General features: G+C 60.7%; 867 protein-coding genes, 16 tRNA genes, 2 other RNA genes, 6 pseudogenes and 2 riboswitches (2 of these 893 cut by a window edge). Of the genes and pseudogenes, 513 read left to right on the top strand and 378 right to left on the bottom strand.

All coding sequences use genetic code 11. From position 1 onward, the window contains the following. The 4 genes in view from OZ428_RS25760 to OZ428_RS25745 are tightly spaced (at most 46 nt apart) and all read left to right on the top strand, a layout consistent with a single transcriptional unit that may run on beyond the window. Positions 1-129, top strand: partial view of a substrate-binding domain-containing protein gene (locus OZ428_RS25760; RefSeq protein ID WP_033901250.1) — the 3' portion only. 852 nt of this gene lie to the left of the window's left edge; the window shows 129 of its 981 coding nt (coding positions 853-981); its start codon lies off the left edge, out of view; it ends in the stop codon at positions 127-129. After that, on the top strand, positions 126-1625 hold the full coding sequence (gene araG, locus OZ428_RS25755; RefSeq protein WP_269131744.1) for an L-arabinose ABC transporter ATP-binding protein AraG: 1500 nt from the start codon (positions 126-128) through the stop codon (positions 1623-1625). Before OZ428_RS25760 ends, araG begins: the two co-directional genes overlap by 4 nt. Positions 1626-1642: 17 nt before the next feature. Continuing rightward, entirely contained in the window at positions 1643-2608 is a 966-nt protein-coding gene (gene araH, locus OZ428_RS25750; protein WP_038850349.1) for an L-arabinose ABC transporter permease AraH, read from the top strand. A 46-nt stretch (positions 2609-2654) separates the two neighbouring features. Then, a complete protein-coding gene (locus tag OZ428_RS25745) occupies positions 2655-3458 on the top strand; it encodes an IclR family transcriptional regulator (protein WP_269131743.1) in 804 nt (267 codons plus the stop codon). Here the strand turns inward: OZ428_RS25745 and OZ428_RS25740 are convergent, their stop codons facing one another. After that, positions 3459-4511, bottom strand: a complete 1053-nt coding sequence (locus tag OZ428_RS25740; RefSeq protein WP_269131742.1) for an NAD(P)-dependent alcohol dehydrogenase — start codon at positions 4509-4511, stop codon at positions 3459-3461. It abuts the gene before it with no gap. Positions 4512-4693: 182 nt separating this feature from the next. On the opposite strand from OZ428_RS25740, the gene OZ428_RS25735 reads away from it, so the two are divergent. Then, the gene (locus tag OZ428_RS25735) at positions 4694-5587 is read left to right on the top strand and encodes an AraC family transcriptional regulator (protein ID WP_177112191.1); all 894 of its coding nucleotides are present in this window, start codon (positions 4694-4696) and stop codon (positions 5585-5587) included. Positions 5588-5629: 42 nt separating this feature from the next. Here OZ428_RS25735 and OZ428_RS25730 read toward each other — a convergent pair whose 3' ends face one another. Next, positions 5630-7294: an electron transfer flavoprotein-ubiquinone oxidoreductase gene (locus OZ428_RS25730; protein ID WP_269131741.1), complete on the bottom strand. Its 1665-nt coding sequence runs from the start codon at positions 7292-7294 to the stop codon at positions 5630-5632. Between the two features lie 506 nt (positions 7295-7800). Between OZ428_RS25730 and OZ428_RS25725 the strand changes: the two genes are divergently transcribed. The 14 genes from OZ428_RS25725 to OZ428_RS25660 all read left to right on the top strand — a co-directional run bounded on the left by OZ428_RS25725 (position 7801) and on the right by OZ428_RS25660 (position 19311). After that, positions 7801-8550 (top strand): electron transfer flavoprotein subunit beta/FixA family protein, encoded by a 750-nt coding sequence (locus OZ428_RS25725; RefSeq protein ID WP_017138339.1) that lies wholly within the window; start codon positions 7801-7803, stop codon positions 8548-8550. Positions 8551-8552: 2 nt separating this feature from the next. Then, positions 8553-9482 carry an electron transfer flavoprotein subunit alpha/FixB family protein gene (locus OZ428_RS25720; RefSeq protein WP_269131740.1) on the top strand — a complete coding sequence of 310 codons (930 nt, stop codon included), beginning with the start codon at positions 8553-8555 and terminating at the stop codon, positions 9480-9482. A gap of 70 nt (positions 9483-9552) precedes the next feature. After that, positions 9553-10368, top strand: a complete 816-nt coding sequence (locus OZ428_RS25715) for a substrate-binding periplasmic protein (RefSeq protein ID WP_033901245.1) — start codon at positions 9553-9555, stop codon at positions 10366-10368. A gap of 9 nt (positions 10369-10377) precedes the next feature. Continuing rightward, the gene (locus OZ428_RS25710) at positions 10378-10740 is read left to right on the top strand and encodes a DUF4398 domain-containing protein (RefSeq protein WP_233891970.1); all 363 of its coding nucleotides are present in this window, start codon (positions 10378-10380) and stop codon (positions 10738-10740) included. Beyond that, a complete protein-coding gene (locus OZ428_RS25705) occupies positions 10737-11552 on the top strand; it encodes an OmpA family protein (protein WP_269131739.1) in 816 nt (271 codons plus the stop codon). The genes OZ428_RS25710 and OZ428_RS25705 overlap by 4 nt, the downstream gene beginning before the upstream one ends. 192 nt (positions 11553-11744) lie before the next feature. Continuing rightward, on the top strand, positions 11745-13184 hold the full coding sequence (locus OZ428_RS25700) for an aminotransferase-like domain-containing protein (protein WP_015885400.1): 1440 nt from the start codon (positions 11745-11747) through the stop codon (positions 13182-13184). Positions 13185-13288: 104 nt separating this feature from the next. Next, positions 13289-13774, top strand: coding sequence for a translation initiation factor 2 (locus tag OZ428_RS25695; RefSeq protein ID WP_269131738.1), 486 nt, complete (start codon positions 13289-13291; stop codon positions 13772-13774). A 162-nt stretch (positions 13775-13936) separates the two neighbouring features. After that, on the top strand, positions 13937-14191 hold the full coding sequence (locus tag OZ428_RS25690; protein ID WP_016979374.1) for a YkgJ family cysteine cluster protein: 255 nt from the start codon (positions 13937-13939) through the stop codon (positions 14189-14191). A gap of 54 nt (positions 14192-14245) precedes the next feature. Further along, positions 14246-14851, top strand: coding sequence for an START domain-containing protein (locus tag OZ428_RS25685; RefSeq protein ID WP_033901241.1), 606 nt, complete (start codon positions 14246-14248; stop codon positions 14849-14851). Between the two features lie 103 nt (positions 14852-14954). Beyond that, the gene (locus tag OZ428_RS25680; RefSeq protein WP_025999984.1) at positions 14955-15191 is read left to right on the top strand and encodes a hypothetical protein; all 237 of its coding nucleotides are present in this window, start codon (positions 14955-14957) and stop codon (positions 15189-15191) included. Between the two features lie 212 nt (positions 15192-15403). Further along, positions 15404-15745 carry a ribonuclease E inhibitor RraB gene (locus OZ428_RS25675; RefSeq protein WP_010208429.1) on the top strand — a complete coding sequence of 114 codons (342 nt, stop codon included), beginning with the start codon at positions 15404-15406 and terminating at the stop codon, positions 15743-15745. A gap of 401 nt (positions 15746-16146) precedes the next feature. Continuing rightward, positions 16147-17556 carry a circularly permuted type 2 ATP-grasp protein gene (locus OZ428_RS25670; protein ID WP_177074068.1) on the top strand — a complete coding sequence of 470 codons (1410 nt, stop codon included), beginning with the start codon at positions 16147-16149 and terminating at the stop codon, positions 17554-17556. A gap of 4 nt (positions 17557-17560) precedes the next feature. After that, positions 17561-18511, top strand: a complete 951-nt coding sequence (locus tag OZ428_RS25665) for an alpha-E domain-containing protein (protein WP_016979378.1) — start codon at positions 17561-17563, stop codon at positions 18509-18511. After that, positions 18508-19311, top strand: a complete 804-nt coding sequence (locus OZ428_RS25660) for a transglutaminase family protein (RefSeq protein WP_177112198.1) — start codon at positions 18508-18510, stop codon at positions 19309-19311. The genes OZ428_RS25665 and OZ428_RS25660 overlap by 4 nt, the downstream gene beginning before the upstream one ends. 44 nt (positions 19312-19355) lie before the next feature. Here the strand turns inward: OZ428_RS25660 and OZ428_RS25655 are convergent, their stop codons facing one another. Continuing rightward, the gene (locus OZ428_RS25655) at positions 19356-20162 is read right to left on the bottom strand and encodes a c-type cytochrome (protein WP_269131737.1); all 807 of its coding nucleotides are present in this window, start codon (positions 20160-20162) and stop codon (positions 19356-19358) included. A gap of 647 nt (positions 20163-20809) precedes the next feature. On the opposite strand from OZ428_RS25655, the gene OZ428_RS25650 reads away from it, so the two are divergent. The 3 genes from OZ428_RS25650 to OZ428_RS25640 all read left to right on the top strand — a co-directional run bounded on the left by OZ428_RS25650 (position 20810) and on the right by OZ428_RS25640 (position 24988). Then, entirely contained in the window at positions 20810-22015 is a 1206-nt protein-coding gene (locus OZ428_RS25650) for an acetyl-CoA C-acetyltransferase (protein ID WP_269131736.1), read from the top strand. Positions 22016-22031: 16 nt separating this feature from the next. After that, positions 22032-24179: a 3-hydroxyacyl-CoA dehydrogenase NAD-binding domain-containing protein gene (locus OZ428_RS25645; RefSeq protein ID WP_269131735.1), complete on the top strand. Its 2148-nt coding sequence runs from the start codon at positions 22032-22034 to the stop codon at positions 24177-24179. 83 nt (positions 24180-24262) lie between these two features. After that, on the top strand, positions 24263-24988 hold the full coding sequence (locus OZ428_RS25640; RefSeq protein WP_177112202.1) for an amidotransferase: 726 nt from the start codon (positions 24263-24265) through the stop codon (positions 24986-24988). Here the strand turns inward: OZ428_RS25640 and OZ428_RS25635 are convergent. The 3 genes from OZ428_RS25635 to OZ428_RS25625 all read right to left on the bottom strand — a co-directional run bounded on the left by OZ428_RS25635 (position 24985) and on the right by OZ428_RS25625 (position 27717). Further along, on the bottom strand, positions 24985-25956 hold the full coding sequence (locus OZ428_RS25635; RefSeq protein ID WP_016979227.1) for a magnesium and cobalt transport protein CorA: 972 nt from the start codon (positions 25954-25956) through the stop codon (positions 24985-24987). The two genes, OZ428_RS25640 and OZ428_RS25635, sit on opposite strands and share 4 nt — an antisense overlap. A 133-nt stretch (positions 25957-26089) precedes the next feature. Continuing rightward, positions 26090-26812, bottom strand: coding sequence for a 1-acylglycerol-3-phosphate O-acyltransferase (locus OZ428_RS25630; RefSeq protein ID WP_269134224.1), 723 nt, complete (start codon positions 26810-26812; stop codon positions 26090-26092). Positions 26813-27024: 212 nt separating this feature from the next. Next, positions 27025-27717: a crotonase/enoyl-CoA hydratase family protein gene (locus tag OZ428_RS25625; protein WP_015885385.1), complete on the bottom strand. Its 693-nt coding sequence runs from the start codon at positions 27715-27717 to the stop codon at positions 27025-27027. Between the two features lie 336 nt (positions 27718-28053). Between OZ428_RS25625 and OZ428_RS25620 the strand changes: the two genes are divergently transcribed. Beyond that, positions 28054-28143: transfer RNA gene (locus OZ428_RS25620), tRNA-Ser, on the top strand. 133 nt (positions 28144-28276) lie between these two features. Here the strand turns inward: OZ428_RS25620 and OZ428_RS25615 are convergent. The 15 genes from OZ428_RS25615 to OZ428_RS25545 form a co-directional block, all read right to left on the bottom strand. Further along, positions 28277-29470 carry an Arm DNA-binding domain-containing protein gene (locus OZ428_RS25615; protein ID WP_269131734.1) on the bottom strand — a complete coding sequence of 398 codons (1194 nt, stop codon included), beginning with the start codon at positions 29468-29470 and terminating at the stop codon, positions 28277-28279. A 94-nt stretch (positions 29471-29564) separates the two neighbouring features. After that, positions 29565-29774 (bottom strand): hypothetical protein, encoded by a 210-nt coding sequence (locus OZ428_RS25610; RefSeq protein WP_269131733.1) that lies wholly within the window; start codon positions 29772-29774, stop codon positions 29565-29567. Next, a complete protein-coding gene (locus OZ428_RS25605; protein ID WP_269131732.1) occupies positions 29771-30175 on the bottom strand; it encodes a hypothetical protein in 405 nt (134 codons plus the stop codon). The genes OZ428_RS25610 and OZ428_RS25605 overlap by 4 nt, the downstream gene beginning before the upstream one ends. Before the next feature lie 260 nt (positions 30176-30435). Then, complete coding sequence (locus tag OZ428_RS25600) at positions 30436-31062, bottom strand: hypothetical protein (protein ID WP_269131731.1); 627 nt, start codon at positions 31060-31062, stop codon at positions 30436-30438. Further along, the gene (locus OZ428_RS25595) at positions 31055-33049 is read right to left on the bottom strand and encodes a DNA cytosine methyltransferase (protein ID WP_269131730.1); all 1995 of its coding nucleotides are present in this window, start codon (positions 33047-33049) and stop codon (positions 31055-31057) included. The genes OZ428_RS25600 and OZ428_RS25595 overlap by 8 nt, the downstream gene beginning before the upstream one ends. After that, positions 33042-33509: a DUF2528 family protein gene (locus OZ428_RS25590; protein WP_269131729.1), complete on the bottom strand. Its 468-nt coding sequence runs from the start codon at positions 33507-33509 to the stop codon at positions 33042-33044. The genes OZ428_RS25595 and OZ428_RS25590 overlap by 8 nt, the downstream gene beginning before the upstream one ends. Positions 33510-33567: 58 nt before the next feature. Then, the gene (locus tag OZ428_RS25585; protein ID WP_105227888.1) at positions 33568-33774 is read right to left on the bottom strand and encodes a hypothetical protein; all 207 of its coding nucleotides are present in this window, start codon (positions 33772-33774) and stop codon (positions 33568-33570) included. Then, positions 33771-34118 carry a DUF7673 family protein gene (locus OZ428_RS25580; protein WP_269131728.1) on the bottom strand — a complete coding sequence of 116 codons (348 nt, stop codon included), beginning with the start codon at positions 34116-34118 and terminating at the stop codon, positions 33771-33773. The genes OZ428_RS25585 and OZ428_RS25580 overlap by 4 nt, the downstream gene beginning before the upstream one ends. Before the next feature lie 25 nt (positions 34119-34143). Beyond that, positions 34144-34968: a hypothetical protein gene (locus tag OZ428_RS25575; protein WP_269131727.1), complete on the bottom strand. Its 825-nt coding sequence runs from the start codon at positions 34966-34968 to the stop codon at positions 34144-34146. 24 nt (positions 34969-34992) lie between these two features. Next, complete coding sequence (locus tag OZ428_RS25570) at positions 34993-37710, bottom strand: toprim domain-containing protein (RefSeq protein ID WP_269131726.1); 2718 nt, start codon at positions 37708-37710, stop codon at positions 34993-34995. Positions 37711-37722: 12 nt separating this feature from the next. After that, positions 37723-37956, bottom strand: a complete 234-nt coding sequence (locus OZ428_RS25565) for a hypothetical protein (protein WP_269131725.1) — start codon at positions 37954-37956, stop codon at positions 37723-37725. A 75-nt stretch (positions 37957-38031) separates the two neighbouring features. Beyond that, entirely contained in the window at positions 38032-38403 is a 372-nt protein-coding gene (locus OZ428_RS25560) for a hypothetical protein (RefSeq protein WP_269131724.1), read from the bottom strand. Beyond that, on the bottom strand, positions 38403-38690 hold the full coding sequence (locus OZ428_RS25555) for an ogr/Delta-like zinc finger family protein (protein ID WP_269131723.1): 288 nt from the start codon (positions 38688-38690) through the stop codon (positions 38403-38405). The genes OZ428_RS25560 and OZ428_RS25555 overlap by 1 nt, the downstream gene beginning before the upstream one ends. Beyond that, positions 38690-39160: a YmfL family putative regulatory protein gene (locus tag OZ428_RS25550; RefSeq protein ID WP_269131722.1), complete on the bottom strand. Its 471-nt coding sequence runs from the start codon at positions 39158-39160 to the stop codon at positions 38690-38692. The genes OZ428_RS25555 and OZ428_RS25550 overlap by 1 nt, the downstream gene beginning before the upstream one ends. Before the next feature lie 29 nt (positions 39161-39189). After that, on the bottom strand, positions 39190-39390 hold the full coding sequence (locus tag OZ428_RS25545; protein WP_017477234.1) for a DNA-binding protein: 201 nt from the start codon (positions 39388-39390) through the stop codon (positions 39190-39192). Between the two features lie 21 nt (positions 39391-39411). On the opposite strand from OZ428_RS25545, the gene OZ428_RS25540 reads away from it, so the two are divergent. The 3 genes from OZ428_RS25540 (at position 39412) to OZ428_RS25530 (ending at position 40453) form a co-directional block, all read left to right on the top strand. Further along, the gene (locus OZ428_RS25540) at positions 39412-39822 is read left to right on the top strand and encodes an XRE family transcriptional regulator (protein WP_442964808.1); all 411 of its coding nucleotides are present in this window, start codon (positions 39412-39414) and stop codon (positions 39820-39822) included. A gap of 21 nt (positions 39823-39843) precedes the next feature. After that, positions 39844-40179, top strand: a complete 336-nt coding sequence (locus OZ428_RS25535) for a DUF2511 domain-containing protein (RefSeq protein ID WP_269131721.1) — start codon at positions 39844-39846, stop codon at positions 40177-40179. 109 nt (positions 40180-40288) lie between these two features. Further along, a complete protein-coding gene (locus OZ428_RS25530; RefSeq protein ID WP_269131720.1) occupies positions 40289-40453 on the top strand; it encodes a hypothetical protein in 165 nt (54 codons plus the stop codon). A 43-nt stretch (positions 40454-40496) separates the two neighbouring features. On the opposite strand, the gene OZ428_RS25525 is transcribed toward OZ428_RS25530, so the two are convergent. The 29 genes and pseudogenes from OZ428_RS25525 to OZ428_RS25385 form a co-directional block, all read right to left on the bottom strand. After that, positions 40497-41762, bottom strand: coding sequence for a phage late control D family protein (locus OZ428_RS25525; protein WP_269131719.1), 1266 nt, complete (start codon positions 41760-41762; stop codon positions 40497-40499). Next, complete coding sequence (locus OZ428_RS25520; protein ID WP_213552085.1) at positions 41759-42199, bottom strand: phage tail protein; 441 nt, start codon at positions 42197-42199, stop codon at positions 41759-41761. The genes OZ428_RS25525 and OZ428_RS25520 overlap by 4 nt, the downstream gene beginning before the upstream one ends. Positions 42200-42204: 5 nt before the next feature. Continuing rightward, complete coding sequence (locus OZ428_RS25515; RefSeq protein ID WP_269131718.1) at positions 42205-44880, bottom strand: phage tail tape measure protein; 2676 nt, start codon at positions 44878-44880, stop codon at positions 42205-42207. Next, positions 44870-44989 carry a GpE family phage tail protein gene (locus OZ428_RS25510; protein WP_083207100.1) on the bottom strand — a complete coding sequence of 40 codons (120 nt, stop codon included), beginning with the start codon at positions 44987-44989 and terminating at the stop codon, positions 44870-44872. Before OZ428_RS25510 ends, OZ428_RS25515 begins: the two co-directional genes overlap by 11 nt. A gap of 8 nt (positions 44990-44997) precedes the next feature. After that, entirely contained in the window at positions 44998-45333 is a 336-nt protein-coding gene (locus OZ428_RS25505) for a phage tail assembly protein (protein WP_269131717.1), read from the bottom strand. A gap of 50 nt (positions 45334-45383) precedes the next feature. After that, positions 45384-45899: a phage major tail tube protein gene (locus tag OZ428_RS25500; protein WP_105522424.1), complete on the bottom strand. Its 516-nt coding sequence runs from the start codon at positions 45897-45899 to the stop codon at positions 45384-45386. 57 nt (positions 45900-45956) lie between these two features. After that, positions 45957-47132: a phage tail sheath protein gene (locus tag OZ428_RS25495; RefSeq protein WP_154845359.1), complete on the bottom strand. Its 1176-nt coding sequence runs from the start codon at positions 47130-47132 to the stop codon at positions 45957-45959. A 108-nt stretch (positions 47133-47240) separates the two neighbouring features. Further along, positions 47241-47618, bottom strand: coding sequence for a DUF1353 domain-containing protein (locus OZ428_RS25490; RefSeq protein ID WP_269131716.1), 378 nt, complete (start codon positions 47616-47618; stop codon positions 47241-47243). Beyond that, the gene (locus OZ428_RS25485; RefSeq protein ID WP_269131715.1) at positions 47615-48172 is read right to left on the bottom strand and encodes a DUF4376 domain-containing protein; all 558 of its coding nucleotides are present in this window, start codon (positions 48170-48172) and stop codon (positions 47615-47617) included. The genes OZ428_RS25490 and OZ428_RS25485 overlap by 4 nt, the downstream gene beginning before the upstream one ends. Positions 48173-48184: 12 nt before the next feature. Further along, positions 48185-49762 carry a phage tail protein gene (locus OZ428_RS25480; RefSeq protein ID WP_269131714.1) on the bottom strand — a complete coding sequence of 526 codons (1578 nt, stop codon included), beginning with the start codon at positions 49760-49762 and terminating at the stop codon, positions 48185-48187. Further along, the gene (locus OZ428_RS25475; RefSeq protein WP_269131713.1) at positions 49759-50376 is read right to left on the bottom strand and encodes a phage tail protein I; all 618 of its coding nucleotides are present in this window, start codon (positions 50374-50376) and stop codon (positions 49759-49761) included. Before OZ428_RS25475 ends, OZ428_RS25480 begins: the two co-directional genes overlap by 4 nt. Continuing rightward, entirely contained in the window at positions 50376-51287 is a 912-nt protein-coding gene (locus OZ428_RS25470) for a baseplate J/gp47 family protein (protein ID WP_269131712.1), read from the bottom strand. Before OZ428_RS25470 ends, OZ428_RS25475 begins: the two co-directional genes overlap by 1 nt. Next, positions 51284-51628 carry a GPW/gp25 family protein gene (locus OZ428_RS25465; protein ID WP_154845354.1) on the bottom strand — a complete coding sequence of 115 codons (345 nt, stop codon included), beginning with the start codon at positions 51626-51628 and terminating at the stop codon, positions 51284-51286. Before OZ428_RS25465 ends, OZ428_RS25470 begins: the two co-directional genes overlap by 4 nt. Continuing rightward, on the bottom strand, positions 51625-52197 hold the full coding sequence (locus OZ428_RS25460; RefSeq protein WP_269134222.1) for a phage baseplate assembly protein V: 573 nt from the start codon (positions 52195-52197) through the stop codon (positions 51625-51627). Before OZ428_RS25460 ends, OZ428_RS25465 begins: the two co-directional genes overlap by 4 nt. 61 nt (positions 52198-52258) lie before the next feature. Continuing rightward, positions 52259-52717, bottom strand: a complete 459-nt coding sequence (locus OZ428_RS25455) for a phage virion morphogenesis protein (RefSeq protein WP_269131711.1) — start codon at positions 52715-52717, stop codon at positions 52259-52261. Further along, the gene (locus OZ428_RS25450; protein WP_269131710.1) at positions 52707-53189 is read right to left on the bottom strand and encodes a phage tail protein; all 483 of its coding nucleotides are present in this window, start codon (positions 53187-53189) and stop codon (positions 52707-52709) included. The genes OZ428_RS25455 and OZ428_RS25450 overlap by 11 nt, the downstream gene beginning before the upstream one ends. Beyond that, positions 53186-53398, bottom strand: a complete 213-nt coding sequence (gene lysC, locus OZ428_RS25445) for an Rz1-like lysis system protein LysC (RefSeq protein WP_240040482.1) — start codon at positions 53396-53398, stop codon at positions 53186-53188. The genes OZ428_RS25450 and lysC overlap by 4 nt, the downstream gene beginning before the upstream one ends. Then, positions 53364-53678 (bottom strand): annotated as a pseudogene (locus OZ428_RS25440) (Rz-like lysis system protein LysB); the annotation flags it as partial. The pseudogene OZ428_RS25440 and the gene lysC, both read right to left, overlap by 35 nt. Positions 53679-53725: 47 nt before the next feature. Further along, positions 53726-53929 (bottom strand): hypothetical protein, encoded by a 204-nt coding sequence (locus tag OZ428_RS25435; RefSeq protein ID WP_269131709.1) that lies wholly within the window; start codon positions 53927-53929, stop codon positions 53726-53728. Beyond that, positions 53926-54771, bottom strand: coding sequence for an N-acetylmuramidase family protein (locus OZ428_RS25430; RefSeq protein WP_269131708.1), 846 nt, complete (start codon positions 54769-54771; stop codon positions 53926-53928). Before OZ428_RS25430 ends, OZ428_RS25435 begins: the two co-directional genes overlap by 4 nt. Continuing rightward, on the bottom strand, positions 54768-55046 hold the full coding sequence (locus OZ428_RS25425; RefSeq protein ID WP_046035110.1) for a phage holin family protein: 279 nt from the start codon (positions 55044-55046) through the stop codon (positions 54768-54770). Before OZ428_RS25425 ends, OZ428_RS25430 begins: the two co-directional genes overlap by 4 nt. A 1-nt stretch (position 55047) precedes the next feature. Continuing rightward, positions 55048-55401 (bottom strand): putative holin, encoded by a 354-nt coding sequence (locus OZ428_RS25420; protein WP_122748500.1) that lies wholly within the window; start codon positions 55399-55401, stop codon positions 55048-55050. Between the two features lie 27 nt (positions 55402-55428). Then, positions 55429-55641, bottom strand: coding sequence for a tail protein X (locus OZ428_RS25415; protein WP_269131707.1), 213 nt, complete (start codon positions 55639-55641; stop codon positions 55429-55431). Further along, positions 55641-55844 (bottom strand): DUF7415 domain-containing protein, encoded by a 204-nt coding sequence (locus OZ428_RS25410; RefSeq protein ID WP_269131706.1) that lies wholly within the window; start codon positions 55842-55844, stop codon positions 55641-55643. The genes OZ428_RS25415 and OZ428_RS25410 overlap by 1 nt, the downstream gene beginning before the upstream one ends. Next, complete coding sequence (locus OZ428_RS25405) at positions 55844-56305, bottom strand: head completion/stabilization protein (protein ID WP_269131705.1); 462 nt, start codon at positions 56303-56305, stop codon at positions 55844-55846. The genes OZ428_RS25410 and OZ428_RS25405 overlap by 1 nt, the downstream gene beginning before the upstream one ends. Further along, positions 56302-56598, bottom strand: coding sequence for a hypothetical protein (locus OZ428_RS25400; RefSeq protein WP_269131704.1), 297 nt, complete (start codon positions 56596-56598; stop codon positions 56302-56304). Before OZ428_RS25400 ends, OZ428_RS25405 begins: the two co-directional genes overlap by 4 nt. Before the next feature lie 98 nt (positions 56599-56696). Beyond that, positions 56697-57404, bottom strand: coding sequence for a phage terminase small subunit (gene gpM, locus OZ428_RS25395; protein ID WP_269131702.1), 708 nt, complete (start codon positions 57402-57404; stop codon positions 56697-56699). A gap of 10 nt (positions 57405-57414) precedes the next feature. Then, the gene (locus tag OZ428_RS25390) at positions 57415-58467 is read right to left on the bottom strand and encodes a phage major capsid protein, P2 family (RefSeq protein WP_269131700.1); all 1053 of its coding nucleotides are present in this window, start codon (positions 58465-58467) and stop codon (positions 57415-57417) included. A gap of 46 nt (positions 58468-58513) precedes the next feature. After that, positions 58514-59359, bottom strand: a complete 846-nt coding sequence (locus OZ428_RS25385) for a GPO family capsid scaffolding protein (RefSeq protein ID WP_269131699.1) — start codon at positions 59357-59359, stop codon at positions 58514-58516. Between the two features lie 153 nt (positions 59360-59512). Between OZ428_RS25385 and OZ428_RS25380 the strand changes: the two genes are divergently transcribed. The 3 genes from OZ428_RS25380 to OZ428_RS25370 all read left to right on the top strand — a co-directional run bounded on the left by OZ428_RS25380 (position 59513) and on the right by OZ428_RS25370 (position 63246). Beyond that, complete coding sequence (locus tag OZ428_RS25380; protein WP_269131698.1) at positions 59513-61273, top strand: terminase ATPase subunit family protein; 1761 nt, start codon at positions 59513-59515, stop codon at positions 61271-61273. Further along, the gene (locus OZ428_RS25375) at positions 61273-62295 is read left to right on the top strand and encodes a phage portal protein (RefSeq protein WP_269131697.1); all 1023 of its coding nucleotides are present in this window, start codon (positions 61273-61275) and stop codon (positions 62293-62295) included. Before OZ428_RS25380 ends, OZ428_RS25375 begins: the two co-directional genes overlap by 1 nt. Positions 62296-62451: 156 nt before the next feature. Continuing rightward, entirely contained in the window at positions 62452-63246 is a 795-nt protein-coding gene (locus OZ428_RS25370) for a DNA adenine methylase (protein ID WP_269131696.1), read from the top strand. On the opposite strand, the gene OZ428_RS25365 is transcribed toward OZ428_RS25370, so the two are convergent. From OZ428_RS25365 to OZ428_RS25355, 3 genes are all read right to left on the bottom strand, one after another. After that, positions 63243-63923, bottom strand: a complete 681-nt coding sequence (locus OZ428_RS25365) for an SOS response-associated peptidase family protein (RefSeq protein WP_269131695.1) — start codon at positions 63921-63923, stop codon at positions 63243-63245. The two genes, OZ428_RS25370 and OZ428_RS25365, sit on opposite strands and share 4 nt — an antisense overlap. Positions 63924-63947: 24 nt before the next feature. Next, positions 63948-64286, bottom strand: a complete 339-nt coding sequence (locus OZ428_RS25360) for a hypothetical protein (protein WP_269131694.1) — start codon at positions 64284-64286, stop codon at positions 63948-63950. Between the two features lie 1126 nt (positions 64287-65412). Then, positions 65413-65682, bottom strand: coding sequence for a short-chain dehydrogenase (locus OZ428_RS25355; protein ID WP_269131693.1), 270 nt, complete (start codon positions 65680-65682; stop codon positions 65413-65415). Between the two features lie 568 nt (positions 65683-66250). Between OZ428_RS25355 and OZ428_RS25350 the strand changes: the two genes are divergently transcribed. Together OZ428_RS25350 and OZ428_RS25345 are read left to right on the top strand one after the other, a co-directional pair. Then, a complete protein-coding gene (locus OZ428_RS25350) occupies positions 66251-67225 on the top strand; it encodes a hypothetical protein (protein WP_269131692.1) in 975 nt (324 codons plus the stop codon). Continuing rightward, on the top strand, positions 67226-67594 hold the full coding sequence (locus OZ428_RS25345) for a hypothetical protein (RefSeq protein WP_269131691.1): 369 nt from the start codon (positions 67226-67228) through the stop codon (positions 67592-67594). It begins immediately after the preceding gene. 38 nt (positions 67595-67632) lie between these two features. On the opposite strand, the gene OZ428_RS25340 is transcribed toward OZ428_RS25345, so the two are convergent. Further along, positions 67633-67986: a gamma-glutamylcyclotransferase family protein gene (locus tag OZ428_RS25340; RefSeq protein WP_269131690.1), complete on the bottom strand. Its 354-nt coding sequence runs from the start codon at positions 67984-67986 to the stop codon at positions 67633-67635. A 9-nt stretch (positions 67987-67995) separates the two neighbouring features. Beyond that, complete coding sequence (locus tag OZ428_RS25335) at positions 67996-68655, bottom strand: M24 family metallopeptidase (protein ID WP_269131689.1); 660 nt, start codon at positions 68653-68655, stop codon at positions 67996-67998. A 149-nt stretch (positions 68656-68804) separates the two neighbouring features. Here OZ428_RS25335 and OZ428_RS25330 point away from each other — a divergent pair, with 149 nt between their 5' ends. Continuing rightward, positions 68805-69173 carry a hypothetical protein gene (locus OZ428_RS25330; RefSeq protein ID WP_033901230.1) on the top strand — a complete coding sequence of 123 codons (369 nt, stop codon included), beginning with the start codon at positions 68805-68807 and terminating at the stop codon, positions 69171-69173. Between the two features lie 63 nt (positions 69174-69236). Here the strand turns inward: OZ428_RS25330 and OZ428_RS25325 are convergent, their stop codons facing one another. Next, positions 69237-69815, bottom strand: a complete 579-nt coding sequence (locus OZ428_RS25325) for a DUF4337 domain-containing protein (protein ID WP_269131688.1) — start codon at positions 69813-69815, stop codon at positions 69237-69239. Positions 69816-69999: 184 nt separating this feature from the next. On the opposite strand from OZ428_RS25325, the gene OZ428_RS25320 reads away from it, so the two are divergent. Beyond that, positions 70000-70848 carry an oxidoreductase gene (locus OZ428_RS25320; protein ID WP_033901228.1) on the top strand — a complete coding sequence of 283 codons (849 nt, stop codon included), beginning with the start codon at positions 70000-70002 and terminating at the stop codon, positions 70846-70848. 134 nt (positions 70849-70982) lie between these two features. Here the strand turns inward: OZ428_RS25320 and OZ428_RS25315 are convergent, their stop codons facing one another. The 4 genes from OZ428_RS25315 to OZ428_RS25300 all read right to left on the bottom strand — a co-directional run bounded on the left by OZ428_RS25315 (position 70983) and on the right by OZ428_RS25300 (position 76146). Beyond that, positions 70983-71777, bottom strand: coding sequence for an energy transducer TonB (locus OZ428_RS25315; RefSeq protein ID WP_269131687.1), 795 nt, complete (start codon positions 71775-71777; stop codon positions 70983-70985). A gap of 74 nt (positions 71778-71851) precedes the next feature. After that, on the bottom strand, positions 71852-74590 hold the full coding sequence (locus tag OZ428_RS25310; RefSeq protein ID WP_269131686.1) for a TonB-dependent receptor: 2739 nt from the start codon (positions 74588-74590) through the stop codon (positions 71852-71854). Positions 74591-74684: 94 nt separating this feature from the next. Next, complete coding sequence (locus OZ428_RS25305; RefSeq protein WP_269131685.1) at positions 74685-75626, bottom strand: FecR family protein; 942 nt, start codon at positions 75624-75626, stop codon at positions 74685-74687. Further along, a complete protein-coding gene (locus OZ428_RS25300; protein WP_269131684.1) occupies positions 75619-76146 on the bottom strand; it encodes a sigma-70 family RNA polymerase sigma factor in 528 nt (175 codons plus the stop codon). The genes OZ428_RS25305 and OZ428_RS25300 overlap by 8 nt, the downstream gene beginning before the upstream one ends. A gap of 154 nt (positions 76147-76300) precedes the next feature. Between OZ428_RS25300 and OZ428_RS25295 the strand changes: the two genes are divergently transcribed. Then, positions 76301-76987, top strand: coding sequence for an HAD-IA family hydrolase (locus OZ428_RS25295; RefSeq protein WP_016979237.1), 687 nt, complete (start codon positions 76301-76303; stop codon positions 76985-76987). A gap of 90 nt (positions 76988-77077) precedes the next feature. On the opposite strand, the gene OZ428_RS25290 is transcribed toward OZ428_RS25295, so the two are convergent. Beyond that, complete coding sequence (locus tag OZ428_RS25290) at positions 77078-77824, bottom strand: 3-oxoacyl-ACP reductase family protein (RefSeq protein ID WP_269131683.1); 747 nt, start codon at positions 77822-77824, stop codon at positions 77078-77080. Between the two features lie 126 nt (positions 77825-77950). Here OZ428_RS25290 and OZ428_RS25285 point away from each other — a divergent pair, with 126 nt between their 5' ends. Then, positions 77951-78880, top strand: a complete 930-nt coding sequence (locus tag OZ428_RS25285; protein ID WP_269131682.1) for a LysR family transcriptional regulator — start codon at positions 77951-77953, stop codon at positions 78878-78880. Here the strand turns inward: OZ428_RS25285 and OZ428_RS25280 are convergent. The 3 genes from OZ428_RS25280 to OZ428_RS25270 form a co-directional block, all read right to left on the bottom strand. After that, positions 78861-79577 (bottom strand): aspartate/glutamate racemase family protein, encoded by a 717-nt coding sequence (locus OZ428_RS25280; protein WP_269131681.1) that lies wholly within the window; start codon positions 79575-79577, stop codon positions 78861-78863. The genes OZ428_RS25285 and OZ428_RS25280 overlap by 20 nt on opposite strands. Before the next feature lie 13 nt (positions 79578-79590). Then, positions 79591-81117 carry an NCS1 family nucleobase:cation symporter-1 gene (locus OZ428_RS25275; RefSeq protein ID WP_269131680.1) on the bottom strand — a complete coding sequence of 509 codons (1527 nt, stop codon included), beginning with the start codon at positions 81115-81117 and terminating at the stop codon, positions 79591-79593. A gap of 344 nt (positions 81118-81461) precedes the next feature. Next, positions 81462-82196 (bottom strand): phosphoadenylyl-sulfate reductase, encoded by a 735-nt coding sequence (locus OZ428_RS25270; RefSeq protein WP_003214958.1) that lies wholly within the window; start codon positions 82194-82196, stop codon positions 81462-81464. 151 nt (positions 82197-82347) lie between these two features. Here OZ428_RS25270 and thrH point away from each other — a divergent pair, with 151 nt between their 5' ends. Then, positions 82348-82965: a bifunctional phosphoserine phosphatase/homoserine phosphotransferase ThrH gene (gene thrH / locus OZ428_RS25265; protein ID WP_095017258.1), complete on the top strand. Its 618-nt coding sequence runs from the start codon at positions 82348-82350 to the stop codon at positions 82963-82965. Positions 82966-82977: 12 nt separating this feature from the next. Here the strand turns inward: thrH and OZ428_RS25260 are convergent, their stop codons facing one another. The 6 genes from OZ428_RS25260 to rloA all read right to left on the bottom strand — a co-directional run bounded on the left by OZ428_RS25260 (position 82978) and on the right by rloA (position 88372). Beyond that, positions 82978-83334, bottom strand: a complete 357-nt coding sequence (locus OZ428_RS25260; protein WP_177112708.1) for a helix-turn-helix domain-containing protein — start codon at positions 83332-83334, stop codon at positions 82978-82980. Then, positions 83334-83636: a type II toxin-antitoxin system HigB family toxin gene (locus tag OZ428_RS25255; RefSeq protein ID WP_269134221.1), complete on the bottom strand. Its 303-nt coding sequence runs from the start codon at positions 83634-83636 to the stop codon at positions 83334-83336. The genes OZ428_RS25260 and OZ428_RS25255 overlap by 1 nt, the downstream gene beginning before the upstream one ends. A gap of 229 nt (positions 83637-83865) precedes the next feature. Then, on the bottom strand, positions 83866-85209 hold the full coding sequence (pabB, locus tag OZ428_RS25250; RefSeq protein ID WP_269131678.1) for an aminodeoxychorismate synthase component I: 1344 nt from the start codon (positions 85207-85209) through the stop codon (positions 83866-83868). A gap of 99 nt (positions 85210-85308) precedes the next feature. Further along, positions 85309-86295 (bottom strand): alpha-L-glutamate ligase-like protein, encoded by a 987-nt coding sequence (locus OZ428_RS25245; RefSeq protein ID WP_033901220.1) that lies wholly within the window; start codon positions 86293-86295, stop codon positions 85309-85311. Beyond that, positions 86295-87830, bottom strand: a complete 1536-nt coding sequence (rloB, locus tag OZ428_RS25240) for an osmotic stress tolerance membrane protein RloB (protein WP_033901219.1) — start codon at positions 87828-87830, stop codon at positions 86295-86297. The genes OZ428_RS25245 and rloB overlap by 1 nt, the downstream gene beginning before the upstream one ends. Before the next feature lie 5 nt (positions 87831-87835). After that, positions 87836-88372 carry a retropepsin-like aspartic peptidase RloA gene (gene rloA, locus OZ428_RS25235; protein WP_016979246.1) on the bottom strand — a complete coding sequence of 179 codons (537 nt, stop codon included), beginning with the start codon at positions 88370-88372 and terminating at the stop codon, positions 87836-87838. 272 nt (positions 88373-88644) lie between these two features. Here rloA and OZ428_RS25230 point away from each other — a divergent pair, with 272 nt between their 5' ends. From OZ428_RS25230 to prpD, 6 genes are all read left to right on the top strand, one after another. Further along, on the top strand, positions 88645-89355 hold the full coding sequence (locus OZ428_RS25230) for a GntR family transcriptional regulator (RefSeq protein WP_016979247.1): 711 nt from the start codon (positions 88645-88647) through the stop codon (positions 89353-89355). Further along, positions 89355-90248 carry a methylisocitrate lyase gene (gene prpB, locus OZ428_RS25225; protein WP_016979248.1) on the top strand — a complete coding sequence of 298 codons (894 nt, stop codon included), beginning with the start codon at positions 89355-89357 and terminating at the stop codon, positions 90246-90248. The genes OZ428_RS25230 and prpB overlap by 1 nt, the downstream gene beginning before the upstream one ends. A 40-nt stretch (positions 90249-90288) precedes the next feature. Beyond that, positions 90289-91416 (top strand): bifunctional 2-methylcitrate synthase/citrate synthase, encoded by a 1128-nt coding sequence (gene prpC, locus OZ428_RS25220; protein WP_269131675.1) that lies wholly within the window; start codon positions 90289-90291, stop codon positions 91414-91416. A 207-nt stretch (positions 91417-91623) separates the two neighbouring features. Continuing rightward, positions 91624-94218: a Fe/S-dependent 2-methylisocitrate dehydratase AcnD gene (gene acnD / locus OZ428_RS25215; protein WP_177112702.1), complete on the top strand. Its 2595-nt coding sequence runs from the start codon at positions 91624-91626 to the stop codon at positions 94216-94218. A gap of 9 nt (positions 94219-94227) precedes the next feature. Next, entirely contained in the window at positions 94228-95418 is a 1191-nt protein-coding gene (gene prpF / locus OZ428_RS25210; RefSeq protein WP_269131674.1) for a 2-methylaconitate cis-trans isomerase PrpF, read from the top strand. Between the two features lie 74 nt (positions 95419-95492). Then, positions 95493-96977, top strand: coding sequence for a 2-methylcitrate dehydratase (prpD, locus tag OZ428_RS25205; RefSeq protein ID WP_269131673.1), 1485 nt, complete (start codon positions 95493-95495; stop codon positions 96975-96977). 47 nt (positions 96978-97024) lie between these two features. Here the strand turns inward: prpD and OZ428_RS25200 are convergent, their stop codons facing one another. Genes OZ428_RS25200 through OZ428_RS25180 form a run of 5 tightly spaced genes read right to left on the bottom strand, consistent with a single transcriptional unit; the run spans position 97025 to position 102513 of the window. Continuing rightward, complete coding sequence (locus tag OZ428_RS25200; RefSeq protein ID WP_038851169.1) at positions 97025-97753, bottom strand: alanyl-tRNA editing protein; 729 nt, start codon at positions 97751-97753, stop codon at positions 97025-97027. A gap of 2 nt (positions 97754-97755) precedes the next feature. Further along, positions 97756-98748 (bottom strand): serine O-acetyltransferase, encoded by a 993-nt coding sequence (locus tag OZ428_RS25195; RefSeq protein ID WP_033901211.1) that lies wholly within the window; start codon positions 98746-98748, stop codon positions 97756-97758. Positions 98749-98785: 37 nt separating this feature from the next. After that, complete coding sequence (locus OZ428_RS25190; RefSeq protein ID WP_025999978.1) at positions 98786-99700, bottom strand: PLP-dependent cysteine synthase family protein; 915 nt, start codon at positions 99698-99700, stop codon at positions 98786-98788. Between the two features lie 15 nt (positions 99701-99715). Further along, positions 99716-101578, bottom strand: a complete 1863-nt coding sequence (moeB, locus tag OZ428_RS25185) for a molybdopterin-synthase adenylyltransferase MoeB (RefSeq protein ID WP_269131670.1) — start codon at positions 101576-101578, stop codon at positions 99716-99718. 41 nt (positions 101579-101619) lie between these two features. After that, the gene (locus OZ428_RS25180) at positions 101620-102513 is read right to left on the bottom strand and encodes a DMT family transporter (protein ID WP_162240124.1); all 894 of its coding nucleotides are present in this window, start codon (positions 102511-102513) and stop codon (positions 101620-101622) included. 160 nt (positions 102514-102673) lie between these two features. Here OZ428_RS25180 and OZ428_RS25175 point away from each other — a divergent pair, with 160 nt between their 5' ends. Beyond that, a complete protein-coding gene (locus OZ428_RS25175) occupies positions 102674-104098 on the top strand; it encodes an aminotransferase-like domain-containing protein (protein ID WP_033901208.1) in 1425 nt (474 codons plus the stop codon). Between the two features lie 77 nt (positions 104099-104175). On the opposite strand, the gene ppsR is transcribed toward OZ428_RS25175, so the two are convergent. Further along, positions 104176-104994, bottom strand: coding sequence for a posphoenolpyruvate synthetase regulatory kinase/phosphorylase PpsR (ppsR, locus tag OZ428_RS25170; RefSeq protein ID WP_003193298.1), 819 nt, complete (start codon positions 104992-104994; stop codon positions 104176-104178). A 178-nt stretch (positions 104995-105172) separates the two neighbouring features. On the opposite strand from ppsR, the gene ppsA reads away from it, so the two are divergent. The 8 genes from ppsA (at position 105173) to OZ428_RS25130 (ending at position 113258) form a co-directional block, all read left to right on the top strand. Next, the gene (gene ppsA / locus OZ428_RS25165) at positions 105173-107548 is read left to right on the top strand and encodes a phosphoenolpyruvate synthase (RefSeq protein WP_028617515.1); all 2376 of its coding nucleotides are present in this window, start codon (positions 105173-105175) and stop codon (positions 107546-107548) included. 106 nt (positions 107549-107654) lie between these two features. Beyond that, positions 107655-108644, top strand: coding sequence for an alpha/beta fold hydrolase (locus OZ428_RS25160; protein WP_269131669.1), 990 nt, complete (start codon positions 107655-107657; stop codon positions 108642-108644). 188 nt (positions 108645-108832) lie between these two features. Then, on the top strand, positions 108833-109324 hold the full coding sequence (rraA, locus tag OZ428_RS25155) for a ribonuclease E activity regulator RraA (protein ID WP_269131668.1): 492 nt from the start codon (positions 108833-108835) through the stop codon (positions 109322-109324). Positions 109325-109337: 13 nt separating this feature from the next. Further along, on the top strand, positions 109338-110333 hold the full coding sequence (locus OZ428_RS25150) for a zinc transporter ZntB (protein ID WP_269131667.1): 996 nt from the start codon (positions 109338-109340) through the stop codon (positions 110331-110333). 86 nt (positions 110334-110419) lie between these two features. Continuing rightward, positions 110420-110665 carry a hypothetical protein gene (locus OZ428_RS25145; protein WP_005790375.1) on the top strand — a complete coding sequence of 82 codons (246 nt, stop codon included), beginning with the start codon at positions 110420-110422 and terminating at the stop codon, positions 110663-110665. Between the two features lie 2 nt (positions 110666-110667). Beyond that, complete coding sequence (locus OZ428_RS25140) at positions 110668-111492, top strand: mechanosensitive ion channel family protein (RefSeq protein ID WP_003175519.1); 825 nt, start codon at positions 110668-110670, stop codon at positions 111490-111492. Positions 111493-111579: 87 nt separating this feature from the next. Then, positions 111580-112170, top strand: a complete 591-nt coding sequence (sigX, locus tag OZ428_RS25135) for an RNA polymerase sigma factor SigX (protein WP_010208495.1) — start codon at positions 111580-111582, stop codon at positions 112168-112170. Between the two features lie 107 nt (positions 112171-112277). Beyond that, on the top strand, positions 112278-113258 hold the full coding sequence (locus OZ428_RS25130) for an OmpA family protein (RefSeq protein WP_015885346.1): 981 nt from the start codon (positions 112278-112280) through the stop codon (positions 113256-113258). Between the two features lie 60 nt (positions 113259-113318). Here OZ428_RS25130 and cobA read toward each other — a convergent pair whose 3' ends face one another. The 5 genes from cobA to OZ428_RS25105 form a co-directional block, all read right to left on the bottom strand. Further along, positions 113319-114062, bottom strand: coding sequence for a uroporphyrinogen-III C-methyltransferase (gene cobA, locus OZ428_RS25125; protein ID WP_061449257.1), 744 nt, complete (start codon positions 114060-114062; stop codon positions 113319-113321). Between the two features lie 26 nt (positions 114063-114088). Continuing rightward, on the bottom strand, positions 114089-115759 hold the full coding sequence (locus OZ428_RS25120) for a bifunctional protein-serine/threonine kinase/phosphatase (protein WP_269131666.1): 1671 nt from the start codon (positions 115757-115759) through the stop codon (positions 114089-114091). Further along, positions 115759-116970, bottom strand: a complete 1212-nt coding sequence (locus OZ428_RS25115; RefSeq protein ID WP_016979267.1) for a nitrate/nitrite transporter — start codon at positions 116968-116970, stop codon at positions 115759-115761. Before OZ428_RS25115 ends, OZ428_RS25120 begins: the two co-directional genes overlap by 1 nt. Positions 116971-117127: 157 nt before the next feature. Further along, positions 117128-117703: an ANTAR domain-containing response regulator gene (locus tag OZ428_RS25110; protein ID WP_010208501.1), complete on the bottom strand. Its 576-nt coding sequence runs from the start codon at positions 117701-117703 to the stop codon at positions 117128-117130. Between the two features lie 13 nt (positions 117704-117716). Next, on the bottom strand, positions 117717-118943 hold the full coding sequence (locus OZ428_RS25105) for a CmpA/NrtA family ABC transporter substrate-binding protein (protein ID WP_269131665.1): 1227 nt from the start codon (positions 118941-118943) through the stop codon (positions 117717-117719). Positions 118944-119215: 272 nt separating this feature from the next. Between OZ428_RS25105 and sctC the strand changes: the two genes are divergently transcribed. The 5 genes from sctC to OZ428_RS25080 all read left to right on the top strand — a co-directional run bounded on the left by sctC (position 119216) and on the right by OZ428_RS25080 (position 122999). Further along, complete coding sequence (gene sctC, locus OZ428_RS25100) at positions 119216-120643, top strand: type III secretion system outer membrane ring subunit SctC (protein ID WP_269131664.1); 1428 nt, start codon at positions 119216-119218, stop codon at positions 120641-120643. Between the two features lie 15 nt (positions 120644-120658). Then, positions 120659-120883, top strand: a complete 225-nt coding sequence (locus OZ428_RS25095) for a FliM/FliN family flagellar motor switch protein (protein ID WP_033900531.1) — start codon at positions 120659-120661, stop codon at positions 120881-120883. Positions 120884-121038: 155 nt separating this feature from the next. Continuing rightward, positions 121039-121434, top strand: coding sequence for a winged helix-turn-helix domain-containing protein (locus OZ428_RS25090; RefSeq protein WP_269131663.1), 396 nt, complete (start codon positions 121039-121041; stop codon positions 121432-121434). After that, positions 121427-121888: a transglycosylase SLT domain-containing protein gene (locus OZ428_RS25085; protein WP_038847164.1), complete on the top strand. Its 462-nt coding sequence runs from the start codon at positions 121427-121429 to the stop codon at positions 121886-121888. Before OZ428_RS25090 ends, OZ428_RS25085 begins: the two co-directional genes overlap by 8 nt. A gap of 85 nt (positions 121889-121973) precedes the next feature. Next, positions 121974-122999: a quinone-dependent dihydroorotate dehydrogenase gene (locus tag OZ428_RS25080; RefSeq protein ID WP_033900535.1), complete on the top strand. Its 1026-nt coding sequence runs from the start codon at positions 121974-121976 to the stop codon at positions 122997-122999. Between the two features lie 122 nt (positions 123000-123121). Here the strand turns inward: OZ428_RS25080 and rmf are convergent, their stop codons facing one another. After that, entirely contained in the window at positions 123122-123337 is a 216-nt protein-coding gene (gene rmf, locus OZ428_RS25075; protein ID WP_002553055.1) for a ribosome modulation factor, read from the bottom strand. Between the two features lie 532 nt (positions 123338-123869). Here rmf and rlmKL point away from each other — a divergent pair. Both rlmKL and OZ428_RS25065 read left to right on the top strand, forming a co-directional pair. Then, complete coding sequence (rlmKL, locus tag OZ428_RS25070) at positions 123870-126134, top strand: bifunctional 23S rRNA (guanine(2069)-N(7))-methyltransferase RlmK/23S rRNA (guanine(2445)-N(2))-methyltransferase RlmL (protein WP_016979274.1); 2265 nt, start codon at positions 123870-123872, stop codon at positions 126132-126134. 140 nt (positions 126135-126274) lie between these two features. Next, a complete protein-coding gene (locus OZ428_RS25065) occupies positions 126275-128707 on the top strand; it encodes a sensor domain-containing diguanylate cyclase (protein ID WP_269131662.1) in 2433 nt (810 codons plus the stop codon). A 1-nt stretch (position 128708) separates the two neighbouring features. Here OZ428_RS25065 and dacB read toward each other — a convergent pair whose 3' ends face one another. Continuing rightward, positions 128709-130169: a D-alanyl-D-alanine carboxypeptidase/D-alanyl-D-alanine endopeptidase gene (gene dacB, locus OZ428_RS25060; RefSeq protein WP_038847815.1), complete on the bottom strand. Its 1461-nt coding sequence runs from the start codon at positions 130167-130169 to the stop codon at positions 128709-128711. A 238-nt stretch (positions 130170-130407) separates the two neighbouring features. On the opposite strand from dacB, the gene OZ428_RS25055 reads away from it, so the two are divergent. Beyond that, the gene (locus OZ428_RS25055) at positions 130408-130752 is read left to right on the top strand and encodes a YggL family protein (protein WP_033900540.1); all 345 of its coding nucleotides are present in this window, start codon (positions 130408-130410) and stop codon (positions 130750-130752) included. 37 nt (positions 130753-130789) lie between these two features. On the opposite strand, the gene OZ428_RS25050 is transcribed toward OZ428_RS25055, so the two are convergent. Further along, on the bottom strand, positions 130790-131980 hold the full coding sequence (locus OZ428_RS25050; RefSeq protein WP_269131661.1) for a benzoate/H(+) symporter BenE family transporter: 1191 nt from the start codon (positions 131978-131980) through the stop codon (positions 130790-130792). Between the two features lie 226 nt (positions 131981-132206). Here OZ428_RS25050 and OZ428_RS25045 point away from each other — a divergent pair, with 226 nt between their 5' ends. Continuing rightward, positions 132207-132971 carry a GntR family transcriptional regulator gene (locus OZ428_RS25045; protein ID WP_015885332.1) on the top strand — a complete coding sequence of 255 codons (765 nt, stop codon included), beginning with the start codon at positions 132207-132209 and terminating at the stop codon, positions 132969-132971. Positions 132972-133186: 215 nt separating this feature from the next. Here the strand turns inward: OZ428_RS25045 and guaD are convergent, their stop codons facing one another. The 4 genes from guaD to xdhA all read right to left on the bottom strand — a co-directional run bounded on the left by guaD (position 133187) and on the right by xdhA (position 139301). Continuing rightward, entirely contained in the window at positions 133187-134491 is a 1305-nt protein-coding gene (guaD, locus tag OZ428_RS25040) for a guanine deaminase (RefSeq protein WP_269131660.1), read from the bottom strand. A gap of 12 nt (positions 134492-134503) precedes the next feature. Further along, positions 134504-135343, bottom strand: coding sequence for a xanthine dehydrogenase accessory protein XdhC (xdhC, locus tag OZ428_RS25035; protein WP_269131659.1), 840 nt, complete (start codon positions 135341-135343; stop codon positions 134504-134506). Between the two features lie 117 nt (positions 135344-135460). Beyond that, positions 135461-137860 carry a xanthine dehydrogenase molybdopterin binding subunit gene (xdhB, locus tag OZ428_RS25030; protein WP_269131658.1) on the bottom strand — a complete coding sequence of 800 codons (2400 nt, stop codon included), beginning with the start codon at positions 137858-137860 and terminating at the stop codon, positions 135461-135463. After that, positions 137853-139301 (bottom strand): xanthine dehydrogenase small subunit, encoded by a 1449-nt coding sequence (gene xdhA, locus OZ428_RS25025; protein ID WP_269131657.1) that lies wholly within the window; start codon positions 139299-139301, stop codon positions 137853-137855. The genes xdhB and xdhA overlap by 8 nt, the downstream gene beginning before the upstream one ends. Before the next feature lie 280 nt (positions 139302-139581). Here xdhA and OZ428_RS25020 point away from each other — a divergent pair, with 280 nt between their 5' ends. The 9 genes from OZ428_RS25020 to OZ428_RS24980 all read left to right on the top strand — a co-directional run bounded on the left by OZ428_RS25020 (position 139582) and on the right by OZ428_RS24980 (position 151878). Beyond that, positions 139582-140241 (top strand): GntR family transcriptional regulator, encoded by a 660-nt coding sequence (locus OZ428_RS25020; RefSeq protein WP_269131656.1) that lies wholly within the window; start codon positions 139582-139584, stop codon positions 140239-140241. 2 nt (positions 140242-140243) lie between these two features. Then, on the top strand, positions 140244-143732 hold the full coding sequence (gene smc / locus OZ428_RS25015; RefSeq protein ID WP_269131655.1) for a chromosome segregation protein SMC: 3489 nt from the start codon (positions 140244-140246) through the stop codon (positions 143730-143732). Positions 143733-143991: 259 nt separating this feature from the next. Beyond that, the gene (gene zipA, locus OZ428_RS25010; RefSeq protein WP_016979286.1) at positions 143992-144855 is read left to right on the top strand and encodes a cell division protein ZipA; all 864 of its coding nucleotides are present in this window, start codon (positions 143992-143994) and stop codon (positions 144853-144855) included. A gap of 88 nt (positions 144856-144943) precedes the next feature. Then, on the top strand, positions 144944-147301 hold the full coding sequence (gene ligA / locus OZ428_RS25005; protein ID WP_033900547.1) for an NAD-dependent DNA ligase LigA: 2358 nt from the start codon (positions 144944-144946) through the stop codon (positions 147299-147301). A gap of 205 nt (positions 147302-147506) precedes the next feature. Next, positions 147507-148670, top strand: coding sequence for a zinc-binding metallopeptidase family protein (locus OZ428_RS25000; RefSeq protein ID WP_269131654.1), 1164 nt, complete (start codon positions 147507-147509; stop codon positions 148668-148670). Between the two features lie 116 nt (positions 148671-148786). Continuing rightward, positions 148787-148883, top strand: an RNA gene (ffs, locus tag OZ428_RS24995) — signal recognition particle sRNA small type. 488 nt (positions 148884-149371) lie between these two features. Next, positions 149372-149563, top strand: a complete 192-nt coding sequence (locus OZ428_RS24990) for a plasmid-related protein (RefSeq protein ID WP_269131653.1) — start codon at positions 149372-149374, stop codon at positions 149561-149563. 91 nt (positions 149564-149654) lie between these two features. After that, positions 149655-150992: a DNA cytosine methyltransferase gene (locus OZ428_RS24985; protein ID WP_269131652.1), complete on the top strand. Its 1338-nt coding sequence runs from the start codon at positions 149655-149657 to the stop codon at positions 150990-150992. Then, on the top strand, positions 150985-151878 hold the full coding sequence (locus tag OZ428_RS24980; RefSeq protein ID WP_269131651.1) for a NotI family restriction endonuclease: 894 nt from the start codon (positions 150985-150987) through the stop codon (positions 151876-151878). The genes OZ428_RS24985 and OZ428_RS24980 overlap by 8 nt, the downstream gene beginning before the upstream one ends. Positions 151879-152035: 157 nt before the next feature. On the opposite strand, the gene OZ428_RS24975 is transcribed toward OZ428_RS24980, so the two are convergent. Continuing rightward, the gene (locus tag OZ428_RS24975) at positions 152036-152605 is read right to left on the bottom strand and encodes a recombinase family protein (RefSeq protein ID WP_269131650.1); all 570 of its coding nucleotides are present in this window, start codon (positions 152603-152605) and stop codon (positions 152036-152038) included. Between the two features lie 817 nt (positions 152606-153422). Between OZ428_RS24975 and OZ428_RS24970 the strand changes: the two genes are divergently transcribed. Further along, the gene (locus tag OZ428_RS24970; protein WP_269131649.1) at positions 153423-154985 is read left to right on the top strand and encodes a TIGR04141 family sporadically distributed protein; all 1563 of its coding nucleotides are present in this window, start codon (positions 153423-153425) and stop codon (positions 154983-154985) included. A gap of 22 nt (positions 154986-155007) precedes the next feature. Here OZ428_RS24970 and OZ428_RS24965 read toward each other — a convergent pair whose 3' ends face one another. Continuing rightward, positions 155008-155262: a helix-turn-helix domain-containing protein gene (locus OZ428_RS24965; RefSeq protein ID WP_269131648.1), complete on the bottom strand. Its 255-nt coding sequence runs from the start codon at positions 155260-155262 to the stop codon at positions 155008-155010. Positions 155263-155377: 115 nt separating this feature from the next. On the opposite strand from OZ428_RS24965, the gene OZ428_RS24960 reads away from it, so the two are divergent. Together OZ428_RS24960 and OZ428_RS24955 are read left to right on the top strand one after the other, a co-directional pair. Then, positions 155378-155599, top strand: a complete 222-nt coding sequence (locus OZ428_RS24960) for a hypothetical protein (RefSeq protein ID WP_269131647.1) — start codon at positions 155378-155380, stop codon at positions 155597-155599. An 842-nt stretch (positions 155600-156441) separates the two neighbouring features. Next, positions 156442-156723, top strand: a pseudogene (locus tag OZ428_RS24955) (TonB family protein); the annotation flags it as partial. Between the two features lie 753 nt (positions 156724-157476). Here the strand turns inward: OZ428_RS24955 and OZ428_RS24950 are convergent. Both OZ428_RS24950 and OZ428_RS24945 read right to left on the bottom strand, forming a co-directional pair. Beyond that, positions 157477-159009 (bottom strand): DEAD/DEAH box helicase, encoded by a 1533-nt coding sequence (locus OZ428_RS24950; protein ID WP_269131646.1) that lies wholly within the window; start codon positions 159007-159009, stop codon positions 157477-157479. Between the two features lie 405 nt (positions 159010-159414). Then, positions 159415-160707, bottom strand: coding sequence for a site-specific integrase (locus tag OZ428_RS24945; protein ID WP_269131645.1), 1293 nt, complete (start codon positions 160705-160707; stop codon positions 159415-159417). A gap of 123 nt (positions 160708-160830) precedes the next feature. Between OZ428_RS24945 and ffs (OZ428_RS24940) the strand changes: the two genes are divergently transcribed. The 5 genes from ffs (OZ428_RS24940) to OZ428_RS24920 all read left to right on the top strand — a co-directional run bounded on the left by ffs (OZ428_RS24940) (position 160831) and on the right by OZ428_RS24920 (position 165262). Then, positions 160831-160927, top strand: an RNA gene (ffs, locus tag OZ428_RS24940) — signal recognition particle sRNA small type. Positions 160928-161053: 126 nt separating this feature from the next. Then, positions 161054-161485, top strand: a complete 432-nt coding sequence (locus tag OZ428_RS24935) for a hypothetical protein (RefSeq protein WP_269131644.1) — start codon at positions 161054-161056, stop codon at positions 161483-161485. A 20-nt stretch (positions 161486-161505) separates the two neighbouring features. Continuing rightward, complete coding sequence (locus OZ428_RS24930) at positions 161506-163467, top strand: AAA family ATPase (protein WP_269131643.1); 1962 nt, start codon at positions 161506-161508, stop codon at positions 163465-163467. 156 nt (positions 163468-163623) lie between these two features. Beyond that, positions 163624-164670, top strand: a complete 1047-nt coding sequence (locus OZ428_RS24925) for an N-acetylmuramidase family protein (protein WP_269131642.1) — start codon at positions 163624-163626, stop codon at positions 164668-164670. Position 164671: 1 nt separating this feature from the next. Beyond that, positions 164672-165262: a hypothetical protein gene (locus OZ428_RS24920; protein ID WP_269131641.1), complete on the top strand. Its 591-nt coding sequence runs from the start codon at positions 164672-164674 to the stop codon at positions 165260-165262. Here OZ428_RS24920 and OZ428_RS24915 read toward each other — a convergent pair whose 3' ends face one another. Beyond that, a complete protein-coding gene (locus tag OZ428_RS24915; RefSeq protein WP_178951814.1) occupies positions 165263-166126 on the bottom strand; it encodes a LysR family transcriptional regulator in 864 nt (287 codons plus the stop codon). Between the two features lie 102 nt (positions 166127-166228). Here OZ428_RS24915 and OZ428_RS24910 point away from each other — a divergent pair, with 102 nt between their 5' ends. Then, on the top strand, positions 166229-167188 hold the full coding sequence (locus tag OZ428_RS24910; protein ID WP_269131640.1) for a DMT family transporter: 960 nt from the start codon (positions 166229-166231) through the stop codon (positions 167186-167188). On the opposite strand, the gene OZ428_RS24905 is transcribed toward OZ428_RS24910, so the two are convergent. Both OZ428_RS24905 and OZ428_RS24900 read right to left on the bottom strand, forming a co-directional pair. Next, on the bottom strand, positions 167102-167473 hold the full coding sequence (locus OZ428_RS24905) for a VOC family protein (RefSeq protein ID WP_061449232.1): 372 nt from the start codon (positions 167471-167473) through the stop codon (positions 167102-167104). The genes OZ428_RS24910 and OZ428_RS24905 overlap by 87 nt on opposite strands. A gap of 55 nt (positions 167474-167528) precedes the next feature. Then, a complete protein-coding gene (locus OZ428_RS24900) occupies positions 167529-168278 on the bottom strand; it encodes a substrate-binding periplasmic protein (RefSeq protein ID WP_269131639.1) in 750 nt (249 codons plus the stop codon). A 133-nt stretch (positions 168279-168411) separates the two neighbouring features. Here OZ428_RS24900 and dnaX point away from each other — a divergent pair, with 133 nt between their 5' ends. The 5 genes from dnaX to OZ428_RS24875 all read left to right on the top strand — a co-directional run bounded on the left by dnaX (position 168412) and on the right by OZ428_RS24875 (position 173881). Continuing rightward, positions 168412-170466, top strand: a complete 2055-nt coding sequence (gene dnaX, locus OZ428_RS24895; RefSeq protein ID WP_269131638.1) for a DNA polymerase III subunit gamma/tau — start codon at positions 168412-168414, stop codon at positions 170464-170466. A 42-nt stretch (positions 170467-170508) separates the two neighbouring features. After that, positions 170509-170847 (top strand): YbaB/EbfC family nucleoid-associated protein, encoded by a 339-nt coding sequence (locus OZ428_RS24890; protein ID WP_003175481.1) that lies wholly within the window; start codon positions 170509-170511, stop codon positions 170845-170847. 134 nt (positions 170848-170981) lie between these two features. Continuing rightward, positions 170982-172007 carry an NADP-dependent oxidoreductase gene (locus OZ428_RS24885; protein WP_269131637.1) on the top strand — a complete coding sequence of 342 codons (1026 nt, stop codon included), beginning with the start codon at positions 170982-170984 and terminating at the stop codon, positions 172005-172007. A 58-nt stretch (positions 172008-172065) separates the two neighbouring features. After that, on the top strand, positions 172066-172668 hold the full coding sequence (recR, locus tag OZ428_RS24880; protein ID WP_028617479.1) for a recombination mediator RecR: 603 nt from the start codon (positions 172066-172068) through the stop codon (positions 172666-172668). A gap of 64 nt (positions 172669-172732) precedes the next feature. After that, on the top strand, positions 172733-173881 hold the full coding sequence (locus OZ428_RS24875; protein WP_269131636.1) for an acyl-CoA dehydrogenase family protein: 1149 nt from the start codon (positions 172733-172735) through the stop codon (positions 173879-173881). Here the strand turns inward: OZ428_RS24875 and OZ428_RS24870 are convergent, their stop codons facing one another. Further along, a complete protein-coding gene (locus tag OZ428_RS24870) occupies positions 173882-174430 on the bottom strand; it encodes an adenine phosphoribosyltransferase (RefSeq protein ID WP_016979301.1) in 549 nt (182 codons plus the stop codon). It abuts the gene before it with no gap. 80 nt (positions 174431-174510) lie between these two features. Beyond that, entirely contained in the window at positions 174511-175245 is a 735-nt protein-coding gene (gene fnr, locus OZ428_RS24865) for a fumarate/nitrate reduction transcriptional regulator Fnr (protein ID WP_033900561.1), read from the bottom strand. Positions 175246-175397: 152 nt separating this feature from the next. On the opposite strand from fnr, the gene OZ428_RS24860 reads away from it, so the two are divergent. Then, positions 175398-175856, top strand: coding sequence for a hypothetical protein (locus OZ428_RS24860; RefSeq protein ID WP_269131635.1), 459 nt, complete (start codon positions 175398-175400; stop codon positions 175854-175856). A 7-nt stretch (positions 175857-175863) separates the two neighbouring features. Here the strand turns inward: OZ428_RS24860 and hemN are convergent, their stop codons facing one another. From hemN to ccoN (OZ428_RS24780), 16 genes are all read right to left on the bottom strand, one after another. Continuing rightward, positions 175864-177246, bottom strand: coding sequence for an oxygen-independent coproporphyrinogen III oxidase (gene hemN / locus OZ428_RS24855; RefSeq protein WP_269131634.1), 1383 nt, complete (start codon positions 177244-177246; stop codon positions 175864-175866). Between the two features lie 103 nt (positions 177247-177349). After that, a complete protein-coding gene (locus OZ428_RS24850) occupies positions 177350-178033 on the bottom strand; it encodes a sulfite exporter TauE/SafE family protein (RefSeq protein WP_033900566.1) in 684 nt (227 codons plus the stop codon). Further along, positions 178026-178238 carry a cbb3-type cytochrome oxidase assembly protein CcoS gene (gene ccoS / locus OZ428_RS24845; RefSeq protein ID WP_269131633.1) on the bottom strand — a complete coding sequence of 71 codons (213 nt, stop codon included), beginning with the start codon at positions 178236-178238 and terminating at the stop codon, positions 178026-178028. The genes OZ428_RS24850 and ccoS overlap by 8 nt, the downstream gene beginning before the upstream one ends. Positions 178239-178260: 22 nt before the next feature. Next, the gene (locus tag OZ428_RS24840; RefSeq protein WP_269131632.1) at positions 178261-180711 is read right to left on the bottom strand and encodes a heavy metal translocating P-type ATPase; all 2451 of its coding nucleotides are present in this window, start codon (positions 180709-180711) and stop codon (positions 178261-178263) included. Positions 180712-180718: 7 nt separating this feature from the next. Next, on the bottom strand, positions 180719-181258 hold the full coding sequence (locus OZ428_RS24835; RefSeq protein WP_015885303.1) for a FixH family protein: 540 nt from the start codon (positions 181256-181258) through the stop codon (positions 180719-180721). A gap of 14 nt (positions 181259-181272) precedes the next feature. After that, positions 181273-182676: a cytochrome c oxidase accessory protein CcoG gene (gene ccoG / locus OZ428_RS24830; RefSeq protein WP_269131631.1), complete on the bottom strand. Its 1404-nt coding sequence runs from the start codon at positions 182674-182676 to the stop codon at positions 181273-181275. A gap of 207 nt (positions 182677-182883) precedes the next feature. Next, complete coding sequence (locus tag OZ428_RS24825) at positions 182884-183294, bottom strand: type II toxin-antitoxin system VapC family toxin (protein WP_269131630.1); 411 nt, start codon at positions 183292-183294, stop codon at positions 182884-182886. Then, the gene (locus OZ428_RS24820; RefSeq protein WP_038847979.1) at positions 183294-183548 is read right to left on the bottom strand and encodes a type II toxin-antitoxin system Phd/YefM family antitoxin; all 255 of its coding nucleotides are present in this window, start codon (positions 183546-183548) and stop codon (positions 183294-183296) included. Before OZ428_RS24820 ends, OZ428_RS24825 begins: the two co-directional genes overlap by 1 nt. A 171-nt stretch (positions 183549-183719) precedes the next feature. Next, positions 183720-184697 carry a cytochrome-c oxidase, cbb3-type subunit III gene (ccoP, locus tag OZ428_RS24815; protein WP_269131629.1) on the bottom strand — a complete coding sequence of 326 codons (978 nt, stop codon included), beginning with the start codon at positions 184695-184697 and terminating at the stop codon, positions 183720-183722. Further along, the gene (locus OZ428_RS24810; RefSeq protein WP_269131628.1) at positions 184694-184879 is read right to left on the bottom strand and encodes a cbb3-type cytochrome oxidase subunit 3; all 186 of its coding nucleotides are present in this window, start codon (positions 184877-184879) and stop codon (positions 184694-184696) included. Before OZ428_RS24810 ends, ccoP (OZ428_RS24815) begins: the two co-directional genes overlap by 4 nt. Before the next feature lie 6 nt (positions 184880-184885). Next, on the bottom strand, positions 184886-185494 hold the full coding sequence (gene ccoO, locus OZ428_RS24805) for a cytochrome-c oxidase, cbb3-type subunit II (protein WP_003193167.1): 609 nt from the start codon (positions 185492-185494) through the stop codon (positions 184886-184888). Next, the gene (ccoN, locus tag OZ428_RS24800) at positions 185494-186936 is read right to left on the bottom strand and encodes a cytochrome-c oxidase, cbb3-type subunit I (RefSeq protein ID WP_233891890.1); all 1443 of its coding nucleotides are present in this window, start codon (positions 186934-186936) and stop codon (positions 185494-185496) included. Before ccoN (OZ428_RS24800) ends, ccoO (OZ428_RS24805) begins: the two co-directional genes overlap by 1 nt. Positions 186937-187285: 349 nt before the next feature. Beyond that, complete coding sequence (gene ccoP, locus OZ428_RS24795) at positions 187286-188233, bottom strand: cytochrome-c oxidase, cbb3-type subunit III (protein WP_269131626.1); 948 nt, start codon at positions 188231-188233, stop codon at positions 187286-187288. Beyond that, complete coding sequence (locus OZ428_RS24790; RefSeq protein ID WP_269131625.1) at positions 188230-188430, bottom strand: cbb3-type cytochrome oxidase subunit 3; 201 nt, start codon at positions 188428-188430, stop codon at positions 188230-188232. Before OZ428_RS24790 ends, ccoP (OZ428_RS24795) begins: the two co-directional genes overlap by 4 nt. A gap of 3 nt (positions 188431-188433) precedes the next feature. Beyond that, complete coding sequence (ccoO, locus tag OZ428_RS24785) at positions 188434-189042, bottom strand: cytochrome-c oxidase, cbb3-type subunit II (RefSeq protein WP_017735321.1); 609 nt, start codon at positions 189040-189042, stop codon at positions 188434-188436. A 10-nt stretch (positions 189043-189052) separates the two neighbouring features. Beyond that, positions 189053-190477, bottom strand: a complete 1425-nt coding sequence (gene ccoN, locus OZ428_RS24780; protein ID WP_016979314.1) for a cytochrome-c oxidase, cbb3-type subunit I — start codon at positions 190475-190477, stop codon at positions 189053-189055. A gap of 79 nt (positions 190478-190556) precedes the next feature. Here ccoN (OZ428_RS24780) and OZ428_RS24775 point away from each other — a divergent pair, with 79 nt between their 5' ends. Then, the gene (locus OZ428_RS24775; protein ID WP_269131624.1) at positions 190557-191249 is read left to right on the top strand and encodes an alpha/beta family hydrolase; all 693 of its coding nucleotides are present in this window, start codon (positions 190557-190559) and stop codon (positions 191247-191249) included. A 199-nt stretch (positions 191250-191448) separates the two neighbouring features. On the opposite strand, the gene OZ428_RS24770 is transcribed toward OZ428_RS24775, so the two are convergent. The 3 genes from OZ428_RS24770 to OZ428_RS24760 form a co-directional block, all read right to left on the bottom strand. Beyond that, positions 191449-192399 (bottom strand): transposase, encoded by a 951-nt coding sequence (locus OZ428_RS24770; RefSeq protein ID WP_269131116.1) that lies wholly within the window; start codon positions 192397-192399, stop codon positions 191449-191451. A 237-nt stretch (positions 192400-192636) separates the two neighbouring features. Next, positions 192637-194202, bottom strand: coding sequence for a methyl-accepting chemotaxis protein (locus OZ428_RS24765; protein ID WP_033900592.1), 1566 nt, complete (start codon positions 194200-194202; stop codon positions 192637-192639). Between the two features lie 73 nt (positions 194203-194275). Then, positions 194276-195067: a CPBP family intramembrane glutamic endopeptidase gene (locus tag OZ428_RS24760; RefSeq protein ID WP_061449223.1), complete on the bottom strand. Its 792-nt coding sequence runs from the start codon at positions 195065-195067 to the stop codon at positions 194276-194278. Positions 195068-195475: 408 nt separating this feature from the next. Here OZ428_RS24760 and OZ428_RS24755 point away from each other — a divergent pair, with 408 nt between their 5' ends. After that, positions 195476-196336 carry a DMT family transporter gene (locus OZ428_RS24755; protein ID WP_269131623.1) on the top strand — a complete coding sequence of 287 codons (861 nt, stop codon included), beginning with the start codon at positions 195476-195478 and terminating at the stop codon, positions 196334-196336. Between the two features lie 33 nt (positions 196337-196369). On the opposite strand, the gene OZ428_RS24750 is transcribed toward OZ428_RS24755, so the two are convergent. Further along, positions 196370-197257 (bottom strand): DMT family transporter, encoded by an 888-nt coding sequence (locus OZ428_RS24750; protein WP_269131622.1) that lies wholly within the window; start codon positions 197255-197257, stop codon positions 196370-196372. A 52-nt stretch (positions 197258-197309) separates the two neighbouring features. Further along, a complete protein-coding gene (locus OZ428_RS24745; protein WP_420492081.1) occupies positions 197310-198920 on the bottom strand; it encodes a methyl-accepting chemotaxis protein in 1611 nt (536 codons plus the stop codon). Positions 198921-199324: 404 nt separating this feature from the next. Between OZ428_RS24745 and aceK the strand changes: the two genes are divergently transcribed. From aceK to OZ428_RS24720, 5 genes are all read left to right on the top strand, one after another. Continuing rightward, a complete protein-coding gene (aceK, locus tag OZ428_RS24740; RefSeq protein WP_269131621.1) occupies positions 199325-201040 on the top strand; it encodes a bifunctional isocitrate dehydrogenase kinase/phosphatase in 1716 nt (571 codons plus the stop codon). A 71-nt stretch (positions 201041-201111) separates the two neighbouring features. Next, positions 201112-205023, top strand: coding sequence for an ATP-dependent RNA helicase HrpA (gene hrpA / locus OZ428_RS24735; protein ID WP_269131620.1), 3912 nt, complete (start codon positions 201112-201114; stop codon positions 205021-205023). A gap of 398 nt (positions 205024-205421) precedes the next feature. Beyond that, positions 205422-206543 carry a beta-ketoacyl-ACP synthase III gene (locus OZ428_RS24730; protein WP_269131619.1) on the top strand — a complete coding sequence of 374 codons (1122 nt, stop codon included), beginning with the start codon at positions 205422-205424 and terminating at the stop codon, positions 206541-206543. A gap of 17 nt (positions 206544-206560) precedes the next feature. Beyond that, on the top strand, positions 206561-207175 hold the full coding sequence (locus OZ428_RS24725) for an RNA polymerase sigma factor (RefSeq protein ID WP_016979344.1): 615 nt from the start codon (positions 206561-206563) through the stop codon (positions 207173-207175). Then, a complete protein-coding gene (locus OZ428_RS24720; protein WP_177074120.1) occupies positions 207169-207414 on the top strand; it encodes an anti-sigma factor family protein in 246 nt (81 codons plus the stop codon). The genes OZ428_RS24725 and OZ428_RS24720 overlap by 7 nt, the downstream gene beginning before the upstream one ends. Positions 207415-207521: 107 nt before the next feature. Here the strand turns inward: OZ428_RS24720 and OZ428_RS24715 are convergent, their stop codons facing one another. Then, positions 207522-208868 carry a putative porin gene (locus OZ428_RS24715; RefSeq protein ID WP_033900606.1) on the bottom strand — a complete coding sequence of 449 codons (1347 nt, stop codon included), beginning with the start codon at positions 208866-208868 and terminating at the stop codon, positions 207522-207524. A 283-nt stretch (positions 208869-209151) separates the two neighbouring features. On the opposite strand from OZ428_RS24715, the gene OZ428_RS24710 reads away from it, so the two are divergent. From OZ428_RS24710 to OZ428_RS24700, 3 genes are all read left to right on the top strand, one after another. Continuing rightward, on the top strand, positions 209152-210276 hold the full coding sequence (locus OZ428_RS24710) for a GNAT family N-acetyltransferase (RefSeq protein ID WP_269131618.1): 1125 nt from the start codon (positions 209152-209154) through the stop codon (positions 210274-210276). A gap of 77 nt (positions 210277-210353) precedes the next feature. Continuing rightward, the gene (locus tag OZ428_RS24705) at positions 210354-210632 is read left to right on the top strand and encodes a BrnT family toxin (RefSeq protein WP_033900609.1); all 279 of its coding nucleotides are present in this window, start codon (positions 210354-210356) and stop codon (positions 210630-210632) included. Next, complete coding sequence (locus OZ428_RS24700) at positions 210610-210858, top strand: BrnA antitoxin family protein (RefSeq protein ID WP_016979349.1); 249 nt, start codon at positions 210610-210612, stop codon at positions 210856-210858. The genes OZ428_RS24705 and OZ428_RS24700 overlap by 23 nt, the downstream gene beginning before the upstream one ends. Positions 210859-210915: 57 nt before the next feature. On the opposite strand, the gene aqpZ is transcribed toward OZ428_RS24700, so the two are convergent. The 5 genes from aqpZ to OZ428_RS24675 form a co-directional block, all read right to left on the bottom strand. After that, the gene (aqpZ, locus tag OZ428_RS24695) at positions 210916-211617 is read right to left on the bottom strand and encodes an aquaporin Z (RefSeq protein ID WP_269131617.1); all 702 of its coding nucleotides are present in this window, start codon (positions 211615-211617) and stop codon (positions 210916-210918) included. A 131-nt stretch (positions 211618-211748) separates the two neighbouring features. Then, positions 211749-213581: an ABC transporter ATP-binding protein gene (locus OZ428_RS24690; protein ID WP_269131616.1), complete on the bottom strand. Its 1833-nt coding sequence runs from the start codon at positions 213579-213581 to the stop codon at positions 211749-211751. Positions 213582-213674: 93 nt separating this feature from the next. Continuing rightward, positions 213675-214238 carry a peptidylprolyl isomerase gene (locus tag OZ428_RS24685; protein ID WP_033900612.1) on the bottom strand — a complete coding sequence of 188 codons (564 nt, stop codon included), beginning with the start codon at positions 214236-214238 and terminating at the stop codon, positions 213675-213677. A gap of 3 nt (positions 214239-214241) precedes the next feature. Continuing rightward, the gene (locus OZ428_RS24680; RefSeq protein WP_269131615.1) at positions 214242-215045 is read right to left on the bottom strand and encodes an alpha/beta fold hydrolase; all 804 of its coding nucleotides are present in this window, start codon (positions 215043-215045) and stop codon (positions 214242-214244) included. A 14-nt stretch (positions 215046-215059) separates the two neighbouring features. Continuing rightward, positions 215060-215983: a LysR family transcriptional regulator gene (locus OZ428_RS24675; RefSeq protein ID WP_016979354.1), complete on the bottom strand. Its 924-nt coding sequence runs from the start codon at positions 215981-215983 to the stop codon at positions 215060-215062. Between the two features lie 49 nt (positions 215984-216032). Here OZ428_RS24675 and OZ428_RS24670 point away from each other — a divergent pair, with 49 nt between their 5' ends. The 4 genes from OZ428_RS24670 (at position 216033) to OZ428_RS24655 (ending at position 219132) form a co-directional block, all read left to right on the top strand. Continuing rightward, positions 216033-216347 (top strand): 3-phosphoglycerate kinase, encoded by a 315-nt coding sequence (locus OZ428_RS24670; RefSeq protein WP_269131614.1) that lies wholly within the window; start codon positions 216033-216035, stop codon positions 216345-216347. Between the two features lie 139 nt (positions 216348-216486). Beyond that, the gene (locus OZ428_RS24665) at positions 216487-217086 is read left to right on the top strand and encodes an FMN-dependent NADH-azoreductase (protein ID WP_269131613.1); all 600 of its coding nucleotides are present in this window, start codon (positions 216487-216489) and stop codon (positions 217084-217086) included. A gap of 202 nt (positions 217087-217288) precedes the next feature. Further along, positions 217289-218167 carry a carboxylate/amino acid/amine transporter gene (locus tag OZ428_RS24660; protein WP_269131612.1) on the top strand — a complete coding sequence of 293 codons (879 nt, stop codon included), beginning with the start codon at positions 217289-217291 and terminating at the stop codon, positions 218165-218167. A 272-nt stretch (positions 218168-218439) separates the two neighbouring features. Then, positions 218440-219132 (top strand): hypothetical protein, encoded by a 693-nt coding sequence (locus OZ428_RS24655; protein ID WP_269131611.1) that lies wholly within the window; start codon positions 218440-218442, stop codon positions 219130-219132. A gap of 2 nt (positions 219133-219134) precedes the next feature. Here OZ428_RS24655 and OZ428_RS24650 read toward each other — a convergent pair whose 3' ends face one another. After that, positions 219135-220433 carry a mechanosensitive ion channel family protein gene (locus tag OZ428_RS24650; protein WP_269131610.1) on the bottom strand — a complete coding sequence of 433 codons (1299 nt, stop codon included), beginning with the start codon at positions 220431-220433 and terminating at the stop codon, positions 219135-219137. 193 nt (positions 220434-220626) lie between these two features. On the opposite strand from OZ428_RS24650, the gene OZ428_RS24645 reads away from it, so the two are divergent. Beyond that, on the top strand, positions 220627-221973 hold the full coding sequence (locus OZ428_RS24645) for a DEAD/DEAH box helicase (RefSeq protein WP_269131609.1): 1347 nt from the start codon (positions 220627-220629) through the stop codon (positions 221971-221973). A 50-nt stretch (positions 221974-222023) separates the two neighbouring features. Here the strand turns inward: OZ428_RS24645 and OZ428_RS24640 are convergent, their stop codons facing one another. Continuing rightward, the gene (locus OZ428_RS24640; RefSeq protein WP_269131608.1) at positions 222024-222299 is read right to left on the bottom strand and encodes a hypothetical protein; all 276 of its coding nucleotides are present in this window, start codon (positions 222297-222299) and stop codon (positions 222024-222026) included. A gap of 153 nt (positions 222300-222452) precedes the next feature. Here OZ428_RS24640 and OZ428_RS24635 point away from each other — a divergent pair, with 153 nt between their 5' ends. The 5 genes from OZ428_RS24635 (at position 222453) to copD (ending at position 226778) form a co-directional block, all read left to right on the top strand. Beyond that, the gene (locus tag OZ428_RS24635; RefSeq protein WP_010208626.1) at positions 222453-222842 is read left to right on the top strand and encodes a hypothetical protein; all 390 of its coding nucleotides are present in this window, start codon (positions 222453-222455) and stop codon (positions 222840-222842) included. A 127-nt stretch (positions 222843-222969) separates the two neighbouring features. Further along, positions 222970-224676 carry a copper resistance system multicopper oxidase gene (locus OZ428_RS24630; protein WP_269131607.1) on the top strand — a complete coding sequence of 569 codons (1707 nt, stop codon included), beginning with the start codon at positions 222970-222972 and terminating at the stop codon, positions 224674-224676. Positions 224677-224686: 10 nt separating this feature from the next. After that, a complete protein-coding gene (locus tag OZ428_RS24625; protein WP_269131606.1) occupies positions 224687-225502 on the top strand; it encodes a copper resistance protein B in 816 nt (271 codons plus the stop codon). A gap of 50 nt (positions 225503-225552) precedes the next feature. Beyond that, on the top strand, positions 225553-225927 hold the full coding sequence (copC, locus tag OZ428_RS24620) for a copper homeostasis periplasmic binding protein CopC (protein WP_269131605.1): 375 nt from the start codon (positions 225553-225555) through the stop codon (positions 225925-225927). Then, on the top strand, positions 225924-226778 hold the full coding sequence (gene copD, locus OZ428_RS24615; RefSeq protein ID WP_269131604.1) for a copper homeostasis membrane protein CopD: 855 nt from the start codon (positions 225924-225926) through the stop codon (positions 226776-226778). The genes copC and copD overlap by 4 nt, the downstream gene beginning before the upstream one ends. On the opposite strand, the gene OZ428_RS24610 is transcribed toward copD, so the two are convergent. The 3 genes from OZ428_RS24610 to OZ428_RS24600 all read right to left on the bottom strand — a co-directional run bounded on the left by OZ428_RS24610 (position 226775) and on the right by OZ428_RS24600 (position 228816). Next, on the bottom strand, positions 226775-227641 hold the full coding sequence (locus OZ428_RS24610; RefSeq protein WP_269131603.1) for a DUF6279 family lipoprotein: 867 nt from the start codon (positions 227639-227641) through the stop codon (positions 226775-226777). The two genes, copD and OZ428_RS24610, sit on opposite strands and share 4 nt — an antisense overlap. Before the next feature lie 65 nt (positions 227642-227706). After that, a complete protein-coding gene (locus tag OZ428_RS24605; protein WP_269131602.1) occupies positions 227707-228429 on the bottom strand; it encodes a TorF family putative porin in 723 nt (240 codons plus the stop codon). A gap of 207 nt (positions 228430-228636) precedes the next feature. Beyond that, positions 228637-228816, bottom strand: a complete 180-nt coding sequence (locus tag OZ428_RS24600) for a hypothetical protein (RefSeq protein ID WP_003193095.1) — start codon at positions 228814-228816, stop codon at positions 228637-228639. A gap of 312 nt (positions 228817-229128) precedes the next feature. Here OZ428_RS24600 and OZ428_RS24595 point away from each other — a divergent pair, with 312 nt between their 5' ends. The 3 genes from OZ428_RS24595 to OZ428_RS24585 all read left to right on the top strand — a co-directional run bounded on the left by OZ428_RS24595 (position 229129) and on the right by OZ428_RS24585 (position 232058). After that, positions 229129-229965 (top strand): CvfB family protein, encoded by an 837-nt coding sequence (locus OZ428_RS24595; RefSeq protein WP_269131601.1) that lies wholly within the window; start codon positions 229129-229131, stop codon positions 229963-229965. Between the two features lie 52 nt (positions 229966-230017). Continuing rightward, the gene (locus OZ428_RS24590; protein ID WP_269131600.1) at positions 230018-230416 is read left to right on the top strand and encodes a DUF2177 family protein; all 399 of its coding nucleotides are present in this window, start codon (positions 230018-230020) and stop codon (positions 230414-230416) included. Positions 230417-230615: 199 nt separating this feature from the next. After that, positions 230616-232058, top strand: a complete 1443-nt coding sequence (locus OZ428_RS24585) for an NCS1 family nucleobase:cation symporter-1 (protein ID WP_269131599.1) — start codon at positions 230616-230618, stop codon at positions 232056-232058. On the opposite strand, the gene OZ428_RS24580 is transcribed toward OZ428_RS24585, so the two are convergent. After that, a complete protein-coding gene (locus OZ428_RS24580; RefSeq protein ID WP_269131598.1) occupies positions 231970-233178 on the bottom strand; it encodes an MFS transporter in 1209 nt (402 codons plus the stop codon). The genes OZ428_RS24585 and OZ428_RS24580 overlap by 89 nt on opposite strands. Before the next feature lie 103 nt (positions 233179-233281). Here OZ428_RS24580 and ptrR (OZ428_RS24575) point away from each other — a divergent pair, with 103 nt between their 5' ends. The 4 genes from ptrR (OZ428_RS24575) (at position 233282) to OZ428_RS24560 (ending at position 235658) form a co-directional block, all read left to right on the top strand. Beyond that, entirely contained in the window at positions 233282-234175 is an 894-nt protein-coding gene (gene ptrR / locus OZ428_RS24575; RefSeq protein ID WP_269131597.1) for a putrescine utilization regulator PtrR, read from the top strand. 142 nt (positions 234176-234317) lie between these two features. Continuing rightward, the gene (locus OZ428_RS24570) at positions 234318-234440 is read left to right on the top strand and encodes a PA1414 family protein (RefSeq protein WP_003193089.1); all 123 of its coding nucleotides are present in this window, start codon (positions 234318-234320) and stop codon (positions 234438-234440) included. Between the two features lie 235 nt (positions 234441-234675). Then, positions 234676-235278, top strand: a complete 603-nt coding sequence (locus OZ428_RS24565) for a peptidoglycan recognition protein family protein (protein ID WP_269131596.1) — start codon at positions 234676-234678, stop codon at positions 235276-235278. Continuing rightward, a complete protein-coding gene (locus OZ428_RS24560; RefSeq protein ID WP_269131595.1) occupies positions 235275-235658 on the top strand; it encodes a hypothetical protein in 384 nt (127 codons plus the stop codon). Before OZ428_RS24565 ends, OZ428_RS24560 begins: the two co-directional genes overlap by 4 nt. A 63-nt stretch (positions 235659-235721) precedes the next feature. Here OZ428_RS24560 and OZ428_RS24555 read toward each other — a convergent pair whose 3' ends face one another. From OZ428_RS24555 to speB, 4 genes are read right to left on the bottom strand one after another with little or no spacing between them, the layout of a single operon-like run. After that, entirely contained in the window at positions 235722-237104 is a 1383-nt protein-coding gene (locus OZ428_RS24555) for a sodium:solute symporter (protein WP_269131594.1), read from the bottom strand. Between the two features lie 24 nt (positions 237105-237128). Then, complete coding sequence (locus OZ428_RS24550) at positions 237129-238643, bottom strand: purine-cytosine permease family protein (protein WP_016976503.1); 1515 nt, start codon at positions 238641-238643, stop codon at positions 237129-237131. Positions 238644-238664: 21 nt separating this feature from the next. Then, on the bottom strand, positions 238665-239087 hold the full coding sequence (locus OZ428_RS24545; RefSeq protein WP_269131593.1) for a YybH family protein: 423 nt from the start codon (positions 239085-239087) through the stop codon (positions 238665-238667). Continuing rightward, positions 239087-240037: an agmatinase gene (speB, locus tag OZ428_RS24540; protein ID WP_033900672.1), complete on the bottom strand. Its 951-nt coding sequence runs from the start codon at positions 240035-240037 to the stop codon at positions 239087-239089. The genes OZ428_RS24545 and speB overlap by 1 nt, the downstream gene beginning before the upstream one ends. A 317-nt stretch (positions 240038-240354) precedes the next feature. On the opposite strand from speB, the gene OZ428_RS24535 reads away from it, so the two are divergent. From OZ428_RS24535 to OZ428_RS24505, 7 genes are all read left to right on the top strand, one after another. Continuing rightward, the gene (locus OZ428_RS24535) at positions 240355-241248 is read left to right on the top strand and encodes a LysR family transcriptional regulator (RefSeq protein WP_028617381.1); all 894 of its coding nucleotides are present in this window, start codon (positions 240355-240357) and stop codon (positions 241246-241248) included. A gap of 6 nt (positions 241249-241254) precedes the next feature. Then, positions 241255-241851 (top strand): tRNA-uridine aminocarboxypropyltransferase, encoded by a 597-nt coding sequence (locus OZ428_RS24530; protein ID WP_269131592.1) that lies wholly within the window; start codon positions 241255-241257, stop codon positions 241849-241851. Between the two features lie 111 nt (positions 241852-241962). After that, the gene (gene cysM / locus OZ428_RS24525) at positions 241963-242865 is read left to right on the top strand and encodes a cysteine synthase CysM (protein WP_033900675.1); all 903 of its coding nucleotides are present in this window, start codon (positions 241963-241965) and stop codon (positions 242863-242865) included. Beyond that, positions 242865-244217 (top strand): 23S rRNA (uracil(1939)-C(5))-methyltransferase RlmD, encoded by a 1353-nt coding sequence (rlmD, locus tag OZ428_RS24520; protein ID WP_269131591.1) that lies wholly within the window; start codon positions 242865-242867, stop codon positions 244215-244217. The genes cysM and rlmD overlap by 1 nt, the downstream gene beginning before the upstream one ends. 119 nt (positions 244218-244336) lie before the next feature. Then, the gene (gene relA, locus OZ428_RS24515; RefSeq protein WP_033900680.1) at positions 244337-246580 is read left to right on the top strand and encodes a GTP diphosphokinase; all 2244 of its coding nucleotides are present in this window, start codon (positions 244337-244339) and stop codon (positions 246578-246580) included. Further along, positions 246580-247413, top strand: a complete 834-nt coding sequence (mazG, locus tag OZ428_RS24510; protein WP_269134220.1) for a nucleoside triphosphate pyrophosphohydrolase — start codon at positions 246580-246582, stop codon at positions 247411-247413. Before relA ends, mazG begins: the two co-directional genes overlap by 1 nt. A gap of 25 nt (positions 247414-247438) precedes the next feature. Continuing rightward, complete coding sequence (locus tag OZ428_RS24505; protein WP_016976511.1) at positions 247439-247984, top strand: DUF2058 domain-containing protein; 546 nt, start codon at positions 247439-247441, stop codon at positions 247982-247984. A 98-nt stretch (positions 247985-248082) separates the two neighbouring features. Here OZ428_RS24505 and OZ428_RS24500 read toward each other — a convergent pair whose 3' ends face one another. The 4 genes from OZ428_RS24500 to purM form a co-directional block, all read right to left on the bottom strand. Next, positions 248083-248271 carry a hypothetical protein gene (locus OZ428_RS24500; RefSeq protein WP_010208657.1) on the bottom strand — a complete coding sequence of 63 codons (189 nt, stop codon included), beginning with the start codon at positions 248269-248271 and terminating at the stop codon, positions 248083-248085. A gap of 263 nt (positions 248272-248534) precedes the next feature. Next, positions 248535-249248, bottom strand: coding sequence for a DUF3108 domain-containing protein (locus tag OZ428_RS24495; protein WP_033900686.1), 714 nt, complete (start codon positions 249246-249248; stop codon positions 248535-248537). 8 nt (positions 249249-249256) lie between these two features. Beyond that, positions 249257-249907 carry a phosphoribosylglycinamide formyltransferase gene (gene purN / locus OZ428_RS24490; RefSeq protein ID WP_038847697.1) on the bottom strand — a complete coding sequence of 217 codons (651 nt, stop codon included), beginning with the start codon at positions 249905-249907 and terminating at the stop codon, positions 249257-249259. Next, positions 249907-250965: a phosphoribosylformylglycinamidine cyclo-ligase gene (purM, locus tag OZ428_RS24485; RefSeq protein ID WP_016976515.1), complete on the bottom strand. Its 1059-nt coding sequence runs from the start codon at positions 250963-250965 to the stop codon at positions 249907-249909. The genes purN and purM overlap by 1 nt, the downstream gene beginning before the upstream one ends. A gap of 342 nt (positions 250966-251307) precedes the next feature. On the opposite strand from purM, the gene OZ428_RS24480 reads away from it, so the two are divergent. From OZ428_RS24480 to OZ428_RS24395, 18 genes are all read left to right on the top strand, one after another. Beyond that, complete coding sequence (locus OZ428_RS24480; RefSeq protein WP_269131590.1) at positions 251308-252348, top strand: DUF2066 domain-containing protein; 1041 nt, start codon at positions 251308-251310, stop codon at positions 252346-252348. Positions 252349-252380: 32 nt separating this feature from the next. After that, on the top strand, positions 252381-253454 hold the full coding sequence (locus OZ428_RS24475) for an AI-2E family transporter (protein WP_269131589.1): 1074 nt from the start codon (positions 252381-252383) through the stop codon (positions 253452-253454). A 203-nt stretch (positions 253455-253657) separates the two neighbouring features. After that, entirely contained in the window at positions 253658-254362 is a 705-nt protein-coding gene (hda, locus tag OZ428_RS24470) for a DnaA regulatory inactivator Hda (RefSeq protein WP_010208669.1), read from the top strand. Between the two features lie 213 nt (positions 254363-254575). Then, entirely contained in the window at positions 254576-255205 is a 630-nt protein-coding gene (locus tag OZ428_RS24465) for a C40 family peptidase (RefSeq protein ID WP_033900694.1), read from the top strand. Positions 255206-255349: 144 nt separating this feature from the next. Continuing rightward, complete coding sequence (locus tag OZ428_RS24460) at positions 255350-255886, top strand: C40 family peptidase (RefSeq protein WP_028617370.1); 537 nt, start codon at positions 255350-255352, stop codon at positions 255884-255886. A gap of 96 nt (positions 255887-255982) precedes the next feature. Further along, positions 255983-256233, top strand: a riboswitch (cobalamin riboswitch). A 79-nt stretch (positions 256234-256312) separates the two neighbouring features. Next, the gene (cobO, locus tag OZ428_RS24455; RefSeq protein WP_010208674.1) at positions 256313-256924 is read left to right on the top strand and encodes a cob(I)yrinic acid a,c-diamide adenosyltransferase; all 612 of its coding nucleotides are present in this window, start codon (positions 256313-256315) and stop codon (positions 256922-256924) included. Next, positions 256921-258228 carry a cobyrinate a,c-diamide synthase gene (locus tag OZ428_RS24450; RefSeq protein ID WP_269131588.1) on the top strand — a complete coding sequence of 436 codons (1308 nt, stop codon included), beginning with the start codon at positions 256921-256923 and terminating at the stop codon, positions 258226-258228. Before cobO ends, OZ428_RS24450 begins: the two co-directional genes overlap by 4 nt. Further along, positions 258225-258875 (top strand): 5,6-dimethylbenzimidazole synthase, encoded by a 651-nt coding sequence (gene bluB, locus OZ428_RS24445; protein ID WP_269131587.1) that lies wholly within the window; start codon positions 258225-258227, stop codon positions 258873-258875. The genes OZ428_RS24450 and bluB overlap by 4 nt, the downstream gene beginning before the upstream one ends. After that, positions 258872-259780 carry an adenosylcobinamide-phosphate synthase CbiB gene (cbiB, locus tag OZ428_RS24440; RefSeq protein WP_033900697.1) on the top strand — a complete coding sequence of 303 codons (909 nt, stop codon included), beginning with the start codon at positions 258872-258874 and terminating at the stop codon, positions 259778-259780. Before bluB ends, cbiB begins: the two co-directional genes overlap by 4 nt. Beyond that, positions 259773-260762, top strand: a complete 990-nt coding sequence (cobD, locus tag OZ428_RS24435) for a threonine-phosphate decarboxylase CobD (protein WP_269131586.1) — start codon at positions 259773-259775, stop codon at positions 260760-260762. The genes cbiB and cobD overlap by 8 nt, the downstream gene beginning before the upstream one ends. Continuing rightward, positions 260759-262210, top strand: a complete 1452-nt coding sequence (locus OZ428_RS24430; RefSeq protein ID WP_269131585.1) for a cobyric acid synthase — start codon at positions 260759-260761, stop codon at positions 262208-262210. The genes cobD and OZ428_RS24430 overlap by 4 nt, the downstream gene beginning before the upstream one ends. 91 nt (positions 262211-262301) lie before the next feature. Next, entirely contained in the window at positions 262302-262823 is a 522-nt protein-coding gene (gene cobU, locus OZ428_RS24425) for a bifunctional adenosylcobinamide kinase/adenosylcobinamide-phosphate guanylyltransferase (RefSeq protein ID WP_269131584.1), read from the top strand. Next, positions 262820-263875, top strand: coding sequence for a nicotinate-nucleotide--dimethylbenzimidazole phosphoribosyltransferase (cobT, locus tag OZ428_RS24420; RefSeq protein ID WP_269131583.1), 1056 nt, complete (start codon positions 262820-262822; stop codon positions 263873-263875). Before cobU ends, cobT begins: the two co-directional genes overlap by 4 nt. Further along, entirely contained in the window at positions 263872-264447 is a 576-nt protein-coding gene (cobC, locus tag OZ428_RS24415) for an alpha-ribazole phosphatase family protein (protein WP_269131582.1), read from the top strand. Before cobT ends, cobC begins: the two co-directional genes overlap by 4 nt. A gap of 2 nt (positions 264448-264449) precedes the next feature. After that, complete coding sequence (locus OZ428_RS24410; protein ID WP_269131581.1) at positions 264450-265178, top strand: adenosylcobinamide-GDP ribazoletransferase; 729 nt, start codon at positions 264450-264452, stop codon at positions 265176-265178. A 42-nt stretch (positions 265179-265220) separates the two neighbouring features. Next, on the top strand, positions 265221-265625 hold the full coding sequence (locus OZ428_RS24405; RefSeq protein WP_038847945.1) for a MarR family winged helix-turn-helix transcriptional regulator: 405 nt from the start codon (positions 265221-265223) through the stop codon (positions 265623-265625). Positions 265626-265688: 63 nt separating this feature from the next. Beyond that, the gene (locus tag OZ428_RS24400; protein ID WP_161630248.1) at positions 265689-266888 is read left to right on the top strand and encodes an MFS transporter; all 1200 of its coding nucleotides are present in this window, start codon (positions 265689-265691) and stop codon (positions 266886-266888) included. 150 nt (positions 266889-267038) lie between these two features. Further along, complete coding sequence (locus OZ428_RS24395; protein ID WP_177112142.1) at positions 267039-267590, top strand: glutathione peroxidase; 552 nt, start codon at positions 267039-267041, stop codon at positions 267588-267590. Positions 267591-267655: 65 nt separating this feature from the next. Here OZ428_RS24395 and OZ428_RS24390 read toward each other — a convergent pair whose 3' ends face one another. The 4 genes from OZ428_RS24390 to OZ428_RS24375 form a co-directional block, all read right to left on the bottom strand. After that, positions 267656-268939, bottom strand: a complete 1284-nt coding sequence (locus OZ428_RS24390; protein WP_269131580.1) for an OmpP1/FadL family transporter — start codon at positions 268937-268939, stop codon at positions 267656-267658. A gap of 146 nt (positions 268940-269085) precedes the next feature. Beyond that, entirely contained in the window at positions 269086-269568 is a 483-nt protein-coding gene (locus OZ428_RS24385) for a hypothetical protein (protein WP_269131579.1), read from the bottom strand. Between the two features lie 280 nt (positions 269569-269848). Then, the gene (locus OZ428_RS24380; RefSeq protein ID WP_005790139.1) at positions 269849-270073 is read right to left on the bottom strand and encodes a hypothetical protein; all 225 of its coding nucleotides are present in this window, start codon (positions 270071-270073) and stop codon (positions 269849-269851) included. Positions 270074-270517: 444 nt separating this feature from the next. Continuing rightward, complete coding sequence (locus OZ428_RS24375) at positions 270518-270823, bottom strand: hypothetical protein (protein WP_028617356.1); 306 nt, start codon at positions 270821-270823, stop codon at positions 270518-270520. Positions 270824-271280: 457 nt separating this feature from the next. Between OZ428_RS24375 and OZ428_RS24370 the strand changes: the two genes are divergently transcribed. Then, a complete protein-coding gene (locus tag OZ428_RS24370; protein WP_101272361.1) occupies positions 271281-271604 on the top strand; it encodes a sel1 repeat family protein in 324 nt (107 codons plus the stop codon). A gap of 175 nt (positions 271605-271779) precedes the next feature. Beyond that, positions 271780-273144 carry a DNA recombination protein RmuC gene (gene rmuC / locus OZ428_RS24365; RefSeq protein WP_177112173.1) on the top strand — a complete coding sequence of 455 codons (1365 nt, stop codon included), beginning with the start codon at positions 271780-271782 and terminating at the stop codon, positions 273142-273144. Between the two features lie 5 nt (positions 273145-273149). On the opposite strand, the gene OZ428_RS24360 is transcribed toward rmuC, so the two are convergent. From OZ428_RS24360 to OZ428_RS24350, 3 genes are all read right to left on the bottom strand, one after another. Continuing rightward, the gene (locus OZ428_RS24360; RefSeq protein WP_269131578.1) at positions 273150-276620 is read right to left on the bottom strand and encodes a hybrid sensor histidine kinase/response regulator; all 3471 of its coding nucleotides are present in this window, start codon (positions 276618-276620) and stop codon (positions 273150-273152) included. A 114-nt stretch (positions 276621-276734) separates the two neighbouring features. Next, complete coding sequence (locus OZ428_RS24355) at positions 276735-277118, bottom strand: YbaN family protein (protein WP_033900724.1); 384 nt, start codon at positions 277116-277118, stop codon at positions 276735-276737. A 20-nt stretch (positions 277119-277138) separates the two neighbouring features. Continuing rightward, positions 277139-277726, bottom strand: a complete 588-nt coding sequence (locus OZ428_RS24350; RefSeq protein ID WP_016976541.1) for a UPF0149 family protein — start codon at positions 277724-277726, stop codon at positions 277139-277141. A gap of 276 nt (positions 277727-278002) precedes the next feature. On the opposite strand from OZ428_RS24350, the gene recQ reads away from it, so the two are divergent. Both recQ and OZ428_RS24340 read left to right on the top strand, forming a co-directional pair. After that, positions 278003-280129 (top strand): DNA helicase RecQ, encoded by a 2127-nt coding sequence (gene recQ / locus OZ428_RS24345; RefSeq protein ID WP_269131577.1) that lies wholly within the window; start codon positions 278003-278005, stop codon positions 280127-280129. A gap of 121 nt (positions 280130-280250) precedes the next feature. Beyond that, complete coding sequence (locus OZ428_RS24340; RefSeq protein ID WP_269131576.1) at positions 280251-280685, top strand: MarR family transcriptional regulator; 435 nt, start codon at positions 280251-280253, stop codon at positions 280683-280685. 226 nt (positions 280686-280911) lie between these two features. Here OZ428_RS24340 and OZ428_RS24335 read toward each other — a convergent pair whose 3' ends face one another. Next, complete coding sequence (locus OZ428_RS24335; protein ID WP_033900726.1) at positions 280912-283101, bottom strand: patatin-like phospholipase family protein; 2190 nt, start codon at positions 283099-283101, stop codon at positions 280912-280914. A gap of 84 nt (positions 283102-283185) precedes the next feature. On the opposite strand from OZ428_RS24335, the gene OZ428_RS24330 reads away from it, so the two are divergent. After that, complete coding sequence (locus tag OZ428_RS24330) at positions 283186-283473, top strand: SelT/SelW/SelH family protein (RefSeq protein ID WP_033900727.1); 288 nt, start codon at positions 283186-283188, stop codon at positions 283471-283473. Between the two features lie 41 nt (positions 283474-283514). Here OZ428_RS24330 and OZ428_RS24325 read toward each other — a convergent pair whose 3' ends face one another. From OZ428_RS24325 to OZ428_RS24315, 3 genes are all read right to left on the bottom strand, one after another. Then, entirely contained in the window at positions 283515-283796 is a 282-nt protein-coding gene (locus OZ428_RS24325; RefSeq protein ID WP_269131575.1) for a hypothetical protein, read from the bottom strand. A gap of 131 nt (positions 283797-283927) precedes the next feature. Further along, complete coding sequence (locus OZ428_RS24320; RefSeq protein WP_033900729.1) at positions 283928-284812, bottom strand: DMT family transporter; 885 nt, start codon at positions 284810-284812, stop codon at positions 283928-283930. 98 nt (positions 284813-284910) lie between these two features. Next, positions 284911-285660 (bottom strand): AraC family transcriptional regulator, encoded by a 750-nt coding sequence (locus OZ428_RS24315; RefSeq protein WP_033900730.1) that lies wholly within the window; start codon positions 285658-285660, stop codon positions 284911-284913. Between the two features lie 137 nt (positions 285661-285797). Here OZ428_RS24315 and OZ428_RS24310 point away from each other — a divergent pair, with 137 nt between their 5' ends. Further along, positions 285798-286607, top strand: coding sequence for a UDP-2,3-diacylglucosamine diphosphatase (locus OZ428_RS24310; RefSeq protein WP_177112133.1), 810 nt, complete (start codon positions 285798-285800; stop codon positions 286605-286607). Positions 286608-286673: 66 nt separating this feature from the next. Here OZ428_RS24310 and OZ428_RS24305 read toward each other — a convergent pair whose 3' ends face one another. From OZ428_RS24305 to phhA, 3 genes are all read right to left on the bottom strand, one after another. Beyond that, entirely contained in the window at positions 286674-287867 is a 1194-nt protein-coding gene (locus tag OZ428_RS24305) for an amino acid aminotransferase (protein ID WP_269131574.1), read from the bottom strand. Continuing rightward, positions 287867-288223, bottom strand: a complete 357-nt coding sequence (locus OZ428_RS24300) for a 4a-hydroxytetrahydrobiopterin dehydratase (RefSeq protein WP_016976549.1) — start codon at positions 288221-288223, stop codon at positions 287867-287869. The genes OZ428_RS24305 and OZ428_RS24300 overlap by 1 nt, the downstream gene beginning before the upstream one ends. A gap of 97 nt (positions 288224-288320) precedes the next feature. Then, positions 288321-289112, bottom strand: a complete 792-nt coding sequence (phhA, locus tag OZ428_RS24295) for a phenylalanine 4-monooxygenase (RefSeq protein WP_269131573.1) — start codon at positions 289110-289112, stop codon at positions 288321-288323. Positions 289113-289369: 257 nt separating this feature from the next. On the opposite strand from phhA, the gene OZ428_RS24290 reads away from it, so the two are divergent. The 51 genes from OZ428_RS24290 (at position 289370) to yegS (ending at position 342204) form a co-directional block, all read left to right on the top strand. Further along, the gene (locus tag OZ428_RS24290; RefSeq protein WP_033900735.1) at positions 289370-290932 is read left to right on the top strand and encodes a sigma-54-dependent phenylalanine hydroxylase transcriptional regulator PhhR; all 1563 of its coding nucleotides are present in this window, start codon (positions 289370-289372) and stop codon (positions 290930-290932) included. A 191-nt stretch (positions 290933-291123) separates the two neighbouring features. Next, positions 291124-291864, top strand: a complete 741-nt coding sequence (locus OZ428_RS24285; protein WP_015885209.1) for a flagellar basal body rod protein FlgF — start codon at positions 291124-291126, stop codon at positions 291862-291864. Between the two features lie 62 nt (positions 291865-291926). Further along, positions 291927-292712: a flagellar basal-body rod protein FlgG gene (flgG, locus tag OZ428_RS24280; RefSeq protein WP_005790105.1), complete on the top strand. Its 786-nt coding sequence runs from the start codon at positions 291927-291929 to the stop codon at positions 292710-292712. Positions 292713-292765: 53 nt separating this feature from the next. After that, complete coding sequence (gene flgH, locus OZ428_RS24275) at positions 292766-293461, top strand: flagellar basal body L-ring protein FlgH (RefSeq protein WP_269131572.1); 696 nt, start codon at positions 292766-292768, stop codon at positions 293459-293461. A gap of 27 nt (positions 293462-293488) precedes the next feature. Continuing rightward, positions 293489-294577: a flagellar basal body P-ring protein FlgI gene (locus OZ428_RS24270; RefSeq protein ID WP_176996377.1), complete on the top strand. Its 1089-nt coding sequence runs from the start codon at positions 293489-293491 to the stop codon at positions 294575-294577. 4 nt (positions 294578-294581) lie between these two features. Continuing rightward, a complete protein-coding gene (flgJ, locus tag OZ428_RS24265) occupies positions 294582-295853 on the top strand; it encodes a flagellar assembly peptidoglycan hydrolase FlgJ (protein WP_269131571.1) in 1272 nt (423 codons plus the stop codon). A 10-nt stretch (positions 295854-295863) separates the two neighbouring features. Next, positions 295864-297912: a flagellar hook-associated protein FlgK gene (gene flgK, locus OZ428_RS24260; RefSeq protein ID WP_269131570.1), complete on the top strand. Its 2049-nt coding sequence runs from the start codon at positions 295864-295866 to the stop codon at positions 297910-297912. A gap of 14 nt (positions 297913-297926) precedes the next feature. Continuing rightward, entirely contained in the window at positions 297927-299549 is a 1623-nt protein-coding gene (locus OZ428_RS24255) for a flagellar hook-associated protein 3 (protein ID WP_269131569.1), read from the top strand. 275 nt (positions 299550-299824) lie between these two features. Further along, on the top strand, positions 299825-300754 hold the full coding sequence (locus tag OZ428_RS24250) for a ketoacyl-ACP synthase III (protein ID WP_269131568.1): 930 nt from the start codon (positions 299825-299827) through the stop codon (positions 300752-300754). A 263-nt stretch (positions 300755-301017) separates the two neighbouring features. Further along, complete coding sequence (locus tag OZ428_RS24245; protein ID WP_269134219.1) at positions 301018-302511, top strand: flagellin N-terminal helical domain-containing protein; 1494 nt, start codon at positions 301018-301020, stop codon at positions 302509-302511. A 74-nt stretch (positions 302512-302585) separates the two neighbouring features. Next, complete coding sequence (locus OZ428_RS24240; RefSeq protein ID WP_269131567.1) at positions 302586-302936, top strand: flagellar protein FlaG; 351 nt, start codon at positions 302586-302588, stop codon at positions 302934-302936. Between the two features lie 81 nt (positions 302937-303017). Continuing rightward, positions 303018-304421, top strand: a complete 1404-nt coding sequence (gene fliD, locus OZ428_RS24235) for a flagellar filament capping protein FliD (RefSeq protein ID WP_269131566.1) — start codon at positions 303018-303020, stop codon at positions 304419-304421. A gap of 139 nt (positions 304422-304560) precedes the next feature. Further along, positions 304561-304962: a flagellar export chaperone FliS gene (gene fliS, locus OZ428_RS24230; protein WP_269131565.1), complete on the top strand. Its 402-nt coding sequence runs from the start codon at positions 304561-304563 to the stop codon at positions 304960-304962. A 41-nt stretch (positions 304963-305003) separates the two neighbouring features. Continuing rightward, positions 305004-305300, top strand: a complete 297-nt coding sequence (gene fliT, locus OZ428_RS24225; protein ID WP_028617332.1) for a flagellar protein FliT — start codon at positions 305004-305006, stop codon at positions 305298-305300. A gap of 168 nt (positions 305301-305468) precedes the next feature. Next, positions 305469-306944 carry a sigma-54 dependent transcriptional regulator gene (locus tag OZ428_RS24220; RefSeq protein ID WP_269131564.1) on the top strand — a complete coding sequence of 492 codons (1476 nt, stop codon included), beginning with the start codon at positions 305469-305471 and terminating at the stop codon, positions 306942-306944. Positions 306945-307054: 110 nt separating this feature from the next. After that, positions 307055-308266 (top strand): sensor histidine kinase, encoded by a 1212-nt coding sequence (locus tag OZ428_RS24215; RefSeq protein ID WP_061449498.1) that lies wholly within the window; start codon positions 307055-307057, stop codon positions 308264-308266. A gap of 2 nt (positions 308267-308268) precedes the next feature. Then, positions 308269-309645, top strand: coding sequence for a sigma-54-dependent transcriptional regulator (locus OZ428_RS24210; protein ID WP_269131563.1), 1377 nt, complete (start codon positions 308269-308271; stop codon positions 309643-309645). A gap of 132 nt (positions 309646-309777) precedes the next feature. Beyond that, on the top strand, positions 309778-310107 hold the full coding sequence (gene fliE / locus OZ428_RS24205; protein ID WP_015885194.1) for a flagellar hook-basal body complex protein FliE: 330 nt from the start codon (positions 309778-309780) through the stop codon (positions 310105-310107). A 16-nt stretch (positions 310108-310123) separates the two neighbouring features. After that, on the top strand, positions 310124-311902 hold the full coding sequence (gene fliF / locus OZ428_RS24200) for a flagellar basal-body MS-ring/collar protein FliF (RefSeq protein WP_033900752.1): 1779 nt from the start codon (positions 310124-310126) through the stop codon (positions 311900-311902). Next, on the top strand, positions 311895-312914 hold the full coding sequence (gene fliG / locus OZ428_RS24195; RefSeq protein WP_010563975.1) for a flagellar motor switch protein FliG: 1020 nt from the start codon (positions 311895-311897) through the stop codon (positions 312912-312914). Before fliF ends, fliG begins: the two co-directional genes overlap by 8 nt. Before the next feature lie 10 nt (positions 312915-312924). Next, positions 312925-313689, top strand: coding sequence for a flagellar assembly protein FliH (fliH, locus tag OZ428_RS24190; protein ID WP_269131562.1), 765 nt, complete (start codon positions 312925-312927; stop codon positions 313687-313689). Continuing rightward, positions 313679-315037 (top strand): flagellar protein export ATPase FliI, encoded by a 1359-nt coding sequence (fliI, locus tag OZ428_RS24185; protein WP_010208746.1) that lies wholly within the window; start codon positions 313679-313681, stop codon positions 315035-315037. Before fliH ends, fliI begins: the two co-directional genes overlap by 11 nt. Before the next feature lie 3 nt (positions 315038-315040). After that, positions 315041-315490, top strand: a complete 450-nt coding sequence (gene fliJ, locus OZ428_RS24180; RefSeq protein ID WP_016975640.1) for a flagellar export protein FliJ — start codon at positions 315041-315043, stop codon at positions 315488-315490. A gap of 65 nt (positions 315491-315555) precedes the next feature. Beyond that, on the top strand, positions 315556-315861 hold the full coding sequence (locus OZ428_RS24175) for an STAS domain-containing protein (protein WP_033900756.1): 306 nt from the start codon (positions 315556-315558) through the stop codon (positions 315859-315861). Then, positions 315858-317576, top strand: a complete 1719-nt coding sequence (locus tag OZ428_RS24170; RefSeq protein ID WP_269131561.1) for an ATP-binding SpoIIE family protein phosphatase — start codon at positions 315858-315860, stop codon at positions 317574-317576. The genes OZ428_RS24175 and OZ428_RS24170 overlap by 4 nt, the downstream gene beginning before the upstream one ends. A gap of 30 nt (positions 317577-317606) precedes the next feature. Further along, a complete protein-coding gene (locus tag OZ428_RS24165; RefSeq protein ID WP_269131560.1) occupies positions 317607-317954 on the top strand; it encodes an Hpt domain-containing protein in 348 nt (115 codons plus the stop codon). Between the two features lie 747 nt (positions 317955-318701). Continuing rightward, entirely contained in the window at positions 318702-320042 is a 1341-nt protein-coding gene (locus OZ428_RS24160; RefSeq protein WP_269131559.1) for a flagellar hook-length control protein FliK, read from the top strand. A 173-nt stretch (positions 320043-320215) separates the two neighbouring features. After that, entirely contained in the window at positions 320216-320716 is a 501-nt protein-coding gene (gene fliL / locus OZ428_RS24155) for a flagellar basal body-associated protein FliL (RefSeq protein WP_033900763.1), read from the top strand. Positions 320717-320725: 9 nt separating this feature from the next. Beyond that, the gene (gene fliM, locus OZ428_RS24150; protein ID WP_027603859.1) at positions 320726-321694 is read left to right on the top strand and encodes a flagellar motor switch protein FliM; all 969 of its coding nucleotides are present in this window, start codon (positions 320726-320728) and stop codon (positions 321692-321694) included. A 34-nt stretch (positions 321695-321728) separates the two neighbouring features. Then, on the top strand, positions 321729-322196 hold the full coding sequence (gene fliN / locus OZ428_RS24145; protein ID WP_033900765.1) for a flagellar motor switch protein FliN: 468 nt from the start codon (positions 321729-321731) through the stop codon (positions 322194-322196). Position 322197: 1 nt separating this feature from the next. Continuing rightward, entirely contained in the window at positions 322198-322641 is a 444-nt protein-coding gene (gene fliO / locus OZ428_RS24140) for a flagellar biosynthetic protein FliO (protein WP_269131558.1), read from the top strand. Further along, positions 322641-323384 carry a flagellar type III secretion system pore protein FliP gene (gene fliP, locus OZ428_RS24135; RefSeq protein ID WP_016976565.1) on the top strand — a complete coding sequence of 248 codons (744 nt, stop codon included), beginning with the start codon at positions 322641-322643 and terminating at the stop codon, positions 323382-323384. Before fliO ends, fliP begins: the two co-directional genes overlap by 1 nt. Before the next feature lie 4 nt (positions 323385-323388). Beyond that, on the top strand, positions 323389-323658 hold the full coding sequence (gene fliQ / locus OZ428_RS24130; protein ID WP_010208761.1) for a flagellar biosynthesis protein FliQ: 270 nt from the start codon (positions 323389-323391) through the stop codon (positions 323656-323658). A 4-nt stretch (positions 323659-323662) separates the two neighbouring features. After that, the gene (gene fliR / locus OZ428_RS24125; RefSeq protein WP_016976564.1) at positions 323663-324448 is read left to right on the top strand and encodes a flagellar biosynthetic protein FliR; all 786 of its coding nucleotides are present in this window, start codon (positions 323663-323665) and stop codon (positions 324446-324448) included. A 3-nt stretch (positions 324449-324451) separates the two neighbouring features. Then, positions 324452-325588, top strand: coding sequence for a flagellar biosynthesis protein FlhB (flhB, locus tag OZ428_RS24120; protein WP_033900771.1), 1137 nt, complete (start codon positions 324452-324454; stop codon positions 325586-325588). Positions 325589-325941: 353 nt separating this feature from the next. After that, positions 325942-326145 carry a cold-shock protein gene (locus tag OZ428_RS24115; RefSeq protein ID WP_269131557.1) on the top strand — a complete coding sequence of 68 codons (204 nt, stop codon included), beginning with the start codon at positions 325942-325944 and terminating at the stop codon, positions 326143-326145. A gap of 159 nt (positions 326146-326304) precedes the next feature. Continuing rightward, positions 326305-328419 carry a flagellar biosynthesis protein FlhA gene (flhA, locus tag OZ428_RS24110; RefSeq protein ID WP_442964850.1) on the top strand — a complete coding sequence of 705 codons (2115 nt, stop codon included), beginning with the start codon at positions 326305-326307 and terminating at the stop codon, positions 328417-328419. Positions 328420-328431: 12 nt separating this feature from the next. After that, positions 328432-329748, top strand: coding sequence for a flagellar biosynthesis protein FlhF (flhF, locus tag OZ428_RS24105; protein ID WP_033900777.1), 1317 nt, complete (start codon positions 328432-328434; stop codon positions 329746-329748). Positions 329749-329853: 105 nt separating this feature from the next. Further along, positions 329854-330687 (top strand): flagellar synthesis regulator FleN, encoded by an 834-nt coding sequence (gene fleN, locus OZ428_RS24100; RefSeq protein ID WP_003192912.1) that lies wholly within the window; start codon positions 329854-329856, stop codon positions 330685-330687. Then, positions 330684-331424 (top strand): RNA polymerase sigma factor FliA, encoded by a 741-nt coding sequence (gene fliA / locus OZ428_RS24095; RefSeq protein WP_016976604.1) that lies wholly within the window; start codon positions 330684-330686, stop codon positions 331422-331424. Before fleN ends, fliA begins: the two co-directional genes overlap by 4 nt. Before the next feature lie 167 nt (positions 331425-331591). Then, on the top strand, positions 331592-331966 hold the full coding sequence (locus OZ428_RS24090) for a chemotaxis response regulator CheY (protein WP_015885173.1): 375 nt from the start codon (positions 331592-331594) through the stop codon (positions 331964-331966). 18 nt (positions 331967-331984) lie between these two features. Continuing rightward, the gene (locus tag OZ428_RS24085; protein ID WP_033900779.1) at positions 331985-332773 is read left to right on the top strand and encodes a protein phosphatase CheZ; all 789 of its coding nucleotides are present in this window, start codon (positions 331985-331987) and stop codon (positions 332771-332773) included. 11 nt (positions 332774-332784) lie between these two features. Next, positions 332785-334980 (top strand): chemotaxis protein CheA, encoded by a 2196-nt coding sequence (locus tag OZ428_RS24080; protein WP_269131555.1) that lies wholly within the window; start codon positions 332785-332787, stop codon positions 334978-334980. A 48-nt stretch (positions 334981-335028) separates the two neighbouring features. Continuing rightward, positions 335029-336159: a protein-glutamate methylesterase/protein-glutamine glutaminase gene (locus OZ428_RS24075; protein ID WP_269131554.1), complete on the top strand. Its 1131-nt coding sequence runs from the start codon at positions 335029-335031 to the stop codon at positions 336157-336159. Continuing rightward, a complete protein-coding gene (locus OZ428_RS24070; RefSeq protein ID WP_033900785.1) occupies positions 336159-336899 on the top strand; it encodes a flagellar motor protein in 741 nt (246 codons plus the stop codon). The genes OZ428_RS24075 and OZ428_RS24070 overlap by 1 nt, the downstream gene beginning before the upstream one ends. 15 nt (positions 336900-336914) lie before the next feature. Continuing rightward, complete coding sequence (motD, locus tag OZ428_RS24065) at positions 336915-337802, top strand: flagellar motor protein MotD (RefSeq protein WP_269131553.1); 888 nt, start codon at positions 336915-336917, stop codon at positions 337800-337802. Between the two features lie 51 nt (positions 337803-337853). Beyond that, positions 337854-338642 (top strand): ParA family protein, encoded by a 789-nt coding sequence (locus OZ428_RS24060; protein ID WP_028617310.1) that lies wholly within the window; start codon positions 337854-337856, stop codon positions 338640-338642. Then, positions 338642-339439, top strand: a complete 798-nt coding sequence (locus tag OZ428_RS24055; protein ID WP_177112070.1) for a CheW domain-containing protein — start codon at positions 338642-338644, stop codon at positions 339437-339439. Before OZ428_RS24060 ends, OZ428_RS24055 begins: the two co-directional genes overlap by 1 nt. 80 nt (positions 339440-339519) lie before the next feature. Continuing rightward, complete coding sequence (locus tag OZ428_RS24050; RefSeq protein WP_010564003.1) at positions 339520-340002, top strand: chemotaxis protein CheW; 483 nt, start codon at positions 339520-339522, stop codon at positions 340000-340002. Then, a complete protein-coding gene (locus OZ428_RS24045) occupies positions 340003-340395 on the top strand; it encodes a DUF2802 domain-containing protein (protein WP_269131552.1) in 393 nt (130 codons plus the stop codon). An 888-nt stretch (positions 340396-341283) separates the two neighbouring features. Beyond that, the gene (gene yegS, locus OZ428_RS24040; protein WP_269131551.1) at positions 341284-342204 is read left to right on the top strand and encodes a lipid kinase YegS; all 921 of its coding nucleotides are present in this window, start codon (positions 341284-341286) and stop codon (positions 342202-342204) included. On the opposite strand, the gene OZ428_RS24035 is transcribed toward yegS, so the two are convergent. The 3 genes from OZ428_RS24035 to OZ428_RS24025 all read right to left on the bottom strand — a co-directional run bounded on the left by OZ428_RS24035 (position 342163) and on the right by OZ428_RS24025 (position 344529). Then, the gene (locus OZ428_RS24035) at positions 342163-342822 is read right to left on the bottom strand and encodes a response regulator transcription factor (RefSeq protein WP_061449176.1); all 660 of its coding nucleotides are present in this window, start codon (positions 342820-342822) and stop codon (positions 342163-342165) included. The two genes, yegS and OZ428_RS24035, sit on opposite strands and share 42 nt — an antisense overlap. Continuing rightward, complete coding sequence (locus OZ428_RS24030; RefSeq protein WP_033900800.1) at positions 342819-343709, bottom strand: sensor histidine kinase; 891 nt, start codon at positions 343707-343709, stop codon at positions 342819-342821. Before OZ428_RS24030 ends, OZ428_RS24035 begins: the two co-directional genes overlap by 4 nt. A 370-nt stretch (positions 343710-344079) precedes the next feature. Further along, a complete protein-coding gene (locus tag OZ428_RS24025) occupies positions 344080-344529 on the bottom strand; it encodes a hypothetical protein (protein ID WP_269131550.1) in 450 nt (149 codons plus the stop codon). Positions 344530-345069: 540 nt separating this feature from the next. On the opposite strand from OZ428_RS24025, the gene OZ428_RS24020 reads away from it, so the two are divergent. After that, a complete protein-coding gene (locus OZ428_RS24020) occupies positions 345070-346005 on the top strand; it encodes a chemotaxis protein CheV (RefSeq protein WP_010208794.1) in 936 nt (311 codons plus the stop codon). A gap of 39 nt (positions 346006-346044) precedes the next feature. Further along, the gene (locus OZ428_RS24015) at positions 346045-346851 is read left to right on the top strand and encodes an MOSC domain-containing protein (protein WP_269131549.1); all 807 of its coding nucleotides are present in this window, start codon (positions 346045-346047) and stop codon (positions 346849-346851) included. A gap of 66 nt (positions 346852-346917) precedes the next feature. Here the strand turns inward: OZ428_RS24015 and ppnP are convergent, their stop codons facing one another. The 8 genes from ppnP to OZ428_RS23975 form a co-directional block, all read right to left on the bottom strand. Further along, a complete protein-coding gene (ppnP, locus tag OZ428_RS24010) occupies positions 346918-347202 on the bottom strand; it encodes a pyrimidine/purine nucleoside phosphorylase (RefSeq protein ID WP_010208796.1) in 285 nt (94 codons plus the stop codon). A gap of 63 nt (positions 347203-347265) precedes the next feature. Further along, entirely contained in the window at positions 347266-347808 is a 543-nt protein-coding gene (locus OZ428_RS24005) for an exonuclease domain-containing protein (protein ID WP_033900803.1), read from the bottom strand. Between the two features lie 73 nt (positions 347809-347881). Continuing rightward, complete coding sequence (locus OZ428_RS24000; RefSeq protein WP_269131548.1) at positions 347882-349765, bottom strand: acetyl-CoA carboxylase biotin carboxylase subunit; 1884 nt, start codon at positions 349763-349765, stop codon at positions 347882-347884. A 373-nt stretch (positions 349766-350138) separates the two neighbouring features. Continuing rightward, complete coding sequence (locus tag OZ428_RS23995) at positions 350139-350900, bottom strand: enoyl-CoA hydratase/isomerase family protein (protein ID WP_269131547.1); 762 nt, start codon at positions 350898-350900, stop codon at positions 350139-350141. Further along, complete coding sequence (gene atuD, locus OZ428_RS23990; RefSeq protein WP_177110493.1) at positions 350897-352054, bottom strand: citronellyl-CoA dehydrogenase; 1158 nt, start codon at positions 352052-352054, stop codon at positions 350897-350899. The genes OZ428_RS23995 and atuD overlap by 4 nt, the downstream gene beginning before the upstream one ends. 13 nt (positions 352055-352067) lie before the next feature. Next, positions 352068-353684, bottom strand: coding sequence for a geranyl-CoA carboxylase subunit beta (gene atuC / locus OZ428_RS23985; RefSeq protein ID WP_269131546.1), 1617 nt, complete (start codon positions 353682-353684; stop codon positions 352068-352070). Positions 353685-353687: 3 nt separating this feature from the next. Then, the gene (locus tag OZ428_RS23980) at positions 353688-354560 is read right to left on the bottom strand and encodes an SDR family oxidoreductase (protein ID WP_269131545.1); all 873 of its coding nucleotides are present in this window, start codon (positions 354558-354560) and stop codon (positions 353688-353690) included. A gap of 13 nt (positions 354561-354573) precedes the next feature. Further along, a complete protein-coding gene (locus OZ428_RS23975; RefSeq protein WP_269131544.1) occupies positions 354574-356352 on the bottom strand; it encodes an acyclic terpene utilization AtuA family protein in 1779 nt (592 codons plus the stop codon). A gap of 153 nt (positions 356353-356505) precedes the next feature. On the opposite strand from OZ428_RS23975, the gene OZ428_RS23970 reads away from it, so the two are divergent. The 3 genes from OZ428_RS23970 (at position 356506) to OZ428_RS23960 (ending at position 358705) form a co-directional block, all read left to right on the top strand. Continuing rightward, the gene (locus tag OZ428_RS23970) at positions 356506-357129 is read left to right on the top strand and encodes a TetR/AcrR family transcriptional regulator (protein ID WP_269131543.1); all 624 of its coding nucleotides are present in this window, start codon (positions 356506-356508) and stop codon (positions 357127-357129) included. Between the two features lie 94 nt (positions 357130-357223). After that, complete coding sequence (locus tag OZ428_RS23965; protein WP_269131542.1) at positions 357224-358012, top strand: substrate-binding periplasmic protein; 789 nt, start codon at positions 357224-357226, stop codon at positions 358010-358012. Positions 358013-358219: 207 nt separating this feature from the next. Beyond that, a complete protein-coding gene (locus tag OZ428_RS23960; RefSeq protein WP_269131541.1) occupies positions 358220-358705 on the top strand; it encodes a hypothetical protein in 486 nt (161 codons plus the stop codon). A 127-nt stretch (positions 358706-358832) separates the two neighbouring features. Here OZ428_RS23960 and OZ428_RS23955 read toward each other — a convergent pair whose 3' ends face one another. Continuing rightward, a complete protein-coding gene (locus OZ428_RS23955) occupies positions 358833-359384 on the bottom strand; it encodes an RNA polymerase factor sigma-70 (RefSeq protein WP_005789991.1) in 552 nt (183 codons plus the stop codon). A 302-nt stretch (positions 359385-359686) separates the two neighbouring features. On the opposite strand from OZ428_RS23955, the gene OZ428_RS23950 reads away from it, so the two are divergent. The 3 genes from OZ428_RS23950 to OZ428_RS23940 all read left to right on the top strand — a co-directional run bounded on the left by OZ428_RS23950 (position 359687) and on the right by OZ428_RS23940 (position 376225). Further along, positions 359687-360439, top strand: coding sequence for a thioesterase II family protein (locus OZ428_RS23950; RefSeq protein WP_269131540.1), 753 nt, complete (start codon positions 359687-359689; stop codon positions 360437-360439). Positions 360440-360493: 54 nt separating this feature from the next. Next, positions 360494-373384 carry a non-ribosomal peptide synthetase gene (locus tag OZ428_RS23945; protein WP_269131539.1) on the top strand — a complete coding sequence of 4297 codons (12891 nt, stop codon included), beginning with the start codon at positions 360494-360496 and terminating at the stop codon, positions 373382-373384. Positions 373385-373513: 129 nt separating this feature from the next. After that, positions 373514-376225: a hypothetical protein gene (locus OZ428_RS23940; protein WP_269131538.1), complete on the top strand. Its 2712-nt coding sequence runs from the start codon at positions 373514-373516 to the stop codon at positions 376223-376225. 75 nt (positions 376226-376300) lie between these two features. Here OZ428_RS23940 and dsbG read toward each other — a convergent pair whose 3' ends face one another. The 3 genes from dsbG to dsbD are packed head-to-tail and all read right to left on the bottom strand — an operon-like array spanning position 376301 to position 379611. Continuing rightward, positions 376301-377062, bottom strand: coding sequence for a thiol:disulfide interchange protein DsbG (gene dsbG / locus OZ428_RS23935; RefSeq protein ID WP_269131537.1), 762 nt, complete (start codon positions 377060-377062; stop codon positions 376301-376303). Beyond that, the gene (locus tag OZ428_RS23930) at positions 377038-377883 is read right to left on the bottom strand and encodes a TlpA disulfide reductase family protein (protein WP_269131536.1); all 846 of its coding nucleotides are present in this window, start codon (positions 377881-377883) and stop codon (positions 377038-377040) included. The genes dsbG and OZ428_RS23930 overlap by 25 nt, the downstream gene beginning before the upstream one ends. Further along, positions 377884-379611 (bottom strand): protein-disulfide reductase DsbD, encoded by a 1728-nt coding sequence (gene dsbD, locus OZ428_RS23925; RefSeq protein ID WP_269131535.1) that lies wholly within the window; start codon positions 379609-379611, stop codon positions 377884-377886. It lies immediately after the preceding gene. 161 nt (positions 379612-379772) lie between these two features. Here dsbD and OZ428_RS23920 point away from each other — a divergent pair, with 161 nt between their 5' ends. From OZ428_RS23920 to OZ428_RS23900, 5 genes are all read left to right on the top strand, one after another. Next, complete coding sequence (locus tag OZ428_RS23920; RefSeq protein ID WP_177002962.1) at positions 379773-380453, top strand: response regulator; 681 nt, start codon at positions 379773-379775, stop codon at positions 380451-380453. Next, positions 380450-381772 (top strand): ATP-binding protein, encoded by a 1323-nt coding sequence (locus OZ428_RS23915; RefSeq protein ID WP_269131534.1) that lies wholly within the window; start codon positions 380450-380452, stop codon positions 381770-381772. The genes OZ428_RS23920 and OZ428_RS23915 overlap by 4 nt, the downstream gene beginning before the upstream one ends. 124 nt (positions 381773-381896) lie before the next feature. Beyond that, positions 381897-382670 carry an N-acetylmuramoyl-L-alanine amidase gene (locus tag OZ428_RS23910; RefSeq protein WP_269131533.1) on the top strand — a complete coding sequence of 258 codons (774 nt, stop codon included), beginning with the start codon at positions 381897-381899 and terminating at the stop codon, positions 382668-382670. A gap of 141 nt (positions 382671-382811) precedes the next feature. Further along, positions 382812-384206, top strand: coding sequence for an aspartate aminotransferase family protein (locus tag OZ428_RS23905; RefSeq protein WP_269131532.1), 1395 nt, complete (start codon positions 382812-382814; stop codon positions 384204-384206). A gap of 82 nt (positions 384207-384288) precedes the next feature. After that, a complete protein-coding gene (locus OZ428_RS23900) occupies positions 384289-384513 on the top strand; it encodes an MbtH family protein (protein WP_038841721.1) in 225 nt (74 codons plus the stop codon). Positions 384514-384696: 183 nt separating this feature from the next. Here OZ428_RS23900 and OZ428_RS23895 read toward each other — a convergent pair whose 3' ends face one another. The 8 genes from OZ428_RS23895 to minC all read right to left on the bottom strand — a co-directional run bounded on the left by OZ428_RS23895 (position 384697) and on the right by minC (position 392588). Continuing rightward, positions 384697-386034, bottom strand: a complete 1338-nt coding sequence (locus tag OZ428_RS23895; protein ID WP_269131531.1) for an amidohydrolase — start codon at positions 386032-386034, stop codon at positions 384697-384699. 17 nt (positions 386035-386051) lie between these two features. Next, positions 386052-388217 (bottom strand): mechanosensitive ion channel family protein, encoded by a 2166-nt coding sequence (locus OZ428_RS23890; protein ID WP_033900837.1) that lies wholly within the window; start codon positions 388215-388217, stop codon positions 386052-386054. A gap of 52 nt (positions 388218-388269) precedes the next feature. Beyond that, complete coding sequence (locus tag OZ428_RS23885) at positions 388270-388446, bottom strand: hypothetical protein (RefSeq protein ID WP_010208820.1); 177 nt, start codon at positions 388444-388446, stop codon at positions 388270-388272. A gap of 100 nt (positions 388447-388546) precedes the next feature. Beyond that, positions 388547-389836 carry a M18 family aminopeptidase gene (locus OZ428_RS23880; RefSeq protein WP_025854984.1) on the bottom strand — a complete coding sequence of 430 codons (1290 nt, stop codon included), beginning with the start codon at positions 389834-389836 and terminating at the stop codon, positions 388547-388549. Between the two features lie 45 nt (positions 389837-389881). Further along, on the bottom strand, positions 389882-390517 hold the full coding sequence (locus OZ428_RS23875; protein ID WP_269131530.1) for an RluA family pseudouridine synthase: 636 nt from the start codon (positions 390515-390517) through the stop codon (positions 389882-389884). Positions 390518-390613: 96 nt separating this feature from the next. Further along, positions 390614-390868 (bottom strand): cell division topological specificity factor MinE, encoded by a 255-nt coding sequence (gene minE, locus OZ428_RS23870; RefSeq protein WP_003175252.1) that lies wholly within the window; start codon positions 390866-390868, stop codon positions 390614-390616. A 3-nt stretch (positions 390869-390871) separates the two neighbouring features. After that, positions 390872-391684 (bottom strand): septum site-determining protein MinD, encoded by an 813-nt coding sequence (gene minD, locus OZ428_RS23865; protein ID WP_269131529.1) that lies wholly within the window; start codon positions 391682-391684, stop codon positions 390872-390874. 166 nt (positions 391685-391850) lie between these two features. Continuing rightward, entirely contained in the window at positions 391851-392588 is a 738-nt protein-coding gene (minC, locus tag OZ428_RS23860) for a septum site-determining protein MinC (RefSeq protein ID WP_033900844.1), read from the bottom strand. Positions 392589-392707: 119 nt separating this feature from the next. Between minC and OZ428_RS23855 the strand changes: the two genes are divergently transcribed. Together OZ428_RS23855 and OZ428_RS23850 are read left to right on the top strand one after the other, a co-directional pair. Continuing rightward, entirely contained in the window at positions 392708-393643 is a 936-nt protein-coding gene (locus tag OZ428_RS23855; protein ID WP_269131528.1) for a lipid A biosynthesis lauroyl acyltransferase, read from the top strand. A 30-nt stretch (positions 393644-393673) separates the two neighbouring features. Continuing rightward, positions 393674-394798 carry a patatin-like phospholipase family protein gene (locus tag OZ428_RS23850; protein WP_178954289.1) on the top strand — a complete coding sequence of 375 codons (1125 nt, stop codon included), beginning with the start codon at positions 393674-393676 and terminating at the stop codon, positions 394796-394798. A gap of 3 nt (positions 394799-394801) precedes the next feature. Here the strand turns inward: OZ428_RS23850 and OZ428_RS23845 are convergent, their stop codons facing one another. The 8 genes from OZ428_RS23845 to puuE all read right to left on the bottom strand — a co-directional run bounded on the left by OZ428_RS23845 (position 394802) and on the right by puuE (position 402044). Next, on the bottom strand, positions 394802-395587 hold the full coding sequence (locus OZ428_RS23845) for an outer membrane protein OmpK (RefSeq protein ID WP_028617274.1): 786 nt from the start codon (positions 395585-395587) through the stop codon (positions 394802-394804). Between the two features lie 23 nt (positions 395588-395610). After that, positions 395611-395979 carry a hypothetical protein gene (locus tag OZ428_RS23840; protein WP_156717500.1) on the bottom strand — a complete coding sequence of 123 codons (369 nt, stop codon included), beginning with the start codon at positions 395977-395979 and terminating at the stop codon, positions 395611-395613. A gap of 44 nt (positions 395980-396023) precedes the next feature. Further along, positions 396024-397370, bottom strand: a complete 1347-nt coding sequence (locus OZ428_RS23835; protein WP_177078355.1) for a nucleobase:cation symporter-2 family protein — start codon at positions 397368-397370, stop codon at positions 396024-396026. A 214-nt stretch (positions 397371-397584) separates the two neighbouring features. Beyond that, positions 397585-398886 carry a urate hydroxylase PuuD gene (locus OZ428_RS23830; protein WP_269131527.1) on the bottom strand — a complete coding sequence of 434 codons (1302 nt, stop codon included), beginning with the start codon at positions 398884-398886 and terminating at the stop codon, positions 397585-397587. Positions 398887-398937: 51 nt separating this feature from the next. Continuing rightward, entirely contained in the window at positions 398938-399441 is a 504-nt protein-coding gene (locus OZ428_RS23825; protein ID WP_016976354.1) for an ureidoglycolate lyase, read from the bottom strand. Positions 399442-399568: 127 nt separating this feature from the next. Continuing rightward, positions 399569-400564, bottom strand: coding sequence for an allantoicase (alc, locus tag OZ428_RS23820; protein ID WP_269131526.1), 996 nt, complete (start codon positions 400562-400564; stop codon positions 399569-399571). Between the two features lie 41 nt (positions 400565-400605). Beyond that, positions 400606-401121 carry a 2-oxo-4-hydroxy-4-carboxy-5-ureidoimidazoline decarboxylase gene (gene uraD, locus OZ428_RS23815; protein WP_269131525.1) on the bottom strand — a complete coding sequence of 172 codons (516 nt, stop codon included), beginning with the start codon at positions 401119-401121 and terminating at the stop codon, positions 400606-400608. Then, complete coding sequence (gene puuE, locus OZ428_RS23810; RefSeq protein WP_269131524.1) at positions 401118-402044, bottom strand: allantoinase PuuE; 927 nt, start codon at positions 402042-402044, stop codon at positions 401118-401120. Before puuE ends, uraD begins: the two co-directional genes overlap by 4 nt. Positions 402045-402389: 345 nt before the next feature. Here puuE and uraH point away from each other — a divergent pair, with 345 nt between their 5' ends. Further along, positions 402390-402743 carry a hydroxyisourate hydrolase gene (gene uraH, locus OZ428_RS23805; protein ID WP_269131523.1) on the top strand — a complete coding sequence of 118 codons (354 nt, stop codon included), beginning with the start codon at positions 402390-402392 and terminating at the stop codon, positions 402741-402743. 147 nt (positions 402744-402890) lie between these two features. After that, positions 402891-408050: a dermonecrotic toxin domain-containing protein gene (locus tag OZ428_RS23800; RefSeq protein ID WP_269131522.1), complete on the top strand. Its 5160-nt coding sequence runs from the start codon at positions 402891-402893 to the stop codon at positions 408048-408050. On the opposite strand, the gene OZ428_RS23795 is transcribed toward OZ428_RS23800, so the two are convergent. From OZ428_RS23795 to OZ428_RS23785, 3 genes are all read right to left on the bottom strand, one after another. Beyond that, complete coding sequence (locus OZ428_RS23795) at positions 408034-408672, bottom strand: LysE family translocator (protein WP_269131521.1); 639 nt, start codon at positions 408670-408672, stop codon at positions 408034-408036. The two genes, OZ428_RS23800 and OZ428_RS23795, sit on opposite strands and share 17 nt — an antisense overlap. Positions 408673-408682: 10 nt before the next feature. Beyond that, a complete protein-coding gene (locus tag OZ428_RS23790; protein WP_269131520.1) occupies positions 408683-410029 on the bottom strand; it encodes an NCS2 family permease in 1347 nt (448 codons plus the stop codon). A 177-nt stretch (positions 410030-410206) separates the two neighbouring features. Continuing rightward, positions 410207-410638 carry a MarR family winged helix-turn-helix transcriptional regulator gene (locus OZ428_RS23785; protein ID WP_269131519.1) on the bottom strand — a complete coding sequence of 144 codons (432 nt, stop codon included), beginning with the start codon at positions 410636-410638 and terminating at the stop codon, positions 410207-410209. Between the two features lie 81 nt (positions 410639-410719). On the opposite strand from OZ428_RS23785, the gene OZ428_RS23780 reads away from it, so the two are divergent. Both OZ428_RS23780 and OZ428_RS23775 read left to right on the top strand, forming a co-directional pair. Next, entirely contained in the window at positions 410720-411886 is a 1167-nt protein-coding gene (locus OZ428_RS23780) for an aminotransferase-like domain-containing protein (RefSeq protein ID WP_269131518.1), read from the top strand. Positions 411887-411896: 10 nt separating this feature from the next. Next, the gene (locus tag OZ428_RS23775) at positions 411897-412499 is read left to right on the top strand and encodes a glutathione S-transferase family protein (RefSeq protein WP_016976364.1); all 603 of its coding nucleotides are present in this window, start codon (positions 411897-411899) and stop codon (positions 412497-412499) included. Here OZ428_RS23775 and OZ428_RS23770 read toward each other — a convergent pair whose 3' ends face one another. After that, entirely contained in the window at positions 412500-413384 is an 885-nt protein-coding gene (locus OZ428_RS23770; protein ID WP_033900868.1) for a LysR family transcriptional regulator, read from the bottom strand. A gap of 111 nt (positions 413385-413495) precedes the next feature. Here OZ428_RS23770 and OZ428_RS23765 point away from each other — a divergent pair, with 111 nt between their 5' ends. From OZ428_RS23765 to OZ428_RS23755, 3 genes are read left to right on the top strand one after another with little or no spacing between them, the layout of a single operon-like run. Next, the gene (locus OZ428_RS23765) at positions 413496-414788 is read left to right on the top strand and encodes a CitMHS family transporter (RefSeq protein ID WP_033900869.1); all 1293 of its coding nucleotides are present in this window, start codon (positions 413496-413498) and stop codon (positions 414786-414788) included. A gap of 1 nt (position 414789) precedes the next feature. Further along, positions 414790-416115 carry an acyclic terpene utilization AtuA family protein gene (locus OZ428_RS23760; RefSeq protein ID WP_269131517.1) on the top strand — a complete coding sequence of 442 codons (1326 nt, stop codon included), beginning with the start codon at positions 414790-414792 and terminating at the stop codon, positions 416113-416115. After that, complete coding sequence (locus OZ428_RS23755) at positions 416112-416426, top strand: AtuA-related protein (protein WP_269131516.1); 315 nt, start codon at positions 416112-416114, stop codon at positions 416424-416426. Before OZ428_RS23760 ends, OZ428_RS23755 begins: the two co-directional genes overlap by 4 nt. 4 nt (positions 416427-416430) lie before the next feature. On the opposite strand, the gene OZ428_RS23750 is transcribed toward OZ428_RS23755, so the two are convergent. From OZ428_RS23750 to OZ428_RS23730, 5 genes are all read right to left on the bottom strand, one after another. Then, the gene (locus OZ428_RS23750; RefSeq protein WP_269131515.1) at positions 416431-416802 is read right to left on the bottom strand and encodes a glutathione S-transferase N-terminal domain-containing protein; all 372 of its coding nucleotides are present in this window, start codon (positions 416800-416802) and stop codon (positions 416431-416433) included. 101 nt (positions 416803-416903) lie between these two features. Further along, positions 416904-417449: a GTP cyclohydrolase I FolE gene (gene folE / locus OZ428_RS23745; protein WP_003442011.1), complete on the bottom strand. Its 546-nt coding sequence runs from the start codon at positions 417447-417449 to the stop codon at positions 416904-416906. A 78-nt stretch (positions 417450-417527) separates the two neighbouring features. After that, positions 417528-418085, bottom strand: coding sequence for a Smr/MutS family protein (locus tag OZ428_RS23740; protein WP_016976371.1), 558 nt, complete (start codon positions 418083-418085; stop codon positions 417528-417530). Between the two features lie 75 nt (positions 418086-418160). Next, positions 418161-418481 carry a hypothetical protein gene (locus tag OZ428_RS23735; RefSeq protein WP_033900878.1) on the bottom strand — a complete coding sequence of 107 codons (321 nt, stop codon included), beginning with the start codon at positions 418479-418481 and terminating at the stop codon, positions 418161-418163. Positions 418482-418622: 141 nt separating this feature from the next. After that, the gene (locus tag OZ428_RS23730; protein ID WP_010208860.1) at positions 418623-419213 is read right to left on the bottom strand and encodes a cysteine hydrolase family protein; all 591 of its coding nucleotides are present in this window, start codon (positions 419211-419213) and stop codon (positions 418623-418625) included. Positions 419214-419452: 239 nt separating this feature from the next. Here OZ428_RS23730 and prmB point away from each other — a divergent pair, with 239 nt between their 5' ends. Beyond that, positions 419453-420361, top strand: a complete 909-nt coding sequence (gene prmB, locus OZ428_RS23725; protein WP_016976374.1) for a 50S ribosomal protein L3 N(5)-glutamine methyltransferase — start codon at positions 419453-419455, stop codon at positions 420359-420361. Between the two features lie 34 nt (positions 420362-420395). On the opposite strand, the gene OZ428_RS23720 is transcribed toward prmB, so the two are convergent. Both OZ428_RS23720 and OZ428_RS23715 read right to left on the bottom strand, forming a co-directional pair. Beyond that, on the bottom strand, positions 420396-421202 hold the full coding sequence (locus OZ428_RS23720; protein WP_269131514.1) for a hypothetical protein: 807 nt from the start codon (positions 421200-421202) through the stop codon (positions 420396-420398). Positions 421203-421301: 99 nt separating this feature from the next. Continuing rightward, the gene (locus OZ428_RS23715; RefSeq protein WP_016976376.1) at positions 421302-422264 is read right to left on the bottom strand and encodes an alpha/beta hydrolase; all 963 of its coding nucleotides are present in this window, start codon (positions 422262-422264) and stop codon (positions 421302-421304) included. A 143-nt stretch (positions 422265-422407) separates the two neighbouring features. Between OZ428_RS23715 and aroC the strand changes: the two genes are divergently transcribed. From aroC to OZ428_RS23695, 4 genes are all read left to right on the top strand, one after another. Continuing rightward, a complete protein-coding gene (gene aroC / locus OZ428_RS23710) occupies positions 422408-423499 on the top strand; it encodes a chorismate synthase (RefSeq protein WP_016976377.1) in 1092 nt (363 codons plus the stop codon). Between the two features lie 10 nt (positions 423500-423509). Then, positions 423510-424670 (top strand): MFS transporter, encoded by a 1161-nt coding sequence (locus OZ428_RS23705; protein ID WP_269131513.1) that lies wholly within the window; start codon positions 423510-423512, stop codon positions 424668-424670. Next, positions 424667-425197, top strand: a complete 531-nt coding sequence (locus OZ428_RS23700) for a 1,2-dihydroxy-3-keto-5-methylthiopentene dioxygenase (protein ID WP_269131512.1) — start codon at positions 424667-424669, stop codon at positions 425195-425197. The genes OZ428_RS23705 and OZ428_RS23700 overlap by 4 nt, the downstream gene beginning before the upstream one ends. 212 nt (positions 425198-425409) lie before the next feature. After that, positions 425410-425679, top strand: a complete 270-nt coding sequence (locus tag OZ428_RS23695; RefSeq protein WP_033900889.1) for a response regulator transcription factor — start codon at positions 425410-425412, stop codon at positions 425677-425679. Between the two features lie 60 nt (positions 425680-425739). Here OZ428_RS23695 and OZ428_RS23690 read toward each other — a convergent pair whose 3' ends face one another. Next, positions 425740-426018, bottom strand: a complete 279-nt coding sequence (locus tag OZ428_RS23690) for a DUF3509 domain-containing protein (protein WP_010208870.1) — start codon at positions 426016-426018, stop codon at positions 425740-425742. 352 nt (positions 426019-426370) lie between these two features. On the opposite strand from OZ428_RS23690, the gene OZ428_RS23685 reads away from it, so the two are divergent. Further along, the gene (locus tag OZ428_RS23685) at positions 426371-428197 is read left to right on the top strand and encodes a long-chain-acyl-CoA synthetase (protein ID WP_269131511.1); all 1827 of its coding nucleotides are present in this window, start codon (positions 426371-426373) and stop codon (positions 428195-428197) included. Between the two features lie 109 nt (positions 428198-428306). Then, positions 428307-428822, top strand: coding sequence for an ankyrin repeat domain-containing protein (locus OZ428_RS23680; RefSeq protein ID WP_269131510.1), 516 nt, complete (start codon positions 428307-428309; stop codon positions 428820-428822). A gap of 22 nt (positions 428823-428844) precedes the next feature. Here the strand turns inward: OZ428_RS23680 and OZ428_RS23675 are convergent, their stop codons facing one another. Both OZ428_RS23675 and OZ428_RS23670 read right to left on the bottom strand, forming a co-directional pair. Continuing rightward, positions 428845-429210 (bottom strand): hypothetical protein, encoded by a 366-nt coding sequence (locus tag OZ428_RS23675; protein ID WP_177110458.1) that lies wholly within the window; start codon positions 429208-429210, stop codon positions 428845-428847. An 18-nt stretch (positions 429211-429228) separates the two neighbouring features. Then, a complete protein-coding gene (locus tag OZ428_RS23670; RefSeq protein ID WP_330911110.1) occupies positions 429229-430167 on the bottom strand; it encodes a hypothetical protein in 939 nt (312 codons plus the stop codon). A 193-nt stretch (positions 430168-430360) separates the two neighbouring features. Here OZ428_RS23670 and OZ428_RS23665 point away from each other — a divergent pair, with 193 nt between their 5' ends. The 3 genes from OZ428_RS23665 (at position 430361) to OZ428_RS23655 (ending at position 433567) form a co-directional block, all read left to right on the top strand. Beyond that, on the top strand, positions 430361-430891 hold the full coding sequence (locus tag OZ428_RS23665; RefSeq protein WP_269131509.1) for a hypothetical protein: 531 nt from the start codon (positions 430361-430363) through the stop codon (positions 430889-430891). 68 nt (positions 430892-430959) lie between these two features. Then, positions 430960-431151 (top strand): PLDc N-terminal domain-containing protein, encoded by a 192-nt coding sequence (locus OZ428_RS23660; protein WP_003172956.1) that lies wholly within the window; start codon positions 430960-430962, stop codon positions 431149-431151. Between the two features lie 328 nt (positions 431152-431479). Then, a complete protein-coding gene (locus OZ428_RS23655; RefSeq protein ID WP_269131508.1) occupies positions 431480-433567 on the top strand; it encodes an LTA synthase family protein in 2088 nt (695 codons plus the stop codon). 52 nt (positions 433568-433619) lie between these two features. Here the strand turns inward: OZ428_RS23655 and OZ428_RS23650 are convergent, their stop codons facing one another. After that, the gene (locus OZ428_RS23650; RefSeq protein ID WP_015885095.1) at positions 433620-433772 is read right to left on the bottom strand and encodes a DUF3309 family protein; all 153 of its coding nucleotides are present in this window, start codon (positions 433770-433772) and stop codon (positions 433620-433622) included. Positions 433773-434100: 328 nt separating this feature from the next. On the opposite strand from OZ428_RS23650, the gene OZ428_RS23645 reads away from it, so the two are divergent. Beyond that, a complete protein-coding gene (locus OZ428_RS23645; RefSeq protein ID WP_269131507.1) occupies positions 434101-434916 on the top strand; it encodes an SDR family oxidoreductase in 816 nt (271 codons plus the stop codon). A 129-nt stretch (positions 434917-435045) separates the two neighbouring features. Next, positions 435046-435249 carry a carbon storage regulator CsrA gene (gene csrA / locus OZ428_RS23640; RefSeq protein WP_269131506.1) on the top strand — a complete coding sequence of 68 codons (204 nt, stop codon included), beginning with the start codon at positions 435046-435048 and terminating at the stop codon, positions 435247-435249. Positions 435250-435257: 8 nt separating this feature from the next. Here csrA (OZ428_RS23640) and OZ428_RS23635 read toward each other — a convergent pair whose 3' ends face one another. Genes OZ428_RS23635 through OZ428_RS23620 form a run of 4 tightly spaced genes read right to left on the bottom strand, consistent with a single transcriptional unit; the run spans position 435258 to position 440263 of the window. Further along, entirely contained in the window at positions 435258-435485 is a 228-nt protein-coding gene (locus OZ428_RS23635; RefSeq protein WP_269131505.1) for a YheU family protein, read from the bottom strand. A gap of 59 nt (positions 435486-435544) precedes the next feature. After that, complete coding sequence (locus tag OZ428_RS23630) at positions 435545-436729, bottom strand: osmoprotectant NAGGN system M42 family peptidase (RefSeq protein WP_010208883.1); 1185 nt, start codon at positions 436727-436729, stop codon at positions 435545-435547. A 24-nt stretch (positions 436730-436753) separates the two neighbouring features. Beyond that, on the bottom strand, positions 436754-438487 hold the full coding sequence (ngg, locus tag OZ428_RS23625; RefSeq protein ID WP_269131504.1) for an N-acetylglutaminylglutamine synthetase: 1734 nt from the start codon (positions 438485-438487) through the stop codon (positions 436754-436756). Positions 438488-438490: 3 nt separating this feature from the next. Further along, entirely contained in the window at positions 438491-440263 is a 1773-nt protein-coding gene (locus tag OZ428_RS23620; RefSeq protein WP_178950762.1) for an N-acetylglutaminylglutamine amidotransferase, read from the bottom strand. 309 nt (positions 440264-440572) lie between these two features. Here OZ428_RS23620 and OZ428_RS23615 point away from each other — a divergent pair, with 309 nt between their 5' ends. Continuing rightward, positions 440573-445423, top strand: a complete 4851-nt coding sequence (locus tag OZ428_RS23615) for an NEL-type E3 ubiquitin ligase domain-containing protein (RefSeq protein WP_269131503.1) — start codon at positions 440573-440575, stop codon at positions 445421-445423. Here the strand turns inward: OZ428_RS23615 and mnmC are convergent, their stop codons facing one another. The 3 genes from mnmC to OZ428_RS23600 form a co-directional block, all read right to left on the bottom strand. Further along, positions 445424-447412 carry a bifunctional tRNA (5-methylaminomethyl-2-thiouridine)(34)-methyltransferase MnmD/FAD-dependent 5-carboxymethylaminomethyl-2-thiouridine(34) oxidoreductase MnmC gene (gene mnmC, locus OZ428_RS23610; RefSeq protein ID WP_269131502.1) on the bottom strand — a complete coding sequence of 663 codons (1989 nt, stop codon included), beginning with the start codon at positions 447410-447412 and terminating at the stop codon, positions 445424-445426. Positions 447413-447499: 87 nt separating this feature from the next. Beyond that, positions 447500-448711, bottom strand: coding sequence for a hypothetical protein (locus OZ428_RS23605; protein ID WP_269131501.1), 1212 nt, complete (start codon positions 448709-448711; stop codon positions 447500-447502). 32 nt (positions 448712-448743) lie between these two features. Next, positions 448744-451500, bottom strand: coding sequence for a hypothetical protein (locus OZ428_RS23600; RefSeq protein ID WP_269131500.1), 2757 nt, complete (start codon positions 451498-451500; stop codon positions 448744-448746). A gap of 215 nt (positions 451501-451715) precedes the next feature. On the opposite strand from OZ428_RS23600, the gene pap reads away from it, so the two are divergent. From pap to OZ428_RS23585, 3 genes are all read left to right on the top strand, one after another. Further along, positions 451716-453230, top strand: a complete 1515-nt coding sequence (pap, locus tag OZ428_RS23595) for a polyphosphate:AMP phosphotransferase (protein WP_177110449.1) — start codon at positions 451716-451718, stop codon at positions 453228-453230. Between the two features lie 264 nt (positions 453231-453494). Next, positions 453495-454679: a thiolase family protein gene (locus OZ428_RS23590; RefSeq protein WP_061449148.1), complete on the top strand. Its 1185-nt coding sequence runs from the start codon at positions 453495-453497 to the stop codon at positions 454677-454679. 70 nt (positions 454680-454749) lie between these two features. Beyond that, entirely contained in the window at positions 454750-455706 is a 957-nt protein-coding gene (locus OZ428_RS23585; RefSeq protein WP_061449147.1) for a DMT family transporter, read from the top strand. Here OZ428_RS23585 and OZ428_RS23580 read toward each other — a convergent pair. Beyond that, positions 455703-457085 (bottom strand): class II fumarate hydratase, encoded by a 1383-nt coding sequence (locus OZ428_RS23580; RefSeq protein WP_269131499.1) that lies wholly within the window; start codon positions 457083-457085, stop codon positions 455703-455705. The genes OZ428_RS23585 and OZ428_RS23580 overlap by 4 nt on opposite strands. Positions 457086-457278: 193 nt before the next feature. On the opposite strand from OZ428_RS23580, the gene OZ428_RS23575 reads away from it, so the two are divergent. From OZ428_RS23575 to OZ428_RS23545, 7 genes are all read left to right on the top strand, one after another. Next, the gene (locus OZ428_RS23575; RefSeq protein ID WP_010567461.1) at positions 457279-457797 is read left to right on the top strand and encodes a DUF2059 domain-containing protein; all 519 of its coding nucleotides are present in this window, start codon (positions 457279-457281) and stop codon (positions 457795-457797) included. A 6-nt stretch (positions 457798-457803) separates the two neighbouring features. Beyond that, positions 457804-458100, top strand: coding sequence for a BolA family protein (locus tag OZ428_RS23570; protein WP_038847405.1), 297 nt, complete (start codon positions 457804-457806; stop codon positions 458098-458100). Positions 458101-458218: 118 nt separating this feature from the next. Continuing rightward, positions 458219-459160, top strand: coding sequence for an oxygen-dependent tRNA uridine(34) hydroxylase TrhO (trhO, locus tag OZ428_RS23565; RefSeq protein ID WP_033900937.1), 942 nt, complete (start codon positions 458219-458221; stop codon positions 459158-459160). 36 nt (positions 459161-459196) lie between these two features. Continuing rightward, positions 459197-459799, top strand: a complete 603-nt coding sequence (locus OZ428_RS23560) for a DsbA family protein (RefSeq protein ID WP_174890965.1) — start codon at positions 459197-459199, stop codon at positions 459797-459799. Next, the gene (locus OZ428_RS23555; protein WP_061449146.1) at positions 459792-461594 is read left to right on the top strand and encodes an ABC transporter ATP-binding protein; all 1803 of its coding nucleotides are present in this window, start codon (positions 459792-459794) and stop codon (positions 461592-461594) included. The genes OZ428_RS23560 and OZ428_RS23555 overlap by 8 nt, the downstream gene beginning before the upstream one ends. A 71-nt stretch (positions 461595-461665) precedes the next feature. Then, the gene (locus tag OZ428_RS23550; RefSeq protein WP_269131498.1) at positions 461666-464128 is read left to right on the top strand and encodes an EAL domain-containing protein; all 2463 of its coding nucleotides are present in this window, start codon (positions 461666-461668) and stop codon (positions 464126-464128) included. A 79-nt stretch (positions 464129-464207) separates the two neighbouring features. Continuing rightward, positions 464208-464975: a TenA family transcriptional regulator gene (locus OZ428_RS23545; RefSeq protein ID WP_426216384.1), complete on the top strand. Its 768-nt coding sequence runs from the start codon at positions 464208-464210 to the stop codon at positions 464973-464975. A gap of 21 nt (positions 464976-464996) precedes the next feature. On the opposite strand, the gene OZ428_RS23540 is transcribed toward OZ428_RS23545, so the two are convergent. The 4 genes from OZ428_RS23540 to OZ428_RS23525 form a co-directional block, all read right to left on the bottom strand. Further along, positions 464997-465923 carry a GGDEF domain-containing protein gene (locus OZ428_RS23540; protein ID WP_016976404.1) on the bottom strand — a complete coding sequence of 309 codons (927 nt, stop codon included), beginning with the start codon at positions 465921-465923 and terminating at the stop codon, positions 464997-464999. A gap of 307 nt (positions 465924-466230) precedes the next feature. Next, positions 466231-467505, bottom strand: coding sequence for an MFS transporter (locus tag OZ428_RS23535; RefSeq protein WP_033900945.1), 1275 nt, complete (start codon positions 467503-467505; stop codon positions 466231-466233). A 54-nt stretch (positions 467506-467559) separates the two neighbouring features. Then, the gene (locus tag OZ428_RS23530; protein WP_269131496.1) at positions 467560-468714 is read right to left on the bottom strand and encodes an acyl-CoA dehydrogenase family protein; all 1155 of its coding nucleotides are present in this window, start codon (positions 468712-468714) and stop codon (positions 467560-467562) included. 69 nt (positions 468715-468783) lie between these two features. Continuing rightward, on the bottom strand, positions 468784-469629 hold the full coding sequence (locus OZ428_RS23525; protein WP_156487837.1) for an IclR family transcriptional regulator: 846 nt from the start codon (positions 469627-469629) through the stop codon (positions 468784-468786). Positions 469630-469891: 262 nt separating this feature from the next. Between OZ428_RS23525 and OZ428_RS23520 the strand changes: the two genes are divergently transcribed. From OZ428_RS23520 to OZ428_RS23510, 3 genes are read left to right on the top strand one after another with little or no spacing between them, the layout of a single operon-like run. Continuing rightward, positions 469892-470677, top strand: a complete 786-nt coding sequence (locus OZ428_RS23520; protein ID WP_033900950.1) for an enoyl-CoA hydratase — start codon at positions 469892-469894, stop codon at positions 470675-470677. A 2-nt stretch (positions 470678-470679) separates the two neighbouring features. Beyond that, positions 470680-472209, top strand: a complete 1530-nt coding sequence (locus OZ428_RS23515; RefSeq protein WP_269131495.1) for a 3-hydroxyacyl-CoA dehydrogenase — start codon at positions 470680-470682, stop codon at positions 472207-472209. Between the two features lie 26 nt (positions 472210-472235). Next, complete coding sequence (locus OZ428_RS23510) at positions 472236-473468, top strand: CaiB/BaiF CoA transferase family protein (RefSeq protein WP_033900954.1); 1233 nt, start codon at positions 472236-472238, stop codon at positions 473466-473468. Here OZ428_RS23510 and lldD read toward each other — a convergent pair. Then, positions 473465-474595 carry an FMN-dependent L-lactate dehydrogenase LldD gene (gene lldD, locus OZ428_RS23505; protein ID WP_269131494.1) on the bottom strand — a complete coding sequence of 377 codons (1131 nt, stop codon included), beginning with the start codon at positions 474593-474595 and terminating at the stop codon, positions 473465-473467. The two genes, OZ428_RS23510 and lldD, sit on opposite strands and share 4 nt — an antisense overlap. 101 nt (positions 474596-474696) lie before the next feature. On the opposite strand from lldD, the gene OZ428_RS23500 reads away from it, so the two are divergent. The 5 genes and pseudogenes from OZ428_RS23500 (at position 474697) to OZ428_RS23480 (ending at position 477169) form a co-directional block, all read left to right on the top strand. Next, on the top strand, positions 474697-475593 hold the full coding sequence (locus tag OZ428_RS23500) for a LysR family transcriptional regulator (protein WP_269131493.1): 897 nt from the start codon (positions 474697-474699) through the stop codon (positions 475591-475593). A gap of 60 nt (positions 475594-475653) precedes the next feature. Then, a tRNA-Asn gene (locus tag OZ428_RS23495) sits at positions 475654-475729 on the top strand. 121 nt (positions 475730-475850) lie between these two features. Next, a pseudogene (locus tag OZ428_RS23490) lies at positions 475851-476111 on the top strand (DUF637 domain-containing protein); the annotation flags it as partial. A 32-nt stretch (positions 476112-476143) separates the two neighbouring features. After that, positions 476144-476476, top strand: a complete 333-nt coding sequence (locus tag OZ428_RS23485) for a hypothetical protein (protein ID WP_269131492.1) — start codon at positions 476144-476146, stop codon at positions 476474-476476. Between the two features lie 153 nt (positions 476477-476629). Beyond that, positions 476630-477169: a hypothetical protein gene (locus tag OZ428_RS23480; protein WP_269131491.1), complete on the top strand. Its 540-nt coding sequence runs from the start codon at positions 476630-476632 to the stop codon at positions 477167-477169. Positions 477170-477283: 114 nt separating this feature from the next. On the opposite strand, the gene OZ428_RS23475 is transcribed toward OZ428_RS23480, so the two are convergent. The 7 genes from OZ428_RS23475 to OZ428_RS23445 form a co-directional block, all read right to left on the bottom strand. Further along, the gene (locus OZ428_RS23475) at positions 477284-477796 is read right to left on the bottom strand and encodes a flavin reductase family protein (protein ID WP_269131490.1); all 513 of its coding nucleotides are present in this window, start codon (positions 477794-477796) and stop codon (positions 477284-477286) included. Positions 477797-477896: 100 nt separating this feature from the next. After that, positions 477897-478925: a methionine synthase gene (locus OZ428_RS23470; protein WP_269131489.1), complete on the bottom strand. Its 1029-nt coding sequence runs from the start codon at positions 478923-478925 to the stop codon at positions 477897-477899. A 27-nt stretch (positions 478926-478952) separates the two neighbouring features. Next, on the bottom strand, positions 478953-479936 hold the full coding sequence (locus OZ428_RS23465; RefSeq protein WP_269131488.1) for a DUF1852 domain-containing protein: 984 nt from the start codon (positions 479934-479936) through the stop codon (positions 478953-478955). Positions 479937-480153: 217 nt separating this feature from the next. After that, on the bottom strand, positions 480154-480450 hold the full coding sequence (locus OZ428_RS23460) for an antibiotic biosynthesis monooxygenase family protein (RefSeq protein WP_269131487.1): 297 nt from the start codon (positions 480448-480450) through the stop codon (positions 480154-480156). Beyond that, positions 480447-481427, bottom strand: coding sequence for a zinc-dependent alcohol dehydrogenase family protein (locus tag OZ428_RS23455; protein WP_269131486.1), 981 nt, complete (start codon positions 481425-481427; stop codon positions 480447-480449). The genes OZ428_RS23460 and OZ428_RS23455 overlap by 4 nt, the downstream gene beginning before the upstream one ends. Before the next feature lie 61 nt (positions 481428-481488). Next, positions 481489-481791: an ArsR/SmtB family transcription factor gene (locus OZ428_RS23450; RefSeq protein ID WP_033900970.1), complete on the bottom strand. Its 303-nt coding sequence runs from the start codon at positions 481789-481791 to the stop codon at positions 481489-481491. A gap of 38 nt (positions 481792-481829) precedes the next feature. Beyond that, complete coding sequence (locus OZ428_RS23445; protein WP_269131485.1) at positions 481830-482054, bottom strand: hypothetical protein; 225 nt, start codon at positions 482052-482054, stop codon at positions 481830-481832. Between the two features lie 55 nt (positions 482055-482109). On the opposite strand from OZ428_RS23445, the gene wecB reads away from it, so the two are divergent. Genes wecB through OZ428_RS23425 form a run of 4 tightly spaced genes read left to right on the top strand, consistent with a single transcriptional unit; the run spans position 482110 to position 486067 of the window. Then, positions 482110-483213 carry a non-hydrolyzing UDP-N-acetylglucosamine 2-epimerase gene (wecB, locus tag OZ428_RS23440; RefSeq protein WP_269131484.1) on the top strand — a complete coding sequence of 368 codons (1104 nt, stop codon included), beginning with the start codon at positions 482110-482112 and terminating at the stop codon, positions 483211-483213. Next, positions 483210-484316 carry a glycosyl transferase gene (locus OZ428_RS23435; protein ID WP_269131483.1) on the top strand — a complete coding sequence of 369 codons (1107 nt, stop codon included), beginning with the start codon at positions 483210-483212 and terminating at the stop codon, positions 484314-484316. The genes wecB and OZ428_RS23435 overlap by 4 nt, the downstream gene beginning before the upstream one ends. Further along, positions 484294-485205, top strand: a complete 912-nt coding sequence (locus OZ428_RS23430) for a glycosyltransferase family 2 protein (RefSeq protein ID WP_269131482.1) — start codon at positions 484294-484296, stop codon at positions 485203-485205. Before OZ428_RS23435 ends, OZ428_RS23430 begins: the two co-directional genes overlap by 23 nt. Beyond that, positions 485198-486067: an NAD-dependent epimerase/dehydratase family protein gene (locus tag OZ428_RS23425; RefSeq protein ID WP_269131481.1), complete on the top strand. Its 870-nt coding sequence runs from the start codon at positions 485198-485200 to the stop codon at positions 486065-486067. The genes OZ428_RS23430 and OZ428_RS23425 overlap by 8 nt, the downstream gene beginning before the upstream one ends. On the opposite strand, the gene OZ428_RS23420 is transcribed toward OZ428_RS23425, so the two are convergent. From OZ428_RS23420 to OZ428_RS23385, 8 genes are all read right to left on the bottom strand, one after another. After that, the gene (locus OZ428_RS23420) at positions 486064-487917 is read right to left on the bottom strand and encodes a glycosyltransferase (RefSeq protein WP_269131480.1); all 1854 of its coding nucleotides are present in this window, start codon (positions 487915-487917) and stop codon (positions 486064-486066) included. The genes OZ428_RS23425 and OZ428_RS23420 overlap by 4 nt on opposite strands. 217 nt (positions 487918-488134) lie before the next feature. Beyond that, the gene (locus tag OZ428_RS23415; RefSeq protein ID WP_269131479.1) at positions 488135-489112 is read right to left on the bottom strand and encodes a class I SAM-dependent methyltransferase; all 978 of its coding nucleotides are present in this window, start codon (positions 489110-489112) and stop codon (positions 488135-488137) included. A 19-nt stretch (positions 489113-489131) separates the two neighbouring features. Then, positions 489132-491294, bottom strand: a complete 2163-nt coding sequence (locus OZ428_RS23410) for a glycosyltransferase (RefSeq protein WP_269131478.1) — start codon at positions 491292-491294, stop codon at positions 489132-489134. Continuing rightward, positions 491291-491995, bottom strand: a complete 705-nt coding sequence (locus OZ428_RS23405) for a 2OG-Fe(II) oxygenase (RefSeq protein ID WP_269131477.1) — start codon at positions 491993-491995, stop codon at positions 491291-491293. Before OZ428_RS23405 ends, OZ428_RS23410 begins: the two co-directional genes overlap by 4 nt. After that, positions 491988-493310 carry a polysaccharide pyruvyl transferase family protein gene (locus OZ428_RS23400; RefSeq protein ID WP_269131476.1) on the bottom strand — a complete coding sequence of 441 codons (1323 nt, stop codon included), beginning with the start codon at positions 493308-493310 and terminating at the stop codon, positions 491988-491990. The genes OZ428_RS23405 and OZ428_RS23400 overlap by 8 nt, the downstream gene beginning before the upstream one ends. Continuing rightward, the gene (locus OZ428_RS23395) at positions 493307-494566 is read right to left on the bottom strand and encodes an ABC transporter ATP-binding protein (RefSeq protein WP_269131475.1); all 1260 of its coding nucleotides are present in this window, start codon (positions 494564-494566) and stop codon (positions 493307-493309) included. Before OZ428_RS23395 ends, OZ428_RS23400 begins: the two co-directional genes overlap by 4 nt. Next, positions 494556-495371 (bottom strand): ABC transporter permease, encoded by an 816-nt coding sequence (locus OZ428_RS23390; protein WP_269131474.1) that lies wholly within the window; start codon positions 495369-495371, stop codon positions 494556-494558. Before OZ428_RS23390 ends, OZ428_RS23395 begins: the two co-directional genes overlap by 11 nt. A gap of 66 nt (positions 495372-495437) precedes the next feature. Next, positions 495438-496373 (bottom strand): LysR substrate-binding domain-containing protein, encoded by a 936-nt coding sequence (locus OZ428_RS23385; RefSeq protein WP_269131473.1) that lies wholly within the window; start codon positions 496371-496373, stop codon positions 495438-495440. A gap of 173 nt (positions 496374-496546) precedes the next feature. On the opposite strand from OZ428_RS23385, the gene OZ428_RS23380 reads away from it, so the two are divergent. Then, positions 496547-497809, top strand: coding sequence for a dicarboxylate/amino acid:cation symporter (locus OZ428_RS23380; RefSeq protein ID WP_269131472.1), 1263 nt, complete (start codon positions 496547-496549; stop codon positions 497807-497809). Further along, positions 497806-499257: an aspartate/glutamate racemase family protein gene (locus tag OZ428_RS23375; RefSeq protein ID WP_269131471.1), complete on the top strand. Its 1452-nt coding sequence runs from the start codon at positions 497806-497808 to the stop codon at positions 499255-499257. The genes OZ428_RS23380 and OZ428_RS23375 overlap by 4 nt, the downstream gene beginning before the upstream one ends. Positions 499258-499642: 385 nt before the next feature. Here the strand turns inward: OZ428_RS23375 and OZ428_RS23370 are convergent, their stop codons facing one another. Further along, a complete protein-coding gene (locus tag OZ428_RS23370) occupies positions 499643-500284 on the bottom strand; it encodes a 4-carboxy-4-hydroxy-2-oxoadipate aldolase/oxaloacetate decarboxylase (protein ID WP_269131470.1) in 642 nt (213 codons plus the stop codon). Positions 500285-500312: 28 nt separating this feature from the next. After that, positions 500313-501182 carry an NAD(P)-binding domain-containing protein gene (locus tag OZ428_RS23365; protein ID WP_269131469.1) on the bottom strand — a complete coding sequence of 290 codons (870 nt, stop codon included), beginning with the start codon at positions 501180-501182 and terminating at the stop codon, positions 500313-500315. A gap of 172 nt (positions 501183-501354) precedes the next feature. On the opposite strand from OZ428_RS23365, the gene OZ428_RS23360 reads away from it, so the two are divergent. The 7 genes from OZ428_RS23360 to OZ428_RS23330 all read left to right on the top strand — a co-directional run bounded on the left by OZ428_RS23360 (position 501355) and on the right by OZ428_RS23330 (position 513430). Next, a complete protein-coding gene (locus OZ428_RS23360) occupies positions 501355-502008 on the top strand; it encodes a GntR family transcriptional regulator (protein ID WP_033900982.1) in 654 nt (217 codons plus the stop codon). A 187-nt stretch (positions 502009-502195) separates the two neighbouring features. Further along, complete coding sequence (locus OZ428_RS23355; protein WP_038844317.1) at positions 502196-503521, top strand: MFS transporter; 1326 nt, start codon at positions 502196-502198, stop codon at positions 503519-503521. A 99-nt stretch (positions 503522-503620) separates the two neighbouring features. Beyond that, on the top strand, positions 503621-504673 hold the full coding sequence (locus OZ428_RS23350) for a hypothetical protein (RefSeq protein WP_269131468.1): 1053 nt from the start codon (positions 503621-503623) through the stop codon (positions 504671-504673). A gap of 45 nt (positions 504674-504718) precedes the next feature. Then, positions 504719-507748 carry a porin gene (locus OZ428_RS23345; protein WP_269131467.1) on the top strand — a complete coding sequence of 1010 codons (3030 nt, stop codon included), beginning with the start codon at positions 504719-504721 and terminating at the stop codon, positions 507746-507748. A 10-nt stretch (positions 507749-507758) separates the two neighbouring features. Next, positions 507759-510632, top strand: a complete 2874-nt coding sequence (locus OZ428_RS23340; protein WP_269131466.1) for a beta strand repeat-containing protein — start codon at positions 507759-507761, stop codon at positions 510630-510632. After that, positions 510629-512470, top strand: coding sequence for a peptide transporter (locus tag OZ428_RS23335; protein ID WP_269131465.1), 1842 nt, complete (start codon positions 510629-510631; stop codon positions 512468-512470). Before OZ428_RS23340 ends, OZ428_RS23335 begins: the two co-directional genes overlap by 4 nt. A gap of 36 nt (positions 512471-512506) precedes the next feature. After that, positions 512507-513430, top strand: a complete 924-nt coding sequence (locus OZ428_RS23330) for a LysR family transcriptional regulator (protein WP_269131464.1) — start codon at positions 512507-512509, stop codon at positions 513428-513430. Here the strand turns inward: OZ428_RS23330 and OZ428_RS23325 are convergent. Then, positions 513375-514037, bottom strand: a complete 663-nt coding sequence (locus OZ428_RS23325) for a TetR/AcrR family transcriptional regulator (protein WP_269131463.1) — start codon at positions 514035-514037, stop codon at positions 513375-513377. The two genes, OZ428_RS23330 and OZ428_RS23325, sit on opposite strands and share 56 nt — an antisense overlap. A gap of 121 nt (positions 514038-514158) precedes the next feature. Between OZ428_RS23325 and OZ428_RS23320 the strand changes: the two genes are divergently transcribed. The 3 genes from OZ428_RS23320 (at position 514159) to OZ428_RS23310 (ending at position 517549) form a co-directional block, all read left to right on the top strand. Next, positions 514159-515376: an MFS transporter gene (locus OZ428_RS23320; RefSeq protein WP_038844306.1), complete on the top strand. Its 1218-nt coding sequence runs from the start codon at positions 514159-514161 to the stop codon at positions 515374-515376. A gap of 94 nt (positions 515377-515470) precedes the next feature. Beyond that, a complete protein-coding gene (locus OZ428_RS23315; protein WP_269131462.1) occupies positions 515471-516265 on the top strand; it encodes a DNA/RNA non-specific endonuclease in 795 nt (264 codons plus the stop codon). Positions 516266-516337: 72 nt separating this feature from the next. After that, positions 516338-517549, top strand: coding sequence for a YeeE/YedE family protein (locus OZ428_RS23310; protein WP_269131461.1), 1212 nt, complete (start codon positions 516338-516340; stop codon positions 517547-517549). Position 517550: 1 nt separating this feature from the next. Here OZ428_RS23310 and OZ428_RS23305 read toward each other — a convergent pair whose 3' ends face one another. The 3 genes from OZ428_RS23305 to OZ428_RS23295 all read right to left on the bottom strand — a co-directional run bounded on the left by OZ428_RS23305 (position 517551) and on the right by OZ428_RS23295 (position 519385). Beyond that, positions 517551-517712 carry a DUF2986 domain-containing protein gene (locus OZ428_RS23305; RefSeq protein ID WP_080642368.1) on the bottom strand — a complete coding sequence of 54 codons (162 nt, stop codon included), beginning with the start codon at positions 517710-517712 and terminating at the stop codon, positions 517551-517553. 86 nt (positions 517713-517798) lie between these two features. Next, complete coding sequence (locus OZ428_RS23300; RefSeq protein ID WP_269131460.1) at positions 517799-518317, bottom strand: DUF2569 domain-containing protein; 519 nt, start codon at positions 518315-518317, stop codon at positions 517799-517801. A gap of 27 nt (positions 518318-518344) precedes the next feature. Beyond that, the gene (locus tag OZ428_RS23295; RefSeq protein WP_269131459.1) at positions 518345-519385 is read right to left on the bottom strand and encodes an alpha/beta hydrolase family protein; all 1041 of its coding nucleotides are present in this window, start codon (positions 519383-519385) and stop codon (positions 518345-518347) included. A 132-nt stretch (positions 519386-519517) separates the two neighbouring features. Between OZ428_RS23295 and msrA the strand changes: the two genes are divergently transcribed. Then, a complete protein-coding gene (gene msrA / locus OZ428_RS23290) occupies positions 519518-520024 on the top strand; it encodes a peptide-methionine (S)-S-oxide reductase MsrA (protein WP_269131458.1) in 507 nt (168 codons plus the stop codon). Between the two features lie 54 nt (positions 520025-520078). On the opposite strand, the gene OZ428_RS23285 is transcribed toward msrA, so the two are convergent. From OZ428_RS23285 to OZ428_RS23265, 5 genes are all read right to left on the bottom strand, one after another. Then, positions 520079-520525 (bottom strand): hypothetical protein, encoded by a 447-nt coding sequence (locus tag OZ428_RS23285; protein ID WP_269131457.1) that lies wholly within the window; start codon positions 520523-520525, stop codon positions 520079-520081. Between the two features lie 24 nt (positions 520526-520549). Then, complete coding sequence (locus OZ428_RS23280) at positions 520550-521065, bottom strand: hypothetical protein (protein ID WP_156717502.1); 516 nt, start codon at positions 521063-521065, stop codon at positions 520550-520552. A gap of 144 nt (positions 521066-521209) precedes the next feature. Continuing rightward, positions 521210-522460, bottom strand: a complete 1251-nt coding sequence (locus tag OZ428_RS23275) for a flavin-containing monooxygenase (protein ID WP_269131456.1) — start codon at positions 522458-522460, stop codon at positions 521210-521212. 183 nt (positions 522461-522643) lie between these two features. Next, entirely contained in the window at positions 522644-523084 is a 441-nt protein-coding gene (locus OZ428_RS23270) for a type II 3-dehydroquinate dehydratase (protein WP_269131455.1), read from the bottom strand. Between the two features lie 17 nt (positions 523085-523101). Further along, a complete protein-coding gene (locus OZ428_RS23265) occupies positions 523102-523524 on the bottom strand; it encodes a RidA family protein (RefSeq protein WP_016969985.1) in 423 nt (140 codons plus the stop codon). A 183-nt stretch (positions 523525-523707) separates the two neighbouring features. On the opposite strand from OZ428_RS23265, the gene OZ428_RS23260 reads away from it, so the two are divergent. From OZ428_RS23260 to OZ428_RS23225, 8 genes are all read left to right on the top strand, one after another. Then, the gene (locus OZ428_RS23260; RefSeq protein ID WP_269131454.1) at positions 523708-524682 is read left to right on the top strand and encodes a LysR family transcriptional regulator; all 975 of its coding nucleotides are present in this window, start codon (positions 523708-523710) and stop codon (positions 524680-524682) included. Positions 524683-525007: 325 nt separating this feature from the next. Beyond that, positions 525008-526525 carry an amino acid ABC transporter permease/ATP-binding protein gene (locus OZ428_RS23255; RefSeq protein WP_269131453.1) on the top strand — a complete coding sequence of 506 codons (1518 nt, stop codon included), beginning with the start codon at positions 525008-525010 and terminating at the stop codon, positions 526523-526525. A 26-nt stretch (positions 526526-526551) separates the two neighbouring features. Beyond that, positions 526552-527424: a phytanoyl-CoA dioxygenase family protein gene (locus tag OZ428_RS23250; protein WP_269131452.1), complete on the top strand. Its 873-nt coding sequence runs from the start codon at positions 526552-526554 to the stop codon at positions 527422-527424. A 27-nt stretch (positions 527425-527451) separates the two neighbouring features. After that, positions 527452-528282 (top strand): ABC transporter substrate-binding protein, encoded by an 831-nt coding sequence (locus tag OZ428_RS23245; protein ID WP_269131451.1) that lies wholly within the window; start codon positions 527452-527454, stop codon positions 528280-528282. A 54-nt stretch (positions 528283-528336) separates the two neighbouring features. Next, positions 528337-529068, top strand: coding sequence for a class II aldolase and adducin N-terminal domain-containing protein (locus OZ428_RS23240; RefSeq protein ID WP_269131450.1), 732 nt, complete (start codon positions 528337-528339; stop codon positions 529066-529068). 9 nt (positions 529069-529077) lie between these two features. Further along, complete coding sequence (locus OZ428_RS23235; protein WP_269131449.1) at positions 529078-529752, top strand: DUF1028 domain-containing protein; 675 nt, start codon at positions 529078-529080, stop codon at positions 529750-529752. Further along, positions 529749-530906, top strand: a complete 1158-nt coding sequence (argE, locus tag OZ428_RS23230; protein ID WP_269131448.1) for an acetylornithine deacetylase — start codon at positions 529749-529751, stop codon at positions 530904-530906. The genes OZ428_RS23235 and argE overlap by 4 nt, the downstream gene beginning before the upstream one ends. A gap of 102 nt (positions 530907-531008) precedes the next feature. Then, positions 531009-531908 (top strand): MBL fold metallo-hydrolase, encoded by a 900-nt coding sequence (locus OZ428_RS23225; RefSeq protein ID WP_269131447.1) that lies wholly within the window; start codon positions 531009-531011, stop codon positions 531906-531908. A 213-nt stretch (positions 531909-532121) separates the two neighbouring features. Here the strand turns inward: OZ428_RS23225 and OZ428_RS23220 are convergent, their stop codons facing one another. Continuing rightward, positions 532122-533363 (bottom strand): acyl-CoA dehydrogenase family protein, encoded by a 1242-nt coding sequence (locus OZ428_RS23220; protein WP_269131446.1) that lies wholly within the window; start codon positions 533361-533363, stop codon positions 532122-532124. 241 nt (positions 533364-533604) lie between these two features. Between OZ428_RS23220 and OZ428_RS23215 the strand changes: the two genes are divergently transcribed. The 3 genes from OZ428_RS23215 (at position 533605) to OZ428_RS23205 (ending at position 535337) form a co-directional block, all read left to right on the top strand. After that, positions 533605-534528, top strand: a complete 924-nt coding sequence (locus OZ428_RS23215; RefSeq protein ID WP_177095492.1) for an ABC transporter substrate-binding protein — start codon at positions 533605-533607, stop codon at positions 534526-534528. A gap of 139 nt (positions 534529-534667) precedes the next feature. After that, positions 534668-534970, top strand: a complete 303-nt coding sequence (locus OZ428_RS23210) for a type II toxin-antitoxin system RelE/ParE family toxin (protein WP_033901037.1) — start codon at positions 534668-534670, stop codon at positions 534968-534970. 1 nt (position 534971) lies between these two features. Beyond that, complete coding sequence (locus OZ428_RS23205; protein ID WP_269131445.1) at positions 534972-535337, top strand: addiction module antidote protein; 366 nt, start codon at positions 534972-534974, stop codon at positions 535335-535337. Position 535338: 1 nt separating this feature from the next. On the opposite strand, the gene gudD is transcribed toward OZ428_RS23205, so the two are convergent. Continuing rightward, complete coding sequence (gudD, locus tag OZ428_RS23200) at positions 535339-536664, bottom strand: glucarate dehydratase (protein WP_269131444.1); 1326 nt, start codon at positions 536662-536664, stop codon at positions 535339-535341. A 19-nt stretch (positions 536665-536683) separates the two neighbouring features. After that, positions 536684-538045, bottom strand: a complete 1362-nt coding sequence (locus OZ428_RS23195) for an MFS transporter (protein WP_269131443.1) — start codon at positions 538043-538045, stop codon at positions 536684-536686. A 339-nt stretch (positions 538046-538384) separates the two neighbouring features. Here OZ428_RS23195 and OZ428_RS23190 point away from each other — a divergent pair, with 339 nt between their 5' ends. Continuing rightward, positions 538385-539104, top strand: coding sequence for a FadR/GntR family transcriptional regulator (locus OZ428_RS23190; protein WP_269131442.1), 720 nt, complete (start codon positions 538385-538387; stop codon positions 539102-539104). After that, positions 539101-539796 carry a tRNA (adenine(22)-N(1))-methyltransferase gene (locus OZ428_RS23185; protein WP_269131441.1) on the top strand — a complete coding sequence of 232 codons (696 nt, stop codon included), beginning with the start codon at positions 539101-539103 and terminating at the stop codon, positions 539794-539796. Before OZ428_RS23190 ends, OZ428_RS23185 begins: the two co-directional genes overlap by 4 nt. On the opposite strand, the gene OZ428_RS23180 is transcribed toward OZ428_RS23185, so the two are convergent. Beyond that, positions 539781-540692: an AraC family transcriptional regulator gene (locus OZ428_RS23180; protein WP_269131440.1), complete on the bottom strand. Its 912-nt coding sequence runs from the start codon at positions 540690-540692 to the stop codon at positions 539781-539783. The genes OZ428_RS23185 and OZ428_RS23180 overlap by 16 nt on opposite strands. Before the next feature lie 141 nt (positions 540693-540833). Here OZ428_RS23180 and OZ428_RS23175 point away from each other — a divergent pair, with 141 nt between their 5' ends. From OZ428_RS23175 to OZ428_RS23160, 4 genes are all read left to right on the top strand, one after another. Then, the gene (locus OZ428_RS23175; RefSeq protein ID WP_269131439.1) at positions 540834-541919 is read left to right on the top strand and encodes an aldo/keto reductase; all 1086 of its coding nucleotides are present in this window, start codon (positions 540834-540836) and stop codon (positions 541917-541919) included. A 100-nt stretch (positions 541920-542019) separates the two neighbouring features. Then, a complete protein-coding gene (locus OZ428_RS23170; protein ID WP_269131438.1) occupies positions 542020-542310 on the top strand; it encodes a DUF3144 domain-containing protein in 291 nt (96 codons plus the stop codon). A gap of 220 nt (positions 542311-542530) precedes the next feature. Beyond that, positions 542531-544588, top strand: a complete 2058-nt coding sequence (locus OZ428_RS23165; RefSeq protein ID WP_269131437.1) for a methyl-accepting chemotaxis protein — start codon at positions 542531-542533, stop codon at positions 544586-544588. Between the two features lie 319 nt (positions 544589-544907). Then, the gene (locus OZ428_RS23160; protein WP_269131436.1) at positions 544908-546644 is read left to right on the top strand and encodes an OPT family oligopeptide transporter; all 1737 of its coding nucleotides are present in this window, start codon (positions 544908-544910) and stop codon (positions 546642-546644) included. A 38-nt stretch (positions 546645-546682) separates the two neighbouring features. Here OZ428_RS23160 and OZ428_RS23155 read toward each other — a convergent pair whose 3' ends face one another. Continuing rightward, positions 546683-547123 carry a hotdog fold domain-containing protein gene (locus OZ428_RS23155; protein WP_061449112.1) on the bottom strand — a complete coding sequence of 147 codons (441 nt, stop codon included), beginning with the start codon at positions 547121-547123 and terminating at the stop codon, positions 546683-546685. Positions 547124-547259: 136 nt separating this feature from the next. Between OZ428_RS23155 and OZ428_RS23150 the strand changes: the two genes are divergently transcribed. Beyond that, positions 547260-547886 (top strand): TetR/AcrR family transcriptional regulator, encoded by a 627-nt coding sequence (locus OZ428_RS23150; protein ID WP_033901054.1) that lies wholly within the window; start codon positions 547260-547262, stop codon positions 547884-547886. Here the strand turns inward: OZ428_RS23150 and OZ428_RS23145 are convergent. After that, a complete protein-coding gene (locus OZ428_RS23145) occupies positions 547864-548319 on the bottom strand; it encodes a VOC family protein (RefSeq protein ID WP_033901055.1) in 456 nt (151 codons plus the stop codon). The two genes, OZ428_RS23150 and OZ428_RS23145, sit on opposite strands and share 23 nt — an antisense overlap. Positions 548320-548449: 130 nt before the next feature. Between OZ428_RS23145 and OZ428_RS23140 the strand changes: the two genes are divergently transcribed. Further along, entirely contained in the window at positions 548450-549076 is a 627-nt protein-coding gene (locus tag OZ428_RS23140; protein WP_269131435.1) for a glutathione S-transferase family protein, read from the top strand. Here OZ428_RS23140 and OZ428_RS23135 read toward each other — a convergent pair whose 3' ends face one another. Continuing rightward, positions 549077-549703, bottom strand: a complete 627-nt coding sequence (locus OZ428_RS23135) for a LysE family translocator (RefSeq protein ID WP_269131434.1) — start codon at positions 549701-549703, stop codon at positions 549077-549079. 304 nt (positions 549704-550007) lie between these two features. Between OZ428_RS23135 and OZ428_RS23130 the strand changes: the two genes are divergently transcribed. Continuing rightward, the gene (locus OZ428_RS23130) at positions 550008-550730 is read left to right on the top strand and encodes a BPL-N domain-containing protein (RefSeq protein ID WP_177076357.1); all 723 of its coding nucleotides are present in this window, start codon (positions 550008-550010) and stop codon (positions 550728-550730) included. Positions 550731-550742: 12 nt separating this feature from the next. Here the strand turns inward: OZ428_RS23130 and solA are convergent, their stop codons facing one another. Continuing rightward, positions 550743-551918, bottom strand: a complete 1176-nt coding sequence (gene solA / locus OZ428_RS23125; RefSeq protein WP_269131433.1) for an N-methyl-L-tryptophan oxidase — start codon at positions 551916-551918, stop codon at positions 550743-550745. A 67-nt stretch (positions 551919-551985) separates the two neighbouring features. Then, the gene (locus OZ428_RS23120) at positions 551986-553224 is read right to left on the bottom strand and encodes an epoxide hydrolase family protein (protein WP_269131432.1); all 1239 of its coding nucleotides are present in this window, start codon (positions 553222-553224) and stop codon (positions 551986-551988) included. A 108-nt stretch (positions 553225-553332) separates the two neighbouring features. Between OZ428_RS23120 and OZ428_RS23115 the strand changes: the two genes are divergently transcribed. Then, positions 553333-553920, top strand: a complete 588-nt coding sequence (locus tag OZ428_RS23115) for a TetR/AcrR family transcriptional regulator (protein ID WP_269131431.1) — start codon at positions 553333-553335, stop codon at positions 553918-553920. Here the strand turns inward: OZ428_RS23115 and OZ428_RS23110 are convergent, their stop codons facing one another. From OZ428_RS23110 to OZ428_RS23100, 3 genes are all read right to left on the bottom strand, one after another. Beyond that, positions 553921-555168: a hypothetical protein gene (locus OZ428_RS23110; RefSeq protein WP_269131430.1), complete on the bottom strand. Its 1248-nt coding sequence runs from the start codon at positions 555166-555168 to the stop codon at positions 553921-553923. A 70-nt stretch (positions 555169-555238) separates the two neighbouring features. Continuing rightward, positions 555239-555601, bottom strand: coding sequence for a hypothetical protein (locus OZ428_RS23105; protein ID WP_269131429.1), 363 nt, complete (start codon positions 555599-555601; stop codon positions 555239-555241). A gap of 25 nt (positions 555602-555626) precedes the next feature. Further along, positions 555627-555926: a hypothetical protein gene (locus tag OZ428_RS23100; RefSeq protein WP_269131428.1), complete on the bottom strand. Its 300-nt coding sequence runs from the start codon at positions 555924-555926 to the stop codon at positions 555627-555629. A gap of 215 nt (positions 555927-556141) precedes the next feature. Between OZ428_RS23100 and OZ428_RS23095 the strand changes: the two genes are divergently transcribed. The 4 genes from OZ428_RS23095 to OZ428_RS23080 all read left to right on the top strand — a co-directional run bounded on the left by OZ428_RS23095 (position 556142) and on the right by OZ428_RS23080 (position 562496). Then, entirely contained in the window at positions 556142-557053 is a 912-nt protein-coding gene (locus OZ428_RS23095) for a tetratricopeptide repeat protein (RefSeq protein ID WP_269131427.1), read from the top strand. Positions 557054-557189: 136 nt separating this feature from the next. After that, positions 557190-559028: an ATP-binding protein gene (locus OZ428_RS23090; protein ID WP_269131426.1), complete on the top strand. Its 1839-nt coding sequence runs from the start codon at positions 557190-557192 to the stop codon at positions 559026-559028. Between the two features lie 277 nt (positions 559029-559305). Further along, positions 559306-561135: a hypothetical protein gene (locus OZ428_RS23085; protein WP_269131425.1), complete on the top strand. Its 1830-nt coding sequence runs from the start codon at positions 559306-559308 to the stop codon at positions 561133-561135. A gap of 185 nt (positions 561136-561320) precedes the next feature. Next, the gene (locus OZ428_RS23080; protein WP_269131424.1) at positions 561321-562496 is read left to right on the top strand and encodes a hypothetical protein; all 1176 of its coding nucleotides are present in this window, start codon (positions 561321-561323) and stop codon (positions 562494-562496) included. 164 nt (positions 562497-562660) lie between these two features. Here OZ428_RS23080 and OZ428_RS23075 read toward each other — a convergent pair whose 3' ends face one another. Beyond that, positions 562661-562900 carry a DUF6124 family protein gene (locus tag OZ428_RS23075; RefSeq protein WP_269131423.1) on the bottom strand — a complete coding sequence of 80 codons (240 nt, stop codon included), beginning with the start codon at positions 562898-562900 and terminating at the stop codon, positions 562661-562663. A gap of 341 nt (positions 562901-563241) precedes the next feature. Further along, positions 563242-564231, bottom strand: coding sequence for a zinc-dependent alcohol dehydrogenase family protein (locus OZ428_RS23070; protein WP_269131422.1), 990 nt, complete (start codon positions 564229-564231; stop codon positions 563242-563244). Positions 564232-564334: 103 nt separating this feature from the next. Here OZ428_RS23070 and OZ428_RS23065 point away from each other — a divergent pair, with 103 nt between their 5' ends. Next, a complete protein-coding gene (locus tag OZ428_RS23065; RefSeq protein WP_269131421.1) occupies positions 564335-565219 on the top strand; it encodes a LysR family transcriptional regulator in 885 nt (294 codons plus the stop codon). A 44-nt stretch (positions 565220-565263) separates the two neighbouring features. On the opposite strand, the gene OZ428_RS23060 is transcribed toward OZ428_RS23065, so the two are convergent. The 4 genes from OZ428_RS23060 to OZ428_RS23045 form a co-directional block, all read right to left on the bottom strand. Next, positions 565264-566496 (bottom strand): serine hydrolase domain-containing protein, encoded by a 1233-nt coding sequence (locus OZ428_RS23060; protein WP_269131420.1) that lies wholly within the window; start codon positions 566494-566496, stop codon positions 565264-565266. A gap of 266 nt (positions 566497-566762) precedes the next feature. Next, entirely contained in the window at positions 566763-567953 is a 1191-nt protein-coding gene (locus OZ428_RS23055; protein WP_269131419.1) for a hypothetical protein, read from the bottom strand. Then, positions 567950-568939: a S1 family serine peptidase gene (locus OZ428_RS23050; RefSeq protein ID WP_269131418.1), complete on the bottom strand. Its 990-nt coding sequence runs from the start codon at positions 568937-568939 to the stop codon at positions 567950-567952. Before OZ428_RS23050 ends, OZ428_RS23055 begins: the two co-directional genes overlap by 4 nt. Next, complete coding sequence (locus OZ428_RS23045; RefSeq protein ID WP_269131417.1) at positions 568936-570486, bottom strand: caspase family protein; 1551 nt, start codon at positions 570484-570486, stop codon at positions 568936-568938. Before OZ428_RS23045 ends, OZ428_RS23050 begins: the two co-directional genes overlap by 4 nt. A 550-nt stretch (positions 570487-571036) precedes the next feature. Here OZ428_RS23045 and OZ428_RS23040 point away from each other — a divergent pair. Continuing rightward, a complete protein-coding gene (locus tag OZ428_RS23040) occupies positions 571037-571270 on the top strand; it encodes a hypothetical protein (protein WP_269131416.1) in 234 nt (77 codons plus the stop codon). Between the two features lie 3 nt (positions 571271-571273). On the opposite strand, the gene OZ428_RS23035 is transcribed toward OZ428_RS23040, so the two are convergent. Continuing rightward, entirely contained in the window at positions 571274-571738 is a 465-nt protein-coding gene (locus tag OZ428_RS23035) for a putative adhesin (protein WP_061449098.1), read from the bottom strand. Between the two features lie 179 nt (positions 571739-571917). Here OZ428_RS23035 and OZ428_RS23030 point away from each other — a divergent pair, with 179 nt between their 5' ends. From OZ428_RS23030 to OZ428_RS22935, 20 genes and pseudogenes are all read left to right on the top strand, one after another. Then, a complete protein-coding gene (locus OZ428_RS23030; RefSeq protein ID WP_269131415.1) occupies positions 571918-572478 on the top strand; it encodes a nucleotidyltransferase family protein in 561 nt (186 codons plus the stop codon). Positions 572479-572543: 65 nt separating this feature from the next. Next, positions 572544-572984 (top strand): tryptophan-rich sensory protein TspO, encoded by a 441-nt coding sequence (gene tspO / locus OZ428_RS23025; RefSeq protein ID WP_033897135.1) that lies wholly within the window; start codon positions 572544-572546, stop codon positions 572982-572984. Then, on the top strand, positions 572984-573928 hold the full coding sequence (locus OZ428_RS23020; protein WP_269131414.1) for an alpha/beta hydrolase fold domain-containing protein: 945 nt from the start codon (positions 572984-572986) through the stop codon (positions 573926-573928). The genes tspO and OZ428_RS23020 overlap by 1 nt, the downstream gene beginning before the upstream one ends. 35 nt (positions 573929-573963) lie before the next feature. Next, positions 573964-574503 carry a hypothetical protein gene (locus OZ428_RS23015; RefSeq protein ID WP_269131413.1) on the top strand — a complete coding sequence of 180 codons (540 nt, stop codon included), beginning with the start codon at positions 573964-573966 and terminating at the stop codon, positions 574501-574503. A gap of 165 nt (positions 574504-574668) precedes the next feature. Then, positions 574669-575346, top strand: a complete 678-nt coding sequence (locus OZ428_RS23010; protein ID WP_269131412.1) for a hypothetical protein — start codon at positions 574669-574671, stop codon at positions 575344-575346. A gap of 39 nt (positions 575347-575385) precedes the next feature. Continuing rightward, a pseudogene (locus OZ428_RS23005) lies at positions 575386-575895 on the top strand (GNAT family N-acetyltransferase). A 133-nt stretch (positions 575896-576028) separates the two neighbouring features. Continuing rightward, positions 576029-576655, top strand: a complete 627-nt coding sequence (locus tag OZ428_RS23000; protein WP_269131411.1) for a response regulator transcription factor — start codon at positions 576029-576031, stop codon at positions 576653-576655. 157 nt (positions 576656-576812) lie between these two features. Beyond that, complete coding sequence (locus OZ428_RS22995) at positions 576813-577877, top strand: fimbrial protein (RefSeq protein WP_269131410.1); 1065 nt, start codon at positions 576813-576815, stop codon at positions 577875-577877. A gap of 254 nt (positions 577878-578131) precedes the next feature. Further along, positions 578132-578680 (top strand): fimbrial protein, encoded by a 549-nt coding sequence (locus OZ428_RS22990; protein WP_033897130.1) that lies wholly within the window; start codon positions 578132-578134, stop codon positions 578678-578680. 54 nt (positions 578681-578734) lie between these two features. After that, positions 578735-579478 carry a fimbrial biogenesis chaperone gene (locus OZ428_RS22985; RefSeq protein ID WP_269131409.1) on the top strand — a complete coding sequence of 248 codons (744 nt, stop codon included), beginning with the start codon at positions 578735-578737 and terminating at the stop codon, positions 579476-579478. 75 nt (positions 579479-579553) lie between these two features. Then, the gene (locus tag OZ428_RS22980; RefSeq protein WP_269131408.1) at positions 579554-582055 is read left to right on the top strand and encodes a fimbria/pilus outer membrane usher protein; all 2502 of its coding nucleotides are present in this window, start codon (positions 579554-579556) and stop codon (positions 582053-582055) included. 300 nt (positions 582056-582355) lie between these two features. Next, complete coding sequence (locus OZ428_RS22975; RefSeq protein WP_033897128.1) at positions 582356-582889, top strand: fimbrial protein; 534 nt, start codon at positions 582356-582358, stop codon at positions 582887-582889. Positions 582890-582972: 83 nt separating this feature from the next. Then, positions 582973-585414, top strand: coding sequence for a fimbria/pilus outer membrane usher protein (locus tag OZ428_RS22970; protein ID WP_330911109.1), 2442 nt, complete (start codon positions 582973-582975; stop codon positions 585412-585414). Positions 585415-585447: 33 nt separating this feature from the next. Continuing rightward, a complete protein-coding gene (locus tag OZ428_RS22965) occupies positions 585448-586173 on the top strand; it encodes a fimbrial biogenesis chaperone (protein ID WP_269131406.1) in 726 nt (241 codons plus the stop codon). Then, positions 586170-587186 carry a fimbrial protein gene (locus tag OZ428_RS22960; RefSeq protein ID WP_269131405.1) on the top strand — a complete coding sequence of 339 codons (1017 nt, stop codon included), beginning with the start codon at positions 586170-586172 and terminating at the stop codon, positions 587184-587186. The genes OZ428_RS22965 and OZ428_RS22960 overlap by 4 nt, the downstream gene beginning before the upstream one ends. A 110-nt stretch (positions 587187-587296) precedes the next feature. Continuing rightward, a complete protein-coding gene (locus OZ428_RS22955; protein ID WP_051421946.1) occupies positions 587297-588118 on the top strand; it encodes an EAL domain-containing protein in 822 nt (273 codons plus the stop codon). Between the two features lie 150 nt (positions 588119-588268). After that, a pseudogene (locus tag OZ428_RS22950) lies at positions 588269-588894 on the top strand (response regulator). After that, positions 588895-592185 carry a transporter substrate-binding domain-containing protein gene (locus OZ428_RS22945; protein WP_269131404.1) on the top strand — a complete coding sequence of 1097 codons (3291 nt, stop codon included), beginning with the start codon at positions 588895-588897 and terminating at the stop codon, positions 592183-592185. A 110-nt stretch (positions 592186-592295) separates the two neighbouring features. Next, the gene (locus OZ428_RS22940) at positions 592296-593504 is read left to right on the top strand and encodes an EAL domain-containing response regulator (RefSeq protein ID WP_269131403.1); all 1209 of its coding nucleotides are present in this window, start codon (positions 592296-592298) and stop codon (positions 593502-593504) included. Beyond that, positions 593501-593821 (top strand): response regulator, encoded by a 321-nt coding sequence (locus tag OZ428_RS22935; protein ID WP_269131402.1) that lies wholly within the window; start codon positions 593501-593503, stop codon positions 593819-593821. Before OZ428_RS22940 ends, OZ428_RS22935 begins: the two co-directional genes overlap by 4 nt. On the opposite strand, the gene OZ428_RS22930 is transcribed toward OZ428_RS22935, so the two are convergent. The 3 genes from OZ428_RS22930 to OZ428_RS22920 are packed head-to-tail and all read right to left on the bottom strand — an operon-like array spanning position 593818 to position 596590. Continuing rightward, a complete protein-coding gene (locus OZ428_RS22930) occupies positions 593818-594582 on the bottom strand; it encodes an ABC transporter ATP-binding protein (RefSeq protein ID WP_033901825.1) in 765 nt (254 codons plus the stop codon). The genes OZ428_RS22935 and OZ428_RS22930 overlap by 4 nt on opposite strands. After that, a complete protein-coding gene (locus tag OZ428_RS22925; protein ID WP_269131401.1) occupies positions 594579-595583 on the bottom strand; it encodes a FecCD family ABC transporter permease in 1005 nt (334 codons plus the stop codon). Before OZ428_RS22925 ends, OZ428_RS22930 begins: the two co-directional genes overlap by 4 nt. After that, entirely contained in the window at positions 595580-596590 is a 1011-nt protein-coding gene (locus OZ428_RS22920; protein WP_269131400.1) for an ABC transporter substrate-binding protein, read from the bottom strand. The genes OZ428_RS22925 and OZ428_RS22920 overlap by 4 nt, the downstream gene beginning before the upstream one ends. A gap of 107 nt (positions 596591-596697) precedes the next feature. Continuing rightward, positions 596698-596892: riboswitch (cobalamin riboswitch) on the bottom strand. A 103-nt stretch (positions 596893-596995) separates the two neighbouring features. Between OZ428_RS22920 and OZ428_RS22915 the strand changes: the two genes are divergently transcribed. Next, positions 596996-597439: a hypothetical protein gene (locus OZ428_RS22915; RefSeq protein WP_269131399.1), complete on the top strand. Its 444-nt coding sequence runs from the start codon at positions 596996-596998 to the stop codon at positions 597437-597439. 295 nt (positions 597440-597734) lie between these two features. Here OZ428_RS22915 and OZ428_RS22910 read toward each other — a convergent pair whose 3' ends face one another. Next, the gene (locus tag OZ428_RS22910; RefSeq protein ID WP_269131398.1) at positions 597735-598928 is read right to left on the bottom strand and encodes an MFS transporter; all 1194 of its coding nucleotides are present in this window, start codon (positions 598926-598928) and stop codon (positions 597735-597737) included. 108 nt (positions 598929-599036) lie between these two features. Here OZ428_RS22910 and OZ428_RS22905 point away from each other — a divergent pair, with 108 nt between their 5' ends. Next, a complete protein-coding gene (locus tag OZ428_RS22905; RefSeq protein WP_269131397.1) occupies positions 599037-599945 on the top strand; it encodes a LysR family transcriptional regulator in 909 nt (302 codons plus the stop codon). 31 nt (positions 599946-599976) lie between these two features. Here the strand turns inward: OZ428_RS22905 and OZ428_RS22900 are convergent, their stop codons facing one another. Further along, entirely contained in the window at positions 599977-601359 is a 1383-nt protein-coding gene (locus tag OZ428_RS22900; RefSeq protein ID WP_269131396.1) for an aldehyde dehydrogenase family protein, read from the bottom strand. 103 nt (positions 601360-601462) lie between these two features. Between OZ428_RS22900 and ptrR (OZ428_RS22895) the strand changes: the two genes are divergently transcribed. Beyond that, entirely contained in the window at positions 601463-602338 is an 876-nt protein-coding gene (ptrR, locus tag OZ428_RS22895; protein ID WP_269131395.1) for a putrescine utilization regulator PtrR, read from the top strand. Here ptrR (OZ428_RS22895) and OZ428_RS22890 read toward each other — a convergent pair. Together OZ428_RS22890 and OZ428_RS22885 are read right to left on the bottom strand one after the other, a co-directional pair. Further along, positions 602335-602544, bottom strand: coding sequence for a hypothetical protein (locus tag OZ428_RS22890; protein ID WP_269131394.1), 210 nt, complete (start codon positions 602542-602544; stop codon positions 602335-602337). The two genes, ptrR (OZ428_RS22895) and OZ428_RS22890, sit on opposite strands and share 4 nt — an antisense overlap. A 100-nt stretch (positions 602545-602644) precedes the next feature. Then, positions 602645-603841: an amino acid aminotransferase gene (locus OZ428_RS22885; RefSeq protein WP_016979489.1), complete on the bottom strand. Its 1197-nt coding sequence runs from the start codon at positions 603839-603841 to the stop codon at positions 602645-602647. 343 nt (positions 603842-604184) lie between these two features. Between OZ428_RS22885 and uvrB the strand changes: the two genes are divergently transcribed. From uvrB to OZ428_RS22820, 13 genes are all read left to right on the top strand, one after another. After that, positions 604185-606200 carry an excinuclease ABC subunit UvrB gene (gene uvrB / locus OZ428_RS22880; protein ID WP_038845574.1) on the top strand — a complete coding sequence of 672 codons (2016 nt, stop codon included), beginning with the start codon at positions 604185-604187 and terminating at the stop codon, positions 606198-606200. Positions 606201-606281: 81 nt separating this feature from the next. Next, entirely contained in the window at positions 606282-607763 is a 1482-nt protein-coding gene (gltX, locus tag OZ428_RS22875) for a glutamate--tRNA ligase (RefSeq protein WP_015884987.1), read from the top strand. A gap of 147 nt (positions 607764-607910) precedes the next feature. Then, positions 607911-607986: transfer RNA gene (locus OZ428_RS22870), tRNA-Ala, on the top strand. 78 nt (positions 607987-608064) lie between these two features. Next, positions 608065-608140 (top strand) — tRNA-Glu (locus tag OZ428_RS22865). Positions 608141-608190: 50 nt separating this feature from the next. Next, a tRNA-Ala gene (locus OZ428_RS22860) sits at positions 608191-608266 on the top strand. A 77-nt stretch (positions 608267-608343) separates the two neighbouring features. Continuing rightward, positions 608344-608419: transfer RNA gene (locus tag OZ428_RS22855), tRNA-Glu, on the top strand. A gap of 182 nt (positions 608420-608601) precedes the next feature. Then, the gene (locus OZ428_RS22850; RefSeq protein WP_010209050.1) at positions 608602-609141 is read left to right on the top strand and encodes a TetR/AcrR family transcriptional regulator; all 540 of its coding nucleotides are present in this window, start codon (positions 608602-608604) and stop codon (positions 609139-609141) included. A gap of 15 nt (positions 609142-609156) precedes the next feature. Then, positions 609157-609990, top strand: coding sequence for an alpha/beta hydrolase (locus tag OZ428_RS22845; protein ID WP_025999754.1), 834 nt, complete (start codon positions 609157-609159; stop codon positions 609988-609990). A gap of 39 nt (positions 609991-610029) precedes the next feature. Continuing rightward, positions 610030-610464 (top strand): acyl-CoA thioesterase, encoded by a 435-nt coding sequence (locus OZ428_RS22840; protein ID WP_269131393.1) that lies wholly within the window; start codon positions 610030-610032, stop codon positions 610462-610464. Between the two features lie 55 nt (positions 610465-610519). Next, entirely contained in the window at positions 610520-611497 is a 978-nt protein-coding gene (locus OZ428_RS22835; RefSeq protein WP_038845577.1) for a tRNA dihydrouridine synthase, read from the top strand. A gap of 563 nt (positions 611498-612060) precedes the next feature. Continuing rightward, positions 612061-613239 carry a hypothetical protein gene (locus OZ428_RS22830; RefSeq protein WP_269131392.1) on the top strand — a complete coding sequence of 393 codons (1179 nt, stop codon included), beginning with the start codon at positions 612061-612063 and terminating at the stop codon, positions 613237-613239. A 295-nt stretch (positions 613240-613534) separates the two neighbouring features. Next, entirely contained in the window at positions 613535-614284 is a 750-nt protein-coding gene (locus OZ428_RS22825; protein ID WP_330911108.1) for a hypothetical protein, read from the top strand. Between the two features lie 65 nt (positions 614285-614349). Then, positions 614350-616269: a hypothetical protein gene (locus OZ428_RS22820; RefSeq protein ID WP_269131391.1), complete on the top strand. Its 1920-nt coding sequence runs from the start codon at positions 614350-614352 to the stop codon at positions 616267-616269. Here the strand turns inward: OZ428_RS22820 and OZ428_RS22815 are convergent. After that, entirely contained in the window at positions 616266-619562 is a 3297-nt protein-coding gene (locus OZ428_RS22815; protein ID WP_269131390.1) for an EAL domain-containing protein, read from the bottom strand. The genes OZ428_RS22820 and OZ428_RS22815 overlap by 4 nt on opposite strands. Positions 619563-619628: 66 nt before the next feature. Continuing rightward, on the bottom strand, positions 619629-620519 hold the full coding sequence (locus OZ428_RS22810) for a LysR family transcriptional regulator (protein ID WP_038845586.1): 891 nt from the start codon (positions 620517-620519) through the stop codon (positions 619629-619631). A 140-nt stretch (positions 620520-620659) separates the two neighbouring features. Here OZ428_RS22810 and leuC point away from each other — a divergent pair, with 140 nt between their 5' ends. From leuC to OZ428_RS22715, 19 genes are all read left to right on the top strand, one after another. After that, entirely contained in the window at positions 620660-622078 is a 1419-nt protein-coding gene (leuC, locus tag OZ428_RS22805) for a 3-isopropylmalate dehydratase large subunit (RefSeq protein WP_028617121.1), read from the top strand. A gap of 10 nt (positions 622079-622088) precedes the next feature. Then, positions 622089-622733 (top strand): 3-isopropylmalate dehydratase small subunit, encoded by a 645-nt coding sequence (leuD, locus tag OZ428_RS22800; protein ID WP_033901804.1) that lies wholly within the window; start codon positions 622089-622091, stop codon positions 622731-622733. Positions 622734-622878: 145 nt separating this feature from the next. Beyond that, a complete protein-coding gene (locus OZ428_RS22795; RefSeq protein ID WP_269131389.1) occupies positions 622879-623643 on the top strand; it encodes a class I SAM-dependent methyltransferase in 765 nt (254 codons plus the stop codon). Between the two features lie 53 nt (positions 623644-623696). Next, positions 623697-624779 carry a 3-isopropylmalate dehydrogenase gene (gene leuB, locus OZ428_RS22790; RefSeq protein ID WP_033901802.1) on the top strand — a complete coding sequence of 361 codons (1083 nt, stop codon included), beginning with the start codon at positions 623697-623699 and terminating at the stop codon, positions 624777-624779. A gap of 64 nt (positions 624780-624843) precedes the next feature. Further along, entirely contained in the window at positions 624844-625956 is a 1113-nt protein-coding gene (gene asd / locus OZ428_RS22785; RefSeq protein WP_033901801.1) for an aspartate-semialdehyde dehydrogenase, read from the top strand. 116 nt (positions 625957-626072) lie between these two features. Further along, entirely contained in the window at positions 626073-627083 is a 1011-nt protein-coding gene (locus OZ428_RS22780) for an aspartate-semialdehyde dehydrogenase (RefSeq protein ID WP_033901800.1), read from the top strand. 162 nt (positions 627084-627245) lie between these two features. After that, positions 627246-629807: a FimV/HubP family polar landmark protein gene (locus OZ428_RS22775; protein ID WP_269131388.1), complete on the top strand. Its 2562-nt coding sequence runs from the start codon at positions 627246-627248 to the stop codon at positions 629805-629807. Positions 629808-629948: 141 nt separating this feature from the next. Further along, positions 629949-630773 carry a tRNA pseudouridine(38-40) synthase TruA gene (truA, locus tag OZ428_RS22770; RefSeq protein ID WP_177076726.1) on the top strand — a complete coding sequence of 275 codons (825 nt, stop codon included), beginning with the start codon at positions 629949-629951 and terminating at the stop codon, positions 630771-630773. Between the two features lie 64 nt (positions 630774-630837). Further along, on the top strand, positions 630838-631458 hold the full coding sequence (locus OZ428_RS22765) for a phosphoribosylanthranilate isomerase (protein ID WP_033901797.1): 621 nt from the start codon (positions 630838-630840) through the stop codon (positions 631456-631458). Positions 631459-631702: 244 nt separating this feature from the next. After that, positions 631703-632623 carry an acetyl-CoA carboxylase, carboxyltransferase subunit beta gene (gene accD, locus OZ428_RS22760; RefSeq protein ID WP_016976632.1) on the top strand — a complete coding sequence of 307 codons (921 nt, stop codon included), beginning with the start codon at positions 631703-631705 and terminating at the stop codon, positions 632621-632623. After that, positions 632620-633927, top strand: a complete 1308-nt coding sequence (folC, locus tag OZ428_RS22755) for a bifunctional tetrahydrofolate synthase/dihydrofolate synthase (RefSeq protein WP_269131387.1) — start codon at positions 632620-632622, stop codon at positions 633925-633927. The genes accD and folC overlap by 4 nt, the downstream gene beginning before the upstream one ends. Then, a complete protein-coding gene (locus OZ428_RS22750) occupies positions 633911-634570 on the top strand; it encodes an SPOR domain-containing protein (RefSeq protein ID WP_269131386.1) in 660 nt (219 codons plus the stop codon). Before folC ends, OZ428_RS22750 begins: the two co-directional genes overlap by 17 nt. 159 nt (positions 634571-634729) lie before the next feature. Continuing rightward, positions 634730-635287: a CvpA family protein gene (locus OZ428_RS22745; protein ID WP_003192538.1), complete on the top strand. Its 558-nt coding sequence runs from the start codon at positions 634730-634732 to the stop codon at positions 635285-635287. Between the two features lie 41 nt (positions 635288-635328). Beyond that, complete coding sequence (gene purF / locus OZ428_RS22740) at positions 635329-636834, top strand: amidophosphoribosyltransferase (protein WP_015884965.1); 1506 nt, start codon at positions 635329-635331, stop codon at positions 636832-636834. 65 nt (positions 636835-636899) lie between these two features. Further along, on the top strand, positions 636900-638111 hold the full coding sequence (locus OZ428_RS22735; RefSeq protein WP_033901792.1) for an O-succinylhomoserine sulfhydrylase: 1212 nt from the start codon (positions 636900-636902) through the stop codon (positions 638109-638111). 11 nt (positions 638112-638122) lie between these two features. After that, positions 638123-638887 carry an SDR family oxidoreductase gene (locus tag OZ428_RS22730; protein WP_033901791.1) on the top strand — a complete coding sequence of 255 codons (765 nt, stop codon included), beginning with the start codon at positions 638123-638125 and terminating at the stop codon, positions 638885-638887. Positions 638888-638994: 107 nt separating this feature from the next. Beyond that, positions 638995-639070, top strand: a tRNA-Val gene (locus OZ428_RS22725). Positions 639071-639125: 55 nt separating this feature from the next. Further along, positions 639126-639202: transfer RNA gene (locus OZ428_RS22720), tRNA-Asp, on the top strand. Between the two features lie 106 nt (positions 639203-639308). Then, positions 639309-639385, top strand: a tRNA-Asp gene (locus OZ428_RS22715). A 157-nt stretch (positions 639386-639542) separates the two neighbouring features. Here OZ428_RS22715 and OZ428_RS22710 read toward each other — a convergent pair. Beyond that, complete coding sequence (locus OZ428_RS22710; protein ID WP_033901790.1) at positions 639543-640826, bottom strand: NAD(P)/FAD-dependent oxidoreductase; 1284 nt, start codon at positions 640824-640826, stop codon at positions 639543-639545. 184 nt (positions 640827-641010) lie between these two features. Between OZ428_RS22710 and OZ428_RS22705 the strand changes: the two genes are divergently transcribed. Next, positions 641011-641087 (top strand) — tRNA-Val (locus tag OZ428_RS22705). 113 nt (positions 641088-641200) lie between these two features. On the opposite strand, the gene OZ428_RS22700 is transcribed toward OZ428_RS22705, so the two are convergent. The 9 genes from OZ428_RS22700 to OZ428_RS22660 form a co-directional block, all read right to left on the bottom strand. After that, positions 641201-642340: a tyrosine-type recombinase/integrase gene (locus OZ428_RS22700; RefSeq protein ID WP_269131385.1), complete on the bottom strand. Its 1140-nt coding sequence runs from the start codon at positions 642338-642340 to the stop codon at positions 641201-641203. Beyond that, complete coding sequence (locus OZ428_RS22695; RefSeq protein WP_033901788.1) at positions 642340-642573, bottom strand: hypothetical protein; 234 nt, start codon at positions 642571-642573, stop codon at positions 642340-642342. Before OZ428_RS22695 ends, OZ428_RS22700 begins: the two co-directional genes overlap by 1 nt. 293 nt (positions 642574-642866) lie before the next feature. After that, the gene (locus OZ428_RS22690; RefSeq protein ID WP_269131384.1) at positions 642867-643325 is read right to left on the bottom strand and encodes a hypothetical protein; all 459 of its coding nucleotides are present in this window, start codon (positions 643323-643325) and stop codon (positions 642867-642869) included. After that, complete coding sequence (locus OZ428_RS22685; RefSeq protein WP_269131383.1) at positions 643318-643656, bottom strand: hypothetical protein; 339 nt, start codon at positions 643654-643656, stop codon at positions 643318-643320. The genes OZ428_RS22690 and OZ428_RS22685 overlap by 8 nt, the downstream gene beginning before the upstream one ends. A 49-nt stretch (positions 643657-643705) precedes the next feature. Next, a complete protein-coding gene (locus tag OZ428_RS22680; protein WP_269131382.1) occupies positions 643706-644149 on the bottom strand; it encodes a hypothetical protein in 444 nt (147 codons plus the stop codon). Beyond that, positions 644146-644475 carry a hypothetical protein gene (locus OZ428_RS22675; RefSeq protein ID WP_220074338.1) on the bottom strand — a complete coding sequence of 110 codons (330 nt, stop codon included), beginning with the start codon at positions 644473-644475 and terminating at the stop codon, positions 644146-644148. Before OZ428_RS22675 ends, OZ428_RS22680 begins: the two co-directional genes overlap by 4 nt. Positions 644476-644555: 80 nt before the next feature. After that, a complete protein-coding gene (locus OZ428_RS22670; RefSeq protein WP_269131381.1) occupies positions 644556-645191 on the bottom strand; it encodes a hypothetical protein in 636 nt (211 codons plus the stop codon). Continuing rightward, the gene (locus tag OZ428_RS22665; RefSeq protein WP_269131380.1) at positions 645188-645376 is read right to left on the bottom strand and encodes a hypothetical protein; all 189 of its coding nucleotides are present in this window, start codon (positions 645374-645376) and stop codon (positions 645188-645190) included. The genes OZ428_RS22670 and OZ428_RS22665 overlap by 4 nt, the downstream gene beginning before the upstream one ends. Then, complete coding sequence (locus tag OZ428_RS22660; RefSeq protein ID WP_269131379.1) at positions 645369-645917, bottom strand: DUF4406 domain-containing protein; 549 nt, start codon at positions 645915-645917, stop codon at positions 645369-645371. Before OZ428_RS22660 ends, OZ428_RS22665 begins: the two co-directional genes overlap by 8 nt. Before the next feature lie 93 nt (positions 645918-646010). On the opposite strand from OZ428_RS22660, the gene OZ428_RS22655 reads away from it, so the two are divergent. Continuing rightward, entirely contained in the window at positions 646011-646280 is a 270-nt protein-coding gene (locus OZ428_RS22655) for a hypothetical protein (protein WP_122426065.1), read from the top strand. Positions 646281-646290: 10 nt separating this feature from the next. Here OZ428_RS22655 and OZ428_RS22650 read toward each other — a convergent pair whose 3' ends face one another. From OZ428_RS22650 to OZ428_RS22600, 11 genes are all read right to left on the bottom strand, one after another. Beyond that, the gene (locus OZ428_RS22650; RefSeq protein ID WP_269131378.1) at positions 646291-647448 is read right to left on the bottom strand and encodes an RNA-directed DNA polymerase; all 1158 of its coding nucleotides are present in this window, start codon (positions 647446-647448) and stop codon (positions 646291-646293) included. A 212-nt stretch (positions 647449-647660) separates the two neighbouring features. Continuing rightward, positions 647661-648014 carry a four helix bundle protein gene (locus OZ428_RS22645; RefSeq protein ID WP_269131377.1) on the bottom strand — a complete coding sequence of 118 codons (354 nt, stop codon included), beginning with the start codon at positions 648012-648014 and terminating at the stop codon, positions 647661-647663. 57 nt (positions 648015-648071) lie between these two features. Continuing rightward, positions 648072-648665 carry a DUF1566 domain-containing protein gene (locus tag OZ428_RS22640; RefSeq protein WP_269131376.1) on the bottom strand — a complete coding sequence of 198 codons (594 nt, stop codon included), beginning with the start codon at positions 648663-648665 and terminating at the stop codon, positions 648072-648074. Between the two features lie 119 nt (positions 648666-648784). Then, entirely contained in the window at positions 648785-649264 is a 480-nt protein-coding gene (locus tag OZ428_RS22635; RefSeq protein ID WP_269131375.1) for a hypothetical protein, read from the bottom strand. 57 nt (positions 649265-649321) lie between these two features. Continuing rightward, on the bottom strand, positions 649322-649633 hold the full coding sequence (locus OZ428_RS22630) for a hypothetical protein (RefSeq protein WP_269131374.1): 312 nt from the start codon (positions 649631-649633) through the stop codon (positions 649322-649324). Between the two features lie 81 nt (positions 649634-649714). Beyond that, positions 649715-650029, bottom strand: coding sequence for a hypothetical protein (locus tag OZ428_RS22625; RefSeq protein WP_269131373.1), 315 nt, complete (start codon positions 650027-650029; stop codon positions 649715-649717). After that, a complete protein-coding gene (locus OZ428_RS22620; RefSeq protein WP_269131372.1) occupies positions 650026-650388 on the bottom strand; it encodes a hypothetical protein in 363 nt (120 codons plus the stop codon). The genes OZ428_RS22625 and OZ428_RS22620 overlap by 4 nt, the downstream gene beginning before the upstream one ends. Positions 650389-650992: 604 nt before the next feature. After that, a complete protein-coding gene (locus OZ428_RS22615) occupies positions 650993-651376 on the bottom strand; it encodes a helix-turn-helix domain-containing protein (RefSeq protein WP_269131371.1) in 384 nt (127 codons plus the stop codon). Further along, on the bottom strand, positions 651376-651600 hold the full coding sequence (locus OZ428_RS22610) for a hypothetical protein (RefSeq protein ID WP_269131370.1): 225 nt from the start codon (positions 651598-651600) through the stop codon (positions 651376-651378). The genes OZ428_RS22615 and OZ428_RS22610 overlap by 1 nt, the downstream gene beginning before the upstream one ends. A 187-nt stretch (positions 651601-651787) precedes the next feature. Continuing rightward, positions 651788-652333 carry a hypothetical protein gene (locus OZ428_RS22605; protein ID WP_269131369.1) on the bottom strand — a complete coding sequence of 182 codons (546 nt, stop codon included), beginning with the start codon at positions 652331-652333 and terminating at the stop codon, positions 651788-651790. A 48-nt stretch (positions 652334-652381) separates the two neighbouring features. Beyond that, positions 652382-653116 carry an XRE family transcriptional regulator gene (locus OZ428_RS22600; RefSeq protein ID WP_269131368.1) on the bottom strand — a complete coding sequence of 245 codons (735 nt, stop codon included), beginning with the start codon at positions 653114-653116 and terminating at the stop codon, positions 652382-652384. Positions 653117-653191: 75 nt separating this feature from the next. On the opposite strand from OZ428_RS22600, the gene OZ428_RS22595 reads away from it, so the two are divergent. From OZ428_RS22595 to OZ428_RS22405, 39 genes are all read left to right on the top strand, one after another. Then, positions 653192-653416, top strand: coding sequence for a transcriptional regulator (locus OZ428_RS22595; protein WP_330911107.1), 225 nt, complete (start codon positions 653192-653194; stop codon positions 653414-653416). Positions 653417-653563: 147 nt separating this feature from the next. Beyond that, positions 653564-654307 (top strand): phage regulatory protein/antirepressor Ant, encoded by a 744-nt coding sequence (locus OZ428_RS22590; protein WP_269131367.1) that lies wholly within the window; start codon positions 653564-653566, stop codon positions 654305-654307. 11 nt (positions 654308-654318) lie between these two features. Then, entirely contained in the window at positions 654319-655095 is a 777-nt protein-coding gene (locus OZ428_RS22585; RefSeq protein ID WP_269134216.1) for a helix-turn-helix domain-containing protein, read from the top strand. Beyond that, entirely contained in the window at positions 655095-655859 is a 765-nt protein-coding gene (locus tag OZ428_RS22580; RefSeq protein ID WP_269131366.1) for a replication protein P, read from the top strand. The genes OZ428_RS22585 and OZ428_RS22580 overlap by 1 nt, the downstream gene beginning before the upstream one ends. Then, positions 655852-656061, top strand: a complete 210-nt coding sequence (locus OZ428_RS22575; RefSeq protein WP_269131365.1) for a hypothetical protein — start codon at positions 655852-655854, stop codon at positions 656059-656061. Before OZ428_RS22580 ends, OZ428_RS22575 begins: the two co-directional genes overlap by 8 nt. Next, positions 656052-656354, top strand: coding sequence for a nuclease domain-containing protein (locus OZ428_RS22570; protein ID WP_269131364.1), 303 nt, complete (start codon positions 656052-656054; stop codon positions 656352-656354). Before OZ428_RS22575 ends, OZ428_RS22570 begins: the two co-directional genes overlap by 10 nt. Next, positions 656351-656722, top strand: a complete 372-nt coding sequence (locus tag OZ428_RS22565; RefSeq protein ID WP_269131363.1) for an endodeoxyribonuclease RusA — start codon at positions 656351-656353, stop codon at positions 656720-656722. The genes OZ428_RS22570 and OZ428_RS22565 overlap by 4 nt, the downstream gene beginning before the upstream one ends. Further along, positions 656719-657999, top strand: coding sequence for a tyrosine-type recombinase/integrase (locus OZ428_RS22560; RefSeq protein ID WP_269131362.1), 1281 nt, complete (start codon positions 656719-656721; stop codon positions 657997-657999). The genes OZ428_RS22565 and OZ428_RS22560 overlap by 4 nt, the downstream gene beginning before the upstream one ends. Positions 658000-658015: 16 nt before the next feature. Next, positions 658016-658246 (top strand): hypothetical protein, encoded by a 231-nt coding sequence (locus OZ428_RS22555; RefSeq protein ID WP_269131361.1) that lies wholly within the window; start codon positions 658016-658018, stop codon positions 658244-658246. Continuing rightward, positions 658243-658563 carry a hypothetical protein gene (locus OZ428_RS22550; protein ID WP_269131360.1) on the top strand — a complete coding sequence of 107 codons (321 nt, stop codon included), beginning with the start codon at positions 658243-658245 and terminating at the stop codon, positions 658561-658563. The genes OZ428_RS22555 and OZ428_RS22550 overlap by 4 nt, the downstream gene beginning before the upstream one ends. A gap of 2 nt (positions 658564-658565) precedes the next feature. Beyond that, a complete protein-coding gene (locus OZ428_RS22545; RefSeq protein WP_269131359.1) occupies positions 658566-658778 on the top strand; it encodes a hypothetical protein in 213 nt (70 codons plus the stop codon). Positions 658779-658781: 3 nt separating this feature from the next. Further along, positions 658782-659345: a hypothetical protein gene (locus tag OZ428_RS22540; protein WP_269131358.1), complete on the top strand. Its 564-nt coding sequence runs from the start codon at positions 658782-658784 to the stop codon at positions 659343-659345. Between the two features lie 227 nt (positions 659346-659572). After that, on the top strand, positions 659573-659896 hold the full coding sequence (locus tag OZ428_RS22535; protein WP_269131357.1) for a phage holin, lambda family: 324 nt from the start codon (positions 659573-659575) through the stop codon (positions 659894-659896). Then, the gene (locus tag OZ428_RS22530) at positions 659893-660279 is read left to right on the top strand and encodes a hypothetical protein (protein WP_269131356.1); all 387 of its coding nucleotides are present in this window, start codon (positions 659893-659895) and stop codon (positions 660277-660279) included. Before OZ428_RS22535 ends, OZ428_RS22530 begins: the two co-directional genes overlap by 4 nt. Continuing rightward, complete coding sequence (locus tag OZ428_RS22525; RefSeq protein ID WP_213553197.1) at positions 660242-660427, top strand: hypothetical protein; 186 nt, start codon at positions 660242-660244, stop codon at positions 660425-660427. The genes OZ428_RS22530 and OZ428_RS22525 overlap by 38 nt, the downstream gene beginning before the upstream one ends. A gap of 56 nt (positions 660428-660483) precedes the next feature. Then, on the top strand, positions 660484-660714 hold the full coding sequence (locus OZ428_RS22520) for an Acb2/Tad1 domain-containing protein (RefSeq protein ID WP_033901764.1): 231 nt from the start codon (positions 660484-660486) through the stop codon (positions 660712-660714). A 17-nt stretch (positions 660715-660731) separates the two neighbouring features. Next, complete coding sequence (locus OZ428_RS22515) at positions 660732-661472, top strand: hypothetical protein (protein WP_269131355.1); 741 nt, start codon at positions 660732-660734, stop codon at positions 661470-661472. Between the two features lie 151 nt (positions 661473-661623). Next, a complete protein-coding gene (locus tag OZ428_RS22510; protein ID WP_033901762.1) occupies positions 661624-662169 on the top strand; it encodes a terminase small subunit in 546 nt (181 codons plus the stop codon). Next, positions 662141-664087: a phage terminase large subunit family protein gene (locus OZ428_RS22505; protein ID WP_269131354.1), complete on the top strand. Its 1947-nt coding sequence runs from the start codon at positions 662141-662143 to the stop codon at positions 664085-664087. Before OZ428_RS22510 ends, OZ428_RS22505 begins: the two co-directional genes overlap by 29 nt. Next, a complete protein-coding gene (locus OZ428_RS22500) occupies positions 664087-664296 on the top strand; it encodes a phage head-tail joining protein (RefSeq protein WP_269131353.1) in 210 nt (69 codons plus the stop codon). The genes OZ428_RS22505 and OZ428_RS22500 overlap by 1 nt, the downstream gene beginning before the upstream one ends. Continuing rightward, positions 664293-665813 (top strand): phage portal protein, encoded by a 1521-nt coding sequence (locus OZ428_RS22495; protein ID WP_269131352.1) that lies wholly within the window; start codon positions 664293-664295, stop codon positions 665811-665813. Before OZ428_RS22500 ends, OZ428_RS22495 begins: the two co-directional genes overlap by 4 nt. Next, a complete protein-coding gene (locus OZ428_RS22490; RefSeq protein ID WP_269131351.1) occupies positions 665794-667803 on the top strand; it encodes a prohead protease/major capsid protein fusion protein in 2010 nt (669 codons plus the stop codon). Before OZ428_RS22495 ends, OZ428_RS22490 begins: the two co-directional genes overlap by 20 nt. Positions 667804-667886: 83 nt before the next feature. Continuing rightward, the gene (locus tag OZ428_RS22485; RefSeq protein ID WP_122711681.1) at positions 667887-668240 is read left to right on the top strand and encodes a DUF2190 family protein; all 354 of its coding nucleotides are present in this window, start codon (positions 667887-667889) and stop codon (positions 668238-668240) included. Beyond that, the gene (locus OZ428_RS22480) at positions 668241-668588 is read left to right on the top strand and encodes a head-tail joining protein (protein ID WP_184743389.1); all 348 of its coding nucleotides are present in this window, start codon (positions 668241-668243) and stop codon (positions 668586-668588) included. It abuts the gene before it with no gap. 2 nt (positions 668589-668590) lie between these two features. Further along, a complete protein-coding gene (locus tag OZ428_RS22475; protein ID WP_269131350.1) occupies positions 668591-669145 on the top strand; it encodes a hypothetical protein in 555 nt (184 codons plus the stop codon). Next, positions 669142-669330: a DUF2635 domain-containing protein gene (locus OZ428_RS22470; RefSeq protein WP_025858885.1), complete on the top strand. Its 189-nt coding sequence runs from the start codon at positions 669142-669144 to the stop codon at positions 669328-669330. The genes OZ428_RS22475 and OZ428_RS22470 overlap by 4 nt, the downstream gene beginning before the upstream one ends. 8 nt (positions 669331-669338) lie before the next feature. Next, entirely contained in the window at positions 669339-670799 is a 1461-nt protein-coding gene (locus tag OZ428_RS22465) for a phage tail sheath subtilisin-like domain-containing protein (RefSeq protein ID WP_269131349.1), read from the top strand. A gap of 23 nt (positions 670800-670822) precedes the next feature. Then, positions 670823-671191 (top strand): phage tail tube protein, encoded by a 369-nt coding sequence (locus tag OZ428_RS22460; protein WP_033901755.1) that lies wholly within the window; start codon positions 670823-670825, stop codon positions 671189-671191. After that, positions 671191-671493, top strand: coding sequence for a hypothetical protein (locus OZ428_RS22455; protein WP_025858882.1), 303 nt, complete (start codon positions 671191-671193; stop codon positions 671491-671493). Before OZ428_RS22460 ends, OZ428_RS22455 begins: the two co-directional genes overlap by 1 nt. 100 nt (positions 671494-671593) lie before the next feature. Then, positions 671594-673279 carry a hypothetical protein gene (locus tag OZ428_RS22450; RefSeq protein ID WP_269131348.1) on the top strand — a complete coding sequence of 562 codons (1686 nt, stop codon included), beginning with the start codon at positions 671594-671596 and terminating at the stop codon, positions 673277-673279. Positions 673280-673291: 12 nt separating this feature from the next. Beyond that, complete coding sequence (locus tag OZ428_RS22445) at positions 673292-674542, top strand: DNA circularization protein (RefSeq protein WP_269131347.1); 1251 nt, start codon at positions 673292-673294, stop codon at positions 674540-674542. Then, on the top strand, positions 674535-675653 hold the full coding sequence (locus OZ428_RS22440; protein ID WP_269131346.1) for a phage baseplate assembly protein: 1119 nt from the start codon (positions 674535-674537) through the stop codon (positions 675651-675653). Before OZ428_RS22445 ends, OZ428_RS22440 begins: the two co-directional genes overlap by 8 nt. Continuing rightward, entirely contained in the window at positions 675646-676179 is a 534-nt protein-coding gene (locus OZ428_RS22435; protein WP_269131345.1) for a phage baseplate assembly protein V, read from the top strand. The genes OZ428_RS22440 and OZ428_RS22435 overlap by 8 nt, the downstream gene beginning before the upstream one ends. Beyond that, positions 676179-676646 (top strand): phage GP46 family protein, encoded by a 468-nt coding sequence (locus OZ428_RS22430; RefSeq protein WP_269131344.1) that lies wholly within the window; start codon positions 676179-676181, stop codon positions 676644-676646. The genes OZ428_RS22435 and OZ428_RS22430 overlap by 1 nt, the downstream gene beginning before the upstream one ends. Before the next feature lie 20 nt (positions 676647-676666). Next, positions 676667-677704, top strand: a complete 1038-nt coding sequence (locus OZ428_RS22425) for a baseplate J/gp47 family protein (RefSeq protein ID WP_269131343.1) — start codon at positions 676667-676669, stop codon at positions 677702-677704. Positions 677705-677713: 9 nt separating this feature from the next. After that, positions 677714-678304, top strand: coding sequence for a YmfQ family protein (locus OZ428_RS22420; protein WP_269131342.1), 591 nt, complete (start codon positions 677714-677716; stop codon positions 678302-678304). Between the two features lie 3 nt (positions 678305-678307). Then, positions 678308-679573: a hypothetical protein gene (locus tag OZ428_RS22415; RefSeq protein ID WP_269131341.1), complete on the top strand. Its 1266-nt coding sequence runs from the start codon at positions 678308-678310 to the stop codon at positions 679571-679573. A 2-nt stretch (positions 679574-679575) separates the two neighbouring features. After that, entirely contained in the window at positions 679576-679965 is a 390-nt protein-coding gene (locus tag OZ428_RS22410) for a tail fiber assembly protein (protein WP_269131340.1), read from the top strand. Between the two features lie 57 nt (positions 679966-680022). Further along, entirely contained in the window at positions 680023-680556 is a 534-nt protein-coding gene (locus OZ428_RS22405; protein ID WP_269131339.1) for a glycoside hydrolase family 19 protein, read from the top strand. A gap of 114 nt (positions 680557-680670) precedes the next feature. Here the strand turns inward: OZ428_RS22405 and OZ428_RS22400 are convergent, their stop codons facing one another. Together OZ428_RS22400 and OZ428_RS22395 are read right to left on the bottom strand one after the other, a co-directional pair. Further along, positions 680671-680886, bottom strand: a complete 216-nt coding sequence (locus tag OZ428_RS22400) for a hypothetical protein (RefSeq protein WP_269131338.1) — start codon at positions 680884-680886, stop codon at positions 680671-680673. Between the two features lie 159 nt (positions 680887-681045). Then, positions 681046-681456 (bottom strand): hypothetical protein, encoded by a 411-nt coding sequence (locus tag OZ428_RS22395; RefSeq protein ID WP_269131337.1) that lies wholly within the window; start codon positions 681454-681456, stop codon positions 681046-681048. Positions 681457-681587: 131 nt separating this feature from the next. Between OZ428_RS22395 and OZ428_RS22390 the strand changes: the two genes are divergently transcribed. From OZ428_RS22390 to pcp, 4 genes are all read left to right on the top strand, one after another. After that, a tRNA-Ser gene (locus OZ428_RS22390) sits at positions 681588-681716 on the top strand. A gap of 302 nt (positions 681717-682018) precedes the next feature. Then, the gene (locus OZ428_RS22385) at positions 682019-682735 is read left to right on the top strand and encodes a DUF969 domain-containing protein (RefSeq protein WP_061449066.1); all 717 of its coding nucleotides are present in this window, start codon (positions 682019-682021) and stop codon (positions 682733-682735) included. Beyond that, complete coding sequence (locus OZ428_RS22380; protein WP_269131336.1) at positions 682732-683682, top strand: DUF979 domain-containing protein; 951 nt, start codon at positions 682732-682734, stop codon at positions 683680-683682. The genes OZ428_RS22385 and OZ428_RS22380 overlap by 4 nt, the downstream gene beginning before the upstream one ends. Before the next feature lie 7 nt (positions 683683-683689). Continuing rightward, positions 683690-684331: a pyroglutamyl-peptidase I gene (gene pcp, locus OZ428_RS22375; protein ID WP_269131335.1), complete on the top strand. Its 642-nt coding sequence runs from the start codon at positions 683690-683692 to the stop codon at positions 684329-684331. Between the two features lie 15 nt (positions 684332-684346). On the opposite strand, the gene OZ428_RS22370 is transcribed toward pcp, so the two are convergent. From OZ428_RS22370 to OZ428_RS22350, 5 genes are all read right to left on the bottom strand, one after another. Further along, positions 684347-684571 carry a hypothetical protein gene (locus tag OZ428_RS22370; protein ID WP_033901738.1) on the bottom strand — a complete coding sequence of 75 codons (225 nt, stop codon included), beginning with the start codon at positions 684569-684571 and terminating at the stop codon, positions 684347-684349. Between the two features lie 124 nt (positions 684572-684695). Continuing rightward, positions 684696-686096 (bottom strand): heavy metal sensor histidine kinase, encoded by a 1401-nt coding sequence (locus tag OZ428_RS22365; RefSeq protein WP_269131334.1) that lies wholly within the window; start codon positions 686094-686096, stop codon positions 684696-684698. Continuing rightward, positions 686093-686764 (bottom strand): heavy metal response regulator transcription factor, encoded by a 672-nt coding sequence (locus tag OZ428_RS22360; RefSeq protein WP_033901736.1) that lies wholly within the window; start codon positions 686762-686764, stop codon positions 686093-686095. The genes OZ428_RS22365 and OZ428_RS22360 overlap by 4 nt, the downstream gene beginning before the upstream one ends. Positions 686765-686806: 42 nt before the next feature. Further along, positions 686807-687052, bottom strand: a complete 246-nt coding sequence (locus OZ428_RS22355; RefSeq protein WP_033901735.1) for a DUF2790 domain-containing protein — start codon at positions 687050-687052, stop codon at positions 686807-686809. 111 nt (positions 687053-687163) lie between these two features. Beyond that, positions 687164-687934 carry an alpha/beta fold hydrolase gene (locus OZ428_RS22350; RefSeq protein WP_269131333.1) on the bottom strand — a complete coding sequence of 257 codons (771 nt, stop codon included), beginning with the start codon at positions 687932-687934 and terminating at the stop codon, positions 687164-687166. Between the two features lie 207 nt (positions 687935-688141). Here OZ428_RS22350 and OZ428_RS22345 point away from each other — a divergent pair, with 207 nt between their 5' ends. Beyond that, the gene (locus OZ428_RS22345; protein WP_269131332.1) at positions 688142-688819 is read left to right on the top strand and encodes an HAD family hydrolase; all 678 of its coding nucleotides are present in this window, start codon (positions 688142-688144) and stop codon (positions 688817-688819) included. A gap of 88 nt (positions 688820-688907) precedes the next feature. On the opposite strand, the gene OZ428_RS22340 is transcribed toward OZ428_RS22345, so the two are convergent. Then, positions 688908-689147 (bottom strand): hypothetical protein, encoded by a 240-nt coding sequence (locus OZ428_RS22340; protein ID WP_033901731.1) that lies wholly within the window; start codon positions 689145-689147, stop codon positions 688908-688910. 211 nt (positions 689148-689358) lie between these two features. Next, positions 689359-689553: a carbon storage regulator CsrA gene (gene csrA / locus OZ428_RS22335; protein WP_003192511.1), complete on the bottom strand. Its 195-nt coding sequence runs from the start codon at positions 689551-689553 to the stop codon at positions 689359-689361. A 262-nt stretch (positions 689554-689815) separates the two neighbouring features. On the opposite strand from csrA (OZ428_RS22335), the gene OZ428_RS22330 reads away from it, so the two are divergent. Continuing rightward, positions 689816-690181, top strand: coding sequence for an SPOR domain-containing protein (locus OZ428_RS22330; protein ID WP_269134215.1), 366 nt, complete (start codon positions 689816-689818; stop codon positions 690179-690181). Between the two features lie 30 nt (positions 690182-690211). Here the strand turns inward: OZ428_RS22330 and OZ428_RS22325 are convergent, their stop codons facing one another. The 3 genes from OZ428_RS22325 to OZ428_RS22315 form a co-directional block, all read right to left on the bottom strand. Further along, positions 690212-690901: an endonuclease I family protein gene (locus tag OZ428_RS22325; protein ID WP_269131331.1), complete on the bottom strand. Its 690-nt coding sequence runs from the start codon at positions 690899-690901 to the stop codon at positions 690212-690214. Between the two features lie 4 nt (positions 690902-690905). Next, positions 690906-691157 (bottom strand): DUF1654 domain-containing protein, encoded by a 252-nt coding sequence (locus OZ428_RS22320; RefSeq protein ID WP_269131330.1) that lies wholly within the window; start codon positions 691155-691157, stop codon positions 690906-690908. A 180-nt stretch (positions 691158-691337) separates the two neighbouring features. Further along, a complete protein-coding gene (locus OZ428_RS22315; protein ID WP_016978158.1) occupies positions 691338-692426 on the bottom strand; it encodes an asparaginase in 1089 nt (362 codons plus the stop codon). 553 nt (positions 692427-692979) lie between these two features. Between OZ428_RS22315 and OZ428_RS22310 the strand changes: the two genes are divergently transcribed. From OZ428_RS22310 to OZ428_RS22280, 7 genes are read left to right on the top strand one after another with little or no spacing between them, the layout of a single operon-like run. After that, on the top strand, positions 692980-693936 hold the full coding sequence (locus tag OZ428_RS22310; RefSeq protein ID WP_010209103.1) for a sugar ABC transporter substrate-binding protein: 957 nt from the start codon (positions 692980-692982) through the stop codon (positions 693934-693936). 57 nt (positions 693937-693993) lie between these two features. Continuing rightward, on the top strand, positions 693994-695547 hold the full coding sequence (locus tag OZ428_RS22305) for a sugar ABC transporter ATP-binding protein (RefSeq protein ID WP_016978156.1): 1554 nt from the start codon (positions 693994-693996) through the stop codon (positions 695545-695547). Further along, positions 695544-696521, top strand: coding sequence for an ABC transporter permease (locus tag OZ428_RS22300; RefSeq protein WP_010209107.1), 978 nt, complete (start codon positions 695544-695546; stop codon positions 696519-696521). The genes OZ428_RS22305 and OZ428_RS22300 overlap by 4 nt, the downstream gene beginning before the upstream one ends. Before the next feature lie 3 nt (positions 696522-696524). After that, positions 696525-697547, top strand: coding sequence for a LacI family DNA-binding transcriptional regulator (locus OZ428_RS22295; RefSeq protein WP_016978154.1), 1023 nt, complete (start codon positions 696525-696527; stop codon positions 697545-697547). 23 nt (positions 697548-697570) lie between these two features. Then, positions 697571-698488, top strand: coding sequence for a ribokinase (rbsK, locus tag OZ428_RS22290; RefSeq protein ID WP_269131329.1), 918 nt, complete (start codon positions 697571-697573; stop codon positions 698486-698488). Further along, positions 698485-698889 carry a D-ribose pyranase gene (gene rbsD, locus OZ428_RS22285; RefSeq protein ID WP_016978152.1) on the top strand — a complete coding sequence of 135 codons (405 nt, stop codon included), beginning with the start codon at positions 698485-698487 and terminating at the stop codon, positions 698887-698889. The genes rbsK and rbsD overlap by 4 nt, the downstream gene beginning before the upstream one ends. A 25-nt stretch (positions 698890-698914) precedes the next feature. Beyond that, positions 698915-699943, top strand: coding sequence for a nucleoside hydrolase (locus tag OZ428_RS22280; RefSeq protein WP_033901722.1), 1029 nt, complete (start codon positions 698915-698917; stop codon positions 699941-699943). A 33-nt stretch (positions 699944-699976) separates the two neighbouring features. Here OZ428_RS22280 and OZ428_RS22275 read toward each other — a convergent pair whose 3' ends face one another. Next, positions 699977-700189, bottom strand: a complete 213-nt coding sequence (locus tag OZ428_RS22275; RefSeq protein WP_010209115.1) for a hypothetical protein — start codon at positions 700187-700189, stop codon at positions 699977-699979. Between the two features lie 170 nt (positions 700190-700359). On the opposite strand from OZ428_RS22275, the gene OZ428_RS22270 reads away from it, so the two are divergent. Both OZ428_RS22270 and OZ428_RS22265 read left to right on the top strand, forming a co-directional pair. Further along, positions 700360-700668, top strand: a complete 309-nt coding sequence (locus tag OZ428_RS22270; protein WP_269131328.1) for a hypothetical protein — start codon at positions 700360-700362, stop codon at positions 700666-700668. Positions 700669-700812: 144 nt separating this feature from the next. Continuing rightward, complete coding sequence (locus tag OZ428_RS22265) at positions 700813-701133, top strand: I78 family peptidase inhibitor (protein ID WP_025857833.1); 321 nt, start codon at positions 700813-700815, stop codon at positions 701131-701133. Positions 701134-701206: 73 nt separating this feature from the next. Here the strand turns inward: OZ428_RS22265 and OZ428_RS22260 are convergent, their stop codons facing one another. Both OZ428_RS22260 and OZ428_RS22255 read right to left on the bottom strand, forming a co-directional pair. Next, on the bottom strand, positions 701207-701419 hold the full coding sequence (locus OZ428_RS22260) for a cold-shock protein (protein ID WP_003234260.1): 213 nt from the start codon (positions 701417-701419) through the stop codon (positions 701207-701209). Positions 701420-701708: 289 nt separating this feature from the next. Continuing rightward, positions 701709-702023, bottom strand: coding sequence for a hypothetical protein (locus OZ428_RS22255; protein WP_016978147.1), 315 nt, complete (start codon positions 702021-702023; stop codon positions 701709-701711). Positions 702024-702390: 367 nt separating this feature from the next. Between OZ428_RS22255 and thrS the strand changes: the two genes are divergently transcribed. From thrS to OZ428_RS22205, 10 genes are all read left to right on the top strand, one after another. Continuing rightward, positions 702391-704313 (top strand): threonine--tRNA ligase, encoded by a 1923-nt coding sequence (thrS, locus tag OZ428_RS22250; RefSeq protein ID WP_269131327.1) that lies wholly within the window; start codon positions 702391-702393, stop codon positions 704311-704313. Continuing rightward, complete coding sequence (gene infC / locus OZ428_RS22245; protein ID WP_169850653.1) at positions 704313-704864, top strand: translation initiation factor IF-3; 552 nt, start codon at positions 704313-704315, stop codon at positions 704862-704864. The genes thrS and infC overlap by 1 nt, the downstream gene beginning before the upstream one ends. Before the next feature lie 60 nt (positions 704865-704924). Continuing rightward, positions 704925-705119: a 50S ribosomal protein L35 gene (rpmI, locus tag OZ428_RS22240; RefSeq protein WP_002553160.1), complete on the top strand. Its 195-nt coding sequence runs from the start codon at positions 704925-704927 to the stop codon at positions 705117-705119. A gap of 30 nt (positions 705120-705149) precedes the next feature. Further along, positions 705150-705506 carry a 50S ribosomal protein L20 gene (gene rplT / locus OZ428_RS22235; protein WP_003174975.1) on the top strand — a complete coding sequence of 119 codons (357 nt, stop codon included), beginning with the start codon at positions 705150-705152 and terminating at the stop codon, positions 705504-705506. A 109-nt stretch (positions 705507-705615) separates the two neighbouring features. Next, complete coding sequence (pheS, locus tag OZ428_RS22230; RefSeq protein ID WP_269131326.1) at positions 705616-706632, top strand: phenylalanine--tRNA ligase subunit alpha; 1017 nt, start codon at positions 705616-705618, stop codon at positions 706630-706632. A 26-nt stretch (positions 706633-706658) separates the two neighbouring features. Further along, complete coding sequence (gene pheT, locus OZ428_RS22225) at positions 706659-709037, top strand: phenylalanine--tRNA ligase subunit beta (RefSeq protein ID WP_269131325.1); 2379 nt, start codon at positions 706659-706661, stop codon at positions 709035-709037. Positions 709038-709040: 3 nt separating this feature from the next. Then, positions 709041-709343, top strand: coding sequence for an integration host factor subunit alpha (gene ihfA / locus OZ428_RS22220; RefSeq protein ID WP_002553164.1), 303 nt, complete (start codon positions 709041-709043; stop codon positions 709341-709343). Next, entirely contained in the window at positions 709324-709680 is a 357-nt protein-coding gene (locus tag OZ428_RS22215; protein ID WP_010209127.1) for a MerR family transcriptional regulator, read from the top strand. The genes ihfA and OZ428_RS22215 overlap by 20 nt, the downstream gene beginning before the upstream one ends. Positions 709681-709770: 90 nt before the next feature. Beyond that, a tRNA-Pro gene (locus OZ428_RS22210) sits at positions 709771-709847 on the top strand. 231 nt (positions 709848-710078) lie between these two features. Beyond that, entirely contained in the window at positions 710079-710510 is a 432-nt protein-coding gene (locus OZ428_RS22205; protein WP_269131324.1) for a hypothetical protein, read from the top strand. 143 nt (positions 710511-710653) lie between these two features. Here the strand turns inward: OZ428_RS22205 and OZ428_RS22200 are convergent, their stop codons facing one another. After that, positions 710654-711505 (bottom strand): lipopolysaccharide biosynthesis protein, encoded by an 852-nt coding sequence (locus tag OZ428_RS22200; RefSeq protein WP_269131323.1) that lies wholly within the window; start codon positions 711503-711505, stop codon positions 710654-710656. A gap of 55 nt (positions 711506-711560) precedes the next feature. On the opposite strand from OZ428_RS22200, the gene OZ428_RS22195 reads away from it, so the two are divergent. The 12 genes from OZ428_RS22195 to fecE all read left to right on the top strand — a co-directional run bounded on the left by OZ428_RS22195 (position 711561) and on the right by fecE (position 724234). Further along, positions 711561-711893 carry a hypothetical protein gene (locus OZ428_RS22195; RefSeq protein ID WP_269131322.1) on the top strand — a complete coding sequence of 111 codons (333 nt, stop codon included), beginning with the start codon at positions 711561-711563 and terminating at the stop codon, positions 711891-711893. Beyond that, on the top strand, positions 711868-712536 hold the full coding sequence (locus tag OZ428_RS22190) for a GntR family transcriptional regulator (protein ID WP_269131321.1): 669 nt from the start codon (positions 711868-711870) through the stop codon (positions 712534-712536). The genes OZ428_RS22195 and OZ428_RS22190 overlap by 26 nt, the downstream gene beginning before the upstream one ends. A 65-nt stretch (positions 712537-712601) precedes the next feature. Next, positions 712602-713408 carry an ABC transporter substrate-binding protein gene (locus OZ428_RS22185; RefSeq protein WP_033901715.1) on the top strand — a complete coding sequence of 269 codons (807 nt, stop codon included), beginning with the start codon at positions 712602-712604 and terminating at the stop codon, positions 713406-713408. 11 nt (positions 713409-713419) lie between these two features. Next, positions 713420-714196 (top strand): amino acid ABC transporter permease, encoded by a 777-nt coding sequence (locus OZ428_RS22180; RefSeq protein ID WP_269131319.1) that lies wholly within the window; start codon positions 713420-713422, stop codon positions 714194-714196. Between the two features lie 2 nt (positions 714197-714198). Next, positions 714199-714978: an amino acid ABC transporter ATP-binding protein gene (locus OZ428_RS22175; RefSeq protein WP_269131318.1), complete on the top strand. Its 780-nt coding sequence runs from the start codon at positions 714199-714201 to the stop codon at positions 714976-714978. A 20-nt stretch (positions 714979-714998) separates the two neighbouring features. Beyond that, positions 714999-716090: a polyamine ABC transporter substrate-binding protein gene (locus OZ428_RS22170; protein WP_330911105.1), complete on the top strand. Its 1092-nt coding sequence runs from the start codon at positions 714999-715001 to the stop codon at positions 716088-716090. 17 nt (positions 716091-716107) lie between these two features. Beyond that, entirely contained in the window at positions 716108-717718 is a 1611-nt protein-coding gene (locus OZ428_RS22165; RefSeq protein ID WP_269131317.1) for a gamma-glutamyltransferase family protein, read from the top strand. A gap of 84 nt (positions 717719-717802) precedes the next feature. After that, the gene (locus OZ428_RS22160) at positions 717803-720193 is read left to right on the top strand and encodes a TonB-dependent receptor (RefSeq protein ID WP_269131316.1); all 2391 of its coding nucleotides are present in this window, start codon (positions 717803-717805) and stop codon (positions 720191-720193) included. Positions 720194-720566: 373 nt separating this feature from the next. Further along, entirely contained in the window at positions 720567-721481 is a 915-nt protein-coding gene (locus tag OZ428_RS22155; protein WP_442964849.1) for a Fe(3+) dicitrate ABC transporter substrate-binding protein, read from the top strand. 2 nt (positions 721482-721483) lie between these two features. Beyond that, entirely contained in the window at positions 721484-722473 is a 990-nt protein-coding gene (gene fecC, locus OZ428_RS22150; RefSeq protein ID WP_269131314.1) for an iron-dicitrate ABC transporter permease FecC, read from the top strand. Then, positions 722470-723438 (top strand): iron chelate uptake ABC transporter family permease subunit, encoded by a 969-nt coding sequence (locus OZ428_RS22145; RefSeq protein ID WP_269131313.1) that lies wholly within the window; start codon positions 722470-722472, stop codon positions 723436-723438. The genes fecC and OZ428_RS22145 overlap by 4 nt, the downstream gene beginning before the upstream one ends. Positions 723439-723442: 4 nt before the next feature. Then, on the top strand, positions 723443-724234 hold the full coding sequence (gene fecE, locus OZ428_RS22140; RefSeq protein ID WP_269131312.1) for a Fe(3+) dicitrate ABC transporter ATP-binding protein FecE: 792 nt from the start codon (positions 723443-723445) through the stop codon (positions 724232-724234). Positions 724235-724254: 20 nt separating this feature from the next. Here the strand turns inward: fecE and OZ428_RS22135 are convergent, their stop codons facing one another. Genes OZ428_RS22135 through OZ428_RS22125 form a run of 3 tightly spaced genes read right to left on the bottom strand, consistent with a single transcriptional unit; the run spans position 724255 to position 728698 of the window. After that, entirely contained in the window at positions 724255-725178 is a 924-nt protein-coding gene (locus OZ428_RS22135; protein WP_269131311.1) for a sulfonate ABC transporter substrate-binding protein, read from the bottom strand. Beyond that, a complete protein-coding gene (locus tag OZ428_RS22130; RefSeq protein ID WP_269131310.1) occupies positions 725175-726506 on the bottom strand; it encodes an LLM class flavin-dependent oxidoreductase in 1332 nt (443 codons plus the stop codon). Before OZ428_RS22130 ends, OZ428_RS22135 begins: the two co-directional genes overlap by 4 nt. Positions 726507-726508: 2 nt before the next feature. Next, positions 726509-728698: a TonB-dependent receptor gene (locus OZ428_RS22125; protein ID WP_269131309.1), complete on the bottom strand. Its 2190-nt coding sequence runs from the start codon at positions 728696-728698 to the stop codon at positions 726509-726511. Between the two features lie 208 nt (positions 728699-728906). Here OZ428_RS22125 and OZ428_RS22120 point away from each other — a divergent pair, with 208 nt between their 5' ends. The 21 genes from OZ428_RS22120 (at position 728907) to OZ428_RS22020 (ending at position 750748) form a co-directional block, all read left to right on the top strand. Beyond that, positions 728907-729947 (top strand): LacI family DNA-binding transcriptional regulator, encoded by a 1041-nt coding sequence (locus OZ428_RS22120; protein WP_269131308.1) that lies wholly within the window; start codon positions 728907-728909, stop codon positions 729945-729947. 252 nt (positions 729948-730199) lie between these two features. Continuing rightward, positions 730200-731861, top strand: a complete 1662-nt coding sequence (gspE, locus tag OZ428_RS22115; protein ID WP_442964848.1) for a type II secretion system ATPase GspE — start codon at positions 730200-730202, stop codon at positions 731859-731861. Next, a complete protein-coding gene (gspF, locus tag OZ428_RS22110) occupies positions 731858-733054 on the top strand; it encodes a type II secretion system inner membrane protein GspF (protein ID WP_269131306.1) in 1197 nt (398 codons plus the stop codon). Before gspE ends, gspF begins: the two co-directional genes overlap by 4 nt. A 13-nt stretch (positions 733055-733067) precedes the next feature. Further along, positions 733068-733457 carry a type II secretion system protein GspG gene (locus OZ428_RS22105; protein ID WP_016978124.1) on the top strand — a complete coding sequence of 130 codons (390 nt, stop codon included), beginning with the start codon at positions 733068-733070 and terminating at the stop codon, positions 733455-733457. Between the two features lie 7 nt (positions 733458-733464). Next, the gene (locus OZ428_RS22100) at positions 733465-733890 is read left to right on the top strand and encodes a GspH/FimT family pseudopilin (protein ID WP_269131305.1); all 426 of its coding nucleotides are present in this window, start codon (positions 733465-733467) and stop codon (positions 733888-733890) included. Continuing rightward, a complete protein-coding gene (locus OZ428_RS22095) occupies positions 733887-734219 on the top strand; it encodes a type II secretion system protein (protein ID WP_061449051.1) in 333 nt (110 codons plus the stop codon). The genes OZ428_RS22100 and OZ428_RS22095 overlap by 4 nt, the downstream gene beginning before the upstream one ends. Then, positions 734216-734785 carry a prepilin-type N-terminal cleavage/methylation domain-containing protein gene (locus OZ428_RS22090; protein ID WP_269131304.1) on the top strand — a complete coding sequence of 190 codons (570 nt, stop codon included), beginning with the start codon at positions 734216-734218 and terminating at the stop codon, positions 734783-734785. The genes OZ428_RS22095 and OZ428_RS22090 overlap by 4 nt, the downstream gene beginning before the upstream one ends. Continuing rightward, positions 734782-735483 (top strand): general secretion pathway protein GspK, encoded by a 702-nt coding sequence (locus tag OZ428_RS22085; protein ID WP_269131303.1) that lies wholly within the window; start codon positions 734782-734784, stop codon positions 735481-735483. The genes OZ428_RS22090 and OZ428_RS22085 overlap by 4 nt, the downstream gene beginning before the upstream one ends. Then, complete coding sequence (locus OZ428_RS22080; RefSeq protein WP_269131302.1) at positions 735480-736472, top strand: PilN domain-containing protein; 993 nt, start codon at positions 735480-735482, stop codon at positions 736470-736472. Before OZ428_RS22085 ends, OZ428_RS22080 begins: the two co-directional genes overlap by 4 nt. Beyond that, positions 736447-737049 carry a type II secretion system protein GspM gene (gspM, locus tag OZ428_RS22075; protein WP_269131301.1) on the top strand — a complete coding sequence of 201 codons (603 nt, stop codon included), beginning with the start codon at positions 736447-736449 and terminating at the stop codon, positions 737047-737049. Before OZ428_RS22080 ends, gspM begins: the two co-directional genes overlap by 26 nt. Next, positions 737046-737564: a general secretion pathway protein GspN gene (locus OZ428_RS22070; protein ID WP_269131300.1), complete on the top strand. Its 519-nt coding sequence runs from the start codon at positions 737046-737048 to the stop codon at positions 737562-737564. Before gspM ends, OZ428_RS22070 begins: the two co-directional genes overlap by 4 nt. Before the next feature lie 5 nt (positions 737565-737569). Beyond that, complete coding sequence (gspD, locus tag OZ428_RS22065) at positions 737570-739681, top strand: type II secretion system secretin GspD (protein ID WP_269131299.1); 2112 nt, start codon at positions 737570-737572, stop codon at positions 739679-739681. A gap of 1112 nt (positions 739682-740793) precedes the next feature. After that, positions 740794-743187 carry a TonB-dependent receptor plug domain-containing protein gene (locus OZ428_RS22060; RefSeq protein WP_269131298.1) on the top strand — a complete coding sequence of 798 codons (2394 nt, stop codon included), beginning with the start codon at positions 740794-740796 and terminating at the stop codon, positions 743185-743187. 16 nt (positions 743188-743203) lie between these two features. Then, positions 743204-744169 (top strand): amino acid ABC transporter permease, encoded by a 966-nt coding sequence (locus tag OZ428_RS22055; protein WP_269131296.1) that lies wholly within the window; start codon positions 743204-743206, stop codon positions 744167-744169. Then, entirely contained in the window at positions 744162-744935 is a 774-nt protein-coding gene (locus OZ428_RS22050) for an amino acid ABC transporter ATP-binding protein (protein WP_033900057.1), read from the top strand. Before OZ428_RS22055 ends, OZ428_RS22050 begins: the two co-directional genes overlap by 8 nt. A gap of 18 nt (positions 744936-744953) precedes the next feature. Then, positions 744954-745877, top strand: a complete 924-nt coding sequence (locus OZ428_RS22045; RefSeq protein ID WP_269131295.1) for an ABC transporter substrate-binding protein — start codon at positions 744954-744956, stop codon at positions 745875-745877. A 12-nt stretch (positions 745878-745889) separates the two neighbouring features. Beyond that, positions 745890-747473 (top strand): flavin monoamine oxidase family protein, encoded by a 1584-nt coding sequence (locus tag OZ428_RS22040; protein WP_269131294.1) that lies wholly within the window; start codon positions 745890-745892, stop codon positions 747471-747473. Positions 747474-747484: 11 nt separating this feature from the next. Then, the gene (locus tag OZ428_RS22035; RefSeq protein ID WP_269131293.1) at positions 747485-747919 is read left to right on the top strand and encodes a RidA family protein; all 435 of its coding nucleotides are present in this window, start codon (positions 747485-747487) and stop codon (positions 747917-747919) included. 163 nt (positions 747920-748082) lie between these two features. Further along, positions 748083-748475, top strand: coding sequence for a DUF4398 domain-containing protein (locus OZ428_RS22030; RefSeq protein WP_033900064.1), 393 nt, complete (start codon positions 748083-748085; stop codon positions 748473-748475). 10 nt (positions 748476-748485) lie between these two features. Next, complete coding sequence (locus tag OZ428_RS22025) at positions 748486-749259, top strand: OmpA family protein (protein WP_038846319.1); 774 nt, start codon at positions 748486-748488, stop codon at positions 749257-749259. Between the two features lie 160 nt (positions 749260-749419). Next, positions 749420-750748, top strand: coding sequence for an LLM class flavin-dependent oxidoreductase (locus OZ428_RS22020; protein WP_269131292.1), 1329 nt, complete (start codon positions 749420-749422; stop codon positions 750746-750748). 481 nt (positions 750749-751229) lie between these two features. Here the strand turns inward: OZ428_RS22020 and OZ428_RS22015 are convergent, their stop codons facing one another. The 9 genes from OZ428_RS22015 to OZ428_RS21975 form a co-directional block, all read right to left on the bottom strand. After that, positions 751230-753740 carry a fimbria/pilus outer membrane usher protein gene (locus OZ428_RS22015; protein WP_269131291.1) on the bottom strand — a complete coding sequence of 837 codons (2511 nt, stop codon included), beginning with the start codon at positions 753738-753740 and terminating at the stop codon, positions 751230-751232. Positions 753741-753790: 50 nt separating this feature from the next. Beyond that, positions 753791-754522, bottom strand: a complete 732-nt coding sequence (locus tag OZ428_RS22010; protein ID WP_269131290.1) for a fimbrial biogenesis chaperone — start codon at positions 754520-754522, stop codon at positions 753791-753793. A gap of 77 nt (positions 754523-754599) precedes the next feature. Next, positions 754600-755205, bottom strand: a complete 606-nt coding sequence (locus OZ428_RS22005) for a fimbrial protein (protein WP_269131289.1) — start codon at positions 755203-755205, stop codon at positions 754600-754602. Between the two features lie 193 nt (positions 755206-755398). Continuing rightward, the gene (locus OZ428_RS22000; protein WP_025854954.1) at positions 755399-756046 is read right to left on the bottom strand and encodes a response regulator; all 648 of its coding nucleotides are present in this window, start codon (positions 756044-756046) and stop codon (positions 755399-755401) included. A gap of 23 nt (positions 756047-756069) precedes the next feature. Further along, positions 756070-759201, bottom strand: a complete 3132-nt coding sequence (locus OZ428_RS21995; protein ID WP_269131288.1) for a hybrid sensor histidine kinase/response regulator — start codon at positions 759199-759201, stop codon at positions 756070-756072. An 82-nt stretch (positions 759202-759283) separates the two neighbouring features. Next, a complete protein-coding gene (locus OZ428_RS21990; RefSeq protein ID WP_061449028.1) occupies positions 759284-760477 on the bottom strand; it encodes an EAL domain-containing response regulator in 1194 nt (397 codons plus the stop codon). Then, positions 760464-763268 carry an ATP-binding protein gene (locus OZ428_RS21985; RefSeq protein WP_061449027.1) on the bottom strand — a complete coding sequence of 935 codons (2805 nt, stop codon included), beginning with the start codon at positions 763266-763268 and terminating at the stop codon, positions 760464-760466. The genes OZ428_RS21990 and OZ428_RS21985 overlap by 14 nt, the downstream gene beginning before the upstream one ends. A gap of 57 nt (positions 763269-763325) precedes the next feature. Further along, positions 763326-764306, bottom strand: a complete 981-nt coding sequence (locus OZ428_RS21980) for a fimbrial protein (protein ID WP_038849123.1) — start codon at positions 764304-764306, stop codon at positions 763326-763328. Between the two features lie 23 nt (positions 764307-764329). Next, on the bottom strand, positions 764330-765010 hold the full coding sequence (locus OZ428_RS21975; protein WP_269134213.1) for a fimbrial biogenesis chaperone: 681 nt from the start codon (positions 765008-765010) through the stop codon (positions 764330-764332). 206 nt (positions 765011-765216) lie between these two features. Between OZ428_RS21975 and OZ428_RS21970 the strand changes: the two genes are divergently transcribed. Then, positions 765217-765753, top strand: coding sequence for a chemotaxis protein CheY (locus OZ428_RS21970; RefSeq protein ID WP_269131287.1), 537 nt, complete (start codon positions 765217-765219; stop codon positions 765751-765753). Between the two features lie 4 nt (positions 765754-765757). On the opposite strand, the gene OZ428_RS21965 is transcribed toward OZ428_RS21970, so the two are convergent. The 4 genes from OZ428_RS21965 to OZ428_RS21950 form a co-directional block, all read right to left on the bottom strand. Then, positions 765758-766954, bottom strand: coding sequence for a DUF1835 domain-containing protein (locus OZ428_RS21965; protein ID WP_269131286.1), 1197 nt, complete (start codon positions 766952-766954; stop codon positions 765758-765760). Between the two features lie 158 nt (positions 766955-767112). Next, positions 767113-767349 (bottom strand): hypothetical protein, encoded by a 237-nt coding sequence (locus OZ428_RS21960; protein ID WP_269131285.1) that lies wholly within the window; start codon positions 767347-767349, stop codon positions 767113-767115. Positions 767350-767379: 30 nt separating this feature from the next. Next, entirely contained in the window at positions 767380-767826 is a 447-nt protein-coding gene (locus OZ428_RS21955; protein ID WP_269131283.1) for a hypothetical protein, read from the bottom strand. Between the two features lie 113 nt (positions 767827-767939). Beyond that, positions 767940-769016 carry an aldo/keto reductase gene (locus OZ428_RS21950; protein ID WP_061449022.1) on the bottom strand — a complete coding sequence of 359 codons (1077 nt, stop codon included), beginning with the start codon at positions 769014-769016 and terminating at the stop codon, positions 767940-767942. Positions 769017-769147: 131 nt separating this feature from the next. Between OZ428_RS21950 and OZ428_RS21945 the strand changes: the two genes are divergently transcribed. The 7 genes from OZ428_RS21945 (at position 769148) to OZ428_RS21915 (ending at position 774767) form a co-directional block, all read left to right on the top strand. Continuing rightward, positions 769148-769825: an ABC transporter ATP-binding protein gene (locus OZ428_RS21945; RefSeq protein ID WP_269131282.1), complete on the top strand. Its 678-nt coding sequence runs from the start codon at positions 769148-769150 to the stop codon at positions 769823-769825. Further along, positions 769822-770613: an ABC transporter permease gene (locus OZ428_RS21940; protein ID WP_038849110.1), complete on the top strand. Its 792-nt coding sequence runs from the start codon at positions 769822-769824 to the stop codon at positions 770611-770613. Before OZ428_RS21945 ends, OZ428_RS21940 begins: the two co-directional genes overlap by 4 nt. A gap of 86 nt (positions 770614-770699) precedes the next feature. Next, positions 770700-771041, top strand: coding sequence for a hypothetical protein (locus tag OZ428_RS21935; RefSeq protein ID WP_061449020.1), 342 nt, complete (start codon positions 770700-770702; stop codon positions 771039-771041). Between the two features lie 111 nt (positions 771042-771152). Continuing rightward, on the top strand, positions 771153-771788 hold the full coding sequence (locus tag OZ428_RS21930) for a glutathione S-transferase family protein (RefSeq protein ID WP_269131280.1): 636 nt from the start codon (positions 771153-771155) through the stop codon (positions 771786-771788). Between the two features lie 162 nt (positions 771789-771950). Next, a complete protein-coding gene (locus OZ428_RS21925; RefSeq protein ID WP_269131279.1) occupies positions 771951-772871 on the top strand; it encodes a LysR family transcriptional regulator in 921 nt (306 codons plus the stop codon). Continuing rightward, on the top strand, positions 772871-773755 hold the full coding sequence (locus tag OZ428_RS21920; protein WP_269131278.1) for a LysR family transcriptional regulator: 885 nt from the start codon (positions 772871-772873) through the stop codon (positions 773753-773755). Before OZ428_RS21925 ends, OZ428_RS21920 begins: the two co-directional genes overlap by 1 nt. A 79-nt stretch (positions 773756-773834) precedes the next feature. Continuing rightward, on the top strand, positions 773835-774767 hold the full coding sequence (locus tag OZ428_RS21915; protein WP_269131277.1) for a pyridoxamine 5'-phosphate oxidase family protein: 933 nt from the start codon (positions 773835-773837) through the stop codon (positions 774765-774767). Here the strand turns inward: OZ428_RS21915 and OZ428_RS21910 are convergent. Next, positions 774742-775191, bottom strand: coding sequence for an Sbal_3080 family lipoprotein (locus tag OZ428_RS21910; RefSeq protein ID WP_269131276.1), 450 nt, complete (start codon positions 775189-775191; stop codon positions 774742-774744). The genes OZ428_RS21915 and OZ428_RS21910 overlap by 26 nt on opposite strands. A 545-nt stretch (positions 775192-775736) precedes the next feature. Here OZ428_RS21910 and OZ428_RS21905 point away from each other — a divergent pair. Both OZ428_RS21905 and OZ428_RS21900 read left to right on the top strand, forming a co-directional pair. Next, the gene (locus OZ428_RS21905) at positions 775737-777077 is read left to right on the top strand and encodes a PQQ-dependent sugar dehydrogenase (protein WP_269131275.1); all 1341 of its coding nucleotides are present in this window, start codon (positions 775737-775739) and stop codon (positions 777075-777077) included. A gap of 87 nt (positions 777078-777164) precedes the next feature. Then, positions 777165-777569: a RidA family protein gene (locus OZ428_RS21900; protein ID WP_269131274.1), complete on the top strand. Its 405-nt coding sequence runs from the start codon at positions 777165-777167 to the stop codon at positions 777567-777569. Positions 777570-777817: 248 nt separating this feature from the next. Here the strand turns inward: OZ428_RS21900 and OZ428_RS21895 are convergent, their stop codons facing one another. Further along, entirely contained in the window at positions 777818-779305 is a 1488-nt protein-coding gene (locus tag OZ428_RS21895; RefSeq protein ID WP_269131273.1) for an aldehyde dehydrogenase family protein, read from the bottom strand. A gap of 236 nt (positions 779306-779541) precedes the next feature. On the opposite strand from OZ428_RS21895, the gene OZ428_RS21890 reads away from it, so the two are divergent. Next, positions 779542-780711 (top strand): p-hydroxyphenylacetate 3-hydroxylase oxygenase component, encoded by a 1170-nt coding sequence (locus OZ428_RS21890; protein WP_269131272.1) that lies wholly within the window; start codon positions 779542-779544, stop codon positions 780709-780711. A gap of 58 nt (positions 780712-780769) precedes the next feature. Further along, a pseudogene (locus tag OZ428_RS21885) lies at positions 780770-781249 on the top strand (flavin reductase family protein); the annotation flags it as partial. A 32-nt stretch (positions 781250-781281) separates the two neighbouring features. On the opposite strand, the gene OZ428_RS21880 reads toward OZ428_RS21885, so the two are convergent. Next, entirely contained in the window at positions 781282-782604 is a 1323-nt protein-coding gene (locus tag OZ428_RS21880; protein ID WP_269131271.1) for a hypothetical protein, read from the bottom strand. Positions 782605-782821: 217 nt separating this feature from the next. Here OZ428_RS21880 and OZ428_RS21875 point away from each other — a divergent pair, with 217 nt between their 5' ends. The 3 genes from OZ428_RS21875 (at position 782822) to feaR (ending at position 785905) form a co-directional block, all read left to right on the top strand. Continuing rightward, complete coding sequence (locus OZ428_RS21875) at positions 782822-784321, top strand: APC family permease (RefSeq protein ID WP_269131270.1); 1500 nt, start codon at positions 782822-782824, stop codon at positions 784319-784321. Next, on the top strand, positions 784284-784850 hold the full coding sequence (locus tag OZ428_RS21870; RefSeq protein WP_269131269.1) for a DUF3156 family protein: 567 nt from the start codon (positions 784284-784286) through the stop codon (positions 784848-784850). Before OZ428_RS21875 ends, OZ428_RS21870 begins: the two co-directional genes overlap by 38 nt. Before the next feature lie 113 nt (positions 784851-784963). Further along, positions 784964-785905: a transcriptional regulator FeaR gene (feaR, locus tag OZ428_RS21865; protein WP_269131268.1), complete on the top strand. Its 942-nt coding sequence runs from the start codon at positions 784964-784966 to the stop codon at positions 785903-785905. Between the two features lie 5 nt (positions 785906-785910). On the opposite strand, the gene OZ428_RS21860 is transcribed toward feaR, so the two are convergent. From OZ428_RS21860 to OZ428_RS21840, 5 genes are read right to left on the bottom strand one after another with little or no spacing between them, the layout of a single operon-like run. Next, the gene (locus tag OZ428_RS21860) at positions 785911-786663 is read right to left on the bottom strand and encodes an SDR family oxidoreductase (protein WP_442964807.1); all 753 of its coding nucleotides are present in this window, start codon (positions 786661-786663) and stop codon (positions 785911-785913) included. Further along, complete coding sequence (locus OZ428_RS21855) at positions 786656-787456, bottom strand: SDR family NAD(P)-dependent oxidoreductase (protein ID WP_269131266.1); 801 nt, start codon at positions 787454-787456, stop codon at positions 786656-786658. The genes OZ428_RS21860 and OZ428_RS21855 overlap by 8 nt, the downstream gene beginning before the upstream one ends. Beyond that, complete coding sequence (locus tag OZ428_RS21850; RefSeq protein ID WP_269131265.1) at positions 787449-788270, bottom strand: molybdenum cofactor biosynthesis F family protein; 822 nt, start codon at positions 788268-788270, stop codon at positions 787449-787451. The genes OZ428_RS21855 and OZ428_RS21850 overlap by 8 nt, the downstream gene beginning before the upstream one ends. A 13-nt stretch (positions 788271-788283) precedes the next feature. Continuing rightward, positions 788284-788649, bottom strand: coding sequence for a cupin domain-containing protein (locus tag OZ428_RS21845; RefSeq protein ID WP_269131264.1), 366 nt, complete (start codon positions 788647-788649; stop codon positions 788284-788286). Positions 788650-788680: 31 nt separating this feature from the next. After that, entirely contained in the window at positions 788681-789979 is a 1299-nt protein-coding gene (locus OZ428_RS21840; RefSeq protein WP_269131263.1) for an NAD(P)/FAD-dependent oxidoreductase, read from the bottom strand. Positions 789980-790185: 206 nt separating this feature from the next. On the opposite strand from OZ428_RS21840, the gene hpaR reads away from it, so the two are divergent. Next, entirely contained in the window at positions 790186-790614 is a 429-nt protein-coding gene (gene hpaR, locus OZ428_RS21835; protein WP_061449003.1) for a homoprotocatechuate degradation operon regulator HpaR, read from the top strand. 6 nt (positions 790615-790620) lie between these two features. Here hpaR and hpaI read toward each other — a convergent pair whose 3' ends face one another. The 8 genes from hpaI to OZ428_RS21795 all read right to left on the bottom strand — a co-directional run bounded on the left by hpaI (position 790621) and on the right by OZ428_RS21795 (position 797920). After that, positions 790621-791421 (bottom strand): 4-hydroxy-2-oxoheptanedioate aldolase, encoded by an 801-nt coding sequence (hpaI, locus tag OZ428_RS21830; protein WP_269131262.1) that lies wholly within the window; start codon positions 791419-791421, stop codon positions 790621-790623. A gap of 16 nt (positions 791422-791437) precedes the next feature. Beyond that, on the bottom strand, positions 791438-792241 hold the full coding sequence (hpaH, locus tag OZ428_RS21825; RefSeq protein WP_269131261.1) for a 2-oxo-hept-4-ene-1,7-dioate hydratase: 804 nt from the start codon (positions 792239-792241) through the stop codon (positions 791438-791440). Positions 792242-792252: 11 nt separating this feature from the next. After that, positions 792253-793557 carry an MFS transporter gene (locus OZ428_RS21820; RefSeq protein ID WP_269131260.1) on the bottom strand — a complete coding sequence of 435 codons (1305 nt, stop codon included), beginning with the start codon at positions 793555-793557 and terminating at the stop codon, positions 792253-792255. Between the two features lie 46 nt (positions 793558-793603). Beyond that, the gene (locus tag OZ428_RS21815; protein WP_177076751.1) at positions 793604-793996 is read right to left on the bottom strand and encodes a 5-carboxymethyl-2-hydroxymuconate Delta-isomerase; all 393 of its coding nucleotides are present in this window, start codon (positions 793994-793996) and stop codon (positions 793604-793606) included. Positions 793997-794011: 15 nt separating this feature from the next. After that, complete coding sequence (hpaD, locus tag OZ428_RS21810) at positions 794012-794869, bottom strand: 3,4-dihydroxyphenylacetate 2,3-dioxygenase (RefSeq protein ID WP_269131259.1); 858 nt, start codon at positions 794867-794869, stop codon at positions 794012-794014. Between the two features lie 152 nt (positions 794870-795021). Then, on the bottom strand, positions 795022-796482 hold the full coding sequence (gene hpaE / locus OZ428_RS21805) for a 5-carboxymethyl-2-hydroxymuconate semialdehyde dehydrogenase (protein WP_269131258.1): 1461 nt from the start codon (positions 796480-796482) through the stop codon (positions 795022-795024). A 5-nt stretch (positions 796483-796487) separates the two neighbouring features. Beyond that, positions 796488-797258, bottom strand: a complete 771-nt coding sequence (locus OZ428_RS21800; RefSeq protein ID WP_269131257.1) for a fumarylacetoacetate hydrolase family protein — start codon at positions 797256-797258, stop codon at positions 796488-796490. Beyond that, positions 797255-797920: a fumarylacetoacetate hydrolase family protein gene (locus tag OZ428_RS21795; protein ID WP_269131256.1), complete on the bottom strand. Its 666-nt coding sequence runs from the start codon at positions 797918-797920 to the stop codon at positions 797255-797257. Before OZ428_RS21795 ends, OZ428_RS21800 begins: the two co-directional genes overlap by 4 nt. Before the next feature lie 128 nt (positions 797921-798048). Here OZ428_RS21795 and hpaA point away from each other — a divergent pair, with 128 nt between their 5' ends. Beyond that, positions 798049-798909 (top strand): 4-hydroxyphenylacetate catabolism regulatory protein HpaA, encoded by an 861-nt coding sequence (hpaA, locus tag OZ428_RS21790; protein ID WP_269131255.1) that lies wholly within the window; start codon positions 798049-798051, stop codon positions 798907-798909. On the opposite strand, the gene OZ428_RS21785 is transcribed toward hpaA, so the two are convergent. Further along, positions 798836-800287: an efflux transporter outer membrane subunit gene (locus OZ428_RS21785; protein WP_269131254.1), complete on the bottom strand. Its 1452-nt coding sequence runs from the start codon at positions 800285-800287 to the stop codon at positions 798836-798838. The two genes, hpaA and OZ428_RS21785, sit on opposite strands and share 74 nt — an antisense overlap. Beyond that, on the bottom strand, positions 800287-801078 hold the full coding sequence (locus tag OZ428_RS21780) for a helix-turn-helix transcriptional regulator (RefSeq protein ID WP_061448993.1): 792 nt from the start codon (positions 801076-801078) through the stop codon (positions 800287-800289). Before OZ428_RS21780 ends, OZ428_RS21785 begins: the two co-directional genes overlap by 1 nt. Before the next feature lie 489 nt (positions 801079-801567). On the opposite strand from OZ428_RS21780, the gene OZ428_RS21775 reads away from it, so the two are divergent. The 4 genes from OZ428_RS21775 (at position 801568) to OZ428_RS21760 (ending at position 811245) form a co-directional block, all read left to right on the top strand. Further along, entirely contained in the window at positions 801568-807777 is a 6210-nt protein-coding gene (locus OZ428_RS21775; protein WP_269131253.1) for a non-ribosomal peptide synthetase, read from the top strand. 754 nt (positions 807778-808531) lie between these two features. Beyond that, a complete protein-coding gene (locus OZ428_RS21770) occupies positions 808532-809461 on the top strand; it encodes an ATP-binding cassette domain-containing protein (protein WP_269131252.1) in 930 nt (309 codons plus the stop codon). A gap of 324 nt (positions 809462-809785) precedes the next feature. After that, on the top strand, positions 809786-810532 hold the full coding sequence (locus OZ428_RS21765; RefSeq protein ID WP_269131251.1) for an ABC transporter permease: 747 nt from the start codon (positions 809786-809788) through the stop codon (positions 810530-810532). Further along, positions 810532-811245, top strand: a complete 714-nt coding sequence (locus OZ428_RS21760) for an AAA family ATPase (protein ID WP_033903312.1) — start codon at positions 810532-810534, stop codon at positions 811243-811245. Before OZ428_RS21765 ends, OZ428_RS21760 begins: the two co-directional genes overlap by 1 nt. 9 nt (positions 811246-811254) lie before the next feature. On the opposite strand, the gene OZ428_RS21755 is transcribed toward OZ428_RS21760, so the two are convergent. The 3 genes from OZ428_RS21755 to OZ428_RS21745 form a co-directional block, all read right to left on the bottom strand. Further along, on the bottom strand, positions 811255-812775 hold the full coding sequence (locus OZ428_RS21755) for an ArnT family glycosyltransferase (RefSeq protein WP_269131250.1): 1521 nt from the start codon (positions 812773-812775) through the stop codon (positions 811255-811257). Beyond that, on the bottom strand, positions 812775-814430 hold the full coding sequence (gene arnT, locus OZ428_RS21750; RefSeq protein WP_269131249.1) for a lipid IV(A) 4-amino-4-deoxy-L-arabinosyltransferase: 1656 nt from the start codon (positions 814428-814430) through the stop codon (positions 812775-812777). Before arnT ends, OZ428_RS21755 begins: the two co-directional genes overlap by 1 nt. Positions 814431-814607: 177 nt before the next feature. Continuing rightward, positions 814608-815282, bottom strand: a complete 675-nt coding sequence (locus OZ428_RS21745) for a histidine phosphatase family protein (RefSeq protein WP_033903309.1) — start codon at positions 815280-815282, stop codon at positions 814608-814610. Positions 815283-815557: 275 nt separating this feature from the next. Between OZ428_RS21745 and OZ428_RS21740 the strand changes: the two genes are divergently transcribed. The 6 genes from OZ428_RS21740 to OZ428_RS21715 all read left to right on the top strand — a co-directional run bounded on the left by OZ428_RS21740 (position 815558) and on the right by OZ428_RS21715 (position 822883). After that, entirely contained in the window at positions 815558-816226 is a 669-nt protein-coding gene (locus tag OZ428_RS21740; RefSeq protein ID WP_269131248.1) for an ABC transporter ATP-binding protein, read from the top strand. 1 nt (position 816227) lies between these two features. Then, on the top strand, positions 816228-818690 hold the full coding sequence (locus tag OZ428_RS21735) for an ABC transporter permease (RefSeq protein ID WP_269131247.1): 2463 nt from the start codon (positions 816228-816230) through the stop codon (positions 818688-818690). Further along, a complete protein-coding gene (locus OZ428_RS21730; protein ID WP_269131246.1) occupies positions 818680-819741 on the top strand; it encodes a lipocalin-like domain-containing protein in 1062 nt (353 codons plus the stop codon). The genes OZ428_RS21735 and OZ428_RS21730 overlap by 11 nt, the downstream gene beginning before the upstream one ends. Positions 819742-819878: 137 nt before the next feature. Further along, positions 819879-820874 carry a hypothetical protein gene (locus tag OZ428_RS21725; RefSeq protein WP_269131245.1) on the top strand — a complete coding sequence of 332 codons (996 nt, stop codon included), beginning with the start codon at positions 819879-819881 and terminating at the stop codon, positions 820872-820874. Positions 820875-820876: 2 nt separating this feature from the next. After that, complete coding sequence (locus OZ428_RS21720) at positions 820877-821257, top strand: hypothetical protein (protein ID WP_269131244.1); 381 nt, start codon at positions 820877-820879, stop codon at positions 821255-821257. Positions 821258-821371: 114 nt separating this feature from the next. Beyond that, entirely contained in the window at positions 821372-822883 is a 1512-nt protein-coding gene (locus OZ428_RS21715; RefSeq protein WP_269131243.1) for a hypothetical protein, read from the top strand. A gap of 60 nt (positions 822884-822943) precedes the next feature. Here the strand turns inward: OZ428_RS21715 and OZ428_RS21710 are convergent, their stop codons facing one another. Next, a complete protein-coding gene (locus tag OZ428_RS21710; RefSeq protein WP_269131242.1) occupies positions 822944-824041 on the bottom strand; it encodes an SMP-30/gluconolactonase/LRE family protein in 1098 nt (365 codons plus the stop codon). After that, a complete protein-coding gene (locus tag OZ428_RS21705) occupies positions 824038-824715 on the bottom strand; it encodes a sterol desaturase family protein (protein ID WP_269131241.1) in 678 nt (225 codons plus the stop codon). Before OZ428_RS21705 ends, OZ428_RS21710 begins: the two co-directional genes overlap by 4 nt. 193 nt (positions 824716-824908) lie before the next feature. Here OZ428_RS21705 and OZ428_RS21700 point away from each other — a divergent pair, with 193 nt between their 5' ends. The 6 genes from OZ428_RS21700 (at position 824909) to OZ428_RS21675 (ending at position 831731) form a co-directional block, all read left to right on the top strand. Continuing rightward, complete coding sequence (locus OZ428_RS21700) at positions 824909-825832, top strand: substrate-binding domain-containing protein (protein WP_038849054.1); 924 nt, start codon at positions 824909-824911, stop codon at positions 825830-825832. 63 nt (positions 825833-825895) lie between these two features. Then, positions 825896-827404 carry a sugar ABC transporter ATP-binding protein gene (locus OZ428_RS21695; RefSeq protein ID WP_269131240.1) on the top strand — a complete coding sequence of 503 codons (1509 nt, stop codon included), beginning with the start codon at positions 825896-825898 and terminating at the stop codon, positions 827402-827404. Further along, the gene (locus tag OZ428_RS21690) at positions 827370-828362 is read left to right on the top strand and encodes an ABC transporter permease (protein WP_033903298.1); all 993 of its coding nucleotides are present in this window, start codon (positions 827370-827372) and stop codon (positions 828360-828362) included. Before OZ428_RS21695 ends, OZ428_RS21690 begins: the two co-directional genes overlap by 35 nt. Before the next feature lie 28 nt (positions 828363-828390). Continuing rightward, a complete protein-coding gene (locus OZ428_RS21685) occupies positions 828391-829470 on the top strand; it encodes an alcohol dehydrogenase catalytic domain-containing protein (protein ID WP_269131239.1) in 1080 nt (359 codons plus the stop codon). Between the two features lie 2 nt (positions 829471-829472). Beyond that, positions 829473-831005, top strand: a complete 1533-nt coding sequence (locus tag OZ428_RS21680; RefSeq protein ID WP_269131238.1) for an FGGY-family carbohydrate kinase — start codon at positions 829473-829475, stop codon at positions 831003-831005. Further along, complete coding sequence (locus tag OZ428_RS21675) at positions 831006-831731, top strand: SDR family oxidoreductase (protein WP_269131237.1); 726 nt, start codon at positions 831006-831008, stop codon at positions 831729-831731. Here OZ428_RS21675 and OZ428_RS21670 read toward each other — a convergent pair. From OZ428_RS21670 to OZ428_RS21605, 14 genes are all read right to left on the bottom strand, one after another. Continuing rightward, positions 831728-832732, bottom strand: a complete 1005-nt coding sequence (locus OZ428_RS21670; RefSeq protein WP_269131236.1) for a LacI family DNA-binding transcriptional regulator — start codon at positions 832730-832732, stop codon at positions 831728-831730. The genes OZ428_RS21675 and OZ428_RS21670 overlap by 4 nt on opposite strands. A gap of 58 nt (positions 832733-832790) precedes the next feature. Continuing rightward, positions 832791-833654, bottom strand: coding sequence for a LysR family transcriptional regulator (locus OZ428_RS21665; protein ID WP_016974860.1), 864 nt, complete (start codon positions 833652-833654; stop codon positions 832791-832793). A 169-nt stretch (positions 833655-833823) separates the two neighbouring features. Next, positions 833824-835230 carry an amidase gene (locus tag OZ428_RS21660; protein WP_269131235.1) on the bottom strand — a complete coding sequence of 469 codons (1407 nt, stop codon included), beginning with the start codon at positions 835228-835230 and terminating at the stop codon, positions 833824-833826. Further along, on the bottom strand, positions 835227-836495 hold the full coding sequence (locus tag OZ428_RS21655) for a Zn-dependent hydrolase (protein ID WP_269131234.1): 1269 nt from the start codon (positions 836493-836495) through the stop codon (positions 835227-835229). Before OZ428_RS21655 ends, OZ428_RS21660 begins: the two co-directional genes overlap by 4 nt. A gap of 13 nt (positions 836496-836508) precedes the next feature. Beyond that, on the bottom strand, positions 836509-837204 hold the full coding sequence (locus OZ428_RS21650; RefSeq protein ID WP_028617000.1) for an ABC transporter ATP-binding protein: 696 nt from the start codon (positions 837202-837204) through the stop codon (positions 836509-836511). Further along, positions 837204-837953, bottom strand: coding sequence for an ABC transporter ATP-binding protein (locus OZ428_RS21645; RefSeq protein WP_269131233.1), 750 nt, complete (start codon positions 837951-837953; stop codon positions 837204-837206). Before OZ428_RS21645 ends, OZ428_RS21650 begins: the two co-directional genes overlap by 1 nt. Beyond that, positions 837950-838960, bottom strand: coding sequence for a branched-chain amino acid ABC transporter permease (locus tag OZ428_RS21640; protein ID WP_269131232.1), 1011 nt, complete (start codon positions 838958-838960; stop codon positions 837950-837952). The genes OZ428_RS21645 and OZ428_RS21640 overlap by 4 nt, the downstream gene beginning before the upstream one ends. 1 nt (position 838961) lies before the next feature. Beyond that, positions 838962-839822 (bottom strand): branched-chain amino acid ABC transporter permease, encoded by an 861-nt coding sequence (locus OZ428_RS21635; RefSeq protein WP_016974865.1) that lies wholly within the window; start codon positions 839820-839822, stop codon positions 838962-838964. Between the two features lie 58 nt (positions 839823-839880). Further along, positions 839881-841083: an ABC transporter substrate-binding protein gene (locus OZ428_RS21630; RefSeq protein ID WP_033903285.1), complete on the bottom strand. Its 1203-nt coding sequence runs from the start codon at positions 841081-841083 to the stop codon at positions 839881-839883. 95 nt (positions 841084-841178) lie between these two features. Then, positions 841179-841949 carry a FadR/GntR family transcriptional regulator gene (locus OZ428_RS21625; protein WP_269131231.1) on the bottom strand — a complete coding sequence of 257 codons (771 nt, stop codon included), beginning with the start codon at positions 841947-841949 and terminating at the stop codon, positions 841179-841181. A gap of 107 nt (positions 841950-842056) precedes the next feature. Then, on the bottom strand, positions 842057-842800 hold the full coding sequence (locus OZ428_RS21620) for an alpha/beta fold hydrolase (protein ID WP_269131230.1): 744 nt from the start codon (positions 842798-842800) through the stop codon (positions 842057-842059). Between the two features lie 104 nt (positions 842801-842904). Next, entirely contained in the window at positions 842905-844308 is a 1404-nt protein-coding gene (locus OZ428_RS21615) for an efflux transporter outer membrane subunit (protein WP_177110582.1), read from the bottom strand. Beyond that, complete coding sequence (locus OZ428_RS21610) at positions 844301-846271, bottom strand: MacB family efflux pump subunit (RefSeq protein ID WP_269131229.1); 1971 nt, start codon at positions 846269-846271, stop codon at positions 844301-844303. Before OZ428_RS21610 ends, OZ428_RS21615 begins: the two co-directional genes overlap by 8 nt. A 1-nt stretch (position 846272) precedes the next feature. Further along, on the bottom strand, positions 846273-847442 hold the full coding sequence (locus tag OZ428_RS21605; RefSeq protein ID WP_269131228.1) for an efflux RND transporter periplasmic adaptor subunit: 1170 nt from the start codon (positions 847440-847442) through the stop codon (positions 846273-846275). 255 nt (positions 847443-847697) lie between these two features. On the opposite strand from OZ428_RS21605, the gene OZ428_RS21600 reads away from it, so the two are divergent. The 4 genes from OZ428_RS21600 (at position 847698) to OZ428_RS21585 (ending at position 851760) form a co-directional block, all read left to right on the top strand. Continuing rightward, a complete protein-coding gene (locus tag OZ428_RS21600) occupies positions 847698-848180 on the top strand; it encodes a sigma-70 family RNA polymerase sigma factor (RefSeq protein WP_033903279.1) in 483 nt (160 codons plus the stop codon). A 119-nt stretch (positions 848181-848299) separates the two neighbouring features. Further along, positions 848300-849637, top strand: a complete 1338-nt coding sequence (locus tag OZ428_RS21595) for a lysine N(6)-hydroxylase/L-ornithine N(5)-oxygenase family protein (RefSeq protein WP_016974872.1) — start codon at positions 848300-848302, stop codon at positions 849635-849637. 66 nt (positions 849638-849703) lie between these two features. Then, positions 849704-850924: a putative DNA modification/repair radical SAM protein gene (locus tag OZ428_RS21590; RefSeq protein WP_038847671.1), complete on the top strand. Its 1221-nt coding sequence runs from the start codon at positions 849704-849706 to the stop codon at positions 850922-850924. Next, entirely contained in the window at positions 850921-851760 is an 840-nt protein-coding gene (locus OZ428_RS21585) for a TIGR03915 family putative DNA repair protein (RefSeq protein ID WP_269131227.1), read from the top strand. The genes OZ428_RS21590 and OZ428_RS21585 overlap by 4 nt, the downstream gene beginning before the upstream one ends. Here the strand turns inward: OZ428_RS21585 and OZ428_RS21580 are convergent. From OZ428_RS21580 to OZ428_RS21570, 3 genes are read right to left on the bottom strand one after another with little or no spacing between them, the layout of a single operon-like run. Next, positions 851663-853141 carry an efflux transporter outer membrane subunit gene (locus OZ428_RS21580; protein WP_269131226.1) on the bottom strand — a complete coding sequence of 493 codons (1479 nt, stop codon included), beginning with the start codon at positions 853139-853141 and terminating at the stop codon, positions 851663-851665. The genes OZ428_RS21585 and OZ428_RS21580 overlap by 98 nt on opposite strands. After that, positions 853125-854291 (bottom strand): efflux RND transporter periplasmic adaptor subunit, encoded by a 1167-nt coding sequence (locus OZ428_RS21575; RefSeq protein ID WP_269131225.1) that lies wholly within the window; start codon positions 854289-854291, stop codon positions 853125-853127. The genes OZ428_RS21580 and OZ428_RS21575 overlap by 17 nt, the downstream gene beginning before the upstream one ends. After that, positions 854281-857502 (bottom strand): efflux RND transporter permease subunit, encoded by a 3222-nt coding sequence (locus OZ428_RS21570; RefSeq protein ID WP_269131224.1) that lies wholly within the window; start codon positions 857500-857502, stop codon positions 854281-854283. Before OZ428_RS21570 ends, OZ428_RS21575 begins: the two co-directional genes overlap by 11 nt. A 201-nt stretch (positions 857503-857703) precedes the next feature. Here OZ428_RS21570 and OZ428_RS21565 point away from each other — a divergent pair, with 201 nt between their 5' ends. Further along, positions 857704-858114 (top strand): PA0061/PA0062 family lipoprotein, encoded by a 411-nt coding sequence (locus OZ428_RS21565; RefSeq protein WP_016978010.1) that lies wholly within the window; start codon positions 857704-857706, stop codon positions 858112-858114. Here OZ428_RS21565 and OZ428_RS21560 read toward each other — a convergent pair. Continuing rightward, entirely contained in the window at positions 858111-858272 is a 162-nt protein-coding gene (locus OZ428_RS21560) for a hypothetical protein (protein WP_269131223.1), read from the bottom strand. The genes OZ428_RS21565 and OZ428_RS21560 overlap by 4 nt on opposite strands. Before the next feature lie 210 nt (positions 858273-858482). Between OZ428_RS21560 and OZ428_RS21555 the strand changes: the two genes are divergently transcribed. After that, complete coding sequence (locus OZ428_RS21555) at positions 858483-859145, top strand: C39 family peptidase (protein ID WP_033903273.1); 663 nt, start codon at positions 858483-858485, stop codon at positions 859143-859145. A 37-nt stretch (positions 859146-859182) separates the two neighbouring features. On the opposite strand, the gene pbpG is transcribed toward OZ428_RS21555, so the two are convergent. Both pbpG and folD read right to left on the bottom strand, forming a co-directional pair. Then, entirely contained in the window at positions 859183-860106 is a 924-nt protein-coding gene (pbpG, locus tag OZ428_RS21550) for a D-alanyl-D-alanine endopeptidase (protein ID WP_269131222.1), read from the bottom strand. 206 nt (positions 860107-860312) lie between these two features. Beyond that, entirely contained in the window at positions 860313-861167 is an 855-nt protein-coding gene (folD, locus tag OZ428_RS21545; RefSeq protein WP_061448970.1) for a bifunctional methylenetetrahydrofolate dehydrogenase/methenyltetrahydrofolate cyclohydrolase FolD, read from the bottom strand. A 279-nt stretch (positions 861168-861446) separates the two neighbouring features. Here folD and OZ428_RS21540 point away from each other — a divergent pair. From OZ428_RS21540 to OZ428_RS21490, 11 genes are all read left to right on the top strand, one after another. Continuing rightward, positions 861447-861523, top strand: a tRNA-Arg gene (locus OZ428_RS21540). A gap of 32 nt (positions 861524-861555) precedes the next feature. Further along, positions 861556-861631 (top strand) — tRNA-His (locus tag OZ428_RS21535). A gap of 56 nt (positions 861632-861687) precedes the next feature. Further along, positions 861688-861772, top strand: a tRNA-Leu gene (locus OZ428_RS21530). 77 nt (positions 861773-861849) lie between these two features. Then, a tRNA-His gene (locus OZ428_RS21525) sits at positions 861850-861925 on the top strand. Between the two features lie 401 nt (positions 861926-862326). Next, on the top strand, positions 862327-863637 hold the full coding sequence (gene tig, locus OZ428_RS21520; protein ID WP_177110590.1) for a trigger factor: 1311 nt from the start codon (positions 862327-862329) through the stop codon (positions 863635-863637). A 91-nt stretch (positions 863638-863728) separates the two neighbouring features. Then, entirely contained in the window at positions 863729-864364 is a 636-nt protein-coding gene (clpP, locus tag OZ428_RS21515; RefSeq protein ID WP_033903269.1) for an ATP-dependent Clp endopeptidase proteolytic subunit ClpP, read from the top strand. Positions 864365-864476: 112 nt separating this feature from the next. Continuing rightward, a complete protein-coding gene (gene clpX / locus OZ428_RS21510) occupies positions 864477-865760 on the top strand; it encodes an ATP-dependent Clp protease ATP-binding subunit ClpX (protein ID WP_010209414.1) in 1284 nt (427 codons plus the stop codon). A 174-nt stretch (positions 865761-865934) separates the two neighbouring features. Continuing rightward, a complete protein-coding gene (lon, locus tag OZ428_RS21505) occupies positions 865935-868331 on the top strand; it encodes an endopeptidase La (protein WP_033903268.1) in 2397 nt (798 codons plus the stop codon). A 149-nt stretch (positions 868332-868480) separates the two neighbouring features. Then, positions 868481-868753, top strand: a complete 273-nt coding sequence (locus OZ428_RS21500; RefSeq protein WP_003174819.1) for an HU family DNA-binding protein — start codon at positions 868481-868483, stop codon at positions 868751-868753. A gap of 230 nt (positions 868754-868983) precedes the next feature. Beyond that, positions 868984-870858 carry a SurA N-terminal domain-containing protein gene (locus OZ428_RS21495; RefSeq protein ID WP_269131221.1) on the top strand — a complete coding sequence of 625 codons (1875 nt, stop codon included), beginning with the start codon at positions 868984-868986 and terminating at the stop codon, positions 870856-870858. A gap of 99 nt (positions 870859-870957) precedes the next feature. Then, positions 870958-871482 carry a GNAT family N-acetyltransferase gene (locus OZ428_RS21490; protein WP_269131220.1) on the top strand — a complete coding sequence of 175 codons (525 nt, stop codon included), beginning with the start codon at positions 870958-870960 and terminating at the stop codon, positions 871480-871482. Here OZ428_RS21490 and OZ428_RS21485 read toward each other — a convergent pair. Further along, the gene (locus OZ428_RS21485) at positions 871429-872634 is read right to left on the bottom strand and encodes an MFS transporter (protein ID WP_269131219.1); all 1206 of its coding nucleotides are present in this window, start codon (positions 872632-872634) and stop codon (positions 871429-871431) included. The two genes, OZ428_RS21490 and OZ428_RS21485, sit on opposite strands and share 54 nt — an antisense overlap. 119 nt (positions 872635-872753) lie before the next feature. Between OZ428_RS21485 and OZ428_RS21480 the strand changes: the two genes are divergently transcribed. Together OZ428_RS21480 and OZ428_RS21475 are read left to right on the top strand one after the other, a co-directional pair. Beyond that, positions 872754-873653, top strand: coding sequence for a LysR substrate-binding domain-containing protein (locus OZ428_RS21480; RefSeq protein ID WP_269131218.1), 900 nt, complete (start codon positions 872754-872756; stop codon positions 873651-873653). 89 nt (positions 873654-873742) lie between these two features. Beyond that, positions 873743-874516, top strand: coding sequence for a DUF2242 domain-containing protein (locus tag OZ428_RS21475; protein ID WP_038844054.1), 774 nt, complete (start codon positions 873743-873745; stop codon positions 874514-874516). Positions 874517-874763: 247 nt separating this feature from the next. Here OZ428_RS21475 and OZ428_RS21470 read toward each other — a convergent pair whose 3' ends face one another. Together OZ428_RS21470 and OZ428_RS21465 are read right to left on the bottom strand one after the other, a co-directional pair. After that, positions 874764-875792, bottom strand: a complete 1029-nt coding sequence (locus OZ428_RS21470) for an AraC family transcriptional regulator (RefSeq protein WP_269131217.1) — start codon at positions 875790-875792, stop codon at positions 874764-874766. Next, positions 875789-876919: a carbon-nitrogen hydrolase family protein gene (locus tag OZ428_RS21465; protein WP_269131216.1), complete on the bottom strand. Its 1131-nt coding sequence runs from the start codon at positions 876917-876919 to the stop codon at positions 875789-875791. The genes OZ428_RS21470 and OZ428_RS21465 overlap by 4 nt, the downstream gene beginning before the upstream one ends. A 211-nt stretch (positions 876920-877130) precedes the next feature. On the opposite strand from OZ428_RS21465, the gene OZ428_RS21460 reads away from it, so the two are divergent. Together OZ428_RS21460 and OZ428_RS21455 are read left to right on the top strand one after the other, a co-directional pair. Next, positions 877131-879170 (top strand): NADPH-dependent 2,4-dienoyl-CoA reductase, encoded by a 2040-nt coding sequence (locus OZ428_RS21460; protein ID WP_269131215.1) that lies wholly within the window; start codon positions 877131-877133, stop codon positions 879168-879170. Positions 879171-879227: 57 nt separating this feature from the next. Then, positions 879228-880112, top strand: a complete 885-nt coding sequence (locus tag OZ428_RS21455) for a 1-aminocyclopropane-1-carboxylate deaminase/D-cysteine desulfhydrase (RefSeq protein ID WP_269131214.1) — start codon at positions 879228-879230, stop codon at positions 880110-880112. On the opposite strand, the gene OZ428_RS21450 is transcribed toward OZ428_RS21455, so the two are convergent. The 3 genes from OZ428_RS21450 to OZ428_RS21440 form a co-directional block, all read right to left on the bottom strand. Continuing rightward, positions 880102-880659 (bottom strand): cytochrome b, encoded by a 558-nt coding sequence (locus OZ428_RS21450; protein WP_016976132.1) that lies wholly within the window; start codon positions 880657-880659, stop codon positions 880102-880104. The two genes, OZ428_RS21455 and OZ428_RS21450, sit on opposite strands and share 11 nt — an antisense overlap. A gap of 114 nt (positions 880660-880773) precedes the next feature. Continuing rightward, entirely contained in the window at positions 880774-881601 is an 828-nt protein-coding gene (phnX, locus tag OZ428_RS21445) for a phosphonoacetaldehyde hydrolase (RefSeq protein WP_269131213.1), read from the bottom strand. Then, a complete protein-coding gene (locus OZ428_RS21440; protein ID WP_269131212.1) occupies positions 881598-882719 on the bottom strand; it encodes a 2-aminoethylphosphonate--pyruvate transaminase in 1122 nt (373 codons plus the stop codon). The genes phnX and OZ428_RS21440 overlap by 4 nt, the downstream gene beginning before the upstream one ends. A gap of 110 nt (positions 882720-882829) precedes the next feature. Between OZ428_RS21440 and OZ428_RS21435 the strand changes: the two genes are divergently transcribed. Continuing rightward, complete coding sequence (locus tag OZ428_RS21435; protein WP_269131211.1) at positions 882830-883687, top strand: LysR substrate-binding domain-containing protein; 858 nt, start codon at positions 882830-882832, stop codon at positions 883685-883687. Between the two features lie 99 nt (positions 883688-883786). Beyond that, positions 883787-884494, top strand: a complete 708-nt coding sequence (locus OZ428_RS21430; RefSeq protein ID WP_016976136.1) for a YebC/PmpR family DNA-binding transcriptional regulator — start codon at positions 883787-883789, stop codon at positions 884492-884494. 33 nt (positions 884495-884527) lie between these two features. On the opposite strand, the gene OZ428_RS21425 is transcribed toward OZ428_RS21430, so the two are convergent. Continuing rightward, a complete protein-coding gene (locus OZ428_RS21425) occupies positions 884528-885811 on the bottom strand; it encodes a protein kinase (protein WP_269131210.1) in 1284 nt (427 codons plus the stop codon). A 39-nt stretch (positions 885812-885850) separates the two neighbouring features. Next, complete coding sequence (zapE, locus tag OZ428_RS21420) at positions 885851-886945, bottom strand: cell division protein ZapE (protein WP_269131209.1); 1095 nt, start codon at positions 886943-886945, stop codon at positions 885851-885853. A gap of 215 nt (positions 886946-887160) precedes the next feature. Here zapE and OZ428_RS21415 point away from each other — a divergent pair, with 215 nt between their 5' ends. The 7 genes from OZ428_RS21415 (at position 887161) to OZ428_RS21385 (ending at position 893465) form a co-directional block, all read left to right on the top strand. Next, the gene (locus OZ428_RS21415) at positions 887161-887658 is read left to right on the top strand and encodes a Csu type fimbrial protein (protein WP_426160617.1); all 498 of its coding nucleotides are present in this window, start codon (positions 887161-887163) and stop codon (positions 887656-887658) included. After that, positions 887652-888194, top strand: coding sequence for a Csu type fimbrial protein (locus tag OZ428_RS21410; protein WP_038844070.1), 543 nt, complete (start codon positions 887652-887654; stop codon positions 888192-888194). Before OZ428_RS21415 ends, OZ428_RS21410 begins: the two co-directional genes overlap by 7 nt. An 18-nt stretch (positions 888195-888212) precedes the next feature. Then, positions 888213-888755 (top strand): Csu type fimbrial protein, encoded by a 543-nt coding sequence (locus OZ428_RS21405; protein WP_025999725.1) that lies wholly within the window; start codon positions 888213-888215, stop codon positions 888753-888755. 2 nt (positions 888756-888757) lie between these two features. Next, complete coding sequence (locus OZ428_RS21400) at positions 888758-889246, top strand: Csu type fimbrial protein (RefSeq protein ID WP_038844073.1); 489 nt, start codon at positions 888758-888760, stop codon at positions 889244-889246. 25 nt (positions 889247-889271) lie between these two features. Continuing rightward, positions 889272-890060, top strand: a complete 789-nt coding sequence (locus OZ428_RS21395; protein ID WP_269131208.1) for a fimbrial biogenesis chaperone — start codon at positions 889272-889274, stop codon at positions 890058-890060. 139 nt (positions 890061-890199) lie between these two features. Next, entirely contained in the window at positions 890200-892494 is a 2295-nt protein-coding gene (locus tag OZ428_RS21390; RefSeq protein ID WP_269131207.1) for a fimbria/pilus outer membrane usher protein, read from the top strand. Between the two features lie 5 nt (positions 892495-892499). Continuing rightward, positions 892500-893465, top strand: a complete 966-nt coding sequence (locus OZ428_RS21385) for a Csu type fimbrial protein (protein WP_269134212.1) — start codon at positions 892500-892502, stop codon at positions 893463-893465. On the opposite strand, the gene OZ428_RS21380 is transcribed toward OZ428_RS21385, so the two are convergent. Beyond that, positions 893462-894199, bottom strand: coding sequence for an anti-sigma factor family protein (locus OZ428_RS21380; RefSeq protein ID WP_269131206.1), 738 nt, complete (start codon positions 894197-894199; stop codon positions 893462-893464). The genes OZ428_RS21385 and OZ428_RS21380 overlap by 4 nt on opposite strands. After that, positions 894196-894702 carry an RNA polymerase sigma factor gene (locus OZ428_RS21375; RefSeq protein WP_269131205.1) on the bottom strand — a complete coding sequence of 169 codons (507 nt, stop codon included), beginning with the start codon at positions 894700-894702 and terminating at the stop codon, positions 894196-894198. The genes OZ428_RS21380 and OZ428_RS21375 overlap by 4 nt, the downstream gene beginning before the upstream one ends. Positions 894703-894870: 168 nt before the next feature. On the opposite strand from OZ428_RS21375, the gene OZ428_RS21370 reads away from it, so the two are divergent. Then, positions 894871-895953, top strand: a complete 1083-nt coding sequence (locus tag OZ428_RS21370; RefSeq protein WP_269131204.1) for a catalase family peroxidase — start codon at positions 894871-894873, stop codon at positions 895951-895953. Continuing rightward, the gene (locus OZ428_RS21365) at positions 895950-896489 is read left to right on the top strand and encodes a cytochrome b (protein ID WP_038844085.1); all 540 of its coding nucleotides are present in this window, start codon (positions 895950-895952) and stop codon (positions 896487-896489) included. Before OZ428_RS21370 ends, OZ428_RS21365 begins: the two co-directional genes overlap by 4 nt. Here OZ428_RS21365 and OZ428_RS21360 read toward each other — a convergent pair. After that, the gene (locus tag OZ428_RS21360; RefSeq protein WP_269131203.1) at positions 896391-897662 is read right to left on the bottom strand and encodes an MFS transporter; all 1272 of its coding nucleotides are present in this window, start codon (positions 897660-897662) and stop codon (positions 896391-896393) included. The genes OZ428_RS21365 and OZ428_RS21360 overlap by 99 nt on opposite strands. A 98-nt stretch (positions 897663-897760) precedes the next feature. Between OZ428_RS21360 and OZ428_RS21355 the strand changes: the two genes are divergently transcribed. After that, positions 897761-898213 (top strand): winged helix-turn-helix transcriptional regulator, encoded by a 453-nt coding sequence (locus OZ428_RS21355; protein ID WP_269131202.1) that lies wholly within the window; start codon positions 897761-897763, stop codon positions 898211-898213. Here OZ428_RS21355 and OZ428_RS21350 read toward each other — a convergent pair. Both OZ428_RS21350 and OZ428_RS21345 read right to left on the bottom strand, forming a co-directional pair. Then, positions 898210-899361, bottom strand: coding sequence for a M14 family metallopeptidase (locus tag OZ428_RS21350; protein ID WP_269131201.1), 1152 nt, complete (start codon positions 899359-899361; stop codon positions 898210-898212). The genes OZ428_RS21355 and OZ428_RS21350 overlap by 4 nt on opposite strands. 465 nt (positions 899362-899826) lie before the next feature. Continuing rightward, positions 899827-900177, bottom strand: coding sequence for a DUF6124 family protein (locus OZ428_RS21345; protein WP_269131200.1), 351 nt, complete (start codon positions 900175-900177; stop codon positions 899827-899829). 132 nt (positions 900178-900309) lie between these two features. Here OZ428_RS21345 and OZ428_RS21340 point away from each other — a divergent pair, with 132 nt between their 5' ends. Beyond that, positions 900310-900942, top strand: a complete 633-nt coding sequence (locus tag OZ428_RS21340) for a LexA family protein (RefSeq protein ID WP_033903234.1) — start codon at positions 900310-900312, stop codon at positions 900940-900942. On the opposite strand, the gene OZ428_RS21335 is transcribed toward OZ428_RS21340, so the two are convergent. The 4 genes from OZ428_RS21335 to OZ428_RS21320 are packed head-to-tail and all read right to left on the bottom strand — an operon-like array spanning position 900939 to position 906465. Beyond that, complete coding sequence (locus tag OZ428_RS21335) at positions 900939-902864, bottom strand: acetyl/propionyl/methylcrotonyl-CoA carboxylase subunit alpha (RefSeq protein WP_269131199.1); 1926 nt, start codon at positions 902862-902864, stop codon at positions 900939-900941. The two genes, OZ428_RS21340 and OZ428_RS21335, sit on opposite strands and share 4 nt — an antisense overlap. After that, complete coding sequence (locus tag OZ428_RS21330; RefSeq protein ID WP_028616898.1) at positions 902861-903667, bottom strand: gamma-carboxygeranoyl-CoA hydratase; 807 nt, start codon at positions 903665-903667, stop codon at positions 902861-902863. Before OZ428_RS21330 ends, OZ428_RS21335 begins: the two co-directional genes overlap by 4 nt. 15 nt (positions 903668-903682) lie before the next feature. After that, a complete protein-coding gene (locus OZ428_RS21325) occupies positions 903683-905290 on the bottom strand; it encodes a carboxyl transferase domain-containing protein (protein WP_269131198.1) in 1608 nt (535 codons plus the stop codon). 11 nt (positions 905291-905301) lie between these two features. Then, a complete protein-coding gene (locus OZ428_RS21320; RefSeq protein ID WP_269131197.1) occupies positions 905302-906465 on the bottom strand; it encodes an isovaleryl-CoA dehydrogenase in 1164 nt (387 codons plus the stop codon). A 150-nt stretch (positions 906466-906615) separates the two neighbouring features. Here OZ428_RS21320 and OZ428_RS21315 point away from each other — a divergent pair, with 150 nt between their 5' ends. Next, entirely contained in the window at positions 906616-908250 is a 1635-nt protein-coding gene (locus OZ428_RS21315; protein ID WP_269131196.1) for an AMP-binding protein, read from the top strand. A gap of 81 nt (positions 908251-908331) precedes the next feature. Further along, positions 908332-912580, top strand: partial view of an NEL-type E3 ubiquitin ligase domain-containing protein gene (locus tag OZ428_RS21310; protein ID WP_269131195.1) — the 5' portion only. 908 nt of this gene lie beyond the right edge of the window; only the first 4249 of its 5157 coding nucleotides appear in the window; its start codon is at positions 908332-908334; the stop codon falls past the right edge of the window.

Raw genomic sequence — 912580 nt, 5'->3', positions numbered from 1 at the left:
GCCAGCGCCATGTTCGAGTGGGTCACCAAGGGCACCGAGCCTGCCAAGTTCACCGCGTTGGACAATGTGACCCTGATCACTCGCGCCAACTTCAAGGAAGAGTTGAGCAAAATCGGGCTGTGGAAATGACCGGCGCGGCCCTGCGCTTCAACGGCATCGGCAAGGAATTTCCCGGTGTGAAAGCCCTGGCGCAGATCAGCTTTGAAGCGCGGCCGCGCGAGGTGCATGCGCTGATGGGCGAGAACGGCGCGGGCAAGTCGACGCTGCTGAAGATCCTCGGTGGTGCTTACTTGCCGAGCAGTGGTTCGCTGCAGATCGGCGAGCAGACCATGGACTTCAAGTCCGCCGCCGACAGCATTGCCAGCGGCGTGGCAGTCATCCACCAGGAGCTGCACCTGGTGCCGGAAATGACCGTGGCCGAGAACCTGTTCCTTGGGCATTTGCCGACGCGCTTCGGGGTGGTCAACCGCAGCCAGTTGCGCAAGCAAGCGTTGGCCTGCCTCAAAGGCCTGGCGGATGAAATCGACCCGGACGAAAAGCTCGGTCGCCTGTCCCTCGGTCAGCGCCAGCTGGTGGAAATCGCCAAGGCGTTATCCCGTGGCGCCCATGTGATTGCCTTCGACGAACCCACCAGCAGCTTGTCGGCGCGGGAGATCGACCGCTTGATGGCGATCATCACGCGCCTGCGCGATGAGGGCAAAGTCGTGCTCTATGTGTCGCACCGTATGGAAGAAGTGTTCCGCATCTGCAACGCGGTGACGGTGTTCAAGGACGGCCGTTATGTGCGCACTTTCGATGACATGAATGCGCTGACTCACGACCAGTTGGTGACCTGCATGGTCGGTCGCGATATCCAGGACATCTACGATTACCGGCCACGGGAACAGGGCGAAGTGGCGCTGAAAGTCGAGGGTTTGCTCGGCCCTGGCCTGCGTGAACCGGTCAGCCTGAGCGTCCACAAAGGCGAGATTCTTGGCCTGTTCGGATTGGTCGGGGCAGGGCGCACGGAGCTGTTTCGGCTGCTCAGCGGGTTGACCCGCAGCACCGCCGGCAGCCTCGAACTCTGCGGGCAAACATTGCAATTGCGTTCACCCCGCGACGCCATCGCCGCCGGTGTGCTGCTGTGCCCGGAAGACCGCAAGAAGGAGGGCATCATTCCGCTGTCCAGCGTCGCCGAGAACATCAACATCAGCGCGCGTGGTGCCCATTCCACCTTCGGTTGGCTGCTGCGCGACGGCTGGGAAACGGCCAATGCCGACCGGCAGATCAAGGCGATGAAGGTCAAGACGCCCAACGCCGAACAGAAAATCATGTACCTCTCCGGCGGCAACCAGCAGAAGGCCATTCTCGGTCGCTGGCTGTCGATGCCGATGAAGGTGCTGCTGTTGGACGAGCCGACCCGTGGCATCGACATCGGCGCCAAGTCGGAGATCTACCAGATCATCCACAACCTGGCCGCCAGCGGCATTGCAGTGATCGTGGTGTCCAGCGACTTGATGGAAGTGATGGGTATCAGCGACCGCATCCTGGTGATGAGCGAAGGCGCCCTGACCGGCGAACTGACTCGCGACCAAGCGGACGAGGCTCGGCTGTTGCAACTGGCTCTCCCGCGTTCGCGGGCTTGAAGAATTCGAGGTGAATGATGTCTGAGGTAAAAACTGCAAAGGGCTTCTGGCCGGGTTTCAACCAGCGCAAGTTCCTCGATGACTGGGTGATGCTGCTCGCCGCTCTGGGCATCTTTGTGCTCAGTGCGTTGTTTATCGATAACTTCCTTTCGCCGCTGAACATGCGCGGGTTGGGCCTGGCGATTTCCACCGTGGGCATTGCGGCGTGCACCATGCTGTTCTGCCTGGCGTCGGGGCACTTCGACTTGTCGGTGGGCTCGGTGATCGCCTGTGCTGGCGTGGTCGCGGGCATTGTGATCCGCGACACCGACAGCGTGGTGCTCGGCGTGTCCGCCGCGTTGGCCATGGGCCTGGTGGTGGGGCTGATCAACGGCATTGTCATCGCCAAGCTGCGCATCAACGCGTTGATTGCGACCTTGGCGACCATGCAGATCGTACGCGGCCTGGCGTACATCTTCTCCAATGGCAAGGCCGTCGGCGTGATGGACGAAGGTTTCTTCGTGTTCGGCAATGGCCAACTGATGGGCGTGCCGGTGCCGATCATCATCACTGTGCTGTGCTTTGTGTTCTTTGGCTGGTTGCTCAACTACACCACCTACGGGCGCAACACCATGGCCATCGGCGGTAACCAGGAAGCGGCGTTGCTGGCGGGCGTAAATGTTGATCGCACCAAGATCATCATCTTTGCCGTGCACGGCTTGATCGGTGCGTTGGCTGGGGTGATCCTCGCCTCGCGCATGACCTCGGGCCAGCCGATGATTGGCCAGGGCTTTGAGCTGACCGTGATCTCGGCGTGCGTCTTGGGCGGCGTGTCGCTGAGCGGCGGCATCGGCATGATCCGTCATGTGATTGCCGGGGTGCTGATTTTGGCGATCATCGAGAATGCGATGAACCTGAAGAACATCGACACCTTTTACCAGTATGTGATCCGGGGTTCGATCCTGTTGCTGGCCGTCATCATCGACCGCATGAAGCAGCGCTGATTGGGTCATAATGCTCGCCGTTTTCGTACCACCACATAGGCCCGATATGCAGGAAAACGCCCACACCCCCGTCAAAGACGCCGCCCCCACCGGCACCCAGACCCTGCTGCGTGGCCTGGGCGTTGTGCAAGCGGTGGCGGCCGGTGCGCGGGATCTGAAAGAGATCGCCAAGCGCATCGGCACCACCCGCAGCACCACCCACCGCCTGGCCAGTTGCCTGGTGGAAGAGCGTTACCTGCGGGTGGTGCCACAGGTCGGTTACCTGCTGGGGCCGAAGTTGATCGAGCTGGGTTTCCAGGCGCGGGAAGAGCTGCCGCTGGTGACTCTGGCGATCCCCTATCTGGATGAATTGTCGGCGCTGACCGGCGACACCATCCACCTGGCCATCCGTGAATACGACGACGTGTTGTACTTGCACAAGAACCCCGGCCGTAATGGTCCGGAAATGCGCTCACGGGTCGGCCATCGCATGCCGCTGGCACGCACCGGGATCGGCAAGGCCTTGCTGCTGGATGACACGGTCGCAGAGTGGCAGCGCCTGTACGAAGTCAGCCTGCCGGCGGGTGGGAAAAGCCTGCAATGGCCGCAGCACCCGGAGCAGTCCTGGGCACAGTTCGAGCAGCGCATGCATGAATACGTGGTGGGCGGTTATGCGTTCGACCTAGAAGACAACGAACCGTCGATCCGTTGCGTGGCCGCTCCGGTGCGCGATGCCAGCCGGCGCATTGTCGCCGGCATCAGCATCGCCAGTACCGTGCCCTACATGCCGCTGGAGAAAATGGCCGAGCTGATTCCTGTGCTCAAACAGGTCGCAGCCCGGCTGTCAGCGGAGTTGGGCGCGAAGGCCTGATCAGGCCTTCAACGTCGCCATGTCGATGACAAAGCGGTACTTCACATCGCCGGCGATCATGCGGCTGTAGGCTTCGTTGATGTGGCGGATGTCGAGCATTTCGATGTCGCAGGTGATGCCGTGCTCGGCGCAGAAATCCAGGACTTCCTGGGTTTCGGCAATACCACCGATCAACGAACCGGCCAGCACTTTGCGGCCCAGCACCAGCTTGGCGGCGTTGACGGGCGGGTCCACCGGCTCGATCAGGCCGACCAGGATATGCACGCCGTCAAAGCGCAGCACGTCGAGGTAGGGGTTCAGGTCGTGCTGCACCGGGATGGTGTCCAGCAGGAAGTCGAAGCTACCGGCGGCGGCTTTCATCTGGGCTTCATCGGTCGACACGATCACATGATCGGCGCCCTGGCGACGACCTTCTTCGGCCTTGCTTGCCGAGCGGGTGAACAAGGTCACTTCCGCGCCCATGGCCTTGGCAAACTTGATGCCCATATGGCCCAAGCCGCCCATGCCCAGCACGCCGACTTTATCGCCGGCCTTCACGCCGTAGTGCTTGAGCGGCGAGTAGGTGGTGATGCCTGCGCAGAGGATCGGCGCGGCGCTGGCCAGGTCAAGCTTGGCCGGGATCTTCACCACGAAATGTTCGCTGACCACGATGCTGTCGGAGTAGCCGCCCATGGTGTTGCTGCCGTCGACGCGGTCTGGGGTGGCGTAGGTCATGGTCGGGCCTTCGAGGCAGTATTGCTCCAGGTCCGCTTGGCACGCGTCGCAGTGACGGCACGAATCGACCATGCAGCCCACGCCCACCAGGTCACCGACTTTGTGCGCGGTGACGTTGGCGCCAATGGCGGTGACCTTGCCGACGATCTCGTGGCCGGGCATCAGTGGGTACACGGCGATGCCCCACTCGTTACGCGCCTGGTGGATGTCGGAGTGGCAGACGCCGCAGTACAGGATCTCGATGGCCACGTCATCGGCGCGCGGGCTGCGGCGCTGGAACGACATGGGGGCGAGGGGAGTGGTGGCCGACTGGGCGGCATAACCGATGGCGGTGTACATGAGGGAAACCTCGCTAAAACAATCACTGGGGAGGCGGCGCATTCTCCGCGCCGGGCCGGGAAGCGGCCATGGCGATTGCTCCGAGTCTCATGCCTATTCGTCCGGGAGTGCCCCGTGTTTGGATCCTTGTGACGTCAGACCTGCGATGATGTTCTCATCCCCTTTTTGCGAAGTTTTTTGCCATGCTGCTCACCCGCCATCTCGACGCCAACGCCACACTGGTGGCCTTGATTGAGGGGCTTACGCCCTGCGACGGTTTTTCCCCGACCAACCTGCCTGGCGTGCAAGTGCTGCGCGCCAGTTGCGACGTGGCGCGTGGGCCGCAGATCTACGAACCCAGCCTGATGTTCGTGGCCCAGGGCAGCAAAGTCGCCTACCTGGGCCCGCGTACGCTGGAGTATGGCGCCGGGCATTACCTGATCCAGGCGATGCCGGTGCCGTTCGAATGCGAGACATTTGCCATGGCGTCCGACGCGCCGTTGTACGGCGTCACAGTGGGCATTGACCGTGTGGTGCTGGGGGAGCTGGTCATGGCCATGGGCATTCAGGCCGGGCCGCCACCGACGGCGCAGACGCTGGAGTCGATGAGTTCGGTAATGCTCGATGACGCGATGCGCGGCGCCGTCGAACGTTTACTGCAATGCCTGCACGATCCGCTGGAAAGCCGGATCATGGGCCCGGCGCGGGTCAGGGAAGTGTTGTTCACCGCATTGCGCGGGCCGCAGGCGGATGTGTTGCGGGCGTTGGTGGAACAGCAGGGGCAGTTTTCGCGGATCGCCACGTCGTTGAATCACTTGCATGCCCATTACGCCGAGCCGCTGAATATCGAGACGCTGGCGGGGTACGCGCACATGAGTGCGTCGACGTTTCATGAGCATTTCAAGCGCTGTACGTTGTTGTCGCCGGTGCAGTACCTGAAACGTCTGCGCCTCCTCAAGGCTCAGCAACTGCTGCTGGTGGATGGCATGGGTGTGGCGCAGGCGGCGCATAGCGTGGGGTATCAGAGTACGTCGCAGTTCAGCCGGGAATATAAACGCTACTTCCTGCGCAATCCCGGCGAAGAGCGCGCCGCATAAAAAAGGCCCCCATTCGGGAGCCTTTTTGTTCAAGCAGCGGGCTTACATGTTCGGGTAAGTCGGCCCACCCGCGCCTTCCGGCGTGACCCAGGTGATGTTCTGCGAAGGGTCCTTGATGTCACAGGTCTTGCAGTGCACGCAGTTCTGAGCGTTGATCTGGAAGCGTTTCTCGCCGTCTTCCTTGGTGATCACTTCATACACGCCAGCCGGGCAGTAGCGCTGCGCCGGTTCATCGTAGAGCGGCAGGTTGGTGCCGATCGGGATGCTCGGGTCTTTCAGCTTCAGGTGGCACGGTTGCTCTTCTTCATGGTTGGTGCTGGAGAGGAACACCGAACTCAGCTTGTCGAAGCTCAGCTTGCCGTCGGGTTTCGGGTAGTCGATCTTCTTGCTGTCCTTGGCCAGCTTGAGGCAGGCGTAGTCCGGCTTGGTGTCGTGCAGGGTGAACGGCATCTTGCCGCCCAGGATGTTCTGGTCGAACCAGTTGAAGCCAGCGCCGATGATCGGGCCGAACTTGTGCATTGCCGGGCCGAAGTTGCGGCTGGCGAACAGTTCTTCGTAGAGCCAGCTGGATTTGAAGCTGTCGACGTAAGCGGTCAGTTCATCACCGCCTTCGGAGTCGGCGAACAGGCGGTCGGCCACGGCGTCGGCGGCGAGCATGCCAGACTTCATCGCGGTGTGGCTGCCCTTGATCTTGGCGAAGTTCAGGGTGCCGAGGTCGCAACCGATCAATGCGCCACCTTTGAAGACCATCTTCGGCAGCGAGTTCAGGCCGCCTTTGCAGATGGCGCGGGCGCCATAGCTGATGCGCTTGCCGCCTTCCAGGTACTGGGCCAGCACCGGGTGGTGCTTGAGGCGCTGGAACTCATCGAACGGCGACAGGAAGGTGTTGCTGTAGGACAGGTCGACGATCAGTCCAACGACCACCTGGTTGTTTTCCAGGTGATAAAGGAACGAGCCGCCGGTGTTTTCGGCGCTCATGATGTCGAGCGGCCAACCGGCGGTGTGCACCACCAGGCCAGGTTGGTGCTTGGCGGGGTCGATTTCCCAGATTTCCTTCAGACCGATGCCGTAGTGCTGGGCGTCGGCGTCGCTGTCCAGGTTGAAGCGCTGGATCAGTTGCTTGCCGATGTGGCCACGGCAACCTTCGGCGAACAGCGTGTACTTGCCGCGCAGTTCCATTCCGGGGGTGTAGACGCCTTCTTTCGGGTTGCCTTCACGGTCGACGCCGAGGTCGCCGGTGATGATCCCGCGCACTACGCCGTTTTCGTCGAACAGCGCTTCCTGGGCGGCGAAGCCTGGGTAGACTTCCACGCCCAGGTTCTCGGCCTGCTGGGCCAGCCAGCGGCACAGGTTGCCCAGAGAGATGATGTAATTGCCTTCGTTGTGCATGGTCTTGGGCACAAAGAAGTCAGGCACCTTGGTGGAGGCTTCGGGGCTGCGCAGTACATAGATGTCGTCGCGCACCACCGGGGTGTTGAGCGGGGCGCCGAGTGCTTTCCAGTCCGGGAACAGTTCGTTCAGGGCGCGGGGTTCGAACACGGCACCGGAGAGGATATGCGCGCCGACTTCGGAGCCTTTCTCGACCACGCAGACGCTGATTTCCTTACCGGCTTCGGCGGCCTTCTGCTTCAGTCGGCAGGCGGCAGACAGTCCCGCCGGGCCAGCGCCGACGATGACCACGTCGAATTCCATGTATTCGCGTTCCACAGGCTATCTCCTACTCAAGGCTCAACAGGCTTTTTTTTCTAATGGGTGGAGGTTCGGTGTCGTCTTGCGGCAACGGCAAGACCCACCTTTCTCTCTAGGTGGCGCATTATATCTACACCACTGCCAGCGTCCAATACAAACGTTTGTTTGAATTGCCCGCAGGCTAGGTAAATCAAAGTGGTGCGGCTTATGACTGGCTATTTTGCCGTATTGACCAGAATAGGTGTTCCGGTCAATATACGGTCGGTTTTGCGCTAACCGTAGGCAGACTGCAGGTTTCAAGAGCACGTCCAAAAGCAAGACAGGTGGCGCGCGTCCAGACACTGGCGCGCAGTTTACACGCTGCGATAAAGAATGACCTCTCAGTCACCACTGACGAACGGTCATCATTTCCCGTGAGCAAGGTCACCGCCTGCGTTTTTGGAGGTGCCCTTGTGTGCCGATGAGCATCAACCGCCAGGTTCGCCTAGGCGACTTTCTTTTCACCGGAGAGTAACGAGGAATCCATGAAGGTTCTTGTAGCTGTCAAACGCGTTGTCGATTACAACGTGAAAGTTCGCGTCAAGGCGGACAATTCCGGCGTCGACCTTGCTAACGTCAAGATGTCGATGAACCCTTTCTGCGAAATCGCTGTGGAAGAAGCCGTCCGCCTGAAAGAGAAAGGCGTGGCGACTGAAATCGTCGTGGTTTCCATCGGCCCTACCACTGCTCAAGAGCAGCTGCGTACCGCCCTGGCACTGGGTGCCGACCGCGCTATCCTGGTCGAGTCCGCTGAAGACCTGACCTCCCTGGCCGTGGCCAAGCTGCTCAAAGCCGTTGTCGACAAGGAACAGCCTCAGCTGGTGATCCTCGGCAAACAGGCCATCGACAGCGACAACAACCAGACTGGCCAGATGCTGGCTGCGCTGACCGGTTACGGCCAGGGCACCTTCGCCTCCAAAGTCGAAGTGAGCGGCGACAGCGTGGCTGTGACCCGTGAAATCGACGGCGGCGCGCAGACCGTTTCCCTGAAACTGCCGGCCATCGTCACCACCGACCTGCGTTTGAACGAGCCGCGCTACGCGTCCCTGCCAAACATCATGAAAGCCAAGAAGAAGCCGCTTGAGTCGGTCACTCCTGAAGCTTTGGGCGTTTCCACCGCCTCCACCAACAAGACCGTCAAGGTTGAAGCACCGGCTGCACGCAGCGCGGGCATCAAGGTCAAGTCGGTGGCCGAACTGGTCGAGAAACTGAAAAACGAAGCGAAGGTGATCTGATCATGGCTATCCTCGTAATCGCCGAGCACGACAACAAGGTTGTGGCCCCGGCCACCCTGAACACCGTGGCTGCTGCCGCTAAAATCGGTGGCGATATTCACGTACTGGTAGCAGGCCAAGGCGCTGGCGCCGTGGCTGAAGCCGCAGCGAAAATCGCTGGCGTGAGCAAAGTCCTGCTGGCCGACAACGCCGCGTACGCTCACCAACTGCCGGAAAACGTTGCTCCGCTCGTTGCTGAGCTGGGCGCTGGCTACAGCCACATCCTGGCTGCCGCTACGTCCAACGGCAAAAACATCCTGCCACGCGTTGCCGCGCAGTTGGACGTTGACCAGATCTCCGAGATCATCTCGGTTGAAAGCGCCGACACGTTCAAGCGCCCGATCTACGCCGGTAACGCCATCGCTACCGTACAGTCCAACGCTTCGGTCAAAGTCATCACCGTGCGTGCCACCGGTTTCGACCCGGTTGCCGCCGAAGGGGGTTCGGCTGCCGTTGAAGCCGTCGCGGCTGCCCACGACGCTGGCACTTCCAGCTTTGTTGGCGAAGAGCTGGCCAAGTCGGATCGTCCTGAGCTGACCGCTGCCAAGATCGTCGTCTCGGGCGGCCGTGGCATGCAGAACGGTGACAACTTCAAGCACCTGTACGCCCTGGCCGACAAGCTGGGCGCTGCGGTCGGCGCTTCCCGCGCGGCCGTCGACGCAGGTTTCGTACCCAACGATATGCAGGTCGGCCAGACCGGCAAGATCGTTGCGCCACAGCTGTACATCGCCGTCGGTATCTCCGGCGCGATCCAGCACTTGGCCGGTATGAAAGACTCCAAAGTGATCGTTGCGATCAACAAGGACGAAGAAGCACCGATCTTCCAGGTGGCTGATTATGGCCTGGTGGCGGACTTGTTCGAAGCTGTACCTGAGCTGGAGAAGCTGGTCTAAACCAGCGGCTTCACTTATAAAGAGCCCGGTCCTTGTGACCGGGCTTTTTTTTGACTTGGAGACACACGCCATGGAATTGCGCCCTTGGGCGGTACTGCTGGGCCTCACATTGCTGCCGACGCTATCGCTGGCCGCCGGCAAATGCGATCGCCTGGTGATCACCGGCAGCCCGGATGCGCCGCCGTTGCTCTGGCGCGACCCGCAAGACCCCACGCACCTGATCGGCGCCACCGCCGATGTGTTGCAACAAGTGGGCAAGGACCTCGGCTTGAAAATCGACCTGCTCTACGGTGGCAAGCGCTCCCTGGCCCTGGAGGAAGTGCGCAGCGGGCGCATGGACATCCTCGCCGACGCACCGCTGAACCTGGGTGAGCTGGAAACCCTCGATTACATCCACCCAGCCTTGGTGCAACTCGACTACCTGGTGTGGACGCGCAAGGACTCGGCGCTGGCCTATGCCACGGCCGCCGACCTGCACGGGCACAAAGGCGCGGTGTCGGAACGTGCGCGTTTGAGCGCGGCCTTCGAAACCTTCGCCGGTGAGCAACTGAGCCTGCAACGCCTGCCGTCGCTGACGCCGGCGTTCCAGAAGCTGCTGCTGGGTGAAGTCGACTACGTGCTGGCCGGGCGTTATTCCGGCATGGCCATGGCGCAGACCCTGGGCATGAGCAACGACCTGATGGCCCGCGATATCCCCATCGACCAGCCGGGCCTGTACCTGGCGATTTCCCACAACTCGGCCTGCAATGATCCGTGGCTACGCGGACAGCTGGCCAAAAAGATGACAGAATTGCCCGCGTCCGGTGTGGCGCAAGCTGCGTTGCAGAGCAATCTGGAGCGCTGGAAAGCGCAATTGCAGCAACCCGTCGGCACCCCAACAAAGTAGGGATTTTCAGTGACTCTTCGACCTCTTTTCGCGGCCCTCGCCGTTGTCGCTCTGGCGGGATGTGCAGCCGATCCTGCGCCGAATGAACAAATGCGCCTCACCCAGCAAGCCCTGGAGCAAGCCAGTGCCGTGGGGGCCAACGCGGATGAATCGCCGGAATTGAAACTGGCCGAAGCCAAGTTCGCCCGGGCCAAGTCGAGCATGGCCGACCAATCCTACAAAAACGCCCGTATGCGTTTCGAGCAAGCCGAACTGGATGCACGCCTGGCCGAAGCCAAGGTGCTGACGCGCAAGAGCCAGGAACAACTGAACGTGCTCAACACCCGTATTACCCGCCTGCGCAAGCAATTGCAGTTGGGGGAAGCCCAATGAGCCCGATGATCCGTAGTTTGAGCTGTGCGGTGGTGTTGGGCACCGCCGTGTTGGGCGGTTGCGCCAGCCATCCCGACAGCGAGCAGGCCTTGCAACAGGCGGGCAACGACTTCCAGCAGGTCAAGGAAGACGCCAATGTGCTGCGCTTTGCGCCCAAGGACGTGATCCGCGCCGGTGAATCCCTGGCCCGTGCCGACCGTTTGTCCAGCTACTGGGGCAGCGGCGCCGACGTGGTGCATTACGCCTACCTGAGCCAGCGCTACAGCGCGATTGCTCGCGAACACAGCGAGCAGGGGCTCAATGAAGAACGCCGCGTCAAGCTCGAACTGGAGCGCCAGCGCCTGCAATTGGCCCTGCGTGAAAACAAGCTGATCAGCGTGCAGCAGCAGGGCAAGTGGCTGGAAGAGCAGATCGCCAGCCTGGCCACTACCCAGACCGATCGCGGCCTGGTGATGACCTTGGGCGATGTGCTGTTCGATACCGGTGAAGCAGAGCTGAAAAACTCGGCCAACCGCACGGTGCTGAAAATCGTACAGTTCCTGCAACTCAACCCCAAGCGCGTAGTGCGCATCGAGGGTTATGCCGACAACACCGGCGGCGAGCGCGAAAACCTCAAACTGTCCCGTGACCGCGCGCAGTCGGTGGCGGATGTGCTGGTCGACCTGGGGATCGACGAAAAACGCATCCAGGTCGAAGGCTACGGCGACCAGTATCCTGTCGAAGCCAACGCCTCCGAGCGGGGCCGGGCGCAGAACCGTCGGGTGGAAATTGTGTTCTCGGATGAGAAAGGTCAATTGGGCGCCGCTCGATAAACCTGCCTTCTCCCATCAGCCCGGGTTTATCCCGGGTTTTTGTTGCCTGTAACTCCATGACCCAACCCTTACAGTTTTTGCTGTCACTCCAACGCGTGCTCGACTATTGTGGCAACTGTCCCCGTACACTTCTAAACTGTGCCGGTATGTTTCACACAAAAATAAAATACCCGTGAAATCGAGTGCTGCGTCATGACCAATCTGTTGCTTTACCAACGTATCGCCCAGCAACTGGCTGAGGATATCCGGCGCGGTGTCTATCAACCGGGCGAACGTGTGCCTTCGGTGCGCAAGATGAGCTCGCAGTTGAACGTGAGCCACGCCACGGTGTTGCAGGCCTACGCCAACCTGGAAGACCAGGGGCTGATCCGGGCGCGGCCGCAGTCCGGCTATTACGTGCACCAGACGCCAGCACTCACCGCGCCGACGCCGGACATCGCCCGGGTCGAACGCCCGGGCTTGGTCACCCGCAGCAGCATCATCCAGCAGGTATTGGGCGAGTCGCGCCGCGAAGGCGTGTTCCCGCTGGGGGCCGCCGTGCCGAGCGTGGATTACTTGCCGGTGCGCGCGCTGCACCAGCAACTGGCCAAGGTCACGCGCTTCCAGAGCCCACGGGCATTCAGCTATATGTTCAGCCCCGGTTTCGAACCGCTGCGCCGTCAGGTGGCGATCCGCATGCGCGATGCGGGCGTGGTGGTGGACCCTTCCGAAGTGGTGATCACCCACGGTTGCGTCGATGCGTTGCAGATGTCGCTGCGCGTGCTGACGCGGCCGGGCGACCTGATTGCCGCAGAGTCACCGACCTATTACGGCTTGCTGCAACTGGCCGACCTGTTGGGCCTTAAAGTCATCGAGATCCCCAGCGACCCGTCCACCGGCATGAGCCTGGAAGCCCTGCAACTGGCGGCCAACCAATGGTCGATCAAGGCGTTGGTGTTGACCACGCGCCTGAGTAACCCGCTGGGCGGCACCATGCCCGAAGAGCGGCAGAAACAGTTGCTGCGTCTGGCGTCGGACTTCGACATCCAGATTGTCGAGGACGATATCTACGGCGAGCTGATGTTCGAACTGGGCCGCACCAAGGCCCTGAAGGCCTATGACCGCCTGGATCGGGTGATCTATTGCTCCAGTTTTTCCAAGACGCTGTCCCCCGGCGTGCGCATCGGCTGGATGATCGCCGGCAAGTACCAGCAGGAAATCCAGCGCTTGCAGATGTTCAGCACCCACTCCGCGTGCAGCGTCACGCAGATGGGCGTCGCCGCGTACCTGGAGAATGGTGGCTACGATCGGCACCTGCGTTACATCCGTCAGGAGTACCGCAAGAACCTCAGCGCCTTCCAGCTGGCGGTGCAGCAATATTTTCCGGAAGGCACACAGATGACGCGTCCGACCGGCGGCTTCATCCTGTGGGTCAGTTTGCCCGGACGGGTCAATACCCAGGAACTGCACGTGCGCGCACTGCAACAGGGCATCAGCATCGCGCCGGGGCTGATTTTCAGTAATACCGAACAGTTCAACCACTGTATTCGCCTCAACTGCGGTACGCCGTGGAACCGCGAGGCAGAGCGTGCGCTGATGACCTTGGGGATGCTGGCGAGTCAGTTGTGCCAGGAGACGGCAGCCGGACTGTGACGCTCAGAAAGGGGACAAATCCTATAGCACGCTAATCACCGCGCTTGTCATGCCGCGCACAACAAGCGAGCATATGGCCCTCTGCCGTTAATGCTGTAGGCAATATGACTTCGATTGTTCGCGCGGTTTTGGTGATTGGCTTGTTAAGCCTGTGCAACGTCGGCACAGTGCTGGCGGCAGCCCCTGTGAGCGAAACGAAGCCCGCCGCCAGTACCGAGCAGAAGACCCCCGCGAAAAAACCCGCCCCCGTTAAACAAGCGCCAGCGGTGAAAAAAACCACCGCCGCCGCCAAAAAACGTGCGGCCAGTAAGTCCAAGGCGTCCCGCGAAGTGACGCAGACGCAATTGCCACCGGCACAGTTGGACCTGTCGCTGCCGTCGGACATGGTCAGGCACTTGCAGCCTATCGGCACCATGCCCAAACCCAAAAGTGTGCCCCTGCTGCCACCGATGTTCGGCGAGAAGCCCACCGACAACAGCGCGTTCCAGATCAACGGCCGCTTGCTCAGCAATGAAATGAAGCTGCAGTTGCGCAACGAAGAACGGCGCGAAGTGGAGGGTGCAGCGTTGGAATTCGAATTCAAACAGTAAACTTTCCCTACAAAGGTGACGTCGACCGCCGACCATGTGTCGGAGACTGGTCAGTCACTTTTGTTTTCTGCGAAAAACCCCTGTTAGACCATTTTAAAACGGCTGTTTTAGGGCGTACTCTAGCCCGGCCATCCACATTGAGTCGTCGAGGACCTGCTGGTCATGAATTGCCGTGAAGGCTGTGGCGCATGCTGCATCGCCCCCTCCATCAGTTCGCCATTACCCGGAATGCCACAGGGCAAACCGGCAGGCGTTCGCTGTGTGCACCTGTCGGTCGAACTGCTATGCCAGATTTTCGGCCAACCGGAGCGACCGGCGGTGTGCAGTGATTTCAAGGCGGATCTCGAGGTCTGCGGCACCGACCAGGCCGATGCGATCCGCTTGATCGGCTGGTGGGAGCAGATGACGGCGGCTTGATGGGCTTTACTATCGGAACTTTTTTTCGGAACTTCGACAATAAGGAATACAACAATGGGTTCGCTGAAACGAATGGCTGTGGTGTGCGGGTTTACGGTGTTGTTTGCTGCCACTGCCCAGGCTGAGGATTGGCAAGTCGCCAAGGACGAAGACGGTATCAAGGTGTCCCTGAGCGAAATTGCCGGCTCCAAATACAAGGCGTATCGCGGTGTGACCGTGATCAAGGCGCCAGTAGCCAAAATCGTCGCACTCCAGGAAGACGTAGCCGGTGCCTGTGCCTGGATCCACGAGTGCAAATCCCAGAAGCTGGTCGACAAAAAAGGCGACGAGAGCTGGACCTACACCCAATTCAAAGCCCCGTTCCCTGTGACGGATCGTGATTCCTACCTGCACATCACTACTACCAAGGCGGCCGACGGCACGTTGACCCGTAAGCTGGAAGGCGTGCCGACCTACAAGCCTGAAGAAAAAGGCTACGTACGTGTCGCCCAAGTGGACGGTTTCTGGAAACTGGTGCCCAAAGGCGACAACCAGACCGAAGTCACCTACCAGGTTCACACCGAACCAGGCGGCAGCGTGCCCTCTTGGCTGGCCAACAAGTTCGTGGTGGACGCGCCGTTCAACACCTTGAAAGCCTTGAAAGAACACGCTGAGAAGTAAACGCAGCTGATCAGGTGTCTCCTACCTTGGGTGGAACGTTTGCGGAGCCCCCAAGGTCCAGATAGAGGTAAGCCCACACATGGGTTTTATCGAGGAGGCACCGATGCAAAAGTGGCAGATTACCTTCGTTGATGATCACGGCGTGAAGTCCGTCGAGCAGTTCACCTGCGAGCAGAAGCCCAGCCTCGAAGATGCGGCACACATGATCCGCAACAAGCTGGTGCCCGTTGCCGCCGAACTGGACCTCAATGATCTTGAGGGCCGCAAGCCCGAGCCTACGGTCAAGATCCTCAAAGACCAGAACAGTATCCAGATCCTCGACATCTCTCCCGCCGCCTGAACATTCCCTGTCCACCCTTCAAGCACCTCTGGTGGAGGTGATAGCTTCGCGCTACTCTGCAAGTGAGATCAGCGAATGAATCGCTAGTTCTGGTCTTGTCAGCTACATGCTTGTTTTCCAGCGGTGATGTTGTTGCCGTAGTTCCCACGCCAGTAAGGCGTGGGCTTCGGGAAGCACGGAAAGTCTATCCATCAATTCGAGGAGCACTTTTCATGAGCACAGCCTATCAAGAAGACATCAGCACCAACGTTCTGCGCCGCATGAAAGAAGGCGGTTTCGACTTCTCGCGTTTCCACCCCATCGAGTTCTACGCCATTTTCCCGGATGAGGAACGGGCGCGCCGGGCTGCGGGTGAGTTTCGTGGGGAATCCCTGAATGCCCAGGTCAGTGCGCGCGACGATGGCGCCTGGTACCTGGAGCTGAGCAAGATCATGTCCGCTACCTACGACGGCATAGGCGACTTCGAACAAGACTTTGGGGCGGTGGTCGAGCCGCTGGGCGGGATCATCGAGGGATGGGGCGTGAAGCAGGAGGTGCGTGGGTTACCCATGTAGCAGCTTGAAGTATGAGAAACACAGCGTATCGGCTGACCTTTGGGTCGGCCGATTTTGTTTGTGCCGTGGGAAAATATTCGGAACTTGCGCGCTATTTTTGCGCACCAAAAAAAAGGCCACCCGAGAGGGTGGCTTAAAGGGAAGAGCGGTTCGCTGAAGGCAGTTCAGCAGATGGGGCGATTATCCGCAGCCTGGGCCGGGCAGTGAAATCAACTCTGACTATGCTGTTGATAGTCAAAGCCCGCATTGCGATGAAGCGTCGGGCCACGCACCGGGCATTCTGCGCACCAGGACGGTGCGACTGGATTCTGGTTTTAATTCAACTCACTGATTTTTAAGTGTTTATGCCGCTGGCACGGGCCTTGCGATGGTTCTAGCGCCCGGGTGACAAGGAGTTCGGCATGATCCGCACTTATTACGATGAAATGTACGATGGGGCAGGCCAGGTCCGGCCTCATTACCGCGAGTTCGCCCGTTGGTTGGCCGAAACCCCTGCTGAATTGCTGGCCCAGCGCCGGCGTGAAGCCGATTTGCTGTTTCACCGCGCCGGGATCACCTTCACGCTCTACGGTGACGAGCAGGGTACGGAACGGTTGATTCCCTTCGATACCATCCCGCGAAGCATTCCTGCCAGCGAATGGCGGATTGTCGAGCGCGGCTGTATCCAGCGGGTCAAGGCGCTGAACATGTTTCTCGCCGACCTGTATCACGAACAGCGCATCATCAAGGCCGGGATCATCCCCGCTGAACAGGTGCTGGCCAACGAGCAATACCAGTTGGCGATGCAGGGGCTGGACCTGCACCGCGACCTCTATTCCCACATCTCCGGCGTCGACCTTGTACGCGACGGTGACGGCACGTACTACGTGCTGGAAGACAACCTGCGTACGCCGAGCGGCGTCAGCTACATGCTCGAAGACCGCAAGATGATGATGCGCCTGTTCCCCGAGCTGTTCGCTGCCCAGCGAATCGCGCCCATCGATCACTACCCCAACTTGCTGCTCGACACCTTGAAAAGCTCCAGCCCCCTGGATAACCCCAGCGTGGTTGTATTGACGCCAGGTCGCTTCAACAGTGCGTTCTTCGAGCATGCGTTCCTGGCCCGTGAAATGGGCGTGGAACTGGTGGAGGGCGCCGACCTGTTCGTGCGTGATGACCGCGTCTTCATGCGCACCACTGACGGGCCCAAGGCCGTGGATGTGATCTACCGTCGTCTGGATGACGCGTTCCTCGACCCGTTGGCCTTCAACCCCGAATCCATGCTCGGCGTGCCGGGACTGCTCGCGGCTTATCGCTCTGGCAATGTGGTATTGGCCAATGCCATCGGCACCGGCGTGGCGGATGACAAGTCGGTGTACCCCTTCGTCACCGAGATGATCCGTTTTTACCTGGACGAAGAGCCGATCCTGAAGAATGTTCCGACCTTCCAGTGCCGTAAGCCCGACGAATTGTCCCACGTGCTGGCCAACCTGCCCGACCTGGTGGTGAAGGAAACCCAGGGCTCCGGCGGCTACGGCATGCTGGTGGGCCCAGCGTCCACTGCGGCAGAAATCGAGGCCTTCCGTGCCCGTATCAAGGCCAAGCCCCATGCCTATATCGCCCAGCCGACCCTGTGTTTATCCACCTGCCCGACCTTTGTCGAAAACGGCATAGCGCCGCGTCATATCGACCTGCGCCCGTTCGTGCTGTCCGGCAAGGAAACCCGTGTGGTCCCCGGCGGCTTGACCCGCGTGGCGTTGCGTGAGGGCTCGCTGGTGGTCAATTCGTCCCAGGGTGGCGGCACCAAAGACACCTGGGTGGTGGAGGACTGATGCCATGTTGAGTCGAACTGCTTCGGATCTGTACTGGATGTCGCGCTACCTGGAACGTGCGGAAAACCTCGCACGCATGCTCGATGTCAGCTATTCGCTGTCGCTGATGCCCCAGGACGGGCGCGGCGATGGCCTGCACGAACTGGCCATGCCGCTGTTGATCACCGGCACCCTGGAGGATTACCACGAACGCCACGGCGAACTGCACGCAGAACGTCTGTTGCACTTCTTTGCACTGGATGCCGCCAATCCGGCCAGCATCTACAGTTGTCTCGGCGCTGCGCGGGCCAGCGCCCATGCGGTGCGTGGGCGAATTACCGCCGACATGTGGGAAAACATCAACGCCACCTGGCTGGATATTCGCGATATCGCCCAGCAGGGCTTGAGCCGCTATGGCATGAGCCGGTTCTGCGAGTGGGTCAAAGAGCGTTCCCATCTGTTTCGCGGCGCCACCTACGGCACCATCATGCGTAACGATGCGTTCCGCTTTATTCGCCTGGGCACTTTTATCGAGCGTGCCGACAACACACTGCGCCTGCTGGACGCCCGCTATGAGATGGCCGGCGATCGCGCCGAAGCGGTCACCGATGGCACCGCCCACGCCTACTATCAGTGGAGCGCCTTGTTGCGTGCGTTGTCGTCGTTCGAAGCCTACACCGAGATTTACCGCGATGCCCCTGGCGCTCGGCAGGTGGCGGAGTTGCTGCTGTTGCGCGCCGATGTGCCGCGCTCACTGCGTGCCTGCAGCGAAGAGATCGACCAGATTCTCGCCAGCCTGCCGGGCCTCAACGGTCGACCGGCCCAGCGCCTGGCCGCCGAGATGGACGCGCGACTGCGCTTCACCGCCATCGATGAAATCCTCGAGGAAGGCCTGCACGCCTGGCTGACCGACTTTATCCCCTTGGTCCGCCAGTTGGGCGACGCCATCTACAGTTCCTACCTGGAGGCGGCATGAGACTCTCCATCAGCCACGAAACCACCTACCACTACGAAGACCAGGTACGCGCCAGCATCCAGTACCTGCGCCTGACGCCCCACGATAGCGAACGCCAGCACGTACTCAGCTGGCAACTCGACCTGCCGCGTCCGGTTCGCGCCCAAGTGGACCCCTTCGGCAACATCCTGCATGTGCTGACCCTGGATGAACCCCACGACGCCATCATCATCGGCGCCCGTGGCCAGGTGGACATTGACGAGTTGCGCGAGGCCGAACACGAGAGCCAATCGGCGTTCCCGTTCCTGCGGTGCACCCGCCTGACCGAACCTGACGAAGCCTTGCGCGGGTTTGCCGACCAGCAGTGCCACCAACGTCGTGACCGCACCGCGTTAATCGACCTGATGCACGCGCTCAACCAGGCGATGGTCTACACACCCGGCGCCACCGAAGTCGACACCTGCGCCGCCCAGGCCTTCGCCGGCCGTGCGGGCGTGTGCCAGGACCACACCCACGCGTTCCTGGCCTGCGCGCGCAGCCTGGGGATTCCTGCGCGGTATGTGTCGGGGTATTTGTACTCGGAGGACAGCACGCACCTGGCCAGCCACGCCTGGGCTGAAGCCTGGCTGGATGACGCGTGGTACAGCTTTGATGTGACCAACCAGCTTGCGCGGCCGGAGCGGCATTTGAAGCTGGCGGTGGGGTTGGATTACCTGGATGCCTGTCCGGTGCGTGGGATGCGTCGGGGCGGTGGACATGAGCAGATGCATGCCAAGGTGTTTGTGGCGCCGACGCCGGTGATCTCCGTCCAGCAGCAATGACCTTGTGGCGAGCCCGCTCGCCACAAGGGTTCCTCACCCGATGTTTAAGGTTGCTGCTTACGCCCCGCCATATGCTTCAAATACCCCACCAACAAATCCAGCTCGCCGTCCGGCAACACACTGGCAGCAAACGCCGGCATCTTCGCCTGCGGCCAATGCCGCAAGCTCTGCGGGTCACGGATATAGCGCTTGAGGAAATCACCACCGAAATACTCGGTGGGGTTATACGGAATGTTCAAGTCCGGCCCTACCTGCGCATCGCCGGCCCCGTTCAGCCGATGGCAAGCCAGGCAATTTTTCTGGAACAGCGCAAAGCCTTGGTTGATCGGGTCATTGGCTGCCAGCTTTGGGTCCGGCAACAGTGCGGGAAAGCGCTCGACAACCGTCTTTAACTGTTTGATCCCGGAGATCTGGAACGGCCACTGCTCAGGGCTGATGTGCCCGGCTTGCGGGTCGGTCCACACCAGGTAGAAGGGCCCTGCACTCGGTTTGCCTTGCGCCAGTGCAGGCCATGGCTGGGCAGGATCTTCCACCGCCAGCCAGGCGCGTGATCCATGGGTTTCCAGCAGCGGCGCAGCGGTGAGTTCGGCAGCGAAACCATCCAGGGCAACGGCCTGCAAGTGGCTTTCAGCTTTCAGTCCCGGTAGGAGCGCGGCCAAGGGCACTGCGCGATAACTCATGGTGCGCTTGTAGGAAACGTCATCGACAATCTGCACCGTTTGCGCCTGCGGGTGCTTGAGCAGATCAGCGGTCTGCCACGTCTTGTGTGTATGGTCGAGTTCGATGGTCAATTGTGCTGCCGAAGCGGGAAGCGCGATCAGCAAGGCGAGGAGGGCGAAGATCGATTTCAAGAGGCAGGCCCGGTGTAAGGTGGCGATGGCGCTCACGATACCGGAAATCGGCGCGCAAAAAGAAAGCCCCTGCAGGACCGCTATGCGCAATGTCCCGGCAGGTGCTGCCAAAAGCTGCAAACCCGGTGCTGTGAAGGCACGGAATGTGGGCGTTGAGGGGTCACCCAATGACCTTGGTCAAGTTGGGCAAGATCAGAATCAGTGTGGTGGCGAACAGAATGAGTCCCGCCTGACGTACTTTCGAATGTTTGAACATGGCTGACTGCCTTTTGTTGTTATTCCTGAGCGTCAAATGCGTGCCGGTTTTATTTCAGTATGGCGAGATGACGTGTCGCTTTTCTTACAGCCGCTCCAGCAAAACCCGGCAGTGGCTTCCTACTGATTCAACCTTAGAGCCCTCGTTCTTCGTGGCTTAGACTCATTTCATATCAGCTCATGAATATTTCAGCTTAAAAAGGCATGAGGCATATCGCCATCTTGGCGCCAATGCCTTGGCTAGACAGCTAAAACGATTAACCCGGCGATTAGCTTAGGAGACTACCGTTCGTCCGAGCGAGGGGGTCAAAAGCAATGAGCGCATCCGTCATTGAAACCGTGTCAATCGGGCCTAAGGTAGAGGCACACATGCACAGCGGTTCGAGGACGTCATGACCCAAGCTTTGATCTTTGATGCGATACGCACGCCCCGTGGCAAAGGCAAGGCCGACGGTGCCTTGCACAGCGTCAAGCCGGTGAACCTGGTGGCCGGCCTGCTCACGGCGCTGGCCCGGCGCAGCGACCTCGACACCCACCACGTAGACGACATCGTGCTCGGCTGCGTAACGCCGATAGGCGACCAGGGCGCCGACATCGCCAAGACCGCTGCTTTGGTGGCGGACTGGGACATCAGCGTCGCCGGTGTGCAGATCAACCGTTTCTGCGCGTCGGGCCTGGAAGCCGTCAATTTGGGTGCGATGAAAGTGCGTTCCGGCTTCGAAGACCTGGTGGTGGTCGGTGGCGTTGAGTCCATGTCCCGCGTGCCCATGGGCAGTGACGGTGGCGCCTGGGTACTCGATCCGCAGACCAATATGCACAGCCACTTCACCCCACAGGGTATCGGCGCGGACCTGATTGCCACCTTGGAAGGTTTTACCCGTGAGGACGTCGACACTTTCGCCCTACATTCCCAACAGAAAGCGGCGAGGGCGCGGGCGGATGGGTCTTTCAATAAATCGCTGATCGCGGTGCACGACCAGAACGGCATCGTGCTGCTGGACCATGACGAATTTATTCGCGGCGACTCGACGCTCGAAGGCCTGGGCAAACTCAAGCCCAGCTTCGAAATGATGGGGCACATGGGCTTCGACGCCACAGCATTGCGGGTCTACAGCCATGTGGAGCGCATTCAGCATGTGCACACACCGGGCAACAGCTCTGGCATCGTCGATGGTGCCGCGTTGATGTTGATCGGCTCTGAGGCCAAGGGCCGCGAGCTGGGCCTGCAACCCCGTGCGCGTATCGTCGCCACGGCGGTCACCAGCACCGACCCGACCATCATGCTCACCGGCCCCGCGCCCGCCACGCGCAAGGCCCTGGCCAAGGCCGGGTTGCGCGTCGAAGACATCGACCTGTTCGAAGTCAACGAAGCCTTTGCCTCAGTGGTGCTCAAGTTCATCAAGGACATGGGCATCGACGCGGCGCGGGTCAACGTGAATGGCGGCTCCATCGCCATGGGCCACCCGTTGGGCGCCACCGGTTGCGCCATCCTCGGCACCTTGCTCGACGAACTGGAAGTGCGCCAGCAGCGCTACGGCCTGGCCACCCTGTGTGTCGGCGGTGGCATGGGCATCGCCACCATTATCGAACGCCTCTGAGCCCAAGGAATCAGTCATGACCCAAGCCATTCGTTACGAAAAAGGCCAGGACGGCATCGTAGTGCTGACCCTCGACATGCCCGGCCAGAGCGCCAACACTATGAACGGCGCGTACCGCGAGGCCATGGCGGCCACGGTGCAGCGCCTGGAGGCGGAAAAGGATGACCTTGCCGGCGTAGTGATCACCTCGGCCAAGAAGACATTTTTCGCCGGCGGCAACCTCAATGAATTGATCAAGGTCGACAAGGCCCACGCCAAGGATTTCTACGACGGCGTGCTGGTGCTGAAAGCGCAACTGCGCCGCCTGGAAACCCTCGGCAAACCCGTGGTCGCCGCGATCAATGGCGCGGCGCTGGGGGGCGGTTGGGAGATTTGCCTGGCATGCCATTATCGCGTGGCGCTGGACGACAAATCGGTGCAGCTGGGCCTGCCGGAAGTCACCTTGGGCTTACTGCCGGGTGGTGGCGGGGTGGTGCGCATGGTGCGCATGCTGGGGTTGGAAAAGGCCTTGCCGTATCTGCTCGAAGGCAAGAAGGTACGGCCGCAACAGGCTTTGCAAGCCGGGCTGGTGAATGAGCTGGCGGCGGATCGCGATGAACTGCTGGCCAAGTCCTGCGCCTGGATCCTGGCTAATCCGGATGCCAAGCAACCGTGGGACCACAAGGCCTACCAGATCCCCGGCGGTACACCGTCAAGTCCAAAAGTTGCGCAGATGCTGGCGATTGCGCCTTCGATTTTGCGCAGTAAGACCCAGGGCTGTTTCCCCGCGCCGGAGAAAATTCTCTGCGCGGCCGTCGAAGGCGCCCAAGTGAATTTCGACACCGCGCACCTGATCGAAACCCGTTATTTCACCGAACTGGTGACGGGGCAGGTGGCGAAGAACATGATCGGCACCTTCTGGTTCCAGCTCAATGAGATCAACGCAGGCCGTTCGCGGCCGCAAGGTTACGCACCCTATGTCACGCGCAAGGTCGGCGTGCTCGGTGCAGGCATGATGGGCGCAGGCATCGCTTACGTCAGCGCCAGCGCCGGTATCGACGTGGTACTCAAGGACATCAACCTGGCGGCCGCCGAGAAGGGCAAGGCGCATTCGGCGGCGTTGCTGGACAAGAAAGTCAGCCGTGGGCAATTGACCGCCGAACAGCGGGAAACCACCTTGGCGCGAATTCTTCCTACGGCCAGCGATGATGACCTGGCCGGTTGCGACCTGATCATCGAAGCGGTGTTCGAAGACCGCGCGCTCAAGGCCAACGTCTCCGCCGCCGCGCAAAACGTGGTCGGCGCCGACGCTGTGATTGCCTCCAACACTTCCACCTTGCCCATCAGCGGCCTGGCCACGGCGGTGCCGGATCAAGCCAAGTTCATCGGCCTGCACTTCTTCAGCCCGGTGGACAAGATGCCCCTGGTGGAAATCATCAAGGGTTCCCACACCAGCGACGAAACCCTGGCCCGAGGTTTCGATTTCGTTCTGCAAATCAAGAAAACCCCGATTGTGGTCAACGACAGCCGTGGCTTCTTCACTTCGCGAGTGTTTGGCACCTTTACCAACGAAGGCATCGCCATGCTGGGGGAGGGCGTGGCCGCGCCGATGATCGAGACCGAAGCGCGCAAAGCCGGCATGCCGGTGGGGCCGCTGGCGGTGTCGGATGAAGTGTCCCTCAGCCTGATGAGCCATATCAGGCAGCAGACGGCCAAGGATCTGCAGGCGGAAGGCAAGGCTGTGCCGACACACCCGGCGACGGCGGTCATCGATCTGTTGGTCAACGAATACAAACGCGTGGGCAAGGCGGCGGGAGGCGGTTTCTATGAATATCCCAATGGCGGGCAGAAATACCTGTGGCCAGAGCTGAAAAGCCGCTTTGAACGGCCCGACCAACGTATCTCTCCCCAAGATGTGCGCGACCGCCTGCTGTTTATCCAGGCCATCGAGACCGTGCGTTGTGTGGAGGAGGGCGTGTTGATGTCCACGGCGGACGCGAACGTGGGGTCGATCTTCGGCATTGGTTTTGCGGCCTGGAGCGGCGGCGCGTTGCAGTTCATCAACCAATATGGGCTGAACGACTTCATTGCCCGCGCTCGCTACTTGGCCGAGCAATATGGCGAACGCTTCACGCCACCGGCGTTACTGCTCGAAAAAGCGGCGCAAGGTGACACGTTCAGGTGATTAAAGGGGGCTTGCCTTGAAGGGGTATTTCAAGGCAGGCTCTGGGGTGTGCAATATTCCCATCACCGTGTCAGGTATTTTTTATGTCGCTACGCGTCTGTATCCTGGAAACCGATATCCTGCGTCCAGGCTTGATCGATCAATACCAAGGGTACGGGCAGATGTTCAAGCGCCTGTTCGCCAAGCAGCCGATTCCCGCCGAGTTTGTCGTGTACAACGTGGTGAACGGCGAATACCCGCCGGACGATGAAGTGTTCGACGCCTACCTGGTGACCGGCAGCAAGGCCGACTCCTTTGGCACCGACCCGTGGATCCAGACCCTCAAGACCTACCTGCTCGAACGTTACGAGCGCGGCGACAAGCTGCTCGGCATCTGCTTCGGTCATCAACTGCTGGCGCTGTTGCTCGGCGGCAAGACCGAACGCGCCGGCCAGGGCTGGGGCATGGGCATCCACGACTACAAGCTCGATGCCAAGACGCCGTGGATGAGCCCGGAAGTGGAAGAACTGACGCTACTGATCAGCCACCAGGATCAGGTGACCACACTGCCGGAGAATGCCACCGTCATCGCCTCCAGCGCCTTTTGCCCGTTCGCCGCGTACCACATCGGCGACCAGGTCCTGTGCTTCCAGGGGCACCCGGAATTTGTAAGCGACTATTCCCGCGAGTTGCTGGAAATTCTTCAGACGACGTTGGGCGAAAAGGTCTACACGAACGGCGTGGCCAGCCTTGAGCGCGACCACCACGGCGCAACCGTGGCGGAATGGATGATGCGTTTCGTCGCGCACAAGCCCGAGGCCCAGGTTTAAAGCCAGCCCGAACGCTTGAAACTCGCCCACAGGCTGGTGCAACCCACCGCGATAAACCCGAGCACCGCAAAATAGCCGTAGTGCCATTGCAGCTCGGGCATGTTCTGGAAGTTCATCCCGTAAATCCCCGCGACTGCGGTGGGGAACGCGAGGATCGCCGCCCATGCGGCGAACTTGCGCTGCACCACGCTCTGGCGCGACGCCTCCAGCAGCACACCGATCTCGATGGTCTGGCTGGCGATATCGCGCAGGGTGGTCAGGTCTTCCATCTGCCGCGTCACGTGGATCTGCACATCACGGAAGTACGGGCGCATGTTCTTGTCGATAAACGGAAAGCTGAGCTTCTGCAGCTCCTGGCTGATCTCCACCATCGGCGCCACATAACGCTTGAGCCGCAACACGTCGCGACGCAGGCCGTGAATCTTCTGGATATCCCGCTCGCTCAACGAGCTGCACAGCACATTACGCTCCAGCTCATCGATCTCGGCATGGATCGCTTCGCTCACCGGCTGGTAGTTCTCGGTGACGAAATCCAGCAGCGCATAGAGTACGAAATCTTCCCCATGCTCCAGCAACAGTGGCCGCGCCTCACAGCGCTGGCGCACAAAGCCGTAGGACGCTGAGTGACCGTTGCGTGCAGTAATGATGTAGCCGTTGCCGGCGAAGATATGCGTCTCGATAAACTCCAGCTTGCCGTTCTCGCGCACCGGTGAGTAGGTGACGATAAACAGCGCATCGCCGAAGGTTTCCAGCTTGGGGCGGCTGTGTTTTTCCAGGGCGTCTTCGATGGCCAATTCATGCAGGTTGAACTGGCGTTGCAGGTTGGCCAGCTCCTGGGCGTCGGGCTCTTCCAGGCCGATCCACACAAAGTGGTCGGGTTTGGCGGCCCAGGCCGCGCCCTCGTCGAGGGTGATATCCGTGACTTTCTTACCGGCGCTATAAACGGCGGCCGCAACAACTCTACCCATGGTGCTGATCGCTTCTTATTGGGAGGACAGGTGTTGGGCAGCTTAGCCTGAATGGCGTTCCGTCGTAGCGGCAAGCTTTTTGGTGGTGAGCGAGCTTGCTCGCGCTGGGGGGCGAAGCGCCCCCCGACAATCTTCAGACAGCCCGCAACTCGCGGTCCATCTGCGCGATGCATTCATCCATCTGCGCATGACACGCCTGCATCAATGCCGGGATGTCATCCGCAGTCATCCCAGTGGTAGGAATCGGCGGCAACGACCGTATGAGCACATCCCCACTGTTCCAGCGATTGAGCTGCATGTGAGTGACGTAATTGCTCACACACACCTGCACAATCGGCACACCGGCCGCAATCGCCATGTGGAACGCGCCTTTCTTGAACGGCAGCAAACCCTTGCCCAGATTGCGCGTGCCCTCGGGGAACACCCAGATCGACGTGTCTTCGTGCTGCAAAGTGTGCGTCGTGGTGAGCATCGCGCGGCGCGCCTTGTGCGCATTGCCTCGGTCGATCAGCACGTTGCCCGCCAGCCAGAACAACTGGCCGAACAGCGGCACCCATTTCAGGCTTTTCTTGGCGATACACACGGTGCGGTAAGGCACCACGTTGCCGAACACAAACAGGTCATAGTTGGACTGGTGATTGGCGATGATCACGCAGGTGCCAGGCTTGTTGCGCAGCGAGTCCACATCCGCCTTCACGTTCAGCCGCAGAATCCACATGGCTGGGAGCGCGTAAAGGCGAGCACACAGGCGACTGTTGTCCGGATTGAATGGCCGACACAGACCGACCAGCACGCCCAGTACACCGGCGAGCATAAAGTGCAGGCCCATCAACAACATACGCAGCAAAAAAAGCATCGACACGGCCTATCCGGACAAAAGGTGGCGCAGTGTACGGATGTGCACTGTATTCGGCAATTACCCCTGTAGAGGTAGGAGATAGCCGATGTTTAAGCGCATGTTTCGATATCTACCGGCACGGGCAGGCTAGAGCGGCTAAGGATGATTCGGATTTATTTGTAAGAAAAAGCCCGACTCAAGGTCGGGCTCTGGTGTATCAAGCGTAGGGCTTAGCTCAGGATATGTCCCTGGTCCTGAATGATTGCATCGTCCAGGGCTTCCAGCAGCTCTTTACGCACCTTCAACTTGGTGTGCTTGTGGGCATTCATGTTCAGCTTCTTCAACTGACGCGCCGCCTCCAGCGCCGCCGCATGCAATTCCTCCGGCGCTACCACCTTGTCGAGGAAGCCGGCTTGCAACGCGCCCTGCGGGTCAAACATCTCGGCATTGATCACCGAACGATGGAAGGCCGATTTACGCAAGCGATCCCGCGCCAGCTCGATCCCAGCGTGATGCATGGTCATGCCAATCGCCACCTCGTTCAGGCCAATGCTGAACGGGCCTTCCACACCAATCCGATAATCCGCCGACAACAGCAGGAACGCACCCTTGGCCACCGCATGCCCAGGGCACGCCACAATCACCGGGAACGGGTGCGACAACAGACGACGCGCCAAGGTCGAACCGGACGTCACCAGACCGATCGCCTCTTTAGGGCCGGCGGTCATCACCTTCAAATCATAACCCCCCGACAAAATCCCCGGCGTGCCGGTGATCACCACCACCGCGCGGTCCTTCTCAGCCTGATCCAACGCTTCATTAAACGCACTGACCACCGCCGGAGAAATGGCATTCACCTTGCCGTTGCTCAAGGTCAGGGTCGCGATACCGTCTTCGAGGTGGTAGGCAATCAACTCACTCATGACGCGGTTCCTTGTAGGATTTGTTATAGAAGGCTTATTAATAGCAGTGCATGCGCAGACGTTACCCACCACGCCCGCCCCGGTAAAGCGCCGTGACTGACTACCCAGTCAGACTTTTCCCGCACACAGGCGTTTGATGAGCCTAGGGTAGGGCGCAATCGCCGCCCCAGACGCACACCGCCGATGCCTGAGAATGGCACAATCACCGCCCCTTGCCGGGCGCGGATCGGCATAACCGGCTAACCGCATGAAAATTCTGAAAAAAACCTTTGCCATCAGAAAGGCTTTCGACTACATTAGCGCGCCTCGACAGACTGAACTGGTTTGACGAGATACGGTGAAGTGTCCGAGTGGCTTAAGGAGCACGCCTGGAAAGTGTGTATACAAGAAATTGTATCGAGAGTTCGAATCTCTCCTTCACCGCCAAATTTGAAACGACTAAACCCCTGAAAACGTTAAAGTTTTCAGGGGTTTTGTGTTTTCAGAGGGTCAAAAAAGGCCCATATGGGAACATCCATGGGAACACAGGCTGCTGGATTGCCTACGTTCGAACCCCGGTTTATGGGGCTTTGTCACCACCTGGTGGCTGGATGCCCAGGGCGTGCTGCAGCATGCCGATGACGTCCGGGCCGTCCTCGTTGATCCACATGCCGTAGTGCTGTCGGATCATATTTGCGCTGGTGTGGCCCATCTGCTCCGCGATCCAGTCAACCGAAGCTACGCCGGTGGTGAGCAGCTGGCTGGCGTAGGTGTGTCGGCACTGGCCAGGACCGCGATAACGAACCCCAGCAGCTTTCAAGTGCGCTTTGAAGAACCTATCCCTCACCACAAAGTCGCTCACGTGCGGCAGGCCGCTCTTGGTGTTCAGAAATACAAAGTGCAGCTTGTGTTTGCGGATGGTCTTATTGTCCCGCTCGACGACGTCGACTGTGTCCACTGTCTTGAGCTGGTTGATCGCGTCCAGTTTGCGCAGGGCATCCCATGCTGGCTCCAGCAGGCGCACTTTGCGCGTAGAGCGCCGGGTTTTCGTCACGCGATAGGCTCCACGTACCTTGGAGCGTCGGAAGGTCACCGTCCCTTGTTTCAAATCAACGTCCTCCCAGGCCAATGCGATGGTCTCCGACACCCGTGGCCCAGCCCATATCATGAACTGCACCATCAGCAGCTCCTGGGTGCGGCTGGTGTGCGTATTGAGGATCTGCTTGATTTCCGCTCTGGTGAATGGGTCCGGCGCTTCAGGATCGGGTAGTCGGACAAATAACCCCTCGGTTGGGTCGTGCGCGACCTTCTTCCGGGTGCGGTACAACCGGAACACCTGGCGCACATTGCTGATGATGTCGCGGATGGTCTTGTTCTTCAGCCGCTTCGACAGCGGCCCCTGGATCCATTCCTGCAGGTCCAGGTGGTCAATCTGATCGATCTGTACGTCACCCCAGCGCGGCCGCACATGGACCTCGGCCTTGTTTTTATAGCCACGGAAAGAGGTAGCGGCCACGCTGTTGCTCTTGATCGTGAGCCAAAGGTCCAGGTAATTCCCGAAAGTGTTCTCGGCCAGCTTGGTCGATTCTGGAAAGTGCCGGCGGTAATCGAAGGTGCCGGCCTGTATCTCGTACTCGATCACCGTTACCAGACGCTTTGCATGCTCCCTGTTTTCCGGTGTGTTGCCACCGGGCACCAGCTCCCGACACAGCTCGCCATTGAAACGGAAATAGACTCGTACCGAATTGCCACGGGCCTCTACGCCATCTGCCATATGCGTCCCCACGCGATGTATTGAAAGATTCTGCCGACAGGCAGAAAAAAGGCCCGTCGCCGGGCCTGATGTATTGCGGTTTTAGTGTTGCCGATCACTGCTGGCGAAGTAACCAGAACAGGCTGGCACTTTTTCTAGGTGCCGGTGTGACGCCGGCTTGAGACTCCTCGGCCCGACGCTTGGCGTTGGCAGCCTGGCGCGCTTTGCTGCACTTCTGGTGGTTGCCGTGAGCACGGGATCTACCGCACTGGTCACAGACTCCGGTGAGGTCGAGGTTCCAGGGGAAGGATTTACCGTTGTTCAAGGGGCTACCTCGCTTTTGGTCCATTGGACGATGTCCGCTCCAAAATCCACGGCAACGAATTCCAGCGTGCTAAATGTCCAAGCGTACTTGTCGCCAAAACGCTCCAGTCGTTTCAGTACGCTTCCGCAAGAGAGCCTTACGTCAATGAATGCTGGGGCATCCGGGAAGTCATCAGGGTCTGCGTCGCACCAGCTAACGGTCAGTTTCTCAACGGCCGTTATCACATCCGCAATCTCGAACTCACGGCCTTTGGGACCCACCAAGCTGCGAATTTGGTGAACGGCTGTTTGCCAGCGATCCTTGCGTACAACTGCGCCGTCCTCACGAAACTCGTAGTCGATAGGGTCAGCATTGGCGAACTCTGGTTTTCTGAAGTCTCGCTCAGTGACAATTCTGGTCATGAGTTCTCTCCGTTACATCCGAAATGATTGATGAGCAAAGCCCGGCGGAGCTTTGTGTTCTGCGGGTTTTGCGGTGTGGCCTTGGACCTCACATACAAACCGATGCCGCTTTTGGTTGGGCGCCGTCAACGCCTCTGTCAGCCCAGGTACGACGTCGGTGCATTGCTCGTAGGCGCTAGGGCCACTCCAGCTATCAGCCCTAACCACCTGGCAATCCGTTCGGGTCGCATCCGCGCACAGGTAAAGCAAAAGGAAAACGGTCATGGTGCGTTCCCCGCGCCGCAGTTCGGGCAGTCGTCGAAGCGCTGGCGCTCGCTGAGAAAACGCCCGCAGCCTTCGCAGTTGATCCGGTCGCGATAGATACGGTTGCGCGGGCGCTTGAGCTTGGGCAGCTTGAGGCCGACTGAGCGAAGTGCCTGCCTGTGGTCGAGCTGCGCGACCTGGGCCACTGGCCGGGAACGCTCGACGATGTACCCGCACGGCCAAAGCTCCAAGCCTTGGGCCAGGTACCCAGCGGCGTCTGCCGCTCCCGGGTGGATGGCGTCATCCAGATTGGCGGTTGGGCCTGTGCCGCCGCGCCACACCAGATCATTGCCGTCCCACTCGCGTGCGTAGGCCACATATACGCGGCCGTCTTCGTTGCGGTAGGCCTCGGCCTCTGACCTGCTGAGGTACTGGCAGTCAACGCCGACCTCTGCGCGAGTGCTGACGTACTCCACTGGCCAGGGCAAATCGGTTTCCCTGCACTCGTATTGCTTCAATGCGTGTTCCCACGAGAACTGTTCTGCCTCGTCGAGATTCGAGGTGTAGCCGCCGCCGTTACGCCAAAACATCGCCCGGCTACCGACGTTACTGCGGCTGTCCTGCAAGAAGAAGAGGTCAGACATGACCAACCTCCTGCTGAGCCACGCTTAGCGCAATCGCCACCGGCTGCACCCAAATCGACACGTTGCTGAGCATGAACGTCTCACCCGCCTCGGAAAGCAGCAGCGTCATGCCGAACACGTCGGCCATCGCCCTTGCCGCCGCGCGCGGCACCGCGTTGCCAATCCGCTCCCGGTGGAGGCCGTCGTTGATGCCATCCAGCCGGAAGACTCCCGCCTGTTCTATCTTGCGAACGCGCTGCATCCGCTCGATTTCATGTGCGGTCTGCGGATCTGCTGACCAGTGGTCTTCTGGATCAAACAGCGATTGCAGCGCGGCCAGTTCCAGGGTGGTGAACGGGCGGTGCCATGTGCCGTCGAGGCTGGTGATCATGCAGGTCAACCGGTCATTGGGCGCCGGCATGCGCTGATCGGCAACCGACCACCGGCCGTTGTCATGGCAGGCGCTGGCGGACACGGCACCGGCCGGCGCGTTGTACTCGACCACGCCATAATGTCCGCCCGTCAGGTACGCATCGCCCTTGGTGCGCGACATGCCTGGGCGCGGGTCTGCGATCGATAAAGCCCCGCTGGCAACCTGTTGTGAGCCGGTCACGGTCTTGGCGTTCTCGCACCAGGGCGTTATCCGCAGCTTTTGGGTGCTGGCATTCGGGTGCCAGTTTTTGTAGGCAGGATCTGCCACAGCGAAAGCGCCTTGCCCGGTGGTGCTGCCGGCAATGACGGTACCGGCCGGCTTGCTGTAGTCGGTGACCAGGTACTTGCCGAAGCCCTTGGACGGTTGTCGCGGGTCGGCCACAGCCTGCCCGCCGGAGCTTGGCCCGTGCCCTGCGGTGACCGTGCCAGCTGCTTGGTCGTTGCGAACTACCCTGAATACGTTGTTATGCCGCTCGCCGCCCATACGTGGGTCAGCAACGCTGAATGTCCCTTGCCCTGGACTGCGTTGGCCGGTGACCACGCCGCAGTGGCGGTTGTAGGGCAGCACACCGTACTGGGTGTATTCGAATTTGCTAGTCGGACGAGGATCCGCCACGGAAAACTTTCCGTTCATGGGGCGGCTCGCACCTGCAACCACGCCGGCTGTATCGTCCCAATCGACAACCCCGAGCACGCCGTTGTGATATTCCGGCACGATCACAAAGTCACGTAGATGACCGTCTTCGATCGCAAACCGACTCAGGCTGCGCCAATCCTTCCCGGCCTCTACCAGGGCCAGGCGTACCCACGTTTTCCACTGCAACGCCGGCACCCGGTGCATCGGACCCGCCTGATCGATGTCGCCGGCCAACGGCATGCGGCTCAGCACGTCACCGACAGCGCGCAGACTGCGCTTTTCAGGTTCGTACAAGAATGCCGGAACCTGCTCGACGTGCCTGGCCACCAGCAAGAACCGCTTGCGACTCTGTGCCAGTCCGCCGATTTCGCCACAGTCGTGGGTGGTTTCCGCTACTGCGTAGCCGTAATGGCGGAGGAGCTTGGTGATCTGGTCCAGCAGGTAGCGGCCACGGGTTGCCAGTCGCGGCACGTTTTCGAACACGATCAACTTCACCGGATTGTGCTTCCAGGCTTCACACATCAGCCACACGCAGCGCAACGTCAGCTCGTTGAGTGCCCGGTATTTGGGCGTCTGGCTCATTGTCTCGGACAGCAAGCCAGAAGCGCCCTTGCAGGGGCTACTGATGAACACCGCGTCCGGGTCCTCGTTGCCGGCGGCGCGGCGCAAGTCTTCGGCGGTGGCTTCTTTCCAGCCGGCTGGTGGCTGCTGGCCGTGGAACGCGGTGAACTGCTCGCGGGTGAACAGGTCCATCAGCGTGCCAGGCACACCAGTCATCATTTGGAAGTCACGCAAGCCTGCCGGGTCTACATCGACGCCGCCTAGGCAGCGCCACTCAGCCTGCACGGGGCCCAGGACTGGTTTGGAGTCGCTAAAACCAGCGGCGCCGCTACCTAGGCCGCAGCAGAGGTGGAAGTGGGTGAGGGTGCGCTTAAGCATTGGACACCTCCACCAGCTCGACGTCATCGTAACTAGGCGTATCGACATCAGCTGCGATGACGCGAATACCGCAAAATCCGTAAGGCCCAGGTTCATTGCCACCCCAGCCTTCTTCGTTGTGAAGGTCTTCGGTCCAAAAAGGCCCAGGGTTGTCACCTGTCATAAGGTTTTTGGTGGTGATGCTGAAGCTTGCGCCGCCTTCGCTCAGCATCCGGTAGATCATCGTTTGACCAAACAAGCGGATAACGGTCCGAACGACGTCTCCATTTTCAGCAGAAAGCCGGTCATCGGCGTTCGACCAAAAACCATTGATTAGTGAGGCAGTTTTCTCAGTCAGTACGTCGTGATTTACCTCAAGAGTGACCTGGTATTCCTTCCAGGTTTCCTTGACCAGGTATCGCTTGATGTTCGGTGGGGTGCTAGCCTCTACGGCGCTGCTGCTTGGGTTCTGTGCTTGCATGGTGCTGCTCCTTTGTAGTGGTAGGTGTCGGGGAGTTGGCGCTCCTCGACACCATCTTTCAGGCCGGTTTGGCCTGGTCTTGCTCAATGATCGTTATGACTTCGTCCCGGTCTTTTGCATAAGCGAAGGGCAGTTCGCCCCCTGGGCGAGTGATGGGGTAGCGCGACTCTGGCAACCGGCACAGCGCGACGGTGTAGCCGTTGTCGGTAACCCAGCAGTTCTGCTGGACTTGCCCGTCTCTATTGCGTTTCGGCGCCCATTTCATGCCCAGGTACCTATCAGTTCTTCCCAGATCGCATCGCCGTCGGGGAGGTACGTATGCACCTCTTGTTCTGGCGAGTAGTCCAACTGCAGCACCGCCAGGCAGTCGTCGAACAGTGCAGTGTCGAGACCGCGCAGGCTGGTCAGCACGAAGGGGTAGTCGCGGCCGTTGTAGAGCCCGAGCAGAAAGCGGCCGATCACCGCGCTTTGGCCTGTATCGCGCTGGGCGACAGGGACCAGGCGGGTCAGTGCCTCGATACCGGCCTTGCGGATGGTGGGGCGCTTTGCTTCGAACTCTTGCAACTGCAGAAACCAGTTGGGCTGCTGTTCTAGTGCAGGCGTATTCATGCGGGTTCTCCTTTCGAAGGCCGAATCAATAGGGAAGGGTGTCGGTGAAGGCGATGTCGTGGACCAGCTTTCTGGCTTCAAGCTGAAGGTCTTGCGAGATCGAAAGCAGGCTGCAAAGCAGGTCGATCAGGCATATCAGCTGTGCGCAATTAAGGGCGGTGCGAGCGTTCAGGCCGGCCCCGTATTTGCGCGTTAGCTGGCCCTGATAGCAGGGTAAAAACGTTTGGATGGTGCTGATGATCCAGTCTTCGGACTCGGCTACCTTGCTGGTGAACTCACTTGCCTCGTTTGCCTTGAAGTCGGCTATGACTTCCGGCCGGACCCTGGGCCTATGGGCGCCGTCAGTTGAAAGGTTGACGGTAACCATGCGGCTGCTGACAGCATCGCTGCACTCCACTCGATGGTTCGCGGTTATCACCAGTGCGCCATGAAACGTCATGTCCTCATGTTGGTTGTCCGCTGAGCGGATGGTGACTTTGCCTGAGTTATAGAGCGGTTTCAGTTCGTCCCAGTCAAAGGACCGCTCTGACTCACACAAAACCTCGCAAATGACGATCCGCTGCCGAGCGGCAGCTAATGCGCGTGCGCGTGCAGCAGGGGTCGCGTGGTCCAGTGGAAGGGTGGGGGACTGAGGCGTTTCCCCGTTCAACTTTTGCAAGTAGTCCATAAGCAGGGTCTTGCCGCTGCCGGCGGCACCGAGGATCTGCAGAAAGGGGAAGCTGTTCTGTTCCTGGCGAATGCGGTCGGCGTGCGCGGCCCCGATCCACCAGGCCAATGCGACCACGCCTGGCGCGCCGAAGTAGGCGACAAAGTCATTGAAGCGGATGGCTGATTTGAGTTGGTTTTGCATGGTGCTGCTCCTTTATTGCTGTGGTTACGCGCCCTGGAATACCCAGCAGCGGATGGTTTTCGGTTTGTCGAAGGCGTCGACCTGGCGCGACGAGTTGACGGGCTTGTTCGATTCCAGAAACTTGGGTGACTTGCTGGTCTTTAGCAGGCGTTTCAGGTCGCTCAGCGGCGGCACTTGCTGGCGTTTATTGGCAGCCATTTCCACAAACTCGTTGAGGTTCACGGCGATCAGCCCATCGCGGCGCGCATGGTTCAGTGCGGCTTTCTCGTCCATGCCGTTGAGGAATTCGTACAGGTCCCAAAACTCGCGCACGGTCGGGTGGTCGGCGTTGATTGCCTGCTGCCGCTCCAGGGCCATGCGGCTGATTTCGGCGTGTGCGAGGGCCTTGCGGCGATCGCCGAGCGGCACGACCCCGGCCAACGCATCCACCAGGCTGCGCAGCTGGGCGTGGTTCTTAGCGATACGCACGGTGCGCACGCCAGGCAGGGCCAGCAGCTCCTGTTCGTAGCCGGAGGTGTTTTCCTCCAACAGCCGCATGGTTTCGGCCTCGCGTTGCAGCGCCTTGACCAGGAAGCCGCTGATGCTGTCCATCGGCATGCGCTCCAGCTGCTCGGCGTACTGCTTGGTTTCCGGCGTGTGGTGCTCACGTGTCAGGTGGACGTGGCAAATACGCTGCAGGATTGGCTCTGATGCGTTCACCGGGTTGTTTTGCGCAATCAGCAAGGCGGCGCGGAATGGCGGTTCGTGGGTGTCGTTTCCGTTGTTTTTCACGCCGGTGGAGCGAACGCTGCGGCCGTTGTAGGCGGTTTTCAGTTCATCCCAGTCGAAGTGTTTAACCGGCTGGCCTTCCTTTTGTTCACGCTCGGATTCGATCAGCACTACCGGCAAGTTGCTGACCTGCGAGAAGTTACGCGCACGGCTCGCGGCGGTCGCTTTGGACGGGTCGAAGCCTTCGTAATCAGTGCGCCCGACCGACTTCCACAGCAGCTCAACCAGGGTGGTCTTACCAGAGCCGGCTTCGCCCACCAGTTCCAGGAACATCAGCGACTTGTGGATCTGGCGGATCTGCTCGGCGTGCAACGCACCCAGCCACCAGGCCAGCACCACCAGCCCCTGTACGCCAAAGCAGCGCCAGTAGATGTCGAACCACCCTTCGTTGTAGGCATTGAGGTCGGTGTTGATATGCAGCACCGGCGACTGGCTCTGTGATTTTATGCTCAGTTTGCCGAGGTCAAAAAAGTCCTCCTTGTTGCGCACCTGCACCTTGCCGCCGTGAAAGGCCAAGTCGTTAAAGACATAGGCGCCATGGTCGCGGCTGTAGCCGATCCATTCGATGGTGTTGACGGTTTTCAGGCAGTCCAGCTGTGGGGCCAGGATCCGTTTCAGTTGCTGCGCGCTGCCCTCGAACATCGCGCCGTTGGAGACGTTGAGCAGGCGATTCGCGAACTCAGGCGCCGACGTGAGCTGCTTGGCCGTGAACGTGCTTTTAATGGCCGGTCCCTGCGGGCGCTCGATGCGAAAGTAGTACCAGGCCTCATCGGTCAGGTCGTTGCGCATGTAATACAGCGCCTGGAAATTGCAGTTGGCGATGCTGGTCACCGAGCCAGATTGACGCAGTGCCTTGTAGCGTCGCTGTTCTTCCGTGAGCAACTGGTCTTCGTGGCGTTCCGAGCTTTCCAGATCGGTCATCGCACGGTCGTACTTTTCGAGGTCCAGCCGAAACCAGTACAAGCGTTTGCGGAACGTGAAGTGAAATTCTTTGCGCTCGTTGCGCACGTAGATCAGGAACGCCTTTTCTTCAGCCGAGTCAGCCAGCAGCAAATCGCCTTGGTGGCGCGCTTCGCTAAGGTCCTGCTCAATGCGTTCGGCGCGTTTGTCGTCGCCCTCGATCGACTTCCACCGCAGATGCAGGTCGTTCCAATCGACCTTTTTCCCGTTGGGCTGCGGGATTACGGCTGCTGTGCAGGTGAAGCCCAGGTCGCGCGCTTCCTTCGCCCAGCGGCGCATGTTGGCCTTGGCGATTGGCTCGTTATCCAGTGCCCACACCAGGCGCGGCAGACGTTTGTCAGCGTCCTGCCGTAACTTGACCAGGGCCTTGAGTGAGTCGGTGGGGCAGGGAGCGCTGGACATCATCGACACGGCCGGCACTTCGTTGTGCAGCAGAGCGATTGAGTCGAATATTCCCTCGACGATGAATAGTTCGTCGACTTCCAGCAGGTCCACACTCGGCGGGCACCACCAGACTCCTTTGTAACCGGCCAAGCCTTCGCCGGTGGGGCGGAAGCGCGCTTTCATTTTGCCGAATCGATCCGGCCGATCTATCAGGCGCTCCCAATAGCCACCTTTCTCCAAGGCGAAACGTACCGTGGCGCTACCGATGTTCAGCCGTCCATCCCAGTAGTTTTCCTGAGTGAACAAGCCGGCGATCAGCTCAAATTTGAAACCCCGCGCAAACTCAAGGTAGGCGCGGGCTGTGGCCTGAGGGTTGTCCGCTGTCGACGGCGCGGTCTTGCTCCAGTCGTTGAACAGATCGTCGTAGACGTCTTTTACGTAGACGCGGTGGTCACATTTTTCCGGCCGTCCGCAGATCAACGTCCAGGGCGAGTCGTAGAAGGTGTAAAGGGTTTTCTGGCGGCAGGCTGGACACACGCCCTTGCGCATGTAATTGGTGTTGGCCATGTGCTTGAGCTGGTAGTCCCGCTCAATGCGTTGGATGACGTCGGCTCGCAGCCTTTGTTCCATTTCCATCGTGGCTTACTTCGCTTCGTCGAGACTGTGTTTAAGGGCGCCAATCAGGCTTTTTCGTGCGGCCATCGCGGGGAAGGCCACGAGCAACGAGCCGTGCCGCAAACCCTCGGGGATCCGGCGAAAGCGGTCGTCATACCAATGCTCGTTGAGCAGCACCGCGTACTGCGCACGGAGCTCTATGAGCAGTGCCTCAGCGTGGTCGCGGGGCAGTTTTGCGGTGATGGCGATGTCGATTTCCATGGTCCACCTCGGATTGCGGGCAAAGCTCACCCAAACCCATTGGGAACGGGGCAGGGCGGGGGTTAAAAGGGAGCGTTACTGAGGGTGTAGCTTGTGTACGGTGCTGCGCTGATCGAGAAGTTTCTGTGGCAGAAACCGAGCCGACATTGGGAAGGTTTTGCCGGCGAGAACGTCAACCAAGAGGACACGGGTGCTGTCTGAACCACTGGCCCAGTCAATGCCAATCCAGCGGCGTTTCTTGATGACCTGCAGTTCAGTCCATGCGTTGTGTACCAGCTTGGGCGCCATGAACACGGGCACTTCCAATGCAAGGGTCAGGTGGCGAATGCAGCGATCGAACAACAGATCGGAATCCACCAGGTGTTCTGCCTCATGTCGTTGCAGGTAAGCGAAAGCAGCTTGTTGCATGCTGCTGCGGTAGTCATGAGTCTGTTGATCGAGGTTCATCACACGCGCTCCATTTCCAGTTGGTCCAGCAGATCGGGTTGATCGTTGGCGGTTTTCATTGTCTGGCGGCGAATGACCACGTCCGCCACCGGCAGCTGTACAGCAGGGTTCGGCATGCCGCTGGGGCTCAGTTCGTGGGTCATTTGGAACTCGGCACGCGCCACGAAACCGCAGGCTTCGTTGGTGCACTGCAAATAGGCGATGCGCAGGAAGATGTGCTGGCCTTCGCTGGTGCGAATGCGCATGCGGCCGTGGCAATGGGGGCAGACCAGTTTGTAGGTACTCACTAGACAGCTCCCTGGCTGTAGAGCTGGATAGTCGCAAACACCTCGGCGTAACGGGCCGACATGTAAGTAACCAGCGCGGCGATGATTGCGTCGGCCTCACGCTTTTCAATGACCCCATCGTCCAGAGCCGCAGACATGATCTGATCGACCCGACCGCGTTTGGCCGAGGCCTTGAGCGAGCGGCTATACAACTCCACGTTGTCCAGGTTCTCTGTGAGGCTCAGCGGTACGAACATGCCGCCGTACATTGAGGCGATGTAATCGGCCAGGAATGTGGTGCCGGCGACCTGCTCCAGACGGTGGATGTGTTCGTCGGTCAGCGGGCGACTGCCGGCGTTCTCGTAAGCCTGGTTGTCGAACTTCTTAAGCGGCATACCGAGGTCAGCTGCGGCATACAACCGACCGCGAGGGTAGGCGCCAATGACGGCCATGACGACGCTCTTTCTGCTGTCTAGAACTGGGCGTTTCATCTTCTGGTTTCCCCTTGGAGCCAGAGGCCCTAATTTGTGATCTGGCCGTCTTTGATCCCGAGCAGCACAGCTGCTCGATGCGCTTCTCCCCGACGGCCCTTCTTACGGCCGTTCAGCAGGTCGCTGACCAGATTTTTGTTCAAGCCATGTTGGCGGCTAAATTCGGCAATGCTTTTACCCTCGCGATCAAGAACCGCGCGGGCTTGCTCGGGGGTCTGTAGGGCATGCATAGTGTTCGTCCGTGTTTAATCGTGTTCGACGAAAAGGATTCTTGGGCAGATTTCTGTTCAAGTCAACTTATATTGATCAAAAAAATGCTCATTTCTTCAGGGGTCGGTGAACGCCTGCGGGAAGAACGCGAGCGGCTGGGTAAAAACCAGACCGACTTTGGCGTAACCGCAGGGGTAAGCCGTGGGACTCAAAAGGCCTACGAGCTTGGGTCCAGCTCCCCCGACGTGCGCTATCTCTCAGGGCTCCAAGAGCTGGGAGTTGACGTGCATTACGTGCTTACCGGCTCCCGCGTAGATACAGACGTCAACAACATGAGCGACACAGAGCTGACGGTGTTGGGACACATGCGGGAGATGTCAGATGCCGACCGTGCGACTCTTGCGCACTTGGCGTTTGCGATGGCGCAGGTGTCTAAGCCGGAACCCAAATGAATCAATTCCAAGGAGGAAGCGATGCGTGGTGTGATGATTCCAATTTTGCTGGCGCTGGCTGGCTGCGGTGGCGAAAAGACCGAGACAGTCAGTCAAGCCGAGTACGGTGTGAAATGGCCGTTCACCGTAGAGAAGGTCGATTTGCTTTGCCACGACGGGCCACCGTCGGCATTGGTGAGAACAGAAGACGGGAAGCTTTACGCGCTGAATGGCAGCGCGCGATCCAGGGCATCAAAGAATGGCTGGCTCGATGGGCGGTCGATTACCAAGCCAAACGCAGGCTTGCCTGGTACCACAATGGATTACAGCGAGATCACCGCTCGCGCCATGAAACTCTGCCCCTCTTACGCTGGATAGAGCCTCCCGCGAGACTCGCGTTGGTCGAAGGTTGCATTTTCCAATCTGTCCGTAAGGTCTTTTTATGCATGAGCACATGCATATTACGGACGACAGGAGTAATAGCGACATGTTGGATCAACAGGGGGAAATGGGATCGCAATCGGAGCAGGAAGACGGAGTGCTCAATCTGAAGGAACAGATGCTGCTGGTATTGTTCCGGCGTCTCTCTGGCGCCAATCAGGACCGTGTTCTACGCTGCGCCGAGGTGCTTTCCCAAGTCCCGGATGAGTAAAAAATCCCCCGGCAAAACCGGGGGATTTTTGTTTCTGCTGTGCTTAAGCGGTGGCCTGCATCTTCTTCCATTCCCGGTCGACGGCCCGCTTAGCCGTCTTCTCACTGGCATACAACCAACGTAGCCGTCTCGGCTTCGCCTGATCCCCCGCCGTAATCGTCTTTTCCTTCCCGCTTTTCTGGTCGCGGTAGTACGCGATGATCCCTGTGTAATCGCCTCTATTCTCTTCTGCCAGGTCTTCAACATTGTCCTCTGGCAGCTTGCTCTCCAGCTCCAGGCTCACCGTATAGCCACCGCTGTCAGTAAGGCTGTGCTGCACGTTGCCGCCGTACCAGATGATCTCGTCGATCTCCGCCTTCACGCCCTGGAGCGTGTACGTCAGTTCGGGGATCAAATCCGGCCGGCCCATGGCCAGGGTGTAACTCAGCGTGGCGCTGCCACGTTGCAGGCGCCGGAACTCCGCCCGGGCAGCGCGCAGTGCGGATTGCTGGTCGCTGTAGGTGTGTCGCAGATCTTTGAGATTGTCGCCGCCGCCGGCGATTGCCTCCTGTTTCTTGGCGCTGTTCACGTCGTAGTAATAGGCGCGCACGCCGTCGTAGCTGTCGCGGTCGGCTTGCAGGTAGCGGTGCTGGTCGCCGTCGGCGCGGGTGAGGGTGATGTGGGGTAGGTCCATTCCACTGGCCGTCTTGCCGCCACCCGCCGGCAGGCACAGCAGGCAGCCGGCTTTGACGCTGGCCACCGCGTCGAACTCTTCGCCCAGGCGGCTGATCAGGTTTGCGTCGGACTCGTTCGCCTGGTCGAGCTGCAGGATGGGCATGCCGTCGAGCGCGCCGGAAATGGTGGCGGTGAGTCCGTTGCCGATGGCGATATCGCCCAGGACGTCGCCGAGCGTGGTATTGCTCCAGCTGCGCTCGCGCTTGGTTTTCAGGCCCTTGCGCAGATCTGCTGATCGAGCGCGGATGCTGAGCACGTCGGGCGCACCGCTATGTTCGGTCTCGTCGACGGTGTAGGTGCCTTTGTCCACCAGGCCGGTGTCGCTCCAGCCCAGCCACAATCGGACCACTGCACCCTTGGGCGGAATCGTCAGCAAGCCGTCATGGTCGCTGAGGGTGATGCTGAGTTGGTCGGCCTCGACGCCGCGATTGTCGGTCAGCTCCAGGCTCATCAACCGCGGGCTGATGATTTGGGCGATGTCCAGGCCATCGACGGCGAGCCGGAAGGCCGGCACCGGGTAGGCGGCGTCCCGGACGAAGCGTTCTGCGGTGTTCCGCAGGTAACCGGTGACCTTGGCAATGATGGGCTCGATCACAGTAGGCCCCGCAGGATGTTGACGCCGATGCTGGTGCCGGCGCCGAGAAGGTCGATACGGTCATCGTCGGTACGCTTCAGGCTCAGGGTGAACTCAATGCGCCGTGCCGTGCCATCGGGGAAAAATATAGTCCTGGTTTCGCTGAGGCTTTCGATTACCCATAGGCCGTAGATCCGCCCGGTGCCCTCGACCATGGGCCAGGCCTTGCCAGTGTTTGCCATCAGGCGTAGTGAGTCGAGGCTGAGAGCCGTGCCGGCCAGTTCGGGGAAGAGGATGCCGGGGAGGGTGATGGCGTCTTCGCCCCTGCCAACGAATTGCCGCGCGGGCGCTGCACCAATGCGGCTGTTGCTGGCATGGCGCCAATCGGTTTGGCGTTGCAACTCCTGGTAGGCGGCGGTGTGGAGGCTGAACACGAACATGCCGAGAGCCATCATCATGGTGGTTATTCCAGGTCGGAGAGTTTGCTGCGCTGACGCGCTTTCTTTTCGTTTTCGATGCGGGCCAGAATTGTGCGCAGGCTTTTTTCCAAGCTTTGCATGTCGGTACCAGGCCCTGCGGTGATAGTGATTTGGTAGGTGTCGTGGCTGTCGTAAACGGCTGCTGCAGACGATCCGCTGATCGGGGGCGCGTTATCCACGGCAAACGCTGGCATGGCGGTTGCACCGAGGGCCAACGTGCCTGCGGCAGTCATCTGCTTGCTCATGCTGGTCAGGGCGTTCAACGGTCCTTTCTGCCCTCCTTCAAGGCCCTGCGTAAGCCCAGCCATGGTGAATCCGCCCAGCTCCGCAAACACCCGTGAAGGGCTGTGGATGCCGAGTTTCTCCTTGAACCAACCAATGCTGGCGTCTCCGATCGAGCCGATGGCGTCTTTTACGGCGCCGATTCCGGCCGTCAGCCCATTGATCAGGCCGTTGACGATCATGCCGCCGAATTCGGTGAAGCGGCCGGGTAGTTCGATGCCCAGGTAACTCATCACACCGGCGAACGCCTGGTACACCAAGCCGAGTGGGCTGAAGTTGACCAGGGTGGTGATGATGCCGCCGATCCCACCATCGAAACCCGCTTTGATCTCGGTCCATGCATTGGCGAAGTAGTTCTTCACCGCATCCCAGTTTTTGTAGATCAGGTAGGCGCCGCCGGCGAGCGCGGCGACAACGGCGGCGATGATCAGAACGATTGGGTTCGCTGCCAGCCCCCACAGAGCCACGCCTACGGTGCGCAGGGCGGTCAGCAGGGCGCCGCCCATTGTTGAGGCGACCATACGAACACCCTGGGCAAACATCGGGAACGCATTGCGGGCCAGCCCGGTCAGCGTGGGCATCAACCGGCCGAGCATTTTGGTGATGCCGCCACCCTGGAGACCGAACATGGTCATGCCGTAACGCAGCACTGCGAACGGCCCCAGCATGCTTGCCATAGTCAGCGCCAAACCGCCGAAAACGAATGCCATTGCGGCAATTGCAGCCACGACCTTGACCAGGCCCCCAGCAAGTTTGGGATTCTCCCTTGCCCAAGTGCCGATGCTATTGGCGATTGCGCCCAAGGTGTTGATCAGATCCTTCAGGTCCGGGGCTACCGCTGCACCGAATTCCGCCATGGCATTGGTGAAGCTGCCCTCGGCGGCTTCCATAACATTGGACAGGGTGTTGAGCTGCTCGTTGACGCGTGTGCGCAGATCCGCCTGGGTTTGCAGTTTTTGCTGGACCTCCTGATACCCGGCAAGGCCCTTGTTCATCATGGTGTTGAGGGTTGTCAGCGTTTCAGCGTCATCCCCGAATAGCTTTTTGATGATGGCGTTGCGATCGACGTCGTTGAACGCCTTGAGCTTTTCCACCTGGGCGTACAGGTTCTCCAGGCCAGCAAAGTTTCCCTTGTCGTCGGTGAATTTGAACGACACGCCAGTCTTCCCGCCGGCCGCGATCTTGTTGGCGCTGTTGACGTGGTCTTCGTCGAGACCGGCCTGGAAGATTTTGCGAAAGGCGTTGCCGGCGGAACTACCTTCCATACCGGCCTGGTCCATCATGATCAGCAGCGGCGCCAGTTCCTTGGCCGCATCAATCCCCGACTTCTTGATCACGTCCATCACCGGGGCGATCTTGCTGAAGCCCTGGAGCATGTTGCCGGGGTCCACACCGGCATAGAAGCCACGCTGGATGGTGTCCATCAGGCCCATCATGTCTTTTTCAGTGGTCCGCGTGGCGTCCTGCATTTTTGCCGCGAACTCCGCCGCCTCTGTGGCTTCCATCTTCAACTGGACGCCCAGGTATGCTGCCGCCTCACCGGTCCCGCCGAGAATGCTCTGCGCACTCAGGCCCTGGCGACGGAGCATGGTCATCATGTTTTGGAAGTCGGCGGTGGTGCCTGGCAACCGGTCACCTAGTTTGGTGGCCAGGTCGGTGATTTTTTGGAAGTCCTCCGATACCTTGCCGGTGTCGTCCATCATCGACACTTTGAGCTGTGTGGCGGAATCCTCATTGGGCGCAAAGGCTTTCACTGCAGCGGCGATGGGGCGGCTGGCTGCGTAGCCAACACCCAAGCCGGCGGCGCCGTTCACGGCAAGGTTACCGGCGGCGCGCTGGGACTTCTCCATCTGGCTGCGAGCAGCCGCCGCACGCTTATGCTGGGCACTCAGCTCGGCCATGCGCTTGGATTGCGTACTGATGCTGGCGTTGGTGGAGTTGATTTGCTCGCGAAGCTGGCGCTCGTGGGTACCGAGATTTTTAGTGCTGATGCCGGCGTCGTAGAGCTTCGATCGGAGCCCTTGCAACTGCACGTTCTGTTGCTGGTGCTGCTGCTTGAGCCGGGTGGCCTCGCGCACCGCTGCCTGGAAGCTGCGGGTCATTGCCCTGGTCGGCGCGTCGGTCGCGGCGAGTTCCTGGCTGAGGGATTTGACTCGATCGCGTGCAGCAGTGAGCGAAGCACCGGTTTGCTCGGCAGCTGCTCGCTGAGCCCGCCAGGCGCTGACGTCTTTCTGCTGGGAGGTGAGTTCTTTCAGGCGGTCGCGAGCAGCCTTGAGGGCACGCGCTGTCTCGATGCCCCCTTCGCTGATGTGCTTCAGCGGGCGGGTAGCCTTGTCGATGGTACTGAGCAGCACCTGAAGTCTCAGATCATTTGCCATCGGTGGAGCTCCGCACCCTGGCGCGCTCGCGCCAGTCCATCAGTTCCTTCAGGCCCAACTGATCCATATCAGCCGGTGCCCAGTGAAAAACCACGGCCAGGTCGGCCATGGCGTCCTCTACGCAACGAGGGATGCGTCCGTCTTCATCGATTTCTGTAACAAAAAACCGCACACCTTGGTGCCGAGCGCGAACAGATCGGCAGGGTCCATCGACGTGACTTCAATGGCAGTGAGGGTTGGACTGCTGATACGCGGCACCACCTTGACCAGGCTGTTGACGTCCATCTGCAACAGTTCGGACAGGCTCACGCCACGCAGTTCGCCCGAGTTGGGCTTGCGCAGGGTGATGCTGTCGATGCTGGTGGTGCCACGGCGGATCGGCGTGTCGAGGATGACGGTGTTGTCGTCGGCCAGGGGTTGTACGTCTGGTTGTTCGGTAGCTGCGGGTTTCATGGGAAAGCTCCTGTGGATGTGGGTATGCGATTAGCGATCGATGCCGCCGATCAAAGGCCGATGGCGCTGCGCTGTTTCTCCAGCATGTCGACGCCGCCGACCTTTTCGATGAAGTTCAGCAGGTCGATTTCGATGATGTCTTCGTTGTCGACGGTCAGCTTGTAGTAGGTGCAAGTGGTGGTGACGGAGTGCTCGGTGTCTTCACCTGGTGTGGCGTCACCCATTTCAATGGTTTCGTGACGGCCGCGAACGGTCACCTCTACGGCGCTGATTTCACCGGTGTCGTCCTGCTGGAAGGCACCGGCGAAACGCAGCGGAATACCCGCTGCGTTGACCGCGCCGAACTGCTTGAGCACGATCAGGTCCAGGCCGCCCAGCTTCCATTCCAGCTGGATGCCGTCGTCGGACATGCCCAGGTCAGCCTTGACCGGGCCATTCATGCCGGCGGCGCGCCAGGCCTCCATCTTGCGGCCCAAGGCGGGCAGGGTGACGGTCTTGACCTTGCCTGCGTAGCTGCCGCCATCGTTGAACAGGTTCATGTTTTTCAGTTTGTGAGGCATGGCCATGGCGGGGATCTCCGGGGTTATGGCACGGGGTTAACTCCCCTCGCGGGGAGGCCCGGTTTAAGCAGCGATTGCGGCGGCGAACTGCATCAGGTAGCGGTCGGTGATGCGCTGACGCAAGGTGAGGTCTTCCAGGGGCGGCACGGGGGTGTAGTCGTAGTCGAGGGTCAGCTTGCCGGCCTTGAGGGTGTCCTTATCGTTGATGTCTTCCGGGTACCAGCACTGCCCGCCGATCAGGTAGCCCTGGGCGATCAGCTCGCGGAACTTGGCGTTGATCCCGTTGATGATGTCTTTGACCAGGGACGCGTGCATTGGCTTGTCCATAGCCCACATGTGTGCCTCGGCCATGGTGTCGGCGATGATCTGCGCAGTACGGGTGTAGTTTTCGAACGCGAACAGCGGGTCGTCGCTGCACGTGCGGCTGCCCCAGAAGCGGAAGCCACCCTCGTTGATCAGGGTGGTGACCTCGTTGCTGTTGAGGTAGTTGGCGTCGGTGGCCGGGTTTTGCAGGTCCCAGAACACGTCGGCGCTGATTCCGGTCACGCCGTTGACCGCGACGTTGGAGAGTGTCTTGTGCCAGCCGGTTTCCTTGTCGATCTTTGCGCGCAGGCCCAAGGCGCGGGCCACCGCCGACGCGGTGACTGTCGCGCTGGTGACCGTGTCCCAGTTCTGGAATTCTGGCCAGATCACCATGACCTCACGGGCGCCGAAGTTTTCGCGGTAGGCGACCACCTCTTCCTTGGTTTTGCAGTCCCACGCGCTGACATAGGCGAAGGCGCGCAGGTCCTGGGCAATCGATACCAGGGCGGTGGCCACCGGCTGACTGTCGAGGCCTGGCACGCCGAGAATGCGTGGCGTCATGCCCACTCGGGCCTTGGCGGCGAGCAAGGCTTTCATGCCGGTGTATTTGCCGTCGGCGGTTGTGGTGCCGATCAGGGCGGTGGTGGTAGCAGCTGCGTCTGCGCCTTCCTTCACCCGCACCACGATTGTGTAGGGCTTGGTCTGGTCGGCGATGGCCTGCAGGCTCTTCGCCAGGGTACCTTTGACGCCGGCTTTGGCGATGGCAGTTTGCACATTGGTCAGCAGGACAGGGGTGTCCAGCGGGAAAGCGAGCGGATCTGCATCTTCAGCCGTACATACCAGGCCGATGACTGCGGTTGCGATGGTGCGAATGGGGCGGGTGCCGTCGTTGAGTTCGAGAACCCGCACGCCGTGGAGATAGTCTGAACCGGCCATGGGTGGTTGCCTGCGCTGTGATGGAATGACAGTGCACAGGCTGCCGCGCGCGCGCCGGATGGGCGAGCGTGCGGACTTGTAGGAAAGGGGGTTACAGGTGGCGGACGATCAGGCGGGAGTGATCTTGTAGCGCTTAGCGCCGCCAATGCGTACACCGGCCCAGAACAGCCAGGCCCGCCAGCGTGCGATCCCTTCGGCGCGCAAGCCACGGTACAACACAGCGTCAGCCTGTTTGCGCGTGAGGGGGCCGGTGGTGTAGAGCCAGTCGTGCACGGTGGCGGCGTAGTTACCGTAGCCGGCGAGCAGCGCGTACAGCACGAACAGGAATATGTTGTGCAAGAAACGGATGCTGGCGAAGTCGGTCCTGAAGCCCGACGGTACCGTGATCAGGCCGTGCTCGTCATCCTGCAGCGACAGCTCGTCCAGCAGCGTGCGTTCCCACTTGCCGTCCTGTTCGGTTTTGAGGGTGTTCAGGAACTTGCTCACGCCGGCCACCACACGTCGTCGGTGAAGTTCTCAGGAATCTCCGGCAGATCCTTCAATGCGCGACCGGCGTAGATCAGTTCCGACTTCCGCAGGGCGGCGGCTCGCCCGAACTCCACAACGGTCTGTGCGTCCATCGGTACCAGGGTGTTTTCGGCGCAGATCCAGGCGAAGTCTTGGTCGGGGTTTGACCAGCGCAGGTTCCCAGGCTGAACACCTCCCACTACCGCCATGAATGCCATCTGTGCTGCCCCGGCGATATTTTCCCGGTCAGTTGTTTTCGACTGATAGAGCACGCCACCGAACATCACACCAGCATCGATCCGGCGGTCACGCTCCGCATCGATCTGGCTACCTGTCACCACTATCGGCGATACCGGCGCGTCGATTAGATAGGGAAGCCCGTTATCGTCATGAGCTCGAACCTTACCCGGGGCGGGATCGCCGATAACGGACATGTATAACTGCTCGGTTATCTCAACCGCATCCTTAGGTATTTGCGCATGAACAGCTTCCAGGTAGCAGGTTCCTGTTGTCTGGCTATATAAACGTTTCACTAATAACCCCCTTCAATAACCCAAAGCAAACCAACGAAGCCCGTAGGTGTGCGTGATGGAAATGTTACTACTCCCAAAAAACTGAGCCGTTGTAGTAGTTATCGATTTGAGCGAGGCCCAACTATCACAGGATCCAGCCGTACCGCTCAGGGCAGTGACCTGACCAACAGCAAAAAGAGGCGCAGTTGGGAACGCAAGCTGCAATGAAACCAACGCAAAGTCGGCTTCAGAAGCCTTTGTAGTTTCGGGAATCACTCCCCATTGAAAGATAAATCCACCAAGCCATGTCGGAAGACATAGGTAGCCATTTACAGCGGCGCTATATGCGACGCCCCAACGCAGCTTTTTGGGCGTGACGAACGTTGTGTCGTCTAGTCCCGAGTTGGTTTGGGTCTGAGTGGCGACCTTGGCAATGCCGGAAATAAGCTCTGTCGCTTGAACAATTAATGCCGCGAGGGCAGTCGAGAACTTCTTCGGAGTGATAAAGGCTGTGTCATCACTGCCGCTATTGGTTTGGGTTTGCGTGGCGACCTTGGCCCACCCAAACGCCGTTTCAGTCGCCTGAGTGACTCGGGCAACAATCGCCTGCCAAACCCGCAACGCTGTCATTGGCTTGGTGTTGTCCTGTGCTGCTTGGGCTTCAGCCTCCTCTTTTGTGGCAACATCAATGCCGTACGCAGACAGGCTGTTGGGTGTGGTACCCGCGATAACACGGCCGTACTTGTCGACGGTTACGCTTCGGAAAGTGCCGGCTGTAACACCGGTACGGCCAGCAACCATTTCAAACGCTAGGTCAGTGGTGCCCAGGACGATGGGGGCATCAGTTACCAGCTGCCAAACGCTGTCGCCGCTGACAGTCCCTTTTTCTACGCTGACTAACAGCCCCGGCGTCACCTCGCCGCTGGTGTCTGCATCCAGCGAGCGCTTCCAGGCACCCGCCGCTGGAATGACATAGATCCCGTTGTCTTTGGCTTCGGCTTGATCCTTCACCAGCACCCGTGCACCAACCGGCAGCAACACCCCGTCGACAGTCTGAATGCCGCTCAGCACGATGTTGGCGGTAGTTGCCACCAACACGGAATGCTTGAAGTCCATCTTCGCGATGGCTTCGCTGACCGAAGTGTCGACGTACTCGCGAGTCGCCAGTACCACGCTCGGGTCAATCTTCAACTCAATGTTCGCGGTGCTGCTGACAATCAGGTTGATCCGAATCACCTGTGTCCGACCGGACCCTTGGGAGAGTAACGGCTTGTAGGTCGGGGCGCAGTTGGCCACGGCCACCATGTCGCCATCCGCGTCGTACAGGGCAATCTCACGCACCCACCAACCACCTACGCTCTCCGGGATGATCTGTTCAGCAATGATCACACTGGCGTTGGTCGGGTCGACCTTCACCTGATTAAGCGGCGCACGCCGCAGCTCGTTGATTAGTTTGGTTTGGGTGCGGCTGGGGATAGGGTCGGTGCCATTGGCATCCCCCACAGCCATCTGCGCAAAGGTCCAGGCCGTGCCGAGTGCGGCGGCGTTCGCCTGTTTGGCCTCGCCGACAGCAGTGAGGATCGCGAAGAACTTGGTGTTTAGGTCAGTCATGGGTAAATGTCCATCGTGTCGATATGGTGTTCGCGGCCACTGATGCGGTACACGCCGCTGACGTCGATATCGCTCTGGGTCGGTGGGTAAACGCTGAGTTCGTCGCCTTCGTAAACGCAGGCCCCGATGTACACGGAGCCGGTGCTTTCCAGGCTGATGGCCAGGCCGGTCAGTGGCCGGGTGAGCGGTTTGGCGTCATCGATCAGCCAGGTCAGCTCCTGATACATTTCTTCGGTGATGCCGGTGTCCAGCACACCGACCTTCAACGCAAAGGTGCCGGGCACGCCTTCCGGTACGGTCTGCCACCACTCCATCACCTCGATCAGGTAGCCCAAGGGCTCGACCACGCGGCGCAGTGCGCCGATGGTGCCTTTGTGCGCGTGGATGTAGCGGGATGAACGGATGGCCGCGCGCTTGGTGGCTTCGCTCCAGTTGCTGTCCCAGCGATCGACGGAGAAAGCCCATGCCAGGTAGGGCAGAACCGTCACCGGGCAGGTGTTCGGGTTGCACAGCTGTCGCAGAGGGATCGGTACGCGCTGGATTTGCGCGAGGGCCTGCGCAGCCAGGCTCTCAAGCGATGTGGAGTTTTTCGGTAGTAGCTGCTGGGCGCCCATTACTCGGCACCCCGCGTGATGGTGACGCTGTCGCAGTAGGGCGCCTGGGCTTTGGTGGCGACGATATCGACCCAGTTTTCCAGCTCTACCTTGCGCACACCTTCGACGAACAGCGCGGCGTGCAGGGCGGATTCCGACACTTCCATTGCCAGACGCCGGCGTTGGTGGACGTAGGCCAGCAAGCGTTGTTCAGCCGCAGCCAGGATCGGTTCCGACTCGGGGCCACTGGTCAACAGGTACAGCTTGGCGTTGACCTGGTAACGGATGATCTCTGCGCCCTGCACGGTCAGGCGGTCGGCGACGGGGCGGCGGTCATCGTCGCTCAGGTACTCTTGGACAGCGGTGACCAGATCGGCAGGCGCGCCGCCGTCGCCAAGCAAGGCCTGCACGGTAACCACCGCCACGGCAGGTGATGGGCTCTCGGCGGTGGCGTCGGCAACCCGGCCGTCTGCCCCTCGGGCGTGGAATATGTAGCTCTGGCGCGGGCCGGCGGTGCTCAGGCCCTCCCAGGCCATTTGCGCCCGTTCACGCAAGCTGTCGTCGCTTTCCATAATCCGCGCGAGAGGCGGGACCGCCATGGGCTTGGCTTCCTGAACCACCAGGCGCTGGACGTTAAAGTTACCCGCCAACTGGTCCAGATCGGGGCCTTTGGCAAAGGCCAGCAGGTTCGCCATGGACGCCTCATTCACCCTCTGACGCCAGATGGTTTCGCGGTAGGCGTTCTCCTGCAGCAGCTTTGCCAGAGGTTCCGATTCCATGTCGAGGCGCGCTGCAATCTGCTCCTGTTCCTCGATCGGCCACAGGCTGATCATGTAGGCCTTGCGCTCGGCCAGGATCAATTCGAAGTCGATCTGCTCGACGATCTGCGGCGCCGGGAGCTGGCTGAGGTCAATCGCGGCAAAGGAATTCATACGCTTCCCCCCAGTTGCAGTGGCAGGCTCAGGCTAAAGGGTTCATTGGTGTCGACGACGGAGCCCTCCAGATCAAGCACGGACTGCCCTTGCAGGTTCGCGCCGAGGAACTGCACGCGACTGAGGCTGATACGGGTCTCCCAACGCATTAACGCCATGACTGAGCCCGCGTAAACGCGTAGGCGCGTAGCGTCATTGAAGGGATGGTCGACCAGCTCGGGCAGCAGGCTGCCGTATTCGCGGCGCATCACGCGCGTGCCGATGCGGGTGGTGAGAATGTCCGTGATGCTCTGGCCGATGTGGTCCAGGTCGCTGATGGTTGCGCCGGTTTCGCGGTTCATTCTGGTTTCCCCGTCTTCGCGCTGCCCACCAGCACCCCGCCGTGCAGGTGCTTGACCAGGCTGATGGTGGCCGCGACCACGTCTTCGGAGACGGTCACCAGGCCGACCACGTTCTGGTTGCCGGTTTGGTTGTAATCGCCCTGGTGATTGATGGGGCCGATGATGTTGATCCCGCCCTTGCTCACCAGGCTGGTGGTGCCGCTGTCGGGTAGGGTGGCATTCAGGTGATGGGCGACGCTGTCGTACTCGATCACCGCGCCGTCGGCATAGGTGCGACGGTGCAGGCCGGCGCGGTTACCATTTGCGGGAATGTGGTCACTGAACAGGCCGGTTACTACGATGCCGTTGGCGAGCTGCCCGGATGGGCTCAAAAGAATCACCTGTTCGCCTTCGGTGGGTGGATCCCACTCTTGATCAGCACCGGCGCGCAGGGCGAGCCAAGGCAGCCAGGTGGTGGTCAGCTTTCCGGTTTTTACCTGCACGCGCGGGGGCTCCATCTGCACGGCGGCGATTACGCCGAAGCGGATGAGGTTTTCGAGCATGCGGGAGAGGGCGGCGAAGTCGTTCATGGCGCCGATGGTGGCGCCACGCGCGTGCGAGCGCAGCTTCATCACCTTGTAGGGAGGGGAATTACAGTGTCAGGTGCGCAAGCAAACCATCACGGATCAAATCAAGGTCGGCATCTGTAAAGCCAAGCACCTCACGTTGTTCATATCGCACATCTGGAGCTCCGCGCTCTGCACGATCTTTCAAACCGAACTGGTGAACCCTGGCAATCCGGGCGATACGCCCGGTGAAACCAACGGTAATGGCGTTACTGTCACCACGAACCTTCAGGTATGACGCAGTCCGCAGTTTTTTGAACATCGCCAGCTTGCGCCGAACGCGACCTTGTTTCCCACGAAGGTTTCGCTGTTTGCGTGGCGCAAACTTGGTCCCGTCAGGGTTTTCCTGTGCCATCACGCGCTTCTGCTGACTGCGGCGCAGCTCCTGGCCAATGTTCCGAGCCAGTTTGCCGCGCTCGGCCGGTTCCAGCCGATCCAGCAGCACCGCCGCCCATGTCTCCAGTGCTTCCAGGTTATTCGCCACCAGGCACCCTCCACTCACTGGTATTGCCCTGGGCACCCGGTTTCCAGTTCGGATCTAGGTAGCCAGCCACGTACTGCGGTTCGTTCGGATGCTTCACGGTGGTTTTGCCCTGGCCATCCTCCCCCACGACAACCCGCTCTGTCAGTTGCAGGGTAATGCTGAGGTCCACCTTGTTCTTGTCCAGGATGTCGGCTTCGAACTGTATGCCGTCCTTGGCCTTGTCGAGGTTTTCCAGCAGCTCGGACTGATTCACGCTCAGCCAACCCAGGATCGGCAGGATCACGCTGTCGGGGTGTCCGGCGAACTCGGTGAGGATAATCTGCAGGTCAAAGCTGTATTCAAACGACAGGGTGTGTGCGGCGGTGCAACGGACCTTGCCGTTGTCGATGAATATCAGCAGACGGTCGGGGTTGTGCTTGAACTCGGCGACGGTGGCCAGCAGGTGGGCGCGTAGGCTTTCCGGCTTATTCATGGGTTGGCCTGCTGGTGTTTGTAGACCATGTCGACCTGCGCCGCGCAGTCAGCCCAGGCAGCTTCGGCGCGGTCTTCGTCGGTCAATAGGTCACCGTTGTTGAGGGGGCTTGTCGCCGGCAGGTGGCACGGCACCACGGCCGGACAGCCAGTCACGATAAGCGGCGGCGCCGGTGAGGGCGGGGCGCTCGCGCAGCCGGCGAGCAGCATCAGGCAAAAGCTGAGTAGCCCAGTCGCGTAGTTCGTCGTTTTCACGTTTCAGCTCCTCTATTGTTCGCTCGCGTTTGGCCAGGCTCTGGCGCAGCTGGTCCTGCTGGCCGCGCAGGGTGCTCTGTGCGTCGCGTTCCTGTTTCAGGGTATCGGCGAGGGCATTGGCGGTTTTCAGGTTGCGGTCGGCGTCGTCGCGGGCGGACTTGGCCGCATCTTGTGCCCGTTCGGTTTTGCCTTCAGCGACGTCGATGCGTGTTTCTTGGACCCAGATCAGCAGCACCAGAGCGCCGAGCAGGGCGAGGCCATATAGGGCCTGGCGCAGCGTGCTCACGCGCGGTACCAGCCGAGCTTGTTCATGTCGGCGGTATCGAGTTGTTTGATCGGGCCGCGCACGATTACGGCCCGTGCGCCGTTCATGATCTGGATGGCTTCGGCCAACAACTCCATATCGCTTTGTTCGGTCGACTCCGGTACCACCAGCAGGTCACCGTCCCTTACCCGCAGCTTTTGCAGCGCTTTGAAGTCGATCATGCCGCCACTCCTTTGCCACACTCGCAGGCGGCGTGCCGCTCGTAGGCGCGCTGGAGCTTGGTGTCGTAGAGGTTCCGCAAGTAATCTGGCCCGTTGTAGAGCCTTGCGAACTCGGCCCATTTGCGGCCCTTCAGCGCCTTGTGCAGCACCGGGTCGGTTTCGATGAAGCGGGTGAAGGCGTCGAGCTGCTGCGATTCGCCGGCAGTCATTGCCGCGACGAAGGCCTGCACGCTGGCGTAGCCGAGGCGCCTCCAATGAAAGCCCATGATCTGGAACGCTCCCCAGGAAGCCGACTCCAGTGCGGCTGTGTCGTCGATCAGGCGGGCCATGGCCAGGCGCTGGTGTTCGGAGGTACCGCCGATGTATCCGCCGGGCTTCGGGTTGACCAGGGCAGGGTTGGCGGTGGCGAGCTGGTCCGCGTGACGCTTGAGTTCGGCCGCGTCATCGCCGGCATGTCGTGCCGTGGCGAGCTGGCGGTACATGATGTGCCGTTCGAACAGGATCACCGGCTTGCCGTTGTCGAGAAAGCCCTTGCCCTTCGATTCCACTTCATTGACCGCATAGATGCTCGCCAACGGAACGTCGAGGCGTTCGGCAGCGGCCACCAGGTCATTGTTGCGCAGCAGCTGCGTGCAGTCGCCACCGGCCAGGCTGGTTTGGGTCTTTTCGCCGGCGGCGCCATCGACGACCAGGCCGACTTTCAGCTGGTAAGCGCGAACAGCCGATTCAGTGTCGTCGCCGAACACACCATCAGGGTAGAGGTTGGCACCGTGCTTGTTGAGGTTCTTTTGCAGCATCAGCACTGCTTGCGAGCGGTCGCCGTGGCGAAGGGTGGTTGTCATGCGCTGGGCCTCAACAGGGCGGCGACGTTGCCGCGTGAACGGAAAATCAGGATGCAGAGCAACACGATGGCAGCGGCCTGCCCGAGGCTGGTGGGCTGGCGCTCCAGCAGAATCTCCAGACCGCAGATGCACAACGTGGCGCCAAACAGGCTTGCCAGCAGTGAGATGCTGCGCCGGTACCGCGCATCGCCTCTGGTGTAGCAGGCCAGGCGCAGGGCACTCAGCAGATAGGCAATCGCCGCGATCAACTGCACGGCCAATTCGATGTTTGGCATGTCAGGTGCCCCCTCTGATTCGACGCCAGATGTCCCAGATGTCCGCTTTTTCCACCCACACCATCAGCTTGATGCTGATCGGGATGACCACCAGGGCACAGAGAAATGCACTGCCGCCGCTGGTGATAAACGGAATTGCCTGTAAGGCCATGGGCGCAAACAGGTAACCCACGCCGGCCGACAGGAACAGTGAGCCCAGCCGCTGCCAGACTTTGAGGTCGCGCTTGGTACTGGTAACCAGCCAGGCGCCGAGGATGGCGCCGAATAGCGCCCCGTCGTCGATAACGGGCGTTACGGTGGACAGGCCCAAACCAATGAGCAGGCCAGTCACAACGCTGGAAGTCGGATCAGCCATGGTGTGGTTTTCCTTGGATGCAGGGGGTCAGTTCCATAGCTGCACCATCTGCCGCTGGGGCGCGCTGGTTTGGGCTTCGGGCATATTGACGACAAGGCCTTGCGGCAGGATCGGGCCGTGGTCAGCCAGGCCGGGGTTGGCTTCCAGCACGGCCTCGGTGACGCCGGCAGTTCGGCCATAGAACCGCCAGCAGAGTGCGTCGACGGTGTCGTTTTGAATGGTGCGGAGGGCGACTGTCATCACTCTGCCTCAGGCTCTACAGGCGTTATCGGTGTCGCGTACTCGAAAGCACCGTCAGGTGACACGTAGGCGCCTGGGGACTGTCCTGTTTCAACCACTCTGAAAATCGCCAGGCCGAGCGGGTGCATGATTTCGCGGTTGATACGCTCATGTAGCCCAAGGCGGCTGATTTCGTTCCAGTCGATGACTTTCATATCGCTCATCAGATCAACTCCACGGTAGTGCGGCTGATACCGAGAAAATCACGGACGGCCCAGCGCAGATCGCGGCGGTAGTCGTCGATGGTTGGGGCGGTTTCTTCGGATTTGTCACTGCCGGCATTGGTCGCGCTGTAGTCGCGGTACCGCTCGCAGATTTCGGCGCCGGTTCCGGCCTCGATCGCCCGGCGGTACAGGTGGGCCTGGACCGACACGTCGTTGATTTTGGTGTCGGGTACGTCGGCCAGGGTGGCGTAGCCGGCGGCCTGTTGCTTAGCCTTCCACAACCTCAGCTCGCGGTTGAGATTGATAGCTGCGGCGATTACGGCAGTTTCCAGGCGAGCTGGGGTAACGCTGTTGTCGATGCGTAGAGTGCCGCGCAACTGCTCAAGGTCGATTGAGGGCCAGAACGGATCGGTATTGATATGGCCGCCGGTGACTGGGCCGCTGGCTACAAATGCGCTCAAAGGGAAGGGCCTCGGATGTCTGCGCGGGAAACTTCGCGCAGGATCTGCTGCCGGGTGAATTCGGGGTGTTGTGTACAGAGACGGTCCATCGCTCGCATGGCGTTGCGGTTCGCCAGCCCACGTTCGTGCGAGTTGGTCGGCATGATGGAGCCTTTCAAAATGGGGCCGGTGCAGACAGTGCGGTCGTAAGCCTCTGTTTCCGCGATGTACTGTTCAGCCGCAGCGGACAGACGCCTTTCGGATTCCGTAAGACTGAAATCACCCTGGTAGAGGTTGGCAAAGGCGGTGTTCATGACTGCTCCGATAGATCGCCGGTGGTCGGGGCTTCACGTTCAGGAGGAGCGGCCTGGCCGATCCGCCCCGAGCCGGCGGGGTGCGTGGGGACGCTCGGTTAGCTGCTGGGAGCAGCGTATTTCTTGAGGAGGCGCTCAACGCGCTCCAGATCCTTTTTGCCACCGCAGTTGCTGTGCAGGTCGATGGCTTTGCTCAGGTGAGCCTTTGCCACCACCAGAAAACCAACATCGGTTGTTGTGAGGTCTTCATTCGGGGCTTTGGCAGCGTTTTCCTTACCGATTGCCAGGTGCAGCTTGGCGCGGGCTTGGTCGGGCATGTCCTGTTCAGCGGTAATGCGTGCTGCCTGCTCCAGAATCAACAACGGGAAGCCTTCGCCCGCCTTCTGCGCTTTGAGGGCGGCTTCGGCGATTTCCTCGGCGATCAAGGTGCCGGTGGTGCGCTCGAAGCGATCCGGCATTTTCAGGCCGTGTTTAATGACGTATTCGGCGATCTGCAGCGCTCCGGGGTAGCCGCCAGCATCAATGCACCAGAGCATGATGGTGGTGAGCACCTCGTCCTGAGCACCGTTGCCGGCGTCCAACACACCCTGCACGTAGGGTTCGTACTCAGGGATCAGCAGCGCCTTGAGTTCAGCTTTGCCCTGGTTGGACTGCACCTGCTTCAGACGCGCGCGGTGCTGAGCCAGCTGGGCAAGTTGGTGCTCGTAGGCGGTTGCGCCTTCCATTGAAGTGGCCGGCGCAGTTGCAGCGGACTCAATGGCTGCGCGTTTGCGCAGCTGGTTGCGTTGGGCAGGTGTCTGGTGCATGGCGCGCCTCTTAGGCCTCGGTCGGTGCTGGGTAGTTGACGGCCGTGATGTCTTCGACGAGGGCGACCAGGCCGAAGTCTTCGATCACATAGGCTTCGTTCGAAGACTGATAGTCAGCGATTCGATCCAGCTCAGGTTCGTCTTTCAGGTGACGGCGGCGGGCGCCGTTCTGGTAGTAAATCGAAAGGTTGCTGAGGGTGGTGACCAGCACGGTGTTATCCGGGAAAAACGGGGCGTCGACGACCGGCAGGCCACCCAAGCGGGCGCGGCTGACAATCTCTTGAGCGGCATTTTCTTCCTGGTTGGAGTCGGCCCCCTTTTCCACGGCTGCCAGCAGTTTGCTGTGCATCAGGTTGCGGGAAACCAAGACGCGCAGATCCGGGCGGGTGCGATGCCATGGGTCGAGCATCTGGATCGCGTCGAACACCAGGCCGTCGAGGTTGGCGTAATCACCCTCGAATACAGTGTCTACTCCCGCAACCTTGATGATTTTGCGGGGGCCAATGGTGGCAGCGTCCAAAACGCGGTCGTCGGCGCTGAGGCGAATTTTTTGCAGCCAGCCGATGTTGACGTCTTGCAACAAAGGGTTGGCGGCACGGTTGGTGGTTGCTGCTGCGCTGGTGCCGTTGAAGCCGATCATGATGCGGTCCAGGGCCTGGCGCAGGATGATCGCGTTGCTCAGCTTGACTTGGAAGTCGGGGAACTTGGCCCAGGCATCCAGCAGGGCATAGGGGAACGCGCTGTCGAAGTTCGTTTGCTTGCAGACGTAGCTGTCTTTGCTCAGCGTGCTACGGCTCAACGGGCTGCGACGGGTGCCGCCGGAGGTATCAGTGCGGCTTGCAACCGGGCCATTTACGCCCAGCAGCAGGGCCTCGCCGGACTGCTCGTCGACGCCAATGATGTTGATCTGTTTCAGGAAACCATCGGATTCCTGCACCGCGACTTCCAGTTTTTGCTGGATGCTGGGGTCGACGCTGAATTTTTCGTGGGCACTGGCTACGCCATTGAGCAGGGCGATCTGCACGGCCAGGGCGGCGAAGGCGAAGCGTGTTTCTTTACGCATGGGGGTGTTCTCCGGTGAAAAGGCTTGTCGGTGTTTGGCCGTGGGTTCAGTAAGCAGTCAGGACGGTCCCAGGACCGCCAGTGCTTGGCGGACGCTGTTGCTGGCTGAGGTCAGCGGTTTGGCCGAGCTTGGTCTTGAGCTCTTTCAGCTCGGTATCCAGGCTGGTGAACTGCTTTTTCAGATCGACCAAGGCCTTGCTTGAAGCGTCGGCTTGCTCAGCCTGCTGGGTGGCGAGGGTTACCAGGCTTTCCAGCGCTTCACCGATGTCGGAGAAAGTGTTGGCGTCCTTGCCATCCTTGTCCTTGCTCAGTTTGATGAACTCACCGAGCTTGGCCTTGATTGCTGCAAAAGCACTCGGCTGGTCGGTGACTTCTTCGAATTCGAGTAAGGCTTCCTCGGCAGCGCTGAACAGGTTGTCTTTGTCCTGTTTGCGTCCGGCCAAGGTGCCATGTGTAGCGCTGAAGCTCAGGGCTTCGGTGCCCAGGCTGGCTGGGGTGTCAGTGATGGCGAGGCCGACCAGGTAGGCCTTGCCGCTATCTGCAAACTTGGGTTGGATCTCGACCGAGGTGTAGACCTTCTGACCGGCCTTGTTCAAGGCCAGCAATGCGTCGTTGGGTTCGAGCTGGGCGAACAACGCCAATTTCTTGATTCCGGCAATCTCGACTTCTTCAGCCTTGAGCGCCACTACGTCGCCATAAGCGCCGAACTCGCCGCCGGGCCAGTAACCCTTGATGTGTTCGCAGTTGATGCGAGCACCATAGGTGTTCTGGCTGTACTGCGAGGCCATGTCGTCAATCCAGCTCCGCTCGATGATGCGGCCATCGGTGGTCGCGCCTTCTACGGCAATGCGGGTCCACTTGGAGCGGAATTTCTGTTTGGTGCTGCTGGCCATGGGGAGTCCTCAGTGCGGTGGCGGCGAACTGCCGTTGCGATGTGGGCATGGTCGGTAGCTGCGGCCTCGCGGGCAACGAGCCGCACTTGTAGAGCAAGGCTTTACAGGGGGCGGGGCGGGTGTACCACGCGCGCGGGAGGCAGCATCTGCGCCATGAATGCTCTCGCTGAAATTCCCGTCCGTGATAACCGTCGCCAGGCCAAATTTTTGTACTGGACGGGTTGGCGCATCACCGAAATTGCCGAGTACCTGGACGAAAAAGAGAAGACCGTCCACAGCTGGAAAACCCGTGACGAATGGGACCGGGCGGATAACGTCGAGCGCATCGGCGGGGCGCTGGAGGCCCGACTGGTGCAGTTAATCCTGAAGGAAGGCAAGACCGGCGGCGACTTTAAGGAAATTGATCTGCTCCACCGGCAGTTGGAGCGCCAGGCCCGTATTCAGCGGTTCCAGGGCGGCGGCACCGAGTCTGAGCTAAACCCGAAGCTGAATGACCGCAACAGCGGGCCAAAGAAAAAACCGAGCCGCAATGAGTTCAGCGAAGAGCATATCGAGCTGCTCACCCAGGCTTTTGTCGATGGGTGCTTCGGTTATCAGCTGGATTGGTACAAAGCTGGCAATCAGCGCACCAGGGCCATCCTGAAAAGCCGGCAGATCGGCGCGACTTTCTACTTCGCTCGGGAGGCGTTGATTGATGCCCTGACCACCGGCCGTAACCAGATTTTCCTGTCGGCGTCGAAGAATCAGGCTCACATTTTCAAGTCGTATATTCAGTCCTTTGCCAGGGAAGTCGTCGGCGTTGAGCTGACTGGCGATCCCATTACGCTGGCGAACGGCGCAGAGCTGCACTTCCTGGGCACCAACGCCCGAACCGCCCAGGGCTACCACGGCAACTTCTACTTCGATGAATTCTTCTGGACGTTCAAGTTCAAGGAACTGAACAAGGTCGCCTCGGGCATGGCGATGCAGAAACAGTACCGCCGCACTTACTTCAGCACCCCGTCGAGCATGGCCCACGAGGCCTACACGTTCTGGACGGGGGAGCGCTTCAACAAGGGCAAGCCTGCCGCCAACCGTATTTCCGTGGATGTGTCCCACGATGCCCTGCAACAGGGGCGGTTGTGCGAGGACAAGGTGTGGCGGCAGATCGTCACGATTCTGGACGCCGAGCAGCGCGGCTGTGACTTGTTCGACCTTGAAGAGCTGCGCCAGGAGTACGACGCCGAGGCCTTCCAGAACCTGCTGATGTGCCAGTTTGTGGACGACGGGGCGAGTATCTTTCCGCTGGCAATGTTGCAGTCGTGCATGGTGGACAGTTGGGTCAACTGGGCCGAGGACTACAAACCATTGGCGCCGCGCCCGTTGGCTGACCGCCAAGTGTGGTTGGGCTATGACCCGGCCGAAACGGGCGACAGCTCTGGTCTGGTGGTCGTAGCTCCGCCGATGGTGCCGGGCGGTAAGTTCCGGGTGATTGAGCGCCACCAGTTCCGTGGCATGGACTTCGCGGCGCAGGCCGAATCCATCCGCATGGTGACCCAGCGATATTGGGTGACCTATATCGGCATCGACGTCACAGGTATGGGGTCGGGCGTGGCGCAGCTGGTGCGGCAGTTCTTCCCCGGACTGACAACCTTCAGCTATTCGCCAGAGGTGAAGTCGCGCTTGGTCATGAAGGCCTATGACGTGATCAACAAGGGCCGACTGGAGTTCGACGCCGGCTGGACGGACTTCGCGCAATCACTGATGGCTATCCGCAAAACCATCACCGCCAGCGGCCGGCAGTTCACCTATACGGCTGGGCGTAGCGAATCAACCGGCCATGCCGACCTGGCCTGGGCTCTTTTCCATGCACTACACCACGAACCGCTCGAAGGGCAGACGGCTGCCAATACCGGGCGGATGGAGCTTTTTTGATGAGTACAGATAATGAGGTGGCGGTTGCCACTGAGCAGGCGGTGAGTGATCACAAGTCGGTGGCATTCACGTTCGGTGAGCCGGAGTCGGTGTTGTCGGCCAGGGAGATATTCGATTCGTTGGAGTGCTGGTTTAACGGGCGCTGGTATGAGCCGCCATTGTCACTGGACGGACTTGCCCGGTCGGTTAAAGCGAGCGTTCACCTCGACTCTGGGCTGCGCTTCAAGCGTAACCAACTGACCCGAACGTTCATCCCGCACAAGCTGCTGACCCGCGAGGCGTTTGACCAATACGCTCAGGACTACCTGGCATTGGGCAATGCGTACGTGGAGGCGCGACGGTCACTGCTGGGCTCGACTGTGGCGCTAAAGCCGCCGTTGGCGAAGTACATGCGAGTGGGGAAGGACGAACGCTTTTTCCAGGTGCAGGGCTGGAAGAATGAGCATGAATTTGACCAGGGCAGCGTCTTTCACTTACGTGAGCTGGATCTGCATCAGGAAATTTACGGGTTGCCGGAGTGGCTCTGTGCTCTGCAATCGGCGCTGTTGAATCAATCGGCGACGTTGTTTCGCCGCAAGTACTACGAGAACGGCAGTCATGCGGGTTTCATCCTGTACATGACGGACGCGGCGCAGAACGAATCCGACATCGATGACTTGCGCACAGCTTTGAAAAATTCCAAGGGGCCGGGCAACTTCCGCAACCTGTTTGTGTACGCGCCGAACGGGAAGAAAGAAGGCATACAGCTGATACCGGTCAGCGAGGTTTCGGCCAAGGACGAATTCAACTCGATCAAGGACCAGACTCAGGGCGATGTGCTCGCGGCTTTGCGGGTTTATCCCCAACTGATGGGCATCGTGCCGAAAAACGCCGGGGGCTTTGGCTCCCCGAAGGAGGCAGGGGAGGTATGGGCCACCCTGGAGCTTGAGCCGATTCAGGCACGCCTGGCCCTTCTCAATGATTGGGTCGGCGAGGAAGTCGTGCGCTTCAAGGCGTTTGAACTTGGAGCGGGGGAGAAATAGTACCCCCGCGCAGTAAACGAGGCGACGAGCAGGTGCGCTAACACCCACTCGACGCTGAATCACTCGAACACGCCGAGTGCTCCAACCAAGGCCTCGCCCCACTGCGCAGGGGGTGCGAAGCCTAAGCGAATCCAATTGTCGAAACAAGGATCACTTATGAGCACACCGATAATCCCGTGGATGGGCGGCAAGCGTCGCCTGGCAGATCGTCTAATTCCGCTGTTCCCACCCCATGAATGCTACGTCGAAGTTTTTGCCGGCGGCGCCGCGCTTTACTTCATGCGGCCCCAGGCCGCGCCGGTTGAAGTCCTCAATGACATCAACGGCGACCTGGTGACTCTGTATCGTGTGGTGCAGAACCACTTGGAAGAGTTCGTGCGGCAGTTTAAGTGGGCGCTCAGTTCTCGCCAGGTGTTCGAATGGCAGAAGATGACCAGGCCGGAAACACTCACCGACATCCAGAGGGCCGCGCGGTTTTTCTACCTGCAGCACCATGCCTTCGCCGGCAAGGTCAGCGGGCAGACCTTCGGTACAGCCACCACCGGCCCTGCCATCAACCTGCTGCGGATCGAGGAGAACCTGTCTGCTGCCTGGCAACGGCTGTCGGGTACCTACGTCGAGAACCTGGGCTGGCTGGAATGCGCGGAGCGATACGACCGGCCGCATACCTTCCACTACATGGACCCGCCTTACTGGCAGACCGCAGGCTATGGCGTGGACTTTCCTTTTGAAAACTACGAGCGAATGGCCGACTTTATGCGCCGCTGCAAGGGCAAGGTGATGGTCAGCATTAACGACCACCCCGATATTCGGCGTGTGTTTGATGGATTCCACTTCGAAACGGTGGACATCCGATACAGCACCGCTAATCAGCGTCAGGGGAAAGCCGAGGTCAGCGGGGAGCTGATCATCATGAATTGGGAGCCCGATGCCTTCGGCGGGCTGTTCTAAGGAACGGGTTCAATCAAGCTGGCGTCCTTATTTCTCACGTTGCCCACGGCGGTGCTGACCTTGAACCATTCAAAGGTTTCGGACGGCTCGCCCTGGTGCAACACCATCTGCTCGGCACGTTCCTTCGGCGTTGCCGGATCCAGCCATTCGCGGGCAAGGTCGGGTGTAAGTACCACGGGCCTTCTGTCGTGGATGTCCACCATGCCACCAGCGCTATCGGCGGTAATGATCACAAAACCGTCATGCTCGGCGGGGCCTTCATCAGCGTCTGGTAGCTGGCCAATGGCTGCGCACAAGATTGGTGCTCCGTCCCGCCTGCGGATCAGATAAGGCTGTTTCTTCGGTCCGCCTTCATCCACCCACTCGAACCAGTTGTCGATAGGCGTGATCGCACGGTGTGGCCAGATCGCCCTAAAGAACGGGCCGTGTGCAACCTTTTCGACACGTGCATTGATGGGCGCGGCCCGGTCTTTCGCCCAATGCGGGCGCCACCCCCATCGCACAGGATCGGCGTGTAGCAACTCGCCCTGCAGGTGTAGTAACGCCACGTGGGTCGTTGGGGCGACGTTGTATCGCTCGATCGGCTGATCACCCACCGAGTTTGCAAGGGCATTGGGCATGCTCAGTGCCGCAACAAAGTCGTGGATTCCCCGGTACTGCGACAGTCTTCCGCACATGGCAAACCCTCTTTCCGTTTGACCTTAGACAATCGTGGTCGGCCGAGGTCTCATTTCATTGACGATGCGCCGCAGCTCGTCCGCCTCCCGCCTGCTCGCATTGGACAATGTGGTCAGGTCGGCGATTTGCTTACGCATTGCTGCTGCTTCGGCCCCACGTTCCCGCAGATACCCCGCAAACTCAGTGTTCTTCGCCTGGGTTTCGAGAAGCATTTGACTGATACCGAAAACGTCTGCCCGCGCTTTGCGTAATTGCAGATTGAGTTCCTGGATCTCGTTCTCCAGCAGACGGCAATGCTGTCGGTACATCTGCAGTGGGGTGGGGAGACCAAGCCATCCGAGGGTGTCTTCATCACTGTTCATGGGTACGAATCCAATACTGTATACGCATACAGTAAATGACGTTTGGTCATGACGCGATTTGAGGCGACGAGCTGTAGGGGGGAGGCGGAGATTGGGCCGGAAAAGTCAGCTGGGATAGATGAAAGTTTGCCCTTCCGCAGCGTGAAAAAACCCATCTCAACATAGCAATTTATAGGTGTCACGGCAAGCGTAAGGGGATGCGTGGACCAATAAAAACGGGGCTTTCAGCATGTTTGCGCCTACCGATCAGTCGCGGCCAGGACAGGCCCAGGCTCACCGCTGCCAGGCCGGGGAGTTGGCGTGCCACATGTGAGTCACTGACGTGCCACAAGTGGGGCAGTGGCGTGCTTCAGCACTCGGCGCGCGCCGTCGTCCTCCCACCTCGCCTGCGGGCTAAATGGGTCGTTATTTCTGCGCCCCTGCGGACCACTCCCGGCGGCTCAGGCTGGGCGCTTGCTTGGCGTTGTGGGGAGGTTGAAAGCCTGCGGAACCCTGCACCGAGGGGGTATTTCTTCGAAAGGTCTGGAGGCGTTGCTGTGCAGGTAGAGGGGGGGCATTTCAAAAAGAGTAATTTCAGTAACCACATTTGGGTAATGGGCTGGAGGCCACGTATTCCGTGGGGTTCGGTATTACAAAAAGGAGTAACAGAGAAGTAATTGAAAAGGTAATTTTTTGCCAACGTGTTGTTTTTAAAGGATTTTTATAAGCATGAGAATTACATTTATAAAGAGTAATCAGATTACTTCAATATTACTTAAAGATTACCTTTTGGTCGGAATACAAAACCCTTAAATTTCAATGGTTTGAGCATGAAAAACGGTCAAGATTACTTATGTTACTCTTTTTTTTGCCCCCCTCTAGATTTCGAATCTAAGACCCCTACACGTGTGATGCGCACGCGTAACGCGGTGCAATCTGAGGTCCGTGGGAATGGCGTGGGAACGCTTTCGCGCAACCTGCACTGCTGGAGCCCTTGTATTCCGGGGCCTCGGCTGAGGGATTGGGGGTGCGGGTACTTTCGAATCTCTCCTTCACCGCCACATTCGATGTAAACAAAACCCCTGGTTTCGAGAGAAACCAGGGGTTTTGTAGTTTCTGGGATTCGAAAATCTTACCTTCTATCGAATCAAGCGCTTGGCATATCCATGCGTCGCCCTATGACATCCAGCAAATCACACCCATCGCGCAGCGGGATTGAGCACAGCAAGGCAAAATCATTGAGTACAACCGCATCACTACTTATCTCACCACGTAGTGCAAGGTTCTCAAGCATCTGTGTCACGGCACGGAGTCGATAGGTCGCGGCGTCGAGGAGGATTTCAAGCGGGACGGTTGTGTCGACAAAAAGAGCAGGGGTCGCGCTGTCGTTGCTGGTGAGGGCCATGAATTGGTTCATGTGTGACTCCATTGGACAATTGTAGGAAACAACGACGTTTGAAAATTACGTCGTTCGCGCTCCGTCTTGACTGTCATCGAGTCGCCAAACCCGGTCACCATGTGGGCAACGGGGCGACTGTAGTCTCGAGCCTTTTGAAATGGGAGGGCGCTCATTCCGGATTGCTTGTAGGACGTTGCCCTAACGAGAAACGTTAGAAATGAGGGACTCTCTGTTCGGCGACAAGATGGTCGCTGGGGTAATTGATGCGAGAGGTATATTTGCAACTCGGGGTCGTGGGTGGAGCCCTACGCCAACGGAGAAAATCAAGCTCAATCAGGCAGTGTTTGGCGAAGTGAAAGTACCTCGACTGCCAAAGCTAGCACTGTGTGCAAGTGATGCACGCATCTGGCAGGCAACATAAATCGGGTGGCGGGAATGTTGGTTGAATGGAGCTTGTAAATGTAGGCATGCCTTCTGATTAAAGTAGTCCATTTCCCAAACGCTAAAAACACCCCAGTACGCGTCTTACCTCACCTGTAACGCCTTCCTATAGTCGTGCACCTCACTCACTGGGAGGTGTCACGCGATGCAGGGACCCTACGCATTTATCAATGAGCGGCCACAGCCTTACCCACTGCTCAAGCTCAGTCTTTCTCTCAATCCTCATACTCAAACAAAGTTTGACACCCTCAACCATCACATCCGTAACACCGTGGTATTGCCGGGGCAGCTAGTGATCATCGGGGATAGTCGCACGGCGTCGTGTACCGCCGAAGAAGCGCAGTTGATGCGCTCGGCGCAAAACATAAACCATGACTTGCTGGCGCATTCCTCCATTGATGGTTTTTTGATCAAAAACTACGATCAGTTGCAGGCCCTTATGTCCCATGCTTCTCTCGGCATCGGCAGTGCCAGCAATGCATGGAGCAAGCATCTGGCGCAAATCGAGCAGACCCTCATGGAAGTCGAGCAGTTGCATAAGGAGTACATGAGGAAGGGCAGCATGGGGGCGCGGGGGGAGTTTTTAATTAAACGCAGAGCGCTTTTTACACGATTGGAAACACAGCTCTCGGGGATGGCGCGTTTTGGCTCGGGTTTGAAAAACGAAACATCGATAAAAAAGATGCTGGGTATTTCCAGCAAGAGTTACTGGCACCACGGAGAAATTCGTGGGTATGAGGAGAGGGTCAAACGAGTCGCCAAGGCTTCACAGATTTTGAAGAAGGGTACCTATATTGGTATTGCACTGGATGTTGGGGCGGCGGCGCTGGAGATTACAGAGGCGTGCACCATAGAGCGGGAGCAGGAGTGCACACGAGCGCAATATGTTGAAGGGGGCAAGCTCCTGCTCGGCGCTGGTGGTGCATACGCAGGTGGTTCAACAGGTGCCACTCTCGGCATAGGCGCTTGTGCGATTGTTTTTGGCATACCTACCGCGGGGGCCGGGGCCTTGGCCTGTGCAATTGTAGGCGGCGCTGCGGGCGCCTTAGCTTTAGGTTCAGCCGGGAGTGTTATGGGCGAAGTCGGCGGTACATTTATCTATAAAACCTGGAAAGAATAAATGGCCCTTTTATATCTCGGTCTCTTCTCATCAGTTCTTATGCTACTCAGCATCCCGCTAACATTCTTCGCCATGTTCAAAAGACTCGACGCTGCGGAAAGCTATGTGGAGCACACCGACTATGTCATCGGACACAAGAAAACCCTTCGTTTCGCTCCATTCGAAGGACGGGCCTCACGCGTCGTTGCCATGGCTATCATCATTCTAATTCCCAAAGTACTGCAGTGGAGACGTTTGGTACGTGTTGAGGACGTTCAAAAAATCCCAAAGCATCTCAAGTTCTGGATGGTCTTTCCGACAACAGTTGCGCTCATATCGAGTATCGGCATGGTTATCAGCTGGCTTTTTTTAGATCCTGAATTGCTTTAGACAAGGGCGACGTTCTGTCGCCCATTCCGTCAACCGCCTCAAGCCCGCACATACACCCAAGCCCTCAACCCCGAAGCCAACCCCACCTCCACCCGCTTGTAATCCGCTACTTCATACGCATCCGCCGCCGCCAGTTCCTGCTCGGTAATCTGAAACACCATCCCCTCAACCCTGGCGTCTGCCTGCGTACTCGGCGCCACAATCGGATGATGCGTCTTGCCACTGCTCGCCAGCACGTCCGGGTCAGTGATCTCTACCCAGCTCTGCGAGTAACCCAGCATCGCATCCTGCTGGCCGGTCAGTTCGCGGCCGAAGTTGGCCAGTTGTACGGATTTGTCTTGCAGGGTTCCGTAGGAAAACAACAGCACGGGGTGTTCGGTGGAGCGGTTCATTGCAGTTCCTTAAGCGAGGAGGTCTTCGTAGAAAGCGCCGTAGGGTTTGCTCGGATGGGCGATCTGGATTTCGAGGATCCACAACCCGGCATTCGGGCAGTGTTCGAAATCCCCCAGGTCGCCGCCACGGTGGATGGCGTGGGGGAAGTCGCTGACGCGGTGGCCCTTGATGTCGAGGTTGAGGTGCCAGCCCATGGCCTGGGCTTGTGCTTCGGCGTAGCGGTAAAGCTCCAGGCCCACGACCTGGTCGTTTTTCCAGCGGGCTTGTACGCGGTCGAACAGCGCTTTGGCGGCGCTGGCGCAGGCGAGCATGTCTGGGTCGTTGCCGATGGCGAAGGTGGCGCCGGCATCGCCTTCGTGGCCTTGCCAGACGGCGCCCATGTCGATGAAGAAGATGTCGTTGTCGCCCAGCACCGGGTCGCCGTCGGAGCGTTGTTTGAAGGTCTTGAGGGTGTTGGCGCCAAAGCGCACCAGCAGTGGGTGCCAGATGCGCTGCATGTCGAGGTCGGTAAGGACTTGCTTGCCCAGGTCGCGGGCTTCGGATTCGCGCATGCCGGGGCGGACACGTTGGGCGAGTTGTTCGATGGCTTGCCAGGTCATGGCCTGGGCGTAGCGCATGGAGTCGATGCTGTAGGCGGCGCCCACGGCTTCTTTGGGTTGTGCGGACACCGGCTTTTCCTCGGCTTGAAGTGGGTTTATCGCTATTCCTTTTACTATACAGCGGTGTAATGGCAAAGGGCTTATGGAAACGCTGGAGAAGCTTTCCAAGCTTTGTTAAGGTCGCCGCCTTTCCAATACAGCCATTCAGAGGGATCTAAATGCACCCGGTACTTCGCAAGACATTCGGCGGGCTTTCTGCCCAGTACTACATCCGCAACTTCCTGTTCGGGCTGATTTTTCCCGTGCTGATCTATACCGCGCTGACCCATTCGAAAACCGGTGTGTTCACACTGGGCGCGCTGTTCTATTGCGTGGTCAACAGCCTGCTTTATCCCTACGCGCGCTTCGTTTACGAAAGCATCATGGATTACATTTTTGGCAACAACGTGTTCTTTGTGAATGCCATTCTGATGCTGACCGTCAAGGTGTTCACCATGGCGATCTGCTGGACCATGGCGGTTTTCATTGCGCCTATTGGGCTGGCGTATCTGTACTTCCACCATAGCCGTGCGGCGAATCGAGCCTGATTCGATGTTGCGAAGTGCATAGACTGTGGCGAGGGAGCAAGCTCCCTCGCCACAGGTACGGTGTCAGATATGCAGCCAGGCAAGGCTCCCCAGTATGACTGCTGCGCCGCCTGCGGTGTACGACATCCGCTTCAACCACTCCCGCCGAGTCAGCAAGGTAATCGCCGCCAACGAAATCGCGATCTGGATCGCGGTCATCGCCTGGGCCCAGCGATGATGCTGGTGCAGCGCCTGCTCTGATTTTTCATCCCACTGCTTTGACGTGGCTTCAAGCTTCTCGGCCTGTTTGCGCACGTCCTCCTTCTGGCTCTTGTAGCGCTCGATTTCTTCCTTGTAATGCACCGCGTCCACACCGGGAATGTGGGTGGCCAGTTCCGCGAGGTTTTGCCGGCTGGATTTGGCCTGGTAGTAATTCCACTGGTTGGCGGCTTCGGTCTTGAAGATGGCGGCGTTGTTCTTGTCCATCGCCGCTTCGCTTTCGGTGGAGCCGGCCTGGTAGCTGAGCATGGCGCCGAGGGTGGCCATGAGGGCGGTCATCACGGCGATGCGGCTGGCGAAATTGTCGCCACGGCCGTGGGCGTGTTCGGTGGTGTGTTCGATGTGTTTTTCGTGAGGGCTGGGGACTTCGAAGGCTTCGGACATGGGGGCGTCTGTGAAGGGAATGAGGGAATCTGATTCTTCACCAGTGAAGCTGTCTCAAGCCTGTACGTAACGCTTGCGGGCATTGTGAAGTTTGGCTCGAAGGGGCATGCAGATTCGGCCTCTACTGGGAGAATGAGGCGGCGCTGATACTGGGGTGGTTCGTTCATTCAGAGGATTGGCTTTCATGACTTCATCCAATGCAAAACCTGTCTGGTTTATCACCGGCTGCTCCACCGGTTTCGGTCGCTACCTGGCGTTGCACACCCTCAGCCTCGGCTACCCGACCGTCGTCACCGCCCGCGACCCGCAACAGGTGCAGGACATCGTTGCCGATTACGCCGACCACGCGCTGGTGCTGGCGTTGGACGTGACCGACCCGGCCCAGGTTCGTGAGGCGGTGAAAGCTGCCGAAGATCACTTCGGGCATATCGATGTGCTGGTCAACAATGCTGGCATCGGTTACTTCGGTTCGTTCGAAGAGAGCGAGTTGGACGAAGTGCGCCGCATGTTCGAGATCAACGTCTGGGGCCTCAGCGATGTCACCCGCGCCGCGTTGCCGGGCATGCGTGCGCGGCGTTCCGGTACCGTGGTGAATGTGTCGTCTGTGGGCGGGATCATGGCCTACCCGACACTGAGCTTCTACAACGCCAGCAAGTTTGCGGTGGAGGCGATTTCCGAGTCGTTGTCCCAGGAGGTCGCGCCGCTGGGCATCAAGGTGCTGTTGGTGGAACCGAGCGGTTTCCGCACCGACTGGGCTGGGCGTTCCGCCAACGAAGCGCCTCACGCGATTGCTGATTACCACGCCACCGCTGGCGCGCGCACGGCGTTGTTGCGCAGCATCGACGGCAAACAAGCGGGTGACCCGATGCGTGCGGCGATTGCCATCGTCAATGCCGTGGAGGCCGACCAACCGCCACTGCGTTTGCTGCTGGGCAAGGCAGCGCTGGCCAATGCGCGGACCAAGGTGGAAGCCTTGAGCAAGGACTTTAATGCGTGGGCTTCAGTGACTGAAGGGGCGGATTTTCCAGAGTAGCGCTCTATAGCTCCAATTGACTGGCGTTGATGCCAAACGCCCTGGCAACTTCTTCCTGTGTCAGGTTCAGGTGTTCGTGCCAGGCGCGGATAGGCGTCGCGCCACCTAGCAGACGGTTGCGTGTTATGAAGCCCTCACTTCGCAAACACCACCGGCACGGTAAACCGCGTCTTGCTGCCCTCCGGCGGGCGTGGCACCGGGGAGGCGCGGTCGATCATGTCCAGCGTTGCGGTGTCCAGCTCGGTAAAACCGGCGGAGCGTACGATGCTGGCGCTGAGTACCTTGCCGTTGCTGTCGATTTCAAAGCGCAGATACGCCACGCCCCGGTCGCCTCGATCGCGGGCGTTTTGCGGGTAGCGTTTGTAGCGTTCCAGGTGGGCCAGCAGCTCGGCTTCCCATTGCACCTTTTGTGCGGGGTCGGCGGAGCCTCGTGAGGATCGATTTGCGGCGGTGGTGTCGGCCGGGTGTGTATCCAGCTTGGGCGGTGCCGTGGTGGCTGAAGGTGCCGGTTGTTCATCCTGCTTTCTCGGTGCCGTCTCGAACTCGGCGGCGTGTTCCGGCGCGGACGAATAGGTGCCCTGGGCGGTGTCCTTGAGCGGCGATGTTGCGGTTTTTGCGACACTCGGCCGGGTTGCCGCCACCACCTTCCTGGGTACTTCCCTTGGCGGTTTTTCCGACGGCGTATTCAGCTGTTTCTGTACAACTTTGTCCGGTGCCACTTGCAGGTCTTCTTCCACCGCCTGGGCGACTGGGGCGGCCGCCAATTCGATCATCATCGCCGCTGGAGCAGCTTCGGCTACCGTTACGCTGGGCGTATGCAACCACCAGGCGATAAGGCCGGCGTAGACGCTCAGGGTGATCAGCGTGGCAATGCTCCACAAGGCTTTGCGTGGCGGGTTGAGGTAGTCGGGAGCAGTCTTGGCAATCATGGGGTCATCAATAGGGATCAACGTAAAACGGGATGCCGAACAAGGGCATCCCGCAATTCAATACAACGGTCAGGTCAGAACTTGACGGTCAGCCCCGTACGCAACGTTCGCCCCGGCGCGGGCATGAAGCTTTGGGCCAGCGGGTCCAGGTAATAGACGTTGGTGAGGTTCTGTACCGAGAAATCCAGCTGGGTGCCTTTGACGATTTCGAAACTGGCAAACAGGTCGTAGATCGCTGACTTGCGGTAGTACATCTGGTTCGTGGTGATGCCGTTGTTCCAGGACTTGTCCAGTTTGGCGGTGGGCGCGCTGTTGTAGACCATGCGTCCGCCGAGGACGAGGCGGTTGTCGAACCAGCGGCTGCCCAACGTGGTGTTCACTGAATACTTGGGCGGGTTCTGGGTGTTGGTATAGGAACCGGGGAAGCCGCCGTCCACGCAATTGGGGGTGGAGGGGTTGTCTTCTTCGCGCAGTTTCTTCGCGATGTCCGGCGCGCAGGTTTTGGCATTCAGGTAGTAGGTGGCGGAGATGTCAGTGAACACCCGGCCCATGTCGTAGCTGGTTTGCAACTCGATGCCCTTGACCGTGAAACTGTCGACGTTCTGCAGGTTGCCGGCAAAGATGTCGGTGTAGTCTCGGGTGATGTAGTTTTCGATCTCGTTGTTGAAGTACGCGAGTTTGGCCGCGGCGGTATCGCCGTCAATCAGTACGCTGTTTTGCAACGTACTGGCGCCGAATTCCCAATTCTTGCTGCGCTCGGGCTTGATGCCATCGGTCGGCACGGCGGCCGTGAACAGGCCCAGGGTCGACTCGAACAGGCTCGGCATGCGCACACCTTCGTTGTAGTTGAGGTAGACGAAGCTGTTCTCGGTCAGGTTCAGCTTTGCGCCGAAGGACGGTGCGAACGCCTGGTCCTGCCGTTCAATGGGCGGCGCGAAGGTGTAGCTGGTCGGTTTGCGGTCCGGGCCGAACGTGGCCGGGCTGGCCTTGCGGTTGTGGTCCTTGCTGCTGAACTCGCTGTAACGACCGCCTGCGGTCAAGGTCAGTCGCTTGATCGGTGACCATTCAAGCGATGTCACCAGGCTGCTTTCCTCACGTTCGCCGCTGCGGATGAATCGGTTCTTTTGCAGGTCCGACAGCAGCACCGGCGAGTTGTCATCGGGGCCCAGGTCTTCGGTCTGGTAGGAACCGCCGTAGGTCCAGGCGAACTTGCCTGCGCGGGTGTCGAAACGCGAGGTGTTGCTCAGGTCCACGCCCCAGCGCTTGTCTTTGGTGCGGTTGCGCAGGGCGTCCTTGTAGGTATCGCCGAGCGGGTCGGCATCGTCTTCATGGCCGTAGAGCGGCGTCACCGTGACCAGGCCATTGAAGGCTTCGCTCTGGGCTTTGGTGGCCCAGACGTTTGCACTCAAATCCACCAACGGATTGTCTTCGGGCTTGTAGGTGTAGCGCGCGGTGTAGGCGTTGATGCGCATGCTGCCCGGGTCCCATTGCGGCACGCTGCCGCTGGTATTGCGGATGACCTGCGACGGCATCAATTCGCCGTAATGGCCATCGGTGTAGCGGTAGGTCAGCTCCAGTTTCTGGTCCGTCGCTGGCTTGATGATGGCTTTGAGCAGCACCGACTCGGTGTCGGTCGAGGTGTTGAAGACTTCGCTGTCGGGCTTGAAGAACTTGGCTGCGCTGTTGGCCTCCTGGGTGACGTAGATGTACTTCCGGGTCTTGGGGTCGTATTTGCGCACCTGCTGAAACACTTGGTACTTCTTGAAGCCCTTTTTACCAGCGTAGTAGTTGCCGCTCTGGCGCTGGGAATAGGCCGCGACGAAATCCACCGTCTCGCTGCTGCTGGCGAATGCCACGCTGCCGGAGTGGGCCGGGGAACCGTCCAGGCCGTTGCTGCCATGGTGCGGCGTGGCCTTGTAGGTGCCGGGCGCATCTACGCTGTTGCTCGACAGGTCACCCTTGAGGCGCACGCCGTAGGTTTCGCCGTCCTTGAGGATGTCCTTGGGTTGCAGGGTTTTCATTTTGACCATGCCGCCAATGGCGCCCGCCGCGTCGGCGCCAAGGCTGGGGCCCTTGTCTACGCTGATTTCACTGATCAGGTCAGGGTCGATATAGCTGCGCTGTTGCATGCCGCTGTAGCCACGGTAGGCATCGATGGCTTGTTGGCTGCCGTCGATGGTCACCGGCACCCGGCTCTGGCCTTGGATACCGCGGATGTTCACGTCCAATGCGCCGCCATTGCGCGCATCGCCGGTCTGTACGCCGGGCACGCCCTTGAGGATGTCGGCGGGGGAGGAGCCACGGAAACGGTTGATGGTCTCGCCGGAGATAAACACGCTGGAACCGGCTTTGGTGTAGACCTGCGCGGCGGCACCGGTCAGGCGGCTGGTTTCGCCGCCCTTGATGGTCACAGGGCCAAGCAGTTCCGCATCGTCAAAGTCATTGACGCCTGCGTTGGCGGCATCACGACGGCTGAGAATAAGGCTGCGTTGGCCGTCGATTTTCCAGTTTACCGGTGCGTTTCCGAGCAAGCGTTGCAGGGCTTGCTCCTGGGTGAAGTTGCCGCGTAAGGTCGGGGCTTGCATACCATCCACCAGCCCGGCTTCCAAGCCCAGTTGCAGGTTGGCCTGTCGAGCGAAGGCGCTCAATGCGGTGGTGAGCGGTTGGGCAGGAATGTCGAAGAACCGTGTCGCCTGATCACTCGGCGTGCCGGTAGCCTCTGCGGCCAATGCCTGGGACGGCTGGAAAATCGTGCTGTGGATAGCAGCACAGAGGATGGCCAGTGCCAACGGTGCAGGTGATCGGTGACCCATGTTTCGTCGCCTTAGTGTTCGGTATTACGATTCATTCGCAATACTGGGAGCTACAAAGACGAACACCTGCGCGGTTTTTTTCAGGGCAATGTATTTATTTTTCTACATTCGATTTTTTGTGGCCGATGACCATGAGCAGCGGCGAGTACTCGCGAACCTCGCCGCCAATCGGCGCGACCAACGCCTGTAGCGCACGCCGGGTATCGCGTAGGTCGTAGAGGCCGGTGACGCGCTTGCTGGCCAGGGCCGGGTCGTTGATCACAATCCAGCCCCGCTGGTAGCGCTCCAGTTGCTCGACGACCTGGGCGACGCTGACGTTCTCGAAGAATTGCGTGCCATTGATCCAGCCCGCCACTTCTGTGGGCGCCACCGACGACTGCGTTGCCGTGCCTTGTTGTCGGTCGATCCACAGCCGTTCTCCGGCGCTGAGTCGATACTGCTTGTTCACGCCCACGCTGCCGTCGCGCACTTCCACGGCCAGGCCGTTGTGGCTGCGGGCTACGTCGAAAGCGGTGCCCAATACGCGCACCACGTCATCGTCGCTGCGCACTTCGAAGGGTTTTTGCGCGTCATGGACGACGTCAAAAAACACCTCTCCTTGAATCAACGTGACCTGGCGCTGCGCACCGTCAATGGTCACGTTCACCGAGCTTTGCGGTGCCAGCGTCAGGCGGCTGCCGTCGCCCAGGACGACCTCTCGGGTTTCGGCGGTGGCGGTGCTGTAGTCCGCGCGCCAAGCGGGGTTGAAGACCAGCGCCGCGCCGACCGCCAATACGCTGATACACGCAGCGGCCAACCACGGCAGGCGAGCGCGCGTTGGGCGCGGCCAGTGTTCATGGGTGGTGGGCGCCTGCTGATCGAGCGCATCCATGGCGCGATTGACCTGGGCCCAGGCCTCGAAATGCGCCTCGTCACTGTGCAGCCAACGGTCGAATTCCTCGAAACGTTCGGGGTGGGCTTGCAGGTCCAGCAACCACTGGCCGGCGTCTTCGAGGCTGCGTGCCGAGACATTCCTGGGCGGGTGGGCATCATGCATAGGGGCGTTCCTTACTGTGCGCGCCCTGGATGGCGACGCTCGAAGCCAGGTGAACGATGGCGTCCTTGACCAGGCGATGGGCGGTGGAAAGCGAAATATTGAGATGATCGGCGGTTTGCTGCAACGTGAAGCCGCCGAGGCGATGCATCTCTACGGCGATGCGCATTTGTTCCGGCAGGCTGGCCAGGGTCGCGGCGATACGGCTGGCATCGTCACTGTGCACCACCCGTTGTTCCGGCGACAACTCCTGGCCAGGACGCATCCATTGTGCAGGCGTTTTCTGCTGGCGCTTCTCGGTGGCCTGGCGGCGTACGGCGTCCAGCGCCAGGTTGCGCACGACCCGGTAGAGGTAGGCCAGCGGCTGTTCGACCGGGTCATCCGTGCTGCCGCAAAAGCGCAGGAATGCATCTTGCACCACGTCTTCGGCGTGTGCGTGGTCGCCCACCACAACCTTGGCGTAGTTGATCAGGGCGGGGCGATGGTCGAGGTAGAGTTGCAGCCTGGCGGCGTTGTCGGTCACAGCGAAACTCGAAAAGAGATCAGAGCCTGGAGCGCCGCGACGTTAATTTAATTGAGAGTAATTATCAATAGCGAGTCGCGACGGTTGCTTGCAGGCAAGGTGGACCGCTATTGTGCTGAATCCTTTTAGTCCTTCCCCCCAAGGATCTGTTGTGATGAATGCACCACGTACTGCTGTCCCGATCAAGGCTGTGATTTTCGATATGGACGGGTTGTTGCTGGACACTGAAGGTATCTACACCGAAGTTACGCAGATCATCGCCGAACGCTATGGCCGCACCTACGATTGGAGTATCAAGCAGCACATCATCGGGCGCGGTGCCCAGGATCTGGCTGACTACGTGGTGAAGGCGTTGGACCTGCCGATCACGCCCGCTGAATTCCTGACGATCCGTGAGCCGCTGATGAGCGAGCGCTTCCCAAAGGCCCTGGGCATGCCCGGCGCTGAAGCCTTGGTGCGGCACTTGAAGGCGCACAATATCCCAATTGCCGTGGGCACCAGTTCGTCGCGCAATTCGTTTGGTCACAAGACCACCCTGCACCGCGAATGGTTTGGCCTGTTCGACACCATCGTCACCGCTGACGACCCGGAAGTCGGCGCCGCGAAACCCGCGCCGGACATCTTCCTCACCGCCGCCCGCCGCCTGGGCGTTGCGCCCGAGGATTGCCTGGTGTTCGAAGACTCACCGTTTGGCGTCACCGCCGCCAAGGCTGCACACATGACCGCCATCGCCGTGCCGGATGAAGCCATGGCCGACAGCAAGTACCACCATGCTGACCAGATCATCCGCAAGCTCGCGGACTTCGATCTGGCAGCCTATGGCCTGCCGCCCCTGCGCTGAACAAACGGGGTAAAAAAAATGTGGGAGCTGGCTTGCCTGCGATGGTGATCTTCAGATCGCTATCGCAGGCAAGCCAGCTCACACACTGGGTTAAGCGCTGAAGCCACCATCAATTGTCAAGCTTGCACCGGTGATGTAGCCCGCTTCCGGCCCTGCGAGGTAAGCCACAAAGCTGGCAATTTCCTCGACATGCCCATACCGACCCACCGCCATCAACCCAATCAAACTCTCGGCAAAATCACTGCTCGCCGGGTTCATGTCGGTATCCACCGGCCCAGGCTGCACGTTGTTGATCGTAATACCTCGAGGCCCCAGGTCCCGCGCCAGGCCCTTGGTCAGCCCCACCAGCGCCGCCTTGCTCATGGCATACGGGCCACCACCGCCAAACGGCATGCGCTCGGCATTGGTGCTGCCAATGTTGATCACCCGACCCCCTTCCCCCATATGCTTGGCCGCTTCCTGGGTCGCGATAAACACGCTGCGTACGTTGATCGCCAGGGTCTGGTCAAAATCTTCCAGCTTGAAGTCTTCCAGCGGCGCGATGGCCAGTACACCGGCGTTGTTCACCAGGATGTCCAGGCGGCCAAAGGCTTCGACCGTGGCGTTGACCGCGTTGCGGATCGCACCGGCATCGGCGCTGTCGGCGTGGATCGCCAGGGCTTTGCCGCCTTCGCTGATCACGCTGTTCTGCAATTCTTCAGCCTTGGCGGCCGAGCTGACATAGGTGAAGGCAACCGCTGCGCCCTGCGCCGCGAGGCGCTTGACGATGGCGGCGCCGATGCCGCGAGAACCGCCTTGAATCAAGGCGACTTTGCCGCTGAGGTTCTGTGTGGTCATGTCGATCTCCTAGCTGTTCAAGGCGGGATGCCTTGTTGTTGGAACCGAGTATCGACCTCGCCAGCCCCTCCCGGTAGACCGTGATTGCTATAGTCTGTGTAAACCAAAAGTTTAGAGTGGGTCGATATGGAAAGCTTTGGCAGTATCGAATGCTTTGTACGCAGCGCCGAAGGTGGCAGCTTTGCGGAGGCTGCGCGGCACCTGAGCCTGACCCCGGCAGCCGTCGGCAAAAGTGTCGCCAAGCTGGAGGCGCGCCTGGGGGTCAGGTTGTTCCAGCGTAGCACTCGGCGTCTCACCCTGACTGAAGCCGGAAAACTGTTTCTGGAAGAGGTCAGCGGCAGTCTCACCACCATCCAGAATGCGGTGGCCAACCTGGCCAGCGCCGAAGGGCGGCCGGTAGGAACGCTGAAGGTCAGCATGGGCACTGTGTTTGGTAATCGCTATGTGGTGCCGCTGCTGGGGGCGTTCATGCAGCGTTTTCCTGACATCAGCCCGGACTGGCATTTCGATAACCGCCAGGTGGACCTGATCGGCCAAGGTTTCGATGCAGCCATTGGCGGTGGTTTTGAGCTGCCCCAGGGGGTCGTGGCGCGTAAACTCACACCCGCGCATCGGGTATTGGTGGCTTCGCCGGACTACCTGGCGCAACGCGCGGCGGTATTAACCCCAGAGGACTTGGCGCGCTGCACGGGCATCCTTATCCGCTCGCCGCAAACCGGCCGCATCCGCTCCTGGCAATTGACCAGCACCGAGCGTGAACACCGCCCGCTGGTGCTCAAGCCAGGCATGACCATGAGCGACTCCGAAGCCGCTTGCTGCGCCAGCGCCCAGGGTTTGGGCATCGCGTTGGTAAGCATGCCCATGGCCGTGCCGTTCCTGGACAGTGGTGCGGTGGTGCGGGTGCTGCCCGACTGGTACGTCGACGACGGCAACATCTCCATTTACTACGCCGAACACAAACTGTTGCCCGGCAAGACCCGTGCGTTTGTGGAATTCATCATCGAGCAGTTTGCCGAGCAGCAGTTGAACCAGCGTTTCAGCGCGGCCAACCGATGACTTTTTTCGGCCTCGGCGTCGCGTAGGTCCTGATCTTCGACGTCGACAACCCCAACCGCACCAGCGACTCCGCGATGGTTACAGCAGCGGTCACACCGTCCACCACCGGCACGCCGGTGCGTTGGCGGATCTGCTCATCCAGCCCGGCCATGCCGCCGCAACCCAGGCAGATCACCTCGGCCTTATCGTCGCTGATGGCCAATTCGGCCTGGCGCACGATGGCTTCCATCGCCGCCAGCGGATTCTTTTCCAACTCCAGCACCGCCATGCCACTGGCCCGCACGGAGGCGCAACGCTGGTACAGGCCGGCCAGTTTCAGGCGGTCTTCGATCAACGGCACGGTGCGGTCCAGGGTGGTCACCACCGAGTAGGCGTGGCCCAGGAACATTGCGGTGCTGGCGGCGGCTTCGGTGATGTCCACCACCGGTACGTTGAGCAATTCCTGCAAGCCTTCACGGCCGTGCTCGCCGTAGCCGGCCTGGATCACCGCGTCGAACGGCTGGTCGTAGGCCATCACTCGGTCCATCACCGCGATGGCCGCCAGGTAGCTTTCAAAGTTGCCCTCCACCGACTCCGCACCGAAGTAGGGCGTGAGCCCGACAATCTCAGTGCCCGGCGCAGCCACGGCGCGTGCCTGCTGGGCGATGGTTTCAGTGATGGATTCGGTGGTGTTGACGTTGACCACGAGGATACGCATGGAATGTCCTTGATTAATGACTGACGTTATCGACTGCAATGCTTTCGCCGCTGACATCGGCGTAGAACGGCTGACGCTTGGCGATCAGCAGGTACAGCACCCCTGCAATACCGGCGCCAAACATCCAGGAAAACGGCGACACGCTGGCGAAACCGGGCAGCAGCGCCAGGAGAATGGCAATCACGGCTGCGGGAATAAACGCCGCCACTGCGCGCAGATTGACCCCACGGCTGTAGTAATAAACGCCATTCGGGTCTTCGCTATACAGCTGCAACACGTCTACCCGGCTTTTACGGATCAACCAGTAATCGACCATGATCACGCCATACAACGGCCCCAGCAGGGCGCCCAGGCCGGAAAGGAAGTACACGATCACCAACGGGCTGTTGTAGAGGTTCCACGGCAGGATCAGCACCGCCACGGTGGCGCTGATCAAACCAGCACGGCGGAAGCTCAAGTACCTGGGCGCCAGGTTGCTCAGTACAAAGGCCGGTGCGACGAAGTTGGCCATGATGTTCACGGCCACGGTGACGATCAGGAACGCCAGGCAACCCAGTACCAGGAAGAAGGTATTCGGGATAGCCGCGATGATTTCAGTGGGGCTTTCGATCACCCGGCCATTGAGCTGGAATTGCCCACCGCACAGCAGTACGGTGATCGCGGCAAACACCAGGATATTCACCGGCAAGCCCCAGAAGTTGCCGACCTGGATGGTCTTGCGGCACGGCGAAGAGCGGGCGAAGTCGCAGAAGTTGAGGATCAGCGTGCCGTAGATCGCCAGCCACAGCGCGCCACCGGCAAAGATATTGCGCCACATCTCGCCGCCGCTCAGCGGTTCGCGGATCGACCAGGCGATGTTGCCGCCGGTCTGGAAATACATCCAACCGGCCAACGACGCCACCGTCAGCAGAATCACCGGCCCGGCGAAGCCTTCGTAGCGTCGCACCATCTCCATGCCGTAGGCCAGGATCACCAATTGCACCAGCCAGATCGCCACAAAACAGGCCCAGCCGAGCGACGACAGGCCGAGGATCGAATTGTGGTCGTAGTCGGCAAACCCCGGATGAATGGCCGTCAAAAGCACGCGGAAAACTACCGAGGCCAGGTAGGTCTGGATACCGAACCAGGCAATCGCAATCACCGCTCGGATCAGCGCCGGAATCTGCGCGCCATGAATGCCGAAGCTGATACGGCTGATCACCGGGAAAGGCACACCGGTCTTCTGGCCCATGTAGCCCGACAGGTTCATGAAGAAGTACACCAGCGCCGCGCCAATCCCTAAGGACAGCAGAATCTGCCAGCCGCCCAGGCCCAAGGCATACAAGCCAATGGCGAAGGAGTAGTTGGCGATGTTGTGCACGTCATTGGTCCACAGCGCAAAGATGCTGTAGCGCCCCCAGCGACGGCCTTCGACCTTGGTGGGTGCCAGGTCCTTGTTGTGCAGCCGTGGGCTGAGCACCAGCGGACCGGGCTCGATGGCTTCGGGCTTCAGGGAGGAGGGCAGATCCAGTGCGATGTTATTCGAGAGGCTTGTACGCATTCCGGCAGGCTCCAGCGCATCGGCAGCCAAGCCGCAGATGGCAAAGTGTATGTAGGTTTTGTATTTATTGTATACAAAGCGCATTTCACCTTAAGCCACTTGCGTGCCAGTTTTAGATCTATGAAAGCTGTAGGTAATTTCGTTTTTATAGGTGTAGGAAATAACTAGCTGAATTAAAAGCGATATAAATTGACCGTTTGAACAGCTATTTATTTTGTTGGATGAAGAGTGTGCAAAACAGCGAGGGGAGTGAGGCGGGGGAGAATGTAACTTTTCGGTGCGGAATTTTATAAGTGCACACAAGAATGGCACTAATGGTGACATTCTTGTGTACAGATCGAGGGTCACGCTTTGCTGATGATATTCCCTGCGTGTAGCCCGCATTCCTTCTGCGTGGCTTCTTCCCACCACCAGCGGCCTTCGCGTTCGTGCTGGTTCGGCAGCACGGGGCGGGTGCAGGGCTCGCAGCCGATGCTGATAAAGCCGCGCTCATGCAGGCTGTTGTACGGCAGCTCCAGCATGCGGATGTAACCCCAGACTTCCTCACTGGTCATCTGCGCCAGCGGGTTGAACTTGTACAGGGTGCGTTCCGGGGTGGAAAAGGCTGTGTCGATTTCCAGCGCCGCCACCTGGCTGCGGGTGCCGGGGCTCTGGTCACGGCGCTGGCCGGTGGCCCAGGCGCTGACGCCGGAGAGCTTGCGGCGCAGCGGCTCGATCTTGCGTACACCACAGCATTCGCCATGGCCGTCCTTGTAGAAGCTGAACAGGCCTTTTTCTTTGACGAAGGGTTCCAGCTTGCTCTGGTCTGGCGAGATCAGCTCGATGTCGATCTTGTAGAACTCGCGCACCTGCTCGATGAACCGGTAGGTCTCCGGGTGCAGGCGGCCGGTGTCGAGGCTGAACACCTTGACGTTCTTGTTCAGCTTCCAGGCCATGTCCACCAGCACCACGTCCTCGGCGCCGCTGAAGGAAATCCACAGGTCATCACCGAACTGGCTGAACGCCAGCTTGAGAATATCCTGGGCAGATTTGTTGGCGTAAGTCGCGGCGAGTTCAGCGACGTCGAAGGCTTGGTTCATCAGGACGGTTCCTACAGGTCAGTGGCGCTGAGCGCTCTATAGGGGAGCGATGGTATCAAAATCCGCCCTGCGTTGCGGCGGCGAGCTTGAATCGCTAGAGTTCGGCAGTCCTTTTGCTCGCTCAACTAACAACATCAAATGGGAGTGTCTTGTGGAAATTGCCTGTCTCGACCTGGAAGGGGTGCTGGTTCCGGAAATCTGGATCGCCTTCGCCGAAAAAACCGGTATTGAATCCCTGCGGGCCACCACCCGGGACATTCCCGACTACGACGTGCTGATGAAGCAGCGCCTGCGCATCCTCGACGAACACGGGCTCAAGCTCGCCGACATCCAGGCAGTCATCGCGACCCTCAAGCCGCTGGACGGCGCCGTCGAATTCGTCAACTGGCTGCGCGAGCGCTTCCAGGTGGTGATCCTGTCCGACACCTTCTATGAATTCTCCCAGCCGCTCATGCGCCAACTGGGTTTCCCGACCTTGCTGTGCCACCGCTTGATCACCGACGAAACCGATCGTGTGGTCAGTTACCAACTGCGCCAGAAAGACCCGAAGCGCCAGTCGGTATTGGCCTTCAAGACCCTCTACTACCGGGTGATCGCCGCCGGCGATTCCTACAACGACACCACCATGCTGGGCGAAGCCGACCGTGGGATTCTGTTCCATGCGCCGGAGAACGTGATCCGCGAGTTCCCGCAGTTCCCGGCGGTGCACACCTTTGAGGACTTGAAGAAAGAGTTCATCAAGGCGTCGAATCGGGCGTTGAGCCTTTAACCATTCGCGTGATCAAACGCCTGCCAGCAAACTCTCATAGGGGATGCGCAAGCCTTCATGCAGGCGCTTGATCATCGACAGACTCAATTTGCGCTTATGGTTCAACACTTCTGACACCCGCCCACTGGTACCGATAAAGGGCTCCAGGTCGCGGGCGGTCATGCCCAGTTGTTCCATGCGGAATTTGATTGCCTCCACCGGATCTGAAGGGGGCATTGGAAAATGCTCGGCCTCGTATTTCTCGATGAGAATGGCGAGGATTTCCAGTTCGTCACCCTCGGGTGAGCCGATTTCCGCTCCCCATATCTGCTCCACGCGCGCAAGCGCAGCAGTTAGATCCTCATGGGAATGTATAGGTTTGATGTTCATCACACGGTCTCCGCGTTGATCTGATCGTACTGGGCATGAGTCCCCACGAAACGTATAAACCCAAGCTGTCGCTGATAGTCGATCGCCATGATCACTCGATACTTGTTGCCGCCCACGTTGAAGACAACCCTGCCACTTTTAAGAACGCTTGCCGTTCTAAGCTCTGCTTTTAGCGCTTGCGGCGTCGGGTAATTCGCCTTTTCCATATGGCGATACAGCTCGACCAGGGGTGTTTTGGCGTCGGAATAAGCTGAGTGGCGTTCCCAGAATATTCGCAAGGTAGAGAGCGCGATTATCCGCATCGCTGCAACCTCCCAATTTGGGAGATAATAGGTGTGGTTGGGTTGAGATGCAATCTCGGAAACAAATTCTGACGAGTAAGCAGACGCTTCATGTGATCCCTCACAAACGGCGGGTGGACGGTCGGAGCTGGACGCTATCTTCCAGTTCACTCACCGTCCACGCGCGTTCTGAATCAGGATCTTTCTTGCTGCCGGGCCCTATGTTGCAGAGCCAGGAGGAGCCTGGGGGCTACAGGTTTTCCAAAGTTTGTAACAACACCCGCACCTTGGTCAGCGACTCCTGATACTCCGCCTCCCACTGTGAATCCGCCACAATCCCGCCGCCGCCCCAGCAGCACACCTGCCCATCCTTGACCAACAGACTGCGAATGGCGATGGAGCTGTCCATCTCGCCCCGCACGTCCAGATACACCAGCGACCCGCAGTACAACCCGCGTCGCGTCGGCTCCAGTTCGTCGATGATCTGCATCGCGCGGATCTTCGGTGCGCCCGTGATGGAACCGCCGGGGAAGCTGCCGGCGATCAGGTCGAGGGCGTCTTTGCCATCGGCCAGTTCGCCGATGACGCTGCTCACCAGGTGGTGCACGTTGGGGTAGCTTTCCAGGCTGAACAGCTCCGGCACGCTCACCGAGCCGGTGCGGCAAGTGCGGCCGAGGTCGTTGCGCAGCAGGTCGACGATCATCAGGTTCTCGGCGCGGTCCTTGGGGCTGGCCAGCAGTTCGGCGGCGTTGGCGGCGTCTTCTTCGGGTGTCAGGCCGCGGGGGCGGGTGCCTTTGATCGGCCGGGTTTCGACGCGGCGCTCGCTGATATGCACGAAGCGCTCGGGCGACAGGCTCAGCACCGCGCCGTCGTCCGGCAGGCTCTGGAACCCGGAGAATGGCGTCGGGCAGGCTTCGCGCAGGGCGCAGTAGGCAACCCAGGGATCGCCCGCACACGACGCGCGGAAGCGCTGGGCAAAGTTGACCTGGTAGCAGTCGCCGGCCTGGATGTAGTCCTGGATGCGCACGATAGCCTGGCGATAGGCCTCGGCGGTGAGGTCCGCTGCCATGGGGCCGTCAAGCTTGAAGGTCGCCGCGTGGTGGGCGACCGGCTGGCCGAACAGAGTGATCAAGCGCTGCCGTTCGCTCTCGGCCAGTGCCGGATGAAACACAAGTTGGCTGGTCTGCGCCTGATGGTCACTGATCAATGCCCAGGCATATAACCCGAACCGCGCATCCGGCAGGTGCAAATCGTCTGCGGCAAGGTGCGGCATGTGCTCAAGATGGCGACCAAAGTCATAGCTCAGGTAACCAATCAGTCCACCCGCAAACGGCAGCTCATAGCCAGCAGGCAGATCCGCCTTGCCCAACTGCGTAAGATTTGCCCGCAAGCGTTGCAGGAAATCACCACCGCTTTCGTCGGGCGATACCGTCAATGTCGCTTGTGGCCAGGCACTCAGCAGGTCATAACGCCCGCGCTCGGCTGCCGGTCGGCCGCTGTCCAGCAGCACCGCGCCAGGCGCATGGCGAATCGCCGCAAAATACGCAGCGGGGTTGGCCTGGTAAGGCAGTGGGTATACAGAGCAGGTCGACATGCGGGGTGGATCAGCCATTGGCGCGGGGGAGGGGATTGTAGTCCCCTGTAGGATTTGCTCCTAGAGGGGATGTCGGGGATAGGGCGACGAAAAGTCGCGTTAACCTTCGACGGGCGGAATATGCCCAAACATTTCCTGCACAAACTTCACCCGCTCCTCCGGCGTTTCCGTCACGCCAGCGGCTTTCAGTGCTTCCAGCCGTGCTTCCACCGCATGCGTTCGCAGGGTCAGGCCGCAGTCGTTGGCAATCTGGATATTCAGCCCCGGCCGCGCATTCAACTCAAGAATCAGCGGGCCTTTCTCCTGGTCCAGCACCATGTCCACGCCGATGTAACCCAGCCCGCACAGCTCGTAGCAGCCCGCCGCGAGCTTCATGAAACCGTCCCAATTAGGCAGTTGCACGCCGTCCACCGCGTTGGTGGTGTCAGGGTGCTTGGTGATGATGTTGTTCAGCCAGGTGCCGCGCAAGGTCAGGCCGGTCGCCAGGTCCACGCCCACGCCAATAGCGCCCTGGTGCAGGTTGGCCTTGCCGCCCGACTGGCGCGTCGGCAAGCGCAGCATGGCCATGACCGGATAGCCCATCAACACGATGATGCGAATGTCCGGCACGCCTTCATAGCTGATGCTCTTGAAGATCTGGTCAGGCACCACGCGATATTCGATCAACGCACGGTCGCGGTGGCCGCCCAGTGAGTACAGGCCAGTGAGGATGCTGGAAATCTGATGCTCGATCTCTTCATGGCTGATGATCTTGCCGGACACCGTGCGATAGCGCCCTTCAAAACGGTCCGCCACCACCAGGATGCCATCGCCGCCGGCGCCCTGGGCCGGTTTGATCACGAAGTCGCTGCGCCCGCCGATGATGTCGTCGAGCTTGTCGATTTCCTTCTCGGTGGAAATCACCCCGTACATCTCCGGCACATGAATACCGGCGGCGAGGGCGCGCTCCTTGGTGATGATCTTGTCATCTACGATCGGGTACAGGCTGCGCTTGTTGTACTTGAGCACGTAGTCGGCATTACGCCGGTTGATGCCCATGATCCCCCGCGCTTCCAGGGCTTTCCAGGTCTTCCAGAAGCCGAACATTACTGGTCAGCCTTCTTGAGGAAAGCCTTGAAACGCACCAGTTCGGTCAGGCGATAGCCGCGATAACGACCCATGGCCAGCATGAAGCCCACCAGGATCAGCAGGATCGCCGGGAAGGTGAACACGAAGTAGATCAGCTCCGGCACGCTCATGATGATGTGGGCCAGCGATGCGGCGAACAGCGTACCAATCGCCACTTTCAGCGCATGGTTGGCGCCGCGCTCTTCCCAAGTGATCGACAGGCGTTCGATGGTCATGGTCAAGATCACCATCGGGAACAGCGCCACCGACAACCCACGCTCCAGCCCCAGCTTATGGCTGAACAGGCTGATGGCCGCGATCAGCACCACCACGAAGGTCAGCACCACCGACAGCCTCGGCAGCATCTGCAATTTCAAATGTTCCAGGTACGACCTGAGGGACAGCCCCAGCGCCGTGATAATCGTGAACAGCACAATCCCGAAGCCCAGTTGCGTCTCGCGGAACGCCAGGGCGATCAGCACCGGCGTGAACGTGCCCAGGGTCTGCAGGCCGATCAGGTTGCGCAGGATCAGAATCACCAGTACGCCAATCGGGATCATCACCATGATCATGAACGTCTGCTGGGTTTGCAGCGGTAGGCCGTACAGCGAGTATTCGAGGAAGTTGGCGTCGGTGTTCTCGTCGGTCAGCTTGGCCAGGCGAATCGCGTTCATTTCGCTGTTGTTCAGGCTGAACGTCACCATGGCCTTCTTGCCGCCATCGACGGTGATCAGGTTTTCATCACCGGTCCACCACAGCAGGCGGTCGGTGGGCAAACCTTGTTCGCCGGTTTCCGGGTTGAAGTACAACCAGTCATTGCCGTTGAAACTGCGCAGCCACAGTTCCGGGGTTTGCGGCTGGTCGGCCACCAGGCGGATGGTGTGGACCTTCTCCACCGGCACATGGGCGATGGACAGCAGCAATTCGACGATCTTGGCCTTGTGCGGCGTTGACGGGTCGCCGGCCAGCAACAGTTTCACGTTGTCGTCATTGAGGTTGTTGGTGCGCTTGATGGCTTCGCTGATAAAGGTCTCGACGTCGGCCGAGTGCTGGCGGATCGGCGCCAGCAAGGCTTCAGCGGCGATTTTTTCCGGGCCTTCCACGGCAATGCTGTCGCGGAAGGTGGGGCCCTTGACCTTGACCTTTTCACCGCTGTAACGCTTGGTGAGGACCAGACGGTAATACAGGGTCTGGTTGCCCTTGGCGCGGCGTGCCGACCAGGTCACCTTGCGGTTGCCGTCGGTGCGGTTGACGCTCACGCCGTAGTTGTTCGAGATAAAGCTCTCGTTGAGGCTGACGAAGTCGCGGCTCAGGGGCGGCACGAACATCTGGATCTTCACCGGGTCCTTCGGGTTGGCGACGAACTCGACCTTGGCGTCGATGTTCCACAAGTCGTCGGTGGCGTCCTCGGTGACGGGGATCCCCAGCACGAAGATCTGGTAGGCGGTGACCGAAATACCCAGCACCACCAGGATGGCGATCAGGATTTTCAGGTGCAGGGTCAGAGAGCGCATTCGGTTTACTCGGCGGTATGAGCGTCGGCGGCGCAGGCGGGTTTGCCTGCTGCGTATTTAAGACTGGGGTCGACCAGCGCATCAAAGCGTTTCAGCGCTTCGGAGCCGATCAGCAGCGGGTATTGGAATGCGCTGCGGTCAGTCAAGTTCACTTCGATGCTGCGTAAAGCGGTGCCCATGCAGATATCCAGGGCAATCACCGGACGGGCGGTGTAGTTCTTGTCCTCATCGGGGTCGTAGTCACCGGCGCGGCGTTTGATCTTGCTGACGCGGGCCAGGGGGCGCTCGATGGGATGGGAATGGGCGGTGTCGATGGCAAGGTAGAAGCGCACCCAGGATTCGCCGTTGCGCTTGAAGCGCTTGATATCACGGGCACTGAGGGAGGCGGTCTTGGCACCGGTGTCCAGTTTGGCGGCGACTTCCAGGTCGATACCGGCCAATTGGGCGTATTCGTTGAGGCCGTACACGGTCTTCTCGGCGGCGACGCCAAGGCCCGGTGCGGATAACAGGCAAATCAATAGAAGGAAGGGCTTGAGTCTCATAAATCCCGAGGCGGTGCAGTGCGATGTTCAATTCAAGGCGACTGGCATTACTGCGCAAGCTCCCTCGTGCGCCGTTTCATCTCGCGATGTCAGGCAAAAGTGCCGGGCATTCTAACATGATGCTTTTTTGGCGCCAGCGCTGGCAGGCGGCCATGCCCTGCAAGGGTGCAGCAGCGGTTATTAGACGATTGTCGACAATATGGATTTATTCTTTGACTATCCAGGGCTGATTGGCTAGTTTTTGCGGCATTGCTTTTAAAGGTGTCGACAATATGCTGGATCAGCTGGAATCCCCAGTGGTGGCGCAAGACGATTCCCAGACCATGTCCGAGAACGTCTTCCGGCGTATCCAGGCCGCCATCGTCAAGGGCGAGATCGCCCCCGGCAGCAAGATCTCCGAGCCGGAACTGGCGCGCACCTATGGCATCAGCCGTGGCCCGCTGCGCGAGGCGATCCACCGCCTGGAAGGCCAGCGCCTGCTGGTGCGCGTGCCGCATGTCGGCGCGCGGGTGGTTTCGTTGAGCCATGCCGAGCTGATCGAGCTCTATGAAATCCGTGAGTCCCTCGAAGGCATGGCCTGTCGCCTGGCCGCCGAGCGCATGACCGACGCGGAAATCGAAGAGCTGCGCCAGGTGTTGCACACCCATGAGCGCGACGAAGCCTTCCAGGCCGGCCTCGGCTATTACCAGCAGGAGGGCGACTTCGATTTTCATTACCGGATCATTCAAGGCGCCGGCAACCGCACCCTGACCCAAATGCTCTGCGGCGAGCTGTACCAGCTGGTGCGCATGTACCGCATCCAGTTCTCTGCCACCCCCAATCGTCCACGCCAGGCCTTTGCCGAGCACCACCGCATCCTTGACGCGATTGCCGATCGCGACGGTGAACTGGCCGAACTGTTGATGCGCCGGCATATCGGCGCATCCAAACGCAACATTGCCCGTCACTTCCCCGACGGCACTGCCCAATCACGAGGTGAATGATGAGTTCCAATAACAAGACGACTCCCGGCCAGCGTTTCCGTGACGCGGTCGCCAGCGAGCAGCCTTTGCAGGTGGTCGGTGCGATCAACGCCAATCACGCGCTGCTGGCCAAACGCGCCGGTTTCAAGGCGATCTACCTGTCGGGTGGCGGTGTGGCTGCCGGTTCCCTCGGCGTGCCGGACCTGGGGATTACTGGCCTGGATGACGTGCTGACTGACGTGCGCCGCATCACTGACGTCTGCGACCTGCCGCTGCTGGTGGATGTGGACACCGGTTTCGGCTCCTCGGCGTTCAACGTGGCGCGCACGGTCAAGTCGATGATCAAGTTCGGCGCGGCGGCGATCCATATCGAAGACCAGGTCGGCGCCAAGCGCTGCGGTCACCGTCCGAACAAGGAAATCGTGTCCCAGCAGGAAATGGTCGACCGCATCAAGGCCGCCGTGGATGCGCGCACCGATGACAGCTTCGTGATCATGGCGCGCACCGATGCCCTGGCGGTGGAAGGTCTGGAGTCCGCCCTGGAACGCGCCGCCGCCTGCATCGAAGCCGGCGCCGACATGGTGTTTCCGGAAGCCATCACCGAACTTGAGATGTACAAGCTGTTCGCCTCCCGTGTGAAGGCCCCGATCCTGGCCAACATCACCGAGTTCGGCGCCACGCCGCTGTACACCACCGAACAATTGAAATCGGCCGATGTTTCCATCGTGCTGTACCCGCTCTCGGCCTTCCGCGCCATGAACAAGGCCGCCGAAAACGTCTACACCGCGATCCGTCGCGACGGCACCCAACAGAATGTGATCGACACCATGCAAACCCGCATGGAGCTCTACGATCGCATCGACTACCACACCTTCGAGCAGAAGCTCGACGCGCTGTTCGCAGCCAAGAAGTAAAGAACAGCCTCCCTAATAAATTCAAGATTGGAGAACCGACATGGCTGAAGCAAAAGTACTGAGTGGTGCCGGCCTGCGTGGCCAGGTGGCCGGGCAGACCGCATTGTCCACCGTGGGCCAAGCGGGCGCCGGCCTGACCTATCGCGGCTATGACGTGCGCGAACTGGCCGCCGATGCGCAGTTTGAAGAAGTCGCCTACCTGCTGCTGTACGGCGAATTGCCGACCAAGACCGAACTGGCTGCCTACAGCGCCAAGCTGAGCAAGCTGCGCGACCTGCCGCAAGCGCTGAAAGAAGTGCTGGAACGCATCCCCGCCGACGCTCACCCGATGGACGTGATGCGCACCGGTTGCTCGTTTCTGGGCAATATCGAGCCCGAAAAAGACTTCAGCGTGCAGCGCGACGTCACCGATCGGCTGGTCGCCGCCTTCCCGGCGATCATGTGCTACTGGTATCGCTTCAGCCATGACGGCAAGCGCATCGATTGCGTGACCGATGAACCCTCCATTGGCGGCCACTTCCTGCATTTGCTGCATGGCAAGAAGCCGAGCGAGTTGCACGTCAAGGTCATGAACGTTTCGTTGATCCTCTACGCGGAACACGAATTCAACGCCTCGACCTTCACGGCGCGGGTGTGTGCTTCGACTCTGTCCGACCTGTATTCCTGCGTCACCGCCGCCATCGGCTCCCTGCGTGGCCCGCTGCATGGCGGTGCCAACGAAGCAGCGATGGAAATGATCGAGCGCTTCTCGTCCGCTGAAGAAGCGGTCGAAGGCACCCTCGGCATGCTGGCGCGCAAAGACAAGATCATGGGCTTCGGCCACGCGATCTACAAAGACAGCGACCCGCGTAATGAAGTGATCAAGGGCTGGTCGAAAAAGCTTGCTGACGAAGTAGGAGACACGGTGCTGTTCCCGGTCTCCGAAGCCATCGACAAGACTATGTGGGAGCAGAAGAAACTGTTCCCCAACGCCGACTTCTACCATGCTTCGGCGTACCACTTCATGGGCATCCCGACCAAGCTGTTCACGCCGATCTTCGTGTGCTCGCGTCTGACTGGCTGGGCCGCGCATGTGTTCGAGCAGCGCGCCAACAACCGCATCATCCGTCCAAGCGCCGAATACACCGGCGTAGAACAGCGCAAGTTCGTGCCAATCGAACGTCGCTGAATGGTGTGCACCTGAGGTACCGGTTTTCATGGTTGAAAACGGGTCAATGTGGGAGCCGGGCTTGCCCGCGATGACTGGCTGACATTCAACACAGGTGTCGACAGTTACATCGCTATCGCGGGCAAGCCCAGCTCCCACAGGGACCGTGTTCATCCAGACCGATGCCGCAGGTTCGTGCCGCCTAACTACCGTGACCGAGTCCTGACGATGAACACTGAATTTCGCAAACCGCTCCCCGGCAGCCGCCTGGATTACTTCGACGCCCGCGCGGCCGTTGAAGCAATCACCCCCGGCGCCTACGCCACCTTGCCTTACACCTCCCGCGTGCTCGCGGAAAACCTGGTGCGTCGCTGCGACCCGGCCACCCTCAACGCGTCCCTCAGCCAGTTGATCGAGCGCAAGCGCGACCTCGACTTCCCGTGGTTCCCGGCGCGTGTGGTGTGCCATGACATTCTCGGCCAGACCGCGCTGGTCGACCTCGCCGGCCTGCGTGATGCCATCGCCCAACAAGGCGGCGACCCGGCCCAGGTCAACCCGGTGGTGCCGACCCAACTGATCGTCGACCACTCCCTGGCCGTCGAAGCCGGTGGCTTCGACCCGGACGCGTTTGAGAAAAACCGTGCCATCGAAGACCGTCGTAACGAAGACCGTTTCCACTTTATCGAGTGGACCAAAAAGGCGTTCAAGAACGTCGACGTGATCCCGCCGGGCAACGGCATCATGCACCAGATCAACCTGGAGAAAATGTCCCCGGTGATCCAGGTGCGTGACGGTGTGGCGTTCCCGGACACCTGCGTCGGCACTGACAGCCACACTCCGCACGTGGACGCCCTCGGCGTGATCGCCATTGGCGTCGGCGGCCTGGAAGCCGAGAGCGTAATGCTCGGCCGCGCCTCCTGGATGCGCCTGCCGGAAAGCGTCGGCGTGGAACTCACCGGCAAGCTGCTGCCAGGTATTACTGCCACCGACATGGTGCTGGCGCTGACTGAGTTCCTGCGTAAACAGAAAGTGGTCGGCGCTTGGCTGGAGTTCTTCGGCGAAGGCGCTTCGGCACTGACCCTCGGCGACCGCGCGACCATCTCCAACATGGCCCCGGAATACGGCGCCACGGCGGCGATGTTCTATATCGACCAGCAAACTATCGCTTACCTGAAACTCACCGGCCGTGAAGACGAACAAGTCACCTTGGTTGAGCAATACGCCCGCCACACCGGCCTGTGGGCAGATGACCTCAAAGGCGCGCGATACGAGCGCGGCCTCACCTTCGACCTGTCCAGCGTCGTGCGCAACATGGCCGGCCCGAGCAACCCGCATGCCCGTGTTGCCACCAGCGACCTGGCGTCCAAGGGCATCTCCGGCCAGTGGGACGAAGTGCCGGGGCAAATGCCCGACGGCGCGGTAATCATCGCAGCCATCACCAGTTGCACCAACACCAGTAACCCACGCAACGTGATTGCCGCAGGCCTGCTGGCGCGCAATGCCAACAAACTGGGGCTGACGCGTAAACCTTGGGTCAAATCCTCCCTGGCGCCCGGCTCGAAAACCGTGGCCATGTACCTGGAGGAAGCGGGCCTGGGCCATGAGCTGGAAAAACTCGGCTTTGGCGTGGTGGCGTTTGCCTGCACCACTTGCAACGGCATGTCCGGCGCGCTCGACCCGGTGATCCAGCAGGAAATCATCGACCGCGACCTGTACGCCACCGCCGTGCTGTCGGGCAACCGCAACTTCGACGGGCGTATCCACCCGTACGCCAAGCAAGCGTTTCTGGCGTCGCCGCCGCTGGTAGTGGCCTACGCGATTGCCGGCACCATCCGTTTCGACATCGAAAAAGACGTGCTTGGCCTGGACGCCAACGGCAAGGAGATCCGCCTGCAGGACATCTGGCCGAGCGACGAAGAGATCGACGCGGTGGTCAAGGCCTCGGTCAAGCCGGAGCAGTTCCGCGCGGTGTATATCCCGATGTTCGCCATCCACGAAGACACCGGCCCGAAAGTCGCACCGCTGTACGACTGGCGCCCGCAAAGCACCTATATCCGCCGTCCGCCGTACTGGGAAGGCGCGCTGGCCGGGGCGCGACCGCTCAAGGGCATGCGCCCGCTGGCGGTGCTGCCGGACAACATCACCACCGACCACCTGTCGCCGTCCAACGCGATCATGCTCGACAGCGCCGCCGGCGAATACCTGGCGAAAATGGGCCTACCGGAGGTCGACTTCAACTCCTACGCGACTCACCGTGGCGACCACTTGACGGCGCAGCGCGCGACCTTTGCCAACCCGAAACTGTTCAACGAAATGGTGGTTGAAAACGGTAAGGTCAAGCAGGGTTCCCTGGCGCGGATCGAGCCGGAAGGCCAGGTCACGCGGATGTGGGAAGCCATCGAGACCTACATGGAACGCAAGCAGCCGCTGATCATCATTGCCGGCGCCGACTACGGCCAAGGCTCGTCCCGCGACTGGGCGGCCAAGGGCGTGCGCCTGGCCGGGGTGGAGGCGATTGCCGCCGAAGGGTTCGAGCGCATCCACCGCACCAACCTGGTGGGCATGGGCGTGTTGCCCCTGGAGTTCCTGCCGGGCACCGACCGCAACACCCTGAAGATCGACGGCAGCGAAACCTATGACGTGGTCGGTGCACGCACCCCGCGTGCGCAATTGACGCTGGTGATCAACCGCAAGAATGGCGAACGTGTCGAAGTGCCGGTGACCTGCCGCCTGGACACCGCCGAAGAAGTGTCGATCTACGAGGCGGGCGGCGTGTTGCAACGTTTTGCCCAGGACTTCCTGGAATCGGCGGCGACGGCCTGAGGGGGCACCATGGCACACGTAGCGCAAATCAAGATCCCCGCCACCTACATGCGTGGTGGCACCAGCAAAGGCGTGTTTTTCAGCCTCAAGGACCTGCCCCAGTCGGCGCAGGTGCCGGGCGCCGCGCGCGACGCCTTGCTGTTACGGGTGATCGGCAGCCCCGACCCCTACGACAAACAAATCGATGGCATGGGTGGCGCCACCTCCAGCACGAGCAAGACGGTGATCCTGGCCAAAAGTACCCGCGCCGAGCATGACGTGGACTACCTGTTTGGCCAGGTTTCCATCGACAAGCCGTTCGTGGATTGGAGTGGCAACTGCGGCAACCTGTCGGCGGCGGTCGGTTCCTTTGCCATCAGCGCCGGCCTGATCGACCCGGCCCGCGTCCCGCACAACGGCGTGGCCGTGGTGCGCGTGTGGCAGGCCAATATCGGCAAAACCATCATCGCTCATGTGCCGATCACCGACGGTGCGGTGCAGGAAACCGGTAATTTCGAACTGGACGGCGTGACCTTCCCGGCCGCCGAAGTGCAGTTGGAATTCATGGACCCGGCGGCGGAAGAAGAGGGCGGCGGTGGTTCGATGTTCCCCACCGGCAACCTGGTCGACGACCTGGAAGTGCCCGGCGTCGGCACTTTCAAGGCCACGCTGATCAACGCCGGCATCCCGACCATCTTCATCAACGCCGAAGACCTCGGCTACACCGGCACCGAACTGCAAGGCGCGATCAACAGCGACCCCAAGGCCCTGGCCATGTTTGAAACCGTACGGGCCTATGGCGCGTTGCGCATGGGCCTGATCAAGCACCTGGACGAAGCCGCCCAGCGCCAGCACACGCCGAAGGTGGCGTTTGTGGCCAAGCCTTTGGACTACGTGGCGTCGAGTGGCAAGGCGATCAAGGCCGGTGATGTGGACCTGCTGGTGCGCGCACTGTCCATGGGCAAGTTGCACCACGCGATGATGGGCACCGCCGCGGTGGCGATCGGCACGGCGGCGGCGATTTCCGGGACCTTGGTCAACCTGGCGGCGGGTGGCGTGGAGCGCAATGCGGTGCGGTTCGGTCATCCGTCCGGCACCTTGCGCGTCGGCGCTGAAGCCAGCCAGGTCGACGGCGAATGGGTGGTGAAAAAAGCCATCATGAGCCGCAGTGCACGGGTGCTGATGGAGGGTTTCGTGCGCGTGCCAGGTGATTCCTTTTAAAGGCAGACAGTCAAGATCTGCCCCCGACAACCGTGAGCCCGAGGACTGACCCAACCCCTTTTTGGAGTACTGCCATGAGCGCCAACGTCGACCAGAACAACCGCCCGGACTACGATCAGGTCCTGCAGGACATTGCTGATTATGTCCTCAACTACCGGATCGACTCCCGGGATGCGTTGGACACCGCCCGCAACTGCCTGATGGACACCTTGGGCTGTGGCCTGCTGGCCCTGCGCTTTCCCGAGTGCACCAAGCACCTGGGGCCGATTGTCGAGGGCACGGTGGTGCCGTTTGGCGCGCGGGTGCCGGGCACGTCGTTTCGTTTGGATCCGGTCAAGGCCGCGTGGGACATCGGTTGCATCGTGCGTTGGCTTGACTACAACGACACCTGGCTTGCTGCCGAATGGGGCCACCCCTCGGACAACCTCGGCGGCATCCTCGCCGTGGCTGATCACCTGTCGCAGAAGCGCGTGGCCAATGGCGATGCGCCGTTAACCGTGCGCGCGGTGTTGGAAGCCATGATCATGGCCCACGAAATCCAGGGCGTGATCGCCTTGGAAAACTCCTTCAACCGGGTAGGGCTCGACCATGTGCTGCTGGTCAAAGTCGCCTCCACGGCGGTCACCGCCAAGCTGATGGGTGCCAACCGTGAGCAGTTGCTGGCGGCGCTGTCCCATGCGTTTGTCGATGGGCAGGCGTTGCGCACTTACCGGCATGCACCGAATGCCGGTTCGCGCAAATCCTGGGCGGCGGGGGATGCATCGAGTCGGGGCGTGCGCCTGGCGGACATCGCCTTGCGTGGCGAGATGGGCATTCCGGGTGTCTTGAGTGCGCCGCAGTGGGGTTTCTACGATGTGCTGTTCAGCCACACCAACAAGGACCTGGCGCTCAAGCCGGAGGACAAGCGCGCGTTCAGCCTGTCCCAGCCCTACGGCACCTATGTGATGGAAAACGTACTGTTCAAGATCAGCTTCCCGGCCGAGTTCCATGCGCAAACGGCCTGTGAAGCCGCGGTGACCTTGCATCCGTTGGTGAAAGACCGCCTGCAGGAAATCGAGCGCATCGTGATCACTACCCATGAGTCAGCGATTCGTATCATTTCCAAAGTCGGCCAATTGGCCAACGCCGCCGACCGCGACCATTGCCTGCAATACATGACCGCCGTGCCGTTGGCATTCGGCAATCTGGTGGCCGAGCAGTACGAAGATGAATTCCACGCCGCCCACCCGATCATCGATCAGTTGCGCGACAAAATGGTCATCGTCGAAGACCCACGCTACAGCCGCGAATACCTGGAGGCCGACAAACGCTCCATCGCCAATGCGGTGCAGGTGTTCTTCAAGGATGGCAGCAGTACCGAGCAGGTGGCGGTGGAGTACCCGATTGGCCATCGTCGGCGCCGTGTGGAGGGCATTCCGTTGCTGGAAGACAAGTTCAAGGCCAACCTGGCCACACGGTTTACCGGACAGCGCAGTGCCGAGATTTTTGCGCTGTGCAAGGATCAGGCACGGCTTGAGGCCACACCGGTCAACCGGTTTGTGGACCTGTTCGTGATCTAGCAGACGACGCGGTCAATGTGGGAGCTGGCTCCCACATTGGATCGCCTTCACTCAAATCGCAGGATCACCCGGCGGTTGTGCTTGCTCTTCTTCTCGATCTTCTCGCAAAACACCCGACCGATTTCTTCGGTGTTGATCACATGGGTGCCCCCACACGGCTGGATATCGATCCCGGCGATTTCAATCACCCTGACCGAGCCTTGAATCACGGGTGGCGCCACGGCCTGTGTGCGGGTGATCTGCAACAACGTTGCATACTCCGTAGCCGGCATCGACAGGGTTTTCACCGGGTGAGCCTGTTCGATCAGCGCATTGAGGTCGCGGGTGATGCTGTCTTTGTCGAGGGTCATTTCGGGCAGGTCGAAATCCAGCCGGCCCTTGTCCGCACTGATGCTGCATCCGGTGACCGGCGCATCGATGATCGAACACAGCAGGTGCAGGCAGGTGTGCATTTTCATGTGCTGGTAGCGCCGCTCCCAGTCGAGGCCTGCATCCACCTGTACCCCGGCCGTCAGCTGCGCGGGGCAGTGTTCCACCTGATGCCAGATGATCGAGCGAAGCACCGGGTCGCGCACCGTGCCGGTCACGTCGACCCGCGTACCGTCCGCGAGTGTGAGGTGCCCCGTGTCGCCTGGCTGGCCGCCGCCCGTGGGGTAGAACAAGGTGTGCTCCAGGGCGATGCCGTGTTCGCTGACGGCAATCACCCGGGCGCTGAAGGCGTTTTGGTAGGGCGCGCTGTCGAACAGCGCCAGGGTTTCCATGGTGTGCACGGACATGTTCAACCTCCGACGATCAGTGGGCTGGCTTGCAGCAGGGAGCGCACCATTGCACTCAAGCCAGGGGGCGAGAGCAGGGTGATTTCAAATTCCGGGCCGCAGACTTTCAGGTTAAGCGGCAAGCGTGGCAAATGGCTGCCCGACTCGACGCGATGCAAGCGAAATTGCAGGTGGTGGCGCTCCTTGACCGTGGGCTCCAGCATCAGCCCTGGCAAGGGATGGAAATCGGCGTCCAGCACGGTCACTTTATGGCTGGCGTTGATCTCGCCCACCACGTGCAATCGCTCATCCAGGGCAAAGGCACCGAGGTAGTTGCTGTGGTCCGATTCATCGTTTTTTTGCAGCTGGATCTGGTTCACCACCTTGACCTTGGTGCCGGCGGGAACGTCCTGGGTGATGACGCAGGACGGGCTGATAAACACGTTATCGCCAATCAGCACATAGCCCAGCACGCGGGCCCCGGACCCGACCTCGACGTTATTGCCCAGGCGTGGATGGCGCTTGCCATCGGGGTTGTTGGCGATGCCACGGGCGCCCAAGGTCACGCCGCAGAGGATGTAGCAGTCGTTGCCGATTTCGCAGGTTTCGCCGATCACCGTGCCGTAGCCGTGGTCCAGCACGAAGCGTCGGCCGATGCGTGCAGCGGGGTGAATCTCTGCACCGGAAAGCACCTTGCCCTGGTTGCTCAGCTTGAGGGCAATGCGCGAAAACACGCCGTTGGTCTGGTCCGGGAAATGCCATACCAGGTGCGCCAGGCGGTAATACAGCACCGCCTTGAACGAAGCGTAGGATTCCAGGATCAACTCGCCGCGCCCACGTGAGGCCGGATCACGGTAGGCGTAGGCGATCAGGTCCTCGGCCACCGCCTGCGCCGCATTCTGGATCAGCGTGGCCAGGTGCGGTTCCAGCTGTTTCAGCTGGGCGGGCGTGAGGGTCTTGATGAGGTGGGTGAGCAACTCATCGTGCAACTGTTGCATGTCGATAAAACCGCCCATGGAGGCACCCCCGTATTCTGGTTGGCTGGAAACCCGTTTATTCGAAACTGGGCAGGTAGCTGTCGGCATTGTCGTAGACCATGGTCAGCACCACCGTTTCGGGCGGCAATTCGGGGGCGAGCTTGGCGATGGCTACCATGTTGGCGGCGGACGACAGGCCCAGGCTGATAGCGTCGGTGCGCATGATGCGTTTCATCATGTCAATGCAGTCCTGGCGCGAGACCTTGAGCATGCCGTCGATCACGTCCAGGTTGAGAATGCTCGGGATCAGGCCGATCGACAGGCCCTGGATGTGATGCGGTGCGTGCTGGTTTTTTAGCAGGTCGCATTCTTCCGGTTCCACGCCCATGACGCGCAGCTGCGGCCAAGCGGCTTTGAGGGTTTCACCGATGCCGGTGATATGCCCTCCGGTGCCGATGCCGCTGACAAAGTAGTCGGCGCGCAGCTCGCCGAAGGCACGCAGGATTTCTGGCGCGGTGGTGTCGCGATGAGTCTGTGGGTTGGCGCCGTTGCGCTGCTGGTTGAGCATCACGTAGCTGGGATTTTCCAACTGCAGTTCCATGCACTTTTCGCCGTGGGAATTGTTGCCCAGGCGGCTGTCCGACAGCACCACCTTGGCCCCATATAAACGCAGCAGCTTCTGTTTTTCGGGGCTGTAGTTGTCGGGGATCACCAGCACCACTTTGTAGCCCAGCACATTGCCGGCCATCACCAGGCCGATGCCGGTGTTGCCGCCGCTGGGTTCGATGATGGTTTGTCCGGAATCACGGATCAGCACGCCCCGGCGCTCGGCGTCGAGGATCATGCCCAGGGCGATGCGTGCCTTGTGGCTGCCGCCGGGGTTGAGGGATTCGAGCTTGGCGTAGACCTCGATACCGAGGTCTTCGGAAAACTGCGCCAGGCGCACGATCGGCGTTTGGCCGATCACGTCGAGAATGGAGTTATGCAACATCATTCGGCCCCCCGCTCAATACAACGGCATATCGGGTTCGACGTCGCGAACCCAATGCTTCATGCCACCCTGCAGGACTTTGGTGTTGGCGAAACCGGCGGCCAGCAAGGTACTGGCGGCTTGCTCCGCGCGGGTGCCGGCGTAGCAGATCAGGTAGTGGGTGTTGTCCCGGCTGAGGCGGTCGAGGTGGCCGTCCAGTTCGGCCAGGGGGATATGCACCACGCCCGGCAATTTGCACACTTCCAGTTCGCTGGCGTCGCGCACATCCAGCAAAACGTCTGCGCTGCTGGGGTGTTCGAGTACTTGCTTGAGTACTTGCGGCTTGATGTAGCGCTCTTCGGCCAGCGAGGGCTGGCTGGGCACGGCATCCGCGCAAACTGCGGGGGCCAGGGTTTCACTGTGCCGCGCTTCGGAGCAGCACGGGCAGTCGGCGCGGCGCTTGAAGCGGATTTCGCTGAACTTCATCGCCAACGCGTCGAAGCGCATCAAGCGGCCGGACAAGGGTTCACCAATGCCGATCAATAGTTTGATCGACTCGGTGGCCTGGATCATCCCGACCACACCGGGCAGCACGCCGATCACGCCACCGGCGCTGCAATTGGGCGCCAGTTCTGCGGGCGGCGCGCTGGGGAACAGGCAGCGGTAGCACGGCCCGCCTTTATAGTTGAGCACGCTGATCTGCCCGTCGAAGCGGTAGATCGCGCCGTACACCAAGGGCTTGCCCAGTTGCACGCAAGCGTCGTTGACCAGGTAGCGAGTGTCGAAATTGTCGGTGCCGTCGATCACCAGGTCGTAGGCGCCCACCAGTTCCAGGGCGTTGTCGGCATTCAGCGCTGTGTCGTGGGCGTTGATCTGGATATGGCGGTTGAGGTCTTGCAGGCGCTGCTTGGCAGATTCGACTTTGGGCATGCCCAACGTACTGTTGCCGTGGACGATCTGGCGTTGCAGGTTGCTGCTTTCGACCACATCGAAGTCCACCAGCCCCAGGGTGCCGACCCCGGCAGCCGCCAGGTACAGGCTGATCGGCGAACCCAGGCCACCCGTGCCGATGATCAGCACCTTGGCTTTCTTGAGGTTCAACTGACCTTCGCGACCCACGCCGGGCAGGGTGATGTGGCGCACGTAGCGTTGTACTTCTTCGTTGCTCAGCGCGTCGACGTCCATGCCGCCGGACGTGGCCAGCAGCACCTCGATTCTGGCTTTCTCGGGCAGTGGGTCATCCGCGCCAACCAGCTCTTCCTCGGCGGTAAACAGGAAGTGCTCCTTGAGCTGGTTGTTCTTCTCGTGAAACAGGTGCGGGCGTAACTGGGGGTGACTGTTGCAGAGGTTTTCAATGACTTCGCGCAATGTCGATCCGGTGCCCTCGAGGGTCGATTCCGGCAGCTTGGCCACGCGAACCAGAATGTCGGGGAAAGAGACAGCGTTCATGGACAACTCCGTGTGCAGGTCGTTGAAGGATTGAAGGGCGAAATGCTTGCCATCCCAGGCAAACAGCTTGGAGCCCAGGGCCTGGCCCTGGCGAACGTCGACCACCAGATAGCTGACGGGGTAGATCGGCTCGCCCATGAACAGCGCCTTGTCCTGGTCTTCATCGCTGAAATAGGCACCCACGTCGGGGTGAGAGTGGTAGATCACCACCACCGGGTTGTCGCTGCGAAACGCCTTGTTCATCAGCAGGGTGTCGGCCACCGAGAAGGTGTAGCCGTTGGCCGCGCTGCGCGGGTACATCTCGGGGTTCTTGTGGTGCAGTTCATTCTGGATATTGCTGCCCAGGTACACGCTGCCGTCGGCGAAGACAAAACCGCAGCATTCCTCGGGGTAGCTGCGGCTGGCGTGGGCGTAGATCTGTTCCAGGGCTGTGGGGCGGAGGACGTCCATGTTTCTCTCGCGTGGCTGAAGTTGATGGGGCAGGGCAAGGGTCAATTTTTCTTTGCCAGGAGTTTTTCAACGGGCAGTTTGGTGATCGCAAAGCCGGCCAGCAGGATGGCCGAGTACAGCATCAGGTCGCGGGAAATCGACACGCCTTCGTACCAGGCGCCGATGATCACCGCGAACACCGGGAAGATGATGAACACGAACGACAGGATGATCGGGCTTAAGCGCTTGAGCAGCATGAAGTACACGATGAACCCGCCCACCGAAGCCACCAGGCCCAGGTAGAACAGCGCGCCCCAGGAGCGCAGGGTGATGGCCTCGAAGGTTGGCGTTTCAAACCACAGCCCGGCGACGAACAACATCAGCCCGGCAATCCCGATGGGCAGCGTGTTGTAGGTGATCACGCTGATGGCGCTGCCTTTCTGCTTGGTAATCACATAGCACAAGGCATGCATGACCGCGGCGGTGAGGATCGCCAGCACGCCGAAGAACTCCGCGTGGTCCAGGTGCAGGCCCTGGCTCTTGATGATCATGTAGAGGCTGCCGAAACCGATGCCGATGCCAACCACCTGGGAAAAGTAGATGCGCTCACGCAGGAACAGCGCGGAGAAAATCAGGATGAACACCGGCATGCAGCTGAACAGCAGCGCGGTCAGGCCGGACGAGACATGCATCTCGCCGTAGTTGAGCAGGTAGTAGGGCACGCTGAAGTAGGACAGGGTCACGAACACGAAGAACCAGCGGCTCTCACGGGGAAACAGGATCGGCTCGCGGCGCACCATGGCAAAACACAGGAACAGCGGGAAGGCGATCAGGAAACGCAGGCCGGCGGACGTCAGTGGTGGCACGCTCTCCACGGCAATCTTGATCCCCAGCCAGGTGGTGCCCCAACTCAGGCACACGATCAGGAACATCACGCTGGTGATCAGCCCGGCCAACCACTGTTTTTGGGTTTTGGTCTTGGCGGTGTTTTCGAGAACGGCGGACATTGGCATCGTTTATTGCTTCCCTGAGCCGGAATTGAACTCTATATTGAGCTTGTAATGAGTTGTAAAATTCGGCGATTGAACCCGTAAAAGCACACTATTAGGGCGAAAGATGGCTGTCAAAACAAATATTGACATGGTGTCAATTATGCGTGAGGGGTTGTCCAACGGTCAGGGCGTGAAGTACAAGCGCCTGTCCGATGTCATGGAACGGGGCATCCTCGAAGGCTTGATTGAACCAGGACGAAAACTGCCGCCCCATCGGGTGCTTTCCGACAACCTGGGTGTGACGATCGGCACCATCAGCCGGGCCTACGGCGAACTGGAACGCCTGGGGCTGGTGGTGGCGCGAGTCGGTGACGGCACGTTCGTGCGCAAGCGTGGGATGGAGCGCCAGCGTGATGAAGGCTTTCGCAACTTCAGCGAAGAACCGCGCCAGTACTTCGACATGAGCCGCAATATGCACATCCCCGGTCAGGAAACCGTGTTCCTGGCCCAGAGCTTCCAGACCCTGTCGACCAACGCCAAATTCCTCCAGGACATCAGCGCCTACACCCCTGACGCCGGCCTGCCGCGTTACCGTGAAGCGGGCGCGCAATGGCTGGTGCAGCGTGACTTTCACCCGATTCCCGAGCAGGTCATCTGCGTCAATGGCGGCCAGCATGGCTTGCTGTGTTCGATGATGGCGCTGTTACGGGCCGGCGATACGGTGGTCACCGAGCAACTGACGTATCCGGGCCTGATTACCGCCGCGCGGATGCTGGGTATCCGGTTGATCGGCCTGGAGATGGACGAAGAAGGTGTGCTGCCGAGCGCGCTGGACGAAGTCTGTCGAAATCACCGGGTTTCAGCGCTGTACTGCACGCCGACGATCCAGAACCCGACCACGGCGGTGCTTTCGGTGGCGCGCCGCGAAGCCTTGGTCAAAGTCTGTCGCGAGCACAACCTGCTGATTCTTGAGGACGAAGCCCACGGCGTACTGGTTGAAGACCGGCCGCCGCCACTCAGCCATTTCGCCCCCGAGCGTACGATTTTGATCAGCAGCCTGAGCAAAGCCGTGTCGGCCGGGCTGCGTGTGGGTTATGTGCATGCGCCTCCGGCGTTGGTCAGCCGTATTTCGGCGGCGCTGCGTTCGACTTGCTGGATGGCTACGCCCGTCACCCTGGAGCTTGCTACCCAGTGGATCGAAAACGGCACGGCGGAGTACCTGTTGCGCCAACAGATCAACGAGATCAGCCGGCGTAAGGCCTTGGTCCGCGACCTGCTGGCCGGTCTGGAATATCGCACCCATCTCAATAGCCCGCATTTCTGGATCGAAGTGCCGGAGCCCTGGCGGGCGTCGGAAATCGAAGCGGAGCTCAAGCAGAATAATTACCTGATCGCCACTGCCGAGGCGTTTGCCGTGGGGCAAACGGCGGTGCCGCAGTTTATTAGGGCGAGTATCTGCAACACGTCGGGGGATGATCAGTTGCTGCGGGCGGGGTTTGATGCGTTGGCGACAGCGCTGGGGCAGGGGGGCGGGCGCTTCCAGTTGTAGGCCTTGATCTTTGTGGTGAGCGGGCTTGCCCCGCGCGAGGCAAGCTCGCTCACAACAAAAGTGCCAGGCAGAAAATATTACTTGAAGCGCCGCTCCACGCCTTTCTCCACCAAAATTTTCGCCGAAATCTCTTCCACCGAAAAATGCGTGGAATTGATGTGCGCAATATTCTCGCGACGGAACAGATTTTCTACTTCGCGCACTTCGAACTCGCACTGCGCATAGCTGGAATACCGGCTGTTGGGCTTGCGTTCATTGCGGATCGCCGTCAGCCGATCCGGATCGATGGTCAGCCCGAACAGCTTGTGCGAATGCGCGCGCAGCGCGGCCGGCAGCGTCAGGTGCTCCATGTCGTCCTCGGTCAGCGGGTAGTTGGCCGCGCGGATGCCGAATTGCATGGCCATGTACAGGCAGGTGGGCGTTTTGCCGCAGCGGGATACGCCCACCAGGATCAGGTCGGCCTTGTCGTAGTAGTGGGTGCGGGCGCCGTCATCGTTGTCGAGGGCGAAGTTCACCGCCTCGATACGCTCCATATAGTTGGAGTTGTGGCCAATGGAATGGGACTTTCCTACCGAATACGACGAATGTTCACTCAGCTCTTGTTCCAGCGGCGCCAGGAACGTCGAGAAAATGTCGATCATGAAACCATTCGACGTTGCGAGAATCTCACGAATGTCTTGATTGACGATGGTGTCGAAAATGATCGGACGAAAACCGTCTTTTTCGGCCGCCAGATTGATTTGTTGTACCATGGCCCGCGCTTTATCCACGCTGTCGATGTACGGCCGCGTGAATTTGGCGAAGGTAATGTTTTCGAATTGCGCGAGCAGGCTTTGACCCAATGTTTCGGCTGTGATGCCGGTGCCGTCGGAGATAAAGAAAGCAGATCGTTTCATTTGAGCCCTGGGCCTTAAGCTGATGGCGAATCTTGGATATGATAGGCGCGATTTTGCCGTCCCGCAGTGGGCCGCATTCTCACTTATTTTCCAGGTCCAGGCCACAAGCGCTGGCGATTGCTCCTACTGAGCAGCCGGCGTCCTGAGCTTTTCCAACACAGTTAGTGGAGAGATCACCTTGGTAGAGTACGTAGTTTCCCTCGATAAGCTCGGCGTCCATGATGTAGAGCACGTGGGGGGCAAGAACGCATCCCTCGGCGAGATGATCAGTAATCTTGCAGGCGCTGGTGTCTCGGTGCCCGGTGGTTTCGCCACCACGGCCCAGGCTTACCGCGATTTCCTCGAACTGAGCGGCCTCAACGCTCAGATCCACGCCGCGCTGGACGCCCTGGACGTCGACGACGTCAATGCCCTGGCCAAGACCGGTGCCCAGATCCGCCAATGGATCATGGAAGCCGAGTTCCCCGAGAAGCTCAACGAAGAAATCCGCACCGCCTTCGCCGCGCTGTCGGCCGGTAACCCGGACGTCGCCGTGGCCGTGCGCTCCTCGGCCACCGCCGAAGACTTGCCGGATGCCTCTTTCGCCGGCCAGCAAGAGACCTTCCTGAACATCCGCGGCGTGGAAAACGTGATTCGCGCGGCCAAGGAAGTGTTCGCCTCGCTGTTCAACGACCGCGCCATTTCCTATCGTGTGCACCAAGGTTTCGACCACAAGCTGGTGGCCCTGTCTGCCGGTGTGCAGCGCATGGTGCGTTCGGAAACCGGCACCGCCGGCGTGATGTTCACCCTCGATACCGAGTCGGGCTTCCGTGACGTGGTGTTCATCACCGGCGCCTACGGCCTGGGCGAAACCGTCGTACAAGGCGCGGTCAACCCTGACGAATTCTACGTACACAAGCACACCCTTGAAGCCGGCCGCCCGGCCATTCTGCGCCGCAACCTGGGCAGCAAGGCTATCAAAATGATCTATGGCGACGAGGCCAAGGCCGGTCGCTCGGTGAAAACCGTTGAAGTCGACAAGGCCGAACGCGCGCGTTTCTGCCTGACCGACGCTGAAGTCAGCGAACTCGCCAAGCAAGCGATGATCATCGAAAAGCACTACAAGTGCCCGATGGACATCGAGTGGGCCAAGGACGGTGACGACGGCAAGCTCTACATCGTGCAGGCCCGTCCGGAAACCGTGAAAAGCCGCACGTCGGCCAATGTCATGGAACGCTACCTGCTCAAAGAAACCGGCACCGTGCTGGTGGAAGGCCGTGCCATCGGCCAGCGCATCGGCGCCGGCAAGGTGCGGATCATCAAGGACGTGTCCGAGATGGACAAAGTCCAGCCAGGCGATGTACTGGTCTCCGACATGACCGACCCGGACTGGGAACCGGTGATGAAGCGCGCCAGCGCCATCGTCACCAACCGTGGCGGGCGTACCTGCCACGCGGCGATCATCGCCCGTGAACTGGGGATTCCTGCGGTCGTGGGCTGCGGCAACGCGACCCAACTGTTGAAAGACGGCCAAGGCGTGACTGTTTCCTGCGCCGAAGGCGACACCGGTTTCATCTTTGAAGGCGAGCTGGGCTTCGATATCAAGCAGAACTCCATCGACGCCATGCCGGACCTGCCGTTCAAGATCATGATGAACGTCGGTAACCCGGACCGCGCTTTTGACTTCGCGCAATTGCCGAACGCCGGTGTGGGCCTGGCCCGCCTGGAGTTCATCATCAACCGCATGATCGGCGTGCACCCCAAGGCCCTGTTGAACTACGACGGCCTGCCGCTGGACATCAAGGAAAGCGTCGACAAGCGCATCGCCGGCTACAACGACCCGGTGGGCTTCTACGTCGAGAAGCTGGTGGAAGGCATCAGCACCCTGGCGGCGGCGTTCTACCCGAAAAAGGTCATCGTGCGCCTGTCGGACTTCAAGTCCAACGAATACGCCAACCTGATCGGCGGCAAGCTCTACGAGCCGGAAGAAGAAAACCCGATGCTGGGCTTCCGTGGCGCCTCGCGCTACATCAGTGAAGCGTTCCGTGACTGCTTCGAACTCGAATGCCGCGCCCTCAAGCGCGTGCGCAACGAGATGGGCTTGACCAACGTCGAGATCATGGTGCCGTTCGTGCGCACCCTGGGCGAAGCGAGCCAGGTGGTGGACTTGCTGGCTGAGAACGGCCTGTCCCGTGGTGAAAACGGCCTGCGCGTGATCATGATGTGCGAACTGCCGTCCAACGCCATCCTGGCCGAAGAATTCCTGGAGTTCTTCGACGGTTTCTCCATCGGCTCCAACGATCTGACCCAGCTGACCCTGGGCCTGGACCGTGACTCCGGGATCATCGCGCACCTGTTCGACGAGCGGAATCCTGCGGTCAAGAAGCTGCTGGCCAACGCCATCCAGGCCTGCAACAAGGCCGGCAAGTACATCGGTATCTGCGGCCAAGGCCCTTCCGACCACCCAGACCTGGCCAAGTGGCTGATGGAACAGGGCATCGAAAGCGTCTCGCTCAACCCCGATTCCGTGCTGGAAACCTGGTTCTTCCTGGCGGAAGGCCAAGCGTCCGCCTAAGATCGTCACGTCAAAAGTGCCGGTCACCCGTGGTGGGTGACCGGCATTCTTATCTGTACAGGGCGGGAATCCTCGCGGACGCCGCCCTTTTTTGTGCAAGAGCATTATGCAAAGCAGCAGCAACCTGTTTCCCGTCGCCCTGATCAGCGCTGAACGTCGTGGCGACCTGAGTGAAGACGTGTATCGCCTAAAACCCGGTAACAGCCCCGACGGCACTGTCGAGCTGGCGGTTACCCGTTTGGGCCTGGCCGATGTCCCGGAAAACCGGGGCATCCCGGTTATTTTGTTGCATGGCAGTTTTTCCAACCGACGCTTCTGGTATTCGCCAAAAGGCATCGGGTTGGGTGCTTATCTGGCGCGAGAGGGGTTTGATGTCTGGATCCCGGAAATGCGCGGCCATGGCCTGTCCAAGCGCAATCATGACTACGCCCGCAACCGCGTCGCGGACTATGCGCGTTATGATTTGCCGGCCATCGGCGCGTTCGTGCGTGAGCAAAGCGGACAGATTCCCCACTGGATCGGCCATTCTCTCGGCGGCACCAGCTTGGCGGCGGCCCTGGGTGGGCAGCACCTGGGTGCGCCGGCCGTGGCGTCGGTGGCGCTGTTTGGCTGCCAGGTCAGTCGCACCCACTGGCCGTTGAAACTGCCACCCGTGGAATGGACCGGGCGCCTGCTGTTGAAGCGTTTTGGCGAAGTGTCCGGCTCGCGCCTGAAGCGTGGCCCCGAGGACGAACCGGCGGGCGTGATGATCGAAGCCATGCGCTGGAATGGCCTGTTTGGCCGCTTCGGCGAGGGCAAGAACGATTGGTGGAAAGGCCTGGCTGAAGTCGATGTGCCGCTGTTGGCCGTCAGTGCGGCCGGGGATCATCAAGACCCCGACTGGGCTTGCCGCAAGCTGTTCGAGCAAATCGGCTCGGAGCACCGTCAGTACCTGTGCCTGGGCCGTCAGCAAGGCTTTACCGGGGATTTCGGGCATGTGGAGATGCTGGTGAGCAAAGCCGCCCAGGCCGAAGTGTGGCCGTTGGTCATGCAGTGGCTGAAAGATCCGCTCACACCCTTGCCAGGCGCGCAGGCCGAGGTGTTGGCTACGGTTTGAGGCAACGCTCTGCCAAGGGCGTTTCGCTCATGTGTGGTTGCGGCTAAGATATGACGCGTTAAACGCTTCTGGTCATATTCAGTCGCGCAGTGGCTATTGCGTTGCGGCGAGACGGATGGGATGTTTCGCACCTGCCCTGGCTGGCGCTTCTTTCGAAAGACACCTCTTTGACGGAAAGGAATTTTTCAATGAACCATTACGTGACCCCCGATCTGTGCGACGCCTACCCGGACCTGGTGCAGGTGCTCGAACCGATGTTCAGCAACTTCGGCGGCCGGGACTCGTTCGGCGGCGAGATCGTCACCGTCAAATGCTTCGAAGATAACTCCCTGGTCAAGGAACAAGCCGATCAGCCGGGCGCCGGCAAGGTGCTGGTGGTCGACGGTGGCGGTTCCCTGCGTCGCGCGCTGCTGGGCGACATGATCGCCGAGAAAGCGGCAAGAAACGGTTGGGAAGGGCTGGTGATCTACGGATGCATCCGTGATGTTGACGTCATTGCCCAGACCGATCTGGGTGTACAGGCCTTGGCCAGCCATCCGATGAAGACTGACAAGCGCGGTATTGGCGACCTGAACGTGGTCGTTACTTTCGCGGGTGTGACCTTTCGTCCGGGTGAATACATCTACGCCGATAACAATGGCGTGATCGTTTCCCCCAGCCCGCTGAAAATGCCCGAATAAGACAGGAGTAAGGATGTTCGAGGAAGAAAACGCGCAATGGGGCCTGGTGCATGCCCTGGTGCTGGACGGTAAAGGCGGTGCGCGTTCGATTGCCCGGACTGAACTCGACGACTTGCAACTGCAGCCCCAGGAGAGCCTGTGGCTGCATTGGGATCGCAGCCACCCGCAAACCCAGACCTGGCTGCGCAAATCCAGCGGCTTGAGCGAGTTTGCCTGTGACCTGTTGCTGGAGGAAAACACCCGTCCGCGCCTGTTGCCGCTGCCGGACTCGGAATTGCTGCTGTTCCTGCGCGGGGTCAACCTAAACCCCGGTGCGGAGCCGGAAGACATGGTCTCGGTGCGCATCTTCGCGGCTGCCTGCCGTGTGATTTCCCTGCGCCTGCGCCCCTTGCGCGCCACTGACGAGCTGTTGGTGCAGTTGGCGGACGGCAAAGGGCCGAAAACCGCGTCGGAACTCATCCTTTATATGGCGCAGTACCTGACCCATAAAGTGCAGGATCTGGTCTCCGACCTGTCTGAAATCGTCGATGCCGAGGAAGAAAAACTCGATACCGACGAACGGTATACCCCGGAACACGGCAGCATTTTGCAGATCCGCCGACGAGCGGCCGGGCTGAAGCGATTCCTCGCCCCGCAGCGGGATATTTTTGCCCAGCTCACGCGGATCAAATTGCCGTGGTTCTGTGATGACGATGCCGACTACTGGAACGAATTGAACAACAGCCTGACCCGTTACCTGGAAGAACTCGAATTGACCCGGGAGCGCGTGGGGCTTGTGCTGGAGGCCGAAGACCGGCGTTTGAGCGTGCGCATGAACCGCACCATGTACCGCTTCGGGATTATCACCGGGATCTTCCTGCCGATGAGTTTTCTCACCGGTCTGCTGGGCATCAATGTGGGCGGTATTCCGTTCTCCGCCAGCCCCTATGGATTCATGGTGGCATGCCTGTTGATGGTCTCGGTGGCACTCGGACAATGGTGGCTTTTTCGACGATTGCGCTGGGTTTGAGCTGAATATGACCTGAACGTAGGAAGCGTCCTATGTGACCCCAAGAATTTTACCCTCGTCTTTTAAATCACTTGCGAGAGGTCTTTATGCACGATCCGTTCGAACAGTCTTTGCGTGACATGCTCAATGCCTCGCCGTCCAACCGCGACGACGATGCCTGCCTGGGCCGCGTGTTGAAAACTGCCAACCGCCAGGTGGGTGCGGGTGACCTGTTCGGTCTGCTCGGCCGCTGGCTGCCGGCGTTGATGATGGCCCTGAACAACGGTTCGGCCCACGTATCGCCGGTTTCCCGTCGTAAACCTCTTGCTCGCACTGCTGATAAGGCTGATTGAATATGGAACTTGATCTCTGGACCCAGAGCCTGGTCACCGCGATGACCGCATTGTGGACCAAGGTGGCGAATTTCATTCCCAACCTGTTTGGTGCCCTGGTACTGGTGTTGCTGGGCTTTGTCGTGGCCAAGCTGCTCGACACCCTGCTGTCCAAATTGCTCGCAAAACTGGGCCTGGACCGTCTGATGGCCGGCACCGGCCTGACCAAGCTGCTGGGTCGCGCCGGGCTGCAAGTGCCGATCTCCACCTTGATCGGCAAGATCGTCTATTGGTTTGTTTTGCTGATTTTTCTGGTTTCTGCGGCTCAATCCCTTGGACTTGAGCGAGTTTCAGCTACGCTCGACATGCTGGCGCTGTATTTGCCGAAGGTTTTCGGCGGCGCGCTGGTGCTGCTGGTAGGCGTTTTGCTGGCGCAACTGGCCAATGGGCTGGTGCGCGGCGCCGCCGAAGGCGTGGGGCTGGACTATGCTGCGGGCCTGGGGCGGATCGCCCAGGGCTTGGTCATTATCATCAGTATTTCGGTCGCGATCAGCCAGTTGGAGGTCAAGACTGACCTGCTCAACCATGTGATTGTGATCGTTTTGATTACCGTTGGTCTGGCCGTTGCGCTGGCCATGGGCTTGGGAAGCCGGGAAATTGCCGGTCAGATTCTTGCGGGAATCTATGTGCGTGAGTTGTATCAGGTTGGGCAACAGGTGCGTGTGGGCGAGGTCGAAGGGCAAATCGAGGAGATCGGCACAGTCAAGACGACGGTGCTGACCGATGACGGCGACCTGGTGTCGTTGTCCAATCGGATTCTTCTTGAGCAGCAGGTCAGTAGCCGCTAATCCGGCAAACCCTGCTAATGTACGCCGCCGCAAACCCGGCTGACCGGGCTGTAGCGGACATTGACCTGACTGTCGGCACGACTTGTTTTGAATAAAGCCCAAACGCTGTCCACGCGCTATGACCCCCGTGAGCTCTCTGATGAGGAGTTGGTCGCGCGCTCGCACACGGAGCTGTTTCACGTAACTCGCGCGTACGAAGAATTGATGCGCAGATATCAACGCACTCTGTTCAACGTTTGTTCAAGGTATTTAGGGAACGATAGAGATGCGGATGATGTCTGTCAGGAAGTGATGCTCAAGGTGCTGTATGGCCTGAAGAACTTCGAGGGCAAATCGAAGTTCAAGACATGGCTATACAGCATCACGTACAACGAGTGCATCACGCAGTATCGTAAGGAACGGCGAAAGCGTCGCTTGATGGACGCGTTGAGTCTGGACCCCCTCGAGGAGGCGTCTGAAGAGAAGGCGCCGGCACCCGAGGAGAAGGGCGGACTTGATCGCTGGTTGGTGTATGTGAACCCGATTGACCGGGAAATTCTGGTGCTACGATTTGTCGCAGAGCTGGAATTTCAGGAAATCGCTGACATCATGCACATGGGTTTGAGTGCTACAAAAATGCGTTACAAACGTGCTCTTGATAAATTACGTGAGAAATTTGCGGGCGAGACTGAAACTTAGTGCGTGGCAAATATCTCTTACGTGTAGGCAAGTTCTGTTAGACTTGTCGCCGAGTTGTCCCCCGGTTTGTGGGACTGCTTTACAATCACCAGATGGGGATTTAACGGATGAAACTGAAAAACACCTTGGGCTTGGCCATTGGTTCTCTTATTGCCGCTACTTCTTTCGGCGTTCTGGCACAAGGCCAAGGCGCAGTTGAAGGCGAGCTGTTCTACAAGAAGCAGTACAACGATAGCGTCAAGCACATCGAAGACGGCTTCAATCCTGGCGCTCGCATCGGTTACTTCCTGACCGACGACCTGTCCTTGAACCTGTCCTACGACAAAACCAACCACACCCGTTCGAACGACGGTACTGGTAACCAGAAGATCAAAGGCGATACCGGCAGCCTGGTTGCCCAGTATCACTTCGGTCAAGCTGGCGTAGACAGCCTGCGTCCATACGTAGAAGGCGGTTTCGGCCACCAGAGCCGTACCAACGTTCAAGCTGACGGCCACAGCGGTCGCGACCAGACTACCTTCGCTACCGTTGGTACTGGCGTGAAGTACTACTTCACCAACAACCTGTACGCTCGTGCCGGTGTTGAAGCTGACTACGGTCTGGACAACGGCAAGTGGGACTACTCCGCACTGGTCGGCCTGGGCGTGAACTTCGGCGGTAACGCTGGCGCAGCTGCTCCAGCTCCTACCCCAGCACCAGCTCCAGAGCCAACTCCAGAGCCAGAAGCTCCAGTTGCTCAGGTTGTACGTGTTGAGCTGGACGTTAAGTTCGACTTCGACAAGTCGGTTGTTAAGCCTAACAGCTACGGCGACGTGAAAAACCTGGCCGACTTCATGGCTCAGTACCCAGCTACCAACGTAGAAGTTGCTGGTCACACTGACTCCGTAGGTCCAGACGCTTACAACCAGAAGCTGTCCCAGCGTCGTGCTGACGCTGTTAAGCAAGTCCTGGTTAAAGACGGCGTTGCTCCTAGCCGTATCACCGCAGTAGGTTACGGCGAATCCCGCCCAGTTGCTGACAACGCAACTGAAGCTGGTCGTGCTGTTAACCGTCGCGTAGAAGCGTCGGTTGAAGCTCAAGCTCAGTAATTACTGAGTGGTAGAAAAAAGCCCGGCTTAGGCCGGGCTTTTTTTTGCCTGCAATTTGCCTCAGGCGCTGGCGGCTTGGGCGAGTCTAGCGACCTGGCCTGGGGCTGCAACACGGCCGATCACCAGGATAGCCGGGCTCTTCAAGGCAAATGCCTGCGCATCTTCGTACAGACGCCACAGCTCGCTGCGACATTCCCTTTGCAGGGGCAGCGATGCATTCTCGATCATCGCCACCGGCATATCCGCTGCCATTCCACCGTCGAGCAGTTGCTGGCGGATTTCCTCCAGCTTCGCCACGCCCATGTACACCACCAGGGTGGTCCCGCCTTCTGCCAGGGCCCGCCAATTCAAGCTGCTGTCGTCCTGGGTATGCGCCGTGACCAGCGTCACGCCTCGACTCACCCCGCGCAAGGTCAACGGCACCGCGCAATTCGTCGCGCCTGCCAGGCCTGCGGTAATACCGTTGACCAACTCCACCTCGACACCCCGTTCACGCAGCCACATCGCCTCCTCACCGCCGCGCCCGAAAATGCACGGGTCTCCGCCTTTGAGGCGCACCACACACTTGCCTTGGCGCGCATAACGCAGCATCAGGCGGTGGATGAAATCCTGCGGGGTCGACCGGCAGCCACCGCGTTTACCCACGGTAATCACCCGCGCTTCAACGCAATGTTCCAGCACTGCCGGGTTGACCAAGTCATCGATCAGCACCACATCGGCCTCACGCAGGGCGCGTACCGCCTTGAGGGTCAACAGCTCCGGGTCACCCGGACCTGCGCCTACCAGCCAGACTTTTGCATTCATAAGGTGTTCCTCATCCAGGGATGACTTCAGCGGTGAAAGAGTGAGTACAGCAGCACCAGATTGATCAGCAGCGAGAGCAGCGCCAGGGTGCGCCAGACCTTCAAGGGTTCACGCTCCAGTAATGGCTTGGGGCGGATGCTCAGTTCCTGGCGGTCAGCCTGTTCCAGCACACGTAACCACTCTTCGGCGGTTTCATAGCGATGGGCGGGTTGGGCCGCCACGGCCCGCTCCAGGCTGAGGGGCAGCCAATCCGGCAGGTCCGGGCGGTAGCGGCTGGCGCTGACAGGTTGAGTGAACCGGGGCCGTTGGAAAGCCTCGATTTCGCCGTAGGGGTAATGTCCGGTCAGCAGGTAATACAAGGTTACGCCAACGCTATATAAATCCTGTTGGGCCGTAGGACGGTCGCCATTGAAGGCTTCAGGTGCAATAAAGCTGGGTGTGCCCGGCAACGCATGGTTGCTGTCTTCCGACAGGCCAGGGCAATACGCCAGGCCGAAATCCAACACCCGCAATTCGCCGTCGTCTCCCAGCAGCAGGTTTTCCGGCTTGATATCACGATGCAGGATCTGCCGTCGATGCAGCATGCCCACAGCGCGCAGCAAACGCTCGGCAATCGACTGCCATTGTGCCAAGGGCAAGGGGCCTTGATGCTGGAACAGTTCGGCCAAGGTCTGGCCGGAATATTCACGCATCACATAGTACAAATGCTGGCGCCCGCTGCCGGCATGCACTTCAGGAAACGCCCGCCCCGCAACCCGGCGCAGAAACCACTCCTCTGACAGCAAGGCCTGGCCGGCATCATGATCATCGTCGCGGCTCAGCGGCAGGGTTTTCAGCAGCCAGGGTTGCTGCTGGGCATCGCGCACCCGGTAAAGCAGTGACTGCCGGCTTTGTGCCAACACGCTTTCCACCTGCCAGCCTTCAAAGTGTTGCCCGGCTTTCAACGGCGGTGGCAGTGGCCATTGCTGCAACTGCACCAGTGCATCACCGAGGGTGGCGGCGCCGAGGGTGTCGATCCGGATGAGCAACGCGCTGGCATTGTCCTGGCTGCCGGCCAGGTGCGCGGCAGTCACCAGCGTGTTGACGGCCAATTGCATGTCCGTCTGTTCGCGCAGAATTGCCTGGATACTCTGATCGCCCAGGGTGGCCCACACACCATCACTGAGCAGCAGAAAACATTCGCGTTCACGCAACTGACCGTCGAGAAAATCCACCACCAAGTGCTGATCCAGGCCAAGGGCGCGCTTGAGCACATGCTGCATGCCCGGTTGCTCCCACACGTGATCCTCGGTGATGCGCTGCAATTGGCCGTCAAGCCAACGATACGCGCGGCAATCGCCGACATGCGCCAGGGTAAAACGCTGGCCGCGAAACACCAGCGCACTCAGGGTGGTCAGCAGCGGCTGACCACCGCCATTGGCTTGCAGCCAGCGATTCTGTGCCAGCAGCAAACGCTCCAGGGCCTGGGCCACGCCCCAGGTTTGCGGTGTGGCGTAGTAATCCAGGGCCAGCGCCTGCAAGGTCGAGCGCGCGGCCAGGCCGCCGTCGGCGCATTGGCTCACGCCGTCGGCGATGGCGCACAGGTAGCCCTTGCTCGCCGCCAGTTCGGCCACGGGCGTGACCACCCGCAGCGCGTCCTGGTTTTCCGCCCGTGGGCCGATGGCACTGGCCTGGGCGATGCTCAGTTGCAGGCTCATCAGACCCGCGCAGCCGTCACGGCCGCCGAGCCCCAGGTGGTTCTCCAGCGACGCTTCACGCCATGCAGGCCGAACCAGGCCAGCACGCCCAGGCTGGCGAACAACCACAACGCCATCTGATAGCTGCCGGTGCTTTGCTTGATCGCACCCATGCCGGCTGCCAGGGCAAAGCCGCCGATGCCGCCGGCCATGCCGATCAGGCCGGTCATCACGCCGATTTCGCGGCGAAAACGCTGCGGCACCAGCTGGAACACCGCGCCATTGCCTGCGCCGAGGCCCAGCATGGTGCAGACGAAAAGCGCCAGCGCTGCGTAGGAACTCGGCAGATTGAATCCCACCGCCGCGATGCAGATCGCCGCCACGCTGTACATGCCCAGCAGGGTACGAATCCCGCCGAAACGGTCCGCCAACGCGCCGCCCAATGGGCGCATCAGGCTACCGCCGAACACGCAGGCGGCGGTGTAGTAGCCAGCAGTCACCGGGCTTAGGCCGTATTGGTCATTGAAATAGCCGGGTAGGGCGCTTGCCAAGCCGATAAAGCCGCCAAAGGTCACGCTGTAGAAAAACATGAACCACCAACTGTCCCGGTCACCCAGCGCCTTGAAGTAGTCGGCCATGGACTTGGCCTTCGGGCGTTCCGGGGCATTGCGCGCCAGCCAGGCAAAGACAATCAGGGTCAGCACCAGAGGGATCAGCGCGAAACCGAACACGTTGCTCCAGCCAAACGCGGCCGCCAAAACCGGTGCCAGCAACGCGGCGAACACCGTGCCGGAGTTGCCTGCACCCGCGATGCCCATGGCTTTGCCCTGGTGTTCCGCCGGATACCACTGGGAGGCCAGGGGCAGCGCGACGGCAAATGAGGCGCCGGCCATGCCGAGGAACACGCCCAGCAACAGCGCTTGTTCGTAGCTATGGATTCCGAGTTTCCAGGCACCGAACAGGGCGCAGATCACGATCACCTGACCAATCAGCCCGGCCGTCTTGGGCGACAGCTTGTCTGCCAGCATGCCCATCAAAAAGCGCAAAATCGCACCGGCGAGGATCGGCGTCGCGACCATCAGGCCACGCTGCTGAGTGGTCAGGTGCAGGTCGGCGGCAATCTGTATCGCCAAGGGGCCGAGCAGGTACCAGACCATGAAGCTCAGGTCGAAATACAGGAACGCGGCAAACAGGGTCGGGGTGTGCCCGGATTTCCAGAAGCTTGATTTCATCACGCACCTCAACGGTTGGGAGTCTTGCAAGAAGGCCAAAACGAAAAAACGCCGCCACCAGGTTCGCGAGGGCAAACCGGGTGTGCGACGTCTTTGTCGGGGAGGGGCAACCGCCGTTGGCTACCTGTGATGAATGCTTAGCAAGAGCTGCGCCAAATCAGCCGAGCAGTTCGCTCATGGCGATAATCTGCTCCGCCACCTGGATCAGCTTCTGCTGGCGGCTCATGGCCTGGCGGCGCATCAGGGTGTAGGCCTCTTCCTCGTTGCAGTCCTTCATTTTCATCAACATGCCCTTGGCCAACTCGATGCGCTTGCGCTCGGCCAACTGCTGGTCGCGGGCTTGAAGCTGCGCGCGCAAGGCCTGGTCGCTTTCGAAGCGGGCCATGGCCACATCAAGGATCGGCTGCAGGCGTTGGGCCTGGATACCTTCGACGATGTAGGCGCTGACGCCGGACTTGATCGCCTGGCGCATCACGTTCGGGTCGTGTTCGTCGGTAAACATCACGATGGGCCGGGGTTGGTCGCGACTGACCAGCACCACTTGCTCCATCACATCGCGGCCCGGTGACTCGGTATCGATCAGGATGACGTCCGGGCGCACCGTTTCGACGCGTGCGGGCAGGTCAATGGTCAGGCCGGACTCATCGATGACGTCAAAGCCGGCTTCGATCAGTGCCGTCCTCAGTCGGCCGACTTTACGCGGCGTGTCGTTGATCAGCAGGATTCGCAGCATGGAGGTCCTCCTGTCAGCGCAAGGCTTGGCGGTGGGTCGGATCGGCCAGCGCATGCAACCGGAAGCTGCGGGCATAGCCGGCGGGGTCGGAACCGTCCCAGATTTTGCCGTCGATCAGCTGGCTGCTGCGCATGTCCTGGTCATTTGTGGCGATACCCAGCCCATCGGCGGCCTGGCGATACAGCGCCAGTTGTTGCACCTGGCGCGCGACGCCGAGGTAGTCGGGGTCTTCGCGCAACAGGCCCCAGCGCCGGAACTGGGTCATGAACCACATGCCGTCAGAGAGGTAGGGCAGGTTCACTTTACCGTCGGCAAAAAAGCGCAGCGAGTGGGGATCCTGCCACTGATTGCCCAGGCCGTCGTCATAGGCGCCCAACAGGCGCGGTTCGATGCAATCCAGCGGAGCGTCAAGGTATTCGCGGCCACTGAGCAGTTGCGCGGTGGAGCGGCGGTTTTCAATGCTTTCTTCGATAAACCGGCTGGCCTCCAGGATCGCCCTCACCAGCACGCGTGCCGTGTTTGGATACTGGTCGACGAACGCCTGGGTGCAGCCGAGGACCTTTTCCGGATGATCCGGCCAGATCGCCTGGGTGGTTGCCAGGGTAAATCCTTGGTTTTGCTTGACCGCACTGGCGCACCAGGGCTCACCCACGCAAAACCCGTCGATGCGCCCGGCTTGCAGGTGCGCCACCATTTGCGGCGGCGGGACCACCACGCTGTCCACATCCTGCAAGGGGTGAATGCCCTGGCTCGCCAGCCAGTAATACAGCCACATGGCATGGGTGCCTGTGGGAAATGTCTGAGCGAAGGTCAGTTTTGTTCGGCTTTGGTGCACGTGGCGGTCCAGTGCCTCAGGAGTGATCACCCCCTGTTGTTGCAAGCCGTGGGACAGGTTGATGCTCTGGCCGTTCTGGTTGAGCCCCATCAGCACAGCCATGTCAGTGGGTGCGACGCCGCCAATACCCAGGTGCACGGCGTAGATCAGCCCGTACAGGCTGTGGGCGGCGTCGAGTTCGCCGCTGACCAGTTTGTCACGCAGGTTGGCCCAGGACGATTGGCGCTTGAGGTTCAAGGTCAAGCCATAGGGTTGCGCGAAGCCCTGGGTGGCCGCCACCACCATCGAGGCGCAGTCGCTCAAGGCCATGAAGCCCAGGTCGAGGCTGCTCTTTTCCGGGGCATCACTGCCGTTGACCCAGGCCAGCGGGTCGTTCATCGGGCTGTTGCCAACCGAATCGTTCATCAACACCTACCTTTTCTTTCAAAAAAAAGCGTCGTTCCCTCAGATGGCGATGTAAGCCAACGCGGGTAACGACGCCTTTGTCCGTAAGCTCGCTCCGCCGTTGGCGCGTGCTCTGATACAGAGTTCATAGCAAGGCACATGCCACGGCAGGCTGGGCCTGGAGCGTCATCAACTTTCCATCAAGATTGAAAGCGGGCGGGCTCTCAGTATGGCGACTCTCTCATTGCCAGCCCCCAGGAAAGCCCACGGTGTACGCCGAAGTCCCAGCAACGATGCCTCGCCTCTGGCTATACCGCCGACTGTTGTTTGTCGTGCTGCTACTGATCAGTGCGCTGGCCTGGGGCGAGCTTTACCAAGCGCAGGACGAGAGCCTGCATACCGTGTTCACTGCACTGTCGGTGCCACTTGGGTTGCCCATCGTTGTCAGTCGCGAAGTTGCACGCAAACGCCTCAGCGCAGCACTGGATTTTGATGCGCCTCAACAGGCCCTGGAGGCGCTTGCACTTGAGCAAGGGTTGATCTGGTACAGCGACGGGCAAGCGTTGTATGTCTATGACGCGGGTGAAGCCAAGAGCTCTGCGGTGACTTTGCGGCATATCTCCGTCGACAGGCTGCGTAACCTCATGCGGCGCTCCGGCCTCGATGAGTCACGCTATCCGTTGCGCGAAAGCGGAGCGCGCACGTTTTCTGTCTCCGGCCCACCGAATTACATCGACCAGGTGCTGCGTCTGGCTCAGTTGATGGACCGGCAACGGGCGGAGTTGCGGGTGGGCGCTCAGTCTTTTGCCGTCGTCCAGGTGCTCAATACCGATGTGGTGGATCGACAGTACGGCACGCGCGACAACCCGGTCACCGTGCCGGGGATGGCGTCGATGATCGAGACCTTGTTGGCCAGCGAGCAAAAGGGCTTGCTCTCGGACAAGAGCTTGGGCGTGATCGCTTACCCGGACAGCAACAGCCTGTTGATCAAGGGCAAGCCGGCCCAGGTGAGCTTCATCCAGAAACTGGTGGCGGAGCTCGACGTGCCCAAGCGAGCGATCGAGGTTTCGCTGTGGCTGGTGGATGTTGAGCGCGATGAACTGAAGAAGTTGGGCCTGGATTCGGACGAAGAACCGAAGGCGTCGACGACGCGCGTCTTGGCTCCCCTGGACGATAGACAGCTTATGGCGAAGGTAGGTGCATTGGAGCGCCGTCGACGGGCGAAGGTGGTGACGTTGCCGGTGATCCTCACCCAGGAGAATGTGCCGGCGGTGTTTCAGGACAATCACACATTTTATATGCCGCCCCGCGGAGATGATCGCGCTGACTGGAAACCGATGCGTTATGGCACCCAGGTCAGCGTGCTGCCGCGTTTTGGCGAGGGCAACCAGATTGAGATGCGCCTGGAGGTGGACGAAGGGCGCCAGATGAGTGAGCCGGGGCAGCGTGAAAAAAATGCGGCGGTGGGGCGGATCGGCATCAACAGCGTGGTCCGAGTGCCTCAGGGCAGGCGCTTATGGCTGGGTGCGTTTCAACGGGAATCAGAAGGGCGCGCGGCAGGTCGTGCAGCCCAAGTACGGCTGTTTGTGATCCAGGCCAGGGCGGTGGCTAGTGAATTGAAGGGGCAGGAAGAGGCGGGAGGGCCACCGCCTATGACTGCGGCGCAATACGAGCGTGTCCAGCGTGCGTTTGTGCGACCGCAGCGCGATGTCTCACCGTAAACAAGGTGTTAACCCATGCATCTGGAAATTCTTCTACAGGAACAACTGATCAGTCGCAGGCGGCTGGCGGCCTTTGCACCCGGAAAGGTGCTGCCGTTAGCCCCGGAGATCATCCACAGCGTGGAAGTTCGGGTGAACGGGCAGTTGCTGGCCTTGGGCGAGCTGGTGCAGTTGGAGGACCGGCTAGGGGTTGAGTTGCATGAGGTGTATCAAGCGTGGCTGCCTGTGGAAGAGGGGTAGCGAAACGTCTTACAGCACGTTTTCAAAAGCCGCTGGATGTATGGGTTTTTTCCTAGTGTGAGTCGTGAGCCAGGTTTTTATAGTCGTGACATGGGTACATGGGGCAGTGATTGAAATGAGGGCTTCAATGTCAGCAGTCGGATGCCGAGGTACGCATGGCCGTCAGGGATGATGGAGGGACAGCGACTTCCCTGGTGTTCGCACGCTGGACCCTGCATCACCACGGTCGCCTGACCGGTGAGGGTTCGGATGTCCAATTACCGCCCAAGGAGTGCCAGGTGTTGCGGCTGTTGTTGGTGTCTGACGGTGCCTTGATGACCAAGGATCGCTTGCTGGAACTGGGCTGGCCGCAGGGAGAGGTTGCCGAGGAGTCGTTGACCCGCTGCATTTACTCGCTGCGCAAGTACCTCGGTGCCGACAAGGGGTTTATCAAGACGATCTACGGCCGGGGGTATCGCTTTACCTGTCCAGTGCGCGCAGTGTCGGGGCGGGCGCAACAGGTGTGCGCGGCCTGCGGGCACGTCAGTCAGGGTTTGTTGAAACGTGGCTAGGTTCTGGAGCAAGGGCTGGGTGCTGGGTGCGCTGATGGTCAGTCATCAAGCGTTGGCCTACTGCTGGGAGGAGGCCGCCAGTCACTACAATATCGAGCCGGAGTTGTTGCAGGCGATCGCCGTCGTGGAGTCGGGTAACCGCGCGCAAGCGATGAATCATGCCAACCGTAATGGCACCCGGGACATCGGCCTGATGCAGATCAACAGCATTCATCTGCCACGCTTGCTCAAGCAGGGCATCACCGAGGATCGCTTGATCAACGAGCCGTGTTTGTCGGTTGAGGTGGGGGCTTCGATCCTGGCCGAGTTCATCCAGCGCTTTGGGTACAACTGGACGGCAGTGGGTTCGTACAATGTGGGGACAGGCGCCGGGCCCGAGCGTGAGGCATTGCGCCTGCAGTATGCGCAGAAAATCTGGGCGTATTACGAGCAGTTGGTCGCGCATCGTTACTGACGATTGGGGTTCACGCCTCGCGCCTTACCTGTCACCCCGGCTATAATCGCCGTCACCTTTCGCCGCCTCCGAGTCTAGCCCGCCCATGTATACCCTGGCCCGCCAGCTGTTGTTCAAACTTTCCCCGGAAACTTCCCACGATCTGTCCCTGGACCTGATCGGTGCCGGTGGCCGCCTGGGGCTCAATGGCCTGGTATGCAAGGCTCCGGCAAAAATGCCGGTCTCGGTGATGGGGCTCGATTTTCCCAACCCGGTCGGCCTGGCGGCTGGCCTGGATAAAAACGGTGCGGCCATCGATGGCTTTGCGCAGTTGGGTTTCGGATTTGTCGAAATCGGCACCGTCACCCCACGTCCACAGCCGGGCAACCCCAAGCCGCGCATCTTCCGCCTGCCGGAGGCCGAGGCGATCATCAACCGCATGGGCTTCAACAATCTGGGCGTTGATCATCTGCTGTCGCGGGTTCAGGCGGCGAAGTACAAGGGCATCCTCGGTATCAATATCGGCAAGAACTTCGATACGCCGGTCGAGCGTGCCGTCGACGATTACCTGATCTGCCTGGACAAGGTCTACGCCCACGCCAGCTATGTCACGGTCAACGTCAGTTCGCCTAATACACCGGGCCTGCGCAGCCTGCAGTTCGGTGACTCCCTCAAGCAACTGCTGGAAGCCCTGCGCCAGCGCCAGGAAGACCTGGCCGTGCGCCATGGCAAGCGCGTGCCGCTGGCGATCAAGATTGCCCCGGACATGAGTGACGAAGAAACCGTACTGGTCGCCCAGGCCCTGGTGGACGCCGGCATGGACGCGGTGATTGCGACCAACACCACTCTCAGCCGCGTCGGTGTCGAAGGCCTGGCCCATGGTGATGAGGCGGGCGGTCTGTCCGGTGCTCCAGTACGTGAGCAGAGCACTCATATCGTCAAGGTGCTGGCTGCCGAACTGGCTGGACGTTTGCCGATCATTGCCGCCGGTGGCATCACCGAAGGCAAGCACGCAGCCGAGAAGATCGCCGCAGGTGCCAGCCTGGTGCAGTTGTACTCCGGCTTTATCTACAAGGGCCCGGCGCTGATCCGCCAGTCGGTGGACGCTATCGCAGCACTGCCAAAAGCCTGAACTGCGCCCATTAAAAAGGGCTCCATCAAGGAGCCCCCTGGGCCGAAGCCCGCCGCCCGGATGGGGCGTGCATGGTAAGTCGTTACAAATCCAAAGGTGGTGTCGGAATTAGTTGCCCTTGATTAGCCGACGGCGTGAAGTTCGTTGAGTCTGTGGATTCCCGCAGTGCCAGTCATACCGTCCCAGTTGTCGCCGCGTCCTTCTCGCCAGCCGTTGATCCAGGCTTGGCGTACCGACGGTAGAGTAAATGGGCAAAGCTCACGGGATTTGCCATGAACGCCATATTGATATCCGCGTAAAAATGCTCTTTCCAACGGATCACGCTTAAGTCTTCTCATAGGGTGTTTCCCTCACTTGTTGACTGTCTTGATATCCTTCGGCCCCGCTTGGGGCCGGGCAGAGTTTTTCTGCCGTTGGTGGGCTCGCTGCCGGCGTGGCGAGCCTATGTGTCGGCGTCGTTACGGCGCCAACCTGTGTTGAGTTCTAACCAATAGGTCACATGGATTCAATGATCGTTTTGTCATAAGCACGTAACGATAACGATGCTATAGCCATAAGCTGGGATGGCTTTTCGCCCCATTTGTGGGGCAAAGCCAGCTATGATGCACCCTGCATAGAGGATGGGTTTAATCCTTTAGTGAGAATGCCCGCCCGTTGCAGTCGGTTATTATTCGACGAAGGGTCGGAATATTTCTTTTTGTTACAGATAATTGTTTATCTGCCCCATCAATAAAGGCCCAAGTGCCTGTCGGACGGGGTGGGACGGCACATTCGTGCCACGCGAGCACTCTTCAAGAAAAGTGCTTGATTGAAAACCGAGCCGGCGATGCGTCGCCCGTTCATTTATTGCTGAAAAGCCTGGAATGCCCCATGTCGGACCGTTTTGAACTCTTCCTCACCTGCCCCAAGGGCCTCGAAGGCCTGCTGATCGAGGAAGCCGTCGGGCTTGGCCTTGAGGAAGCCCGCGAGCACACCTCGGCCGTGCGCGGCATGGCCGACATGGAAACCGCCTACCGCCTGTGCCTCTGGTCGCGCCTGGCAAACCGCGTGTTGCTGGTGCTCAAGCGCTTCCCGATGAAGGACGCCGAAGACCTCTACCACGGCGTGCTGGATATCGAGTGGGCCGACCACATGGTGCCGGACGGTACTTTGGCTGTTGAATTCAGCGGTCACGGCTCGGGTATCGACAACACCCACTTCGGCGCGCTGAAGGTCAAGGATGCGATCGTCGACAAGCTGCGCACGCCAACCGGCGAACGCCCGTCCATCGACAAGATCAACCCGGACCTGCGCATCCACCTGCGTCTGGACCGTGGCGAAGCCATCCTGTCTCTCGACTTGTCCGGCCACAGCCTGCACCAGCGCGGTTACCGCTTGCAGCAAGGCGCGGCACCGTTGAAGGAAAACCTGGCCGCCGCGATCCTGATCCGTGCCGGCTGGCCACGTATTGCCGCTGAAGGCGGCGCGCTGAGCGACCCGATGTGCGGCGTGGGCACCTTCCTGGTGGAAGGCGCGATGATCGCCGCCGACATGGCGCCCAACCTGAATCGTGAACTGTGGGGCTTCACCACTTGGCTGGGCCACGTCCCGGCGCTGTGGAAGAAGCTGCACGCAGAGGCTGCCGAACGCGCCGCCATCGGCATGAACAAGCCGCCCCTGTGGATCCGAGGCTATGAAGCCGACCCCCGCCTGATCCAACCCGCGCGCAACAACATCGAACGCGCAGGCCTGAGCCATTGGATCAAGGTATACCAGGGCGAAGTCGGCACCTTCGAACCGCGTCCGGACCAGAACCAGAAAGGCCTGGTGATCTGCAACCCGCCGTACGGCGAGCGTCTGGGTGACGAAGCCAGCCTGTTGTACCTCTACCAGAACCTCGGCGAGCGTCTGCGCCAGGCGTGCATGGGCTGGGAAGCGGCGGTGTTCACCGGCGCGCCGGACCTGGGCAAGCGCATGGGCATCCGCAGCCACAAACAGTATTCGTTCTGGAACGGCGCGTTGCCGTGCAAGCTGCTGCTGATCAAGGTCAATCCAGACCAGTTCGTCACCGGTGAGCGTCGCACCCCGGAACAGCGCCAGGCTGAGCGTGAGCAAGCCGCTTACGATCAAGCTCCGGCCGAGCCGCAAGAGCGCCAGTACAACAAGAACGGCAACCCGATCAAACCTGCTCCGGCCCCGGTGGTTGAGCAGGCGCGCCTGAGCGAAGGCGGGCAGATGTTCGCCAACCGCCTGCAGAAGAACCTCAAGCTGCTGGGCAAGTGGGCCAAGCGTGAAGGCGTGGATTGCTACCGTGTGTACGACGCCGACATGCCGGAATACTCCATGGCCATCGACCTTTACCACGATTGGGTCCACGTGCAGGAATACGCCGCACCGAAATCCATCGACCCGGAAAAAGCCTCCGCACGCATGTTCGATGCCTTGGCGGCGATTCCCCAGGCGCTGAACATCGACAAGAGCCGCGTGGTGGTCAAGCGTCGCGAGCGTCAGAGCGGCACCAAGCAGTACGAGCGCCAGAGCGCCCAGGGCAAGTTCACCGAAGTCAGCGAAGGCGGCGTGAAGTTGCTGGTCAACCTCACCGACTACCTGGACACCGGCCTGTTCCTCGACCACCGCCCCATGCGCATGCGCATCCAGAAAGAAGCGGCCGGCAAGCGCTTCCTCAACCTGTACTGCTACACCGCCACCGCCAGTGTGCACGCGGCCAAGGGCGGCGCGCGCAGCACCACCAGTGTCGACCTGTCCAAGACCTACCTGGACTGGGCGCGTCGCAACTTCTCCCTCAACGGTTTCTCCGACAAGAACCGTCTGGAGCAGGGTGACGTGATGGCGTGGCTGGAGGCCAGCCGCGATGAGTTCGACCTGATCTTCATCGACCCGCCGACCTTCTCCAACTCCAAGCGCATGGAAGGCATCTTCGACGTACAGCGCGACCACGTGCAGTTGCTCGACCTGGCCATGGCGCGCCTGGCACCGGGTGGCGTGCTGTATTTCTCGAACAACTTCCGCAAGTTCGCGCTGGAGGACAACCTCAGCGAACGTTATGCGGTCGAGGAGATCAGCGACAAGACCATCGACCCGGATTTTGCGCGCAATGCCAAGATCCACCGGGCGTGGAAAATCACCGCACGCTGATTGCTGCACCAAAAAGCCGCAAGCCTGGATTATTCCGGGCTTGCGGCTTTTTTACGCTGGTCAAACCCAGGGCCGATGGCTATAACTTAAGGCCTAGCCAAAGTGACACCCCCCGCACGCTGGCGTTGTGAGTGTTGCCTATGCCGTTGCAAGCCGTTCGCCCGAAAATCCTAGGCTTTATCAGTGAGCAGGCGTCGGCTTGGCTGGTGGCATTGGTGGTGTTACTGGCAGGGTTTGCCTTGACCGCGGTTGTCGCCTGGGCGGCTGCCGACCTCTATCAGCAACAGGTGCGCCAGCGCTTTCAATTGCTGGTCAATGAGCGCTACACCCGCCTGCAGGAACGTTTCGAAGACCAGGAGCAACGGCTGAACAGCCTGCGGCGCTTCTTCGTTAATTCCGATGATGTGTCCCGCGAAGAATTCGACGGTTTTGCCCAGCCCTTGTTGTTGCGCGCCCGTGCTTACTCCTGGGCGCCACGGGTGTATCGCGAACAGCGCAGCCAGTTCGAACAAGAGGTGTCCAGCCAACGCGGTGCACCCTTTTTCATCCGTGAATTGAATTCGGCTGGCGAACTGGCCCCGGCGCCCGAGCGCGACGAATACGTGCCGGTGCTGTACAGCCAGACCCAAAGCTTGCTGGGCGCCCCCCTCGGTTTTGACCTCTTGGCCCAGCCCCTGCGCCGTTCAACACTTGAACGTGCGCAAAAGACCGGCAAGCTGGCGGTGTCCCAGCCCATGCAATTGGTGGGGGTGGAGCCGGCCTATGCCACCGGGGTTTTACTGGTCGCGCCGGTGAGTCACCTGCCCTCCTCGGATCAGTCGCAGAACGAGCCCTACGGCTATGTAATGGCCGTGATCAGCATGCGCCAGCTGGTAGCCGACGGCTTGCCCAAGCCGGACCGGGACAACCTGGTCATGCAGATCATCGATACGTCTGACCTGCAGAAGCGCGTGCTCTTCGAGTCCACCAATGAGGTAGGCAGCAGCGACTTGGTCGGCGCGCGCCGCCTCACGCTGGGTGACCATGTGTACGCCCTGAAACTGCGCCCCAGCCAGGTGTTCGACCAGGCCAACCATTCCTCGCTGAACACCATCCTGACCATGGGCGGCCTGCTCAGCCTGCTGCTCAGTGCCTTGCTTTATGTGCTGGTCAGCCAACGCCAGCGCGCCGTGAAGCTGGTGGAACAACGCACTGCCCAGTTGCGCCTGCGTGAACAGGAATTGCGTGGCGCCCATGGCCAATTGCGCAGTGTGCTGAATGCCGCGACCCAAGTGGCGATCATTGCCACCGACCTGCGCGGCGTGATCAATACCTTCAACGCCGGCGCCGAGCAGATGTTGGGCTTCAAGGCCGATCACGTAGTGGGTACGCACACCTTGGAAAGCCTGCACCTGGCGCCTGAGCTGGAGGCGCGCGCGGCCAGCCTGAGTGTGGCGTTGGGCAAGCGTATTCCCGCCAGCCAGGCGATGCTGGTAGAGAGCCCGGACACGCTGCACGAAGCCCGCGAATGGACTTTGATCCGCGAAAACGGCACCCAGTTGACTGTGAACATGCTGGCCACGGTGTTGCTGGACGACCATGGTTTGTGGATCGGCCACCTGGCGATTTACCTGGACATTACCGAACAGAAACGCGCCTACGAGGCCTTGGCGGCCCGCGACCGCCTGCTCAAGAAACTCAGCGCCCATGTGCCCGGCGGGATCTTCCAGTTCACCCTGGAACCCCAGGACAACTGGAAATTCATCTATGCCAGCGACGGCATGCGCGACATCTATGAAATCGAACCGAATGTGTTGCAGCAGGATGCGAAGCAGGTTTTCGAGCGTATCCACCCGTTGGATGCGGAGCGGGTGCGTGCTTCGATCCGCTTGTCAGCATTGCAGTTGAGCCATTGGCGCGAGGAATACCGCGTGCTGTTGCCGCAACGCGGCCTGCGTTGGATTCGGGGCGAGGCGACCCCGGAAGAGTTACCCGCAGGCGGTACGTTGTGGCATGGCTACGTGTCGGATATTTCCGATCTGAAGCGGGTGGAAGAAGAACTGCGTGCGCTGTCCATCACCGACTCTTTGACCGGCATCCACAACCGTCGATATTTCCAGGATCGCCTCAAGGCCGAGATGGTGAGGCTCAATCGCACCTCGGGCAACTTGTCGGTGATCATGCTGGATATCGATCACTTCAAACGCATCAACGACCAGCACGGACACGCTGTCGGCGATGGGGTGCTGCAGGAACTGTGCAAGCGGATCAGCCAGCGCCTGCGGCGCACCGATGTGTTCTGTCGCCTGGGCGGCGAGGAGTTCATGGTGCTGTGCCCGCACACCGATGGCGAGCAGGCCTACAGCCTGGCGATGGAATTGTGGACGTCGCTGCGCAGTGCGCCGATGGAACCGGTGGGCATCGTCACCGCCAGCTTTGGCGTGGCCAGCTGGCGGGTGGATGAAGGCATTGACGGGTTGCTGCTACGCGCCGACTCGGCCGTGTATGTGGCCAAGCAGGCGGGCAGGGACCGGGTGGAAGTTGTGGCGAGGGAGCTTGCTCCCGCTGGAGCGCGCAGCGGTCCCGTTCAATAAATCAGAGTACCGGAGCTGCCGCCACCACCTTCGGCTGACGATATAAGTCCAGCAACACCTGATCCAGCACCGACGAAGCACCCCATGGTTTTGGATCGTTGAGGATCGCCACCACGGCCCAGGTATTGCCGTTGTTGTCGCGGCTGAACCCGGCGATGGCACGCACGGTGTTCAAAGTGCCGGTCTTGACGTGGGCTTCACCACGCATGGCCGTGGTCTTCAGGCGCTTGCGCATGGTGCCGTCGGTGCCGGCGATCGGCATCGAGCTGATGTATTCGGCAGCGTAAGGGCTCTTCCACGCGGCTTGCAGCATGGCCGCCATTTCGCGGGCACTGACGCGTTCGGCACGTGACAGGCCGGAACCGTTTTCCATCACCAGGTGCGGCGCGGTGATGCCTTTCTTCGCCAGCCACTGGCGCACCACACGTTGGGCTGCCTTGGCATCGTCGCCGTCGGCGTCGTTGCGGAACTGCGCGCCCAGGCTCAGGAACAGCTGCTGGGCCATGGTGTTGTTACTGTATTTGTTGATGTCGCGGATGATTTCCGCCAGGTCCGGCGAGAAGGCCCGGGCCAGTACCTTGGCATCCTTGGGCACTGGCGCCTGGATATCACGGCCCTGGATGGTGCCACCCAGTTCCTGCCAGATCGCACGCACGGCGCCGGCGGTGTAGGTGGCGTGGTCAAGCAATGACAGATAAGTCTGCGAACTGCAGCCATCGGCCAATTGGCCGCTGACGGTGACCGTCACGCTGCCATCGGCGGCGGTCACCGGGTTGTAGCGCACATCACCGGTACACTGCTTGGCGTTGGAGACCTTGACCTGATTGTCGATGCGAATGCTGGCAATCGGCGGTTCGACCGACACCAGTACGCGGCCGGAGTCATTGCGCGTTACAAAACGCAGGGCCTTGAGGTTGACCAGCAGCGCGTCCGGCTTGACCAGGAACGGTTTGTTCTCGTCATTGCCATCGTCATTGAACTCCGGCAACAGCGGCTGGTTGAAGAAACCACGGTCCAGCACCAGGTCGCCGGTGACTTGCTGTACGCCGTTGGCGCGCAGGTCGCGCATCAGCAGCCAGAGTTTTTCCATGTTCAGCTTGGGGTCGCCGCCGCCCTTGAGGTAGAGGTTGCCGTGCAACACGCCACCGCTGAGGGTGCCGTCGGTGTAGAACTCGGTTTTCCACTGGTGGTTCGGGCCGAGCATCTCCAGGGCCGCGTAGGTGGTGACCAGTTTCATGGTCGAGGCCGGGTTCACGGAGACGTCGGCGTTGAACACGGTCGGCGTGCCCGGGCCGTTCAGGGGGATCATCACCAGGGACAGCGCGGTGTTTTGCAGTTTGGCTTTGGCCAGCGCCTGTTGAACATTCGGCGGCAGGGTGTTGTTGACCGGGGCGGCGGAGACGGAAAAGGCCAGTGGCAGAATAAGACCGGCAAAAAACACAGAACGCAAAGATTTGATCATAAGAAGTAAAACCCTACTGCTGAGGAGGGTGAAAAAGGCGAGGGGTAAATAAGAAAAATCCCTCAATGGTCATGAAAGTGTCGGCATTATGCCCCAAGGTGGAGCCACTTGTAGCTGAACCATAGCTGGTATTCTGCGTTTTTTTTGCAGGCAAATTGCCGCCTGTCCCAGAGAGTCGGGCAATCGCCGCCTTAAACTGCTAAAGTGCCGCCCGTTATTACTTATGAGGATTGTTCCAATGGCGACTAACCGTTCCCAGCGTCTGCGCAAAAAACTGTGCGTTGATGAATTTCAAGAGCTGGGTTTCGAACTGAACCTGGACTTCAAAGAAGACCTGAGTGAAGAAGCTACCGACGCTTTCCTCGAAGCATTCATCAAAGAAGCCATGGAAGCCAATGGTCTGGGCTATGTTGGCGGCGATGACTTCGGTCTGGTTTGCCTGCAGAAGCGTGGCTCGGTCAACGAAGAACAGCGCGTAGCGGTTGAAAGCTGGCTCAAAGGCCGCAGCGAACTGAAAAGCGCTGAAGTCAGCCCACTGCTGGACGTGTGGTATCCGGAAAAGCCGATCAACGCGGCTAAGTGATACTAAAAAAAACGGCGACCTCAGGGTCGCCGTTTTTTTATGCCTTGCGCCAGTTCAGAATCAGCAACGTCAACACCCCCGCCACAATCCCCCAGAACGCCGACCCGATGGAAAACAGCGTCAAGCCGGACGCCGTGACCATAAAAGTGATCAGCGCCGCTTCCCGTTCCTTCGGCTCATTCATGGCGATGCTCAAGCCATTGATGATCGAGCCAAACAGCGCCAACGCCGCAATCGACAGCACCAGTTCCTTGGGCAAGGCTGCGAACAACGCCGCCAAGGTCGCGCCGAACACCCCGGCAATCCCGTAGAACACTCCGCACCACACGGCGGCGGTGTAGCGTTTGTTACGGTCTTCATGAGCATGGGGCCCGGTGCAGATGGCCGCGCTGATCGCCGCCAGGTTGATACCGTGGGAGCCGAACGGCGACAACACCAGGGAGGCCAGGCCGGTCGCGGTGATCAGGGGCGAGGCGGGCACGTTGTAACCGTCGGCCCTGAGCACCGCGACGCCCGGCATGTTCTGGGATGTCATCGCCACCACGAACAGCGGGATGCCGATGCTGATGGTTGCGGCCAGTGAGAAGTGCGGCGTGGTCCACACCGGCGTCGCCACTTCCAGGTGAAAACCACTGAAGTCCAGCAGCCCCATCAACCCCGACAATACGGTGCCGATTACCAGCGCCGCCAGCACCGCATAGCGTGGCGACAGGCGCTTGATCACCAGGTAAGTGAAGAACATTCCCAGTACCAGCCCGGTGCGATGCTGCGCGGCGACGAAGATCTCGCTGCCGATCTTGAACAGAATCCCCGCCAGCAAGGCCGCCGCCAGTGACGCCGGGATGCGCTTGACCAGTTTTTCAAAACTGCCGGTCAGCCCGCAGATCGTCACCAGCACGGCGCAGGTGATATAGGCACCGATGGCCTCGCCATAACTCACACCGCCCAGACTGGTGATCAGCAGCGCCGCGCCCGGCGTCGACCAGGCAATGGTGATCGGCGTGCGATAGCGCAGGGACAAGCCGATGCTGCACACTGCCATGCCGATGGAAATCGCCCAGATCCATGAAGAAATCTGCGCCGTGGTCAAACCGGCGGCTTGCCCGGCCTGGAACATCAGGACCAGGGAGCTGGTGTAGCCGGTCATCATGGCGATGAAGCCGGCGACAATGGCCGAGGGAGAAGTGTCGGCCAGCGGGCGCAAAGGCGCTTGGGTGGCGTCGTTCATGGAGAGGTGTTCCTTTTACCTGGATTTTTGCCGTTGTCGGCACGGATTCAAGCCTAAACTCAAACGTAACGACTCATTGCAATACAGCCGACGGCGCAAACAGCCGTACAGTGTGTTGGCGCATCCGGTTGTGTACAATGTGCCCTGTTTTTAGGTGATACTTGCCAGCGACCCGCTGTTGACGTATTACCGTTAATTCGCCGCCGTTCTCCAAACCCGAGTGCCCATGAACGAACAGTTGCAACCTCTCAAGAAACAACCGCGAGCCGGCAAGGCTGGTCGCAGCGGAACCCAGGACGATATCGTCTACGCGCATATCTTCGAGGCGATCCTCGAACAACGCCTGGCACCCGGCACCAAATTGAGTGAAGAGGCACTGGGCGAAATCTTTGGCGTGAGCCGCACCATCATTCGCCGCGCCCTGTCGCGCCTGGCCCATGAAGGCGTGGTACTGCTGCGGCCCAATCGCGGTGCGGTGGTGGCCAGCCCGAGCGTCGAGGAAGCCCGCCAGGTGTTCCTTGCGCGGCGTCTGGTGGAGCGGGCGATCACTGAGTTGGCCGTCCAGCACGCCACGGCCGAACAACTGGCCGAGCTGCGCCAGATGGTCAACGACGAGCGCGACAGCTTCTCCCGTGGCGATCGTGGCGCCGGTATCCGCCTCTCCGGCGAATTCCACCTCAAGTTGGCCGAAGCGGCGAAGAACGCGCCGCTGATCAGCTTCCAGCGCAGCCTGGTGTCCCAGACCTCATTGATCATCGCCCAGTACGAAAGCGGCAACCGCTCGCACTGTTCCTACGACGAGCACACCCAACTGATCGATGCGATCGAAGCGCGGGACGCGGCGTTGGCGGTGAACCTGATGATGCATCACATGGATCACATCGACAGCAAGCTCAACCTCGATGAAGAGAGTGCGTCGGATGATCTGCATGCGGTGTTCTCGCATTTGTTGCAGACCAAGAAGCCGGGTCGTTCTTCGATCAAACTGTAAACGTTCCTCAAATGTTGAGGGGGCTTGTGTGGTGAGCGGGCTTGTTGTGGTGAGCGGGCTTGCCCCGCGCTGGGGCGCGAAGCGGCCCTAGACCCAGACACCGCGTTCTAACAAATAGAACGCGGTGTTTTTATTGGGGCCGCTTCGCAGCCCAGCGCGGGGCAAGCCCGCTCACCACAAAAGCCCGGCGCCCACATTAGTAGGCGTGGCTGAAATCAGCGCTGGTGCACCAAATTACCGGCCGCATACGTCTGCAACACCGTCCGGTCATCCCCCAGCGTCATCAGCACAAATAACGTCTCGGCAATGTTCTTCGCCTGCTTCAAGCGGTAGCTCAGCAGCGGCGTGGCGTTGTAATCCAACACCAAAAAGTCCGCATCGGTGCCCGGTTGCAACGTGCCGATCTTGTCTTCCAAGCGCAATGCACGCGCACCGCCCAGCGTTGCCAGGTACAGCGACTTGAACGGGCTCAAGCGCGCACCCTGCAATTGCATGACCTTGTAGGCTTCGTTCAAGGTTTGCAGCAGCGAGAAACTGGTGCCGCCGCCCACGTCCGTGCCCAAGCCCACATTCAGTTTGTGCTTCTCAGCCATCGGCAGGTTGAACAGACCGCTGCCGAGGAAGAGGTTCGAGGTCGGGCAAAACGCGACCGCCGAACCGGTCTGCGCCAAACGTGCACACTCGTCATCACACAGGTGCACGCCATGGGCAAACACCGAGCGCTCGCCCAGCAGTTTGTAGTGATCGTACACATCAAGATAGCCGTTGCGCTCCGGGAACAGTTCCTTCACCCATTGCACTTCCTGCTTGTTCTCACTGATGTGAGTCTGCATGTACAGGTCCGGGTATTCCCCCAACAGTTGCCCCGCCAGCGCCAGTTGCTCGGGCGTGCTGGTCGGCGCAAAACGTGGGGTGACCGCGTAGTGCAGGCGGCCCTTGCCGTGCCAGCGTTCGATCAGCGCCTTGCTTTCCTGGTAGCCGGATTCGGCGGTGTCGGTCAGGTAGTCCGGCGCGTTGCGGTCCATCATCACCTTGCCGGCGATCATGCGCAGGTCGAGTTTCTCGGCGGCCTCGAAGAACGCATTCACAGACTGCGGATGCACACTGCCAAACACCAGCGCGGTGGTGGTGCCGTTGCGCAGCAGTTCCTTGATGAAAATATCCGCGACTTCTTCGGCGTGAGCCTTGTCGGCGAACTGGCTTTCGCACGGGAAGGTGTAGGTGTTGAGCCAGTCCAGCAACTGCTCGCCATAGGCGCCGACCATGCCGGTTTGCGGCAGGTGGATGTGGGTGTCGATCAGGCCGGGCGTGATCAGCGCGTCCTGGTAATGGGTGATTTCGATGTCGGCAGGCAGGGTTGGCAGCAAATCGCTGGCATGGCCAAGGGCACTGATCTGACCGTTTTCGATTACCAGCAGGCCGTCTTCGAAATATTCGTAGGAGGCTTCGATCCCCACTTCAGCAGGGTCGGCGATGCTGTGCAAAAGGGCGGCACGGTAGGCTTTGCGAGTCAAAGGCATGGTGATCTCAATTCAAAGGGCTTGGCTGCGACGTGAAGCCGGCAGCAGTTTGGCAATAGGTTCGGCGCTGGCGGTGTGCTGGCCGAAATTGGCGTTATAGGTGGCGATGATTTCGCCGGCGATGGAGATGGCGATTTCCACCGGCAACTTGCCCTTCACCTCGGTAAGGCCCATGGGGCAGCGCATGCGTTGCAATTGCGCGGTATCGAAACCGCGATCACGCAGGCGGTGTTCGAACTTGACCCGTTTGGTCTTCGAGCCGATCAGGCCGAAGTAGGCGAAGTCATTGCGCTTGAGCAGGGCGGCGGTGAGTTCCAGGTCCAGCGCGTGATTATGGGTCATGACGATGCAGTAACTGCCCGCCGGCAGGTCGGCAATTTCGTCGACTGGCTCTTCGCTGACGATTTTACGCACGCCCTGTGGGATATGTTCCGGAAACTCCTGATCCCGAGAATCGATCCAGCGTACCCGGCACGGCAGGCTGGCCAGCAACGGCACCAGCGCGCGGCCGACGTGGCCCGCGCCAAACACCGCGATCTGCGCCTGCACCTGGCCCATGGGTTCGAACAGCAGCACGGTCACGCCACCGCAGCACTGGCCCAGGCTGGCGCCCAGGCTGAAGCGCTCCAGATGGGTGTTCTGCTGACCGCGTACTAGCATGTCGCGGGCGATCTGCATCGCCTTGTATTCCAGGTGCCCGCCGCCGATGGTGTCGAAGGTCTGCGTGGCGCTGATCACCATCTTCGAACCGGCGTTGCGCGGCGTGGAGCCGAGTTCTTCGATGATGGTGACCAGGACGCAGGGTTCACCTCGGTTCTGCAGGTCGGCGAGGGCGCTGATCCAGTTGTTCATAGTCACCTCTTGTGGTGTCTGGGAGGGCCTCATCGCGGGCAAGCCCGCTCCCACATTTTGAGCTGCGAACACAGTCAAAGGTGGGAGCTGGCTTGCCTGCGATGGCAGCACCTCGATCTAGAGCGAAGCCATCTCGGTTTCAATCTCAACGGCCCTTGCCGCCGTCAACTGCCGCATTTGTTCACACCCCCACAACACCCGCTCCGGTGTCGCCGGCGCATCAATCTTGGGCTGATGGCGGTAGTCACCCAAACTCGCCACCGCATCCTTGATCGCGCACCACGACGCAATGCCGAGCATGAAAGGTGGCTCGCCCACGGCCTTGGAATGGAACACCGTGTCTTCCGGGTTCTTGCGGTTTTCCACCAGCTTCACTCGCAGGTCCAGCGGCATATCCGCCACGGCCGGGATCTTGTAGCTGGCCGGGCCGTTGGTCATCAGCTTGCCCTTGTTGTTCCACACCAGCTCTTCCATGGTCAGCCAGCCCATGCCTTGGATAAAGCCGCCTTCGACCTGGCCAATGTCAATGGCCGGGTTCAGCGAGGCGCCGACGTCGTGGAGGATGTCGGTGCGCAGCATCTTGTATTCGCCGGTCAGGGTGTCGACGATCACTTCGCAGCAGGCCGCGCCGAAGGCGAAGTAGTAGAACGGCCGACCGCGCGACTGGCTACGGTCGTAGAAGATTTTCGGGGTCTTGTAGAAGCCGGTACTGGAGAGCGAAACCTGGGCGAAATACGCCTGTTGGATCAGCGCCTCGAAGGTGAGGATCTGATCCCGCACGCGCACATGGCCGTTGTGGAATTCCACGTCCGCTTCGCTCACGTCGTACTTGCGCGCGGCGAATTCCACCAGGCGCTGCTTGATGGTTTCGGCGGCGTTCTGTGCGGCCTTGCCGTTCAAGTCGGCACCGCTGGAAGCGGCGGTCGGTGAGGTGTTGGGCACCTTGTCGGTGTTGGTGGCGGTGATCTGCACGCGGTCGATTTCGACCTGGAACACTTCGGCCACCACCTGCGCAACCTTGGTGTTCAAACCCTGGCCCATCTCGGTGCCGCCATGGTTCAGGTGGATGCTGCCATCGGTGTAGATATGGATCAGCGCACCGGCCTGGTTGAGGAAGCTGGCGGTAAACGAAATGCCAAATTTCACCGGAGTCAACGCCAGGCCTTTTTTCAGGATCGGGCTGTGGGCGTTGTACAGGCGGATCGCTTCGCGGCGTTCGGCGTATTGGCTGCTGGCTTCCAGTTCGGCAGTCATCTCTTCGAGCATGTTGTGCTCGACGGTCTGGTAGTAGTGGGTGATGTTGCGCTCGGTCTTGCCGTAGTAATTGACCTTGCGCACCGCCAGCGGGTCGAGCGTCAGATGGCGGGCGATGGCGTCCATCACTTCCTCGATGGCGACCATGCCTTGTGGGCCGCCGAAACCGCGATAGGCGGTGTTGGACGCGGTGTTGGTCTTGCAGCGATGGCCGTTGACCGTGGCATCGCCCAGGTAATACGAGTTGTCGGAGTGGAACATCGCGCGGTCGACAATCGAGTTGGACAGGTCCGGCGAGCAACCGCAGTTGCCTGCCAGCTCCAGGTTGATCCCGTGCAGGCGGCCGCTGTCGTCGAAGCCCACGTCGTATTCGATATAGAAGGGGTGACGCTTGCCGGTCATCAACATGTCTTCGACGCGCGGCAGGCGCATCTTGGTCGGCTGGCCGGTGAGGCGCGCAACCAACGCGCACAGGCACGCGGGGCTGGCCGCCTGGGTTTCCTTGCCGCCGAAACCACCGCCCATGCGGCGCATGTCGACGACGATTTTGTTCATCGACACGTCCAGCACTTCGGCCACCAGTTTCTGCACTTCGGTGGGGTTCTGCGTGGAGCAATAGACAATCATGCCGCCGTCTTCGGTGGGCATCACCGAAGAGATCTGGGTTTCCAGGTAGAAGTGTTCCTGGCCGCCGATATGCAGGGTGCCCTGGATACGGTTTTTCGCCGTGGCCAAGGCGCCGGCCGAATCGCCGCGTTGGTGAGTGTGGCTGTCCAGCACGAAATGCTTCTTGCGAAAGGCCTCGACCACGTCCAGCACCGGCTCCAGGTCTTCGTATTCGATCACCGCGGCCATCGCGGCTTTGCGTGCGGTTTCCAGGTCGCGGGCGGCAACCGCCAGCACGACCTGGCCGACGAACTGTACGGTGTCGATGGCCAACAACGGATCGCCAGGCATCAACGGGCCGATGTCTTTCAGACCCGGCACGTCTTCATGGGTGATGACAATGCGCACGCCTTCAAAGGCATAGCAGGGCGCGGTGTCGATGCTGAGGATGCGGGCGTGGGCGCGGTCCGACATGCGCGCATACAGGTGCAGTTGGTTGGGGAATTCCAGGCGGTCATCAATGTACTGCGCTTCACCGGACACGTGCTTGGCGGCGCTGTCATGCTTGACGCTGCGACCGACCCCGGAGGTCAGGTCCTGGGCGAACAGCTCGGCCAATTCAGCCTGGGTTTTAACGACGGCGTGATGGTTAGACATAAGCGGTCACCCGAGTCTCGATGTGCGGCGTTTGCAGCTCGATGAAGTATTTGCGCAGCAAATTCTGCGCGCTGAGCAGGCGGTATTCCTTGCTGGCGCGGAAGTCCGACAGGGGCGTGAAATCCACGGCCAGGGCGGCGCAGGCTTTTTCCACGGTGGCGGCGTTCCAGGTGGCGCCGACCAACGCGGCCTCGCAGCTTTTGGCGCGTTTGGGGGTAGCCGCCATGCCGCCGAACGCGACGCGGGCCTCGTTGATCACCCCGTTTTCGATCTTCAGGTTGAACGCGGCGCAGACGGCGGAAATATCATCGTCCAGGCGCTTGGAAACTTTGTAGGCGCGGAACAATGCGTGGCCTTTGGGCACGATGATCTTCTCGATGAACTCGCTGTCCTGGCGCGCGGTGACGCGGTAGTCGATGAAGTAATCTTCCAGCGCCAAGGTGCGGCGGGTTTCGCCTTTGCATAAGACGATCTGCGCGCCCAAGGCGATCAGCAGTGGCGGCGAATCACCGATCGGCGAGGCGTTGCCGATGTTGCCGCCCAGGGTGCCTTGGTTGCGGATCTGCAGCGAGGCGAAGCGGTGCAGCAGTTCGCCGAAATCCGGGTATTCGTGGTGCAGCGCGGTGTAGCAGTCGGAGAGGGCGGTGGCGGCGCCGATTTCCAGGTGGTCATCGAAGTCGTCGATGCGCTTCATTTCTTCAATGTTGCCGACGTAGATCATCACCGGCAGCGTGCGGTGGAACTGGGTGACTTCCAACGCCAGGTCGGTGCCGCCGGCCAACAAGCGGGCTTGCGGGTAGGCGTCGTAGAGGTCGGCCAGGTCGGCAACGGTCAGCGGCACCAGGCAGCGCTTGTCGCCGCTGTTGAGTTCACCGGTTTGCGTTGGGGCGATGGCTTTGAGGCGAGCGATGGTCTCGGCCTGGCGGCTGTCGAACTGATCCTGGGGTTTGTTGCAGCAGGCCTGTTCGGCAGCGGCAAGGATCGGGCGATAACCGGTGCAGCGGCACAGGTTGCCGGCCAGGGCTTCGTGGGCTTTTTGGCTGTCGGGCGCGTCGCTGTTCTTTTGCAGGGCGAACAACGACATCACGAAGCCGGGGGTGCAAAAGCCGCATTGCGAGCCGTGGCACTCGACCATGGCTTGCTGGACGCTGTGCAGTTGGCCCTGGTGCTTGAGGTCTTCAACGCTGATCAGTTGCTTGCCGTGCAACGACGACACAAAGGTCAGGCACGAATTGAGGCTGCGATAACGGATCTGCTCGGCGCCTTGAGCATCCGTATGCAACTCACCGACCACCACGGTGCAGGCACCGCAATCGCCGCTGGCGCAGCCTTCCTTGGTGCCGGATTTGCCCAAATGCTCACGCAGATAGTTGAGCACCGTCAGGTTGGGGTCCAGGGCGTGCTCGCTACGGAGTTCCTGGTTAAGTAAAAACTGGATCACGGAAGGCCTCGCAGACTCATTATTGTTGTTAACCGCTTTGCGCCGAATCTAGTCATGTCTGACTTTTCGGTCAACGATTTTCTGACCAGAAGGTCAAGAAAATGCAGTCGCAACACTTTCAATTATGGTCCAGTCTTCTGGAACCGGTGTTTTTGGGGGCTTGTGGGTGTTCATCGCTGCTTATTCCGTGCCAAATTCTGCAGGGTGGGCGTAGCGCCATCAGCCAGCCAATGCGCTACACTGCCGCGCTTGTACCGATAGAAGATTTTGAAGGGAAAACATGACGTTCAAGGCGCCGGACAGTCTCGCCGAGCAAATTGCTCACCACCTCGCCGAACGCATCATTCGCGGCGATCTCAAGCCTGGGGAGCGGATCCAGGAGCAAAAGGTCACGCTGGCACTCAATGTCAGCCGTGGTTCCGTGCGCGAAGCCTTGCTGATCCTCGAACGCCGCCACCTGATCGCGATCCTGCCGCGTCGTGGCGCCCACGTCACCGAACTCACGACGCACAAGGTGCAGAGCCTGTGCACCTTGATGGGCGAGCTGTACATCCTGCTCGGCAACGCGGTTGCCCAAGGCTGGCAGACCCAGGCCGACATGGCGCCGTTCATGCAGATCCAGCAGCGCCTGATCGCCAGCTTCGAGCGCCAGGACATCCGCGCCTTCGTCGAAGAAAGCTTCAATGTGATGCGCGCCGCGTACCCCTTCGCCAACAACCCGTACCTGCAGGAAACCGTCGAGAACCTGCAGCCGGCGATGAACCGCGCCTATTACCTGGCGCTGGATCAACGCAAGGCGTCCATGAGCGAGTACCTGGCGCTGTTCGAGCAACTGCTCGCCGCCGTACTGGCCCGTGACCTGCCGCAGATCCGCCAAGTGCTGTCGGCCTACGGCGAGCGCAGTTGCTCGCTGGTTATCGCCGCGTTGGCGGACGCCTAAGCGTGCGGCTCAAGTGCATCAAACTGGCGGGGTTCAAATCCTTCGTCGACCCGACCACGGTGAACTTCCCCAGTAACATGGCGGCGGTGGTCGGGCCCAATGGTTGCGGCAAGTCGAACATTATCGACGCCGTCCGTTGGGTGATGGGCGAGAGCTCGGCTAAAAACCTGCGTGGCGAGTCGATGACCGACGTCATCTTCAACGGCTCCACCAGCCGCAAGCCGGTGAGCCAGGCCAGCATCGAACTGGTGTTCGATAACTCTGACGGCACCTTGATTGGTGAGTACGCGGCCTATGCGGAAATTTCCATTCGCCGCAAAGTGACCCGCGACAGCCAGAACAGTTACTTCCTCAACGGCACCAAGTGCCGCCGTCGTGACATCACCGATATCTTCCTCGGTACAGGCCTGGGCCCGCGCAGCTACTCGATCATCGAGCAGGGCATGATCTCCAAGCTGATCGAAGCCAAGCCCGAAGACCTGCGTAACTTCATCGAGGAAGCGGCCGGCATCTCCAAGTACAAGGAGCGCCGCCGCGAGACCGAAAACCGTATTCGCCGCACCCATGAAAACCTCGCCCGCCTGACCGACCTGCGCGAAGAGCTGGAACGTCAACTTGAACGCCTGCACCGCCAGGCCCAGGCCGCCGAGAAGTATCAGGAATACAAGGGCGAAGAACGCCAGCTCAAGGCGCAACTCTCGGCCCTGCGCTGGCAGGCGCTGAATGATCAGGTCGGCCAGCGCGAAGCGATCATCGGCACCCAGGAAATCAGCTTTGAAGCCCTGGTGGCCGAGCAACGCAACGCTGACGCCAGCATCGAACGCCTGCGTGACGGTCACCATGACCTGTCCGAGCGCTTCAATCTGGTGCAGGGCCGCTTCTATTCGGTGGGCGGCGACATTGCCCGTGTCGAGCAGAGCATCCAGCACGGCCAGCAACGCCTGCGCCAATTGCAGGATGACTTGAAGGAAGCCGAACGCGCACGCCTGGAAACCGAATCGCACCTGGGCCACGACCGCACCTTGCTGCTGACCCTTGGCGAAGAGCTGGACATGCTCACCCCCGAGCAGGAAGTTACCAGTGCCGCCGCCGAAGAAGCCGCCGCCGCCCTGGAAGAATCCGAAACCACCATGCATGGCTGGCAGGAGCAGTGGGACACGTTCAACCTGCAATCCGCCGAGCCACGCCGCCAGGCCGAGGTGCAGCAGTCGCGCATCCAGCAACTGGAAACCAGCATGGAGCGTCTGGCCGAGCGCCAGCGCCGGATGCAGGAAGAACGCGCATTGCTGTCCGCCGACCCGGAAGACGCGGCGATCATGGAACTGAGCGAGCAACTGGCCGAAAGCGAAATGACGCTGGAAGAGCTGGAAGCCAGCGAAGAACAACAAGTGGAGCGCCTGGAGCAATTGCGTCAGCAACTGCAACAGGCGACCCAGGCGCAGCAGCAGGCCCAGGGTGACTTGCAGCGGCTCAATGGTCGATTGGCATCCTTGGAAGCTTTGCAGCAAGCTGCGCTGGACCCAGGCACCGGCACTGCCGAATGGCTGCGCGATCAGCATCTGGCCGAGCGCCCACGATTGGCCGAAGGCTTGAAAGTGGAAGCGGGTTGGGAGTTGGCGGTAGAGACCGTTTTAGGCGCCGACCTTCAAGCCGTATTGGTCGATGATTTTGGCGGCTTCGACTTGGCTGGCTTCGCCCAGGGCGATTTGCGTTTGCTCAGCCCGGCCGCCGATGGGACGCGGGTGCCGGGCAGCCTGCTGGATAAAGTAGAGGCCGCGATTGATCTATCGCCTTGGCTGGGCCAGGTCAAACCGGTCGAATCACTGGAGCAGGCCTTGGCGCAACGCGGCCAACTCGGCGCCGGTGAAAGCCTGATCAGCCGCGACGGCTACTGGGTCGGCCGGCACTTCCTGCGTGTACGTCGCGCCAGTGAAGCCGAAAGCGGCGTATTGGCCCGAGGCCAGGAAATCGTCAACCTGATCGCCGAACGCGAAGAACGCGAAGCCACCCTGGAAAGCCTGGAAACCGAACTGCAAACCCTGCGCGCCACCCAGCGCCAGCAAGAGACCGGCCGCGAACACCTGCGCCGCTTGTTGCAGGACGAAGCGCGCCAGCAAGGCGAACTGAAAGCCCAGCTTTCCGCGAGCAAAGCCAAGGTCGAACAACTCACTCTGCGTCGCACCCGTCTTGATGAGGAAGTGGCGGAGATGGGCGAGCAACGCGCCCTGGAACACGAGCAGATTGGCGAAGCGCGCCTGCAATTGCAGGAGGCCCTCGACAGCATGGCGCTGGACACCGAGCAGCGCGAACTGCTGCTGGCCCAGCGCGACAGCCTGCGCGAACGCCTCGACCGCGTGCGCCAGGAGGCCCGCCAGCACAAGGATCACGCTCACCAGCTGGCGGTGCGCCTGGGTTCGCTCAAGGCCCAGCACGCGTCCACCGCCCAGGCCCTTGAACGCCTGGAGATGCAGTCCGAACGCCTCACCGAAAAGCGCGAACAACTGAGCCTCAACCTGGAAGAGGGCGAAGCGCCGCTGGAAGAGCTGCGCCTCAAGCTCGAAGAATTGCTCGACAAGCGCATGACCGTCGACGAAGAGCTCAAGACCGCGCAGATCGCCCTGGAAGACGCCGACCGCGAACTGCGCGACGCCGAAAAGCGCCGGACCCAGGCCGAGCAGCAATCCCAGCTGATCCGCGGCCAACTCGAACAGCAGCGCATGGAATGGCAAGCCCTTACCGTGCGCCGTAAGACCCTGCAAGACCAGTTGCTGGAAGACGGCTACGACCTGCACGGCGTGCTCAATACCCTGACCGCCCAGGCCAATGAGAAAGACGCCGAAGAAGAACTTGAGCGGATTGCCGCGCGTATACAGCGCCTGGGCGCGATCAACTTGGCGGCCATCGACGAGTACCAGCAACAATCCGAGCGTAAACGTTATCTGGATGCCCAGGACGCCGACCTGGTCGAAGCCCTGGACACCCTGGAAAACGTGATCCGCAAGATCGACAAGGAAACCCGCAACCGCTTCAAAGATACCTTTGATCAGATTAATGGCGGTTTACAGGCCTTATTCCCAAAAGTTTTCGGCGGTGGCAGCGCTTACTTGGAACTGACGGGCGAAGATCTACTCGATACAGGGGTGACGATCATGGCGCGGCCTCCGGGCAAGAAGAACAGCACCATCCATTTGTTGTCCGGCGGCGAAAAAGCCCTGACCGCATTGGCCCTGGTATTTGCCATCTTCAAGTTGAACCCGGCGCCGTTCTGCATGCTTGACGAAGTTGACGCCCCGCTGGATGACGCTAACGTTGGACGGTACGCACGGTTGGTTAAAGAGATGTCCCAGACCGTGCAGTTCATCTATATCACCCACAACAAGATCGCCATGGAGATGGCGGATCAATTGATGGGGGTGACGATGCACGAACCGGGCTGTTCGCGTTTGGTTGCGGTGGATGTGGAAGAAGCGATGGCGATGGTGGAGTCTTGATCCATGCCGGGACAGAATTTTTATAGCACGCGGTAAGACGCTTTACCGGTCTGGCGAAAGTGGCAAATGGACATATTTGTTCAAGGCATTTTGACAGACGGTGTAAAGTTATCTTTGGTCGTGCTAGTTTAATGTCAAATTTTCGTATGCGTGGGCAAAACGTCAGTCAGAACATAGAGTTGGCGCCACGTTTTAAAGCGGTTTGCACGTTGCTAAACCCCTTATTTTTCAGCATTTTTTATTAGAGGCACGGGATTACATGGAAATCGGTCTGCGCGAGTGGCTGATCGTCATCGGCATTATTGTCATTGCCGGTATTCTTTTTGATGGCTGGCGCCGCATGCGCGGTGGCAAGGGCAAGCTCAAATTCCGTCTGGACCGCAACCTGTCCAACTTGCCTGACGACGACGGCAGCGCCGAGCTGCTGGGGCCGCCCCGTGTGCTGGATACCCATAAAGAACCGCAACTGGACGAGCATGACTTGCCGTCGATGAGCGCGCCGGTGCGTGAAGCCCGCGAGCCGTCTTCCAAGCGTGGCAAGCGCGCCGCGCCGGTGGTGGCCGAACCGCGCCAGGCCGACCTGGACCTGGACGTTGATGACGGCCCGAGCTTCAGCAGCCGCGACGATGATTTCCCGGATGAAAACGCTGGTAAGAACGCGCCGCGCCAATCCGTGAACGACCAGCCTGCCGCCGAAGAAGTGCTGGTGATCAGCGTGATCTGCCGCGATGCCGCCGGCTTCAAGGGCCCGGCTTTGTTGCAAAATATTCTGGAAAGCGGCCTGCGTTTCGGCGAGATGGATATCTTCCACCGCCACGAAAGCATGGCCGGTAACGGCGAAGTGCTGTTCTCCATGGCCAACGCGGTCAAGCCGGGCACCTTCGACCTGGACGATATCGACCTGTTCAGCACTCCAGCGGTGAGCTTCTTCCTTGGCCTGCCAGGCCCGCGTCACCCGAAACAGGCGTTCGACGTGATGGTCGCCGCAGCCCGCAAGCTGTCCCAGGAACTGAACGGCGAACTCAAGGACGACCAGCGCAGCGTCCTGACCGCCCAGACCATCGAGCATTACCGTCAGCGCATCGTCGAGTTCGAGCGTCGCGCCCTGACACAAAAACGCTGAGGATTGCTCCTCGGCGTTGTCGGATAGAATAAGCGCACTAACATATTGAGCAGCTTCGGCTGCTCTTTTGCTTTCTGAGAGAACACCCATGACCGCCGCCCACACCCGCATCCTCGAACTGCGCGCTGAACTGGATCAGCACAACTACCGCTACCACGTCCTCGACGAGCCGAGCATTCCGGACGCCGAGTACGACCGGCTGTTCCATGAGCTCAAGGCCCTGGAAGCCGAGCACCCGGACCTAGTCACGCGCGACTCCCCGACGCAACGGGTCGGCAGTGCGGCGTTGTCGGCGTTCACCCAGGTCAAGCATGAGATCCCCATGCTCAGCCTTGGCAACGCGTTTGATGAAACCACCATGCTGGAGTTTGATCGTCGGGTCACCGAAGGCCTCGACCTGCCGGCCGGCGATCTGTTTGGCGGTGGCGCGGTGGTGGAATACAGCTGCGAACCCAAGCTGGATGGCCTGGCGGTCAGCCTGCTGTATCAGGACGGTGAGCTGGTACGCGGCGCCACCCGTGGCGACGGTACCACCGGCGAAGACATCAGCGTCAACGTGCGCACCGTGCGCAATATCCCGTTGAAACTGCACGGCAGCGGCTGGCCGGCGACCCTGGAAGTGCGCGGCGAAGTGTTCATGTCCAAGGCCGGTTTCGAGCGGCTCAACGCTTCGCAGTTGGAAGTCGGCGGCAAGACTTTCGCCAACCCGCGCAACGCCGCTGCTGGCAGCCTGCGTCAGTTGGATTCGAAGATCACCGCCAGCAGACCCTTGGAGTTTTGCTGCTACGGTGTGACCACTGACATCAGCGACACCCACATCGGCAACCTGCAACAGTTGCAGAAATGGGGCATGCCCATCAGCCATGAGTTGAAGCTGGCCAAGGGCATCCAGGATTGCCTGGACTACTACCGCGATATCGGCGAACGCCGTAACAGCCTGCCGTATGAGATCGACGGCGTGGTGTTCAAGGTCAACAGCATCGCTTCCCAGCGTGAGCTGGGCTTCCGTGCTCGCGAGCCGCGCTGGGCCATCGCGCATAAATTCCCGGCCCTGGAAGAGCTGACCGAATTGCTCGACGTGGAGTTCCAGGTCGGCCGCACGGGCGCCGTCACGCCAGTGGCACGGCTCAAACCGGTCAAGGTCGCGGGTGTCACCGTGTCCAATGCCACCTTGCACAACATGGATGAAGTGGCGCGTCTGGGCGTAATGATCGGCGATACCGTGATCATCCGCCGCGCCGGGGATGTGATCCCGCAGGTGGTCTCGGTGGTGCTTGAGCGTCGCCCGGAAAACGCCCGTGCGGTGCCGATCCCTGAGAGTTGCCCAGTGTGCGGTTCCCACGTGGAGCGTACCCAGTTGGTCAAGCGCAGCAAGGGCAAGGAAACTGTCAGCGAAGGCGCGGTGTACCGGTGCGTTGGGCGTCTGGCCTGTGGCGCGCAACTCAAGCAGGCGATCATCCACTTCGTCTCGCGCCGCGCCATGGACATCGACGGCCTGGGCGACAAGACCATCGAGCAACTGGTGGATGAAAAGCTCATCGGCTCGCCGGCCGACCTCTACAAGCTCAAGTACGAGCAGATCATCGACCTGGAAGGCTTTGCCGACATTTCCAGCAAGAAGCTGATCACCGCCATCGAAAACAGCAAGTCTCCGACCCTGGCGCGCTTTATCTACGCCCTCGGCATTCCCGATGTAGGCGAGGAGACCGCCAAGGTGCTGGCGCGCTCCCTGGCCTCCCTGGAGCGCGTGCAGAAGGCCTTGCCCGAAGTGCTCACGTACTTGCCGGACGTGGGTCTGGAAGTGGCGCATGAGATTCATAGTTTCTTTGAAGACAGCCATAACCAGGACGTGATCGGCGCGCTGCTGTCGCCGCAAGAATGCGGCCTGCAATTGCAGGATCAGGGCGACCTGAGTGCCGAATTTGCCGCCAGCACCACCCTGGGCGGGTTGCTCGACAAACTGCACGTACCGAGCGTCGGCCCCGGTGCTGCGCAGAAGCTGGCGGACAAGTTCGTCACCCTCGAAGGCGTGATCAAGGCCGACTGGCTCGACATGCGCCAGGCCCTGCCCGAGAAGCAGGCCAAGGCTGTGCGCGAGTTCTTCGACAACGCCGAGAATGCCCGCCGCGCCCTGGCCATCGAGCAACAGCTCAAGGACTTCGGCATGCATTGGGACAGCGAGAAGAAAGTCGTCGAAGGCTTGCCCGAAGCTGGCCACACCTGGGTACTCACTGGCTCCCTGGAGCTGATGAGCCGCGACGTGGCCAAGGAAAAGCTCGAAAGCCTCGGCGCCAAGGTGGCGGGTTCCGTCTCGGCGAAAACCCATTGCGTGGTAGCGGGGCCGGGTGCGGGTTCCAAACTGGCCAAGGCCAGCGAGCTGGGCCTGAAGGTATTGGACGAAGAGGCTTTCGTCGCCTTCCTCGCCAAGCACAACATCACGGTCTGATAGCGTTTTGTGATGGGCTGGCTTTTGTAGTGAGCGGGCTTGCCCCGCGCTGGGTGGCGAAGCCGCCCCAACATTCGGATAGACCGAAGTGCCGGGTTTGGGGCCGCTACGCAGCCCAGCGCGGGGCAAGCCCGCTCACTACAACAATGTGGAACGATTCCGAAGCGAAAGTGATCTAGTCTCAGTCACCCAGGGAGAGATCGCCATGTTCCGCTACTTCGAGCAACTCAGTTCGCGCATCGCAGCACCCTTCGTAGCTGGCACCTCCCGCGACAGCAAGGTGTGGCAGTGCCGCTGCGGCCAATCGTTGTTCTTTCGCAACAGCCAGTGCCTGGCCTGCCAGGCGCTGCTGGGCTACCAGCCCCAACAAAGTCGACTCGCCTCCCTGCAACCCGGCCCGGTCGAAGGCACTTGGCTACAGGACGGCAACCTCGACGCCGGCGCCTTCCGCCGTTGCGCCAACCTCGACACCCCGGCCGCCTGCAACTGGCTGATCCCAGCCCACAGCACCGCGCCGCTGTGCGTGGCGTGCAGCCTGAACCGCACCATTCCTGACTTGTCGATCCCGGAAAACCACGAGCGCTGGCGCAAAGTCGAAACCGCCAAGCGCCGTCTGGTGGCGCAACTCATCAGCCTGGGTCTGCAAGTGGTGCCCAAAAGCGTCGACGAAGACACCGGCCTGGCCTTCGATTTCGTGGGCATAGACCTGGAAGGCAATGCACCGATGACCGGCCATTCGAACGGCCTGATCACCCTGGACATCAAGGAAGCCGACGACGCCCACCGCGAAAAAGTCCGCGTACAAATGCGCGAGCCCTATCGCACCCTGCTCGGGCACTTTCGCCATGAAGTCGGCCATTACTACTGGGATCGGCTGATCGCCAATACCCATTGGCTTGAACCGTTTCGCCAGCTGTTCGGCGACGAACGCGCCAGTTACGCCGAGGCCCTCGACCAGCACTACCAGAACGGCCCACGCCCGGACTGGCAGCAAACCTGCGTCAGCGCCTACGCCACTATGCATCCCTGGGAAGACTGGGCCGAAACCTGGGCGCATTACCTGCACATGATGGACGCCGTCGACACCGCCCTCGGCTTTGGCATGAGCGCTCGCGAGATGGACCTGGATTACCAGCCATTCCCGCTCACCACCCTCTACGACCCCGAACACCCTGGCGGCGTGGCATTCCTGTCGTTCGTCAACGCCTGGATTGAGCTGGCCGGTATGCTCAATGAGCTGTCGCGCAGCATGGGCCAGCCGGATTTCTATCCCTTTGTGCTGCCACCGGCGGTGATTGCCAAATTGCACTTCATTCATCTGGTGATTCAGGAGGAGGGCGGCAGGGCCGATGAGGCGGTGATTCTGTAGGGGTACAAGTGCTTGAGCCCCTTCATATTTTTAATCCACCCCCAACGGTTGTAACTTCCGATGAGATCGGTACAATGGCCCCGCTTGCCGAGAGGCAGGCGTCGTTATGGTGACCCCATCGGTCCCCCCGCAACGATTACCCGTGAACCTGGTCAGAGCCGGAAGGCAGCAGCCACAGCGGGAACATTGTGTGCCGGGGTGTGGCTGGTGGGGTTGCCTCCAATCTTTAAGTCCTTGATTTTTAAAGGGCTTTTCAGTCAAAAAACTCGAAGTGTGACAGCGTTTAGGTACACTAAAGTAGTGCGCCATAAGCTGCATATTATCGTGTCTGCGATTCCTGCTCCAGTAACTCAGCTGAGCGCCATTATCGGATCTTGTGTCAGGCAATGACGGTCAGGTCTGATGATTGAGCGAAGTCCCAAGAGCGCCCTGCTCATGACTGCATTTTCTTTTTCCATTTCTCGATCCTTCCACCATCTGTCATCTCTCTCTTGAGAGACCTTCGTTCGATTGATACTGTTCTTATATCCAGTATTTGTGCTGCGTTATGGATGCCGATTTGATCGATGACAGCGGTTTGAATTAGTGCAGTCCAGCGGACTGCCTTTAGGATGGGCCGTCGATCACTCATCGCTTGCCTAGTCGGTAGAAGTTAAGGATGATGTGGATACACATCTGTGTATCCAGGATTTCACTTGGCTATGAGTAGTAAAGACGTTGGCCTGCGCATCCGAATCGAAAAAGACCTGCGCGAGGCGTTTCAGTTGGCTTGCACAGCAGAAGAGCGAAAAGCATCCGAGGTGCTTCGCGAGTTCATGCAGTGCTATGTCGAGAGGTATGAGCGTGGTCAGGGGGCGCTGTTCCCTGATCTAGGTGAGGCGAGGCTGAACTGACTTCACCCTGCCGAGAGAATCGGAGATCGATAGAGGTAGCGGCTGCAACCGTTACCCCTATCTAACCAACCCTACTGACAGGAGTAGAGATATGGCTGTTGAGCATGATATGACGATTGACGTTCGCGGTAAAAATGTTCCTGATGGAGCGTCTTCCCGCATTGGAAACTTTGCAGCACTGTCTGACCCACTTACCCACGGAGGAACGGATATGGCTCCGCGCCGAACTATCGATCTTTTTTGTGGCGCTGGTGGCATCACTGAAGGCTTCAGACAAGCTGGTTACGTAAGCCTGTATGGTAACGACATCATGCCCGAGGCAATTGAGACCTTCCGCCTCAATCACCCAGAGGCCATAGCAGATTGCCGTCCCATAGAAGAAGTTGACCCGGCAATCATCCGAGCCGAGCTTGGGCTCCAGAGGGGAGAGCTTGACGTATTAGTTGGCGGGCCGCCATGCCAAGGCTTTTCTATCAACGCCCCTGAACGGTTCCTAGAGGACCCTCGGAACAAGCTTTTCAAGCACTATGAACGATTCCTTGAAGAGTTCATGCCCCAAGCTTTTGTCTTTGAAAACGTGCCGGGTCTCTTGTCCATTGGAGACGGGAAGGTTTACCGGCAGATCGTCGAAATCTTCACTAGTTTGGGCTACCACGTAACAGCCAAAATCCTCTTTGCTGCGCATTACGGGGTACCTCAGGAGCGTTGGAGGCTGATCCTTCTCGGCTCGCTTGCAGGGCCAATTGAGCATCCTGTCCCCTCGCATTATGCTGTTGGTCGTGCCAACTTCCGAGGCGGAAATACTATGACGTTCCAGCTCAATGAGCTTGACCGTGAAACGCTAGAGCCGGCAGTTACCGTTGGCGCTGCAATCTCTGATCTTCCTCCTCTTGAGATGGGAGAAGGTGCAGAGCTCATTACATATCTCAGTCCCGCCGAGAGCGCCTTTGCCAAGCGAATCCGGAACCCTAGTGGTCAGACCTATAATCACTACGCGGCGAAGCTTTCAAAGCAGAACGCTGAACGAATGCTGCATGTTCAGCCGGGCGGGTCATGGCGGGATATTCCCTACGACCTACTTCCTAAAGGCATGCAACGTGCACGTCGGTCAGACCACACTAAACGATATGGAAGACTGCATCCTGATAGGCTCCCGGGCACAGTCCTGACTAAGTGTGACCCTCATTGGGGGACCGTTTTTCTACCTTATCAAAACCGTACTCTAACGGTACGCGAAGCTGCACGGTTCCAGTCCTTCCCTGATGCTTACAAGTTTTTGGGTTCCCGAGTTACCCAGTATGAACAGGTCGGGAATGCTGTCCCTGTATTGATGGCAAAAGCAATCGCAGAGAAGCTGATAGCCCATTGGGCATCCAACCAGAGTAGGATTGCTCCTAGACAAAACCAAAAGGAACTTGCATTTGGCTAGCCGAATCATTGAATTTTTCGGATATGCACCTACAGATCAATCAGAGAAAGCTCGCCAAGCGCGGGCCGACTTGGAATGCCCTTTTTTAGGCGCCCGGTGTGTTAAGACGTTGAGCAATGGGGATGTAAGTGGCGTCTGTACCTTGAAGCCTATGACGTCCGGGCCAGTGATTTGCTGCCCATACCGACTTTACTCCGATGACTATCGCATCTTGTCAGATGTGGCGAAGGTCGCATTTGACGGTGATGTGGAGTTATTTCCCGGCAACGAAGCCCGAAAAGCTTCAGTGTCTCCCGGAAAAATAAAAGTTGCTGTCTTCGGAAAACGTTGGGGAAAGGAGCTCAGGCTGCCCAATCGTGGCAAGTCCGGTGGATACTTCGTCGATTGGGTTTTGGCTCGACTCGACGATAAGGGTGATTTAACGGACTTCGTGGCTATCGAAGTTCAATCTATTGACACAACAGGTAACTACCAAGCAGAGCGCCTCGCCTACCTAAACAATGAGTCAGCGCCGAAGGCGAGTACCGCTGGATTTAACTGGGAAAACGTCAACAAGCGGATTCTTCCTCAACTGATCTACAAAGGGCATGTTCTCAGAAGAGAGCGCCTATGCCGCAGTGGATTGTTTTTCGTATGCCCTAAGCCGGTATACGAAAAAATCCGTGAAAGACTCGGGGGCACGCTGTATGAGTACACATTGCAGCCAGGGTCGCTGTCGTTGATGTGGTACGACATTGGCGATGAGGTACCGGAGGGAAAAATCCGTGATCTGAAAGCTGAGGGCGTCTTCACCACAACTGTGGATCAGGTTGCAAACGCCTTCACGTCACCGAGCAACCTTCCGAACGAAAACGTCTATCGGGATGCAATTCTCGCTCAGCTATGATTATGGTGTGAAAGGTTTATATCTGATGACTCTTTGGCACAACCGCCAGAGAGCTTGAGTGGGATGAGCCTTCCACTCCCCCCGATGGATTGTATATACGGCTGATTGCTTATTGCCGCTGACCGAAAACTGACCCAGTGGGGGTGAGCTCTTTTAATCAGCTTTTATTCCAGTGACGCTTGACCGTTGCAATACCAATACCTAGTTCAGCTGCTGCCTGTGCCTGCGTCATATCTTTCCCCTTGAGGAGTTGCACTGCTGCTGTCGTGCCTTTTGCCTCGGGTCTTCCCAGCCTCTTGCCTTCAGCCTTGGCCCGCTTCAACCCTTGCTGTGTACGTTCTATCAGCAGGTCACGTTCAAACTCGGCTACGGCGCTCAAAACCTGCATTGTCATCTTGCCTGCCGGACTGGTCAGGTCTACGCCGCCTAAAGCTAGGCAATGTACGCGAATTCCAATTCCAGCTAGATGTTCAACCGTCTGACGCACGTCCATTGCGTTTCGGCCCAAACGGTCCAGTTTGGTCACGATCAGTACGTCACCTGTTTCCATCCGATCTAATAGCTTTTGAAACCCTTGGCGTTCACTGGCAGCGATGCTGCCCGATATGACTTCTTCTATTACCCGGCCTGCCTGTACCTCGAATCCGGCTGCTTTCACTTCGTGCACTTGGTTTGCAGTGAACTGAGTCGATGTTGAAACACGGCAGTATAGAAATGTGCGGGACATGCGATGTGCTCACGTATCATTAAATGTGGCATCATCTTAAATTGGCATCAATATATGTGCAAGGCTATTTTGTTGATACGTTTATGACCGCTAATTTTGCGTATCGCCAAACGGTCGTTTGATGATCCTGTCCACATCCCCCGCCGTCACCCTTCTTGACATATGGCAGATTGCCGCTACTTATGTTAGGCGGGTGGGATTTCTCATCCGAATGGTCAAGGGGATGGTTAACAGCTGCCCATTGAACAGTGAGCACCGCCAACGAAAAGGAAAGCACATGTTTACCGACATCAAGCCAGGCCCCAAACCAGCACGAGAAGATGGCAAGGACGACAGAAGGCACCACGTAAACCCCGAAACCAAGCCTAAGCACCCGACGCTCCCAGTACACAAGCCAGCTAAGTAGTTACAGCCCTGTGTAGGCAGTGGGCTGCTAAGTTCGTTGCAGCAATGCGGGCTTGGTAGCCCCACTGCCTGGGTGGGCGTTTCTGCTCTGCTGAATTTCGCAATTTCGACACGTTTTGTGTGCCCTGAATGCTGGAAACTAGTTTGACGCTGAGTTATCACAGAGGCGAGCTTGTCCGTTTCTGACATGCCCCATGGAAACGCTGGGCTACAGACGTGCCACACGTCTTACGATTACAGAAGGCGCCCACAACGCTTACAGAATTAGAGGAGCTTTCGGGGTCGTTTGATGATCCCGTTACGTATCAGAGACTGGGGCTCCTTGATTCGGGACTGAATCCAACCATACGTATGAAATTGGCTACACTCCACTGCACCATCTGCTGGACTGCACTCAATCAGGGACCGACCAATGAAGCTTACGATTAATGTATTTCTTCTGAAGTCCGACCGGACTATCTACGATGCGTTATCCGACGAGCACGCCATTCAGCCACAGCAGTTTCAAATTGATAATATAAACTGTCTATTTTACTATCAAACCAACCCGTCAAAACCAAAATGGGTTGACTTGTTCAGTGGAATTGAAGAAATAAACACGACCCAAATGCGAGGAAGATCATTACAGGGCGTGCTAGTTTTTGCCGTGAACAACCGAGTTTTCTGCTTTACCTTTGGTCACGCCCGGCACTTGATCGACAAGGCTTCAATTGAAAGATATTTTGGATTAAGAACAGCATTGAGCATGACCGATCCGCAGCTTATCAAGTCGATTGACAAATCAAATATCGACAAAATCCCTCTACGATCTCGTTCGCAGTCTTCAAAAAATCTTTCAATTTCAGAATTTGAATTCAAGTTTGATTCGGAAATACTCAAATCCCTTACCGGTATTGTTGAGTCAATTGAAGGTGACGAACACGAAGTTGTAAGTGGATCGGACTCGCTTTCCTTGCACACAGACGTACAACTTCCACAACTCCCAGCAATTGCACAGCGCTTGATAACAGCATACGAAGATGAAAGGGGAAAAGAAAAATACCCCTGGATGGACCATATCGTACCGGTACGGGATAGTGCGCTTTCGTCAGAGCTGGATGAATTGTTAATTAACTTAGTGAACCAAGGTAATTATCACGAAGTATGGATAGCTGCACCGAGGGTAATAGAGTATGAAAGCTTTTCAGGCTTTTCATACACATCACAGCGTGGGCGAAACGGAAACGGGCCAGTCCTAGGATTTGAGTTAGATTTGCAACGCTGTCTAATCGAAAAAGCACTAGTCGGAAACCTTTCCGTGGAAAGTTCGAAATCCACAAAAATCTATCTGTATGGTACTGACTACAACAAGATTGACACATGGACTTTATACGAGTGCCTTAGTGGGGAAGTAGAACTGGACGGTGAAAATTATCTTTTAAGCGAGGGAGACTGGTACTGCATTAATATTGATTACGCAAGTCAAGTTAATCGTTATTTTGATGATTTTCCACGATCAAATATTACCTTCCCAAGATATAATGGTGCGCACGAGGGAGACTACCTACGTAGAATTTCAGATGGTATAGCATTTCACCTACTAGATCAGCACAATGTACGCGTCAATGGTGCTTCTAGCGTCATCGAATTCTGTGATCTTCTTACATCAGATAATCATATCGTACACGTCAAGAAGTATTCTTCATCCAGTGTATTAAGCCACCTTTTTTCGCAAGCGTATGTTTCAGCGGAATCGCTTATACACGCCCCAGAAATAATCGAACAAGTTAACATTCATCTTGCCGCTCAAGGCGCGCATACATTTGAATTCAATCCAAGTGCCCTACCTAGGCATAATCACATTATATTTGCCATTATGCAGGGTAGCCTAGGAGCCTTACATATGCCATTTTTTTCAAAAGTTAACTTTCGACAATATTCGCAGCGGTTAGTAGCGATGGGGTATCATGTGGAATTAGCAAAAATCCACATTTGATTTTATCGAAACTCCAGCAAGGCTAAAATCCACTCTTATTTAGTTCTTCTTCAAACTCTTGAATTACATCAACTAGCCCGCAGCCCAATACTTTACACAAGTCACGAATCTGAATTATATCCAACCGTCTAACACCCCTCTCGACATCACTCATGAATGATTGGGGGCGACCCAATGCGTGAGAACAGGCAGCTTGGGTCATTCCTGAATCGATTCTGCGAACCTTCAAAATGGCCAAAAATACGTCGTGTTCGGGCCGATATATTGCTTTGGGCATGGTAGCTATCCATAAATGACAGCCCCATAAGCTATATCCGCTTTTCAGATATCTGATTTTCAGATATTTTGCATTCATCACCGCAATCACAATTCAAAACGACAAGGAAACCTGTATGAAATTGTTCTTGGGGCTTTTTGGAGCTGCGTTAAGCATGCCGGTAGCCAGTATTGCCGGAATCTGTTCATTCGAATTCGGATACGTTTCCAGCTTCCGGCAAGCTCTGGGTGTTGGCGTCCTGGTGGGCTCTGTGATGCTGCTGGTGGCCTTTACCTTGTTCCTGGCAGGGGTGCCCTCGACTTTGCGGCGTTTGCGCACACCGATCAATACGAACTGATTTCAAGGATGAATGGCGATGCGAAAACCAGGGGTTGAACAGTACGCAGTCAGTAGGCCGAAATTAAAAAGCAGGACAGCCGCAGTCGGGTTGAATGTACTGCTTCCTGGGGCTGGCTACCTGTACATGGGCCGTTGGTTCGCGGGTATTTTCGGTGGGGCGTTGATTCTGGCAATTCTAATGCGCAGTTCTCAAGAGCATTTTTTTGGGGTTTGGATAGTTACAAATCTAATTATGGCCATTGACATGTGCCTGTTGAGTTCAGACCGCCAGTACAAACAAAAGGATTTTCAATGAAGCTTCCATTGGTAGTGCTTTTATCCACAATTGCATCTGTTACCCATGCCGCTGGAGTTGATTCGGCAGCATGGGATCAATTCAATACGCGCATGCATGAAATGTTTGACACAACCGGGTGGGAATTTCGGCAAACTGTTGACACCAAGCAGATTACAAAGGATTTACAATCTAATCAGGCTCGGGCACAAATCAAATATAGCAAGCCTGGTATCTATCACGGGCGTGTTAGTAAGATCATGATGGATGATCAGGGGGCGTTTTTCATAGTTGATCAAGGGAAAAATACTGCTGTAACGGTATTTATGTCCGGGTATCAGGCGTGGCCATGGAACGTTTCTGGGGAAAAACCGGAAATCAAAGGAATTCAAAACGTCAATGAGTTCGCTGCCAATTTTGATGCAGGTCAAGAACTTTACTTTCAGTGTCGATGGGTTGAGTTTGGGGTCGGGATATATCTAAGAAGCTGCTTGGCGTTTCCACCTAGTGTTGCCACTTCGCGATATGCGCCTGAATTGATCAATGAGATTGATATGGGGGCGAACTTTGACGAACTGATCAAAGCTCGTTCTGCTGAAGGCTGGACACGACCACCATCAGCAAGGAAGGGAATGGTAGTTGAACTGGAAATTGGTATGAAGCCAGACGGTACTCTTAGATCGGTCAGCATAGCTAAAACTAGTGGCGATGAACCATTTGATACATCAGCAGTAGCGGCAGTCAAAAACATTGGTCGATTGGCTGAAATGCAGGGAATGAAGCCAGAAGATATAGCGAGATATCGATTGTTTCGCATGTTATTTACACCGGAAGACTTAAGTCTGTAACGCGGTTTTGATTTTCAATTATGCATGGGCAAGTGTTGGGTTATATGTGCTGTTTGAAAGCAATCGGAACGGTGTAAGATTCTATGGCTACTGAGTTTCCACGTTTTTTCAGTTGGTGGGATTTGGTGCTGGATGCATGATACTTATACTGTGGTGGTGCTACAAGCCCCTGTGGAGGGGCTGTAACTCACATTAAAGTCAAGGCCTTGCCAGTGGCGTGCTCCGCGCGCCATTGTTTCTGTAATGTCTTGTACGCACTCCTAGCGTGAAACTTCCTGTGGTGTTGTTATCTGTATATTTAACAGTCCCATTGGTTAAGAGGGTTCTGAAGGAAGTGAACAGTACAAGAAGCAAGATCTATGGGGTGAACCAAAAAATACAAGTCCAGAGGTTTGGTTGAAGTATCTAGGGTTGTCTTGAATGGTCGGGTTTTGATAGGTCTTCATGATCTATTATGTATGTGAATATGTATTGGAGTTATGCACATTCACTGTTTAAGTTTAACTTGTCAAAGGTGTAGGCTTCCTGAATAAGATGAATGGCTCAGCCAAAAAACTGTCACGGGAACGTAGTTCATGCGAAGCCGGTAGGCGAGCATAAAGCTCAGTCATCCAAATCGAATTGCCGTTTCTAAACGCTGCCTGTCTCTTCCTCGCTTTGCTTCGGAAGCACCTACGGTGTGGGTGGTTCTGTAAACGGATATCTTATAATATTAAGGAAACTATTTACTTTTGACGGGTTTAAGTTTCGGACTTACAACCACTGCTCAAGGGTATGGGTAGTGGTTGCACTGTTTTCCCCAGATTTGATCTGCCGAATAGCTTTCGCATATTTGCAGATGGTCATCTTATCCAGTTTGGTTGCCCGTGCAACTACCGCCTGCTTCATACCAGCTTGAAGCATGATAATAGCTCTTTCACGTTCTGGATGTGGTGATGGTCCAGGTTTTTTCTTTTCCTTGTAGGTTTTGGCCAAGCTGTCGTCAATATTTGCATTTGGAAGGTATGTACTTTTCAAGTAATAAGCGGTTTCGTTATCCTGAACATACAGCTTGACCGGTTCATCAATTGTTTTGCTTCGTAACGAGGTCCGAAAGACATTCTGCAAAGTCATTTCCAGTTTGTACGTGAATTTCCAGGCCGTTTGCAGTTCACTCATTGATCTATTGTATTTGTTTGCAATGTATTCAAGTGATTTATATGCGAGTGGATTTGGATTTCCGTGAAATGCGGTAAATGCGGAATGTGTATCTGTGAAGTTATTAAGTCCGCGACTGTCAATTTTACACTGTCTAAACTTACTGCTGTGGGCATTTTTCCCCCATTCGTACGCGAACATCAGGCATGATTCTCGTGTGGCCAATTGCTTGTCAATTAAATTGGTCATAGATTGCAAAACTTTGTACCCGTCGTTGGATGAGCTGTCCAATGAGTCCAATACTCCACGTGAACAGTAATTCTTATCAGATAACATCGGGTAGATGGTCACGGTTTTATTGTTGTCAGTAGCTGTGGGAGCAAAGTATGATTGGACATACGTGAACCCTTTGGCTTTTGCAAACCAATCGAATAACGAACCCCTGAGCGTGGCCGACAAAAGATGTACTTCTTGTGCCATATGGAAGCGCTCAAAAAAGCCGTATTCTTCAATGATTCGAATCACTGTTTTTTTAACGGTTTTTCCATCCCCTAAATAATATGTGTCAGCAAAAACAGGAAGTTTGTTTAAGGCTGCTTTGTAGACGTCTTTGGCGGCTGCGGACAAGGTTGTATCAGTTTTGTTGTTTCCAGGACTGTTAGATTTTTCAAAGGTGGTTACTTCATTTTTGATGGCTTCGTACATGTTTTTCTTGATTTTAATTTGATTGTCAATTTTTTCAATAAGGTCCAATCGCTTGAGCTGTACTGGATCGAAGGTCATGTGTCGAAGGCTAATGGGCATAGGTAACTCATCGATGATAATTGTCCATGCGTTCAAGTGGTTTGTTGAACATCTTTGGAAGGTGGCGTGCTGACAGATAATTAAATTGGCATTTTCTTTCGGGTTCAGCATTTTGTTCAAGTTTGCTTCCGCTGATCCTTCGCATCGAGAATCAATAATGATCGGTTCAAGAGAACTACAGATTCTGCGGATGTCTTTAAAGACCTGATCTGCAAGTGCAAGTGTTGGTGCAGCGTAGATAATTTTTTTTCCACAACCAAGCATTCCAGGGATAGCGGCAATTGCTGCCATCGTTTTACCTGTGCCAGGTGTTGCAATAGATGTATGAATGATTTTCTTGTTCATTAGTTTTCCAGTGATTTGTTTCGGTTGTAGGGTGTCGTTGATCGCCGAACGTGCGTTCGAATGTTTGGTGCGCTTGTTATTCATTCGATGAGGCAACTATACAATACGGCGGGTGCCATTCTAAACATTCAGGCTGAATAAACTTGGATCGACTTGTATGGTTGTGAATTTCTAACTTAATAGTGGGGAGGTACTGGTTGCGTTAGTTGTGTTTGATACAAATGGTCTGGTAAATGATGTAAGTGGCTAGATGGTTTGCGAGGTTGGTTAATTGGTTGTTTTTGATGGTTTTATAAAATTGATCTGCCGACTTGCTTCACCCATTGCTCATAGCTATGGGTGAAGCATTGTAAGAATACTTCGATGATGTTCAGTCAGATCACTGCGGTTTTTACGCGGCGTTCATCACTGTATGTAGGTCAGAGCTTTTAGCATCGCTTTTATCGGTAGCCTGCTTCCATAAACACGAAAGGTAATACTACTGTCTTCATGTCCGGCGATACGCTTGATCAGGGAGTCTTGCACTCCAGCATCCCTAAGATCATCGATCATTGTGTGGCGGAAGCTGTGAAAGGTTTTCTTCGGGTCGGTGACACCCATTTTTATCCGGTACCGACTAAACCACTTTGACGGCGCATGGCCTAGCTTTCCACGAACAAGTTCCAGCTCTGGGAACAAACGATCTGAGCTTTGGATACGCTGATTATTCACGTGATCAAGCAGTCCAAGCTGAATCAGCGTTGGATGGATTGGGAGAGTTCGGCGACTACTGCTGTTCTTCAGGTTTTGGGATTGGTGACGGTCGTCAATCCGAATGCACTCGAATCCTTGCAGCGTGATGAAGTCGGTAACGTGCAACTGGCAAAGCTCTTCCAGCCGGGCGCCGGTGAACCTACCAAGCAATGGAAGCCAGAACCGCCATGGATGCTTACGTGATTCTTTTTTGAGTGCATTTAGGTCGAGAAGGGTGCTCAGGTCGCGTTGGTCAAACGACAGTCGTGCATCTTTGGCCGAACCCGTCATCATCTTGAGTCCCGACAATGGATTGTCGGTAACGTAACCATTGGACTTGCACCAATTCATGAATGCCGAGAGTTTACGTAAACGGTTGTTAACAGTCACGGCGGTGATGGTTTTGTACGTGCCACCAGAGTCGATCACTTGAGTTAACGTCTTGCCCTTGAACTGGGGTAGCAGAGCGAAGTATTGGGGGCAACGGCTCAGGCGATCCTTTAACAGTCGGGCCTGATGCACATCGAACTCAAATGCAGGCATATCGCCCATCAGCTCGAACAAATCTCGTAATGCACGTTCAACTTCGTGTGTGCTGACCTCACGCCACGTTCCGCCACGTTTTCCTTCTTCGATATACAGCTTGGACAGGGTAGTCAGTGTAGGTCCGTCCACATTGCACTTCACGGTAATCGCTGGTGGCTTCCGTGATGCATTTTGGATGGTCGGCATGGGTGCTGAATCACGCCACTCCGAACACAGCCTACGCAGCGTTTGAAAGCCATCCAGGGGGTGTTCTGATAAGTGCTTATGCACTCGCTGGGCCAGAGATGCAGCAAGGAACAATGCGCTCTGCCGGTGCCGGATGTTCAGGCTCAAACGTAAAGTGTGACACCTTGGAAAGAGATGCTGGGGTAGCTTGAGATTAAGATAATAGACGGCCCCGCGACGGGTTATGAAGGCCATGTTGTACACCTGTGTTGTACAGCGACGTTGTACAGTGCTGGCTACACCCCAAGTTTCGACTGTCCATGCGGTTGGTCCGCACGGGTGATATTTTACAAGCTCAAAAGCTTGACCCCCCGACCCCATCGGTCCCCCCGCAACGATTACCCGTGAACCTGGTCAGAGCCGGAAGGCAGCAGCCACAGCGGGAACATTGTGTGCCGGGGTGTGGCTGGTGGGGTTGCCTCCATAACGCTCTTCCTTGCAACACCTCCTTAAATTCAATTCAAAAAATGCATTCAAGCCATCTGCCATCGAGCAGTCCATGGCGGCATACTCCAGTGCCTGGCATCCGGAGACAACACACGTGGAAAAAGTCGACGACCTCACGCGCGAAAAGCTGCGGGAGTGGCAGATGCGGCGCCTGGAGATCAAGGACCGCATTCAATCCCATCCTGAACAGACCCTGGAATTGTCGCGGGTGCTGGACCTTATGGACGACGAGCACGCGGAAATCCTCAGCCAGGCGGAAATGATCCGGACGGGGGAGGTGGCCAACGAGCCCGCACCGCCCGCCGATCCAGCAGCGCCGCCCCTTACAGGTGCCTACACGCTGCAATTGAATGTGGCCGCACAGAGCGCCGACGACCTGCGCCGGCTACTGGATATGGCGGTTTTCGAACTCCAGCAGCAGGTCAGCGCGATGGCCGCTACGGCTGACGCGGGTCCTCATTGCGGCGGAATGTCGGGCTCCCTGGGGGAGTATCGGTTTGAACTGGGCGGTCAGGGCAATGCCTGATTCCCTGGCGGCGAGGCGTTATGCAACCGGAACACTTTGATTTATCCAGCCCCGTCTTCCTGCCTGTCACGGAGGAAACCTGCACGGCCCTGCTCGGCGCGGACGCTGCCAAGGCCCTGGTCGGCCTGACGAACCCCGAGCTGGCCGCCGTGCTGGTGATCCAGAACCTGGCCCAGGCGGCGCAAAAGGACCTGACGTGTGCGGCTGCCGAGCGCATCTTGGCCAAGTTGCTCGATTGGTCGGTGGATTCCCAGGCAGAGGGCGCCGCCACGTTGTTGTCCGAAGCCCAGCGGCTGTTCGATCCGCGCAAGCTGTACTTCGGCTTCAATGCCCTTAAAACCGTCAATCTGCGCCTGCTCTCGGCTGAAGAAGTCGCGGCGCGGGATTACCTGCTGCCTACGGGTAAATGGGATATCGGCTACAAGGTCCGCCATTTGCGCAACAACGATCCGTTCAGCCAGCAGATGGTCACGCCCCGGCACCGCGAGCGCTGGCTCAGCCCGGCCCAGGACAAGCTGGTGCGGACCTTCCGCGCCAACCTCAATGAAGACCTGCATGTTCAAGGCTACGCCGGCATTGGCAAGAGCCACTTGCTCGGCGCTTTGATGGAGTGCCTGCGGCCGGCCCAGACCCTGATATTGGCCCGCACGGGGGCAAAACTCGCGACTTTGCGTGAACGCATGGGGCTGGCCAAGGACAGTAAGACCGGTTCGACCTTTGCCGCCTTCGCCAAGGCACTCTTGCAAGGGCAGCGCCCCGCCGCGCAGGCCACGCCGGCCCGGTTGCCCGGCAAACACGAAGTGTCGCAGACCCTGAATATCCATGGCTGGCGCGGACACGATGGCGCGGCCACGCTCGATATCTGCCTGAAGGTGCTCGACAGCTATTGCCACTCCAACCATCACAGTCTGTCGGCCCGGCATTTGCCGCATTTCAAACAGCCTCTGTCCAGCGTGGATGCCCAGGCGTTGCTGGAGTATTCCAGCCGGTTGTGGACGTACGTTCAAGCCAACCCGCAATGGACCGGTCAGACGGCCTTTGCAGCGCTGTTGCTGATAAAACGCGCAAGCCTCGATGGATGCGTGGTGCCGCCTCGCTACACCCATGTGCTGATCGATGAAAGCCAGGACATTCCGCCTTCGTTGTTGCAGATTATCGAGCGTGGTCGCCAAGTGCTGATCACCTTAGGCGATGAGTACCAATTGGCCAGCGGTGTGATGGTCAGGCGCAAGCGTGAAGTCCGGCACACCGATATCAATTACTCGGTGCGTTCGGGCCGCAACGTCGAGCGCCTGGTCAACCCGCTGATCAGCGTGCACTCGCAGAAGGGCAAGACGCCCTTCGAAGGCGCACGGGATGCCGACGTCGGCATTGAGCATTACCCCCAGGGCTTCGTGCCGCCCGAAGGCTGCGTGGTGCTGACCGCGTCCCCTTGGGACACCATGAAATGGGCCATCCAGTTGCAACAGGCCAACTGCCCGTTTGGCTTCTTCGACAGTGCCGCGCAACAGGATCTGCAACGCTTCATGATCAGCGTCATCGCGCTGTTCAAGCCGGAGTTCTACAGCAACGAGCACAACGACAATGGTCCCCATGCGTACTTCAGTGACATGGATGACTGGCAACAGGTGCGCGATGCCAGCCAGTACGACGAGTCGTTCCTGTGGGTCGAGAGCGAGCTGGAAAAAGGCTTCAACGTCGCTGATATCACGCGTTTGAACCGCCTCAGCGGCGTCCCCGGCAAACGCTGCCTGCTGATGTTGGCGGAGGAGGCGGGCGGCATGGAGTTCGACCGCGTGTTACTGACGCCAGAGTTGTTGACCAACGTGAAGTTCAAGGACGCCTATGCGTTCGACCAGCGACTGTGTGCGGTGTACATCGCCATTTCACGGGCTCGGGTGCAGCTGTACCTGCCTTACGACGTGGTTGAGTGGATTGATTTCCACACCTATCAGAAAACCCGCGAATTCCACGGTTACTGATTTATTTAATTCGGCTGTTTCACAACTTTCAGCGGTCGCTCTGGACAACCTAAAACCACCTTGTTAGTTTCCGCCAGCCACTTGTTTCAGAGTATGACAAGGTGCGGAGTTGATATTGAAGTGCCATCACTTCTTTAACTAACAAGGATGTCTTTGATGAAAAGCCTGCAAGGGTTGCCCCGTCTTATCAGTGCTTCGGTAGGTGCGCCCGGTAAAGCCCGCAACTTGCCCGCCGATGTGCAGTGCATCCAATATTTATTCAATCTGATCATTCCAAAACTGGGTTTTCCACTGACCGAAAACGGTAAGTGCGATGGCCAGTTGGTGCAGTGCATCAGCCAGTACCAGTTCCGTCATCTCAAATATGCGCACCCCGATGGAGTGATCGACCCGACCGGTAAAACCTTCAACAGCCTGATCGAAGAGGCGGTGAAGGTGCCGGTCAAGGCCTTTCCGAGCATGCGCATCCCGACTTTCCTGAATGTGTTCGGTAACAACCAGGGCGATGCGGTACAGGCCACGGTCAATGTGTACCTGGACCGCATGCGCGCGATGATCGAGGCCGAGAAGCGCAACCGCCAGTTGATGCTCCAGGCCACGTGCGACGGGGGCATGACCCTCAGCGAGAGCGATTTCCAGAATGCCGCCACGCAGTTGGGCGGCGGTATTTCGGTGAATATCATCAAGGCATTCGCCACCGTGGAGTCCGGTGGGCGTTCGGGCTTCGGGCCAGCCAAGTTACCGGTGATCGCGTTTGAAGGGCACCTGTTTCGCAAGTACACCAAGCACATTTACGACCAGGCGCATCCGCTGCTGTCCTACCCCTACAAGAAAAAGGCCGGGCCGCAGTGGCAGGCCAATAACAAGGACCAGGCCAAGGCCTGGGACACCATGGCCACCGCCTTTGCGCTGGATCAGGAAGCCGCGTTGATGTCGGCGTCCTGGGGCATGTTTCAGATCATGGGCTTCAACTACGCGTCCTGCGGTTACAAGACCGTGTTTGAATTTTCGGCGGCATTAAAAGTGAATGCCGGCAACCAACTAAAGGCGTTCCTCGGTTTTTGCAGCAAGAGCCCGGCATTGATGAAAGCCATGAAAAGCAAAGATTTCACCGGCATGGCGCGTAACTATAACGGCGAGGACTACGGCAACTATGACGTCCTTATGCAAAAAGCCTACGAGAAACTTGAAGGGAAAAAATAAAATGATGCGTTTTCTAGCGGTAGGTGTGTTGTCGTTGTGCGCCGTTGTCCCCGCATTTGCTGGTTCGCCTGCGTTGCATTCTGGCAAGTACGAAGGGCTGATGCTGGCGGTGACGCCTGAGCACCAGGTGGAAGGCTATTACTCGGAAGCGATGGGCGAGGGCGTGACCCGCAGCTGCGCGTTCTACCTGCAAGGCAAGCCCGCCGCGCTGACCACCTGGCTCGATGAGGCTTATCCCGGCAGCGTGGCGCCTTCATCCGACGGCGTGACCCTGACCGTGGCGGAAGGCCGTCAGCACCCCGGCTGCCTTAATGTGCTAATGCCGGAGATCGCTACCGGACTGGACTTGACCCAGACCGCCAGCACGAAATGGATCGGCCTGGTGAAGGTGTCGGCCGCCAAGGCCTACCTGTTGAAGAACCCGAGTGCCAAGGCCGCCAAGCGCCCCTACATCGTCAAGAATGACGTGGTCGGTGTGCTGGCCTTCAAGGATGGCTGGGCCCAGATCGAGTTCATCAATGCCGATGACCGCTCGTTTACTGGCTGGATCAGCCAGGACCAGTACGCGCGTTTGGCGGCCCCTAAAAGCTGATCAGCCGAAGGTTTCACGCAACAATCCAGCAAATGCATCTCGCGCCAGATGCCGCTGGGTGTCCTTGTGCCAGAACAGCAGGTTGTCCACCGCCTGCAGTTCATCGAACCGGTACGACGCCAGCTGATTGGCCTGCTCATAGCGGGCCAGGATGCCTTCCGGCGCCAGCGCCACGCCGATCCCGGCACTCACGCAACCAATGATCGTGCCCCAACTGGCATAGCTGGCAATGGTCGGCTTGAAGGCGTGGGGCTTGACCCAGTTCTCCAGCGCCGCCCGATAGGGGCAGCCCGGTGGCCACACCAGCAAGGTGCGGCCAGCCAGGTCTTCGGCGCTGCGAATCGGTTCGCTGGAGGCGCTGGCGATCAGCACCAGGCGCTCGCTGTAGACCACGCTGTGGTCGAGCTTTGCGCGTTTGTTGCCGGCGGCCACCAGCGCCACATCCAGGCGATGGTGTTGCAGGTCATCGAGCAACTCGCCCCAGGCGCCGGTCACCAATTCCAGGCTGACATCCGGGTAGCGCCGGTGATACTCCGCCAACAGCGGCGGCAGGCGGCCACTGGCGCTGGACTCCACCGCGCCGATGCGCAGGGTGCCACGGGGAATGGCGTTGGCGTCCACGGCGCGTTTGGATTCGTCCACCAGGGCGAGGATGCGTTCGCAGTATTCGAGGAAAATCTCCCCCGCCGCACTGATCGCCAACCCACGGCCCGCGCGGATGAACAGCGGCGTGCCCAACTCGCTTTCCAGTTGCTTGATCCGTGTGGTGATGTTGGACGGCACGCAATGCAGTTGCACGGCGGCCTGGGCCACGCTGCCGGTTTGCGCCACGGCTCGCACCATTTTCAGTTGGGCCAGTTCCATTGCTCAGTTCCAGTGATTTCAGAAGTCAGAAACGCTTAATTGTCCTACGCCTTGTGCGGGCCAAGACTGACGGCATTCCTTCTCAGTTTTCGGATGCCGTCGATGAACACCCCGTCACCCCTGAAGCTTACGCTAGTCATCGCCAGCGTCATCCTCTGTTGGGCCTATTCGCCGATTGGTGTGCACATGGGGCTGCACAGCTACAGCCCTGGCCAGTTGGCGCTGCTGCGGTTCTTGATCGCCTCGGTGTTCATGGCCGGTGTGGCGCTGGTGATGGGCATTGGTCGGCCACGTCTGCGGGATCTGCCGTGGCTGTTGGTGTTGAGTTTTTTCGGGGTGTTCCTGCATCACACCAGCCTGAATTACGGACAGCAATTCGTCACGGCGGCGGCGTCCAGCGTGTTGGCGCAATCGGCGCCGCTGTTCAGCGTGCTGATCGCATTTTTCTGCTTGAAGGAACGGGTCAGCCTCTGGCGCTGGAGCTGTGTGTTGCTCGGCCTGCTGGGTGTGCTGGTGGTGATCTGGGGCGATCACGGCCTGGGCGATATCGACCCGCGTGGCCTGTTGATCCTGCTGGCGGCGGTGTCGTGGAGCCTGTACTTCGCCATCCAGAAACACTACGCCCATCGCTACAGCCCGCTGACCATGGCGTGCTACATGGTGTGGGCCGGCACGCTGATGCTCTGTGTGAACCTGCCAGGTCTGCCCGCCGCCGTAATGCAGGCGCCGTTGCCGGAAAACCTCGCGGTGCTGGTGCTCGGGATATTTCCCAGTGCCCTGGCGTACCTGGCCTGGGGTTATGTGTTGAAACATGTCGAGGTCAGCCGCGCCTCGGTGGCGATGTACCTGATCCCGCCCGTGGCCATGACGATGGCGGCGACGCTGCTGGGCGAGCACATCGCCCTGCAAGTGGTGCTGGGCGGTGTGATCGTGCTGGCCAGCGTGGCCGCCATCAGCCTGGAAGGGCGCTGGCGGTCACTCGCTCAGGCAAAACGCGCGCAGCCGGTGGCCGTCGAGGTCCTGGGCGACGAAGGTGTAGCCGAAATCCAGGGTGGTCGGTGACTGGATGATCGTCGCGCCACGTGCTACCCACTGGTCGTGCAGGGCATCCACGGCGGCCTTGTCGGCCAGGGACATCCCCACTTCACCGCCACCGCCCGTGAGCTGCGCGGCGGGTTCCACGGTATGGCGCGACCACAGGCCCAGCTTCACGCCACTGTCGAGAATGAACAGAGCGAAGGTCGGGTTGAGCTCCACCGGCGGCTTGTCCAGCAGGCGGCTATAGAAGTTGGCGCTGGTGGCCGGGCTGTCGACGTAGAGCAAAAAGTAATGGGCGACGGTGTGCATGCTGGCTCCTTGGAAGGGCGTGTTGTGAGGGAGCCGAGTCTATAAGGCGGTGCTGTCAGTTCCTGTCAGGAGTCTCACCGGTGTAGAGCTGGATGATCTGGTCGATCTCGCCCGACATCTTCATCCGTAACAAGGTGCGCAGGATCAACTGCACCGGCACGTTCGGGTCATTGCGCACGGTGCAGCCAAGGCTCTGTTCATCGATCACAGCCACCTTGTGCAGGCGTTTGCCCACCGGCATCCGCTGGTTGAAGCGATCGAGTATCCATTCATTGATCACCGCGAACTTGAAACGCCCGGCCACCAGTTTGTGCAGCACCTGCTCTTCGCTGCGCGCATCGTCGCGGCTGAGCTGGCCGCCGGCAAACAGCGGGTCGAGGGTGGCGTAGCGGTAATTGAGCACGGTGCCGATGGCTTGTGGTGCGAGTTGGTCGATGTGTATCGGCTGCGGCGGAATGTGCGTGCTGACCAACAGGTTTCGCTGCACCATCAGCGGAATGCTCCAGGTGTAGTCGCCGGACTGGTCGTCGACCCAGGCCTGGGTGACATAACAGCGCACATCGATATCACCGTGCTCCATGGCGCTGGAGATGCGCGCCCGTGCCAATACGTGAAATTGCGCCGGGCGGCCGACCTGGGTGGCCAGGCTTAACATCACGTCATACAAAATGCCCTGGGTAGGCCGGCCATCTTCCAGTTGCACCATGGGCATCGCCCAACTGTCGGAAACCGAGAAGCGCAGCGGTGCGGGCGCTGCAAGGCTGGCCGTGGCAATCATCCATAAAACGCCCAGGACTGCGCGCATAAGCTCTCCGGGTTCAGGCCTTTTTGGGGCCAGTCACAAGAGCTTAGTCAGATTAGGCAAGCGTGCCGGATGCAATTTCCCCCTTGCTCCGCTAGCATTACCGGCTTCTGTTTCCCAGTTGCGACGGTTTTCGATGAGTTATCAGGTTCTTGCACGTAAATGGCGTCCGCGCTCGTTCCGCGAAATGGTCGGCCAGACCCATGTGCTCAAGGCTCTGATCAACGCCTTGGACAGCCAGCGGTTGCACCACGCCTACCTGTTCACCGGTACGCGAGGGGTGGGCAAGACCACCATTGCGCGCATCATCGCCAAATGCCTGAACTGTGAAACCGGTATCACTTCCACGCCATGCGGCACCTGCTCGGTGTGCAAGGAAATCGACGAAGGGCGCTTTGTCGACCTGATCGAGATCGACGCCGCGAGCCGCACCAAGGTCGAAGACACCCGCGAGCTGCTCGACAACGTGCAGTACGCGCCCAGCCGCGGCCGCTTCAAGGTCTACCTGATCGACGAAGTGCACATGCTCTCCAGCCATTCCTTCAACGCCCTGTTGAAAACCCTGGAAGAGCCGCCGCCCTACGTCAAATTCATCCTGGCCACCACCGATCCGCAGAAACTTCCTGCAACGATTCTGTCGCGGTGCCTGCAGTTCTCCCTGAAAAACATGACCCCCGAGCGGGTGGTCGAGCATTTGACCCACGTGCTGGGCGTCGAGAACGTACCGTTCGAAGACGACGCGCTGTGGCTGCTCGGCCGCGCCGCCGATGGCTCGATGCGTGACGCCATGAGCCTCACCGACCAGGCCATTGCCTTTGGTGAAGGCAAAGTCATGGCCGCCGACGTGCGCGCCATGCTTGGCACCCTCGACCACGGCCAGGTATTCGACGTGCTGCACGCGCTGATCGAAGGCGACGCCAAGGCGTTGCTCGAAGCTGTGCGCCACCTGTCGGAGCAAGGCCCGGACTGGAACGGCGTGCTCTCGGAGATCCTCAATGTGCTGCACCGTGTCGCCATCGCCCAGGCCCTGCCTGAGGGTGTCGACAACGGCCATGGCGACCGCGACCGAGTGTTGGCCCTGGCCCAGGCATTGCCGGCCGAAGATGTGCAGTTCTATTACCAAATGGGCCTGATCGGCCGCCGTGACCTGCCCCTGGCGCCCGACCCGCGGGGTGGCTTTGAAATGGTGCTGCTGCGGATGCTGGCGTTCCGGCCCGCCGACTCGGCCGATGCGCCGAGACAGCCGCTAAAGCCAGTGGGGATCAGCCGGGCCACAGTTGATTCCGCCAAACCAGTGGCTGGCGCGGCGGTGGTCGCGCCAGTGGTTGCTGCGCCTGCGCCGGCCGCTCCGGTGCCCGAGCCTGAGCCTGTGGTCGCTGCGCCGGTGCCCGAGCCGGAGCCCATTGTCGAACCTGAATCGGTCGTAGACCTGCCTTGGAATGACCCGGTAGACGCTGAAGTCGAAGCCGAGCAAGCGCCCGCCATGGAGCCCGTGCTGGAAACCACCGGCGAGCAGCCCGAGTTGACCCCGATGCCTACGCCGACCCCGGACAGTGTGGTGCCGGACGCGCCTGAATGGGTGTCCGCGCCGGTTCCCGAGCCGACCGTGGCCCAGGTGGAAGCCGCCACGCCGGGCATCGACCTCGACGACGAACCGCCGCTGGACGAAGACTACATCGAGCCGGACATGGATTCGGCCTACAGCTACCTGGACGACTTGGCCAGCGAACACACCGCCGAACCGGCCCCCGAGCCCGAGGCGGAACCCGCTGCCGCGCCGGCCACCGGCCTGGCCCTGCAATGGCTGGAATTGTTTCCGAAGCTGCCGATTTCCGGCATGACCGGTAGCATCGCCGCCAACTGCACGCTGATTTCCATCGACGGCGATCACTGGCTGTTGCACCTGGACCCGGCCCACAGCGCCCTGTTCAACGCGACCCAGCAACGTCGCCTGAATGACGCACTGAACCAGTACCATGAGCGCACGCTGACCATTGCCATCGAGCTGATCAAGCCCGAGCAGGAAACCCCGGCCCAGGCCGCGACGCGCCGGCGTATCAACCGCCAGCGTGAGGCCGAGGACTCGATCCATGGTGATCCGCTCATCCAGCAAATGATGCAACAGTTCGGTGCGGTCGTCCGTCACGATACTATTGAACCTGTCGAAGCCCCGGTGCCCCAGGCGTCATAAACCGGGCTACTAACTTGACCCACGTACTTTGAGGTGATTCCCATGATGAAAGGTGGCATGGCCGGCCTGATGAAGCAGGCGCAGCAGATGCAGGAAAAGATGGCCAAGATGCAGGAAGAACTGGCCAACGCCGAAGTCACCGGTAAAGCCGGTGGCGATATGGTCAGCGTGGTGATGACCGGTCGTCACGACATCAAGCGCGTGAGCATCGACCCAAGCGTATTGCCTGGCGTCGGTGAGGATGACCTGGAAATGCTCGAAGCCTTGTTCGCTGCGGCGGTCAACGACGCCGTGCGCAAGATCGAAGCCAACAGCCAGGAAAAAATGGGCGGTGTGACCGCTGGCATGCAATTGCCACCGGGCATGAAGCTGCCGTTCTGATCCGGTAGCGTTAGCTAGACTCCAATGCCAGGCCTCGTGCCTGGCATTTTTGTTTGTGCCAAATCTGATCGAACCCTGGCACGGCACGCATGGTCTGCACCCTATACCGATGGATTCGATAAAGGAGCCCCTTCATGCCTCAAGAACCGACCCTGAACCAGCGCATTGTCCTGGTCTCACGCCCCCAGGGCGCACCGACCCCGGAAAACTTCCGCCTGGAACGCGTGAATTTGCCGGAGTTGGCCGACGGCCAGGTCCTGCTGAAGACGTTGTACCTGTCCTTGGACCCTTACATGCGCGGGCGCATGAGCGACGCACCGTCCTACGCCGCGCCGGTAGAAATCGATGAAGTGATGACCGGCGGGGCTGTCAGCCGTATCGAGCAATCGCGTAATCCGAAATTTGAAGTGGGCGACCTGGTGGTCGGCTCGACCGGTTGGCAGAGCCACAGCATTTCCGATGGCCGTAACCTGATGCCGGTGCCCAAGGGCCTGACCAGCCCGTCCATGGCCCTCGGAGTGCTGGGCATGCCGGGCATGACCGCCTACATGGGCCTGATGGACATCGGCCAGCCCAAAACCGGGGAAACCCTGGTCGTCGCCGCGGCGTCTGGCGCGGTGGGCTCGGTGGTGGGGCAGGTGGCCAAGCTCAAGGGCTTGCGCGTGGTCGGCATCGCCGGAGGCGCCGACAAGTGCCGCTACGTGGTGGATGAGTTGGGCTTCGATGCCTGCATCGACCACAAAAGTGAACACTTCGCCGATGAATTGGCCCAGGCATGCTTCAAGGGTGTGGACATCTATTTCGAGAACGTCGGCGGCAAGGTGTTCGACGCCGTGGTGCCCTTGCTCAATCCCAAGGCCCGGATTCCACTGTGTGGGCTCATCGCTGGTTACAACGCCCATCAACCCCCCAGCGGCCCGGACCGGCTGCCGGCGCTGCAACGGACCTTGCTGACCAAGCGCGTACGTATCCAGGGCTTTATCGTGTTCGATGACTACGGTGATCGCCAACCCGAATTCCTCAGCGCCATGGCGCCGTGGGTGCGTGACGGCAAGATCAAGTTCCGTGAGGACGTGGTCGAGGGCCTGGAGCAGGCGCCCGAAGCCTTTATCGGTCTGTTGGAAGGGCGCAACTTCGGCAAGTTGGTCGTGCGCATTTGACGCTTATCCGGGGCGCGGGTATAAACCGCGTCTCGTTGTTTTGTCGGACCCTTCGCCCATGAGCTTCAGCCCCCTGATTCGCCAACTGATCGACGCCCTGCGCATTTTGCCGGGTGTCGGCCAGAAAACCGCCCAGCGTATGGCGCTGCAACTGCTGGAGCGTGATCGCAGCGGCGGCGCCCGGTTGGCCCAGGCCTTGAGCCAGGCCATGACCGGTGTCGGCCACTGCCGCCAGTGCCGCACCCTCACTGAAGAAGAACTCTGCCCGCAGTGCGCCGACCCGCGCCGCGACGATACGCTGCTGTGTGTTGTCGAAGGACCGATGGATGTGTACGCGGTGGAGCAGACCGGCTATCGCGGTCGCTACTTCGTGCTCAAGGGCCACCTGTCGCCGCTGGACGGCCTGGGCCCGGAAGCCATCGGTATTCCGCAGTTGGTGGCACGCATCGAAGAGCAGGGCACGTTTACCGAAGTGATCCTGGCCACCAACCCGACGGTGGAAGGTGAGGCGACCGCGCACTACATCGCGCAATTGCTGACCAACAAAGGCCTGATCACCTCGCGTATCGCCCACGGCGTACCGTTGGGCGGCGAGTTGGAGTTAGTGGATGGCGGCACGCTGGCGCATTCCTTTGCTGGTCGCAAACCTATCGCCCTCTGACGGATGGCTTGATAACCAAGCAAGCGCTTGGTAAGTTCGCTCCACCTCACCGTGGAGCTTGCCGATGTCTGCCTATCAGGACTACTTCGACCCCAGCCACCAATTGGTCCGCGACAGCGTGCGTCGCTTCGTCGAGCGGGAGATGCTGCCGGGCATCGAACAGTGGGAGGAGGCAGAGAGCTTCCCCCGAGAGCTGTACCTCAAGGCGGGTGCGGCGGGGATTCTTGGCATCGGCTACCCGGAAACGTTGGGTGGCAGCCATGAAGGCGATTTGTTCGCCAAGGTGGCGGCCAGCGAAGAGCTGATGCGTTGCGGCTCCGGCGGCGTCGTGGCGGGGTTGGGGTCGTTGGATATCGGCCTGCCGCCTATCGTCAAATGGGCGCGTCCAGAGATTCGCGAGCGTGTCGCCCCGCAAGTACTGTCGGGCGAGAAGATCATCGCCCTGGCGGTCACCGAGCCGGGTGGCGGTTCGGATGTGGCCAGCCTGCAAACCCGTGCCATTCGCGACGGCGAGCATTACCGCGTCAGCGGCAGCAAGACCTTCATCACCAGCGGCAGCCGCGCCGACTTCTACACCGTGGCCGTGCGCACTGGCGGGCCGGGCTTTGCTGGCATCAGCCTGCTGTTGATCGAAAAAGACACCCCCGGTTTTACTGTCGGCCAGCCCCTGAAAAAAATGGGCTGGTGGGCGTCGGACACCGCTGAATTGTTCTTCGACGATTGCCGCGTGCCCGTCGGCAACCTGATCGGCGCTGAAAACATGGGCTTTGCCTGCATCATGGGCAACTTCCAGAGCGAGCGTCTGGCCCTGGCGTTGATGGCCAACATGACGGCGCAGATGGCGCTGGAGGAAAGCCTCGAATGGGCTGCGCAGCGCGAAGCCTTCGGTAAACCCATCGGCAAATTCCAGGTGATCAAGCATCGCCTGGCGGAGATGGCCACCGCCGTGGAGGTTTCACGGGAATTCACTTACCGCCAGGCGGCCAAGATGGCCGCGGGCATCAGCGTGATCAAAGAGATTTCCATGGCCAAGAACCTCGCCACCGACACCGCCGACCGCGTCACTTATGACGCCGTGCAGATCCTCGGGGGCCAGGGTTACATGCGCGGCGCCCTGGTGGAGCGGCTGTATCGCGACAACCGCATCCTGTCCATCGGTGGTGGCACCCGTGAAGTGATGAATGAAATCATCAGCAAGCAGATGGGGCTTTGATCACTGTTCGGTCAGTGCAAACTGCGTCAGGCAAAAAGTCGGGATGCCCATGTCTTCCAGGCGCTGCGAACCGCCCAGCTCCGGCAGATCAATAATCGCCGCCGCTTCGAAGATCGTCGCCCCCATGCGCCGCACCAGGTTCGCCGCTGCGATCAGGGTGCCGCCGGTGGCGATCAAATCATCGAACATCAGCACCGAATCGCCCTCGCACAGGCTGTCGGCATGCACTTCCAGGAAGGCCTCGCCGTACTCGGTCTGGTAACCCTCGGCCAGCACGTCAGCTGGCAGCTTGCCTTGCTTGCGGAACAAGATCAGCGGCTTGTTCAGTTGGTAGGCGATGATCGAACCGATCAGGAAACCCCGCGCATCCATCGCGCCGATATGGGTGAATTCGGCCTCGACATACCGATGGGCAAAGCTGTCTGCCACCAGGCGCAGAGCGCGGGGCGATTGGAACAACGGCGTGATGTCACGGAAGATCACCCCAGGCTTGGGGAAGTCGATGACGGGGCGGATCAGGGATTTGATGTCGAACGAATCAAAGGTCATCGTCGAAGAGTCCTGGGGCTGGAAACGGACTCGAAGTATACCTGCGGCCTCGCCGGTTGGCGCGGCCGCAAGTGTCTGCATCAACCTTCCAGCGAGCCACCCGCCAGCGCACACAGCTGGATCGGGTCGAGGATATGCACTTCTTTACCTTCGGCGGCGATCAGCTCGTTCTGCTGGAAGCGGGTAAACACGCGGGACACGGTTTCCACCGCAAGGCCCAGGTAGTTGCCGATTTCATTGCGCGACATGCTCAGGCGGAACTGGTTGGCCGAGAAACCACGGGCCCGGAACCGCGCCGACAGGTTGACCAGGAAGGTGGCGATGCGCTCGTCGGCGGTTTTCTTCGACAGCAGCAGCATCATTTGCTGGTCGTCACGGATCTCGCGGCTCATCACACGCATCAACTGGCGGCGCAGTTGTGGCAGTTGGATGGCCAGTTCGTCCAGGCGTTCGAAGGGGATTTCGCAAACGGATGTCGTTTCCAGCGCCTGCGCCGACACCGGGTGAATCTCGGTGTCCATGCCCGACAAGCCCACCAGTTCGCTGGGCAAGTGGAAACCAGTGATCTGCTCTTCGCCGCTGTCGCTCAGGCTGAATGTCTTCAACGCACCCGAACGTACTGCATAAACGGAATCGAACTTGTCGCCCTGGCGGAACAGAAACTCGCCTTTTTTCAGCGGGCGGCCACGTTTAACGATGTCGTCCAGCGCATCCATGTCTTCCAAATTCAACGAAAGTGGCAAGCAGAGGGGGGCCAGGCTGCAATCCTTGCAATGAGCCTGGCTGTGAGCGCGCAGTTTAACTGGCTCGGACATTTCTTAAATCCTTGTGGGAAAACACACATAAGACGTAAGGGTAACGCACTGGGGGGCCGTGAGGCCAGCCTGTACAAAAAACCGGCAGCGGTATAAAGGTTTTTGTGTCGGGGTCGATACAAGGGCATCTCTACACGTCGGAGCCACCGCTCATGTCTGTTATCGCTGCCTACAACCCTGCCATTCGTGTACCGACCGTGCCGGACGCGAAGCCGGCTGCAGAGGTCGAGGAAAAGACCGCAAGCCCGGATACCAAAGTGGTCGAAGGCGTAACGGTGACCATTTCCAGTGCTGCGTTCCAGGCCTCCAAGGCCAACAGTAATCCCAATCAGGACATCGACGACAGTAATCTGAAAGACAACATCAAACAGATACTGAAGATGATCCGCGAGTTGAAAAAGCAGATAGCCGATAAGATGGCCGAGATTTCCGCCGCCATGGCCGACTCTTCGATGACGCCCGAGCAGCGCCAGATCAAGGTGGGTAACTTGCAAGCCACGGTGTCTGCTTTGCAGGGCGGTCTCGCTACCGCTCAGACGCAACTGGCCAAGGCCTTGAAAGACGAGTCACCTGAGGCGCAGATGCAAGCCATGGGGCTGGCGTCGAAGTAACGTCGGTTCAGATCACCCGTGAAAATCGTTGCCTGTTCTGGTGCTCCAGGTAGGCATCGAACACCATGCACACCGAACGCACCAGCAATCGCCCGGCCGGCAATACACGAATGCCCTGGGCGTCGAGTTCGATCAGGCCATCCTCGGCCATCGCCGTCAGTTGCGGCCAGATGTCGTCGAAATACCCGCGAAAATCCATGTTGAAGGCCTGCTCGATCGTCTCGAATGCCAGGCTGAAATTGCAGATCAACTGCTGAATCACTTCCCGCCGCAGCCGATCGTCCGTGGTGCAAACCAGGCCGCGACTGGTGGCCAGTTGCGCGCCGGCCAGGGTGTTCTGGTAGCCGTTGAGGTCGCTGCTGTTCTGGCAGTACAGGTCACCGATCTGGCTGATCGCCGACACGCCTAGCCCGATCAAGTCGCAATGGCCGTGGGTGGTGTAGCCCTGGAAGTTGCGTTGCAGGGTGCCTTCTTCCTGGGCGATGGCCAACTCGTCGTCGGGCAGGGCGAAGTGGTCCATGCCGATGTAGCGGTAACCGGCCTGGGTCAGTTGCTCGATGGTGGTTTGCAGCATCAAGAGTTTTGACGCGGGGGAGGGGAGTTCATCCGTGTTGATGCGCCGCTGGGGCATGAAACGCTCCGGCAGATGCGCGTAATTGAACACCGATAGGCGGTCCGGTTGCAGCCTGATCACCTCTTCTACGGTGCGTGCGAAGTTGATCGGCGTTTGCTTGGGCAGGCCGTAGATCAGGTCGATATTGATCGAGCGAAATTGCAGGGTGCGCGCTGCATCGATCACTGCGCAGGTTTCCTCCAGGCTCTGCAGGCGATTCACCGCCCGTTGCACCTCGGGGTCGAGGTCTTGCAGGCCGATGCTCACGCGGTTGAAGCCGAGCTCACGCAGCAGGCCCATGGTGGCCCAGTCCGCTTCGCGGGGGTCGATCTCGATGCCGTAGTCGCCGGAGTCGTCATCCAGCAGATTGAAGTGCTGGCGCAGGCAGCCCATGACCTGGCGCAGTTCATCGTGGCTGAGAAAGGTCGGGGTGCCGCCGCCAAAATGCAGTTGCTCAACCCGCTGTTTCGGGTCGAGATGGCAGGCCACCAGTTGGATCTCTTGCTCCAGGCGTTGCAGGTAGGCCTGGGCGCGGCCACGGTCCTTGGTAATGACCTTGTTGCAGGCGCAGTAGTAGCAGATGTTCGCGCAGAACGGCACATGCAGGTACAGCGACAACGGTCGCACGGCTTTGCGGCTGTCGCGCAGGGCGTGGAGCAGGTCGAAGGTGCCGACCTGGCTGTCGAATTGTACGGCGGTGGGGTAGGACGTGTAGCGCGGTCCCGCCAGGTCGTAGCGGTGAATCAGATCGGTGTCCCAACGAATGGCGTCGAGCATGCGGGCGTTCCCCCGGATAGGCTAGTGGGCCGAGTCTAGGGGCGTGGCGCAGGTGCCATCTTGATTTGCATCAACGGGGAGCGGCGCTATGCCACATGGCGCTTTAATGGCCCATTAGCCAGTGCTGGTGCGGACCGGGCAACGTCCAGATACCGAACAGAATCACCAGCAAACCTCCGGCCATCCGAATACTGCGTTTACGTAAAAGCGCCGTGACTCGTTCAGCGGCCAACCCCGTCGCCAGCAACACCGGCCAGGTCCCCAGCCCGAACGCCAGCATCAGCAACCCGCTGTCCAGCGCATTGCCCTGGCTCGCCGCCCATAGCAGGGTGCTGTAGACCAATCCGCACGGCAACCAGCCCCACAGCGCGCCCAGCAGCAAGGCGCGCGGCACGCTGGACACCGGCAGCAAACGGTTGGCGACTGGCTGTATATAGCGCCACAGGCCGCGCCCGAGGCTTTCGATACGGGTCAGGCCGCTCCACCAGCCAGCCAGGTACAGGCCCATGCTGATCAACAGCAACCCGGCCAGTACGCGCATGAACATCGCCGCCGGGCTGTTGGCCACTGCCCAACCGGCCAGGCCGATCAACACGCCCGCAGCGGCATAGCTGAAGATGCGCCCCAGGTTGTACGCCAGCAGCAGTTGAAACCGGCGGCCGCGCTGTTCCTTGGGGATCGCCAGGGTCAGCGCGCCCATCAGCCCGCCGCACATGCCCAGGCAATGGCCACCGCCAAGCAGGCCGAGGATCAGCGCGGAGACCAGCAGTGGCGCCAGTTCAAGCATGGGGCGGGTCTTTCGGCGGTTGTTCGGCGTTGTTGGCCTCTTCGACGCCGGCCAGGTGGTTGGGGTCCTGGTCGTCGAACAGCACGCTATGGGCCGGGCCGTCGAGGTCGTCGTACTGGCCGCTGTCCACCGCCCAGAAGAAGATGTAGATGGCCACGCCCACTAACAGCAGCGCCGCCGGAATCATCACGTATAAAGCTGGCATCTGCACTCCAGGGCTGTGCGGCTCACACCGGCAGCGGGCGGGTTACTGAGGGGGCTCGGGCTGCTGGCGCGCTCGGCAGGCGAGTCAGGCGCAGGGCATTGAGCACCACGGTCAACGAACTGAGGGACATGCCCACTGCGGCCCAGATCGGGGTGATCCAACCCAGGGCGGCAAACGGCAGCATAAGGCCATTGTACAGCCCGGCCCACAGCAGGTTTTCAATGATCACCCGACGGGTGCGCCGTGCCAGGGTAAAGGCTTGTACCAGGGCGTCCAGGCGGTTGGACAGCAGCACCGCGTCGGCGCTGGTCTTGGCCAGGTCGGTAGCGGTGCCCATGGCCACGCTGATATCGGCGGCGGCGAGGACCGGCACATCGTTGACCCCGTCGCCGAGCATCAGCACCTTGCGGCCTTCCTTGTGCAGTTGTTGCAGCACGTGCAGCTTGTCATCGGGGCGCAAGCCGCCATGGGCTTCGTCGATTCCCAGTTCGGCGGCGACGCTGGCGACCATCGGCGAACTGTCGCCGGACAGCAACAGCGTGCGCCAGCCACGCGCCTTGCACGCAGCTAGCAAGGCCGGCGCGTTGCTGCGCAGGCGGTCGTCGAGGACGAACCAGGCCAGCGCGCCTTCGCGGTCGCCCAGGAGCAGCCATTGGCCAGAAAGCTCAGGCGCAGCTGGGATTGGGCAACCACTGAGTTCACAGACGAAACCCGGTTGGCCAATGCGCAATACGCGCTCGCCGACACGCCCTTCAAGGCCCAGCCCTGGCGAGCTGATGACTTCGTCGGCGGCCAGTGGCGCGCGGCCAAAAGCGCGGGCAATCGGGTGTTCGGAGCGGTTTTCCAGGGCGGCGGCGAGGCTAAGGCACAGGTCGGTGCTCAATCTGCCCAGAGGGCGGATGGCCCGCAACGCCAGGCGCCCTTCGGTGAGGGTGCCGGTCTTGTCGAAAATCACCGTGTCGATCTGGTTCAAGCCTTCCAGCACATGGCCGCGCGTCAGCAACAGGCCGAGTTTGTGCAAGGTGCCGGTGGCGGCGGTGAGGGCGGTGGGGGTGGCGAGGGACAGCGCGCAGGGGCAGGTCGCCACCAGCATCGCCAGCACAATCCAGAACGCTCGCGAGGCATCCAGCTCCCACCACAGCAGGCCGATCAACGCGGCGGCGATCAGCGAGCACAACAGGAACCACTGCGCGGCACGGTCGGCGATCTGCGCCAGACGCGGTTTCTCGGCCTGGGCCCGTTCCAGCAGGCGCACGATGGCGGACAAGCGCGTGTCGTGGCCCAAGGCGCGCACTTCGACGGTCAGCGCGCCCTCGACGTTGAGGGTGCCTGCGGTGACCGCGTCGCCGGTCTGGCGCGGTTGCGGCAGGTATTCGCCAGTCAGCAGGGACTCATCGATGCTCGATTGCCCATCGAGGATCACGCCATCTGCTGGCAGCACGGCGCCAGGGTGGACCAATACGCGGTCGCCCAGTGCCAGTTCAGGGAGCAGGATGCGTTCACTTTGGCCATCGGCTTTCAGGCGCAGGCATGAGGCGGGCAGTAAATTGACCAACTGCGCAGTGGCGGCCGCCGTGCGTTCGCGGGCGCGGCGCTCCAGGTAGCGACCGGCCAGCAGGAACAGCGCAAACATGCCCACCGCGTCGAAGTACAACTCGCCCACGCCGGTGATCGCGGTCCAGATCCCCGCCAAGTAGGCACCGCCGATGGCCAATGACACCGAAACGTCCATGGTCAGGTGGCGCGTGCGCAGGTCGCGCATGGCGCCTTTGAAAAACGGTGCGCAGCTGTAGAACACGATCGGCGTTGTAAGAAACATCGCCACCCAGCGCAGGATCACGTGCAGCTCCGGGCTCAGGTCGATATTGAATTCCGGCCAGGTGGCCATGGTTGCCATCATCGCCTGAAACCACAGCAGCCCGGCCACGCCCAACTGGCGCAGGGCCAGGCGGTTTTCGCTGGCCAATTGCTCGGCGGCGCGGTCCGGCTGATAGGGGTGAGCGGCGTAACCGATATGACGCAATTCGCTGAGCAGTTGGCTCAGCGGCAGTTGTCCGTCGGCCCAACGCACTTGCAGGCGATGGTTGGACAGGTTCAGCCGCGCCTCGGCCACGGCGGGCAGGCTGCGCAGGTGTTTTTCGATCAACCAGCCGCAGGCGGCGCAGCTGATGCCTTCCATCAACAGGGTGGCTTCGGCCAGTTCGCCTTCGTGGCGCACAAAAGGTTTTTGCACGTCGGCGCGGTCATACAGCGCCAGCTCGTCCACCAGTTGCACCGGCAATGCCTCGGGATTGGCCGAGGCTTCGCTACGGTGCTGGTAATAGCTTTCCAGGCCGCCGGCCACAATGGCTTCGGCCACTGCTTGGCAGCCTGGGCAACAGAGCTCGCGGCGTTCGCCGAGGATCACTGCGGTGAAGCGGCTGCCCGGCGGAACGGGCAGGGCGCAGTGGTAGCAGGGGATTGGGCTGGTCATGGCGCTGCTATTTTTTCAGGTCTTCAGCACCCTGCAACGGTTCATCGCCCAGCAGCAAGTCCTTGTCGTGGCTGACCTGTTCTTCTTCGAACATGCGCCAGGTGCGGTCGCCTTCGACGCCCAGCAACTCGACGAAGCGACGGCCTTCGACTTTGTCGGTGACCTGGCCGATGTAGCGGCCGGGTTCGCTGTCGCTGCGGGCCAGGTTGATCTTGCGATCCTTCTCCGGCTGTGTCGGGGAAATCAGGTTCAATTCCAGGGTGGTCGGGTTGCTGTTGCCGGTGAGGTTCACTTCGACTTCACCGGTCAGCTCATCCAGGTGCACCTTGGCGCGCAGTTGCAGGGTCTGGGCCAGCAGTTCGCGGTCCAGGGAGCGGTTGATGCCTTTGCCGGCCTCGTAGTAGTTGTCGTTGACCAGGTTGTCCGGGTTGTTCACCGCGATGGTCACCATGGACAGGGTCAAGGTCACCGAACAGGCGAGGATCCCAATGATGATCCAAGGCCAGAGGTGCTTGTACCAGGGGCTTGCGGCAGTGGCTACGGACATGGTTCTGCTCTCTTCTAACGAACTTGTGGGCCGATGAATCGGCTCTTGGCTTCAATATGGACGCTGGCGTCATCGGCATCGGTGAGGATGAATTTCACCTCGTTGGTGCTCGACGGCAACTGTTCCGGCGCACTCGACAGCTCGACCGGCATGCTGACGATATCGCCGGCGGCCACCCTGATTTCGCGGCGGCCTTGCAGCTTGAGGTCGGGCAAGCCTGCGGCGTCGAGCACATAGGTGTGGTCGCGCTGGTCCTTGTTCATGATCTTCAAGCTGTAGACGTTTTCGATGCGGCCTTCGGCGTTTTCGCGGTACAGCACGCGGTCCTTGCTCACGTCGAAACCCACCAGCGAGCGCATGAAGAACGCGGCCACCAATAGGCTGATCATCGCCAGCAGCACCAATGCATAACCAATCAGGCGCGGGCGCAGCTTGTGGGTTTTCTGCCCCGACAGGTTGTGCTCGGTGGTGTAGCTGATCAGGCCGCGCGGGTACTCCATCTTGTCCATGATGTTGTCGCAGGCGTCGATGCATGCGGCGCAGCCGATGCACTCGATCTGCAGGCCGTCGCGGATGTCGATACCGGTCGGGCACACCTGCACGCACATCGTGCAGTCGATGCAATCGCCGAGGCCTTGGGCCTTGTAGTCGACGCCTTTTTTGCGCGGGCCACGCAGCTCGCCACGGCGCGGATCGTAGGAAACGATCAGGGTGTCCTTGTCGAACATCACGCTCTGGAAACGCGCGTACGGGCACATGTAGATGCACACCTGTTCGCGCAGCCAGCCGGCGTTGCCGTAGGTGGCGAGGGTGAAGAAACCCACCCAGAAATATGACCAGCCATCGGCCTGGCCGGTGAAGAAGTCGAACACCAGTTCGCGAATCGGCGAGAAATAGCCGACAAAGGTCATGCCGGTGACAAAACCGATCAGCAGCCACAGGCTGTGCTTGCTGAATTTGCGCAGGAATTTATTGGCGCCCATGGGGGCTTTGTCGAGCTTGATGCGCTGGTTGCGGTCGCCTTCGGTGACCTTTTCGCACCACATGAAGATCCACGTCCACACGCTTTGCGGGCAGGTATAACCGCACCACACACGACCGGCGTACACGGTGATAAAGAACAGGCCAAATGCGGCGACGATAAGAATGCCCGACAGCAGGATGAAATCCTGGGGCCAGAAAGTCGCGCCGAAAATAAAGAATTTACGCTCCGGCAGGTTCCACCACACGGCCTGGTGGCCACCCCAGTTCAGCCACACCGTGCCGAAGTAAAGCAGGAACAGACCGGCCCCGCCGAGCATGCGCAGATTGCGGAACAGGCCAGTGAAGGCACGGGTGTAGATCTTCTCTCGCGAGGCGTAGAGGTCGACAGTTTTGGCAGGCGGGGTAACGTCATGTACCGGTATTTGGTCGCTCATCATTGCATCCCACGGCGGTGGAGATTTGCCTCGGCCAGTACGTGCCAACCGGGGTCAAATTAGGGGTCTTGCAGTGGCCTAATGATACGCCCCCGATGCAGTGCAAAGGGTGCGACCTTTGGTCGCGTTGGGGGAAATCAATTGATGGTGTACGTGATCTGGATCAATTGACTTGGGAAGTATGGCCGGTTTTGGTGAGTAAGGAGGTCATTCGTCCCACGGATTGATCAGTGGGACGCCGCTGGATTTGAAATCGCTGGTGTTGCGCGTCACGACGGTCAGCCCGTGAACCAGAGCGGTAGCGGCGATCAGTGCATCACTTTCATTGGTCCGGTCAGGCACATGCAGATGTGCACAACGCAGGGCGACTGCGGTATCCACCGGCAGAATCCTGGAATCAAAAGCGGGCATTACATGGCGCTTGAGCCAAGTTCTTAGCACCTTGCCTTGTGCCGGGTCTCGGCGCTCGATACGCAAGACCCCGGTCTCCAATTCTTTAAGCGTTATCGCAGAGATAAACATACGTGGAGCGATGACACTTTTTGCCCATGCGACCACCTTTGCGTCGGCATGGGGTTTGCGAAGTTCAGAAATAACGTTGGTGTCGAGTAGGTACATCAAGAGAGGTCCACAGGTCGATGAGTGATCACGCCGCGTTCGGTTTCGAAGTCGATATCGGCCGCTTCTGGCATCACTAGCAGATCAACGATGTCGGCATTGAGCCCTGTCAGTTTCTGGTAGTCCTCAATGCTTAGCAGTACATGGGCCGGCTTGCCGCGATCAGTGATAAAAACCGGCCCTTGGCGGGCTGCTTTTTTGGCACCACTTGTGTCTTGGTTGAATTCGCGGCTGGAAATGGTGGTGATGGTCATGGGGTGCTCCCCCTTCGTTAGACTGGATGTAGTTACGTTACTACTTGGCTGTCACAAACCGCAAGTGTGAGGCTACAAGTGGTAGTGGGTTCCTGCTGACATAACCCCGAGAGCCAGAATGAACAAAGCCCCGCCAGCTTTCGCTGAGCGGGGCTTTGATGTTTCGAGGGCTTACTGCTCTTCAGCCTTCTTATCCCCATGGGACAAGCTGTACACATACGCCGCCAGCAAGTGCACCTTGTCATTGCCTTGCAGTTGTTCCTGCGCCGGCATCTGGCCCTGGCGACCCCAGCGGATGGTCTGTTGCAGTTGGGCGAAGCTCGAACCGTAGATGAACGCACCGGGGTGGGTCAGGTCAGGCGCACCCATGGCTGGGGTGCCTTTACCGGCCGGGCCGTGGCAGGCCACGCAGTTGGCAGCAAAGAGTTTTTCACCGTTGGCCACATCGGCTTTCACGCCTTCGGGCAGCTTGCGGCCGTCGAGGTTGGTGACCACGAACGCGGCGACGTCGCTGACGCCTTGTTCCTTGAGGATATCCAGCCAGGCCGGCATCACCGCATGGCGGCCCTTCATGATGGTTTCCTTGATGATGGCCGGCTCGCCACCCCAACGCCAGTCGGCGTCGGTCAAGTTAGGGAAGCCATACGCGCCTTTGGCGTCGGAACCGTGGCACACCGAGCAGTTGGAGGCGAACAGGCGGCCGCCCATTTTCAAGGCTTGCGGGTCCTTGGCCACTTCTTCAATCGGCATCGACGCGAATTTGGCGAAGATCGGACCGAACTTGGCGTCCGACTTGGCCATTTCCTTTTCCCATTCGTGTACGCCGGTCCAGCCGGTCTGGCCGTTGGCGAAGGGGGTTTGCTTTTCGGTGTCGAGGTAGTTGTAGCCCGGCAGCAGGCCTTTCCAGTTGCCCAGGCCGGGGTACAGCGCCAGGTAGCCGAGGGCGAAGATGATGGTGCCGACGAACAGCATGAACCACCATTTCGGCAGCGGGTTGTCGTACTCCTCGATGCCGTCGAACGAGTGGCCGACGGTCTCGTCGGTTTGCTCGGCGCGCTGGCCCTTGCGGGTCGACAGCAGTAGCCAGGTCAGGGCGAAGATGGTACCCAGACTGAGGACTGTGACGTACAGACTCCAGAACGTAGTCATTCTTTGTTACTCCTAGAAGCTTGCTCGACGTGCTTGATGGCTTCGGGATCATCCGCAAAGGGCAGCAAGGTCGCGTCTTCAAACTCCGCCTTGCGCTTGGGGCTGAACACCCACAACGCCAGGCCGATAAAGGCCACCATCACCACAACGGTGCCCAGGCCACGAATCATCCCGATATCCATGAAGAATCACCGTTTGCTTTTGATGATGGTGCCCAGGCCTTGCAGGTAGGCCACCAATGCGTCCATTTCGGTCTTGCCCTTCACGGCTGCGGCTGCACCGGCGATGTCTTCGTCGGTGTAGGGCACGCCCAGGGTGCGCAGGACTTCCATCTTCTTCGCGGTGTCCTTGCCGTCGAGCTTGTTTTCCACGAGGAACGGGTACGCCGGCATTTTCGACTCAGGCACCACGTTGCGCGGGTTGTACAAGTGCGCACGTTGCCAGTCATCGGAGTAACGACCGCCGACACGGGCCAGGTCCGGGCCGGTGCGCTTGGAACCCCACAGGAACGGGTGGTCCCACACGCTTTCGCCAGCGACCGAGTAGTGGCCGTAGCGTTCGGTTTCGGCGCGGAACGGGCGGATCATCTGCGAGTGGCAGCCGACACAGCCGTTGGCGATGTAGACGTCGCGGCCTTCCAGTTCAAGAGCGGTGCGCGGCTTCATGCCTTCGACCGGCTTGTTGGTCACGTCCTGGAAAAACAGCGGAACGATCTGGGTCAGGCCGCCGATACTCACGGCGATGACCATGAAGAAGGCCAGCAGGCCGATATTCTTCTCGACTACTTCATGCTTCATCAGTGGGCTCCCACAACGGCGATCTTGGCGGCGGCTTCGGCTTCTGCAGGGTCGGAGGCACGCACGGTGCGCCAGACGTTGTAGGCCATGAAGAGCATACCGGCGGCAAAGAACGCACCGCCCAGGGCGCGGACGATGTAGCCCGGGTGGCTGGCTTGCAGCGCTTCGACGAAGGAGTAGGTGAGGGTGCCGTCATCGTTGATCGCACGCCACATCAGACCCTGGGTGATGCCGTTGACCCACATCGAGGCGATGTAGAGCACGGTGCCGATGGTGGCCAGCCAGAAGTGCGTGTTGATCAGCGCGACGCTGTGCATCTGCACGCGGCCGAACAGTCGGGGGATCATGTGGTAGATCGCGCCGATCGAGATCATCGCTACCCAGCCGAGAGCGCCGGCGTGTACGTGGCCGATGGTCCAGTCGGTGTAGTGGGACAGCGAGTTGACGGTCTTGATCGCCATCATCGGGCCTTCAAAGGTCGACATGCCGTAGAACGCCAGCGACACCACCAGAAAGCGCAGGATCGGGTCAGTGCGCAATTTATGCCACGCGCCCGACAGGGTCATCATGCCGTTGATCATGCCGCCCCAGCTCGGGGCCAGCAGAATGATCGACATCGCCATGCCCAGCGACTGCGCCCAATCCGGCAGCGCGGTGTAGTGCAAGTGGTGCGGACCTGCCCAGATGTACAGGGTGATCAGCGCCCAGAAGTGCACGATGGACAAACGATACGAGTAAATAGGACGTTCGGCCTGTTTGGGCACGAAGTAGTACATCATCCCCAGGAAACCGGTGGTCAGGAAGAAACCCACGGCGTTGTGGCCGTACCACCACTGGATCATCGCATCCGTGGCCCCGGCGTAGGCCGAGTAGGACTTGAACAGGCTCACCGGCAACGACGCGTGGTTGACGATGTGCAGCATCGCCGTCACCAGGATGAAGGCGCCGTAGAACCAGTTGCCCACGTAGATGTGCTTGGTCTTGCGCTTGACGATGGTGCCGAAGAACACCACGGCGTAGGTCACCCACACGATGGCGAGCAAAATGGCGATCGGCCATTCCAGCTCGGCGTATTCCTTGGTGGTGGTGTAGCCCAGGGGCAGGGTGACGATCGCGCTCACGATGACCGCTTGCCAACCCCAGAAGGTGAAGGCCGCGAGGCTGTCGGAGATCAGTCGCGTCTGGCAGGTTCGCTGCACGACATAGTAGGAGGTGGCAAACAATGCACAGCCACCGAAGGCGAAGATCACCAGGTTGGTGTGCAGCGGGCGCAGGCGGCCAAAGGTCGTCCATGGCAAACCGAAATTCAATTCCGGCCAAACCAGTTGCGAGGCGATGAACACCCCGAGCCCCATGCCAAGGATCCCCCAGACCACCGTCATGATGGCGAACTGGCGGACTACCTTATAGTTATAAGCAGTCGGACTGATTGCTGTGCTCATTCTAAGGTTCCACGGTTTAGGTTTTTTTATAGGTAAAATCGGCCGCAAGTATGTAGAAAGCGAGGGGCCATTGCAACGCAATGGCTGACCTGTATCAATGCGTTCCACGCCAGATTCTGCGCCCTTTCCATGTTTGGCGTAAGGACAAAATCCGAAATCGAAAGCTGATCGAGTGGACAGGAAAATTTTGGGGTCGCAACGAATGCCGTCGCGTACGCCAGGATTGGTCCGCTGTGGGAACAAGCGTAGACCCGAAAGTGAGGAGGGGAAAGTTGTGCTTTGGAAGGGTGCGACACTTGGTCGCTAGCCAGGTAGAGCGGCTGCCCCAGATTGGGGCAGCGCTCAGCGGTTACTCAGGCTGGCTTTCTGGCGTTGCGCCATCAGCGTTGTGGGACAGGCTGTAAACATAGGCGGCCAACAGGTGCACCTTGTCATTGCCTTGCAACACTTCCTGCGCCGGCATCTGGCCTTGGCGGCCGTGGCGGATGGTCTGCTGCAACTGCGCGAGGCTGGTGCCGTAGATGTAGCCGGCCGGTTTGGTCAGGTCTGGCGCGCCCATGGCTTCCATGCCGTGGCCTTCCGGACCGTGGCAGGCAACACAGGTGCTGTTGAACGCCGCTTTGCCGGCGGCCAGGTCGGCGCTGTTGTCGGCCGGTAGAGGCAGCTTGGCCACGTCGTGACGAACATAGGCCGCGACGTTTTTCACCCCTTCATCACCAAGCATGTCACCCCAGGCCGGCATCGCCGCATGGCGGCCATTCAGGATGGTGGTCTTGATCGCTTCGGCCGAACCGCCCCAACGCCAGATATTGTCCGCCAGGTTCGGGAAACCAAACGCGCCCTTGGCATCCGAGCCGTGGCACACCGCGCAGTTGGAGGCGAACAGGCGGCCGCCCATTTTCAGCGCTTGCGGGTCCTTGGCCACTTCTTCCACGGGCATGGCCGAGAATTTGGCGAAGATCGGCCCGAACTTGGCGTCGGCCTTGGCCATTTCCTTGTCCCATTCCTTGGTCTGGGTCCAGCCGTCTTCATAACCCGGCAACACGCCTTTCCAGTTGCCCAGGCCCGGATAGAGGATCAAGTAGCCGACCGCAAACACCAGGGTGCCGGCGAACAGCATGAACCACCACTGGGGCAGGGGGTTGTCGTACTCCTCGATCCCGTCGAAGGCGTGGCCCATGGTCTGGTCCACACTGCCCTTGGTCTCGCCCTTGCGGGTGCCGATCAACAGCCAGGTCAGGCCGATCAGGCTGCCGAGGGTCAGTACGCAGATCCATGTACTCCAGAATAGGGTCATGGCCGAGTGCTCCTTATTGCAAGCTCTTCTTGAGCGTCGGATGGAGAAGGTTCATCGGCGAACGGCAGCAGGCGTGCCTGCTCGAATTCCGCATTGCGCCGGTTGTTGAACACCCACAGCGACAGGCCGATAAAGGCGATGGCGACCACCAGCGTGCCGAGGCCGCGGATGGTGCCCGCGTCGAATTCAAATCCCATGGCTCACCTCTTGCTCTTGATGGCAGTGCCGAGCACTTGCAGGTACGACACCAGGGCGTCCATCTCGGTCTTGCCCTTGAGGCTGGCGACGGCGCCACTGATGTCGTCGTCGGTGTAAGGCACGCCGAGGGTGCGCATCACTTTCAACTTGGTCTCGGTGTGGCTGCTGTCGACGGCGGCGGTGACCAGCCAGGGGTAGGCCGGCATTTTCGACTCGGGCACCACGTTGCGCGGGTTGTACAAGTGCGCGCGGTGCCAGTCATCCGAGTAGCGCGCGCCGACGCGGGCCAGGTCCGGCCCGGTGCGCTTGGAGCCCCACAGGAACGGGTGGTCCCACACACTTTCACCGGCGACCGAGTAGTGGCCGTAGCGTTCGGTCTCGGCGCGGAAAGGGCGGATCATCTGCGAGTGGCACTGCACACAGCCTTCGCGGATGTAGATGTCACGGCCTTCCAGTTGCAGCGCGGTGTAGGGCTTCATGCCCTCCACCGGCTTGTTGGTGACGTCCTGGAAGAACAGCGGGACGATCTGGGTCAGGCCGCCGATGCTCACGGCCAGTACCATGAGCAGCATCAGCAGGCCGACGTTCTTTTCAATCGTTTCGTGTTTCATCACAGACTCCTCAGGCCAGCTGCGCAGTGGTAGTGGCTTCGACGGGCTGCGCCGAACGCACGGTGCGCCAGGTGTTGTAAGCCATCAGGAACATGCCGCAGAGGAACACCGCACCGCCCACCAGCCGCACGATGAAGCCAGGGTGGCTGGCCACCAGGGTTTCGACGAAGGAGTAGGTCAAGGTGCCGTCTTCGTTGACCGCACGCCACATCAGGCCCTGGGCGATGCCGTTGACCCACATCGAGGCGATGTAGAGCACGGTGCCGATGGTGGCCAGCCAGAAATGCGCGTTGATCAGGCCGAGGCTGTACATCTGCTCGCGGCCGAAGACTTTCGGGATCATGTGGTACAGCGCGCCGATGGAGATCATCGCCACCCAACCGAGCGCTCCGGCGTGTACGTGGCCGATGGTCCAGTCGGTGTAGTGGGAGAGGGCGTTGACGGTCTTGATCGCCATCATCGGGCCTTCGAACGTCGACATGCCGTAGAAGGCCAGAGAGACGACCAGGAAGCGCAGGATCGGGTCGCTGCGCAACTTATGCCAGGCGCCCGACAAGGTCATCATGCCGTTGATCATGCCGCCCCAGCTCGGCGCCAGCAGCACCAGCGACATCACCATACCCAGGGACTGTGCCCAGTCCGGCAGCGCGGTGTAGTGCAAGTGGTGGGGACCTGCCCAGATGTACAGGGTGATCAGCGCCCAGAAGTGCACGATGGACAAGCGATAGGAATACACCGGACGCTCGGCTTGCTTGGGCACGAAGTAGTACATCATCCCCAGGAAGCCGGCGGTGAGGAAAAAGCCTACCGCGTTATGCCCGTACCACCACTGCACCATGGCATCCGTCGCACCGCCGTAGAGGGAGTAGGACTTGGTCAGGCTGACCGGGATTTCCAGGTTGTTGACGATATGCAGGATGGCCACGGTGATGATGAACGCACCGAAGAACCAGTTACCGACGTAGATGTGCTTGGTGTTGCGCTTCATCACCGTGCCGAAGAACACGATGGCGTAGGCCACCCAGACGATGGTGATGAGGATGTCGATCGGCCATTCCAGCTCGGCGTATTCCTTGGAGCTGGTGTAGCCCAGCGGCAAGGAGATGGCAGCCAACAGGATGACCAGCTGCCAGCCCCAGAAGCAGAACGCGGCGATCTTCGGCGCGAACAGCTGGGTCTGGCAGGTGCGTTGCACCGAATAGAAGGAGCTGGCGAACAGCGCGCAGCCGCCAAAGGCGAAGATTACCGCGTTGGTGTGCAACGGGCGCAGGCGACCGAAGCTGGTCCACGGCAAGTCGAAGTTGAGAGCAGGCCAGACCAATTGGGCGGCGAGAAAAACCCCGAGCCCCATGCCGACGATGCCCCACACCACCGTCATAATGGCGAATTGGCGGACCACCTTGTAATTATAGGCGGTACTTAATGTAGTGTTCATGGTTCCCCATCCACGGTTCAACCCAAGCCAATGCGGCACTTGGGCTGGAGTTATAGGCAGACTAAAAAGCGAGGCAAGCATGGGCAAAGAGCACAAGGCCAGTATTGACGGGGATCAATGGGCGCAGTGTGTGCGGGAACGCGGCTGGTTGTGGGATATCGCGGCGGACGTTGCAGGAGGTACACCTGTGACGCTGATCCTGGCCCACGGCGCCGGTGCACCGATGGACTCATCCTTCATGAACGACATGGCTGCACGCCTTGCCGGGCATGGCGTCAACGTGTTGCGCTTCGAATTTTCCTACATGGCCCAGCGCCGTGTCGACGGCGGCAAACGCCCACCCAACCCGGCACCGAAACTGCTGGAAACCTGGCGCGAGGTGGTGGCCGAGGTGCGACGTCATGTCGCTGGGAAGCTGGCGATTGGCGGCAAATCCATGGGCGGGCGCATGGCCAGTTTGTTGGCGGATGAACTGGTCGCGGACGGGTTGGTGTGCCTGGGGTATCCGTTTTATGCGGTGGGTAAACCGGAGAAACCGAGGACTGAGCATCTGGCTGGGTTGAAGACGCCGACTCTGATTGTGCAAGGCGAGCGGGATGCGTTGGGCAATCGGGTTGCGGTTGAGGGGTATGCGTTGTCGCCGAGCATCGAGGTGATGTGGCTGGTGGCGGGGGATCATGACTTGAAGCCGTTGAAGGCGTCGGGGTTCAGTCATGCGCAGCATTTGGAGGCTTCGGCGGTGAGAGTGGCTGAATTTCTCGGCGGCTGTTAGGGCCTCTTCGCAGGCAAGCCAGCTCCCACATTTGAATGCATTCACACATCAAAATCTGTGAACCCAGTCCAGTGTGGGAGCAACTGTCTTTGAGGATTTATTTTAAAAATAATCCTTTCGGACATGGCTTCGCCAGTAATACCGCGTAGCGGTATTACTGGCGAAGCCCGCGCTTCAGTAAAGTGCCCCTCATTTGTTATCAGGCTGCGGGGACCTGAGATTTCTGCTCTCTCCAACCCGTGCCATCTCGCAGCATTGCGTTTAGACGAATCAAGAGCTTTCGCATGCATGCCACAACAGCGACCTTCGCAAGCTTGCCTCGCGCTCGCAGAGCCTCATATTCGGCTTTGACTTGCGGATCGTGCTGAACCATTGACCAGGTCGACATATAGGTTGCGCCACGCACCGTATAGCGCCCGCCCTCGATTGATCTAGGGCCGCTCTTCTTGCCGCTATCGTTGTTGTAGGGCGCTAACCCTGCCAAAGCCGCAATCTTGCGTCCCGACACGGTTCCAAGCTCAGGAAGAAATGCCAAGAGCGTTCCGCAGGTGATGGCTCCGATCCCTTTCACCGACCTCAGTCGTCTGGCTTTCTCCTGATCCAGCACGGTCGAGGCATCCTCAATCTCCTTACCCAATGACTTGATCTGGCCCTCCAGGTAAGCGATGTGATCGGTGTAAGTGGATATGGCTTTAGCGCATGTGGTTTGCTTCATCCGGCGCTTGTCGCTGTCCCGGCTCTTGACCAAGCTGCCTCGCAGCTTGAGCAATTCGCCCAGCTCATCCCGATCCTTATTCGGTTCAACATGCGGCAAGTCCTCGAAATCTCTCGCAAATTTCGCCAGCATCTGAGCATCGATCTTATCGGTTTTAGCTATCTTGCCCATTGCTCTCGCATAGTCGCGAGCGCGTTTTGGATTGACGCGAAAGACATTCAAACCCTCCAACCGCAAGGCTCTGAGCAATGCCCTTTCATAGCCGCCGGTGGCTTCAAGCAAGACCCTTCCCACCTCAAGCTCGTTCAGGCATGTGATCAGCCGAGTGAAGCCCTCAAGGTCATTACTGACCTGAAACTGCGTGTAATTCGCAGGAAGAAACCCCACATCCACAGTCGCTTTCGAAACATCGAGACCAACATAGTAGGAAATCATCGCCAAACCCTCTTACACTCAAGAAGTGAGAGCACTCTGACCTATCCCTAGCTTGTGATTTCGAGTTTTGCCGCTCATCCAACTGTTCGGGCTTCTGGTCAGAGTGAGAGGTGGATGGCGACTTGGCTCCCACTCGTGCTTTAAGCACCGCTGGCTTTCAGTCTGCCATCCACTGCTCTCACCCTTCTGAGTTTAAGAGATCTTGAAGACACAAGCTGGCTTGCCTGCGATAGCGGTTTACCGGTTGAACCGCTCCACCAGCGAATACTGGGTATTCGCGGTATGGGTCAGCTCTTCACTCAACTGCGCCGAATTCAACGCCTGCTCCGACGTCTGATCCGCCAGCAACGCAATGGTGCTGATGTTACGGCTGATCTCTTCGGCCACCGAGCTTTGCTCTTCAGTTGCCGCCGCGATCTGCGTGGTCATGTCGGTGATATGCGCCACCGCCTCACTGATGCCCACCAACGCCTGATCCGCCTCCATCACCCGTGCCACACCTTCTTCAGCCTGGCGGTGCCCGGCGTCCATGGTTTGCACGGCGGCGGCGGCAGTCTGTTGCAGCTTGGCGATCAGGGCATGGATCTGCCCGGTCGATTCAGCCGTGCGTTGTGCCAGTTGACGGACTTCGTCCGCGACCACCGCAAAACCCCGGCCCATTTCACCGGCGCGTGCCGCTTCAATGGCCGCGTTCAGTGCCAGTAGGTTGGTCTGGTCGGCAATGCCTTTGATCACGTCGACCACGCCGCCGATCTCATCACTGTCCTTGGCCAGTTGGGTCACGGTCACGCCGGTCTCACCCACGGCTACGGACAGGCGCTGAATCGCCTCGCGGGTTTCCCCGGCGATATCGCGGCCGCGACCGGTCAGGCGGTTAGCCTCCTGGGTCGCATCGGCGGTGCGCTGCACGTGGCTGGCGACTTCCTGGGTGGTGGCAGCCATCTGGTTGACGGCGGTCGCCACCTGCTCAGTCTCGACGCGCTGGCGCTCCAAACCGCTGGAGCTGTTATGCGCCAGAGTGTTGGACTGCGCCGCCTGATCGTTGAGGTGTTCGGCGGTGTCCTGCAAGCGCGTCAGACAGGTCTTCAGACGTGCCTCCTGGCTGAGGATCGACATCTCCAGCCGCGCCTGGGCGCCACGGCTGTCGGTGTACATCTGCGCGATCAGCGGGTCGGAGGTGGTCTGTTCGGCCAGGCGCAGCAACCGCTTGAGGCCGCGCTGTTGCCAGCTCAGGCCCAGCAGGCCCAATGGCACCGACAGCCCCGCCGCCAGGGCAAAGCCCCAGTGGGAGTTGAGGGACGCGCCGATCATGAAGCTCAACTGGCTCACCAGGATAAACGGCAGCCAGTCCTGCAGCACCGGCAGCCACTTGTCCCGCTGAGGGATCGCTGACTTGCCTTGGTTGATGCGGTGGTAGAGCGCTTCGGCCCGGCGGATCTGCTCGGCGGTGGGCTTGATGCGCACCGATTCGTAGCCGACCACCTGGTTGCCTTCGAAAACCGGCGTCACATAGGCGTTAACCCAGTAATGATCGCCAGTCTTGCAGCGGTTCTTGACGATGCCCATCCATGGCAAGCCTTGTTTGAGCGTGGACCACATGTGCGCGAACACCGCCGCCGGAACGTCCGGGTGACGGACCAGATTGTGCGGGGCACGCACCAGTTCGTCACGGGAGAACCCACTGATTTCGACGAAGGCGTCGTTGCAGTAGGTGATCACGCCTTTGGCATCTGTGGTGGAGATCAACCGTTGCTGAGCGGGGAAGGTACGTTCGCGCTGGGTAACGGGTTGGTTATTACGCATGATTGTTCAATCCGCAAGGCTTTCAGGGGGTATCGGCAAGAACGGCGGTTTATTTAACTTATTTTTGCAACAATCAACCGGCGAGCATCGGGTAGGTAAACAAGCCGAAGTGAAGCAGATTCAAACCAAAGTGCGTGGCCACTGCCGCACCCAGGCCACCAAAGCGATACGCCAGGCCATACCCCACTCCGGCGATGCTCGCCAGCAACACCCAGTGCCAGCCCGCGCCGAGGTGCACCAGCCCGAACAATAGCGAGGCCAGCAGCAGTGCGAGGTTTTCGCCATAGGGCAAGTGTTTGAAGCGCCGGCTCAAGCCGCCCTGGACATAACCCCGGAACAGCGCTTCTTCCACCAGGGTCACCAGCAGCAGGTTATTCAGCACCCACAGCCAGGCCTGTTCCGGCCATTTCGGCGCCCATGTGATCATCCCAAGCAAGGCGGCACCGCCCAAGGCCGCGATGGCGGTGAGCGTCAAGGCTAGGGCGGTCACGCAGATCGACAGGCGCAGCGAACGCCGCGCCACGATCCACGGGCAGGCCAGCAACAGCCAGAAGCCGATCAGCGGTTTGTCCTGGTTCAGGTACATCGAGAAGGGCACGGCATCGTCGGTGAGCCGTTGCGGGGCAATACCGCGCCCGTTGTAGAAACCCGGCAACCAATGCATCGCCAGGCTCAGGGCCAAGACGATAAACAACCCGTGACCCAGGTAGCGCGCCCAGGGCGTGCGCTGCTGGCGTACGGCGTAACCGGCGATCAGCAACAGGGCGACGGACACCCCCGCCAGCACCCCCAGTTGTCCGTAGATCAAGGCCAGCAGATAGCCGATGGAAAGAAGCGCCAGGTACAGCCAGGGCAATGCGATCATGGGGAATCCTTGGAAAAATCTGGACGGCATTATAGCGACCCGTCCTACAGGGCCCACATGAAAACTCCTCCATTCAGGGTGATTGCAAAACCTGTCACCGGCTGGTTATAGTCCGAGCCTCTTTATCCCTTCACACAAGATCAGCCCATGCCAGCTCGCCAGCGCACAGCGGTAGTCGATTCAGCGGTCAACGCTGCGGTCGTGCCGTGCGGGGACAAGCAGCCTGCGCAGATCAGTCACTACCCCCCACCTGTCCGTAGCACGCCGGTGTACGCAGTCGTATCACCGCCGGGTGTTGGCATTTCGGGCTGACCAGCTGATGGCTGTTCCCGTCTGCCTGCCTGAAAAAAACTACTGAGTTTCAGCGTCCGCTGAATTGGCTTTTTTGCCTGATGACAGGTGGTATCCATGTCTGTTCTTTCGAAACAATCCGTGGCCGCGGCGGCCTCGACGAGCCTGTTTGTCCTGCTGTGGAGCAGCGGGGCGATCTTCTCCAAATGGGGCCTGGCCCACGCGTCACCCTTTGCGTTTCTGTTGATCCGCTTTGCCATCGCCCTTGTGGGCTTGGTGATCCTGATACCGATCCTCAAGTTGAAACTGCCGCGTCCCGGCAAGCCCATGCGGTACGCGGCGGCAACCGGGTTGGTGCTGCTGGGGGCTTATCAGATTTTCTATCTGCTGGCCCTGGACCTCAACGTCACCCCCGGCGTGATGGCGACCCTCATGGGTGTGCAGCCGATCCTCACCGTAGTGTTGATGGAGCGCCAGCGTTCGCTGAGTCGGCTGTTTGGCCTGGCGCTGGGGTTGGCGGGGCTGATCATGGTGGTCTACCAGGGTATCGGTTTGTCCGGCATGTCGTTGGCGGGGATGCTGTTCGGGTTATTGGCGCTGGCCAGCATGACCTTCGGCTCGATCATGCAGAAACGCATCACCGACAACCCCCTGGGTACGTTGCCGGTGCAGTACCTAGCAGGCTTGCTGCTGTGTTCGGTGTTCGTACCGTTCCAACCGTTCCACTTCGAGCACGCCAGCGGTTTCTACCTGCCGGTGCTGTGGATGGGGTTGGTGGTGTCATTGCTGGCCACCTTGTTGCTGTACCGCCTGATCGCCCGGGGTAACCTGGTGAATGTCACCAGCCTGTTTTACCTGGTGCCAGCGGTGACGGCGGTGATGGATTACCTGATCTTCGGTAACCGGCTCGCGATGTTGAGCCTGCTGGGGATGGGGTTGATCATCATCGGCTTGGCCTTCGTTTTCCGTAAAGCCTGATACAACTCCCCTGTGGCGCCCGCTAGCGGGCGCCTACAGGGTTTTTTTCGGCCGCAACACCAGCCACAACGCCCCGGCAATCAACACCCCGCCATACAGATGCGCCATCGACAACGGCTCATCCAGCAGCAATGCGCCCCACAGTACGCCGAACGGCGGGATCATGAAGGTCACGGTCATCGACTTCACCGGCCCGATGGACGTCAGCAGGCGGAAATAAAGAATGTAGGCAAACGCCGTACACACCAGCCCCAAGCCCAGCAACGACACCCACACCTGCCACCCACCCCAACTCGCGGGCGGCTGGCTGATCGCGCTGTAGGCGAAGAACGGTAACAGGAACAACGTCGCACCGAGCATGCTGCCCAGGGCCGACAGGCGACTGTCCAAGCCGCCGCGCTGATCCAGCCAGCGTCGCGCCAGGAACCCGGCAAAGCCATAACAGGTGGTCGCCAGCAAGCAGGCCAGCGCGCCCATCAACAATTCCAGGTCAAACGCCACCGGCCCGGCGCGGGTCAGTACACCCACACCGAACAAGCCCAGGCACACGCCGGCAATTTTTGACGGCGTCAGGCGTTCGCTGAAAAACAGCCCGCCGATCAACACACCCATCAACGGCGTGGTGGCGTTGAAGATCGCCGAGTAACCCGCCGGCAACACCTGGGCCGCCACCGAGTACATGGTCGCCGGGATCCCGGAGTTGATCACGCCCAATAGCAACACCGTCTTGAACTTGCCCTGGAAATCCCAGCTCACGCGCATCATCGCCAAAATCACCAGCAACCCTGCGGCGGCGATCGACACACGGAAGAACGCCGTCGGCACCGTGCCGATCTCCGGCGCAATGATGCGCATGAACAGGAAGCTCGCCCCCCAAATGGCAGCAAGCCCCAGCAAATACAGGCTATCGACAGGTCTCACGCAACACTCCTACCTCAATCAGCCCGCGAGTGTTGCATGACACTTCCAATGATTACAGGACAAACCGCGTCACCAGCCCATTCAGGTCCACCGCCAGGCGCGACAATTCCTGACTGGCCGCCGACGTCTGGGTGGCGCCGGCGGCTGTCTGGGTCGACAGGTCGCGGATGTTCACCAGGCTGCGGTCCACATCGCGCGCTACCAGCGCCTGCTGTTCGGCGGCGCTGGCGATCACCAGGTTGCGCTGACTGATTTGTGAGATGGCTGCGGTGATTTTCTCCAGGGCAGTGCCGGCACTGTTGGCCCGTTGCAGGGTCTGGCCGGCATGCTCGGCGCTGCTGTTCAAGGCTTCGACGGTATCTTGGGTGCCCTGCTGGATACCGGTGATCATCTGCTCGATTTCTTCAGTAGAATCCTGGGTGCGCTGCGCCAGGGAGCGCACTTCATCGGCGACAACGGCAAAACCACGGCCGGCTTCGCCCGCGCGGGCGGCTTCAATGGCGGCGTTGAGCGCCAGCAGGTTGGTCTGCCCGGCAATGCCACGGATCACTTCCAGCACCTTGCTGATGTCCTGGGCCTGTACCGCCAGGCCTTCGGCTTTGTTTGAAGCACCGAGTACTTCGTCTACCAGGTTCTGGATCGAGCTGATGGTTTCGCTGATCTGGTAGTGGCCGTGCTTGCTGTCCTCGTCGGAGGCCTGGGACGCCTCGGCGCTGGACACCGCATTGCCCGCCACTTCGTCCACGGCCGCGCTCATTTCGGTCACGGCGGTGGCGGCCTGTTCGATCTCGTCGTTCTGCGCTTGCAGCCCTCGGGTGCTTTGTTCCATCACCGAACTCATCTCTTCGGCCGCAGACGCCAGCTGCTGCGCCGACTCGCTGATGCCACGGATAGTGCCTTGCAACTGCGCCTGCATGGTGGCCAACGCCGTGAGCAATTGCGCGGGTTCGTCCTTGCCGCTGACGGCGATCGGCTGGCTCAAGTCGCCGCCGGCAATGGTGCGTGCCACGTTCAGGGCCTGGCCGAGCGGGGCGGTGATGCTGCGGGTCAGCAGCCAGGCCAGCAGCAAGGTGGCGATCAGCGCGAACACGATGATCGAACCTACGATCCACTGCGCGCTGGAATAGGTTTGCGCGGCGGAGTCCACGGCGGTCTCCACACCGCTCTGGTTGAAGGTGATCATGTCCTCCAGGCTTTTGTTGAGGATCACGCCCTGTGGCGCCAGGCGGCTGTTGAGCAGATCGATGGCGTCCTGTTGCTGGTCTTTGTCCACCAGGGCAACAATCTGCGCGACGAGGGTCAGGTAGGCATTCACGTTACCTTCGAGCTGCTTGAGCATTTCGCGCTCTTCATCGCCGCTGAGCAGGGTTTTGTGATGGTCAAGCAAGGTTTGCAGCTCGGTGCGCTGGCGGGTGATCAGGGCTTTGCTGTTGTCACGGATCCGCGATTCGTCGGTGGTCGCCAGGCGCAACGCCTCCAGGCGGATACTGGCCACGAAGGCCGCGCTGTCGTGAATGTTCTCGATGCTCGGCATCCACGATTCTTCGATGACCAGTGCGCTCTGCCGCAACTTGGCCATCTGGCCCAGCCCAAACATCCCGACGATCACCAGCAAGCTGGCCAAAACCCCAAAACTCAGACTGGCACGCAGACCGATCCTCATGTTCCTCAATGACATCTCAATGCTCCTTGGGCGATTAGAACCTGTTCCCGGATCGGTCTTTGGACCTTGTTAGGGTGGGAGAGGGCGCGCTATATATCAAAGTGCCATCAGCGTGGTAATCAGGGTTTCCCTTAGTTGGATCCAAAGCGCTGAGCGGAGATCGCGCCCGGCGTTGTGCGAGGTTTTTCGGCATCGACCTGGCAAGCCCCGCCGTTGCAGGCGTGCGGGAAAAGCGCAGTGCGACTTTTGGGTACGTTTATTGACCGGATGGTCGAATTAAAAAAATTGAAAATAAATGTACGAAATGAACGAAGTTGTACAAGGCAGTGCAAGAAATGACCCTTCTCCTGTTCTCGTACACTGGCTAAGCTCATGGCTTCCAGATGCCCGTAGAGGTTTCCCGCATGTCGCAATCCGCCCTCGCTGTCGCCCGGATGATCCTCGATGGCTTCGACGATTACCGTGAGCACTTCCGCCAGATCACCGATGGCGCCCGCGAGCGTTTTGAAAAGGCCCAGTGGCAGCAAGGGCAGGCGGCGTCGGCGGCGCGCATCAACCTCTATGAAGAAAAGGTCAGCGAAGTGATTGCGCGTTTGCGCAGCAGCTTTGATGACGGCGCATTACTCGATGTTGACCAGTGGCCCGTGGTGAAAAGCGCCTACATCAGCCTGATCGACCTGCGCTTCGACGATGAGCTGTCCGAGACCTGGTACAACTCGATCTTCTGCGGTCTGTTCAGCCACGACCTGATCAGCGACGGCTGCATGTTCATCCACACCACCCGGCCCAGCCTGCGCCGGGCACGGGCCGCGCAGACGCGTACCTACACGCCTGCCGGGAAAATCCCGGAAATGCTCGCGCAGATCTTTGCCGACTACCGTTTCAGCGAGCCTTACGCCGACCTGGCCGGCGACCTGCGCCGCCTCGAGACCCAACTGCGGGAAAACCTGCCGGACTGGGTGTGCAAGGACCCGGACCTCAAGGTCGAGCTGTTTTCCTCGGTGCTCTACCGCAATAAAGGCGCCTACCTTGTAGGGCGTATCTACACCCGCGACGAACAATGGCCACTGGTGATCCCACTGCTGCACCGTGAAGGGCAGGGCATCCAGATCGACGCACTGATCACCGACGAAGCCGACGTGTCGATCATCTTCTCGTTTACCCGTTCCTACTTCATGGTGGATGTGCCGGTGCCGGCGGAATTCATCGGCTTTCTCAAGCGCATCCTGCCGGGCAAACACATCGCTGAGCTGTATACCTCGATCGGTTTCTACAAGCACGGCAAGTCAGAGTTCTACCGCGCCTTGATCAACCACCTGGCGACCACCGACGATCAATTCATCATGGCTCCCGGCGTGCGTGGCATGGTCATGAGCGTGTTCACGCTGCCGGGCTTCAACACGGTGTTCAAGATCATCAAGGACCGCTTTTCACCGTCGAAAAACGTCAACCGTGCCACCGTGATCGAGAAGTACCGGCTGGTCAAAAGCGTCGACCGGGTCGGGCGCATGGCCGATACCCAGGAGTTCGCCGACTTCCGTTTCCCCTTGAGCAAATTCGAGCCCGACTGCCTGGCCGAATTGCTGGAAGTGGCCGCCGGCACCGTCGAGGTGGAAGGCGACAGCGTTCTGATCCGCCACTGCTGGACCGAGCGACGCATGACCCCGCTCAACCTCTACCTCGACAACGCCAACCCCGCCCAAGTGCGCGAAGCGCTGGAAGACTACGGTCTGGCGATCAAGCAACTGGCGGCGGCCAACATCTTTCCCGGCGACATGCTGCTGAAGAATTTCGGCGTCACCCGCCACGGCCGCGTGGTGTTCTACGACTACGATGAAATCTGCTTTCTCACCGAGGCCAACTTCCGCCACATCCCCGCGCCGCGTACTCCCGAAGATGAAATGGCTTCCGAGCCCTGGTACTCGATTGGCCCGCTGGATGTATTCCCCGAGGAATTCCCGCCGTTCCTGTTTGCCGATGCTGGCCAGCGCAAGTTGTTCGATGAGCTGCATGGCGAGTTGTACAACGCCGATTACTGGAAAGGGCTGCAGGAGGCGATTCGCGCCGGCAAGGTGATCGATGTATTCCCGTACAGACGCAAAGACCGCGATAACGAATGAGGGGGCACGCTTGTGGGCGGTTTTCTGCGACAATCCGCCTCCTGCATATATAGACGACCTTTGCGTACCTGATGACCGACCAAGCGCCCACTATCGACCAACTGCTCAAGACCCTCGATCACGCCATGCTCGCCGACCGCCACCGCTTGCGGCGGCAATTGCTTGAGCTGCGCAAGAAGCCCGACGAGGAAAAGCTGGCGCAGTGGGTTGCGCGCATGCAGGCGTCTTGCGCCCAGGTCACGGCGCGGCGTGCCAGCCTGCCGGTGATCCGCTACGACGACAGCCTGCCTATTGCGGCCAAGCGTGATGAGATCAAAGCCGCGCTGAACAAGCACCAGGTGCTGATCATTGCCGGTGAGACCGGCTCGGGTAAGACCACCCAGTTGCCGAAGATCTGCCTGGAAATCGGTCGTGGCCAATTCGGCCTGATCGGTCACACCCAGCCACGGCGAATTGCGGCACGCAGCGTTGCCAGTCGGGTGGCCGAGGAGTTGGTCACGCCGTTGGGCGCGTTGGTGGGTTATCAGGTGCGTTTTGAAGACCAGAGCGATTCCAACACCCTGATCAAGCTGATGACCGACGGCATCCTGCTGGCGGAAACCCAGAACGATCGCTACCTGGAACGCTACGACACGATCATCGTCGACGAAGCCCACGAACGCAGCCTGAACATCGACTTCCTGCTGGGCTACCTGAAGACCTTGCTGCCGCGTCGTCCGGACCTGAAAGTCATCATCACCTCGGCAACCATCGACCTGGAGCGGTTTTCCAAGCATTTCGACGACGCGCCGATTGTCGAAGTGTCGGGCCGCACCTTTCCGGTGGAGACCTGGTATCGCCCGCTGACCCTGGAACAGGACGAGGAGGGCAACCGCGTCGAGGATGACTTGACCGTTGACCAGGCGATCCTCGCCACCCTCGATGAAGTCGCCGCCTATGAGCGCAGCGAGCGGCGCAGCCCTGGCGATGTGCTGGTGTTCCTGCCGGGCGAGCGCGAGATCCGCGACGCCGCCGACATGCTGCGCAAGGCCCAGCTCAAGCACACCGAAATCCTGCCGCTGTACGCGCGGCTGTCTCCAGCCGAACAGCAGCGCATCTTCCAGTCCCATCCGGGTCGGCGCGTGGTGCTGGCGACCAACGTTGCGGAAACCTCGCTGACTGTGCCGGGCATTCGTTATGTGATCGACAGCGGCACCGCGCGCATCAGCCGCTACAGCTACCGCGCCAAGGTGCAGCGCCTGCCGATCGAGGCGATTTCCCAGGCCAGCGCCAACCAGCGTAAGGGCCGTTGCGGCCGGGTCGAGCCGGGCATCTGCATCCGTTTGTACAGCGAAGAGGATTTTATCGGGCGTCCGGAATTTACCGACCCGGAGATCCTGCGCACCAACCTCGCGGCTGTGATCCTGCAGATGCTGCATCTGCGCCTCGGCGAGATCACCGATTTCCCGTTTATCGAGCCGCCGGACGGCAAGGCCATCAGCGACGGTTTCAACTTGCTGCAAGAGCTGTCGGCGGTGGACCGCAACAGTCAGCTCACGCCATTGGGCCGTCAGTTGGCGCGCCTGCCGGTGGACCCGCGCATGGGCCGCATGCTGCTGGAAGCCGCCAAGCTCGGCAGCTTGCAGGAAGTACTGATCGTCGCCAGCGCCATGTCGATCCAGGACCCGCGCGAGCGTCCGCCGGAGCGCCAACAGGCCGCCGACCAGGCGCACGCACAGTGGAAAGATCCGGATTCGGACTTCGCCGGGTTGGTCAATCTGTGGCGCGGTTTTGAAGAGCAGCGCCAGGCACTGACAGCGAGCCCGTTGCGCAACTGGTGCCGCAAGAACTTCCTCAACTACCTGCGTTTGCGCGAGTGGCGCGACTCCCATCGTCAGTTGAGCCTGATCTGCCGCGACATGCAGTTGACCGTCAATAAAGAACCGGCGGATTTCCCGAAACTGCACAAGGCGGTGCTGTCCGGCCTGCTCAGCCAGATCGGCCAGAAAACCGAAGACGGCGATTACCTCGGCGCACGCCAGCGCCGTTTCTGGATTCACCCGTCCTCGGGCATCGGCAAGAAGCGTCCGCAATGGCTGATGACCGCCGAGCTGGTGGAAACCACCAAGCTGTATGCGCGCATGGTCGCCAAGATCGACGCCGACTGGATCGAGCCGCTGGCCGGGCATTTGATCAAGAAAAATCACTTCGAACCCCATTGGGAGAAGAAGCGCGGCCAGGTGGTGGCCTTTGAGCAGATCACCCTGTTCGGGTTGATTGTGGTCGGGCGTCGCCCGGTGCATTACGGGCCGATTGACCCGGTGGTGTCCCGCGAGCTGTTTATCCGCGAAGGCCTGGTGCGTGGCGAGATCCAGTCGCGGGCCAAGTGCCTCACGGCCAACCAGCAACTGCTGGAGCAACTCGACGAACTGGAAGCCAAGGCGCGCCGTCGCGACATCCTGGCGGACGAAGAAACCCTGTTCGCCTTCTACGACGCGCGGTTGCCGGCGGAGATCCACCAGACCGCGACCTTCGACAGTTGGTACAAGGTCAACAGCCAGAAAGACCCGCAACTGCTGATCATGCGCGAAGAGGACGTACTGGCCCGTGAGGCCAGTGAAGTCACCGCCGCGCATTATCCGGACACCCTGCACCTGGGCGACCTGGAATTGGCGCTGAGTTACCACTTCGAACCCAATCACCCACGCGACGGTGTGACCCTGCGCGTGCCGGCGCCGCTTTTGCCTGCATTGCCGCCAGAGCGCCTGGAATGGCTGGTGCCGGGGGTGATCGAAGCCAAATGCATCGCCCTGGTACGCAACCTGCCCAAAGCGCTGCGCAAGAACTTCGTGCCGGTGCCGGACTTCGTCAAGGCTGCGCTGCAACGCATCGAATTCGGCCAGGGTTCGTTGCCCCAGGCGCTGGGCCGTGAGTTATTGCGCATGACCGGGGCGCGGGTCAGCGATGAAGCCTGGGCCGAAGCCGCGCAGCAGGTCGAAAGCCACCTGAAGATGAACCTGGAGGTGGTCGATGGCCAAGGCAAGTTCCTCGGCGAAGGCCGCGACCTGGCCGAACTGACGGCACGTTTTGCGGAGGCCAGTCAGGCCGCGCTGGCCGTGCCGCAAACCGCGAAAAGCCAACAGCCGGTGGAAGCCAAGGTGTTTGCGGCGGTGGCGGAAAAGACTCAACAGAAGATCGCCGGGCTGTCGATGACGGTGTATCCGGCGCTGGTGGAAGAAAACGGCACGGTCAAGGAAGGGCGCTTCTCCACGGCCGCCGAGGCGGAGTTCCAGCATCGCCGCGCCTTGCAGCGTTTGCTGATGCAACAACTGGCGGAACCGGCGAAATTCCTGCGTGGCAAATTGCCGGGCCTCACCGAGCTGGGCCTGATGTACCGCGAATTGGGCCGCATCGATGCACTGGTGGAAGACATCCTGCTGGCCAGCCTCGACACCTGTGTACTCGAAGGCGAAGCCAACCTGCCGCGTGATGGCGCAGGCCTGGCCGCCTTGGCCGAGCGCAAGCGTGGCAGTTGGACCGAACACGCCGAGCGCCTGGCGCGCCTGACCCTGGACGTGCTGAAACTGTGGCACGGCCTGCAGAAACGCTTCAAAGGCAAGATTGACCTCGCCCAGGCCGTGGCCCTGAACGACATCAAGCAGCAGCTGAGCAACTTGGTGTACCCGGGTTTTGTGCGGGAAACCCCGGCGCAATGGTTCAAGGAATTGCCGCGTTACCTCAAGGCCATTGAGTTGCGCCTGGAGAAACTGCCGAGCCAGGTGCAAAAGGATCGGGTGTGGAGCGGCGAACTGGCCGGTTTGTGGACGCAGTACGAAAACCGTCTGAAAAAACATGCCCAGGAAGGTAAACGCGACCCTCAGCTGGAGCTTTATCGCTGGTGGCTGGAGGAATATCGCGTGTCGTTGTTTGGCCAGCAACTGGGCACCAAAGTACCGATTTCCGACAAGCGCTTGAGCAAACAATGGAGCTTGGTCGAAGCTTGACCCCCCGTAGATCCTCTGTGGTGTGGTGAGCGGGCTTGTTGTGGTGAGCGGGCTTGCCCCGCGCTGGGGCGCGAAGCGGCCCCTCGTACAGGCAATCAAGATACTGCTGAAACACCACAGGGTCTGGAATGGGGCCGCTTCGCGCCCCAGCGCGAGCAAGCTCGCTCACCACAGGGTTGTGTGTAAGCCTCTGACTAGGGTGTTTATCTGGCATATGGCGCCAAATCCCAGGGTTTGTGGCAAACTTCGCGCCTATAAATGCCGGGATCGTCGTGAAGGGCTGCGACGCGATGGAATAAAGCGATGCCAGTTTGATGTCCGCTGGGCGGGATCGAACTACTTATAGTTTGGTACGACGGTACCAATATCTTCTGCCTGACAGATTTAGAGGAACGACCGTGCATAACGTCGTCATCAGCGGCACTGGCCTGTACACCCCGGCCAACAGCATCTCCAACGAAGAGCTGGTGCAGTCTTTCAATGCCTACGTGCATCAGTTCAACAGCGACAACGCCGCCGACATCGAGCGAGGTGACGTGCAGCCGCTGACCGAATCCAGTGCAGCCTTTATCGAAAAAGCCTCGGGTATCAAGAGCCGTTTCGTGATGGACAAGGACGGCATTCTCGACCCGCAGCGCATGGCTCCACGCCTGCCCGAGCGCAGCAACGATGAATGGTCAGTGCTCTGCCAGATGGCCGTCGGTGCTGCCGAACAGGCCCTGCAACGCGCCGGCAAGACCGCCGCCGACATCGACGGTGTGATTGTCGCGTGCTCCAATCTGCAACGCGCCTACCCGGCCATCGCTATTGAAGTCCAGGAAGCGCTGGGTATCGAAGGGTTTGGTTTCGACATGAACGTGGCGTGTTCCTCGGCCACCTTCGGCATCCAGAACGCCGCCAACAGCATCCAACTGGGCCAGGCGCGGGCGATTTTGATGGTCAACCCGGAAGTCTGCACCGGCCACCTGAATTTCCGCGACCGTGACAGCCACTTCATCTTTGGTGATGCGGCCACTGCCGTGGTCCTGGAGCGCGCCGACCTGGCGACTTCCGAGCATCAGTTCGATGTGGTGAGCACCAAGCTGCTGACCAAGTTCTCGAATAACATCCGCAACAACTTCGGTTTCCTCAACCGCACGGCGGAAGAAGGCATCGGCGCGCCCGACAAGCTGTTCGTGCAGGAAGGCCGCAAGGTATTCCGCGATGTGTGCCCGATGGTGGCCGAGCTGATCGGCGTGCATTTGCAAGAAAACCAGCTGAACGTAGCCGATGTGAAGCGCTTCTGGCTGCATCAGGCCAACCTGAGCATGAACCACCTGATCGTGAAGAAACTGCTGGGCCGCGAAGCCTCGGTGGAAGAAGCGCCGGTGATCCTCGATACTTACGCCAATACCAGCTCGGCGGGCTCTGTCATTGCATTCCACAAATACCAGGATGATTTGACCAAGGGCTCCGTGGCGGTACTCAGCTCGTTTGGCGCGGGCTATTCGATCGGCAGCGTGATCCTGCGCAAACGCTAAGACAATCGAGGTCTTGAATGGCAGCAGCGGACGACGCGCACCTGCTTGAACGCCTGCTCAAGGGTGAGCAGCGGGCCTACAAGGAATTGGTCACCACCTACCAGAGCGCCATGCGGGCGGTGGCTTATGCCATTGTCGGCCAGCGTCACGCCGACGAAGTCGTGCAAGACGCCTGGCTGTCGGTGGTGCGCAACCTGGCCAAGTTCGAAGGGCGTTCCAGCCTCAAGACCTGGCTGCTGACCATCACCGCCAACGCCGCCAAGGGGCGCTATAAGCAGAATCGTCGCGAAGTGTTGCTCGACGACCTGCCTTCGCCCCATGGCACGATTGGTGATGATCGCTTTTCCCCCGATGATGGCCACTGGGCCGTCGCCCCCTACGCCTGGCACCAGGACACTCCGGAAGCCCTGCTGACCGAGGATGAACTGCGTAAATGCCTGGAGCATACGTTGCTGAGTCTGTCTGAGTTGCAGAGCAGCGTGCTGGTGCTGCGTGAGCGCCAGGGCTTGGAGTTGGAAGAGATCTGTAATCTTCTGACGCTGTCGCTCTCCAATGTCCGTGTGCTGTTGCATCGAGCACGGCTTAAAGTCTTCGCCACGGTGGAGCATTTTGAGGAAACGGGCGAATGTTGACCTGTAAAGAACAAGTGGCACGTTCCAGTGACTATCTCGATGGGCAATTGACGTTTCGCGAGCGTCTGCTGGTGCGTCATCACTTGATGTTCTGCCCGAACTGCCGTCGGTTTATCCGCCAGATGCGCCTGATGCAGGCGACGCTGAAGATAATGCCGGATGAGCCGGTAGAGGGTGTGGAGGCCTTGGCGCAGCGGTTGGCTGAAGAACGACTCAAGGATCACAAAGGCGGGGAATAAGCAGGCTCGCGTGGATGGATCGGACGGATGATGGGGACCGATCCACCCACGCAAGACTGTTGCAGCGACCTCGGGCCGTCCTGGCCCAAGGCTTTTAACTCTTACATTTAGAACTTGGCTTCTGCGTCCAGCTGCAGGGTATTGGCGTTCGCGTCGCGATAGCCAGGGGCGCTGGCGTAGTCCGCTTTGGTCAGGAAGTAAGTGGCGCCGACCGCGAAGTTCTTGTCGATGTCGTAACCGACCTTGAACTTGTGGCCGCGTGCACCGGTGAAGCCGCCGGCGAAGTCCGAGTCGGTGAGCGCGCCGACCACTGCGTAACGTTGTACGTCGCGGTAGTTGTAGTCCAGGTTGAAGCCGAAGACCTTGGACTTGGCACCGAGCAACCAGGCAGTGTCCTGATCTTTGTCTGTGGCTTTGGTGTTTTGCACGTACTGGCCATAGAACGACAGCGGAACAGCCAGGCCACCGATGTCGATTTGGCTGAAGCCTTCATACAAACGGTACTCGCTGGCATTGCCGGCGGTGGTGTTCGCGATGGTTTCGGCCGGGGTCAGGCATTGGAAGGAGCCAGCGGTTGGGCAACGGCTGTCTTCATCGTTCTGGAACGCGTAGACGCTGCCGCCCACGGTCAGTTTCAGGTTGTCGGTCAGCGAGAAGCGCGAACCCAACTGGCCTGCCGTCATGCGCAGGTCGTTGCGAAATTGCACGCCGTCGCCGTTGACGTTGTCCTTGAGGTTGTAGTTACCCAGGCTGCCGAACAGCTCGGCGCTGCTGCCCAGTGGGTATTTGTAGGTGACGGCCAGGCCTTCCGGGTTGATATCGCTGTCCCAGATCACGTCGCCCATGCTGACCCACGGTTGCAGCATTTTGCCGCCGATCACGTGCAGGTTCTTGATTTGAGTCGGGTGGTAGTCGATGTAGCCAAGGTCCAGCCAGATCGACTTCTTGTTGAAGTAGCCGTCCAGGTCCTGGTTGGTGGAGCGGGCGTCGTCGCTGCTGCCGGTGGCGATACGGATGCCGGTGTCGACTTGTGAGTTGATCTCGGTATAGGCGCCCAGACGCGCACGGATGCGCTCACGATCCTTGTCTTTGCCGCCGTTGTTCGGGGTGCCGTCGATCTTGATGGTTTCGTGGCGGAAGCGCACGTCACCCTTGAGTTGAGTCTTGGCCGCCCAGGCCAGCTTCTGGTCGAAGCTGCTCAGCTCGTTGGTTTTCTTCGCGGTGGCCGCGATCTGTTCGTTGGTCTCTTGTTGAGCTTGCCGTGCGATCTGCTGCTCTTTCTGGTCCCGTGCCAGTTCAGCTTGCAGTTCGCTGTACTGAGCATTGGTGATCTGGCCGTTGGCCTTGAGCATGTCGAGCAATTTAGCGTCGACTGCAGCGCTGGCCGGAACGCTCAGGGCCAGTAACAGGCCGCCGCACAGGACCGCCGCAGTTTTAGTGGAAGCAAGACGCATATCAATCTCCGAAAGTGAGGAGGGATGGCAAACCATCCAGGACACAACCGACCGATGACGGACGGAAAAATAACCACCTGCTAGAACCAGGCGCTCTAAAAACAGGCGTCAGTATCACGATCGTTTATGACGGAGCAGTGGCGAAGTGATGTCATCTAGATGACAAATTTTTCATGTTAGGAACTATTGGTTTGGAGCCTTGTCGCGCGAAACGGGGGTGTGCCGAAGCCGGCAATCAGCGATACTCGCCAGGCTTTCACGCCCTGAAGTAGTGAGGATGCCGATGCCGTTGCAACGCCTGGACAGCCTGTCCGAGATCGCCCCGCAAGCCTGGGATGCGCTGGTGCCACAGGCCCAGCCGTTCGTGCGGCACGCCTTCCTGAGCGCATTGGAAGACAGCGCCAGCCTGGGCCCGCAATCGGGCTGGCAACCGGAGCATTTGCTGCATTGGGAAGGTGATCGGCTGGTGGCGGCACTGCCCAGTTACCGCAAGTGGCATTCCTACGGCGAGTACGTGTTTGATCACGGTTGGGCGGATGCCTGCGAACGGGCAGGCATTGAGTATTACCCTAAGTTGCTGACCGCCGTGCCGTTCAGCCCGGTCAGTGGGCCACGCCTGCTGGCGGCGAGTGCAGACGATGGTCTAGAGCTGCTAAAGAGCCTGCCGGGTTACCTGGAAATCGAAGGGCTCTCGAGCGCCCACATAAACTTCACCGACGAACTGGCCGATGCGGCACTGGCCCAACAACCGGGATGGCTGCAGCGTTTGGGTTGTCAGTTTCACTGGCAGAACCGGGGTTACCGCGATTTCCAGGATTTTCTTGATGCCTTGAGTTCACGCAAGCGCAAACAGATGCGCAAAGAGCGCGAGCAAGTGGCAGGGCAGGGCATCGACTTCCAGTGGCTGCAAGGCCATGAACTGAGCGAAGCCCAGTGGGATTTCGTCTACGCCTGCTATGCCAACACCTACGCGATCCGCCGCCAATCTCCTTACCTCACCCGTGCGTTCTTCAGCCTGTTGGCCGACCGCATGCCCGAAGCGATCCGCGTGGTCCTGGCCAAACAAGGCACACGCCCAGTGGCCATGGCCTTCAGCCTGATCGGAGGCGACAGCTTCTACGGCCGCTACTGGGGTTGCCTGGCAGAGTTCGACCGCCTGCATTTCGAGACCTGTTTCTACCAGGGTATGGATTACGCCATCGCTCATGGCCTGCAACGTTTCGATGCGGGGGCACAGGGCGAGCACAAGTTGATCCGTGGGTTTGAGCCGGTGATTACACGGTCATGGCACTACCTGCGCCATCCGGGCTTGAAGAATGCGGTTGAGGATTTTCTGGAGCGCGAGCGGGTGGGGATTGTGGCGTATGCGCAGGAGGCGAGGGGAGCCCTGCCTTATCGGCAGGGCTGAACCACTGGTCTGGCGGCGCTTCAAACCAAGACTGAAATCGTTATCCTGTATGTACAAAAGTACATACAGGATGTGCCATGTTATTTGAGTGGGATGAATCCAAAAATAACGCCAATATTGTTAAGCACGGCATCGATTTCAATGACGTCCCGGATATCTTTAGGCACCCAATGCTGGCCTTACGCGATGATCGAGCGGATTATGGCGAGGAGCGTTGGATTAGTATTGGCTGGATCAAATTGTTAATAGGTGTGGTCGTATACACCGAACGACGTGGTGATGTGATCCGTATCATCTCCGCCCGAAAAGCAACCAAGAAGGAGGCCAAATATTATGACGCAAACATCGAAAACTGATTGGGAGCGCTTGGCCAAAATGAATGATAAAGAGATCGATACCAGCGATATCCCTGAGCTGGATGCCGATTTTTTCCGGCGTGCTGAGTTACGTGTCCCCGTGAAGCAGGCGGTCACTATCAGGCTAGACGCTGACGTATTGGAGTGGTTCAAAGGTCAAGGATCTGGTTACCAGACGCGCATAAATCAGCTATTGCGCCAGTACATGCAGGCCCATCAAGGGTGATTGGCGTTTAGAAAAGTTCAGCCCTGCCTTTATCGGCAGGACTGAACCCAGCTTGCCTCAGCCCGGCGCCTCCTTGCCAAGCCATCGATAGGTAACCCCACCCATCACCGCACCCAGGATCGGCGCGAGCCAGAACATCCACAACTGCTGGATCGCCCACCCGCCGACGATCAGGGCCGGGCCGGTACTGCGGGCCGGGTTGACCGAGGTGTTGGTCACGGGAATGGAGATCAGGTGGATGAGTGTCAGCGCCAGGCCGATCGCGATGGGCGCGAGGCCCGGTGGGGCGCGGCGGTCGGTGGCGCCGAGGATGATCACCACGAACATGGCGGTCATCACCAGCTCACTGACAAACCCCGCCGCCATCGAATACCCGCCGGGCGAATGCTCGCCATAGCCGTTGGACGCCAGGCCCGACGCCAGTTCGAACCCCGGTTTGCCGCTGGCAATGAAATACAGCAGCGCAGCGGCGATCGTACCGCCGACCACCTGCGCCACGATGTACGCCGGCAGTTCCCTGGCCGGGAACCGTCCGCCTACCACCAGCCCCACCGACACTGCCGGGTTGAGGTGACAACCGCTGATATGCCCGATGGCGAACGCCATGGTCAGCACCGTGAGCCCGAATGCCAGGGACACGCCCAACAATCCGATCCCGACTGCGGGGAACGCTGCGGCCAGCACCGCACTCCCGCAACCGCCCAACACCAACCAAAATGTACCTAGCCCCTCTGTGATTGAACGCTTGAACAAAGACATGCAACCCGTCCTTGATAGATCGCTCTACCGGATCCGTAAATCAGTGATGCTCCCTGCAGATTTACTTCAGCGCCCGTCTGGGCACTGCACTGATTACAGCAGGATTGCGGCAAAAGTGTAGGTACGAGGGTTCAATCGATACCGACGAACCCGCCCGTCTGGTGCTGCCACAACCGCGCATACAGCCCGCCATGGGCAAGCAGCTCGGCGTGACTGCCACTTTCGGCGATCTGGCCTTTCTCCAGCACCACCAGGCGATCCATCCGTGCAATGGTCGACAACCGGTGCGCGATCGCAATCACCGTCTTGCCCTGCATCAGGGTTTCCAGGCTCTCCTGGATCGCCGCTTCCACTTCCGAATCCAACGCGGAGGTGGCTTCGTCCATGATCAGGATCGGCGCGTCCTTGAGCAGCACGCGGGCAATGGCGATACGCTGACGCTGCCCGCCGGAAAGCTTCACCCCGCGCTCACCGACATGCGCATCCAGCCCGGTGCGGCCTTCGGAGTCCGACAGCAATGGGATGAACTCATCGGCGCGCGCCTTGTGTACGGCGGCCCAGAGTTCTTCGTCGGTGGCGTCGGGCTTGCCGTACAGCAGGTTGTCGCGGATCGAACGGTGCAGCAGCGACGTGTCCTGGGTGATCATGCCGATCTGTTCGCGCAGGGATTCCTGGGCGACCTCGGCAATGTTCTGGCCATCGATCAGGATGCGTCCGCCTTGCAGGTCGTACAGGCGCAGCAGCAGGTTGACCAAGGTCGACTTGCCGGCACCCGATGGGCCGATCAACCCGATCTTTTCGCCAGCCTTGATCTCAAGGTTCAGGCCGCCAATGATCCCGCTCTTCTTGCCGTAGTGGAAATCCACCTGTTCGAAGCGCACTTCGCCCCGTGGCACGCTCAAGCGTGGGGCATGCTCGCGGTCGATCACGGCGAGCGGTTGGGCGATGGTTTTCAGGCCGTCCTGCACCTGGCCGATGTTCTCGAAAATGCCGTTGACCACCCACATGATCCAGCCGGACATGTTGACGATACGGATCACCAAACCGGTGGCCAGGGCAATCGCGCCCACCGAGATCAGCGACTGCGTCCACAACCACAGGGCCAGGCCGGTGGTGGTGACGATCAGCATGCCGTTCATGGTGGTGATCACGATGTCCATGCTGGTCACCACGCGGCTGGCCAGTTGGGTTTTTTCGGTTTGCTCGATGATCGCTTCCTTGGCGTATTCCTGCTCATAGCGGGTATGGGCGAACAGCTTCAAGGTGGTGATGTTGGTGTAGCCGTCGACGATGCGGCCCATCAATTTGGAACGCGCTTCGGAGGAAATCACCGAGCGCTCCTTCACCCGTGGCACGAAGTAGCGCAGCGCCAGGCTGTAGCAAAGAATCCAGCTCACCAGCGGAATCATCAGGCGCCAGTCGGCCTCGGCAAACAGCACCAGGGAGCTGATGGCGTAGATCGCCACGTGCCAGATCGCATCCACTGCCGCCACCGCAGAGTCGCGCAGGGAGTTGCCGGTCTGCATGATGCGCTGGGCAATACGCCCGGCGAAGTCGTTCTGGAAGAAATTCAGGCTCTGCTTGAGCACGTAACTGTGGTTCTGCCAGCGGATCAGGCTGGTCATGCCGGGGCTGATGGTCTGGTGCACCAGCAGGTCATGCAGGGCGCCGAAGATCGGGCGCAACAGCAGGGCGACCACGGCCATCCAGATCAGCTCGGTGCTGTGCAGTTGGAAGAAGTTGGCCGGAGGCGTGCCCTGGGCCAGGTCGATGATGCGGCTCAGGTAGCTGAACAGTGCGACTTCGATCAACGCACCGATCAGGCCCACCACCAGCAAGGCGGCGAAATGCGGCCACACCTGGCGCAGGTAGTAGAGGTAGAAGGGCAAGACTTTGTCGGGCGGGGCTTCGCTGGGGGCGTCGCGGAAAATATCGATCAGTTGTTCAAAACGACGATAGAGCATTAGGGTTGACGCCCGCAGGGCGGGCTCTCCTTTCAAATACGCGCGGTACCTTGTGGGCACCGCGCGGGGCTACCTGAATAAAGCCCTGTTACCTCAGTCGATGCGCTTGGCCGACTTGATGTACACAGGATCGATTGGCACGTTCTGCATGCCCTGCTTGGTGGTGGTCTGCGAGTTGACGATCACATCAACCACGTCCATGCCCTTGACCACTTTGGCGAATACGGCATAACCGCGATCACGGCCTGGGTCGAGGAAGGCATTGTCGGCCACGTTGATGAAGAACTGGCTGGTGGCCGAATCCGGGTCACTGGTGCGCGCCATGGACAGGGTGCCACGTACGTTATGCAGGCCATTGCTGGCTTCGTTCTTGATCGGCGCTTCAGTTGGCTTTTGCGACATCGACTGAGTAAACCCGCCGCCCTGCACCATGAAGCCTGGGATCACGCGGTGGAAAATCGTGTTGGTGTAGAAGCCCTTGTCGACATAGGCCAGGAAGTTCTTGGTGCTGATTGGTGCCTTGACCGGGTCCAGTTCGATCTCGATGTCGCCATTGGTTGTGGTGATCAATACGTGGGGCGCCTTGACGGGCTCGGCGGCCATCAGGTTGGCGGCGAACAGAACGGAACCGGCGAAGAAGGCGATTTTTTTCAACATGGGTCAGTGATCCTGGGTAGTGGTTTCGACTGTCTTTAGAAAATCGAGCAGGGTTGCGTTAAAGACTTCGGGTTGGTCCAAGGGCGTGGCATGGCGGGAATCCTCGATCACCACCAGTCGCGCATCGGGCAGCAGTTTTACATAGTTTTCTTTTTGCGCCACGGGGGTGTAGTCGTGGTCGGCGCTGATGACCAGGGTTGGACAGGTGATTCTGGAAAGTCGTTCCTGCACGCCCCAGCCCACAATGGCATCGAAGCTGGCGAGATAAGCACGTTTGTCGTTTTTTGCCCAGCGTTCGGCCATCTTGCGGCGCAGGTCGGCCTGATGCGGTTTTGGGAACAGACGGTCGCCCAATGCCTTGCCGATGGTGGCCAGGCTGAGCACACGCGCCAGGCTCCAGCGTTTGGCCCATTGCCAGTAATCATCGGCACTGCGCACCTTCACCTCTGGCGCGCTGTTGACGATGCACAGGCTCTTGACCTGCGCGGGTTCGTCCACCGCCAACTGGAAGGCAATCATGCCGCCCATGGACAAGCCCACCACATGGGCGGGTGGCAAATCCAAGTGTTCGATCAATGCCAGCAAATCAAAGGTGAAGCCCTGGATGCTGTAGCGCTCGCGCGGTTTGTCCGAGCGGCCGTGGCCGCGCACATCGACCACGATCAGGCGGTAATGCCTGGCCAGCACCGGAATCTGCAGTTCCCAATCCTGGCTGCTGGAGCCCAGGCCGTGGATCAGGATCAGCGGCGTGCCGTGGCCGTATTCTTCGTAGTGCAGGCTGCATCCTTCGTGGTCGAACCAGGCCATGCATGAACTCCGTTTCAGGCTTGCTGCGGGGCGGCGAAAGGCGCGTCCAACGGGGCGGTGTCAAAGGTGCGCAGCAGTTCCACGAGGATCTGCGTCGCCGGCCCCAAGGGTTTGTCCTTGTTCGAATACAGGTAGAACGTCGGGTTGCGGCTTCCACCCTTTTCCAAGGGTAGCTGCTTGAGCAGGCCTTCCTTCATTTCGCGTTCGATCAGGTGACGGGGCAACCAGGCAAAGCCCAGGCCGCTGCTGACAAACGTGGCGGCGGTGGCCAGGCTGCCGACGGTCCAGCGCTGTTCGGCGCCAAGCCAACCCACATCCCGTGGTTGCTGGCGGCCGGAATCGCGAATCACCACCTGCATCTGGCTTTCCAGGTCCTGAAAGCTCAGCTCGCGGTTCAGGCGGTGCAATGAGTGGTCCGGATGGGCCACGGCAATGAATTCCACATCGCTCATTTCCGTGCCCAGGTAGCCGGGGATGATGAAGCCGCTGATGGCCAGGTCGGCCATGCCATCGAGCAACAGCTCTTCGACGCCCGACAGCACTTCCTCACGCAGGCGCACACGACAACCCCGGCTCTGCGGCATAAATGCGGTGAGCGCGCGTACCAGGCGTGCGTTCGGATAGGCCGCATCCACCACCAGGCGCACCTCGGCTTCCCAGCCTTGTTCCATGTGGTGGGCGAGGTCTTCCAATTGGCTGGCGTTTTTCACCAGCTGTCGGGAGCGGCGCAACAGCACTTCACCCGCGTCAGTGAGCACGGCTTTGCGCCCGTCGATGCGCAGCAGCGGCACGCCAAGCTGGTCTTGCATGCGGGCCACGGTGTAGCTCACCGAGGACTGCGAACGGTGCAGCGCTTCGGCCGCCTGGGCGAAGCCGCCATGGTCGACCACGGCTTGCAGCGTGCGCCATTGATCGAGGGTAACGCGGGGCGCTTTCAAGATGGGTTCCTCTTGTCCTAAGCTGACAGTCCTTATTGGAGACTGCCGAATGAGAAAATTCTGTTGTGTGTTGCTGGCGCTGCTGCCATTGAGTGCATTTGCCTACCCTATCGACGTGACGAAAAAGATCGACGGCGTCAGCATCGACTACACCGCCTCCGATGTGGACGGTGATATCAGCTCGATTCAACTCAATAACTACGGCACTCAAGACGCGCTTTGCTCGGTAACCTTCACCAACGGCCCGGAATCGCCGCGCCGCAGAACGGTCACGGTGCCGGCGGGCAAAAGCACCAACACCACGGTCAAGTTCAACCGCGCCATTATCAAGATGCGTATCGCCCTGGCTTGCGCACCGAAGTAACCCAGCAGCGGAGCATGCTCTGCTTATAAACAAATTTATAGATGGGTTATAGCAGTTTTTTGCGCTTTTTTATCGAATTGGCTCTGTTTAATCTCCACTCCATCGCCTTACAGCAATTTCCGATGGAGCCTACCCAGCCATGTCCAACGTTCTGATCATCGAAAGCAGCGCCCGCCAGCAGGATTCGATTTCCCGCCAACTGACTCAGCAATTCATCAGCCAATGGCAGGTCGCCCACCCGGCGGACCAGATCACCGTGCGTGACGTGGCCCTCAACCCGGTTCCGCACCTGGACGCCAACCTGCTCGGCGGCTGGATGAAGCCAGCGGATCAACGCAACGACAGCGAGCAGGCGTCCCTGGATCGCTCCGACGAATTGACCAACGAACTGCTGGCGGCCGACGTGCTGGTGATGGCCGCACCGATGTACAACTTCGCCATTCCCAGCACCCTCAAAGCCTGGCTGGACCACGTGTTGCGCGCCGGTGTGACCTTCAAGTACACCGCCACCGGGCCACAGGGGCTGCTGACCGGCAAACGCGCCATCGTGCTCACTGCGCGCGGCGGCATCCATACCGGCGCGAGCTCCGATCACCAGGAACCCTATCTGCGCCAGGTCATGGCCTTTATCGGGATTCATGACGTCACCTTCATTCACGCCGAAGGAGTGAACTTGAGCGGTGACTTCCAAGAGAAGGGCATCAACCACGCCAAGGCGCTGTTGGCCCAGGTCGCCTGATCCGTTAATCGCCAGATAATCCCGAGATGGTTATCTAGCTCCACGCAAGCCCTTCAAGTACGCGTAACAGACCTCCCTTTGCACTTTTGCTCCTGAGTGCTCCTGCCCGACTGCCGCTTTAGCGAGGTCGGGTTTTTTTTGCCCCGAGTTTCTTCAACCGCCGAAAACCTTTAATGTCCCGCCCATTCGAAACGAGGCGCGCATGGGCTACTTACTGGTTGTCACCCTGATTCAGGTATTTTCCTTCAGCTTGATCGGCGAATACCTCGCCGGACACGTCGACAGCTACTTCGCCGTCCTAGTGCGCGTGCTGCTGGCCGGCTTGGTATTCATCCCGCTGACGCGCTGGCGCTCGGTTGAACCGGGCTTCATGCGCGGCCTGCTGGTGATCGGCGCGCTACAGTTCGGTGTGACGTACGTGTGCCTGTACCTGAGCTTTCGCGTGCTCACGGTGCCGGAAGTGTTGTTGTTCACCATCCTCACGCCGTTGCACGTGACGCTTATCGAGGATGCGCTTAACCGGCGCTTCAACCCCTGGGCGTTGATTGCCGCGTTGGTGGCGGTGGCGGGCGCGGCGGTGATCCGTTTCGACCAGATCACTGCGCACTTCCTCGGGGGGTTCCTGTTGCTGCAACTGGCTAACTTCACCTACGCCGCCGGGCAGGTGATGTACAAGCACCTGGTCAAACGCTACCCAAGCGATCAGCCGCATTACCGGCGTTTTGGTTTCTTCTACGTGGGTGCGTTGCTGGTGGTGTTACCGGCGTTCCTGATGTTTGGCAAGGCCAACTACCTGCCCGATGCACCGCTGCAATGGGGTGTGCTGGTGTTCCTCGGGTTGGTCAGTACGGCGCTGGGCATGTACTGGTGGAACAAGGGCGCCTGCCTGGTGCAGGGCGGCACGTTGGCGGTGATGAACAACCTGCATGTGCCGGTGGGGTTGCTGTTGAACTTGCTGATCTGGAACCAGCATGAGCCGCTGGGGCGGTTGGCGTTGGGTGGGTTGGTGATTCTGGGGGCGGTGTGGATCAGTCGGTTGGGCAATCAACCGGGCAGTGGTGCAGTGAAAAAAGCGTCTTAGCAAAAAGTTGGATCGCCAGAAATGCGGAGGCCCCGCAAAGCGGGGCCGTCACATAACCTAGTCTCGTCACCGTTTCGTGTCGCACGGGAGTGGAGGTTCCTAGGGCTGCGGGGTGAGATTACCAGCCGCGATTTTTACGTCAACCCCCTATGGCGCCGGTTTAGGTCAACTGCACCATTCGGCAACAGTATGTTTATTTCAAGCAAAAGAACCTGTCTGCACTATCGCTCGCGCTTGTACATTTCTTTGCGCTAAAGGGAGCTTGCGGGTAGATGGTCTGGCAAACGTTGGAGGCGAAGCTCTCCACACCACGAATGAACCGCTACCTCATGGGGCATCAGGGCAATAAAGAGCATGCCGCTGCTGCCTATGTGCACAATATGAGGATCGCAGAGTCCCTGGTCTCGATTTTTCACGTGCTTGAAGTTGGGCTGCGCAACAGTATTCAGCGCGAGATGGTGCGCGAGTACCGACGTGACGACTGGTACGAGGCCTTCAAGGCAAGCACCAATCCAGAGCTTCGCTCCAGCTATCAAAAAGTAGACGACGCGCGTACGGCACTCATGAAAAGAGGTGTCGACCCAGGTCCGGACGACATCACGGCTGAGTTGAGCTTTGGCTTCTGGACTTCACTGTTCAATCGAAAGGCCTTTCCGGATGTTTCCAAGCCTTTGATGAAGGTATTTTTCTACTGCCCAAGAAACGCCAAGAAAGCTGACGTTATTCGTAGCCGCCTGAACAATGCGAGGGACCTGCGAAATCGCTGTTTCCACCACGAGCCACTCCTATGGCAACCGCTATTTGCCTTGCATCGGGATATCACAGAAGTAGTGCAGTGGATTGATCCTGATTTGTGCGCTTGGTTAAAAAGCCACGATCGACTCCCTACTGCATTAGTCGATTGGAGTCACTGGCGGGAGGCGGCGAAGCGTCCGGCCACCCAACCGGCCTCAAAATCTCAATAGCGCTATATCACGGTTTTTTCCGGTGCAGACAAATGACTGGCCCCCAACACCGCCGGCAAAACCCCCGCACGCAAATCATTCCCACTCGGCTGCTGATACAGGCTCAAGCCAAACTCCGGCAGCACCGCCAGCAGGTAATCAAAAATATCCCCCTGGATCCGCTCGTAGTCCGCCCACGCCGTGGTGCGGGTAAAGCAGTAGATCTCCAGCGGCACGCCTTGGGCGGTGGTTTGCATCTGGCGCACCATGCAGGTCATGTTCGGCTGGATGTCCGGGTGGCTTTTCAGGTAGGCAAGGGCATAAGCGCGGAAGGTGCCGAGGTTGGTCATGCGACGGCGGTTGGCCGAGAGTTGCGCAATGTGGCCCTGGGCTTCGTTCCAGGCCTTGAGTTCGGCCTGTTTGCGTCCGATGTAGTCGGTGAGCAGGTGCACCTGGGTCATGCGTACTTCCTCATCGTCACGCAGGAAGCGCACGCCGCTGGCGTCGATGAACAGGCTGCGCTTGATACGGCGCCCGCCGGAGGCCTGCATGCCGCGCCAGTTCTTGAACGACTCGGACATCAGGCGCCAGGTGGGTATGGAGACGATGGTCTTGTCGAAGTTCTGCACCTTGACCGTGTGCAAGGTGATGTCCACCACGTCGCCATCGGCGCCGACCTGGGGCATCTCGATCCAGTCACCGACCCGCAGCATGTCGTTGCTGGTCAACTGCACGCTGGCGACGAACGACAGCAGCGTGTCCTTGTACACCAACAGGATCACCGCCGACATGGCGCCAAGCCCTGACAGCAGCAACAGTGGCGAGCGGTCGATCAGGGTGGCGACGATGATGATCGCGCCAAACACGAACAGCACCATCTTCGCCAACTGCACGTAGCCCTTGATCGAGCGGGTGCGCGCGTGTTCGGTGCGGGCGTAGATGTCCAGCAGGGCGCTGAGCAGGGCGCTCATGGCCAGCACCAGGAACAGGATGGTCAGTGCCAGGGCCACATTGCCGATGAACAGGATGGCGGTCTTGCTCAGGTCCGGCACCAGGTACAGGCCGAACTGGATCACCAAGGACGGCGTCATCTGTGCCAGGCGATGGAAGACCTTGTTGTGCCGCAGGTCGTTGAGCCAGTGCAGGGCCGGTTGCCGGCCGAGCAGCTTGACGGCGTGGAGGATGAGGTAACGTGCCACTCGTCCGAGCAACAGCGCCACCACCAGCAACACCAGCAAGCCGAGGCTGGCATGCAGCAGCGGATGTTCGTCGAGGGCGCCCCAGAGGTCTTGGACGTTGAGCCAGAGCTGTTTGATATCCATGGATGAGACCGATTCTTCTATAAGACAACACGGGGCGATTAGAGCATTTAAGTGCAACAAAGTTGATGTCATGGACAAATGCACTGACAAAAAAGCAGCCGATTAGCACCGTTCGCGTAAAGAAACTCGGTTTGGACGCGCGAAACCGGTAACCTATGCAGCTGATTTTTTGTATTTCTTCGAGGTAGCACCCGTGTTTTCCCAATTCGCCCTGCACGAACGCCTGCTCAAAGCCGTGGCCGAGCTTAAATTTGTCGAGCCTACGCCTGTGCAAGCAGCGGCCATCCCGCTCGCGCTCGAAGGGCGTGACCTGCGGGTGACAGCTCAAACCGGTAGCGGCAAGACCGCCGCTTTCGTCCTGCCTGTGCTGAACCGCCTGATCGGGCCGGCCAAGGTTCGCGTCAGCATCAAGACCCTGATCCTGCTGCCGACCCGCGAGCTGGCCCAGCAGACCCTGAAGGAGGTTGAGCGTTTCTCGCAGTTCACCTTCATCAAGTCCGGCATCATCACCGGCGGTGAAGATTTCAAGGTCCAGGCCGCCATGCTGCGCAAGGTGCCGGACATCCTGATCGGCACCCCAGGCCGCATGATCGAGCAGCTCAATGCCGGCAACCTCGACCTCAAGGAAGTCGAAGTGCTGGTATTGGACGAAGCCGACCGCATGCTCGACATGGGCTTTGCCGACGACGTGCAGCGCCTGGTGGGCGAATGCGTCAACCGCCAGCAGACCATGCTGTTCTCCGCCACCACCGGTGGTTCGACCCTGCGCGACATGGTCGCCAAGGTGCTGAACAACCCTGAACACCTGCAGGTCAACAACGTCAGCGACCTGAATGCGACCACGCGCCAGCAGATCGTCACCGCCGACCACAACGTGCACAAAGAGCAGATCCTCAACTGGCTGTTGGCCAACGAGACCTATCAGAAAGCCATCGTGTTCACCAACACCCGCGCCGCCGCCGACCGCATCTACGGCCGCCTGGTATCCCAGGAATACAAGGCGTTCGTGCTGCACGGCGAGAAAGACCAGAAGGACCGCAAGCTGGCGATCGATCGCCTCAAGGCCGGTGGCGTGAAGATCCTGGTCGCCACCGACGTCGCCGCCCGTGGCCTGGACGTGGACGGCCTGGACCTGGTGATCAACTTCGACATGCCGCGCAGTGGCGACGAATATGTACACCGTATCGGGCGTACCGGGCGTGCCGGTAACGATGGCCTGGCGATCTCGCTGATCTGCCACGGCGACTGGAACCTGATGTCGAGCATCGAGCGCTACCTCAAGCAGTCGTTCGAGCGCCGCACTATCAAGGAAGTCAAAGGCACCTACACCGGGCCGAAGAAGGTCAAGGCGTCGGGCAAGGCCGTTGGCGTGAAGAAGAAAAAGACCGACGCCAAGGGCGACAAGAAGAAAACCGGTGCCAAGTCGCCGACCAAGCGCAAGATCGCTAACCGGCCGAAGACCGACAACCTGTCGCTCGTCAGCAAGGACGGCATGGCGCCACTCAAGCGCCGCAAGCCGGAAGCCCCGGCTGCCGAATAAGGCGCAGGTGATGTGAAAAAACCGGACGATTGTCCGGTTTTTTTATGCCATCAATTTTTGGCCTTGGCGGAGGCTTCCTTGAGTTCCTTCAGGCGAGCATCGATCAGCTGGCACTTGTCAGGGAACTCCGCGCTTTCGGTGTCCAGGTCCATCTTCTGCAGCTCGTCGTTCATCTCCTTGGCCTTGGTCGGGTTCTGTTCGGTCAGCTTGGCCACTTCCTGGGCCAGTTGCGCGCGCTTGGCCGTGGCCTCGTCGGGCGTACAGGCCCAGGCGGGCAGCGCGGTCAATAAGGTGGCGGCAATGGCCAGGTTCATCAGGATTTTCATGGGTGGACCTCCTTGGCAGGGATATTCAGTTGAGGTCGTGGGCACCTGGAAAGTTCACGCCAATGACGCTCGTCTCTTGGGCTGAACGGCCAGTGGCGCGGCGGGTCACAACTTTAACGGGCTACTTTTCACCCGCCCGCAGGAGGAATCAGGATGACGACTTACAACTGGGATCTGATCGAACGTCTGCTGCATGAAGTGCAGAACGGCGAGGGCAGCTTCGCCCCGCGCAAATACGCCGAGCAGGAAGCGGCCGAGAAGGCCACGGCGGGCGAGTCCACCGGCAACCTGGACGCGCTCAAGAAGACCGCTGCGGACTACGAAGCGCTGCTGTTCAAGCGCGGTTTTATCGAATCGCGCCCCGAAGACGAGGGCGGCAATGGCGAGAATTTCATCCTGACTCCGCTGGGTGCGCAATTGCTGGCGCTGATCGACAGTTCGATCCCGGGCAATGATCACCCGCGTCAGGTGCTGGATGAACAGCCTGACGCGCTGGACCCGGCGACCTTCGCCGAGGTGGCCTCCAAGGCCCAGATCGCCTGATCCCTCTCACGCCCCGGCGCTGTCGCAACGCCGGGGCGAAACTGTCAGATCGGTAATCTGTCGCTAAGCTGGCTGACAGCCGGCCCTGCCTACTCTGCTGCCATTCAACTCATGGATTTGAATCGGCATGCACTCCAACACTACCCGACGTACCTTCGTCAAAGGTCTGGCTGCCGGCGGCTTGCTGGGCGGGCTCGGCCTCTGGCGCAGCCCGGTCTGGGCCTTGACCAGTCCCGGCCAGCCCACGGTGCTGGCCGGCACCGAATTTGATCTGTTCATCGACCAAAGCCCGGTCAACCTCACTGGCCGTAAACGCACGGCACTGACCATCAATGGCAGCCTGCCCGGCCCGCTGCTGCGCTGGCGCGAAGGCGACACTGTAACCCTTCGCGTGAAGAACCGCTTGGCCGAACCGACGTCGATCCATTGGCACGGCATTCTCCTGCCGTCGAACATGGACGGCGTTCCGGGCTTGAGCTTCAAGGGCATCGAGCCGGGTGGCGTGTTTGTCTACCAATTCACGGTCAAGCAGCACGGCACATACTGGTACCACAGCCATTCCGGGTTCCAGGAGCAGCAGGGTGTGTATGGCCCGCTGGTGATCGACCCGAGGGAGCCCGAACCGTATACCTATCAGCGCGACTACGTGGTGATGCTGTCGGACTGGACCGACGAAGACCCGGTCGCCTTGATGAAAACCCTCAAGAAACAGTCCGACTACTACAACCTGCACAAGCCGACCGTGGGCGACTTCGTGCGGGATGTGGGCAAGCAAGGCGGGTCGGCCACGGTGGCTGACCGCCTGATGTGGGCGCAAATGAAGATGAACCCCACGGACTTGGCCGACGTCAGCGGCGAAACCTACACCTACCTGCTCAACGGCCAACCGCCGGAGCGCAACTGGACCGGCGTATTCAAGGCGGGCGAGACGATCCGGCTGCGCTTTATCAACGGCTCGGCAATGAGCTACTTCGATGTGCGCATTCCGGGGCTGAAGATGACCGTGATTGCCGCCGATGGCCAGCCAGTGCAGCCGGTGAGCGTCGACGAGTTCCGTATCGCCGTGGCAGAGACCTTCGATGTGCTGGTCGAGCCGACGGCCGAGGCTTACACACTGTTTGCCCAGTCGATGGACCGCAGTGGTTATGCCCGCGGCACGCTTGCCCGACAAACCGGGGCGATGGCCACCGTACCGGCACTGGACCCGCGCCCCTGGATCACCATGGAGGATATGGGCATGGGGGGCATGGACCACGGCGCCATGGCGGACATGCCGGATATGGCGGGCATGGATCACAGTGCCATGTCGATGCAGGCCCATCCGGCGAGCGAGCAAGACAACCCGCTGGTGGATATGCAAGCCATGAGCCCGGTGCCCAAGCTCGACGATCCCGGCATCGGCCTGCGCAACAACGGCCGGCGCGTCCTGACTTACGCCGACCTGCGCAGCGCCTTCGAAGACCCTGACGGACGCGAGCCCAGTCGCACCATCGAACTGCACCTCACTGGGCATATGGAGAAATTCGCCTGGTCATTCAATGGCGTGAAGTTCTCCGATGCCGAACCCTTGCAACTGACCTACGGCGAGCGCGTCCGGCTGGTGCTGGTCAACGACACAATGATGAGTCATCCCATTCATTTGCACGGTCTGTGGAGTGACCTGGAGGACGAAAACGGCCAGTTCCAGGTGCGCAAACACACCATCGACATGCCGCCGGGCTCACGGCGCAGCTACCGGGTGACTGCCGACGCGCTTGGGCGTTGGGCCTATCACTGCCACCTGCTGTACCACATGGAAATGGGCATGTTTCGCGAGGTGCGCGTGCATGAATAAGGAAACGAGCATGAGCCGTCGTGTCTTATCCGGCTTAATCGCGTTGGCGTTTGTTCCGCTGGCACAGGCCGATGAATTCCAAGGCATGAGCCCGGCGACACCGGCGCTCACCGAGAGCCGCACACCGATCCCCATATTGACGGACGCCGATCGCGCTGCGGTCTACAACGCGCCCGGTGGGCACGTGGTTCACGACAGTGGCATCCATTCCCTGCTGCTGATCAACCAGTTGGAATGGCAAGGCGGCGAGGGCGACGGCGCGCTGAACTGGGATATCAAGGGCTGGGCCGGTGGTGATATCGATCGCCTGTGGCTGCGCAGCGAAGGCGAGCGCAGTGCCGGTCGCACCGAAAGCGCTGAAGTCCAGGCGTTGTGGGGGCATGCCATCAGTCCTTGGTGGGACCTTGTTGGCGGTGTGCGCCAGGACTTCAAACCCGGTGACGGCCAGACCTGGACGGCCTTCGGCGCGCAGGGCATGGCGCTGTACAACTTTGAAGTCGAAGCCACGGTGTTTGTCGGTGAAGCCGGGCGCACTGCTTCGCGGCTGGAGGGCGACTACGACATCCTGCTGACCAATCGACTGATCCTGCAGCCCACCGCCGAACTCAACTTTTATGGGCGCAACGATCCGCAGCGCGGCGTCGGTTCGGGCCTGTCAGACAGTGAGCTGGGCTTGAGGCTGCGTTACGAAGTGCGCCGCGAATTTGCGCCCTATGTGGGCGTGACCTGGAATCGCAGCTACGGCCAGACCGCGCAATACGCCAGGGATGAAGGTGAAGACACGCGGCAGCTGCGTTGGGTCGTGGGCGTGCGCTTGTGGTTCTGATGTTTTTACTCTTCCAATAACTCGCCGCCATGAGCGGCCTGGAGCCTTGCATGTCGATGTTGAAAACCGCCCTGGCGGGCGTTGTGTTATGCACCAGCGTGGCGGCTTCAGCCCATCCCACGCTGCTGTCTTCCAGCCCGGCATCCGGTGCCCAAGGTGTTGCCCCCGAAGTGATCGAACTGCGCTTCTCGGAAAACCTGCTGACGCAGTTTTCCGGCGCCAAGCTGACCATGACCGATATGCCCGGCATGCCCAATTCGCCAATGCCGGTAAAGGCCAGTGTCGCCGCCAGTGCTGATCCAAAAGTGATGCTGATCAAGCCGGCCTCCACGCTGACGGCGGGTACCTATCGGGTGGATTGGCGCGCTGTGTCGTCCGATACCCACCCGATCCTTGGCAATGTGGTGTTCAGCGTCCAGCCATGAGTGAACTGGTCCCGGTGTTACTGCGCTTCGCCCTGTATCTGGACTTGATGCTGCTGTTTGGACTGGGGCTGTTCGGCCTGTATGCAGACAGCCGGTTGCTGAATCTGAAGCTTCAGCTACGGGCATTGGCGGCACTGGGTTTGCTGCTGTCGGTGGCGTCGTTGCTGTCCATGACTCAGTCCATGAGCGGTGCCGAGGATTGGCCAACGCTGTGGACGCACCTGCAGATGATGCTCTGGCACACCGAATTGGGCTGGACGTGGTGGCTGCGGATTGCGGCGCTGGTTCTGGTTGCACTCAATACCCGGTTGGCCACCGGGTTCGGCGGTATCGCGTTGGTGACGCTGGCCTGGACCGGGCATGGGGTGATGCATGAAGGCTCGTTGGGGCTTTGGCATCTTCTCAGCGACAGTGCGCATCTGCTGGCGGCGGCGGGCTGGGTCGGGGCATTGGCGGCGTTCGGGCTGATGTTGAGGAGTACATCTGAGCAGGCGGTGCCAGCGTTGGCACATGCCTTGGCAGGCTTCGAGCGTGTCGGCGCGGTCTTCGTCGTGGTGCTGATTGGCACGGGCGTGGCGAATTATCTGTTTGTGGTCGGGCCGAACCTGAATGGCATTACGGGCGGCGTCTACGCGATCCTGTTGTGCTTGAAGTTGGGGTTGTTTGGATTGATGTTGGGGCTGGCGGCGCTTAATCGCTCACACCTGACGCCGTTGTTGCAGCGCTCCCTGGCGGTGGGTGACCACCGAGCAGCGCGTGAAGCCTTGCGTCGCAGCATCACCCTGGAGTTTGGGGCGGTGGTGCTGATCCTGGCGCTGGTGGCCTGGTTGGGAACCTTGGCCCCCCGCTAGGACTGCGCACTTTTCAAGCATTTGAGCGCCTGGAAATCGCTACGCACCTTGTCGATCTTCTGGGTGAGCTTCTGCCGTTGCTGCACGGTGCTTTCGGCCATCACGTCGACAATCAGGCTGCGGGCCGCAGCTTCCGTCTGTGCGTAGGCGCTGCGGTATTGCGGGGTCCACAGGCTTTCGCGGTCCACCAGCAACTGCTGCATTTTTTGTGGGAAGTCGGCGTTTTTGCGCTGTTGCACGGCGTCGATAAACTGCGCCTGCCAGCGGGCGCGATTGCCGATCCATTCCTGGTTCTGCTCGCCCAGTGCAATGGACCAGGCGGTCACGCGGTGCTGCTGGCTGGCGCTGAGCGGGCCGATCCAGGCGTCCAGGCGCTTGTTCATGCGCTCGGCGCGCTCCTTGATCTGCTGGGCCAGGGGCGGCTTGAGGTATTCGTCCTGGCGTTTGCGCAGGTCCTTGGCCAGGGCGTCGCTCATTTCCTTGACCTGCTGGTCGTCCAGGCCTTGGAGCAGTTCGATGGCGGAGGGCGTGATCTCACGGGCGACGTCGTCGATGGCCTGTTTGGCTTCGGTGGTGCGGGCCTGGAGCGCGGCGTCGGTGACCTGGTTGTCGTCGGCCATCCGTTGCAGGCGGTCCAGCCAATCCAGGTAACCCGGCAGTTGGGTGGTGCAGTGCCAGGCCAGGTGTTCCTTGAGCTTGTCGTTGAACCAGCTCTTCTGCCCGGCGTTCATGTCCAGGTAGTCGTTGAGGGTCCAGGGGATGATCACGTCGAGGTTGCGATAGGCCAGGCCCACGCGATTGCAACCGGCGAGCACCAGGCTCAGGGTCAGCAGTACCACCAGTAGTTTGAGCCGACGCAGCATGGGCGGGTCCTTCGCAGAGTGGGTTATCACATGTGAACCCGCGCCGGGTGCGACAGTTCATCCCCTCAATAAAACGACCGTGCGGCCTTCAACGTCAACAGGCCATCGCATTGCGAGTTGTGTCCGGAATAGGCCGAGCAATCCCCGCCGCTGAGGCTGGAGTCGCTGTAGATCAGGTTCAAGTCCACGCCCATCCACTGTCGGGAGAATTGCACCGACCAGTCGCTGAAGGTGCGGATGGAGCCGCCCTCCACTGAAACCGGCGTGCCCAACTGATGAGTGGTGTACTTCATGCTGACGCCAATGCCGAACGGCTGGGTGCCGCCGAGGTCAGCAAACAGGGTGCTGTCCTGGCGGTCCGGGTCGTTGCTGAAAGAGGCGCCGAAGCGATTGCCCAATAGGTTCAGGCCACCGTAGAACTCCTGGCTGTCGAGGGGGCTGAGCTTGGGGTAGCTGTAGTGGATCAGGCCCACTTCGTAGCCCAGGGTCTGGTCGAAGGGATGCTTGAAGCCCATGTAGGAATCGACTTCGAGGTTGCTGGACGAGGACAGGCCCATGTTCGGTGAAAACTGGCCGAAGTACAGGCCGCTGTCGTGACTCAGGTCCAGCCCGCCATGGAACGAATCGCTGCCGGGAGACGTCGGCTTGACCAGGCCCTGGGCCATGCTGCGACTGGGCGTCGTGCCCAATTTCAAGTCGAAGTCACCCAATTCACGCTGGAAGATCTGGGCTTCGGCGAGAGGGCTGGCAATCAGGGCGCCGACCAGGAACATGCAGGGTTTGAACATGCTTCACTCCATGAAAAGCGAGGAGCAGTGACGGAGAAAATCGGGCAGATGCCCGTGCTAGACGTGTGCAAGCATACCGGCGAATACCAGGCGGTGAGGCCCGTTCGTCGATTAGCGCGTGATTGAGGGTATTGCAGAGGGTCTTTCGGGCTCTAGTCCTAGCGCCTTGAAGGCAAGACGCTTAGGGACCAGGTGTGTTGCGCGGTATTACTTCTTACCCAGGCTGATCTGCTTGGATGGGCCGAAAGTCTGGCCGCTCACGCCCTTGGCAATCTGCTGGATTTCGCCGCCGGACTTGAGGAAGGCAGCAATCTGGCTGTTGATCGATTCGCTGGTTTCAACGGCGGGAGCTGGCTTTGCTTTGCTGTTGGATGCTTTTACGCGCATGGCGGCCACTAACCTGTAGAAAATTAACTTGGCCAGGCATCGTACAGGAAATACTTGACAATTGCTTGGCAAATATCCCCCGGGAATAACTGGGACGGTGGGAAGTAGCCGAAGTTGATCGCTGAAATAATCCCCTAACTTACTGTTTTAACTCGAAACCATGCAGCTGTCCGCGGCCGACTGCCTGGAAAAAAATGGGCCGATTGATCAGACGAGCGGGGCAGCGCCATGGCAACCCGCGATTTTTCAGGCACGCGCGCGTGGCGAGCGCAACTCGGGTAGAATGCCGCCCACGTAATGAGGGTATTGAAAATGGCTTTGGTCGGGCGCTACAACAGCTTGCAAGTGGTTAAACACACTAACTTTGGTTTGTACCTGGACGGTGCGCAAGATGGCGAAATCCTCTTGCCTAATCGGTATATCCCCAAAGATATTCCCAGTGAAGATGAAGACTGGCTTAACGTTTTCATTTATCTGGACAGCGATGACAAACTTATCGCCACCACTGAAAAGCCCAAAGTCCAAGTGGGTGAGTTCGCCAGTTTGAAAGTGGTAGAAGTCAACAGCATTGGCGTGTTCCTCGACTGGGGCCTGCCCAAGGACCTGTTGCTGCCGTATTCGGAAGAAAAACGCCAGATGACCGCAGGCGAATATTGCGTGGTGCACGTCTACCTCGACAAGCACACCAAGCGCATCACCGCCACTGCGCGCCTGGATCGCTACCTGGATAAGACGCCGGCCAACTACCAGGTAGGCCAGGAAGTCGACCTGCTGGTGGCCGAAGCCACTGACATGGGCTTCAAGGCGATCATCAACAACAAACACTGGGGCCTGATCCACAAGAACGAAGTGTTCAAGTTCCTGCGCCCAGGTAAAGAAGAAAAAGGCTTTATCAAAGAGATCCGCGCCGATGGCAACATCAGCCTGAGCCTGCAGCCGGTTGGCCAGGAAGCCGCCTCCAGCCTCAACTCGAAGATCCTCGCCAAGTTGCGTGAAAACAACGGCAGCTTGCCGGTCAGCGACAAGAGCGATCCGGCCGTGATCAGCAACTTGTTCGGTGTGAGCAAGGGTAACTTCAAGAAGGCCATTGGTGCGTTGTACAAGCAGGGCCAGATCGTGATCCATGCGGATCACATTGAACTAAGCTGACCCCGATTTGCTCTTCTGTAGACGCCCGTCGGCGTCTACAGAGGTTGCATCAATGAGCAAGAAATCGCTGTTCGCCTACTTCGGCACGTTGCTCGCCTTCCTGATCCTGGACGGCCTCTGGCTCGGTGTCCTCATGGGCCCCACCTACAAATCCCTGCTGGGTCCACTGATGCTGGACCAACCCCGCCTGTTGCCCGCCACACTCTTCTATCTCCTTTACGTGCTAGGTTGCGTGGTGTTCGTGGTCTTGCCCAGCGCAAGCTGGCAGCGCGCGGCACGCCTGGGTGCCTTGCTGGGCCTGGTGGCCTACGGCACCTATGACCTGAGTAACTGGGCCACGCTGCAAGGTTGGTCTGTGCAGTTGGCGGTCATGGACATGGCGTGGGGCACCTTCCTGACTGCTGCCTGCTGCACGGCAGGTTATCTGTGTGCACATCGAGTGCAGCGCTGATTGTGTACAGGATTTTTGTGCACCGTTGCTGAGCGTAGGCCCTGCATCCAAGCCTGTTCCCCTCCCTTTGGAACGCCGTTCCAGAGGGATTGGGCTCAATTGGCACGCATTCTGCTGAATGCCTCGTATACAAACCAGGCCGCCTCCCGTATGCACACCCGTGACGGAAGCGCAGGCCGGTATTTCGAGGAGCCCCGCGATGACCGAACAATTGCCCGAAGGCTACAGCCCACGCCTGTATAACCAAGACCTGGGCCCGTTGCCGCAAAAGTGGAACTGGTACAACATTTTCGCCTTCTGGATGAGCGACGTGCACAGCGTCGGCGGTTATGTGTTCGCTGCCAGCCTCTTCGCCCTGGGCCTCGCCAGTTGGCAGGTGCTGATCGCCTTGCTCGCCGGGATCTGCATCGTGCAAGTGATCGCCAATCTGGTAGCCAAACCGAGCCAGCAGGCTGCGGTGCCTTACCCCGTGATCTGTCGCCTGGCATTTGGTGTGTTTGGCGCGAACATTCCTGCGGTGATTCGCGGCTTGATCGCGGTGGCCTGGTATGGGATTCAGACATACCTGGCGTCGAGCGCCTTGATCATCGTGGTGCTGCGCTTCTTCCCACAGATGGCGGTGTACGCGGAGCCGCATTTTGCGGGCTTGTCCTACCTTGGTTGGTTTGGCTTCCTCAGTCTGTGGCTGTTGCAAGCGGCGGTGTTCTGGGCCGGCATGGAATCCATCCGGCGTTTTATCGATTGGGCCGGGCCGGTGGTCTACGCGGTGATGTTCGCCCTGGCGGGTTGGATCGTGTGGAAGGCGGGCTGGTCGAACATCAGCTTCACCCTGGCGGAAAAATCACTGTCGGGCTGGCAGGCCTTCGGCCAGGTGATCGTGGCGACGGCGTTGGTGGTGTCGTACTTTTCCGGGCCGACCCTGAACTTCGGTGATTTCAGCCGCTACTGCCGCAGCATGCAGGACGTGCGACGCGGTAACTTCTGGGGCTTGCCGGTGAATTTCCTGGCGTTTTCCCTGGTCACCGTGGTGATCGTCTCGGGCACCTTGCCGGTGTTTGGCGAAATGCTGCATGACCCGATTGCCACGGTTTCGCGCATCGATAACAGCATGGCGGTGTTGCTGGGGGCGTTTGCTTTTGTCACTGCGACCATCGGTATCAATATCGTCGCCAACTTCGTGTCCCCAGCCTTTGACTTCGCCAACGTCGCACCGAGCAAGATCAGCTGGCGTGCGGGTGGGATGATCGCCGCAGTAGCGTCGATCTTCATCACACCATGGAACCTGTTCAATAACCCGCTGATGATCCACTACACCCTGGATATCCTCGCGGCCTTTATCGGGCCACTGTTTGGCATCCTGCTGGTGGATTTCTACCTGATCAAAAAACAGCAGATCGACGTGGACGCGTTGTTCGATGACAGCCCGAGCGGACGCTACTACTTCGACGGCGGTGTGAACTGGACGGCAGTCAAGGCGCTGGTGCCCGCGACGCTGGTGGGCGTCGCGATCACCTTTACCCCGGCGTTGCAGGGCATGGCCAACTTTGCCTGGTTTACCGGCTGCTTCCTGGGTGGGCTGTTTTTCCTGGTGTTGGCGCGGCGTGAACAGGGGCGTGTGCCTGCACCGCTGGTTGCCGGCTGACCAGGATCGAGCCCGCCACCAGCAAGCCAGCGCCAGCCACCACCAATGCCGGTTGCAGCCCACCACTCAGGTGGCTGCTGACCGAGGCCAGCAACGGCCCGCTCAACTGGCCGATGGCGAAGCTGGCGGTGAGCAGTCCGGTGCTGCGCTGGTAGCCGTGGGGCGCGACGTCCCGCAGGCGGGCCATCACCAACTGCATGCAAGCCAGGAATGGCCCGCCGCACAACAACACCCCCAGTGCCAGGCCCCAGCCATTGCCCAGCAAGCAGGCAAACACCCCGGCCGCTTGCAGCCACAATGTGGTCATCAGCCAGCGGCGAGTGGTGTCTGGGTCCTTGCGGCGCAGGGTTGCCACCACTACGCCAATCGCGGCGGCCAGGCCAAAGCATGGCCAGAACAGGTCGGCTTGCCAGGCACCTTTGAATTGCGCGCTGGCCATCTGCGACAGGAACGTCGCCGGGATGATGTAGCCAAGACCATACAACACATAAATCCAGCACAAATGCGCGATGCTGCCGTTGCTGCCAGCGTCGACGTGCCCGGCAACGGGCGTACCGGTGGGGGAGGGTTTGGGCAGGAAAGGCAAGATGGACAGCAACATCACCAGCGCCACCGCGCCATATACCAGCCACAACGTGCCCGAGTTTTGCCCCATCAGGTTGGAGCCCAGCGCCAGCAAACCGGTCAACAAAATCCCCAGCCCCGGCCCGGCAAAAACCAAGGCACCCAGGCGCGGACGCCCGGCGGCAATCGCCAGCGGCTGGCTCAGGCTGGTGATCATTACCAGGGCCCAGGCACTCGCGACACCGGTCCCAAAGCGCAGCAACAGATGCGGCCAGAACCCGTGGGCCCAGTACGACGCCAGGGTCAGCAGCACGCACAGCCACAACCCGCCATACAAACGCCCACGGACATGATGGTGGCTGCGCGCGAAGATCGAATCTACCGCGCCGACGAAGTAGCCCAGGTAGTTGGCGGCGGCAATCAGGCCGGCGCCGGTCAGGTCGATCTGCCCTTCACTGAGCAGATGGGGCATTTGTGGGGTAAGGGCGAAACGGCCAATCCCCATCGCCATCATCAGGGCGACAAAGCTGGCGAGTAAGCGAACTAAAGGAGACATGATCAGTATTCCTGCGAGTAAACGAATACCCTCAGGCTAAAGTGGATTGACTTTCTGCAAAAATGAATAATAGTGAGTAACTTGTTCAGTTTTGGAGAAAGGTATGGAGTTCAGTCAATTGCGCATTTTCCAGGCGGTGGCGGAAGAGGGCTCCATCACGCGCGCGGCTGAGCGCTTGCATCGGGTGCCGTCGAACCTGTCGACGCGCCTCAAGCAAATGGAGGAGCAGCTCGGCGTAGAGCTGTTCGTGCGTGAGCGCCAGCGCTTGCAGCTGTCACCGGCCGGCAAGGTGTTGCTGGACTACAGCACTCGACTGCTGGCCCTACACGACGAAGCCCACGGCGCGGTGCAAGGCGGGCAGCCGGCCGGCGATTTTGTGGTGGGCAGCATGTACAGCACAGCGGCGGTGCACTTGCCGAAACTGCTGGCGGGCTATCACAAGGCCTACCCGATGGTGAACCTTCAGGTGCAATCGGCACCCAGCGGAGAGCTGCTCGAAGGGTTGATCACCGGCCGGTTGGATGCGGCATTTGTGGACGGCCCCATCACCATCGCTTCCCTGGACGGTGTGCCTCTGTGCGAAGAACGCCTGGTGCTGATCTGCGAGGCCGACCATCCGCCCGTACAGGGGCCGCAGGATGTGGCGGGGCGTTCGGTGTTCACCTTCCGTCGCAGCTGCGCCTATCGCTCCCGCCTGGAAACCTGGTTTTCCCATGAGCGCGTGGCCATGGGCCGGGCGATTGAGATCGAGTCTTATCAGGGCATGCTGGCGTGCGTGATCGCCGGGTCCGGGGTGGCGTTGATGTCCGAATCCATGCTGGAGAGTTTGCCAGGCAAGGACAGCGTGTCCGTTCATCCGTTGAAAGGGCCTTTTGCCACTGCCACCACCTGGCTGATGTGGCGAAAGGGTATGCTCGGCGCTAACCTCAACGCATGGATCGACCTGCAGCAAGCCAGCAAGACTGCGGTCCTGCACGACACGCGCGCCATTGCTTGAGCGATCCGTCAGGATTTTGATGAATTCAGTAATAGTTCGTTGTGGTTTCGTTCAAGCATTACGTAGGACTTAGGGCTACTATCACTGTAGGAAAAGGCGACAGAACTTGCGCCTACCAGCATTACCCTCAAAGGGGGCAACCATGAAAGAGAAAATTCAAAACTGGCTCCATGATCTGGGTGTTGCACTGGGCTTGATCGAGCCTCCGCTGCAACCCGTGCCGATTCGCACCGATGACGAGCAGCGTCGCCCACGTCGCAGGTAAGTCCTGGAAGCGCTCACGCGATTCAATCGCGCGGGCGCTGACACCTTGGGTCGTTCTTCAGGGCGTGTTCGGTTCCCTGTAATCAGGCTGTATTCGCTGTACATTTCGTAGTGTCCGCAACTGTCTGACGAGGCATGCCTCATTGTCAGAGCCTTCTTCTTATTTTGTCATCCGTGCCCTTTTCCCGGTTCTTCCTTCTATATTTTTGCCTTCACATGGATGAATGGGCATTGGAATGTCGAGCATTGATAGCGAAGGCATGTTGATTTCCGAAAGAGTCGAACTCCGTCGGTTTCCAACGATCGAGCATGGGGATTTGCGTAGCGTGAGCGCTTTGGTAGTCCACCAGACGGACGCTCAGACGGCGCAACACACCTTTAATGCTTACCTTGCCAAGGGCAATGGAGCGCACTTTCTCATCGAGAAAAACGGCGTGATCTATCAGACGGCGAGCCTCAAAAAACGCTGTTACCACGTTGGGCGCTACCTGCGCTCCAAGTGCCTGGCAACGGATAAGGCGACGTGCGATACCGCTCAAATCCAACCTATCCAGGCACTCACCTGGACCTTGCAGATTCGAGCGCTGGACCGCTATGAGCGCACCAAGGACTACCCTGAGCGATACCCGATGAACGCGGACTCTTTGGGAATTGAATTGGTCGGCAAGCATCTGGATGCTGCCCGTTACGAGGACGTGACCGCTATGCAGAATCAATCCCTGCGGTGGTTGGTGGCTGAGTTGTATGGCCATTTCCGCCTGACACCGGAGGACGTCTACACGCATCCGCAAATTTCCTACAAACATCCGGGTGAAGCCAGCAGCGCGGTGTGGCAATGAACCTGCGGCGAGGGTTGTTGGGCGTATGGATGATACTTGCCGGGCGCGCGGCCTGCGCTGCGGATATCGACGGCATTGCCATCTCGGGCTTCCACTCCGAAGAACCGGAGCGCTGTCGACCCAGCGACGTTATGTTGGATGAGCGACAAGTCGCGTCCTTCTTCAAGCGCGCTGAACCTATTGACGCACGCACGCTGCATGACGAATACGACTGGGCACCTTGTTACCTCGAAGGCACACTGAAGTATCGCGGCAAGGCGTGTACTTGGCGGGTGAGGGCGGGGGCCACAGGGGAGATCGAATGCCCTGCAACCGAGCAGTATTTTGGCTGTAAGTCTTGCGGTGATTTGTTTGAACAGGTCCGCCTGGATGCTGAGTAAAAAAACGGGCACGACATCCGACGTCGCGCCCGCTGAAGAAACCGCTCTAAATCCAGTTGTATCTCAAACCGCGTTGGCCGCCACACCCTCTGGCCGGTGCGACAGCAAACTCACCACTACAAAACTCACCAGCCCAATCGCCAGGCTGTAGTAGATCGGCGTGTTTGCATCCAGCCCGTCCTTGATCATGAACACCAGCGCCGTCACGAAGCCCAGGGTCATGGAGGTGATGGCGCCTGATGTGGTGGCGCGCTTCCAGAAGATCGCGCCGATCAGCGGGATCAACATGCCGCCCACCAACAGGTTGTAGGCCAAGGTTAGAGCGCTGATCACATCGCTCACCACCAGGGCGATACCCAGCACGGCAATGCCGGTCAGCATCGTGAACAGGCGGTTGATGGCCAGGCTCGACTGTTTGCCGCCACGCAGACGCGGCAGCAGGTCTTCGGTCAGGACGGTGGAGGCGGCGAGCAGGCCGGCGCTGGCGGTGGACATCATTGCCGCCAGTGCTGCGGCAATCACCAGGCCACGGATGCCGTCCGGCAGCGACACTTTCACAATAGCGGCAAAGGCGTTGTTGACGTTATCCAGGTCCGGGATCAGTACATGCGCGGCCATGCCGATCAGCGCACAGGCCAGGCCGTAGAGGATGCAATAGAAACCGGCGAAAGTGCCTGCGTACTTGGCGACCTTTTCGTCACGGGCAGTGAACACCCGCTGCCAGATGTCCTGGCCGATCAGGATGCCGAAGAAGTAGATCATGAAGTAGGTGATGATGGTGTCCCAACCGATCGCGGTGAAGCTGAAACTCGACGCGGGCAGCTTGGCCACCAGTTCGTCCCAGCCGCCGACGCGGTACAGACAGATCGGCAACAGGATGAACATCAGGCCGACGGTCTTGATCACGAATTGCACGATGTCGGTGAGAGTCAGCGACCACATGCCGCCGATGGTCGAGTACACCACTACCACGCCACCACCAAGCAGCACCGAGATCCAGAACGGCAGGCCGAACAGCACTTGCAGCACGGTGCCGATGGCCAGGATCGAGGTCACGCCGATCATCAGTGCGTAGGCCAGCATGATCACGGCGCTGGCCTGGCGGGCCATGGGGTTGTAGCGTTTTTCCAGCACCTGGGTCACGGTGAAGATCTTCAGCTTCAACAGCGGCTTGGCCAGGAACAGGTTCAGCGCAATGATGCCCATGCCCAGCGCGGCACACAGCCAGAAGCCGGAGATGCCATGCACGTAGCCTAGGCGCACGGTGCCGACGGTGGATGCCCCGCCCAATACCGTGGCGGCCATGGTGCCCATGTACAGCGATGGGCCCAGGTTGCGACCGGCCACCAGGTAGTCTTCGTGAGTCTTGGCGCGGCGCATGCCGTAGTAGCCGAGCACGAGCATGCCGGCGGCGTAGATGAGTACGACGAATAAATCCAAAGCCATGACGGCGGTTCTCCGATTATTTTTTTAGGCTATTGAGGCGCTTTTTGTGGCGAGGGAGCTTGCTCCCGTTGGGCTGCGAAGCGGCCCCTGGGGGCCATAAACAGCCGCCGGTTCCGGGAACACACGAAGCAAGGTCAGGTACACCACCGAGGCCAGCCCCAGCGTCACCGGCAGGCTGATATCAATGCCATCCGCCAGATTGCCCAGCGGCCCGACAAACTGCCCCGGCAGGTTGACGAAGCACAGGCCCACCAGCGCACTCGGGATCCACGCTCCCAGCCCGCGCCAGTTCCAGCCATGGCTGAACCAGTAGCGGCCGCCGGTTTCACCGCGAGTGAACACCTGCAGGTCATCCGGGCAGTAGAAGCCGCGACGCACGATCAGGCCGATGATCATCATCACCATCCACGGCGTGGTGCAGGTGATGATCAGCACGGCGAAGGTCGACACGCTCTGCACCAGGTTGGCGGCGAAACGTCCGATAAAGATGAAGGCAATCGACATCACCCCGATCAGCAACGTGGCCTTGACCCGCGACAGCAGGCGCGGGAATACGCTGGACATGTCCAACCCGGTGCCATACAGCGACGTCGTGCCGGTGGACATGCCGCCGATCACCGCGATCAGGCACACCGGCAGGAAGAACCAACTCGGCGCCACGGCCAGCAAACCGCCGACATAGTTGTTGGCCGCAATATAGTCCGGTGCCTTGATCGCCACGATGGTCGCGGTGGCCAGGCCGAACAGGAAGGGAATCAAGGTGGCGATTTGCGCCAGGACCACTGCCAGCATGATGCGTATTTTCGGCGTCTCACGCGGGATGTAACGCGACCAGTCACCCAGGAAAGCGCCGAACGAAATCGGATTGCTCATGGCCACCAGCGCGGCGCCAATAAAGGCCGCCCAGAAGCCGGTCTGGCCCAGGGCCACGGTGCCGGCGAAGTGGCTGTCGAAGGCCGGCGCAAATGCGAAGATCCCCAGCAGGAACAGCAGGCTCGCCGCCCACACGGCAATGCGATTGACCCACAGCATGAAGCGAAAGCCGTAGATGCACACGGTCAGCACCAGAATCGCGAACACGCCGTAGGCCAGGCCCAGGCTCAGGTCGGTTTCCGGCAAGCCAATCAGACGTTTCGCACCGCCCACCAGCGCATCACCTGAACTCCACACCGACAGTGAGAAGAAGGCAATCGCCGTCAGCAGCGAGAGAAACGAGCCGACAATCCGCCCGTGCACGCCAAAGTGCGCACCGGAAGACACGGCGTTGTTGGTGCCATTGATCGGCCCGAACAGGCCCATGGGCGCCAGGATCAGCGCACCCACCAGCACGCCCAGCACAATCGCCCAGACACCCGCCTGGAACGACAGGCCAAATAGCACGGGAAAGGAGCCCAGCACGGCGGTGGCAAAGGTATTGGCACCGCCGAAGATCAGTCGGAACAAATCCTTGGGGCCGGCGGTACGCTCATGGTCCGGGATCTGCTCGACCCCGTTGGTTTCTATCTTGCGAATACTTTTATCGTTGTTTTTATTATTCATGATCTGCTCCGATCACATTGGCTAAGGGGGCGGCAGCCCTTCCGGCATAGCGGACAAATGTTCGTGACAGGCCAGCCACAGGCCTTCTTGTTGTTCTGCGCCAAGCCCTTGCCGTTTGAAGACAATGGTCTCGCGTTCCTGGCTTGTGAATTGCTCCCCGTTCATGCGCAGCTCGGTGGCCACGTCATGCATGAAAATCGCCACGTCACCTTGCAGGCTGACAAAGGCGTTGCTCGAGGTGCAGGACAGCACCTCGAACCCCTCGTCCCGGCGCCAGCTGTCCCACAACGCCTGGTAGGCGTCGCGACTGAGCAGTGGCTGGGGCAGGGTGTAGAACACGAAGCTGGCGTCCGCCGTGAACGCGCCGAAGTAGGCGGCGCGGTCATTGCGGGCGAAGGCCGCCACCAGGTCGGCGGCGGCTTGCAGCACTTCGTGAGTGCTCATCAGCGATGTGCCACGCCAGGCAGTACGCAGAGCATCTCGTACAGCAAGTTGGCGCCCAGCAGCGAAGTGTTGCCGGTGGTGTCGTAGGGCGGCGAAACTTCTACCAGGTCGCAACCAATCAGGTCGAGGCCTTGGCAGCCACGGATGATCTCGATGGCCTGGATGGTGGTCAGCCCACCGATTTCCGGAGTGCCGGTGCCCGGTGCCCAGGCCGGGTCGATGCCATCGATGTCAAAGCTCAGGTACACCGGGCCACCGCCGACTTTTTCACGCACTTCGGCCATCAAGGGCGCGAGGGAGTGGTGCCAGCATTCTTCGGCCTGGACCACGCGGAAGCCTTGTTTGCGGCTCCAGTTGAAGTCTTCGGCGGTGTAGCCTTGGGCGCGCAGGCCGATCTGCACCACACGGTCGCAATCGAGCAAACCTTCTTCTACCGCGCGGCGGAAGGTGGTGCCGTGGGCGATTTTCTCACCGAACATATGGTCGTTGACGTCAGCGTGGGCATCGATGTGCACCAGCCCGACCTTGCCGTGTTTCTTATGGATCGCCCGCAGGATCGGCAGGGTGATGGTGTGGTCGCCGCCCAGGGTCATCGGGATCACGTCGTGTTCGAGGATCTCGTCGTAGGCTTCTTCGATGATGCGCACGGCGTCGAGCAGGTTGAAGGTGTTGATCGCCACGTCGCCGATGTCGGCCACCGACAGCGAATCGAACGGTGCGGCGCCGGTGGCCATGTTGTACGGGCGGATCATCACGGATTCGGCGCGGATTTCACGCGGCCCGAAGCGAGTACCGGCGCGCAGCGAGGTGCCGATGTCCAGGGGTACGCCGATAAAGGCAGCGTCCAGGCCCTTGGCGGTTTGCAGGTGGGGGAGTCGCATCATGGTGGCGATGCCGGCAAAGCGCGGCATTTCGTTGCCGCCCAGTGGTTGGTGGAAAATCTTGTCCACGGGAGTGCCTCATCGTTGTTTTGTTTGTTAGGGGCCGATTCTGCGAAATACGTGGAAACGAAAGAATCGGCAGGGGCAAATACTTAGTTCAGATTTTTCTAAACTAATGCCTGGGGTAGACTGTGTGAGAAAGCTCTATGAGGCATGAACTCTGTGGTGAGCGGGCTTGCCCCGCGCTGGGTGGCGAAGCCGCCCTAACCCAGGCTCCGCATTCATCCAGTTAAAAATCGCTGTCAGGTTTTGGGGTGGCTTTGCCACCCAGCGCGGGGCAAGCCCGCTCACCACAGTAAGTTCAAGCCAACCAATGCGGAGATCCGATGGCCAACGCCTTGCCCGACCTGAAACTCCTGCGCATCTTCGTCAGCGTCGTGCGGCACCAGGGGTTCGCCAATGCCCAGCACGAACTCAACCTGTCCACTTCCGCCATCAGCACCTACATGAGTCAGCTGGAAGCGGCACTGGGCCTGGTGCTGTGTCATCGCGGGCGGGGTGGTTTCAGCCTCACCAGCAAGGGCGAGTTGTTCCATCAGGAAACCTTGCGCCTGTTGGGCGAGCTGGAAGGTTTCGAGCAGTACGCCGCCGCGTTGAAGGGCGAGTTGCGCGGCACGCTGAAGCTGGGTGTACTGGACTCCACGGTCAGCGACAAAGCGTTACCCTTCGCCGAAGTGATCGGCGCCTACAGCCTGGAACACCCGGCGGTGCACTTGCATCTGTCGGTGATGAGCCCTTACGAACTGCAACTGGGCGTGCAGGACAACCGCCTAGACCTGGCCATCGGCGCGTTTTCCAACCGCATGAGCGGGTTGATCTACATGCCGCTGTATCGGGAGCAGCACTGGTTGTATTGCAGCACGCGGCATCCTTTGTTCAATGAACGGCGCATTCCCGAGCAGGTGATCACGCAGCAACGCATGGTCGGTCGCGGCTACTGGAGCCAGGCCGAATTGGCAAGGCACGGCTTCAAACACAGTGCAGCCACCGTGGAAAGTATGGAGGCGCAGTTGATCCTGGTGCTGTCCGGCGCCTACATCGGTTATTTGCCCGAACACTACGCCCAGGCCTGGGCCGACAAGGGCGATTTGCGCGTCTTGCTGCCGGCGACCTTCGGCTACCAGGCGCCATTCTCGATGATCATGCGTCGGGGGCGCAGCCGCGAACCGCTGATCCAGACTTTCCGCGACTTGCTCAAAGCCCAGCTCAACCAGGCCTGATAAACCATGTCCAGACCCCAATGCTCCCGCTGCCTGCGGCCCGTCACCCACTGCCTGTGCCCGCTGATCCCCAACCTCGACAGCCGGACCCGCGTGTTGCTGTTGCAGCATCCGAGCGAGGTCAACCATGCGCTCAACACTGCACGCCTGGCGGCGTTGGGTTTGAACAACGCGCAGTTGGTGGTGGGAGAGGTCTTTGAGGACCTGCCGGCGTTGTTGAACGTGCCCGGCTACCAGGCACGGCTGCTGTTTCCGGCTGACGACGCCCAGCCACTTAAAGTCTATGCGCCAGTAGATCAGCCGCTGCTGCTGGTGGTCCCCGACGGCACTTGGCGCAAGGCGCGCAAACTCTTGCACCTCAATCCGTTGTTGGCTGCGCTACCCAGGGTGGCATTGGCCGAAGGCGCTGTGTCCCGCTATCGGCTGCGCAAGGCACCTGGCCCCGGCGCGCTGTCGACAGTGGAAGCGATTGTGCAGGCGCTGCAGGTCTTGGAGTCGCCCGCTTCGTTCGAAGCCTTGCTCAAACCTTTCGATGCGTTGATCGACGGCCAGATTGCGGCGATGGGGCCTGATGTGTTCAACCGCAACCATGGCGAGCAGTGAACATTCGGTGCCTTATTCCTTTAAGCCATAAGCACCACACTTTGCGTGATATGGCCCGCCGGCCTTTCCCGGTATGATGTTCGCCCCCGCAGTCTGGATTGCGAATACGCCATGACCTTGCAGTACCCTACAATCGCCGATTGCGTCGGCAACACGCCCCTGGTCCGCTTGCAACGCATGGCGGGTGAAACCAGCAATACCCTGTTGCTCAAGCTTGAAGGGAACAATCCGGCTGGCTCCGTGAAGGACCGCCCGGCGTTGTCGATGATCACCCGCGCCGAGCTGCGCGGGCAGATCAAGCCCGGCGACACCCTGATCGAAGCCACCTCGGGTAACACCGGGATCGCCCTGGCCATGGCCGCCGCGATCAAGGGTTACAAGATGATCCTGATCATGCCCGACAACGGCAGCGCCGAACGCAAGGCGGCAATGACCGCCTACGGCGCCCAGCTGATCCTGGTCACCCAGGAAGAAGGCATGGAGGGCGCACGGGACCTGGCCGAGCGCTTGGCCGCCGAAGGCCGTGGCCTGGTGCTGGACCAGTTCGCCAACGGCGACAACCCCGAGGCGCACTACACCACCACCGGCCCGGAAATCTGGCGCCAGACGGGGGGCACCATCACCCATTTCGTCAGCTCCATGGGCACCACCGGCACCATCATGGGCAACTCGCGCTACCTGAAGGAGCAGAACCCGGCGATCCAGATCGTCGGCCTGCAACCGATGGAAGGCTCGGCCATTCCCGGTATCCGCCGCTGGCCCGAGGAGTATCTGCCGAAGATCTACAACGCGACCCGCGTAGACCGCATCATCGACATGGCCCAGCGCGAAGCCGAAGACACCACCCGCCGCCTGGCCCGTGAAGAAGGCATCTTCTGCGGCGTGTCGTCCGGTGGCGCGGTGGCCGGCATGTTGCGTTTGTCTAAAGAAGTGGAAAACGCGGTGATCGTCGCGATCATCTGTGACCGAGGCGACCGCTACCTGTCGACCGGCATCTTCGACGAACCCAACTGATGGCCAAGCACGAGAGAGGCCTGCGCTTCCAACCGACGGGCGGCAGCCGGGCCCCGCAGATTCCTGTGGGCAAGAAACAGCGCCTGATCATCGAGCGCCTGGCCAACGACGGCCGTGGCATCGTGTTCTTTGAAGGCCGCACCTGGTTTGTGAACGGCGCGCTGGCCGGCGAAGAAGTCGAAGCGCGGGTGTTGGGCGGCCACGGCAAGATTGTCGAGGCGCGCACCGAGCGCGTGTTCAAGGCCAGCGAATTGCGCCGCCCGGCGCCGTGCGCCCATGTCGGCCGGTGCGGCGGTTGCAGCGTGCAGCACTTGCCCCATACCGAACAGCTTGCCCTGAAACAGCGCATGCTCGCCGAGCAACTGTCCCGTGTGGCCGGTGTCGAACCGCAAGAGTGGGCCCAGCCTTTGAGTGGTCGGGAATTCGGTTACCGTCGCCGCGCCCGCGTGGCCGTGCGCTGGGATGCCAAGGCCAAACAGCTGGAAGTAGGGTTCCGCGCCGTGGCCAGCCAGGACATTGTTGCCATCGACGATTGCCCGGTGCTGGTACAGGCCTTGCAACCGATCATGCAGCGTCTGCCGAACATGCTGCGTCGCCTGAGCAAACCGCAGGCCCTGGGGCACGTGGAGTTGTTCAGCGGTACGTCCATCGCCGTGTTGTTGCGGCACATGGCGCCGCTGTCGGAAGCTGACCTGCAGGTGTTGAAAGAATTTTGTGCCTTCCATGAAGCTCAATTGTGGCTGCATGGCGAGGGTCAACCTGAGCCGGTCGAAGTCGATTCGGTCTTGGGTTTTCGATTGGAACAATGGGATCTGGAGTTGGCCTATCGACCTGGCGACTTTGTGCAGGTCAACGCCGGGGTCAACGAAGCGATGGTCGCACAGGCCCTGGAATGGCTGGCGCCACAACCCGACGAACGGGTGCTGGACCTGTTTTGCGGCCTGGGCAACTTCGCCCTGCCACTGGCGCGCCAGGTGCGTGAAGTGGTGGCGGTGGAAGGCGTGCAGACCATGGTGGACCGCGCGGCTGTCAACGCTGTCAGCAACGATTTGCATAATGCACAGTTTTTTCAGGCCGATTTGTCCCAGCCTTTGACTGACGCGGAATGGGCCAAACAGGGCTTTTCTGCGGTACTCTTGGACCCACCCCGTGATGGTGCCCTGGAGGTTGTGCGCAAGCTCGCGACCCTGGGAGCCAAGCGTCTGGTGTATGTGTCCTGCAACCCGGCCACGCTGGCGCGGGACACGGTTGAGTTGGTCAAGCAAGGCTACCGGCTAAAACGTGCCGGGATCCTCGACATGTTTCCGCAAACCGCGCATGTCGAGGCCATGGCGTTATTTGAAGCGGGCTAGGATGCCCGTTTAATCCGACCGGCCTGTCGTCTCCAGGGCCTGTGATCTGCCAGGGAGCAGTAGAAGGTCGGCGATGAATTCTGGCGCATCGAAGGTGCGTCGTAGGGAAGGTAAGCAAGATGGTACAGGTGAGAGCACACCAGCCGATCAACACCGACGGCAGTATCAATCTCGAGGCATGGCTGGATCATGCCATCAGTGTCGACCCGGCACTGGACCGTGAAGCCTTGAAAGCAGCCTGCGAGTTCGCTCGCGAGTCTGAGCAGCAAGACAATGCGGCCAAGAACCTGTGGGCCGAAGGCACTTCGAGCTTTCGCACCGGGTTGGAAATCGCCGAGATCCTCGCCGATCTCAAGCTGGACCAGGATTCACTGATTGCCGCCGTGCTGTATCGCGGCGTGCGTGAAGGGCATATTCAGTTGCCCACCGTCAGCCAGCGTTTCGGCGCCGTGGTGGCCAAGTTGATCGACGGCGTGCTGCGTATGGCCGCGATCAGCGCCAGCCTCAGCCCACGTCAGTCCATGGTGCTGGGCACCCAGGGCCAGGTCGAGAACCTGCGCAAGATGCTGGTGGCGATGGTCGACGACGTGCGTGTCGCCCTGATCAAGCTGGCCGAGCGCACCTGCGCGATCCGTGCGGTGAAGACCGCCGACGACGAAAAACGTAACCGCGTCGCCCGCGAAGTCTTCGATATCTATGCGCCGCTGGCCCACCGTCTGGGTATTGGCCATATCAAGTGGGAGCTGGAGGACTTGTCCTTCCGCTACCTCGAACCCGATCAATACAAACAGATCGCTACGCTGCTGCATGAGCGGCGGCTGGACCGTGAGCGCTTCATCGCCGACGTGATGAACCAGTTGCGTTCCGAGTTGCAGGCCACCGGCGTCGAAGCCGACATCAGCGGCCGCGCCAAGCACATCTATTCCATCTGGCGCAAAATGCAGCGCAAGGGCCTGGCGTTCAGCCAGATCTATGACGTGCGTGCGGTGCGCGTGCTGGTGCCGGAAATGCGCGACTGCTATACCGCGCTCGGCATCGTCCACACGCTGTGGCGGCACATTCCCAAGGAGTTTGACGACTACATCGCCAACCCCAAGGAGAACGGCTATCGCTCGCTGCACACCGCGGTAATCGGCCCCGAGGGCAAGGTGCTGGAAGTGCAGATCCGCACCCACGCCATGCACGAAGAGGCCGAGCTGGGCGTGTGTGCGCACTGGCGCTACAAGGGCACCGACGTCAAGGCCGGGTCCAACCAGTACGAAGAAAAAATCTCCTGGCTGCGCCAAGTGCTGGAATGGCACGAAGAACTCGGCGACATCGGCGGCCTGGCCGAACAGCTGCGCGTGGATATCGAGCCGGACCGGGTCTACATCTTCACACCGGACGGCCACGCCATCGACTTGCCCAAGGGCGCCACGCCGTTGGACTTCGCCTACCGTGTGCACACCGAGATCGGCCACAACTGCCGGGGTGCCAAGATCAATGGGCGCATCGTGCCGCTCAACTACAGCCTGCAGACCGGTGAACAGGTCGAGATCATCACCAGCAAGCACGGCACGCCGAGCCGCGACTGGCTGAACCCGAACCTGGGCTACATCACCACGTCGCGGGCACGGGCGAAGATCGTCCACTGGTTCAAATTGCAGGCGCGCGACCAGAACGTCGCCGCCGGTAAAACCTTGCTTGAACGCGAACTGGGGCGCCTCGGCCTGCCTCAGGTGGACTTCGACAAGTTGGCCGAAAAAGCCAACATGAAGATCGCCGAAGACATGTTCGCCGCCCTCGGTGCTGGCGATTTGCGCCTGGCCCAACTGGTCAACCTGGCGCAACAACTGGTCGAGCCGGAACGCGGCAGCGAACAGCTGGAACTGATCCCACGCAAGGCCACCGGCTACAAGCCCGGCAAACGCGGCGATATCCAGATCCAGGGCGTGGGCAACCTGATGACCCAAATCGCCGGATGCTGCCAGCCGTTGCCGGGCGACGCCATCGTCGGCTACATCACCCAGGGCCGTGGTGTGAGCATTCACCGCCAGGACTGCGCCTCGGTGCTGCAACTGGGCGGGCGTGAGCCGGAGCGGATCATCCAGGTCAGCTGGGGCCCGGTGCCGGTGCTCACCTACCCGGTGGACATCATTATTCGTGCATACGACCGTTCCGGCTTGCTGCGGGATGTGTCGCAAGTATTGCTCAATGAGCGGATCAACGTGCTGGCGGTCAACACCCGTTCGAATAAAGAGGACAATACCGCGCTGATGTCCCTGACTATCGAGATTCCGGGGTTGGACGCATTGGGGCGGTTGCTGGGGCGGATTTCCCAGCTACCGAATATCATCGAGACGCGGCGTAACCGAACCCCATGATGTATTCGCTTGAAGACCTGCTGCACTTGATGAACCGCCTGCGGGACCCGCAATACGGGTGCCCGTGGGACATCAAGCAAACCTACGCGACCATCGTCCCGCACACCCTGGAAGAAGCCTACGAAGTTGCCGACGCCATTGAGCGCGGCGACTTCGATCACCTGCAAGGCGAGTTGGGCGACCTGTTGTTCCAGGTGGTGTATTACAGCCAGTTGGCACGGGAAGAAGGGCGCTTCGAATTCGCCGGGGTGATCGACAGCATCACGCGCAAGCTGATCCGTCGTCATCCCCACGTGTTCCCCACGGGCAATCTGTATGCACCGCTGGACATCCCGCAGCTGAGTGAAGAACAGGTCAAGGAGCGCTGGGAGCAGATCAAGGCTGAGGAGCGTGCGGAAAAGTCCGACGCGCCGGAGCAACTTTCCCTGCTGGACGATGTGCCCACGGCGCTGCCGTCCCTGTCCCGTGCCGCCAAATTGCAGAAGCGCGCCAGCCAGGTCGGCTTCGACTGGCCGTCGGCCCTGCCGGTGGTGGATAACGTGCGCGAAGAGCTCGATGAAGTGCTCGAAGCCATGGCCGACAACGATTCTGCGGCGATTGCCGATGAGGTCGGTGACCTGCTGTTCGCGGCGGTCAACCTGGCCCGTCACCTCAAGGTCGACCCGGAAACCGCGCTGCGTGGCGCCAATGCCAAGTTCGAACGACGTTTCCGATTTATCGAACAGGCATTGCGCGATACGCACCAATCCATAGAAGATTGCACCCTCGAAACGATGGACGCCCTGTGGGGCGAAGCCAAACGTCAGGAAAAGAATGTGTCCAGCTGCGGTTGAGCAGTTGCCTAAGTGAGTAAGCACCATGAGCCTTTCCCTTCGCGACCAGTTGCTCAAAGCAGGTCTGGTCAACCAAAAGCAGGCCAAGCAGGTCGGCAAAGAGAAACAGAAGCAGCAGCGCCTGGTCCACAAAGGTCAGATTGAGGCGGATGACACCCAGGCCCGCCTGGCGGCCGAGGCGCACGCCGAGAAGGTCAAGCGCGACCAGGAGCTGAACCGCCAACAGCAGGAAAAAGCCGAGGCCAAGGCCCGTACCGCCCAGGTCAAGCAACTGATCGAGACGTCGCGCCTGCCCAAGCTGACCACCGAGGACTACTACAACTTCGTGGATGACAAGAAGGTCAAGCGCCTGTCGGTCAACACGCTGATGCGCAACAAGTTGAGCAACGGCTCCCTGGCTATCGTGCACCACGGCGGCAGCTACGAGGTAATCCCGCGCGAAGCCGCGCTGAAGATCCAGGAGCGCGCACCGGAGCGTATCGTGCAGCTCAATATCCTGACGGAAAGCCAGGTGCCGGACGAGGATGACCCGTACGCGGCGTACCAGATTCCGGATGATCTGATGTGGTAAGGCTGTAGAAACAACAAACCCCGCTCAAAAGGCGGGGTTTTTGTTTGCAGGCAATCCAGCTGCTGTGTGGGGCTGGATGCCTGCCGAATTTCAGAGTCTCAGGAGCCTTGCGCCTGGCGTCTCATCTCAAGGGCTTCGAGCTCGTTTTTATAATTATGAGCGTCGCTCTCGTTGTGAAACATGCCGACCAACAGGTCTTGTTGGTGTACATCCCAGATGTGAATTCCATGGCCCAGTGCTTCGTGGGACATATGTTCGTCGTCGCGTTCAGTTACTTTTACAGTCATCTGCTTGCTCCAATCTCTGGTGGATCTGCGGCAAGTCGTCGCAGGCCTTTGTTATATGATTTGTTAGCTTGCTAAGTAAACCGACTTTTCGCGCAACAATTCATTGCAGCAAATGCAACAGTGCTGCAGGCCGCGTAAACCGCGACATTGCGCCGCAGGGCGCTGAGTTTTATGACAAAAGTTTCATGTTCGCATCAGGGGCGGCTCAATCGACGGGCGAAAAAAAGCCCCGCATTTGCGAGGCTCTTTGTTCCAGCTACCGATCAGCTACCTTTGACAGCCTTACCGTCAACAGTACCGTCCTGCAACATGATGTTGTATTCCTTGCCGTCAGTTTCTACCTGACGCAGTGCAACCAGGATGCCGCCCTGGTCCTTGGCAAACCACATCTGGGTGATGCGCTTGCTCTGAGTCGGATCACGCACGCGCTCGACCTTGATCGCGTCGATGGAGCCGACCTTGGTCTGGACCTTTTCCGGGCCGATCACGCGGAAGTCGTAGGTGTCGACGTCAGTGCCTTCCACCACGTTGTAGCTCATGCTCTTCTTGCCGGCCGCCACATCGCGCTGCAGGGCCAACTGGTAGGTCGACTTGTCGAGCATGCCGCTTTGCAGGGGCACGTTGACCGCGTCCTTGTTTTCAAAACCGGTAACTTTCTTGGCGGTCTGGTCGAAGTCCAGGTTGATCTTCTTCGCCTTGCCCAGGCCACCGCGTTCGAAGGTGTAGCTCTTCGGTTGCAGGGTGTCCTTGTCGAATTGAATCACGCTGGTTTCGGTGAGGCTGGCGATCATCATGGAGGCCTTGAAATTCAAGGTCCAAGTGCCGTCGCCATTCTTGGCCAGGCTGCGTTCAGCCGAACCACTCATGGGCAACTGTTTCCAGTCGGCGGTGTAGCTTACGGAGAAAGGGTGAAGGTCTGCTGCTTGCACGGCTGGCAAGGCGAACAGCGCAAAAGCGAAGAGCAAGGCGCGACGCATAAAATCTCCTAGGTTCGAATCAAGTGGCCGCTGGCCGCAAGTAACTGACCGTCCAATAATGCACCCTGGTCACCAAGAATCAACCGCCCCTCGGCAAACCAGCGAACTGCCAGCGGGTAAATCCTGTGTTCCTGGGTGTGAACCCGTTGCGCAAGCGTCTGCGCCGAGTCGTCAGACTCTACCGGAACCACTGCCTGTACGACCAGAGGCCCGCCATCGAGTTCCTCGGTGACAAAGTGCACGCTGCAGCCGTGTTCGCTGTCGCCGGCATCGAGCGCGCGCTGGTGCGTGTGCATGCCTTTGTATTTGGGCAGCAGGGAAGGGTGGATATTGAGCAGGCGCCCTTCGTAATGCCGCACGAAATCAGCACTGAGGATGCGCATGAAGCCGGCGAGTACCACGAGTTTGGGGTTGAAGGCGTCGATCAGTTCGATCAAGGCGCTGTCGAAGGCCTCGCGACCTTCGAAAGCCTTGTGATCCAGCGAGCGGGTATCGATACCCGCGTCCCTGGCGCGTTGCAGGCCGTAGGCGTCGCTGCGGTTGGAGATCACCGCAGCGATGCGCACCGGGCTGTCGCCGGTGCGCATGCTGTCGATCAGGGCCTGCAAGTTACTGCCGGTGCCGGAAAGCAGCACCACGACATCACAGGTCTCAGGCATCAGTGAGCCTTGAGGTTCTTCAGTTCAACCTGAGCCGCGCCTTCGGCGGCAGTGGCGATCTGACCGATGACCCAAGGCTGCTCGCCCGCTTCACGCAGTACGTTCAGCGCGGTTTCAACGTGCTCTTGCGCCACGCAGATGACCATGCCCACGCCGCAGTTCAGCACGCGGTGCATCTCGGTTTCATCGACGTTGCCTTTCTCTTGCAGCCAGTCGAATACCGCAGGGCGCTGCCAGCTGGCCACGTCGACGATCGCCTGGGCGCCTTTTGGCAGGACGCGCGGGATGTTGTCCAGCAAGCCGCCACCGGTGATGTGGGCCATGGCCTTGACGGCGCCAGTGTCCTTGATCAATTTGAGCAGAGGCTTGACGTAGATGCGGGTCGGGGCCATCAGCAGGTCGGTCAGCGGCTTGCCATCGAGTTGGGTGTTCTCGATCTCGGCGCCGGATACTTCGATGATCTTGCGGATCAGCGAGTAACCGTTGGAGTGCGGGCCGGAAGAAGGCAAGGCCAGCAGGGCGTCACCGGCGGCAACCTTGGAGCCGTCGATGATTTCGGCTTTTTCCACGACGCCGACGCAGAAGCCGGCCAGGTCGTAGTCTTCGCCTTCGTACATGCCTGGCATTTCTGCGGTTTCGCCGCCGACCAGGGAGCAACCCGACAGTTCGCAGCCCGCGCCGATACCAGTCACCACTTGTGCAGCGGTGTCGACGTTCAGCTTGCCGGTAGCGTAGTAGTCCAGGAAGAACAACGGCTCGGCGCCGCACACCACCAGGTCGTTGACGCACATGGCAACCAGGTCGATGCCGATGGTGTCGTGTTTGTTCAGGTTCAATGCCAGGCGCAGCTTGGTGCCCACACCATCGGTGCCGGAAACCAGTACAGGCTGCTTGTAGCCGGCCGGGATTTCGCAGAGGGCGCCAAAACCGCCCAGGCCACCCATGACTTCGGGGCGCGCAGTGCGCTTGGCGACGCTCTTGATGCGTTCGACCAATGCTTCACCGGCGTCGATGTCTACACCGGCGTCCTTGTAGCTCAGGGAGGGTTGCTTGCTCATGATCCAGGCCTTTAGGGGGGATTCAGGGGTAACGACCGAGCGGGCGGGGGCTTTTATAAAGGCCACGCCGTTGACGGTCTGCGAAGGCGCGCGATTTTATCAGGCTTGAGGGGCAGCGGCCATCCTCGGGCCGACGGGCAGGGGTATATGGTGTTAAAAAAATGCTAATCGGGTCTGCTTTGGCGCGTATTAAGGTATAGCCTTTACGGCGCTAGCGTTGTGACAGTACGAAAACTTACCAAGACCCTGTGAATGTTTTACCGGTCGCCGTGGTCACAGCCTTGGCAAACCGAGTTCACGCGGTCTGTTCCAGCCGCTAAATTTGTCGTTCGGGAATCTTCCATGCGTCTGTGTAAATTCTTCTTTGTAGGCTGCTTGTCGTTGGTCAGCCTGGCGAGTCATGCCGAAACCCTCAATGGCCTCTATCAAGTACTCGAACCCGTCAGCAGCCAGTCGCCCCAAGAGCGTGACCAGGCGACCCAGCGCGCCGTGCAGACCCTGGTGATCCGCCTGACCGGCGACGCCAAGGCCGCCGACGGCCCGGGCCTGGCGGCCGTTCGTAAAGATCCGCAACAAATCATCAGCCAATATGGCTACGACGCCGGCCCGCCGGAAAGCCTGCAAGTGGATTTCGATCCGGTGAGCACTGATCGCGTCCTGCGCGAAGCGGGCTTGTCGATCTGGGGCAGCAATCGGCCGTCGATCCTCGGCTGGTGGCTGAACGATTCCACCGAAGGCAGCAGTCTAGTGGGCGATGGCCAGACCGTCGCCCAAGCGTTGCGCCGTGCCGCGCAACACCGTGGCTTGCCGTTGCGCTTGCCCCTGGGCGACCTGGATGAGCAGGTCGTCGCCACCGCACCGAACCTGGAAAGTGCTGACGCCACACCGCTGCGCGCCGCCTCCGAGCGTTATGGCGCCGACGCCTTGCTGGCCGTGCATGCGCGCCAGGAAGGCAGCCAATGGCAAGCCAAATGGCGTTTGTGGCTGGGCGACAAGAGCGAGCAGGGCACCGCGCAAGGGGCCGACACCGGCGCTGTGGCCGACGCGGTGATGCTGGCGGTCAGCCAAAAGCTCGCGCCACGCTTTGCGGTCAAACCCGGCGTGAGTACCGAACAACTGCTGGAAGTACAGGGCATGACCCTGGAGCGTTACGCCGCACTCGGTCATCTGCTTGAACCTTTTGGCGCTCAGCCACAACTCGTGGACGGCAATCGCATCGTGTACCGCGTCAATGGCAGTGCCGATCAATTACGTACCCAGTTGAGCCTGGCCAAGTTGCAGGAAATTCCAGCAGGTGAAGTGCCGGTCCAGCAACCCGTAGTGGATGGCACGCAGCCAGCGGTCGCGCCCGAACCTCAGGCGCAACTGCGTTTTCGTTGGTAGCAGTTTTCTTCTTTATATAGGTGGAGTGGTTTATGGCGGATACGCGTCGTTGGGTGTGGCTTGGCGGGATTGTCCTGCTGTGCGTTTTTGTGTTCCTGCTGCATTCGATCCTGACGCCGTTCTTGGTCGCGTTGCTGCTGGCCTATCTATTCGATCCGGTGGTGGATCGCCTGGAGAAGGCCGGGTTGTCGCGCACCTGGGGCGTGGTGGCGGTATTCGCCCTGTTTACCCTGATCATCACGGCGCTGGTGCTGGTGCTGGTGCCGATGCTGGCCAAACAACTGTTCCGCCTGTATGAACTGGCGCCGCAGATGCTCGACTGGCTGCAACACACGGCGATGCCGTGGGCCCAGGCCAAGTTTGGGTTGGCGGATGGTTTCTGGAAGTTCGACAAGGTCAAGGCGGCGATCAGCGAGCATATGGGCCAGACCACCGATATCGTCGGTGTGGTCCTCAGCCAGGCGACGGCCTCCAGCCTGGCGTTGATTGGCTGGTTGACCAACCTGGTGCTGATCCCGGTGGTGGCGTTCTACCTGCTGCGCGACTGGGACATCATGATGGCCAAGATTCGCAGCCTGCTGCCGCGTAATCGTGAGGAGCGCATTGTCTCTCTGGCCGAGGAATGCCATGAGGTGCTCGGCGCATTCGTGCGAGGGCAGTTGCTGGTGATGTTGGCACTGGGGATTATCTACGCCGCTGGCCTGATGGCCATCGGCCTGGAACTGGGCCTGTTGATCGGCCTGATCGCCGGTCTCGCCGCCATCGTGCCTTATATGGGCTTTGTGATTGGTATCGGCGCGGCGTTGGTGGCGGGGTTGTTCCAGTTCGGCGGTGACCTGTACCCGATGCTGGGGATCGTGGCGGTGTTTATGGTCGGCCAGGCCTTGGAAGGCATGGTGCTGACGCCGTTGCTGGTGGGTGATCGAATCGGTTTGCACCCTGTGGCGGTGATCTTTGCGATCCTGGCGGGCGGTGAGTTGTTCGGCTTCACTGGCATTCTGCTCGCGCTGCCGGTGGCGGCGGTGATCATGGTGCTGGTGCGCCATGTACACGATTTGTATAAGGATTCGGAGGTGTACACGGGGGTTGAAGACCCCGATCTGTAATCACTCTGCCACAAACCCGGCCCAGGCCGGGTTTGTTGTTTCTGGAGCCAGTGCGTCAAACAATCTGCGTAAATCCAACAAGTTAACGCAAACCTTTGATTTTGCTTGGGGTCTGTTGCATTGTGCGCCCGGCGTCACGGGTATAAACTTTGCAAACTTTACACAGAGGCCACTAACGGTTCGTTTGGAGCCGTTCAGTCAGCATGAAACCGATTCAGCTGCCCTTGGGTGTGCGTCTGCGTGACGACGCCACCTTTATCAACTACTACCCAGGCGCCAATGCCGCTGCACTCGGCTATGTCGAGCGGCTCTGCGAAGCCGACGCCGGGTGGACCGAAAGCCTGATCTATCTGTGGGGCAAGCACGGCGTAGGGCGTACCCACCTGCTGCAGGCCGCGTGCCTGCGGTTCGAGCAGATGGGCGAGCCGGCGGTTTACCTGCCCCTGGCGGAGTTGATGGATCGCGGTATCGGCATCTTCGACCATCTTGAGCAGTACGAGCTGGTGTGTCTGGACGATCTGCAAGCCATCGCCGGCAAGGCGGAGTGGGAAGAGGCGCTGTTCCACCTGTTCAACCGCTTGCGTGACAGCGGTCGGCGCCTGCTGATTGCCGCATCCACCTCGCCACGTGAGTTACCGATCAAGCTGGCCGACCTCAAGTCGCGCATGACCCTGGCGCTGATCTTCCAGATGCGCCCGCTGTCCGATGAAGACAAATTGCGTGCCTTGCAATTGCGTGCATCCCGTCGCGGCCTGCACCTCACCGACGAAGTGGGGCATTTCATCCTCACCCGCGGCACGCGCAGCATGAGCGCGTTGTTCGATCTGCTTGAACAGCTCGACCAAGCCTCCTTGCAGGCCCAGCGCAAGCTGACCATTCCCTTTTTGAAAGAAACCCTCGGCTGGTAGCCGGCCCGCTGTTCTCGCGGCTTTCGGCAAATTCCAGGCGCCAGAAAACCTGCGTTTGAGCCGGTTTGGCTACGCAAAAGGCAGATATAGGGTGTTAAGGGCTTAGATGTCATAGTCCAAACAAGAAGTCACATAGATCACGATTGAATTTGCAAATCGATGTGATAGAGGGCATAGTCTCGTCTTCTTTACATATCAGCCACGGTCGTGCCCATGCTAAATCGCTTCGCACCCCTCGTGCCCCTCGCACTCGTTACCCTGTTGTTTGGTTGCGCCTCCCACCCTCAACAGGTGGCAGAACAGCAAAAACCACAGGTTCAAAATCAGGCAAAATTCGTTGCTGCACAGTCTGCTTCTGTTTATGAAGAAGAGCTGGCAACGGAAAAAGAACTGGCCAATTTCAATGGCAGCAAGCCTTACCAGCTGCCCGTTCTGGCCGACAGCATCCTCGAACGCGGCATGTCCCTGATCGGTACCCGTTACCGCTTCGGCGGCACCTCTGAAGCCGGTTTCGACTGCAGCGGTTTCATCGGCTACCTGTTTCGCGAAGAAGCTGGCATGAACTTGCCACGCTCCACCCGCGAAATGATCAACGTGGATGCACCGTTGGTCGCACGCAACAACCTCAAGCCCGGTGATCTGCTTTTCTTCAGTACAGCGGGTCGTGGTCGTGTAAGCCATGCCGGTATCTACCTGGGCGATAACCAGTTTATCCACTCCAGCAGCCGTCGCAGTGGCGGTGTCCGGGTCGATAACCTGGGTGACAGCTACTGGAGCAAAACCTTCATCGAAGCCAAGCGCGCACTCGCCATGGCCCCGACGACGGTTACCGCTAGCAAGTAAACTTAAAGTGATACTTGAAGTTTGACGTGTAAGCGCTAGAATCCCTGGACATTGTTGTAATCCGTTCGCGCGAGCTTTGCTTGCGCGTTCTGGTTTTCAGCGTTCGGCAGCGAAAGCCGCATCCAGACCAGGATTGTTCTGCCCATGTCGACCTCGGCCCGCCTGATCCTTATTCTTTGCGCCGCGCTGCTCAGCGCCTGCGCAAGCCGCCCGCCGCCCGCGCCTGTAGCCGTCAAGCCCAAGCCGGTGTTCAACTACTCCACCCAGAATTTCTCGCCTGCGGCCGAAGATGTGCTCTTCCGCGCGCTGGGCCTGGTCGGCACACCTTATCGTTGGGGCGGCAACACACCGGACTCCGGGTTTGATTGCAGCGGCCTGATCGGGTTTGTCTTCCGCGATGCTGCCGGCATCTCCCTGCCGCGTACCACCCGCGAGCTGATCGTGATGCGCGCCCAGGATGTCAGCGAGCAGAATCTGCAGACCGGAGACTTGTTGTTCTTCGCTACAGGCGGCGGTTCACAGGTCAGCCACGCCGGGATCTACGTCGGCGAAGGCCGCTTTGTGCATGCACCGCAAACCGGCGGTACGGTGAAGCTGGACACCTTGTCCAAGGCGTATTGGCAGAATGCTTACTTGAGCGCCAAGCGCGTATTGCCAGGGAATCTGGCGCGTAATCCGTAAGAAGCAGCGGCAAGTTTCAAGCTTCAAGCTGCAAGGAGGGGATACCTGCTTGCAGCTATCTGCTTGAAGCTTGCAGCTCGCCCCTCAACCTACTACCCTTCGCCGCTTGTTCCAGGTGCTCTGTGACCCATGGGTCGACCGAGTGAAACAGGGAAGCCGGTGAGTGAGCGCACTTGTACACAGTGCCGCCGCGATTCCGGCGCTGCCCCCGCAACGGTAAATGAGTCAAGACGCTGCCTTTTGCCACTGTATCGCTCGCGATATGGGAAGGCGCAGCGTCGGTCTGCGCCTCTATAAGGCGCACGCCACTCATGAGCCCGGAGACCGGCCTGCAACATCCAACAGCATCACGGTGGGCGATGCTTGGCTGTCTGTTTTTTCTTTTTCCTGCCCGCCGTTTTTGTCCAGCCCCAACGGAGAGCTGCCATGACCGATTCCCCCGACCGCGACGAACGCCATCTGGCGCGCATGCTGCGCAAAAAAGCCGTGATCGATGAACGCATCGCCAATTCCCCCAACGAGTGCGGCCTGCTGCTGGTGCTGACCGGCAACGGCAAAGGCAAGAGCAGCTCCGCGTTCGGCATGCTGGCCCGGGCCATGGGCCACGGCATGCAGTGCGGTGTGGTGCAGTTCATCAAGGGGCGCAACAGTACGGGGGAAGAGTTGTTCTTCCGCCGTTTCCCCGAGCAAGTACGTTTCCACGTCATGGGCGAAGGCTTCACCTGGGAAACCCAGGATCGCCAGCGCGACATCGCCGCCGCCGAAGCCGCCTGGGCGGTTTCCCGCGAGCTGCTGCAAGACCCGTCCATCGGCCTGGTCGTACTGGATGAGCTGAACATCGCCCTCAAGCATGGCTACCTCGACCTGGACCAGGTGCTCAGCGACCTGCAAGCCCGCCCGCCGATGCAACACGTGGTGGTCACCGGCCGTGGCGCCAAGCCTGAACTGATCGAAATGGGCGACACCGTCACCGAAATGGGCATGCTCAAGCACGCGTTCCAGGCCGGTATCAAGGCACAGAAGGGCGTCGAACTTTGAATCATCCCCGTCATTGCCCGGCCGTCCTGATCGCCGCACCGGCGTCCGGCCAGGGCAAAACCACCGTCACCGCCGCACTGGCCCGCTTGCACCGCAACCTGGGGCGCAAGGTGCGCGTGTTCAAATGCGGCCCGGACTTCCTCGACCCGATGATCCACGAACGCGCCAGCGGTGCGCCGGTGTATCAATTGGACATGTGGATGGTGGGCGAGCAGGAAAGTCGCCGCTTGCTGTGGGAGGCGGCGGGGGAGGCGGACCTGATCTTGATCGAAGGCGTGATGGGTCTGTTCGACGGCACGCCGTCCAGCGCCGACCTGGCGCGACACTTTGGTGTGCCGGTGCTTGGTGTGATCGATGGCACCGCCATGGCCCAGACCTTTGGCGCGTTGGCCCTGGGTCTGGCGCGTTATCAGCCGGACTTGCCGTTCGCCGGCGTGCTGGCCAACCGCGTCGGCACCCTGCGCCATGCGCAATTGCTTGAAGGCAGCCTCACCGAAGGCCTGCGTTGGTACGGCGCGCTGTCTCGCGAGACCGGTATCGAGCTGCCTAGCCGTCACCTGGGTTTGGTGCAGGCAAGCGAACTGAATGACCTTGATGTACGCCTGGATGCCGCCGCTCAAGCGCTGGGTAGCAGTTGCGAAGTCGCTTTGCCGCCGCCGGTCACCTTTGCCGCGCCTGAAGTGATCGACGCCGAGCCACTGCTTAACGGCGTACGCATCGCTGTGGCCCGCGACGAAGCCTTCGCGTTCACCTACGGCGCGAGCCTTGACCTGTTGCGGGCAATGGGCGCTGAGCTGAAGTTCTTCTCGCCGATCCACGATCGCCAATTGCCGGACGCCGACAGCCTCTATCTGCCCGGTGGTTACCCGGAACTGCACCACCAGGCGCTGTCGCAAAATACCCCGATGCTCGACGCCATCCGTGCTCATCATGCCGCCGGCAAACCGCTGCTCGCCGAATGCGGCGGCATGCTCTACCTGCTGGACTCGCTGACCGATGTCGACGGCACTCGCGCCGAACTGGTGGGCCTGCTGCAAGGCGATGCCGTGATGCAGAAGAAACTCGCGGCCTTGGCGCTGCAAAATGTCGAATTGCCCGAAGGCACACTGCGCGGCCATACCTATCACCACTCGCTGACCACCACCGAATGGCAGCCGATTGCCCGTGGCCTGAGCCCCAATGGCGGGCGCGGTGCCGAGGCGGTTTATCGGCAGGGGCGGATGACGGCGTCCTACGTACACTTCTATTTCCCCTCGAATCCCCAGGCGGTGGCCGCATTGTTCGCGCCCGATCCAGCACTATGAGCGACAACGCCTTCCCCCAGGCCGACCGCGACGCCGTCTACCGCGCCATCGCCGAACGCCGCGACATGCGCCATTTCAGCGGCGGCACCGTCGCCCCCGAATTGCTCCACCGCCTGCTCCAGGCCGCGCACCAGGCACCCAGCGTGGGCCTGATGCAGCCCTGGCGTTTTATCCGCATCAGCGACCGCCCATTACGTGAGCAGATTCAGCAGTTGGTGGAAGAAGAACGCGTACGCACCGCCGAAGCCCTGGGCGAGCGTTCCGACGAGTTTATGAAGCTCAAGGTCGAAGGCATTCACGACTGCGCCGAAGTGCTGGTGGCGGCGTTGATGGATGATCGCGAGCGGCATATTTTCGGCCGGCGCACCTTGCCGGAAATGGACATGGCGTCATTGTCCTGTGCTATCCAGAATCTGTGGCTGGCAGCCCGTGTCGAAGGGCTGGGCATGGGCTGGGTCTCGCTGTTCGAGCCCCAGGCCCTGGCCGATCTGCTGGGTTTACCGCCCGGCGCGAAACCCTTGGCGGTGCTGTGTCTGGGGCCGGTGGCCGAGTTCTACCCGGCACCGATGTTGCAACTCGAGGGCTGGACCGAGCCTCGGCCGCTGAGTGACATGTTGTATGAGAATGGGTGGGGAGTGAGTCAATGAGTGTGGCCTTGCTGTGTGTCGCTGCAGTCGCGCTGGATGCGCTGCTGGGCGAACCCAGGCGCTGGCATCCGCTGGTGGCGTTCGGCAATTTCGCCGGGCGCATCGAGCAACGTTTCAATACCGGTGGCCGCGGCTGGCGCAGCCATGGCGTGACCGCGTGGTTTATCGCCGTGGTGCCACTGACCCTGCTGGCCACGGCGTTATCCTGGGCACCTTACATCGGCTGGGTATTGGAGATTCTGGCGCTGTATTGCGCCCTTGGCATGCGCAGTCTCGGTGAGCATGTGATCCCGGTGGCCCAAGCCTTGCGCAGTGATGACCTTGAGGAAGCACGCAAGCGCGTGAGCTACCTGGTGAGCCGTCAGACCAGTGAACTGGACCGCACCGAAGTCGCCCGCGCCGCCACCGAGTCGGTGCTGGAAAACGGCAGCGATGCGGTGTTTGCTGCGATTTTCTGGTTTGTCGTCGCGGGTGTGCCAGGCGTGGTGCTTTATCGCCTGAGCAACACCCTCGACGCCATGTGGGGCTATCGCAACGAACGTTTCGAGCGTTTCGGCTGGGCGGCGGCAAAGATCGATGATGTGCTGAACTACATTCCTGCACGCCTGGTGGCGTTGACCTACGCCGTACTGGGCAAGACGCGCCTGGCGCTCAAATGCTGGCGCACCCAGGGCCCGACCTGGGACAGCCCTAACGCCGGCCCGGTCATGGCGGCCGGTGCTGGCGCCCTGGGCGTGGAGTTGGGCGGCGCCGCGATCTATCACGGCGAAGTGCACCAGCGTCCGCAACTGGGCGAAGGCCCTCCGGCGGATGCCGATTCCATCGACCGAGGCTGGCAACTGGTGCAGCGCGGCGTATGGTTGTGGCTGCTGATCCTATGCGCGGGGGCGCAATTCTATGCTTGAGCACGGTGGCCGGCTGCGTAAGGCGGCGATTCAGTACGGGATTGCCGAGGCCGATTGGCTCGACTTGTCCAGCGGCCTCGCGCCCTGGCCCTGGCCGATCCCCGAGATCCCGCTGCGGGCCTGGGCGCGCCTGCCAGAAACCGACGATGGCCTGGAGCAGGCCGCCAGCGAATACTACGGCGCTGCGCACCTGTTACCGGTGCCCGGTTCCCAGGCGGCTATCCAGTTGCTGCCACGCCTGCGCCGCGCGGGCAAAGTCGGCGTGCTGTCGCCGTGTTATGCCGAGCACGCCGAAGCTTGGCGTCGTGCCGGCTACGTGGTGCGCGAAGTGCAGGAGCAGGAAGTCGACTTCTTTCTCGATGGCCTCGACGTGCTGGTGGTGGTCAACCCCAACAATCCCACCGGCCTGAGCCTGACCCCGCAACGCTTGCTGGACTGGCACTCGCGGCTGGCCCAGCGCGGCGGCTGGCTGGTGGTGGACGAAGCCTTCATGGACGTCACCCCTCAACTGAGCCTGGCGGGCCAGGCCCATCAGGTTGGCCTGATCGTGTTGCGCTCGTTCGGCAAATTCTTCGGCCTGGCCGGGGTGCGGCTGGGTTTTGTGTTGGCCGAGCGCAAACTGCTCAAGTTGCTGGCCGAACAGGTCGGCCCCTGGGCGGTCAGCGGGCCGACGCGGGTATTGGGCCAGGTATGCCTGCGCGACACGGCCGGGCATGCGCGGCAACGCATGCGGTGCATCGAGGCCGGCCAGCGTTTGTTCGCCTTGCTGGAGCGCCACGGCTTCCAGCCCCAGGGCGGCTGCGCGTTGTTTCAATGGCTGATCACGCCCCACGCCGAACGCATGCACGAATTCATGGCCCAGCGCGGCATCCTGCTGCGGCTGTTTGTCCACGACAGCAGCCTGCGCTTTGGCCTACCCGACACCGAGGCCGACTGGCTGCGGCTGGACCAAGCCCTGGTCGCCTATAAGGACGCCACATGAGTACGCTGATGGTGCAAGGCACCACCTCCGACGCCGGCAAAAGTACCTTGGTGACCGCGCTGTGCCGCTGGTTGGTCCGTCAGGGCGTGGCGGTGGCGCCGTTCAAGCCGCAGAACATGGCGCTCAACAGCGCCGTGACCGCCGAAGGCGGCGAGATCGGCCGTGCCCAGGCCGTGCAGGCCCAGGCTGCCCACCTGGCGCCGCACACCGACATGAACCCGGTGTTGCTCAAGCCCAACAGCGACACCGGCTCCCAAGTGATCATCCACGGCCGCGCCGTCACCAGCATGAACGCGGTGGCCTATCACGACTACAAAGCCATCGCGATGCAGGCGGTGCTGGCCTCCCACGCCCGGCTGAGCCAGGCCTACCCGGTGGTGATGGTGGAAGGCGCGGGCTCCCCGGCGGAGATCAACCTGCGCGCCAATGACATCGCCAACATGGGCTTCGCCGAGGCGGTGGATTGCCCGGTGTTGCTGATCGCCGATATCAATCGCGGCGGCGTGTTTGCCCATCTGGTCGGCACTCTGGAACTGCTGTCGCCCACGGAGCAGGCGCGGGTCAAAGGCTTTATCATCAATCGTTTTCGCGGTGACGTCGCGCTGTTGCAACCCGGCCTGGACTGGCTGGAAGCGCGCACCGGCAAACCGGTGGTCGGCGTGTTGCCCTATGTGATGGACCTGCATCTGGAAGCTGAAGACGGCATCGACAGGCGCCAGATCGACAAGGCAGCCCAGGTACTCAAGGTGGTGGTGCCGGTGTTGCCGCGCATCAGCAACCACACGGATTTCGACCCACTGCGCCTGCATCCCCAAGTGGATCTGCAATTTATCGGGCCAGGCCAGCCGATCCCGGCTGCCGACCTGATCATCCTCCCCGGCTCGAAAAGCGTGCGCAGCGACTTGGCGTACTTGCGCGCCAACGGCTGGGATACCGCCGTGGCGCGGCACTTGCGCTATGGCGGCAAGGTGCTGGGTATTTGTGGGGGGTTGCAGATGCTTGGCGAGCAGGTGCATGACCCGTTGGGCCTGGAAGGGGCTGCCGGTTCCAGCGATGGCCTGGGGCTGCTGGCGTTCAGCACTACGCTGGAAGAAGAGAAGCAGTTGCGTAATGTACGTGGGCGTCTGTTGCTGGAGGATGCTGAAGTCAGCGGCTATGAGATTCATGCGGGCGTGACGACGGGGGATGCGTTGTCGAATGCTGCTGTGATCCTGGAAGACGGTCGCCGGGATGGCGCGCAAAGTGCTGATGGGCAAATTCTCGGGACCTATCTGCATGGTTTGTTTGAAAGCCCGGCGGCGTGTAGCGCTTTGCTGCGTTGGGCGGGGTTGCAGGATGTGCAATCTGTGGATTACCACGCTTTGCGTGAGCGCGATATCGAGCGCTTGGCGGATTTGGTGGAGAACCACTTGGATACCGATTTGTTACGCAAGCTGTGTGGGGTTTGACGGTGAGTACGCGGTGCCAATGTGGGAGCGGGCTTGCTCGCGAAGGCGGCCTGATGGCCGATACATTTCAGCCAAATCAAGGTGCCATCCCATGCTTCAACTGATCCTCGGCGGTGCCCGTTCCGGCAAAAGTCGCCTCGCCGAAAAACTCGCCAGCGACAGTGGTTTGCCCGTCACTTACATCGCCACCAGCCAACCGTTGGATGGTGAGATGAATGAGCGCGTCGCGCTGCATCGCCAGCGTCGACCCGAGCATTGGGGCCTCATCGAAGAACCCGTCGAACTGGATCGCGTGCTGCGCGAAAACGCGGCGCCTGCACAGTGTTTGCTGGTGGATTGCCTGACCCTGTGGCTGACCAATCTGCTGATGCTTGAAGACGCTGATCGCCTGGCGTCCGAACGCGATCAACTGTTGGAAACCCTGGCCACGCTGCCGGGTGAAATCATTTTTGTCAGCAACGAGACCGGTCTGGGTGTCGTGCCGCTGGGCGAATTGACTCGCCGCTATGTGGATGAAGCCGGTTGGCTGCATCAAGCCTTGGCCGAGCGCTGTCAGCGTGTTGTCCTGACGGTCGCCGGCCTGCCCCTGACTTTGAAAGGTACTGCGTTATGACTGACACCTGGTGGCTCAACCCTTGTAAGGCGATTGACGCTCAAGCGTACGAACACGCCCTGGCTCGCCAGCAGCAATTGACCAAGCCGGCCGGCTCCCTCGGGCAGTTGGAGGCGCTGGCGGTGCAATTGGCGGGCTTGCAGGGCCAGGTCAAACCGTTGGTGGATCACGTGTGGATCGCCATCTTTGCCGGTGACCATGGCGTGGTCGCGGAAGGTGTGTCGGCGTTTCCCCAGGCAGTGACCGGGCAGATGTTGCACAACTTTGTCAGCGGTGGCGCCGCCATCAGTGTGTTGGCGCGGCAGTTGGACGCGCAGTTGGAAGTGGTCGACCTCGGCACGGTCACGCCGTCCCTGGACCTGCCCGGTGTGCGTCACCTGAATATCGGTGCGGGCACCGCCAATTTCGTCAACGGCCCGGCGATGACTGAGGCCCAAGGGCAACTCGCCCTGCAAGCCGGTCGCGACAGCGCGCGGCGTGCGTTGGCAGGTGGGGCGCAGCTGTTTATCGGCGGCGAGATGGGCATCGGCAACACCACCGCCGCCAGTGCGTTGGCGTGTGCCTTGCTCGATTGCCCGGTCAGTGACCTCACTGGGCCGGGGACGGGGTTGAACGCCCAAGGCGTCAGCCACAAAGTGGCCGTGATCGAGCGCGCCCTGGCGCTGCACGCCGGCCAGCGTGGTGATGCGTTGCAGACGCTGTTCAATCTGGGCGGCTTTGAAATTGCCGCGCTGGTGGGCGCGTACCTGGCCTGCGCGCAGGAAGGCATCGTGGTATTGGTGGATGGCTTTATCTGCAGCGTCGCGGCGCTGGTCGCGACACGTTTGAATCCGGCCTGCCGTGACTGGCTGGTGTTCGGCCATCGCGGCGCCGAGCCGGGTCATCGCCATGTGTTGCAAAGTCTCGACGCACAGCCGCTGCTGGAACTGGGCCTGCGCCTGGGCGAAGGCAGCGGCGCGGCGATTGCGGTTCCGTTGTTGCGCCTGGCCTGTGCGTTGCACGGGCAGATGGCAACCTTCGCCGAAGCGGCTGTGGCAGATCGCCCGGCATGACCTTGCGCCTGGACTTGCTGCGCCACGGTGAAACCGAGCTGGGCGGCGGCCTGCGCGGCAGCCTGGACGATGCTCTCACCGCCAACGGCTGGGCGCAGATGCGCGCGGCCGTGGTGGCGCAGGGGCCGTGGGACCGTCTGGTCAGCTCGCCGCTGCAACGCTGCGCGCGGTTTGCCGAGGAATTGGGGGCTCAACTCAAGCTGCCGGTGAGCCTGGAAAAAGATCTGCAAGAGCTGCACTTCGGTGCCTGGGAAGGGCACAGTGCAGCGGCCTTGATGGAGACCGACGCCGAAGGGCTGGGGTTGTTCTGGGCTGACCCCTACAGCTTTACGCCACCGGAAGGGGAGCCTGTCAGCGCCTTTTCCGACCGGGTCCTGGGCGCTGTCGCACGCTTGCATCAGGCCTATGCCGGTGAGCGTGTGCTGTTGATCAGTCATGGCGGAGTGATGCGTCTGTTACTGGCGCGAGCGCGTGGTCTGCCAAGGGAGCAACTGTTGAATGTCGAAGTGGGCCATGGCGGGTTGTTCAGCCTGCACGTCGATGCTGACGGCACACTGACGGAAGGCGTGTAGACATGCTGCCCTTCTGGATCGCCCTGCAATTTCTCAGCAGCCTGCCGATTCGCCTGCCGGGTATGCCGCAGCCTCAGGAGTTGGGACGCTCACTGCTGTTTTATCCGTTGGTGGGGTTGTTGTTCGGCGTGCTGTTGTGGGGCTTGAATTCGGTATTGATGGGCGCCCCGTTGCTGCTGCATGCCGCATTGTTGCTGACGGCCTGGGTGTTGCTCAGTGGTGGCCTGCACCTGGACGGCTTGGCGGACAGCGCCGATGCCTGGCTCGGCGGTTTTGGCGACCGCGAGCGCACACTGACGATCATGAAGGACCCCCGCAGCGGTCCGATTGCCGTGGTCACGCTCGGGTTGGTGCTGCTGCTCAAGTTCACCGCGTTGGTGGCCTTGATCGAGCAGCGCAACGGCGCCGCAATGATCCTGGCGCCGCTGATCGGCCGCGCCTCGATGCTGGCGCTGTTTCTCACCACGCGCTATGTGCGTGCTGGTGGATTGGGTCAGGCATTGTCGGATCATTTACCGAGAATCGTCGGCCAACAGGTACTGATCCTCAGCGGTTTGGCCTGCATTCTTATCGGTGGCTTCAGCGGTGGGATGGCTGTATTGCTCGCTGCGATCTGCTTTATCGGGCTGCGCCATTTGATGGTCAATCGCCTGGGCGGCACCACGGGTGATACCGCTGGCGCCTTGCTGGAGCTGCTGGAAGTCGCGGTTCTGGTTGGCCTGGCGCTGTAACACTTTCTTGCATTCCCTCAATCGCGGGTATATACACCTTCCATGCTTGCCTCCCAATGTTTGTGTACCAACCTGCGACGTGCCGCCCGTGGCGTCAGCAGGCATTACGACGGCGCTCTTGATGGCTTCGGGATCAACGTCGCCCAGTATTCTTTGCTGTGTAACCTGCAGCGCCTCGATCAGCCGAGCATTTCCAGCCTGGCGGAAGCGATGGGCCTGGATCGCAGCACGTTGGGGCGTAACCTGCGGGTGCTGGAAGGCGAGGGCCTGGTGCGGTTGGTGGAAGGCGATGACCTGCGCAACCGCCTGGTAATGTTGACTGAGGACGGCGAAGCACGACTGGCCGCGGCATTACCCGCCTGGGAAGCGGCGCAGCAGAAATTGATCGATCAACTCGGCGCGGAAAAACGCGAAACCTTGTTGGCCTTGCTGGACGAACTCGCCTGAGCGTGGGTTGGTTCGAATACAAGCGGGTATATACCCGCGAGCGGAGAATAAGAAATGACCTCGATGTGGCGCACCAGTGGATGGATTCTTGTAGGGAGTGCGCTGATCCTGGCGTTGTCGTTGGGCGTGCGGCACGGTTTTGGCCTGTTCCTGGCGCCGATGAGCAGCGAATTCGGCTGGGGCCGTGAGACCTTCGCCTTTGCCATTGCCTTGCAGAATCTTATTTGGGGCCTGGCGCAGCCGTTCACCGGCGCCCTGGCCGACCGTTTTGGTGCGACTAAAGCGGTGTTTGTCGGCGGCGTCCTTTACGCGGCGGGCCTGGTGTTGATGGGTATGTCCGATTCGGCGTGGTCGCTCTCCCTCAGTGCGGGCCTGCTGATTGGTATCGGCCTGTCCGGCACGTCGTTCTCGGTGATTCTCGGCGTGGTGGGCCGGGCCGTGGCGCCGGAAAAACGCAGCATGGCCATGGGCATCGCGAGTGCTGCAGGTTCGTTCGGTCAGTTCGCCATGGTGCCGGGCACCCTGGGTTTGATCAGTTGGTTAGGCTGGTCCGCAGCACTGTTGGCGCTGGGGCTGATGGTGGCACTGATTCTGCCGCTGGTCGCCATGCTCAAGGATCGTCCATTGCCGGTGCTGGCCGGTCAGCAAACCTTGCGCGAAGCCTTGAAGGAAGCCTGTTCCCATTCCGGTTTCTGGCTGTTGGCCTTCGGCTTTTTTGTCTGCGGTTTCCAGGTGGTGTTTATCGGCGTGCATTTGCCAGCCTACCTGGTGGACCAGCACTTGCCGGCCACCGTTGGCACCACGGTGCTGGCGCTGATTGGCCTGTTCAATATCTTCGGCACCTACACCGCCGGCTGGCTCGGTGGGCGCATGTCCAAGCCGCGTTTGCTGACCGGGCTGTACCTGCTGCGCGCAGTGGTGATCGTGTTGTTCCTGTGGGCGCCGGTCACCGAAGTCACGGCCTACCTGTTCGGTATGGCGATGGGCTTCCTGTGGCTGTCCACCGTGCCGCTGACCAACGGTACCGTCGCAACGTTGTTTGGTGTACGAAACCTCTCCATGCTCGGTGGGATCGTGTTCCTTTTCCACCAGCTCGGTTCGTTCCTGGGCGGCTGGTTGGGCGGGGTGGTCTATGATCGAACCGGCAATTACGATTTGATCTGGCAGGTGGCGATCCTGTTGAGCCTGCTCGCCGCGGCCCTGAATTGGCCGGTACGCGAGCGGCCAGTGGCGCGATTGCAGGCACAGATGGAGGCGGCATGAACATAGCGATACGCGGTGTGATATTCGCCGCAGCGTTGGTTTTGATGTTGCTGGCCTGGTGGGGCTGGCAAAACGGCGGGCTGGCATTGATGCAACTGGGCATGTCGATCTGTTAAGTTCGTGGTCTGAATAATTTCAAGGACACACGACATGCAGATGCGCTGGCTCGCTGTACCCGTCCTGATGGCCATTGGCACTGCCGCCATGGCCGCCAGTTGCCCGCCGCTGTTGGAAGGCCAATTGCCCAAGCTGCGCGCCAAGGAATCCATCGACCTGTGCCAGCGCTTCGCCGGCAAGCCCTTGGTCATCGTCAACACCGCCAGCTTTTGCGGGTTCGCTCCACAATTCAAAAGCCTCGAAGCCTTGTACCAGCGTTACAAGGGCGAAGGCCTGGAAGTGATCGGCGTGCCGTCAGATGACTTCAAGCAGGAAGCCAAGACCGGCGAAGAAACCGCCAAGGTCTGCTACGTGAATTACGGCGTGACCTTCACCATGACCGAGCCACAGAAGGTCAAGGGACCGGATGCGGTGCACCTGTTCAAGGTATTGGCGCAGCAGACCGACGCGCCGCCGAAGTGGAATTTCTACAAGTACGTGGTGGATCGGCAGGGCAAGGTGATTGCCAATTTTTCCAGCCTTACCAAGCCGGACAGTCCGGACATGATCAAGGCGGTGGAGGAGGCGATAGCGTCCAAGCCTTGATCGTCAGCCATTAAAAAGCCCCGCCTCCTTTGCAGGAGAGCGGGGCTTTTTTACACCGGTCTGGATCAGAAGGTGTAAGTCATGCCCAGGCCGAAACCGTTGGCGCTGTTTTGGTATTTGGCTTGGTAGTTCGACGGAAGGGAGGTGTTGTTGACCTTGACGTCTTCTTCCTTGAGGTAGGAGTAAGCCAGGTCGACGGTCATGTTATCCATCACTTTGTAGCCAAGACCCACGCTGAAGATCGTACGGTCGCCGGTAGGAATACGGGGCGAGCGATCTTTGTTGTTGGTTGGCGACTGGTCGAAGGTCAGGCCGGTACGCAGCACTACCTGCTTGGTCAACTGGTACGAAGTACCCACGGCGTAAGCCCAGGTGTCATGCCAGTTTTGCTCTTCGGTGATGTTGCTGATTCGGCTTGGGGCCAAGCCACCACCGTTTACGGCAGTCACGCCTTCGTTTTTGACGGTGATTTCTTTCAGGCGGCTCCAGCGTGTCCAGGTCGCACCGCCGTACAGTTTCCATGCGTCAGTCAGGTCTTGCGTCACCGACAGGTCATAGGATTCTGGGGTGTCGATTTTCAAGGAGGCATCGTAACGGTTGTTACGCAGGGCCGTTTGAGTTTGGGCCGGGCCGCTGACGGTAGTGTGTCCTTCCAGCTTGTACTTGACCTTCGAGTGGTAGGTCAGGCCGACGCGGGTGGTGTCGGTCGCTTGGACCAATACGCCAAAATTGAAGCCCAGCGCAGTATCGTCACCCTTGATCTTGACGTTGGTGTCGCCGAACGGGGCGCCAATCACCAGTGTTTTATCCGACTCGAGCACACCGGAAATACGGTTGATCGTCGGACCAAAGCCAATGGATACCCGGTCGTTGAACGCATAGCTGACAGTTGGCTGGAAGGTCATGACCTTCACTTCGCTCTTGCTGCCGAACCCACGGCCCTGGAAGCCGCTTTCGTAGTCGGTCACCAGGCCGAACGGAGCATAAACGCCGAAGCCGATAGCCCACTGGTCATTGAGTTTGTTGGTGTAGAAACCAAATGGCACCGCGGTGAACGGAACCATGTCACCTTTGTTGGAGCCGCTTGGGCGGCCGCTTGCATCTTTGATATCGGTCGAAGCATCAATCGCAGCGACACCACCGGTGATTTGCTGGCCACTCAGGCGAGACATACCGGCAGGGTTACCGTAAACAGTGCTTGCATCATCGGCAGAAGAAGAGCGACCTGCGAAACCCGTACCCATCCCGCTGACGCTCTGTTCGTTCAGTGCGAAACCGCTTGCGAACAGGTGGGAGGATGCCATGGCAACGGCGAGGCTAAGTGTGGTCTTGAGCATTACTTTTTTCATTATTAGAACTCCGTGGTGATCACCGCTGCGGAAAGTAACAATAATTTTAAGATCGCGCTATAGGCTGTAATGTAGGAGATAGAGCGGTTTTGTAGGACAATCCGACCAAATTCCAGGGTTTTTGACGAATCTTGCAAATTGCCCGGTCAGCAAACCACGTGATTCATGGGTGAAACACACGTTTGCCAGGCTTGAGTGAAATCGCGCAGCCTTCCTTGTGGATGAAAAATTTCTTTCCAGATACGCGCCATGGCCAGTACGTCACCGGGCGGAGGCAGTGCGGGGGTGTGTTGTTCGATCAACAACCAGGCAATGGCGGTGGCGTAACGCAGGTTGACGGTGAGCTCCAATTGCGGGGCGCTGAGGAACGCGTGCTGGCTCGCGAGCCCGCGTACCAGGCTGGCGCGCTCGGGGTCCAGCGCCAGGTAGTTATCCCACAAGGCGCGGTGGCGCGGTTCGGTGATGCTGTACAGGCCATGCCCACGGCGGTCGTGCAGCGCGGAACCAAGTTCCGACTGGCTGGCGGCAATGCCCAGCAGCAGGGACTCGGCCGTCGGGTTATGGCGGCCGAGGTACATCAAGGTCGGCCGGATCACATAACGACACAATTCGCTGGCAGCGATACCCATACACGCCTCAATCCGTGAAAGTGGTCGACGAGGCCTGAGAAGGTGGGGGCTTGGCAGCAGTGGATCGGATCTCAGGCTCGCCGGAAGCGGATCATGCCGCTTGAGTTGAAGTGTAGTGTCATATTTGTGATGTAAAGGACTGTTTTTAAAACATCTTCTTCATTTAGTTATAACGTTTATATCTATTCGAACTTAGTGCAAAAGCTCAATAGGCAAATTCCGGGCAATAAAAAACCCTGCGTTTCAAACAGGGTTTTTGTGTTTCAGCGACTCGGGTCGATCAGGCAGTCAGTGCCTGACGGGTACGCTCGATCACGGCCTGCAGCGGTTCTGCGCTGGAGTATTGATCGGGGTACAGGCGTTCGCTGTGACGCGCGATGCCGTGTTCGTTGACCAGGGTGAAGCTGAAGCAGCCTTTGCGAGCGGCCATGATCAGGCAGTTCATTGGAGCAAAAGCGTTGGTGAGGGTGCGAATGGCATCCTGAGTATGGATTTGAGCGTTCATAATTATTGGTGTTCCTACAAATGACACGGATAAGAACCGTGCCGTATTAAAACGTTCCAGTGACGTTGATCACTATTGATCAAACGAAGAACCCGACTGGAACAACGCAGCCAGTTTGAAGCGCTATGAGTTCAGGCGCGCTTGGGCTGGCAGGTAGGTACTTAGGAGGGCAGGCAACACAACAGGGGCAAAGGTTCTGGGCCCGGGGTGAAGATCCTGATCAATTTGCAGGTTGGTTCGGTCAGAGTATGGAAACTTCGCGACACCCTTTGCTTGTTCAAAGGCAGTGTCGTCGCAAGTGATACCTGGAAACCATCGAGGTGGTCGATCCCGTGTTGGACAGGGGAGTTGTTCGACCAGAATTGACTTTCAGCTTGGTACTAACGCCGCGGATAGTAACGGATTGAAACAGGTAAGGGAAGTGTGTTAGCCAAAAAAATTCCATCAGCCGCCCAACAGGCCGCGATAGACCAATACGGTGGTCGCTGCCGCCAGGGAGCAGCCCAGCCCGTAGGCGGCAAGCGTCAGGCGTAGGGATTGACCGGTTTCTACCACCTTCATCACGTCGCCCATGTCGTTTATCCGGCCCTCACCCAGTTCGATGCACAGGCTCACGGCCGTGAACGCCGCCGACAGCAGGATCGCGATGGCGAATAGCGCCCCATCCGGTGACGGCAGTGCGGCATTGATCCCCAAGGAAACGGCGCAGATGGCCAGCAGCAACACGGCGAATAACAGAATCCCTTTCATCAACCCACCCACCGTTGCGATGTAGGTGGGGGAGTGTGGCGAGCCGGGAAAGATTTGAAAAGTCCCCGCTTTGCCCTCGCGGTAACATTTTTGCAGCGAGCCGTTTCAAAAAAAGCCGGGGATATAACCATCGAATGGGTACTTGTGCACATTAGTTGCGGCGTGTGTAACCGCGCTGTCAACTGCACTGCAGGGCCGCCATTTGCCTGTAATGGAAATTTAAGTCAATGAAAAATCTGGCTTTTTTTTATTGGTGAAAAAATCGTCAGTTTGACTGCGGCCCCCATTCCATGGGGCTTTGCGCGAGTTAAAGGGGGGTTGTCCACTGAGTTATCCACAGCTTCTGTGGATTGTCCCGAGCGCTTGCTCTAGAACGGGCGTGCCGAGTTTTTTCAGCTTTACCTGTACGAAAAAAAGAGTAGAGTGGCGCGCCTTCCGTTCTGTCCCACAGTGCTTTATGAAGTTTCGCTCAGTATCACCTTCTGTTACCGACACCCCTCAAACTGTTACCGTCCCCAAGCGCTTCTCGTTGAAAGTTGCCTTGTGGTTGCTCGACAGTCCGCGCCTGGGTCACAACACCAATGTAAAGCACTTCGCCGGGCGTTTGCTCAAGCAGCCGGCCCGTGAAGGTGTGGTTGCCGCGCAAAGCCGCCTGGGCCAACTGATGTGCCGCGAATGCGGGAATGCCCGCGACCGCCGCATCGGCCACGACCTGCTGCGCCTGGCCGCCCGCGCCGGTGACCGCCGCGCCCAGCGCGAATTGGGCCAGGTCGAAGACTGAGCTGTCCTCAGGCCCTGTGCTCCGCTAACCTTGGTTTTTTTCGGTGATGGCAGACATGTCTATGGTTTTTGACTGGACCAGTATTGCCTTGGGCCTGGCCGGCGCTGCCGTGCCGTTACTGGCCGTGTGCTGGCAGCTCCAGCGACGCCTGAGCGCACGCATGACCGGCTGGGAACTGCTCGAAGAGCGCCTGGCCACTGCACAGCTGGCCCAGGAAGGTCTGGCCGCTCAGTTGGATGCCAGCCGCGACGAGATCAGCGACTTGAGCCAGGCCAACGCCGCCAAGCAAGCTGACCTGGCCGCTGTGCGTCGCGAAGTCGAGTTGCTGCAGATCGACCGCGACAATGCCCGCGACGCCGCCCATGCCTGGAACCTCGACCGCAGCGCCAAGGAAGTCGAGCTACGCCGCCTCGATGCCTTGTCGGCCGCTCTGCGCGCCGAACTGCGTGAACAACAGGACAGTCATCAACAACGCCTCACCGACCTGCAAGGCTCGCGTGATGAGCTGCGTGCGCAGTTCGCCGAGTTGGCCGGCAAGATCTTCGACGAGCGTGAACAGCGCTTCGCCGAAACCAGCCAGGAGCGCCTGGGTCAATTGCTCGACCCGCTGAAGGAGCGCATCCAGTCCTTCGAAAAGCGCGTGGAAGAAAGCTACCAGAACGAGGCACGTGAGCGTTTTTCTCTGGCCAAGGAGCTGGAGCGCCTACAGCAGTTAAACCTGCGTCTGTCGGACGAAGCCACCAACCTGACCCGCGCGCTCAAGGGCCAGAAAACCCAGGGCAACTGGGGTGAGCTGATCCTTGAGCGGGTGTTGGAGCACGCCGGGCTGGAGAAGGGCCGTGAGTACCAGACCCAAGTCAGTCTCAAGGGCCCGGACGGCGAGCGTTTTCAGCCCGACGTGCTGATCATGTTGCCCGGCGACAAGCAGGTGGTGGTGGACTCCAAGGTCAGCCTCACCGCTTATCAACAGTATGTGGCGGCGGACGATGAAGTGATCGGCCAGGCGGCCCTGAAGCAGCACGTACTGTCGCTGCGAAACCACGTCAAAGGCCTGGCCGGCAAGGATTACAAACGGCTGGAAGGCCTGCACAGCCTGGATTTCGTGTTGCTGTTCGTGCCGATCGAAGCGGCATTTTCCGCTGCGTTGCAGGCTGAGCCCAACCTGTTCCAGGAAGCGTTCGACCGTCATATCGTGATTGTCAGCCCAACCACCTTGCTCGCGACCCTGCGCGTGATCGACAGCCTGTGGAAACAGGAACGCCAGAGCCAGAACGCCCGGGAAATCGCCGAGCGCGCCGGTTGGCTGTACGACAAGTTTGTGCTGTTTATCCAGGACCTGGATGAAGTGGGTAACCGTTTGCAGCAGTTGGATAAGGCTTACAGTGCGGCGCGAAACAAGCTGACAGATGGACGCGGAAATCTGGTTAGCCGCACCGAGCAATTGAGGTTGCTGGGCGCGCGGGCGAGTAAAAGCCTGCCGGCGGATTTGCTCGAGCGGGCGATGACGGATTCAGACGGTGTCGCGCACCTACCCGAGTAACTGAGTTACAAGGGAAGATGTCGGCTTAACAATGCCCGCAACGCCGCTGGCTTCACCGGCTTGGCCAGGTAATCCAACCCCGCCGCATGCACTTCGGCCACCATCTCCGGGCGGCCGTCGGCGCTGATCACCACACCGGGAATCGGCTCGGCCAATTGTGCGCGCAGCCACCCCATCAGCTCAGTCCCGGTTTCGCCATGGTCCAGGTGGTAATCCACCAGGGCCAACTGCGGACGCACGCCGTCGGCGAGCAACGCCGCGCATTGCGCCTGGTCGGTGGCGGTCCACACCTCGCAGCCCCAGCGGGTCAACAGGCTGCGCATGCCGATCAGGATGCTCTCTTCGTTATCCACACACAGCACCTGTGCGCCGCTCAACGGCAGGCCGGTTTCCTGGGGTGTCTTGATCGACGCGCTGACTTGATTGCGCGCCAACGGCACGCGCACGCTGAATACGCTGCCTTTGCCTGGCCACGAGCGTACGCTCAACCGATGGCCGAGTACGCGGCACAAGCCATCGGCGATTGCCAGGCCCAGTCCCAAGCCTTTCTCCGCGCGGGTCTGGTGGCTGTCCAGGCGTTTGAACTCTTCGAAGATCACCTTCTGTTTATCCAGCGGGATGCCGGGGCCACGGTCCCACACTTCCAGGCACAGCTCGCCCTTGCGTCGGCGTACGCCGAGCAGCACCGGGCCATCGGCATAACGGAATGCGTTGGTGAGAAAATTCTGCAGGATGCGCCGCAGCAACTTGATATCGCTGTCGACGCGCAAGCGACTGCCGCGCAGGCGGAAACGCAAACCTTGCTCCTGGGCCAGCGCCTTGAACTCCGCGCCCAAGGTGTCGAACAGCTCGTTGAGCACAAACGGCTGGCGCTGCGGATTGATCTTGCCGTTTTCCAGGCGCGAGATATCCAGCAAGTCGCTGATCAGGTCTTCGGCGGAGCGCAAGGAGCTGTCCAGGTGCTGCACCAATTGCCGGGCTTCGGTGGAGAGGCCGTCGTTCTGGTGGGAGAGGGCGGCGGAAAACAGGCGCGCAGCATTCAAAGGTTGCATCAAGTCATGGCTGACCGCCGCCAGGAAGCGGGTCTTCGACTGGCTGGCGGACTCGGCCACGCCCTTGGCGTCGGTGAGTGCCACATTGAGTTGGGACAGTTCATGGGTGCGCTCGGTCACCCGTTGTTCCAGGCCTTCGTTGGCCTCGGTGAGTGCCTGCTCGGCTTCGCGGAACGCGGTAATGTCAGTGAAGCTCATGACAAAACCGCCGCCCGGCATCGGGTTGCCGATCAGCTCGATCACCCGCCCATTGGGAAATAAACGCTCGGAGGTGTGCGCACGGCCCTGGCGCATCCAGTGCAGACGCCGCGCCACATGGACTTCGGCCTCGCCTGGTCCGCACAGCCCGCGTTCGGCGTTGTAGCGGATGATGTCGGCGATCGGCCGGCCCACGCTGATCAGCCCGTCCGGGTAGTTGAACAGCTCCAGATAACGCCGGTTCCAGGCCACCAGCTTGAGGGACTGGTCGACCACGCTGATGCCCTGGGTGATGTTCTCGATGGCCCCTTGCAGCAATGCGCGGTTGAATTGCAGCACCTCCGACGCTTCGTCAGCGATGCGGACTACGTCCTCCAACTGCATTTCCCGACCTTCGATGGCGGCTTTTACCACTGCACGTGTCGACGAGGCGCCCAGTACGCCGGCCAATAATCGCTCGGTGTGGGCAATCCAATCGTTGTCGGCATTCTGGTTGGGGTTGAAGCCTTTGCCCTGGCGATAGGCGAAACGGATAAAGCTCTGCTGGGCGCGTTCTTCACCGACAAAGCGCGCCGCCAGGCTGAGCAAGTCGCTGATCTGCACCGACAACATCGAACGGGCGCTGGCACGTTGGCTGATTTCCTGGCCGATGAAACGCCCGGCTTGCCAGTGTTCGGACACCCGCGTGCGCGACAGCATCGACACCCACACAAACAGCGTGAAGTTGCCGGCCAGGGAAAACACGGTACCCAAGGTCAATGAGGTGACAGACAGGCCTAGCGGGTGGGAATGCATCCATGTCAGCCCTGGGAAAAGGCTGAGGGACCAGCCCAGGCTTTTCGCCGTCACCGGTAGGACCAAGGTGTAGAACCACAGGAAAGTACCGGCTGCCAGCCCGGCAAATACCCCGCGTCGGTTGGCTTGTTTCCAATACAACGCACCGAGCATGGCGGGAGCCAGTTGCGTCACGGCAGCAAAGGCGATCTGGCCGATGGTCGCCAGGCTCGCGGTGGAGCCTAATAGGCGATAGCTGACGTAGGCCAGCAACAGAATGATCACGATGCTTACGCGGCGTACCGAGAGCATCCAGTGGCGGAACACTTCGAACGGCCGCTCGGCGCTGGAGCGACGCAGCAACCACGGCAGCAGCATGTCGTTCGATACCATGGTGGACAGCGCGATGCTCGCCACGATCACCATGCCGGTCGCCGCCGACGCGCCGCCGATAAAGGCCAGCACGGCCAACGCCGGATGGGCTTCGGCCATGGGCAGGCTGATGACGTAGGAGTCCGGCAACACCGAGCTGGGCAACAGCATCTTGCCGCCCAAGGCGATAGGGATCACGAACAATGCGGCGAGCACCAGGTACGCAGGAAACACCCACTTGGCCAGGCGCAGGTCCTGAGGATCGATGTTCTCTACCACCGTGACATGGAACTGTCGGGGCAGGCAGATGATCGCCATCATGGCCACGCCGGTCTGCACCACCATGGATGGCCAGTTGACGGTCTCTTTCCAGTATTCATCCAGGCGGGGCGCGAGCATGGCTTGGCTGAACAGATCACCGAAACCGTCGTACAGCCCGTAGGTCACAAACGCGCCGACCGCGAGAAATGCGAACAGTTTGACCAGAGATTCAAACGCAATCGCCAGCACCATGCCCCGGTGGTGTTCCGTGGCATCGAGGTTGCGCGTACCAAACACAATGGTGAACAGCGCCAGCACCAGCGACACAATCAGCGCCGTGTCCTGGGCGCGGGTGCCGGTGGTGTCGGCGCCAGCGCCGATCAGCAGATTGACGCCCAGCACGATGCCTTTGAGTTGCAGCGCGATATAAGGCAGCACGCCGACCAGGCAGATCAGTGCAACCACCACGGCCAGGGATTGGGATTTGCCGTAGCGTGCCGCAATAAAGTCGGCGATGGAGGTGATGTTTTCCTGCTTGCTGATCAGGATCATCTTCTGCAGCACCCAAGGTGCCAACACCAGCAACAACACCGGTCCCAGGTAGATCGGTAAAAACGCCCACAACTGTTCGGCAGCCTGGCCTACGGCGCCGAAGAATGTCCAACTGGTGCAATAAACGGCCAGCGACAGGCTGTACACCCAGGCACGCATACGCGGCGGCAGCGGCGCACGGCGGCGATCACCGTAGAAGGCGATGGCAAACATAATGGCCATATAGGCCAGGGCAACGGCGGCGATCAGCCCGCTGGACAACGTCATGGTAACTCCGCGCATAAGAACACCCGGGCATTCCAGGCCCGGTTGGACAGTCTCGCAGAATGCTTGGGGTTAGTCAGTGTCGACCAAGGTCTGAGCGCGACGTGATGTCGCGGCCTAGCGGGGTGGCAGGGTTTTCTGGCGCAGAATGTAAATAGTCACCAGCACCGCACTGGTCAGCATGAAACCCCGCGCCCACGGCAGTGGCACCAGGTAACAGGACACGCCGATGCTCAGCCACATCAAGCCGATGGCGTAGACCTTGGCTTTGAGAGGAATGCCATTGCCATCCAGGTAATCACGGATCCACGGCCCCAGGCGCGGGTGTTGCACCAGCCAATGGTAGAAACGCGGGGAGCTTCGGGCGAAGCAGGCGGCAGCAAGAAGAAGGAAGGGGGTCGTCGGCAATACCGGCAGGAAAATCCCGATTACCCCTAACGCCACACTGAGCAAGCCGATGGCCAGCAACAGGTAGCGCAGGAGCAGAGGACGATTGCCCATGGGTGTCACGGGCAAGCGACTCAGTGGTGACGTGGCTTGAGGATCGCCGGTTTTTCGTCAGGTGCGTTGCACAGCAGGTACAGCGCGGTCAGGGCTTCCGGGATCTGAACGATCATGTCGTCCATCAGGTTGGCGTCGGCGGCGATGTCGGCGAATTCAGGCTGGTCGTCGAACAGGCCGGAACCAACCATGATCGGCAGCAGCATTTCGCTGACTTCTTCCTCGGCGGTTTCGAACCAGGCGGCTTCGCGCAGGAACACGCCTTCCATGAAGCCGATGCACCAGCCGCGCAGGTCGGAGTCATCCGGCTCTTCGCCCAGGTCCAGTTCGCACGGCAGCTCGAACTCTTCGTCGGAAGCCAGTTGGCGACCGATGTGGGCCTTGAGGGCCAGCAGGGTGGATTCGATTTCTTCGCGTTGGGCGGCGTCGGTGTAGTGCGGCTCTTCGGCGAACAGTGCATCGATCCATTCACGGTCGGGGACGACGTCGGAGCAGATCGACAGGGCGGTCAGGTAGCCGTGGGCGGCCACGTAGTCCAGCGCCTCGTCATGCAGCTCATCGGCGTCGAGGAAGGCTTGCAGGCGGGTTAGTTGCTCAGCGAAGGACATTGAAGGACTACCTTGGGAATAAACGATGCTGAATTCTAGGCTTTCTTGAGCGCCCAGGCCAGCCGCACTGCATATTTGCCAGGTTTTAGATAGCGCTCGCTGTTCGTCAGTGGCGCCCTTTGCCGGGTAGCGCTCGGGTATACTGCCGCGTTTTGTGATGCCCTTGCAGGCCAAGCGCCAGTGCGCGAAAACTTCGCTTACGGATTATTTCCCGTGAAAGCGGTTTTTTTCGGCCAGCCTGTACAGAGGGATTTCGGCACTATTTTGGAGTTTTACATGCTCGAGCAGGCACAACGCGTCCTCAAGGACATCTTCGGCTACGACAGTTTTCGTGGCCGCCAGGGTGCGATCATTGAGCGCGTGGCCAATGGCGGTGACGCTCTGGTCCTGATGCCTACCGGCGGTGGTAAGTCGTTGTGCTTCCAGGTGCCGGCGCTGTTGCGCAATGGCCTGGCCGTGGTGGTGTCGCCGCTGATCGCCCTGATGGACGACCAGGTGGCCACCCTTGAAGAACTCGGCGTCGCCGCCGCGTCGTTGAACTCCACCCTCAGTGCCGAGCAGCAGCGCGACCTGGCGGCGCGAATCAAGCGCGGTGAAGTGAAGATGCTGTACCTGGCCCCCGAGCGCCTGGTGCAGCCGCGCATGCTGGCTTTTTTGCAGAGCCTGGAAATCGCCCTGTTCGCCATCGACGAAGCCCACTGTGTCTCCCAATGGGGTCATGACTTCCGCCGCGAGTATTTGCAGCTCGGCCAATTGGCAGAGCTGTTTCCCGATGTGCCGCGCATTGCCCTGACCGCCACGGCCGACAAGCGCACTCGCGAAGAAATCGTCGAGCGCCTGCATCTGCAGAACGCCGAGCGCTTCCTGTCGAGCTTTGACCGACCGAATATTTTCTACCGTATCGTGCCCAAGGAGCAGCCGCGCAAACAGCTGCTGGCGTTCCTTTCCGAGCGGCGCAGCGATGCGGGCATCGTCTATTGCCTGTCGCGCAAGAAGGTCGATGAAGTCGCCGCGTTTCTCTGTGAACAAGGCTACCCAGCGTTGCCGTATCACGCCGGCCTGCCCAACGAAACACGTTCGGCTCACCAGAAGCGCTTCCTCAACGAGGAAGGCCTGATCATGGTGGCTACAATCGCGTTCGGCATGGGCATCGACAAATCCAACGTGCGCTTCGTTGCGCACATGGACCTGCCCAAATCCCTCGAGGCCTACTACCAGGAAACCGGGCGCGCCGGCCGTGACGGTTTGCCGGCGGATGCGTGGATGGTCTACGGCCTGCAAGACGTGGTGATGCTCAAGCAGATGCTGCAGAACTCCGAGGGCGACGAGCGCCACAAGCGCCTGGAACAGCACAAACTCGACGCCATGCTCTCGCTGTGTGAAGAGACCCGCTGCCGTCGCCAGACCTTGCTGGCCTATTTCGATGAAGACATGCCAGAGCCGTGCGGCCATTGCGACAACTGCGTCGACGGCGTGCAGACCTGGGACGCCACCGAGCCGGCGCGCCAGGGTTTGTCCGCCATCTATCGCACCGGCCAGCGTTATGGCGTCGGTCACTTGGTGGATGTGTTGCTGGGCAAGGACAACGAGAAGGTGCGCAGCTTCGGCCATGAAAAGCTCTCGGTCTATGGTGTCGGCAAGGCCCGCGCCGAAGGCGAGTGGCGCTCGCTGTTCCGGCAGATGGTGGCGCGCGGCCTGGTGGACATCGACATCGAAGGCTATGGCGGCCTGCGCCTGAATGACAGCTGCCGGCCGTTGCTCAAGGGCGAAGTCAGTCTGGAGCTGCGCCGCGACCTCAAGCCGCAGACCACCGCCAAGAGCAGCACCAGCCAGGCCAGCCAGCTTGTACGTGGCGAAGAACGCGAGCAGTGGGAAGCCTTGCGCACCCTGCGCCGCAAACTGGCACAGGAACACAGCGTGCCGCCGTACGTTATTTTCCCCGACTCCACCCTGCTGGAGATGCTGCGCGAGCAACCCACCAGCATGGCCGAGATGGCGCGGGTCAGTGGTGTGGGCGCGCGCAAGCTGGAGCGTTACGGCCAGGCCTTCCTCGAAGTACTCGGCGGCCAGGCCGAAGCGCCCAAGGAAGTCGCCGATATCCGCCACGAACTGATCAGCCTGGCACGTGCTGGCATGACTCCGATCCAGATCGCCGGCCAGTTGCAATGCTCTGAAAAGAACGTCTACACCTTGCTCGCTGAATCCATCGGCAAGCAGCAGTTATCGCTGGAGCAAGCCCTTGATTTACCCGAGGATCTGCTCGGCGAAATCCAGGATGCATTCCTGGACGGAGAGGGCGAATTGCCACCTGTGGCGGAGATTGCCCCGCTGTTCACCGGGCGCGTTCCTGAAGGTGTTTTGTACTGCGTGCGGGCGGCTTTGCAGTCTGAATTCGAAATTTAGTGCGCCAATTACGACAATGTAACGAATCAGTACATAGCAACTCTTGCCTACGGGCAAAGCTCATGCTTAGCTGACTAATAATTAGCCACACTTTATTTTCAGTCTAAAACATGAGTTTTTTATGCCGTTAACCGATCAACACCGATTTGGCATGCAATTGGCGCAAATGTCCCGTGGTTGGCGCGCCGAGCTGGATCGCCGTCTGGCTGGGCTTGGCCTGTCACAGGCGCGCTGGCTGGTGCTGCTGCACCTGGCCCGTTTTGAAGAAGCCCCCACCCAGCGTGAGCTCGCGCAGAGTGTGGGTGTAGAAGGGCCGACATTGGCCCGCCTGCTGGACAGCCTGGAAAGCCAGGGCCTGGTGCAACGCCAGGCCGTGGTAGAAGACCGTCGTGCCAAGCGCATCTTGTTGTGTGATACCGCCCGCCCGTTGATCGAACAGATCGAAACCATCGCTACGGCCTTGCGGCATGAGCTGTTCGTGGGCGTGGATGAAGCTGATTTGAGTGTGTGCATGCGCGTGCACGCGCATATCCTGTCGAATCTGGAAAAGTCCTGAAGCAAACACCGGGCGGGCTTTCTGTGGTGAGCGGGCTTGTTGTGGTGAGCGGGCTTGCCCCGCGCTGGGCTGCGAAGCAGCCCTAATCCAGGCACCGCATTCTTCCAGTTGAAACGCGCCGGCAGGTTTTGGGGCGGCTTCGCCACCCAGCGCGGGGCAAGCCCGCTCACCACAAAAGCCTGTTCAGCACTTAACGCCGCGTCCACAGTGGGTTCTGTTTAAACCGTCAGAACGTCTGCCCCAGGTTCAGATACACCGCCTTCTGATTATCATCATTGAACCCATAGCTGAAGTTCAGCGGCCCCAACGGTGTATCAAACCCCAGGAAAATACTCGCCGCGTTGATATACCCACTGTCGAATTCATTGTCATTGTTCCACGCGCGGCCGCGTTCCAGTGACGCGCCCAGGTACAGCGGGAAATCCAGCGGCAGGTACGAACGCGGTGTGAGCCTGCGGTAGTACACCGCGCGCATCAGGCTGATGTTCTGCCCCGAGATTGCATCCTGGCGGAAGCCCGACAGCTGCCGCGCACCACCCAGCAGGAAGCTGGAAATCACCACGTCCGAATCATCCAGGGTGCGCCCGTAACGCCCGCCCAGCACCAGGGTGTCCGGGCCGTGGCTCATGGCCTTGTCGAGCTTGAACTCCCACTGGCGGTAACGCTGGTCCGAGCCCAGTCCCGGTTCGAATTCGCGGTAGGCCAGGCCGATGTCTTCGCCGGTATGGGGGAAGTACACGTTGTCCAGGGAGTCGAAGGAGTACTTCAGTTCATAGAAGCCTTCGCTGAAACTCACGCTGGGCAAATCCCGGTCGCCAATGCGCACGTCCGCCTTGCCCCAGGCTTCGCCGACGCCGAAGCGGATTTCGCCGCTGTTGCCGATCTGCCGTCCGACGTTCAAGCCGAAACCGTAGCGTTCCAGGCGATATTCGGAGATGGGGTCGTTGTCCAGGATCAGCTCGACGTTCTGGGCCTGGGCGCTGATGTACGGCGCGACAAAGTATCGCGAACCCGTGTCCATTGGCTGGTAGAACTCACTGTACAGCTCTTGTCGATCCCCAATCTGTACCCGCGTCAGCCATTCGGCGCCGAGCCGGTTGATGCCGTTCATGCGGTAGCTGGCGCCGAGGTTGAACGCGCTGTCGCCGCGCATGTCATCCGACAGGTTCAAGCCCAGGCGCAGGTAGTCGGTGCCGCTGCGTTTGCCGCGCGCGCTGATCACCAGGGTGTTGTCCTGGCCCTTTTTCACCACGCGGTATTGCACCTGCTCGAAGTAATCCAGGCCGTACAAGGTGCCCATGTCGGTTTGCAGGCGCCCTAGGTTGAGCGGCTCGCCCAAGGGTTGGCGGATGTAGTAGCGGATCACGTCGTCGCTGACTTTCGAGTCGTTCTCCACGTTGATGGCAGTGATCACCGGCGTGCGTTCGCCGGGTGTGCGGGCGGCCACCAGTTGCGGGTCGATCGGCTCGGCGGGGCGCAGGTGGGCCAGGCGCGCGTCGAGGGCGCGGGTGGCGCGATAGCCGGCATCGATCATGTCCTTGGCGCGGCCGAAGTCGGTCACGCCATAGGCGGCGAGGGGTGGCTGGATTAGTACGTCCTTGGGGTGCAGGTCCTTGAGTTGTTCTTCGGAGTTGCGCCGGGTCATCAGGGTGATCGACTGGTTGAGCACGTCCACCACCGTCGCCAGTTGCTTGCGCGAGCGCAGCGGGGTGCCGATGTCCACGACAATGGCGATATCCACGCCCATTTCCCGCGCCACATCCAGCGGGATGTTATCGGTCATGCCGCCGTCCACCAGCAGTCGGCCATCCAGCTCAACCGGCGCGAACACCGCCGGGATCGACATGCTGGCGCGGATCACCTGGGGCAGGTGACCCTTGCGGAATACCACTTTCTCGCCGGTGGTAATATCGGTCGCTACCGCGCGGAAGGGGATCGGCAGCTTGTCGAAGTTACGCGTGTTGCTGCTATGGGCGAACATGCTTTCCAGCAGCAGCGCCAGGTTCTGGCCCTGGATCACGCCCAGTGGCAGGCCCAGGCTGCCGTCGTCGCGAAAGCTGAGTTTCTGCTTGACCAGGAAATCCCGGTCATCCTGCTTGCGCCGGAACGGCACGTCTTCCCGCGGCGGTGCGTCGGACAGTGCCTGTTGCCAGTCGATGCTCAGCGCCAGCTTTTCCAACTCATCGATCTTGTAGCCCGAGGCGTACAGCCCGCCGATCACCGCCCCCATGCTGGTACCGGCAATCGCATCGATCTGGATGCCTTGCTCCTCCAGTGCCTTGAGCACGCCGATATGGGCCAGCCCACGGGCGGCACCGCCGGACAGCACCAGGCCGATCTTCGGGCGTGGCGGTTCAATGGCATCGGCAACAAGCGGGAGCAGGCACAGAAACAGGCAGGACAGCAGGCGGCGCATCATGAATCTCGAGGCTGGGCGATAAAGGCCGGTATTATAGCCACTCGATCCGCCTAGCCCGTTACGCCAGGAGCCTTTCAAATCATGTCGCTGATCAAACCCGAGATCGTCATCACCTATTGCACCCAGTGTCAGTGGTTGCTGCGCGCCGCGTGGTTGGCGCAGGAACTGTTGAGTACGTTTGCGGATGACCTGGGCAAAGTGGCGCTGGAACCGGCCACCGGTGGCGCATTTCGCATCACCTGTGATGGCGTGCAGATCTGGGAGCGCAAGGTCGACGGCGGTTTTCCCGAGGCCAAGGTACTCAAGCAGCGCGTGCGCGATCAGATCGACCCGCAGCGCGACCTGGGGCATAACGACCGCACACAGTGAAAGTCACCGCCTTGTAAAGGCGGTGACCCTGCAGCGCAGTCCTATTTGGCGGCCATCTTTTGTTTGATGAAACCTATCAGCCACGTCAACACTAGGCCGCCGACACCTCCCCCGACAATGTTGCTGCCAACCGCCGCCACATCCAGCGCTTCACCGCCCGAGGTGCCGGTGAGTGCCGCGACGACCTGGCCCAACACCAGCCCGCCGATACCACCGATCAGTGTATTGAGCCCGGTCCCGAGGCTCTGTTTGGTCATACCGGCAATGTTGCCGCCGACGGCCCCGCTGATGATCTGCACTAACAAATTGATGAGCATTTCCATGGTAAAGCTCCCGCATCGCGTTGAGTTGTGACCACTCGCGTGCAGCAACTTCAGAACACACCCAGGCTGTCGTCGAGCTGTCGGTTATCCGTTGAACGACTGCAGACTGTTGCGGATGTTTAAAGTATAGATCAGGCCGTGGTTGCGGGCTGCTTGGCCTGGCTGGCACCGCCCATCAACCCTGACAGCACGATCGCGACGATGATCAACACACCGCCCAAGAGCATGCGCAGCGTCGGGGTTTCAGCAAACAGCAGCCAAGCCGCGGTGATGCCGTAGACCGGCTCCATGGCGAACACCACCGAAGCGGTACGCGCCTTGATCACCGCGAGGCTGGCAACAAATAGGCTATGGGCCAGGCCGGTGCAGAACACCCCGAGCAAACCGATCCACAACCAGTCGATTGCGCGCACCTCTGTCAGACCGGGCGCCGCCACGGGCAACAGGCACACGGCGACCACCACGTTCTGGCACAGCGCTGCCTGCACCGCCGGGATACGTCCGGAGCTGGCGCGGTTATTCAGTGACAGCAGGGAAAACAGCAACCCCGAGGCGATGCCCCAGAGCAGCCCGCCGGTGGCTTCGCTGGCGAGGTTGAAGTCCGGGGTAACCAACACCAGGCCGACGCTGACCAGCACGACCAGGACCACTTCGTTGGCGCGGATGCGCTCGCGGAAAATCAGCCCTTCGAGGATCACGGTAAAAGCTGGAAATGCGGTGAAGCCCAAGGTCGCAACCGCTACGCCGGCGACTTTCACGGCAATAAAGAAGGTCACCCAGTGCGCCGCCAGCAATACGCCGCTGACCAGCAGTCGGCGCCAGTCGCGCAGCTCCAGGGTTTTCCAGGCGGTGCTGCTGGCGAACCGTGCGAATACCGCCAGCGCCACCACGGCAAACACGGCGCGACCAAAAACGATGATGGCCGGGGAGGCGGCCGCCAGTTTGCCGAATACGCCGGTGAGGCCAAACATCAATGCGCCGATATGCAGGGCGCCGAGGGCTGAGCGGGGAGTCATTGCGATCCTTGAGTCTTGGTGTGACAGAACCGCAGTCTAGTGGGTGGCCCGCATCGGTGTCTGTCGTCCGGCTCGCGATGTTTATCGCGAGACTCTTCCTACGGCTTACGCCGTAAAGCACCCGGCGAGGCGCCAAATTCCCGCAGCATTGCGGCGGCGAAGGCACTTTGCGAGGCGTAACCGACGCGATCGGCGATTTCACCGATAGGCAGCGGTGTTTTGCGCAACAGGTCCAAGGCCATGTGCAGGCGACGGCTACGGATGTAGTCCATCGGTGTTTGCCCGCATTCCGCCATGAACCGTGCGTGCAGGCGCGCCACTGACAAGTCAGCGATACGCGCCAGGTCAGCCACCTGCAAGGGATGCGCAAGGTGTCGCTCGATATGTTGATTGAAGGCTGCGTACGGCAGGCGTCGGCCCGGCTGCGGTGGGGCCAGCGGATGATTGAGGCTGGCCAGCAACAGCACCGCGCCTTGCTGCACGATCAATGGGTCATGCACCGGGCTGTGTGCCAGCCATTGCACCAGCTGGCTTTGCCGCGAGTCCAGGGTCAGCCGCGCGGGCTGGTCGAGCAGGCGGCGACTGGCATCGGCATGCTCGCCCAGCGATTGCAGCACCCAGTGCTCGGTCGGCACATCCAGCACCAGGCAACGGCTGCCATCGCGACTGCCGCACGCATGGTGGGCAGAGAAGGGCAGCACCATCACGCTGCTTTCGCGCACCTGGCTGCCACGGCCGTCTACTTCCAGGTCCAGGTGCCCGGACAGGCCGAACACCAACTGCGCATGGTCATGGCTGTGGGCGAGGGGCGCTTCGACGTAGTGGCGTAGGGTGAGGGTGGGTCCCATTGCGGTCTCCTGGGCGGCAAGCGGGCAGTCTACAACGCTTTGCGGGCCCTGAGCGCTGTCATCAGACTGACGCACAGTTGTCATGGGCTATTAATCGCCAGGGCGCAAGCTCGCGAAAACACCGTCGAGGGATGCCCATGACCAGTGCCGAGTTCGCCAAGCCCAGCCGCAAGCAACGGGTTCGTACCCTGTGGATTTCCGATGTGCACCTGGGCACCCGGGATTGCCAAGCCGAACATTTGTCGCAGTTCCTCAAGGGCTACCAGGCCGACAAGGTCTACCTGGTCGGTGACATTATCGACGGCTGGAAACTGCGTGGCGGCATGTATTGGCCCCAGGCCCACACCAACGTGATCCGCCGCTTGCTGACCATGGCCAAGCGTGGCACCGAGGTGATCTACGTCACCGGCAACCACGACGAATTCCTGCGTCGCTATTCCAAGCTGATCCTGGGCAATATCCAGCTGGTCGACGAAGCAATCCACGTGACTGCCGACGGCCGGCATCTGCTGGTGATCCACGGCGATCAGTTCGACGTGATCACCCGCTACCACCGCTGGCTGGCGTTCCTTGGTGACTCGGCCTACGAGTTCACCCTCACGCTGAACCGCTGGCTGAACCACTGGCGTGCGCGCTACGGCTATGGCTATTGGTCGCTGTCGGCGTACCTCAAGCACAAGGTCAAGACAGCGGTGAATTTCATCAGTGATTTCGAAGAAGCTATCGCCCATGAGGTGACCAAGCGCGAGTTGCATGGCGTGGTCTGCGGGCATATCCACCATGCGGAAATTCGCAAGGTGGGCGAGGTGGATTACCTCAACTGCGGGGATTGGGTGGAGTCGTGCACGGCGTTGATCGAACACTGGGATGGGAGCATCGAGTTGTATCGGTTGGCGGATGCGCAGGCGAAAGAGGCACTGCTGAAAGCAGAGATGGTCGCAGGCTGAGGGATTCACACGGCCAATAAATGTGGGAACAGGCAAGCCCGCTCCCACAGTTTTGATTCGGTTTCTTCAGTTGGAGACATCGGCAATGGCTTGAGCCAGCAGAGTCAGGCGTGTCGCATCAATGCCCGCCACGTTGGCCCGCCCCGAACTCACCATATACACACTGTGCTTTTCGCGCAGTTGCTTCACCTGCTCGGCACTCAAGCCGGTATAGGAAAACATCCCGCGCTGCGCCCCGATGTGCGCAAACTGCTCCGACAGGCCGTGGGGCGCCAATGCCTCCACCAAGCCCGAACGCAGGTGTGCGATCCGCGAGCGCATGGCTTCGACCTCTTCGCTCCAGCGCTTTTTCAGCTCGGCATCCCCCAGGATGGTCGCCACTACCGCAGCACTATGGTCCGGCGGCGTCGACCACAGGTTGCGCGCCGTGTTGGCCAACTGGCTGCGCACATCCGTGAGCTTTTCGGCATCCGCCGCACACACGATCAAGGCGCCGACACGGTCGCTGTACAGGCCGAAGTTCTTCGAGCAGGAACTGGTGACCAGCACTTCCGGCAGTTCGGCCGCAAACAACCGCACGGCCCAGGCGTCCTGCTCCAAACCATCGCCGAAGCCTTGGTAAGCAAAGTCGATCAGCGGCAGCAATTGGCGCTCGCGCACGATCTGCAGCACCTGGCGCCAGTCGTCCTGGGACAGGTCGAAACCGGTCGGGTTATGGCAGCAGGCATGCAACAGCACCACGTCGCCCTTGGGTACGCTGGACAGGGTCGCCAGCATGGCCGCCACGTCCAGGCGATTGTCCGCACCCACGTAGGGGTAATGGCTGACCGGGATCCCGGCCTTGGCAAAGATGGTTTCGTGGATCGGCCAGGTCGGGTTGCTCAACCAGACGCCACGACCGGGCAGGTTGTGCGCGATAAAGTCGGCGCTCAGGCGCAGGGCTCCGGTGCCGCCCGGTGTCTGGGTGGCGCCGGCGCGGCGCTCGCGGATCAACGCCGAGTCCGCGCCGAGCACCAGCTCACTGATCAGCCTGCCGAACGCCGCATTGCCGTGGCCGCCGATGTAGGTCTTGGTGGTTTGTGTGTCCACCAGGCGCTGCTCGGCCAGTTTCACCGAGTGTGGAATCGGGGTCAGGCCCTGGTCATCCTTATAGACGCCCACGCCCAGGTCGAATTTGTTCGGGTTGCTGTCCTGGGCGTACAGGTCCATCAGCCCGAGGATCGGGTCGCCGGGCACGCGGCCAATGGCATCGAAATGCATTACTTGCGGCCCTCGGCGTCCTTGGCCACTTCGTCGGTGCGCGCGGCCATGATGAAGTCGTTGCGGTGCAGGCCTTTGATGGAATGGCTCCACCAGGTCACGGTGACCTTGCCCCACTCGGTGAGCAGGCCTGGGTGATGGCCTTCGGCTTCGGAGATGTCACCCATGGCGTTGGTGAAGGCCAGGGCGAATTTGAAGTTCTTGAACAGGAAAACCTTTTCCAGTTGCATCACGCCGTCGCGGACTTCGATGTTCCAGTCGGGGATCTGCTTGAGCAGCACCGGCAGTTCTTCGTCGCTGACTTGCGGGGCATCGGCACGGCAGGCTTCGCAGTGGGCTTGGTTCAAGGTGGTCATGAGGGTGTCCTGAATTCGAAGGTATGAAGATCAGTAGCGTTACCCTAAAGCAACGCGCGGCCAGGGAACAGACTCACCTGGCCTCAAGATGTAAGGTTCAAGCCGCCTTGGGCTTGGGTGGAAACTTCGGTGCGTGCAGACCCAGCTGCATGCCACGTTCCACCATGCCCATGATGTCCTCCTGCGCGACTTCGAACAGGCGCTTGAGGTCTGGCAGCACGAAGTACAACGGTTGCAGGATGTCGATGCGATAAGGCGTGCGCATCGCCTCCAGCGGGTCGAACACTTGATGCTCGGGCTCGGACGACAGGCTGTACACCGTCTCCTTGGGCGACGACAGAATGCCGCCACCGTAGATGCGTCGACCTTCGGGCGTGTCCACCAGGCCGAACTCGATGGTCATCCAGTACAGGCGCGCCAGGTACACGCGTTGCTCCTTGGTGGCCGCCAGGCCGAGCTTGCCGTAGGTGTGGGTGAATTCGGCGAACCAAGGGTTGGTCAGCAATGGGCAGTGGCCGAAGATCTCGTGAAAAATATCCGGTTCTTGCAGATAGTCGAGTTCTTCGCGGGTGCGGATAAACGTCGCCACTGGAAACTGTTTGTTGGCGAGTAATTCGAAAAAAGTCTGGAAGGGGATCAGCGCCGGCACGCGGGCGACCTGCCAGCCGGTGGTCTCGGCCAGCACTTTGTTGATTTCGCCCAGTTGCGGAATGCGGTCATGGGGCAGGCCGAGCTTGTCGATGCCGTCCAGGTATTCCTGGCAGGCGCGCCCCTCGATCACTTTCAACTGGCGAGTGATCAGGGTGTTCCACACCGCATGTTCTTCCGGCGTGTAGTGGATAAAACCTTGCGCATCGGGCTCGCGGGCCACGTACTGCGTCTGCTTCATACGGCTCTCCTGCTAGGCATTCGTTCTTGTTATGTCCTGCGATGAGCTTATTGATAACCCGTGCGCGGCCAGATTCCATCTGTTTTAAACGCCTTTACGTAGGAAAACTTACCAATTTCCGTAAAGTATTCGTTACGCTTATGGGGGTGGCCGTTGTCTTGGGCTGGGAAAAGCCCGCAAGCTGTCACATAATCTTGACGACTATCTGCGCCCAGCGACAAAAAGACGCGGCGCCTCCCCACTTTTCGGGCCTCTTCATGCGTATCAAAGTGCATTGCCAGAACCGCATCGGCATCCTGCGGGACATTCTCAACCTGCTGGTGGAATACGGCGTCAACGTCGCCAAGGGCGAGGTGGGCGGTGAGCATGGCAATGCCATCTACCTGTTTTGCCCGAACCTGGTGAACATGCAGTTCCAGGCGTTGCGCCCGCAGTTCGAGGCGATTGCCGGGGTATTTGGCGTCAAAAGGGTAGGGCTGATGCCCAGCGAGCGTCGGCATATGGAGCTCAATGCGTTGCTTGGCGCCCTGGAATTTCCGGTGCTGTCGATCGACATGGGCGGCTCGATTGTCGCCGCCAACCGCGCGGCGGCACAGTTGCTCGGGGTGCGGGTGGATGAGGTGCCAGGCATTCCGTTGTCGCGGTATGCCGAGGACTTCGACTTGCCGGAACTGGTGCGCGCCAGCAAATCGCGGATCAACGGCTTGCGGGTCAAGGTCAAGGGTGACGTGTTCCTGGCGGACATCGCGCCGCTGCAATCCTCCGAACATGACGACAGCGAGGCCATGGCCGGCGCTGTGCTGACCCTGCACCGCGCCGACCGCGTTGGTGAGCGCATCTATAACGTGCGCAAGCAGGAGCTGCGTGGTTTTGACAGCATTTTCCAAAGCTCCAAAGTCATGGCCGCCGTGGTGCGCGAAGCCCGGCGCATGGCGCCGCTGGATGCGCCCCTATTAATAGAAGGCGAAACCGGCACCGGCAAAGAGCTGTTGGCGCGTGCGTGTCACCTGGCCAGCCCGCGTGGGCAATCGCCGTTGATGGCACTCAACTGCGCGGGCCTGCCCGAGTCGATGGCCGAGACCGAGCTGTTCGGCTACGGCCCTGGCGCGTTCGAAGGTGCACGGGCCGAAGGCAAGCTGGGACTGTTGGAACTGACGGCGGGCGGTACATTGTTTCTCGATGGCGTCGGGGAGATGAGCGCGCGCTTGCAGGTGAAATTGCTGCGCTTCCTGCAGGACGGCTGCTTCCGCCGCGTAGGCAGCGATGAAGAGGTGTACCTGGATGTGCGGGTGATCTGCGCGACCCAAGTGGACTTGTCCGAGTTGTGCGCCCGTGGTGAATTCCGCCAGGACCTCTATCACCGCCTCAACGTGCTGTCCCTGCATATTCCACCACTGCGTGAATGTCTCGACGGGCTTGCGCCGCTGGTTGATCACTTTCTCGATCAGGCCAGTCGCCAGATCGGCTGCCCGTTGCCCAAGCTGGCGCCGGCCGCCATGGACCGCCTGAGCCACTACCACTGGCCAGGCAACGTGCGGCAGTTGGAAAACGTGCTATTCCAGGCGGTGTCGTTGTGTGACGGCGGGACGGTCAAGGCTGAACATATTCGGCTGCCGGATTATGGCGTGCGTCAGCCCCTTGGCGATTTTTCCCTGGAGGGCGGCCTGGAAGACATCGTTGGTCGATTCGAGAAGGCGGTGTTGGAAGCCTTGTACGCCGAGCACCCCAGCAGCCGACAGTTGGGCAAGCGCCTGGGGGTGTCCCATACCACCATCGCCAATAAGCTGCGCGATTACGAAGTGATCAAGGCCGACAAATAACCTGCGCTTGCCGCAGGCGGCAGTAGTCCGCCGTTTTTTCGACTATCGAGAGGGCGTCATTTCTTGACGCCCGCCCGCAAACCCCCGCCCCGCCTGCACTTCATCCTCTTTTAAAAAGTTGGTTCGCAAATTGCTTAAGCCTCTTCAGTACAGCGGTGGGCGGCAAGCGTCCGTCAGAAAGAGGAAAGAGCGTGGACAAGTACCTTTATGTGGCAATGACCGGCGCCAGCCAGAATGCTCTGGCGCAGAAGGCCCATGCCAACAACCTGGCGAACATTTCCACCAATGGTTTCCAACGTGACCTGGAGCAGGCGCGTTCGATGCCGGTGTTCGGTGACAGCTTTCCGGCGCGGGCGTTTGCCTTGACTGAACGCCCCGGCACTGACTTCTCTCCTGGCGCCATGATCGAGACCGGCCGTGACCTGGACGTTGCCGTCAGCGGCAATGGCTGGATGGCCGTGCAGACCCCGGACGGCAGCGAAGCTTACGTGCGCAGCGCGAGCATGAACGTCGATGCATTGGGTGTGCTGCGCGCCGGCAACGGCATGCCGATCATGGGCAACGGTGGCCCGATTGCCGTGCCGCCCCAGCAGAAGATCGAAGTGGGGGCTGATGGCACCATCAGCATCCGCGCCATGGGTGAAGGCCCGCGCGTGATGGCGGAAGTGGACCGCATCAAGCTGGTCCAGCCGGATCTGAAGAACATGAATAAAGGCTTGGACGGCACCATCCACACCAAGGATGGCCAGCCGGCCCAGGCTGACGCGACGGTCACGCTGACCTCGGGCTTCCTGCAGGCGAGCAACGTCAATGCGGTGGAAGAAATGACCGCAGTGCTGGCGCTTTCCAAGCAGTTCGAGCTTCACATCAAGATGATGAACAGCGCCAAGGAAGACGACCAGGCCATGACCCGCGTCATGCAGATGAGCTGATTGCAGCCCACTAATTAATTTGTGATGTAGCGCCAACAAACAGGCGCGCAGAGGAGAACAGCATGCTTCCGGCTCTATGGGTTGCCAAAACAGGTTTGTCCGCCCAGGACACCAACCTGACCACCATTTCCAACAACTTGGCCAACGTGTCGACCACGGGTTTCAAGCGTGATCGTGCCGAGTTCCAGGACTTGCTCTATCAGATCAAGAAGCAGCCAGGCGCCCAGTCGACCCAGGACAGCGAACTGCCGTCGGGCCTGCAATTGGGTACCGGTGTGCAGATCGTCGGCACCCAGAAGAACTTCAGCGCCGGTAACCTGCAACAGACCGGCCAGCCGCTGGACATGGCCATCAACGGCCGTGGTTTCTTCCAGATCCTGCAACCGGATGGCACCACTTCCTACACCCGTGACGGTACTTTCCACCTGGACTCCAACGGCCAGATCGTCACCGCCAACGGTTTTGCCCTGGAGCCGGCAGTGGTCGTTCCCGCCGACGCCAAAACCTTCACCGTCGGTAACGACGGCACCGTGTCCATCACCGTGGCCGGCAACCCCGCGTCGCAAGTGATCGGCAACCTGCAGACCGCCGACTTCATCAACCCGGCCGGCCTGCAAGCCATGGGCAACAACCTGTTCCTCGAAACCGCCTCCAGCGGCGCGCCGCAAATCGGCACCCCTGGCCTGAACGGTTTCGGCACCACGCTGCAAAGCACCCTGGAAACCTCCAACGTGAGCACGGTTGAGGAGATGGTCAACATGATCACCACCCAGCGCGCCTACGAGATGAACTCCAAGGTGATCTCCACCGCCGACCAGATGCTTTCGTTCGTAACGCAGAATCTGTAATCAAGTCTATGGGGCGCTCTTGAGGGCGCCTGCAACACCGTGAGGTAAGGGTCATGAATCGCTATGTTTCTGTTCTGGCATTGAGTGGGATTGCCGTGCTCGCGGGCTGTGTCGCCCCGACGCCAAAACCCAATGACCCGTACTACGCGCCGGTGTTGCCACGCACGCCGTTGCCGGCGGCCGCCAACAATGGCTCGATCTACCAGGCCGGTTTCGAACAGAACCTGTACAGCGACCGTAAGGCGTTCCGCGTGGGTGACATCATCACCATCACCCTGAACGAGAAGACCCAGGCCAGCAAGAATGCCAACTCGCAGATCGGCAAGACCAGCAAGGCCGGCATCGGCCTGACGTCGTTGTTCGGCGGTGTGCCCAACACCAATAACCCATTGGGCAGCGGCGACCTGAGTCTGGATGTGGGCTACAGCGGCGACCGCGCCACCAACGGCAAGAGCGCGGCAGGGCAGGGCAACAGCCTGACCGGTTCGATCACGGTGACCGTGGCCGATGTATTGCCCAACGGCATCATCGCCGTACGCGGTGAAAAGTGGATGACCCTTAATACCGGTGACGAGCTGGTGCGCATTGCCGGCATGGTCCGCGCCGATGACATCTCCACTGACAACACCGTGCCGTCGACGCGAATCGCCGACGCGCGCATTACCTACTCGGGTACGGGTTCGTTTGCTGATGCGAGTCAGCCGGGCTGGTTCGACCGTTTCTTCCTTAGCCCGCTGTTCCCTTTCTAGGTGGCCACTTTGAAACTCAAACAGCTGATGGCGGCCGCACTCCTGCTTTCCTTGAGCGCTGTCGCCCAGGCCGAACGGCTGAAGGACATCGCCAGCATCTCCGGCGTGCGTTCCAACCAGTTGATCGGCTACGGCCTGGTAGTGGGGCTCAACGGTACGGGCGACCAGACCACCCAGACCCCGTTCACCCTGCAGACCTTCAACAACATGCTCTCGCAGTTCGGTATCAAGGTGCCGCCAGGGTCGGGCAACGTACAGCTGAAAAACGTCGCGGCGGTGTCGATCAGTGCTGACTTGCCGGCGTTCTCCAAGCCGGGCCAGGTAGTGGACATCACCGTGTCGTCGATCGGTAACTCGAAGAGCCTGCGCGGCGGCACCTTGCTGATGACGCCGCTCAAGGGTATCGACGGTAACGTCTACGCCATCGCCCAGGGCAACCTGGTGGTGGGCGGGTTTGACGCCGAAGGTCGCGATGGTTCGAAGATCACCGTCAACGTGCCGTCAGCCGGTCGGATCCCAGGTGGCGCCACGGTTGAACGCACCGTGCCAAGCGGCTTCAACCAAGGCAACAGCCTGACCTTGAACCTCAACCGCTCTGACTTCACCACCGCCAAGCGCGTGGTCGACAAGATCAACGACATGCTCGGCCCAGGCGTGGCCCAGGCCATCGACGGCGGCTCCATCCGTGTGACCGCGCCACTGGACCCAAGCCAGCGCGTCGACTACCTGTCGATCCTGGAAAACCTAGAAGTGGACCCAGGCCAGGCTGTCGCCAAAGTCATCATCAACTCGCGGACCGGCACCATCGTGATCGGTCAGAACGTCAAGGTGTCGCCCGCTGCGGTGACCCATGGCAGCCTGACCGTGACCATCACCGAAGACCCGATCGTCAGCCAGCCTGGACCGTTGTCCAACGGCCAGACGGCGGTGGTGCCGCGTTCGCGTGTGAATGCCCAGCAAGAAGCCAAGCCGATGTTCAAGTTCGGCCCCGGCACCACCCTGGATGAGATTGTCCGCGCGGTGAACCAGGTGGGCGCAGCGCCCGGCGACTTGATGGCGATCCTCGAAGCATTGAAACAGGCCGGCGCCTTGCAAGCCGACCTGATTGTGATCTGAGGCCATGGCCATGGATATGCGCAAGAGCGGCATCAGCAGCACGGCGGACTCGGGGTCCTACTCCGACTTGAACCGGCTTAACCAGCTCAAGGTGGGTGCCGACAAGAACAGCGAAGGCAACATGCGCAAAGTGGCGCAGGAGTTCGAGTCGTTGTTCTTGAGCGAGATGCTCAAGTCCATGCGTTCGGCCACCGAGGCGTTGGGCAAGGACAACCCGATGAACACGCCAGCCGCCAAGCAGTACCAGGAAATGTATGACCAGCAACTGGCGGTCTCGATGTCCCGCGAAGGCGGTGGTATCGGCCTGGCTGACGTGCTGATGCGCCAGATGCAGAAGAACAAGCCGGTGGAGGCCCAGGCCGCCACCTTGCAAGGCCCGGCGGCGGCTGAGCCTGTGAAGAAAGTGGATGTGCCGACAGAGATCGCGGCCGGCACCCAGGCCGAAGGTCCGTTGGGTCGCTCCAACGGCCAGCGTCCGCTGTGGGCTTACCGCGTGGCTGAGCCACAGGCGGGTGCCCCGTCGGCCCACAGCAATGACATGGAATTGATGAACCAGCGGCGCATCGCCTTGCCGAGCAAACTGACCGATCGCCTGTTGGCTGGCATCGTGCCGAGCACCCAGGTGACCGGCGAAGCCAAGGCCGCGCCACTGCGCAACAGCGCCGCTGACGATAACGTCGTCAACAGTGCGGCGCGTACCTTCGCCGTGCCGAGCGGGCGCATGCAGGTCTACGGCCGCGCCGTGGCCCAGCCACCGTTGGCGCCGGCAAAGAAAGCCTTCAGTTCGCAGGATGAATTTGTCGCCACCATGTTGCCGATGGCCAAGGCGGCCGCCGCGCGGATTGGTGTCGATCCGAAGTACCTGGTGGCTCAGGCCGCCCTGGAAACCGGTTGGGGTAAATCGGTGATGCGCGCCGAGGACGGCAGCAGCAGCCACAACCTGTTCGGCATCAAGGCCGGCCAGAGTTGGCAGGGCGGCCAGGCACGCGCGATCACCAGCGAGTTCCGCGATGGCGCGATGGTCAAGGAAACGGCGCAGTTCCGTTCCTACGACTCTTACCAGGACAGCTTCCACGACCTGGTGACGTTGCTGCAAAGCAATGATCGCTATAAAGAAGTTGTGAAGTCGGCCGACAACCCGGAACAGTTTGTTCGCGAGTTGCAAAAAGCCGGTTACGCAACCGACCCGGCCTATGCCAGCAAGATTTCGCAGATCGCCAAAACGATGGACAGTTACCAGAATTACGCTGCCGCTGGCGCAACCACACATTTATAAGGTCTGAACCATGAGTTTGCTCAGTATCGGGATGTCAGGGCTCAACGCCTCTCAAGGATCGCTGTCGGTCTTGAGTAACAACATTGCCAACGCCAACACGCCTGGCTACTCACGGCAGCAGACTACCCAGAATGCCAACGCGGCGAACCAATTCGGTGGTGTGTTCATCGGCAGTGGCACCACCCTGGCTGATGTGCGCCGGGTGTATAACGAGTTCCTCGACGCGGCGTACCAGAACAGCACCTCGCTCAACAGTGATGCCAAGGCGTATCTGGACCAAGTCAGCGCGGTCGACAAGACGCTGTCGGACAAGACCACCGGTATGTCGTCCGTGCTCAGCGCGTTCTTCGCGGCGGCCCAGACCGCCTCGGCCAACCCGAGCGATACGTCGGCCCGCCAGATTCTGCTCACCAGCGCCCAGACGTTAAGCAACCGCTTCAACTCGATCTCCAACCAGTTGAGCCAGCAGAAAGAAACCATCAACAGCCAGTTGACCTCCATGGCTGACCAGGTCAACCAACTGACCTCGTCGATTGCGTCCCTCAACAAGCAGATCAACCAGGTTCAGGGCGCGTCGAATACCACGCCGGCCAACCTGCTGGATGCGCGTGCCGAGGCGGTGCGCTCGCTCAATGAGCTGATCGGCGTGACCGCCACTGAGAAAAACGGTGTATTCAGCGTCAGCACCGGCACCGGTCAATCCCTGGTGCTGGGCGATCAGTCCAACTCGATTTCTGCCGTGCCTGGCAAGGACGATCCGACCCAGTACACCATTCAGATGAACATGCCGGGTAACACGGCGGTGGATATCGGCAATGTGATCAGTGGTGGCAGCATCGGCGGCCTTATGCGCTATCGCAGTGACGTGTTGATGCCGGCCATCAACGACCTGGGACGTATCGCCATCGTCACCGCCGATACGATCAACAGCCAGCTGGGGCAGGGCATCGACCTGAATGGCGAGTTCGGCGCGTCGATGTTCAAGGACATCAATAGCGCAGCAGCAGTGGCTTTGCGCAGTGTGGCCGGTCAAGGCAATCAGGGCGCCGGTAGCCTGGGTGTGACGATCAAGGACACCAGCAAGCTGACCAACTACGATTACAAGGTTACCTTCAGCGACCCGACCAATCTCAATAAAGTGACGGTGCAGCGCTCCGATGGCAAAGCCATGGGCACCTTTGATATCTCCGCCACACCGCCTTCGGTGATCGACGGCTTTACCCTTGAGCTTAAAAATGGCCCGATGTCGGCCGGTGACAGCTTCAAGGTCAGCCCGACCGCCAGCGGCGCGAAGGACATCGGCACAGTCCTCACCGACCCGAGCAAGATTGCCTTTGCCGCACCGCTCAAAGGCGAGGCCAGCAAAACCAACCAGGGCACCGGCACCTTCACGCCGCCGACCCTGACCGTGCCGCTGGATCTCCAGGGTGGCGCCAATACCGCGCAACTGCGCATCGGTATTGAAAACTCGATGCCGGTGAAGATGGTATTTGGCAAGCCGGCCGCCGACGGTACTCAGTCCTACACGATCAACGACGCCAAGGGCGATCCGATCGGCACCGGTACCATTATTCCGGGGCAGTCCAACAAGATCAGCATCAACGTACCGATGCGCGATGCCAGCGGCGCCCTGGTGGTACCGGCCAAGAGCTTCAGCTTTGACACCTCGGTGGCCGGCTCGCCGACCGCTGGCGACAGCACCACCTTTTCGTTTAACGCCAGCGGCAAGTCCGACAACCGCAACGCGCAGGAGCTGCTGAACCTGCAAACCAAGGCCACCGTAGGCGTCGCCGCCGATGGCACTGGCGGCACCAGCCTGGTCGGGGCCAACAGTAAGTTGGTGTCGACGGTCGGCGCCAAGGCTGCAGCGGCCACCACGGATACGACCGCCACCAACGCGTTGCTGACGGCCAACAAAAATGCGCGCAACTCCGTGTCCCAGGTCAACCTGGACGAAGAGGCGGGCGACATGATCAAGTTCCAGCAGTACTACACAGCGTCGTCGCAGATCATCAAGGCTGCGCAAGAAACCTTCAGCACGCTGATCAATAGTCTTTAAGGGAGTCTGGGACGATGCGCATTTCTACACAGCAGTATTTCGACACCAGTGCCGCCAAGTACCAGAACAACTATGCCGGCGTGGTGCAGGCTCAGCAGCAGGCGAGTTCCGGCGTGCGCGTGCAAACCGCAGGGGATGACCCGGTGGCGGCGCAGCGTTTGCTGATGCTGCAGCAGCAGAAAGACATGCTGGCGCAGTTCAGCGGCAATATCTCCAACATCAACAGCTCGCTGACCAACGAAGAAAGCGTGCTGACGGCGATCAATGCAACGATCCAGGCCGCCAGCCAATTGGCGTTGAAGGCCGGTGGCGTGACCAGTGATGCCGACCGCAAATCCATCTCGGTCGAAGTGGGTGCCCTTGAAGACCAACTGCTGGGCTTGCTCAACAGTAAGGACGCGGCGGGCAACTACCTGTTCTCCGGCTCCAAGACCGATACGCCGCCGTACTCGCGCAACATTGATGGCACCTACAACTATCAGGGCGACGAAAACGAGCTGAGCCTGCAGGTGTCCGAGACGTTGACCGTGCGCACGGGCGACACCGGCAAGACCATTCTGGAAGGTGCGGCCAACAACAGCCGCACCCAGTCCAAGTACACCACGCCCGCACCCGTGCCACCGGCAACCACACCGTCGCAAGTGGATGACCATAAAGTCGCCATCTCGGCCGGTCTGGTGACATCGAGCGTCGACTACAACAAGTCGTTCGCCGACGGCCAGCCGTACAAGGTGACCTTCACCAGCAGCACCCAGTACGTGGTGACCGACAAGGACAACAACGACATTACCTCGCAGCTCCCGGGTAATGGCACGTTCGACTCCACTAAGGAAGGCAGCGCCAGCATCAATGTGCGTGGGGTCAAGTTCGACATCAGCGTCGATCTCACGGACAAGGCCACTGGCCCTGATGCCGATGCCATGGTCAAAGGTCGCGAGTTCACCCTGGCCGCCAAGCCGGACACCTTTAACGTATCCCGCACGGCAAGCAACACGTCGTCGACGCAGTTGACCAACGCCACGGTCAGCAATCCCGCTAAGTACGCCAGCACCTTTCCGGCCAACAGCGGTGTGCTGGTCAAGTTCAGTGACACGGACTCGTCGGCCTTCCAGGTGTTTGCACAGCCCTACAACGCCAACAGCAAGCCGATTGATTCGGGCGTCATCGACACCACCACCACGCCGAGCTCGATCACAGTGGCCGGTGTGACCTTTGGCCTCAGTGGCACACCTAATGTAGGTGATCAGTTTGCGGTCGGCGCCAGCACCCAGAAGACCCAGAGTGCGCTCGACACCTTGAGCCAATTGCGCAAGGCCTTGGAACAACCGGCCGATGGTATTCCTGGCGCACGGGTGAAACTGCAGGATGCCCTCAATGCCGCCGTCAGCAACCTGACCAGCTCGGCGGACCAGGTGGACAACGTGCGCGGCTCCATCGGTGCGCGGCAGAATGCGCTCACCGTGCAGTCCAGCGAAAACGAAAGCGTCGGCCTGGCCAACAAATCCACCATGAGCGCCCTGGCGAACATCGACATGGGGGAAGCGGCGATCAACCTGACCCTGCAGCAAACCATGCTGGAAGCGTCGCAGTTGGCCTTCGTGAAAATCTCGCAGTTGAGCCTGTTCAACAAGATGTAAGTACCTTTACGTCAAGCGGCCCGCTCTGGAAACAGGGCGGGCCGTTGTCGTTTCTGGGATTTAATTGTTTGAAGGTTTTGCACAAAGCACACAAAATTGAGTGACCTGTGAGTCATAAAGCGCATCTTCACTGTATCGTGTGAAAAGGATAAGTCGTCACAGGGTCCTTGCGAGGCGGCTTTCAGCGAGATTTTTATGGGGTTATCCCCTTTATTGTCAGCACTCCGGGCGTGGCCCAGGGGTGTTCTCCAGCTATTTAGTATTGGGAAGCCACAATGATTGGCATAAAAAGCATCGCCAGTTACGTGCCGGCAGACGGGATCGATAACTACGCCCAGGGTGCCAAATTCGCCAAGGATGAAGAGTTCATCATTGGCAAGATCGGTTCGGCGTTCCTGCCGCGCAAGGAAGCGGCGCAGGAAACCTCCGATCTGTGTGTCGAAGCGGTCAACGCTTTGTTTGCCAACAACCCGGATTTGAAACGCGAGTCGATCGACGCGCTGATCGTCGTCACCCAGAATGGCGATGAAGAGGGCTTGCCGCACACGGCGGCCATCGTCCAGGACAAACTCGGCCTGCCGACCCACGTGGCGGCCTTCGATATTTCCCTGGGCTGTTCCGGCTACGTCTACGGCATCTACGCGATGAAGGGCTTCATGGAAGCCGCGGGCCTGAAAAACGGCCTGTTGATCACCGCCGATCCGTATTCGAAGATTGTCGACCCGCAAGACCGTAACACCACCATGCTGTTCGGCGATGCCGCCACCGCTACCTGGATGGGCGAAGACGCGCCGTGGTTGCTGGGCAAGTCGAAGTTCGGCACCGACGGTTCCGGGGCGCCGCACCTGAAGGTCAGTGATGGCGTGTTCTTCATGAACGGCCGTCAGGTGTTCAACTTCGCACTGCTCAAAGTGCCGGCGCATTTGCATGAGCTGCTCAATGACTCGGACCTGAAGGCTGACGAGATTGACGCGTTCTGCATCCACCAGGGTAGTGCGGCGATTGTCGACGCCGTGGCGCGTCGCTTTGAAGATGCGCCCGTGGACAAGTTCATCAAGGATATGGTCGAGACCGGTAACACGGTGTCGTCGAGTATTCCGCTGCTGCTGGAAAAGCACGTGATGGACGCCACCTGGAAGCGCGTCGCCATCAGCGGTTTTGGTGTGGGCCTGTCGTGGGGCTCGGCGATTCTCTATCGCCCTTGACACTTCAATAGTTTGAATAAAAACGCCGATGATCGAGAGATCATCGGCGTTTTTTATTTGGCGCCAGAAAACCCAATGAAAACGGGGTTTGGGGCCCGCGTAAACCCTTGAATTGCAAGGGGTGGCACGGCGCCAGTAAAAAAATCAAAAAAAATCCTCAAGCAACCGGCTACCACGACGATAACTATTACGTAGGTTCTCAGGCCACACCCGGCGGTTGCCAGGGCCGGAAGCCGCAGTATCCATCCAACGAGGATTTCGTCATGGCTTTAACAGTAAACACCAACATTGCTTCCATCACTACTCAGGGCAACCTGAACAAAGCTGGCGGCGCCCTGGCCACTTCCATGCAGCGCCTGTCTTCCGGCCTGCGTATCAACAGCGCTAAAGACGACGCTGCCGGCCTGCAGATCGCTAACCGCCTGACCAGCCAAATCAACGGCCTGGGCCAAGCAGTCAAAAACGTGAACGACGGTATCTCCATCGCTCAGACCGCTGAAGGCGCGATGCAGGCTTCGACCGACATCCTGCAAAAAATGCGTACCCTGGCTCTGTCTTCCGCTACTGGCTCCCTCAGCGCTGACGACCGTAAGTCGAACAACGACGAATACCAGGCTCTGACTTCGGAACTGACCCGTATCTCGCAAACCACTACTTTCGGTGGCCAGAAGCTGCTGGACGGTTCGTACGGTACCAAAGCTATCCAGGTTGGCGCCAACGCCAACGAAACCATCAACCTGAGCCTGGAAAACGTTGCAGCCAACAACATTGGTTCGCAGCAGGTCAAATCGGGTGCTCTGACACCTAACGCTACTGGCCTGGCTGTTGGTTCCATCGCCATCACTGGTAACGGTCAGACTGCATCGGTTGCTGTTGCTGCTGGTGATTCGGCTAAGACTATCGCCGCTGGCCTGAACGGCGCTATCGGTGGTCTGAGCGCTACCGCCAGCACCGAAGTCAAGTTCTCGGTAGACGAGACTAAAACCAAGGGTACTCCTGCTCAGCCAGGTCCTCCACCTGTTGCTGCTGTTCCAGGTGTTCCAGCTAGCTTCTCTATCGCTGTAGGTGGTGCCACCGTCAAGATCGTTGGCGTAACCAGCACTGCTGACTTGGCTGACCAACTGAAGTCCAACGCCGCCAAGCTGGGCGTCAGTGTTAACTACGACGAAGCTAAAGGCACTCTGGAAGTCAAATCTGATTCCGGTGAAAACGTCAAGCTGACCAGCGACGCACTGGGTGCTGATGCTGTTAGCGTGAACGTGAAAGACGGTAATGGTAAATACGCTGCCACCGCTACTAACCTGGGTGCTGCTGTAAACGATCCAATCATTGCTACCGGTCAGATCTCGCTCGACTCGTCCAAAGGCTACTCCCTGGCCAACGGCGCAACCGGTACTTCGGTAACCACTCTGTTTGGTGCTGCTCAGGTTTCTTCCCAGAAGACTTCTGTTGCCCAAACCGACGTGACCGACGCCAACAACGCGCAAAACGCCCTGTCCGTTATCGACAAGGCCATCGGCACCATCGACAGCGTGCGTTCGGGCCTGGGTGCTACCCAGAACCGTCTGACTACTACTGCAGACAACCTGCAGAACATTCAGAAGAACTCCACCGCTGCACGTTCCACCGTTCAGGACGTCGACTTCGCTTCCGAAACCGCCGAACTGACCAAGCAACAAACCCTGCAATCGGCTTCCACCGCGATCCTGTCGCAGGCTAACCAGCTGCCATCCGCTGTACTGAAGCTGCTTCAGTAATCCCAGCGCTTGGTAACTAACGGAAGGGCGCGTCTACGTGCCCTTCCGTTTTTTCGGTTTAGAGGAGATTGGACATGGACATGAGTGTAAAGCTGAACCAGTCTTATCCGCCGGTTGCATCGCAGAACCCGCCTACCCAGGCAGTGCCTGACAAGAGCATCCCTAAAGTCCAGGAAGTCGCAGCAACAGGTAAAGAGCCTGAGCGAGCCGACCTGGAAAAAGCAGTTACTGATATTCGCGAATTCGTACAAGCGGCCCAGCGCAAACTGGATTTTTCCATTGATGATTCCACCCATCGCGTGGTGGTCAAGGTCATCGCCACCGACAGCGGTGAAGTGATCCGCCAGATTCCGTCGGAAACGGCATTGAAGCTGGCACAAAGCCTATCCAGCGCAAGCAACGTGTTGTTTGACGACAAGGCGTGAGCTGGCATGAAACTTGTTGCTGTCTTGTCTTGAGGCATAACCAGTCAAGATAACGGCAGCCACCGAACAGGAGAAACGAAGATGGCGGGTTCAACGGTAAGTGGTATCGGTTCGAATATCGATACGCAAGCGATCGTGAAGTCCTTGGTGGACGCCGAAAAGGTGCCCAAGCAGACGCAGATCAATACCGCGTCCCAGAAGGCGACCACCACGCTGTCTTCGATCGGCAAGATTCAGGCGGCGCTGGACGCCTTCCGCGGCGCGCTGGACAACATGACCGCCAGCTCCAGCTTCACGGGCTTGACCGGCTCATCGTCGGATGAAAAGGTCGCCACGATGACGGCGAGCAACACGGCGTCGAACGGCAGTTTCCGGCTGATCGTCAGCCAGCTGGCCCAGGCGTCCAAGCTGTCAACCAAGAACTTCGCCGGCGGCACGTCGACGGTGGTCAACGCTACCGATAAGCCGACAACTCTGACCATCAGTCAGTCGGGCAAGAACTTCGACGTCAACATCCCGGCCGGCGCGACCTTGCAGCAGGTGCGCGATTCGATCAACACCCAGTTCGGTACCTCTGGCCTGAGTGCCAACATTCAGACTGACTCCAATGGTTCGCGGTTGATCCTCACCTCAACCACCATGGGTACAGGTTCGGATTTGACGCTGTCGGGTACCTCCGGGCTGGATGTAGGTTCCACGGTTGTTGATCCTCCAAAGGATGCGCTTTACAGCATCGATGGCGTTGCGTCGGTTTCCAAGACGAACAATATCGAAGGCGCGCTCAGTGGCGTGAATATCAAGTTGGTGTCGGTTTCCCCGACCAAGACGGTTGGCGACACCAGCCCTACAGCGGAACGCACCGCAACGCTGATCACTGTCAGCACCAACAACACCGCTTTGAAATCCGGCGTCAAGGGCTTCATCGATAGCTACAACGCTTTGATCACGGCGATGAACGCCGAAACCAAGATCACCAAGAATCTGGACGGTAGCACCACCGCGGCGGCGCTCACGGGCGACTCGACCATGCGTTCGCTGCAGGCTGCGATCCGCAATGAATTCAATACGATCTCCGGCACTGGCACTTTCAAGTCCTTGGCTCAATTCGGCGTGAGCACCAGCTCCACGACTGGGTTGCTGACCATGGATGACAAGAAGTGGGATGCAGCGGTTAAAACCAACGCGGCCGACATCAACAGCATGTTTTCCGGCAAGAACGGCATGCTGGCGCGTATGAAGAGCGCGACCGATGACTTCGCCAAGGCAACCACGGGCGTCTTGGCCACGCGTTCTACCTCGCTGTCTGACAGCTTGAAAGACCTGGGCAAGCAGCAGGAAACCTTGAACGAGCGCATGGACCTGCTGACCAAGAGCCTGTCCGACAAATACAACGCCATGGACACCCTGGTCGCCCAATTGCGCCAACAAAGCACCAGCGTCATGACCACGCTCAACGCCTTGAACAACCCTAAAACCAACAGTTGATTCCAACTGACGCAAAAGGCCAGGCAACCTGCCTGGCCTTTTTGTATCGGAGGACGACTGGCGCTAAAGCTTTTTGCGACCCAGTCGACATATTGGTTACTGAAACCCTTTTCGCTGTCGCCTGTCACGAGGTAGAAACATGAATCCCATGAGAGCCCTTCGCCAATACCAGAAGGTCAATTCCCATGCTCAGATCTCCGAAGCCAGCCCTCATCGTCTGGTGCAGATGCTGATGGAAGGCGGCCTCGACCGCATGGCCCAGGCCAAAGGCGCGTTGGCGCGCGGCGACATCGCGACCAAGGGCCTGATGCTCGGCAAGGCAATCGACATCGTGATCGGCCTGCGTGACGGCCTGGATGCGGAAAAGAGTGATAACCCGGCTTACGTCCAGCAGTTGGAAAGTCTGTATGCGTACATGACCAACCGTCTGATGGAAGCAAACCTGCACAACGATGCCGACATGATCGACGAAGTGGCGCGTTTGCTGATTACCGTAAAAGAGGGCTGGGATGCCATCGCAGCGCCGGCTGTCACCGAATAAGGCGCAGCAGAAAAAGGCCTGAAGGCCTTGAGGAATACGTCATGAGTCAAGCATTGCAACGCATTGATGAAACCCGTGAGGCGCTGATGGGCGCGCTGGCGGACCGTAACTGGGACGCCATTGGCGAACTGGACATGGGCTGTCGCGACGTCATCGAGCAGGTGCTCAGTGAAGCGCCGGTCGATGAGGATGCGTTGCGCGAAAAGCTTGAAAGCCTGCTGGCGGTTTATCAGCAGTTGCTTGAGGTGACGACTGGCGAACGCCAGGCGATTTTCGAAGAGATGTCGCAGATCAACCAAGCGAAAAATGCGTCAAAGGTTTACCATCTGTTCGGCTGAACTGGCTCAGTTAATCCGAACGCGCGTCATAAATTTGACTGCGCGCGATTTTTTGACTTAACTAGTGCTGTTTTCAGAATTCAGACGGCTGCAGGCAGAAAAAGCCTACAGCTATCTAGATTGCCCCGACTCGAGGGCATTTGAGTTAACTAGGGAAGTTGCTATTGCATGTGGCGTGAAACCAAAATTCTGCTGATTGATGACGATAGCGTCCGCCGCCGCGATTTAGCGGTGATTTTGAATTTTCTTGGCGAAGAAAATCTGCCCTGCGGCAGCCATGATTGGCAGCAGGCGGTCAGCTCATTGTCATCGAGCCGTGAAGTCATTTGTGTGCTGATCGGGACGGTAAACGCTCCTGGCGCTGTTTTGGGCTTGTTAAAGACACTGTCAACCTGGGATGAGTTCCTTCCCGTGTTGCTAATGGGCGATATTTCTTCCGTCGACCTGCCCGAAGACCAGCGCCGGCGGGTGCTTTCCACCCTGGAAATGCCCCCCAGCTACAGCAAATTGCTCGACTCCCTGCACCGTGCCCAGGTCTACCGCGAGATGTACGACCAGGCCCGCGAGCGCGGTCGCCATCGCGAACCCAACCTGTTCCGCAGCCTGGTGGGCACTAGCCGTGCCATCCAGCACGTGCGCCAGATGATGCAGCAAGTGGCCGACACCGACGCCAGCGTGCTGATCCTCGGCGAGTCTGGCACCGGCAAGGAAGTGGTCGCGCGCAACCTGCACTATCACTCCAAGCGCCGCGACGGGCCATTTGTGCCGGTCAACTGCGGGGCGATCCCGGCGGAGCTGCTTGAAAGCGAACTGTTCGGCCACGAGAAGGGCGCCTTTACCGGTGCGATCACCAGCCGTGCCGGGCGTTTCGAGTTGGCCAACGGTGGCACGCTGTTCCTTGACGAAATCGGCGACATGCCGCTGCCGATGCAGGTCAAGCTGCTGCGTGTACTGCAGGAACGCACCTTCGAGCGCGTGGGCAGCAACAAGACCCAGAGCGTCGACGTGCGCATCATTGCGGCCACCCACAAGAACCTCGAAAGCATGATCGAGGTCGGCAGTTTCCGTGAAGACCTGTACTACCGCCTCAACGTATTCCCGATCGAGATGGCCCCGCTGCGCGAGCGCGTGGAAGCCATCCCGCTGCTGATGAACGAACTGATCTCGCGCATGGAGCACGAAAAGCGCGGCTCTATCCGTTTCAACTCTGCCGCGATCATGTCCCTGTGCCGCCACGGCTGGCCGGGCAACGTGCGCGAGCTGGCCAACCTGGTGGAGCGCATGGCGATCATGCACCCCTACGGTGTGATCGGCGTGGTCGAGTTGCCGAAGAAATTCCGCTACGTCGACGACGAAGACGAGCAGCTGGTCGACAGCCTGCGCAGCGACATGGAAGAACGGGTAGCCATCAACGGCCATACCCCGGACTTCGGTTCCACTGCCATGCTGCCGCCCGAAGGGCTGGACTTGAAGGACTACCTCGGCAACCTGGAACAAGGCCTGATCCAACAGGCCCTGGACGACGCCAACGGCATCGTCGCCCGTGCCGCCGAGCGCCTGCGCATTCGCCGAACCACCCTGGTGGAGAAGATGCGCAAGTACGGTATGAGCCGCAAAGAAGGTGATGAACAGGCGGATGATTGACGCCTGTTTTTCAACTGACTGAAAAATAAGCCTATTTTTTTAGGCACGGGTATTGCTACAGCCCTCGCAACGTTCCGTTTAACTGACGGTCAGCCAAGCGAGAGAGCATGATGCCCCACGCCGCCCAACATTCTTCCAGTCCTGCCATTGCGGGGCTGGTTCCTTCTGTAGAACAGCAAAGTCGCCAGGGCCTGGAACAGGCCTTTTCGCTGTTCAACCAGATGTCCAGCCAATTGACCGATTCCTACAGCCTGCTTGAAGCCCGGGTGTCCGAGCTTAAAGGCGAGTTGGCGGTGGTCAGCGCACAGCGCATGGAAGAGCTGGCCGAGAAAGAGCGCCTGGCCAACCGTCTGCAAAACCTGCTGTCACTGCTGCCCGGCGGTGTGATCGTCATCGACGAAGAAGGCCGTGTGCGCGAAGCCAACCCGGCTGCCTGCGACATGCTTGGGCTGCCGCTGGAAGGCGAGCTGTGGCGGCATGTCATCACTCGCTGCTTTGCGCCGCGTGAAGATGACGGTCACGAAATTTCCCTGAAAGACGGCCGCCGTTTGTCCATCGCCACCCGTTCCCTGGACGCGGAGCCGGGTCAACTGGTGCTGCTCAACGACCTGACTGAAACCCGTCACCTGCAAGACCAGTTGGCGCGGCATGAGCGTTTGTCGTCCCTGGGGCGCATGGTCGCTTCTTTGGCGCATCAGATCCGCACGCCGCTGTCGGCTGCCTTGATCTACGCCAGTCATTTGACTGATGAGCAATTGCCCGCCGCCACCCATCAACGGTTTGCCGGTCGCCTCAAGGAGCGTCTGCATGAGTTGGAGCACCAGGTGCGCGACATGCTGGTGTTTGCCCGTGGCGAATTGCCGCTCACCGACCGCATCACGCCGTCCGCGTTGATGCAGGCCCTGCAAGCGGCGGCTGCCACCCATATTCAGGACGTCCAGGTGCGCTGGCAGTGCGACAGCCATCTCGGTGAGTTGCTGTGCAACCGCGACACGCTGGTGGGGTCGCTGCTCAACCTGATCGAAAACGCCACCCAGGCCAGCGGCCCCGGCGCACGGCTCAAGGTGCACCTGTACAACCGCGGGCAAAACCTGCGCCTGTGCATCAGCGACAGCGGCAGTGGTATCGAGCCCGCTGTGTTGCAGCGCCTGGGCGAACCGTTTTTCACCACCAAGACCAACGGTACGGGCCTGGGCCTGACCGTGGTCAAGGCAGTGGCACGTGCCCATCAGGGAGAATTGCAACTGCATTCCCGCGTTGGGCGTGGCACTTGTGCATTGATGACCTTGCCGCTGTTTTCCAGCGCGGCAAGCGCGGAGTAGTTATGGCTATCAAGGTTCTGTTGGTGGAAGACGATCGCGCCCTGCGTGAAGCATTGGCTGACACGCTGCTGTTGGCGGGCCATGGCTACCGGGCGGTCGGTTCTGCCGAGGACGCCTTGGAGGCGGTGGAGCAGGAGTCCTTCAGCCTGGTGGTCAGTGATGTGAATATGCCAGGCATGGACGGTCATCAATTGCTCGGTCTGCTGCGTGCGCGTCAGCCGCAGTTGCCGGTGCTGCTGATGACCGCCCACGGCGCCGTCGAGCGTGCGGTCGACGCCATGCGCCAGGGCGCGGCGGATTACCTGGTCAAACCCTTCGAACCCAAGGCCCTGATCGAACTCGTTGCGCGGCATGCCCTGGGCGTGATCTTGGCCAGTGAAGGCGAAGGCCCGATTGCCTTTGAACCGGCCAGCGCACAATTGCTGGAGCTGGCGGCCCGCGTGGCGCGCAGCGATTCCACGGTGTTGATTTCCGGCGAGTCCGGCACGGGCAAAGAGGTGCTGGCACGTTACATCCACCAGCAATCGACCCGCGCCAAGCAGCCGTTTATCGCGATCAACTGCGCGGCGATTCCCGACAACATGCTCGAAGCGACGCTGTTCGGTCACGAAAAGGGTTCGTTCACCGGCGCCATCGCGGCCCAGGCAGGCAAGTTCGAACAGGCCGACGGCGGCACCATCCTGCTCGATGAGATTTCGGAAATGCCCCTGGGCCTGCAAGCCAAGTTGCTGCGGGTGCTGCAGGAGCGTGAGGTTGAGCGCGTCGGCGCGCGTAAGCCGATCCAGTTGGATATCCGTGTGGTCGCCACCACCAACCGCGACCTGGCGGGCGAAGTGGCGGCGGGGCGTTTCCGTGAAGACCTGTTCTACCGGCTCTCGGTGTTCCCGCTGGCCTGGCGCCCGTTGCGCGAACGCCCGGCAGACATCATTCCGCTGGCCGAGCGCCTGCTGAACAACCACGTCAAAAAAATGAAGCATGCCCAGGCGCGCCTGTCGGCCGAGGCCCAAGCCTGCCTGATCGCCTATCCATGGCCGGGCAACGTGCGTGAACTGGATAACGCGATCCAGCGCGCGTTGATCCTGCAGCAGGGCGGGTTGATCCAGCCCCAGGATTTCTGCCTGGCCATGGGCAGTGGTGTCGCACCGCTGCCGACCCTGGCGCCGGCGCCCGTGGTGGTCGAAACCGAGACCGCTGGCGCCTTGGGCGATGACCTGCGTCGCCGTGAATTCCAGATGATCATCGACACCCTGCGCGCCGAGCGCGGCCGTCGCAAAGAGGCTGCTGAACGTCTGGGCATCAGCCCGCGCACCTTGCGCTACAAGCTGGCGCAGATGCGCGATGCCGGGATGGATGTGGAAGCGTATCTATTCGCCACATAACCGGTAACAAGGTCGACAAGGTTTGTCGCCTTTTCTTACGAGTTGAACCAGAGCTGGCACCCTTGTTGCTACCTCCCTTAGTAATTGCGGCGTAGCGTCAAAAAACATGCGGGTTGTCGGAGAGAGAAGTTCATGAGCCAGGGTATTGAGTTCAATCGGTTGATGTTGGATATGCGCTCCATGCAAATGGATGCCATGGCTCAACCGAAATCCGTCGCGCCAGCGCCGGAATTGGGCCAAAGCAGCTTCGCCGATATGCTCGGCCAGGCCATCAACAAAGTCAGTGACACCCAGCAAGCCTCGAGCCAGTTGGCCAACGCCTTTGAAATTGGCAAAAGCGGTGTGGACCTCACCGATGTGATGGTCGCCTCGCAAAAGGCCAGCGTTTCCTTCCAGGCCCTGACCCAAGTGCGTAACAAGCTGGTTCAGGCCTACCAAGACATCATGCAGATGCCGGTTTAAGGACGAGATTTAAGTCATGGCAGAAGCAGTCGTGGACAACGCACCCGCCAAGGCAGACGGCAAGCCGCCGCTGTTTGGCCTGTCGTTCCTGGAAAACCTCTCCGAAATGACCATGCTGCGTCAGGTGGGCCTGATGGTCGGCCTGGCAGCGAGCGTGGCGATTGGTTTTGCCGTGGTGTTGTGGTCGCAGCAACCTGATTACCGGCCGCTGTACGGCAGCCTGGCGGGCATGGATTCCAAGCAGATCATGGAAACCCTGGCCGCCGCCGACATCGCCTACACCGTGGAGCCCAACTCCGGTGCCCTGCTGGTCAAGGCCGACGATGTGGCCCGTGCGCGCATGAAACTCGCCGCCGCCGGCGTGACTCCGTCCGACAGCAACATCGGTTTCGAGATCCTCGACAAGGACCAGGGCCTGGGGACTTCCCAGTTCATGGAAGCCACCCGCTACCGTCGTGGCCTGGAAGGCGAACTGGCGCGCACCATCTCCAGCCTGAACAACGTCAAGGGTGCCCGCGTGCACCTGGCCATTCCGAAAAGCTCGGTATTTGTGCGCGACGAGCGCAAGCCAAGTGCTTCGGTCTTGGTTGAGCTGTTTGCCGGCCGCTCCCTGGAGCCCGGCCAGGTCCTGGCGATCGTCAACCTGGTCGCCACCAGCGTGCCCGAACTGAGCAAATCCCAGATCACCGTGGTGGACCAGAAGGGCAACCTGCTGTCCGACCAGGGCGAAAACTCCGCGCTGACTCAAGCCGGCAAGCAGTTTGACTACAGCCGCCGCGTCGAAAGCATGCTCACCCAGCGGGTGCACAACATCCTGCAACCGGTGTTGGGCAACGACCGCTACAAGGCTGAAGTGTCCGCCGATGTGGACTTCAGCGCGGTCGAGTCGACCTCCGAGCAATTCAACCCGGACCAGCCTGCTTTGCGCAGCGAGCAGTCCACCAGCGAACAACGCACCGCCGCCAATGGCCCGCCGCAAGGTGTGCCGGGTGCCCTGAGCAACCAGCCGCCAGCCCCGGCCTCTGCGCCGCAAACCACCGGTGGCACCGCTGCCAGCGCTGGCGCGATCCAGCCAGGCCAGCCATTGTTGGACGCCAACGGCCAGCAGATCATGGACCCGGCCACCGGCCAGCCGATGCTCGCCCCGTACCCGGCGGACAAACGTAACCAGTCCACCAAGAACTTTGAGCTCGACCGTTCCATCAGCCACACCAAGCAACAACAGGGCCGCGTCAATCGCCTGTCGGTGTCGGTGGTGGTGGATGACCAGGTCAAGGTCAATGCCGCCGATGGCGCCGTTACCCGTGCCCCCTGGACCGCCGACGAATTGGCGCGCTTCACTCGCCTGGTGCAGGACGCCGTGGGTTTTGACGCCAGCCGGGGTGACAGTGTCAGCGTGATCAACATGCCGTTCTCCGCCGAGCGTGGCGAAGTGATCGCTGAACCGTCGTTCTACTCGCAGCCGTGGTTCTGGGACATCGTTAAGCAAGTGCTGGGTGTGTTGTTCATCCTGGTGCTGGTGTTCGGTGTGCTGCGTCCGGTGCTCAACAACATCACCGGCAACGGCAAGAAACAGCTGGCCCTGGCCGGTGGCGACGTGGAATTGGGTGGCATGGGCGGCCTCGACGGCGAACTGGCCAACGACCGCGTCAGCCTTGGCGGCCCGCAAAGCATCCTGTTGCCAAGCCCGAGCGAGGGTTACGACGCTCAGCTGAACGCAATCAAGAGTCTGGTGGCAGAAGACCCGGGCCGTGTGGCCCAGGTCGTGAAAGAGTGGATCAACGCAGATGAGTGATAATCGAGCCGCTGTTGCCAAGCTCACCAAGGTCGACAAAGCCGCAGTCCTGCTGCTGTCCCTGGGTGAAACCGACGCCGCCCAAGTGCTGCGCCACATGGGCCCCAAAGAGGTTCAGCGCGTCGGCGTGGCCATGGCGCAGATGCGCAATGTGCACCGCGAGCAAGTCGAGCAGGTGATGAGCGAGTTCGTCGAGATCGTCGGCGACCAGACCAGCCTGGGCGTCGGCTCCGACAGCTACATCCGCAAGATGCTCACCTCGGCCCTGGGCGAAGACAAGGCCAACGGCCTGATCGACCGCATCCTGCTCGGTGGCAACACCAGCGGCCTCGACAGCCTGAAATGGATGGAGCCGCGCGCCGTAGCCGACGTGATCCGCTACGAGCACCCGCAGATCCAGGCGATCGTGGTGGCCTACCTCGACCCGGACCAGGCCGGTGAAGTGCTCGGCCACTTCGACCATAAAGTGCGCCTGGACATCATCCTGCGTGTGTCGTCGCTGAACACCGTGCAACCGGCGGCCCTGAAAGAACTCAACACGATTCTGGAGAAGCAGTTCTCCGGCAACTCGAATGCCTCGCGTACCACCCTGGGCGGTATCAAGCGTGCGGCCGACATCATGAACTTCCTCGACAGCTCGGTCGAAGGCCAGTTGATGGACTCGATCCGCGAGATCGACGACACCCTGTCCGGCCAGATCGAAGACCTCATGTTCGTGTTCAACAACCTTTCCGATGTCGACGACCGTGGCATCCAGGCGTTGCTGCGCGAAGTGTCCTCCGATGTGCTGGTGCTGGCCCTCAAGGGATCGGACGAAGGCGTCAAGGAAAAGATCTTCAAGAACATGTCCAAGCGCGCCTCGGAACTGTTGCGCGACGACCTGGAAGCCAAAGGCCCGGTACGCGTCAGCGACGTGGAAACCGCGCAGAAAGAAATCCTTACCATTGCCCGCCGTATGGCCGAAGCCGGAGAAATCGTTCTCGGCGGGAAGGGCGGCGAAGAAATGATCTAAGGCGCCTCTCATGTCGAACAAAGATGAGGCGCCCAGCGATCTGATTCGCGCACGGGACGTCGGTGGGTTCGACATCTGGTCGTTGCCCAGCTTCGATCCGCATGTGCCCGAGCCCGAGCCTGAACCGGTTGAAGAGCCACCGGCGGAAATGGAAGAAGTGCCGCTGGATGAAGTCCAGCCACTGACCCTGGAAGAATTGGAAGCCATCCGCCAGGAGGCCTACAACGAGGGCTTCGCGGCAGGTGAAAAAGATGGTTTTCGCAGCACCACCCTCAAGGTCCGCCAGGAAGCCGAGGAGGCGCTGAGCGTCAAGTTGGCCAGCCTGGAACGCTTGATGGGCGGGCTGTTCGATCCCATCGCCGAGCAGGATGCGCAGATCGAAAAAGCCATGGTCGAGCTGGTGCAGCACATCGCCCGCCAGGTGATCCAGCGTGAGCTGGTGCTGGACTCCAGCCATATCGAAAGCGTGATGCGCGAAGCCCTCAAGCTGCTGCCTCTGGGCGTCGGCAATGTGCGGCTGTACATCAATCCGCAGGATTTCGAACAGGTCAAAGCCCTGCGCGAGCGCCATGAAGAAACCTGGCGCATCGTCGAGGACGCGTCGCTGCAACCCGGTGGTTGCCGCGTCGAGACCGAACACAGTCGTATTGATGCCACGGTGGAAACCCGCATCAGCCAGATCATGGCCAAGCTGTTGGATCAGGCCCATGAGCAGGTGTTGAACCCTGCCGAGCCTGACCTGAGCGTGGACCTGGACGCCCCTGATGCGCCTTGATCGCACCAGTTTCGCCAAGCGCTTGAGCGGTTATGCCGAAGCCGCCGAGTTGCCTGGCCAGCCGATCCTTGAAGGGCGCCTGTTGCGCATGGTCGGCCTGACCCTCGAAGCCGAAGGCCTGCGCGCCGCCATGGGCAGCCGCTGCATGGTGATCAATGACGATAGCTACCACCCGGTGCAGGTCGAAGCCGAAGTGATGGGCTTTTCCGGCAGCAAGATTTTCTTGATGCCCGTGGGCAGTTTGGCGGGCATTGCCCCCGGCGCCCGCGTGGTGCCCTTGGCCGACACCGGCCGCCTGCCGATGGGCATGAGCATGCTCGGCCGCGTGCTTGACGGCGCCGGTCGCGCGCTGGATGGCAAAGGCGGCATGAAGGCCGAAGACTGGGTGCCGATGGACGGCCCCACCATCAACCCGCTCAACCGTAACCCCATCAGCGTGCCGCTGGACGTGGGCATTCGCAGCATCAACGGATTATTGACGGTCGGCCGTGGCCAGCGTCTGGGCCTGTTTGCCGGTACCGGCGTGGGTAAATCGGTACTGCTGGGCATGATGACGCGCTTTACCGAGGCCGACATCATCGTGGTCGGGCTGATTGGTGAACGGGGCCGCGAGGTAAAGGAATTTATCGAGCACAGCCTGGGTGAAGAAGGCCTCAAGCGCTCGGTTGTCGTCGCGTCCCCGGCGGACGATGCGCCGCTGATGCGCCTGCGCGCCGCCATGTACTGCACGCGCATTGCCGAATATTTCCGTGACAAGGGCAAGAACGTCCTGTTGCTGATGGACTCGCTGACCCGATTCGCCCAGGCCCAGCGGGAGATTGCCCTGGCCATCGGCGAACCGCCGGCCACCAAGGGCTATCCGCCGTCGGTGTTCGCCAAGCTACCCAAACTGGTGGAGCGTGCCGGTAACGCCGAAGCCGGGGGCGGCTCGATCACCGCGTTCTACACCGTGCTGTCCGAAGGCGATGACCAGCAAGACCCGATTGCCGACTCGGCGCGGGGCGTGCTCGACGGTCACATCGTGCTGTCACGGCGCTTGGCTGAAGAGGGGCACTACCCGGCCATCGATATCGAAGCGTCCATCAGCCGGGTAATGCCCGCGGTGGTGACGCCGGAACACATGATCCGTGCGCAACAGTTCAAGCAGTTGTGGTCGCGTTATCAACAGAGCCGCGACCTGATCAGCGTCGGCGCCTACGTGGCGGGCGGCGATCGCGACACCGACCTGGCCATTGCCCTGCAACCGCAGTTGGTGACCTACCTGCGCCAGGGCCTCAACGACAAGATCAGCATGGGCGAAAGCGAAGCGCACCTGCAGTCGATCTTCGCCCCGGCGCCGGGCGGCTAAGCCATGGCCAACAGCCGCGCCGCGCGCCTGGCTCCGGTGGTGGACATGGCCGAAAAGGCCGAGAAAACCGCCGTGCAGCGCCTGGGTTACTTCCAGGGCCAGGTGCGCTTGGCGGAAAGCAAGCTGGGCGACCTCGAGCGATTTCGTGGCGAGTACCAGCAGCAGTGGATCGAGCGGGGCTCCAAAGGTGTCTCGGGCCAGTGGCTGATGGGCTACCAGGGCTTTCTCAATCAACTGGAAACGGCCGTTGGCCAGCAGCGCCAAAGCCTGGCCTGGCACCAGAACAACCTCGATAAAGCCCGCGAAAGCTGGCAAGCGGCGTTTGCCCGGGTTGAAGGCCTGCGCAAACTGGTGCAGCGCTATATCGACGAAGCGCGGGCACTGGAAGATAAGCGCGAGCAGAAGTTGCTCGACGAGCTGTCTCAGCGCATGCCGCGCAAAGACGTCTATTGAAAGTTGCCCACATCTCCTTCTCCTGCTAAACCTTGTGTCATTGCCAATGACAAGGAAGCAGTCGCATGTCAGTCGAGTCAGAAGTATCCCTGGACGGGACGAAGTTGACGATAGCGGTCAAGGGCCGGTTTGATTTCGGCAGCCATCAGGCGTTTCGTGATGCCTACGAGCGTTTCTATAAAGTGCCTGAGTTGTACGTCGTCGACCTGAAAGAGGCCACCTACATGGACAGTTCCGCCCTGGGCATGCTCCTGCTGTTGCGTGACCATGCCGGTGGCGATAATGCTGAAGTTCAGGTGATCAACAGCAACTCAGACGTGCGCAAGATCCTCGCCATCTCCAACTTCGACAAACTGTTCGACATCAGTTGAGCGCCCTGGCCCCGATCATCGAACCGCTGACGATCCTGATCGCCGAAGACAGCGCCGCCGACCTGCTGTTGCTGTCGACCATCATCCGGCGCCAGGGTCATCAGGTGCTCACGGCCACTAACGGCGCTGAGGCAGTCGAAGTGTTTGCCCGTGAGCGCCCGCAACTGGTGTTGATGGACGCGCTGATGCCGGTGATGGATGGCTTTGAAGCGGCACGCCGGATCAAGCAGTTGGCAGGTGAAGAGCTGGTGCCGCTGATTTTTCTCACCTCCCTGCGCGAGAGCGAAGCCCTGGCCCAGTGCCTGGATGCCGGCGGCGATGACTTTCTGCCCAAACCCTACAACCAGCTGATTCTCGCGGCGAAGATCAACGCCATGGACCGCCTGCGCCGGTTGCAGGCCACGGTCCTGCAGCAGCGCGACCTGATCGCCAAGCATCACGACTATCTTCTGCACGAGCAGCGGGTGGCCAAGGCGGTGTTCGATAAGGTCGCGCATTCGGGCTGCATCAATGCCGCGCCGAATATCCGTTACCTGCAATCGCCCTATGCGCTGTTTAACGGTGACTTGCTACTGGCCGCCTACACGCCGTCCGGCGACATGCACGTGCTGCTCGGGGACTTCACCGGCCATGGCCTGCCGGCGGCAGTGGGGGCCATGCCCCTGGCTGAAGTGTTCTACGGCATGACGGCCAAGGGCTACGGCCTGGCGCAGACCCTGCGCGAGATGAACGCCAAGCTCAAGCGTATCTTGCCGGTGGACATGTTCTGCTGCGCCACCCTGTTGTGCCTGAGCACGCAGCGGCGGGTGGTGGAGGTGTGGAACGGCGGCATGCCCGAAGGCTACGTGCATGAAATCGCCAGCGGCAAACGCACGCCGCTGGAATCGCGGCATTTGCCGTTGGGGGTGTTGTCGGCCGAAGCCTTTGATGATCGTACTGAAGTCTGGCCGATGGCCCTGGGCGACCGGGTGTTCCTGTTGTCCGATGGCGTGCTGGATACCGCCGATGCCAACGACCAACTGTTCGGCGCCGAACGTTTGCAGCAGGTGTTTGCCGCCAATTGCGAGCCTGATCGTTTGTTTGAAGAGATCGAACAGGCCCTGGCAGCGTTTCGCGGTGAGGTGCGCGATGACGTGAGCCTGGTGGAAATCACCTTGCAGCCTGGCCAGCCACTGCGTGCCTCCGGGCCGTTGTATGCGGACAGCGGGCAGTCGTGCCCGCTGGATTGGTCGGTGAGCTTCGAGTTTCGCGCCGAAACCTTGAAACGCTACAACCCGTTGCCGTATCTGCTGCAACTGTTGCTGGAAATCCATGGCCTGCGCGAGCAAAGCGGGGCGTTGTACAGCGTGATGGCGGAACTGTATTCGAATGCGCTGGAGCATGGCGTACTGGGCCTGGATTCTCGGCTAAAGCGTGATGCCCTGGGATTTGCCGAGTATTACCGCCAGCGTAATGACCGCCTGGCGCAGCTCGACAGCGGGTATATCCGGGTGCATGTGCAGGTGGTGCCGACTGAGGCGGGCGGGAGGATGACCCTGCGTATCGAAGACAGCGGTCCGGGGTTTGATGTGGACCAGGTGCTGGCGCGGCCGCTGGATATCGACCGTCTGTCTGGCCGGGGCTTGAGCCTGGTCCGTCAGTTGAGCAGCCATGTAGGCTGGTCCGATGGCGGGCGCAGTGTGTGCGTGGAGTTTTGCTGGGGGGCTCTGGCATAATCCGCCGATTCTTGATCAGGGAGCGAGCAAGTGGTTGATCTACATCTGGACCCGCAGGTGCTGTCGGGTTTGCAGGAAGTCATGGAAGGCGAGTATCCGAAGTTGCTGGATACCTTTCTTGATGATTCCCAGAAGCGCGTCGAGGCGTTGCGCAAGGCTAGGGATGATGCGAAGGCGTTGGGGCGGATTGCGCACAGTTTCAAGGGGAGCAGTGGGAACCTTGGGGCGGTGCGGTTGGCGCAGTTGTGTCAGCGGTTGGAGGCTGAGTCTGTTGGGCCTGCGGTTGGGGATCTGGGGGAGTTGGTGGATCAGATTGATCGGGAGTTTGCTTTGGTGAAGCCGTTGTATGAGACGGAGCGGCAGCGGTTTCAGATGTGATTGAGTGCATATCCGTTGCTGCGGTAACGGCTGGTATTGGTTCCGCCCTTACGGCGGGTCACTTTTGGAAAAGAGCCCCAAAAGTAACCAAAAGGGCTCTTGCCCCAACACTCGGCACCTCGCCTAGGCTCGGTGTGCCCTCACTCCGGCTTGAATCCGTGGGCCGCCGCGATGGGCCATCCTTGGCCCAGCGCGGCTAACCCGGCGTCCTGCCGGGTTACCCACGGATTCAAGCCTGCGTTCGGCCAGCGTGTTTGACGGGGCGCCTAAGATCAAAATCAAAAGCGCGGCGGCCTAGTAGCCGACCGGTTTCTGGAAGCCGCTCTCGGTCCAAATGTGGGAGCTGGCTTGCCTGCGAAGGCATCAACTCGGTGTGTCTGATATACCGAGGTGTCTGCATCGCAGGCAAGCCAGCTCCCACAGAAAAGCAGATCTAACTCAGCTCTGGCGCTGGCGCTGGCTCTGGCTCTGTTTTTGATTTTGATCTTAGGCGGCCCCCCAAATCCCTGTCGGATTACGGGCACACCGAGCGTGAGCGAGGTGCCGAGTGTTGGGGCAAGAGCCCTTTGGTTACTTTGGGCTGGGCCGGCATTCCGGCTTTTCCAAAGTGACCCGCCGTAAGGGCGGAACCCATACCAGCCGTTACCCAAAAAACGGATATACACACCAAAACCCAAACCTGGCCCAACTCTTGCTCTACCTCCCAAGACTGCATCCCCGACCCCCATGCAGTGGAGACCTTTACCTATGCCAGTCGCCCCGAATTCGCTCCTTCAGGCTGCCCCCGCGGCCAAGCCTCAAGCGCCCGCCGCCAACCCACCGGCAGTGGCTGCGGACCCACGGGACAAGGGCCCTGGCTTCGCTCAAGTGTTCGCCAACCAGGCTTCCAAACCCACGGTCAAGTCCGACGACAACTCGCCCAAGCCCACCGCCGGCAAGTCCTCCGACGCCAGCGTCAAGCCAGTGGCCAGCAGCGATAAACCTGCCGCCAGCACGCCAGCCGTTGCCGATAGCGGCAAACCCTTGCCTGCCACCCCACCGGCCAAGACCGACGACAGCGCCAGCAAAGATGATGACGCGCCAACCGACCCGACCCTGGTGCAGCAGCCTCCGGCTGACCCGGTGGTCGACCCGGCCCTGATTGCCACCGTCACTCCGATAGCCGTGCCAGTGCCGGTGGAAACCCCGGCGCCTGTCACCACGGCCAAGGATGACAAGGCCCAGCCGGTGGTCGCGGCACCGGTAGCGGCGACCGAGGAAGCCAAGCCAGTCTTCGACCCGGAAGCCGATCCTTTGGACGCCATGCCCGCCGTGCGCCTGGCGATGGAACAGGGCGGTCACGTCTCGGCCAGCAGTCAGGCCCAGGCCAAAACCGCCCCGGCCCCGACCCAGGATCAACCCACCGCCGCCCAGAACTTTGCCGCCGGCCTGGCCAATATGGTCGACCAGCAAGCCACCAAGGACAGCACTGACACGGGCGGCGACAAGGCCTTCGGCGGGCTGATCGAAGACGGCCTCAAGGACCTGAAGAACGCCAGCAGCGACACCCGTGTCGATGACTTCGCCAACCGCCTGGCGGCATTGACCCAGGCCGCCACGCCAAAAACCGCCAACGCCTTGCCGCCGGTGACCAATGCGCCGTTGGCTATGCACCAGAGCGGCTGGACCGATGAAATCGTCAACCGCGTGATGTACCTGTCCAGCGCCAACCTCAAGTCGGCGGAGATCCAGTTGCAGCCAGCCGAGCTCGGTCGCCTGGATATCAAGGTCAACATGACCGCCGACCAGCAAGCCCAGGTCAACTTCATGAGCGCCCACCCGGTGGTGCGTGAAGCGTTGGAAAGCCAGTCCGGCCGCTTGCGCGAGATGTTCGCCCAGCAGGGCATGGGGCAGGTGGATGTGAACGTATCGGACCAGTCCCGTGGCCAGGAGCAACAGCAGCAACAGGCCCAGACCGGTGGCGTGAGCCGCAGCGGTGGACGTGGCGGGGATAACGGCGACAGTGGCAGCCACATTGATGTGGCTGAAACCGTGGCGCCTGTAACCTCAACCGTGATCGGTTCCAGCGCCGTCGATTACTACGCCTGATTTGAACGTTGCGCAGGCCCAAATGTGGGAGCGGGCTTGCTCGCTCCCACAGGGGATCTGTTGCGTGGCAGATATCGGCACACACTTCCAAATCCACCAGACAACTCTGGCATAACACTTGCTCTTGCCTTTCCGTAGATCTATGAATCCCCGAATAGTGACGGATTATTGGCATGGCGAAGAGCGACGACGCAGCAAAAGCACCCGCAGGCAAAGGTAAGCTCAAGCTTATCCTGTTGATAGTCCTAGGCCTGCTCCTGGCCATCGGCGCCTCGGTCGGCGGCACCTGGTACATCATGCACAGCAGTGCCAGCAAGCCGGCACCTGCCGCCGAAACCGCCAGTAACGTCAAGCAACCGGCAATCTTCGAGCCGATGCTTCCGGCCTTTGTCGCCAACTTCAATCAGAACGGTCGCCAACGCTACCTGCAGGTGAGCATCACCTTGCTGGCGCGTAATGCCTCGGACCTGGACGCCCTCAAGGTGCACATGCCGGTGATCCGTAACAACCTGGTGATGCTGTTCTCCAGCCAGAGCTTCGACACACTTGCCACCCCGGTGGGCCAGGAAATGCTGCGCCAGAAGGTCACCGCCAGCGTGCAGGAAGTGGCCCAGAAGGAACTCGGCAAAGTCGTGGTCGAGCAGGCGCTCTTCACTAACTTCGTATTGCAGTAGGATCACGACATGGCCGTGCAAGACCTGCTGTCCCAGGATGAGATCGACGCGCTGCTGCATGGCGTCGACGATGGTCTGGTACAGACCGAAATGGCTGCCGAGCCCGGCAGCGTCAAAAGTTATGACCTCACCAGCCAGGATCGCATCGTCCGTGGACGCATGCCGACCCTGGAGATGATCAACGAACGTTTCGCCCGCTACACCCGCATCAGCATGTTCAACATGCTGCGCCGCTCGGCGGACGTGGCGGTGGGCGGCGTGCAGGTGATGAAGTTCGGTGAATACGTGCACTCGCTGTACGTGCCCACCAGCCTCAACCTGGTCAAGATCAAGCCGTTGCGCGGCACCGCGCTGTTCATCCTGGATGCCAAGCTGGTGTTCAAACTGGTGGACAACTTCTTCGGCGGCGACGGCCGTCACGCCAAGATCGAAGGCCGTGAGTTCACCCCGACCGAATTGCGGGTGGTGCGCATGGTGTTGGAGCAGGCCTTCATCGACTTGAAGGAAGCCTGGCAGGCGATCATGGAAGTCAATTTCGAGTACATCAACTCGGAAGTGAACCCGGCCATGGCCAACATCGTCGGCCCCAGCGAAGCCATTGTGGTCTCCACCTTCCACATCGAACTTGATGGCGGTGGCGGCGACCTGCACGTGACCATGCCGTACTCGATGATCGAGCCGGTGCGCGAGATGCTCGACGCTGGCTTCCAGTCCGACCTGGACGACCAGGACGAGCGTTGGGTCAAGGCTCTGCGCGAAGACTTGCTGGACGTCGACGTTCCACTGAGCGCCACCGTGGCCCGTCGCCAGTTGCGCCTGCGCGATATTTTGCACATGCAGCCGGGGGACATCATCCCCGTCGAATTGCCGGACGAAATGATCATGCGCGCCAACGGCGTGCCGTCATTCAAGGTCAAGCTTGGTTCCCATAAGGGCAACTTGGCTCTTCAAGTGGTCGAACCGATCAATCGTCGCTGATCAACACTAATTTCTGCTCCGCCGAGGACATGTAATGGCTACCGAACACGAAAACACTTCCGCCGAAGACCAGGCCCTGGCTGACGAATGGGCGGCTGCCCTGGAAGAAACCGGCGATGTCGGCCAGGACGATATCGATGCGCTGCTGGCCGCTGATGCCGCCACCGCGCCGGCCGGCAACCGCCTGCCGATGGAAGAATTCGGCAGCGTGCCGAAGAACAACGACCCGGTGACCCTCGATGGCCCGAACCTGGACGTGATCCTCGACATTCCGGTGTCGATCTCCATGGAAGTCGGCAGCACCGAAATCAACATCCGCAACCTGCTGCAACTCAACCAGGGTTCGGTGATCGAGCTGGACCGCCTGGCCGGCGAGCCGCTGGACGTGCTGGTCAATGGCACCCTGATTGCCCACGGCGAAGTGGTGGTGGTCAACGAGAAGTTCGGCATCCGCCTGACCGACGTGATCAGCCCGAGCGAACGCATCAAGAAGTTGCGCTGAGATGAAGTATTCGATGGCGGGACTGTTTCTGGCGCTGCCATTGAGCGCCCTGGCGGCTGAGCCGGTTACGCAAGCCACCGCAGCCGCAACGCCGGTGGTGAGCAGCGGCATCGGCGGGCAATTGACCCAGTTGGTGCTGGGCCTGTTGCTGGTGGTGGGTTTGATCTTCGCACTGGCCTGGCTGCTGCGCCGGGTGCAGCGCGTGGGGCCGGGCAATGGCCAGGTGATCGAGATGATCGGCTCCCGTGCCCTCGGCCCGCGTGATCGGCTGGTGCTGGTGCAAGTGGGCGAGGAACAGATCCTGCTGGGCATCACGCCCGGTCGCATCACCCCGCTGCACGTGCTCAAGACCCCGGTGAGCGTGGATCAGAGCCAGTCCGCCACGCCAGAATTCGCCCAGCGCCTGATGGAGTTGCTGGGCAAGGATCAGAAGGATAAGAAGTAATGCGCGTTTTATTGACGCTCATGCTGTTGCTGGCGGCGCCATTGGCGTTTGGCGCCGATCCGCTGTCGATCCCGGCGATCACGTTGGGTACCAACGCGGCCGGTGCGCAGGAGTATTCGGTCAGTCTGCAGATCCTGCTGATCATGACCGCGCTGAGCTTTATCCCGGCGTTTGTCATGCTGATGACCAGCTTCACGCGGATCATCATCGTGTTCTCGATTCTGCGCCAGGCCCTGGGCCTGCAGCAGACGCCGTCGAACCAGATCCTCACCGGCATGGCTTTGTTCCTGACGCTGTTCATCATGGCGCCGGTGTTCGACAAGGTGAACCAGCAAGCCCTGCAACCCTACCTGGCGGAGAAAATGACCGCCCAGGATGCGATCGACAAGGCCCAGGGGCCGATCAAGGACTTCATGCTGTCGCAGACCCGTTCCAGCGACCTTGAGCTGTTTATGCGTCTGTCCAAGCGCACCGACATCGCCACCCCGGACCAGGCACCGCTGACCATCCTGGTGCCGGCATTTGTCACCTCCGAATTGAAAACCGCGTTCCAGATCGGCTTCATGATCTTCATCCCGTTCCTGATCATCGACCTGGTGGTGGCGAGCGTGCTGATGGCCATGGGTATGATGATGCTGTCGCCGCTGATCATCTCGTTGCCGTTCAAGATCATGCTGTTCGTGCTGGTGGACGGCTGGGCGCTGATTATCGGCACGTTGGCCGGCAGTTTCGGCGGGGTATAGCGCGATGACGCCAGAAGTAGCTGTCGACCTGTTCCGTGAAGCGCTGTGGCTGACCACCGTGATGGTCGCCGTGCTGGTGGTGCCCAGCCTGTTGGTGGGCCTGCTGGTGGCGATGTTCCAGGCCGCGACCCAGATCAACGAACAGACCTTGAGCTTTTTGCCGCGTTTGCTGGTGATGTTGGTCACCCTGATCGTGGCCGGCCCGTGGCTGGTACAGACCTTCATGGAATACATCCTGCAGTTGTACGGCAGTATTCCGCAGTTGATCGGCTGACCGGATGCAGTCGTTGCTGGCATTGACCGACACCCAGATCAGCACCTGGGTGGCGTCCTTCATCCTGCCGCTGTTTCGCGTGACGGCGATGTTGATGGCCATGCCGGTGTTCGGCACCACCCTCGTACCACGTCGCGTGCGCCTGTACTTCGCGGTGGCGATTACTGTGGTGATCGTGCCGGGTTTGCCGCCGATGCCGCCGGTCAATGCCATTGACCTCAGTGCCTTGCTGCTGATTGCCGAACAGATCCTGATCGGCGCACTGATGGGCTTTTCCCTCACACTGTTTTTCCAGGCCTTTGTGGTGGCCGGGCAGATCATCTCGATCCAGATGGGCATGGGCTTCGCCTCCATGGTCGACCCTACCAACGGTGTGTCGGCGGCGGTGATCGGGCAATTCCTGACCATGCTGGTGACCTTGCTGTTCCTGGCAATGAACGGCCACTTAGTGGCGTTTGAGGTGATGACTGAAAGCTTCACTACTTTGCCGGTGGGCTCGGGGCTGGTGGTCAATCATTTCTGGGAAATCGTCGGGCGCCTGGGCTGGGTCTTCGGCGCGTCGCTGTTGCTGGTGTTGCCGGCGATTACCGCTTTGCTGGTGGTCAACATCGCGTTCGGCGTGATGACCCGTGCGGCGCCACAGCTGAACATCTTCTCGATTGGTTTCCCGTTGACCCTGGTCTTGGGCATGGGGATTTTCTGGATCGGCCTGGCCGACATTCTCAATCAGTATCAACCGCTGGCGACCGACGCCTTGCAGTTTTTACGTGATCTGGCACGGGCGCGCTGAGCCATGGCCGAGAGCGAGAGTGGTCAGGACAAAACAGAAGACCCCACGGAGAAACGCAAAAAGGACTCCAGGGAAAAGGGCGAGATTGCGCGCTCCAAAGAGCTGAACACCGTTGCCACCATGATGGCCGGTGCCGGCGCCTTGCTGATCTACGGCGGCGGTTTGGCGTTGGACTTGATGGAGTTGATGAAACACAACTTCACCTTGCCCCGTGAAGTACTGCTCAACCCCGATGCCATGGGCCAGTACCTGCTGCACTCGGGCAAGATCGCGATCCTGGCGGTGCAGCCGATTTTGATCACTTTGCTGCTGGCTGCGCTGATCGGCCCGGTCGCCCTCGGTGGCTGGCTGTTCGCCGCCGGCAGCCTGGCGCCCAAGTTCAGCCGCATGAACCCCGCCGCCGGGCTCAAGCGCATGTTTTCCGCCAAGGCCTTGGTGGAGCTGCTCAAGGCCCTGGCCAAATTCATCCTGATCCTGTTTGTGGCGCTGATGGTGTTGTCGTCCGACATCGACGACCTGCTGCGCATCGCCCATGAACCGCTGGAGTCGGCGATCATCCACAGCGTGCAGGTGGTGGGCTGGAGCGCGCTGTGGATGGCCGCCGGGCTGATCATCATTGCCGCGGTGGATGCGCCGATCCAGTTGTGGGAGAGCCACAAGAAACTGCTGATGACCAAGCAGGAAGTGCGCGACGAGCACAAGGACCAGGAGGGCCGTCCCGAGGTCAAGCAGCGTATTCGCCAGCTGCAGCGGGAAATGTCCCAGCGCAAGATGATGGGCGCAGTGCCCGACGCCGACGTGGTCATCACCAACCCGACCCACTACGCCGTGGCCCTCAAATACGACCCAGAGAAGGGCGGCGCGCCGATGCTGTTGGCCAAGGGCAGTGACTTTACCGCGCTGAAGATCCGCGAAATTGCGGTGGCCAATGACATTCTGCTGCTGGAATCGCCGGAATTGGCGCGGTCGATTTTCTATTCCACCGACCTGGACCAGGAAATCCCGGCCGGGCTTTACCTGGCCGTGGCCCAGGTGTTGGCGTATGTCTATCAGATTCGCCAGTACCGCGCGGGCAAGGGCAAACGGCCGGATCCACTCAAGGATCTGCCGATTCCGCCGGATTTGCGCCGCGATTCCTGATTTATCACTCCCTACCACTCGTCGTGAATGCCTGTCTACCTGTCAACTTTGACAGTAGGCAGAGGGGCGTTCTCGCGGTTCTATTGCCTAAAGAACTGCGCGAACGCTGTAGATGAGAGGCAGGGAGAGTGGTTTTGAAGGCGGTCAGAGGCGCTGTCAAATATTACGACCAGAAATCCGGGGTGGGTTTGATTGTCCTGGAGAACGGTGAAGACGATGTGCGAGTGGATTTCATCGGTTCGCGAGGCATTCGGCTAGCCGTGGGCCTGCGGGTGGAAGTCCGGAGAGTCCATGGGCCCGACGCGGTTTATGCATCCGAGGTTCGCCTTATCCCGTAAGTCAGGAGAACGGCAATGGCAACAGGTACGGTGAAGTGGTTTAACGCGGCGAAGGGGTTTGGGTTTATTTCGCCGGACGATGGAAGTGCAGATGTATTTGTCCACCATTCCGCGATAAAAATAGATGGCTTCAGAACCCTCGAAGAAGGCAAGAAAGTCGAATACGGCATCGTTCAAGGTCCAAAAGGCCCACAGGCCGATAACGTCAAACCCTTGTAGTTTCGTCCTCATCGATGCTTTCAAGGCAATGTCTGAAAGCGATCTGACCCTTAGAGCAAAAGTTGGAAGGCTTCTTGCAATACCGCCTCCAGGACGCCTCCCGGCGTCAAAACTTTGCTTCAAAGGACACGAGGAATACCGGTGGTGGATCGCTCTCAAATGCTCGGCACGGCCCGCAGCACCCTGACTGACCTCTCGCGAGGCAATCTGGGTGTGCCGTTGTTGTTGCTGGTGATGCTGGCAATGATGATGTTGCCGATGCCGCCGTTCCTGCTGGACGTGTTCTTTACTTTCAACATTGCCCTGTCCGTCGTGGTACTGCTGGTGTGCGTGTACGCCCTGCGGCCATTGGATTTCGCGGTATTCCCGACCATTCTGCTGGTGGCGACCCTGCTGCGCCTGGCGCTGAACGTGGCGTCGACCCGTGTGGTCATGCTCCACGGCCAGGACGGCCATGCCGCTGCCGGTAAGGTGATCCAGGCCTTCGGTGAGGTGGTGATCGGCGGTAACTACGTGGTCGGTATCGTGGTGTTCGCGATCCTGATGATCATCAACTTCGTGGTGGTGACCAAGGGCGCCGGGCGGATTTCCGAGGTGAGCGCGCGGTTTACCCTCGACGCGATGCCCGGCAAACAAATGGCCATCGACGCCGACCTCAACGCCGGCCTGATCGACCAGAACCAAGCCAAATCGCGCCGCCTGGAAGTGGCCCAGGAAGCCGAGTTCTACGGTTCCATGGACGGTGCCAGCAAATTCGTGCGCGGTGACGCCATTGCCGGCCTGTTGATCCTGTTCATCAACCTCATCGGCGGCATGGCCGTGGGTATCTTCCAGCACGGCATGACCTTCGGCGATGCGGGCAAGGTCTACGCCTTGCTGACCATCGGTGACGGTTTAGTGGCGCAATTGCCATCACTGTTGTTATCAACAGCTGCGGCCATCATGGTGACCCGTGCTTCGGGCTCCGAGGACATGGGCAAGCAGATCAGCCGGCAGATGTTCGCCTCGCCTAAGGCGCTGGCCGTGGCGGCGGGCATCATGGCAATCATGGGTATCGTGCCGGGCATGCCGCACGTCTCGTTCTTGAGCATGGCGGCCCTGGCTGGCGGTGCTGCGTACCTGTTCTGGCGCAAGCAGAACCAGGTCAAAGTCATCGCCCAGCAAGAGATCGCCCGCCAGCAGGAACTGCTGCCATCCCCGGCCCGCGCCCAGGAAACCAAAGAGCTTGGCTGGGATGACGTAACCCCGATCGACATGATCGGCCTGGAAGTCGGCTACCGCCTGATCCCACTGGTGGACCGCAACCAGGGCGGCCAACTGCTCGCGCGGATCAAGGGCGTGCGCAAGAAACTGTCCCAGGACCTGGGCTTTTTGATGCCCACCGTGCACATCCGCGACAACCTCGACCTGGCGCCGAGTGCCTACCGCCTGACGCTGATGGGCGTGATCCTGGCCGAAGCCGAGATTTACCCGGACCGCGAGCTGGCGATCAACCCAGGGCAGGTGTTCGGCAGCCTCAACGGCATCACCGCCAAAGATCCGGCTTTTGGCCTGGACGCGGTATGGATCGAAATCAGCCAGCGCAGCCAGGCACAATCCCTCGGCTACACCGTGGTGGACGCCAGCACCGTGGTCGCGACGCACCTCAACCAGATCCTGTACAAGCACTCCCACGAGCTGATCGGCCACGAGGAAGTCCAGCAATTGATGGGTTTGCTGGCCAAAGCGTCGCCAAAACTGGCCGAAGAACTGGTGCCGGGCATTCTGTCGCTGTCTCAGTTGCTCAAGGTATTGCAGGCGCTGCTGGCCGAACAGGTGCCGGTCCGCGACATTCGCAGCATTGCCGAGGCCATCGCCAACAATGCCGCCAAGAGTCAAGATACTGCCGCCCTGGTGGCTGCGGTGCGCGTCGGATTGTCGCGTGCAATCGTCCAAAGCATTGTAGGGCTTGACTCCGAGCTGCCTGTGATCACCTTGGAACCCAGGTTGGAACAAATATTGCTCAATAGTATTCAGAAGGCAGGACAAGGCCAGGAAGAGGGCGTTCTGCTGGAGCCAAGCATGGCTGAGAAGCTGCAGCGCTCGTTGATCGACGCCGCACAGCGCCAGGAAATGCAGGGCCAACCGGTGATTCTGCTGGTAGCAGGCCCCGTCCGGGCGATGTTGTCGCGGTTTGGACGCCTGGCAGTACCGAATTTGCACGTTTTGGCTTATCAGGAAATTCCTGACAACAAGCAAGTGACTATCGTCGCGACAGTAGGGCCCAACGGCTGAGGGTAGTGGGTTATGCAAGTGAAGCGTTTTTTCGCCGCCGATATGCGTCAGGCCATGAAACTGGTGCGTGATGAGCTGGGCGCCGACGCCGCGATTATCGGAAACCGTCGTATTGCCGGCGGTGTCGAGCTGACGGCTGCCCTGGATTACACCCCCCAGGCCTTGGCGCCGCGTGTGCCGAACATGGAGCTCGAAGACGAGCTGCGCAAGACCGCTTCGCGCATTGTATCGGCCCAGGCTGAACTGAGCATGCGCGGCGACAGCGATGCCACCACCAATCGCCAGTTGTTCGCCGGCTTGCCGCTGACCGCTGCCGAGCCGCTGGTCGAGCCGACCTTCAAAGAACCGCCGCGTCCTGCTGCGCCTGCCCCGGCGCCTGCGGTTGACCAGCGGGTGTTTGACTCGATGCGCTTTGAACTCAACGGCCTGCGTGAATTGCTCGAAGTGCAGTTGGGCTCGCTGGCCTGGAACCAGCTGCAAGGCAGCAAGCCGCAACAAGCCAACCTGTGGCGTCGCCTGCAACGCATCGGCCTTTCCGGCCCGTTGTCCCGCGACCTGCTGGCGCTGACCACCGAAATCGAAGAACCTCGCCAGGCCTGGCGCATGTTGCTGGCCCACCTGGCGCGGATGATCGTCACCCCGGAAATCGAACCCCTGGAAGAAGGCGGTGTGATTGCCATGGTCGGCCCTGCCGGCATGGGCAAGACCACCACCCTGGCCAAGCTCGCGGCCCGCTACGTCCTCAAATACGGCGCGCAGAATATCGCGCTGGTGAGCATGGACAGCTACCGTATTGGTGCCCAGGAACAGCTCAAGACGTTGGGCCGCATTCTCAATGTGTCGGTGACCCATGTAGACCCGGGCCAGTCCCTGGCCAACGCCCTCGACCCGCTGCTGCGCAAACGCGTGGTCTTGATCGACACCGCCGGCCTGCAAGCCAGCGACCCGGCGTTGCGCATGCAGCTGGAAAGCCTGGCCGGGCGTGGCATCAAGTCGAAAAATTACCTGGTGCTTGCAACCACCAGCCAGAAACAGGTTCTTACCGCTGCATACCACAGCTACAAACGCTGCGGCCTGGCCGGTTGCATCCTCACCAAGCTCGATGAAACCGCGAGCCTGGGTGAGGTGCTGAGCCTGGCCATCAGTCATGAATTGCCGGTCGCCTACCTGACTGACGGGCCGCGGATCCCGGATGATCTGCATCTGCCGCGCCGTCATCAGTTGGTCAGCCGTGCAGTCAGCGTGCAAATGCAAGAAGAGCCTAGCGAGGAAGCGATGGCCGATATGTTCGCCGACCTCTACCACAACCCGGCAAAACGGGTGGGTTGAGGCAGGATGAACACCGTGAAATGTATCTACATCGATGGTCTGCAAGCGATTCACGCGGCCAAGCCATGTAGCCTGCGTCTAAGCAAGACAAGGTAAAGAAATAAAATGGGCAGCATGCATCCCGTACAGGTGATCGCGGTGACCGGCGGCAAAGGTGGCGTCGGGAAAACTAACGTGTCAGTGAATTTGTCCCTGGCCCTGGCAGAGCTTGGCCGTCGCGTCATGCTGCTGGATGCTGACCTGGGGCTGGCGAACGTCGACGTTCTGCTGGGGCTGACGCCCAAACACACGCTTGCCGATGTGATCGAAGGTCGCTGTGAGCTGCGCGATGTGCTGCTGCAGGGGCCCGGTGGCATCCGCATCGTGCCGGCCGCCTCCGGCACCCAGAGCATGGTGCACCTGAGCCCGGCGCAGCATGCCGGCCTGATCCAGGCGTTCAGTGATATCGGCGATAACCTCGACGTGCTGGTGATCGACACCGCCGCCGGGATCGGCGAGTCCGTGGTCAGCTTCGTGCGCGCCGCGCAGGAAGTGTTGCTGGTGGTCTGCGATGAACCCACCTCGATCACCGACGCCTACGCCCTGATCAAACTGCTTAACCGTGACTACGGCATGAACCGCTTCCGCGTCCTGGCCAACATGGCCCAGAGCCCGCAGGAAGGGCGCAACCTGTTCGCCAAGTTGACCAAGGTCACGGATCGCTTCCTCGATGTCGCCTTACAATACGTCGGCGCAGTTCCCTACGACGAGTGTGTACGCAAGGCTGTGCAAAAGCAGCGTGCAGTCTACGAAGCGTTCCCTCGTTCCAAATGCGCATTGGCGTTCAAGGCTATTGCCCAGAAGGTCGATACCTGGCCGTTGCCCGCCAACCCGCGTGGGCATCTGGAGTTTTTCGTCGAGCGATTGGTGCATCAGACGAGCGCAGGACCCGTGCTATGACAGCGACTGGCTACAACGCGTACAAGAAGTCTGCCCGTGACAGTCAGGGCGAGTTGATCGAGCGCTACGCGCCCTTGGTCAAGCGTATCGCCTATCACTTGCTGGCACGCCTGCCCGCCAGCGTCCAGGTCGAAGACCTGATCCAGGCGGGCATGATCGGCCTGCTCGAAGTGTCGACCAAGTACGACGCGAGCAAGGGTGCGAGTTTCGAGACGTATGCGGGTATCCGTATCCGTGGCGCGATGCTCGATGAGGTGCGTAAAGGCGACTGGGCGCCGCGTTCGGTGCATCGCAATACGCGCATGGTCAGTGACGCAATTCGGGCAATTGAAGCAAAAACCGGTCGCGACGCTAAAGATCACGAAGTTGCGGCCGAACTCCAATTGAGTCTCGACGATTACTACGGGATTTTGAACGATACCTTGGGCAGCCGCCTGTTCAGTTTCGACGACCTGTTGCAGGACGGCGAACACGAAGGGCTGCACGAGGATGGCGCGAGCGCTCATATGGAGCCATCGCGTGACCTGGAAGATGAGCGTTTCCAGGGGGCGTTGGCGGACGCGATTGCCAATTTGCCGGAGCGTGAGCGGCTGGTGTTGGCGCTGTACTACGACGAAGAGCTGAACCTCAAGGAAATCGGTGAGGTCCTGGGGGTCAGCGAGTCGCGGGTCAGCCAGTTGCACAGCCAGTGCGCAGCCCGCTTGCGGGGGCGTTTGGGAGAGTGGCGAGCGCGCTGACAGGCAGTGTAGGGACACTGCAGACGAGACCGCGAGGGCAACCAGCCTTTGCGGGTTCGACCCGTGGTGCCCCGGCAGTCCTTTTTGTGTAATGCCTGTTGATTGAAATGGCGCGTCCAGGTGCTGGGCGCGTTTAAGACTGCTTGGAGGTCGAATTGGACAAGAACATGAAAATCCTCATCGTTGATGACTTCTCAACGATGCGGCGGATCATAAAAAACCTGTTGCGTGACCTTGGGTTCACTAACACGGTCGAGGCGGATGACGGCATTACGGCGATTCCGATCCTCAACAGCGGGAGCATCGACTTTCTGGTAACGGACTGGAACATGCCGGGCATGACCGGTATCGACTTGCTGCGCCACGTGCGCGCCGACGAAAAACTGCGCAGCCTGCCTGTGTTGATGGTGACCGCCGAAGCCAAGCGTGAGCAGATCATCGAAGCCGCCCAAGCCGGGGTAAACGGTTACGTGGTCAAGCCATTCACTGCATTGGCCTTGAAAGAGAAGATCGAGAAAATCTTCGAACGCATCCACGGCTAATGCCATCGCGGGGGAGCTATGGAGCATAAAGAAACGTCACAGGGAGACTTCGAGTCGACCCTGAAAAAGCATGCTCACCAGTTGGTCGACAGCCTTGAAAAAGGCCAGTTCGGCGACGCGGTGCAGTTAATCCATGAGCTCAACCAGACCCGTGACCGCGGCCTGTACCAGGAAGTGGGCAAGCTCACACGCGAGCTGCACAGTGCGATCGTCAATTTCCAGATTGACCCGCATATGCCCCAGGCCGAGGAAATCTCGCAGATCACCGATGCCACCGAACGCCTGTCCTATGTGGTCAGGCTGACTGAGGCGGCGGCCAACCGCACCATGGACCTGGTGGAAAACGCCACGCCCCTGGTCAACGGCATGGCCAACGAAGCCCAGGCCCTGAGCAACGACTGGGGCCGTTTCATGCGCCGCGAAGTGGGCGCTGAAGAGTTTCGTGAATTGGCGCGTCGGGTCGAAGGGTTCTTGTCACGCAGCGAGCAGGAAAACCGCACGGTTTCCAGCAACCTCAACGACATTCTGCTCGCCCAGGATTACCAGGACCTCACCGGTCAGGTGATCAAGCGTGTGACCCAGTTGGTCACCGAAGTGGAAAGCAACTTGCTCAAATTAGTGCTGATGGCAGGCCAGGTAGACCGTTTTGCCGGCATTGAACATGACCGTGAAGCGATCCTCTCGGAAAAAGATCCACAAAAACATCTCGCCAAGGGTGAAGGTCCGCAGATTCATGCCGATAAACGTGAAGACGTTGTATCGGGTCAAGATGATGTCGATGACCTGTTATCCAGTTTAGGCTTCTAAGGAGCACCCACATGAGCTTCGGCGCCGATGAAGAAATCCTTCAGGATTTCCTTGTAGAGGCCGGCGAAATTTTAGAGCAGTTGTCCGAGCAACTGGTCGAGCTGGAAAGCCGACCGGATGATGCGAACCTGCTCAATGCAATTTTTCGCGGTTTTCACACTGTAAAAGGGGGCGCCGGCTTCCTCCAGCTCCATGAGCTGGTGGAGTGCTGCCACATCGCCGAGAACGTGTTCGACATCCTGCGCAAGGGTGAGCGTCACGTTGATTCGGAATTGATGGACGTGATTCTCGAAGCACTGGATGCAGTCAACGGCATGTTCAGCGAGGTGCGCGACCGTGCACCGATCACTGCCGCCACCCCGGAACTGCTGGCCGCTCTGGCGCGCCTGGCGGAACCGGCCGACACCTCGGCTGCGCCTGTGGTCGAGGCAGCACCCGAGCCTGTGGCCGAAGCCGAACCGGATGTGACCGACAGCGAGTTCGAACAGTTGCTCAACTCCCTCAGTGCCGTGAAGGCCGAGGCAGAAGCGCCAAAGGCGCCTGTCGCTGCGCCAACCAGCGAAGACATCACCGACGCTGAGTTCGAATCCCTGCTCGACCAGTTGCACGGCAAAGGCCAGTTCGCGGCCGACGCTGTGGCACCTGCCGCTGCGCCCGAGGCGCCTGCTGCTAAAGCCAGCACCGACATTACTGACGACGAATTCGAAGCGTTGCTCGACCAACTGCACGGCAAGGGTACCTTCGTGGCCGACGCCTTGCCGGAAGTCGCTGCCACGGCCGCAGCGCCTGCCGCTGCCAGTGCAGCACCGGCTGGCGATGGTTTGATCTCCGATCACGAGTTCGAATCGCTGCTGGACGAATTGCACGGCAAGGGTAAGTTCAGCGAAGTGGCTCCGGCCGCGGCTGCTGTTGCCACTGCTGCACCGGTCGCTGCCAAAGCTGCAGCCCCTGCACCTGCAGCCAAGCCAGCGCCGGCTGCCGCACCGGCTCCGGCACGTGCCGCCGCCGCACCGGTGGCCGAGAAGCCTGCCAGTGAAGCCGAAACCACCGTACGGGTTGATACCGCACGCCTGGACGACATCATGAACATGGTCGGCGAACTGGTGCTGGTGCGTAACCGCCTGGTGCGCCTGGGCCTGAGCAGCGGCGATGAAGCCATGCAAAAGGCCGTGTCGAACCTTGATGTGGTGACGGCCGACCTGCAGACCGCCGTGATGAAAACGCGGATGCAGCCGATCAAGAAAGTCTTCGGCCGCTTCCCACGCCTGGTCCGCGACCTGGCGCGTCAGCTGAAGAAAGAAATCAACCTGGAACTGGTGGGTGAAGAAACCGACCTCGACAAGAACCTTGTCGAGGCCCTGGCCGACCCGCTGGTCCACTTGGTGCGCAACGCTGTCGACCACGGCGTGGAAACCCCGGAAGAACGCGAAGCCTCGGGCAAGTCCCGTGGCGGCAAAGTGATCCTGGCGGCGGAGCAAGAAGGCGACCATATCCTGCTGTCGATTACCGACGACGGCAAAGGCATGGACCCGACCATCCTGCGCAACATCGCGGTCAAGCGTGGTGTGATGGACAAGGACGCCGCCGACCGCCTGACCGACACCGAGTGCTACAACCTGATCTTTGCCCCGGGCTTCTCGACCAAGACCGAGATTTCCGACGTGTCCGGCCGTGGCGTCGGCATGGACGTGGTGAAGACCAAGATCAGCCAGCTCAACGGCTCGATCAACATCTACTCGACCAAGGGCCAGGGCTCGAAGATCGTCATCAAGGTGCCGTTGACCTTGGCGATCATGCCGACCCTGATGGTGATGCTGGGCAACCAGGCGTTCGCCTTCCCGCTGGTCAACGTCAACGAGATCTTCCACCTCGACCTGTCGCGCACCAACGTGGTGGACGGCCAGGAAGTGGTGATCGTGCGCGACAAAGCGTTGCCCCTGTTCTACCTCAAGCGTTGGCTGGTGGCATCGGCCAAGCATGAAGAGCAGCGCGAAGGCCATGTGGTGATTCTCTCCGTGGGCACCCAGCGCATCGGCTTTGTGGTCGATCAACTGGTGGGCCAGGAAGAAGTGGTCATCAAGCCTTTGGGCAAAATGCTGCAGGGAACCCCGGGCATGTCGGGTGCGACCATCACCGGTGACGGTCGGATCGCGCTGATTCTCGATGTTCCGAGCATGCTCAAGCGTTACGCCGCTCGGCGTATTTGATTCTGGTGGGGCAGGGCGGTATTGCCCGCCCCGCCTAACGGAGTGTTTATGGCAGTCAAGGTCCTGGTGGTGGACGATTCGGGTTTCTTCCGCCGCCGCGTCTCGGAAATTCTTTCCGCCGATCCAACGATCCAGGTGGTCGGCACGGCCACCAACGGCAAAGAGGCGATTGATCAAGCCATTGCGTTGAAACCGGACGTGATCACCATGGACTACGAGATGCCGATGATGGATGGCATCACCGCAGTCCGGCACATCATGCAACGCTGCCCGACCCCGGTGTTGATGTTCTCCTCGCTGACGCACGAAGGCGCCCGGGTCACCCTGGATGCGCTGGACGCTGGCGCGGTGGACTTCCTGCCGAAGAATTTCGAAGACATCTCGCGCAATCCCGAGAAGGTCAAGCAACTGCTGTGCGAGAAAGTGCACAGCATTTCGCGCAGCAACCGTCGTAGCTTGTTCAGCGCGCCCGCGCCGACGCCTGCACCGGTTGCGGCACCGGCTGCGCCGACGTCATCGTTTGCTCGCCCAGCGCCTGCGCCGGTTGCACGGCCTGCCGTGGCACCGGTTCGCGCCGCTGCGCCTGCGGCGGCCCATTCGCCTGCGCCGAAACGCAAGGCCTACAAGCTGGTGGCTATCGGCACCTCCACCGGCGGCCCGGTGGCCCTGCAGCGGGTATTGACCCAACTGCCGGCCAACTTCCCGGCACCGATCGTGTTGATCCAGCACATGCCCGCCGCCTTCACCAAAGCGTTCGCCGAGCGCCTGGACAAGCTGTGCCGCATCAGCGTCAAGGAAGCCGAGGATGGCGACATCCTGCGTCCGGGCCTGGCGTTGCTGGCGCCGGGTGGCAAGCAGATGATGGTGGACGGCCGTGGCGCGATCAAAATCCTGCCGGGTGACGAGCGCCTGAACTACAAACCATGCGTGGACATCACCTTTGGTTCGGCGGCCAAGTCCTACGGCGACAAAGTTCTGGCGGTGGTGCTCACCGGCATGGGCGCCGACGGTCGTGAAGGCGCGCGCCTGCTCAAGCAGGGCGGCAGCGCCATCTGGGCCCAGGACGAAGCCAGCTGTGTGATCTATGGCATGCCCATGGCCATCGTCAAGGCCGACCTGGCCGACGCCGTCTACAGCCTGGACGACATCGGTAAGCATCTGGTGGAGGCCTGCCTCTAATGGATGTCTTGAGCCTGATCGGTATCATCATGGCGTTTGTCGCGATCATTGGCGGCAACTACCTCGAAGGCGGTCACCTCGGCGCCCTGGCCAACGGTCCGGCCGCGTTGATCGTGATCGGCGGCACTGTGGGCGCGGCGTTGTTGCAGTCGCCCATGAGCTCGTTCAAGCGCGCCATGCAGATCCTTATCTGGATCATTTTTCCGCCGCGTGTCGACTTGCCGGGTGGCATCGACCGCGTGGTCAACTGGAGCCTCACCGCCCGCAAGGAAGGCCTGCTGGGCCTGGAAGGCGTGGCCGATGCAGAACCCGACAGCTACGCACGCAAAGGCCTGCAATTGCTGGTGGATGGCGCCGAACCGGAAGCGATCCGCAGCATCCTGGAGGTGGATTTCTACACCCAGGAAAGCCGCGACATCAACGCCGCGAAAGTCTACGAAAGCATGGGCGGCTACGCGCCGACCATCGGCATCATCGGTGCGGTGATGGGCCTGATCCACGTGATGGGCAACCTGGCCGACCCTTCGCAACTGGGCAGCGGCATTGCCGTGGCGTTTGTCGCCACTATCTATGGCGTGGCCAGTGCCAACCTGGTGTTGTTGCCGGTGGCGAGCAAACTCAAGTCGATTGCCATGCGCCAGTCGCGTTACCGCGAGATGTTGCTCGAAGGCATTTTGTCGATTGCCGAGGGTGAGAACCCGCGCTCCATCGAATTGAAGCTCCAGGGCTTCATGGATTGATGGGAGGTATTCATTGTGAGCCGTCGCCGTCGAGAGCCTGAAGAACACGTCAACCACGAGCGGTGGCTGGTGTCCTACGCGGACTTCATCACCTTGCTGTTCGCGTTTTTCGTGGTGATGTACTCCATTTCGTCGATCAACGAAGGCAAGTACAAGGTCATTTCCCAGGCATTGATCGGTGTGTTCAACGACGCCGACCGCTCGCTCAAGCCGATTCCCATCGGTGAAGAGCGGCCCAAGACCGTGACCCCGGCCAAGCCGCTGGTCAACGACAGCGATGAAACCGCTGCCGGCGTGGGCGGCACCAGCGATCCACTGAAAAGCATCGCCGATGACATCAGCGCGGCGTTTGGCGACCTGATCAGTTCCAACCAGATGACCGTGCGCGGCAACGAGTTGTGGGTGGAGATCGAGCTCAATTCCAGCCTGCTGTTCGCCAGTGCCGATGCGATGCCCAGCGACCAGGCGTTCACCATTATCGACAAGGTGGCGGCGATTCTGCGGCCGTTCGAGAACCCGATCCACGTCGAAGGCTTTACCGACAATTTTCCGATCAGCACGGCGCAGTACCCGACCAACTGGGAACTGTCGTCAGCGCGTGCCGCGAGCATCGTGCGCATGCTGGCGATGCAGGGCGTGAACCCAGGTCGCCTGGCGTCGGTAGGCTATGGCGAGTTCCAGCCGGTGGCCAATAACGCCACGATAGAGGGCCGCGCAAAGAACCGTCGAGTGGTGTTGGTGGTGTCGCGCAACCTGGATGTGCGCCGCAGCCTGACCGGCACCGGCACCGCCAATGCAACACCGGATGCGGCCCTGAAGCGGGCTGGCACACAAACTGCACCGCCCCCTGTAAAACCGCCGGTTCGTCAGAGCGCCGTCAATTCTCCGTCGCCGGCTCAATAACCTTATGCAATGTCTCGGTCGCGCCTGTGCCTGCCGGGAGGAACCAACCGAATGAGAGTCTGGGCAGTTGCCAATCAAAAAGGTGGGGTCGGCAAGACCACCACGTCCATCGCCTTAGCCGGCTTGCTGGCCGAGGCGGGCAAGCGCGTGGTCGTGGTGGACCTGGACCCGCACGGCTCCATGACCAGCTATTTCGGCTACGACCCGGACGCGCTGGAGCACAGCAACTACGACCTGTTCCTGCACAAGGGCAGCGTACCGGCTGATCTGCCGGGGCAACTGCTGCTGCCTACCAGCAACGAAAGCATTTCCCTGCTGCCGTCCAGCACCGCCCTGGCCACCCTTGAGCGTCAGTCGCCGGGGCAGAGCGGGTTGGGCTTGGTGATCGCCAAGACCCTGGCGCAACTCTGGCAGGACTTCGACTACGCAATCATCGACAGCCCGCCGTTGCTGGGCGTGTTGATGGTCAACGCCTTGGCGGCCAGCCAACAGCTGGTGATTCCGGTGCAGACCGAACACCTGGCCGTCAAAGGCCTGGAGCGCATGGTCAGCACCCTGGCGATGATCAACCGTTCGCGCAAACAAGCGCTGCCGTTCAGCATCGTGCCGACGCTGTTCGACCGCCGCACCCAAGCGTCCCTCGGCACCCTGCGCGTGCTGCGCGATGCCTACCCGGACACCATCTGGAACGGCTACATCCCGGTGGACACGCGCCTGCGTGACGCCAGCCGCGCGGGTCTTGCGCCGTCGCAGTTCGACGGCAAGAGCCGTGGCGTACTCGCCTACCGGGCGCTGCTCAAGCACCTGTTGTCGCAACAGCTTGTGGCGCAGGTGGCGTGATGAACCGTCCTGTCGAACTCAAGACCCGGCCGCAACTGGCGCTGGAATCCTACCTGGATGCCCTGCTGCAGGATGCGACCGCCGAAGAACTGCCGGAGCCGATCCTGGTGCTGGAACCGGCTGTTGAACCCGAAGCCGCGCTGGATGAATTCCAGTTGGCGGTGCTGGAAGAACAAGCCCGTGATGCGCAGGTCGTAGTGCCGATTACGCCGGTAGTGGTGGCGCCTGTGGTGGTTGCCCCTGCTCCTGTCGTGGTCGAGCCCGTGGTGGAAGTGCATCTGCCGCCGAGCATCACGCCGCCGCCGGTGACCGGTGATGGTCGACCAAGCTGGGCTGCCGAGCCGTTCGAATGCCTGCTGTTCGACGTCGCTGGGTTGACCCTGGCAGTGCCGTTGGTGTGCCTGGGCTCGATCTATTCGCTGGAAGGCCAGGAGCTGACGCCGTTGTTCGGGCAACCGGAGTGGTTCCTCGGCATCCTGCCCAGCCAGGCCGGCAACCTCAAAGTCCTGGATACCGCACGCTGGGTCATGCCCGACCGCTACCGCGATGACTTCCGCCAGGGCCTGCAATACGTGATCTCGGTGCAGGGCTACGAGTGGGGGCTGGCGGTGCATCAAGTCAGCCGCTCGTTGCGCCTGGACCCGAACGAAATCAAATGGCGCAGCCACCGCGGCCAACGGCCTTGGCTGGCGGGCACCGTGATCGAACACATGTGCGCGTTGCTCGACGTTGCCGAACTGGCTGAGTTGATCGCCAGCGGTGCCGTCAAGTCGATGCCACTGAACAAACACAGTTGATTGAACAATAAGGGCCGCATGCGAATGCGGTCAGTGAAGCACACACGCCGTGTCATACGGCATTTGAAGGGGTCAGGGGTATGAACAAGTCAGCGTCCGCACAAGGTTTGGATGATCCGATCCTGCAATGGGTGACCTTCAAACTGGACAACGAGTCCTACGGCATTAACGTGATGCGCGTGCAGGAAGTGCTGCGCTACACCGAGATCGCCCCGGTGCCGGGTGCGCCGAGCTACGTGCTGGGCATCATCAACCTGCGCGGCAACGTGGTGACGGTGATCGACACCCGCCAGCGTTTCGGCCTGGTGCCGACTGAAGTCAATGACAACACGCGTATCGTGATCATCGAGGCCGACAAGCAAGTGGTCGGGATCATGGTCGACAGCGTGGCCGAAGTGGTCTACCTGCGCCAATCGGAAGTGGAAACCGCGCCGAACGTGGGTAACGAAGAGTCCGCCAAGTTTATCCAGGGCGTGTGCAACAAGAACGGCGAGCTGCTGATTCTGGTTGAGCTGGACAAGATGATGAGCGAAGAAGAATGGTCGGAACTGGAGAGCATCTGATTGTTCCTTGAGGCCGCGGTGATTGTCCTGGCCCTGCTGTGGGCCGGGACTTTGGCATTTCTGTTGCGCTATGTGCGTCAGCAGCGTGAACTGTTTTTGCAGCAGGCTGAGCGTGATGCAGTACGTGATCGGCGTGTGTTGGAGCTGGTGAAGCGGGTTGATCACTTTCAGCAGAGTGCGGTGAAGGTTGGGGACGAGGTGCATGAATTGCGTGCGATTCTTGCGCCGTTGCCTGACAAACTGGCGCAGATTGAGCAGCGGGATCCTTCGAGTCTTTCGTTTGCCCAAGCCGCCAAGTTGGTGGGGATGGGGGCTACGGTGGATGAGCTTACTCAGTCGTGTGGGTTGACGCAGGCTGAGGCGCAACTGATGAGTAAGTTGCATAAGAGTTGATTGAGTACATATCCGTTATTTAGGTAACGGCCGCCTATGGTTCCGCCCTTACGGCGGCTCACTTTTGAAAAGCGCAAAAGTAAGCAAAACGCTCTTGCCCCAACACTCGGCACCTCGCTTAGGCTCGGTGTGCCCTCACTCCGGCTTGAATCCGTGGGCCGCCGCGATGGGCCATCCTTGGCCCAGCGCGGCTAACCCGGCGTCCTGCCGGGTTACCCACGGATTCAAGCCTGCGTTCGGCCAGCGTGTTTAACGGGGCGCCTCAGATCAAGATCAAGAGCGACTCGCTTCGCATCGTGGATACGTTTTTGTCCTCTGAAGGAGCCGGCTTGCCGGCGAAAAACGTGAGACCGCCGCGTTTGTCCAGATGCTCTGCATCATCGTTAACGACCATCGCAGGCAAGCCAGCTCCTACAAGGGACCGCGTTTGCCTTTGCTTTTGCTTCACACCACTCAAGCCGGCTGTCAGGCCGCTGTGCTTTTGCTTTTGATCTTGATTTTGATCTTAGGCGCCCCGTCAAACACGCTGGCCGGAATTCGGCAGGGATTTGGGGGGTAAACCGGCAGGGATGCCGGTTTAGCCGCCCCGCGCCATGGATGGCGCGTGGCGGCGGCCCCCCAAATCACTGTCGGATTACGGGCACACCGAGCCTAGGCGAGGTGCCGAGTGTTGGGGCAAAAGCCCTTTTGGTTACTTTTGGCTGGGCCGGCATTCCGGGCTCTTTTCCAAAAGTGACCCGCTGTAAGAGCGGAACCAATAGCAGCCGTTACCGCAGAAACGGATATGCCCCCGCATAGACCAACAAATAATTTCCAACCCCAATGGCTTTTTTCTCTCCGCCCAAGGTCCACATCCTCCAAGCACCCTTGAATCAGGAGATTCCCTCAATGACCACCCCCAAAGCCCTGTTGATCCTCCACGGCAAGCAAGCCCTCAACGAGGACGTACGCGCTGCCGTGCAGGCCCGACGCAAGCAGGGCGGGGAGCTGGCGGTGCGGGTCACATGGGAAGGCGGCGACGCCCAACGCCTGGTCAACGAAGCCCTGGCCGACGGCTACACCCATATCATCGCCGGCGGCGGCGACGGCACCTTGCGCGACGTCGCCGAAGCCATGGCCCAGGCCAAGACCGACGCCAGCCTGGTGCTGATGCCCCTGGGCACCGCCAACGACTTCGCCAAGGCCGCCGGCGTGCCGCTCGAACCCGCCCCGGCCCTGGCGCTGCTGGACGTGCCACCAAGGGCCATCGACCTCGGCCAGGTCGGCGGGCAAATCTTCCTCAACATGGCCACCGGCGGTTTCGGCAGCCAAGTCACCGCCAACACCTCCGAAGATTTGAAGAAAGTCCTGGGCGGCGCCGCCTACCTGTTCACCGGCTTGACCCGTTTCAGCGAGCTGAAGGCTGCCTACGCTGAACTCGATGGCCCCGATTTCCACTGGAAAGGCGAGCTGCTCGCCCTGGGCATCGGCAACGGTCGCCAAGCGGGCGGCGGCCATGAGCTATGCCCCGGCGCCATGGCCGATGACGGCTTGCTGGATGTCAGCATCCTGCCCGCGCCCCAGGAAGTGGTGGGGACTTTGCGAGAGCTGATGAACAACGGTTGGGGCCTGGACACCATGTTCGTCCGGGCGCGCCTGCCGTGGGTGAATATCAAGGTCGCACAGGGCCTCTACATCAACCTGGATGGTGAACCGCTGGAGGGTGATGACTTGCACTTCGAGGCCCTGCCCAAGGCCTTGCGTGTGCACCTGCCGGTGGATTCGCCGTTAGTCGTCCAGGCTGATGATCTGCTCGCGCACCGCGAATAACACCAGGCCGGCCACGTCGAAAATCTGCAGGCGTTTCATGATCTGCGAGCGGTGAGCTTCCACGGTCTTGATGCTCAAGCCCAAGCCGTGGGCGATTTCCCGGGTGGACTTGCCGCGCACAATCAACCGCAGGATCTCCAACTGCCGTGCCGTAAGGTTGTGGCTGTGGCCGGCCGGGGTAGTGGGGCCCTGGCTGCGTACCAGCGCCTGGTTGATCACGGTGTGGGCAATCGCCGGGCTCAGGTAGCGCTCGTTGTTGCGCAGGGCCAGCAGCGCATGTTCCAGCTCGTTGGCGGTGGTGTCCTTGAGCAGGTAGCCATGGGCGCCGGACTCCAGCGCGCACATGATCAGTTCCGGGTCGGTGTGCATCGACAGGATCAGCACGCGACTCTTGGGGTAGGCGCGCTTGAGTTGCTGCAGGGCATCCAGGCCGCCGGTGTGTTTCATCGACAGGTCCAACAGCACGATATCGGGCAGCAGGGCGCTGAACTGCTCCAGCAACTGTGCGCCATCGCTGGCCTCACCGACCACCGTGTAGCCGGGAATGTCCTGGACCAGCGCGCGTACGCCGGCCCGGATCAGTGCATGGTCATCCACCAGGAGTAATGTGCAGGTCACTCGAGAACCTTAGGGGAACTGGCCCGTTCGAGGGCGCGCGGCGCCCAGGGGAAAAGCGCGTCGATCCGTGTCCCTTTGCCTGGTTGGCTGTTGACGGATAACGAACCGCCAAGCTGATCAATCCGCTCTGACATGCCGGCCATGCCCCGCTGGCCTTCCAGGCCCGGGTTGATGGCCGGCGAAAAACCCTGGCCGTCATCGCAGATACTCAGCGACAGGCCCTCGGGCAGGCGTTGCAGGCGTACCAACAGATTGCGCGCCTGGGCGTGGCGTAGCATGTTGGTCACCGCTTCCTGGGTGATGCGAAAGGCCGCAACGGCCATTTCTTCCGGGATGCCGGTCAGCCGCTGTTGGCATTCCAGGCTCCAGTGAATCGGGGTGTTTTCCAGGGTCTTGAGCAGGTGCGCGCGCAGGCTGGCTTCCAGGCCCAGGCTGGCCAGTTGGCGAGGGTTGAGGATGGCCGAGACGTCACGCACCTTGGCCAGGGTTTCATTCAGGGTGTTGCACAGCACTGTGCACTGGCTTTGCAGGTCTTCGGGCAGGCGGCGCTTGAGCCATTCGCTTTGCAGCTTGGCGGCGGTGAGCAGTTGGCCGATATCGTCATGCAGCTCGCGGCTCAGGCGGTGGCGTTCGTTTTCCTGCACTTGCAACAGGCGATCGGCCAGTTCCTGAGGCTGGAACTTGATGGATTTGCGCGAGTGCCACTGTTGCAGGCCAACCACCAGCAGCGTGGCCAGGTTGAGCAGCACCAGCAACGGCAAGGCGGCGGAGAAACTGTAGGCCCACAGGCTCAGCAGCAGCGAGCCAAGGCACAGGGCGAGGATCAGACGGCGTGCATTGCTGCGGGACGCGGACCTTGCGATGAGTGTCTTGAGGTAGGCGTACATAGCGGATGGAGCCAATGAAGGTTCGCTGCGGGAAGTCCGGTCACGGCGGCTGACAGGGCTCTGTTTGGAATGCGTTATCGAATCGTTTTTATGCATGATGAAGTTGAGTCACTTCGAGCGGGGCATAGTACCACCACTATTACCGTTGGTCGCCTGGTGCCGTGCCTGGCAAGGTTATTAACTGCGCAAATGCTCCGGGCGGTATTCCCAGAGTTCATGGAGTAGGGGAGTTATATTATTGCTGTTTGGTTGTATCGTTATTACCGTTAATGGCTAATTGATATCTTTGTCTGCGCAATTCAATTCCACTGGATTAATGGCGCGTGTCGTTTTCAGATAACTTCAGGTTTAAACGCGACTCGATATTCGCTCAAGACGCGTGGTGCACACGTTGCTGCGGTTTATAGCTGAAGTCTTTTTGCGGAATCTGCAGCGTGACAGTGGCGATCAATGTTGCTTGCTCACTCTCATCCATACCCAGTTCGCCGGTGCGGGTATCGATCAGTTCAAGCTGCCACGCGAGTAGCGTCAGGCACGCGTGCAAGGCATCCAGCGCCTGATCATGCAATTGCATCGGGCTTACAGCATTGGCAATCAGGTACTGGATATGCCGGGAAAACTCGCTGATCGCCTGCAGGGCCAGGCTGTCAGCCTTCTCGGCCAGTTTGGTCAGGCTGGACTTCATGCACTCGATAGCATCGCTGTCGTCGCGGATCAGGTGCAGATGGCTCAGGCACTCTTCCGACTTGGCCAGCAGGGTTTCCGCTTCAAGCAAGAATTCAGGAAGTGTGGTCTGCCATTCATTTGCGCTGTTCATCATGCAAGTCTCCACAACATAAGGTCGGGTGATGAGATGTCGCACCGGGTGAATGGCTTAAAAGTAGCGCTGAAATATGACTGGTATCTGTAGGTTGCTTCTGAATAATCAGTAGGAAGCTTATTAGAGTGATGGCGACGGCTGTGCGCGGCCCTCATGAACGGGGTCAATTGCACACCTTCAATTGCCGACAGTTGAATGTCTGGAAGGCCCGTGGGCCGAGGGCTTGGGATGGCAAACAAAAGCCTGACTCCATTCATGCATTGAGAATGGCGTCACATTAATGGCTATTAGATATTGCGAATATCAGGTTGGGCCTGATTGTGCGTAGGGGAATCCCTTACATGGCGGAACCTTGCGTCGAATTGAATGTCGCGCAACGTCGCTGTACCCCTCTCTGGAGAGGCCAGCGCAGTAAACCATGATGTCAGTGTGACATCAATGAATTTACGTGGCATTTTACACGGGTCAAGGTCTGGCGCTTGCCGCCGATAACAAGCCTTAAGTGAGCTGCACAATCCCTTAGCGCATCAGGAGCTTTTAATGGCCGGCATTCTCGACACGGTAGATCAACGCACGCAACTGGTGGGTGAGAATCGCCTGGAGATCCTCATGTTCCGCCTGTTCGGGCGTCAGCTGTTCGCGATCAACGTGTTCAAGGTGCAGGAAGTGCTGCAACTGCCCAAGCTGACCTTGATGCCGCAGCGCCATCCGTTCGTGTGCGGCGTGGTCAACCTGCGGGGCCAGACCCTGCCGGTGATCGACCTGTCCCAGGCCATCGGCATGCGCCCGCTGGTGCCGGGCCCCAACAGCACCATTATCGTCACCGAGTACAACCGCTCGGTGCAGGCGTTCCTGGTGGGTGGCGTGGACCGCATCGTCAACATGAACTGGGAAGCCATCCTGCCGCCGCCGACCAGCGCCGGTCGCCAGCATTACCTCACGGCCATCAGCAAAGTCGACGACCAGTTGGTGGAAATCATCGACGTGGAAAAAGTCCTGGCCGAGATCGTGCCGTACAACGCCAAGGTCTCCCGTGAAAAACTCGAAGACCCGGTGCTGGAGCGTGCCCGTGGCCGCGAAGTGCTGCTGGTGGATGACTCCAATGTGGCTCTCTCGCAACTGCGCGACACCCTCGGTCAACTGGGGGTGAAGATGCACATCGCCAGCGACGGCCTCAAGGCGCTGAACATGCTCAAGGCCTGGGCCGACAGCGGCCAGGTGATGACCGACAAGCTGCTGATGATCTTCACCGACGCCGAAATGCCCGAGATGGACGGCTATCGCCTCACCACCGAGATCCGCAACGACCCGCGCCTGCGTGGCCTGTATGTGGTGCTGCACACCTCGTTGTCGGGCAGCTTCAACGACTCGATGGTGAAGAAGGTCGGTTGCGACAACTTCCTGTCCAAATTCCAGCCCGACAAGCTGGTGGATGTGGTGCGTCAGCGTCTGATGCTGGACGAAGTGCCCGCTTGACCTTAGGGTGATGGCTTTGCCCCTCAGGAATGCAGGCCCATGCTTCGTCTCAGCGCGTTGTACCGTTACCCCTTGAAGTCCGGCAAGGCCGAAATCCTGCAACAGGTCGGCCTGGATAAGCTCGGGGTGGACGGGGACCGACGCTGGATGCTGGTGGATGAAGGCAGTGGGCGTTTCCTCACGCAGCGTGCGGTGGCGAAGATGAGCCAACTGTCGGCGCTGTGGAACAGCAGCGGCGGCCTCACCCTGAGTTCGCCGGGCTACACGCCGCTGGATGTGGCGCTGCCCGGCAACGACGCCGAGTTGCGTGGCGTGACTATCTGGCGCGACACCTTGCGCGTGCCCGACGCGGGGGACGCGGCCGCCGCTTGGGTCAGCGACTTTATTGGCAAACCGACGCGGCTGGTGCAAATCCCCGTCGAACGCGCTCGCACCACCCAGGCCGGTTACGGCAAGGACGACGACCAGGTCGCGTTTGCCGACGGTTACCCGCTGCTGGTGATCGGCCAGGCGTCGCTGGACGACCTTTCCCAGCGCATCGGTCGTCCCATGGAAATGCTGCGCTTTCGTCCCAACCTGGTCATCGAAGGCAGTGAAGCCTTCGCCGAAGATGGCTGGAAGCGCCTGCGCATTGGCGACGTGGAGTTCCGTGCGGTCAAGCCGTGTTCGCGCTGTATCCTCACCACCATCGACCCGCAAACCGGCGAGCGCAGCGCAGACCGCGAACCCTTCGCCACGCTGGAGGCTTACCGCAAGACAGAAGACGGCGCGATTTTCGGCCAGAACCTGGTCAACGATGGCATTGGCCGCCTGGAAGTCGGGATGCCGGTGACGATCCTTGAATAGTTTTCTTCACGCATAAAAAATGCCCGTCTCCTGCGAGACGGGCATTTTTTTGCTGCCGGGAAACCCTTAGCCGCGGTATTCGCACAGGTAAGCGGTGTCCACGGCGACCTTCAGCTGGAACTTGCTGTTGGCCGGCACGTTGAACTGGCTGCCGGCGGCGAAGGTTTCCCACTCGCTGGCATCCGGCAGTTTGACGGTCAGGGCGCCGGACACCACGTGCATGATTTCACGCTGGGCGGTGCCAAACTCGTATTCGCCGGGGGCCATGACGCCGATGGTCGCCGGACCTTCTGCGGTGCCGAAAGCGATCGACTTGACGGTGCCGTCGAAGTACTCGTTGACTTTAAACATGGGCGATTCCTCGGAAAAGGGTCTGGAAAGGTCGGCCAGTATGCCCAAGGGCAGGGAAGCTGCCTAGACCGGCAATATCAGCGGCAGCAGGCGCGCCGTATTGCGTGCATCCTCCAGCGCCCGATGTTGCTGGCCATGGAACTGCATCCCCGCCAATTGCAGGGCGCCATTGAGCCCCAGGGGCTTGTCCAGGCGCCGAGCCTTGGCGAAGCGCTGCTTGAGGTTCACATGGGGCGTGGTGGCGAGGGCGCTGGCCAGGCCATGGCGTTGCCATTCCAGTTCCAGCTGCCGGCGATCATAGTCGCCCCAGCTGGCCCAGCCTTCCAGGCGCGGCTGATGCTGGCCCAGCCAGCGTTCGAACAGCGGCCACACCTCGGTAATCGGCGCCGCACCATCGATGTTGGCCTGGGTGATGTGGGTCAGTTGGCGGCAAAAGGGCGTCAGCAAAGGCCGGCGCAGCGGCCGCACAAAGCGCTGGAAGTGATCCAGCTCGCGGCCCTGGCGGTTGACCAGGCTCGCGCCGATCTCGATGACTTCCATCTCCGTCACGGGCCAGCCGCCTTCATCCGTTGTGGCTTCAAGGTCAATAATCAGCCAATGAGGCATCGTGCAGGTTCCCGTACTCTTCCCTTTCTGTTGGGGATAGAGCGTAGCCCGGCCCTGTAGTTCCGCCTAGGGGTCAGACGATCTCCAGCAGAACCTGACGATTGCGCACCTGATCACCGGCAATCACTTGCACGCCTTTGACCACGCCGTCGATACCGGCTGTCAGCGGATGCTCCATTTTCATGGCTTCTAGCACCAGCAGCAGTTGGCCTTTGGTCACGCTGTCCCCAGCGCTGACCCGCACATCGACAATTGCACCGTCCATCGGCGCCTTGACCGTGCCGCTGCTGACGTCGGCCTGGCGGCTGGCGACTTGCTGGGTGCAGTCGATCACCCTGAGACCGGGTAGCCATAGTTGGTTGCCGTCGAGGTGATAGGCGGTGTGGCGGCGGATACCGTTGAATACCAGGGTGGCGTGGCGGCCGTCGGTGATGAGTTGCAGGGGTTCGGCACTGACGATGTGAATCTCGCCGTTGACCTCCAAGCGATAAATACAAGGCGCGCTGGCGTTGTTGCGCCATCCCGCCAGACCCTGTGGATGCTGGTTGGCGCTGTGCTGGTAAAACAGCGCGGCGGCCAGGGCGAGTTGTTCGGGTGACGGCGTCAGGGTTGGGATATCGCTGAAGTGCTCAGCGATAAACCCGGTACTGAAATCGCCGCCAACAAAGTCCGGATGCTTGAGCAAACTCACCAGCAGTGGCTGATTGGTCGCGACGCCCAGCAACACCGTGTCTTCCACCGCCCGCAGCAATTTGCGACGCGCCTCTTCGCGGGTGGCGCCATGGGCGATGAGCTTGCCCAGCATCGGGTCATAGAACGGGCTGATGCGTTGGCCTTCGATCACGCCATGGTCGATACGCACGCCAGTGGCTGGCTCCCAGCGCACTACATCGCCAGTTTGCGGCAGGAAGCCCTGGGCCGGGTCTTCGGCGTACAGGCGCACTTCCATGGCATGGCCGCTGAGGGTGACGTCGGCCTGTGTCAGGGGCAGCGGCTGGCCGGCGGCGATCTGCAGCTGCCAGTCCACCAGGTCGAGGCCGGTGATCAGTTCGGTCACTGGGTGTTCCACTTGCAGGCGTGTGTTCATTTCCAGGAAGTAGAAACGGCCGTGGCGGTCGAGCAGGAATTCCACGGTGCCGGCGCCGACGTAGTTCACCGCACGTCCAGCCTTCAGCGCGGCTTCGCCCATGGCTTGGCGCAGCTCGGGCGTCATGACAGGGCAGGGGGCTTCTTCGATGACCTTTTGATGGCGGCGCTGGATCGAACAGTCGCGCTCGCCGAGGTAAATGAGGTGGCCGTGGATGTCGCCAAACAGCTGGATTTCGACGTGGCGCGGGTCGACCAGGGCGTGCTCGAGGATCAGTTCGTCGCTGCCGAAGGCGTTTTTGGCTTCCGAGCGGGCGGTGTGCAAATTGTCCAGCAGGTCTTTCGATTGGTGGACGAGGCGCATGCCGCGACCGCCGCCGCCGGCGCTGGCTTTGATCATCAGCGGGTAGCCGATGCGGTCGGCTTCCTGTTGCAGGGTGGCGTCGTCCTGGGCGTTGCCTTGGTAGCCGGCGATGCAGGGTACGCCGGCGTCGAGCATGGCGAGTTTGGACAGGCGTTTGCTGCCCATCAGTTCGATGGCCTCAACGCTGGGGCCGATGAAGGTGAGGCCGGCGTGTTGGCAGGCGCGGGCGAAGTCGGGGTTTTCGGAGAGGAAGCCGTAGCCGGGGTGGATGGCGTCGGCGCCTGTGCGTTTGGCGGCGTTGAGGATGGCTTCGATGTTGAGGTATGACTGGTGGACGGGGGCCGGGCCGATGGGGACGGCTTCGTCGGCCATCTGCACATGCAGGGCTTGGGTGTCGGCTTCGCTGTAGACGGCGACGGTGCGATAGCCTAGTGATTGGGCGGTGCGTTGAATGCGGCAGGCGATTTCGCCGCGGTTGGCGATCAAGATTTTTGTTAGCTGCGGCATTTTTGGGCTCCGGGTACATATCCGTTGTTTGGGTAACGGCTGCTTAGGGTTCCGCCCTTACGGCGGCTCACTTTTGAAGAGCGCAAAAGTAAGCAAAACGCTCTTGCCCCAACACTCGGCACCTCGCCTAGGCTCGGTGTGCCCTCACTCCGGCTTGAATCCGTGGGCCGCCGCGATGGGCCATCCTTGGCCCAGCGCGGCTAACCCGGCGTCCTGCCGGGTTACCCACGGATTCAAGCCTGCGTTCGGCCAGCGTGTTTGACGGGGCGCCCCAGATCAAAAGCCAGATCAAAAGCGAGGCGGCCTGAAAGCCGACCTTTTTTGTGCGTCGTGCGAGGTCAAAAATGTGGGAGCGGGCTTGCCCGCGAAGGCGTCATCTGCACCACTTCGGCTTTCGCTTCTGCACAAACGCCTGCGTCCCCTCAATCCCTTCCTCACTCTTCACCGCTTCGGCAAACCACTGCGCTCCGCGATCCAGCACCGTTTCAAGCGGCTCATCCACGCTCGCAAGCAGCAGCGCTTTGGTCCGTGCATTGGCGCCTGGCGCACACTTCAGGACCTGGCTCAATACTTCATCCAAGCGTTCTGCCAGCGCCTGCGGATCGCGCTCGGTAAAGTGCACGACGCCCAGTCGCTCCGCCTCTACGCCATCAAAGCGCGCGGCGGTCAGCGCCAAGCGTCGTGCTTGGGTCAGCCCGATGCGCTTGACCACAAACGGGGCAATCTGCGCCGGTAACAAGCCCAGGCTGGTTTCCGGCAGGCCGAAGTGCGCCTGGTGATCGGCGATGGCGATATCGCTCACGCACGCCAGGCCAAAACCGCCGCCCAGCACCGCGCCTTGCAGCACCACGATCACCACTTGCGGCACGGCTTCCACTGCCTGCAGCAAGGTGCCAAATGCCCGGTTCAGTGCCTGCAGTTGATTGCCTGCGGTGACCAGGTCCTTCACATCCGCCCCGGCGCAAAAGTGCCCGCCCGCGCCGCTGATCACCACGGCCCGCGTCTGGCTGTCCAACTGCGCGAGCACGCTGCGCAGTTCATTGACCATTGCCAGGCTCATGGCGTTGCGGCATTCCGGTCGGTTGAGGGTGATGTGCAGTACGCCGTTATGGGGTTCGAGCAGCAGGGTATTCATGGTTTTTTCCCCGGCAAGGTGCCCATCAATTTGCAGATGATGCCCAGCATGATTTCGTCGGCGCCGCCGCCGATCGAGACCAGGCGCACGTCACGATAGGCGCGTGCTACGGGGTTGTCCCACATGAAGCCCATGCCGCCCCAATATTGCAGGCAACTGTCGCTGACTTCTCGGCCCAGGCGCCCGGCCTTGAGCTTGGCCATGGAGGCCAGGCGCGTCACGTCCTGGCCTTTGATGTATTGCTCGGTGGCCTGGTAGACCAGCGCGCGCAGGCATTCGATTTCGGTGGCGAGTTCAGCCAGGCGAAAGTGGATGACCTGGTTGTCGATCAGCGCTTTGCCGAAGGTCTGGCGCTCCTTGCAGTATTCGATGGTGCTGTCGATGCAATGCTCCAGGCCCTTGATCATATTGGCCGCGCCAAACAGGCGTTCTTCCTGGAACTGCAGCATCTGCATCATGAACCCCGCGCCTTCGTGGCCGATGCGGTTGCGCTGCGGCACGCGCACGCCGTCGAAGAATACCTGGGCGGTCTCGGAGCTGTGCATGCCGAGTTTTTCCAGGGGCGGGCTGACGCTGATGCCAGGGGTGTTCATCGGCACCATGATCAGCGATTTGTTGATGTGCGGCTTGTCGTCGGAGGTGTTGGCCAGCAGGCAGATGAAGTCCGCGCTGGGCGAGTTGGTGATCCACATTTTACTGCCATTGATCACGTAGTCGTCGCCGTCCTTGCGCGCGTGGGTCTTGAGTCCGGCCACGTCGGAGCCGGCGCCGGTTTCCGAGACGCCGATGCAACCGACCTGCTCGCCGCTGATGGCCGGGCGCAGGAATTCGTCGCGCAGTTCATCGCTGCCGAAGCGGGCGAGGGCGGGGGTGCACATGTCGGTCTGCACGCCGATGGACATGGGGATACCGCCACAGCGGATGGTGCCGAACTCTTCGGCGGCGACGATGGAATAGCTGTAGTCCAGGCCCATGCCGCCGAATTGCTCAGGCTTGGAAATGCCCAGCAGGCCGAGGTCACCGGCCTTGCGGAAAATATCGTGGATGGGAAAGCGCCCGGCCTTTTCCCATGCGTCGACATGGGGGTTGATCTCGCGATCGACAAAGGCGCGGACGGTGCGGCGCAGCTCCTGGTGTTCCTGGGTAAAGATCATTTTTATGGTTCTCCTAAAAACGCGCTACACCGAAGGTATTGGCCTGCAACTCACGCACCTCGGCTTCGTGGCAGATATCCAGCAGAAAGCCCAGCAAGGTTCGCGTATCCCGTGGATCAATCAGTCCGTCATCCCACAGGTTCGCGCTGCCATAAAGTGCGGTGGACTGGCTGTCGAGTTTCTGCGCGGTGACCTGTTCCAGCATGTCGAGCACTTTGGGATCCGGCACCAGACCATCCTTCAATTGCTTGGCCTCGGTGACAATGCGCAGCACCTTGCCCGCCTGCGCACCGCCCATCACCGCCGTGCGGCTGTTGGGCCAGGCGAAGATAAAGCGCGGGTCCAGGCCGCGCCCGCACATTGCATAGTTGCCAGCCCCATAAGAACCGCCGACCACTATCGTCAGTTTAGGCACCCTTGCATTGGCCACCGCCTGGATCATCTTCGCACCGTGCTTGATCACGCCTTGCTGCTCCGACTCGGTGCCCACCATGAAGCCGGTGGTGTTGTGCAGGAACAGCAGCGGCGTGCGGCTCTGGTCGCACAGTTGGATAAATTGCGCGGCCTTGCTCGCCCCCTTGGGCGTGATCGGGCCGTTGTTGCCGATCACACCGACGGCGCGGCCTTGGATATGCAAGTGGCCGCAGACGGTGTGGGCATCGAACTCGCCTTTGAATTCGAGGAAGTGCGAGCCGTCGGCCAGGCGCGCGAGGATTTCGCGGACGTCGTAGGGTTTTTTCGGGTCGTCGGGGATCAGGCCCAGCAGTTCCTCAATCGGATACAGCGGCTCTGCGTAGGTCCGTTTTGGCGTCAGTGGCAGCCGATCATTCCAGGGCAACAGGCCGACGATCTCCCGCGCGATGCGCACGCCGTCCGCATCGTTTTCCGCGAGGTATTCAGCAGTGCCGGCGATTTGTGCGTGCATCTCGGCGCCGCCCAACTCCTCATCCGTCGCTACTTCACCGGTCGCGGCTTTAAGCAGCGGCGGCCCGGCGAGGAACAGCTTGGCCCGGCCACGCACCACCACCACGTAATCCGACAGCCCCGGCTGATACGCGCCGCCGGCCGTGGCCGAGCCATGTACCACGGTGATCTGCGGCAAGCCCATGGCCGACATCCGCGCCTGGTTGGCGAAGCTGCGCGCGCCTTCGACGAAAATCTCGGCGGCGTAGTTGAGGTTGGCGCCGCCGCTTTCGGCCAGGGTCACCACCGGCAGTTTGTTCTCCATGGCGATCTGTTGCAGGCGCAGGGACTTCTTCAGGCCGGTGGGGGAAATGGTGCCGCCCTTGATCGCGCTATTGTTGGCTACCACCAGCATGCGCACGCCGCTGACGTAGCCGATGCCGGCGATCAGCCCACCGCCGGCGGCGCTGCCGTCCTTGTCATCGTGCAGCTTGTAGCCGGCCAGGCTGGCCAGCTCCAGGAACGGCGCGCCGGGGTCCAGCAACAGGTTGAGACGCTCGCGGGGCAGTAGTTGGCCGCGTTTGTCGAACTTGGGTTTGGCTTCCTGGGCCTTGCTCAGCAGGTTGCCTTCTAACTGGTGCAGTTGGGCGATGACGGCCAGCATCGCGTCACGGTCTTGTGCGAATTGAGCGCTGTGGGCGTCGATCAGGGATTCAATCACCGGCATGGTTTATTTCTCCGCCTTGAGCACATCCGGCAGGTAGGCACGATGAAAGCCATTGAACGGTTCGCTCGACGTCTGCGCCTTGTGCAGCGGCCAGGCGCGGCTGCCCAGGCTGGCCGCGCCGTCGATGCGCAATGTGCTGCCGCTGATAAACGCGGCGGCGGGGCTGAGCAGGAACACGATGGCCGCGCTGACTTCCGATTCGGTGCCGATACGCTTGAGCGGCACGTGTTCGCGCAGCGTCGGGATCACCGCCTTGAACGCGCCTTCGTAGGTGTCCATGCCGCTGGAGGCGATCCAGCCCGGCGCCACGGCGTTGACCCGCACGCCCGCATAACCCCACTCGAAGGCGGCGGTCTTGGTGAAGTTGTCCATGCCGGCGCGTGCCGCACCCGAGTGCCCCATGCCGGGCATGCCGCCCCACATGTCCGCGAGCATGTTGACGATGGCGCCGCCGTGCTTGCTCATGGATTGGTTGAACACTTCCCGTGCCACCAGGAAACCGCCGACCAGGTTGGTGCGCAGTACGGTTTCGAAGCCTTTTTGATTGATCGCGGCCAGCGGCGAAGGGTATTGGCCACCCGCATTGTTGACCAGGCCGTGGATCGGGCCGTGCTCATGAATGATGTGTTTGACCAGCGCCTTGACGGCCTCTTCATCGCGAATGTCGCAGGCCTGCCACGCGGCGCTGCCGCCATCTTCGGCGATCTCGATGGCGACGTTTTGCAGTTTTTCCGGCTTGCGTCCCACCAGGATCACCTTGGCACCCAAGGCCGCCAGTTCATGGGCGGTACAGCGGCCGATTCCGCTGCCGCCGCCGGTGACCACCACGGTTTGCCCTTGGAACAGGTTGGCTTTGAAGATCGAGTCGAAGGCCACGGCAAGGCTCCTGTCAGGTGAGTGAATCTGCGATGTGCTGCGGCACGGCGATGGGGATTTCCAGTAGTTGCTGGGCAAAGGCCTTGCCTTGCGGGTCGATGCGCAGGCTGGCGATACCGCCGCCGCCCAGGGCATTTTCCAGCAGGAAGTTGAGGCTGTGGCTGCCGGGCAAATACCAGCGCTCGACGCGACCGTGTAGGGGGTCCAGCACGTGGCTCATCCAGTCGACGATCACTTCCGGGGTCAGCGTTTCGGCGATCCATGGCAAATACTCGGGATCGCGGGCGATCACGCCGATATTGCTGTGGTTGCCCTTGTCGCCGGAGCGCGCCACGGCCAGTTTCACCAGCGGAACGCTGGCGTCGGCGCGGCCTTGGGGGTTGGGCGGGTCAATCGGTGCTTCGGGCAGGGTGGGGGCGTCGGCAACCGGCAGGGTGCAGGCGTGGCATTCGCCCTGGAAGTCGATCAGCAGTTCGCAGGCGGATTTATCGATCAGGAACGAAAACAGCCGGATCAGCGGGTACACGCTCGGTCGTCCGCCGACAATCCCGGTCAGGCCCGGCGCCATGCCGGTCGCGGCTTGGGCGATCTCTCGGGCGAACAGCACCAGCGCCGGCTTACTCGGGTGACGCACCGCCAGTTTCACCACCACTTCGCGGCAGTCCTGGCGCCTTGCGTGGGCACCGTAGGTCGCTTCACTGCCGAGCAGTTCGATGTTCACCTCGGTGTACGGCGCCCAGCCGCGTTGGCTGAACAGCTCCGAGGTCTTGTCGATGATTGCCTGGCTGACCCGCTCGGCCTTGGCCACCGCATCGATTCCGGCGATCAGGCAACTGGCGGTGCAGCGGAAGCCGTCCGGGTAGGTGGCGCTGACTTTGTACTGATCGGTCGGGGGCAAGCCCTTGGCACCGTGCAGGCGCACACAGTGTTTGCCCTGCTGCTGCAATTTGACCTGGCTGAAATCGCAGATTACATCCGGCAGCCGGTAGGCACGCGGATCACCGATTTCATACAGCAACTGTTCGGCCACGCTGAGTTCGCTGATCAACCCACCGGTGCCGTCGACCTTACTGACGGTGAACTGCCCGTCGGCGCTGACCTCAACGATGGGAAAACCGATGTGTGCGTAGTCCGGCACGTCGCGCCAATCGGTGAAATTACCGCCGGTGCACTGCGCGCCGCATTCGATGATATGCCCGGCCAAGGCGGCCTGGGCGAGGCGGTCGTAGTCCTGCCAGGACCAGTCAAACTCATGCACCAGTGCTGCGCTGACCACGGCGCTGTCGACCACGCGGCCGGTGATAACGATATCCGCACCCAATGCCAGCGCCTGTGCGATGCCCGGCGCACCGAGGTAAGCGTTGGCGGACACGCACACGGGCGGCAACGGCGTGCCGTTGAACATGTCCGTGACGTTGTGCAGTTGCTTGAGTTGGGGCAGCAGGTCATCGCCCAGCAGTACGGCGATTTTGAGTTCGACACCGGCTTTATCGCAGGCCGCTTGCAGGGCGGCGGCGCAGGCCTGGGGATGGATGCCGCCAGCGTTGCTGATCACGCGAATGCCCTGGCGCTGGATATCCGCCAGCAACGGCGTGAGCACGTCGACAAAATCCGTGGCGTAACCCGCCTGAGGATCCTTCATGCGTGCGCCGGCGAGGATCGACATCGTGACTTCCGCCAGGTAGTCGAACACCAGGTAATCCAGCGTGCCGCCGTGTACCAGTTGGGCGGCGGCGGTGCAGGTGTCGCCCCAGAAGGCGCTGGCGCAGCCGATACGAACCGTCTTGCTCATGAGAAATCCTTCCTCGAATGGCTGTGGGCGAGACTACCAAGCAAGCGCTTGGTTTGTAAACTCCAGTCACAAGTTTTAGCCAAGCGCTTGCTTGGGTGGCCGCCACGGCCTAAATTGCCGGCCAAGACGTCCGTGGAAGTAGAGGAGAGAGGCATGGATGAGCATAAAGCCCTGCGGGTGATGCGCACCATGGTCGACGGCGGCCAATTGACCGACCCCGACAGCGCCCGGGGCAAGCTGCTGCAGACCGCGGCCCACTTGTTTCGCAACAAGGGCTTCGAGCGCACCACCGTGCGCGACCTGGCTAGCGCCGTGGGTATCCAGTCCGGCAGCATCTTTCATCACTTCAAGAGCAAGGATGAGATCCTGCGCGCAGTGATGGAAGAAACCATCCACTACAACACCGCGATGATGCGCGCGTCCCTTGAGGAAGCCACCAACGTGCGCGAGCGGGTGCTGGCGCTGATCCGCTGCGAATTGCAGTCGATCATGGGCGGCAGCGGCGAGGCCATGGCAGTGCTGGTGTACGAATGGCGTTCCCTGTCGGCCGACGGCCAAGCCCAGGTGCTGGCTCTGCGTGACGTGTATGAGGCGCTGTGGCTGCAAGTGCTCGGCGAGGCCAAGGACGCTGGCTACATTCGCGGCGATGTATTTATTACGCGGCGTTTCCTGACCGGTGCCCTGTCCTGGACCACCACCTGGTTTCGCGCCGAGGGCAGCCTGACGCTTGAGCAATTGGCCGAAGAAGCCCTGCTCATGGTTCTGAAAGGCGATTGAGGTGCAAGCTATTAATTTGGCGGTAGAAAGTTGTCTCGCCAGACAAAAACGCCTAGCTTATCGCCATTAGCGTTTTTGAACGGTGTGTGCCTTGATGTTTTCGCCATGGCGGCTGGCTGCAGGACTTACCTTTTGGGCACTGGGCACCGCGTGGTGGATGCCGGCGTCGGCGGCGCAGTTGGTGCGCATCGGCGCGGCGCACTTTCCGCCCTACACCGTGCGCCCGGAGCAGGGCGCCGATACCGGTTTGCTGCCGCAACTGGTCGAGGCGTTGAACGCCGCGCAAACCGATTACCAGTTCGTGTTGGTGCCCACCTCAATCCCTCGGCGTTTCCGCGATTTCGAGCAGGGCCGAGTCGATATGGCCATCTTCGAAAACCCCGCCTGGGGCTGGCAGAAGATTCCCCACACCAGCGTCGACATGGGCCTGGAAGATGCCGAAATCTTCGTCGCCGAGCGTGCGCCCGACCGTGATCAGGCTTATTTCGCCGATCTGAATGGCAAACGCCTGGCGGTATTCAGCGGTTATCACTACGCCTTCGCCAACTTCAACCCCGACCCCAAGTACATGGCCGAGCACTTCAACGCCACGTTGACCTATTCCCATGACAGCAACTTGCTGATGGTCGCACGCGGGCGTGCCGACATCGCCCTGGTGACGCGTTCGTACTTGAGTGATTTCATGGTGCGCAACGCGGACATGGCCGGGCAGTTCCTGGTGTCGGAACGCATTGATCAGGTCTATCACCACTACGCGCTGTTGCGCCCGAAAGCGCCGATTACGGGGGAGGCGTTTGCCGCGCTGCTCAAGCGTTTGCGCGATGATGGCGAGATGTTGAAGATTTTTGAGCCGTATCGCATTGATGTCACCGCGGTGCCCTGACACGAAAGCGCCTGCATCTTTAACAAATTACTTCGGTATTTCAGCATTTATTTCAGCTTGAAATGGGGCGAACCGCTTATCGTTTTTTTGGAAATACTGTCAACTCTGACAGTATTTCGTTCGGAATTCTTGCGCTTGAATAGTTGGCACCAATCCCTGTGTCTTGCAGTGGTTGATCACCCTTTTGATAGCGAGCGGAGTTCTAAAATGTCGAATCAAGCAAGTTCTAATGCGGTGGAATTGTCTGAAGATTTTGAAGGGGTAGCGCATCAAACCATTCATGCGGGAGGGGAGATCAAGGCAGGTGAATTCACTATAAAATTTTTGGAGGGGGGGGAAGCTGTCGGTATCACGACATTCGAACATGTGCCTGACATGCATGAGGGGAATGTGCTGGCGGTGTGCATAGGGCAGGATAAGGTGACGCCGCCGCAAGTCCTCGAAATTAGCTGTAATCGGCTTCTTAGCCAGATGAGTTTTTATATAACCTATTTGCACCGTAAAGCTGTCGTAAGAAGCTATAACCGAGGCGGTACACTTTTAGAGGAAAAGACTTTTCTAGGTGGCCTGGTGGGAGGTGCGACGAATCATTCTGTCGTAATGGACACGCCACAGAATACGTCTATTTTTTTCCTTACAGTTGAAGCAGAAGATTGGTTTTTTATCGATTTTCTCAAGGCAAAGGCCTTCTGAGACTTGGTATTCCTTAAGGCGTAACCGGCCCCCAATGGTTCAGATGGTACGCATTTTTAGTTGCGTACTATCTGTAGCCTGGCGATTGATGATTGAGGCCTGCTGCGCCCCAACGGACTATCGTTGCCTAAACCCTGCGCGCAAACGTATCACTATGGCTGCCCGACACCTTGCGGCAGTGCACCAGCGCATCCCGGATCATGAAGTTCACCAGGGTCGGCGACACGCCGAGCTCCTTGGCTATGTCCTTTTGCGGCACGCCGTGCAGGCGGTACATCTCGAACGCGTAGCGGGTGCGTTGCGGCAGCTCCGTCAGGGCGTCGGCGATGTTTTCCAGGGTGTTGAAGTTGATGTGCGAGGTTTCCGGTGAAGCGCCGTGAATAACCACATTCAAGCCTTCCTCTTCCGTCCCGGAGTATTTGAGCTCCAGGGCCTGCTTGCGGTAGTGATCGATGGCCAGGTTGCGCACGATCTGGAACAGATAACTCAATTGCGCCTTGAACGATGACGTGATCGTCGGCGCCGACTGCAGCCGGAAGTAGGCGTCCTGCACTACGTCTTCGGCGCGGGAGCGGCAGCCGGTAATGCGTGCCGCGATCTTCACCAGAATCAGCCGATTATCGACGAATGCCTGGAGAAGCGGTGAGTCGCACCTGCCTGTGGATACTTGTTCCGTCATGGAAATCACCTTGTCGCAAAAGAGGTTAGGGGAGGGCGTCCTTGCTGAGGCCTCCTACACATCGGGCAACAAATTATGCTGAATGATAATGATTGTCAAATGAGAAGGCGAACTAATCTTATGCTTTCTTGTTAGGTGTGAACCACGTCTCGCGCGTAGCCGGCGACTAATTATTTGCCGGTGCCGTCCGTTCTTCTGGGTGACAGGTCCGTTAGCGAAACGGCCAAGGATCAGCACCCGCAGGAGGACGAAATGGGTTTCTATCGTGCATACAGCGTGTTTCAGTTTGGAGTCGTCACTCGATGAGTACGCCGACCCGACTGCGCCTGTTCTGCCTGCCCTATTCGGGCGCCAGCGCCATGGTTTACGCACGCTGGCGCCGGGCCCTGCCTGAATGGTTGCAGGTGTGTCCGCTGGAATTGCCAGGCCGTGGCATGCGCATGGACGAGCCGCTGCAGCGCGATATCAAGGTGTTGGCGGCCCAGCTTGCGGATGAAATCAGCCGCGACTTGAACGGCCCCTACGCCTTGTTCGGCCACAGCCTTGGCGGCCTGCTGGCCTTTGAATTGGCGCATGCGTTGCGTGCGCGCAATGTGCCGCCGCCGCTGGCCCTGTTCGCTTCCGGCACGGCCGGGCCGGCGCGTCGTGACGTCAGTGAATACGCCATCGAAAAGACCGACGAACAACTGATCGCCCGCCTGCGCGAACTGCAAGGCACCGCCGAGGAAGCCCTGGCCAACCCCGAGTTGATGCAGTTGATGCTGCCGATCCTGCGCGCCGATTTCCTGCTGTGCGGCAGCTTCACCTACGGCGAGCGCGCACCGTTGGGCATGCCGATCCACGTGTTCGGTGGCAAGCAGGACAGCGTGCGCGCCGACCAGTTGCTCGACTGGCAACTCGACGCCGCCAGCGGTTTTTCCCTGGACATGTTCGACGGTCACCACTTCTTCCTCATGCAACACGAAAGCGCCGTGCTGCGCTGCATGCGGCGTTACGCCGACGAACACCTGGCCCGCTGGCGCAATGGCGCGGCACGGCCACTCGCCGTCGGCTGAGTAAGCCCCCCGAATTGTTGAATTTCCCGTAAGCCGATTTCAGGCAGGAACCCCATGATGGACGCCTTCGAACTTCCCCGCACCCTGGTCCAGTCCCTTCAACGTCGCGCCGCGCAGACCCCGGACCAGGTCGCCCTGCGCTTCCTCGCCGAGTCCGCCGAGCACAGCGTCGTGCTCAGTTACCGCGACCTGGACCAGCGCGCCCGCACCATCGCCGCCGCCTTGCAAGCCAATGCGGACCTGGGCGACCGTGCCGTGCTGTTGTTTCCCAGCGGCCCGGATTACGTCGCGGCGTTCTTTGGTTGCCTCTACGCGGGGGTGATCGCGGTGCCGGCCTATCCGCCGGAGTCCACCCGCCGTCATCATCAGGAGCGCCTGCTGTCGATCATCAGCGATGCCGAGCCGCGCCTGCTGCTGACCATCGCCAGCCTCGCCGATGGCTTGTCGCAGATCGAAAACGCGCCGCCGGTATTGAGCGTCGATAGCTTGGAAAGTGTCGGCCATTGGGTCGCCCCCGACCTGCACCCGGACGACATCGCCTTCCTGCAATACACCTCCGGTTCCACTGCGCTGCCTAAAGGCGTGCAGGTCAGCCACGGCAACCTGGTCGCCAACGAAGTGCTGATCCGTCGCGGGTTCGGCATCGACCTCAACCCGGATGACGTGATCGTCAGCTGGCTGCCGCTGTACCACGACATGGGCCTGATCGGCGGCTTGCTGCAACCGATCTTCAGTGGCGTGCCCTGCGTGTTGATGTCGCCGGCCTACTTCCTGGGTCGGCCGTTGCGCTGGCTGGAAGCGATCAGCGAATACGGCGGCACCATCAGCGGTGGCCCGGATTTCGCTTATCGCCTGTGCAGCGAAAGGGTCAGCGAGACGGCCCTGGAACGCCTGGATCTGAGCCAATGGCGCGTGGCCTATTCCGGTTCCGAACCGATCCGCCTCGACACCCTGGAGCGCTTCGCCGAGAAGTTCGCCGCCTGCGGTTTCACCCCGAACAACTTCTTTGCCTCCTACGGCCTGGCCGAGGCGACCCTGTTTGTCGCCGGTGGCACCCGTGGTCATGGCATCCCGGCGCTGCGCGTCGACGAGCAAGCCTTGGCCGCCAACCGCGCCGAACCGGGGCAGGGCAGCGCGATCATGAGCTGTGGCACCAGCCAGCCGGAACACGCGGTGCTGATCGCGGACCCGCACACGCTTACAGAAGTGCCCGACAACCACGTCGGCGAACTCTGGGCCACCGGCCCGAGCATCGCCCACGGCTACTGGCGCAACCCCGAAGCCACCGCCAAGACCTTCGTGCAGCACGCCGGCCGTACCTGGCTGCGCACCGGCGACCTGGGCTTCATCCGTGACGGCGAGGTGTATATCACCGGGCGCCTCAAGGACCTGCTGATCGTGCGTGGCCACAACCTGTATCCCCAGGACATCGAGCAGACCATCGAACGCGAAGTGGAAGTGGTGCGAAAAGGCCGGGTTGCGGCCTTTGCGGTGAATGAACAGGGCCTGGAAGGCATCGGCATTGCCGCCGAAATCAGCCGCAGCGTACAGAAAATCCTGCCGCCCGAAGCGCTGATCAAGGCGATCCGCCAAGCCGTCGCCGAGGCGTATCAAGAGGCGCCAAGCGTGGTGGTGCTGCTCAACCCCGGCGCTTTGCCAAAGACCTCCAGCGGCAAGGTGCAGCGCGCAGCCTGTGCGCTGCGCCACAAGGACGGCAGCCTGGACAGCTATGCGCAGTTCCCCGACCTGCAAACGCAGGCGAGCGAAGGTGCGCTGGAATCCGAGTTGCACAGCCAGATCGCGGCGATCTGGTGTGAACAACTGCACGTCGCCAGCGTTGCCGCCGATGATCATTTCTTTTTACTCGGCGGCAACTCCATCACCGCCACCCAAGTGGTCGCACGCCTACGCGAAACTCTCGGCCTGGAGCTGAACCTGCGCATGCTGTTCGAAGCGCCGACCCTGGAAGGCTTTGCCGCCAACGTTGCACAGTTGCAGCAGGACGGTGGTGTCGCCCAAGGCACGATTCACCGCTTGTCGCGCCAAGAGGAGTTGCCTCAATCCCTGGCACAGAACCGCCTGTGGATCACCTGGCAACTGGACCCGCACAGCAGCGCCTACACCATCCCCGGCGCCCTGCGCCTGCGCGGCGAGCTGGATGAAGACGCCGTGCGTGCCAGCTTCCAGCAACTGATCCAGCGGCACGAAGCCCTGCGTACGCGCTTCTATGAGCGCGACGGCCAGGCTTTCCAGCGTGTCGACGCCAGGGCGGATTTCGACCTGCAAGTCATCGACCTCAGCGACCTGCCCGTTGCCGAGCGCGAAGCCCGTGCGCAACAGATCCGCGAAGACGAAGCACGCACCCAGTTCGACCTGGAAAAAGGCCCGCTGCTGTGGGTGACCCTGGTGCGCCTGGACGATGAAGATCACCAACTGCTGGTGACGCTGCACCACATCATCGCCGACGGCTGGTCGCTGAACATTTTGATCGATGAATTCTCGCGCCTGTACGCCGCCGCCGCCCAGGGCCAAACCCTGGAGCTGCCGCCATTGGCCCTGCAATACGCCGACTACGGCAGTTGGCAGCGCCAATGGCTGGCCGAAGGTGAAGGCCAGCGTCAACTGGCGTACTGGAAAGCGCAACTGGGTGAAGAGCATCCCACCTTCAGCCTGGCGACCGACCACCTGCGCTCGGCACACCACCGCCGCAGTGCCTCACGCCACACCGTGCGCCTTGGCGCGAGCCTCAGCGAAGCGATTCGCCAGACCGCCCAGGCCAACGAATCCACGCCGTTCATGCTGTTGCTGGCAGCGTTCCAGAGCCTGCTGCATCGCTACAGCGGCCAGCGCGACATTCGCATCGGCGTGCCCAACGCCAACCGCCCACGCCAGGAAACCCAAGGCCTGGTCGGCTTCTTCATCAACACGCTGGTGTTACGTGCCGAGCTGGACGCACGCCTGCCGTTCAACGAGCTGTTGGCCGCCACACGTCAGGCGGCGCTGGGTGCCCAGGCCCATCAAGACCTGCCGTTTGAACAACTGCTGGAAGCCTTCCCGCAGGCCCGGGAACAGGGCCTGTTCCAAGTCATGTTCAACCACCAGCAGCGCGACCTCAGCGCCTTGCGCCGCCTGCCCGGCATGCTCGCCGACGAGTTGCCGTGGCACAGCCGCGAAGCCAAGTTTGACCTGCAACTGCACACCGAAGAAGACCGCAACGGGCGTCTGAGCCTGTCGTTCGACTACGCCGATGAACTGTTCGAAAACGCGACCATACAGCGCCTGGCCGAGCACTACATCAACCTGTTGCAAGCTGTCTGCGAACAGCCTGAGCAAGCCATCGGCGACCTGCGGCTGATGCAGCACGACGAACAGGCGCTGTACAGCGAAGCCCCCTGCGCACCGGCCCAACAGTGGTTGCCGGAACTGCTCAACCAGCAGACCTCGGACGCCACCGCGCTGGTCTGGGATGGCGGCAACCTGAGCTTCGCCCAGCTGCACACCCAGGCCAACCGCTTGGCTCATTACCTGCGTGACAAGGGCGTCGGCCCGGACGTGTGCGTGGCCATCGCCGCCGAGCGTTCGCCGCAACTGTTGATCGGCTTGCTGGCGATCATCAAGGCCGGTGGCGCCTACGTGCCGCTGGACCCGGATTACCCAGCCGAACGCCTGGCCTACATGCTCAAGGACAGTGGCGTTCACCTGTTGCTGACCCAGACCGCGCTGCTGGAACAGGTGCCGAGTAGCGACGGCGTATGCGTCATCGCGATGGACAGCCTGCATCTGGACAGCTGGCCAACACAGCCGCCCGGCCTGCACCTGCACGGCGATAACCTTGCCTACGTAATCTACACCTCCGGCTCCACCGGCCAGCCCAAAGGCGTGGGCAATACGCATGCCGCGCTGGCCGAGCGCTTGCAATGGATGCAGGCTACCTATCAACTCGACAGCACCGATGTGCTGATGCAAAAGGCGCCGATCAGTTTTGACGTGTCGGTGTGGGAATGCTTCTGGCCGCTGATTACCGGATGCCGTCTGGTGCTGGCTGGCCCCGGTGAGCATCGCGACCCACATCGCATCGCGCAGTTGGTGCAGGAACACGGCGTGACCACGCTGCACTTCGTGCCGCCGTTGTTGCAGTTGTTTATCGACGAGCCGTTGGTGGCCGAATGCACCAGCCTGCGTCGTCTGTTCTCGGGTGGTGAAGCCTTGCCCGCCGAGTTGCGTAATCGTGTGTTGGCACAGTTGCCGGCGGTGCAGTTGCACAACCGCTATGGCCCGACCGAAACCGCGATCAACGTGACCCACTGGCACTGCCGCGCCGAAGACGGCGAGCGCTCGCCGATTGGTCGGCCGCTGGGCAATGTAATCTGCCGTGTGCTGGATGAACAGCTCAACCCTGTACCGTTGGGCGTGCCGGGTGAACTGTGCATCGGCGGCATCGGCCTGGCCCGCGGTTACCTCGGGCGTGCCGGGCTGACGGCGGAGCGTTTTGTTGCCGATCCCTCTGGTGAAGCCGGCGCACGCTTGTACCGCACCGGTGACCGCGCGCGTTGGAATGCCGACGGCGTGATCGAGTACCTCGGTCGCCTCGATCAGCAGGTCAAGCTGCGCGGCTTCCGAGTGGAACCGGAAGAAATCGAAGCGCGCATGCTCGCCCTGGAAGGCATCGCCCAAGCGGTGGTGCAGGTGCGTGACGGGCAGTTGATCGGCTACTTCACCGCCCAGGGCAGCCTGGACGAACAGCAGGTCAAAACCGCGTTGGCCGCCGAATTGCCGGAGTACATGGTGCCCGCGCTGTTGATGCGCCTGGACGCCATGCCCCTGAGCCCCAGCGGCAAGCTGGACCGCCGCGCGTTACCGGAGCCGGTGTGGCAAGTGCGTGAACATGTCGAACCCGAAACCCCGCTGCAACAGCAGATCGCCGCCATCTGGCGCGAAGTCCTCGGCCTGCCAAACATTGGTCTGCGCGATGACTTTTTCGCCCTTGGCGGCCACTCGTTGCTGGCCACGCAGATCATCTCCCGCACCCGCCAGGCCTGTGACGTCGAGCTACCGTTGCGCACCTTGTTTGAAGCCAGTGAGTTGGGAGCGTTTGTCGAGCAGGTCGGCCTGATCCAGGCTTCAGGCCAGCGCAACCAACAGACGGCCATCGCCAAGGTCGACCGCAGCCAACCGGTGCCGTTGTCCTATTCCCAGCAGCGCATGTGGTTCCTGTGGCAAATGGAACCGGACAGTCCGGCCTACAACGTCGGCGGTATGGCGCGTTTGCGCGGCGTGCTGGATGTGGGGCGTTTCGAAGCAGCGTTGCAAGCGCTGATCATGCGTCATGAAACCTTGCGCACGACGTTCCCGAGCGTCGACGGTGTGGCCTATCAGAAGGTCTCGCCGCAGACCGGCTTGCGCATGGACTGGCAGGATTTCTCCGCGCTGGGCGAAGCCGAACGCCAATCGCGCCTGCAACAACTGGCCGATCATGAAGCCCACACGCCGTTCAACCTGGAAACCGGGCCGCTGCTGCGTGCGTGCCTGGTCAAGGCCGGCGAGCAGGAACACTACCTGGTATTGACCCTGCACCACATCGTCACCGAAGGCTGGGCCATGGACATCTTTGCCCGTGAACTCAGCGCCTTGTACGAAGCCTTTATCGACGAGCGCGACTCGCCGCTGGCACCGCTGCCGGTGCAATACCTCGACTACAGCGTGTGGCAGCGCCAGTGGCTGGAATCCGGCGAGCGTCAGCGCCAGCTGGATTACTGGACCGCACAATTGGGCAATGAACACCCGCTGCTGGAACTGCCCGGCGACCGTCCACGCCCACCGGTGCAAAGCCACCAGGGCGAGCTGTACCGTTTCGATTTAAGCGACGACCTCGCCGCCCGTGTGCGTGCTTTCAATGCCGAGCGCGGCCTGACCCTGTTCATGACCATGACCGCCACCCTGGCCGTGTTGCTCTACCGCTACAGCGGCCAGACCGACCTGCGTATCGGCGCTCCGGTGGCCAACCGCATTCGCCCGGAAAGCGAAGGCCTGATCGGTGCATTCCTCAACACCCAGGTGCTGCGTTGCCAGCTCAATGGGCAGATGAACGTTGCTGAACTTTTCGAGCAGGTACGTCACACCGTGATCGAGGGCCAGTCTCATCAGGACTTGCCCTTCGACCACCTGGTGGAAGCCCTGCAACCGCCGCGCAGCGCGGCGTACAACCCGCTGTTCCAGGTGATGTGCAACGTGCAGCGCTGGGAGTTCCAGCAGAGCCGCCAACTGGCCGGCATGACCGTTGAATACCTGGCCAACGATGCCCGCGCGACCAAGTTCGACCTCAACCTGGAAGTCACCGACCTCGACCATCGCCTGGGTTGCTGCCTGACCTACAGCACCGACCTGTTTGACGAGCCGCGCATTGCGCGCATGGCCGAGCATTGGCGCAACCTGCTGGAAGGGTTGATCGCCAACCCGCAACAGCGTCTCAGCGAATTGCCGTTGCTGAGCGCCGAAGAACAGCGCGCGTTGCAAGACAGCCTGGGCATTGAAAAAGGTGAACACCGTCTCGATCAGTGCATCCAGCAACTGTTCAGCCAACAGGCCGCAGTGCGTGGCGATAAGCCGGCGCTGACCTTCGCCGGCGTCACCCTCAGCTACCGCGAACTTGACGAGCGCGCCAACCGCCTGGCCTGGATGCTGCGCGAACGTGGCGTCGGCCCGCAGGTGCGTGTCGGCCTGGCGTTGCCGCGCTCCCTGGAAATGGTCATCGGCCTGCTGGCGATTCTCAAGGCCGGCGGCGCCTATGTGCCACTGGACCCGGAATACCCGCTGGACCGCCTGCACTACATGATCGAAGACAGCGGCATCGGCCTGCTGCTCAGCGATGCGGCGATGTTCGAAGCCCTCGGCGAGTTGCCGGCCACCGTCGCGTGCTGGTGCCTGGAAGATGACTCGCCAGTGCTGGCCAATTACCCGGCCGATGCGCTGCCATTTATCAGCCTGCCGCAACACCAGGCGTACTTGATCTACACCTCCGGCTCCACCGGCAAGCCGAAAGGCGTGGTGGTGTCCCACGGTGAAATCGCCATGCATTGCGCGGCGGTGATCGAGCGGTTTGGCATGCGCGCGGAGGACTGCGAGCTGCACTTCTATTCGATCAACTTTGACGCCGCCACCGAGCGTCTGCTGGTGCCACTGCTCAGTGGTGCGCAGGTGGTGTTGCGGGCTCAGGGCCAGTGGGACGCCGAGGAAATCTGCGGGCTGATCCGCACCCATGGCATCAACATCCTGGGTTTCACCCCGAGCTATGGCAGCCAGTTGGCGCAGTGGTTGGCGACTCAACAACAAACCTTGCCGGTGCGCATGTGCATCACCGGCGGCGAAGCTCTCACCGGCGAACACTTGCAGCGCATCCGCGCCGCGTTCCAGCCGCAGGTATTTTTCAACGCGTATGGCCCGACTGAAACCGTGGTGATGCCGCTGGCCAGCCTCGCGCCTGAGCAGTTGGAGGAGGGCGCCGCCAGCGTGCCGATCGGCAGCATCATCGGTGACCGCGTGGCGTACATTCTCGACGCCGACCTGGCCCTGGTGCCACAAGGCGCGACCGGCGAGTTGTACGTCGGCGGCGCAGGCCTGGCGCAGGGGTATCACCAGCGTCCGGGCATGACCGCCGAGCGTTTTGTCGCCGACCCGTTTGCGCGCAACGGTGGGCGCCTGTACCGCACCGGTGACCTGGTGCGCCAACGCGCCGATGGCCTGGTGGAGTACCTGGGGCGGATCGACCATCAGGTGAAAATCCGTGGTTTCCGTATCGAACTGGGCGAGATCGAAACCCGCCTGCTGGAACACTCGGCCGTGCGCGAAGCGGTGGTGCTGGCCCTGGATTCGCCGAGCGGCAAACAGCTGGTGGCGTATCTGGTCAGCGATGCCGAGCACGGCGCGTTGCGTGACGCGTTGAAGGCCCATCTCAAGGCGCAACTGCCGGACTACATGGTGCCCGCGCACCTGATCGTGCTGGACAGCATGCCGCTGACCGCCAACGGCAAACTCGACCGCCGCGCCTTACCGCAACCGGACCCCGAGGCGAACCGCCAGCAGTACGTGGCACCCCGTAATGAACTGGAAAGCACCCTGGCCGCCATCTGGTGCGCCGTGCTGAACGTGCAGCAAGTCGGCCTGGACGATAACTTCTTTGAGCTGGGTGGCGACTCGATCCTGTCGATCCAGGTGGTCAGCCGTGCGCGACAGGCCGGGATTCACTTCAGCCCCCGTGACCTGTTCCAGCACCAAACCGTGCAGACCCTAGCCGCCGTGGCCACGCGCTCCGAGCAGGTCACGGCAGAGCAGGGCGTGCTGACCGGCAGTTCGGGCCTTACGCCGATCCAACATTGGTTCTTCGATACCGAGATCCCAAACCGTCAGCACTGGAACCAGGCGCTGGTCCTCAAGCCGCTGCAACTGCTCGACCCCCATCGCCTGGAGCAAGCGCTGCTGGCGGTGCTGGAGCACCACGACGCCCTGCGCCTGAGCTTCTGCCAGCGCGACGCGCAATGGCACGCCGAGCATTTGGCAGTGCCGCAAGGCGGCGTGCTGATGCAGGCGCAAGTGCGCGACATGGCGCACTGCACCGCGCTGTTCACCGACACCCAACGCAGCCTCGACCTGCAACACGGCCCGCTGCTGCGTGCCTTGCTGGTGGACGGCCCCGAGGGACAGCAACGCTTGCTGATCGCGACCCATCACCTGGTGGTGGATGGCGTGTCCTGGCGCGTGTTGTTGGAGGACCTGCAAAACGTCTATCGCCAACTCAGCGAAGGCCAGTCCGTCAGCCTGCCGGCCAAGACCAGCGCCCTGCGTGATTGGGCCGCGCGTTTGCAGGCCTATGCCGGCAGCGAATCCCTGCGTGAAGAGTTGAGCGTCTGGCAGGACCAATTGGCTGGGCCGGAAACCGTATTGCCAGTGGCCCGTCCACAAGGCTCGCTGCGCAACCGCGATGCCGACACCGTCAGCGTGCGCCTGGATGCCGAACACACCCGCCAGTTGCTGCAACAGGCGCCAAGTGCCTACCGCACCCAGGTCAACGACCTGCTGCTGACCGCCTTGGCCCGCGTGGTGTGCCGCTGGAGCGGCCACGCGTCGACGCTGATCCAACTGGAAGGCCACGGCCGCGAAACCTTGTTTGATGACATCGACCTGACCCGCAGCGTCGGTTGGTTCACCAGTGCTTACCCGCTGCGCCTGACCCCACAAGCCGGCCAGGGTGATTCGATCAAGGCGATCAAGGAGCAACTGCGCGCCGTGCCGCATAAAGGCCTGGGCTATGGCGTGCTGCGCTACCTGGCCGATGACCTGTGCAAGCAGACCATGGCCGCGCTGCCGAGCGCGCAGATCACCTTCAACTACCTCGGCCAGTTCGACCAGAGCTTCGGTGCCGATGCTTTGTTCCACCCGCTGGACGAGCCCGCCGGCCTGGCCCATGACCCGGACGCGCCGCTGCCCAACGAGTTGAGCGTCGACAGTCAGGTGTACGGCGGCGAACTGGTGCTGCGCTGGACCTTCAGCCGCGAGCGTCACGATCAACAGAACATCCATGAACTGGCGGATGCCTACCTCGCTGAACTGCAAAGCCTGGTCGCGCATTGCCTGCAAGACGATGCCGGTGGCCTCACGCCGTCCGACTTCCCGCTGGCGCACCTGACCCAGTCGCAACTCGACAGCCTGCCGATTGCCGCCAGCGCCATCGAAGACGTTTACCCGCTGACCCCGATGCAGGAAGGCCTGCTGCTGCACACCCTGCTGGAGCCCGGCACCGGCCTGTATTACATGCAGGACCGCTACCGCATCAACAGCGCATTGGACCCGGAGCGTTTCGCCCAGGCCTGGCAGGCGGTGATCGCCCGTCACGAAGCCCTGCGCGCCTCGTTCTGCTGGAACGTCGGCGAAGACATGCTGCAAGTGATCCACAAGCCGGGCAGCACGCCGATTGAATACCTGGACTGGAGCAACGCGCCGGAAAGCGAACAGGAACCGCGCCTGCAAGCGCTGCTCAAGCAAGAGCGCGAAGCCGGTTTCGATCTGCTCAACCAGGCACCGTTCCACCTGCGCCTGATCCGCGTCGGCGCCGAGCGCTACTGGTTCATGATGAGCAACCACCACATCCTTATCGATGCCTGGTGCCGTTCGTTGCTGATGAATGACTTCTTCGAGCTCTACATGGCCCTCGGTGAAGGCCGCGAGGCGCAACTGGCCACACCGCCGCGTTATCGCGACTACATCGCCTGGCTACAACGCCAGAACCTCAACGAAGCGCGCCAGTGGTGGCAGCAGAACCTGCAAGGTTTCGAACGCACCACGCCGATCCCGAGCGACCGGCCGTTCCTGCGTGAACACGCGGGCCACAGCGGCGGCATGGTGGTGGGCGACTGCTACACCCGCCTCGATGCCCTCGACGGTGCGCAATTGCGCGAACTGGCCCAGGCGCATCAACTGACCGTCAACACCTTCGCCCAGGCGGCCTGGGCGCTGGTGCTGCGCCGCCTGAGCGGTGATCGCGACGTGTTGTTCGGCGTCACCGTGGCCGGTCGCCCGGTGGAAATGCCGGAGATGCAGCGCACCGTCGGCCTGTTCATCAACAGCATCGCGCTGCGGGTGAAACTGCCCGAGGACGACCAGCGTTGCAGCGTGCGCCAATGGCTGAGCGGCTTGCTCGACAGCAATATGCAACTGCGCGAGTACGAATACCTGCCGCTGGTGACGATCCAGGAACACAGCGAACTGCCCAAGGGCCAGCCGCTGTTCGACAGCCTGTTCGTGTTCGAAAACGCCCCGGTGGAAGTCTCGGTGCTGGACCGCGCACAAAGCCTGAATGCCACCTCGGATTCCGGCCGCACCCACACCAACTTCCCGCTGACGGCCGTGTGCTATCCGGGCGATGACCTGGGCCTGCACCTGTCCTACGACCAGCGCTACTTCGACGAAACCACCGTGCAAGGCATGCTCGGCGAGTTCAAGCGCCTGCTGCTGGCGTTGGTCCAAGGCTTCCACGGCGACATGGCCGACTTGCCGCTGATTGGCGAGCAGGAGCGCGGGTTCCTGGTGGAGGGCTGCAACCAGAGTGAGCATGCTTACCCGCTGGAGCGCAGCTACATCGAACTGTTCGAAGAGCAGGTCGCCGCGCATCCGCAACGCATTGCCGCCAGCTGCCTTGACCAGCAATGGACTTACGAGGAACTGAACCGCCGCAGCAACGGCCTCGGCCATGCGCTGATGGCTGCGGGTGTCGGTCTGGATCAGCCGGTGGCGTTGCTGGCCGAGCGTAGCCTTGACCTGCTGGGCATGATCATCGGCAGCTTCAAGGCCGGCGCTGGCTACCTGCCGCTGGACCCAGGCCTGCCGAGCCAGCGCCTGCGCAGCATCATCGACCTGAGTCGCACGCCGTTACTGGTGTGTACCGAGGCATCCCGCGAGCAGGCCATCGAGTTGCTGGAGGGTTTCGACTGCCAGTTGCTGGTGTGGGAAGAGATACCGGCACGTGGCGAAAACCCTGGCATCTACAGTGGCCCGGACAACCTCGCCTACGTGATCTACACCTCGGGCTCCACCGGCCTGCCCAAGGGTGTGATGGTGGAACAGCGCGGCATGCTCAATAACCAGTTGAGCAAGGTGCCGTACCTGGCCTTGAGCGACGCGGATGTGATTGCGCAGACCGCTTCGCAGAGCTTCGATATTTCCGTGTGGCAGTTCCTCGTTGCGCCGTTGTTTGGCGCACGGGTGGATATCGTGCCGAACGCCATCGCCCATGATCCCCAGGGCTTGTTGGAACATGTGCAGGCCCAAGGCATCACCGTGCTGGAAAGCGTGCCCTCGCTGATCCAAGGCATGTTGGCCCAGGACCGCATCGGCCTGGACGGCTTGCGCTGGATGCTGCCGACCGGTGAAGCGATGCCACCGGAGTTGGCGCATCAGTGGTTGTTGCGTTACCCCGAGATCGGGCTGGTGAACGCTTATGGTCCGGCGGAATGTTCGGACGATGTGGCGTTCTATCGCGTCGACCTGGCGTCGACCCGTGGCACCTATCTGCCGATTGGTACGCCCACCGACAACAACCGTCTGTACTTGCTGGACGGCGCACTGGAACTGGTGCCGCAAGGCGCGGTGGGTGAGTTGTGCGTCGCAGGCACCGGTGTCGGTCGCGGCTATGTCAGCGACCCGCTGCGCACCGCGCCGGTGTTTGTGCCCAACCCCTTCGGCGCACCGGGCGAACGCCTCTACCGCACCGGCGACCTCGCACGCCGTCGCAGCGACGGCGTGCTGGAGTACGTCGGGCGTGTCGACCATCAAGTGAAGATTCGCGGCTACCGCATCGAACTGGGAGAAATCGAAGCGCGTCTGCACGAACAACCGGAAGTGCGCGACGCGGCGGTGGGCGTGCAGGAAGGCGTCAACGGCAAGCACCTGGTCGGCTACCTGGTGGCGGCGGATGCAGCCCTGAACCCAAGCGAACGCCTCGACCGCATCAAGCAACGCCTGCGTGCCGAACTGCCCGAATACATGGTGCCGCTGCACTGGCTGTGGCTCGACCGCCTGCCGCTCAACGCCAACGGCAAACTCGACCGCAAGGCGCTGCCGGCGCTGGAGATCGGCCAGTTGCACAGCCAGGACTACCTGGCGCCGCGCAACGAACTGGAAAGCACCTTGACCGCGATCTGGGCCGAAGTGCTGAAGGTCGAGCGGGTGGGGGTGCAAGACAACTTCTTTGAACTGGGCGGGCATTCGTTGCTGGCCACACAGATTGCCTCGCGGGTGCAGAAGACCTTGCAGCGGGATGTGCCGCTAAGAGCGATGTTTGAATGCAGCACGGTGGCGGAGTTGGCTGAGTATATCGATGGGTTGGCGGCCAATGAGATCAGTGCCGAGAAGGTGGATCGGTTGAGTGATTTGATGGCGGAGTTGGAGGGACTTTAAGCGCGCCACTTGTCAGAACTGTCAGATCTGACAGTAGGCAAGATTTTTGATCCGGGCGTTAGATAACCGAAGTTTTTGGCTGGCATGGCCAGCCTCGACGGTTATCTAACGTTGGACAGGAGTCTTATCGTGGCTAAAAAACCGATCCCTAAAAAAACCTCCCCAGCTCAGGTTATGAGCGCTGCACCCGCCGCATCAATCAAGGCGATCACAGCTGAATTACCCTATGCGATCATCCAGTACGCTACGAACAATAGTCTGCTCTACCCTCTGGATGCCGCTCAAGGTACGACTGCGACACTGACGCTTCCCGCAGGAAGCATCCAGGTCATTGTCCATTTCGCTATTAAGGGCCAGAGCTGTGCAACATTTGCGCCGATCCATGTGGCGAGCGGCAATGTAGCCGATATTCCCTGGCAATGGATCAGTACCTGTATCGGGCATACGGTGCTGATCTGGTACGAAGCTGTTGTCGGTGGTAAGCGCGAAGAGTCACTGGTACTTGAACTTGAGATTCAGGACGTCCGCGAAGGTGATCTGCGTGAATCAATGCCTGAGTTCGCGCATGCCGAGTTGGAGTGGGGCACGCGGTGGTTGAACATGTTCAAGTTCATGGGGAACGAAACTATCCAGGTCAAGGCCTGGCCGATGATTCGGCCGGGCTCGCGGTTGTTTATTGTTGTTGCGGGTAATGAGCAAAACGTGCCGCCGTTATTCAAATGGGTGGCCTTTGATCATGTCGTGACTGAAGAGGAAGCGCGTGAGGGGTATGTGTTCGAGTTTGAGTTGTTGCGGGGCTGGCTAGCACGCTTGGATGATTACTCGTCATGTACCTGCCACTTGGGTGTTATCTGGGACGGTTGTGAGCCTGATGCACCGGTGTCTGATGTGAACCCGCTGCCTAGAAATGCTCAGGATTTCCATCAGCGCTCTACGGTGCTGTTGCGCGTCGATCCGACGCCTGACTTGCTAGCGCCCGGTATACGCGAAGCGGTCGACTGTGGCGTTGCCGGTTGGTTGATCAACCCAACCAACACCGTGAGCGGGGCCCATCTTGTGATTGCCTACGATGGCATGGCCCCCGGGGATGTTGTTTGCCCACATTTATCCGGCACCCCCGGCGCCGGTTCACCACCGTTTCCTTGTCACACCGTACAGCCCGGTGAAACCAGCCTTGTGTTCCCCGTGCCACCTTCGGCGATCAGTGCCAACTTCGGCAAGCCGGTGACGGCAAGCTATACCGTTTCGTTTAACGGTCTCGGCCCATGGCCATCGCCTTTCTTTACGGCCACTGTGCTCGAACCCACTGAGTTTCCGAAACCCTACATTGAACAGGTCACCGCTGGGGTCCTGGACCTTAAGACCTTCAACGATGACGCAACGGTCGTAGTGCCCATCTGGGACTACGCCGCCGTCGGACAGTGTGTCTGGGTCTGGATCTCCGGCACGTCGGCGGACGGTAGCCCTTACCTGTTTTATATCCTCATGGATGAGCCGCTTACCACAGGCTGGCTGGCCAATGGCGTCGATGCACCGATTTCCAGAGCTGAGCTGCAAGAGCTGGAAGATTGCAGTGACTTCGAGCTGCATGCAGCGGTGAGCTTCGATGGTAAATGCGATCTGGCGACGGCGATCGCCTTTCCGGCTCAGACTTTCAAAATCGAGCAAGAGCCGCTAGTGCTGCTTGAAGCCAAAGTAACGGAAGCGGTGGGCCCAAACTTGACCGCCTACAACGGGCGCAACGGCGTGCATGTTGAAGTGAAGTACGCCGGTAGCAATCCCAACCACTGCATCTCTGTCTGCTGGAAGAGGCCGGACGGTTCTTGCTGGCCGTTGACCCCGAAACCTGGCAGCACGACAGGCGCGGTTTTCTGGTTGTTGCCGCCGGAAGCCGTGATCGAGAGCATGGGTAAAGTAGTGGAGATCATTTACACCGTCACCACCGCCTGCAAGGTGCAGACCTCACCGCCTTTGAACTTGAACATCAGTTTGCCTGTGCGCCTGGAAACGCCGAACGTGCGGCAGGGCACGCCTCCCAGAACGCAAAATGCCATTCTGGATACGCGCACGTTCACCGGGAATGCCGAATCCTTCATAGATTGGATGTGGTTCCTGCGAGCAGGGCAGAAGTGCTGGCTCCGGGCGACCGCAATCGATAAGACAGGCGCTCCCTACAGTTTTGTTGTTTATGCGGCGCGAACGATTACAGAGGGTGAAGAAGCGGCAGCAGTAGAGGTGGCAGCAGCTGTGTTGCGGTCCGAGTTGGACAAGGCGAAGGATCAGTCTTCAATGACCCTCACATACAGTGTGGTCACGGACGGCAGTGGGCTTGAGAGCAATGCAATAGTGTGCCCGTCGCGGGTGTTGATCATTCGAGTTCCCTTCTATGATCACACCAGCTTCGATCCAGCCGACGGTGGCTGGAATGGCTGGCAGAGGGGGGCGGGTGCTACTGATCCCAGGGATCTGGTACTCGTGAGTGGTCCCTTACCTTGGGGCTTGGGTTATTGGTTGCGTGACTGGGGATATACCAATACATCCAACCCGGCCACGCAGAGCGAGAAGATGTTCAAGATTTTCATCGGTTTGGACGCAGGGCGTACATACACATACGAAGCCTGGATACGCGATGATGCCGGCATACCCTTCCCGCCTCGTATGGTGTTAACAGCAGATGGAAAAGATGTCACCGCAGTGCGAGAACCTGGTACAGCTTGGGAACTGCTGAAGGGAACGTTTGTCGCCACTTCAAACACGGTCAGACTCGGCATTGACAATCGCCGGATGGGAATAAACGGCGCCAATGACTTTGCAGTCACTCGGATCATGGTGTTCGAGTAACTCAGATTCCATGGGGTGTTGCGAAGATAGGGCCTTCACTGTGTGAAGGCCCTTTTCGTAGGGCCGTTGGGTAACTCACTTCGGCCCCATAATCTTCCCCAACTTCTCCGGCGAAGGCGCCCCCTGCTGTTGCTGCAACCCACCCTTGTCATCCAGATAGAAAATCGCCGGCGTCGCGGACAATTCCAGCTCATCCATCAACTTCATGTTGCTATCCAGCTTGGCCTCGATATCGGCCGGGATCTTGTCCAGCGCCTGCAACTTACTGCCTTTGCCGGCGGCTTCATGTTCTTCAAGGGCTTTTTGCGGATCCTTGGCGGCGAACAGCGCAGCGGATTTGCCTGGGCTGTCTTCGCGGATGATGCCAACCATGATGTGGCGCAGCTGCACTTTGCCGGACTTCACCCACGGACGCGCCTGTTCCCAGAACATATTGCAGTAAGGGCAGTTGGGGTCGCTGAACAGGTAGACGATGCGGGGCGCTTTCACGTCGCCGTCCTGGATCCAGCTGCTTTTTTCCATCTTGGCCCAGACTTCCTTGGCCATCGGCGCGTACACCAGTTTTTCCAGCGGCGCGCTGCTCAGGTCGTTGCCTTGGGCGTCGTACAAGTTGCCGGCGATCACGCTTTTGCCGTCGGCGGTCAGGTACAGGGCCATGCCACGGTTCTGGTATTGCGCGGCGTAGCCGGTGAGGCCGCTGGGGGCGTCGAATTTGCCAAGGATCTTGGCGCCCTTGGCCTCGATCTGTTTGATCGGCGCCGGCCAGTCTTCGGCCTGGGCCAGGGTGGCCGCGAGCGTCAGCGGCAGCAGGGTCAGCAGGTGGCGGAGGCGAGGCATGTCGGTTTCCTTTGTGGGGCGGTGTCGAAGGGTTCCATGGCACGGGCCAGGCTGGCTTGGGACAGTTCGCCGAGGTGGCTGTTGATCAGGCGCCCTTCGGCGCTATAGAACAGCGTCGTCGGCAAGGCCATCGAGCCCACGGCTTGGCCGAGGCGGCCGCTGGCGTCGAATAAAACGTTGTCGAGGGTCAGGCCCTGGGTGGCGAGGAAGGTGCTGACGCTCTGCATGCTTTCGGCCTGGTTGACGAACAGGAAGGTCACGTCAGGGCGTTGGTGCTGGGCACGTTCCAGCACCGGCATCTCGCGACGGCACGGCGGGCACCAGGTGGCCCACAGGTTGATCACCAGCGGGCCGCCTTTGTAATCGGTCAGTTGCACCACGTCGCCATTGGCGTTGCGCAGGGTGATGTCCGGCAGCTGCGAGCCTTTGTCGTAGAGGCTCAGGGACAGACTGGTCAGCCCCCAGAACACCAGGCCGGTGACCACCCCGGCAGCCAGCGGCGTGCGCAGGGCCGGGCGGCGCCAGCCGTACAGCAGCGCGCCCAGGATCAGCGCGATCACGCCAGGCCAGGCGAGGAAACCGCCGTCGCGCAGGTCGACCATCTGCAGCGGCGCGTGGCTGTAGTCACTCCAATACATCAGCACAAAGCTGACGCGGGCCACCAGCATGCCCAGCAGGAACAGGCTGAACAGTACCGATTCCGGGTTTTCACCACCACGCTTGGCCACGCGCCAGCCCACCAGGGTGGCGAGAATCAGCGCGCTGATCAGCAGGATGTGATTCAGGGCGATGGCGAAGGTGCCGATGGTCAGGGTCAGCATTCAGAGGGCGTCCCGGGTTTGCGTCCAGCGTTGCAGGAAAGCGGCGGCATCCACTTCGCCGGTGATGCGTTGGGCGCGGCGCTCTTCACCGTCCGGGCCGATCCACACGAAGCTCGGCGGGCCAGGGACTTTGTAGCGGCCGAGCAGCTCGCGGCTGGCGGCGTTGTCGGCGGTGACGTCCAGGCGCAGCAGGCGTACGTCTTTCAGGGCAGCCATCACCTCGGGTTTGCCGAACACCTGTTTTTCCATGATCTTGCACGACACGCACCAGTCGGCGTAGTAGTCCACCAGCACCCACTGGCCTTGGGCCTTGGCGCTGTCGAGCTGACTTTGCAGCACGGCGGGGTCGCTGATGGTCATGAAGGCGTCGTGGGCGTTCGGTGCGGCGGCGATCCGCGAACCGCTGTAGACCTTCAACGGTTGCCACAGGTCATCGCTGCCACCGGCTGCGCCCACTACCAGCACCGCGCCCCACAGGCCGAGCACCAGGGAACCGGCGCCAAACACCTTGGCGGCCAGGCCGTATTCGCGGGCCAGGGTCCAGCCGCAGTAGGCCATCACCAACGCGAGTGCGCCCCACAGGCCGATCCACAGGCTTTCATCGACCACTGGGCGAATCATCAGCACGGCGGTGCCGAGGAACAGGAAGCCGAAGACGCCCTTGAGTACGTTCATCCAGGTGCCCGGCTTGGGCAGGAAGCGATTGCCCACGGTCACCAGCAGCAACAGCGGAATGCCGATGCCAATGCCCATGGCGAACAGGATCAGGCCGCCGTGCAAGGCGTTGCCGCTCTGGGCGATATACAACAGCGCGCCGGCCAGGGGTGCGGTCATGCACGGGCCCACCAGCAGGCCGGACAGTGCGCCGAGAACTCCCGCACCGACCAGGCTGCCGCCGCTTTGCTGGCGGCTGACATTGTCCAGGCGATCACGCAGGAAGGCCGGCAGTTGCAGTTCAAAGAAGCCGAACATCGGCAGGGCAAGAATCACGAACAGGGCGGCGAAGCTGCCGAGAATCCACGGCGTTTGCAGCCAGGCGGCAAGGTTGCCACCCAGCAAGGCCGCCAGCACGCCGAGCGCGGCATACACCAGCGCCATGCATACGACGTAGCTGCTGGCCAGGGCAAACCCGCGCCGCGGGCTTGCGCCGCTGCCGACCACCAGGCCGGCGAGAATCGGCAGCATCGGCAACGAGCATGGGGCAAAGGCCAACAGCAGTCCCAAGCCAAAGAATATCAGCAGGCTCCAACCCAGGCTGCGTTGTTGCAGGCCACTGGCCAGGCTCTGATCCTGGGCTTCGGCGGTCGCGGCAACGGCCGGGTTGCCCCCCAGGTCCACGGTGATCGACTGCGGCGGATAGCACAGGCCCGCATCGGCGCAGCCCTGCCAGCCCAACTTGACCTGGCCGGTGGCGCCGACCGGGATTTTCACTTCCAGGCCCTGGCGATACACCTCCTGGTCGCCGAAGAATTCATCGCTATGGGCCTCGCCTTGCGGCAACGCGGGCTTTTCGGCCAGGCCATCGAATTTCATGCGCTGCTTGTACAGGTAGTAACCGTCGGCAATCTGCCAATACAGCTGGGTCTCGCCACTTTCAAGACGTTCGGAGGTAAAGGTGAAGGCTTTGCCCACCGGGAGGAAATCGGGTTTGGTCTCAAACGGGTTGCCCGGCGCGGCCTGGGCAAACCCCGCGAACAACACCAGCAGAAAGGTAAACAGATGCCGCATGGTCAAGCCTTAGTTCGATGCAAGTAGGCACACAATGTGTGGCGTTGATTAACCGATGATTAACCGAGGCTATTCTAGATTGAGTGTGGGGGGGTTAGCGGCATAATCTGCAGTTAATCCGCCGCACTTTTAATCACCCCATCTTTCATGAAGGGTTCACCATGCACGTACTGGTCTGTGAAGACGACGAACTGATCGCCAGCGGCATCGTGGCTGGCCTGACCGCCCAGGGTTTTACCGTGGAGCGCGTGGCCTCGGCCAGCGCCGCGCGCGCCATGCTCAGGGCCGCCACGTTCGACATCATGGTGCTCGACCTCGGCCTGCCGGACGAAGACGGCCTCAAGCTGTTGCAGCAACAGCGCAGCCAGGGCCTGGAAATTCCGGTACTGATCCTCACCGCGCGCGATTCGGTAACCAACCGCGTCGACGGCCTGCAAGCCGGCGCCGATGACTACCTGCTCAAACCCTTCGACCTGCGCGAACTCGCCGCCCGCCTGCAAACCCTGCTGCGTCGCGTGGCGGGGCGCAGCGTCAACCTGATCGAACATGGCCGCCTGGCCTACGACCCCAGCAGCCGCGAAACCTTCCTGGGCGGCGAGCCGGTGGATCTGTCGCGCCGCGAGCAGGCGCTGTTGCAGGCCCTGTTGCATAACAAAGGCCGGGTGCTGTCCAGCGAACAGCTCAAGGACAGCGTCTACGGCTTCAATGACGAATTGGAAAGCAACGCCCTCAACGTGCATATCCACCACCTGCGGCGCAAATTGGGCAACGGCATCGTCGAGACCGTGCGCGGCCTGGGCTATCGCCTGGGCCCGGCGGACGGGGGCGAGGACGCATCGTGAAAAGCCTGCGCCTGCGCCTGACGTTCAAGCTGGGCGCCGCTTTTGTGTTGATCTGGGCGCTGGCGGCCGCCTGGATGCTCAACGACCTGCGTAACCAGATGATGTTCTCTCTCGACCAACGCCTGGTGGCGTCGGCGCGCATGGTGGCGGGGCTGACCGAGCAGATGCCGGGCCTGGCCAGTGTGAGCGGCGGTGCGCATTTCCATGGGGCACAACTGAATGTGCCAGGGGGTATGGCGTGTCAGGTCAGTTCCTTGCGTGGCGAAGTGCTGGCGCGCAGTCATGCCACGCCGGATGAAGGCCTGGAGTCGCGCCAGAGTGGCTTTCGTGACCAGGTGATTGATGGCGTGAATTGGCGCAGTTTCACCCTGTCCCGTGGTGACCTGTTGATCACCACCGCCGACCGTCAGGTGGAGCGTGAGGCGTTGAACCTGTCGATCCTGCTGGCTGCTTCGGTGCCGGTCGGCGTGGCAATGCTTGGCTGCCTGTGCCTGCTGTGGTTGGGCATCGGCCAGAGCCTGCTGCCGCTCAACCGCATGCGTGACGCCCTGATGCGGCGCAGTGCCGATTCCCTGGAACCTTTGCAGATCCACCCGTTGCCCAGCGAGCTCAAGCCGCTGCTCGACACCCAGAACCAACTGTTGCAACGTATCGCCAAGACCATCGAGCGCGAACGCCGCCTCACCGGCGACGCCGCCCACGAACTGCGCAGCCCGCTGACGGCGATCAAGACCCACCTGCAAGTGGCGCGTATGACCGACGGCGCAGCCCGCGACCAATCCCTGGCCCACGCCGAGGAGGGCGCCGACCGCCTGCATCGCACCCTGGAGCAATTGCTGCTGCTGGCGCGGGTGGAGGGCAACCTGTCATTTGACGATGGCATGCACTCCAGTGCCGAGGACGTGGCACGGCTGGCCATCCAGGATGCCAATGCCGGCGATAACGCGCGTATCGACCTGATCCTGCCGGACAGTCTGTCCGCTACCCCGGTGGAAATGCCGGTGGGCCTGGCGGTCGCAGCCCTGCGCAATCTGCTGGACAACGCCCTGCGCCATACGCCTGCGGACACACGGGTGGAACTGCGCGTATTGATCGAGGCGGATAACGTGGTGTTCCGCGTGCGTGACCACGGCCAGCAGATTTCGCCGGAGGACCTGCAGTACCTGACCCAACGCTTCTGGCGCAATGGCAGCAGCGAAGGCTGCGGCCTGGGCCTGGCGATTGTGCAAGCAATCGTGCAGCGCTGCTCCTGCTCGCTGAAGTTCGACAGCCAGCCGGATGGCCTGCGCGTCGACCTGGGCATGCCGCTGCGGCGCTGATCACTTTTCTTTCAAGTGCCACATAGTTACCGCCCTCCTGAGGATCAAGCCTTCAGGATGGCGGTAATTTTTTTGCGCTTGAACGGGCTGAACGACTCGGCCTGTATTGAAAAGGACGGTTCTTATGTTGGTCATCGATACAAGCTTCCCTGCCAAAGGTTTCAACGAACGCAACGGCGAGCCCGTGCGGCAGGTGATCCTGCATTACACCGCGGCACCTTTTGGCTCCTCCCTGCGCACCCTGACCCAGGATGGCGTGAGTGCGCACTACCTGCTGCCCGACCCCGGCGACCCCAGCTACCGCGCCGCAGGCTACGAAGAGTTGCGGGTGTTCCGGTTGGTGGAAGAGGACAAGCGCGCCTGGCATGCCGGGGTGAGCCATTGGGCGGGGCGCGACAACCTCAACAGCCGCTCGGTTGGCATCGAGATCGTCAACCTGGCACTGGATGACGGCGGTGTGTTCACCTTTCCCGCCTACGGTGAGGAACAAGTCGAGGTGTTGATTGCCCTGGTGCGCGACATTCTCGGACGTTATCCACAGATTGGGCCTACCGACATTCTCGGGCATTCGGACGTGGCGTTCAGCCGCAAGAGCGATCCAGGGCCGCAACTGCCGTGGCGGCGCTTGTATGACGCCGGAGTAGGGGCCTGGTTTGATGAGCCGTCCCAGACGATGTATCAACGCCGCTTCTGCCTGGGGCTGCCGTCGGAAGTCGAGGTGGAGCGGGCGTTTCAACGCTACGGGTATGCGCCGGCGAAGAATCGGCAGGGGTTTGAACAGCGCACGCGAGCGTTTCAGATGCACTTTCGTCCACGGGATTATCGTGGGTTTCTGGATGCTGAAACCTGCGCGATTCTTTATGCGTTGAATGAAAAGTACCAGGGGCTGTGCGGTTGACGGTTTTTCGCGACCGGAGGAGTAAATCCTCCTGACGCTGGTGCGTTTCCAGAACAGGAAATCCGTGCGCATGCCCCTTGGGCCAGACGCCAGCGGATCGGCAGTTTGGTCACCATCATCAGCGTATTGAGGGATCGAGAAATGTCAGTCGCCACCAGCCGTATCGAAGACGCCCCGGTGCATGAAACACTTTACCAGTTCGACGAAACCCCGCTGCTCGCCCGCCAGCGCCAGCAGGAATCCAACGCCCGCAGCTACCCGCGACGCATTCCCCTGGCGCTCAAACGCGCCAAGGGCCTCTATGTGGAAGACGTGGAAGGCCGCCGTTTCATTGACTGCCTGGCCGGTGCGGGCACCTTGGCGCTCGGGCATAACCACCCGGTGGTGATCGAGGCGATCCAGCAAGTGCTGGCCGACGAATTGCCCCTGCACACCCTGGACCTGACGACACCGGTCAAGGATCAGTTCGTACAGGACCTGTTCGGTCTGTTGCCGCCTGCGTTGGCGCGGGAAGCGAAAATCCAGTTCTGCGGCCCTACTGGCACGGATGCGGTGGAAGCTGCATTGAAGTTGGTACGCACCGCCACCGGGCGCAGCACCGTACTGTCTTTCCAGGGCGGCTACCACGGCATGAGCCAGGGCGCGTTGAGCCTGATGGGCAGCCTGGGGCCGAAAAAACCTTTGGGAGCCTTGCTCGGCAATGGCGTGCAGTTTTTGCCGTACCCCTACGACTACCGTTGCCCGTTCGGCCTGGGCGGCGCCGAAGGGGTGCGGGTCAACCTGCATTACCTGGAAAACCTGCTGAACGATCCCGAAGCAGGCGTGCTATTGCCGGCGGCGGTGATCGTCGAAGTGGTGCAGGGCGAGGGCGGTGTGATCCCAGCGGACCTCGACTGGCTGCGCGGCCTGCGCCGTATCACCGAGCAGGCGGGCGTGGCGTTGATCGTTGATGAAATTCAGAGCGGTTTCGGTCGCACCGGCAAGATGTTTGCGTTCGAACACGCCGGCATCATTCCGGATGTGGTGGTGATGTCCAAGGCCATCGGCGGCAGCTTGCCGTTGGCGGTGGTGGTGTATCGCAACTGGCTCGACACCTGGCTGCCGGGCGCCCACGCCGGGACCTTCCGGGGTAACCAGATGGCGATGGCGGCAGGCTCGGCGGTGATGCGCTACCTCAAGGATCACGACCTGGCCGGTCACGCTGCGGCCATGGGCGAACGCCTGGGCGAACACCTGCGCATCCTGCAACGCGACTTTCCACAGCTGGGCGATATTCGCGGTCGTGGGCTGATGCTGGGTGTGGAACTGGTAGACCCGAATGGCCCACTAGACATCCAGGGCCATCCACCCGTGCACCGCCAACTGGCGCCACTGGTGCAGCGTGAATGCCTCAAGCGCGGCTTGATCCTGGAACTCGGTGGCCGGCACGGCAGCGTGGTGCGTTTCCTGCCGCCGCTGGTAATTACTGCGGCTGAAGTCGACCAGGTGGCGGACATCTTCGGGCGCGCGTTGGCGGCGGCGGTCGCCAGCCTCTAATTTTTTGCACCCTTGGTACGTTTCTACAGATATCAGTGCTGCGCGCGGTGCGCAGCCAGTCTTTCAGCGATGGAGAACAGCAATGACCTCAGTATTTGACCGCGACGACATCCTGTTTCAGGTAGTGGTCAACCACGAAGAACAGTATTCCATCTGGCCCGACTACAAGGCAGTGCCAGAAGGCTGGCGCACCGTGGGCAAGAGCGGCCTGAAGAAAGAATGCCTGGCCTACATCGAAGAAGTCTGGACGGATATGCGTCCGTTGAGCTTGCGCCAGAAGATGGATGGGGCTGCGCTCGCGGGCTGAGACGGGTGGGCTTACTGTGGTGAGCGGGCTTCTGTGGTGAGCGAGCTTGCTCGCGCTGGAGTGCGAAGCGCTCCCGGCTTTTTAGGGGCTGCTGCGCAGCCCAGCGCGGGGCAAGCCCGCTCACCACAGGTCAAGCCCGCTCATCACGCCAACCCTGCCCACCACAGAAAACCATCTCGGCGATTAGTTGGTGTATAGGTAATCCGTCGCCAACGACGCCAACGTCCTCACTCCCACCACCAACGCCGACTCATCCACAAAGAACCCCGGATTGTGGTTCGGCGCCGCCTTGCTCATGTCCTGATCCCTTGGCGTCACGCCCAGGAACACAAACAGTCCCGGTGCCTCCTTGGCATAAAACGAGAAGTCCTCGGCACCGCCCACCAACGGACCCTGCACCACGTCATCCTGGGCCGCCCAGCGCAGGCTCGGCAACATCTTCTCGGTCAGCGCCGGGTTGTTGATGGTGGGATCGTACTTCTCGATGATGGTGACTTCGGCCTTGGCGCCACCACTTTCAGCGATTTTCTCCACGGTCTGGCGCACGTCCGCGTGCAGCTTCTGGCGGATGCCATAGTCGTAGGAGCGAATGGTGCCGGTCATGTCCACCGACTCCGGAATGATGTTGTAGCGCGTGCCGCCATTGATGGTGCCAATGCTCACCACCGACGGGAATGACGAGATATCGGTGCGGCGGCTGACCACGGTCTGCAGGCCGACAATGGTCTGCGCGCCCACGGTGATCGGGTCGATGCCGTCCCAAGGGCGACCGGCGTGGGTCTGCTTGCCGAGGATCTTGATGCGCAAATCGTCCGAGCTGGCCAGGGTCGGTCCCGGACGGTAGGCAATCTGGCCGGCGGGCACACCGGCCCACACGTGCAGGCCGAACACCGCGTCCGGCTTGGGCGCCTTCATCACGCCTTCCTGCACCATCATTTTGGCACCCCAGGTGTTTTTGCCGTCGGGGATGAAATCGCTCGGGCCTTCCTCGGCCGGTTGGAAGTAGAACACCACGGTGCCCGGCAAGCGTTCGCGCATGCCGGTCAGGATTTTCGCGGTGCTCAGTAGGATAGCGACGTGGGCGTCGTGGCCGCAGGCGTGCATCACGTCGACTTCCTTGCCCAGGTAGGTGCCTTTGGCGTTGGAGGCGAAGGGCAGGTCGGCGACTTCCTTCACCGGCAGCGCATCCATGTCTGCGCGCAGGGCGACGGTGGGGCCGGGCAGGGCGCCTTTCAGAACAGCAACAACGCCCGTACGGGCGACGCCGGTTTTTACCTCAAGGCCCAGGTCGCGCAATTGTTTCGCGACCAGCTCGGCGGTGCGGGTTTCGGTGTTGCCCAGTTCCGGGTGGGCATGGATGTCGCGTCGGGTTTCCAGCAGCGCCGGCTCAAGGGCTTTTGCCTGCGCGGCAATTTCCTCCCGGGCGCTGTCCTGGCCGCTGCTGGCGGCTATCACGGCACTGCTGGCGACCCCGCACAACATGCCAAAAATCCACGGGTGTGTCAGACCGGTTAAACGCATAAGGACCTCTCCTGAGTTTATTGTTGTTGATCTTTCTCCTGCACAGTGCCAGCGGTTACCACCTGCACGCTCAGGCGCGGCGTGGCCAGGTCCAGCCCGGCCTCGTCCAGATGGCGCTTGAGGGACAGGTTGAACGCCCGCGACACTTCCCACTGCTTGATCGGCGCGGTCTTGAAGCGTGCGCGCAGAATCGCGCTGCCCGACTCGAAACTCTCCACGCCTTGAATCTCCAGCGGCGACCAGATATTGCGGCGCTGCAGCGGGTCGTTGCGCATCTTCTGGCCGACATCGCGCATCAGCTTGATGGCGTCGTCGATCTCCATGTTGTAGGGGATCGCCACACGGAAGATCGCGTAGCCGAACTCCCGCGAGTAGTTCTTGATGCTCTTGATCTCGCTGAACGGGATGGTGTGCACGATGCCGTCGATGTCGCGCAGGCGCACGGTACGGATGGTCAGGCCTTCGACGGTGCCGAGGTGACCGCCGACATCCACGTAGTCATCGATGGCCAGGGAGTCTTCGATGATGATGAACAGGCCGGTGATCAAGTCCGCCACCAGTGACTGCGCGCCGAAACCGATGGCCAGGCCGATCACACCCGCACCCGCCAACAGCGGCGTGACGTTCATGCCCATGTTCGCCAGGGCAACGATGGCGGCGATGATGAAGATGGTCACGAACAGCACGTTGCGGATCAGCGGCATCATGGTCTGCGCGCGGGCGTTGGCCAGGCCTTTGCGCGAGCGGGTGAGCGCGTGATGGATCGCGGTGTCGCTGAGAATCCAGATCAACCAGGCAAACAGCAGGGTCCCGGCCAGGCCGAACAGCTTGACGCTGACTTCATGGCCATCGCCTTCGGTAAAGCGGATCAGCGACAGGCCCCACACCCGCAAGCCCAGCTCGATAAACACCAGCCACACCACCAAATGAGCCAGGGTGTAGACGAAGCTTTTCAGGCGCTCGGAGTACAGCGCATGGCGTTTGTGCCCACGTTGCGGCTTGAGGGCGTGACGCCGTACCAGGCCGTTGATCACCATGCACAGCACCAGCAGCACCGTGCACAGCAGCGATTGGCGCAGTGCTGTGCTGGTATCGCCCGCCGAGACGAAGGTAGCGAATAGCGAAATACCCACCAACAGCAGCGCGGGGATGTACCAGAAGGAACCGATGATTTCGATGGTGTCGCTGAGCGCACGGCGTGTGAGGCGGCGCGACAGTGGCTGATTGCGGATCAGGTGGGCGATGGGGCGGCGGAAGCGCAGGATGAACACGCCAGTGGACAACGCCGCCATCACATTGGCGATGGTCGCGGCGGTATGTGACAAGTGCTGCCCCAGTGCTGCGACCAGCCGCGGGTCGCTCAAGGCTTCACCGAAGGCGGCAAAGCTGCCGATCCACCACAGCGGGCGGAACGCCTGGTGACGCAGGATGTACAACGCGCGATGGCGATGCGGGCCGTCGAGCACGGAAAACGCAATCACGCAGATCGCCGAGAAACAGGTGCCCACCACCAGCGCGTAGGCCAACACCATCGCCAAGGATTTGCCCAGGGACGACGGCAGGGCATAACTCAGGTACACCGTGATCACCAAAGCAATCAGCCATGGGCCGAGTTTACGCAGGGCAAAACGCACCATGTCCCAGGTACGCGGATGTTGCGGCAGTTCTTCGGGCAGGCCGAAGCGTTCGCGCACGCGGTGGCTGAGCCAGATCAGCGCGGCGGCGAGCAGGCTCCACACGGCAAGGATCAGGGCAAAACCGAAAATGATCGGCAACCATTCGTTGGCCGGCAGTATCAGTGCACTGAGTTCTTCCTTGGCCTGGTCGATTTCATTGGACCAGCGCCCCAGGGGGCTATCGGCCCCCGAAAACTGTGCTTCCAGGTTGGCCAGGGTGCCGCCGATCAACCCCAGCACGCCTTCTTCGGCGGCCGGCTGGGCTTTTTTCGTGGCTTCACGGAGCTTTTTCAGGTCGCTCAGCAATTGGGTGCGTTGCTGGTCGTTTTCCAGGGTCTTGATCACCTCGTCCAACGACTGCCCCAGCGGCACTTCGGCCTGGGGCTGGGTCTTGTTGGTGTTGCCGAGCAGGCCGGGCAAGCCCACGGCATGGGCAGGCGTCAGCGGCAGCAGCGTCAGCAGGGCGATCAAGCAATAGCAGGGCAGGGCAAACAGGCGGGAAAGCACGAGGCGGTCAACCTTGGAAACGACGAGTTGACCGAGTGTACGAGCGCAATCGTCATTCAGCCAGTTTTGCGAGGATCTTGTACACCACAGTGCCCAGGATCAGCAGCATGCCGATCCACATGCCAAACACACCGAGGGGTTTGTCACGGAAGTTGAAGCCCACGGCGAGCATGATCATGCCGATCAGGATCGGGATCAGCATGGCGTGGAAGGAGGACATGGAGATCATGGTGCGACGGCCTTGTCGGAGTGGGAATACTGACAAGTCTAGGTCGGATTGCAGGAAGTGGGGTTGATGTGTATCAGAAACACATCAACCCCATGCCACATCAGGGCAAGTCGTGACTCGCGTAGAACGCGCCCAACACCTTCACCAGATGCGCCAAATCATGGCTGCCGCACAGCTCGCGAATGGAGTGCATGGCAAACGTCGGCAAGCCGATGTCCACGGTGCGCACGCCCAGGTGGCTGGCGGTGATCGGGCCGATGGTGGAGCCGCAGCCCATGTCGCTGCGCACCACGAAGCTCTGTACCGGTACTTCCTGGGCCATGCACAGGTGGCGGAAGAACCCGGCGGTTTCGCTGTTGGTGGCGTAGCGCTGGTTGCTGTTGACCTTGATCACCGGGCCTGCGTTGAGCTTGGGGCCGTGGTTGGCGTCATGCTTCTCGGCGTAGTTGGGGTGCACGCCGTGGGCGTTGTCCGCAGACACGAGCAGGGATTTCTGAATGGTGCGTACGAATTCATCCCCTTCCGGCAACAAGCGGCGCAGGGTCTGTTCCAGCATCGGGCCATCGGCACCGCACGCCGAGCAGGAGCCGACTTCTTCGTGGTCGTTGCACACCAGCACGCAGGTCTCTTCGCTGTCGCTGGTGAGCAAGGCTTGCAGGCCGGCGTAGCACGACAGCAGGTTGTCCAGGCGCGCGCCGGCGATGAAGTCGCCGTTCAGGCCGATGACCGCGGCGCTTTGGGTGTCGTAGAAGCTCAGCTCGTAGTCGAGCACCACATCGGCGTTCAAGCCATGTTCCCGTGCCAGCTGCTCGGTGAGCACGGCGCGGAAGTCCACGCGCTCGTCACCGGCAAATTGCGCGAGGATCGGCGGCAGCTCGGTCTGGGCATTGATCGCCCACCCTTGGTTGGCTTCACGGTTCAGGTGAATGGCCAGGTTGGGGATGATAGCGATGGGCAGCTTGAAGTCGATCAGTTGGCTTTCGACCTTGCCGTCGCGGCGGAAGGTCACGCGGCCGGCCAGGGACAGGTCGCGGTCGAACCACGGTGCCAGCAGTGCGCCGCCGTAGACTTCCACGCCCAGTTGCCAGAAACCCTGGCGTTGCAGCTCAGGTTGGGGCTTGACCCGCAGGCACGGGCTGTCGGTATGGGCGCCGACCAGACGGATACCACCCTGCAGCGGCGAATGGCGGCCGAGCTTGAAGGCGATGATCGACGAATCGTTGCGGGTCACGTAATAGCGACCGTTGGCCTCGGTGGTCCAGGTCTCGCGCTCGTCGAGACGCTGGTAACCGGCCGCTTCCAGGCGCTGGGCCAGGGCGGCAGTGGCATGAAAAGGAGTAGGGGAGGCCTTGAGGAAGTCGATCAGGCCTTGATTCAACGCTTCGCGCATAAATAGCTCCAGACAGCAGTGCCGCGAGTTTACCGTATTTATTCTTCAGAACGGCGCAGGGCACTCGAAACGCAAACGCTCGCCGCTTTGCGGATGGGTGAAGCTCAGCATGCTTGCATGCAGGCACAGGCGCGGCCAGGCAGCCAGGGCTTGCTCATGGGCATACAGGCCATCACCCAGCAAGGGGTGGCCGATGGAAAGCATGTGCACGCGCAGCTGATGCGAACGCCCGGTAATCGGCGTCAGCTCCACGCGGCACCAATCCCCACAACGCTCCAGCACCTTCCAGAAGGTCAGCGCGTGCTTGCCGAATTCGTGGTCCACCGCATGCCGTGGCTTGGTCGGCGGGTCGTAGCGCAGGGGCAGGTCGATGCTGCCGCTGTCCAGTTCCGGTTGGCCCCAGGCCAGGGCGGTGTAGGCCTTTTCGGTTTCACGGTCGTGAAACTGGCGGGACAGTTCGCGGTGGGTGTCGGCGTCACGGGCCAGCAGGATGATGCCTGAGGTTTCCCAGTCCAGGCGATGCACGATGCGGGCTTCGGGGTAGCCGTTTTCCTGCAGGCGGGTGATCAGGCAGTCCTTGTTGTCATCGGCGCGGCCAGGCACCGAGAGCAGCAGGGTGGGCTTGTTCACCACCAGGACGGCGTCGTCCTGATGCAGGATATGAATGTTGGACAGCGGCATTAAACAGCCTCGTAACAAACGCCAACGGCGGCTCGCCCACCCGGCCCCCAAAAAGGGATCAGGGTGAACGAGCCGCCGTGGCGGCCGCCTGTTCGATCAACGATCAGGCAGGGTGATATTGAGTTCCAGAATCGAGCAGCTGCCGTCATTTTCCAGGGCGACATGCACGTCATCGTTGCCGATATTGACGTACTTGCGGATTACCTCGACCAGTTCCTTCTGCAAGGCTGGCAGGTAGTCCGGTGTACTGCGTTGGCCGCGTTCGTGCGCCACGATGATCTGTAGACGCTCTTTCGCTACCGACGCGGTACTTGGCTTTTTGTTGGCGCGAAAGAAGTCGAGAAATTTCATTGTTTAGTTGCCTCCAAAGATACGCTCGAAGAATCCCTTCTTCTTGACATCGAGGAAGCGGTGTTCCACGGTCTTGCCCAGCAAACGATCGACGGCATCGCTGTACGCCTGGCCGGCGTCGCTCTGGTCGTCAAGAATCACCGGAACACCCTGGTTGGAGGCCTTCAGGACCGCCTGGGATTCTGGAATCACGCCCAGCAGGGTCACTGCGAGGATTTCCTTCACGTCTTCAACACCGAGCATTTCGCCATTGCTGACGCGCTCAGGGTTGTAACGGGTGAGCAGCAAATGCTCCTTGATCGGGTCCTGGCCTTCTTCGGCGCGCTTGGATTTGCTGGCCAGCAGGCCCAGCATGCGATCCGAGTCACGGACGGAGGAGACTTCCGGGTTGGTCACGACGATGGCTTCATCCGCGAAGTACATGGCCAGGTGAGCACCGGTTTCGATACCGGCCGGCGAATCGCAGACCACGTATTCGAAGGTTTCCTTCAGCTCGGCCAGGACTTTGCGCACGCCTTCTTTGGTCAGCGCGTCTTTGTCACGGGTCTGGCTGGCGGCCAGCACGTACAGGTTCTCAAGGCGCTTGTCCTTGATCAGGGCCTGTTGCAGGTTGGCTTCACCATTGACCACGTTGACGAAGTCATACACCACGCGGCGTTCGCAGCCCATGATCAGGTCGAGGTTACGCAAGCCGACGTCGAAGTCGACAATAACTGTCTTGTGGCCGCGCAGAGCGAGACCGGTACCGATAGCGGCGCTGGTGGTGGTCTTACCCACACCACCCTTGCCGGATGTAACCACGAGAATCTTGGCCAAGGTGTTTCACCCCTAAGGAAGAAGGACGTTTCGGTCCCTGAAAAACATCTCTTGGAACTCGCTGCAGGCGGACAGCCTTGTAGGAAAAAATAATTCCTACATAAGTAATGCCGGTTTCGCTGTGCTATCAGAGTCTAGAGATGCTTGGAAAATGCGGCAGTATCCGTTAAAGACGGATGATGTTCAACACATCGCCCGACAGGTTGACCTGCACCGAAGCCCCCCACAGCGGATCACGGCGCAAATCTTCTGAAACCTTGTACTGGCCTGCGATGGACACTAGCTCAGCGGTCAACTGCTGGCAAAAAATACGGGCCTTGGTATCACCCTTGATGCCGGCGAGGGCACGTCCGCGCATCGGGCCGTATACATGGATGTTGCCATCGGCGAGAAGTTCCGCCCCTGGGCTGACCGAGGAGATCACTACCAGGTCGCCGCCCTGGGCGTAAATCTGTTGCCCGCCGCGTACGGGCGAGGTGATGATCTTTGTAGGCTTGATCGCAGGCTCCGGTGGTTTTTCCGGTTTTTTCTTCTCTTCACCGACCAATGGTTCAAGTGGACGCTCGCGCGCACCGGATGGTGGCAGTACTGGCAGTTCAATAGCGATCGCTGCAGCAATGTCTTCGATACGGCTGGCGCGAATCGCCAGGGTGCGCAGGCCATGGGAGCGGCATACGCGCATCAGGCCGGGCAGGTCGATGCTGCCCTGGCCGGCGGGCAATTTGTCCAGGGCCAGCACCAGCGGGGCATTGTTGAAAAAGTTGGGGGCCAGGGCGACCTTGGCGGCGAGCTGGCGGTCCAGGGCGTCGAGGTCGTTACGGGCAAGTTCCAGCACGGTGATGGCGAGCATGCTGCCTTTCAGCTGGAACACGGGATCTTGGTCTAGCGGTTCGGTTTGGCTCATGGTCGGCAAAAGCGGCTTGTCACGAAAAGTGTCGAGACTTATAACGAGAACACTCACCCGCCGCAAGCCGAGTCGAACCGTTGTAGAATGCGCGGCCCTTGTCTTTACCGGAATCTGTAATGGATCGCCCGCGTTTTCGAGCTGTATTTTTTCACCCGCGTTTCTGGCTGTTATGGCTGGGGCTCGGCCTGTTGTGGCTGGTCACCCAGCTGCCGTACCGCGCGCTGCTGACCATTGGTCGCCTGCTGGGTGCCGGCATGTACCGCGTGGCCGGCGAACGTCGCCGCATTGCCGCGCGCAACCTGGAACTGTGCTTCCCGGAAAAATCCGCCAAAGAGCGCAAGCAACTGCTCAAGGAAAACTTTGCCTCCACCGGCATCGCCTTCTTTGAAATGGCCATGAGCTGGTGGTGGTCGCGCCAGCGCCTGGCGCGCCTGGCCCACGTCGAAGGCCTGGAACACCTTAAGCAGGCCCAACTGGATGGCAAGGGCGTGATCCTCATGGCCCTGCACTTCACCACCCTGGAAATCGGCGCCGCGCTGTTGGGGCAGAAGCACACCATTGATGGCATGTACCGTGAGCACGGCAACCCGCTGTTCGACTACATCCAGCGCCGTGGCCGCGAGCGCCACAACCTCGATTCCCTGGCCGTGGAGCGTGAAGACGTGCGCGGCATGCTCAAGCTGCTGCGCGCCGGTCGCGCGATCTGGTACGCACCGGACCAGGACTATGGCGCCAAGCAAAGCCTCTTCGTGCCACTGTTCGGCATCCAGGCCGCCACCGTGCCGGCCACCAGCAAGTTCGCCAAGCTGGGCAAGGCGTTGGTGGTGCCGTTCACTCAACAACGCCTGGCCGATGGCAGCGGTTACCGGCTGGTGATCCACCCGCCGCTCACCGACTTTCCCGGCGAGAGCGATGAAGCCGACTGCTTGCGCATCAACCAGTGGGTCGAAGCCTCGGTGCGTGAATGCCCGGAGCAATACCTGTGGACCCATCGCCGCTTCAAGAGCCGGCCACCGGGTGAGCCTAAGTTGTACGAAAAACGCCGTCGATAAGACAGACATTTCCCCACATGGAGTGACGCAATGCGCCCAGCTGAACCGGTTACAGGCTTGATTCTTTCCGGCGGCGGGGCGCGAGCGGCGTATCAGGTGGGGGTGTTGGCGGCGATTGCCGAGCTGTTGCCGCCGGGGGCGCCGAATCCGTTTCCGGTGATTGTCGGCACCTCGGCCGGTGCGATCAATGCGGTGAGCCTGGCCAGTGGCGCCACGGACTTCAGGGCCGCGATCCAACGCCTGACCGCCTTCTGGCAGGGCTTTCGCAGCCACTTGGTGCTGCGCAGTGATTGGCCGGGGGTGATTCGCCAGGCGAGCCGCTTCTTTATTCACAGCCTGCTCGGTCTTGGCGCGCAGGTGCCGGTGGCGCTGCTCAACAGCACGCCGCTGAAGGCGCTGCTCAAAGACAAACTGCACCTGGCCGGCATCGACGAAGCCATCCGCAACAAACATCTGCACGCGGTGGCGGTGACGGCCTTTGGTTACGAGTCCGGCCAGGCAGTGACCTTCTATCAGGGCGGTGGCACCATCGACGCCTGGTTGCGCCATCGCCGTATCGGCATGCCCACCCAATTGACGGTTGAACACCTGCTGGCCAGCTCCGCGATTCCCTTGCTGTTCGCCCCGGTCAAACTCGACCAGGAATATTTCGGCGACGGCGCCGTGCGGCAGTCGGCGCCGATCAGTCCGGCGTTGCACCTGGGCGCCAGCCGTGTGCTGGTGGTCGGCGTCAGCGGCAACCCGCGCGGCAATGAACCGGCGACGCAACGTACCTTTACCGGCCAGGAGCCGACGTTGGCACAGATTGGCGGGCACATGCTCAACAGCACGTTCATTGACAGCCTGGAAAGCGATATCGAGTTGCTGGAGCGCTTGAATCAGTTCAGCCATGCCGCGCCTGGCGTGGCGGCGGTAGAAGTGCTGGTGATTGCGCCCAGCCAGCCGATCGACGAAATCGCAGCGCGGCACCGTCAGGAATTGCCCGCGGCATTGCGCTTGTTCTTGCGAGGGCCGGGGGCGACCAAGACAAGTGGGGCGGGGGTCTTGAGTTACTTGCTGTTCGAGGCGGGGTATTGCAGCGAGTTGATCGAGTTGGGGCGCCGCGACGCGTTGGCCAAGCGCGAGGAATTGTCGAAATTCCTCGGCCTGGCCTGACGGTCAGAAGTGATACTTGACCAGGAAGCTCGCGGTGTCCTGGTTAGTCTTGAACGCGCCCGAATCTTCGATCCCGTACTTGTTCTTCCAGTAGTCGTATTCGAAGCCGACATACAACTGCTTGTCGCCCCAATGCAGCGCTTTACCCAGGTCATATTTGACCTGTGGGTTGAAGTGCAGGTTGGCGTGGTAAGTGCCACGGGCGTTCTTGTCGTTGTCCGTGACCCAGTCCATGAAGCCGTCGATCAACACGTCGGAGTTGCCCACGGGGATGGTGTAGGACCAGACCGGGGTGATCTGCCAGACGCCGTCACCCGGACGATTGCCTTCGGTCTGGCGCTGGTAGAAGTTCAACTGGAAGTAGTCGAAGCCGGGAATGTTCAGGTCAAAGCCTGGGCCGAGCAAGTACGACTCGTTATCGCCTTCGCCAAACTCATAAGTGAATGCCAGCAGCACGTCTTTGATCGGGCCGAACGACAGGTCTTTATCAAAGATCTTTCCGAACGACAGGCGCGGGCTTATTTCACCGTAATAAGTACTGGGGCCGACGTTGCCGTCTTCCTTGCCGTTGTAAAAGATGCGGTCGACAAAGATAAAGTTGTCGCCGTACTTCCAGGCATCGGCATGTTCGAACGTGACGGTTTGTTGGATCTGCGGGTTGACGGTAAAGCTCTTGCCCCACAGGTAAGTCAGGCTGTTGTTCTGCCACTGCAACAGGTCACCGGCCACGGCTTGGCCACCGGCCAGCAGGGATCCCGCCAGCATCAGGCCTTTGAACATAGGTTTCATTCGGTTGCTCCCGAGTTAAAGTTTTATGGTTTTTCTTCTACGCAGGCGCTCTGGTGTGGCGCCTTTTGGTTCGCTGCAAAAATCGTCTGTTCGGTCAGCTTTAGTGCTTTTAGCAAGAGCTGCGCCAAGGTGTTTAAAAAGCCAAAAAATCCCCGTCGGCTGCATCGGATGCAGTCGAATTCAGAGGACGTTTGCGCACTTTGGCCGCAGACATAAGGCCGGGATAAGTTGGCCTTGCAGTCAGCTTTTACATTCGCTGTTTTTTTTTGAGTCGATTCGAGCGGGCGCGGAGAATACTGGCTCTTATGCCGTGGCTCAAGTGCGCTGTTAAAGAGCGCGTGGGGCGAGAATGGGGCACGGCTTGTGGCCGGCCCCAGGTGAAGGGTGTGCATGTGGTTATTCCCGTTTCGTTATTGTTTTTGTTTGAACGAAGGAATCAATGCGTATGAGCGACTTCAGGGCGTTCAGCGCCACCCAGGATGTTGAACAGGATATTCAGCGACAACGCGCTGAGTGTGGCCATGGCGATGCCACTGTGGGTAATCGGGCTCATCCACAGCGGTAGCTGCGCGAAGAACTCCGGGCGCACCACGGGGATCAGGCCCATGCCGATACTCACTGCCACCAGCAACTGGTTGCGACGGTCGGCGATGTCGGCTTCCTGCAGGATCTTGATCCCGGTCGCCGCCACCATGCCGAACATGGCGATGGCCGCGCCGCCCAGCACCGCCGGTGGTATCGACGCCACCAGGTAGGCAGCCTTGGGCAACAGGCTCAGCACAATCAGGAAGACCCCGGCCATGATCGTCACCGAGCGGCAGCGCACACCGGTCATCTGCACCAGGCCGATGTTCTGGGCGAACGAGGAGTGGGTGAAGGTGTTGAAAAAACCGGCAAAGAACGACGCGCCGGCATCACACAGCAGGCCACGGCGCAGCATCTTTGGCGTGACATCCTGGCCGGTGATCTTGCCCAAGGCGAGGAACATTCCGGTGGACTCGACAAAGATGATCACCACCACCAGGCACATCGACAAGATCGGCGCCAACTCGAACTTGGGCATGCCGAAGTGCAGCGGCGTCACCACCTGCACCCACGGCGCCACTGCCAGACCACTGAGGTCGACCATGCCGAGCGCACCGCACAAGGCGTAGCCCAGGCCCATGCCGATCAGCACCGAGATATTCACCCAGAAGCCGCGCATGAAGCGGTTGATCAGCAGGATGGTGGCGAGTACCAGTGCGGCAATCGCCAGGTAGATCGGTGAGCCGAACGTGGCAGCAGCACTGCCGCCTCCTGCCCAGTTCACGGCCACCGGAAACAGCGACAGGCCAATCGCGGTGATCACCGTGCCGGTCACCAGTGGCGGGAAAAAGCGCACGACCTTGGACATGAAGGGTGCGATTAGCATGCCGAAGAATCCGGCGGCGATGGTCGCACCGAAGATTCCCTGCAAGCCGATGCCCGGCATGCCGGCCATCGCGACCATGCTGCCGACGGCGGCGAAGCTGGCGCCCATCATCACTGGCATGCGAATGCCCACTGGGCCGATGCCGAACGACTGCACCATGGTGGCGATACCGGCCACCAGCAGATCGGCGTTGATCAGGAATGCGATTTCTTCACGGCTCAAGCCGGCGGCTTGGCCAATGATCAGGGGCACGGCGACGGCGCCGCCGTACATCAGCAAGACGTGTTGCAGGCCTACCAGAATCAGTTGCAAGAGGGGCAGCCGCACCATGGCGGGCGCGGCAGGAATCTGCGGTTCGGCTAACTCGGTCATGCAACACCTCGGATCTTTTTTATTTTTGTGTTGTTTGGAACGCAATCTTCAAAACACTGCACTTCCACAGGTGGAAGGGGGCTTCTGTGGCGAGGGAGCTTGCTCCCGTCGGGGTGCGAAGCGCCCCCAAAAAGTCGAGGACTGCTGCGCAGTCAACGGGAGCAAGCTCCCTCGCCACAAAAGCTGCTCCCACATTTGGATCTGCATCAATCAGTTAATTAGTACGGGCTCCTTGGTTGATCCAGGTGCCGATCAAATCCCGTTCCTGCTGGGTCATCTGGGTGATGTTGCCCAACGGCATGATCTGGCTCGCCACGGCCTGCGCTTGAATACGTGCGGCCTGTTGCTGGATCTGTGCCGGTGTATCAAACATCACTCCAGCCGGTGCGGTGCTGAACAGCGGGCTGGTGGGCTTGGCCGAATGGCACACGGTGCAACGCTGCTCGATCACGCTGTGCACCTGGCCGAAATCCGTGGTGGCCTGGGCCGGTGCCGGTTCAGCCGCAGTAGCGGCGGGTGCGGCAGGCGCAGCAGGTTTCAAGCCACCGCCCAACGCCGTTTCCGGCAATGGCTGATACTCGATGGCGGCCGGCGCCTTGGCGACTTCTGGCGAAGTCGACACCGGTTTTGGCCCGGTCACATACGCCAGGCAAATCATCGCCAACGCGCCCACCGGCAAGGTCCACGCATACTTCTGGCTGTTGTGACGGGTGTTGAAATAATGCCGTACCAACACCGCCGCCACCGCGATACCGGCCAGGATCAGCCAGTTGTATTGGCTGCCGTAGGTGCTCGGGAAGTGGTTGCTGATCATGATGAACAGCACCGGCAAGGTGAAGTAGTTGTTGTGACGCGAACGCAGCAAGCCCTTGGCCGGCAGTGCCGGGTCCGGCGTGCGGTTCTCCGCGATTGCCGCCACCAACGCACGTTGCGCCGGCATGATGATGCGGAACACGTTACCCACCATGATAGTGCCGATCACCGCACCCACGTGCAGGTAGGCGCCACGGCCACTGAACACTTTGCTGAAGCCGTACGCGGCGGCAATCAACAGCACGAACAGGATGAAACCGAGCAGGGCAGGGCGCTTGCCCAGGGCCGAGTCGCAGAGGAAGGAGTAGATGAACCAGCCGGCGAACAGTGAGCCAATGCCCAGCAACACGCCTTCCGGACCACTGAGGCTGCTGCCCGGAGCCAGCAGGTACAAGGTCGGGTTCCAGTAGAACACCACGCACAGCAGCGCAATACCCGACATCCAGGTGAAATAGGCTTCCCATTTGAACCAGTGCAGGTTGTCCGGCATGGTCGGCGGGGCCAGTTTGTATTTTTCCAGGTGGTAGATACCGCCACCGTGGATCGCCCACAAGTCACCGGCCAGGCCGCTCTTGGGGTTGACGCGATTGAGGTTGTTTTCCAGCCAGACGAAGTAGAAAGAAGCGCCGATCCACGCGACGCCCGTGATCATGTGAACCCAGCGCACGCTCAGGTTCAGCCATTCCATCAAATGTGCTTCCACAGTCTTTACCTCTCGCCTGTCACCCTTGTTGTCGGGTGATCAGACCTTCTCTTATTGGTGGGGGGCGAGGATCAAACGCTCATCCTCTTTGAAAAAATGCTCATCGCAGTTATTGCCTGTGCCACTGCGATCAACCACCAGGAAGTCATCCCGCTTTTCGATCGTCAGCACCGGGTGGTGCCAGACGCCGCGATGGTAATTAATGCCCTGCCTGCCGTTGGTGACGAAGGCGCGGACCAAGCCCGATACAGGTTCATCGCCAAGTGGCGCGACCACGATCAGAAAGGGGTTGCCGAGCAGCGGTATGAAAGCCTGGCTGCCCAGCGGGTGTCGTTCCAGCATGCACACGGTCAGCGGCATGTCCTGCGCGTCGGCGCGGAAGATGCTGATGATGGCGTTGTCCTCAGGCTTGGCGGTTTCCACCGTGGCCAGTTTGTGGAAGCGCATGGTCGACCCGTTGTTGATCATGAAGTGATCGCTGCCATCGGTTTCGATAACGTCTCCGAAAGGGGCGAAGGCTTCTTTGGTCAGGGGTTCGATCACGAGTGTGCGCATGGCTGTCTTCTTATCCGAGTGTTGTGTTGTTTGTTCTGCCGCCATCGCAGGCAAGCCAGCTCCCACACTTGAATGTATTCACAAATCAAACTGTGGGAGCGGGCTTGCCCGCGATTGGGTTCACCGCTTACTTGGCGACCTTGCCCAGGACCCGCAGGCGGCTCACACCGCCATCCGGGAACACATTCAAGCGGATGTGGGTAATCGGGCCCAGTGCCTTGATCTGCTCGGCGAAGGTGTGTTCAGCGTGCATTTCCAGCTTCTGCGCTGGCAGCAGTTCGCGCCAGAACAGCGATTGGGTTTCGATCTGGCTGTCGGTGCCGCCTTTCACGAAAGCGCCCTGGATCGAGCAGGTGTCCGGGTAGTTGCCCTTGAAGTGCAGGGTGTCGACGATGATTTTCTCGATCTCGCCCGTATGGCCCAGGGCGACAATCACCCAGTCATTGCCTGGTGTACGACGACGCGCGGTTTCCCAGCCGTCGCCCATGTTGATGCCACGGCCTGGGTTGAGGATGTTGCTCATGCGGCCGAAGTGTTCATCGGAGCAGGCCAGGGCGCGACCACCGTTGAGTGCAGCAGCGAGGTCGACCTGTTCGTTGTCGCCCACCGAGGACCAGTCGCGGAACGGCACGCCGTACACACGCAGACGGGCCACGCCGCCATCCGGGTAGATGTTGAAACGCAGGTGGCTGAATGCCTGGTCGTTGTTGATCTCGTGGTAGTGGTGGCTGTTGCCTTGCAGCTCGACGGCCGACAGCACTTCCACCCACTGGGTGTTGTCATCCGGCTCGCCCGAAGCTAGGAAGCAGGCTTCCAGGGAGGCCGACGGCGGGAAGTTGCCGGTGAAGAATGAAGTGTCGATGTCCACGCCTTTGATGCTGCCCGGCACACCCAGGCGGATCACAGCGCTGTCGTAACCTTCGAAGCGCTTGCGGCGCGACTCCCAGCCGTCCATCCACTTGCCGTTGTCATCGAAAACGCCCTCCTTCCACACGGCCGGGGTCGGCTGGAACAGGCGGTTGGCGTCGGCGAACCAGTCATCGGTGACGGAAATGATCTTGGTGCCCAGGCGGGCGTCGGCCAGGTTGACGAACTTTTCGAAAGGTACGGCGTAAGCTTTCATTCTTCTTGTCTGCCTTAAAGAGAGTGGCTGGGGATGGTCGTTTAGAGGGTCAGTAGTCGGAACAACGCGATCTTGTTGATCTCGGCCAGTGCGCACTTGAACTCGGTGTCCACCGAGTTGTGGATGCGCGTTTCGAACGCGGCCAGGATCTGATGCCGGTTGCTGCCTTTTACCGCCATGATGAAGGGAAACTTGAACTTGGCCTTGTAGGCATCGTTCAGCTCGGTGAAGCGAGAAAACTCTTCGGCCGTGCATTGGTGAATCCCCGCGCCAGCCTGTTCATCAGTGCTGGCTTGGGTGAGTTGGCCCTGGACGGCAGCTTTGCCGGCCAGGTCCGGGTGAGCGTTGATCAGGGCCAGCTGGCTGGCATGATCGGCGCTCAACAGGATGTCGCTCATGCGCTGGTGCAGGGTTTCGATCTGATCGATCGAAGCATCCTGGCCCAGGTCGAAGGCCTTTTCGGCCACCCATGGCGAATGTTCGTAGATATCGGCGAAGGCGTTGACGAATTCGTCGCGGCTCAGGGTCGAGGGTTTCAGGGTCTGGAACGCAGTCATTTGGTGGCTCCCTTGAACGGGTGGGTGTCATGCCAGTGACGGGCGATGTCTACGCGGCGAGTGAACCACACCTGTTCGTGACCTTTGACGTATTCAATGAAGCGTTTCAACGACGCCAGGCGTGCCGGGCGGCCGATCAGGCGGCAATGCAAACCGATCGACAGCATCTTCGGGGCATCCAAGCCTTCAGCGTAGAGCACGTCGAACGCGTCCTTGAGGTACTCGAAAAAGTCATCGCCCTTGTTGAAACCCTGCACCTGGGTGAAGCGCATATCGTTGGTGTCCAGGGTGTAGGGGATCACCAAATGCGGCTTGCCGGTGGGGTTGTTGGGTTCCCAATAGGGCAGGTCGTCGTCGTAGGTGTCGCAGTCGTAGAGGAAGCCGCCTTCCTCCATCACCAAGCGGCGCGTATTCGGGCCGGTGCGGCCGGTGTACCAGCCCAGTGGGCGCTCGCCGGTCAGCTCGGTGAGGATGCGGATGGCTTCGAGCATGTGCTCGCGTTCCTGGGCCTCGTCCATGTACTGATAGTCGATCCAGCGGTAGCCGTGACTGCAGATCTCATGGCCGGCCTCGACCATCGCACGGATCACATCCGGATGACGCTGGGCGGCCATGGCCACGGCGAAGATGGTCAGCGGGATATCGAATTCTTTGAATAACTTGAGGATGCGCCACACGCCGGCACGGCTGCCGTATTCGTACAGTGACTCCATGCTCATGTTGCGTGCGCCTTGCAGCGGCTGGGCCGAAACCATTTCCGACAGGAAGGCTTCAGATTCTTTGTCGCCGTGCAGGATATTGCGCTCGCCACCTTCTTCGTAGTTGAGTACGAAAGACAGCGCAATGCGCGCCTTGCCCGGCCAGTGGGGGTGAGGAGGGTTACTGCCGTAACCGATCAGGTCGCGTGGGTAGTCAGCGCTCACTGCAGTCTTCCTTCTTGTTCGTCGTGTTAGCGATGAGTGATTGTATACAACTTATCGCGCACTTTGTAAGCCTACATTTCTGCATTTTTTCTGCAGGGCTCTAGACGAATGGTGTAGCAAGAAACTTGCCTGGTTGGTCAGCTAATGGACAAAAGGTCGTTTAAAAGCAAGGATGACTGGCCGATTGCTCCATTAAGCAATGGCGCCGGGAGACTTCAAAGGTTTGTGATTTTTATTGTGTACAATTTTTTTAAAAAGTGTCTTAATCAACCATCGCCGGCTTTTTCGCTGCCCTGAAAAAGTGCGGATCACTCTTCTACTGACTACGGGAGGCGCGTAGACGCCATGGGACGTTTGACCACACACGTTTTGGATGCCGCACATGGCTGCCCCGGCAGCGCGATCAAGGTTGAGCTGTACAGCGTCGAAGGCACGCAGCTTGAGCTGGTCGCCACCGCCGTGACCAACAGCGACGGCCGCTGCGACGCGCCCTTGTTGCAAGGCGATGATTACCGCAGCGGCGTGTACCAGCTGCAATTCAGCGCAGGCGATTACTACCGCGCCCGTGGTGTGCAACTGCCTGAACCGGCCTTCCTGGATGTGGTGGTCCTACGCTTCGGCATCAGCGCCGAACAGGATCACTACCACGTCCCGCTCCTTATTTCGCCCTACAGCTACTCCACCTATCGCGGTAGCTAGCGTCACCTCGCTTCACACCCCCAAAGCTCTTCGTTGGTTTTTCGCCCGCCCACACTGCGGGCTTTTTTTCGTCTGGCACTTATGTAACGCACCGACAAAACGGTGATTACCTAGGCTCGGTTTTTTTTCAGCCGTGAAGATGCCGCCATGAGCACCGAAACACCCGATCCTGCCCCCTTTGATTTCGACGACCCTGACATTACCCAGGACGAACGTTTGACGGCGATTCGCACGCGGTTGACGCGGCGCCTGAACAGCACGGCCCAGCCCAGTCGCTCGATCAATCAGTGGCATGCCACCCAGGCGCGCTATCTGCACACCACAAAACAGTTGGGTGAACTGGCAGGACGGGCGCCGCGCATTCTCTCGGTGATCCGCCACGCCTTGCGCGAAGCGTTTGCCCTGGACCCGGACACCCTGCTGTTTCGCGAGCCGCCGCAGCCTGCCCGACAGGTTGATAGCCTGACAGATCGAACCCTGGCGCTGTTCCGTGACCCGGGTGTGCCGATCAACCTCCATCACTTCACCGCGCTGAGCCTTGCTGGTGATCCCGAGCGTGCTTTGCCATTTAATGCTACAGAGGCGCTGTCACGGGTCAGCAAGCTCGATTTGCCCGTCAGGATCAATGCCGCCATGACCGATTACTGGGAGCATCTCGCCCCAGGCTCCTGGCGCTCGCGCCGGGAGCGCTGGGCAGAATTGCGCAAGGCCGCGCTTGCTGACCAGGCGTTTCTCGCCCACCAGGTGTTTCAACTCTCCCCAGCCGGCTACGCCATGGTCAAGCAACTGGTGGACGCACCCAGCGCCGAAGCCCGTCAGCGTGCAGGCGGCGCCTGGGCCACTGTGCAAGTGGGCACGGTGGCCTGGCCCCATGCCAGCGTCGGTGCGCTGGCGATTCCCGGGGCGTTGCACATTTACCGAGCGGGGGCGGCGGACGCGAAGCAGGTGATTTACCTGCCGGGGTTGTTGTGTGGGTTTCATGAGTTCGGCTCCTGGCGCCAGGTTCAGGAGGACTTGCCTGCATTGGTGCAGAGGTCGTTGCTCAGCGAGTCCTGGCACTATCTGCCACTAAAACGTCAGGTGAACACCCTGCTGCACCCTGGTGTGGTGGTGCAGGGGGATGCCCTGGCGCACAGTGCGCGAGCCTTGCTCGACGGGCAATGGAACAATGAATGGGGCGCGCTGTTGTCGCTCGATTACACCGCGCCGTCAGCGCCGGGAACCCCGCTGCCGAGCCGCAGGGCCTCACGGTTGCTGGGGTTTATCGAAAAGGGCCGCAAGCGCATGAGCCGTGGCCTGCCGTTCGGAAAGAGTCTGGATGCCTTGCTGGAGTGGGACCGCCAGCGCCGTCAGCACGAGATTGTATTGGGGAGCCAGTCCTCTGACCTGCCGCTCAAGGCGTGTGATCGAGAGCTGCGCCGTTATGAAAGCGCGGTGCTGGCGCTGTGGGTAAACAATGATCTGCGCCAGCCCAGCGAGGCCTACCAAGCCATCCTGGCCCTTGAAAAAGACCACCAGGCCCAGGCTGAGATCGTGAACCAATGGCTCCAGTGCGAAGACGTGAAATTATTCAACGCGAGCTTCTGGCTTGAGCGCCCCGACGGTGGCTCTAAGCGTGCATCGCTGATCTTGAGCACCCAGCGCCGGGCCTGGCGACTGGCGGCGCAGCTTGAGCACCGGCTTGGGTTGATCAAGCAAGTGCACTTGGACCGATTGCTGGAAGTCATCAACACACCCTTGGCGACGCAGCGCGGCAACAGTGACACGCGGGTGTTGCAGGTATCAGTGGGCAATCATCCAGACAATGCCTACCGCCTGATGAGCGTGTTTGTGGTCACCACTGTCCGTGCCCTGGCCGAGCCCAACCTGCGCCAGCCGGTCGTCCTGGTGGTGGGCGGTGAGTTCGGCGGGCTGGCCGTATTCGACCATCTGGAACGTTTGTCCCAAGGGCTGCGCGCCAGCTTCGGTAGCCGTGACGGTTCGGTGTTGTGGCGTTACATCGGACGAGATGTACGTTCTGCCGCACGCTTTAGCCTGGCCAAGTCGGTGCACGTGGGCTACAGCGCTGTGGACCACGATGTGCTGTATGAGGATTTCAAGGCACAGGTCGAACACCATGCCCGGCTGCACAAACGCCTGGATGAGCCTGGCCGGTTGTTCAGTGAGGTGAGTGACGTGGCCCTCGGGCGAGCGCTCTTGGCACAAGAGCTACGCGAGCATTTGAGCGTACCGATCAATCAGAGCCGCACGCTGGCCTTGGCCAATGTGGCGTTCATGCGGTTTGCCGCCGAGCAGGGGGAAAGCCAACCGGCGTGGCTTGCCACCGCCACGGCCGACCAGCGTAAACCCTATAAGCGCTTGCAGCGCCGCTATGTCTCCAGCGCGCTGGCGCTGGAAAGCCGTCTATGGCAAATCCTGCCGCCGTTGCATGGGTTTGCCCGCGGGTTGTTGGTGAAGCAACTGACACAGGATGGGTTCTATCCGGAACTGGATGTGGATAAGCCGCTGTTGAATATGCCCGATGATGTCGGCTCTCAATATTGCGGCTGGTTTTCCAGTCAATGCGTGGTGGGTGATCGTCACGTCAAAAAGATCGTCAGCTCCGAACGCACCACCTTTAGCCTGTTGGAACTGGCCCTGCATAACCTCGACGCCCAGGCGCCCTGGACGCAATGGCGCTTGAACCGGGCGCGCTACCTGCAGCCGGAGTGGAAAGAGCGATTGAATCCGCGCTATTTGATCAAGACATTGTCGGTATTGGACATTGGCGGCCAATACGACGTGTTGATCCAGCGTGCATTCAGTCCGGCGCCCACCGGGCTTTCCCGGCCGTTGATAGATCGGGCTACGCAGCACCTGGCTTACATGCAGGTGTATTCGGCCGTGCGGCGGGGCCTCTCGTCGGCAGGCCAAAGCTTGTTCAACACGGCATTGTCGGCGCGTTCACCGGCCGACCTAGACAAAAATGGCCACCAGATCAGCCTGTCCTTTGTGCGCTTGCGCGGCTACACGATGGAACATGATCGGCATATCGCCGGCGTGCTGGTGATCATCGACCAACGCTCCCGACAGTGCCTGGTGTATTGGCCGTCTGCGACGGTTTTTCCGGTGCTGTCCGAGTTCAACACGTGGGAGCGGGCGAGGATGGCATTGCATCAATTGAGTGCCATGCCTGGTGGTATCAAAGACCTGGCAAGGAGGGTGGCGCCCGGCTGGGAGCATGAGGCGCTTGCCAGTTATCCGGGGCGCGGCGCCTTGCCCATGCCCTCAAGGCACTTGACCAGGTTTCTGCCCACGCCTGAGGCTCACGACAGCATACTCGCGGCAGTCGAGACGATTGGCCGGCTTTTGCGCGAATTCAAGATCAAACACACGCTGCCCGTTGCCGACGTGCAGGCCATCGAGGCTCATATCCAGGAGCAAATCGACGCTGCCCCCACGGCATGGCTGGATTTCGTTCCGGCCGCACACAGCGATATCCAGGCACTGCTCGCCCACACCCACATGCTCGAAATCCAACAACGCGCCCATGCCCGCGCCACGTCCAGTGCAACGCTGACGCGTTACCGTGAACAGCGCCTTGGCGATCAATGGAACGCGTCGTTGCGTGGCTTTCTGTCTTTTGTACCACTGCTTGGCACGGTGGTCGGGCTGTATGAACTGTTTCTGGCCGCCAAGCGCTACCACCACAGCCGGCGCCCCGAGGACGCGGTGGATGTGGCATTCCTGACGTTGATGGTGTTTATCGACCTGCTGACCTTACTCGTACCGGGTCCCAAAACGTCCAAGACCGCAGGCGTGCGCAGTGGGTTGAACCAGCTGCATCGACGGGGCAGCCACTTGTCACTGCCGCCGGCGCCGCGCCCGGTCAAGGTGATGGAGCGCTTCAGCAAGCCCCTTTCCACCGAAGGCGCCTTACCGCTGCAAGGGCTGGGAGAGAAGGGCGTGTATGTAAAAAACGGCGAGCTGTTTTTGGTTGACGGCGAGCACCGCTATCCCGTGTATCGACGTGGCGATGAGTCGGCGTTGCGAGTAAAGAGTCCGGGTGGCGAGGCCGAGGGAGAACTGCTGCTCTATATCCGGGAAAACCGCGAATGGTCGCTGGACGCCGATGCACCTCAACCGGGGGCCAGTTCGCAAACCCTCCTTCCTTGGCGCGCACCGGTGGAACCGCCGTCTGACTGGTGGCCGCCGATTGTGCGCACAGCGACGGAAAGCCGGATTCTCCAGTCCGTTGCGACGACTGCCCAGTGGCCGGATTGGCGTATGCACATTCCGATTACGCCCCAATTGAGCTCACCGGCGCCCGGCATATTCCGTGTCCCGGTCAATGGTCGTGGGTTTGACTTCAATGTCCTGCGCGTCGCGCCACCGAACACCAGCCTGAGCGGGCCGTTGAGCACTTATTACAGATTGCTGCCTCAAGGCCCTCAAGCACCGTTGAACCGCATCGTCTTTATCACGAGGAATGAGTCGTTGGTGTCCACCGCCTATGTGGATATAGAACGTTGGACCCGCACGCTGCCAGGTGATCAGCCTATCCCGGCAACGCGTACGCCAGCGGGTGAATGGCGCTTGCATGCGCCACTGTTCGATCGAGCACTGACGGAGTATGTGGGTCAGGCCTTTCCAACCATGACACGCAATACGCGACAGATCGTCGTCACAAGGATGGTTGAGTTGGCAGGCCCACAACGCCCTGCGACAGCGACGCATTTGCTCAATATCCGGGCGACACTGGACGACTGGTTACCTCCACCCCCCGCGAGGCGTGGGCAGACGGATGATTTGTTGAGGCTGTTGCGGCCAAGTAGACGTGGCGAAAACACCACATTTATCAGTTACCAAGGCGCATCGCCTGGCATGTATCGGGTTGACTTCACTCCACCTATTCCGCTGGACCCCCTGCTTCGACGAGGTGGCAGGGCGGTTACCGTACAAAGAGATATCGCTCAACGTGCCGCCGTGAAAAGCGTGCTGGAGGAACAAGGATTCAACGTCCGGGAGTTCCGGATCATCCGTCGCGCTGCATTCTCCCAAGAAGGGATCGCGACGCACCCCAATTCCCCAGGCCAGGTGTACTACCTTTCATACGCGTGGTTTGACATGGGGTACTTGCGTTTAGGTACGCGATTGTCGGATGACTGGATTGCCGCGGCAGACTGGCGTTACATGACGGCGACTGTATCCGCCGAAATCCACATAGCGCTGCAGGAGCAACGCTTGGGCCGGATCCTGGCGGGCATCCAATGGCCGGTTGCGGGGGATCTGCCTCCAAGCGTCTATTTCATCAAATTGACGCCTTGAGGTTTATCAGCGAGAGCACACCCGCGCCACTGAACAGCGCTGCACTCACGCGGTTGAACCAGCTTTGGCCCTTGCCGCTACGCAGGTAACGCGCAGCCCCGTGGGCACTCAGGCCGTAGAACAATTTGCACAGCAGATCGAGGGCGGTCCACGTAGCAATCATGATCAGCAACTGCGGCAAAAATGCCTGGTCACTGTGGAGGAATTGCGGCAGGAACGCGGCAAAGAACAGGATGTCCTTGGGGTTGCTGGCGCCCAGTACAAACGCGCGGCCAAACAGCGCACGAAAGCGCGGCACCGGCGCGCTGTAGGGCACTTCTGCCGCCTTGGCCGGTTGCCGCGACTGCTGCCAGCTCTGCCAGGCGAGATAGAACAAGTACGCCGCACCGACGATCTTCAATGCGCTGAACAATTGCTCTGACGCCAGCAGCAGCGCGCCCAGGCCCAGGGCCGAGGCGCTCAACAGGCAGATCGAGGCAAACACCCCACCAAGAAACGCTGGATACGAGCGGCGCAGGCCGTAGTTGAGGCTGTTGCTGATCATCAACAGCGACAACGGGCCAGGGATCAGGATCACGATCAGTGCAGCGCCGCTGAACAGTAGCCAGGTTTCCAGGTTCATCCGTTACTCCTTATAGAAATATGAATTTGGCGATAAAGATCGCGCACAGCACCCACAGGCTGACGGAAATCTCGCGGTACTTGCCGGTGCCGGCCTTGAGCACCACGTACGTGATAAAGCCCAGGGCGATACCGTCGGCAACCGAGAAGGTCAGCGGCATCATGATCGCCGTGACGATCGCCGGAATGCTGTCGGTGGCTTCGTCCCAATTGATATGGGCCATGCTTGCCATCATCAGCATCGCGACATAAATCAGCGCGCCCGCAGTGGCATACGCTGGGATCATGCCGGCCAACGGGGCAAAAAACATCGCCGCCACAAACAGCACACCCACGGTCACGGCGGTAAGCCCGGTGCGACCGCCAGCGGCGACGCCAGCCGCACTTTCCACATAACTCGTCACCGGTGGCACACCGACCATCGCCCCAAACACACTGGAGGCGCTGTCGGCCTTCAATGCGCGGGACAGGTTGTCGATCTTGCCAGCGGCATTGACCAGCCCGGCCCGTTGCGCGACGCCCATCAGTGTACCTGCGGTATCAAACATGTGTACAAAAAGAAATGCGAATACCACGCTTATCATGCTGACATTGAATACACCTTTGATATCCATGGCCATCCAGGTGGGCGCCAGGCTCGGCGGTGTAGACACCATGCCGTTGTAATGCACCAAGTCCAGGCCCCAGCCAGCCAAGGTGACGGCGATGATGCTGATCAGGATCGCGCCGAACACGCGGTGGTAGCTGAGGATGGCGATCAGCAAGAAGCACAGCGCCGCCAGCAGTGGCGCGGGTTCATGCAGCGAACCGAGCTTGATCAACGTGGCCGGGCTGTCGACGATGATCCCGGCGGTTTTCAGGCCGATCACCCCGAGGAACAAACCCACGCCCGCGCCCATGGCATGACGCAGGCTCACGGGGATGCTGTTGAGCAGCCATTCGCGCACGCGGGAAAGGGTCAGGCCCATGAACAGCACGCCAGAGATAAACACCGCGCCCAGCGCGGTTTCCCAGGTGTAGCCCATGGTGCCGACCACGGTGTAAGTGAAAAATGCATTCAAACCCATGCCCGGCGCCAGGCCCACCGGCCAGTTCGCGTACAGCCCCATCAGCAGGCAACCCAGCGCGGCGGCGATGCAAGTGGCGACGAATGCCGCGCCGTGGTCGATGCCGGCGTCGGCCATGATGTTGGGGTTGACGAAGATGATGTAGGCCATGGTGATGAAGGTGGTGAGGCCGGCGATCAGCTCGGTCTTCACTGTGGTGCCATGCAAGCTGAGCTTGAACAGGCGTTCTAGCCAACTGTTATTAGGCGGGGCGATGTCCAGTGTAGGGGCTTCGGATTTGCGGCTATCCACAGCGAGTACTCCTCAAGAGTTTTATTGTTATTTCCAGCGCCGGTCACGGATGTGGGCAACAGCGCTTTGAGGTACTGGCGGGTTTTGTTGACCAATAGGTCAGGAACTCGCACGAGGCGAATTATGCTTTTGTATACAAATAAAGCAAATAATGTTTTCGAATAGCGGTGCGAAGGGCTAGCTCGCGCTCAATGCCTGATTGACCGCCAGCCATCCTGCCACCGCTTCTTCGCCCGCCTCGCTGAAGGCGCGTTGCAACAGTTTTACCTGTTCACGGCGCAACGACTGTTCGAAACGCAGGCCTTCCTCGGTTAATTCGAGCAGGCGTTTGCGCTTGTCGGTCTCGGAGGCAACGCTGATCACCAGGTGCATTTCCTGCAATTGCCGCAGAGGAATGTTCAGGGCTTGCTTACTCACGCCGAGCAATTCCAGCAGTTCCTTCACGCTCAAGGTCGGGTAGCGCGCGATAAAAAACACAATGCGCTGATGCACCCGGCTCAGGCCGCGGCGCTCAAGCATCTCATCGGCCTTGGCGGTAAACGCCTGGTAGCCGAAGAAGAACGCTTCCATCGCTTCTTGCTGAGCGGTGGGGTTTTTAAGGTCAAGCATATTGACGTATCCGTGTGAGTCGTCGTAATTTCGGTCAACCAGTTTGACGTATTTCCCACAGGCTTTGCTACCGGTGACCTTATGGCCTTCTCTGAACGTGTTACGCGCCTCAAAAGCTCCTTGATCCGTGAAATCCTCGCGGCAGCCCAGCGCCCGGAAGTGATGTCGTTCGCCGGTGGCCTGCCGGCCGAAGCCATGTTGCCCGCGCTGAACTGGGACGACATGCCCCTCAACATCGGCCAATACGGCATGAGCGAAGGCGAGCCACAGTTGCGTGAGTTACTCGCCGCCGAAGCCCGCGCACTCGGCGTGCCGTGTCAGGCCAGCCAGGTGCTGGTAGTGAGCGGCTCCCAGCAAACCCTGGACCTGGCGGCCAAGCTGTACATCGACAAAGGCACGCAGATCCTGCTGGAAGGCCCGACCTACCTGGCTGCGTTGCAGATCTTCCAATTGTTCGGCGCTGATTGTCTCACCGTACAACTGGAGGCTGACGGCCCGAACCTGAGCGCGTTGCGCGCCAGCCTCGAACGCCATCGTCCGGCGTTCATCTACCTGATCCCGACCTTCCAGAATCCGTCGGCCGTGCGCTATAGCGAAGCCAAGCGCGAAGCCGTCGCCGCGTTGCTCGATGAATTCGGCGTGACCCTGATCGAAGACGAGCCCTATCGCGAACTGACCTTCGACGGCGGCAGCGCCAAACCCATCGCCGGGCGCCTGAAGAAGGCCAGCTGGATCTACACCGGCACCGTGTCCAAGACCCTGTTGCCCGGCCTGCGCGTCGGCTACCTGATCGCCAGCCCGGACCTGTTCCCGCACCTGCTCAAGCTCAAGCAATCGGCTGACCTGCACACCAACCGCGTCGGCCAATGGCAGGCGATGCAGTGGATCGGCAGCGAAAAATACCAACACCACCTGGTGGAACTGCGCAGTTTTTACCGCCAGCGCCGCGATGCATTCCAGGCGGCGCTACAGTGTCATTTCGCCGATCTGGCCGACTGGCAAGTGCCCCAAGGTGGATTATTCTTCTGGCTGACCTTGAAACAGCCACTCGACACCCGCACCTTGTTGGCGCAAGCGCTGGAGCAGAACGTCGCGTTCATGCCCGGTGAACCGTTCTTTTCCGAGCCGGACCAGCATCACGGTTCGTTGCGACTCAATTTCAGCCATATCGACCCGGCCCGCCTCGACGAAGGTCTCAAGCGCCTGGCCGCGGTGGTCCGTCAAGCACAGCACGCGCAAGCGGCATAAGGGGAGCCCCATGTACAAGGTTTATGGCGATTACAAGTCGGGCAACTGCTACAAGATCAAATTGATGCTCAGCCTGCTGGGTATCCCGTATCAATGGATCGATGTGGACATCCTCAAGGGTGACACCCAGACCGCCGAATTCCTGGCGAAGAACCCCAACGGCAAGATCCCCGTGCTGGAACTGGAAGACGGCACCTGCCTGTGGGAGTCCAACGCGATCCTCAATTTCCTGGCCGATGGCAGTGAATTCCTGCCGTCTGAGCCGCGCCTGCGCACCCAAGTGCTGCAATGGCAGTTCTTCGAGCAGTACAGCCACGAGCCGTACATTGCGGTGGCGCGGTTTATCCAGTTTTACCTGGGGCTGCCCGAGGATCGCCTGGAGGAATACAAGAAGCTGCACAAGGGCGGCTACAAAGCGCTCAAGGTCATGGAGCGCCAATTGCAGCTGACGCCTTACCTGGTGGGCGATCAGTTCTCTATCGCCGATGTGGCCTTGTATGCCTACACCCATGTGGCGAATGAGGGTGGTTTTGAGTTGGAGGCTTATCCGGGTGTGCAAGCGTGGTTGAAGCGTGTTGCCAGCCATCCCAAGCATGTGGCGATGCTGGATTGATCACCCGCGCAATTCGTTGCTCAATAACTCGAAACACCGCTGCGCTGCCGGGCTCAAGCCCATCCCACTGCGACTGATCAAGCCGATCTCCCGGTTCACGCCGGGATGATCGATGTTGATGCGCTTCAATCCCTCCAAACTGTCCGCCGCCGACTCCGGCAGCACACTGATTCCAAGCCCCTGGCGCACCAGGGCCAATACCGTCGACATGTAGTTGGCCTCCATCCCGGCGTTCATTGTCAGGCGTGTCTCATCGAACAGCGCATCCACTTGTTCGCGCACGCTGCTGTCGCGCCCGGTAAGGATGATCGGCTGGTCGGCCAATTGCTCCAGGGTCAGTTGGCGATGGCGGGTGAGCGGATGATCCACCGGCACGAACGCACACAGGCGATCATTCAGCACTGGTACGAATTCCAGGCCATGGCTGAGCCGTGCACGCACGCCGATACCGAAATCCACCTCGCCGGAACGCACCTGGGCATGAATGCGATGGGCCACCAGGTCATGCAGGCGCACCTCGATTCCGGCAAAGCGCTCGCGAAACAAGCGTAGAACCGGCGGCAAACTGCCGGCGCACACCGAGGGCAGGGCGGCGATGGTGACCACGCCTCGGCGCAGGGCGGCGAGGTCGCGGGAGCCGGTGACGATGTTGTCCAGGTCCAGCAGCAGTTTTTCCATGGGGCCGCGCGCGTCCTGGCCTGCGGCGGTGAGGCTGACGTGGCGCGGGCTGCGGTCGAGCAGGGCGACGCCAAGCCAGTCCTCCAGTTGCTGCACCTGCACCGTCAGCGCCGAAGGTGACAGATGCAGCTCATTGGCAGCCTTGGTGAAGCTGCCAGTGCGAGCCACGGCAAGAAATGCCTGAATGTGTTGGATACTGTTCTTCATTTTGTTTTTCCGAACACTAGCGGGTGAATATTCCAATTTACAAAGACTAACCCGCTTCCAATACTCCAGGGAAAACAATAACCGGCCACCAAGGCCGCTCTGGAGTAACCCATGCTCGCTACCCTGGGTGTCATCACCATCCTGTGCCTGCTCGCTGCCGTCATGAGCAAACGCCTCTCGCCGTTGGTGGCCCTGATCGCCTTGCCGATCATCGCCGCGTTGCTCGGCGGGTTCGGCCTGCAAACCAGCGCCTTCATCATCACCGGTATCAAGAACGTCGCCCCCGTGGTGGGGATGTTTGTGTTTGCGATCCTGTTTTTCGGGATCATGACCGATGCCGGCATGCTCGACCCCATCATCGATCGCATTCTGCGCACGGTCGGCACGCGTCCTACACGCATTGTGGTAGGCACCGCGACCCTGGCGCTGTTGGTGCATTTGGACGGTTCCGGCGCAGTGACCTTTCTGGTGACGGTGCCGGCGATGCTGCCGCTGTATACACGGCTGGGCATCGATAAACGCATTCTGGCGTGTGTCTGCGCGATGGCAGCCGGGGTCAACTTTCTGCCGTGGACCGGCCCGGTGCTGCGTTCGTCGGCGGCTTTGCACGTGCCCGTGGCGGATCTGTTCCAACCGCTGATCCCGGTGCAGATCGTCGGCCTGGTCTTCGTTTTCGCCTGCGCCTGGTGGCTCGGCCGTCGCGAAGAAAAACGCCTGGGTCTCGGCGCCGGTTCGACAGTGGACGCCGTGCCACAGCGGGTACTGAGTGACGATGACATCAAGCTGCGTCGCCCGCGCCTGTTCTGGGTCAACCTGATTCTGACCGTGCTGGTGATGGTGGTGATGATTGCCGGTTGGGTCGACCCCGTGGTGATGTTCATGCTCGGCACCGTGGTGGCGCTGTGCATCAACTATCCGAATGTGGACGCTCAGCGCGCTCGCATCGACGCCCATGCCAAAACCGCCCTGACCATGGCCAGCATCCTGCTCGCCGCCGGGGTGTTCACCGGGATCATGCAGGGCACCGGCATGCTCAAGGCGATTGCCGAAGTGGCGGTGGCGCAGATTCCGGCCGGCCATGGCAAGTTGATCCCGGCGGTGGTGGGCTTTATCTCCATGCCATTGAGCATGTTGTTTGACCCGGATTCCTACTATTTCGGCGTGATGCCGGTGATCGCTGAAGTCGGCAAGGCTCTGGGCGTCGACCCGCTGCAAGTGGCCCAGGCCTCGTTGCTGGGCGTGCACACCACCGGCTTCCCGGTCAGCCCGCTGACCCCCGCGACCTTCCTGCTAGTGGGCCTGTGCAAGATCGAACTGGCTGATCACCAGCGCTTCACCATTCCGTTTCTGTTTGCCGCGTCGGTGTTGATGACCCTGACCGCGTTGCTCCTGGGAGTTATTTGAGATGAAAACCTTGCGCATCGGTTCCGGCGCCGGCTATTCCGGCGACCGTATCGAACCTGCCGTAGAACTGGCCGAGCAGGGCGAACTGGATTACCTGGTGTTCGAATGCCTGGCCGAACGCACGATTGCCTTGGCACAACAGGCACGCATCAGCGATCCCGAGGGCGGTTACGACCCGCTGCTGAGTGAGCGTATGCGCCGCGTGCTGCCGTTTGTGGGCGTAAGGGCCGGGCGTCGTCGCCTGCGGGTGATCACCAATATGGGCGCGGCCAATCCGGTGTCGGCGGCCAATGAAGTGCGGCGAATTGCGCGTGAACTGGGCCTTGCGCTCAAGGTCGTCGCGGTGGTCGGCGATGACGTGTTGGATGTGTTGAAGCCTGACTTTCTGCTGGATAACGGCCAAACGGTCGGCGGCTTGGGCGAACGGCTGATTTCCGCGAATGCCTACTTGGGTGTCGACGGCATTCTGCAGGCGTTGCACGCGGATGCGGACGTGGTGATCACCGGGCGCGTGGCCGACCCCTCACTGTTCCTAGCGCCACAGATGTTTGAATTCGGCTGGGCCGCGGACGATTGGCAGCGCCTGGGGCGCGGCACGTTGGTGGGGCATTTGCTTGAATGTGCCGGGCAAGTCAGCGGCGGCTATTTCGCCGATCCGGGTTTCAAGGATGTGGAGGACCTGGCGCGTCTGGGTTTCCCCTTGGCCGAGATCACTGCGGACGGTGAGGCGGTGATTACCAAGGTGGTTGGGTCCGGCGGGCGGGTCAGCCGTGCGACCTGCACTGAACAGCTGATCTATGAAGTGCACGACCCGGCGGCGTACCTCACGCCTGACGTGACGGCGGATTTTTCCCACGTGGGGTTTGTGGAGGAGGGCGTTGATCGCGTTCGCACCCAAGGTGCAGACGGTCGTGCGCGGCCCGAACAGCTGAAGGTCAGCGTCGGCTATCTGGACGGTTGGATTGGAGAGGGGCAGATGTCCTACGGTGGCCCCGGCGCTGTCGCGCGGGCGCAGTTGGCGCGGGATGTAGTCCTCAAGCGCCTTGAGTTGATGGGCGTGAAGATGCAGGACGTGCGTGCCGAACTGATCGGCATGGACTCGCTCCACGGCCCGCGCAGCTCGGTCGAGCCCTGGGAAGTGCGCCTGCGCGTGGCGGCGCGCTGTGAGGCGCGCGATGAGGCGGTGCGCGTCGGCAATGAAGTGGAAACCCTCTACACCAACGGCCCGTCGGGCGGCGGCGGCGCGAGCAAAAGCGTGCGGCAAGTGGTAGCGGTGGCGTCGTTGTTGCTGCCGCGTGATGTGGTCAACCCGAGGATTCAAGCATGAAGCTGCAGAGGCTGGCCCATTCCCGCACCGGGGATAAAGGCGACACGTCGAATATTTCGATCATTGCCTATCGTGCTGAAGACTACCCATTGCTGTGCGAGCAACTGACAGCTGAACGCGTGGCCGAATTTTTCGCGGGGTTGCGTGAGCCCGACGCAGCGCCTGTGCGACGCTATGAATTGCCGAATGTGCAGGCGCTGAACTTCGTGTTGCCGGGCATCCTGCGCGGTGGCGTCACCCGCTCGCTGGCGCTGGATGCCCATGGCAAGTGCCTGGGCTCGGCGCTACTGGAACTGTCGATTCAGCGGTAGGCGGTCAAACCCCAGCAAACCGCTTGTCCAGATAATCAATGATCACCTTGGAGTCATACATCCAGGTGACCTGGCCATTTTCTTCAATACGCAGGCACGGCACCTTGATCTTGCCGCCTTGCTCAAGCAGGGTCTGGCGGTCCTGTTCGTTGTTTTTCGCATCTTTCAGCGCGACGGGCACATTCAGGCGGTGCAGGGTGCGGCGGGTCTTCACGCAGAAGGGGCAAGCGTGGAACTGATACAGCGTCAGCTCCTTGGCCGCTGCATTCACCTGTGCCTGTTGCTCGGCGGAACGCTGCTTTTTGCGTGGGCGGGTAAGAAAGTCGCCCGCGATGATGACGTGGCCGAGGCCCACTCGAAGTGCTTTGACGAACATGGCTGAAACCTCTTGCCCATGAAGAAGGGGCCGCAGCTTACCTCAATTTTGCAGGCGAAAAAAAACCGGCGATGAACGCCGGTTTTTTCGTCCGCAGCCGGTTACTTGATCAGGCTGAGGAATTCGCTGCGGGTGGCCGCGTTTTCGCGGAACTCACCCAGCATCACCGAGGTGATCATCGACGAATTCTGCTTTTCCACACCGCGCATCATCATGCACATGTGCTTGGCCTCGATCACCACGGCCACGCCCAGGGCGCCGGTCACTTGCATCACGGCATCGGCGATCTGCCGGCTGAGGTTTTCCTGGATCTGCAGGCGGCGGGCGTACATGTCGACAATCCGCGCAACCTTGGACAGGCCCAGCACCTTGCCGCTCGGGATGTAGGCGACGTGGGCCTTGCCGATGAACGGCAGCAGGTGGTGTTCGCACAGCGAGTACAACTCGATGTCCTTGACCAGCACCATTTCGCTGTTGTCGGAGCTGAACAAGGCACCGTTGGTGACTTCTTCCAGAGTCTGCTCATAGCCGCGGCAGAGGTACTGCATCGCCTTGGCGGCACGCTTTGGCGTGTCGAGCAGGCCCTCGCGGGAAACGTCCTCGCCGAGTTGGCCGAGGATCGCGGTGTAATTCTGTTCCAGGGACATGAAACTACCTGTGGGATTTTCGCAAAGCGCAAGGTTACGGTGGCGGGCACATCGCTGCAAGCCTGACGATGGCAGTTGTTACTCGTCGCGCCCTTCCATCATCGTACGCTTGAGCATCACATACACCGCCCCCGCGCCGCCGTGGCGGGCCTGGCATGAGGTAAAGCCGAGGACCTGGGCGTGCTGGCGCAGCCAGGTGTTGACGTGGCTCTTGATCATCGGGCGCTTGCCGTCCAACCGCACGGCCTTGCCGTGGGTGACGCGCACGCAGCGGATTTCGAACTTGGTGGCTTCGGCCAGGAAGGCCCACAGGGTTTCCCGGGCTTTTTCCACGTTCATGCCATGCAGGTCGAGACTGCCTTCGAACGGGATCTGGCCGGCCTTGAGCTTGCGCATCTGGCTTTCCTGCACGCCATCGCGGGCCCACATCAGCTCGTCTTCAGGGCCGACATCGATCACGAACTGGTCCGACAGGCCGTCCACGGTGGTGGCATCGGTGCGCACGGTCGCGGCCTGGCGCAGCTTGGCGATCTGCGCGCGGTCGGCCTTGGGTTTGCCGGTGTCGGCGCGGTCATGCTTGATCGGCTTGACGCCGCGCAGCTCGTTTTTGAACAGGGAAAAATCGTCGTCTTGCATGTTGGCCTCCGCGAAGGGCGGGCAGTTTACCTAAATCGCGGCGGCCAGGGCGCAGGAAACGCTATCCAAGCGCCATCAGTCGTGCTTTTTCATCAGGTGTGAAGCGATATTCAGCGACAACGGCTGACGCATTTTCCGACGGCTTCGCCGCCATAACCATACGCCCAACCACAGCACCAGCAGCCCGATCACCAACAAAATCGCCGAGCCGCCAGGGCTGGCATTCAGTTCGCCGAGGGCCGGCGAGTGACCCAACAAACCGGCGCCACCAGCGCCGGCCAACAGCACACCAACTATCGCCAGCAACGCGGCAATGCCGGCCACCAGGCGCAGACGCCAATTGCTCGGGCCCTTGGGGCGCAAGCGACGAGCGTCAAAACCATCGGATATCTTCATTCCGACCTTTCCTCCAGGGTATCGGCCCTTCGACCGGACAATACACAGGTTGTTCCGGGGGGAGGGGTAAATGCGCCAAATGAGAGGGCTTTGCGGATGAGCGGGGCCGTAAACAGGCCGCGCCGCTCACCAGAAGGTTGATCAGATCAGATCTTTGGTCAACGCCAGGGTGGCGAAGTTGTCGGCCATGATGGCCATTTCGGTCTGCTGCACGTGCTCGGCGCTGAGGATGCCGCCTTTGTAGGGCAGGTCACGTGTGGCGCAGGCGTCTTCCACCAAGGTGCAGCGAAAGCCCAGGTTCTTGGCGGCGCGCACGGTGGTGCTGACGCTGGAGTGGCTCATGAAACCGCAGACGATCAGGTCCAGGGAACCGAGGTCCTGCAAGTGTTTTTCCAGGCCGGTGCCATGGAAGGCGCTGGGCAGCAGCTTGCCGATGATGGTTTCGTCGCCTTCAGGCTCAAGCCCTGGAATGAATTCGCCACGCTCGCCCTGTGGGTCGAACAGGCCACCCACGGTGCCCAGGTGACGCACATGTACAATCGGACGCCCAGCGTTGCGGGCGGCGGACACAAGTTGCTTGATGTTGCCGACGGCCGCGTCCATGCCCGAGAGGGCGAGGGGGCCGCTGAGGTATTCCTTCTGGGCGTCGATGATCACGAGGGTCGCATGGCTGAGGTTCGCTGCTGCGTAACCACGACCGCTGAGTTGAAACATCGTCTTTGGAACGGACATTCTGGGGCTCCTGTGAGGGGGGCTTTTGCGACATTGTCCACTGGCTGAGCGGTTCTGTGAATCGCTACCATCGTAAGGTACGCCGTTGTTGACGTGCAGCCATGTCAAGAGGTGGGCCTGTTTAGCACAATGATGGCAATTTGGATGAAATCCGACGGATGGCGACGGGTTTTCGTACATCGTCGGTACAGGTGAAGGCTGTTAGAATCGCCAGTCGTTTTTTCCAGGAGCTTGCCCCCGTGACCACTTCCCGCCTGCGCACCTTGCGCGACCATATCCGTTGGGCTGTCAGCCGTTTCCATGGGGAAGACCTGTTTTTTGGCCATGGCACCGACAATGCCTGGGACGATGCCCGGCAACTGGTGCTCGGTGCCTTGCATTTGCCGTGGGAAATTGCCGACAGCTACCTCGACTGCAACCTGGAAGAAGAGGAAGTCGCCCACCTGCAACGCTTGTTGCATCGCCGTATCCACGAACGCGTGCCGACACCCTATCTGATTGGTGAAGCCTGGTTCTGTGGCATGTCGTTTATCGTCGATGAGCGCGTGCTGATCCCGCGCTCACCGATCGGCGAGCTGATCGAAAACCGCTTCGAACCCTGGTTGGCGCAGCCACCGGCACGCATCCTCGACCTGTGCACCGGTTCCGGTTGCATCGGCATTGCGTGCGCCTATGAGTTCCAGGACGCCGAAGTGGTGCTGGGGGACTTGTCCTTCGAGGCCTTGGAAGTGGCCAACCAGAACATTGAGCGCCATGGCGTCGATGAGCGTGTCTATACCGTGCAGGGTGACGGTTTCGACGGCTTGCCGGGCCAGCGCTTTGACTTGATCGTGTCCAACCCGCCGTATGTGGATGCCGAAGATTTCGCCGACATGCCTGACGAATACCAGCACGAGCCGGAACTGGGCCTGGCCTGTGGCGACGACGGTTTGAACCTGGTCCGGCGCATGCTGGCCGAAGCGGCGGACCACCTGACCGAGAAGGGGTTGCTGATTGTTGAAGTGGGCAACAGCCAAGTGCACGTCGAGGCACTGTACCCGGAAGTGGACTTTGCCTGGCTGGACTTCCAGCGCGGCGGCCACGGGGTGTTCATGTTGACGGCTGAGCAGTGTCGTCAACATCAGGCGGTGTTTGCCGCCCGAGTTTAATCGTTCCCCGCAGGGCGCCCATTCAACAGGGCGCCTAGCGGTGTGTTGCAATCCAGATCAACAACCCCGCCTGAAACACCGTAAACGCCACCAGGCACGTGATGGTAAAACGCAACCCGCTGTCCTCACGCTTGAACTTGGTGACCTTTTCCTCTTCCTTGCGCAGCTTCACTTCCTGCTCTGCCAGGTTCTGTTCTGCCTGTTGCAGCATCTGCGCCGCCTCCAGGATTTCTACGAACTGCACCTTCTCGGTGTTCCAGCTGTCGAGCACATCGCTGACCTTGCCCGGCTGCACGTTACCCTTGAGGTGCTGCACATCGGCATAAGCCACATCAAAACCCTGGATGCGCAGGAAGTGATCGCGACGCAGGCGGGTGGCTTCGTTCAGCGCATCTTTGTTGGCCAGGTCAACGCCATCGACGCGATAGTGCGACCCTTTCTTTTTCGCCCAGGCAGCGCCTTGGGCGACGAGGAAGCGGCCCAGGCCACGGTTGGCCGGTTCGATTTCCAGGCTGTTGCCGGGGCCGAAGTGCACACGATGTTTATCGTGGTCAACCCAGATATCCAGGTGATTCTGTTCACGGCGCACGCGTTGGCCGGGCAACTGGATGACCATGCGCAGCAGGCTGTGGTGTTTGTCGTTGCGCTCGGCATAGCCGAACTGCACGAAGCGCAAAGGCCGCACGCCCGTGGCGCGGTCGGTGGCCAGGGGTGCCAGGCGCAGCATCTTGAAATGCTCAGCCTGGACATCCGCCCACGGCAGGGGCGCCGCGTCGACGGCCTCGGTTTTGTCAGCCGGGGTGTCGGCGGTGGATTCCGGTGTTGCTTCAGTGGTTGTCATGCGGCGCGATCCTGTCCAAGCCCAGCGAGTCGACAGTCTTTTTACTGTCGACACTGGGCTTATCGGCCGCTTTGCCCAGGACTGGAGGCAAATTGTCGCTTAACGGGGTTGAAGTCCGTCGATAAAGCGCACCAGGCGGTTGCCCAGCTCGGCGGCGAGGGGCAGTTGCGGGTCGTTGTAGGAGGCCAATTGCTGCTTCACATCGTTGGGCACGATGCGCATCACGTGGTTCATGCCCTCGATCAGCACAAGCTGCGCGTCGGGCTTGGCCTTTTTAAGTTGCTGGGCATCGCCCACACCGACCTGGATATCGTTGGTGCCCTGGATGATCAGTGCCGGCATGTTCAATTTGGCAAAGGCTGCCGACGGATCGGCACGAAACAGGCTGATCAGATATGGCTGCACACTGGGCCGGAAAATGCCTTCCAGCGGGCCAGGCACATCCGCATCCACTTGGCCGGCCTTGAGGTGATCGAGGATTTGGTTGCTGCGCAGCAGCAGGGCAGGGGGCAGGTGATCGGCCAACTGTTGGCGGATCACTTGATCCACCGGGCGCGCACTGCCAGACAACGAGACCACGCCCGCCGGGTCCAGTTGCGGCGCGGCGAGGGCGGCCACCAGCGCACCTTCGCTGTGGCCCAACACAATCAGCGGGCCCATGCGTTTGTCGGCCTTGAGCAGTTTGCCCCAGGCCACGGCGTCGGCGACGTAGGCGTCCAGAGTCAGGTTGCGTTCGTCGGGGGTGGCCGCCAGGCTGGCCGCGACGCCGCGCTTGTCGTAGCGCACGCTGGCGATGTTATGCCGCGCCAGCACCCAGGCCAGGCGCTTGAGGCTGTCGTTGCGCGCACCGTCGGCGCTGTTGCCATTGCGGTCGGTGGGCCCGGAACCGGCGATGATCAACACCACCGGCACGGGTTTGTCGGATTTGGGCAGCAAGAGTGAGCCAAACAGCTCGCCGCTGCCGGTGTCCAGGCTGATAGGCCGTTGCAACACCACGGGGGAGGCGGCGAAGCCCAGGCTGGAAAACAGGGTGAGGGTCAAAAGCAGAACTCGCAGCATCATCGCGCCATCATTGGAGAGGTGCCGGTTGGACCAAGGTCTACCGCTAAGGTTTCGAGGATGAACTACTCGGTTAGCCTGCGTATACTGGCCGCCTTAAGTTATTACGGTTGACTTGATTCAACTGATTTCACGGAGCGCCCTGCATGTCCGGCAATACCTTCGGCAAGCTGTTCACTGTCACCACCGCGGGCGAAAGCCATGGCCCGGCGTTGGTCGCCATTGTCGACGGCTGCCCGCCCGGCCTCGAGCTGTCCCTGGAAGACCTGCAGCGTGACCTCGACCGCCGCAAGCCCGGCACCAGCCGCCACACCACCCAGCGCCAGGAGCCCGATGAAGTCGAGATCCTCTCCGGCGTGTTCGAAGGCCGCACCACCGGTTGCGCCATCGGCCTGCTGATCCGCAACACTGACCAGAAGTCCAAGGACTATTCGGCGATCAAGGACCTGTTCCGCCCGGCCCACGCCGACTACACCTATCACCACAAATACGGCGAACGCGACTACCGTGGCGGCGGCCGCAGCTCGGCCCGCGAAACCGCGATGCGCGTGGCGGCCGGGGCCATCGCCAAGAAATACCTGGCGACCCAAGGCATTGTGATCCGTGGCTACATGAGCCAGCTGGGCCCGATTGAAATCCCGTTCAAGACCTGGGACAGCGTCGAAGACAACGCCTTCTTCAGCCCCGACCCGGACAAAGTGCCGGAACTGGAAGCCTATATGGACCAGTTGCGCCGTGACCAGGACTCCGTCGGCGCCAAGATCACCGTGGTCGCCGAAGGCGTGAAGCCCGGCCTGGGCGAACCGATCTTCGACCGCCTCGACGCGGAACTGGCCCATGCGCTGATGAGCATCAACGCGGTGAAAGGCGTGGAAATCGGCGCCGGTTTTGCCTGCGTGTCCCAGCGCGGCACAGAGCACCGCGACGAGCTGACGCCGGAAGGTTTTCTCAGCAACAACGCGGGTGGCATCCTCGGTGGTATTTCCTCCGGCCAGCCGATTGTGGCGCACCTGGCGCTCAAGGCGACGTCGAGCATCACCACGCCGGGCCGTTCGATTGATGTGCACGGCAACCCGGTGGACGTGATCACTAAGGGCCGCCACGATCCGTGCGTCGGCATCCGGGCCACGCCGATTGCCGAAGCGATGATGGCCATCGTGTTGATGGACCATTTGCTGCGCAACCGTGGCCAGAATGCCGATGTTCGCGTGAGTACGCCGGTGCTGGGCCAGCTGTGACGGTTCGGCTGTGACAGCCCTTCCGTACTGGCGCCTCTCCAGCTTCTACCTGTTCTACTTCGCCCTCCTGGGTGCAACCGCACCCTTCCTGGCGCTGTACTTCGACCACTTGGGCTTCTCCAGCGCGCGCATCGGCGAGCTGGTGGCCATCCCTATGCTGATGCGCTGCGTGGCGCCCAACCTGTGGGGCTGGCTGGGTGACTACACCGGCCGGCGCCTGGCCATCGTCCGTTTTGGCGCGGTGTGCACCCTGGCGAGTTTTTCGCTGATCTTCATCAGCCATACCTACGCCTGGCTGGCCCTGGTCATGGCCCTGCATGCGTTCTTCTGGCATGCGGTACTGCCGCAGTTTGAAGTCATCACCCTGGCGCACCTGCAAAAACAAACCTCGCGCTACAGCCAGATCCGCCTGTGGGGTTCCATCGGTTTCATCCTTACCGTGGTGATCATGGGTCGCCTATTCGACTGGCTGAGCCTGGACATCTACCCGGTGGTGGTCGTGGTGATCATGGCCGGTATCATCGGTGCCAGCCTGTGGGTGCCCAACGCGCAGCCTGTCAGCCATGGCAATCGCCTGGCGGGCGAGGGCTTCCTCAAACAATTGCGTAGCCCCGGCGTCCTGGCGTTTTATGCCTGCGTGGCGCTGATGCAGATGAGCCATGGCCCGTATTACACCTTTCTCACCCTGCACCTTGAACACCTGGGCTACAGCCGCGGTGTGATCGGAATGTTGTGGGCGTTGGGCGTGGTGGCGGAGGTGCTGATGTTCCTGGCCATGAGCCGCATCCTTTCGCGCTTTTCGGTACGCCGGGTGCTGCTGGCGAGTTTCCTGCTGGCGGCGCTGCGCTGGCTGCTGCTGGGCTCATTTGCCGAATTTTTCTGGGTACTGTTGCTGGCGCAGGTGATGCACGCCGCTACCTTTGGCAGTTTTCATGCGGCGGCGATTGCCTTTGTGCAGCGCAGTTTCGGCGACAAGCAACAAGGCCAGGGCCAGGCGCTGTATGCCGCGTTGGCCGGCACCGGTGGCGCATTGGGCGCCCTGTATTCGGGCTACAGTTGGAACCTGTTGGGGCCGACCCTGACCTTCAGCATCGCCAGCGTCGCCGCCCTGGCAGCCGCCGTTATCATCGGTTTTCGATTGCAAGAGCAGAACCAAGGAACCCTCCAATGAGTTATGTCGCTGTCTACTCCGTCGCTACACCGGATACGCCGAACAAGGTCCTGACCCATTTTGACGACATCGCCGCCACCCTGGCCGAGCAGGGCGTGCGTTTTGAGCGCTGGCAGCCCGGCCCGGTTGAAAAGGGCGCCAGCGATGGCGAGTTGATTGCCGCCTGCCAGGCGCAGATTGATCAGCTCGGCTATAGCGCAGCCGAGGTGATGAGGGATGCCGGCGACCCCGCGCAGAACGCCGAATTACGTGGGCAGTTTCTCGATGAGCGCCGCTACAGCGAAGACGATGCGCGTTTTTTTCTTGCCGGCCAGGGCCTGTTCGCACTGCACATTGGCGATTACGTATACGCCCTACGTTGCGAGAAAAACGACCTGCTGGTGATCCCGGCCGGTATGGCGCATTGGTTCGACATGGGTGAAAACCCGCACTTCGTGGCGTTGCGTTTATACAACACCGAGAAAGGGTGGGTGCCCGAGTTCACCGGTGACGATATCGCCCGGCGTTTTCCCGGATTGGATGATTAATCGCGAGCTATCAGAAACTTCAACCCCCGCATGTTGGAAGTTGTTGTGGGAATAAACTTAAGCTCATGTAGGGGCTTGCTGTTTATTCTCGTGGGTGCGCCTTAATCTCACGCCTTATGTAACTCTCTTCGGCAATAACGTTTATATCATCCGTCAATAGGAGGAATCCGAAGGGTGATAGGGCGTCAGCCAATAATAAAGGAGAGAAACTAATGAGAGGCCCAAGGGAATCGTTTCTGGCGCCGTATACGGTGCCCAACGCTGTCAGGCGGCGCATTAATCTGGCGGGCAAGAGCCTGACCCGCACGGAGCTGGAAATACTGCGTTGGGCCTCGGAAGGCAAGACCGTGTGGGAGATCAGCCAGATACGCGCCACGTCCGAAGCCACGGTGAAATTCCACCTGCGCAATATCTACGGCAAGTTGGAAGTCAGTAACCGCGTCCAGGCAATGAATGAAGCGGCGCGCAAGGGGCTTTGCTGAATGCATGAAAAAAGGGCCGCGACACCCGTGGGTGTCGCGGCCCTTTTCTTTGTCAGGTACTTAAGCCGAATGGTAAGTCGGCAGGGCAAAGCGGTTCTGGCTTTGCAGCATCGAAATCTGTGGCAGGTCGCTGGCTTGTTCGGCCAGGTCGCGGCGGATGGCGCTGATCACCCAAGTCAATTGGTCGGCCGTGTGCAACTGCTGGTACGAGATCGAACGCTTGACCTGCTTGCCTTCGCTGTTACGCAGGGTCAACAGGATGCCACCGTCGGGACGTGGCTGGGTGGTGACGTCGTAGTTGGAGAATACTGAAGCGAATTTATCTTGGATCAGGCTCATGTCTATCAGCTCCGTTGGCTCAAGTTGGCAAGCATGGAGTGATAGGTGCAGTGATTGTGCCAGCTATTGGTTTTATAAAATATCGTTATAAATCAATAAGATATAAAAAATGCAGATTTTCGATTTCGTGCAATTTGCATGAATGGCCATCATGCATCCTGCATTTTGCGTGGCCCGACGGTGTCGAACGGGCCCGCCATTACGCCTACAGACTGCCCTGGCGTCGCTGAATTCCTTTTTTCGGCGGTCGTTCATCGGGATACAAAACTTTTCAAATCCTGCGTGTACAGCCCAAGAGAGGCTGACGTACTTTCCTGCAAGGTTTACGAAGAATAAGAAAAAGGATGTTCCCATGAGCCAATCGCCAAACGACATGATTACCTGGGGCATGATGCTGCGTAAGGTGCCCGCCATTGTTCGCGCCCTGCCACGGGTAGTGCGCGGCATGCGTGCCGCCAACGTTACCGACCCTCAACAGCCCTGCGGCCTGGGCTGGCACTTCGAGCAAGCCACCCAGCGCAATCCGGATGGCGCCGCATTGTTGTACGCCGACCGCGTGCTCAGCTACACCGAGGCCAACCGATCCGCCAACCGTATCGCCCATCACTTGCAGGCCCAGGGCATCCGCAAGGGCGATGTAGTGGCGATGTTTATCGAAAACCGTCCCGAGTTGCTGCTGAACGTGCTGGCCGTGGCCAAGCTGGGCGGCATCTGCGCCATGCTCAATACGGCGCAGACCCAAGCGGCGCTGGTGCACAGCCTGAACCTGGTGAACCCGGTGGCGATTGTAGTGGGCGCGGAATTGGTGGCTGCCTATGATGCCGTACGCGATCAAGTGGACATTCCCACTGACCGGACCTGGTTTATCCCGGAGCAGCAGGCCGTTGTGACGCCCGAGGGTTATGTCGACCTGATGGCCGCCAGTGCCGACGCCCCGGTGGATAACCCGGTCAGCAGCGCGCAGATCTTTTTCAACGATCCTTGCTTCTATATCTACACCTCTGGCACCACCGGCTTGCCCAAGGCCGGCATCATGAAACATGGCCGCTGGACCAAGACCGCCGTCAGCTTCGGCAGCATCGCCCTGGACATGGGCCCGGACGACGTCCTCTATTGCACCTTGCCGCTTTACCACGCCACCGGCCTTTGCGTGTGCTGGGGCTCGGCGATTGTCGGGGCGTCAGGGTTCGCAATCCGGCGCAAGTTCAGCGCCAGCCAATTCTGGGATGACGTCCGCCGCTTCAAGGCGACCACCCTCGGTTATGTCGGCGAATTGTGCCGTTACCTGCTCGATCAACCCGCCAACCTCAACGACCGCGATCACCGCGTGACCAAGATGGTCGGCAATGGCCTGCGTCCCGGCGTGTGGGCGCAGTTCAAGGCGCGGTATGGGGTTGAGCATGTCTGCGAGTTGTATGCGGCCAGCGACGGCAACATCGGCTTCACCAATGTATTGAACTTCGACAACACCGTCGGCTTTTGCCTGCAGCACTGGGCGTTGGTGGACTACGCCCACGACACCGGCGAGCCGATTCGTGGCCGCGATGGCTTCATGCACAAAGTGAAGACTGGCGGGCAAGGTTTGCTGCTGGCCAGGATCGATGAAAAGTCGCCCTATGATGGCTACACCGACCCGGAAAAAAATCGCAAGGTGATCCTCACCGACGTATTCGAGAAAGGCGATCGTTACTTCAATACCGGCGATCTGGTGCGCAGCATCGGCTTCGGTCATGCGCAGTTCGTCGACCGCCTGGGGGACACCTATCGCTGGAAGGGTGAAAACGTCTCCACCACCGAGGTGGAGAACGTGCTGCTGCAACATCCGCAGATCGCTGAAGTGGTGGCCTACGGTGTGGAGATCGAAAACACCAACGGCCGCGCCGGGATGGTTGCCATCACCCCGAGCGAATCGCTGGCCTCGTTGGATATGCGCGAGTTGCTGCAATTCGCCCACGGCCAGTTGCCACATTACGCGGTGCCGCTGTTCCTGCGCATCAAGGTCAAGATGGAGACCACCGGCACGTTCAAATACCAAAAGGTGAAACTCAAGGAGGAGGCATTCGATCCGCAGAGGGCAGGCAATGACCCGGTCTATGCCTGGTTGCCAGGTTCGGACTGCTATGTGCCGGTCACTGGACAGCTATTGGCGCAGATCCAGGGCGGACACTTTCGTTATTAAGCCGCGCTATTGAATATGCCTATGGAGGCTTTTGACAAAAAAGCCATGACAGGTGGGAACTCCCTCGCGACACTGGGCGCCATATAGAGGACCAGACAAGGAGCCCCACATGTCAGACCAAGCCAAACAAATGACCGATGACGAAGCCGCAGAATTTGCCGAACAGGTGTTCGACGTCGCCCGCAAAGGCGACGCCGCCATGCTTGCCGCGCTGCTGGCCAAGGGCTTGCCAGCCAACTTTCGTAATCACAATGGCGACACCTTGCTGATGCTTGCGGCCTACCACGGTCATGTCGAGGCAGTAAAAGTGTTGCTGGAGTTCAAGGCTGACCCGCTGATTGCCAACGACAAGAACCAGCTGCCAATGGCTGGCGCGGCGTTCAAAGGCAACCTGGAGGTGGTCAAGGCACTGATCGAGGGCGGTGCGCCAGTGGACGCGTGTTCCTCCGATGGCCGTACGGCACTGATGATGGCCGCGATGTTCAACCGCGGGGAAATGCTCGACTACCTGCTCGGCCAGGGCGCCGATCCCAAGGCCGCTGACGCCCAAGGCGCAACCGCGTTGGCGGCGGCACACACCATGGGTGCAGTGGATACGGCGGCGAAGTTGCAAAAACTGGTGTAGGTCGGGGGAGGCGAATCACTGGTTACAGTAGCTTTGCCCAAACATACCATGTGAATACACCGGTCATTTGCAGTCTTGAAAAACAGTAGTAAGCGATAAGCCAGCGTTTCAAAACAATAGGGATCGCGGCGAGCTCCTCTTCGGTGATCTCGCCGCGTTTGATCATTTTTTTGGGCCAGACGACATAGTCAATGATGGCGCTTAATCGGAATGACTCATTCATGAATGTGTTCCACCACCAGAACTTTTTTTCTGCCTGTACTTCACGGTTGTTGGGGAAGTAACTTTCCAATTCTTCGAGTCTCCACTTACGTAGATACCAATGGAGTGCACAGTCCAGTACCAAAGCGGGAACTATGACGAGAACGACGACTTTTTCCCATGTCATGACCATCAGTCTTTTGCCTCATAAAGGATGTCCCCGAATTCCTCGCCCACCGAGCCTCCGACACTGCCCCCCGCCAATCCGCCCGCGACCCCTCCAATGATTGCGCAACCTAGCGCACCTGACCCACGCTTTCGTATTTTCAGTGAAATACACAGCTTGCTGGCCGCCTTTGACGTAAAGGTTCCCGCTGCTGCAGCTAATGCGGTACCCGCAACCAAGCGGATATTTAGCTCTTTCACACAGCGCCTCCCGTCCCTCCATACAAGCCTCCTTAATCGCCAGCCCAGTCGCGCCGACATCCAGCGCCATTCCGATGTAAGTTCCTTTTCCCAAAAACTTAGAGGTTTCAGCTATCGCCCTGATGCGTTGCGTATAACCCACGATCTCGCGTTTGTGCAGGTAGCTCTTAGTCGAGATCCCTAGAATTTTCTTCAGCGACGTGTGCGAGCGTAGGCTGGTACCCAAGCGGGCGACGCCGTGTAGTTGAGCATCCAGTTTCTTGAACAAAGTCTGGCGCTGCTGGAGAAACGTCGCCCTCTCCAGCGTACCGTCCTTGAATCGTTGGTGAAGTTGTTCAATCTCGCTCAGTGTCTGCTTCACTTCGTCCAAATGCTGTGCCCACGCGGAGGTCGTGCTGCCTACGCCCAAGGAGCCATACCCTAACCAACTCTGAAGCAAGTCATAGTGACCAATGACTACCGTTCCCGCCGAAGCATCTTGGTCCAACCGGCGCCGTATCTCCTGTGCGTGGCGCATCAGCCACGCATCATCGGCAGTACAGGCCACACCATATTCTTGCGGGATAATCACCATCTGCCCTGGCGTGACCAGGCCATTACGCAGATGCAGGTTCAGTGCATCGAACTTTTCACTCAACGCTCGACTTGATCCGGGTAACAAGCGCGACTTCAAACTGAGCAAGTCGGTGGTGTACTGATTGATATACGCTTGGGCCATGCGCTCTGTCCTTAGACGAACAAACATGGCCACGGACTATAAGTAGCTGAAGGCGCAATAAATCAGCGTGTTGGAATTTCGGAATTGGACTACGCATGCACCTGAGCAGGTCCTACAATTGCGCGAAGTTGTTGTACAGGGTAGCCGGTGTTATCTTCCCGGCCCCAATTCAGCCCGCCACAGGACCACACCCATGAAAACCGCCCTCGTCGAACTCATCAGCAAAATCAGCGCCGGTGTCATGAGCGAGGACGAAGTGGCGCGCATTGCCGATGAAGCGGCCCAGGCCTACGCGGACCCTGCGGCGTTTCTGGCGGCCAACCCGGATATCAACTACGACGACAGCTTCCCGATTCCGTTGGGCGAGTGGGTCGTCGTCGGCAGCCTGCCGGAGACCGTGCTGTTCCAGGCCGACACCTACGGCGACCTGTTCGCGCAAATCGTCGCCTCGTTCGGTCCTGGCGTGGCGTTCAACCTCAAGCCCAAGCAGCTGGCGAAGACTGAGGACCTCACGGCGCTGAACCGCATCCAGATCCAGATGAGTGCCCTGAGCCCGGAAGATGGTGGCTATGTGCTGCTTAACTTCAGCCAACTGCTGGATGACGAGATCCAGGCCGTGCTGGTCTATGGCAACGACTTGCCGCGCGTGTTGGAACTGTGCGCCGAGGTGGGCATCAAGGGCGAGCCGTCCCTGGAAGCGCTGAAGATCGCCGTTCACGTCTGAAATAAAACGGAACCCCCACCAGGGCTGGCTATCCTACAAGTGCATGCCCCCACTTTAGGAGCGACACCATGGGTTCCACTTTTAATGGCTTGATCGGGCTGATCATCCTGGCCCTGGATATCTGGGCGATCATCAACGTGTTCAAAAGCGGCGCGAGCACGGGCGCCAAGGTGCTGTGGATTTTGCTGATCCTGTTGTTGCCGGTGCTGGGCTTGATCATTTGGGCAATCGCCGGGCCGCGCGGTAACGTGCGGATCTGACCCCGCAACGCTTAGTCGATGCAGTCGGTGTGGAAGAGGGGCAAGCCTTCTTCCACATTTTTTTGTGTCCAAATATTCGCTACACAGAATTTTCACACAGCGTTTTGGACAATTCCCTTCGCTTTGCTTCCTTGTAGGATAGGTCTGTCAAAGGCCTGGAAAAGCACCACAAAGACGTGTTTTCCCTCAGTAATCAATAGCGTTGATGGCATTCATCGGGCACCATTTGCGCCAACGCGCTAACCCCCCTGTTCCTACACGCTTGGGCGTGGGCAGGATGCCGCTGCAATATTTCGCAACTTAAACTTCCAATGGGTCCTAAAACGACATGGCAAACCCGGACGCCCTGAATCAGCAGCGCGCTTCAAATCGCTTGCTGCAACCGACCGTCAAATCCCATCTGGCGTACACGCTGCTCTGCGCACTGGTCATGATGGTGATGTTCTCCCTGCTGCGCCTCGCGCTGCTGGTGTACAACCGTGAAATGATCCTCGACACGCCGGCCTCGACCTTCCTGGAAGCGTTCGGCAATGGCACGCGCTTCGACATCCGCTTTGTGATGTACGCGTTGGTCCCGCTGCTGCTGGCGCTGTTCAGCGTCCGCGCCATGGCTGCGCGTGGGTTTTTCCGTTTGTGGCTGACCGTCGCGTCCAGCATTGCCCTGTTCCTGGGCCTGATGGAAATGGACTTCTACCGCGAGTTCCACCAGCGCCTCAACGGCCTGGTCTTCCAGTATGTGAAGGAAGATCCGAAAACCGTGATGAGCATGCTCTGGTACGGTTTCCCGGTGGTGCGCTACCTGCTGGCCTGGGCCGTGGGTACGCTGATCCTGAGCATCGCCTTCAAAGGCGCCGACCGTGCAACGCGCCCGCGTGGCCCGTTCAGCGGTGGCAGCATCGGCACCCGCCAAGTGGCGCCGTGGTACACGCGTATTGCGGTGTTTGTGGTTTGCCTGCTGGTCGCCGTGGTCGCCATTCGCGGCACCCTGCGCCAGGGCCCGCCGCTGCGTTGGGGTGACGTGTACACCACCGACTCGAACTTCGCCAACCAGTTGGGCCTCAATGGCACGCTGTCGTTGATCGGCGCGGCCAAGGCACGTTTCTCCGAGCACCGTGATAACACCTGGAAGGCCACGCTGGAACAGCCGCTGGCAACCCAGACCGTGCGTGACATGCTCGTGCTGCCGACCGAAAAACTGGTGGATACCGACACCGCCGCCGTGCGCCGCGAGTTCACCCCGCCGGCCGAGAAAACCCTGCCGATCAAGAACGTCGTCGTGATCCTGATGGAGAGCTTCGCCGGTCACTCGGTCGGCGCCCTGGGGCGTCCGGGTAATATCACGCCGTACTTCGACAAGCTGTCCAAGGAAGGCCTGCTGTTCGATCGCTTCTTCTCCAACGGCACGCACACCCACCAAGGCATGTTCGCCACCATGGCGTGCTTCCCGAACCTGCCGGCGTTCGAATACCTGATGCAGACCCCCGAAGGCAGCCACAAACTGTCGGGCCTGCCGCAGTTGCTCAGCGCGCGCAAGTTTGACGACGTGTATGTCTACAACGGCGACTTCGCCTGGGACAACCAGTCGGGCTTCTTCAGCAACCAGGGCATGACCAACTTCATCGGGCGTAACGACTTCGTCGACCCGGTGTTCTCCGACCCGACGTGGGGCGTATCCGACCAGGATATGTTCAACCGTGGCCTGGAAGAGTTGAAAGCCCGCGAAGGCGGCAAGCCGTTCTATGCCTTGCTGCAAACCCTGTCCAACCACACGCCGTATGCCTTGCCGACGCCATTGCCGGTGGAGAAGGTCACGGGCCGTGGCAGCCTCGACGAGCATTTGACGGCGATGCGCTACTCCGACTGGGCCCTGGGCCAGTTCTTTGAAAAGGCCCGCAAGGAGCCGTACTTCAAGGAAACCCTGTTTGTGATCGTGGGCGACCATGGTTTTGGTAACGAGCAGCAAATTACTGAAATGGACCTGGGTCGCTTCAACGTGCCGATGCTGATGATTGCACCAGGCATCCAGGAAAAGTTCGGCGAACGTGACCACACCGTGGGCACCCAGATCGACATCGTGCCGACCATCATGGGCCGCCTCGGTGGCGAGACCCTTCACCAGTGCTGGGGCCGCGACCTGCTGAACCTGCCGGAAGGCGACAAGGGCTTTGGTGTGATCAAACCGTCGGGCAGCGACCAGACGGTGGCGCTGGTCACCGGCGATCGCATCCTGGTACTGCCGAAGGAGATGCCGCCGAAGCTGTGGGAATATGAACTGGGCGCCAACCCGACCGGTAAGGTGATCGCCGAATCGCCGGACGAAGGTGCATTAAGGCAGAAACTGGAGTCGTTCCTGCAGACGGCAACCAAGAGCCTGTTGGATAACACCGCTGGCGTGGTTGACGGTAAGCCGGACTAAATAACCGGCAATAAAAAAGAGGCCTTTAAAGGCCTCTTTTTTTGTCCGGCTTTTATATCCGGCCGAGCAACAACAGCACCAGCAGGACGACCAGCACAACACCCAGAATACCCGACGGGCCATAACCCCAGTTACGTGAGTGAGGGAATACTGGCAGACCACCGACCAGCAGGAGGATCAGGATAATGATCAGAATGAGGCTCATGGTTTTTTTCCTTATTGGCCTTCTGCAAAGACCGGTTATTAACGATAGGCCCGCTAGTTGATTCACGAACGCCTTAACAACTCCGACTGTTGCCCGCTGCGGAAAATTCAGTATTTTTTTAAAGCATTTCGCACACGTGCTTATTTCTTTTAATGCGTTCGCAAATATACGTTGTTAGTTGAAAAATATTGAACTTAGGCTATACGCGAACCTCCGACCCGGCTGACGGTTTGCCAGGGGCATTCAGCAATCTGATGGTGGATGGGGGCAGGAAAGACCTTCGCTACACTGCCGGTCACTTCTTCCGTGAACCACAAGGCTACTTCCTATGCAAAATCGCATGATGATCACTGGCGCCGGGTCGGGCCTGGGCCGCGAAATCGCTTTGCGCTGGGCCCGTGAAGGATGGCAGTTGGCCTTGTCAGATGTCAGCGAACCCGGCCTGCAGGAAACTCTACGGCTTGTGCGGGAGGCGGGTGGCGACGGGTTTTTCCAGCGTTGCGACGTGCGCGACTACAGCCAGCTCACCGCGTTTGCCCAGGCTTGCGAGGTGAAACTGGGTGGCATCGATGTGATCGTCAACAATGCCGGTGTGGCCTCCGGTGGGTTCTTCGCGGAACTGTCCCTTGAAGACTGGGACTGGCAGATCGCAATCAACTTGATGGGCGTGGTCAAGGGCTGCAAGGCGTTCCTGCCGCTGCTGGAAAAAAGCAAGGGTCGCATTATCAACATCGCGTCCATGGCGGCGTTGATGCAGGGCCCGGCGATGAGCAATTACAACGTGGCCAAGGCCGGTGTGGTGGCGCTGTCGGAAAGCCTGCTGGTGGAACTCAAGCACCAGGAAGTCGGCGTGCACGTGGTATGCCCGTCATTCTTCCAGACCAACCTGCTGGATTCGTTCCGTGGGCCGACCCCGGCGATGAAGGCCCAGGTAGGCAAGTTGCTTGAGAGCTCGCCGATTTCTGCGGCGGACATTGCCGACTACATCTACCAGCGCGTGGCAGAAGGCGAGTTCATGATCCTGCCCCATGAACAAGGGCGGATGGCGTGGGCGTTGAAGCAGAAGAACCCGCAGTTGCTCTATGACGAGATGACCACCATGGCCGACAAGATGCGCGCCAAAGCGCAAGCGGCCAAGGGCTGATTAAGTAGAGGTCTGTCAGGTAAATTACCTGAATGTGTAGGTAGCGCCTGATTTTGCCGCAAGCCATTGCTGCCGGACACCCCCAGCGGGCATGGTCGAGGTCCTTTCACTGTCAAAAGGACAACCGCCATGCTGGTCTTAAGCCGCGCTGTAGGCGAAGTCATCTCCATTGGCGATGACATCGCCGTGCACATCCTTGAGTTGAACGGTAACCAGGTGAAGTTCGGCGTTGAAGCGCCGCTCGGGGTGCATGTTCACCGCGCAGAGGTGTACCAGAAGATTCTCGAACGCCAAGCCGCCGGAACCCATCCGGTGCCTGTGCCCAACCCCTGAAAACCCGCTCAGTCGAACAGATGCTCGGGCACGTCGTGCTTGAGCATCAACTGGCACTGCTCGCTTTCCGGGTCGAACACGATCAGTGCCTGGCCCTTGGTCAAGGCCTGGCGCACGCGCAATACGCGGGTTTCCAGGGGGGTGTCGTCGCCATTGTCGGTGCCGTCGCGGGTGACAAAATCTTCGATGAGGCGGGTCAGGGTGTCGACTTCAAGTGCGTCGTAGGGAATCAGCATACAGGCCTCGGGTGATGGATCCCGGCGATGCTACTGCGCCGGGATCATAGTTGCCAGCCTCAGGACTTGTTGCCTACCAGGCTGTCCACCGACGGCACACGGGTGTCGCTCTCCATCTGCGTCTCGTGCTCGATCTGATGGCTGAACCTATCCAAGGAGCCCTGGGCCGGCTGTGCATCACTGGCGAACACCGGCGGGCTGAGGATGTAAGCGCCCAATAGACGACTCAACGCCGCGAGGCTGTCGATATGGGTGCGCTCGTAGCCGTGGGTCGCATCGCAGCCAAAGGCCAGCAAGGCAGTGCGGATATCGTGGCCAGCGGTGACCGCTGAATGTGCGTCACTGAAGTAATAGCGGAACAGGTCGCGACGCACTGGCAACTCGTTGTCAGACGCCAGGCGCAGCAGATGCCGCGACAGGTGATAGTCATACGGCCCGCCGGAATCCTGCATCGCCACGCTGACCGCGTGCTCGCTGGAGTGCTGGCCGGGGGCGACCGGGGCGATATCGATGCCGACAAACTCACTGACGTCCCAAGGCAGGGCGGCGGCGGCACCGCTGCCAGTTTCTTCGGTGATGGTGAACAGCGGGTGACAGTCGATCAGCAAGGGCTCGCCACTGTCGACAATGGCCTTGAGCGCCGCGAGCAGGGCGGCGACACCGGCTTTGTCATCCAGGTGGCGGGCACTGATATGCCCGCTCTCTGTGAACTCGGGCAACGGGTCGAAGGCCACGTAGTCACCGATGCCAATCCCCAAGGAATCGCAATCGGCGCGGGTCGCGCAGTAGGCGTCGAGGCGCAACTCCACGTGGTCCCAGCTCACCGGCATTTCATCCACGGCGGTGTTGAAGGCATGCCCGGAGGCCATCAACGGCAACACGCTGCCCCGAATCACGCCGTTATCGGTAAACAGGCTGACGCGGCTGCCTTCGGCAAAGCGGCTCGACCAGCAGCCCACCGGCGCCAGGCTCAGGCGGCCGTTGTCCTTGATCGCACGCACGGCCGCGCCGATGGTGTCCAAGTGCGCGGACACGGCGCGGTCGGGGCTGTTTTTCTGGCCTTTCAAGGTCGCGCGGATGGTGCCGCGACGGGTCATCTCAAACGGGATGCCGAGTTCTTCCAGGCGCTCGGCCACGTAGCGCACGATGGTGTCGGTAAACCCGGTGGGGCTGGGAATGGCGAGCATTTCCAGCAGAACTTTTTGCAGGTAATTCAGATCCGGTTCGGGGATGGTTCGGCTCATAAAGACTCCTGGGGTTCGGATCGTTCAGCTATGGGGAAACAGCAAATCCACAAATTTCTCCGCGGTAGGCTGCGGTTCATGATTGGCCAGGCCGGCCCGTTCGTTGGCTTCGATAAACACGTACTCGGGTTGATCGGCGGCGGGCACCATCAGGTCCAGGCCCACCATGGGGATGTCCAGGGCACGGGCGGCGCGCACGGCGGCGTCCACCAGCGTCGGGTGGAGGATGGCGGTGACATCTTCCAGGCACCCGCCGGTGTGCAGGTTGGCGGTGCGGCGCACGGCCAGGCTCTGGCCACGGGGCAGGATGCTGTTGTAGTCGACACCGGCGGCTTTCAAGGTGCGTTCAGTTTCGGCATCCAGGGGGATTTTGCTTTCGCCGTCGGTGGCGGCCTGGCGGCGCCGGCTTTGGGCTTCGATCAGCGCGCCGATGGAATGGTGGCCGTCACCGGTCACCTCGGCAGGGCGACGAATCGCAGCGGCGACCACCTCGAAACCGATCACCAGGATGCGCAGGTCCAACCCTTCGTGAAAGCTCTCCAACAGCACACGGCTGTCGAACTGCCGCGCCGCTTCAATGGCCTGCTGCACCTCTTCGATGCTCTGCAGGTCCACCGCCACGCCCTGGCCTTGCTCACCGTCCAGCGGCTTGACCACGATGCGCTGGTGTTCGTCGAGGAACTCCAGGTTGTCATCCGCGCTGCCCGCGAGTTGCTGTGAAGGCAGTTTCAAACCGGCAGCTTTCAGCGCTTTGTGAGTCAGGCTTTTGTCTTGGCACAGGGTCATGCTGATGGCGCTGGTCAAGTCGCTCAAGGACTCACGGCAACGCACACGACGCCCGCCATGGCTCAGGGTAAACAAGCCGGCATCGGCGTCATCCACTTGCACGTCGATGCCGCGCCGATGGGCTTCCTCGACAATGATCCGCGCATAGGGATTGAACCCCGCCTGCGGACCCGGGCCGAGAAACAACGGCTGGTTGATGCCGTTCTTGCGCTTGATCGCAAAAGTGGTCAGCGCACGAAAGCCAAGCTTGGCGTAGAGGTTCTTGGCCTGACGGTTGTCGTGCAGCACTGACAGGTCCAAGTAGCTCAAGCCACGGCTCATGAAGTGCTCGACCAAATGGCGCACCAACACTTCGCCCACGCCGGGGCGCGTGCATTGCGGGTCGACCGCCAGGCACCACAGGCTGCAACCGTTTTCCGGGTCGTGAAAGGCTTTTTGGTGATTCAGGCCCATGACGCTGCCGATCACCGCGCCGCTGTCTTCGTCTTCCGCCAACCAATACACCGGGCCACCTTGATGGCGCGGCGTGAGGCGTTCAGCGTCGACCGGCAACATGCCCCGTCCCTGATACAACTGGTTCACTGCCAACCAATCCGCCTCGGTCTGCACCCGGCGAATGCGAAAGCCGCGGAACACGCGAGTGGCGGGGCGGTAGTCGGTAAACCACAGGCGCAGGGTGTCGGAAGGGTCGAGGAACAATTGCTGCGGGTCGATCCCCAGGATCTGCTGGGGCGCCGCGACGTAAAGCGCGATATCCCGCTCGCCCGCCTGCTCGTTGAGCAATTCCTGGGCGAGGCTGGCAGGGTCTGGAAAGGTATGACCGATCAACAACCGGCCCCAACCGCAATGCACGGCAATCGGTTCGGCCGCCAATGGGCTGCCATCTTCCGCCAGCCGGGCTTGCAGACGCTCGTATGACGGTGCCTGGCCCTTCAGCAAACGTTGGCTGTAAGCCGCTGCATGGGGTTTCATCAATCAGATTCCTTGTTCGCTGAGCCACAGGTTCAGCGCCGCCAGTTGCCACAGCTTGGAGCCGCGCAGCGGAGTCAATTGGCCTTGCGGGTCGGTGAGCAAACGGTCAAGCATCGCGGGGTTGAACAGGCCGCGATCCTGGCTCGGGTCGAGCAACAGTTCACGTACCCAGTTCAGGGTGTCGCCCTGCAAATGCTTGAGGCCAGGCACCGGGAAGTAGCCTTTCTTGCGGTCGATGACCTCGCTTGGGATCACGCGGCGCGCGGCTTCTTTCAACACTTGTTTGCCGCCATCGGGCAGCTTGAACTTACCCGGCACCCGCGCGGAGAGTTCCACCAGGCGGTAGTCCAGGAATGGCGTGCGCGCTTCCAGGCCCCAGGCCATGGTCATGTTGTCGACGCGTTTGACCGGGTCGTCCACCAGCATCACCGTGCTGTCCAGGCGCAGGGCCTTGTCCACCGCGGCATCGGCGCCCGGCATGGCGAAATGCTCGCGCACGAAGTCACCGGCGGCGTCATTGGCGGTCAGCCATTTTGGCGCGACAGTCGCCGCGTAATCGTCGTAGCTGCGGTCGAAAAACGCATCGCGATAGGCCGCGTACGGATCGCTGGCGCCGTCCACCTGCGGGTACCAGTGGTACCCGGCGAACAGCTCATCTGCGCCCTGGCCGCTCTGCACCACCTTGCAATGCTTGGCCACTTCCCGCGACAGCAGGTAGAAGGCGATGCAGTCGTGGCTGACCATCGGCTCGCTCATGGCGCGGAAGGCGGCGGGCAGTTGCTCGATGATCTCGCTTTCAGCAATGCGCAACTGGTGGTGACGGGTGCCGTAATGCTTGGCGATCAGGTCGGAGTATTGGAACTCGTTGCCCGCTTCGCCGCCGGCGTCTTCAAAGCCGATGGAAAACGTCGACAGGTCTTGTACGCCGACTTCGCGCAGCAGGCCCACGAGCATGCTCGAATCGACACCACCGGAGAGCAACACGCCCACATCCACCGCCGCCCGTTGGCGAATGGCCACGGCTTCGCGGGTGCTGTCGAGGACGCGATCGGTCCAGTCTTCCAGGGTCAGGTTTTTTTCGTCGTCGTGTGGGCCGTAAGGCAGGGTCCACCAGGTTTTCTGCTCGGTCTTGCCGCTGGCGTCGATGCGCATCCAACTGGCTGGCGGCATCTTTTCGATACCGGCCAGCAAGGTACGCGGCGCGGGCACAACGGCGTGGAAGTTCAGGTAGTGGTTGAGGGCCACCGGATCGAGGATCGGGTTGATATCGCCGCCCTTGAGCAACGCTGGCAACGCCGAGGCAAACCGCAATCGCTGGCCGGTCCGCGACAGGTACAACGGCTTCACGCCAAGACGGTCACGGGCGATGAACAGACGCTGGGCATCACGCTCCCAGATGGCAAAGGCAAACATGCCGTTGAGCTTGGGTAGCAATGCCTCGCCCCAGGCGTGGTAGCCCTTGAGCAGCACTTCGGTGTCTCCACCGGAATAGAAGGCGTAGCCCAGGGCTTCCAGCTCTTCACGCAATTCCGGGAAGTTATAGATCGCGCCGTTGAAGGCCAATGACAGGCCGAGCTGCGAATCGACCATCGGTTGGGCCGAGCCGTCCGACAGGTCCATGATTTTCAGGCGCCGGTGGCCGAGTGCAATCGGCCCTTGGGCATGGAAGCCCCAGGCGTCGGGGCCACGGGGAGCCAGGTGATGGGTGATGCGCTCAATGGCTGCCAGGTCGGCAGGTTGGGCATCGAAACGTAATTCTCCAGCTAATCCGCACATAAATTCCTTACCGGTTTTTCCGTTGGGGAGGGGAAACACTCAATACGCCCCGAAGGGCGCGTACCCAGAAACTGACACGGGGCTATTCGTGGAGTTTTAGACCGATAAGTTATAAGGCAAATAGCCGCAATCTCGACATGGCCTCTGTCGGCCGTGCGCGGGCTGCGTGCCAGTGGTGGTACAAGAAGCCGGTTTCGCCGCAAAATCTGCGGCGTTTCAGCCCTTGAATGCTGCGGTTTTTGAACCTTTTTCCACGGGCCGCGGGTTTATCGTCTCCAGCCATCATTGATTGCATCAGGGAGGGTTGGAATGACTGAAACACAGGGTTTATATGAAGAGGTTGCCCCCGTAACGCGCGATGAGCTGGACGCCGCCTTACTCGATATGACCGGCGATCTGGATAAGGCACAGGTGTTGCACCAGACGTTGCCGCACTGGATGCTCGACGCGCCGCCGGGCAGCCTGGCGGCCGTCGAGCAGGCCTACCTCGACAGTGGGGCCCCGCGCCAACGCCTTGAGCAGCGCCTTGGCCGGCTGCAGCCGTTGCATGAGTTCTGCACGGCAAAACTGCAGGAATATCTGGTCGGCAAAGGGCATGCGGGGCTGAATGTTCGCCAGGACTATCTGGAACGCCCCAGGAGCGAACCGTTCGAAATTGCGCCTAACGTGAGCGGTATTCCGATTTTTTCGACCACTCTGGAAAAACATAGCCTGGTGCAGGCGGCCATGCAGAATTTTTCCGAAGCCGAGGCCGAACCCGACGGCTTGCCTAAAAAGTCCCTGATTCGCCGGGGGGCTGACGACAGCATTGTGTCAGGTCTCACTGCGCATCAATTCGTGGGCTATTGCCGTGATCTGGATCTGGGCAACGCCTACCAGGCGCATTTACGCGACGTCTTCAGCCTGCCTGCCCCAGGCGAATCGGCGCTGCCCCTGAGCTACAACCTTGCCGCACTGGATGTGGGACGGGGCAAGCGCGCCGATATGCTGACAGACCTGCACCTCGCCCTGGCCAGGCAAGCTATCAGCCAGGCCACCCATGCTCGTCTGCTCAAGTTGATCAAGGCCGACTTGCCAGCCGCCCGGCATGCCGATTCGGAGTTCACCCAGAAACGCCTGATCTGGCAGGGGCTTAATCTGGACAAGGCCTGCCTGTGGAGTGTGCTGGTGTTTTCGGAGGCGCAGGCCGGTGAGCTGGCCGAGGATAACCTGATCGTCTACATGCCCGACGAACCGCTGCGTCCCTGGTACGAATACTCGACCCTGGCGGACTTCAAGCAGTACCTCACGCTCAAGTTGCGAGTGGCGTCCTACCGGCAGGCGTTCGTACGCTATCTGGACGAATCCGAGCGCGTGGACTTTCTCAGCCACTTTCAGGCCGGTGGTGCGCTGGGTTCGCTGCAAGCAATACCGGTAAACGACAATTTCAGCGATTTTTTCTTCCGCGCCTGCGTCGGCAAAGTCCAGTTGGATGCGCGGGTATTGGCCGTGCCCAAGGCTCAAGTGGATGAAGACGCGCGGCAACAGCGCCTGTGGGATTACCTCAACTTCGGGCTGGATGTCCTGAATGTTGCAGCCTTCGTGGTGCCGGTACTCGGGCAACTGATGATGGGTGTTGCCATCGGTCAACTGCTGGGGGAGGTGTTCGACGGGGTCGAGGACTGGAGGCATGGCGACAACGCTGAGGCGCTCAAGCATCTGGTCAATGTGGCGGAAAACCTTGCCGCCATGGTGCTGTTCGCGGCAGGCGGACGCGTGGTGGGGTCGCTCAAGCGCAACTTGGCCTCGTCAGCAGAGTTTTTCGACAAAGTCGAGGCCGTCAAGCTACGTGATTCCCAACCAAGGTTGTGGCGGCCACGGCTGGCGGCCTATCGCCAAGCGGTGGAGATGACCGATTCGGTGGCGCGTAACTCGCAGGGCGTATACCTGGCCAGCGAGGGCCTCTATATCCAATTGGCGGGCGAGTCGTATGCCATTGCTTTTGACGCCAACCTCGGGCAATGGCGAATCATCCACCCTCAACGACCGGCCGCGTATCGGCCGCCATTGCAACATAATTTCCAGGGTGGCTGGCAACACGACTATGAGCGTGCGCGGGAATGGGCTGAGCCGTTGAACATCCTCCATCGCATTGACCCTGGCCTGGTCGAGGTGCCGTCAGACGACCTACGAAGTATTGCTGCCATTAATCAAATGGACCTGCCTGCTTTGCGCCAGCTGGCTCAGGCGCACAAAGCCCTGCCGGAGCGCTTCCAGGACGGGGTGGCGCGGTTTCGCCAGCACCGCAAAGTGCTTGACTTGATCCAGGCGCTGGAGCCCGAGCAGGCTCTCACACCCGCCACCGCCCGCAGCCAGATGCTCGCTTTGCCGCTGATACCCAGTTGGCCCCAAGGGCGCTTTTTCGAGCTATTGGACGCTGACGGCAACCTCCTTGAGAGCTACCCGGACCTGGCTCCCCTCAACTATGAAGACCTGAGCATTCATATCACCGAGCAGCAACTCAAGGATGGCCAAGTGATGGAGACGTTGCTGCAAACCTTGGGCGAGGAAGAACGCAGCACGTTGCTTGGCGCCAGCGTACCGCTAGAGGACGCCCAGCCGCTGCTCAAGCGTCGTTTGCTGGAGGCTGTGAATGCACAGCATCGCGTCCTTTATGAGCGGTTGTATGACGATTATAACGGCGTCGCCACCGGTGACCTGGCGCCGCTGTGCGCGCGCTTTCCGGGCTTGCCGCGCCGATTTGCGTGGGAGCAACTGTCCGAAGCGCGCACCTTGGATCGCCGCTATTTGCGCAAGGACAATCGTGTGTCGTTGACATTAGAAGAGCGCTGTCGCGAAGCGATTGAGCAGATGGACGAAGACGATGCCCTGATGGGGTTGTACTGGCCGCCCCTGGCCGGTACCGGAACGCAACGCGTGATCTTCGGCTTGCTCGGAGGGCTGGCGCATTGGCCGCAGGATATGTGTGTGCAGCTACGTGAAGGTGGCATGACCGGGGACGTCCTTGAGCAGGTAGGGGCTTCCGGTGCTTCGGTGCAACGTACCATCGTTCGAGATGCACAGGGTTTTCAGGCCTTCGATGAGCAAGGCAAGGATGTGAATACCCGTGTCAGCGGCCCTGATGGATTGCTTCGGGCGGTGGTGGATTGCCTGTCGACTGCGCAAAGGAAGCTGATGGGCCTGGAGGGCGATCAAGCAGTGGACCGCCTGCGCAGCCAGTTACGCTTTAGGAGTCAGGACGAACGTCCGCGTATGCGGCGCTACTTGCGAACGCAGCGTCCGGCCGTAGAGGAGCAACTGCCGGCTTGCGCATCCGCGCAGTTGCGGGAACTGGCCGCACCGGTACTGGCGGATTTTTCAACGGCGTTGGTGCGCAAAGTCAGAAAGCTCTACCCGGCGATGGATGGCGCGCAAGTCTTACATTTTCTGCAGGACGCGGGCGCCGACCACTTGAGCCGTGCCAAGGCGGTAAAGGCGCTTGAACAGGAGTTCAAGGCACTTCAGCAGGCGCTGAAACGCTGGGTCAGTGACCGTACGGACTATGTGCCTGAGGTCATCCCTTATTGGGATTATCGCCTCAGCCGTTCCCAGGTCCGGGAGGCCATCGAATGCAGCTGGCGCGGGCTGACTATGCTCAGGGACCCAGAGCAGCGCAGTGTCCCCAGCCTGGCGTTGGACGAGATGGTCGTGGGAAAACTGCCGACTTTGCCCGCCCAGATACGCTTCGAAAAGGTCAAACAGTTGTCTCTGCGTAACATGGGCTTGAACGATCAGGTGGCGTATTTTCTCAAGCACTTCAACAACCTGCACACCCTTGATCTGTCGCACAACCAAATCACACGCTTGCCCGAAGCCCTGTCGTTGATGCCTGACCTGACATATTTGTATCTGCCGCGCAATCGCTTGCAACTCACCGAACACACACGCAAGAAACTCGGTGAGATACGTCGGCTCAAAACCCTGAACCTGGCCCATAACCCTTTGCTCAACGCGCCCGATGTGACGCATCAGCATGATTTGCGCCGGTTGCGGTTGCGCGATTGCGGGCTTAAGGAGTTTCCTGTCGGTGTCGGGGGCCTGCAGTATCTGGATCTTGTGGACTTGCGCGGCAATTTGATCACCACATTGCCCGATTGGCTGTTTCTGCTGCCTCGCCGGGCTGGGCAGGCCTACAACCTGCGCCTAAACGCGTTGTCGGGTGAAAGCGCAGCGGCCCTGAAGGTTTATCTTGACCGCGTGGGCGTTGGCATGGGGTTTCTTGAGGACGACATACCCCGTTTGACCGAACAGAGGGCGCGGGAGAACTGGTTGGCGAATGAGCGTGTCGCTGACTATGTCGAGAAGAACCGGGTATGGACCGGACTGAAGAATGAGCCAGACAGTGGGGAGCTGTTTAATTTGCTCGCCGAGTTGGTCAATACCGCGGATGCCACCAAAGTGCGTGATGATTTGGAGCGGCGGGTATGGCGGGTACTGAATGCCACGGCTGCCCATGCAGCGCTGCGCAAGGAGGTGTTTGAGCGGGCCGGTGCACCGTTCAATTGCGATGATTCGACGGCGGTGAACTTCAGTGACCTGGAAGTGCTGGTGGAGATCGATGAGGTGTCCCGTGAGAACGCCAGTGAGCCATTGGCTGCCCGATCCCGGTTGAAAGTTGCCAAGGGGCTTTTTCGCCTCGACCAGTTGCGCAAAATTGCGGCTCGCCACAGTAGCGAGAATCCGACCTATGACCCCTTGGAAGTGGAGCTGGCTTACCGTGCGGGCCTGGCACGCCAGGTCTATTTGCCGGGTCAGCCAAGCGGTTTGTTGTTCCCGGACCTGGCAGGCGTCACCGAAGTGAAGCTCAGTCAGGCAGAGCTGGAACTCAAGCGTGCTGAATTATCGCCACAGTTACTGGCCTATATCGTCAAGCTGCCATTTTGGGAACGCTACCTGAAACTCGCTTTTGCCAGCCGTTTTGACACGTTGAACGCCCCCTTCAGCCTGCGCGCCGATGAGGTCTATGAGCAGCGTGAAGAGCTGTCGAGCGCCGAGTTTCAGCGCCTGATGAATCAGATCAGGCTGGAAAGGGAGCAGGCCGAAGCCGTCGAGATCGAGCGGCTGACCAAGGGCGCATTGCGCAGTGAGGACCTGCATGTGTGTGAAGCGCCGGCGGGTTGATCAAGATGCGGTCGCCTTGGCCCGGATCAACCCTCGCATGGCAAACCGGTTCGGATGACACGCCGCGGCCACGCTGGCCGGCAGCGGCAGCGGTTCAGCATCAATCCAGGCAGCCACCAATTCGCCGCACAACGGCGCGGTGATCAGTCCGCGCGACCCGTGGCCACTGTTGATGTACAGGCCTGGCAGCCAGGGGCAGGGCGTGTCCGGCACTTGTCGGGCGTCCTTGCTCAGCACGGCATAGGTTTGGTTGAACAGCGCGAGATCGGCCAGCGGCCCGACAATGGGCAGGTAGTCGGGGCTGGTGCAACGGAAGGCGGCGCGGCCTTCCAGCCCCTCGGGGTCGAGGTGGTCGGCGCCCAGGCGGACCAGCAAGTCTTCGGAGATGTCCCGCAGCATCTCCAGGTTGCCCGCGTGTTCAGCGGCGGTGGGCGTGAGGTCGTCGCTGTTAAAGTCAAAGCTGGCGCCGAGGGTGTGTTCGCCCAAGCGCGCCGGGGCGACATAGCCTTCGGCGCAGACCACGGTCGCCAGTGCTTCGCTCGCCGGGGTTTGCGCCAACCGGGTGATTTGCCCACGGATACGCTTGAGCGGCAGCTCGCTGCTCGCCGGAAAATGCTTGATGTCCGCGGCACCGGCCAGCACCACCACGCGGGCGCTGGCCAACAGCCGATCGCCGTCGAGGGCTTGCCACTGGTTATCGACGTACCGCAGTTCAACCGCGTGGTGATGGGGAAGCACGCTGATCAAAGGGTGCGCTGTTTGCCATTGGCACAACGCCGGCGGATGCACCCAACCGCCCTCGGGGAAAAACAGCCCGCCCTGTTCCAGTTGGATGCCGGCACGTTGCTGGGCCTGATCTTTATCCAACACGTGCAGCAACTCAGGCGCAAAGGCTTCGGCCAGTTTTGCCTGGCGCTCGGCTTCCTTGGCGTCGAAGGCCAGTTGCAACACGCCGCAGCCATCCCAGTCGATACCGCGATGCAAGTGTTCCAGCAGGCGCCGGGTGTGGCCGAAACCGCTCAGGATCAACTGCGACAACGCGGTGCCGTGGGCCGACAGCTTTAGATAAAGCACGCCCTGAGGGTTGCCCGAGGCTTCCTGGGCCAGTGCGGCATGCCGCTCCAGCAGGCTGACGCGCCAGCCACGGGCGGCGAGGCTGGCGGCGGTGGCGCAACCGGCGAGGCCGCCACCGATGATCATGGCGTGACGTTCGCCTTCGATAACCGGTGGCCGCGCAAACCAGGGTTTGGCGGCGGGCGGTGCAGGTGTTTCGGCGGGCCAACCGAGGAACTCGCCGCGCAGGATCTCCCACTTGTGGCCGATGCCCGGCGTGCGTTTCATCTTGAAGCCTGCGGCGTTGATCAGCCGTCGCACCCAACCGGTACTGGTGAAGGTGCTGATGGTCGAGCCGGGGGCGGCAAGGCGCGCCAGTTCGGCGAACAGTTCAGCGGTCCACATGTCCGGGTTTTTCGCCGGGGCGAAGCCGTCGAGGAACCACGCGTCGACCTGCGCGTCCAGTTGCGGCAGTTGCTCCAGGGCGTCGCCGATCAACAGCGTCAGGGTCACGCGGCCGTTGTCCAGCACCAGGCGTTGGAAGCCCTGGTGGATGGCGATGTATTGCTTGAGTAGCTGCTCGGCGAACGGTTGCAGCTCGGGCCAGAGGGCGAGGGCGCGTTGCAGGTCGGAGGGGCTCAGCGGGTACTTTTCCACGCTGACAAAATGCAGGCGGGCACCGGTCACGGCGTGCTGTTCGAACAATTGCCAGGCGCACAAGAAATTCAAGCCAGTGCCGAAACCGGTTTCGCCAATCACCAATCGCCCACCCGCCTGCAACGCAGCGAAGCGCTCTTGCAGACGGTTCTGTTCCAGGAACACATAACGGGTTTCTTCAAGGCCCGATTTATCGGAGAAATACACATCGTCGAAAACCCGCGAATGCGGGCGACCTTGGTCATCCCAGTCGAGCTGGGCGTGAAATACGGGGTTCATGGGCGACTCATAAAAAAGCGGGCAAAGGCAAGGCGGCCATTCTATCTGATTGGCCCACCCTTGCCTGATCTGCGGCAATCTTTGACGCTACACTTTATACAGCCACTCCTTTTCTTCCTTGACCAGCATGTCCAGCCAGAACGGCTCATTGGGGCTGGTCCATTGTGGTGCGCCGCCGGGGGGCGACGGGTTGATGATCAAGAGTTCTTTACCGGCGCGTTGCCACTCGTCCATTTTTTGTTTGAGACGCGTCACATACTCACTGGCCTTGCATTCGATTTCCGCCCATGGGTCGACGATCCAGGCATTTGCCCATTTGGGCTCACTGAAGTCTATGGTCCTGGCATTGAGCCCGGTCGGCGCTCCGACCACTGTAAATACATGCCCCGACATCGCCCATACGCTGGCATCGCCACCGCTTTCCTTGATGATTTCAGCGGCGGCCCTTGCCATCTGGTCGCAATTGCCCGCGCCGGTCTTGAGGACGATGTCGGCATAGTTGGGGGCGCCGATTTTGTCGTACTCCCAGATCACAACCTCGCGAGCGACTTTTTGTCGCGTTAAGTCGCTTGGGTTGGTGGGCACACGCTGATTGGCAGAGCCGACCCCGGTGGCGTGGAGTTGTTTATCCACTTCCTTCTTCGCAGCTTGCGCATAGAACCGGTTTTTGTTGACCGGTAGGAACTGATCGAAGTCAGCCGGTTTGCTCAGGGCCGTCACTTTCACCTCCTGCGCCGCGACCTCGACCGGCCGGCCGTCTCCCTTGTTCCAGACACCCAATCCGAACTCGCGTTTTTTCTCGTCTGGCAGCTTGTCGACCTTTTCTTTCAGGGCTGCCATTTGTTTGGCCCGGTAGTGATACTTCTCGCGCAGGTTGGTAAAAATCGTTTCCAGCGGTGGAAGGGTGACCAGATCGTTATTGATGTTCAGCTTCGCGGCGTTCAAGGCGTCTTCGATGTTCTGGTTGTGTTTGAGAATAAGCTCAAGGCCCAGGCTTTTGTCGGTCAGCGCATCGATTTTATGGAAGTCAAGATCAGTGCCCTGGCCCAGTTCGGCCTGGTAGAAGACCCCGCTGTCAGCCTCCGCCACCAGATACTGTTTCGGGCCACTGTTATTGTGGTCGAGTTCGATCACCATCGCCCGCACATCGCGTTGAGTGTTGGCCTGGTCGTCGATGGCTTCAAGCCTGACCACACGTGTGTGGGTATTGAGTACCGGGTCCACTTCGTTATTGGGCAAGCCAAAAGAGGGGTCATCAATCACTTTACCGCTGACTTGAGGTTTGTAGTTGATGAGCACTCCTGGCGTTTCAAGTCGAAGCTTTTGATCTGTCAATGGGGTGTCAGCCGGTAGTAGCGCCGGTTATGGCTGAGCAGCGTTGCACCGGAACGGTTGGGGTAGGGCTGGAAGCGTTTGTGTTCAAGTGATTGCGCACGCTTGAACTCGTTCGTACCGGTCGCAGTTACATTTTTTGCAAAGCACAGGTTGGACAGGCCACGCTTGACCCGAGCACCATTCTTTGGCGGGCTGCAAACAGCAGCCAGATCGTCAGCATTTTTTTCCGGATGAGTTGTGGCCAGGTCGTATAAGACGCCCGGTTGTTTGGGGTCCTGCCGAAAGACCTGGTCGCCAATGACGACGTCACTGAAGCCGGCGCGATGAATCACCAAGGGGCGTTCGGCGACGGCCGTTTCCAGGACGTTGTAATCGGTTCCGCCAAATGAGCTGTCCTGTAATGTGCGGGCACTGGCGCGGAAGTCATCCCGGGGTGGGCCATAGACGGATTGGGTGGCAGTGTCAAAAGCATGCCAACGGCCTTTATGAAGCACGGCGGCCCCTTCGACAGGTTGACCGGCAACCGTAAAAATACCCGTTGCAAAGGGCTGTTTCGGATAAGCCTTAAGTAGGTCGCCCACTTGGGCCAAGAGCGAGTGGGTCCCGCGCAGTGCTGATTGTGCGCCTTTGATGATCAGTTTCCCGGCACCTACCACCAGGTCGCCCACGCCACCCAGCGGGTTGATCGTGCCGATGGCTGTCGTTCCCAGGATTTTTGCCGCCTGTAGCGCTTTTGTGCCGACGCTGGTGGTTGCATTCACTACTTTGCCGAGTTTCCCGGCCACCCCTAGCCCCGCCGTCAGAAAACCAAACACATCCACTACCAAGTCATAAACCCCTTGGGCGGTATGGCCATCGCGGAAATTGACAATTGCGGAACGCAGCGGCACAAGGTTGAGCAGGAACTCATGCACCGCTTCCCGTGACGCGCGTTCCTGATCGACAGTGGTTATACCGCGTGCCGCGTTCAGGACATCGGCCGAATCAAGGTCAATCGCCTCGACGACGGCGTTGGCGATGTAGTCCGTTCGGGCACTGGAGAAGCTCAGGGGCGTCGACTGGGTTGAAGGGCGCTCATTTCGCAGGTGTGCTTGCTTGTCGTCATCGGGCTTGAATTCTTCGATCACATAATTTTTATTGGCCACCCGTTTGGTGGAGGGCGTTACCAGGTAGCGCGCGTCGCTGCGTTTACGGATGACGCCTTGGGCCATATCTATTTCATACAAGTCGACCTGGGTGGTGTTGTCGACGGATCGCTCAAGCTTCAGGGTCAGTGTGCGGCCTTTATTAACGAGCGTTGTCGATGGAATGATGTCCATCCCTATCTGGTAAGTGTTTTGCCGGTAAAACGAGAGTTTGCCCTCCTCGAGGTTTTTTCGGTCCTCCAGTGGAAGCTGGGCAATCAAGTGCTTGAGCAGGGTATGGTGAGCTTTCTTGTGTTCGCCGATGACGCTGTCGAATGTTTTTTTGAAGGATTCACTGGTCGTGAATCTGGCGCCGTTATTGAAGGCTTGGAGAGGAACGCGTGTGTCTTTGGTGACCCAGGTCTCGTGCTTTTCAATGCCCGCCATGACCAGGTCCAACATTGAGTATTTCCCGGTGTAAAGCCTTCCCGTCCTTGGCGTTCGTTGGGCTTCCAGGCATTTGTCTTCAAAGAACGGCTGGTCGCCAAAGCGTGCCTTGAGCTCCTCCAAAGCCATCTTCCTACGGCTGGGTAATGCGCTGTCCAGTGCCCTGGAGGCTGTTGCCCGTTCACTTTGCTGCTGATTGAACGCGCGCCTGAGGGTCTCGACTTGATCAGCCGTGTAGGCATCCCCTATCTGTTTTTCGACAACACCATTGACCACTGCCCAATCGACCAGTGCCGCTTTCAGTGCGCTTGGGGACGGTGTCTGGGAGCTGCCTTCGGCCTTTGCCATGACTTGCGCAAAGCTCATGCTCGCCGTGCTGCCGGGCGAGTCGGTTTCAAGGTGGTTCACCGCGATGGTAAATTTCGCCCACGTGGTGCTGCCGTAGACCACAGAAGCGGGAATCTCCTTGACCCGATACTCCGGCGCCACCCTTGCCAGTAACAGCTGGGCGCCCAGCTTTGCGCTGTCGGCCGTGGCTTTGCCTTGAGCGACCAAGTGGTGCTCCAGCGCCGTCACTACGCTCGATGGCGGCTGGCCCCAGTGAGCTTGACCCGCCAGGTCAAACCCGGCAACGGTGTTGCGCCTAGTATGATCAAGTGACTCAAGGTCCAAGCCAATACTGATAGCCGCCAATACGTAATCGTTGAGGCTGGTCTGGGTGGGAATGCCTTTGAGTTGGGTTTGTATGGCGTTGCCCAATGCTGCCCACCTGGGCGTTTGGGCGAGCTGTTCCAGCGCTGTCACGGGGTTCTGTAGGTCGATATTTGACAGTGACGGGTCACTCAGCAGGTAGCCCAAGGCGCCCTTGCGGTTGTCATTCAGTGGCAGCCCCGGTAGATGCGCGCTGTTACAGGCAATCACATCCGCAATTTCGCGTTGCATTTCGATTGACAAGGGCAGTGGCCAGGACAATGCGCCACTGGAAATGCTAGGTGCAGTCGCCCTCGTCTTGGCTGAGCTCGTCGGTGGCTCAGGCGCTTCGCGAGTTCGCCTTAGAGAGCGTGCCAGAAGCGGGACATTGGTCTCGATCTTGTGAACGACGGTGTGCGGCGACGGGTTGTCGGGCGGTGTGGGGAGAGGGAAATCGAGGGTAAAAGTTTGCTGTTTGTTGACGGAAAGCATGATTACCTACCTGATTTGACGTGACAGAAAAGTCTTCTTCCTTGGGGCGCTTAATCACGCCTTCCGTTGAGTGTTGAGCCGTCAGCGGTGAGTTCCGTCGGTGTCGAGCTGGAAATATTAGAGTTTGTGAGCCGAGTGTCAGCGAAATGTCATGGATCAAGCGCAACGGGCACTCCAATCCGCTAGTCTTGGTCCATTCACACACGGAGCTGCCCATGTTCGAATCCGCCGAAATCGGTCACGCCATCGACAAAGACACCTACGACGCCGAAGTGCCGGCCCTGCGTGAGGCCCTGCTGGAGGTGCAGTACGAACTGCAACAGCAGAAGCGCTTCCCGGTGATCATCCTGATCAATGGCATCGAAGGCGCCGGCAAGGGCGAGACCGTCAAGCTGCTGAATGAATGGATGGACCCGCGCCTGATCGAAGTGCGCACCTTCGACCAGCAGACCGACGAAGAACTGGCCCGGCCACCGGCCTGGCGCTACTGGCGGCAACTGCCGGCCAAGGGCCGCATGGGGATTTTCTTCGGTAATTGGTACAGCCAGATGCTGCAGGCCCGCGTGCACGGGCAGATCAAGGACGCAAGACTCGACCAGGCCATTGCTGGTGCCGAGCGCCTGGAAAAGATGCTCTGCGATGAAGGCGCGCTGATCTTTAAATTCTGGTTCCACCTGTCCAAGAAGCAGATGAAGGCACGGCTCAAGGCCCTGGCTGACGACCCGCTGCACAGCTGGCGCATCAGTCCGCTGGACTGGCAGCAGTCCGAGACCTACGACAAGTTCGTGCATTTCGGCGAGCGCGTGTTGCGCCGCACCAGCCGCGACTATGCACCGTGGCATGTGATCGAAGGGGTGGACAGCAACTATCGCAGCCTTACCGTGGGCAAGCTGCTGCTCGAAGGCCTGCAAAATGCGCTGAAGCTGCCCAAGGGCAAGGCCAGCGGCATGAACCCGGCGCCGTTGATCGCCTCCGTGGACAAGAAGAGCCTGCTGGACAGCCTCGACCTGACGCAACGTTTGGACAAGGACGATTACGAAGAACAACTGATCACCGAGCAGGCGCGTTTCTCCGGGCTGATGCGCGATAAACGCATGCGCAAGCACGCGCTGATCACGGTGTTCGAGGGTAACGATGCGGCGGGCAAGGGCGGGGCTATCCGTCGGGTGGCGGCGGCGCTGGACCCACGGCAGTACCACATCGTGCCGATTGCCGCGCCGAGCGAGGACGAGCGTGCTCAGCCTTATCTGTGGCGTTTCTGGCAAAAGATCCCGGCGCGGGGCATGTTCACGGTGTTCGACCGCTCCTGGTACGGCCGCGTGCTGGTGGAGCGTATCGAGGGCTTCTGCACCCCGGCGGACTGGATGCGCGCCTATGGCGAGATCAACGACTTTGAAGAGCAACTGCGTGATGCGGGTGTGATCGTCGTCAAGTTCTGGTTGGCCATCGATAAGCAGACCCAACTGGAGCGTTTCCAGGCCCGCGAAGAAATCCCGTTCAAACGCTTCAAGATCACCGAAGACGACTGGCGCAACCGCGACAAGTGGGACGACTACCGCGCCGCCGTGGGCGATATGGTCGATCGCACCAGCACCGAAATCGCACCCTGGACCTTGGTGGAAGCCAACGACAAGCGCTGGGCACGGGTCAAGGTGCTTCGCACCATCAATCTAGCGCTGGAAGAAGCGTTCGAAAAATCCGACAAACACGATAAAAAGAAAAAGAAATAACTCGATCCCTGTGGCGAGGGAGCTTGCTCCCGCTGGGCTGCGCAGCAGCCCCAATTGAGCCGCCGCGGTGTATCAGACCTACACGCGGCGCCTGTTCTGGGGCCGCTTCGCAGCCCAGCGCGAGCAAGCTCGCTCGCCACAACGAGCTCACTGGCCACAGGGTACCCATGCTTTTGCATACGCCGGGTGAATGATCGTCGCGGTTGACGAAAGCTGGATCTATCCTCGATCCATCTCCCAACCATCACAAGATCGAGGTAGCCCATGCGTGAAGTAGTGATCGTCGACAGCGTGCGAACCGGCTTGGCCAAATCCTTTCGCGGCAAGTTCAACCAGACCCGCCCGGATGACATGGCGGCCCATTGCGTCAACGCGCTGCTGACCCGCAACGGCATCGACCCGGCGACGGTGGAGGACTGCATCGTCGGCGCCGGCTCCAACGAGGGCGCACAGGGCTACAACATCGGGCGCAACGTGGCGGTGTTGTCGCAACTGGGCACCGGCACGGCGGGGATGACCCTCAACCGTTTCTGCTCGTCGGGCTTGCAGGCGATTGCCATCGCGGCCAACCAGATTGCCTCCGGTTGCAGCGACATCATCGTTGCCGGTGGCGTCGAGTCCATCAGCCTGACGATGAAAAGCGTCAACACCGACAACCTGATCAACCCGCTGCTGAAAGAGCAGGTGCCGGGTATCTACTTCCCCATGGGCCAGACTGCCGAGATCGTCGCGCGTCGCTACAGCGTCAGCCGCGAAGAGCAGGACCTCTACGCCCTGCAAAGCCAGCAACGTACGGCCCAGGCTCAGGCCGACGGCTTGTTCAACGATGAAATCGTGCCGATGGCGGTCAAGTACAAGGTTGAAGACAAGAACACCGGTGAAGTGCAGGTGCTCGAAGGCGTGGTTGACCGTGACGACTGCAACCGCCCGGACACCACCCTGGCCAGCCTGCAAGGCTTGAAGCCAGTGTTTGCCGAAGACGGTTCGGTGACGGCGGGTAACTCGTCGCAGCTGTCCGACGGCGCCTCGATGACCCTGGTGATGAGCCTGGAAAAAGCCCTGGAATTGGGGCTCAAGCCTAAGGCATTTTTCCGTGGGTTCACGGTAGCCGGGTGCGAGCCGGACGAAATGGGCATCGGCCCGGTGTTCTCGGTGCCCAAGCTGCTCAAGGCCAAGGGCTTGCAAGTGGCGGACATCGACCTGTGGGAACTCAACGAAGCCTTCGCCTCCCAGTGCTTGTATGCGCGTAACCGCCTGGAAATCGATAACGCCAAGTACAACGTCAACGGCGGCTCGATCTCCATCGGCCACCCATTCGGCATGACCGGCTCGCGGCAGGTGGGGCATCTGGTACGTGAGTTGCAGCGGCGCAATCTGCGTTACGGCATCGTCACCATGTGCGTGGGCGGTGGCATGGGCGCCACCGGGTTGTTCGAAGCAGTGCGCTGATCTTCGCTACACAAAGTGCGTCGGGTGCCCCTAGAATGCGGCTCCACTTCCTCTGGCTTCTGGGGCACTCATGCACATCTCTTCCGGCCGCTGGGTCTACGGTTTTCTCCTGACCCTGCTGACCGCGCTGCTCTGGGGCATTCTGCCGATCAAACTCAAGCAAGTGCTGCAGGTGATGGACCCGATCACCGTCACCTGGTTTCGCCTGATCGTGGCCGGCAGTTGTCTGTTTATCTACCTGGCGCTGACCAAACGCTTGCCCAGCCGCAAGGTATTGGGCCCCAAAGGCGGCTGGCTGGTGGGCATGGCGGTGTGCGGCCTGGTGGGCAACTACGTGTTGTACCTGGTGGGCCTGAAGATGCTCAGCCCCGGCACCGCGCAGCTGGTAGTGCAGATGGGGCCAATCTTCTTGATGATCGCCAGTGTGTTCGTGTTCAAGGAGCGGTTCAGTCGCGGGCAGGTGCTCGGGTTGTTCGTGTTGATCGCAGGCTTTGGCCTGTTCTTCAACCAGCGCCTGGAAGAGTTGCTGACGTCCCTTGGCGCCTATACCGCCGGCGTGCTGACGATCTTGTTGGCCACTTCGATCTGGGTGTTCTACGCCCTGGGCCAGAAGCAATTGCTGACGGTGTGGAATTCGCTGCAGGTGATGATGGTGATCTACCTCACTTGCGCTTTGTTGCTCACGCCTTGGGCGCATCCCCTTGAGGCCTTGGACCTGAGCCCGCTGCAAGGCTGGCTGTTGCTGGCGTGCTGCATGAATACCCTGGTGGCCTATGGCGCCTTTGCCGAAGCGTTGGCCCACTGGGAAGCATCGCGGGTCAGTGCGACCCTGGCGCTGACACCCCTGGTGACTTTCGTGGCGGTGGCCCTGGCGGCGTGGCTGTGGCCTGACTATGTGCAGGCTGAAGAAATCAACGCCCTGGGCTATGCCGGGGCGTTGGTGGTGGTGTTGGGCTCGGCGACCGTGGCGCTGGCGCCGTCGTTGCTCGCCGGGCTCAAGGCCCGACGGTTGCGCATGGCGTCCTAGGCACCGAGCATGTCTTGCGGGCGAACCCACTGGTCGAATTGCTCATCGGTGAGGTAGCCCAGGTCCAATGCGGCCTCGCGTAGGGTCAAGCCTTCGGTGTAGGCCTGCTTGGCGATTTCCGCCGACTTGTCGTAGCCGATGTGCGGGTTGAGCGCGGTCACCAGCATCAGCCCGCGCTCCAGGTGCTCGGCCATCTGCACGGGGTCTGGCTCAAGCCCGGCGACGCAATGTTCCTGGAAGTTGTTGCAGCCATCGGCCAGCAGGCGGATGGATTCCAGCAGGTTATGGATGATCACCGGCTTGTACACATTCAATTGCAAGTGGCCTTGGCTGGCGGCGATGCCGATGGTCACGTCGTTGCCCAACACTTGGCAGGCCAGCATTGACAGTGCTTCGCACTGCGTTGGGTTGACCTTGCCAGGCATGATCGAACTGCCGGGCTCGTTGGCCGGCAACTTCACCTCGGCCAACCCGGTGCGCGGGCCGGAACCGAGCAGGCGTAGGTCGTTGGCGATTTTCATCAGGGCCACGGCCAGGGTTTTCAGCGCGCCGTGCAGGGTCACCAACGGTTCGTGGCCGGAAAGGGCGGCGAATTTGTTTGGCGCGGTGACGAACGGCAACCCCGACAACGCCGCCAGCTCGGAGGCAATCGCCTCGCCAAAACCGTGTGGCGCATTCAGCCCGGTGCCAACAGCGGTGCCGCCCTGGGCCAGCTCGCACACGGCGGGCAGGGCGGCGCGCACGGCGCGTTCAGCGTAATCAAGTTGGGCGATGAACGCCGAGAGTTCCTGGCCGAAGGTAATCGGCGTGGCATCCATCATGTGGGTGCGGCCGGTCTTCACCAGCTTCATATGTTTGGCAGCTTGTTCAGCCAGGCCGCCGGAAAGCGTGGCAATGGCCGGCAGCAAGCGCTGATGCACAGCCTGGACCGCCGCGATGCTCATGGCGGTGGGGAAGCAGTCATTGGAGCTCTGGGAACGGTTGACGTGATCGTTGGGGTGCACCGGGCTCTTGCCGCCACGTTTGTTGCCCGCCAGTTCGTTGGCGCGGCCGGCGATTACTTCGTTGGCGTTCATGTTGCTCTGGGTGCCGCTGCCGGTCTGCCACACCACCAGGGGGAATTGGTCGTCATGTTGCCCGTCGAGCACTTCGTTGGCGGCTTGTTCGATCAGGCGGGCGATGTCGGCGGGCAAGTCGCCATTACGGTCGTTGACCCGTGCGGCGGCCTTCTTGACCAGGGCCAGTGCGTGCAACACCGCCAGCGGCATGCGCTGTTCGCCAATGGCGAAGTTCACCAGCGAACGTTGGGTCTGGGCGCCCCAGTAAGCGTCATCCGGGACGTGGACTTCTCCCAGGCTGTCGGTTTCGATACGGCTCATCGGGCACACTCCTTCAGGTCTGTTTGCGCAGTTTAGGCCTTGATCGACCGGTGGGGTTCCCTAAAAGACTTTTCATCGGGTTCATCCCTCGAGAATCCTTGTCCTACATGGCTTGGGGTTGAGCCATAAGGTTTTTTAGGCGCAGAATGGGCGCCCTTGGGGTCCGACCTCGCCTGCTAGAAAAGGAAACTCGATGACTCGTCTTCGTGCCATCTGTACCGCGGTTGCTCTGGTTTGCGCCAGCGGCCAAGTCTTTGCCGATACCGCCAGCCACAACGCCAGTGCCGAAGCCTTCCTTACCCTGGCCCATGCCGACAAGCTGGGTACCCCGGTGTACATGCAAGTGCAGCAAATGTTCGCCCAGCGCTTCGAACAGACCAAGGCGCCTGCCGCCAAGCAGTCCGTACTGGACAGCTACCAGGCCAAGGCCAACGCCGCCCTGGACCAGGCTATCGGCTGGCCGAAGCTGAAACCGGACATGGTCAAGCTCTACACCAGCAACTTCAGCGAATCCGAACTCAAGGACCTGGTTGCCTTCTACCAGTCGCCATTGGGCAAGAAAGTCCTGGAAAAAATGCCGCAGCTGACCCAGCAATCGGCCCAGATGACCCAAGCCAAGCTGGAAAGCGCCGTGCCGGTGGTCAACAAGCTGCTCGAAGACATGACCAACGAGCTGACGCCTAAAGCCGCCGCTCCGGCCAAGAAGAAGTAAGCAGGAATGACCATGCAACAGCGTATCGAAACGGCGCTTGCCGCCCTGGGCACCGACCACTTGAGCGTGCTGGACGAAAGCCATATGCACAGCCGTGGGTTGCAGACCCACTTCAAGGCCGTGCTGGTCAGCCCGCAGTTCGAGGGGCTCAACCGCGTCAAGCGCCACCAGAAGGTCTACGCCACCCTGGGTGACCTGATGAGCGAATTTCATGCGCTGGCGCTGCATACCTACACGCCTGAGGAATGGGCGAAAATCGACGCAGCCCCGGCCTCGCCGACCTGCGCTGGCGGACATGACTGATGATCGGGTGTCTCTGACACCGGGCATTTGTTAGAATCCGCAACGCGCCGCTTAGCCGGCGCGTTTTTTTTGCATCCGGTTCACCCTTTACGAGGGTAGCCACCTGGAGAGAACACCCATGACTCAACCGATTGTCGTGGCGGCACTGTATAAGTTCGTCACCCTCGAAGACTACGTCGCCCTGCGCGAGCCACTGCTGCAGGCGATGGTCGACAACGGCATCAAAGGCACTTTGCTGATCGCCGAAGAAGGCATCAACGGCACCGTTTCCGGCAGCCGCGAAGGCATCGACGGCCTAATGGCCTGGTTGAAGAACGACCCGCGCATGGTCGACATCGACCACAAAGAATCCTACTGCGACGACCAGCCGTTCTATCGCACCAAGGTCAAGCTCAAGAAAGAGATCGTGACCCTGGGCGTCGAAGGCGTCGACCCGAACAAGAAAGTCGGCACCTATGTCGACCCGCAGGACTGGAACGCGCTGATCAGCGACCCGGAAGTGCTGTTGATCGACACCCGTAACGACTACGAAGTGTCCATCGGCACCTTTGAGGGCGCAATCGACCCTAAAACCACCAGTTTTCGCGAATTTCCCGACTACATCAAAGCCAACTTCGACCCGGCCAAGCACAAGAAGGTCGCGATGTTCTGCACCGGCGGTATTCGCTGCGAGAAGGCGTCGAGCTACATGCTCAGCGAAGGCTTCGATGAGGTCTATCACCTCAAGGGTGGCATCTTGAAGTACCTCGAAGAGGTGCCGCAGGCCGAAACCAAATGGCAGGGCGACTGCTTTGTTTTCGATAATCGCGTGACCGTGCGCCACGACCTGAGCGAAGGCGACTACGATCAATGTCATGCTTGCCGCACACCGGTGAGCGTCGAAGACCGCGCCTCCGAGCACTACGTAGCTGGCATCAGCTGCCCGCATTGCTGGGATAAGCTGCCGGAGAAGACCCGTCGCAGCGCGATCGACCGCCAGAAGCAGATCGAGCTGGCCAAGGCCCGCAACATGCCGCACCCGATTGGTTTCAACTACAAGCAAACTCCTTCCGAGGCCTGAGCCATGTCCGCGCGCCTGCTCTATGTAATGGACCCGATGTGTTCCTGGTGCTGGGGGTTTGCCCCGGTGGCCGAGGCGTTGGTGGAGCAGGCCCAGGCGGCCGGCGTGGAACTGCACCTGGTGGTGGGCGGCTTGCGCACCGGCAGCGGCGCGGCGCTGGAGCCGACCACTCGGCGCTATATCCTGGAACACTGGCAGGCAGTCACCGACGCCACCGGCCAGCCGTTCAAGCGTGAAGGTGCGTTGCCCGACGGTTTTGTATATGACACGGAACCGGCGTGCCGGGCCATTGTCACCGCCCGCAGCCTGGCGCCGGACTGCGCCTGGAAGCTGCTGGGGCTGATCCAGCGTGCGTTCTATGTGGAAGGCCGCGATGTGACCCTCGCCAGTGTGCTGGTGGAACTGGCGGAACAGGCGGGTATCCCGCGTATCGAGTTTGCCGGCGAGTTTGACCGCGCTGAGCAGCATGCGGCTACGGCGGCGGATTTCACCTGGGTGCAGGACTTGGGCATCGCTGGTTTCCCGACGCTACTGGCCGAGCGCAATGGTCAATTGGCCTTGCTGACCAACGGTTACCAGCCGCTGTCCGAGCTATCGCCTCTGCTGGGCCGATGGCTGGAGCGAGCCACCTGTGCATGAACCCGCCCAGCGCACCGATCGCCTGACCTGGGCGGAAATTCGCCGCCTGGCCCTGCGTCACAAGAAATCCCTGTGGATCGCCAATGGCGTCGCCGTGCTGGCGACCCTGTGCAGCGTGCCGATCCCGTTGCTGTTGCCGCTGCTGGTGGACGAAGTCCTGCTGGGCCATGGCGACGCGGCGCTCAAGGTCATGAATCACGCATTGCCGCTGGGCTGGCAGAAGGCGGCTGGCTATATCGGCCTGATGCTGCTGGTGACCCTGTTCCTGCGCTGTGGTGCGTTGGTGTTCAACGTAGTGCAGGCGCGCTTGTTTGCGCGATTGGCCAAGGACATTGTGTACCGCATCCGCGTGCGCCTGATTGAGCGGCTCAAGCGTATCTCCCTGGGCGAGTACGAAAGCCTGGGCAGCGGCACGGTCACGACTCATCTGGTCACCGACCTCGACACGCTGGACAAATTCGTCGGCGAAACCCTCAGCCGCTTCCTGGTGGCCATGCTCACGCTGGTGGGCACCTCGGCGATCCTGGTGTGGATGCATTGGCAACTGGCGCTGCTGATCCTGTTGTTCAACCCGCTGGTGATCTACGCCACGGTGCAGTTGGGCAAGCGCGTCAAACACCTGAAGAAGCTGGAAAACGACAGCACCTCACGGTTTACCCAGGCCCTGACTGAAACCCTGGACGCAATTCAGGAAGTCCGCGCCGGCAACCGCCAGGGGTTCTTCCTCGGGCGTCTGGGCCAGCGTGCCCAGGAAGTGCGCGACTACGCGATCCACTCCCAGTGGAAAACCGACGCCTCCAGCCGCGCCAGTGGTTTGCTGTTCCAGTTCGGTATCGACATCTTCCGCGCTGCGGCGATGCTCACCGTGTTGTTCTCCGACCTGTCCATCGGCCAGATGCTCGCGGTGTTCAGCTACTTGTGGTTCATGATCGGCCCGGTGGAGCAATTGCTGAACCTGCAATACGCCTACTACGCGGCGGGCGGCGCGCTGACGCGGATCAACGAGCTGCTGGCGCGTGCCGATGAGCCGCAATACGCCGGTGGCGAAGATCCCTTCGTGGGGCGTGAGACCGTCGGCATCGAAGTGCGCGGCCTCAATTTTGGTTATGGCGAAGACTTGGTCCTCGACCAGTTGAACCTGGCCATCGCGCCCGGCGAAAAGGTGGCCATCGTCGGCGCGAGCGGCGGCGGCAAAAGTACCCTGGTGCAACTGTTGCTCGGACTTTATACGCCACAGGCTGGAACTATCCGCTTTGGTGGCGCCACTCAGCAGGAAATCGGCCTGGAGACCATTCGAGAAAACGTCGCCGTGGTGCTGCAACACCCGGCACTGTTCAACGACACGGTGCGCGCCAACCTGACCATGGGCCGTGAACGCAGTGACCAGGCATGCTGGCAGGCACTGGAAATCGCCCAACTGGAGGCTACCGTCAAGGCATTGCCCATGGGCCTGGACAGTGTGGTGGGGCGTTCCGGGGTGCGGTTTTCTGGTGGGCAGCGTCAGCGCCTGGCGATTGCACGCATGGTATTGGCCGAACCGAAAGTGGTGATCCTCGACGAGGCGACTTCCGCCCTCGATGCTGCCACCGAATACAACCTGCACCAGGCGCTGGCGCGGTTCCTCAGCGGCCGTACTACACTGATTATCGCCCACCGTCTGTCGGCGGTTAAGCAGGCTGATCGAGTATTGGTGTTCGACGGCGGTCACATTGCCGAGGACGGCGACCATCAGCAGCTGATTGCTGACGGTGGCTTGTACGCCAAACTCTACGGGCACTTGCAACAAGTTCGTTGATTTAGCCTAGGCTGAGCTATCGGAAGCGGTTTTTCGCGTGCGTAACCAGCGGTGCATGTGCAAGGGGCTTCATGAAGCAAAAGCGGACTCTCGGAACGCCACGGCTGCTGGGCATTGTCTGGCCTTTTATCGCCGTCGTCCTGTTCCAGGCATTGTTAGGCTGCGTCAGTCTCTACGTGCTCTCGGCAGTGCGGGGCTATGTGGCAGGCGAAAGCCTGTGGTCCAAGGGCCAGAAAGATGCCATCTATTACCTGACGCTTTATGCCGACAACCGCGACGAAGCCACCTACCTCAAATACCAGCAGGCTATCGCCGTGCCCCAGGGCGGGCACGAACTGCGCGTTGCGCTGGACCAATCCACGCCAGACCTCAGCGCTGCCCGCCTGGGCATCCTCAAGGGGGGCAACCACCCGGATGACGTCTCCAGTTTGATCTGGCTGTACCTCAATTTCCGCCATTTCAGCTACCTGGAAAAAGCCATCGAGCTGTGGACCGTAGGCGATAGCTACCTGGTGCAATTGGATGACCTGGCGCGGGAGATGCACAGCTCAATCACCCGCGACCAGGTGAGCGCCAACGATGTGCGTCAGTGGAAAGCCCATATCATCGCCATCAACGAAGGGGTGACCCCGGCGGCCAAGGCTTTCAGTGATGCCTTGGGCGAAGGCTCGCGGATGATCCTGAGGTTGCTGCTGATTACCAACCTGGCCACGGCCCTCGGCCTCATCGTACTGGCACTGCTACGAACCCATAAGCTGTTGACCCAGCGCCACGCGTTTGCCGATGCCCTGCAAGAAGAAAAGGAGCGTGCGCAGATCACCCTGGAATCGATTGGCGATGGGGTGATCACCACTGACGTCGACGGCGCCATCACTTACATGAACCCTGCGGCCGAGGCGCTGACCCACTGGAATTCGGCCCAGGCTCAGGGGTTGCCCCTGGCGGCGCTGTTCAACCTGCTGGATGACAATGCCCAACCTGACGGCTTCACCCTGATCGAACACATCGTCAAGGGCCAGCTCAGCGGTGGCAGCGAGCATTCGAAGACCATCCAGCGCCTGGATGGCAGCACGGTCTCGGTGACCCTGGTGGGCGCGCCGATCCGCAGCGCCGGCAAGGTCACGGGGGCGGTGCTGGTATTGCATGACATGACCCAGGAGCGTCAATACATCGCCAACCTGTCCTGGCAGGCCACCCACGACGCCCTGACCGGCCTGGCCAACCGCCGCGAATTCGAATTCCGCCTGGAGCAGGTGCTGCACCCCACAGCGCAGCATTTGGGCGAGCGGCATGCGTTGATGTTTCTTGACCTGGACCAATTCAAACTGGTCAATGACACCTGTGGCCACGCGGCCGGTGATGAATTGCTGCGGCATATCTGCGCGCTGCTGCAGTCGGACCTGCGCGAGGGCGATACCCTGGCGCGGCTGGGCGGTGATGAGTTCGGGATCCTGCTGGAGAACTGCCCGGCAGCGGTGGCGGAAAAGATCGCCGAGAGCCTGCGCCATACGGTGCAAAGCCTGCATTTTGTATGGAAGGGCCGGCCGTTCATGACCACCGTCAGCATTGGCCTGGTGCACCTGGGGCAAACCCCGACGACGCTGGAAACCTCACTGCGCGCCGCCGACATGGCCTGCTACATGGCCAAGGAAAAAGGCCGCAACCGCGTGCAGGTTTACCACGCCGATGACTCGGAACTGTCCCTGCGGTTTGGCGAAATGGCGTGGGTGCAGCGCCTGCACATGGCCTTGGAAGAGAATCGCTTCTGCCTGTACGCCCAGGAAATCTCGCCCCTGGGGCATACCGACGGGGGCGATGGGCATATCGAGATCCTGTTGCGCCTGCATGACGAAGCCGGTCGTATCATCTTGCCCGACAGCTTTATCCCGGCCGCTGAGCGTTATGGCTTGATGACGTCCCTGGACCGTTGGGTGGTCGAGAATGTGTTCAAGATCATCAATCGATGCATACAGGAGCGGCCGGGGCGCCCCATGGCCATGTGTGCGATCAATTTGTCAGGCATCACTATTGGTGACGATGACTTCCTCGGGTTTTTACGTGAGAAGTTTCATACATACGGTATTCCGCCGGGCATGATCTGTTTTGAAATAACTGAAACCAGTGCTATCGCAAACTTAGGCAGTGCGATCCGCTTTATTAATGAACTCAAAGCCTTAGGCTGTCATTTCTCGTTGGATGACTTTTGTGCCGGAATGTCCTCATTCGCCTATCTTAAACATTTACCTGTAGACTTCCTGAAGATCGATGGAAGTTTCGTAAAGGATATGCTGGACGACCCGATTAACCGCGCGATGGTCGAAGTGATCAACCACATCGGCCATGTCATGGGTAAGCGCACAATTGCTGAATTTGTCGAGACACCGCAAATCGAACAGGCATTACTCGAAATTGGTGTGGATTACGCTCAGGGCTACCTGATTGAACGACCGCAATTGTTTACCTTTGATAGCTTGCAGTGTCGACCTGTGCGGCCGCAGCCTCTGTTATTCAAGGCGCCCGGCACATTCCGCTGAAACATTTGCTGGTCTGTACAATCACACTTAAAAAGGAGCCTTAACAGTGATCGACACATTCATCAGAACCGGCCCGCTTATGGAAGCCTCCAGTTACCCCGCCTGGGCTCAGAAACTGATCCTGGACTGTAGCGAGAGCAAGCGCCGCGTTGTCGAACATGAACTGTACCAGCGTATGCGCGACAACACCCTCAGCGCCAAGACCATGCGCCACTACCTGATCGGTGGATGGCCCGTGGTGGAACAGTTTGCCTTGTACATGGCACAGAACCTCACCAAGACCAAATTTGCCCGCCATCCTGGGGAGGACATGGCGCGCCGCTGGCTGATGCGTAATATTCGTGTGGAACTCAACCACGCCGACTATTGGGTGCATTGGGCCCGTGCCCACGGCGTGAGCCTGGAGGAATTGCAGGCCCAGAACGTACCGCCGGAACTGCATGCATTGAGCCATTGGTGCTGGCACACCAGCTCTGCCGACTCGCTGATCGTGGCCATCGCCGCGACCAACTATGCGATCGAAGGGGCTACCGGTGAATGGTCTGCCGTGGTGTGCTCTACCGGCGTCTATGCGGCGGCCTTCCCAGAGGAAGAGCGCAAGCGTGCGATGAAGTGGCTGAAGATGCACGCGCAGTACGATGATGCCCACCCATGGGAAGCCCTGGAAATCATCTGCACCCTGGCCGGTATGAACCCGACCAAGGAACTGCAAACCGAGCTGCGCCAGGCCGTGTGCAAGAGCTACGACTACATGTACCTGTTCCTGGAAAGCTGCATGCGCCTGGAGAAAGAAAAAGCCCCAGCCGTGGCGCGCGAGCGCCAGGCGCGGGTCGCCAGCGAAGCGTGATGTAACGGGAGTGGCGGGGCTTTACCCCGCCATTGCCAAGCGGTTGCGACCCTCTCGCTTGGCCACGTACAAGGCGCTGTCGGCCCGGCGTAACAGGCTTTCGGCAGACTCGGCGGCCAGCAAGGTCGAGCAACCCAGGCTCACCGTCAATTCGATCCGCGTGTCATCCGCCCAATAATCCTGGGCCTGTGCCGCTTGGCGCAGTCGTTCACCGACCATCGCCGCCGCATCGCGACCCGTGTTGGACAGCAGGATCAGAAACTCTTCCCCGCCAAACCGGAACACCATATCCACGTTACGCAACTGGCTCTTGATCGCCCCGGCCACGGCGCGCAGCACCTTATCGCCCGCGGCGTGGCCGTAAGTGTCGTTGATGGTCTTGAAGTGATCGATGTCCAGCATCAGCAACGACAACGGGTTGAGGTGCCGGCGCGCCATGTCGATTTCCCGTTGCAGGGTTTGGTCCATGGCAATACGGTTACCGGTCTCGGTCAGCGGGTCGCGCAAGGCGCTGCGGGTGGCGGCGCGGTAGAGCAGGGCGTTGCGCATCGGGTAGAGCAAGGTGGCCAGCAGGGATTCGAGTTGGCCGAGTTCTTCTTCTGCCAGGCGTTGGTTGCGACGAAAGATCAGCTCGCCCAGGTGCTCGCCTTCATGGCTCAGGCTATAGCTCACTGAGTGGTGGCCGCGATGGCCGAATTCCAGGCGCAAGTCGCTGGCTTGATGACGGTATTGCAAGGCATCCAGGGGCACCAGGCGTTGGATCTCACGGAAGAACACACCGAGGATGCGCTCCGGCTCCAGGCTGGTCTGCAATTGCAGGCCCAACTGCTGGCGAAGTTGAGCAAGGGTAGTAGGGCGGCGTGGGAGGAGGGATGGCTGACCAAACCCCAGGCGTTGCAATTTGGCACTGTCAAAGTCAATTGCGTTGGTCTGGGTAGGTGTTTTCATAAGCGATCGGCCTCTAAGCACTTGGCTGTCTTACAGGCTCGATGAGAGTGGCGAGTGCCAAGCGTCTTACTGTTCCTTCAGTTCCGTAAAACATGAGTAACAGTTTAGACCGCTTTACACAGGGTTATAACCCCTGGGTACTGCCGCACGTCTTGTCATCGCTTAACCTGCTTGAATGAGGTTAGAGCGAGATTCATGCCAAATAGGTTCAACTCAATAAAAACCCTTATAAATCAAGCGACTGTTTTTATCGCTAAAAACAGTCGCTGAACGATGACGCCAGTTATTTGGCAACTCAGCGGTGACCTTACTGTTTCTGCGGATCGAACTGTTTATCGCGAATAAACAACGCAGGTATGACACCGCAGATAAAGTACGCACCGCCCATCACCAAAAAGCCCATGCCGATGGAGCCATGGGACGCCAGGAAACCGATCGCCGCCGGCGCCACCGCTGCGCCGATACGACCGATGTTGTACGCACCGCCGACCGCCGAACCGCGAAACTTCGCTTCGAAGCTTTCGGTCATGTAGGTGGCATTGACGCCGTAGGGAATCCCATACAGGAAGCCGAACACCACCAGCATCCACAGGATGTTCTCGGGACTCTGGAACAGCACGATCACCGGCAGGAAGATCGCCGTGCCCAGGGCGCCGAACGCGAACACCGCGCGACGTCCAAGACGGTCCGCCGCCAGGCCCGCGAGGATCTTGCCGAAGATCATCGCCGCGTAAGTGCCGACCATGTAGCTGGTCATCGACTTGAAATTCATCCCCAATTCGCTTTCCAGGTACGACGGCATCCAGTTGTTCACGCCGTAGTAGCCGAACTGCAGGAAGCCTGCGGTCAGGGCCCAGAGCAGGAACATGCGGCTGGCCTTGGGGTCGCTGAAGATCAGCTTGAACATGCCGTCGGGCTTTTTCTTCAGGGCGTGCTGGCTGCCGTTGGCTTTGTCTTTCGCCCGCTCGGCGCGTGCGGTCAACCAGGCCTGAGGCTCAGGCACCAAGCGCTGCATCAGCACGGCGAGGATCACCGGGATGATGGCCACGTAGAACAACCAGCGCCAGCCGTGCTCCGGAAGAATCCATCCCGCCAGCAAGGTGGCGACGATGTAGCCCACCGACCAACCGGCTTGCAGGGTGCCGAGCACAGTGGTGCGGTAGCGGGTCGGCACGTATTCGGCCATCAAGGTGTTGCACGCCACATACAGCGCGCCCAGGCCGAGGGAGGCGAAAAACCGGGTGGCTGCAAACTGCCAATAGCTGTGGGTCATGCCCAGGATGGCCGTGCCCACGGAGAACAGCACGATGCTCCACACCACGGTTTTCACCCGGCCGAAACGGTCACAGGCCCAGCCGCCGTAGATACCACCGATGGCCATGCCGGCCAAGGTGAAGCTGCCCAGGCTGCCGGCTTCGACGCTGGTCAGGCCGAACTCGGCCTTGAGGCTGCTGAGGCTGTAGGACAGCAACATCAGGTCCGCGCCATCGATCAACAGGCCGAGGAAGCAGAAGATGAAAACGACGATCCACAGTTTGCTTTTTGCAGGCGACAACGCGCCCGCCGATGCGGCGACTTCCATAGCGATACCTTGCTTGTAGTTGTTAGGGCATTGGGTATGGTGGTGCGGTGAGTCCTAGCGTTGCGCCGCGCGAATCATGTTGCGGGCAATCACCAGCTGCTGGATCTGCGTGGTGCCTTCATACAGGCGGAACAGGCGCACATCCCGGTAGAAACGTTCGATGGCGTACTCGCTGATATAGCCAGCGCCGCCGTGGATCTGCACGCAACGGTCAGCGACGCGGCCGCACATTTCGGTGGCGAACATCTTCGAACACGACGCCTCGGTGCCGATGTCCTGACCTTCGTCGCGCTTGCGGGCGGCGTCGAGCACCATGCAGCGCGCGGCGTAGATCTCGGCCTTGCTGTCGGCGAGCATGGCCTGGATCAACTGGAACTCGGCAATCGGCTGGCCAAATTGCTTGCGTTCGATTGCGTAGTTCAGCGCGTCGTTCAACATGCGCTCGGCAGCACCCACGCTGACGGCGGCGATGTGCAGGCGGCCTTTGTCGAGGACCTTCATGGCAGTCTTGAAACCCACGCCCTCCACACCGCCGATCAATTGGCTGGCGGTCACACGCACGTTGTCGAAGATCACGTCGCTGGTGTGGGCGCCTTGCTGGCCCATCTTGTGGTCGCGCTTGCCCAGGGACAGGCCGGGCGTGTCACGTTCAATGATGAACGCGCTGATTCCGGCCGAGCCACGGATCGCTGGGTCGGTGCGTGCCATCACGGTGAAAATCCCGGCGTGGGGCGCGTTGGTGATAAAGCGCTTGGTGCCGTTGATCACGTAGTGGTCGCCATCGCGCACGGCGGTGGTTTTCAGCGAGGCGGCGTCGGAGCCCGAATCCGGCTCGGTGAGGCAGAACGAGCTGAGCAGCTCGCCGCTGGCCAACAGCGGCAGGTAGTGTTCTTTCTGGGCGTCGGTGCCATCCAGCAGGATACCGATGGAGCCGATGCCATTGTTGGTGCCGAAGTAGGAACGGAAGGCCGGGGAGGTGCGCCCCAGTTCAAAGGCGATGGTCACCTCTTCTTCCATGGTCAGGCCCAGGCCGCCGTAGGCTTCGGGAATGGTCAGGCCGAACAGGCCCATGTCCTGGAACTGGCTGACGATGTCCGCCGGGATTTCATCGGTCTCAGCGACTTCGTTTTCCCGTGGGATCAGCGCTTCGTCGACGAACTGCGCAATGGCGTCCACCAGGATATGAAGCGTTTGTGCGTCTCGGATCATGTGCATTCCTCAGCGGCCCGTTCGGCGGGCCTGTTATCGTCAATCTGCCGAGGCCATGCACCGGTCCAGCTAGCGGGTGGCGGCCTCGATATTGTTCACCATGTGCTTGAGGCGTGGGCCGATGTCGTCTTCGAGTTTCTCCCGGGAGAGGTGGAAACTCGGTCCGCCACAGTTGAACGCCAGCAAGCCGTGTTGTGCGTGTCGCAGGGGCACGGCGATGGCGTTGACATCGCGGTGCCACTCACCGATCGACATGCAATAGCCGAAATCGGTGTAGTCCCGGAAGGCGCGTTCCAGCCCCTTGCGGATGTTCGGCCAGTCCTCCAGATGACGCTGGCGGATATGGTCGAGAATGAACTCCCGCTCGTTTTCCGGCATCGCTGCCAGGCAGGCGCGGCCTGCTGAACTCAAGTGCAACGGCAACCGTGTGCCGACCTGGCGGCGCATGGTCATGTTCGCTTCGCCCTGGACCACGTCCAGGTACACCGCGTCGAGGCGGTCCCGAGTGGCCATCGCGACGGCCGCCTGGGCGTACTTGGCCATGGTCTCCATCAACGGATGCGCCACGGCGCGGATCGACAGGTTCGACAACATCGCGTAACCGAAGGCCATCACGCCCACATCCAACTGGTACCGGCCCGACTGCGGCAGGTGCTTGAGGTAACCCAGGCGGGTCAGGGTGTGGGTCATGCGGGTGATCGTCGGTTTCGGCAACCCGGTCTTGCGCGCCAGTTCCTGGTTGCCCAATACGCTCTCGCTCGGCGTAAAACAGCGCAGCAGTTCCAGGCCTCGGGCCAGCGCGGTGACGAACTGGCGGTCCTTGTCTTCCTCCTCATCGTTGTTCATCGGGTCGATCAACACGTGCTCGAAAGCGGAAACTTCGGTGCTGTCCGGCTCGGGGTTTCGACGGCGCATGGTAATCCTCATTTTTTTATAAAATCAACAAAACAAAATAGTATTCCGCACAGCGAAACTAATCAACTTTTTGATCAGTGATTTTCTCCAAGGATAAATCCCTTTGAAACAGTGAGTTAGTCGCTGTTTTGAGCGTTGCTTGGGTTTTTTCGTTTACACCTGCGGGGTCGGTACTTATGCTAATCGACAAATACGGAATGTTATTTCGCACAGCGAAACATATGGCAATCCAACTAACAAGAACCGTGCAGCAGGAGTGAATGTGACCAGCGCTAACCCACCCGTGGTGACCCTCGACGTCCATGACAATGGCGTGGCCGTGGTGCGTATCCACCGCCCTGAAGTGAAAAACGCCCTCAACGCCCAGGTGCGCGAAGCCCTCGCCGAGCACTTCCGCGCGCTGTCCCGACGCCAGGATGTGCGCGCCATCGTGCTGACCGGTGGCGAGCAATTCTTCGTGGCCGGCGCGGACATCAAGGAGTTTGCCAGTGCGGGCGCGATCGATATGTACCGTCGCCACACGGAATACCTGTGGGAAGCCATCAGCCGTTGCCCCAAGCCGGTGATTGCCGCCGTCAACGGTTTTGCCCTGGGCGGTGGCTGCGAGCTGGCGATGCATTGCGACCTGATCGTGGCGGGCGAGTCGGCACGATTTGCCCAGCCGGAAGTAAAGCTCGGCTTGATGCCTGGCGCGGGCGGCACTCAACGTCTGATCCGCGCGGTGGGTAAATTCCAGGCGATGCGCATTGCACTCACGGGCTGCATGGTCAGCGCGAAAGAAGCCCTGGCCATCGGCATGCTCAGCGAAATGGTCAGCGACGACCAGACACTGCCCCGCGCCCTGGAGCTGGCCGCGCAGATTGCCGCATTGCCGCCGTTGGCGGTGGAGCAGATCAAGGAGGTGATGCTGGCCGGCGCCGACCTGCCGCTGGAAAGCGCTTTGGTGCTGGAGCGCAAGGCATTCCAGTTGCTGTTCGATTCCAAGGACCAGAAGGAGGGCGCCGCGGCGTTCTTCGAGAAACGCACGCCGCATTATCGGGGGGAATAAGCATGACCGACACCTTGAATACGATGGGGCTGGTGGGCACGGGCGTCATGGGCGCCGGTATCGCACAAATCGCGGCCCAGGCCGGTGTGGTGGTGCGTCTGTTCGATGTCCGTGAAGGCGCTGCGCAATCGGCTCGGGATAATCTCAGCGGCACTTTCGCCAAGTTGGTGGGCAAGGGCAAGATCAGCCAGGCCGCGATGGCGGCGGCGCTGGCCAACCTGCGGGTTGCCGAGGCGATTGATGACCTGTGCGATTGCGACCTGGTCGTCGAAGCCATCGTGGAAAACCTCGACGCCAAACGCGGCCTACTGCAACAGCTGGAAGGCATCGTCAGCCCGACCTGTATCCTCGCCACCAACACCTCCTCGCTGTCTGTCACGGCCATCGCCACCGGTTGCCGACACCCTGAACGCGTGGCCGGGCTGCACTTCTTCAACCCGGTGCCGCTGATGCGCGTGGTGGAGGTGATCGATGGTTTGGCCACCGCGCCAAAGGTGGGCGACGCGCTGCTGGCCCTGGTTGCACGCATCGGCCATCGCGGTGTGCGCGCCAAGGACACGCCGGGTTTCATCGTCAACCACGCCGGCCGTGCCTATGGCACCGAAGCGTTGAAGATGCTGGATGAGGGCATTGCCGAGCGCGGTGATATCGACCGCATCCTGCGCGACGGCGCCGGGTTCCGGATGGGGCCGTTGGAGTTGCTGGACCTCACCGGCCTGGATGTGTCGCACCCGGTGATGGAGTCGATCTACAACCAGTTCTATCAGGAACCGCGCTACAAACCCTCGCCCCTGACCCGGCAGATGCTGGTGGGCGGCCGCCTTGGCCGCAAGACCGGCCACGGGTTCTATCAGTATGAAAACGGCCAGCTCATCAACGGCCCGCAGCCCCAGCCAGTGCCCACGGTGCAACAACAACCGCCGGTATGGATCGCCACGGAAAACAGTGAAGACTACGAACGCTTGAGCGCCCTGGTGATCAATCTGGGCGCCCACCTGGAACACGCTGCGCAACCTTCGCCTGAGGCGTTGTGCCTGCTGGCCCCGTATGGCCGCGACGCCACCAGCGCCTGCGTGCGCTTCGATACCGACCCTGCGCGCACCCTGTGCATCGACCTGCTGACGGACCTGTCGCGCCATCGCACGCTGATGCAAAACCCGCTGACTTCGCCCGCCATGCGCGATGCGGCTCACGCCTTGCTGGCGTCGGACGGCGTGGGCGTCACGGTGATCGGCGACAGCGTCGCTTTCGTCGCCCAGCGCACCCTGGCGATGGTGGTCAACCTGGCCTGTGACATTGCCCAGCAGCGCATCGCCAGCGTCGAAGATATCGACCAGGCCGTGCAACTCGGCCTCGGTTACCCCAAGGGTCCGCTGGCTTGGGGCGATGCGCTTGGGCCTCGGCGCATTCTCACGATTTTGCAGCGCATGAGCGAACTCACCCATGACCCGCGTTACCGTCCCAGCCCCTGGCTGCGGCGGCGGGCGATGCTGGGTGTTTCCCTGCGCCATGAAGAGCCGACAGCCGGCTGATTTCCCAACCTCACAGGATAAGAACAATGGGTGCATTGACAGGTTTGCGGGTACTGGATTTAAGCCGTGTGTTGGCCGGCCCCTGGTGTGGGCAAGTGTTGGCCGACCTTGGCGCGGAAGTGGTCAAGATCGAACGCCCGAAAAGCGGCGACGACACCCGTGCGTGGGGGCCGCCTTGGATGAAGACCGACACTGGCGAATCATCTGGCGAGGCTTCTTATTATCAGTCGACCAATCGCGGCAAGTTATCCGTGGCCATCGACATGGCCACGCCCGAAGGTCAGGAGTTGGTACGCGCATTGGCGGCCAGCTCGGATGTCCTGATCGAGAACTATAAGGCCGGCTCCCTGGCCCGTTATGGCTTGGATTACGCGACCCTGGCCGAGATCAATCCGCGCCTGGTGTATTGCTCCATCACCGGTTTCGGCCAGACCGGGCCGCGTGCCGAAGAGCCGGGTTACGACTTCATCATCCAGGGCATCGGCGGCTTAATGAGCATCACCGGCGAGCGTGATGATTTGCCGGGCGGCGGCCCGCAAAAAGTTGGCGTGGCGTTTTCCGACCTGATGACCGGCCTGTATTCCACCGTGGCAATCCAGGCCGCATTGCTCAGCCGTGAGCGCACCGGCGTTGGCCAATACATCGATATGGCGTTGTTGGACGTGCAGGTCGCCACGTTGGCCAACCAGAGCATGAACTACCTGGCATCAGGCAAGGTGCCGCAGCGTTACGGCAATGCCCACGCCAACATCGTGCCTTACCAGGTGTTCCGCGCCGCCGACCGTGACTTCATCATCGCCTGCGGCAATGACAGCCAGTTCATCGCCCTGTGCCAGAGCATCGGCCTGCCGCACTTGCCGCAGGACCCGCGCTTTTGTCGCAATGCCGACCGCGTGGCCCATCGCGAAGAGATCGTTGCGTTGCTCTCGGCGCACTTCCTGGGGCGCAGCGCCGATGAGTGGGTGGCGTGCATCCATGCGTCGAAGGTGCCGGTGGGGGCGATCAACTCGATTGCGCAATCTTTGGAAGAACCCCAGGTGATCGCACGTAACCTGATGGTGAAGATTCCACACCCGCAGAACCCGGATTTCGCCATGGTCGGCAGCCCGATAAAAATGTCCGGCACGCCCGTGGAATACGTGCGGCCGGCGCCGAGGCTGGGGCAGCACACCGACGACATCCTCGGTGAGCGGTTGGGCTTGTCGGCGGAGCAACTGGCCCAACTCAAGGCCCGTGGGATCGTCGAGCAGCAGGGTTAGACCAGGGTAGAGCGGTCGATCTGCGCGATGGAGGTGACGCCGGTCAGCGTCATGGCCACGCGCATTTCCTTGGCGAAGATGTCCAGCAGGTTTTCCACGCCGTGTTGGCCGTCGGCGGCCAGCGCGTAGGCGGTGGCGCGGCCCAGCAGGCAGGCCTTGGCGCCCAGGGCCAGCATGCGCACCACGTCCAACCCGGAGCGGATGCCGGAGTCCACCAGTACCGTGAGGTCATCGCCCACCGCATCGGCAATCGGCGGCAAGGCCTTGGCGGTGGACAGCACGCCGTCCAGCTGGCGACCGCCATGGTTGGAGACCACGATGCCGTCGGCGCCGAAACTCACCGCGTCCTTGGCGTCCTGCGGGTCGAGAATGCCTTTGATGATCATCGGGCCTTTCCAGAATTCGCGGATCCACTCCAGATCTTTCCAACTGATGGAGGCGTCGAAATTGTTCGCCAGCCAGCCGATGTAGTCTTCCAGGTGGGTGGGTTTGCCCAGGTACTTGGAGATATTGCCCAGGTCATGGGGACGGCCCATCAGTCCTACATCGAAGGCCCATTGCGGCTTGGTGACGGCTTGCAGCATGCGCCGCTGTGCTGCGAACGGGCCGGACATGCCCGAGTGCGCATCGCGATAACGCGCGCCGGGCGTGGGCATATCCACGGTAAACACCAGTGTAGTGATGCCGGCAGCCTGGGCGCGCTCCAGCGCATTGCGCATGAAACCACGGTCCTTGAGCACATACAGCTGGAACCAGATCGCCTGGGCGCTCTGCGATGCCACCTCTTCAATCGGGCACACCGACACCGTCGACAGGCAGAACGGAATGCCTTTGTTCGCCGCTGCCTTGGCCGCCTGCACTTCGCCACGTCGTGCGTACATGCCGGTCAAGCCCACCGGGCTGAGGATCACCGGCATGTCCAGCGCCTGGCCGAACAGCGTGGTCTTCAGGCTCAGGTTGTCCACATTACGCAGGATGCGTTGGCGCAGGCTGATCTCGGCCAGGTCCGAACTGTTCGCGCGCAGCGTGTGCTCGGCGTAGGCGCCGCCGTCGATGTAGTCGAACAGGAAGCGCGGCAGCTTGCGCTTGGCGGCTGCACGGTAGTCGGAGGCGGACGAGATGATCATTATTGGGGGCTCCACAAGGCAAGGTGGGTTCAGGATAGGCAATTCTCTGGCATGATAAAAACAACTTTTATCGCTGGTAGCCAGTCGCCAAAGGAATACTGATGAACCTGAGAACGTTGCGCGCCTTTGTCGAAGTGGTGCGACAGGGCGGTTTTTCCCAGGCTGCCGAGGTGGTGTCCCTGACCCAATCCACCGTCAGCAAGGCGGTCAAGACCCTGGAAGATGAACTGGGCACGCCGCTGCTCAATCGCCTGGGCCACCGCAACGAACTCACTGCCGCCGGCGAAATCGCCTACCGCCGCGCCTTGGTGCTGCTCGCCGAGCGCAACGATTTGGTGGCCGAGATCAACGACCTGCGTGGTTTAAAACGTGGCGTGCTGCGCATCGGCCTGCCGCCGGTAGGTTGCGGTGTGCTGTTTGCGACGATGTTTGCGACCTACCGCAGCCGCTACCCGGATATCGACATCGAACTCACCGAGTACGGCAGCAAAAAGTTGCGCGAATGCCTGGAGGCGGGGGAGGTCGACCTGGCGGCGCTGCTGCTGCCGGTAGACGAAGATTTCGATTACCAGCCCGTGCGCAATGAACCTTTGATGGCCGTGTTGCCCATCAGTCATCCGTTGGCCCAACGCAGTCGCATCGACTTCACCGACCTGGCGGATTCTCCTTTCATCTTGTTCGAAGCCGGCTTCGCCCTCAACGGCAAGATCCTCGCAGCCTGCGAGCGCAAAGGCGTCAGCCCCAAGGTGACCGCACGCAGCGGGCAGATCGACTTCATCATCGATCTGGTCGCCGCCGGACTGGGCGTAGCCTTTGTGCCACGCATGCTGGCGTACAAGCATCAACACGCGGGCATCGCCCTGATTCCCTTGGACGAACCCCACACCGACTGGCACATCGCTCTGGCCTGGCGCACCAGCGCCCACCTGCCACCTGCCGCGCTGGCGTGGCTGGAGTTGGCCAGGGAACACGCCGATTCAACCGATCATCCGGTTTAATCACGCCAAATGCCGGAGAAGGCTTGACTTATCCTTTTTAATCAGTAACATACGGCGCATTCCGCGATAGCTCAGTTGGTAGAGCAAATGACTGTTAATCATTGGGTCCCTGGTTCGAGTCCAGGTCGTGGAGCCAGATAGCAACACAAAGAGAAGCCTGCAGAGATGCAGGCTTTTTTTTTGCCTCGGATTTCTCCGGGGTGATCAACGCGCACAGCGTGGCCAGCATGAAGCCGTCTCTAATCCTACGATTCAGAGGAGATTTTGGCGATGCCCTGCAAGGTGTACTGTTCAATACCCTGGTCGCCGCGAGTTTTAATGCTGTTGGCGACTACACCAGAGGCGTGCTTACCGATGGTTATCCACCCAAGATAATCGTTCATGCAATGGAAGGCGGCTTGCTTTCGAAAGCAACGGGTGGTGACTTTAGAATCGGAGCACTGGCGGTGGGTGTCAACGAAACGGTAGTTGATGCAGGGCATGTAATTGCAGCGATCCTTTCAATGGGCTCAGTGTAAAATGGATGTTGACAAGTTTAAGGAGGTCTGGAATGGGTATTCTTTCTGCAAGCAGTAGTCTTGATGTTAAGTCAATTTTTTACTGTGGAAATACATGTAAAATTGTCTATGTTTTTGAAGTTGATGGCGTTGATATTAATTTTGAAGGGAAACTGCGAAAGGATGGTGATATCAAAGGCATCGAATATGGCGACAAACTGGAAAGTTTTTTAATGGATTTTATGCCGATTGATCGTGATGTATCAAAAAAACTATCTCTACTAACCTGGCACTACGTAGAAGGTGAAAGCATCGAATTTCCTGTCTCTTTAATGTCGAGTAGAAAAAAGGGGCCAGATTTATTTATTAACCCTTTACTAGGCTGAGTAGAAAATAAATTTGTCCAGTTTTTTCGGTGATCTGTTACTGCCTAGGCTTGAAATAGGTTTAACCCTGTTTCAGGATTGAATAATGTCGTGATTGTATAAGTGCTTGCGAGAGAAGGAGGAGTTGTGGTGAGATCTAGTATGGTGTTGGTTATGTTGTTTCTTTTGTCCGGCTGTGTAACCAATCAACTGCACTTCGCGGCCTACACCCCAGACGCAGAACTGTCTGCGATCAAAAATAAAACCATTCACTCAACGATAATCAGTATATCTGGCGATGAGCGCTGCACTCCCTGTTCCGAGCGTAGTAAGGTGGTGTGGCATGCGGCCAACTATCACGTGGGCCTGTACGAGGGGTTCGCTAATATCCCAGTCACCGATTGGTCTGAGTTCACCAAGCGGTCTCTCGGATCTGATGCAGACGCGAGCATAAAAACCAGAGTCGAGATCGACCGGATTTTTGTCAAAACTTGGAACAGTCCTGATTATTATGCGTGCGAAGCGAGGCTCTCTGTGTATATCGGAACGGCTAAATATACCGGGCAGTCACGCGTGAAAATAAAGAGGGCAGGACAAGAAGTGGTTAGTCAGAATCTAGCCTATCTTAAGTCCGAAACACTAAACGCTGTTAGTCTTGCGTTGAAGGCTGCTTACATCGATGCCTTTAGCCGCATTGAAAAAGTTCCGCGCTAAAGTAGCGGTGCAGCAAAAGCTACTGGGGTTACTGGGGTTACTGGGGCTGCCGGGAAGCCTGCAGAGAAGCAGGCTTTTTTTGCGTTGAAAAAAGAGAGCAGCCTAGTTAGCCATTCAAACCACGCCATGCGTGGCGATGTTGCAATATTGCCCTTTGAAATACAGCAATGGCCGCGTCGCAACAGCCTCTTTGGCTAAATCCAGCGCTTTCACTTCACCAATCACGATCAGGTGATCACCCGCGACGTGCTCGGCGTGGATTTCACAATCCAGCCAGTGCAGGCTCCCGGCAATGACCGGATTACCCAGCGGCGATTCCTGCCATTCGATGCCGTGCCATTTATCCGTGCCTCGACGGGCGAACTGGTTGGAAATCCTGACCTGCTCAGCTGACAGGATATTGACTGCGAACCGTCCTGCCTGGCGGATCTTGGGATAGCTGGCCGAGTTGGACATGACGCTGAATGACACCAGTGGTGGGTTCATTGACACGCTATAGAACGACTGGCAAGTGAAGCCAATGGGCTCGTCATCCACATGGGATGTGATCACCGTGATACCGGATGCATAGTGTCCGAGCGCTTCGCGAAAGCTCAATGGCTCGATAGCGGTATTGGGACGTGACATAGTCAATCCTGAATAGTGAGTGCTGTTCGAAAGCGTGAAGGCCTGAAGTGGTGCGGCATTTTCTTCCCTGCCATGCTCCTCTTCCGGCCTTCGCCCAGCACTAGTTCGAGAGCTCTCTTCGAACGATTTCCGCACCTGCACTCAGCGCGCTCAGCTTGCCTCTGGCTACCTGGCGAGGCAGCGGGGCCATGCCGCAATTGGTGCAAGGGTAGAGCTTGTCGGCGTCTACAAATTGAAGTGCTTTGCGTAGGGTATTGGCGACTTCCTCGGGGGTTTCAATGGTGTGGTTGGCCACGTCAATGGCGCCTACCATCACTTTTTTGCCGCGAATGAGTTCGATCAAATCCATGGGGACATGGGAGTTGTGACATTCCAGCGAGATGATATCGATGCTGGACTTTTGCAGCTTTGGAAAAGCTTCTTCGTATTGGCGCCACTCTGAACCCAGCGTCTTTTTCCAGTCGGTATTGGCCTTGATGCCATAGCCATAGCAAATATGCACCGCGGTTTCACATTTAAGGCCTTCAATGGCCCTTTCCAGGGTGGCAACGCCCCAATCATTCACCTCGTCAAAAAAGACGTTAAAGGCCGGCTCGTCAAACTGGATGATGTCGACACCCGCGGCCTCAAGTTCCCTGGCTTCCTGATTGAGAATCTTGGCGAATTCCCACGCCAGTTTTTCGCGACTTTTATAGTGGTTGTCATACAGCGTGTCGATCATGGTCATGGGGCCTGGCAGCGCCCACTTTATCGGCTGCTTGGTTTGCTGGCGCAAGAACTTGGCGTCTTCAACAAACACGGGCTTTTGGCGAGAAACCGCGCCAACGACCGTCGGTACGCTGGCATCATAGCGATCACGAATCCGGACGGTTTCACGCTTTTCAAAATCAACGCCGTCAAGGTGTTCAATAAAGGTGGTGACGAAGTGTTGGCGTGTTTGTTCGCCATCGCTGACGATATCAATGCCGGCTTGTTGTTGTTCCTGCAACGACAAGCGCAAAGCGTCCTGTTTGCCCTCAACCAGTTCCTCGTCTTGCAGTTTCCAGGGGGACCATAACGTTTCAGGTTGTGCAAGCCAAGCAGGTTTAGGCAAGCTGCCAGCGGTTGAAGTCGGTAGTAATTTTTTCACGATGGGTGACCTTGTATTCTAAATAAGTCAAAGCGCGCAGTGAGCGGACCACTGCTCAAGAACAGCCTGGTACGGTTTGATGAAGTGTTCTTCGACAAACTTTCCTTGCTCGATAGCCAGTTGGCTACGTTCTTCGCGGTCATAAACGATCAGGGTTAATGAATAGTCCTGGTGCTTCAAACTGGGTTGGTAAGATTGCCCGGCTGCCGAATTGGCGTTGTAAATCTCAGGCCGGTAAATCTTTTGGAAAGTGTCCATCGTACTGATGGTACTGATCAGCTCAAGATTGGTGTAATCACTGAGCAAATCACCGGAAAAGTAAAATGCCAGCGGCGCAACGCTGTTGGACGGCATGAAGTAGCGAACCTTCAGCCCCATTTTATTGAAGTACTCATCCGTTAAGGAGTATTCATCCTGCTGGTATTCAATGCCCAAGACAGGGTGCTGGTTTTCAGTCCGGTGGTAGGTCTTGGTGTTTGAAACACTCAGGCAGATAACCGGCGGTTTATTGAAGTTTTGTTTGTAGGTGTCAGAGTTGACGAAGCACTTGAATAGCTTTCCGTGCAAATCGCCAAAGTTATCCGGCGTGCTGAATTCGGCTTGATCCTTGTTGTGCCCCAATAGCACCACGCTGAAGTCATAATCACGCACGTAGGAGGAGAAGTTATTACCTACGATGCCTTCAAAGCGTTCATTGGTCTTGTGGTCAATAATATTTGATTTCAATATTTCAATCAGGGGGATGCCGTTGCCCGTGCAACTGGCATCGATATTCATCTCAACAGAAATGATTTCAAGTTCGACTGTGTAGCGATCGCCTTTGGGGTTGTCCCAATGCGCCAGGGCATTAAAGCGGTTGTCAATCATCCTTAAGGTGTTGCGCAGGTTTTCTTGACGACGCTTGCCTCTCGCCAAATTGGCAAAGTTAGTCGTGATGCGCGTATTTTCGGACGGTTGATAGTGTTCGTCGAAACGAATTCGCTTAATGCTGAACGTGAATGCTTTGCTCATTACTCTGGCACCCTGATGTCTGAGATAAACCTGAAAGAACGTCTCACCTGGTTTTACTCAGAGGTCTTTACAGTGTCTTTAATTAACAAACAGTTTAGGCTGAGGGGTTGCTTGAGTGAAAATGAATTGATTTCACTGAATCGTTAGCCCTACTCATGACGAGACAGTGGATAAAGAAAAGCCTGCCGCGCGGCAGGCTTTTTTACTGTTGGCTTATTCAGGCGAAGGCCGTGCCTTCAATGTGATAGACCTGCGGTTCTGCAGAAAAGTATGCCTCCAGGCCCTGCATGAATGCCTGGTGATCGTCACTGGCTTCGAATCCTGGCGTATGGTCTTCGAGCGACGCCCAGCGCACGATTAGGTTGAAGCGCTCAGGTGTTTCGATCCCTTGGGCGAGCATGTGGCCCAGGTAGCCCTTTGCGCGGGTGAGCAGGTGCGCGACCTCGGCAAACGCCTGTCTGAACGTTTCAATCTGTTCTTTGTGAACGGGGAGCAAGGCGATCTCGTAGATCATGGCTTGGCTCCTGCGGTGGGCTCGATGGCGATCGCGATTTTGCCTTGGAGGCCGTTGTTGGGGCTCTCCAAGCGGGCATGGGCGAGTGCGATGTCAGCCAGTGCATAGACGGCGCCGACGTGTGGGCGCAACTGACCCCGTGCTACCAATGTGCTCAACTCATCGAGTTTGCCGCGGTTTTGCCGGGTGAACACGAAGTGATAACTCGCATTCTTGCCCCAGGCCTGCACCAGGTTCTGTGGCTGGGTAATGTCGACGATCGACACCACGCGGCCCAGTTGCGCCAGTGCGTCAGGGCTGCGCGACAGCGTGTTGCCGCCGAGGGTATCGAATATCACATCGACGCCGCGCCCCTCTGTTTCCCGCATGATCACGTCGACGTAGTCTTCCTTTTCGTAGTCGATGATCACGTCGGCGCCCAGGCTTCGTGCGAACTCAGCGTTGGCTTCACGCACGGTGGTGAACACCCTGGCACCGATGGCTTTTGCCAGCTGGATCGCGACGTGGCCCACACCGCCTGCACCGCCGTGGATCAGGATGCTTTCTCCAACGCGAAGTGCTGCGCGTACAGTCAGCGCTTCCCATGCCGTTCCGCCAACAAGGCTCAGGCTGGCCGCTTCCAGGTGGCTCAGCGTGGGCGGTTTCTTCCCGATAATGTTTTCGGCCGCCACGTGGTATTCGGCATAACTGCCTGGGCCGTCGAATATCTGCGGGGTGTACCAGACTTCGTCGCCTGGCACGAAGTTCGTCACGCCGGGCCCGACGGCTTCGACAACGCCCGAGACGTCATGGCCAGTAATGGCGGGGAGGGGCACCAGGTCGGAGTAGTCTCCGCGTCGCACCTGATAATCCAGCGGGTTGATGGAGGTGGCGTGTACCCGCACTAGGACCTGTCCCGTGTGCGGCACCGGCGTGGGCACCTCGCAGAGTTCGAACGAATCCGGGCCGCCAAATGATTTAAGCCTCATCGCTTTCATTGCATTACCTCGTTTCGGTAAAAAGGGATATCGGGAATTCTCGATATCTTGGGTCAAAAAATTACAGCTCCTTGCCAATGATCTCGGCAAGCGCACTGATGGTTGCTTCGTTTCGCTTGTAGTAGGTCCATTGGCCGATGCGCCGGGTTTCGATCAGGCCGGCTCGATGCAGCGTTGCCAGGTAATCAGACACGGTCGACTGCGACAGCCCGACGCCTTCCTGAATACTGCTGACGCAAACGCCCACCGTATGAACGTCCCCTTCATCCTGGGCAGGGAAGTTCTTTTCGGGGTCCTTCAAACCTTTCAGGATTTCAAGTCGAGTCCGGTTTGAGAGGGCTTTGAATATTTCGAGTAGGTCCATGGCGTGAGAATATCGGGATTTACCGATATGTCAATGTGTCAAACAAGCCAATATGAATTCGCCAGCATGCCGTTGACGATCAATCCAGCATTCTGCCGTGCAAAGTGCGCGATCTGACCTATGCTCGTTTCGTCAGTTTCAAAATGTGTAATAACACAATGATCAGGCCGTGCTTGTGACGGCTTCAGGTCTGGAACTGGGCAGTGATCCGCAGCATCCAGAAACACAAGGAAGGTGTGGGCAATACGGCTGGCGTGACGCATGGCCTGAATGTGTGAACGTCCCAGCCATTCTCCGGATATGGGAAATAGGGATTTTGTGTCTGTCGTAAAAATTCTTTGCGTGATCGGGACGCGTCCCGAGGCCATCAAGATGGCCCCGGTCATTTTGGCCTTGAAAAAAGAGCGTTGGGCGCAGGTGCATGTTTTAGCGACGGCGCAACATCGCCAGTTACTGGATCAGACCCTGGGGTTTTTCGGCATCAACCCAGATACCGACTTGGACATCATGCGGCCGAGTCAGACGTTGTCTACCCTGACCGCCCATCTGTTGCTCGATCTGGATGAAGTCCTGCTGAAAGAGAAGCCCGACGTCGTCCTGGTTCAAGGCGATACCACTTCAGTGCTGGCTTCGGCCTTGGCCTGTTTTTATCACCGTATACCGGTGGGACATGTCGAAGCCGGCCTGCGCACCGGAGATATACAGCAGCCGTTCCCCGAGGAAGCCAACCGGGTGATCACCAGCAAATTGGTGCGCTGGCACTTCGTGCCCACCGAAAATGTCCGGCAGAACCTGCTGACAGAGGGCGTCGTCGACGCGAATATTTTTGTCACGGGCAATACGGTGATCGATGCCCTGTTGACCACCGTCGCCCTGGGCGTGGAACTGGGTCTGGATATTGATCCGAGCAAGCGCCTGGTGTTGGTGACCTCGCATCGCCGGGAGAATTTTGGCGAGCCGTTCCAGAACATCTGCGAGGCCTTGCGAACGCTGGCCGAGAACAATCCGCAGGTTCAATTCCTTTTCCCTGTTCATCCCAACCCCAGCATCAAGGACGTTGCCCAAGTGTGCCTGGCTGGGCTACCGAACCTCACGCTGTGCGCTCCACTGGCGTATCCCGTGTTTGTCGCGGCGATGAAGGCGGCCTATCTCATCCTTACCGATTCCGGAGGCGTGCAGGAAGAAGCGCCTGCACTGGGCAAGCCGGTGCTGGTGTTGCGTGAGGAAACCGAACGTCCTGAGGCGGTTGCGCAAGGTGGGGTCAGGCTCGTCGGTACGGACTGCACGCGTATCGTCGAGGAGGCCCAGCGCTTGTTGGACGATAGCTCGGCCTATCGCCTGATGGCGCAAGGTGTTTCGCCTTACGGCGATGGGCAGGCTGCGGGGCGTATCGTCCAGGCCTTGCGCGAGCATTTTTGTTGACGCGCCTGATCATTCTCTCGCCATTGCCTTGGGAGAGCTTTGCCCAGCGGCCGCACAAGTTTGTCGAGTGGCTTCATCATCGCACGGGGGAGCCGGTGCTGTGGGTCGATCCTTACCCCACTCGGCTACCCAAGTGGAGTGATCTGGGGCGCCTGTGGAATCCCCCGGCGCCGCGTCAACCCGCGGCTACGCCGTCCTGGCTCACAGTGCTGAAACCCGGCGGGTTGCCCATTGAGCCCCTGCCGGGTTCGGGTTGGGTGAATCGTCTTGTCTGGCGACACGCCTTGCGTGTGATCGATGAGTTCGCCAACGGCTCACCCACCTTGCTGGTGGTCGGTAAACCCTCGGTCCTGGCCCGCTTGTTGTTGCAACGCCTTCGTCATTGCTCGTCCCTGTACGATGCGATGGACGATTTTCCGGCTTTTTATTCGGGCATTTCCCGCTCCGCGTTGGCTCGATGCGAGCGCTTGATCGCCCAGCGAGTGGATCGCCTCTGGGCCTCCAGTTCCGGGCTTGATGCGCAGTGGCGCAATCATCGCGATGACGTGCACTTGGTGCATAACGGCCTGGACCTGCCGGCCATACTGGCAGTGAAACCGCCAACGGGGTCAGCCACCCAGAAAGTATTCGGTTACGTAGGGACCATGGCCGCCTGGTTTGACTGGGAGTGGGTTGTCGCACTGGGCCGGGCCCGGCCGAACGATGAGATTCGCTTGATGGGACCTGTCTTCGGGAACCCGGGCTTTCAGTTGCCGGGCAACATCGTCGTGCTGCCTGCGGGTGATCACGGGGCGGCGTTGGAGGCCATGGCTGAGTTCGATGTGGGGTTGATTCCGTTCAAGTCCAATGAACTCACCGCTGCGGTTGATCCGATCAAGTATTACGAATACCGCGCACTGGCATTGCCGGTGATCTCGACGGACTTTGGCGAAATGCACGGCCGTGCAGGTCTGCCAGGCGTCTTTATCAGTCAGTCGCTGACCGATCTTGCCACCCTGGCCGAGGCTGCGTTGCAGTGTGAGCGGGATGTGGATGAGGCTCGGGCATTTGCACTGCAACACTCTTGGGAAGCTCGCTTTGATGCCGCCGGGATTCATGCATAACTGCGATGTCATTGTCGTCAATTACAACGCCGGTGAGCTGATCGCCGACTGTGTGGCGTCGGCGTTGAGTGAAGGCGCGATGCATGTGATTGTGGTGGACAACGCTTCCCATGATGGGAGCCTTGCACACCTGGATACTTTCCTTGCGGACAAGCGACTGAGCATCATCAGGAATGAGCGAAACCTGGGGTTTGCGGCGGCCTGCAACGTGGGTGCGAAAGTTTCCGGTGCGGATGCGCTGCTGTTCCTGAACCCTGATTGTGTCCTGATGGCCGGTGCACTGCGTTGCATGATGGACGCACTGCAAAACGATGCGGCCACCGGTATGGTCGGTGGTTTTCTGTGCAATCCAGATGGTTCCGAACAGCCGGGTGGGCGACGGGTTTTCCCTACGCCCAGGCGTGCATTCATACGGGCTTCTGGGTTGTCACGCTTGAACGGGTTGTTTCCTTCCCTCTGCGCTGATTTCCTTATGCACCGCGAGCCGCTTCCTGTCGAGCCGGTTGTCGTGGAAGCCATCTCGGGGGCGTGCATGCTGGTCAAGCGTGAAGCCTTGGAGCGTGTAGGGCCCTGGGATGAGGGCTACTTTCTGCACTGCGAAGACCTGGATTGGTGCATGCGCTTCAAGCTTGAACAGTGGCGTGTGGTGTTTGTGCCACAGGCACAGGTCGTTCATGCAAAGGGAAGCTGCAGCCGCGATAGACCGTTCTTCGTGGAGTGGCACAAGCATTACGGCATGGTGAGGTTCTATAAAAAGTTCTTTAAGGCGCGCTATTCCGAGGGGCTGTGGCGCTGCGTGGTAGTGGGGGTTTGGCTGCGTTTCTGCCTGGTCTCCACCGCCCTCGCGGGCCGGTTGGTACTGGCCAGAATAGGCGGTGCGCGTGCCTGACATCACCGTGGGAGTACTGGGCGCAAGCAGCCTGGTGGGCCGCTGTGTGCTTGCCGGGCTTGTCCGTGATCACTTCAAGGTCATTGCGTTTTCCCGACAACGACAACGTGATGCGGACACCGAGGCTGTGAAGTGGCGACTCATTCCTGAAGACGTATTGAGTGAGCCGATGCCGCCCATTGCTTTGTGGATCTGCGTGGCGCCGGTCATCGCGCTGGCGGCGCATTTTGCGTGGCTGCAAGCCTGCGGAGCGCGCAAAGTGGTAGCTTTGTCTTCCACCAGCCGTTTTACCAAGGGCCATTCTTGCGACCCTCAGGAGAGACGCCTCGCCAGCCAGTTGCAGGACGCCGAGGACCGCTTTGAGGTATGGGCGCAGGAGCATGGGGTGCACTGGGCCATTCTGCGTCCGACACTGATCTACGGCCTGGGCCAGGACAAAAACATCACGCGGATCGCAGGGCTCATTCGCCGCTTCGGTTTTTTTCCACTGCTTGGCCACGGGGTTGGGCTACGCCAACCCGTGCATGCCGAGGATGTGGCGCTCGCCTGTGTGCGTGCGTTGCAGTCGCCTCAGGTTTGCCATCACTGCTATGACCTTTCCGGAGGCGAAGTATTGTCCTACCGAGAGATGGTCACACGGATCTTTGCCACACTGGGACGGCGCCCGCGGTTGTTCAGGGTGCCACTCTGGCTGTTTCGGATCGCCGTTGCGTTGTTGCAATGGTTTCCGCGCTACCGCCACTGGTCGGTGGCCATGGTCGAGCGGATGAACCAAGACCTGGTGTTCGATCATGCCCAAGCCACACGGGACTTGGGCTTTGTCCCCAGGTTGTTTTCGTTGTCGAAACAGGACCTGCCTTAGTCATGCTCATGGGGAACCCATGCGCCCCACTTGGTTTCATAAATGGCTTTGTTCCTGTTGAACAGTGCCTGGCGCTCACTGCTTTTGATTTGCCCGAACGACGCCGAGAGTTGGTGATGGACAAAAACATCACGGGCACACGCACTCATCAAACCGGCCAGCTCCACGCGCCGGCAGTAGTCATCATCTTCGAAGAAACCGCGCCCATAAACTTCGTCGAGCGGGCCGATTCGCAGGTAGGTCGTGCGCGGCATCATCACACAGAAAAATGCCAGGGTCGGCAGCCTGATGAGTTCGCCCAGGTGCTGGCAGGTATAGCGCCTGGCCGCCTGCGGCATGTCGGCCAGATGGGTGTAATCGACATCGACCCTGGCCTGGTTGCCGATGTTGTTGGTGCTCGGACCGATCAGCCCCAGCTCGGGATTACGCTGCAAATGCCGTTGCAGCGTACCCGCCCAGCCCGCAGTCACTTGTGTGTCGTTGTTGAGCAGCACCAGATAATCACCGCTGGCGATCTCAAGCCCTTGGTTGTTCGCAGCTGCGAAGCCACGGTTGTCGCTGTTGAGAATGACCGTTTGTCCACGGTTGGCCGCCCATTGCGTGAGAAATTCCGGGGTGCCGTCACCGGACGCGTTGTCCACCACGATGATTTCCAGCGCAGGGCCGTCGCGGTCGCTCTCTAGACTGTCCAGGCAGGCGCGTGTCAACGCCAGATTATTGTAGGTCACCACGATGACGCTGATTCGCGCTGTGTGGTCGCGGCTTTCGGCCAGGGCGGTAAGCGTCTCGACACGGTGCGTCCAGGTCTGCGTTGCGGCGAATGCCTGTCGCTGGCTGATTTGCTCCGGTGTTGACGGAACCAGGGCACGACCGATCGCGGCGATGAACGCCTGGCTGTCCTGGGCCACCTGCACCAGCGCGCCGAATTGCCGCATTTCCGGCAAGTCCACCGTCACCACCGGTTTGCCTGCGCTCAGGTACTCGTAGACTTTCACCGGGTTGGTGGCGAGCGTCAGTTCCGTCACGTGAAACGGCATGATGCAAACGTCAAAACCATGCAGGTAGTGGGGCAGGGCGGAGTAGGGCACTTCGCCGATAAACTCGACGTTTGGTTGGTTGCGTAACTTCCCCCGGACGCCGGCCGTATCGGCCCCGATCAACAGCACCACATGCTCTGGAAAAGCCTGGGCGATGCTGACCACCAGTGCAGTGTCAAACCAATGGGCAATCGCGCCGTAGTAGCCGATGACCGAGCGGTTGAAGCGGTCTCGATAAGGGTTCAAGGGCGGGCTGGCGAACCTGGCGAAGTCAGCGGCATTGCGCACAACCGCGCGCGGCGCGTGGTGCGGGTCTGGCCATTGCCGGGCCAGCCAGTCAGAGGTGAACAGCCTGAGGTCGGCATTGCGCACCAGTCGTTGTTCGAGCTGCAGGATGCCGGGCGCGTTGTCGCCAAACCCTTGATGGTGGTCCATGCAGTCGTAGAGCAATCGGCTGTTGGGCAACTCGCTGGCGATGTCGCACCAGAAGGGGTGTTGCACCAGCGAGATGACCCGCCCGCAGCAGGCCCACAGGAGCACTTCGCCGATGCTATTACGCAACTGTTGAAGCCGTTGGGCATCCGGTACACCGGCGTAGATCGACGGCGCGCCACGGGCGAACAGGTGAACCTGGAACAGTCGATTGTCCTGGTCCAGCGGTTCCACTGCAAAGCCGGCCTGGGAGGTGTCTTTCAACGACGTCGAGACATAGATGACCCGGCGTCCAGTGGCGCTCAATGCCTGGGCCAGTTGTTGCGGACGCTGATGGCGGAAATCCCAATCGATAGCGCCCCAGACAATGTAATCGGCCAACCCGGCCTGTTGTGGCTGCGGCCTCAAGGCGGGGCAGGCGAAGACTTGCCTGGGCCTCAGGGCGCCCCTTAATACGCTTATGGCCCTGAGCAAAACCCTTCGGTAGAGGTTAGCGAGCAGCCTTTTCACGCCGATCGGCAGTGGTAGCCGGTGATAGGCCTGGCGCCAGCGCTTCCAGCGAGAAGGCCGTCGTTCGATCAGCATCGGGTGGCCAGCGTCATGCGGGTTTTCCCGGTGTGGCGGCAACGATCACGAAGTCACTTTTCAGCGTGCCCGACTCGATCAGGCCGTCTTCAATGTCGAACAACATCTGCAGCACCCGCAGAGACTGCGGGTTGTCCTGCTTGAAATTGCCGGCTATGCCATGCAGCAGAAACTGCAGCAACGTTCCTCCGCACAGGTTCAATGCTCGGATATCAAAATGCTCTTCCACCACTCGAAGAATGTCTGCCGAACGCACGGCTTCCGAAGGGTCGACTTTGACCACCTCGGCCGGGTCGGGCAACGGGACGACTTGCTGCACCTGACCGAACGAGCCTTGGACGAACGACCGGCGCAGGTGCTCGGGAATCAAGCCGAACGCGTGGCTGATGGCACTGCGTTGCTGGGCATCGAAGGCAAAGTGGTTGGCGCCGACATACTCGTTGAAAAACAGCCAGCCACCCGGCTTCAGGCAATTGCGCACCCGCTGGCAGACAACCTCCAACTCACGGATATGGTGCAGCGAGCCATTGAACCAGACCGCGTCGTAGTGATGGGCGGGAAGGTCAGTACGCTCGATGTCACACAACGAATAATGGATTGTCGATGCGCCGATCGCCGAGGCTTCGGCCTTGGCGACCTCGATGGCGGCTGGTGCAATGTCCAGCGCATCACAGTGTTCGAAGGCATTGAGGCGGAACAGCTCTCGCTCCAGGGTGCCGGTGCCGCAGCCGATGCTCAGCATCCGTATGCCAGGTGGTGGCTTGCCCAGGAACTCCCCCAGGCAGTACTGAACCCAGCCCGGATAGCCTTGCCCGGCGGTCGCCTTGCGTTGGTGGCGTTGCTGCACCGCGGGCACGGCCAGCCAATAGACGTCCGCCGAAAAAGCATCGGAGCCGGCCATGTTTTCTGACCAGTGATCGGCCGTGACTTGTTTGTCGGGGGTGATGTTTTGCAACTTGCCGTTGAGCTTGTTCATGATTTGCTTGAACACGGTGTCCTCCCTCCCTTGATTATTTCGTGCCCGATTGCCGGTGCGGCTCGTGCGGTTTCCATGCACCCCATTTGCTTTCGAAGTACGCCTGGTTCTTGTCCCACAGCGCCTGATAGTCACCGTTGGCAATCAACTTCTTGAACGCGGCCTGCCCATAGTGGTGGATGAACGCATCTTCTGCGCACACCGTGCGCAGGCCGGCTGCCTGGATGCGCCGGCTATAGTCGTCGTCCTCGAACATGCCGATACCGAACGCTTCATCCAGCCAGCCGATGCGCTCGAACACCTCTCGGCGCATGGCCACGCAGAACATGGCGAGCATGCTGATATCAAAGGATCGGCCGCGATGCAGTGCAACGTGGCGGTCGGCAAACGCCTCCATTTCGTCGAGGTCAACGTAGTCGATCGCCACCTTGGCTTCGTTACCCACTGCGTTGGTCATCGGGCCGACAAGCCCTATCTGCGGGTCTTGCAGGTGCCGCAGCAACGGGTCGACCCAGCCCTTGGGCACCACGGTGTCGTTGTTGAGCAGCACCAGGTAGTCGCCGGTCGCCAGTTTCAGCCCTTGGTTATTGGCGGCCGCAAAGCCCAGGTTGCGCTCATTGAGCACAATGGAGACATTGGCCTGGGTGCGGCTCAGGTAGCGCAGGTAGTTGCGCGTATCGTCCGAAGAGGCGTTGTCGACAATGATCAGTTCGTAATGGGGGTAAGTGGTATTTTGCAGCAGGCTCTGGATGCAGCCCTGGGTCAGGTGGACGTTGTTGTAGGTGACTACCACAATCGACACTTTGGGGTGCAGGGCGGTCAGGGCGGTAAGGTTGTCGTCGAAGCGGTTGCGCCAGTCGTTGGCGCTGGCCAGTGCCACGCGCGCGCTGGCGACACTGGGATCCGTTTCGGCCAGTGCCCGTTCAATCTGTTCGATGAAGGCTTGTGGCTCACTGGCGAAGTACACGAAGTCTTCGTAGAGCTTCATTTCCTGCAGCGGCACCGACACCACGGGTTTGCCTGCGCTGATGAATTCGTAGAATTTCACCGGGTCCACCGCATGGGTGACGTTGTACAGGCGAAAGGGGATCAGGCACACATTGAAGTGGTAAAGGTACAAGGGCATCTGCGCGTAGGGTTTTCTGCCGAGCAGATGCACGTTGGGCAAGCGGTCGAGGCCAGCCAGGTCCTTGACGAAAATGTCACCGACAAACACGAAGTTCCAGTCGGTACGTTGCCTGGCGATGGCGGCGATCAACGGCAGGTCCACCCATTCGGCCAGGCCACCGTAAAAGCCGATCAAGGGCCGCTCGATCTCCGGCAGTAGCCCATTGGGCACGCAATGGCGCTGGAAGAATTCAAAATCCACCCCGTTGCGCAACAGCAGGCAGTTGTCGCTTACCTGGGCCCATTTATCCTGTAGCAGGGCGGCGGTGACCGTCATCAGGTCGGCCGTCTTGACCAGGGTTTTTTCCTGCTCCAGCACGGCGTCTCCGATACCGGGGAAACCCACCCAGTCATCCATGCAGTCGTATTGGATTTTCCAGCCATGCTCGCTGCGAAGCTGGTAGGCCAGCGGCGCCCAGAAGGCCAGGTGAACGACGGACACCACGGTCTTGATGCGAAAGTCCTGGGTCAGCGCGTCGATCGCACGTGAGTAAGCCAGTATGTTCTGGTCGGTCATGCGGTCGTTGTAGCAGTCCATGAACGCTTGGGGTTGCAACGCGATTTCGAATACGCCGGCTGCGACTTCCAGGCTGCTGTAGGCGTGTCCTGGTGCGGGGCTCCGGGACGGGACGATGTAGAAGACGCGATAGCCATTGCGCGCGAACTGGCTCATCAATTGCTGGGGGCGCTGGTAGCGTGCGGCCCAGTCGATATTGGCGAAGCAGAACACATCGAAGCGGCCTTCTGTCGGCGACGTTTGCAGCGCTGACGCAGGATCGGCGGCCGATGCGGTTTTGAAGGGCCGCACTTCCTGCGACAAGAAGTCGAGTGACTCGGACTCTGGCGGAACCGAGCCGTATCGGAACCAGTGAAGCACCGTTCGCAAGGGGCGCGTGAGCCGCCATGAACGGGTGTTTTTCAAGGTGGCGATATGAGCAATCGCCGCGTCTCGTTCCCTGAGGGCCGTATCTCGTTCGAAACGTGCGTTGTCACGATCGAGGGTGGCCAGATTGTCCTTGTCCGTGTTCACGATACGACTCCACCCGCTGTTTTCTCGTAGTGATGCAGGGGTGTTTTGTCATCGGCCGGCCACATCGAACTGGTGGCGCCCGGACGGTAGAACGTGACGGTCACGCTGCGCCTGGAGGAGCGGCAACCCGACACCACGCGCGACACGGCGTGCCAGGAATGGTCCGAACGCACCAGGATGGCGGAGTTGCCGACCACCGGCACCACCTGGGCCAGGACGTCGCAGGCTTCGGCGGAGCCCAGAATCTGCAGGCAGCCGCCCTCGGCGGGGTTCCAGCTCTGATTGAAATACAGGATGTGCGTGACCAGTTTGTCGGCCAGGTCCGGGTGAGGCCCCAGGTTGGCGCCAGGACCGTAATGGAAGACATTGGCCTCCATGGGCACCTGGGTCAGGTCCAGCCCGGTCAACGCAGACATCGCCTCGCGGTACTGCAGTGAACACAGGCTGTGGGTCAATGCCAGCCATTGCCGGCTCAAGGCGTGCGGGTTGACCACTTGGTGGCTGCCCATGGCAATCAGCTGTCGTGCCTCGTATTCGTAATCCTTGGCTCCGCCGTAGCCGGATACCGTCTTGAAGTGATCGTGTGGGTAGGTGTCGGCCAGTGCCCGGGCATCTTCCGGGGAGTACAGTCCGTCGATTTCCGCCCATGAGTACGGGGCGGACTGCAAGCGATGGGCTGTCAATTTGCTCAGGTCAATCATGTCGAAGGGCTCCCAGCCATTTCTCCAGGGTACGGCGAAGGTGGCGCAGCGGCGCCGTCAGCTTGAACGAGTTGGAGTGATGCAACGCTTCAAGCGCGTGTTGTTGGTGTTCACGTTCGGCCTGTAGCTCGGCGGCCTGGTGTTGGATGTGGGTGTGCAGGCCCTCGAGCACCCCGGGCAAGGCTTGCCAGTACTGGTTGAGTGCTTGCTGGGTGGGCCTGCGGCCCTCGCGGATGAGTTCCGCAACCCTGTCCCAATGCGTTTCAAGCTGTTGCATCGCTTGGGCGGTAGCGGCGGATATCGGCTGCCTGCCCAGCTGTGCGCGAAACCAGAGGGGATCAATCGCCACGTCCCTGCGCAATTGAAAGATCCGCCCATGGCAAGGCAGTGCCGTGTATTTGCCCGTGCCCAGGTCGGCGGAGCAGAAGATCGGCACGCCAAACACCAGTGAGGTGATCGCCAGGTGGTAGCTGTGCCCGATCACGCCTTCGGCGTGGGCCAGCAACTCGGCCAGCAGCAATGGGTCGGGCCAGTAGGGCAGGCGCCGGGCGCGCGCGAGGTTCTCGCCCAGTACCGACTCATGATCACCGAGCACCGGGCCTATGGGCAGGATCAGCAGTTGCAGGTCTTCGAACTGTGCGGCATGGGTGCGCCACAGGGTCAGGAAACTGTCCAATCCCGCAATCGCATGCACGACCAGATAGGGCCGGGTCAGGTCGGCCTCGGCGCATAACGCCAGGAAGCGGGCTGATGGCGATTGAGGGTCGAGCAACCTTGGCAGGCCAAAGGCGGTGTCGGGAAGCACCTCGACCTTAGCGGTATCGCCCAACCGGGCCAGGGTCGCTTGCGACAGCGTATCCCGCACCTTGACGTGAGGGCTGTGTTCGAGGGTCAGTTTCACCAGGGGGACAGCCCACGGCGGGACCTCATTGCAGTGCATGCCCGGTGCATTCCATATCAATGGAATGCCGTGTTGCAGGGCGATCAACGCAGGCGTGAGCCAGTAGCCGGTGGGATGGTGAATGGCCGCGTTCGGTGGGTAGTAGTCGGTTGCGATCACCTTGTCGAAACGGACGATGAAGCCACCGCCGATCAACACCCCATCCAGATGCTCGGCAATCTCGGGCAAGCGGCTCACGGAGGTGACTTCGTAAGGCCAGTGCGGGGGCGTTTTGTCATGGTAGGAAAAGCGATGCAGCTTCACCGCGCCCAGGCGCCGGCTCAGCTCCGCCTCGGCGATGATGGGAAACAGCAAGTCGCCATAGTTGGCGACATCGAAGGTGCCGAAGATCCCGACTTGCCATGCTCGACTCATGGGCGCTCCGTACAGCTGATGCCATCGACGGCCGCGATGCCCAGGTCCACGAAACCGAGAAAGTCCTTGTTGCCTGGCAGGGTGTCGAATGCCAGCAATGCAACCTGTTTTTCGATCAATTGCGCCGTCTCCTCGGTGTGGCCGTTCATCAGCTTAAGGGTGATGTGGTACTTGGCCGCCGCGAGATTGGCGGGGAAGCGCACGGTGATGCTCGCCTTGCGCCAGCCCGATTGCGGCGCCTCCATCTGGAGCGGCAGGTTGGCCCCGCCAATCACCAACAGTCGGGCTTCCTGGATCGTCACACTGAGGCTGGGCAGTTCGACGTTCTCGCGCACGGTGGTTTCGATACGCATCTCAATGGTTTCGCCATAGACGAAACTCGAATACAGGCTGTCGGTGTTGGTAAAGCAGGCGGCCAGGATATGCCCCTCGTCCGTGCCAAAGGCGATGCCTCCCTGTTTGGCGAGAAAGGTCTTGGACGTGACCGGAACCGCTCCTCCGCTGGCCCAGCGACGCTGCTCGTCACGCATCTCCAGCAGATAGAGTTCGGCCATTTCCTCTGGCGTTCCACTGGCCCGTACCTGGCCTTCACGCAGGTACACCACCCGATTGCAGAAGCGCTTGACCATGCCCATGTCATGGGACACGAACAATAACGTGGTGCCTTGCTGTGTCAGGGTCTCCAATCGATTGAGGCACTTGAATTGAAACGACGCATCCCCCACCGCCAGCGCCTCATCGACGATCAGGATATCGGGTTCCACACACACCGCCACGGCAAACGCGAGCCGCACCAGCATGCCGCTGGAGTAGGTCTTGGTGGGTTGGTCGATGAAGTCACCGATATTGGCGAATGCTGTGATTTCGTCGAAACGCGACTCGATTTCGGCGCGGCTCAAGCCCAGCACAGAGCCGTTCATGTAAACGTTTTCGCGCCCGGTGAATTCAGGGTTGAAGCCGGAACCCAGTTCCAGCAACGCCGCCACCCGGCCATGGCACTGGATACTGCCGGATGTCGCGCTCAGCGTGCCGCAGATCAGTTGCAGCAGCGTCGATTTGCCGCTGCCATTGCGGCCGATGATTCCCACCGTTTCGCCGTGGCGCAGTTCGAGCGACACATCCTTGAGCGCCCAGAACTCACGGTAGAACTGTTTTTTGCCGCGGGCCAGCATTTGCCATAGCCGATCCCTGGGCGTGTCGTAGAGGTGGTAGCACTTGCTCAGGAGAGTCGTTTGTACTGCGATGTCAGAGCACATCGGCAAATCCTTTGCGGGTTTTCTGAAACCAGGTAAAGCCCAGCCACGCGACTGCACCCGATGCGAGCAGGCCGCAGAACCAAGTGATGGGGTCCGGTACCACGTCCCAGAACAGCACATCGCGGGTCTGCTCCACGATCAGGATGAGCGGGTTGAGGTGCAGCAGGCCTTGGTAGGCCGGTGGGAAAGCACTGGCCGGGTAGAAAATGGCAGAAACGAACATCAGCGAGGTGGTGAGCACGCCCACCACCTGGCCGACATCACGCAGGTACACCCCGAGCGACGCCAGCAGCCAGGAAATGCCCAGGGAGAACAGTATCAGCGGCAGCATCACCAAGGGCAGCAACAGGCCCGTCAGCGGCGGCAGGCCGAAAAACACCAGGTGAAAGACCAGCCAGATCAACAGGCTGGCCAGGGTATGGAACAACACCGAACCCAACACTACCCACGGCAGGATCTCCAGTGGGAACTGGACTTTCTTGACGTAGTTGGCGTTGGAGAGAATCAGGCCGGGCGCACGGACCATGCATTCAGACAGCACGTTGAACACCAGCAGCCCGGCAAACACCAGCAACGCGAATTCGGTCCGCGAGCCGCTGCCCTGAGGCCAGCGCAGCTTGAACATCATGCTGAACACGAAGGTGTACACCAGCAGCATGAACAACGGATTGAGAAACGACCACAGCAACCCCAGGATGGAGCCACGATAACGACCAATCACTTCCCGCTGGATCATGGAAACCAACAGCTCCCTATGTCGCCACGGGCTGGAAAACATCCCGGCCCGTGCGTTTGCTTCACTCATCCAAGGATTCCCATCACCAGTGCAGTGCGCAAGCAGTCTAGTCACGAATCACGGTTTCGCCATGTATCAATCAATATCCGGTCCAGGGCTGTCGGTGCCCTCGCGCAACCTCTCCAGCGTCCTCCAAAGTTTCCTCATCGTCGGGTTCTGGTTTTCAATCGCGCAATACGAGCGAATCTCCAGCCGTGTACTCCATTCCTCTCCCCCAGCACGCACCAGCAGCCCACGTTCCAACTCATCCACCACCGCGCTCTGGGGCAGCCACGCTACGCCATAACCTTCGATAGCCATGCGCATCAGCAGCATGGCCATGTCGGCTTCGTAGCAGCGCTCCAGCACGGCGGGCGCAGGGCCATTCTTGATCACGATTTCCGCCACGCGCCCCAGGAATGTCGTGGCCGTGTAGGCCAAATGCGGGACGGGTTTGCCTGTGTTGCCCGGCAGGCGATACAGCGGCCGACCCCGTTTGTCCGGGGCGCACAGTGGGATAAACGCATCATGTCCCAAGGCCAGGCTACCAAAGCGTTCCGCGTCCAGCAGGATCGGAGCCAGTGGGTGGTGGTAGACGATCATCAAATCGCAGCTGCCTTCTTCCAGCGCAATCACCGCATCATGAATATTCGCCGCCACTACGCGCGCATTGAACTGCTCAGTGTGCCGCTGGAACTGCGCCAGCCACTTGGGCAGGAAGGTCATCGAAAGGCTGTGACCGGCGGTCACCTGGATCGAGCGCCCCGGCATGCGTTCCACTTCGCGCAGGCTGGCGCGCAGGCGCATCAGGCCGGCGAGGGCGTCGCGGCTTTCGCTGCAGAAGGCGACGCCGGCGGCCGTAAGTTGCACCGGATAGGTGCCACGGTCGACCAGTTCGACACCCACCCATTCTTCCAGTGAGCGAATACGCCGCGACAAGGCCGATTGCGTCACGCAGCGCACTTCGGCGGCGCGGGAAAAGTTCTTCCACTCGGCGATGGCCAAGAGGTCGTCCAACCATTTGATCTGCATGCCGGTTCTCCAGGCGGTGAGCCCCTAGTTTAGGTCGCCTCGCCCAGGCGGGGCTTGGCTTTTTGCAAACTATTCCAAAAGCGCATGGGGTTAGCCGGATTACTCATCATGGTGGTCGGGGGCTGTCCCTAGAATCCTCGGCATACAACAAAAGCCATCCGAGGGCCGCACCTGTGAACAAGAACAAACTCCCCCGTCGCATTGCAATTGGTATCGCCCTGGGCGTGCTGGTGGGATGGGCATGTCACCACTATGCCGGCAGTGAACAGGCCGCCAAGGAATTGGCCGGGTACTTTTCGATGGTGACCGACATCTTTTTGCGCATGATCAAGATGATCATTGCGCCGCTGGTGTTCGCCACCTTGGTGGGCGGCATCGCGAGCATGGGCAGTTCGCGTTCGGTGGGGCGTATCGGGATGCGGGCGATGCTGTGGTTTGTCACGGCGTCGCTGGTCTCGCTGATGCTCGGCATGGCGCTGGTCAACCTGTTCCAGCCGGGCGCCGGGTTGAACATGCAGGTGGTGCAACACGCGACGGCGGCGGTGCCGATCAATACCGGGGACTTCAGTCTCAAGACCTTTATCAGCCACGTGTTCCCGCGCAGTATTGCCGAGGCGATGGCCAACAATGAGATCCTGCAGATCGTGGTGTTTTCGCTGTTCTTCGGCTTCGCGCTGGCGGGCGTCAAGCACGCCGGCTGTACGCGTATCACCGATACCGTGGACGAGCTGGCCAAGGTGATGTTCAAGATCACCGACTACGTGATGGCCTTCGCGCCGATCGGCGTGTTTGCCGCGATCGCCTCGGCAATCACCACCAACGGCCTGGGCCTGCTGGCGGATTACGCCAAGCTCATCGCCGAGTTTTATCTGGGGATTGCGTTGCTCTGGGGGTTGCTGTTCGCCGCTGGCTACCTGTTTCTTGGGCGTTCGGTGTTCACCCTTGGCAAGCTGATCCGCGAGCCGATCCTGCTGGCATTCTCCACGGCCAGCAGCGAGTCGGCTTACCCGAAAACCATGGAGGCCCTGGAGAAATTCGGCGCGCCCAAGCGCGTCTCCAGTTTTGTATTGCCGCTGGGCTACTCCTTCAACCTTGACGGCTCAATGATGTACCAGGCGTTCGCGATCATATTTATCGCCCAGGCCTACAACATCGACCTGAGTTTCACCCAGCAACTGCTGATTCTCCTGACGCTGATGATCACCAGCAAAGGCATGGCCGGCGTGGCGCGTGCGTCGGTGGTGGTGGTAGCGGCGACCTTGCCGATGTTCAACCTGCCTGAAGCTGGACTGCTGCTGATCATTGGCATCGACCAGTTTCTCGACATGGCGCGCACCGCCACCAACGTGGTGGGCAACAGCATCGCCACGGCGGTGGTGGCGAAATCCGAGACCGAGGAAGAACCTGCCGAGCTGCCGCAGAGGGTGCGCACATGACCACCACTTCTCGATTGGGCATCGTCGGCGGGCTCGGCTCGCTGGCGGGCGGCGATCTGTTCTACAAACTGGTCAAATCCAGGGCCGTGCTGGAGGACCAGGGGCGCTACCACTTCCTGTTCGAGCAGCACCCCTTCAAGGATGTGCTGTTGCCCCTGGACCGCCACGCGAGCATGACCGCGCGCAAGTTCTATGTGTTCCAGGTGTGCAAGACCTTTGAGGACAGCGGCGTGGATGCGGTACTGCTGCCGTGTTTCGCCAGCCAGACCTTTCGTGAGGAAATCCAGCAGGAGCTGGGCATTCCCGTGCTGGACATGATGCAGGCACTCGTCCGGCACATCCTGCGCACTGTCGCACCGGGTGCCACCCTGGGCGTGATTGCATCGGACTTCGTGCGCCACGCTGGTTTGTTCGAACAGCACCTCAGCCAGCACTTCAACCTGGTGTATCCGGAGGACCACGCCCAAGTTGCGTTGATGGAGGCAATGTATGGCGTCAATGGCATCAAGGACGGCCACCTCGACGGTGTGCCGCTGGAGTCGGTGTACCAGGCGTGCCTGTCATTGCAAGGGCAGGGCGCCACGGTGATCGTGCCGGGCATGACCGAGCTGTCGCTGGTGTGCGGCGACCTGCAGCGGCGCGGCATCAGTGTGCTCGACATCAACCAGATCTATGCCGAGTTCGCCACCCAGGCCGACGGCCCGACACGCCAGCCGCCGTTCAAACTGGGCATCGTCGGTGGCGTCGGCCCTGCGGCCACCGTGGACTTCATGGGCAAGGTGGTCGCCCACACACCGGCGGGCAAGGACCAGGACCATATCAAGATGGTGGTGGAGCAGAATCCGCAAATCCCTGACCGCACCGCCAACCTGTTGCGCGACGAAACCGACCCCACCCTGGCGCTGTACGCCACCTGCAAACGCCTGGAAAGTGCTGGCGCCCAAGCCATCGCAATCCCGTGCAACACCGCCCATGCGTTTGTCGAACGCATCCAGGCGCATTTGCGCGTGCCCATCGTCAACATGCTCAGCGAAACAGTGGAGTGGGTTGTGAGCACCTACGGCAGTGGCCAGGCGGTCGGTTTGCTGGCGACTTCCGGCACCCTGCAAAGCCAGGTCTATCACCAGGCGGCGCGGCGTTCGGGGTTGCAACTCATCACACCCGGTTTCGATTACCAGGCGCTGGTGATGGAAGCGATTTATGGCGAGCGGGGTATCAAGGCCGGATTTACCGAGGGCGTCTGCCGCGAGCAATTGTTGCTGGCGGCAGAGCATTTGTGTGAGCAGGGGGCGAGGGTGTTGATTTTGGGGTGTACGGAGTTGCCGTTGGTGTTGCCGCACAGCGAGTCGTTCCGGGTCGGCAACTATCGCGTTGCCTTGGTGGACCCCACCACAATTCTTGCGCGACGTTGCATCGGTCTGTCTTCAGATGGTCGCAACACTGTGTGAAACCTGGGGTAGGCGCCGTTAGGGCGCCCAATGATTAACAGTCATTTGCTGACAGCTGAGGGAGTCGCTCGGTAAGTTTAACCCGTTTCTTTTGTTCCAGACCGCTGCCGGGCAGGGCTGGTTTTGTACATCGGATGTTTTCGAGAAACATATTGGCCCACGTGGCCAAACTCATCCAGATAAGCAATGTATTGAGTCAAATTCGATTTCCCCATCCATGAGAAACACGAAAGCCCGTGCGATTTCTCGCAACGGGCCTCGGAAGGTGGGCACATGGTCGCCCATATGCGTTGGGAAGGAATCTAGCGAAAAAGTGGCGCGGGCTCCAGTCGGTTGATGAGAATCAGGCAGATCCTACAGGTGATCGGGAAATTGCCCTGCTTCATCAGCGCATCCCAAATTTCTCCAGCGTCGGCGCCAACCCCAGCAGGTCAACCGTACTTTTCCCTGCCTCCAGCCCCGCCCGAATCCCATCCTCCTTATCTTCCCGACTACGGCTCAACCGGATCACTTCTTCAACGCGATCCCGTTCCACCACCACCAGCCCATCGCGGTCGCCGACGATGATGTCGCCGGGGTTGATGTTCACGCCGCCTATCACAATGGGCACGTTGACCTTTCCCGGCTGGCATTTGTTGGTGCCCTTGATGCTCAGGCCGCGGGAAAAGGTCGGGAAGCCCATTTCGATGATGGCATTGGCGTCGCGCACGGCGCCGTTCATCACCAGGCCGACAATCCCGAGCTTCTGTGAGGCCAGGGTCAGCAGGTCGCCCCAGGGACCGGCCTCCATGAAGCCCTTGGCGTCCACCACCAGCACATCGCCGGATTTGGCTTTGGTCAGGGCATAGTGGATGGCCAGGTTGTCGTCGGGGCGGCAGTCTACGGTCAAGGCCGGGCCGGCCAGGCGCAGGCTCGGGTCGACCGGGCGCAGACCGCTGTCCAGAGCGCCTTTCTGGCCCTGGGCTTCGTGGATGGTGGCGGTGCCCAGTTGTTTGAGGGTGTCGAGTTGGTCTTGGCTAACAGGCATGGTGGCGTTCCGTTTTTATAAGGGCTGTTCAAGCGGTTGGGGTGTGACGGCCGAGCCAATCCAATGCTTGGGCAAGGCTCGGTTGTTCTTCGGTGATCGGTTCCAGCACCAGGCCTTCGCTGCTGTGGCTGAAGCGCTGGCGCACGCCGCCGAGTACGCTGCTGGCCATGCCGAGCAGCGCCAACTGCCTTTGGGCATCCTCGACTTCATGCAAGCGCCGTGTGGCGTGCACCACGTGGGTGGACACAAGCATTTCCAGGAAGGCGGGCAGAGGTGCCTGGTCGATATCCTTGAGCACTTCATAGAGGGCAGGGCGCAGTTGTTGACGTTCGGCCGCCAGCAATACGTCCACCGCGAGTGCTTCCATGCCTTTGGTGAAGACGCTGCGCAGGATTTTCAGCGTGATTGCATCGCCGGGTTGGCTGGCGGGCAAGGCGCGCGCGGTGGCCCCGGCGCTGAGCAACAGTTCGACAAAGGCATCCGCCTTGGCGCCGGAACACAGCAGCGGGGTCTTTTCGCGCAGGTAGGCAATAGCACCCATGATCGCCACATCTACGTAGTCGACCCGTTGCTGTGCGGCTTCGGCACCGGCCAGGCGCTTGCGCTCGGGGGCGGCGGTGGTGAGGTCGGCAAACAGCGTGCCAGGCTTGAGGTGCGCCAGGCATTCGCGGGTTACTTCCAGGGACTGGGTGCCCACCGCGCAGGACAGCACGCAGTCCGATTCGGTCAGCCAGTCGCCTACACCCAGGTGGATCTGCACACCCAATTCGTCCGCCAACCGTTGTGCCGCCGGTGCGATGCGTTGCTCGCAGAGCAGCAACTTCACGGTGCTATTGGACGCCAAGGCCTGGGCATAGCAACGGCCGACTTCGCCGAGCCCTATGATTGTTATTTTCATGTCGCCTCCGGATTCAGGTGACAATACAATTAAAATACAATTTGAGTGATTGCAAACGATTTTTGTACAAAGTGCCCGGACGATCCTCTGTCATTAGCCTGCGACAAGCCTCAGAATCCGCTGTTGGCACCCCGGGGCAGAGCCCTGACCCACCTCGACACAGAAGGCAAACATGGCCAACGATCTCATCTACGAGACCTTGAGAAACCGCATCATCGCCGGCCAGTACGAGCCCGGTACGCAGCTCAAGGAAGAGCCGCTGGGCAAGGAGTTCGGTCTGAGCCGCACGCCGGTGCGCGCGTCGCTGAAGAAGCTGGTGGACGACGGCCTAGCGGTGATCGAGGCCAACCGTGGAGTGTTTGTCGCCGGCTGGACCCAGTGGGACCTGGAAGAAATGTTCAGCTTGCGCGAGCTGCTCGAACCCCACGCAGCCTTGCTCGCCGCCCAGCGCGCGACCCCGCAGGACCTGGCTGAACTGCACCGTATCAACGCGCTGATGGCGGACGCCATCGCCAGCAAAGGGCCGGACGTGACCCTGCGCGTGCAGGAGGCCAACCGTGCCTTCCATGCCCAGGTGCTGGAGATCGCCCGCTCGCAGCGGCTCAAATCGATGCTCGCCACCTTGATCGACATGCCGGTGATCACCCGTTCGTTTTTCCTCTACCGCCCAGCCGACCTGGAACGCAGCCTGCAGCAGCACCTGGACATCACCTATGCCATCGAGCAGAACGATGGCGAGTTGGCCCAGCGCGCCATGCAAACCCATATCCGCATGGCCTACCTGCGCTTCATGGCGCGGCGCAGTGAGTCGCCCGTTCGTCGATAAAAAAATACAAAACTAAAACAATATGCGTTAGAGTCGGCGCCACGAGACCGGGCAATGACTCCTGCCTGACGTTCACAAGGACCCCAAGAAACACCAGACCTGAGGCGGCTGAACCTGCCTCAGCGGGAGCCTGCACCCCGGATTCGACACACACGGCACATTCCAATAATAAAACCAGGTATCCCGTATGAGTATTCAGGTCCCCACCGCTGAAAAACCGTCGCGTTTCCGCTGGATCGTCGCAGGGCTGTTTTTTCTCGTGTACACCGTGGCCTCGGCCGACCGCGCCAACCTGGGCGTGGCCTTGCCGTTTATCCGCGAGGAATACCCGATGACCAACGCCGAAGCCGGCGCCTTGCTCAGTGTGTTCCTGCTGGCCTATGCCCTGGCGCAGATTCCCTCGGGTTTTGCCTCCAGCCGTTTCGGGGTGCGCAAGATCTTCTCGTTTTCGATGATTGCCACCTCGGTGTTCACCGCCTTGATGGGCACGGTCAATTCGGTGCTGGCCTTGAAAATCTACCGTTTTGCCCTGGGGATTGCCGAAGGCCCGCTGCCGATTGGTATCGCGTCGACCATCAACCAATGGTTTCCGGCCAAAGAGAAGGGCACCGCCACTGGTATCTTCCTGGCCGCGGTGAAGTTCGGCCCGGTGATCGTGCCACCGTTGTGCGTGGCGATCGTGGCGATGTGGGGCTGGCGCGAGATCTTCTACATCTTCGCCGTGCCGGGCATTGTGTTGTCCATTGCCTGGTACTTCCTGGTGGCCAACCAGCCGGCGCAAAGCCGCTTTGTGAATGCCGGCGAACTGGCGCATATCACTGATGAAACCAACAATGTCATCACCCAGAAAACCGAAGGCGCGCAACGGCACTTCAAGCGCCTGGACGCCTTTATCCGCGTCAAACCGGTGGAACCTATCGCGACCAGTCGCGGGCTGTTTCGGTCCTGGAATGTGGTCGGTTGCGCCCTGAGCTACAGCTTTCAGGTGGGCATCACCATGGTGCTGTTGTCGTGGATCCCCACCTACCTGATGACGGTCAAACAGTTCTCGATCATGAACATGGGCTTTGTCTCGGCCGCGCCGTGGGTGGGGGCGATCTGCGGCAACCTGCTCGGTGGCATCCTGTCCGACCGCGTGCTGGGCAAGCGGCGCAAGCCCGGCATGATGCTCTCGGCGCTGGCCACGGTCGGCACCATGTACGCGCTGATCAACTCACCGAATGACCCGACCTTGTACGCCGCGCTGCTGTTCCTCACCGGCACTTTGATCAGCATCGGTTACTCGTCCTACATGGTTTACCCGATGGGCCTGGCCACCAAGAAGACCTTTCCGATTGCCAGTTCCATCGTCAACATGGGCGGGCAATTAGGCGGTGCGGCGGCGCCGTTTCTGGTGGGGCTGCTGCTCGACAGTTATGGCTGGTCCCAGGTGTTCCTGTTCATGGCGATCGGCTCCTTTGCCAGTTTCCTGGTGCTGTTGACCATTGCCGAACCGGTGCCGGTGAGCCAATGAGGGTCATATTTTTAAAGTATCCAAACTCCGTTATTTAGATATTTTTCATAGGTGGACAGCACTGGTAGGCTCGTAAAAAAACAAGAGAAGCGCCCGGCCATGTCGATAAGCCTGTCCACCAAACCCTTCACCACATTGCTGGCTACCTTGGCCTTGATGGGCACGCTGACCAGTTGCGCCAAGGTCGACGTGCATAGCGAAAGCGCCGACAAACCCGAGGCCGATGCCCGTCAGGTCCTGCGCCTGGGCCATGATGGCAGTGCCTACCCGTTCCTGGTGTACGCCAACGCCGACCTCTACAACCCGCCCAACACAATTGAGCGCGCGGTGGTGATCGTACATGGCGTGCAACGTGACGGTGACCAGTACTTCAAGACCGGCCGCACATTGCTCGGCAACGCCCACCTGCAAAACACCCTGTTGCTGGCGCCGAATTTCCTCACCCCCACCGACGCCGGTGTCAGCGACGACATGCCGCTGTGGCCCCGCGACAAATGGATGCACGGCATCGAGTCCCAATTCGGTCACAAGGGCATCCCGGCCTTCCAGGTACTGGACGATGTGGTCGCCTACCTGTCTGACCGTCAGCGTTACCCGGCGCTGAAGGAAATCGTGATGGTCAGCCACTCGGCGGGCGCGCAATTGATGCAGCGCTACGCGGTAGTGAATGACCTGGATGGCGGCCTCAAGGCCCACGGCTTGAGCATCCGCTACGTCGTTGCCAGCCCGTCGAGCTACGTGTATTTCGAAGAAAGCCGCCTGCAGGACGGCGTGTTCAAGCCCGTCGTGACGGTGATGTGCCCCAGCTACAGCCGCTATCGCTACGGTATCGACGGCGCCCCCGCATACCTGCTCAACCAACACCTCAGCAGCCGCCAGTTGTTTTCCCGCTATGCCGCGCGCGACATCACCTACCTGGTCGGCGCCCAGGATAACAACCCCACCAGCCGCGTACTCGACAGTTCCTGCGGTGCCAATTACCAAGGCGCGACGCGGTTGGATCGCCAGCTCAACTACGTGAGCTACGAGCAGTTCCTGTCCCGCCAGTGGCAGATTCCGTTGCGCCATCCACAGCATACCCTCCCCGGGATCGGCCATAACGCGGCGCGATTGCTCGGCGATAAAGCCGTTGCACGGATGCTGTTTCCCTAAGCCTAGCCCCACGCTGCGTCTCGATAAAAACAATAAGAGAACTGTATGAGCCCACACTTCCCCTCCACCCGGGCGCCCCGCGCCTGGGGGCCTGGCGCGTTGTCGCTGCTGGCCGCTACCCTGATCGCCGCCCAGGCCCAGGCCGATACGCTGCCTTCGTCCGGCACCTTGTTCGATAACAGTCGCTCGGTACTGCGCCCCACGGACAACGTGCAACCGGCGCCCCCCGGCAGCGTGCGTATCGAAAGCCAGGGTGATGAACCCGCGCCCACAGCCAGCACCTCGACCCTGCAACTGCAGGTCAAGCGCTTCGTGGTGAAGGGCAATCGCGAACTCAACGGCGGGCAAGTGCAGGCGGCGTTGCAACCCTATGTGGGCAAGACGCTGGGTCTTGAAGGACTACGCGAGGCCGCGGCGCAGGTCACCGCGCTTTACCGGGCGCGGGGTTACCTGGTGGCGCGGGCCTACCTGCCAGCCCAGGACATTCAAAACGGCCAGGTCGTCGTGGCGGTTTCCGAAGGGGTGATCGGCCAGGTCAGCACCTTGCCGGATTCCAATGTGCGCCTGCGTCCCGGCGTGCAGCAGCAGTTCGTCAATGCCTTGCCGGCGGGCACCATCATTCGCGAGCAGGACCTGGAGCGCGTGCTGCTGCGCCTGTCGGACATCACCGGGGTTTCGGTACACGCCATCCTGCGTCCGTCGCAGCAACCGGGCGCCGCCGACATCGTGCTCAAACTCAGCGAAATGACCGCCTGGACCGCCCGCGCCGCCATCGACAACTACGGCAACTACTACACTGGCGCCAACCGCCTGACCTCCAGCGTCAGCCTTAATGACGCGTTGGGGATTGGCGACAGTTTCACCGTCACCTCACAGAACTCTTTCGAAGGCCTGGACATCAAGGGCGTCGGCTACCAGCAGCCGCTGGGCGCCACCGGCATCTCGGTGGGCGCCAACTATGCCGAGCTGGAATACAACATCGGCAAGAACCTCAAGGGCCTGGATGCGGACGGCACGGCCGAAGTGTCTTCGGTGTTTATCAACAGCGCCTTGCTGCGCTCGCGGGACAGCAACATCAGCCTCAACCTGGCCGAAGACCATCGGCGTTTCGAGGACTCGGCGGGCGGTTTCACGGTGAACAAATCTGCGGTGTTTCGCAGTGCCACGCTGTATGGCAACTGGCGTGATGCCTGGCAGGGCAACAACAGCTGGAGCCTGGCCTACGGCATCGGCGACCTGGATAAAAACACCGCTGCAGACGCCGCGCTGGATGCGCTCACCGCCAATGCAGCCGGACGCTACAAGAAAGCCAATGCCAATTTCAGTCGCCTGCAATACCTGGGCAACGGCTATTCATTGTTGGGTTCGTTGACCGGTCAGTGGGCCGACAAGAACCTTGATTCGTCGGAAAAACTCAGTCTCGGCGGCCCCAATGGCGTGCGCGCCTATCCCGTGGGTGAAGTGGCCGGTGACGAGGGCATCCTCGGCCGCCTGGAGCTGCGCAAATACCTCGGGCGCTTCAAAGGCGCGATAGCCGAGGGCACCTTGTTTGCGGATGCAGGCAAGGTCACGGTCAACAAGAACCCCTGGGACAACAGCGAAAACACCCTGACGCGCTACGGCTACGGCGTGGGCCTGAACCTCTACCACCGCGATCTGGTGATGAACGCCAGCCTGGCCTTCTCGCCGGGCGAAGACCCCACCAGCGACGACCGCGCCGCCAAGCGCCTGTGGTTCTCCATTTCCGGCTCGCCCCAAGCGTTTGCCGGGTTGGCCAGTGACATCGGTTCCAAGGGCGAGGACTTCGAAGTCGCCGAGACCGATACCGTGATCTACGGCAATATCGGCATTATCCCGGAGTATGTCGACCGCCATGGCTCAACCCCGGCCGCGCCCGCCGACCAGAGCCGTCTCGCCACCCCCAACGGGCGCAACATGGCCAGTTTCTGGCGGGCCCGCGACAACGTCTCGGCCATCGGCGTGCACGGCGGCTATGGCTTGACCGACGATTGGAAACTGCTGTGGCAGCTCGAATACGGGATCTCGATGAACTACATCGAGAGCAACGACAAAACACTGAACACCTCGGCATCGCCCAGCACCAAACTGCGCAACACCGGTGCGGCGTTCAGCAACACCGACTACGGCACGCTGCTGTATGGGGTGTGGGACATGCCGATGAAAGAGTCCACCACCAGCCTTGATCCGTTCAACGGCAAGACCAGCGCGGCGTACTTCAACATCATTGGTTCGCCGGGGTTCAGTGCCGGGTTGTCGACCAACGTCAACGGCCCGCAAAGCTACAACGACACGGCCGTCAACGGCGACGCGGCGTTCAACCGGCGCCAGGCTGGCGTGGTGGAATACTGGACGCCGGTGTGGAACGGCCTGCAACTCAAACTGGCGTATTCGAACAACGGCATGCGCGCCGCCAGTGATGTGGACAAGGGCTATATCTACGGCAGCAGCCTGACCTACAACAACGGCGGCTTCATGGCGGTGGTCGCGGCCGAGCGGCACATCAATTACTTCGGCATTGCCGACCTGGGGCGCAACGCCCGTGGCCTGGGCAGCACCACCCATGTCACCGACGGTACTTCTTCGGATGACTTCAGCTTCCGCTACGGCCTGGCCTATGACTTTGGTGCGACCAAGCTCTCGGTGATCGCCGATGACCTGTCGTATTCCGAAGATGGCGTGATCAACAACAGCACGGCCACCAGCGACTTGTCCCACTACCGTCGCCGCGCCTACCTGCTGGGCGCGACCCACAAGATCGGCGCCTGGACCTTGAAGGCCAGCTACGGCAAGGCCCTGGCGGGCAAGTGCGAGATGATCCGCGCCACCCCCGTGGAGTGCGACACCCATGGCATGGGCGCCACCCAGTACGCGATGGGCTTCAACTACAAGCTGACCAAGAACATCGACCTGTTCTCCCAGTACGTGTTGCTGAAGAACCAGTCCCTGGCCAACTACAACTTCGCCTTAACCGGCGTGACCGCCGCCACCGGCTATTCGCCCGGCGTGGGCACCACCATCAGCGCCGTTGGCACTGGCATCAACTATTCGTTCTGAGGAGCCGGTCATGCGCCAATCCCATGTTCTCAAACCCCTGACGTTTGCCGTGCTCTGCGCCCTCTACGGCCTGGTGCCGATGCCCGCGCTGGCGCTGGACAACAATGCGTTGCCCACCAATGGCCAAGTGGTTGCCGGCAGTGGCGTCATCAGCAGCAACGGCAATGTTCTCACGGTGAACCAGGGCAGCGACCGCCTGATCGCCACCTGGGACACCTTCAATATCGGCAAGAACGCCCAGGTGAATTTCCTGCAACCGGGCGCGTCGTCGGTGGCGCTCAACCGCGTGACCGGCAGCGACGGTTCGCAGATCCTTGGGCACCTGAATGCCAATGGCCAGGTATTCCTGATCAACCCCCAAGGCGTATTGTTTGGCGCCGGCTCCATGGTGGATGTGGGTGGGCTGGTGGCCAGTTCGCTGAACATTTCCAACAGCGATTTCATGGCCGGCAAAAACGTGTTCGCCGGCCAGGGCGGCGGTGCGGTGGTCAACCAAGGCACGATCAGTGCGCGGGACGGCGGCAGCGTGGCGTTGCTCGGCGTCCAGGTGCGCAACGAAGGCACGGTGGTCGCGCGGCTGGGCTCGGTGGTGCTGGGCGGTGGGGAAAAGATCACCTTGGATTTCACCGGGGACGGCCTGATCAATGTCGAGGTCAACGACCCGGCCATCGGCGCCAGCGTGGTCAATCGTGGCCTGCTCAGCGCCAACGGCGGCGCGGTGACCCTGACCGCCCACGACTCACAGGCCATGCTCAGCAACGTGGTGAACAATGAAGGTGTGATCGAGGCACGCAGCCTGCAACAGCGCAACGGCCGCATCATCCTCGATGGCGGCGACAGTGGCGTGGTGGTCAACAGCGGCGTGCTGGATGTCTCGGGTAAACAGAGCGGTGAGCGCGGCGGCAACGTGACGATGACTGGGCAATACGTCGGCCTGTTCGACAGCGGCCGTATCGATGCCGATGGCGACATTGGCGGCGGCACCGTGTTGATGGGCGGCGACTACCAGGGCAGTGGCAACCTGCATCAGGCCGACAGCACTTTCATGGGCAGCGATGCGCGCATCAGCGCGAATGCCCTGAGCCGCGGTGATGGCGGCAAGGTCATCCTGTGGTCCAAGGACAGCACCCGGTTCTACGGCGACATCAGCGTGCGCGGCGCCGGCAGCCAGGGGCGTGGCGGGCTGGTGGAAACCTCCGGGCATGCGCTGGATGTGGCCGGTATTGTCGACCTCAGTGCGGTGTCGGGGCAGGGCGGCAGCTGGTTGATCGACCCGTTCAACATCAATATCACCAACGGCGCCAGCACCGGCACCTCCACCAGTTCGCCGTTCACGCCGAATGCCGGGGCCAGTTCCAACCTGAGTTCGGCGACCCTTAATGCATCGTTGTCCGAAGGAGCAAATATCCTCGTGACGACGTCGTCGGGCGCCGGCACTTCGGGGGATATCAACGTGCTGTCCAACGTCAAGGGCGTCGGCAACGCCACCCTGACGTTGCAGGCCCACCGCAATATCGTGATGACCAACACCAGCATCAGCAATGGCACCGGCAAGACGCTGAACGTGTCGCTGGTGTCCAACTTCAACAACAGCGGCAACGGCTCGGTGGCGTTGAGCAACGCGAGCATCAGCACCAACGGCGGTAACCTGACCATCAGCGGCGCGGTGGATCCGGCGACGTCCTGGGCGAGCACCAACGTCAGCAATGGCGTGGGCATTTCGATGACCAACGGCACGCGCATCAGTACCAGCGGCGGCGACATCACCTTGCGTGGCGCCACCTCGTCGAGCCTGGCCGCAGGCTCCACGGCCACCGCAATCAACATCAGCCGCAGTACCCTGGACGCGGGCGGCGGTAACATCAGCATCACCGCCGTGCAGGCCAGCAGCACCGGCAGTGGCGATGCGTTTGTGCTGACGGGCGGCAGCAACATTCTCACCTCGGGTGCCGGTTCCATCAGCGTCGACAGTACCAACCTGGGCAGCGGCAACGGCACGCGGATCTTCAGCACCAGCAACACCATCGCCGCCACCGGCAGCGGCAACCTCACCCTGCGCGGCAGTGCGGTGTCGGGCAGCGGCGTGCTGGTGTGTTCGACGGCAACGAGTTCGACGCAAACCTTGAGCGTAGGCAGCGGCACCTTGACGGTGCAAGGCACCGCCGATTCCGGGAAGGGCGTGTTCTTGGCGGCGTCCACCACGGGCGTGGTGACCCTGAGCGCAGGGGCGGGTGGCACTCTCGCTGTCGACGGCTTCAGCGCAGGCGACTCCGGCACGGTGGTGAATTCCACGGGCACCGGCTCGGTGATCAACCTGACAACGCAGGATGGCAGCTTGTCCCTGAGCGGCACGGCCGGCGCGGCGTCGAGTGCGCCAGGCCTGAGCATCCGCAGCGGCGCCTCCGGGGCGGGCAATGGGGTGAATATCCTGTCCGGCAGCGGTGATATCCGCCTGCAAGGCACAGCGCTGGTAGTGGGGACGGGGTTGTCGTTCAACGCCACCAATGCGCGGGGCTTCAACAACGTGATGACCGGCGGCAGCGGCAACCTTACCGTCACCGCACGGAGTGCCGGGGGCGCGGCATTGAGCTTCGACAACGGCACCAACACCCTGCAAGTGGTGGACGGCACCCTGCGCCTGGACCTGGAGGCGCCAGCGGGCAATTACATCAGCCAGAGCAACGGCACCTCGTCGATTACCGCCACCGGTAATGGCGCGGTGTTGATCAATCGGGGCGGGTTGATCCACAACGGCTTGCTGGAGGCGACCAGCGAACCGACCCGCCAGTATCATCAGGGCCAGATGGTCGGCGGAACCTGGAGCCAGGTGCTCAAACCCACGGCTACCGACGAGGTGAGCATCGACGTGGTGCAACCGCTATGACCGACCAACCCTTTTCCCTGGAAGCCTTCGAATACCTTTGCTACAGCCGCGACCACGAAGGCGGCGCCCGTGAGCTGGTGCGCCTGCTGCAATTGATCGACCGCAACTACGGCAAGTTGTCCGAACAGTTTTCCCTGAGCGTGTCGCCCGCGCTCACACCAGGAGAGCTGGAAAGCCACGTGCTGACGCGGCTGACCTGCGCCATCACGGCGCTGTTCTCCGACCCGACGTTCAGCCTCAGCCCCGGAGGCTTTGGCCAGTTGATCAACTTGCAGCGCTGGCTGTCGTCGTTGTTTGCCGCCAGTGCCTTTATCAACGGCGACCACATCCTGCGCTCGCTGAACCTGCTCGGGCCACAGGGCAACGACTACCGCATCACCGAGCAGAATTTGGTGAAATTCTGCCTGCTGTACTCGCCGGAATCCCAGTTACCGCTGGATGTTGACCTGCTGTGGGCGCAGAACCCGACGTTGGCGGCGGCCCTGTTCATGGCATTGTTGTCGCCGCGCTTTCTCGGTACTCCGGCGGCGCACTCCAAGCGCGAGGCATTGCTGGCGTGGTTACCGGGGCGTTTGGAACAACTCGACAGCCTGGATGCACTGCCGCTCAATGTGCTGCATGACGTGTACATGCATTGCAGTTACGCCGACTTGCCCGAGCGCCATCGCATCAAGGCGTCGATCAATACCTTGATCGAACGCAAGCTTGCCAGCCTGGGCATCCACAGCGTGCCCGTCGCCGTGGCGCCGCCGCGCGCCAAGCCGCTGATGCTGGTGCTGCTGGAATGGTTCTCCGGCGGGCATTCGATCTACCGCACCCATTCGCTGACGCTGCAGGCGGCGCGTCGGGATTTCCAAGTGGTGGCCGTGGGGTATGCGGCGAATGTGGATGCGCTGGGTCGCGAGGTGTTCGATGAATTTATCGAGCTGCGCGAACCGGATGACCTGTTCGAGTGCCTGCGCCAGCTCACTGCGCTTGCCAGCGCACGCCGCCCCGAGGTGTTCTACATGCCCAGCGTCGGCATGTTCCAGATCACGCTGTTTGCCAGTAACCTGCGTTTTGCGCCGTTGCAGGTGGCCGCGCTGGGGCATCCGGCGACCACGGCGTCGCGGCATATCGACCTGATCAGCGTGGAGGAAGATTTTGTCGGTGACCCGGCGTGTTTTACCGAGCGCCTGTTGCAACTGCCGGCCAATGGTCAGCCGTATCGGCCGTCCGCCATCCCCATCGACTTGCCGCACGTCATGCGTGAAGACCACGCCTGGGTCAACATCGCCATCGCCGCCACCACGATGAAACTCAACCCCACCTTCCTGCGCGCCTGCCAGGCGATCGCCGTGCGCACGTTGCACCTCTACGGCAAACGCGTGCGCTTTCACTTCCTGGTAGGCCAGGCCCAAGGGCTGTTATTCCCGCAACTGGTGCGCTTGATCGAGCGTTATGTGGGCGATGCGACGGTGTACCCGCACCAGCCCTATGCCGACTACATGGCCACGCTGAACCGCTGCGACCTGTTCCTGAGCCCGTTCCCGTTCGGCAATACCAACGGCATCATCGATGCCTTCACGGCGGGTCTGCCCGGTGTGTGCAAGACCGGGCCGGAGGTGTTCGAGCATATCGATGAGGGCTTGTTCCGGCGGGTGGGGTTGCCCGATTGGACGGTAGCGCGCACCCATGAAGACTATGTGCAGGCGGCGGTGCGGTTGGCGGGCGACTACACCGAGCGCGCCGATTTATACCGGCACCTGGGAACAGACGCGCCACTGCAGCGCCTGTTCGGCGGTGCGCCCCATGCCTTGAGTGACGCGCTGTTGGCCAACCTGCCGGGCTTGCTATAGTTTTGCAGGCTTGAGCGGATACCCGGTGTCACCCTTATGAAGCGCCATTTCGAAGATTTGCAGCTGGGCAGTATCGAACTCTTCTGCCTCGCCGCCGAAGCCAGCAGCTTCACCGCCGCCGCGCAGGTGGCGGGTGTCACCCCGGCGGCCGTGAGCCGCAGCATCTCGCGCCTGGAAGAACGCCTGGGTTCACGCCTGTTTGTGCGCACCACCCGCAGCATCCGTCTTACCGACAGCGGTCGGACCTTCTTCGAGCAATGCCGCCAGGCCTTGACCCAACTGGTGGAGGCGCAGCAGGAAGTGATGGGCGCGCAGGCCGTGCCGTCGGGCTTGCTGCGTATCAGCATTCCCACCACCTACGCCCATCACCGCTTGCTGCCGCTGCTGCCCAGGTTTCGCGCGCTGTACCCGCAAGTCACGGTGGATATCCACATCAGCAACCGCAATATCGACTTTGTCGCCGAAGGGTACGACCTGGCCATCCGCGTGCGCGCCCAGCCGGACTCGTCGCTGATTGCCCGCCTGTTGGAAGACGGCGAACTGGTAGTAGTGGCATCGCCGTCTTACCTGAAACGCGCCGGCATCCCACAGACGTTGGAAGACTTGCCCACCCATGAATGCATCCAGTACGAACTGCCGAGCAATGGCCGGCGCATCTCATGGTTGTTCCAGGTGGACGGCAAGGCGCAGGAATATGCGGGGGAGGCGGGGTACAGTTGTTCCGACGATGTGCTCGGCGGCGTGACCCTGGCCAAGCATGGCGCGGGGTTGTTTCAGACCTACAAGTTCATCGTCGAACAGGAACTGGCAAACGGTAGCCTGGTGGAGGTATTGCAACCGTTTGGCGGGCGTTCGCGGCCGTTTACCTTGTTGTATCCCCATGGGCGCTATGTGCCGCATCGGGTTAGGGCGTTTGTGGATTTCCTGATGCGGTGTCGGGACGAATGGGCGGCGCCGTAGAGGCCGCGATATCCCAGGTCAGCAGGAGCTGGCTGATTGCCGCGTCGATAGTGGCATGGGGCACGTTGTCCCGTGCCAGGATCGAAACGCCCTGCAAGAAGCTGTCAAACACCGCCGCCATCACCGCCGGGTCGAGCGTCTGCGGCAACTGGCCCAGGCGCATCGCCCGCTCCACACACGCCACAATCCCCGCACGGGTGCGTCGCCGCGACTGGGTCAACCCATCCGCCACCCTTGCGTTCTCCGGGCTCGGCGCGCTCATCACCCCCAGCGCTACCATGCAGCCCTTAGGGTGGCCGTCTTCGCACTGCATGCGCGCCGACTGGCGCAGCGCTGTTTCAATCGCCTGACGCGGTAACAGGCTTTCGTCCCACAGGCATTCGGTGACCTGGGCGTAGGTCGCCAGGTAACGCTGCACGCACTCGTCGAACAGCGCCTCTTTGGAGCCGAACGCCGCATAAAAACTCGGTGCGGAGATGCCGCCACCCAGGCCGGCCTTGAGCTGGGCGAGGGAGGTGGCGTCGTAGCCGTGCTGCCAGAACAGGTGCAAGGCCTGGTCCACGGCGTGTTCGCGGTCGAAAGTGCGGGGGCGGCCCATCTGTGCCATGTCAGGTCTCCGGTGGATAGCGAGATAAATACTAGTCGATACATAAGTCGTTGACAACGTGGTGGGTGCGCTTGCAACATTTATATCGATCAGTACCTAAGTCCCGCTCAAGGAGTTTCCCGTGACACCCTCACTTACGTTATCGGCGTCATCCGACCGCTTGCCCATCGGCGCTCTGCTCGCCCTGGCCATGACCGGCTTCATCTGCATCGTCACCGAAACCCTGCCGGCGGGCCTGTTGCCGTTGATCAGCGAAGGATTGGCGATTTCGCCGTCGATGGCCGGGCAGATGGTCACCGCCTATGCCTTGGGCTCGGTGCTGGCGGTGATCCCCATGACCATCGCTACCCGCGGCTGGCGGCGGCGCAATGTGTTGCTGCTGACCATCGTCGGCTTTTTGCTGTTCAACTCGATCACCGCGTTGTCGTCTCACTACGGCGTGACCCTGGTGGCGCGGTTCTTTGCCGGTGTGGCGGCGGGGTTGGCCTGGAGCCTGCTGGCCGGTTACGCCCGGCGCATGGTTGCGCCACACCAACAGGGCAAGGCACTCGCGCTGGCGATGGTCGGTACACCGATTGCGTTGTCGTTGGGTGTGCCGTTGGGCACATGGCTGGGTGGGCTGGTGGGGTGGCGCACGACCTTTGGCCTGATGTCGGCGGTCAGCCTGGTGCTGATTGCGTGGGTGCTGGTGAAAGTCCCGGACTACGCGCCTCAACCGGCGCACCAACGGCTGTCCCTGGGCAAAGTGTTGACCACGCCGGGCGTGCGGCCGGTGCTGGCGGTGGTGATCAGCTGGATGCTGGCGCACAACATTCTCTACACCTACATCGCGCCGTTCGTAGCGCCTGCCGGATTGGCAGAGCGGGTTGACCTGGTGCTGTTGGTGTTCGGGGTGGCCGCGTTGGCGGGGATCTGGCTCACGGCCAAGTTGGTCGAGCCGCTGCTGCGCCAGACCGTGCTGGTGAGCCTGGTGACCTTCGCGGCGATAAGCCTGGTGTTCGGCTTCCTGGGCAATGTGCCCGAGGTGATCTATTTCGGCGTAGCGGTGTGGGGCCTGAGTTTCGGCGGCGCCGCGACCCTGCTGCAAACCGCCCTGGCCGACGCGGCGGGGGATGGCGCGGACGTGGCGCTGTCGCTGAATGTGGTGGCGTGGAACAGCGCGATTGCCGGCAGCGGTGTGGTCGGCGGGGTGTTGCTGGACACCTGGGGCGTGGCGTCGTTTCCGTGGGCCATGCTGGTGTTGATCGGCGTATCACTGGTGATCGCCTGGGGGGCCAGTGCCCACGGCTTCACGCCGGGCGCGCGGGATGCGGGAAAACCTACAGCGGCCGGGCACTAATCTGACATTCCTTAGTCAATAATCCTCGCAATATCATCCACTTGGCTCCGCTCGGCGGAGCCAGCCGCTTCACTTCCTTTCGAAGATTTAATGCATGTACCTACGCAAAATTGCCGTTGGGCTGACCGCCCTTGTTTTGCTTTCCTCTGGGGCCAACGCCCGAAGTTTGCCGGACCTCTATTCTCAACAGGAAAAACAGCTCAGCTTCGACAGCTGCGCCGACCTGTTCCCCGCCGCCCCGATCAAGACCGCCACCGTGCCGGCCGCGATGAAACCCCTGGCCCTGTGCTCCGACCATTTCGCCGTGCTCTACTCGCAAACCAGCAAGACGCCCTTGGTGGTAGTCGAACGCTTGAACGCTGCACTCCTGAAAGACGCCAAGGGCGAGGAGCGCACTAACCAGTTCTACGCCGACCCGCGTATTCCCAAAGGTGGCCGTGCAGAGTTGAGCGACTACCGCGCCCAGCATCCCGCCGTGGACCGTGGCCACCAATCCCCAGCCGCCGACGCGCCGAATGCCAACGCCATGGCGCAGTCGTTCGCGCTGTCGAATATGGTGCCCCAGGATCCCACGAACAACCGCAAGATCTGGAGCAAGGTCGAGGCTGACGTGCGCAAGTTTGCCGTGCGTGCCGGTGGCGATGTGTACGTGTTTACCGGCCCGCTGTTCGACCCTGGCTACGGCACCATCGGCGCCAACAAGGTCTGGGTGCCGACGCGCCTGTTCAAGCTGGTGTACGACGCCTCCAGCAAACGTGCCTGGGCGTATGTGCTGCCCAATGCCGAGACGCGCATTCAAAAACCGATGGATTATGAGACGTTTGTGAAGAGCACCGGGCTCAGGTTGTTGGGGGATCTTCCGGTGTTGGGGTCGGTGGGGCGGAGTTGACCAAGCCCGCTCACCACAATCTCTTGCCTTGGGGTTTATACTCGCGCCCATTCAAATCTACCGAGATACCCCATGAACACCTCTGTTCCTCTCGCTCCCGCGCGCGCGCCCGTCGCGCCGTTGGTGGCCTTTATCATTCTGGTGCTGGGCGCCCTGTTCCTGCAAAACAGCGTCGGCTCGCACCAGGTGTTGTTGCTGGTGGTCGGCGCGGCACTCGGCTTGACCCTCTACCACGCCGCCTTCGGGTTCACCTCGGCCTGGCGCGTGTTCATCAATGATCGCCGTGGCGCCGGCTTGCGTGCGCAGATGGTGATGCTGGCGATCGCGGTGCTGTTGTTCTTCCCGGCATTGGGGGCGGGCAGTTTGTTTGGGCAGCCGGTGGTCGGGCTGGTGGCGCCGGCCGGGGTGTCGGTGGTGTTTGGGGCGTTCATCTTTGGCATCGGCATGCAGTTGGGCGGCGGCTGTGCGTCGGGCACGTTGTTCACCGTGGGTGGCGGCAATGCGCGCATGCTGGTGACGTTGTTCTTCTTTATCTGTGGCTCGCTGATCGCCACGCACCACGTGGACTGGTGGTTTGCGCTGCCGGCCTTCCCGGCGGTGTCCATCGTCAAGAGCTTCGGCGTGGTGCCGGCGATGGGCCTGAGCCTGGCGGTGTTTGCGATCATTGCAGTGGTGACCGTGCGCCTGGAGAAGGCTCGTCATGGTCAATTGGAAGAGGGTGTGAAAAGCGAGCATCAAGGCCTGCGCCGCTTCTTGCGCGGCCCGTGGCCATTGGTGTGGGGCGCCATCGGCCTGGCCTTGCTCAACTACGCCACCCTGGCACTGGCGGGTCGGCCTTGGGGCATTACCTCGGCGTTTGCGCTGTGGGGCGCCAAAGTTGCCAGCGGCCTGGGTGTGGACGTGGCCAGTTGGGCGTTCTGGCAGATGCCGGGCAACGCCAAGGCGCTGGCTGCGCCGGTGTGGGAAGACATCACCAGCGTGATGGACATCGGCATCGTCCTCGGCGCGCTGTTGGCCGCCGGCCTGGCCGGGCGTTTCGCCCCCAGCCTGAAGATTCCGGCGCGTTCGCTGGCGGCGGCGGTAATCGGCGGCCTGTTGCTCGGCTACGGCTCGCGCCTGGCGTACGGCTGCAACATCGGTGCGTACTTCAGTGGCATCGCCTCGGGCAGCCTGCATGGCTGGGTGTGGCTGGTGGCGGCGTTCATTGGCAACAGCGTGGGCGTGCGGTTGCGGCCGTTTTTCTTCGCGGGTGAGCGGCCGCAGGTGGCGTTGAGCGGTTGCTGAGTCAGTCCTGAACGGAACTGTCTGGCGCCTGAGCCGCTTCAGCCGCCAGCTTTTCCCGGTCCGCCTTGCTGATGTATTTGTCCTTTTTCTTCGGCGCCAATTTGGCGTTGGCCTTCTTGGCTTTTTCCTTGAAGAGCTGCTGGAGTTTTTTCTGGCGGTTCATGGGGTTCTATCCGGGTTGTTCAGGCTCGGGATGATACCAGCTTAAAAACCGACGCCGTTCTCTGGGGTGCTTTTTAACGTGTGTCGTTAAAGGGGGGCGGCGGAATGAGGGGCAGCCCCCAGCGGCTTATGCATGACAAACGTTGCCTTTACCCGTTTGGAGACCAGCATGTAAGGCACCCATACGAACAAGGCGATCAACGTCCGTGCCAGTTCTTTTGTTGTGTTGTAGTCGAAGATGGGTTGATCCACCAACACAAATGAGCACGCCCAGGCATCGAGCGGAATGAACACCGCCGACGCAAGCACCGTCGCAATATAAACCTTGGGAAATAGATAATGCTCGGTGATGAAGAGGTAAATGAGGTACGCGTAGGTGGCGACAAACAACGCATTAATCAGCGCCTCCGACACCAAAATCGGCCCCCACAACGGGTTGTACAGCGGCGTCCCAGGTGTAGACAGCACGGTAAAGGTGCCCTCTGTAAAAAGAGGGTATTGCACCGCGAGAAGGCTATAGGCCGTGCGCGCAATCGAGATCACTAGGCCTATTCCAATGAGCACGAGCCAGCCTCGTAACCCTCTCAAATCTGTGCTTTCTTGCATGTTGCGCTCCGTCGGTAACTCAGTTGATCAATGGCTGAACGACTGCTGCAGAAACGCAGTTATCAGCCCTATCACCTGTTGTTGGATCTCCGCCCTCGGCCGAGCCCCCTCACCATCCCGACAAATCATGCCATCGCCCGGCGAGCTTTCTTCAATCAACTCCATGCCGCCAGGCTTACAGATCGACATGAACGTGAAGTGAGTGGCATCGCCGATCTCCACGTACTGAGTCGAGGCTTTGGGCAGGCGCTTGACCAACGCGGCGGACTCCAGGTTAGGGTCCATGTCCTCTGTGGGTACGCCACCCGCAATCACCAAAGCCGGCACCGGAAGGGTGGCGAGACTGGCGTCGGTGAAGCCGGGCGCGAGGCCCAGGTCCAGGGACACAATGGCAGTGACGCGTTTGTCGCTCAAGTCAGCGGCTAACTGGGCTTTCCCTTCGGGCGTGCCGGCGGGGTTCATCTCATGGTAGCCAATGCAACCGCCGAGCTTGGGGTGTGCGTTGCAGGCTTGGGTGAACAGATCGGGATCGAAGCGTGCGCCGGCAATCTCCAGCACCGTCCAGCCGCCGAGGGAGTGGCCGACGGCGGCAATGCGATTCTTTGCCACCGCGCCAAATTGCTTGGGCTGGGCCAGGACCGCGTCAATGGCGCGACTCAGGTCGGCCGGGCGCTTCCATAACTGAGCGGCGGCCTGCGGGCTACGGTCCTTGGTGGTGGTGCCGGGGTGATTGACCGCCGCCACGATGTACCCTTTGTGCGCCAATGCACTGGCCAACCACACCTGTTTGCCCCAATTACCGCCGTAGCCGTGGGAGAGCACGACCAAAGGATGCTCACCGGCAGCTGGTGGTGCATCTGTCACCGCGAGGGCGCCGATGAATACCCCGTTGTCGGCGATCAGTTGCGGTTTGGCGGTGCTTGCAGCGGGATACCAGACCACCATTTCCAGCGGGCGGCTGGTCTGCGCGTCGGGCAGGGTGGTGGTTTTGAAACCGACGGGGCTTTCGGCCGCGAGGGCGGGCGTGGTCAGGCAAAACACAAGCAGGGCGCGCAAAGCGGTTTTCATTGTTGTTATCTTCCTTGATTTTGGTCGCGCATCATTACCTGAAACCGATCGTCTGGGTACCCCCCTTTACCCTTGGTATTTGCCAACCCAACCCCATAACTTGCCTGTATCCATTGCGCGGAAGAACCGACCATGACCAACCCAACCGAAACCGCCATCCTCGCCGGCGGCTGCTTCTGGGGCATGCAAGACCTGTTGCGGCGTTACCCCGGCGTGCTGCACACCCGCGTCGGCTACACCGGTGGGGATGTGCCGAATGGCACCTACCGCAACCATGGCAACCATGCGGAAGCCATCGAGATCGTGTTTGACCCGGCGGTAATCAGTTATCGGCAGATTCTGGAGTTCTTTTTCCAGATCCATGACCCGAGCACACCGAATCGACAGGGCAATGATCGGGGGCCGAGTTATCGCTCGGCGATCTATTACCTGAGTGAGCAGCAACGGGACGTGGCCGAGGATACGGCAGCGGATGTGGATGCTTCGAAGTTATGGCCGGGCCGAGTGGTGACCGAGATTGAGCCAGCGGGGCCATTTTGGGAGGCAGAGCCGGAGCACCAGGATTATCTGGAGCGGATTCCCAATGGGTACACCTGCCACTTTATCCGGCCGAACTGGAAGTTGCCCAAGCGCGGTTAAGTCAGCGCAACGGCAAAACAATGAAGGGGGCGGATCAATCCGTCCCCTTCATGGTCAGCCAGCACAGGTCTGCTTGTCGATTTCGAACCGCCCCACTTCTTTTTCGTTTTTGCTGCCAAAAATATAAATCAAGGTGCCGCCCAGTGTGAGGATTGACGAGTCTTTGGGCATCTGCGCGGCGCAAACAACCTGGGTGATGTCGGCGAATGTCGCGTCCAGGTCAAAGCTATCGGGCTGGGTATCGTAGTTGACCAGCGTGTAATAGAACTTTATCGCGTGGCTGTTAGCCGCTTCCGCCCGGTCGAACCTGATGTCCTCGTTGACCATTCGATCACGCGGCGTCGTTCGCGCGGTCAGGATGATGAGGTCGCTGAGGTAGCTGGGTTTACTAGGCTCAGGTGTTTCTTCGAAGGCCTGTTTTATCAGCACGCCGGCCAAACCAACAAACAGCAAGACCCACGCCGAATACCAAAACACTTTCTTGGTTTTTTCTGTTGCCACGTTATCGTCTCCTTGACCCTTCACTTATTTCCCTAAATCCCCGACGGCCAGGACCTGCGGTGCATATTGGAGGTACCACGCACGCTGACCGACAAGCAGGTCGCGGGCGAGTTCGAGCTCTCGCTCGGACATGGCGGCATAAACCCGCTCACTGCGGTCAACGTGTTGCACTTGGTTGTTGACCACTGTGTAGAGCGCCCAGCCTTTGCTTTCCATGCACAGGCGGCTGCCCTGATTGATGATTTGCGCTTCGGTGTAGCCCAGGGAGCGAAAGACCTGCACACCCTGGCCATTCTTTTGGTAGGTAGCGACTTGAAATTGAACACAGGTGTTCAGGCTTTCGCTGAACTGTGTAGCGGAAGACACGTTGTGAGGCACTTTGAAATAGACGTTGCCATCCTTGAAGTCCATATCCGCTCGATCGGAGACCACGCTTTGCGCAGAACTCAAATAACGGGCCTGAGGCGTCGAGGTCGATGCACAGCCGTTGAGGAGGCTGCCGACCACGGCCAGCGTAAGCAGAGAAAGGGTGATTCGCATCGAGACGTCCTTGAGGTGTTTCCCAGGTAAATCCATTGGCCATTGAAGCCGGGCATAGCGCAGCTTTGGGAGGGCAGTGGCGCAGTGCGCAATGTTGACACAAACAAGGCGTTAACCGAAGAAACAGCTTCGTAGTGATGGGGATCAGCGCTTTTCGTACGCCCTGTACTCATTCTGCAGCACGATATGGTCCGCCACGTACTTCGCATCGTGCCAAACCCCATAGATAAACGACGATGCCCTGTTTACCAGATTGGGCAACCCCAGGAAGTAGATGCCGCTCTGCGCCGAGATCCCGCGTTTGTGGAACGGCTCGCCTTTCTCATCGAATGCGTCCACCTTCAACCAACTGAAATCGAACGTGAAGCCAGTCGCCCAGAGAATCGTGGTCACGCCTGCTTCAGCCAGGTCCAGGCTCAACATCGGATTCACAAGGCACTCAGGGTCTGGCAACAACTCCCAGGCCTGCGGCTCCGGCGGAAACGGCAACCCGTTCGCCTCGATATAGGCATCTGCATCGCGCAGCACATCAAAGTAGGCGCGATCCCCCTGAGCCACGTTCCCGGCCAAGCCCGGTTGGAAGGTCATGACGCCGTCTTTCCAATCCTGGGTGACGCCCACCAAGTGAATCCCTTGGTGGGCCAGTCGGCGGAAGTCGACGGTCTTGCCACCTTCATAGCCACTTACTGCAAAGGCCACGTGTTTTTTCTTCGGCTGGATTTTGACTTCATCCCACAGGCCCAACGCGCCCAGCCACCAACAGTAGTCACGGCCGCGATAGGCGCGGGGCGGGCGGTAGTGTTCGCCCACCGAGAGGTACACGGTCTTGCCGGCCTTTTGCAGTTCTTCGGCGATTTGTGAGCCGGAGGCGCCTGCGCCGACGACCAGTACAGCGCCTTCAGGGAGTTGACCGGGGTTCTTGTAGCTGGACGAGTGCAGTTGGTGCAGCGGTGCGGTGGTCGGGACGATGTCCGGGATGGAAGGGCGCTGGAACGGGCCGGTGGCGGCTACCACATTGGCGGCTTCGATCACGCCGGCCGATGTGGTCACCTTGAAGCCGGGTCGCCCCACATGACGTTCTACCTGCTGCACCTCGACGCCGGTGCGCACGGGGGCCTGCAACTTGTCCACGTAGGCTTCGAAGTAGTCGGCCATGCGTTCCTTGGGAGGAAAGGCTTCCGGCGAAATGCCCTCGAATGTGAGGCCGGGAAACCGGTCATGCCAGGCCGGGCCATTGGCGACCAGGGAATCCCAGCGCTCCGAGCGCCAGCGTTCGGCGATGCGGTGGCGTTCCAGCACGATGTGCGGCACGCCCATCAGCGACAGGTGTTCGCTCATGGCGACGCCGGCCTGGCCTGCGCCGACGACCAGAGTGTTGATGGTTTCTACTGACATGGTCGGTTCCCGAGGATAGTTAACTATTTGTGGTGAGCGGGCTTGCCCCGCGCTGGGGCGCGTAGCGGCCCTGATCAAGCCACGGCGTTCTTTCAGTCAAACCTCGCTGTCAGGTTTGGGGCCGCTTCGCGCCCCAGCGCGGGGCAAGCCCGCTCACCACAACGGCTCGGCCGTCTCTGAGGCTTATGTTTCCAAAAGCTCGGCCACGGCCGTCAGTGCCAGTTGGTAACCCAGCGCCCCCAGCCCGGCGATCACACCGGTGGCGGCCTTGGATACATAGGAGTGGTGCCGAAAGCTTTCGCGCTTCCAGATATTGCTCATGTGCGCTTCGATGATCGGCCCGTCGAAGGCCAGCAGCGCATCCAGGATCGGCACCGAGCTGTAGCTGAGCCCGGCGGCGTTGATCACGATGGCGTCGGCGTTCAAGCGTGCCTCTTGAATCCAGTCCACCAGCACGCCTTCATGGTTGCTCTGGCGAAAATCCAGGGTCAGGCCCAATGTCGCGGCGAGGTCTTGGCAGCGGGCTTCGATGCTGGAGAAGCTCTCGCTGCCGTAGGTGCCGGCTTTGTCCAAACCGTAGAGGTTGGCGTTGGGCCCGTTGAGGAAAAACACAGAGGGGGTCATGGCGTACTCCAGGTTGTTCAGGGCTGCCAGTCATCCGGCACAACCGCAATCACGTCGATTTCCATCAACCACTCCGGCTGGCCCAAGCCCGAGATCACCAGTCCGGTCGAGATCGGGAATACGCCTTTGAGCCACTTGCCGACTTCCTGGTACACCGGCTCGCGGTAGCGTGGGTCGATCAGGTAGGTGGTGGTCTTCACGATATGTGACAGGTCAGAGCCTGCCTCTTCCAGCAGTTGCTTGACGTTCTTCATTGCCTGTTCGGCCTGGGCGCGTGGGTCGCCCAAGCCCACCAGGTTACCGTCGAAATCGGTGCCGATCTGGCCGCGCACATAAATGGTGTTGCCGGCGCGCACGGCCTGGCACAGGTCATTGTCCAGCGCCTGGTTGGGGTAGGTCTGTTGGGTGTTGAACATGCGAATGCGAGTGTGGGTCGGCATAACGGCAACTCGTGGAAAACGGGATGCAGCCAGCTTCACACCGGCTCGATTGCAACGAAACCAGCATTTGCGCGGGGTAGTGCTTAGGAAAAACCGAAGCCCGTGCAGGTCATCGGTTTGCGCGTGACCCGGCACGAACCCTGCAACGCACCCGGTACAGTCATTGTTGAGGGGGCAGGCGTGATGCTCAGTCGTATTACTCAGCGTCAACTGGAGTATTTTGTTGCGTCGGGAGAGGCGGGCAGCATCAGTGCGGCCGCTGAACGCATCCATGTGTCGTCGCCGTCGATTTCGGCGGCGATCACCCATATGGAGGCCGAGCTGGGCATCCAGCTGTTTATCCGCCACCACGCCCAGGGCATTTCCCTCACGGCGGTGGGGCGCCTGGTGATGCAGGAAGCCAAGCTGATCCTGGAGCAGATGACCAACCTCTACACCATCGCCTCGGAGTCCTTGAACACTGTGCGCGGGCCGTTGCGGGTCGGCTGCCTGGCGTCGCTGGCGCCGATGATCACGCCGGAACTGGTGTTTGGTTTCGGCCGTGCGTTTCCCGGTGTGCGGCTGACGCAAGCCGAAGGCAACCATGAGGAACTGCTGGAAAAACTGCGCAGTGGTGAGCTGGATATCGCCCTCACCTACGACTTGGTGACCAGCCCGGACATCGACTTCCAGCCCCTGGCCCAGCTGCCGCCGTATGTGATGGTCGGCGAGTATCACCCGCTGGCGAACTCGCCGGCCGTCAGCATGCAAGACCTTGAGGCTTACCCGGTGGTGCTGCTCGACACGCCGTGGAGCCGCGACTATTTCCTTAGCCTGTTTATCCAGGCCGGCACCACGCCGAACATCATCATGCGCTCCACCAACCTCGAAACGGTGCGCGCCATGGTGGGCAACGGCATCGGCTATTCCTTCGCGAATGCGCGGCCCAAATCGAACCTGTCCCAGGACGGCAAACGGGTGATCCGCCTGCGTCTGGCCGGTTCACACCGGCCGATGCGCCTGGGCTACGCCACTGCCTGCAACACGCAGCCGTCGCGGGTGGTGTCGGCGTTTGCCGAGCGGTGCCGCATGTTTGTGTCCGACCAGTACATCCCCGGCATGGCGCCGCCGAGCTTTTTTGATCCGCATGCAGTGCGGGTCTTGAGTGGGGTGAACTGAGGTTGCACCAAATAAAGGCGCCGGCTGCAGTGTGGTGAGCGGGCTTGCCCCGCGCTGGGGCGCGGAGCGGCCCCAATACCTGACAGCGAGTTCTAACTGGAAAAACGGGAAGCCTGGATGGGGCCGCTTCGCGCCCCAGCGCGGGGCAAGCCCGCTCACCACAGCAAGCCTGCTCACCACAGGACGCGGGCTAGCCACATACAGCCTTCTGGGCTGCATAGGTTCTGCCTACCCAGTGCCCCGGCTTTTACGAATTGACCCTAAGTGCCTCCCCCCACGACTCTGAACCCATCGATGTAGATCAACTTCTCAGGGCACAGCGACGATGACATTCGACTGGAATTACATGTTTGGCTTGCTGGGCGATGCCGAGTTCTGGCGTGCGACGTGGACGGTGATCAAGCTCAGCACCCTGACCTGGGTCTTGAGCATCGGCCTGGGCTTTCTGCTGGCGCTGGCCAAGCAGTCCAAGCATGGCCTGCTCAACGTGCCGGCGCGCGGTTACATCTGGCTGTTCCGCAGCCTGCCGCTGTTGGTGCTGCTGATCTTTATCTACAACCTGCCGCAAGCGTTGCCCGGCACCTCGGCGGTCCTGGCCGACCCGTTCTGGTCCGGCCTGCTCGCGCTGGTGATCTGCGAGACCGCCTACGTGGCCGAGATCCATCGCGGTGGCCTGCTCTCGATTCCCAAGGGCCAGGGCGAAGCGGCGCGGGCACTGGGCCTGAAGTTCTTCGGCACGCAATGGCGCGTGGTGATTCCCCAGGCGTTGCGGGTGGCCTTGCCGTCGCTGGCCAACGAATACATCTCCATCGTCAAGCTCACCTCCCTGGTGTCGGTGATTTCCCTGACCGAGATTCTGATGGTCGGCCAGCGCCTGTATTCGCAGAACTTCCTGGTGATCGAGACCATGGCGGCGGTGGCGTTCTTCTACGTGTTCATCGTCACGGTGTTCGATTTCCTGCTCAAACGACTGGAGCGCTTTCTCGACGTCAACCAGCGCAACGTGTCCCGTGTTCCCGATGCGGCGGTGCTGGCTCTGGCCACCCAACAGCGCACCGCCTTGGCGCGCCCGGCCACCAATGGCGAACCTGCGTTGCAGGCCGCTCGGCTGCACAAGGCCTACAACGATATCGAGGTGCTGGGCTCGGTCAACCTGCAGATCCAGCCCGGCGAAGTGGTGTCGGTGATCGGCCCGTCCGGCTCTGGCAAAACCACGCTGATCCGCCTGCTCAATGGCCTTGAGCAACTGGACAACGGCGAGATCAGGATCAATGGCCAGCCATTCATTCACTTGAACAAAGTCGGCGCGCAGAAACCCCAGTACATCGAGCACGCCGAGCACCGCCTGAACATCGGCATGGTGTTCCAGAGCTTCAACCTGTTCCCGCATTTGAGCGTACTCGACAACCTGCTGATGGCGCCCAAATACCATCGCCTGGGCGCGACCTCCGAGCTCAAGCAACAGGCCTACGCGCTGCTGCACAAGGTCGGCATGCTCGATCACGCCTGGAAGTACCCGCACCAGCTGTCCGGCGGCCAACAGCAACGCGTGGCCATCGCCCGCGCCCTGATGATGCGCCCACAGATCATGCTGTTCGACGAGCCCACCTCGGCCCTCGACCCAGAGAAAGTCAACGAAGTGCTGCAAGTCATCGAAGCCCTGGCCGAGGAGGGCATCACCATGGTGATCGTCACCCACGAGATGAACTTCGCCTTCAAGGTGTCCGACCGCATCGTGTTCATGGAGAAGGGCCGCGTGGTCTGCGACGACACGCCGGGCGCCTTGCGCAGCGGCCACAACCCACGCGTGGAGGCGTTCCTCAAGGACGTCTCGCTGGCGTGACCCCCTCAACGTTCAGGAAAAACACAATGATCGAGCAAGCGCACATCGAACAATTCCAGCGTGACGGATTCTTGGTGGTCGAAGGCGTGCTGTCGCCGGAGGAAGTGGCGGCGTTGCAACACGATTTCGACCAGTGGGTCGAAGAAAGCCGCAGCCATGAGCAGGGTTGGGGGGCCACCGTCGATGGCCGCGAGCGCTTTGACCTGGAGGGCGACCACCGCGCCGATCACCCGTCGCTGCGCCGGGTGAGTTCGCCCACCGAGATTTCAGCGGCCTATGAACGTGTGGCGTTGCACTCGCGCATGGCGGCGATTTCCGCGCAGTTGATCGGCGCCCATGGCACACGCTTCCACCACAGCAAGATCAACTCGAAACTGCCACACACTGCGACCCAGGTGAAGTGGCACCAGGACTTCCTGTTCACGCCCCACAGCAACGACGACATCGTCACCGCCTTGCTGATGGTCAGCGAAGTGACCCCGGAAAACGGCCCGCTGAACGTGATTCCCGGCAGCCACAAGGGCCCGTTGTGGTCGCACTGGCAGCACCAGCGGTTCACCGGCTCGGTGGACGACGCGGTCGTCGAAGAACACTGCCAGCAACCGGTGGCCTGCTACGGCCCTGCGGGCTCCGTGTGCTTCATGCACACCCGTCTGCTGCATGCTTCCAGCCCTAACGAGACCGAACTGCCGCGCACCCTCTTCATCAGCGTGTACGCCGCTGAAGACGCGCTGCCATTCGGCGAAAACCCTCTGCCCAGCGCACATGCCGGCCTGCTGGTGGCCGGTGAAGAAAGTGGCTTGGTGCGTTCCACGTACAATCACATGCGCTTGCCGCAAAAGCCCCGTGGCGCCTCGTTCTTCGTGCAACAGGCGGGACAAGATTGCGCCACTGCCTAACCCCCCAAAACCTTGCAGGTAATCACCATGACAGCGTTTCGTAAAAGTGTTCGTCCCCTTGCCGTGTGCCTGCTGGGCGCAGCGGTTGCGATGACTTCGTTGGCGGCTTCGGCGTTCCAGCAGGACGGCAAGATCATCGCCGGTTCCGACGTAACGTTCTTCCCGTATGAGTACATGGATAACAACAAACCCGCAGGCTTTGACATCGAGTTCATGGACGGCCTGGGCAAGGTCATGGGGCGCAAGGTCGAGACCCTCGACACGCGGTTCCCTAACCTGATCACCGGCCTGCAAGCCGGGCGTTTCGATGTGACCAACTCGTCGATGTACATCACGGCGGAGCGGGTCAAGGTCATCGACATGATCCCTTACCTCAAGAGCGGCGAGTCGATCCTGACCCTCAAGGACAGCAGCTTCCAGCCCAAGACCCCGGAAGAGTTCTGCGGCCACAAGATCGGCTCCATGGGCGCAACGTCGTGGCTGGCACAGATGAACAAGCTGTCGGCCGAGTACTGCGTGGCCAAGGGCCTGAAGCCGATCCAGATCAGCGAATACAGCACCGACCCGCAAACCACCCAGGCCCTGCTGGCTCACGCGGTTGAAGCGCAGATCACCGACGCCGCCGTGGCCCGTGGCGTGATCGACAAACTCGGCAGCCGCGTGGTGATTTCCTCCGACACGCTGATCTACCCGGTGCTGAACGGCTTCGGCGTGAAGAAGGGCAATGACACGGTGAAAAAGGCCCTGATCGACGGCCTGGAAAAATACCGCGCCACGCCGGAATACGCCGCCTTGCTCAAGAAGTACAACTTCCAGGCACCCACCGATGCCGACATCGCGGCATTGATGCCGAAGTAAACCCATCAGCGCGTGCCGCATAACCGTGCGGCCGCGCCCTGCGGAGACCGATTCATGGCGTTATCCCACGAAGAACAGACGCGCATTGACCTAGCGGCGACCTTTCGCATCATCGCCCACCTGGGCATGCATGAGGCGGTGGCCAACCACTTCAGCGCTGCCGCGTCGGCCGATGGCAAACAGTTTTTGCTCAACCCGAAGTGGAAGCACTTCTCGCGCATTCGCGCCAGCGACCTGCTGCTGTTGAACGCTGACGATGCGTCCTGTGCCGATCACCCGAACGTGGACGCCACCGCCTGGTCGATCCACGGTCAGATCCATCGCCTGCGGCCGCAAACCCGCGCGGTGCTGCATTTACACCCGGTCTACACCACGGCTGTGGCGTGCCTGGCCAAGCCGCATATCCCGCCGATCGACCAGAACACCGCGCGCTATTTCAACCGCGTGGCGGTGGACGAACTGTACGGCGGCATGGCCGACACCGAGGCCGAAGGCGCGCGCCTGGCCGGGTTGCTGGATGGCAAGAGCCGGCTGCTGATGGGCAACCACGGCGTGATGGTCACGGCGGGTTCCATCGGTGAAGCCTTTGACGATATCTGGACCCTGGAACGTTCCTGCCAGATCCTCGTCACCGCCTGGTCCACCGGGCAGCCGTTGCGGGTGTTGTCGGATGAAGTGGCGGAAAAAACCGCGCGGGGCTGGGAAGGCATTGCCGATTTCTCGCGCCGGCACTTTGAAGAAATGAAGCAATTGATGATCGACGCTGACCCTTCGGTGCTCGACTGAGGACTCCACATGACGTTTTCCGTTGTCGCCCGCTGCGCCGAGACGGGCCAGTTGGGCATCGCCATCAGCTCATCGAGCATTGCCGTGGGCGCGCGTTGCCCGTGGCTGCGGCCCGGCGTGGGGGCGGTGGCGTCGCAGAACATCACCTTGCCAAGCCTGGGGCCGCAGGTGCTGGACCTGTTGGAGCAGGGCTTGGCGCCAAGTGAGGCGTTGTCCGCCTTGGCTGGGCAGGATCACAGTGAGTACCGCCAGGTCACGGTGATTGATAGCCAGGGCCGCACCGCACATTTCAGTGGCGCGCAGACCCTGGGCATCCACCATGCGGTGAGTGGCGAGCAGTGTGTGGCGGCGGGGAATATGCTCGCCCAACCTGCTGTGATCGACGCCATGGTGGCGGCTTTCGAACAGGCCTCCGGGCCTTTGGCCGACCGCCTGCTGGCGGCGATGCACGCCGGTCTGGCGGGCGGTGGTGAGGCGGGGCCGGTGCATTCGGCGGCGCTGGTGGTGGTGGATGACCTCTTGTGGCCCATCGTCAACCTGCGCGTGGACTGGGCCGATGAAGACCCCATCGGCGCCCTCGATCAACTCTGGCAGGCCTATCGCGGGCAGTTGCAGGCCTACATCGATCGCGCCATCAACCCACAGATCGCCCCCGGCTACGCCGTACCGGGAGACGACCGATGAACAGCCGCGACCTGCTGGCGCAACTGGTGCGTTTCGACACCACCAGCCGCGAATCCAACCTGGCCTTGATCGACTTTGTGCGCACGTATTTGCAGGGCCACGGCGTGGCCTGCGAACTGCTGTACAACGAACACAAGAGCAAGGCCAATCTGCTCGCGACTATCGGCCCGGCAGAAGTGCCCGGCATTGTGTTGTCCGGGCATACCGACGTAGTGCCGGTGGATGGGCAGCGCTGGAGCGTGGCGCCGTTTGACCTCACCGAGAAAGACGGCAAGTTGTACGGCCGTGGCACGGCGGACATGAAGGGTTATATCGCCTGTGTGCTGGCGTGTGTGCCGGCCTTGGTGAAGGCCTCGCTGCGCATGCCGGTGCACATTGCGCTGTCGTATGACGAAGAAGTCGGCTGCCTGGGTGTGCGCTCGCTGATCGAGCGATTCCATGATCAGCCGGTCAAGCCCTTGTTGTGCGTGATCGGCGAACCCACTGAACTCAAGCCGGTGCTCGGCCACAAGGGCAAGCTGGCAATGCGTTGCCATGTGCACGGCGCAGCGTGCCATTCGGCCTATGCGCCGGCGGGGGTGAATGCCATTGAATACGCCGCGCGCTTGATCAGCGAGCTGGTGCGGCTCGGCGAAGCGCTTAAGGCGCCGCAGCATCTGGATCAACGTTTCGATCCGGCGTTTTCCACGGTGCAGACCGGCCTGATCAACGGTGGCAAGGCACTGAACATCGTCCCGCAGGACTGCAGTTTTGACTTCGAAGTGCGCTCCTTGCCGGCCCAGGACCCCTGGCAAGTTGCCCGGCAATTGCAGGCATACGCCGAGCAAACCCTGCTGCCGGCGATGCGGGCGGTGAGCGGGCAAGCGGCGATCAGTCTCAGCGAGTTGTCCAGCTATCCGGGTTTGGCCACGTCGCTGGAAAGCCAGGCCGCTGAGTGGGTGGCGCAGTTCTGCGGCTCGCGGGAATTCGGCACCGTGGCGTTTGGCACTGAAGGTGGGCTGTTCGACCAAGCCGGTATTCCCACGGTGGTGTGCGGGCCGGGCAGCATGGAGCAGGGGCACAAGCCGGATGAGTTCATCAGCGTGGCGCAGTTGCAGGCCTGTGATCGGATGCTGGCGCGGGTGCTGGGGTTTGTGAGCCAGCCTTCAAACTAAGGTATACACGGCCCATACCCAGGTAGGATTCCGAGCGTTGTAGCCCCGTCGCACACTGTTTTGCAGGCGAGACATTCGCCTTCAAACAACAGGAGAGCGACCATGACAACCCTACTGAAAGCCCCGACCGAAGAACTGGTGCCGTCGCGCTACGCAGTGCGCGTCGGCGAAATTGATGTGCTGGTGATCAGTGACGGCGTGCTGCCGCTGCCGACCCAGACCATGTCCACCAACGCCGACCCCGACGCCCGCGCGGCGTGGTTCAAGCAAATGTTCCTCGGCCCGGACGCGTTCGACTGGGCGCTGAATGTGCTGGTGGTGCGCAGTGGCGAGCAGGTGATTCTGGTCGATGCCGGCCTGGGCGGGCAATTTCCCGGTTTCCCACGGGCCGGGCAGTTTCCCAAGCGCCTGGAAGCGGCCGGTATCCCGTTGTCCTCGGTGACCGACATCGTGATTACCCATATGCACATGGACCACATCGGCGGCCTGCTGGTGGACGAGGTCAAGCGCAAGTTGCGTGCGGACGTGCGCATTCATGTGGCGGCCATCGAGGTCGATTTCTGGGCGTCGCCGGACTTCACCTATACCGACATGCCGGCGCCGGTGCCGGACGTGCTACGGGCTACGGCCCAGCAATTCATGGGGTTGTACAAGGACAATCTGCATACCTTCGACGATGAGCATGAAGTCGCGCCGGGTGTCGTCGCCAAGCTCACCGGCGGCCATACGCCGGGGCACAGCGTGGTGTATGTGACCTCTGGCGGCGAGCGGTTGACCTTTGCCGGCGATGCGCTGTTTCCCGTCGCCTTTGAACATCCGGATTGGCATAACGGTTTCGAACACGATCCCGAAGAGTCAGTGCGCGTGCGCGTGCGGCTGATGAACGAAGCGGCGGCGAGCGGTGAGTTGTTCGTGGCTACCCACCTGCCGTTTCCGTCCGTGGGGCGGGTGGTGGTGGAGGGGGATGCGTTTCGTTGGGTGGCGGGGTTCTGGGACTTTTGAGTGTCGCACAGGCAAGCGAGCCTCATGTTGCAAGCAGGCTTTTGTGGCGAGCGGGCTTGCTGTGGTGAGCGGGCTTGCCCCGCGCTGGGCTGCGAAGCAGCCCCTCTAAAGCCCCACCGGATTTTTCCTGCAAAAAACGCGGTAGCCGTTTTGGGGCTGCTGCGCAGCCCAGCGCGGGGCAAGCCCGCTCACCACAGGGGGTTGGGGCAGCCGTTAGCTTTTTGCTACGCCTACTCGCCACTGCGCAGGCGGCAGGCTCCCATTCACCAGGTAATTCCCCACAATCCGCGACTTGTACACGCGCGGGTTGTGGTTCGCCAAGGTGCGCGCGTTTCGCCACAACCGGTCCAGCGCCTTGTTGCTGGCGGTCGCACTGGCGCCCAGCGCATCGAACAGCGCCGTGGTGGCCGCCAGTGTCGCATCCACCACCGGGTTCACTGCCAGGCACACTTCCAATTCAGCCAGCGCAACCTGCGGGTCGTCATCGTGCAGCGGCTGGTCATGGGCGATCACATAGCGGGCGGTGTATTCCAGTCGCTGCGCCGCTTGCTGGGCGATGGCTTGCGCGGCGTAGGCCTGGCTGGCGACTTCGCCGATCACTTGCAGCAGTTGCGCGTCCTGGCCGGCGGTGTCGGCATTGCCGGTGGTGAAGGTGCGCGCGCGTTGGCTGAGTTCTTCGGCGCCACTGAGGGCGGCGCGGCGGGCGATGCCGGCGAGGGTGCTGAGGTGGTAGAGCTGGAAGAACGACTGGCCGTGGCCAAACCGCTGTTGGGTGAGGCGTACCTCGTCGTCCACCACAGGCGCGTTGTCGAAGAGGCAGGTGCCGCTGGCGGTGAGGCGTTGGCCGAAGCCGTTCCAGTCATCGACGATTTGCACGCCGGGCGCCTTGAGGTCCACGACCACGCTGTAGATCGTGCCGTCTTCGCCGGTGGCGATGGTGTTGATCAAGTCGCTGTAGAGCGCGCCGGTGGTGTAGAACTTTCTGCCGCTGATGCGCAAGGCGCCGGCTTCGTCACGGTGCAGGCGGGTTTCGAAATCGCCACGGGTCTGGTTGCCGACTTCGGTGCTGCCGGGGGAGAGCAGGGCACCCTGGCTGAGCCGGTCCAGCCACTTGGCGCGCCAGTCGAGGTCCTTGGCGCTGAGTACGTCCTCACAGAAACCGAAGTGCCCGCGCAGGGCCTGGGTGATGTTGGAGTCGGCGGCGGACAGTTCCGTGAGCAACGCCAGCAGCTCGACCAACGTTGCATCCTGGCCGCCATAACTGGCCGGCAGGCGCCAGCGCGGCAAGCCCAACGTGTTCAGTTGCTGGATCACGGTGGCGAGGCTGCCGCGTGTCTGATCCGCCACGGCCGCCTGCGCGAGAATCTGCGCAAAGAGCGGGCGAAACGGTGCGGCCAGTTGCTCGTAACGGGCAGTGGGCGGTGCGCCCCAGATGTTCAAAGCGGGAATCGACATGCAATGGACCTTGCAGAAAATGGTTCAGGTGCTGGGGTCCAGTGGTCTGGTGAGCTCACCCTAACTCAGGCGCGGCGAAGTTTTTAATACGAAAAGCAGCTAGCGACCTGTACGACGGTTCTATCGATAGTGCCCAACAGTATTAAACCTCGCGCTTTTATTGCGTTAGCTTCTACGTCAAACGACCAGACTGCACGCCCACAGATGGTTGAACCAACCCTCCAACCCTGTGGGATTTTCCATGATCAACCGTCGAACACTGCTGTCCTTGCTGGGCCTGGCGTCTCTTGCTCTGTACGGCCCGTCGGCCAGCGCCGCCGAACCGCTGACCCTCACTGTGGGTGACCAGTTCTTCTCCAACCGTATCGTGCTGGAGCTGTCGGGCGAGCTGAAAGACCTGCCCTACAAAATCGACTTCAAACGCTTCAACACCGGCTCCCCGGTGGCCTCGGCCGTGGCCAGCGGCGCGCTGGATGTGGGCATCGTCGGCGATACCCCGGTGATCAGCCTGGCCGCCAATGGCGCGCCGGTCAAAGTGGTCGCCAGCACCCAGACCAGCCTCGACGGCGTGGGCATCGTGGCGCGCAAGGGCATTCAGTCGGTGGCCGACCTCAAGGGCAAGACCGTCGCCATCTGGAACGGCTCATGGAGCCAGCAACTGGCGTACAAGGCGCTGGATGAAGCCGGTGTGCCGCGCAGCAGCGTCCACTTCAAATACCTGCTGCCGGCCGAGGCCAGCCTGGCACTGACCCAGGGCGACATCGACGCCTTCGGCACCTGGGAGCCCTATGTGTCGCTGCAGGAAAAAGAAGGCAGCACCCTGATCCGCAACGCCAAGGGCCTGATGAGCGCACCGACCTACATCGTCGCCTACGAGCCGGCCCTGGCGCAGAAAAGCGCGATCATCAAGGACTTCATTGCCCGCCTGACGCGCGCTCGGGTGTGGAGCAACACCCACGTTGATGAATATGCCGAAGCCTGGTCGAAGGCTAACCAGTCGGCACCGGAAATCGCCAAGGTGTGGTTCAAGCGCGATGCGATCAAGGTGCTGCCGATCTCGCCGACGATCATCAGCGAGGCCCAGGCCACGGCGGATTTTTTGGTGGATGCGCAGATGTTGAAGCAGCGGTATGACGTGGCGCCGTTGTTTGATCGGGTGCTTTAAACGCGGGGGAAATAAGCGCTCACAGTATCCACGGGCTGTTTGTACAGGTGCTGAACTAGGATTTTTGACTCCGGCGCTCACCGGAAACAAAATTCCACTGGCATCGACAAGGAGTAGCCAGTAGGCTACAAGTGATACTGTGACTAATTCAATCGGCAGGACGCCGGAGTTTGATACATGGCTCGACGGTATGCGGGATATTTGGGGGAAAACGGCGATTCTTGCTCGCTTGGACCGGGCGGAGGAAAACAATTTTGGGGATTGTGAATCCGTAGGTGACGGCCTGAGTGAGATGCGTGTGTTTGTCGGGCCCGGCTACAGGATGTATTTCGTGCGTACGGGAGTCACTGCCTACCTGATGTTGTGGGGGAGCGATAAAACCGACCAGAAAAGAGGAATCAAGCGGGCTAAAGAGATTCTTGATGCCCTGAGAGGTAGATGAAATGAGCGAATCGAAATTCAAACCCGAGGACATGCCGATCCTCGACCTGGATACTTCCGGCACTAGCGTCTATGAAGCGTCGCGCTTCCTCGACAGTCCGCAAACCATCAGTGCGTATCTGGCGCAAAGCATGAAGTCTCAAGACCCGCAGCTACTCATGAAGGCGCTTGCCGAGGTTGCTAAGGCCCAAGGTGTGAACAAGGTGGCGGAAGCGGCTGGGGTTAACCGGGAGAGCCTGTATAAAACCTTGAAGGGGGGCTCGAAGACACGCTATGAAACGATCCAGAAGCTGATGCTGGCGTTAGGGGTTGAGTTGACTGTGCGGCCGATTGTAGGAGCGAGCAAGCCCGCCCCTACAAAAATCTGAATCAGCGCACCAGGCACGGCTGCTTGTTGTTGAAGCACCACCCTGGAATCAGAAACTGCATCGCCACGCTGTCATCCCGCGCGCCGAGGCCCATGCCTTTGTACACCTCATGGGCCTTGGCGACCGCGTCCATGTCGATCTCCACTCCCAGGCCTGGCTTGCTCGGCACTTTCACGTAACCCCCTTCGATTTTCAGCGGCGCCTTGGTCAGGTGCTGGCCGTCCTGCCAGATCCAGTGGGTGTCGATGGCGGTGATGTCGCCTGGGGCTGCGGCCGCCACCTGGGTGAACATCGCCAGGGAAATGTCGAAGTGGTTGTTGGAGTGCGAGCCCCAGGTCAGGCCCCATTCATGGCACATCTGCGCCACGCGTACCGAGCCTTGCATAGTCCAGAAGTGTGGGTCGGCCAGGGGAATGTCGACGGATTGCAGCTGGATCGCGTGACCCATTTCGCGCCAGTCGGTGGCGATCATGTTGGTGGCGGTTTTCAGGCCGGTGGCACGGCGGAATTCAGCCATGACTTCGCGGCCCGAGTAGCCGTTTTCGGCGCCGCAGGGGTCTTCGGCGTAGGCGAGCACGTGGTGCTGGTCGCGGCACAGGCGGATGGCTTCCTTCAATGACCAGGCGCCGTTCGGGTCGAGGGTGATGCGTGCATCCGGGAAGCGTTCGGCCAGGGCGGTGACGGCTTCAATTTCTTCGTCGCCGCTCAATACGCCGCCTTTGAGCTTGAAGTCATTGAAACCGTACTTGGCTTTGGCAGCTTCAGCCAGGCGCACCACGGCGTCGGCCGTCAGGGCGGTTTCGTGGCGCAGGCGGAACCACTCATCATCGCTGTCGGCTTCGTTGCGGTAAGCGAGGTCGGTGGCGCTGCGGTCGCCGACATAAAACAGATAGCCGAGCATTTTTACCGCATCGCGTTGCTGGCCTTCACCGAGCAAGGCGGCCACCGGGACTTCGAGGAATTGGCCCAGCAGGTCGAGCAGCGCCGCTTCCATGGCGGTGACGGCATGGATGGTGATGCGCAGGTCAAAAGTCTGCAAGCCACGGCCGGCGGCATCGCGGGAGGCAAAGGTGCTGCGCATCTGGTTGAGGATGCGCTGGTACTGGCCGATGGGTTGGCCGATCACCAGGCTGCGGGCATCTTCCAGGGTTTCGCGGATGCGTTCGCCGCCGGGCACTTCGCCCACGCCAGTATTACCGGAACTGTCCTTGAGGATGACGATATTGCGTGTGAAGTACGGGCCGTGGGCGCCGCTGAGGTTGAGCAGCATGCTGTCGTGGCCGGCGACGGGGATGACCTGGAAGTGAGTAACGACGGGCGTAGTCATGGCAAGTTCCTGAATAAGCTTAAAGAGGTTTGCTGAGGGCGGCGCGGGTGGGCACGGCGCTCGGTGAAGCCAACACGGCAGAGGGCGTGGTCTTGGCGAAGAACACCAGGATCGCGGCCAGCACCGACGTGCCGGCCAGGCCATAGAGGCCGCCCTGGATCGAACCGGTGGTCTGTTCCAGGAAGCCGAACGTGGTGGGCGCAACGAAACCGCCCAGGTTGCCGATGGAGTTGATCAACGCGATCACGGCGGCGGCGATACGCACATCCAGGTAGCCCTGGGGAATCGGCCAGAACAGCGACGATGCCGACTTGAACCCGATGGCCGCAAAGCAGATCGCCACAAAGGCAAAGACCGGCCCGCCCGTGGTGGACATGAACATGCCCGCTGCCGCAATCAACAGCGCCGCCGCCACCCAGGCCTGCTGGAACTTGAACTTGCCCGACAACGAGGCGAAGGCGTACATGGCGATAATCGAGATCAGCCAGGGGATCGAGTTGAAGAAACCGACCTGCACATCACTGAGGTCACCCATCTTCTTGATGATGCTTGGCAGCCAGAAGGTGGCGGCGTAGATCGTCAGCTGGATGCAGAAATACAGCGCGCAGAACAGCAGGATCTGGCGGTCCTTGAGCAGCTTGCCGAGGGTCGGCTTGACGCTGGTGAGGGCCTCACGGTCGCGCTGTTCCTGGTCGATGGCATTGACCAGTGCGTCCTGTTCTTCGCGAGTCATCCACCTTGCGTCGTGGGGTTTGGAGTCCAGCCAGAACCATACAAAGAAGCCAATCACCACCGAAGCCAAGCCTTCAATGGCGAACATCCATTGCCAGCCGTGGAAACCAAAGCCTTCGATCTGCAACAGCACGCCTGACAGCGGGCCGGAAATCAGCGACGCAACCGCCGAGCCGCTCAAAAAGATCGCAATGGCTTTACCGCGCTCCACGCCGGGCAGCCAGCGCGTGAAGTAGTAGATCACCCCGGGAAAGAAACCGGCCTCGGCCACCCCCAGCAGGAAGCGCAGGATGTAGAAGTGGGTTTCGTTCTGGATGAACGCCATCAGCGTGGCGACAATGCCCCAAGTGAACATAATGCGGGTCAGCCAGATACGCGCGCCGACCTTTTGCAGCAACATATTGGAGGGTACTTCGAACAGGGCGTAGCCGATGAAGAACAACCCGGCACCGAAGCCATAGGCGGCTGCGCCGATGCCCAGGTCATGCTCCATGTGCGTGCGCACAAAGCCGATATTGACCCGGTCGATGTAGTTGAGGATGAACATGATCACGAACAGTGGAAGCACATGGCGCTTCACTTTACTCACGGCGCGCGCGAGGACGGGATCACTTTCGGGTGCGGCAGATACATGGATTGAATGGGTCACAATTCAAAACTCCCCCTGATTATTTTTATGCGGGCTTGTACGTTTTGTTGATAGACATCATACAAGTAGATTTCTCAAGATCGCAATCCGGGGGTGAGTGTTTTTCTTCTTATAACGCGGTGTGTAGAACAGATATTTCGGTTATTTAAGCTGTATATACTGGGGTTTATGCCGATTTTTGAGCGAGGCTCTTGCCAGTGGGTACCGTGAGAGGAGTATCTGTGAGAGAGGGGCTTAAGTTTGGTTGTCATACAAGTTAAGGGTTTTTTCAATCAACCCAGGCCTGACGCCGGGCTGGGTGGTAAGCTCCCCCCAGCTCAACCCCGTGGACCTGTTGCAATGCCCATTGAAAGTGGAATCCCCCTGCGTAAACGCTCCACCAACCTGGCCCAGGGCGTGGTCGACGCGCTGACCCAGCGCATCCTGCTCGGCCAGTTGAAACCTGGCGAAAAACTGCCCTCGGAATCCACCGTCGTGGCTGAGCATGGCGTGAGCCGAACCGTGGTGCGCGAAGCGATCTCCAAATTGCAGGCGTCGGGATTGGTCGAGACCCGTCACGGGATCGGCACCTTTGTGCTGGCGCAACAGGCGCAGCAGGGCTTGCGCCTGCATGTGGACACGGTCGCCAGCGTGCGCAACATGCTCGAACTGCGCCTGGGTCTTGAGGTGCAAGCTGTCGCACTGGCCGCCGTGCGCCGCACCGACCAACAACTGGCCCACATGCGCCAGGCACTCGACGACTACCAGGCCTCCCTGGCCAACAACGACAGCTGCGTGGAGGAAGACAAGCGCTTCCACCAACTGATCGCCGAGGCCACCGGTAATACCTTCTTCACCGAAATCATGCTGCACCTGGGCAATGCGATGATCCCGCGTACCCAGGTGAAAGGTGATGAACGTGGCGGCGCCGACTTTGCCCAGTTGGGTCAATTGGCGAACCTGGAACATGAGGCGATCTTCAACGCGATCAAACGCCAGGACCCGGACGCCGCCCGCGCCGCCATGGTGCTGCACCTGACCAACAGCCGGGACCGTTTTTCGGGGGAGCAGGGGCGTTGAACGAACACACCTTATCCCTGCGCCTGGAGCGCGTTGCCGCCAACGTACCGGCGGGCGCGCGCCTGGCCGATATCGGCTCCGATCACGGTTATTTGCCGGTGGCATTGATGCGTCGCGGGCTGATCACAGCGGCAGTGGCGGGGGAGGTCGCGACCACACCCTTTCATGCGGCGCAACGCACCGTGCGCGACAACGGCCTGGAGCACCAGATCAGCGTGCGCCTGGCCGATGGCTTGGCGGCCATCGAAGCCCATGACGGCATCACGGCGATCAGCGTCTGCGGCATGGGCGGCGAGACGATCCGCGACATCCTCGAAAGCGGCAAGCGGCACCTGAGCGGCCGAGAGCGATTGATCCTGCAACCCAATGGCGGTGAGCAGCCGCTGCGCCAATGGCTGATGGATAACGGTTACTCGATCCTCAGTGAAGAGCTGCTGCGCGAGAACCGCTTCTACTACGAAATCATCGTCGCCGAGCGCACCGGGCCGGTGGTTTACACCGCTGAGCAGCTGTACTTCGGCCCGCTGCAAATGCAGGCGCGCAGCCCGGCGTTCATCGCCAAATGGCAACGTATGTTGCATCAAAAGCGAAAGACCTTGGCCAGCCTGGAGCATGCACGACAGACAGTGCCGGAGGAGAAGGTTCAGGAAATTGCTCGGCAGCTCGGGTGGATTACTCAGTTGTTGGCTTGAACAACAACCGTAGGCGCGTCACGGCGCAATCGACCAGCATCCTTGGCCGGCGGCAGACCAAACATGCGCACATAGTCACGGCTGAACTGCGAGGGGCTTTCATACCCCACGCGAAAACCAGCGCCGGCTGCGTCCACCGCCTCGGCCACCATCAGTCGTCGGGCTTCCTGCAAGCGCAATTGACTGCGAAATTCCAGCGGGCTCATGGACGTGACCGCCTTGAAGTGGGCGTGGAAAGTGGACCGGCTCATGCCCGCGATATCTGCGATGGCATCGATCCGGCAGGGTTCGTCGTAATGCTGGCGTAGCCACGCGATGGCTTTGGCGATCTGGTTGAGGCGGCTGTCGGCCTTGGCCATTTGCCGCACCGCGCCATGACCGCTGCCGGTGAGCAATCGGTAAAGCACCTCGCGAATCGTCAATGGTGCGAGTTCTTGAATGTCTCTGGGCGCATCCAGCAGTTTGGCCAGGCGCACAGCCGCGTCCAGCAGTTCGGGCGTGGTGGCGTTGAGTTCGATGCCTGCGGGGGGCCGCGAGGGTTGATGCTCCGGCGCCGGGTGCCGCAGCGCCAGATCCGTCAATGCCGCCATGTCCAGGTCGAGTACCAGGCACAGGTAAGGCGCGGCCTTGCTGGCCTCGATGACCGAACCCATCACGGGAATATCCACCGAGGCCACCAGGTAAGTGGCCGCGTCATACACGTAGGAGGTTGCGCCGGCGACCACCTGTTTGCGGCCCTGAACAATCAAGCACAGCGTCGGCACGTAGACAACCGGCATAGGCAGCGTGGGAATGTCTGAGCGTACCAGGCTTACGCCGTTAATCGGTGTGGCGTGAGTGCCGTCGCTGGGTGCGTGACGGCTGATCAGCTCGATTAACTGTTGCAAGGCATCCATGAGGGCTCCGTTGAAAGGCGAATGAACGTAGCGCCCCGGACAATCGTGCAAGAACGCGGGACGATCCTGTTACAGGCGGCGAGCCAGTGGGGGGCAGACTTGTCTTCACCGGCTTAACGCCATCGCTGACAGGAGTTCATCATGCCCACTCTCAACGCACTCGACCACTACCGCCTGCTCGGACGATCCGGTATGCGCGTTTCGCCGCTCGCCCTCGGCACCATGACATTCGGCGCCGACTGGGGGTGGGGCGCGGATGAAAGCGAAGCACGCCAGATCTTTGATACTTACGTCGACCAAGGCGGCAACCTGATCGACACCGCCGTCAACTACACCAACGGCGCGTCGGAGCGCATCCTTGGCCAATTTCTCAAGGGCAAGCGTGATCGCCTGGTCGTCTCGACCAAATACACGATGGCCCGCGATCCGGGCGACCCCAACTCGGGTGGTAACCATCGCATGAACCTGATGCGCTCGGTGGAGACCAGCTTGCGCCAGCTCGACACCGACCGCATTGAGTTGCTGTACCTGCATGCCTGGGATTTCACCACGGGCGTCGAAGAGGTCATGCGCGGGTTGGACGACCTGGTGCGCAGCGGCAAAGTGCTGTACCTGGGCATCTGCAATACCCCGGCGTGGAAAATCGCCCAGCTACAAACTCTTGCCGAGCTGCGCGGCTGGTCGCCGTTGGTGGCCCTGCAAATCGAATACAGTCTGATCGAACGCAGCGTCGAACATGAGCTGATCCCGATGGCTGCCGAAATGGGCCTTGGCGTGTTGCCGTGGTCACCTCTGGGTGGCGGAATTCTGACCGGCAAATACAGCCGCGACGATCTGAGCCAAGCCAGTGAGGCGAACGTGTCGGCCACACGCAAGGGTGTGATCAGTTCATCAGGGCATATGAATGCGCGCTCATTGGAGATTGCCAGTGCGGTCACCGCCATCGCTGCCGAAACCGGCGCCACGCCGTCCCAGGTCGCGCTCGCCTGGACGCTGTGCAACCCGGCCGTTGTTGCACCTGTAATGGGCGCCAGAACCTTGGCCCAGGCTCAGGATAATCTTGGGGCGCTGAGCATTGAGCTGGACGCTGAACATATCGCCAGGCTCGACCAGGTCAGCGCGCCCGAACCGATCTTTCCGCAGCGTTTCGTTTCGCGGCCGATGGTGCAGCAATTGATGTTTGGCGGTGCCCGGCTTCAGCAGCAGAAGGCGTACCTGAAGAAATGAATCGATCAATCCCTGAGTGACAGGGTGATTGCTGACAGCGGTCAGTCGTGCATGCTCCAATGGCCCGATTATTCACCACCGATCACCCAGGTAACGCGCAATGGCAGATGCTACTGACTCAACCTTCTACGACCGTGCCGACGCGCACATCGAACTGTCGAACGAGCAGCTACAGGCTCACGAGAACCTCGGCCAGGTCAGCGCCTCGATGATGTTTGGCACCACACGCTTCAATGCCTGGGCCAGCGCGCGCAACTTCAAGTCCGGCGCGGAAATGGCCGATGCGCGGGAGGCGATGTTGAAGTACTTCTGTGACCAGTACCGGATGATGCTTGAGGATAATCTGGATGATCACATCAATAATTTCGACCGGTACATGTCGACCCGATAAGCCACTGTTACAGCTCTGCACAGACTTTGAGTGCTTTTGCCCCATTTTCGCGCACGCTACGTGCGCGATTGCTTCCCGCGCCGCCTATCTTGGGCACGCCGACAGCGGCCCGTATCTTGCTTGAGCCAAGCTAATCAATGACATGGCATTTTGCCGTCAGTCATTTCAAGGCTTCACCCTGCGGTGCACCGCGTGGGTCGTTTTTGGGGAGTGGTCGGACATGCACAGCCTTTTGTCACCGGGTATCCGCCTGCTGGGGCGTTTTGGTTTTGCGCGCAAGTTCCAGATCCTGTTCTTCCTGTTCATGCTGCCCCTGGCGGGTAGCCTGTGGATGATCGGCTCGGACTATCGCGATAAATTAACCGTGATTTCCAGTGAGCAGTCCGGCGTCCGGCAACTGTTGGCCCTGGATGCGCTGGATGGCCAGCTGACAGCCCAGCGCAACCTGGCCGCACGCTGGAAGGCGGCGGACATCCTGCACGCACCCACGCCAGCGGCGAAGGCGGCGATGGACAAGGTCGACGCCAACTTCCCGGTGATCCTGCAAAGCCTGCAAGCCCTGGGCGATTCACTCAAAGCCCAGCACGCCAGTGCCGATATCCTCGCGCGCTTCGACGCCTTGCAAGCGACGGTCAAGGGCATGGACTCCCAATCCCTGCGCACCGTGGGCTGGTGGCCGGACGGTTACGACCGTTTCACCTCGGCCCTGACCGCGATGCAAACCCTGCGCGAGCAGATCACCCTGGACGCCGGGTTGATCCTCGACCCGTGGCTGGAAACCTACCTGCTGATGCAGATTTCCACCCAGCACACCCCCGACCTGATCGAGCGCATTGGCCGCATGGCCAGTGTCGGCCAGTCGTCCATTGCCTCGGGACAGTTCACCTTGCAGAGCCGTTTGCAGATGCGTGACCTGCGCAGCCGCATCGGTGATGCGCGGGACCAGTTGGTCAAGGCCGCGGCCTCGCTCAAGGCCAAGCAGTATGCCGGGCTGGAACCCTGGACTGTGCAGTACGACAACAGCCTGCAACGCCTGGACAATGAGCTCAAAGTACTCGACGACGGCGTGTTTGGCGGCACCATCAAGCTCGACACGGCGGCCTTCGAAACCAGTGTCGACGGCATGCTCGACAGCCTGGGCGCGCTGCGTAACCAATCGCTCGATTCGCTGGATGCGCGCCTGGGTCACTACCGTGATCGCTCGTTGCAGAACTTCGTGCCGGTGGCGGCGACCTTCAGCCTGTTGGCGCTGGCCGCGTTGTACCTGTTCATCTGTCTGCAAGCCTCGATCCGCCGTAGCGCCAGTGGCATCACCACCCTGGCCGAGTCGCTGCGGGACGGCAACCTGTGCGTCGAGGTGGCGGTGGAAGGGCGCGACGAACTCGCGGCCATCAGCACCGCGTTGAACGTGGCGGTGGTGCAGTTGCGCACCAGCCTATTGGGGGTCAATCACGAGACGCAGCAACTGGGTTCGGCGGTGCTGACCCTCAACTCCCAGTCGGGCAGCACCCTCACCGAAGTCGAAGACCAGCAACAACAAATCAGCCAGATTGCCGCTGCGGCCACCCAATTGGCCGCGACGTCCCTGGGCGTCGCCAAGAGCTGCGAACAAGCTTCCGGCAGCGCCCAGCAGACCCGGCGCATCGCCGAAGACAGCAGCCGCGACAGCCAGCGCACCACGGCCAGCATCCAACAACTCAACCTGCGCCTGACCGACACCGCCGATGCGCTGGAGCAGGTCAGCCAGCAGGGCCAGCAGATTCAATCGGTGGTCGACACCATCCGTGGCATTGCCGAGCAGACCAACCTGCTGGCGCTCAACGCCGCCATCGAAGCCGCCCGCGCCGGTGAGCAGGGACGGGGGTTTGCCGTGGTGGCCGATGAAGTGCGCAGCTTGTCGCAACGCACCCAGGCTTCCACGGCGCAGATCGCCGGCACGGTCGACAGCCTGCGCGCCACGGTCAGCCAAGCGGTCACGTTGATGGGCGCCGCGTGTGAACAGGCACTGACGGATGCTGAATCCGTCACCGGGTTGGGCACGCGTTTGGGCGAGATTGCCGGTGCGGTGCAGCACGTCACCGACACCTTGGCGCAGATCGCCACCGCTGTTGAAGAGCAAGCGGCGACGGCGGATGAAGTGAGCGGCAATATCCAGCAAGTGGACCAGGCGGCGGGGCGTTTGCTCGACGGCGCACGGGCAGTGAACCGCGCGGCCGACACCCTGAGCAAGGGCAGCCAGGCATTGAGCGATAACACCGCACGGTTTCGCCTGGGGTGAGCAGGTTTTTGTGGTGACCACGCTTCCTGTGGTGAGCGGGCTTGGTGTGGTGAGCGGGCTTGCCCCGCGCTGGGCTGCGCAGCAGCCCTGAATTCTGGCGACTCGGTTTAACTGACGATGCGCGGTGTTTTGAATGGGGCCGCTTCGCAGCCCAGCGCGGGGCAAGCCCGCTCACCACAGGAAGCCCGCTCACACCACAGGAAGCTTGCTCACCAAAACAAGCCCGCTCAACACAACAAGCTCTCCCACCACAGGAACCTTCGGCTTCTACAGGGCTCACTTACTAGGTCGCTCTGTTTCGTCGCCGAAAGGACTCCGCATGACTTCAGCCCCGCCAACGACCCTCCCGCACGGCCCCGTCACCCGCGAACTCAGCCTGCGCGCCGTCATCACCGGCAGTGTCCTCGGCATCCTGCTCACGCCGTCCAATGTCTACGCCGGGTTGAAAATCGGCTGGTCGTTCAACATGTCGATCATAGCGCTGTTGATCGGCTACGCCATCTTTCAAGGCGTGGCCAAACGTTCCACCGACCACCTGCCGTGGACCTTGCACGAAAGCAACATCAACCAGACCGTCGCGTCAGCCGCCGCGTCGATTATTTCGGGTGGGTTGGTGGCGCCGATCCCGGCCTATACCTTGCTGACCGGCAACCAGTTGGATGCCATCCCGATGATCGCCTGGGTGTTCTCGGTGAGTTTCCTGGGCATCTGGATCGCCTGGTATCTACGGCCCTCGCTGCTCAATGACAAGGCGCTGAAATTCCCCGAGGGCATGGCCACCCTGGAAACCCTGTTGCACATCTACAATCACGGACGCGAAGCCGCGACGCGCTTGAAGGTGTTGCTCAGCGCCGCGTTGCTCTCCGGGCTGGTCAAGTGGGTCGATACCTTCATGTGGGCCTTCCCGCGCTGGTCGCCCAGCGCCCAGTTGGAGCGCCTGACCTTCACCGCCGACCCTTCGCTGTTGCTGGTGGGCTTCGGCGGTATCATCGGCATTCGCGTGGGCCTGACCTTGCTGCTCGGCGCCTTGCTCGCCTGGGGTGGCCTGGGCCCCTGGCTGTTGGCGCATCACTGGGTGACCTTGCCTGCGGGCAGCAGCGGCCCGCAGTTCGCCGCGTTGGTGGAGTGGTTGCTGTGGCCGGGTGTGAGCCTGATGGTGTGTTCCACCTTGGCCTCGTTGGCGATCCGTTTGTGGGCGTTGTACCGGTCCACTCACGCCAGCGGCGGATCAAGCTGGACGGTGCCCAAACCGGGGCCGGCCGCCGGTTTTGCGTTGGCGATCGTGCTGGTGGTGAGCCTGCAGGCGTTGCTGTTCGGCATCAATCTCGGCATGGCCTTGCTCACCATTCCCTTGGCGATCTGCCTCGCCGCCGTCGCTGCGCGCGTGGTGGGTGCCACCGGCATTCCGCCTATTGGCGCCATTGGGCAGCTGTCTCAGCTGAGCTTTGGCATCGTCGCGCCGGGGCAGGTACCGATCAACCTGATGAGCGCCAACACGGCCGGTGGCTCGGCCGGGCAGTGCACCGACTTGATGAATGATTTCAAGGTGGGCAAGGCCATTGGTGCCACGCCGCATAAGCAGGTGATCGCGCAGATTCTGGGGATTTTCATCGGCAGTATCGTTGGTGTCTTCGCCTACCTGGCATTGATCCCGGATCCGCAAACCATGCTGCTCACCGAAGAGTGGCCGGCCCCGGCGGTCGCTACCTGGAAAGCCGTGGCGCAAACCCTCACCCATGGCTTGGATTCACTGTCTACCAGCATCCGCTGGGCAATTGCCATCGGCGGCCTGGTGGGTGTGCTGCTCGGTGTGCTGGACAGCACCTTGCCTGCCCATCGTGCCCGCTTCCTCCCGAGTGCCGCCGCCCTGGGCCTGGCCTTTGTGCTGCCGGCCTCGGTTTCGCTGATGATGGCCCTGGGCGCGATACTGACCTGGTTGGTGAGCTGCCGCTGGCCGAGCCTCACCGAGCGCTTTGCGATTACTGCCGCCGCCGGCTTGATTGCGGGGGAGAGCATCACCGGCGTAGGTGCTTCACTGTGGTCGATGGTGCACTGAAGCGTGGCTCGGCAGTTGCCGAGCCTGCCGCCAGGGCCTCAGGCGATCTTCACATTCATGGTGATCCTCGCGGTGAACACCTTCACGTCGCCCTCATCAAAAATATCCACCGGCACGATCTTGTCCCCTGCGGTGGACCAATCAATGCCGCTGCCATCCGCCACGGCGCGGATGTTCGACTTGGCCTTCGCCAGGTATTCCACGGTCATGCCCTTGGGGATCCACTTGGCGCCTTGGGGGATCGACACATCCGTCATCGTCCCACCCGCCAATTCCGCCGCGTTGCACAACGCAATGGCATGCACGGAGGCCAGGTGGTTGGTGATTTCCTTGCGAAACGGCACGTTGACCACCGCGTGCCCAGGCCGCAGCTCGGCGACTTGCGGGTTGATGGTGCTGAAGTAGGGCGCCACTTGGCAGGCCATTTGGCTAAACGCTGCAGGGCCTGCGCTGTTGAACAGGTTGAGAAACTGGCTCATGGATAATCCTCCTGATAATAATTACAGAATAATATTCTGTGACGGAACAATATTCTGTAAAATCCAGTCATGTCAAGCCGTGTCTTCTCTGCGGGCGGCCGTACCTTTAGACTCCGTACATTTGGCGAGCCACTTCATGCACGCACCTGACCTGATCGAGCGCACCTTCCCGGGCCGGCGCAGCGACCTCAAGCGCAGCATCCTGCGCGAGGCCCTAGCCAGCTTTAACGACGTGGGTATTGAAGCGACGAATATCGAAACCATCCGCGCGCGGTGCGAGACCAGCGTGGGCGCCATCTATCATCACTTCGGCAACAAGGAAGGCATCGTCGCCGCGCTGTTTTTTGCCGCGTTGGAGGACCAGGCCGCACTGCGGGAGCAACACCTCAAGCAGGCACAAACCGCCCAGGCTGGCGTGGAAGCGCTGGTGCGCAGTTATGTGGAGTGGGTGGATGCGCAACCCGAATGGGCGCGCTTTATGTTCCAGAGCCGTTTCGCCGTGGCCAACGGCCCGCACAAGGACGAACTGCTCACCCGTAACAAACAGCGCAACGCGCAATTGACCGAGTGGATGAGCGACGAAGGCCGCCGTGAGGCGTTCAGCCATATCCCGGCAGAACTGCTGCTGTCGCTGATCATCGGCGCGGCCGAAAGCTATGCCCGTGCGTGGTTATCCGGCCGGGTCAAGCACAGCCCGAATCACTACGCCGCGTTGCTGGCGCAGGCGGCGTGGGCCTCGATCAGCCAAACGCCTCCACAATAAACGCCTCCAAGGTCGCCTCTTCGAGGATCTCCATGGAGAAATGCCCGAAACGCTTGGGCAGCCAGATAATGCGCCCCCCGGACGGTGATTGCAGGTTCTCGCGGGCCAGGGGCACGCCGTTTTCGTTCTCCGGCTGCACACCGGCGGCGATCAGCTCGTCATAAGCGATCTCGATGTCCGGCGTGGTGTAGCAGTGGCGGTAAATCATGCCTTCGCCGTGGGCGTCCAATAGCTCGCGCAGGTTGCCGGCGATCGGCTGGACCAGCATGAAGCGTTCTTGCCCCATCAGCACCACGGCATACCGCACGTGCAGGCCGCCGCGCTCCCACACGAACGTCTTGGAAATGCGTGCCTTGAGAATGTGTGCGTAATAGGCACAGGCTTCTTCAAGGTTTTCGACCAATATGTCGACGTGGCTGAATTTCAGATCCATGCTGTGCCTCCTCTCGAACCGATCCCCATGGTAACCACGGCGTCCGTCACGCAGAAAATTATTTGTCGGCACTCCCGAAGGCTGGCGTAGTCTGTTCCCAAGACACCCCTCTCGCCCTGCGGAGCCTTCAATGATCATCGTCCACCACCTCAACAACTCACGCTCGCAACGCATCCTGTGGCTGCTCGAAGAACTCGGCCTGCCCTACGAGATCAAGCGCTATCAGCGCGACCCGAAAACCAACCTCGCACCGCCGGAGCTCAAGGCGATCAACCCGCTGGGCAAATCCCCGGTGATCGAAGACGGCGGCCTGGTGCTGATCGAGTCCGCCGCCATCATCGACTACCTGATCCGCCGCCACGGCCAGGGCCGCCTGCAACCGGATCCTGCCAGCGCCACCTACGACCACTACGTGCAGTGGCTGCACTTTGCCGAAGGCTCGGCCATGTTGCCGTTGATGCTCAACCTCTACGTCGGCCGCCTGGGCGAGGCGGGTGCGCCGCTGCACCCGCGGATCGAATCGGAAGTCGCCAACTACCTCGGTTACCTGAACGACGTGCTCGCGGGCAAAGCCTACCTGCTCGGCGATGAGCTGAGCGGCGCGGATATCCAGATGAGCTTTATCGGTGAAATCGCCAGGGCCCAGAGCAAGTTGCAGGCCTACCCGAACTTGGCGGCGTGGGTGGAGAAATTCCAGGCGCGACCTGCGTATCGCAAGGCGGTGGAGCAGGGCGGGACGTATGCGTTTGCTAAGTGACTAACGCTGCTGCAACGCCACCTTCAGCCCTAGCCCCATAAACAGCGTGCCGATGATTTTGCCTTCCCAGCGCCGCAGTTTGGACAGCCCCTTGATGCCTCGGCTCAAGGGGCGGATGGCGAGGGCGAGCAGGCTGGTGTACACCGCACTGAGCACTGAGAAGATCAGGCCCAGCACCGCGAACTGAACCAGCGACGAGCCGGATTCCGGGTGGACGAATTGCGGCAGGAACGCCAGGAAGAAAATCGCAGTCTTCGGGTTGAGCACCTCGGCGCCCACCGCCTGGAAAAACGCCTGGCGCGGGGTGACGGCGGGCAAGGTCAGCCCCGTCTGAGAGCCGGTCTTGGCCATGAACGCACGTACGCCCAGGTAGATCAGGTAGGCCGCACCGGCCCACTTCACCGCGTTGAACGCCGTGGCCGACGTCATCAGAATCGCCGACAGCCCCAACGCCGCGCCCAGGGTATGCAGCAGGTCGCCGCACGCCACGCCCAGCCCGGTCGCCACGCCGACCTTGCGTCCGCCTTGCACGGTGCGGCTGATCACCAGCAACACGGAGGGGCCTGGAATCAGAAACAGGCCAATCACTACGGCGACATAGGTGATGAGGGAGGCGAGTTCAAACATGGCGGACGCTCTCATAAAGGGGGCACGGTCCCTAATGCCCTTCAGTTAAGGGTGAATAGTGTACCTGTGGCGAGGGAGCTTGCTCCCGCTGGACTGCGCAGCAGTCCCATTTTTGGGGCCGCTTTGCGGCCCAGCGGGAGCAAGCTCCCTCGCCACAGGTTACCTTTACCCTTTCTGCTTCTTAACTGACTGGCATTAGGCATGGCCCCCAGTTATCCCCAAGTGAATGGTGTTTACAACTGTTAACGGATTGAACGGCGCAATCGCTATAGGCTTTGGGGTGTCCGCCCTGGAGCCCATCGCCATGAACCTGCGAGCCACCGCCGCTACCCTGTTTGCCTTTGCGCTGCTGCTGCCGTCACCGGCCGAGGCCGCGACGCCTATCACCCACGTCGCCATCTACCGGGGCCCGGCGGGTTGTGACGACTGTTCCGAAAACGTGGCGAAAGCCCTGCAACGACTCAATCCCAACTATCACATCGATTTTGTGGGCGCGGATGAGTCGATCGACATCACGCCGCAAACCCTGGCGCGCTACGACCTCTACGTACAACCCGGCGGCGGCCAGGACATTCCCGCAGCGCTGCGCAGCCTGGGTGATGCGCGCAGCGAGGCCATCCGCAATTACGTCGCCCACGGCGGCCGCTATTTAGGCTTGTGCATGGGCGCCTACCTGGCGGATGACAACAACCTTGGCCTGATCCCCCAGGACCTCGACGGCGAAGCCGGCCGCCCCGGTTTCGAAGTGCCCGGCATCGCCGACGCCGCGGTGCAGGTCACGTGGGCGGGCAAGCCTGACCACGTCTTCTTCCAGGACGGCCCGTACTTTCCGAAAGGGTCGTATAAAACCATCGCCACCTACCGCAACGGAGACGTCGCGGCGGCGCGGTATACCTATGAAAAGGGCGTGGTGGTGCTGAGCGGCCCGCACCCTGAGGCCAGTCGGGAGTGGTTTGAAAATGCCGAGATCCCAGTGAGCAAAATGCCTGAGGGTGATCTGTTTGGTTCATTGGTCCGCAGCTTTTGAAGCCCCTCGTTCTTAGAACGATTGCCCTTCAAAACGCTTCAACGAAAATGACGACAGATCCAACTCGCTCTCGCCCTTCACGCACCACTGCGCAAACGCCTCACCCAACGCCGCCGAATGCTTGAAACCATGCCCCGAACACGGCGACACCACCAAGGTGTGCTGCAACCTCGGGTGCCGGTCGATGATGAAATGATGGTCCGGCGTCACCGTATAGGCGCACACCGCTGACTTGACCACCTTGGCCGTCAGCCCGGCGATACGGCCCTGCACCTGTTGCTCGTACATCTCCCGCTCCTGGGCGGGCGAAACGGTGCGGTCCAGCGTCTGCGGCGTGGACACGGTGTGATACTGCGCCGTCGCCACTTTCAAACTGCCTTCGCCAGGCAACGCCGGGAAGCCGTAGTTAGTGTGACCCTCGCCCGGCCCATGGGTAAAAATGAACGTAGGAGACGCGCCGACCAGCGCCGCATCCGGCTCCGTTTCGAACCAGAACAACTGCTGGCGATAGACCTTGAGCAACTGATCAAACGGCGCCCCCAGCAACCCCCCCGCCCAGTTGCCCGCGCTGACCACCAGCTTGTCGGCTTGCAAGGTGCGTTGGTCAGTGGTCACCGTGACGCCGTGCTCGTCCGAGCTGATGTGGGTCACGGTTTCGCCCTTGTACAACGTCGCGCCCTGTTGCTCGGCCAGACGCAACTGCACTTCGATGCAGCGCTCGGGCCGCACGAACCCGCCACCGGGTTCGTAATAGCCGATGGCGCTGTCGACCACCTGGGCAAACTGCGGAAAGCGCTGGCGAATCTGAGTCGCGTCCAGCACCTCATGCTCGATACCGTAGGTTTGCGCCAGGCCAATGGTGCGCAAGGTGAAGTCGGTTTCATCGCTTGGGTCGAAATCCTCACGGGAGGTGAGCACCAGCAACCCCGACTGTTCAAACAACGACTCCCCCGACAGCGCCTCCAACTCCCGCCAGATGCGATGCGAATTACGCACGATGGGCACGTACTGCGCGCCTTCACCCACCGACAACCGCGTGATCCGCGTATCGCCATGGCTGGAGCCAAACGTGTGGGGCGGGTGATGACGGTCGATACCGGCGACCTTTACACCGGCCTTGGCCAGTTGGTACACCGTGGCGGCACCCATGGCGCCCAAGCCGATGACCAGCGATTCATAACGTTCCAATGTCGATACTCGCTAGAGGGGAGGGCACATAGTTGAGTGCAGCCACGGCTAAAACACAAGGGGCCGATCAGCCTGTGGTTGCGCGAAACGGCCGGAACGCCGTCCACAGTTCCTCGGCAAAAACCTGCGGCTGTTCAAACGCCGCAAAGTGGCCGCCCTTGTCCACCGCATTCCAATAGAACAGATTGGCCCACGCCGCTTCTGCCCACGCCCGTGGCGGCTTGAAGGTTTCGGCGGGGAAAATGCTCGCGCCCATCGGCACCTGGATACGCTCCACACCGCCCCGCGCCGACGAGAAGAAGTCCGCACCACGAATGGTCGCGCCCACGCCTTCCCAGTACAGGCGCGCGCTGGACGTGCCGGTACCGGTGAACCAGTACAACGAGATGTCATCGAGCATCTGGTCGCGGGTGAGGGCGTCTTCGGGGCGGCCGTTGTTGTCGGTCCACTCCCAGAATTTTTCATACATCCACGTGGCCAGGGCCACCGGCGAATCGTTCAGGGCATAGCCGATGGTTTGCGGGCGGGTGTTCATCTGGTTGGCGTAGCCGGCCTTGTCGCTGACGTAACGCTCGATGTCCTCAAGGGCCTGACGCTCTTCTTCGGTCGGGTTGGCGGGTAATTGCGCCGGCACCACCATCGGCAAATTCACGTGCGCCGCCATCAACCCCTCGGGTGCCTGGCCGGCCAACGCGGTGGTGATGGCCGCGCCCCAGTCGCCGCCCTGGGCCACCCAGTGCTTGTAGCCAAGCCGCTGCGTCATCAGCACCGCCCAGGCGCGGGCGATGCGCGCCGGGTTCCAGCCTTGCTCGGTGGGTTTATCGGAAAAACCGTAGCCGGGAATCGCCGGCACCACCACATGAAACGCATCTTCAGCCTTGCCGCCGAACGCCACCGGATCGGTGAGGCGCTCGATCACATTCAGGAACTCCAACACCGAGCCGGGCCAACCGTGGGTCAGCAGGATTGGCGTAGCGTTCGGGTGCGGCGAGCGTGCGTGAATGAAGTAAATACCCACGCCGTCGATCCGCGTGCGGAACTGCGGGAAGCTGTTCAAGCGCGCTTCAAACGTGCGCCAGTCATAACCGTTGAGCCAGTAGTCCACCAGCGACTTCGCGGCATCCAACGGCACACCTTGCGACCAGTCCTCCACCAACTCCTGATCAGGCCAACGGGCCATGCGCAAGCGCAGTTGCAAATCCTCGATGGCAGCCTGGGGCACGTGCACCTCGAACGGGATGACAGCCTCCGTGGCCGGCGGCAATACCAAGGGGCGATGGGCGGAAAAATCGAATGTCGCGGGCATCTCTGTCTCCAGGGTTCAATTGTTTGTAACGACCGCTACAAAATAGCCTGAGCAGAAATCCCTCGTCAATGATATTGTATCGGCCGATACAGAATTGGCAGGTGACCCATGGCGAGAAAAATTGCGTTTGATTACGACCAGGCCGTCGAGAAGGCCAAGGTGTTGTTCTGGCAGCGCGGCTACGTCGCCACTGGCCTGCGCGACTTGCTCAAGGTCATGGACATCGGCGAAAGCTCCTTCTACAACTCGCTCAAGAGCAAGAAGCAGCTGTACCTGGCCTGCGTGCAGCGTTACGAAGACGATGTGGTGGCGCGGCGCCTGGAAGCCCTGGTATCGGCCCCCACTGCGGCCGAGGGCATCCGCGCATTTTTCAGCGTGATTCTCGATGACCTGGAAGGCGCACAGATGCCATCGCCCCTGTGCATGGTGGCCGCGATGGTGACGGACGTGGTGTTGTCAGACCCGGAGTTGCGCGAGCGCGCCGAGCAGGGGTTGGAAGCGGTGCGCGGCATCATGGCCGAGCGCCTGAGTGAGGATCAGGCCCAGGGCCTGCTGCCAGCATCCCTCGACCCGCAGGTGACCGCCACGGTGATCCTTACCTACCTGCAAGGCCTGTGGCGCATGGCGCTGGTGAAGTTCGAGCGACCTGGCTTCGAACGCCAGGTCGACACGTTTTTGCAGGGGCTGGGGCTATAGTCAGCGCACCACTTCCAGCGTCTGGATTTCATTCACATAGTGGGTCTGGCTCGACGTCGACTCCAGCGTCAGGGCGACGCCCAGGTCCTCGATAAACGCGCGCGACGACGCATAACCGTCCTGCTCGCAGGCCAACCGGATGGCATCGCCCGTCAACGACGCAAACACCTGGCGTGCCGGGAAGCGCTCGCCCACCTTGCAGGTCAAGGTGGTTTCGAGCGGTTTGTCGGTGGGCTTGACCGGCACGTTGGCCATCTTCAAGTGCGCACTCAGGGTCTGGCCCGGCGCCCAGCTCGTCGGCAATTTTACCTCGGCCTCACGGGTCTGCAGCACCTGGCCTTCGCCCACGCCGTTCATTTTCGACTTCAGCTGGATCAGGTCCGCCAGCATCAAACGGTCCACATTGAAGGCGGCGCCGTAGGCTTCGTTCTTCACCAGCAAACCGTCTTCGGCCTTGAAACGGATGGTGATCGGCGCGTCCTTGCCTGCGGCGTTCTTCGACAGGTAGCTGTAGCTCAACGTCTTGAACTTGGGTTGCAGCAGTGGTGCGTCGAGGCCCTGGAGCACGTTGGGCGGCACCGGCACATCGCCGAGGTTGGTTTCCGCCACGGTGCGCGGGTAATCCACCGGCGCGATGTCCGGCCGCAACAGCGCCAGCAACCCGGCATTCACGCCACCCTGCACCGAACAGCTCACACGGGAATACTTGCCCTCCGGCTCCACGATCAGCACCCGCTCCACATTGCGCAGCCCCGGCGCCTTGCCCGGCATCGGCTTGATCGCCTGCCAACTGTTGCCCACCTTCAACTCACTGCGCGTGTATTGCCCCTCGCCTTTTTGCAGCGCACCGGGTTGGTCGAGCAACGCCGCGAGGCGCGGGGCGACCTCATCAATCGGGCCGTCCACCGTGAAGCCCCAGAAGTAATACAGGCCCAACGGGCCAAGATCGCTGACCTCATCGTTATAGGACAGCAGCTTCAACCCCGCGATGGCCGGCGCACTCACCGGCACGGCCGAGGCCTTGGGTTCGGTGCGGTCGCGCACCGCGATCCAGGTGAAGTCCTTCTCCTGCTTGAGCGGCGCATAGGCCTGCCAGGCGTCGCGATGGGTGTTCAGGCGGCTGAAGAACGTCTCATCACAACGGGTGAAGGCCTTGAGCGTGTCGACCAAGGCGGCGTCGTCGGCCTGGGCAAAGGACGGCGCCAGCAGGGCAGACGCGAGCAGGGCAGCGGAAAACGGCAACTTCATGGGACAGGACTTCCTTATCGGCAGGCGAGGAACAGGGCGGGGGCATTATCCAGCAGTTGGGTGTCAGTCTCTAGTTGGCTGAGCGCATCAGGCGCAAACGCCAATTGCCGCCGTGCTGGGCGTGGCAGGCTTCTTCAGAATCCAGGTGAACGCAACGCGCCAATTGCACGGGCGGGATCTCGGCATCATGCAGTGCGGTGGCGGTCAACTCGCGGATACGCGCGTCCAACCTCGTCGCCACGGCCTGCGCCTGGCTGGCGCGAGTGTCGAAGACCCAGGTGATACGCAGGCTGCCTGGGAAGTCGGCGTAGTTGACCGTGTGGGTCAACCATTCAAACCCTGGGATTTCGGCTTTGGCGGTTTCGCAGGCGTCGGTGAGCGTGGCGACGAGGCGGCGCTCGATGCGGGTGCTGTCGCGTTTGGATTGAGCCATGGAAACCTCCGAAAGAAGACGAGCGCTATTCTTTGCGACCTTCACACACCGCCTTCAAGCCCAGCACGGTAGTGGGCGTCTGGCCAATATGTGTGGTGGTGCTCACCACCATGTTCGCGCCACTGTCGCCTTCCAAGTGATACGGCTTGCCGTCGCAGACTTTCGCGGCTTTCTGGTTGATGTTTTCCAGCAGGCCTTCACGGGAATTGAAGATGCTGCCATGGCTGGTGATCATGTACTCGCCCGGTGCCACTTCGTTGGCGCCGGTGAAGGTGCAGCCCGCCAGGGTTGCGGTGATGCAGCCGAGCAGCAGTAGTTTTTTCACGTCCATGTTCTCAAGTAGGGGGTTGAAGGCCGGGAAGTCTACAACACCGCCAGGCTATTTTTCAGCGCTGTGAAAGCACGCCCGGTCCTGCGTATGGATGAAAGGGAGCGCCGCGCTGCGGACAAGGCCGCCCAAACGCACACATTCCGGTAAGGCCAATCAGCAGAAAGATGGCACAATGCAATCAATTCCACGCAAGCATAAGGAGATGAGCCTTGCATCGCTGGATCAATCGCGTCGCTGTTCTCGGGGTTGGCGTTCGCTTCCCCTTGGTTTTGCTGGCACTCGCCACGCTGATGAGTGGGTGCCAAAGCACCAGTACCCAGGATGATCCTATGGCCGGCCTGCGTTGCTGGGCCTTCCGGGATGAAGCCTCCATCACGCGCAAGCAGGTTGACTACATCCAGGACCGCAGCGACAAAGGCAACTTGAAGTGCACGATCATGCTCGGCAACCTCTATGAAAGAGGTCAGGGCGTGTCGCGAGACATCCCGAAAGCCAAGGCGCTTTACCAGGCGGTGGCCGACGTCGATGAACAGGCTTACCTCTTCTTGGCTGATCTCGCTCAAAGCGATCTCGACGGGCCGCCGGACTATGTGAAAGCCCGCCAGTTTTACCGGCGCGCAGCGGCCATCAAGGACAGCGCCAGTGCGGAGCTCGGCTTGGCCAAGCTGATGGAAGAAGGCAAGGGCGGCCCGCAAGATCAGCAGGGCGCACTGGCGCTTTACCTGAGCGCGACCCGATCCAGTTTCGGCGAAGCCTGGGACGGTATTCAGCGGTTACGCGCCCGTGGTGTAACACTCAGCGCCGAGCAAGAGCAACGTTACAACCAAGTCTGGGTCGGGATCGCGCAGAGTCGGCTCAAGCGCAGGATGTGGCGTGTTCAAGACGAGGTGTCAGCCGTCTTCAAGCCAGGGCCTGCGGCCAAGCATGTCATCGTGAAAGTGCAATACCAGCAGGGCTCTGCGTTGCCTCAGTTGTCCATCGAGCACGGTTCGGGTGATAGCGCGATGGACCAGGCGGTGCTGAAGGGGCTGGGCGAATATCGATTTGAGGGCGAGCCGCTATTGCCTCCAGGGCGCAAGACCTGGGAAGTGCTGGCGGATGTCTACTTAAAGTCGCGCTGATAATCGACGCCTGACCGTCAAGCCAGTGAACTGACGGCACTTGGCAGCGATCGCCACCGAACGTCTGCCCAGAGCGCGTGGTCACAGCTTTGCTGATAACCTGCTAATAGCTCAATGCCATTCCCTTGGTAGTCCCATGAAAACCCTACGCACCGCCTTTCCGGCCGCTTTCCCCTTAGGCGTTTCCCGTGACTCGGAAACCGCCCTGTCGGACATCGAATTCCTGCACCGCATCAGCCTCGACCTGATCGGCGAGCAAGACCTCGAAGCCCTCTACGGCAAGATCGTCGACGCCGCCGTGTCCATCACCGGCTCGCAGTTCGGCACCATGCAGCTGCTGTGCCCCGAAGGGCACCCGTCCGGCCATGGCGGCCAGTTGCAGCTCTTGTGCTCGCGCGGTCTGCCACCGGAAGCGGTCGGGTTCTGGCAATGGGTGAGCCCCATGGCCTACAGCAGTTGCACCATGGCCCTGCAACTGGGCCAGCGCGCCATCATCCCCGACTTCGAAGAATGGCCCGACATCGCCGGCACCGATGACCTGCAAGCCTTCCGCAACACTGGCATCCGCTCGGCCCAGACCACCCCGTTGTTGTCCCGCGACGGGCGCCTGCTCGGCATGATCTCCACCCACTGGAGCACGCCGCACCAGCCATCCGAACGCGACCTGCGCCTGCTCGACATCCTCGCCCGCCAAGCCGCCGACCTGCTGGAACGCACCATCGCCGACGAAGCCCTGCGCGACGCCCAGGCTGAACTGCGCGCCCTCAACGAAACACTGGAGCAGCGTGTAGCCGAACGCACCGCCATGCTCATGCAGGCCGAAGAAAAACTACGCCAATCGCAAAAAATGGAAGCCGTCGGCCAACTCACCGGCGGCCTGGCCCATGACTTCAACAACCTGCTCGCCGGCATCTCCGGCGCGCTGGAACTGATGAACCGCCGCATCACCCAAGGCCGCCTCAGCGACGTCGACAAATACATGGTCGCCGCCCAAGGCTCGGCCAAACGCGCCGCCGTCCTCACCCAACGCCTACTGGCCTTCTCGCGCCGGCAAACCCTGGAACCGCGCGCCACCAACGTCAACACCCTGATGTACGGCATGGCCGAACTCATCCAACGCACCGCCGGCCCCGGCATCCAGATCGAAACCACCGGCGCCGCCGATGCCTGGACCGCCTTCGTCGACGTCAGCCAACTGGAAAACGCACTGCTCAACCTGTGCATCAACGCCCGCGACGCCATGCCCCAAGGCGGCCGCATCCAACTGCAAACCAGCAACCACTGGCTCGACGCCACCGCCGCCCGCGCCTACGACCTGGCCGAAGGCCCCTACCTGCGCCTGAGCGTCACCGACACCGGCACCGGCATGTCCCCCGACGTCATGGCCCACGTATTCGAACCCTTCTTCACCACCAAACCCATCGGCCAAGGCACCGGCCTGGGCCTGTCCATGATCTACGGCTTCGCCCAACAATCCGGCGGCCAAGTGCACCTGCACTCCACCGAAGGCGAAGGCACCTGCGTGTCCCTCTACCTCCCACGCCACCACGGCACCGCACCGGGGGATGAATTGGCCCCAGGGCAAGTGGCTATCGAAGTCGCCCAACACGGCGAAACCGTGCTGCTGGTGGACGATGAATCTACCGTGCGCATGCTGCTCGCCGATGTACTGGGGGAGCTGGGCTACACCGTGATCGAAGCCGCCGACAGCGCGGCGGGGCTGAAACTGTTGAGGTCGGATGTGCATATTGATCTGCTGGTGACGGATGTGGGGTTGCCGGGTGGGATGAATGGAAGGCAGATGGCGGAGGCGGGGATGGAGTTGAGGCCGGGGTTGAAGACGTTGTTTATTACGGGGTATGCGGAGAATGCGGTGATGGGGTATGGGCAGTTGGGGGCGGGGATGGGGGTGTTGACGAAGCCGTTTGCGGTGGAGGTGTTGGGGGGGAGGGTTAGGGAGTTGTTGGGGAGGTAGGGGTAGTAATTGTTTGATACGGAGGAGGGAGCCGATGATCGTCCGCTATCGGCCAGGAGGCAGACTATCTGTTATATGAGGGTTGGTCCTGTCCCCTTTTCCGGTCCAAAGATGGGCAAATGAAGTGGCGGTCGATGACGCAACTGGTAAGCGCAGCATTGGAGACTGTCAGATAGCCATTATCGATAGGTTTCGCTACGCTCAATCCGTCTGAACGGCTCACAACCAACCTAGGTAACAGCTGACAGTCCCCAAAAAATCACGCATGGAAAAGCATATGTCAGAACTCTCAGGAAATTCATCATCCAGAGCTATTGGAAGTGTTTACAAAGAGAATAAAAGATTTGTTGTAATTGGTTTGACTGGAAGAACTGGTTCGGGCTGTTCTACATCAGCAGAAATTCTTTGCAATGCCACCATTGAACTTCCAGAGAGTGCGTATCCCGGAATTACAAATAATGAGCTAAGAAAACATCGAATAATAAAGAGGTTTATAGAGCATCGATGGCAGCCGTTTAAGTGTCTTCAAGTTAGAACTGTGATAACTAGATACATCCTTGCATTGAGTTTTCCAGAATTTTGCCGCTTTGTTTCTGATGTGATGGTTAGAGATATACATAAGACTTCCGAGTTTCTGAGAGAAATAAAAGAAGAATATGAAGATTTGCATATCGAAATATCTGAATATCTCAGAATTCCTGAGAAAACACTTGATGAAATCGAAATTAAGCAGGAGTTTGCTTTTGATCTGTATTTCAAGAGGTTGCCATTTTTTTCAAACAAAATACGCGATGTCCTAAAAAATATCTCGATTGATGCGTACACAAAAATATATCAGAGTGCAGGCGACAATATTCGAGCCTCGGGGCAGGTAAACAGCTCTAAATTTGACGATTCAAAAGTTTTTCATTTTCCAAGAACTATAAACAAAATAATAAAATCAGCGCACCACGTAGCTCGGAAAAATAATGAGTCCTGCTTTATAGTGATTGATGCTATTAGAAATCCTTATGAGGCAATATTCTTTAAAGAGCGTTATGCTGGTTTTTATTTGGTTTCAATAAACACGGAAAATGACAATAGGCTCGCCCATCTCCGCAGTACGCATAAGTTTTCTGAGTCCCAAATAAAAGAGCTTGATGAAAAAGAGTATCCAAGCAAACTTTCAGGGTATAGCAAGTTTGTTTCCCAAAATATACAGAAATGCATAGAGATATCCGATATACATATACACAATCCTCGAAAAGAACAATTCAATAATGTTGAGCTAAAATGCCAACTTGCCTGGTATGTTTCTTTAATACAGCATCCGGGTTTGATAATGCCGACATCTATAGAAAGTTGCATGCAAATTGCTTATACGGTCAAGCAAAGTTCTGGCTGCATATCCAGGCAGGTGGGAGCAGCTGTTACTGATGAAGAGTTTTCTGTCAAGTCAGTTGGATGGAATAATACACCGCAAGGGCAAGTGCCATGCCTTCTCAGAAATGCCGAAGACTTACTTCTTGGTCAAGACACCTACGCATACAGTGAGTATGAAAGAAATGATAGTAAGTTCAGAGAGGTTTTACATGGGAAATTCGACAAGCTAAGAAAGTCATCCCTTTTGGAAGGTCGCAATTTATCTTTCTGCTTTAAAGATATGCAGAATGAAATAGATGGTGAAAAAAACCAAGTGCATACACGCTCACTGCACGCGGAAGAGAATGCATTTCTTCAGATTTCAAAGCATGGCGGGATGAAACTTAGAGGCGGGATATTATTTACTACAGCTAGTCCATGCGAGCTCTGCTCTAAGAAAGCCTATCAACTCGGAATCAGCAAAATTATATTCATTGATCCTTATCCCGGAATCGCCACTAGGCATACTCTTTTGGTAGGGAGGGATAGTCCAGAGCTACAGCTCTACAGAGGCGCAGTTGGCAGAGCATATCACCAGCTTTATCAACCAATAATGCCATACAAGGATGAGCTCGAAACACTGTTATCAATACCAGGCAATGCAAACAAAAAAGCTATTCGGACAAAGATGCTGGAAAAAGAAAATTTAGAGTTAAGAGAAGAGCTTGAGCGACTAAAGAGTCAACTAGATAATCTTGGTAGGTAAAGGTGGCTTCATACAGCTAATGAAGAAAGTGGAATTGCCAACGTTACCAAGAGGGGGCGGCTTTATTTTTTTTCGGAAAATAATTTCGTTCCCTTTCTTCACCGCTTTCGATTGTATTGATGGTGGGGTTAGCGTTCTAAAGTATGATGTTATGGCTTCGGTCAAAATTGTAGTTGGGGTTAGACATGTCGCCTGAAAATATCGAGATGATTCGGCAGTCGGCGCAGCGAGCGCTTGGGGCAATTAAGGCTGCCGATGGTTCCACAACAGCTGATAAGCACTTTTTGTTCAATTGCAAACAAGTGCATACGAAACGAAAGCTACCGCCATACTATCTGGTTTATTTCTTGCTGGTGGATTTGCTGGGATTTAAAAATCTTGGCCGTTTTGAAAAAATAGATTGGTCCATTCCCATCGATTTTAATGGTAGAGCATTTTTGCTTGAGCATGGCAAGTTTGGGTTTGGTCTTTATGCTCATGATCCTGAAATCGAAGGAGCGGCGGCAGAGGAAATTGCGACTCGCGTTCAGAAAGCTGTAAAGGCAGCGACTCCATTTTTTGATCATCTTGCTCGTCAGGCGATAGAGCTGTCTGAAGTAAACGTAATTAATAATAGTATTCCGCTTTTTTGCCGATTTGAATTCATGAGGGAGGCCTATAAATCTAAGTGTTCTGAATCGGTTGCTGAGGGTGTACTGCACGCCTTGAAGGTTAAGCAGGGAAATTTGCCATTGGGTATTTGGGCCTTTGGAGGGGCGAATTCAAATCTCAAACAAGAGGCGAACTGGTTAGGAATTTCTGCTATCGAATCATTTTTTAGTTGGACCGAGCACGTGCTTATACATATAGCGATATTAACTGGAGGCGTCACAACAGCACGTGAAGTGGCGGATTTGGCCGCGGCGGATTGGTCGCGAAAGTTTAAGGCAGTGTTCGATATAACGGGCATACAAGAGAAATCTTTATTTGATAGTGCACTTTCTTTACGGCAGGAACTCAGAAACCATATAGCTCATGGCGCTTTTGGAAAAGGTGGCGAAGCTTTCTCATTCCACTCCTCGGCGGGTGCCGTTCCGGTTTTGTTACCAGAAAAAACTGGAAGTAAAAAGTTTTCCCTCGGTAGTAACCTAAATTTCGATTATGAGTTGGCGTTTGGTGTGGTCGATATATTCATTATGCTCCTTTGGTCAGGAAAAAGGGCCCCGGCACAGTTATACATTCAAGGCAGCAGCTTGCCAGTAATTTTGACATTTTGCGCGGATGGGACCTACTCCCGTGCTATGGGATCACTAGAGGAGATGGAAGACTTGGTTGAGTATCTTTCCAACGTGGCTGATCAAGCTGCAAATATGGACTGGTAGTATCCGCTTCTGGCCGAAGGCAGACCCTGGGCTCCACAGGTAAAATCGAAGATTTAGCCCTGCTCCGGAATTCATCGATTTGATGGGAAGCAAAGTCGCCGAATCGTGACTGCGGCATACGACGATTCGGCGAACAGTCAGCTAGTGACTGGGATTTCTGCTATTCAACGAGGGCAGGGTACTTCGTGGTCGAGAAGTCTTGCCGTCATGAGCACGCCCAATTCGCTCAGTTGGTGAATCGCTAGCGCAATGTCACGGTGCTTACCGCTGAGGTCTTCCGAGAGGTCGAGCAGAAGAGTGCTAACCGAGCTAAAGGTCTCGTAGCTATTGGTAATGAGGCTTTCAGTGCTGGCGTCGGAACTGACGCTAAAGAGAATAGTTGGGTCCGATGAGGCTTTGCACATATTCGTAATTCCCTAAGTCGGGCCGTCACCCCATCGCTACTAAACAAGGGGGTGGCAGCTGTACGCAGGTTAGTAGACCGGGGAATTACGCAAAGCCGGCGCGCCCGGAGGCGCCCTGCGCACAGCCACCATCAAGCACCGACAGGGATGTCAGATTGATGAAGCTCGTGCACTCGACGTAATTGAACCATCAGGCTACTAAACCCGATCACCGAAAAATTCAGTGACCGCGCAACCTTAGATTCCACCACTCCAGCACACAAGCCAGCGGATTCTGGGCTACGCGTAGGCAATCGGGCAACCCACTCCCCACCTTTGGGAAATGTCCTAGGACGATTTCCTTATACCGTCACCACCACCTTGCCTACCTGCTGGTTCGCCTCCAAATACCGATGCGCCTCCTGCACCTCATCCAACGCAAACGTCTTCGCAATCACCGGCGCCAACGCGCCCGACGCGAGCCCATCCAAGATGAACGCTTTAGCCCGTTCCAACGCAGCCGGGTCGGCGACGATCTCGGCGTACAGATACCCCTTGAGCGTCAAACATTTGCCCAACACGGTAAGCAACGGAAACGGCGTCGGCTCGGCACTCAACGCGCCGTACTCCAGCAAGATCCCGCCCTGGGCCATGCTTTGGGTGAGGGCTTCGAAGCCCGGCCCGCCGATGGGGTCGAACACCACGCGGGCGCCTTTGCCGTCGGTCAGTTGCATCACGCGTTCCACCAGGTTTTCTTCATCGCTGACGATGACGTGGTGGGCGCCGGCGTCGAGCAGGGCTCGTTGTTTGGCGCGGGTGCGGGTGACGGCAATGGTAGTGGCGCCGACGCTGCGGGCGATCTGGAAGGCGGCGAGGCCGACGCTGCTGGAGGCGGCGGTCACCAGTACGAAGTCGCCTGTGGTGAGTTTGGCTTGTTCGACCAGGGCGCCCCAGGCGGTGACGTATTGCATCCAGGAGGCGGCGGCTTGGACGAAGCTGAGGTTTTGTGGGTGTTTGACGGTGAGGTGGGCGGGCACGTTGGCGACTTCGCCGTAGGTGCCCCAGCGGGCGATGTCGAGCGGTGGGATGACGCTGACGGCGTCGCCTACTTGGAGGTCACTGACGTTGGCGCCGACGGCGGTGACTACGCCGGCGGCTTCGTAGCCCAGGCGGCTGGGGAATTCGGCTTCTTGCAGGTAGGCGTGGTTGCGGAACATGACTTCGGCGCGGTTGAGGCCGAAGGCTTTGACGTCGATTTGCACTTCATCGGCGGCGGGGGCGGGTAAGTCGATGTCTTCGAGCTTCAAGACGCTGGCGTCGCCGTAGGCGTGGATTCGGACAATGCGTGCCATGGGGGTAAACCTCGGTGTTGATCGATAAGACGTTCAATTTAGGCTTGGGAAGGCGTGGGATAAAGGCCTAGGATGGCGCAACACTAGAAACAACGGGTTTCCAATGGACCGCCTTACCTTGATGGCCACCTTCGTCAAAGCCGTGGAACTGGGCTCGTTCAGTGCGGTGGCGGATGAGTTGAACCTGTCGCCGCAGTTGATCGGCAAGCAGGTGAAGATGCTGGAGCAGCACCTGGGTGTGTCGCTGCTCAACCGCACCACGCGCAAGCAGAGCCTGACCGACTTTGGGCGCACGTTTTACCAGCGCGCCAAGCTGATTCTGGCGGACATGGACGCCGCCGAAGAAATGGCCGCCGTCACCCGTGGCGTGCCCAGTGGGCGCCTGCGCATCAATGCGCCGGTCACCTTTGGCGTCAGCACCCTGGCGCCGCGTTTGCTGGAATACATGGTCAAGTACCCGCAGGTGTCGGTGGACCTGACCTTGTCCAACGAGCTGATCGACCTGGTGGAAGACGGCTACGACGTGGTGTTTCGCATCGGCGAGCTGGCCGACAGCGGCCTGACCGCCTTGCCCCTCAAGCCTTATCAGATGGTGTTGTGCGCGGCGCCGGCTTATCTGGCGCGGCGACCCACCCTCATCACACCTTGGGATTTGCAGGAACATGAGTGCCTGGCGTTTGCCTATTCGGACGGGCGCTCGCATTTGCAGTTCGACGGGCCGGAGGGGCGGCTGGAGGTGCCGATTACAAGCCGTTTGACGATTAATCAGGGCGACCCGCTGCTCTCGGCGGCAGTGGCCGGGCTGGGTGTGGTGTTGTTGCCCCAGGAGTTGGTGAACGACGCGCTGCGCAAGGGCACGTTGGTGGCGTTGTTGCCGGGCTACAGTGTGCCAGTGTTGCCGATGAACTTGCTTTACACGGCGGGTCGGCAGGTGACGCCGAAGGTGCGCAGTTTTGTGGAGTTTGTGAAGGGGGTGTTGGGGCGGTGATCAAGGGGGCGGGCCAGCGTCAGAATGGCCCGCCCCCTGTTCAGTTACGGCAGCACTTTGGCAATCGCGTCAAACGCGACCATGTCGTTGATCACTTTGCCGCCAGTGGGTTGGGTTTGGGCCTGCCACACCACGATCACCACGTTTTTGGTCGGGTTGATGTAAATGTACTGACCGAACGTTCCGGCTGCGGTGAAGGCTTTATCGGCCTTGGACGCGTCGGTCCAGCCGGGCCACCACATGGAGGCGAAATCGCCGTAGGCGGCGTCCGAACCGGTGACAGCGCTGGCAAAATTCATCCAGCCTTCCGGCAATACCTGCTTGCCACCGGCCTTGCCGCCGCTGAGTACGAATTGGCCGAAGCGGCCGTAGTCCTCAAGTGTCGCGCTGATGCCGCTGCCGCCCACTTCGTTGCCATTGGCGCCGTCGAGCCACCATTTGGCGTCGGTCTGCATGCCATAGGGCGCCCAGATTTTTTCGCTGAGGTATTGGGTGAGCGGCTTGCCCACGGCGGCGCTGACCAGTTGGCCGAGTACTTGGGTTTCACCGGTACTGTAGTTGGTGCGGGTGCCCGGTGGCGCGGCGGTGGAGAGAGTGGCCATGAACTTGAGCAGGGAGCCGGTCACTTGTTCGCTGCGCAGTTGGATCAGGTGGCGTTCGTCGGAGGTGGGGTCGGTGTATTTTTCGTTCCACTTGACCCCGGAGCGCATGGCCAGGATCTGCCGCACGGTGACTTGGTCATAGGCGCTGCCGGCCAGGGCGGGCAGGTAGTGGGTGACTTTGTCGTCCAGGCTTTTGATCGAGCCGTCCTGCAGGGCCGCGCCCACCAGGGTGGAGGTGACGGATTTGGCCACCGACATCGACATCCAGCGGGTCTCGGCGGTGTTGCCGTGGGCGTAGCGCTCGTCGACGATCTTGCCGTCCTTGAGCACCAGCAGCCCGGTGACGCGGTTGGTCGTCACGTAGTCGTCGAGGCTGTAGTGCTTGCCTTTGAAGTCGAAGGCCACCGGAGCCAATGGCTGGTTGCTGCGCGGCAGCGGGAACGGATGGCCGCCGGCCTTGATGGTGCGCACTGGGAACAAGCGGTCGGTATTGCGGAAGGTGGTCACCGCCAGTTCGGGGCTGAGTTTACCGTCGTAGATGGCCTGCACGTCGCCAATCGGTTCCTGGGCATGGGGGTAGGGCGGGGACGCGCAGGCGGACAGCGACAGTGCGAGTGTTGCGGCGCCCATCAACACGGGTAGGGCGCGGCGCTTGAAGCGCGGGAGCACGGGCATAAGAACCTCTTTGTTATTGTGGGGCGGTCTTAAGGGCTGCTGCACGTCAGCGACGCTGGCGTGCCGGAGCCAGCATGCGGTGGGTGATTTTTTTTGGCGCGCGGGATCGGGCCGGTTGATGCGAGGGATTGGGACAGGGGGCAGGGTGCTAGCTTTTTGCTAACTGAACGTTAGCTTTGAAGCGAAGTTCGAATGAAACCTGCTTGAAAGTAAAGCGGTGGCGAACGATACATTCGCCACCGATCTGGGAATCAATCGTGCAGGAATTAGTGGAGCAGCTTCTTGCACATATTCTTCACGTTGTCCGGTTTATCCTTGAGATTGAGCAGCTTGGGGTCTAAGTCGCCGTAAGGCGAGGACGTTTTTCTATCCTCTGCATCGTATGTCGCCATGGCTGCAGCGGCCTCTTCTGCCGCCTTTTTTATGTCCTCGGGCGTGGCTGCATTGGCACACTCCTTCAACTTGGCCTGCACCGTCAAAAACGCCGCGTTGCGCTTGACGATCGCTTCGTTTTCCTTGGCCGTAGCCGCGTTCTCGTTTGTTTTGCGTACATTCGGTATTAGCTGGTTGCCAAGTTCCGCATTGGCCGCCGCGACCACTGCTGGATCGCTGAGCAACGAGCCCATGAATGTCAGGAATGCCTGCTCACCCTGGCTCTCGGTCATCAGTACCGACAGTGTCAGCGGCTTGACGGCATCCTCACGTCTGACTGAGAACCAGGCGGACTCATAGGGGCTTGATGTCTCACCATTGACTGCATATCTGCGAGTACTCTTTGGTTGCAGAGCACCCAGTGTCACGGTGGCACCTGGGTTATCGTCTAGCGTTGGCTTGGTGCCTGGCGGCGTGAAGGCGAAGAACAGCGCGATATTGCGTTCCTCGCTCGGACGCAGGAATCGGGTGTCAATCGGCGCTAAGTAGGTCGCAATTCCCGGTCGTATGGCAAAGGTCGTATTGTCTAACGAGGGAACAATTTGCCCTTCAAATAGAAAGTCCGGCATATCGGTCAGGTACAACCCGCGCTTTGCAAATATTGTCTTGGTATCACTCGGCCAACCTGAGTTTTCCGGAGGTGTCCATGCGGTACCTGACGGCCCCTCTGTGAAGAACCGGCCACGAACGACCTGGATGCATTTCGGGAACTGATTGTCGGCTGTTTGGAAGTTGCGTGAGCCCTGGATCTTCCAAGTTTTCGACTGTCCGGCGGCAGTAGCAGCCCTGCCTAGAAAGTTAACTCCCTGACTGATTACAGCGGCGGCTCCTGCAGCTAACAGGTCCCTGGTACCTTCATCTTGAGCCTTTGCTTTGATCGGCGCAGGGACAACCATACAGTCGCCGACTGCGATTTGGAGTCCGGTCACAGGGCTAGCCGCAATGTATTCCGGTTTGGCCTGGTGCGCGCAACCCGTAAGCAGCAAGGTGCCGACTAGCATCACTGAGGTACTTTTTGTGTTCATGTTCCTGCTCCTTGTTTTACGACAGAAACGTTTCCTTGCTGTAGGTCACGGCCATTCATGCCGAAGGAGGGTGACTTGCAGGTTGCCTTCTCTTGCTGGCAATCGGTGATCCATTCTCTGTAGCGCGAGGCCTTGGCGTAGACCCCGGGCTTTCCCTTTCTTGCGCAGCCCTCTCCCCAACTGACGATACCCGCGAGATAGCGCTCGCCATCTAACAGCACGGTCAAAGGGCCGCCGCTATCGCCCTGGCACGAGTCCTTAGGGTCGGAGTCCTTGGCGAAACCGGCACACACCATGTAGTCGGTGATCTTTCCGTCATAGCTAGTACGGTCATTGCAGGTGTTGTCAGAGACTATCTGCAGATTGATATAGCGCAGTTTGCGTACACCCTGCTCGCCGCCTGCAACGATAGTTCCCCATCCGGTAACCCTGGCAAACGCCTGACTGGCCAAGGCCTTTGTTTCGCCGTCCTTAGGCAGAATGGGAATGGCTAGAGAAAACTTTCCGGCTCCTGATGAAGCCAACTGCAGCAAGGCGACGTCATGGCGCGGCGGTTCGCCCGAAAGGTAGAGGGGATGCAAGATGATTTTTTGCACTTCGATACGCATAGCGCCGCCGTTCGGACCGACGTCGGTGGTTCCGACCAGTACGCTGACCTGAAACGGTTGGGTGTTCTTGTCGACGCAATGGGCCGCAGTCAGCACCCAGGTGTTAGCGATCAGTACACCCCCGCAGAATGGGCGGCGGTCCAGACCAACGTTGTCGCCTCGGATTAAGCCTACCTGCCACGGATCATCGCCGAGCTTCGCTTCATCGCCTCCGATGATTCGGGGTTCTAGCAACTGCACGCCGTAGCGGTCGAGCAGATAGTCATTGAGAAGAGGGTCGGAACCACGGGGCTGGCTCGGCCAGGTCCAGGGGTCGGCCTGTAAGGCGCTGTTGGCGCAAAGTAGCAGAAGCGCAACCAGCAGAGTTCGGCCCTTCATAGCGCACCCTCTCTCATCAAACTGATACTCACGGTATCCTGTGGCACGTCGAGGCTGCTCAGGCGCAAGGCCACACGGGACCGCTTGATCCCCTGGGCCTCGATTAGCGCACGAAGTCGCAAACCTCGGAGCATGGCGCTCCGTGAGGCTTGAATTGGATTTGAATCGACGACTTCACCCACCTTGATTTCGATCGTGGCGCGGTTCTGCTCCACCTGCTTACGCCAACGTTGGAGAGTGGATACTTCGCCCGAAGTGGGTAAGTTGTCCGACTTAAGGCGAATGGCTTCCACCGTTTTGTCTTGCAGTCTGACGCTACCGACATAGCCGATCTTGCCATCAGGCAGCATGACCTGCGCCCAGCCTCGAGGCGTCTTGCTTTGCAAGACTTCGACTTGCTGGCCCTGCTTCAGATAGGTGAGCGCTTGGGATTCGGTGCTGTTAGGTCGGTTCCTGACTGTGATGTCGTAGTTTGCGAAAGCGGTGGTGTTAATACGCCCGTTTACTGATGGGGTTTTTAGCGAACCGCCCAGCATTCCGACATCAATCTGACTGCTATTGGTCAGGGCTGTGGTCACTAAACGTGTACTTTTCAGTAGCATCAGGTGCTTGCGGGCTGTGGCTGAGAATGGTCCGGCCGGATAGTTGTCGATGAACAGCGGGAGTGCCGAAACCAGCTCGTCATCGGTTGCATTTGCGACGGTGTAGAACCAGTTTTCCATCTCGTCCTTCGCCAGATTCTGGTTGTCCATGAACATGATCTGACCGGAGTTGAATGCGGCAATCAGCGGTTCCTGCCGACTCTGTGTTAGGCGCGCAACTACTCCGCTGGTTGAGTTGAATATCTGATAGGCCGGCTGGTTCTTTGTGGTCAGCAACTGCACCAGGCTGCGGGTGAAGATGCTGCCAGACTTGGGGTCATCACCAAGGAGTAAGCTGTAAGAAGGGCGTCCAGCCTGTGCGGCGAAATAGACGAGGAAGCCTTTTGGCTGCTTCGGGCTACCCGAGCCGGTCGCTTGGTATTGATTGCTGGCAATACCTTGTACAGGCCTTACAGCGGTGAGCCTCTTGGGGTCCAGTCGCTCTTCATCGGCGACGGGTGCAGAAAAAGGGTTGCTCCTGCAGGCATCGAGGATGATGACCGTAGTGCCGGCGCCCGTTTTTTGAATTTCCTCGACCAGGTATGGCAGGCTGATGTACGTCGCTGTCTCGTCGCCTGGAGGGCTGAGCTGCGCATCTGCGGGTACCAGGTAGTTGGTCCTGTCGACTTCGATTCCGTGACCGCTGAAATACACGATGGCTATGTCGCCAGGATGCAAGTTGTCCCTGAACTTTTCGAACAGATCCAGCAGGTCATTACGACCCAATTGCTTGTCCGACGGCGGTCGCATTACATCTGTCTGTGGGTCTAGCTTCTTGAGGGCGTTGAACACTAGGTCCGCGTCGAAGGGTGGGGTGGCCAGAGGGTTGGCATGTTGGTAGCTGCCAATACCCACGACGAGTGCGCGTTTTACCGGCGCCGTTCGTTCTTGGGCCCAGGTCGGCAAAGCGGCCAGCTCCGGACTGGTAGGGGTGGGCTGCGGATCAGCGAGAGCTGCTCCCGCATAGAGAACTGTCCCGGCAAGCCAAAATCCTGGTCCTCGATGCTTCCGTGCGTCGTGTAAATGGGATGTCATTCCGCGAGGCCTTACCTAATCCTGTTTGCAAAGCAAGATTAGCTAGTAAATGGCCATCATCCAGCGCTGAATAGATTTTCTAGTGCTTACTCCAATAGCGATGATTTGCACCCTGCCTAGCGGTTGTTTCTGCAAGTGACCTTTGAACCCCTCATGTAAAGCTGCGTGTGAGGCGAGCATTTGCATTATTGAGTTCATTGCGTCAGAGAGCGGCATTAATAGGCAGCGATTGTCGAGGTGGAGTCTTAAACTCCGGGATGAGGGGTAGTGTGTCCTGGATGTTCGCTGTTGGCCGATAGCTAAATCTCCCAGCTAGGCGCAATTAAGCCCAAACCAGCCCCTTTCCTCCCAAACAGGTCTACCATGCCCTCCCGGCAGTGGTTCCACGCGCTACCGATCTCCCTCTTGCAAGGTATCGCCCATGTCCATCGACCAAATCTCCCTCCCCAAAGGCGTCGGTCCTCACGCCACCAAGCTTCTCGACGCTATCACCGGCGCTTCCACGCACGAAGAACTCAACCGTGCCGGCGGCAAGGCCGAAGGGTTTGTGCTGGGGCTGGAAGCCACCAAAGCCATCAAAAGCCAGATCGCCGAGTCGCTGTATGTGGCCTACGACGACGCGGCGAGCAATCGGGCAACTGAATTGAAGGGCTAGGCGTTAGCGCCAGGCAGGTTTTTTCGGGTCCGGATTAAACGGCCTCAGCGACTGTTGCCAAGCGGGCGCCGGCAAGTTGCTGCGGCAGGCGCACCAATGCACCGGTGTGGGGTTATTGATGTCGCCCCAGCCCTTGGCTTCATAGGACGCCATGATCTCGCTCAACCGCCAGACGTCACCGGCGCCGGCGATCAACTGCGTGTGAGGCGGCGGCGTGGGGTTGATCGTCAGCGGCGGGTTGGTGGAGTCCAGCAACCAGTAATCCTTCACCAGCCCGCCTCGGGACACGACGTTAGGGGCCAGGCGCGGGTTCATCGACGCGGGGTCGGCTTCGATCCGGCCCGCCACGTTATCGCGGATGGGAATGCCGTCGGCGGTCCAGAAATACAGCGTAAACCCCCTCGGTAGTGCAAAAGGCGGGAACCCGTCCCCGCAGGCCAAGCCATGTCCCGACAATACAATCGCCATGATGATTCCCCGCTCGTTCAAGGTGTGCCGAGCGCCCCTTCGCAGGAGGGCGCGAGTTGAATTCAGAACGTTCGGGGTGGGGGGAATATTCCAACCGCTGGCAAAAATAGCGAAGAAACCTTGTCATGAGGGTGCGCTACAGTAGGGGCCTGACGCTGGCCCGATAGAAAGGAACGCCCATGACATTGACCGTCGACGATTTGCTCAGCCTGGCCATGGCCAACCCCATCAACGCCGAAATCACCGCGCGCCTGCCTGACCTCGGGGTAGACCAGTGCTTTCTCACGGCGGGCTGCCTGTTCCAGGCGGTGTGGAATCATCAGTCGAATTTGCCTGCGGCCCAGGGCGTCAAGGACTACGACGTTTTCTATTTTGATACCGACTTGTCCTACGAGGCCGAAGACGTAGTCATCCGGGCGGCCGAGCGGTTGTTCGAGGACCTGGGCGTCAATGTCGAGGTAAAGAACCAGGCGCGGGTGCACCTGTGGTATGGCGAACGCTTTGGGCGGCCTTATCCGCAGTTGCACACGGCCAAACAGGGGATTGATCGTTACCTGGTGGCGGGTACGTGCATCGGCTTGGAGGTTGCGACGGGCGAGTTGTATGCACCGTATGGGCTGGAGGACGTGGCGCAGGGCGTGCTGCGCATCAACCCACTGCATCCGGAACCTGAGTTGTTCAAGCAGAAAGCCCGCAGTTATCAGGCGCGCTGGCCTTGGCTGGAAATAGTGGAACCCTGAATGGCGGTGAACTTTTACCCGCGTCCTGCACGTCCAAGCTTGAAATGCCCAGCCAAGGACCGACTATGACCTTCTTCATCTTCCTGCTCGCCTGCGCCGCCGCTGCCAGTACCGGCATGCTCTTTAAACCGGGGGCCTGGTATGAATCCCTGGTCAAGCCCAGCTTCACGCCGCCCAATTGGCTGTTCCCAGTGGCGTGGACGATTATCTACCTGCTGCTGGCCTGGGCCGGTTACCGCCTCAGCCTGATTCCGGGCAGCCAAACCGTGTTGGCGCTGTGGGCGGCGCAGATTGCGTTGAACACCTTGTGGACGCCGGTGTTTTTCGGCGCCCATCGCATCCTCGCCGGGATGGTGATTCTGGCGGTGTTGTGGCTGACCGTGGCGACGATGGTGGTGCTGGCGGTGCAGTTGGACTTGATCACCGGCTTGATCCTGTTCCCGTACCTGGCGTGGCTGTGTGTGGCGGCGGCGCTGAACTTCTCGATCCTGCGGAATAACCGCTGATGGCCGTTAAAGCCTGGCCCGCCAGCGAGCCCGAACGGGCCGAGATGCGGCGCTTCAACCAAAAGCTCGCCTGGTTGCCGCGCTTCAAGATCCGCAATCGCGTCACGCCGCGTTTGATCCAGGCGCTGTTGCGGGTCAGTCAAACGATCAAGAAAGCCCCTCTGGCTGACACCCACTACGTCGACACCGTCCCCGTACGCATCCTGCGCCCCAGCGGCAAGCCCAAGGGCGTGGTGCTGGATATCCACGGTGGCGGCTGGGTGATCGGCAATGCGCAGATGGATGACGACCTCAACCTGGGCATGGTCAACGCCTGCGACGTGGCGGTGGTGTCGGTGGATTATCGGCTGGCGGTCGACACGCCGGTCGAAGGGCTGATGGACGACTGCCTGGCGGCGGCGCGGTGGCTGCTCACCACTGAGGAGTTTGCCGGCTTGCCGGTGATTGTCGTTGGCGAATCGGCCGGCGCCCACCTGGCGGCGGCGACCTTGCTGGCGTTGAAGCAATGGCCAGCGCTGCTCCAGCGGGTGAGCGGGGCGGTGTTGTATTACGGCGTCTACGACTTGACCGGCACACCCAGCGTGCGCACAGCGGGGCCCGACACCTTGTTGCTGGACGGGCCGGGCATGGTCGAAGCACTGCGCCTGCTCACGCCGGGGTTGAGCGATGAGGCGCGACGCCAGCCGCCGTTGTCACCCTTGTATGGCGACTTCGACGGCTTGCCGCCGGCGTTGATGTTCGTGGGTGAGCTGGACCCGTTGAAGGATGACACGCTGCTGATAGCCGAGCGATGGCCGGGGGCCGAGGCGCATTTGCTGCCGGAGGCGGCCCATGGGTTTATTCATTTTCCGGTGGCGATGGGGGCGAGTGTGCTTGCCTACAGCCGCCGGTGGATCAGTCAACGCGTCGGTGGGGGAGTACTCAATCTTCCTTCATCCGGGTAACCTTGCGCTCCCCCCATTCAAGCCAAGGACAGCACGTGAAGGTTCTTCAAAGATTCATCGGTCTATCGGCGCTTTGCCTGCTGGCCGGCTGTGAGCAAGTCACCGAGAAAACCCTGCGTTTCGACGTGCCCTACGGCTACTTCGAGACCGCCTGGCGCCAGGACGTCACCGGCAAGGGCCAGTTGACCTGCAAGGTGACCACCGACACCCAGGACCGTGGCGAGAAGTGGGTGCCTTCGGTCATCCTTGCGGCCGCCGAGGATGCGGCCGAAGACGATACGTTGTTCCTTTCCAGTTATTCGCCGGCCGGTACGGACCAGCGCATTTTCAACCTGCGCACGTTCAACAAGGCCAAGCCGGTGATTGATACGGAGATTCACCAAACCCTCGACCAGAACGGCGTTTATACCCTACGCCTGACCTGGCAAACCGATGGCGCTATCGGTTACCAGATCGAGAACGGCGGTCAGTGGGAAGACAAGCAGCTCGTCCAGAAGCCCGGTTTCCGTGTGCGTCATGTGAGCGTGCATGCGTCGGGCATGAAGGGCAACGCGGTGTGTGAATTGCGCCAGTGACGGGGTTGAGACTTCGCGCATTCGCCGCCTGAAATGCGCGCTTGTTTTTTTTACAATTGCCCTCAAATTGACAGTACGCCAACCTGCCATTTGGGACAGTTCATGCAGTGCACTTTTGACCCGCCGAACGGATTTACACCGACTGTACAAGATAGCTTGCGAGCCATGGCCAGCAAGGCTTTTGACGCGTGCAAATTGCAGTTCTCCAGTCGTGATGACCATGCCCAGCCACACTGTCGGTTTCATTTGGGCGGCTTTGTGGGCAATACCGGGGATATCTCGGGCATTCACCTCACCTTTTCCGGTGAGAAGCATCTGTCCGATCTGACAGCTGCCGCTTCTACGCTGGAGCAACTGATCCACCATGAGCTGGTGCACTTCTTCCAAATACATCTGTGTGGTCGGGAACCTTTCGAGTATCTGCCGAAATGGTTTTATGAAGGCATGGCCGTCGCCTTTTCAGGCCAAGGGCTGATTGCCCGCAACAGCCACATGGACACGGACTACCGACGGTTCGGCGGCAAGTCGGGCTGGGAGCGTTTCTACCTGATGAACCAGCATCGGGACTTGGACTTCAGCAGGCCACCCTTCGATGCACTCTATGACTCATGGGGCGCCTTGTTCATCTTTGCCGTGTCTGAGCAGCCGAATATTTTTCCGAACCATGCGGTGACCGGTAGCGACGGTTTCCTGCAGGCAGCCGTGGGTGATGCCGAGCGCGCCAAGGCCATTGCCATCCTTGAAACAGCGGCCTCTTCAGGTTTCGAGGCAGCGCTCAAAAAGCACACCCACAGAGCGCAGATGCTGGAGAGCGACTTCCGTGAATTCCTGGCGCCTGACTGACAGGTGGAATCGCCAACGGGCACGCTGTGGGAGGGTGATTTGACGCTAAAACCCAGCATTCGCGCGGCCACCCTCACCGATATCCCCGAGGTGCTGGCCTTCACTTTACAGGCACGCGCCGAGCTGTTTCCCAAGCTCAGCGCAGCCGGCGTGCCTGCCGACCTGGCGAACTTTGAATCCACCTACCTACAGGGCGACGGCCAATTCCTGATTGCCCGCCACGGTGGCGCAATCGTTGCCGCTATTGGCTATCTGCCCTACGACTAGCGATTTCCTCAGTTGGATTATCACGCGATCAAGACGGTAGAGGTGGTACGCCTGTTCGTGCTTCCGGCGTTCCGGCGTGGCGGATTGGCCGGTCAGTTGTATCGAGCGTTGAAGGCCTTGGCCAGACAGAACGGGGTCGATGCGCTCTACCTGCACACGCATCCCTTCCTGCCGGGTGCCATCGATTTCTGGGTGCGCCAAGGCTTCAGCGTCATCGACATCGAAGACGACCCTCTCTGGCAGACCACCCACATGGAATACCGCTTCGCGCCGGCGGTTTAGGGGGGGTGTTGGGAAAAATCCTACGAATCAGAAGGATGAAACCTAACTATCCCGTTGTTCCTTCCCTTGATCATTCATCCCCTTCGGCCTTCTGAGCCGCAAGGGATGGCAACCCCAGGGGAAAGGAGGCGGTATGTATCGCGCGTTAGTGGTGGATGAGCACCCGTTTATCCGCGCATCGGTCAAAGCGTTGCTGGCCGGGCAAGGGTTCGGCGCTGTGGGTGAAACCGACAACGGCGCGCAGGCGGTGCAATGGGCGAGCGAGCGGGCGCCTGATCTGGTGATCCTGGAAATCATGCTGCCCGACCAGGAGGGCCTGGATGTGATTGCCCAACTGACCCGCCTTAACCCTCCATGCAAGGTGCTGGTGCTGACCGCGCAATCGGCGCAGTGCTATGCCACCCGCTGCCGCAAGGCCGGTGCGGCGGGGTTTGTGTCCAAGTGCGATGCGTTGGAGGAACTGGTGAAAGGGGTGAAGACGCTGATGGACGGCTATACCTTTTTCCCCGACCTGGCCACTCACGCGGTGCGGCGCGTGGATGTGCAAAGCACGGACGGCGAGTTGATTGCGCGGTTGTCCGAGCGTGAGCTGAGCATCTTGCAGCAGTTGTCCCTGGGCCTGAGCAACAAGCAGATCGGTGAGGCGCTGCGGATCAGCAACAAGACCGTCAGCACCTACAAGACCCGCCTGATCGAAAAACTCAACGTCAAGTCGGTGGTGTACCTGGCGGAATTCGCCCGGCGTAACGATTTGGTGTGAGGTTGTGCGTGGGAAATTTCCTACAGATTGGTGGGAAGGAAGCTACGGGTTAGGTGATGTCCAGTGCCGATAATCGTGGCTCATCCGGCTTGTGGGCCGGGCCTCGATCAACAGGCGACACCCCTGGCAGGCCGTCGCTTTCATCAGGGCTTCACACATGAACATCAAGTCAACCTTCGCACAGTGTTTTGCAGTATCGGCTCTGGCGCTGGCGGCGTCGCCGGCCATGGCGGCCTGTACTTGGGACTCTGGCAACGGCACCCCCAAGCAACTTACGTTGGCCGCCGGCACGGTATTCGCGCCGCGTGACGTGCCCATCGGCACCACCCTCAACAACAACGCACCGATCCGCACGGTGCCGTTCAATGACCGCCTGGTGTGTGGCCTGGTCGCGCGCTACAGCACCACGCTGATCGGCCCGCTGGCCACGAATATCCCGGTGGACGTGGTACGGGTGCCGGCCAGTTCGCTGTTGCAGACCAATGTGCCGGGCGTCGGCCTGGCCATTTACATGACCGGGTTCGCCACTCAATGGCAGGGGCAGGCGGACAACCCGAGCCGGTTTGTCCCGTTCGAACTCAACCTGAATATTTCCTACGCCCTCAGTGGCATGAGCGGCGCCTTGATGCGCTATACGCTGGTCAAGACCGGCGACATTGCCCCCGGCACCCACACCATCAATCAACTGGTGGCCAAGGGCGATTCGGACCGTGGTCATATCTTCGACCTGACGTTCACCGCCACCGTGACCGTGGCCGGCTGCTCCATGCCGACGGCGCCGGGTGACCAGATCACGGTGCCCATGGGCACCTGGGAGAAACGCGTGTTCAACGGTAAAAACTCCACCACGCCGGCCCAGCCGTTCGCGATCACGCTCAACTCCTGCATCGCCGGCAGTAACTATCCGAGCAACGCCAACGGCTATTTCAATGGCAACTACGCCAATATCCAGATCGATGGCAACAAGACCTCGAACATCCTCGACGCGGCCAACGGCATCTTGAGTTTGTCGAGCGATTCCACGGCCCAAGGCGTGGCCATCCAAGTGCTGCGCAACGACAACACGCCGATGAACCTGGGCCAGCCGGTGCGGCTCACGCAGATCGTCAATGGCACCACCACGGTGCCGCTCAAGGCGCGGTATATCCAGACCGCCGACGGACCAACGCCCACACCGGGCTCAGCGAATGGCTACGCGAGCTTTTCCGTGACCTATCGCTGAGCTTTCCCAGCGCAATACCCACCACGCCACCGGTTCATCGAGCCTGTGGCGTGGTTTTTTTTGGGTGAATGTCCGGAACTTTTTTGTGGGAATTTTCCTACAAGTGAGGCGACGTTTCCTACATAGCCGTACTGCCCATCTTTCGATAATGAACCCAGACGAAACGCGCTGACCCTTACCTGGGCCGCCACGTCGCCGAGTCTGAAGGCCTTCATTCGGCCACCAGACACTCCTTCATAACTGTGGATGTGATCATGAAAAAGTTTGCTCTCAAAGGTTTGACCCTCGCCCTGGTTCTGGCAGGTGCTTCGCAGGCTGCATTGGCGGCCGACGGCGAAATCAACTTCATCGGCAGCGTCACCGACAACACCTGCCCGGTGGTGGTCGAGGACCTCAACGGTTCGGCCGGCGCCGGTGATGTGGGCCTGGGCAGCGTGCCCGTGACGTCCCTGGCGTCGGCCGGCCAAGTGGCAGGCGGTGGCGCGTTCACCCTGACCATCGACACCACCGCCCCAGGCTGCAGCGTGACCGGCAAGAAAGCCGTGGTGAAGTTCCTGTCCCTGAGCGGCAACGCCGGTGCCAGCGGCCAGTGGATCGGCCTGTCGCCGGAAGCCGGTGTGGCCACCAACGTCGCCGTGCAGATCAAAGACGCCACCGGCAAGGACGTGCAAGTGGGCCTGGAGTCCTCGCCGTACCTGGACCTCACCCAGCCGCTGCGCTTCACCGCCAACTACATCGCCACCGGCGCGGCCACGGCGGGCCCGGCCAATGCCAAGGCGGCGTTCACCGTCGACTACCAGTAAGCCCTGTGCAACGCCCCGGCCCATTTGGGTTGGGGCGCCAAGAGGAGGATCGAGATGAAACGTTTTGCGACCCCTTTCAAAACCACGCCTTTCAAAACCACGGCGCTACTTGCCCTGATGCTGCTCAGCGGCATCAGCCAGGCCGGTGTGATGCTCGGCGGCACGCGCATCGTGTTCGACGGCAACAAGCGCGACGCCTCTATCACCGTTGGCAACACCACCGCTCAACCTTACGCGGTGCAGACCTGGGTCAACACCGAGGCGGATGACAACACCACGCCGACCCCCTTCGTGGCGACGCCGCCGCTGTTTCGCCTGGACCCGCACAAAGAGCAGATGGTGCGCATCCAGAAAGTGCCGGGCGCGCTGCCCGAGGACCGCGAGTCGGTGTTCTATTTCAATGCCCAGGAAATTCCGGTGGCCGCCAAGGCCGACGAGAACACCCTGAAGATCGCCATGCGCACCCGCATCAAACTGTTCTACCGACCCGCCGGCCTCCAGGGCAATACGCTGGATGCATTGCCGAAACTGCGTTGGAGTCTAGTGCAGGAGCAGGGCAAGACCCTGCTGGAGGTGAACAACCCGTCGGCCTTCTACGTGTCGTTCATTGGCGTGAAGGCCATGGGCGGCGGACAGACCGTCGAGGTGGACGAGCCGAAAATGGTCGCCCCCATGAGTCGCCAGCGCTACGCACTGCCGGGGTTCACCGCCCGCACCGGCGAGGTGATGTTCTCCGCCATCAATGATTTCGGCGGCTACAGCGAGCCCAGCAAAGTCGCCATCACCAGCGCCCCCTGACGCTGTCGCCCATTCCCTTGCGAACCTGACCACACGTTGCCGCCGCAGCGTGATGGCCTCGTATTGAGTGCTGCCATGCGAACCTATGCCTTGAACCTTGACTGCCTGACCGTGCCCTTCACGCCTTTGCGCTTGTCCGCCGCCGTGCTGGCCGCGTTGATGGGCGGCGTGGCGTTTGCCGAAGAGCCGGCGAAGTTTGATGCCAGTTTCATGCAGTCCTTTGGCGGTACCAGTGCCGGGCCGAACCTGGACCTGGATGCCATCGCCAACAGCGGCAGCATTGGGCCGGGCACCTACCCGGTGGTGATTCGCCTGAACCAGAGCTTTTTCGATCGCCGCGACATGACCTTCGCCAAGGATGAAGCCAGCGGTGAAGTACGGGTTTGTTTGTCCGAGGCGTTTCTCAAGGAACTGGGCGTGAAGCTGGAGGCGTTCCAGGTGCCGGGTGAAGCGTTGCCGGCATGCATTGACCTGGCGGCCATGGTCGAGGGCGCGTCGGTGAGTTTCGACGCCAACCACCTGGCCCTCGATATCAGCGTGCCGCAGATCGCCCTGCGCCGGGATGCGGCCGGTTATGTCGCACCCCAGGACTGGGACCGTGGCATCAACGCAGCGATGCTCAACTATCAGTTTTCCGCAGCGCAGACCCAGTCTGACTGGCGCGGCAGCGGCAGCCAGTACAACCTGTATGCCAATGGCGGCTTCAATCTGGGCGACTGGCGTTTTCGCAGCAGTTCTTCGTTTCGCCAGGATGAGGAGGGCCAGCAGGATTGGCAGCGCAGCAACACCTACGCGCAACGTGACCTGACCGCACTCAAAGGCACCCTGACCCTGGGCGAGAGTTTCACGCCGGGGGATGTGTTCGACAGCATCCCGTTTCGTGGCGTGCAGGTGGCGTCGGACATGGGCATGTTGCCGGACTCGATGCAGGGGTACGCGCCGATCATCCGTGGCATTGCCGAAAGCCAGGCCAAGGTTGAAGTGCGCCAGAACGGCTTTTCCCTCTACACCACCTACGTGGCCCCCGGCGCGTTCGAGATCGATGACCTCAACGCCGCCTCGGGCAGCGGCGACCTGGAAATCATCATTACCGAGGCCGACGGCCGCGAGCGCCGTTTTACCCAACCCTACGCCACCCTCGGCAATATGCTGCGAGAAAAGACCTGGCGCTACAGCATGACCCTGGGTGAATACAACGCCGTGGACGGCGGGCAGCGTCCGTCGTTCGCCCAGGCTTCGTTGGCCTACGGCTTGCCCTTTGACCTGACGCTGTACGGCGGCCTGCTGGGCGCGGATTTCTACCGCGCCGGGGTGGTGGGCGTCGGCAAGAGCCTGGGCAGCCTGGGGGCGGTGTCGGTGGATGTCACCCAGGCCCAGGCGGATGTGCCCCAGGCGCAGGGCGGCCAGCAAAAAGGCCAGAGCGTGAGCGTGCGTTATGGCAAGGCCTTCGAGACCGGCACTTCGGTGCGTTTCGCCGGGTATCGCTATTCCACCGAGGGCTATCGCGACTTCGAGGAGGCCGTGCGCCTGCAGGACCCCAACGACTATTTCGGCCTGTCCAAGCGCAGCAAGGTCGAGGCCAGTGTCAACCAGGCCCTGGGCAGCCGTGGCTCGTTCTACCTCAACATGAGCCAGCAGCATTATTGGGGGGCTTCGCGCCAGGACAAACAGATGCAACTGGGCTTCAACACCCAGCACAAAGGCGTGACCTACGGCGTGTATGCCAGCAAGACCCTCACCGACAACTACGGCGAGAACAACCAGGTGGTGTTCACCGTGTCGATGCCCATCGGCCAGACCCGCAGCACGGCTACTTACTCGGTCACCCGCAACAATGACGGCAGCCTGGACCAGCGTGCCGGCCTCAGCGGCAACGACGGCAACCTGACGTACAACGTCAACGCCAACCGCTCGGACCTGGCCGGCAACAATGGCTCGGCACTGGTCGGTTACCGTGCGCCGTATGCCCAGTTGGGCGCAGGTGTGAGCGTGGGCAATGGCTACCGGCAGGCTTCGGTGAGTGCATCGGGTTCGGTACTGGCCCATGGCGATGGCGTGGAGTTCGGCCAGACCCTCAGCGAAACCGTGGCCCTGGTGGAAATCAAGGACACCCCCAATGTTGGCGTGCTCAATGCTCCCGGCACCCTCACCAACAAGAAGGGCTATGCGCTGGTGCCCTACGTGACGCCGTATCGCAAGAACCGCGTGGCCCTGGACACCGGCGAGCTGGACACCAGCGTCGACATCGACGACGGCGTGACCAATGTGGTGCCGCGCCGTGGCGCAGTGGTCAAGGCGACGTTTGCCGCGCGTCGCTCGGAAAAGGTCGTGCTCAGTGTGCGCTTGCAGGATGGTTCGTTGCCGCCGTTTGGCACCACGGTGCTCGACGACAAGGGCGTGAGCGCAGGTGTGGTCGGGCAGGCCGGGCAAGTGTTGATCGCGGTCGACGAGGGCAAGGTCTACAGCATGAAGTGGGGCGAGAAAGCCGCGCAGCGTTGCACGGTCGAGCTGGATATCAGCCAGACCGCACCAGTGGATGGCTATCGGGTGATGGAGGCGATCTGCAAGGCACCTTGAAGTGGAAGAGGCTTTATCTGAAGGAATATTCGCCGGGAAAATTCCTACAGTTTGCGGGGAAGGAACTTACATTTCCAAGTAAGGCCGACGCTCATGATTCCTCCCGCCATAGAGATGTTTGAACTTCTTCAATAGCCAGGTTGTTAGCGACGCTTTAACTGAACGAACAGCCAAAACACTTAACGTGTTTTAACGGATGCGCGCTGTTCTTCGGGATGGGGATTTAGATAAGTGTCGGTAGTGTCTGTTTGGGAAGTCGGGTTTCTGGGCCTAACCATAATTAACCCTAGAGTTGAACTCATGAAAAAGATTGTCGCTGTTACTGCCGCTGCTGTTGCCATGGGCCTTGCTTCCTTCGCCAACGCGGCCACGCCGGCGAGCGGTAACCCAGGCACCGTGCGTTTCATCGGTGAGATCGTTTCGGGCGCCTGCGGCATCGACGCCAATTCCCTGGACCAGACCGTTTCCCTGGGCCAGGTGCCGTCGAACCAGTTCCGCGCCGTCGGTGATCGCTCCACGCCGACCAAGTTCGACATCATCCTGACCGACTGCGATACCTCCACCCAGCAGAACGCACGCTTCACCTTCAGCGGCGTGCAAGACCCAGCGGTGCCGGGCCTGTTCGCCACCACCGGCCTGGCCCAGAACGTCGGTATCCGCCTGCAGGCCAGCGCCGGCGAGATGCTCGACAACGGTAAGGAACAAGTTGCACCGGTGGTATTGCAGAACGGCAACAACACCGTGACCTTCGCCGCCATGTACGAAGCCACCGCCGCCACCGTGACCACCGGTGAAGCGGACAGCGTTGCCAACTTCACCGTGGCTTACAACTGATAGTGCTTTATCGGTTGTGATGAAAAAGGGGCGCGAGCCCCTTTTTTCTTGCCTGTTGCCTGGTTGATAAAAGGGTTATTTCCGTGGGCTGTCGCAAACTTTTCGTGTCTTGCGTATTACTTTCCTGCGCGCGTTATTCCTTCGCGGTGGAATTTAATTCGGAGTTCTTGAATATCGACTCTGACGATCACGTCAGTCTCGGGCAGTTCACCCAAGCGCACTACACGGTGCCTGGCAGTTATGTGGTGGATATCGTGGTCAACCAACGTTATTTCGGAACACGCTCTATTGAATTCAACAATGGCGGTTCGGCGCAGGACAGTTATGCCTGCCTGCCCGAAGCGCTGGTGGCGACCTTCGGTCTAAAGCCCGAATTGTTCGAAAGCCTGCCGCGCCTTGCCGATGGCCAGTGCGTGGACCTTACCGCGATCACCAACGCCTCGATCAACTACGCGCAGAACCTGGGCCGGCTGGTGATCAGCCTGCCCCAGGCGTCGTTCGAATATGACGACCCCAACTACATTCCGCCCGCCGCCTGGAGCGACGGGCTGGACGGTGCGCTGCTGGATTACCGGGTGATTGCCAACCAGCGCCAGTCCACCACCAGCGGCAACTCCACGGTATTGCAGAGCTACGGCACCGCTGGTTTGAACATCGATGCCTGGCGCCTGCGGGCCGACTACCAGGCCCAGCAAGACAGCGGCAGCCAGGGCGGGCGTGGCAATGAGCAGGCGTTCCAGCTCAACCGGCTGTACGCCTACCGCGCGCTGCCGTCGATTCGCTCGAAACTTTCGGTAGGTGAGGATTACCTCAACTCCGACGTGTTCGACACCTTCGCCCTGCGCGGGGTGAGCCTGAGCAGCGATGACCGCATGCTGCCGCCCAATCTACGTGGCTATGCGCCGTTGATCAGCGGCCTGGCGCGCACCAACGCAAGGGTGACCGTGGCCCAGCAGGGCCGCGTGTTGTATTCCACCACGGTGACGCCGGGCGCGTTCAGCATCCAGGACCTCAACAGCAGTGTGCAGGGCACGCTGGACGTGACCGTGCATGAGGAAGACGGCACCGAGCAGACCTTTACCGTGACCACGGCGGCGGTGCCGTTCCTGTCCCGTGAGGGCGAATTGCGCTACAAAGTGTCGGCGGGCCAGCCGCGCTTGACCGGCAAGGGCGGCACCGAGCCGGGTTTCGTGGCGTCCGAACTGGCCTACGGCTTGTCCCAGGACTGGACACTCTACGGCGGCGTGCTGGCGGCCAGCGGCTATCTCTCCCATGCTGTGGGCCTGGGCAAGGACCTCGGCGTGTTCGGCGCGATTTCCGCCGACGTCACCACCTCCAGGGCCACGCTGCGCAACAGCGCCGAGACCGTGGTGGGCAACTCCTACCGCATCAACTACTCCAAGCATTTCGATGCGATTGGCACCGATTTGCGCTTCCTCGGCTACCGGTTTTCCGACCGCACCTTCACCAACTTCTCGCAGTTTGTCGGGGATCCGGATGCCTATTCGCTGAATGCCGGCAAGCAGCGTTATTCGGTGATGCTTGCCAAGCGCTTTGCGTGGCTGTCCACCAGCCTGTCGTTTGACCATTCCACCTACTGGGACGCCGCGCCCTCGGACCGTTTTGGCCTGTCGCTGGCGCGCAGTTTTGCCGTGGGCAATGTGAAGAACATCAACGTCAACCTGTCGGCGTTCCAGACCCGCAACGCGCAGAACCGCGACACCCAGCTGTACCTGGGGGTGAGCGTGCCGCTGGGGGGCAATTCGATGATGTCCGCGACGGTGCAGCGCGCCAGCCCCGGCGCAACGTCAACCAGTGTCGGCTACAGCCACGACGATGGCGAAGGCATGAATTACCAGGTGTACGGCGGCATGGGCGACAACCAATACGTGAATGCCTATGTCGGCAAGCGTGCGTCCACCTACCGCGCCAATGCCTCGGCCACCACCGATGGCAGCACCTACCGCTCGCTGACCGGCGAGTTCGACAGCTCGTTGGTGGTGACCCGCTACGGCGTCACGGCCCATGGCAATGGCTCCAATGGCGATACGCGGTTGCTGGTGTCGACCGACGGCGTGCCGGACGTGGCCTTCACCGGCCAGGCGCGCTCCAACCGCGACGGCTACACGGTGATGGATGGGTTGCCGGCATTCCAGGCCTATGAGGCGCGGGTGAACATCGAAAAACTGCCGCTCAAGACCGAAGTGTCCAACCCGATCCAGCGCCTGGCGTTGACCGAGGGTGCCATCGGCTACGTCAACTTCGCTGCCGCCCAGGGCTACAACGCCTATGTCGAACTGACCCAGGCCAACGGCCAGGTGGTGCCGTTCGGGGCCTCGGTGCAGGACAAACACACCCACAAGGAAGTCGGCATCGTCGGGGAGGCGGGCATCACGTATTTGCTTGGCGCCAAGGCCGGGGCCGAGCTGGTGGCACGCTGGGACGACAGCCATCTCTGCGCGTTGGCGGTGCTGCCGCCGGAAGACGTCGTGACCAACATCCCCACACCCGTGCGGTGTTTGTGATCCCCCTAATCCGTTGACTTGGAGTGTTCCCTGATGTCTCGATTGATGTTCAACCGTATCGTGCGCCTGGCCGTGCTGTGTGTGCCTGTGCTGGCCAACGCGGCCGTGGTGCCGGACCGCACCCGCGTGATTTTCGAAGAAAGCGCCACTTCGGTGAGTGTCACGGTCAGCAACAAGAACCTGCAACTGCCGTTTGTGGTGCAGTCCTGGATCGAGGACGAGCAGGGCAAGAAAATCACCACGCCGTTCATGGTGCTGCCGCCGCTGCAACGCATCGAACCGAATGAGAGCAGCGTGCTGCGTATTGTGAAATTGCCGCAGACCACGCTGCCCACGGACCGTGAATCGGTGTTCTACCTCAACATCCGCGAGATCCCGCCCAAGAGCGAGGCGGTCAATGCGATGCAGATTGCCTTGCAGTCGAAGATCAAATTGTTCTATCGCCCGGCCTCGGTGAAGCGCGAGCGCGGCGCCGACATGGCCGAGGGGCTGAGCCTGGTGATCGACCCGGCGGCCAAACAATTGCAAGTGAGCAACCCGACGCCGTTCCACATCACCGTAGTCGGCCTGCTGGTGGGCCCGCAGAAAACCAAGATGCCGGTGGAGACGGTGATGATCGCACCCCATGCCAGCGCACGTTTGCCGTTGGCCAGCCTTGGGTTCAGCGAGTTGCGAGTGTCGAACATGAATGATTTCGGCGGGCAGACCGACACGCCGTTCACCTGCACCGCCACCGCGTGCCAGGCAGTGAAGCCATGACCGGTTGGGGCCCGAGGCTGTGCCTGGCGGCGTTGTTGCTGGTGTTTTCCCAGGCGTCATGGGCGCTGTTGTGCAAGTCACTGGATGACGGCAGTTACCTGAGTGAGTACATCGGCCCGGTGTCGGTGCCGGATACGGTGCCGGACGGCACGATCATTTGGCGTTCGAAGACCCATGTGGTGCCGGCCGACTGCTGGAAGCTGCGCGACCTCCACTACCTGGAAGATGACCCGATCTATTTCTACGGTAACCCTGCGGGCCTCAACGCGACGGCCTGGGGTATCGAGTTTGGTTTGGTCTACCGGCAGGTCACGGCTTGGGACGGCGACTGGAGTTCCAACCCGACCCAGGGCGTGAACACCGGGTTCATTTCCCGTGGCTGTCCTGGGGCGACCAACAATGCCGAGATGCTGCCATGTTCCCTGGCCCGACCGAGCATCGCGTTCCAGGTGGTGATTCGCAAGCGTGGGCTGCAGCCGCTGCAGCGACCCTCACAGGACACCTACGATGTGTTCCAGTTTGACGGCCTGTATGGTCTTAACGGTGGGCCGAGTAACCCGACCGGCAACTTCCGTTTCCAGCTCAGTGGTTTGCAGAACATCGTCGGCACCGCGTGCACCGTGGACGTCACCGTGACCCCGGAACCGGGCATTGTGGATTTCGGCGTGATCCAGAAAACCACCATCGGTTTCTCGCCGCCCAACCCTACCAAGCCGTTCAGCCTGGCCCTGGAGAAAAAGTGCAGTACCGCCCTGAATATCGGCGCCACGCTGGTGACGGCCAATCAGCAGGGCCTTTACAACGTATTGCCGAAGGCGGACAGCCAGTTCGGCATCCAGGTACGCGACGCCCGCAACAATCTGGTGCCGATCAACGAGCCGTTTCCCCTGGCAGTGTTCGCGGCCAACGTCAGCCACATCGACGTGCCCTTCAGCGCCTCCGTCGTGGCGTTGGGCGACCCGCAGGTCGGGCCGTTCGAAGCCGTGATGGTGGTGCAGGTGATTTACTACTGAGGGTTTGTGTCGGAAATTTCCTACAGTCTGGTCGGATAGAGACTACGACTTGTGTCCACCTCGCTCGCCACTATGTCGGCTCTCGGTTCGGTTGAGTGATGGGGTAGACGATGACCTTTCCACCAGGACAGGTGCTGGAAAAACAGGCGGGGGAGCGTGGCCTTCTACCCACCGAAGACGAGGTGCGCCGTGGCCTGGCCCTGGGTGAGTTTCGCGCCTGGTTCCAACCGCAACTGCACTTGCACACCAAGGCAGTCACCGGAGTGGAAGCCCTGGTGCGCTGGGAGCATCCGGCGCGCGGTGTATTACTGCCGGCCGATTTCCTGGGGGCGGTGCTGGCCTATGATTTGATCGACCAGATGTTCACGCAATTGCTGGAGCAGGGTTTGGGGTTGCTGGGGATTCTGCGTCACCAGGGCGTGAGCCTGACGCTGGCGTTCAACCTGCATGCCTCGCAACTGGCCAGCCCGGCGTTGGTCGAGCACATCCGGCAGGCCCTGGAACGTCATCGCTTCAAGGGTTCGACACTCACCTTCGAACTGGCGGAAAACGGCGTACTGGTGTGTGCGCCACAGACCCGCGAGAACCTGCTGCGCCTCAAACTGCTGGGTTGCGGTTTGTCACTGGACGATTTCGGCCTGGGGTTTTCCTCGCTCAAGTCGCTGTGCCAACTGCCGTTCAACCAGATCAAGCTGCATGGCAAGTTCGTGCAGCGCCTGGACCGTCTGCGTAACCGCTCGATGGTAGCCGGTACACGGGCGCTGGTGCGTTCGCTGGACATGACCCTGGTCATCGAAGGCGTCAGCAGCCCTCGGGTGTGCGCGGGTTTGCTGGAACTCGGCTGCGAAGTTGGCCAGGGTTACCACCTGGCGCGGCCCATGACCGGAAGGGACTTGTTGCAGTGGCTGGACAAGGCGGTCATTGCGCCGTGAAAACTTCCCTGCACGGCGCGGTAATTCTTAGGAAATTTCCTACAATTGAGCGATGCTCATGTATTTTCGGCGGGTGCATTTCATGGATGAGGCCTTATGCCGTCCATGGCGTTGGCACGCTCGTACGTCGGCTGTCTTACAGAGGTCTGTATGCATAAAGCGATAGTTGTGGACGATCACCCGTTCATTCGCTCTTCCGTCAAGATGTTGCTCAACCAGGAACACTTTGAAGTGGTGGCCGAGGCGGACAACGGTGCCGACGCGGTGCAACTGGTGCGCGAGCATGCGCCGGATCTGGTGGTGCTGGACATCACCATGCCCAAGTTGACGGGCTTGAAGTGATTTCGCGGATCAGCGGCCTGGGCGTGCCGACCAAAGTGCTGGTGTTGACCTCCCAGTCGGCGCTGTTCTATTCGATGCGCTGCATGAAGGCCGGTGCGGCCGGGTTCATCTCCAAGACCAATGGCCTGGACGAGTTGGTCAAGGCGATCAAAGCGGTGATGGGCGGCTATACCTTCTTTCCCAATCTGGCCACCAGTTCGGTGCGGCGCAGTGATGCCGATGCGACGGACCTGGAGTTGATCCAGAGCTTGTCCGATCGCGAACTGACGATTTTGCAGCAACTGGCCCTGGGCCTGAGCAACAAGGAAATCGGTGATTCGATGCTGCTCAGCAACAAGACCGTCAGCACCTACAAGACGCGACTGATCGAAAAACTCAAGGTGAAGTCCGTGGTGTACCTGGCCGATTTCGCCAAGCGCAACAGCCTGATCTAGATGAAGCGATTTCTCGGAACCTACGTGGCCGGCCTGCTGTTGCTGGGGGCGCTGGCGGCGGCACCGCCCGTATTGGCCTCCAGCGAGTCGTTGCATCTGCTCGGGCGTTCGACGGTGGAAGATTACTCGGTCAGCCTCGACGAGCCCGACTGGAACTGGCTGCGCCACAAACGCACGCTGGTGTTAGGCGCTTCGGCCCCGGACTACTCGCCCTTCGGCATGACCGGCAATGGTGACGATTACCAGGGCATCACCGCAGACTATGCACAACTGATCGCGCAGTTGCTGCACATGCAGGTCGATGTGCGCCGCTACAGCTCGCGCGCCGAGGTGATTGCCGCGCTGAAAAGCGGCGAGATCGACATGCTCGGCACGGCCAATGGTTTTGAGGCCGCAGACCCTGGGCTGGCCCTGTCCCAGGAGTACGCCAACGACCAGCCAGTATTGGTCACGCGGATCGGTGACAGCCAGAACCTGCCGCCGAACCTGGCCGGCAAGCACGTGGCGATGCTCTATCACTACCTGCCGCCGGACGCGGTCAAGGCGTTTTACCCCGAGGCGACCGTGCAACTGTTTCCGTCGACCTTGAGTGCGATTGGCGCAGTTGCGTTCGGCCAGGCCGATGTCTACCTGGGCGACTCCATCAGTTCCAACTACCTGATCAACAAGAACTACCTGAACAACGTCCAGCTCAGCGACTTCTCGCAGATGGAAGTGCAGCCGTTCGCCTTTGCCGTCAGCCGCAGCAACGAGCGCTTGCTGCGCATCCTCAACACGGCGCTCACGACGATCCCAGCGGCGGAGCGCATGACCATCCTGCGTCGCTGGAGTGCCGGGGGCGCGAGCATGCCGGGTCGGCAGACGTTGCACTTCAGCAACAGTGAACAGCGCTGGATGGAGCAGCATCCACGGGTGACGGTGGCGATCAATGAAAACTTCCTGCCGCTGACGTTTGTCGATGAAGACGGCAACTTTCGTGGCATCAGCGCCGATGTGCTGGCCAAGGTCAGCCTGCGCACCGGACTGCAATTCGATCTGCAGCGCGCCGAGTCGGTGCAGGACCTGATCGACCAGGTCACCAGCGGCAAGGCCGATATGCTGGCCGCCTTTACCCCCAGTGCCGAGCGTGAAAATGCCTTGCGCTTTACGCGGCCGTACCTGACCAACCCGTTTGTGCTGGTCACGCCCATCGGCGATGACAAGCCCCAGACCCTCGACCAGATGGCCGGCAAGCGCCTGGCCTTGGTGCAGGGCAATGTGATGCGTGAATACCTGCTGGAGCAGTTCCCCCAGGTGCAACTGGTGCCGGCGAAAAATGCCGTCGATGCCATGGCCATGGTGGCGAAGGGTGAAGTGGACGGCGCGATCAATTCCTTGATCAGTGCGCGCTACATGATCTCCCGGCAGTACCGCAATCGCTTGCAGGTCACCAGCACCGTGGGGACGATGCCGGCGCGGATCGCCCTGGCGACCAATCGCGGCGCGCTGGAGTTGTATTCGATCCTCGATAAGGCGCTGCTCAGCATCACCCCCGAGGAAATGGACGAGCTGACCAACCGCTGGCGCAACGAGGTGGTCATCGACGACAGCTATTGGCTGCGCAATCGCAGCGCGATTCTCCAGGGCTTTGCCATCGCGGCGGTATTGCTGGCACTGGCCTTGGGCTGGATCGGCTATTTGCGCTGGTTGATCGGCAAGCGGCGCGAGGCCGAGCGGGCGTTGAGCGAAGAACTCAGCGAGCGGCAGCGCTTGGTGCAGGAACTCCAAGTCGCCAAGGATGATGCCGACGCCGCTAACCGGGCGAAGACCACGTTCCTGGCGACCATGAGCCATGAGATCCGCACGCCGATGAATGCGGTGATCGGCATGCTCGAATTGGCGATGAAAAAAGCCGACAAGGGGGTGCTCGACCGTTCGGCCATCGAAGTCGCCTCAGGGGCGGCGCGGGGCTTGTTGGACCTGATTGGCGATATTCTCGACATTGCGCGCATTGAATCCGGGCGCCTGTCGCTGGCGCCGGAGCGGGCCAACCTGCGTGAACTGATCGAGTCGGTGGCGCGGGTGTTCGATGGTCTCGCCCGGCAGAAACAACTGCGCTTGCAGCTGGACCTGGAGGCACAGGTCAGTACCGAGGTGCTGATCGACCCGCAGCGCTTCAAGCAGGTGTTGTCCAACCTGCTGAGCAATGCGATCAAGTTTACCGATGCCGGCCAGGTGCGCCTGGTCGCCAGGGCGTACGTCTTGCCGGGGCAGGAACGCCTGGCCCTGTGCTTGCGCGTGGAGGACAGTGGGCGCGGTATCTCCGAGCAAGACCAGCAACGCCTGTTCAGCCCGTTTACCCAGGCAGACAACCATGGCCAGGCGCCCCGTGGCGGCTCGGGGCTGGGGCTGGTGATCAGCCGCACCCTGTGCGAAATGATGGGCGGCACCCTGACCCTGGACAGCACGTTGGGGCAGGGCACGCAGATTGAAGTGCGCTTGGACGCATCGATCCTGGAACCCTGCGCCCCGGTGGTCGAGGCCGAGCCTCAGGTGGCTGGCGAGGCCCTGAATATCCTGGTGATCGACGACTATCCGGCGAACCGGCTGTTGTTGTCGGAGCAACTGGGTTACCTGGGCCACCGGGTCACCGACGCCGAAGACGGCGCCCACGGCCTGCGGGCTTGGCGCAACGAGCTGTTCGATGTGGTCATCACCGACTGTAATATGCCGATCATGAATGGCTACGCGCTGGCGCGGGCGATTCGCGCCGAAGAGGCCGCGCGCGGCTTGCATCGCGGCCTGGTGCTGGGCTTTACCGCCAATGCCTTGGCCGAAGAAAAAGTGCGCTGCGTCGAGGCGGGCATGGACGACTGCCTGTTCAAGCCCATTAGCCTCAAGGACCTGGGTGCACGCTTGGCGCAAGTCAAACCCCAGGCGGTGGTTCAACCCGACGCGCGGGCCGACATGCCACCGTTGGAAGACATCGACATCAGCAGCCTGGAGCAACTGGCCCGTGGCGACCAGGCGTCGGTCAAACGCCTGCTGGGCGACCTGGCCGTGAGCAATGACGGCGACATGGCCAAGCTCATGCGCTTGTTTACCCAGCACGATGTGCAAGGGCTCGCTGACCTGGCCCACCGGGTCAAGGGCGGTGCGCGGATTATCAGCGCCGCCGGCTTGATCCACGCGTGCGAGGCCCTTGAGTCTGCGGCCCAAGGGCTGGACGCGGCGGCGCTGACGGCGGCCGTGGATACCTTGCAACAGTCGATGGAGCACTTGGCGGAGCAGTTGGAGGATTACCTGGCGTGAGGTGTGGGCGTTCTTGGGAAATTTCCTACAAGCGTAGAGACGTTTCCTAGGTCCACTTAGGCCAAGTCGCGAAACAATGGGGCACTTCTCTACAGACGAGTCCCGCCCTCATGACCTTTGCGCTACGTGTCCTGGTATTGGAAGACCATGCTTTCCAGCGCTCCGTTGCCGTCAAAATGCTTGAACACTTGGGCTGTGCCACAGTGTTCGAAGCTGCGGACGGTGCCCAGGCCCTGGCCCTGCTGGACCGCGAAGGCCCGGTGGACATCGCCCTCTGTGACTTGCAGATGGAAGGCATGGACGGCGTTGAGTTCATCCAGCGCGTCGGCGCCAGCGGGCAGGTCGGGTCGATCATCATCAGCAGCTCGTTGTCGCCGGACTTGCGCCGTGCGGTGCGCCAGATCGTCTCGTTGCTGGGGCTGGAGTTCCTCGGGGATGTGGAAAAACCTTTGCAGGCGGGGGCGCTGGAAGCATTGCTAAAAAAGCAGTTGCATGCCCGGCCTATCGCAGCCTGCCCACCCGATGACGCACCCGAGTGTGCCACCGAAGCCCAGATGCGCCGAGCGCTGGCCGAGGAGCAATTGCAGGCGTATTACCAACCCAAGTTCAACCTGCGCAGCGGCGCCGTGTGCGGGGTAGAAGTGTTGGCACGCTGGCAGCATCCCACGCGAGGCATCGTGTCGCCCGCCGTGTTTTTGCCGGCGCTGGAACGCTACAGTTTGCTGGATGAGGGCTTGTACCTGCAGATGCACCAGGCCTTGGCCGTGCACGAACAAGCGAGGTGCCAAGGCAGCCTGTTGAACATGGCATTCAACCTGAGCGCCAGCCAGTTGGCCAATCGCGAGCTGGCCGGCAACATCAAGCAGATCCTGCAGAGTCACAGTGTGGCGGGCAGCCATGTCACCTTTGAAATCACCGAAAGCGGCCTGCTCGAAACCCCGAATGTCAGCCTGGAAAGCCTGGTGCGCCTGCGGATGATGGGGTGTCGCTTGTCGATCGATGACTTCGGCGCCGGGTTTTCCTCGATGCAGCGCCTGTGTCAGTTGCCTTTCAATGAAATCAAGCTGGATGCGGAGTTTGTGCACAACCTCAAGCATGAGCCGCGCTGCCTGGCGGTGATCGGCAGCACGTTGGCCTTGGGTGAGGCGCTGGACATGTCGGTGGTGATCGAAGGCATCGAAACCGCTGAGCAACACCGCGCATTGCTGGCGCTGGGCTGCACCCTCGGCCAAGGCTATTGGCATGCACGGCCCATGAGCGGCAGCGATCTGCTGGGTTGGTTGCATCACTCGGCTGCGGCCGTCGGGAGCCGGTCATGATCAACAAGGGCTTGCGCGTGATGATTGCCGACACCCAGCACGAACGGCGCCTGCGCCTGGAGCGTGACTTCAACCACCAGGGCTATTACGCCATTGCGCCGGTGTCGAGCCTGGACGAGCTGACGACGCTGCTCGGCTGTGGCGACCGTGCGTTTGACCTGGTACTGATCAACGCCAACCTCGGCTGTGAGGTCGGCTTCAATCTCAAGGCGTTTTGCCAGGACCATCCGCTGATCCGCCAGGCGCTGATCTATCAGGTGCCCGAGTTGTTCGTGACCTTGTCACGTCACACCCAGCGTTCGCTTCAAGAGGCTTAGTTCGGGCGTAAACGCAGTATCTGTGCGCCATCGAACGGGTCTGTCAGGTAGTGTGCCTGTACGCCGAACGTCTCTTGCAAACGCTGCGGCGTCAACACCTCCAGTGGTTTGCCCAACGCCACCAACCGCCCGTGATCCAGCACCGCCAGCCGATCGCAGGTCAGCGCCTGGTTCAGATCATGCAGGGCAATCAAGGTGGTGACGGGCAACCCTTGCACACCCTTCAAAATGCCCAGCTGATGCTGGATATCCAGGTGATTGGTCGGCTCATCCAGCAACAGGATCTGCGGCCGTTGCGCCAACGCACGGGCGATGTGCACGCGCTGGCGCTCACCGCCCGAGAGGCTGCGCCAGGCGCGATGGCTCAGGTGGGTGGCGTCGACGTCGTGCAGGGCCTGGTTGACGATGGCGTCGTCCTCCGGTGACCATGGGCTCAGCGCCGACAACCACGGTGTGCGGCCCAGCGCCACGGCGTCGAACACGCGGATGGCGTCGTCGGTGTCGGCCTGCTGTTCCACCACGGCCAGTTGTTGCGCGATGGCGCGGCGCGACAGCTTGCCCAGGCGCTGGCCGCCCAGCAGCACTTCGCCGGACGCTGGGGTGCGCAGCCCGGCGAGCAACTTGAGCAAGGTGGATTTGCCGGAGCCGTTCGGCCCGACGATACCGAGGGTTTCGCCCGGCTGAACGTCCAGATGAATGTCGCTCAGCAACTGCGCTTCACGCACCTTGAAGCCCAACCCCGTGCAGCTTAAAACCGTCATCGCGCATTCCTCCGACCAATGAGGATCAGCGCAAACACCGGCGCACCGACCAGCGCCGTGACCACACCGACCGGAATCACCTGGCCCTTGATCAAGGTGCGCGACAGCACATCCGCCGCAATCAAAAACAACGCGCCGCCCAACGCACTGGCCGGCAGCAAGCGCGAATGCCCGGTGCCGAGCAGCAGGCGCACGGCGTGGGGAATCACAAGCCCCACAAACCCGATGGAGCCGACAATCGACACCATCACCGCCGTCACCAACGCCGCGCAGCCCACCAGCACAAACTGCACGCGGCGCACCGGAATGCCGAGGGACGCCGCCGAGTCGCTGCCGAAGGTAAACGCATCCAGGGCGCGACGGTGCCACAGGCACACCGCCAAGCCTGCAACCGCCACCGGCACCGCCAGCCACACCGAAGGCCAGCGCACGCCACTGAGGTTACCGAGCAACCAGAACATGATGCCGCGTGCCTGCTCGGAACTGGCGGATTTGGTGATCAGGAACGCGGTGAGCGCATTGAACAGCTGCGACCCGGCGATGCCCGCCAGGATGATCTGGCCGGTGCCACTGGCCGAACCGCTGGCGCGCGCGAGCAGGATCACCAGCGCAAACGCGGCCATGGCGCCGACAAACGCGCCCGCCGACAACGAGATCAAACCGCCGCCCACGCCCATCAACGCCACCAGCACCGCGCCGGTCGAGGCGCCGGCGCTGATGCCCAGCAGGTACGGATCGGCCAGCGGGTTGCGCAACAGCGATTGCAATATCACGCCGCAGGTCGCCAGCCCAGCACCACACGCAGCGGCGACCAGGGCGCGGGTGAGGCGATAGTTCCACACCACGCCTTCGTCGATGGGGTCGAGCACGTAGCCAGCCGCCCACAGTTTGTTGGCGAGGACTTGGAGTACCACTTGTGGCGAGATGGCGGTTTCGCCGATGGCCACGCCCGCGAGCACGGCGGCCAGGAGCAGGGCCAGGGCGAGTAGGGTTCGGATCATTTGGACAGGTCGTAGCCGTCGATGGCCGTGGCCAGTTGTTCAAGCCCGTCGAACGTACGGATGCTGGCTTGCAGCGCCAGCGCGTCGAGGATGATGATGCGATTGTTTTTCACCGCGTCCATGTTGCGGGTCACCGGGTCGCTGCGCAGGAAGGCGAGTTTCTTTTCATGGTCGTCGGCGGGGTAGCGGCGACGGTCCATGCGTGCGATCACCAGCACGGTCGGGTTGGCCTTGGCGAGGGTTTCCCAGCCGACGGTGGGCCACTCTTCGTCCGACTGCACGACGTTATGCAAACCGAGGGTTTCCAGCATGAATTGCGGAATGCCCTTGTGGCCGGCCACATAAGGGTCGCTGGTCATCTCGGAACTGGAGAACCACACCAACGCGCTGGCTTGCTTGAGGCCCTTGCTTTGCACGGTGGCAACGGATTTGGCCAGGCGCGCCTTGAGTTCGTCGTTCAACTGTTGGCCGCGCGCCTGCACGTCGAAGATCTCGGCGAGTTGGCTGATGCTTTTATAGATTGTCTCGATACGGAACGGCTCCAGCCGCGTGCCGTCGGCGCCCACCAGGTTGTCCTTGCCTTCGCAGTCGGAGGGCAGCAGGTAGGTGGGAATCTTCAGTTCATGGAATTGCTCGCGGGTGCCGACCACGCCTTGCGGCCCGACCACCCATTCCAGCTCGGCGGCCACCAGCTGCGGGCGCTTGGCGATCACGGCTTCGAAGCTCGGCTCGTTGTTGGCCAGGCGCTCAATGCCATCGTTCTGCGCCTTGTACTGCGGCAATACGCTGTTGAACCACAACGAGGTGCCGACCACATTGTCGCCCACGCCCAGGGCGTAGAGCATTTCGGTGGCGGCCTGGCCGATGGTCACGCTGCGGGCCGGGGCTTGCTGAAAGGTTAGGGTGCTGCCGCAGTTTTCTACGGTCAGCGGGTAGTGGGTGGGCGCGGCTTGGGCCAGGGCACAGAACCCCAGGCCGGTAAGCAGGGCGGTAACGCGTGGCAGCATGGGGCTATCTCCGAGTGAAGCGTGCGTGCCGTTCGGAAATACACCCTTGAACGCTGCGATAGGATAGAGGCAGGCAAGAATGTCCTTCCCGGACACCCCGCCGGTTAGTCATTGAGCTTGGGCCGGCAGGTCTCCTGACTGATGCGTCGTCGCCAAGCTCCGGCCTTCCCGGACGAGGTCCAGTGGCATCATGGAGCAGGCTCAGCACCTACAGTTGCGGGGGCAGTTCCGATTGACGCGGGTGTACCGCGCTTCGGATTCCCTATTAGTCCCGTTTGGGAACCGGCGCGGTATGGTAGTCGATCGCGCGGTTGAACGGGAGGTCGTGAACTCAACGGTAGCTCTCTGGCGGTGAGGCTCCTATGATGCTCAGCCCATGGATCGCTTTATCACAAGGAATACACCGTGAAATCATTTGTCGCGCTCGTCCTTATCGCCACCCTGGCCGGTTGTGCCGCTCAGGGTAAATCTGAAAAGCAGATTCTCGACGAGGCCTCCACTGCCTATGTCAAGTCGATGCCCGCCGACTCAGACAAACTGCGCTTGCACACGATGAGCATCCCTAAAAGTGGGATGTTCGGCGACACCCTGGCGATTTCCCTGGCCGGTGACCAAAACGCGGCCAGCCTCAGGAGCGAATTGCTGAATACCAAGCGCTTGGGCGATGTGTTCTTTTTGATCATGGGGGCCGGCACCCCGGTTGATGTTGCCGTGATCGGCAAAGCCGTCGAAGGGCAGGACTTGAAGGGTTTGCAGATTTACTACTCGGGCACCGATGCACAGAAAGATCAGGTGCGTGCGGCGGTCGAGAAGTCGCAGGCGCAGTTTCATTACATCAATACGCAATGAGGGAGCGGCCAAAGAATGTGGGCGCTGGCTTGCCTGCGAAGGCGGCCTGGCTGATACCCTCCGATTAAGCCCGAACACTGCAACTGTGGCGAGCGGGCTTGTCCCGCGTTGGGTTGCGAAGCGACCCTAGAAGGATGAATGCGGTGAGTCAGGCACTCTTGGGCCGCTGGTCCTGGGGCTGCTTCGCAGCCCAACGCGGGCGGTGCGACGATTCGACAAGCCCGCTCGCCACAGGGTAATTATCGCCATCTCTACTGAAGCGTCGGTCAGAGAAGAAGGTCTTCAGGCCCCTGTATCAGCGCTTCAATCCGCGTGCCAGCGACGCACCGAGGCTGTAGAGCAACCCGCCGGCGATAACGAACAGCGCGAGCATGTAGAACATGGTGTGGGCGGGGTGTGTCGCCAAGACCATCCCGCACAGCACCGGGCCCAGGGCCGCGCCAACGTTGCCCAGGTTTTGCGCAGCGTAGTACATGCCCCGCAGATGATCGGGCGCGATGATGTCGATGAACATGTACTCGGCAGGGAACACGATGATCTCTCCCAGTGTGAAGACCGTCATGGATACCACCCAGAACATCAGCGAGGTGGACAAGCCGAACCCCGCCAGGCCGACGATGAACATGGCCAACCCACCTGCGAGCCACAGATTCAAGTGCTGATGGGTGATTCGCTTGCCGATCACGTATTGCAGGCTGATCACCATCAGCGCGTTGGTGGCCACCACGCTGCTGATTATCCGGTAGGCCATTTCGGGTGTCGTGGTGACGATCAGATATTGCGAGAGGTAAGCGGTGAATTGGCCGAACACCACGGCACTGAGTGCTCCGCCCAGGGTAAAACACACCAGCCGGTAATCACTGAGCAGCACTTTGCCGACCGCCAGGAACGGCGCGCCGGGCTGGCTTGTGTCCACGGGCATTGCGTGCTTGTCACCCCACACGGCGTAAACGATAAAAAAACCGGTGCCCAGTATCGCCGACGCCAGGAAGGGCAGGCTGATGGCGAGCACGGCCAATCCCGCACCGAGAAAAGGGCCGACGGCGTAGCCGATGTTGGTCAGGGTGTATTTGATCGAAAATGCTTCACTGCGCGCATCGACGGGCAGTAGCCGGCCAAACCCTGATTTGACCGCGATATCAATGACGGCATACGCCAGGTTGATCGCGACCAGGCAGGCGTAGAACTCCCACAGGTCCCGTGCGGCAAACGCTGCCAGAAACCCGCAAGTGAACACCGCGCAACAGCCCAGGATCAAGCGGTAACCTGGTTGGCTGTCCACCAGGAAACCGCCGTACAGGCTCAACAATGAGCCGAGGATCAGCGAACTGCCGATCACCAGGCCGATGTCGGCGACGCCCAATTGGAACTGGCTCGACAGGTAGATCACCAGATAGGGCAGGGTGATGGCCCTGGCGAGGGTCAACACCAGTGACGCACTCAGAAGCAGGTTGACGTTCAAGGGGTAGTTTTTCAGCGTGGTCAGCATCCGAGCCTCAGTACCGGTTCATTGGTCTAGCTTACTGTTGAGTTGAATTCTGATTTAGGATGTTAATTACCAGCTTGGCTGACCTGAATTCACAAATACGGGGCGTGCATGTTTTCTTCCGAACGCTTGAAAGGGATTGATGTGTTTGTATGTGTCGCGGACTACGGCAGCTTTACCGCCGCTGCCGAGAAAATGAGCCTGACTGCCTCGGCCATCAGCAAAAGCATCGCGCGGCTTGAAGCGCGCCTGGGCGCTCGACTGTTTCTGCGTACAACGCGGCGCTTGTCCCTCACCGAGGCCGGCGTGGCGTTTTACCGTACCTGTACGGGGGTGCTGGCTGACCTGGAGGAGGCCGAGCTGTCGCTGCGCGCGGAGCAAAGCGAGCCGCGTGGACGTGTGCGCATTGATCTGCCCAATGTGTTTGGACGCGTGCGGGTGTTGCCGGTGCTGCTGCCTTTGCTGCAGGCTTTTCCGTCCTTGGTGCCGCACATTTCCTTCAGCGACGGGTTAGTGGACCCATTCAAGGAGGGGGTGGATCTGGTGGTGCGTGTCGGTGAAGCGCAGGGCTGGCCAGAAACGATCGAACAGCGTGTGCTCGCGCACGAATGGCATACGTTGTGTGCCTCGCCGGATTACTTGGCGAACCATGGCACCCCGACGTGCGAGCGTGAGCTTGAACGGCATCAGTGCCTCGCCTACGGCTGGGTGGACGGGCGCGTCAGCTCCTGGAACTTCGCCGGTGAACAGGGCACTGCACGGCGCTGGCAGATGGCGCCGCACCTGGTGATCGGCAATGGCGATGGCTTGATGCAGGCTGCGTTGGCCGGTTGTGGGATCGTGCAACTGCCGTCGTGGGTGGTCCGGCCATCGCTGGAGGAAGGCAAGCTGGTTGAGGTGCTGCCGCAACTGGCCACCGAGGGGGCTGCGATCAGGCTGGCCTGGGTCAGGAATCGCCAGGCGTTGCCCAAGGTCAGCGTGGTGTTGGAAGCCTTGGTGGCGGGGCTGGGTGGGCGATAGCCACGACCCGTGCCCGCGCCACCCCTGCGTGTTACTTGCGGTCCAGCCACACCGTCTGCGCGTTGCAAAATTCCCGCACGCCAAAGTGCGACAGCTCGCGGCCGAAACCACTCTTTTTCACCCCACCAAACGCCACCCGTGGGTCGGAAACGCTGAAGGCGTTGACGAAGATGCCGCCGGTTTCCAGCTGGTTGGCGATGTCGCGCGCCTTGGCCGGGTCGGTGGTGAAGATGCTCGCCGTGAGGCCGAACTCGCTGTCATTCGCCAGGGCCACCGCATGGTCGGCGTCGCGGGCGGTGATGATCGAAGCGACCGGGCCGAACAGTTCCTGTTTGAACGAGGTCATCTGGTCGGTGACGCCTGCCAGTACGGTCGGCTCGTAGTAGTTACCGGCGCCGGGTACTTTATTGCCGCCCAGCAGCAGGGTCGCGCCTTCTTCCAGGGTCGCCTGGACCTGGCCGTGTAACTCGTCGCGCAGGTCGAAGCGTGCCATCGGGCCGATGTAGGTGGTGGCTGACGTCGGGTCGCCCATCACCAAGGCACGGCTGGCCTCCAGGAATTTGGCGGTGAAGGCTTCTACCACGCCTTCCTCGATGATCAGGCGTTTGGCGGCGGCGCAGACTTGGCCGCTGTTCTGGAAACGACCGATCAGTGCGGCTTGCACGGCGGCGTCGAGGTCAGCGTCATTTAGCACGATGAACGGGTCGGAACCGCCCAGTTCCAACACGCATTTTTTCAGCGCAGCGCCAGCCTGGGAGCCGATGGCGATGCCGGCACGCACGCTGCCGGTAAGGGTGACGGCGGCGATGCGCGGGTCGGCGATGGCTTTGGACACGCCGTCGTTGGTCACATTGACCACTTCAAACAGGCCATCGGCGAAACCGGCCTTCTGGAACGCCAGTTGGATCAGATAGGCGCTGCCCATTACGTTCGGCGCATGCTTGAGCACGTAGGTGTTGCCGGCCAACATGGTCGGCACCGCACCGCGCAGCACTTGCCACACCGGGAAGTTCCACGGCATCACGGCGAAGATCGGGCCCAGCGGGCGGTATTCGATCTGGGCGCTGCCGTTGTCCACCAGGGTCGGCTCCGGGGCGAGCATGGCCGGGCCATGGGCGGCGTACCACTCGCTGAGTTGCGCGCATTTTTCGATTTCGGCACGGGCCTGGGCGATGGGTTTGCCCATTTCCAGGGTGATCATCTGCGCCATGTCTTCGGCTTGTTCGCGCAGGGCGCTGGCCAGGCTCAGCAGCAACTCGGCGCGCTGGCTCACCGGCTGGCGGCGCCAGGTGCGGAAGGCGAGGGTGGAGCGGTCGAGGGCGGCGTCCAGTTGCTGCGCGGTTTCATACGGGTAGCTGCCGACCGTTTCGCCGTTGGCCGGGTTGATCGAAAGGGCGTGGGTAGTCGCGTTCATTGCACCGTCCTGCTGAGGGAATTAAGTGGGTTCAGCCTACGGGGCTATCTCTTTTCTGGAAACTGAATAATATTAAGCAATACGTTCACGATTGGAGAATGATGTGGATCTGGTGCAGCTGGAAATCTTCAAGGCCGTTGCCGAGCAAGGCAGCATCAGCGCCGCCGCGCAGTTGATTCATCGGGTGCCGTCGAATCTGACGACGCGCATCAAGCAACTGGAGCAGGACTTGGGTGTGGAGTTGTTCATCCGCGAGAGAAGCCGCCTGCGCCTGTCACCCGCCGGGTGGAACTTCCTGGGTTATGCGCGGCGCATTCTCGACCTGGTACAGGAAGCCCGCGCAACCGTGGCGGGCGAGGAGCCCCAAGGCGCGTTTGCCCTGGGTTCGCTGGAAAGCACGGCAGCGGTGCGTATCCCGGCGTTGCTGGCGGCGTACAACCAGAAACACACCAAGGTCGAGCTGGACCTGAGTACCGGGCCTTCGGGCACCATGATCGAGGGCGTGTTGTCCGGGCGGTTGACAGCGGCGTTCGTCGACGGCCCGCTGCTGCACGCGACCCTGGAAGGCGTGGCGGTGTTCGAGGAAGAGATGGTAGTGATTGCGCCGCTGCATCACGCGCCGATCACCCGTGGGCAGGACGTGAACGGGGAGAGCATCTACACCTTTCGCTCCAACTGTTCATATCGGCATCACCTGGAACGCTGGTTTGCACAGGACGGCGCGGTGCCGGGCAAGATCTTCGAGATCGAGTCCTACCACGGCATGCTCGCCTGCGTCAGCGCCGGCGCGGGCCTGGCGCTGATGCCACGCAGCATGCTCGACAGCATGCCGGGGTCGACGGCGGTGAGCGTGTGGCCGTTGACGGACAACTTCCGGATCCTGCACACCTGGCTGATCTGGCGGCGGGGGACGGTGTCGCAGAGTTTGAACAGTTTTGTGAAGTTGTTGGAGGAACAAGGGGCGATTCGTGCGGCTTAGCCGCCCAATTGCAGGGTGCCCATCGCCAGCTTCGCCAGCAGTGCAGTCGCACCTAATTGCACCAGCCATAGCGCCAAACCACCGAGAAACACACCCAGCGCCACTTGCAGCACCAGGCTTTTCTGGCGCTTGGGTTGCGGTGCGCGTGGGGCGTAGTCATGCAGTTCGTCGCGGTCGGCGCGCAGGTCCAGGTCGTCGTTTCTCATAGCATTCTCACAGCAAAGGGGCGGTCAAGGTTCAGTCTAGGGGCTGGAGACGAAAAAGGGGAAGCCATCGGCTTCCCCTTCTGGTGCAACAGCTGCAGGTTTACAGCACCTGAACGATTGCCTTTGTGACTGCATCAATGTTCGACTGGTTCAACGCCGCCACACAGATACGGCCAGTGTCGAGGGCGTAGATGCCGAACTCGCTGCGCAGACGGGTGACTTGCTCAACGGTCAGGCCGGAGTAGGAGAACATCCCACGCTGGCGGCCGACGAAGCTGAAGTCGTGGCCCGGAGCAGCCTTGGCCAGTTCGGCCACCATCTGCTCGCGCATGCCACGGATGCGCAGGCGCATTTCGGCCAGTTCGGCTTCCCACTGGGCGCGCAGTTCAGGGTTGTTCAGTACCGCTGCAACGATCGCCGCGCCGTGGGTTGGCGGGTTGGAGTAGTTGGTGCGGATCACGCGTTTGACCTGGGACAGGATGCGCGCGCTTTCTTCCTTGGAGTCGCCGACGATGGACAGTGCGCCCACCCGTTCGCCGTACAGGGAGAACGACTTGGAGAACGAGCTGGACACAAAGAAGGTCAGGCCCGATTCAGCGAACAGGCGCACAGCGGCGGCGTCTTCGTGGATGCCGTCGCCAAAGCCCTGGTAGGCCATGTCGAGGAACGGCACCAGGTTCTTGGCCTTGATCACGTCCAGCACGTTCTGCCAGTCGGCCGGGCTCAGGTCGACGCCGGTCGGGTTGTGGCAGCACGCGTGCAGCACCACGATGGACTGGGGCGGCAGGGCGTTGAGGTCTTCGAGCAGGCCGGCACGGTTTACGTCGTGGGTGGCGGCGTCGTAGTAACGGTAGTTTTGCACCGGGAAACCGGCGGTTTCGAACAGGGCGCGGTGGTTTTCCCAGCTCGGGTCGCTGATGGCGACGACGGCGTTTGGCAGCAGCTGCTTGAGGAAGTCAGCACCCAGCTTCAGCGCACCAGTGCCGCCTACCGCTTGCACGGTGGTGACGCGGCCGGCGTTCAGCAGTGGCGACTCAGCGCCGAACAGCAGGGTTTGCACGGCCTTGTCGTAGGCCGCGATGCCGTCGATTGGCAAGTAACCACGGGCGGCGTGTTGCGCCACGCGAATGGCTTCCGCTTCGGCAACGGCACGCAAGAGTGGAATCTTCCCCTCCTCGTTGCAGTAAACGCCCACGCCAAGGTTGACCTTGGTGGTTCGTGTATCGGCGTTGAATGCTTCGTTGAGGCCCAGGATTGGATCGCGTGGTGCCATTTCGACAGCGGAGAACAGGCTCATTTTTGCGGCAGCTCTATGGGGGGTAGGAGGGACGTGTCGCGCTCCAGCCGAATGCACTAGAGCGGTGCACAAACGGGGAGTTAGTATAGAGACCATCACCGCCTGAGGCGACAGCCGAAACGGCTTTTCGGCCAAGTTTTTCGGTTTATTTGCTGACCGTTAGTCTTATTGCAACATTGATCGGTAAGGGCGTGTAGGACGATTGCCTTGAAACCCGTCACATTCGCCACCACTTCTACAGCTATCATGGTTTTTTCCTGCAACCTGCGATGATTATTCGCGGGTTGCTGAGCTATTTCGTCCCTGGCGGTTTTGAGTCTGGGGTGACTTCACGAGGTACGTTATGTCGGATTTCCAGCTCGTCACCCGCTTTGAACCCGCCGGCGATCAACCGGAAGCCATTCGCCAGATGGTCGAAGGCATCGAAGCCGGGCTGGCGCACCAGACCCTGCTCGGGGTGACCGGGTCGGGCAAGACCTTCAGCATCGCCAACGTCATTGCGCAGATCAACCGGCCCACCCTGGTGCTGGCGCCGAACAAGACCCTGGCGGCGCAGCTCTACGGCGAGTTCAAGGCGTTCTTCCCGAACAACGCGGTGGAGTACTTCGTTTCCTACTACGACTACTACCAGCCCGAAGCCTACGTGCCGTCCTCCGATACCTTTATCGAGAAGGATGCGTCGATCAACGACCACATCGAGCAGATGCGGCTGTCGGCGACCAAGGCCTTGCTGGAGCGCAAGGACGCGATCATCGTCACCACGGTGTCGTGCATCTACGGCCTGGGCAGCCCGGAAACCTATCTGAAGATGGTGCTGCACGTCGATCGGGGCGACAAGCTCGATCAACGCGAGCTGTTGCGCCGCCTGACCAGCCTGCAATACACCCGCAATGACATGGATTTTGCCCGTGCCACCTTCCGTGTGCGTGGCGATGTGATCGACATCTACCCGGCGGAATCCGACCTGGAAGCGATCCGCATCGAGCTGTTCGACGATGAAGTCGAGAGCCTGTCGGCCTTCGACCCGTTGACCGGCGAGGTGATCCGCAAGCTGCCGCGCTTCACCTTCTATCCGAAAAGCCACTACGTGACCCCGCGTGAAACCCTGATGGGCGCCATTGAGGGCATCAAAGTCGAGTTGGCCGAGCGCCTGGAGTACCTGCGTTCCAATAACAAGCTGGTGGAAGCCCAGCGCCTGGAGCAGCGCACCCGTTTCGACCTGGAGATGATCCTGGAGCTGGGCTACTGCAACGGCATTGAAAACTACTCGCGCTACCTGTCGGGCCGCGAATCCGGCGCGCCGCCGCCGACGCTTTACGATTACCTGCCGCCTGACGCGCTGCTGGTGATCGACGAGTCCCACGTCAGCGTGCCGCAAGTGGGGGCGATGTATAAGGGCGACCGTTCGCGTAAAGAAACCCTGGTGGAGTACGGTTTCCGCTTGCCGTCGGCCCTGGATAACCGGCCAATGCGCTTTGATGAGTGGGAGTCTATCAGCCCGCAGACCATTTTCGTGTCCGCCACGCCGGGCAACTATGAGGCCGAGCATGCCGGCCGCGTGATCGAGCAACTGGTGCGGCCGACTGGTTTGGTCGACCCGGAAATCGAGATCCGCCCGGCCCTGACCCAGGTCGACGACTTGCTCTCGGAAATCACCAAGCGCGTGGCCCTGGAAGAGCGGGTGCTGGTCACCACGCTGACCAAGCGCATGTCCGAAGACTTGACCGACTACCTGGCCGACCACGGCGTGCGTGTGCGCTACCTGCACTCGGACATCGACACCGTGGAACGCGTGGAGATCATCCGCGACCTGCGCCTGGGTACCTTTGATGTGCTGGTGGGCATCAACCTGCTGCGTGAAGGCCTGGACATGCCGGAAGTGTCGCTGGTGGCGATCCTCGATGCGGACAAAGAGGGCTTTTTGCGCTCTGAACGCTCGTTGATCCAGACCATCGGGCGTGCGGCACGGAACCTCAATGGCCGGGCGATTCTCTACGCGGACCGCATTACCGGTTCCATGGAACGGGCGATTGGTGAGACCCAGCGCCGTCGCGACAAGCAGATTGCGTTCAACCTGGAAAATGGCATCACGCCCAAGGGCGTGTTCAAGGACGTTGCCGACATCATGGAAGGCGCCACCGTGCCGGGCTCGCGCAGCAAAAAGCGCAAAGGTATGGCCAAGGCCGCTGAGGAAAGCGCCAAGTACGAGAACGAATTGCGCTCGCCGAGTGAGATCACCAAGCGCATCCGTCAGTTGGAAGAGAAGATGTACCAGTTGGCGCGGGACCTGGAGTTCGAGGCGGCAGCGCAGACGCGGGACGAGATTGGCAAGTTGCGGGAGCGCCTGCTGGCGGTGTGAGGCTGGAGCCCGGGTGCTCCGGGCTGTTACCATTCGCCCCTTGTTTCAATTTTCAGTTTTATCGCCCATTCGAGACCTGCCATGACCACCGTCCGCACGCGCATCGCGCCATCGCCCACTGGGGATCCCCACGTCGGCACTGCTTACATCGCCTTGTTCAACTACTGCTTTGCCAAGCAGCACGGCGGTGAATTCATCCTGCGGATCGAAGACACCGATCAACTGCGTTCCACCCGCGAGTCGGAACAGCAGATTTTCGATGCCCTGCGCTGGTTGGGCATTACCTGGGCCGAAGGCCCGGACGTCGGTGGCCCGCACGGCCCGTATCGCCAGAGCGAGCGCAGCGACATCTACAAGCAGTACACCCAGCAACTGGTCGACATGGGCCATGCCTTCCCGTGCTTCTGCACCGCAGAAGAGCTGGACCAGATGCGCGCCGAGCAACAGGCCCGTGGCGAAACTCCACGCTACGACGGCCGCGCGTTGCTGCTGTCGAAAGAAGAAGTGGCCCAGCGCCTGGCCGCCGGCGAGCCTCACGTGATCCGCATGAAGGTGCCAAGCGAAGGCGTGTGCGTGGTGCCGGACATGCTGCGCGGTGACGTCGAGATCCCGTGGGACCGCATGGACATGCAGGTGCTGATGAAGACCGACGGCCTGCCGACGTACTTCCTGGCCAACGTGGTCGACGACCACCTGATGGGCATCACCCACGTGCTGCGCGGCGAAGAGTGGTTGCCATCGGCGCCGAAACTGATCCTGCTCTACGAGTACTTTGGCTGGGAACAGCCGCAGCTGTGCTACATGCCGCTGCTGCGTAACCCGGACAAGAGCAAGCTGTCCAAGCGCAAGAACCCGACTTCGGTGACCTTCTACGAGCGTATGGGCTTCATGCCGGAAGCGATGCTCAACTACCTGGGCCGCATGGGCTGGTCAATGCCGGACGAGCGCGAGAAGTTCTCGTTGCAGGAAATGGTCGACAATTTTGATCTGTCCCGTGTGTCGCTCGGCGGGCCGATCTTCGACATCGAGAAACTGTCGTGGCTCAACGGCCAGTGGCTGCGTGACCTGCCGGTGGAAGAATTCGCCAGCCGTGTGCAGCAGTGGGCACTGAACCCCGAATACATGATGAAGATCGCGCCGCTGGTGCAGGGCAGGGTGGAGACCTTCAGCCAGGTCGCACCGTTGGCCAGTTTCTTCTTTGCCGGGGGCGTGAATCCAGATCCTAAGCTGTTCGAGTCGAAGAAACTCTCCGGTGACCAGGTTCGCCAACTGATGCAGTTGATCCTGTGGAAGCTGGAAAGCCTGCGCCAGTGGGAGAAAGATGCGATCACCGCGACGATCCAGGCGGTGGTGGAATCCCTGGAACTGAAATTGCGCGATGCCATGCCGTTGATGTTTGCCGCGATCACCGGGCAGGCCAGTTCGGTGTCGGTGCTGGATGCGATGGAAATCCTCGGCCCGGACTTGACCCGTTTCCGCCTGCGCCAAGCCCTTGATTTGCTTGGTGGTGTGTCGAAGAAAGAAAACAAAGAGTGGGAAAAGCTGCTGGGCGCTATCGCTTAAGCACGCGGTTGAAACGGCGAAACCCCGGTTTTCCGGGGTTTCGACGGTAAGTGATTGTTATCCCGGCAAAAAATTTTGGAAAATGTTGAAAATAAATTTGACACACTTCCAAAGCGCCATTAAGATTCGCCCCGTCCTCACCGATGAGGGGCTATAGCTCAGCTGGGAGAGCGCTTGCATGGCATGCAAGAGGTCAACGGTTCGATCCCGTTTAGCTCCACCAATTTACAGGTTCAAGGTCTGGCCACACCGTCCTTGAATCGATCAGCTCTCAGCGCTGATCAGTTGTACAGAAGGTTTTGTCCCCTTCGTCTAGTGGCCTAGGACACCGCCCTTTCACGGCGGTAACAGGGGTTCGAGTCCCCTAGGGGACGCCAGTTTCAACAAGCAGTTCGCAAGGCCTGCTGCGTCGTGAGACGAAAAATCTGGGGCTATAGCTCAGCTGGGAGAGCGCTTGCATGGCATGCAAGAGGTCAACGGTTCGATCCCGTTTAGCTCCACCAATTTACAGTTCCAAGGTTCCGGCCACACCGTCCTTGGATCGATCAGTCTCAGCCTGATCAGTGTACAGAAGGTTTGTGTCCCCTTCGTCTAGTGGCCTAGGACACCGCCCTTTCACGGCGGTAACAGGGGTTCGAGTCCCCTAGGGGACGCCACGATTACCCGCTCTGCGGGATTTTTAAGGGTCATTCAATTATTGAATGGCCCTTTTGTTTGTCTGGCGTTTGGCCAAATCTCTCTTCCATCCCCTTCTTCTCTTCTGACCAGCGGTCACGCCTGTGGCTTGCCAAATATTATTATGGTAATAATATTCAACCCATGAACATCGGAGGCAATGATGAGCGATAAAAAAGCGCAAACCCGCGAACGCATTCTGCAGGCCGCCAGCGCCGCGTTGATCCAGCGCGGCCCGGCCGAACCGAGTGTGGGTGAAGTCATGGGCGCGGCGGGGCTGACCGTCGGTGGTTTCTACGCGCACTTCGAAAGCAAGGACGCACTGATGCTGGAGGCCTTCACTCAGCTGCTGGCCAAGCGTCGTGCGTCGATTGATGACATGGACGCCCAGTTGACCGGAGAGGAGCGCAGAAGCCTGGTGGCGGCGTTCTACCTGTCGCGCAAGCACCGTGACTCAACCGCCCAGGCCTGCCCGATCCCGGCGACCGTCGGTGAGATGAGCCGCCTGCCGGATGAGTTCCGCCAGGCGCTGAACGAGCATTGCGAGCTGATGGCTGCGCAACTCGCCGCCAGCCCTGAAGACACCGACAAAGCCCTGGCGGACATGGCGCTGATGATCGGTGGCCTGGCCTTGGCCCGCGCCTTGGGGCCGGGTGAGTTGTCTGACCGTGTGCTGCGCGCCGCCAAGTCGGCCGTGCGCTAGAAGAGGGCTGTCATGATGGGCACGTTAACCTGGATTCGTCGCTTCAACGGCACCCTGGGGCACCTGGCACCGCAAACGGTTGCCAACAAGATGCGCCGCGCCTTCATGACGCCCCGCGACCTGCCGCCGCGTGACTGGGAGCTGCCGCTGCTGGCGCAGTCGGAGCGCATCACCTTGCGCTTCGGTCTGTCCGCCTTGCGCTGGGGCCAGGGGCCTGCGGTGTTGTTGATGCACGGTTGGGAAGGGCGGCCCACTCAATTCGCCAGCCTGATCACGGCATTGGTCGACAACGGTTACTCGGTGATTGCCCTCGACGGTCCCGCCCATGGCCGTTCGCCAGGGCGTGAAGCCCATGTGCTGCTGTTCGCCCGCGCCATGCTCGAAGCCGCTGCCGAGTTGCCGCCGCTGCATGCGGTGATCGGTCATTCCATGGGGGGTGCCAGTGCGATGCTGGCGGTGCAGTTGGGCTTGCGCACCGAGGCGTTAGTGAGCATTGCCGCACCGTCACGCTTTCTGGATGTGTTGCGGGGCTTCACCAAAATGGTCGGTTTGCCGGCGCGGGCACGCTCGGCGTTCATCCAGGAAGTCGAGCAGACCTTTGGCATGCCGCTCAAGCATCTGGATGTGGCCCATTACCAGATGAATATCCCTGGCCTGATCGTGCACGCCGAAGACGATACGTTCGTCCCGGTCAAAGCCTCTCAAGCTATTCACGAAGCCTGGTTCGACAGCCGCCTGCTGCGCCTGGAGCAGGGCGGTCACCAGAAAGTACTGGCCGATCCGCGCGTGATCGACGCTGTGCTGGCGCTGCTGGCCGGCCGTCGTCTACAGGCGCGGCAAACGGCCTGATACACTGCCCCGGATACGTTAATCGACCGGGAGCAAGGCATGGGCTGGGATTTGGCAACGCCGTTTATCATCGATCTGCAGGTCGCCCCTGAAGACATCGACGGCCTGGGGCACGCCAACAACGCGGTGTATGTGTCCTGGCTGGAGCGCTGCGCCTGGCGTCATTCCCAGCGTTTGGGCCTGGACCTGACCGAATACCGCCGCCTGGACCGCGCCATGGCGGTGGTGCGCCATGAGATCGACTACCTGGCCGCCGGCTACGAAGGCGATGAGCTGCAACTGGCCACTTGGATCGTCGACTGGGACCAGCGCCTGAAGATGACCCGGCGTTTCCAGCTGGTTCGCCCGCGTGACGGCGTGACCCTGCTGCGTGCGCTAACCACTTTTGTCTGCATCGAACTGTCCACCGGCAAGCCCAAGCGCATGCCTGCAGAATTTCTCGACGGTTATGGTCCCGCCCTGACAGGGGGTTAACGGTTGCTGTGGGAAACCCAGTAAACTGCGCCACGATTTTTGTTGAGTGTTTTCCATGCAAATTGCTTTGGCGCCCATGGAGGGGTTGGTCGACAACATCCTGCGGGACGTGCTCACCCGTGTCGGCGGTATTGACTGGTGCGTGACCGAGTTCATCCGCGTCAACGACCGCCTGCTCACGCCCGCGTATTTCCATAAGCTCGCCCCGGAACTGCTGCACGGTGCCCATACCGCTGCCGGTGTGCCGCTGCGCGTGCAATTGCTCGGCTCCGACCCGGTGTGCCTGGCGGAAAACGCCGCCTTGGCGTGTGAGCTGGGCTCGCAGGTCATCGACCTGAATTTCGGCTGCCCGGCCAAGACCGTCAACAAGTCCCGTGGCGGGGCAGTGCTGCTCAAGGAGCCGGAGCTGCTCAACCAGATCGTCGAACACGTGCGCCGCGCCGTACCGGCGCACATTCCGGTCACCGCCAAGATGCGCCTGGGTTTCGACAGCCCGGACGGCGCCCTGGTCTGTGCCACGGCCCTGGCCGAAGGCGGCGCGGCACATATCGTGGTGCATGCGCGGACCAAGACTGACGGCTACAAACCGCCCGCTCACTGGGAGTGGATCCCGCGCGTACAAGACGTGGTCAAGGTACCGGTGTTCGCCAATGGTGATATCTGGAGCGTTGAAGACTGGAAGCGCTGCCGCGAAGTCAGTGGCGCCGAAGACATCATGCTGGGCCGTGGCCTGGTCGCGCGTCCGGACCTGGCGCGGCAGATTGCTGCGGCGCGGGCAGGCGAGGAAGTGATCGAGATGACTTGGGCCGAGATGCAGCCGATGCTCCAGGACTTCTGGACCCAATCGGTGGCGCAACTGACCGAGCGTCAGGCGCCGGGGCGTTTGAAGCAATGGCTGGCGATGCTCACCCGCAATTACCCTGAGGCGGTGGAGTTGTTTACGCTGATGCGTAGGGAAACCGACCTGGAGCAGGTCGGGCGTTTGCTGGGGATGCCCAGTCAGCGTGAACAATCGGTTACGCTGCAAGATTAGGTTTACATATATAAGTGTTTCAACCATTGCGATAGAGGGCACCGAAAGGTGCCTTTTTTTTGTCTGAAAAGTACGTTTGGCGGCATTGTCTGCCGCCTGGAGTAGGTTTCAGTCGCTGTATTGCTAAAGCCGGTGAAGTGTTATTTCGAGATATATGCAAGTGTCTATGAGTGTTTGAGTTTGACTGCAACTAAGTTTTAATTTTCTGTGATTTTTTGGTGTGCGATAAGTACTTGTGTGCGCGTCAATTAACATAGGTTTCGCATGTAAGGCGAACGTGTTGATTTCTTTAAGTTACTTTGTTCATAGGGTGTTGCCTTAAGTTTCCACTCCAGGAAGCGCTTTGGGCTTGCGCAGCCTGGGTTTTCTCGGTTTGTCCATAGGTAAACACCCCTGGCGGTCAATTGGTTTCCTTATATAAGTCGCGTTTTTTCGGAACTCATTGTCGTTACGCCCCACGAATCTTACGAGTTTTCCGAACTCGCCGTTGTTTAACGCACCCTGTCAATAACTGTCTCTCTCCTGCCATTGCAGGAGTTGGGCAAGGTCATAGGAATAAGAAAATGTCTAATGTCTCGACCCAAAAGTTCATCCCGATGAATACAGGTTACGCTCAACTTAATCAGTCCTCTGTGCAGACGAATAAAACACCTGAGTTGTCTCCTTCGATGGACAGTGTAAATAAGTTTCTGAAGGACACTAATCCCGCTTCTAAAGACACTCATGTGCCGATGAATAAGGAGTCGTTGGAAAAGTTGTTTGCCATGTTTGAGTTCGCGGTCAAAGCGATGCGTAGCATGCTCGCCGGTATGGGGGTGCTGCCCAAGTTGCCCGGTGAGTCGGATGCTCAGCCCCAGGTGAAGCCTGGCCCGGACGCCAAAGTCGTTGAAGATACGGCGGCGCAGAGCAAGGTAGCACCTGCAGCGGATACCAAGCCAAAAGTGATGCCAGCTGCTGATAATAAGGTTACCACGGATGCCGGCGTCCAACCCAAGGTCACAGCCGAAGCGGATACCAAGCCAAAAGTGATGCCCGGTGCCGATAACAAGGTTGCCATGGATACGGGAGTGCAACCCAAGGTCACGCCGCAAGCAGACGCCAAGGCAAAGGTGGAGCCCAAGCTTGATACACAAGTCACGCCAGATAGGCCTGCTCAAGTGACTGTCACGCCGGACGGTAAGCCCAATGCCAAGCAGGTAACGACTACCCTCACCGACGTTGCACAGCAGAATAAGCTGTCGTCTGATATCAACGTGACTGTGCAGGTGCAGAACTGTCATTGCCCGCATACGGACGAAAAAACCCCGCCACAACCCCGGCTCACCTCGAAAGTCGACGCGCAGCCCACGCCGCCGTCAGTGGTAGCACCAAAGGTCGATACACAACCCACGCCGCCGTCGGTGGTAACGCCAAAGGTCGACGCACAACCCGCGCCGCCGCTGGTGGTGACGCCAAAGGTTGAAACACAACCCACGCCGCAGCCGGCGGTAACGCCAAAGGTCGACGCACAACCCACGCCGCCGTCGGTGGTAACGCCAAAGATCGACGCACAACCCACGCCGCCGCTGGTGGTGACGCCAAAGGTCGATGCGCAACCCACGCCACCGCCGGTGGTAACGCCCAAGATCGACACAAAACCCACGCCGGAGATTACATCCCCCGCACCCGATAACTTGGCGGACGACTTCGCCAGGCACTCCCATAGCCGGTTCTCCAGGTCCAGCCTCCGCTCTCGCTTCTGAGCCTGCTGCCTTGAAGCGTTAAACACCTACGTAATGATCGTTCCCTGGCCGATGCGGTCAGGGAGCCTCCTCAATGAGGTATGAAGTCATGTTGTCGATCAAACATCTTCCTATTACACGACCCACTATTGATCCTTATAGCGCGTCAGGTTTTTCAGGTAGCGCTTCACTCGATTCTGCCAGCCGAAACAGTGTGCGCACTGCGACACAGGCCTCACCCGCAGAGTCGCAGCCTAGGAATATCGGGAATACCGCAGACCCCGAGGCCGTGTTGGGTATGCTTAAGGACTTGTTCATGCAGTTCTTCAGCCAGTTGCAGGCCATCTTGGATAAAGGCGTGCGCCCTCCGATGCCGAAAAACAACGACTTGCCCATTCCGCAACCCCGCGTGAAACCCGCTGACGACGTGACACTGACAGACAAGCGAAACGAATACATTCCCGGGCTCTCCAACAAACGCAAAGGTGAAAAGCCCAACAACATTTGGACTGGTTTTCGCCAGGGAAGTAATGGTAATTGCGTAACGATTTCCGCCATCAAGGCGGCGATGGCGAAGTTTGGTCAAAGCCCAAAGGATATTTACAAGTCCGTCGAAGCCAATGAGCACGGTTATAAAGTTGTTATGCGCGACGGGTTCGAATTGAAGATGAGCAAGGCCGAGTTGCAGGCGGCTATTCGCGGTTCCAACTTTGTCGGCATGAGTGATCGAGAAATGCTCAAGGATGCGCACTTCCTGTTTGCCTGTTCTGCCAAGCGTGCGCAGATGGAGAACAACGACGGATGGGCGAGCAGAAGTTTCAATGCGGCGATCGCGACGCTCAATAATGGTGAAGATGAAGACAGGAACAAGCCGGGCGAAGGCTTCCTGCGGCTGGGGTTGAAGGACCATATGAAGAGCGTGGAGGTGAGTGAGTTAGCTAATGGGTCTTTTATCGGTATGGTCAACCGGAGTGATCACTCGGTTGCCGTAGTGGATGGCCACGAGGAGATCTACGGGAGCAAGGGCGATCGACCCACGCATGGACAAGCCGTTGCGTTGATCTGATCACCTCATCTGATCCGAGTTTCCGGGCTCGAACTCTTCCACTGTTTCAGCAAAGAGTGAACGATATGAGTACGTTTGCAATTGGAGCTTTCGCGCGCTCATATCCTCTTGCGCCGCAATTATCAAACCACCCTGAAGCGTCTCGCATTCCAGCTTTTGATGTGCCGGAGCGGGGCTTTGGCGAGCATTTCAACGCGAGTTCACACAGCGCGGTCATCAAGTTGATGATGCTCAGGTTCGGCCCACGCCCTGGCGATATGTTCACCGATGTAAGGAGCAACGGTGAGGCTTACGACGTGATCATGAAAGATGGTTACCGGCTGCATCTGTCCAAACAGGAGCTGCAACAGGCAGCGTCTGCATCGCGTTTTACCGGCAGTGATGGCGATGTGTTGGACAGTGCGCATTTTGCGCTGGCGGTGTTCATCAAGCGTAAACAACTCAAGCGCGGCAGTACGCCGGATCTACCCGATTTTCAGTCGATGCTGACGGAGTCTCTGCAAGGTGAAACGACCTTTAATATGCTCAAAGGTATGGGTTTATCCCGTCATCTTCAGCATGTAGCCACCGCAACGGTTGTGGCTGAGGGCGGGGAAGGCGTAGCAGACAGCTATGACGCAGGTTCATCCCTGATTTATGCCGGCAAGGCGCATCAATTTGGCGGGGAGCGCTCACCGGATCGAGCCTACATGTATACCTTGATGAGCGACAACGCGCCGAAGCCTCCCACGGTCCCGGCCCCTGATGCACCTATCGTCGTACCCAGGGTTGACCCGGCCACCTCGAAGGTCCGACCCGAGGCCGCTGGGGTTATGAAGGGCTTCATTGAGGGGGTGCGAAAATTTGGCGAAGTATTTGACCTGAGCAGCCATACCGCGGTCATCAAGCTGATGATGCTCAGGTTCGGCCCGTCGCCCTCCGATATGTTTGAGCGTGTCGAGGCGACCGCTACGGGGTACAGCGTCACTATGAAAGACGGGTTTGAAGTGACGCTGTCAAAGCAGGAGTTGCAGCGCACTGGCGCAGCGTCAAGGTTTTCCGGGCCAGATGTGCAAAAGGTCGCCGATGCCAATTTCATGCTGGCGGCCTTTGCCAAGCGCAAACAGGTTGAAGGCAATGCTGAGTTTGATGCCGTGCTATCGAGCACTTTGTGCGGAGAGCACATTTACAACGTCTTGAAGGGCATGGGGCTGACCGGCTTTTTGCGGGTTGTGTCGCCCGAAAAACTACGAGAACCCCACAGCGTCGGCGTCACCCCTACCTTCAACTATTCAGGCGCGCTCGTCGTGAATGGCATCAAGCATAGCAACGGTGAACAAGCGGCGGTCAGCAAGGATTACGGCTACCAGCTTGCCGCAGACGTCCCCGTCGACCCCAACGGTAAGCCTGCGCAGTTCTCGGCGGTGCCCGTGGGGGTCAAGCCTGCCGATATCTGGCGCGGTTTCTATCAAGGCGTTGAAGGTAACTGTGTCACGGTGTCGGCCATCAAGGCCGCGATGATGAAGTATGGACAAAACCCTCTGGGGATCTTCAAGCGTGTCACTGAAACGCCAGAAGGTTTCAGCATCGCCATGCGTGATGGTTGCACGGTGCGCCTCACCCATGCCGAGCTGAGCCAGGCACGAGAGGCTGCCAACTTCCATGGAACGGATAAAGGCCTGATTAAGGATGCGGTGTTCCTGTATGCCGCGAGCGCCAAGCGCGCCCAACTGGAGAACCATGAGTTTCGCGCCGGCGCGGGCTTCAATGCCAAAACGTTGAATGATGGGGAAGTCCCGGGCGATGCGTTGCGACGCCTTGGCTTGTATGCATTCACTCGCGCAAGCAGCGTGGAGGAACTGGCGTCAGGCGTGCCAGGCACCCTGGCGAACTTCGGGCATTCCGTTGTTGTGGTAAACGGTGCCCTTGATGCTTATGGAGACAAGCGTAACTTGAACGGTTCGCACTGGATGCGAGAGGACGGTCACGCCTTGAAGCTGGTTTAACCCCGCCCATCTCCCGCGAGCAAGCGTTCCCTGAATCCGATCATGGGCAGCGGTCGGCTGTGCAAATACCCTTGGTACAAATGGCAACCCAGGCCCTGCAGGAAGGCGAGTTGGTCCTGGGTTTCCACGCCTTCGGCAATCACCTCCAGGTTCAGGCTGCGGGCCATGGCGACAATGGCGCGGATGATCTCGGCGTCGTTGGGGTCATGGGTGGCGTCACGCACGAAGGATTGGTCAATCTTCAGCGCGTCCACCGGCAGGCGCTTGAGGTAGGTCAGTGATGAATAGCCGGTGCCGAAGTCATCCATCGCAAAGCTCACGCCGAGTTTTTTCAGGCGGCGCATTTTGCTGATGGTGTCGTCCAGGTTCTGGATCACAATGCCTTCGGTGATTTCCAGTTTCAACAGGCTGAATGGCAGTTCGTGCTGCTTGAGGCTGCGCTCCACCCGCTCCACGAAGTCGTTCTGGCGAAACTGCCGCGGACTGATATTCACGCACAGGCTGAAATTCAACGGGTCCACCAACCCTTCCGCGATCAACTGTTGAAACGCGGCGCAGGCTTCATCGAGGATCCACGTGCCGACTTCAAGGATCAGGCCACTGTCCTCCAGCACCTTGATGAATTCGGAAGGCGACTGCGCGCCCAACTGCGGATGCTGCCAGCGCACCAAGGCCTCGGCGCCGACGATGCGGTTGCCGCGCGCGTCCACCTGCGGTTGGTAATGCACGCTGAATTCGCCGCGCGACAGGGCCAGGCGCAGGTCGGTCTCCATACGCAGGCGTTCGCTGGCGGTTTTTTGCATGCTGTTGTGGAACATCTGCGTGGTATTACGCCCTGAGTCTTTGGCGCGATACAGGGCGATATCGGCACGCTTGAGCAAGTCCGCCGGCGTGGAACCGTGATCGGGAATCAACGCGACGCCAATGCTCGGCGTGACCTGCAAGCGATGGCCATCCAGAAACATCGGCTCTGAGAGCAGCTCGCGCAAGGTGTCGGCCAGTTCCTGGACCTGGCGGCTGACTTCCGTGCGCGTGCCATCCAGGCCGCTGAGCAGCACCACGAACTCATCGCCACCCAGGCGCGCCACGGTGTCTTCCATGCGCACGCTGGCTTCCAGGCGGGCGGTGACTATCTTGAGTACGGTGTCGCCCACCGGATGGCCGAGGGAATCGTTGATGTGCTTGAAGTGGTCAAGGTCGAGGAACAGCAGCGCGCCGCGCAGGTTGTGCCGCTTGAGCAGGGCGATCTGCTGGCTCAGGCGGTCCATCAACAGGGCGCGGTTGGGCAGGTTGGTCAGCGGGTCGTGATAGGCCAGGTGACGGATCTGCGCCTGGGCGTTTTTCAGCAGGCTCACGTCCCGTGCGGTCAGCAGCAGGCACGGGGTTTCGTTGAGGGTGATGGGTTCAACCGAGACTTCTACCGCCAGTAACTCGCCGCGTTTGTTGTGCCAGAGCATTTCCAGGTGATGGATGCGACCTTTGATCTGCAATTCGGCCAGCAGCGCGGCACGCTGGTTCTCGTCGGCCCAGATGCCGATCTGGTAGAGGGTCAGGCCAATGGCTTCCTCGGCGCGATAACCGGTCAACCGGCAGAAACCGTCATTGACCTCCACATAACGGCCGGTGTCGCGCTCGGTGATGGAAATCGCATCAGGGCTGGAATGGAAGGCCTTGGCGAATTTCTCTTCGCTGGCCTTGAGCGCGGCTTCCGAGCGTTGTTGTTGAGTGATGTCGCGCAAGGTGGTGACGATACATGGCTGGTCACCCACTTTGATCAGCCGGCTGGAAATCACGCAGGTCAGCGCCTGGCCATTTTTGTGATGCACCACAATTGCCACATTGCTCAGTGCCTGCTCGCGGATCACCCGTTCGATCCGTTGCAGGCGCTTGCTGGATTCGTCCCACAGGCCGATCTGCTCGGCACTCTTGTCGATCACTTCGGCGGCCGTCCAGCCAAAGGTCTGGGTAAACGCGGGGTTGATCTCGATAAACGCGCCGCTGTCCAGGCAGGTGACGCAGATCGGGTCGGGGCTGGCCTGGAACAGGCTGGCGAATTTTTCTTCGGAGGCGGTCAGGCGTTGTTCGCGTTCGACCTGGTCGGTGATGTCGAGCAAGGTGCCGGCCATGCGCAGCGGTGCGCCGTGCTCGTCGCGGTACAGGCGCGCACGACTTTCGAGGTAGCGCGAGCTGCCGTCCTCCATGGGCACGCGATACGTCAGTTGATAGTTGCCCGCCGGGCCTTCGCGCAGGGTGCGGTAGGCGTTGCGCATGCTCTCGCGCTCGTCATCGGGCATGCCTTCGAAGAATGCATCGAACGACTCATGGAAGGGTTCCGGTGGCAGGCCGTGCAATTGGGCGGCGCGGGCCGAGCCATAAAGCATGCCGGTCGGGATGTGCCAGTCCCAGGTGCCCAGTTGCGCTGAGTCCAGGGCCAGATCGAGGCGTTCCTGGCTGTCCTTGAGGGCTTGTTCGGCGTTTTTGCGCTCGGTGGTGTCCAGAAAGGTACTGATCAGGTAGGCCTCGCCTTCCAGCTCGACCTTCTGCGCGCTGAGGGTGCCGTCGTGGATCTGGCCGTTGCTCGCGCAAAACTGCACTTCCATGGTGATCGGCTCGCCCTTGCGCTGGGTGGCTTTGACCAACTGCGCGCGTTGCTCCGGGTGACGCCACAGACCGAGGTCCAGGGTGGTGCGGCCGATGGCGTCGGCCACCGGCCAGCCGAACAGCATTTCGAAGTACTGGTTGGCCTCGCTGATCAGGCCGTCGGCCTGGCGGGTCAGCAGGACCATGTTCGGGCACAGGTGGAACAGCGTGGCAAAGCGTTTTTCGGAGTGGCTGAGGGCGGCTTCGCGGTCGCGTTGGTGGGTGATCTCGCGGATCACTCCGATCATACGGCGCCGCCCCGCCTTGTCCGGCGCCAGGCTGCCGTTGATTTCCAGCCAATGCAGGCTCCCATCCGGCCATTGGATACGGTGATGCATGGCCTGTTCGAACGGCTCGCCCGCCAACACTGCATGGAACGCCCGCACCACGCGGGCGCTGTCTTCGGGAGCCAGCAGGTCGAGGTAATCCAGATCCTTGGGCAGCGGCTGGCGTGGGTCAAAGCCAAACAACGCCTGGGTGCCCCGTGACCAACTGATGCGGCCGGTGTCGATTTCCCAGCACCATGCCCCCAGCCGGGCAGCATTAAGCGCTGCCAGCAATTGCGGGGCGCTGTCCCAGCTTTGTTCCGCCGCTTGAGGGTCAAGGGCGTAGATGCGGGGCAGGGGTGGCACGGAATCGACGGGGTTGCGCATTATCAAAGGGCCTTGGCTCAATGGGCGTTCGGCGCGGCTTTATTCAGGCCTTTAGGCCGCACAGCTTCATGCCGGTATCCCTGGCAGATCGACCTGTGCATCCAATAGGCTCATGAAAGCCCGCGCAGCGTTCGACAGCGTCCTTTCGGTGTGCACGATATAGCCTAGCTGGCGACTGAGCTGTATGCCCGGCAAAGCGATACTTGCCACCTGATCATCCAGCATGGTGCGTGGCAGCACGCTCCAGGCCAGGCCGATCGACACCATCATCTTGATGGTTTCCAGATAGTTAGTGCTCATCGCGATGTTTGGCGTGAGGCCCTGGGCCTCGAACAATCGGCTGACAATATGGTGGGTAAAGGTGTTGCCTCCGGGGAAAACGGCGGGGTGGCCGGCAATATCGGCCAGGCTGATGCTGCCGTTGCTGATCAGGCTGTGTTCCGGTGCGACCACAAAATCCAGCGGGTCATCCCAGACCGGGGTGGCACGTACCAGGTTGTGAGGATCGGGCGCCAGGGTGATCACCGCCACTTCGGCACGGCCATGGAGGATTTCTTCGTAGGCCACTTCCGAATCGAGGAACTGAATATCCAGCGCCACATTCGGGTATTCCCGGGTAAACGTGCGCAGCACCGGCGGCAAGCGATGCAGGCCGATGTGGTGACTGGTGGCCAGGGTCAGGCGGCCGCTGACTTCGCCAGTCAGGTTGGTCAGGGCGCGGCGGGTGTCGTCCAGCACGTTTAGGATCTGATAAGCGCGCGGCAGCAAGGCCCGTCCAGCCTCGGTCAAGCCGACTTCGCGACCCAGGCGATCGAACAGGCGCACCTTCAATTGTTGTTCCAGGCCGGCAATGCGCTTGCTGATGGCCGGTTGGGTCAGGTGCAGCCGTTCACCGGCGCCGGAGAAGCTGCCGGTCTCGGCGATGGCAATAAAGGCGTTGAGGTTGGCCAGGTCCATTGTGGTATTCCAGTTGGTAATCCAAAGCATAAAAAATATGAATTTGAGTTATTTAATGTAGCGCCATACCATCAGCCTCACAAGCCAAAGGGTTATTGAAAAGCCCGGCATAGAGAAACACCGCTGATGAGGACCGACTGATGGCCGGCAAAACGCTTTACGACAAGCTTTGGGATTCCCATGAAGTGAAACGGCGCGACGATGGCTCGTCGTTGATCTATATCGACCGTCACATCATCCATGAAGTGACCTCGCCCCAAGCATTCGAAGGCCTGCGTCTGGCCGGGCGCAAGCCTTGGCGCGTCGACTCCATCATCGCCACACCCGACCACAACGTGCCGACCACCCCTGAGCGCAAGGGCGGCATCGAAGCCATTGCCGACCAGGTGTCGCGTTTGCAGGTACAGACCCTCGACGACTACTGCGACGAATATGGCATTACCGAATTCAAGATGAATGACGTACGTCAAGGCATCGTGCACGTGATCGGCCCGGAGCAGGGCGCGACCTTGCCGGGCATGACCGTGGTCTGCGGTGACTCCCACACGTCGACCCACGGTGCTTTTGGCGCCCTGGCCCATGGCATCGGCACTTCCGAGGTGGAACATGTGTTCGCCACCCAGTGCCTGGTCGCCAAGAAGATGAAGAATATGTTGGTTCGCGTTGAGGGCAAATTGCCGTTCGGCGTAACCGCTAAAGACATCGTCCTCGCCGTGATCGGCAAGATCGGCACCGCCGGCGGTAACGGCCATGCCATCGAGTTCGCCGGCAGCGCCATTCGCGACTTGTCCATCGAAGGCCGCATGACCATCTGCAACATGTCCATCGAAGCCGGTGCCCGTGTGGGCATGGTGGCGGCGGACGAAAAGACCGTTGAGTACGTCAAGGGTCGTCCTTTCGCTCCGGCAGGCGCGGATTGGGATGCGGCGGTAGAAGCCTGGAAAGACCTGGTTTCCGATGCCGATGCGGTGTTCGACACCGTGGTCGAACTCGATGCTGCCCAGATCAAGCCACAAGTCAGCTGGGGCACTTCGCCGGAAATGGTCTTGGCCGTTGACCAGAATGTGCCGGACCCGGCCAAAGAGGCCGATCTGGTCAAGCGCGGTTCCATCGAGCGCGCCTTGAAGTACATGGGTTTGCAGGCCAACCAGGCGATCACCGACATTCAGTTGGACCGCGTGTTCATCGGTTCCTGCACCAACTCGCGGATCGAAGACCTGCGCGCTGCCGCAGTAATCGCCAAAGGCCGCAAAGTGGCGTCGACCATCAAGCAAGCCATCGTGGTGCCGGGTTCGGGCCTGGTCAAAGCGCAAGCCGAAGCCGAAGGCCTGGACAAGATCTTCCTTGAGGCCGGTTTTGAATGGCGTGAGCCAGGCTGCTCGATGTGCCTGGCGATGAACCCGGACCGTTTGGAATCGGGCGAGCATTGCGCGTCTACGTCCAACCGTAACTTCGAAGGGCGTCAGGGCGCCGGTGGGCGTACCCACCTGGTCAGCCCGGCCATGGCCGCTGCGGCGGCCGTCAACGGTCGTTTCATCGACGTTCGCGAATTGATCTGAGGAATACCCGATGCGTGCTTTTACCCAACACACCGGCCTTGTCGCCCCTTTGGATCGCGCCAACGTCGACACCGACCAGATCATCCCCAAGCAGTTCTTGAAGTCGATCAAGCGCACCGGTTTCGGCCCGAACCTGTTCGACGAGTGGCGCTACCTGGACGTGGGCTACGCCTACCAGGACAACTCCAAGCGCCCGCTGAACAAGGACTTCGTGCTCAATGCCGAACGTTACCAAGGCGCCAGCGTATTGCTGGCCCGTGAGAACTTCGGTTGCGGCTCCAGCCGTGAGCACGCGCCGTGGGCCCTGGAAGAATACGGCTTTCGCAGCATCATCGCGCCGAGCTATGCCGACATTTTCTTCAACAACAGCTTCAAGAACGGCCTGTTACCGATCATCTTGACCGACGCAGAAGTCGACGAGCTGTTCAAGCAGGTGGAAGCCGAAGAGGGCTACCAACTGACTGTCGACCTGGCCGCGCAAACGGTGACCCGTCCGGACGGCAAGGTGTATCACTTTGAAGTGGATGCGTTCCGTAAGCACTGCCTGATCAACGGCCTGGACGACATCGGCCTGACCTTGCAGGACGGCGATGCGATTGCGGCGTTTGAGGCCAAGCACCGGGCGAGCCAGCCTTGGTTGTTTCGCGATGCCTGATTTGCGGTAGACCGTGCTGGCCCCATCGCGGGCAAGCCCGACTCCCACATTGGATTGCATTCCAACTGTGGGAGCTGGCTTGTCGGGTCGCCGCATCGCTGCGATAGCGCCAGTACCAACACCCCAAAACCCAAGGAAAAGCACCATGACCAGCACCGCCCACACCCAAGTCGTGCAAAAACAATTCGGCGAGCAAGCCTCCGCCTACCTGAGCAGTGCCGTGCACGCCCAGGGCACCGAATTCGCGCTGCTGCAGGCCGAACTGGCCGGGCAGGGCAATGCGCGACTGTTGGATTTGGGCTGCGGTGCCGGTCATGTCAGCTTTCATGTAGCGCCGCTGGTTAAAGAAGTGGTCGCCTACGACCTGTCCCAGCAGATGCTCGACGTGGTTGCCGCTGCGGCGACAGATCGCGGTTTGGACAACATCCGCACCGTCCACGGCGCCGCCGAACGCCTGCCATTCGCCGATGGCGAGTTCGACTTCGTGTTCAGCCGTTATTCGGCCCACCACTGGAGCGACCTCGGCCTGGCCCTGCGCGAAGTGCGCCGCGTACTCAAACCGGGCGGTGTGGCGGCGTTCGTCGACGTCTTGTCACCGGGCAGCCCGCTGTTGGACACTTACCTGCAAACCGTCGAAGTGCTGCGTGACACCAGCCACGTGCGTGATTATTCCGCCGCCGAATGGATGCAGCAGCTCAGCGAGTCCGGCTTGCATGTGCGCACCAGCAGTCGCCAGCGTCTGCGCCTGGAATACACCTCGTGGGTCGAGCGCATGCGCACGCCAGAAGTACTGCGCGCTGCCATCCTTGAGTTGCAGAAGGCGATGGGCCAGGAAGTGCGCGATTATTACGAAATTCAGGCCGACGGCACCTTCAGCACCGACGTGCTGGTGGTCTTTGCCGAACGCTGATTGATTTTTCCCGACCTGCCCACGGGCGGGTCGCTTGATGAAATGAGGAACGCATGAGCAAGCAGATTCTGATTCTCCCTGGCGACGGTATTGGTCCGGAAATCATGGCCGAAGCGGTCAAGGTGCTGGAACTCGCCAACAGCAAGTACAGCCTGGGCTTTGAGCTGAGCCACGACGTGATCGGCGGCGCCGCCATCGACAAGCACGGCGTGCCGCTGGCCGACGAAACCCTGGACCGCGCCCGTGCGGCCGACGCCGTATTGCTCGGCGCTGTGGGCGGCCCGAAATGGGACAAGATCGAACGTGACATCCGCCCTGAGCGCGGCCTGCTGAAGATCCGTGCGCAACTGGGCCTGTTCGGCAACCTGCGCCCGGCGATCCTCTACCCGCAACTGGCTGACGCGTCGAGCCTCAAGCCGGAAGTGGTCGCGGGCCTGGATATCCTCATCGTGCGCGAGCTGACCGGCGGTATCTACTTCGGCTCGCCACGCGGCGTGCGCGAGCTGGAAAACGGCGAGCGCCAGGCCTACGACACCCTGCCGTATAGCGAGAGCGAAATCCGCCGTATCGCCCGTGTCGGTTTCGACATGGCCCGCGTGCGTGGCAAGAAGGTCTGCTCGGTGGACAAGGCCAACGTCCTGGCCTCCAGCCAGTTGTGGCGTGAAATCGTCGAAGAAGTGGCCAAGGACTACCCGGACGTCGAATTGAGCCACATGTACGTCGATAACGCCGCCATGCAGCTGGTGCGTGCGCCGAAGCAGTTCGACGTGATCGTCACCGACAACCTGTTCGGCGACATCCTGTCCGACCAGGCGTCGATGCTCACCGGTTCCATCGGCATGCTGCCGTCGGCGTCCCTGGACACCAACAATAAGGGCATGTACGAGCCTTGCCACGGTTCGGCACCGGACATCGCGGGCCAGGGCATTGCCAACCCGTTGGCGACGATTCTGTCGGTCTCGATGATGCTGCGTTACAGCTTCAACCTGGCGGACGCGGCGGACGCGATCGAGAAGGCCGTGAGCCTGGTGCTGGACCAGGGCTTGCGCACTGGCGACATCTGGTCGCAGGGTTGCACCAAGGTCGGTACGCAAGAAATGGGCGACGCAGTAGTCGCCGCGCTGCGGAATCTGTAATCTCTCGGGCCCCCTTGCAGAAGTTTGCTGCAGGCGGCCCACTTTTTAACAAGGTGTAGTTGCGATGAAACGTGTAGGTCTGATCGGTTGGCGCGGTATGGTCGGTTCCGTGCTCATGCAGCGGATGCTGGAAGAGCAGGATTTCGATCTTATTGAGCCGGTGTTTTTCACCACTTCGAACGTTGGTGGCCAAGGGCCGTCCGTGGGCAAGGATATTGCCCCGCTCAAGGACGCCTACAACATTGAAGAGCTGAAAACCCTCGACGTGATTCTGACCTGTCAGGGTGGCGACTACACCAGCGAAGTCTTCCCCAAGCTGCGTGAAGCCGGCTGGCAGGGTTACTGGATCGACGCCGCGTCGAGCCTGCGCATGCAGGACGATGCCGTGATCATCCTCGACCCGGTGAACCGCAAGGTCATCGACCAGCAGCTGGACGCGGGCACCAAGAACTACGTCGGTGGCAACTGCACCGTCAGCCTGATGCTGATGGGGCTGGGTGGCCTGTTCGAAGCTGGCCTGGTCGAGTGGATGAGTGCCATGACCTATCAGGCGGCTTCCGGTGCCGGCGCGCAGAACATGCGTGAACTGATCAAGCAAATGGGCGCGACCCACGCCGCCGTTGCCGATCAACTGGCCGACCCGGCCAGCGCTATCCTCGACATCGACCGCCGTGTGGCCGAAGCCATGCGCAGCGAGGCCTACCCGACCGAGAACTTCGGCGTGCCATTGGCCGGCAGCCTGATCCCGTGGATCGACAAGGAACTGCCGAACGGCCAGAGCCGCGAAGAGTGGAAGGCGCAGGCCGAGACCAACAAGATCCTCGGCCGCTTCAAGAGCCCGATCCCGGTGGACGGCATCTGCGTGCGTATCGGCGCGATGCGCTGCCACAGCCAGGCGCTGACCATCAAGCTGAACAAAGACGTACCGATCAGCGATATCGAAGCCTTGATCAGCCAGCACAACCCGTGGGTCAAGCTGGTGCCGAACAACCGCGACATCAGCATGCAGGAGCTGAGCCCGACCAAGGTCACCGGCACTCTGAATGTGCCGGTGGGCCGTCTGCGCAAGCTGAACATGGGCACCCAGTACCTGGGCGCGTTCACCGTGGGCGACCAACTGCTGTGGGGCGCGGCCGAACCGCTGCGCCGCATGCTGCGGATCTTGCTGGAGCGTTGATCGCTTGAAGCAATGAAGAAACCCGCGCTCTGGTGACAGGCGCGGGTTTTTTGTTGGCCTCACCCCCAGCCACCCGGTAAAGTGCCGCTCCCCCCGCAATGCCCGAGGCAGCCCCCATGACCCAGACCTTTGAAATCGCCGTGATCGGCGCTACCGGCACCGTTGGCGAAACCCTGGTGCAGATCCTCGAAGAGTTGAACTTCCCGGTGGGCACCCTGTATTTGCTGGCGGGCAACAACTCGGCGGGTGCCTCGGTGCCGTTTCGTGGCAAAAACGTGCGGGTCAAGGAGGTCGATGAATTCGACTTCAATAAGGCGCAACTCGCGTTCTTCGCGGCGGGGCCGGCGGTGACCTTGAGTTTCGCCCCGCGTGCTACGGCGGCGGGTTGCGCGGTGATTGACTTGTCTGGCGCCTTGCCCGCCGAGCAGGCGCCGCAGGTGGTGCCGGAAGCCAATGCCCATGTGCTTGATGGCTTGAAAAAACCGTTCCAGCTCGGCAGTCCAAGCCCCTCTGCGACCAACCTGGCGGTCGTCCTCGCGCCTTTGCGCAGCCTGTTGGATATCCAGCGCGTGAGCGTTACCGCCAACCTGGCGATGTCGTCCCAGGGGCGTGAAGCCGTCAGTGAATTGGCCCGACAAACCGCTGAGTTGCTGAACATGCGCCCGCTGGAACCGAAACTGTTTGATCGGCAGGTTGCCTTCAACCTGCTGGCACAAGTCGGTACGCCAGACGCCCAAGGTCATACAGCCCTGGAGAAGCGCCTCGTACACGAACTGCGAGCAGTGCTGGAATTACCTTTGCTAAAGATTTCCGCAACCTGCGTTCAAGCCCCGGTGTTTTTTGGCGATAGCCTGACAGTGTCGCTGCAACTGGGGGCACCGGTCGATCTCGCCGCTGTGAACCGTTTGCTCGACACAGCGCCAGGAATAGAGCGGGTTGAGGAGGGTGACTACCCTACAGCCGTGGGCGACGCGGTCGGTCAGGATGTGGTCTATGTAGGACGGGTTCGCGCAGGTGTGGATGACCCGGCGGAACTAAATCTGTGGCTGACGTCAGATAACGTACGCAAAGGCGCCGCACTGAATGCCGTGCAGCTGGCGCAGTTGTTGATAAAAGGCCTTGCGTAAAAGATACTTGGCGGCAATTTGTAGATTGATTCTAGCCAGGCGCTATGCTTGGCCCCAGGCAGGAAAAGTTGCGCGTCGGTGACCTATCGGCTCGCCATGCCTTATGGCAGCGGTTACCAACCTTCTCGCAGGCCGGGGAGTGTTCAAACAAAGGATGAGGCTATGGTTCAAGTTCGCAAACTGGTGTTAGCAATAGCGGCCGCCTCGGCGCTGTCCTCCGGTATGGCGCAGGCGCTGCAGCTGGGGGAGATGACCCTCAAGTCGAAGTTGAACCAGCCATTGGCGGTGGAAATCGAATTGCTCGATGTCGGTGGCCTCACCGCTTCCGAGATCACGCCGAGCCTGGCGTCCTCCCAAGCCTTTGTGGATGCGGGCGTTGATCGCCAGGCGTTCCTCGATGACCTGACGTTTACCCCGGTTATCAACCCCAACGGCCGCAGCGTGGTGCGCGTCACCTCCAACAAGCCGTTGCCCGATTCCTACGTACGCTTCCTGTTGCAGGTGCAATGGCCCAATGGCCGGTTGATGCGCGACTACAGCGTGTTGCTCGACCCGGCCAAGTTCGACCAGCCGGCACCGACGACCGCCGCGCCTGCGCCGCGTCTGGCGGCACCGGCCAGCAGCGCGCCGGCCGCTAGCAAGCCGGCGCAGCACACCACCACCTCCCGCGACACCTTGTGGGAAATTGCCGCGAAGAACCGCAATGGCGGCTCGGTACAGCAGACCATGCTGGCGATCCAGGCGCTGAATCCCGACGCGTTTATCGACGGCAACATCAATCGTTTGAAAACCGGCCAGGTCCTGCGCCTGCCCGATCCCGTACAAAGCACCGCGCTGCCGCAACCCCAGGCGATCGCCGAAGTCAGCGCGCAGAATGCCGCCTGGCGCCAGGGCCGACGCGCTGCCACCAATCCGGCAGCGGGCAAGCAGCAACTGGATGCCACCAAGCGCACCCAGGCCGGCAATGCCCCGGCGAGCACTAACGCCAAGGACAACCTGAGCCTGGTTTCCGCCGAAGCGGCCAAGAAGGGCGCCAAGGGTAAGGCCGGCGATAGTGCGGGGTTGAGCGACAAACTGGCGATGACCCAGGAGCAACTGGACACCACCCGTCGCGACAATGAAGAGCTGAAAAGCCGAGCGGCCGACCTGCAAAGCCAGTTGGACAAGCTGCAAAAACTGATTCAACTGAAAAACGATCAGCTCGCGCGTCTGCAGGCTGAGAAGGGCGCCCCGGCAACGCCGGCCACAGCGGCAATGCCTGCGCAGTTGGCGGGTGAGCCGGCGGCTGCTCCGGCCGCTCCCGATGCCGCCGTTGCAACACCTGCGCCCGCCACGCCTGAGCCGGCCAAGGCCGATTCCGCGCCTGCCAGCGCCGAGGGTAAATTCAACGACCTGCTGACCAATCCGATCGTGCTTGGCGTGATCGGTGGTGCCGCCGGCCTGCTGGTGCTGCTGCTCCTGCTGTTGTGGGCGCGCCATCGCAATGCCCGTCGAGAAGAAGAAAAACACCTGCGCATGGCGCGTGCCCTGGCTGAAGAGCCGGTGTTCACCTCGAACATCGATCAGGACCTGCCGCCAGACAGTTTCGAAGGTCTGGAAGTGCCGCCGCCAAGCGTCAAGCTGGCCGCTGCACCAGCGCCAGCCCCGGCGGTTGAACCGGCAGTCGCCGTGCCGACCGTCGCCTCGGTACTGGCGCCGCTGGCTGTTGCCGTTGCGCCGGTGAACGCCAGCGATGCACTGGCCCAAGCCCAGTCGCTTGTCGACCGTGGCCACCTGAACCAGGCCGCCGACGTACTGGAACAGGCGATCAAACAGGAGCCCAAGCGCAGCGATCTGCGTTTGAAGCTGATGGAAGTCTACGGTCTGCAAAACGACAAGGACGGTTTCGTGACCCAGGAGCGCCAACTGGTGGCCAATGGTGAAAACCATGCCCAGGTCGAGCAGCTCAAGAGTCGCTTCCCGGCCATGGCCGTGCTGGCGGCGGGCGTCAGTGCTGCGGTGGCCGCGGCTGCCTTGGACGCTCAGTACGTCAAGGATCTGCTGGAAGACAAGCCGGCCCCGGCCCAGGCTCCTGCGGAACCCGAAGCCTTCGACACCGATTTTGACCTGAGCCTGGATGAACTGGAAGAAGCCTCCCCAGCCGTGGTGAAGGACGATCAGCAGACCTTCGAATCGCTGCTGCAACAGCAGACCGAAGCCCAAGCTACGCCGGATGACCTGTCGGACTTCGACTTGGACCTGCAGCTGGATGCTCCGGCGTCGGCGCAATCGGATGACGACTTCCTCTCCGGCTTGGAAGAGCAGATGAAGGATGTGCCGGCCGTCGAGCCGCCCACCCTGACCCCGGCGGCCCTGGATGACTTCGACCTGCCGGAAGATTTTGACCTGTCCCTGGCCGATGAGCCGGAAGCTGACGCCAAGCCTGATGCGTTTGCGTCCGAGTTGGACGATGTCAACGCCGAGCTGGATCGTTTGTCCCAGAGCCTGGAACATCCGTCCATCGAGCCTTCCTTCACCGCAGAAGATGCGGCGAAGGGCGACGATGAGCCGGAGTTCGACTTCCTCTCTGGCACAGACGAGGTGGCCACCAAGCTCGACCTGGCCCAGGCCTACATCGACATGGGCGATGCGGACGGTGCACGGGACATCCTTAGCGAAGTGCTGACCGAAGGCGACGAAACTCAGCGCGGCGAGGCCAAGGAAATGCTCGGCCGGTTGGCCTGACCGCCAAGCGTCAATGCAGCGGCGACCTTCGGGTCGCCGTTTTGCTTTTGTGGGTACCCGCACAAATCGGCATAATGGCCGCCTTTGCGCAATTCATCAGGCTCTCAGTTCTTGGCAAATATAGATAACGCGGCCGCCGAAATGGCGGCCGCAGGCTTTTACCGCATCGCCCTGGGCGTGGAATACAAAGGCTCTCGCTATCGCGGCTGGCAGCGTCAGGCGTCCGGCGTACTGACGGTGCAGGAAACCCTGGAGAAAGCACTGTCGAAAGTCGCCGATTCGCCGGTGTCGCTGATGTGCGCCGGGCGTACCGATGCGGGCGTGCATGCCTGTGGTCAGGTGGTGCACTTCGACACCCAGGCTGAACGGTCCATGAAGGCCTGGGTGATGGGCGCTAATATCAATTTGCCCCATGACGTCAGCGTCAGTTGGGCCAAGGTCATGCCGGCGCATTTTCATGCGCGCTTCAAGGCCATCGCCCGGCGTTATCGCTATGTGATCTACAACGACCAGATCCGTCCGGCGCACCTCAACGAAGAAATCACCTGGAACCATCGCCCGCTCGACGCCGAGCGCATGGCCGAGGCCGCGCAGCATCTGGTGGGTGTGCACGATTTCAGCGCCTTCCGTGCTGGCCAGTGCCAAGCCAAGTCGCCGATCAAGGAAGTCCATCATCTGCGGGTGACCCGTCACGGCAAGATGATCGTGCTGGATATTCGCGCCGGTGCGTTCCTGCACCATATGGTTCGAAACATTGCCGGAGTGCTGATGACCATCGGCACCGGCGAGCGTCCGGTGGAGTGGGCCAAGGAAGTGCTGGAAAGCCGTGTCCGCCGTACGGGCGGGGTCACGGCGCATCCGTTCGGTCTGTACCTGGTGGATGTGGAGTACCGCGACGAGTTCCAATTGCCGGAACGGTTCATCGGGCCACACTTCCTCACAGGTTTCAGCGAACTTGGCGGCTGACGCCCGGAAAAGCTTTTGTTACCATCCGGGACTTTCTCGGTCCAATCCCTGGGGTTTCCACGACATGTCAGCCGTTCGCAGCAAGATTTGCGGGATTACCCGCATAGAAGACGCGCTGGCGGCAGTCGAGGCGGGGGCGGACGCCATTGGTTTCGTGTTCTATGCCAAGAGCCCGCGGGCGGTGAACGTGTTGCAGGCGCGGGCAATCATCGCCGCCTTGCCGCCGTTCGTGACCACCGTGGGGTTGTTCGTCAACGCCAGTCGCTGCGAACTCAACGAGACCCTGGATGCCGTACAGCTGGACATGCTGCAGTTCCACGGCGACGAAACGCCGGACGAATGTGAAAGCTACCAGCGTCCGTATATCAAGGCGTTACGCGTGAAGGCCGGGGATGACATCGCGGCAGCGTGTGCGGCCTATGGTGGCGCTCGCGGGATCCTGCTCGACACCTATGTCGAAGGCGTGCCTGGCGGTACCGGTGAGGCGTTTGATTGGTCGTTGATTCCTGCTGGCTTGAGCCAGCCGATTATCCTGGCCGGCGGGCTCAACCCCGGCAATGTCGGGGCGGCGATAGAGCAGGTGCGCCCCTATGCCGTGGATGTCAGCGGCGGCGTGGAGCAGGGCAAGGGCATCAAGGATCACGACAAGATTCGCGCATTTATGCAAGCTGTGCGCGGGATGTGACGGCTGACAGTCTGCCGCCGTCCATAACTACCACTGTGTAAAACAGCCCGGCGCCGCCTGAGGGTGGGCTGGAAACGAAGTGGCAACCCTGCACTGGCAGGTTGTCTGGAAGGCTGAGGAAGCATGCGGGAAAAGGCCGGTCGAACGTCTGACCCCGTCCAGCATGTGTCATCGCCACATATGAATTTAGCTCAAGGGCATACGCGGGGCTGTGTTCAAGCCACCGGTACTGGAGAAAGAAAGCATGAGCAACTGGTTAGTAGACAAACTGATCCCTTCGATCATGCGTTCCGAGGTGAAAAAAAGCTCGGTTCCTGAAGGTCTGTGGCACAAGTGCCCATCCTGCGACGCGGTGTTGTACCGTCCGGAGCTGGAAAAGACCTTGGACGTTTGCCCCAAGTGCAACCACCACATGCGTATCGGCGCCCGCGCCCGCATCGACATTTTCCTGGACGCCGAAGGCCGCAACGAGCTGGGTGCCGACCTGGAGCCAGTGGACCGCCTCAAGTTCCGCGACAGCAAGAAGTACAAGGACCGTCTGGTCGGCGCGCAGAAGCAGACCGGCGAGAAGGACGCGCTGATTTCCGTCAGCGGCAAGCTGCTGGGCATGCCTGTCGTGGTGTCGGCGTTCGAGTTCTCCTTCATGGGCGGCTCCATGGGTGCCATCGTCGGTGAGCGCTTTGTCCGCGCCGCCAACTATGCCCTGGAAAACCGTTGCCCGATGATCTGCTTCGCCGCCTCCGGTGGTGCGCGCATGCAGGAAGCCCTGATCTCCCTGATGCAAATGGCCAAGACCTCTGCAGTGCTGGCGCGTCTGCGTGAAGAAGGCATCCCGTTCATCTCCGTGCTGACCGACCCGGTCTACGGCGGCGTTTCCGCCAGCCTGGCGATGCTGGGTGACGTGATCGTCGGCGAGCCAAAGGCGCTGATCGGCTTTGCCGGCCCGCGTGTGATCGAGCAGACCGTACGTGAAAAACTGCCTGAGGGCTTCCAGCGCAGCGAATTCCTGCTGGAGCACGGTGCGATTGACCTGATCATCCCGCGCGGTGAGTTGCGTCCACGCCTGGGTAACCTGCTGGCACAAATGATGGGCCTGCCGACCCCTGTGTACGTCGCGCCTAAAGTTGAACCAATCGTCGTGCCGCCGGTGCCTGCAAACCTATGACCCAACGTACCCTGGGCGAATGGCTCGCCTACCTTGAGCAGTTGCATCCGTCCGCCATCGACATGGGCCTGGAGCGCTCGCAACAGGTAGCGGCCCGCCTCGGGTTGGGCCGGCCGGCACCGCGTGTGATCACGGTGACCGGCACCAACGGCAAAGGCTCTACCTGTGCCTTTGTCGCGGCGCTGCTACAGGCCCAAGGACTGAAAGTCGGCGTCTACAATTCCCCGCACCTGCTGCGTTACAACGAGCGGGTGCAGCTCAATGGTGTCGAAGCCACCGATGAGCAACTCTGCGAAGCCTTCGCCGCGCTCGATGCCGGTCGGGGCGAGATTTCCCTGACCTACTTCGAAATGGGCACCCTGGCGGCGTTCTGGCTGTTCGAGCGTGCGCAACTCGATGTGGTGGTGCTGGAAGTCGGCCTGGGCGGGCGCCTTGACACGGTCAACGTGGTGGATGCCGACCTGGCGTTGGTCACCAGTATTGGTGTGGACCACGCCGACTACCTGGGCAATACCCGCGAAGCCGTGGCCTACGAAAAAGCCGGGATCTTCCGCCAGGGCAAGCCTGCGCTGTGCGGTGACCTGGATCCGCCGCATACCTTGCTCGACAAGGTGCGCGAGCTGGATTGCCCGTTTTTCCTGCGCGGTCGCGACTTCAATCTGGAAATCGGTGCGCAGCACTGGCAATGGCGTGGGCACGATGCTCGCGGTCAGGCCGTAGAGCTGTGCGACCTGCCGCTGCTGAACCTGCCAATGGAAAACGCCGCGCTCGCACTGCAGGCCTATCTGCTCCTGGATCTGCCGTGGAATGCTGAGCAGATTGCCGCCACCTTGCTGGCGACACGTGTAGTCGGGCGATTGGATCGTCGTGAGTTCCAATGGCAAGGCAAGCGCCTGAACCTGTTGCTGGACGTGGGGCATAACCCCCATGCGGCCGAGTACCTGGCACAACGCCTGTCGCGCACGCCGCCGCTCGGTCGTCGCCTTGCAGTCTTTGGCTTGCTGGCCGATAAGGACCTGGACGGTGTGGTTGCGCCCTTGCTGGGCAATGTCCAAGCGTGGGCCGTAGCGCCCCTGGATACCTCGCGCAGCCGTCCGGCCGCCGAGCTGCAAGTGGCCTTGCAGAACCTTGGTGCGCCGGTGGCGTCGTATGCAAGCGTGACCGCTGCCCTTGAAGCGCAGTGCGCCGTTGCCACCCCCGATGATGAGATTCTGTTGTTCGGGTCATTTTATTGTGTTGCCGAGGCGCTCGAGTGGTTGGCCCGGCGCTCCACGGAGGAAGCTGCACATGGCATTACTGGATAGCGCATACAAGCAGCGAATGGTCGGAGCCCTGGTGTTGGTGGCGTTGGCGGTGATTTTCCTGCCGATGCTGTTCTCGCGTCAGGACGAAGAGCGCCAAGTGGTCGTCGAAGCGCCGGCTGCGCCACAGGCGCCGGCGGTGCCGCAAGTGCAGGTTGAACCGGTGGTGGTGCCTGAGCCCCAGGCCTTGCCGGAAGAAGAGCTGGTGCCTACCGATGCGGAGGTTGCCGCCCAGCAAGCCCCGTCGATGCCAGTTCAGCCGAGCGTGCCGGTGGTCAAGCCGGCACCTGCGCCAACCGTAGCAGCCAAGCCTGCCGCGCCTGCGCCCGCACCGAAGCCGGTAGCGCCGCAACCGGCTGCACCGGGCAAGCCGGATGTGGGGCAGAGCCGTATTGATCCGAATGGCCTGCCGATCAGTTGGTCGATTCAAGTGGCCAGCCTGGGCAATCGTGAAGGCGCTGATGCTTTGCAGAAGAAGCTGCGCAGCCAGGGTTATAACGCCTATATCCGCAGCGCCGATGGCAAGAATCGTGTGTTTATCGGCCCGCTGATCGAGCGTGCCGAAGCGGATCGCCTGCGGGACTTGCTGGATCGCCAGCAGAACCTCAAGGGGTTTGTCACCCGTTTCCAGCCTGAGCGCGGCTGAGTAACTGCCGATTCCGGCTGGAAATGCGGGTCAAATGTGGGGTTGAGATCGGATTCGCTCGCCCCAAACTACTGATTTGCAAGGCACTGACAATCACAGCTTACCGACAGCCCGACGCTCTGCTAAAATGCGCCGCCTCATCTGTCCGTAGGCTGAACTGTGCCATTTACCTGGGTTGATTGGGCGATCGTCGCAATCGTCGCCATCTCCGCTTTGATCAGTCTAAGCCGCGGCTTCGTAAAAGAAGCACTGTCGTTGCTGACCTGGATCATCGCAGGAGTCGTAGCCTGGATGTTCGGCGGTTCATTGTCGGTCTACCTGGCCGGATACATCGAGACACCTTCGGCTCGCGTCATCGCGGGCTGCGCCATCATGTTCATCGCCACGCTGCTGGTGGGAGCAATGGTCAATTATCTTATCGGCGAGTTGATACGTGTCACCGGCCTCTCCGGGACCGATCGATTTCTCGGCATGGCCTTTGGCGCCGCGCGTGGCGCGTTGCTGGTGGTCGTGGCGGTCGGGCTGTTGAGCCTGGGGCCGGTACAGCAGGATTCGTGGTGGCAGGAGTCGGTACTCGTGCCAAAATTTCTATTGGTTGCAGATTGGTCCAAGAACCTCATATTGGGGTGGAGCAGTCAGTGGCTGGCCAGCGGAATCAGCGTACCCGCTGATCTTCCGTTCAAGGAACACCTCTTGCCGGCCAAAACGCCTCAGTAAGCTGTGTTCAGTCAAGATTCATTAAGTAGGGGTTGCGTCGCATGTGTGGCATCGTCGGTATCGTCGGTAAGTCGAACGTCAATCAGGCGCTGTATGACGCGCTAACCGTCCTCCAGCACCGCGGCCAGGACGCTGCCGGTATTGTGACCAGCCACGACGGCCGGTTATTCCTGCGCAAGGACAATGGCCTGGTGCGTGACGTGTTCCATCAGCGTCATATGCAGCGCCTGGTCGGGCACATGGGCATTGGCCATGTGCGTTACCCGACCGCCGGTAGCTCGACATCGGCCGAAGCTCAACCGTTTTACGTCAACTCGCCTTACGGCATCACCCTGGCGCATAACGGTAACCTGACCAACGTTGAGCAGTTGGCCAAGGAGATTTACGAATCTGACCTGCGCCACGTCAACACCAGCTCCGACTCGGAAGTGCTGCTCAACGTGTTCGCTCATGAGCTGGCCCAGCGCGGCAAGCTGCAGCCGACCGAAGAAGACGTGTTCGCCGCCGTCACTGACGTGCACAACCGTTGCGTCGGTGGTTACGCCGTGGTGGCCATGGTTACCGGTTATGGCATCGTCGGCTTCCGTGACCCGCATGGCATCCGTCCGATCGTGTTCGGCCAGCGTCACACCGACGAAGGCGTCGAGTACATGATCGCGTCCGAAAGCGTGTCCCTGGACGTGCTGGGCTTCACCCTGATCCGCGACCTTGCGCCGGGCGAAGCGGTGTACATCACCGAAGACGGCAAGCTGCACACCCGTCAGTGCGCCGTGGCGCCGAAACTCACCCCGTGCATCTTCGAACACGTCTACCTGGCGCGTCCGGATTCGATCATCGACGGTGTTTCGGTCTACAAGGCGCGTCTGCGCATGGGCGAGAAGCTGGCCGAGAAGATCCTGCGCGAGCGTCCTGAGCACGACATCGACGTGGTGATCCCGATCCCGGACACCAGCCGTACCGCTGCGCTTGAGCTGGCGAACCACTTGGGCGTCAAGTTCCGCGAAGGCTTCGTGAAGAACCGCTACATTGGCCGTACCTTCATCATGCCCGGCCAGGCGGCACGCAAGAAGTCGGTGCGTCAGAAGCTCAACGCCATCGAGCTGGAGTTTCGCGGCAAGAACGTGATGCTGGTGGATGACTCCATCGTGCGCGGGACTACCTGCAAGCAGATCATCCAGATGGCCCGCGAAGCCGGCGCGAAGAACGTGTACTTCTGTTCCGCAGCGCCTGCCGTGCGTTACCCGAACGTCTACGGCATCGACATGCCGAGCGCCCATGAGCTGATCGCTCACAACCGTTCGACCCAGGACGTGGCTGACCTGATCGGCGCTGATTGGCTGATCTACCAGGACCTGCCGGACCTGATCGAGGCGGTCGGCGGTGGCAAGATCAAGATCGACCAGTTCGACTGCGCCGTGTTTGACGGCAAGTATGTGACTGGTGATGTCGACGAGGCCTACCTGAACAAGATCGAGCAGGCGCGTAACGACTCGTCGAAGATCAAGACCCAGGCGGTCAGCGCGATCATCGACCTGTACAACAACTGAGTGACAACCGGCCCTGAGGGGCCGGTTTTGTATCTTAAATAAAGAATTGAGTAAGGAGTCGCAGCATGAGTCAGGAATGGGATGCCGGTCGGTTGGACAGCGACCTCGATGGCGTAGCTTTCGATACCCTGGCTGTGCGCGCCGGCCAGCACCGCACCCCGGAAGCAGAGCACGGTGACCCGATGTTCTTCACCTCCAGCTATGTGTTCCGCACGGCGGCCGATGCCGCAGCGCGCTTTGCTGGCGAAGTGCCGGGCAACGTGTATTCGCGCTATACCAACCCGACGGTGCGCGCGTTCGAAGAGCGTCTCGCGGCACTGGAAGGCGCTGAGCAGGCGGTGGCCACGGCCACTGGCATGGCGGCGATCCTGGCGGTGGTGATGAGCCTGTGCAGCGCTGGCGACCATGTATTGGTATCGCGCAGTGTGTTCGGTTCGACCATCAGTCTTTTCGAGAAGTACTTCAAGCGCTTCGGCATCGAAGTGGACTACGTGCCCCTGGCGGATCTTTCCGGTTGGGATGCGGCGATCAAGGCCAACACCAAGTTGCTGTTCGTCGAGTCGCCGTCCAATCCATTGGCCGAGCTGGTGGATATCGCTGCGTTGTCCGAAGTGGCGCATGCCAAGGGCGCGATGCTGGTCGTAGACAACTGCTTCTGCACCCCGGCGCTGCAACAGCCGTTGAAGCTGGGTGCGGACATTGTCGTGCACTCGGCGACCAAGTTCATCGACGGCCAAGGTCGTTGCATGGGCGGTGTGGTTGCGGGTCGTAGCGAGCAGATGAAAGAAGTCGTCGGCTTCCTGCGTACCGCTGGCCCGACCTTGAGCCCGTTCAATGCGTGGATCTTCCTCAAAGGCCTGGAAACCCTTAACTTGCGGATGAAGGCCCACTGCGCCAACGCCCAGGCTTTGGCTGAGTGGCTGGAGCAGCAGGACGGTATCGAAAAGGTGCATTACGCCGGTCTCAAGAGCCACCCGCAACACGAGTTGGCCCAGCGTCAGCAGCGTGGTTTCGGGGCGGTGGTGAGCTTTGAGGTGAAGGGTGGCAAAGAGGGCGCCTGGCGCTTTATCGATGCGACCCGTCTGATCTCCATCACTGCCAACCTGGGTGACAGCAAGACCACCATTACTCATCCGAGTACCACTTCCCATGGTCGTCTGGCACCGCAGGAACGTGAAGCGGCTGGTATCCGTGACAGCCTGATCCGCATTGCGGTCGGCCTGGAAGACGTTGCTGACTTGCAAGCTGACCTGGCACGCGGGCTGGCGGCCTTGTGATCGAGTGGTCCATGGAGGCTGCGGCAGCCAGTAACGGGCGCGTCGCGCTGGTGACGGGCGCCGCGCGGGGCATTGGCCTTGGGATTGCTGCGTGGCTGATCAGCGAAGGCTGGCAGGTGGTGTTGACCGACCTGGACCGTGAGCGTGGCTCCAAGGTGTCCAAGGTGCTGGGTGATAACGCCTGGTTTATCAGCATGGACGTGGCCGACGAAAAGCAGGTGGCCCAAGGTGTTGCCGAGGTATTGGGGCAGTTTGGGCGCCTGGACGCATTGGTCTGCAATGCGGCGGTGGCTGACCCGCGCAATATCACCCTGGAAAGCCTCGACCTGGCGTACTGGAATCGAGTGCTTGCGGTGAATCTCAGTGGGCCGATGTTGTTGGCCAAGCACTGTGCGCCTTATCTGCGCGCCCATGGCGGTGCCATCGTCAACCTGGCATCCACCCGGGCTCGACAGTCTGAGCCGGACACCGAAGCCTACGCGGCGAGCAAGGGTGGCCTGCTGGCCCTTACGCACGCCCTGGCAATGAGCTTGGGCCCGGAAGTGCGGGTCAATGCGGTCAGCCCTGGCTGGATCGATGCGCGTGATCCGGCGGCGCGTCGCGCCGAGCCGTTGAGTGATGCTGATCATGCGCAACATCCGGCGGGCAGGGTAGGCACTGTAGAAGACGTGGCGGCGATGGTCGCGTGGCTGCTGTCGCGCCAGGCGGGGTTTGTCACCGGGCAAGAGTTTGTCGTGGACGGTGGCATGAGCAAGAAGATGATTTACAGCGAGTAGGGCGGGTAGCCGTCTTGAAGCAATTTTGTCTTTTTCAGAAAAACTTCAAGCAGGCTATTGACTTAGGTCCGATACCTGCGTAAATTTCGCGGCCTCAACGAAGCAAAGGGTGATTAGCTCAGCTGGGAGAGCATCTGCCTTACAAGCAGAGGGTCGGCGGTTCGATCCCGTCATCACCCACCACTTCTTGAGAGTTTTGCCCTAGGGCAAGACGCAACGTTAAAGGTTGCACCGACGCGCAGCGGTAGTTCAGTCGGTTAGAATACCGGCCTGTCACGCCGGGGGTCGCGGGTTCGAGTCCCGTCCGCTGCGCCATATTTTCCAGGTCTGATTCGTCGGGCTTGAGATTGAACAGCCTAGACTGATCAATCAGATGTTTAAAGACGGTTGAGGGTTTTACGCTCAGCCCGTCAAGCGATACGCAGCGGTAGTTCAGTCGGTTAGAATACCGGCCTGTCACGCCGGGGGTCGCGGGTTCGAGTCCCGTCCGCTGCGCCATATCTGCCTCAAGGCCCACTGAACGCCTTGAAGCGCAAAGCAAGCCTCTGGCTACTTTGATCCGATAGCAAATACCCTGGTCGAAAGACCGGGGTTTTTTGTGTCTGCGATTTGGTGGTTCATGACGGGCGCCGGCTTGCCGGCACCCATCGCGCTGTCAGAAACCCAGCTTGTCCCGCAGCCCGTAGTACCAGGCGCCCATTGCCGCGAACGGCGTACGCAACAGTTGCCCGCCCGGGAACGGATAGTGCGGCAGGTCGGCAAACGCGTCAAAACGCTCTGCCTGGCCTCTGAGTGCCTCCGCCAGTACCTTGCCGGCCAGGTGCGTATACGTGACGCCATGGCCACTGCAGCCCTGTGAGTAGTAGATGTTGTCGCCCAGGCGTCCCACCTGCGGCAGGCGCGACAGGGTCAGCAGGAAATTACCGGTCCAGGCGTAGTCGATCTTCACGTCCTTGAGCTGTGGGAAGGCCTTGAGCATCTTCGGACGGATGATCGCCTCGATGTTCGCCGGGTCACGCGCGCCATACACCACGCCACCACCAAAGATCAGGCGTTTGTCGCTGGTGAGGCGGTAGTAGTCGAGTAGGTAGTTACAGTCTTCTACGCAGTAATCCTGCGGCAGCAGCGTCTTCGCGAGATCGTCACCCAGAGGCGCTGTGGTGATCACTTGCGTGCCGCAGGGCATCGACTTGGCTGCCAGCTCCGGCACCAGGTTGCCCAGATAGGCATTGCCCGCGACGATAACGAACTTGGCCCTGACCTTGCCTTCGGCGGTATGCACCACTGGGTTGGCGCCGCGCTCGATTCGCACGGCTGCCGATTGCTCATAGATTGTGCCGCCCAAGGATTCCACGGCCGCCGCTTCGCCGAGCGCCAGGTTGAGCGGGTGGATGTGGCCGCCGCTCATGTCCAGCAAACCGCCCACATAGTTGTCGCAGGCAACCACTTCGCGGATACGGCGCTCGTCCAGCAACTCCAGCTGCGTATGACCGTAGCGCTCCCACAGGCGCTTCTGCGACTCCAGGTGGCCCATGTGCTTGCTGTTGAGCGCGGCGAATACACCGCCGTCCTTCAGGTCGCACTGGATCTGGTACTTGGCGACGCGCTCGCGGATGATCCTGCCGCCTTCGAACGCCATCTCTCCCAGCAGTTGTGCCTGTTTGGGGCCAACGCTGCGCTCGATCACATCGATATCACGGCTGTAACTGTTGACGATCTGCCCACCGTTGCGGCCCGAGGCGCCAAACCCCACCTTGGCGGCTTCCAGCACCGTCACGCGAAAACCGTTCTCCAGCAGGAACAGCGCGCTGGAGAGGCCGGTGTAGCCGGCACCAATCACGCATACATCGGTTTCGACCTCACCTTGCAGCACCGGGCGAGGTGGAACGGCATTCGCGGACGCGGCGTAATACGACTGGGGGTAGGGGGTGTTCGCCATCCTGGAACCTCTGTTTTATATTTTTTACGAGTGCGTCGATCCTACCTGAGTTGAAAATTGCCTGCCAGCCACCCGAAATTCACGGGTGTACTCCGCGCAAATAAAAAATTCGCATATTCATAGGGTTAGCTGCAAAAAAGATGTTGACACCCCTCCGGAATTCCGTAGAATGCCGCCTCACAGCAGGCACGTAGCTCAGTTGGTTAGAGCACCACCTTGACATGGTGGGGGTCGTTGGTTCGAGTCCAATCGCGCCTACCAAACAAAATCCGCTCTGCTGGGCGGTCTAGAAGGGCTCACCGAAAGGTGGGCCCTTTTTTGTTGCCTATCGTTTGGGCAAACATTGGGAATATTTTGGGCAAACGACCACCGTCCTACGCTTTTAGGTCGGCTTTCACCTTCATGTATACCACTGCGTCCTCGCCGTGGCCCGCCTGATAATGCTCCGTCATTTTCACGTCCGCGTGACCCATCAATCCCTGAATGTATTCCTGTGCAAAACCCTGCTGCTCGTAAAGCCATGCACCAAGCGCGCGTATCTCATGAAACGTCGGGCGCTCACCGGCGGGCATATCGTTGTACGCTTGAGAGTCGTCCCGCGCCTGGGCAAATGACTTGGTGAGGTAGTCGGCCGTCACGGCGTTCCAGTGCAGCTTGGCATCGAGCTGTGTCCGCTTACGCGCCTTGGGCGAGTAGTGGATCAGGTACGGGCAAACGACCGGTGACTTCATGCAGTCCAGCACCACCTCTCGCAGGGCCTGGCCCATGACAATCTCCAAGTGCACGGGCTTACCGTAATTCTGCGTCTTCCCGGGCGACACCCTGATGGTGTTCTGCTCGAGGTCAACGGCCGACTTTGGCCACATCACGATGTCCTCCCTCCGCTGCAGGCTGAGCAGGCCGAGCCGAATCGCACGCCTCAGCCAGACCGGCGTCCCGACATAGGCCAGGATCTTGTTCAGCCCTTCAACCGTATGGCGCTGCCGCTTCTTCTCTGCCTCCTTCTTCACCAACGTCAGTTCCGCTGAATTGCGCTCGCACAGGCCCTTGGCTACCGCGAAGGCAAACACCTGGACCAGCAGCCCCCGGTGCTTCGTGTATGCGTTGTTTTCGAAACCGTCCAGGTACTCAGCCACGGTCAGCACGTCCAGCTGGCCCATCATCAGATCGCCCAGGTCCTCGCGGTACCTGGCTAACTTGAATTTGATCTCCTTCAGGGTGCTGGCGGCGTAGGTCTTGGTCGTCAGCCATTCGTTTTCGAAACGCTCCAAGCAGGTCTTGAACTTGGGAGCGACATCGCCGGTAAGCATTTCCAGCAGCGCTCCGTCGTCGGCCAACAGTGGGAGCAGCTTGGCGTTCGCCGCATTCGCCAGCTTGATCGCCTCGGCCATCGGCTTGTTGATGCTGGTCTTCTTGCCGGTGACCGGGTTCTTGTACTGCCAGTATTTCCCGTTTGGATACAGGTTTGCCGGTAAGGCCCTGTTCTTCGCCGTCCTGGCGCGTGGGGGAGCCATCAGCCCACCTCCATCATCTTGGCCAGCAGCGGGTCATTCGACCCAATCACCGCGGCCTGCAGGTCCACGAAATACATCCCGCCTTTTACCTCGCCTATCACTTCGCCTTCCTCGATCCATTTCTTCAGTTGTTGCAGGCTGGGCTTGCCGCCAGCGTAGCGCAGCTTCCGGTATTCGCCGGCCTCCATGAGGCGCGGCAGCCTGGCCGTAATTTGGGCGATGACTTTTGCCATAATGATGCTCCGCGCCGCGCTGGGCGGCATAAGGTGGGTTATTCAGTTCGGAAGACTTCGGCTCGGACGAGTCGCCAGTCCTGTTTGGTGGTCACCGGATCACGCCCAAACCATCGTTCAGCCTCTTTCGCCAGATCCTCACGAACCTCGCTCCAGCCGCCACGCAGACGCAGCGCGAACACGCGCACCTGGTCCCCGAGCGACTTACACCGCCCTATCTTCGTTTCTGCGCAAATAAACATGCGTGCATACCTCGCCCGCCGCTCACCGGCAGGCATGTAGGGGGATTGGGGTTAGGGTTTTGCTGCTGCTTTTCGCTTTCGAGAAGCGATGACCAGGGCTTTCGACGTGCTGGCCACTCCACCGGCAACATCCTCTGGCAAGATCGCCGCCATGCAGTGAGGGCAGAGTGGAGCCATCTTCGTGCTGCGCCAGGCTTCGTCCATAACCTTTGCGGCTCTGCTGCGTATCTGGAAGCTTTCGGCCTCAGCCAGTTCACGCTGGCGGCGCTTCAGCGAGTTCATGCCCCCGCTGAACACCTCGACGATGCCCACGAACGCGTCGAAGGGCTCGACCTCGGCTTCGCAGTCGCTACACCAGACGCGGCGTTCCTTCTCGTCGTAAACCAACTTCTTGTGTCGGCAGGTGCTGGCCGGGCGGCGGGTCATGCCTCGGGCAACCCTTAAGTCTTCGATCTGAACGACCTTTACGCCGTACAGATAGTCCTGCGGCTCAATGGGTACGTCACTCATGCGCGGCCCCTTCAGCAACCGTGATGCCGGATGCCCTCAGCGCAATGCGCACATCAATGACCGGTACCAGACCCATGGCGCAGTCGGCCGTGTCGTCTTTCTCGCGGTCGAGGCGCCCGTCGTTATCCCAGGCTTCGGCGGCTGGGAGTTCCATCACCAGGCTCTCGCGGGATTGCTGCCATCCCCACCAGGCTGATTGCACCAAGCTGATAACGTAGTAGCCGTCTGTGGACCTGGCGAGCGATGCAGGCTGAAAAGCATCCGCGCCCTTCTGCTGGCTGACACCGGCTGCATATGCAGCTTCAAACTCTTCGCGCATCTTGTCTGTCATGGCCTTGGCCCTCGGTAGATGAACACGTAGGCGAACCAGATGGTGGCGATCATGGCGTCACTTCCTTGATGTGGCTGTCGACCCATTTGCGCATTCTGATCCAGCGCTCTTCTGGGGTTTCCCGCCGCCAGCCTGAGCTGCCGTCGGGCTTGATGCCGTATACGCCGGGATGTTCATCGTTCTCCCAAACGATCTCCCTCACCATTGCCTCGGCCAAGCCAAACTTTTCGGCGACAATATCGGAGTCGTCCGGGTCGATTACCGACATATCCAGCTTGCGTGCGTTGCCCACCACGCCGAGCGTGCAGAACTCGCCTTCAGCCTGAAGCTCTTCGGTTACCAGGCGCTTCACGGGCATCGCGTCCATGGCTTCGGCCAGTTCTTTCAGGAAGGCCTGACCGCGCTTACCCCGTAGCGCCGAGCTCACCGCCCCTCGCCAGCAGATCATTCCCCAGTTGTTCTCACCGTCATCGCAATACCCGCTACGGCTCATGGTGTCACCTCCCGGCGCGCCCACCAGCAGACCGGGCCGTCGTCAGTGTCGTGGATAGCCAGGCAGAACCAGCCTTCGCCATCAGGCCGGTCCGGCTCCCAGTAACTGCAATCCGGGTCGCCGGCTTCGAAATAGCGCTCAGAGACCGCTTCGTCGCTGTGGTATTCGAGGCTCACCATCTGCACCTCCAACGACTGCTCGGCAACCCAGGCTTTGACCTTGTCACCGTCGCCCTCGTCGAAGGGCGGCATATCTGGGTGAGCGAACATGCCGTATTCATCGCGCACGACCGGGGCTGGCTGGATCAATTTGATTTCTTCAGGCATGACTTCGTCCTTGCCGCTATAGCGGCTGACTTTGAAGGGGGAGGGGTTACAGGTTTTGCGGGTGGAGTACGGATGTACTCCTATCGGGATTTGGAAGACTCAATCTTCACGGCCAGGCCGGATACAGCCCTGCTGTAGATGAACTTGATCTGATCCCACGGAATGGTGTGTTTCTGCCCGTATTCGCCTTCACCGTCGCAGATTGAGTAACCTTCGGTTGGTTCTTCAGGCTCGCAGCATTCTGGGTATTCCATGGTGACCAGTAACTTGAACTCTCCGAGCAGCAGGGCTTTTGCGCCATTCTCGGCGGTCAACTGGCGGGGCATGATGCAGTAGCCCTCGGGCACAACCGCTACCGCTTCGGGCTGTTCGGCGCTCATTGGGCTTGGCGAGTAGCGCAAGGCCGACTTGTATGCGGCGTCAAGCGCGTCATCCAGATCACCGCCAGCCTTCTTTGCCTCGTTGAAGGCGATGATCATCTTCGTCCGGACGTCGTAGCAGCGCTCAACCGGCATGCAGGCCACCTGCTCGCCCGGGGGCTGCAGCTTCAAGCTTTCGACCTGTTCGTCTCGCTGGTTGAGTAGCTGTTGCAGGGCGTCACGCTCGGCGACAACTCGGTCGTATGCCCAGTCCTTCACAACGCAGGTGTCGTCCTGATGCCAACCTTCCTGAACCAATCGGCTTGGTTCGATCCAGTACCGCTCTACTTCGCTCACGGCCTCTCTCCTGCAAGGGTGAGGTATTCCCGATTGAACGCCTCGACAGTTTTGTAGTGGCTGCGGCCTTCCCAGATCGGCATCAGGAGGTAGCAGTCGCCCCAGCGCTCCCAGCCCGGCCGCCGGCAGACTTTACGGTTCGTCGAATACAGCGCGCCGTCGCGCTTCCTTTTGAAATCAGGCATGGTTTACAGCCTCCCTCGTTATCAGATCATGGGCATTCACAACCGTCATGCCGAGGCGTTCGGCGATCAGGACCTCCAGGCGGGCGCCTTGCGATTTCTCCCAGTCTGGAAGCAGCGCGATCACACCGCACAGGCCCAGGCGCGTCAGGTCGTAGGCCATGTAGTCGGCCCACTGCGCACCCTCGACGATGCCGTGGTCTGCCGGGTTCTCGACTTCGTACCCCTGGGCACGCAGTTGGTCGGCCACGGCATTGAAGGCCGGGTAATTGAAATCGGCGATACCCGTCATTGGCCCAGCCACGTAGACGCGGTTGGCGCGACTGGCCTGGAGCGTTACGAATGGCTCGCCTGGCTGACTTTTACCGCTGAATGCCCATGCGGTAGGCCCCTGACACATCTCGCAAGTGAGGTTTCGCGTGATCTCGTCGATCGTTTCGCGATCAAGCTTCTTGCCGTAATGGTTGACGAGCTCGTTGGCGATCGTAAATGCCATCGTGCCGAGTCGGGTTGATAGCGGATCTTGGTTGTCTTTGGTGCGCATGGGGAGTCCTTGCCGGGCCACGCCCGGCAGTGGAGGTAGTGGCGGGGAGGGAAGATTTGAGTTAAATGTATCTACATTTCATGGAGCGCAAAAATGCTTTACGCCAAACTTGGATTCACAATTCTCGTTGCCTTGTTTTCTTTGAGTTCTTGCTACCTTTGGTACAAGTCGGCGACCGTTGAAGTGCTGCACGACGAGAATGCTGGTGGCATGTCTGGCGTCTACTTAACGAAGTCATCTCCTAAAGGCAGGATCGACATTCTCAAAACCGCAGAAGAACAGACCAAATGGAACAAGCGCGCGGCGGGCTTTGCTGCTGCAGCTGCCATCTCCCAGGTCGCTCTGACATGGATTACGTACTGAACAAAACGCCTCAGCGCCTATGGAAGGTCTTCGTCAGCGCAGCGTTAACGCTGTTGCCGCGCTTCAGCACGACGCGGGCGAGGGCGGCCCGATCCGTATGGCTGTGGCTGGCCTGGCTGAGCAGGCCGAAGTAGCTGTTGGCCGTCTCGCGCAGATCCTCGGCAGGCGCCGCGGCGGTGCGCTTCAGTGCCTGGGCCATGGATCGCTTTCGAGTGGTACGCCGCCAGGGCTTGATGACGTGGCCAACGAAGTCCACGCCGCGATCCACGGGCTGCAGGATCGTCTTCGTGGGATTCAGCTTTGCGCCGAGCCTGGGCAAAAACGCTTCGACCTGGGCCAGCCACTGGTTGAGCTGCTGCGGCGACTCATGCAGGAACACAAAGTCATCCACGTAGCGGATGTAGTGCTTGGCGCGCAGCGTGTGTTTGGCGAACTGGTCCAGTGCGTCGAGGTAGACGTTGGCGAAAAACTGAGACGACAGGTTGCCGATCGGCAGCCCGAGGTGCGCGGGTTGGGCAACCAGGCGCTTGTGCTGCGGCACCCGGTTGAACAGGTGCGCCGGGGTGCGCGTCTCGTAATCCTCACGCGGGTCGTGCATGAGGATCTGCGTGGCCAGGGCCAGCCACCAAGGTTCGGTTATCCTGGCTTCCAGCTGCTTGCGCAGCACCGCCTTGTCGATGGCGACAAAGAAGTTGGCCAGGTCGCACTTGAGGTAGAAGACAGGCTTCGACCAGTTCTCGCTGGCGCTCCGTATCTTCGACTCAAGCCGGGTGGCGGCGTACAACGTGCCGCGCCCCGGAATGCATGCGCAACTGTCCGCTATGAAGCTGGCGTAGAAGCGCGGTGCCACATGGTTGTACATGAGGTGGTGGACGACGCGGTCCCGAAAGGCTGCTGCCCACACCTCGCGGGCTTTCGGCCTTGTGACCACAAAACAAATGGATCGGCCTGGCCGGTAATTGCCGGCAATCAGGTCGTCGTGCAGCTCCAGCAAGTTGATCTCCATGTCCTTCTCGAACAACCGGGCACTCGCGGAATTCCGCTTGTTGCGCCGGCAGTCGTAGTAAGCCTGGACGAGATCCTCGAACTGGAAGGGAGCAACACTTAAATCTGCGGACAGGGCGCGCGAGCCGCTCGTTGTTCTTGTCGTTGTTGTTGAGCCAGCCATCTTCAAAGTCCATGTTGTAGGCGTTGTTGGCGGAGCGCTGCGACCTGTCGAGCTATCTACATCGCCAAACCGAAGGCATTGCCGATCAGCTTGGAAACTGCGCGAGACCTACGCGGACGCTTTAGACCGGCGGTATCTGTTGTGCGCATGGCGGTGACCCAGAGGTCAGCGGCTCGACCAGATTTGGCGCACAGGCAAGAGGGCCTTAACCCTCAAGCAGCGGGCGCGGTTGCGGATTTCTTCCAGGCGTTTGCCTGGCGACCTACAGAGGCCGTCATCATCATTGCCTTGGCGTGCTGCCCCTTGCTGATCAACCCACGATTGGTGAGGGCGCGCAGCAGGTAGTTCAACATCCAAATGCTTTCCAACAGCAGATTGATCTGGGGCAGCTTGTCCCGAGTCATGTTGGCCCGGCCGATCAGCACCAGGACCTGCAAGCATTCGTCCCGGATCTTTGCCCCGACCACCTGTTTCAGGTCGCGCGGGATATTGCGCACCAGGTCAAGCGCAAGGCCGAGCAACTCCTCGGCGACTTTGTGGATTTCCAAGTCCGTGTGCAGCGCCATCCCTGGCCTCCTGAAAAGCGAGGGTGCTATCGCACCCATGAATGAAGAATTGAATGATCAAATAAACTTTCTGCGGACAGGGCGCGCGAGCCGCTCGCTGCTCTTGACGTGGCAGTTGAGCCAGCCACCTTCAAAGTCCAGGCTGTAGGCGCCGTAGGCGGAGCGCTGCGTGCTCGTCCAGTGGTAAGCCTGGGTGAACACCTGCGGCACGGTGATTTCGAGGAAGGACGCCTCACGGCGAGCCGCCAGGTAGAAGTCTTTGCGGCCGTCACGCTCGAAGGCTGCGCAGAACTGGGCAGCCGGGTGATCGTGCTCCAGGTTGCTGTTTGCCAGATGCGCGGTATTGGCCTGGCCATCCCATGGGGATTTGGCGCCGTCGAGTTCCTGTCCGTAGCCGCCCCATTCAAGATTGGACTCGGCGTCTGCACCGGTCGGCACGATCAGGTAGTAGGGCTTGTCGCCGCCCGGGAACAGGCCGCCGTTCACGCCGCCTTCGCCGGGCCAATACTCGCCGATGGCGGGGATGCCGCTTGCCGCAATAACCGGTGCCGCTGCAATTGCCAGGGTTGCCAGCTTCAGCACCACCCCTTCGTCCGGGCTGCTGATAGTCAGATCACCACGGGTGTACGTGGTCAGTTCATTGGCGCGCATGAGATGCTCCTGTGAGCGAGATAAGTTGCAGGTAGCCGGCGCTTCCCGACGAGCTTCTGGTCTGAGCGCCGTCCTGGCGCTCCCGGGAATCACCTGCGAAAAACGATTGAAGGAATGAATTACTGAATAGGGAGGCTGCGGACAGGGCGCGCGAGCCGCTCGTCGTTCTTGCCGCCGTGGAAGTGGAGCCAGCCATCTTCAAAGTCCATGTAGTAGGCGACGTAGGCGGAGCGCTGCGAGCTCAGCCAGTGGTAGCGATCTTCGCGAAGCTCCACCAGGCCATCGGCCTTGGCCGCCATCAGCAGTTGGCCTTCCAGGCAGGACGGGATGAAGCCATCCAGCTCCAGGGCCTTGATGGCGATTACGCTGCCTGCCTCGGCCATGGCCCGTGTGTTGGCTTCGCCGTCGCTGTAGCTGTCGGCGCCTTTGATCTCGACGCCGTACTCGCCCCATGGGCCGCTGAGTTCGTCAGGCAGCAGGATCAGGGCGCGCTCTACGCCGTTGAGCCAATAGCGGGTGATGAACACGCCACCTGCCAGGGGTTGGCCGCGCTCAGGGAGTTCGGCGGCGAGTACTGTTTGCTGTGCTTGCTTGGTCATGGGGTTACTCCGGGTAAGCGCCGCCCTCCGGTTACCGGATGCAGCGAGTAGGGTGGGTTAAGCTGGTTCGATGCCGGTCTTGCTGAACTCTTCAAGCTGTCGCGACTGCTTTTCAGTAACTTCGAAAACAGGTCGCGACATACTGGTGAAGCGCGCGGATTCTTCGGCTGGTGCTGCTGCCAGATTGATCAGGAACGTCGAGAGCGTTTCCTGCCATTCCTCAAAGCCGTGGCGCTCGCCCAGAACCTGCAGTGCATCATCGAGCGCTTTCGAGACAATCAGCGTTCGCTTCTCGGCGCCGATCCGGTCGAGTAGCGCCTTCTCTTTCGCGCGTTTGTCCCGCTGGATCTGCGCGTTGTCCTTGGCCATGGCCTACCTCTCCGATTTCATGTGCTGGCAAATCAAGCCATGCCTGCCGCCGGCGCTGCCGCACCTGGTTGCTGATGCGCTTCATGGATTGCTGGGGAGTTTGAAGCCGTTCTCGCTAGCGATGAGGCGGGCTCGCTTATAGTCGACACCGACGGCCTGGCAGGCTTGGTGAAGCGAGGCCCCTGAATCGACCATCTGCTTTAGTTTCGGAGCGAGCTTGTCGCGCTCGGCGCGCAGTTTGTTGCTGCGCGTGCTTTTGATGGGGCCGCCTACCTCGCCGCTGACGCCCGGCGCGATCTCCTGGGCCTTTTTGCCGGCGCCGAAGAACGCGTCCAGCTGCTGGTTCAGGTTGTCGATGATCGAGTCCCGTGGGTTGGGCATGGGCACGCCGATCATTGCTGCGCACCGTAGTAGGCGAACACCACCAGCATCATGGAGAACCCGACAGTCCAGCGCAGCAGGCGGAAACCGAAACTACGTGACGTTGCCTTGGCAGCGCTGAAGAAGTCGGCGTTTTGCTCGAGTTGATCGGCGTACTGGCAGGCGCCGTCGTGGCCGGTGCGCGCGCCGCGGGAAACGCCGGTGGCGCGCTCCACCACATCGAACAGGTTCTTGCCGAGTGGTACCACGTTGAAGCGGGGCACCTTTACTGGCTCTTCGCGACCGATCTTCATGTACATCTCCGAAGTGGAAAGCGAAACACGTTCCCGCAGGGCCTGCAGAACGGCTTGGCTTTGTTGGATGGCTGGGTTCATGCCGACTCCTTGGTAGTGGTTGCGTTTATTCGTCAGCAGCCTGACAGCCTGCTGTTTGCCGTTGGGCGCAGGGGAGGGTGCTGACGGATAAAGGCGAGGTGTAAAAAAGCCCAGTAGGGACTGGGCTTTTCGTTGCGTTACATAGACCTCCCTATGTCACGCAGGGGCGGCGCATTAGCGCCTGGGTTTGAGTTCACATGGCTGCCAATCCTCCGCGCTGAAGTTCAGTTGTTCGGTAATTCCGAGCTACTGGGAATGGACCGGTTACGTCTCCGGAGCCGAGTTCCACGGCCGTCTCCAGTTCCTCCTGACTTGAGTGCACCCTCGGTCAGGCGATTTGATGCAGGTGGGCGGTTATAGGCCGCGATTTCGTCCGCATCGGGGTGTGATCGGAACACCAGGGCGCTACCCCTGCTTGGTTCCCGCCGCGTTTGTAGTATTGGCCGTCTCGCTCATACCGGCTCAGGACATTCACGGGTCTTTGCGATCCTAGCGCTGCAGCCCACTTGGGCACGCTCCGATCACACCCCGATGCGGCCTGGTGCTGGGGAGTACCAGGGCCTCGGGCAGTTAACGACAGGCTGTCGTGGCGCTGGTTGGTCGGTTAAGCGATGAGACTTGGCCGCTCCGCCTGCCGCAGCACCCGCACCTGAGCCGTGCGGCGCTCTGGCACTCGGCGGTCACGGCGCATAGCGTCATCGCCGATCATTGCGTGCATGGCGATCAGCGCAGCCAGGGCAATGCACATCGGCGAGATGATCTGGCGGCGCATTGCCTCGGCAACCGCAGCGGTTTGGCGGGTCACGCCAAGCTTGAACATCGCGCAGGACAAGCGCTTGGCGACGGTGCAGGCCGCGACGTTGCACTGCCTGGCGATCTCCTTTGCCGTCATGCCCTGGGCGGTGCCCAGTAGGTACTGAACTTCTTTTGGCGCCAGGCCGCGTCCGAGATGACCCTTCCATGCGCCGCTGACGATTGTTGCTTCCATCAATGTGACTCCCGGTTGGTTTCCCAATGCACCCGGCCAACCAGGTGCATCAGTGAAAATTCCCGCTGATCTTTCGGCGCTACTGGCGCGGTACAGATCGATTCAAGTTGTTCTTCCAGCCGCGGGCCTTTCGGCTTGTTCTCCCGCTGGATAACTGATTTCGACGTTTTACGCTGCACGCCCGGGTCAGTTGCCAACCCTCTGAACCGTTGAGGCCGGTTCATCGCTGCCTTCCACTTGGCCGGTTTTTATCCGGCGATGAGCGAAATATAGGGCAGCCTTTATTTTGAGTCAACAGGTATGCCTTTATTTTTGTTCGAGTGCTGTTCCGGGCCTTTAAAATCAGGATTATTTTTTCGTTGGTGCAAGAAAAAGCCCGGGAAAAACCGGGCTTCAGAGGCGTTGATAGATTTATTGAGTGGTCGAGTCGCCTACTTTTTCGACCTTTGAGAACTTGAATAGGAAATCAGGCTCGGTCATCCTCGCTCTTTCGCTAAGATTTTTAGCCTTGCCTAGCGCGCCTGAAAACTTAACGACGTTGCCATCGGACATCTCCGAAAGCGCCTCATAAACTGGAGAGCCATTTTTTATGAGGGTATTAGACCCCGCATCGGAGATGCTGTTATTCCAGGTGCTCACGGTGATGTTGTCGACGAGAAGCCTAATTGTGATGAAAGCGTCGCCGTCACCGTTGGTTCCAAGTTTTTGGATGGTTCCATACCACCCCGCGATCTTTCTTGGATCGCCCTGAAGCTTGGCGAACGCATCTATCCTTTTTTTCGCGACCGATGATTTCTTCAGCTCATTCGGTGCTGCTTCATACTGAGCAGAGTAATCCTGGACTGTCTCAATAAATCCTCTTTGAAAGTCGCTCACTGTTGCTTTCACAGTCTTCGTTTCGGCAGAAACAATCCCGCTCGAAGCTAGCAAAATAAGGAGGGCCGCGATCTTTTTCATTGTCTTCATCCGTGATTTCCCGCTTCTCGTTGCGGAGGGTAGGGTTAATTACCAGAGCGCCGAAGACCAAAATACCCGGCCTAGCACGGCGATCTCTTTTTGAAGCATGTCCTGAACTGTGTACTCTTCATCTGGATGCTCATCACGGTTAAAGCTGCGCATGCGGATTCCTCCGCCAGGCAGCCGGTACAGCGTCTTTACTCGCAACTGCCCACCATGATCGATTGCGTACATTTTCCCGTCAGTAATAGATGTCGTTCCGCGATCAACACCAACTGTGCTGCCATCCGGCAGAACTGGTTCCATGCTGTTGCCGGAAACGGTGACGCATACCGCCTCCGAAGGCTGAACGCCTTGGCGTCGCAGCGTTATTTTCCCAAAACGAAGTTTCTGTTTTGGCGACTGTTGGACGGAGGTAATTCCCGTGCCTGCGGACAGTTCAACTTCCTTGAGAAATGGCACGTAGACCTCATCGTCATCCAGCGGTGTGTCATCGTCCCATACATCTATATGGCCGAGTAGTACCGCGTTTGATTCAATGGTCGAGGTTGTTTTTTCGGCCTGTAGCGAGCGCTCGCCTCCCGGAGATCCGGTTCCATCTGAAAGCCATACGGGGTCAACACCACATATCTGGGCAAGCTTTATCAGATGCCCAGAAGTACGTGTCAGACCGCGTTCAATTTCAGAAACGGATGCCTGCTTTATACCTGCACGCTCGGCCAGCTCGACCTGGGTAAGGCCCGCATTTTTCCGTGATCGCTTCAATCTGTCTTTGAGTTCCATGCCGGACAATTTATAGGCCAACCTTTAGAGTTGCAAAAAGGTATCCCTTTCCATAATATAAAGGTATCCCTTTATATGGGCGGAGATTTGATGAATACCACCTTCCAAAAGCTTGTCGAGCATTTCGGTTCCCAGTCAGCGACCGCCGCCGCCCTAAAAGTCAAGCAGGGGTCGGTAAGCGGTTGGGTTCGAGGCCTTCATGGGTGCTCAGCTGAAACTGCTCTTAGGGCCGAAATCGTTACTGGCGGGAAAATTCTTGCTCGTGACTTGAGACCAAGTCTTCCAGACCAGGCGGCCTAACTGTTGAGCGAATTATCCGGGCAAGAGCAGAAAAAGAGCAGTGCGCCGGATTAGCTGTTGATTTATCCAGTACCCAAATTGCAGACATAAAAAAACCGCCTGGCAGGGCGGTCCTTTCAACAACTTGTAAAACACAGTGGGGCCATTATGAACACCAATACCGCTCCAGGCAATACCCACCATGTCGCGACACTTTTTCGGCATGAACAAAGCGTGTCGCGACACACGATGTCGTCACGCGAAATCGCCGAGCTGACCGGCAGCACGCACGACAACGTGCTGAAAACCGTTCGGGCCTTGGTTGCCAAGGGTGTCGTTTCTTCAAACGACACCCCCTATATCCACCCGCAGAACGGTCAGGTCTATCGGGAGTTCCTGCTTTCCCAGCGCGACACCCTGGTAGTGGTTTCCGGTTACAGCGTCGAACTGCGCGCCCGGATCATAGACCGGTGGCAGGAGTTGGAGGCGAGGGCGGAACAGTTCCAGATTCCAGCCACCTATGCCGAAGCTCTGCAAGCGGCAGCTGACCAGGCCAAGGAAAACCAGTCCCTTCGCTTGGTGATCCTGGATCAAGAGCCGAAGGTTTCCGCCATCAAACGCTTAGCGGCCGCCGGTGGCGCGATCTGTATCAGTGATGCTGCCAAACAACTTCAGGTTCCACCCTCGAAGCTTTTCCAGTGGCTGGAGAAAAACCGGTGGATCTTTCACCGCGGCGGCTCCAAGCGCTGGACCGCCTACCAGCCGCGCATTACTTCCGGCTATCTGGTTCACAAGGTCACTGCGCTAAAGAGCGACCCGGAGACTGGCGGGGACCGTGCTGCCTTCCAACCTCTTGTTACGCCGAAAGGCCTGGCCTACCTGGCCGAAAAGAATATCGGAGCCTCGCTGTGAGTGTTCAAGCAATGTCCTGGGCGCTCTCTCTGCCCACTGAAACCCTGAAAGACTCAAGCGCGCGTCACGTACTGCTGTGCCTGGCCAACTACGCCGGTTCGAACGGTACAGGTGCCTTTCCGTCCGCCTCTACCCTGGCCCAGGACACAGGGCTTTCCGAACGCACTGTCCGTTACAAGCTCGACGACCTGGAACAGTCAGGGCTCATAAAGAAAGGCAACCAGGCGATCGCCGCGGTTCACATCGATCGCCATGACCGCCGCCCAGTCGTTTATGACCTTCAAATATCGCGGGGTGCAAATACTGCACCCCGTACAAAGCGGGGTGCAGATGACGTAACGGGGTGCAACCCACAACAGAGCGGGGTGCAGTCTGGAACAGAACGGGGTGCAGCGGCTGCACCCAATACATCACTTAACCATCAAGGAACCGAAGAGCAGCTGCAGCAGCGCGAGATTGATGCTGCGCTCGCCGAACAGAACAGCGCCGCCATCGAACCGCAGGATGATCGCCAGCGCTTCGCCATGTTCGCCACCTGGGTTCCGAACGAGAAGGGGCTGTCCGATCAAATCACTATCGCCGGGCTTCCTGCCGATGCGGTCCCTGACGCGGCGATTCGTGCGTTCATGGGGTTCTTCGTCGCCAAGCCAGCAACCATCGATACCTCCGCCGGCTGGTGCTACCGGCTGGTTCAGTGGGTCAAGCGCGAACGCGTGAAAGCTTCGGGGCAGGGCAAGGCGCCTGACTTCGATGACACCAGCTGGGCGAACGATCTGGGGGATCTGTAATGGAAATCAAGAAGCCACGCAGCACCGAACAGCTGCTCAGCACGATGGGCAATGTTCCGCCGGTAACGCTGGTTCAGCCGAAGCAGTTGCCGCCGGGTACCGCCGACGTCGTGAACGCGCTGTTCAAAGAATTGCAGGCGATTTTCCCGGCCTGGAAACAGGCTTGGCCTGATGCTGAATCGCTGAATGCCGCCAAGCGCAGCTGGATAAAGGCGTTCATAGTTGCCGGAATCACGACCCTGGAGCAAATCCGGTACGGGCTGCAAAACTGCCGGCAGATCGGCGGTGACTTCGCACCGAGCGTCGGTAAGTTCATCAAGTGGTGCCAGCCAACCCCTGAAATGCTGGGCATTCCTTCTCACGACCGGGCGTTTCGCGAGGCCCTGGAGAATTCACATCCGAGTCGTTTCGGCGCACGCACCTGGTCCCACGCTGCCGTGCGCCATGCTGCGCTCCAGTGCGAGATGCACAACCTCGGTGATCTGATCCCGGAAAAGGCCAGCAAGGTTTTCGACCGAGCTTACGACATCACCATTCGCCTTCTTGTACAGGGCCTACCGCTCGAGGATATCGCAGTTGGCATTGGCCACGACGGAAGCAAGGCACCGATCGAGCGGGCGCACGAACTGACCGAGCGAGTGGCGCAGGCTCAGGTGGCCCGTATGGGTATTTCCACTGACGGGCAGTCTGCGCGCGAGCAGCTGCTACGAAGGCTCGGGCTTAAACCATCGCCGCGAATTGTCGGAGGTGCCCGGCATGGCTGATCGCCGACTCGCTGTTCCTGAGATCGAATGCTACCGCTTCGCGGTGTTCTGCTGCTCGTTCAAGGTCGATTTGAGCTCGCCACCTGATCATGCGCTTGCACTGTTTGCTGATTCGGCGATGGCAAGGCGTTACGGCGCCTGGATGTGGCCGGGGACCTACGAAATCGTCGATGTCGTCACGGGGAAACCGGTATGCGAGTGAGTTCGAAGAAGCTCCGCGCCTCGGCAAATGGCCGAGAGTGCACCGTCCGGATGCCAGGCATCTGCAATCACAATCCAGAAACCACCGTTCTTGCGCATCTGCCGTGCGGGCAGAAAGGCATGGGCATGAAGGGCTTTGACACCGTTGCCGTTTACGCCTGCAGTTCTTGCCACGACGTTATCGACGGACGCGCTGCTGGCGACATCGACTGGCAGGACATGCCGCGCGCCATTGCCGAAACCCACGAAGGCCTGATCTGGGCCGGAATCCTCACCGTAAAGGGGTCTGCATGATCGACATGACGCTACCGTGGCCGCCGAAAGAGCTCAGCCCTAACGCGCGCGTGCACTGGCGGCAAAAACACAAGCACGCGAAAGCCTACCGCCGCACTTGTGGCCTGATCGCGCTGTCGCTCGTTGCACCGCGCCTCACTGGAAAGAAATTCTTCTGGGTGACCTTCTGCCCGCCGAATCGCCGCTCTTACGACGATGACAACCTGCTGGCCCGCTTCAAGGCTGGCCGGGATGGCATCGCCGACGGCCTGGGCATCGATGACAAGAACTTCATCACCACGATCACCATTGGCGATCCTGTGCCAGGTGGCGCCGTGCGCGTGCACATCCGGGATTACCCGATCGACTCGGAGCCGAACACCCTATGAGCCAGAGCTTGCTGACCACGTTTTCTGATGCCGAGATCCGTCGCCAATCGGCGAGCACCCACATCCGTGACATGCGGGACGCGCGATACCCAGGCGTCTACTTCCGATTCCACAAGAACCGCGAGCGAGGCACCTGGTACCTGGTGTCGGGCGGCAAGTGGGACAAGATCGCCGGGTTTCCTCAGCTGCCGGTAAAGGGGATGATCGGCGCGCTGCCGAAGATCCGCGAGCGCCTGGCCGCTGACCCAAAGGCCTCGGCCGCCGCCGGCACCTTGCAGACTGTCGGCGACCTGCTCGACTGGTTCACTGCGCGCCAGTCCGTCGACCGCAGCTTGTCAGCCAAGCGCCGGTCTACCAACACCTCGATCATCTCCTGCCACCTGAAGCCGCGGCTCGCCGATATCGCCGTGGAGGCCGTGGACCGTTCCACGCTCGACAAGCTGGTCATGTGGCCGATGCAGGCTGAAATGTCGCTGTCCTACGTCCGATTGATGTGGGGCGTGCTAGTGGTTGCGTTCCGCCAAGCCGAGAAGCTGCGCCTGATCACCGCCAATCCCATCGCCGGGTTCAAGTTCACCGACTTCACCAAGGCCCGAATTCAGCCAAAGCCATCACGCCTACGCGCCGTGCAGCTCAAGGAAGTGATCGGGCAGCTGGCCGCCGGCTTCGATCAGCACCCCCAGGATTGCATGCTGGCCCTGATGATGCTGTGCCACGGCACGCGCGCAGGGGAGACCAGGCAAGCGCAGTGGTCGCACGTGACCCTGGGTGAGCAGGGCGAATGGTTCATTCCCACCGAGAACACCAAGACCCGTTGTGAGCATCACTTGCCGCTGACCCACCAGGTGTGCGCGCTGCTGGAGCGGTACCGGGACTGGCAGTCGGCAAAAGGCTACAAGGGCACCTACGTGTTTCCGGCGCGGGGCCGTGGGCCGATCAGTGACAGCCAGGCCTGCGCAGTGTTCACCAGACTGGGCAAGGGTGAGTGGACGAGCCACGACCTGCGCAAGGTGGCCCGAACCGGGTGGACTGACCTGGGCGTCGACTTCCTCATTGGCGAGATGCTGGTGAACCACACGTTGACCCGCAACGTGCAGACCTACATCCACACCTCGGCCGAACTGCTCAAGCGCGAGGCATTGGTGAAGTGGCATGACTGGTTAGACGGGAAGGGCTTCAACCTGATTCACGGCTCGACCATGGCTAGAAACGGAAATTCGCACAATGACGCCGAGGCCTTGAATTGCGCGGCCTCTAGCCAAATCCAGAAACCATAAAAGGCGAGGTTTAAAAATGCATATTTCAGAGCATGGCGCCTTCGCCCTATCCATGGCCAGCGCCTTAAGCCGGGTCGAGAAGCTGGCGTTCGATCGGTCAAAAGTGTTCATGGTCTGCATGCTTAATTTCGATGAATTCCGCCGCTTGCATGTCGTCATGCAGGGCGGACGCAGCTTCGATATCGATAGCCACCAAGTGCCATTCAGCCTCGATATCGCCGCCGATTGGCTTATGGGTGACATATGAAGAAGTCTCACGGACCAGCATTCCGCGCTGCTCAGCTCGACCTGGCCAAGTGCCCGACATGCCGTGGTCGTGCGGTGGTTCCCGGCGTGTTCCACGACCTGGCATGCGTGCAGTGCAATGCCTCTGGCTGGGTCACCGCCGAAACCGGTGAGGCGCTCCCGCTTGAGGTGCTGGTGACGCAACTGAGCATCCGACTCCAGGCCGCAGACCGTCAGATTGAACAATTGAAGCGGCCCGCGCTGATGACAGGCGCGGCCGCCCAATACGACGAGAACAACCGCCGTGGCCCAGGCGCCACAAACTTCACAGGGGATTGAGCATGGGCACCAAATTTACCGAAGACCAGGCTCGGGTTGCGGATCAAGAAGCCGTGGTGGTTGGGCTCTTGGCAGAGGCGTGGAATGAGTTTCTGAAGTTGCCCGTAGAGCATCCGATGGAGCGGCGCGAGTTCTGCACCGCCATTCACTCGTGCCAAGACAAGATCTTGGCTCGCGGTGGTCGTCGCCTCATCAACGCAACAGCAGGGGATTGAGCCATGGCTATGTATAAGGACGTGATGGGTACCCTGGTGCGGGTGCTTGCAGCGGACAACATCGACAACAGCACGAAGCAGTCTTGGCAGAAGCTGATCGACGCCGATCTGCGTCAGGGTGGAACTGGCAGCACGTTGTCAGTGCGCGACAAGTTCGATTACGACTGCTGCCTATATGCGCTGCTGCACCGGCAGCTAGAGCCGGCTCAGTGGGATGTGCTGGTGGCCAAGTACTCGACGCACAAGGCCAATAAGGTCGCTGCCATCGGTAGGCTGGTTGCCCGCATGGTTTCGCCGGCGCCGCAGCTGTTCATCTATAAGGCACTGACGGCCTGGGCCATACCGAAGCTGAAAGGCGTTCAGGTCGGTAAGCGCTCCACCGACATGATCGTGCTTCCTGCTGAGTTCTACGACATGAACACTTGGGACTTGGAGGGATCCCCGGAGCGCACGCGTCGTAATTGGCGAGGCGGAATCCACAAGCGTTTGGAGAAGCTCGAAGAGCAGGCCGTGATCCATGCCACCGAGATATTCGACAGCGAACAAATCTTTGTTGATGCCGCTTGACCGGTTGGCCGACTGGCCGTAAATTAACCCCATCATGTCGATCTTGCGCGTTATGAGAGACGACGAATAAAGCCCAGCCACTTGCTGGGCTTTTTGCTTTTTGCAATTCATTGAGCCTTGGCATTCGCCGGGGCTTTTTCGTTTTCGGCTCCACCACACCCGTTGCTATGGCCGGGAGTGCTGATGGGGCCGGATTTATCAATCTCCCCGAGAGGGAGGAAATCCGGATGCCACCCATGCCAGACAAGCCAGACACGTGGGCCCAGATCTGGCTGGCCCTCTCGAACCCGCTATGGCAGGGCGCAATCATGGCCGTCACGATTACTCTTCTTCGGGTGTTGTACGAAGCGAAAGAGCCAAACAAGTGGCGGATCATTTTGGAGGCGCTGATTTGTGGCGCGCTCAGCCTGTCGGCCAGCAGCATTATCGAGTGGATGACCTGGCCGCCTAGTTTGTCCGTTGCTGCTGGTGGTGCCATTGGCTTCATTGGCGTAACGGCGATCAGGGACTTGATCATCAGGTTCCTGGGCAGAAAGGCGGACTCGGCATGAAGGCGATCGCGGCAGCAATCATCATCGCCCTGGTGGGCCTTCTGCTGGTCGGCATTCAACAGCTACGGGTTGAAGATCTTCGCGAAGAGAAGCGCGTCGAGACCCAGGCCAAGGATGACGCCATCAAGGCCAATACCGAGAGCCAGGCCACCATCACCACGCTGCGTGCTGAAGCAAAGCGCAATGCCGAGTATCAGGCCGATCTGGCAAGGCGTCTCAAGGCCAGCCAGGACAAAGCGAAAAAGGCGGAGAAGAACTTTGAAGACCTCAAGCGCAACAACGAGCCTGTTCGTGACTGGGCTGCTCAGCCTCTGCCTGACGGCCTGCGCAGCAAAGCCGGTGGTAATGACAAAGACCCAGGCCGTAAGGCTGGAAGCCCCTGAGCTGATCCCGTGCGAACGCGTTGATGAGGATGCCGCCGACCTTAGCCTGAATGGCGATGTGTGGGAGCTGAAGGACAGGGCAATCAACCTGCTCGACACGTGCGCCGACCAGGTAGACGCCCAGATCAAACGCAGCCAGAGCAAGTAATCCGGGCCACGTATCCGAATGCGTCAAATCGTGGCGCGCAATCATGAGGAGTCACCATGGACAACCAGCATAAGAAAATCACCGGCTACCGAGACCTTTCTCAGTCCGAGATCGACGGCATGAACTCCATCAAGGCGCTGGAAGCTGATACCGGTGAGCTGTTCAAGCAGATCGGCCAGATTGAAGGGGTCGACCCTCGACTGCTGGCACTGGCAAAGACCAACCTGCAGCAAGGTTTTATGTGGTTCGTGCGCTCGATCGCTAAGCCGGCTGACCCCTTCAGCTGAAGAGTTGGTGACTTCAGATGTTCCAGATCGATGCTCGAACCAATATCGAAGAGCTATCGAAGGCGCTTCGAACGGTTGGTGAAAAACAACTGCCATTCGCCTTTGCGCTGATGGCCACCCGCCTGGCCGTGCTGGTGAAGAAGGGCGAGTTGTCGGTATTAAAAGCGCGTATTGATCGGCCGACGACAACGACCCTGAATAGCCTTTATGTGAAGCCCGCCACGAAGGGTAAGCCGGAAGCCCGCACGTTCTTCAAGGATGCATGGACATCAGGCGTTCCCGCCGACACATACCTGCAGCAGGCAGTGAAGGGCGGTCGTCGACCTCATAAGCGTTTCGAGAAAGCACTGATCGCAAAAGGGATCATGAAGCCTGGGCAGTACGCACTTCCAGTAGCATCGGCACTCAATCAGTTCGGCAACGTTCCCCGCGGCACGATCATGAAGATCCTGTCGGGCCTTGGTGCGGCCGAGACTGTCAGTGGTGTGCAGGCCAACGCCACGGGTAGCAAACGCAGTAAGCGTAAGGGCAATGCCCAGAAGTATTTCGCCGGCGAAGTCGATGGCACCCAGGGTGTATGGGAGCGGAAGAAGACGGTGTGGGGTGATGCGGTTCGGCCCGTGTTCATCTTCAGTGATGGCGAGCCTGGCTACCGGGTCATCCTTCCTTTCTACAAGATCGCGGAAAATATCGTTAAGGCTCACCGGGTGCGCGAGTTCCAGAGCGCCATGGACAAGGCCCTATCCACGAAACGATAAAGGTTCTCAATTGCGGGCGCATGGATGCACCAATGTGGTGCGCCACCCCCCCCTTTGGGTCCTTCCCTGGCCCCCAGCCCCATGCGGGTAATTCGGGCCCCGCGCGCCAAATATGTATGACCTTTTTCCCACGGTTGGTTGTTGTTTAATCATGGCCAAAAACGAAACAACCAAACAGCGCGGGTGGTTGAACAAATCCGAGATGGCTTCGAGCCTCGGGATTTCCCCGCAAGCCTTTGACAAATGGGGAGTTGCGCCCGTTGCACGCATCGGTCGAGAGGCGTTCTACACCGTGCAGAACGTGGTGGAAAACCGCGTTGAACACGCGCAGCGGAAACAACAACCGGCGGGGGATGGAACCGAAGGTCTCGATCCGCTGATCGAATACAAGCTGCTCGAAGAGCGCCGCGGCCTCACCGCCGCTCAGCGCATTGCCCAGGAGAAGAAGAACCTGGTGCTGGACAAGCAGCTCGTGCCCGTTCCATTCGCCACATTTGCCCTGGCAAAAATCGCCGCTCAAATCGGCTCGAAACTGGACACCGTCGGCAAGACCGTCACTCGACGCCACCCGGAGGTTGACCCTCGCATCATCGAGTCGGTCGAGCGGGAGATTGCGCTTGCTCGAAATATTGCCGCCAGCTTTGGCGAGCAACTTCCGGAATTATTAGATGAGTACGCTGAGTCCGTGGCTGAATGATCTGCGCAAGTCGATCAAGCTAGGACTCCAGGCGCTCTACAAAGAACCACCGCAAACCGCCGTCGAGTGGGCGGATAAGAATTTCTACATGTCGGCTGAGTCCTCCTATAACGAGGGCAAGTGGACGACCGAGCCGTTCCAGGTTGCGATCCTGAACAGCATGGGCAATGACCTGATCAACGTCGTCAACTTCATCAAGTCGGCGCGGATCGGTTACACCAAGTTGTTGATGGCGAACATCGGCTACAAGATTCAGCACAAGCGCCGCAACGTGATGATGTGGAGTCCGACGGACCCAGACGCCGAGGACATCAGCAAGAGCCACGTTAACGGCATGATCCGTGACGTGCCGGCGGTGGGCGACCTGGCCCCATGGTTCGGGCGCAAGCACAGCGACAACACCCTCGATCAGAAGATATTCGCCAACCGCCGGACACTCTGGATCCGGGGCGGCAAGGCTTCGCGAAACTACCGCGAGAAGTCAGCCGACGAGGTGATCTACGACGAGTTGTCCAACTTCGACGAGAGCGTCGAAGGTGAGGGCTCGCCGATCACTCTGGGTGACAAGCGCCTCAATGGTGCGACCTACCCTAAGTCGATTCGTGGCTCAACGCCGAAGCGTGTCGGCTCCTGCCAGATCACCAAGGCGGTCGAGGAGTCGCCATACCTGCTGAAGTTTCACATCGACTGCCCGCACTGCCACCAAGAGCAGACGCTCAAGTGGGGCGGCAAGGATTGCGAATTCGGCCTGAAGTGGGAAAAGAACGCACTCGGCGAGGCGGAAAAAGCTTGGTACTTGTGCGAGCACGCAGCCTGCGTGATCTGGCACAACGAGATGGTCGAGGCGTCGAAGACCGGTCGCTGGATCTGCGAGCACACCGGCATCTGGACCCGTGACGGGATGGACTGGTTTGGGGTTGACGGCGAAATTATGCGTACCCCGCGTTCTGTCAGCTTCAGCATCTGGGCGATTTACAGCACCTGGAGTACCTGGCTCAGCCTGGCGGAAGAATGGCTGAAGGTGAAAGGCGATGTCTCAAAGCTGATCACCTTCATGAACACCACGCGCGGCGAAACGTGGGACGACGACCAGGGCGAGAAGCTCGACTCCGAAATTCTGTACGGGCGCCGCGAAGTCTATCCGCAGGTTCCGGCCCTTGGGCTTGTTCTTGTTGGTGGCATTGATACCCAGGACGACCGTTTCGAGGGGCGTGTCTGGGCGTTCGGCCCAGGCGAAGAGGCATGGCTGGTCCATCGTTTCATTCTGATGGGCGACCCGGCCAGCGAAGAGCTTCGCCGCAAAGTGGGGCTCGAACTGCACCGGCAATTCACCCGGGTTGACGGCGCCGTCATGAAGGTTGAGCGCTGGACGTGGGACGCCGGCGGTCACTATGCCGACGAGGTTTACGCCGAAAGCCGTAAGCATGGCGTGCACTGGGTCGTGCCAATCCGTGGCGCGACCATCTACGGCAAGCCGATCGCGAACTTCCCGCGCACGAAGAACAAGGTGCACAAGGTCTTCCTCACCGAGGTGGGCACCGACAACGCAAAAGAGTTGCTGTACAGCCGCATGGTGCTTCCTGTCGATACGGCTGCCTCACAGGCAGGCGTGTCTCAGCCAGGCGTTGTTCACCTTCCGGCAAATGACACGATCTGCGATGAGTCGGAGGTCAAGCAACTCACATCAGAAAAGAAAAAGGCAGCCATATCCAAAGGCAAGCGCGTGATGCGCTGGGACAGCGGTGGCCGACGAAACGAAGCCCTCGACTGCTTCGTGTATGCGCTCGCCGCACTACGCATCTGCCAGCAGCGGTTCGGGCTCGACCTCGATCTATTGGTTGCTGCTGTCGCTGGGGGCAACGAACCGGATGCCGAAGAACGGCCGCGCAAGAAATCCTCTCACTGGAATAAAAACTGATGGCCTACACGATCGAGCAATACAACGCCCTGCAGGCGGCAATCGCTGAAGGGGCGTTGTCGGTCCGGTACGCCGACAAGAGCGTCACCTATCGGTCACTCGACGAGATGATGCGGATCCTCAAGCACATGGCCACTGATCTGGGCCTGAATGCCTGCAACGACGGCGGTCGCCGCTACACCTCATTCTCCAAAGGATATTGCCCATGAGCATGCTCGACAGCTTGTTCCCCGGGTATGCGGCGAAACGCTCCGAGATGCGTCTGAAAAAGGCGCGCACGGACATGGCGCTGAAGATGATCGAACGGCGGTTTGAGGGTGCAGCAGGTGGCCGGCGCAATGATGGATGGCGGGCCACCGGTGCCGATGCGAACGTTGAGAACGCTCCGGCCCTGGCCAAGCTGCGCAACCGCGCTCGGGACCAGCGACGCAACAACCCTTTTGGTGAGCGCGGGATAACGGGTATTGCTGACAACGCTGTTGGCGCCGGCATTGTGCCGTTGCCGTTGGCGAAGCGGGATCGCGATGGCCTGCGGCTTATGGATCTGTGGAAGGCCTGGGCCGAAACGACTGAATGCGATGCCGACGGCTTGGACAACTTCTACGGCCTGCAGCACATGATCATGGAGGCTGTCGCCGAAAGCGGCGAATGCTTGATTCGCCGCCGGCGGCGCTTCAGCTCTGACGGCTTGCCGGTTCCCGTTCAGCTGCAGGTGCTTGAGGCTGACTTCCTCGACGAGTCGAAGGCGGACATTGTCGGGCTGAACCGGATTATCCAGGGCGTCGAGTTCGACGCGCTCGGCCGCCGGGTTGCGTATTGGTTGTTCGATGAGCACCCGGGTGCCAACGCAGTTTGGGGATCCCTGCAATCGCGCCGGGTGCCCGCCGAGGATGTGATTCACGTCTTTCTGCGCAAGCGCCCCGGCCAAGCGCGCGGCTATAGCTGGCTGGCACCTGTAATCCAGCGCATGCGCAACTTCGACGAAATGGAAGACGCGGTGATGGAGCAGGCGAAGATCGCCTCCTGCTTCGCAGCATTCGTCACCAAGGACGAAAACAGCGGCGCCCCCACCGGCAAGAAGCCGCCACTGATTGACCGAGTAGAGCCGGGAATTGTCCAGGAGCTCGGGTTCGGAGAAAGCGTCAGTTTCGGCACTCCCCCGACCTTCAATGGTTACACGGCCTACTCCTGGCAACAGCTGCACGCTATGGCAGTTGGACTGGGCGTTCCCTACGAACTGCTCACGGGCGACCTCAAAGGCGTCAACTTCTCCAGCGGTCGCATGGGGTGGTTGAACTTCGCGCGGCGTGTCGATGTTTGGCAGTGGCGGATGTTGATCCCACAGCTGTGCGATCAGGTTTGGCGCTGGTTCATGGAGGCGCAGGTGCTTCTCCCTGGCGGTGTCACCGACGACGTGAAGGCCTATTGGGTGCCGCCTCGCCGCGACATGGTCGACCCGAAGGCGGAAACAGAGAACGTCATCACTCGCGTGCGCAACGGTCTCACTACCTGGCCAGACGCGCTCCGCGAGCTTGGCATCACCGACCCCAAGCGGCACGCCGAACAAATCAAGAAAGCAAACGACATGATCGACGAGTACGGGTTGGTGCTGGACTGCGACCCGCGCCGAGTAGCGGCCGCAGGTTCGCCGAGTCAGCCACCATCAAACGAAGAGAAACCAGACGATGCCAGCTCCGAACAAGGTGATGACACGCAAGACACATGAGACGCCGATGCTCAGCCTGCGTGCTGCCGTTCGGCCTGGCTCGGTCGATATTGACGCGCGAACCGTCGAGCTGACCTGGACGACCGGCGCTAAGGGCCGGCGCTGGTCATGGGATGTCGGCAGCTACATGGAAGAACTAGATGTCAGCGATGGAGCGGTTCGCCTTGATCGGCTCAACAACGGCGCGCCACTGCTCGACACCCACAACCAGTACCAGATAAGTGCGGTACTCGCCGTGGTAGAGCGAGCCTGGCTCGATGGTGGCGAAGGCCATGCTTTGGTCAGGTTCAGCAAGCGTGAAGACGCTGACGTGGTTTTCAAGGACGTTGTTGACGGCATCCTTAGAAACATCAGCGTCGGCTACGCGGTGCACCGGTACGAAGTCGTGGAGGAGGAAGACGACAAGCTCCCTACTTACCGCGCTGTCGATTGGGAGCCTTTGGAGTTGTCTCTCGTCCCGATCGGTTTCGATGACGGCGCAAAGGTGCGCAGCGCCAAAACCCCGGCCGAGTACGAAGGCCAACGATTCCACACCATTTTTGAAGTTCGGGAGGCAAATCAGCCAACCGGAAAAACGGCCGCCGTGCCTACGACCCCAGAGGATGATGCAATGACCGAAGAAGAGAAGCGCGCGGCGGAAGAAGCAAAACGCGCAGCCGAGGAAACCATTCGCCGCCAGGCGGAAGAGTCGGAGCGTAAACGCAGCCTGACTATTCGTAGCATGGCGCAGAAGGTGAAGCTGAACGACGAGCCCTTCGTCGAAGACCTGGTTGCCCGCGGCGTTTCTGTTGCTGAAGCGAGTGCAGCGCTGATCGACAAGATCGCCGAAACACAGAACAACACTCAGCCACAAACCCGCAACAGCCAGCCGACCAACGTGAACGGCGGTCAAGATGTAGCCATCCTGAACGCTAAGCGCTCTGCCATGCAGAACGCTTTGCTGCACCGCTGCGACGCCACCGTCAAGCTGGAAGACGCTGGCCGTGAGTTTCGTGGCATGCGCCTGGTGGACATGGCTCGTGAGTTCGTCGAGATGGCTGGCGGTAGCGCGCGGGGCATGACACCGCAGGAACTGGCCCGCGCAGCATTGGGCTGTGATCGCCAAGCAGTGCGCGCCGCCGGCATGCACAGCACCAGCGACTTCCCCCTACTGCTCGGCAGCACTGTGAACCGCACCCTGCGTGATGCTTACGCCAACGCCCCTCAAACCTGGCGCCCGCTGGGCCGTCCGACCACTGTGCCGGACTTCCGCGCTGTAACTCGCGCCGCCCTGGGCGACATTGCGGCGCTCGAGCAGGTCAAGGAACACGGCGAATACAAGTACGGCACGCTGTCCGAAGACGGTGCCCCGATCAAAGTCGCCAAGTTCGGCAAGATCATCGCCATCACCTGGGAAACCATCGTGAACGATGACCTGGGTGCGCTGACCCGTATCCCGGCAGCACTCGGCAATGCTGCTGCGGCGACCGAGTCCAACGTGGTCTGGGCCCTGCTGCTGGGTAACCCGACCTTCACCGACGGTGTTCCGTTCTACGACGCTGGCCACGCTAACCTCGCGGCCAGCGGCGGGGCAATAAATACCACAACCTTGGCGGCTGCCCGCGCAGCGATGCGTAAGCAGAAGAGCAAGGCTGGCGAGTTCCTCAACCTGGCTCCCGAGTACCTGGTGGTCGGCCCGGACAAAGAGCTGGAGGCTTACCAGTTCACCAGCTCCAACTATGTGCCAGCGAAGAACGCCGACATCAACGATGTGCGCAACGCCTCGCTGACTGTAATCGTCGATGCCCGCATCACCGGCAACCAGTGGTACCTGTTCGCTGCACCAGGTTCCATCGACACCTTTGAATACGCCTACCTCGAAGGTGAGCAGGGTGTGTTCACCGAAACCCGCGAGGGCTTCGAAGTCGACGGCATGGAAATAAAAGCCCGCCTGGTGTTCGGCGCAGCCTGGATCGACTACCGCGGCGCTTACAAGAACCCGGGCGCGTAAGCCAGGCGTTCGATCCAAACCCAAAAGGGCGCCGTGTGGCGCCCTTTTTGTTTTTCAGTTCTTGTCTCTAAAGGGGACCTTGCATGAAGACTTTCATCCAGCACGGCGACTGCCTGACTGTTCCAGCACCAGCCGGCGGCACTGTTTCGGGCGAGCTCTACAAAGTCGGTTCGATTGTCGGCGTGGCTGCTACTACCGAAGCGGCCGCTGCACCGGTGGTGCTCAAGCTCGACGGCGTGTTCGGCCTGAACAAAATCAGCGCCCAGGCCTGGGCAATCGGTGACCCGATCTACATGAACACCACCAGCCGAGCCCTGACGAACGTGTCGGCCACCGGCCTGGTGTTGGTGGGTATGGCGACTGAAGTTGCTGCGAACCCATCCGCCACCGGCGCCTGCCGCCTGAACGGCGTATCCGCGCCGGCGGCGGTGGCGTAAATGGGCTGGGCCTCAATGGCCCAGCGCATGCTCGGCGTTTCGATCCGCGCCTTCAGTGAGCCGACAGCAGAGCTTGATCCACTAGGCGCTGTGTACTGGCTGACCGATGGTGTTGCGCCTGGTGTGCCGCTGGCGCAGGCGGTGTTCGACAGCGCTCACGTTACCGTCGACCCAGAGACGGGCGCGCCGGTGTCTTCTAACAACCCCACCCTCGGTGTTCGAGTGATTGACTTGCCGAACGAGCCTACGAACCGGGATCGCGTCCAGGCGCGTGGCGTTTTGTACAAGATCCACGACGTGCAGGCCGACGGCGTGGCGGGTGTGACGCTGTTCCTTCGCAAGGTTTGAATATGGCCCACCCACGAGAACTGATCCGCAAGCAGGCCCTCGCGGTGCTGCTGGGTGCCACCAATGCGGGGGCAAGCGTTTATGCCAGTCGGGTGGCGCCGCTCATTTCCAACGGCTGGCAGAGCGAGTTGCCGGCGATCATCGTTTACACGATGGACGAATCGGCAGAGATCTTTAACCAGGCGCCCAGGGAATACAGGCGCCGTGTAGAACTGGTGGTGGAAATACACGCTGAAGGCAACGAAGCGTTGGACGATACGCTCGATACGCTGGCTCGCCAGGTAGAGCGCCTCCTGCTTATGGACGACACGCTGGGAGATACGGTGAATGACCTGCAGTACGTTCGCTCGCGCATGGTTCTGCTGGACCAGTCAGAGCACCTGACGGGCGCGTGCCGCCTCATCTTCGAAGCTGAATATTTTGATCGTCACCCTGACGACCTGTTCAACCAAAGCCTGCCAGACCTGAAGTCGGTTAAGACCGAATACAGCCTGGGCAACGCGCAGCCGAATCAGGCTGATCGCGCTAAAACCATCATCGAGGACCTTAATCCATGACCACGCGCGTGCTCGTGAAACCGGCCGAGGGCCGCCTGGTGCGTCACCCCGACACCTATGAGCAGATCAAGCCAGAAGGCTTGCCTGTGGAACTCAACAGTTACTGGATCCGCAAGGAAAAGGCCGGTGACGTCGTCATCAAAGAGGCTGTAGTACCGGCCGAAACCAAGGGTGAAAAACAATGACCATCGGAATGGATACGATTCCTGGTGCCGGCGCGCTTCGCAAGCCTGGTGTCTACAGCGAGATCGACAACAGCAAGGCGGTGCGCGGGCCTCAGCCGGTCAGCTACCGTCGCCTGCTGATTGGTCAGAAGCTGGCCGCTGGCGCTGCCGCTGCCAACACCCTGATCCGCATCACCAGCCCGGCCCAGGCAGACGTTCAGTTCGGGAAGGGCTCGATGCTGGCTGGCATGGTTCGCGCGGCGATGGCGATCGATACCTACACCGAGCTACAAGTGATGCCGGTGGTTGATAATCCAGCAGGCGTAGCGGCAGCTGCCACGCTGGCGTTCACCGGCCCCGCCACAGCATCCGGCACCATTGAGCTGATGATCGCCGGGCGCCGCGTTTCTGTCGGCGTAATCAGTGCTGACACCGCAACCGTTATCGCGGCATCTGTGGTCGCGGCAATCACGGCCGCGGATGACATGCCAGTAACGGCCACCGCCGCGACAGGCACCGTTACGCTGACCAGCCGCCACAAAGGCGAGGCCGGCAACAGCTTGAACGCCCGTGTGAATTACTACACCGGCCAGGTACTGCCTTCCGGTGTCGCGGTCACCATCAGCGCTTTCACCGGTGGCTCTGGAAACCCAGACCTGGGTTCGGCGCTGGCGGCTCTGGGTGATGAGTGGTTCCAGGTGTGGGGGTTGGCATATTCCGACGCAGCCACCCTGGCGACGGTGAAGACTGAACTGAACAGCCGCTTTGCCTGGGATCGTGAAATCGAGGCCCACGCCTTCACAGCGGCGCGCGGCACTCAAGGCTCCCTTGGAACCCTTGGCGACAGCCACAACAGTCAGCACCTGGTCATCATGATGGCCAACGACGAACCGATGCCAACGTACGAGAAGGCTGCGGAGACCATGGCCATTGCGGCCCTGTACGCCGCTATCGATCCGGCCCGTCCAATCCAGAATCTTCAGTACGGCTGGTGCCTGGCGCCTTCCACGGCGGACAAGTTCACCAACCAGGAACGGAACCTGTTGTTGTTCGACGGTATCGCGACCAGCAAGGTCAATAACGACGGCACCATGGTTGTTGAGCGCCTGATCACCACCTACAAAACCAACACCGCCGGCGGCACTGACATCAGCTACCTGGACAGCGAAACGCTGTTCACCCTGATGTACATCCGCCACGACTGGCGCGACTACATCCTGCGCAAGTACCCGCGGCACAAGCTTGCCAATGATGGCACGCGCTACGGCGTCGGGCAGCCGGTGGTAACACCGGTGGTTATGAAGGCCGAGGCGGTCTCGAAGTTCCGTGAGTGGGAGCGGCTGGGGTTGGTTGAAAACATGGAAGACTTCAAGGCCAACCTGATCGGCGAGCGTAACGAGAACGATCCAAATCGCCTGGATATGTTGATCCCGCCTGACCTGGTCAACCAGCTGCGAATCGTCGCCAATAAAATTCAGTTCCGCCTGTAACGGCGATTGCCAGGAGAAAGAACATGGCAGGAAAAAACCGTATTGGCGGACTCATCGCCTTGAAGGTCAACGGCGACATCTACTTCGCCAAGGGCGCTTTCACTTACAACCTCGGCAAGCCCAAGCGCGAAGGTGTGGTGGGCTCCGACGTTGTCCACGGCTACAAGGAAACCCCTCAGATTCCATTTATTGAGGGTGAGATCACCGATCGCAACGAGCTGAGTCTTGAAGACCTGGTCACGCTCGATGACGCAACCATCACGCTGGAGCTCGCCAACGGCAAGGTCATCACCCTGAGTGAGGCCTGGTACGCAGGCGAGGGCACCGGCAACACCGAAGAAGGCAACATCGCTTGCCGCTTCGAAGGCATATCTGCCGAGGAAATCTCGTAATGGCCAAGGAAAAGACGATTCAACTCGCCGAGCAAATCACGTTCGGCAAGGACACGTTCACTGAGCTGACCGTGACCCGCAAGCTTAAATACCTGCGCGGCCATGCGTTGCGTATCACTTCGGATGGCAAGGGCAACGGCGGCGCGGACATGGACTTCGCCACGCTGATTGACCTCGGGGCCAAGATGGTTGGCCACCCCCCTGCGTTGCTCGACGAGCTGAGCGAGGACGATCAAGCCGCCGTCATCGGCGAGGCCCGGGATTTTTTGCTGAAGCACCTCGGGGGTGGGAAGGAGGCGTAACCGTCGTCGTCAAAGTTATGAGTGTTCAGCCGTCGGAAGTCATGGAAATGGATTTCGACGAGCTGAATTGGTGGCTTGAGCGCACCGAGGAGTGGGTTGGATGGCAGACAAAGGATACTCCCTAAACGTCATCATCGCGGCCGTGGACAAGATCACCGCGCCGTTGCGCGGGATATTCGGGAAGGTCAAAGCGGCGAGCGCAGGCATTGCCGGTGCGCTTGACCGAACTGGCTTGCCGATCTTCGCTAACAGCCTGAAGAACGTCGGCGGTGCGATTGGTGGCGTGGGTAGCGCGGTTGCCTCGAGCACGCGCAAGCTGCTGGGGCTGGGGGCCACGCTGGGCATCACAGGCGCTGCGTTGAACATGTTTTTCCAGGGCTTCGCTGATGCGACCGGCGCAATTGGTGACACTGCCGAGCGCACTGGCATCAGCCGTGAGCGATTCCAGGAACTCAGCTTCGCAGCGAAGCTAAGCGGATCGTCAGCGGAAACACTGGGCGGTGCGCTGCAGAAGATGCAAATCAACATCGGCGCAGCAACGGCGGGCTCGAAAGAGCTTTCGCAAATGTTCAAAGGCCTGGGCATCAATATCAAGGATTCGTCCGGCAAGCTGAAAAGCTCCGATGCTTTGTTCGACACCTTCGTTGATCGAATCTCGAAGATCAAAGACCCGTCCCTACAAGCGCAGGCGGCGGTGAAGATCTTCGGCAAAAGCGCTACAGAGCTTCTGCCGTTGATTCGCGGTGGTAGTGCGGGTCTGAAGGAAATGTCAGACGAGGCGCGCCGCCTCGGCGTCGTCATTTCTGACAGCGCGGTTCGTGAAGGCGAGGATTTCGGAGATACGCTTGACACGATCCATGCGGCACTCGGTGGTGTCAGCAATAGCATCGGAAGCTCCCTGGTACCGCAGTTGAATATGCTGGGCAAGCGGTTGATTGAGACGATCGTCAAGTACCGCCCCCAGATTGAAGCATTCGCAACGGCTTTCGCCGAAAACCTGCCTGGCAACATCGAACGAGTCACCGGCTTTCTTGGTGACCTGTACGACGGTGTCCTGCCGGTGATCGAGATATTCAGCTCGCTTTCCGACACCTTCGGCACGGCCAACCTGATATTTACGGCGCTGGGCTTGTACATCGGCGGCGGCTTCCTGATGGCGGTGCTGAACCTGGCGCTGGCTCTGAAGGGGCTTGGGTTGGCTATCACTCTAACGCCGGTCGGCTGGTTCCTGGCGGCCATCGTGGCCATCGGCGCCGCGGCCTATGTCATCTACAAGAACTGGGACAACATCGTCGGGTTCTTCGAGGACAAATGGGCGGGCGTCAAAGCGGCCTTCAGTGACGGAATAATCAACGGCATCTGGAAGCTGTGGAAGGAATACAACCCCATCACTTTGATGATGGAAGGCTTCAACGGCCTGATCAAGTACCTGACAGGCTGGGACCTGGGCGCAATCCTCGGCAGCAAGATCACCGAGGCTGTTGCCGCCATCAAGAACGGATTGCCCGACTGGGCTAAGAAGTTGCTTGGCATTGATGGTGCTGGGGTGAGCGGCGGTGCCGAGGGTGGTTCGCCCTCTGCCTCCACTGGTGGTGCAGATACCGACCTTGGCCGGCGGGCTGCTCAGATCGGCCGGGACGCTGTTCAGCAGATGGCCCCGCCTGAGCAGGCAGTGAGGGTGCAGGTAGACCTGAACAACGTTCCAGCAGGGTCCAAGGTGAAAACCGAGGGCAGCCAGGGAGCGACATTCGATACCGACATCGGTTACTCGATGATGGCCCCGTAACCGGAGTTCCCTATGGCTTGGCGAGACAACTACCGCGCCGCGACCTTTCGCGGCGTGGGCTTTTTTGTGGCTACGGCAGACAGCAGTCACGGCCGGCGCCAGGCGGTACACGAGGCGGCCCAGCGCGATATTCCATATACAGAAGACCTTGGCCGTAAGTCGCGGGAGTTCGGTATCACCGGCTACCTGCTGGGCAAGGAATACGATGTAGCCCGGGAAGAGCTGATAAAGGTCTGCGAACAAGCGGGCCCTGGTGTGTTGGTTCACCCGTACCGGGGCGAACTGACGGTAGTCTGTCGGGGGCTCACCGTTAGTGAGTCGTCGGACGAGGGGGGTAAATGCGCGATCTCGATGACTTTCCTCGAGGCGGGCGAGGCGTCCTACCCATCTGCCAAGGTCGACAGCGTCAATGCGATCAGCGCAAAGGCGGGCGAGGTCACTGAGGCCAGCAAGGAAAACTTCGTTGCCGACTTCCTCACCAAGGGTTACCCATCGTTCGTAGCCGAGGCCGCCACTACGCAGATAAAAGGGTTGAGCGATTTTTTGAGCTCGCCTGAGTTCATCGTTTCAAGCGACATACAGGCAGTATCCGACTACTACGACAAGGTCAAAGGCATTGGCTCTGATGCGTTCAATCTTATCCAAGCGCCCCTCGAGTTCGCTGGCCAGGTCGTTGACGCTATCAGCAGCATCCGGTCAGCCTTCGGCGGCAGCGCCTTTGGAATGCTGATGAGTCTTTACAGCCAGTATTTCCCAAGCTCCGACGATACATCCTCTTCCGCTACGCCGAGCCGTCAGCAGGTAATGAGGAATACCAGCGCCGTTTCCGCGCTCGTTCGTCAGGCTGCAATTTCTGAGGCGGCTGTCGCCGCAGTGGTCACGCAGGTAACCGAGGATGTTTCCAACGGCGGCACGAAAACAACCTCCGAGCCGACTAAATACGATAGCTACGAAGCGGCCATTGCGGTGCGCACTGAGCTTTCCGACAGGTTGGATGAAGAGAGCGAGTCGACAAGTAACGACCTGGTGTATGTCGCGGTTACCGATTTAAGGACCGCCGTGGTTCAGGCCGTTCCTGACCCTGAACAGGACTTGCCCAGGCTTGCGACATTCTCGCCCAGGCAGACGCTTCCGTCTCTCGTTGTTGCATACCAACTCTACGGTGACGCCAGCAGGGCCGAGGATATCGTGTTACGTAACGACCCGCGCCGCCCAGGCTTCCTGATCGGCGGCCAACAGCTTGAGGTTCTTGCAAATGGATGACCTTGAACTGCTGGTCAATGGCATGAATTACGCGGGATGGACCCAGGTTGGAGTTACGCGCGCGGTTGATGCTTCCTCTGGCGCGTTCACTGTGACCCTTACGGAGCGCTGGGAAGGGCAAGAGGGCAGAGGTGCTCAAGTTGAGCCCTGGCCCATCCTCCCTGGCGATAAGTGCGAGGTCCGTCTCGGCGGAATAACGATGGTGGTTGGCTATGTCGACATCTTCAAGCCTTCGTTCAGTGCGAATGACCACACCATCAATATCCAAGGGCGCGACCGGACATCGGACCTGATCGACTGTAGTGCGGTGCACACGCCGGACGAGTGGAAGAACATTGACCTGCTGCGCTTCGCCCAGGTATTGGCCCAGCCATTCGGCGTCGGCGTCTCGGCTGATGTCCCGGTGGGCACTCCATTCACGGTCTGCAAGCTGCAGCAGGGCGAAACAGCGTTCGAAGCAATTGAGCGTTACGCCAAGCAGCGACGCCTATTGCTGACGACGGATGGCGCCGGCGGCCTACTGATCACCCGGGCTGGTAACAAGCGGGCCGCCGTCGGACTGGTTCAGGGTGAAAACATCCTCAGTGCCACCGGCAGCATCGATCACAGCCAGCGTTTCCGCAATTACCTGGTTAAAGGTCAGGCCGGATACAACCCAAACAGCAATGGAAGCACTGAGGCGCACGTCGAGGGCGGGGCAAGCGACAGCGGAATCAGGCGTTATCGACCAATGCTGATCGTCGCTGAGTCCGGTGGATCGAACGGCAGCGCCCAAGAGCGAGCTGCCTGGGAGGCCAACAGCCGGCTGGGTAAATCAGCTTCCGCTTCCATAACCGTCCAGGGCTGGCGGCAAAGCCCTGGCGGGCCAATCTGGGAGCCAGGAATGCTGGTGCAGGTCAGGTCGCCATGGTTACGCATGGATGGGCAAATGATTATTCGGCAGGCCACCTACGAGCGTGGGGAGGGCGGTACCACTACCAAGCTCGACATCGTCAGCCCGCAAGCCTTTTCGCCGGAGCCTCCTGATTCGAAGAAAGGCAAGACAGGGAAAAGGGGCGGTCGGAATATTTGGGCGGAAGCCATCGGGGAAGAGGACAAAAAAGATGGGTAACCCAATTCGCGATCTCAGCAACCGCGTGATGATGATGTTCGCCCGTGGTGTTGTGCGCCGGGTCACCGACACGAACGGACGGCAGCAGTTGCAGGTGGAGCTGCTCAAGGACGAGCTGCGAGACGATATCGAACACATGCAGAACTACGGCTTCACCAGCCACGCAACAGGCGGCGACGTGGCGGTTGCCTTCATTGGCGGCAACCGCGAGCAGGGCATTGTTCTCGCAGTTGATGACCGGCGCTATCGCATCACCCTGAAGGCTGGCGAGGTCGCGATGTACGACGACCTTGGCAACAAAGTTGAGCTGCTGCGCGAAATGGTCAAGGTCACGGCCGTTCAGCATGCAGAGGTGGAGGCCCCGACCATCAAGATGATCGGAGAGATTGAGATGGTCGGTAACGTAAAAATCCAGGGGAATATTGATTCCACCGGCACCGTCAAAAACAACGGCAAGAACATCGGCAGCACTCACCAACATGACGGGGTCTTGGTCGGATCCGCAAACACGGGAGCGCCCATTTAATGGCTGACGCTGCAATGGTAATGACCGAGTTCGGCGGTGACCTGGTGCTGTTTGGTTTTGACCTTGAACGCGATGACGGCCTTGAAACTGCCGTGATCATCAGTCTATTCACCGATCGTCGCGCCAGTGCTGAACAGATCCCGCCCGAATATGAGCAGGACGATTTGCGCGGTTACTGGGGTGATCTCACAAATCTCTCGGCGACCGACCAGACGGGCTCGCTGCTCTGGCTACTGGCCAGGGAGAAAGAACTACCCCAAACGCTGAGCCGAGCCGAGCAGTATTGCCGTGACGCCTTGGCCTGGATGATTGATGACATGGTGGCCGCGACGATCGAGGTAGCCGCTTCATATCACTCGCGCGGCGTGATGCTGCTCGTTATCGACATCTATCGCCCGACCGGCCCAGCCGTTCGCTACCGATACAACTATGAATGGTCGGCCCAGGCCGGCAAGAGGGCTGCCTGATGCCATTTGCTAGACCAAGCTTGCCGGAGCTCATTGACCGGGTTACCACCGACATCAGCGGGCGCGTGACCGGCGTCCAAAGCGCAGTGCTGCGCCGCTCGTTGCTGGGGATCCTCGCCCGGTCTGAGGCTGGTGCAGTACACATGCTCTACGGCTTCCTTGAGTGGGCGGCCAAGCAGGCGATCATCGACACTGCTGAGAAGGAATACCTCGAGCGCTGGGCAGCAATCTGGAAAGTCTTTCGCAAGGCCGCTGATTTTTCGACCGGCGCCGCGCTGCTTGCCGGCGCAATCGGGTCGACGCTTCCGGCCGGAACGATCCTCCAGCGGCAAGATGGCGTGCAGTACCGCGTCCTGGCTGATGCTGTCTTCACTGATATCACGCTCCAGCCGACTGTTGTCGCCGTAGAGGCCGGTTCCGCGGGCGATGCCCCGGCCGGAACGCCATTGTTTCTGTTGTCTCCTGTAGCCGGCGTTCAATCGACCGGCTCTGCTGCCACGGATATTGATGGCGGTCTTGATGTTGAGACGGATGCCCAGTTGCTCAGTCGGCTTCTGAAGCGCATCCGGCAGCCGCCACACGGCGGTGCGGCCTCAGATTATGAGCTCTGGGCTCTTGAGGTGCCAGGCGTCACACGGGTGTGGGTTTATCCGCTGCAGATGGGCGCCGGGACGGTGACGGTCTTATTCGTCTGTGACGGTGAGTCCGACATCATTCCTGATGCAGCCAAGGTCGCAGAGGTTCAGTCCTACATTGATGCCCGCTGCCCCGTGACCGCTGAAGTGTTTGTCGCGGCACCGGTTCCTGATCCTCTGAATATGGCTGTGAAGCTTTCGCCGAACACTGCTGCTGTCCAGGCTGCAGTGCGGGCCGAGGTGGCCGACTTGATCGTTCGTGATTCCAAGCCTGGCAGTCCGACTTTGATCAGTCGCCTGCGTGAGGCTGTATCAATAGCCGCCGGTGAGTCGAATAACGAAATAACGTCGCCGACGACCGACGTGATGCACGCCACCGGTCACATGGCAGTGCCCGGCACCATAATCTTCTCCAGCCTATAAGGAGGCGTAATGCCGACAGCTGCCGACTACCTGGAGCAGCTGAAAACGCTGCTGCCACCCGGACAAGCGTTTCCTCTAGAAGCCGGGACGAAACTCCACGATTTACTTGACGGCATGTCTATCGAGCTGGCCAGGGTGGATGAGCGCGGGGACGCACTCCCGCTCGAAGCCATCCCCTCAACGACAAACGAAATGCTGAGCGACTGGGAGCGGGTTGCGGGCCTTCCCGATAAGTGCTCGGGCTCTCTCGAGCAAACGCTGCAAGGCCGCAAGAACGCTCTGCTGGCCAAGCTCTCCAGCACTGGCGGCCAGTCGGCCGATTACTTCATCGATTTATTGGGGGTGCTTGGCTACACCGTGACGATTGAAAAGTACCGGCCATTCCGCGCCGGCCTTTCCCGTGCCGGTGATGCGCTCACCAACGGTGATTGGATATTCACCTGGCTTGTCCGCGCCCCAGAGACATCAGTCATTTCTTTCAGGGCCGGGTTGTCTGCGGCCGGCGAGAGGCTGCGCACGTGGGGCAACGACACGCTCGAATGCAAAATAAATCAATTGAAGCCAGCGCACACGATCGCGCTCTTCGCATACGGAGATTGACGCATGCACAGAATTGACGGGCCTGGCGCCACGGTCGACGGTAAATTCACCGAGGGGGATCCCGTCGGCGGCATTCAGGCCACGGTTGTTACTGACGATTGGCTAAACGCTGTTCAAGAGGAAATAATTGGCGTACTCACGGCGGCAGGCGTGGAGCCGGTTAAAGGCACGCAAAATCAGTTGGCACTGGCGATCGCCAAGATAGCTCAAGGTCAGCTGGGCAGCGCTGTGACTACAGCCGGTACCGCGTCGGCCTACACCCTTGCCCCATCGCCAGCAATTTCGGTATATGCGGTTGGCCAGCGATTCAACGTGACGTTTCACGCGCCCGGGGCCCTGAACCCAACCATCAACGTATCGGGTAAAGGTGCCAAGAATCTAAAACAGTATGACTCAACCGGCGCAAAGGTAGGTGCAGTCACTGGGCTGGCTCAAGTATCCGACATTGTTTATGACGGTACAGATTTCATTGTTCTTGACCCGCTCCCAACTAAATCAAAGCAAGGGCTGCGCGGTGCTGCAACAAACTGGAAGGCTGTGGCAAGCGGTATTTCCGCAAACATCGTGTGCACAGTTCAGCAAGTTATCGTTGCTGATGCTTCCGGTAATTCGGTCGTTCTCGACAACTTAAACCTGACGCTGAATACAGCGGTAAGCGCGTCAGCAACTGTTAACGGAATGGCTCCTGGCGTAACTATAGCTATAAACACGTGGTACGCCGTTTATATTTGGTACAACTCTACTACGGGGGTTTCACGCGTAACGGGGGATACCTCATTCACCTCTCCGACCGCACCCGCATCAGGGTTTGATATGTGGGCGTATCGCGGCTCATTCCGCACGGATAGCAGCACCGCGAATAAGTTTCCGTTGAGCTACACGCAGGATGATTGGGACTACCAGTGGAAGGTTGCTGTCTCGTCGAACGTTCCGGCAATGATAGTTATGGCCGCTGGCGCTATGGGAAATCCGAACGACCCACCAACATGGGTGAACGTAGGTATTGCTCCATATGTAAGTCCAGTTGCAAAAGTTATTAAAGGCGACTTGGCCGTATATAACGCAGGGTTCGGTATCATTGCGCCGAATAGCTCATATGGCGGATTGAATCAAACCACCAGTACAGGAACTCCATTTGCAGGTGCTGTCGGTGAATCCACCAGGTTCGCAGTTGCACAAACGTTTTCCATGAAACTGGAGAGTGCCAACATCTATTACGCGGCGAGCGGTACAGCGCCACGCCTGTTCGTCATTGGTTGGAGTGAATAGTTATGAGTAAAGACGGATACGCAGTTGGAAAAGATGGAACAGGGCTGGGCTGGTTTTATGTAAATGGTTCGGAGCCTGACCCCGAAGACCCAAGTAAAACTTACCCAGACTACGAGACGCATTGTTTCCGGCCGTTTTCAGCTGGTGTGCCGCCAGACCCTAAACCAAGTTTAGAACAGGCTTTGGGGTTAGCAGAAAAAGAGCGAGACCGGTTGCTTGGAATTGCCGCCATTCGAATTGCGCCACTTCAGTACGCCGCCGATCTAGGCGATGCAACACCGGAGGAAGCTGCACTGCTCAAGAAGTGGAAGCAGTACTCGGTAGATTTGAATCGTGTGCCAGGCCAGCCTGACTATCCACAAACGATAGGTTGGCCGACTGAGCCCTCTTAATAGATTGCGTGAAAAGTCACCCGCCCTGAGCGGGTTTTATTTTGCCTGGAGAAAAGCATGCCGTTCACCGAGCAGCAGCTGCTGCAAATACTCCCGAACGCCGGCCGCCAAGCCGTCGTTTTTGTTCCCGTGTTGAATGTTGCCATGGGCAAATACGGGATCGTTAACCGTTTGCGCATCGCTGCGTTCATCGCCCAGATCGGCCATGAGTCCGGCCAGTTGCGTTATGTGCGTGAAATCTGGGGGCCCACCGCGGCGCAGGCCGGGTATGAGGGGCGTGCCGATCTGGGCAACACCGTGAAGGGGGATGGCTCCAAATACCGGGGGCGTGGGCTGATCCAGATCACCGGTCGGGCGAACTATGCGACGTGCGGGGAAGCGCTGGGGCTGGACCTGATCAGCACGCCGGAACTGCTGGAGCAGCCGCAGTACGCCACGATGTCGGCAGCCTGGTTCTGGTCCACTCGCGGGTTGAACACGCTGGCGGACCAGGGCGATTTCGTTAAGATCACCCGCCGGATTAATGGCGGCCTCAACGGGCAGGCTGACCGCCAGGCGCTGTATGACAAGGCGCTGAAGGTGCTTGGTTGAAAAGCGGGCCCTCGGAAGTCACTGACGAGTCTATATAGGCTATTTGTTCGTTCGGTAGGGCGCAGGAGGCGTATGTGTCGCGGTTGGGGCATTTGGAAGTGACGAGGCCCAATACTATCTCAAGTAAGTCTCACCATCATCACAGGTCCAGGCCACTTTCTTCGGCGCGAACAGTTCGGAGAACTGTCGGTTGTCCACCTCTCCGGATGATTTGCAGTGATGTGCTGCGGAAAATTCATCCCAGGCCTTTGTTTCATTATGCGAGATGTATGCAGCAGTGGACGCAGCAGCCACCAAGATTGCAGCTGACAGCAGGTAAGAAGGTTTCATTTGAAGTCCTTTAGCGAGGTGTATTTCCCCAGGGAAATAGCATTCCGTTATGAGTCGAGCTGCTTAATTCTGCAAGTTTAATGCAGCTGCGAATGGAGGTCATCAAACGCATCGTATTTAACGTCTGTCGCCGAACCTGATCATCGCGGCGTAGACTGGTCAAACTTCCTGCTGACCAGTCGTATGTGGTCGTTGTATGCAGGTGCTGGAGAATTCGTCTAAAGGCTCCTTGATAGACTTCAACTCCATCAGCAGCTGCTGATTCTCCCTGAACAGGTGGTCCCGCTGCTGGGTAATCAGGTCGATGGGTCGAAAGCTCAAATTATCGGGAGCGTCGTTGCTCTTGGCTGGCGAAAGCTCAAGGGCTTCCTTCAGCGCCGCTTCCGCTGAAGCCTTGCCGGTCGCGAGCAGGTCATTCATCTGCACCAGGCCAGCGATATTGGCCCGTGCCTTTCGCAGCATCGCCTCTGTCTGGACGAGCTCGTCTTCCAGAAGGGCGCACTGGTGCTGGTACATTTCCAGGGGCGCTGGGCAGCCAAGCCAGTCATCGGTGTCCATGTCAACGTTCATATCGGTGCCTCATGTGCTGTATGTGCGTACAGTAGTTGAGTGGCATCAGATTTGGGAGTGGTGTTCGTCGGCAGGACGCCGGGAAGGGGAAATACTGTAGGAATATCCAACGCTAAGTTATTGATTCTTATAGGGCGTATTTCTTATTTTAGCGGCCGCTAAATAGCTATATTTTCCTTTATATATCAATAGCCTGCGCGCCTTTCGTGGCCACCTTGACATGGTGGGGGTCGTTGGTTCGAGTCCAATCGCGCCTACCAAACAAAATCCGCTCTGCTGGGCGGTCTAGAAGGGCTCACCGAAAGGTGAGCCCTTTTTTGTTGTCTGCGATTTGCAAAATTTTTGCAAAACTCTCGCCACCCACAAAAATTATTGGTTCGCAGCAACAATTTTTCTTGTTGGACACCTCCCTCCCCCAGGCAGCAAAGTTGCCGCCACTGACGCTCGACCTTTCGGGTCAACAATAAAAAACCGAGCCGACTGCACGCCACTTCTTGCTGTGAACCCTTTGTTCACATCCTGCTGTAATGGCGCCGCAGCGCGCACTTAAGGACCTCACGCCATGCAAACTGTTGTGAACTTATGGCCGTTGATCGGCGTACTTGTGATCGTGGTTGGCTTTGTCTTGCGCTTCAACCCACTGTTGGTGGTCACCGCCGCCGCTATCGCCACCGGGCTTGCAGCCCACTTTCCGCTGGAAAAAATCCTCGCCACCATGGGCGATGGCTTCCTTCAAACCCGTGCCTTGCAATTAATTCTGTTGTTGCCCCTTGCCGTTATCGGCCTGCTGGAGCGTCATGGGCTGCGCCTGCATGCGCAAAACTGGATTGCACGGTTCGAGCGCGCCACGGTCGGGCGGTTGTTGATCATCTATCTGTTTGTACGCGAATCCACCGCCGCCATGGGGTTGACCAGCCTGGGTGGGCACCCACAGATGGTGCGTCCGCTGCTCGCACCGATGGCCGAAGGCGCGGCGGAAAAACGCTACGGCAAGCTGCCGGACAAATTACGTCACAAGGTGTTGGCCATGTGCGCCGCGACGGACAACGTCGGACTGTTTTTTGGTGAAGACATTTTCGTCGCCTTTGGCGCAATCGCATTGATGCACACTTTCCTGCTCGGCTCGGGAATTGATGTGGAGCCGCTGCATATTGCGGTGTGGGGCATTCCTACGGCGATCTGTGCCTTTGTTATTCATGCGATCCGTCTGCACCGGTTTGATCGAAGGCTTACCCGTGAGATGACGCCTGCCGCTACGCCAGTGGAGGCCGCGCAATGATCATTTCCATTCAATACCTGTACTGGCTCGCGGGGGTTCTGCTGCTGATCACTGCGGGCATGGTTCTGATGGACCGGAGCCATCCCAAGCGTTGGTCCAGTGCGTTGTTCTGGCTGTTGTTCGCTATTCCGTTCCTGATCGGCGAACGCCTGCCGTCGGTGGCCATCGGCGCTGGCGTCGTGGTAATGGCATTGATTGCCGGCATGGGCGGAGTCGGCCGTGGCAAGCATGTCGAGCTGCATGACAAGGCCTCTCGCGCCAGTGCCGGTCGCCTGGGCCACAAGCTGTTCATTCCTGCGCTCGCCATCCCACTGACCACGGTCATTGGCTCGGTGCTGCTCAAGCACACCGAGATTGGCGGCGTGCCACTGCTGGATCCGAAAAACACCACCTTCGTTTCCCTCGGTATCGGCTGCTTGATCGCACTTGGCCTGGCCTGCTGGCTCACCCGTGATACGCCGGTGCAAGCCTTGCGCGAATCCCGCCGTCTCACTGAAGCCCTTGGCTGGGCGATGGTTCTTCCGCAAATGCTGGCGATGCTCGGCTTGCTGTTTAATGAGGCCGGGGTCGGTACGGCTGTTGCGCATGTCACCACCACCTACATCAACCTCGATTTCAAGTTGGTGGCAGTGATGGTCTATGTATTGGGCATGGCTTTGTTTACGGTGATCATGGGTAATGGTTTTGCGGCATTCCCAGTGATGACGGGAGGTGTCGGCGTGCCGGTGCTGGTGGGTATCTACGGCGGGAATCCAGCGGTGATGGCGGCGATTGGCATGTTCTCCGGCTACTGCGGCACATTGATGACGCCGATGGCCGCCAACTTCAATATCGTGCCTGCTGCGTTGCTGGAGCTGCCGGACAAGAACGCGGTGATCAAGGCGCAACTGCCCACGGCGTTGATGATGTTGGTGGTCAATATTGTGCTGCTGTATTTGTTGATGTGAGGCATAGATGCAAATCGTATTGCTGATGGGTTTTGAGCCCTTTGATCAAGACATGGTGAACCCTTCCTGGGAGGCCGTGCGCCAACTGGACGGCGTGCAACTGGAGGCCGGTGTGCAGATTGTTGCCCGTCAATTGCCTTGCGCATTTGCCACTGTGGGTGAGTGCCTGACCCGGCTTGTCGACGAATTGCACCCGGCGATGGTGATCGCTACAGGGCTGGGGCCGGGTCGTAGCGATATCTCCATCGAGCGGGTGGCAATCAATGTCAACGATGCGCGTATCCCCGATAACCTGGGCGAGCAGCCTGTCGATACGGCGGTCATCGTTGATGGCCCAGCTGCCTACTTCACGACGCTGCCGATCAAGGCAATGGTCAAGGCCGTGCGTGAAGCGGGAGTCGCGGCCTCCGTTTCGCAGACGGCGGGGACCTTTGTGTGTAACCAGGTGTTTTATCTATTGCAGCATGCTCTCGCTGGGTCGCAAGTGCGCAGTGGTTTCATTCATGTACCTTTTCTGCCGGAGCAGGTGACGGGATCGCAGCGGCCTTCAATGGAGCTGGGTAAAATGGTCACGGGATTGCAGGCAGCTTTACTGACGGCGTGGCAAACACCTGTGGATGTTGCGGAAGTGGGTGGGCAGGTCAGCTGACCTGCCCCACGAGCCTCACATTGCAAACAATCGGGTGAGCCCGAAGGTAATGGCGCAGGCCAGGCCTGTCATTGCAAATGCGGTCGCCACATACCACTTGATAAGATTGAGTTCAGTGGTTGCCAGGTCTGCCTTGGAAGCGAAGTGCTTATCCATGGCGTCTGCCTTGCTCGAAACGGTGATCAGCTTCTCGTTCATTTCAGCCAGCCCCTTTTCCAGTAAACCTAATCGTAGTTCCATTCCCGAATCTCCCTTGTTTTTACCGTTGCCGGCTCTACCTTGAGCCCGTTGGGAGCAAGAGTAGTGTGGCTTTCGTCCAGCGGTAAGGGACAAACCTTTGCAAAATAACACCGGGGGCGGCTGCTCAGTCTTCCCGCTTCGGAAAGAACAAATCAAAACACGTCACCCCTGCCTCACTGCTCACGCTGTATTGCCCGTTATGCAACTGCATGATGGTCGCCACAATCGACAAGCCCAGCCCATTGGATTGCGCTGACCGTTCTCGTGATTCATCCACCCGGTAAAAACGTTCGAACAGTCGCGGCAGATGCTCGGCAGCGATGGTCTCGCCGTGGTTGCTGACTTTCAGATGAATGCCGTCGTTATTGGGAGTCGCCTGTATCACCAGCTCAGTGCTCGGCGCCCCATATTTGATGGCGTTGGCACACAGGTTCGCCAGGGCCCTGCGCAGTAGCATCGGCTCCGCCCAGATCACCCCGTCGCCTTCAGCACGAATGCTGATATCCCTATCCGCCGCCAAGCCTTCAAAGTACTCGGCGATGCGCTCCACTTCATCGGCGGCGTTGAGTTCCTGACGCTGGCGCAGGGCGCTGGCCGGATCGGTGCGGGCCAGGAACAGCATGTTGTCGAGCATGCGTGCCAGTCTTTCAAGCTCTTCGACATTGGACGCCAGCAGTTGCTGATAGCTCTCGATGCTTCGGTGTTGTTGCAGGGCGACCTGGGTTTCTCCCAGCAGGTTGTTGATGGGCGTGCGCAGTTCGTGGGCCATGTCGGTGGAGACCTGGCCCAGTTGTACAAAGCCCTTGGCCAGCCGCTCCAGCATGGTGTTGAACGAGTCAATCATCGGCAGCAGTTCTTTTGGCGCGCCATGGCTGTCGAGGCGTTCAGCGAGGTTACCGACGCCGATGCCTTGGGCGTGCCGGGCCAGGCGTCGCAACGGTAAAAGCCCACGATGCACCAGCAGATAACCGACCACCGCCAGAATGATTGCAGCGATGCTCGCCAGGACATAGACGCTCAAACGATAGCTGGCAAGCACTGCGGTGCGCTCGGTCATCAGGCGTCCGGTGGTGACTTGCAGGCTGCCCAGATCGCCGGAGTCGATGGACGCGGCCACGGTCGCGAAGGGTGCGCCGTTAATGCTAGGGAAATGGTGCACGTCAGCAAACGTCAGCTCGTGATTTTTGGGCACTGGGGGGATGGCAGGCAGATCGATATTGCCGGGATTGACCGTCAACAAGGGTTGTTGCCCTGGCGCGGCGATGCTCAGTACCGATTCGCGGTTGCCCAGCATGTTCTGGAACAGTTCCGGCTTGGTCTTGATCAGGTCCAGGGTATTGCTGTCATTGAGCAGGTTGCGCAATTGGTCGATGCGGTAGATCAAGGCCGCGTCGTCGCGCATGATCAGCTCGCGCTCCAGTTCGCGGTACAGCGCCACACCCAGGGTAGCCAGCAAGGTGAAGGCAAGCAGGGCGAAGATCAGCGCCAGACGCAGCGTCAGGGAATAATGGCGATGTTTGTTCATGGCTGGGTATCGAAGCGGTAGCCGATGCCGCGCACGCTGTGGATCAGCTTGAGCTGGAACGGATCGTCGATTTTCAAGCGCAGGCGCCGCACGGCGACGTCTACCACATTGGTGTCGCTGTCAAAATTCATGTCCCACACCCGCGATGCGATCATCGAACGAGACAGCACCTGATCCTGGTGAGTTGCGAACAGGTGCAGCAGGGCGAACTCCTTATTGGTCAGGGTAATGCGCGTGCCGGCGCGGGTAACGCGACGCTTCAGCACGTCGATCTGCAGGTCGGCGATTTGTAGTTGTTCCTCGTCCCGGCTCGGGCCACGGCGGGTCAGGGTGCGCAAGCGTGCTACCAGTTCGGCGAAGGAAAACGGCTTGATCAGGTAATCGTCGGCGCCCAGTTCCAGGCCCTTGATGCGGTCAGCAATGTCATCGCGGGCCGTCAGAAAAAGTACCGGTGTGTCGGCTTCCTTACGCAGGCGGCGCAGCACTTCCCAGCCGTCCATTTTCGGCATCATCACATCCAGCACGATCACGTCGAACGGCGTTTCCAGGGCCTGATGCAAACCGTCCACGCCGTCGCGGGCGAGGCTGACGGAATAGCCCAGTTCCTGCAGGCCATTGAGCAGGTAATTGCCGGCCTTGGGTTCGTCTTCGACTACGAGGATGTTCATGGGAAATGCCCTGTCTCAATGCGTGGCGCAAGTGTAGCCCGATCAATTGTCACTGGCGCAACCGATGCCCTGCACCTGATAGTCCAACACGTGTTCGCGGCCTTGGCTGTCGAGGTAGTTGAGGCGTGCGGGGACGATGCCGCATTGGCCATAGGTGTCAGTGCTCGACAATACTTTGGCGACGTCCAGATGGACGAAAAAGCCGGTTTTGTCGTGGATGACGGGTTCGGCTGCAAGCACGGAACCGGTAGCGAGCAAAGCGGCAAAGCCGAGGATAAACAGTTTCATGGCGGTATCTCTCTTAAAGGGTTGGCGGCCAGGTCATGGCAGTGACTTCACAGTAACCAGGGGCCCCGAACAGCCAACCAACAGGATGATGACAAGTTTGTAATGCAAGGCTTAAGGCTGGCGGCCCGAGGCTTCGAGGATCAGGTCGGTGATTTCCTTGGCGTGGGACACCAGTGACAAGTGGCTCGATGGCAGCTCGACAGTGGTGGCATTCATGCGCTTGGCGAGAAAGCGCTCAAGGTCTGGGTTGATGGTCTGGTCATTTGCCGACACCGCATACCAAGACGGCTTGGTATGCCAGGCCGCATTGACAGTGCGGCCGCTGAACAGGGCCTTTGTGATGGGTTGCTGCACGGCGTACAGCTCCATGGCCTTCGCGTGCGGCACATCGGCGGCGAAATACTTGAGGAAGGCGTCCTGGCTCAGGGTGAGGTAGCCGTCGTGATCTTCGACGCCGGCGCGCACCGGCATGGTCGGATACTTGGCTGAGAGCGCGACGAAGTCTTCGTTGGCATCTGGAGCCCGGGCGGCCACGTAGACCAGCGAACTGACTTTCGGGTTGGCTCCGGCGTCGCTGACCACGGTGCCGGCGTAGGAATGGCCGACCAACACGGTAGGGCCGTCTTGTTGATCCAGTACACGGTTGGTGGCGGCGACATCGTCGGCCACCGAGGTCAGCGGGTTCTGCACGGCAGTGACGTGCAGCCCGGCGGCCTGGAGGCGGGTAATCACCTCGGACCAGCTCGACCCGTCAGCCCAGGAGCCATGTACCAGCACCACGTTATTGGCTTTGACCGGCGCGACGGTGCCGGCCATGGCAGTGCCGGTGCCCAGCATCAACAGGCTGGCGGCGACCAGGCAGAGTTTGCTTACAGGTTTCATAGGTGGACCCTTTTCATCAGTAGGAAGTGGCGTCATCCGATGTGGGTGACTGACGACTCCACTGTATGAAGTGAGGGTGCCGGCAAGACTTACAGCTTGATTACAAACCTGTAATGCAATCCAGGCTCCTAGCGTTTACAAGCAGCGAGGTGATCCGTAGATTGCATCGGGCCTGTCATTTGTTACCACCCAAGAGGAAGCCACGCAGTGTCCAACCGAGGTTCAGCCGTGTTCAACCGCCGTTACCGTGCCTTTCTGTTTGATATGGATGGGACGTTGCTCAACTCCATTGCTGCCGCGGAGCGCGTGTGGAGCATCTGGGCGCAACGCCATGGTTTGGATGTGCCAGCGTTCTTGAAGACCATCCACGGTGCCCGCGCAATCGACACCATCACGCGCCAGGCATTGCCTGGGGTCGATCCTGAGGTCGAAGCGCAGTGGATCACCGAGGCAGAAATCAATGATGTAGAGGGCGTTGTCGCGATCCCCGGGGCCGTCACGTTCCTGAGTAGCCTGCCGGGCGATCAATGGGCGCTGGTCACCTCGGCACCCAGGGAGCTTGCGTTGCGTCGCCTGCAAGCGGCGGGCATCGCACCGCCAGCGGTGATGGTCACGGCTGAAGATGTTGCCGTCGGCAAGCCAAACCCCGCCTGCTACGTGCTGGGGGCGCAACGCCTGGGCGTACCGGTAGAGGATTGCCTGGTGTTTGAAGATGCGACGGTCGGCATTCGTGCAGGAGAGGCGGCAGGGATGGATGTGATGGTCGTGACGTCAACGCATCACACGGTCATGCTTACCGAGCATCCTTCGATTGACGGGTATGAACAGTTAAAGGCACAGCGCGACACGGACGGTTTGTTGCACGTGCAGCGTCCAACAGTGTGATGCTGATGCACTGCGATCATGCGCCCCTACACATCGGTTGTATTGTGGTGCTGCCAATACCGGCGATCAGATAACGAACAGCGCGACATCAGCGTGTGGCTTGCCGGCACAGCCTACGCTGCACGGCTTTCTGGATGGGTTTGAGGCAGAACAGGAACAGGTAGCCACTGAGCAACAGCGCCAGGTCCAGCCAGGAGTGGTCATCGGCGGAATTGGCACCTTCGATTACGTATCTCAAGCCATAGGCCAGCCCCACGAAGATCAACCCTATCAATAGGGCGATCACCCAGGCCTTGTAGGCAAAAGGTGGTGCGGTTGTAGGCCTCATCGACGTGCTCCTGAATGCACACGGATGGCTGAGTGTCAGTCAGGAGATTCGGCCGTGAATGAAACAACAAGTTCCAGGCGTGATGACAGTTTCATCTTTCCATGAAGATGAACACATGGGCGTCGTCAGTCACGCAACAACGATCAGAGCAGTCCGAAAGAGTTTTCGCCAGCCGTTACAGTGAACGAAAAGGCTGGCTACTGAGGGCGCTTCAAGGTGTCTGGTTTTTATCCGGAGCAGTCAGGCCGGCCTGGATGCGCTGGTAGATCTCCTCGCGATGCACGGCAACATCCTTGGGTGCGTTGATGCCGATTCGTACTTGCTGGCCGCTTACGCCCAGGATGGTGATCGTGATGTCATCACCGATGTTTATGCTTTCACCAACTTTGCGGGTGAGTATAAGCATGGACTTCTCCTTGATTACTTTTAAGGACACATGTTTCAGACAGGGCAGGTGTCGGATGTGTGTAGCTTACTGCTAAGCGCTTCCCTGTGACTGCCTCTTTTAGGACGCATAGAGGCGACATTAATTCCCATGGCGGCATCATACAGGTCTGCGATACATGATTCGCATTGTTTAAGCCAACGTTTATGACGGCCAGAATAGACAGTGAATGATAAAGTCGCCTCTTTCTCTTCAAAGGAGCAGGGTAGTGCGTAAAGTAGCGATGGCAATTGCGGTGTTGGCATTGGCCGGTTGTGGTGAAGGCAAAAGCGTCGAGGCGCCCAAGCCTAAGCCAGCAGCGACCGAAAGCCAGCCACAGACCGGCGCGATTGCCGCCCAGGAATGGGACCTGCGAGTAGGCCCGCCGGACCACAAGTTGCAGGCGATCACCGACCTTACGGCCTGGCTGCTGGAGCATGGTTTCAATTTTTATATCGTGAAAGTGGATGGCAAGGACGAAGTCCTGCTGGGGCCGTTCGCAACCAAGGCGGAAGCCGAGGCCAAGCAGACCCTGCTTAACGAGAAAATGGCTCGCGCCAAGAAAACCGACACTGTGTCAGAAATCATTGAGCACAACGCCGCCCAGTAAGGGCAGAGTGGGCGGGCGCCCCGCCCACATTCAACCGCAGGCTTTCAGGTTCACCGGGCCGACAAACTCATTGCCGCGCCCCATCACACACGCCACGGTCTGGTTGCGTTGCCTCTCCCAGGCCTGCACCGGGTAGGTCTTGTTCCAGGCTTCGTACAGTTGGCGGTCCTGTTTTGACAGGCGCAAGCCGTACTGCTTGCTCATGTAGAAATACGTGCGTGCGATCATTCCCCGAATGGACGGGCGCGGCATGACCTTCTTGGCCTTGAAGTCCACCTGGGTCAGGCAAGAGCCGTACTGCCCGCTTTGCATCGGCAACCAACCAAAACTGAAGTTGTTGCGGTCGCCATTGACCTCGCCAATGCTCGGCACCAAGTTGTGCAAGTCGGCTTCGGCGCGCTTGAACACGTCGTCGTGGCGCGTACAGTTCTTGCGCCCGCCGTCTTGCCAGCACTGGCGCTGATGCCCGATCTGCCACGCTGGAACGATGTGTTCCCATTCAATGCGTGCGGCGCGGTTGGCATTTTTGCGTGGAATATAGCCGCAAGCTTTCAAATCCACACGGTTGCCGGTGTACTTGCAGCCGCAATAGAACTCGGTGGATTGTGGGGCGTAAAGCTTCCAGGCGACTTTCTTGGCTTCGCTGAAGGTTCGGGGCGCCTGGGCGTGAGCGTTGACGGCAAAAAACAGGCAACACACCGCGATAAAACGGACACTCATTGAATCAGTCTTCCTTCGGCATAACCCAGAAAATCTGCACGCCACCGTCGTCCCGATAGGCGAGGGTGACGTTGTCGTTTTCAGCGATTTCCTCCAGCAAGCGCGCCCATTCATCCTCTGGCTCGTCCGGCAAACGGAAGATCAACGCCGCCTTGGCTTTCTGGGCATTGGTCGAATTGATGATCTTTTGTACGCGAACGGCGAGGCGTGCGTAGGCATCGGGTGGGGTTGGAGTTGTGGAAGAGGGCTTTGCCACGGAGTATTCCTTAATAAGCTGTACGCACATACAGTATTTAACTGTAGGCGTTTTCGCAACTGCTTAGATTTCAAGAAGTCCGTCTGACAGCAAATCGGGTAATTAGGCGTAGGGCGAAGGAGTTTTAAGCGGGGAGGGCAGGAGCGGATAGAACCGCGCCTGCCGAGGTGTCACTGGGGATCAATATTCCCAGAACATCCGTTGCAGCTCTTTGCTGTCCTGGGTCTTGGTCAGGGCAACCATCGCCAGGATGCGGGCTTTCTGTGGGTTCAGGTCGTGTGCAGCCACCCAGTCGTACTTGTCGTCTGGTTGTTCGGCGTTACGCAGAACGAAACCACCGGCATTCACGTGGGAAGAACGGATGATCTGAACGCCTTGCTTGCGCAGTTCCTGCAGGGCAGGGACCACCTTGGAGGACACCGAGCCATTACCGGTGCCGGCATGGATGATGGCTTTCGCGCCAGCTTGGGCCAAGGCTTTGACCGCAGTGTCGCTCACGTTGCCATAGCCATAGGCGATTTCAACGTCAGGCAGGCTCTTGATGTTTTTGATGTCGAATTCCGAATCCATGGTGTGACGCTTGGCTGGCAAGCGGAACCAGTAGGATTTTCCTTCAACCACCATGCCCAGCGGGCCCCATGGGCTCTTGAATGCTTCGGTCTTGATATTGATCATCTTGCTGACGTCGCGACCCGACTGGATCTCGTCGTTCATGGTGACCAGCACGCCTTTGCCGCGCGCGTCTTTGCTGCCGGCCACGGCCACGGCGTTGTACAGGTTAAGCATGCCGTCTGCCGACATGGCGGTGCCTGGACGCATGGAACCGACCACCACGATGGGCTTGTCGGTCTTTTCCACCAGGTTCAGGAAGTAGGCGGTTTCTTCCAGGGTGTCGGTACCGTGGGTGATCACGATGCCGTCCACGTCCTTGCTGTCGGCCAGTTCGGCGACGCGGCGACCCAGTTGCAGCAGGTTTTCATTGTTGATGCTTTCGGACGCAATTTGCATCACTTGCTCGCCGCGCACATTGGCGATCTGGCTAAGCTCAGGAACACCGGCAATCAATTGCTCGATACCGACTTTGGCTGCCTGGTAGGTGGCACTGTTGGCCGCACTGGCGCCAGCGCCGGCAATGGTGCCGCCGGTGGCGAGGATCACCACGTTGGACAGTTTGGTCTTGGATTCTACTTCCTTTGCCTGGGCGGCAACGGGGAACAGCAGCAGGAGGGCTAACGCGCCCGGAACAAAGTTTTTCAGTGCAGATTTCATTATTTTTCTCTCTGGTTTTTGATGAGTGCTGTAGCAGGTTCATCTAGAACACCCGGGCGGTTCTGAATGCCACGAGGTGATGGGGTAGAGCAGGATCTGTACCAGGCTGATTGTGTTCGAGGTTATAAAATAACTTATTGATTTATAACAATTTAATTTGAATTTTGATGAGGCGTTGGTAGGTGGGCGTCCGGCTTTCCGAACATCGGACCTTATTGCGTTCGGTTGTCCGAAAAAGTTGAACGCCGGCCCTTGGGGTTTGCATGAATAATGCGCCATAGCCTGTCGTTTTAGAGAACGACTGGGAGCGTGCGATGTTTAACGGCGCCTAGCGTCAGGTGCGAGGGAGGGCGTGGATGAAAGGCTGTTTTCAACCGTTGACAAATCTCGACAAGGTTCTCATAGTTTGAATAACGCAAACGTTTGCGAGATGTTTCACGGGGTGCTCCCTGAGTATCGTGACAGCTCGTATCAGCCACCCGGGTGGGAGGGCTGCCGAAGCGATCTTCGGTGCAAGCGTTGCTCACAATAATCATAAGATCGGAGTGAACCCATGAAGCTGCCATTTGCTGGACGCCTTCTTGCTGTCGCTGTGCTTGCCGCCGCATCCGCTGCCCTGCCTCTCTCCTCTGCATTTGCCGATGACGCCGCCAAACCCAAGGTCGGCCTGGTCATGAAATCCCTCGCCAATGAATTCTTCGTCACCATGCAAGACGGTGCCAAGACGTACCAGAAAGAACACGCCGCCGATTTCGACATGATCACCAACGGGATCAAGAACGAAACCGATACCAGCGCGCAGATCGATATCGTCAACCAGATGATCCTCGCCAAGGTCAATGCCATCGTGATTGCTCCGGCCGATTCCAAGGCACTGGTTACTGTGCTGAAGAAGGCTTCGGATGCCGGTATCAAGGTCGTCAACATCGACAACCGCCTGGACCCGGACGTGCTCAAAAGCAAAAACCTCGATATTCCGTTCGTAGGCCCGGACAACCGCAAAGGCTCCAAGCTGGTGGGCGACTACCTGGCCAAGCAACTGGCCTCGGGTGACAAGGTCGGCATCATCGAAGGCGTGCCGACGACCACCAACGCCCAGCAACGTACCGCAGGCTATAAGGATGCGATGGACGCTGCCGGCATGAAGATCGTCTCCACCCAATCCGGCAACTGGGAAATCGACCAGGGCCAGAAAGTCGCTTCCGCCATGTTGAGTGAATACCCTGACCTCAAGGCCCTGCTGGCCGGTAACGACAACATGGCCCTGGGTGCTGTTTCCGCCGTACGTGCGGCAGGCAAGGCTGGCAAAGTGCTGGTCGTGGGCTACGACAACATCGAAGCCATCAAGCCGATGCTGCAAGACGGCCGCGTACTCGCGACCGCTGACCAGGCGGCTGCCCAGCAAGCCGTGTTCGGTATCCAGAACGCGCTCAAGCTGGTCAAGGGTGAGAAAGTCGACTCCAAGGACGGCGTGATCGAAACCCCGGTCGAACTCGTCCTCAAGAAGTAATCCTGGCAGTACCCAACAGCGCTCGCTCGTCCTGAGCGGGCGCCTGGAGATTTTCCTATGTCATCTTCCGCCCCGAACGCTGTCCTCTCGGTCAGCGGTATCGGCAAGACCTATGCCCAGCCGGTTCTGTCCGACATCACCCTGACGCTCAATCGTGGGGAAGTGCTGGCGCTGACCGGTGAGAACGGCGCAGGCAAAAGCACCTTGTCGAAGATCATCGGCGGGCTGGTCACGCCGACCACTGGGCACATGCAGTTCAATGGACAGGACTATCGCCCCGGCAGCCGCACCCAGGCCGAAGAGCTGGGCGTGCGCATGGTCATGCAGGAACTCAACCTGCTGCCGACGCTGACCGTCGCCGAAAACCTGTTCCTGGATAACCTGCCCAGCCACTGTGGCTGGATCAGCCGCAAGCAACTGCGCAAGGCTGCGATCGAGGCCATGGCCCAGGTCGGCCTGGATGCTATCGACCCGGATACACTGGTCGGCAGCCTGGGCATTGGCCATCAGCAAATGGTCGAGATCGCCCGTAACCTGATCGGCGACTGCCATGTATTGATCCTCGACGAGCCCACGGCCATGCTCACCGCGCGTGAAGTCGAGATGCTGTTTGAACAAATCACCCGCCTGCAGGCCCGGGGCGTGGCGATCATCTACATTTCACACCGGCTGGAAGAGCTGGCCCGTGTGGCCCAACGCATCGCGGTATTGCGCGACGGCAAGCTGGTCTGTGTCGAGCCGATGGCCAACTACAACAGCGAGCAATTGGTCACCTTGATGGTCGGTCGCGAGCTTGGCGAACACATCGACCTGGGCCCGCGCACCATTGGTGGTCCGGCCTTGACGGTGAAAGGCCTGACCCGCTCGGACAAAGTCCGCGATGTGTCCTTCGAAGTGCGTGCGGGGGAAATCTACGGCATTTCCGGTCTGATCGGCGCCGGTCGTACTGAACTGTTGCGCCTGATCTTCGGTGCCGACCTGGCCGACAGCGGCACCGTTGCGCTTGGCTCGCCGGCCCAAGTGGTGAGCATTCGCTCGCCTGTCGATGCGGTGGGCCACGGCATTGCCCTGATCACCGAGGACCGCAAGGGCGAAGGCCTGCTGCTGACTCAATCGATCAGCGCCAACATTGCCCTGGGCAACATGCCAGAAATTTCCGGTGGCGGCGTGGTCAACAGCCGCAATGAAACTGCGCTGGCCAAGCGCCAGATCGATGCCATGCGCATCCGCAGTTCCAGCCCGGCGCAGTTGGTTTCCGAGTTGTCCGGTGGTAACCAGCAGAAGGTGGTGATTGGCCGCTGGCTGGAGCGCGATTGCTCGGTGATGCTGTTCGATGAGCCGACCCGTGGTATCGACGTCGGTGCCAAATTCGATATTTATGCCTTGCTGGGCGAATTGACCCGTCAGGGCAAAGCGTTGGTGGTGGTGTCCAGCGACCTGCGCGAACTCATGCTGATCTGCGACCGCATCGGCGTGTTGTCCGCCGGGCGCTTGATCGAGACCTTCGAGCGCGACAGCTGGACCCAGGACGAATTGCTCGCTGCCGCCTTTGCCGGCTATCAGAAACGTGATGCGCTGCTCAACGACGCAGTGCTTAGGGATACCCCATGAAAACCACAACTTCCCCCGGCAAGACTGGCGGCAACTTCTACGGCCTGGGTACTTACCTGGGTCTGGCGGGCGCCTTACTGGCGATGATCGCGCTGTTCTCGGTGCTCAGCGACCACTTCCTGTCCTACGACACCTTCAGCACGCTGGCCAACCAGATTCCAGACTTGATGGTGCTGGCGGTGGGCATGACCTTCATCCTCATCATCGGCGGCATCGACCTGTCGGTGGGCTCGGTGCTGGCCCTGGCGGCGTCGGCCGTCAGCGTCGCGATTCTCGGCTGGGGCTGGAGCGTGTTGCCGGCTGCCGTGCTGGGCATGGGCTGTGCGGCACTGGCGGGTACTATCACCGGCTCGATTACCGTGGCCTGGCGCATTCCGTCATTCATCGTATCCCTTGGCGTGCTGGAAATGGCCCGTGGCGTGGCGTACCAGATGACCGGTTCGCGCACTGCCTACATCGGTGACTCATTTGCCTGGCTGTCCAATCCGATTGCCTTTGGCATCTCGCCGTCGTTCATCATCGCCCTGCTGGTGATCATCGCCGCGCAGCTTGTATTGACGCGTACCGTGTTTGGTCGTTACCTGATCGGTATCGGCACCAACGAAGAGGCCGTACGCCTGGCGGGGATCAATCCCAAACCCTACAAGATTCTGGTGTTCAGCCTCATGGGCCTGCTGGCCGGTGTAGCGGCGCTGTTCCAGATTTCGCGCCTGGAAGCGGCGGACCCGAACGCTGGTTCCGGCCTGGAGCTGCAAGTGATCGCCGCAGTGGTGATCGGCGGCACCAGCCTGATGGGCGGGCGCGGCTCAGTGATCAGTACCTTTTTTGGAGTGTTGATTATTTCGGTATTGGCCGCCGGCCTGGCGCAGATCGGTGCCACGGAGCCCACGAAGCGCATCATTACCGGTGCCGTGATCGTGATTGCCGTGGTCCTCGATACCTACCGCAGCCAGCGCGCCAGTCGGCGAGGCTGAACCATGGCAACGATCAAGGATGTGGCAGCGCTCGCGGGTATTTCCTACACCACGGTGTCCCATGTGGTGAACAAGACGCGCCCGGTCAGCGAGCCGGTACGCATCAAGGTCGAGGCAGCCATCAAGCAGCTCGACTACGTGCCCAGCGCCGTCGCGCGTTCGCTCAAGGCCAAGACCACAGCCACTATCGGTTTGCTGGTGCCCAACAGCCTCAACCCGTATTTCGCGGAATTGGCCCGGGGTATCGAGGATTACTGTGAGCGTAATGGCTACTGCGTGATTCTTTGCAACTCCGACGACAACGCCGAAAAACAGCGTAACTATTTGCGCGTGTTGTTGGAAAAGCGCATCGACGGCTTGATCGTGACCTCAGTGGGCGGCGACGACAGCGGTCTTGCCGCCGGTTTGAGCGCGGTGCGTACGCCCATGGTGATCGTCGACCGGGCGCTGGATGGCATTGACGTGGACCTGGTGCGTATCGACCACGAGGAGGGCGCCTACCTGGCGACCCGACACTTGCTCGAACTGGGCCACCGGGACATCGCCTGCATCGGCGGCCCGGCCCATACCCGTGTCGCGCAGATGCGTCTGGCGGGGTATCACCGCGCGCTGCGAGAGGCGGGTGTCGACGTGGCAGCCAATCGCACCCAGGAGAGCGATTTCACCAGCACGGGAGGTTATGCCGCCGCCGTGCAGTTGTTGGCGCACAATCCGCCCAGCGCGATTTTTGCCAGTAACGACATGATCGGTTTCGGCGTGTTGCGCGCAGCAGCCGAGCGCAATATCCGCGTGCCGGGCGAGCTGTCAGTGATCGGTTTTGATGACATTCAAATGGGCCGTTACGTCTACCCGGCGTTGACAACGGTCGGGCAGTCGATCGTGCAACTGGGCGAGACGGCGGCCGAGCTTTTACTGCGAAGAATTGCGACACCCCACATGCCGATCGATCAACGCATCGTGACGCCGAGCATTGTATTGCGTGAGTCGACGGCGCCCGTCGCCGGAACATTCGCTCAATACCGCTGAACCGAATTGACGAGTACTGATGTATGCCAGCAAAAGTAGTGGTAGTAGGCAGCTTGAACATGGACCTGGTGACCCGCGCCAGCCGGCTGCCGCGTGCCGGTGAAACGCTCATCGGGCAGACGTTTTCCACCGTGCCTGGCGGGAAGGGCGCGAACCAGGCGGTCGCTTCGGCGCGGCTGGGCGCTGATGTTTCGATGATCGGCTGTGTGGGCACCGACGCCTATGGCACCCAATTGCGTGACGCATTGCTGGTGGAAGGCATTGATTGCCAGGCCGTCAGTACGGTGGAGGGTTCCAGTGGCGTGGCCTTGATCGTGGTGGATGACAGCAGCCAGAACGCGATTGTGATCGTGGCCGGCAGTAACGGCGAACTGACGCCTGCCTCGTTGCAGGCGTTTGACGCGGTGCTGCAAGCGGCCGACGTGATCGTCTGCCAACTGGAAGTGCCGATGAATACGGTGGGCTACACCCTCAAGCGCGGCCGTGAGCTGGGCAAGACGGTGATCCTCAATCCAGCGCCGGCCAGCGGTCCATTGCCGGCTGAGTGGTACGCGTCGATCGACTACCTCATTCCCAATGAAAGCGAAGCCACGGCACTGAGCGGCGTGACGGTCGACTCGATTGACAGCGCCAAGGTGGCAGCGACCCAACTGATCCAGGCCGGAGCCGGTAAAGTGATCATCACCCTGGGATCCCAGGGCGCGCTGTTTACCGACGGCCAGCGCTTCGAGCGCCTGCAGGCGCCGAAGGTCAAGGCGGTCGACACCACGGCTGCGGGCGACACCTTCGTCGGCGGTTTCGCCGCGGCACTGGCCAACGGCAAAAGCGAGGCTGAGGCCATCCGCTTTGGCCAGGTCGCGGCGGCACTGTCGGTCACCCGTGCTGGCGCGCAACCCTCTATTCCAACGCTGCACGACGTACAAGGTTTTGTGCCCTCATGAAAAAGACACCTCTGCTTAATATTGCCCTGTCGCGTGTCATCGCTTCGCTGGGGCATGGCGACATTCTGGTGATTGGCGATGCCGGCCTGCCGGTGCCGCCGGGCGTCGAGCTGATTGACCTGGCGTTGACCCAGGGCATCCCGGATTTCATCAGCACCTTGCGTATCGTGCTCAGTGAAATGCAGGTGGAGAGTCATGTGCTGGCCGAAGAAATCCTGCTCAAGCAACCGCCGGCGCTGGCCGAACTCAACACGCTCACAGAACAGGCCGCCCTCGGTGAGCGACGCCTGGTCAGCCATGAAGAATTCAAGCAACTCAGCCGCAAGGCGCGCGCCGTGGTGCGCACCGGTGAATGCCAGCCTTACTGCAATATCGCGCTGGTGTCCGGCGTAACGTTCTAGCGTTCTCAACGACAAGGAGTGTTTTATGCAACGTGGTCTCCCAACCCTGAAAAACCTGTTCCGGAGTGTTCTGCTTTTGTCCGCACTCACTGCTGCAAGCGCCCAGGCGGCGGAAAAGATCGATCTGATCATCGACACTGACCCAGGCGCTGACGATGTGGTGGCCTTGCTGTTCGCCATGGCCTCACCGGATGAGCTGAATATCCGTGCGTTGACCACCGTCGCCGGTAACGTGCGCCTGGACAAGACCTCTCGCAACGCACGCCTGGCCCGCGAATGGGCCGGGCGCGAGGAAATCCCGGTGTATGCCGGTGCACCAGCCCCGCTGCTGCGCACGCCGATCTACGCGGAGAACATCCATGGCAAGGAAGGTATTTCCGGTGTCACCGTGCATGAGCCCAAGAAGGGCCTGGCGGACGGCAATGCCGTTGACTACCTGATCAAGACCCTGAGCACCGCCAAGCCGCACAGCATCACTATTGCCATGCTTGGCCCGCAGACCAACCTGGCGCTGGCACTGACCCAGGCGCCGGAAATCACCCAAGGTATCAAGGAGGTCGTGGTGATGGGCGGTGCACACTTCAATGGTGGCAATATTACCCCGGTGGCGGAATTCAACCTGTTCGCCGACCCGGTGGCCGCCGAGATTGTGCTCAAGAGCGGCGTCAAGCTGACCTACCTGCCGCTGGACGTGACCCACAAGGTGTTGACCAGCGAAGCACGCCTGAAAAAGATCGCTGACATCAAGAACAACGCGAGCAAGGTGGTGGGCGATATTCTTAACGAATACGTCAAGGGCGACATGGAACACTATGGTATTCCTGGCGGCCCGGTGCATGACGCAACCGTTATCGCCTACCTGCTCAAACCGTCGCTGTTCAGTGGGCGTCAGGCCAACATGGTGGTGGATAGCCGTGAAGGCCCGACGTTCGGCCAGACCATCGTCGATTGGTACGACGGCCTGAAGCAGCAAAAGAATGTCTTTTGGGTTGAGAATGGCGACGCCCAGGGCTTCTTCGATCTGTTGACCGAGCGCCTGGCACGTCTGAAGTAACGACTTTACCGGTCGGCGCTCGCTGGCCGGTTCTTATTCGCGCTCGGGGTCGTGTGCCCCCATGTGATCGGCCGGGTATTTCTCGAATATCTGGCCGATGAACGCTTGCGCCGCCTGCGTGCCCAGTTCCTTGACCAGCAGGTCGATACCAATGATTGCCAATTCCTCGGGGCTACCGGGGCTGTAGGAGCTTTGCCCTTGGGGCCACTTGGCTTTGATGTCGGCTTGGAGCGTTACGGTGGTCATGACGGTCTCGCGAGGCTAAAAGTACTGGGCAGTGCGCTGGAACGCGGTTCTAACCGGGTCAGTTAACCATTTTGTATCGCGTTTGGCACTGATACTTAGGCATGAGGCGATTCGGAATCACGGCAACCCTGTGCGACACTGTCGGCCTGTTTAATTGCCGGGGACACCACGTGCAGATCGATTTGAACAACCCCGAGGACCTGACATTGGCCAATGTGCGCCAATTGCTCGCCAGTGCCAGCGACGACGAACATACCCAGTTGCGGGTGACCAAGGCTGGAATCGCCTATATCTCCTCGGGGAGGCTTGTAGGCGGTGTGGACATCGACGGGCTGCTGTTTCGCCTGGAGACTTGGGCAAAAGGCTCAGGGTACGTGGGAAATGTGGCTGCCAGTGACGAAGTCTGGGTGACCCAGATTTTCAATGCGCTGAAACAGAATTGGCCGACGCCGGAATTTGACTACATCGATATCTACTGATTTCGTTCATATCTGGTCACGATTGACCGGGCGAATGCCTGTCGAGAGTCAGGCAGACTTGCCCTGCGGCGGTTTACGTCTTGAAACCAATCCGCCCAATCGCTGTCGCACGATCTCTGTCCATTTTTTATCATAGGAGGCTTCATGCCTTGGAAGCTCGCATCATTCGGTACTTTGTTGGCAGCACTCGCGTTGGCGGGTTGCAGCACCCCGGGTGCCTCTGAGCCAGCCAAAGACGCCGCCGTGGCCGATGCCGGTCATAGCCGCTGTGAGTCGAAGGCCGCCGAGTTCACGATCGGCCAGAAAGCTTCGCCCCAATTGCTGGAGCAGGCGCGTACCCGTGCCGGTGCGCAGAACGCACGCATCCTCAAGCCTAACGACATGATCACCCTGGAGTATCGCTCCGACCGCTTGAACCTGAACACTGACGACAACCTGGTGATCACGCGAGTCAATTGCGGCTAAGTCGCTCCAGGCTTGTGCAGCGCCCATAAAAAACCCCGTCACATGGACGGGGTTTTTTTAGCTCAGCGGAGAATTACTCGCCGCGAACCTGTGCAGCTTGCATACCCTTTTGGCCTTTCTCAGCCACGAAGGAAACGGTTTGGCCTTCTTTCAGGCTTTTGAAACCGTCGCTTTCGATAGCTTTGAAGTGTACGAACAGGTCGTCACCGCCACCTTGAGGAGTGATGAAGCCGAAGCCTTTTTCATCGTTGAACCATTTAACGGTGCCGGTTTGGCGATTAGACATGGTGTATCTCCAAGAAACATATATTTTCAGTAGTGCTGTGCTGCTCAGGCCAACTGGGCACACCGGGCTATCATAGTCGAAATGTTCGGCTTGGGAGCCCCCCCAAGGCATTGTTTGCTAATCAATAGCGTTGCGTTTAGTGCCTTGGTCGGCTGAAAGCCCCGATTTACGGGGCTTAAGCTCGAAATATCAGCTGGTAAAAAAAGCCGTAAAACCTGTGTAATTTGTGAGAAATGGCAGTTTTCGGGCCATTTTTCCGGCAAAACAGCTGTGTGATCAGCCGCAAATCTTACTTTTTCTTCACGACTTTGCAGGACGAAATAGCCGCGACTGCTTTGTTTTTAAGCTCCGGGCTGGCGTTCTGGTTCGTCATGAGTTCTTTGATTTCGGCAGTGCTCAGTTCAGCGTTGATCTTGTCTGCGCCACATTCGCAATGGGCTTTGGCAGTTTTGACGTCTACGTTCTGGCTGGCGGCGGCGCTGCAGTCGCTGACAAAACTGTCGCGAGCACCGGCTGGCCAGTTCGACGGGGCAGCAGCTTGTGCACCCAGGGAGAGGAGGGTCAGGGAAGCGGCGAGAGCGAGGGTAGAGGTAAAACGCATCATGAGGATGCTCCTTTGGGTCGAGGACGAACGGCGATTCTCGGAGGGTTTGAGGGCTGGCGTACAGCCCAAGTTCACTTTTGCAGCTATAAAGGGCGGAATTTGTATTTACGCAAGATAGCGGCGGCACGATGACCGTTCATCTGTGCTAGCATCTTCGGCCTGGCTATTTCCAGGCGTGCCCATTGCCGCCTTGCCATGTTCTTTTTAGCTCACTCCAGTCACTCTGGTTCGATTATCGGTTGGCCGAAAGGCTCCTGCCGCTGTAAGGCAGGCGTTCATCATTGAACGGCCTGGTATTGGATCTTGTACTGGCTCATCCCAACCCACGTGACCTTTGGTAGGGGTCACCACTAGGAGAGGAGGCGCCATGCCAACTATTACTCTTCCCGACGGCAGTCAACGTTCATTTGATCATTCGGTTTCCGTAGCCGAGGTCGCCGCATCCATTGGTGCAGGCCTGGCCAAGGCCACCGTGGCCGGCAAGGTCGACGGCAAGCTCGTCGACGCCAGCGATCTGATCACCAGCGATGCCAGCCTGCAAATCATCACGCCCAAGGATCAAGAGGGGCTGGAGATCATTCGCCACTCTTGCGCACACTTGATTGGCCACGCGGTCAAGCAACTGTATCCAACCGCGAAAATGGTGATCGGCCCGGTCATCGAAGAAGGCTTCTATTACGACATCGCCTATGAGCGTCCTTTTACTCCGGACGACCTGGCTGCGATCGAACAGCGCATGCACCAGCTGATCGAAAAAGACTACGACGTGATCAAGAAAGTCACGCCGCGCGCCGAAGTGATCGACGTGTTCACCGCCCGTGGCGAAGACTACAAGTTGCGCCTGGTGGAAGACATGCCGGAAGAACAGGCCATGGGCCTGTACTACCACGAAGAATATGTCGACATGTGCCGTGGCCCGCACGTGCCGAATACGCGCTTCCTCAAATCGTTCAAGCTGACCAAGCTGTCCGGCGCCTACTGGCGTGGCGACGCGAAGAACGAGCAACTGCAACGGATCTACGGCACCGCCTGGGCTGACAAGAAGCAGCTGGCGGCCTACATCCAGCGTATCGAAGAAGCCGAAAAACGCGACCACCGCAAGATCGGCAAGCGCCTGAACCTGTTCCACCTCCAGGAAGAAGCGCCGGGCATGGTGTTCTGGCACCCGAACGGCTGGACCCTGTATCAGGTGCTCGAGCAGTACATGCGCAAGGTTCAGCGTGAGAACGGCTACCTGGAAATCAAGACGCCTCAGGTTGTTGACCGTAGCCTCTGGGAGAAATCCGGGCACTGGGCCAACTACGCCGACAACATGTTCACCACCCAGTCGGAAAACCGCGACTACGCCATCAAGCCGATGAACTGCCCGTGCCACGTGCAGGTGTTCAACCAAGGCCTGAAGAGCTACCGTGAGTTGCCGATGCGCCTGGCTGAGTTCGGTGCCTGCCACCGTAACGAGCCATCGGGTGCGCTGCACGGCATCATGCGTGTGCGTGGTTTTACCCAGGACGACGCCCACATTTTCTGCACCGAAGAGCAGATGCAGGCCGAATCCGCCGCGTTCATCAAGCTGACCATGGATGTTTATCGCGATTTCGGCTTTACCGAAGTCGAGATGAAGCTGTCCACTCGTCCGGAAAAACGCGTTGGCTCCGACGAACTGTGGGATCGCGCCGAAGCTGCACTGGCCGCTGCGCTCGACAGTGCGGGCCTTGCGTACGATCTGCAGCCGGGCGAAGGTGCATTCTACGGTCCGAAGATCGAGTTCTCGCTGAAAGATTGCCTTGGCCGCGTCTGGCAGTGTGGTACCCTGCAGCTCGATTTTAACCTGCCGATCCGTCTGGGCGCCGAATACGTGTCCGAAGACAACAGCCGTAAACACCCGGTTATGCTGCACCGGGCGATCCTCGGCTCGTTCGAACGGTTCGTCGGGATCCTGATCGAGCACTACGAGGGTGCATTCCCTGCGTGGCTGGCTCCGACCCAGGCAGTGATCATGAATATCACTGATAAACAGGCAGATTTTGCCGCCGAAGTTGAAAAAACTCTCAACGAAATCGGGTTTCGTGCCAAGTCCGACTTGAGAAATGAAAAGATCGGCTTTAAAATCCGCGAGCATACTTTGCTCAAGGTTCCCTATCTTTTGGTTATCGGAGATCGGGAAGTCGAGATGCAGACTGTCGCTGTGCGTACTCGTGAAGGTGCTGACCTGGGCTCGATGCCCGTCGCCCAGTTCGCTGAGTTCCTCGCGCAAGCGGTTTCCCGGCGTGGTCGCCCAGATTCGGAGTAATTATTATTAAGCGTGAAATGAGACAAGATAAACGAGCTGCACCGAAAGCCCCGATCAACGAGAATATCTCGGCACGCGAGGTTCGGTTAATTGGCGCTGACGGCGAGCAGATTGGCATCGTCTCGATTGATGAAGCGCTTCGTATCGCTGAAGAGTCCAAATTGGACCTGGTGGAAATCTCCGCCGACGCAGTCCCGCCTGTTTGCCGGGTGATGGACTACGGCAAGTCGATCTTCGAAAAGAAGAAGCAGATTGCTGCGGCGAAGAAGAACCAGAAGCAGATTCAAGTAAAAGAAATCAAGTTTCGTCCAGGGACGGAGGAAGGGGATTACCAGGTAAAACTGCGCAACCTGGTACGTTTCCTGAGTGATGGGGACAGGGCCAAGGTATCCTTGCGATTCCGCGGCCGTGAGATGGCCCACCAGGAGCTGGGCATGGAACTCCTCAAGCGGGTTGAAGCTGACCTGCTGGAGTACGGTTCCGTTGAACAGCATCCTAAGATGGAAGGACGCCAGCTGATCATGGTCATCGCCCCGAAAAAGAAGAAGTAATCAACAGGGCACGGCAGGCCTTCTGATTATGTTTATCAACTGAATGCGGAGTATCCGAACATGCCAAAGATGAAGACTAAAAGTGGTGCTGCTAAGCGGTTTCTGAAAACTGCTAACGGTATCAAGCACAAGCACGCTTTCAAGAGCCACATCCTGACCAAAATGTCGACCAAGCGTAAGCGTCAACTGCGCGGTAGCAGCTTGCTGCATCCGTCTGACGTGGCAAAAGTCGAGCGCATGCTGCGCCTTCGTTAATTTTTGGATCAAGAATAGAGGAAGTAACTCATGGCTCGTGTAAAGCGTGGCGTCATTGCCCGTAAACGTCACAAAAAAATTCTGAAACTTGCTAAAGGCTACTACGGCGCGCGTTCACGCGTATTCCGTGTTGCCAAGCAAGCGGTAATCAAGGCAGGCCAATACGCCTACCGCGACCGTCGTCAGAAAAAACGTCAGTTCCGCGCTCTGTGGATCGCTCGTATCAACGCTGGTGCACGTGTTAACGGTCTGTCCTACAGCCGTTTCATCGCTGGCCTGAAAAAAGCTTCCATCGAGATCGACCGTAAGGTTCTGGCCGAACTGGCAGTGAACGAAAAAGCGGTGTTTGCTGCGATTGTCGAGAAAGCTAAAGCCACTCTGGCTTAAGTACCCCCGACAATCACCCTGGGTTACGTCTGTAGCCCAAGGTGGTAAACGTCTTAAATAGGGGAAGAGCCTTCAAGCTCTTCCCCTATTTTGTATCTGGAGTCTGTACATGGAAAACCTGGACGCGCTCGTTGCCCAAGCTCTTGAGGCTGTGCAAAGCGCTGAAGATGTAAATGCCCTGGAGCAAATCCGGGTTCACTACCTTGGCAAGAAAGGTGAATTGACTCAGGTGATGAAGACCCTGGGGAATTTGCCGCCTGAAGAGCGCCCGCAAGTCGGTGCGCTGATCAACGTCGCCAAGGAGCGTGTCACAGAGGTGCTCAATGCGCGCAAGGCGACCATGGAGGAGGCTGATCTCGCGGCCAAACTCGCCGCCGAGTCCATTGACGTCACCTTGCCTGGTCGCGGCCAGGCCTCGGGCGGCCTGCATCCGATCACCCGGACTCTGGAACGTATCGAGCAGTTCTTCACCCACATTGGCTACGGCATTGCCGAAGGCCCTGAGGTCGAAGACGACTATCACAACTTCGAGGCGCTCAACATCCCAGGCCACCACCCGGCCCGGTCGATGCACGACACCTTCTATTTCAACGCGAACATGCTGTTGCGCACCCATACCTCGCCGGTACAGGTCCGCACCATGGAAGCGAACAAGCCGCCGATCCGCATTGTCTGCCCAGGCCGTGTGTACCGCAGCGACTCCGATATCACCCACTCGCCGATGTTCCACCAGGTCGAAGGCCTGCTGGTTGATCGCGACATCAACTTCGCCGACCTCAAAGGCACTATCGAAGAGTTCCTGCGGGTGTTCTTCGAGAAGGAGCTGGCGGTACGGTTCCGTCCATCGTTCTTCCCGTTCACCGAGCCGTCCGCTGAAGTCGACATGGAATGCGTGATGTGCAGCGGCAAAGGCTGCCGCGTGTGCAAGCAGACCGGCTGGCTGGAAGTGATGGGCTGCGGCATGGTTCATCCTAACGTGCTGCGCATGTCCGGCATTGATCCGGAAGAGTTCTCGGGCTTTGCCTTCGGCATGGGCGTTGAGCGTCTGGCCATGCTGCGTTACGGCGTGAACGACTTGCGTCTGTTCTTCGACAACGACTTGCGGTTCCTCGCGCAATTTCGCTAGTCGTAACGAATCTTTAGGAGAGCAGGATGAAATTCAGTGAACAATGGCTGCGTGGCTGGGTAAGCCCGCAGGTAGATCGCGACGCGCTGGTTGCGCGTCTGTCGATGGCCGGCCTTGAGGTCGATAGCGTTACGCCGGCCGCCGGTGTTTTCAGTGGCGTGGTCGTGGGTGAGGTGTTGAGCACCGAACAACACCCCGATGCCGACAAGTTGCGTGTATGCCAGGTCAGCAATGGCGCGGAAACCTTCCAGGTCGTGTGCGGAGCGCCAAACGTGCGTCCGGGCCTGAAGATCCCGTTCGCCATGATCGGTGCCGAGCTGCCAGGCGACTTCAAGATCAAGAAGGCCAAGCTGCGTGGTGTCGAGTCCAACGGCATGCTGTGCTCCCAGGCAGAACTGCAAGTCGGTGAGGGCAACGATGGCTTGATGGAGCTGCCGGCCGACGCGCCAGTGGGCCAGGACATCCGCGTCTACCTAGAGTTGGAAGACGCCAGCATCGAAGTCGACCTGACCCCGAACCGTGGCGACTGCCTGTCGTTGGCAGGTTTGGCCCGTGAAGTCGGCGCGTTGTACAACGCCCCGGTCACCCGTCCAGTGGTTGCCGCCGTGCCTGCTGTGCACGACGAAGTACGCCCGATCGAAGTGCTGGCACCAAACGCCTGCCCGCGTTACCTGGGTCGTGTGATCCGCAACGTCGACCTGTCCAAGCCAACGCCGCTGTGGATGGTTGAGCGCTTGCGCCGTGCCGACGTACGCAGCATCGACGCCGCCGTCGACATCACTAACTACGTGATGCTGGAGCTGGGTCAACCGCTGCACGCTTTTGACCTCGCCGAAATCAACGGCGGCATCCGCGTGCGCATGGCAGAAGAAGGCGAGAAGCTGGTACTGCTCGACGGTCAGGAAGTCAGCCTGCGTGCCGACACCCTGGTCATCGCCGACCATTCCCGCGCCCTGGCGATTGCCGGCGTGATGGGGGGCGAGCACAGCGGCGTATCCGTGACCACTCGCGATGTGTTCCTTGAAAGCGCGTTCTTCGACCAGATCGCCATCGCCGGTAAGGCCCGTTCCTACGGCCTGCACACCGATGCCTCTCACCGCTACGAGCGCGGTGTGGACTGGAACCTCGCCCGTGAAGCCATGGAGCGCGCCACTGGCCTGCTGCTGGAAATCACCGGTGGCGAAGCCGGTCCGGTCACCGAAACTGTCAACGCACAGTTCCTGCCCTCCGTTGCACCGATCACCCTGCGTGCCAAAAGCGTCGAGCAGATGCTTGGCCTGGTCATCGAGCCGGCTGAAATCGAGCAACTGCTGTCGGCTCTCGGCCTGGCTATTTCCTCGAGTGGGGAAGGGCAGTGGCACGTTGAAGTACCAAGCCATCGCTTCGATATCAGCCTGGAAGTCGACCTGATCGAAGAGCTGGCCCGTCTCTACGGCTACAACCGCCTGCCGGTCCGTTATCCGCAAGCGCGCCTGGCGCCACAACCAAAGGCCGAGGCGCGTGCGCACCTGCCTGAGCTGCGTCGCCTGCTGGTTGCCCGTGGTTATCAGGAAGCGGTGACCTACAGCTTCATCGATCCGAAGCAGTTCGAACTGTTCAACCCAGGCGTCGAACCGCTGTTGCTGGCCAACCCGATCTCCAACGACATGGCGGCCATGCGTTCTTCGCTGTGGCCAGGCCTGGTGAAAGCCCTTTCCCATAACCTGAATCGTCAGCAAGACCGCGTGCGCATGTTTGAAAGCGGCCTGCGTTTCGTCGGTCAGTTGGACGGCCTGAAGCAAGAGCCGATGCTGGCCGGTGTGGTCTGCGGCAGCCGTCTGCCGGAAGGCTGGGCACAGGGTCGCGACGCCGTGGACTTCTTCGACGTCAAGGCTGACGTGGAAGCGGTGCTGGGCTTTGCCGGTGCTCTGGACGCCTTCACTTTCGTGCCGGGCAGCCATCCTGCATTGCACCCAGGCCAGACGGCGCGCATCGAGCGTGAAGGTCGCCTGGTCGGTTTCGTCGGCGCCATTCACCCTGAATTGTCGAAAACCCTCGGTCTCGACCGTCCGGTCTTCGTGTTCGAGCTGGTTCTGGCTGAAGTGGCTTCTGGCAAGATGCCTAAATTCAGCGAGTTGTCGCGCTTCCCTGAAGTGCGCCGTGACCTGGCCTTGATCGCCGACCGTGAAGTGGCCGCCACTGCTGTTCTGGATGTAATCCGTGAAAATGCAGGGGAATGGCTGACAGACCTCAGGCTATTTGACGTCTATCAGGGTAAAGGTATTGATCCGCATAGAAAAAGCCTTGCAGTTGGCTTGACCTGGCAGCATCCATCGCGCACTCTTAATGACGATGAGGTGAATACCACGACACAAAATATCCTCACCTCGCTCGAACAAAGGTTGAACGCCACGTTAAGGAAGTGACGTATGGGGGCTTTGACGAAAGCTGAGATGGCGGAACGTCTGTACGAAGAGTTGGGTCTGAACAAGCGCGAGGCCAAGGAATTGGTCGAGCTGTTTTTTGAAGAGATCAGACACGCTCTGGAAGACAACGAACAGGTCAAATTGTCCGGTTTCGGCAACTTTGACCTGCGGGACAAACGCCAGCGGCCTGGCCGCAATCCAAAAACGGGAGAAGAAATCCCGATCACGGCTCGCCGTGTGGTCACCTTTCGTCCAGGGCAGAAGTTGAAGGCCCGAGTTGAGGCTTATGCTGGAACCAAGTCATAACGACGAGCTACCCGTCATCCCAGGCAAACGCTACTTCACCATTGGTGAAGTCAGCGAGCTCTGTGCGGTAAAACCGCACGTGCTGCGCTATTGGGAGCAGGAGTTTCCTCAACTCAACCCCGTCAAACGCACCGGGAACCGTCGGTATTATCAGCGCCAGGATGTGCTGATGATCCGACAGATCCGCGCGTTGCTGTACGACCAAGGGTTCACCATCAGCGGCGCGCGCCAGCGTATGTCCGGTGATGAAGCCAAAGACGACACTACCCAATACAAGCAAATGATCCGCCAGATGATCGCCGAACTCGAAGATGTGCTGGTGGTGTTGAAGAAGTGATTCAAGCTTTTAAAATACTTCCACATTTCAAAAGCTTGCGGTATATTCCGGATCGCTTCGTCAAGAAGCAAACCCAGTAACACGCCTAGTCGGGGCGTAGCGCAGTCCGGTAGCGCACTAGCATGGGGTGCTAGGGGTCGAGTGTTCGAATCACTCCGTCCCGACCATATTTTTCAATGTCTTAGCCCAATCTTTGCAGGTTGGGCTTTTTCATGCCCGGAAAAAACCACATTCACCCCTCAGGATCGTCCCCCCTCTCGCACCATCACGGCACACCTTGTTACAACCATTCGCCCCAGGGTGCAGTCGGTATAGAACTTCAGTCATCTGTTCTCATCCAAATTCCAGGCGTGTTTCAAACCGTGAGCGCCTGCTGACAACCCATAGAGGTTCACAGAATGAAAATGACACTGCCCGTCCTGATTTTGGGCGCCCTCATTTCGCAAGGAGCGATGGCCGCCGAAGATGGCACAGCCGCCCTTGGAGGCGGCGTTGGTGGTGCCCTTGGTAATATCGTAGGTCAACAGCTCGGTGGCTCGACGGGCGCAGCGGTAGGCGCAGGCGTTGGTGGTGCCGCCGGCAGTGCTGTCGGGGCTCAAAGGGGCAACCGAGCGGAAGCCGCGCTAGGTGGTGGTATCGGCTCAGCCGGCGGCTCGCTGATTGGTAATCGTCTCGGAGGCACAACGGGGTCGACTATTGGCGCCGGTGTAGGTGGTGCCGCAGGCGGCGCGCTGGGGAATAACCTGGCAGATGATGAGAGTGGTCATCGATCAGACGGCAAGAAGCACAAAGGCAACAACAAGCACAAACACAAGAACAAGCATCGTTAGGCTCTGACGGTGTCATATTGAAGCCCGGCCCAGCGCCGGGCTTCTTGTATCTGCCATTTGTAGAGGTTGATCAATGAGCTATCAACACGGGGGTCCACTAAGTCAGTAGTGGAACCCCTTTCTCGTTTCTGGTTTTCGCAGTTTTACACGAGCATTCCTTCAACATCCGCCAGGGTGGCATGAGGAACAACACTGTCCGGAATCCTCGAGATGTCAGACAGGTTGTAAACCCTGAAGTCATCACACATGACCTTATCGGACATCAATTCAAACGACGGCAGTATGCGCGTGAAGTAGTGCTGATCGAGCCCGCAGGGTGAGTGGGTGGAATCAGCACTTTCGTAAAACCTGCCTGAGCGCTCGTCCAGGTCAACGCCCACCAGAAAGACCTGGGTGAACCCCACATGGAATGCCAACTGTATGGCCAGATAGGCCACGGTTCGTGCGTCAAAAAAGCCTTCGCTCATGTCTTTGCTGAATCCCAGGGGTCTTTCGCGGCTAGGCAGCAAGGGATGATTGACGACCAGCGCACTGTGTTTGCCTCGAACAGATTCCAGCCAGGAGGGCCGCTTGGCTTTGGATAATGGGTACAGCCGTCCAGTCGGTCGAGCATGAGAGGAGCGTGCGTGATCTTCCCACAGCGCAACCCTTTGGCTGATCGCCATTGCCTGCTTGAACAGCTCCGGCTGCTGTTCGGAGAAACTTCTGTCCGTACAGGCGTAGAAGTACGGCTTAACCTCAGAGTCCAGGAACATCGAAATGGCGCCATTCATCGTGATCATTGGCACGTGCGCGAATTTTTTGATGGGAAAGGACTTGGCTGACGGGCCGGAAGCAATGATAAAGACTGCACCTGACTCCGCGTTCCGGCAGGCGTCAAAATCGCTCAAGTCCAGTTGGTATTTGTTCGAAAGCCAAGGGGCTGTGAAGGGGGCGTACAAAGCCTGCTGAGCGTTACCAGCATGCTCGATGGCGACGAAGACTGTCTGTTTCATCGGGCCCAACCGTGCAGTGAGAAGAAAGTTCGTACATCACCCGACCCTATGGCGGATGGCTGAGTTCCTTCTTAAAGCAAAGTTCATGGTCTGGTCTGCTGACGGATATCCTGTTTTTGAGTGGGACGTTTCCTGGTATTGGCAGCGCTTTTTGCCCACCTCCCGTTACTTCCGCCCACAGGTGGTGCGTTTTCTGAGCTATTTGGTAGCAATTTCCTACGCGCGCGATCCTCTCTATTATCGCTACTTCATCGCTATCCCATCCAAATCAATCACTTGCTATATCGCCAGATCAGTTGGCACACATCCTGCTTTTTTGCATTCATGGATAATTGGATACAAAAATTCAAAAGGTGCTGCCGATGCAATTTGCCCCCGCTTACGTTGACCGCCAGCCCCTCACCGCCGAGGAGGAGGCCTACAACTTTCTGCTCGACGCCATATGCAGTGGCCGCTACCGCAAGGGCGACCGGTTGATTGCCGAGGACATCGCCAGCGAGATCGGTATGAGCCGCATGCCGGTGCGCGAAGCCTTCCGTCGCCTGGATGCCCAGGGTCTGGTAACCCTCAGGCCTAACCGGGGCGCCGTCGTCAGCGGCCTGGATATCGATGAATTGCACGAAGTGTTCGAGATGCGCAGTGCCCTCGAAGGCCTGGCGGTGCGCGTGGCGGTCGCACGCATCGGCGAACGCCAATTGGCCGCACTGGAGCGCCTGCTCGACGAGATGGACGATTACCGCGACGAAAGCGCCGCCTGGGTCAGCCGCCACCGCGCTTTCCACGAATACCTGTGCAGCCTCAGCGGCCGTCCGCGCTTGATGAAGCAGATCTCGGCGCTGTACTCGCTGGTGGAAGCGCCCATGCGCCTGTGGTTGCAGCACGGCGAGAAACCCCTCAGCGCCCGCCAGGAACACGCGGTGATCCTCGATGCCATCCGTTCCGGTGACGCGGCCCGCGCCGAGGCAGTCGTGCGCGAGCACATCGAGGGGACCGTACCAGCGCTGATCCAATTCCTGCAAACCAAAAAATAAGAAAGACCTGCTGTGTTTTGACTTTGAGTCCTGCCCCGTTAACCAACGAACTGGAGTGTCTGGTCATGCATAAACGCCGCGCCTTGCTGGTGGCTGTCTCCCTCGGCCTCTGTACCCAATGGGCCATTGCCGCGCCCCAGGTACCGGAGCGCCTGAAGAGCGTCGATAAACTGGTGTATTGCTCGGGGATGGATTCGCCGCCCCTGGTATCCTTCGATGAAGCGCAGAAGCCGCGCGGGCTCACCGTCGACCTCGGGCTCGAGATCGCCAAGCGCCTGGGCGACAAACACGTGCAGTGGCGGGTGATTCCGTTCTCCGGCCTGGTGCCGGCGTTGCTTGCGCAGCAGTGCGACATGATCGTCGACCAGCTGTTCGACAAGCCCGAGCGGCGCCAAGTGATCGACATCGTCAACTACATGTACTCCAGCCAGTCGGTGGTGGTGCCCAAGGGCAATCCCAAAGGCATCAAGGCCCTGGATGACTTGTCCGGGCACAAGGTGGCGGTGCTCAATGGCTCCACCATCAAGACCCTGCTGGACGCGCAAAACGACAACCTGACCAAGGCCGGCAAGCCCCCGATGAAACTGGTGGTCTACAACACCGACACCGACGCGTTCCAGGCCCTGCGTATCAGCCAGGTCGATGCCTACGGCACCACGGTGGAAACCGCCGGCTACTACGCCGCGATGGCCCCGGACCTGTTCCAGGAAGGTGTACCGGCCTTCAGCCGCATCCTCACCGGCCTGGGCATGCGCAAGGATGACCCGCAGCTCACCGCCGCCGTGCAGCAAGTGATCAGCGACATGCGCAGCGATGGCAGCTATGTGGCGTTGCTGAACAAATGGCATGTCAGCAGTGACACTCTCGACTGAGGTTTGCGGCGATGAACTTCAATTGGGATGTGTTCTGGCAGTACCTGTTGCAGCCCAGCGGGGTCTACCTCACCGGGCTGTGGCTGACGTGCCTGATCGCGGTGTCGGCGATGTTGCTGGGCTGCGTACTGGGCTTGGCGGCGGCGCTGTTGCGCCTGTCGAAGAACCCGCTGCTGCACCTGCCAGTGCGGTTTTACGTGTGGTTGATGCGCGGCACGCCGCTGCTGGTGCAGATCGTGTTTCTCTACACCGCGCTGGCGGCCGGGGGGATTTTCCGCTTTGAGGACATCGACCTGTTCGGCCTGGTCGTGCCCGGCAATATCCAGGCGGCGATCATCGCCCTGGGCCTCAACGAAGGCGCCTATATGGCCGAAATCATCTGCGCCGGTATTGGCGCCGTCGACAAGGGCCAATACGAAGCCGGGCGCTCCCTGGGCATGGGCTTCGCCAAGCTGATGCGGCGCATCGTACTGCCCCAGGCGTTTCGCGTGATCGTGCCGCCGCTGGGCAACGAGTTCAACGTGATGCTCAAGAACACCACCCTGGTCAGCGTGATCGGCGTGCAGGAATTGCTGCTCAGCACGCAAATGGTCACCTCGGCGACGTTCCGCGTGTTCGAGCTGTACCTGGTGGTGGCGATCTACTTCCTGATGCTCACCACGCTCTGGGGCTTCTTCCAGCGCTGGCTGGAGGCACGTTTCGGCCAGTCCGACCGGCCTTCCGCGCCGCCACCGGCGTCCAGCCGCATGTTCGGGCGCAGCACTTTGAAACTGCTGAGGGGACGATAACCATGGCGCATCACAGTGAAGAACTGATCATCGAAGCGCTGGATATCCACAAGTCGTTTGGCACGCTGCAGATCCTCAAGGGCATTTCCCTGCAAGTGCGGCGCGGAGAAGTGGTGGTGCTGATCGGCGCCTCGGGTTCGGGCAAGACCACCTTTATCCGCTGTATCAACCTGCTCGAAGACATCCAGGGCGGACGCATCCGCGTCAACGGCCGCGCCATGGGCTATCGCGAGCGCAGCGACGGCAGCCTGGTACGCGACTCGGAGCGCAACATTGCTCGCCAGCGCCGCGACATCGGCATGGTGTTCCAGCGCTTCAACCTGTTCCCCCACATGACCGCGTTGGAAAACATCATCGAAGCGCCGATCCAGGTACTCGGCACACCCCGCGCCGAAGCCTTGGAACAGGCCCGGGGCTTACTCGCTCGCGTCGGCCTGGCAGACAAGGCCAACCACTACCCGTCGATGCTCTCCGGTGGCCAGCAGCAACGGGTGGCCATCGCCCGCGCCCTAGCGATGAAACCCCAAGCCATGCTGTTCGACGAACCCACCAGCGCCCTCGACCCGGAAACCGTCGGCGAAGTGCTGCAGGTGATGAAGGAGCTGGCCGAGGAGGGCATGACCATGGTGGTGGTCACCCACGAAATGGGCTTTGCCCGTGAAGTGGCGGACCGCGTGGTGGTGCTCGACCAAGGCGAACTCATCGAACAGGGGCCACCGGAACAGATTTTCAGCCACCCCTGCCATCCCCGTACCCGAGCCTTTCTCAGTCGCGTGTTATGACCCTTCCAAGGAAATGTGCCATGCGTTTATCCAGCTTGTTTGCTGCCCTGTGCTGCGCCGCCGTTGTACCCATGAGCCAGGCTGCCACACCTGTGGTCAAGGTCTACAACTGGTCCGATTACATCGGCCCCGACACCTTGAAGAACTTCGAGAAAGACAGCGGCATCAAGGTGCAATACGACATCTTCGACACCAACGAAATGCTCGAAGCCAAGCTGCTTTCCGGGCACTCGGGATATGACGTGGTGGTGCCCTCCAGCCAGTTCCTGTCCAAGCAGATCCGCGCCGGCGCCTACCAGCCGCTGCAACGCAATTTGCTGGATAACTGGCAGCACCTTGACCCGCGCCTGATGCAGCGCCTGGAAGCCGCCGACCCTGGCAACCGCTACGCCGTGCCTTACATGTGGGGCACCGTGGGCATCGGTTACAACGTAGAAAAAGTGCGCGCCGTGCTGGGCAAGGACGCGGTGCTGGATTCCTGGTCGATGGTCTTCGAGCCAGGCAACCTGGCCAAGCTCAAAAGCTGCGGCGTGGCCTTCCTTGATGCCCCGGTGAAGATCATCCCGCAGGTCATGCTCTACCTCGGCCTGGACCCCAACAGCACTCAGCCCGACGACTACAAACAGGCCTCGAGCCGGCTGATGGCGCTGCGGCCCTCGGTGACCTACTTCAACTCCTCGAAATACACCGCCGACCTGGCCAACGGCGATATCTGCGTGGCGGTCGGTTATTCCGGCGACGTGATGCAGGCACAAAGCCGCGCCAAGGAAGCCGGCAAAAACATCGACATCCGCTACCTGATCCCCAAAGAAGGCGTGAACCTGTGGTTCGACATGCTGGCGATTCCCAAGGATGCCGGCAACACGGCCAACGCCCACGCCCTGATCAACTATCTGCTGCGCCCCGAGGTGATCGCGCCGATCAGCGATTACGTCGGCTACGCCAACCCGAATAAAGACGCCACGCCACTGATGGACCCGAAAGTCAGCGGCAACCCCGGTATTTATCCTGGCGATGACGTGATCAACCACACCTTTGTCTCCGCCGACCTGCCGGAAAATATCCAGCGTCTGATGACCCGGGAATGGAACCGCATCAAGTCCGGCCAATGAATCGAAGAGCCTCTGCCATGTTGAAATTTTCTGCTCACGAGTACCCTTATCCCTCGCAGCGCCAGAGTGTGTTTGCCCAGCGCGGCATGGTCGCGGCGTCCCAGCCCCTGGCCGCCCAGGCCGGTATCGAGGTCATGCAAAAAGGCGGTAACGCCATCGACGCGGCCATTGCCACGGCGGCCGCGTTGACGGTGGTGGAGCCCACCGGCTGCGGCCTCGGCGGCGACGCATTTGCCCTGGTCTGGTGCAAGGGCCAGTTGCACGGTTTGAATGGCAACGGCCATGCGCCGGCGGCCTTGAGCATCGAGGCGGTCAAGGCCGACGGGCATGACCAGATGCCGCTGTATGGCTGGACGCCGGTCACGGTGCCCGGTTGCCCGTCGGCTTGGGCGGAGCTGTCCCAGCGTTTCGGCAAATTGCCGTTTGCCGAGTTGCTGCAACCGGCCATCCGCCTGGCGCGCGACGGTTTCCCGCTGTCGCCGGTGGTTGCCTATCAATGGCAACTCACCCTGGAAGAATTCGCGCCTCATCGCAATGCGGCGCTGGACGCCTGGTTCGACACTTTCCTGATCGACGGCCGTGCGCCACAGGCCGGGGAGATGTTTCGCAACCCGGCCCAGGCCCGTACCCTCGAAGAGCTGGCGGCCACCCGCTGCGAAAGCCTGTATCGCGGCGCGCTGGCCGAACGCTTGGACGCGCATTCCAAGGCCAGCGGTGGCTACCTGCGCGCCAGCGATCTCCAGGATTACCGCGCCGAGTGGGTGGAGCCGATCCACGTCAATTACCGGGGGGTGGACGTGTGGGAAATCCCACCCAGCGGCCAGGGTTTGGTAGCGTTGATGGCGCTGAAAATCCTCGAAGGTTTCAGCTTCGATCACCGCGACAGCCAGCAGACCTGGCACCGCCAATTGGAGGCAATGAAACTCGCCTACAGCGACGGCCTGCACTACATCACCGACCCGCTGCACATGCGCGTGGCCGTTGCTGACCTGCTCAGCGATGACTACAGCGCGCGCCGCCGTGGACAGATCGGCGAACAGGCCCAGCCGCCCAAACCCGGCGATCCTCACGCCAGCGGCACGGTGTACCTCGCCACGGCCGACGCCGAAGGCAATATGGTTTCGTTCATCCAGAGCAACTACCACGGTTTCGGCTCCGGCGTGGTGCTGCCCGACAGCGGCATCGCCCTGCAAAACCGTGGGCAGGAGTTCAGCCTCGACCCAACCCACGCCAACTGCCTGGCGCCCGGTAAAAAAACCTTCCACACCATCATTCCCGGCTTTCTCACCAAGGACGGCCAGGCCCTTGGCCCGTTTGGCGTGATGGGCGGCTACATGCAGCCCCAGGGTCATGTGCAGATGGTGATGAACCTGGTGGATTTCGGCCTCAACCCGCAAGCGGCGCTGGATGCGCCGCGCTGGCAATGGCTGGGTGACATGAAGGTCGGCATCGAACAGGGCGCCTCCCGCGACTTGGCCAACGCCTTGGCGCGGCGCGGGCATCAGGTGCAGATCGCCAGCGACCTCACCGACTACGGGCGCGGGCAGATCATTCTGCGTGATCCGGTCAGTGGTGTATTGTGCGGCGGAACGGAGCCGAGGGCGGATTCAACGATCGCCGTGTGGTAAGCGAAAAAAATTGGCGGAGCCTGTCCCTTTTTTTCATCTCGCCTGTCATTCCAGGCAAGTGAACACTATCGAGAGCTTCCGCCAATGCCCGTCGTCCGTCCCTTGCTCAAACTGAGCCTGCTGCTGAGCCTCAGCGCCAGTCCGTTCTTCGCCGCCGTCAGTTATGCCGAAGACACCGCCACCCGCCGTAGTTATCAGGTGCCCGCCGGCAGCCTGAGTGCGGCGCTCACCCGCTTCGCCGGGTTGGCGGGCGTCAACCTGTCGGTGGACCCGGCGTTGGTCAGCGGGCGCAGCAGCAGTGGTTTGTCCGGCGAATATGGAGTGGAGGAGGGCTTTGCGCGCTTGCTGCAAGGCTCTGGCCTGCAACTGCAACCGATGGGCGCACAGGCCTACATGCTGGTGCCGGCGCCGGACGGCAGCACGTTGGAGTTGGCCCCGACGTCGATCCTCGGCACCACCGGCCTGTATGACGGCGACACCTACGCCGGCGGCCAGGTGGCGCGCCGCACGGCCCAGGGCATGCTCGGCACGCGGGACTTCATGGAAACCCCGTTCAGCATCACCACTTACACCGCGGATGCGGTGAAGAACCAACAGGCCCGCACCCTCGGCGACCTGATCGCCGCCGACCCCTCGGTGCGCGCGACCAACCCGGCCGGTGGGCGTTACGAGCAATTCACCATTCGTGGGTTCAGCCTGTTCAACAGCGACGTGGCCTATAACGGCCTGTATGGCGTGCTGCCGACCTACACCATCGACATGGAAATGGCCGACCGGGTCGACATCCTCAAGGGCCCGAGCCAGTTGATCAACGGCATCTCGCCGCGCGGCAGCGTGGGCGGCGGGATCAACGTGGTGCCCAAGCGCGCCACGGACAAGGACATCAACTCGTTCACCGGCAACTGGGCGTCCGACAGCCAGGCCGGCGGTGCGGTGGACATTGGTCGACGCTTTGGCGAAGACAACCAGTACGGCATCCGCTTCAATGGCATGAAGCAGTCCGGCGACACCGCCTGGGACCACCAGAGCGTCGACCGCGAAATGGCCGTGCTGGGCCTGGATTTCCGTGGCGAACGCTTGCGCCTTTCCACCGACATCGGTCACACCGAGCGTGACACCGATGCGCCGCAAGAGCGCGTGCAGGTGGCGGCCGCAGCGCCGGTGCCCAGCGCTAACGACGTGCGCCGCAATTATGCGCAATCCTGGAGCAAGGCCCGCACCAACGACACCTTCGGCACGGTCAATGCCGAGTACGACCTCAGCGACAACGTGATGCTCTACGGCGGCGTGGGCGCACGCAAAAGCAACCACGACTTCCTGCGCCACGCGGTGTCCGTGTCTAATGCGGCCGGTGATTTCAGCGTGCAGCCACGGGATTTCACCCGCGATGAAAACGTGCGCACCTACACCGCTGGCGTGCGTAACTGGTTCCATACCGGGCCAGTCACCCATGAGGTCAACCTCGCCGCCAGCTACTTCGATATGGACTTCACCAACGGTGGCGCACGCTATGGGGCGGCGCCGAGCAATCTCTACAACCCGGTACAAACACCGACGCCGTCCACAGCTACCCGCCAGGACGCCAAGGTTTACACCGAAAACAAATTCAGCGGCGTGGCCTTGTCCGACACCCTGGGCTTCTTCGACGACCGCCTGTTGCTCACCCTCGGTGCCCGCTGGCAGCGCGTGAAGGTCGATGACTGGAGCGACGGCGTCAAAGGTGCCACGGCCTACGACGAAGAAAAGGTTTCGCCGTCCGGCGGCCTGCTGTTCAAGGCCACCGACAAACTCTCGCTGTACGCCAACTACATGGAAGGCCTGAGCCAGGGCAAGATCGCGCCGTCCACCTCGCGAAACGAAGACGAGATCTTCCCGCCGTTCATCAGCCGCCAGGTGGAAGTGGGCGCCAAGTACGACGCCGGCGCGTTCGCGGTGACTGCCGCCGTGTTCCGCATCAAGCAGCCAGCCTATGAAACCAATGCCACCACGCGGCTCTTCGGCCCCAATGGCAAACGTGAGAACTCAGGCGTGGAACTGAGTGTGTTCGGCGAACCGCTCAAGGGCTTGCGCCTGCTCGGCGGGGTGATGTACATCGACAGTGAACTGAAAGACACCACCAACGGCACCTGGGACGGCAACCGCGCCCCGGCCACGCCCAAGTACAACGTTAACCTCGGCGCCGAATGGGATGTGCCGGGCCTCGAAGGCCTGACGCTGACCAGCCGTGGCATCTATTCCAGCTCGCAGTACCTGGACCAGTCCAACGTCAAGGAAATCGACGCCTGGAACCGCGTTGACCTGGGTGCGCGCTACGCGTTCAAGGTGGACGACAAGCACATCACCTTGCGGGCGAATGTGGAGAACGTCGCCGATAAACGTTACTGGAGCTCGGCCGGCGCGTCGGATGACAGCGAGCCGGGGCTGACCTTGTCCACGCCGCGCACCTATCTGCTGTCGGCCACCGTCGACTTCTAACACGAGTTTTGTTGTAGGGACTGGCTTGTTGGGGGGATCAGGCTATTTGTGGTGACTTGGCTTGCTGTGGTGAGTGGCTTGTTGTGGTGAGCGGGCTTGCCCCGCGCTGGGCTGCGCAGCAGCCCCAACAAGAACACCACATCGTGTCAGGTAGAGCGAGGTGCCAGGTTTTGGGGCGGCTTCGCCACCCAGCGCGGGGCAAGCCCGCTCACCACAACAAGCCAGCATCCACAGCAATCCCGTGTCCACAGGGGAGGGCAGGGTATAAATGAGAATGTTTTTTGATCACGCCGCCCCGATATGGAATAGTACCCGCCGTTTTCCCCAGCCTGTCTAGCCGGGGTGTTTTAACGCCGAGGTCCTTGTCATGCGAATGCTGCGCTCCATCCCCACCCTTGCCGCCTGTGTGTTGGCGTTGTCTTCAAGCCTGCTGAGCGCCGCGCCCATCGACCTCAACGACGGCCAGCACGCCGTGCATCTGCCGGATGCACCCAAGCGCGTCGTGGTGCTGGAATTCTCCTTTCTCGACAGCCTGGCCGCCGTCGCGGTAACGCCCGTCGGCGCTGCCGATGATGGCGATGCCAACCGCGTGTTGCCCCGCGTGCGCCAGGCCATCGGCCAATGGAGGTCCGTGGGCCTGCGTTCGCAGCCGAGCATCGAGGAAATCGCCCGGCTCAAGCCGGACCTGATCGTTGCCGACCTCAACCGTCACCAGGCGTTGTACAACGACCTGTCGAGCATCGCGCCGACCCTGTTGCTGCCGTCACGCGGCGAGGATTACCAGGGCAGCCTGAAATCCGCCGAACTGATCGGCAAGGCGCTGGGCAAGAGCGCGCAGATGGAAGCGCGGATCCAGAAGAACCGCGAAAACCTCAAAGCCATTGCCCAGCAGATCCCGGCCGGCGCCAGCGTGTTGTTTGGTGTCGCCCGTGAAGACAGTTTCTCCGTGCACGGCCCGGATTCCTACGCCGGCAGCGTGCTCGAAGCCATTGGCCTGAAAGTGCCCTCGGTGCGCGCCAACGCCGCGCCCACCGAGTTTGTCAGCCTGGAGCAACTGCTCGCCCTCGACCCCGGTTGGTTGCTGGTCGGTCATTACCGTCGCCCGAGCATCGTCGACAACTGGAGCAAGCAGCCGCTGTGGCAAGTGCTGGGCGCCGTGCGTAATAAACAGGTCGCGGAAGTGGACGGCGACAGCTGGGCGCGCAATCGCGGTGTGCTGGCCTCGGAGCAGATCGCCGAAGACGCGCTGGCGATTCTCAAGGGCGGTAAAGCCGTACTGAGCCAATAAGCATGGGGCGAAGTCTCGCGGCGGCCGGCATTGTGCTGCTGGGTGCCGGGTTGTTCTGGCTGTCGCTGTACAGCTGGTCGCCGTTCACGATCACGGCGACGGATGCGTGGAATGGCCTGGTTCACCAGGGTAGCGTGGGCGGCAATATGGCCTACATCGTCGCCCAATTGCGCGTGCCACGGGCGCTGTGTGCTGCGTTGGTCGGCGCCTGCCTGGGCTTGGCCGGTGCGTTGATGCAAGGCATTACCCGCAACCGCCTGGCCTCGCCGTCCTTGTTTGGTGTGACGGCCGGGGCGGCGCTGGGCTTGGCGTTGTTTTCCACCGGATTGGTTGCGCCACCGTTCGCCGGTGGTGCCTTGTTGATGACGTGCGTGGGGGGCGCGTTGGCCTGGGTCACGGTGTTCAGCCTCGGCGGCGCCTGGTCACCAACCACCGCCCAAGGGCGCCTGGTACTGGCCGGTGTGGCCGTGGCGGCGTTATGCGCGGCATTGACCCGGCTCACGGTGATCCTGGTCGAGGCCCAGGCGCAAAGCGTGCTCAATTGGCTGGCCGGTTCCCTGGCCAACGTCGGCGCCGCGCAGGTGCAATTGCTTTGGCCGTGCACCTTGATCGGCGGCCTGTGGGCGCTGTGGTGCGCGCCGCGCCTGAACCTGATCAACCTTGGCGAAGACGCCGCGCGCTCCCTGGGCGTGGGCATTGCCAGTCTGCGGTTGCAGGTGTTCATCGCCAGCCTGTTGCTGGTCGGCGCGAGCGTCTGCGCGGTGGGGCCGATCGGGTTTGTCGGGCTGATCGCGCCGAATATCCTTCGCCAGTTTCTCGGTAATGACTACCGCTGGCTGATCCCGCTGAGCGCGGCATTGGGGGCGGTGATCGTGCTGGGCGCGGACCTGCTCAGCCGCGCCGTGGCGTTTCCGGTGGAGACCCCGGCGGGTGTGGTCACCGCGCTGATCGGCGCGCCGTTCTTCCTCTTCCTTGCCAGGCGCGCCCTATGACCCGGCCTCCCTTGCGCCTATGGCTGCTGCTCGGCCTGTTGCTGCTGGCGACGTTGATCAGCCTCAGTGCCGGCACTGTGTGGCTCACGCCTGACACCGTGCTGGAGCGCCTGGTGGCCCACGACGCCCTCGACTTCGAAGTCTGGAACCACCGCCTGCCGCGCAGCCTGATCGCGATCCTTGCAGGTGCAGCCTTCGGCCTGGCCGGGGCGATTGTGCAGGGTGTGATCCGCAACCCACTGGCCTCGCCGGAAATCCTCGGCGTGACCCAAGGCGCCGGGCTGGCGCTGACCGTGGCGATCATCAGTTGGCCGCATCTGCCGATTGCCTGGCTGCCGCTGGTGGCTTGCCTGGGTGGGGCGGGCGGCGCGTTGCTGCTGGCGCTGTACAACACCGGGGTAAGTTTTTCCGGGGTGCGGTTTGCCCTGTCCGGGGTGGCGATTGCGGTGACTTTGTCCAGTGTTACCGAGTTCCTGATCCTGTCCCATCCGCTGGATATCAACACCGCATTGCTCGCCCTCACCGGCAGCCTGTGGAGCCGCAATTGGCACCATGTGGCGCTGGTGTTGCCGTTCCTGGTGCTGATCCCGTTGGGGCTGTGCCTGGCCAAGCCGCTGAACCTGATCGCCCTTGGTGATGAAGCGGCCCACAGCCTCGGCACGCCACTGAGTCGCACACGCTGGCTGGCGATGGCCTGTGCGGTGCTGCTGACCAGCCTGGGCGTGGGGGTGATCGGGCCGATCGGTTTTATCGGCCTGGTCGCGCCGCACATGGCGCGGCGGTTGGTGGGCGGGCACCACCAATACCTGTTGCCGGCGGCGATGCTGATCGGTGCGTTGCTGCTGGTGCTGGCCGACACGTTGGGGCGCACGTTGATTGCGCCCAGCGAAATCCCCGCCGGGGTGCTTACGGCGGTGATTGGCGCGCCGTATTTTCTTTGGTTGCTGGCACGGTTCAAGGGCTGATCACATGAGTATTCTTCACGCACGCGAGCTCGACATTGGCTACGGCACCACGCGCATCGTGCAAGGCCTGTCCTTTGCGCCGCCGACCGGAAAGGTCACCGCCTTGATCGGTCCCAATGGCTGCGGCAAGTCGACCCTGCTCAAGGCCTTCGCGCGCATCCTCCAACCGACCCAGGGCGAACTGACCCTGGATGGCCAGGCCTACGCCAGCCTGTCTGCCCGCGAGTTGGCACGGCAGATCGCGTTCTTGCCACAGGTGCTGCCGGTGCCGGAAGGTGTCAGCGTGCGCCAGTTGGTCGCCTATGGCCGCAGCCCGCATAACTCGCTGTGGGGGCGTTTGAGCGGCAGTGATCAAACTCACGTGAACCAAGCCATGCAGCGCCTGGAACTGGACGTGTTGGCTGATCGCGCATTGGCCGATCTGTCCGGCGGCCAGCGTCAACGCGCCTGGCTGGCGATGGTGTTGGCGCAGAATGCGCCGGTGGTGTTGCTGGATGAACCCACCACCTACCTCGACATCAGCCATCAAGTCGAACTCATGGACTTGATGGGCGAACTGGCTGCTGAAGGCAAGACCGTGATCACGGTGCTGCACGACATCAACCAGGCTTGTCGGTATGCCGACCATTTGGCGGTGATGCACGGCGGCAAGTTGGTGGCAGATGGTGCGCCGGGGGCGGTGATCAGTGCCGAGTTGATGCGCCAGGTGTTTGATGTGCAGGTGCAGATCATCAATGAGCCGGTGTCCGGCACACCGATGTGCGTGGTGGAAAAAAGCACCCGTTTTCAAGCCTGACGCGGGTCAAATGTGGGAGTTCAGTTGATTTCCACTGCTTTCTTCACGTCGATTGCCTTGGGCAACAGGCGGTTCTGATAAAACAGATCCGCCGTCGCCTGCTGCGCCGCGATGATCGTGTCGTCAATCGGCAAGATCGGCGAAGGCGGGCGGTTATCCATGTAACGCGCAATCACCTCGGCAGGCAGCCCCATAAACCCTGTCAGCACTTTCAAGCTGTCTTCACGCTGGCTGCGGGTGAGCGCTTCGGCAGCGCTGAGTTCATCGAGCAGGTCATGCACAAAAAGCCCGTTGGCCTTCGCATAGTCGCGCCGCGCGGTATACACCGGCCCCGATAATCCGAGGCCTTCACCATTGGCCAGCACATGGCTGGGGCTCTGGCTCAATGCCAAGGATGAATAGGGCTCCCAAATGGCCCAGGCATCCACGCTGCCTTGTTCGAACGCGGCGCGCGCGTCGGCAGGTGGCAGGTACACCGGCTGGATGTCCTTGTAGCTCAGGCCGGCTTTGTTCAGGGCGCGCAGGATCAGGTTGTGGGAACTGGAGCCCTTCTGGAAGGCGACTTTCTTGCCCTTCAGGTCCGCGACTGAATGCAACGGGCTATCGTTGCGCACCAGGATGGTTTCGGCGCTGGGCTTGGGCGGTTCGGCGCCGATGTAGACCAGGTCCGCCCCCGCCGCCTGGGCGAACAGTGGCGGGATGTCGCCGGTCGAGCCCACGTCCAGTGCGCCGACGTTCAGTGCTTCCAGCATCTGCGGGCCAGCGGGGAATTCGATCCACTTCACTTTGGTCTGCGGGAAGCGTTTTTCCAGCAGGCCATGTTCCTTGGCGAGTACCAGGGCGATGGAGCCTTTCTGGTAACCGATGCGCAAGGTGGTGGGGTCGGCCGCCAGTGCGGTTTGAGTGACGGCCAGCAGGGCGAGTAACAGCGCCGTAATCTTCATGCATCGTCCTTTTTGAAGCGGTTTTCGGGGCGCGCCAAGCCGAGGTTTTCACGCAAGGTGGAGCCGGTGTATTCGGTGCGAAACAGGCCGCGCCGTTGCAGCTCCGGCACGACCCATTGGGCGAAATCCTCCAGCCCACCCGGAAGGTGCGGCACCAGGATATTGAAACCATCGGCAGCGCCGTTTTCGAACCAGCGTTGTAGCTCATCGGCGATCTGCGCGGGCGTGCCGATCAGGCTGTAATGCCCGCGACCACCGGCGATCCGTCGGCCCAACTGGGCGAGGGTCAGGTGTTCGCGGTGAGCCAGGTCACTGAGCAATTGTTGACGGCTGCGTTGCCCGCTGTCGGTCAGCGGCAACTCCGGCAACGGCCCGTCCAACGGGTAGCCGGACAAGTCGAAATTACCCAGCATGCGGCCGAGCAAGGCGACGCCCACTTCGGGCTCGACCAGGTCCTGGAACGCCTCGAATTTCGCCTGGGCTTCGGCCTCGGTCTGGCCGACCACTACGAACACCCCCGGCATGATTTTCAGCGAATCCGGCTCACGCCCGTATCTTTCAAGGCGCCCCTTGAGGTCCGCATAAAACGCCTGGGCGTTCTCCAGCGATGTTTGCGCGGTAAACACCACCTCGGCGGTTTGCGCGGCCAGTTCACGGCCGGTTTCCGATGAGCCCGCCTGCACGATCACCGGTTGGCCCTGGGGCGAGCGCGCCACGTTCAGCGGGCCTTTGACGCGAAAGTGTTCGCCGACATGGTCCAGCACATGCCGTTTCGCCGGGTCGTAGTAGGTGCCGCTGGCCTTTTCCCGCACGAAGGCATCGTCTTCCCAGCTGTCCCACAACCCGGTCACGACCTGATGAAACTCCCTGGCGCGGCTGTAGCGCTCAGCATGGCCAAGGTGTTCATCGCGGCCGAAATTCTGCGCTTCAGCGGCGGCATCCGACGTCACCAGGTTCCAGCCGGCACGGCCGCCGGACAGGTGATCCAGCGAGGCGAATTTGCGCGCTACGTGGTAGGGCTCGTTGTAGGTGGTGGTTGCCGTGGCGATCAGGCCGATGTGGTCCGTCACTGCACTCAACGCCGAGAGCAACGTCAGCGGTTCGAAGTGATCCGAACGTGCCATATGGCTGGCGATTTCACCCGTGGCCGCCGCAATGCTATCCGCCACGAACAGCGCATCGAACCTGGCCGCTTCAGCCACCCGCGCCAGGTGCTTGTACTGGGCAAAATCCAGCCCGGCATTGGCCGGCACGTCCGGGTGGCGCCAGGCGGCGACGTGGTGCCCGGTGGCCATGAGAAAGGCGCCGAGTTTGAGTTGACGGCTCATGCTTAGAAATCCTTGCGCAGTTGCACGCCGAAGTAACGTTCGTCGTCACGGGGCACGGCGCGGTAGATGTAGTTGCCGCCGCTGGCCAGCAGCGGTGAGTAGGATTTGTCGGCGAGGTTCTTCGCCAGGAATGCGACGCGCCAGCCATTGCTGTAGTCGGCCAGGGCCACGCTGGCGTTCCAGATGCCGTAGGCGCCTTGTTTGGTGTCGAGGTTCTGGCTGATGTCGTACTGCACTTCGCTCTGCCAGCTGTAGTCGGTGCCCAGCTCGATGTCCAGGCCGTTATCCAGCGGTATGGTGTAGTCGGCGCGCACGTAGCTTTTCCAGTCCGGGCTGAAGGGCAGCGGTTTGCCATTCACGTTGCAGGTTGCGGCGGCACCGGCCGGGCAGGCGAATTCATCGATGCGCGCGCGGGTGTAGGCCAGGGCACCGGACAGCTTGAGCTGCTGGGTGGCTTGCAAGGCGTAATCCAGCTCGACGCCTTCGGTGCTCACGCTGCCAGCGTTGATCAGGCGCGTCACCACTTGCCCGGCGACCGTGTCGAAAAAGTTGGCCTGGTAGTTGTCGTAATCGCTGTGGAACACCGCCAGGTTGGTGGTCAGGCGGTTGTTCCAGGCGGTGGCCTTGATCCCGGCTTCCCAGGTGTTGGAGGTCTCCGGCTTGAGCGCGTCCGTGTCTCGCGGTTGCATATTGAAGAACACGTTGTACGCCGGGCCTTTGTAGCCGCGCGAATAGGTGAGGTAGCTGGTGACGCTGTCGCTGATGTCGTACTGCACACCCAGGCGCCCGGACCAACCGTCTTCGTCCACCGAGCCGGAACTGGACGTGGCCGGTTGAATCCCGCTGACCGTGGTGGCCGAAGTGGAGACACGGCGGTGATCGTACTTCAGGTCATCGTGGGTGTAGCGCAGGCCGGCGATGCCACGAAAGCGCGAGGTGAAGTTCAGCGTGGTCTCGCCGAACACTGCGTAGCTGTCGTTGGTGGTGCTGTAGTCGGCGATGCCACGGTCGGTGCGCGTGGTGGTCGTGAGGGTGCGCTGGTAGGTTTCTTCATCCTTGCCGTGCATGTAGAACAGGCCGCCGACATATTCCAGGAACTCACCTTTGGGCGAGGCCAGGCGCAGTTCCTGGGAGTATTGGTTGAACTCCAACTGGCCTTTGTCGGCGGTACCGGGGAACGCGGCGGTCACCGTGCCAAGGCGGTCGCCGTCCTGGTATTGGGTGTTGTCCCAGCCGCGCCAGGCGGTGATCGACGTCAGGGTGTAGTCGCCGAGGTTCCAGTCCAACTGGGCAGACAGGCCTTTGTTGGTGTCTTCCACGTGGCTGCGAGTGTCGGTGTTGATGTCGCGGTTGTCGCTGGAGGCCCGCACCGGGCTCAGCGCGTTGGCGAACGCCGGGGTCAGGGACTTGCTGACCACGCCATTCGGCGCGTCGTCGTGGGACTGCATGTAGTCAGCGATCAGGGTCAGTTTCAGGTCGTCGTTGGGGGTGAATTCCAACTTGCCGCGAATGCCCTTGTGGTTGTAGCCGTTGACCTCCTGGCCATTGTGCTGGTTGTCGACATTACCGTCGTAGCTGCCGAACAGCGTACTGATCGAACCTTTGAGCACATCCGGCACCAGGCTGCCGCCGATGCCGAACCGGGTGCGGCTTTCATTGCCGCTGTAGAACGATTGGTCGACATAGCCGTGGGTTTCAGCCGTGGGCGCCTTGCTGGTGATGTTCAGCACGCCGGCTGAGGCGTTCTTGCCGAACAGCGTACCTTGGGGCCCGCGCAGCACTTCGATGCGTTCCAGGTCGAGCAGGTCGAGGGTGGCCTGGCCGGGACGGGCGTAGACCACACCGTCGATCACCGTGGCCACCGTCGGCTCGACGCCGGGGGAGGTGGAAATGGTGCCCACGCCGCGCACGAACAACGAGGTGTCCTTGTTCGAGGCGCCGGTGCGGAAGTTCAGCGACGGCACCTGCTGCGCGATGCTCGCCACGCCGTTGCGGTTGTCGCGCTCCAGCTGTTCGCCATCGAGGACCGAGACGGCCACCGGGACTTTTTGCAGTGGTTCTTCGCGGCGGGTGGCGGTGACGGTCACGGATTTGAGTGTCGGCTCCTGCGCATCGGCCGCAAAGACACCGGGGGCGGGAAGGGCGGTCAACCCGGCCAGGATCAGGAAAGTGCTGCGTTGGAAGTTGTGCATGCTGTGCCCGCTCGAAAAGAATGCCCTGAACCGCTGCGGTTCTTGCGACCGTCAGCGCCTGTGAAATGTCTTTGGCATTCGCTCGAGCGAGTAGCAGACAACGCGCCTTGTTAGCGCTAACATCGGCATTATTGGTAGGTCTGGTTTAGAACGTCAAATACTGAAAAATTAGTCCTATATTCTTTTTGGTTTTTAACAGGATCATCCCGTGAGCGAAGACAAACCGCGCAAACGCCGTGGCGCCGGGCGTGTCACCTTGAACACCGTGGCCCGTCAGGCCGGGGTGTCGGCAATTACCGTGTCGCGTTACTTCAACCAGCCGGAGCAGGTCTCGCCCGAACGCCGCGAGCGCATCGCCGAGGTGGTGGCCGAGTTGGGTTATGTGCCCAACCTGGTGGCCGGTGGGCTGGCGTCGGCGCGTGGGCGCATCGTGGCGATGGTGATCCCGAACATCTCGGGGCCGATCTTTGCCAATACGATCCAAGGCTTCAGCGACACCCTCAGCCGGCATGGCTATCAACTGTTGTTGGCGTCCAGTTACTTCAGCGCCGAGCAGGAAGAGAGTGCGGTGCGTGCGTTCCTTGGCTGGTCGCCGGCGGCGCTGGTACTGACCAGTCGCTTCCACAGCGCGGCGACTGAAAAGATGATCGCCGACGCGGATATTCCGGTGGTGGAAACCTGGGACTACGTGCCCGAACGCGCACCGTTGCAGATCGGGTTTTCCCACTTCGAAGTGGGCGTCACCGCTGCGCGCTATCTGCATGGGCAGGGTTATCGGCGCATTGCTTTCGTGCAGAACAGTGCAGCCGGGGACTTCAGCGCCATGGAGCGGGGCGAGGGTTTCGCCGCGACCTTGATCGCGTTGGGTGTGCAGCCCTGGGTCTTCTCTCCCGACCCAGATCGCGCACCCTTCGAAGCGGGTAAACAGGCCATGGAAGTATTGATGAGCCATGCCACGCCGCCGGATGCGATCTTCTTCGCCAATGACAACCTGGCGGCCGGTGGTTTGCTGGCTGGGCAGCGGGCCGGACTGAAGATCCCCGAGCAGTGCGCAGTGCTCGGTTTCGGCGATTACCCGTTCGCCGAAATGCTGCTGCCGAGCCTGAGTACGATCAAACCGCCCGCATTGGAAATAGGTGTATTGGCCGCCACGCGTGTCCTGGAAAGTTTGGGTGTGCTGCCTGTAGAAGATGAAGTAACGCGTTTGAATTTATTGGAGTGCCGTTTGATCGCGCGTGAAAGCGCCTAAGTGGCTAATTGCAACTAGTCGAGTGATGGCTATTAGCTGCTAAGGCTCTGGCGCGAGTGTCTTGGCGCTTATATTTATTTTATTCCCCTCCTTCAGGAACTAGGTCTATAACTTCCAGTCGATAACCCCGGCTTACTCTATACGGGGTTGTGGCTAACTAATGGCATGTTCCCGTAGTTTCAAATAGCCATACTTTCTCGCAACACTAGATACCTGAACATTATGTCGTCAGCGCCTATCGATGCCTGCCAGATGCAAATCCCGCACCCCGAACAGGTGTGCGCGTGGCTGATGCAGCATGCCGGGCTGAAAACGGTGGATCTGGAGCGCGCCCGACGCTTGTCCACGGACGACCTGCTGAGCCTGCTGACGCGCTTGGGCCTGGTCTCCGAAGTCGAACTGGCGCGTGCCTGGGCCGCGTTGCTCGACGCGCCGCTGCTGCTGGCCGACGCCGCACCGCCGTTGCTCGATCCCTTGCCTGCACTGACCGAACGCTTCATGCGTCACTATCAAGTGGTGCCCATGGGCTGGCACCAGAACGGCCTGCGGGTGCTGGCGGCCAACCCGGCGCAACGGTATCCGTTCGAGGCCCTGGCCTATGCGTGCCAGGTGCCGGTGTGGCTGGCGATCGGCCCGCGCAACGAAGTCGACACCCTGATCGAGCGCTACTACGGCCAGGGCCGCTCGGCGATGGGCACGCTGATCGAGAACCTCGATGAGCAGGGCGGCACCCAGGAAGATATCGAACACCTCAAGGACATGGCTTCCGAAGCGCCGGTGATCCGCCTGGTCAACCTGATCCTGCAACGCGCGGTGGAGCAGCGCGCCTCGGATATCCATATCGAACCCTTCGAAAACCAACTCAAGGTGCGCTATCGCATCGACGGCGTACTGCACGACGCCGAAGCGCCGCCGGCCAGTTCGTCGGCGGCGGTGATTTCGCGGGTGAAGATCATGGCGCGGCTGGACATCGCCGAACGTCGGCTGCCACAGGACGGGCGCATCATGCTGCGTATCCAGGGCAAGGAACTCGACCTTCGCGTGTCCACGGTGCCCACCAGTTTCGGTGAGTCGGTGGTGCTGCGCCTGCTGGACCGGCAAACCGTGCAGTTCGACTTCCCAAGCCTGGGCTTCGACGGCCAGCGCCTGGCCACTTTCCTCGACCTGCTGGAACGGCCCCACGGCATCCTGCTGGTCACCGGGCCCACCGGTTCCGGCAAGACCACCACGCTCTACACCGCGCTGTCGCGGCTCAACACCGCCGAGCGCAAGATCATCACCGTGGAAGACCCGGTGGAGTACCAGCTCGAAGGCATCAACCAGATCCAGGTCAAGCCCGCCATCGGCCTGGACTTCGCCGGGGCGCTGCGCTCCATCGTGCGCCAGGACCCGGACGTGATCATGATCGGCGAGATCCGCGACCTGGAAACCTGCCGCATCGCCATTCAATCGTCGCTGACCGGTCACTTGGTGCTTTCCACCCTGCACACCAACAGCGCCGCGGCGAGTATCACGCGGCTGCTGGACATGGGGGTGGAAAGCTACCTGATCGCCTCGACCGTCAGCGGCATTCTCGCCCAGCGCCTGGTGCGGCGCCTGGACCCGGCCAGCCGCGTGGCCTTTGAAGCGCCGCCGGAACTGATCGCAGAACATGGGCTGGATCGTCTGACCGAACAACGGCCGATCCTGCTCTATCGCGGTGACTATCACGGCCGCAGTGCCCTGACCGAGCTGCTGGTGATGAACGACGAACTGCGCGGCCTGTTGATGCGTCACGCCGATGCCGCCACGTTGGAACAGGCTGCTCGCCGCGCTGGTTTGCGCACCCTGTATGAAGAGGGACTGCGCCAAGCGCTGGCGGGTATTACCTCGTTGGAAGAAGTGCTGCGCGTTACCCGTGGGGACGGCGCGTGAGCCTGTTCAAGTTCCGCGCCCTGGACAGCCACGGTGTGCCGCACAACGGTACGCTGCAAGCCAAGGATCAAGTCGCCGCCGTCGCGGCCCTGCACAAGCGCGGCCTGTTGCTGTTGCAGATTGAAGCTGCCGGCAGCCCCTTGCTGCGCAACCCACGCGGGCAGTTGAAGGGCGCGGCGTTGGTGAGTTTTACCCAGCAACTGGCCACGTTGCTGGGTGCCGGTCAGCCCCTTGAGCGTTCCCTTGGACTGTTGCTCAAGCAACCCGGCCAACCCCAGGTGCGTGCACTGATCGAGCGCATCCGCGATCACGTCAAGGCGGGTAAACCCCTGTCCGCCGCATTGGAACAAGAGGGCGGCAGCTTCTCACCGTTGTACCTGAGCATGGTGCGTGCCGGTGAAGCCGGTGGCGCGCTGGAAAGTACCCTGCGTCAGCTCAGCGATTACCTGGAACGCAGCGAGCGGCTGCGCGGCGAGGTGATCAATGCGCTGATCTATCCTGCCTTCCTGGTGGTGGGCGTGCTCGGTTCCCTGGCGTTGTTGCTGGCGTATGTGGTGCCGCAGTTCGTGCCGATTTTCCAGGACCTGGGCGTACCGATTCCATTGATCACCGAAGTAATTCTGGCCTTGGGTGAGTTCCTTGGCGCCTATGGCCTGGTGGTGTTGGCCGGGCTGATCGTCGGCGGTGGGTGCTGGGCCGTACGCCTGCGCAATCCAGCATTTCGCGAACAATACGATCGACGCCTGCTCGGCATCCGTGTGATCGGCCCGTTGCTGCAACGGGTCGAGGCGGCACGCCTGACGCGTACCCTCGGCACGCTGCTCAGCAACGGCGTGGCGTTGCTGCACGCCTTGGTGATCGCGCGGCAAGTCTGCACCAACCGCGCGTTGCAGGCTCAGGTGGCGCATGCGGCGGAATCGGTGAAAGGCGGCGGCACCCTCGCCAGCGCGTTTGGCAGCCAGCCGCTGTTGCCCGAACTGGCGCTGCAAATGATTGAAGTCGGCGAACAGGCCGGCGAACTCGACAGCATGCTGCTCAAGGTGGCCGACATCTTCGACGTCGAAGCCAAGCGCGGCATCGACCGCCTGCTGGCCGCACTGGTGCCGTCTTTGACCGTGGTCATGGCGGTGCTGGTGGCGGTGATCATGTTGGCGATCATGCTGCCGCTGATGAGCCTGACCAGCAATATATGAAGGAGCTTGACCCATGAGAAAACCCCGCCGCCAAAGCGGTTTCACCCTGTTGGAAATGCTCGCGGTGATCGTGCTGCTGGGCATCGTCGCCACCATCGTCGTGCGCCAGGTCGGCGGCAATGTGGACAAGGGCAAGTACGGCGCGGGCAAGGCGCAACTGGCCAGCTTGAGCATGAAGATCGACAGCTACGCCCTCGACGTCGGCGCACCACCCACCAGCCTGCAACAGCTGGTGGACAGACCCGGCGGCTATGCCAAACCGTCAGACCTCAAGGACCCGTTCGGGCATGCCTTCGGCTATCGTTTTCCCGGCGAGCACGGCGCCTTCGACCTGATCTTCTACGGCCAGGATGGCCAACCGGGTGGCGAAGGTTATAGCGCCGACCTGGGCAATTGGGAGTAACGCCGCCATGTTCCAGCGCGGCTTTACCCTGCTGGAGATGCTGGTGGTGATCCTGTTGATCAGCCTCGCCGCCAGCTTGCTGGGGCTGGGCGTACGCCAGGGCCTGCAGGCGGCAAAAGAACGCCGCGCTGTGGGGCAGATGGTGGAGGCGCTGCGCACCACGCGGGCGGGGGCGATAGTCAGCGGGCAGGCGGCACGGACTTCATTCGATATGGAAGGCCGTACGTTCCAGGCGCCGGGACGTGCGCTGCAACGGTGGCCGTCCGAGCTGCAAGTGACGCTGCACACTGCGGAGCAGGTGGGCCCTGGCGTCGAGTTCTATCCCGACGGCAGCTCCACCGGTGGCAATCTGTTGGTGGCCAGTGGCACCCGGCGTTGGCGCATCGATATCGGCTGGCTCACCGGCAGCGTCCAACCCAAGGCGCTGCCATGAAGCGGCAAGGCGGTTTCACGCTGCTGGAAATGCTTGCCGCGCTGACGCTGATGGCGGTGTGCAGCACGGTGCTGCTGGTTGCGTTCGGCCAAAGCGCGCGCTCGTTGTCCCAGGTGGCCCACAGTGATCGGCTTACCCATGCGGCGCTGACGATTTTCGATCAGGAGGCTGCAGGGCGACTGAGCAACGGCGTCAGCCAGGGCGAACTGGACGGCATCCGCTGGCAACTGACCAGTACCCGACAACAAACCCATATTTTTCGCCTCGACCTGGTCCTCAGTGAGGGTCCGCACCAGGCCCGTTTCAGCACCTTGAAGGCGCGCCTGTGAAGCGCCGCGAGCAGGGCTTTACCTTGCTGGAAATCCTCGTGGTGCTCAGTTTGTTGGGCGTTTTGCTGGTGCTGGTTGGGGGCGCATTGCTGGGTGCCAATCGCGCCGTGTCCAAGGCCCAGGCGTATACCGTGAGCCTGGACGAAGTGCGCGCCGCCCAACAGTTTTTACGCACGGCGATCAGCGAGGCGTTGCCGTTGGCGGTGGGCGAGGGGGATGGATTTTTCGTTGGCACGGCGCAGCGGCTGGAATTCGTCTCGACCTTGCCCGGCGTGCTCGGTGGCGGAATCCACCGGTTCAGCCTGCAACGGGTCGAACAGGATTTGCAGGTCGGGTTTTCTCAACGTGAACCCCAGGTGTTGCTGAACCACCTTGAGGGCCTGCAATTCAGTTATCGCGGCGTGTCTGCGCTGGGTCAGCCCACCGGTTGGGTCAGTGACTGGCCATGGCCCAGGCGCTTGCCTGCGGCCGTGCGCATCGCCGCCAACGTCGACGGCCCGGTGCCCTGGGTGACCCAGGTGATTGCCCTGCGCTTGAACCTGTCCAGCGGGAGCGTGGAAGAGTGAGGCGCCAACGCGGTGCGGCCCTGCTGCTGGTGCTGTGGGTGCTGGCGTTGCTCAGCGTGTTGCTCGGCGGCCTGGCCGGCTGGGTGCAGTTGGAAAGCCGCCAGGCCCTGTGGCTGCGCCAGCACACACAAACCGTGCTGGCCGCCGAAGCCGGTATCGCCCTGGTCATGACCGACCGGCGCTGGGTGGCCGATGGTCGCGAGATCCCCCTGACGTTTGATGATGCCCAACTGCACGTCAGCCTGCGCAGTGAGCGCGGCAAGCTCTACCTGATCAACGCCGAGGCGCAGGACTTCACCCGCCTGGCCCTGGCCTGCGGCGCCACCCCGGCCCAGGCGACGCAACTGTCCAAGGCTCTCCAAACACGCCGCCAACAAGGCCTGGCGCCGTTCCGGGTGCTGGAAGAAGTGCGCCAACTGCCTGGCATGACCCAAACCCTCTACAGCCAGTTGCTGCCCGAGATCACCTTGTGGAGCGACCTGGATCGCCCCGATCCCGCCTTCGCCAGCCCGCTGATGCGCAAGGCGCTGAACCTGCCGCGCCAGAACGCCGAAGGTGTCGACCCTGGCGAAGTACTGGTGGTCGACAGCCGCGCTGAGCGCCCCGGTGGTTATCAGGCGCGGCTGCAAGTCACCGTTTTATTGAGCCCATCGGAGGACAGCGCACAACCCTATCGGGTGTTGCGTTGGCAAGAATGAATCGACTGGAACCCATCGCCCGACACTGGCGCGGTAGCCTGCTGCAACAGGGTTGGCGCTTGTGGCTCGCGGAGTTGCGCGCCTGTGTGCCGAGTTGGCTGGCACGGCCAGAACCGCCGGAGCAGATCCACCACTGGCCGTTGGCGGCGTCGGTTGCGTCGGACAGCACGCGCCAGGTGCTGATGCTTGGCGCGGGTGACGTACTGCTGCAACACGTGCAACTGCCATTGGCCGCCGGGCGTAACCTCAACACGGTGGTGGGTTATGAACTGGACCGCTACACCCCATTCGAGGCCGACCAACTCTACTTCGTCGCGCGCCAGGAAAGGCGCACGCCGACGCACCTTGAGGTTACGCTGGTGGCGATCCTGCGCGAACGCCTGGACCCGATCCTCACCGACTGCGCTGCACTCGGCCTGCACCCCCATCGCGTGGATGCGGCCAACCTCGGCATCGACCTGCTGCCCCCGCCGCTGCGCCCGCGCCAGCGTCCGCCGGGCATGGGTTTGCAACGCAGCCTGCCGTGGTTGTGCGGGGCCTTGCTGATCGCGGCGATGCTGCTGTGGCTCAACGACCGTCAACGCGTCATCGACGCCATGCACGCCAGTGTGCAGCAACAGAAAGCCGAGGTCGCCGAAGTGCATGCCCTGCGCCAGCAACTGCTCAATACCCGTGGCGCGGCCCAGTACCTCATCCGGCGCAAACTGGCGCAACCGCCCCTGGCCGCGCTACTCAACGACCTGACCACTTGCCTGCCCGCCGACACCTGGCTGGATCAGTTGGACGTCAAGGACGGCGAGATTTCCCTCTCAGGTCAAAGCGCCAAGGCCAGCGCACTGATTACCCGCATCAAAGGCTGCCGCAGCCTGGAGAACGCCCAGTTCGAAGGGGTGATCCAACCCGATGCCCGCACCGGCAAGGACCAGTTTGCCTTGCGCGCCCACCTACGCCAGGAGGCCGCCGATGCGCCGACCCCTCACACCCCGTGAACGCCGCGGTGCTGCCTTGCTGGTGTTGGCGTTGGTGCTCGGCACGGCCTACTGGCTGCTGGTCGACAGCTGGTTCGCCGGCCCCCTGCGCGACATGGGCGAACAGGCCGAACAGTTGCGCGAGCAACAGCAACGCTACGCCGGCGTGTTGCGTCAACGTGATGCGCTGCGCCAACAGCTTGAGCAAGCCCGCCAGGACCCCGCCAGCAGCACCAGTCTGTTGCCGGGGGATGACCCCGACGTGGTGGCCGCCGACCTGATGCAGCGCCTTGCCGACCTGATCAACAGCCACGCCAACCTCGGCGGCGGTTGCAGCCTGACCCAGCGCAAGCCCATCACGCCGGAGCAGGACGACGGCGAGCCGTATCGCCAGGTCAAGGTCAGCCTGACCCTCGATTGCGCCATCGAACCCCTGGAAGCGCTGTTGCATGAGCTGGAGTATCAGCCGCCGTTCTTGTTCGTGGATGAACTGCGTATTCGTCGCAGCCAGCAGGCGCCGGCCAATGGCGGTGCAGGCAAGTTGGTGGTGCACCTGCTGGTGCGCGGTTACCTGCAACCGGCGCGGGTGACGCCATGATCAGCAGATTACGCCCCGTGGAGTGGGGCTTGCTCGGCTTGTCGGGATTGCTGGGCGTGTTGATGGCGGTGATCCTCAGCAGCATCGGTGATGAGCCGCAATGGCTGCCTGACGCGCCCACGCGCGCCCATCCCACCGCCCGGGTGCAGATCGCGCCGAGCGTCCCGCTGGAACACCTCGCCGCCACATGGCAGGCGCCGTTGTTCAGCCCGGATCGCAGCCCGGATCGCGTCGTGGGCAAAGCCCAGGTCACCAGCCTGGCCAACCTGACCCTCAGCGGCATCATGATCACCGGCAATCTGCAAATGGCCATGCTCAAGCAGGCCGACGGCCGCGCCCTGACGGTCCGCCTCGGCCAGGCCTTGCCCAACGGCTGGCGCCTGGACCACCTGACCCCGCAATCCGCCCGATTCAGCCTGGACGGCCGCACGCAAACCTTGAGCTTCTACGCCAAGCGCCTACCGCCGCCGTCCACTCGGCCCCCCATTACTTTGCCCCGCGAGCCTCTCCATTGATCGACATGCGCACCTCAACGTTTTGCCTGGCGACCGCTCTTGTCCTGAGTGGTTGTGGATCCTTCCCCGACCGCCTCGATCCGGACGACGATCTGCTGCACGAAGCCCTGCAAGGCACCGGCTCGCAACGCCCGCCGACCGAGCAAACCGCGCCGGACAGTCCACCGCCTGCGGTTAAAACGCCAACGCAGCGCCAACTGATCCGTGGCAACCAACAGTTCGTGCGCGCGCCGGCAGCGCAGCCGGTGGCGAAAGAGGAGGGTGGCGATATCGTCTTCAACTTCGCCGACCAGCCCATCGAGGCAGTGATCAACAGCGTAATGGGCGACCTGCTGCACGAGAACTACAGCATCGCCCAGGGTGTGAAAGGCAATGTGAGTTTTTCCACCTCCAAGCCGGTGGACAAACAACAGGCGCTGTCGATCCTCGAAACCCTGCTGTCCTGGACCGACAACGCGATGATCAAACAGGGTGATCGCTACGTGATCCTGCCCGCCAACCAGGCTGTGGCGGGCAAGCTGGTGCCGCAGATGAGCGTGGCGCAACCGTCCAGCGGCCTGTCGGCGCGGCTGTTTCCATTGCGCTACATCGCTGCCACCGAGATGCAGAAATTGCTCAAGCCGTTCGCACGTGAGAATGCATTTTTACTGGTTGATCCTGCCCGCAATGTGCTGAGTCTGGCCGGCACTCCGGATGAGTTGGCCAACTACCAGGACACCATCGACACCTTTGACGTGGACTGGCTCAAGGGCATGTCGGTGGGCGTCTTCGGGCTGCAACGGGCTTCCGTGGCCGAGTTGATGCCCCAGTTGCAAAGCCTGTTCGGCCCTGACAGCGGCATGCCCCTGGCCGGCATGCTGCGTTTTTTGCCGATTGAGCGGACCAACTCGGTGGTGGCGATTTCTTCCCAGCCGCAGTACCTCAGCGAAGTGGGCGACTGGATCCGTACCATCGACGAGGGCGGCGGCAACGAGCCGCAGATGTATGTCTACGACGTGCGCAACATGAAGGCTGCTGATTTGGCCAAGTACCTGCGGCAAATCTACGGCACCGGCGCGATCAAGGACGACACACCGGCGAAGGTCGCGCCAGGCCTGCGCACGACGACCCTGTCGTCGCTCAATACCGGCGGCCTGCAGAACAACCCACCTGCCGCCGAAGCGCCGGAGCCGGAAGAGAAGGAAGTCGCCCCCACCAACGCCCTCGAAGCCGGCACCCGCATCACCGCGCAAAAGAGCAGCAACCAGTTGCTGGTGCGCACCCGTCCGGCACAGTGGAAAGAGATCGAAGCGGCGATAAAACGCCTCGACAACCCGCCGCTGCAAGTGCAGATCGAGACGCGCATTCTTGAGGTCAAGCTCACCGGTGAACTGGACCTGGGCGTGCAGTGGTATTTGGGGCGGCTGGCGGGCAACTCCTCCAGCACCACCGTGGCCAATGCTTCCGGCAGCCAGGGCGCGTTGGGCGGTGGTGGGGCCGGGTTGGGGGCGACGGATTCGTTGTTCTACTCGTTCGTCAGTTCGAATTTGCAGGTGGCGTTGCATGCGCTGGAAACCAATGGCCGTACCCAGGTGTTGTCGGCGCCGTCGCTGGTGGTGATGAACAACCAGCCGGCGCAGATTCAGGTGGGGGACAACATTCCGATCAACCAGACCACGGTGAATACCGGGGATGCGGACACCACCTTGAGCAGTGTCGAGTATGTGCAGACCGGGGTGATTCTGGATGTGGTGCCACGGATCAATCCGGGTGGGTTGGTGTACATGGATATTCAGCAGCAGGTCAGTGATGCCGAGAGTCAGAGTGCCAATAGCGACACACCGGTGAATCCGCGCATTTCGACGCGTTCGGTGTCGACACAGGTGGCGGTGCAGAGTGGGCAGACGGTGTTGCTGGGGGGGTTGATCAAGCAGGACAACGGGGAGAGTGTGAGTGCGGTGCCGTATCTGGGTCGGGTGCCGGGGTTGCGGTGGTTGTTTGGGAGTACGAGCAAGTCGAAGGATCGGACGGAGTTGATTGTGTTGATTACGCCTAAGGTGATTACCAGTAGTGGGCAGGCGCGGCAGGTGACGGATGATTATCGGCAGCAGATGCAACTGTTGCGGCCTGGGGGGTAGGTTGGTGTGCATATCCATTATTTAGGTAACGGCCACTTATGGTTCCGCTCTTACAGCGGCTCACTTTTGGAAAGGCCCAAAAGTAAGCAAAAGGCCTTCGCCCCAACACTCGGTGCCTCGCCTAGGCTCGGCATGCCCTCACTCCGGCTTGAATCCGTGGGCCGCCGCGATGGGCCATCCTTGGCCCAGCGCGGCTAACCCGGCGTCCTGCCGGGTTACCCACGGATTCAAGCCTGCGTTCGGCCAGCGTGTTTGACGGGGCGCCTCAGATCAAGATCAAGAGCGACTCGCTTCGCATCGTAGATACGCGGTCCCTGTAGGAGCCGGCTTGCCGGCGAAAAACATGAGAACGCCGCGTTTTGTCTGGTTACCCGCGTCACCGTTAACTACCATCGCAGGCAAGCCAGCTCCTACAAGGGACCGCGTTTGCCCTTGCCTTTGCTCTACACCACTCAAGCCGGCTGTCAGGCCGCTGTGCTCTTGCTTTTGATTTTGATCTTAGGCGCCCCGTCAAACACGCTGGCCGGAATTCGGCAGGGATTTGGGGGGTAAACCGGCAGGGATGCCGGTTTAGCCGCCCCGCGCCATGGATGGCGCGTGGCGGCGGCCCCCCAAATCACTGTCGGATTACGGGCATACCGAGCCTAGGCGAGGTACCGAGTGTTGGGGCGAAGCGTTTTTGGTTACTTTTGGCGCTCTTCCAAAAGTGACCCGCTGTAAGAGCGGAACCATAAGCGGCCGTTACCGCAGCAACGGATATGTACTCTCGGCCAGTTGCAAAAAAAACATTACCAATACGAATAAATCATCAGGCAAATAATGAAATCCAAGAATATTAGCTTATGCCCAAATAGCATTATATTTTTAAAATCCATTCCGTTATGTTTGAACTCAACAGCCTACCCCTGACCTCGGATGGTACCAATCTAGATTCGGATTCTGCGCTGACACCCCCGCAGCAGAATCGTTGGAAGGGAGTTCAACGCATGTTGCCAATTCAAACCTCGCCCCACACCTAGCTTCCCAAATCGCCCGACACCCCAAAAAAAACCGAGCACCGCGCCCGCCCGCGTAACTGCCCGACTCCGCGATTTGGAAACGCAGGAATACCTATGAAGCGAGCCCTACAACCCACCGCCGCACTGGCCCTGGCCCTCCTGGCCAACACCGCCCAAGCCCAGGACGACAGTACCCTGTCCACCGTCGTGGTCACCGGCAACCGCGGCGCCGAGCAACGCACCGTCACCAGCAGCCCGGTGCCGATCGATGTGGTCAGCGCCAAGCAATTACAGAACACCGGCAAGCCCGGCCTCATGGAAGCCCTGAGCGCCGTGATCCCATCGCTGACCCTGCCGGAAAAAACCGGCTGGGACGCCAGCGGCATCGCCCGCGCCCCGAACCTGCGGGGCCTGAGCGCCGCCGAAGTGCTGGTGCTGGTCAATGGCAAGCGCCGTCACACCGCGGCCACCCTGAATATCAATGGCATCAATACCGGTGCGGCCCCGGCCGACCTGGACCTGATCCCCATCAGCGCCATCGACCACGTGGAAGTCCTGCGCGACGGCGCCGCCGCGCAATATGGCTCCGACGCTATCGCCGGGGTGATCAACGTGATCCTCAAGGCCGACACCAGCGGCACTTCGGTAACCAACGTCGGCCAGGGGTATGACGGCAAGAAACAGACCGTGCAACAAAGCCTCAACAAGGGGTTCGAGATCGGCAATGGCGGCATTGTCCAACTGGCCCTGGACGCCCGCAGCCAGAATGACGACAACAAGGCCAGCGCCAACGGCTACACCTACGCGCAAGCCTACGAGCAAGCCGGACGCTCGACGTACGGCGGCTACGGCACGCCCAAGACCAACCTGCTGACCCTGGGCTACAACGCCGAGTTGCCGATCGACGACAGCTTCAGCCTGTACTCCTTCACCACCTATTCACGCCGCAAGGCCGAGCAGGGCCAGAACTTCCGTCTGCCGACCATCACTAACACCATCACCACCGGGCCGAACGGTTACCCCGGTGGCTACACGCCGACCTGGTTCATTGATGAAGACGATTTCCAGGCGGCATTCGGCGGTAAAGGCACGGTAGGCGAGTGGGACTGGGACTTGTCCACCACCTATGGGCGCAACGACGCGGAGCAGGGCACCACCCACAACCAGAACCCATCGCTGGGCGAGGCCACGCCGAATCACTTCACCTCCGGCACCTGGATTTCCACCGAGCTGACCACCAACCTCGACTTCAAGCGCGGCTTCGATATTGGCCTGCAAAAGCCGTTGGACCTGAGCGTCGGTTTCGAACATCGGCGCGACACCTACGAGGTGCAGGCCGGCGACTATGAGTCCTATGCCAATGGCGGCTACTGCGTGGCGCCGGGCAATTGCGCGTCGTCGGGCGCGCAGGTCACCAACGGCATTTCGCCGGATGAAGAAAGCAGCGCCTCGCGCAACAGCCTGGCCAGTTATGTCGATGTGGGCTTCAACCCAGTGCCGGACTGGTACGTCGGCACGGCGTTTCGCTATGAGCACTACAACCAGGGCGTCGGCGCCACCCGCAGCGGCAAGTTGACCACCCGCTATGACTTCAACCCGCAATTCGCCGTGCGCGCCACGGTGAGCAACGGCTTCCGCGCGCCGTCTTTGGCCAACAGCCTGTTCAGTGCGCGGTCGACCACCTATGGCGTGGTCGACGGCGTGTATCAGTCGATCAACTACGGCGTGCTGCCCGTAGGCTCTGCTGCCGCACAAGCCCTCGGCGCCCAGGAATTGAAGCCGGAGCGCTCAACCAACTTCAGCCTCGGTTTCACTCTCACACCGACTGATCGCTTGAGCTTCACCGCCGATGCCTACGTGATCAACCTGCGCGATCGCATCACCCTCACCGGCACCTTGCTCGGCCCCGAGATCACCCAGGTGCTGCAAGGCAATGGCATCAACTCCACCTCCGGCGGCCAATACTTTATCAACGGCGCCGACACTCGCACCAAAGGCCTGGACCTGGTCAGTAACTACAGCCAGGACCTCGGCCAGTATGGTGCGGTGAAGTGGACCGCCGCGTTCAACTGGAACCAGACGCGAATCCTCAACTACAAGGAGTCCACCAACATCCTGGGCACCTCCTACGAGTTGATGAACCGCGAGGCGCGCAACCTGATCACCGGCGTGCAGCCCAGCACCAAGCTGATCCTCGGTGGCGACTGGAGTATCGACCGCTTCAACGTGAACCTGGCCCTGACCCGCTACGGCTCCTACAAAGAGGTCAACTCGTCGGCCAATCGCGACCTGGACCGTATCTACGCCGCCAAGTGGATCACCGACCTCGACCTTGGCTACAACCTCACCAAAGACCTGAACATCGCTGTCGGCGCCAAGAACCTGTTCGACATTTACCCCAAGAAACAAGGGGTGCCGAGCAGCACCATGGTCAGCAGCTATGGCGTCTATTCGCCCTACGGTTTTACCGGCGGGTACTACTACACCCGCTTGACCTATGCCTTCTGAGGCCGAGGAATTCACCATGCCCATCGTCGCCAAATCCTATGACCTGATTGACTCGCCCAGCCCGGTGCGCCAGGCCCGTGTCTCCACGCCGATCAAGGCCCTGCAAGTGGTGCCCGCGCGGCATCCCTGGCGCTGGGCCGGGTCGATCTTCGCAGCGCTGGTGCTGCTGGCCATCGTGCATTCCCTGGCGACCAACCCGCGCTGGGAATGGGGCGTGTTCGGCCAGTGGTTTTTCTCGCCGTCGGTGCTGCGTGGGCTGGGGCAGACGCTGCTGCTGACGCTGTTGAGCACGGTGTTCAGCATCATTCTCGGCACGGCGCTGGCGTTGGCGCGCCTGTCGGGCTCACCGCTGTTGGCGGCGTTGGCCTGGGGCTATATCTGGTTCTTTCGCTCGATGCCGGCGCTGCTGGTGCTGATCATCCTGTACAACTTTGCCTACCTGTATGACCACATCGTGCTCGGCGTGCCGTTCACCTCAGTGGTGTTTGCTGAGTGGTCCACCGTAGACGTGCTCAGCCAATTCACCGTGGCGGTGTTGGGCTTGAGCCTGATGCAGGCGGCGTACGCGGCGGAGATCATTCGCGGCGGGCTGATCGGTGTCGATGCCGGCCAGCATGAAGCCGCTGCGGCGTTGGGTTTACCGGCCTCGCGACGGATTTTTCGGATCATCCTGCCCCAGGCGCTGCGTTCGATCCTGCCGTCGGGCTTCAATGAAATCATCGGCCTGGTCAAGGGCACCTCGATTGTCTACGTACTGGCCTTGCCGGAGCTGTTCTACACCGTGCAGGTCATCTACAACCGCACCCAGGCGGTGATCCCGCTGCTGATCGTGGCGACGGTCTGGTACTTGATCATCACCACCGTGCTGACCAGCGCGCAGTACTACGTCGAGCGCCATTTTGCCCGTGGCACGGCACGGGTGCTGCCGCCCACGCCGTTGCAACGCATACGCCGCTGGCTCAAGGAGAAAACCCATGAGTGAAGCTCGCGCCGGGCGCATCCAGATCCAGGGCGTGGGCAAGCGCTTTGGCAACCAACAGGTGTTAAAAGACATCGACCTGACCATCGACCCCGGCAAGGTCACGGTGATCCTCGGGCCGTCCGGCTCGGGCAAGTCCACCTTGCTGCGCACCATCAACCATCTGGAGAAGATCGACAGCGGGCATATCACCATTGACGGTGAATACGTTGGCTATCGGCGCAAGGGGGACCTGCTCTACGAGCTGAAAGAACGCGAGATTCTCAAGCGCCGTATCGACGTGGGTTTTGTGTTCCAGAACTTCAACCTGTTCCCGCACCTCACCGCCTGGGAGAACGTCGCTGAGGCGCCCCTGGCCCACAAACGCTGGAGCAAGGCCGAAGCCCAGACCAAGGCGGCCGAGCTGCTGGCCAAGGTCGGCCTGGCGGACAAGGTGGATGCCTACCCGCGCCAGCTCTCCGGAGGCCAGCAACAGCGTGTCGCCATCGCCCGCGCCCTGGCGCTGGACCCCAAAGTGCTGCTGTTCGATGAACCCACGTCGGCCCTCGACCCGGAGCTGGTGGGCGAAGTGCTCGACGTGATCAAGGGTCTGACCCAACTGGGCGTGACCCTGGTGATCGTCACCCACGAAATCGGCTTTGCCCGTGAAGTGGCCGACCACGTGGTGTTCCTCTGCGACGGCCAGTTGATCGAAGAAGGCCCGCCTGAACAGATTTTCCGCCAACCCCGACATCCCCGCACTGTGGCCTTTCTCGGCAAGGTGCTTTAGTTCAAGGAGTGACTGCCCATGCTTATCTCTACCGCTCGTATCGCCCTGTTGACGCTCGCCGTCAGCACTGCGCAAATCGCATTCGCCGTGCAACAGGTCGACCTCAGCCCCGACCGCCCGCGCATTCATGTACCGCGTAACGAAGCGGCCATCGCGCAGATCCCGCCGGGCTTCAAGTTCGCCCAGCCGGGCAAGTTCACTGTGGCCGTGTCCGGTGTGGCCGGGCCGCCCCTGGCGCTGCTGGCCAATGACGACAAGACCACCATCGGCAGCGAGGCCGATACGGCGCAGTTGGTCGCCGACAGCCTGGGTCTGCAACTCAACGTGGTGCAGACCAGCTGGGAAGACTGGCCCCTGGGCGTCAGCTCGGGCAAGTACGACGCGGTGATCAGCAACGTCACGGTGACCGAGGCGCGCAAGAAGCGTTTCGACTTCGCGACTTACCGCCAGGACGTGCTCGGGTTCTATGTGAAGAGCACCAGCAAGATCAGCGCGATCAAGCAGGCCGAGGACATTGCCGGACTGAAGATCATCGTCGGCTCCGGCACCAACCAGGAAAAGGTCCTGCTGGCCTGGAACGACGCCAATGAAAAAGCCGGGCTCAAGCCGGCACTGTTGCAGTACTTCGACGACCAGGCCGCCGCGCAACTGGCGGTGCAATCCGGGCGCAGCGATGCGCTGTTCGGGCCCAACTCGGTGTACGCCTATTCGGCGGCAATCACCGGCGGTATCAAGCTTGTCGGCACGGTCAATGGTGGCTGGCCTTTGAAAGCGGATATCGCGGTGACCACGCGCAAGGACAACGGCCTGGTCAAGCCGATCCACACCGCCCTGGAAGGCGCGATTGCCGGCGGTCAATACGAACAGGTGCTGCAACGCTGGGGCCTGGATATCGAGCGCGTCGACACGTCGCTGATCAACCCACCGGGCCTGCCGGATTAAGGAGCATCGAACATGGGACTGACACGACGTGAAGCGCTGTCGAGCATTGCTGCGGTAGGCGGCGAACAGGCCGTCAAGGAGGCACTGGCGGCATTGGGCCTGGGACCGTCGTCACACCGCCGTCCGCAACCGCTGAAACTCAAGGCGGGCCTGGGGCAGGGCACCCGCGTGCTGGTGTTGGGTGCTGGCATCGCGGGGCTGGTGACGGCACTGGAACTGACCCGCGCCGGGTTCGAGGTGCAAGTGCTGGAGGCGCGTGACCGCGTGGGTGGCCGGACCTGGACTATCCGCAACGGCGATCGTGTGGACTACAAGGACGGCCGCTCGCAAACAGCTGCGTTCGACCCAGGGCATTACTTTAATGCGGGCCCGGCACGAATCCCGAGCCAGCACCGCACTATTCTCGACTATTGCAGCGAACTTGGCGTGCCGCTAGAAGTGCTGGTCAACAGCAGCCATGGTGCCCAAGTGCGGCCGGATGTGAGCAAGCCGGCTTTCACCGTCGGCCAGGCCATCAACGATGCACGGGGGCAGGTGTCCGGGTTGCTGGCCAAGGCGGTGCAGCGCGATGCCCTCGATGATGTGTTGAGCGCTGAGGAGCGCACGCGGCTGTTGGCGTTCCTGCAGGTGTATGGCGACCTGTCACAGGCGCTGGCCTTCGAGGGCACGATCCGCTCAGGGCACCTGGAGTCGCCTGCGCATCCCGGCGCGTTGCCCGCCAGTCGTCGCCCGTTATCACTCGATCAACTGCTGCACCCGGAACTGTGGGGCGCGTTACTGCACACGGAATTCCCGGAGTTCTCCGCCACCATGTTCCAACCGGTCGGTGGTATGGACCGCATCACGGATGCCTTCTACCAGCGCGTCCAGGGGTATGTGCAATTGGGCGCCCAGGTGCGGCAGATCCGTCAGTTGGAAGACGGCGTAGCGGTGACGTACCACGACAAGCTCAGCGGTCGCGAACAGGTGGTGCGCGCCGATTACCTGATCTCGACCCTGCCGCTGCCGCTGCTGGCCAAGCTCGACACTGACTTCAGCGACCCGATCAAGGCCGCCTTGCTCAGCACCCGCAGCGACCAGGCGACCAAAGTGGCGTGGCAGTCGCCGCGATTCTGGGAAACCGACTACCGCACCTACGGCGGCCTGTCGTGGATCGAACACCCGGCACGCCTGCTGTGGTACCCGAGCAACGACCTCAATACCCGCGAAGGCTTGCTGGTAGCGGGCTACGTGACCGGCGAGGGCGCCGACGTATTTGGTGCGCAACCCTTCGACCAGCAGTACGCCACCTCGAAAGAAGCCGTGGAACTGTTGCACCCCGGTTATTCCAAACACTTGCGCAATCCGCTGGCGGTGTCCTGGGAACAGATCCCCTACAGCGAAGGCCCGTGGCTGCAACGCGAACACTTCCCTGCCGACGCCAGCGCCTTGCTCGAAGCCGGCCACGGCCGTGTGTATTTCGCCGGCGACGGCCTGGTGCAAAGCGGCGTGGGCATCTGGCAGGAATCGGCGGCCAACTCGGCGCGCCATGTGGTCGGGCAACTGGCCGAGCGGGTTATCCACCAACGGCACAGCGCGGCACTTGCCGCATCATAAGGAGATTCATCATGAGCGACAGCATTCAACGCACCAGCGTCGGCGATTTTCCGATCTCGCAGACCGTCACCGTACCGGCTTCCGCCAGCCTGATTTTTGTCAGCGGCACCCTGCCTGATCTGCACGACGCAAACGCCCCGGCGGGCACGCCGGCCGCCTATGGCACGACCGAAGTGCAGACGGTGTCGGTGTTCAACAAACTGCGCAAGATCCTGCGCCAGCAAGACCTGGACCTGGGTGATATCGTGCAGTTGCGGGTGTTCCTGGTAGGGGCCGAAGAGACGGGCGGCAAGCTGGATTTCGCTGGCTTGCAGGCGGGCTATACGCAGTTCTTTGGCACCCCTGAGCAGCCGAACAAGCCAGCGCGTACGGCGTTGCAAGTGGTGGCGCTGCCGCTACCCGGCGCGTTGATCGAAGTTGAGGCGGTCGCTGCGCGTACGTCGTAAGACTGACCCTTGCTCTGAGAAAAATCCCACAACTAGGTGGGATTTTTCATTCTTCCAGCCCGTATTTTTCCTCCTAGGATGGCGCGATCGCTTGAACACAAGCGATACGGCGGGGCCGCTCCCATCGCCCGGCAGCCGTAAGAACATGCTTAGGAGTCAACACATGAAGATGACCAGTGTGAGCCAACGCCTGCGCCGCTCGGCCTGGGCCGTGATTGTCGCCGGGGTACTGGCAGGCTGTGCCACGCCGCAGCCGCCGGCGGTAAAGATCTCCCTGGCCCGTGATGCGGTGGGGCGCGCCTTGGCAGCGCAAGCGACCCAGTTCGCACCGCTGGAAATGAAAACTGCCCAGGACAAGCTGGCGCGCATGGACCAGGCCATCGGTGAAATGAAGTACGTCGAGGTGGACGCCCTGGCCGACCAGATCGAAGCCGACGCCAGCCTGGCCGAGGCCAAGGCCAATGCCGTGCGTAAACAACAGGTCTTGAAGCAGGCGCGAGAGGGCATTCAGGTGCTCAAGCAGGAAATGCTCAACGCCCCCGCGACTACCCACTGAGGATCCAGCCATGCGTGCCATTTTTTTCATTCCTGTGCTTTCGGCCCTGAGCCTGGCGTTTGCCGGTTGCGCCACGCCGCCGGAAAACCCGCAATTGCTGCAAGCGCGCAGCCAGTTCTCCAGCCTGCAGCAGAAGCCGGAATCCAACACCCTGGCGGCGGTTGAAACCCGTATCGCTTCCAACGCGCTGGACCGCGCCAACCAGGTGTCGTTGCACGACCGTACCGACCCACAGCTCGACCAACTCGCCTACCTTGCCACGCAAAAAATCGCCCTGGCCGAGCAGACCATCGTCGGCCGCAAGACCGATGCCCAGCTCGACAACATCGCGGTCGACCGTACCCAGGTGCAGCTCGACGTGCGCACCGCGCAGCTCAAGGCCTTGCAGGCGATGAAAGCCCAGCCGACCGAACGTGGCCAGGTCATCACCTTTGGCGACGTGCTGTTCGACACCGGCAAGGCCGATTTGAAAGCCGGCAGCCAGCGGGACTTCCAGGGGCTGGCGAACTTCCTGGTGCAGAACCCGGAGCGTCAGGTGCGGGTAGAGGGTTTCACTGACAGCGTGGGAGGCGATGCCTACAACCAGAGCCTGTCCGAGCGACGTGCCCAAGCGGTCGCGCGTGGTTTGCAACGACTCGGCGTGGGGATCGAGCGGATAGCCGTCATCGGCTACGGCAAGCAGTTCCCGGTTGCTGATAACCAGAGCGCACAGTCACGCCAGTTGAATCGCCGTGTGGAAGTGATCGTGTCCAACGACGCTTCGGCGGTCAGCGCACGTCGCTGAGCCTGACAGATCGTTATGCAGTACTAGGATAACGGTATTTGCTAGAGATCATTAATTTTAATAATTAGCATAGATCTACAAAGCCTTTCACAAGCCCTGCCTACGGGCATTAAGGTCATTCTCCACCGGCCACCGCGGCCATCCACGGAGGAATACCTTGATGCCCATCTCACCTCGACAACTCAAATTCGGCGCCATTCTCACCGGCGTCGGCACCGCACAAAACGAATGGTTGCACCCACAAATCCCTGGCGATGCGAGTGTGGATATCGACTGGTACCGCGCCCAGGCACAGCAGGCCGAAGCGGCCAAGTTCGACCTGGTGTTCATCGTCGACAGCCCCTACATCACGCCGGATTCCGCGCCGCATTTTCTCAACCGCCTGGAGCCCTTGACGCTGCTCTCGGCCATCGCCGGGGCGACCTCGAAAATCGGCCTGGTGGCGACGCTCACGACCTCCTATACCGAACCGTTCAACGTGGCGCGGCAGTTCGCGTCCCTGGACCACATCAGCGGCGGCCGCGCCGGCTGGAACGTGGTCACCACCGGCTTGGAAGGCGCGGCGGGAAACTTTGGCCGTGAGCAACACATCGACCACACCGAGCGCTATCGCCGCGCGGCCGAACACCTGGACGTGGTGCAGGGACTGTGGGATTCCTATGAAGACGACGCCTTTGTGCGCGACAAGCAAGCCAAAGTGTTCCTCGACCCGCAACGCCAACACCGCCTCGATCACCACGGCGAGTTTTTCTCGGTCACCGGGCCACTCAATATTGCCCGTTCGGCCCAGGGCCAACCGGTGATTTTCCAGGCGGGTATCTCCGAATCCGGGCGCAGCCTGGCGGCGAATTATGCCGAAGGGATTTTCGCCGGTGTGGGCAATTTCGAAGATGCCCAGGCGTACTACAGCGACATCAAGAAACGCACCGCCGCCGCTGGGCGTAACCCTGACCACGTCACCATCCTGCCGAGTATTTCGCCGATCATTGCGGACACCGATGAACAGGCGCAGGCCATTGATCGTGAACGCAATGGCGAGCTGGATCTTGGTAAGGCGCTGGTGCAGTTGGGGCGGCCGTTCAATTACCACGACTTTAGCCAGTACCCACTGGATGAGCCGTTTCCGGAGTTGGGCGACTTGGGGAGTAACGGGTATCGCGGGCATGCGGAGAACATCAAGCAGGTTGCTCGTGAACAGGGGCTGACGTTGCGCCAGGCGGCGTTGCGCTTTGCCAAGCCGTTTTCCAGTTTCGTCGGCTCGCCCAAGACCGTGGCGAATGAGATCGAGCGTTGGTTTGTGGAGGGTGCGGTGGATGGGTTCAATATCCACGTGGGCGCGCCGGAGGATTTTGCGCGGTTTACCGATCAGGTATTGCCGTTGTTGCGGGAGCGGGGGTTGTTTCGCAGTGAGTACAGTCACAGCACGTTGCGGGGGCATTTGGGGTTGCCGGTGCCGGTGAATCGGTATGCGGTGGGGCGGGTGGCTTAGGGGGGTGTACATATCCATTGCTGCGGTAACGGCCGCCTATGGTTCCGCTCTTACAGCGGCTCACTTTTGGAAAGGCCCAAAAGTAAGCAAAAGGCCTTCGCCCCAACACTCGGCACCTCGCCTAGGCTCGGTGTGCCCGAACGCAGGCTTGAATCCGTGGGCCGCCGCGATGGGCCATCCTTGGCCCAGCGCGGCTAACCCGGCGTCCTGCCGGGTTACCCACGGATTCAAGCCTGCGTTCGGCCAGCGTGTTTGACGGGGCGCCTCAGATCAAAAGCAAAAGCGCGGCGGCCCCCCAAATCACTGTCGGATTACGGGCACACCGAGCCTAGGCGAGGTGCCGAGTGTTGGGGCAAGAGCCTTTTGCTTACTTTGGCTGGGCCGGCATTCCGGCTTTTCAAAAGTGAGCCGCCGTAAGGGCGGAACCTATTTCAGCCGTTACCCAAAAAACGGATATGTACTCGGCAAAAAACCGCGCTCATCAAGGCCCACACACCAACACCTGCCGCTCATAATTCAACGCCTTGTTCTGCACCCCCAACGCATACGAAGCCCTGCAACTGCGCTCCCCCCACTTGATCACCAACGTCCCCTGATCCTCCCCCACCAACGCCAACGCATTCCCATTCGGATCAGCAATCGCCAACTGCTTGCCCGTCGAGTCCTCCAACGAAGCCCCAAACCCCAGCGGCTTATGCTGCGCATCCAACAACTCGAACAACACCCGTCGCCCCGTGGTGCCGCTGTAGCGTGCAACCACGATGGCACCACGACGCGGCACCACTTGCTGGGTGGCGTTGGTGATTTCCACATCGCCGCCCAGGTCTCGGGTGTCCAGGCTGACCCAGTTGACCCGGTAAGGCTGCGCGTTCGGAATCACCGCATAGCCGTTGTAACCCGTCTCCACACCGCTGTAGCTGCTGATCTTCGCCCCGGAGATACCCGGCACCTCAGCCAGTGCAAAGGTCTCGCTGACCGTCTGTCCCAGGTTGATCCCACCGCCATGTGCCACCACCGAACCTGCAAGGTTGAGGTTCTGCGAGTTATAGCCCTGGCCCTGGCTGTAGCCCAGGCTCACATCCGCCACCGAGGTGCGGCTGTTGATGTTCACCGAGCCGGAATCGCCACTGGTGTCGCTGTGCCCGGCCTGTACCGAGTAGAACGTGTCGCTGGCGTCGGCGACGTAGCCGTTGATGCCCGCCTGGGTGGTGGTGTCGCCGTGTTGGCTGCTGGTGGTGACAAACGCTCGGGGTGCACGGGCCTGGCTGCCCAGTGGGAACGAGATGGACAGGTTCACCTGGGTGTCACTGCTCGGCTCACCCCACGTGACAATCTGCTTGGTCCGGGTCACGCCGAGGTTGTAGCTCAGGTTGCCCCAGTTGCTGGTGTAGCCGGCGGAAAAACTCTGCGAGCCGCCACGATTCCAGTAGCGCTGGTCGCTGGCGTTCACATACAGGCTGCCAAATTCGCGGTTGCGCCCCAGGCTCTGGTTGATGGTGAGGTCGGTGCGGGTTTTCGAATGGCCGCTGCGCACGCGGATGCTGTCGCTGATGTCTTCGACATGGTCGCTGAAGCTGCGATAACCCTCGGTGGAGTAACGGTAGGCGGCCAGGGTGAAGTTGGTGTCAGTGCCGGCAAACGTCTTGGCGTATAACGCGCGCACGCTGCTGCCCTGGGTGGTTTGCCCCTGGGCCTTGCTTGAAGAATGGGTGACATCCAGCGACACCGCACCCAGCGCGGTGTTGCGTCCGGCACCGAGGGACAAAGCGTTGTAGTCTTCGCTGGCCTGCAAGCCGACGATGCCGCTGAGGTTGCTGGTCAAGCCATACGCCAGGGTGCCACTCAGGAAACGCGGAGTGGCCAAGCCCTCGGTGTTGCTATTGAACCGGCCCGCCGAGAGGCTGTACTTGACTTGCCCCTCACGCACCATGATTGGCAAGCTGGAAAACGCCTGCATCGTCACACGACGGGTGCCATCGGCTTCGATCACGGTGATCTGCAAGTCGCCGTTGGAGCCACTGGGGTAGATATCGTTGATCTCGAACGGCCCCGGTGCGACGTTGGCGGTGTAGAGGATGTAGTCGTTCTGGCGGATCTCCACCGTCGCGTTGGTCTGCGCCACACCACGGATCACGGGGGCGTAGCCGCGTTCGCTGTCGGCACGCATGCCTTCGTCGGAGGCCAGTTTGACCCCGCGATAACGCACACTGTCGAACAGGTCGGTGTCGGAAAAAATCTCACCGGCACTGAACTGGCCCTTGATCGCCGTCACGTCGTGCTGCACGTAGGTACGGTTGCTGGTGTAGGTGTTCTTGCGCCCGGTGCCGCCGCTCAGGTTCGATTCGTTGCGCAAGCGCCAGGCGCCCAGGTTGATGCCGTTGCGCAGGCCCAGGTTATTGGCGATGCGCGTGGCGTAGTCACCGGCTGTGCGACTGCTATTGAGCTGATAGTTGATGAACGCGGCCGGCACGCCGTCATCCCACAGCTGCGGGTCGACATACCCGCGCAGCCCGCGCTGCATGGCCACTTGCGGAATGCTTGCGAGCAGGCGCAGGCGGCTGCTGTCGTAGCGCACCGTGGCGTCTTCGATCAGTGCTGCCAGGGGGTAGCAGTCCTGCGGCTGCTGCGGGTCGATTTTGCCTTGGGCTTGCAAACGGGCCATGTCGATCCCCAGTTGCTTGAGCAGGTCGAGGGTCAGGCAGGCTTGCACCTGGTCGTTTTGCGGGCTGCGCTTGAAGTCGATATCGCGGCGGCCCACCAGAACTTCGTTGCTGTACAGGTCGACACGGTAAGTGCCTGGCAACACGCTGTTGGCCGACAGCAACTGTTGCAGGTCGACGGGTGACTGCGAGCCCTGCAGGAAGGTGGTGTTGAAAGTCTGCGCAGCCTCGTCGGCCAGGGCCCAGGCGGGCAGGCAGGCGGCAATCGCCAGCCACAGCGTCTTCAACTTCAGTGCGTCACATGCGGACCTGTTGCTGGAAAGAAAAGACATGCGAAGACCTGTGGCATCCCGGGTGGGCGAGCAAGCGTGAGGCGAAGTGCTCAGGGTTTGAGGCGTGACTCGGTGGCGTGGGCAACACCACCCGCCAGAGCGGCGGTGTAATGGTTCTGCGCGCCGTAGTCATTGATGCTGGAGAACGACAACTGCACCGTGCCAGCGGCCACCGGAGCGTTCAGCGGGAACTGTTTTTCCTCGCCTGGGGCGACCATGGTGGAGTCACTGGCCAGTTGCGCCTGCACCTTTATGTCGGCCATGGACACGTGATACAGCGTCGGGTTTTTCACGCTCAGCAGGGTTTGCGCGCCGCGTTTGATCAGCGCCCACTCCAGCTGGGCAGGGGCTTGCAACGCACTGCCAGGCAAGCCGGCAGGGCGGAAAAAAATCTTGATGCGTTGGCGGATGGCCAACTGCAAGGTGTTTTCGGCGGCGCTGGCCTTGGGGATTTCCTGCACGTTGAGCCAGACCACCGACTCGCGGTCGGTGGGCATGCCGGCGCCTTCATACAAGATGCGCAGCAGTTGCTGTTCCTTGGCAAACACCCGTGCCAACGGCGGGGTAACGGCGAACGGCGCGCGGCTGCCGCTGGCATCGTTGCGGTCGACCCAAGACTGGATCAACACATCCTGGTTACCGTTGCGCACGGTGATGTTGGCTTCTTTGTGGTCGCCATCGAACACGATACGGGTGGCATTCAATGAAATGCTGGCGGCGGCCTGGGCAGCCATGAGCATGCCCAGCAGCCCGAGGCCCATGGCGAGAGAACGAGGCAGCATGAGGGGTATCCGGTGTCATCAGAAAAAAGAATGGCGAGGCCGCAGGGCCTCGCGCGTTCGGTGCTCGGGCGCCGGGGTTATTCGTATTGCAGGATGAACGGCAGGGTGGCGTCACCGCGACCGGCCGTCGATGCGCCGGCGGCACCGGTGGTGACGTAGGCGGCGGCAAAGCTCAGGGTGGCGTCGCCGCCTTCGGTGCCCTGGCCATGCATGGTGCTTTCGATACGTGCGGTGGCCGGCGAGCTGAGGTCGATCAACGTGCCCTTGCTGTCGAGCAGGGCGATGCCGACGTTTTGCGCGGTGGCCGAACCTGGGTTCAGCGCCAGTACGTTCTTGCCAGTCACCAGGCCCGAACCACCGTTGTTGGCGTCAAAAATCATCGCGACTTTGGTGCCCTGGTTGCAGTTGACGTTCAGGTTGAAGTCTTTGGCGGTCACACGGCCGGCAGTTGGGTTCTCGGCAGTGCCCATGTCCTTGATCGAGACGTTGCCCATGTCTACCGAAATGGTGCGGTCGGAGTTGGCGCCGTCCACCGAGCAAGCGTCGTTGTTGATCACGCCGGTGAAGGTGATTTTGCCGCTGCCGCCGAGGGTTGGCTTCGGTGCGACCGGTTCTTCGGCGAATGCACTGCCGGAGGCGCAAAGAATGGCCGAAGCGATAACAGCCAGGGAAAACTTCTTCATGATGATGTCCATAAGTGTGAGTTGGAAAGTGCGGTTTCTGAACTGCCGGGAAATAGTAAGAGGCGAGGGCTAGCGGGCGAATAAGACGATTCTTATAAGCGCTTAAGAGGCAGGGTTAGTTGCACTTATGGAGGGGTTGAGACCAGTAGATAAAGGGGAAGCCATTGTCCTTGAATGGCTTTTAAGTGACCGCTTAGTTGAAGATATTACGCGCCAGGCAATACGCCAGGAGGTCTTGATCGCTGCTGACTTCAAGTTTGCGCATGGCCGATATTTTTTGTGCGCTGATGGTCTTGGAACTTCGGTTCTGGCTGCGCGCAATATCACTGACACTCATGCCCGAGATAAATAAACGCAGGATTTCGAACTCCTTGGGTGACAACGTCGAGAAGCGTTCGTCGATGGCGGTGAGGGTCTCGATCACTGACGTCTTGGGCGGTTCCAGGCTGCGATAGGCGCTTTGCTGGGCGATGGCCTTGAGTGCCAGCTGGATCTCGGTGTGCAGCTGGCTTTTCTGGATGATGCCGACCACCCCCAGTTCCTGCAGACGGGTGAGGATCAGGTGGTTGGAGATCATCGTCAGGATCAGGATCTGCACCTGTGGGAAATGCCGTTTCAGGTACTCCACCAGCTTCAGGCCATCGCCGTAGGGCGAGTCGCCCGGCATGTTGTAGTCGGTGATCACGATGTCGGCGCCCTGGCGCTGCAGCAACTCGATCAGGCCGGCCGAACAGACGGCCTCGCCCACGACCTGGAAGCGCGTGTCGCGCTCGACCAGTTCGCGCACCCCGAGCAGCACGATCGGGTGATCGTCCGCGATAACCACGTTGAATGTTTTCATAAGGGGCCGTCCGTAGTGCCAGTTCAAGTGAGGGGAGTGGGCCCGGGCTGGAGCGTATCCAGGACGGCCGAGAGGCGTTGCATGACCGTCTTCACCTTGAGCGTCAGCGCAGTGTCGAGGCTGCCACGGTTAAGTGCGCTTTCCAGCTCGATACAGGCCTGGGCCAGGCTGTTGGCCTGCACCGCGCCGAGGGCACCGGCGACTGAATGCAGGCGTTGGCCGAGGCGGTGGGCATCGCGCTGTTCCAGCGCTTCGCCAATACACAGCAGGTCCTGTTGCACACTGCTGATAAACAGCGGGCGCATCTTGTCCGAGAGGTGCACGGTGTCGTCAAAGGTTTCGGTGGGCGGTGCTACCTTGCACAGCTTGATCAACTGCGCGCGCAGGGTTTGCAGGCTCAGGGGCTTGACCAGCCAGGCATTCATACCGACGGCCAGGCAGCGCACGCCTTCTTCGCGCATGGCATTGGCCGTGACGCCGATGATCGGCAAGCGGGGCGCGTGTTCGCGCAGGGTCCTGGCCAGTTCGTAGCCGTTCATCAAGGGCATGTTCACGTCGGTCAGCACCAAATCGAAGGCCTGCGGTTGCCACAGGTGCAAGGCCTGTTCGCCGTTCGAGGCCAGGCTCACCGAGCAGCCGAGCGCTTCCAGTTGCTCCTTGATGATGGCCTGGTTGATCGGGTTGTCTTCGGCCACAAGGATGCGCAGCCCCAACCGTCCGGCGCTCTGTGGCTGGGCCGTCGGTGGTGGTTCGTGCTTGCCGTGCTGCGCCAGGGATACGGTGGCGGCAATGGCCCGCACATCGTGCATGTCGACCACCCAGCCCTGCTCAGTCGGCAAGGGTGGGCTGTGGGCGCCCGGCAGGCAGATGACGCGTTGGCCGATCCAGGGTCGCGCAGGTTGATCGGGCAGCACATCCACCAGCACGGCGCAATGGGCCACCGGTTCCTGGGTCGGCGCAGCCACGGCGGCTGCAATGCCCAAGCGGTTGAGCCAGTCGCACATCGATTGCGCCAATTCACGCACCGGCGCCTGCACATACACCGGCGTCGTGCTGGGTTCCACCAGGGGCAGATTCGTCAGCGCAGCGGCACACACCGGCAAGCGGATTTTCAAGGTAAAGCTGCTGCCCAGTCCGGGCTCGCTGACGACCTTGATCTGGCCGTCCATCATCTGCGCCAGCCACCGGCAGATGGGCAGCCCCAAGCCCGCACCGCCTTCACCTGCGGTGTCCGGAGCCTGGTAAAAGAGATCGAACAGTTTGGCCTGCTGTGCCTGCGCGATACCCACGCCGGAGTCGGTCACCTGCCATTCCAGCTCCACCTGCTCAGCGTCGTGCGCGCGCACCCTGGCACGGATCACCACGCGGCCGATGTCGGTGAACTTGATCGCATTACTCACCAGGTTATTCAGGATCTGGCGGATACGCAGCGGGTCGCCCATGACGCTGTCCGGCAGCTGCGGGTCGATGCAACTGTAGAGTTGCAGGCCCTTGCGCTGGGCGAAGGCGGCGTAGGTGTGCAGGGTGTCTTCGAGCATGTCCAGCGGGCAGAATTCCACGGCCTCGATCGCCATTTGCCCGGACTCGATTTTCGACACATCCAACACATCGCTGATCAGCTGGAACAGCGTGGCGGACGAGCGCTGGATGGTGTGCAGGTAGGTTTTCTGATGCGGGTCCAGGTCGGTCAGGCCCAACAACTCCAAGGTGCCAAGCACGCCATACAGAGGCGTGCGGATTTCATGGCTCATGGTCGCCAGGAACAGGGTCTTGGCTTCGTTGGCTGCGTCGGCGACGCGGCGTGCGTCTTCCAGCGCCGAAGCATCCTCGATGTGCCGGGTGATGTCATTGAACGCATACAGGCGCACGTCCTGCGCCTGATAACGTGTGGACACGAAACCGATCTGCAGGTGACGGCCTTCGATTTCCAGGTGCGTCTCGCCGCTTTCGGCGCTGTCGTGGGCGCCGGCCATGGCCGCGACCAGGCGTGCGGTGCCCGGCCATTGCTGGGCGCGCTGGTTCTCGATCAACACTTCGCCGTCGCTGCGGCGCACCACGCATAACCCGGTGGGGGCGGTGTCGATGATCACGCGGCTGAACGCCACGCTTTCGGCAATGTGCTCGTGGGCCAGGCGTGCCGGTGCAATCACTTGGCGCCGATACCAGCGGCTGCCAGCCCATCCCAGCGCCAGCAGGCTGCCCAGGAACAAGGCCAGGCTGCTCAGCGGCCACACGGCGTAGTGGAAATAACGTGCGTAACTCAAGCCATAGATCGCGCTCCAGGGCTGGTCACCGGTTTGGGAAATCTTGAATTCGAAACCGTTCGAGGTGAAGTGCACGCCGTCGCTGAGCGGAGCGCCAACGACTTCCGGTCCGATCAGCCGATGACCGTCAGGGGCAATCAACGTGATGCGATCAAACGCAGAGCGCTCCAGCGCGCGCTGTACGTCGTCGGCCTGGGCCAGGTCCAGCAGCGTGCCGACCACAGCCGAGTCCGGGCCGTCGAGCGCAATACCCATATAGGCCAGCAAATGCTCAGGCGCGGGCCCGGCCTGCCAGTACACGCGCTCGGGTTCCAGGCCCGGCGGCGTCTGCGCCAGGGCTTCCTGCACCGCGTTGACCCGCCCCGGCGGCGTGTCCACGGCAGGGATATCAATGGTGTAATTCGCCTGGCGGTTGAACACGAACGTCTGTGGCGCCCCGTACGGCGAGGAGGACCAAAAGGCACTGTAGTAACTGGTGAGATGAGCGCCCAACGCGAATATCCGCGGCCGGGCGCTGACACCCACGCGCTGCTCATCGAACGCCACGCTGAATGGCACCGAGAATGAGTACTTCTGGCCCTCGTACAAGGTGCGACGAGTGTCGACCATACGGCTTTTGAGGCTGACCTGGACGTTGGTGGCGCGCAACAATTCGGCCTGGATGCCGGGATGCGCCAAGTTCTTGAGGAACGCTTCCTGCTGCGCCAGGTTTTCCATCAGTCGGGCGAAGTGAAACCGCATGGCGCCATAGCGGATATCGACGCCCCGTTGCAGCGACCAGTAGTTGGTGAGGGCCAGCAGCAACGCGACCCCGAACATCAGCATCAGGCCTTTGTTCAAGCGCAATGAGCTTCGGGTGAAGGCTTCGAGGATCGCGTTGTTGTGCTTCATCAAGGACGTCCGCAGGCGGAGAAAAAATCGGCACTGGATGGAGCTTAGCCCCTCTCTGCAACAAAAGATCCGTGCCTGGCGCCTAATGAGATGTCGCGGGGCCATCATTGTTCAGAAGTTGTTGAAATTGTTCGGAAGATACCGCGTGGGAGATCAAGAACCCCTGCACCTGATTGCAGTCGATCTTGCGCAGCAGGGCCAGTTGTTGTGGGGTTTCCACCCCTTCGGCAACCACGGTCAGGCCCAGCTTGCGGCCCAGGCTGATGATGCTCGCCAGGGCCGATGCCATGCCTTCGTTGTCGTGGCAGCCCTGGACCAGCGCCTGGTCGATCTTGAGTTCGGTAAACGGCGTGGAGACCAGGTTGAGGTACGAGCTGTAGCCTTTGCCGAAATCATCCTGGGACAAGCCAAACCCCTTGATCCGCAGGCGGCAGGCACCGGCGTAGAAGTTGCTGATGTCCTGGGGCACCGAGCACTCCATCAGCTCAAAACAGATCATGCCGGGGATGCCGTCGTGCAGCAGCACGAACTCCAGCAAACGGTCGGCCAGGTCATGGCTGTTGAGTAAATGGGTCGGCAGGTTGATCGACACAGGGATGTCATAGCCGCGCAGGCACCATTGTTTTTGCGCATAGATTGCCTGTTTGAGTACCAGCCACAACAGACGCTCTTCCAGTTCGAAGGCTTTGATCGCCTCCAGAAAGGCGCCGGGCAACATCACGCCTTGCTCGGGGTGCATCCAGCGCACCAGTGCTTCGGCGGCGACGATGCGACCGTTGGCCAGGGACTTCTTGGGTTGGAACCAGGCTTGCAACTGGCCGTTGCCCATGGCCTGGATCAGCGTGTGACGGTCGATGTCGAGGTGTTTGGTCGGCAGAGGGGAGGGCGTGCGCATCTTGTGCCTGAGTTGCTCGACCAGGCTACGCAGGGCGTCGGCAGCCACCGGCTTGGAGATCAGCCCGATCACTTCCACATCCAGGTTCTTGGCCACCAGGCTGGCGGCCATCAACATGCGCCGCGACGCCACGCTCATGATCGCCAGTGCCGGCTTGCAGCGCAGGCTGGCCAGGCTTTGAATGAATTGCACACCGTCCATGCCGGGCATCAGCAGGTCGGTGAGCACCAAGTCGAAGTCCCGTTGGCGCAGGCGCTCCAGCGCTTCTTTGCCATCCTGGGCGGCTTCGAGCATGAAATCCCCCAACTCACTGAGCAGGTGCTGCAAGTAGATGTGCTGCAGAGGATGGTCCTCGACGATCAAAATACTAAGGGGCTTCATGAATGATCCGTGCATAAGGCGCCAGGGAATTGAAGAGCGCCCGCAACGCGAAAGGCTTGACCAGGCAATGGTTCATGCCGGCGGCCAGGCACAGGTCGGCCTCGCCGCGCATCGCGTTGGCGGTGGCCCCGATAATCGGCAACGGGCAGCCCTGGCGCCGCAGTTCCCGCGCCAGTTCGTAGCCGTTGATGTGGGGCATGTTCACATCGGTCAGCACCACGTCGAAGGTGCCGGCGGTGTAGAGCTGCAACGCTTCATGACCATCGGCGGCCAACTCCACGGTGCAGCCGAGTTCTTCCAGTTGGTCGCGCAATATCAGCTGGTTGATGATGTTGTCTTCGGCCACCAACAGGTGCAGGTTGAGTTTTTTCAGGTCGCGCTGGCGTGTCTGTTCGTCGGCGCGTGCCACCCACAACCCCTGTGCCTGGCTGACCGCTTGATGGATCGCACTCAGGTGGTTGAGGTTGACGTGCCATGCGCCGGCCTCATCCGGCGGGGGGCTGCTGGCGTTGCTGCTGGCATGGATGACCGGGCCCGCCCAGTCGGCGACCAGCAACGGGTCAACGTTGCCGGGGTGCAGTTGCAACAGCAGGTGCCCGTCGGTCTGCGCCGGCAGGGCGGTCTGCGCGCGTGCGCCCCAGCGGCGTAGCCAGCCGCTGATCGCGTTCGCCAGTTCCGGAATGGGCGAGGCGATGTAAATGGTTTCGGCCAGCAGGGCTGGCAGGGGTGGGGTGGGGGCTTCTTCCAGGGGCAAGGTCAGGCTGAAGCTGCTGCCCAGGCCCAATTCGCTGACCATGCGGATATTGCCATTCATCAACTCGGTGAGGCGCTGGCAGATCGGCAGGCCCAGGCCGGTGCCAGCGACCACGTTGGTATTGCCTTCGCTCTGGTAGAACGGCTCGAAAATCAGCGCCTGGTCTTCCTGGGCGATGCCCTTGCCGGTGTCCGAGACCTGCCACAGCAGACTGGAGCGCTCGCCGTCGCGACCCAGGACTTTGACCCGCAGCACCACGCGCCCGTAGTCGGTGAACTTCACGGCGTTATTGAGCAGGTTGTTGAGGATCTGGCGGATGCGGGTCACGTCGCCGATCAAGCGTTCCGGTAGCTTGGGGTCGAAGCAGGCATAGAGTTGCAGGCCTTTGCCCTGGGCGGCTGCCGCGTAGCCCTGGATGATTTCGTGTACCAGGTCCAGCGGCGAGAATTCGCTCAACTCCAGGGCCAGTTGCCCGGCTTCGATCTTCGACACATCCAGCACATCGCAGATCAGTTGCAACAAGGTCGAGGAGGAGCCTTCGATTGCGTGCAGGTAGTCTTTTTGCTGGGTGTCCAGTTGGGTGCGCGCCAGCAGTTCGAGGGTGCCGAGCACGCCATACAACGGCGTGCGGATCTCGTGGCTCATGGTCGCCAGAAACAGGGTTTTCGCGGCGTTGGCGGCATCGGCCGATTGCCGGGCTTCTTCCAGCGCCGCTTCGACCTGCTTGCGTGCGCTGATGTCGCTGAAGGCGCAAAACAACACGTCTTCGCCTTTGTAGCGAGTGGGTGCACTGCTGAGGTAGAGGTGACGACCGTCGATGGTTTCAAAGTAGTCGCTGCGTTCTGACGGTCCGTTCGCGAAGGCTTGCTCGATCCAGCCGTCGCGCAAGGCCTCGCGCTCCGGCCCGGCCCCCAGCCATTGCTGCGCCAAGGTGTTTTCCAACACCACCTGGCCGTCGGTACGGCGCAAGACACACAACGCGACAGGCGCGGTCTGGATCACATCGCGGCCGAACGCTTCGCTTTCGATCAAGGCCTGGATGCGATGGATCGAGGGGATGATGAAGCGTTGGTCAACCCGGCGCATCACCAGCCAAATCAGCGTCACGCTGAACAAGCAGAACAGCAGCGAGCCGAGCAACTGCTTCCACAGGCCACTGACCACCGCGCGCAGGTCGATGGAGTACATCAATTGCCAGTCCGAGGATTTCAGGTGCTTGCGGATCACCAGGTGATCGGGCAACCAGCCGTTGCCGACAAACCCGAAAAAGCTGTCCTCTCCCGGCCTCAGGCGTTGCTGGCTGAGCTGTGCGTTGTCGCTGTTGGTGAACACCAGCATGCCTTGGGAACTGAGCATCATGAACTCGCCGGCACTTTTGTCGCTGAGGGCGGAGGACACTTCGCGGCTTTCCATCTCCATGCCGAGCCAGCCGGATTCAGGGTCGCGTTCATCCAGGCGGATAAAGATGTACAGGTGCGAATGGCCCTCGGTCCTGTCACTCAGCCATAACTCATTGAGTGTGCTGGGATCGCCGTGTTGCACGGCCTTGAGGCGGTTGAGCAGACACTTGGAGATCGGCAGCACCTGGGTGGTGGCATCGTACAGCCGCGTCACCTGCGGCGTGGGGCCCGCGTTCACGTACAACAAGTTGAGCTGTTTGGCCTTGAGGTACTCACGCATCCGCGTGGTCAGCCAGATGCTCCACTGGTTGTCCGGCGAATCGCCGAGTTGCAGGTGCTGTTCTTCCGGAGAGAAGGTGTAGACCGGTGTTTTCGAGGGCCGCCGTACCGCCGACAGGCTTAGGCTTTCGAGCAAGGCCTCGCGGTTGGTGAAAAAGGTGTGGGCCTCGGCGATGGCACTGCTCATGTAGCCGCGGCGCTGGGAAATATCATTGTTGAAGGTGGACAGCAGAAAAGTGTAGACCCCGCTCAATATGCCGATCAGCAGCACAGTCGCAAAAATACGCAGCAGCCTTCTGGCAGCTTCGGGTCGGGAGAGGACGGGGTTGATCTGGAGCAGATAACTTTTCAATCGCATCGGCAGACTTTAAGTGCCGGCCGACACCGATGGCATAAGACGATCCTTAAAAGTCAGCTATTTGTAATACATATCGACCACCACGGCGGCGTCAAACGCGCCGGGGATCGGCAGGGTGCGCCATTTCAGGTCGGCACGGAATTCATCGTGGCTCTGGCCCAGCCCCATCAGTTCCTGCAACGTGAACCAGTTGTTGAAAGGCAGCTGTTGCTGGCTCTCCGCGCGGGATAATGCGATGCCCACGGAGCTGTTGTTGTCCGGTACCAGCAGGCCATTGACCACTGCGCCACCGCCCGGCGTGGTCGCGAAGCGCGCACTGACGGTGTAGGGCGTGTCGCAACCCTTGCGCAGGTTCAGGCTGAAGTTCGCGGTGCTGGCGACTTCACCGATCGCCGCTTTGCGCGAAGGCGTCGGGAAGTTGACCACGCTGGGGGTGATGGTCAGCTCCGGCGTACAGGGCACGAAGCGGATGCCGTTCATGCCCGTCACCACGTAGTTGAAATTGCTGTTGGGCCGTGAGTTGAGGCCGCGCACGCCGTCCAGCTGGAACACGCGATAGGAGGTGAGCGTACTGGCCTGGCCACTGGGTGGCGTAGGGTCGTATTTCTCGATGAAGACACTGAAGTTGAGGGTAAAGCGCGCCTTGTCCCAGCCCACGCAGTTGGCGGTGCAGCCTCGGTCGGAAAAGAACCCGGTGCCGACCTTGCCGGTGCTTTGGGTAATCGGCTGATTGTTGTAGCGGATGCCCACGCGGATACCGGTGCCGATACTCACGTTGGCCGGGTTGACGTAGAAATACACCTCTTCACGGCCATGGTTGTAGTCGTCCTTGCAGATCACATTTGTCGTGCGCGGGCCGGACTCCCAGATGATGGTGCCGTTGGGCGCATCGGCGGCCACTGCGAGCGCGGTCCCCAGCGCTTCCTGGGTGATGATCGAGCCGCTGCCGTCTTCGCGACAGGCCAGGGCGTGACTGGTGGCCGGTAGGGCCGCGCAGGCCCAGAGCAGCATCGGCAGAAGCCGTCGGGTGAGTGACATAGGTGCAAATACCTCGCGGTCTATCACTTGAGCACCGCACTGTGGCGGGCCTGCAAGCCGATATCGGTGATTTCGGTGAAGTGGAGGGGGGTGCCTTTGATGATCGCGCCCGGTGCGTCCAGGGTTTTGCTCTCGTTGGGCTTGAGCAGCAGGTAATCACTGAGGGCCCAGGTGTCGGCGTGCAGGTTGACCAGCGACACGTGAAACGCACTGGGATTGCTGACCGTGACACGGCGCCCGTCCGTGCTCCAGACCAACTGCTGCACCGCTTGCGCCGAACCGCCGGCCAGCGTCGGCGGGCGATAGAACAGCTTGAGGCGTTGGCGGATCGCGAACTGCACGCTGTTGGGGCTATCGGGCTTGAGCGGGATTTCCAGGATGTTGAGCCAGAACAGCGATTCACGGTGTGTCGGCAACCCCTCGCCGGCGTACAGGATGCGCAGTTGGTGATGCTCGCCGGGCCCTAGCCGAACCAGGGGTTCGGTGGCGACAAAAGGGACGTCGCCATTGGGCGGCGTGTCTTCGCCACTGATCCAGGTTTGCACCACCACTTCGCGGGCAGCCTGGTTGACCACACCGATGGTGGCGCCCCTGTCCTGGCCCAGGTAGATCAGGCGCGTGCCTTCGATTTTCAGTGCCGCCCGGGCCGGCGGTGCGAGGGTCAGCAGTACGCCGGTCAGCAGCAGTAGGCGCAGTAGAAACATGAACACAGAGAAATTCCATGGCGGCGTTCGAGACGCGGGCCATGGTAGGGAGGCGTGGAGGGAAAGGCTTTGAGGCGATTCTTAAAAGAGCTGGCATGCCCAGGGTAACCGTTTCAGATTCGCCTTAAAGTCAGGCCTCGTTCCGGACGGTTACCGTGATCACCGTTGAATGATCGACGCTGATGCCCAACTGTCAGGTTTACCCTATGCCCAATAAAGCGTTACGCCTGCTGATTGCCGATGCGGACCAACTGCAGCGAATCAAGATCGAGAAAATGCTCAACCAGCTGGGCTATTACCGCATCGCCCCGCTGAGTTCCTTCGATGAGCTGCAAGCGTTGACGCGCTCGGAAGGCGTGGCATTCGACCTGTTGATCATCGACACTGCGCTGGTGCGCTCGCGACAGGTGAACCTGCTGAAGTACTGCCACGACAACCGACTGATTCGCCATACGTTGATCTATGACGGCCAATGCGCGCAGAGTTCGCTGGTCTCCGTGTCCGTGAGCCAGACCCTGCATTTGGCGCTGTCACAGTCACCGGACTTCAACTCGTTGCGCCGCTGCATGGAAATCGTCGACCCGGCGCATGCCGTGCCGTCGGTGGAGCGGCCGACGTTGCGAGCCGTGGATACGGACGGCGCGGCGCCGCGTACGAGCAAGCTGTCGATTGCCACGCGAAATCCCTACTTGGGAGACCCGGCGGTGGTTGCGTGTGCCATCGGCTTGTCACCCAAGCGGTGAGGTGTCAGCCACGCCAGTGGGGCACGGCGTCTTCGTCTATCGTCCAATGGGGCTGGCCGGGCCTCAAGGACACGCCGCCGACCCAACGCTCATGGCTGGCATGGTCGAGCCAATACGCATCACCGCTCAGTACCTGATGCGCCAGGGGCGTCAGCCTCAACTCGCGTTGCGGCCAGTCCTTGTGCGTATCGGACTCTGTGAGCAAGGGGGCGTCACCGTCAATCAACGGCCGCAACAGCACATGAAACATCATGTCCCCCAGAAACGGCAGTGGCTCGCGCTTGGCCATCAATTCGGCAAATACCCGACCGAAGGGGGTTGGCCCGACGTCGGCCAGGTACGTCAGGGCCAGGCGTTCGGTCAGGGATAAGCCATCGCGCGCGCCTGGCAGTTCCTGTAACTGGCGTAACAGCGCCGGGGCCAACAAGGGCAGGGCAGGATGCTTGTGGTGGGCCATTTCCGCCCACTTGACTGGCGAACTGTCGCAATACGCCGACCAGGCCTCTTTGGCGAGTTCCACGGCGTCATCATCGATCAAGCGCCGTTGCGGCCACAGCCACGCCAACACATCCGGCGCCAGTTGGCCGATGCCAATAAAGCGTTGCACGCCGGGAATTCGATCCACCTCGATCAGTTCCAGCTTGCGCGGTGCTTGCTCAAGACCCGCCAGTGCGCGGATCAGGAACAGTTGGTCATAGGCATCCGCTTCGCACCACAGCACACTGTGTTCGGCGCTGGTCAAGGCTTCGAGGTGGTCGTATTCAGTGTCGATGCGCCGAGCCGAATCGGCTTGATCGATAGCAAAGGCCTGGCTGATAAAAGCGCTGCGCATGGCGCGGAAGGCTTGGCTGGGCAACTCGCGGACCGGCCCCATGCACAGTGGGTCGGTGAGCATCCGGAACTGCCCTTTGAACCCGGCCAGTTGGAGGCTGTGGGCAATGTCATTGCCGCAGCGCCAATGGGTGGTACGGGCTTCGTCGCTGGCGGCAAAGTCGGGGTGGCGGGCGGCGAAGTCGATGGCGTCGACATGCGCCTTGAGCTTGGGCCAACTGCTGAAACCCAGCTGCTTGGCGATTTCCCACTGAGCCTGGGACAAGGTCGCGTTTGGGTCTGCGGCTTTGAGGCGTGGCAGCAGTTCCTTGGCGCGCTTGCGCTGTTGCTCAAGGTTGAGGCGGCCATCGGTATTGAAGTGGCGGGACATACGATCTCCTTGCACAAACCTTTTCCGCTTCAAGGTGGGGAGTCGTAGAAAAAGAGGATGTTGCAGTGTCTTGGGCGCAGCCCTTTCCGCGGAAGGTGGCGTAGAGAGCGCCAGGCGGGAAATATAGGCAGTGCTGCGCCCGATTGCAAATGCACGGGTCAGCCGGGCTTTTTCAGCAGCGTTTCGGGCCCCGTGGTCGAACGGATACTGTCTTTGGGAACTCGGCGTTTCTGGAACCGGACTTCGCCGCCCTCACTGTGTTTTTCCACCAGGTACAACAGATCGTCGCTTTCGCCGACGATACAGGCAGTGACCACATCGAGGTTGTTGAGTTGGAGGATTGAAGGCTTGCAATCACGAATCTCTTCGTAGGCCCTCAGCTTGCCATGGGCCATCGACTGCGCGTACGCCAGCGACCAGATGATTCAGGCGATAAGCGCCAGAAGGCTGATCAGTAGCGCGCCGAATATCGGCGTCGTGGCTTTTTTGTAGCTCTTCTCCAGCCTGCGCAGTATTCGATAGCGACGTGTGTGGGTGCCCAGTTCCCGAGTGGGTAAAACACGGTCAGGGTTTTCGGTGAAGAACATCAGGCAGGCGAACACCAAGACCGCTGCAGCGAGGATAAGCAAGGCAGCCAGTTTGACCAGAATGTCGTTTCCGCCGTACACCACGTAGTGATAAGTGTCGTAGCCGAGACGGTTGACGGGCACGCCGAGCACGTTGTTATACGTCTCCAGGTAGGCGTAGCCATTTGAGTAAAACAGCGCAAACAACAGCAGCATGATCGGCAGGCTTTGGCGCTTGATCAGTCGCCACAGCCACGCTGCGCTCAAGCGGGAGGCGGGGGCATTGGATGCTTTCGGTTCGTCCATGAGGGCTCCTTTTTATAGGAGCGCGAGTCTAGCGAGCAGGCTGTGCTTTGCCCAGGTCGCCTGCCGACACGATGCATAGAAAGAGGCAGCCTTGCGCACAAGGCTACCGGGCGTTATTTGTCCTTGCGCGCATCCAGGGTCTTCTGATGCTCTGCCAGAAACGGCTGCTCCGCCGGATCAAAGCGGTCGATCCCGGCGGTAAAGCGATGCCAGTAGGGGTACAACGGCTGGCGACGCGTCACGGCTTCGATGCGTGAGGACTGTTCCTGGGTGAGCTTCAATTCAGTGGCGGCCAAGTTGTCGCGCAAGTGCGCTTCGGTGCGGGCGCCGACGATCAGCGAAGTGATCCCCGGTCGATCCTTGAGCCATGCCAGGCACGTGCGGGCGACCGAGACGCCGTGCTCATCACCGACGGCGGCAAGGGTTTCGATGATGTCGAGCGCACGCTCTTGGTCATGCACGTAGGGTTCTGGCCAACCGCTACCCTGACGGGTGTTGGCGGGCGGCTTGTGGCCACGACGGGTGGATCCGGTCAACAGGCCTTCGCCCATTGGCCCCCACACCAGTGTGCCCACCGACTGGTCCAGTGCCAGCGGCAGCAGTTCGTACTCGGCTTCGCGGGATTCTGGTGTGTAGTAGATCTGCTGGGTGATGGGTTTGAGCATGCCGTGCAGTTCGGCCTTGCCCAGGGTCTTCATCATTTGCCAGGCGGTGAAGTTGCTGGTGCCGAAGTAGCGGATTTTCCCCGAACCCACCAGCAGCCGCAGCGCTTCAAGGGTTTCCTCAATGGGGGTCATGCCGTCCCAGTTGTGCAGTTGGTAGAGGTCGATATGGTCGGTGCCCAAGCGTTTCAAACTGGCTTCGCACGCGCGAATCAGATGGTAGCGTGAAGAACCTGAGTTGTTGGGGTTGTCGTCCACCGGGCTGCGGCCCTTGGTGGCCAGCAGAATATCGTTGCGTTTGTCACCCAAGGCTTTGCCGACCACTTCTTCGGCCAGGCCGTGGGAGTAGAGGTCGGCGGTGTCGACCATGTTCACCCCCGCGTCGAACGCGATATCGAACATGCGTTTGGCCAGGGGCACATCCACCGATCCGCATTTCTCAAACTCGGCGCGACCGCCAAAGGGCACGGTGCCCAGGATGATTTCGGATACCAGCAGGCCGGAATGGCCCAGTTGTCGGTATTGCATGTTGCCTCCTCGGTAATGCTGAACCTAGAGTTCTGAGCCACACCGGCTGCGATAGTTTGAATTTTTTGAATGAAATCCCGGCGAGTGTGCCTCACCATTGCCTCATCCAGATTGAGAGGAACACCGCGTCCATGAGCGCACTGATCGAAACCCGCGCCCTCACGCGCATGGACGAGCGCCGCCACGTGGCCTTGCTCCAGCCCACCGATTTCACCTTGAATGCCGCCGATCGCGTGTCGATCACGGGCGCCTCCGGCTCCGGCAAAAGTGTGTTCCTGCGTGCACTGGCGCTTTTGGACGCGCCCAGTTCCGGGCAGATCCTGTGGAATGGCCAGCCGATCGGCAACGCGCAGATTCCCCACTACCGCTGCCACATCAGCTACCTGTCGCAACGCCCGGCACTGCTCGATGGCACGGTGGAAGACAATCTGCGTTTCCCCTTCAGCCTCAAGACCTCGCGCAAACGCCGCTTCGACCTGGCCGCGGTGACCACGTTGCTGGGCCACGCCGGCAAGACCCCGGACTTTCTGGCCAAGCGCGCCGCCGACCTGTCGGGCGGTGAGTCCCAGGTGGTTTCGTTGATCCGCACCCTGCAACTCAACCCCGAAGTACTGTTGCTCGACGAGCCCACCGCTGCCCTCGACCCCACCTCATCCCGCGAAGTGGAAGCGCTGATCGACGCCTGGTTTGCGGCTGATCGCGCCCGCGCCTGCATCTGGGTCTCCCACGACCTGGACCAGGCCCGGCGCATGAGCAACATCCATTGGCAGATGAGTGCCGGTGTATTGAGTGGAGCGACCCAGCCATGAACTATCAGAACCTCACCGCACTGGACATGGGCATCGCCGCCTCGCTGATCCTGGTCAACGGCGCGCTCTCGCTGCTGCTGCGCCTGGGCCTGGAGCGCCAGTTGTTGTGGGCGGCGGTGCGCACGGTGGTGCAGCTGCTGGCCATCGGTTACCTGCTGGGCTGGGTGTTCGAGTTCGCCTATTGGTACGTGGTGCTGCCGTTGATGTGCGCCATGACCCTGATCGCCGGTATTTCGGCAGCGGGGCGTGGGCGGCGGACGTACCGGGGGCAGCGCGTCGACAGCATCCTCTCGGTATGGGGCAGTTCGTGGCTGGTGACGGCGGTGGGTTTGTTTGCGGTGATCCGCATCCACCCGTGGTACGAGCCGCAATATGCGATCCCGATCCTCGGCATGATCCTGGGCAATACCCTGACTGGCGTGTCCCTGGGGATCGAACGCATGACCCAGGAACTGACGTCGGGGCGCAACACCATCGAAATGATCCTCGCCCTCGGCGGCTCGCGCTGGGAAGCCGCTCAGGAAGCCATCCGCCAGGCTGTGCGCGCCGGGATGATCCCGACGCTGAACCAGATGACCGTGGTGGGCATCGTCAGCCTGCCCGGCATGATGACCGGGCAGGTGTTGGCGGGGGAGAGCCCAGTTGACGCGGTGCGGTATCAGATCGTGATCATGTTTCTGATTGCCGCCTCGTCGGCGTTGGGCACGGTGGGGGCAGTGCTGCTCACCTATCGGCGACTGTTTTCGGTCAGTCATCGGTTTTTGCGCGAGCGCCTGCAGGAGCGTTGAAGGTTCGTAAAAGTTGTATTTATCGCCATGGGGTCGCTGATTTATCAATGTTGGCTCATTCAGCTAAGACCCCATGAAGGTAAACAATGAAGGTTGTCAGTGTTTCAGCGCTACTGTTTCTTACCATGCTGTTCAACGTCAACGCCCAGGCGGTGGGCAGCCACGACGCGCAATGCCAGGCGCAATGGTACCGGTCATCGGCCAGTGCGCACTGCACCGGCAGTGATTGGACCACTCAAGCGCCGCCGGGAACGTGCAACTTCCACCAAATGTGTATAGGGACCGGCGAAGTCATAAAAGATGCGCCTCACACGCCCTCAAAAGACCGTGTGACAAAGGACCGAAACCACAATGACCTCAGCGTTTCCCTGGACGATGCAGGCAAACTGTCGAACTGCAACGGCGTGTTGAAAGTGGGGGCCTGCTGAGGCCTATTGTTTCATTGAGTGAAATTCTGGATTGTAAATCCTGGTGATTCCTTCGATCAGGACCGCAGTGGAACATGCCTGGCGTCGATACCCAATCTTTTGGAGCCTTTCATGTCCCAGCCTGCGATCAAACTCTACGGTTTCCCCTTGTCCGGCCACTCCCACCGGGTCGAGCTGATGCTGTCCCTGCTCGGCCTGCCCACGGACTATGTGCTGGTGGACCTCAAGCAAGCCGCCCACAAAACGCCCGAATTCATTGCGGCCATCAACCCGTTCGGCCAGGTGCCCGCCATCGATGACCACGGTGTCGTGCTGGCAGACTCCAACGCGATCCTGATTTACCTGGCAAATACTTACGGTAAAGGCCAATGGCTGCCGAGCGACCCGGTGGGCCAAGCCCGTGTGCAGCGCTGGCTGTCGACCGCTGCCGGCCAGCTGCATGCCGGGCCTGCCTCTGCACGACTGGCCACGGTGTTTGGTGCCGAAGTCGACACCGTCAACGCCATTACCCGTTCCCATGCGTTGCTGAAACTGGTGGAAGCGCAACTGAGCCAGAGCCGTTTCCTGGCCGGCGAGCAACCCACCATTGCCGATGTGGCTTTCTACACCTATACCGCTCACGCGCCGGAAGGCAATGTTTCGCTGGCCGACTACCCTCATGTACGCGCCTGGCTCGCCAGTATCGAGGCGTTGCCGGGCTTCGTGGGCATGCCGCGCACGGCGGTGGGCTTGCAGTCAAAATTGTAGTGAGCGAGCTTGCTCGCGCTGGGCTGCGAAGCAGCCCCAACAAGATCACCGCGCTTTTTCAGATAATACGCGGTGCCTGGTTTTAGGGCCGCTTCGCGCCCCGGCGCGAGCAAGCTCGCTCACCACAGGTGGATGACTTTCAACTGATTAGAAGGCGGGGCGATGGACCGATTTCATGAAATGCAGGTGTTCCTGGCGGTGGCCGAGGAGGAGGGCTTCGCCGCTGCCGCGCGCCGCCTGAAAACCTCGCCACCCAGCGTCACCCGCGCCATCGCCGCCATGGAGGAACGCATCGGCACTCAATTGCTGGCGCGCACCACCCGCAGTTTGCATCTCACCGAAGCCGGCCAGCGTTACCTGGAAGATTGCCGGCGCATCCTGGCCGAGCTCGATGAAGCCGAGGAAGCGGCGGCGGGCAGTTATTCCATCCCCTGCGGCCATTTGACGGTGACCGCGCCGGTGCTGTTTGGCGAGCTGTATGTGGCGCCGGTGCTGGGGGAGTATCTGGATCGGTTCCCCTTGGTAAATATCAACGCCTTGCTGGTCGATCGTGTGGTCAACATGACCGACGAAGGGGTGGACGTGGCGGTGCGTATCGGTCACTTGCATGAACCGGGGCAGCAGGCGATCAAGGTCGGTGAAGTGCGCCGGGTGGTCTGCGCAGCGCCGGCCTATCTCGAACAACACGGGCGGCCTACGCATCCGTCGCAGCTGCGTGACGCCAAGATCGCCACGTCGTCGTCCAGCTCCCTGGTAAGTGGCTGGGAGTTCGTCGACGGCGGCCAACCCGTGACCGTGTCCATCGAACCGCGTCTGGTGGTCACGGCGAACAATGCCGCGATCAACCTGGCGCGCCAAGGCTGGGGCATGACGCGGGTGTTGTCCTATCAAATCGCCGCGGCGGTGGCGGCGGGTGAACTGGAGATTGTCCTCCAAGCCTATGAGTCGGCGCCGCTGCCGATCCAGGTGGTGTTCCAGAAAAATGGCCGGGTGCCGGCCAAGATCAACACCTTTGTCGATTTCCTCACCCATCGCCTTGGGCAGGACGCCGCCCTGAACCCGGCGATGAAACGGCGCAGCTGATGGAGCGTTATCGCGATATGCAATTGTTCGCCGCGCTGGCCGGGCAGCCGAGCCTGGCCTCGGCGGCGCGTGACGCTCAGGTCTCGGGTCCGACCCTGGTACGCGCGATTGCCCGCCTGGAGGCGCGTTTGCACGTGCCGTTGCTGGCGCGCAGCACGCGCGGCGTGAGCCTCACCGACGCCGGCAACGCCTACCTGGCGGACTGCGTACGCCTGCTGGCTGCGGTGGACGCCGCCGAAGCCTCGGCCAAGGGGCTGCACGTGCAGGCCCAGGGCAACCTGCGGGTGTTTTTGCCCTTCCTGTTCAGTCGTTATGTGATGGCGCCGGTCCTGGCTGGCTACTTGGACCGCTATCCCGAGGTGAACCTGGTCGTCAGCTACCACGACTATTATCCGAACCTGCATGAAGAAGGGCTCGACGTCGCCATCCTCGTCGGTGAACTACCCGATTCATCATTGATTGCCCGACCGCTGGGGCAGGTGCGGCCTATTCTCTGCGCCAGCCCCGACTATCTCGCAGCTCACGGCGAGCCCCGACACCCGAACGACCTCAAGCAGCACCGGCTGATCGCCAGCGCCAATCAGGTGCATTGGGATTTCCAGGGCTACCCACTCAAGGCCCGCGCCCGACTCGGCTGCGCCACGGTGCAGGGTGCGATCAATGCGGCGGTGCAGGGTGGGGGGTTGATCCGCTGCCTGAGTTATCCGGTGCACGAACACTTACAGAGTGGGCAACTGCGTCGCGTCTTGCCGGATTTTGAACCGCCGCCACTGCCTGTGCAGGTGGTGTACCGCGAAGGCCGCAATGCGCCAATGCGCGTGCGCAGTTTTGTCGACCACTGCGTCATGGCGCTGCGCGAACACCCGGCATTTCAGCTGGCGTAATAGTGGATTGCCTGGCGTGGTGATTCTCACGCCGGCTGGCAGGGCGCAGCATCGACACATCCAACCTGAGGTGCTCGCCATGAACCTGATCGAACAATCTCCCTGGCATGCCGGCGAACGGCAGATACAAGAGGCGGTGGGCGTGGCCGACCGCATGGCCGTGGTCGGGCCGAAGGTGATCCGTGATCACCTGCCGGAACAGCACCGCGATTTCTACCCCTTGTTGCCTTACCTGATACTGGGTGCAGTGGACGAGCAGGGCCTCCCTTGGGCGACGATGATCGAAGGCGCCCCCGGTTTTGTACACTCGCCGGACCCGCAGAGCCTGCAGATCGACAGCCTGCCGTCCGCGACCGACCCGGCCCGCAACGCTTTGCGTGAGGGGGCAGCTGTCGGCCTGTTGGGCATCGACCTCAATACCCGGCGCCGTAACCGCATGAACGGCCGTGTCGGCGCACTCGATCACGACGGCTTCTCGGTCGATGTGGTGCACACCTTCGGCAATTGCCCCAAGTACATCCAACTGCGCCCGGTCGATGGCATCGCCCGTAAACCCGGCACCGTGGTCGAACGCTTCAACGACCTGGACGCAGCCGCCCAAACCCTGATCCGCAACGCCGACACGTTGTTCGTCGCCAGCTACGTCGAGCTGGACGGCCAACGTTCGGTGGATGTTTCTCATCGAGGCGGCAACACGGGTTTTGTGCGGGTCGAAGGCAACGTACTGACCATCCCCGACTTTGCCGGCAACCTGTTTTTCGCCACCCTGGGCAACCTGCAAGCCAACCCGGTGGCGGGGTTGTTGTTCATCGACTTTGAATCGGGGGACGTGCTGCAAGTGACCGGGCGCACCACGTTGATTCTGGACGGCCCGCAAGTGGCGCTGTTCGAGGGCGCCCAGCGTTTGTGGACGGTGACAGTGGAACAGGTGGTGCGCCGCCCGGCGGCGTTGGCGTTGCGGTGGCAGTTCGCGGAGTTTTCGCCGTTCAGTCTGGCGATGGGGAGTTGGTAGGCAGGCCTGGACCATAGTAGGCATTCGGGAACAACTGGTTGGTCATCTCGATGATCTTGCTTTGTGCATCGATAAACTTGCCCATTCGAGCGCCACCCGAGGTCGAGTCATACAGCGCCTTGCCCACCTGGCGGCCATTTTCAAACACCTGGATATCGGCATAGCTCATGTACAGCGCCAGGTCCCAGCTCCATTGACCAATGTAGGTCGTCGACAGGGCGCAACTGGCCGGAGGGGTGCCGGGTCTTAGCTCACGGGTCTGGAACCCTTTGCTGCGCAACTGCGCGGTGTAGGTGGTATTGAACCCGGCACGCAAGCCTTCGGCGGGGATCATGCAGATCTCAGGCGCCTGGGCGCCGCTGAAGGCAACCGGCGTGACGGTTTGCTTGATGCTGCAGCCAGCCAGGGTTAAGGCGACAAGCAAACAAGCGGGAGCTGTTATCAGGCGCATAGCGACGTCCATATCTTCAGTAGTGGCTTGATGATAGCAGTGAAGGTCTGATGGCGAGCGCAGCATTTCAGGCGCAAGGGATCATGTATAGGGGAGCTGGCTTGTCGGATCGCCGCACTGCTATCGCGGGCAAGCCCTAATCCCAGTCGGTCCAGACAAGCACTGTAACTGTGGCGAGGGAGCTTGCTCCCGTTGGGTCGCGAAGCGGCCCCAGCTCTATGTTTGAACAGATTGGGACTGCTACGCAGTCCAGCGGGAGCAAGCTCCCTCGCCACAGGGATTGCGTTGTCTGATGGAAGTGCGTGTTTGATCAGGCCACCGGTCATTCCCGGTTTAGCACCTCATCGACCAACAACTGCGCAATCTCGACCCTCCGCACCACCGCCGGCTCAGTCCGATAAAAAGGGCCTTCTACGCCATTCGTGCCCACCGGTTAACATTCAATTGCGCGACGCCCGGTGGTTAGCCGCGCGTTATAGGGCAATACTCCCTGAGGTTTCTGCCCCGAGGTTTGCACCATGAATGTACCGAGCCGCCTTGCGCTCCTGATTGCCACCGCGACTGTTCTCAGCGCCTGTGGCGAAGCGTCCAAATTACCGTTCCAAGCCGGAGTCGGGCCTGCGCCGCAACTGCCCGAACCCAGTACGTCCTTGATCCCCACGCTCAAGGTCTCCAAGGCCGTGGGCTGGCCCGATGGCGTGCAACCCACTGCGCCGCAGGGTTTCACCGTCACAGCCCTGGCCGAAAATCTCGATCACCCGCGCTGGGTCTACACCTTGCCCAACGGTGATGTGTTGGTCGCTGAAAGTAATCACCCACCCATGCCCGAAGGTGCCACCGACGGCGGCACGGGTGTGATCGCCTGGGCACGGCGCACGGCGATGGGGGTGGTGATGGGGCGTGTCGGCGCGGATACACCGAGCGCCAATCGCATCACCTTGCTGCGCGATGCCGACCACGATGGGCATGCCGAAGTGCGGACCGAATTCCTGAGCGGCCTGATGTCGCCGTTCGGCATGGCGCTGGTGGGCAACGACTTGTATATCGCCAATGCCGACGCGGTGGTCAAGGTGCCTTACACCCCAGGCCAGACCCACATCGACGCTACTCCGGTCAAGGTCACCGACCTGCCGGCCGGCATCAACCACCACTGGACCAAAAACCTGCTGGCCAACCCCGAAGGCACACGGTTGTATGTGACGGTGGGGTCCAACAGCAACGTCGGCGAAAACGGCCTCGACGCAGAGGAGGGGCGTGCGGCGATCTGGGAGCTGGACGTGGCCAGCGGTGAGAAGCGCCTGTTCGCCAGCGGCTTGCGCAACCCCAACGGCCTGGCGTGGAAGCCGGGTTCGACCCAGCTGTGGACGGTGGTCAACGAACGCGACGAAATCGGCAGCGACCTGGTGCCCGATTACCTCACCTCGGTGCAGGACGGCGCGTTCTACGGCTGGCCGTGGAGCTACTACGGCGGTCACGTCGATGTACGTGTGCAACCTCCACGCCCGGACAAGGTGGCCCAGGCTATCGCACCGGACTACGCCCTCGGCACCCACGTCGCGCCGCTGGGCCTGACCTTTTCCGATGCGCGCGGCATGCTGGCCGCCTTTGCCGATGGGGTGTTTGTCGGTGAACACGGCTCTTGGAACCGCAACCCGCAAGCGGGCTACAAGGTGGTGTTTATCCCGTTCAAGGACGGCAAACCGTCGGGTACCCCGGTCGACTTTCTCACCGGTTTTCTCAATGCAGAAGGCGAAGCGCAAGGTCGGCCGGTGGGTGTGACCTTGGATGAGCAGGGCGCGTTGCTGGTGGCAGATGATGTGGGGAACAAAGTGTGGCGGGTGACCCAGAGCAAACCCTGACCTTGATATGTTGCGGGATGTTGAACCGCCAGATTGAATGATGCCGTTGGGTTAGCCTTGTTTTCCTACCGACAACAAGGAAGCGTCATGCAACGACAGGTCATCAATCCCACGACGGTATTCAACTCCCTGCAATACGGCTTCAGCCAGGCCCTTGAGGTGCCACAGGGTCGGCGCATCATGCTGTCCGGCCAGGTGGGGGTGGATGCGGACGAGCGCACGGTCGGCCCAGGCATGGCCGAGCAGACTGCCACTGCGCTGGACAATATCCACAAGGTGCTGGCCGAAGTCGGCGGGGATCTGTCCCATGTGATCATGCTGCGGCTGTACATCGCCGAGTCCGCCCGCGACCAGCAGGAGCCTATCGCACAGGCGCTGCGCCAGCGCTTTCCGCACAACCCGCCGCCGTCCTCGTGGATTATCGTCAGCGGGTTGTCGTTGCCGGAGTGGTTGATCGAGATCGAGGCGGAGGCGGTGATTGCGCAGGCGTGAGTACACATCAGACGGTGGAGCAGGTGGGCTTTCTGTGGTGAGCGGGCTTATTGTGGTGAGCGGGCTTGCCCCGCGCTGGGGCGCGAAGCGGCCCTAAAACCAGGCGCCGAGGATTACCTGATACACCGCATTCTTCCGAACCAGGGGCCGCTTCGCGCCCCAGCGCGGGGCAAGCCCGCTCGCCACAGAAAGCCTCCTCACCACAACAAGCCCCTCACCCAAAAAGCGCTGGCCCGTAATCCGCACCCTCAGTACCGAATCATCACCGACTTCAGCTCGGTGTAATCCTCGATAAAGGCACTGCCAAACTCCCGTCCCACCCCCGACGACCTGCTGCCGCCAAACGGCACCGCCGGGTCGAGCAGTGTGTGCATGTTCACCCAGACGGTGCCGGCCTGGATCGCCGGCACCATGCGCAGGGCCTTGCCCAGGTCGTTGGTCCACAGGCTGGCGCTGAGGCCGTAGGGGCCGTTGTTCATCAGGGCGAGCAGTTCGTCTTCGCTGTCGTAGGGCAGGAAGGTGGCGATGGGGCCGAAGGTTTCTTCGTTGAGCAGGGTGTCGTTGATGCTGTTGGCCAGGATCACCGTGGGTTCGACGTAGCAGCCGGGACGGTCAATCAGGGTGCCACCGTGGATGATCGTATTGTTTTCGGCGCGGGCCTGGCTGAAGTAACCGAGCAATTTGAGTTGGTGCTGGTGGTGGGTGACCGGGCCGAATTCGGTGCGTTCATCCAGTGGCGAGCCAATGTTGAGGCGGCCGAGGCGCTGGCTGAGTGTGTCCAGTACAGCGTCCATTTGCGAGCGGTGCACAAAGAAGCGCTCGGCCGCCGCGCAGATTTGTCCCGAGTGCAAAAAGCCCGCCTCGATGATGCCGTCCACCGCCTTGTCCACGTCCACATCGCGCAGGAAGCCCGCGGCATTCTTGCCGCCCAGTTCCAACGTCGCACGGGTGAGGCCGGCGCCCATGGCGCTGCGGCCGACGGCGATGCCCGTCGACACGGAGCCGGTGAAGGACACTTTGTGGGTGCCAGGGTGTTCCACCAGGCCTTTGCCGACATGTCCGCCGCCGGTGAGCACGTTAAGCACACCGGCTGGCAACCCGGCTTCGACGGCCAGTTCAGCGATGCGCAGAAGGGTCAGCGGCGTGAATTCGCTGGGCTTGATGATGATGCTGCAGCCGGTCACCAGCGCCGAGGCGAGTTTCCAGATGGCGATCATGGTGGAGAAATTCCACGGCACGATGCCCACCACCACGCCCACCGGTTCACGCAAGGTGAACGCGGTGTAACGCTCGCCGTTGAACGAGGGCAGTGACGGGCTGAGGGTCTGGCCGCTGAGCTTGGTCGCCCAGCCTGCGTAGTAACGCAGGAAATGCGCGGCCTGGTCGACTTCGAACGCGCGGGCAATCTGGATGATCTTGCCGGACTGGCAGGTCTCGATCTGCGCCAGTTCTTCGCGGTTGCGTTCCAGCAAGTCCGCGAGCTTGAGCAGTACGTTGCCGCGTGTCGCGGGTAACGCCTGGGACCACAACTGGAAGCCACGGTTGGCGGAGTCCACCGCTGCGTCGATATCCGCCAGGTCCGCATCGGCCACCTGGGCGATCACCTCGCCGGTGGCCGGGTTGGTCACGGCCAGGGTCTGGCTGGAATGGCTGCGCACGTTGACGCCGTCGATGAACAGCCCATGGGACCGACGCAGAAAGGCTTCGACTTGGGGCAGCAGCGGGATATCACTCATGGCAGGTTCCTGGCAGTTCACAAAGGAAAGCCCGAGGGTAACCAAGGCACCGGGTCATGGCTTGACTCTGCCTGCCAGGCTTTATGCCTATGGCTGCCGTGCCTATGAAAAGTACAACCTTGCCTGCGGAACGTGCATTTTCCACCTGCGCGCGCCCATCGATACTGGCCCTGCATCAGGCGTCGTTCCTCAACCCGGAGCGCCCGCCGGACTTCCAATAATAAGCAGGGCCGTCCATGAAAAAGCCAAACCCGCTCCTTGAAGACCTCAAGCCCCTCCTGCCCCTGATTGCCGCGAATGCCACGCGAGCCGAGCAGCAGCGCCAAGTGCCGGATGAAAACATCGCCTTGCTCAAAAGCATCGGCCTGCACCGCGCCTTTCAACCCAAGGCCTTTGGCGGGCTGGAACTCTCGCTGCCCGAGTTCGCCGACTGCATCGCCTTGCTTGCCGGCAGTTGCGCCAGCACCGCCTGGGCCATGAGCTTGTTGTGCACCCACAGCCACCAACTGGCGCTGTTTTCGGCGCAGTTGCAGCAGGAGATCTGGGGCGAAAACCCGCACGCCACCGCCAGCAGCAGTATTGCGCCGTTTGGCCGGGTGGTGGAGGGCGAGGGCGGTGTGCACTTCAGCGGTGAAATGGGCTGGAGCAGCGGCTGTGACCATGGCGATTGGGCGATTGTCGGCTGCCGTCGGCAGAACGCCGAAGGCGGCCAGGATTACTGCTTCGCCGTGCTGCCGCGCAGTGACTACCAGATCCGTGACGATTGGTTCGCCGCCGGAATGAAGGGCAGCGGCACCAAGACACTGGTCATCGACAACGCCTGGGTGCCCGAACACCGGATCCAGAAAGCCAAGGACATGATGGAAGGCAAGTCCGCAGGTTTCGGCCTTTATCCCGACAGCCAGATTTTCTACGCGCCTTACCGCCCGTATTTTGCCAGCGGGTTTTCCACCGTCAGCCTCGGCGTGGCCGAGCGCATGCTGGAGGTGTTCCGCGAAAAAACCAAAAACCGCGTGCGTGCCTATACCGGTGCCGCCGTCGGCGCTGCGACGCCTGCGTTGATGCGCCTGGCCGAATCCACCCACCAGGTGGCCGCCGCCCGCGCATTCCTCGAAAAGACCTGGCAGGACCACGCGGAACACAGCGCCGCGCATCGCTACCCGAGCCGCGAAACCCTGGCGTTCTGGCGCACCAACCAGGCTTACGCGACGAAAATGTGCATCGACGCCGTGGACCGGCTGTTCGCAGCTGCTGGCGGCAATGCCTGGTTCGAACACAACGAAATGCAACGCCTGTTCCGTGATTCCCACATGACCGGTGCCCATGCCTACACCGACTACGACGTCTGCGCGCAGATCCTCGGCCGTGAGCTGATGGGCCTGGAGCCGGACCCGAGCATGGTGTAGCGCTTTCTTCCCCTCACAACAATCAGGGCGTCCATCCGATGGCGCCCGGGAGTCTTGCATGTCTGACAGCTGCCGTTTCGACCCACGGGCCTTTCGCCGTGCCCTGGGCAACTTTGCCACCGGCGTAACCGTGGTCACCGCCGCCACCGCGTCCGGGCGCAAGGTGGGCGTGACCGCCAACAGTTTCAACTCGGTGTCCCTCGACCCGCCGCTGGTGTTGTGGAGCATCGACAAACGCTCCAACAGCCATGAAGTGTTCGAAGAGGCCAGCCATTTTGCGGTGAATGTGCTGGCCGCTGACCAGGTGCATTTGTCCAACAACTTTGCGCGCCCCCGTGAAGACCGTTTCGCCCTGATCGAGTACGAACCGGGGGAGGGTGGCTCGCCGGTATTCGCCGATTGCTCGGCGCGGTTCCACTGCGAGAAATACCAGCAGGTGGACGGCGGCGACCACTGGATCATGATCGGCAAGGTGGTGGCCTTTGATGACTTCGGGCGTGCGCCACTGCTGTATCACCAGGGCGCTTATGCCGAGGTCCAGGCGCTGCGTCCGTGCGCGCCCGAGACGGTTCAGAACGGCACGGCGACCACCAACTGACTGTAGACGTTGGTGCCGTTGCCACCGACCTGGTTGCCGCCGGTCTCGGCATCCTTGTTGGGCTTGTAGAGGCCCAGCAGCGGCGTGATGATCAGGTGCTCGTTCACCGCCCACTCGGCGTACAGGTCCAGCTCGCGGCCATCCAGGTTGAGTTGGCCACGGGTGCTGACCGTGTTGTAGTCGAAGAACAACGCGCCGAGGGTAAGGTTTTCCAGCGGTTTGACCTTGAAGCCCACGTGCTGCACTGAGGTGTTGGTGTTGTAGGGGCCCGAGTAGTTGCCCGCCACTTCACCTTGCACCCAGGTGCCGTAGCCCCGGTTGAAGCCTGCGAACATTGCGTCCCAGTTCTTTGAATAGCGCGCGTAGCGGTAGGTCAGGTCCGGCGACCAGGGCAGGTCGCTGAAGGTGTAGCCGGCTTCGGCGTAACCGGCGTTCTGCTGGCTGTCGCGGCGATCCTGGCGGGCCAGTTCAAAGGCGAAGTGCGCGTTGTCGATGCCGGCATTGCCGGCGCCGCGCAGGCTGTAGAGGTTCATGCCCTTGCGTTGGCGCTGCACGTCGCTGGCGAAGCGCTCGTCCACGTCGATGCCGTGAATGTAAGTGAGCCCGAGGGTGCCCGGTGCGGCGCTGTATTCCAGGGTGCCGGCGGCCATTTCGGTCATGGCCTGGGCGGGGTTGTCGGACTTGATCCACATCAGGCTGCCATGCACGCCGTCCTTGCCGCCCAGGCGGATCACGGCGGTCTTGTCGAACGCATGACGCGCGGCGATGTAGTAGGCGCCGCCACGGTTGAATTCCCCATCGCCCACGCCCTTGCCGAGGTTGGGGCCGTCATCATTGATCAGGAAACCGTCGCCCAGCATGATGATTTGGCGGCCGAACGACAGGTCCACGCCGTCCTTGCCCAAAGCCGGGAACAGATCGCCGGAGCGCCAGCCGGCAAAAGCTTCGTCAAACTTGGTGGTGCGTTCCTTGCCGGTGGTGACCCCGGATGCATCGCCATCGCCCCAAGTGCCGGAACTCACCAGGTTGGCCGTGCCATACACGCTGCCCAAGGCGCCGAAGCGCTGGTCCACGCTCACGCCGTACTTGATAAACGCCTCGCGCCAGGTGGAACCGCCGCTGCGCCCATCGTAGTTCTTCGGGCTGTTGAACATCCCGTATACGGCGAGGAAGTTGCCGGTGACCGTGGTGTCGGCATCGGCATACAACTCGATGGCCTGGGCCTGGCCCATCAGCAGCGCAATGCCCAGGCCGACCGCCTGGCGCAGGTGACGATTTTTCAGTGTGTGCTCCATTGTTATTGTCCCCATCTTGGTTAAGAGTGAGGGCGCATTAGGGCGAGCGCGGGGGGCGAAGTCTTTTCTCTGCGTGCCAGGGAATTGACCCAGGCCGCCACGCCCTACGCTGTGGCAGGGAGCAACAAAACCGGCGGCAGACAGGGGCAAGACGATCAACGTGAGTGGGGCGCAGAGTGCTGACACATTAAAAAAAACCGCTTTCGAGGACCCCATCATGTCGATCAACGACCGACTCACCGCGCACCTCAACCGGGGCACGGTAGGTTTTCCCACCGCCTTGGCCAGCACCATTGGCCTGATCATGGCCAGCCCGGTGATCCTCACCGCCACCATGGGCTTTGGCATCGGCGGCAGTGCGTTCGCCCTGGCGATGCTGATCGCCGTGGTGATGATGCTCGCCCAGGCCACCACCTTCGCCGAGGCCGCCTCGATCCTGCCCACCACCGGCTCGGTGTACGACTACATCAACTGCGGCATGGGGCGGTTTTTCGCGATCACCGGCACCTTGTCGGCCTACCTGATCGTGCATGTGTTCGCCGGCACTGCCGAAACCATCCTGTCCGGGGTCATGGCCCTGGTGAACTTCGAGCACCTCAACACCTTGGCGGAATCGGCCGGTGGTTCGTGGTTGCTCGGCGTCGGCTTTGTGATCGTCTTTGGTGTGCTGAACGCGTTTGGCGTCAGCGCATTTGGCCGAGCGGAAATCATCCTCACCTTCGGCATGTGGACGACCTTGATGGTGTTCGGCGTGCTGGGCCTGATCGCCGCGCCCGCCGTGCAGTTGGACGGCTGGTTCGGTGAGTCGCTGGTGGGCACCGACCTGATCACCGTGCTGTCGTTGGTGGGCATGGCGATGTTCATGTTCGTCGGCTGCGAATTCGTCACACCGCTGGCGCCAGACCTGCGCCAATCGGCCAAGGTCATGCCGCGCGCCATGATGCTCGGGCTGATGGGGGTGGCCACGTGCATGTTCATCTACGGCGCAGCGATGAAACGCCAAGTCGAAAACGTGGTACTCGATGCCGCCTCCGGCGTGCACCTGCTGGACACACCCATGGCCATCCCCAAATTCGCCGAGCAGGTGATGGGCCAAATCGGCCCGCTGTGGCTGGGCATCGGCTTCCTGTTTGCCGGCGCGGCCACCATCAACACCTTGATGGCCGGCGTGCCACGCATTCTCTACGGCATGGCGGTGGATGGCGCGCTGCCCAAAGTTTTCACCTACCTGCACCCACGCTTCAAGACACCGCTGCTGTGCATCCTGGTGGCGATGCTGATTCCCTGCCTGCACGCGCTGTACCTGGGCGGCAACACTGACAACATCATGCACCTGGTGCTGGCGGCGGTGTGCGCGTGGAGCTTTGCCTACCTGCTGGTGACGATCTCGGTGGTGAGCCTGCGCATCCGTCGGCCGGACCTGCCACGGGCGTATCGCTCGCCGTGGTTCCCACTGCCACAGATCGTGTCGAGCATCGGCATCCTGCTCGGCATGTGGTTCATCACGCCGCCGGGCATGAACCCGGCGGACATCTACGTGCCGTTCGGTGTGATGTTGGGCGGCACCGCCGCGTACGCGCTGTTCTGGACCCTGGTGGTGCAGAAGGTCAACCCCTTCAAACCGGCCGCCGTGGAGGACGTATTGGCAAAGGAATTCAGTCATCAACCGGAGCTGGCCAATGAGCGTTATGGCGACTTTGCGGCAAAGACTGTTTGAACTGTTTCGCGCCGATCGCGCGCCGGCAGGCTATCGACCGGGAGTGACCCTGGCGCACCTGCGGCGCAACCTCGGGTTGGCGACACTTGAAGTGGACGGCGTGGCGTTCGGGATTGTCGAACGCACCGAGTCGCAGTTGTTGATGCACCTGGTGCTGACTGAGTTTGTTCTGCGTGTGCCTGCTGCGACAGAAGGCACCGCGAGCTTCGAAGTGCACCATGGTGGCGCGATTCGACGCACTGGCATTCGTGTACGGCGCCGCTCCGGCAATCAGGCATTGGGGCGTGAGTTGCAGGCGCGCCTGATCGCGGACGACGGGGTGTTCCAGGCGCTGATGCCGCTGGATTTCAAGCGCCTGCGCATCGAGCTGCAAGGTCAGCAATGGTGTGTGCGCCTGGAGCATATGGGCGGCAGTGAAGTGGTCAATCGGTTACCGGCCTTTCGACGCTACATCGCCTTGAGTCCTGCGCAACGCAGTCACTTGCTCGCGGCGCTGGCCGGATTGAATCGCGTGTTGTCGAACCTCTGATTGGCATCATTAGTGCTTCTGCAAAGGGCAAACAGGTTGTTGTTGCGTGCATATAGATAACATGTTAACTATTGCACCAGAACAACAAAAAGAATCCATTGCGGAGACACCCCATGAGCATCCCACAGCATGCCCACGACGGGCTGGACACCTGGACCCGCGACCTACGCGCCGCGTGCGGTTACTTCGACACCGAACTGGCATTCAACCGCTCGTTGTTCATCGGCGAGATCAAAGACCTGCCACGCGGCGTCGCGATCCTGCGCACCAATGCCGGGCTGATCAAACGCCCGGCGCACCACGCCGACCACGACAACGACCAGGATTGCTTCCTCGTCAGCCAGCGCAGCGGCTACTCACAGATCGTACAGAACGGCCAGACCCTGCAACTGGCCCCCGGCGAGATGCTGCTGATGGACTCGGTAGGCTCCATCGAAATCACCCCCTTTGGCCTCATCGAACACGCCTCGCTGTCCCTGTCACGCCCGCAAGTGTGCAAGCACCTGGGCGGCGACGCGCGCGCCTTCGGCAAGATCTCCTCGACCAAGGCCTGCGGACGCATGCTGCATGTACTGATGGACCAACTCTGCAAGGACGACACCGAAGACGGCGCAGGTGAAGTGGAGGCGCTGCAAAGCGCTTTCGTGTCGCTGCTCGGCTCGGCGCTGGAGCAGGGCGACGAATGCCGCGAAGGCTTGGCACTGTTGCAGGGCAACAACCTGCGCAGCTATGTGCAGAAGGTTATCGATGAATCCCTGAGCCAGCCCGGCCTCAGCCCGATCGGCCTGGCCAATCGGCTGAACATTTCAGTGCGCCACCTGTACCGTCTGTTCGAAGAGCAGGACGACAGCGTCTGCCGCTACATCCAGCGCGCGCGACTCAAACGCAGTGCGGATGACTTGACCAACCCGTTCCTGCGCAGCGAGTCGATCACCTCGATTGCCTACAAGTGGGGTTTTACCGATTCGGCGCATTTCAGCCGGTCGTTCAAGAAGCAATTCGAGGTGTCGCCCAAGGATTTCCGTTCGAGCCGGATGCAGGCGGTAGGGGCGTAGGCGGGTCAGACTTCTGGCAGGGTGGACCCACCGTCCACCACCAGGGTCTGCCCGGTGATGTAGCTGGCGAGGTCGGAGGCGAGGAACAGCATGGCCCCGGCGATATCCGCCGCCTCGCCCAGGCGCCCAAGTGGCACGCGGCTGGCGATGCTGTCATTCAGCGTCGTATCACCCAGGTTACCCATCGCCGGTGTGGCAATCATGCCCGGTTCCACGCCATTGACCCGCACCTTCAACGGCGCCAGCTCCAGCGCCGCATTGCGGATAAACCCGTTGACCCCGGCCTTGGACGCCGCGTAGTGACTGAGGCCCGGATAACCGACACGGTTGCCGGTCACCGAAGAGGTCACCAGCACGCAGCCTCGGCCTTGTTCGCGAAACGCCGGCAACGCAGCCTGGGTCAGCCAGAACAGCGCCGACAGGTTGACCGCCAACGTGCGATGCAGGATGTCCGGGGTGATGTCTTCAAAGGCCGTCAGCGGAAAATACCCGGCGTTGTGCACCAGGATATCCAGTTGTGGCAGCCCTTGAACGCACTCGAACACCGCCTGTGCTTCGGCCAGGTCGACGCCTACTGCTTCAACCCGATAGCCCTGCGCGCATAACTCGGTCGCCACGGCCTGAGCCTGTTCCAACTGGCGATCAGCAATCACCACCTGCGCGCCACGCAGGGCAAACGCCTCGACGATGCCCCGGCCGATTCCCTGAGCGCCGCCGGTGACCAGCACCCCTTGCCCGCTGAAATCCAGGTCACGCATGGTCATTCTCCAAGTGAGCGAACGCCAGGGTGGGTACATCGACAATGCTTGAACCGCCGTCTGCTACCAACGTCGCTCCGGTAATGATCGATGCATCACTGGACGCCAGGAAGCGACACACCTTGGCGATCTCTTCGGCACTGGCCGCACGGCGCAGCGGCACGTCGGCGCAGACCCGGTCATAGGCCTGCTGCAGCGTGTCGCCATAGGCGTCCATCAACGGCTGCATCTCCGCATCGGCCATGGGCGTATGCACCCAGCCGGGGCACACCGCGTTGACCCTGACACCGTGCGGTCCGTAGTCACGCGCCAGCGAGCGATTGAGCCCGAGCAACGCATGCTTGGCCGTGGTGTAGCCGCACACCTCAGGCCCCGCCGCCAAGGAGGCGATGGAGCCGATCAACACGATGTTCCCCGCGCTTTCCTGCAACAGCGGCAAGCAGGCGCGGGCGCTGTAGAACGCGCTGTCCAGGTTGCTGCGCAGGGCCCTTTCCCAGGTGGCGGGGCTGGTCTGGGTCGCGCTGCCCAGGCCATGCCCGCCGGCACAGGCCAGCAGCACATCGAGGCGTCCATAACGCTCGCGGATCTGTTGGAGAAACCCGTCCCAGGTCTGCGGGCAGGCGGCATCGCCCACCAGGATCAGGCCGCCAGTGTCCTGCGCCACCTGTTCCAATGGCTCACGGCGCCGCCCGATCAACACCAGGCGTGCGCCTTCCTGGGCATACAGGCGGGCACACGCGGCGCCGATCCCTGTACCGCCGCCGGTGATCACCACCGTGCGCGGCTCAGTCATCGGGATACTCCGTGCGGTTGAGTACCTGGCAGTACGAGCTGATCGGGAAGTTCGACAGCGCATCGAAGGACGCGCCCGCATAACCGAAGATCTTGCCGTCACTGCGGTGCTGCTGCAGGTCGATCAGCACCAGGCCGAGGGTGGGCACAATCTTCTCCTGCCACACGAACAGGTACAGCTGCTCGGCGATCTTGTAGTAATGGCAGCGGTCGGTGTCGCACAGGCCTTGCTCCACGCCCTTGAGGCACTGCCAGGCGTAGAAGCGCTCGTTGAGGTAAATGTGTTCGTAGACTTCGCTGGGGCTGTAGCGGTATCGGTTGCGCAGGCCCACCAGTTCGTCGGTGGGCGCGTGCAGGCAGAGGCCGGTCTGCCATGGGCGGTCGAGGCTGCCGTGGAGGAAGTCGACTTCGACCGAGGTCAGCGGTTTACCGGCGAGGGCGCGGTGATAAAGACCCTCGTGGGTCTCGGCCGGGTCCGGCAGGCGCCCGATCACTGCCGTGAATGAGGCGTTCGGCGTGTCCAGTACCAGGCTGATCGACCAGCTGTGCCCGGCCTCATGCTTGATGAAATCCACCAAATACACGCCTGGGCGGATCGAAGTGGCGCGATACGCCGCACTGCCGCTGGAGTGGCCGTCGGCAGCATGCCAGGCCAGGCGGTCCTGCTCGAAGCGGTGCTCGATCTGCCAGCCGTTGGCGAAGTGCAGGGTGAACGTCTGGCCCGCCAATTCGGCGAGGTTGGGCAGGATGAACGCGTCCGGGGCAAAACCGTCGGCCAGCGCCCCTACGGTGATCCAGTCAGAAGAACTCGTCATGGCCACGTCTCCCTTACACGACGGCAAAGTAGTGTTTGACGAAGCTTTCGCTGAGCACTTCCCACAACACCGGCGTGCCCTTGGTCACGAACCAACTGTCACCGGCCTTGTAGCGCGTGGTTTGGCCAGTGGATTCGTCGGTGAGCAGCACTTCGCCGGTCACCACCGTGGCTTGTTCGGTGAACGGGTAGACCATGCGGAACTTGCCCTGGGTGGTGCCGAAATAGGCGCTGCTGACCGGGTCGGTGGGCGCGCTGAAGGTCATTTTGCCGAAGGCGCGCACTTCACCTTCGAGAATCTGCGAGCCGAGGTCGGCCACGGTGCCCCAGGGATCGAGTTCCGACAGCTGGATGTTGTGTTTGAGCGTAGTGAGGGTCATGGCAGTTGCTCCTGATGAGGAAAAAAGGGGGTTAGCGGCGCCCGTTCCAATAACCGGACAGTTGGTGCCAGGATTTGCCCGCCGTCAGCAGCAAGGGACGGATCGCGTCCTTGCCGAGGATGGTCGGGCGATGAATCGAACTGACCAGGTCATAGCGCGCCGAGCCTTCGCTCATGCCTTCGGCCAGGACCTTGCAGATAATGTGACTGGGGGTCACGCCGAAGCCGGAATAGCCCTGCACGAAAAACGCGTTGCTGCGCCCCGGCAAGGTGCCGATCTGCGGGAACAGGTTGGGGCTGCACGCCATCGGGCCGCCCCAGGCCAGGTCGATCTTTACGTCCTTGAGGTAGGGGAAGATCTTCAGCATGAGGTTGCGGTTCCACGCCTTGAGGTCGCCGGGAATGTGCTCCACCAGCGGCGTGGCGGCGCCGAACAGCAGGCGGTTCTCATTGGTGACGCGGTAGTAGTCGATCACCGGGCGGATGTCGCTGTAGGCCCCGCGAATCGGGCTGATGCGCTGGATCAGCTCTTCGGACAATGGCTCGGTCATCATCTGGAACGCGTAGGTGTTGATGGTCGAACGGTGCAGCTCCGGCTCCAGCTTGTTGAGGAAACTGTCACAGGCCCACAGCAACTTGCTGGCGCGCACCGAACCGCGCCCGGTGCGCACAGTGATGCGCTCGCCGTAGCTGACCTCCAACGCCGGGCTGTTCTCGAAAATCCGCACGCCATGGCTGGCCAGTGCGGTGGCTTCGCCCAGCAACAGGTTCAGCGAATGCACGTGCCCACCGCCCATGTGCAGCAGGGCGCTGCTGTAGGCTTTGGAACCAATGATCTGCTGCACGTCGGAACCGCCGAGAAAGCGGATCTCGTGCTGGCTGTTGATCGACTTGAAGTCCTTTTCCCAGGCGCGCAGGGTTTTTTCCTGGCGGGCGTTGAAGCCCATGTAGCCGTAGCCGTGGCAGAAGTCCGCGTCGATGTTGTACTTGGCGATGCGGCTCTTGATGATGTCGGCGCCCAGGTCGCTGATCTCGAACACCTGGCGCAGGCCGTCTTCCCCGACGTCTTTCTTGATCTTCTCCAGATCATGGCCGATGCCTGCCATGATCTGCCCGCCATTGCGGCCCGTGCCACCGAAGCCCAGGTAACGCGCTTCAAGCACGACGATATTGGTGAGGCCTTTTTCCGCCAGTTCCAGGGCCGTGTTGATGCCGGAGAAACCGCCGCCGATCACCACCACATCGGCGTCGATGTCCTGTTCCAGGGTCGGGAAGCTGAGGTTGTATTTCTTGGTGGCGGTGTAATACGTGGGGGTTTCGATGTTGATCATGGCGCAGCCTGAAAAGGTGAAGGAAGGCTCTAAAGCGGATGCCTCCATTAGGGGCCCTGGCGGGATGGAAGTCTTGATCCTGCGTGCCCAGGCTTTTGATTCTGCGCGCCATGGGCGGTGCGCTAGACAAGTTATAGCGCGCTCGCCGGCCGGGAATGCTAGAGTTTCGTTAAATTATTAACTAAATACTTCGTGACCCTGATCCTATGCTCAAACCTCGCCAGTCCCTGACCCTGACCCTGTTGCAAGCCCGCGAAGCCGCGATGAGTTTTTTCCGTCCGTCCTTGAACGAACACGGCCTGACCGAACAGCAATGGCGGATCATCCGCATCCTTGAACAGTACGGTGAGCTGGAGATCTACCAGTTGGCGGAACTGGCCTGCATCCTCAAGCCGAGCATGACCGGCGTGCTGGTACGCATGGAAACCGCCGGCATGGTGCACCGGCGCAAAGCCGAGCAGGATCAGCGCCGGGTGCTGGTGACATTGGCCGACAAGGGCAAGGCGAGTTTCGAGTCCATGAGCCAATGCATGGAGGCCAACTACCAGCGTTTGCAGGATCAGTTGGGCGAAGAGAAGTTGCAGACCCTGTTGGGTCTGCTGGATGACTTGAAGAACATCAACCTCAAGCGTTGAGCGGCTTCAATACACGCCGCCGCCATGGGGTGGCGCCGGCGTGCCCTTGAATGTCCCGGCCAGCGCCTGCAACCCGCGCATCAACACCGTGGTGTCCACGCCGACTGCGATAAACGTCGCGCCCAACTCAATGTAGCGCCGCGCCAGGCTTTCATCCGCACTGAGTATCCCCGCCGCCTTGCCCGACTGCACGATGCGCCCGATGGCGTGCTCAATCGCCGCCTGCACCTCGGGATGCCCAGGATTGCCGCGATGCCCCATCGACGCACTCAAATCCGCCGGGCCGATAAACACGCCGTCTACGCCCTCGACGGCAGCAATCTCATCCAGGTTCGCCAGGCCCTCAAGGTTTTCGATCTGCACCAGCAGGCACATCTGTTCATCCGCCAGATCGAGGTAGCCAGGGATGCTGTTCCAACGTGAAGCCCGCGCCAGTGCACTGCCCACACCCCGAATCCCTTGGGGTGGATAACGCATCGCACGCACCAGCTCGCGGGCCTGGGCGGCACTTTCGACCATGGGCACCAGCAGGGTCTGGGCGCCGATATCCAGCAGTTGCTTGATCAACGCACTGTTGCCGATCACCGGGCGGATCAGTGCCTGGCTGGGGTAGGGCGCTACGGCCTGCAACTGGGCGAGCATGCCTTGCAGGTGGTTGGGCGCGTGTTCGCCGTCGATCAGCAGCCAGTCGAAACCGGCGTTGGCGGCCAATTCCGCGCAATAGGCGTCGGCCAGGCCGAGCCACAGGCCAATCTGTACCTCGCCGTTGCGCAGGCGTTGTTTGAAGCGGTTGATGGGCATGTCCATGACAATCCTCCAGGGTTCAGACAAAGCGGCAGGCAATCGAGCCGAGCAGGTCGTAGTCGACGTGGAAGGTGTCGCCAGGGCGGGCCGCGACCGGGCGCGTAAACGAGCCGCCGAGGATGATCTGTCCCGGCAGCAGGGTCACGTCATAGGGCGCCAGTTTGTTTGCCAGCCAGGCCACGCCCTTGGCCGGGTGGTTGAGCACGGCGGCGGAAACGCCGGACTCCTCGATCACGCCATTGCGGTATAGCACCGCGGGCACTTTGCGCAGGTCAATCTCGGTGGGACGCACGGCACGGCCGCCCAGCACCACGCCGGCATTCGCCGCGTTGTCGGAGATGGTGTCGAAGACCTTGCGCGTCGCGTGGGTGTGCGGGTCGACCTGCTGGATGCGTGCGTCGATGATCTCCAGCGCGGGGATCACCCATTCGGTGGCGTCGAGCACATCGAACACCGTGCAGTTCGGGCCCTTGAGGGGTTTGCCGAGGATAAACGCCAGCTCCACTTCCACCCGCGGCACGATGAACCGTTCGAAGGGAATGTCGCTGCCTTCGTCGAAGAACATGTCATCGAGCAGGGCGCCGTAGTCCGGTTCGGTGATGTTTGACGAAACCTGCATGGCCCGCGAGGTGAGGCCGATCTTGTGGCCCTTCAGCGTGCGGCCGTCCTGGATCTTTTGCGCAACCCAGGCACGCTGGATCGCGTAGGCGTCTTCAAGGGTGATGCCGGGGTAGTCGAGGGAAAACTGGCGCACCTGTTCGCGGCTGCGTTCGGCGCGGTCCAGGTGGGCAGCGGCCGCAAGAATTTGTTGGGAGTCGAGCATGGCAACGGTCCTTAACGGGGATTGACGATGGCGGCGTGGGTGCGCAGCACCAACAGACCGCCGAGGGCGATAAATGCAGCGAGTACGTACAGCGCCAGACTGGCGCTCTGGGTGGCGTCGCGCATCCAGCCGATCAGGTACGGCGCAAGAAACGCGGCGACGCCGCCGAACGAACTGATCATGGCGATGCCGGCCGCCTGGGTGGTGTTGGAGAGAAACGCCGGCGGCAGTTGCCAGAACATCGGCAAGGCCGCGCTGGCGCCCATGCCGGCGACCACCAGCCCGCCCATCACCAGCAGCGGGTTGTCCGGCGCCAGGCCCGCCACGGCGATGCCGACGGCCGCCATCAGCAGCGGCACGCACAGGTGCCAGCGCCGTTCGCGGTGGCGGTCGGACGAACGCCCGCAGCCGATCATGAAGAAACACCCGGCCAGGTACGGCACGGCGCTGAGCAGGCCGACCTGGCTGTCGCGGCCGATACCGGCGCCGTGGATCAGCGTGGGCATCCAGAACGCCAGGGTGTTCACCGCCAGCATCACCGCGAAATACACCGCCACCAGCAACCACACCTGCGGGTCACGCAGGATGCCGCCGAACGAGGTGATGGTCTTGCGCTGTTCTTCACTGCGCAGTTGGGTGTGCAGCTGAAGTTTTTGCTCAGCCGTCAGCCAATTCACCGAGTCGAAACTGTCCGGCAACCACTTGAGTACCACCAGCCCGAGCAGCACCACCGGCAGGCCCTCGATCAGGAACATCCACTGCCAGCCGCGCAGGCCGCCTACATCATGGAAGTGTTCAAGGATCGCCCCGGACAACGGCCCGCCCAGCACGCCGGCCATGGGCACCGCAATGGCAAACAACGCCGTGACCTGGGCGCGGCGGCGTGCCGGGTACCAGCGGTTGAGAAACACCAGGATGCCTGGGAAAAAACCGGCCTCGGCCACCCCCAGCAGAAAGCGCAGCACATAGAAACCCCGGGCGCTCTCCACCCACAGCATGCCGGTGGACAGCAGGCCCCACACCACCATCAGGCTGGCGATCCAGCGCCGGGGGCCGACGCGGTCCAGCGCCAGGTTGCTCGGCACGCCAAACAGCGCATAGGCGATAAAGAACAACCCGGCGCCGAAGCCGTACACCGTGTCGCTGAAGTGCAGGTCGCTGCTCATCTGCATCTTGGCGAAGCCGATGTTGATGCGGTCCAGGTGGGCGAACAGGTAACACACCAGCAACAGCGGCATCAGGCGCCAGGTCACTGAACGATGGGTACGGTCGTGCTCGGCCAGCACGCGGCTGGCAGTCGATTGGGCTGTGCTCATGATGTTGTACTTTTTGTCTGAGAGGCCGTGAAGGGAGCGACGGGATCTATCCCGTCGGGTTATTCAGGAACGCATGCACGTTGTTCTGCTTGAAATTCAGCTGCGGGTGCAGCTCGACCATCTCGAAGGACAGCGCTAGCAAGCGTTGCGCCTGCAGCTCGGCGAAGTGCGTGGTGATCACAGCAAACAACGCCTCGGCCACCGCCTGGCGCGTGGCCAGGTCGCGACCGTGGCCGACCTTGAGGGTCATGTGCACAAACGCGTAGTCGTGCTTGCCATCGGCCATGCGCCAGGCGTCCAGGCGCACGCCACGGCTGCGGATACCGCCGAGGGGGAACACGCCACTGTCTCCCAGCACGCGGTGGACCTGTTCAAAGAGGCCGGGCAAATCGGCCTGTTGTTCGATGTTGTCGGTGTACTCGGCGATAAAGTGCGGCATGGGTTTCTCCCAGGTTTACAGCGGGAAAATCGCGTTGATCTGACCGGTGCCCGAACTGCCGAACGGCGGCGTGATGATCTCTGCGGGCTTGGCATAATCCGGCCCACCAAGCAGCCCCAGGAGCATGGCGGTGTCGTGCATCTTGCCTTCGCCGAAGCAGTGTTCGGCGTAGTCCGGCAGCATCGCGTAGAACTCCTTGAAGCGGCCTTGCTTCCACATCTCCACCACATGCAGGTCTACCTGCTTGTCGAACTCGCGGGTCCAGTTGTGGATATTCGCTTCGGCTTGGCGGTCATCCGAAAAACGGTGGGACAGCGAACCGGAGGCCAACACCAGCACCTTGCGGTCACTCTTTTCGATGGCCCGGCGCACAGCGGCACCGAATGCAAAGCTGTCTTCCAGGCGATGCCATGCGCACCAGGCGGCGATGGAAATGACTTTGAATTTCTCATCCTCCGGCACCCCCATGTGCATGTAGCGCATGGGCACCAGCGTGCCGTATTCCAGCTCCAGGCTCGGGATGTTATGGGCCATGCTGCGCACGCCGGCCGCGTTGGCCTCGGCGGCGATCAACTCGCCCAGCGCGGGGCAGCCGGGGTAGGCGTAGTCCATGTTCTTGATGAAGTGCGGCAGCTCGTTGCTGGTGTAGGTGCCCTGGAACTGCTCGCCACAGTTGACGTGGTAACCACTGTTGACCAGCCAGTGCACATCGAACACCACCGCCGTGTCGGCGCCCAGTTCGCGGGCGCGACGGCCGATTTCCTTGTGCCCGGCAATCGCCGCTTCGCGACAGCCGTGATGCTTGCCGGGCAGTTCCGACAGGTACATCGACGGTACGTGGCAGATCTTCGCCGCCAGGACCACTTCGCCCATGATGATTCTCCTGAATTATTGTTGTCTTGAGGCCTACATCTGTTGTGGCGAGGGAGCTTGCTCCCGCTGGGCTGCGCAGCAGCCCTCTTGGCGGCCGCTGCGCAGCCGAACGGGAGCAAGCTCCCTCGCCACAGGGATAATTTCATCCCATTTCATACACCCCAACGCGGGATGTGATGGCTGCCCATGGAAATGCACACGTTCTTGATCTCGGCAAACACTTCGAAGCTGTACTGGCCACCTTCACGCCCGGTGCCGGAGCCTTTGACCCCGCCGAACGGCTGGCGCAGGTCGCGTACGTTCTGGCTGTTGATAAATACCATGCCGGCTTCAATCCCGCGCGCCAGGCGATGGGCCTTGCCAATGTCCTGGGTCCAGATGTAGGAGGCCAGGCCGTACTCGGTGTCGTTGGCCAATTGCAGGGCCTCGGCTTCGTCCTTGAACGGGATCAGGCACACCACCGGGCCGAAGATTTCTTCCTGGGCGATGCGCATCTTGTTGTTCACGTCGGCAAACACGGTCGGCTGGATGAACTGGCCTTTGCTCAAATGCGCCGGCAGGTTGGCCGGGCGTTCCAGGCCGCCGGCAAGCAGGGTGGCGCCTTCCTCGAGACCAATCCTGATGTAGCCCGTGACCTTGTCGTAATGCGCCTGGGTGATCATCGAACCGACTTGGGTCTTTGGATCCTGCGGGTCACCGACGATCAACCGTTTGGCGCGCGCCGCGAATTCGGCGATGAACTGCGGGTACACGCTTTCCTGGATAAAGATCCGGCTGCCGGCGGTGCAGCGCTCGCCGTTCAAGGAAAAAATGGTGAACAGCGCCGCGTCGAGGGCGCGCTCCAGGTCGGCGTCCTCGAAGATCAGCACCGGCGACTTGCCGCCCAGCTCCATGGAGTACTTCTTCAGGCCGGCGGTCTGCATGATCTTCTTGCCGGTGGCGGTGCCGCCGGTAAAGGAAATCGCCCGCACGTCCGGGTGGCGCACCAGCGCGTCGCCGGCCGTGGCGCCGTAGCCCTGGATCACGTTGAGCACGCCGTTGGGGATGCCGGCTTCCACCGCCAGGCGTCCCAGTTCATTGGCGGTCAGCGGCGACAGTTCGGACATCTTCAACACCGCCGTATTGCCCAGGGCCAGGCATGGTGCGGTCTTCCAGGTGGCGGTCATGAACGGCACATTCCACGGCGACACCAACCCGCACACGCCTACCGGTTGGTAGAGCGTGTAGTTGAGCATCTGGTCGTCCACCGGGTAGCTGTGGCCGTCCATGCGCGTGCAGACTTCGGCAAAGAAGTCGAAGTTGTGCGACGCCCTTGGGATCAGCACGTTTTTGGTCTGGTGGATCGGCAGGCCGGTGTCGAGGGTTTCCAGCTCGGCCAGGTGCGGCACGTTCTGTTCGATCAATTCACCCAGCTTGCGCATCAGGCGTGCGCGCTCCTTGGCCGGGGTGTTGGCCCATTTTGGGAAGGCCTCTTTGGCGGCTGCCACGGCTTGGGCGACTTCTTGCGCACCGCCGCTGGCAACCTCACCCATCGCTTCGCCGGTGGCCGGGTTGTAGTTGGTGAAGGTGTCTTTGCTTTCGACCTCGCGGCCGTTGATCCAGTGTTTGATCATGCTGCTTACGCCTCTTTCCGGGCAGAGAAGAACTCCGCCTCGCTGACAATTCGGTTGACCAGGCGGCCCACGCCTTCGACTTCCACCACCACTTCATCGCCGGGTACCACGTCGGCCAGGCCTTCGGGCGTGCCGGTGGCGATCATGTCGCCGGGTTGCAGGGTCATGAAGCTGGACAGGTATTCGATGAGGTACGGAATATCGAAAATCATGTCGCGGGTGCTGCCCTCCTGGCGCAGTTCACCGTTGATCCAGGTGCGCAGGGTCAGGTTGCCGGGGTCGGGCACATCGGCCACATCGACGATCCACGGGCCGACCGGAGTGGTGGCGTCGCGGTTTTTCACGCGCAGGTTGGGGCGGTAGTAGTTTTCCAGGTAGTCGCGGATCGCGTAGTCGTTGCACACCGTGTAGCCGGCCAGGTAGTCGAGCGCATCGGCACGTTTGACGTTGCGTGCGGCCTTGCCGATCACCGCCACCAGCTCGCACTCGTAGTGCATGTAGGCGACATTGTCCGGGCGCCAGGTGACCTGGCGGTGGCCGGTGTAGGTGCCGACGGACTTGATGAAGGCCAGCGGCTCGGTCGGTGGCGTGAAGGCCAATTCGGCGGCGTGATCGGCGTAGTTCAAGCCGAGGGCGAACATGTTGCCGGTGGCTGGGGGCAGCCACTCGACCTGATCCTCCGCGAGCAGGCGACCGTCGTTCAGGCGCACGGCATTGTCGGCTTCTACCTGCACCGCGTGGATTTCATTTTCAAAACGAATGCGCGCGCGTTTCATGCCGGGGTCTCCGCTTGAATATGACTGACCAGGCGGCCCACGCCGCTGATTTCGACCTCAACCTTGTCGCCGGGCAGCACATCGACACGGCCTTCGGGCGTGCCGGTGATCAGCACGTCGCCGGCGTGCAGGGTCATGAACTCGCTGATCTCGGCGATCAATTGCGGGATGTCCCGCACCCAGTTAGCGGTGGAGTTTTCCTGGCGCAGTTCACCATTGACCCACAGCTTTAGGCTCAGCTGATTGGGGTTGTCCACCTGTTCCCGTGGCACCAACGCCGGCCCCAGCGCGCAGAACCCATCGCGGCATTTGGCTTTGACGGCGGGGCGGTAGTAGCTGTCTTCCGGCAGGCTGAATTCGTTGACCACCACATAACCGGCCACATGGGCCATGGCATTGTCCAGGCTGACGCGGCTGGCGCGCTGGCCGATCACCACGCCTAACGCAGGACCGGGTTGCAGGCGTTCACCCTGAGGGTGCAGCACCACCGCATCGTGCTGGTTGCGCGTGTTCGGGGTCTTGATAAACAGCACCGGCTGGGTCGGCGGCTTCTGGTAGGGCGCCTGCTGGAAGGCGGCGAGATGCTGGTCCAGCAGGCCCTGGTAGTTCAGCGCAACGCCAAACAGGGTGCCGCTGGCAACATCATGCAGGGTACGGCTCATGCGTTTCTCCTGGCGGTGGCGACTGCTGCATAGGCAGTTCGTTAAGTTGTTAACGTTATAATTAATATGTTAACTACCGTCAAGCGTGGCAAAATCCGGTGGCATTCAAATAACAACAAGGGGGCAGCGTGCAGCCGATTCCCAACATCAATATCGGGCAGGTCTACGACCAGCGTTACAGCGATGCCGAGGTGCATTACGACCAGCTCGGTAACCTGGCGGGTTTTTTCGGGCGCAACATGCCCGTGCACCGACATGACCGGTTTTTCCAGGTGCATTACGTGAAAAGTGGCGCGGTGCGGGTGTACCTGGACGACCGCCAGTATGTGGAATCCGGGCCGATGTTCTTTCTCACGCCGCCCACGGTGCCCCACGCCTTTGTCACCGAGGCGGATGCCGATGGGCACGTGCTGACGGTACGTCAGCAGTTGGTGTGGGGATTGATCGACGCCGACCCCAGCCTGGCGTCCGGCGCCGCCTGTGTGGCGTTGACGGCGGGTGACCAAGGCCTGGATCGATTGTTCGAAGAGTTGAGCGATGAGATCAACGCCGAGCGGGCAGGGCGTGCGACGGCCCTGGACAGCCTGACGCGGCTGATCATGATTCGCCTGCTGCGGCTGTGCGCCCACTCGTTACCGGCGCGGCCGACCCGCCACGAAGACCTGCGCATCTTCCATCGTTTCAACGAGTTGATCGAGGCGCACTACCTGGAACACTGGCCGCTGGCGCGCTATGCCGAGGGGATTGGTGTGACCGAAGCACGCCTGAATGAGGTGTGCCGGCGCCTGGCCGACCTGCCGTCCAAGCGCCTGATCCTGGAACGGGTGATGCAGGAAGCCAAGCGCCTGCTGTTGTTCACCGGCAGCTCCGCCAACGAAATCTGCTACCAGCTGGGCTTCAAGGACCCGGCGTATTTCAGCCGGTTTTTCCTTCGTTATGCGCAGGTGACGCCGGGGGAGTATCGGCTGCGGCAGTCGGGCTTGCGTTGACCTGCCACGCGCCGCCCAGCGCGGTGTACAACTTCACCTCGGCCACCAACTGCGCCAGGCGGTCGATGATCAACGCCTGTTGTGAGCTGAACAGCGCACGTTGCGCATCGAGGAAGGTGAGGTTGCTGTCCACGCCGCTGCGGTAGCGGTGTTCGGCCAGGTTGTAATACTGCTGGTTGGCCGCGACGAAATCCCGTTGCGCCTCCAGTTGATCGGTGTAGGTCTGCCGCGCCGCGAGACCATCGGCGACTTCCTGGAAGGCGGTCTGGATGGATTTTTCGTACTGCGCCACCGTGATGTCCTTTTGCAGCTTGGCGTAGTCGAGGCTGGCGCGCAGGCTGCCGGCGTTGAAGATCGGCAAGTTGATCTGCGGCTGGAACGTCCAACTGCCGGAGCCGCCCTTGAACAGCCCCGACAGTTCCGTACTGGCGCTGCCGGCGTTGGCAGTGAGGCTCACGGAAGGGAAAAACGCCGCGCGTGCGGCGCCAATATTGGCATTGGCGGCGCGCAGTTGGTACTCGGCCTGGAGGATGTCCGGGCGACGTTGCAGCAGGTCCGAAGGCAGGCCGGCCGGCACCCGCGCGACCCAGTCATCCGCCAGTGGGCGCGCCGGCAAGTGTTCATCCACCGGGCCACCCACCAACAGGGCCAGGCTGTTGAGGTCCTGGGCGACCTGGCGCTCATAACGGGCCACGCTGGCGCGGGTGCTTTCGACGCTGGTACTGGCTTGTACCACGTCCAGTGCCGAGGCCTTGCCGGCGGTTTTGCTGCCGCGGGTGAGGCGCAGGCTGTGTTCGTTGGCCACCAGGGTTTGGCGGGCCAGGGCCAGCAACTCCTGGTCGGCACGCCAGGTCAGGTAGGCATTGGCGACGTTGGCCACCAGGCTCAACTGCGCGCTGCGCCGCGCCTCTTCGGTGCCGAGGTAGGTGAGCATCGCCTGTTCGCTGAGGCTGCGGATGCGGCCGAATAAATCCAGTTCATAGGCACTGATGCCCAGGGTCGCGGAATAGCTTGAGGTAATGGCAGGCTTGCCGGTGCCGGTCACATCCCCCGGCAAACGCCGACGCTGACCGGCGCCGGTGGCAGAGACGGCCGGGAACAGATCCGCCCGCTGGAGGCGGTACTGCGCCTGGAACGCCTCGACGTTCAGCGCCGCGACCCGCAGGTCGCGGTTGTTGACCAACGCCTCGCCAATCAACCGTTGCAACGCCGGGTCATGAAACAACTGCTGCCAGTCCGACGTGCCGGACTGCGCCAGTGCGTACACCCCTTGCTGGGGATACTGCGCCGGCACGGGCGCCTCCGGCCGGTGGTAATCGGGGATCAGCGAGCAGCCGCCGAGCAGCCCTGCCAGTGCGAATGCGCTTAATTTATTCATCAGGCGCCAACCATCCATTTGGCCAGGCCATGCCGACCGCTCACGCCCAACTTGGCGGCGGCGCGCTTGAGGTAGGTTTCGATGGAGCTGTTCTTCACGCTGAGTTTTTCCGCCATCTGCGGCACGGTGCCGCCGGTCAGCAGGCCCAGGCAAACCTCTTGTTCGCGGGCCGACAGGGTGATTTCACCGAGGGACAGGCGCTTGTAGAACTCACGCTGCAATTGGGATTGCTCCAGCAAAGTGTGGGCCGGTTCGGCCTCGGGGTGGGGCGCCTGGCGCAGGCTCTGGGCGTGGCATTCGATCAATGGCAGCAGGGTGTCCGACAGGCACTTGAGAAACGACAACTCGGCCAGTGAAAACCCACGATGGTTGGGCGGGCGATAAAACGAAATCACACAGCGCCGGTTGCCCTGGCGCGACACCAGGTTGCACTGGTGCGAGGTGCCGCGCGGGAACGCGCTCTTGGCCTTGGCCCTTAGCTGGATCAGCAGCGGGTCCTGCATGCCGAGCATTTCCCGCAGCAACGGGTGGTCGTCCATCGAGTTCAGGGCCAGGGGCGGCAGGTCCTGGGTCTGGCCGGCGCTGCCGAGCAGCTTGATATCGAGCACACGGTCGCGCAGCTCGTCGAGGGTCCATTCGCTGAGGTCCACCAGGTGGATCGGCACCCACTTGTCCACCAGGTGCAGCATGTGTGCGGCGAAATCCGCGTGGCCACTGTTGGCAATCAACTCGCCCATTTCGGCATAGAAATTCGGGCTCTGCGCGTTGGCAATACTGCTGGTCAAACTCATAGCCATCTCATCCTTGATGTCGAAAACCGTCAACAGACTCTCTGGGCCTCTGCGGGGGCGATCCGTTGCTCACACACCAGAGTCGGTAGTCGAGAGTGTATTTAGCCAGGGGATTTGTCCTACGTATGTAGCAGAAACGAGGGACACAACGTGCCATAAAAACCACGTCATTAATTCGACGTTTCTGAGAGGTAATTCCGGCCGATAAAAATCAGAAGAGGCTTTTAGAGTTAGTTAACTATCTGATAAATAACAATAATTCTTATATTTAAAAACAATTGATGAATACTGACAGCGGGCAGGTATAGCCAATTTCCTACACAGTTTTAATCGTTTCAGCAGTGAACCATCAGCCAAGCTCAATCTATCCATTTGGATGTCCGGGTTTAGGGTGACAGACACTCCCCTATGCCCATGCTCCAATCCAGCCTATTCGTCGTAATGGGCCTCCCTGCGCGGCCAGTGCCTGAACCCCATGAGAAGGATCTTATGAAGCAATCCTCCAGCTTCCCCCTTACTGCCGCCCAACAGGACATCTGGCTCGACCAACTGCGTATGAGCGATTCGCCGCTGTACAACATCGGCGGCTATGTGGATTTCGCCGGTCCCATCGCGCCAGACCTGATGCTGCGCGCCATCGAGTTATTGGTGATCAAGCACGATGCGTTGCGCACGCAGCTGCACACCGACGCCAACGGTTTGCCTCGACAAACCTTCGCCACCACGTTGCCCGTCGAATTGGCCCTGCATGATGTTGCCGGGGAGGCTGATCCCCAGGCCGCCAGCCAGGCGTTGATGCAGGCGCAAATGGCCCTGCCATTCACCCTGCAGGGCGCGCCTTTGTTTCGCTTTTTTCTGGTCAAGCTCGACGACGATCACTACCGTCTTGGCACCCAGGCCCACCACCTGATCCTCGATGGCTGGGGCTTTGGCCAGATGCTGCAATCCCTGGCCCGGCTGTACACCGACCTGCAACAAGGCCGGCAGCCGGAGCCGTTGGCGCCGTCCTATGTCGACTTCATCGACGCGGATGAGCGCTACCACGCCTCGGCCCGGTATGCCCGCGACCGTGGGTATTGGCTGGGCAAATACCGCATGCTGCCGCAGCCCTTACTGACCCCCCGGCATACCGCCAAGGCGTCCAGCAATACCCTGGCCCAAGCATTTCCGGTGGCGCTGCTCAACCGCATGGAACAAGTGGCCAACCGTTACCAGGCCTCGGCATTTCATGTACTGCTGGCGGCGATGTATGTGTATTTCACCCGCACCGCCCAGCGTCCCGACTGGGTGGTGGGGCTGCCGATTCTCAACCGTTCCAATGCGCGTTTTCGTTCCACTGTCGGGCTGTTCACCCAGGTCAGCGCGGTTCGTTTGCAGTTCGATGAGCAGTTGCCGTTCAGCGCACTGGTGCGTGGGGTTCGTGACCAGCTCAAGCAGGACTTCCGCCACCAGCGTTTCCCCCTGAGCGAGATGAACCGTGAGCTGGGCTTGCGCCGCACCGATCGCGGTCAGTTGTTCGACCTGTCGGTGTCCTTCGAGCAGGATGACCACGAACTGCGCTACGGCACCACCGAGGCCCGCGCGGTCAAGGTGTCCAACCACCATGAGCCGTTGCCGCTGGCGATCCACCTGCGCAGCAACCGTTACCAGGACACCGCGTGCCTGCATTGCGTCTACAACGAAGCGTACTTCCAACACGACGACGTGCTCGCCCTGGCGCAGCGCTTCACCTGGCTGCTGGAACAAGGCTTGGAAGACGTGGCGCTGAAGATCAGTGACTTTTCCCTGGTGACGCCCGCCGAACAGGCGCAGCTGCAACAGTGGAACGCCACCGCCCAGCCCAACGCACCGCTGCAAACCCTGCACGGCCGCATCGAAGCCCAGGCCGCCCGTACGCCGGACGCCGTGGCGGCGGTGCACCAAGGTCGCCAACTGAGTTACGCCCAACTCAACCAGCAGGCCAATGCCCTGGCCCATCAACTGCTGGAGCGTGGCGTAAAACCGGACGATCGCGTGGTGATTCTGGCGCGGCGCGGGTTGGAGACGCTGGTGGGCTTGCTGGCGATCCTGAAATCCGGCGCCTGCTACGTGCCGGTCGACCCAACCCATCCGGCCGAGCGCCTGAACTATTTACTGCAAGACAGCGACCCGGTGGTGGTGCTCACCCAGCACGATCTGCTGTCGCGTTTGCCTGCGCTGGAGGTGCCGGTGATCCAGCTGGATCGCCCGACCTTCCACCTGGGTACCAACCCCCGCGTAGCGGTCAGTCCTTCCAATCTTGCCTATGTGATCTACACCTCTGGCTCCACTGGCCTGCCCAAGGGCGTGATGGTCGAGCATCACACCGTCGCGAACCTGGTGGACTGGCATTGCCAGGCCTTCGACCTGCACGCCGGCAGCCACACCGCCAGCGTCGCGGGCTTCGGGTTTGACGCGATGGCCTGGGAAATCTGGCCAGCGTTGTGCGTGGGCGCCACCGTGCACCTGCCGCCGGCGCATGACGGCGCCGAAGATATCGACGCGCTGCTCCGTTGGTGGCAGGCGCAGCCGCTGCAGGTGTGCTTCCTGCCAACGCCCGTAGCCGAGTACGCCTTCAGCCAAGGCCTGCAACACCCGACCCTGCGCACCCTGCTGATCGGCGGCGACCGGCTGCGGTCCTTTACTCAGGCGCAGTCCTTTGCGGTGATCAACAACTACGGCCCCACCGAAGCCACGGTGGTCGCCACCTCCGGCCGCATGGAAGTGGGCCAGCCGTTGCACATCGGCGCGCCCATCGCCAATGCCACGGTGTATTTGCTGGATGAACAGCAACGCCCGGTGCCCATCGGCGTGGCAGGGGAGTTGTACGTCGGCGGCAAAGGCGTCGCGCGGGGTTATCTCAATCGCCCCGAGCTGAGCGCCGAGCGCTTCCTCGACGACCCATTTATCGAAGGCCGCATGTACCGCACCGGCGACCTCGCGCGCTGGCTGCCGGAGGGCAACCTGGAATACCTGGGGCGCAATGACGACCAGGTGAAAATCCGTGGCATGCGCATCGAACTGGGCGAAATTGAATCCGCACTTGCCGCCCATCCGCAGGTGCAGGAAGCATTGGTGCAGTCACGGGATGGGCAATTGCTCGCCTGGTTCGTCCCCCGCGAAGCGCTGCAGATCGAAGCCTTGCGTACCCACCTGCAGGCCTCGCTGCCCGACTACATGTTGCCCGCCGCCTACACGCAACTGGACGCGCTGCCCCTGACCGCCAACGGCAAGCTCGACCGCAAGGCATTGCCCGCGCCGACCCAGGACGCCTTTGTCACGCGGCTGTACGAAGCTCCGCACGCCGGGGTGGAATCCCTGTTGGCGCAACTCTGGGCCGAGCTGTTGCAGGTGCAACAGATCGGGCGTCACGACCACTTTTTTGAACTCGGCGGGCATTCGTTGCTGGCCGTGCAATTGGTGCAACGCATGCGCCAGGTCGGGCTGCGTGCCGATGTGCAGGTGCTGTTCGGCCAGCCGACCCTGGCGGCCTTGGCGGCGGCCAGTGAATACGGCGAGATGGACGCGCCTGAGCTGGCCGCACTGGATCCTGAGAACCTGGCGCGCATCGTCGCGAGCATTCCCGGCGGCGCGGCCAACGTGCAGGACGTCTACCCACTGGCGCCGTTGCAGGAAGGCTTGCTCTACCACCACATCACCGACGAGCGCGATCCATACCAGCAACAGGCGCTGTTCAGTTTTGCCCGGCGTGAGCAGGTGGACGCGTTTGCCCAGGCCCTGCAACAGGTGATCAACCGCCACGACATCCTGCGCACCAGCCTGGTGTGGGATGCGCTTGAGCAGCCGATGCAAGTGGTGTGGCGTGAGGCGCTGTTACGCGTTGAACCGTTGCGCAAGGACTGTGAACCGCTGGATTTGCGCCAGGCTCCGCTTATGGCCCTGGAGTATGCCGAAGAACCGCAGCACCAGCGCTGGGTCGCTCGCCTGCGCTTTCATCACCTGGTCAACGACGCTACGTCCACCACGATCCTGATGCAGGAGCTCCGCGCCCATTTGCTCGGCCAGCAGGCACAACTGCCGGTGCCGGTGCCGTATCGTAATGTGGTGACGCAAGCCCGTTCGCCGGCACGGCAGGCTGGGCATGAGGCGTTCTTTCGCGAGCAACTGGGTGATGTCGACGAGCCGACGCTGGCCTTCGGGCTACAGGAACGCCAGGCGGACCGGGCACGCACGGATGAAGCCGAACGCGTGCTGAGCGACCGCCTCAATCAGCGCCTGCGTGCCCAGGCGCGAGGGTTGGGCGTGAGTGCCGCGAGCCTGTTCCACTTGGCCTGGGCCCAGGTGCTCAGCCGCGTGGCGGGGCGCGATGACGTGGTATTCGGCACCGTGTTGCTCGGCCGTCTGCAAGCGGGTGAGGGCGCTGACCGGGCCCTGGGCATGTTCATCAACACCTTGCCGCTGCGGGTGCGCCTGGCCGGGAAAACCGTCGCTGATGCCCTGCGCGATACCCACGCCCAGCTCAGCGCGTTGCTCGCCCATGAGCAGGCCTCGCTGGCGTTGGCCCAGCGTTGCAGCAGTGCATCGCCACTCTTCAACAGCCTGCTCAACTATCGCCACACCGACGCCGAACGCGACCTTACGTTGGTGCCGGGTATCGCCTTGCTCAGCAGTGAAGACATCCTCAGCTACCCGCTGATGCTGACCGTGGATGACATCGCCAGCGGCTTTCGGATCAAGGCCAAGGCTCCGCGTCAGGTCGGCGCCGAACGCTTGTTGGATTACCTTGAAACCGTGCTGGTCAACCTGACGGACGCGTTGGAGCAGGCACCGCAAACGCCACTGCGTGAAGTTCAGGTTGTGCCCGCCAGCGAGTTGAACACCTTGCTGGTGGACTTCAACGCCACTGAAACCGCATACCCCGAAACCCTCACCGTGCAGGCCCTGTTCGAAGCCCACGCGCGGCACATCCCCCATGCGGTGGCGGTGCAGGCCGGCGAGTTGCAACTGACCTACCGCGAACTCAACGAACGCGCCAATCAACTGGCCTTCCACCTGCGCGAACGCGGGGTGCAACCGGATTCCCGCGTGGCGCTGTGCGTCGAGCGCGGGCTGGACCTGGTGGTGGGCTTGCTGGCGATCCTCAAGGCCGGCGGCGCCTATGTGCCGCTGGACCCAGGCTACCCGCGCGAGCGCCTGGCCTACATGCTCCACGACAGCCAACCGGTGGCGCTGCTGGTGCACGGTGCGACCCGCGACTTGCCCGGTGAGGTGTCGATTCCGGTGATCGACTTCGACCACTGCGCGTGGAGCCAGGCCCCCATCGGCAACCCGTTGGTGCCGGGCTTGAGCGTCGCCAACCTGGCCTACGTGATGTACACCTCGGGCTCCACCGGCACGCCCAAGGGCGTGATGATCGAGCATCGGGGCCTCGGTAACCTGATGCATTGGGGCTCGCAGTTGTGCCCCAACGCCGAGGGTGGCGCGCTGTTGCAACGGGCGCCCTTCAGCTTCGACGGCTCGGTGTGGGAGCTGTTCTGGCCGCTCACCAACGGCATGCGGTTGGTGCTCGCCCGGCCTGATGGGCATCGTGAGCCTGCCTACCTGGCACAGGTGATTCGCGAGCAACAGATCAGCGTGATCAAGTTCGTGCCGGCCATGCTCCAGCAGTTTCTGGAACTGGAAGAGTCGGCCCTGTGCACCAGCCTGACCGACGTGCTGTGTGGCGGCGGCGAACTCACCGAAGCCCTGGCCCGTGGCGTGCAGGCGCGCTTGCCCAAGGTGCGCCTGCATAACGTCTACGGGCCCACCGAGGCCACGGTGGATAGCAGCGCCTGGACCCTGGAACCCGGCGCGCCGGTGCCTGCGCTGCAACTGCCGATTGGCCGGGCGATCAACAACACACGCCTTTATGTACTGGATGAACACGATGCGCCGGTGCCGATGGGGGTCAGTGGGCAGTTGCATATCGGCGGGGTCGGCGTGGCCCGTGGTTACCTGGGGCTGGAGCAGATGACCGCCGAACGGTTTATCGACAGCCCGTTTGTTGACGGCGACCGGCTGTACCGCACTGGCGACCTGGTGCGTTACCTGCCGGACGGTAACCTTGAGTTCCTGGGGCGTAATGACTTCCAGGTCAAACTGCGTGGCGTGCGCTTGGAGTTGGGGGAAATTGAATCACGGCTAATGGCGCATCCGGCGTTGCGCGAAGTGGCGGTGTTGATTCGGGATGAGCGGTTGGTCGCCTATTTCACTGTGCGTGAGGAGGCACCGAGCCTGGAAACCCTGCGCGTGCATGTGCTGGAGCAGTTGCCGGAGTACATGGTGCCGGCGGCGTTTGTGCAATTGGATGAATTGCCGCTCAATCCTGCGGGCAAACTTGACCGTAAGGCGTTGCCGGAGCCGGGGTTGGAGTCGGTGGTGAGTCGGGCTTATGAAGCGCCGGTGGGGGAAGTTGAGATGCTGATGGCTGGGATTTGGGCCGAGGTGCTGAAGCTTGAGCGGGTGGGGCGGCATGACCATTTCTTTGAATTGGGTGGGCATTCGTTGCTGGCGGTGAACCTGGTGGCGCGGATGCGTAAGGCAGGGTTGGAGGTGGATGCGCGGACGTTGTTCAGTCATCCGACGTTGGCGCAACTGGCGGCGCAGACGGCGACGCAGGTGCAGCGGGTGGAGGTGCCTCAGGCGGCCATTCCTCAGCTCAACCGGCGGCGTAGGATCTAAGGTTGGTAATGCGGACCCTGTGGGAGCTGGCTTGCCTGCGAAGGCGGCCTGACAGCCGACCTGGATGTTGGATCAGGCGGAGTACATATCCGTTATTTGGGTGATGGCGGGTATTGGTTCCGCCCTTACGGCGGGTCACTTTCGAAAAGCCGGAATGCCGGCCCAGTCGAAAGTAACCAAAGCGCTCTTGCCCCAACACTCGGCACCTCGCTTAGGCTCGGTGTGCCCGAACGAAGGCTTGAATCCGTGGGCCGCCGCGATGGGCCATCCTTGGCCCAGCGCGGCTAACCCGGCGTCCTGCCGGGTTACCCACGGATTCAAGCCTGCGTTCGGCCAGCGTGTTTGACGGGGCGCCTAAGATCAAAATCAAGATCAAGAGCGACTCGCTTCGCATCGTGGGTACGCGATTTCGTGTGGCGAGCGGGCTTGTCGAATCGTCGCACCGCCCGCGTTGGGCTGCGCAGCAGACCCAAAACCAGGCAGCGCGGCCAGATAGGTAAACGATGTCCCCGGTTTGTACCGGCCCCATGCAGCGCCAACTGGTTTCGCTGAGCATTGCCGGATGCCACGCTGAAAGCATTCATCAAACTGCCGACAGGCGCCTTATAACTCAAAAAAATTCGGCTATGCGATTCAGCTATTGGATTGTTCATGAGGTAATGCATTTAATTCGGGACCTAACTCATTGTTGTTCGGAATAAATCAGCGCCGTAAAGCGTTGTAATGAGTCACCGTTCCGCCTTAGAGATGAGCCATGAGCAACCTCGTTGCCCCCGCGCCCCTGATTCGCTTGCTTGACCTGTGCAAAACCTTTGGTGCCCAGCGGGCGCTGGATCAGGTCAGCCTGGATATTTATCCGGGCGAGGGCGTGGCGTTGCTCGGCGCCACGGGGGCGGGCAAATCGACCCTGGTAAAGATCCTCAGCGGCAGCCTGGCGCCGGACGCTGGTGAGCTGTGGGTCGATGGTCAGCGCCAACGTTTCACCTCGCCGTTGTCGGCGCGGCGGGTCGGCATCGTGGCTGTGCACCAACGCCCCGACGATGGGATCGCCCCCGGCCTGAGTGTGGCTGAGAACCTGTTGCTCGATGAGCTGGGCCAACCCGACGCCGACTTCTTGCTCAACCGCAAAAACCTGCTGCAACGCGCCGAAGCCATCGCCGCCGGGCTGGGCCTGGAGCTGCCGCTGCAACACCCGGTCGAACGCCTCGGCCAGGCGGACCGCCAACTGCTGGTGCTGGCTCGCGCCTTTGCACAGCAACCCCGATTCCTGATCCTCGACGAACCCACTGCCGCCCAGTCGGAAACCGACGCCGAACACCTGCTTGGCCTGATCGACAGCCAGCGCGCACGGGGTGTGGCGATCCTCTACATTTCCCAGCGCCTGTCCGACCTGCAACGGGTCACCAACCGCGCGATCGTGTTGCAGGAAGGACGGCTGACCAGTGACCTCAATACCCGGCACTTGCCAAGTGCCGCGTATACCCTGTTCGCAGATGTGGCCGAGCAGCCGGTGGTGACACCGGACCACACCTTGCCGGTGCCGTTCCTGGAACGGTTTACCCGCTCCGGATTTATCCGCAATCGGGCAGAGGGACGGGCGGTGCAGGAGCAGGTCGCAGGGTTGCGGGCGGACACGAGCGAGGCCGGTGTGCCGCGCAAAAGTGGGATCAATCCCGAGAGTTGATTTGCAGGCGTGGGCGCATCATAGATCAATGCCGCTTGTCGTTTTTTTTTGAGAAAAACATTACAACAGTCCGGTACATATTGAGTAATGAAAGGCCGGATTGTTTTTGTAATGTATTCAATAAGTCACTCAGTCTGTTGGAGATTTCGGTGGTGGGGTGACGTTCTTAAAACAAAGTGTTTGATATGCAATCACTGAGTGTCTGATTTCTATGCATGAAATTTCTGGTATTTATGAGTCGGTTAAAAATGGATCATCTTGAAAGTTTATCTTGATACGCTAAGTTTTGATGGAAAGTCGGTCACGCTTCCTGCGAGGTAAGCCATGAACGGTTATCCACTGTGCAAATCTTTTTTACTGGCCGCACTGTTTATAAAGGAACAGTTAAAGGAACCTGTTGCACTGTTCTGGATGGTGGTTTCTCCGGCGGTGACGTTCTATCTGATCGCCTATGCGAGGACGTCCAATGATGATCGAGCGATCAGTTATCTCGCCGTTACGTCATGGTTCTATGCCTTTATCGCCTGTAGCGTGGCTTTTTTTGGCCTGGCGTTTTATATCGTCGGGCGAAGAGAAAGTGGCTTCTTGCGCTCTTTTGTCTACACGACACCGACTAAGCTCATCTTTCTACTTGGGCAGTTTTTTGCCTATTCCTTCTTGTCGATTGTTTATTGCTTGGTGTTCTACGGCCTGACGCAATTTTATTTTGGGCCGGGGGTGGCAGTGTCGGATGTGCTGGATGTCGTGTTGAGGTTTTATATCTGTTTTCTCTTGTTCTCCATATTTTCGATGTTGCTTACATTGGCTCCGCTAAGTTTTCAAAATGCCAGCACCGTTTTTTCTGTCTTGTTGTGTTTGATGTTGGCGCTTGGAATTGTCAGTGCCAGTTCATCTCATACTGCGCTCCAGGTCATCAAACTGTTAAATCCGATGGGGTGGGCTAATCAAATAATGCTGGAGGGGGGCGCGGGGTCGATAGAGGTCGTGCTGGTTGTCATGGCGGCCTTTTCGATCTCCTTTGGCGTGACCTTTCGATTGTTGCTCATCAACCCAGTCTGGAGCCGATACTGATGAAGAAACTTATCGTCAGCTCACTCGGGGTCAGTTACCCAGGCCATGTACTGTTCAGCAACGCTTCTCTGACAGTCGCAGCCGGCTCCATATCAGGCCTTCTTGGCCCAAACGGCTCCGGCAAGACCACTTTTTTTGATGTGCTGTGCGGCCTGAAGAAAATAGAGGGCGGTGAGGTAAACAGCTCTTTCTCCAAGCTGCTGTACCTGTCGCAGATCATCAGCACGCCGCCTGTATTTCGCATGTTCGACATCTTCAAAATGGCCATGCTGTTTTGCTCCGACACCAAGGTCACTCAACAACATGCACTCGATAAAATCGAAAAATGGAGCCCCGGTATCGCAGAGCGTTACTGCGAGATATGGAACAAAAAATCCGCACTCTGCAGTTATGGGGAAAAGCGTTGGTTTTTTACGTTGTCCCTGCTCTGCGCCAACGCTGACCTGGTGATACTGGATGAACCCACGGCGGGTGTGGATCCCGAGTTTCGTTATCACATCTGGCGTTGTTTGGAGGGGGCAGCGGCAGAGGGTGTCGCGGTGTTGGTTTCATCGCACAACGTCGATGAAATCGTCGCCCATTGCGATGACTTTTACATGCTGAGTCAAAGGCGATTCAACCGTTTCACTGATGCCCAAGGCTTCATGCACGCCTACGACGCGCAAAGCCTGGATGAGGCATTCATCCACGCCGCCAGTTTGCCAAAAGGATAAGACCCTCTTCTATTTGCGCAGGGGAATGAACGCCACGCTCCCATCCTCACGCTTGTGAAACCACCGCTCGCCATTATCGGGCTGGGTGCTAATCACCCGATGATCCTCGCCCAGGTAGGCCAGTGGCGGGGGATCGTCCTTGGCGTACTGCGTGACAATGATGGTGCGTTGCGGATCGAAAGCTTTGCCGCTGGTTTTTTCCAGCCAGGCCAGGAATGCCGCGCTATCACCCTGGCGCGGAAAGTCCTGGGTTTCGGCCACGTAGTAGAACGGCTTGCCGCCGTTTTGCAGGTACATCGGCACTTTGTTGTCCGCTTCCACCAGCACCAATTGCCATTGCTCCCACGGCGCGATTTGGGTCGCTTCGGCTCGCACGTCTTCGGCAAAGCGGGTCACGCCGCCGTTGCTGTTGCTCCAGGGGTAGGCCACGCCGAGTATCAACAGCATCAGCGCGGCGGCGATAGCGAAGCCTTTGAACCAGCTTGACTGGCTGGCTGGCCGTGCCCGCAGGCGTTCGCTGACCCACCAGGCGCCGAGCAGTTGGGCGAAGGGCACCAGTGGCAGTACGTAGTAGCTGCGTCGGCTGCCGCTGGCGGTGAAGAACACGAACAGCAGGCCCAGGCCCCACACCAGCCAGCGCACGTTCGGCGGCGTGTGGCGCCAGTGCCGCAGCGCCAGCCACAGGCCAAGCAGCCAGCACTGCACCCAGGGCAGGGTGTAGGCGGGCAGGTAGATCAGGTAGGTGTAGATCGGGCCCATATGGTCGAACGGGTCGAAAAAACGCACCACGTTTTCGCGGAACACCAACGCCAGGCCGCTGCTGCCATAGCTGGGGGCACCGTAGACATGGGACAGCACGAAGGGCACGGCATACACCGCCGCAGCGATCAGCAAAGCACACACCAGGCGCAGGTTGAGGTGGCGTTTGTAGCGATGTTCAGCCAGCAGGTGCGGTAGCAGCACCAGGCCGGGCAGCACAAAACCGATCAGCCCTTTGAACAGCGATGTCACGGCCAGCAGCAGGAAGAACACGGTATAGCGACCCAGCCGCGTGTCCTCCGGCCCGCGCCAGTACCACCACACCGCCGCCAGCACACCACACACCGTCAGCACGTCGGCCGTGGCCACGCGCGCCCAGAACAGGAAGTAGAAGGTGGTGGCGAGCATCCAACCGGCAATCAGCCCGGTGCCCTTGCGCAGCAGTTGTTCGCCGATCAGGTAGACCAGCCACACGCTCAGCCAGGCGCCGATCACGGACGGCAAGCGCAGTGACCAGGGACCGAGGCCACCCAGCAAGTGGGCACTGGCGGTGATCAGCCAGTAGGAGGGCAGGGGTTTGTCGTAATAGGGCGCGCCCTTGAGGTAGGGATCGAAATAGTCACCGCTCTGCAGCATCTGCAAGGCGATGTTCGCCCAACGGGTTTCCGGGCCCCACAGGTCGCGTGCGCCCAGGCCGGTCAGCAGCAGCACGGCGGTGACGCCCAGCAACAGCAGCAGGGCGCCGCGTTCGTTCTTCCAGAAAGCCGCCATCACGGCGATTTCGAGTAGATGATCAGTTCGAGGGAGCCCTTGTAGTAGCGTTTGCCTCCGGGCGGCAGTTGCCCGGCTTCGCGCATTTCACTGGTGCTGTTGACGCGCATCAGTACGCCCACCGAGCCGAGTTGGCGCTGTTCCTTGAGCCAGGCCTGCACCTCTTCCAATTCCACTTTGCGGTGCACCGAACCTGCGTACTGCAAGCCATAACGCAACTCGCCCTCGGTGTCGTACAGCGCCACTTCCGGGCGTTTCAGGCGCCAGGCCAAGGCACTGGCATTCCCCAGTTCGTTGCTCAGCAGGGCTTGGGTCTGTTGCAGTTCTTCCAGGTGTTCGAGCACAAACTGGTCGGGCATTTCGTTGTCCGCGATCCACTCCGGCATGCTCGCCGGCAGCAGGATCACCAGCAGGCCGATGCCCAGCGCCGGCATCGCCCACAGCGTCAGCGGGCGGAAGGCTTGCAGCAGGTTGGTGAGGATCCACCCCAGCAACACGATAAACGCCAGGGACAGGCTGAACATCTCCGCATGGCTGTTGCTGTACAAGGGCCGGGCGATTTGCAGGTAGATCAGCACGACCATGGCCGCCATGCCGATCACGAAGTTGAGCAGGCCATTGAGGCAGATCGTGCGGGCTTTATGCCGGTTGATCAGGTCGACCAGCGTATGCCCCATCAACAAGGCCAGGGGCAGCAGGCACGGCATGATGTAGGTCGGCAGCTTGCCGTTGCTCAGGCTGAAGAAACCCAGTGGTAACAGCAGCCACAGGGCCAGGAAGGCGATGGCCGGTTGGCGCTTTTCCTGCCAGGTCTTGCGCAGGGTGCTCGGCAGCAACCCTGCCCAAGGCAGGCACGCTACCGCGATGATCGGCAGGAAGAACCACCACGGCCGCACGTGTTGCGCGTTGTCGGCGCTGAAGCGGCGGATGTGTTCATTCCAGAAAAAGAAGCGCCAGAAGTCCGGTTCCTGCAGATGGATCGCCAGCGCCCAAGGCAGGCACACCAACAAGCACACCAGCATGGCCAGCGGGCCATAGCGCAGCAGTTCGCCCAGGCGGCGTTGCCAGAGCATGTAAGGCACGGCGATCAACACCGGCAACGCCAGAGCCAGGAAGCCCTTGGTCAGGAAACCCAGGGCGCAGGCCAGGCCCACGACGGTCCACGCCCAAAGACGGCCGCGTACTGTGTGGCTGTCGAGGGCAAACCACAGGGCCACCAGGCTCAGGTTGACCCACAGGGTGAATTGCGGATCCAGGTTGGAGTAGCCCGCTTGCCCGGCCACCAGGCCGAAGCTCAGATAGAGCAGGGCGCAGGCGAAGCTTTTGCGCGGGTCATTCCACAGGCGGCGGGCGATCAGGTAGGCCAGCAGCACGCTCAAGCCGGATGTAAGCGCCGAGGCGATGCGCACACCGAACAGGTTCTGGCCGAACACCGCTTGGCCCAAGGCGATCAACCAATAGCCGCCAGCGGGTTTTTCAAAATAGCGGATGCCCATGAAATGCGGCGCTACCCAGTTGCCGCTCTGGAGCATTTCCTGGCTGATCTGGGCGTAGCGGGTTTCGTCCGGGATCCACAAGCCGTGCAGGCCCAGGGGCAACAGGTAAAACGCGACAAAGGCCAATAATAAAAGTGGCAGAGATTTTAATCGAGTCATGCAAACGTCGCTCCCTGACGTTTAGTTGTGGGGATTTCAAGTAATGAAGTAATAGAAGAAAAAGTCACAGCATTCACTGAATTACGGAAAATAGTCATGATGTCCTTAGTTAAAAGGCGCAACTAAACATGCCAGAGCAGGGCTGTCTTTTTGCTGAACAAATGGACAGGAAAATGTTTAAAGTTGTTTTAACGCGGCCGGCCAGTCCGGGCCATTGACGATGCCCAGCGTCTTGAATTTGCCGTTGGGCAATACCTGCACGAACAAGGCGCTGCCGTATTTGGGGAAGGCGGCATGGGGAAAGCCCAGGGTGCTTTCGAAGTCGGCAATGCAGCCGCTGTGGGTGACGAAGACCAGGTTGCGTCCGGGGGTTTTGTGGCTGAGTAATTCTTCGCCCATGGCTGCGCCGCAGACGGCTTGCTGGCCGGAGGTCAGTTCGTTTTTACCAAACATGAAGCGCAAGGTCTGAGCGGTGCGGATGGCCGGGCTGGCCAGCACGTCGCTGCCGTCCATGCCCAGTGTTTTAAAGGCTTTGCCCAGTGTTTCGGCGTTCTGGCTGCCGTTGATCGTCAGGCCCTCCACGGGGCCCAGGCAAGGGTTGGTCGAGCGGTCGCAACGCTCTTCGTGGCGCACCAGCACGATCAGGTCACCGTCGCGCCAGAGGGGCAGCACGTGAGACGTCAGCAGGCGGTTGCCGACGCCGAGGTCCTTGGGTGACGCGTGCCAGAGCAGGCTGGCGGCGAACAGCAAACCCACCACCAGGAGCCCCAGCCACAGGCGTCGCAGGCGCTTGATAAAGGCCCATCGCGAGCGCGGTTTGGTCAGGGTAAGGTCAACCACTTCATTCACCATGGGCAGTGTTGGCAATGTTGTATTAATTAGACGCAACGTGTTGGCGTATGCCCACAGTGAAGCCAGAGGCTGTCACAGGGAGGCTGTCTTTTCGCTGAACATGTTGCGGTTAAAAAGTTGTCAGGCATGGCAACTAACAAGTTGCCGACGAATGACCCATGGCCGGTAATCTAGAGTGCGTGGGGTGGTTAGCCGGTGAAATCCATGTGAAAAATTTGCATGGCCTGGAGCGGCAGCCGTTATTCTCGATTGCCACCCCTCAAACGAGTGTTCTCATGCTGCAGGTGCAAGGTGTGTTCAAAAGCTATGCCACCCCCCAAGGGCCGTTGGCGGTGTTGGCCGGTGTGGACCTGCACCTGGCCGAGCGCAGCAGCCTGGCGTTGATGGGCGAGTCGGGTAGCGGCAAGAGCACTTTGCTGCATCTGGTGGCCGGCCTGGACCGAGTGGACGGTGGCAGCATCCAGGTCGGCGAGCAGCGCCTCGACCAACTCAGCGAAGCGCAGCTGGCCCACTGGCGGCGCACGGAGATCGGGCTGGTGTTCCAGCAGTTCAACCTGATCGGCAGCCTGCGGGTCGAGGATAATTTGGCGTTCCAGGCACGGTTGGCCGGGCGGTTTGATCCGCAGTGGCAGGCACAGTTGGTGGAGCGCCTGGGCCTGGGTGATCTGCTCAAGCGTTATCCGGAACAGCTTTCCGGCGGTCAGCAGCAACGGGTCGCGGTGGGGCGCGCGTTGGCGTCACGGCCGCGTCTGTTATTGGCCGACGAACCCACCGGCAACCTCGACGAAGCCACCAGCGACGAGGTGTTGCAACTGCTGCTGGACCTGTTGCGCGACAGTCCCACCAGCTTGTTGATGGTCACCCATAGCCCACGCATCGCTGCCCGCCTGGACCGGCAGGTGGTGTTGCATCGCGGTCGTGTCGTGCCCGCGAGCGCTGTTTGAAATGGCGGTTTTTTATTGGACCTTGCGCGCGCTGCTCAGCCATTGGCGGCGCCATCCGGTGCAGTTTTTCAGCGTGCTCACCGGTTTGTGGCTGGCCACTGCGCTACTGATCGGCGTGCAGGCCCTCAACAGCCAGGCACGCGACAGCTATGCCCGCGCCAGCCAATTGATCGGCGGCGAACCCCAGGCCAGCCTCGGCGCGACGGACGGCGCCAGTTTTCCCCAAGCCGTTTTTGCCCAGTTGCGTCGAGCCGGCTGGCCGGTGTCGCCGGTGGTTCAAGGGCGGGTGCAGCTCAAGGAGCGCGAGGAGGTGCGCCTGCAATTGATGGGCATCGACCCGGTGTCGTTGCCCGGCAGTGGCGCGGTGGCAGGGCAGCGTTTGAGCCAGGCACAAATGCTGGCGTTTTTCGAACCGCCGGGGCGTACGTGGATTGCACCGCAGACCTTGCAGGCCTTGGGGCTGCATGAAGGTCAACAGCCCGTCACCCTGAGCGGGCACACCCTGCCGCCGCTGCAAGCCCAGGCCGATATGGCCCCCGGAGTGTTGCTCACCGATATCGGCTTTGCCCAGCCTGTGCTGGAGATGCCTGATCGCCTGTCGCGGCTGTTGGTGGATAAAACTTTCGCCGCCGGCCAGCCCACGCCACCCGCTGGGCTGCAACTCAAGCAAGGCGAGGACAATAATCTCGCGCGCCTCACCGAAAGCTTTCACCTGAACCTCGATGCATTGGGCTTTCTGTCCTTTGTGGTCGGGTTGTTTATCGTGCACGCTGCCATTGGCCTCGCCCTGGAGCAACGGCGCGGGCTGTTGCGCACCTTGCGCGCCTGCGGCGTCAGTGTGCGTCTGTTGATCGTCAGCCTGGGCGTTGAACTCGGTGTGCTTTCGTTGCTGGGTGGCGTGCTAGGCGTGGCCAGCGGCTACCTGTTGGCCAGCCTGTTGCTGCCGGATGTCGCCGCCAGCCTGCGTGGTTTGTATGGTGCCGAGGTGCCGGGGCAGTTGAGCCTGAGCCCTTGGTGGTGGGGCGCCGGGTTGGGCTTGAGTTTGCTCGGCGCGTTGCTGGCCGGTGCCAGCAGCCTGTGGCGGGCGGCGCGCTTGCCCTTGTTGGCGCTGGCCAATGCGCAGGCCTGGCATGAGGCCCATGGGCGTTGGTTACGGCGTCAAGGGTGGGTGGCCGCTGCCGCGCTGGTGACCGCCGTGCTGGCGCTGGGGTTCGGTCATAGCCTGGCTGCTGGCTTCGTGCTGATGGCTGCGTTACTGCTCGGTGCGGCCCTCGGTTTGCCGGTGGTGCTCAATGGCCTGCTCAAGGCTGTTCTGGGACGCAGCCGTTCGGTGCTGGGCCAGTGGTTTCTGGCTGATTGCCGTCAGCAATTGCCGGCGTTGAGCCTGGCCCTGATGGCGCTGCTGTTGGCCCTGGCCGCGAATATCGGGGCAGGCTCCATGACGTCGGGGTTTCGTCATACGTTCAACAACTGGCTGGAGCAGCGTCTGACTGCCGAGCTGTACCTCAACCCACAAAACCCGGCCCAGGCCGAGCAACTGAGCCGATGGTTGGCGCAACAACCGCGGGTGCAGGCGGTGCTGCCCACCTGGCAGGTCGCGGTGCAATTGCAGGGCTGGCCGGCGGATCTGTTTGGCGTGGTCGACGACCCGACTTATCGCCAGCATTGGCCGCTGTTGGAGGCGTCGAGCGAGCCGTGGGACCAGTTGCAGCAAGGCGACACGCTGATGCTCAGCGAGCAACTGGCACGTAGGCTGGCGGTGAAGTTGGGCGATACCCTGAGCATCCCGACGCCTCAGGGCACCTGGACGCCGAAAATAGTCGGGATCTACGCCGATTACGGCAACCCCAAGGGCCATATTCTGGTCAATTCCAAGCACCTGCTGACCCATTGGCCGACGCTGTCACCGGCGCGTTTCAACCTGCGGGTGTCACCGGCAGACGTGGCACCGCTGACGCGTGAGGTGCAACGCGCCTTTGCCCTGGAAGACAGCCGTATCGTCGATCAACAGCAACTCAAAGGCTGGTCGAGCCAGGTGTTCGAACGCACCTTCGCCGCCACCGCTGCCCTGAACAGCCTGACGCTGGGCGTGGCCGGTGTGGCGCTGTTCATCAGCCTGTTGACCCAGAGCCAGAGTCGCCTGGGCCAACTCGCACCGCTGTGGGCATTGGGCGTCACGCGTCGGCAATTGATGCTGCTCAACCTTGGCCAGACCTGGCTGCTGGCGGTGCTCACGCTGGTCTTGGCCTTGCCGCTCGGCTTGCTGTTGGCCTGGTGCCTGGACGCGGTGATCAATGTGCAGGCCTTTGGCTGGCGCCTGCCGCTGCAGGTGTTCCCGTGGCAACTCGCGCAATTGCTCGGGCTGGCGATGCTCGCGACGTTGCTGGCCTCGGCATGGCCGTTGTGGCAGTTGTATCGCAGTCGTCCGGCGGATTTGTTGAGGACGTTTGCCAATGAAGATTAAGTGGCTGTTGTGGATGTGCTGCTTACTGGTCGCTTGTGACAAAGTCCCTGAGCCGCAGGAAAGCTTCGCCGGCCTGGGCAGTGACGCGGCGGACTTTGCCCAAGTGGTGCCCGGCAAAGTGTTCAGTTTTCCCGACGACCATGGCCCCCATCCGGGCTTTCGTATCGAGTGGTGGTACGTCACCGCCAACCTCAAGGACGCGCAGGGCAATGTCTTCGGCGTGCAGTGGACCTTGTTCCGCAATACGCTCAAGGCCGGGCCGACCGAGGCGGGCTGGCGCGATTCGACGATCTGGCTTGGCCACGCCGCCGTGACGTCCGCCACTCACCACTATGCCGCCGAACGCTTTGCGCGCGGCGGCGTGGGCCAGGCCGGAGCCCAGGCGCAGCCGTTCAATGCCTGGATCGACGATTGGAATTTCGCCACCCGTCCCGGCGCCGTAAGCAGCCTGGCCGACATGCAACTCAAGGCCAGTGGTGCGCAATTCGCCTATGACCTGCACCTGACCTCCAGTCGCCCATTGGTGTTGCAGGGTGACGAGGGCTACAGCCGCAAGTCCGACCTGGGCCAGGCGTCGTACTACTACAGCCAGCCGTTTTTCAGTGCCCGTGGCAGCGTCACTGTCGATGGCAAGGTCTATCAAGTCGCCGGCCCGGCCTGGCTCGACCGCGAGTGGAGCAGCCAGCCGCTGAGCGCCAGCCAGACCGGCTGGGACTGGTTTTCCCTGCACCTGGACCGTGGCGAGCAGTTGATGCTGTTTCGGGTGCGGCAAGCCGATGGCGCGGGTTATCTCACGGGGACCTGGATCGACGCGCAAGGCCAGACGCAGACGCTGCACAACGCGGATATCCAACTGGTGCCGTTGGAAACCACCACGATTGACGGTCGCAAGATTCCCACGCGCTGGTCGCTGAAAATCCCCGGCAAACAGCTGGACATCACCACCCAAGCCGTCAACCCGAACGCCTGGATGAGCCTGAGTATTCCGTACTGGGAAGGGCCGGTGCGGTTTGACGGTGGGGTGGGTTACCTGGAAATGACCGGGTATTAGGGCGGTTTCTGTAGGCTCTATTTCACCGCTGCGTAGGCAGCTTCCCAAATGTAAAGCGACCCCCCTGGACTTGTGTCCGGGGCGCAGGCGCTTGCTTATATTCCGACGCCATCTCAATTGCATCCTGGATGTGGGGCATGGCGCAGAGCTTTATCAACGACCGCGCAACGGACTACCTGAGCCTCAAATCCCGGTTGATGGGCGGCGGACTGAGTCGCCCGCGTTCCGATCATTTTGACGTGCTGAATCGGCACCTGCGGCCCGGCTTGGTGGCACCGGGGCAACTGGTGATTATTCCCGACAGACACAGCCTGAATTGCTCGGTCGAGGAAGCGTGGTTGATGCGCCAGGCCGAGGAAGTCCGTCGTCACCTGGCATTGAATGCGGCGACGGGTACGGCACTGCTCGGCAACTATGACTTGCTGCAGAGTTTCATGACCAATGGCTCGATTGGCGTTGGTAGTGCGACTTCGGCCTGGGCGCGGCACCTGAATGAAGTGGCGCAAACGTTGGAGGAAATCGAGCGGCTGCATCAGCGGTTGAAAGACGGCGGGTTGGACAGGGCGGCGTTTATCCAGCAGCGCCAGGCGGTGTTTCGGCGCTTGGAGGGGCAATTGCAAGGGGCTGCACGGATGGGCACGGGATTGCAGGGTAATGCGTCGTTGAAGAAGGTGTTGGGGATTTCGACGAGGAGCTATTTGCACAAGGGGGAGATTGCGGGGTATGCGCAAAGGATTGGCGCTATTGCGCAGACGTCAAAGTGGTTGGGCAAAGGGACTTACATGGGATTGGCGTTGGACGTCGGCGTGGCGAGTTTGGAGATCAAGGAGGCGTGTATGACGGGAAGGGAAGCTCAGTGCAGAAGGGCTAAGTATGTTGAGACGGGGAGACTGGCGGGTGGAGTCGCAGGAGCCGCCTTTCTGGGAAAAGTCGGTGCAGACGCAGCTCGTCGGGCATGCACAATGTTCTTAGGCATTCGAATGAAGGGAAAAGGTGAACTCGCCTGTGGCGTTATCGGAGGTGCAGCGGGAGGGTATGTGGGAGGTGATGAGTTCGGCAGTTTTGGTTCATTTTTGGGAGGGAGGATCGTGGAAGCCGATGGGGATTTGATTTTCCTGCCGGAGGGGACCTGATCATGGACCTTTTTCTCATCTACTCCATCGTGTTGTTTGCTGGAACGTTTGTGATCGTGGGACTGATGATTTTTGCGGAATATACAAAGCTTGACGAGGTGGAACGCCATTTCAGTCAGAACGAGAGGGTTCGCGACAATAAGCGCTTCTGGTGCCGAAACCAGTGGATCGACAGGCAATATCGCATGCTGCTGATACTAGCGTTTTTCTCAGATTCAAAACGCTATATGGAGGCCGGTGTTGTGACTGAAGCCGAACTGGCGTCTGTCCCTTTAGCGCTCAAGCGTTGGGTGGTGTGGCCTTATTACGTTGGGTACATTTGGGCCTTAGGGACCGTTGTGTGGATCGTCTGGCGCTGGTGGTGCGACATCCCGATTCCATAGGAATGATTATTTTCAATAAAAAATACTGTACATATATCCAGTCATATTCTACATTCCATCCCAGGTGACCGGATGTCACCTGACCTTCAGTTTTTAACTATGGATGGATAAAAAATGAAATCGAAAAAAGCCTTTATGTTGGGCGCGGCCATGGCGGCCTCCTGCTTCGTTTCGGCCTTTGCCCTGGCCGAGCAATACCCTCACCTGGCTGCGCAAGCGCCGCAACCGACGATCAAGCAATCCTTGAAAACCGGCGGAAAAATCCCGGCCACCCAGGCGTCCGCAGCACTGAAGCAGCAGCTTCAAGCAGGCGCTCAGCAGAAAAAGCCGGCGTTTGCCGCGAAGGCCCAGGCCGACTCTGTGGTGGAAGACCACGCCGCGCCTGCGCCAGTAACCCAGGTCAAGAAAGCGGACGCTCAGCAACGCGCCGCCGTTCAGGCTGCACTGGTGCAGGGCTGTGAGACCACGCTGGATGTGAACCTGCTCTACACGATCAATGGCGTACAAACCGGCGACCTGCTGTGCTACCACTTCAACCTGCCGAAGAAGGCACGCATCAACGCACTGTTGGTAGGCCAGACAGCAGGCACCGACATGTCGTTGAGCCTGTTCCAGGACGATGGTCAAGGCAACCCGCTTCCCCTGGGCACGTCCAACAATCCGGGCACCGCGGACGAAAGCCTCAGCGGCGTCGTGCCAGCCGGTGACTACTACTGGTTCATGGAAGCCAATGCGGCCGTGCAGGGTTCGAGCTTCCAGTTCGGTGTAGCGGTGGACGACAATATCGACGCCTACGAACCCAACGACACGCCGGATACCGCGTTCCAGCTGCCGGACACCCTGAACTACATCAAGGGCAATGCCGACAGCCTCAACGACGTCGACTACTTTGATTTCAAAGCCGTACGCGGCCAGAGCGTCGGTATCGCACTCACGGCCGATACTGCCAGTGGCAGTACCCGCAACAAGTGGATCCTTGAGCGTTTCGATGGCAACCAGTGGGTCACCGTAGGGGCCAACGTGGTGTCGACGTCGATCCCAAGCCCCGGTGTGGGCGGTGTGGTCAAGGTGCGCGTTCGCCCGAATCAACATCCGAACGAGCCGTGGAGCGCAACGGGCAAATACAACCTGTCGTTTGGTTCCAACCCGCGGGTGAACGACCCCGACGTGAAGGGCGAAGGCAATGTGTTGCGTATCCCTTACTCCGCTTCCAACGTGGGTTATGGCTACATGACCACCCAGGCCTACCGCGACCTGACCTGGACCATGGGCCTTTCGGACAGCACTGGCGCACCGTTGGTGGGGCTGCACCCGATTGTCTACCTGGACCAGCACATCGATCCGAACACCGGCAGTATCGTCTACAAAGGGTATTCGGCGGCCACCAACAGTGCTGGCCTGGCCGGGGGCACGATCAATGTGGGCACCTGCTTCGGTGACTTCCAGACCACGTTCGTCGATTACGCCCAGGGCTATAAGAACACCTGGCGTACCGACTTCAACTACGGCGTGTGGCGCATGGAAGTGCTGGAATACCCAGGTATCGGCGTCGGTGGTGATAACACGGAGTTCGTCAGCTTTGGCCACCTGTGCAAACAGACCTTGCTGAGCAGCACCAAGAGCTAAACACGTTTAACCCGTAGTACCCAGGGCATACAGGCTGCGCGCCTGTATGCCCTTTTTGCGTCAGGGCGCCAATGCCAGGTCCAACGGCAAGCGCGCCATGCTCGTGCCTTTCAACGAGCCGAGGTACAACCAGTTCCCATACTCCCGCGCGGTGGTGATCGGCGAATAATTCCCCGGGCTGCCATCCTGCAGGTTGGCGATGACCTTGCCCTCGGTATCCAGCCCCAGCACGAAGGCTTTGCGTTCGATAGGCTTGGGCACCACCATCAGCGCCCGCACCATCACCTTGCGCAACATCGGATAGCCGGCAAAGCTGTCCAGCAAGGGATTGCGTGGCGAATACAGCGCCACCCAGAAACGGTCCTGGCCGTTGAAGCTGAGGTTGTCCGGCAGGCCGGGCAGGTTGTCGATAAACAGGTCATGGGTGCCGGCGCGCTCGCCTTTGAGCCAGTAACGGCTGATGCGGTACGCGCCGGTTTCGTTCACCAGCACGAAGGTTTCGTCTGGTCCTAATGCAACGCCGTTGGCGAATTGCAGTTGGTCGAGCAGCACCTCGGTGCTGCCGTTGCTGAAGTCATAACGCAGCAGCCGACCGTCGCCGCCATGCTCGATCACCGCTTCGCCATCCTGCCCATAGCCCCAGCGGCTCGACGCATCGCTGAAGTAGGCATAACGCCCGCTGGCGTCTACGGTGACGTCATCGGTAAAGCCAAAGGGCACGCCGTTGGCGCTGGTGCTCAACGTCGTGAGTTGATGTTTTGCATCGAGGGCGAGCAAGCCCTTGATCCCGTCGGCAATGATCAAGCGCCCATCCGGGTGCAACGCCAGGCCCAGGGGCCGCCCCCCGGTATTGGCCAATACTTCCAGGCTGCGGCTGTCGGGCGAGGTGCGGATGATGCGTCCGTCATGCAAACCACTGATCAAAAAGCCCTGGGCATCCAGCAGCAAGGCTTCGGGCCCGGCGATGTCCTGGGCGCCGATTTTCTGCACGCCCTTGAGGCGCTGGTTCTCGGCGTAAGGGCCGCTCTTCATCGACGGCGCCTTGGGTGGCGTCCAATTCACGGGTTGCACCTTTGTGGGCATCAACAGCAGAAAGGCGACCACCGCCAGCAACAGGACAAACAACAGATGACGCAGTTTTTTGGGACGGGTACTCATGACGATTCCTGGTTGTCGTGGGGGCTCGGTTCCCAGTGCAGGGTGCCGAACAGGTAATCCATCAGGGGAAGGACGATGTTGAAGTTGCGCCCCTGCATCAGTTCACGGCGGTGATGCAGGGCGTGCAGTTGATGCATCTGGCGGATCCACGGCAGCCGTGCCACCGGGTGGCTGGCGGGCAGGTGCTCGCAGGCGTGAAACACTTCGTAAAGTAAATACCCGAGGATCATGCACCCCGCGAACAGCCCGGCGACATTAGGGCTCACTTGCTTGAGCAACCACCAGGCGGGCAGGGTGATTGCCAGGCTGTGCAGCACGATCAGCCAAGCCGGGAACAGGATGACGCGCCAGTCGCGGGGACTGTCGTAGGTCATGTGGCCGGGGGTGAAGAAACTGTGATGGTCGCCGGTGTGGCGTGCGTAGAACAGCCGGGCCAAGGCGTGCTTGTGGTGGCCGAGGTGACGGTGCACGAGGTAGATGCAGAGGTTGAAGAACACCAGGGTCAGCGGCACGGTCAGCCATTGCACAGCGCTAATCTGATGCGTGGAAGACCAGGCCAGGGCGATGCACGCAACGCCATAGCCGAACACGAAACCGGCGTGCAGCCAGGGATTGTAATGGGGCGCGACAGAGGCGCGGTAACGGGCGCGAAAGGTCTCGGTAGGGTGGTCCATTGCGGCTTGCTCGGTGTTTTTTTGTTGGAAAGTGAGCTTAGTTGGCGCCAGGGAATGTGCGAGTTTTGCAGTGACCGGCTTACCCGAAGCGACCAATGGGGGCTTGCATACCCCCCATTTCCTTGTTAGCTTCTCGCAAAATGTTAACGATAACATTTGCTCTAACAATAAAAACAAAACAGAGAACCACGCCATGAAAATGCTCCCGAAAACCCTGTGTTTATTGGCTGTAAGCATCACCCTCGGCACCGTCTCCCCGGCATTTGCCGACGCTGCCAAGCCGATCCGCATCGGCGCGTCCTTCCAGGAAATCAACAACCCCTATTTCGTCACCATGAAAAACGCCCTCGAAGAAGCCGGGGCGACCATCGGCGCGAAACTGATCATCACCGACGCCCGTCACGACGTGTCCAAGCAGGTCAGTGACGTCGAAGACATGCTGCAAAAAGGCATCGACATCCTGCTGATCAACCCCACGGACTCGGTCGGCGTGCAATCGGCGGTCAAGTCTGCCCACGCTGCCGGTGTCGTGGTCGTCGCGGTAGACGCCCAGGCCGACGGCCCGCTGGATTCCTTCGTCGGCTCGAAAAACTTCGACGCCGGCTTCCAGGCCTGCGAATACCTGGCCAAGAACATCGGCGACAAAGGCAATATCGCGATCCTCGACGGCATCGCCGTGGTGCCGATCCTGGAGCGTGTACGCGGCTGCAAAGAGGCCGTGGCCAAGCACCCGGACATCAAGATTGTCAGCATCCAGAACGGCAAGCAGGAACGTGACCAGGCGCTGACCGTCACCGAAAACATGTTGCAGGCCCAGCCCACCCTCAAGGGCATTTTCAGCGTGAATGACAACGGCTCCCTCGGTGCACTCTCGGCCATCGAAGCCAGTGGCCTGGACGTGAAGCTGGTCAGCGTCGATGGCGCGCCGGAAGCGATCAAGGCGATCCAGAAACCCGGCAGCAAATTCATCGCCACTTCGGCCCAGTACCCGCGCGACCAGATCCGCCTGGCCCTGGGCATCGCCCTGGCCAAGAAGTGGGGCTCGCAAGTGCCGGCCACTATTCCAGTGGACATCACCCTGATCGACCAGGCCAAGGCCAAGGACTTCAGCTGGTAAATCACCCAGGCCCCACGCTGTCCGTGGGGCCCAGGTCATCCTTCTGAATATGAGGTCGGCGGTATGAGCAGTCTTCTGAAGTTGGAAAACATCTGTAAGCGCTACCCGGGCGTACAGGCCCTCAAGTCCATCAACCTGCAAGTCGAGCGCGGCGAGATCCATGCCTTGCTCGGCGAAAATGGCGCGGGCAAATCGACGCTGATGAAGATCCTCGGCGGCGTCGAGCATCAAGACGAAGGCCAGATCCTGATCGACGGCCAGGCCCAGCAGTTCGCGACCTACCGCGATGCAATCGCCGCCGGCATCGGCATCGTGTTCCAGGAATTCAGCCTGATTCCCTACCTCACGGCCGTGGAAAACATTTTCCTTGGCCATGAGCTGAGTAACCGTTTCGGCCTGTTGCGCAAACGCGAAATGGTCGAGGCCAGCGAGGCCTTGTTCAAGCGCCTGGGCGTGACCATCGACCTGCAATGCGCGGTCAAGCACCTCAGCGTGGCCGAGCAGCAGTTTGTGGAAATCGCCAAGGCGTTGGCCCTGGATGCGCGCCTGCTGGTGCTCGACGAACCCACCGCCACCCTCACGCCCAGCGAGGCTGAGCTGCTGTTCGAGATCATGCGTGAACTCAAGCGCCAGGGCGTGGCGGTGATTTTCATCTCCCATCACCTGGAGGAGATTTTCCAGGTGTGCGACCGCATCAGCGTGTTGCGCGACGGCGGCAATGTGGGCGTCACCGATGTGGCCGACAGTGACATCGACCGGCTGGTCGAGATGATGGTCGGGCGCCGCCTGGAATGCAGTTTTCCACCCAAGCCCAGCACCGAGCGCGGCCCGCTGTTGCTGGAGGTCAAGGACATCCAGCTGGTGCGCAACGGCCCTCATAACAGCTTCCAACTGCACAAGGGCGAGATCCTCGGCTTTGCCGGGCTGGTCGGTTCCGGCCGCACCGAGTTGGCCCTGGCCATGATGGGCGCGCTGCCGTCGGTGAGCAAAGACGTGTGGCTGCGCGGCGAGAAAATCACCCTCGACGACCCGGCCCAGGCGTTGGCCCATGGCATCGGCCTGTTGCCGGAAAGCCGTAAGAGCGAAGGGTTGATCACCGACTTCAGCATTCGCGAAAACATCTCGCTGAACAACCTGCCCAAATACCAGAACGCCTCGGGCCTGATCGACAAAAGCCGCGAATGCGCCAGCGTCGAAGACCTGATGAAGCAACTGTCGATCAAGGCCCCCAGCAGCGAAAGCCGGGTGTTCAACCTCAGCGGCGGCAACCAGCAAAAGGTGGTGATCGCCCGTTGGATCAACCATCACTGCGACGTGCTGGTGTTCGACGAACCCACCCGTGGCATCGACGTGGGGGCCAAGGCGCAGATCTACGCGCTGATGCGCCGCCTCACCGAACAGGGCTACGCAATCATCATGATTTCCTCCGAATTGCCGGAAGTCATCGGCATGTGCGACCGCGTCGCCGTGTTCCACAAGGGCGCCATCGTCAAGGTACTCGAAGCGTCTGCCGTCAATCCTCAAGAGGTCATGCGCCATGCAACAGGGGGCTCAAGTGAATACGTCCATTAGGACCGGCGACAGCAGCCGGTTGCGCCTGAACCTGGCGCGACTGGTGCGCTCGCCGGCGTTTTATCCGTTCGTGGGGCTGGTGGTGGTGACCCTGGTGATGATCCTCGCCAGCGACACCTTCCTCACCGCCAGCAACCTGTCGAACATCGCCCGCCAGGTGTCGATCAACGCGATCATCGCGGTGGGCATGACCTGCGTGATCCTCACCGGCGGCATCGACTTGTCGGTCGGGCCGGTGATGGCCTTGTCCGGCACGCTCACGGCCGGGTTGATGGTCGCGGGCCTGCCGCCCGGCCTGGCGATTGGCGCAGGCATGTTGATTGGCGTGGCCTTTGGTATCGGCAACGGTTTGTTCGTGGCCTACCTGCACATGCCGCCGATCATCGTGACCCTGGCGACCATGGGTATCGCCCGTGGCCTGGGCCTGATGTACACCGACGGCTATCCGATTTCCGGGTTGCCGGAGTGGTTTGCGTTCTTTGGCCGCGAAAGCCTGTTCGGCATCCAGGTGCCGATCCTGATCATGCTGCTCACCTACCTCGCTGCCTACGTGCTGCTGCAACACACGCGCATCGGTCGCTACATCTACGCCATTGGCGGCAATGAAGAAGCGGTGCGCTTGTCCGGCGTTCGCGCGGCGCGTTTCAAGTTGCTGGTGTACGGCATCAGTGGCCTCACGGCGGCGATTGCCGGGTTGGTACTCACCTCACGCCTGATGAGCGGCCAGCCGAATGCCGGTGTGTCGTTCGAGCTGGATGCGATTGCCGCCGTGGTACTCGGCGGCGCCTCGATTGCCGGTGGGCGCGGGGTGATCGTCGGTACGTTGCTCGGCGCCATGTTGCTCGGCGTGTTGAACAACGGCCTGAACATGCTGGGCGTGTCGCCCTACGTCCAGAGCGTGATCAAGGGCGCAATCATTTTGCTGGCGATTTTTATCAGCCGTCAGCGCCACAAATAAATACCTAACAAGCACAGGACCCGACACCATGGACAAGCACACCGACATGCAAGCCGTCGTCTGCCACGGCCCGAAAGACTATCGCCTGGAACGCATCGGCAAACCCCAGGCACGCGCCAATGAACTGGTGATCCGCATCGCCGCCTGCGGCATCTGCGCCAGTGACTGCAAGTGCCACTCGGGCGCCGCAATGTTCTGGGGCGGCGACAACCCGTGGGTCAAGGCGCCGGTGGTGCCGGGGCACGAATTTTTTGGCTATGTGGTGGAAGTGGGCGAGGGCGCCGAAGAGCACTTCGAAGTCGCCGTAGGCGACAAGGTGATTGCCGAGCAGATCGTGCCGTGCGGCAAGTGCCGTTTCTGCAAGTCGGGCAAGTACTGGATGTGCGAAGTGCACAACATCTTCGGCTTCCAGCGTGAAGTCGCCGAAGGCGGCATGGCCCAGTACATGCGCATCCCCAAGACCGCCATCGTGCACAAGATCCCCGAGTCGGTGTCGCTGGAAGACTCGGCGCTGGTGGAACCGATGGCCTGCTCAATCCATACGGTCAACCGTGGCGATATCCAGCTCGACGACGTGGTGGTGATCGCCGGCGCCGGGACCCTCGGCCTGTGCATGGTCCAGGTCGCTGCGTTGAAAACCCCGAAGAAACTGGTGGTGATCGACATGGTCGACGAGCGCCTGGAACTGGCGAGAAAATTCGGCGCCGATGTGGTGATCAACCCGTCGCGCGACAACGCCCGCGAAATCATCAACGGCCTGACCGACAACTATGGCTGCGACGTCTACATCGAAACCACCGGCGTGCCGGCGGGCGTCACCCAGGGCCTGGACCTGATCCGCAAGCTCGGACGTTTTGTCGAGTTCAGCGTGTTTGGCGCCGAGACCAGCGTCGACTGGTCGATCATCGGCGACCGCAAGGAGCTGGACGTCCGCGGCGCCCACCTCGGCCCGTATTGCTACCCGATCGCCATCGACCTGTTCGAACGCGGCCTGGTCACCTCCAAGGGCATCGTCACCCACGACTTCCCGCTGGACGACTTTGCAGAGGCCTTCGCGTTGGCCAATTCGACTCAGTCGATCAAGGTGCTGTTGAAGCCGGTGGCCTGAACATGAACTACGTGATGGGTGTCGATATAGGAACCCAGAGCACCAAGGCGCTGCTGGTGGATGGTCAAGGCACGATCATCGCCCAGCACAGCCAGGGGTATCGCGTGGATACCCCAAAAGTGCGCTGGGCCGAACAATGGCCGCAAGTCTGGCTCGATGCCGTCGAGACCTGTGTGGTGCAATGCATGGCCAAGGCCGGCGTGGCGGCGCAGCAGGTTAAGGCGCTTTGCATCAGCAGCTTGTACGGCGGCTCGGGGATTGCGGTGGATGCGCACATCACGCCGCTGCACCCGTGCCTGATCTGGATGGACCGCCGCGCCGGTGAGCAGGTGGCCTGGGTGCGCGAGCAGGTGGACTTGGAGCGGATGTTCGCGATCACCGGCAACTCGGTGGACAGCTACTACGGCTTTACCAAGATGCTCTGGCTCAAACAGCACCAGCCCGAGGTGTGGGCCAAGACCCGCTACCTGCTGCCGCCCAACAGCTACATCAACTGGTGCCTCACCGGCGAGTTGGCGGTGGACCATAGCAGCGCCGGCAATATCGGCGGCGTCTACGACGTGAAGGCGCGCGGCTGGTCTGGCGAAATGCTCGATGCGCTGGGCATACCGCAGGCGATGATGCCCGAGCGCCTGGTGTCTTCCGGTGAAGTCGTCGGTGGGTTGCTGGAGGAGTGGGCGGCGCGCCTCGGCCTGCAGGCGGGCACACCGATTCTGGCCGGTGGCGTCGATGCGGCCATGGCAACCTTGGCGGCGGGTGTGACTCAGCCAGGCAACCACGTGGCAATGATCGGCACCAGCATGTGCTGGGGTTACCTGAACCAACAGGTGGATGCCCATCACGGTTTGGTGAGCATGCCCCACGTCTACAACGGCCACCGCGACCTGTACATCTTTGGCGGTGCGATCACCGCCGGTGCTTCGGTCAGCTGGTTTCGCGAGCAGTTCTGCCAGGCCGAAGAGCAACAAGCCAAGGCCACCGGCCAGGACAGCCTGGTGCTGCTGGAACAGCGCGCGATGAACATCCCGGCGGGCAGCGAAGGCCTGTTGTTCCTGCCTTACTTGATGGGCGAGCGCAGCCCGGTGTGGGATGATCGCGCCAGCGGCAGCTTTGTCGGCTTGAACCTCTACCACAGCCGTATTCATCTGTATCGCGCGGTGCTGGAGGGGGTGAGTTTTGCCCTGCGACACAACATCGAAGCGGGCACCCGTGGCGCGCATTCCCTGGACCCACGCTTGATCGTGGTGGGCGGGGCAAGCCACTCGGATCTGTGGATGCAGATCATCGCGGATGTCACACGCTACCCGGTGTACACCATTGTCCAGGAGGTGGAAGCGGCGCTGGGGGCGGCGTTGTTGGCGGCGCACACGGTGGGGTTGGTGAGTGATGGGGAGATGGACAAGGGGTGGGTGCAGCTGGAGTTGCGGGCTGAGCCCAAGATGGAAAATGTCGAGGCGTATGACCGGGCGTTTGCCGAGTACCTAAAGCTGTATCCCGCCCTGAAACCGATCATGCACAGCCTGCAGGAGAACTGAATGAACGCAGCGTTCGACTTCACCCACCACCGCATCCTCGTCACCGGCGCCAGCAGCGGCATCGGCCGCGAAATCGCCTTGCAACTGATCGCCAGCGGCGCCGATGTCTTTGCCCTCGGCCGCGACGCCCAAGCCTTGGCCGAACTCGGCTGCCACAGCCTCTGCCTGGACATCGCCGACAGCGTCGCCCTCGACAAGACCCTGAACGACCTGCCGCCGCTGCATGGCCTGGTCAACTGCGCCGGTATCTCGCGCCTGGAGCCGGCCGCCGCCATCAGCGCTGAAGCGTTTGATCAGGTAATGCAAGTCAACGCCCGCGCTGCTGCCCAGGTCGCCAGCCGTGTAGCGGCCAAGATGATCGAAGCACAGATCGCTGGCAGCATCGTCAATGTCTCCAGCCAGGCTTCGCTGGTCGCGTTGGACGATCACCTCGGCTACTGCGCCTCCAAGGCTGCGCTGGATGCAATCACCCGTGTGCAATGCGCCGAGTGGGGGCGTTTTGGGATTCGCGTCAACAGCGTCAACCCCACGGTGACGCTCACGCCGATGGCGGCCATGGCCTGGTCCGAACCGGCCAAGCGCGACCCGGCACTGGCGGCGATTCCCTTGGGGCGCTTTGCGCAAACGGTGGAAGTGGCATTACCGGTGTTGTTCCTGCTGAGTCGCGCCGCGAGCATGATCAGCGGCGTTAGCCTGCCCATCGACGGCGGCTACACCAGCCGCTAGCCGTTTTCCAACTGACCGGCGATCACTACCTTGTCCCTTGGTTTGAACGGGTCTTCCAGGCGGTCGAGCAACAGGCGCACCGCGCTGCTGCCGGCCAGGGACGCATCGTGGGCCACGCAGGCGATGGGCACGCCGAAGATATCGGCGAAGGGCAGGCGGTCGATGCCGCAGAGGGTCAGGCTGTCATGGGCGATGTTGTGCATGCGCAGTGCGCGCAAGGCACCGAGGGTGATCAACTGGTTGAAGCCCATGATCGCGTCCGGCGCCGAGTGTTCGGCCAGGTAGTCGAGGGTGTGCAGGTAGGACGGCATCAGCGTGTAGTCGCCGGCCTGCACTTCGACCTGCACCATCGGGTGTTCGGCCAGCACTTCGCGCAGGCCCTTGAGGCGTTCGACGGTGATGCGCGAGTGCTCGGGGCCGGTCAGCACCAGCAAGCGCTTGAGGTTCGGGGTCTGGCGCAGCAGGTAGTGCGCGGCCTGGATGCCACTGTGGTAGTTGTCGAGCACCACGCGGCTGAACGGGCTGTCGTGGATCGTGCGATCGAGCAGCACCACCGGGGTCTTGCCATTGCCCAGGCGTTCGAGGTAGTCGGGCTGATAGCTCGGTTCATCCGAGACCGGCGACAGGATGATCCCCGCCACGCGGTAGCCCAACAGGGTGTCCACGGCCTTGCTTTCCAGCTCTTCCAGCTCATCGGTGTCCACCAGCATGATGGTGTAGCCATGCTGTTTGGCCTCGCGGGAAATCGCCTTGATCATTTCGCTGTAGAACGGATTGTCCACCGACGCGGTGATCACGCCGATGATCAGGCTTTCACTGCGCTTGAGCCCGCGCGCGAAGGCGTTGGGCACGTAGTCCATCTCCCGCGCCACTTCGAGGATGCGCGCCAGGGTGGCCGGCTTGACCAGGTCGGGTTTGCTCAGTGCGCGGGACACCGTGATGGTGGTCATGCCGACGCGCTTGGCGATGTCGCTGATGGTGACGGACTTCTTCTTGTTCATCGGTCAGGCTGCAAAAGGAAACACCCGCAGGCTAGCATGCGCGCAGGTGTAGGGTGATTCAAATCAACGGGTCCCAACGCTGCGACCAGTCGCTTTCGGCCTTGACCACTTCGCGCAGTAACCCCAGCGCCTGCTGCAACACCGCCGAATCCCGCGCCCGTGAGTACACCAGGTACGTCGGGAAGCTGAACTCCGGTGCCTTGGGCACACGCTGCATGACGCCGCTGTCCAGGTAACTCTGTACCACGCGGGTGCGGAAATAGCCGGCGCCGCCGTTCTCCAGGATGTATTGCAACGCCAGCGGGCCCAGGTTGAAACTCAATGCGGCACGGGCCTTGTCGGGCAGGGCGGCGTCGTGTTGCTGGCGAAAGCCTGGCCCCCAATCGATATACACGTAGGGCGCTGGGTTGCTCACCAGTTGCACCAGGATCAGTTTTTCTTCCAGCACCTGTTCCACCTGCAAGCCTGGCCAGTATTGCGGCTGGAACACCAATGCAGCGTCGAGTACGCCCAGTTCCAGCTGGCGCAACAGGTAGTCGCCTTCGCGCACTTCGGTGCGCAGGGCATGGCCGGGGATGTGTTGGCGTAACGCCTGGGCCCAGCCGAGCATCAACGGGTTGCACAGGCTGACTTCGCCACCGATATGCAGCACGTTGCGATAACCGTCCGGCAGCGGCAGGTCGCGTTTTGCGGCTTCCCAGGTTTGCAGCAATTGGTTGGCGTACACCACGAAGGCCTCGCCGTCGGCGGTCAGCCTGGCGCCTGCGCGGTTGCGCACGAACAGTGTGCTGCCTAGTTGGCTTTCGAGGCTCTTGACCCGTGCGGTGATGGCGGTCTGGGTGACGTGCAGTTTCTCGGCGGCGGCGGCCAGGCTGCCGCAGCGGGTGATTTCGAGGAAGGTGCGTGCCAGTTCGATGTCCATGAAGGCCCCAGGGAATGAATGGGGGACAGTGTAATGGAATGTGGTTGAAACTGTGGGAGCTGGCTTACCTGCGAAGGTGGCCTGATACCCTCCCATTAAGGACGAACACTGCAACTGTGGCGAGCGGGACAAGTCCGCTCGCCACAATAAGCCCTTCCTACATCAGGTACTACGGTGTTCTGGTGATTGGGGCTTGTAAGTGCGTTGTGGGAAATGCTTTTGCATACGCCTGGCACACCCGCAACACCTGCTCATCGGCAAAGCGCGCGCCGACTACATGCAGCCCCACCGGCAAGCCGTTCGCTGCCAGCCCGCACGGCACCGAGGCTGCCGGTTGCTGGGTCAGGTTGAAGGGGTAGGTGAATGGCGTCCATTGTGTCCATTCCTGCAAGCCGGAGCCGGGTGGTACGTCGTGCCCGGCAGTGAACGCGGTGATCGGCATCATTGGTGACACCAGTACATCGTAGTGCTCATGGAACGCCGCCATGCGTGCCACCAGTGCGGCGCGGGCTTCGAGGGCTGCGTTGAAGTCGTCCAGGCTCAAGCGTTCGCCGCGTTGGGCGATGCGCAGCAGGCCGGGGTCGAGCAGTTGTTTTTGTGTCTCGCTCATGGCGCCGGTCAGGCGTGCCGCGCCGGCTGCCCACAAGGTGCTGAAGACGTCCAGTGGGTCACTGAAACCGGGGTCGATCTGCTCGACATGGGCGCCCAGTTGTTCCAGGCCTCGCACCGCCTCCGCCACCACCTTGGCCACTTGTGGGTCGACCTCTACATAACCGAAGTTCGGACTGTAGGCCACGCGCAACCCTTTCAAATCCGTACCCGGCGTCAGCCATGGTGTGGTGCGTGGCGCACCGATCAAGCCATCCCGTGTGTCCGGCTGGGCGATGGTTTGCAGCATCAAGACGCTGTCTTCCACCGTACGGGTCATTGGCCCCAGGTGCGACAGGATGGTCATGGAACTGGCTGGCCATTGCGGTACATAACCGAAGGTCGGCTTAATGCCAAAAGTGCCAGTAAACGCACAGGGAATCCGGATGGAACCGCCCGCATCGCTGCCCTGGTGCAGCACGCCCAGGTTCAACGCCGCCGCCGCGCCCGCGCCGCCGGACGAACCGCCTGCCGTGGTACGGGTGTCCCAGGGGTTGCGGGTGATGCCATACAACGGGTTGTCGGTGACGCCTTTCCAGCCAAATTCCGGGGTGGTGGTTTTGCCCAACAGTACCGCACCGGCCTTGCGCATAAAGGCCGGGAAGGGAGCGTCGATGTCCCACGGCCCCTCGGCGGATGAGATGCGTGAGCCCTTGCGGGTCGGCATGCCGATGGTCAGCGTCAGGTCCTTGATCGAAGACGGCACACCGTCCAACGGGCCGCGGGGTTGGCCGTTGAGCCAGCGTTGTTCCGAGGCGCGCGCGGCGTTCAGCGCGCCTTGCGGGTCAACGTGGCAATAGGCGTTCACCACCGGATTGAAGCGTTCGATACGCAGCAGGGCATCCTCGGTGACTTCCACCGGCGATAAAGTCTTGTCACGAAAATGCTGCAGCAGTTGCACCGCCGTCAGTTGGCCGATCTCGCTCATGCCACGTCCCCCTGTGCCGCATTGACCATGGCGCGCAGCAACACCGCGCAGCCCGCCGCCAGGTCATCCGGCGCGGCGTTTTCGATTTCGTTATGGCTGATGCCGCCTTCGCACGGCACAAAGATCATCCCGGCCGGTCCCAGTTCAGCGACGAAAATCGCGTCGTGGCCGGCACCGCTGACGATGTCCATATGGCTCAAGCCCAAGGCTTCGGCGCTTTCCCGTACTGCGTTGACGCAGGCTGGGGCGAAGTCCAGCGGCGGGAAGTCGGCGGTTGGCGTCAGTTCATACGCCAACCCGTGCCTGGCGGCGGTGGCTTCGATTACGCCGCGCACTTCATCGACCATGGCGTGTAGTTTGTCTGCATGCAGGTGACGCAGGTCGAGGGTCATGTGCACCTGTCCGGGAATCACGTTGCGCGAACCGGGGTGCAGGCTCAGGCAACCGACCGTGCCACAGGCGTGGGGTTGCTGTTGGTGGGCGATACGGTTGACCGCGCTGACTACCTCGGCAGCGCCGACCAGGGCGTCCTTGCGCAGATGCATCGGCGTCGGGCCAGCGTGGGCTTCGACGCCGGTGAAGGTCAGGTTGAACCACTTCTGGCCCAGGCAGCCCATGACCACGCCGATGGTAGTGGCCTGGTCTTCCAGCACCGGGCCCTGTTCGATATGCGCCTCGAAATACGCACCCACCGGGTGGCCGAGCACGGCGCGGGAACCGGCGTAACCGATGCGTTGCAGTTCGGCACCCACCGACAGGCCCTGGTCATCGACTTTGTCGAGGGTGTCCTGCAAATCGAACTTACCGGCAAACACCCCGGAGCCCATCATGCACGGCGGAAAACGCGAGCCTTCTTCGTTGGTCCACACCACCACTTCAATCGGCGCTTGGGTTTCGATGTTCAAATCATTCAGGGTGCGGATCACTTCCAGTCCGGCCATCACCCCATAACAGCCGTCGAACTTGCCGCCCGTGGGTTGGGTGTCGATATGGCTGCCGGTCATCACCGGGGGCAGGGCCGGATTGCGCCCGGCGCGGCGCGCAAAGATATTGCCGATAGCGTCGACCGTGACGCTGCACCCGGCGGCCTCGCACCATTGCACAAACAGGTCGCGGGCCTGGCGATCCAGGTCGGTGAGGGCCAGGCGACATACGCCGCCTTTGACGGTGGCGCCGAGTTGGGCCAGGTCCATCAGCGACTGCCACAGGCGGTCACGGTTGATCAGCGGGGCGTTGCTCTTGAGCGGTTGCGCAAAACTATTCATCAGCAGTCTCCGGTCAGGCACTCAGGGCCAGGTAACGGTTTTTGATGGTCGGGTCGGCGCGGAAGGCTTCGGCGCTGCCCTCGTAGACCACGCGGCCCTGTTCGAGCACGTAATGGCGGTCGGCGAGCTTGTCGCAGACCATCAGGTTCTGTTCCACCAACAGCACCGGCAGGCCGTCGTCCTTGACCTTGCGCAGGATCTTCACCAACTCGTCGACGATCACCGGGGCCAGGCCTTCGGTGGGTTCATCGAGGATCAGTAGCTTGGGATCGTTGAGCAGGGCGCGGGCGATGGCGAGCATCTGTTGCTCACCACCGGACAACGCGTGGCCGGCGTTTTTGCGCCGTTCCTTGAGGCGCGGGAACATGGCGTACACGTCTTCCAACTGCCAGCGACTGGTCTTGCGTGCGGCGATGCGCAGGTTTTCTTCGACGGTGAGCAGGCGGAAAATCCCACGGTTCTCCGGCACCAGCGCCAGGCCCTGGCGGGCAATTTCGAAGATCTTCTGGCCCACCAATGCCTGGCCGTTGAAATGGATCTGGCCCTGGCGCGGGCAGATGATGCCGAGGATGCTGCGCAAGGTGGTGGTCTTGCCAGCGCCATTGCGCCCCAGCAGCGTCACCAGTTCGCCAGGGTTGACGGTCAGCGACACGCCTTCCAGCACGTGGCTCTTGTCGTAGTAGGAATGGATGTTCTCGACGATCAGCATCAGGCAGCCTCCCCAAGGTAAGCGGTGCGCACGCGTTCATCGGCGCGCACGAATTCCGGCGTGCCTTCCACCAGGATCTGGCCGTGGCTCATCACCGTGATGCGTTGGCTGATGGACATGACGATGCTCATGTTGTGTTCGATCAGCAGCACCGTGTGGTCGCGACCGAGGTCGCTGATCAACTGGGTCATGATCGGGATGTCATCGATGCCCATGCCCGAGGTGGGTTCGTCGAGCATCAACAGTTTCGGTTTGGAGCAGATCGACATGCCCACCTCCAGCACGCGCTGCTGGCCGTGGGACAACTCGCCGGCCAGGGTGTTGGCGCGGGCGGTGAGTTGCAGGCGCTCCAGCACCTGGTCGGCCATCTCCAAGTGTTCGCGCTTGCTGTCGACACGGCGCCAGAAATTCAAGGCGCGTGCGCCGTCGCGGCCCTGGGCGGCCAGGCGCAGGTTTTCGCGCACGCTGAGGTTCTGGAACAGGCTGGTGAGCTGGAACGAGCGCGCCATACCCAGGCCGACGCGGCCGTGGGCGGGCTTGCGCATCAGGTTCTTGCCGTCGAAATGAATCGCCCCGGCGGTGGCCTGGCGTTCGCCCGTGAGGCAGTGGAACAGGCTGGTCTTGCCGGCGCCGTTGGGGCCGATGATGGTGTGGATGGTGCCGGCCTCGACCTTGAGGTTCACGCCGTTCACCGCATGGAACGCGCCATAGGCCAGTTCCAGGTCTCTGGTTTCCAAAAGGATGCTCATAGCCCTTCCTCCTTGGCGACAGCGGCCGTGTTGCGATGGCCGCGTACCTGTTCGAACAGCGACGCCAGGCCGCCCCACAAACCACCGCGCATGAAGATCACCACCAGGATCAGGATCACCCCCAGCAGCATCAGCCAGCGCGGCCACAGGTCGGAGAAGAAATCCCCGAGCAGCACGATGGAGCCAGCGCCGAGCAGCGAGCCGAACAATGAGCCGGTGCCGCCGACAATGGTCATGATCAGGATGTTCTCGGACATCGCCAGGTCGATATTCGACAGCGGCACAAAGTGCAGCAGCATGGCGTACAGCGCGCCGGCAATCCCGGTAACGGCGCCGGACAGCACAAACACCAGGATCTTGAAGTGCCGCGTGTCGTAGCCGATGGCCGAGGCGCGGGTTTCGTTTTCGCGGATCGCCATCAAGGTGCTGCCGAATGGCGAGGCGATCACCCGGCGGGCGCCGATGAAGATCAACAGGAACAGCACCGCGACAAAGCCGTAAAAGGCGCGGGCGTCGGCCAGTGACAGCAGCACGGTTTCACCTATGCGGATCTCTGGGCGCGGTACACTGAGCAGGCCGTTGTCGCCACCGGTCCAGTCGCTGAGGGTGTAGGCGACAAAGTAGGCCATCTGGCTGAACGCCAGGGTCAGCATCACGAAGTAGATGCCGGTGCGACGGATCGCCAGGGCACCCACCAGCAACGCCAGGAAGCCACCGGCCACGGCAGCGCCGAGCAACGCCGTGAACAGGCCCAGTTGCAGGTGGATCATCAGCAACGCTGCGCAATAGGCGCCGGCCCCGAAGAAGATGCCTTGGCCGAACGACAGCAGGCCGGTGTAGCCCAGCAGCAGGTTGCAGGCGAGGGCCGCCATCGCAAAGATCAGGATCTCGGTGGCCAGGGTCGCCGACGGCAGTATCAAGGGCAGTCCGATCAGTACCGCCAACACCCACAGCAACATCGCGCGCGATTGCGTCTTGGCAAACGGCAGGGGATTTTTCTCGCTCATGTCAGGCTCTCCCAAACAGGCCGTAGGGACGGACCAGAATCACCACGGCCATGGCGCCGTAGATCATCAAGCTCGCGCCCTGGGGCCAGAGTGTGGTCATCAGGCTTTGCACCACGCCCACCAGCAAACCGCCGACCAGCGCACCGCTGAACGAGCCCATGCCGCCGATCACCACCACCACGAAGGCCACCCCGAGAATTTCCGGGCCGACAAAGGGCTGCGCGCCGCGCAACGGGGCGAACAGCACGCCCGCGACACCGGCCAGGGCCACGCCGAGGGCGAAGGTCATGGAGAACAGGCGGAAAATATTGGTGCCCAGCAGCGACACGGTTTCGGTGCTTTCACTGCCGGCCCGCACCAGGGCGCCGAAGCGCGTGCGTTCCAGCAGCAGCCACAGGCCCAGGCCGACCAGCCCGGAAAACACGATGAGAAACAGGCGGTAGTAGGGGTAGACGAAGTCACCCACCACCAGCACGCCGCGCAGCAGTTCCGGCACGGCGACGCTTTTGCCCACCGGGCCCCAGATCATCACGCTGGCTTCCTGGATGATCAGCGCGATGCCCAGGGTCACCAGGATCTGGAACATGTGCGGTAAGTGATAGATGCGCTGGATCAACAAGCGTTCGATGGCCCAGGCCAGCGCGGCCACCACCAGCGGCGCAATCAGCAGCGCCAGCCAGAAGTTGCCGGTGAGGCTCACGGCGGTGTAGCAGATGTAGGCACCCAGCAGGAAAAACGCGCCGTGGGCGAAGTTGACGAAGTTGAGCAGGCCGAAAATGATCGTCAGCCCGACCGCGATCAGGAAGTAGATCATCCCCAGCCCAAGGCCGTTGAGGATCTGGAACAGGTAAAGATTAAGCATGCAGGAACCCTCTGCAGGAGGCCGCTTGCACGGCCCTGCGCTACCAAATTCAGGGGGATCAGCCGAGCGTGCAGCCCGTGGCTTCCACCGGCGGGAACGACTGGCCGGCGCTGAGCACCTTGGCCAGGTCATCCTTGTCGGCCATGTCGGCGGTGGCCTTGCCGATCAGCAGGTAGTAATCCTTGATCACCTGGTGGTCGCCGGCGCGGATCGATTCCTTGCCGGTGGGCCCTTCGTAGCTCAGGCCCTGCAGGGCCTTGGCCACGGTCGGCCCGTCGAAGCTGCCGGTAGAAATAATGGCTTCGAGCATGACCTTGGTGCTGATGTAATCGGCGGCCAGCGGGTAGGTAGGGTTGATGCCGTATTTGGCTTGGGTGAGCTTGACCAGTTCACGGTTGAGCGGGGTGTCGACCTGGTGCCAGTACTGCGCACCGAGATACACGCCTTCCAGCACGTCGCTGCCCAGTTCCTGGAACTGGTCGAGGCCGGCGGACCACACCAGCAGCACCTTCATACGTTCCTTGATACCGAAGTTCACCGCCTGGCGCAGGGTGTTGGACGACTGGCTGCCGAAGTTGAGCAGCACCAGCACATCGGGTTTGGCGGCGATGGCGTTGGTCAGGTAGCCGGAGAATTCCTGCTCCTGCAACGAGTGGTAGCTGTTGCCGATGTGTTCCAGGCCGTTTTCCTTGAGCACATTCTTCGCACCTTCGAGCAGCGCTTCGCCGAACACGTATTGCGGGGTGATGGTGTACCAACGCTTGGCGTCCGGCAGCAGCTTGATCAGCGGCACCATGGTTTCGCGGATCGCGCCGTAGGTGGGCACCGACCAGCGGAAGGTTGCCTTGTTGCAGTCCTTGCCGGTGACTTCATCGGCGCCCACCGGGGTCATGAACACACCGCCGACCTTGTCCACTTCCTTGGCCACCGCCAGTGCCGAGGACGACAGGGTGCAGCCCTGGAAGAACCGCGCGCCATCCTGCTGGATGGCTTCCTGCACCTTGCGCACGGCCTTGCCGGCATTGCCCTCGGTGTCGATCACCTTGTAGTTCAGTGGGCGGCCGAGTAGCTCGGGGTGTTGTTCCACCGCCAGGCGCGAACCCATGTCGGCAAACTTGCCATAGCTGGCAAAAGCGCCAGACATGGACTTGAGGCCGTAAAAGGTAAAAGGCTCGGCGGCGAATGCAGACCGGATGCTCAGCGGGAGGCTGAGGGCGGCGGCTGCGGTAAGACTGGCTTTCAACAACGTACGACGCTGCATGGGGTGACTCCCTGGTTTAGTTATTGGCAGGAGTGGCAATGGCGATACGGTGGAGCAAGGGCCTGTGGGCAGGCCTGTTATTGGAGGGGGGGCTGTCAGTGGGTGTGATCGAACTCCAGCAAAAAGTGCGGGCTGACCTGGCCTTCAAGGGCGGTCATGTGGTGTTCGGCATCGCACATGTGTTCATGCATCAAGCTGCGCACCGCTCTTTCATCCCCGGCATGAAAGGCGATCAGCAACTGCTTGTGATAGTCGAGGTTGGCGGCGTCGAACTGCTTGCGCTTGGGCTTGTAGGCTTTTTTCAGCACCACCAGGTCGCGCAGCAGATCGTTGAGGAACTGCGCCATGAAACTCAGCAACGGGTTGGGACAGGCCTTGGCCAGCAGGTTATGGAACTCAAGTTCCGCCAGGCGCTGTTCACGCTGGCCGGCTTCACTGTCTTCGGGGGCGCTGCAAAAATCCACGTTGTCTTGCAGGGCCTGGTAGTCCTCTTCGCTCAAGCGTCCGAGCACCGATACCGCGAGCTCCACTTCGATGACTTTGCGCAGTTGGTACACCTGTTCGCCGTCCAGATGCTGGAAGTGCAGGTAGTTGCGCAACGCGCGGCTGGCCGGTTCGGTGCCGGCCTGGTTCAGGTAGGCGCCGCCGCTGGGCCCGGTGCGAGTGCTCACCAGGCCTTCCACTTCCAGCGCCTTGAGCGCTTCGCGGGCCGAACCTTTGGAGCACTGGAAGCTTTCCATCAGCTCGCGTTCGGTGGGCAGGCGGTCGCCAGGCTTCAAGGCGTCGGTGACGATGGAGCGCTTGACCGACTCGACAATCACATCGGACAGCTTCTGGCGTTTGCGTCGTAGCGGGCGGCTTAGCATAAGTTCGATTTATCGTATTAATGCGGATTAATAGCACTTAATAACGATCGGGATGCAGCGTCAACGGCGGGTGTCGTTTTCGATGGCAACAGGTCGCAATCGGATGGTTACTCACCCTTGCCCGAATCCAGGCAGCGTGTGGATGGCGGAGGCTGCTTGCCGAAGACCAGGAAGTCGCCCACCCAGCGGTTGATACAGCTGCTGGCATCCTGTTTGGCCGTTTCTTTCAAGCGTAATTGTTCGACCTGAGGCGCTGCCGATTCAGACGGCTGCGCATTGACCAGCACCATGCGCGCCACCCGTTCGGGAAACAGCGCCGCGTACCGGTTGCCCAGGCGGGCTGCATCGGCATTGCCCAGGTAGAGCAGTTGGGCGTCGCCCAGTTGGGTGCGGACAAACTCCAGGTCCTGGGCGGCCTGTTCGACGCCATTGTCGTTGCCGAGGTCGCGGGGGCTGAGTTCGATGACGTCGTAGCGGTTGACCAGCGTGCGATACGCCGGGTTGGAGTAGGAGCCCCAGAGGCTGGTCAGGTGAATGACAAAGGTGCCGCCCTGGTTCCTTTTGGGGGCATCGCCAGCTTGGGCGAACACCACGCCTTCGCGGTTCAGCGGGTCACGGGCGCCGACGCGGGTCAGGTAGAGACGCAGATTGCCTTGCCGAGGCGCGGCGTAATTGCGCGGCACGCTCACGACCCCGCATTGGGTGCGTTGCAGCACTTCAGGGTCCAGGCGTTCAACGCTGGGCAGTGGGCAATCCAGCAGCCAATCAATGGCGGTGGGGGGAATCAGTTCTTGGGCAGCGCTTGCAGTCACCCAGAGACAGGCGCACGTCAGGTATTTTGCGACAGTCATCAAGAGGTCCTGGGCAACCGTGTGAGAGCGGTTTTTTTACCAAGGACCTTTGGTCGAAGAATGTAGGGCGAGAAGACAGCTGATGTACGAAAGCGGAGTTTTGTTTATCGGATCTGTGTCTGCCAGCCGCCGCCCAATGCCTTGTACAACGCGATGCTGGCCTGCAGGCGCGACAGCCGCAGTTGCACATTCTGGTCCTGGGCCGCGTACAGGGTGCGTTGGGTTTCCAGTACTGTGAGCAGGTCTTCGGCACCGGCCTGGTAGCGGCTTTCAGCGATCTGGAAGGCGGTCTGGGCCTGTTGCAGTTCTTCGCTTTGCCATTCGCGCTGCTGGTCGAGACGCGTGATGCTGCTGAGGGATTTTTCCACGTCGGCAAAGCCGTTGATGATCGCACCGCGATAGGTTTGCAGCAGTTCATCCTGGCGCGCGCGGGCCTTGTCGCGTTCAGCACTTAAACGGCCGTTGTTGAAGATCGGCGCCACCAGCCCGGCGGTCAGCGTGTAGTAGGGGCTGCGCAGGACATCCACGGCCTTGTAGGCGTCGGAACCCAGGGTCGCGCCGAGGGTGATGGCGGGCAGCATGGCCGCGCGGGCCACGGTGACGTCGGCCTGTGCGGCCGCCAATTGCGCCTCGGCCTTGGCGATATCAGGACGGCGGCTGAGCAATTGGCTCGGCATACCGGCACCGATCGTTGGCCAAGTGAGTGCCTGGAACGGCTCTGCGCCCAGATCCAACGTCTGGACCGGTTGGCCGAGGAGGGCGGCCAGCGTGATCCGCGACTCTTCGGCCAGTTGCTGGATCAGCGGCAGTTGGCGTTGCTGGCTGGCCACCAGGCTTTTTTGCTGGGCCAATTCCAGGGCGGTGGCGGAGCCGGCGTCATAGCGGGTCTGCACCAGGTCGAGCACGTTGCGCGCATTGGCCAGGTTCAGCTCGGCGATTTGCTGGCGCTGCTGCGCGGCCAGGGTTTGCGCGTAGCGGTCGGCCACGCTGCTGAGCAAGGTCAGCTCCACGGTGGCCTGGTCAAATTCGCTGGCGCGCAGGCTATGCAGGGCGCTGTCGCGGGCAGCGGCGCGGCCACCCCAGAAGTCCACTTCGTAGCTGGCGCTGAGGTTGGCGCCAAAGTTGTCGACGGCGTCATCGCTTTGCGTTGCGTCAAGATCCGGTCCACCCGGGCCACGCAACAGCTTCTGGCGGCTGGTGGTGAGGTTGAGCTTCACTTCCGGCAACAACGGCGCGCCGGCAATCACTGCGCTGGCTTGGGCCTGGCGCACGCGTGCAGTGGCGGCGGCCACGTCGAAACTATCACGCCGGGCCTGTTCGACCAGACGGTTGAGTTGCGGGCTGCCAAACTGCGTCCACCATTGCTGGTTGGTGGCTTGGGCAGCGTCGCGTTCGGCAAATTGCCAGGCGGCAGGCGCTGCAATCCCGCTGTCGAGCGCGGGCGGGTTGCCGGTACAGGCGCTGAGTAACACGCACAAGGCAGGCAGGTAGAAGGACTGTTTATTCACTGGTCAACGCCTTAACCGGATCGAGCCGGGCAGCTTTACGGGCCGGCATGAAGCCGAATACGACGCCGGTGACGAGTGCGCAACCAAATGCGCCAAACACCGCCAAGAGGGAGAACTGCACCGCCACCTTGGCCAGTACCAACACGCCGCCGACCAACAGGGCGAGGGCGATGCCACACAAACCGCCGACCACCGAGAGCATCACCGCTTCCGTGAGGAACTGGCGCAGGATATCGCGCTGGCGTGCGCCGGTGGCCATGCGGATGCCGATTTCACGGGTGCGTTCGCGCACGGTCATCAACATGATGTTCATCACGCCGATGCCGCCCACCAACAGGGAAATCGCCGCAATCGAACCGAGCATCAATGACAGCGTGTTCTGCGTGCGGGCCTCGGCCTGGATCATCGCGGCGTTGTTGGTCAGCTCATAGTCGCGCTTGCCGTTGTGCAACTTTTGCATCAACTGATCAATGGCGACTTCGGCTTCGTGGACCTTGCGCGCATCCGCCGCCGCGATCACCACATATTCGGGGTTGTAGCTGCCGAACAGGCGCACGCTGGCGGCGGTGTAAGGGATGGCAACGCGGTCGTCACTGTCCTTGTTGCCGGAGGCGGCGCCTTTTTCCGCCAGCACACCGATCACCTGGAACGGCACGTTTTCAATCAGGATGTACTGGCCGATCGGGTTGACCTCGCCCTTGAACAGCTTCTCGCGCACGCGATGGCCGATCACCGCCACGGTGGCGGCGGCGCGCTCGTCGGCGGCCGTGAAGTAACTGCCCTCGACCACCGGCCAATTGAAAATCTCCGGGAAATTGGTGTCATTGCCGCCCACGTAGGCCATGTAGTCCACGTTGCCGTAACGCACCCCGGCTTCGCTGCCGTTGACCGGCATGATGCGCTGGACCTGGGGCAGGGCCGCCAGCGCGTGGACGTCATCGAGGGTGACAATGCCCAGCGGCGTACGTGGGTTCGGCGACGAGCCACTGAGGTAGATGATGTTGGAGCCGAACGCGCCCATTTGCGCCATGACCTGGCGCTTGCTGCCTTCGCCCACCGCCAGCATCACCACCACCGAGGCTACGCCGATAATGATCCCCAGCAGGGTCAGCGCGGTGCGGAAGCGGTTGATCCACATCACCCGCCAGGCGGCTTGCACCGCGTCCACCAGCTCGGCTTTCCACGCGCCATTGTGCTCGGCGCCGTCGGCCAGGCGCTGGCGCAGGTCCACGGCTTGCAGGGCGCCGTTCGCCAATACCGGTGCAACGTCGCTGCCGTCGGCTGAATCGCTGATGATCAAACCATCGCGGATCTCGATGATGCGATTGGCCCGCGCCGCCACTTCGCGGTCGTGGGTAATCAGGATCACCACGTGGCCCTGGCTGGCGAGTTCGTCGAGCAGGGTCATGACCTCGGCGCCGCTGTGGCTGTCGAGGGCGCCGGTGGGTTCGTCGGCGAGGATGATATGGCCGCCGTTCATCAATGCACGGGCGATGGACACCCGCTGTTGCTGGCCACCGGAAAGCTGGTGCGGACGGTTGCCAGTGCGCTCCGCCAGGCCCAGGCGGGTGAGCAGGGCGTGGGCGCGGGCATGGCGCTCGGTGGCGCTGATACCGGCATAGATCGCCGGCATCTCGACGTTTTCCTGGGCCGAGCCGGAAGGGATCAGGTGGTAGCCCTGGAACACGAAGCCGAAGGCTTCGCGGCGCAGCCAGGCCAGTTCGTCACTGTCCAGGTGGGCGACGTTCTCCCCGGCGAACAGATAGTCGCCTGTGCTTGGACGGTCAAGGCAGCCAAGGATGTTCATCAACGTGGACTTGCCGGAACCCGAGGCGCCGACGATGGCGACGAATTCCCCCGCATGGATCGACAGGTCGATGCCGCGCAACACGTCGACCTGCGGGCTGTCACCGCCGCCGTAGGACTTGCGGATGTGCTTGAGTTCGATCAGGGGCGTGGTCAACTCAACCCCCGTTGCCGTCGGCCGGGCCGATCAGCAGTTGATCGCCTTCGCTCAAGCCGTCGAGCACCTGGACGCGCAGGCGGTCGCTGATGCCCACCTGCACCTGGCGTTGTTCGATGCGGCCATTCTTGCCCACGACCTGGGCGATCTGCCGGTTGGCATTGGCCGTGCCCGATAACGCGGCGACCGGCGCGGTGAGGGCGTCCTTGACCTGGCTGGCGACGAAAAATACCTGAGTGGTCATTTCGGCCATCAGCGCGTTGTCGCTGTTGTCCACGTCCAGCAGCACGGTGTACAGCACCACGCGGCCGCTGCCACTTTTGCTGGTGCTGTTGGGGCTGCCGCTGCCCTGGGTTTCATTCAACGGCTTGGGCGGGATCGGCAGGATCTGGCGCACGGTGCTGGTCCAGCGCCGGTTGCCGCCACTCAACGTGGTGAAATACGCGGTCATGCCCGGTTTGACGTGGCCGATATCGGCTTCCGAGACTTCCGCCCACACCGTCATCGGCGACAACTTGGCGATGCGCAGGATCAACGGCGTCTGCTGCTGGGCGTTGAGGGTCTGGCCGACCCGCGCGTCTACCGCCACCACGGTGCCGGCCATCGGCGCGTAGATGCGCGTGTAGCCCAATTCCGCTTCGTCACTGCGCAGGCTGGCCTGGGCTTGCTGGATCTGCGCCTGGAACATGTCGACCCGCGCCTGGGTGGCGCTCAGCTCGGCCTTGGCGGTTTGCACGTCTTCTTCACGGGTGGCGTTGCCGGCGGCCAGGCGTTGCTGGCGCTGATACTTCTGGCGTGCCAGTTCGTGCTGGGCCTTTTGCTCCTGCAACTGGGCCTTGAGGTTTTCGATGGCGTAGCGGCTGGCATCCAGCTTGGCTTTTTGCGTGGAGGGGTCGATCTCCACCAGCAACTGGCCTTCCTGGACCTGGTCGCCCGCCTCGACGTGGATCTTGCGGATCTGCCCGGAGGCCTGGGCGCCCACGTCCACATAACGGCGCGGCTGCAGGGTGCCGAGGGCGGTCACACTGTTTTCGATACTGCCGCGGGTGACGGTGACGGTGGTGAGGGTGTCACGCCCCGGCGGCAGCACTTGCCAGGCCGCGACGGCGATAATGGGGATCAGGCACGCGATAACAAGCAAGGCGCGTCGGGCAGGTCGAGGGCGTTTCATGCTTTGGTTCCAGCCAGGAAAGTTCGGACCGCAGTTGCGGGGAGCTGACAAGTAAACGAGGGAATTGCGCGGGGATTTAGGCAGTTACATAAGCAGTTACAGCTCCTTTGAAGAAAAAAATCGTCCGTTGATGCAAGTCTGCTTTAAAAGTAGATGAGAATTACTATAAATTGCACGCACTCAAACTGCCATCACCTGAAGGCTGTCTTTATTTGCACCCAAGGACCTAATGCCGCCACCCGGCGGTCGGGAGTCATGTTGGAAAACTACTATCGCGAGCTGGTGTGTTTCCTCAACGCCAAGCTGGGCAACCGTCAGGTGGCCGAGGATGTGGTGCATGACGCTTATGTCCGGGTGCTGGAGCGTTCCAGCGACACGCCCATCGAACAACCCCGTGCCTTTTTGTATCGCACCGCGCTCAACCTGGTGATCGACGGCCATCGGCGCAACGCCTTGCGCCAGGTCGAGCCCCTGGACGTGCTGGATGCGCAAGAGTGCTTCGCCAGCAGTTCGCCCCATACCAGTCACGACCACGGCCAGCGCCTGGAGCTGCTCGAACGCGCTCTGGCGGAGCTACCGGCGGCCTGTCGCGACAGCTTCCTGCTGCGCAAGCTCGAAGGCCTGACTCACCTGCAGATCGCCGAACGCCTGTGCATTTCCCGCGCCCTGGTGGAAAAACACATCGTCAACGCCATGAAGCACTGCCGGGTGCGGATGCGCGAGTGGGAAGCGCACTGATCAATGATCAGTTAAATTTTATTTCACTGTCCTCGTTTCCTATCAACACACGGCCTGTTGTTCAGGTCTTGAAGGTATTCCCGCCCCACCGCCAAGGGGCTTATCCAGAGGACACTGGAATGACACAGGCAATTGCTTCGCCCGCGGTTCACGACCTGATCGGTATCGGTTTCGGCCCTTCGAACCTGGCGCTGGCCATCGCCCTGCAGGAGCGCGAAAAGGCCCAGGGCAAACTGGACGTGCTGTTTCTCGACAAACAGGCGGACTACCGCTGGCACGGCAATACCCTGGTGACCCAGAGCGAACTGCAGATCTCGTTCCTCAAGGACCTGGTGACCTTGCGCAATCCCACCAGCCCGTATTCCTTCGTCAACTACCTCAAAGCCCACGACCGCCTGGTGGACTTCATCAACCTGGGCACCTTCTACCCGTGCCGCATGGAGTACAACGACTACCTGCGCTGGGTCGCCGGGCAGTTCCAGGCCCAGGCGCGCTATGGCGAGGAAGTGCTGGCCATCGAGCCGATCCTGCACCAGCAGCAGGTTGAAGCGCTGCGCGTGATTTCCCGCGATGCGCTGGGTGAGCAACATGTGCGCACCACCCGTTCGGTGGTGGTCAGCGCCGGCGGCACGCCGCGCATTCCTGAAGCATTCAAGGCGCTCAAGGGCGACAGTCGGGTGTTCCACCATTCCCAATACCTGGAGCGCATGGCCAGCCAGCCGTGTGTCGAGGGCAAGGCCATGCGCATCGCTATCATCGGCGGTGGCCAGAGCGCGGCAGAAGCCTTCATCGACTTGAACGACAGCTTCCCGTCGGTGCAGGTTGACATGATCCTGCGCGGTTCGGCGCTCAAGCCCGCCGACGACAGCCCGTTCGTCAACGAAGTGTTCTCGCCGGCCTTCACCGACCTGGTGTTCCAGCAAGAGGGTGCCGAGCGTGAGCGTTTGGTCGCCGAATACCAGAACACCAACTATTCGGTGGTGGACCTGGACCTGATCGAGCGTATCTACGGCATCTTCTACCGCCAGAAAGTCTCCGGCATCGCGCGCCAGGCGTTCCGCACCATGACCGTGGTCGAGAAGGCCACCCCAGGCCCGCTGGGCATCGAGCTGGTGCTGCGCAACAACGCCAACGGCGACACCAGCATCAATCACTACGACGCGGTGATCCTGGCCACCGGCTACGAGCGCCAGACGCACCGCGCCTTGCTCGCACCGCTGGAAGATTACCTGGGTGACTTCGAGGTGGCGCGTGACTACCGCATCGTCACTGACGAGCGTTGCAACGCCGGTATCTACATCCAGGGCTTCAGCCAGGCCAGCCACGGCTTGAGCGATACTTTGCTGTCGGTATTGCCGATTCGTGCGGATGAGATTGCGGCGTCGTTGTATGCGCTGGACCGTGGGCGCGGCAAGGGGCGCTCGGTGCAGGACCTGTTGCTCGCCACGGCAAGCTGACAGGCTGCACTTGTGACCCGGAGGGTTGGCTGATACTGTACAAAAAACCAGTATCGGTAACCCTCCATGCAGTTGATCGAAAAACTCAGCATCCTCGCCGACGCCGCCAAGTACGATGCTTCGTGCGCCAGCAGTGGTGCGCCCAAGCGTAGCTCCGAGGGCAAGGCGGGGCTGGGTTCCACCGATGGCATGGGCATTTGCCACAGCTACACGCCGGACGGGCGTTGTGTGTCGTTGCTCAAGGTGTTGCTCACGAACTTCTGTCTGTACGACTGCCAGTACTGCGTCAACCGCCGCTCCAGCGACGTGCCCCGCGCGCGTTTCAGCCCGGAGGAGGTGGTTACCCTGACCCTGGATTTCTACCGGCGCAATTGCGTCAGCGGGCTGTTTCTCAGTTCCGGCATCATCCGTTCGTCCGACTACACCATGGAGCAACTGGTGCGGGTCGCCAAATTGCTGCGCGAAGAGCATGACTTTCGCGGCTATATCCATCTCAAGACCATTCCCGACGCCGATCCGGCGCTGATCGCCGAAGCCGGAAAGTATGCCGATCGCCTGAGCGTGAACATCGAACTGCCTACCGAGGCCAGCCTGCAGACCCTGGCGCCGGAAAAAAAGATCGTGTCGATCAAGCAGGCCATGCAGACCATCTACACCGGCGAGCAGACGGTCCGCAACGAACCGCGCGCGCCGCGTTTTGCCCCAGCCGGGCAGAGCACGCAACTGATCGTGGGTGCCGATGACACCGATGACAGCACCATCCTCCACGGTGCCGAGGCGTTGTACGGCAACTTCAAGCTGCGCCGCGTGTATTACTCGGCGTTCAGCCCCATCCCCAACAGCCCGAAAAGCGTGCCTTTGGCAGCACCGCCCTTGATGCGCGAGCACCGCTTGTACCAGGCGGACTTTTTGCTGCGCAGTTATGGCTTCAGCGCCAACGAGCTTTTCCAAGGCCCCGGCCACCTGGCCCTGGATATCGACCCCAAGCTGGCCTGGGCCCTGGAAAACCGTGAGGTGTTCCCCCTGGACCTGAACCGCGCCGAACCGACCTTGATCGCGCGTATCCCAGGCATTGGCCTGCGCACTACCCAGCGCCTGGTGGACCTGCGCCGCGAGCGCAAGATCCGCTTCGAAGACCTGGCGCGCATGCGGTGTGTGCTGGCCAAGGCCAAGCCGTTTTTCATCACCAGCGACTACCATCCGCAACAGGCCGACAGCACCAGCGTGTTGCTGCGCGAGCAATTGCGCGACCGTCCGCAGCCACAGCAAATGGGCTTGTGGGGATGATCAGCCTGGAGTGCAACAACCTGTTCAGCACCTGGCGCGAGCAGGCGCGCTGGCTGCTGAGTCATCAGGTCGACCCCAGCCAGGTGAGCTGGGGCGAGGCTGAGGTGGCGGACCTGTTTGCCACCGACGAACCGATTCCCGAAGGCTTGGGGCCTTACCAGACGCGGGTGCCCAAGGCCCTGCTGGAATTGCTGGAGTCGGCCGCCTGTTACCACGGCGACCAGCGCTGGAGCCTGTTGTATGAAGTGTTGTGGCGCGTCAGTCATGGTGACCGCACGGCGATGCTGGCGGGGGACAAGCTGGGCAGTGAGTTGCAGCGACGGATCAAGCAGGTCAGTCGCGAGGCGCATCATTTGCACGCGTTTGTGCGGTTTGTCGCGCTACCGGCCGGGGCGGGGCTGGCGTTGCCGGAATATGTGGCCTGGCATGAGCCGGCCCACGACATCCTGAAGTCCGCCAGTCAGCATTTTGTAGGACGGATGGGGCGTCATCGCTGGATGATCGCCACGCCGTTGGATGGGGTGTATTACGACGGCGAGCAGCTTGTTCATCAGCGCGAGTGCCCCGAGGCTTGGCGCCAGCTGGCACAGAATGTCGAGGACCCCCACAGTGCGATGTGGCTGACCTATTACAGCCACATCTTCAACCCGGCACGCTTGAACCCCAAGGTGATGGAGGGGCATCTGCCGAGCCGGTTCTGGAAAAACCTGCCCGAGGGCAAGTTGATTCCGGGTTTGATCACCGAGGCGCGGACGGGGAAGCAGAAGGACGGGCAGGCAAAATTGATTGGGGCAAAGCCGGGTCGCCAGATTGCCAACCCCCACCGAGCGCGGTGACCAACCCCACGCTTGCCTGCAACTGACGGGTCTGTACTTCCTGCAACGTGCGTTGTGCCTGCAGGGCTGCCGTCTGTGCGGTGACCACGTCCAGGTAGCTTACCGCGCCGGCCTCGTAGCTGTTCATCGCCAGCGTTTGTGTGTGTTGCGCCGCATCCGCCGCCGCCTGCTCATCCTGGGCTTCCTGTTGCAGGTCTCGTAGCTGCGCCAGGTTGTCCTCGACTTCGCGCACCGCTTTCAAGACATGGCTGCGGTATTGCGCCGAGGCTTCTTCAAACTCGGCTTTGGCTTGGCGTTCATTGGCGCTCAAGCGGCCGCCATCAAAGATCGGCAAGTTCACCAGTGGGCCCAGCGCCCAATAGCGATTGCCCGCCGACAGCAGGTTACCGACGCCTTGCGTCTGCCCACCGATCAGCCCGGTCAGGCTGAAGTCCGGGTACCACGCGGCCTTGGCTACGCCGATATTGGCATTGGCTGCAAACACCCGGCGTTCCGCCGCCGCGATATCCGGCCGACGTTGCAGCAGGTGGCTCGGTAGCTGCGAAGGAATCCCCGGCAGCGCGATCAACCTCTCGCTTGGCGACAAACTGAAATTACTGGCGGCCACGCCCACCAATTCGCCTATCGCATGTTCGGTGAGGTTGCGTTGGCCCTGTACTTCATCCCATTGCGCCTTGGCTTCGGCCAACTGATTCTGCGCGCGCGTCAGGTCGAGCTCCGACGCAATCTGGCCCTCATATCGGCTGCGAGTCAGTTGCAATGCCTGGCTGAAATCATCCAGCGAAGCGCTGAGAATCCGCGCCTGGGCATCCAGCCCGTTGAGCTGCACGTACAAGGTCGCCAACTGATGTTGCAGGCTCAAGCGCGCCACCGCCAAATCATCGCCGGACGCCTGTGCCTGGGCATCACCGGCCGCCACCTGGTTGCGGATTTTGCCCCACAGGTCCAGGTCGTAGCTCAGTGAAAACCCTGCGGTGTTGCTGTTGTACACCGATGGCTGCGTATCCCCTCGCAGCGGCCGCGAGTCCGATTGCCGCTGGCGCAATGGCTGCGCGCTGGCGGTGATCTGCGGGAACAACCCTGCATGCAATTGGCTGGCATAGGCCTGGGACGCATCGAAGTGCGCGAGTGCCGCCGCCAAGTCGGGGTTGGCCTTGAGCAGTTGCTGTTGCAGGTCGTTCAGGCGCGAATCCTGGTAGAGCGTCCACCATTCGGGGGCCAATTGATCGGACGGTTGCGCGCTGTGCCAGGGACCCTCGCTGGTTTGTTCGCGGTAATCGGTCGGTAGGTCAACGTTAGGTACCTTGTAGGTTGGCGCCATCGAGCAGCCCTGCAACGCCAGCAGCATCAGCGCTGCCAGGGGTTTAAGCCTTAGGCGCATGCGCACCTCCGGCGGCGGCCAGTTGCACTGGGTCGCCTTCACGCAGGGCGTCCGGCGGGTTGTCGACCACGCGGTCGGCGGGTTTCAGGCCTTGGTCGATGACCAGGCGCTCGCCCAGGTCCAGGCCGATGTGAATGTCCTGCAGGTGCACGTGATTCTGCGCGTCCAATACCGCCACTTGGGTGCCTTGGGCCCGGAAGATCAGCGCGCTGGCCGGGATGCTTACGCCATGGGTATCCGCCGGAATCGGCAGGGTGGCTTCGGCGTAGTCACCGGGGAGCAATTCGCCATTAGGGTTGTCGGCCACGAACTGCGCAAGCAGGGTGCCGGAACGGCGGTCGATGGCGGTGGAATCACCGATCAGGTGCGCCTTGAAGTGTTCTCCGGGGTGTTCGGGTACGGTCAGCTCGGCTTCAAGGCCGGGGTGGATGACTGCCGCGTAGTTCTGCGGCACGGGCACATACAGGCGCAATTGATGGGTATCGGCGATGTTGAACAGCTCGGGATCGCTGTCGGTGTCGGCCTTGATCAATTGGCCGATATCGGTGTTGCGTGCGGTGATGGTGCCGGCGAACGGCGCGCGGATCGTCTTGTAGCTTTCCAATGCGGACAGCCGCGCATAGTCGGCAGCGGCGGCTTCGGCGTTGGCTTTTGCGGCGGCGGCGTTGGAGGTTTTTTCATCGGCCTCCTGACGCGATACCGAATGGCTGGCGAGCAGGTTTTGCCAGCGCGTCGCGGTGGTTTCGGCCAGGCGTGCGTTGGCCTGTTCCTGTATCAGCCGTGCATGGGTTTGCGCCAGTTGCTGGTCCAGGTCGGGGCTGTCGATCTCGGCAAGGATTTGCCCGGCTTTGACCTGGGTGCCGATGTCGGCTTTCCAGTCTTTCAAGTAGCCGCTGACGCGGGCGTGAATCGGCGCCTTGCTCCAGGCTTCCAGGTGCGCCGGCAAGCGCAGGGTGTCGCCGGCGGCATTCTGCTGCGGTTGGAACACCATCACCTGCGGGACGGCGGCGGTTTCGGTCCAGGCGGTGACCGATTGTTCGTGCAGCGTGCGGGCGTGCAGGCCGTTGGCGACCAACAGGGCGGCCAGGGTCAGGCCGCCGACACCCATGAGCATCAGACGCTTGCGCGAGGGTTTGTGATCAGACGACATGAGACGTTTCTCCAGCAGTAGCGCGAGTAGGGTGACGGCCGTGGACCAGGCTGAAGACCACGGGGACAAATAACAGAGTGGCGGTGGTGGCGAGGATCAGGCCGCCGATCACCGCGCGGCCGAGCGGGGCGTTTTGCTCCTCGGAAATCGCCAGGGGCAACATGCCGATGATCATCGCCAGGGCGGTCATGCACACCGGGCGAAAGCGCGTGTAACCGGCTTCCAGCGCGGCCTTGAGCGCATCGCCATGTTCGGCCAGGCGTTCACGGCAGAAGCTCACCACCAGGATCGAGTTGGCGGTGGCCACGCCCATGCACAGGATCGCGCCGGTCAAGGCGGGCACCGACAACGAGGTGCCGCTGAGGAACAGCATCCACACGATCCCTGCCAGCGCCGCAGGCAAGGCGGTGATGATTACGAACGGATCGACCCACGACTGGAAGTTGACCACGATCAGCAGGTAGATCAGCACCACCGCGCCAAGCAAGCCAAAGCTCAAGCCGCTGAAGGCTTCGTGCAACGCATCGATCTGCCCGTGCAGGCTGATCACCGCGCCTTTGGGGCGCATGGACGCCGTGTCATCCAGCACTTTCTGCACATCACGGGCCACGCCGCCGAGGTCGCGACCTTGCACGTTGGCGTACAGGTCCAGGGTCGGTTCGATGTTGTAATGGGTCACCACTGCCGGGCTTTGCACCCGGGAGATGGTGGCCACGCCGCCAAGGATCTGCGACTGGCCGTCGGCGCCGGTCACCGGCAGCGCTTCCAGCGAAGGCAGGCTGTCGAGGCGATATTGCGGGGTGGCGGCGACGATGGAATAGGACACGCCGTTGGCCGGGTTGAGCCAGAAGGTCGGTGCCACTTGGGAACTGCCGGCGAGGGAGGCGACCATGCTGTTGGTCACGTCACGTTCGGTAATGCCCAGGCCGTTGGCGCGCAGGCGGTCGACGTTGACCTGCAAGGACGGGTAGCCGGTGGACTGCTGGATGCGCAGGTCAGCGATGCCGGGTACGTGCTGCAGGCGCCGCTCCAGTTCCACCGCATACGCACGGTTTTCTTCATCGCTGCGCCCGGAGATTTTTACGTCCAGCGGGGCCGGGGCGCCGAAGTTGAGGATCTGGCTGCTGATGTCGGCTGGCAGGAATGCGAAGTGGCTACCGGGGAAACTTTCCGGCAGGGTTTCGCGCAGTTTCTTCACGTAATCGGCGGTGGGCGCGTGGTCTTTTTTCAGGGTGACCTGGATGTCGCCGTCCTGCGGGCCGATGGTGCCGCTGCTGCTGTAGGCCATATCGATACCGCTGAGCGGGATGCCGATGTTGTCGACGATGGTGTCGAGTTCTTCGGCGGGAATCACCTCGCGAATCCGCGCTTCGATACGGTCGAAGGCGGCGGCGCTTTCTTCGATGCGCGTGCCCAGTGGCAGGCGCACGTGCAGGGCCAATGCACCCGCGTCGGTGGCCGGGAAGAAATCCTGGCCGAGGCTCGGCAGCAACAGGAACGACGCCAGCACGCAAGCCAGGAAACCGACGATAAAGCCCTTGCGATTACCCAAGGCCAAGGTCAGCAGACCATGGTAGGTGTCGCGTATGTTCGAGAAGTGCCGTTCAAAGCCCTGCTGGAAATTCAGCACCGATTGCAGCACGCGATTGCGCGGTTTCTTGTGCTGCTCGCCCTCGTGGTGGTTGATGAATGCATCTTCCGGATGATGCCCGGCGCCTGGCTCCGGCGTGTGCGGCTTGAGCAGGAACATCGCCAGGGTCGGCACCAGCGTACGCGAAAGAATGAACGAACTGGCCATGGCAAAGATCACCGCCAGGGCCATCGGCCGGAACAGGTAACCGGCGATGCCTTGCAGCAAAAACATCGGCACGAACACGATGCAGATACACAGCAGCGAGACGAACGCCGGGCCGACGATCTGTGCGGCGCCGTCGAGAATCGCGGTCTTTACCGCCTTGCCTTGTTCCAGGTGCCAGTTGATGTTTTCGATGGTCACCGTGGCGTCGTCCACCAGGATCCCCACCGCCAACGCCAGTCCGCCGAGGGTCATCACGTTGAGGGTTTGCCCGCTGACCGCCAGCAGTGCAATCGCCGACAGCACCGCCAGGGGAATCGAGGCGGCAATAATGATCGTGGAACGCCAACTGCCGAGGAACAGCAGGATCATCGCACTGGTCAGCAGCGCGGCAATGATGCCTTCCTGGGCCACGCTGCCCACCGACTGTTTGACGAACACCGAGGCATCACCCAGCAGCGAGGTCTTCAGCGACGGCGGCAGGGTCTCGTTGATGCGCGGCAGCATCTGGCGGATGCCGTCGATGATCGACAGGGTGGAGATGCTGCCGTTTTTCAGCGCTGGCATGAGGACCGCACGGTGGCCGTCGACGCGCACGATATTGGTCTGCGGCGGCGAGCCGTCGCGCACGTGGGCGACTTGGCCGATGGTGATCAAGGCTCCGTCGACGGTCTTGATCGGCAGGTCATTCAGCTCATCGATGGCCTTGGGGCTGTTGTTGAGCAGGATCGTGTATTCGTTGGGGCCGAGTTTGGCGGTGCCCACCGGGATGATCTGGTTCTGCAGGGCCAAGGCGTTGCCCACGTCCTGGGCCGACAAGCCTTTGGCGGCCAGCGCCTGTGGGTCGAGGTCCAGCGTGATCTGGCGCTGCTTGCCGCCCATGGGCGTCGGCATGGCCAAGCCGGGCAGGGCGCTCAGGGGCAGGCGGATGTTGTTCTGCACCAGGTCGCGGATCTTGGCTTCCGAGAGGCTGGGGCTGGAGAACGCCATCTGCAAAATCGGCACCGTGGAGGCGCTGTAGTTGAGGATCAGCGGCGGCGTGATGCCCGGCGGCATCTGCTTGAGCACGGTTTGTGACACCGCTGTCACCTGGGCGTTGGCGGTGCGGATATCCACGCCGGGTTGGAAGAAGATCTTGACGATGCCCATGCCGGGCAGGGATTGCGATTCGATATGCTCGATGTCGTTGACGGTGGTGCTCAGGGAGCGTTCATAGGTGTAGATCACCCGACCGGCCATGGCGTCCGGCGACAGGCCGTTGTACTGCCAGACCACGGCAACCACGGGGATGCCGATGTCCGGGAAAACGTCAGTGGGGGTGCGCAGGGCCGCCATCGGCCCGATGATGCAGATGAATATGGCCAACACGATAAACGTGTACGGCTTTTGCAGTGCGGTCTTTACCAGCCCGAGCATGCGTGAAACCTCCGGAGGGAGCAGGATTGCAAACCCCGGCAGTCTTGCCCGACCCACCTAACACGCACCTTTCAGCCAGGTGAAGGAACATTTAGGAAGGGCCTGAAGATCGTTTCATATGTATTCATTTGTTCTACAAAGGGTGGCTCCTCAAGCTTGTAGCCCATCGGACACATCGTCCCTATTTGTTGGAGCCCTGCCATGTCACTCAAACCTCTGTTATTGATTCCCGCCCTCGGTGCTGTGCTGTTGTTGTCGGCGTGCGCCGGCCCGATCCCCAAGGCCGATCCGAGCGAAGCGTGGATCGGTCTGAAAGAAGAGGCCCCCAACGACCTGATGGCCGAACGCGTTGACGGCAAGCGCGTGGATGACGGACGTTTCTTTGAAGTGACGCCTGGAGACCATCGCCTGGATGTGACGCTGTTCGAAGAAGAGCCCGGCGACGACAACCAGCAGGACTGCCAGGGCCGGGTCGAGTACAAGGATTTCAAGGCAGGTGAGCACTACACCCTGGTGGAGTCGAGCCTGGGCACCACCGTGCGCGCATCCTTGATGGATGGTCACGGCAAGGAAGTCGCGGCGACTCAGGACTTCAATTGCATGCCGGGCTAGGCGTGATGTACCGCCACCTTATGGGGCTTGGCGGATGCAGCGGGTTTGACGTGGGGGTGATGGTGCCGACGGGTGATGCGCAACACCCCCCACAACATGGCGCCGGCTACCGCCAGCCAACCGCAGATCAACAGGATAATCGTTGTTGCAAGGCTCATTCGGGCCTCCTTTCGCCCCGCAGGGGGCACACACAGTCTTCTCAATGGACAGTCTAGCTACCTGGCGGTTGCCTGCTATTGACCAATGGTCGTGTCTGTCCAACTTCTTTGCTCTATCCGCGTCCTTTACTAAGCCTGCGGGCTATACCCGCGTGGCAGAGCGTCCTATGATCAGGGCCCTTACCGGCAGTTGATCAAGAGAGTAGAAAATTGCGGTTACGGTCGAACCTGAAAACATCCTTGTTCCTCGCGTGTGCCTTGGGCCTTGCGGCGTGCTCCTCCACTCCGTCGAGACTGGCCGGCCTGCCGGAGCGCGTCGAACTCAATGGCGTGCCGACCTTTCGCAGCGAGGCTTACCAAAGCGGTCCTACGTCTTTAGCCAGCATGCTGTCGCAACAAGGCATTGTCATGACACCGGGGCTGTTGGATAAACCGTTGCATCTGCCGGGCGGCGAAGCCGACCTTGAGCGCAACATGCAGGTGCTGGCGCGCGAGTACGGGCTGATGGTGTATCCGCTGGAGGCCAAGCTGACGGCAGTGCTGGCCCAGGTGGCGGCGGGTTATCCGGTGATGGCGCGGATTGGCGGCGGGCTGTGGTCGGATGCGCACTACGTGGTCGTGGTGGGGTTCAACCAGCAGAAAAGCACGGTGTTGTTGCGCTCGGGGATGGATCGACGCTTGCTGATGAGCTTCAGCGACTTTGAGTCCAAATGGAAAAGCGCCGGCAGTTGGGCAATCCTCACCCAGCGCCCGAGCCAGTTGCCGGCGAATGTAGATGCACAACGGTGGCGGGACTCGGCGAATGCGACGGCCCAGGCCGGGCAGGAGCGGGCGGCGGCGCAGGCGCTGAAGGTGTTGGCGGAACGCAAATAAACAAACGGCGCTATCAAAGCGCCGTTTTTTATGTCGCTTAGCGACGGGCTTCAGCAGCGTTGGGGCGATTCTTCAGGTTCTTGTCGGCCTTGTAGCGCAGCGCCACATCCGGCACCGAACCGCTCTTGCCGGTCTCGACCCAATTGCGGATACGGCTGGCATCGGCAAAGTGGGTGAATTTGCCGAAGGCATCCAGGATCACCAACGACACCGGACGGTTGCCCATGCTGGTCACCAGCACCAGACAGTGGCCGGCCTGGTTGGTGAAACCGGTCTTGGTCAGCTTGATATCCCAGTTGGCGCGGTTGATCAGGTGGTCAGTGTTGGAGAAACCCAGGGTGTAGTTGGGCTTGCGGAACGACACGGTCTTTTCCTTGGTGGTGCTCAATTGGCTCAGCAGCGGGTAGTGACGCGCGGCGGCCAGCAGCTTGCTCAGGTCGCGGGCGGTGGACACGTTGTGGATCGACAGGCCAGTGGGTTCTACATAATGAGTACTGGTCATGCCCAGCGCCTTGGCCTTGGCGTTCATTGCCGCGATGAACGCCGGGTAGCCGCCTGGGTAGTGGTGGGCCAAGCTGGCCGCGGCGCGGTTCTCCGAGGACATCAAAGCGATCAACAGCATTTCTTTGCGCGGCATTTCGCTGCCGATTTTCACGCGGGAGAACACGCCTTTCATTTCCGGCGTGTCCTTGATGTTGATGTCGATGTATTCGTCCATGTTCTGCTTGGCTTCCAGCACGATCAGACCGGTCATCAACTTGCTCACCGAGGCGATGGGTACCACCACGTCGGGGTTGCTGGAATAGATGACTTTGTTGGTCTGCAGGTCCACCAGCATGGCGCTGCCGGAAGCGATTTGCAGTTTGGACGTGTCACGCGGGGCCAGGGTGGTTTCGGCGGCGTGCGCGAAGGTGCCTGTGAAAGCAAAAAATAGGCTGACAATAGAAAGACGAATTTTCACGCGGATGAACTCGCTAAAAGTAAGGAAATACCGTTCGTGAACGGTTTTTTGATAAATGCCGTTACATTTTAGGAGTATGGATCAGAAACTGTCGAATGTTCTTCTAGAACCCGATGAAAGTTCTTAAAAACTAAGAAAAAACAGGGTTTATCGCGGGCAATAAAAAGCCCTGCGATAAGGCAGGGCTTTTTCAGTACGCCTGGTTATTAAGCGTGCAGGGTCTCTGCGGCGTACAGGGTGTTTTCCAGCAGGCAAGCGCGGGTCATCGGGCCGACGCCGCCTGGCACTGGGGTGATCCAGCCGGCACGGGGCAGGGCGGTTTCGTACACCACATCGCCCACCAGCTTGCCGTCGTCCTGGCGGTTGATGCCCACGTCGATGACGATGGCGCCTTCCTTGATCCATTCACCTTTGACCAGTCCTGGCTTGCCGGCAGCAACCACAACCAGGTCGGCGCGGCCGACGTGGCCGGCGAGGTCTTTGGTGAAACGGTGGGTGACGGTCACAGTGCAACCGGCCAGCAACAATTCCATGGCCATCGGGCGGCCGACGATGTTGGAGGCGCCGACCACGACTGCATCGAGGCCGTACAGGTCGACACCGGTGCTTTCCAGCAGGGTCATGATGCCTTTTGGCGTGCACGGGCGCAGCAGTGGGATGCGCTGGGCCAGGCGGCCGACGTTATAAGGGTGGAAACCGTCGACGTCTTTGTCGGGGCGAATGCGCTCCAGCAATTTGGAGGCGTCCAGATGTTCGGGCAATGGCAGTTGCAGCAGGATGCCATCGATCTTCGGGTCGTCGTTGAGGCTGTCGATCAGGTCGGTCAGGGCCTGCTGGGTGGTTTCGGAAGGCAAGTCGTAGGCCTTGGAAATAAAGCCGACCTCTTCACAGTCTTTACGCTTGTGCGAGACATAAACCTGAGAGGCAGGATCGCTGCCGACCAGGATCACCGCGAGGCCAGGCGTGCGCAGGCCTTGCTGGCTGCGCTCGGTGACTCGTTTGGCGATCTGCTGGCGCAGGCTGGCGGCGATTGATTTGCCGTCGATAAGTTGTGCAGTCATTACGCGTGATTAACCATCGAGAGGGGGAAGAAAAGTGCGCGCATTCTCGCATGCCAGGACGTGAGGGCAAAGGCGCTTGGTCTGCAAATTGCCCTAACCCCTTAAATAAAATCAGTTTTTTTCAAAAAAGATTTGACGGGTTTCGAGGGCGTCTATACTATTCGTCGCACTTGTCGGGCACAGCCTAGCACTGGTTAAGAAGGTCGAGCAGAATAGCGTGTTGTTCTGTAAGGCTGGAAGCACTTAGTTTGTAATCCTCCAAGAGTACAGATTAATCAGGCGCCCGTAGCTCAGCTGGATAGAGCATCCGCCTTCTAAGCGGATGGTCGCAGGTTCGAGTCCTGCCGGGTGCGCCATTAGGCAGCTTTGGCACAAGTAGCGCTATATGGTGGGCGTAGCTCAGTTGGTAGAGCACGGGATTGTGACTCCCGTTGTCGAGGGTTCGATCCCCTTCGTCCACCCCATATTTTAAAAGGCGCCAGATTAATCGTCTGGCGCCTTTGCTTTAAGAGCTTCAAGCGCGGATGTGGTGGAATTGGTAGACACACTGGATTTAGGTTCCAGCGCCGCGAGGCGTAAGAGTTCGAGTCTCTTCATCCGCACCAAATAAAGCTTGGTTCTGTCGAAAGGCAGGGCAGGGCTCGACAAAGAAGTGGTTTGGTTTCTTTGTTAACGCAATATGGTGGGCGTAGCTCAGTTGGTAGAGCACGGGATTGTGACTCCCGTTGTCGAGGGTTCGATCCCCTTCGTCCACCCCATATTCGAAAGGCGCCAGATTTAACAGTCTGGCGCCTTTTTTGGTTTCAGCGGTTCGAAATATCCAGCGGCTGCAGGTAATGGGGCGCGATGGCAGGGCGTTTCGTCGTATTTATGTATCTCGATGATGCTGCGCTGCCTGCCAGCCCTGTTTGCGGGGTTGGCCGTCAGGGAGATGGATGACGACTTCTTCTATATATAGAAGGGGCGGCGCAGAGCCCTGGCGTGATGGGTTGTATTTGTCACCGGGGCGAGGTGCATCCGTGCCTTCGTACCGATAAATTGCCGGCTGTTTTCGGGCGTATTTGCAGTAGGGTGACTTCTTGAGTTTGACCCACTAGAATGCATGCCCTTGATTGGGGTCGGAAATGGCCGGCTAACGTCTGTGCAACGAGGAATATCCATGCAAGTTTCTGTTGAAAATACTACTGCTATCGAGCGTCGCCTGAGCATCACCGTGCCGGCTGAGCGCATCGAAACTGCGGTCAACAAGCGTCTGCAGCAGACTGCCCAGAAGGCCAAGATCGCTGGTTTCCGTCCAGGCAAAGTGCCAATGAGCGAAATCAAGCGCCGTTTTGGTGCCGATGCGCGCCAGGAAGCTGTTGGTGACGTGATCCAGGCTTCGTTCTACGAAGCTGTTGTTGAGCACAAGCTGAACCCAGCAGGTTCGCCTTCTATCGAGCCTAAGTCCCTGGAAGCTGGCAAGGACCTGGAATACGTTGCAACGTTCGAAGTGTTCCCTGAATTTGAAGTGGCCGGTTTCGAAGGTATCGAAATCGAGCGTCTGAGCGCCGAAGTGGCTGATTCGGACCTGGACAACATGCTGGAAATCCTGCGCAAGCAGAACACCCGTTTCGAAGTGGCCGACCGCGCTGCCCAGAACGAAGACCAGCTGAACATCGATTTCGTTGGCAAGGTTGACGGCGAAGTCTTCGCTGGCGGCTCCGCCAAGGGTACTCAGCTGGTGCTGGGTTCCAACCGCATGATCCCGGGCTTCGAAGACGGCCTGGTTGGCGCCAAAGCCGGCGAAGAGCGCGTTCTGAACCTGACCTTCCCTGCTGACTACCAGAACCTGGACCTGGCTGGCAAAGCCGCCGAGTTCACCGTGACCGTCAACAGCGTTTCCGAGCCTAAGCTGCCAGAGCTGAACGAAGAGTTCTTCGCTCAATTCGGTATCAAGGAAACCGGCATCGAAGGCTTCCGCACCGAAGTTCGCAAGAACATGGAGCGCGAGCTGCGTCAGGCCATCAAGTCCAAGGTCAAGAACCAGGTCATGGACGGTCTGCTGGCCGCCAACCCGATCGAAGTGCCTAAGGCCCTGCTGTCCAACGAAGTGGATCGCCTGCGCGTTCAAGCTGTCCAGCAGTTTGGTGGCAACATCAAGCCTGACCAACTGCCGGCCGAGCTGTTCGAAGAGCAAGCCAAGCGCCGCGTTGTGCTGGGCCTGATCGTGGCTGAAGTGGTCAAGCAGTTCGACCTCAAGCCTGACGAAGACCGCGTTCGCGAAATGATCCAGGAAATGGCTTCGGCCTACCAGGAGCCTGAGCAGGTCGTGGCTTGGTACTACAAGAACGATCAGCAACTGAACGAAGTGCGTTCGGTTGTGCTGGAAGAACAAGTTGTGGATACTGTTCTGCAGAAGGCTAAGGTGACCGATAAAGCGGTCTCTTACGAAGAAGCAGTCAAACCGGCGGAAGCAGCACAAGCCGACTGATTGTCCAACTCGTTGGAAATACAACCATAAGCCAGCCTCGCGCTGGCTTATGCGTTTTCAAGACATGACTATTTGGGAGTAACTGCAGAGCATGTTCCGTAATTCCTATATTCAGCAGAACTCTGATGTCCAGGCCGCTGGCGGCCTGGTCCCGATGGTTGTCGAGCAGTCCGCTCGTGGCGAACGCGCCTACGACATCTACTCGCGCCTGCTCAAGGAGCGAGTGATCTTTCTGGTGGGCCCCGTAGAGGACTACATGGCCAACCTGATCTGTGCGCAGCTGCTGTTCCTTGAAGCGGAAAACCCGGACAAGGACATCCATCTCTATATCAACTCGCCGGGCGGTTCGGTGACAGCAGGTATGTCGATCTACGACACCATGCAGTTCATCAAGCCGAACGTCTCGACCACGTGCATTGGCCAGGCCTGCAGCATGGGTGCATTCCTGCTGACCGCGGGTGCCGAAGGCAAGCGTTTCTGCCTGCCGAATTCGCGCGTGATGATTCACCAGCCACTGGGCGGTTTCCAGGGCCAGGCGTCGGACATCGAAATCCACGCCAAGGAAATCCTGTTTATTCGCGAGCGCCTCAATACGTTGATGGCCAAGCACAGCGGGCACACCCTGGAAGAAATCGAGCGCGATACCAACCGCGACAACTTCATGAGTGCCGAAGCTGCGAAAGCATATGGGTTGATCGACGACGTGATCAGCCAGCGCCCCGCTTAATATAAGCTGCTCAAAATAGGGCTGGTCGGCATGTCCGACCACTGGCGGGCTTGAAAAAGCCCGCATAAGCCTTCATCTTGTGTTGCAAGCCTATCGGATTTGGATCGAACGAATGACTGACACCCGCAACGGCGAGGACAACGGCAAGCTGCTCTATTGCTCCTTCTGTGGCAAAAGCCAGCATGAAGTGCGCAAATTGATTGCCGGCCCCTCGGTCTTTATCTGCGACGAGTGCGTCGACCTGTGCAATGACATCATCCGTGAGGAGGTGCAGGAAGCCCAGGCCGAAAGCAGCGCGCATAAATTGCCTTCGCCTAAAGAAATCAGCGGCATCCTTGACCAGTACGTGATTGGTCAAGAGCGTGCAAAGAAGGTTCTAGCCGTAGCGGTGTACAACCACTACAAACGCTTGAACCAGCGTGACAAGAAAGGCGACGAAGTTGAGCTCGGCAAGAGCAACATCTTGCTGATCGGTCCTACAGGCTCGGGTAAAACCCTGCTGGCAGAGACCCTCGCTCGCCTGCTGAACGTTCCGTTCACCATCGCCGACGCCACCACCCTCACCGAGGCTGGCTATGTGGGTGAAGACGTCGAGAACATCATTCAGAAACTGCTGCAGAAGTGCGACTACGACGTAGAGAAAGCCCAGATGGGTATTGTCTACATCGACGAAATCGACAAAATTTCGCGCAAGTCGGACAACCCGTCGATCACCCGGGACGTTTCCGGTGAAGGCGTGCAGCAAGCCCTGTTGAAACTGATCGAAGGCACGGTCGCTTCCGTACCGCCACAAGGCGGCCGCAAGCACCCGCAGCAGGAATTCCTTCAGGTTGATACGCGCAACATCCTGTTTATCTGTGGTGGTGCGTTCTCCGGCCTGGAAAAAGTCATCCAGCAGCGTTCGACCCGTGGCGGCATCGGCTTCAGTGCCGAAGTGCGCAGCAAGGAAGAAGGCAAGAAGGTTGGCGAGTCCCTGCGTGAAGTCGAGCCTGACGATCTGGTCAAGTTCGGTCTGATCCCGGAATTCGTGGGTCGTCTGCCAGTCCTGGCGACGTTGGATGAGCTGGATGAGGCTGCTCTGATTCAGATCCTCACCGAGCCGAAAAACGCCCTGACCAAGCAGTACGCCAAGTTGTTCGAGATGGAAGGTGTAGACCTCGAGTTCCGTACCGACGCCCTCAAATCGGTGGCCAAGCGGGCACTGGAGCGCAAGACCGGTGCACGTGGCCTGCGTTCGATTCTGGAAGGCGTGTTGCTCGACACCATGTACGAAATCCCCTCGCAGTCCGAGGTGAGTAAAGTGGTGATCGACGAAAGCGTTATAGAAGGTAAGTCCAAGCCACTGTATATCTACGAAAACAGTGAGCCGGCTGCCAAGGCTGCGCCCGACGCGTAAGCGTTCCGCAGTTTCGGTATAAACAAAGGGGCCTCCAGGGGCCCCTTTGTTTTTACGGCGTTTTTACCCCAAAGCGTTTACTGCGTTTAACTGCTGGCAATAAGCTTGTTTTTTTTGCATACAGCCCCCATCTTGGTTTCAAGCTTATTTTTCATCTGTCATAGAGGCGAAATCATGAAGACCACCATTGAATTGCCTCTCCTGCCGTTGCGTGATGTCGTCGTCTATCCGCACATGGTTATCCCGCTGTTCGTGGGGCGCGAGAAGTCTATCGAAGCCCTCGAGGCCGCGATGACGGGCGACAAGCAAATCCTGCTGTTGGCCCAGAAGAATCCTGCTGATGATGATCCAGGCGAAGACGCCCTGTATCGCGTTGGTACCATTGCGACCGTGCTGCAACTGCTCAAGCTGCCAGATGGCACCGTCAAGGTGCTGGTGGAAGGTGAGCAGCGTGGTGCGGTCGAGCGTTTCATGGAGGTGGATGGCCACCTGCGCGCTGAAGTGGCGCTGATCGACGAAGTCGAGGCCCCTGAGCGCGAGTCCGAAGTGTTTGTACGCAGCCTGCTCTCGCAGTTCGAGCAGTATGTGCAGTTGGGCAAGAAAGTCCCGGCTGAAGTCCTGTCTTCCCTCAACAGCATCGATGAGCCAAGTCGCCTGGTCGACACCATGGCCGCGCACATGGCGCTGAAGATCGAACAGAAGCAGGACATCCTTGAAATCATCGACCTGTCGGCGCGTGTCGAACACGTGCTGGCGCTGCTGGATGCCGAAATCGACCTGTTGCAGGTCGAGAAGCGCATCCGTGGTCGCGTGAAGAAACAAATGGAGCGCAGCCAGCGCGAGTACTACCTGAATGAGCAGATGAAGGCCATTCAGAAAGAACTTGGCGACAGCGAGGAAGGCCACAACGAAATCGAAGAGCTGAAAAAGCGCATCGATGCCGCTGGCCTGCCGAAAGACGCCCTGACCAAAGCCACTGCCGAGCTGAACAAGCTCAAGCAGATGTCGCCGATGTCGGCCGAAGCCACCGTGGTGCGCTCCTACATCGACTGGCTGGTGCAAGTGCCGTGGAAGGCCCAGACCAAAGTGCGCCTGGACCTGGCGCGTGCCGAAGACATTCTCGATGCCGACCACTATGGCCTTGAAGAAGTCAAAGAACGCATCCTCGAATATCTCGCTGTGCAAAAGCGCGTGAAGAAGATTCGCGGTCCGGTGTTGTGCCTGGTGGGTCCGCCTGGCGTGGGTAAAACCTCGCTGGCTGAGTCGATTGCCAATGCCACCAACCGTAAATTCGTGCGCATGGCCCTCGGTGGTGTGCGTGATGAAGCGGAAATCCGTGGTCATCGCCGCACTTACATCGGTTCGATGCCAGGAAGATTGATTCAAAAGATGACAAAAGTGGGCGTGCGCAACCCGCTGTTCCTGCTCGATGAAATCGACAAAATGGGCAGCGACATGCGTGGCGATCCAGCGTCGGCGTTGCTGGAAGTGCTCGACCCCGAGCAAAACCACAATTTTAACGACCATTACCTGGAAGTCGACTACGATCTTTCCGACGTAATGTTCCTGTGCACCTCCAACTCCATGAACATCCCGCCGGCATTGCTGGACCGGATGGAAGTGATTCGTCTGCCGGGTTATACCGAAGACGAGAAGATCAATATCGCCGTCAAATACCTCGCGCCCAAGCAGATTTCGGCCAACGGCCTGAAGAAGGGCGAGATCGAATTCGAGGTCGAGGCGATCCGCGACATCGTGCGTTACTACACTCGCGAGGCCGGTGTGCGGGGCTTGGAGCGCCAGATTGCGAAGATTTGCCGCAAGGCGGTCAAAGAGCATGCATTGGAAAAACGCTTCTCGGTGAAAGTAGTTGCCGACTCCCTGGAACACTTCCTGGGCGTGAAGAAATTCCGCTACGGCTTGGCCGAGCAGCAGGATCAAGTAGGGCAGGTGACTGGCCTGGCGTGGACCCAGGTGGGTGGCGAGTTGCTGACCATCGAAGCCGCTGTCATCCCTGGCAAGGGCCAACTGATCAAGACCGGTTCCCTGGGTGACGTAATGGTTGAATCCATCACCGCCGCGCAGACCGTGGTGCGCAGCCGCGCCAAGAGCCTGGGGATCCCCCTGGACTTCCACGAGAAGCACGACACGCACATCCACATGCCGGAAGGGGCGACCCCGAAAGACGGCCCTAGCGCTGGCGTAGGCATGTGCACGGCCTTGGTGTCGGCATTGACGGGCATTCCGGTGCGCGCCGATGTCGCCATGACCGGGGAAATCACCCTGCGTGGTCAGGTATTGGCCATCGGTGGTCTGAAAGAGAAATTGCTTGCTGCACACCGGGGTGGTATCAAGACGGTGATCATTCCTGAAGAGAATGTTCGCGACTTGAAGGAAATTCCTGACAACATCAAGCAGGATCTGCAGATTAAACCGGTTAAATGGATTGACGAGGTCCTGCAAATTGCGCTGCAATACGCGCCGGAGCCCTTGCCGGATGTGGCTCCGGAGATAGTTGCCAAGGACGAAAAACGCGAGTCTGATTCCAAGGAAAGAATTAGCACGCATTAATGTGTTAAAGCCTGGGGGGCTTCCTTGACAGCTTTTTAGAGCCCTTGTTATAAAGCGGCTCTTAAGTGTCTGTAGGCCATTCAGCACTGGTTTTTGCTTTCACCAAAAAACTTAGAATCATACTCAATAGATATATAAGGGGACTTAGAGTGAACAAGTCGGAACTGATTGATGCTATCGCTGCATCCGCTGATATCCCGAAAGCTGCTGCTGGCCGTGCGCTGGATGCAGTAATCGAATCCGTCACTGGCGCTCTGAAGGCCGGCGACTCCGTGGTCCTGGTAGGCTTCGGTACTTTCTCTGTGACTGACCGCCCAGCTCGCACTGGCCGTAACCCACAGACTGGCAAAGCACTGCAGATCGCTGCTGCCAAGAAACCAGGTTTCAAAGCCGGTAAAGCCCTGAAAGAAGCTGTTAACTAAGCTTCGATCCAGCCTTTACCTACCCGGGACGAACGTAGGTTCGACCTGGGAGCGGAGCGGCGGCAGACCCACGTATGCATAGGGTCGCGAAGCCGGGGGGAGAACCAAAGCCCCCGTCCGCTCCGCCAGTTGCGAGAAGGCGCATCCTTGGATGCGCCTTTCTTATATCCGTACTCTACCCACGCTCCACGGTTGCCTATTCTTGAAGTTCAACCGTTTCTGGGGGACGCATGCTGCAAAATATCAGGGACAATTCACAAGGCTGGATTGCCAAGACCATTATCGGGATCATCGTCGCATTGATGGCGTTCACCGGTATCGAGGCCATTTTCCAGGCTTCGGGTAACAGTAAGCAGGACGTGGCCAAGGTCAACGGTGAAGAAATCACCCAGACCGAACTGAGCCAGGCCGTCGACATGCAACGTCGCCAGCTGATGCAACAGCTGGGCAAGGATTTCGATGCCTCCCTGCTGGATGAAAAACTGCTGCGCGAAGCGGCCCTCAAGGGTCTGATCGATCGCAAGCTGTTGCTGCAAGGTGCAGCTGACTCCAAGTTTGGCTTCTCTGAAGCTGCGCTGGACCAGGTAATCCTGCAGACACCGGAATTCCAGGTGGACGGCAAGTTCAACGCCGAACGCTTTGACCAGGTGATCCGTCAACTGGGCTACAGCCGTATGCAATTCCGTCAGATGCTGACCCAGGAAATGCTGATCGGTCAGGTTCGCGCAGGTATTGCCGGCAGCGGTTTCGTCACCGATGCCGAAGTGCTGGCATTTGCGCGTCTGGAAAAACAGACCCGCGACTTCGCCACCGTCAACATCAAGGCCAACCCTGCCGCGGTCAAACTCACCGACGACGAGGTCAAGGCTTACTACGACCAGCACGCCAAAGAGTTCATGACCCCGGACCAGGTGGTCATCGACTACCTGGAACTGAAGAAGTCTTCCTTCTTCGACCAGGTCAGCGTGAAGGACGAAGAGCTGCAGGCGGCCTATCAGAAAGAAACCGCCAACCTCGCTGAACAGCGTCGTGCCGCGCACATCCTGATCGAAGTCAATGACAAGGTCACCGACGCGCAAGCCAAGGCCAAGATCGAAGAAATCCAGGCACGCCTGGCCAAGGGTGAGAAGTTCGAAGCCCTGGCCAAGGAGTTCTCCCAGGATCCAGGTTCGGCCAACAGTGGCGGCGACCTCGGCTTTGCCGGCCCTGGCGTCTATGACCCGGACTTCGAAACCGCCTTGTACGCGTTGAACAAGGACCAGGTCTCGGCACCGGTACGCAGCACCTTCGGTTGGCACTTGATCAAGCTGTTGGGCGTTGAGGCACCGCAAGTGCCGACGTTTGCCAGCCTGAAAGACAAGCTGACCAAAGAGCTCAAGACCCAGCAGGTTGAGCAACGTTTTGTCGAAGCGACCAAGCAATTGGAAGACGCAGCATTCGAAGCCTCCGACCTGGCCCAGCCGGCGTCCGACCTGAAACTGACCGTTCACACCTCCGCGCCGTTTGGCCGTGACGGTGGCGAAGGTGTTGCGGCCAACCGTGCCGTCGTCACCGCAGCGTTCAGCCCGGAAGTACTGGATGAAGGTGCCAACAGCACCGCCATCGAACTGGACCCGGAAACCATCATCGTGCTGCGTGCCAAGGAGCATCTGAAGCCTTCGCAACTGCCGCTGGAAAGCGTCAATGCGGCGATTCGCACGCAGATGGCCAAGGAGCGCGCCAGCGCAGCTGCCAAAGCTCATGCTGACGAGTTGATCGCCAGTCTGCGTGATGGCAAGACTGCGCTGAACCAGCCGGTCGACGGCCAGGCGTGGAAAGTCACTGAAGCGGCCACCCGTGGCCAGGAAGCGATCGACCCTGCCGTGCTGCAAGCCCTGTTCCGCATGCCCAAGCCTGCGGCCAAGGACAAGCCGACCTTCACCACCGTGACCCTGGCGGATGGTAGCCTGGTGATCGTGCGCTTGAACGGTGTCAACGAAGCTGCTGCCCCAACGGACGAAGAAAAGGCGCAATACCGCCGCTTCCTCGCCTCCCGTGTCGGCCAGCAGGACTTCGCGGCGTACCGCAAGCAGTTGGAAACCAAGGCTGACATCAAGAAGTTCTGATGTCGGTTTGAACAAAAAGCCCCCGGCCTGAAAAGACCGGGGGCTTTTTCATGTGCGCTAGACTGGTCGCTCGTTAACGCCAGCCAGGGAGTTTCAAGCGTGTCCATTCAAGGAGTAGAAGCGTGGGTGATCCGTCGCGCGAGTGCAGCGGATGTCCCGGCAGTGTTGCAGGTGTTTGATGGTGTGATCGCCTGGTTCGTGAGTAGGGGCAATACGGCTCAATGGGGTACTGAGCCCTGGTCGGCACTGCCACGGCGAGTCGATCAAGTCACGCAGGCTTGCGTGTTGCCGGGTGCTTGGGTAGTCGAGGCGCCAGACGGGCTTATCCTGGCAGCACTGGTGCTGGGTGAGTCGATGCCTTACGTGCCGGCAGCCTGCCAGCCGGAAGTCTATGTGCGATTGCTGATCGCCGCGCGTGACGTGCGTGCCCGTGGGCTGGGTCGACGGCTGCTGGCCTTCGCCGACGACCAAGCCCGTGCTGCTGGAGCGAGGCGCCTGCGGGTGGACTGCTATGCCGGTGGCACCGGGGAGCTTGTGCGGTTTTATGAAGCGTGCGGGTATCAGCGTCTCTCAACGTTCGAGCTGGAAGGATGGCCGGGCCAGTTGTTGGGACGCAACCTGTGAGGCCCCGATCAGCGCCAGTAGCATCAGTAGCACAATTGCCCATGGAAACGCGGTGACGCCCCAGCCCTGAAGCAAAACACCGCCCGCCAGCCCACCACCTGCTATCCCGAGGTTCCACACGGTCACCAGCATCGACTGGGCGGCGTCCGCCGACTCACCCGCTGATTTGGCCAGCGCTGTTTGCAGCAGTGCAGGCAGCCCGCCGAACGCCAGGCCCCACAACGCGACGGCGAGATAGATGACCGCGGGCACGTTCATCCAGAAGGCCAGTGCCAAGGCAATCACGCCAAACAGTGCGCAACTGATCAGCAGCAGTGCGCGCAGCCATCGATCAATCAGCACGCCGGCCAGCCAGATGCTCAACAAAGCGGCGAGGCCGAACACCAACAGCACTCGGTCGATATCCGCAGTAATGCCGGCTGGCACCAGCAGCGGAGCGATATAGGTGTACAGGACGTTGTGGGCCAACACGTAGGTCAAGGTCACCCACAGCACCGGACGAATCCCCGGCAAGGCCAGCACTTGATGCAGGCCCAGGCGTTTTCCAGCCGGTTCGCCCGCAAAATCCGGCAGTTGCCAACGCGCCCATACCAAGAGCACCAATGTCAGCCCGGTCATGATCGCAAAGCTCAGCCGCCAGCCGACCGCGGCGCCCAGAAAGGTGCCGGCGGGCACCCCCAGTGACAGCGCCAACGGTGCGCCAAGCATGGCCACCGCAATCGCGCGGCCTTGCAGATGAGGTGCCACCATTCGGCTGGCATAACCCGCTAGAAGTGCCCACAGCAGCCCGGCAAACACGCCGGCGAAGAAGCGTGCGACGAGGGTCAGCCCGTAGTGGCTGGAAAGGGCGGTCACGCTGTTGACCAAAGCAAAGCCGCCAATCGCGATAAGCAGCAGAGGGCGGCGTCGCCAGCCTCGGGTCAACAGCGTCAGGGGGATGGCCGCCAGCAGTGATCCGAGGGCGTACAGCGTGACCAATTGGCCCACCAGTGCGGGTGACACGTCCAAGCCTTCGCCCATTTGTGGCAAGAGACCGGCGGGCATGGCTTCGGTGAGGATGGTGATAAAACCGGCACTGGCCAAGGCCAGCAGGCCACCCAATGGCAGCGTTTCCCGCTGGACATTCACGGGGGAATCAGTAAGGGAGGTCATCGTGCTCTATCCATGCAAAAGGGCAAGCAGGCAGGGTAGGGGGCTGTGGTCGGCGGAAAAACAGGCTAAGGTTCCGAACTTATCGGACTTCAACGTCCGCAATCATCGAGGACTTTTTCATGGACAGCCTGGGCAGCCTTTCCGTCTTCGTGCAGGTGGCGGAGACCCGCAGCTTCACCGCTGCCGGGCGTGTGCTGGGCGTGTCGTCTTCAGCCATCGGCAAAAGCATTGCGCGGATGGAAGAACGCCTGGGCGTGCGGTTGTTTCACCGCAGCACCCGCAGCATCACCTTGACCAGCGAAGGTGCGCTGTTCCTTGAGCGCTCGCGGCGCATCCTGGCTGAGGTCGAGGCCGCCGAACGGGAGCTGACCGAAGCCAGCGCCACACCGCGCGGCAAGTTGCGCATCAGCGTGCCGCAAGTGCGTGGCCTGTTGATGCCGGTGATCAGCGACTTCATGCGCGCCTATCCTGAGATTGAGTTGGATGTGGATTTTTCCGACCGCATGGTGGATGTGATCGAGGAAGGGTTCGACGCGGTGATTCGCACCGGCAAGCCTGAAGACTCTCGGCTGATGGCCCGTCACCTGGGGCATTACCAGTTAGTGCTGGTGGGAACACCGGGGTATTTTCGTCAGCACGGCACACCGCAGCAGCCGCAGCAGTTGAGCGAGCATGCCTGCCTGCGCCACAAGTTTTGTGCGACCGGCAAACTGGAGCACTGGCCGCTGCGACTTGTCCCCGGCACCTCGGATCCTGTTTTACGCGCCCCGCTGGTAAGCACCACGATTGAATCCCTCAACCATGTGGTGCACGAAGGCCTGGGTATTGCCTGTCTGCCGGACTACATGGTCAATCAGGCGGTGAGCGAAGGACGTCTGCAGCGGGTGCTGGATGATTATCTGGAGCACCGGGGGAGCTTCTGGATGTTATGGCCATCAAGTCGCCATGCCTCGGCCAAACTGCGCGTGTTTATTGATCATATGTGTGCTGGGCTGTTTCCTACGGGCGGCGTCGCGTAAGGCTGTGACGTTTTACCGACAGGAATGCGCGCGCCAAGGCAGCGTTCTGTTGCACAATACCGCCCGGACCGTTTTCCTCAGGATTTTCAATGTCGACATCATTTCACTTGCGTAGCCTCGGGCTGGCGCTGGTGCTGGCGGGCGCCGCGGGCTGCTCGTCACCCAAGACCGCCATTTATGAACATGAGAATTTCGACGACTCCGGTACGTTTTCCCGGGATTACCCGGTCACTGACGTTGCAGCGTGCGAAGCCGCGCGGCGTGCCTTGCTGAGCCAGGGCTACATCATCACCAGCAGCGATCCGAAACTGGTGGTGGGCAACAAAAGCTTCCAGCAGACCGGCGAGACCCATCTGCAGATCAGCTTCAACGTGGTGTGTGCCGATGATGGCAAAGGCACCCAGCATTCGACGATGTTCGCCAACGCCCTTCAGGATCGCTATGCGCTGAAGAAGGTCAACAATTCCGCGAGCCTGGGTGTGGGCGTGCTGGGTTCGGTGTCGATGCCGATCGGCTCCACCGATGACTCCATGGTGAAGGTGGCCAGCGAGACGGTGTCCGCGCCGAAGTTCTACGAGCGTTACTTTGCGCTGGTGGACGTGTTCCTCCCGCAAGAGGTGAAGAAGGCCGAGAACATTCCTGAGAAGCCCAAGGCTGAACTCGGCGTGCCGGAACCTAAAGCCGCACCCGCCGCCGAGAAGGTCGAGCCTGCGAAGGAAGAACCCGCTGTTTCACAGCCGGTAGCGCCACCCGTCGAAGCTGCGCCGATTGCGCCGCAAGCCGAGCCTGCACCGGCCACCAGCAACCCGGACCTGCCACCGCCGACAGAAGCGATTCCACCGCTGCCGACACCCGCGCAGTAATTCGGTGAGGCTAAATCCGCACAACGCTGCTACGTTTGATACTTGAGTGCAGGAACGTCATGACGCCGACATTTTTTCGTCATGACGGCACTTTAGGCTGGTGATGCAGGTCATTTACCTGAAGCCACTCTTAACTCAAGAAGGAGTCCACCATGGACGATTACCAGGAAGAACTGCTGGAGTACCACGCGATTGAGTTGGACCCGCTGGAACCGGCTGACGACGCTACAGAGCTGTAATACCGACTTCAGGCGGAATGCCGCTGACTGCGGCGAAATTCCCCTGGGGTCTGGTTGTTCCATCGCCTGAAGGCCCGTTGAAACGCCTGGGCCGAGGCAAAACCGAGCAAGTAGGCGATCTCGCCGAACGCCAGTTCCGTATCGCGGATGTAGGTCATGGCCAGGTCGCGGCGGGTGTCATTGAGAATCGCGCGGAACTGAGTGCCTTCGTCGGCCAGTTTGCGGCGCAGCGTCCAGGTGGGCAGCTTCAAGCGTGCCGCCACTTCTTCCAGGTCGGGTTCCCGGCCGCCGTTGAGCATGGGCCCGAGCAAGCGGGTAATGCGCTCGCGCAGGCTGCGGGTGCGGGTCAATTGCTCCAACTCTCTCTCACAAAGTTGTAACAACAGGTTCCAGGTGCTGGGGCAATGCTGTGGGTTGCGCAGGGCCAACGTCTGCTGGTTGAGGCGCAGTTGGTTGGCCTCGGCGCCGAAGTGGATGTCTCCCAGCACGCTGTACTGATCGCTGTATTCCGGTGCCTCGAACTCGATGTCGATGCGCTGCGCCTGCACCGGTTGCTGGGCCAGGCTCGACAGTTGATGCAGCCAGCCGGCGATGATCGAGTCCACCACAAAGCGGTTGTAGGCGTTGTAGGGGCTGATGGAATAGAACCGCAACCAGGCGCCTTCGGCATCTTCGGCAAAGCTCGACTGCCCGCGATAATTGGAGCCGTACAGCGCTTCAAAGCGAGTCAATGCGCGCGCCGCCTCGCGTACGTTGGGCGCTTGCGCGGCAGTGACGCCCGCCAGCCCGGCCTGGCTCAAACGGCTGAGCTGGCCCATGCGCAGACCCAGGCCCGCGTCGCCGGTCAGTTGGATGGCGGCATGGCCCAGGCGCATATAGCGCGGGATCGACAACCGTGCACCCGCCTCAGCCAGACGCGCCGGGTCGAGGCCGTATTGCAGCAGCAGCGGTTGCGGGTCCTGGCCGTGGCTGTGAATGGCATCGACCAGGGTGTGCACGAAGCCCACCGACAGATCACCCAGCCGTACGGGCTTCACAGCCAGATATTCAACAGGCGCGCGCCACGGGCTTCGCCATCGGCGTTGACTTGCCCGTTGCTGCTGAGAAAACTGTGCCCGGCCGTGCCCAGGTCCCAGAACTGGCCCCGCAGGAACACACTCATGCCGGCGCTGGCCTGGCTGACCGGTGGCTGGCTGATCAGGGTCAGGCGACGCCAGGCTTCGCCCTCACTGAGTTCTTCGGGCTTGAGGCTGATTTCGGTCGGCGTGGACACGCTTTTGAAGCCGCGCCAAGGGCGGTCCCAGGTATCGCGGCCCAGCACAAAGGCCGGCACGGCGATCAACTGGGCGCCTTGTTCGTTGAGTTTGCGGTAGTTGTCCGGGTACCAGCTGTCGCTGCCCACCAGTACGCCCAGGCGTCCCGCCGGAGTGTCGACCACGCTGACGACGTTTTCATCACCCGGCTCGATAAAGCCGCGCTCGTCATAGATCGGGTAGAGCTGGCGCTGCGGATCGCCGATCGGCAAGCCATCGGCGGCAAACACCACGCTGGCGTTGTACAAGGCGCCATGGCCGACGCGCAGTTGGCCCTGGCTGACACTCGGGTTGGGCAGGGTGATGGAGCCGGCCACCAAGGTGACACCGAACTCCTTGGCCAGGCCACCGAACAGCACTTGATAGTCCCGCGCCATGCCGTCGGCTTTCATGCGCAGGTAGGCGTCGTCGGTGCGGTTGTCGCCGGTGGCGCTGATCCAGGCGCGGGCGAACAGCAGTGGGTTGCTCACCGACAACCAATTCATCGCATCCTTGGCGTGGAGGGCTTGGTACACCTCGTTCTTTTCGCCGGTGAGCATCAGCCAGGTGCCGATGTGTTCCGGTAGCACGACGATGGTCTTGTCGTTGATCAGCCCCTGGTCGCGGGCTTTTTGCAGGTAGGCCGCGAGCTTCAGGTGCAGCCGTTCCAGGCTCTGGTAATCGGCGGGGAACAGCTCCGGCTGGATGCCCAGCAGGTTGCCTCGGTCGGCCGGCAGGCCTTCGTTGACGGCGAGGGTGATGCGCAGGTCCGACAGGTAATGCGCCACGGGGCGCTCCTGGGTCCAGACCAGATACGCGGCGGCGGCGGCAACCAGGGCCATGGTGACGGTAAAAGCGAGAAGTTTACGCATGGGGCAACAGACAACAGACCGTGTGTAGGGTTCGCGACTAGGGTAGGGCCCATGAGCGGGCTTGCCAAGGGGCGCTGTGCATTTGGATCAATAACTTGTCAGTTTCAGTCATTGAGCCGTCGTCCACTGCCTCTTAGTCTGTGGGACATAAACCGATGGCAGGCCATTCGAGCCTGCCACGTCCCGTGATGATCCGTTGTGGAGCTTGACCATGACCGCTGCTGCCTACCCGCACCTGCTGGCCCCGTTGGACCTGGGTTTTACCACCTTGCGCAACCGCACCCTGATGGGGTCGATGCACACAGGCCTGGAAGAAAAACCCGGCGGTTTCGAGCGCATGGCGGCCTACTTTGCCGAGCGCGCCCGTGGCGGCGTGGGCTTGATGGTCACCGGCGGTATCGGCCCGAATGATGAGGGCGGTGTTTACGCGGGCGCAGCCAAGCTGACCACCGACGAAGAAGCGCAGAAACATAAGATCGTGACCCAGGCCGTGCACGAGGCGGGCGGCAAGATCTGCATGCAGATCCTCCACGCCGGCCGCTATGCCTACAGCCCCAAGCAGGTCGCCCCGAGCGCGATCCAGGCGCCGATCAACCCGTTCAAGCCCAAGGAGCTGGACGAAGAGGGCATCGAAAAGCAGATCCAGGATTTCGTCACCTGCTCGTTGCTGGCCCAGGTGGCTGAGTACGACGGCGTGGAAATCATGGGTTCCGAAGGTTATTTCATTAACCAATTCCTCGCGGCTCACACCAACCACCGTACCGACCGTTGGGGTGGCAGCTACGAAAACCGTATGCGCCTGGCCGTAGAAATCGTGCGCCGTGTGCGTGAGGCCGTGGGCCCGAACTTCATCATTATCTTCCGCCTGTCGATGCTCGACCTGGTGGAAGGCGGCAGCACCTGGGAAGAAATCGTGCAACTGGCCAAGGCCATCGAAGGTGCCGGCGCGACCATTATCAACACCGGGATCGGCTGGCACGAAGCACGCATCCCGACCATCGCCACCAAGGTGCCCCGTGGCGCGTTCAGCAAAGTCACCGCCAAGCTGCGCGGTGCGGTGCAGATTCCGCTGATCACCACCAACCGCATCAACACCCCGGAAATCGCCGAGCAGATTCTGGCAGAGGGCGACGCCGACATGGTCTCCATGGCGCGGCCGTTCCTGGCTGACCCAGACTTCGTCAACAAAGCTGCCGCCGGGCGTGCCGATGAGATCAACACCTGCATCGGCTGCAACCAGGCCTGTCTGGACCATACCTTCGGCGGCAAGTTGACCACCTGCCTGGTCAACCCTCGGGCGTGCTACGAGACTGAACTCAATTACCTGCCGGTCAGACAGATCAAGAAGATCGCTGTGGTGGGTGCTGGTCCTGCGGGCCTGGCGGCTGCCACGGTGGCGGCAGAGCGCGGTCATCAAGTGACCCTGTTCGATTCCGCCAGCGAAATCGGCGGCCAGTTCAACATCGCCAAGCGTGTGCCGGGCAAGGAAGAGTTTTTCGAAACCCTTCGCTACTTCAAGCGCAAATTGCAGACCACCCACGTCGAACTGTGCCTCGACACCCGCGTCGATGTGGCGCAACTCACGGCAGGCGGTTACGACGAGATCATCCTCGCCACCGGTATTGCGCCGCGTACCCCGGCGATTCCAGGCGTCGACAATGCCAAGGTGCTGAGCTACCTGGATGTGATCCTGGAGCGCAAGCCGGTGGGCAAGCGCGTCGCGGTGATCGGTGCGGGCGGTATCGGGTTCGACGTCTCGGAATTCCTTGTGCACCAGGGCGTGTCCACCAGCCTGGACCGCGAAGCGTTCTGGAAGGAATGGGGCATCGACACCCAGCTGCAAGCCCGAGGCGGCGTGGCCGGGATCAAGGCCCAGGTGCATGCCCCGGCGCGTGAAGTGTTCCTGCTGCAGCGCAAGACCTCCAAGGTCGGCGACGGCCTGGGCAAGACCACCGGCTGGATCCACCGCACCGGCTTGAAGAACAAACAGGTGCAGATGCTCAACAGCGTCGAATACCTCAAGATTGATGATGAAGGCCTGCACATCCGTATCGGCGCCGAGGGCGAACCCCAGGTGCTGGCGGTGGACAACATCGTCATCTGCGCCGGCCAGGACCCGTTGCGCGAATTGCAGGACGGCCTGGTCGCGGCCGGCCAGAATGTGCACCTGATCGGCGGCGCCGACGTGGCGGCCGAGCTGGACGCCAAGCGCGCCATCAACCAGGGCTCGCGCCTCGCCGCCGAGCTGTAAGACCCGAAGCGGGGCGGTGTTAGACTACCGCCCCGTTTTTCATGCAGGTCCCTCCCGATGGGTCCCTTCGATTGGCTGCCCCACGCACCGCTTGAACCTTTGCGCCTGGATTGGCTGGGAGGTGTCGAGCTGGCCGTGTTGCGCCTGGACCGCATCGACCCGCTGATCAGCGGCAACAAGTGGTTCAAGCTCACCGGGCACTTGGCGCGGGCGCAAAACGCTCGCGGCGTCATCAGCCTGGGCGGTGCCTACTCCAACCACCTGCATGCGTTGGCGGCGGCGGGAAAACGCTTCGGTTTTCCCACGGTTGGCCTGCTGCGCGGGCATCCTCAAGACACTCCCACAATCCAAGACCTGGACGCCTTCGGCATGCAGCTGCATTGGCTGGGGTATGGCGGCTATCGTGCGCGGCATGAGCCGGGCTTTTGGCAACCTTGGCGTGTGCAATATCCCGATCTCCATCCCGTACCCGAAGGCGGTGGCGGGCTTGCCGGTGCGATTGGCTGTGGTGTGCTGGTCGAGCAGGTTCGCGCGCAGTTGCCCACGCTGGGCTGGGCGGATTACGACGCGTGGTGGTTGGCGGCGGGTACGGGGACGACCTTGGCCGGTTTGGTGCTGGCGGAAGCGGGCGCGCACCCGGTGTATGGCGCCATGGCAGTGCCGGATGACCACGGCGTGGCACAGAACGTCGACGCCCTTGTGCAGGACGGCTATGAATTGCTGGATGCCAGCCGAGGTGGCTTCGCCAACGTCGACCCGGTGCTGCTTGACTTCATAGACGCCACGCAACAAGCCTGCGGCTTGCCCTTGGAGCCGCTCTACACCGGCAAGGCCTTACTCGCATTGAAGCAACAGATCGAGGCCGGGCGCTTCACCCCCGGTACTCGCCTGATCTTCGTCCACACCGGCGGCCTTCAGGGCAACCGGGGCTTCATGGGTTAGCGCGCTTGCCTGGCATCATGCGTAACGCCGTGTTGTCCCGCAGGATGTAGTGGTGGGCAATCCCCGCCAGCGCATGCAGCCCGATCAGCCAATAACCGACCTTGCCGAACCACACATGCCAGCCTTCGATCTCCTTGGCCAGTGCCTTGTTCTCGCCAATCAACGGCGGCAATTCCATCCCGTAGAACATCACCGAATGCCCTTCGGCACTGACGATCAGCCAACCGGCAATCGGCATGCCGATCATCAACGCGTAGAGCGCGACGTGCATCAGGGTGGCCAACAGGCTCTGCCATTGCGGCGGTGCCGGTACGATCTTCGGCGCCACGCCAAGGCTGCGTGCGAACAACCGCAACCACACCAGCACAAACACCGTGAGGCCGAACATAAAGTGCATCTCGACGATCAACGTCCGCGCACCGCTGCCTTTGGGAAACTGGCCGCGTAATTCAATGCAGGCGTAGACCACCGCCAGCAGCACCACCATCAACCAGTGCAACGCGATCGACATGGTGCTGTAACGTGTATCGGAGTTTTTCCACGGCATCGCTGGTTTCCTCACTCATCAGGGCAAACCTCCATTCTTTGGTGATGGAGTCCTTTAACTGTATGCCGGTTTTGAGCGGTTTGCCTGGCGTAAGTGCCGTGGTTTTGACCTCGGTCAGTGGCTCTGCGGCATTTCCCCACGGGCCAGCCGTGCGTTGATGTCGCTGATGACCGCAGGCAGGTCATTGAGGGTGTCGATCAGGTAGTGCGGGCGCGAGCCTTCGAACATCGCCTCGATGCGTTGGCGCTCGCTGGCCAGGGTTGTGGCGTCCAGGTTGCGGAACTGTTCGTAGGTCAGGCCCAGCGCATTGCCGGAGCAGGTCAGGGCCACGGTCCACATGCCGGCGCGACGGCCTTCGAGGATACCCGGCACGGTGTCGTCGACCTTCACGCACGCCGCCACATCATCGATACCCAGCGCGATCACGTTGGCCAGGGCCTGGGCCGGCCAGGGGCGACCGTTGGGCACTTCGTCGGTGGCGATCACGTGGTCGGCGATGTAGCCGTTGGTGGCGGCCAGGGCGACGACCTTATCCATGACCTGCTTGGGGTAGCCGGAGCAGGAGCCGATCTTGATACCTTGCACTCGCAGCCGGGCAATGGTGTCGAGGGCGCCGGGGATCAACGCCGAGTGTTCGGCGATCTTCTCGATCTGCAACGGCATGAAGCGCTGGTAGATGGCGGTTACGTCGTCATCGGTTGGCGTGCGGCCGAACGCCTTGCGGTAGCGTTCGGCAACCTGCGGTTGGTCGCAAAGGGTGCGGATGTGGTCCCACTTGCCCATGCCCATCGGGCCACGGGCTTCTTCGATGGAGACCTGCACGTCGAACTCGGCAAAGGCCTCGACGAAGATCTGCGTGGGAGCGAAAGAGCCGAAGTCGACCACGGTGCCGGCCCAGTCGAGGATCACCGCTTGCAGGGTGTTGGGGTTCTGATAGTTCATGCGTGTGCTCCGGAAGAAGAAAGGGTGATGCCCATGGCGTGCAGTACGTCGGCGATGGCGGTGACGGCGGCGTGCATGTCGGCTGCGTCCACATGCCCGATGCAGCCCACGCGGAAGGTTTCCACCTGGGTCAATTTGCCCGGATACAGGATGAAACCCTTGGCCTTGACCCGTTCGTAGAAGTCCTTGAACTGGTAGCGCGGGTGTTGTGGGGCGTGGAAGGTGACGATGATCGGCGCCTGGATTTGCGCCGGCAGGAAGCTGCGCAGGCCCAGTTCGGCCATGCCGTCGAGCAGTGCCTGGCAGTTGCGTGCATAGCGTTGATGGCGGGCGGGCAAGCCGCCTTCCTCGGCGTATTGCAGCAGCGCTTCGTGCAGGGCCGCCACCACATGGGTCGGCGGGGTGAAGCGCCATTGGCCGGTCTTGGCCATGTAGGCGTGCTGGTCGAACAGGTCCATCGCCAGGGAGTGGCAATTGCCTTGGGCTGCAGCCAGTGCTTGTTTATCGGTGAAGACAAAACCCATTCCCGGTACGCCTTCCAGGCACTTGCCTGATGCGGCGATCAGCGCATCGAACGGCACGTCGCGGGCATCGATCGGCAGCGCACCAAAGGAACTCATGGCGTCGATGATCAGGCGCTTGCCGTGGGTTTTCACGACCTGGGCGATCTCGGCCAGGGGGTTGAGGATGCCGGTGCTGGTTTCGCAATGGATCAGCGCGACGTGGGTGATGGCCGGGTCGGCTTGCAGCAGGCGGTCCACGTCGGCGGCGGTAGTGGGTTGGTCTTCGGCGGTTTCAAAGGTGCTGAACTCGCGGCCGAGCACTTCGCAGATTTTCGCCAGGCGCTTGCCGTAGGCGCCGTTGACCAACACCAACACCTTGCCGTTGCGCGGCACCAGGGTGCCGATGGCGGCTTCGACGGCGAAGGTGCCGCTGCCTTGCAACGGCACGCAGTGGTGGCTGGCCGCGCCGTCGATGATTGCCAGCAACTGCTCGCAGACGCTGGCGGTGAGCTGGTTGAAGCGGTCGTCCCAGGAGCCCCAATCCACCATCATGGCCTGGCGGGTGCGGGCGGAGGTGGTCAGCGGGCCGGGCGTGAGCAGGATGGGCGTCGTCATTACTAGTCCTCGCGAAGCATCGGATGAATCTACGGCGCCTAAATTGCAGTTTGGCTTGTCATCAATCAAATTGTTTGTTGTTATACGAGCTATCAGTGAGGCCGATAGCTATGAACCTGTTTCAATTGCGCGCGTTCGATGCCGTGGCCCGCGAGGGCAGTTTTACCCGTGCGGCGGCGCGGCTGTTTATCAGCCAGCCGGCGGTGACCGGGCACATCAAGGCGCTGGAAGAGCACTACCAGATCCCGTTGCTGCGTCGCACCGCCAGGCGCGTGGAGTTGACGGAGGAGGGCGCGCGGTTGGCGGCGATCACCCGGGCCATTTTCGGCCTGGTGGACGAAGCGCAGACGATGCTGGAGGCCAATCGCCAATTGCTCACCGGGCGCCTGGAAGTCGCGGCCGACGGCCCGCACCTGGTGATGCCGATGATCGCCAGCCTGCGCGCGCGCTACCCCGGCATCACTGTCAATCTGCGCCTGGGCAATGCCCAGGAAACCTTGGCGGCGTTGTTGTCCGAGCATGCGGATGTGGCGGTGCTTACCGAGGTGGAGCCGCGCAACGGCCTGCATCTGCAACCCTTGAACGAATCGCGGATTTGCGCGCTGGTGCCGGCCAGTCACCCGTGGGCGGCGCTGCCCAAGGGGATCCGCCTGGAGCAACTCAATGAGGTGATCATGGTGCTGCGCGAGCCGAGTTCCATCACCCGACGTACCTTTGACGACGCCTGCCTGGCTGCCGGTGTACAGCCCAAGGTGCTGCTGGAACTGGACAGCCGCGAGGCGGTGACCGAAGCCGTCGCCGCTGAATTGGGCGTAGGCGTGGTGTCGTCCATGGAGCTCAGCCCTGACCCACGTGTGCGCGCTGTGCCGATCCAAGGCGATGGGCTGGTGAACCGGCACATGCTCGGCTGCATGGAGCGACGTCGGTCGTTGCGCTTGATTCAGGCGTTTTTCGAGTTGGCGCCCTGACGGTTTTTTGGTGGAACGTTGCGTTTTTGCGCTATAAACTCTGCCCCCAAAGCGCCGGCCAGTAGACGTTTGGGCGCGATGGACAAAAGAGAGTGAGTCATGGGCGCACAGTGGAAAGTCAAACATAAAGAAGCGGCAGCCAATGCCAAGGGCAAGATCTTCGGCAAGCTGGTGAAAGAAATCACCATCGCCGCCCGCAACGGCGCCGACACCTCCACCAACGCCCACCTGCGTCTGGTGGTGGAACAGGCCAAAAAGGCCTCGATGCCCAAGGAAACCCTGGACCGCGCCATCAAGAAAGGCGCCGGTCTGCTCGGCGAAACCGTGCAATACCACCGCGTCACCTACGAAGGCTTCGCGCCGCACCAGGTGCCGCTGATCGTCGAGTGCGTGACCGACAACATCAACCGTACCGTGGCGGAAATCCGCGTGGCCTTCCGCAAGGGCCAACTGGGCGCTTCCGGCTCCGTGGCCTGGGACTTCAACCACGTCGGCCTGATCGAAGCCTCGCCGGACAGCCCGGACGCCGATCCGGAAATGGCCGCCATCGAAGCCGGTGCCCAGGATTTCGAAGAGGGTGAAGAAGAAGGCACTACCCTGTTCATCACCGAGACCACCGACCTCGACGCCGTACAAAAAGCCTTGCCGGAGCAGGGTTTCACCGTGCTGTCGGCCAAGCTGGGCTACCTCTCGAAAAACCCGGTGAGCGGTTTGAGCGATGAGCAGATGGCCGAGGTTGAAGCCTTCCTCGAAGGCTTGGACAACCATGATGACGTGCAGGATATGTTTGTCGGGTTGGCGGGCTAAAAAATCCTCTCGGGAGTCCGGCCCGCCGGGCTCCTACAGGGTCAGCGTTATTTCGTCGAACCCCGGCCGCGCCAACACATCGGGCTGACAGCAACGCATTTGCAGCGCGACCAGATCGTCACTGACCTGTTCATCAACCCGCTCCAACAACTCCCCCAGCAAAATCCCAAACGCCCGCACTTCAATCCGCTGCAATGCCCTGGTTTCCACGCTATCCGCCGTGGCATGGAACGACGCCGCGCCAAAATCCCCCAGCAAACAGTCGCCGGCTGCATTCCACAGAATGTTGTGGCCATACAGGTCGCCATGGGTGATGCCGTGCCGGTGCAAGTGCGCGGCGACCGACGCGATGCCTCGCGCCATGCGCAGTGCCACTTCCAGGCTGAAGCGCGTACCCGGTTCATAGATGTCGCGGGTGCACGACGCCAGGCTCGGCAGGGCCGCGAGGTTGCGGTAGCTCGGGTCGATCAGGTCCATGACCAGTGCAGCCTGCTCATCCGGGTGGCCGACCACGCGGCCCTGTACCTTGATCAGGTTGGGGTGCAGCCCGGCGGCGATGCAGGCCTGCATTTCATGCAGCGGCGAGCCATCGCTGGTGATGGTGCCTTTATAGAGCTTGACCGCAACGGGCTGGCCTGACGGTTTCCACAGTGCCTTGCGGATCACGCCGGAAGCGCCTTCGCCAAGGACTTCGGCCAGTTCCAGTTCGGACCAGGGAATATTCGGCGTGGCGTCATCACCGGTTAGGTCCACGGCCATTTCCACGGGGTTACCGGCATAGGCCAGCCAAGTCAGGCTCGGCAGTGCCAGCAGCCAATCCGGCAATTGGGTGAAGCGGTTGGAGGCGATGCGCAGCAATTCGAGATTGTGGCAGTTGGCCAGACTTGCCGGCAGGTGCGCCAGTTGGTTGCCGGCCAGCATCAGCTTTTGCAGGAGTGGTCGCTTGCCCAGTTCGTCGGGCAACTGGCTGATGCGGTTATCGGTCAGGATCAACCAGCGCAACAACGGCGGCAACGCGGCGGCGGGCACATGACTGATCTGGTTGGCCTTGAAGCCGACCATGCTCAGCTTGGCGCATTGGCCAAGGCTTGCCGGCAACTCGGTGAACCGGTTGTCCGAGCAGAACAGCACGCGCAGGTGGGGCAGGCGGTGCAAGTCGTCGGGCAGTTGGCTCAGGGCGTTACCGCTGAGGTTGAGGATCTCCAGGGAGTCGGCCAGTTCGAAGATTTCCCGAGGGAATTCAGTCAGCCCGCAGGACAGGTCCAGGCGGGTGATACCGGCCAATTGGCCGGCCTTGAGTTGGGCGAGGGTATGCATGAACGGCGCGGTCACTCGGCTAGAAGGCGTAAATGACGCTCATGATACCGGTTCGTGCGCGGGTTGCGGGTCAGCCTGTTGCAATTGTCCCAGACGGCTGGCAGTGCGGGCGAGGTCGATAGCCTGGCCGCCCAGGGCAATCGCGAGGGGCTGCTCGCCGATCAGGATCAGGTGCTTGTCGCGGTCATAAAGCACATCCACCAGGTTGATGAAGCGTTGCTGCACGGCGATCGGGCAGTCCGCCAGTTGTGGCAGGCCGTCGATGATCCAGTGGTCGTAGTCCTGGCACAGCAGCAGGTAGTCCATGACTGCGGTCAATTGCTCGCAAAGATCGCTGAAGGTGAACGCGATGGAGCGGCCTGCGTGGCGGCGGCAGATCAAGGTCCGGTTGCCGACGGCCAGGGGCTGGGGCGGGCAGTCGGTAACGGGAAGACCCAAGGCTTCGCGCTGGTGCGCAGTCCCCGGCCAAACGTACTGACCGCTGGTAAAGCGTTGTGCGCTTTGGGCTTGAGGCAGGCTGCGAAAATCCTGGGGCGAACTGACTTCCAGCACCTCCATGCGTGCATCGATCAGGTCGATCACCGGTTTGAAGCGCTCGTGGTACAGCGGGTTGGGCAGCAGTCCCTGCGGTGCATAGTTGGACGTCACCAGCACCAGCACACCGCGCTCGAACAGGGCCTTGAACAGGCGTGTGATCAGCATCGCATCGCCGATGTCGTGGACGTGAAACTCGTCAAAACACAGCACTCGGCAATCCGTCAGCAGTTCATCGAGGGTCACGGCCAGCGCATCGTTCTGCTCACGATGCGTGAACATGCCGCGATGCAGTTGGGCGAAAAAATCATGAAAGTGCACGCGCTGCTTCTCGGCCATTGGCAGCGCCTGGAAGAACCCGTCCAGCAACCAGCTTTTGCCGCGTCCCACCGGTCCATGCAGGTACAGGCTCCGGGTGGGCTGGCCGGCGAGCAGGAGGCGGGTTTCTCGGGCCAGGGCAGCGATGGCTCGGGTTTGCCCGGCGCTGAGGGTATACCCCTGTTGCTCGGCTTTTAGCTGGAAGAACGCGGGGATGGGCGAGGCGTCGAGGGCGTCGGTTTTCTTACCGAGCAGGCGACGGATCAGGGAAAACGCGGCCAATGCAAGTCACTCTGTGTTTCGGTGGTCGCCCACTTTAGGGCGACGGCTGCGTTTTGACCAATAGAGAAGGGCGCTGCATGCCATCTCGAAAAGGCATGTCACGGTTGTAAACCTGCCCAGACTGGCAGTTTCTCGCTGAGTGACTAACCTCCTACACAGCAGTCACCCCTGTACAAGGATTTGGGGCAGTGAAGGGACGAGCAGTATTGGCAGTCATGGGCGCGATGCTCTGCAGCACGGCTTTAGGTGCACAACTCCAGGTGGAGGTGCGTATCGACGTGCAGCGGGGCTGCCAGCTGGTGGGCACCACCCGCAGCGCTGGCATCGAGCAACTTGGCGTATTGGATTTCGGCAGCGGCGCGCGTCTGGATGACCCGGCCGGGCCCCTGAGTGCGGCACTGATCAGCCAGCGCCAGCCGCGTCTGGAGTGCAACCCCGACACGCCGTATCAGGTGCGTGTGGATGGCGGCCTGCACGGCGGCACCGGTGAAGTGCGCTACCTCAGCGCCACCCCTTCGATCAAACCCATTCCCTATCGTATTTATGCCGACGCCGCGCGGCGCGTGCCGTTGCCGGTGGATGTGCCGATCAGTGGTCGCGTGCCGGACGCAGGCTTCGTTGATCTGCCGCTGTACGGCCGCATCGAGCCGCTCAAGGACATCCCCGCCGTCGGCCGCTACACCGACCTGCTCAAGGTCACGGTCACATGGTGAGCCGCTATCTGGCCGTTGTGGCCATGGGTGGCCTGCTGGTGCTGGCGGATGACGCGCAGGCGGCTGTCGCGACCGGGTTTATCCAGGCGCGGCTGGTGATCACCGCCAGTTGCGAAGTGAGCAAAGGCGTCGAGAGCGCGCCGGTCAACCCCACGGGCGGTACGGCGATGCTCGACTTCGGCAGCCAGGGCCCGACCTGGAACAACACGCTGGGCGCAGGCGTCACCGATGGCGAAAAAGCGCCGTTGGCGGTGTCGTGCAACCCGTCCGTCTCGAGCTTTACCGTGACTATCGACGGCGGCACCAACGGCGATGGCACCACGCGGCGCCTGAGCAATGGGCGTCAGATGATTCCGTATCGGCTGTCCGCCGATCCCCAGGGCCGCAGCACCTACAGCATCGGCCAGCAACGCAATTTTGTCGTGGCCAAGGGCACCCAGATACCGATCCCGGTGTTTGGCTCCGTGGTGGCAAATACCAGTGCCTTACCGGCAGGGATCTACACCGACACGTTGACGGTGACACTGGACTGGTAACTCAAGAGGATGAAAACCATGCATGTACTTGTTTCGCGATTAGGCGCTTGTGCGTTGGGGCTGGCGATGGCTTCCAACCTCAATGCGGCAACCACAGTCACCGGGCAGATTACGTCCAGCCTGATATTGATCGCCAGTTGCCAGGTCAACGGTTCGGGCGCGGCGACCGGGTTGAACTTCGGTAGCTTGAACTTCGGCACCACCAACAGCCTGTTCACCAACGCCGATGCCCAGTTGCTCGGCGGCACCGGCACCGGCGGGGCGCTGTCGATCCTGTGTTCCAGCGGCACTACGCCAGCGGTCAAGGTGCGCGCGGGTGCGCATGACGGTGCCTCTCCCGGTGGCAGCCGTGCATTGGCCGACGGTGCGGGCAACTTCGTGCCCTACGACTTCTACACCGACAGCGGTCACTCCGCGCTGCTGGCAATCGACGGCGTGATCACCCTCGCCACCAGTACCGGCGTGGCGCAGACCGTCAACCTCTACGGTCGGGCGGTGGGCAAGGCGGGGCTGCCAGCCGGCACCTACACCGACACCGTGGCCGTGGAACTGACGTTCTAGCGATGTGGCTCAGAGCGTTGCTGGCCTGTGCGCTGGCGGTGCCGCTGCCGTTGTCGGCGGTGACCAGCCAGAGCTTCCAGGTGAGCGCGACCATCACACCGGGTTGCCTGATTGTGGGCGGGGGCTCCAATTACGGCGCGCTGACCTACGGCAGTTATTCGGCCCTGGCCACCAGCACGGTCACGGCGGCGTTGACCGGGGGCGTCACCTTGCAATGCACGCCGGGGGTGACGCTGAGCATGAGTGTCGACGGCGGCCTGCACAGCAGCACCGGGCGCAATCTGCAGCTCAACAGCGGCAGCGCGCGGGTGGCTTACCAGTTGTTTCGGGATGCGGCGTTCAGCCAAAGCCTGGGGATTGGCCAGAGCGTCAATGTGGCCTACAGCGATGCCAATAACATCAACCTGCCCATTTACGGACGGGTGCAATTGCCGGGCAATCAGCCTGGGGGGACATACAGCGACACGCTGCAGGTGCAGCTGACGTGGTAAGGCTATCGGTATAAGGAGTGGGGTTATGCGTTCACCTTCCCGGCGGCTGTGGGCCGCGGGTATTGCCTTGAGTGCGGTGTGCACGGCGGGGTTCGTACAGGCGGCCAGTTCGGTGCTGATCTGGCCCATCGACCCGGTGCTGGAGGCTGATCAACAGGCCAGCGCACTGTGGTTGGAAAACCGTGGGAGCGAAACCGCGAGCCTGCAGATTCGTGTATTTGCGTGGAGCCAGAGCGGCTACGACGAGCAATATCAGAACCAGCGCGATGTGATCGGCAGCCCGCCGGTGGCGCGAATCGAGCCGGGGCAAAAACAACTGGTACGCCTGACCCGCACCCGTGAAGTGCCACCAGGGCAAGAGTTGGCCTACCGCATCATCATCGATGAAATCCCTTCGCCCTTGCAGGTGCCGACGCCGCCAGAGGGCAAGAACACTGCAGCGGCGATTCGCTTCCAGATGCGCTACTCGGTGCCGCTGTTCGCCTATGGCGTGGGCCTGTGGAGCAAGGACGACAGCACGCGCCAGCGCGACCCCAACGGCGCCGGCAAGCCGGAATTGAGCTGGCACAAGGTCACGGTGGCGGGGCGCAACTATATCGAGGTGCGTAACCAGGGCGCCGTGCATGCGCGCCTTACCGATGCTTCATTCAAGCAGGGCGGGCAGACCAAACCCTTGGTCGATGGCTTATTGGGCTACGTGTTGCCGGGCGCGACCATGCGCTGGCCGGTGCCGGATGCGCTGTCGGCTGATCAGCCCCTGCAGGTCAGGATCAACGGGGCGCAACAGTTGGAGAGCCTCGCGCCGAAGCGGTAACCGAGTGTAGCGGGGCGGGACGCTCCGGGTTTTAAACGGATGGAGATGTCCATTGAAGGACACAACGCCATGTGTGAGTCGTGGTCGGGCTCGTCGTCTATGGCCGTCGGTAGCAGTGGTAAGCGGGCTATGGGCTGCAATGGTCGCGCCCCAAGGCGTGGCTGGCGACCTGCCACCGCCGCCGAGCAGTATGGAGGCTGTCGCCGATGCACAGTTGTTTCTGGAGCTGGTGGTCAATCAGATGGACACCGGTCGCGTCATCGCGGTCGATCAACGCGCCGGGCAACTCTACGTACCCGCCAGTGCGCTGCAGGATGTGGGCATGAAGCTGCCCGGTGAACTGAGTGGCAGCGTGGGTTTGGACATGATCCCAGGCCTGCACAGTGACTACGACAGCAATGGCCAGCGCCTGCTGCTGGATGTGCCGCCGGCGTGGTTGAAGGAACAGTTTATCGGCAACCGCAACACCTACCCGCGCACCCAGGCGATGAGCAGTTTCGGTGCCTTGCTCAACTATGACCTGTACTTCAACGACACTGACGAAGGCGGCAGCTACCTCGCCGCCTGGAACGAAGTGCGGCTGTTCGACAACTGGGGCACCTTGTCCAATACCGGGCAGTATCGCCAGACCCTGGCCGATGGGATCAGCAGCAGTACCTTCAACAATGGCTACCGGCGTTATGACACCACCTGGCGTTTCTCCGATGATGAGCGGCTACTGACCTACGAGGCCGGTGACGTGATCAGCGGCGCTTTGCCCTGGAGCAGCTCGGTACGCCTGGGCGGTGTGCAGTTTTCACGGGACTTCGCCGTGCGCCCGGACCTGGTGACCTACCCCTTGCCGCAATTTGCCGGTGAAGCCGCCGTGCCGTCTTCGGTGGACCTGTTTATCAACGGCTATAAATCCGACAGTGCGCTGCTGCAACCCGGGCCTTACACCTTGACCAATGTGCCGTTCATCAACGGTGCGGGTGAGGCGGTGGTGGTGACCACCGACGCGCTGGGTCGCCAAGTGTCGACCACGGTGCCGTTTTATGTGACGAGTTCGCTGCTGCAAAAAGGCCTGACGGATTTTTCGGTGGCCGCCGGTTCCTTGCGCCGGGAATACACCTTGAAAGATTTTGCCTACGGGCCTGGCGTCGCCAGCGGCACCTTCCGTTATGGTTATTCCGACAACCTGACCCTGGAAAGCCATGCCGAGGCGTCCAGTGACCTGACCCTCGGCGGCCTGGGTGGCAACCTGCGGCTGGGCAACTTCGGCGTGCTCAACACCGCCGTCAGCCAAAGCCAGTTCGAAGGACGCAGCGGCCAGCAACTGAGCCTGGGGTATTCATACAACAGCACGCGCTACAGCCTGTCGTACCAACGGGTCGAGCGGCGTGATGAGTATGCCGACCTGACCCTGGTCGACACCCCCTACGCCAGCCTCAGCAAGCGCAGTGAGCAGGTGACCTTGAGCCTCAACCTTGAGCGTTTTGGCAGCCTGGGCGTAGGTTACTTCGACGTACAGGCAGCTGACGACTCGCGCACGCGCTTGCTCAACCTGAGCTGGAGCAAACCGCTGTGGCACAACACCAGTTTCTACCTGTCGGCCAACCGTGAAATCGGTGACAGTAACTGGGCGATGCAGGCGCAGCTGGTTATCCCGTTCGACCTCAACGGCAGCCTGGCCGTGAGCACCGAGCGCAGCAAGGATGGCGCCAGCCGCCAGCGCCTCAACTACAGCCGCGCGGTGCCGAGCGAAGGTGGCGTGGGTTACAACCTCGGTTATGCCCAGGGCGATGGCCCGGCGTACCGCCAGGCCGACCTGACCTGGCGCTTGCAGTCGGTGCAGTTGCAGGCCGGTGTGTACGGCAGCAGCGACGCCGAGACGCGCTGGGCGGATGCCAGTGGCTCGCTGGTGTGGATGGGCGGCGATATGTTTGCCGCCAACCGTATCAACGACGCCTTTGTGGTGGTGAGTACCCAGGGTTTCGCCGGGATTCCGGTGCGCTATGAAAACCAGTTGGTCGGCGAGACCGACCGCAACGGCCATCTGCTGGTGCCCTGGAGCAGTGCGTATTACCGCGGCAAATATGAAATCGATCCGTTGAACCTCCCGCTCAACGTGCAGAGCCCGAATGTGGAGCAGCGTGTGTCGGTGCGTCGTGGCAGCGGCTACCTGCTGGAGTTTCCATTGCGTCGGGTGCTCGCGGCCAGTGTCACGCTGGTGGACACCCAACATCAGGAATTGCCCCTGGGCAGCCTGGTGGTGCATGAACAAAGCGGCCAACAGGCGGTGGTGGGTTGGGATGGCCTGGTGTACCTGGAAAACCTCTCGGCCCATAACACCTTGCAGGTCACGCTAGGCGAGGGGCGTACGTGCCAGGCGCGTTTTGAGATGGAGGAGCAGCAACAGGGCGTGCCGTTGATCGGGCCGTTGGTGTGCCAATGAAACGTATGGGCTGGCTGTGTCTGATGGGCTTGATGTTTGCTGGACCGGCCATGGCGGCGTGCTCAGTGGTGACCACGGCACCGGCGAGTTTCGGTCCTATCAGTTCCATGGGGGTGCGCACAGCCGTACAGGCCAGCTCGACCACCAATTCAGGGTTGAGCTGCACCTCGGCGTTGATTTCGCTGCTGGTGTCCACCGATCATTTTTACGCGACGATCACTTCATCCAAGACCGGGATGGTCGGGCCTACCGGTGATGTCATCGGCTACACGATCTACGGTAACAACACCACCAGCTTTCCGATCACGCGCGGGGCGCAATTTGACTTCGGCGGCGCCGGCGGGATCGCTCAGAGTTTTGGCTTGATTGCGGGCCCCGGCGCGAAAACCCTGCCGCTGTACGTGAGCAGCATTACCGGCAGTAACGTCGCCGCAGGCCTGTACACCGAGACCCTGAGCATCGCCTGGAGCTGGAACTATTGTTCGGGTATTGGCATCGGCGGCATCTGCGCCGGCCGGGATATTGGCAGTGGTACCGCGTCATTGACGGTGAGCATGACGGTCACCAACGACTGCCAGATCACCGCGCCCAACATCAGTTTTGGCAGCGCGCCTGTCATCAGCGGGTTTACCGCCGTCACCGGCCAGACCATCAGTATTTCCTGCACCAAAGGCAGTGCCTACAACGTCGGCTTGAGCGACGGCCAGAACGCCGTCAGCGTGGGCGGTCGGCGGCGGATGATCTCGGGCAGCAACTACCTGGCCTATGACATCTTCAAAAGCGCCGGCACCACGCGCTGGGGCAGTGTGGGCGCAGCGCGTCGCGACAGCTCCACCGCTGAGATCAACCCTGGCAATGGCTTGGGCATCGGCAGCCAGGTGTTCAACTACAACGCCAGGATCTACACCGACCAGTCCACGCCTCCCGCCGGCACCTACCTGGACAACGTGGTGCTTGACGTCGGTTTCTAGAACTTCAGCAGCGGCGGGCTAGGCTGATCCACCGGGCTGACCACCGCATAGTTGTAGCCGGCACCCGACCAGTATTGCGCCTGCAAGCCATCGGCACTGCGACTGCCTCTTGGCAGGAAACCGTTTTCCGGTCCCGGTGGGCGGATATAGAAACTGATGCGCCGGCCTTGCGGGTCCTCGTACAGCACCATGGCCGCGGCGCCTTGCTCGGTGGTGAGCAGGCGCCCGCTGACCGGCGTGAACCCGGAAGCACTTAAGTCCGGCAGGCGGTGCGCCTGGTTGAAGTAGCGGTCGAGCCAGGCTTGCATCGTGCCGCCGCCCTGCACCTTGTAGTCGGCGGGCATGATGCCGTCCTGGGCAAACAGGCGGAATGCCTGCATCGCATCGGCCATCGGCAGTTGGGCCGGCTGGGTGACTTCACGGGCGTGCCAGCCACCGACACCGCCGAGGCTGACGGTGATCAGCAGCACGGCGGCCGTAGCAAAGTGGCGCCGTGATTGACGCTTGATGCGCTGGCGGATCAGTGCCGGGTCCAGGTCCGGGTTGGCCGGCTGTTGCAGGGCACCGCTCAGCGCAGCGCGCAGTAACTGCGCGTCGTGTTGCCAGGCGTGGACCTGGGCGGCGACGTCCGGGTGGGCCGCCAAGTAGGTTTCAAGCACGCGGCGATCACTCTCCAGCAGTTGGTGATCGACGTAGGCATGCAAATCGCGTTCGCTGGGGGGCAGGCTGATCATTTGAGTATCCGCAGGGAAGGGCTGGCAATTTCGCCATCACTGAGTTGACGCAGGGCTTGGCGTGCCCGGGACAGGCGCGACATCACGGTGCCGATGGGCACCTCGAGGATCTCGGCGATTTCCTTGTAGCTCAGGCCTTCGACCGAAACCCACAGCAGCAGCGCACGCTGCTCGGTGTTGAGTTGATCGAAGGCTTGCAGGGTCGATTGGGCGATCACCGTGCGTTCCACCGACGGCTGTGCATCGTCACGCCCGGTGAAGAACTCCAGCATGCGCGCATAGCGACGGGTGCGGCGGTGGGCGTCGAGGAACTGTCGGTAGAGGATCGAAAACAGCCAGGCGCGCAGATCGCCTTCGATACGTTTGTCGGCCCAACTGATGATCGCCCGTTCCAAGGTCGACTGCACCAAGTCGTCGGCGCTGCTGGCGTTACGGGTCAGGGACACGGCAAAGCGCCGTAGCCTTGGGATGAGTTCACGTAACTGTTCGTCGAGTTCATGCATGGGAATCTGGCTGGTCACTACGCTGGGATTAGAGAGACGTGCGGCGTTGAAGGTTATTCCCGACCCTGGGAAATAAATCCAAGGCCAGGGAATAGAGTCGATCGGCGTTCGTCTTAATGCTCCGACCTTATGTTCACCCCCTAAGGCCTCTGGCCCTGGAGTTCCTTCATGGTAGATCACTCATCACCGCCCCGTCCTCCGCTGAGCACTGCGAGCCTGATCGCGCGCCTGGCGGGTATCGGTGCCGTGGTTGCGGTTGTGGCGGGGGCTTTTGCCTACGTCAATGGCACCCTCGACCCACAGCGCCTGCGCCCGAAAACCCTGGTCAATGCCCTGGAAGCCAACAACGGCGTGCACCCTGGCTTCCGGCGTAACCATGCCAAGGGTGTGTGCGTGGCCGGGTATTTCGAGAGCAGCGCCGAAGCCCGTGCCTATTCCAGCGCCCAGGTGTTCAGCGAGGCCAAGACCCCACTGATCGGTCGGTTTGCTCTGCCCAGCGGCAACCCCTATGCGCCAGACAGCAGTGTGCCGATCCGCAGTTTTGCCGTGCAGTTCAGCCAGGCCAACGGCCAGCAGTGGCGCACCGGCATGAACAGCATGCCAGTGTTCCCGGTGGGCACGCCCGAGGCGTTCTACCAAATGCTCAAGGCCGGTGCGCCGCAGCCTGCCACCGGCAAGCCGGACCCGGCGAGCATGCCGGCATTTTTTGCTGCTCATCCCGAGACAGCGCCGTTCCTGGCGTGGGTCAAGACCGCCAAGCCTTCGGCCAGTTATGCGACCGAAACCTACAACGGCATTAACGCGTTCTTCCTGGTAGGGGCCGATGGCAAGCGCCAGGCCGTGCGTTGGGGCGTGGTGCCGCAGAGCCAGGATGCGGCGGGCGATATCGCCGCTGCCGGCAGTGATTTCCTGGAAAAGGACCTGGTCCAGCGTCTGGCGACCGGGCCGCTGCGCTGGCAGTTGAACATGACCCTGGCCAACCCCGGCGACCCCGTGGACGATGCAAGCAAGGCCTGGACCGGCGAGCATAAAGTCATCAACGCCGGCACCCTGGTGCTGCAAAGCAGCCAGCCGCAGGCAGATGGCGATTGCCGCGATATCAACTTTGATCCACTGATTCTGCCCAGCGGTATCGAAGCCTCCAATGACCCGTTGCTGGCGGCCCGTTCGGCGGCGTACGCCAGCTCGTACCTGCGTCGTGCTGGTGAAGTCAGCCCGTTGCACAGCGCCCCTCAGGAGTCGAAGCCATGAATGCCCAACCCCGGTTTTTCGCGCCCCTGGCGCGCCTGCTGCACTGGCTGATGGCGCTGATGGTCATCGCCATGCTGTTTATCGGCGCGGGTCTGGCGGCCTCGGTTTCGGAGCGGCATGAGTGGTTGATCCACCTGCACAAGCCGTTGGGTATCGCGATCCTGGCCTTGGTGATCGTGCGTTTGGTCGTGCGCTTCTCCACGCGCCAACCGCCGTTGCCTGCTGACTTGCCGCTGTGGCAAGCGCTGGCGGCCAAGGCGTCCCATCTGGTGTTGTATGCGTTGATGCTGGTATTGCCACTGCTGGGCTGGGCGATGATTTCGGCGGCGGGCGACCCGGTAATGCTTAGCAGTTCGGTGCAGTTGCCGGCGCTGGTGGGGGCGAACGCGCCGTTGTTCGCGGTGCTGCGCAGGGCCCATGGGTTCCTGGCCTATCTGCTATTCCTGACCGTGCTGCTGCACTTGGCGGCGGCGTTGTTCCATGGGTTGATCCGCCGTGACGGCGTGCTGCAAAGCATGACCGGCAGCAAGGACTGAAACAGGTCTCGGGGGCAGTGTGGTCAGCCAGTAGATCAGCGCCAGCAGGTTGATGGCGGCGCCGAGGCCACACACCCCAATCCAACCGCCCCAGGCATACAGTGCGGTTGCGCTGATGGAGCCCAGCGCACTGCCCACTGAGTAAAACAGCATGTAGCCGGCTACCAATCGGCTCTGGGCGTCGGGGCGCACGGCGTAGATCAGGCTCTGGCTGGTGACATGCACGGCTTGCAGGCCCAGGTCGAACACAATCACGCCGAGCACCAATGCCCACAACGATGATTGGGTATAGCCGATGGCGACCCAGGACAGCAGCATCAGCAGCAATGCCGTGCCGCTGGTCCACTGGGCAAAGCCTTTGTCGGCCAAGCGACCGGCGCGGGCAGCGCCAAGTGCTCCGGCGGCGCCGGCGAGTCCGAACAGGCCAATCTGCGTGTGGGAAAGCGATAGCGGCGGGGCGCTCAAGGGCAGTACCAGTGGCGTCCACAAGACGGTGCCGGCGGCGAAAATCAACATCGCCAGCACAGCGCGGTCACGCAGGACCTTTTCCTCCTTGAACAGGCTGAAGACCGAGCGGAGCAGCGCACCATAAGTGCCGGTGACGCGCGGTTGTTCGGTGCTTGGCAATACGCGCCACAGCAAGATCGCCATCACCAGCGTCAAGCCCGCCGACAGCAAGTAAACCGAGCGCCATCCCGCCAAGTCGGCCATCGCGCCAGACACCGAGCGGGCCAGCAGCAAACCGACCACGATACCGCTGGTGACCAACCCCACCACCTGCCCGCGCTGTTCGGGCGACGCCAGTTGAGCAGCCAATGCCACCAGCACTTGAGCGACCACCGCCAACAGGCCGGTCAGTGCCATGCCGGCCAACAGCCAGAAACTGTTTGAGGACAATCCCACCACCAGCACGGCCAGCGTGGAGAGCAGCAGTTGGCTGACGATGAGCTTGCGCCGGTTGAGCAAATCCCCGAGTGGCACCAGCAATAACAGGCCCACGCCATAACCGACCTGGGTGAGGGCAATGATGATGCCGACAGTGGCGTGGTCCATGGCGACGGTCTCGGCCATCGCGTCGAGCAACGGCTGGGCGTAATAGACATTGGCCACTGACAGGCCGCAGGCGATGGCGAACAGCACCACTACTTTGTTACTCAAGGGGGAGGAAGGCATGGGGATATTCTCTGTGGTTTTAAAATGAAACCAGTTGTACCGTAAGGATTCTGGTTTTATATTGCAACTACATTTTTGGTCGACGACAGGCAGCCCCGATGGTCAAGCTCACCCGCTTTGAAAGCGCCGAATGCCCGGTGGCGCGCTCACTGGATGCGATTGGCGATGGCTGGTCGCTGCTGATCATTCGCGATGCGTTTGATGGGATTCGCCGTTTTGGTGAGTTCCAGCGCAGCCTGGGAATGGCCAAGAACATCTTGTCCACGCGTTTGCGCAGTTTGGTGGCCCATGGGGTGTTGGAAATCGTGCCGGCGTCGGATGGCAGTGCGTACCAAGAGTACGTTCTGACGGAAAAGGGGCGGGGCCTGTTCAACGTGATCATCGGGTTGCGGCAGTGGGGCGAGGTTTTTTTCTATGGGGCAGGCGAGGCGCACTCGGTGATGGTGGACAGCGCCAACGGCGAGCCGCTGCGAGCGCTGGAGTTGCGCTCGGCGGATGGACGGTTGCTGGGGCCTGAGGATTGTCGGCGGGTGCCCGCCGACTCGGTTTAGCGCAAGACGTCGACGATATTGGCCACGCTGCTCAACACATCCTTGCCCAGTTGCATTGAGCGTTTACCTGACCAACCGGTGAGCGGGTTGGGGGCGTCGTCGTTGTCCTTGAAGGGCATTTCCAGGGTCAGGGACAGGCAGTCGAACTGCTGGCCGACGGCATTGCACGCCAGGGTCATATTGGCTTCGCCCGGCAGGTCGCGGGTGTAGCCGTGGGTGGTCTGGAAATCGCGGGTCAGGCCGCTCAAGTGGCTGCGGAAGTGTTTTTCCAGGGCCTCGATGCGCGGCGTGTAGCCGGGGTTGCCTTCGCAGCCGGCGGTGAAAACGTAGGGTATTTCCTCGTCGCCGTGGATATCGAGGAACAGGTCGACGCCGTACTTTTCCATCTGTTGCTGCACGAACAACACTTCCGGGCTGAACTCCTGGCTCGCGCTCTGCCAGGCGCGGTTGAGGTCCTGGCCTGCGGCGTTGGTGCGCAGGTGGCCATGGAACGCGCCGTCCGGGTTCATGTTGGGCACTAGGTACAGGTCAGCGACTTTCAGCAGTTTTTTCAGCTCGGCGTCACCGTCCTGTTGCAGGCGTTCAATGATGCCTTCCATAAACCATTCGGCCATGTGTTCGCCGGGATGCTGTTGGGCGATGATCCAGACCTTGCGCCGGCCTTCGCCGCCTTTGCCGCGACGCAGCAGTTGGATATCACGGCCTTCGACACTTTTACCGGTGGCCAGCAGTTGGGTGCCGGCGCGGGTCAAGGCTTGCTCGATCAGCCAGTCGTGGCGCTCGCGGCTGTAGGGTTCGAAGTAGGCAATCCAGGCGTGCTTCTCGCGGGTCTCAAGGCTTATATGCAGGATTTCACCATCAAAGCGCGAGGGCACCCGGAACCAATTGATATGGTCGTAGGACGCTACGGCGTTGTAGCCGCTCCACGCGTGCGGGTAAGACGACTTGCCCGCGTTGCTCAAACGGAAGGTATGGGTGTGGCCCACGTGCATGCCTTCGGCCTTGAAGTGGAACCATTGGTAATGTTGGCTGCGGGTGTCGGGTTTGATCGCCAGCAACAACTGGTGGGAATCGTGGGCATCCAGTACCTGGATATTGCCACTGTCGAAGTCGGTGCTGATCCTGATGGAGGTCAAGGCCACGGTCATAGTCTGGTTGCCTGAATATGAGTGTTGTGGCGGCTATATTACACAGGAGTCTGGTAAAGACTGGATGCAAAATTGTTGCACGGGGGAGGGGGCGTCATCCTTGACGCCGCAGCAGCTTAGAATCTATGAGATTGATTCTCAAGCGCTATTTCGCAAAGGTTTGGACTAGAGCGTTCGACTGGCTTTCTTTTGGCGATGGTCTTTTGCTACCATGCGCGCCATCGAGCAACACACAGTCTTCATTAGCCTGAAGCCATGCCAGGGAAACTGGCAAAAAAAAGACCCGGCCAAAGAGCCGGGTCAAAAACCGTGATTAGCCTGATGAGGAGATATTCCAAGAGTCCGACCTAAGGTCCCTTGGTCTATCGACTGATCTCGCGATCAGCTAGGTCCAATAATAATCATTATCATTTGCAAGTCAAATGTTTTTATCCGTGAGATAGAAATATTTTTCTTCTGCGCCTGTTATCCGTTCGCTTGAGCCGCTGGCGCCTGCAACGACCGCTCCACCATCGCCTTCGCCATATCAATCAAATACACCACCGAAAACGCCAGGTCGCGATGATTGCCTTGATGGCTGCTCGCGGATTCATAGGCCGTGGCTGCGGCGCTGCGCAACAGGTCCGAGGCGTGTACGAGGGCTTCCTCCTGGCTGATGCCCGGCTTGATGGCGAACAGGGCGCCGTCAGGGGCTGCTGCCGACATCTCTTCTTTCAAGTAAAAGTCCAACGCGCGCTTGGCGGCACCGCTGCTGCGCAGGTCGTGCATTTCAGTGTCTTCAGGGAGTTCAGGCAGGAGATACGGGCTGGTCGTCATAAGGGGAGGTACTCTGTAGTGGGTGTCGAAAACCTTATGTTCGATGATAGTACGTATCGTATTTATGTCGTTTTATGGATTACTACAAACTGTTTATTGCCCTGAAAACTACGTGACGTATTGTCAGCTCCCATGGATAACTGGATTGCGTTGGTCAAGGCCAACATGGAAGACCGCAAGGTCACGCAGGGTGAATTGGCTGAGCGCCTGGGCATGTCCCAAGGCGGCGTTGGCCACTGGCTCAACAAGCGCCGTGCACCCAGCGTGGTGGACATGAACCGGGTGTTGGCGGCGCTGGGGTTGGGGTACTTGGAAGTCGCGCTGGACATTCGCGAGCGGCCCGATGAGGCGCCTGCGCAGAAGAACTACAACCCGTATTTCCGCTACCCGGTCAGCGATTGGAAAGGGTTGTGCGAGGTCCGCGAAGAGCGTGCGACCTATGGCGCTGTGCGCTTCGAACTCACGGATTACCCTGCTCAGGGGGATGCGTTCTGGCTGCCAGTCACAGGCGACGCCATGACCGCACCCAGCGGCTTGAGCGTCAGTGCGGGCATGCTGATCCTGGTCGACCCGGCCATCCAGGCAGAGCCTGGCAAGCTGGTGGTCGCCCAACGGGCCGGGAGCCTTCAGGCGACCTTCCGCCAGTTGCAGGAAGAAAGCGGCCAGCTTTACCTGGTACCGCTCAATCCCACCTACCCCAAGCAACCATTCACCGACGACTGCCACATCCTGGGGGTTGTTGTTCAAGCCACGGCGAAGTTCTAGACGGCCGTTTCGAGCGCCACCAACGCGCAACCTTCTGCAACCATTTCACCTTCCTGGCAGAACAACGCCTTGACCACCCCGGCGTGAGGCGCGCGGATGCTGTGCTCCATCTTCATGGCCTCCAGCACCACCAGCTGCGTGCCGGCTTCGACGTGTTGGCCCACCTCCACCAGCACTCGCACGATGCTGCCGTTCATCGGCGCCGTGAGGCCGCCTTGATGTGACTGGTTGGCCTCCACCGCCGCAATCGGGTCGAACAATGTGACGGCCTGCATCTCGCCGTCCCAGCGCAAAAACACGCTGCTTTCGTTGCGGACTGCCAGATGGCTGTGACGCACGCCCTGTTGCTCGATCAGCAGATGTTCGCCACGCAGTTGTGGCGCATCAGCCGCCAGCGTCACCAACCGATCCTGGCCATTGCAGCTCAAATGCAGCGAAACTTCGGCGGGTAACCCGGCGCGAAACCCTCGCGAATCTGCCCAAGGCCCATCACTCTTCGGCAAGCTCTGAATGAAGGCCGCGCCCGCCGCTTGCCAGAACGCATCACTCAATACTCCAGGCGCGGGTAGCAACTCCTCCTGATAGCGCGGAATAAACCCGGTATCCAACTCAGCCGCCGCAAACGCCGGGTGCCCGATGATGCGCCGCAAAAATCCCAGGTTGGTCTTCAGCCCGCCGATGGCAAACTCGTCCAGCATGGCCAGCAATCGTAATCGCGCCTGTTCACGGTCTTCCCCCCAGGCAATCAGCTTGCCGAGCATGGGGTCGTAGAACGGCGACACACTGTCGCCCTGCTCCACACCGCTGTCCACGCGGCGCCCAGGGCCCGGTGCGGATTCACGGTACAGCGCCAGGTGCCCGGTGGCGGGCAGGAAGTCATTGGCGGGGTCTTCGGCATACAGCCGCACTTCGATGGCATGGCCGATCAGCGGCACCTGCTCCTGGGTGATCGGCAACGCCTCGCCCTGGGCGACACGGATCTGCCAGGCCACCAGGTCCAGGCCGGTGATCGCTTCGGTCACCGGGTGTTCCACTTGCAGCCGCGTGTTCATCTCCATGAAGAAGAACTCACCGCGCGCGTCCAGCAAAAACTCCACGGTGCCTGCGCCGACATAGCCGATGGCCTGGGCCGCACGCACGGCGGCTTCGCCCATGGCCTTGCGTTGTTCAACACTCAGGCCTGGTGCTGGCGCTTCTTCGACGACCTTCTGGTGGCGACGCTGGATCGAGCAGTCACGTTCATTGAGGTACAGGCAATGCCCGTGTTGATCGGCAAACACCTGGATCTCCACGTGACGTGGCTTGAGCAGGTACTTTTCCACCAGCATCTGCCCGTTGCCGAAGGACGACAGCGCCTCGCGCTGTGCCGAGGCCAGGGCTTCGGCCAACTGGCTGACATCCTCGACCACCTTCATGCCTTTGCCGCCGCCACCCGCCGTAGCCTTGAGCAGCACGGGATAGCCGATGCGCTCGCAGGCGGCGCGGAAGGTTTCCAGGTCCTGGGCTTCGCCGTGATAACCCGGCACCAAGGGGACTCCGGCGGTTTCCATCAAGGCCTTGGCCGCCGATTTGCTGCCCATGGCATCGATGGCCGAGGCGGGCGGGCCAAGGAAGATCAACCCGGCCGCCTCAATCGCACGGGCAAAACCGGCGTTCTCCGACAAAAAACCGTAACCCGGATGAATCGCCTGGGCGCCGCTGGCCTGGGCCGCCGCGATCAGTTTGTCGATTTGCAGGTAGCTGTCCGTGGCCTTGCTGCCGCCCAGGTCGACGCGGATATCCGCCTCACGGCTGTGGCGCGCATCGCGGTCGATGGCGCTGTGCACCGCCACGGTGGTCAGGCCCATGGCCTTGGCGGTGCGCATCACCCGGCAAGCAATTTCGCCACGGTTGGCCACCAGTAGAGTCGTCAACGTACTCATGAACGCGGCTCCTGCGATTGCCAGCTGGGTGGACGTTTTTGCAGGAAGGCGCGCAGGCCTTCCTGGCCTTCGGCGCTGACACGAATGCGCGCAATGGCATTTTCGCAATAGCGGCGCAGGGCCGGGGTGAGGGCGCCGTGGCCCACTTCGCGCAGCAAGTCCTTGCTGGCGCGCATGGCCGCCGGGCTGTTTTGCAGCAGGTTGGCGATCCACTGTTCGACCTGCTGATCCAACTCGCTGATCGGATAGCTTTCCGCCAACAGGCCGATCTCCCGTGCCCGCTGGCCACCAAAGCGCTCGGCGGTCAGTGCATAGCGCCGTGCAGCACGTTCGCCGATGGCTTGCACCACGAACGGACTGATCACCGCCGGCGCCAGGCCAATACGCACTTCCGACAGACAGAACTGCGCATCGTCCGCGCCAATCGCCATGTCACAGCAACTGATCAACCCCAGCGCTCCGCCGTAGGCCGCACCTTGCACCACCGCCAGGGTCGGGATTTTCAGCTTGGCCAAGTTGTACATCAACTCTGCCAGTTCGCGGGCATCGTCCAGGTTGGTGTGGTAATCCAGCTCGGCCGATTGCTGCATCCAGGCCAGGTCGGCCCCGGCGCTGAAATGCTTGCCGCGCCCGCGCAGCACCAGAAAACGCAGGGACGGATCGCCCTGTACGTGGTCGAGGGCGATGATCAGTTCGCGGATCATTTCGGCGTTGAACGCGTTGTTCTTGGCTTCACGGCTGAGCCACAGCGTGGCAAAGCCACGGCGGTCGGTGATCAGTTCGAGGGTGTTGAAATCGCTCATGGGATACAGCTCCATTTACATGCGGAACACGCCGAAGCGGCTCGGCTCGATGGGGGCACTCAGCGAAGCGGACAAGGCCAGCGCCAGCACGTCACGGGTCTGCAACGGGTCAATCACACCGTCGTCCCACAGGCGCGCGCTGGAATAGTAGGGGTGGCCCTGGGTTTCGTACTGGTCGAGGATCGGCTGCTTGATGGCGGCCTCTTCTTCGGCACTGAAATCGAGACCTGCACGTTCAGCCTGCTCGCGCTTGACCTGCACCAGCACGCCGGCCGCCTGTTCGGCACCCATCACGCCGATGCGCGCGTTTGGCCACATCCACAAGAAGCGCGGGTCATAGGCGCGGCCGCACATGCCATAGTTCCCGGCGCCAAAGCTGCCGCCAATGATCACCGTGAACTTCGGCACCTTGGCGCAGGCCACGGCGGTGACCAGCTTGGCGCCGTGCTTGGCGATGCCCCCGGCTTCGTATTTCTGGCCGACCATGAACCCGGTGATGTTCTGCAGGAACAACAGCGGAATGCCACGCTGGCAGGCCAGCTCGATAAAGTGCGCGCCTTTTTGCGCGGCTTCCGCAAACAGAATCCCGTTGTTGGCCAGGATCGCAATCGGGAAGCCGTGCAGGTGCGCAAAGCCGCACACCAGCGTGGTGCCGAACAGCGCCTTGAATTCATCGAACACCGAAGCGTCCACCAGCCGTGCGATCACTTCGCGCACATCGAACGGCTGCTTGGCGTCGGCCGGGATCACGCCGTACAGCTCTTCGCTGCTGTACAGCGGCGCGACCGGCGTACGTTGCAGCAGTTCGCCCTGTTTGCGCCAATTGAGGTTGGCCACGCTGCGCCGGGCCAGCGCCAGCGCATGTTCATCGCTGTCGGCATAGTGGTCGGCCACGCCGGAGATCTTGCAGTGCACATCGGCACCGCCGAGGTCTTCGGCACTCACCACTTCACCGGTCGCGGCCTTCACCAGTGGCGGACCGGCGAGGAAGATGGTGGCTTGCTGGCGCACCATGATTGCTTCGTCGGCCATGGCCGGCACGTAGGCGCCACCCGCAGTGCATGAGCCCATCACCACGGCGATCTGCGGGATGCCCTGGGCGCTCATGTTGGCCTGGTTGAAAAAGATCCGCCCGAAGTGCTCGCGGTCGGGGAACACCTCGTCCTGACGCGGCAGGTTGGCGCCGCCCGAATCCACCAGGTAGATGCACGGCAGGCGGTTCTGCTCGGCGATGGTCTGGGCGCGCAGGTGTTTTTTCACCGTGAGCGGGTAGTAGGAACCGCCTTTCACCGTGGCATCGTTGGCGACGATCATGCATTCGACGCCTTCCACCCGGCCGATCCCGGCAATCACGCCAGCGGCAGGCACGTCTTCGCCGTACACCTGATGGGCGGCCAATTGGCTGAGTTCGAGGAACGGCGAACCGGGGTCGAGCAAACGGTTGATACGCTCGCGGGGCAACAGTTTACCGCGTGAGGTGTGCCGCTCCTGAGCCTTGGCGCCGCCGCCTTGCTGCACGTGGGCGAGCAGGCTGTGCAGGGCGTCGACCTGTTGGCGCATCGCCGCGCTGTTGGCGGAAAATTCTGCGGAACGCGGGTTGAGTTGGGTGTGCAAGGTGGCCATTACGCGCTCCTTCAGCGGGTTTCGTTGAAGAGTTCGCGACCGATCAGCATCCGGCGGATCTCACTGGTGCCGGCGCCGATTTCATACAGCTTGGCGTCGCGCAGCAGCCGACCGGCGGGGAATTCATTGATATAGCCGTTACCGCCCAGAATCTGGATCGCGTCAAGGGCCATTTGCGTGGCGCGTTCGGCGCTGTAGAGGATCACCCCGGCCGCATCCTTGCGCGTGGTTTCGCCACGCTCACAGGCCTGGGCCACCGCGTACAGATAGGCGCGGCTGGCATTGAGCTGGGTGTACATGTCCGCGACCTTGCCCTGGATCAGCTGGAATTCGCCGATGCTCTGGCCGAACTGCTTGCGGTCGTGAATATAGGGCACGATCAGGTCCATGCAGGCCTGCATGATCCCGGTCGGGCCGCCGGACAGCACCACGCGTTCGTAGTCCAGGCCGCTCATCAGTACTTTCACGCCGCCGTTGAGCACGCCAAGGATATTTTCTTCGGGCACTTCCACGTCATCGAAGAACAGCTCGCACGTGTTGGAGCCGCGCATGCCCAGCTTGTCGAACTTGTTGCTACGGCTGAAGCCTTTCCAGTCACGCTCGACGATGAAGGCAGTGATGCCGTGGGGGCCTTTTTCCAGGTCGGTCTTGGCGTAGATCACGTAGGTGCTGGCGTCTGGGCCATTGGTGATCCAGGTCTTGCTGCCGTTGAGCACGTAATGATCGCCGCGTTTGTCGGCACGCAGCTTCATCGAGACCACATCGGAACCGGCGTTCGGCTCGCTCATGGCCAGGGCGCCGACGTGTTCGCCGCTGATGAGTTTGGGCAGGTACTTGAGTTTCTGTGTGTGGTCGCCGTTGCGATTGATCTGGTTCACGCACAGGTTGGAGTGCGCGCCGTAGGACAACGCCACCGAGGCCGAGCCGCGGCTGATCTCTTCCATCGCCACCACATGGGCCAGGTAACCCAGGCCGGCGCCGCCGTATTCTTCCGGGACGGTGATGCCCAGCAGGCCCATGTCGCCGAATTTCTGCCACAGATCGGCGGGGAAAAGGTTGTCGCTGTCAATCTGCGCCGCGCGCGGCGCGATTTCCTTGCTCACGAAGGACTGCACCTGGTCGCGCAGCATGTCGATGGTTTCACCGAGGGCGAAGTTCAGGGACGGGTAACTCATGGACAGGCACCTTAATGTGAGCTTTGTTTTTGTGTGGAGGGCGCGCCAGGGGAGGGCGCTCACCTTTACGTTAACGTAAGCTTGCGTTGCGGCGCTGTCAATCGTAGTTTACGTTTACGTCAACCTACAAAAAAGACAACAGGGGTCGTTATGGATCAACCGAACCAGAGCTACAGCCGTGGCTCCCAGGACAAGACCTTGCTGGCCATGACCATTGGCCAAGCCTTTGACCGAACCGTGGCGCAATTCCCGGATGGCGAGGCCCTGGTGGTGCGCCACCAGCAGCGCCGCTACACCTGGCGGCAACTGGCCGAAACGGTGGATTTGCACGCCCGTGCGTTTCTCGCCCTGGGCATGCAGACCGGCGATCGCCTGGGCATCTGGGCACCCAATTGCGCCGAGTGGTGCATCAGCCAGATCGCCAGCGCCAAGCTCGGCGTGATCCTGGTGAACATCAACCCGGCCTACCGCAGCAGTGAATTGGACTACGTGCTCAAGCAATCCGGCTGTCAGTGGCTGGTGTGCGCCGGGTCGTTCAAGACCTCCGATTACCACGCGATGTTGCAGGAACTGAAGCCCGACTTGCGTGGCATGATCAGCCTCGACCCCAGCCCACCCACAGGATTCATGCCCTGGTCGCAGCTGTCGGCCCTCGGCGCAGGCATCCCGCCCGAACAGCTGCACACCCGCCAGGGCAGCCTGCATTTCGACCAACCCGTGAACATCCAGTACACCTCCGGCACTACCGGCTTCCCCAAGGGCGCCACCCTCAGTCACCACAACATCCTCAATAACGGCTACATGGTCGGTGAAAGCCTGGGCCTCACGGCGCAAGACCGCCTGGTGATCCCGGTGCCGCTGTATCACTGCTTCGGCATGGTCATGGGCAACCTGGGTTGCATCACCCATGGCACCACTCTGATCTATCCCAATGACGGTTTTGATCCGCTGTTGACCCTCAGCACCGTCGCGGAAGAGCGCGCCACCGGGCTCTATGGCGTGCCCACCATGTTCATCGCCATGCTCGATCACCCGCGCCTCGGCGAGTTCGACCTGTCCACCCTGCGCACCGGCATCATGGCCGGCGCCACGTGCCCCATCGAAGTAATGCGCCGGGTGATCAACGAGATGCACATGAGCGAGGTGCAGATTGCCTATGGCATGACGGAAACCAGCCCGGTGTCCTTGCAGACCGGCGCGGATGATGACCTGGAACGCCGTGTGACCACGGTGGGTCGGACTCAGCCACAGTTGGAAAACAAGATCATCGACACCGACGGCAACACCGTTGCACGCGGTGAGATCGGTGAACTCTGCACTCGCGGCTACAGCGTGATGCTCGGCTACTGGAACAACCCTGACGCCACCCGCGACGCCATCGACGACGCCGGCTGGATGCACACCGGCGACCTGGCGAGCATGGACGCTCACGGCTACGTATGCATCGCCGGGCGCAACAAGGACATGATCATCCGTGGCGGCGAGAACGTGTACCCGCGTGAGCTGGAGGAATTTTTCTTCACCCATCCGGCAGTGGCGGATGTGCAGGTGATCGGCATTCCGGATGAGCGCTACGGTGAAGCCATCGTTGCCTGGATCAAGTTCCATCCCGGCCATGTGGCCAATGAGCTTGAACTGCAAACCTGGTGCAAAGGCCGCATCGCGCACTTCAAGACGCCCAAGCACTTCAAGTTCGTGGAGGAGTTTCCGATGACGGTCACCGGCAAGATCCAGAAATTTCGCATGCGTGAGATCACCATCGAGGAGCTGCGCGACGACGCCTGACCCGCGGTGCATGTCTACGGCTCCATGCTCAAACGCGATGCCTAAAGTGGCGGATTATTTCGCCACTTGAAGGCTATACCGATGACAACGCCCACGATTGATGCTGCGACGCGGCCTGTTCAGGCTGAACAGAGCCCCCATGCCCGGGTGATCAACGACAACACGCCTGACTGGTACACCGATGCGCTGGACTCGCGCAAAACCGAACTGGGGGCGTTGGGCCTGCGCATCCCCGGTTGGTACAAAAAGGCGTCGACCACTGCGCGCGACCGCATGAGGGCGGTCCACCTGCGCAGCAGGACCTCATTGAACCAACTCGATCAGATGTTCAGTGATCTCAAGGGGCCGGCAGAGTACGCCGAGCCGTTGCTGACGGCAGCGATCGAAAAACAGTTCGGGCAGCGGCTGGACACCAGAACCGTATTCTATGCCCGCAAGATGGAACAGAAAGAGTGTGAACCTGGCCCCAGGGAACTCCCGACCACCCACGCCAGCACCTTGGCTCCGCAGTTCTACTTCTACCGAGGTATCAGCCTGCTGGAGGCGGCGCTGAACAACTTTACCTCGGACGAAGCCAGCGAGCCGGTTTGCACGGATTGCCACCTGATTACCTATTACAATTTTTATAAGTATCCCCCGACCAAGGTGCATTCCCCCGGCAACGTCCAGTCACTTCCGCTGCGTATCAAGGCGCATGAGTTTGCAAAACTGTGTCGGGACCTGGACCTGGGGAGTTCCTACTACGAGTACGTACGCACCTTTATCAATAACCAGATTCGCATAACCACCACATCGGCTGGAATTGGCAAGCTTTACAGCACCCTGATCACCAGCCATCGGAACCAGTTGAAACTGGCCGCCGAGATCGCCTTGATGAAGGGTGACATCGGAACTGATCACCACCAGGTGATCAACGATCTGCTGATTGATCAGGTACAGAGCAAGTGGGACGGGGAGGACGTCAAGTGTTCGCCGCTGCGATTACTCAACGTTGTGATCGAGAATGTCCTGGTCATCGGTCCAGTTGTGTGGCGGGCCAACATCAGGAATGCGGAGCTTGTGCCGCTGCCGTGCTTGGTTTACATCCCTGGCGATCCGATCCATCCGCTCAAGGCCTATGACCATATCGCGGCCTTTACCGACCATCTGACGACGCGGCTGTGTCGGGTCGAATACCGCAAGTTCTTCAGCCAGTTCGTGCCGCTTGCCGATCAGGATGCATTCTTCACGCAACTGAAGGCGTTGCTGGACCCCGGCGCGCTGTATGCCCACGATCTGGATTTTGCCCCAGCACAGAAAAGCCGCATCCACCGCCAGGGCACCTACGCACCACCGTGGCACGATGTCTGGATGGACTGCGCGCAGCAGCGGATAAAATTGATCATGAGCAATGCCAGCACGAGCGTAGTCGCAACCCAGGATGTCGACGATCGTGTGTTCAACGCCTGGCTCTGGTCATTTGGCAGCGCAGCCCTGGATATTCTCAACCTTGCCGCTTTTGTGGTGCCGTTCCTGGGCGAGGTGATGCTGGTCGCCGCCGCTGTGCAGGTGGTGTATGAAATAGGCGAAGGCATTGATGCCTGGTCCCACGACGACGCCCAAGCGGTCTGGGCACACTTTTCAGCGGTGGGCTTGAATCTGGCGGGGCTGGCGGTGCCCAAAGTGTTGGTGGCTGCCAAAGACACGGCGTTCATCAAGCGCCTGGCGCATATCGAGCTTGGTGGACATCCGCGCTTGTTTGAGTTTAAACCGAGCCGCTATGTGCACCGAATCGCGTTGCCCGAAGGGCAGCGGCCCAACGCGCAAGGCTTGTATGCCCATGAAGCAGGCCTGTACCTGCCGGCACCGGACGGTGGGCACTACAAAGTCCAGGCCAGCGGCACTGATGATGAGTTCAGGCTACTGCACCCTGAAGGCGATTCCCGATATGCGCCACGCCTGCGACACAACGGCGAGGGCGCCTGGGTGCATGAATTCGAAGACCCGTTGACGTGGGATCGCAAGACCCTGTTGCGCCGTATGGGGCACACCGTCGATAGCCTGAGCGATAGCCAGCTTGAGCAAGCCAGGGCGATCAGTGGTGTGACAGATGATGAGTTGCGTCGGGTATTTATCGAGCATCGAGCGCCTGCGCCGCTGTTCAAGGACATGCTTCGGCGGTTCGAATGCGCGAACAGGTATCAGGCATTTATCGACCAGTTAACGCATCCTAATCCTGAGGTTTTCAGCCAGGTCGACTGGTTTACACAAGTGCAGTTGTTGGTTGAATGCGGCAGGTGGCCCGAGTCGCGTGTGTTGGTGGCGCTGGATGAAAAGGGCAGCCAGGTATGGTGTTCAGCTGTCCCGAGTGATTCAACCTCGACGGTCACGCTCGGGCATGAAGAACTCGCCAGTGGTCGCCTCTTTTCGTCTTTCCGAGAGCAGTTGACGGAGCCGGAGATTCGCCACTTGTTGGGCGAGAAGACCATGACGCAAGAGGCAATCTCAAACCTGTTTTTAAGGACACGAGACGTTTCATCCGACCCCTCTGCATCCTCTGGCGAAGAACTTGAAGATGACGACACTGACCCGCTGATGCACTATTTGCGCACTCCCTTCGCAAGAGTGATGCGGTATCGGGACTGCTTGCTGGAAGCGGCCTACAGCACCAAAGGCGAGCTGTTCAATCGCGAGATAACCGCCGGTGATGTATCCAGTGACGCCAATGTTCAATTGATCCAGCGCGATTTTCCCGGTCTGCCTAAACTGGCCGCCGAAGAAATAGTGAGCCATGCCAACAGTCAGGAGCTGGCAAGCCTGCAGTCTGGTTCACGTTTGCCGTTGCGCCTGGCCGAGGAAGCGCGTGTCTACGTGCAGAAAGCGCGTGTCATGCGCGCACATGCCGATCTTTTATTCGACAACCCACTCACGTTGGACGGCGTACGCCTGGCCCTGCACAAGATGGCTTCCCTGCCCGGGCTACTGGAGGGTGTAGCCCTGGAGCTGCGCGGCGGGACTTACGACGGCCCATTACTCGACCGCGTAGGCGATTTGGGCGGTTCCCGGCAACTGCGTCTTGTCCACACTGACCTGAAGGAGTGGAGACTCTACAGCGGTCCGGAAAAAACAGAGTATTGGCGCAGCGACAAGGATGCGTTCTTTAACGCGCTCTGGATGGCGAGCAGTGGCAAGTTCACACGGTGGGCTGAGTTCAATAGAGCTGCGCAACGTTTAAAGGTGCAGCTTGCGCAACAGCCGTTGAGCGAGATAGAGAGTCGGCGGGCAGTTGGCCTGCAACCGATCAAGCCCGGGTTCAAGTCACCCATGCGTTTGGCTGACGGGCGTTTGGGTTATCCGCTCAGCCCGGTGGGCGGCGCGGCAGAGCGTCCTTCTGTTTGTCGAATGAAAGCAATGTCGCTCTATCCGTCAAAGTCCATGGACGAGGTCGAGGCAATGCTTGAACTGGGTAATGCGCAAGACGCTGTGTTGCTGGCGAAGCTGACCCAGCTTGAGGCGGAGTTCGCTGAACTGGATACGACGCTGAGCAACTGGCAGAAGGAAGGAGGGTCGGGCTATGCAAGCGCCAGGCGCAGAGTGTCGGGCACCCTCAGGGCCGCGTGGCGCAGGATAGGGCGCGAGGAGTTCGCGGGGGACGGCACGCCAATCGGCTATGCACTGAACCTGTCGGATGAGGCGATCGGTGAGCTGCCAGCGATTACCGCGAATATGGATCACGTGGGCAGCCTGGTTTTACGTCGAATGGCACTGTCGGACAGTTCACTGCCGTTTCTGAAGGCATTCGGTGGTTTGCGCTGGCTGAACATGAGCGACAACCACCTCACGCAGCTACCGGAATTCGCCAATGGCGGGGCAGGGCTGACGAAGCTCAACTTGAGTAGAAATGATATCCAGCTGACCGAACCGAGCCGTCTGCGCCTGGAAGGTATGCAGAGTCTGAAGATTCTCAACCTGGCAGATAATCGTCGCCTGGGTTGGCAGGCCGACCTGCGCCGCCTACGCCATTTGAACCAGCTTTACCTGGCGGGCACCGACACCGCCACCTTTCCCGTCGGCGCCGAGCAACTGCCCAACCTGGCCCGCATCGATCTGCATTCAAACCGGATCACTACCTTACCCGAGTACGCCTACCAGCATCTTGAGCGCATCAATGTGCATGACAATCCCTTGTCGGCCGCTACGGTTGCCCGACTGGGTGAGCCTTTCAATCCGGTGCAGTGGGGTGAGCACATCACTGTGGACGAGGCACGTGGCTTGTGGCTGGAGGGAATGCCGCCCGAGGAGTTGGCGCGACGTGGAGATGTCTGGGATGAACTGAAAGGCAGCCCTGAGT

The organism is Pseudomonas sp. GXZC (assembly GCF_026967615.1).
GTDB classification, from domain to species: Bacteria; Pseudomonadota; Gammaproteobacteria; order Pseudomonadales; family Pseudomonadaceae; genus Aquipseudomonas; species Aquipseudomonas azotoformans_A.
Note: the sequence above shows the minus strand (reverse complement) of the source record. Positions and strands in the feature narration are given on the sequence as shown.

What these genes read in the sequence shown, in the direction of transcription:
- fliR (WP_016976564.1), top strand. Translation starts at nt 323,663, where the DNA reads ATGCAGTCGTTGCTGGCATTGACCGACACCCAGATCAGCACCTGGGTG.
- OZ428_RS23055 (WP_269131419.1), bottom strand. Translation starts at nt 567,953, where the DNA reads ATGAACACAAAAAGTACCTCAGTGATGCTAGTCGGCACCTTGCTGCTT.
- OZ428_RS22885 (WP_016979489.1), bottom strand. Translation starts at nt 603,841, where the DNA reads ATGAGCCTGTTCTCCGCTGTCGAAATGGCACCACGCGATCCAATCCTG.
- OZ428_RS23310 (WP_269131461.1), top strand. Translation starts at nt 516,338, where the DNA reads ATGAACACCTCTGTTCCTCTCGCTCCCGCGCGCGCGCCCGTCGCGCCG.
- OZ428_RS25580 (WP_269131728.1), bottom strand. Translation starts at nt 34,118, where the DNA reads ATGAATACGCCTGCACTAGAACAGCAGCCCAACTGGTTTCTGCAGTTG.
- OZ428_RS24025 (WP_269131550.1), bottom strand. Translation starts at nt 344,529, where the DNA reads ATGATGAACAGCGCAAATGAATGGCAGACCACACTTCCTGAATTCTTG.
- pheT (WP_269131325.1), top strand. Translation starts at nt 706,659, where the DNA reads ATGAAATTCAGTGAACAATGGCTGCGTGGCTGGGTAAGCCCGCAGGTA.
- OZ428_RS22055 (WP_269131296.1), top strand. Translation starts at nt 743,204, where the DNA reads ATGCCCATCGTCGCCAAATCCTATGACCTGATTGACTCGCCCAGCCCG.
- OZ428_RS23260 (WP_269131454.1), top strand. Translation starts at nt 523,708, where the DNA reads ATGCTCAGTCGTATTACTCAGCGTCAACTGGAGTATTTTGTTGCGTCG.
- acnD (WP_177112702.1), top strand. Translation starts at nt 91,624, where the DNA reads ATGAACACTGAATTTCGCAAACCGCTCCCCGGCAGCCGCCTGGATTAC.
- OZ428_RS24945 (WP_269131645.1), bottom strand. Translation starts at nt 160,707, where the DNA reads ATGGCCTTCATAACCCGTCGCGGGGCCGTCTATTATCTTAATCTCAAG.
- OZ428_RS25510 (WP_083207100.1), bottom strand. Translation starts at nt 44,989, where the DNA reads ATGGCCGACCTGGCCGTGGTTTTTCACTGGGCACCGGCTGATATGGAT.
- OZ428_RS24080 (WP_269131555.1), top strand. Translation starts at nt 332,785, where the DNA reads ATGAGCTTCGGCGCCGATGAAGAAATCCTTCAGGATTTCCTTGTAGAG.
- fliD (WP_269131566.1), top strand. Translation starts at nt 303,018, where the DNA reads ATGGCGGGTTCAACGGTAAGTGGTATCGGTTCGAATATCGATACGCAA.
- OZ428_RS21415 (WP_426160617.1), top strand. Translation starts at nt 887,161, where the DNA reads ATGGGCGCGATGCTCTGCAGCACGGCTTTAGGTGCACAACTCCAGGTG.
- OZ428_RS25590 (WP_269131729.1), bottom strand. Translation starts at nt 33,509, where the DNA reads ATGCAAGCACAGAACCCAAGCAGCAGCGCCGTAGAGGCTAGCACCCCA.
- OZ428_RS21765 (WP_269131251.1), top strand. Translation starts at nt 809,786, where the DNA reads ATGAACGGTTATCCACTGTGCAAATCTTTTTTACTGGCCGCACTGTTT.
- OZ428_RS23770 (WP_033900868.1), bottom strand. Translation starts at nt 413,384, where the DNA reads ATGAAGAACAGTATCCAACACATTCAGGCATTTCTTGCCGTGGCTCGC.
- OZ428_RS21735 (WP_269131247.1), top strand. Translation starts at nt 816,228, where the DNA reads ATGGCGGTTTTTTATTGGACCTTGCGCGCGCTGCTCAGCCATTGGCGG.
- OZ428_RS22275 (WP_010209115.1), bottom strand. Translation starts at nt 700,189, where the DNA reads ATGACCACCGTAACGCTCCAAGCCGACATCAAAGCCAAGTGGCCCCAA.
- OZ428_RS21985 (WP_061449027.1), bottom strand. Translation starts at nt 763,268, where the DNA reads ATGCGATTGAAAAGTTATCTGCTCCAGATCAACCCCGTCCTCTCCCGA.
- OZ428_RS22985 (WP_269131409.1), top strand. Translation starts at nt 578,735, where the DNA reads ATGAAACGTTTTGCGACCCCTTTCAAAACCACGCCTTTCAAAACCACG.
- tig (WP_177110590.1), top strand. Translation starts at nt 862,327, where the DNA reads ATGCAAGTTTCTGTTGAAAATACTACTGCTATCGAGCGTCGCCTGAGC.
- OZ428_RS23405 (WP_269131477.1), bottom strand. Translation starts at nt 491,995, where the DNA reads ATGATTGACCTGAGCAAATTGACAGCCCATCGCTTGCAGTCCGCCCCG.
- OZ428_RS25375 (WP_269131697.1), top strand. Translation starts at nt 61,273, where the DNA reads ATGAGTACAGATAATGAGGTGGCGGTTGCCACTGAGCAGGCGGTGAGT.
- OZ428_RS24685 (WP_033900612.1), bottom strand. Translation starts at nt 214,238, where the DNA reads ATGTTGAAAAAAATCGCCTTCTTCGCCGGTTCCGTTCTGTTCGCCGCC.
- OZ428_RS22525 (WP_213553197.1), top strand. Translation starts at nt 660,242, where the DNA reads ATGACAAAGACCCAGGCCGTAAGGCTGGAAGCCCCTGAGCTGATCCCG.
- OZ428_RS25120 (WP_269131666.1), bottom strand. Translation starts at nt 115,759, where the DNA reads ATGAGCCTGCAACTGAGCATCGCCCAGGCCAGTGCCATCGGCCCACGG.
- OZ428_RS22585 (WP_269134216.1), top strand. Translation starts at nt 654,319, where the DNA reads ATGTCCTGGGCGCTCTCTCTGCCCACTGAAACCCTGAAAGACTCAAGC.
- OZ428_RS24920 (WP_269131641.1), top strand. Translation starts at nt 164,672, where the DNA reads ATGATGCGTTTTCTAGCGGTAGGTGTGTTGTCGTTGTGCGCCGTTGTC.
- copD (WP_269131604.1), top strand. Translation starts at nt 225,924, where the DNA reads ATGAGTGAACTGGTCCCGGTGTTACTGCGCTTCGCCCTGTATCTGGAC.
- OZ428_RS24760 (WP_061449223.1), bottom strand. Translation starts at nt 195,067, where the DNA reads ATGATCGCATTGCCCTGGCTGTACCTGGCGCTTCTTTCCATCGGCTAT.
- OZ428_RS21380 (WP_269131206.1), bottom strand. Translation starts at nt 894,199, where the DNA reads ATGATCAGCCTGCCCCCCAGCGAACGCGATTTGCATGCCTACGTCGAT.
- OZ428_RS23170 (WP_269131438.1), top strand. Translation starts at nt 542,020, where the DNA reads ATGGCAGATGCTACTGACTCAACCTTCTACGACCGTGCCGACGCGCAC.
- OZ428_RS22590 (WP_269131367.1), top strand. Translation starts at nt 653,564, where the DNA reads ATGAACACCAATACCGCTCCAGGCAATACCCACCATGTCGCGACACTT.
- OZ428_RS25400 (WP_269131704.1), bottom strand. Translation starts at nt 56,598, where the DNA reads ATGAACACCGCCTTTGCCAACCTCTACCAGGGTGATTTCAGTCTTACG.
- OZ428_RS24465 (WP_033900694.1), top strand. Translation starts at nt 254,576, where the DNA reads ATGCTAAATCGCTTCGCACCCCTCGTGCCCCTCGCACTCGTTACCCTG.
- OZ428_RS25190 (WP_025999978.1), bottom strand. Translation starts at nt 99,700, where the DNA reads ATGTTGCATAACTCCATTCTCGACGTGATCGGCCAAACGCCGATCGTG.
- OZ428_RS23135 (WP_269131434.1), bottom strand. Translation starts at nt 549,703, where the DNA reads ATGTTTGAACTCGCCTCCCTCATCACCTATGTCGCCGTAGTGATTGGC.
- OZ428_RS22155 (WP_442964849.1), top strand. Translation starts at nt 720,567, where the DNA reads ATGCTGCGCTCCATCCCCACCCTTGCCGCCTGTGTGTTGGCGTTGTCT.
- OZ428_RS21965 (WP_269131286.1), bottom strand. Translation starts at nt 766,954, where the DNA reads ATGTCCCGCCACTTCAATACCGATGGCCGCCTCAACCTTGAGCAACAG.
- OZ428_RS24915 (WP_178951814.1), bottom strand. Translation starts at nt 166,126, where the DNA reads ATGGAACTGGCCCAACTGAAAATGGTGCGAGCCGTGGCGCAAACCGGC.
- OZ428_RS21360 (WP_269131203.1), bottom strand. Translation starts at nt 897,662, where the DNA reads ATGCCTTCCTCCCCCTTGAGTAACAAAGTAGTGGTGCTGTTCGCCATC.
- OZ428_RS21485 (WP_269131219.1), bottom strand. Translation starts at nt 872,634, where the DNA reads ATGACCTCCCTTACTGATTCCCCCGTGAATGTCCAGCGGGAAACGCTG.
- OZ428_RS21330 (WP_028616898.1), bottom strand. Translation starts at nt 903,667, where the DNA reads ATGAGCGATTTCAACACCCTCGAACTGATCACCGACCGCCGTGGCTTT.
- OZ428_RS22255 (WP_016978147.1), bottom strand. Translation starts at nt 702,023, where the DNA reads ATGATGCGTTTTACCTCTACCCTCGCTCTCGCCGCTTCCCTGACCCTC.
- OZ428_RS25130 (WP_015885346.1), top strand. Translation starts at nt 112,278, where the DNA reads ATGAAACTGAAAAACACCTTGGGCTTGGCCATTGGTTCTCTTATTGCC.
- OZ428_RS22955 (WP_051421946.1), top strand. Translation starts at nt 587,297, where the DNA reads ATGACCTTTCCACCAGGACAGGTGCTGGAAAAACAGGCGGGGGAGCGT.
- OZ428_RS22815 (WP_269131390.1), bottom strand. Translation starts at nt 619,562, where the DNA reads ATGCGCAACCCCGTCGATTCCGTGCCACCCCTGCCCCGCATCTACGCC.
- OZ428_RS24240 (WP_269131567.1), top strand. Translation starts at nt 302,586, where the DNA reads ATGGACATGAGTGTAAAGCTGAACCAGTCTTATCCGCCGGTTGCATCG.
- gudD (WP_269131444.1), bottom strand. Translation starts at nt 536,664, where the DNA reads ATGACTACGCCCGTCGTTACTCACTTCCAGGTCATCCCCGTCGCCGGC.
- OZ428_RS22160 (WP_269131316.1), top strand. Translation starts at nt 717,803, where the DNA reads ATGCCCGTCGTCCGTCCCTTGCTCAAACTGAGCCTGCTGCTGAGCCTC.
- OZ428_RS22465 (WP_269131349.1), top strand. Translation starts at nt 669,339, where the DNA reads ATGGATACGATTCCTGGTGCCGGCGCGCTTCGCAAGCCTGGTGTCTAC.
- OZ428_RS24655 (WP_269131611.1), top strand. Translation starts at nt 218,440, where the DNA reads ATGGTCTGGCAAACGTTGGAGGCGAAGCTCTCCACACCACGAATGAAC.
- OZ428_RS25420 (WP_122748500.1), bottom strand. Translation starts at nt 55,401, where the DNA reads ATGGCTGATCCGACTTCCAGCGTTGTGACTGGCCTGCTCATTGGTTTG.
- OZ428_RS22625 (WP_269131373.1), bottom strand. Translation starts at nt 650,029, where the DNA reads ATGATCGGCGTGCCCATGCCCAACCCACGGGACTCGATCATCGACAAC.
- OZ428_RS25470 (WP_269131712.1), bottom strand. Translation starts at nt 51,287, where the DNA reads ATGAATTCCTTTGCCGCGATTGACCTCAGCCAGCTCCCGGCGCCGCAG.
- pheS (WP_269131326.1), top strand. Translation starts at nt 705,616, where the DNA reads ATGGAAAACCTGGACGCGCTCGTTGCCCAAGCTCTTGAGGCTGTGCAA.
- OZ428_RS22810 (WP_038845586.1), bottom strand. Translation starts at nt 620,519, where the DNA reads ATGGACCTGGCCAACCTCAACGCCTTTATTGCCATCGCCGAGACCGGC.
- OZ428_RS21410 (WP_038844070.1), top strand. Translation starts at nt 887,652, where the DNA reads ATGGTGAGCCGCTATCTGGCCGTTGTGGCCATGGGTGGCCTGCTGGTG.
- OZ428_RS24775 (WP_269131624.1), top strand. Translation starts at nt 190,557, where the DNA reads ATGGGCAAAGAGCACAAGGCCAGTATTGACGGGGATCAATGGGCGCAG.
- OZ428_RS25545 (WP_017477234.1), bottom strand. Translation starts at nt 39,390, where the DNA reads ATGCATGCCCTACAGACCCCCGAGCAAGCCCGCGCGGTTCTTGATCGC.
- OZ428_RS24875 (WP_269131636.1), top strand. Translation starts at nt 172,733, where the DNA reads ATGTCTGCCTATCAGGACTACTTCGACCCCAGCCACCAATTGGTCCGC.
- pabB (WP_269131678.1), bottom strand. Translation starts at nt 85,209, where the DNA reads ATGTCGACCTGCTCTGTATACCCACTGCCTTACCAGGCCAACCCCGCT.
- OZ428_RS22900 (WP_269131396.1), bottom strand. Translation starts at nt 601,359, where the DNA reads ATGAACGCGACTACCCACGCCCTTTCGATCAACCCGGCCAACGGCGAA.
- OZ428_RS23460 (WP_269131487.1), bottom strand. Translation starts at nt 480,450, where the DNA reads ATGATCTACGAGATCGCCTTGCTCCCCGTTCACAAAGAACAGATTGAA.
- OZ428_RS23575 (WP_010567461.1), top strand. Translation starts at nt 457,279, where the DNA reads ATGACTCGTCTTCGTGCCATCTGTACCGCGGTTGCTCTGGTTTGCGCC.
- atuD (WP_177110493.1), bottom strand. Translation starts at nt 352,054, where the DNA reads ATGATCTTTACCCAGGAACACCAGGAGCTGCGCCGCACCGTCCGCGCC.
- OZ428_RS23030 (WP_269131415.1), top strand. Translation starts at nt 571,918, where the DNA reads ATGACATTGACCGTCGACGATTTGCTCAGCCTGGCCATGGCCAACCCC.
- lldD (WP_269131494.1), bottom strand. Translation starts at nt 474,595, where the DNA reads ATGATCATCTCGTCCGCCTCCGACTACCGTGCAGCCGCCAAGCGCAAG.
- ccoN (WP_016979314.1), bottom strand. Translation starts at nt 190,477, where the DNA reads ATGAACACTACATTAAGTACCGCCTATAATTACAAGGTGGTCCGCCAA.
- OZ428_RS24950 (WP_269131646.1), bottom strand. Translation starts at nt 159,009, where the DNA reads ATGAACAAGAAAATCATTCATACATCTATTGCAACACCTGGCACAGGT.
- OZ428_RS25360 (WP_269131694.1), bottom strand. Translation starts at nt 64,286, where the DNA reads ATGAACAGTGATGAAGACACCCTCGGATGGCTTGGTCTCCCCACCCCA.
- OZ428_RS23720 (WP_269131514.1), bottom strand. Translation starts at nt 421,202, where the DNA reads ATGACAACCACTGAAGCAACACCGGAATCCACCGCCGACACCCCGGCT.
- OZ428_RS21660 (WP_269131235.1), bottom strand. Translation starts at nt 835,230, where the DNA reads ATGAGCGAGATCGGCCAACTGACGGCGGTGCAACTGCTGCAGCATTTT.
- OZ428_RS22515 (WP_269131355.1), top strand. Translation starts at nt 660,732, where the DNA reads ATGTTCCAGATCGATGCTCGAACCAATATCGAAGAGCTATCGAAGGCG.
- rloB (WP_033901219.1), bottom strand. Translation starts at nt 87,830, where the DNA reads ATGCGCTCTCTGACCCTGCACCTGAAAATCCTGATCGCCATCCTGGTG.
- OZ428_RS23885 (WP_010208820.1), bottom strand. Translation starts at nt 388,446, where the DNA reads ATGATCTCCATGTCCTCCTTCCACGCCATGCTGATCCCGATCCTGATC.
- OZ428_RS23430 (WP_269131482.1), top strand. Translation starts at nt 484,294, where the DNA reads ATGCCGCCGGGATTCATGCATAACTGCGATGTCATTGTCGTCAATTAC.
- OZ428_RS23845 (WP_028617274.1), bottom strand. Translation starts at nt 395,587, where the DNA reads ATGAAACCTATGTTCAAAGGCCTGATGCTGGCGGGATCCCTGCTGGCC.
- fliL (WP_033900763.1), top strand. Translation starts at nt 320,216, where the DNA reads ATGGCGAAGAGCGACGACGCAGCAAAAGCACCCGCAGGCAAAGGTAAG.
- OZ428_RS22490 (WP_269131351.1), top strand. Translation starts at nt 665,794, where the DNA reads ATGACACGCAAGACACATGAGACGCCGATGCTCAGCCTGCGTGCTGCC.
- OZ428_RS25645 (WP_269131735.1), top strand. Translation starts at nt 22,032, where the DNA reads ATGACCCAAGCCATTCGTTACGAAAAAGGCCAGGACGGCATCGTAGTG.
- OZ428_RS23240 (WP_269131450.1), top strand. Translation starts at nt 528,337, where the DNA reads ATGGCGTTATCCCACGAAGAACAGACGCGCATTGACCTAGCGGCGACC.
- arnT (WP_269131249.1), bottom strand. Translation starts at nt 814,430, where the DNA reads ATGACTCGATTAAAATCTCTGCCACTTTTATTATTGGCCTTTGTCGCG.
- OZ428_RS24985 (WP_269131652.1), top strand. Translation starts at nt 149,655, where the DNA reads ATGGCTGTTGAGCATGATATGACGATTGACGTTCGCGGTAAAAATGTT.
- OZ428_RS22675 (WP_220074338.1), bottom strand. Translation starts at nt 644,475, where the DNA reads ATGCCTGAAGAAATCAAATTGATCCAGCCAGCCCCGGTCGTGCGCGAT.
- OZ428_RS21670 (WP_269131236.1), bottom strand. Translation starts at nt 832,732, where the DNA reads ATGAACAAGAAGAAGTCCGTCACCATCAGCGACATCGCCAAGCGCGTC.
- relA (WP_033900680.1), top strand. Translation starts at nt 244,337, where the DNA reads ATGGTACAGGTGAGAGCACACCAGCCGATCAACACCGACGGCAGTATC.
- OZ428_RS24340 (WP_269131576.1), top strand. Translation starts at nt 280,251, where the DNA reads ATGCCGTTAACCGATCAACACCGATTTGGCATGCAATTGGCGCAAATG.
- ihfA (WP_002553164.1), top strand. Translation starts at nt 709,041, where the DNA reads ATGGGGGCTTTGACGAAAGCTGAGATGGCGGAACGTCTGTACGAAGAG.
- OZ428_RS22820 (WP_269131391.1), top strand. Translation starts at nt 614,350, where the DNA reads ATGAGTACGTTTGCAATTGGAGCTTTCGCGCGCTCATATCCTCTTGCG.
- OZ428_RS22135 (WP_269131311.1), bottom strand. Translation starts at nt 725,178, where the DNA reads ATGAAGATTACGGCGCTGTTACTCGCCCTGCTGGCCGTCACTCAAACC.
- OZ428_RS22765 (WP_033901797.1), top strand. Translation starts at nt 630,838, where the DNA reads ATGTCAGCCGTTCGCAGCAAGATTTGCGGGATTACCCGCATAGAAGAC.
- OZ428_RS21585 (WP_269131227.1), top strand. Translation starts at nt 850,921, where the DNA reads ATGATCAGCCTGGAGTGCAACAACCTGTTCAGCACCTGGCGCGAGCAG.
- OZ428_RS25460 (WP_269134222.1), bottom strand. Translation starts at nt 52,197, where the DNA reads ATGAACGACTTCGCCGCCCTCTCCCGCATGCTCGAAAACCTCATCCGC.
- prpF (WP_269131674.1), top strand. Translation starts at nt 94,228, where the DNA reads ATGGCACACGTAGCGCAAATCAAGATCCCCGCCACCTACATGCGTGGT.
- OZ428_RS22030 (WP_033900064.1), top strand. Translation starts at nt 748,083, where the DNA reads ATGAAGATGACCAGTGTGAGCCAACGCCTGCGCCGCTCGGCCTGGGCC.
- OZ428_RS21405 (WP_025999725.1), top strand. Translation starts at nt 888,213, where the DNA reads ATGCATGTACTTGTTTCGCGATTAGGCGCTTGTGCGTTGGGGCTGGCG.
- OZ428_RS22130 (WP_269131310.1), bottom strand. Translation starts at nt 726,506, where the DNA reads ATGAGCCGTCAACTCAAACTCGGCGCCTTTCTCATGGCCACCGGGCAC.
- minE (WP_003175252.1), bottom strand. Translation starts at nt 390,868, where the DNA reads ATGAAATTTCTCGACTTCTTTCGCGCCAACAAAAAGCCAAGTACCGCG.
- OZ428_RS24725 (WP_016979344.1), top strand. Translation starts at nt 206,561, where the DNA reads ATGGCAGCAGCGGACGACGCGCACCTGCTTGAACGCCTGCTCAAGGGT.
- minC (WP_033900844.1), bottom strand. Translation starts at nt 392,588, where the DNA reads ATGAGCCAAACCGAACCGCTAGACCAAGATCCCGTGTTCCAGCTGAAA.
- OZ428_RS22215 (WP_010209127.1), top strand. Translation starts at nt 709,324, where the DNA reads ATGCTGGAACCAAGTCATAACGACGAGCTACCCGTCATCCCAGGCAAA.
- OZ428_RS21635 (WP_016974865.1), bottom strand. Translation starts at nt 839,822, where the DNA reads ATGCTTAATCTTTACCTGTTCCAGATCCTCAACGGCCTTGGGCTGGGG.
- OZ428_RS25200 (WP_038851169.1), bottom strand. Translation starts at nt 97,753, where the DNA reads ATGTCCGTGCACACCATGGAAACCCTGGCGCTGTTCGACAGCGCGCCC.
- OZ428_RS22325 (WP_269131331.1), bottom strand. Translation starts at nt 690,901, where the DNA reads ATGAGTGTCCGTTTTATCGCGGTGTGTTGCCTGTTTTTTGCCGTCAAC.
- OZ428_RS23630 (WP_010208883.1), bottom strand. Translation starts at nt 436,729, where the DNA reads ATGAGCCGAACCATCCCCGAACCGGATCTGAATTACCTGCAAAAAGTT.
- OZ428_RS21700 (WP_038849054.1), top strand. Translation starts at nt 824,909, where the DNA reads ATGAAAATGCTCCCGAAAACCCTGTGTTTATTGGCTGTAAGCATCACC.
- gltX (WP_015884987.1), top strand. Translation starts at nt 606,282, where the DNA reads ATGACCACCGTCCGCACGCGCATCGCGCCATCGCCCACTGGGGATCCC.
- OZ428_RS21370 (WP_269131204.1), top strand. Translation starts at nt 894,871, where the DNA reads ATGGTAGATCACTCATCACCGCCCCGTCCTCCGCTGAGCACTGCGAGC.
- OZ428_RS24055 (WP_177112070.1), top strand. Translation starts at nt 338,642, where the DNA reads ATGAACCGTCCTGTCGAACTCAAGACCCGGCCGCAACTGGCGCTGGAA.
- OZ428_RS22365 (WP_269131334.1), bottom strand. Translation starts at nt 686,096, where the DNA reads ATGAACAAACATCGCCATTATTCCCTGACGCTGCGTCTGGCGCTGATC.
- OZ428_RS22045 (WP_269131295.1), top strand. Translation starts at nt 744,954, where the DNA reads ATGCTTATCTCTACCGCTCGTATCGCCCTGTTGACGCTCGCCGTCAGC.
- OZ428_RS25345 (WP_269131691.1), top strand. Translation starts at nt 67,226, where the DNA reads ATGGCCCTTTTATATCTCGGTCTCTTCTCATCAGTTCTTATGCTACTC.
- OZ428_RS22480 (WP_184743389.1), top strand. Translation starts at nt 668,241, where the DNA reads ATGGGCTGGGCCTCAATGGCCCAGCGCATGCTCGGCGTTTCGATCCGC.
- phhA (WP_269131573.1), bottom strand. Translation starts at nt 289,112, where the DNA reads ATGAAGCAGACGCAGTACGTGGCCCGCGAGCCCGATGCGCAAGGTTTT.
- purF (WP_015884965.1), top strand. Translation starts at nt 635,329, where the DNA reads ATGTGTGGCATCGTCGGTATCGTCGGTAAGTCGAACGTCAATCAGGCG.
- OZ428_RS22750 (WP_269131386.1), top strand. Translation starts at nt 633,911, where the DNA reads ATGGCATTACTGGATAGCGCATACAAGCAGCGAATGGTCGGAGCCCTG.
- OZ428_RS24820 (WP_038847979.1), bottom strand. Translation starts at nt 183,548, where the DNA reads ATGACCATCACCACCATTTCCAGCCGCGAATTCAACCAAGACACAAGT.
- OZ428_RS22060 (WP_269131298.1), top strand. Translation starts at nt 740,794, where the DNA reads ATGAAGCGAGCCCTACAACCCACCGCCGCACTGGCCCTGGCCCTCCTG.
- OZ428_RS23975 (WP_269131544.1), bottom strand. Translation starts at nt 356,352, where the DNA reads ATGAGCAAGACGGTTCGTATCGGCTGCGCCAGCGCCTTCTGGGGCGAC.
- leuB (WP_033901802.1), top strand. Translation starts at nt 623,697, where the DNA reads ATGAGCAAGCAGATTCTGATTCTCCCTGGCGACGGTATTGGTCCGGAA.
- rmf (WP_002553055.1), bottom strand. Translation starts at nt 123,337, where the DNA reads ATGAGAAGACTTAAGCGTGATCCGTTGGAAAGAGCATTTTTACGCGGA.
- OZ428_RS21480 (WP_269131218.1), top strand. Translation starts at nt 872,754, where the DNA reads ATGGACAGCCTGGGCAGCCTTTCCGTCTTCGTGCAGGTGGCGGAGACC.
- OZ428_RS24835 (WP_015885303.1), bottom strand. Translation starts at nt 181,258, where the DNA reads ATGTCCGTAGCCACTGCCGCAAGCCCCTGGTACAAGCACCTCTGGCCT.
- OZ428_RS23560 (WP_174890965.1), top strand. Translation starts at nt 459,197, where the DNA reads ATGTGTTCCTGGTGCTGGGGGTTTGCCCCGGTGGCCGAGGCGTTGGTG.
- OZ428_RS23305 (WP_080642368.1), bottom strand. Translation starts at nt 517,712, where the DNA reads ATGAACCGCCAGAAAAAACTCCAGCAGCTCTTCAAGGAAAAAGCCAAG.
- OZ428_RS24595 (WP_269131601.1), top strand. Translation starts at nt 229,129, where the DNA reads ATGGCTTTGGTCGGGCGCTACAACAGCTTGCAAGTGGTTAAACACACT.
- OZ428_RS21840 (WP_269131263.1), bottom strand. Translation starts at nt 789,979, where the DNA reads ATGATCAACATCGAAACCCCCACGTATTACACCGCCACCAAGAAATAC.
- OZ428_RS25745 (WP_269131743.1), top strand. Translation starts at nt 2,655, where the DNA reads ATGCAGGAAAACGCCCACACCCCCGTCAAAGACGCCGCCCCCACCGGC.
- OZ428_RS22570 (WP_269131364.1), top strand. Translation starts at nt 656,052, where the DNA reads ATGCGAGTGAGTTCGAAGAAGCTCCGCGCCTCGGCAAATGGCCGAGAG.
- fliE (WP_015885194.1), top strand. Translation starts at nt 309,778, where the DNA reads ATGAGCCAGGGTATTGAGTTCAATCGGTTGATGTTGGATATGCGCTCC.
- ptrR (WP_269131597.1), top strand. Translation starts at nt 233,282, where the DNA reads ATGGAGTTCAGTCAATTGCGCATTTTCCAGGCGGTGGCGGAAGAGGGC.
- rraA (WP_269131668.1), top strand. Translation starts at nt 108,833, where the DNA reads ATGAACCATTACGTGACCCCCGATCTGTGCGACGCCTACCCGGACCTG.
- OZ428_RS22000 (WP_025854954.1), bottom strand. Translation starts at nt 756,046, where the DNA reads ATGAAAACATTCAACGTGGTTATCGCGGACGATCACCCGATCGTGCTG.
- OZ428_RS25270 (WP_003214958.1), bottom strand. Translation starts at nt 82,196, where the DNA reads ATGAACCAAGCCTTCGACGTCGCTGAACTCGCCGCGACTTACGCCAAC.
- OZ428_RS23945 (WP_269131539.1), top strand. Translation starts at nt 360,494, where the DNA reads ATGATGGACGCCTTCGAACTTCCCCGCACCCTGGTCCAGTCCCTTCAA.
- OZ428_RS23190 (WP_269131442.1), top strand. Translation starts at nt 538,385, where the DNA reads ATGCCCATTGAAAGTGGAATCCCCCTGCGTAAACGCTCCACCAACCTG.
- OZ428_RS21725 (WP_269131245.1), top strand. Translation starts at nt 819,879, where the DNA reads ATGGCGCAGAGCTTTATCAACGACCGCGCAACGGACTACCTGAGCCTC.
- OZ428_RS21780 (WP_061448993.1), bottom strand. Translation starts at nt 801,078, where the DNA reads ATGAGTTTGACCAGCAGTATTGCCAACGCGCAGAGCCCGAATTTCTAT.
- OZ428_RS23600 (WP_269131500.1), bottom strand. Translation starts at nt 451,500, where the DNA reads ATGCTTTCCGTCAACAAACAGCAAACTTTTACCCTCGATTTCCCTCTC.
- OZ428_RS22700 (WP_269131385.1), bottom strand. Translation starts at nt 642,340, where the DNA reads ATGGCTCCCCCACGCGCCAGGACGGCGAAGAACAGGGCCTTACCGGCA.
- OZ428_RS24375 (WP_028617356.1), bottom strand. Translation starts at nt 270,823, where the DNA reads ATGAAAGGGATTCTGTTATTCGCCGTGTTGCTGCTGGCCATCTGCGCC.
- OZ428_RS24990 (WP_269131653.1), top strand. Translation starts at nt 149,372, where the DNA reads ATGAGTAGTAAAGACGTTGGCCTGCGCATCCGAATCGAAAAAGACCTG.
- OZ428_RS24715 (WP_033900606.1), bottom strand. Translation starts at nt 208,868, where the DNA reads ATGCGTCTTGCTTCCACTAAAACTGCGGCGGTCCTGTGCGGCGGCCTG.
- OZ428_RS23350 (WP_269131468.1), top strand. Translation starts at nt 503,621, where the DNA reads ATGTCGATAAGCCTGTCCACCAAACCCTTCACCACATTGCTGGCTACC.
- OZ428_RS23450 (WP_033900970.1), bottom strand. Translation starts at nt 481,791, where the DNA reads ATGGACCTACTCGAAATATTCAAAGCCCTCTCAAACCGGACTCGACTT.
- OZ428_RS22905 (WP_269131397.1), top strand. Translation starts at nt 599,037, where the DNA reads ATGTTTTCTTCCGAACGCTTGAAAGGGATTGATGTGTTTGTATGTGTC.
- OZ428_RS22035 (WP_269131293.1), top strand. Translation starts at nt 747,485, where the DNA reads ATGAGCGACAGCATTCAACGCACCAGCGTCGGCGATTTTCCGATCTCG.
- uvrB (WP_038845574.1), top strand. Translation starts at nt 604,185, where the DNA reads ATGTCGGATTTCCAGCTCGTCACCCGCTTTGAACCCGCCGGCGATCAA.
- OZ428_RS25505 (WP_269131717.1), bottom strand. Translation starts at nt 45,333, where the DNA reads ATGAAACCCGCAGCTACCGAACAACCAGACGTACAACCCCTGGCCGAC.
- OZ428_RS22535 (WP_269131357.1), top strand. Translation starts at nt 659,573, where the DNA reads ATGCCACCCATGCCAGACAAGCCAGACACGTGGGCCCAGATCTGGCTG.
- OZ428_RS24175 (WP_033900756.1), top strand. Translation starts at nt 315,556, where the DNA reads ATGTCAGTCGAGTCAGAAGTATCCCTGGACGGGACGAAGTTGACGATA.
- OZ428_RS21685 (WP_269131239.1), top strand. Translation starts at nt 828,391, where the DNA reads ATGGACAAGCACACCGACATGCAAGCCGTCGTCTGCCACGGCCCGAAA.
- OZ428_RS22445 (WP_269131347.1), top strand. Translation starts at nt 673,292, where the DNA reads ATGGCTTGGCGAGACAACTACCGCGCCGCGACCTTTCGCGGCGTGGGC.
- OZ428_RS21955 (WP_269131283.1), bottom strand. Translation starts at nt 767,826, where the DNA reads ATGGACGAACCGAAAGCATCCAATGCCCCCGCCTCCCGCTTGAGCGCA.
- OZ428_RS24160 (WP_269131559.1), top strand. Translation starts at nt 318,702, where the DNA reads ATGCCAGTCGCCCCGAATTCGCTCCTTCAGGCTGCCCCCGCGGCCAAG.
- OZ428_RS23905 (WP_269131532.1), top strand. Translation starts at nt 382,812, where the DNA reads ATGTCAGTCGCCACCAGCCGTATCGAAGACGCCCCGGTGCATGAAACA.
- flgJ (WP_269131571.1), top strand. Translation starts at nt 294,582, where the DNA reads ATGGCCATGGATATGCGCAAGAGCGGCATCAGCAGCACGGCGGACTCG.
- OZ428_RS23535 (WP_033900945.1), bottom strand. Translation starts at nt 467,505, where the DNA reads ATGGAAGTCGCCGCATCGGCGGGCGCGTTGTCGCCTGCAAAAAGCAAA.
- OZ428_RS24255 (WP_269131569.1), top strand. Translation starts at nt 297,927, where the DNA reads ATGCGCATTTCTACACAGCAGTATTTCGACACCAGTGCCGCCAAGTAC.
- pcp (WP_269131335.1), top strand. Translation starts at nt 683,690, where the DNA reads ATGCAAATCGTATTGCTGATGGGTTTTGAGCCCTTTGATCAAGACATG.
- OZ428_RS21890 (WP_269131272.1), top strand. Translation starts at nt 779,542, where the DNA reads ATGAAAAAGCCAAACCCGCTCCTTGAAGACCTCAAGCCCCTCCTGCCC.
- OZ428_RS24585 (WP_269131599.1), top strand. Translation starts at nt 230,616, where the DNA reads ATGACCGAACAATTGCCCGAAGGCTACAGCCCACGCCTGTATAACCAA.
- OZ428_RS23250 (WP_269131452.1), top strand. Translation starts at nt 526,552, where the DNA reads ATGATCGAGCAAGCGCACATCGAACAATTCCAGCGTGACGGATTCTTG.
- OZ428_RS24600 (WP_003193095.1), bottom strand. Translation starts at nt 228,816, where the DNA reads ATGCGCGTAAAAGCATCCAACAGCAAAGCAAAGCCAGCTCCCGCCGTT.
- mazG (WP_269134220.1), top strand. Translation starts at nt 246,580, where the DNA reads ATGTATTCGCTTGAAGACCTGCTGCACTTGATGAACCGCCTGCGGGAC.
- OZ428_RS22520 (WP_033901764.1), top strand. Translation starts at nt 660,484, where the DNA reads ATGGACAACCAGCATAAGAAAATCACCGGCTACCGAGACCTTTCTCAG.
- OZ428_RS25625 (WP_015885385.1), bottom strand. Translation starts at nt 27,717, where the DNA reads ATGAGTGAGTTGATTGCCTACCACCTCGAAGACGGTATCGCGACCCTG.
- gspE (WP_442964848.1), top strand. Translation starts at nt 730,200, where the DNA reads ATGCAAATCCCGCACCCCGAACAGGTGTGCGCGTGGCTGATGCAGCAT.
- ccoP (WP_269131626.1), bottom strand. Translation starts at nt 188,233, where the DNA reads ATGACCCTATTCTGGAGTACATGGATCTGCGTACTGACCCTCGGCAGC.
- OZ428_RS23155 (WP_061449112.1), bottom strand. Translation starts at nt 547,123, where the DNA reads ATGAGCCAGTTTCTCAACCTGTTCAACAGCGCAGGCCCTGCAGCGTTT.
- OZ428_RS23115 (WP_269131431.1), top strand. Translation starts at nt 553,333, where the DNA reads ATGGCGAGAAAAATTGCGTTTGATTACGACCAGGCCGTCGAGAAGGCC.
- csrA (WP_269131506.1), top strand. Translation starts at nt 435,046, where the DNA reads ATGCTGGTCTTAAGCCGCGCTGTAGGCGAAGTCATCTCCATTGGCGAT.
- OZ428_RS23660 (WP_003172956.1), top strand. Translation starts at nt 430,960, where the DNA reads ATGGGTTCCACTTTTAATGGCTTGATCGGGCTGATCATCCTGGCCCTG.
- OZ428_RS21710 (WP_269131242.1), bottom strand. Translation starts at nt 824,041, where the DNA reads ATGAGTACCCGTCCCAAAAAACTGCGTCATCTGTTGTTTGTCCTGTTG.
- OZ428_RS21705 (WP_269131241.1), bottom strand. Translation starts at nt 824,715, where the DNA reads ATGGACCACCCTACCGAGACCTTTCGCGCCCGTTACCGCGCCTCTGTC.
- OZ428_RS23105 (WP_269131429.1), bottom strand. Translation starts at nt 555,601, where the DNA reads ATGGCTCAATCCAAACGCGACAGCACCCGCATCGAGCGCCGCCTCGTC.
- OZ428_RS23515 (WP_269131495.1), top strand. Translation starts at nt 470,680, where the DNA reads ATGACCGACACCTTGAATACGATGGGGCTGGTGGGCACGGGCGTCATG.
- OZ428_RS23735 (WP_033900878.1), bottom strand. Translation starts at nt 418,481, where the DNA reads ATGAAGATATCCGATGGTTTTGACGCTCGTCGCTTGCGCCCCAAGGGC.
- gpM (WP_269131702.1), bottom strand. Translation starts at nt 57,404, where the DNA reads ATGCACCAGACACCTGCCCAACGCAACCAGCTGCGCAAACGCGCAGCC.
- OZ428_RS23335 (WP_269131465.1), top strand. Translation starts at nt 510,629, where the DNA reads ATGACCGACCAACCCTTTTCCCTGGAAGCCTTCGAATACCTTTGCTAC.
- OZ428_RS25650 (WP_269131736.1), top strand. Translation starts at nt 20,810, where the DNA reads ATGACCCAAGCTTTGATCTTTGATGCGATACGCACGCCCCGTGGCAAA.
- OZ428_RS22330 (WP_269134215.1), top strand. Translation starts at nt 689,816, where the DNA reads ATGGCAATTGCGGTGTTGGCATTGGCCGGTTGTGGTGAAGGCAAAAGC.
- OZ428_RS24005 (WP_033900803.1), bottom strand. Translation starts at nt 347,808, where the DNA reads ATGCCTCATTGGCTGATTATTGACCTTGAAGCCACAACGGATGAAGGC.
- OZ428_RS22170 (WP_330911105.1), top strand. Translation starts at nt 714,999, where the DNA reads ATGCGTTTATCCAGCTTGTTTGCTGCCCTGTGCTGCGCCGCCGTTGTA.
- OZ428_RS25110 (WP_010208501.1), bottom strand. Translation starts at nt 117,703, where the DNA reads ATGCTGCGAATCCTGCTGATCAACGACACGCCGCGTAAAGTCGGCCGA.
- dnaX (WP_269131638.1), top strand. Translation starts at nt 168,412, where the DNA reads ATGAGTTATCAGGTTCTTGCACGTAAATGGCGTCCGCGCTCGTTCCGC.
- OZ428_RS23955 (WP_005789991.1), bottom strand. Translation starts at nt 359,384, where the DNA reads ATGACGGAACAAGTATCCACAGGCAGGTGCGACTCACCGCTTCTCCAG.
- OZ428_RS25230 (WP_016979247.1), top strand. Translation starts at nt 88,645, where the DNA reads ATGCTGGATCAGCTGGAATCCCCAGTGGTGGCGCAAGACGATTCCCAG.
- fliJ (WP_016975640.1), top strand. Translation starts at nt 315,041, where the DNA reads ATGGCCAACAGCCGCGCCGCGCGCCTGGCTCCGGTGGTGGACATGGCC.
- OZ428_RS21455 (WP_269131214.1), top strand. Translation starts at nt 879,228, where the DNA reads ATGGGTCCCTTCGATTGGCTGCCCCACGCACCGCTTGAACCTTTGCGC.
- OZ428_RS25315 (WP_269131687.1), bottom strand. Translation starts at nt 71,777, where the DNA reads ATGATTGCCAAGACTGCTCCCGACTACCTCAACCCGCCACGCAAAGCC.
- OZ428_RS23765 (WP_033900869.1), top strand. Translation starts at nt 413,496, where the DNA reads ATGCTCGCTACCCTGGGTGTCATCACCATCCTGTGCCTGCTCGCTGCC.
- OZ428_RS21850 (WP_269131265.1), bottom strand. Translation starts at nt 788,270, where the DNA reads ATGACGAGTTCTTCTGACTGGATCACCGTAGGGGCGCTGGCCGACGGT.
- OZ428_RS24090 (WP_015885173.1), top strand. Translation starts at nt 331,592, where the DNA reads ATGAAAATCCTCATCGTTGATGACTTCTCAACGATGCGGCGGATCATA.
- OZ428_RS25380 (WP_269131698.1), top strand. Translation starts at nt 59,513, where the DNA reads ATGAATGCTCTCGCTGAAATTCCCGTCCGTGATAACCGTCGCCAGGCC.
- OZ428_RS21880 (WP_269131271.1), bottom strand. Translation starts at nt 782,604, where the DNA reads ATGGAGCACACACTGAAAAATCGTCACCTGCGCCAGGCGGTCGGCCTG.
- OZ428_RS23110 (WP_269131430.1), bottom strand. Translation starts at nt 555,168, where the DNA reads ATGAAGTTGCCGTTTTCCGCTGCCCTGCTCGCGTCTGCCCTGCTGGCG.
- OZ428_RS24630 (WP_269131607.1), top strand. Translation starts at nt 222,970, where the DNA reads ATGCACTCCAACACTACCCGACGTACCTTCGTCAAAGGTCTGGCTGCC.
- OZ428_RS24320 (WP_033900729.1), bottom strand. Translation starts at nt 284,812, where the DNA reads ATGACTCCCCGCTCAGCCCTCGGCGCCCTGCATATCGGCGCATTGATG.
- OZ428_RS21905 (WP_269131275.1), top strand. Translation starts at nt 775,737, where the DNA reads ATGAATGTACCGAGCCGCCTTGCGCTCCTGATTGCCACCGCGACTGTT.
- ligA (WP_033900547.1), top strand. Translation starts at nt 144,944, where the DNA reads ATGACCGCCGCCCACACCCGCATCCTCGAACTGCGCGCTGAACTGGAT.
- OZ428_RS23965 (WP_269131542.1), top strand. Translation starts at nt 357,224, where the DNA reads ATGTTTTCGCCATGGCGGCTGGCTGCAGGACTTACCTTTTGGGCACTG.
- OZ428_RS22920 (WP_269131400.1), bottom strand. Translation starts at nt 596,590, where the DNA reads ATGCTGCCACGCGTTACCGCCCTGCTTACCGGCCTGGGGTTCTGTGCC.
- OZ428_RS25355 (WP_269131693.1), bottom strand. Translation starts at nt 65,682, where the DNA reads ATGAACCAATTCATGGCCCTCACCAGCAACGACAGCGCGACCCCTGCT.
- OZ428_RS21995 (WP_269131288.1), bottom strand. Translation starts at nt 759,201, where the DNA reads ATGAAGCACAACAACGCGATCCTCGAAGCCTTCACCCGAAGCTCATTG.
- OZ428_RS23225 (WP_269131447.1), top strand. Translation starts at nt 531,009, where the DNA reads ATGACAACCCTACTGAAAGCCCCGACCGAAGAACTGGTGCCGTCGCGC.
- OZ428_RS22395 (WP_269131337.1), bottom strand. Translation starts at nt 681,456, where the DNA reads ATGAACGTTGACATGGACACCGATGACTGGCTTGGCTGCCCAGCGCCC.
- msrA (WP_269131458.1), top strand. Translation starts at nt 519,518, where the DNA reads ATGACCAACCCAACCGAAACCGCCATCCTCGCCGGCGGCTGCTTCTGG.
- OZ428_RS25365 (WP_269131695.1), bottom strand. Translation starts at nt 63,923, where the DNA reads ATGTGCGGAAGACTGTCGCAGTACCGGGGAATCCACGACTTTGTTGCG.
- OZ428_RS21390 (WP_269131207.1), top strand. Translation starts at nt 890,200, where the DNA reads ATGGTCGCGCCCCAAGGCGTGGCTGGCGACCTGCCACCGCCGCCGAGC.
- OZ428_RS22410 (WP_269131340.1), top strand. Translation starts at nt 679,576, where the DNA reads ATGAGTAAAGACGGATACGCAGTTGGAAAAGATGGAACAGGGCTGGGC.
- OZ428_RS22575 (WP_269131365.1), top strand. Translation starts at nt 655,852, where the DNA reads ATGGCTGATCGCCGACTCGCTGTTCCTGAGATCGAATGCTACCGCTTC.
- dacB (WP_038847815.1), bottom strand. Translation starts at nt 130,169, where the DNA reads ATGATCAAATCTTTGCGTTCTGTGTTTTTTGCCGGTCTTATTCTGCCA.
- OZ428_RS23270 (WP_269131455.1), bottom strand. Translation starts at nt 523,084, where the DNA reads ATGACCCCCTCTGTGTTTTTCCTCAACGGGCCCAACGCCAACCTCTAC.
- OZ428_RS22650 (WP_269131378.1), bottom strand. Translation starts at nt 647,448, where the DNA reads ATGGCTGGCTCAACAACAACGACAAGAACAACGAGCGGCTCGCGCGCC.
- OZ428_RS24710 (WP_269131618.1), top strand. Translation starts at nt 209,152, where the DNA reads ATGCCGTTGCAACGCCTGGACAGCCTGTCCGAGATCGCCCCGCAAGCC.
- fliT (WP_028617332.1), top strand. Translation starts at nt 305,004, where the DNA reads ATGAGTCAAGCATTGCAACGCATTGATGAAACCCGTGAGGCGCTGATG.
- mnmC (WP_269131502.1), bottom strand. Translation starts at nt 447,412, where the DNA reads ATGAACCCCGTATTTCACGCCCAGCTCGACTGGGATGACCAAGGTCGC.
- OZ428_RS25695 (WP_269131738.1), top strand. Translation starts at nt 13,289, where the DNA reads ATGACTTCGATTGTTCGCGCGGTTTTGGTGATTGGCTTGTTAAGCCTG.
- OZ428_RS22495 (WP_269131352.1), top strand. Translation starts at nt 664,293, where the DNA reads ATGAGCATGCTCGACAGCTTGTTCCCCGGGTATGCGGCGAAACGCTCC.
- rplT (WP_003174975.1), top strand. Translation starts at nt 705,150, where the DNA reads ATGGCTCGTGTAAAGCGTGGCGTCATTGCCCGTAAACGTCACAAAAAA.
- OZ428_RS21350 (WP_269131201.1), bottom strand. Translation starts at nt 899,361, where the DNA reads ATGACCGTGGCCTTGACCTCCATCAGGATCAGCACCGACTTCGACAGT.
- OZ428_RS25570 (WP_269131726.1), bottom strand. Translation starts at nt 37,710, where the DNA reads ATGGAACAAAGGCTGCGAGCCGACGTCATCCAACGCATTGAGCGGGAC.
- OZ428_RS23730 (WP_010208860.1), bottom strand. Translation starts at nt 419,213, where the DNA reads ATGTCCGTTCCAAAGACGATGTTTCAACTCAGCGGTCGTGGTTACGCA.
- fliH (WP_269131562.1), top strand. Translation starts at nt 312,925, where the DNA reads ATGTCGAACAAAGATGAGGCGCCCAGCGATCTGATTCGCGCACGGGAC.
- OZ428_RS23080 (WP_269131424.1), top strand. Translation starts at nt 561,321, where the DNA reads ATGTCGCCTGAAAATATCGAGATGATTCGGCAGTCGGCGCAGCGAGCG.
- OZ428_RS23455 (WP_269131486.1), bottom strand. Translation starts at nt 481,427, where the DNA reads ATGAAAGCGATGAGGCTTAAATCATTTGGCGGCCCGGATTCGTTCGAA.
- OZ428_RS23280 (WP_156717502.1), bottom strand. Translation starts at nt 521,065, where the DNA reads ATGCGAATCACCCTTTCTCTGCTTACGCTGGCCGTGGTCGGCAGCCTC.
- OZ428_RS23035 (WP_061449098.1), bottom strand. Translation starts at nt 571,738, where the DNA reads ATGGCGATTGTATTGTCGGGACATGGCTTGGCCTGCGGGGACGGGTTC.
- OZ428_RS25700 (WP_015885400.1), top strand. Translation starts at nt 11,745, where the DNA reads ATGACCAATCTGTTGCTTTACCAACGTATCGCCCAGCAACTGGCTGAG.
- OZ428_RS21925 (WP_269131279.1), top strand. Translation starts at nt 771,951, where the DNA reads ATGGACCGATTTCATGAAATGCAGGTGTTCCTGGCGGTGGCCGAGGAG.
- tspO (WP_033897135.1), top strand. Translation starts at nt 572,544, where the DNA reads ATGACCTTCTTCATCTTCCTGCTCGCCTGCGCCGCCGCTGCCAGTACC.
- OZ428_RS22595 (WP_330911107.1), top strand. Translation starts at nt 653,192, where the DNA reads ATGGGCGGAGATTTGATGAATACCACCTTCCAAAAGCTTGTCGAGCAT.
- OZ428_RS24270 (WP_176996377.1), top strand. Translation starts at nt 293,489, where the DNA reads ATGGCGGCCGCACTCCTGCTTTCCTTGAGCGCTGTCGCCCAGGCCGAA.
- OZ428_RS24550 (WP_016976503.1), bottom strand. Translation starts at nt 238,643, where the DNA reads ATGAATAATAAAAACAACGATAAAAGTATTCGCAAGATAGAAACCAAC.
- ccoP (WP_269131629.1), bottom strand. Translation starts at nt 184,697, where the DNA reads ATGACTACGTTCTGGAGTCTGTACGTCACAGTCCTCAGTCTGGGTACC.
- flgH (WP_269131572.1), top strand. Translation starts at nt 292,766, where the DNA reads ATGAATCGCTATGTTTCTGTTCTGGCATTGAGTGGGATTGCCGTGCTC.
- OZ428_RS25045 (WP_015885332.1), top strand. Translation starts at nt 132,207, where the DNA reads ATGAACGAACAGTTGCAACCTCTCAAGAAACAACCGCGAGCCGGCAAG.
- OZ428_RS25320 (WP_033901228.1), top strand. Translation starts at nt 70,000, where the DNA reads ATGACTTCATCCAATGCAAAACCTGTCTGGTTTATCACCGGCTGCTCC.
- sctC (WP_269131664.1), top strand. Translation starts at nt 119,216, where the DNA reads ATGCCTCGCCTCTGGCTATACCGCCGACTGTTGTTTGTCGTGCTGCTA.
- OZ428_RS22145 (WP_269131313.1), top strand. Translation starts at nt 722,470, where the DNA reads ATGACCCGGCCTCCCTTGCGCCTATGGCTGCTGCTCGGCCTGTTGCTG.
- OZ428_RS23065 (WP_269131421.1), top strand. Translation starts at nt 564,335, where the DNA reads ATGGACCGCCTTACCTTGATGGCCACCTTCGTCAAAGCCGTGGAACTG.
- OZ428_RS22640 (WP_269131376.1), bottom strand. Translation starts at nt 648,665, where the DNA reads ATGCGCGCCAATGAACTGACCACGTACACCCGTGGTGATCTGACTATC.
- recQ (WP_269131577.1), top strand. Translation starts at nt 278,003, where the DNA reads ATGCTCGAGCAGGCACAACGCGTCCTCAAGGACATCTTCGGCTACGAC.
- OZ428_RS21795 (WP_269131256.1), bottom strand. Translation starts at nt 797,920, where the DNA reads ATGAGCCGTACCCTGCATGATGTTGCCAGCGGCACCCTGTTTGGCGTT.
- hpaI (WP_269131262.1), bottom strand. Translation starts at nt 791,421, where the DNA reads ATGGACATGCCCATCAACCGCTTCAAACAACGCCTGCGCAACGGCGAG.
- OZ428_RS22050 (WP_033900057.1), top strand. Translation starts at nt 744,162, where the DNA reads ATGAGTGAAGCTCGCGCCGGGCGCATCCAGATCCAGGGCGTGGGCAAG.
- OZ428_RS25415 (WP_269131707.1), bottom strand. Translation starts at nt 55,641, where the DNA reads ATGACAGTCGCCCTCCGCACCATTCAAAACGACACCGTCGACGCACTC.
- hpaD (WP_269131259.1), bottom strand. Translation starts at nt 794,869, where the DNA reads ATGGGCGAAGTGGTCCTGGCGGCGAAGATCTGCCACGTACCGTCGATG.
- OZ428_RS24650 (WP_269131610.1), bottom strand. Translation starts at nt 220,433, where the DNA reads ATGGATATCAAACAGCTCTGGCTCAACGTCCAAGACCTCTGGGGCGCC.
- fecE (WP_269131312.1), top strand. Translation starts at nt 723,443, where the DNA reads ATGAGTATTCTTCACGCACGCGAGCTCGACATTGGCTACGGCACCACG.
- OZ428_RS23365 (WP_269131469.1), bottom strand. Translation starts at nt 501,182, where the DNA reads ATGAAAATAACAATCATAGGGCTCGGCGAAGTCGGCCGTTGCTATGCC.
- OZ428_RS24530 (WP_269131592.1), top strand. Translation starts at nt 241,255, where the DNA reads ATGTCCAGACCCCAATGCTCCCGCTGCCTGCGGCCCGTCACCCACTGC.
- OZ428_RS22990 (WP_033897130.1), top strand. Translation starts at nt 578,132, where the DNA reads ATGAAAAAGTTTGCTCTCAAAGGTTTGACCCTCGCCCTGGTTCTGGCA.
- OZ428_RS24410 (WP_269131581.1), top strand. Translation starts at nt 264,450, where the DNA reads ATGCTGCCCTTCTGGATCGCCCTGCAATTTCTCAGCAGCCTGCCGATT.
- OZ428_RS22505 (WP_269131354.1), top strand. Translation starts at nt 662,141, where the DNA reads ATGAGTACGCTGAGTCCGTGGCTGAATGATCTGCGCAAGTCGATCAAG.
- OZ428_RS25145 (WP_005790375.1), top strand. Translation starts at nt 110,420, where the DNA reads ATGCACGATCCGTTCGAACAGTCTTTGCGTGACATGCTCAATGCCTCG.
- OZ428_RS24625 (WP_269131606.1), top strand. Translation starts at nt 224,687, where the DNA reads ATGAGCCGTCGTGTCTTATCCGGCTTAATCGCGTTGGCGTTTGTTCCG.
- OZ428_RS23880 (WP_025854984.1), bottom strand. Translation starts at nt 389,836, where the DNA reads ATGCGCGAAGCGTTGAATCAAGGCCTGATCGACTTCCTCAAGGCCTCC.
- lon (WP_033903268.1), top strand. Translation starts at nt 865,935, where the DNA reads ATGAAGACCACCATTGAATTGCCTCTCCTGCCGTTGCGTGATGTCGTC.
- OZ428_RS21340 (WP_033903234.1), top strand. Translation starts at nt 900,310, where the DNA reads ATGGATAACTGGATTGCGTTGGTCAAGGCCAACATGGAAGACCGCAAG.
- rlmD (WP_269131591.1), top strand. Translation starts at nt 242,865, where the DNA reads ATGGCCAAGCACGAGAGAGGCCTGCGCTTCCAACCGACGGGCGGCAGC.
- OZ428_RS25080 (WP_033900535.1), top strand. Translation starts at nt 121,974, where the DNA reads ATGTATACCCTGGCCCGCCAGCTGTTGTTCAAACTTTCCCCGGAAACT.
- OZ428_RS23855 (WP_269131528.1), top strand. Translation starts at nt 392,708, where the DNA reads ATGGATCGCCCGCGTTTTCGAGCTGTATTTTTTCACCCGCGTTTCTGG.
- OZ428_RS24660 (WP_269131612.1), top strand. Translation starts at nt 217,289, where the DNA reads ATGGGCTACTTACTGGTTGTCACCCTGATTCAGGTATTTTCCTTCAGC.
- OZ428_RS21935 (WP_061449020.1), top strand. Translation starts at nt 770,700, where the DNA reads ATGAAGGTTGTCAGTGTTTCAGCGCTACTGTTTCTTACCATGCTGTTC.
- OZ428_RS22940 (WP_269131403.1), top strand. Translation starts at nt 592,296, where the DNA reads ATGACCTTTGCGCTACGTGTCCTGGTATTGGAAGACCATGCTTTCCAG.
- OZ428_RS22190 (WP_269131321.1), top strand. Translation starts at nt 711,868, where the DNA reads ATGCAATTTGCCCCCGCTTACGTTGACCGCCAGCCCCTCACCGCCGAG.
- OZ428_RS22540 (WP_269131358.1), top strand. Translation starts at nt 658,782, where the DNA reads ATGGCTATGTATAAGGACGTGATGGGTACCCTGGTGCGGGTGCTTGCA.
- OZ428_RS22735 (WP_033901792.1), top strand. Translation starts at nt 636,900, where the DNA reads ATGAGTCAGGAATGGGATGCCGGTCGGTTGGACAGCGACCTCGATGGC.
- OZ428_RS23635 (WP_269131505.1), bottom strand. Translation starts at nt 435,485, where the DNA reads ATGCTGATTCCCTACGACGCACTTGAAGTCGACACCCTGACCCGCCTC.
- OZ428_RS24700 (WP_016979349.1), top strand. Translation starts at nt 210,610, where the DNA reads ATGACGCAAACATCGAAAACTGATTGGGAGCGCTTGGCCAAAATGAAT.
- cobA (WP_061449257.1), bottom strand. Translation starts at nt 114,062, where the DNA reads ATGAATGCAAAAGTCTGGCTGGTAGGCGCAGGTCCGGGTGACCCGGAG.
- OZ428_RS22450 (WP_269131348.1), top strand. Translation starts at nt 671,594, where the DNA reads ATGGCAGACAAAGGATACTCCCTAAACGTCATCATCGCGGCCGTGGAC.
- OZ428_RS21375 (WP_269131205.1), bottom strand. Translation starts at nt 894,702, where the DNA reads ATGCATGAACTCGACGAACAGTTACGTGAACTCATCCCAAGGCTACGG.
- ccoN (WP_233891890.1), bottom strand. Translation starts at nt 186,936, where the DNA reads ATGAGCACAGCAATCAGTCCGACTGCTTATAACTATAAGGTAGTCCGC.
- OZ428_RS22890 (WP_269131394.1), bottom strand. Translation starts at nt 602,544, where the DNA reads ATGAGAAACGACGACCTGGACCTGCGCGCCGACCGCGACGAACTGCAT.
- OZ428_RS22305 (WP_016978156.1), top strand. Translation starts at nt 693,994, where the DNA reads ATGTCATCTTCCGCCCCGAACGCTGTCCTCTCGGTCAGCGGTATCGGC.
- OZ428_RS22070 (WP_269131300.1), top strand. Translation starts at nt 737,046, where the DNA reads ATGATCAGCAGATTACGCCCCGTGGAGTGGGGCTTGCTCGGCTTGTCG.
- OZ428_RS23570 (WP_038847405.1), top strand. Translation starts at nt 457,804, where the DNA reads ATGACCATGCAACAGCGTATCGAAACGGCGCTTGCCGCCCTGGGCACC.
- OZ428_RS25285 (WP_269131682.1), top strand. Translation starts at nt 77,951, where the DNA reads ATGGAAAGCTTTGGCAGTATCGAATGCTTTGTACGCAGCGCCGAAGGT.
- OZ428_RS22370 (WP_033901738.1), bottom strand. Translation starts at nt 684,571, where the DNA reads ATGGAACTACGATTAGGTTTACTGGAAAAGGGGCTGGCTGAAATGAAC.
- OZ428_RS25615 (WP_269131734.1), bottom strand. Translation starts at nt 29,470, where the DNA reads ATGGCAGATGGCGTAGAGGCCCGTGGCAATTCGGTACGAGTCTATTTC.
- OZ428_RS22200 (WP_269131323.1), bottom strand. Translation starts at nt 711,505, where the DNA reads ATGAAACAGACAGTCTTCGTCGCCATCGAGCATGCTGGTAACGCTCAG.
- OZ428_RS23400 (WP_269131476.1), bottom strand. Translation starts at nt 493,310, where the DNA reads ATGAGTCGAGCATGGCAAGTCGGGATCTTCGGCACCTTCGATGTCGCC.
- OZ428_RS22845 (WP_025999754.1), top strand. Translation starts at nt 609,157, where the DNA reads ATGGGCACGTTAACCTGGATTCGTCGCTTCAACGGCACCCTGGGGCAC.
- OZ428_RS25245 (WP_033901220.1), bottom strand. Translation starts at nt 86,295, where the DNA reads ATGTTCGGCTTCTGGAAGACCTGGAAAGCCCTGGAAGCGCGGGGGATC.
- OZ428_RS22960 (WP_269131405.1), top strand. Translation starts at nt 586,170, where the DNA reads ATGACCGGTTGGGGCCCGAGGCTGTGCCTGGCGGCGTTGTTGCTGGTG.
- OZ428_RS23325 (WP_269131463.1), bottom strand. Translation starts at nt 514,037, where the DNA reads ATGGCACAGATGGGCCGCCCCCGCACTTTCGACCGCGAACACGCCGTG.
- OZ428_RS22980 (WP_269131408.1), top strand. Translation starts at nt 579,554, where the DNA reads ATGCGAACCTATGCCTTGAACCTTGACTGCCTGACCGTGCCCTTCACG.
- OZ428_RS22025 (WP_038846319.1), top strand. Translation starts at nt 748,486, where the DNA reads ATGCGTGCCATTTTTTTCATTCCTGTGCTTTCGGCCCTGAGCCTGGCG.
- OZ428_RS22265 (WP_025857833.1), top strand. Translation starts at nt 700,813, where the DNA reads ATGCCTTGGAAGCTCGCATCATTCGGTACTTTGTTGGCAGCACTCGCG.
- OZ428_RS23245 (WP_269131451.1), top strand. Translation starts at nt 527,452, where the DNA reads ATGACAGCGTTTCGTAAAAGTGTTCGTCCCCTTGCCGTGTGCCTGCTG.
- OZ428_RS25660 (WP_177112198.1), top strand. Translation starts at nt 18,508, where the DNA reads ATGAGACTCTCCATCAGCCACGAAACCACCTACCACTACGAAGACCAG.
- OZ428_RS24075 (WP_269131554.1), top strand. Translation starts at nt 335,029, where the DNA reads ATGGCAGTCAAGGTCCTGGTGGTGGACGATTCGGGTTTCTTCCGCCGC.
- OZ428_RS21335 (WP_269131199.1), bottom strand. Translation starts at nt 902,864, where the DNA reads ATGAGTACGTTGACGACTCTACTGGTGGCCAACCGTGGCGAAATTGCT.
- OZ428_RS23330 (WP_269131464.1), top strand. Translation starts at nt 512,507, where the DNA reads ATGAAGCGCCATTTCGAAGATTTGCAGCTGGGCAGTATCGAACTCTTC.
- OZ428_RS22415 (WP_269131341.1), top strand. Translation starts at nt 678,308, where the DNA reads ATGCACAGAATTGACGGGCCTGGCGCCACGGTCGACGGTAAATTCACC.
- flhA (WP_442964850.1), top strand. Translation starts at nt 326,305, where the DNA reads ATGCTCGGCACGGCCCGCAGCACCCTGACTGACCTCTCGCGAGGCAAT.
- OZ428_RS23445 (WP_269131485.1), bottom strand. Translation starts at nt 482,054, where the DNA reads ATGCGTCACGCCAGCCGTATTGCCCACACCTTCCTTGTGTTTCTGGAT.
- OZ428_RS21645 (WP_269131233.1), bottom strand. Translation starts at nt 837,953, where the DNA reads ATGAGCATCCTTTTGGAAACCAGAGACCTGGAACTGGCCTATGGCGCG.
- OZ428_RS25735 (WP_177112191.1), top strand. Translation starts at nt 4,694, where the DNA reads ATGCTGCTCACCCGCCATCTCGACGCCAACGCCACACTGGTGGCCTTG.
- araG (WP_269131744.1), top strand. Translation starts at nt 126, where the DNA reads ATGACCGGCGCGGCCCTGCGCTTCAACGGCATCGGCAAGGAATTTCCC.
- OZ428_RS23920 (WP_177002962.1), top strand. Translation starts at nt 379,773, where the DNA reads ATGCACGTACTGGTCTGTGAAGACGACGAACTGATCGCCAGCGGCATC.
- OZ428_RS25560 (WP_269131724.1), bottom strand. Translation starts at nt 38,403, where the DNA reads ATGAACCTCGATCAACAGACTCATGACTACCGCAGCAGCATGCAACAA.
- fleN (WP_003192912.1), top strand. Translation starts at nt 329,854, where the DNA reads ATGGGCAGCATGCATCCCGTACAGGTGATCGCGGTGACCGGCGGCAAA.
- OZ428_RS21425 (WP_269131210.1), bottom strand. Translation starts at nt 885,811, where the DNA reads ATGCATACCCTCGCCCAACTCAAGGCCGGCCAATTGGCCGGTATCACC.
- OZ428_RS21575 (WP_269131225.1), bottom strand. Translation starts at nt 854,291, where the DNA reads ATGTCGTCTGATCACAAACCCTCGCGCAAGCGTCTGATGCTCATGGGT.
- OZ428_RS21940 (WP_038849110.1), top strand. Translation starts at nt 769,822, where the DNA reads ATGAACTATCAGAACCTCACCGCACTGGACATGGGCATCGCCGCCTCG.
- OZ428_RS21590 (WP_038847671.1), top strand. Translation starts at nt 849,704, where the DNA reads ATGCAGTTGATCGAAAAACTCAGCATCCTCGCCGACGCCGCCAAGTAC.
- OZ428_RS24020 (WP_010208794.1), top strand. Translation starts at nt 345,070, where the DNA reads ATGGCCGGCATTCTCGACACGGTAGATCAACGCACGCAACTGGTGGGT.
- OZ428_RS24370 (WP_101272361.1), top strand. Translation starts at nt 271,281, where the DNA reads ATGAAGTTTCGCTCAGTATCACCTTCTGTTACCGACACCCCTCAAACT.
- OZ428_RS22690 (WP_269131384.1), bottom strand. Translation starts at nt 643,325, where the DNA reads ATGAGTGACGTACCCATTGAGCCGCAGGACTATCTGTACGGCGTAAAG.
- uraH (WP_269131523.1), top strand. Translation starts at nt 402,390, where the DNA reads ATGGGACGTTTGACCACACACGTTTTGGATGCCGCACATGGCTGCCCC.
- fliQ (WP_010208761.1), top strand. Translation starts at nt 323,389, where the DNA reads ATGACGCCAGAAGTAGCTGTCGACCTGTTCCGTGAAGCGCTGTGGCTG.
- OZ428_RS24315 (WP_033900730.1), bottom strand. Translation starts at nt 285,660, where the DNA reads ATGGGACCCACCCTCACCCTACGCCACTACGTCGAAGCGCCCCTCGCC.
- OZ428_RS24060 (WP_028617310.1), top strand. Translation starts at nt 337,854, where the DNA reads ATGAGAGTCTGGGCAGTTGCCAATCAAAAAGGTGGGGTCGGCAAGACC.
- OZ428_RS23090 (WP_269131426.1), top strand. Translation starts at nt 557,190, where the DNA reads ATGAAAACCCTACGCACCGCCTTTCCGGCCGCTTTCCCCTTAGGCGTT.
- OZ428_RS21630 (WP_033903285.1), bottom strand. Translation starts at nt 841,083, where the DNA reads ATGCAGCGTCGTACGTTGTTGAAAGCCAGTCTTACCGCAGCCGCCGCC.
- OZ428_RS23680 (WP_269131510.1), top strand. Translation starts at nt 428,307, where the DNA reads ATGTCAGACCAAGCCAAACAAATGACCGATGACGAAGCCGCAGAATTT.
- OZ428_RS22930 (WP_033901825.1), bottom strand. Translation starts at nt 594,582, where the DNA reads ATGACGGTTTTAAGCTGCACGGGGTTGGGCTTCAAGGTGCGTGAAGCG.
- OZ428_RS25255 (WP_269134221.1), bottom strand. Translation starts at nt 83,636, where the DNA reads ATGCGGATAATCGCGCTCTCTACCTTGCGAATATTCTGGGAACGCCAC.
- accD (WP_016976632.1), top strand. Translation starts at nt 631,703, where the DNA reads ATGAGCAACTGGTTAGTAGACAAACTGATCCCTTCGATCATGCGTTCC.
- OZ428_RS22680 (WP_269131382.1), bottom strand. Translation starts at nt 644,149, where the DNA reads ATGAGCCGTAGCGGGTATTGCGATGACGGTGAGAACAACTGGGGAATG.
- OZ428_RS24305 (WP_269131574.1), bottom strand. Translation starts at nt 287,867, where the DNA reads ATGCATTTCGATGCCATTGGCCGCGTGCCCGGCGACCCGATCCTCGGG.
- OZ428_RS21620 (WP_269131230.1), bottom strand. Translation starts at nt 842,800, where the DNA reads ATGACTGTCGCAAAATACCTGACGTGCGCCTGTCTCTGGGTGACTGCA.
- ccoO (WP_003193167.1), bottom strand. Translation starts at nt 185,494, where the DNA reads ATGAAGCATGAAGTAGTCGAGAAGAATATCGGCCTGCTGGCCTTCTTC.
- OZ428_RS21450 (WP_016976132.1), bottom strand. Translation starts at nt 880,659, where the DNA reads ATGCCGTGGAAAAACTCCGATACACGTTACAGCACCATGTCGATCGCG.
- OZ428_RS24030 (WP_033900800.1), bottom strand. Translation starts at nt 343,709, where the DNA reads ATGTACGCCTACCTCAAGACACTCATCGCAAGGTCCGCGTCCCGCAGC.
- OZ428_RS25290 (WP_269131683.1), bottom strand. Translation starts at nt 77,824, where the DNA reads ATGACCACACAGAACCTCAGCGGCAAAGTCGCCTTGATTCAAGGCGGT.
- OZ428_RS23550 (WP_269131498.1), top strand. Translation starts at nt 461,666, where the DNA reads ATGAAGCAAAAGCGGACTCTCGGAACGCCACGGCTGCTGGGCATTGTC.
- prpD (WP_269131673.1), top strand. Translation starts at nt 95,493, where the DNA reads ATGAGCGCCAACGTCGACCAGAACAACCGCCCGGACTACGATCAGGTC.
- OZ428_RS21460 (WP_269131215.1), top strand. Translation starts at nt 877,131, where the DNA reads ATGACCGCTGCTGCCTACCCGCACCTGCTGGCCCCGTTGGACCTGGGT.
- OZ428_RS24325 (WP_269131575.1), bottom strand. Translation starts at nt 283,796, where the DNA reads ATGGAAATGCTCATCAATTTGTTAGTGCAGATCATCAGCGGGGCCGTC.
- OZ428_RS22695 (WP_033901788.1), bottom strand. Translation starts at nt 642,573, where the DNA reads ATGGCAAAAGTCATCGCCCAAATTACGGCCAGGCTGCCGCGCCTCATG.
- cobD (WP_269131586.1), top strand. Translation starts at nt 259,773, where the DNA reads ATGCTTGAGCACGGTGGCCGGCTGCGTAAGGCGGCGATTCAGTACGGG.
- leuD (WP_033901804.1), top strand. Translation starts at nt 622,089, where the DNA reads ATGCGTGCTTTTACCCAACACACCGGCCTTGTCGCCCCTTTGGATCGC.
- truA (WP_177076726.1), top strand. Translation starts at nt 629,949, where the DNA reads ATGGCGGCCGCAGGCTTTTACCGCATCGCCCTGGGCGTGGAATACAAA.
- OZ428_RS21465 (WP_269131216.1), bottom strand. Translation starts at nt 876,919, where the DNA reads ATGCGTAAACTTCTCGCTTTTACCGTCACCATGGCCCTGGTTGCCGCC.
- OZ428_RS21625 (WP_269131231.1), bottom strand. Translation starts at nt 841,949, where the DNA reads ATGCTAAGCCGCCCGCTACGACGCAAACGCCAGAAGCTGTCCGATGTG.
- OZ428_RS22440 (WP_269131346.1), top strand. Translation starts at nt 674,535, where the DNA reads ATGGATGACCTTGAACTGCTGGTCAATGGCATGAATTACGCGGGATGG.
- OZ428_RS23220 (WP_269131446.1), bottom strand. Translation starts at nt 533,363, where the DNA reads ATGTCGATTCCCGCTTTGAACATCTGGGGCGCACCGCCCACTGCCCGT.
- ccoG (WP_269131631.1), bottom strand. Translation starts at nt 182,676, where the DNA reads ATGAGCGACCAAATACCGGTACATGACGTTACCCCGCCTGCCAAAACT.
- OZ428_RS21740 (WP_269131248.1), top strand. Translation starts at nt 815,558, where the DNA reads ATGCTGCAGGTGCAAGGTGTGTTCAAAAGCTATGCCACCCCCCAAGGG.
- OZ428_RS23580 (WP_269131499.1), bottom strand. Translation starts at nt 457,085, where the DNA reads ATGAGCCGTATCGAAACCGACAGCCTGGGAGAAGTCCACGTCCCGGAT.
- OZ428_RS23775 (WP_016976364.1), top strand. Translation starts at nt 411,897, where the DNA reads ATGTACAAGGTTTATGGCGATTACAAGTCGGGCAACTGCTACAAGATC.
- OZ428_RS21560 (WP_269131223.1), bottom strand. Translation starts at nt 858,272, where the DNA reads ATGAGCCTTGCAACAACGATTATCCTGTTGATCTGCGGTTGGCTGGCG.
- OZ428_RS22645 (WP_269131377.1), bottom strand. Translation starts at nt 648,014, where the DNA reads ATGGCGCTGCACACGGACTTGGAAATCCACAAAGTCGCCGAGGAGTTG.
- OZ428_RS23645 (WP_269131507.1), top strand. Translation starts at nt 434,101, where the DNA reads ATGCAAAATCGCATGATGATCACTGGCGCCGGGTCGGGCCTGGGCCGC.
- clpP (WP_033903269.1), top strand. Translation starts at nt 863,729, where the DNA reads ATGTTCCGTAATTCCTATATTCAGCAGAACTCTGATGTCCAGGCCGCT.
- OZ428_RS24000 (WP_269131548.1), bottom strand. Translation starts at nt 349,765, where the DNA reads ATGCCGCAGCTAACAAAAATCTTGATCGCCAACCGCGGCGAAATCGCC.
- OZ428_RS24770 (WP_269131116.1), bottom strand. Translation starts at nt 192,399, where the DNA reads ATGATTTCCTACTATGTTGGTCTCGATGTTTCGAAAGCGACTGTGGAT.
- OZ428_RS22310 (WP_010209103.1), top strand. Translation starts at nt 692,980, where the DNA reads ATGAAGCTGCCATTTGCTGGACGCCTTCTTGCTGTCGCTGTGCTTGCC.
- OZ428_RS22945 (WP_269131404.1), top strand. Translation starts at nt 588,895, where the DNA reads ATGAAGCGATTTCTCGGAACCTACGTGGCCGGCCTGCTGTTGCTGGGG.
- OZ428_RS24790 (WP_269131625.1), bottom strand. Translation starts at nt 188,430, where the DNA reads ATGGGATTTGAATTCGACGCGGGCACCATCCGCGGCCTCGGCACGCTG.
- OZ428_RS25535 (WP_269131721.1), top strand. Translation starts at nt 39,844, where the DNA reads ATGCGTGGTGTGATGATTCCAATTTTGCTGGCGCTGGCTGGCTGCGGT.
- OZ428_RS22485 (WP_122711681.1), top strand. Translation starts at nt 667,887, where the DNA reads ATGAAGACTTTCATCCAGCACGGCGACTGCCTGACTGTTCCAGCACCA.
- OZ428_RS23900 (WP_038841721.1), top strand. Translation starts at nt 384,289, where the DNA reads ATGACCTCAGTATTTGACCGCGACGACATCCTGTTTCAGGTAGTGGTC.
- OZ428_RS24390 (WP_269131580.1), bottom strand. Translation starts at nt 268,939, where the DNA reads ATGAAAAAAGTAATGCTCAAGACCACACTTAGCCTCGCCGTTGCCATG.
- OZ428_RS24840 (WP_269131632.1), bottom strand. Translation starts at nt 180,711, where the DNA reads ATGACCAGCCCAATCCCCTGCTACCACTGCGCCCTGCCCGTTCCGCCG.
- OZ428_RS23360 (WP_033900982.1), top strand. Translation starts at nt 501,355, where the DNA reads ATGGCCAACGATCTCATCTACGAGACCTTGAGAAACCGCATCATCGCC.
- OZ428_RS23060 (WP_269131420.1), bottom strand. Translation starts at nt 566,496, where the DNA reads ATGCCCGTGCTCCCGCGCTTCAAGCGCCGCGCCCTACCCGTGTTGATG.
- OZ428_RS24605 (WP_269131602.1), bottom strand. Translation starts at nt 228,429, where the DNA reads ATGTTCAAACCCTGCATGTTCCTGGTCGGCGCCCTGATTGCCAGCCCT.
- OZ428_RS23685 (WP_269131511.1), top strand. Translation starts at nt 426,371, where the DNA reads ATGAGCCAATCGCCAAACGACATGATTACCTGGGGCATGATGCTGCGT.
- rbsK (WP_269131329.1), top strand. Translation starts at nt 697,571, where the DNA reads ATGCCAGCAAAAGTAGTGGTAGTAGGCAGCTTGAACATGGACCTGGTG.
- OZ428_RS25340 (WP_269131690.1), bottom strand. Translation starts at nt 67,986, where the DNA reads ATGAACCGCTCCACCGAACACCCCGTGCTGTTGTTTTCCTACGGAACC.
- OZ428_RS25370 (WP_269131696.1), top strand. Translation starts at nt 62,452, where the DNA reads ATGAGCACACCGATAATCCCGTGGATGGGCGGCAAGCGTCGCCTGGCA.
- OZ428_RS24890 (WP_003175481.1), top strand. Translation starts at nt 170,509, where the DNA reads ATGATGAAAGGTGGCATGGCCGGCCTGATGAAGCAGGCGCAGCAGATG.
- OZ428_RS21930 (WP_269131280.1), top strand. Translation starts at nt 771,153, where the DNA reads ATGTCCCAGCCTGCGATCAAACTCTACGGTTTCCCCTTGTCCGGCCAC.
- OZ428_RS23395 (WP_269131475.1), bottom strand. Translation starts at nt 494,566, where the DNA reads ATGTGCTCTGACATCGCAGTACAAACGACTCTCCTGAGCAAGTGCTAC.
- OZ428_RS25350 (WP_269131692.1), top strand. Translation starts at nt 66,251, where the DNA reads ATGCAGGGACCCTACGCATTTATCAATGAGCGGCCACAGCCTTACCCA.
- OZ428_RS23590 (WP_061449148.1), top strand. Translation starts at nt 453,495, where the DNA reads ATGCGTGAAGTAGTGATCGTCGACAGCGTGCGAACCGGCTTGGCCAAA.
- OZ428_RS25640 (WP_177112202.1), top strand. Translation starts at nt 24,263, where the DNA reads ATGTCGCTACGCGTCTGTATCCTGGAAACCGATATCCTGCGTCCAGGC.
- OZ428_RS25275 (WP_269131680.1), bottom strand. Translation starts at nt 81,117, where the DNA reads ATGCGTACAAGCCTCTCGAATAACATCGCACTGGATCTGCCCTCCTCC.
- OZ428_RS24085 (WP_033900779.1), top strand. Translation starts at nt 331,985, where the DNA reads ATGGAGCATAAAGAAACGTCACAGGGAGACTTCGAGTCGACCCTGAAA.
- OZ428_RS22175 (WP_269131318.1), top strand. Translation starts at nt 714,199, where the DNA reads ATGGCGCATCACAGTGAAGAACTGATCATCGAAGCGCTGGATATCCAC.
- OZ428_RS21760 (WP_033903312.1), top strand. Translation starts at nt 810,532, where the DNA reads ATGAAGAAACTTATCGTCAGCTCACTCGGGGTCAGTTACCCAGGCCAT.
- OZ428_RS22995 (WP_269131410.1), top strand. Translation starts at nt 576,813, where the DNA reads ATGAACATCAAGTCAACCTTCGCACAGTGTTTTGCAGTATCGGCTCTG.
- OZ428_RS22205 (WP_269131324.1), top strand. Translation starts at nt 710,079, where the DNA reads ATGAAAATGACACTGCCCGTCCTGATTTTGGGCGCCCTCATTTCGCAA.
- yegS (WP_269131551.1), top strand. Translation starts at nt 341,284, where the DNA reads ATGACCACCCCCAAAGCCCTGTTGATCCTCCACGGCAAGCAAGCCCTC.
- OZ428_RS21745 (WP_033903309.1), bottom strand. Translation starts at nt 815,282, where the DNA reads ATGGTGAATGAAGTGGTTGACCTTACCCTGACCAAACCGCGCTCGCGA.
- OZ428_RS25000 (WP_269131654.1), top strand. Translation starts at nt 147,507, where the DNA reads ATGTTCCGCTACTTCGAGCAACTCAGTTCGCGCATCGCAGCACCCTTC.
- OZ428_RS25715 (WP_033901245.1), top strand. Translation starts at nt 9,553, where the DNA reads ATGGAATTGCGCCCTTGGGCGGTACTGCTGGGCCTCACATTGCTGCCG.
- OZ428_RS23740 (WP_016976371.1), bottom strand. Translation starts at nt 418,085, where the DNA reads ATGCAAGACGACGATTTTTCCCTGTTCAAAAACGAGCTGCGCGGCGTC.
- OZ428_RS23355 (WP_038844317.1), top strand. Translation starts at nt 502,196, where the DNA reads ATGAGTATTCAGGTCCCCACCGCTGAAAAACCGTCGCGTTTCCGCTGG.
- dsbD (WP_269131535.1), bottom strand. Translation starts at nt 379,611, where the DNA reads ATGCGGCATCTGTTTACCTTTCTGCTGGTGTTGTTCGCGGGGTTTGCC.
- OZ428_RS22620 (WP_269131372.1), bottom strand. Translation starts at nt 650,388, where the DNA reads ATGAACCCAGCCATCCAACAAAGCCAAGCCGTTCTGCAGGCCCTGCGG.
- OZ428_RS22385 (WP_061449066.1), top strand. Translation starts at nt 682,019, where the DNA reads ATGCAAACTGTTGTGAACTTATGGCCGTTGATCGGCGTACTTGTGATC.
- asd (WP_033901801.1), top strand. Translation starts at nt 624,844, where the DNA reads ATGAAACGTGTAGGTCTGATCGGTTGGCGCGGTATGGTCGGTTCCGTG.
- OZ428_RS22795 (WP_269131389.1), top strand. Translation starts at nt 622,879, where the DNA reads ATGACCAGCACCGCCCACACCCAAGTCGTGCAAAAACAATTCGGCGAG.
- OZ428_RS24505 (WP_016976511.1), top strand. Translation starts at nt 247,439, where the DNA reads ATGAGCCTTTCCCTTCGCGACCAGTTGCTCAAAGCAGGTCTGGTCAAC.
- OZ428_RS25295 (WP_016979237.1), top strand. Translation starts at nt 76,301, where the DNA reads ATGAATGCACCACGTACTGCTGTCCCGATCAAGGCTGTGATTTTCGAT.
- OZ428_RS22280 (WP_033901722.1), top strand. Translation starts at nt 698,915, where the DNA reads ATGCAACGTGGTCTCCCAACCCTGAAAAACCTGTTCCGGAGTGTTCTG.
- OZ428_RS23895 (WP_269131531.1), bottom strand. Translation starts at nt 386,034, where the DNA reads ATGCGTTTAACCGGTCTGACACACCCGTGGATTTTTGGCATGTTGTGC.
- OZ428_RS21915 (WP_269131277.1), top strand. Translation starts at nt 773,835, where the DNA reads ATGAACCTGATCGAACAATCTCCCTGGCATGCCGGCGAACGGCAGATA.
- OZ428_RS21440 (WP_269131212.1), bottom strand. Translation starts at nt 882,719, where the DNA reads ATGACGACGCCCATCCTGCTCACGCCCGGCCCGCTGACCACCTCCGCC.
- OZ428_RS21980 (WP_038849123.1), bottom strand. Translation starts at nt 764,306, where the DNA reads ATGTCACTCACCCGACGGCTTCTGCCGATGCTGCTCTGGGCCTGCGCG.
- OZ428_RS22510 (WP_033901762.1), top strand. Translation starts at nt 661,624, where the DNA reads ATGGCCAAAAACGAAACAACCAAACAGCGCGGGTGGTTGAACAAATCC.
- alc (WP_269131526.1), bottom strand. Translation starts at nt 400,564, where the DNA reads ATGAAAGCTTACGCCGTACCTTTCGAAAAGTTCGTCAACCTGGCCGAC.
- OZ428_RS21860 (WP_442964807.1), bottom strand. Translation starts at nt 786,663, where the DNA reads ATGCGTGACCTGGATTTCAGCGGGCAAGGGGTGCTGGTCACCGGCGGC.
- OZ428_RS23780 (WP_269131518.1), top strand. Translation starts at nt 410,720, where the DNA reads ATGGCCTTCTCTGAACGTGTTACGCGCCTCAAAAGCTCCTTGATCCGT.
- OZ428_RS23950 (WP_269131540.1), top strand. Translation starts at nt 359,687, where the DNA reads ATGAGTACGCCGACCCGACTGCGCCTGTTCTGCCTGCCCTATTCGGGC.
- OZ428_RS22840 (WP_269131393.1), top strand. Translation starts at nt 610,030, where the DNA reads ATGGGCTGGGATTTGGCAACGCCGTTTATCATCGATCTGCAGGTCGCC.
- OZ428_RS24975 (WP_269131650.1), bottom strand. Translation starts at nt 152,605, where the DNA reads ATGTCCCGCACATTTCTATACTGCCGTGTTTCAACATCGACTCAGTTC.
- OZ428_RS25260 (WP_177112708.1), bottom strand. Translation starts at nt 83,334, where the DNA reads ATGAACATCAAACCTATACATTCCCATGAGGATCTAACTGCTGCGCTT.
- OZ428_RS25305 (WP_269131685.1), bottom strand. Translation starts at nt 75,626, where the DNA reads ATGCATGATGCCCACCCGCCCAGGAATGTCTCGGCACGCAGCCTCGAA.
- hemN (WP_269131634.1), bottom strand. Translation starts at nt 177,246, where the DNA reads ATGCTCGACGCCATTCGTTGGGACACCGATCTGATTCACCGCTACGAC.
- OZ428_RS21945 (WP_269131282.1), top strand. Translation starts at nt 769,148, where the DNA reads ATGAGCGCACTGATCGAAACCCGCGCCCTCACGCGCATGGACGAGCGC.
- OZ428_RS22615 (WP_269131371.1), bottom strand. Translation starts at nt 651,376, where the DNA reads ATGGAAGCAACAATCGTCAGCGGCGCATGGAAGGGTCATCTCGGACGC.
- thrS (WP_269131327.1), top strand. Translation starts at nt 702,391, where the DNA reads ATGCCAACTATTACTCTTCCCGACGGCAGTCAACGTTCATTTGATCAT.
- OZ428_RS25635 (WP_016979227.1), bottom strand. Translation starts at nt 25,956, where the DNA reads ATGGGTAGAGTTGTTGCGGCCGCCGTTTATAGCGCCGGTAAGAAAGTC.
- OZ428_RS25150 (WP_269131667.1), top strand. Translation starts at nt 109,338, where the DNA reads ATGTTCGAGGAAGAAAACGCGCAATGGGGCCTGGTGCATGCCCTGGTG.
- OZ428_RS21895 (WP_269131273.1), bottom strand. Translation starts at nt 779,305, where the DNA reads ATGAGTGATATCCCGCTGCTGCCCCAAGTCGAAGCCTTTCTGCGTCGG.
- OZ428_RS24395 (WP_177112142.1), top strand. Translation starts at nt 267,039, where the DNA reads ATGCAGATGCGCTGGCTCGCTGTACCCGTCCTGATGGCCATTGGCACT.
- OZ428_RS22830 (WP_269131392.1), top strand. Translation starts at nt 612,061, where the DNA reads ATGTCTAATGTCTCGACCCAAAAGTTCATCCCGATGAATACAGGTTAC.
- OZ428_RS24385 (WP_269131579.1), bottom strand. Translation starts at nt 269,568, where the DNA reads ATGGGTATCGCTGCCAGCGAATTGTGTCGTTATGTGATCCGGCCGACC.
- OZ428_RS21315 (WP_269131196.1), top strand. Translation starts at nt 906,616, where the DNA reads ATGGATCAACCGAACCAGAGCTACAGCCGTGGCTCCCAGGACAAGACC.
- rbsD (WP_016978152.1), top strand. Translation starts at nt 698,485, where the DNA reads ATGAAAAAGACACCTCTGCTTAATATTGCCCTGTCGCGTGTCATCGCT.
- OZ428_RS21345 (WP_269131200.1), bottom strand. Translation starts at nt 900,177, where the DNA reads ATGACGACCAGCCCGTATCTCCTGCCTGAACTCCCTGAAGACACTGAA.
- hda (WP_010208669.1), top strand. Translation starts at nt 253,658, where the DNA reads ATGAAACCGATTCAGCTGCCCTTGGGTGTGCGTCTGCGTGACGACGCC.
- OZ428_RS23275 (WP_269131456.1), bottom strand. Translation starts at nt 522,460, where the DNA reads ATGTCAGTAGAAACCATCAACACTCTGGTCGTCGGCGCAGGCCAGGCC.
- OZ428_RS24220 (WP_269131564.1), top strand. Translation starts at nt 305,469, where the DNA reads ATGTGGCGTGAAACCAAAATTCTGCTGATTGATGACGATAGCGTCCGC.
- OZ428_RS22835 (WP_038845577.1), top strand. Translation starts at nt 610,520, where the DNA reads ATGCAAATTGCTTTGGCGCCCATGGAGGGGTTGGTCGACAACATCCTG.
- OZ428_RS22555 (WP_269131361.1), top strand. Translation starts at nt 658,016, where the DNA reads ATGCATATTTCAGAGCATGGCGCCTTCGCCCTATCCATGGCCAGCGCC.
- OZ428_RS21385 (WP_269134212.1), top strand. Translation starts at nt 892,500, where the DNA reads ATGGGCTGGCTGTGTCTGATGGGCTTGATGTTTGCTGGACCGGCCATG.
- OZ428_RS25685 (WP_033901241.1), top strand. Translation starts at nt 14,246, where the DNA reads ATGGGTTCGCTGAAACGAATGGCTGTGGTGTGCGGGTTTACGGTGTTG.
- OZ428_RS23160 (WP_269131436.1), top strand. Translation starts at nt 544,908, where the DNA reads ATGACTTCAGCCCCGCCAACGACCCTCCCGCACGGCCCCGTCACCCGC.
- OZ428_RS21680 (WP_269131238.1), top strand. Translation starts at nt 829,473, where the DNA reads ATGAACTACGTGATGGGTGTCGATATAGGAACCCAGAGCACCAAGGCG.
- OZ428_RS22295 (WP_016978154.1), top strand. Translation starts at nt 696,525, where the DNA reads ATGGCAACGATCAAGGATGTGGCAGCGCTCGCGGGTATTTCCTACACC.
- OZ428_RS25630 (WP_269134224.1), bottom strand. Translation starts at nt 26,812, where the DNA reads ATGCTTTTTTTGCTGCGTATGTTGTTGATGGGCCTGCACTTTATGCTC.
- OZ428_RS23020 (WP_269131414.1), top strand. Translation starts at nt 572,984, where the DNA reads ATGGCCGTTAAAGCCTGGCCCGCCAGCGAGCCCGAACGGGCCGAGATG.
- gspM (WP_269131301.1), top strand. Translation starts at nt 736,447, where the DNA reads ATGCGCCGACCCCTCACACCCCGTGAACGCCGCGGTGCTGCCTTGCTG.
- OZ428_RS22470 (WP_025858885.1), top strand. Translation starts at nt 669,142, where the DNA reads ATGACCACGCGCGTGCTCGTGAAACCGGCCGAGGGCCGCCTGGTGCGT.
- OZ428_RS22460 (WP_033901755.1), top strand. Translation starts at nt 670,823, where the DNA reads ATGGCAGGAAAAAACCGTATTGGCGGACTCATCGCCTTGAAGGTCAAC.
- OZ428_RS24720 (WP_177074120.1), top strand. Translation starts at nt 207,169, where the DNA reads ATGTTGACCTGTAAAGAACAAGTGGCACGTTCCAGTGACTATCTCGAT.
- cysM (WP_033900675.1), top strand. Translation starts at nt 241,963, where the DNA reads ATGACCTTGCAGTACCCTACAATCGCCGATTGCGTCGGCAACACGCCC.
- OZ428_RS24555 (WP_269131594.1), bottom strand. Translation starts at nt 237,104, where the DNA reads ATGGCTTTGGATTTATTCGTCGTACTCATCTACGCCGCCGGCATGCTC.
- dsbG (WP_269131537.1), bottom strand. Translation starts at nt 377,062, where the DNA reads ATGCCTCGCCTCCGCCACCTGCTGACCCTGCTGCCGCTGACGCTCGCG.
- OZ428_RS21990 (WP_061449028.1), bottom strand. Translation starts at nt 760,477, where the DNA reads ATGAAGCCCCTTAGTATTTTGATCGTCGAGGACCATCCTCTGCAGCAC.
- OZ428_RS23205 (WP_269131445.1), top strand. Translation starts at nt 534,972, where the DNA reads ATGAGCGAATCGAAATTCAAACCCGAGGACATGCCGATCCTCGACCTG.
- OZ428_RS21820 (WP_269131260.1), bottom strand. Translation starts at nt 793,557, where the DNA reads ATGAGCACAGCCCAATCGACTGCCAGCCGCGTGCTGGCCGAGCACGAC.
- OZ428_RS22015 (WP_269131291.1), bottom strand. Translation starts at nt 753,740, where the DNA reads ATGTCTTTTCTTTCCAGCAACAGGTCCGCATGTGACGCACTGAAGTTG.
- flhF (WP_033900777.1), top strand. Translation starts at nt 328,432, where the DNA reads ATGCAAGTGAAGCGTTTTTTCGCCGCCGATATGCGTCAGGCCATGAAA.
- lysC (WP_240040482.1), bottom strand. Translation starts at nt 53,398, where the DNA reads ATGCTGCTCGCCGGCTGCGCGAGCGCCCCGCCCTCACCGGCGCCGCCG.
- OZ428_RS25480 (WP_269131714.1), bottom strand. Translation starts at nt 49,762, where the DNA reads ATGACTGACCTAAACACCAAGTTCTTCGCGATCCTCACTGCTGTCGGC.
- hrpA (WP_269131620.1), top strand. Translation starts at nt 201,112, where the DNA reads ATGACCGACCAAGCGCCCACTATCGACCAACTGCTCAAGACCCTCGAT.
- OZ428_RS24900 (WP_269131639.1), bottom strand. Translation starts at nt 168,278, where the DNA reads ATGCGCGCAGTCCTGGGCGTTTTATGGATGATTGCCACGGCCAGCCTT.
- fliF (WP_033900752.1), top strand. Translation starts at nt 310,124, where the DNA reads ATGGCAGAAGCAGTCGTGGACAACGCACCCGCCAAGGCAGACGGCAAG.
- OZ428_RS24960 (WP_269131647.1), top strand. Translation starts at nt 155,378, where the DNA reads ATGAAATTGTTCTTGGGGCTTTTTGGAGCTGCGTTAAGCATGCCGGTA.
- OZ428_RS23390 (WP_269131474.1), bottom strand. Translation starts at nt 495,371, where the DNA reads ATGAGTGAAGCAAACGCACGGGCCGGGATGTTTTCCAGCCCGTGGCGA.
- OZ428_RS23070 (WP_269131422.1), bottom strand. Translation starts at nt 564,231, where the DNA reads ATGGCACGCATTGTCCGAATCCACGCCTACGGCGACGCCAGCGTCTTG.
- OZ428_RS22040 (WP_269131294.1), top strand. Translation starts at nt 745,890, where the DNA reads ATGGGACTGACACGACGTGAAGCGCTGTCGAGCATTGCTGCGGTAGGC.
- rloA (WP_016979246.1), bottom strand. Translation starts at nt 88,372, where the DNA reads ATGAGACTCAAGCCCTTCCTTCTATTGATTTGCCTGTTATCCGCACCG.
- xdhC (WP_269131659.1), bottom strand. Translation starts at nt 135,343, where the DNA reads ATGAACAACTGGATCAGCGCCCTCGCCGACCTGCAGAACCGAGGTGAA.
- OZ428_RS25675 (WP_010208429.1), top strand. Translation starts at nt 15,404, where the DNA reads ATGAGCACAGCCTATCAAGAAGACATCAGCACCAACGTTCTGCGCCGC.
- xdhB (WP_269131658.1), bottom strand. Translation starts at nt 137,860, where the DNA reads ATGTCTAACCATCACGCCGTCGTTAAAACCCAGGCTGAATTGGCCGAG.
- OZ428_RS24380 (WP_005790139.1), bottom strand. Translation starts at nt 270,073, where the DNA reads ATGAACGCTCAAATCCATACTCAGGATGCCATTCGCACCCTCACCAAC.
- OZ428_RS24755 (WP_269131623.1), top strand. Translation starts at nt 195,476, where the DNA reads ATGTCTGTTCTTTCGAAACAATCCGTGGCCGCGGCGGCCTCGACGAGC.
- OZ428_RS21430 (WP_016976136.1), top strand. Translation starts at nt 883,787, where the DNA reads ATGGGCGCACAGTGGAAAGTCAAACATAAAGAAGCGGCAGCCAATGCC.
- OZ428_RS25705 (WP_269131739.1), top strand. Translation starts at nt 10,737, where the DNA reads ATGAGCCCGATGATCCGTAGTTTGAGCTGTGCGGTGGTGTTGGGCACC.
- OZ428_RS23140 (WP_269131435.1), top strand. Translation starts at nt 548,450, where the DNA reads ATGATCATCGTCCACCACCTCAACAACTCACGCTCGCAACGCATCCTG.
- OZ428_RS21770 (WP_269131252.1), top strand. Translation starts at nt 808,532, where the DNA reads ATGAGCAACCTCGTTGCCCCCGCGCCCCTGATTCGCTTGCTTGACCTG.
- OZ428_RS22565 (WP_269131363.1), top strand. Translation starts at nt 656,351, where the DNA reads ATGATCGACATGACGCTACCGTGGCCGCCGAAAGAGCTCAGCCCTAAC.
- OZ428_RS25385 (WP_269131699.1), bottom strand. Translation starts at nt 59,359, where the DNA reads ATGGCCAGCAGCACCAAACAGAAATTCCGCTCCAAGTGGACCCGCATT.
- OZ428_RS23530 (WP_269131496.1), bottom strand. Translation starts at nt 468,714, where the DNA reads ATGATCCGAGACGCACAAACGCTTCATATCCTGGTGGACGCCATTGCG.
- rpmI (WP_002553160.1), top strand. Translation starts at nt 704,925, where the DNA reads ATGCCAAAGATGAAGACTAAAAGTGGTGCTGCTAAGCGGTTTCTGAAA.
- OZ428_RS24885 (WP_269131637.1), top strand. Translation starts at nt 170,982, where the DNA reads ATGCCTCAAGAACCGACCCTGAACCAGCGCATTGTCCTGGTCTCACGC.
- OZ428_RS22185 (WP_033901715.1), top strand. Translation starts at nt 712,602, where the DNA reads ATGCATAAACGCCGCGCCTTGCTGGTGGCTGTCTCCCTCGGCCTCTGT.
- OZ428_RS25410 (WP_269131706.1), bottom strand. Translation starts at nt 55,844, where the DNA reads ATGAGCGATATGAAAGTCATCGACTGGAACGAAATCAGCCGCCTTGGG.
- OZ428_RS25425 (WP_046035110.1), bottom strand. Translation starts at nt 55,046, where the DNA reads ATGCCAAACATCGAATTGGCCGTGCAGTTGATCGCGGCGATTGCCTAT.
- OZ428_RS23825 (WP_016976354.1), bottom strand. Translation starts at nt 399,441, where the DNA reads ATGCGCACACTCGTGATCGAACCCCTGACCAAAGAAGCCTTCGCCCCT.
- OZ428_RS23750 (WP_269131515.1), bottom strand. Translation starts at nt 416,802, where the DNA reads ATGTTCGTCAAAGCACTTCGAGTGGGCCTCGGCCACGTCATCATCGCG.
- OZ428_RS23480 (WP_269131491.1), top strand. Translation starts at nt 476,630, where the DNA reads ATGTTGTTTCTTTTGTCCGGCTGTGTAACCAATCAACTGCACTTCGCG.
- flhB (WP_033900771.1), top strand. Translation starts at nt 324,452, where the DNA reads ATGGCCGAGAGCGAGAGTGGTCAGGACAAAACAGAAGACCCCACGGAG.
- fliN (WP_033900765.1), top strand. Translation starts at nt 321,729, where the DNA reads ATGGCTACCGAACACGAAAACACTTCCGCCGAAGACCAGGCCCTGGCT.
- OZ428_RS25055 (WP_033900540.1), top strand. Translation starts at nt 130,408, where the DNA reads ATGGCGACTAACCGTTCCCAGCGTCTGCGCAAAAAACTGTGCGTTGAT.
- OZ428_RS22975 (WP_033897128.1), top strand. Translation starts at nt 582,356, where the DNA reads ATGAAAAAGATTGTCGCTGTTACTGCCGCTGCTGTTGCCATGGGCCTT.
- OZ428_RS21920 (WP_269131278.1), top strand. Translation starts at nt 772,871, where the DNA reads ATGGAGCGTTATCGCGATATGCAATTGTTCGCCGCGCTGGCCGGGCAG.
- OZ428_RS22710 (WP_033901790.1), bottom strand. Translation starts at nt 640,826, where the DNA reads ATGGCGAACACCCCCTACCCCCAGTCGTATTACGCCGCGTCCGCGAAT.
- OZ428_RS24250 (WP_269131568.1), top strand. Translation starts at nt 299,825, where the DNA reads ATGATTGGCATAAAAAGCATCGCCAGTTACGTGCCGGCAGACGGGATC.
- OZ428_RS24405 (WP_038847945.1), top strand. Translation starts at nt 265,221, where the DNA reads ATGCTTGCCTCCCAATGTTTGTGTACCAACCTGCGACGTGCCGCCCGT.
- OZ428_RS21815 (WP_177076751.1), bottom strand. Translation starts at nt 793,996, where the DNA reads ATGCCGCACTTTATCGCCGAGTACACCGACAACATCGAACAACAGGCC.
- bluB (WP_269131587.1), top strand. Translation starts at nt 258,225, where the DNA reads ATGAGCGACAACGCCTTCCCCCAGGCCGACCGCGACGCCGTCTACCGC.
- OZ428_RS23655 (WP_269131508.1), top strand. Translation starts at nt 431,480, where the DNA reads ATGGCAAACCCGGACGCCCTGAATCAGCAGCGCGCTTCAAATCGCTTG.
- OZ428_RS25090 (WP_269131663.1), top strand. Translation starts at nt 121,039, where the DNA reads ATGGCCGTCAGGGATGATGGAGGGACAGCGACTTCCCTGGTGTTCGCA.
- OZ428_RS25550 (WP_269131722.1), bottom strand. Translation starts at nt 39,160, where the DNA reads ATGAAACGCCCAGTTCTAGACAGCAGAAAGAGCGTCGTCATGGCCGTC.
- OZ428_RS25435 (WP_269131709.1), bottom strand. Translation starts at nt 53,929, where the DNA reads ATGATCGACTTCAAAGCGCTGCAAAAGCTGCGGGTAAGGGACGGTGAC.
- trhO (WP_033900937.1), top strand. Translation starts at nt 458,219, where the DNA reads ATGACTCAACCGATTGTCGTGGCGGCACTGTATAAGTTCGTCACCCTC.
- OZ428_RS24850 (WP_033900566.1), bottom strand. Translation starts at nt 178,033, where the DNA reads ATGCTTGAACTGGCGCCACTGCTGGTCTCCGCGCTGATCCTCGGCCTG.
- folD (WP_061448970.1), bottom strand. Translation starts at nt 861,167, where the DNA reads ATGACTGCACAACTTATCGACGGCAAATCAATCGCCGCCAGCCTGCGC.
- OZ428_RS23295 (WP_269131459.1), bottom strand. Translation starts at nt 519,385, where the DNA reads ATGAAAACCGCTTTGCGCGCCCTGCTTGTGTTTTGCCTGACCACGCCC.
- OZ428_RS25670 (WP_177074068.1), top strand. Translation starts at nt 16,147, where the DNA reads ATGATCCGCACTTATTACGATGAAATGTACGATGGGGCAGGCCAGGTC.
- OZ428_RS23695 (WP_033900889.1), top strand. Translation starts at nt 425,410, where the DNA reads ATGAGAGGCCCAAGGGAATCGTTTCTGGCGCCGTATACGGTGCCCAAC.
- OZ428_RS23930 (WP_269131536.1), bottom strand. Translation starts at nt 377,883, where the DNA reads ATGCTGACCCTGACCATCGGCACCTTCGCCATCGCCCTGAATCACATC.
- OZ428_RS24825 (WP_269131630.1), bottom strand. Translation starts at nt 183,294, where the DNA reads ATGTACCTACTCGACACCAACGTTATTTCTGAACTTCGCAAACCCCAT.
- OZ428_RS25105 (WP_269131665.1), bottom strand. Translation starts at nt 118,943, where the DNA reads ATGAACGATTCGGTTGGCAACAGCCCGATGAACGACCCGCTGGCCTGG.
- OZ428_RS25310 (WP_269131686.1), bottom strand. Translation starts at nt 74,590, where the DNA reads ATGGGTCACCGATCACCTGCACCGTTGGCACTGGCCATCCTCTGTGCT.
- clpX (WP_010209414.1), top strand. Translation starts at nt 864,477, where the DNA reads ATGACTGACACCCGCAACGGCGAGGACAACGGCAAGCTGCTCTATTGC.
- fnr (WP_033900561.1), bottom strand. Translation starts at nt 175,245, where the DNA reads ATGTCCGAGCCAGTTAAACTGCGCGCTCACAGCCAGGCTCATTGCAAG.
- OZ428_RS23500 (WP_269131493.1), top strand. Translation starts at nt 474,697, where the DNA reads ATGAACCTGAGAACGTTGCGCGCCTTTGTCGAAGTGGTGCGACAGGGC.
- OZ428_RS25605 (WP_269131732.1), bottom strand. Translation starts at nt 30,175, where the DNA reads ATGACCAGAATTGTCACTGAGCGAGACTTCAGAAAACCAGAGTTCGCC.
- OZ428_RS22420 (WP_269131342.1), top strand. Translation starts at nt 677,714, where the DNA reads ATGCCGACAGCTGCCGACTACCTGGAGCAGCTGAAAACGCTGCTGCCA.
- OZ428_RS25565 (WP_269131725.1), bottom strand. Translation starts at nt 37,956, where the DNA reads ATGGAAATCGACATCGCCATCACCGCAAAACTGCCCCGCGACCACGCT.
- OZ428_RS21775 (WP_269131253.1), top strand. Translation starts at nt 801,568, where the DNA reads ATGAAGCAATCCTCCAGCTTCCCCCTTACTGCCGCCCAACAGGACATC.
- OZ428_RS24330 (WP_033900727.1), top strand. Translation starts at nt 283,186, where the DNA reads ATGTCGCTGATCAAACCCGAGATCGTCATCACCTATTGCACCCAGTGT.
- OZ428_RS25665 (WP_016979378.1), top strand. Translation starts at nt 17,561, where the DNA reads ATGTTGAGTCGAACTGCTTCGGATCTGTACTGGATGTCGCGCTACCTG.
- OZ428_RS23800 (WP_269131522.1), top strand. Translation starts at nt 402,891, where the DNA reads ATGAGCACCGAAACACCCGATCCTGCCCCCTTTGATTTCGACGACCCT.
- cobC (WP_269131582.1), top strand. Translation starts at nt 263,872, where the DNA reads ATGACCTTGCGCCTGGACTTGCTGCGCCACGGTGAAACCGAGCTGGGC.
- phnX (WP_269131213.1), bottom strand. Translation starts at nt 881,601, where the DNA reads ATGAACTATCAGAACCCCAACACCCTGCAAGCGGTGATCCTCGACTGG.
- OZ428_RS24210 (WP_269131563.1), top strand. Translation starts at nt 308,269, where the DNA reads ATGGCTATCAAGGTTCTGTTGGTGGAAGACGATCGCGCCCTGCGTGAA.
- uraD (WP_269131525.1), bottom strand. Translation starts at nt 401,121, where the DNA reads ATGACTGCGTTCCAGACCCTGAAACCCTCGACCCTGAGCCGCGACGAA.
- prpC (WP_269131675.1), top strand. Translation starts at nt 90,289, where the DNA reads ATGGCTGAAGCAAAAGTACTGAGTGGTGCCGGCCTGCGTGGCCAGGTG.
- OZ428_RS21580 (WP_269131226.1), bottom strand. Translation starts at nt 853,141, where the DNA reads ATGCGCCTAAGGCTTAAACCCCTGGCAGCGCTGATGCTGCTGGCGTTG.
- feaR (WP_269131268.1), top strand. Translation starts at nt 784,964, where the DNA reads ATGAGCATCCCACAGCATGCCCACGACGGGCTGGACACCTGGACCCGC.
- OZ428_RS22780 (WP_033901800.1), top strand. Translation starts at nt 626,073, where the DNA reads ATGACCCAGACCTTTGAAATCGCCGTGATCGGCGCTACCGGCACCGTT.
- OZ428_RS23960 (WP_269131541.1), top strand. Translation starts at nt 358,220, where the DNA reads ATGTCGAATCAAGCAAGTTCTAATGCGGTGGAATTGTCTGAAGATTTT.
- OZ428_RS22550 (WP_269131360.1), top strand. Translation starts at nt 658,243, where the DNA reads ATGAAGAAGTCTCACGGACCAGCATTCCGCGCTGCTCAGCTCGACCTG.
- OZ428_RS23485 (WP_269131492.1), top strand. Translation starts at nt 476,144, where the DNA reads ATGGGTATTCTTTCTGCAAGCAGTAGTCTTGATGTTAAGTCAATTTTT.
- araH (WP_038850349.1), top strand. Translation starts at nt 1,643, where the DNA reads ATGTCTGAGGTAAAAACTGCAAAGGGCTTCTGGCCGGGTTTCAACCAG.
- fliM (WP_027603859.1), top strand. Translation starts at nt 320,726, where the DNA reads ATGGCCGTGCAAGACCTGCTGTCCCAGGATGAGATCGACGCGCTGCTG.
- OZ428_RS25195 (WP_033901211.1), bottom strand. Translation starts at nt 98,748, where the DNA reads ATGGGCGGTTTTATCGACATGCAACAGTTGCACGATGAGTTGCTCACC.
- OZ428_RS24870 (WP_016979301.1), bottom strand. Translation starts at nt 174,430, where the DNA reads ATGACCTTTGATTCGTTCGACATCAAATCCCTGATCCGCCCCGTCATC.
- fliA (WP_016976604.1), top strand. Translation starts at nt 330,684, where the DNA reads ATGACAGCGACTGGCTACAACGCGTACAAGAAGTCTGCCCGTGACAGT.
- OZ428_RS24355 (WP_033900724.1), bottom strand. Translation starts at nt 277,118, where the DNA reads ATGGGCAATCGTCCTCTGCTCCTGCGCTACCTGTTGCTGGCCATCGGC.
- OZ428_RS24810 (WP_269131628.1), bottom strand. Translation starts at nt 184,879, where the DNA reads ATGGATATCGGGATGATTCGTGGCCTGGGCACCGTTGTGGTGATGGTG.
- cobU (WP_269131584.1), top strand. Translation starts at nt 262,302, where the DNA reads ATGCTTCAACTGATCCTCGGCGGTGCCCGTTCCGGCAAAAGTCGCCTC.
- OZ428_RS21855 (WP_269131266.1), bottom strand. Translation starts at nt 787,456, where the DNA reads ATGACTGAGCCGCGCACGGTGGTGATCACCGGCGGCGGTACAGGGATC.
- OZ428_RS22125 (WP_269131309.1), bottom strand. Translation starts at nt 728,698, where the DNA reads ATGCACAACTTCCAACGCAGCACTTTCCTGATCCTGGCCGGGTTGACC.
- OZ428_RS22435 (WP_269131345.1), top strand. Translation starts at nt 675,646, where the DNA reads ATGGGTAACCCAATTCGCGATCTCAGCAACCGCGTGATGATGATGTTC.
- OZ428_RS23585 (WP_061449147.1), top strand. Translation starts at nt 454,750, where the DNA reads ATGCACATCTCTTCCGGCCGCTGGGTCTACGGTTTTCTCCTGACCCTG.
- OZ428_RS21900 (WP_269131274.1), top strand. Translation starts at nt 777,165, where the DNA reads ATGCAACGACAGGTCATCAATCCCACGACGGTATTCAACTCCCTGCAA.
- OZ428_RS24115 (WP_269131557.1), top strand. Translation starts at nt 325,942, where the DNA reads ATGGCAACAGGTACGGTGAAGTGGTTTAACGCGGCGAAGGGGTTTGGG.
- OZ428_RS21495 (WP_269131221.1), top strand. Translation starts at nt 868,984, where the DNA reads ATGCTGCAAAATATCAGGGACAATTCACAAGGCTGGATTGCCAAGACC.
- OZ428_RS23370 (WP_269131470.1), bottom strand. Translation starts at nt 500,284, where the DNA reads ATGCCTGTTAGCCAAGACCAACTCGACACCCTCAAACAACTGGGCACC.
- fliI (WP_010208746.1), top strand. Translation starts at nt 313,679, where the DNA reads ATGCGCCTTGATCGCACCAGTTTCGCCAAGCGCTTGAGCGGTTATGCC.
- OZ428_RS24930 (WP_269131643.1), top strand. Translation starts at nt 161,506, where the DNA reads ATGCAACCGGAACACTTTGATTTATCCAGCCCCGTCTTCCTGCCTGTC.
- leuC (WP_028617121.1), top strand. Translation starts at nt 620,660, where the DNA reads ATGGCCGGCAAAACGCTTTACGACAAGCTTTGGGATTCCCATGAAGTG.
- OZ428_RS24705 (WP_033900609.1), top strand. Translation starts at nt 210,354, where the DNA reads ATGTTATTTGAGTGGGATGAATCCAAAAATAACGCCAATATTGTTAAG.
- OZ428_RS24590 (WP_269131600.1), top strand. Translation starts at nt 230,018, where the DNA reads ATGAGCAAGAAATCGCTGTTCGCCTACTTCGGCACGTTGCTCGCCTTC.
- OZ428_RS22260 (WP_003234260.1), bottom strand. Translation starts at nt 701,419, where the DNA reads ATGTCTAATCGCCAAACCGGCACCGTTAAATGGTTCAACGATGAAAAA.
- fliO (WP_269131558.1), top strand. Translation starts at nt 322,198, where the DNA reads ATGAAGTATTCGATGGCGGGACTGTTTCTGGCGCTGCCATTGAGCGCC.
- OZ428_RS23300 (WP_269131460.1), bottom strand. Translation starts at nt 518,317, where the DNA reads ATGCAAGAAAGCACAGATTTGAGAGGGTTACGAGGCTGGCTCGTGCTC.
- OZ428_RS24860 (WP_269131635.1), top strand. Translation starts at nt 175,398, where the DNA reads ATGTCTGTTATCGCTGCCTACAACCCTGCCATTCGTGTACCGACCGTG.
- OZ428_RS23835 (WP_177078355.1), bottom strand. Translation starts at nt 397,370, where the DNA reads ATGACCGAGTTAGCCGAACCGCAGATTCCTGCCGCGCCCGCCATGGTG.
- OZ428_RS23840 (WP_156717500.1), bottom strand. Translation starts at nt 395,979, where the DNA reads ATGCACACCCTTCACCTGGGGCCGGCCACAAGCCGTGCCCCATTCTCG.
- OZ428_RS22630 (WP_269131374.1), bottom strand. Translation starts at nt 649,633, where the DNA reads ATGGCCAAGGACAACGCGCAGATCCAGCGGGACAAACGCGCGAAAGAG.
- OZ428_RS21325 (WP_269131198.1), bottom strand. Translation starts at nt 905,290, where the DNA reads ATGGCCACCTTGCACACCCAACTCAACCCGCGTTCCGCAGAATTTTCC.
- OZ428_RS23875 (WP_269131530.1), bottom strand. Translation starts at nt 390,517, where the DNA reads ATGCCGCTGTCCAACATTCATATCCTGCATCAGGACGACGCCGTCCTG.
- OZ428_RS21950 (WP_061449022.1), bottom strand. Translation starts at nt 769,016, where the DNA reads ATGCAATACCGACAACTGGGCCATTCCGGCCTGCTGGTATCCGAAATC.
- aceK (WP_269131621.1), top strand. Translation starts at nt 199,325, where the DNA reads ATGTCGCAATCCGCCCTCGCTGTCGCCCGGATGATCCTCGATGGCTTC.
- OZ428_RS25020 (WP_269131656.1), top strand. Translation starts at nt 139,582, where the DNA reads ATGACGTTCAAGGCGCCGGACAGTCTCGCCGAGCAAATTGCTCACCAC.
- OZ428_RS24335 (WP_033900726.1), bottom strand. Translation starts at nt 283,101, where the DNA reads ATGCGCCGCCTGCTGTCCTGCCTGTTTCTGTGCCTGCTCCCGCTTGTT.
- OZ428_RS23175 (WP_269131439.1), top strand. Translation starts at nt 540,834, where the DNA reads ATGCCCACTCTCAACGCACTCGACCACTACCGCCTGCTCGGACGATCC.
- OZ428_RS21720 (WP_269131244.1), top strand. Translation starts at nt 820,877, where the DNA reads ATGGACCTTTTTCTCATCTACTCCATCGTGTTGTTTGCTGGAACGTTT.
- OZ428_RS23235 (WP_269131449.1), top strand. Translation starts at nt 529,078, where the DNA reads ATGACGTTTTCCGTTGTCGCCCGCTGCGCCGAGACGGGCCAGTTGGGC.
- OZ428_RS24745 (WP_420492081.1), bottom strand. Translation starts at nt 198,920, where the DNA reads ATGAGGATCGGTCTGCGTGCCAGTCTGAGTTTTGGGGTTTTGGCCAGC.
- OZ428_RS23255 (WP_269131453.1), top strand. Translation starts at nt 525,008, where the DNA reads ATGACATTCGACTGGAATTACATGTTTGGCTTGCTGGGCGATGCCGAG.
- OZ428_RS23165 (WP_269131437.1), top strand. Translation starts at nt 542,531, where the DNA reads ATGCACAGCCTTTTGTCACCGGGTATCCGCCTGCTGGGGCGTTTTGGT.
- OZ428_RS24310 (WP_177112133.1), top strand. Translation starts at nt 285,798, where the DNA reads ATGACCAGTGCCGAGTTCGCCAAGCCCAGCCGCAAGCAACGGGTTCGT.
- OZ428_RS22610 (WP_269131370.1), bottom strand. Translation starts at nt 651,600, where the DNA reads ATGAACCGGCCTCAACGGTTCAGAGGGTTGGCAACTGACCCGGGCGTG.
- hpaR (WP_061449003.1), top strand. Translation starts at nt 790,186, where the DNA reads ATGCTCAAACCTCGCCAGTCCCTGACCCTGACCCTGTTGCAAGCCCGC.
- ccoO (WP_017735321.1), bottom strand. Translation starts at nt 189,042, where the DNA reads ATGAAACACGAAACGATTGAAAAGAACGTCGGCCTGCTGATGCTGCTC.
- fliP (WP_016976565.1), top strand. Translation starts at nt 322,641, where the DNA reads ATGCGCGTTTTATTGACGCTCATGCTGTTGCTGGCGGCGCCATTGGCG.
- OZ428_RS25495 (WP_154845359.1), bottom strand. Translation starts at nt 47,132, where the DNA reads ATGGCCGGTTCAGACTATCTCCACGGCGTGCGGGTTCTCGAACTCAAC.
- cbiB (WP_033900697.1), top strand. Translation starts at nt 258,872, where the DNA reads ATGAGTGTGGCCTTGCTGTGTGTCGCTGCAGTCGCGCTGGATGCGCTG.
- argE (WP_269131448.1), top strand. Translation starts at nt 529,749, where the DNA reads ATGAACAGCCGCGACCTGCTGGCGCAACTGGTGCGTTTCGACACCACC.
- OZ428_RS22350 (WP_269131333.1), bottom strand. Translation starts at nt 687,934, where the DNA reads ATGAAACCTGTAAGCAAACTCTGCCTGGTCGCCGCCAGCCTGTTGATG.
- OZ428_RS22580 (WP_269131366.1), top strand. Translation starts at nt 655,095, where the DNA reads ATGGAAATCAAGAAGCCACGCAGCACCGAACAGCTGCTCAGCACGATG.
- OZ428_RS25725 (WP_017138339.1), top strand. Translation starts at nt 7,801, where the DNA reads ATGAAGGTTCTTGTAGCTGTCAAACGCGTTGTCGATTACAACGTGAAA.
- OZ428_RS25140 (WP_003175519.1), top strand. Translation starts at nt 110,668, where the DNA reads ATGGAACTTGATCTCTGGACCCAGAGCCTGGTCACCGCGATGACCGCA.
- hpaE (WP_269131258.1), bottom strand. Translation starts at nt 796,482, where the DNA reads ATGATCAAACACTGGATCAACGGCCGCGAGGTCGAAAGCAAAGACACC.
- OZ428_RS22005 (WP_269131289.1), bottom strand. Translation starts at nt 755,205, where the DNA reads ATGAAGAAGTTTTCCCTGGCTGTTATCGCTTCGGCCATTCTTTGCGCC.
- cobT (WP_269131583.1), top strand. Translation starts at nt 262,820, where the DNA reads ATGACTGACACCTGGTGGCTCAACCCTTGTAAGGCGATTGACGCTCAA.
- OZ428_RS25740 (WP_269131742.1), bottom strand. Translation starts at nt 4,511, where the DNA reads ATGTACACCGCCATCGGTTATGCCGCCCAGTCGGCCACCACTCCCCTC.
- OZ428_RS24610 (WP_269131603.1), bottom strand. Translation starts at nt 227,641, where the DNA reads ATGCTGCGTCGGCTCAAACTACTGGTGGTACTGCTGACCCTGAGCCTG.
- OZ428_RS22300 (WP_010209107.1), top strand. Translation starts at nt 695,544, where the DNA reads ATGAAAACCACAACTTCCCCCGGCAAGACTGGCGGCAACTTCTACGGC.
- OZ428_RS21650 (WP_028617000.1), bottom strand. Translation starts at nt 837,204, where the DNA reads ATGCTGATCGTCGAGAACATCCATTCCTACTACGACAAGAGCCACGTG.
- OZ428_RS22560 (WP_269131362.1), top strand. Translation starts at nt 656,719, where the DNA reads ATGAGCCAGAGCTTGCTGACCACGTTTTCTGATGCCGAGATCCGTCGC.
- OZ428_RS22165 (WP_269131317.1), top strand. Translation starts at nt 716,108, where the DNA reads ATGTTGAAATTTTCTGCTCACGAGTACCCTTATCCCTCGCAGCGCCAG.
- fliG (WP_010563975.1), top strand. Translation starts at nt 311,895, where the DNA reads ATGAGTGATAATCGAGCCGCTGTTGCCAAGCTCACCAAGGTCGACAAA.
- purM (WP_016976515.1), bottom strand. Translation starts at nt 250,965, where the DNA reads ATGAGCAAGCAACCCTCCCTGAGCTACAAGGACGCCGGTGTAGACATC.
- OZ428_RS25530 (WP_269131720.1), top strand. Translation starts at nt 40,289, where the DNA reads ATGTTGGATCAACAGGGGGAAATGGGATCGCAATCGGAGCAGGAAGAC.
- OZ428_RS23215 (WP_177095492.1), top strand. Translation starts at nt 533,605, where the DNA reads ATGATCAACCGTCGAACACTGCTGTCCTTGCTGGGCCTGGCGTCTCTT.
- OZ428_RS23040 (WP_269131416.1), top strand. Translation starts at nt 571,037, where the DNA reads ATGTCCATCGACCAAATCTCCCTCCCCAAAGGCGTCGGTCCTCACGCC.
- OZ428_RS25160 (WP_269131669.1), top strand. Translation starts at nt 107,655, where the DNA reads ATGCAAAGCAGCAGCAACCTGTTTCCCGTCGCCCTGATCAGCGCTGAA.
- OZ428_RS23615 (WP_269131503.1), top strand. Translation starts at nt 440,573, where the DNA reads ATGACTGAAACACAGGGTTTATATGAAGAGGTTGCCCCCGTAACGCGC.
- moeB (WP_269131670.1), bottom strand. Translation starts at nt 101,578, where the DNA reads ATGGACGTCCTCCGCCCCACAGCCCTGGAACAGATCTACGCCCACGCC.
- OZ428_RS24215 (WP_061449498.1), top strand. Translation starts at nt 307,055, where the DNA reads ATGCCCCACGCCGCCCAACATTCTTCCAGTCCTGCCATTGCGGGGCTG.
- OZ428_RS23995 (WP_269131547.1), bottom strand. Translation starts at nt 350,900, where the DNA reads ATGAATACCCTGCTGCTCGAACCCCATAACGGCGTACTGCACATCACC.
- OZ428_RS23180 (WP_269131440.1), bottom strand. Translation starts at nt 540,692, where the DNA reads ATGGATGCCTTGCAACAGTTAATCGAGCTGATCAGCCGTCACGCACCC.
- OZ428_RS22105 (WP_016978124.1), top strand. Translation starts at nt 733,068, where the DNA reads ATGAGAAAACCCCGCCGCCAAAGCGGTTTCACCCTGTTGGAAATGCTC.
- OZ428_RS21845 (WP_269131264.1), bottom strand. Translation starts at nt 788,649, where the DNA reads ATGACCCTCACTACGCTCAAACACAACATCCAGCTGTCGGAACTCGAT.
- rlmKL (WP_016979274.1), top strand. Translation starts at nt 123,870, where the DNA reads ATGTCGGACCGTTTTGAACTCTTCCTCACCTGCCCCAAGGGCCTCGAA.
- OZ428_RS25280 (WP_269131681.1), bottom strand. Translation starts at nt 79,577, where the DNA reads ATGCGTATCCTCGTGGTCAACGTCAACACCACCGAATCCATCACTGAA.
- OZ428_RS24460 (WP_028617370.1), top strand. Translation starts at nt 255,350, where the DNA reads ATGTCGACCTCGGCCCGCCTGATCCTTATTCTTTGCGCCGCGCTGCTC.
- OZ428_RS24245 (WP_269134219.1), top strand. Translation starts at nt 301,018, where the DNA reads ATGGCTTTAACAGTAAACACCAACATTGCTTCCATCACTACTCAGGGC.
- ccoS (WP_269131633.1), bottom strand. Translation starts at nt 178,238, where the DNA reads ATGCCAGCTTTATACGTGATGATTCCGGCGGCGCTGCTGTTAGTGGGC.
- OZ428_RS24500 (WP_010208657.1), bottom strand. Translation starts at nt 248,271, where the DNA reads ATGACTGTAAAAGTAACTGAACGCGACGACGAACATATGTCCCACGAA.
- OZ428_RS21800 (WP_269131257.1), bottom strand. Translation starts at nt 797,258, where the DNA reads ATGAAACGCGCGCGCATTCGTTTTGAAAATGAAATCCACGCGGTGCAG.
- OZ428_RS23700 (WP_269131512.1), top strand. Translation starts at nt 424,667, where the DNA reads ATGAGTTATGTCGCTGTCTACTCCGTCGCTACACCGGATACGCCGAAC.
- OZ428_RS23265 (WP_016969985.1), bottom strand. Translation starts at nt 523,524, where the DNA reads ATGCCGACCCACACTCGCATTCGCATGTTCAACACCCAACAGACCTAC.
- OZ428_RS21875 (WP_269131270.1), top strand. Translation starts at nt 782,822, where the DNA reads ATGTCGATCAACGACCGACTCACCGCGCACCTCAACCGGGGCACGGTA.
- OZ428_RS21365 (WP_038844085.1), top strand. Translation starts at nt 895,950, where the DNA reads ATGAATGCCCAACCCCGGTTTTTCGCGCCCCTGGCGCGCCTGCTGCAC.
- OZ428_RS24015 (WP_269131549.1), top strand. Translation starts at nt 346,045, where the DNA reads ATGCTTCGTCTCAGCGCGTTGTACCGTTACCCCTTGAAGTCCGGCAAG.
- OZ428_RS24635 (WP_010208626.1), top strand. Translation starts at nt 222,453, where the DNA reads ATGACGACTTACAACTGGGATCTGATCGAACGTCTGCTGCATGAAGTG.
- OZ428_RS22095 (WP_061449051.1), top strand. Translation starts at nt 733,887, where the DNA reads ATGAAGCGGCAAGGCGGTTTCACGCTGCTGGAAATGCTTGCCGCGCTG.
- OZ428_RS22455 (WP_025858882.1), top strand. Translation starts at nt 671,191, where the DNA reads ATGGCCAAGGAAAAGACGATTCAACTCGCCGAGCAAATCACGTTCGGC.
- gspD (WP_269131299.1), top strand. Translation starts at nt 737,570, where the DNA reads ATGCGCACCTCAACGTTTTGCCTGGCGACCGCTCTTGTCCTGAGTGGT.
- OZ428_RS23665 (WP_269131509.1), top strand. Translation starts at nt 430,361, where the DNA reads ATGAAAACCGCCCTCGTCGAACTCATCAGCAAAATCAGCGCCGGTGTC.
- OZ428_RS21690 (WP_033903298.1), top strand. Translation starts at nt 827,370, where the DNA reads ATGCAACAGGGGGCTCAAGTGAATACGTCCATTAGGACCGGCGACAGC.
- OZ428_RS24050 (WP_010564003.1), top strand. Translation starts at nt 339,520, where the DNA reads ATGAACAAGTCAGCGTCCGCACAAGGTTTGGATGATCCGATCCTGCAA.
- OZ428_RS23795 (WP_269131521.1), bottom strand. Translation starts at nt 408,672, where the DNA reads ATGAACCTGGAAACCTGGCTACTGTTCAGCGGCGCTGCACTGATCGTG.
- aroC (WP_016976377.1), top strand. Translation starts at nt 422,408, where the DNA reads ATGTCCGGCAATACCTTCGGCAAGCTGTTCACTGTCACCACCGCGGGC.
- OZ428_RS22010 (WP_269131290.1), bottom strand. Translation starts at nt 754,522, where the DNA reads ATGCTGCCTCGTTCTCTCGCCATGGGCCTCGGGCTGCTGGGCATGCTC.
- copC (WP_269131605.1), top strand. Translation starts at nt 225,553, where the DNA reads ATGTCGATGTTGAAAACCGCCCTGGCGGGCGTTGTGTTATGCACCAGC.
- OZ428_RS25175 (WP_033901208.1), top strand. Translation starts at nt 102,674, where the DNA reads ATGGCTGTCAAAACAAATATTGACATGGTGTCAATTATGCGTGAGGGG.
- OZ428_RS24970 (WP_269131649.1), top strand. Translation starts at nt 153,423, where the DNA reads ATGAAGCTTACGATTAATGTATTTCTTCTGAAGTCCGACCGGACTATC.
- OZ428_RS22355 (WP_033901735.1), bottom strand. Translation starts at nt 687,052, where the DNA reads ATGAAACTGTTTATCCTCGGCTTTGCCGCTTTGCTCGCTACCGGTTCC.
- OZ428_RS21595 (WP_016974872.1), top strand. Translation starts at nt 848,300, where the DNA reads ATGACACAGGCAATTGCTTCGCCCGCGGTTCACGACCTGATCGGTATC.
- OZ428_RS23755 (WP_269131516.1), top strand. Translation starts at nt 416,112, where the DNA reads ATGAAGCTGCAGAGGCTGGCCCATTCCCGCACCGGGGATAAAGGCGAC.
- OZ428_RS24300 (WP_016976549.1), bottom strand. Translation starts at nt 288,223, where the DNA reads ATGACCACCTTGAACCAAGCCCACTGCGAAGCCTGCCGTGCCGATGCC.
- OZ428_RS23850 (WP_178954289.1), top strand. Translation starts at nt 393,674, where the DNA reads ATGCGCCCAGCTGAACCGGTTACAGGCTTGATTCTTTCCGGCGGCGGG.
- OZ428_RS25680 (WP_025999984.1), top strand. Translation starts at nt 14,955, where the DNA reads ATGCAAAAGTGGCAGATTACCTTCGTTGATGATCACGGCGTGAAGTCC.
- OZ428_RS23715 (WP_016976376.1), bottom strand. Translation starts at nt 422,264, where the DNA reads ATGATGCTGCGAGTTCTGCTTTTGACCCTCACCCTGTTTTCCAGCCTG.
- OZ428_RS21695 (WP_269131240.1), top strand. Translation starts at nt 825,896, where the DNA reads ATGAGCAGTCTTCTGAAGTTGGAAAACATCTGTAAGCGCTACCCGGGC.
- OZ428_RS23150 (WP_033901054.1), top strand. Translation starts at nt 547,260, where the DNA reads ATGCACGCACCTGACCTGATCGAGCGCACCTTCCCGGGCCGGCGCAGC.
- OZ428_RS22380 (WP_269131336.1), top strand. Translation starts at nt 682,732, where the DNA reads ATGATCATTTCCATTCAATACCTGTACTGGCTCGCGGGGGTTCTGCTG.
- OZ428_RS23910 (WP_269131533.1), top strand. Translation starts at nt 381,897, where the DNA reads ATGTTGGTCATCGATACAAGCTTCCCTGCCAAAGGTTTCAACGAACGC.
- OZ428_RS25325 (WP_269131688.1), bottom strand. Translation starts at nt 69,815, where the DNA reads ATGTCCGAAGCCTTCGAAGTCCCCAGCCCTCACGAAAAACACATCGAA.
- OZ428_RS24565 (WP_269131596.1), top strand. Translation starts at nt 234,676, where the DNA reads ATGTCGAGCATTGATAGCGAAGGCATGTTGATTTCCGAAAGAGTCGAA.
- OZ428_RS25475 (WP_269131713.1), bottom strand. Translation starts at nt 50,376, where the DNA reads ATGGGCGCCCAGCAGCTACTACCGAAAAACTCCACATCGCTTGAGAGC.
- OZ428_RS25390 (WP_269131700.1), bottom strand. Translation starts at nt 58,467, where the DNA reads ATGCGTAAAGAAACACGCTTCGCCTTCGCCGCCCTGGCCGTGCAGATC.
- OZ428_RS25465 (WP_154845354.1), bottom strand. Translation starts at nt 51,628, where the DNA reads ATGAACCGCGAAACCGGCGCAACCATCAGCGACCTGGACCACATCGGC.
- flgG (WP_005790105.1), top strand. Translation starts at nt 291,927, where the DNA reads ATGCTTCCGGCTCTATGGGTTGCCAAAACAGGTTTGTCCGCCCAGGAC.
- fliS (WP_269131565.1), top strand. Translation starts at nt 304,561, where the DNA reads ATGAATCCCATGAGAGCCCTTCGCCAATACCAGAAGGTCAATTCCCAT.
- OZ428_RS22850 (WP_010209050.1), top strand. Translation starts at nt 608,602, where the DNA reads ATGAGCGATAAAAAAGCGCAAACCCGCGAACGCATTCTGCAGGCCGCC.
- OZ428_RS21320 (WP_269131197.1), bottom strand. Translation starts at nt 906,465, where the DNA reads ATGAGTTACCCGTCCCTGAACTTCGCCCTCGGTGAAACCATCGACATG.
- OZ428_RS23675 (WP_177110458.1), bottom strand. Translation starts at nt 429,210, where the DNA reads ATGACATGGGAAAAAGTCGTCGTTCTCGTCATAGTTCCCGCTTTGGTA.
- OZ428_RS23545 (WP_426216384.1), top strand. Translation starts at nt 464,208, where the DNA reads ATGGAAGCCTCCAGTTACCCCGCCTGGGCTCAGAAACTGATCCTGGAC.
- OZ428_RS23130 (WP_177076357.1), top strand. Translation starts at nt 550,008, where the DNA reads ATGAACCTGCGAGCCACCGCCGCTACCCTGTTTGCCTTTGCGCTGCTG.
- OZ428_RS22195 (WP_269131322.1), top strand. Translation starts at nt 711,561, where the DNA reads ATGGCTGAGTTCCTTCTTAAAGCAAAGTTCATGGTCTGGTCTGCTGAC.
- OZ428_RS25065 (WP_269131662.1), top strand. Translation starts at nt 126,275, where the DNA reads ATGCCGTTGCAAGCCGTTCGCCCGAAAATCCTAGGCTTTATCAGTGAG.
- OZ428_RS24430 (WP_269131585.1), top strand. Translation starts at nt 260,759, where the DNA reads ATGAGTACGCTGATGGTGCAAGGCACCACCTCCGACGCCGGCAAAAGT.
- OZ428_RS22020 (WP_269131292.1), top strand. Translation starts at nt 749,420, where the DNA reads ATGCCCATCTCACCTCGACAACTCAAATTCGGCGCCATTCTCACCGGC.
- OZ428_RS22080 (WP_269131302.1), top strand. Translation starts at nt 735,480, where the DNA reads ATGAATCGACTGGAACCCATCGCCCGACACTGGCGCGGTAGCCTGCTG.
- flgK (WP_269131570.1), top strand. Translation starts at nt 295,864, where the DNA reads ATGAGTTTGCTCAGTATCGGGATGTCAGGGCTCAACGCCTCTCAAGGA.
- OZ428_RS22655 (WP_122426065.1), top strand. Translation starts at nt 646,011, where the DNA reads ATGCTTTACGCCAAACTTGGATTCACAATTCTCGTTGCCTTGTTTTCT.
- OZ428_RS23340 (WP_269131466.1), top strand. Translation starts at nt 507,759, where the DNA reads ATGCGCCAATCCCATGTTCTCAAACCCCTGACGTTTGCCGTGCTCTGC.
- OZ428_RS24910 (WP_269131640.1), top strand. Translation starts at nt 166,229, where the DNA reads ATGAACACCCCGTCACCCCTGAAGCTTACGCTAGTCATCGCCAGCGTC.
- OZ428_RS21730 (WP_269131246.1), top strand. Translation starts at nt 818,680, where the DNA reads ATGAAGATTAAGTGGCTGTTGTGGATGTGCTGCTTACTGGTCGCTTGT.
- OZ428_RS21565 (WP_016978010.1), top strand. Translation starts at nt 857,704, where the DNA reads ATGTCACTCAAACCTCTGTTATTGATTCCCGCCCTCGGTGCTGTGCTG.
- OZ428_RS21640 (WP_269131232.1), bottom strand. Translation starts at nt 838,960, where the DNA reads ATGAGCGAGAAAAATCCCCTGCCGTTTGCCAAGACGCAATCGCGCGCG.
- aqpZ (WP_269131617.1), bottom strand. Translation starts at nt 211,617, where the DNA reads ATGTCTTTGTTCAAGCGTTCAATCACAGAGGGGCTAGGTACATTTTGG.
- ngg (WP_269131504.1), bottom strand. Translation starts at nt 438,487, where the DNA reads ATGAAACCCCATGCAGCGGCTTACAGCCAACGTTTGCTGAAGGGCCAG.
- OZ428_RS25720 (WP_269131740.1), top strand. Translation starts at nt 8,553, where the DNA reads ATGGCTATCCTCGTAATCGCCGAGCACGACAACAAGGTTGTGGCCCCG.
- ppsR (WP_003193298.1), bottom strand. Translation starts at nt 104,994, where the DNA reads ATGAAACGATCTGCTTTCTTTATCTCCGACGGCACCGGCATCACAGCC.
- OZ428_RS25050 (WP_269131661.1), bottom strand. Translation starts at nt 131,980, where the DNA reads ATGAACGACGCCACCCAAGCGCCTTTGCGCCCGCTGGCCGACACTTCT.
- OZ428_RS21970 (WP_269131287.1), top strand. Translation starts at nt 765,217, where the DNA reads ATGCCCAATAAAGCGTTACGCCTGCTGATTGCCGATGCGGACCAACTG.
- OZ428_RS23145 (WP_033901055.1), bottom strand. Translation starts at nt 548,319, where the DNA reads ATGGATCTGAAATTCAGCCACGTCGACATATTGGTCGAAAACCTTGAA.
- OZ428_RS21435 (WP_269131211.1), top strand. Translation starts at nt 882,830, where the DNA reads ATGAACCTGTTTCAATTGCGCGCGTTCGATGCCGTGGCCCGCGAGGGC.
- OZ428_RS22965 (WP_269131406.1), top strand. Translation starts at nt 585,448, where the DNA reads ATGTCTCGATTGATGTTCAACCGTATCGTGCGCCTGGCCGTGCTGTGT.
- OZ428_RS24475 (WP_269131589.1), top strand. Translation starts at nt 252,381, where the DNA reads ATGGCGGATACGCGTCGTTGGGTGTGGCTTGGCGGGATTGTCCTGCTG.
- OZ428_RS21715 (WP_269131243.1), top strand. Translation starts at nt 821,372, where the DNA reads ATGAAATCGAAAAAAGCCTTTATGTTGGGCGCGGCCATGGCGGCCTCC.
- OZ428_RS24670 (WP_269131614.1), top strand. Translation starts at nt 216,033, where the DNA reads ATGAGAAAATTCTGTTGTGTGTTGCTGGCGCTGCTGCCATTGAGTGCA.
- OZ428_RS23120 (WP_269131432.1), bottom strand. Translation starts at nt 553,224, where the DNA reads ATGCCCGCGACATTCGATTTTTCCGCCCATCGCCCCTTGGTATTGCCG.
- folE (WP_003442011.1), bottom strand. Translation starts at nt 417,449, where the DNA reads ATGTCCCTGGAACAGAATTACACCGCGATCCTCGGCCAACTCGGCGAG.
- OZ428_RS21960 (WP_269131285.1), bottom strand. Translation starts at nt 767,349, where the DNA reads ATGGCCCATGGCAAGCTGAGGGCCTACGAAGAGATTCGTGATTGCAAG.
- OZ428_RS22500 (WP_269131353.1), top strand. Translation starts at nt 664,087, where the DNA reads ATGGCCTACACGATCGAGCAATACAACGCCCTGCAGGCGGCAATCGCT.
- OZ428_RS21400 (WP_038844073.1), top strand. Translation starts at nt 888,758, where the DNA reads ATGTGGCTCAGAGCGTTGCTGGCCTGTGCGCTGGCGGTGCCGCTGCCG.
- OZ428_RS23620 (WP_178950762.1), bottom strand. Translation starts at nt 440,263, where the DNA reads ATGTGCGGATTAGCTGGAGAATTACGTTTCGATGCCCAACCTGCCGAC.
- OZ428_RS21655 (WP_269131234.1), bottom strand. Translation starts at nt 836,495, where the DNA reads ATGAATAGTTTTGCGCAACCGCTCAAGAGCAACGCCCCGCTGATCAAC.
- OZ428_RS24560 (WP_269131595.1), top strand. Translation starts at nt 235,275, where the DNA reads ATGAACCTGCGGCGAGGGTTGTTGGGCGTATGGATGATACTTGCCGGG.
- guaD (WP_269131660.1), bottom strand. Translation starts at nt 134,491, where the DNA reads ATGCCTTTGACTCGCAAAGCCTACCGTGCCGCCCTTTTGCACAGCATC.
- OZ428_RS22400 (WP_269131338.1), bottom strand. Translation starts at nt 680,886, where the DNA reads ATGAAACCTTCTTACCTGCTGTCAGCTGCAATCTTGGTGGCTGCTGCG.
- OZ428_RS22775 (WP_269131388.1), top strand. Translation starts at nt 627,246, where the DNA reads ATGGTTCAAGTTCGCAAACTGGTGTTAGCAATAGCGGCCGCCTCGGCG.
- OZ428_RS24360 (WP_269131578.1), bottom strand. Translation starts at nt 276,620, where the DNA reads ATGACGTTGTCCAGCGGGCTGATCGCCGCCGTTGCCCTGGCCTATATG.
- OZ428_RS24665 (WP_269131613.1), top strand. Translation starts at nt 216,487, where the DNA reads ATGTCCAACGTTCTGATCATCGAAAGCAGCGCCCGCCAGCAGGATTCG.
- OZ428_RS23690 (WP_010208870.1), bottom strand. Translation starts at nt 426,018, where the DNA reads ATGAGCCTGATCCAAGATAAATTCGCTTCAGTATTCTCCAACTACGAC.
- OZ428_RS25520 (WP_213552085.1), bottom strand. Translation starts at nt 42,199, where the DNA reads ATGATGATGGCTCTCGGCATGTTCGTGTTCAGCCTCCACACCGCCGCC.
- OZ428_RS23375 (WP_269131471.1), top strand. Translation starts at nt 497,806, where the DNA reads ATGACCACCACTTCTCGATTGGGCATCGTCGGCGGGCTCGGCTCGCTG.
- OZ428_RS24925 (WP_269131642.1), top strand. Translation starts at nt 163,624, where the DNA reads ATGAAAAGCCTGCAAGGGTTGCCCCGTCTTATCAGTGCTTCGGTAGGT.
- OZ428_RS21355 (WP_269131202.1), top strand. Translation starts at nt 897,761, where the DNA reads ATGGTCAAGCTCACCCGCTTTGAAAGCGCCGAATGCCCGGTGGCGCGC.
- OZ428_RS22360 (WP_033901736.1), bottom strand. Translation starts at nt 686,764, where the DNA reads ATGAACATCCTCGTAGTCGAAGACGAACCCAAGGCCGGCAATTACCTG.
- OZ428_RS22910 (WP_269131398.1), bottom strand. Translation starts at nt 598,928, where the DNA reads ATGCTGACCACGCTGAAAAACTACCCCTTGAACGTCAACCTGCTTCTG.
- OZ428_RS23075 (WP_269131423.1), bottom strand. Translation starts at nt 562,900, where the DNA reads ATGTGCAAAGCCTCATCGGACCCAACTATTCTCTTTAGCGTCAGTTCC.
- OZ428_RS22935 (WP_269131402.1), top strand. Translation starts at nt 593,501, where the DNA reads ATGATCAACAAGGGCTTGCGCGTGATGATTGCCGACACCCAGCACGAA.
- OZ428_RS24965 (WP_269131648.1), bottom strand. Translation starts at nt 155,262, where the DNA reads ATGCCCAAAGCAATATATCGGCCCGAACACGACGTATTTTTGGCCATT.
- OZ428_RS21600 (WP_033903279.1), top strand. Translation starts at nt 847,698, where the DNA reads ATGTTGGAAAACTACTATCGCGAGCTGGTGTGTTTCCTCAACGCCAAG.
- OZ428_RS23345 (WP_269131467.1), top strand. Translation starts at nt 504,719, where the DNA reads ATGAGCCCACACTTCCCCTCCACCCGGGCGCCCCGCGCCTGGGGGCCT.
- OZ428_RS25515 (WP_269131718.1), bottom strand. Translation starts at nt 44,880, where the DNA reads ATGGCAAATGATCTGAGACTTCAGGTGCTGCTCAGTACCATCGACAAG.
- OZ428_RS24400 (WP_161630248.1), top strand. Translation starts at nt 265,689, where the DNA reads ATGTGGCGCACCAGTGGATGGATTCTTGTAGGGAGTGCGCTGATCCTG.
- prpB (WP_016979248.1), top strand. Translation starts at nt 89,355, where the DNA reads ATGAGTTCCAATAACAAGACGACTCCCGGCCAGCGTTTCCGTGACGCG.
- OZ428_RS24580 (WP_269131598.1), bottom strand. Translation starts at nt 233,178, where the DNA reads ATGTCTCCTTTAGTTCGCTTACTCGCCAGCTTTGTCGCCCTGATGATG.
- OZ428_RS21785 (WP_269131254.1), bottom strand. Translation starts at nt 800,287, where the DNA reads ATGAATAAATTAAGCGCATTCGCACTGGCAGGGCTGCTCGGCGGCTGC.
- OZ428_RS21665 (WP_016974860.1), bottom strand. Translation starts at nt 833,654, where the DNA reads ATGGACATCGAACTGGCACGCACCTTCCTCGAAATCACCCGCTGCGGC.
- OZ428_RS22530 (WP_269131356.1), top strand. Translation starts at nt 659,893, where the DNA reads ATGAAGGCGATCGCGGCAGCAATCATCATCGCCCTGGTGGGCCTTCTG.
- OZ428_RS22430 (WP_269131344.1), top strand. Translation starts at nt 676,179, where the DNA reads ATGGCTGACGCTGCAATGGTAATGACCGAGTTCGGCGGTGACCTGGTG.
- OZ428_RS21475 (WP_038844054.1), top strand. Translation starts at nt 873,743, where the DNA reads ATGTCGACATCATTTCACTTGCGTAGCCTCGGGCTGGCGCTGGTGCTG.
- OZ428_RS24545 (WP_269131593.1), bottom strand. Translation starts at nt 239,087, where the DNA reads ATGAGCACTCACGAAGTGCTGCAAGCCGCCGCCGACCTGGTGGCGGCC.
- OZ428_RS24480 (WP_269131590.1), top strand. Translation starts at nt 251,308, where the DNA reads ATGCGTCTGTGTAAATTCTTCTTTGTAGGCTGCTTGTCGTTGGTCAGC.
- OZ428_RS25595 (WP_269131730.1), bottom strand. Translation starts at nt 33,049, where the DNA reads ATGCTTAAGCGCACCCTCACCCACTTCCACCTCTGCTGCGGCCTAGGT.
- OZ428_RS23670 (WP_330911110.1), bottom strand. Translation starts at nt 430,167, where the DNA reads ATGGCCCAAGCGTATATCAATCAGTACACCACCGACTTGCTCAGTTTG.
- OZ428_RS23465 (WP_269131488.1), bottom strand. Translation starts at nt 479,936, where the DNA reads ATGAGCAAAGCATTCACGTTCAGCATTAAGCGAATTCGTTTCGACGAA.
- OZ428_RS21675 (WP_269131237.1), top strand. Translation starts at nt 831,006, where the DNA reads ATGAACGCAGCGTTCGACTTCACCCACCACCGCATCCTCGTCACCGGC.
- zipA (WP_016979286.1), top strand. Translation starts at nt 143,992, where the DNA reads ATGGAAATCGGTCTGCGCGAGTGGCTGATCGTCATCGGCATTATTGTC.
- OZ428_RS22545 (WP_269131359.1), top strand. Translation starts at nt 658,566, where the DNA reads ATGGGCACCAAATTTACCGAAGACCAGGCTCGGGTTGCGGATCAAGAA.
- OZ428_RS23525 (WP_156487837.1), bottom strand. Translation starts at nt 469,629, where the DNA reads ATGCGCCGTCGAAACCCCGAGCCGGACAGCACCGAAGTTTCCGCTTTC.
- OZ428_RS24570 (WP_003193089.1), top strand. Translation starts at nt 234,318, where the DNA reads ATGAAAGAGAAAATTCAAAACTGGCTCCATGATCTGGGTGTTGCACTG.
- OZ428_RS22825 (WP_330911108.1), top strand. Translation starts at nt 613,535, where the DNA reads ATGCAGTTCTTCAGCCAGTTGCAGGCCATCTTGGATAAAGGCGTGCGC.
- OZ428_RS25115 (WP_016979267.1), bottom strand. Translation starts at nt 116,970, where the DNA reads ATGAAATCAAGCTTCTGGAAATCCGGGCACACCCCGACCCTGTTTGCC.
- OZ428_RS24070 (WP_033900785.1), top strand. Translation starts at nt 336,159, where the DNA reads ATGGATGTCTTGAGCCTGATCGGTATCATCATGGCGTTTGTCGCGATC.
- OZ428_RS22600 (WP_269131368.1), bottom strand. Translation starts at nt 653,116, where the DNA reads ATGGAACTCAAAGACAGATTGAAGCGATCACGGAAAAATGCGGGCCTT.
- OZ428_RS24290 (WP_033900735.1), top strand. Translation starts at nt 289,370, where the DNA reads ATGCGTATCAAAGTGCATTGCCAGAACCGCATCGGCATCCTGCGGGAC.
- OZ428_RS21870 (WP_269131269.1), top strand. Translation starts at nt 784,284, where the DNA reads ATGAGCGTTATGGCGACTTTGCGGCAAAGACTGTTTGAACTGTTTCGC.
- OZ428_RS24495 (WP_033900686.1), bottom strand. Translation starts at nt 249,248, where the DNA reads ATGCGTCGCGCCTTGCTCTTCGCTTTTGCGCTGTTCGCCTTGCCAGCC.
- OZ428_RS25500 (WP_105522424.1), bottom strand. Translation starts at nt 45,899, where the DNA reads ATGGCCATGCCTCACAAACTGAAAAACATGAACCTGTTCAACGATGGC.
- OZ428_RS21755 (WP_269131250.1), bottom strand. Translation starts at nt 812,775, where the DNA reads ATGGCGGCTTTCTGGAAGAACGAACGCGGCGCCCTGCTGCTGTTGCTG.
- OZ428_RS25600 (WP_269131731.1), bottom strand. Translation starts at nt 31,062, where the DNA reads ATGTCTGACCTCTTCTTCTTGCAGGACAGCCGCAGTAACGTCGGTAGC.
- OZ428_RS22180 (WP_269131319.1), top strand. Translation starts at nt 713,420, where the DNA reads ATGAACTTCAATTGGGATGTGTTCTGGCAGTACCTGTTGCAGCCCAGC.
- OZ428_RS23315 (WP_269131462.1), top strand. Translation starts at nt 515,471, where the DNA reads ATGTACCTACGCAAAATTGCCGTTGGGCTGACCGCCCTTGTTTTGCTT.
- OZ428_RS25330 (WP_033901230.1), top strand. Translation starts at nt 68,805, where the DNA reads ATGCACCCGGTACTTCGCAAGACATTCGGCGGGCTTTCTGCCCAGTAC.
- OZ428_RS25450 (WP_269131710.1), bottom strand. Translation starts at nt 53,189, where the DNA reads ATGAATAAGCCGGAAAGCCTACGCGCCCACCTGCTGGCCACCGTCGCC.
- OZ428_RS24905 (WP_061449232.1), bottom strand. Translation starts at nt 167,473, where the DNA reads ATGCACACCGTCGCCCATTACTTTTTGCTCTACGTCGACAGCCCGGCC.
- OZ428_RS23385 (WP_269131473.1), bottom strand. Translation starts at nt 496,373, where the DNA reads ATGCAGATCAAATGGTTGGACGACCTCTTGGCCATCGCCGAGTGGAAG.
- OZ428_RS25095 (WP_033900531.1), top strand. Translation starts at nt 120,659, where the DNA reads ATGCATCTGGAAATTCTTCTACAGGAACAACTGATCAGTCGCAGGCGG.
- OZ428_RS22100 (WP_269131305.1), top strand. Translation starts at nt 733,465, where the DNA reads ATGTTCCAGCGCGGCTTTACCCTGCTGGAGATGCTGGTGGTGATCCTG.
- OZ428_RS22660 (WP_269131379.1), bottom strand. Translation starts at nt 645,917, where the DNA reads ATGCGCACCAAAGACAACCAAGATCCGCTATCAACCCGACTCGGCACG.
- folC (WP_269131387.1), top strand. Translation starts at nt 632,620, where the DNA reads ATGACCCAACGTACCCTGGGCGAATGGCTCGCCTACCTTGAGCAGTTG.
- recR (WP_028617479.1), top strand. Translation starts at nt 172,066, where the DNA reads ATGAGCTTCAGCCCCCTGATTCGCCAACTGATCGACGCCCTGCGCATT.
- OZ428_RS23760 (WP_269131517.1), top strand. Translation starts at nt 414,790, where the DNA reads ATGAAAACCTTGCGCATCGGTTCCGGCGCCGGCTATTCCGGCGACCGT.
- OZ428_RS24535 (WP_028617381.1), top strand. Translation starts at nt 240,355, where the DNA reads ATGGCCAACGCCTTGCCCGACCTGAAACTCCTGCGCATCTTCGTCAGC.
- OZ428_RS23475 (WP_269131490.1), bottom strand. Translation starts at nt 477,796, where the DNA reads ATGTCACGTCCCAATACCGCTATCGAGCCATTGAGCTTTCGCGAAGCG.
- OZ428_RS23970 (WP_269131543.1), top strand. Translation starts at nt 356,506, where the DNA reads ATGGATGAGCATAAAGCCCTGCGGGTGATGCGCACCATGGTCGACGGC.
- OZ428_RS22605 (WP_269131369.1), bottom strand. Translation starts at nt 652,333, where the DNA reads ATGAAAAAGATCGCGGCCCTCCTTATTTTGCTAGCTTCGAGCGGGATT.
- OZ428_RS22635 (WP_269131375.1), bottom strand. Translation starts at nt 649,264, where the DNA reads ATGACCAAGCAAGCACAGCAAACAGTACTCGCCGCCGAACTCCCTGAG.
- OZ428_RS25690 (WP_016979374.1), top strand. Translation starts at nt 13,937, where the DNA reads ATGAATTGCCGTGAAGGCTGTGGCGCATGCTGCATCGCCCCCTCCATC.
- OZ428_RS23540 (WP_016976404.1), bottom strand. Translation starts at nt 465,923, where the DNA reads ATGAAAACACCTACCCAGACCAACGCAATTGACTTTGACAGTGCCAAA.
- hpaH (WP_269131261.1), bottom strand. Translation starts at nt 792,241, where the DNA reads ATGCTCGACTCCCAACAAATTCTTGCGGCCGCTGCCCACCTGGACCGC.
- OZ428_RS24680 (WP_269131615.1), bottom strand. Translation starts at nt 215,045, where the DNA reads ATGGCCTGGTTCGACCACGAAGGATGCAGCCTGCACTACGAAGAATAC.
- OZ428_RS22405 (WP_269131339.1), top strand. Translation starts at nt 680,023, where the DNA reads ATGCCGTTCACCGAGCAGCAGCTGCTGCAAATACTCCCGAACGCCGGC.
- OZ428_RS21605 (WP_269131228.1), bottom strand. Translation starts at nt 847,442, where the DNA reads ATGAAACGCCCTCGACCTGCCCGACGCGCCTTGCTTGTTATCGCGTGC.
- atuC (WP_269131546.1), bottom strand. Translation starts at nt 353,684, where the DNA reads ATGCCGGTGATTGAATCCCTGATCGACGCCCACAGCGCTCAATTCGCA.
- OZ428_RS21395 (WP_269131208.1), top strand. Translation starts at nt 889,272, where the DNA reads ATGCGTTCACCTTCCCGGCGGCTGTGGGCCGCGGGTATTGCCTTGAGT.
- OZ428_RS22685 (WP_269131383.1), bottom strand. Translation starts at nt 643,656, where the DNA reads ATGACAGACAAGATGCGCGAAGAGTTTGAAGCTGCATATGCAGCCGGT.
- OZ428_RS24640 (WP_269131608.1), bottom strand. Translation starts at nt 222,299, where the DNA reads ATGAAAATCCTGATGAACCTGGCCATTGCCGCCACCTTATTGACCGCG.
- OZ428_RS23050 (WP_269131418.1), bottom strand. Translation starts at nt 568,939, where the DNA reads ATGAAGGGCCGAACTCTGCTGGTTGCGCTTCTGCTACTTTGCGCCAAC.
- OZ428_RS21570 (WP_269131224.1), bottom strand. Translation starts at nt 857,502, where the DNA reads ATGCTCGGGCTGGTAAAGACCGCACTGCAAAAGCCGTACACGTTTATC.
- OZ428_RS22730 (WP_033901791.1), top strand. Translation starts at nt 638,123, where the DNA reads ATGGAGGCTGCGGCAGCCAGTAACGGGCGCGTCGCGCTGGTGACGGGC.
- OZ428_RS25430 (WP_269131708.1), bottom strand. Translation starts at nt 54,771, where the DNA reads ATGACAACCACCCTTCGCCACGGCGACCGCTCGCAAGCAGTGCTGATG.
- OZ428_RS23010 (WP_269131412.1), top strand. Translation starts at nt 574,669, where the DNA reads ATGGCCAGCAAGGCTTTTGACGCGTGCAAATTGCAGTTCTCCAGTCGT.
- OZ428_RS23785 (WP_269131519.1), bottom strand. Translation starts at nt 410,638, where the DNA reads ATGCTTGACCTTAAAAACCCCACCGCTCAGCAAGAAGCGATGGAAGCG.
- OZ428_RS23510 (WP_033900954.1), top strand. Translation starts at nt 472,236, where the DNA reads ATGGGTGCATTGACAGGTTTGCGGGTACTGGATTTAAGCCGTGTGTTG.
- OZ428_RS24350 (WP_016976541.1), bottom strand. Translation starts at nt 277,726, where the DNA reads ATGTCCTTCGCTGAGCAACTAACCCGCCTGCAAGCCTTCCTCGACGCC.
- OZ428_RS23650 (WP_015885095.1), bottom strand. Translation starts at nt 433,772, where the DNA reads ATGAGCCTCATTCTGATCATTATCCTGATCCTCCTGCTGGTCGGTGGT.
- ppnP (WP_010208796.1), bottom strand. Translation starts at nt 347,202, where the DNA reads ATGTTTAAAGTCAACGAGTACTTCGACGGCACCGTCAAGTCGATCGCT.
- OZ428_RS24690 (WP_269131616.1), bottom strand. Translation starts at nt 213,581, where the DNA reads ATGCTCTATCGTCGTTTTGAACAACTGATCGATATTTTCCGCGACGCC.
- OZ428_RS25585 (WP_105227888.1), bottom strand. Translation starts at nt 33,774, where the DNA reads ATGAAATGGGCGCCGAAACGCAATAGAGACGGGCAAGTCCAGCAGAAC.
- OZ428_RS23000 (WP_269131411.1), top strand. Translation starts at nt 576,029, where the DNA reads ATGTATCGCGCGTTAGTGGTGGATGAGCACCCGTTTATCCGCGCATCG.
- OZ428_RS24765 (WP_033900592.1), bottom strand. Translation starts at nt 194,202, where the DNA reads ATGCGTAATAACCAACCCGTTACCCAGCGCGAACGTACCTTCCCCGCT.
- OZ428_RS25575 (WP_269131727.1), bottom strand. Translation starts at nt 34,968, where the DNA reads ATGCAAAACCAACTCAAATCAGCCATCCGCTTCAATGACTTTGTCGCC.
- OZ428_RS21975 (WP_269134213.1), bottom strand. Translation starts at nt 765,010, where the DNA reads ATGTTTCTACTGCGCCTACTGCTGCTGACCGGCGTACTGCTGACCCTC.
- fecC (WP_269131314.1), top strand. Translation starts at nt 721,484, where the DNA reads ATGGGGCGAAGTCTCGCGGCGGCCGGCATTGTGCTGCTGGGTGCCGGG.
- OZ428_RS22665 (WP_269131380.1), bottom strand. Translation starts at nt 645,376, where the DNA reads ATGCCTGATTTCAAAAGGAAGCGCGACGGCGCGCTGTATTCGACGAAC.
- pap (WP_177110449.1), top strand. Translation starts at nt 451,716, where the DNA reads ATGTTCGAATCCGCCGAAATCGGTCACGCCATCGACAAAGACACCTAC.
- OZ428_RS22340 (WP_033901731.1), bottom strand. Translation starts at nt 689,147, where the DNA reads ATGAGGCCTACAACCGCACCACCTTTTGCCTACAAGGCCTGGGTGATC.
- OZ428_RS22475 (WP_269131350.1), top strand. Translation starts at nt 668,591, where the DNA reads ATGGCCCACCCACGAGAACTGATCCGCAAGCAGGCCCTCGCGGTGCTG.
- csrA (WP_003192511.1), bottom strand. Translation starts at nt 689,553, where the DNA reads ATGCTTATACTCACCCGCAAAGTTGGTGAAAGCATAAACATCGGTGAT.
- OZ428_RS22925 (WP_269131401.1), bottom strand. Translation starts at nt 595,583, where the DNA reads ATGATCCGAACCCTACTCGCCCTGGCCCTGCTCCTGGCCGCCGTGCTC.
- purN (WP_038847697.1), bottom strand. Translation starts at nt 249,907, where the DNA reads ATGCCTGAGACCTGTGATGTCGTGGTGCTGCTTTCCGGCACCGGCAGT.
- cobO (WP_010208674.1), top strand. Translation starts at nt 256,313, where the DNA reads ATGACCGATTCCCCCGACCGCGACGAACGCCATCTGGCGCGCATGCTG.
- OZ428_RS22315 (WP_016978158.1), bottom strand. Translation starts at nt 692,426, where the DNA reads ATGAAATCTGCACTGAAAAACTTTGTTCCGGGCGCGTTAGCCCTCCTG.
- OZ428_RS23085 (WP_269131425.1), top strand. Translation starts at nt 559,306, where the DNA reads ATGTCAGAACTCTCAGGAAATTCATCATCCAGAGCTATTGGAAGTGTT.